This is a genomic window from Adlercreutzia sp. St.1H8 (genome assembly GCF_059728655.1).
Genome location: NZ_AP039376.1, coordinates 518308 through 1441053 on the forward strand (window position 1 = coordinate 518308; position 922746 = coordinate 1441053).

Genomic DNA, 922746 nt, shown 5'->3' on the forward strand with positions numbered 1-922746 from the left:
GCCGATCATGATGGAGCTCACCACCAGCGAGATGGCCACGAACGCCACCAGCACGTAGCTGATCATGTTCACGATGTCGGTCACCGACGCCATGAGCGTGCCCACGAAGTCGGTGTAGGTGATCACCTTGTCGTCGGCGTCCTCGGCCTCCATCCGCGCGTTGTAGTCGTCGAGAATCGCGATGACGTGGGCCTTCGCGTCGAAGTCGACGGGGTAGATGTCAATGCCCGCGGGCTTGGCCGGGTCAGCGTAGCCGAGCGCGCGCAAGTTGCCGTCGTAGGTGGCGTCCTCCGAGGTCATGAGTGACATCATCAGGTCGCGCAGCTCGTCTTCGGTCATGTTCATCTCGAAGGCGTCGGCGAACGCGTCCGCGTCGATGGAGATGGCCGAGGCCATGTTGGCGCCCATCTGGGCCATGCCCTTCTGCATGGCGGCGGTGACCTGCGTCTCCATCGCCTTGGCCATGGTGGACATGTACGAGGTCATGGTGGAGGTCACATACTCCTGGAGCGCGCGTGCCACCTGGTTCTCCAGGTCCTTCTCCTGGGCGATCTTCATGGTTTGGGCTGCCACGGCTGCCTGGCCGGCGGGGGACTTGAGGAACTTCGCGAACGCACCGCCGAAGTCGGTCATGGCGGCGGCCTGCTCCTCGGGCGGCAGCGTCTTCAGGTAGGCTTGGAAGGCTCCCATGACGTTGGTGACCAGGCCGGACACCTGCTCATCGGACAGCTCCAGATCGAGCGAGCCGGTGAGCGCGGCCATGTCGGGCTCGGGGGCTGGCGGCAGGTTGGCCGCCACGCCCTGGAGGTTGAGCGTGTTCGACATGTCCACGGAGAGCTTGCGCTGGTCTATCTTGAAGGCCGCCTGGAGCGCCTCGGAGTTGATGGTGAACAGCGAGTCCATGTTGAATGCGCTCTCCTCGTCGTCCTCCTCGCCGAAGGGCTTGCCGGTGAGCACGTTGACCGACGGGTCGGCCAGCTGGTCTTGGACGATCTGGGTGGCCGCGGCTTGATCGATCACGTGGGTCACGAGCGACGCGGGGTAGTTGAGGCCCGGCTGGAGCATGGTGGCCTTGGCGTCGGGCGACGGCGTGACGATGCCCACCACGGCGATGTCCTCGCCTGCGGTCACGAGCTCGCGCATGAAGGCGTTGTCGTCGGACTTGTCCACCCACACGCCGTAATCGGCGTCGTAGGTGTACCAGTCAGCGGCGTTGACCAGCTTGAACCGCACGTTCAGCACGTCCTCGTAGGACACCGGCTCGATGTCGTCGGGCACGATGACGTCCTCCTCGGCGGCGAACTGGCGCACCATTTCGTCGAGCTCGGCGGCGTCGCGCAGGCCCAGGGTGTAGAGCATGAAGTCGCTGATGCGCCCGCTCGGCGTGGTGACGAGCACCACCTCGTTGGACGCCTCGGGCCAGCGCCCAGCCTTCACGTCGTACTGCGACTCGTAGAGGCCCGGGTCGTCGGGCATCTCGTAGAACACGTCGGTGCTCATGGCCATCGACATGAGCGAGTTGCTCGAGGTGCCCGAGCCGATGCCGAGCGACGCCATCGACCGGTCGGGGTTCACCTGGCGCAAGTTGTCCACATTGGAGCTGAAGATCTGGGGCGCCACGTCGTAGGTGTAGTCGATGGCGTTGACATAGGGCTCGATGCCGCTCTCGCCGCTGTCGAGGTAGGCCTTGAGGGAGGCCAGGTCGTTGGAGCCCACCGAGCCGAACATGGTGGTGATCATCTCGACGACGCCCACCTCGTCTGCGGGGGCGTCGTCGCCGGTGCCAGCGTCGCCGTCGGTCGTCGCGTCCTCGCCGGCGTCAGGAGCGCTGTCCGGCACGCTTCCCAGCAGCATCGAGGTCATGTCGAGGCCGGTGGACATGATCTGGAGCGGGTACTCTGAGAGCGTCTCCTCCTCCACCGTCTTGATGTAGGCGTTCACGCCGTTGGCGAGCGAGAGGATGGCCGCGATGCCGATGATGCCGATGGACCCGGCAAAGGCCGTCATGAGCGTGCGGCCCTTCTTCGTCATGAGGTTGTTGAACGACAGCGCGAGCGCCGTGAGCGGGCCCATCGAGGTGCGACGCACCTTTTTGGTGGACTCGCGCATCTCATCGGCCGTGGGCTCGAAGGGGTCGGTGTCGGACCGGATGACGCCGTCGGCCAGGTTGACGATGCGTGTGGCGTACTGCTCGGCCAGCTCGGGGTTGTGGGTGACCATGACCACCAGGCGGTCCTTGGCGATTTCGGTGAGCAGATCCATGATCTGGACGGAGGTCTTGGAGTCGAGGGCGCCGGTAGGCTCGTCGGCCAGCAGGATCTCCGGGTCGTTGATGAGCGCGCGGGCGATGGCCACGCGCTGCATCTGCCCGCCGGAGAGCTGGTTGGGCCGCTTGTTCACGTGGTCGCCCAGGCCGACGCGCTCGAGCTCGGCGATGGCGCGCGTGCGGCGCTCCTCGCGGCTCACGCCCGACAGCGTGAGCGCCAGCTCGACGTTGGCGAGCACCGTCTGGTGGGGGATGAGGTTGTAGCTCTGGAAGACGAAGCCGATGCGGTTGTTGCGGTAAGTGTCCCAGTCGCGGTCCTTGTACTTCTTGGTGGAGATGCCGTCGATGATGAGGTCGCCGGTGTCGTAGTGGTCGAGCCCGCCGATGATGTTGAGCATGGTGGTCTTGCCCGAGCCCGACGGGCCGAGGATGGCGACGAACTCGTTATCGCGGAAGGCCACCGACACGTCGTCGAGGGCCGTCTGCGTGAAGCTGCCCGTGGTGTAGGACTTGCGAATGTGCTGGAGCTGAAGCATGGGGGAGCTGCCTTTCCGGTGGCTCGCGTCTCTGCGCGCAACCCCCGCGGGCGCACGCCCTCTTTTCTCGCCAGATAGTTTAGCTTCTAAACTATCTGCGCCGTCCAGAGACGGGCCAATCAACACATACCGGGCACATGGGGCGGCGTCATGCGCGGATTCGCGCGAAAAGTGGTCATTTGCTTCGAAATTCCGAGGCGTTTCGGTGCCGCGCGCCTCCTGTAGGCGGATGTGGAAAACCCCGACCTGGGGAAACGCTCTTAACGCCGCCCGGCGGGGCCGCTTTTCGAGGCGAACCCCTCGGAATTTCGAAGCAAATGACCAGAATGGGAACATTTTCGCGCAAGCCGGTGTAATAAGGAGACGAGGGGCCGTCGCCTGGGCGGCCGCAGGCGGGAGGAGGCGACCATGGGGAACGGAAGGCGCGACGCCGGCGTGCACGGAGGCGCGCTGCGCAGCGGCATGGTGGCGACGTGCGTGGCGATGGCGATGGTCGCGGTGCGCACGCGGCTGCATCGCGCGCGGGCGCGGCTGCGGAGGATGCTGCGGGAGGAGGAGCGATGAGGTTCGACGACTACCGGCGCCAGCTGCGCGCCGTCCAGGCGCCTGCCGGCTGGGAGGAGGCCGTCCGGGCGCGCATCGCCGCCGCCCCCGCGCCGCCCGTCGCCTCCGCCGCCCCCGCGTCCGCGCCCGCCCCCGCGCCGCCCGCGGCCTCCGCCGCCCCCCGCGTCCGCGGCGCTCCTCGAGTCTTCCGCCCTACCCGTCTCTGCACCCCCGCCGTCCCTTCCGCCTGCGCCTCGCCGCGGCGGCGCTGGCGGCCGCGGTTGCGCTTGCCCTCGGCGGGGCGGGCGCCCTCGCGGGATTGGCGGGCCCGGATCCCGCCGCCTCGCTGGTGGCGCCGCCGCGGCGAGGCGCTCGACCTGGCGACGCCCGCGCTGCGGCTCGACCCCGACGCGGGTCTCTCGTTCCAGCTGGCCGACGGCTGCGCCCGGGTGCGGCTGCGCGCCGAGTTCCGCTGCCGCAACGCCGGCGAGGGGGCCTACGAGGTGGCGGTGCACGGCGACGGCCTGGCCCTCCAATCGCGGGGCGCGGCGTTCGACGACTCGACGTCTTCGACGCTCGTCTTCGAGCCGGGGCGCCCGGCTGGGGGCTACGTGGTGGTGGAGGTGCCGCTCAACCGGGATGCCTGGCGGCAGCGTCTCATCGGCCGCGGCTTCGACGACGAGGCTGCGCTCGAGGTGCTGCGCGAGGCCCTGCGTCTGCTGGGGGAGGGGCGCGTCGTGCCCAGCCGCCCGGGCGCGCCCGACGCCGTCTACGCCCCTGACCTCCCCGCAGCGCTGCGCGGCAGCGCGGACGAGCCGCCCCTCTCCGACGCCTTGGACGCCGGCTCCCGGCGGCTCGTCGTCTCGCTGCGTCGCCTTTCCTGATTTCACGTGCGTGAAAAGTGGGGAGCGGGGTCAACTTCCCCGGGCGGCTGCGGTATCATGGCGGCAGGCTTCATCCCAGAGAAAGGACGTCCCATGGACCAGAAGGTCTACGACCTCATCAACGACCAGATCAACAAGGAGCTGTACTCGGCCTACCTGTACCTCTCCTTCGCCGACTACTACGCCGAGGAGGGCCTGGACGGCTACGCCAACTATTACGAGATCCAGGCGCAGGAGGAGCGCGACCACGCCCTCATCTTCCGCAACTACCTGCACGAGAACGGCGAGCGCGTCAAGCTGCTGGCCATCGATCAGCCCGACAAGGTGTTCTCCAACTTCATGGAGCCGCTGGAGGCCGCGCTTGAGCACGAGAAGTACGTGACCGCGCTCATCCACGCCATCTACGCGGCGGCCGAGGAGGCCAACGACTACCGCACCAAGAAGTTCCTCGGCTGGTTCATCGACGAGCAGCTGGAGGAAGAGGACAACGCTGACAGCATGATCACTCAGATGAAGCTGTTCGGCGGCGACGCGCGCAGCCTCTACGAGCTCGACCGCGAGTACGCGGCGCGCGCCTACACGGTGCCTTCCCCGCTGGCCACGGCCTAGCGGCGAGGCCCCTGCGCGGGGCGTGGCGGGCGCCAGGCGCGCTTACAGCCCCATGACGATTGTCTCGGAAGGCCGGCGATGAGCCGGCCTTCTCGTATGATGGGACGCATATCACCTGATGAGCGCTAAGGAGGCACCCCATGGAGCAGGCGCTGCTGTGGGCCGCGGCCGGCACGGGCTTCACGTTTCTCATGACCACCCTGGGATCGGCGGCGGTCTTCCTCTTCCGCGGGCGGTCGAGCGCGTTCGCCCAGCGAGTGTTTCTGGGGTTCGCGGCCGGCGTGATGATCGCGGCGTCGGTGTGGTCGCTGCTCATTCCGGCCATCGAGCGCGCGGAGGAGGCCGGCCAGCTCGGCTGGATTCCCGCCGCGGGCGGCTTTGCGCTCGGCGTGGCGTTCCTGCTCGTGCTGCACAACGTCATCCCTCATCTGCATCCCGGCGAGCGCGACCCCGAGGGGCTGCCGAGCCGCTGGGAGCGCCCGACGCTGCTGTTCACGGCCGTCACGCTGCACAACATCCCCGAGGGCATGTCGGTGGGCCTGCTCTTCGCCATGGCGGGGCTCAACGGCGGCGATCCGGCAACGTTCGGCATGGCCGTGGCCCTAGCCGTGGGCATCGGCATCCAGAACGTGCCCGAGGGCGCGGCTGTCTCGCTGCCGATGCTCCAGGAGGGAATGAGCGCGCCTAAGGCGTTCGCGATGGGGTCGCTCTCGGGTTTGGCCGAGCCGGCGTTCGGCGTCCTCGTGGTGCTGTTCGCGGGGGCCATCACGCCGCTCATGCCGTGGCTGCTGGCGTTCTCGGCTGGCGCCATGATGTTCGTGGTGGTGGAGGAGCTCATCCCCGAGGCGCACCTGGGCGAGCACAGCAACGCCGGCACGCTGGCCGTGATGGTCGGCTTCCTGCTGATGATGATCCTCGACGTGGCGCTGGGCTAGCGAGCGCGGAAGACACGAGCGCGGCGCGATCGAGCGCGGGAGGCTGCGCTGCGTCGGCGCGCCCCCGCCGCGCGAGGCGGGCGAAAACGGCGCTCTCGCAGGCACCCGCGCCCGCCCTCTCGCCAGGCGCGGGCGCGCAGGCGGGCTCTCGCCTGGCGAGAGGGCATTCTGCGAAACGGCAGGGAACGAAGAGGCGGGGGTCGCTTTTGCGGCGTGCCACCGCCTTTGTCCACCGGGAAACGACGGCGGCGCTTTTGCCCACGGGACGGGGCAAAAACGGGGGGGCGCCCGATGGACGGACGCCCCCCCCGTGAAACCTTGTCGTACGTGTGCGGTCTACGCCTTGGGCTGGCCCTCATCGTCCGGGGCGCCCTCGACGACGATCGTCACCGCCTCATCGGCGGGAGCCTCCGTCACCACGACCTCCGCCGCGGCCTCGGCCTGGGCGGCGTCGGCCGCCAGGGCAGCCACGTCGGCGGCCTCGACGGACGCCACGCCGGCAGCGTACTCTTGCGCGGCACGCGCGGCCTCGCCGGACTCGGCCACGTTCACGGCTGCGGCGGCCTGGGCGGCCGTGGGGGCGACGGCCTGGCTGGCAGCCGCAGCAGCGGGGGCCTGGGCGGCAGCGACAGTCGCGGCAGGGGCCGGGGCGGCCCAGTCGGTGGCGGGCTGCGTCGCCACGGGCGCGCCGTAGCTCTGCTGGTAGGCGGCCTGGTAGGCCTGGGCCTGCGGGTCAACGGGGCTCGTCGGAGCTTGGGCCGGGGCCGCGGCAGGCGCCGCGTACCCGCCCGCTGCGGGCGCCGTGGGCTGGCTCCAGCCGGCCGCTGGCGCGCCGTAGGCGGCCTGCGGGTAGGCCGGGGCGTTCTTGTCCTTGTGGGCGAGCACGGCCACGATGATCATCAGCACGCAGGTGATGAGGCGTCCGCCCAGGAAGGCGGCGATGGCGCCGGCGATGCCCCAGCCGAAGACGCCGCCCAGCTTGGTGCGGTCGGCCGCGCCGCGGATGGCCAGGATACCGGCGACGAGCGACACGGCGGCGGTGATGAGCTCCCAGCCCAAGGCGACGTAGCCCAGGCCGATGCCGAGGCCGGCCAGCCCCATCGCCTCGTTCACGCTCAGGTCGCCATAGTAGCCGGAGCCGTGGTGCCCGCGGCCGTACTCATAGCCCTGCTGGATGATGTCGGGCCCATAGGCGTTCCAGGCGGCATGCCCCACGCCTATGAAGATGAATCCGATGATGATGCCCAGAAGGGCGAGGGCCGAGGTCGCCACCACGGCGATGCCGAGGTAGCGAATGGCCTTCTCGTGTTGGTTGAGGGTCTGCATAGCGTTCCTTTCGCTAGGTGCCACGGGGCGTCCAGTATACTGAACGCTGCGGGGCCCCTCCTCTTCCGGAGGGTGGTTGTAAGCGCAAGTTTACCTAAGGTGCCGCCTGCCCCCGCAGGTCTTCACGCTTTCTTAAACCCCGTCGTCATTTTGAGGAGGAGCCTTCCATGGAGAACTTCGACTTCGTCTCGCCCACCGAGTTCGTGTTCGGACGCGGCGCCGAGGAGCAGGTGGGCCGGAAGCTGGCCGAGCACGGCGCGCGGCGCGTGCTCGTGCACTTCGGCGGTGGAAGCGCACGCGAGAGCGGGCTCATCGACCGCGTGTGCGCGAGCCTTGACGCGGCAGGCGTCGAGCACCTGGAGCTGGGCGGCGTGCGCCCTAACCCGGAGATCGGGCTCATCCGCCAGGCCGTGGCGCTGTGCAAGGAGGCTGGCGTCGACTGGGTGCTGGCCGTCGGCGGCGGGTCGGTGATCGACTCGGCGAAGGCGGTCGCCAACGGCGCTTGCATCGAGGGCGACGTGTGGGAGCTCTTCGAGACGAAGCGCCCCAACCCCGACGTGCTGCCCATCGTCGTGGTGCTCACCATCCCCGCCGCGGGCAGCGAGGCCTCGCGCAACGCCGTCGTCTCCAACGACGAGCTGGGCCGCAAGACCGGCTACGCGAGCGACGCGCAGCGCCCGCGCCTGGCCTTCATGAACCCGGAGCTCACCTTCACCCTGCCGCCCTTCCAGACCGCAGCCGGGCTCACCGACATGTTCGCCCACCTGCTCGAGCGCTTCTTCGACGACTACGGCGCCGTGCCCGTGACCGACAACCTCAACCTGTCGCTCATGCGCACCATCCGCGCCGAGGCGCCGCGCGTGCTCGTCGAGCCGGACAACTACGACGCCCGTGCCAACGTCATGTGGGCCGGCATGCTCTGCCACCAGGGACTCGCCGGCCTCGGCCGCCACGAGGACTGGGCCACCCACGCGCTCGAGCACGAGCTGTCGGCCCTCGACCCGTCCATCACCCACGGAGCCGGCTTGGCCGTGATGTTCCCCGCATGGATGGAGTACGTCTGCGAGCAGAACCCGGCGCGCTTCGCCCACTACGGCCGCGAGGTGTTCGGCCTGGCGCCTACCGGCGACGCGCAGGCCGACGCGCTCTCGGCCATCGACGAGACGCGCGCGTTCTTCGCCTCGCTGGGGATGCCCACGACGCTCGCCGAGCTGGGCGTGGGGGAGGACGACATTCCGCGGATGCTGCCGACGCTGCGCGCCAACAAGGGCGAGGTCTTCGGCAGCATGCGCCGGCTCACCTTGGAGGATGCCGCGGCCATCTACCGCCTGGCGCTCTAGGCGCGTCGCTGGGGGTTGGCGCGCAGGCGAGGCGCATGACCGCGGCTGCGCGCCTGGGATCCCTGGTTTCGGGGCCGGCGCGTGCGAATTCGCGCGGTTTTGCACTCTGGTTCTGCGCTGAGGCGAGGGCGGCGGGGCTAAGCGTTGTCGTTTGCCCAGGTCGGCGCTGGTCGCTGCTTGCAGCGTGGTGCCGAATCGTCCGGGCTCGAGTGCAAAACCGCGCGAACTTGCACGCGCCGGCCCCGAAAACGATGACTCCGCCCATGCGGAACGCTCACAGGCCCCGCACGTGGGCGGGGCGCCCCGCAGGTCCCGCACGCACGAGGGCCGCGCGCTGGGGAGTTCCGGCGGGCGCGGCCCTCGCGTCTGCGGTCGGTGGGCTACTTGTCGCCGACGATGGAGTTGACGATGGCGCTCACGATGGAGATGACGATGGAGGCCACGAAGGCGCTGCCGAAGCCGGCGATCCAGAAGCCCACGCCGAACAGCCCGTTGGCCAGCCATGCGGCCAGGTACAGCAGCAACGTGTTCACCACCAGGTAGAAGATGCCCAGCGTGAGCACCGAGATGGGCAGCGAGAGCAGCTGCAGGATGGGCTTGATCGACATGTTGACGAGCGACAGGATGAGCGCGAACAGCGCGATGCCCACCCAAGCGGAGTCGCCTCCGAAGATCTGGATGCCGGGCACCAGCCACACGGCGGCGGCCACGGCGATGGCGGTTACGAGCCAGCGGACGAAGAAGCTCATGGCGGTTCCTTTCAGCGTGTCAGGGGGATGCGCACCCCTTCCCTATGAGACTACCTTAGCAAAGGCAAAGTAGAGCAAAAAGCTGGACTTTCATCGGTCAGCGAGCCGTTACGCGCTCCGTGGGCCGTGGGAAACCGATGGACGGCGGCAACGTCATTCGCGTGTGCGGGCGGTTGTGACAGAATAGGCGCCATGAGAAAACGACCAGGCGCCGAGGGCGCGAATCACCAGAGCAAGGCGAAGAAGGGCCCCGCGAAGAAGGGCTCCCGCAGCGGTGCGCCTCGGCGGGGGAGGGCTCCCCGCGCCGTGGGGGACGCGCCTGCGAAGCCGAGGCGGGACGCGCCGGCCCGTCCGGCTCCCCGCGGGGGCCGCGGAGGCGGGACGGGGGAGGCGCGGGTCTGTCCCGTCTCCGACCGCTGCGGCGGGTGCACCGCCGTGGAGGTGCCCTACGACCGCCAGCTGGCCGCCAAGGACGCGCGCCTGCTCGCGCTCTTCGAGGGCGTTGCCCCTGCTGCAGCGCTGCGCCCCATCATCGGCATGGCCGACCCGACGCACTACCGCAACAAGGTGATCTCGCCCTACGCCCCGGCCCGCGGCCGCGCCGCGCGCGCTGCCGCCCAGGCCGCCGGGTCTCCCCGGCGCGGCGCCCGCGGCAAGGGCGCCCCGGCGCCCGCCATCCTCACGGGTATGTACGAGCGTGGCAGTCACCGGCTCATTCCCGCTGCGACGTGCCTGGTGGAAAACGAGCGGGCCAAGGCCGTCACGTTGGCCGTGCGCGACATCATGGCCCGCCATGGCATGGAGCCCTACGACGAGGACGCCGGCACCGGGTTCATGCGCCACGCCGTCGTGCGCGTGGGGCATCAGAGCGGGGAGGTGCTCGTCACCCTGGTCACCAACGGCGTGGAGTTTCCCTCCGCCAAGGCGTTCTGCCGCGAGCTCGTGCGCCGCTGCCCCTTCGTCACCACCGTGGTGCAGAACGTGAACACGCGTCGGACCAACGTCATCCTGGGCGAGGAGGAGCGCACGCTCTACGGCCCCGGATTCATCCTCGACACCCTCTGCGGCCTGAGCTTCCGCATCTCGTCGCAGTCGTTCTACCAGGTGAACGCCGCGCAGACCGAGGTGCTCTACGACTGTGCCATCGCCCTGGCTGGGCTGGACGGCACGCAGGAGGTCGTCGACGCCTACTGCGGCACCGGCACCATCGGCCTGGCGGCGGCCGCCCGGGGAGCCGCGCGTGTGACCGGCGTGGATAACGTGGAGTCCGCCATCCGCGATGCCCGCGCCAACGCCGCCCACAACGGCATAGAGAACGCCCAGTTCATGGCTGCGGACGCCGGCGTGTTCATGCGGGCTCTGGCCTCTCGCCGCGCCGACGAGGAGGCGCCGGCGCCCCTCGTCGTATTCATGGACCCGCCGCGATCCGGCTCTACCCCGGAGTTCCTCGACGCCCTGGCCGCCCTCGCGCCCGAGCGCGTCGTCTACATCTCGTGCGACCCGTCCACCCAGGTGCGCGATGTTCGCCGGCTTGTCCGCGCTGGCTACGAGGTGACCGCCGTGCAGCCCGTCGACATGTTTCCCCACACCGATCATATCGAGTCCGTCGCCCTGCTCGTCCGTCCCGAAGGAGCCCGCCCGTGAGTTCCGTTGCCGACTCGCCTGCTGTCGCATTCGATGCCGTCCCTGCCGTGACCGGCCCCCTCGCCGCTGGTGGCGTCCCCGCCGCGACCGTTGCCTCCGCGGACGCCGACGCGTCCCTGGCGAGCCTGCCCGTCGTCCTGCGCCCCGGTCGGGCCGTCGACGTGCCCGAGCTGCTGGACATCTACAACCACCAGATCGTGAGCAGCGTATCGCCCCTGCACCTCGAGCCGCGCACGCTTGAGCAGTGGGAGCAGTGGTTCGCCGATCACCAGAGCGAGGTTCACCCCCTGGTAGTGGCCGAGTCGGCCGGCCGCGTTGCCGGCTACGCGTGCCTCTCGACCTTCCGCCCGCCCGCGGCCTACCTCACCACGGCCGAGCTCTCCATCTACGTCCGCCGCGATGCCCGCGGGCGCGGCGTGGCCACCCTGCTCATGGAGGCCATTCTCGGCAAGGCGCGGTCGTGCGGCCAGCTGCACTCGGTGGTCTCGCACATCACCGGCGACAACGAGGCCAGCCGCGGCCTGCATCGCAAGATGGGCTTCGAGCTCTGCGGCACCCTGCGCGAGGCCGGCCTCAAGTTCGGGCGCTACCACGACGTGCACGTCTACCAGTTGCTGCTGGAGCAGGAATGAAGAGGCGGGAAGGCGCGCGCCCCGCGTCCGCGGAGCCGAATGACGGCTGCGCCGTGAGGCCGGCCGGATCCGCCGCCCCGCCTGAGGCGGCCGGGGGGCTAGGCGCAGACGAGCCCGGGTATGCCGAGGGGGGCGCAGGGCCCGCGCGCCCCGCAGCCGCGGAGTCGGGCGGCGATGGCGGGGTCGGGGGTGCGGGCGCGCCTGCGGGCCACGGCACCGGGGCGGCTGCGGCCGCTCCGGCGAGCGCGGCCCGCCCGCCGAGGACCTGTGTCTCGGCCGGGTCGCCCTCCGAGGGCGGCGTTCTCCGCGACCCGGTTGCCGCGTCCGCAACGCCGCGGGCCGATGCCGTCTGCGAGGCCCTGCGGGCCACCGTGGTTGCGCGTGGGCTTGTCGCCCCGGACGCGGCGGCGCTGCTCATGGTGTCGGGCGGGTCGGACTCGACGGCGCTCGCGTACCTCGCGCACCGCCTGCGCGAGGAGGGCTCGCTCGGTGCCGTGGCCATGCTCCACGTGAACCACCAGCTACGCGGGGCCGACGCCGACGCCGACGCCCTGTTCGTCGCCGCGCTTGCCGCGTGCCTGGGGATCCCCCTGTTCTCCTGCGAGGTAGACGTGGCCGGCGAGGCCGCGCGCACCGGCGGCAACGTGGAGGCCGTCGCCCGGCGCGAGCGCTACCAGGCGGCCAACGAGGCGCTGCGCTCGCTCTGTCGCCACGAGGGGCTCCCTCTGGCCGAGGCGCGCATCCTCACGGCGCACACGGCCGACGATCGCATCGAGAGCTTCTACATGCGCTCCATCGTGGGCACCGGGCCGGGCGGCTTCCGATCCATGCGCTACCGCAACGGGCCGGTGATTCGTCCGCTGCTCGACCTCACGCGGGCGGAGCTGCGTGCGGTGGTGGAGGAGCGGGCCGCCGCCGGGCTGCCCGTCGTGCGCGACGGGGCCGGCGGGCTTTGGCGCGAGGACGCCACCAACGCCCACACCGACCGCTTCCGCGCCTACGTGCGCCATGAGGTGGTTCCCCGTGCGCGACGGTGGAACGCGGCCCTGCCCGACGTGCTCACGCGCACGATGAACCTCATCGCCGACGAGGACGACCTGATGGAGGAGCTGGCAGCCGAGGTCGTGACCGCGCATGCCGTGCCGCTGGCGCCGCATGCGGGCTGCGAGGTCGGCGGCGCGCCGGGAGCGGGCGCTGCCCGGGGGTCGGGCGCCGACGAGGGTGCCGCTGCGGGCGAGCCCGCAGGTGTTGCCGGGATCGGGCGCGCCAGCACGGGCGTCGTTGGGTTCGCAGACGCCGCAGGTTGTGCTGACCGGGGGGCCGATGGGGGCGCGCCGGGAGCAGGCGCTGCCGGGCGCGCTGACGCTGTCGGGGCTGGGCGCGCCGGCACGGGCGTCGCAGGCTGCGCTGACCAGGGCGTTCCCGCCGCGCCCTGGGCGGAGGCCGACTTCGCAGCCGGGTTCCTGCTGACGCCGTCCTTCGGGGGCGTGCGTCGGCCGCTCCAGCGCCGAGCGGTCCGCTGGCTGCTGCAGGCCGTCCTCGGCGCCGACGCCCGCGTGGAGGCTGGTGCCATCGAGGTCGTCCTGGCCGGCTTCGCGCCCGCCGAGCCCTTGGAAGCGGCGCCCATCCGCCCGCGTGGCGGCTACGTCGCCAACATCCAGGGCGACCTGGCCGTGAGCGCCAACCGCCGCGGCGTGCGCGTAGAGCCCATGGCCGCCTTCCGTTCCCGCCGCAAGCGCGGCTGACGCCTCTCGCACCCGCCCACGAGCACCCCGTTGTGCCATGGGCGCCATGCATTGTGCCATTGTGTGCCATTGGGACATACCAAATGACACCCGCTGCCATTGGGCCAAGGTGCCATTGAAGCGTGCCAACGGTGGCGTGCCATTGGGCGTGCCATTGGGACACACCAAATGGCACCCTCGCTACCTCCTCGTGCGTCAGCCTCGGCCCTGCATCGGCCTCCCTGCGCACCCCCCCTCTCTCTTCGCCATCCTGCCCCCGTGCTCGCGTGCCATTTGGTGTGTCCCGTTGGTATCTCGTTTCGCCGCGTGCCGTTTGGTGTGTCCCGTTGGCACACCGTTCGTTGGCACACCGTTCCCCGGGCACCCCGTTGACGCCGGCCCTGCATCGGCCCCCTGCGCACCCCCCCGTTGGCACCAATGGCACCCAATGGCACGCGCCCGCCGCAAGTGCGGTTGATCGTCGCAGCCCCGCGCCCATTTCCGTGCCAGTGCCACTTTTTCGACCCAAATTGGCACTGATTGGCAGTTCGGTACGGTGCGTTTCGGACTTTCGGCCGTCCGAATTGTCATCTCATGCCGTTTTGCAGCGAAAATCGTCATTTTCGTTGCCCTGGGGCCACGCGACACAGAAAATAGGGAGCATTCACCGTACCGAACAGCCAATTAGTGCCACGAAACGCCGAAAAAGTGGCAGCGAGGGGAGATAGACCATGGCAAACGAGGCTCAGGGCGCGCCCGAACGGCCCTTCACAGTGGTGCTCGCCAGCGGGAGCCCGCGGCGGCGCGAGCTGCTCGAGCAGGCCGGCGTGGCCTTCACCGTGCGCACGCCCGTGACGCCGGTGGACGAGACGCTCGAGCCGGATCTGGCCGCCAACCCGGAGGAGGCTGCCAAGAAGCTGGCCGAGCGGAAGGCTGGCGCCGTCGTGCAGGAGGTGCTGGCCGAGGACTTTACCGGCATGCTCATCGTCATCGGCGCCGACACCATGGTGGTGAAGGACGGCGTCATCTTCGGCAAGCCCCGCAGCCTCTCGGATGGCAAGCACATGCTACGCTCCCTCTCCGGCGCCACCCACGAGGTCATCACCGGCGTGTCGGTGTGGATGATCGCAGCTCCTGCGGCCGATGACATCTCGCTGGGCTTTCGCACCTTCGCCGACACGAGCCGCGTGACCTTCCGTGACCTCTCCGACGCCGAGATCGACGACTACCTGCGCAAGGGCGAGTCCTTCGACAAGGCCGGCGCCTACGCCATCCAGGGTGAGGGGGCCGCGCTCGTCGAGCGGCTCGACGGCGCGCTCGACACCGTCATCGGCCTGCCGGCCGAGCGGCTCGTCCGCGAGTTTCCCGACCTCCTGCCTGCGTAGCGCCCGCGCGTCCCGGCGCCGCGCGAATCCCGCCGCGCCCGCTCTTGCGCGCGGGGAATGTGGGCACTTGTGGGACGTTACCGTATTGCCGCCCGGTCGACAGGGGCCAATGGTACACTTCGCAGTGAATGAGGAAATTGCTGACGAACCCGGTCAGTTTCCGGCGTAAAGGCACGTGAGCGCGTATTTCTCTCGGGTTCGTCGCCGACGTTGGGAAGGTGCCATGCACGAAGACGTATCCCGCATTATCTTCTCCGAGCAGGAGCTGGTCGACCGCGTGGCGGAGATGGGCGCGGCCATCACCCGCGACTACGCGCCCGTTGCCGACGAGGGCATCGTCATGGTGTCGGTGCTGCGCGGGGCTGCCATCTTCATGGCGGATCTGGCTCGTGCCGTCAAGCTGCCGCTTGAGATGGACTACATGGCCGTCTCGTCCTACGGTGCCGGCGTCAAGAGCTCGGGCGTGGTGCGCATCCTGAAGGACCTCTCGTCGGAGATCACGGGGCGTCACGTCATCATCGCCGAGGACATCCTCGACTCGGGGCTCACGCTCCAGTACCTCATGGAGAACCTGCAGTCGCGCAAGCCTGCCTCGCTTGAGGTGGCCACGCTGCTGCGTAAGCAGACCAAGGCCCAGGCGGACATCCGCTGCCGCTACACGGGCTTCGAGTGCCCCGACGAGTTCATCGTCGGTTACGGGCTGGACTACGCGGAGCGCTACCGCAACCTGCCCTACATCGGCGTGCTCAAGCCCGAGCTCTACCAGTAAAGGAAACCCATGGCAGACGATAACAACAAGAAGCCCAATCCGCAGTTCCAGCAGCCGAACTCGCGCACCACCGTCATCACCGTCATCCTGTTCCTGCTTGTCGCGGTGTTCGTGGGCAGCCAGTTCATGTCGTTCAGCGCGGCCAATAGCAACCCCACGGACAACCTCATCACCTCCGAGTTCGTCCAGGCGGTCGAGCAGGGGCGCGTGGAGAAGGTGGTCTACGCGGCCGGCGACTACACGGTCTCGGGCACCTACTACCCGGCGGCCACGGCCGGCGCCACGGCGGCTGACGCCTTCAACTCCGCCTTCGACGCGCTCAACGCGCGCGTGGCCACGCTCAAGGCCCCCGACGGCGCGGTGCTGCCCGGCGTGGGCACCACCGACCTCGCGCCGGCCACTCTCGGTGCCGTGCACAACTACACTTCCACCTACGTAGGGCAGGACTCGCTCGGCGAGCTGCTGGCCCGCCATCCTGACACGCAGTACCAGGTGACGCTGCCGAGCCCCTTCATGCAGATTCTCGGCTCGCTGCTGCCTATGCTGCTCATCGCCGGCTTGCTGCTGTTCTTCTTCACGCAGATGCAGAAGGCCAACAACTCCCAGATGAGCTTTGGCAAGAACAAGGCCAAGAAGTCGATGGAGGAGCGCCCGGACGTGACCTTCGCCGACGTGGCCGGTGTGGATGAGGCCGTGGAGGAGATGCAGGAGATCAAGGACTTCCTGGCGAATCCGGCCAAGTACCAGTCCATGGGCGCCAAGATCCCGCGCGGCTGCCTCCTGGTGGGCCCTCCGGGCACGGGCAAGACGCTGCTCGCGCGCGCCGTGGCCGGCGAGGCGGGCGTGCCGTTCTTTAGCATCTCGGGCTCGGACTTCGTGGAGATGTTCGTGGGCGTGGGCGCGAGCCGCGTGCGCGACCTGTTCAAGGACGCGAAGGAAGCTGCGCCGGCCATCATCTTCATCGACGAGATCGACGCGGTGGGTCGCCAGCGCGGCACGGGTCTCGGCGGCGGGCACGACGAGCGAGAGCAGACGCTCAACCAGCTGCTCGTGGAGATGGACGGCTTCGAGTCCAACGACTCGGTGGTGCTCATCGCCGCCACCAACCGCGCCGACGTGCTCGACCCGGCGCTCTTGCGCCCCGGCCGCTTCGACCGCCAGATCGTCGTGGACACCCCTGACGTGAAGGGCCGTCAGCGCATCCTGGAGGTGCACGCCAAGGACAAGCCCATCGGCAGCGACGTCGACCTGGCGAAGGTGGCCAAGATCACCCCCGGCTTCACCGGCGCCGACTTGGCCAACCTCATGAACGAGTCGGCCCTGCTCACCGCTCGCCGCGGCAAGAAGATCATCACCATGCGCGAGGTGAGCGAGTCGATGGAGCGCGTCATCGCCGGCCCGGAGCGCAAGGGCCGCGTGATGAACGAGCAGACCAAGCACACCATCGCCTATCACGAGAGCGGGCACGCCCTGGTGGGGCACCTGCTCGACCATGCCGACCCCGTGCACAAGATCTCGATCATCTCGCGCGGGCGCGCGCTCGGCTACACGCTGTCCATCCCCGACGAGGACAAGGTGCTCAACACCCTCGGCGAGATGAAGGACGACCTGGCCGTGTTCATGGGCGGCCGCGTGGCGGAGGAGATCTTCTGCGACGACATCACCACCGGCGCCTCCAACGACCTGGAGCGGGCGAGCAAGATGGCCCGCGCCATCGTCACCCAGTACGGCATGAGCCCGCTCGGCACCCAGGTGTTCGGCCAGCCCAACCACGAGGTGTTCCTGGGCCGTGACTACGGCAACACCCAGGACTACTCCGAGGAGACCGCTCGCCGCATCGACGAGCAGGTGGCCGTCATCATGAAGGAGGCCCACGACCGGGCGCACGCCATCCTGACGGCGCACGCCGATCAGATGAACCTGATGGCGAGCGTGCTCCTCGAGCGCGAGACCGTGGAGGGCGAGGCCTGCGAGGCCCTGCTCGACAACAAGTGGGACGACTACCTGGCGCGCGAGGACGAGATCATCGCCGCGAAGGAGGCCGAGGAGGCCGCGGCCCGTGCTCGCGACGAGCAGCTGGCCGACCCGAACTGGCGCGAGGAGCGCGTGGAGCCGGGTGACCAGGATCCCAACGCGCCCTACCGCCCGGCGGCCGCAGACGCGAACCGCGCCGACGTGCCCACGCAGGCCGAGGTAGACGCGGAGATTCGCCGCGAGGACATCATGGACGCCACGGCGGCGGCCCCCGCGCCTGCGGATGAGGGTCCTGATGCTGCGGGCGAGCCTGCGACCGGCGAGACGGCCCCGAAGGCCGACGCGCCGGGTGATGCGAGCGGCGGCAACGGCACGAAGTAGCGCCAGCCGTGGCATAATCAGCGAGCAACTGAGAGGGGCGCGTCTCATGGGCGCGCCCCTTGCTGTTGGCGGGCGGCCGCGCCGCCGGGCAGGGGCCCGGGGCGGCCGGCCTGCCGCCGTAGGAGAGGAGACGCCGGTGACCTGGCAGTGCGCATCGTTTGAGTTCGACACCTCCAAGCCCGTCATCATGGGCATCCTGAACGTGACCCCGGACTCGTTCTCGGACGGCGGCCAGTTCGCCTCCGCGGAGGAGGCCGTCGCCCGTGGGCTCGAGCTGGCTGAGGAAGGCGCCGCTATCATCGACGTGGGCGGCGAGTCCACGCGCCCCGGCGCCGATCCGGTGGACGCGGAGGAGGAATGGCGGCGTGTAGGCCCCGTGATCGCCGCGCTCGCGGGTGCGGGCTTGTGCGTGTCGGTCGACACGCGGCGGGCTGAGGTGGCGCGCCGCGCCGTGGAGGCGGGTGCGGCGATCGTCAACGACGTGTCCGGCTTCCGCGACCCGGCCATGCGCGCCATGGCCGCCGCCTGCGATGCGGGCCTGGTGGTCATGCACATGCAGGGCGAGCCGGCCACCATGCAGGACGCGCCGGCCTACGACGACGTGGTGAGCGAGGTGCGTGACTACCTGCGCGACCGCGCAGCCGAGCTGGAGGCCGTGGGCATCGCGCGCGAGCGCATCTGCCTGGATCCGGGCCCTGGCTTCGGCAAGACGGCGTCTCAGACCATCGAGCTCATGCGCAACCTGCACGAGATAGCGCGTCTGGGCTATCCGGTGATGTGCGCCGTCTCGCGCAAGAGCTTCATGAAGAAGGCCTACGGCATCGACGATCCGCTGGCCCGCGACGAGGCGTCCGCCTCAGAGGCGCTCTTGGCCTGCGAGCTGGGCGCGAGCGTGGTGCGCACCCACAACGTGCCCGCCACGGCGGCGGCCCTCGCCGACCTGCGACCCTATGTGCTGCTGGGCCTGGGGGCCAACGTGGCCCTCGTGGCGCATCCCGGCGAGGAGCAGGAGGGCAAGATCGCCCAGCTCAACCACGCCATCGGCCAGCTGTGCCTGCTGCCCGACACCACCATCGTCGACATCGCCGGCTTCTACGGCAGCGAACCGGCCTACCTGACCGATCAGGAGGAGTTCGTGAACACGGTGGTGCTCCTGCGCAGCGGGCTGCCGCCGCTGGAGCTGCTCGACTGCCTCCAGGCGGTCGAGAATAGCCTGGGCCGCGTGCGCGAGGTGCCCAACGGCCCGCGCACCTGCGACATCGACATCCTCGACTACCAGCTGTACCACTTCGCCAACGACCGCCTCACGCTGCCGCACCCGCGCATCTGCGAGCGCGACTTCGTGGTGAAGCCGTTGCTCGAGGTGCGTCCCGGCCACGTCCTGGCCGATGGGACGCCCGTGGACGCGGTTCCCGAGGGCGAGCGCATCGGCCGCGCTTGGAGGCTGTAGGGGCGTCGCCTGACTCCGGTGCGTACGGCACCCGCCCTGAGGGCGCGCCGCCTTCGTGCCGCGTCGGGCGGTAAAATGGCCAAAAATGACGACCTGACGACGTTTTCCGCCTTCTTTCGGGGTCACCGGGTTGTCGAGGAGCGCGCTGGCGAGAAGGCGATCATCTTCGACCTGGGGTTTTGTGTTTCCCCTCGGCGGCTGCTGTGCAGGCGCTGTCGTCAGGTCGTCATTTTTGGCCATTTTGCGCGCGAGTCCTGCACAAGGAGGCAGGGGAAGAAGGGGAGGAGACGCCGTGGCGTTGCGATTTCGCGTTGAGAGCCTGGAGGCCGTCGGATCGACTAACGACGAGGTGAAGCGCGCCCTTGAGGCGGGCGAGCCCGAGGGGCTGGCGGTGCGCGCGCGACGCCAGACGGGCGGCTACGGCCGCCAGGGCCGCGCATGGGCGAGCCCTGAGGGCGGGATGTATCTCTCGCTGCTGCTGCGGCCCGACGTCCCGCCGGCCCAGCTCCCCACTCTGAGCCTGGTGACGGGCCTGGCCGTGCGCCGCGCCCTCGCGTCGCTCGTCACGCTGGACGAGGCGCGGCGCATCAAGGTGAAGTGGCCCAACGACGTGATCTACGCTTCCGATCCGGGTCTTGCGGGGGCTGGCGCGGCGGCGCAGGCGGCGGGCGACGCCTTCGTCGCGTGCTCTGCCGATGACGCTTCGGAAGAGGGGAGGCGCACCGCGGGCTCGGCGTCTGGCCAAGACAGCTCCCGCGCCGCTTCGGGCGCCCCTGCCGCAGGAGGAGGGGATGCCGCCTGTGGGGAGGGGGCGCGGAAGGCGTTCCGGAAGCTGTGCGGGATCTCGCTGGAGGGGCATGCGCGGGGCGTGTGCGTGGGGATTGGCGTGAACGTGCTGCCGCCGTCCGCACCTGCGGTGGTGGCGGGGAAGAACGCGCCCGCCTACCTGGCCGACCTGGGCTTCGGGTTCACCTGCGAGGCGCGCGGTGCCGTGGACGAGGTGGCTGCCGCCGTCCTGCGCGAGCTGGCCCCGCTCTATGAGCAGTGGGCGAGCGCGGGGTTCGCGCCGCTCGCGGCCGACTATGATGCCCACGCCGCCCTGACGGGACTCGCCCTCACCATGGTGGATCGCAACGATGCCGTGCTGGCCGAGGGCACGGCCGTCGGCGTTGACGAGCGCGGCTGTCTCGTTCTCCGCGCCCCCGACGGCTCCCTCGTTCCCGTGGCCTCTGGCGAGGCCCACATCCGCTAGGCCCCAGGCGCGCGGCGGGGTGCCCGGCGGGCGGATACCCTGCCGGAGTCGGGGCCCCGATCCGGGCGGCCCCCGGCTCCGCCTGGTGCGCCGTCGTCGGCCGGCGAGTTCACCTGCCCGGCCTGCATCCGGTTTCGGGCCCTGGCGGGCCTCGCGTCTTTGGACTCCGCCGCTCCCTCCGAGGCGCTTCGCTTGCTCGCTGCCGCGGGCGCTGGCCCCCGCCTGCTCGGCGCCCCCCCGCCCCGCGTCCGCTGGCGCCCGTCCGCTCGGCGCCTCCCGCTCCGGAGCTGCCTGCCTCCCGCGCCCCATCCGGCGCTGCTACCGCTTTTGCCCGGGCCGTGTCGGCAGAGGGCGGTTTTGCGAGGGGCCCCGTGGCTCGCGTCCGCCTGGTTCACCTTGGGGCTCTGGCATCTGCGCCTGCGCGTCAGTGGGCGCGCGGCCCTCCCCGTTTTGTCTCAAAGGACGCATCTGGACGGCGGACGGCATTAGCCGTTTAGTCTTAAGACCGTCGGCCGGCTTTCCTCACAATGTGCAACTAGTGGAGCAGGTCGGGAGTAGAATGGGCAGGTAGAAAGCACGAGAAAGGCCCTTCATGTCCAACGACGAGTCGAAATCGCATACGACCGAAACGCCGGATTCCTCATCCGCGCCAGCATCCGCTCCGGAGGCGCGAGACGCTGCGGGTCCGGCCGCGTCTGCGGCCGCTGCCCCGTCGGCGCGCGTGACGCGGATGGGCACTGAGTCCATTCCGCGCCTCATTACCGAGTTCGCCATTCCCTCGGTGGTCGGCATGGTGGTGAATGGCTCCTACAACATCATCGACTCCGTGTTCCTCGGCCACGCGATGGGCGAGATGGGGCTGTCCGCCGTTACGGTGGCCACGCCCGCCATGATCGTGTTCATGGCGCTCTCCATGCTCGTGGGCACGGGCGGCAACGCGCTGGCCGCCCTGCGCCTGGGCGAGGGCAACCGCGATGCCGCGGAGCGCGCGCTCGGCAACGTCATCACCCTGTCGCTCGTGCTGTGGGCGCTTGTGGTCGTGCTGGCGCTGAACCCGGCAGCCATCGACGCGGTGCTCACCCTCTCGAGCGCCACCGACGACGTGCGGCCCTACGCTCGCACGTTCATCCAGATCCTCTGCTACGGCTTCATCCTCCAGTGCATCGGCATGGGCGTCAACAACTTCATCCGCACGGCAGGCGCGCCCAACCGCGCGCTCGGCACCATGGTCATCGGGCTGGTGGCCGCCACGGCGTTCAACTACTGGTTCGTCATCCTGCTGGGCTGGGGCGTGGCGGGAAGCGCCCTGGCCACGCTGGCCGGTCAAGCGTGCTCGTGCGGGGCGGTGCTGTGGTACTTCCTGCTCACGAAGGGGGTGCCGCTGCGCCTGCGCGTGAGCTGCTTGCGGCCTGCGCGCCGCGTGGTGGGCACCATCCTGGCCTTCGGATTCCCGGGGTTCGCGCTCCAGGCGGGCGCGGCGCTCGTCAACTTCCTCATCAACTACCAGCTGGTGAAGTACGGCGCGCTGAGCCCTCTGGGCGCCGAGGATGCCCTGGCCTCCATTGGCGTGGTACAGCGCATCGGCATGTTCACCATCATGCCCATCGTGGGCGTGTCCATCGCCATCCAACCGCTGCTCGGCTACAACTACGGCGCGCGAAAGATCGGCCGCGTGCGCACCACCCTGTGGCTCGGCATCGCCGGCGCCACGGTGATGTGCGTGGCGGAGTGGGCGGCGGTCATGCTGCTGGCCGGCCCCATCGTGGCCGCCTTCGGCATCTCCCATGACGGGCTGGCGGACTTCACGGCGTTCGCGCTGCGGATATGGCTGCTCCTGCTGCCGTTCATCGGGTTCCAGATCGTGGGCTCCAACTACTTCCAGGCGACGGGCCAGCCGGCGAAGGCCATCTTCCTCACGCTCACCCGCCAGATCATCTTCCTCGTGCCGCTCGTGATGCTGCTACCTGACGTGCTGCCGTCGGTGGTGCCGGCCCTCGACGGGCTCGATGCGCTGTACGTGGCGGCGCCCGTCTCGGACTTCCTGGCCATCTTCACGGTAGGTGTCTTTTTGGCGTGGGAGATGCGGCGCCTGCGCCGCATGCGGGCTACACGGACGGAGACGGGGGCGTAAAACTGCCGCTAGCCGCCCGTTTCGAGCGTTTCTCGTCCTCGCTCTACTGGGATAAAGCGCAGACGGTATGATGCACGCTTCCTGCAAGACCCAAGAGGGAAAGGACCAATCTTGGAAACCACGGACGTCAACACGAAAGCGGTGGCTGCCACGCCGTCGCGCACGCGCTCTGTCGCCTTCGTCGGGCTGACCATCGCCATCATGGCGGTGTCGGCGTGGGTCACCATCCCCCTGGGCCCGGTGCCCTTCACCCTGCAGATGTTCGCCGTCACCTTCGCCATCGTGCTGCTCACGCCGGCGCAGGCCCTGGCAGCCATCAGCGGCTACCTGCTGCTCGGAGCCGTGGGGCTGCCGGTGTTCTCGGGCATGCGCGGCGGCATCGGCGTGCTGGCGGGCCCTACCGGCGGCTTTCTGTGGGGCTATCTGTTAGGCGTGGCCGCCGCGGTGTTCCTGCTGCAGCTCGTGCGTACGCGCACGAGCTGGGGCGACGGTCGCAGGGCTGTCGCGGCTAGCCCGGCGGAGGCCGCGGCTCTGACGCCGGCGCAGCGCGTTGGGCGCTTCTTGCGTATGTACGGCGTCGAGGTGATGGCCGGCGTCGTGTTCACCGCCATCGCCTACGCCTGCGGCTGCGTCCAGTACGCGGCTGTCGCCGGCGTGAGCCTGGAGGCCGCGTTCGTGGTGGCCTGCGCTCCCTTCGTGGTGGTGGATCTCTGCAAGATCGTGGCGGCCGTCACCTGCGCCCGTGCCGTCGAGGCTGCCGTGCGCTAGGGCTTGGCTGGCAGAGGCGAGAGCGTGAAAGGCGCCGTCCTTTGGGGCGGCGCCTTTCGTGTTTGCGGCGTTTGCGGGTCGGGCGGGCCAGGTGCCGGGCGGACCGGGCGAGCCCCCCTGGGTGGGCCGGTGCCGCAGGGGGCGGCGTGGGGCCGAATGCCGGGCTCGCGGCGGACGCGCACGGGCTGCTCAGCGGAACAGCTGGAGTGTCGAAGCCAGGCCAGGGCTGTGTGGCGGGGGCGAGTCGCGGCGTTGCGGGCGGCATGCGCGCAGGGGGGGGCGGCGGCTGCGAGAGCGGCCTGGGGTGCGAGCCGCTTGCGGGGCGGGCCCGCTTCGTGCGCGGCCCTCATGCCCTTGGTGCACGCGGTGTTCCGACGGCCCCTCCTGTCGCGCTCTGTCGCGCGCCGTGCTTCGCGCTCTCTCATTGCTTGCCTGCCGCCCCTCCCCGTGCAAAACGTAGCGCCAAAATGGCCGAAAATGACGACCTGACGACGGAATGGGGCCGTTTTCGGCAGACCGAGGGCCGCGGGGAGCTATGTGACACGCGGTGCGAAAGTCGCGACCTGGGGTTTTGCTCGCCAGCCTTCCTAACGTCCGCGCGGCCTTGTCGTCAGGTCGTCATTTTTGGCCATTTTTCGACGCGGGACTACGTGCGGGCCCGACGGCGCGCTCGCTGTGGCGGCCGGGCGGCGAGGGAGAGGCGCGGCGCCTGGCGCTCGGCGGGGCGCGGCCGAGCCGCCCCGATCCTCGCTGCGTGGCGCAGCCGGCGGGACAGGGTGCTCGTGCCCTTCTCATCGCAGGCGTTCTACCTGGCGGAACTCAAAAATGATACTGCCGGTATCAGGCGGAAAGATACTCAGAGGCTCACGACAGCGACCCGTCGAGAAGGCATGATTACCCCCACGATCAGCAATGACGGAGGCTGCGCGAAGGCGCCGAGGCGCTGTTAGCCAGCCCGGCTGCGAAGGGGGCAGCGCCAATGGGGGATTTGCTCGGAAGGCTGGCGTCGTACTTCAAGATCCGCTATGCGATCATGCTCATACCCGTCTGCGGGTTCGCTGTCTACGACAGCGTGTTCCAGTCGTTCTCGTCCATCCTGGGGGTGCTGCGCGACGCCTATCCGGACGTGCCGGTGACGGTCATCCAGATGATCTTGGCGCTTCCGCCCATGGTGAGCATCCCCGGCACGCTGCTAGCGGGGTTCTTGGCGGCCTACGTGCACAAGAAGCGCCTGGCCGAGTTCGCGCTCGTCATCATCTTCGTCGGCGGCATGATCCCCGTCGTGTTCCCCGAGCCCACCATCTACGCCATGTTCGCGTGCAGCGCCTGCATCGGCATAGGCCAGGGCTTTCTGCATCCGCTGGCCAACGCCATCATCTGCCAGCGCTGGGAGGAGGACGGCGAGCGCAGCCGAGTCCTCGGCTTCAAGCAGTGCTTCAACTACCTGGGAGAGGTGTGCGTCACCCTGTGCGTCGGGTTTCTCGCGCTTACGCACTGGGGCAACGCCTTCTTGGTGTACCTGGGAGTCATTCCCGTGCTCCTGGTGACGCACTTCTGCCTTCCCAAGGGCGATCTGGATAAGCGACTCATCGACCGCGAGCATCGGGCCGAGGGGTTGCGGGAGCTGCTGCGGCCGCGGGTGGTGTACCTGTTCGTGCTGTTCTTCTTTGCCATGATGTGCCTGTATGGTTACTACACCAACATCGCCTTGCTCGTGCAGGAGCGACAGCTGGGCAACACCGCGGACATCGCAGGCATATCGTCCACTATCAGCATCGTGTCGCTTATCCTGGGCGTGCTCTACGGCGCGGTGTCGCGACGCCTGGGGCGGTTCACGCTCACCGTGGGCTTCGGGCTGCTGTCGCTGGGCATGCTCGTGGTGTCGCTCGGCGGCAGCCTGCCGGTGATCGTGGCGGGCGGCGTGCTCATCGGGTTGGGTGTGGGCATTCAGCAGATCAGCACCGTGTATTACATCTCGAAGGCGGTGAATCCTCGACTCGTCACGCTGGCGGTGTCCATCGCGCTGTCGTGCATATCGCTGGGCGCGTCGCTCGCGCCGGTGGTCATCGGCTTCGTCAGCGTGACGGTGCTGGGCGGGCAGACGGCGGCGGGTGGTCTCATGGTGTCGAGCGCGGGCTACCTGATTCTCATGCTGGTGGAAGGCGGCCAGGCGCTTCGGCGGCGGCGTGCCCTCCGCGGCGGCCTCGCCCCCGAGGAGGCGGCGAAGCTGGCGCCTGAGGAGGATTAGGCGCGAATCTGCCAGAAAACGAGGTTGTGCGCGGTTGGGCGAGCGTCTTTCCGCATCCCTCGGTTTTCTTGCGGACGTTTCCCAGGAAAAAGCCATGGTTAACTCTTCGACCGCCTCCGTGGAGGTCTTTAGGAAGGCGATAGAGGGAGCACAGACTCAATTTCTGGCAGAAACGCGCGCTCGTTTCCGCACGCCTCGCTCCGCCGCCCGTGCAGCCGCAGCGCGCTCCCGCCCCGCCCCGCTCCGCCGCCCCGCCGCTCTTCTCCCGTCGCTACTCCATCCCCTCCACGATGTTGATGAGCTCCTGCTGGGAGTGGATGTCCATCTTCTGGTAGATGTGGTAGGTGTGGGTCTTCACCGTGCGCTCGGCCACGAACAGCTGGTCGGCGATGTACTTCGCGTTACGGCCGCGGGCCAGGTAGGAGAGGATCTCGCCCTCACGCGGGGTGAGGTCGTAGCGCTGGGCGGCCCTCAGGCAGCGGCTGCGGTAGGGGTGCTCCACCACCGGCTCCTCGGCCGGCAGATCGTCCTGGGGGGGGGGCGTCGCTTCCATGCCGTCGTCGGCCAGGCCGTCGATGAGGGGGTACTTCTCGGGATTAGCGGTGCCGATGGACACGTAGGCGCACATGAGGACGGTAAGCGTCGTGGTCACCAGCGGCGCTGCCGCCGCGCCCGACGAGGTGAGGTAGGCGGCCAGCACCCACCCGATTGCCTGCCCGACGATGATGAAGATGCGCCCGCGTGAGAAGCAGTAGGTGGGTGAGACGGGCAGCAGGTTGCTGCGCAGCGACAGCACCGATCGGTTGGCGAAGTCGAACAGGTACAAGATGGCGAACAGGACGAAGGCCACAGCGCCCACCACCGGCGTCTTCGCGAAGCCCATGACGGCCAGGCCGCCGGCGATGAGGGGCAGGAACACCAGCTGGCTGCGACGCAGCGAGAGCAGGGCGGCGTTGGTCTTCTTAAGCGCGTAGAACACCGCCGCCGCGCCGATGAACGCCACGCCCACCAGCACGATGGGGAACTGCCCGCGCAGAGCGCTCATCATCATGATGCCCGCGGCGAAGCTGATGAGGGCACCGTCCACCACCATGACGTAGGAGCCGCTGATGCGAAAGCTGCTCTTGGCGCGCAGCCACTCGTCGCCGTACTCGCTCGAGTCGTCGGCCGCCCGCCGCGGCGCGGCCAGCAGCAGCACGCAGGCGATGGCTCCCATGAGCACGAGCGCGCCCAGGCCGGCGGCGGGGACGAGCATGAGCAGGCCGGTGATGAGGAACGCCGAGAGGGCGAACGACCAGAACGCGATCTTGGTGGCCGAGGACTCCTCCAGGTTGCTCTTGGCGTCGGTCCACGAGCAGGTGAGCAGCCCATGGGCGAAGCCCCAGAGCATCCAGGCCACGGTCACCACGGCCAGGGGAGCCTCGGCCCCCGTCGCCGCCTCGAAGATCACCAGCAGCGGCAGCGGCAGCTGCGCGAGCGTGCCGCCTGCCTTCGCCGCCGCGGAGCGCACCAGCCGGTCGCGGCCGTGGACGAACCGCGAGAACACGAAGTAGAAGGCGGCGGTGCAGCCCAGCGCCGCACAGCGCATGAGGCAGAAGGCCGGCGCCTCAGCCGTCTGGGCCGTGCTGAGGATGGGGCTGTAGAGGCTGCCGAGCTGAGCGGTCATGAACAGGAGGTACCCCACCATGCCGCGCAGGGCCACCTCGGTGAGCGTGCCCTCCGAAGGCGTTTCTCCCGTGCTAATACTTTGCGTCATACCCGCACTCCTTTCCCCTGCTCAGACAGCACGTTTTCCAAAGCGGCCCCCATTTCATACCCACTAGCAGATGCGCCCGCAAGGCCCGCATGGAAGACTGCGGAGAGCCGAGGCTTTGAGAGCTCGCGATCGCAGATGAGTGGGTTTTGTTTCGTCGAAAGGGGGGAAGACGACCTAACCGGCTGGCCGGTTCGTTCTGTTCTAGGACCAATTGTAAAGGAGGTTCAAATGGCTGAACAAGAGGTGCTCGATAAATACGCACCGACGCTCGACATGCTGGAGACGAAGGAGGCGTACCTCCTCGACGGGGATCTCTACATCCGCTATGAGTTCCGCGATCCGGAGGAGCTGCAGACGCGCATGACCTACCACAAGATCGGCGCGGACAACGTCGTGTCTGACGACAACCTGATCCTTCTGGGGGTCTGGGCCCGTGCCCAGAAAAACGGAGAGCGCGTCAAGTAGCGCCGAGGAGGCGCCTCGGCGCCTGAGAGAGAAGAAAGGAGCTGCGCATGAGGGAGTGCTTTAATCCCGATGTGTACAAGAAGGACTGGCAGTACCAGGAGGGCGACCTGACGGTCACCCGCACGTGCCAGTGGTCGGCACCCGGCTGCCACCAGGGCTGCAGCATTCTGTTCTACACCGACAAGGACGGCAAGCTGGTCAAGGTGGAGGGCGACCCCAACTCGCCGGTCACCGACGGCCGTTTGTGCATGCGTTGCCTGGCCATGGTGGAAGCCGTGTACCACCCCGATCGCATCATCCATCCGATGAAGCGCGATCGCAGCGACCGTGGCAAGGACAAGTGGGTTCAGATCACCATGGACGAGGCCTACGACCTGTGCATCGAGATGGTGAAGGACACCACCGAGAAGTACGGCGCCAAGTCCATCTGCACCGGCGCCGGCACCGGCCGTAACGCCACCTGGCAGTCCAACGTGCTGGGCCACGGCGCCTTCGGCACGCCCAACGACAACGCGGGCCTGCTGGCCGGCAACTGCTGCTACACCCCGCGCATGCAGGGCATGAACGCCATCTTCGGCAACACCTTCATCGCTGACTGCGGCCAGCTCAACGAGGCGCGCTTCGATCATCCGGAGTACCGTCGCCCCGACCTGTTCATGATCTGGGGCAACAACCCGCTGCGCGCCAACGCCGACGGCTTCTTCGGCCACTGGATCATCGACTGCATGAAGCGCGGCTCCAAGCTGATGACCGTCGACCCGCAGGTCACCTGGCTCTCGGCCCACTCCGAGCTGTACCTCCAGGTGCGTCCCGGCACCGACGCCGCCCTGGCCCTGGCCATCGGGCACGTCATGGTGGAGGAGGAGCTCTACGACAAGCAGTTCGTCGACCTGTGGTGCTACGGCTTCGACGAGTACAAGGAGCGCGTGGCCGACTGGACGCCCGAGCGCGCCGCCGAGATCTGCTGGGTTCCGGCCGAGAAGATCGTGGCCGCCGCCCGCCTCATCGGCACCGCCGGCGTCACCACGCTGCAGTGGGGCGTGGCCTTCGACCAGAACAAGTGGGCCAACGGCACGGCGCATGCCGTGGCGCTGCTCCAGGCCATGACCGGCAACATCGACAACCCCGGCGGCTTCGTCTGCATCAACTTCGGCTACGTGCAGTCCGACATCCGCGAGAACGTGGCCAAGGGCCTCGGCCCTGAGGTCCGCAAGGACCGCCTGGGCGACGACGGCAACTGGGGCGCCCTCAACGCCATCGGCAAGGGCGGCCACGCCATCCCCGAGGCTATCCTCCATGCGGCCGAGACGGGCGACCCCTACCCGGTGAAGATGCTGTTCCTGTGCTCCACCACCGCCTTCACCAACATGGCCGGCCAGGCCAAGCGCGTCTATGACTGCTACAAGAACATGGATCACGTGGTCATCTGCGACCTGTTCATGACCCCCACCGCCATGGCCATCGGCGACCTGTTCATCCCCATGGCCATGAGCTGCGAGCGCAACGGCGTGCGCGGCTGGTACACCCCGCTGCGCTCCATCGTCAAGGTCACCCAGACCGGCGACGCCGTGGGCGACGAGCAGATGATGCTCGAGCTGGGCAAGAAGATGAACCCCGACCTGTTCTACTGGGACGACGTGCCGGAGATGCTGGAGTTCTGCACCAACAACATGGCCACCGTGCCCATCCAGATCACCATGGACGAGCTGCGCGAGAAGGTCATCATCTTCCCCGACTTCGAGTACCGCAAGCACGAGAAGGGCGCCATCCGCTTCGACGGCCAGCCGGGCTTCAACACGCTGTCCGGCCGCGTGGAGTTCTTCTGCAACATGTACAACAACGTCGGGATGGACCCGCTGCCCTACTTCCTGGAGCCGCCCGAGAGCCCGGTCTCCACGCCGGAGCTGTACAAGGAGTACCCGCTGGTGCTGACCACCGGCCGCCGCTGCTGGCAGTACTTCCACTCCGAGCATCGCCAGCTCAAGTCCATGCGCGAGTTCCACAAGTGGCCCATGTTCGCCATCAACCCCGAGGATGCGGCCGCGGCCGGCATCAAGGAGGGCATGTGGTGCGTCATCGAGAACTCCCATGGCAAGGCCATCGAGGTGGCCCACGTGACCGACACCATGATGAAGGGCGTCGTGAGCGCCGAGCACGGCTGGTGGTTCCCCGAGCGCGACCCGGAGGAGCCCTCGCTCTTCGGCGTGTTCGAGTCCAACATCAACTGCTGCACCGTCCAGGGTGACTTCGGCCCGAGCGGCTACGGCTCGTCCTACAAGACCCAGCTGTGCAAGGTGTACCCGGCCCCGGAGGGCTACGGCGAGACGTTCGAGCAGCAGTTCGCCGACCACTACAAGGCGTAAGGGCCGTCTCACGGAAAGGAGAGAAGACTCATGGCACAACAGGGTCTTTTGATTGATTACGAGTTCTGCACCGGCTGCCATACCTGCGAGATGGCCTGCAAGGTGGAGAAGGGGCTCGAAGAGGGCGAATGGGGTATCAAGCTCTCCCAGATCGGCCCGTGGAAGCTCGACGACGACAAGTGGGAGTGGGACTTCGTGCCCCTGCCCACCCAGCGTTGCGACCTGTGCGCCGACCGCCTGGCCGCCGGCAAGGTTCCGGCCTGCGTGCACCACTGCCAGGCGCTCTGCATGGAGTTCGGCCCGGTGGAGGAGCTGGCCCGGAAGGCCACCAAGCCGCGTGTGGTCATCTTCACCGTCGAGGAGTAGAAGGCGTCACGCCCCGGGCGCTTCGGGGATGAGGCGCCCGGGGTCATCCCACCCGTATTCGTCTGTTAGGGGAAAACAATGAGTGAGAAGATTTCTTCTCTGGGTGACAAGGCCGTAGCGGCCGTTCAGAACAACGTGACCCAGGCGCTCGGCCTCATCTACGGCCTGGGCATGCTCACCTGGACGGCGTTCAACCAGATGAACAGCAACTACTGGGCCTACTTCCTGACCGAGATCTGCGGTCTGGAGCCGACCGTCATGGGCACGGTCAAAGCAGTGACCGGCGTGGGCGAGTGGTTCTTCGTGATCATCGCCGCCATCATCATCGAGCGCGTGTGGCTCAAGCACGGCCAGTACCGCAGCTGGCTCCTGGTGGCGCCGCCCGCCACGTTCGTCTGCCTGCTCATGACGTTCGTGGACCCCGCGTTTCTGGACATGGGCGCCAAGACCGCCTGGATGATCTTCTTCCAGATCGTCGGCGGCTTCTTCGCGAGCTTCTTCATGATCGCGGCCACCTCCATCGTGCCGGTCATCAGCCACACCGAGGCCGACCGCACCCTGCTCTCGCAGCGCAAGGCCCAGGGCAACATGCTGGTGAAGGTGCTCTTCGCCGCCATCTCGCTGCCCGCCATCCTGGCCATCAACGGCCTGGTCTACCGCGTGCCCGCCGGTGAGAACGCCCAGAACGCGGGCCCGGCCGGCTTCACCGTGCTGGCGCTCGTGTTCGGCATCATCATGATCGTGATGTTCATCGTCATGTTCAAGAAGATCGACGGCATGGACCCGACCCAGAAGATCTGCGAGGATCGCGCGCTCGCCAAGAAGGAGGGCCGCGAGGTTCCCGCCATCCCCAAGGGCGACAAGGTCAACCTTGGCGAGATGCTCAAGTACTGGCTGACCAACCTGCCGGTGCTCATCGGCCTGTTCGCCGAGATCATCCGCTTCATCGCCCAGATGACCATCCAGTCCATGGCCATGTACGTGTTCACCTACGCCTTCGGCGACGTGGCCATGGCCGCCGTCATGCTCACCGCCTGCAACATCACCGGCCTCGTGGCCACCTTCGTGTCCGAGCCCATCGCCCGCATGGTGGGCATCCGCACCACCTACCTGGCCGGCATCGGCATCTCCGCCGTGTCCATGATCGCCTGCTACTTCATCGGCGCCACCGGCCAGATGGCCTTCATCGTGTGCATCTGCGCCTGCTACTTCGGCATGAACTTCATGAACGGCACCATGATGGGCATGCAGTCCAACGCCATCGCCTACGGCGAGTGGCGTGACGGCAAGACCGCCAAGGCCTTCATCATGTCCACCTTCCAGTGGTGCCCGAAGATCGCCAACGCGGTGGCCGGCCTGCTCACCGGCTTCGGCCTGGCCGCCATCGGCTTCACCCGCGGTATGGAGGCCACCCCTGAGCTGGCCCAGGGCATGATCAACATCATCTGCATCATCCCGGCTGTGGCCTTCGTCATCGCCTTCGTGGCCTTCTTCTTCGGCTATCGCCTTGACTCCAAGAAGATGGCCCAGATCGCCGAGGACCTGGAGAAGCGCCGCGAGCAGGGAGACGTCCTCCCCGGTTAGCATCAACGGGATGCGCCTCGCGCGCGCCCGATGCACTGAGCAACGCGCAGGAGGCGCGTGTGAGTCCCTACGAGAAAAGAGGTATCGCAATGTGTTTTAGACCCGCTGAGATCAGCATGGAGAAGAACTGCCCGCAGTGCGGCGCGAAGAACGACTTCAACAACGACGTCTGCGACCAGTGCGGGGCCACGCTTCCCAGCGCCCCGAAGATCCCCGGCGGCGCGCCCGGCGCCCCGGCCGGCGCCCCGGGCGCGCCGGCAGCCCCGGGTGCTCCCAAGCCCCCGGCGCCGGGCGCTCCGAAGCCGCCTGTGGCCTAGGGACTAAAGACTGAGCAGCACGGCCGGCGTTTCGTCGGCCGTGCCTGTTAGATGACCGAAAGAGCAGGAAAGGAAGGCAGCTATGGATCGTGTAGTGCTTGCCGGAGCGGGCGATGTGATTCTCGACCGACCCGACCCGAAGACGGCGTTTCAGTACGTCGCGCCTCTGTTCCGCGAGGCCGACATCGCCTATGTGAACATGGAGCAGGTGCTAGCCGATGACGGCGTGCCCCATCCCTGCCAGTCGGTGTCGAAGGGCGCGCGCTTCGTCGAGGCCTACGTCGACGCTGAGGTCGACGTGGTGTCCTGTGCCACCAACCACGCCATGGACTGGGGCGAGGAGGGCATGATAGGCACCCTCGAGACGCTCGACGCAGCGGGCGTGGCCCACTGCGGCACCGGGCGCGACCTGGCCGAGGCCCGCAAGCCGGTCATCCTCGAACGCAAGGGCCAGAAGGTGGGCTTCCTCAACTACTGCTCCGTGGCGCGTCCCGAGTACGATGCCGACGTAGACAAGCCCGGCATCGCCCCGCTCAAGGTGCACACTCTCTACGAGCAGGTGGACTTCCAGCCGGCCACGCCGCCGCGCATCGTGTCGCTGCCCACCAAGGAGAGCCGCGAGATGATCTGCGCCGACATCCGCGCGCTCAAGGAGCGGGCGGATGTGGTGGTCGTGGCCTTCCACTGGGGCCAGCACCTGGTGCCTGCGGTGATCCCGATGTACTGCGTGGAGATGGCGCACGACGCCATCGACGCGGGCGCAGACCTCATCATCGGGGCTCACACCCACATCCTCAAGGGCATCGAGGTCTACCGCGGCAAGACCATCTACTACTCGCTGGGCAACTTCGTCCTGGACTTCGGCGACGCCTTCCACGACACGCGCCTCATCGACAGCCTGGACGCGCACTACAAGCCCACGCCGAAGTCGCGCGTCGACCGCAACAAGACGATGATCGTCAAGGCCTACCTGGAGGACGGCCAGGTCGTGCAGACCGGCTTCGTCCCGGCCATGATCAACGCCGACGGCGATCCGATGCCCGTGCGCCGCGGCGGCGAGGGCGATGCGGTGGTGGCCTATATGGAGCGCATCACCGAGGAGGCGGGGCTCAACGCCCGCTTCGAGTGGGTGAGCGACGACGAGGTGGCCATCTGCGAGCGCTAGGACGGAGGCGCCGGGCCGGCGAGGGCCCGGCATGAGAGCCGGGGGCGCGAGCCGGAAGCCCGGGCCCCCGGCCAAGGGAGGGAGATCCATGGAACTGACGACGCGCATCGCCGAGGTGACGGCGAAGACGACCTATGACGACCTTTCCGCCGAGGACGTGCTGGCGGCCAAGATGGCCATCCTCGACACGCTGGGGGTGATGCTGGCCGGCAGCGGCGCCGGCGAGGGGGTCGAGGGGGTGATGGGCCTGGTGGGAGCCCTCGGCGGTGCCGAGGAGTGCACGCTGATGGCCCAGGGCGCCAAGACCAACCCCGTGCTCGCGGCGCTCGGCAACGGCGCGCTGGCCCACAGCATCGACTACGACGACGCCCATGATGACGCCTTCGTGCATCCGAGCGCGTCGGTGGTGCCGGCTGCGCTCGTGGTCGGCGAGTACGCCAAGGCGTCGGGCCGCGACCTCATTACCGCCGTCGTCTTGGGCGACGACGTCATCTGCCGGCTGGGCTACGCGGTGACCAACCCCGCGGCCAACCAGGGGCTCTTGTGGATGCTGCCCGTGCTGCTGGGCACCTTCTCGGCCACGGTGGCCGCCTCGAAGCTGCTGGGCCTGGACGTGGACGCCACCGAGAACGCCCTGGGGCTGGCCTACAACCGCGCCGGCGGGACGAAGGAGCTGGTCATCGAGCCGGGCGCCCTGCGCGGGCTCTACGCCATGTTCCCCAACATGACCGGCGTGCTGGCCGCGCTCATGGCCCGGCGCGGCGTGCCCGGCCTCAAGGAGGCCTTCGACGGCACGGCTGGCTTCTTCAACCTGTACTACGGCGGTGTGCGCGACGAAGGTGCCTTCGACGACTTCGGGCAGCGTTTCGAGGGCACCGAGGTGTCCATCAAGCCGTGGCCCTGCTGCCGGTTCACCAACTCCTGCGTGGACGCGGCCCTGCGCATCGCGCGCGACAACGACCTCGACCCCGCCGACGTGGCCCGCATCACCGTGTTCTACGCGGCCGACGACGCCAAGCGCTGCGTGGAGCCCCTCGAGATGCGCCGCGCGCCGCAGACCATTCCCGAGGCCAAGCTGAGCCTGCCGTTCACGGTGGCCCAGGCGCTCGCCTACCGCAAGCTGGAGATCGGCGACTTCAGCGTCGCGGCGCTGGCCGATCCGCTGCTGCGCGAGTTGTGCGCCAAGACCGACGCCGCCTACGACGCCGCCCTGGAGAGCGACTTCTCCAAGACGATGCTGCCGGGCCGCGTGCGCGTGGAGCTGGCCGACGGCACCGTCTACGACGAGCGCGTGGACATCGTCTACGGGCACCCAAGAAACCGCATGGCGTGGCCCGACCTGGTGGGCAAGTTCCGCGACTGCGCGTCCTACGCCAAGCGCGCGCTGTCGGCGGAGGAGGTGGAGGCCATCGCCGCGCTGGTCGAGCATCTGGAAGAGGTTGAGGACGTGTCGGTCCTCATGGAGGCCGTCTCCTAGGGACGGCGCAGAGAAGGAGGAGCATCGAATCATGGAGCTTACCCGCTTGGAGAAGGCCGAGCCGGACGCGAAGGGCGCGGTGGCCGTGGAGGCGACGGCCTCGGCGGCTGCGGTGCACGGACTGCTCGCCGAGTTCTACGAGACCGTGGCCGCGGCCAAGGGGCTTGCGCCCGACCGGCCGTGGGATGACGTCGAGGCGGCGGCCCAGGCGGGCATGGGCGCCGAGGCGTTTTGCGAGCTGCGGCGGGACTTCGTGGTGAACCGCATGGCGTCGGAGGCCCTGGGCGCGCTGGGGCTCACCCCGGCGCTCACGCCCAAGATCCACGTGCTGGCCTACCCGGTCGACGGCGAGGAGTTTTCCGTGGAGCTGTCGGTGGTGGAGCAGCCGCGCCTCGCCCTCACCTCCTACGAGCCGGTGGAGGTGACCATGGACGAGGTGACCGTCACCGACCGCATGGTGGCGGCGCGGGTGGCGGAGGTGCTCGACCGCTACGCCACCTACGAGGACGCCGAGCCGCGTCCGGTGGCCGCCGGCGACCTGGTGGCCATCGACGTGGACACCCAGCAGGGCGATACGATGGTGCCGCACCTGTCCGGCAAGCAGAAGGTGCTGGCGATGGACGGCGAGGCCATGCCCGCCCCCTTCCTCGCGGCCGTGCTGGGCATGGAGGTGGGCGAGACGAAGGTGGTGGAGTACGCGGTGGAGCGCCCGCGAGCCATCTCGCCTGACGACGTCGACCGCTACATCTCCACGGTGACGGTGGTGGGGCAGCTGCGCAAGGTGGAGGTGGAGCTCACCGACGCGTGGGTGCGCGCCCACTACCCGACGCTCTCCTCCGTGGAGGAGTTCTTCGCCGAGACCCGCAAGGACGTGGCCTACGACGCGAAGCTGTTCAACCGCGACACCGTGGCGCACCTGGCCAACCTTGAGCTGGAGAAACGCCTGGTGGGGGATATTCCCGACGAGTTCTACCAGGCCTCCTACAAGAGCCTCTTCGGCAAGTTCGAGCGCGATCTGGCCCAGCAGGGCAAGACGCTCGACGACTACTACGAGGAGGAGCAGACCAACGAGCAGGAGCTGAGCGTGAAGATGCTCATCCAGTCCGGCGAGAACCTGCGCCAGGGCTTCGCCTTGGAGGCGCTCTTCGACGGACGCGGCATGACGCTTTCCGACGAGGACGTGGAGGCCGCGGCTGCCCGCTTCTTCGGCGGCAGCCCCACCGCCGACGAGCTGCGCCGCACCGGCCGGGCGCGCCTGGCCGAGAGCATGGCCAAGCGCGCGGCGGCCCTGAGCTGGCTGGTGGAGACCGCCGTGGTGAAGGGGGCTTAAGGCCATGTGCTACCCCTGCCGCAACTGCGGCAGCTGCGAGGGAGACCCGGCTGCCGCCATCCGCTGCCCGCGCTGCGGCGAGCCGCTGGCCGTCGGCGCCCGCGCGTGCCCGTCCTGCGGCTGGACGCGCCCCGCGGCCCCGGCCGTCGCCGCGCCGGGGACGGCCCCCGGACGTCCCGCTGGGCCGGGCGCCGCCTGAGTCCCGTCCCGCCCTGCCGTGCCGGCGCGCTTTCGCGGGGGCGCCGGCACGGCTTCGCCCCGTTCCCCGCGCTTGAGGAGGTCAACCCCATGGAACGCTGCTACGTCTGCAACAGCTGCGGCAAGTGCGCCGAGAGCGCCCTGGCCGTCACCGCCGCTGGGCCTCGCTGCCTCGACTGCGGCCGCGAGGTCCAGCCCGGCGAGAAGCTGACCGAGTGCGCCGCCTGCGGCAGCCGCAACATCGCCTTCGCCGGCCCGGGGGCCTCCGGCGCTCCGGCGCGCTAGGGCCCGCGCGTCCCCGCGGGCTGCGCGCCCGTCCCGCATCGCAGCTCGGCCTGCGGCAGGGGGGGCGGGCGCGACATTTCGGGTTCGGGCGGCCTCAGCCCCCTCTGACCAGGCGCCTAATACCCTCAGTCGTAGGTGGGGCCTGCGGGGCGGTTTCATACCCGGCAGCAGATGGCAACGGGATGCCCGCTGGGAAGAATGGGGGAGCGGGCCGATCCGGCGGCCGCCCCGACGGCCTTGGGCCTCGACCCGCGCAACTGCAAGGGAGATGAGAGAAAGAGGAGAGGAGTCGCAACATGAGTGAATTGACCCGAGTAACCGAAACACCTCGCGTCGAAGAGCTTGAAGACGGCACCAAGGTCTATCGCACCGCCCAGTGGTCGCCCCCGGGGTGCCACGGCGTCGGCTGCGGCCTGCGCGTGTTCGTCAAGGACGGCAAGCTGGTCAAGGTCGAGGGCGATCCCGACCAGCCCATCACCAACGGCCGCCTGTGCGTCCGCTGCCTGACGCTTCCCGAGTACATCTACCATGAGGACCGCCTGCTCTACCCCATGAAGCGCGACCGCAAGTTCCGTGGCCAGCCCGACAAGTGGGAGCGTATCAGCTGGGACGAGGCCTACGACATCATCGTCGAGAAGTACTTCGAGCTCACCAAGAAGTACGGCCTAGACACCGTGTCCGTGTGGACCGGCACCGGCCGCGAGGCGTCCGCCTACCAGTTCCAGACCTGCAACCAGGTGTTCCATAGCCGCACGGCCATCCACGCCAACGGCGGCTGGTCCTGCGTCATCCCGCGCCAGACCGCGATGGACTGGCTGCTCGGCTGCGCCTACGTCGAGTACGATGGCGCCTTCGGCTTCAAGGACCGCTACGACGATCCGCGCTACGTGCTGCCCAAGTATATGCTCATCTGGGGCCGCGACCCGCTGTGGTCCAACCCCGACGGCCTGTTCGGCCACAGCACCGTCGACATGATGAAGCGCGGCATGAAGATCATCGTGGTCGACCCGCGCGCCAACTGGCTGGCCCGCCATGCCTACATCCACTTCCAGATCCGCCCCGGCACCGACGCCGCCCTGGCGATGGCCCTCAACACGGTCATCATCAACGAGGACCTCTACGACCACGAGTTCGTGGAGAAGTGGACCTACGGCTTCGACGAGTACGCCGAGCGCTGCCGCACCATGACGCCGGAGATGGCCGCCGACATCTGCGAGGTGCCGGTCGAGGACATCTACGCCGCGGCCCGCGCCCTGGCCCAGAAGCCCTGCACCGCCTCGGTGGGCCTCAAGACCGACCAGAATCCCAACACCCTGCAGATCTGCCACGCCATCTGGGGCATCTTCGCCATCTGCGGCAACCTGGACAACCCCGGCGGCATCAAGCTGGGCCAGACCATGAAGAACGGCGGCTCCACGGGCCGCAAGGGCGTGGGCATGCTGGTGGAGGAAGAGGATACCAACCCCATCCCCATCGCCGGCCACGACCAGTACCCGGCCATGGACTTCATCATCAACACCACGCAGCCCGACTGCACGCTCGACACGCTGCGCACCAACATCCCGTACCCCATCGAGTTCCTCTTCATCCAGAGCTCGAACTTCATCTCCTCCTGCATCACCCAGCAGCCGATGCAGTGGATGGAGGCGTGCCGCCACAAGGAGTTCGTGGTGGCCACCGACATCTTCATGAACCCCACCATCCAGGCGCTCGCCGACGTGGTGCTGCCGGTCTCCACCGCCCTGGAGCATGAGGGCATCGTCACCTTCCACGGCTGCAACCAGCCCGGCCAGTTCCACGCGCTCACCAAGTGCATCGAGCCCCTGGGCGAGTGCAAGTCCGACCTGCAGATCATGCTCGACCTCGACCACCGCATCAACCCGGATCGCACCGAGGACGTGGAGAAGTGGGCCGACGAGCACGGCTACCTGGACAACAAGATCCAGAACATCCCCTATACCGCCGACCCCGAGACCGGCGAGCCGATGACCTACGACAAGCTGCGCGAGTGGGTGTACGGCCGCTACGAGATCCCGTACTACCAGTACGAGAAGGGCCTGCTGCGCCTGGACGGCCAGCCCGGCTTCAAGTCGACCACCGGCCGCGTGGAGCTGTGGAGCACCGTCAAGAACCACCTGGGCGAGGATCCGCTGCCCTACTACGAGGAGCCCCGCTTCTCCAAGCGTTCCCGTCCCGAGTGGGCCGAGGAGTACCCGCTGGACTTCGTGACCGGCGCCCGCCGTCCCACCTCGTTCCACACCGAGCACCGCATGATCGACTCGCTGCGCGAGATCCGCACGGCGGCCACGGTGGAGATCCATCCCGATACCGCTGCCAAGCACGGCATCGGCCAGGGCGACTGGGTGACCATCGAGAACCCGTGGGGCAAGTGCAAGATGATCGCCGACATCACGCCCATCGTGAAGGAGAACGTCATCGGCTGCGACCACGGCTGGTGGTATCCGGAGGACAAGGACACCGAGCTGTTCAGCGTCCGCAAGTCGTCCATCAACTCGCTCATGCCCTGGAAGGAGATCGGCAAGCTGGGCCTCGGCTCGCACTACGGCGCCCTGCCCTGCAAGATCTACCGTTCCGAGGACTAGCCTGACAAGGAGAAAGGGGGTACCACGATGACCGCTTATGGACTGATGTTTGACAACGAGTACTGCACTGGCTGCCACTCTTGCGAGCTCGCCTGCCGCAACGAGCTGGACCTGCCGCTGGGACAGTGGGGCATCAAGCTCTTGGAGCTGGGGCCGTGGCGCAAGCTCGACGGCAAGTGGGAGGGCAAGTACGTGCCGGTTCCCACCACCTACTGCAACCTGTGCGCGGACCGCGTGGAGGCCGGCGGACAGCCGTCGTGCGTGCTGCACTGCCTGGCGCAGGCCATTGAGTACGGGCCGCTCGACGAGCTGGCCGCGAAGATGGCCGAGCGCGGCGCCCAGTGCTCCATCTTCCTGCCCTAGGCGGGGAGGCTGCGGAAGCTGCTCCGAGAGAGCCCCCGGGACCCGGGGGCTCTCTTGCTTGCGGCGCGGGGGCGCGTTGTGGTGCGCGGACGGGGCCTGGGGCCGCTGACGGGTGGCGCGGCGGCCGGATCGAGAGGGGAGAGGAGGGGCCGATGGAGCCCAAGAGACTGTGGAACCGCCGGTTCGTGCAGCTGCTGCTCATCGAGGCGCTGCTGCAGATGGGCGGCTTCCTGACGCGCTCGATCATAGCGAACTATGCCGTCGACCTGGGGGCCTCGGTGCCGGTGGCCGGGTTCTTGGCGGGGATGCTGGCCACGGCGGCGCTGGCCATCCGACCGGTGAGCGGGGCCATCTCCGACAAGCTCAGCAAGAAGACGCTGCTCACGGTGTCCTGCGGGCTGTTCGCGGCGGGCGCCTTCGGGTGCGCGCTCGTGCGCTCGGTGCCGCTTATGGGCGCGTGCCTGGCGCTTCAGGGGTTCGCCTTCGCGTTCAAGTCGGCCATCGTCATCTCGCTTGTGCCGTTGGTGGTGCCTGCACGCTACACAGGCACCGGCGTAGGCTGGATGGGGTTGGCCTACACGGTGGCCATCGCGCTCGGGCCGGCCATCGGGCTGGAGGTGGGCGTCGTACTGGGGTACCCGGTCACCTTCGCGCTGTCGGGGGCCATCCTGCTCGGCGCGCTCGTGCTCGCCGCGCTGTTCAAGGCGCCCCCGGAGGCGGCGGGGGCCGCAGCCCGCGCTGACGCGGCGGGGGCTGCGGAGGCGGTTGACGCTGATGCGGCTGTCGAGGACGCGGTTGGCGCGAGGTCGTCTGACGCCCGCCGCTGCGGTCTCCCGCCGGCGCGGGCCGCAGGCACGGTTGGCGCTGGCGCGGCGGGGGCTGCGGGCGCCTCGGTGGCGGCCCGCGCTGATGCGGCCCGCATCGCGAGCGCGCCGGCAGTGGCGGCCGGCTCCGTGGCGGAGCGGGAGGAGGCCGCCCTCGAGGGGGCGTCCGGCATCGGGTCGCGGAACCGGCACGGACGCGGACGGCCGTCCGATGCCCAGTCGCGGAACCTGCGCGGTGGCGGATGCCCGTCTGGCGCCCGCCGCCGCGGGCCCTCGCTGCGGGCGCTGTTCTACCTGCCGGTCATCCCCCTTGCCGTCGTGGGCGGCACGCTCATGGTGTCGCAGGGCGTCACGTCGTCGTTCATCCTGCTTGCCGGCGAGATGCGCGGCATCGAGGCCGTGTCGCTCTATTTCGTGTTCTACTCCATCGCCAACCTGGGCGCCCGTCCCCTGGCGGGCCGGGCGAGCGACGCCTGGGGCATGCGCCGCGTGGCGCCGCCCATGATGTTGGTGGCGGCGCTTGGCATGCTCGCGCTCGCGTTTGTCCCGTCGGTGGCGGGGGTCGCCCTCGGTGGCGTGTGCATGGGGCTCGGCCAGGGGTCAGCCTATGCGGCCATCCAGGCCGAGTCGGTGCGCGGCGTGCCTGCCTACCAGCTGGGCCGCTCGGCCAACACGTACTTCATCGGCCCTGACCTGGGCATGGGCCTGGGCCCGGTGGCTGGCGGCGCGGTACTGCAGGCCTGGGGCCCGGCGGCTATGTTCGTCTTCAACGCGTTGACCATCCTGCTGGCCTTGGTGCTGTTTCTGGCGCTGGGCCCCCTGAAGCGCCGCGTGAAGTCGCCCCTCTTCGGCAATGAGTAGGGGCCCGGATGCGGCGGCGGACGCGCGGAGGCCGTCGGGCGGGTGGGGGCGCGGAGATCGCCGTGCGCGGCGGCATCCTGCGCATGGCGCGCTACTGCCGAGAGCGCGCGGCGACCGCCGGACGCGCGGGGGGCATCCCGCGCATGGCGCGCATGGCGCGCGAGAGCACGCCGCTGCATGAGGCGCTTTGCCGTGCAGGTTTTCGCGGCAAAGTGGCCAAAAACGACGACCTGACGACAAGCCCGTCCTGTCTCCAGGGGATGAGGCGGTCTTCGGTGCGAAAAACGCATGGTTCGTTACATCGGAAACGGCGAGAGGGTGCGTGTGGGCCGTATGAGCGCTGCTTTCTGTCGTCAGGTCGTCGTTTTTGGCCACTTTGGGCGACAAAAAACGCGAGGAAAGGGGGAAGGCGATGGTCGCAGGAGAATCGAGGGGATTTGCGCCGGGCACCTACCGGGGCGCGGGGCAGGGCAAGTACGGGCCCATCGAGGTGGAGGTCGATGTGGGGCGGGACACGCTCGAGGACATTCGCGTGGTCGCGCACCAGGAGAGCGAGCGCTGCGCGTCGGTGGCGCTGCGCTACCTGCCCCTGAAGATGGTGGACGCTCAGGAGGTCGCGGTGGACGCGGTGTCCGGCGCCACCTTCACGAGCCGGGGCATCGTCGAGGCCGTGGAGGCCGCGCTCGCGGCGGCCGGTGGCGATGCGACGTGCCTGCGCGCCGGTCGCTCGGGCGTCGTGCCGCAGGCGATGGCGCCGGGCATGTACGTGGCGAGCGCTGTGGGGAGGTGGGCGCCCGGTACCGTCGACGGCGCGCGCTTCGGCGCCGCGGCCGACCCCGTGCCGGTCACGGTGCGGGTGACAGTGGGGGAGGGCGCCATCGAGGACGTCCGCATCCTCGCGTGCACCGACAACGATCACTTCGTCCAGCCGGTGGCCGATCGCGTGGTGCCCGCCATCGTCGAGCAGCAGAGCATCCTCGTGGACGCGGTGACGGGCGCCACGTGCACGTCGGCGGCCGTTCTCAAGGCGACGGCCGCATGCCTGGAGGAGGCGGGCGCCGATATGCGCGGCTTCCTCTCCACGCGCCCGCGCAGCGTTGCCGAGGAGTGGACGAGCTGCGATGTGTGCGTGGTGGGCGGCGGGCATGCGGGCACGGTGGCGGCGCTCATGGCCCTTGAGCAGGGTGCCGATGTCCTCATCGTGGAGAAGGCCGGCCGCATTGGCGGGCGCGGCTTCTGTCCCTCCGGCGTATCGGCCGCCGGAGCCGCCGTCGAGCGCGAGGCGGGCGCCACGCTGACCGCCGACGACCTGTACCGCCAGCTCTACCGCGAGACGGGCGGGCGGGCCAACAACCTGCTCGTGCGTGCCATCGCCGAGGACTCCGGTCCGATGGTCGACTGGCTGGTCGCTCACGGGTTCCACGCCGACCCGCCACGCCCCGACGCGCGCGAGGACGAGGCGTTCATGTGCGACTTCGGCCGCGGGCAGGAGAAGTTCCAGCGTCTCTACGACGACTACCTGCTGCCGGGAGGCGCCCTCGTCATGACCGAGACGCGCGCGCTCGAGCTGCGCCAGGACGAGCGCGGCGCGGTGATCGGCGTCGAGGCGCAGCGTCAGGACGGCACGCGGGTGCACGTCGCCTGCGGGGCCGTCGTGGTGGCGGCCGGCGGCTTCAGCGGCAGCCCCGCGCTGCTGCGCCGCCTGTGCCACAGCGACAGCTTCTACGACCGCGGCCTCACCACCCAGTGCTCGGGCGAGGGCGTCCTCATGTGCGAGCGCGCCGGCGCTCAGCTGGGGCCCGAGATCATGCCGCACATGCAGGAGTACCTGGCCAATCCGGTGTGCAACTTCACGGACAACCTCATCAAGTACCTCTCCTACGCCGGCTTCCTCACCGTCAATCGGGAGGGTAGGCGCTTCATGAACGAGTGCCTGAACGTCGAGGATGCCATGGGCTCGGGCTGCGCCTCGCTGCGCGTGCAGGGCGGCGCGTACTACTACCTCATCAGCCAGGATCAGGTGGATGCCATCCGCGAGCGCGGCGTGGGCGGCTACTTCGACGGACGCCTGGGCGACTACCTGAGCAAGTCGGTGGCGTCGCGCGCGCTCGTGCCCATCCCCAACCTCCAGGAGAGCCTGGATGAGGCGGTGGCGAAGGGCCAGGCCTGGCGTGGCGAGAGCGCCGAAGAGCTGGCCGCGCTGGTCGGATTCCCCGATCCGGCCGTTTTCGTGGCGACGCTCGCGCGCTACAACGAGCTCTGCCATCGCGGCGCGGACGAGGACTTCGGCAAGATCTCCCCGCTCATGAACGAGCACGCGATGCCGCTCTACGCGATACGCTCGGTCATCCCCATCATGGGAACGCTCGGCGGCGTGAGGGTGAACGAGCGCCTCGAGGCCCTCGGCCGCGACGGCGCGCCCATTCTCGGCCTCTACGTAGCCGGCCAGGAGGGATCGGGCTTCTACACCTACCCCTACTACTCCACCCGCTGCATCACCACCACCTACGCCTACTGCTCCGGGAGGATAGCCGGCAGAAATGCCGCCGGATACGCAACGTCTCGCTGATGGCGGCATGAAAAGGGGGCGCCCTCTCGGGCGCCCCCTTCGGCGGTGTTTGGGGCGGCTGCTACGCCTTGAAGCGATAGCCGTAGCCGCGGACGGTCTCGACGAGGGCCGGGTCGTAGCCGGCGGACTGGATCTTGTCGCGAAGGCGCTTGATGTGGGTGTCCACCGTCTTCGTCTCGGTGAGGTACTCCCAGCCCCAGGCGTCGCGCAGCAGGTCCTCGCGCGAGACCACCTTGCCGGCGCTCTTCATGAGGCTGGCCAGCAGCTCGAACTCGCGGGGGGTCAGGTCGATCTCGCCCTTGTCGCCCGACGCGGTGTGGGCGTCCTCGTCCAGCGTGATGCCGCTGGCGGTGACGGCGTTGGAGGCGCCGGGGTAGTCGCCGCCGGAGCCGCGGCGCAGCAGGGCGCGCACGCGGGCGATGAGCTCGCGGACGCCGAAGGGCTTGGCCAGGTAGTCGTCGCCGCCGATCTCCAGGCCCACCACCTTGTCCAGCTCGGTGTCGCGCGCCGAGAGGAACAGCACGGGGACGGTGGTCTTGGAGCGCAGGCGGCGGCAGAGCTCGTAGCCGTCCATGCCCGGCAGCATGATGTCGAGGATGAACAGGTCGTAGCTGTTCTTGCCGGCGAGAGCGAGCGCCTCTTCGCCGTTGTCCACCACGTCAGCCGCGTAGCCCTCCTTCTTGAGGGCGTAGCTGACGAATTCGGTGATTGATGGCTCGTCGTCAACGACAAGGATGCGGCTTGGTGCCTCAGTCATTTCTGTGCCTTTCTCTCGTCATCCCGACGATTAGACCCGGAGGGCTGATCGTTGCTGGATTGCTATAATGCGCTACGCTCACTATAAACGTTTACCCGCAAAAGTGATGGGGCTTGTCACAATTATGTTACTTGCTGCTGACATTGGAAACACGCAGACGGTAGTGGGGGTCTACCAGGGCTCTGACCTGGCCTGTATGTGGCGTCTGGCCACCAATCCGGCCACCACTGCCGATGAGGTGCGCGTCATGCTGCTGCCGCTGTTCGAGTCCGCCGGGCTGGCGCTTTCGGACGTCGACCGCGCCGCGCTGGCGTCGGTGGTGCCGCAGCTGACCGGCGCCTGGTGCCGCGCCATCCGCGACGGCGCGGGGGTCGAGGCGCTTGTGTGCTCGGCCCAGACGGCGGGCTCGCTGTTCAAGGCCAGCTACCCCAACCCGCTCGAGATCGGCGCCGACCGCGTGGCTGACGCCGTGGGCGCACGGTCGCGCTATGGCGAGCCGGTGGTGGTGGTGGACTTCGGCACCGCCACCAACATCGAGGTCATCGACGCCGAGGGCTTCTTCGTGGGCGGCATCATCGCGCCCGGCCTGCAGACGAGCGCCCAGACGCTCTTCTCCCGCGGCGCGCAGCTGCCGGCCATCAACCTGACGGCGCCGGGGGATCCCATCGGCGTGAGCACGGTGACGGCCATGCAGTCCGGCATCGTGCTGGGCGAGGTCGACCGCGTGGACGGCCTCGTGCGGCGCATCTTCGGCCAGCTGGGCTACGAGGGAACCGTCGTGGCCACCGGTGGCCTGGCGCCGCTCATCGCGCCGCACTCCCAGACCATCACCCACGTGGACGGCGAGCTCACCTTGGAGGGCCTGCGCCTCATCGCCGACGCCGCGGAGCGGTAGGCGGCACAGGTGCGGGCGGCTGCCACTTTTTTGGAGTTTGGTGGCACTGATGGGCAGTTCGGTACGGTTGGATCCCTCCGTTCTGCTCTCTTTCGCCTTCGAGAGATGACGCGCCAAGGCGTTTTCCCAGGTCGCGATTGTTCGCCCGCTGCGCATGAGGCGGTCAGACCGTACCAAACTGCCCATTAGTGCCATTTGTCGGGCAAAAAGTGGCACCGGGCGGCTCGGGCATGGGACGGCTCCCGCCTGTGTCGCACGTGTTCCGGCCGTCAGTCGTGGAAGTTTCGCCGCCGCGGGCGTCGCGCCGCCCCGACGCGCCGTCCGCAGGTAGAATGCCCTTATTCGGTACGGGGGAGGCCCTGGCTGCGCGCCCCGCGGGTGCGGGGCGGCCGAGCGCGGGCCTCAAGCGAAGAGAAAGCGGGGACGCAGTGCTGACCGACATCGAGATCGCCCAGGCCGCCACGCCGGAGCGCATCGGCGCCATCGCCGAGAAGGCGGGCATCGACGAGAAGTACCTCGAGCTCTACGGCAACTACAAGGCGAAGGTGGACTACAACCTGCTGCGCCAGGAGGATCACGAGCCGGGCAAGCTGATTCTCGTCACGGCCATCAACCCCACGCCCGCCGGCGAGGGCAAGACCACCACCACGGTGGGCCTGGCCGACGCGCTCGCCCAGCGCGGCAAGAACGTCATGGTGGCGCTGCGCGAGCCCTCGCTCGGCCCCGTCTTCGGCATCAAGGGCGGTGCCGCTGGCGGCGGATACGCCCAGGTGGTGCCCATGGAGGACATCAACCTGCACTTCACCGGCGACTTCCATGCCATCGGCGCGGCCAACAACCTGCTCGCGGCCCTGCTCGACGCGCACATCCAGAACGGCAACGAGCTGGGCATCGACGTGCGCAAGATCACCTGGAAGCGCGTGGTGGACATGAACGACCGCCAGCTGCGCCACATCGTGGACGGCCTGGGCGGCAAGGCCCACGGCGTTCCGCGCGAGGACGGCTTCGACATCACCGTGGCCTCCGAGGTCATGGCTGTGTTCTGCCTGGCCACCTCCATCACCGACCTCAAGGAGCGCCTCGGCCGCATCGTGGTGGGCTACACCTACGATGACAGGCCCGTCACCGCCCATGACCTGCATGCCGAGGGCGCGATGACCGCACTGCTCAAGGACGCGCTCAAGCCCAACCTCGTCCAGACGCTCGAGGGCACCCCGGCCTTCGTGCACGGCGGTCCTTTCGCCAACATCGCCCACGGCTGCAACTCCATCATGGCCACCCGCATGGCCATGGCGCTCGGCGACTACTGCGTGACCGAGGCCGGCTTCGGCGCCGACCTGGGCGCGGAGAAGTTCCTCGACATCAAGTGCCGCCTGGCGGGCCTCAAGCCCGACGCGGTGGTGGTCGTGGCCACCGTGCGCGCGCTCAAGAACCACGGCGGCGTGGCCAAGGCCGACCTCAACGAGGAGAACCTCGAGGCGCTCGAGGCAGGCCTGCCCAACCTGCTGCAGCATGTGGAGAACATCACCAACGTGTACCACCTGCCCTGCGTGGTGGCCATCAACGCCTTCCCGACCGACACTCCCGCCGAGCTGGCGCTCGTCGAGGAGAAGTGCCGTGAGCTGGGCGTGAACGTGGCGCTCTCCGAGGTGTGGGCGAAGGGCGGCGCGGGCGGCCTGGCCCTTGCCGACGAGGTGGTGCGCCTGTGTGCGGAGGGCGACGCCGAGGGCCGCAGCGCCGAGACGTTCGCGTTCTCCTACGACGATGGGCTGTCCATCGCCGAGAAGATCGAGGCCATCGCCCAGCGCATCTATCGCGCCGACGGCGTGGTGTTCGAGCCGGCCGCCAAGAAGGAGATCGCGCAGCTCGAGGCGCTCGGCTTCGGCGGCATGCCCGTGTGCATGGCCAAGACGCAGTACTCCTTCAGCGACGACGCCGCCAAGCTCGGCGCGCCGCGCGGCTTCACCATCACCGTGCGCCAGGTGAAGGTGTCGGCCGGCGCCGGCTTCATCGTGGCGCTGACGGGCTCCATCATGACGATGCCCGGCCTGGGCAAGACGCCTGCCGCCTTCAAGATCGACGTCGACGAGAACGGCGTCATCTCGGGGCTGTTCTAGGCTTGCTGCTTTGAGTGGAGAAGGGCCCGCAGCATGAGGCTGCGGGCCCTTCTGCTGCTAGAATGACCGGCGCTGGCAGAGTCCGATGCGGGCGGCGCTTCTTCACTATGAAAGGAGTGACGCCTCATGCTGAAAGAAGTTCTCATTCGCGTCTTGACGGCACCGCCGAACTGGGTGGTCCTGGTTTTCATGGGGATCGACCGGTACGAGCGATGGAAGTAAAAGCAATCGGATGGAGCGGGAGAGCAATAAAAAGCCCGGCGGCAACCGGGCTTAATCACTAGCACCGCGCCGCCCGTACGCAGGTTGACGACCTACGGGCTTTGCCAGTGCACCTGCATTATAGCCGCCTTGCGCCCGAAGGGCAACGAAGGCGGAGGACTGGAAGGAGACGTCCTATGGTGGATACGGGGTTTCTGGATGCGCTGGCTTCCAAGGAGCCGACGCCGGGCGGCGGAGGGGCGGCGGCCTACGCGGGCGCGCTGGCGGCAGCGCTGTCCTCGATGGTGGGCAGCCTCACCGTGGGGAAGAAGCGCTACGCCGCGGTAGAGGGTCAGATGCAGGCCGAGCTGCGCGAGTTGGACGTGACACGCGCGCGACTGGTGGCGCTCATCGACGCCGACGCTGCGGCCTTTGCGCCGCTGGCCGCTGCCTACGGCCTGCCGCGCGAGACGCCCGAGGAGCGGGCCGCCAAGGACGCGGCGCTCCAGGCGGCGCTCGTGGAGGCGTGTGAGGTGCCGCTGGAGATCATGCGCCAGTGTCTGCTGGTGGTGGAGTCGTGCGACTTCATGGCGCGCAACGGCAGCGCGCTGGCCGTGTCCGACGCGGGCGCGTCAGCCGTGCTGGCCAAAGCGGCGCTCCAGGCGGCCAGCTTGAACGTGGTGATCAACGTGGCGTCGATGGCCGACGCCGAGCGCGCGGCTCGCTATGCGGACGAGGCCGACATGCTGCTGGACGCCGGCTGCGCCCAGGCCGACGCCGTGTTCGCGTACGTGGCGGGGCGTTTGCGCGGCTAGGCGCGGACGAGACGGAGGAGTCCAGACGCGGGCCTGACGGCGAAGGGCGCCTGCGCGGCTGGGCACGGGTGCGCGCGGCATCGCCCCCGGCTTGGCTGCGTTGCGCGGGGCTGCGCCTCGGGGTCGCGCGGGACCGCATCCCGGTGTTGCGCGAGGCTGGCTGCAATTTCGTGCGGTTTTGCACCGGTGCTTTCGCGTTACGCGGGCGCACGGCGGTGCGTGTCGGACAGAGTGCCTGAGAAAAGCCCAGACTAACTTTTCTGGGGTCTTGGATGGGCGCGTGGTGGAGTGCAGAACCGTGCGAATTTGCAAGATGACGCTGGTTTTCGAAGGAAGCGAGAGGGAAGGAGGCGCCATGGCGCGCATCTTGGCGGGCAAGGACGTGGTGGAGGCCCTGCGGGAGGATCTGGCGGGGCGCGTGGAGGCGCTGTGTGAGCGCGGCGTCACGCCGTGCCTGGCCATCGTGCGGGTGGGCGAGCGGCCCGATGACGTGTCCTATGAGCGCACGGCCGTGCGCCGCGCTGAGGGGCTGGGAGTGTCAGTGCGCCGCTTCGAGCTGCCGGCCGACGCTACGCAGGCACAGCTCGAGGCCGTCATCGACGAGGTGAACGCCGACGCGGCCATCCACGGCTGCCTGCTGTTCCGCCCGCTGCCGTCGCAGATGGACGAGCGCGCCGTGTGCGATCGGCTCGATGCCGCCAAGGACGTCGACGGCATCTCGTCGGCGTCGCTCGCGGGCGTGTTCGCGGATACGGGCGAGGGCTTCCCGCCGGCCACGGCGCAGGCCTGCCTGGAGATGCTCGACTTCCATGGCGTCCCCGTGGCGGGACGACATGCGGTGGTGGTGGGGCGCAGCCTGGTGATCGGGCGGCCGGTGGCGATGATGCTGCTGGCGCGTGACGCCACGGTGACGCTGTGCCACTCGCGCACCGAGGCCCTGGCCGAGCACGTGCGCGCGGCGGACATCGTGGTGTGCGCGACGGGGCGGGCCCGCTCCTTCGGGCCGGAGTGCTTCCGCGCCGGACAGGTGGTGCTCGACGTGGGCATCAACTTCGACGAGGAGGGCGCGCTCTGCGGGGACGTGGACTTCGCCGCGGTGGAGCCCGTGCTCGGCGATGACGGGGCCATCACCCCCGTTCCCGGCGGGCTCGGTAGCGTCACCACCAGCACGACGATGGCCCATGTCGTGGCTGCCGCCGAGGCGGCTGCGCACTAGGCGACGGACTGCTCGGGAGGCGGGGGAGCTATGCACGATCTGAACAAGACCATGTTCTACAAGACTTCGTTCGACGTCCGGTCGGTGGACGAGGAGGGCGATGCGCTCTGGAGCCTCATCTGCAGCCTGCGACTGTGGGCGACTCGCAAGTACCCGGCCCTGCCGCGGGAGGCGTCCTTCTGGAGCGCCCTCAAGCAGACCCACCGGGCGGAGGAGGCCGGCGTGAGGTTCCGGTCGGAGCTCTGCCTCGAAGGCGAGGGGCCGAGTCACTGGGCGCTCGCCATCGAGGAGGTCTTCGCCGAGCCGGATAAGGCGCCGCGCCACTGGACGACGGAGGTGACGTTCGCCTGGACGGAAAGGCGCGCGGGCCACGCTGCCATCGCGTTGTCCTACGGCGACCGGCCGGGCTTCCTCGGCCCCTGCCAGCCGCGGCCCTCCTGCACCACGCCCGGCTTCATCCGTGCCATCTTGGAAAACGATCGCCTGGCGTGCACCTCGTCGGGCCGAGCCGTCTCCCTCGATCCCCGCGAGCTGCGCGTCGGCGACTTCAAGGCGTTCTGGGAGCTTGTCGCCGACGAGGCGCGCGAGACGCCTGTGATCTACGTGAGCCCCCGCTTCGACGGCGACGAGGCGCGTTTCGCGGTGGCTCCGCAGCGCATCGCCGCTTCGCTTGGGCCGTCAGCCTTCGTGTTCTTCTCGCAGGATCGCGCGTTCGTCCAGGAGATGGGCGCGCTCATCCCCGACCTTGCCCTGCGCTGCGACGGCGGGACGGTGCGCGTCTACGCCACGCGGCCGCGGATGGCGGACGGCCGTGACCGCGCCCGCCACCGCTTCTTTCTGACGCGGGACATCGAGGCGATGGGCGAGGACGACTTCGTCTTGCTACTCCGCCGGGCCCTCGCCCAAGACGTGCACTTCTACGAGGACATGATGCGGGCAGACGCGGTGAAGCGCCGGCGCGGGCGTCTCGTCTTCGAGCGGCAGGTGCGCGACCGGTCGCTGTCCGACGCTTTCGCGCTGGTGGAGAAGGCGGAGGGCGACCGGATGACGGCCGAGGAGCTCATGGAGGACCTGAGCCAGGAAAACGAGCAGCTCGAACGGCGTTGCGATGAGCTCAAGGCCGCCCTCTACGTAGCCAACGCGAAGGCGGAGGCGCTTGAGGGCCAGGCGGCCCGGGCCGGCGGCGCCGAGCCGGGCGTGGGTGCCCTGGGCCGCTTCCCGCTGTCCTACGACGCGGTGGCCCTGCTGTTTCGCGAGCACTATGGCGAGCGCATCGACTTCACCGACCGCGCGCGCAAGTCCTTCGGCACGTGCATCACCGAGGTCGACCTCGTCTGGAACGCGCTGCGCGACTTGTGCGAGATCGCGCATCCCCTCTACGCCGAAGGGGAGGCGGGGGATCTGGCCAAGGCGTTCAACTCCCGCTCCGAGTTCACGCTGAAGCGCGGGGCGGGGATGATGACGCGCAAGGACGGCCGGCTCATGGAGCAGTACGTGGATATCTACCAGGGCCGCGAGATCAAGGTGGAGACCCACCTCGCGAAGGGAAACGACGACTCGAGCAGCCGCAGCCTGCGCCTCTACTTCGGCTTCGACCGGGAGAGCGGGCGGATCGTCGTGTCATCTGTCGGGAAGCACCTGGACAGCTACCTCACGAGGTCGATGAGGTAGGCGGGCCTCGCACAGGGGGAGGCGCCGCTGGCGTCAGCGACCCGGCGGCTTTCGCGGAGCGCCGCGGAGGGCGGCTGGCCGGACGCGGAAAAGCGGAGAGTCGGTGGGGTTTCGGGCGCCGGGCGCCGGTTGGCGTACCATGGCCCCATGGCTAACGGACTTACCTACCTGCGCAACACCACCACGCCCGAGGCGACCAAGCAGCTCGCTTCCACGCTGGCTCCCTACCTGCGGGCGGGGGATGTGGTGGTGCTCAACGGCGACCTGGGCGCCGGCAAGACCCAGTTCGTGCAAGGGGTGGCGGCGGCCCTCGGCGTGCGCGCCGCGGTGACGAGCCCCACCTTCAACATCCTGCTCGAGTACCACGAGGGCGCGCTCCCGCTCTACCACTTCGACTTGTACCGTCTGGACGAGCCCTCCCAGCTCGATGACATCGACTACTTCGGCGTCATTGACGGAGATGGCGCGTCGTTCGTGGAGTGGGCCGAGAAGTTTCCCGACGAGCTGCCCTACGACTACCTGGAGATCACCATCACCGCCGATGAGCGCGGGACGCGCCGCGTCGTCGCGCACTCCTACGGCTCGCGTTCGCGCCAGCTTCTGTGCGTGTGGGCCAACGACTCGAAGGCGCGGCTGGGCAAGACCCAGCTCTGACGCCCGCGCGGCGCCCGCCTTCGCCGCGCCTCCCGTGCCGCAGGTGCCCATGAGGTAGAATGCAGGCAGCTCTCAACGCAGATCAGGAAGGGAAAACGCTCCATGGAACCCATCGCGTCGCCGCTGGTGCTCGCCTTCGACACGGCCAACGAGGTCATCGCCATCGGGCTGGGACGACTTGACGCGGCGGCGCGCTCCGTCGCCCCCGTGGCCACGGCTGAGGTCGAGGCGCGCCGCGCGTCCAACACCCAGCTCATCCCCCGCGTGGATGCGCTGCTGGCCGAGGCCGGCGCTGTGCGCGGGCAGCTGGCGTGCGTGTGCGTGGGGCGCGGCCCGGGGTCGTTCACCGGGGTGCGCATCGCCCTGGCGGCGGCCAAGGGCATCGCGAGCGCGCTCGGCATCGGGCTGGTGGGCGTGTCCACGCTCGACGCCGTGGCCTGGGGCGCCTGGGCTGCGGGCGCGCGCGGCGAGGCGCTCGTGGCGGCCGACGCCATGCGCAAGGAGGTCTATCCGGTGCGCTATGCGCTAACCGCGGACGGCCCGGTGCGGCAGGGCGCCGACCGCGTGCTCAAGGCGGAGGAGGCGGCTGCGGAGGCCGTGGTCGAGGGAGGCTTGCTCGTGGCCGGCGACGCCCTGCGCAAGTACGCCGCGCTGTTCGAGCCGGCCGGCACGCTTTTGCCCGAGGGCACGTGGACGCCCACGGGCGCGGGGCTCCTGCGCGCGCTCGAGGACGCCTGGCGGGCGGGGGAGTGCGACCCCCTGGACGCGACGCGCCATCAGCCGGCCCTCGTTCTGCCGGTGTACACGCGCCTCTCGGACGCGGAGGAGGCCGAGCGCGCCCGCCTGGCGAAGGACGATCCGACGCTTGCCGGCGCTCGCGGCAGCCGGCATGTCACCATGAATGACACGGCCGTGGCCAATGCCCGGGCTGATGCGCGCGGCGTCGCCCTCAAGCCGCTTGACCGCGCCCACGCCGGCGCGGTGGCCGCGCTCGAGGCGCGCGTCATGGGCAGCGACGCTTGGTCGGAAGCGCTTGTGGCCGACGAGCTGGGCCGCGCCGACCGTGTGTGGTGGGCCGCCTACGCGGCTGACCCCGCCATGCCGCTGCCGGCCGACGCGCCGCTTGTCGGCTACGCCGGCGGCTGGGTGGTGGACGGCGACGTGCAGGTGCTCAAGGTGGGCGTCGACGAGGCCTTCCGACGCCGCGGCCTGGCGCGCGCCCTCGTGGCGCGCGTGGCGGCCGACGCCCGCAGCCTGGGCGCGCGCACGGCCTCTCTTGAGGTGCGCGCGGGGAACGAGGGCGCCCGCGCGCTCTACGAGGCGCTCGGCTTCGCGAGCCTGGGCACGCGCTCGCGCTACTACTCGGACGGCGAGGACGCGGTGATCATGCGCGCCGAGGTGCTGCCGGCGGATGCTGGCGCGCTCGGCGGTGCGGATGCGGCCACCGTGGCCGGCATGGCCGTGGTGAACCACGCCGAGCCGGCGGAGGCGGCGCATGCGGAGGATGCCACCTCGGCGGGCGTCGGCGAGGGCGGGTCGGCGCCTGGCGCGGGGGACGCGCGCGACGCCGAGGGCCCCCGCCCCGGCGGCGCCCCTGCATCTGCGTCGGCCCCCGCGTCCGAGCCCCCGCGCCCGCTCATCCTGGCCATCGAGTCCTCCTGCGACGAGACGGCCGCCGCCGTGGCCGATGGCGACGGGCGCCTGCTGGCCGACGTGGTGGCCTCGCAGGTCGACTTCCACGCGCGCTTCGGCGGCGTGGTGCCCGAGATTGCCAGCCGCAAGCACATCGAGGCCATCTGCGGCGTGTGCGACGAGTGCCTGGACGTGGCCTCGGCCGCCGCCGGCCGCCCTGTGGCCTGGGCAGACCTGGACGCCGTGGCCGTCACCTACGCGCCAGGCCTCGTGGGCGCGCTCGTGGTGGGCGTCGCCTTCGCCAAGGGCGCCGCGTGGGCGCTTGACGTGCCGCTCATCGGCGTGAACCACCTGGAGGGCCACCTCTACGCCAACAAGATCGGCGACGACGCCTTCGCGCCGCCGGCCGTCGTCTCGCTCGTGTCGGGCGGCAACACGCTGCTCGTCTCCATGCGCGGCTGGGGCGACTACCGCACGCTCGGCGCCACCATCGACGACGCGGTGGGCGAGGCCTTCGACAAGGTGGCCAAGGCACTCGGGCTGGGCTACCCCGGCGGGCCGGTCATCAGCCGCTTCGCCGCCCAGGGCAACCCGGACGCCATCCCGTTTCCCCGGGCCATGCTGCACTCGGGCGATCTGCGCTTCTCGCTCTCGGGCCTCAAGACGGCCGTGGTGACCTACGTCAACCAGGAACGGGCCGCCGGGCGCGCCCTCAACGTGCCCGACATCGCGGCCAGCTTCCAGCAGGCGGTGGTGGACGTGCAGGTGGCCAAGGCGCGCCGCGCCCTGGAGGAGACGGGCGCGCCCACATTCTGCCTGGGTGGCGGCGTGGCGGCCAACCCGGTGCTGCGCGCGGCCTACGAGGACCTCTGCGCCCAGATGGGCGTGCGCCTGGTGATGCCGCCGCTGCACTCCTGCGGCGACAACGCGGGGATGATCGCGCTGGTGGCGCTCGACCGCTACCGCGCCGGGCGCTTCATGGGGCTTGACGCCGACGCCCAAGCCCACGCCGACCTCGACGAGCCGTACTAGGGCGCGACCGCGCGGCTTCCACCTGCGGCGGGGGCGCGGGAACGCCGTCTGCGCGAGGGCGCCGGGGGCGGCGGCCTCCCTGTGCGCGGCCGGGCGGTGGGGGAAGGCGGTCGTCCCTCATGCGCGGCCGGGCGCCTCGTGGAGGCCCCCTCCGCGGAAGGTCGCCCGCCCGTCGCCCCCCCCTCCGCGGAAGGCTGCGTACTCCGTCGCTCGCGCGCAGACGGTGCCCGCGCTCGACCATCTTCTGGCGCACGAAGGTTCCCTTCGACCTCTCGCCCGTCGTCCCCGTCCCTTCGACCCCCTCTACCCGTCATCTCCGCCCTTCCGGCCCCCCGTCCTCCCGGTTCTCTGCGTGCGAGCACGGTCGGGCAGGAAAACGCCCGAATTCTGGCAAGAGATTGCGGGTTTGCGACATTCCTCAGGCGCCTTGCCGCCTTGTGCCTATAGCCGATTGGTGCCGACCAGGCATTTCGCACGCCGGGCCGCAGCTTTCGTGCGAATGCGCCGCCGGGAAATGTCGCAAACCCGCAATCTCTTGCCAGAAAAGACACGATTTCGCGTCCGTGGCCCTCGCCGCCGCCCGCGATGGCCCGTGCTATCCCGTCTCTCCGCGCCGGCTTTCGCCTGCGACGGCCCGCGTTGCGTGTCCCGCGCTCCTCCACGTTGGCCTGCGCCGTGCTTGCTGCTCTCGCCTGCGGTGGCTCCCGCTTGCGTTGCCTTCGGAGGGGGCGGCCTGCGGCGCCGAAGCCGCGCGGCGGCCCGCCTCGCTTTCCCTGCGGTTGCCGGGGGCGTAGGACGGCGGCGGAATTAAGCCTTGGCTCTGGGCGCGCAAGGCGTACACTGGGAGGGATGTCCGGGTTTCCCGGGCGTCCCTTTTGCGTGGAGAGGACGGGCATGGGCAACGGGAAGGCGATGACGGGGGAGACGCGAGCCGGCGAGGCCGCGGACGCTCGCGCGTCACGGCCCGACGCCGCCACGCGCCCCGCGGACGCCTGCGCGTCGCGCTCCGGAGCCGACGCGGCCCCGCGCGGCGGGCGCCCCGTGCGCGACGACCGGCTGTGGACGCCCGTGTTCCTCTTCGTCATCGGCGTCACGCTGTTCACGTTCCTCGTGAGCCAAGGGCTCAACGCCGGCACCTCCGTCTACATCACGACCCTGGGCGGCACGGCCACCTACGCGGGGCTTCTGGCCACGGTGTTCTCGGTGGCCGCCGCGGCGGCGCGCTTCATCTGCGGCCCCATCGTGGACGATCGCGGGCGCCGCGTGGCGATGGTGGCGGGCAGCGTCGTCATGATGGCGGGCACCATTGGCCCTCTGTTCACCGGCGACTCCGAGCTCATGGTTCTGTGGCGGTTTCTCCAGGGCGTCGGCTTCTCGGCTGCCACCACCGCCTCGGCCACGGCTGCCGCCGACGTGCTGCCGCGCGAGCGCTTGGGCGAGGGCATCGGCTATTTCGGCCTGGGGCAGGCGCTCGCCATGTCCGTCGGGCCGGCGCTCTCGCTGTTCCTCGTGTCCACCGAGCCGCATGAGAACCTGTTCGTCGGCGTCACGGCGGCCGGCGCGCTCGCGCTCGTGTTCTCGCTGCTGTGCCGCTACGAGAAGAACCCCGCCGTCCTGCCTGCCACGAGTGCCTACCGCGTGCGCTGGGAGCGCGCGCAGCTGGACGTTGGCCAGGGCGAGCGCGCGCTCGAGCGCGCCGAGGGGGACGCGGCTCCGCGCGAGTCGCTCGTGTCGCGCGTCATCGAGCCCAAGGCCCTGCACGGCGCGCTGCCGGCGCTCTGCATCATCCCCTCGGTGGGTTTCGTCATCTTTTTCGTCGGGCTCTATGGAACGGTGCTCGGCGTGGGCAACGCGGGGCTGTTCTACACCGTGTCGGCCGTGTCGATGGTGACCGTGCGCCTCAAGTCAGGCGCGTTCATGGACCGCGTGCCGGCCATCAAGGTGCTCAGCGCGGCCGTGGTCTGCGGCATCGTCGGGTTCCTCATGCTGCTGGCCGCCGGTGCCCTGGAGGGCGGCGCGCGCAGTGCCGTGTTCTACCTGGCGGGGCTGCCCTACGGGCTGTGCCTGGGCGTGTGTCAGCCGCTCAACCAGACCATCGCGGTGAAGTGCTCGCCGCCCGAGCGGTGGGGCGCCGCCAACGCGCTGTATCAGCTGGCCATCGACGTGGGCATGGGCGCCTCCACCGTGGTGTGGGGCGTGCTCAACGACACGCTCGGCTTCGGCGCGTCGCTCGTCGGCTCCATCGTCTGCCTGCTCGTCGGCTACGGGATGGCGTGGCTGGCCTACCCGCCGGCCGAGCGGCGCTGGAGGCGCTAGGCGTCCGCGCGCGTTCGCAGCGGGGGCGGCTCCTGCCAAAAATCGAGGTTATGCGCCGTTTTTCGGGGGCGTTTTGTCGCGGAGGGGAGTTAGCCGGGGCTTTTTGCAGGAGAAACGGCGGCTGTGTGGGTCTGGCGCGGGGAAAGCGGGGTGTGAGGCGACGCACGACCTCGATTTTTGGCGGAAATCGGCGCGTGGCGGCTCGCGGGCGCGCGCCGTCTGGGGCGCGGGGTTCTACGAGGCCCCGGCGGCGGCCGCCCCGCCGTGCGGCGCCCGCGCCCGCTGGGCTTTCCGGCGGCCCCATCGTCGCGAGGCCTTCTCCCCGCAGCGTCGGGCCGGCTTCCGGCGGAGGTCGTGCTTTCGCCGTGCTGGGCAGCGAGGCGCGTGTCGGTGCCGCGCTTCTCGGGGCGCGCTCGCGCGCGGGCTTTCAAGGTAGGGGCCGCCTGCGCAGGGGGAGGCTGCTTCGTGGTGCAGTGGCACGGTATGACTAATGCGGGCTCGGTGCGTGACGGGGGTTCACGTGCTGCCTGAGACAGGCGGCGGTCATGCTCGGTTCGAGGCGAGAGCGAGGAGAGGCTCCATGAGGCTGCTGATGAGGCGCGTGCTCAGCTTGCTGTGCGTTGCGCTGCTCGCAGGGTCGCTGGCGCTGGCTGTCGCCCTGGCTGCGCCGACTGGCGACGAGTGTGTGGGAGGGCCTGTGCCCGAGACGGTCGCCGAGGCCGATCGCGGCGGCGGGGATGCCCCCGAGGCTGATGGGCCGGCCCTGCGGCTGGACGACATCCGCACCGCCGACATCCGCACGTCAGCCGAGGTGCGCTCGGCGCTCTTCGCGCTCACCGCGCAGGGCGAGACCGCGCTCGCGCCCGGGCGGCACGCGGTCTTCATCGATCGCATCGACGTGCCGGCCTACGCGCGCGACTTCTACGACCTGCTGGCAGAGGCAAGCGACGGCGACGGCGTGGACGACTATCTCATCGAGGATCGCTGGTTCGACGGGGCGTCCCTTCCCGAGGCGAACCCGGCCGCCGGCCCGGCGGGGTCCGTCGGGGGCTACGCCGCGCTGCACGCGGGCACCCTTCCCGGTGCCGGAAAGCTGGGCGATGACGAACGGGCCGCGGCCTCGGACGAGGCCATAGCCGCGCTCTACGCCGTGATCGCCGCCTTCGATCGCGACCACCCGGAGGTGTTCTGGCTGGCCCCGCGCGTTTCCCTGGCGTCGGCGTGTGGCGGCGATGACCTGCTGCTCTTCTTCCTGCCATGCGGATCGCCGCCCTCCGCCTCCCGCGGTGCGGGCTGCGCGGCCCCGCATCCGGCCGCCGCCGGTTTCCCGGGCTGCGCGTCCCTCCCCGCGTCCGGTTGTCGCCCTGCCTCTCCGCTTTGCCATCCCGCCCGGGCCGACGCTTCTCGCGTCCCAAAATGGCCAAAATCGACGGCCTGACGACAGAAAGGGGGCTCCGCGTATCCGCTGTGGCTCAGTTTCGTCCTAGCTGCCCAACGCGACCTGCGGTTTTGCCGAACGGTAGGCGGCTTTCTGGCCCAGGGGGCCTCGCGGGCGTCGTCAAGCCGTCGATTTTGGCCATTTTGCGCCCGCGTTCTGCGCAGACTGTCGGGGGGGGGCACGCCATCCCCGCCTCGATGTTTCCATGGCCCCTGTGCCTCGCTTTCGCCCGCCAGCACTTTGCCCTGACCCTATGACACGCTGTCATATACTTACCCCGCGCTTTATGGCATACTGCGGGGGAGGAAGCGACGGGGGCCGAAGGGGGAGGAATGCTCGGCGAGCTGGCGGTGCTCTACCTGTTTCTGGGCGGCGCGGGCGCCGGGTGCGTGGCGGCGTGCTCGCTGGTCGACCTGCTGTGGCTGCGCGAGCCCTTCGGGGCGACGGCGGTTTACGGGCCCGACCCGGCGGTGGATCCGGCGCGGCGCGCGGTAGCGCTGGGGTTTGCCCTGGGGCTTGGCGTGCTCGTGGCCGGCGTGGCGTGCCTCGCCTTCGACCTGGGGCGGATCGACCGCGTGCTGGCGCTGTTCCTGATGCCGCAGCCGACGGCGATGAGCGTCGGGGCCTTCGCCCTGGCGGCGCTCGTCGCGGTGGCGGCGCCCTTGGCGGCGGTGCGGCTGCTGTACCTGCCGGCTCTCGGCCGGCCAGCGGTCACCGCGCTGGAGGTGCTGGCCGTGGCGCTGGGCCTGGTGGTCATGGTCTACACGGGGCTCCTGCTGCAGTCGCTGCAGGGCGCGGGGCTGTGGCGGTCGGTCTGGCTGCCGGTGCTGTTCGCGCTGTCGTCGGCGTCGTGCGGCGTCGCGCTGACGCTGGCCTGCTGCCCGTGGGTCGGCGACGACGCGGCCCTGCGTCGGCTGACGCGCGCGCTCATGCGGGTGGACGGCGTGCTCATCGCAGCCGAGGCCGTGGTGGCGGCGCTGTTCGCGGGCCTCGCGGCCGCGAGCGCGCACCCTGGCGCGGCCCTGGCGGCCGATGCGCTGCTGACAGGTCCGCAGGCTGCGGCCTGGTGGCTCGGCTTCGGGCTGTGCGGGCTGGGGCTGCCCCTGGCTGTTGAGGCGACGTGCCTGCTGGGGCGCGGGCGCTCGGCGCCGCGCGGCATCGTGCTGGCGCCGGCCACGCTGCCGGCTGTGGCGGCGGTGCTGGTGCTGGTCGGCGGCGTGTGCCTGCGCTGGGCCGTCACCGACGCCGCCGTTCCGCGCGAGCTGGCCCTGCAGGATCCGGCCGCCGCGACGGAGCTGGCGCTGACGGACGATGCCGCGTCCCGCGCGCCCGGCCTTGCGCCTGCGCCTGCCGGCCCGGCCGTCGTCGCGTCCGCCGCGTCGCACGGCTCGGCCCGCGCCGCCGCCCCGCGCGCCGCCTCGCCCCTCGGGGCATCCGCGCCGCCGCTTGCGGCGCACGACGAGAGAGAAGGGTTGATCGCGCCATGATCAAGTTGGGAAAGACCATCCCCGCCGGGGATCTCTTCGAGCTGGACGAGAAGAGCAGCCTGCCCATCTGGCTGCAGCTCAAGAACCGTTTCATCTACCTCATCACGTCAGGCTACTACCTGCCGGGCGACCAGCTGCCCACGGTGCGCGGGCTGGCAGCCGAGGTAGAGATCAACTACAACACCGTCAGCAAGGTGTACCAGAGCCTCGAAGAGGACGGCTACATCCAGTCGAAGCGCCGTCAGGGCGCCTTCGTGTGCGACGTGAGCGACAAGCCGGGCGTCTCCATCGCCGTCACGGCCGAGATCGTCACGGCGGAGTACCTGCAGCGCTGCCAGGAGCTGGGCATGTCGCTGGAAGACATAGACGCGCAGTTCACGGCTAGCCTGGTGGAGGCCAAGGCCAAGCGCGGCCGAGACCAAGGAGCAGCTGATGAGGCGAAGGACCAGAGCGGCCGCGGACGAGTCGTCGTCTTCCCCCGCGCAGCGGACGATTCAGAGCAACGTGCAGCTGGAGACGGGGCGTAGGCGCACCTCGCGCAACGCCGCCGCCGCCTTCACCGTCGTCGTATTCCTCCTGGCCGCGGCCCTCGTGTGCGCCGTGGCCGAGGCGGTTGGCGGCATGGGCGTGGCGGCTATCGTGACGGCCGTCATCGTGGGCGTGCTGGCGGCCTCGTCGGTGCACGTCGTGATGGAGTGGGAGAAGGCCGTGGTCATGCGCTTCGGCAAGTTCAACCGTGTGGCCGGCCCGGGCCTCGTGTTCACCTGGCCCCTCATCGAGTTCTACACCCTGCGCGTGGACCAGCGCGTCATCGCCACCTACTTCGGCGCCGAGGAGACGCTCACGAGCGACCTGGTGCCGGTGAACGTGGACGCCGTGGTGTTCTGGATGGTGTTCTCCGCGAAGAAGGCCGCCATCGAGGTGGAGGACTACGCGAGCGCCGTGTCGTGGATGTCCCAGGCCATGCTGCGCAAGGCCATCGGCCGCGCGACCCTGAGCGAGGTGGCCACGCGCCGTGACCAGCTGGACGCCGAGCTCAAGGACGTGCTGGAGGAGAAGCTGGCCGACTGGGGCATCGCCGTCATGGACGTGGAGGTGCGCGACATCGTGGTGCCCAAGGAGCTGCAGTCGTCCATGGCCGCCGAGGCCGTGGCCACTCGCGAACGCAACGCCCGCATGATCATGGCCGAGGCCGAGCGCGACATCTCCGAGATGCTGCGCGACGCCTCCGAGGTGTACGACGGCGACGCCGAGGCCCTGCGCCTGCGCACCATGCACCTGGCTTACGAGTCGGTTAAGCAGTCCGGCGGCACCGTCGTCATCCCCAGCGCCTTCAGCGAGGGCTTCGTCCCCGACGCCGACGTCTCCCGCGCCGCCCAAGCCGCTCCCGGCAAGTAGGGAAGGGAAGCCCGCTGCCCCACCTTCGCGCCAAGGCGTGCTTGCGCGCACACCTTGGCGCACGTGCTGCGGCCCACGCCCCCTCGGCTTCAAGGCCTATCTTGGCTCTCGCCCATCGCCTCTTCCGCCTTCGTCCCAGTCGACGGTCTCGTAGACGATGCCGTGCTCGGCGGCGAGGTGATCGAAGAAGGCCTGCGGGGAGAGCGCCGGCACGCGGCTGTCGGCGAAGTCCGCCGCGTCGCGGGTGATCAGGAAGTCGGCGCCCGCCTTCTCCGCCGCGATGGCCACCAGACAGTCCTCGAAGTCGTCCCAGGCGCGCTCGGATGCCAGCTTGACGTCCGAGCCGTCGATGGAGCAGATCTTGAGCCAGCCGAGGCTCTCGAGGAACGCGGCCTGCACCTCCGAGCTGGGATGCCTCTTAGACAGGACGTAGAAGACGTCAGTGAACGACTTGGCCGACACCCAGAGCTCCGCATCTCCGAACGAGCTTGCCAGCATGAGCTGCCGCGCGTAGTCGACATGCGGCTCGCGCCGCTGGTAGAAGTCGATGAGGATGTTGGTGTCAAGCAAGATGCTCAGCATAGCGCTCATCCCTCGCCTCGCTCAGCATCTGCCCGAAGGGGCGCCGTCCGTTAGGATCGGCCGGCTCCAGGCGCATGACGGACAGCGACGCGTCGATCCGCCGCATCTGATCGGCGGTGGGGGTCCTCCTCCCCGCGGCGGCCGCCTTCGGCCCCTGCGGCAGCTTTCGCTCGCTCAGCAGGTACCGGTACGCCGCGTTCACCAGCTGGGTGGGGGTGGCCCCTATCTCACGCAGCACGGCCGAGCCCTGCTCCTTGACCTCCGCGGGAACTCGCGCGGTGACGATGGCATCCACGGCGATCTCCTTTGCCTCAGGATATGTAATACGGTATTACATTAGTATACATCGTCAAGCGCCACATCGCAAGCGCCAGAATGTTTCACGTGAAACATTTGTTCTCTAACTAACCTCCTGAACAGGCAATTCTTCCCATTGCTCCTCGCTCAACGGCCGACATGCCCACCCTCTGTCATAGATTGTCATACAAAAATCGTTGACGGGGGGGGGGGTTCTATGACAGACTAGGGCAAGAAGAACCCGGCCGGTTCTACGATGTCGGAGAAGAGCGCTCATGGGAAGAGGTCAGCGCACGAGGCGTGCGGCTTGACAGCGAAGAGGGGCGCTCCGGGGATATCCCGCTCTGTTGATGGGGCTCAATGGGCACCTATGAGCCGACTGTCGACGCATGGGGTATTCCAGCTATCTCGAGGAGGAGAGATGTCAGGAACCACCAGCCCGCACGGCGGGCTCACGAGGCGCGGCTTCCTCAAGGCCACCGGCGCCCTCGCCGGCGCGGCGGCCCTCGCCGGCGCCGCGACCACCACCCTGTCCGCCCACGCCGATGCACCCCATGTGTCCGATGGCGAGCAGGTGTTCTGCGGCGTCTGCCGCGGCAACTGCGCCGGCGGCTGCTTTCTGGACGTGAAGGTTCGCGACGGCAAGGTCGTTCGCACCTCGGCACGTGACCTGCCCGACACGCGCTACAACCGCATCTGCGCCAAGGGTCTTACCCACATGTACCGCATCTACCATCCCGACCGCATCAAGTACCCGATGCGACGCACCGGCGAGCGCGGCTCCGGCGAGTTCGAGCGCATCAGCTGGGAGGAGGCCATCTCCACCATCTGCGATAAGTGGAAGGGCTACCAGGCGCAATATGGCGATGGCGCCATCAGCTACTATGTCGGCTCCGGCAACTACGCCGCCGCGAGTGGCCAGTCGGTCGGCGGCGGCCCCCAGACCTTCTTCGCGGCGCTCGGGGCGCTCAAGGTCGACGCGTGCGTCGACATGGCGCGTGGCACGGGCCAGCAGCCCGTCCTCGGCATCGGGCCCTACGTCACGGGTAACGAGCCGGCCGATCTGCTGAACGCCCGCACCATCATCGTCTGGGCCTCCAACCCGGCTCACTCGCAGGTGCAGTCCATGCACTGGCTGCTCGACGCCCAGGAGAACGGGTCGGAGTTCATCTGCATCGATCCCACCTACACGGCAACCGCCGCCAAGGCCGACTGGCACATCCCCATCCGTCCCGGCACCGACGCCGCCTTGGCCATGGCCCTGATGAACATCGTCATCGACAGGGACTGGGTGGACTGGGACTTCGTCGGCAACCACTCCGACATCGTGTTCCTGGTGCGCGACGACACCCATAAGTACCTGAAACTGAGCGACGTGCGTCCCCTTGCCGAAGGTGAGGCGGATGGCCCGGTGGTCATGGGCGCTGACGGATCGGTCGGCCTGCCGGGTCAGGTGGCGGACGTGGCCCACGAGGGCTCCTACGCGGGCGACGGCTTCACCGCCACCCCGGTCTATGCGCTGCTGGTCGACGCCATCGCCGACTACACGCCCGAACGCGCCTCGGAGATCTGCGAGCTCCCGGTGGAGACGATAGAGACCCTGGCCGAGCACTACGCCTGCAACACCCCCTCGACCATCTACATGTACTTCGGCTGCGATCACTGGGTGAAGGGCCACTATGCCTACCGCGCCACCTCGTGCTTGGCCGCCCTGACCGGCAACCTCGGCAAGCCGGGTGCGTTCTGCGGCATGCCGGAGTCTTTGGCGACGAACGTCATCAACTCGGCCGGGCTGGCAAAGCTCCAGGGCGGCAAGAAGTCTTCCGGCACCGTCGGCATCCTGCATCTCCCGGAGATCATGACCGAAGGCCATTACGGGCCGACGGAGGTGAACCTCAAATCCGTCTACATCGGCCATGCGAACATCGCGGGAAACACGTCCGAGCGCGAGACCATCCTCAAGGCCCTTGACGAAATCGAGTTCATCGTCGCCGCCGACATGAACATGAACGAGACCATCACGCATGCCGACATCGTCTTGCCTGCCGCCCATTGGTTCGAGCAGGAAGACGCCTTCGTCTGCTATTCGACGCATCCCTACGTCCTGCTCCAGGAGAAGGCCATCGAGCCCCTCTATGAGACCAAGAGCGACTACGAGATCTGCCGCCTTATCCTTGACGGCATGGGGCGTGGCGATGTGCTCCCGGCTGATGTGGCCGACTACCTCACCCTGTGGCTTGACAGCGAAGGGGCGCGGAAGATGGGCCTGACCTACGAGCGGCTGCGCGAGGAGAAGGCGCTGCGCTTCGTTCCCGAGGGCTTCATCTTCTCGGAGGGTGGCGTGTTCTCCACGCCTACCAAGCGGGCCCAGTTCTTCAATGAGGCTCCCAAGCCCGCGCGTGACTGGGGCCAGAAGATCGAGCTTGAGAAGGAGCAGCTGCCCTACTGGGAGGCACCCTTCGAGGGTTGGACGGACAGCCCCCTGGCCGAGAAGTACCCCTATGTTCTGCTGTGGGAACATCCCCGTTGGCGCACCCATAGCCAGTGGTGGGACGTGCAACTCTTCAACGAGGAGCTCTATCCCGAGCCCATCGTCCGCATCAACCCGCAGGACGCCGAGAAGCTCGGCGTTCAGACGGGGGACATCGTCAAGCTCCGCAACGATCGCGGCTATGTGGTCATCAAGGCGGTTGTCAACCCGGGCGTGCGCCCGACGACGCTCCTCATTCCCAAGGGCTGGGAGAAGCACCAGTACATTGACGGGCATGGCCAGAACCTCCATCCCAGGGACTGCCACCCCATGGTGGAGAACGGGGCGTTCTTTGACTCGCTCGTAGCTATCGAGAAGATGTAGGGGGCATACGATGACTCATTACGGAATGGCCATAGACACTAAGCGCTGCTTCGGATGCCAGACCTGCACCGTGGCTTGCAAGACGGCGAACAACCTGCCGCGCGGCGTCATCTGGAATCGCGTGCTCACCGAAGGTGGCGATGAGGTCGACACGGCTTCGGGCGAGTATCCCGCCACGCTGAAGATGGGCTACCTGCCTGTTTCCTGCCAACACTGCGAGAACCCGGCCTGCGTGAAGGTGTGCCCCGTGGGCGCTACGTACAAGGATCCCGAGACGGGGATCGTCCGCCAGGACTACGACAAGTGCATCGGCTGCCGCATGTGCATGGCGGCCTGCCCCTACACGGGCGTGCGCTCCTTCAACTGGGAGGAGCCCTCCTATTCGTTCGACTTCGCGCTCGGTGACAAGCAGGTGCCGGAGCATCAGAAGCACGTCGTGGAGAAGTGCACGTTCTGCTGGCATCGCATGGCGGAGGGGGAGCGCCCGGCCTGCATGGAGCTGTGTCCCGGCCGCGCCCGCTTCTGGGGCGATCTGGACGACCCCGAGAGCGACGTCGCGAAGCTGATTGCGACTCGCAACTACAAGCAGCTTTTGCCTGACGAGGGCACCAAGCCGTCCGTGTACTACCTGGTGTAACTTTCTCGCGCGCGCCGCTATCAGGCGGCGCGCCTTCTCCGAAGGAGACGACTATGTCTGATATCAACAACGGCGTCGGCGTCATCGACGACGACTTCAACCCGGCCGCGGCGCCCGAGCGCGCCCGCGAGGCGGCCGGTGCCCGGGCGGCGGCCTGGGGCGGCAGGGGCCTCACCGTCGCCATCGGCGTGTCCGCCGCGCTGGCCGTGCTCGGCATCGTGCTGTGGGTGATCCAGCTCTCCGGCGGCATGGTGCAGACCGGCATGCGCAACCTCGATTCCTGGGGCCTCTACATCACCAACTTCATGTTCTTCGTGGGCCTGTCGGCCGGCGGCCTCATCATCAGCTCGGTGCCCAAGGCGTTCGGCATCGCGGGCTTCGGCGGCATCTCGAAGGTGGCCGTGTGGACGTCCATCGCCGCCACCGTGTGCGCCATCGCCTTCGTGGTGGTCGACCTGGGCCAGCCCCTGCGCCTGTGGGAGCTCTTCGCCTACTCGAACCTGGGGTCGCCGCTGATGTGGGACATCATCGTGCTGGGCACCTACCTCATCCTGTCCTGCGTGTACCTGTGGGCCACGCTGCAGAACGAGCGCGGCCGCGTGTCGTCGACCGCCCTGCGCGTGATCTCGGTGGTGGCGCTCGTGTGCGCCGTGCTGGTGCACAGTGTGACCGCGTGGATCTTCGGGCTTCAGCAGGGCCGCGAGATGTGGCACACGGCGCTCCTGGCCCCGTGGTTCGTGTCCTCGGCGCTCGTGTGCGGCACCGCGCTCGTCGCCATCGTGGTGGTGGCGCTGCGCAAGGCCGGCTACCTGGCGCTCGACCAGGCGAACGTGACGAAGCTTGCCAAGCTGCTGGGCGCCTTCGTCTGCGTCGACCTGTACTTCTTCGGCTGCGACCTGCTCACCGAGGCGTTCCCCGCCGCCGGCGGCATGGCCGTGGTGGACATGCTCGTGTCCGGCCCGCTCGCCCCGTTCTTCTGGGTGGAGGTCATCGGCTGCGTGGCGTGCGCCGTGGTGTGCTTCACCCCGTCGCTGCGCCGCCCCGGCCTCATCGTCGGCGCGTCGGCGCTGGCCATCGCCGCCATCTTCTGCAAGCGCGTCCAGCTGCTGATCGGCGGCTTCCAGATCACGAACCTGGAGATGGCCGGCCCCGTGACGCCCCTGACCGTCACCGGCTGGGAGTCCGGCATCTCCGGCGCCTACCAGGGGCTGGTGTACTGGCCGACGATGATCGAGTGGGGCGTCACCCTGGGCGTCATCGCGCTCGGCGCCCTCATCCTGCTGGCCGGCCTGAGGTACCTGCCGCTGCGCCCCAAGCAGGACTAGCCTACTCCCGCCCGCGGCCCGGCACCCCTCCCGCCGGGCCCGCGGGCTTCCCCCGCGCCTGCCGCGCGCAGGCCGCGGAGCCCGCGCCGCCCGCACGGCGGCCGCGGGCCGCTCGCGTCGCGTCCCGCGGCCGCGGGCCGCTCGCGCCTCGCAGCTGGCGCGTGAAACCCGCGCCGCCCGCACGGCGGCCGCGGGCAACCAGGCAGTCGGGGTCTCCGCCGCCCACCCTTTGCGGCGCCCCCGACCGGCCGGGCCCATCTTCAACCGCCCGGCCGCCGCGCCGCCCCGCGCCTACCCAGCGCCGGGGCGGCGCCTCTTTGTTCTGGTGCCCTGGCGGGGGAGGGGCGCCGCCAAAACTCGGGAAATCGCGCCCTCGACGCAAATTCGGGCGGTCTTGCACCCGGCTGTCGCCCTTCGGCTGGCCAGCCCGCCCTCGGTTCCTTCAGCGACCTGGGGCTTTGCCGCGCCGGCTCTTCCAGGGCGTCGGTCTTCTTGCTTCGGGGAGTGCAAAACCGCCCGAATTTGCACGGAGGCGCCGTTTTTCGCGGGCCTCCTCCCCACGCCGACCCGGCGCGCATTCTCTTGTCATAGGCTGCCCTACATTTCTTCTTGACATCCCTCCTCTGCGTATGACAGACTATGACAAGAAGAATCCGGCCGATTCTGGGAAGTAAAGGGGGAGCGCGGCGGCGCGCCCGCGGGCCGCAAGAAGATGGGCGGCGAGCGGGCAAAGGGACGCCGAGGCGCTCCGAAAGGGTATCTCAGGCATCGACGCCGAGGCGCGGGGGCGCGCCGAGGCGCCGTCGATGCGAAGGCGCGGAACGCCCGCCAAGGCGCAGGGGTGCGCCGGGGCGGTCGCGCGCGGCGCCCATCCGACGGAGGGGACGGCGCCGGGCATCCGACAGCGGCAGGCCGCGGCGCACGCGCGCCCGGGCCGACGCGTCGGTGCGAGGGGATATCCTGGCTATCTTCGAGGAGGAGAGATGTCAGGAACCACCAGCCCGCACGGCGGGCTCACGAGGCGCGGCTTCCTCAAGGCCACCGGCGCCCTCGCCGGAGCGGCGGCCCTCGCCGGCGCCGCGACCACCACGCTGTCCGCCCATGCGGACGACAAGCTGCCCGACACGGGCGACCAGGTCTTCTCGGGCTACTGCCGCGGCAACTGCCTCGGCGGCTGCGCCCTCGACATCCACGTGCGCGACGGCCGCGTCGCCCGCGTGGCGCCGCACATCTTCGCCGATGACGACGGCACGGGCATGTCCCGCATCTGCATGCGCGGCATCACGCACCCGCAGCGCATCTACGACCCCAACCGCCTCAAGTACCCGATGAAGCGCGTCGGCGAGCGCGGCTCCGGCGAGTTCGAGCGCATCAGCTGGGAGGAGGCCATCTCCACCATCTGCGAGAAGTGGAAGGGCTACCGCGAGCAGTACGGCGACTCCTCCATCGCCCAGTGGTACCTGGCCGGCAACGACGGCGCGCTCCACGGGTTCCTCGGCTCGGCGTGGCGCCGCTTCACCCGCGCCATGCAGGCGTCGTCCATCATGACCGGCGCCGACTACTCCGGCATCTACATGAACAGCCTGACCATCGGCGACAGCGCCACCTTCGGCCCGTGGAACGAGGCCACCACGCTGCGCGAGGCCAAACACATCTTCATCTGGGGCACCAACCCCGTCGAGTCGCGCCCGCACGACTGGCGCTTCATCCTGGACGCTCAGGACAACGGGTGCAAGGTGACGGCCATCGACCCCATCTGCACCATGTCCGCCAGCCGCGCCGACCGCTACATCCCCATCCGCGCCAACTCCGACACGGCGCTCGCCATGGCGTGCTGCCGCATCGTCATCGACGAGGGGCTGACCGACGACGCCTTCCTGCGCAAGGCCACCGTCGCGCCCTTCCTGGTGCGCAAGGACACCGGCGCCTACCTGCGCGCGGCCGACCTCGGCGAGGCCGACGAGGCGGCGGGGAAGAAGGTGCTCGTCTGGGATGAGGCCTCCGGCGCCGCGGTGCCCCAGGACACGGTGGCGACGCCGGCTCTGTGGGGCACGTTCACGGTGAACGGCATCGAGGTGACAACCGCTCTCGAGCTGCTGAAGGAGCGCGTGGACGAGTGGACGCCCGAGCGCGCGGCCGAGGTGTGCGGCATGACCGTCGACGATGTCTACGAGGTGGCCCACGACGTGGCGGACGGTCCGTCGTGCATCTACACGTCCTTCGGCTTCGGCCACGCGGGCAACAGCCATCCGATGTATATGTCCACGGCGGCGCTGCTCATGCTGACCGGCAACCTGGGCAAGCCGGGCACGAGCAACGGCGTTTCCAAGTCGGCCGCCAAGTGCATCTCGATGAAGTACTTCGTGGTGCCCGGCAAGAACAACGGCCCCCAGTACTACGTCTCCCAGCTTCCCTCCATCATGGAGACGGGGAAGTACGGAGACAAGGACGCCGTCATCAAGAGCGTCTACGTCTACTCGGGCAACGTCTTCGGCAACACGGCCGGCAAGACGGAGATGCTCGAGGCCATCAAGAAGATAGATTTCATCGTGGTCACCGACATGCGCATGACCGACACGGTGAAGTGGGCCGACATCGTGCTGCCCTGCGCCCACTGGTTCGAGGTCAACGACATCAGCACGCGCGCCATCACCCCCTACGTCATTCTCCAGGAGAAGTGCATGGAGCCGCTGCACGAGGCCAAGAGCGACCTGGACATCTGCAAGCTGCTCGCCGACGGCATGGGCTTCGAGGACCTGTATCCCGACGACGAGATGACCATGCTCGAGAACATTGTGAACTGGTCGAACTTCAAGGGCTGGTCGGCCGATAGCGCCATCACGTGGGATCGCGTGAAGGAGGAGAAGTGCGTGCGCTGTCGTCCCGAGGGCTGGTGCGACGGCGCCGACGGCGTCTTCGGCACCGCCACGAAGAAGGCCCAGTTCTACCTGGAGAAGCCCACGCCGCGCCTTGACTACGGCCAGAAGATCGACGTGGAAAAGGAGCGCCTGCCCTACTTCGAGCCGCCCTTCGAGGCGTGGACCGAGTCCGTCGACCAGTTCGACAAGAATCCGCTAGCGGAGAAGTATCCCATCGTGTTCGTCCAGTTCCACGGCCGGTGGAGCACCCATACCCAGTTCCGCGAGACGCCGTGGATCAAGGAGATCAAGCCCGAGCCCATCATCCACCTGAGCGTCGAGGACGCAGCCGAGCGGGGCATCGCCAATCGCGACGTCGTCCGCGTGTTCAACGACCGCGGGGCCTTCAAGGTGAAGGCGGTGGTCGATCCCAGCATGCCCAAGGGCATGGCGAACCTTCCCCATGGATGCATGGAGGACATGTTCATCGAGGGTCACTACCAGTATGTGACGGCCGGCTCTGAGAACCCGGTCTGCAACAACGAGAACTACAGCGACTGCCTGATCCAGATCGAGAAGGCGTAAGGGGGCCATCATGAGATACGGAATGGTCATCGACCAGAAGCGCTGCATCGGCTGCTGGACGTGCGCGATGTCGTGCAAGTCGGCCAACGGGCTGCCCGATGAGGTGTGGTGGAACCGCGTGCTCTCCGACGGCGGCGAGGAGTTCGAGACGATGCGCGGGGAGTTCCCGCACGCGAAGGTGGACTTCACGCCCGTCTCCTGCCAGCACTGCGAGAACCCCGCTTGCGTGAAGGTGTGCCCCGTGGGCGCTACCTACAAGGATCCGGAGACGGGCATCGTGCGCCAGGACTACGACAAGTGCATCGGCTGCCGCATGTGCATGTCGGCCTGCCCCTATACCGGCGTCCGCTCCTTCAACTGGGAGGAGCCGAAGTACTCCATCGGCTTCGCCACCGGTGACGCCGAGGCTCCGGCGCACCAGAAGCACGTGGTGGAGAAGTGCACGTTCTGCTACCAGCGCACCTCCCAGGGCGAGACGCCGGCCTGCATGGAGCTGTGCCCGGTACGCGCTCGCTTCTGGGGCGACCTAGACGACCCCGACTCTGAGGTGTCGCAGCTCATCGCGAGCCGCAGCTATAAGCAGCTGCTGCCCGACGAGGGCACCAAGCCGTCCGTCTATTATCTCGTCTAGGAAGGATGACGACCATGTCTGATATCAACAACAACGTCGCCGTCGCCGACGACGACTTCAACCCGGCCGCGGCGCCCAAGGCGCGCGAGACCGCGAGCGCGAAGGCCGCCGTGTGGGGCGGCAAGGGCCTGACCGCCGCCATCGCCGTGTCGGGCGCGCTTGCCGTGATCGGCATCGCGCTGTGGGTGGTGCAGCTTTCGGGCGGCATGGTGCAGACCGGCATGCGCAACCTGGACAGCTGGGGCCTCTACATCACCAACTTCATGTTCTTCGTGGGGCTCTCTGCCGGCGGTCTCATCATCTCGTCGGTGCCGAAGGCCTTCGGCATCGCGGGCTTCGGCGGCATCTCCAAGGTGGCCGTGTTGTCGTCCATCGCCGCCACCGTGTGCGCCATCGCGTTCGTCGTGGTGGACCTGGGCCAGCCGCTGCGCCTGTGGGAGCTCTTCGCGTACTCCAACCTGGGCTCGCCGCTCATGTGGGACATCATCGTGCTGGGCACCTACCTCATCCTGTCCTGCGTGTACCTGTGGGCCCAGCTGCGCGCCGAGGCCGGCAAGGTGTCGAGTACGGCGCTGCGCGTGATCTCGGTCGTGGCCCTCGTGTGCGCTGTGCTCGTGCATTCCGTGACCGCCTGGATCTTCGGCCTGCAGCAGGGCCGCGAGATGTGGCACACCGCCCTGCTGGCGCCTTGGTTCGTGTCGTCGGCCCTCGTGTGCGGCACCGCCCTCGTCGCCATCGTCGTGGTGGCGCTGCGCAAGGTCGGCTACCTCGAGCTCGACCAGGCCTACGTGGTGAAGCTGGCCAAGCTCTTGGGCGTGTTCGTCGTGGTTGACCTCTACTTCTTCGGGTGCGACCTGCTCACCGAGGCCTTCCCGGCTGCCGGTGGCCTGGCCGTGGTGGACATGCTCGTCTCCGGCCCGCTCGCACCGTTCTTCTGGGTTGAGATCATCGGCTGCGTCGCGTGCGCCGTGGTGTGCTTCACGCCGTCGCTGCGCCGCCCCGGCCTGATCGTGGCTGCCTCGGCGCTCGCCATCGCCGCCATCTTCTGCAAGCGCGTGCAGCTGCTGGTGGGCGGCTTCCAGCTGCCGACCCTCGATTTGCCCGGCCCCGTGACCTCCCTGACCGTCACCGGTTGGGAGGCCGGCGTGGCCGGCGCCTACGAGGGCCTGGTGTACTGGCCGACCATGATCGAGTGGGGCGTCACCCTGGGCGTCATCGGCCTGGGCGCGTTCATCCTGCTGGCCGGCTTGAAGTTCCTGCCCCTGCGTCCGCAGGACTAGCGGCTCTTCCCGTGATCCCCGCGCGGCCCGGCCTGATGCCGCGCGGGACTCGCCCGGCCCCTCCTGGCCGCGGCCCGGCTTGGTGCCGCGCGGGGATTGCCTGGCCCCTCCTAGCCGCGACCGGCCTGGTGCCGCCGCGGCCTCTGCTTCCCCTCTGGCCGCAGCCCGGCAACCCTCCCGCCGGGCTTGCGGGCACGTTGATAGTCGGGGTCTCCGCCGCCCACCCTTTGCGCCGCCCCGGCCGCGCGCCGCCCCGCGCCCACCCAGCGCGAGGGCGGCGCTTCTTTTTTGCACGCTGGGCGTCGGGGCGGCCCCTCCGCGACTCTGGTCGGTGTCCCGGCGCCCGGCTGGCGCGAGGCTGCCGGCCCCGCGCCGCCCCCATCCGCCCCGCGCCCAGCATCCTCCCGCCCTCCCCCGAGCCCGCCATCGCCCTCCGCCTCGAATGTTTCACGTGAAACATTCGTTCCCTGATGGCGTGGCCGGAGCGCCCGTGCTCGGCCCCGCGCCGTGTCGTGGGGAGGGGCGCCCCCCCCGCCGCGGCGCCGGCTCACGCTGGCACGCCGCCGCTCGGTCGCATCTGTCCCGTCTGCGCTCAGTGCCCCCTCCTTGCGTCCATCCGATCGCCGCCCTCGCGCCAGCCCGCGCCGTGCGCCTCGCCCGTACCGTGAGCCGCGCCCCGCGCCTGACGCGCCCGCTGCGTCTCGACATGCGTACGTCTCCCGCTATCGCCCGCGCCGCGCCCGCAGTCGCGGCGCTGAGGCTCCTCCCTGGCGTCCTCCGACGCCGTTCGCTGGTCCGTGCGGCCCGCGGGCGTTGTCGCGCCTAGGGAGCCGGCGCCGTCAGGTTGTCGTGTCCGAGCTTGTCGTCTCTTCTGGGGGGGCGCCCGTCGGGCCGGCGCGTCTCGGGGCGCCTCCCTTTTCCGAACCCGGCGTGTGTCTGCCCCCTCCGCGCCCGCCCCCGGAACGGGGGGTACGGCTCCTCGTCGGAGAATGGCCAAAAATGACGACCTGACGACAAATTCGCGTGCCGGCGGCTCCTTTTGCGACGCATTTGGTCGCGTTGTCGCTGCCGATCTTTGCGCGACCTGGGATTTTGTCGAATGGTGTCCCCGGCGTTTGCCGCACGGCGTCGTCAGGTCGTCATTTCTGGCCATTTTGGAGAAAGATCTGCACGGCGAGGGGGCCGACGCGCGGCCTTGGGCCTTCTGCCACCCATCGCCTGCATTCCGCCTGCCAACTCTGCCCGCCGCGCCCGCGTCGCCGTCAACTCCGCACGCCGTCGACTCCGTGTGGCGACGTCCCCATTCGCGCCCGGGTGCTCACCGCCGCCGAGGTCGCTCGCCATCCGCCGTCCACCTTTGCCGTGTCGCTCCCAGTCGCCCAGTCCCGGGCGACGCGCTCGTCGTGCGCCCGGCGCCTGCCTCTTGCCAGCAAGGGGCGGCGCCCGCTACCATGGACGCGTAAGTTGTCCTAGGCTAATGCGTAGCGCGCGGGCGCGCGGGCGCAGTGGGGGGGAGGGGGAGGCGTGATCGGAGACCTGGCAGTTTGCTACCTGTTCCTGGCCGGCGCCGGCGCCGGGGCCCTTGCGGCCGCCGTGGTGCTCGAGTTGCTCACGCCTCGCGACGCGCGCTGCGCCCTCATTGACTCCCAGCCCGGCGCGATTCTCGCGTGTCCCGCACGCCCATGTCGCGCCCCCCGCTCGCCCCGCGTTTCGCTCGGCCGCTCGACTGGCCCGCGCGCAGGCGTCTACCCCCTTCGAGCCTCCGTTATCCCGCGCGAGAGGCTCCGCCCCTTTCTCGGGCCGGCCTACGGGGTGGGCCTGGCCGCTGTGCTCCTGGGCATGTTCTGTCTGATGGCCGATCTCGGCCGACCCGATCGTCTGCTCGCGCTCTTCCTGGCCCCCTCGCTCAGCTATATCGCGGTGGGCGCCTACCTGCTGGCGGCTCTCGTGCTATGCGCCGTCCCGCTCGTCGGCCTGTGGATCTTCGGCGCGTCGCGGCTGCCGGCCTGGCTCGTCGCCGTCGCACGCGTCGGGTGCCTGGCGGCTGCCGTGGCGGTCATGGCCTATACGGGGCTCTTTCTGGCCAGTTTGCCGGCCGTCCCCTTCTGGCACTCTCCCTGGCTCCCGGTGCTCTTCGTCGCCTCGTCGGCTTCTGCGGGGCTGGCGCTCGTGGCGGCCGCTGTTGTCCTCGGACCGTCGCCTGAGGCGTTCTCCATCACGCTGCGTCGCATCCTTCGCGTCGACGCGCTCCTCGTCGCGGCGGAGTCGGTGGTTCTTGCCGCGCTGCTAGCCGAGGCCCTCGTGACGGGCGGCGTGGGATGGGAGTCGGCGACAGCCCTGCTGGCCGGCCGCCTCGCCCTTGCGTTCTGGCCGATCGCAGTCCTGCTCGGCCTGGCCGTGCCCCTCCTTGCCGACCTGCTCATCCGCGATGCCGCCCCGCGTCCGGCCCTCGCCGTCTCCGTCTGCATCCTGGCGGGCGGCCTTGCGCTGCGCTGGTGCGTCATCCAGGCGGGAGTCTCGCCGGATATAGCCGCTTCCGTCGCCGTGGCCCTTGGGATGGGCTGAGAGGTGCATAATGGGCAGATGACGAACGCGCATCCGCCGACGCCCGACGCGCGCCGCGCCTCCCGGCCGCCCCGATGAGAGGAAGCCCCGCCCTGTGGTTTTGTTCGAGGTAGACAAGAAAAGTGACCTGCCGCCGTGGCTTCAGCTGCGCAATCGGCTCGCGTACCTCATCGCCACCGGGTATTTCAAGCCGGGCGAGAAGCTTCCCACTGTGCGCGGCCTGGCAGCCGAGATATCCATCAACTTCAACACGGTCAACAAGGCCTACATCAGCTTGATGGACGAGGGCTACATCGAGTCCCGCCCCGGCAAGGGCACCATCGTCCGCGAGATCAGCCCCGAGAAGAGCGAGAAGCTGGAGTCGGTGGACACGCTCATCGAGGACTGCGTGGACGCCTGCCTGGCCATGGGGCTCGACTTCGACGAAGTGAGCAAGCGCATCAAGAAGAAGATCCACGACATGGAGAGGGAGCGCGGAAATGACTAGAGGGGGAAGAGGGGACGACCAGGCGACGACGCGCGGGGCGATGGCTCGCAGATCGCGTGGCGTGGTGGTGGATTCTCCGGTGATCGAGACCGACCGCACCGCTTCGCGCGCTGGTGCGCTCATCTTCTCGACGGCGCTGTTCGCCGTGGTGTTCGGCCTGGTGCAGGCGGCGTGGGTGGCGGCGATGGGCGAGCTGGGCCTCGGCGGCATCGTGGCCGGCGTCGTCCTCGGGTGGCTGGCGGTGTCGGGCATCCACGTCTGCCAGCAGTGGGAGCGCATCGTGGTGCTGCGCCTGGGCCGCCTCAACCGCGTGTCGGGCCCGGGCCTGGTGTTCACCTGGCCCATCGTTGAGCACTGCGCGCTCTACGTGGACATGCGCACGCGCTCCATTCCCTTCGGCGCCAAGGAGACCCTCACGGCCGACCTCATCCCGCTCGACATCGACGCGGTGCTCTACTGGATGGTGTGGGACGCCGAGAAGGCGTGCATGGAGATCAACAACTACAGCCTGGCCGTGCAGCTGGCGGCCCAGACCGCGTTACGCGACGCCATCGGGCGCTCCACCGTGGCCGGCATCACCATCCGTCGCAACCAGCTCGATCAGGAGCTGACCCAGGTGCTCGACGAGAAGGTGTCGGAGTGGGGCATCACCGTGCTGTCGGTGGAGATTCGCGACATCATCGTGCCCGAGGCGCTGCAGGAGGCCATGTCGCTCGAGGCCCAGGCTGAGCAGCGGAAGAAGGCGCGCATCATCCTCATGGAGGCCGAGCAGGCCATCGCCGACATGGCCACCGAGATAGGGGAGGCCTACGACGGCAACGAGAACGCGCTCGACGTGCGCCGCATGCACCTCATGTACGAGAGCGTGCGCGAGACCGGCGGCACCGTGGTGCTGCCGAGCTCCTTCGCCGACGGGTTCGGCGAGGGCGCCGGCGCCAGCGCGCTCGAAGACGTAGCGAAGGCGCTCGGGAAGTAGCGTGCCGGGCGCCGCCGGGCTGCGGGCGACTGGGGCGCCCTGGGCGCCGGGCTACGAGGCGCGCGGGTCAGGATGATGCTGCCCGCAGCGTGCACTCGTCCGTGCGTCGCGCCGGCGTTGTTTTCGCCAAAAACCGAGATCATGCGCCGCCTCCACGTGGCCTTCGCGGAACGCTCTCATGAGAAACGTCATCACGCCGGCGTTTTGCCTGATAAAAGCCGCGATTAACTTCTAGGGACCGCTTCGATCGTGCTCATCGGGGTTCACAACCTCGGTTTTTGGCAGAAACGCCGCCCCAAGCTTGCGTGACGTCCTGTCCGTCCCCGTTATTCTCAGCTGCAAGCGCCGCCTATTCGCTAAAATCGCGCCCTCGGATAGAAGACTATTCTCAAAAAAGAACGGCTCTCTCCAAACTTATCCTAGGATAAACATTGAATATCCTAGGATAAGTTGCTATGGTGACCCTAGCTGAATCGGCCGATTCTCTGAACGTAGGGTAGGGGAGCGCCGCGCGTCGACGGACGTAGCCGCGCAGCCCGACGGTATCAAGAGGAGGAGAGATGTCAGAAGCAAGTAGCGGGGGCCTGACCCGTCGCGCCTTTCTGAAGACGACGGCGGCTGCAACCGCCGTCACCGCCGCAGGTGCGGGCCTTTCAACGGTGGCCGCTCATGCGGCATCGCCCACGAGGGGACTTCCCGATGAGCAGTCCTTCGTGAACACCTGCCGCGGAAACTGTGGCGGCAAATGCGTGCTGGTAGGGAAGGTGCGCGAGGGGAAGCTCGTCCAGACGCGCCCCTACGAGCCGCCTGAGGGCTTCGAGCGCAGTCGTATGGGCTGCGTGAAGGGCGTCACCTACCCGCAGCGCCTCTACGCCCCGAACCGCGTGCTGTACCCGATGATCCAGCGCGGTGAGCGCGGCAGCGACAACTGGGAGCGCGTGAGTTGGGACGAGGCCATCGCCTACGTGAGCGACCACATCAACAAGGCTCAGGCCGAGTACGGGCCCAATGCCTTCGGCCTGTGGCACTCCTATGGCTCTGAAGGCTGGCTGAACGGCGCCTACCACCAGTCCACGGGCGTGGGCTACCACCGCTTCCTCAACACCTTCGGCGGCACCGTCATCATTCCTGGCGGCGATCAGGCCCAGGTGTACATGGGCCTCTTCGTCATGCAGCACGGCACCAACTCCACGGCCGACTACACCAACGCTAAGACGCTCATCGCCTGGGGCGCCAACGTGACCGACACCGTGCGCTGCTGCTGGCCCTACATCTGCGACGCGCGCGACAAGGGCGCTCGCATGATCGCCGTCGATCCGCGCTACACCATCACTGCCGCTGGCAGCGATACGTGGATCCCGGTGCGCAGCGGCACCGACGGCGCCCTCATGCTGGCCATGGCCAACTTCATCATCGACAATGACCTGGTGGACTGGGACTTCCTGGCCAAGAAGTCAGTGGCGCCGCTGCTCATCAAGGATGATGGCTCGTACTTCAAGCTGTCCGACATGGGCATTCCGCCCACCGAGGGTCCCATCAGCCCCTGGACGGGCCAGCCGGTCATCATCAACCCGGAGGTGGTCTTCGACAAGGCCACCGGGCAGCTCGCCTCGCAGTTCACCGCCGAGGATCCGGCTGTGACCGGCGAGTTCGAGTACGAGGGCACGCGTCTGCGCACCGTCTTCGACTACGTGCGCGACATGACGAAACAGTTCACTGTCGAGTTCGCCGCGAAAGAGTGCGATATCTCCGAGGAGCAGGTCATCGACCTGGCCACCACCTATGCCACGAACGGTCCTACCACCGTCGTGATGGCGCAGGGCATCTGTCACCACGTGAACTCGCGCCACAACTACAAGAACCTCGCCTACCTTGCCAGCCTCACCGGCAACATCGATAAGCCGGGCGCGTGCATCTACTTGAACAAGAACCACGTGAACGTGGAGACGACCACGCTCACCACCAAGGAGATGTACCCCGATCCCTCTCTGATGAAGCCCTATGCCACGCTCTGCTCGGAGCGTGTGCCCGAGGTGCTCGAGACGGGCAAGCTCGGCGAGGCCGACCTTCCGCTCAAGGTCGTGATGATCGTGAGTGCCAATCCGTTCGCCAGCGAGTCGGGGCGCCCGCGTTTCCTCGAGACCCTCAAGCACCTTGACTGCCTGGTCACCGTCGACTGCTTCATGTCCGATACGGCGCGCTACTCCGACGTCATTCTTCCCGTGGGACTCTCCTTCGAGCAGGAGGACTTCCTGCAGATCAGCTCGCATGAGGTGGACTTCCTCATGCAGAAGGCCGTCGAGCCGGCGGGCGAGGTCAAGAGCGACTTCGAGATCTACAACCTGCTCGCGCCGAAGATCGGCCTTGACGGCCTCTACGACAAGGATGCCGAGGGCTACCTGCACGCGCTGCTCGATAACGAGGCCAACAAGAAGATCGGCCGCACCTACGACGACTTCAAGCGCGAGGGCGTCATCGCGGACTGGAGCGAGGAGCCGGTCATCGGCACCGAGGCCAACGCCCTCAAGCGGGTGCAGTTCTACCTCCCCGACCTCATCGCCCGCGACGTTGCCTACACCGTGCTGCCCGCCGAGGAGAAGATCCCCTGGTACGAGCATGCGATGGAGGCCTATCAGGACAACCCGCTGCGCGAGAAGTACCCGCTGTTCGGCAACAGCGAGCACAGCAACTACACGGGCCATTCGATGTACAACGACATCCCGTGGATTCACGAGATATGGGGCGATCCCTACGTGATGCTGAACGACGAGACCGCCGCCGAGCGCGGTATCGTGGAAGACGATCTCGTGCGCGTGTTCAACGACCGCGGCGAGGTGGTTCTGCGCGCACGGCTCACGAAGGGCCTGCGCAAGGACTCGATCATCCTGCCCCACGGCCCCCAGCAGGATGCCTACCGTGTGGGGCATCCCCAGGATCTGACGCTCTGCTTCAGCGACTTGACCGGAAACAGCTCGTACAACGACTTCCTCTGCGAAGTCGAGAAGTGGAAAGGGGGTGAGTAGCCATGACGCACTACGTGATGGTCGTTGACACCAAGCGCTGCGTCGGGTGCAACAACTGCTCCATGACCTGCAAGGTTGAGAACAACATCCCCGAGGGGATCTGGTGGAGCCGCTCGCTGACTGATGGCGGAGAGGCGGAGCTCACGCCGCGCGGTGACACGCCGGACACGATGTACATGCGCTTCCTCACGCTTGCCTGCCAGCACTGCGAGAACCCCGCGTGCGTGAAGGTGTGCCCCGTCGGCGCCACCTATCGTGATGAGGAGACGGGCATCGTCCGCCAGGACTACGACAAGTGCATCGGCTGCCGCATGTGCATGTCGGCCTGCCCCTACACCGGAGTGCGGTCGTTCAACTGGGAGGAGCCGAAGTACTTCCTCGACTTCGCGACTGGTGATGAGGACGTGCCCAAGCACCAGAAGCACGTCGTGGAGAAGTGCACCATGTGCTACCACCGCGTGGCTCGCGGCGAGCGCCCTGCCTGCGTTGACATCTGCCGCGGTATCGCGCGTCACTGGGGTGACCTGGATGACCCGAACTCGACGGTCTCCCAGCTGCTCGCCGAGCGCTCCCACACGCAGCTGCTGCCCGAGATGGGCACCAAGCCGTCCGTGTATTTCCTGGTGTAAGGAGGGATGAGGAATGACTGATACCAATAGCGTCGCCGTCGTGGACGACGACTTCGCCGCCGCGCCTAAGGCGCCCGAGGCGGCCGGCGCCCGGGCCGCGGCCTGGGGCGGGAAGGGCCTCAACGCGGGCATCGCGATCGCCGGCGTGCTCACCGTGGCCGGCCTGGCCCTGTGGGCGGTGCAGCTCACCGGCGGCATGGCGCAGACCGCGATGAGGAACCTCGACAGCTGGGGCCTCTACATCACGATGTTCATGTTCTTCGTGGGCCTGTCGGCCGGCGGCCTCATCATCTCGTCGGTGCCCAAGGCCTTCGGGATCAGGGGCTTCGGCGGCATCTCCAAGGTGGCCGTCATGTCGTCGATCGCCGCCACCGTGGCCGCCATCGGCTTCGTGGTGGTCGACCTGGGCCAGCCCCTGCGCGTGTGGGAGCTGTTCGCCTACTCCAACCTGGGGAGCCCCCTCATGTGGGACATCATCGTGCTGGCGACCTACCTGATCCTCTCCTGCGCCTACCTCTGGGCCCAGGTGCGGGCCGAGGCCGGCAGGGTGTCGAGTACGGCGCTGCGCGTGATCTCGGTCGTGGCCCTCGTGTGCGCCGTGCTCGTCCACTCCGTGACCGCCTGGATCTTCGGCCTGCAGCAGGGCCGCGAGATGTGGCACACGGCGCTGCTGGCCCCCTGGTTCGTGAGCTCGGCGCTCGTGTGCGGCACCGGCCTCGTGATCTGCGTGGCCGCCGCCCTGCGCCGCGCGGGCTACCTCGCCCTCGAGCAGGCCTACCTGGTCAAGCTCGCCAAGCTGCTCGGCGCCTTCCTCGTGGTCGACCTCTACTTCTTCGGCTGCGACCTCCTGACCGAGGCCTTCCCCGGGGGCGAGGGCCTGGCCGTGGTGGACATGCTCGTGTCCGGCCCGCTCGCGCCCTTCTTCTGGGGCGAGGTGGTGCTCTGCGTGGCTGCCGCCGTCGTCTGCTTCACGCCCTCCCTGCGCACCACCCCGCTGCTCGTGGCGGCGAGCGCGGCCGCCGTCCTGGCCATCCTCTGCAAGCGCGTGCAGCTGCTCGTGGGCGGCTTCCAGCTGGCCAACGTCGACCTCCCCGGCGCCGTCACCCCGATGACGCTGACCAACTGGGAGGCCGGCCTCCAGGGCGCCTACCAGGGCCTCGTGTACTGGCCGGCCCCCATCGAGTGGGGCGTGGCGCTCGGCGTGGTGGCCCTCGCCGTCCTCGTCTTCCTGCTGGGCCTCAAGTTCCTGCCCCTGCGCCCGCAGGACTAGCAGCTTCCCCGGCGGCGGCGTCCCTCCCTCCACGCCGCCGTCCGTCTTCCCGGCGCCTTGCGCGCCCCTGTCAGGACGGCCCGCCTCTCCGGCGGGCCGTCCTGCGTTCCGGGGCTCTCCCTCCAGCCGGACGCCCGCCGCGTGCGGGCGCCTGCGCGCATCGGGCCGCGGAGCCGGCAGGTTGCCTGCGGCCCCGCGCGTCCCGCTGCGGGGTCGTTGGCTGCGCCCCGCCTTCACCCTCCCGTGTTGCCTGACATCTTGCAACAACGTTCTCATGTCGCCGCCGCTGTCTCGCAGCCTCGCCTTCCGCGCCCTGCGCCCCTGAGCCCTCGCCCTCGTGCTGCGCCCGAAGGGCTAGCGCCCCCAGCTGTGGCGCCGAGGCTCCCTCCCGGCGCACCTGAGGGGCTGGAGCCGGTGGGCTGCCTGCGGTTCTGCGTGTTCCGTCGCGAGGATCGTTGGCTGCGCCCTGCCTTCATCTCTCTGTGTTGTCCGGCGCCTTGCGGCATCGCTCTCATGTTGCGCTCGTCGCCTCGTAACCCTGCTCTCGCATGCTGCTCCCCGGCCCCCCGGACCCCCGGGCCCCCCGGGCCCCCGGGCCCCCGGGCCCCCGGGCCCCCGGGCCCCCGGGCCCCCGGGCCCCCGGGCCCCCGGGCCCCCGGACCCCCGGACCCCCGGACCCCCGGACCCCCGGACCCCCGGACCCCCGGACCCCCGGACCCCCGGACCCCCGGACCCCCGGACCCCCGGACCCCCGGACCCCCGGACCCCCGGACCCCCGGACCCCCGGACCCCCGGACCCCCGGACCCCCGGACCCCCGGACCCCCGGACCCCCGGACCCCCGGACCCCCGGACCCCCGGACCCCCGGACCCCCGGACCCCCGGACCCCCGGACCCCCGGACCCCCGGACCCCCGGACCCCCGGACCCCCGGACCCCCGGACCCCCCTAAATCTCCGCTCTCAATGCAAATTCGAACGGTTTTGCACCCGCCTGCGTCCCGTATCGGCGTCTTAGCGGATCCTGTTCTTTTCGCGACCTGGGGTTTTGCGGCGGCCAGTCGTTTCGAGGCGCGCTATTCTGCTTCTACGCAGTGCAAAACCGTGCGAATTTGCGCCCGGCCCTGCTTTTTTCGCAGCTGTCGCCTCGAAAGGACGCCCGTGAACGCTTCCGTTGCCTCCTGCAGCTCTTCTCCCGCACCTGATCCCGCCGCACTCGCCACACGTCCCACGCTGGCCGCATGGCTGGAAGAGTACGCCGCCATCGAGCGCGAGTGGATGGAGGGCCTGGCTACCTACGGCATCGATTTCGCCCCGCGCGACGAGGACGCGGCCGCCGTGGCCGTCCTCCGCGAGCGCCTGCGCGCCAAGGGAGCCCGCTTCCGCAACGGAGGCGCCAGCGTGTCGGTGGGGCGCATCTCGTCGGCCTGCCTCGCCTGCACGGGCGGTCGCGGCAGCCGGTCGTTCTTTCTGTCGCTTCAGTGCAACCGCTCCTGCTATTTCTGCTTCAACGTCAACCAGGAGGACTACGAGCAGAATCGGCGCCTCAAGCCGGGTTGGCGCGACGAGGTGGATGCGTACCTGGCCGCTCCTGACGCGCCCACCCATGCGGCGCTCACCGGCGGCGAGCCGCTGCTGCACAAGCCCGAGGCTGAGGAGTTCTTCCGCCGCATCCACGACGCGGCTCCCGATGTGCACCTGCGCCTCTACACCGCCGGCGACTTCCTCGACGAGTCGACTGCCCGCGCCTTGCGCGACGCTGGGCTCCAGGAGATGCGCCTGTCGGTGAAGCTCGGCGACGGCCCCGAGTCCGACCGCGCGGCCATCGAGCAGGCTCTCGCCACCCTCGCGCTTGCGCGCGAGGTCATCCCCGACGTCATGGTGGAGGTGCCGGTCATCCCCGGCACCGAGGACGCGTTGCGCGCGCTCCTGCGCGGCATGGACTCCCTAGGGCTCTTCGGCATCAACCTGCTGGAGTTCTGCTACCCCTACGGTGACTGGGAGGAGTACCGGCGTCGTGGCTTCAAGGTGAAGAATCCCGCCTTCGCCGTGCTCTACGACTACGGCTACGCGGGCGGCCTGCCCATCGCGGGCAGCGAGCGCGCGTGCCTGGAACTCGTGGAGTGGGCGCTCGACGAGGGGCTCTCGCTGGGCGTGCACTACTGCTCGCTTGACAACAAGAATCGCGACCAGATCCTCCAGGCCAGTCTCGCTGCCGCGCCGTCGGTGGACGAGGGGCTCTGCCAGCTGGACGACGGCGACTTCTTCTACCGTGCGCTCAAGGTGTTCGATGGCGATGCGTCGGTAGCACGCGAGCGCCTGCGCGAGGCGGGCGTCCCGTTCGCGGAGAACGACGAGGACGGCAGCCTGGCCGTGCACCCGGCCCATCGCGCGCTGCTCGACGGGCTGGCTGTGGCGCGGTCGGTCAACGTCGCCCAGCCTGACGGCCCTGCCGGTACCTGGCGCCTGCGCGAGCTCAAGCTCGAGTACCCGGCCTAGGCCCCGCTGGCCGGCGGGACGCCGGGGCGCGAGGTGCGGGGGCAGGCCGGCAGGACGCCAAGCCCGTGGGCGCGGGGGCGTCGGAAGGCCGGTGGGGCGTCGGGTTCGCGGGCGCGGCGGAAGGCAGATCGGCGGGGCGTCGAGGCGCGAAGCATGAGGCAGGACGAACCTGCGGCCCTGCGGCCGGCGGCGGGGCAGGCGGGCAGAGTGGCCGCCGCGCGATGTCGCTCTCCTGGTGTCCCGCTGCCACTTTTTCGGCCCGGGATGGCACTAATTGGCGTTTTGGTACGGTTCGAGGCTCCGAAATCCGCGGTGGGCGGTCGTGTTGAGAACGTTTTCCCAGGTGGCGTTTAACACAGGTGGCCCATTGGCCTGACTTCGAGGCCCCCAGGGGGGTGCGGACAGTTACTTGGACGCAGCCTAGACCGCCAGGCCCAGCCGCCTCCTGCGGTTGTCTATCGTGTCGTAGACGATCCGGCCGTCCTCCCGGAACGCCTTGAGGCGCTCGGTCGAGTAGGCCCGCATCCACCCGTCCAGCAGCTCCATGAAGGCCTCGGCGCGCCAGCCCGACCAGTCCCGCCCGTGGAAGAACTCGTTCTTCAGGTTGCCGAAGAACCCCTCGCACGCGGCGTTGTCGGGGCTGCGCCCCTTGCGCGACATGGACCTGGCCAGGCCGTGCCGCTCGCATATCGCCTTCCACCCCGGCCAGCGGTAGTGGCAGCCGCGGTCGGTGTGGGCGACGGGCGCCTGGCCCGCGCGCAGCGTGGCGCACGCCGCCTCGAGCGACGACTCGGTGAGGCGCGCGTCGGGCCTCGTGCCGATCGACCACGCGACGGGCTTGCCGTCGAACAGGTCGACGACGGGCGACAAGTAGACCCTGCGGCCGTCGCCGGGCAGCCGGAACTCGGTCACGTCGCTGACCCACGCCTCGTTGGGGCGGGCGGCGGAGAAGTCGTGGGTGCCGTCCTCCCGCAGCAGCAGGTTGGGCGCCGGCGCGTCGACCTCCCCGGCGTAGGAGCTGTAGCGCCCCCTGCGCGCGTAGCACACGCGCAGCCCGAGCGCGCGCATGTGCCGGCGCACCACCCTCTCCGACACCGGGCGGCCCCGCCGGCGGGACACGACCTCCCGCACGAACCGGTAGCCCCGCGACGAGCCGCCGTCCACGCGGAAGGCGCGCTCGACCTCCCCGGCCATCCCGTCCGGCGGCGCGTCCGGCGAGGTCAGGGCGCCGAGCTGGTAGTAGTAGGTGGAGCGGGCCAGGCCGAGGGCCGCGCAGGCGGCCGCGGCGCCGAAGGGGCCCTCGAGCCTCGAGGCGCAGCCGGCGGCCTCAGCGTTGGTGAGGGCCGGCGCCGCGGCTTTTAGGACGGCCAACACCTCCCTGAGCGCCGCGTTGCTGAGCTCGAGCTCGGCGATGATCGCCTTGAGCGCCGCCGGGTCGTCCGGCAGCTCGTCGGGCAGCCGGGGCGGCTGCTCGCAGGGCATGGGCCGGGCCGGGCGGCTCGCCCGGCGGGCCTTCCCCTCGTCCATCTCGGCCTCCTTCCTCTTCCTCCTCGCGGGCGCCGGCAGCAGGGCCGCGGTGCCGCCCCGGGCGAAGCCCGAGACGGTCCTGGCCATGTGGCTCCTCGAGACCCCGGCCCGCCTGGCCTCCGCCGCGGCGCTCTCGCCGCCGGCGACCCGCCTGATCGCCTCCAGCCTCGCCAGCATCGGCAGCGACCGGTACTGGGCCCTGTCGGGGTCGTGCCTCGGGTCGGACCTGACCCACCTGCGCATCGTCGACTCAGAAGGATACCCCAGCTCCGCGACGAAGTCCTCCACCGACATCTCCCCGAGCGTCGCGAACCACAGGTCCAGCGCGTCCCGCCTAGCCTCCCCGCCGTACATGCGGCCTCCTCTCCGGACACCTGGGTGTCCAACTTGGAGTCCGCACCCCCCAGCCGTACCAAAACGCCAATTAGTGCCATCTTGGCGCGTTTTGGTGGCGGTGACCGCCGTCCGCTCGCGATCCCGGCGCCTTGCGAGAGCGCATCTCGCGCGGTCGGCTATCGCGCGTCGTCTCGGCGCCCCGGGGGACGCGCCTGCGCATTCGGGCGCCGCGTGCTCTTCCGGGCGTCCTGCGAGGGGCGTCCGCGCGCTTTGGCTCGCCGTCAGCGCCCGCGTGCGCGGCGGCCGTTCGCGGGCCGCGCGCTCGCCCTCCGCCGGCGGCGCGTCGGGATCAGGCGCATCCTGCCGGCACTGCTGCGGGCACTCCGTCGAGGGCGCACCCCGCCGGCGGCTGTCGCGTGTCCGCTAGCCCGCGATCATGCGGCGCACGATGGCCGCGCAGTGGCGGGCGGCAGCGGCCTCGAAGACGGGGTAGTCCACCGCATCCGAGCCGTCGGCCTTGTCCGAGATGGCGCGCACGATGGCGCAGGGCACGCCGTTTAAGTGGCACACCTGGGCAATGGCGGCGCCCTCCATCTCGCAGCAGCGCGCGCCGAACGCCGCGGCGATGCGCTCCTTCTCGGCGGCGTCGCGCACGAACCGGTCACCTGAGGCCACGCGCCCCTCGTGGGCGGCGACTCCCTCGGCCTGCGCCGCGGCGACGGCGGCGGCGCGCAGGCTCGCGTCGGCGGGGAAGGTGAGCGTGTCCATGCCGGGCGTCTGGCCGAGGGCGTAGCCCAGGTTGGCCACGTCCATCACCCAGTTCACCGTATCGGTGGCCACCACCACGTCGCCGATGTCGATGGCCGCGTCGAGCGACCCGCCCACGCCGGTGTTCACCATGGCCCCTACGCCGAAGCGTCCGATGAGCTCCTGGGCGCACGCCGCCGCGTTCACCATGCCCACGCCGCACTGCACCACCACGCAGGGCACGTCGTCGATGGCGCCCTCGAAGAACTCCATCCCTGCCACAGTCGTGACGCGCAGGCCGGCGCCGGGTGCGCTGCCGCCTGCGGACAGCGGCGCCTGGCCGGCATCGCGCAGGTCGCGGGCGATGGCCGCCTCCAGGGCGTCGCCAGGCGCCGACGCGCCGGCGCCTGCGGCCAGGGCCTCCTTCAGCAGCGCCACCTCTACGTCCATGGCGCCGATGATGCCGTATTTGATCGGGGGATTCGTCATGAGATTGCTCCTTTGCGGGGAAGGCTGGCGGTCAGTCATGCGGCGGGAGGGGAGGGGGGGCGTACCCGGCGCGCTTGGTGAGGCGGGCGGAGGGGGGGGTGATGTCGCGTGCTCCCGCGGGCGGGGCAGCGCGCGACCCTGCGCGCGGGCGGGGGGACACGACCCTGCGGGCGAGCGGGCTTCGCGCAAAAGGCCCGCCGCGCGCTCGCGTCACCGCCCGCGCCCTAGCCCAGCAGCGCGGGGTAGCTCGTGTGCGCCTCGTCCAGGCAGCTCAGGGTGTCGGCCACGTAGCGACGAGCCCACCAGCGGGCTTGGGCCAGGTCGGAGTCGTGGTAGTTGCCGCACTCCTCGGGGCGCGCTCCGGGAATCTCGCCCTCGAAGTCGCGCGCGAACTCGAACAGGCGCGTCACGAGCGGCACCACGTCCGCCGGCTCGCAGGCGCCGAACACCACCAGGTAGAACCCGGTGCGACACCCCATGGGCCCGAAGTAGATCACGCGGTCGGCCCACTCCTCGTCGTTGCGCAGGAAGGTGGCGCCCAGGTGCTCCAGGGCGTGCACGGCGGCCGTGTCCAGCACCGGCTCGCGGTTGGGCGCGGTCATGCGCAGGTCGAAGGTGGTGGTGACGCAGCCGGTGGCCGGGTCGGCGTCGCTGCGCGACACGTAGACGCCCGGCTCCAGCGCGTTGTGGTCGACGCAGAAACTGGCGATTCGCTCCATGAAAGGCTCCTAGTCTCGACGGTGCGCTCGCGCGGAGTGGCGGGCGCGGGGGGGCGGTCGCCCGCTACTCCGGCTTGCGGGCGGTGTGGACGGCGGCGATGCCGCCGGTGTAGTTCTTCCAGGCCACATCGGTGAAGCCGGCATCGCGCAGCATGGCGGCGAAGGCCTCCTGGTCGGGGAAGGCCTTGATCGAGCGCGACAGGTATACGAAGCCCTCGCGGTCGCCGGTCACGAGCCCGCCCCAGAACGGAATGAGGTGGCGCAGGTAGAAGTGGTAGAGCGCTCGCCAGGCGCGGTTCGGCGGCGTGGAGAACTCAAGGCAGGTGAACGTGCCTCCGGGCCGCAGCACGCGGAGCATCTCGGCCAGCGCACGCTCGCGCTCGGGCATGTTGCGGATGCCGTAGGCCATGGTGATCGCGTCATAGCTAGCGTCGGGGTAGGGGATGTTCTGGGCGTCTACCGTCGCGAAGTCCACGGGCACGTCGCCCGCGGCCCCCTCGGCGTAATGGGCCCGTGCCACGTCGAGCATCTCGGGCACGAGGTCGGTGCACTGGATGTGGCGCGGGGCCTTGGCCCGGGCGCAGGCGAAGGTGACGTCGCCCGTGCCGCCGGCGATGTCGATGACGTCGTCAGCGGGCCCGATGGCGGCCTGGCGCATCATGCCGGCCAGCCACAGCCGGTAGGCGCCGAAGCTCGACAGTGCGTTGAAGCGCTCGTACTTGGTGGCGATGGACGAGAAGATGCCCTTCACGCGCTCGCTCGACAGCTCGGCGGGCGCCTCCATGCCGGTGGCGGTGTCGATGCTCAGGGCCTCCTCGCTCACGAGTCCTCCTCCATGTGGTCAGCCGGCTTCGCGGGCGCGTCGGCTCTTCGGCCCGCGTCCGCGAAGCCGGCCCGTGCGCCCGGCGCGTCCTCGTCCACGCGCACGTAGCCCTTGCGCCCGCCCCGCGCGCGCCTGGCGCCGTGGCGCCCGCCGGCGGCATCGCCGCCGTCCGCGCCCTCCACGGCTCCGGCGCCCGCGTCCGGCTTGCGGTCGCGCAGCCGGTCGAGCTTGCGCGCATCCCGCGCCCCGGCGCGCCCGCCGGCGCCCTTGAGCCCGCCGGCGTCCTTCACGCGTCGCCCGCGCCCGACCGCCGTGCCCGCGCTCGCTGCCTCCGCGGCCGCGCGCTCGCGCTCCTCGGCCATCATCTGCTCGAGCAGGGGGTCGCGCTCCACGGTGGCGCGCGCAGCCTCCGGCACGGCCGGCGCCGCGCCGGCTACCGACGACGTGCCGGCGCGCCCGGCCTCGAGCTGGGCGTTGGCCGCGTCGAAGGCCTCGTTCGTGTTGGCGCGCGAGAACCCGGGCGCCACCACGCTGCCGGCGGCGGCCACCTGCTCGCCGTGCTCGTCGGCCAGGGTGCGGCCGTCGCCCATGCCGTCGGTCACCTCGCCCTTGAAGGTGCAGTTGGCGGTGCCGTCGGGGTTCCAGGCGGGCGAGCGCACGCCGTTTTCCTGGTCGGGGTAGTCGAAGCCCGAGCACGCCGGCCGCGTCTTGCCGGCCAGGCGCGCGGCGAAGTTGGCCGGCTCGTTGGTCAGCCACAGCTTCGCCAGGTGCGCCGCATGGGTGGGCTTCACGTCGAAGGCCCAGTTGAGCTCCGACTTCTCCGCCACCGTGCTCTCGGAGAGCCGCTCGAACTCCTCCTTGAGCGCCGCCAGCCGCGCGTCGATGCGCCCCGTGCCCTCGTAGAGCACCTCGTCCAGGCGCCGCATCTGCTCGCGCGCCTCGCGGATGCGGCGGTCGGTGGCCGCCGCCATGGCCGGGTCGAGGATGCCGTGCTCGCCTTTGATGCGGTTGAGGTCGAGGGCCGCGTCGTAGGTGGCCTCCACCATCTCGTCGTTGGACATGGAGGTGCTCTCGTAGTTCATGATGTGCTTCCACGAGGGCAGGATCATGCGCTCGCGGTGTTCCTCGAACGTCCGCGCGCGCAGCTTGTAGCCGTAGGCCTCGGGGTTGTCGAAGGCGATGGACCCCACGTCCAGAAACGGCGCCATGGGGCTCGTGAGCACCACCAGGCGCGGGTCGTAGCCCACGCGCTCGTAGAGGTGGCGCACGTACTCGCCCGTCTCGCGCACGCTCGCGGCGGTCTGCTTGGGGATGCCGGTCATGAAGTACAGGTCGAACCGCTCGCAGTTGGGGTGCGACAGCGCGTCGACGATGGTGTCCTCCAGCTCGCGCATGGTGTAGTGCCCCTTGCCGAAGGCCTTGCGCACGTCGTCGTCGTGACTTTCGGCCGAGATCTCCACCGACCAGCTCTTGAGGTTCTCGTCGAGCATCGAGTAGAAGTCGTCGCCCCCCGGCGGCGGGCCGAAGAACTCGAAGCCGATAGGGTTGTTCACCTTGTCCTTGAGCCCCGTGATGAACTCGCGGGTGTACTCGGGGCCGGCCTGCAGGAAGTCGTTGAGCACGAAGATGGGCCCCCACACGTGCTCCTGCACGTGCTGGATGTCGCGGATGAGCAGCTCAGGCGCGCGCCACGCCACGCGCCGGCGCCCGAAGTGGTTCTTGAAGGCGTAGGCCGACCCGCCGCAGGTGGCGCAGTTGCGCGAGCAGCCGCGGCACGTCAGCGACGCCGTCACCGGATAGGACAGCCACCCCTTCATGGGCAGATAGCTCGTCATGTCGTGGTGGCGCAGGACGCCCTTCATGGGATAGTCGTAGTCGAGCGAGATGGCGTTCATGTCGTCGGGCACCCACGACAGCGGGTTGATGTGCACCGCGCCCGTGGCGTCCTTCCAGGTGAGGTTGGGGATGTCCGACAGGTCGCCGATGGGCGTGTGGGTGCGCGCCGCCCGGCTCACGCGCTCGACGAGCATCCGCATGGGCTCCTCGGTGGAGTCGCCGCGGAACACGTAGTCGATGCAGTCGTAGGCGATGAGGTCCTCGTGGAAGATGGATGACGACAGCCCGCCGAAGGAGATGGGCACGTCGGGATGGAGCCGCTTGAGGATCTTGGCCACCTCGATGGAGCCGTGGCAGTGCGGCATCCAGTGCAGGTCGATGCCGAACAGGCGCGAGTCGAGCCGCGCCAGGTTGCGCTCCACGTCGAAGTTGCGCTTGTGCAGCATCATCGACGCGAGGTTGTAGATGCGGGCGCGCAGCCCGTGGCGCTCGAGGTACTCGCACAGGGTGGTGAGCCCGAGCGGGTACATCTCGAAGATGGGCGTGGAGGGCACCATGTCCGACACCGGTCCGTACATGATGGAGCGCTCGCGGAAGTCGTAGGTGGCGGGCGCGTGTATATAAGTGATATCCATAGTCTGCATAATAGTGCGGAGTATAGCAGGGCGGAGGCCCTGCGAAGCGGGGAAGGCGGCAGGCCGCCCGGCTGACCCCTCGCGCGGCCGCTCGGGCCGTCCGCCGCCATCCGCCGTCCCCCTCATTTCACGCATAAGCTGTGTGTCTGGGGGCCCGCCCCGGCGGCCAGTGCTATCATGCAAGTCTCTATGTAAACCGCGCGCGGGCTTCGCGTCCTGCGCGTTCGAGCCGACGAGAGGGTCATATGCTTATCTGCGCACAGTACATCCTCCCGGTCACCTCCGAGCCCCTGCGCAACGGCGCCATCCTCGTGCGCGACGGTGTCATCCGCGACATCGGCGACGTGGACATGCTGCGCCTGCGCTATCCCGAGGAAGAGGTGCTCGACTACGGCGTGTCCGCCGTCATGCCCGGCCTCATCGACCTGCACACCCGCATGGAGAACTCCGTCATGCGCGGCCTGCTCTCGGACGTTCCCTACGCCACCTGGCTCATGGCCCTGGCCGAGAAGGCGAGCGCCATGGAGATGACCGACTGGTTCGACTCCGCCATCCTCGGCGGCCTGGACGCCCTCTCCAGCGGCATCACCACCGTGGCCGACATCACCGCCACCGGCGCTGCCTGCACCGCCGCCCAGAAGCTGGGCCTGCGTGCGGTCATCTACCGCGAGGTGGGCGCCATGGACAAGAACCGCGTCGACTACGCCGTGCACTCCGCCCAGAAGGACATCCTCCACTGGCGCGAGGAGGTCGACTCCTCTCGCGTCACCATCGGCGTCGCGCCCGCGCCGGTCTTCACCAACCATCCCTCCGTGTTCGCCCGCGTGAGCGACCTGGCCTGCAAGGAGGACCTGCCCGTGGCCATGCGCCTGGCCGGCAGCCGCGAGGAGTTCAACTTCGTCATGTATGGCTCGTCGCCGTTCGCGGTGCACACCATGGACGCCAAGCGCGGCTACGTGGAGATCCCGCCGTGGCTGCCCACCGGCGTCACCCCGGTGCGCTACGCGCTCAACTGGGGCGCCTTCGACGCGCCCAACGTCATGGTCGTCCACGCCGTCCACGTGACGGACGAGGACGTGAAGAAGCTGCGCGAGCACAACGTGTCGGTGTGCGTATGCCCTCGCGCCAACTCCCAGCTGGGTATGGGCGTGGCGCCCCTCGACGAGTTCTTGCGCGCGGGCCTGCGCGTGGGCCTGGGCACGGACTCGCCGGCCGCCACGGACACGACGGACATGCTCACCGAGATGCGCCTGGGCATGCTGCTCCAGCGCTCGGTCAACACCCGCCGCTTCCTCGATACCTCCACCATCCTCGAGCTCGCCACCATCGGCGGCGCCCGCGCCCTCGGGCTGGAGGACAAGATCGGCTCGCTGGAGATCGGCAAGCGCGCCGACATCATCGCCGTCGACCTGTCCAGCTCGCATCAGGCGCCCACGGGCAACCCGGTGTCGGCCGTGGTCAACACCACCACGGCCGCAGACGTGCTGCTCACCATGGTGGACGGCAGGATTCTCTATGAGAAGAACAAGTGGCACGTTGACGTGGAGGTGGCCAAGAACATCGCCCGCGTCATCGAGATTCGCAGCAAGCTGAGGGCCTAGCATGGCGCAGACCAACAAGAAGCAGAACAAGCAGAAGCAGAGCCTCACCCCCGCCCAGCGCGCCGAGCGCGTCCGCGCGGCGCAAGAGCGCGAGCGCCGCGCCAAGGAGAAGGCCGAGGCCGCTGCCAAGACCAAGAAGATCTTCACCATCGTCGTCTGCGTCATACTGGTGCTTGCCCTGGGCATCCCCACCATGGCGCTCACCGTGCTGTCGCTCTAGGGCGCCGCACCGATCCGAGAAAGGACCGCATCCGTGTTTGGTATCGGAGGATTCGAGCTCTTCCTCATCCTGCTGTTCGGGTTCCTCATCTTCGGGCCCGACAAGCTCCCGGCCATGGCCAAGACCCTGGGTAAGGCCATCGCCAAGTTCCGCAACGCCCAGGAGGAGATGACCGGCGTGCTCAAGGGCGAGGTGTTCGACAAGGACGCCGACGAGCCCTTCAAGAACCCGCTGGACGCCCTGGACAACGCCGCCGCCAAGGCGAGCAAGGTCACTGACCAGGCGAAGAAGGCCGCCACGCAGGCGCACGAGAAGGCCGAGAGCTTCTCGGCCCGCAAGGCGCGCTACGACCGCGAGCGCGCTGCCAAGAAGGCTGCCGAGGCCGCTGGCGCCGAGGGCGAGGCGAAGGCCGGCGCGGCTGCTGCCGGCGCCGCCGCGACCGCCGAGGCCGAGGCGCCCGCGGTGACGGGCGCCGCCGTGGCCGCTGCCGCGGCGGCCGCTGGCGCGTCGGGCGTGGCCCCGGCCGCCAGCACCGCCACGATGAGCTTCTCCGAGCGCAAGGCGCGCTACGACCGCGAGCGCGCTGCCCGCCAGGCCGAGCAGGCCAAGCCCGTCGCCGAGGCTGCAGACGAGCCGGCCCCGGCCGCCGGCCCCGCCGCGGATGCGTCCGCCGACCAGAAGGGGGGCGAGTAGCCATGCCCATCGGACCGGCGCGCATGCCGCTCTTCGACCACCTGGGCGAGCTGCGCATGCGCCTCGTGCGCATCGTCGCCTGCCTGGCCGTCGCCGTCATCGTCTTCTACATGGCAACGCCCACCATGGGTCAGTTCCTGCTGCTGCCCATCGCCGAGTACCTGCCGGTCGATCCGGTCACGGGCATGGCGTCGCTGCAGGCCATCGACCCCTTCGAGGCGTTCGCCGTGCGCTTCCAGATATCGCTGTGGGCGGCCATCGTGGCCTGCTCGCCGGTGATCCTCTGGCAGCTGCTCGCCTTCTTCCTGCCGGCGCTCAAGCCCAAGGAGCGCAAGTGGTTCATCCCCACCTTCGTGGCGGCGGCGGCCCTGTTCATCATCGGCACGGTGTTCTGCTACGCCATCATCTTGAACCCGGCGTTCCAGTGGCTCACCGACCAGGCCATGGGCTTGGGCTACGTGGCGCCGCGCATGTCGTCCTACGTCGACATCATCATCAAGTTCGAGATTGGCTTCGGCGTGGCCTTCGAGCTGCCGCTCGTCATCTTCTACCTGGTGATCTTCGATGTCATCCCCTACAAGAAGCTGCGTGGCAGCTGGCGCACCGTGTACGTGGTGCTCATGGTGCTGTGCGCCGTGGTCACCCCCGACGCGTCGCCCGTGACCATGCTGCTCATGTTCGCCGCCATGATCGTCCTCTACGAGGGGAGCCTGCTTCTGGCGCGCGTGGCGCTGGCGCGCCGCATCAAGCGGCAGAACGCCGAGCTGGCAGCCGAGGAGGAGTAGCCTCGGCGCCGCCAGCGCAACGCCAGGGTATTTGACGCTGCGGGACCGACGGGCGTCCGGCCTGGCCCCTTATGCGCCCGCCTTCCGCGCCGCGGCGCGCTCGGCCGCGTGACGGAGCCATTCCGGGCGCCCGTCGGCCTCTTGCTGACCTGCTGCGCTAATCTGTGGGCAAGACCTAAAAGAGGTGAGGTATGCACCATGCATGAGCTAGGAATAATGACCGGCGTGCTCGAGGCGGCCACCGCCTCGGCGCGCGAGGCCGGCGCCACGCGGCTGCTCAAGGTGACGCTGTCGGTGGGGGAGATGACCGAGGCCATCGAGGACGCGCTCGTGTTCTCCTTCGAGGCGCTCGTGGAGGGGGACCCCTTCACCGCCGATGCCGAGCTCGAGGTGCGCATGGTCTCGCCCCGCAGCCGCTGCCTTGAGTGCGGCGCCGAGTTCGAGCACGACCGCTTCCACCTGTTCTGCCCGGAGTGCGACGGCTTCTGCACCGAGCTTCTGGCCGGTCGCGAGCTGCAGATCGACTCCATCGAGGTAGACCTGCCCGACGAGGAGGAGTAGAGCATGAAGATCGACCTGAAGCAGCCCATCCTGGACAAGAACGACTCCCTGGCGGCCGAGCTGCGCCAGCGCTTCGCCGACAATCACGTGTTCGTGCTCGACCTGCTGGCGAGCCCGGGGTCGGGCAAGACGTCCACCATCCTGGCCACCATCGACGCGCTGCGCGACGAGTTCAACATCGCCGTCATCGAGGGCGACATCGCCTCCAACGTGGACGCCGAGAAGATCAAGGCCCAGGGCATCGCCGCCGTGCAGATCAACACGGGCGGCGCGTGCCACCTGGAGAGCGCCATGATCAAGCGCGCCGTGGACGTGCTCGACCTGGAGCGCCTCGACCTCATCATCATCGAGAACGTGGGCAACCTCGTGTGCCCCACCGACTTCGACCTGGGCGAGAACGCCAAGGTCATGATCCTCTCGGTGCCCGAGGGCGACGACAAGCCGCTCAAGTACCCGGGCGTGTTCCAGGTGTCTGACGCCATCATCCTCAACAAGGTGGACACGCTGCCGGTGTTCAACTTCGATCGCGCGGCCTTCGACGACGCGGTCACGCGGCTCAACCCGCAGGCGCCCGTGTTTCCCCTCGCCGCCACCTCGGGCGAGGGCGTGGACGCGTGGACGGAGTGGCTGGCCGAGCGCGTGCGCGCCGTTTAGGCGCTCGCGGCCGGCGCGCGGGCGTGGTGCGCCAGGATCCGCGAGCCGGCGGCCGTCCCCCTGCCTGGTCTCAGGTCGTCGCGGGTGCGGCGGCCTTCTTTTTTTTGCCTGGCGACTGCAAATTCGGACGGTTTTGCACTGGCGTTTGCCCGCGGGGAGTCTCCCTGGGGCCGTTTTGGCTCTGCGGGGAGGCGTTTTCCCTAGTCGGTTTTGGCCTGACGGCAATCAGGGAGTGCAAAACCGTCCGAATTTGCAGCAAGGGGCGCGATTGACGAGGTTTTTGTTCACGTGGCCGCAACCTAGGCGAAACACGACGCGGGCATACTGGGCATGCCGGCTTGGCGAAGGAAGCGAGAAGGGCGGTCTTATGGAAGCAGCTGAGAAGTACGCGGCGTGCGTAGGCGCCACGCGCGCGTTCGTACGGGACGCCGGTTTCGCCGACGTGGTGATCGGGCTGTCCGGCGGGATGGACTCCTCGCTCGTGGCCGTGATGGCCGTCGATGCCCTGGGCGCCGAGCACGTGCATGGCGTGATGATGCCGGGCCCCTACTCCAGCGAGTCTTCGGTGGATGACGCCGAGGCGCTCGCCGCCAACCTGGGCATCGACGTGGTCACCGTGCCCATCTGCGAGCCCTTCGAGGCCTTTGAGTCCGTGCTGGCGCGTGCCTGCGGCGGCGCCCTTGCGGGGCTGGCGGCCGAGAACACCCAGGCCCGCTGCCGCATGACCTGCCTGATGGCGCTCTCCAACGCCTGGGGCTGGCTCGTGCTCAACACGGGCAACAAGAGCGAGTCGTACATGGGCTACTCCACGCTCTACGGCGACATGGCAGGGGCCTTTGCGCCGATCGGCGGCTTGTACAAGACCGACGTCTTCGCCCTCGCGCGCTGGCGAAACCGCCGTGCGGCCGAGGCGGGCCAGGCGCTGCCCATTCCCGTCAACGTGTTCGTGAAGCCGCCGAGTGCCGAGCTGGCGCCCGGCCAGAGCGACGAGGCCAGCCTGGGAATCGGCTACGACGTGCTGGACGCCATTCTCGTGGACGCCTTCGAGCGTGGGCTGGACGCCGCCGCGCTTGTCGCTGCCGGCCACGACCCCGCCCAGGTGGAGCGCGTTTTGACCCGCGCTGCCGCCTGCGCCTACAAGCGCGCGCTGGAGCCGCCTTTCCCCGCGGCGCCGTTCTACGGGTAGCCCCCGCTTCGCGCCGCGCGCGCCGCACCCCCCCCTGCGTCGCGCGGGGCCTCCCTCGGCAACGGCTCCGCCTCATACCCCCGCTGGCGTATGGCGCGCGTCCGTCCGCTCCGCTACCATGGGGTCATGACGAACCTCCTCATACACGACAAGCCCCAGACGCTCACCGACTGGCTCTTCGACCTGGTCATAGCCGCAGGCGCCTTTGGCTTCGGCTGCCTTCAGCTCACGGTGGCGGTCAACCTGCTCATTCCCGACGAGTCCCTGCGCCGCCTCATGGGCATCGACGCCATGGTTCCCACGCCGGCGGCCATCCTCGCGGTGGCGGTGACCACGCTGCCGCTCGTGCTGCGCCGGCGCTGCCCCTGGCCGACGCTGCTCATCGTGCTCACCGCCTGGGCCTTCTTCCAGTCGCAGATGGGCGCGGTGTCCATGTCGCTCATCGGCCCGCTCGTGGCCTCGTTCACCGTGGCCTACAGCTGCTCGCGGGCCGAGGCCGCCGTGGCCGGCATCGCATCGGCAGGCGTGATCGTGGTGGCGGCGAGCACCTCGTCGCTTCACGCGCTCGCCTCGCTCACCCTCGTGCAGAACATCGCCTTCATGGCCGCGGCCACCCTGGCCGGCTACGCCCTCCAGGTGCGCCAGGACTATCTGCGCGCCGCCGAGGAGCGCGCGCTTGCCGCCGAGCGCACGCGCGAGACCGAGGCCGAGCGGCGCGTGGAGGAGGAGCGCGTGCGCATCGCGCGCGAGGTGCACGACATCACGGCGCACTCGCTCTCGGCGGTAAGCATCCAGGCGGCTGCGGCCGAGCGGCTCATCGACCGCGATCCGGCTGCCGCAAAGGAGGCCATCTCTGTCGCACGCGGCACGGCCAAGGAGGCGCTTGAGGAGATTCGCGCCATGATCGGCGTGCTGCGCGCCGGTGACGGCGCGGCCGAGGTGCGGCCCACCGAGGGCACCGACCGCATGGCTGACCTGGTGGCCTACCTGGAGGGCGCCGGCGTCAAGGCGAGCCTCGCGCAGGAGGCCTACGATCGCGCGGCCGTGCCCGCCTTCGTGGACGTGGCGCTGTTTGGCATCGCGCGCGAGGCGGTCACGAACATCGTGCGCCACGCGGGCGCCACCCGCGCGGCCCTCTGCCTGGCCGTCGAGCCGGGCGCGGCTGTCCTGTTCGTGGACGACGACGGCCGTGGGGCGCCGAATCCCGGCGCCGGAGGCGCGGCTGGCGGCGGCCACGGCATCGAGGGCATGCGCGAGCGCGTCCGCCTGCTCGGCGGCTCCTTCGAGGCCGGCCCGCGCGTTGGCGGCGGCTTCCGCGTGCAGGCCCGCATCCCGCTCGACCCGACCCACGAAGGAGGTTCCCATGGAGCCTAGCAACGACATCCGCGTTTTGGTGGTGGATGACCAAGACCTCGTGCGCAGCGGCTTCAAGGCCATCCTCTCATCTTACGATGGGCTGCGCGTGGTGGGGGAGGCCCGCGACGGGGCCGAGGCCGTCCTGCGCGCCCAGGAGCTGCGGCCCGACGTGGTGCTCATGGACATCCGGATGCCGCAGAAAAGCGGCATCGAGGCCACGCGCGACATCACAGGCAACCCGCTGCTCGCCGGCACCCACGTGCTCGTGCTGACCACCTTCGACATCGACGAGTACGTCTTCGACGCGCTGGCGGCCGGCGCGAGCGGCTTTCTGCTCAAGGACGCCGACCCCGACGACATCGCCGCCGCCATTCGCGTGGTGGCCGCCGGCGACGCGCTCATCCAGCCGTCGGTGATGCGCCGCCTCGTGGAGACGTTCGTGGCCGCGCGCCCGCGCGCCGGCTGGGGCACGGGCGCGCGCGGCGATGCCCTGCGCGCGGCGCTTGCCACGCTCACCGACCGCGAGCGTGAGATCCTCATGCTGGCCGCACGGGGCCTCTCCAACGAGGAGATAGCGGCTGACCTGGTCATATCTCCGGCTACCGTCAAGACGCACCTGGCCCGCGTCATGGCCAAGACCGACGCTCACGACCGCGCCCAGCTGGTGGTGTTCGCCTACGAGAGCGGCCTCATCGCGCCGAGCGCCCGCTAGCTGTTGTGTGCCAATAGGTTGTTTACGCCGACGATGCGCGACATGGGCGGCAGGCCCCCGCAGGCGCTGTGCGGCCGGTTCCAATTATAGCGCTCCAGGAAGGCGGGGAGGGCGGCCGCCCTCCCCGCCTCGCTCTCCCACGCCCTGCCGTACTGCCACTCCTGGGCGAGCGTGCGGTTCATGCGCTCGACCTTGCCGTTCTGCCATGGGCTGAAGGGCTTGGTGAAGACGTGGCGGATCCTCCTCTCCTCCAGCAGGGAGTTGAAGTCACGGCTCCTGTATCCCGGGCCGTTGTCGGTCATCACGCGCTCGGCGCGCACCCCCATCCCCTCGAAGAAGCCCAGGCATCGCTCCATGAAGGCCCGGCACGTCCCCTTGCGCTCGTCGGGCAGCAGCTCGGCGTAGGCGACCCGGCTGAAGTCGTCGACGGCCACGTGCAGGCAGGCGCTGCCGGAGCCCCGGGCCGACCCGCACCCGCGGCCCCGGGCCCTGTGCCCGCCGCCGTCGGGGATGCGCGCCACCTTCTTGACGTCGACATGGAGCAGCTCGCCGGGCCCCTCGCGCTCGTAGCGGACGGGCGTGGCGGGCCCCCGTCGGCGGACCTCGCCGGTCACGCGGTCGACGTCTGCGAGCCGGGGCAGGCCGGAGCGCGCGACTATCCGGGCGCAGGTGCGGGCGGGCACGCCGGTCTCGGCGGCCAGCGCGAGCGGGGCGAGGAGCATCGACGACCGCGCCCGGACCACCCGCTCGACGTCCTCCGAGGGGGTTGCCCGCGCCAGGCGCCGCGGCCTGGACGAGCGGTCGGACATCGGCTCCCCGCGGGCGGCGCGGGCCAGCCACTTCGCGGCGGTCTGGCGGCTCACGCCCATCTCGCGGGCGGTCCGGGCCACGCCGAGGCCCGCTTTTACGCGGGAGACGAGGGTCTCCCGCCCCTTCGGGGTGAGCCTTGCGTTAGGATGCTGTGACATGGGAGGGCCCCCTTCGCCGTAAGCCTAGACAACTCACAGCATCGCGGAGTCCTCCCTATTTGTCACTATCGGAATGTAAACAACGTCTTGGCGCTAAACAGCTAGCGACCCGTCGGCGGCGCGGGCGGTTGGCCGGCTCTGCGACCGCGCCGCGGGCCCGGCTTCGCGGCGGGCGGGTCGCCCGGCGCCGCGGGGACCTGCGGGACGTGCTCTCGCCGTGCCTCGCGTCGCGGCGTTTCCGCCCCAGCGTCGGGCGGGCCGTCGCGAAGCCGCGTCTCCCCAAATATGGCGACCTTCTGAAATCTCAGTGCGTCTCGCTGAGATTTCCTTCTGCCGCTTGCATTCTCCTTTGCCACTGCTATGATAGGCCCTTGTTTAGCACTCGTTAAACAAGAGTGCTAGCACTCCTTAAATCGGAGTGGTTAAATGAAGCACTGGACACGCGCTCCGAACAGCATCTCGAAAGGAAGGCAGATCATGAATTTGAAGCCCCTGGGCGATCGCGTCATCATCAAGCAGGACGAGGCCGAGGTCACCACGGCGTCGGGCCTGTACCTGGCCCATGATGCCAAGGAGAAGCCGCAGACCGGCATCGTTCTGGCCGTCGGCGAGGGCAAGCTGGACAAGGACGGCAAGCACCTCCCCATGCCCGTCAAGGAGGGCGACAAGGTCATCTACGGCAAGTACGGCGGAACCGAGATCACGGTTGACGGCGAGGACGTGCTCATCCTCCGCGCCGACGACCTCTACGCCGTCATCGCCTAACCAGCCTGACGGCCTTTCGTGGCGGCCGCCTGCCCCCCCCCAAGCTCTTCGCCGGGTTCGCACGCAGCCGTAAGGTTGCTGAGCTCGCGCTGGCTCGGCCTTTCGGGGCCATGCGACTCACCACGAAAAGCCTGCCTCTCTTTATTGGAACCTATGAAAGGAAAGCTGAACCATGGCTAAGGAAATCAAGTTCGACTCCGACGCGCGCAGCGGCCTGGCCTCCGGCGTCAACAAGCTGGCCGCCGCCGTCAAGGTGACCCTCGGCCCCAAGGGCCGCTACGTGGCCCTCGAGAAGTCCTACGGCGCCCCCCTCATCACCAACGACGGCGTGACCGTCGCCAAGGAGGTCGACCTGGAGGATCCCATCGAGAACATGGGCGCCCAGCTCGTCCGCGAGGTCGCCGTCAAGACCAATGACGTCGCCGGCGACGGCACCACCACCGCCACGCTGCTGGCCGACGTCATCGTCAAGGAGGGCCTGAAGAACGTCACCGCCGGCGCTGACGCCCTCGGCATCCGCCGCGGCATCGAGAAGGCCACCGAGGTGGTCGTGGACGCCATCAAGGACGCCGCCACCCCCGTCTCCACCAAGGAGCAGATCGCCAACGTCGGCACCATCTCCGCCGGCGACGCGCAGATCGGCGAGAAGATCGCCGAGGCCATGGACGCCGTGGGCAAGGACGGCGCCATCTCCGTGGAGGAGTCCCAGACCTTCGGCCTGGAGATGGACATCGTCGAGGGCATGCAGTACGACCGCGGCTACATCTCCCCCTACATGGCCACCGACATGGAGAAGATGGAGGCGGTGCTCAAGGATCCCTTCATCCTGCTCACCGACCAGAAGGTCTCCAACATCCAGGACATGGTTCCGCTGCTGGAGGAGGTCATGAAGTCCGGCCGTCCGCTGTTCCTCGTCGCTGAGGACGTGGAGGGCGAGGCCCTGGCCACCATCCTGCTCAACAAGCTGCGCGGCACCTTCAACTGCGTGGCCGTCAAGGCTCCCGGCTTCGGCGACCGCCGCAAGCGCATCCTCGAGGACATGGCCGCCGTCACCGGCGCCCAGGTGGTGGACAAGGACTTCGGCATGACCATGGCCGACGCCACCATCGACATGCTCGGCACCGCCAAGACCGTCAAGGTGACCAAGGACACCATGCTCATCGTGGACGGCGCGGGCGACAAAAAGGCCATCGACGACCGCATCGCTCAGATCAAGGCCGAGCTGGAGCGCGTCGACTCCGACTTCGACCGCGAGAAGCTCCAGGAGCGCCTGGCCAAGCTCTCCGGCGGCGTGGCCGTGCTCAAGGTGGGCGCTGCCACCGAGTCCGAGCTCAAGGAGAAGAAGTCCCGCATCGAGGACGCCCTGCAGGCCACCCGCGCGGCCGTCGAGGAGGGCATCGTCGCCGGCGGCGGCGTGGCGCTCATCAACGCCATCCCCGCGCTGGAGGCGGTCGAGGGCGATGCTGAGGAGATGGTGGGCGTCGACATCATCCGCCGCGCCCTGGAGGCTCCGCTGCGCTGCATCGCCGAGAACGCCGGCTTCGAGGGCTCTGTCGAGGTCGCCGAGGTCAAGAAGGCGGCTGCCGGCTGGGGTCGCAACTACAAGACCGGCGAGCAGGGCGACATGATCGCCATGGGCGTCAACGACCCGGTGAAGGTCACCCGCACCGCGCTGCAGTCCGCGGCGTCCGTGGCCGGCCTCATCCTCATCACCGAGGCCACCATCAACGAGATCCCGGCCGAGGGCCCGGACCTGTCCGCCCTGGCCGGCGCCATGGGCGGTGGCGGCGGCATGTACTAGGCCGCGCGCCCGCACAACCCGCGTACGGTGCTCGGCCGTCGGTCGACGCCACACGCACCCCGCGCAAAGCGCCACCCGGCGCCGCGCGTGCAGCTAACTCGGAAGGAGGCGACCCCGTAGGGTCGCCTCCTTTGCGTTGGGGGGGTAGGGTGCTGAGGACAGGTGTCGCCTGCGACGGGCCGTTTGCTTTAGCGCACGAATGTTTCACGTGAAACACTCATGGTGGGGAAAGACGGGAGCTCGAGACGGGAGGCTCGCCTAGGCGGGTTCGCCGTGGGGCTCTTCGCCGTGGGGCTCTTCGCCGTGGGCGCTGCTTCTGGGCAGCGCTTCTGAGGCGGGCGCCTCTGGGCAGGTGCCCGCCTCAGAAGAGGGAGATGAAGAACGGCAGCCCGAACGCGGCGCCGATGGTGGCCACGATGACGACGGCGCCTATGCCCACGACCAGCTCCGGGACGATGCTCTTGCGTCGCTGGTCCTCCATCTCCACGGCGAAGTTCGCCTGCATCTGCCCGAAGTCCTCGGCCGTGATGGCGCCGGCGTCCAGCAGCTGCTTGCAGGCCAGCAGTCCCTCGGCCAGATTGCGGCTGCGCTGGATGCGCCGGTCGGGAAGCGCCGCCACGATGGCGAGGCCAAAGGCGCCCAGGAACAGCCCGACGAAGAAGAAGGTCGCATAGCCCTCGCCCTTGCGATCCGCGACATGCGCCGAGGCGAAGGCGAAGACGAAGAGCGAGAACAGGAGAATCAGGCAGACGATCACCACCAGGGTCGAAAGAACCGGATTGGGCTTGTCAGCATCGGAGTCGAGCAGTATAGGGGCATTCCTTTCTAGAGCAGTGCCTTGCCGATGACGGAGCTCGCGGGGATGGCGCCGAAGTAGCGGGAGTCCTGCGAGTTGGTGCGGTTGTCTCCCATCACCCACAGCTGCCCGGCGGGGACCTCGTACGGGTAGGTGATGGACGTGCCGTAGGCGGGGGTGAGCGGATAGGTGGGCTTACCGGCGGTGTACGGCTCGTCGAGGGGCGCGCCATCCACGTATACCTGGCCGTCTACCAGGTCGACGACCTGCCCTTCGGTGGCGACGACGCGCTTGAAGAGGGTGCGATCGGGGATCTCGGGATCTTGGAAGGCGATGACGTCGCCCGGCAGCGGCGTGCCGAACCGATAGCTGACGTTCTCGACGGCCACCCCATCGCCGGCCATGATGGTGTCCTCCATCGACCCGCTGCGCACTTCGCAGACGCGGGTGAACATGAAGAGGCAGACCAAGACGGCGATGGCGATGAACAGGACGATGCCGATCACGACGGCGACGACGCAGCCGGTTCGGTGCTTCTTGGGCGCGGCGGGGATCGTCGTGCCCGCCGCGGCGGCCGGCTGGGACGGAGCGCCTGCGTCGGGGACGGCGGTCGGCTGGGCTCCCGCGCCGGGGACGCCCGGAGAGGCGCCCGAGGCTGCGGCAACGCCGAGCAGCGCCGCCTTCTTGGCGTCGAACTCGGCGGGAGTGATGGCCCCCTGGTCGAGGAGCATCTTGTATTTCAGGATGCTGTCGGCCGTCGAGACCGCCTCGTGAGAGGGATCCGGGGCCGGATTCCGGTCGTTGAGGCACAGCGCGATGATCAGGCCGATGAGCCAGGTGAAGAATCCCAGGGCGAAGAACCCGCCGTAGCTGTAGCCCTTCTTCCGGGCGATGTTGGCGCTGCAGACGCCAAAGGCGACGGAGGCGGCGATGGGGATGACGATGCCGATGATGAAGTAGGCGATGAGGGCGATGGTCGTGCCGGCGTCCATGGAGGCTCCTTTCCGCAGGGTGGCTTTTTCTGCGGGGAGGCCGGACGCTCGATGTGGAAGGCATCCACCACAGTTACCACACCGCAAGGCTCCACGAACGTGAATGACCTTGAAAGGCGGATGCCCTCCATTTCGGTCATTCATCGGGGTATTCGGTTGTGGAGCAGTCCCCGGAGGCCGGGGCATGCGGTGTGGTACCCCGCATTCTAGCGGAAGCGCCGCTCGGCGAGAACCCCGCCTTCCTGCTTGCGGGTTGCGAATCGCGCGCACGAATGTTTCACGTGAAACATTTGCGCGAAGCAGATGGAGCGAGGAGATGATGTACGTGATCAACGGAAGGCTGCGAAGGAGATAGTGCGTGGGGCGGGGGGCGGCTGGCGGCGAGGGGGCGCTGCGTGCTGCAGCGGCGTCTCGATGTCAGGGCGCGTCGCGGCAAAGGCTCCAGCATGGTCGGCGGCGTTGCGCCACGGAGCGCGGCAGGGCGGCGTCGTTGGGCTATCATGGTCGGCAAGTCCTTGCGCGGTGCTCGGCCGGCCGTGCGAGGCGGCTGAGCGATAAGTGCGAGGAGGATCCATGGGGGCGGTGCTGTGCGTGGGAGTCGGCGGGTTTGCGGGGGCCGTGCTGCGCTACGGAATGGGGCTCGTGCCCTTCGAGGGGGCCTTCCCGTGGGCGACGTTTGCGGTGAACCTGCTGGGTGCCGTGGCTATCGGCGCGCTGGCCGAGGCCGCCGGACGCACGGAGGGGCTCTCGCCCGAGGCGCTGCTGTTCCTCAAGACGGGCTTGTGCGGTGGCTTCACCACGTTCTCGACGTTCTCTCTCGAGACCGTCGAGCTTCTGGAGGGCGGCCAGCTGGCCCTCGGTGCCACCTACGCGGGCGCAAGTCTGGTGTGCTGCCTTGTCGGCGTTCTGCTGGGAAAGGTCCTCGCCCGCACGGTTCTCGGCGTCCTCGGCCTGGCGGAATGATGCGCGAGATCCGGCGCGTTCGATTGCGGCGAGCTGGATGGCGCGCGGGTTCTCAAGCGAGCCTCCGCCCTCGTCGACCCTGCTACGGCGCAAGGCCCCGCCCGGCCGCGAACGGTTGACGGAGTGGGTGCGGGCCGGCTGGGCACGCCGCCGCCTGCAACGCGCAAAAGCACGTACGAATGTTTCACGTGAAACACGGTCGTGCGCGAAGACGAAACTGGCATCTGTCCTCGTGCTGCGTTCCGGGCTTCCTGGCATAAAAGAGAAGGGAGCAGCTGCAGGCGGCTGCTCCCTTTTTTCGCGCCTTCTGCTGGGATGCGGGGCGGGGGACCCGGCTCCCTGGCGCTGTCGAATGATCGAAAGAAAGGCGATCTCCCGAAGGCGGGCCCCCTGCGTCGGCCTCGACGGCGCAGACGACTTCCGGGCTGCCCTTGCGGGCGGTGGCTCGACGAGCGGGTGCCCGGTCGGCCGGCTGGCGAGGGCCCGAGTTCTGCCGGCGGGGCGCTCCTGCGGCTGCTCGGGAGATCGCGGTGGTGAGGGTCTTCTCGAAGGGCGCTCCTTAGGCGTCGAGCAGGCCGATGCGCGGCACGGGCCAGTAGGTGAACACGGCCTTTCCCGTCACCGACTCGACGGGGACGCTGCCGAAGTAGCGCGAGTCCTGCGAGTTGGTGCGGTTGTCTCCCATGACCCAGAGCTCGCCGTGGGGGATGACGTAGGGATAGCTCAGTTCCACGTTCCACGCGGGGTCGAGCGGGTAGGTCGGCTTTCCGCCCGTGTAGGGCTCGTCGATCGGCTGGCCGTCTATCAGCACGCGGCCGTCCGCCAGGTCGACGGTCTGGCCGCCGGTGGCTATGACGCGCTTGATGAGGATGCGGTCGGGTGCCGCAGGATCGTGGAAGGTGATGATGTCGCCCGGCTCGGGTTCGTGCAGGTAGTAGCTGATGCGCTCGGAGTAGACGCGGTCGCCGACGAGGATGGTGCCTTCCATGGAGCCGGAGGGGATGGCGTAGGCCTGCAGGGCCAGCGGCAGGATGCCCCAGTTGGCCACCGCGAACAGCAGGAGGAAGCCAATGAGGCGCCACAGGGCCCGCTTGATGGCGGGCGCGTTGCTGCGCGCGTGGTCTCCTGCGTACATGGTGCTCCTCGGGGTCGTGCTCGGGTAGTGCTCGGGTAGTGCTCGGGTCGTGCTCGGGCCGCTCGTGGATGGCGAGTGGCGCGCCGGCCTTGGCGTCGGCCGCCCGCGCGTATGCGGACAGCCGCCCGCGAGCGGCGCTCGCAGGTCAGGCGAAGCGGAGGGTCTTGCCCTCGGCCACGCATTCCTGCAGGTAGAGGTTTATCAGGTTCTGGTAGGGAATGCCCGTGCGATCCGCCTCGGCCTTGAAGTAGTCGATGACGTCCAAGTCAAGGCGCATCGTCACGGGCTTGCGCTCCTTCTTGGCGCCGTCAGACGCGCCCGCGCCGCGGCCAGCGGCCGCGCCTCGGACGAGCCCAGACCTCGCCGCAGCGTTGTTTCCCTTTGACTTCATAGACGCCCTCGTAGGTTTGTGGTGTGGTTTCGTCGTCTCAAAAGCGTATTGCTATTGTACATATATGAGCAATACATTCAATACGGCAGGAGAAAATTTCTCAGCCGGCTGCTCAGGTTTCTCCCGAGCGGCGGGGCGTTGCGATGGGCGCGGTGGAGCCGCACGCGCTCTGTAACGGCTGGGCGGCGTTTTGCCCCGCGGGCCGCACGACGGGGGAGCGCTCCGCAGCCTTGGGCTACAATCGCCGTCATGGAAAACATCGCGCACATAGCCGAGCACGTCCTGGAGCACTCGGTCTCGGACACGCTCTACCTCATCCCGTTCCTCTTCGTCACCTACCTGCTGATGGAGTGGCTCGAGCACAAGACGGCCGGCCGCACCCAGGAGGCCATCCGCCACGCTGGCGCTGCCGGGCCCGTGGTCGGCGCGCTTCTGGGCGTAGTGCCTCAGTGCGGGTTCTCGGCCATGGCGGCCACCCTGTGGGCCGGCCGCGTCATCACCCTGGGGACGCTCTTCGCCGTGTTCCTCTCCACCTCCGATGAGATGCTGCCCATCTTCCTCGCCGAGCAGGTGCCGGCCACCACCATCCTGTCCGTCATGGGCGCGAAGGTGGTCGTCGGCATGGTGATGGGCTTCATCGTGGACGCAGCGATGCGCCTGGCGCGGCGCGACCGCCAGGATCTGCGCATCCACGAGCTGTGTGAGCGCGACAACTGCGGCTGCCACGAGGACTGCGCCGCCTGCGAGGAGAACCCGGCCCTGGTCTACGGCCACCACGACGACGCGCTGGCCGCGGCCTGCGCCCGGGCGGCGTCGGACGCGGAGGCGCGTGCCGACCATGCCGCGCTCAAGGCCGCGACCGAGTCCGAGGGCCTGCTGGGCGACCTGGCCGCCGACTCTTCCGCCCACGGTCACGGCTGCTGCGCCCACGACCACAGCCACGATCACGACCACGGCTGGAAGGGCATCGTAAAGAGTGCGCTCGTCCACACCGTGCAGGTGACGGTGTTCATCTTCGTCATCACGCTTGCGCTCAACGCGGTGCTCGAGGTGGTGGGGGAGGACGTGCTCGCCGACTTCCTGGGCGCCAATCCCACGGTGTCGGTGCTGGCCAGCGCGCTCGTGGGCCTCATCCCCAACTGTGCCGCCAGCGTGGTCATCGCCGAGCTGTACCTGGAGGGCGTGCTGGGGTCGGGCGCCATGCTGGCCGGCCTGCTGGTATCCGCCGGCGTGGGGCTGCTCGTGCTGGTGCGCGCCAACCGCCACTGGCGCCAGAACCTCGCCATCGTCGCCGGCCTCTACGTCACGGGCGTGATCTGGGGCCTCATCGCCACCGGCCTGGGCGTGACGTTCTAGCCATCTGGGAATCGGCGGCCTGGACGCAGGAGGGCGCCCTGCGGGCAGTCGCCCGGCGCGGGCTGCCTTCGCGGTTTTGCGCGGAGCCTCGTCTCGTCTGGACGCTCCCCGCCCTGCGGCGGCCGGCGCTGATCACGGCTGCGTTGTCCCATTGTCCTGCGCGCCAAATGGCGTCGCCGTGCGTTTGTCCACCGCTCCATTGGCCGCCTGCGCCACAGCGGGTATAGTGTCCCCAGACGAAAGACGCCCCGGGCCGCCTGCGGCTGCCGGGGCTGCGAGAAAGGAACTCCCCATGGCCACGCTGAACGCCGGAATGACCCGTGACGACGCCTTCGCCCTGCTCCAGGAGCACAACCAGGACGCCTTCCATATCGAGCACGGAGAGACGGTCGAGCAGACCATGCGCTACTTCGCCCGCGAGTGCGATCCCGAGAACGAGGAGTTCTGGGGTATCGTGGGCCTGCTTCACGACCTGGACTGGGAGGAGCACGACGACGAGCCCGAGAAGCACACCATCTACGCGGCGCCGCTCATCGAGGCGGCCGGCGGCACCCCCGAGCTCATCCGCGCCATCCAGTCGCACACCTCCGACTTCAACCCCGACCTGCCCAAGCCGGAGCTGCAGATGGAGAAGATCCTGTTCGCCACCGAGGAGCTGACCGGGCTCATCGGCGCGGCGGTGGTCATGCGCCCGTCGAAGAGCGTCATGGACTTCGAGGTGAAGTCGCTCAAGAAGAAGTTCAAGGACAAGCGCTTCGCCGCCGGCGTCGACCGCGAGGTCATCCGCAGTGGCGCTGCGATGCTCGGCTGGGAGCTCGACGAGCTGTTCGCCCGCACCATCGAGGCCATGCAGTCCTTCGCACCCGACCGCGACACCTTCGTCCCGGCTGAGTAGGGCTCACCGCCACATTTTTCCTATTTCGTGGCACAGATCGTCAGTTTGGTACGGCGCCTCGGGTTATCGGGGCGCCTTTTTTGCGCTTTTTCGCCTCCGGGGGCTCCGAAAACGCCGATTTCGACCCTCGTAGCCGTTACGGACCGTACCGAACTCGGGTTTAGTGCCACATTTCGCGGTTAGAGTGGCAGTAAGGTGCGATTTGGCATGCCTGACGTGGCGCGGATGCGCAGAATCGCGTGGTGCGGCGGGAAGGCGCGAAGGCCTGGAGCTGCGATGGCCGCTGGGGGGGGGGGCGCTTTACCCCGCCAACTCGCAGATAACCGCCATTTCGCGGCGAAAAAGTGGCAGCGGCGGCTCCGGCCGGGACGATTCCGGCAGCGGTGGCTCCGGCTGGGACGGTTTCGACGGGCGCCGCCGAAACCGTCCCAGCCGCCTTCCCCAAGGCTCTGACGTCATCGCGTCGACAGCCCGGGCCGGGTGCTGCCCCCCCCCGCTGCGCCACGCGCCCGCCGCGCAACGCGCTTTCGCCCTCCCCGCCGCGCCCTCGCGCGCTACTGCCGGGCGCCGTCCTTGGCGATGAGCACCGTCACGGGTGACTCCTTCGTCACCGCGTAGCTCACCGAGCCGAGGTAGCCCTTGACGCCGCCCTGGCCGCGGCTGCCCATGACGATGAGGTCGCAGCCCTCCTCGATGGCGCAGCTGACGATGAGGTCGGCCGGGGAGGTGCCGCGTAGCAGGCGCACCTCGGCTGGGTTGGGCAGCATCTCGGCCACCGCCTCCAGCTCGGCGCGCACCGATGCGGCGTCGTCCATGATGACGGCGTCGATGCCCGCGGCGGCTGCGCCGGAGGAGAACAGGCGCACGACGTGGGCGAGCACCAGCTCGACGGTCGGGTCGGCGCCAGCCACCTGCGCTGCCAGCTCGAGCGCGCGGCGAGACGGGGCCGAGCCGTCGTAGGCCACCAGGATCTTGCGCGTCCACATGGGCAGGTCCTCTCTCTTGGGTGTCGATGGGCCTATTGTAGTACGCCGGCGCCCGTTCGGCGCGTGGATCTGCCGCGTGCCGCGAAGGCGTTGCCAGGGGAGCGCGGACGCCTAGGTTGCCGTTGACCCGCCCCGGCTTCACGGCTAGAATGAACCCTCGTGTAAAGGAGCCGGGCCGTTAGCTCAGCTGGCAGAGCAGGGGACTTTTAATCCCAAGGTCGCGGGTTCGATTCCCTCACGGCCCACCATCCCTTTGCACGCACCGTTGTCGCTGGGGTATCGTCCAACGGCAGGACTCTGGTTTTTGGTACCAGCTACCTAGGTTCGAATCCTAGTACCCCAGCCAATGCGCCTCGCCGCCCTGCGGCGTCGGGCCGTGCGGCGCACGCGGGGCGTTTGCCCCCGATCGCCCGTTGCGCTACAATGCGTCTACCACAGCCGACAAGGCGGCTGCGCCTCCCGTGGGGAAGGCGCGAGTACCTGGCGGTTGCGCCTCTCGCGCGACAACCGCGCGGCTTCGAGCCGCAGGCCTGACAAGCAGGTCGAAGCGAACCAGCACCGCCGGTTGTTGGTTTTGCGCGCTTATTTCGTTTTCTCCTTGCAACCTTGCAAAACAGTGGTAATATCTCACGTTGCTGTTTTAAGACCATTTGCTTGGAGGAGCACCTTTGGCTAAAGAAGACGTAATCGAGCTCGAGGGCACCGTGCTCGAGGCTCTGCCCAACGCGATGTTCCGCGTGGAACTCGAGAACGGGCACAAGATCCTGGCCCACATTTCCGGCAAGATGCGCATGCACTACATCAAGATCCTGCCGGGCGACAAGGTGACGGTCGAGCTTTCCGTCTACGACCTGAACCGCGGCCGCATCACCTACCGCTTCAAGTAGGGCGCGACCAGGGGCCGGCGGCCGTCGTGCCGTGGCGCTCCGCTTCCTCGGACGCTTCCGCCGCCTCTGCGGCCGAAGGCGTCCTCTTCTGCGCTCTGCGCATGTCCCGGGCCGCCGGGACGCGGCGCGCGGGTGTACCTGTTGGAAAGCAATCGTCTGCGGCTGGACGTGAACGATAGATGGAATCCGCATAACCGAAAGGAAAGTGATATGAAGGTACGTCCTTCGGTCAAGAAAATGTGCGACAAGTGCAAGATCATCCGACGCCATGGCAAGGTGCTCGTCATCTGCGAGAACCCGCGCCATAAGCAGCGTCAGGGCTAGGAAGAAAGGAACGGACAAGAACATGGCACGTCTCATCGGTGTCGATCTTCCTCGCAACAAGCGCATTGAGATCGCCTTGACCTACATCTACGGCATTGGCCTGACCACCTCTAAGAAGATCCTTGCCGAAACCGGCATCGATCCCGACACCCGCACCGACGACCTCACCGAGGAGGAGCTCGTCAAGCTGCGTGACTACATCCAGGCAAACCTCACGGTTGAGGGCGACCTGCGTCGTGACGTCACCCAGAACGTCAAGCGCCTCATGGAGATCGGCTGCTACCGCGGCCTGCGCCATCGCAAGGGCCTGCCCACGCGCGGCCAGCGCACCCACACGAATGCCCGTACCCGCAAGGGTCCGCGCAAGCAAATCGGCGGCAAGAAGAAGTAGTGAGGTAGCGAACAGTGGCTAAGAAAAACGTACGTACGCGCATCAAGCGTTCCGAGCGTAAGAACATCGCCGTGGGCGCCGCCCACATCAAGTCTACGTTCAACAACACGATCGTGAGCATCACCGATCCCCAGGGCAATGTGATCTCCTGGCAGTCTGCGGGCACCGTGGGCTTCAAGGGCTCGCGCAAGTCCACGCCGTTCGCCGCGCAGATGGCCGCCGAGGCCGCTGCCAAGACGGCGATGGAGCACGGCCTGCGCAAGGTCTCCGTGTTCGTGAAGGGCCCCGGCTCCGGCCGCGAGACGGCCATCCGCTCGCTGCAGGCCGCCGGCCTCGAGATCGCCAGCATTCAGGATTGCACCCCCATCCCGCACAACGGCTGCCGCCCCAAGAAGCGCCGCCGCGTGTAACTGAAAGGATCGATAGATATGGCTCGTTATACTGGAGCGGACTGCCGGCTGTGCCGCCGCGAGGGGGCGAAGCTCTTCCTCAAGGGCGACCGCTGCTACACCGAGAAGTGCGCCATGGAGCGCCGCGCCTACGCCCCCGGCGAGGCTGGCAAGAAGCGCGTGAAGGAAAGCGAATACCGCACCCAGCTGCGTGAGAAGCAGAAGACCAAGCGCATCTACGGCGTGCTGGAGAAGCAGTTCCACCACTACTACGACATGGCTAACCGCCAGCAGGGCGTCACCGGCGAGAACCTGCTGCGCATCCTGGAGAGCCGCCTGGACAACGTCGTCTACCGCCTGGGCTTCGCCAAGTCCCGCGCGGAGGCCCGCCAGCAGGTCCGCCATGGTCACATCCAGGTCAACGGCCGCCGCGTGGACATCCCGTCCTTCCGCGTGCGCCCCGGCGACCTCGTCGCCGTGGCCCCCAAGGCCCGCGACATGCTCGTCATCAAGAGCGCTCTCATCTCCAACGAGCGCGTGCAGGTTCCGGCCTGGCTCGAGGTTGACATCGAGAAGCTTCAGGGCAGCGTGCTTGCCCTTCCGCAGCGCGATCAAATCGATTCCGACATTCGCGAACAGCTCATCGTCGAACTTTACTCGAAATAATCGCGGCATAGTAAGGAGGCTGTCACAACATGACGGAGTTCATGAGGCCGACTGTTACAACGGAAGAAGTCAACGACACGGTCGCTCGCTACATCGTCGAGCCGCTCGAGCGAGGCTACGGCAACACGCTGGGCAACTCCATGCGCCGCGTGCTGCTGTCCTCCCTGGACGGCGCGAAGGCTACCGCGATTCAGATCGAGGGCGTGCAGCATGAGTTCACGACCGCCGAGGGTGTCATCGAGGACATCACCGACATCGTGCTGAACGTCAAGGGTCTGGTGTTCTCGGCCCTGAGCGAGGACGTCGAGGAGGCCACCGCCCATGTGTCGGCGGAGGGCCCCTGCACCGTCACGGGCGCCGACCTCGAGGTTCCCACTGAGTTTACGCTGGTCAACCCCGAGCACGTCATCGCTACGGTGGCGGACGGCGGCCAGCTGGACATGACCATTCGCATCGGCATCGGCCGCGGCTACGTGTCGGCCGAGCGCAACAAGCGCACCGAGGACCCCATCGGCATCATCCACGTCGACTCGCTGTTCTCGCCCGTGCGCCGCTGCACGATGAACGTGACCGACACCCGCGTCGGCCAGCGTACCGACTATGACAAGCTGGTGCTTGAGGTGGAGACCGACGGCAGCATCAAGCCCACCGAGGCCGTGTGCCGCGCCGCCAACATCATCAACCAGTACATGGGCGCCTTCCTGAGCCTGTCCGAGACCGGCGAGGAGGAAGAGGGCGAGGTTCCCTCCATCTTCGCTCCGGAGGGCCAGGAGTCCAACGCCGAGCTCGACAAGCAGATCGAGGATCTGGACCTGTCCGTCCGCTCCTACAACTGCCTGAAGCGCGCCGGCATCCACTCGGTGCGCCAGCTGGTCGAGTTCTCCGAGAACGACCTGCTGAACATCAGAAACTTTGGCGCGAAGTCCATCGAGGAAGTGAAGGACAAGCTCATTTCCATGGACCTCAACTTGAAGCTTTAGGAGACTTGAGATCATGAGACACTACAAGAAGGGGCGCAAGCTGGGCACCGACTGGAGCCACACCAAGGCCATGAAGCGCAGCCTGGTTTCCGCCCTGTTCCTCAACGACCGCATCAAGACGGTCGAGGCCCGCGCCAAGGAGATTCGTCCTGACGTGGACAAGGTCATCACCTGGGCCAAGCGCGGCGACCTGCACTCCCGCCGTCTGGCCATCGCCTACCTCAACGACAAGGAGCTCGTCCGCGAGATCTTCGAGAAGGTTGAGCAGGGCATGTTCAAGGATCGTCCCGGCGGCTACACCCGCATCATGAAGCTGGGCAACCGCAAGGGCGACAACGCCCCCATGGTGATCATGGAGCTCGTCACCGAGCCCGTGGCCGCTAAGAAGGCCGATGAGAAGCCGGCGAAGAAGGCCGCCAAGAAGGCCGCGCCGAAGAAGGTCGCGAAGAGCGAGGAGCTCGCCGAGGACCTGGGCTTCGAGCAGGACGGCACCGCCGAGCAGCTCGAGGCCGTCGACGCCGCCGAGGAGAAGGCCGCTGAGGTCGTCGAGGAGGCCAAGGCTGAGGCTGAGGAGGCTGAGGCCGCCGCTGCCGAGGACGCTGAGGCCGCCAAGGCCGAGGAGGAGAAAGCCGACGCCAAGGCCTAGCCTGACGTTCTCCTTCGTCGGACCCGTCTTTGCCTTCGGGTGAGGAATCCATCTATCAGCGAGGGGCCGTGCCGCAGGGCACGGCCCCTCGTGCGTTTTGGGGGAGGGTGGCGCGCCGGGCCCGAGGGCGCCGGCGCCTCAGGCGTCCCCGGCGAGCGCGCGGAGGGGCTCGTAGGCGGCGATAAGCTCGGCGAGACCCATGCGGGCGTTGGCGGCGCTCGTGGAGGGGAGCGCCAGGTGTGGCATCTCGGGCCAGCGGGGCGCGTCGTGGCGCCGGTAGAGCTCGGCGGCCTTGGCGCCCGTGGTGACGACGGCGGCGATGGGGGCGGCATCCAGCACCTGCGCCAGGTCGTTGGGGCGCGCGTTGCGGATGCTCGCGTCGGACGCCCCGGCGATATCGCATGACGCCAGCACGTCCCAGAGCGCGAGGTGACGCTCCCGGCAGAACGCGGCGCGCTCATCGGTGCCCTGGGGCACTGGCGCGTCCCACAGGGCCGCCAGAACGCGCCAGAAGCGGTTCTGCGGGTGCCCGTAGTAGAACCCGACGCGGCGCGAGGCTGGTGAGGGCATGGTGCCCAGCACGAGCACGCGCGAGCCCCCGTCGAAGACGGGCTCGAGCGGATGGACGATATGCGCGGACTCAACGGCCATGGCCCCAGTCTAGCGCAACCCACGCGCCGCCATCGCTGACGCCCTCCGTGGCGGCGCTCTCGTGGCCCTTGCATGGGAAAAGCCCCCTTTGTAAACGGCCGTTTACGCCGCCTGTCCCTTCCCGTGGTAGCTTCGGAATCCGAAGCGCCAAGTAATAACGTTTGACGTTATTAACGCGAGGGGTTACGCTATGATCGTATCGTACAAAGATGCTGACACGCGGCAGCTTGTCGAGGGACGGCGGGTGAGGCGGTTCGTGGCCTTCGAACGCGTCGCCCTGCGGAAGCTGCGCCAGCTGCAGATCGCCGGCTCGCTGCAAGATCTTCGCGTTCCGCCGGGCAACCTGCTCGAGAAGCTTCGGGGCGACCGCGAGGGGCAGTGGAGCATTCGCGTGAACGATCAGTATCGCATCTGCTTCACATGGACGGATGCCGGACCTGCGGAGGTTGAGATCGTTGGCTACCACTGACGCTTCCCCGCGAGGGACTGTGAAGCCGGTTACCCCCGGCGAGCTTCTGCGGGACGAGTTCCTGGAACCCCTCGGCATCAGCCAGTACCGCCTGGCCAAGGAGATAGGCGTTCCGGCCCAGCGCATCGGCCAGATCGTGCTCGGACGCCGGCGCATCACCGCTGATACCGATTTGCGGCTCTGCCGGTTCTTCGGGCTCACCGACGGCTACTGGCTGCGGGCCCAGACGGCCTACGACATCGACATGGCACGGCGTGACCTCGGCGCTGAGCTCAAGCGCATCAAGCCGTGGAGCGGGGCGGCCTGCCTGTAGCCGCAGGGCGCTTGCGGGCCTTGGCGGCGGGCGCGGCGCGCAGTCGGCGCTGGCGCCGGTTTCCCTCGCGGAACCGCAGCGTTACCGTTGGCTAACGGGGCGAAGCTCCTTCCTGCGACACAGAGCGGCCTCTCTACAATGCAGCTAGGAGCAGCCGGCAGAAGGCGCACTGCGAACCCGGCGTGCTGGACGCCATGTCGCACGCCGAGCGTTTTCGAACCTGAGATTAACAGCTTACCGCGTTTTGCCGCCGCGCTCGAAGGCAGTCACAGCGAAAGGAGCCGCATCATGACCGACAAGACGATTTCAGAGTTCGCCGCCTCTGAGGCAGCGAAGACCGAGGATGCCATCAAGGACCTCGAGCGCATCGAGGAAGAGGTCATCGCCGAGGCCGAGGCCTCTGTGGATGACTACGACGCGATGGCCCACGAGGGCGCTGCGGCGGCGGCCGCCGAGACCGCGTTCGACTTCGACCAGGCGGAGATCAACACCGAGATGCTCGTCGGCGAGCTCGCGGAGGACGCGAAGTAGGTCACGGCACGTTCAAGACACGGCTCCGGCCCGCGCCTTGTCAGAGCGGGCGAGACGAGGCGCCTCCCGCTGTCGCGGGAGGCGCCTTTGCGTCTGCGTGCGGGGCAGGTTTTGGGGGCGCCTGGCGGCCGCCTTGCGTGCGGGCCCTCGCCCTGGGAGGGGCGAATCGCATCGAGGTGGACAAAAAGTTGCGATCGCGCATTCGGGTGGACAGAAAGCGCCGATGTCACCATTCTGGAGGTCTCGTTTTCGGCTCGTTAGAATGCGGGAATTGGATTTTCCAGGTCAGGGGCATGCCATCTTGCGTGGTGGGCAGAAGAGCGCATTTGAGGCATGGTGATGTCGGTGCTCTCCATCATGGCAACGAACCTTCCGCGAGAAGCCTCTGCCCCCCGCGCGCGGGGTCGCCTGCGTGCGGGGGCTGTTCGCGGCGCTTGCGGCTGAGGCAGTCGCTAGCGTGGTAGTGCCGCAAGCGCGGTAGGCCGCTGAGCGGCTGCGACGCGCGGGGGGGCGTGCGGGGGGCGTGCGGGGGGGGGCGTGCGGGGGGCGTGCGCAGACGAGAAGGGTTGTTCGCGACAGCTTAGGGGCAGGCTGAGGTTTCGCGGCCCTCTTCTGCAAATTCGCGCGGTTATGCACTCGGGTCACGACTTGGGGGTCGGTTCGGAAGACGACGCGTCGGCGTAGGCCCAGGTGGCTGGGAGTCGTGGCGTCGCAGGACGGGCTCAGGCCTCCGCGAATGGGTGCAAAACCGCGCGAATTTGCAGAAACCCGCCGCGAATGCGAGGTCGCCTCTGCTGCGGCGGCCGGAAGGGCAGGAGGCTCGCCGGAAAGAGGGGGCCTGCGGGGCGCGAGGCGCGCAGGATGGCCCATACTGGTAGCATGCGCCTCACTACATCGACTTACCTACCGGGCGACTCGCCCGTGCACCGCCTGGACGCCCGTGTGAAGGTGATCTTGCTGGCGGCCTACTCCGTTGCGCTCTTCGCGGCGGGTGCGTGGGCGGGCCTCGGGCTCGCCGTGCTGCTCCTGGGCGCCGTGCTGGCCGCGAGCGGCCTGCCGTGGGGCCGTGTGCTGGCCATGGCCGCGCCCGTCTACGTCATCGCCGCCTTTGCGGTAGCCTTCAACGCGCTCTCGGGCGGCTTGGGCGCTCCGACGGCGGGGGAGAGCGCGCTCGCGTCAGCGCTGGCGGCTCTCTCGCCGTCGGCGGGCTTGGGCCGCGGGTTGTTCTTCGGCCTGCGTATCGTGCTTCTGGCGTGGGGGAGCCTGCTGGTCAGCTATACGTCCACCTCCACCGAGCTCACCGACGCGCTGCGGGGGTTCCTCGCGCCGCTGCGTCCCTTGCGCGTGCCCGTGGATGACGCGGCCACCGCGCTGGCGCTGGCCGTGTGCTTCATCCCCCTGACGGCGGAGGAGCTCGGCCGGGTGCGCGACGCGCAGTGGTCGCGCGGCAGCGCGCTCGACGGCAGCCTGGCGGCGCGGCTGAAGGCGGCCTCGTCGATGATGATCCCGCTGTTCGTGGGGCTGTTTCGCCGGGCTGACGCGCTGGCGTTGGCCATGGACGCCCGCTGCTACGGCGCGCCGGGCTCGCGTACGTCGCTGTCGGCTCGGCGCCTGGGCGTCGCAGATGTCGCGGCGCTGGTCGTCGGCGTGGCGCTCTGCGTGGTAATGGCGACCGTCTAGCGCCGACTCGGCCCGACGGCGGCCTTGGCGGCTCGGTTGAGGGCGTGGGGAGAGGCGACGGGGGTTCCTGCCGATCAGGGAGCGCTCGTGCGAACGCCCCCTGATCGGTCTCGGTCGCATGCCCCGGGTGCCAGCCCGCCCTGTCCTCGCCGGCCCCGGGTGCCAGCGAGTCAGCCTGCTCCGCCTACGCCGGCCCCGGGCGCGCACCCCGGGCGCCAGCGCCGCCTCAGCCGCCGACCGCGCGCGCCAGTCTGCGGCGTCTCATCCGGCACGCCGCGGTCGCGCGCTCGCCGTAGCGGCGTTACTCGCCCTTGGGGTCGGGCGCCTGGTCGTCGGACTCGTAGTGCTCCAGCAGGTAGCGCAGCTCCTCGGAGGTATGGACGCCCAGCTTCTTGAAGATGGAGTACTTGTGCGCCTTGGCCGTTGCCTGGGCGATGCCCAGGGCGTTGGCGATGTAGGTGGGGTTGCGCTCGTTGGCCAGGAAGCGGAGGATGTGCGCCTCGCGCTCGGTCAGGTCGAAGCGGCGCTCAAGCGCGAGGATCGACTTCTTGCGGCGCCCGGGCAGGTTGCCGTCGATAACATCGTAGAGCGGCGTTCCCGAGCGGGAGTACTCGATGTCGTCGAGGGAGTCGATGAGGGCTACCAGCAGCTGGGCGACCTCCTCCTTGCTCTTGTCGCCGAGCAAGTATCCGGGAATAGCTCCGTAGAGCATAGCAGCGTTCTCGAGCACTTTATTCTCATCCATGTTCATAGGCTTACTTCCAAGCATTAGCTAATACCCTTTGGTAGGAAGTATAGCGAAAGATGAGAGGGAAGGGGTGGAAAAGGGGCCGGCGGGATGCAGGAGGCCGACAGGGTGCGCAGGGGGGGGACGCGAGCGTCCCGCTCTCGCGCCCCGGGGGGGGCGTCCCGCCGGGGGGCGACGACAAAAAAAAGGCGCCCAGCCGGAGCCGGGCGCCTTTCTGGCGGAAGCTGCGGGGGTTACCGCGGCATGAAGGCGGTCACCTTCGGGCCGCGCTCGGCCATGACCTTGCCAACCTCTTCCACGGGGACGAGCTCCATGCAGGAGGCCAGGCAGTGGTGTACGCACGCGGGCTTCTTGCCCTCGGCGACACGCGCCTCGCACAGGTCGCACAGGTCAGAGGGCACGGGCAGGTAGTCCCAGAGCCACTTGTCCTGCATCTTCACCGGGCCGAGCTCGGTGAGCTTGATGCCCCACTCCTCCAGCGGAATGTCGTGCTCCTTGCGGCAGGACACCTCGCAGACGTGGCAGCCCGTGCAGTACTTGTAGTCGATCAGCAGCGCATACTGGCTCATCTTAGGCCTCCTTGGTCGCTACGTAGCTAGCAGGGTCGGTCCCGATGGCGCCCTCGGGGCTGTCGGGATCAAGGGTGCCCAGAGCATCAAGGCCGTCCACCTTGTAGATGCGGCAGGCGACGTTCTTGAACGGAGCGCCGAAGCCGATGCGGCCGATGGCCTGATGGGGGATGAGGCTGTTGATGTTGGACTTCCACACGCCGTTGAGGTTGGGGGCCTCCGGATCCTGCTCGGGGTACCACCAGCCGTGCTGGGCGTGGATGACGCGCGGGTCGACCGTGGGCGTGATCTGGGCCTTCTCGATGGCCTTGCCCAGCGGGTTCTCGATGCACACCCAGTCGCCGTCCTTGATGCCGTACTTCTCGGCGGTCTCCGGGTTGATCTGCACGAGCGGGTCGGGCATGATGGCGCGCAGCGAGGGCACCTGGCGATGCTCGGAGTGGAACGAGGTGGTCTCGCGACCGCCGGTGGTCAGCACCAGCGGGTAGTCGCGGGCCAGGTCCTCACGGCCCGGGGTGTAGGGCGTGAGCTTGTTCTCCTCGAAGTAGGGCAGCGGATCCTCGCCCCAGTCGGCATAGAGGCTCGAGCAGAGCTCGACCAGGCCGGTGGGGGTGTTGAAGCCGGGCTCGCCGTCGGGGCGGAGCAGGCCCTTCTCGTACTTCTTGTACTCGAACGGCATCTGCAGCCAGCCGTCCTCCTGAAGGTCCTCGAAGGTCATGTCCACGCCGCCGTTGTGCAGCTGCTCGGTGAAGAAGTCAGCCACGTTGTCCCACGGCCAGGCGCTCGGGTTGAGGCGCTTGCCCACCATGAAGTCGATCTCGAGGTCGGACTTGCAGTCGCCCACCTCGCACACCTTGTTCATGGCCATGACCATGTGGGTGTTGCGGCCGAAGTGGGGGAGCACCATGCCGTCATGCTCGGCGAAGGTGGTCACGGGGAGGAACAGGTCGCACAGTCCCATGGCGGTCGGGGTGAGGAACACGTCCTGGCAGACGTTGAACTCCATCTTCTCGAGGGCCTTGAACCAGCGCTTGCCCTGGGCGTTGGTGGTGTTGGCCACGCCGTTGGTGGCGTAGAACCACGCCATCTTCAGCGGGTAGGGCTCGTCGGTCTCCAGGGTGTTGAGGATGCAGTCGGGGTGCGCGATGACGTGCGCCGCCTGGAAGCCGCGGTAGTGCTCCAGGTCGGTGATCTGCTTCTCCATCATGCCCGGAGGCAGCTGCTGGGCGCACTCGTAGCGCCACTTGCCCATGAACGACGCCGGGACGGCCAGGGTGACGCCGCCGGGGACGTCCAGGTCGCCGAGGATGGCGGCCAGGATGAGCACCGTGTGGCCGGCCTGCACGCCGTTGGCGTTGGTGTCGATGGCCAGGCCCCACATGAAGGAGGACGGGTGGTTCTCGGCGACGGCGCGAGAGGCCGCGGCGATGGTGTCAGCCGGCACCCAGGTGATCTCCTCCACCTTGTCGAGCGGGTACTGGGCGGCGCGCTCCTTGAGCTCGTCGAAGCCGTAGCACCAGTTCTCGACGAAGTCGTGGTCGTAGAGGTCGTTCTCGATGATGTAGTTGATCATGCCGAGGCCGAGGGCGGCGTCGGTGCCGGGGCGCAGCTGCAGGTGGTACTCAGCGTGCGCGGCGCACCAGGTGACGCGCGGGTCGATCACGATGAACTTCGAGCCGAGCTTCATCAGGTCGATGAGGGCGTGGCCGAAGAAGCCGTCGGGGTTGGAGAACAGCGGGTCCTTGCCCCAGAGCACGATGTACTTGGGCACCTCGTAGCGCGGGTCGTCGTAGCGATCCGGGAAGTAGGCGGCGTAGTCGAGCTCGGGATAGCCGGCGCCCAGGATGAAGTCGGCCACGGAGCAGCGGGGGCCGTAGCAGGAGTCGCCGGACATGGGGAAGCAGGAGTTCGGCGTGCCCAGCGCGGCGTAGGCCAGCGGGGTCTTGTAGAGGGTCGCCTCACGGCCGGTGCCCTGGAAGGCGACGATGGACTCGGCGCCCCAGTTCTCCTTGATCCAGTTGACCTTCTCCTCGATGATGTCGAGCGCCTCGTCCCAGGTGATCGCGACCCACTTGTCCTTGCCGCGGTCTTCCTTGGCGCGCTTGAGCGGGGTCAGGACGCGCTTCTCGTTGTACATGTACTCGGGAAGCGTGAGGCAGCGCACGCACAGGCGTCCCTTGGTGATCGGGTGGTCGGGGTCACCCTCGACGTCCACGACCTTGCCGTCCTTGACGGTCAGGTACATGCCGCATCCCACCGGGTGGTCGCCCGGGGGAGACCACGCGCAGGTACGGCACTTGATGACGCCGTCGCCGCAATCAATGATTCTTTCCGACATAGTCCTCTCCTCTCGTCTTTCTCTCCCTACTGGAACTGCTATGCGAAACGCCCGCCCGAAGGGCAGGCGGTTCTGCTGGGACTACTGCTGCGGAGCGGCAGGGGGCTTCGGCGCTCCGGGGGCCGCGGGCGCGCCGGGCGCAGCCGGGGCGGCGGGGGCGGCAGCGGCGTCCTCGATCCCGTCGGTCGGCTCCTTGCAGAAGGGGCACTTGGACGGGAGCGCGCCGCCGATGCGGTTGATCTTCTTGCCACAGGACGGGCACATGACGGGGGGCAGCTCAGCTTCTGCAGGTCTAAAGCACATGATCTCGCCTTTCTCTCGATCCGTTCATTGCGTTAATACCAAACAGTCTTAAATCCCGTATCAACGCGCTTCTTTAACATAATACGAAATGGTTTAGATTAATAGTACAAATTTGAAAATGGGAATATTCTTTTTTGACAATAATTCACCACCACTTTGCTCTGAAAAGGTGAAAAAATATGCCATTTATCAGGGGTAATTAACATTTACACCTTACCTAATACTTCGATTATTCTCAAAAAGGGAGAAACAAAGATATTGATTAGTTATACGAATTGGTATTACAGTGTGAGCGTCATATAAGCCCGAATTGTTTACGACAGTTTAGTTAAGGAGTTCCCATGTGCTTTAGACCAGCCGCTGTTTCCATGACTAACAAGTGCACCAAGTGCGGCGCCGAGTGCGCCCTCGACCTGACCGTGTGCCCCGAGTGCGGCGCCGAGCTGCCCAAGGTGCCCTCGATGCCCGGCATGCCCGCCGCCCCCGGCGCGGCCCCCGGCGTGCCCGCCGCCCCCGGCGCCCCTGCGGCTCCCGGCGCCCCGGCTGCCCCCGGCGCTCCCAAGGCCCCCGGCGCGAAGTAGGCCGACTGCCGGGGATGAACCCCGGCCCCCATCACTGGAAGCTCTCGACGAGGAGGCGGCGCGTCGTCGCCGCGCAAGGAGAGATGCGCCGCCTGCGGCGCCGCCCCCGAGTCGATTGCCTTGCATTCACGTGCAGTCCGACAAGCGAGGAAAAGGATAGAAGGAGGAGGAAGCATGGATTACCAGGAGTTTCTCGACTCGATAGACCGCAAGGCCTACCACGAGGGCGAGTGGCGTTGGCAGGAGGGTGACTTCACCGTCACCCGTACCAACCACTGGTCGCCCCCGGGCTGCCACAACGGCTGCGGCGTGCTGCTCTACGTCGACAAGGAGGGCAAGCTCGCCCGCATCGAGGGCGACCCGCTGGCCCCGTTCAACGGCGGCAAGCTGTGCATGCGCTGCCTGGACATGGTGGAGGCCGTCAACCATCCCGACCGCCTGAAGTGGCCCCTCAAGCGCGCTGGCGAGCGCGGCGAGAACAAGTGGGAGCGCATCAGCTGGGACGAGGCCTACGACATCATCGTGGAGAAGGTCAACTGGATCAAGGAGACCCACGGCTCCCACACCATCATCTTCGACCACGGCACCGGCCGTAACATCGGCTGGCAGCTGCCCCTGTTCGCCTCCACGGCGCTTGAGACGCCCAACGTGTGCAACTTCGGCTTCACCGGCTTTGCCTGCTACCTGCCGCGCATGATCGGCGCGTCGGCGAAGATGGGCGAGATGACCATCATCGACGTGTCCGAGACCCACGAGCTGCGCTACGCGGCCGACACCTTCCGCCGCCCCGACGTCATCATGGTGTGGGGCAACGAGCCGCTCAAGGCCAACGCCGACGGCTTCTTGGGCCACTGGATCGTCGAGTGCATGCAGATGGGCACCAAGATCATCTCCATCGACCCGCGCCTGACCTGGCTGGGCTCCCGCGCCGAGTACTTCCTGCAGGTGCGTCCCGGCACCGACGCCGCGCTCGGCATCGCCATGCTCAACACCATCATCAACGAGGACCTCGTCGACCACGACTTCATCGACAAGTGGGGCTATGGCTACGAGCAGCTCGTCGAGTCGGTGCAGGGCAAGGACGCCGAGTGGGCTGCTGAGATCTGCGGCCTGAAGGCCGAGGACATCCGCGGCGCCGCGCGTCTGTACGCCACCGCCGAGTCCGCCTCCATCCAGTGGGGCCTCGCCTTCGAGCAGCAGCTGTCCGCCCTCGGCGTGACCGCTGCGGCCTGCGACCTCATGGGCGTCACCGGCAACATCGACAACCCCGGCGGCAACCTGCTCATCAAGTGCGCCTTCGACATCGAGAAGCGCTACGGCCTGGGCGACTTCAAGATCCCGCGTGAGGAGTACGCCGGCAAGATGACGCTCTCCGCCGGCATCGAGTCTTCCGACATCGTGGCCTGCGCCGCCACCGACCCGCTGCTGCATGCGGTGGAGACGGGCGATCCGTTCCAGCCCCAGATGCTGTGGATCGAGTCCGCCAACCCGCTGGCCTGCTCCGGCATGGACGCGCCCCGCATGTACGAGGCCATGAACAAGATCCCGTTCGTCGTGGTGGCCGACCCGTTTATGACCCCCACCGCTGTGGCCCACGCCGACATCGTCCTGCCCGTGGCCATGAGCTGCGAGCGTAACGCCGTGCGCACCTGGTGGACGCCGGCCCGCTCCATCTCCAAGTGCACGAGCTACTACGAGGCCAAGTCTGACGAGCAGATCATCCTCGACCTGGGTAAGCGCCTCAAGCCCGAGAACTGGCCCTGGAAGGACGACAAGGAGCTCTCCACCTGGTACCTCTGCGACCAGTACGCCGAGGGCGGCACTCGCTACGAGGGCGACTTCGAGGAGCTGCAGGCCCGCGGCGGCTACAAGTACGACCCGTGGGACGCCGAGTACTACAAGTACGAGAAGGGCATGTGCCGTCCCGACGGCGAGCCGGGCTTCGACACCGCCACCGGCCGCTTCGAGTTCTGGAGCTGGGGCTACAACCACTGGGGCGTCGACCCGATGCCGTACCACATCGAGCCGAAGGACTCCCCGGTCTCCACGCCGGAGAAGTTCAAGGAGTACCCGTTCATCGCCACGTCCGGCGGCCGCTCCTACGAGTTCTTCCACTCCGAGCACCGTCAGCTGGAGACCATGCGCGAGTTCCATCCCTACCCGCTGGTGACCATCCACCCGGAGGCCGCCGCCGAGTACGGCATCGAGGACGGCGACTGGGTGTGGATCGAGTCCACCCACGGCCGCTGCCGCCAGAAGGCGTTCCTGTTCCCTGGCATCAAGAAGGACACCATCCACATGGAGCATGCGTGGTGGTACCCGGAGGAGGAGGCCGCTGAGCCCAGCCTGTTCGGCGTGTTCGATTCCAACATCAACAACATGACCCTCAACTTCGAGACCGGTCAGGGCGGCATCGGCTCGGGCATCAAGAGCTTCCTCGCCCGCATCTACAAGTACGAGCCCGGCGACCAGATGCCCGGCGAGAAGGTCACCCGCGAGGGCGGCTGGGGCGACTACATCGTCGGCGTCATGGCCGGCGACGCCGAGTCCGCGGCCCAGGCCGCCGAGGGCAATGCCAAGCTCATGAAGCAGCTCGAGGATGCCAAGCGCGTCCAGGCCATGAAGGTGGAGGACGCCGACATGCAGGGCCGCAACGCGCTCATCTACGCCAAGGAGCACGGCGAGGCCGAATAGCAGACCCAGGAGAAACGAAGAGGAGGCGAATACCTAATGACTAAGGCGATTCTCGTCAACTACGACTACTGCACCGGCTGCCATTCCTGTGAGGTGGCCTGCAAGAAGGAGCTCGACCTGCCCAAGGGCGAGTTCGGCATCAAGGTGGAAGAGGTCGGGCCGTTCCAGTTCAGCACGCGCCCGGGCCTCGAGGGCACGTGGGAGTGGACCTACATGCCCGTCATCACCCAGGCCTGCGACATGTGCGCCAGCCGTACCGCCGAGGGCAAGATGCCCATGTGCGTCCAGCACTGCCAGGCGTGGTGCATGTACTACGGCGAGGCTGAGGAGCTTGTCAAGAAGATGGACGGCAAGACCCGCTGGTCTCTGATCACCGTCAAGGAATAAAGGGGATATGACGGCCGCGGGCGCTCCGAGGGGCGCGCCCGCGGCCCCATGACTGAAGGGGGGTTCACTATGAGCATGACCGACGAGGTTTGCTCGCACGTCGTCGCGGCCGACTTCTCGACGCTTGACGACTTCACCATCACCCGCGTCAAGACCCGCGTGCTCGACTCCATCGGCGTCATCGCCGCCGGCGTGCACGCTCCCATGTGCGACGAGCTGTACGACCTGCTGCTGAGCTACGGCACCACGCCGCAGAGCTCGGCGTTCTTCCGCAAGAAGGCCATCGACACGCCGTCTGCCGCCATGATCAACAGCTTCTCCATGCGTTCCTACGACTTCGAGGCCATCGAGGCCGAGAACCCGGGCAAGAAGAGCTCCGCCGCCCACATCAGCGGCACCACCGTCCCCACGGCGCTCGCCTGCGCCGAGCGCGCCAAGGCCTCCGGCCGTGACTTCATCACCGCGCTGGCCCTCGGCGACGACATCGCCGCCCGCCTGGGCGCTGCGTCGGGCTTCGACGTGTACGGCGGCTGGGACAACACCAACACCATCAACGGCCTGGGCGCCACCGTCATCGCCGGCAAGCTGGCCAAGCTCTCCGAGGTCCAGCTGAACAACGCGCTCGGCATCGACCTGAACATGCTCGGCGGCTCGATGGACAACATCAACTTCAAGACGCTGTCCTTCAAGCTTCCCATGGCCCTGGCCTCGCGCAACGCCATCTTCTCTGCGGACTTCGCGGCCCGCGGCATGACGGCCACCCATGACGCCTTCGGCGGCAAGAAGGGGTACTTCTTCCTGTTCTGCGGCGACGCTCAGAAGCCCGAGATCCTCTGCCAGGACCTCGGCAAGATCTTCTACGGCGACGTGGTCATCAAGCCGTGGTCGGCCTGCCGCGCCACCCATCCCTCCATTGACGCCTGCATGCAGATCGTCGAGGCCCACGACATCGATCCCGAGGCCGTGGAGAAGGTCGTCATCCACGCCACTCCGCGCACCGCTGCCGGCTTCGTCGGCCAGCCGTGGGAGATTGGCGAGGAGCCGCAGGTGAGCGGCGCCTTCAGCATCATCTACACCGCCGCGGTGGCCATCGCCACCAAGGCCGTGCGCCCGGAGTCCATGAACCGCGAGGCCATGGAGGACCCAGCGCTCAAGCGCCTGATCGACAAGATCGAGATCGCGCCCACCCTCGCGCCCGACGAGTACCAGACGGCCGAGGTCGACATAGTCATGGCGGACGGCACCCAGTACCACGCCCGCTGCGATGTGCCCAAGGGCGACATCTACAAGAGCGCGATGACCGATGAGGAGGTGTTGGACAAGTTCTACAAGAACATCGAGTTCTCCCAGACGCTTTCGCGCGAAGACGCGGATCGCGTCGTCGAGACCGTGGCACGCCTTGAAGAGCTCGATGACATCACCGAACTGACCAAGTTCATGCAGTAGTAGATTAAGAAAGAAGGGGAATTCGATGGCTACTACGAAAACCCAAGACGGCGGCCAGAAGTATGGCGTGACCGTCCAAGTCGCCGCACTGCTCGTCATCACGATGCAGTACGTGCAGTCCTTCGTGACGCCTGGCCTGGCCACGGTGCGCGCGGCCTACGCGGGCCTCGGCATCGACACCGTCATGATCCAGCAGATCCAGGGCATCCCGTCCCTGATGGCCATCTTCGGCGCCATCCTGGTGGGCATCCTGGAGCGCTACATGAAGAAGAAGCACATCCTGATCCTCGCCATGGTGCTCATGTTCATGGGCTCGCTCGCGGCCTTCGTGCCCGAGACCGTGGAGGGCTTCTGGCTGCTGCTGGCCACCCGCGTCGTGCTCGGCCTCGGCCGCGGCATGATCTTCCCGATGGCCTCCTCCTTTATCGCCGACCTGTTCACCGGCAAGAAGCGCGACCAGCTCATGAGCTTCAAGACCGCCATCGGCGGCATCTCCGGCTCCATCTTCCAGATCATCGGCGGCATGCTGGCTGTGCTGTCCTGGCGCTATGCCTTCATCGGCATGCTCATGGCCGTGCCGATCGCGCTCATGATCATCGCCTGGCTGAAGGAGCCCGAGGTCAAGCCCGCCGGCACCACCGCTGACGGCAAGAAGGGCAACCCGCTGAAGTCGATCACCGCCATCTCCTGGCTGATCATCGTCGTGGCGGGCATCTGGAACATCTTCCAGTTCTCCTACATGACGTCCATCTCGCTGGCCATCGCCGGCGTGGGCCTGGGCGACACTGGCGTGACCGGCTGGATCTCCTCGCTGCAGACCGCCAGCTGCGCGGTGGGCGCCCTGTGCTACGGCGCCTTCCTCAAGGGCCGCCTGGGCGGCTTCGACCTGCCCATCGCCATCGCGCTTGAGGGCATCGGCTTCTTCATCCTCACTCACGTGATCACCGTGCCGGCCTACGCCGTGGGCACCATCCTCTACGGCTTCGGCTTCGGCCTGCTCAACCCGGCGCTGATCCTGCAGCTGGTCAAGGTTCTGCCCCGCGAGGGCGCCACGCTCGGCCTGTCGCTGCTGGCTGGCTCCCAGAACCTGTTCCAGTTCTTCTCCGCCCCGGTGCTGGCCTTCCTGGCCCCCGTCCTGGGCGTGGCTGGCATCAAGGGCGCCACGGGCATCGAGTCTTCCGCCCTGGCCAACTGGAACGTGGCCTGGATGCTCGCCGTCGTGTACTTCATCTTCGTGCTCGTCCTCATCCTCATCGGCAAGGCCAAGGCGCCCCAGCTGATCGCTGGCACTAAGGCGCCCGCTCCGGCCGCTGCCGAGAAGATGGAGGCCCACGAGGACGACGACCAGTCCTAGGTCTTCTTAGCAAGACGCAAGACGGGCGGCTGCGGCTTTGGTAACACCCCATTACAGCATGTGTGCCTCAAGAAAGCCTAATTCGTAGAGCTTACGTACGCAAAACAGCCCCGGCCGCCCCTATCGTCCGCCTAGGCGGACATCGCATCAGCCAGCCCCCCTCTGTTCCCCTCGGCGCCGCTCGCCGGAAAAAACGCCGGGGGGGGGGGGCGTCTCAATAGCCGCCTATCCTGGCGGTCTCGGCAATCAACTAGGGGGAAAGTGATGGCCATCATTCGCGACGGCAAGCTGCTGGGCAGGTACCACTACGCTTTCGTCATCATGTTCTGCTGCTGTTTGGTCCAGGCCTTCGGCATGGGGCTCATCTTGAACTGCGGCAGCCTGTTCTACGTCCCGGTCTGCGAGGACATGGGGTTTCTTCGCTCTGAGATATCGACCTACATGACCGGCTACTTCATCGGCACCACGCTCGTGACGCCCATCGCCGGCAAGATCCTCACCAAGTACAACATCCGCGTGGTGATGAGCATCGCCATCACCATCCTGGCGGCCTCGGTGGCCTCCATGGCCCTCGGCGGCGTGCTCGTCCACTGGCAGATAGCCGGGTTCTTCGTGGGCGCGGCCGGGTCGTGCATCTTCGTGCTGCCCTCGGCCACGCTGGTGGGCAACTGGTTCATCAAGCGCCGCGGCTTCATCTACGGCATCGTCATGGCCTGCTCGAGCATATCGGCGGCCGTGTTCTCGCAGGTGATCAGCCTTATCATCTTGAACATCGGATGGCGGGCTGCCTACGCCTTCGTGGGCATCGCCGCCTTTGCGGTCATACTCCCGGCCGTGCAGTTTCTGCGCAAGAAACCCTCGGACATCGGCACGGTGCCCTACGGCTACGTGCCCGAGGACGAGGAGGACCACTCGCTGCCCAACATGCGCGGCGTGTCGGTCAAGCGCGCGGTGCTCTCCATCGCGTTCTGGTGCCTGTTCATCTTCGCGGGCATCGCGTCGTTCATCCACGGCGGCATCGAGCAGCATATGCCCGGCTACATCGAGTCCATCGGGTTCACCGCCTCCTTCGCCGCCCTCATCGTGTCGGCGCAGTCCGTGGGGTCGGTGTTCGACAAGTTCCTCATGGGCTGGCTCAACGACAAGATCGGCGTGCAGCGCACCACCATGATCGAGCTTGTCGTCATAGCCCTTGGCATCATCGGCTTCATCACGCTGCACAACCCGGTGCTCCTGGCCATCTCGGCCGTCATGTTCGGCGTGCAGGACTCGCTCATGTCGGTGAGCCTGCCGCTGCTCATCCGCGAGATCTTCGGCTCGCGCAACTACACGCAGATCCACGCGTGGATCCGCACCGGCGTGGGCCTGTTCGGCTCGTTCTCCGGCGTGCTCGTGGGCATGTCCTATGACTCGCTGGGCAGCTTTGTGCCGGCCTTCGTGATCCTCATCGGCACCTGCGTGTTCGCCATGGGCTGCGTGGCCCTGGCCTACTGGGACAAGCGCAAGCTGGTGTGGACCACCGATGCGGATGCCCAGGCGGTCACCAAGGCCATGCTGGAGGAGAACGGGCTGCCGCAGCGCTAGGCGCGCGGCGGCAGGTCCTGCGCGGCTGAGCGGCCGGGCGGGGCGATGAAGGAGGAATCCCATGTGCTATCCGTGCTCTCACTGCGGGGCGTGCAAGGTGAAGCTCGAGCCGGGCGTGTGCCCGATGTGCAAGGAGCCCGTGCCGGCAGGCGTCGAGCGCTGCCCGGCCTGCGGGTTCATGGTTCCGCTGCCGCCTGGCCAGGTGGCGCCTGCGCCGCCGGCCGCGGAGGCGGCGGGCACGGGCGCGGAGGCGGCGGGCGTGGCGAGCAGCCAGGCGGCGGCGGAGGAGTTCTTCGGCGCCCTGATCGAGATAGCCCGCAACCAGCCGGCCGAGTACGAGCCCGTCTGCCCCGGCGCGGAGGCCGACCTGCCCCGCGCCGACGAGCCCGGCACGGTGGGCAGCTGGCCGGTGGCCTGGGATCGCCCGCAGCTCTAGGGCGCCAGGCGCGGGCGTGCGGGCGTGGCGCGTGGGTGCGGCACTCACTCGCAGCTCGGGCGTCCTGCCTGGCCCGCCCGCCCCGCCGGCCGCCCCGACCTGCCGGCCTGCCCGCCAGTCCGGCCCGCTGGCCCGCCCCGCCCCGCGGCGCCTTGCGTTCCGCGCCCGCTAGCGCAGGAGCAGCGCGCAGGCGCGCAGGCTCTGCTCGAGCTCGGGGCGGGCGAGATCGGCCCCGAAGCGCTCCTCCAGGGCGTGCAGGCGGTTGGCCACCGTGTTGCGGTGGACGCCGAGGGCCCGGGCGGTCTCGGCCGCCTTGCAGTGATGCTCGTAGTAGACCATCAGGAAGTCGGCGTCCTCGGCACCGCGGGCGCCGTCGCGCTGCAGGAACCCGAGGATGCTCTGGCGCGCGGCTTCATCGAGCGCGCTCGTAGAGGGCCGCCGCCGGCTGAGCGCGTAGGCGAGGAAGCCCAGCTCGAAGTGGCGCAGCGCCGGCCGTCCCTCCGCCAGCGGCGCGGTCGTCGCCATCAGGCGCGCGCTCACCGCCTGATCGAGCGCGAGCGGCAGGCGCGCGAGCCCCTCCACGATGCCTGACGCCGCCAAGACGTAGCCGTCGCTTGCGGCCAGCGGCGCCAGCACGGCCTCGACGCGCGCGTCGTCGCGCCAGGGGTTGTCCGGCTCGCGTGGCGTCACGACGAAGATGCGCTCCTCGTGGGGCAGCACCGGGCACTCGGGCAGGCGCTCAGCGATGCGTCGAGCGCTCCACATGACGGTGGCGTCGGCCGCGTCGAGGGGCGAGAGCTCGTAGAGGCGCAGGGGCGCGTCTACGGAGATGCGCAGCTGGCGTGCCTGCTGCCGCAGGTGCCGTGGCTCCACTGACTCACCGCGCAGCATGTCGAGCAGAAAGGCCGCCGACTTCTCGAACGTGCGGTCCTGCAGCGTGTCGATGCGGCGGATGTGCTGCTGGATGTGCTGGGCCAGGATGTCGAACTTGGCCGAGAGCCCCGGCGTGAAGGGCGTGCGGTGGCAGGTCATGACCATCTGCATGTAGTAGGAGCTGTTCACGCGGAACACGTAGTTGATGAACGGGTGCTTCTTTCCCTCGGGCGCCTCGTGATACTGGCTCTTGCGCTGGCGCTTCCACCGCTCCATGGCGTGGGTGGCCCGGAAGCGCGCGACCGTTGCCTCGTCGTGGTAGCCGCGCTCGATGTAGGCGGCCACGACGGGGTCGTCGAGCACGATCCCCTTGGTGTAGGCGATGAGGCGAAACGACGAGTCCGATATGTTGATGAAGTTGCCGATGACGGCCTCGCTCGCGGTGAGGAAGTCTTGTAGCGTGCCGTCGGCCAGGGCTATCCGGTCGAGCGTGCGCTCCCATTCCATGAGCTCGAGCGCGCAGGCTTGGAGCTGCTGGGCGAAGGCGAGCGGGGAGAGCCCCGTCTCCACGGCCACCACGTTCTTGCCCAGGCGGGAGAGGGCGGCGGCGTCCGGGTCGTCGAGGAGGAGGAAGGTGAGCGAGCGCGCGTCGGCGGCGGCATCGTCCGCCTCGGAGGCAGCGCGCACCACGACTCGCGCCACCTGGCGCCCCGGCGGGGGGAGGGTGCCGTCGTCGAGGTCGACCCACGAGATCGCGGCGACGGTGAGCCGCTGGTAGGCGATGGTCGTGGAGAGCTCACCGACACGGTCAAGCAGGATGGGCAGCGGTATCACCGGTTCCTCATTTCACTCGTCTGTAGGCGTAATGCTCATTTTTCCTGAATCTTATTGTGCATATGGCATATCTCATTATAGCGCGGCGCTTCCTATGATGGCCCTAAGGCCCAGGGCCGAGGGGACGAGAGAAGGGAGCGTCATGCTCACGAAGCGACAGAACTTCATCGAGTGCATCACCGGGGGCAACCCCGACCGGTTCGTCAACCAGTACGAGGCGCTGGCCATGATCGCGCCGAGCCCGCTCAGCGACAAGTCGCACCTGGCGAGCGACGGCTACCTCATCGACGCGTGGGGCTGCTACCAGGGCAAGGTGGCCGGCGAGCCCGGCTTCTTCCCGTACCACGACCTGGAGCACCGCGTCATCACCGACATCTGCGACTGGCGTAGCCAGGTGAAGATCCCCGGCGACCCGGACGTTCCCGAGTTCTGGGAGCCCTTCGCCCAGCAGGCCGAGGCCGTCGATCGCACCGAGCAGCTGGTCTGCAGCGCGGTGATGCCGGGCATCTTCGAGCGCTGCCACCATCTGGGCGAGATCACCGAGACCCTCATGAACTTCTACGAGGAGCCCGAGGCCATGCACGAGCTCATCGACGAGATCGTGGCCTGGGAGCTGCGCCTGGCCGACGCGCACCTCAAGTACCTCAAGCCTGAGGTGCTCTTCCACCACGACGACTGGGGCACCCAGATCTCCACCTTCCTGTCGCCGGAGATGTTCGAGGAGTTCTTCCTCGAGCCCTACAAGACGGTTTACGGCTACTGGAAGGACCACGGCGTGCAGTACGTGATCCACCACTCCGACTCCTTCGGCGAGACGCTCGTGCCCTACATGATCGACATGGGCGTGGACGTGTGGCAGGGCGTCATCAGCTCGACCAACGACATCCCCAAGCTCGTCGACGAGTACGGCGGGCAGATCTCATTCATGGGCGGCGTGGAGTCCCAGCTCATCGACAAGCCCGACTGGACGGAGGAGGAGGTGGCCGCCGAGGTGGAGCGTGCCCTCACCTCGGTGAACCGCACGAAGTTCTTCATCCCGTCGCTCACCTCGGGCCTCAACAACAGCGGCTACCCGGGCGTCTACCAGGCGGTCACCGACGAGATTGCCAAGCTGAGCCCGCGGTTCTTCGCCTAGTTCTGCCCCCACGACGTATACGACCGATCACCGAGGAGGAATGCCATGGAAATGACCCCGCGCGAGAACATGATGGCCATCTACGAGGGAAGGCAGCCGGAGTACTACGGCGACTTCCAGTGGGCCGTCAAGATCATGATCGACCCCATCTGGAAGAGCGACTCTATGCCCAAGGACGGCCGGGAGCATAAGGACTCCTGGGGCACCGTGTGCGTGAACCCCATCGACGGCGCCGGCAAGCACCCCGTCATCACGCCCGAGAACGCCGTGGTGACCGACATCACCAAATGGCGCGAGCAGCTGGTCATCCCGTCGCTTGACGACAAGGACTGGTCGGAGTGCCAGGCCAAGGCCGCCCAGGTGGATCGCAGCCAGCACTTCCTCGAGTACTTCTGCGCCCAGGGCATCTTCGAGCGCTCCCACTTCCTCATGGGCATGGAGGAGGCGTTCTGCGCCTACCTCGAGGAGCCCGAGGCCATGTTCGAGATGCTCACGGCCATCGCCGACTACAAGAAGCGCCTCATCAAGGAGGCCGCCTTCCACATCCAGCCCGACGTCATCTTCTTCCAGGACGACTGGGGCTCCAAGCAGAACCTGTTCCTCCCGCCGGATACGTGGCGCGAGATGATCAAGCCGCTGCAGAAGGAGATCGCCGACGTCATCCACGAGTGCGGCATGATCTACGTCCACCACGCCGACTGCATCTGCGAGCCCATCGTGGAGGACATGGCCGAGATAGGCGTGGACATCTGGCAGGGCGTCATCCCGCAGAACGACATCGTGTCCATCCAGGAGCGCCTGGGTGGCCGCATGGCCCTCATCGGCGGCGTGGACGGCCCGGCCATCGACGACCCGGACACCACCGACGCCGAGATCATGACCGAGGTGCACCGCTGCGTCGACACCTACTGCCCGGCCGGCCGCTTCTACCCGGGCGCCCCCGCGCACCTGCTGCGCGAGCCCAATGAGCACCTGGTGGAGGCCGATTTGCGCGTCTACGGCGCCCAGTGGGCCCGCGAGCACCCCATCCGCTAGAACCCCGACCCACCTCAGACACCCAGAGAGAAAGGAACCGCCATGACCATCTACGACGACATCTCCTCCGCCGTTCAGCGCGGCAAGCGCAAGGAGGTGGCGCCGCTCGTGCAGCAGGCGCTCGACGAGGGCTGCGACCCCGTCGCCATCCTCAACGAGGGGCTCATCCCCGCCATGACCATCGTCGGCGACAAGTTCAGCGCCGGCGAGGCCTTCGTGCCCGAGATGCTCGTGGCCGCCCGCGCCATGGCCGCCGGCACCGAGGTGCTCAAGCCCCACCTGGCCGCGGCCGGGGCGGAGCCGGTGGGCAAGGCCGTCATCGGCACGGTCAGGGGCGACATGCACGACATCGGCAAGAACCTCGTGCGCATGATGATCGAGTCGAAGGGCTTCGAGGTCACCGACCTGGGCGTGGACGTGGCGCCCGAGCAGTTCGTGACGTTCCTGCAGGAGCACGACGACGTGGACATCGTGTGCTGCTCGGCGCTGCTCACCACCACCATGCCCGAGATCGGCGCCACCATCCGCGCCATCGAGGAGGCCGGCCTGCGCGATAAGGTGAAGGTCATGGTGGGCGGCGCGCCCGTCACCCAGGCCTTCGCCGACGAGGTGGGCGCCGACGCCTACACGGTGGACGCCGGCGCCGCCGCCGCGCGCGCCGTCGAGCTGGTGCGGGGGTAGCGGCCCCCGCGCGGAGGGCCCCGGGAGGCGGGGCCCGCCCCGGCCGAGGCGCCGGGGTCCCAGGCTGAGCCTGCTGCGCCGCCCCGCCTCCCGGGGCCCGGCCGCAGCTGACGAGGAGGAATGTTCCCATGGACATGAAGAAGTGGGCCGCCGAGCAGATCGCGGCCGAGCGCAAGAAGCCGCTGCCGGTGCTGTCGTTCCCGGCGGTGCAGATGATGGGGTGCACGGTGGCCGAGCTCATCGCCTCGCCCGAGCTGCAGGCCGAGGCCATGAGGCTCGTGGCGGGCCGGGTGGACGCCGCGGCGAGCGTGTCGTTCATGGACCTGTCGGTGGAGGCCGAGGCCTTCGGGTCGACCGTCGTGGTCTCCGACGACGAGGTGCCCACGGTGGTGGGCTCCGTCGTCGACGAGGACACCGACCCCGCCGGGCTGGCCGTGCCCGAGGTGGGCGCGGGGCGCACGGGGCTCTACGTCCAGGCCATCCGCGAGGTGGCGCCCAAGATCGCCGACCGCCCCGTGCTCGCCGGCGTCATCGGCCCGTTCTCGCTGGCCGGGCGCCTGGCGGACGTGTCCGAGGTCATGATCCTGCTCTATGAGGAGCCCGAGCTCGTCCACGCGGTGCTGGACAAGTGCACCGAGTTCATCTGCGCCTACGCCGCCGCCTTCAAGGAGGCCGGCGCCGACGGCGTGGTCATGGCCGAGCCCCTGGCGGGCCTGCTCTCGCCGGAGCTCTGCGGCGAGTTCAGCGCCCCCTACGTCAAGCGGATCGTGGACGCCGTGCAGGACGACTCCTTCGCGGTGGTGTACCACAACTGCGGCGGCGGGGCCGTGGCGCAGATGGGGGAGATCCTCTCGGCCGGCGCGGCGGCCTACCACTTCGGCAACGCCGTCGACATGGCCGACGTCATGCCGCGCATCCCGGAGGGCGTCCTGGCCCTGGGCAACGTCGACCCGGCCGGCCAGATCCGCAACGGCACGCCGGAGTCGGTGCGCGAGGCCACCCTCGCGCTCATGGAGTCGTGCTCCAAGTACCCCAACTTCATCCCCTCAACCGGCTGCGATGTGCCGCCGATGAGCCCCTGGGAGAACATCGACGCCTTCTTCGCGGCGGTGGACGAGTTCTACGAGGGAAAGTAGCCCCGTGTGCTACCAGTGCTCGGGATGTGGGCGGTGCCTGGGCAAGGACACCACGGCGCCCGGCGTGACGCTGTGCCCGTGCTGCCGCACCGAGGTGCCGGAGGGAGGTCGCCGCTGCCCTAAGTGCGGCGCCTTCATCCGCCCGGCCCCGGGAAGCCTGGGCCGGCGCCCGAAGCCGCCGACTGCCTGATCTGAGGAGCCCGCCTGCGTGCGGGCTCCTCTTGTCGTTATAGGCCCTAATAGGCTGATTGTCTCACCATTGCTAAGACTAAATCATATTAGAATAACGCTTAAGATCGATTGAAGACCGGAGCGATTGAGGGGAGCGTGCCATGGGGATGATCGGCAGGGAAGGCGGTATCATCGGAGGGGCGCGGGCGGTTGCGGTCCTGGCGGGCGCGCTGGCGGCAGCGGCCCTGGCGGGCGTGCTGGCGGCGGGGCCGGCCACGGCGTGGGCTGACGAGCCGGCGGAGGACGCTTACGTGCTGGGCGAGACGGTCAACACCGGCACCGACAACGGGTTCAGGGGCACAGACGCCCTGCGCAAGGGCGATCCGCACTTCGACTGGGAGCTGGGCCGCTTCTCCGTAACCGGCTATGCGCGGGTGGAGGAGGGCGCGGACGGCGTGCCTACCTTCGTCGTGGCACCTGGCGGCGGCGTGGCGCTGCGCTTCCAGCTCGACCAGGACATCGAGGCGCTCAACCTCGATCCGGCACTCTCCGTCAACCGAGATGAGAACGGTCGCGACGCGGAGTTCGCCGTGCCCGAGCAGAACCTGGGCCGCGGGGCGCTCATCGTGTCGCGGGCGCCAGCCGGCGGGGAGCCGGCCGCTCCCGAGGTGACGCTCGACTTCCTCGGCGGCACGGCGGTGCGCGGCCAGGCGGTCGACGTGGGCACGTTCGGCGAGGGCGACTATCGCGTGGCGCTCGACTACGAGCTGCGTGAGGACGTCCTCAACCTCCTGGGGATATCCATCCTGCCCTCGTTTACCGACTACCGCATCGCCTTCTCCTTCAACGTGCGCGTCGAGGAGGGGCTCGAGCCGGGGGAGGTGGGCGCGGCGCCCGCCCCGGGCGCGCCGGATGCTTCCGGGCCGACGGAGCCTGTGAGCGAGGATGCCGAGGAGCCGGCCCCGGCGGGCATGCCGATGTGGCAGATCATCATCATGATAGCGGCCATCTCCATCGGCGGCCTCATGGTCATCCGCGGCGAGACGAGGTCGGGCGGGCGCAAGCGCCGCTAGCGCCTGTCCGGCTGCGCACCTGCTGCCTCCCGGTCGCATCTCGCTGTTGCCAGCCCCCCCGAGGGGGACTTCGGCGCCCGTTTGCTGGCCTCAGGCGCTTCCCGGCGCCTGACGTTGCCTCGACACCTTGCGATTTCCGCCACTTTCTGCAAATTCGCACGGTTTTGCATTCCCGAACGTCGCGCTGTGGCACGGAGGACTTGCTCTGGGCGGTAAAAGCCCCGGTCGCGTGATGCCCAAGGAGCGCTTTTCGTCCTCAGGGGGCCGAGAGCGGTGCAAAACCGCGCGAATTTGCGTCTGAGGGCGCGAAAAGGAAAGGCGCGCCCCGCCAATCAGCGCCTAGGCGAGGACGCAGCTCGTGAAGGCGATGGTTCCGCGGCCGTGGTTGTAGGGGATGCCCGCCGCGGCGCAGACGTCGGAGACGAGCAGGCCGGCGGCCTCCATGGACGTGAGGGCGCGCTCGGGCTGGCGGCAGGGCTCGTCGGGGCAGGTGCACTGCGCGCAGAGCGTGCAGGCGCCGGCGCCCAAAGCCAGCAGCGGCGCTGCGCCCGCCGCGGCGCGGGCTGCGTCGGCGAAGGCGGCGAAGCGGCGCTTGTGGAGCGCCTCGGCCTCCATGATGCCCTCGATGTCGAAGTCGTCCTCCATCGTGCCGACGGTCTGCACGATCACACAGTGCTCGTGCGCGGCGATGCGCGCTGCGAAGTCGTCGAGGGTGCCGCAGGCCGGCGGGCACGTCCAGGTGCGCCCATAGGCCTGGCAGCGGTCGACTGCGCACATGTCGCGCACCTCCGCGCGCACCTGGAGCGCTGTGGCCGGCGCTTGGCCGATGCACTCGAATCCGGCGGCCTCGGCCAAGGCGTGCAGCTGATCGATCATAGGGTGTCCTCCTCGAATCCCATGGCCTCGATGTAGGCATTGTTGAAGGCGGCGTCTCCGGAGAGCTCGCGGTACTCGCACACCGCGGCGATGGCAGCCAGATCGGCGCGTCCCTCGTCGGTGAGCGCCGCGACGGCCCCGCGGCCCGCCGCGTTGCCGAGCGCCGTCGTGCGGCCGGCCAGCGCGGGCGGGATGAGCCCGATGCGCGCGGCGCTCTCGATGCGCAGGTGCGTGCCGAAGCCGCCGGCAAGCGCCAGCTCCTCCACGTCTGCGGCCGTGACGCCCAGGCTGGCCATGAGCACCTCGATGCCGGCGCGGATGGCCGCCTTCGCCAGCTGGGTCTGGCGCACGTCGGCCTGCGAGAGCCACACGCTCCGCGCGGGGTCGAGGTAGCACACCGTCTGGCCGTCCTCCTCGCCGATGAGCGCGGCTAGCGCGGCGGGCGCCTCGTCGGCGGCCTCATCGGCGTCGAGGAGGTAACCCGTCTCGTCGATGAGGCCGGCGTCGAGCAGGCACGCCACCGCGTCGAGCAGGCCCGACCCGCAGAGCCCGCGTGCCGCGCCCTCGCCGATGACGTGGGCACGCAGCCGGTCTTCCTCCAGGATGACCGCCTCGATGGCGCCGGGGAGCGCCGGCATGCCAAAGCTGATGCCCGCGCCCTCGAAGGCAGGGCCGGCGGCCGTGGCGCAGCAGACGACGCGCTCGGCGTTGCCGAGGGCCATCTCGCCGTTGGTGCCGATGTCCACGAACAGCTGGAGCCCGCGTCGCGCGCGCATGCCCGACGCGTGCAGGCCGGCGGTGATGTCGCCGCCGACGTAGGCCGCCACGGCCGGCGTCAGATAGGCGTGCCCGAGCGCGGGGATGGAGCGGGCGGCGGGCGCCGGGTCGCCGGCGCAGGCGCCGTGGGGGGCGGTTTCGGTGGAGTCGGCGTTGGCCGCGACAGCGCGGGCCGCCGCCGGGGCGTCGGTGCGGGCACCGCAGGCGGGTACGGCCGCCGCGGCGCCGGTTACGGCGGAGGCGTCGCCGACGGAGGCGGCGCGGTCGGGTGACGTCGGGTCGCCCCCGCGGCCGTCGCGGGAGGAGGCGTGCGTGCCGCCGGACGCTGCGCATGCTGTGGTTGGCGCGACTCCGCCGGATGTGAGGCTGCCTGCCGCAGCGAGGGGGTCGGCCGTGCTGCCGGTGGCCGTCGCTGCGCCTCCGCGGCCGTCGCTGGCGAGTGCGGCGGAGGAGGCTTTGACGGGCGCCGTGCCCGCGGCGGGCATGTCGGGCGTCCTGGACGCGAGGAGGGAGAGGTCGGCCTCCGCGCCGAAGAGCGAGGGCGGCGTGAAGGGCGCTACGCCGAGCGGCGCTGGGTCGATGCCCGCTACGAGGGACTCCATGACGGTGTTTCCCGCGCAGGAGACGCGCTCGAGGCGCGCCGGATCGATGCCGCGCCGCGCGCACAGCTCGGTGGCGGCGTGCGTGATGGCGCTGCGCACGCCGTCGCGCAGGGTCGCCCGCGCGGTGAGGTCGCTCGCGGCGTCGATGCGCGCGATGACGTCGGCGCCGAAGGGCGCCTGCGGGTTGAGCGCGCCCGTCGTCTCCAGCACGGAGAGGTCTGTCAGATTCACCAGGTAGAACGCGAGGGTGGTGGTGCCGATGTCCACCGCCAGCCCATAGCGACCGTCATCTGCTGCCGCGCCGCCGCGCGTACCGCCGTAGTCCGCCGCCTCCTGCGCCGTCGCGCCAGACGTGCCCCCGGGGCTTTCTGCGCCGCTCGCCGCGTTGCGCTCGGCGCTTGCCGCGGGCTCCCGCGACACCTCCGTTCCCGCTGCGGCCCCGTTTGCCGCGTCGGCCTCTTCCTGCGTTGCCGTGCGGGCTGTTGCGTCCTCGGGGCTCCCCGCGCCCGCGCCGGCCATCGGGGCGGGGCTGGCATTCGCCGCAGGGGTGGTATCCGCGCCCGGTGCCGTCCCCACCCGATGCGCCGCGTTGCCGAAGCCCTCCTCGATGCTCATGGCGGCTAGGTCGTCCAGCAACACCTCCATGCCATCGGCCGCCGGCGTCTGGCAGGCCAGGACGCGCCGCGCGCCGCCCGTCGCGTCATCGTCGGCCAGCGTTACCTCGCAGCGCCCGCAGGTGCCGCCGCCCCCGCAGGGCGCGAGCACCACGATCCCCGCCGCACGCAGCGCCTCGAGCAGCGTCGCGCCCCTGGCGAACGCCACGGACTCCACACGCCCGTTCGCATGCCGCGCCCGCAGCGCGCCGGCGGCCTGAGCAGCCGGCTCCTCCTCGATCCCCATGGCCCCTCCTTTACTAATATATGCTCCTTCGATGATAGGCCATCCGCCCGCCGCCGGCCACCCTTCCGACCAGGGTCGCTTGCACGGAAAAGCTGCGATATGGGCCGTTTGCTTCGAAATTCCGAGGAAGGAAGGCGCCTTCCCCGGTTTCCTCCCAGCGTTTTCCCAGGTCGCGTTTTTCTGCGCTGCCTCAAGAGGGTGAAAAGCACGTCCAATCGGCTCATGAACCTCGGAATTTCGAAGTAAATGGCCCATAACCGGCCTCCTGATTGCACCCGGCCCTCCTTCCGACGGTTTGCTCGCGTGTCCTCCTCCCGAGCGCCCTGCGGCGCCGCCCGCGCCCGCCGTCCGCACGCGCGAATGAGCGGCGGGCGCCTGCTGGCGCGTGCTATGATGGGCAGCGTTGCAGACAAGCACCTTTTCTACCTGCTAGGAGGCTTACATGAGCGTCATCATCGATGTGTACGGGCGCGAGATCCTTGACTCCCGCGGCAACCCCACGGTGGAGGTCGAGGTCGTTCTGGAGGACGGGGCCTACGGGCGCGCGGCCGTTCCGTCGGGCGCGTCGACCGGCGCCTTCGAGGCCGTCGAGCTGCGCGATTGCGATAAGAACCGCTACCTGGGCAAGGGCACGCAGGACGCGGTCGGCCACGTGAACGAGGAGATCGCTGAGGCGCTCCTGGGCAAGGAGGCCGATGACCAGCGCGCCATCGACGCCGCGATGATCGCCGTGGACGGCACCGACAACAAGGGCGCGCTCGGCGCCAACGCCATCTTGGGCGCGTCGCTGGCGGTGGCCCGCGCTGCCGCGGATTCCGCCGACCTGCCGCTGTACAAGTACGTCGGCGGCGTCAACGCGCATCTGCTGCCCACCCCCATGATGAACATCCTCAACGGCGGCGTGCACGCCGACAATAACGTGGACTTCCAGGAGTTCATGATCATGCCCGTCGGCGCCAAGTCCTTCGCGGAGGCCCTGCGCTGGTGCGCCGAGATCTACCACACGCTGAAGAAGGTCCTGCACGACGCGGGCCTCGGCGGCGGCGTGGGCGACGAGGGCGGCTTCGCCCCCAACCTCAAGACCAACGAGGAGCCGCTCGCCTACATCGTGCAGGCCTGCGAGGCGGCCGGCTACAAGCCCGGCACCGACATCATGTTCGCCATGGATCCGGCGTCCACCGAGTTCTACAACGCCGAGACCGGCAAGTACGTCCTGGCTGGCGAGGGCCGCGAGCTCACGAGCGACGAGATGGTGGACTACTGGGAGGCGCTCGTCAACAAGTACCCCATCGTCTCCATCGAGGACGGCATGGCCGAGGAGGACTGGGACGGCTGGAAGGCCCTCACCGAGCGCATCGGCGACCGCGTGCAGCTGGTGGGCGACGACCTGTTCGTCACCAACTCCAAGCGCCTGTCCAAGGGCATCGCGCTGGGCTGCGCTAACGCCATCCTCATCAAGGTGAATCAGATCGGCAGCCTCACTGAGACGCTCGAGGCCATCGAGATGGCCAAGCAGGCCGGCTATGCCTGCGTCATGAGCCATCGCTCCGGCGAGACCGAGGACACTACCATCGCCGACCTGTCCGTGGCGCTCAACACCGGCCAGATCAAGACGGGCGCGCCGTGCCGCTCCGACCGCGTGGCCAAGTACAACCAGCTCATCCGCATCGAGGAGCAGCTGGGCGAGCAGGCCGCCTACGCCGGCATGGACGCTTTCTACAACATCAAGCGCTAGCACCCGCGTCAGCACGCAAGACGGGGAAGGGGGTCGTGCCGCAGGGCGCGGCCCCCTTTGTATAGGGGGGCGAGTCCTGCGTTGCAGGCGAAGCCCCCCCCGGCGAAGCCCCCCCCGGCGAAGCCCCCCCCGGCGAAGCCCCCCCCGGCGAAGCCCCCCCGGCGAGGCCGCGAGCCGGCATATCTGGCCATCCGCGCTGCGACCCCACTCTGACCAGGCGTCATTTCAAACACGCCGAGCGCTTGCCGCCTCGCGCCGGGCCTTTCTGCACGCACCGAAACAAGGGTGTAACAAAGGCAATACGAGCGGGAAACATGGGCGCGGTAACCTCCTTTCCATTGAATGCGAAAGAAGGTGAACATGCGAGAGATGCCATTTGGTGTGACCCCACTGGATTCACGCCTGCGGGAGGGCGCGGTGCGGATCCCGTCAGGATGCGCCATCGCGGCCATCATGGACCGCAGCGGCGCCCGGCACGACGGGTCGGACATCGTGAAGGCCATCGAGCTCATGCACGATCGGAGCAACGGACTCGGCGGCGGATTCGCCGCCTACGGGATATACCCCGCCTACCGGGAGCTCTACGCGTTCCACGTCATGTACGAGAGCCGGGACGCGCGGGCCGAGGTGGAGGCGTACCTGGACACGTACTTCATGTGCGAGAAGCAGGAGCGCATCCCCACCGAGCCCGTCGCGTCCATCAAGAATCCCCCTGACCTGTGGCGCTACTTCGTCGCCCCGCACACCATGCGCCTCAACATGAGCGGGGTCGACGAGGCGGAATACGTCATGCGCCACGTCGTCCGCATCAACAAGAGCGTGGACGGGGCGTTCGTGGCCAGCTCCGGCAAGGACATGGGCGCGTTCAAGGGGGTCGGCTACCCCGAGGACATCGGCGCGTTCTACCGGCTCGACGAGTATCGCGCCTGGGCGTGGACGGCGCACGGGCGCTTTCCCACCAACACGCCGGGCTGGTGGGGCGGCGCGCATCCGTTCACGCTTCTGAACTGGTCGGTCGTCCACAACGGCGAGGTGTCGAGCTATGACGCCAACCGGCGCTACGTGGAGCAGTTCGGCTACTCGTGCGAGCTTCAGACCGACACCGAGGTCATCACCTACCTGTTCGACCTGCTCTGCCGCCGCGACGGCCTGTCTCCGGAGATGGCGGCGCACATCATGACGGCTCCGAGCTGGGATGCCATCGATCGCATGCCGGCCGAGGACGCCGCGTTCGAGACGGCCCTGCGCACGGTGTACGCCAGCGCGCTCGTCAACGGGCCCTTCTCGGTGATCTTGGGATCGGAGGAGGGCATCCTCGCCATCAACGACCGCCTCAAGCTGCGTGCCCTCATGGCGGGGGAGAAGGGCTCGATGGTGTACCTGGCCAGCGAGCAGGCTGCCATCGAGGCGGTGTGCCCCGACGCGGAGAACATCCGCCCGATCGAGGGAGGCGAGCCCTTCGTCGTGCAGCTCGACGAGGTGGCGCGTCGCCAGAACGACCACGACGTCTGGAGCCGCCCGCGCCATGCGCCGCTGGCGCACGAGACCGGCGTGCTGCCGCGAAGAGAGGAGGGCCGCGGACTATGATCGACTTCGCTCTCCCGCGTTACCAGGTGCGCCGCGACGCTGAGGAATGCGTGGGCTGTGGCATCTGCGTGCGCGAGTGCGCCAACGGCGTGCATGTCGCCCGCCCGGGCGAGAAGGTGCCCAAGGCCGACCATCGGAAGTGCGTGAACTGCCTGCGCTGCGTGCTGACGTGCCCCACGCGCGCCCTGACGATCACGCGGTGGCCGCAGGTCGACGGCGGGTCGGCGGTGTGGACGCTCGAGTACATGCAGGACATCGCCACGCAGGCCGCGTCAGGCGGCGTGCTGCTCTCCTCCATGGGAAACCCGCTGCCCTACCCGGTGTACTGGGATCACCTGCTGCTCAACGCGAGCCAGGTGACCAACCCCTCGATCGATCCCCTGCGCGAGCCGATGGAGACCCGCGTGTTCCTGGGCGGCCGCCCCGTGGCGCTCGAGATAGACGAGCGCGCCCGGGCGCTTCGGTCGCCCTTGCCCCCGCAGGTGAAGCTCGACGTGCCCATCATGTTCTCCGCCATGAGCTTCGGCTCGGTGTCGCTCAACACCCAGCGGGCGCTCGCCATGGCGGCCTGCGAGCTCGGCACGCTGTTCAACGTCGGCGAGGGCGGGCTCCATCGCGACCTCGAGCGCTACGCCGACCACGCGGTGGTCCAGGTGGCCTCGGGCCGGTTCGGGGTGGATCCCCGCTACCTCAACGCCGGGGCCATGGTGGAGATAAAGATCGGCCAGGGGGCGAAGCCCGGCATCGGCGGGCACCTGCCCGGCGAGAAGATCACGGCCGAGGTGTCGCGCACGCGCATGATCCCCGAGGGCGCGGACGCCATCTCGCCGGCGCCCCACCACGACATCTACTCGATCGAGGACCTTCGCCAGCTCGTCTACTCGCTGAAGGAGGCCACGCGCTACGAGAAGCCCGTGGCGGTGAAGATCGCGGCGGTCCACAACGCCGCCGCCATCGCGAGCGGCATGGCCCGCGCCGGTGCGGAGGTCATCGTGGTCGACGGGTTCCGCGGCGGCACGGGGGCGGCGCCCAAGCGCATCCGCGACAACGTGGGCGTGCCGGTTGAGCTCGCGCTCGCCTCCATCGACCAGCGCCTGCGCGACGAGGGAATCCGCTCGACAGTGAGCGTGGTGGCGAGCGGCTCGATCCGCACCTCGGCCGACGTGGTGCGCGCCATCGCGCTCGGCGCCGACGCGGTGTCGTGCGGAAGCGCCCCGCTCATCGCGCTGGGCTGCCACCAGTGCGGCGACTGCTCCCGCGGCAGGTGCAACTGGGGCATCGCGACGCAGCGCCCCGAGCTGGTGGAGCGCCTCGACCCCGAGGAGGGGGCCGAGCGCGTGGTCAACCTGGTGCGCGCCTGGACGCACGAGATCCAGGAGATGATGGGCGGCATGGGCATCAACGCGGTCGACAGCCTGCGGGGCAACCGCCTCATGCTGCGGGGCATCGGCCTCACCGACCGCGAGCTCGAGATTCTGGGGGTGAAACATGCAGGCGAATGACGCGAGGACGCTTGCGGGGGCGGCGCCGACGGCGCCCGCCGAGGCTGCTGCGGGGAATTCGGCCGACGCGCGGCCATCCTCTTCCGATCCCTCGTCTGCGCCGACGGAGCACGTGACGCTCGGGGCGCTTCACTTCAAGGAGGCGAACGAGCAGGTGCGCCAGGCGCTCGATCGGACGGACGACGTCGTGCTCGAGGACGTGCGGGCCCAGCGCTACCTGGGCTGCGCGCTGCCTGCGGGCAAGCGCCTGGAGATCCACGGGACGCCCGGCAACGACCTCGCCTGCTTCATGGACGGCGGCACCGTCGAGGTGCTCGGAAACGCCCAGGACCAGGTGGGCAACACGATGAACGACGGCGAGGTGATCGTGCACGGGCGCTGCGGCGATGCGGCCGGCTACGCCATGCGGGGCGGCCGCGTGTTCATCCGCGACGGCTGCGGCTGGCGCGCGGGCATCCACATGAAGGCCTACGATGCGCGCCAGCCCGTCGTGGTGGTGGGCAAGGACGCGGGAAGCTTCCTCGGCGAGTACATGGCGGGCGGCGTCTTCGTGGTGCTCGGCGAGACGGGCGACTACCTCGCGCGCGGCATGCACGGCGGCGTCATCTACCTGAGGCGGCCGCCGCGTGCCGGCGCGCTGTCGGACGAGGTGGTGCTCTCGCGCGTCGACGACGCCGACCTGGCCGTCCTCGGCCCCCTGCTCGCGGAGTATGACCGCTTGTTCGCCTCCGAGCTGGGGTATCGCGTGAGCGAGGAGGCGCCTGGGTTCCTCCGCGTCGCCCCCGCCTCGTCTCGCCCCTACGCGAGCCTGTACGTTCGCTGATCGAAAGTCCGCCAACCAAGGAAAGGGAAGTGCTGACATGAACGTTCCGGAGGAATTCGGAAGCCGGGTGCCCGGCGGACGTGCCGCGGGGGCAATGCCCCCGGCAAAGGAGCGCCGGCCGCTGGAGGCGACCGCCGACGAGGGGGCTCGCCCGGGCTCGGCCATGGCGGCCGCGGGTGCGTGGGGCCGGGCGGTCGTGCGCGATGTTGCCCGCTGCGCGCGCCGGTGCCAGCCGTTTGCGGGCAGCGCCGCCGCGGGCGCGCCGTGCGGGGCTGAGGGCAGGTGAGCGCATGACCAAGTACATATTCGTGACGGGCGGCGTCGTGTCGGGCCTGGGCAAGGGCATCACGGCCGCCTCCCTCGGCCGCCTGCTGAAGGCGCGCGGCCTGCGCGTGGCGGCGCAGAAGCTCGACCCGTACCTCAACGTCGACCCGGGAACGATGAGCCCCTATCAGCATGGCGAGGTCTACGTCACCGAGGACGGCGCCGAGACCGACCTCGACCTGGGGCACTACGAGCGCCTCATCGACGAGGACCTCAACCGCTTCTCGAACCTCACCGCGGGCAAGGTGTACCACACCGTGCTCGAGAAGGAGCGGCGCGGCGCGTACCTGGGGTCAACCGTGCAGGTCATCCCCCATGTGACCGACGAAATCAAGCGGTGCGTCTACGAGGTCGGCCGGCGCACGGGGGCCGACGTCGTCATCACCGAGGTCGGCGGCACGGTCGGCGACATCGAGTCGCAGCCCTTCATCGAGGCCATCCGCCAGATCTCGCTTGAGAGCGCGCCTGAGGACAGCCTGTTCATCCACGTGACGCTCGTTCCCTACCTGCAGGGGTCGGGCGAGCAGAAGTCCAAGCCGACGCAGCGCTCGGTAAAGGAGCTCCAGGGGCTCGGCGTGGCCCCCGATATCATCGTGCTGCGCTGCGACCGGCCCCTCGACGAGGCCGTGTTCTCCAAGATCGCCCTGTTCTGCAACGTGCGGCCCGACTGCGTCATCGAGAACCGCACGCTCGAGAGCCTCTACGAGGCCCCGCTCATGCTCGAGCGCGCCGGCCTGGCCCGCGCGGCGTGCCGCCGGCTGATGCTCGAGGTGCCCGAGCCGGACCTGGGGGAGTGGGAGGCGCTCGTCGGCCGCATCGTCGGCGCGCGGGACGAGGTGCGCATCGGGCTCGTGGGCAAGTACGTCGAGCTCCACGACGCGTACCTCTCGGTTGCCGAGGCGCTGCGCCACGCCGGCTACGCGCACGGCGTGCGGGTGGCGATAGACTGGGTTGACTCGGGCGAGCTCGACGCGAGCACGTGCGCGCGCCGGCTGGGCGGCCTTGACGGCATCATCGTGCCGGGCGGCTTCGGGTCACGCGGCGTCGAGGGCATGGTGAGCGCGGCCCGCTACGCCCGCGAGGAGGGCGTGCCGTTCCTCGGCATCTGCATGGGAATGCAGGCGGCGGTCATCGAGTTCGCCCGCAACGTCGCGGGGCTTGCGCAGGCCGGCTCCGGCGAGTTCGACGAGGCGTGCCCCCAGAAGGTGATCGACTTCATGCCGGGGCAGAGCGCCGATCTGGAGAAGGGCGGCACCCTGCGCCTCGGGGCGTACCCGTGCGCCATCGCGCCGGGCAGCGTGCTCGAGCGCTGCTACGGTGAGCGCCTCGTGGCCGAGCGGCACCGCCACCGGCTCGAGGTGAGCGATGAGTACCGCGCCGTGCTCGCCGACGCGGGCCTGCGGGCGTCGGGCACCTCTCCCGACGGGCGCCTGGTGGAGGCGGTTGAGCTGCCGGACGAGCCGTTCTTCGTGGGCGTGCAGTACCACCCCGAGTTCAAGAGCCGCCCGACGCGCCCGCATCCGCTCTTCCAGGGCTTCATCGGCGCGGCCCGCGCCCGCTCGCGGGAGGACGCGTGATGGGAATCCGCGAGGAATGCGGCGTGATCGGCGTGTTCGCGCCCGGCCCCACGGACGTGGCGAGCATGGTCTTCGGCGGCCTGTTCGCCCTCCAGCATCGCGGCCAGGAGGGCTGCGGCGTGGTGGTGAACGACGACGGGGTGTTCACGTCGCACAAGGACCTCGGCTTGGTGGGCGAGGTGCTCACCCCCGACGTGCTCGCCCGCCTGCCGCGCGGCTCCCTGGCGGTGGGGCACGTGCGCTACGGCACCACCGGCGCCCGCGTGCGCGCCAACTGCCAGCCGATCGAGGTCAACCACCGCAAGGGCCGCATGGCCCTCGCGCACAACGGCAACCTCAGCAACGCCGACGAGCTCCGCTGCGCGCTTGAGCTGGCGGGCGCCATCTTCCACACGACGAGCGACACCGAGACCATCGCCTACGTGGTGACGCGCGAGCGGCTGCGCTGCCCCTCGATAGAAGACGCGCTGTCAGCGGCGATGGACGAGATAGCGGGCGCGTACTCGCTCGTGCTGATGTCGCCGCAGAAGCTCATCTGCGCGCGCGACCCCCACGGCTTCCGCCCGCTGTGCTACGGCGTGACCGACGAGGGCGTCTACGTGGTCGCCTCCGAGAGCTGCGCCCTTGCCGCGGTCGGGGCCCGGTTCCTGCGCGACGTCGAGCCGGGCGAGATCATCGTGTTCACGGCCGAGGGGCCGCAGTCGCGCCGCGAGCACTGCCAAAGCGCCCCGCGGGCCTCGTGCGTGTTCGAGTACATCTACTTCGCGCGCCCCGACTCGGTCGTCGACGGCGTGTCGGTGCACGCCGCCCGCCTGCGCGCGGGCGCCATCCTCGCCGAGGAGCATCCGGTTGACGCGGACGTGGTGGTGGGCGTGCCCGACTCGGGGCTCGATGCGGCGCTCGGCTACGCGCGCGCCTCGGGCATCCCCTGGGGCATGGGGCTCGTGCGCAACCGCTACGTCGGGCGCACGTTCATCTCGCCCGGGCAGAGCGCGCGCCTGGACAAGGTGCGGCTCAAGCTCTCGGCGATGGGGGAGTGCGTGCGCGGGCGGCGCGTGGTGCTCGTCGACGACTCCATCGTGCGCGGTACCACGGCGCGGCGCATCGTCGGGCTCCTGCGCGAGGCCGGCGCCGCCGAGGTTCACCTGCGCATATCCGCGCCGCCGTTTCTGCATCCCTGCTACTATGGCACCGACATCGACTCCGAGGAGCATCTGATCGCATGCCGCTGCAGCGTGCCGGAGATAGCGCGCGAGCTCGGCGCGGACAGCCTGGGCTACCTGCCGGCGGAAAGGCTCGGCGAGCTCGTGGGCGGCGCGGGCGTGTGCGCGGCGTGCTTCGACGGGCGCTATCCCACCGCCGTGCCCGCCTGCGCGCCGAAGAACCGCTTCGAGCGCAAGCTCTCCGAGGGGGAGTGAGGCTCCGCGCGGAGCGGCGGGCGGCCGCGGGGGCCTGAGGGCCCACGCCGTGCCGGGCGCGCCGAGGGCCTCGGCCGGCCGCGCGGGCGCGAAAGAGGAGAAACCGAGGAAAGGAGGGGTCCTATGGGCCTCAAGTTCACCAAGATGCACGGCCTGGGCAACGACTACCTCTACGTGCTGGGAAACCCCGATCGGGCGAAGGAGCGCTACGGCCTGGATGCCGCCGAGCTTTCGATACGCCTGTCCGACAGGCACTTCGGCGTGGGGTCTGACGGCATGATCTGGATTGCCCCCGCAGACGATGCCGACTGCCTGATGCGCATCTTCAACGCAGACGGCAGCGAGGCGATGATGTGCGGCAACGGCGTTCGCTGCGTGGGGAAGTACCTCTACGACAAGGGCCTTGTGGACCGCCTTCAGGTGCGCGTCAAGACGCGCTCGGGCATGAAGGGCCTGGAGCTCTCGCCGGGCCCGGACGGGATGGTCGAGCGGGTCGCCGTGCGCATGGGACGGGCGACGGTCGATGATGAGCGCGTGGTGGAGGCGCTCGGCGCCGAGGTGCAGCTCGTGCCCGTCGACGTGGGCAACCCCCACGCGGTCGTCTTCGTCGAGGACGCCCTTGCCGCCCCGGTCGCGAGCCTCGGCGCGGCGCTTGAGCGCCATGCGGCGTTCCCCGATGGGGTCAACGTCGAGTTCGTCGAGGTGACGGGCGACAACGAGCTGCGCATGCGCGTGTGGGAGCGCGGCAGCGGCATCACCATGGCCTGCGGCACGGGGTCGTGCGCGTCTGCCGCGGCGGCCGTCCGCGCCGGCCTGGCAGACGGCGGGCGCCCCGTGCGCGTGGTCCTCGACGGCGGGGAGCTGCTGATTGAAGTTGCGTCCGACGGGGAGGTCGTCATGACCGGCCCCGCGGCGACGGTATGCGAGGGGGAGGTCGAGCTGTGATCGAGCTGAACCGGCACTACGCCGAGCTGGAGGAGTCGTACCTGTTTGCGGGCATCGCGCAGAAGGTCGCCGCCTACGAGGCGGCCCATCCGGGCGCGCGCATCCTGCGCCTGGGGATAGGGGACGTGTCCCTGCCGCTGCCCGAGGCGGTCATCGCGGCGCTTCACGAGGGCGTCGACGCGCAGGCGCGCGCCGAGACCTTCCAGGGCTACCTTCCCGAATGCGGCGCGCCCTTCCTGCGCGAGGCCATCGCGCGCCAGTACGCGGAGCGGGGAGTGTCGCTCGACGCGGGCGAGGTGTTCGTGTCGAGCGGCGCGAGCGACGAGCTGGGGGACATCCTCGACCTGTTCGACGCCTCGAGCGCGGCGCTCGTCGTGGAGCCCGCCTACCCGGCCTACGTCGACGCCAACGTCATCGCCGGCAGGCGCATCGTGCGGCTGGAGTCGGGCAAGGACGACGGCTTCGCCCCATGGCCCGACCCCGCAGCCGACGCCGACCTGATCTACCTGTGCTCGCCGGGCAACCCCACTGGCGCCCACTTCACGCGCGACAAGCTTAAGGCCTGGGTCGAGTTTGCCAACGCGCGCGGCGCCATCATTCTGTTCGACGCCGCCTATGAGGCGTTCATCTCCGATGCGGACGTGCCTCACAGCATCTTCGAGGTGGAGGGCGCGCGCACCTGCGCGATAGAGATCTGCTCGCTGTCCAAGACGGCGGGCTTCACGGGCACGCGTCTGGGCTACACCGTCATACCCTCCGCCCTCGAGCGCGGCGGCATGAGGCTGGCCGATATGTGGGTGCGCAACCGCACCACTAAGACCAACGGCGTGAGCTTCGTCATACAGCGGGGCGCGGCTGCCGTGTTCACCCCGGAGGGTCGCCGCCAGGCGGAGCGCAACATCGAGGTGTACAAGGGCAACGCGCGCGTCATCAGGGAGGCGCTCGACGCGGTGGGCGTGTGGTACTGCGGCGGCGTGAACGCGCCCTATATGTGGATGGAGTGTCCGCGGGGCCTGGGCAGCTGGGAGTTCTTCGACTACCTGCTTGAGAACGCCCAGGTGGTCGGAACCCCCGGCGTCGGGTTCGGGCCGTGCGGCGAGGGCTTCTTCCGCCTCTCGTCGTTCGGCAGCCCCGAAGACACCGCCGAGGCCATGCGCCGCCTGAGGCGGCTGCTCGCGTAGCCGCGCCGCGCGGTGCGGCGGGCGCGCGGGCGGCGGGCGCGCGGGTGGCGTGCGCGATGGGACGGCGACCGAGGGCTCGCGGCGTGCGCGCAGGACGCGGATCGCGCGCAGGCGGCGGCCACGGGCGCGCGGGCGGCGATGCATCCCGCAGGGCGCGGGCACGCGCGGGCGCGCGGCGATGCGGGCGCGCGGCCTTCCTTTCCGCCGCTTCTTTCCGGGCGTGGATATTCTCAAACGGGTATAATGGCGGCAACCCTATGAACGAGGCGCCGCGCGGGGTCGGCCCTGCGCGGCGCCTTCTTGCGGAAAGGAACGCCCATGACGGACATGATCTCGCTGGAAGAGGCGCGCGAGCTGGTGCTGGCCAAGGTGGCGCCGCTCGGGTCGGAGGAGGTTCCCCTGCTCGACGTGGTGGGCCGCGTGGCCGCCGCCGACCTGACGAGCGACATCGACATCGCCCCCTTCGCGCACTCGGCTATGGACGGCTTCGCCCTGCGGGCTGACGAGATCGCCAGTGCGACCGAGGACGCGCCCGTCGCGCTCAAGGTCATCGCGGAGATCGGCGCGGGGGACGTGTTCTCAGGCGCCATCGCCCCGGGCGAGTGCGTGCGCATCATGACCGGCGCGCCGCTGCCCGACGACGCCGACGCGGTGGTGAAGTACGAGATCGTGGCCGTGCTCGCGGGCGATGGCAAGCCGGGCTCCACCGTGGCGTTCTCCGCTCCGGCGAAGCCGGGCGCGAACGTGCGCGCCGCCGGCGAGGAGGCGTGCGCCGGCGAGGTGGTGGTGGAACGCGGCGAGGTCATCGGCGCGGCAGGCGTGGGCTTCCTCGCCAGCTGCGGCGTGCTCCAGGTGCCCGCCTACGCGCGCCCGCGCGTGGCCATCATCGCCACGGGCAGCGAGCTCGTGCCGCCCGACCAGGTGCCCGGTCCCGGGCAGATCCGCAACTCCAACAGCTACGCCATGGCCGCCTGCGCCCAGGAGGCGGGCGCCGTGCCTGTGGTGCTGCCCATAGTCGCGGACACCTTCGAGGCCCTGCGCGACGCCGTGGACGCCGCCACGCGCGAGTACGACTTCGTGGTGACCACCGGCGGCGCGGCCAACGGCGACTTCGACTTCATCAAGCCGGTCGTGGAGGAGCTCGGCGAGCTGCTCATGACGTCGGTCAACATGCGCCCCGGCAAGGCGCAGACGTTCGGCCTGGTCAACGGCACGCCTGTCTTCGGCCTGCCGGGCAACCCCGCGGCGGCCTACTGCGGCTTCGAGCTCATCATCCGCGCGGCGCTGCGCAAGATGCAGGGCTTCTCGCACCTTGACCGCCCCGCGGTGCAGGCGCGCCTGACCGCGCCGGTGCGCAAGAAGGACGTGCGTCGCCTGTTCAGCCGCTCCACGCTCACGCGCGCGGCCGACGGCGCCTTCGAGGTGACGCCCGCGAAGAACCAGAGCTCGGGCCTGTTCGGCCCCATCCAGAAGTCGAACTGCCTGGCCTCCATACCCGAGGGCCCGCAGATGCTCGAGCCGGGCGATGCGGTGGAGTGCATCCTGCTCGACGTATCTGAGGAAGTGCCGCTGTAGGGAAGGCCCGCGTCCGCGCCCGCTTCAGCGGGCGCCTCGCCTGCGGGTGCCCGTCCGGGGCGCCGCGGACCCCCGCCCCCGCCTGTTCCGCCGAACGAAAGGAACCCCCATGTCCCACGATCATTCCGCTCAGCCCGTCACCTTCGCCATCGTCACCTGCTCTGACACGCGCTCGATGGCCGAGGACGCTGCCGGCGCCGCGCTCGAGCGCCTCATCGCCGAGGCGGGCTGGACGTGCGCATCCCACGTGGTGGTGCGTGACGAGCGCGCCGACATCGCGGCGGCCATCGTCGAGGCCGCCGACGCGCCGGAGGTGGACGTCGTGCTCACCTGCGGCGGCAGCGGGCTGTCGCTGCGCGACGTGACGCCCGAGGCCACCCGCGACGTGTGCGACCGCGACGTGCCCGGCATCGCCGAGGCCATGCGCTACCACAGCCTCCAGATCACGCCCTTCGCCATGCTCTCGCGCGCCGTGTGCATGCAGCGCGGGCGCACGCTCGTGGTCAACCTGCCCGGCTCCACCAAGGCGGCCACCGAGAACTGGGAGGGCATCGTGGCGGCGCTGCCCCACGCCGTGAAGATGATGGCCGGCGGCGGGCACGAGTAGTCCCGCCCTCTGCGGCGCGGGGCGCCGGCATTCGCCCCGGCCTGCGCGTCGGGCCCGCGCCCTCGCGCCGATGCTCGGCTCGGGCGCGACACCGGCCCCGCGCCTGCTTCCGCACGCGCCCCTGCGGGCCCGCGACGGCACGCCGCCGCGGGCCCGTTGCGCTATACTGGCAGGCGATCAGGCAAGCAAGCGAAGCAGAGGCACCCCATGACAGAACCACTCAACGGCTTCACGGGATTCGGTCGGCGCGACCCCGGGTTCGTCTCGGCCAGCCAGGCCATGCGCCAGGCCGAGACCGAGGCCCGCATGGCCCGCTCGGATCCGTCGAGCACCGCCCGGCTCGCCCACGAGGCGCGCGCGGCCAACGCGCAGGCGCTCTCGCAGGCCACGGCCGACTTGGGGCGCGTGGGCGGGGCCTGGGGCGCGCCGGCGCCCCAGACGGGCGTCCTGCGCTTCACCCGCGGCGGCGCGGGCGGCGCGACGGCCTTCGACCCCGACAAGCTCGCCCTCATCCCGCCCGTCGAGCGCCGCTGGTCATGGGTGGAGATCGACCTCAACGCCATTCGCCACAACGCCACGGCGGTCAAGCGGCGCCTGGCGCCGGGCACGCGGCTCATGGCCGTCGTGAAGGCCGACGCCTACGGCCACGGCGCCGTGCAGTGCGCCAAGACCGCCCTCAACTCCGGCGCCGAGTACCTGGGCGTCGCCACGGTGGAGGAGGCCATCGAGCTGCGCGAGGCGCTCATCAACGCGCCCATCCTCATCCTGGCGGAGCCGCCGGCCACCGCCATCCCGCTGCTGCTCGGCTACAAGGTGATGCCGACCGTCTACTCGGCTGAGTTCGCCATCCAGTACGCCGAGGCGGCCGACGCCCTGGGCCTGCGCGCCCCCTTCCACCTCAAGGTGAACACCGGCATGAACCGCATCGGCGTGCGCCATGACCAGGTGGTGCCCTTCATGCACCAGGTGGGCTTCCACCGGGCGCTCGAGCTGGTGGGGACGTTCACGCACTTCGCCACGGCCGACTGCGCCGAGACGCTCGACTTCCAGATTCAGGTCAAGCGCTTCATCGAGGCCGTCAACGCGCTGCGCGCCGGCGGCATCGACCCGGGCATCGTTCACGCGGCCAACTCGGCGGCGGCCATCCGCTACCCCGACGTGCAGTTCGACATGGTGCGCCTGGGCATCGGCCTGTACGGCTTCCACCCCTGCCCGGAGACGTTCCCGCTCATCGAGCTTCGGCCCGCCATGAGCGTGAAGGCGCGCATCACCGACGCGCGGCTCGTGCCCATGAGCGAGGGCGTCAGCTACGGGCTGCACTACCGCAGCCCCGGCTCGGTGAAGATCTGCACGCTGCCCATCGGGTACGCCGACGGCCTGCGCCGCGGCCTTTCGGGGCGCGTGGAGTTCCTGATGGGCGAGCACCGCGTGCGCCAGGTGGGCAACATCTGCATGGATCAGTGCATGTTCGAGGTCGACCTGCGCACCTACGGTACGCGCACGCGCGTCGACCCCCAGGTGGGGGACGAGGTGGTCATCGTGGGCGCTGTGGGCGACGCGGTGGTGACCATCGACGAGATGTGCGACCTGCTGGACACCATCCCCCATGAGGTGGCCATCGGGTTCGGCTGCTCGCGCCTGCCGCGCGTCTACGTGTAGCGCGCGGGCGGTGCTGCCGGGCGCCGGCGGGCGCGGGCGGTGCTGTCCGCGCGCTGGACGCCGGGGCGCCGAGGGCGGGCGCTTGCGGCGTCGGGTGCCGGGGCGCGCCGCGCTGCGCCGGGCGTCGCGCCGGTCGGCCCGTGCGGCCGTCATGCGTCGCCTCGCGATAAAGCTGTCTGCGGCCGTGCGCCGCTTGCGAAAGGAGGGCCCCATGCCCAAGCCCCACATCCCCCTTGACGAGCTGCGTGCCCAGGTGGCCGCGTGCCACCGCTGCCCGCTTGCCGACGGGCGCACCCAGACGGTCTTCGGCGTGGGCGACCCTGCCGCGCGCGTGCTCATCGTGGGCGAGGCGCCGGGCAAGAACGAGGACCTCAAGGGCGAGCCGTTCGTAGGCGCGGCCGGCAAGTACCTCGACGAGCTGCTGGGCATCGCCGGTCTCACGCGCGGCGACGTGTTCATCGCCAACGTGCTCAAGTGCCGTCCGCCCGGCAACCGCGACCCGCGTCCGGAGGAGATCGAGCTGTGCACCCCGTTCCTCCGCGAGCAGACGCGTACCATCGACCCGGAGTTCATCGTCACGCTGGGCAATTTCTCCACCAAGTTCATCCTCAAGACCGAGGTGGGCATCACGCGCCTGCACGGCACGCTGCAGCAGGCGGGACGCTTCAAGGTGTTTCCCATCTTCCACCCGGCCGCTGCGCTCTACGATGGCAAGAAGCGCGAGGCGCTCGAGAACGATTTCGCCACCTTAGGCGAGCTTCTGGGCACCCGCCCGCCGGCGCCCGCACCCGCGCCGAGTCCCGCGCCGTAGCGTCCGCTGCCACTAAAGGGCGAAGATTTGCGATTTGGCAGGGTCGCTCGCGCGCGTGAAAGCGGGATCGCGAAGGACGGGAAGCCGTGACTTGGGAGAACGCGTCTGAGCGAAGACTCTCACGATCGGAGCTAGCCGCCAGGGCGGCGTCGCGCCCTGCTAGATCGCAAATCTGTGCCATCGCGAGTAGGAAGCGCGGCAGCGGCGCCATCTCCCCCCCGCGGCCCCGCGCCCCCCGTGCGTTTCAGCCCCTTGCGCCCCCTCGCGTCTCGCGTCCCGGCCCCCTGCGCGCCCCGCGCTTTTCGGCCCCTGCGCGCCCCGTCCCCCCGCGCCCCGCCCCTGCATCCTGGCTCCTCGCGTCTCGCGTCCCGGCCCCTGTGCCCGATCCCGTGGCCCCGCGTCTTACCTCCCCCCGCGCCCCGGCTTCGCGCGTCCCGCCCCTGCATCCTGGCTCCTCGCGCCTCGCGCCCCGGCCCCTGTGCCCGATCCCGTGGCCCCGCGTCCTACCCCCGCGCCCCGGTCCCGCATCCCGACTCCTCGCGCTCGCCCCAGCGGCCTGCGCCCCGATCCCGCGACCCGGTCTCCCGCCCTCGCTGCCACTTTTTCGCGCCGAAATGGCACTAAACGGCAGTTTGGTACGGTTGGCAGCGCCACAGTAGGGCGTTTCGGCGGTCGCCGCCCTCATGTCCTCGGCGTTTTCCCAGGTCGGCTTCGGACGGCACGCCGACCTTGGCGTCGCGCACCGTACCAAACTGCCGATTAGTGCCATCGGAGGCCGAAAACGTGGCGGTGGCGCCCCGGCGTCTGCCCGCCGCGTCCGCGCGCGGCGCTACAGCCAGTGTTTCCAGCGGAAGTAGGCGAGGAAGCTGCTCGTGGTGACCACGGCCAGCGCGACGAGGGCAGCGGCCATCCAGGGCCAGTCCACGCCGGGCAGCACCGTCAGGTTCATCCCGAACCAGCCGGTGATCAGCGTGAGCGGCGCGAACAGCACCGTCACGATGGTGAACGTCTGCATGATGGAGTTCTGCTTGAGGTCGATGCGCGTCTGGTGCAGCTCATGGAGCTGGCCGCTGTACTCCTTGATGATCTCGGCACGGTTGACCAGGCGGTCGGCCAGGTTGGAGACGCGGGTGAAGGCGCGCGCGTCTTCGGGGTCCATCAGCTTGTTCTCGTCATCGGCGATGATGGTGGCCATGGCGGCCACCTGCTGGTAGTAGGTGCCCAGCCGCGACGAGGTGCGCCGGTAGGCCATGATCTTGCTCGTGGGGATGTCGGCGCCCTGCTCGATCATCGCCTCCTCGGCGTCCTCCATGGCGTCCTCGAGCCGGCCCAGGTAGGCCAGGTCGTCCATGAGCAGCGTCTTGAAGAACAGGTAGAGGCAGTGGGCGGTGCCCATGGTGCGCATGACGCCGCTCTTGGCGAGGGTGGCGAGGATGCTCTCGGCCAGGGTGCCGTCCTCGATGAAGATGAGGTGCCTCTCCTCCAGGTAGAACGAGAAGAGGAGGGGATCGCCGGTCGGGTCGGCCTTGTCGGGCACGGCGAAGGAGCCGGCCAGGAAGCCGGGGTAGACCTCCACGTAGCTCGTCTCGGACGCCTCGAGGGACTTGAGCGCCTCGGCCCCGTCGCGCTCGATGCCGGGCAGCGTGCGGAAGGCGTCGGAGGAGATCGCCTCCACCACGGGAACGTCGGCACGTCGCGCCTCCTTGGCCGAGACCTCGGTCATCTTGTCTCGCAGCTCGTAGCGAACGGTCACGGCGCCTCCTCTCTGATCGTGCGTCCCCCGTTGCGCCGGCGCCTGGGCGGCAGCGCCCCGTCACCTCGATTATAGGCGCGCTGCCGTGCGCGCCGCGGTTCTGTGGGCAGTTCGTGGACTTCTCGTTTTCGCTACAAAACCAGGGCCGGGCAGCGGGGTTTCGCTATAATTCGCCCAGATCATCGTGATGGTGCGGCGGGCGTGCCGAGGGGGGCGCCGTCCGTCGCGCCACTTCCCTCGGCCGGTGCCCGTCGCCCGGCGCGGAGGGATGTCTCAACCATGGGGAAGGGGCCCGCATGTACCCAATCGAGAGCGTCGAGGCGCTGAACGACGAGGTGACCCGCATGGTCGTTCGCGCGCCCGACATCGCGCGTAAGATTCGCCCGGGGCAGTTCATCATGCTGCGCATCGACGAGGTGGGCGAGCGCATCCCGCTCACCATGAACGACTGCGATCCCGAGGCGGGGACCGTCACCATCGTGTTTCAGGCCGTCGGCGCCACCACCATGCGCCTGGCCACGCTCAAGGCGGGTGATGCGCTGCGGGACTTCGTCGGGCCGCTCGGCAACCCCACCGAGCTCGAGGGCGCTCGCCGCGCCTGCGTCATCGGCGGCGGCCTCGGCACTGCCATCGCGTACCCGCAGGCCAAGTGGCTGCACGAGCACGGCTGCGAGGTGGACGTCATCACCGGCTTTCGCACCGCCGACCTCGTGCTGCTCGAGGATGAGGTGGCGGCGGTGGCCAGCCGCTCCATCGTCATGACCGATGACGGCTCCAACGGCAACAAGGGCGTGGTGACCGAGCCGCTCAAGCGGTGGATCGAGGAGGGGGCCGGCTACGACCTGGTGCTGGCCGTGGGGCCGGTCATCATGATGAAGTTCGTGGCCAAGACCACCGAGCCCTACGGCATCCGCACGCTCGTGTCGCTCAACCCGCTCATGATCGACGGCACGGGCATGTGCGGCGGCTGTCGCGTGAAGGTGGGCGACGAGTACCTGCACGCCTGCGTGGACGGGCCGGATTTCGATGGGCACCTGGTGGACTTCGACGACGCCATGCGCCGCGGCGTCATGTACCAGGGCTACGAGGGGTCGGCGCGCACGGCCATGGCCAAGCGCCTGGCGTCCGAGGCCCGCGACTGCGACGTGGCCGCCGGCCTGCGCGCGGCGGAGGAGGGCGGCGCTCGTCGCGGGGCGAAGGGCCGCATCACGCTCGATGCCGCCACCGAGGCGCAGCTGGCCGCCATGGAGCCTGAGAAGGCGGCGAAGGTGCGCGCCGCGCTGGAGGCCAAGGCCGCGCGCGAGGCCGCCGCTGCGGCCGCCGAGGCCGAGCAGACCGGCGCCGATCGGTTCGGCCACGACGGGAAGGGGGAGTAGGCCATGGCGAAGATGGTCAACTACAACCGCCAGGGCTACAAGACGCCCATGCCCGTGCTCGACCCCGCCGAGCGCGCCCACACGTTCGCGGAGGTGTCGCTCGGCTACAACGCCGAGCGCGCCGTCAACGAGGCGCGGCGCTGCATCCAGTGCAACTCGCGCCCCTGCGTGGCGGGCTGCCCGGTGGGCGTGCCGGTGCGTGAGTTCATCGGCCACATCGCCCGTCGCGACTTCGCGGCCGCCTACGCGGCGGTGCGCGACGCCAACGCGCTGCCCGCCGTCTGCGGGCGCGTGTGTCCTCAGGAGTCGCAGTGCGAGGGCGTCTGCATGCGCGGCCGCAAGGGCGAGGCCGTGGGCATCGGCCGGCTCGAGCGCTTCATCGCCGATTGGGCGGAGGAGCACCCGGAAGAGGCCGCCCGTGCCCTGGCCGAGCGCCGCGCCGCCCGCGCCGCCGCCCTCGCGCATCCGGACGGGGCCGCCGCGGCTGACGAGGAGATCACCCCGCTCGGCGGCAAGGCCGTGCCCGTCATCCCGCCGGGAACCGACCTCTCCGCGTTCCGCGTGGCCGTCGTGGGGTCAGGGCCTGCGTCGCTCACCTGCGCCGGCGAGCTGGCCAAGTACGGCGCGTCGGTCACGGTGTTCGAGGCGCTCCACGCCGTCGGCGGCGTGCTCACCTACGGCATCCCCGAGTTCCGCCTGCCCAAGGCGCTCGTGGCGCGCGAGGTGGCCGCCATCGAGAAGCTGGGCGTGACGTTTGAGGTCAATACCGTGGTGGGCAAGATCTTCGACATCGAGGAGCTTAGGAGCGAGCGCGGCTTCGACGCCGTGTTCGTGGCCACGGGCGCCGGGCTTCCCAGCTACCTGGGCATCGAGGGCGAGGGCCTCAACGGCGTGTGCGTGGCCAACGAGCTGCTCACGCGCGTGAACCTCATGCGCGCCTACGAGTTCCCCGAGTACGAGACGCCCGTCTTCGCCGGCCAGCGCTGCGTGGTGGTGGGCGGCGGCAACGTGGCCATGGACGCCGCGCGCACGGCCAAGCGCCTCGGCGCCGACGTGACGGTGGTCTACCGGCGCAGCCGCGAGGAGATGCCGGCCCGCCTGGAGGAGATCCGCCACGCGGAGGAGGAGGGCGTGCGGTTTGCCACGCTCAACAATCCCGTGCGCCTGATCGGCGATGACGCGGGCTGGCTCACGGGCGTGGAGGTGGTCTCCATGGAGCTGGGCGAGCCCGACGAGAGCGGGCGGCGGCGCCCGCACGAGGTGGAGGGGTCGAACCACGTCATCGGCTGCGACATGTTCGTGATCTCCATCGGCAACCGGACCAACCCGCTCATCGCGCAGACGACGCCGGGGCTGGAGACGACGCCGCGCAACCTCATCGTGGTGGACGAGGAGACGGGCGCCACCTCGGTGCCGGGCGTCTTCGCCGGCGGCGATGCGGTGTCGGGCGCGGCTACGGTCATCCTGGCCATGGGCGCCGGCAAGCGCGCGGCTGCGGGCATCGCGGCGTACCTGAACCCCGAAGGCCCCGCAATCGGCGCGCTCGCGGCCCAGACCGCCGGCGAGGAACGCGCCGAGGCGGAGGAGGCGCTCGCGGCCGAGGCGGCCGTGGAGGACGAGCCCGCCGACGTGGCGCCCGACGACGCGGCAGCCGCCGACGAGCAGGCCGCCCTGGCCGCCGCCCTCGTGGCTGCCGGCATCGCCCCTGATGTGGCCGCCCGCGCCGCGGCCGCCGCGCTGATCGAGGCTGCGAAGGCCTAGCGTGCGAATGCGGGAGACGCAGGGAGAGCGGGGCGAGAAGGCCCGTGAGACGCCGGAAGCCGGGGGCTCGCAGGTGCGGGAGACGCCGGGGGGCGCGGGCTCGCGGGCTTGGGCGGTGTCGGGGGCCGCGGGCGCTCACGTTCGCGAAGGGTCGGAGGCCGCGGGCGCGCAAGCGTGTGAGGCGCCGGGGGCCGCGGGCGCGCGGGCGCGGGCGGCGTCGGACTCCGTTGACGCGTTCGATCCGGTGGCGTACATCAACACGCCGCGCTGGCAGGCCTCGCGGTTGGGGCTTGAGCGCATTCGCGCGCTGCTCGACCGGCTGGGCCGTCCTCAAGATGCGCTGCGCTTTGTGCACGTGGCCGGCACCAACGGCAAGGGCTCGACGTGCGCCTACCTGGCAGCCGTGCTCCAGGCCGCGGGCTATCGGACGGGCCTGTTCACGAGCCCCTTCATTCTGCGTTTCGAAGAGCGTATCCGCGTGAACGGCTCCGACATTTCTCGCGACGACCTCGCGCGCGCCACCCTGCTCGTGCGCGAGCAGGCCGAGGCGCTCGAGCGCGAGACGGGCGATCATCCCACCGAGTTCGAGCTCATGTGCGCCGTGGCGCTCGTGCACTTCCGTGCCGTCGGCTGCGATATCGTCGTGATGGAGGTGGGGCTCGGCGGCCGTCTCGACTCGACCAACGTCATCGATGCGCCCGAGGTCTGCGTCATCGCGTGCATCGGTCTCGACCACACGGCGCTCCTCGGCGATACTCTGGCGGCAGTGGCGGGGGAGAAGTGCGGCATCATCAAGTCCGGCGTCCCCGTGGCCAGCTGGCCCCAGGCCCCCGAGGCCCTCGCCGTCGTTCGCGAGGCCTGCGCTGCCCGTGGCTGTGAGTTATCTATACCTAACTTCGAATCGCTCCAGGTAGAGCCCCTCAAGTTGCACCAAGGAAAGGGGAGCGCCCCCACGTCTGCGGACGACGGCGCTTCGGTGCCCGCAGACAGCTGCCTCTTCGTAGGTACGCGCGCCTCGTGGGATGCTTCCGCGTTCGCAGGCGACTGCGCGTCGCGCGATGCCCTTTCCTCGGGGATGGCCCTCTTCGAGAGCGCCGGGCCCCTCGGGGGCGTCCTCCCCTCGGAGGGCGCCTGCTCTCCGGGGGGCATCGGTCTTTCCGAGAACGCCTGGCCTTCGGAAGACGGACGGGGCGTTTGCCGCGAGCGTGGGGCGCATGGGGCTGAGCGTATGGAAAATGTTTCACGTGAAACATTCGTTTGCTCTATGGGCGACGGAGGCGAAGTCGAGGGGCGCAGGGGCGACAAAGGGACTGGCGATTCTGCGTGTTTCGCTTCGAGTCAACTCCAGAGTGTTTCACGTGAAACATTCGTACGGCATTTTTCGTACGAGAGCGTCGACTACGTGACGGCGCTCTTGGGCAGTTACCAGCCAGCTAACGCGGCGCTGGCCATCGAGGCGCTCCGATTGCTACGCGAGCGCGGTTGGCGCATCCCGCCGGAGGCTGTGCGGGAGGGCGTCGCCGCTGCGCGTTGGCCAGGGCGCTTTGAGGTGGTGGCTGCGCGCCCCCTCACCATCATCGACGGGGGGCACAATCCGCAAGGAGCGCAGGCGCTCGCAGATTCTCTCGCCGACCTGTTGGCGGCTCTCGGGCGCGGTGCCTCCGGCTCCGCTGCGTCTGGCGAGCCGGACGTGCCCCTCGCTCCTCGCGCTTGCGGTGCGACCGCCCCGCTCGGCGCTCCCGACGCTCTCGGTGATTGCAGCGCCCGCGCTGCCTGCGGCGCGACCGCCCCGCTCGGCGCCTCCGCCCCGCTCGGCTCGTTCGTTCCCGCGGCTGCCCCGGTGCCTGGCGAGCCGGCCTCACCCCCCGTGCCCGGCGCCTGCGATGCGATTGTCCTCGCGGGTGCCCCCGCGCCAATGCTTCCTTATGGTGACGAAAAAGGTCATAGAAATGTCGTCCTCGTCATGGGAGTGCTGGCGGACAAGGACTACACGGCCATGATCGAGGCGGTCGCTCCGCTGGCGGACGCCTTCGTCTGCTACACGCCCGATAGCCCCCGTGCGCTCGCCGCCGCCGACCTCGCCGCTGCAGTACGCGCCACGGCTTCCGCGCTCGCCGCGCCCGCTGCCGCTGCCGTTGCCGTGGCCCCCACGACTGCGGCGGTGCCCGCTCCTGCCGTCCCCGCCCCCGCCTCCGACTCCGCGACTGCGGCGACTTCCGCCCCCGCTCCTGATGCGTCCCCTGCGACTTCTGCCCCCGCCCCCGACGCGCCCCCCGCGCCTGCGGCGGTGCCCGCTCCCGCCCCCGCGCCTGCGGCGATCCCCGCCCCCGCGCCTGCGGCGATCCCCGCTCCCGTCCTCGCGTCCTCGCCCGTCATCGAGGCGGTTTCCAATGCGGCGGCGGCCCTTCGCCGGGGGCGCTCTGCGGCCGGCGCTGACGGCATCGTCGTTGCTTTCGGCACCCTCTATGCCATCGCCGACCTCAAGCGCGCCCTCTGACGGCTCATCTGCCCGCGAGGTTGCCCCCGGTGCGGAAACGGGCTACTTTTGAAGCAGGAGAGCGCCTGCCACCCTCATGCCGCCCTGGCGGGCGAGAGGGGGGCAGGCGCGCGCGGGCGAGAGGGGCGGAGCCGATGCGGCAGCGGGTCATATGGTATGTGGAAGACGACGAGGACATCGCGCGCTACGTGGTCGCGCTCTTGGAGGACGCGGGGTATCGCGCACGGCCTTTCCCCAGCGGGCTGGCGGTGCGCAACGCCTTCCCCGCGGAGTCGCCTGATGCGCTCCTCATCGACTGGAACCTTCCCGACGATGCCGGGCCGTCGGTCTGCCGCTGGGTGCGCCGCCACGACGAGGCGCTGCCCGTCATGATGGTCACCGTGCGCGACGAGCCGTCCGACATCGTGGCGGGACTGCGGGCTGGCGCGGACGACTACGTGACCAAGCCCTTCCATCCCGACGTGCTGCTCGGTCGCATCGAGGCGCTCCTCAGGCGGTCGCCGGCAGGCACGACGACGCTCACCTGTGGCGACGTGACGCTTGACGGCGAGCGGCACCGCGTGAGCGTTGGGGGCGCGCCGGTCGAGCTGGCGCCGCTGGAGTACCGCATCCTGTCGCTGCTTATGGAGCGCAAGGGGCGCCTCGTCTCCCGCGAGGCCCTGCGCGACCGTGCGTGGGAGGACGGCCGCCCGGTGAGCGATAACGCCCTCACCGTGACGGTCAAGCGGCTGCGCGCGAAGCTTGCCCCCGCCGACTGCCTCAAGACCGTCCGCAGCTTCGGCTACCGCATGGAGGAGCCGCGATGACCGCGCTCGCGTTTCTCCTGGGGATGGCCGCGGGCGGCGCTCTTGTCGCAGCGGGCTGCGCGCGTGCGCGGCGCCGGCGCTCGGCGCGGGTCGCGCAGCTCACGGATTACCTGGAAAGCGCCGCCCTGGGCCGGGCGAAGGCGCTCACGCCCACGGGGGAGGACGACCTCTCCCGGCTCCAAGACGAGATGGGCAAGACCGTGATGGCGCTTGAGCGCACCCGTGCCGAGGCCGTCGCGGCCAAGGACGGGTTCGCCCGCAACCTGGCCTCCATCGCCCATCAGGTCAAGACCCCGCTTTCGGCCATAGCCCTGGCCGCTCGGCGCATCGACGGGTGCGACGCCGACGAGGATCGCCATGCGGCTCAGGCCATCATCCGGCAGGCGGAGCGGCTGGATCGCCTGCAGGGCGATCTTCTGCTCATGGCGAAACTGGACGCCGGCGTCTTGGAGATGCGTCCCGACCGCCAGGACGTGTACACGCTGCTGTGCCAGGCGGCCGAGAGCCTGGGCGACTACGCCGCCGTTGCAGGCGTCTCCATTGATGTCATCAGGTGTGACCCCGCCGGGTGCGACGATGCCATGAGGTGTGACCCCGCCGAGGACTCCGCCGAGGTGCTCGTCGACGGCCACTGGGCGTGCGAGGCGCTTATGAACGTCATGAAGAACTGCGTCGAGCATGCGCCTGCTGGCTCATCGGTGCGCGTGGAGTATGAGGCGGGCCCGCTCTACGTGGAGGTGCTCATCTCCGACGAGGGGCCCGGCTTCGCCCCGGGGGAGGAGGCACGGCTGTTCGAGCGCTTCTACACCGGCACGCGGCACGCCGCCGCGGATGCACGCGCTGCCGCAGGAGCGCTTCCCGCCACCGCCCTCCGCGCGAGCGCGGGCACGGGCCTGGGGCTCTCGTTTGCGCGGGAGCTCCTGGAACGGCAGGATGCGAGCATCCGGGCGCGGCGCCCTGCCGCCGGCGGCGCCTGCTTCGAGATTCGGCTCTACGGTCACCCAGATGTCACTTTGGCTCCCTAACCTGGAAGGGAGCAGACCAGCCGCCCGAGGACGGAGAAGGAGCAGCCATGCCCATAGCGGAGTGCATCGGGGTCGAGAAGACCTATGGAAGCGGGGATACCGCCGTCCACGCCCTGAGGGGCGTGAGCCTGGCGATCGAGCCGGGGGAGTTCGTGGCCATCGTGGGGGCGTCAGGCTCCGGCAAGTCGACCCTCCTCCATCTGCTCGGCGGCATCGACACGCCCACCGCCGGCACGGTGCTGGTGGACGGCGAGGACATCTCGCGGCTCGACGCGACGCAGTCGGCGCTGTTCCGCCGCCGCAAGGTGGGGCTCATCTACCAGTTCTTCAACCTCATTCCCACGGCCACGGTGGCGCGTAACATCCAGATGCCGCTGCTCCTGGACAGGCGTGAGGTCGATCCGCAGTTCTTCGCCGAGATCACGGAGGCCCTGGGCATCGCAGGGCGGCTCGACGCCCTGCCGCACCAGCTCTCCGGCGGCCAGCAGCAGCGCGTCGCCATCGCACGGTCGCTCATCTACCGTCCCATGCTCCTTCTGGCCGATGAGCCCACGGGCAACCTCGACCGCCGCACCTCGTGCGAGATCGTCGATGTGCTGAGGCTGGCGAACCGTCGCTTCAACCAAACCACCGTCATCATCACCCACGACGAGCGCGTCGCCCAGGAGGCCGATAGGGTGCTGGCTGTGGAAGACGGGCTCGTGGTCCTCGACCAGAGGCGTCGGTGAGCGCGGTGGGCAGCCTTTCTCTGCTCGACTTCGTGCGGGGCAACCGCGCGTCGAGCGCGACCATCATGGCGACGGTGGGCGTGAGCTCGTTTTTGCTGGCGCTCCTGTCCGGCGTGCTCTACGGCTTCTGGGAGGATGCGGCGGCGCGCATGGCGGCGGAGGGCGCATCGCTGGCCGAGCGCCTGGGCGGGGAGCTGCTCGTGTCGAGCATGCTCTACCTGGTGGTGCTCGCGCTGGCCTGCGTCGCCTTGGTGCTCATCATCCGCAACGCCTTCCTGGCGTCTATGCAGAACCGCGTGCACCAGCTGGGGCTGCTCGCGACCGTAGGCGCGACGCCGCGGCAGATGCGGTCGCTGCTGCTGCGCGAGGCGCTCGTCCTGAGCATGGCGCCCGCAGCCATCGGCATCGCCTTGGGGACGCTGGCCGCGGGCGTCTTCATCAACGCGGCCATCGAGGCCGCTCGGCAAGCCGGCGTCGGATCGGGGGGACTGGCCGCCTTCCGCTGCTCGCCGCTCCTGCTGCTGGCCGTGGCGGCGCTCGTGCTGCTCACGGTGACGGTGTCGGCTGGGATTCCCGCCCGCAAGCTCGCGCGGACGAGCCCCCTTGCCGCGGTGGCCGGCGCGCCCGAGGCCGCTCCCGCCCGCCCGGGGCGTGCCGGGCTCATCGCGCGCCTCTTCGGGGTGGAAGGGGAGCTGGCCAGCGGATCCCTGCGGCAGCGCCGGGGCGCCCTGCGCTCGGCGTCTTTGGCCATCGGGCTGGCGTTTCTCGCGCTGGGGCTCTTCCTCTCGTTCATGACGGTCTCGCGCATGAGCGTGGGCCAGACCTACTACGAGCGCTACGGAATTGCCTGGGACCTGGTCGTGGACGTGCCGGACGCCTCCGCCGCGGAGCTGGAGGAGGTCGCACGCGGGCTTGCCGCCCAGGCCGAGGAGGCGGTGGTGGACAAGTCCGACGCCGGCATGCGCCTCTACCTCAAGGCCCGCGCCGGAGCGGAGCCGTCGCTGTGGGCAGCTGCCGAGGAGGCGCTCGAGTCGGCAGGGCATGCGGAGTTCTCCCTCGTCGACATGGATGCCGACCGGGTGCGCGCCGATGCGGTGTGGGTCGGGTACGCGGCGGTGGTCGGCGGGTTCTGCGGCATCTTGGCGCTCATCGGGGTGGCGGGGGTCGTCACGCAGGCCGTGGGCTTCGTCTACCAGCGCAAGCGCGAGTTCGCCCGCCTGCGCACCCTCGGCATGACGCCAGGAGGCGTCTTCAAGATGCTCGGGGTGGAGGGACTGCTGACCGTGGCGCGGCCCCTGGCGCTGACCCTGCCCCTCGTGGTCGCCGGGGCGCTGGCCCTGGCGCTGCTGGGACGGCAGCCCCTCGGGGGCTTCCTCGCCGCCTTTCCCTACGGCGTGCTGCTGTCCTACGTTGCCGTCGTGGCGCTGGTGGTGGTCGCCGCCAACGCCTTCGGGGCCCTGCGGCTCGTTCGCGGCGATCTGGCGGAGGCGCTCAGGGACGACGCGCTCGCGTAGGGCGGCGCGGGCGCGCCTGCCCGCGCGCTCCGCGTCTCCCTCCGCGAGCGCGCGGGCAGGCGCATGAAAAAAGGGGGCGCGCCTGCGGGCACGCCCCCTCTTCGCGTCGTCGCCGGGTTACAGCGCGTCGATGTAGGCCACCAGGTCGGCGGTGGTCGTGAGCCCCTCGGGCTCGCCGAAGTCGATGCCCAGCTCGTCCTCGAGATCGCAGATCAGCTCGACCATGTCGAGCGAGTCGATGCCGAGCGACTCGAACGTGGACTCCTCGGTCACCGCAGCCGGGTCGATCTCGAGGTTGCGCTGCAGGATGTCGCGGACGGTGTCGATGGTCGCCATTGCCTAGTTCTCCTTCTGCTTCAGCAGGCCGTAGCCGCCGTCATCGCGGCGGTACAGCACGTTGACGAGATTCGTGTCGCGATCAGTGTAGGCGAAGAAGTCGTGCCCGAGCAGGTCGATCTGCACGAGGGCCTCTTCCTCGGTCATGGGCGTGAACTCGGTCTCCTTGCGGCGGACGACCTCCTCGCCTGCCAGCTCGTCCATGAGCTTGTCCAGGTCGAGCTCGCCCTCGGGGCGCGCGTCCTCATGCGCGTAGTCGACGATCTTCTCGGTGGCGCGCACCTTCTTGTCGATGATGCGGGTCTTGTACTTGCGGATCTGGCGCGCGATCTTGGCAGCCGCCACGTCGATGGCCGCGTACATGTCCTCTTCGTTCTCCTCGACGCGAACGATATGGCCCTTGATGCGCACGGTGACCTCGCAGATGGACGGCAGCGGGTTCGCCGGGTTCTTCTCCTTCATCAGCACGACCTCGCAGGAGATGGGGTCGGCGTCGATGGCCTTCAGGGCGTTGCCGACCTTCTCCTCGGCATACTGGCGCAGCGCGTCGGTGATGGGCATCTTGCGGCTGGTGACGGTAATGCTCATAGCGTTCACCTCTTTGCTCGAAGCGAATAAAAAACAGCTGATGAAAGGGCGGTTCGCGTGTCGGCGTCGTCTTCTGGGAGAAAGCGCTGCGTGGCACGTTTCTGTCCTCAAAGGTCGATCCGTCGGCGGCGGCCCCTTTCGTCAAGCTGTGATTCAAGCATAGCGCAAAACCGGATTCTCTGCCGACCAGAATAGGGGGAGAAGAAAAACGTTTCCATGACGCGGCCGCTGCTGCGCGCCGCTGCGGGGAAGGGCGGCGAGAGGCGGCGGCAGGCGGGCGTGATCCGGGGTGTTACGAGGTTTTTACGGAGGTTGCCCGCCGGTAGGCACGCGGCGCGAATTGGGGGATAATAAGGCGCTTGAACGAGGTTCTCACGCGGCTGAGCATGCGAGGTATCCCATGGAACGCACGAACAAGGAACAGGACGAGAAGGTGACCCAGGCGCCGGGCGACGCGGATGCGCGGACGGACGAGGCGGCGGTCTCCCAGGCCCTCTTCATCCGCGAGGTCCAGGGCCATCAGCGGCGCTACCGCAAGCTCATTCACCTCACGCACTCCTCCACCAAGGCCGCCGGCGCCATGCTCGTGGCCGCCGTGGTGGCGCTCATCGTGGCCAACACCGGAGCCCACGAGGCGTTCCTCGAGTTCTGGCACATGCCCGTGGTGGTGGGCATTGGCCCGGTGGTGGGCGAGATGTCCATGGCGCACGTCATCAACGACATCTTCATGGCCGTGTTCTTCCTGCTCGTGGGCTTGGAGATCAAGTACGAGATGACCGTCGGCGAGCTGACGAACATCCGCCAGGCGGCGCTGCCCATCATCGCCGCGGTCGGCGGCGTGCTCATGCCCATCGTGCTGTACTCGCTGTTCAACGGCGGCAACCCCGAGACGGCCCACGGCTGGGGCGTCCCCACGGCCACCGACATCGCCTTCGCGCTCGGCATCATGGCGCTTTTGGGCAACCGCGTGCCCAACGGCGTGCGCGTGTTCCTGTCCACGCTGGCCGTGGCCGACGACATCATCGCCATCCTCGTCATCGCCATCTTCTACGGCCAGAGCCCGTCCCTTCTGTGGCTGGCGGCCGCGGCGGCGGTGTTCGCGCTGCTCATGGTGATGAACCGCGCGCACGTGTACTCGCTGTTCCCCTACCTTGCCGTGGGCGTGATGCTGTGGTTCTGCGTGTTCATGTCGGGCGTGCACTCCACCATCGCCGGCGTGCTGCTGGCGTTCTCCATCCCGTCTGGCTCGCGCGTGAACCTGCGCAGCTTCCTCCAGTGGTCGGATGATGAGGTGCAGAAGGCGCGCAAGGTGTTCGAGCCGGATACGCCGGTCATCGCCCAGGACGAGTACATGAAGACGGTGAGCAACCTCTCGCAGGTCGCGCGGCAGGTCATCCCGCCGGCCACGCGCCTCGAGCACAAGCTGTACCCGTGGGTGTACTTCGGCGTGCTGCCGCTGTTCGCGCTGACCAACGCCGACGTGGCCATCTCGGGCGATCTGGGCGCCATGCTGTCGAGCCCGGTGCTGCTCGGCGTGTTCTTCGGCCTGGTGCTCGGCAAGCCCATCGGCATCATGCTGTTCAGCTTCGTCACCGTGAAGCTGAAGGTGGCCAGCCTGCCGCAGAACGTCAACTGGAAGCACATGCTGGGCGCGGCCATCCTGGGCGGCGTTGGGTTCACCATGGCCATCTTCGTGGCCAACCTGGCGTTTCCCGAGGCCATCATGGTGTCCGAGGCGAAGCTCGGCATCCTGGCGGCGTCGCTGGTGGCCGGCGTGGTGGGCTTTCTGTTCCTGCTGGGCCAGGCGAAGGCCGCCGAGGCCCGCGGCGTGGCCTACGTGACCGCCTACAGCGACGACCTGCATCCCCAGACGGCCAGCGTCGAGGTCGATCGCGCGGGCGAGGAACTGCTGGCCGCGCTCGACGACGAGGAGCTCGAGCGCGAGCTGGAGGCGCGCCTCCAGGGCGGTCAGGGCGTCGCCGAGATCGTCGTGGAGCTGCCGCGCGAGGACGGGGGCGACACCGCGGATCCGCAGATCTCCGAGGCCGAGGCTGCGGCTGCGGTCGCACTGCGTGACGAGGCCCTCTGCCGTGAGGAGCGCGACGTTGCCGGCACCTCCGGCGGCAGCCGCTAGACGTCTCCCAACAGGTGCTGACGCACGACGCCCGGGCCGACCCGCCCGGGCGTCGTTTTTTTGTCCGGCGTGCTGAGCGGCTCGTGGGGCAAACGAATGTTTCACGTGAAACACGTGGTGGCAGCACGAGGGCGCGATGGGAGGGCGCGCGGTCGGGGGGGGGCGATGGGGGGGCACGATGAGGGGAGCGCGGTGGGGAGACCGGGGAGATCGGGAGAGATACGCGCGGGTACGTGGTGTGCGCCGATGTGGGGATATGTGCGGGGGAGGGTGCCGGAGCGAGGGCGCTTGGGCGCGGGTGCGAGGCGCGTGGCGCCGCGCGGAGGCGTGGTGTGTGCGGATGTGGGGCGCGCGGCGCGTGAGGGCTGGCGGCGTGCGGCGCGCGAGAGCCGGGGCGCGGCATGTGGGGTTACGCGGGGACGTGATGCGTGGGGCCACGGGGCGCGTGAGAGAGCGCGGGCGGGGGCCGGCCGCGTGTGCGGCGGCCGCGAGCCGGGGTGCGGCGCGTGGCATCGCGTGGAGGCGTTGGGCGCGCCAGCGGTCGCGAGGGGGGGCGGGCGCGAGACTGGCTTTGAGCCCGAACGCCCGGCGCTCCGGGGCCTTCGACGCTCCGGGCGCGCGAGGGTGCGTGCGGGCGCCGGCTGGCTTCGCCATACGTACGAATGTTTCACGTGAAACATTGTGCTAGCGTGAGGGTGCAGCGGGAGTGGCGTAGTGCGATGGTGAGCTGAGGTGGGCGTGGTGGAGAGGCGGGGGTCGACAGGCGATGGGGCGGCGAGAACCCGGCGGGGTGCGAAAGCGGGCGCAGCAGGGCTGCGGGGCGTGTGGCGCCGCGCGGAGGCGTGGTACATGCAGGCGTGCGGCGCGCGAGAGCCGGGGCGCGGCATGTGGGGTTACGCGGGGACGTGATGCGTGGGGCCGCGGGGCGCGCGAGAGAGCGCGGGCGGGGGCTGGCCGCGTGTGCGGCGGCCGCGAGCCGGGGTGCGGCGCGTGGTGCCGCGCGGAGGCGTGGTACATGCAGGCGTGGGGCGCGCGAGGGCACGCGCGGGACGGGCGAGAGTCGGCGCCTGGGCGCGCCAGCGGTCGCGAGGGGGGGCGGGCGCGAGACTGGTTTTGGGCCCGGACGCCCGGCGCTCCGGGGCCTTCGGCGCTCCGGGCGCGCGAGGGTGCGTGCGGGCGCCGGTTGGCGCAGGGCGCCGTCCGGCTTCGCCATGCGTACGAATGTTTCACGTGAAACATCTCTACGACGATTCTCCGCTTTCTTGACAATACCCCCCAGGGGTATAAAATGGAGCGAAAATACCCTAAGGGGGTATATCCCCAGAAGCGAGAGGGAGGTTCCATGGAAGTCGAGAAGGACGCGGCACCAGCCGCCATAGCCGAAGGCGGCCCCGGTGCCGCCGCGGCGGATGAGGGATGCGCGTGCCGGCACAAGGCCACGCCGCGCAGCGCAGAGTTGCAGCTTGACGTGCAGAAACGCCTGAACCGCGCCATCGGCCAGCTCAACGGCGTGAAGGCCATGGTGGAGGACAACCGCTACTGCGGCGAGGTGCTCACCCAGCTGGCCGCGGCCGAGTCGGCGGTGCGCCGGGTGTCGGAGATGCTCCTGGCCGAGCATATGCGCACCTGCGTGGTGGAGGAGATCCGCGCGGGCAACGATGAGGTGGTCGACGAAGTGATGGCGCTCATGCGGCGCTTCTCGAAGTAGGGGAGACGCCCATGAAGACCCAGCGCTTGGCCGTGGCCGTCATGCACTGCGAGAAGTGCGTGGCGAACGTGACGCGGCACTACGAGGAGCTGCCCGGCGTGACGGCGGTGGCGGTAGACTTGGCTGCCCAGGTCGCCGAGGTGACCTACGATCCGGATCGAGCGACCCGAGACGACCTGCTGCACGCCCTTGACGACACCACCTTCAAGGTGGCCGTCATGCCCGTCGAGGGCCCCCATCCCTTCGCGGCGGAGATCGCCGCCGACGCGGCTGAGAAGGAGGCGAAGGCGGCGGAGGCCACGATGGCGGAGACCGCGAACCCGGATACGGCGGCATCGGGCGTGCCTGCGACCCCCTCGGGCGCGTCAGCGCCAGCTGCCGCAGGCTCGCCGGCCGCGCCGGACGCGGGGGAGGACGCCACCGGGTCGGCCGACGCGCCTGCCGACAAGGCCGACGAGCCCGCCCAGGCCGCCATCCGCCTGGCCATCGAGGGCATGCACTGCGCGAACTGCGCCGCCTCTATCGAGAGCCACTACCGCAAGACCCCCGGCGTGATCGACGTGGCCGTCAACCTGGCCAACAACACCGGGCGCGTGGTGTTCGACCCGGCCCAGGCCAGCGTGGACGACCTGCTCGCCGTGTTCGACAGCCTCGCCTTCACCGCCGAGCTCATTCCCGAGGACGCGCCGCTCGTGGACGAGAGGCGCCGCGCCCGCGAGGCGGCCCGCGCCAAGCGCGACCGCGGGGTGTTCGCCGTGGCGGCCGCGCTCACCGTGGCCATCGTCGCCATCGGCATGATCCCCGGTTGGCACATGGGGGTGGGCGCCGCACTCGCGGGGGTGTTCGCGCCCGACCCCACGCACGTTCAGGCCATGTTCGCGGCAAACCTTCTGCTGCTGGCGCTGACTATTCCCGTGCAGTTCTGCTGCGGCGCGCGTTTCTACCAGGGCGCCTGGGGCTCGCTTAAAGGCGGCTCGGCGAACATGGACGTGCTCGTGGCCCTGGGCACCTCCATCGCGTTCCTGTTCTCGCTGTGGATTACGTTTCTTCCTGTGGTGCGCGGTGACTGGTCGAGCCATGAGGCACTCGTCATCAATGACGGCATGCCCTATTTCGAGACCTGCGCCATGCTCATCACCTTCGTGCTTTTAGGCAAGATGCTGGAAAGCCGCGCGAAGGGCGCCACGAACCAGGCCATCGAGTCGCTGATGAATCTGACGCCGCCTGTGGCCCGCGTGATGCGCGGCGGCGAGGAGCGCGAGGTGCCGCTGGCCCAGGTGGTGGCGGGGGATACGGTGCTCGTGCGCCCCGGCGAGAAGATGCCGGTAGACGGCGTGGTGACCGAGGGCTCCACCGAGGTGGACGAGTCCATGCTCACCGGCGAGACGCTGCCGGTGGTGAAGGCCGCGGGCGACGCCGTGACCGGCGGTACCCAGAACACCACGGGATCGGTGACGGTGCGCGCCCTGCGCGTGGGCGCCGACTCCACGCTCGCCCGTATCGTGCGCGCGGTGGAAGACGCCCAGGGCACCAAGGCGCCCATCCAGCGCATCGCCGATCGCATCGCCGCGGTGTTCGTGCCGGCCATCCTGCTCATCGCGGCCCTCACGTTCGCCGTGTGGTTCCTGTTCGTGCCGCCTGCCGACGGCCCCACGGGGCTGCTCACCCAGTCGCTCATGCCCGCCATTGCCGTCATCTGCGTGGCGTGCCCCTGCGCGCTCGGCCTGGCCACGCCCACGGCGCTCACGGTAGGCATGGGGAAGGGCGCCCAGCTCGGTGTGCTCATCAAGGACGGCACGGTGCTCGAGACCCTGGGGGGCCTTTCGGCGGCGGTGTTCGACAAGACCGGCACGCTCACGGCGGGCGAGCCGACGGTGGTGGCCTGCGATGTGCCCGCCGACGCCCTGCGCCTGGCCGCGGCGCTGGAGGCGAGAAGCGAGCACCCCCTGGCCCGCGCCGTGGTGGCCTACGCGAACGTGGCCGAGCTGCCGGCTGCGGAGTCCTTCGAGGCCGTGGTCGGCGAGGGCGTGCGCGGCGTGGTGGAGGGCCACGAGGTGTTCATCGGCGTGAGGCCGGCGGAAGGCGGCGAGGGGACCGGGTCGGCGGTGGTCGTCGACGGCGTGCCGAAGGGCCGCATCCAGTTCCGCGATGAGCCGAAGCCCGATGCGGCCTCCACCCTGCGCGAGCTGCGCGAGGGCTACGGCGTGACTTCCTACCTGGTCACCGGCGATGCTGCGCCGACGGCCCGCGCCATCGCCCGCGAGGTGGGCATCGCGCCCGATCACGTGTTCGCCGGCGTGAAGCCCCTGGAGAAGGCCGACTGCGTGCGCGACGTGAAGGGCGCCGCGGGGGCGGGGGAGTGTGGCGCTGCTGCCGAGCGAGTCCCCGCTGACGGTCGCAGGGCCGCAGGCGCGGAGAGGCGAGCAGTGGTGGCCTTCGTGGGCGACGGCATCAACGACGCCCCGGCGCTCGCCGCCGCCGACGTGGGCGTGGCCCTGGCGTCTGGCACCGATGTGGCGCTCGACGCCGGCTCGGTGGTGCTCATGCGCAACCGCCTGAGCGACCTGGTGTGCGCCCTGCGCCTCTCGCGCGCCACCATGCGCAAGATCAAGCAGAACCTGTTCTGGGCGCTCATCTACAACTGCATCATGATCCCGCTGGCCGCCGTGGGCATCCTGGCCCCCGCGCTCGCCGGTGCGGCCATGGCCCTCTCGAGCGTGTCGGTGGTGTGCAACTCGCTGCTGCTCAAGCGGTTCAAGTAGGGGGGGCGCTCGCGCCCGCGCCGTCCGTCGCTCGTTGGCGAACGCAGAAGGGCGCGGGCGCAGGCGCGGGTGAAGCCGCGTCGCGGCGGCGGGCATGCCGGATGCTGGGCGAGGTGCGCTGACGGGCGCCTCGTGCCGAGACGCGGTGTGTCGGCATGGCTTCCCGTGGCGATCGTTGCCGCGATAATGGGCGCGCCGAGCCTGCCCTGTCGGAAAGTCCGGAGAAGTTGGCCAAAAACGATGCGCTTTACGCTGATTCGGGCGCTCGCGGCGCATCCCGGCGCGCGTTTCCCCAGGTCGCGATTGGCCGGAGGGCGCTCGCGGGCGGCCCGGGCGCGTAAAGCGCGGTGGTTTTGGCCAGAATCCGGGAGGAGCCCCGTCGATCCGTCGGTCGGCGGCCGGTCGGCGGCCGAGCCCCTCTCCCGCCCCGCGTGCCCGCGCCTGCCCCACCCCCTGCGCGCTCCGCCTGCCCTGCGCCCACCCCCGCTGCCTCCATCTGCGCTCATTTGTCCCTCCTGCCGCTTCGCGTCGCTCCCTTTGCTATTCCGCTCGTCCGCACCTGTCTCGTCCCCCAGCCCCCCCAGCACCCCCCCAGCATCCCCGTCTCCGTCCCTCCCCGTCTCCGCCCCCGCAGGTCCTCCTCGCGCTCGTCGGGCGCCTCGCGAGGCCTCCATGACGGTGCGCTATACTTCGGGCATTCGCGGCGCGGCCGATGGGGGCCGCCTTGCGATGCGGGCGCCCGCCGCTCCCGCGATCTGCCACGAAGCGCCCTCGGGGCGCGCCACGAGAGAAGGTTCCATGGAAACTGCTGCCATCATCCTCGCTGCCGGCGCGGGAACGCGCATGAAGTCGAAGAAGCCCAAGGTCGCCCATGAGGTGCTCGGCCGGCCGCTCGTCCGCTGGGTGGTGGAGGCCGCCCGCGGCGCCGGCGCCGACCGCCTGGTCACCGTGGTGGGCCACGGCCGCGAGAAGGTGGAGCCCCTGGTGGCCGACACCGAGGTGGTGGTCCAGCGCGAGCAGCGCGGCACGGCCGATGCGGTGCTGGCCTGCAAGGACGCCCTCGCCGGCTTCGACGGCTCGGTGGCGGTGCTCTCCGGCGACTGCCCGCTCATCACGGCCGACACCATCGCCGCGCTCGCCCGCGCCCGCGAGGAGGCCGGCGCGGCCGTGGCGGTGCTCACCATGGAGATGGACGACCCCTTCGGCTACGGACGCATCGTGCGCGATGCGTCGGGCCAGGTGGAGCGCATCGTCGAGCAGAAGGACGCCACGGCCGAGGAGGCCGCCCTCACCGAGTGCAACTCCGGCTTCTACTGCTTCGACGCGCTCGCGCTGTTCGACGCGCTCGCCCAGGTGGGCAGCGACAACGCCCAGGGCGAGTTCTACCTCACCGACGTCATCGCCATCAGCCGTGCGGCCGGACGGCCCGTGGTGGCCGTGCGCGCTGCCGACCCGGAGGAGTGCCTCGGCGTGAACTCCCGCGCCCAGCTGGCCCAGGCCACCAAGGCCATGCAGCGGCGCATCAACGACGCCCACCTGGCTGCCGGCGTCACCATGACCGACCCCGACACCGTGTGGATTGGTCCCGACGTCACCATCGAGCGCGACGTGGAGCTGCTGCCCGGCGTCATGCTCATGGGCGCCACGGCCATCGGCGAGGATTCCGTCGTCGGCCCCAACACGCGCCTCGCCGACACCCGCGTCGGCCGCGGCTGCGTCATCGACGAGACCGTCGCCGTCGAAGCCGTCATCGACGACGGCGCCACCTGCGGGCCGCGTGCCTACCTGCGTCCCGGCGCGCATCTGTGCGAGGGCGCCAAGGCCGGCACCCACGTGGAGATCAAGAAGTCCACGGTGGGGAAGGGGTCGAAGGTGCCGCACCTGTCGTACGTGGGCGACGCCACCATCGGCGAGGGCGTGAACCTCGGTGCCGGCACCATCACCTGCAACTACGATGGCGCCAAGAAGCACGCAACCGTCATCGGCGATGACGTGTTCGTGGGATCGAGCACCATGCTCGTGGCGCCGGTCGCCATCGGCGAGGGGGCCGTCATCGGCGCCGGCTCGGTCATCACCGAGGACGTGTCCGCCGGGGCGCTCGGGCTGGGCCGCGCCCGCCAGGTTGAGAAGCCTGGCTGGGTCGAGGCCCATCACGGGGAGTAACCCCTCCTTCTTTCCCCGATGGCCGCAGGCCCCCGGCCGGTTGAGGCAATCGCCTCGCCGGTCGGGGGCCTGTCTTTTGCGCGAAGCACCCGCCGCGCGAGCGCGGGGCGGAGGCGCGACGCGGGCGCGAGGGTGCGAGGGAAAGGCGCGCGGGGCGGAGGCGCCGAAGGGATCGGGGGGGCGTGGGCAACTGCGGAGGAGAGGGGGCGACCTGGGCAGAATCGACGGTTTTACGACGAAAAACGGCCGATTTCGCCCCGAATCGTGCGTCCTGGCCGCCTCCCGCTTTCCGCGACCTGGGGTTTTGCGCGGAAGCCGGCGCGCGCGACGCCCGAGAACGTCGCCAAACCGTCGATTCTGCCCAGGTTGGAGGGGATGCAGGGGAGGGGCCGCCCCTGGGAGGCGGTTGAGACGGCTGGCGCTCGCCCTACCCCGCGCATCGAGCGCCTCTCCCCGCACCCCCCCCTGCGCTCCCGCGCGCCTCGCGCGTCCCCGCCCTGCGCCGTCCGCACTCGCGCTTTCCCCGCGCTCCGCACCTCGCACCCCGCATTCCCCTGCGCTCCTCCCCGCATGCCACGCCTGCTCTGCTCCCGCACCCCGCGCTCAGCACGCCCCGCACGTCGCGCTCCGTCCCCGCGGGCCGTGCCTTTCCCGCGCGGATTGCCCGTTGTGGGGTGCCGTCGGCGGTCGTCGGGGCTACAATAGCCGGACGACGGAAAACCCGCCCGCGGCGGGGCTGGCCTACCTGAAGGAGCGTCTTCATGACCGAAATGCAGAAGAGCCTGGCGTTGTTCTCCGGCTCGGTGAACCCCGAGCTGGCGGAGAAGGTCGCCAACGAGCTGGGCGTGAGCCTGGGCAACGTGAAGCTGGAGAAGTTCTCGAACGGCGAGATCTACGCGCGCTACCTGGAGAGCGTCCGCGGCGCCGACGTGTTCCTCATCCAGTCGGTGGCCGGCGAGCACATCAACGACGCCCTCATGGAGCTGCTCATCATGGCCGACGCCGCCAAGCGCGCCTCGGCCCGCACCATCACCGCGGTCATCACCCACTACGGCTACGCGCGCCAGGACCGCAAGGCGGCGGCCCGCGAGCCCATCACCGCCAAGCTGGTGGCCAACCTCATCACCACCTCGGGCATCACGCGCGTCATGTCCATCGACTTGCACCAGGGCCAGATCCAGGGCTTCTTCGACATGCCGGTGGATCACCTCACGGCCCTGCCCATCCTCGCCGACTACTTCAAGGTGAAGAACCTCGACAAGGACAAGCTTTGCGTCGTGTCGCCCGACGTGGGGCGCGCCAAGGCGGCCAAGAAGCTCTCCGACATGCTCGAGGCCGATCTGGCCATCATGCACAAGGGGCGTCCCGGCCACAACAAGGCCGAGATCACGGCCCTCATCGGCGACGTCAACGGCAAGATCTGCGTTCTCAACGACGACATGATCGACACGGGCGGCTCGGTGGTGGCCGCCGTGGAGACGCTCAAGAACAAGGGCGCCGAGAAGATCTACGTCTGCTGCACCCACCCCGTGTTCTCCGGCCCGGGCCTCGAGCGCATGGCCAACCTGGACGTGGAGGAAGTGGTGGTCTGCGACACCATCCCCGTGCCGGTGGAGTACCAGACGGGCAAGATCAAGGTGATCTCCGTGGCGCCGCTCTTTGCCCGCGCCATCGCCAACGTCTACTCCAACCGCTCGGTCAGCGACCTGTTCGACCCGGACTTCGCGCTGTAGCAGCCGCACAGGGGCGGACAAGGGAAGAAAAGGCGAGGAATGTACCTGATCGTGGGCCTGGGCAATCCGGGCGATGAGTACGCGCACACCCGGCACAACGCCGGCTTCGACGTGGTGGATGCCATTGCCGAGGAGATCGGCGTGCGCTATTGGAAGACGGAGTGCGGCGCGCTGACCGCCAAGGGCGCCTGGCGCGACCACGACGTGGTGCTGGCCAAGCCGCAGAGCTACATGAACACCTCGGGCGGCCCGGTCAAGCAGCTCATGAACGCCTACGGCGTGGACGGCGAGCACCTCATCGTCGTCCACGACGAGCTTGACATCGACCCGGGCACCGTGCGCGCCAAGTTCGGCGGCGGGCACGCGGGTCACAACGGCCTGCGCTCCATCTGCGACAAGACGGGCACGCGCGACTGGTTCCGCCTGCGCGTGGGCATCGGCCGCCCGCCCGGGCGCATGCCCGTGGCCGACTACGTGCTCTCGCTTCCGAAGAAGGAGGCGAAGGAGGACTTCGACTACGCGGTGGATCGCGGCGCCCAGGCGGTGCTCTTCCTGATGGAGAACGGGCTGGAGAAGACGCAGCAGAGGTTCAACTGATGATCCGCCTCTCCGATCGCGGGCACGTGTATGCCCTGTTCGCCATCGTCGTGCTGGCCACGGCGCTCGGCTCGCTCACCCAGACGGTGATGAACTCCATGCTCGAGGGCGTCGACGCCGACTTCGGCGTGACCGCCGCCGTGGGCCAGTGGCTCACCACCGTCTACATGCTCGTGCTCGGCGTGACCGTACCGGCCGTGACCTGGCTCTCCCAGCGGATGCCGATGCGCGCGCTCGTGCTGACGGCGCTCGGCGTCTTCGTCGTGGGCGCCGCGGTGTCGGGCGCGGCGCCGTGCTTCGAGGTGCTCCTGGGCGGTCGCGTGCTGCAGGCCGTGGCCGCGGGCATCACGCTGCCGGTGCTCCAGTCCATCGCGATGACCCGCTTTCCCGCAGGGCAGAACGCCACGGCTATGGGCATCGCCGGCATCGCCATGGGCTTCGCGCCCAACATCGGGCCGCTCATCGGCGGCGCGCTCGTGGACTCGCTTGGGTGGCGCAGCTTCTACGTCATCCTGCTCGGCATCCTGGCAGCGCTCGTGCTGGCCACGGTGCTGCTCGTGCCGCGCTCCCCGGCGCCGGCGCGCGACGCGCGGCTGGACGCGCCCTCGCTCGTGCTGTCCACGCTGGGCTTCGGCGGCCTTCTGCTCGGGTTCTCCGAGGCGTCGAGCCTGGGTGCGGCCCATCCGGTGGTGTGGGCGAGCGTCGCGGTAGGCGCCGCGTGCCTCGCGCTGTTCGTGCGCCGGCAGCGCCGCGTGGACGATCCCCTCATCGACCTGCGCATCTTCGACTCGCGTCGCTTCCGCGCGAGCTTCGTCGCCCAGAACCTGCTGTTCGCCTCGTTCATGGGCATCACGCTCATCGTGCCGCTGTTCGTCCAGAACCTCCAGGGCGGCACGGCGCTCGAGGCCGGCATCGTGTTCATCCCCGCCACCGTGGCGGCGCTTCTGTTCAACCCGCTGGCCGGGTTCCTCTCCGACCGCGTGGGCGTGCGCCGCGTGACGATGGCGGCCGCCGTGCTGCTGGCCGCGGGGTCGCTGGCCATGGCGTTCATGGACGCCGGCACGCCGCTGTGGCTCATGACGCTCATGCAGACGGTGCGCGGCATCGGCGTGAGCTCGCTCATCGGGCCGTTCGCGTCATGGGGCCTCTCCAAGCTGCCGCGTGAGGTCGTGATGGACGGCAGCGCGTTCTTCGCCACCGCGCGCCAGGCGTGCGCCTCGCTCGGCACCGCGGCCATGGTGTTCCTCGTCACTGCGGCGCCCTCGCTGGGCGTGGCGGCCGCAGTCGGCTACCAGCTGGCCTTCGGCCTGTCCGCCGCGCTGGCCGTGGGCGTGCTGGCGGTCACGGCCCTGAGGGTGCGGTAGCCATGGCGTTTCTGCTGGGCTGCGAGCGCGCGCGGGTGGAGTTCCCCACCAAGACGGTGTTCGAGGGCGTGTCGCTCGGCGTGGACGAGGGCGCGCGCATCGGCGTGGTGGGCCGCAACGGCGACGGCAAGTCGACGCTGCTGCGCCTGCTCGCGGGGATGGTGGAGCCCGACGAGGGGCGCGTCATCCGCACGCGCGGCGTGTCGGTGGGCGTGCTCGGCCAGGCTGACGCCCTCGTCGATGCTGACAGCGTGCAGCGCGCCGTGGTGGGGGATGCGCCGGAGTACGAGTGGGCCGCCGATCCACGGGTGCGCGACATCATCGCCGGGCTGCTCGGCGACATCCCGTGGGACGGGCTGGTGGGCACGCTCTCCGGCGGGCAGCGGCGCCGCGTGGACCTGGCGCGGCTGCTCGTGGGCGACTGGGACGTGCTCATGCTCGACGAGCCCACCAACCACCTGGACATCCGCGCCATCACGTGGCTGGCCGCGCACCTGCGCGAGCGCTGGCGCCCCGGCCAGGGGGCGCTGCTGGTGGTCACTCACGACCGCTGGTTCCTCGACGAGGTGTGCACCGCCATGTGGGAGGTGCACGACCGCGTCATCGACCCGTTCGAGGGCGGGTTCTCGGCCTACATCATGCAGCGCGTCGAGCGCGACCGGCTGGCCGACTTGGCCGAGCAGAAGCGCCGCAACCAGCTGCGCCGCGAGCTGGCGTGGCTCTCGCGCGGGGCGCGCGCCCGGGCCACCAAGCCCAAGTTCCACGTAGCCGCCGCCCAGGCGCTCATCGCGGACGTGCCCGAGCTGCGCAATCCCCTTGAGCTGCGCCGCATGGCCATGGCGCGCCTGGGCAAGCAGGTGGTCGACTTGGAGGGCGCCACGGTGCGCTTCGGCGATGCCGCGCCGGTGCTCGACCACGTGGACTGGATCATCGGGCCGGGTGACCGCTACGGCATCGTCGGCGCTAACGGCGCGGGCAAGACGACGCTTCTGCGGGTGATCCAGGGGGTGCAGGAGCTGACGGCCGGCCGGGTGAAGATCGGCCAGACCGTGCGCTTCGCCGTGCTCTCGCAGCACCTCGACGAGCTGGCGAAGTGGGGCGACGACCGCGTGCGCCAGGTGATCGGCCGCTACTCGCGCCGCACGATGCTTGACGGCAAGGAGGTCACCCCCGCCCAGCTGCTCGAGCGCCTCGGGTTTTCCAAGGCCGACCTCAACGAGCCGGTATGCGACCTGTCCGGCGGCCAGAAGCGGCGGCTGGCGCTCATGCTCATCCTGCTCGACGAGCCCAACGTGCTCATCCTCGACGAGCCCGGCAACGACCTGGACACCGACATGCTGGCCGCGGTGGAGGACCTGCTCGACGGCTGGCCGGGCACGCTGCTGCTGGTCACGCACGACCGCTACCTCATGGAGCGCGTGACTGACCACCAGTTCGCCATCGTGGACGGCAAGGTGCGCCACCTGCCCGGCGGCGTGGACGAGTACCTGCGCCTGGTCGACGCGCGCGAGCGTGCCGTCGCGGCCGGCGGGGGAGCGGCGGACGCGGCGGCGGGCGCCAGCGGGCGCGGAGGCGGGGCCAGGCGGGGCGCCGGCGCGGTGGCGGATGTGGCCCCGGAGACGGGCGCGCGCCTCACGGGCGGCGAGCAGCGGGCGCTGCGCAAGCTCATGGCGTCCAACGAGAAGAAGGCCGACACCCTGCGCGGCAAGATCGAGGCCAAGCGCCAGGAGATGGCCCAGGCCGACCCGTCCGACTACCTGGTGCTCACCGCCTTGCAGGAGGAGATCGCCGACTTCGAGTCCCAGATAGAGGCCCTTGAGCTCGAGTGGCTCGAGGCCGCCGAGAAGCTGGGGGAGTGATGGCGGCCTATCGGACGGTGGCGGCGCGCGTCACGGCGGAGATCGTGGAGAAGCGCTCGCGCTTCATCGCGCAGCTGGCGCCCGTGGCCAGCGAGGAGGAGGCGCTCGCGTTCATCGAGGAGGTGCGGGCCGAGCACCGCATGGCGCGCCATAACGTGTACGCCTACGTGCTGCGCGGCGGCCGGGTGCGCTACACCGACGACGGCGAGCCGCCCAAGACCGCCGGCATGCCCACGCTCGAGGCCGTCCAGCACGCGGGGCTCGAGGACGTGGCCGTGGTGGTGACGCGCTACTTCGGCGGCGTGCTCCTGGGAACAGGCGGGCTCGTGCGCGCCTACGGGGATGCGACGCGCGCGGCCATCGACGCGGCGCGCGTGGTGACCGTCTCGCGCGTGGTCGATGTGCTGGCCGAGGTGCCCTACCGCCTTTACGAGCCGACGGTGCGCGCCGCCGAGGCCGCGGGCGCCCGCGTGCAGGACGCCGACTTCGGCGCGGCGGTGGCCCTCACGCTGCGCGTGCTCGACGGCCAGCAGGACGAGCTGGCGCGCGTCCTCACCGAGGCCACCGCCGGGGCTGCCGAGCTGCTCCCCGGCGAGCCCTTCGACGCCGCGTTCTAGGCAGCCTGGAGGCGGCCGCTGCCTGGGGGCACGACCGCGAGCGTCCCGCGACTGCGATCGGCGACGCGCCTGCGGGCGTCACACCCGCCCTCGCGTCCGGCGCTCGAGACGTGCCCGCAGGCGTCCCGTCCGCCCTCGCGTCCGGCGCCGTGCTCGCAGCCGCTCTGTCTCGCGACCGGCGGCCCGACTGCCCCGCGACTGGCGCTGCGCTCGCGAGCGTCTCACGCCTAAGGCGCCGGACGTCCCGCCTCGCCCGCACGGGAGCCGCCGTTGTCCTCGCTCGTGTGGCCCGCATCTTGCGCCCGTCTCCGAGACGCCCCCCTCGCGGGCGTCACGCCCCGCAACTGGCGCCGCTGTGCCCCCCGCGACTGGCGCCGCTCCCGCGGGCGTCTCAGCCGTACCTCCACCCCCTCCACCCCCTCCACCCCCTCCACCCCCTCCACCCCCTCCACCCCCTCCACCCCCTCCACCCCCTCCACCCCCTCCACCCCCTCCACCCCCTCCACCCCCTCCACCCCCTCCACCCCCTCCACCCCCTCCACCCCCTCCACCCCCTCCACCCCCTCCACCCCCTCCACCCCCTCCACCCCCTCCACCCCCTCCACCCCCTCCACCCCCTCCACCCCCTCCACCCCCTCCACCCCCTCCACCCCCTCCACCCCGTCGTCCTCCCCGCGCCGCGCCCGCGCGACCCCGAAAAAGGCGCTCCGCGACGCAAATTTCGACGGTTTTGCACCCTCGGTGCGCGCTGAGGCGCGGCGTCGCCGCTGCCGACCTGGAGAAACGCGCTCGCCTGCGGGCGCGAGCGCCTTGCTGGCGGTCGCCAAGAGTGCAAAACCGTCGAAATTTGCGAAACGCGCCCGGTTTTCCGTGGCGGCGGGACGGCTGGCCTATAATGGTGCGCGACCGCACCGCCGATCCTGCTTGCTGCCTGCCCGTGGCCGCGACGCGGGGCCGGCCCCGAACGAGAGAGGCCCCCATGTACGGACTGAGAACCGAGAGCGAATTCGACGCCGCGCACTTCCTCACCGACTACCACGGCAAGTGCGAGAACCTCCATGGCCATCGCTGGCGCGTGGTGGCCTACCTGGAGGTGGACGAGCTGCAGAAGGAGGGCACCTGCAAGGACATGGTGGTGGACTTCGGCGACTTCAAGGGCGCCCTGCGTGCGCTCACCGAGCAGCTCGACCACCGCTTCATCGTAGAGGAGGGCTCGCTGGCCGCCGATACGCTGGCGTGCCTGGAGCGCGAGGGCTTCACCCTGTTCATGGTGCCCTTCCGCGTGACGGCCGAGAACCTGGCCCGGTGGTTCTTCGACCGCCTGGCCGAGCGTGGCTTGCCCGTTTCCCAGGTGGACGTGTACGAGACGCCCGCCAACTGCGCGATTTACCGGAGGTAGCCCCATGACGAAGAAGGACAACACCCTGCCCGAGTGGCTGGAGGACGTGGTGGCGAAGGAGGAGCGCGCGCGACGTCAGGCCGTCCAGGCCGCCGAGCGGCGCGCTGCGGCCGAGAACCGCGCCGAGATCATGCCCGTCGCCGAGCGCTTCGTGTCTGTGAACGGCGAGGGCACCCATGCCGGGCGCCTGGCGGCCTTCATCCGGTTCGCCGGGTGCAACTTGCGCTGCCGCTGGTGCGATACCGCCTGGGCCCAGGGCGCCGATGCGGTGACCGAGTGGCGTACCGCTGAGGAGCTCGTGGCGTGGGTGCGCGAGGCGCGCGTGGAGTGCGTCACGCTCACCGGCGGCGAGCCACTGCTGCAGTCGGGAGCGTCGGCCCTGGTGGAGGCCTTGGTGCGCGCCGGATCGGCGCCGGGAGGCGATGAGGGGGTCACCTCCTACGCGTCGCTCGTGGAGCGCGCGTCGGCCGCCGCCGAGGAGCCGCCTGCGCCTGGCCCGCTGTTCGTGGAGATCGAGACGAACGGCTCGCAGCCCATCCGTCCGCTGGCGGCGCTGCGCGAGCGCCTGGCCGAGGAGGGCGTGCCCGGGCGCTTCGGGTTCACCCTGGACTGCAAGCTGCCCGCCAGCGGCGAGGACTCCGCCATGAACGAGGACAACTACGCGCTTTTGGGCGCCGATGACGTGGTGAAGTTCGTCATCGCGGATGCGGGCGACCTGGACGCGATGCTCGCGGTGGTGGAGGCTCACGGCCTGGCCGGCCGCTGCGGCGTGTACCTGAGCCCCATCCGGGGCGAGATGGACCCGGCCGTGGTGGTGGAGTTCATGCGCGCGCACGCCATGGCCTACGCCACGCTGCAGCTCCAGCTCCACAAGGTTATCTGGCCCGGCGTCGAGCGAGGTGTCTGATGGCGGGGGAGGACGCGGTGCGCGTAGAAGGCACGCAGGGCGCAGGCATGACTGCCGAGGCCGCCGAGGCCGGCGCGGGCTCCAGGGCCGCCGAGGCCGGCGCGCCCGCCGGAGCCGGGGCTGCCGGCGCGCCGGCCAAGGCGCTCGTGCTGTGCAGCGGCGGCGTGGACTCCACGACGCTTTTGGCCCGGGCAGTGCGCGACTACGGCGCCGCCAACGTCTGCGCGCTGTCGGTCTCCTACGGTCAGCGCCACGTCCGCGAGCTGGACGCCGCCCGCGCGGTGGCGGCCTACTACGGCGTCGAGCAGCGCTTCCTCGACCTGGCCGCCATCTTCGCCGAGAGCGACTGCTCGCTGCTGTCCCACTCGGACGTCGCGTTGCCCCAGGGTGCCTACGCCGACCAGCAGGACGCCGCGGCGGGCGCGCCGGTGAGCACCTACGTGCCGTTCCGTAACGGGCTGTTCCTGTCGTCGGCCGCGTCGATGGCGCTCTCGCTCGGGTGCTCGACGGTGCTCTACGGCGCCCATCACGACGACTGGGCCGGCAACGCCTACCCGGACTGCTCGCCGGCGTTCGTGGACGCCATGGCCCGCGCCATCGCCGAGGGAACCGGCGGCGAGCTGCGTCTGGAGGCGCCGTTCGTCAACGCGAACAAGGCGGCCATCGTCGCCGAGGGCCTGGCGCTCGGCGTGCCCTACGAGCTCACGTGGTCGTGCTACGAGGGCGGTGCGGTTCCCTGCGGCACCTGCGCCACCTGCATTGACCGCGCCGCCGCCTTCGCTGCCAACGGCGCGCCTGACCCGCTGCTCGGCTGACGCTCGCGCCTGGACCGCCCGGCCCGGCTGCCGGGTCGACGGCTCGGTTGCCGTGCTCCCGCGCCGCAAGCCCGCCGGGGCGTTCCCTTCGAGAAAGGATCCTCCCATGACCGCATCCAGCCTGTCTGCCGCCTTCGCCGACTTCCAGTCCCGCGGCGGCGCGCCTGCCCCCGCCGCCGGCCGCGACGAGGACGAGACCCGCGAAGGCGGCGTCACGCACCTGGGCAGCCAGGGCACGCGCTACCCGGCCGACTACGACCCCTCCGTCTTGGAGACGTTCGTCAACAAGCACCCGAACAACGACTACTTCGTGAAGTTCAACTGCCCTGAGTTCACGAGCCTCTGCCCCATCACCGGCCAGCCGGACTTCGCCACCATCTATATCTCCTATGTGCCCGGCGAGCTCATGGTGGAGAGCAAGTCGCTGAAGCTGTACCTGTTCAGCTTCCGCAACCACGGCGACTTCCACGAGGACTGCATGAACATCATCATGAAGGATCTCATCGCCCTCATGGATCCGAAGTACATCGAGGTGTGGGGCAAGTTCACGCCCCGTGGCGGCATCTCCATCGATCCCTACTGCAACTACGGCCGCCCCGGCACGCGCTGGGAAGAGGTGGCGTGGACGCGCCTCTCGCAGCACGACCTGTATCCCGAGAAGGTGGACAACCGCTAGGCGCTGCGGCTGCGGAGGCGCGTGGCGACGGCGCGGGCGGTTGCTCGTCGATGGGGGTCAAGGTGGACTACACGCAAGAGGAGCTGGCCGAGGCGCGTCGGCAGGTGGACTCGACGCTGCACAAGCTGCGCGAGACGCTGCGCACCCTGGAGACGAAGGAGAACGCCTCGCGGCTGAAGCCCCAGATCACGTTGGCGCGGAGGCGCATCGCGGCCTTCGAGGTGGCGAGCGGCCTCATCGGGCGCGAGCTTGAGTGCGCAGAAGGCGGGCCTGCTGGTTTCGCAGCCAGGCGCTGCGAGGCTGCCGGCGGGGCTGCGCGGGCCGGCGCTGGCGACGGGGGCGTCGGCTGCTAGGGCGGCGGACATTGGTGCCCTCCCCGCGGACGGCGCGGCGTCGCCGTGCTTACGCCGCGCCTACGACTTGGTTGCGACGGGCAAGCGCGCTCCCCGCGAGCGCGACGGTTCCCTAAGATGGGCGCAACGCTGCGGATGGATCAACGCCGCGGCATCCGGTTGTACCTGTCCGTAGAAAGGAACGACTATGGCAATCCTGTCCAATCCGTTCGTCATGGAAGTGCCGCGCAAGCTCACCGACGAGGAGCTGGTGAACGCCATCCGCCAGGATCTGGTGGGCGAGCTCGAGGCCATCCACGAGTACGACGCGCACGTCCTGGCCACCGACAACGAGGACGCGAAGAAGGTGCTCTCCGACATCCGCGACGAGGAGCGCGAGCACATGGGCGAGCTCCTCGAGCTGCTGGAGCGTCTGGCTCCCGACGAGAAGGGATTCCATGACGAGGGCCGTGACGAGGTTCGCGAGATGCTCGACGGCAAGAAGAAGTAGGGCGCCGCACGCAGGCTGCCTGGGCCCCGGTCACGTAAGCGTCCGGGGCTTTTTTGCGTCTGGCTTCCCGTCTCGGCGGCGCTCCTGGGGCTCGGCGGCGGGGGGGTGGCGCCTCGCACTCCCGATGGTACGGGGCCGCCTTGCTTCCCGGTGGGCTCCGGTCTGGGTCTGCCGTGTCGTCGCTGCGATGCGGGGTGCGGTTTCCGGCTCGCAGTGTCGGGGCGTCGAGCTGGCGGGGAGGTTTCGGAAATCTGGCCAAAAAGGGTACGGTTTACGCAGGTTTGAATGTCCCCGGCGCTTCTTGGCGCGTGTTTCCCCAGGTCGGGGGTGGCCAGAGGACGCCTCGGGGCTGTCTGGGAGCGTAAACCGTGCTGTTTTTGGCCAGTTTCTCGGAAGGAAGGCCTTGGCGACTTGGAGCGGTGGATGTTGCGACCCGGCGGCGGTGCTGACCTCCGACCCCCCGACCCCCCGACCCCCGACCCCCCGACCCCCCGACCCCCCGACCCCCCGACCCCCCGACCCCCCGACCCCCCGACCCCCCGACCCCCCGACCCCCCGACCCCCCGACCCCCCGACCCCCCGACCCCCCGACCCCCCGACCCCCCGACCCCCCGACCCCCCCCCTCGCTTCTCAAGCCTTTTCATTTCGCGAGCGCCCGCCCAATTCCCGTCCCTCCCGAAAACGGCGTCGAGGCGTGCGCGCTGGAGCCTCCCGTCGCGCTGCCATCGACTCTGCGACAAGGCAGGCGCCCCGCTTTTGTCCCGTCGCGCAAGCGAGCGCTCCGCCTTGTTCCCGAAATCTGGCCAAAAACGGCGCGCTTTACGCGCCCAGAGCGCCCAGGGGCGCCCACCAGCCATCCGCGACCTGGGGAAACGTATTTGCGGCAGCGCCAGACGCCTTCGAATCCGCGTAAACCGCACCCTTTTCGGCCAGTTTCTCGGAATTTCTTCTCCATAGCAGTTGACCTGCACGTTACGTGCACCGGTATGCTTCGGGGAGAGAATGAAGCCGCGTCTCGCCGAGGCGCGCCGTCGCGGGGAGAGGAGCCAGCCGCATGACCAACGAGAAGAACGACGCCGACCGCGGAGAGGAGCGTCCCCTGCTGTTCGTGCACGGCCAGGCCGAGGGCGGGCGGCTCATGACCGCCGGCGAGGTCGCGCGGCTCACCGACGTGAGCGCGCGCACGCTGCAGCACTACGATGACATCGGGCTGCTCTGCCCGCGTCGCAGCGGCGAGGGCGTGGCGAACAACCGCAAGCTCTACGACGAGGGGGATATCGACCGCTTGGGCCGGATCATCGCGCTCAAGGAATACGGTCTCACGCTGAGCGAGATCAAGGCCGTCATCGATGCGGACGACGCCGTCATCCTGGCGGTGCTCGACGAGAAGCTGGCCGCTCTGCGCCGGCAGGAGACCAAGCTGCGCGACCTCATCCTGTTCGCGCGCATGCTGTCCATAACGGGATCGAACCTGGTCGACGGACTCGTCGCCGGCCCGGCGATCGTCGATGACCTGGCAGATGCGGCGCGGGCGCTGCCGCCCTACGAGCACGGGCGCCGCTGGGCCGACGAGCTTGAGACGCCTGAGGAACGCGAGGTTGCCTTCCTGGCGCTCGGCAAGATCGTCGAGGACTTCGCGAGCGCGGGCGCCCTGGCGGGCTTCGCGGCATTCGAGCGGTTGGTGGGGTTGCTGTCATCGTGGTGGGACCTCTACATACACCCCTGCGACGATCTGGGGCTCCTTGGCTGGTGGGCGCTGTTCGAGGACGAGCGCGCCATCGCAGCGGAGGTGGAGCGCGCCGGGGGTGAGGCGATGTGCGCCAACGTGGAGATGGCGTTTCTCCTCGTGTTCCTGCGCCGGTTCATGGGCGAGGCCGCGCCGCTCGTGCGCGCCATCGCGCAGGGCGAGGAGGCGGGCGGGCCGACGCGCTGGGCCGGCGCTGCGCAACCGCGCGCGTCTGCGCCCGCGGCGCGCGTGGCGGCCGAGGAGCTGGCCTGGCTGATAGGCCGTATGACCGGCGGGTTCTATCTCAGAAAGGGCCCTGTGCCCGAGGCGGCGGGCCGCGCTGCGTACGGGCGCTTGTGCGCCTGCGTGCTCGACTTCGCCGCCAACGCGCTGGCCGATGGCGAGCTCATGGCGTTCATCGACCCGGAAGGCGGCGTGGGGCTCGATCCAGCCGCGCTCCCTCTCGCGGCCGTCGCCGTGGCGCGGGCCGTCGAGGAGGGCGCCGGCGCCCTGCCGCCCGATCACTGGGAGGGCCTGCGCGGTTAGGGGAGCGAAGCGCGACGCAAGCGCTGCCGCCGCGTGCGACAACCCGCCCAGCCGAGCGAGTCATCGGAGCGTTTTCGGGGGGCGGCTCCCTTGGGCGGAGACGAGAGCGGGGGGAGAGCGAAGCGCGGCGCGTCACCCCCTCCGACCGGGTGCAATCGCCGCGGGGCGCAGCCTTCTGCCTCGCGAGCGCGCCAGGCGCGGCAGCGGCGCGGCGCCACCCCAGGGGCGCCGAGCGCACACGCGTCGTGGTGGCCGTCGCGCGCAGCGGCTGCGTCCTCCGGGTCGGGAGGGCGTTGTCGCACCAGGTGGCTAGAACGAGATGAAGTCGCCCACGCGGGCGTCGAGCGCATCGGCGATGCGGATGAGGTCGTCGATGCCGACGGACACCCGCCCGGTCTCGATGCGCCAGATGTGCGACTTGCTGCTGCCCATCATGAGGGCAAGCCGCTGCTGCGAGAGCCCCTGCTCCTCGCGCCGCCGGCGAATGGCAATCCCCAGCGCAGCTCTTTTGTCCTTGGCGTTCATGCCTTCAAAGGCTAGGTGCTACACTATTGCTAATGGCTTCATAATTGAAGCCGTTTGATCAAATGAGAAACAGGAGGGGCATTTTGAAAAACGGCAGGAAGAGGACGATCATCGGAGCCGTCGCCGCACTCGCCATCGTGTCGGTCGGCGTGGCTGCGGGCGTGTATTGGCATACGGCTTATCAAGTGCCTCGTGAGGAGGCGGAGCAGGCCTTCGCCGCGTCGGTCGCACGATTGGACGCGCGGAACGCGGAGCTGGATCAGGCGATCGAATCGCTTCAATCCCTGGTCGTCTCGGGGGACAGGCCGCTCGATGAGACGCTGCTCGAACTTGCAAGCCAGCGCATCGGGGAGGCTCAGGCCGCCCGCCAGGCCGCGCTTGAGATGCCCGAGTCCGCCGCTGAGATAAACGAGGCTGCGAAGCTCATGGACTCGTGGGGGGATTACGGGACGGCCAGGGATTCTCTGGCGTCTGCTGAAGCGGAGCTTTCGAGCAGCATCGCGCAGCTCAAGCAGATAACCAACCCGAGCGAGCAGTTTGTGATAGAGCGCTTGACGGGCCTGCCGAACGTTGTGGCCATCGAGGCGGTGACCGAGGGCAACGACCCCAATGGCAAGTTGGGGAAGGCCGGAGGGTATACCGCTACGGTGTACTTCTCCTCCGACCTCGTGGACCAATCGTCTGTCTACCGTACTGAGGGGCACACGTACGTCGTGGGCGGCGGCTGTGATGGCGGCGGGGCTGTCGAGGTATTCGCCACCGAGGAAGACGCGCAGCGCAGGAACGAGTACCTCGCCATCCTCGACGGCGGACTTCTGGCCTCGGGATCCCATGCCGTCTATGGCACATGCGTGGTGCGCACCTCCGATCTGCTGGCCGCCTCTCAGCAGAAGGCGCTTGAGGAAAGCATCGTGGCAAGCCTGACGGAACTGCGCTAACGATCGCTCCGGCGCCAAGCGCGCTGGGCGCGTGGGCGGAAAATCCGGGAAATTCTGGCGAGAGATGACGGGTCTGCAACATTTCGTCGCGTGAATCTGCGCGCACTCTCAGGCGGGGATCGTGCTTGCGCCTCTCGCGAAAACGGCGACCTGGGGTTTTGGGGCGCCGCAGTGCGGGGGCCGGGCACTGGCGCCTGCCCTCATGTTGCAAAGTCGTCGTTGCTCACCAGAATAGTGCGATTTTGCTGCCCGCCATCGCGGCACGCGAAAAAAAGCCCCGCGTCCGGGAGACGCGGGGCCCTCTTGCGATTTGCGACGCTCAGCGCCAGGCCAGTCTCGGCGGCACGCGACGCTCGGACGCGACGGGGAGCGCATCGGGCCCACGCCCCCGGCGACCGCGGCACGGCGCCGGGGGCGCGACCCGCGACCGGCGCCGTGCCGCGGTCGCCACGACAGCCCGGCTCGCGGCCAGGCTCTACCGCCGGCTGAACGGAACTACGGTGGCGGGGATGCCGCCCTCGTAGACGAGCTTGGGCTCGCCTTCGATAAGCGGGCGGAAGTAGCGCAGCGCCTCATCGGCGACGCCCTGGTAGTCGGGCAGGATCCACTCGGCGGGGAACGGGCGCACATAGTTGGCGAAGGCGCTCGCCGGGCCGGCGAAGAAGCGCGCGTCGTAGGGCGCGTCCAGGTCGACGCGCGGCACCACGCCCACCACCATGCCGGTGAACGCCGGGTCGGCCGAGCGCATGTGCGCGCTCAGGCCCAGCTCGTAGGCCTCGGTCATGTCCACGAGCGACTGCGCGAAGTTGGACGAGCGCGCCGCGCGCGAGAGGTCCTGCACCACGCCGCGCGGGGCGATGCCCGCGTCCACGATCATCTGCTTGAGCGTGAGCGCCGCGCCGCCGAGCACCGCGTGGGCGAAGCCGTCGTTGGCCGCCTCGCCGGCGGAGAGGTAGGTGCCGTCGGCGTAGCGCGCGCCCTCGGACACCACGATGTAGCACGACCCGGTCTCGTCCATCGTGCGCTGTACTTGGGCGAGGAACGCCTCGCGCTCGAAGGGCACCTCGGGCAGCAGCAGCAGGTCGACGTCGCCCGACGCACAGCAGCTGGCGGCCAGCCAGCCCGCATCGCGCCCCATCGTTTCCAGCACGAACACCTCGGGGCGGGTGTAGGCGTCGTAGTCGAGCCGCGTGGCGTGGGTGACCTGGCAGGCCAGCTTGGCGGCGCTCGGGAACCCGGGGCAGTGGTCCACCGGCACGAGGTCGTTGTCGACGGTCTTGGGGATGCCCACGAAGCGCTTGGCGCAGCCGTTGGCCGCGGCCCACTCCGACAGCGCGTCCACGGTGTCCATCGAGTCGTTGCCGCCGATGTAGAACATCACGTCCACCTCGTGGGCGTCCATGACCTCCACCAGCCTGCGGTAGTCGGCGTCGTTGCCGCGCTTGAGCTTGTAGCGGCAGGTGCCGAGCGCCGAGGACGGCGTCTGCTTGAGGATCTCCAGCTCGCGGGCCGGCAGCTCGGTCAAGTCGTAGAGGCGCCCCTCAAGCACGCCCTCGATGCCGTTGAGGCCGCCGAGCACGCGGTCATAGACGGGGTTGAGCTGGTTGGCGCGGATGACGCCGGCGAGGCTGGCGTTGATGACGGCGGTCGGTCCGCCGGATTGCGCGACGAGGCAGTTTCCCATGGGTTCCCTCCTAGCCATAGGGGATCGTTTGGGGCCACGGTAGCGCCGGGCCCAAGGCCCGTGCACCGCAGCGGGAATTCGCCCCCGAATTGTAACGAATCGCGCCGGCGAAATGCCGGGAAAATGCCCGCGCAAACTGACAGCCCCTGCCGTTTATGCGAAAATAGCCAACGATCAAGGAAGAGAAGACACCGCAGATGAAGTAGGTCGCACGTCATGCCAGCACAGTTCAACATTCGGGCCGCCGACCCGGCGCGGACGGCCGAGTTCCAGCAGGCCCTGGGCCTGCCCCGGTTCATCGCCGCCACCCTCGCCGCCCGCGGCATCGCCGACGTGGAGGAGGCACGGGCGTTCCTCTCGCCCTCGCTCGACCGCGACTGGCTCAACCCCTACGACATCCCCGGCATCGGGGAGGTGGCCGACCTGCTGGAGGAGGCCCTGCGCGAGCGGCGCCACGTGGTGGTGTTCGGTGACTTCGACTTGGACGGCATCTCGGCCACCACCGTGCTCACCCGCGGCCTGCGCGCGCTCGGCGGCAAGGCGACGCCCTTCATCCCGCGCCGCTTCGAGGAGGGCTACGGCATCACCGCGGCGGCCTACGAGCGCCTGAAGAAGCTCGAGCCCGACGTCATCGTCACCGTGGACTGCGGCATCGCCTGCAAGGAGGAGGTGGCCGCCATCGTCGCCGACGGCGTGGCCGTGGCCATCACCGACCACCACGAGGCCGCCGAGCTCGTGCCCGAGGGCGTGCCCGTGGCCGATCCGAAGATGGACGAGCGCTGCGAGAGCGCCATCCTGGCCGGCGTGGGCGTGGCCCTCAAGCTCGTGCAGATCCTCGGGGCGCGCTTCGGCTACCCGCACCTGTGGCGCTCCTACACCGACCTGGCCACCCTCGGCACCGTGGCCGACCTCATGCCCATGCGCGGTGAGAACCGCGCGCTCGTGGCCGAGGGCCTGACCCGCATGAACGAGAACCCGCGCCCGTGCATCGCGGCGCTCATCGGCACCTGCGGCTGCACCGGCCCGCTCACGGCCACCAACCTGAGCTTCTCGCTCATCCCGCGGCTCAACGCCGCCGGGCGCATGGGCGATGCCTCGCTCGCGCTCGACCTGCTCATGTCCGACAGCTTCTCCGACGCCTGCGCGCTCGCCGAGCGCCTGGAGGAGGTGAACGCCCAGCGCCGCGCCATCGAGGCCGAGCTCTCCGAGACAGCGAAGGCGCGCGCCGCGGAGGCCTACCACGGCCAACGCGCGCTCGTGGTGTGGGGCGAGGGCTGGCACGAGGGCGTCAAGGGCATCGTGGCCAGCCGGCTCGTGAACCTCTACGGCGTGCCGGCCATGCTCTTCACCATCGACGGCGACGAGGCGCGCGGGTCGGGGCGCTCGGTGGGCGCGGTCAACCTGTTCGCCGCCGTGGAGTCGGCAGCCGATCTCGTCACGCGCTTCGGCGGCCATGAGGCGGCGGTGGGCGTCACCGTGCCGGCCGCCAACCTGCCGGCCTTCGCTGAGCGGCTGGCCGCCTACATGGACGCCCTGCCTGAGGACGACTTCCACCCCCGGGTGGACGTGGACGCCTGCGTGACTCTCTCGGAGCTCACCCTGCCGGCCGTGGAGGCACTCGACGTGCTGGCGCCCTTCGGCCAGGAGAACCCGGTGCCCACCTACCTGGCGCGCAACGTCACGCTGGCCAGCTGCCGGGCCGTCGGCGCCGACAAGAACCACTTCTCGTGCACGCTCTCGGACGGCCGCTGCTCGGTGTCCGGCATCATGTTTCACTGCCCCTCCATCGAGGCGCTCCTGGGGACGGAGAGCGTGGTGGACGCCGCCTTCTCCGTGCAGGTGGACGAGTGGCGCGGCCGCCGGTCGGTGAAGGCCATGCTCGACACGCTGGCCCCGGCGCGCACCTGCTGCGCGCTCACCGCCTGCCTCGACCCGCGCGCCCAGTCCTTCGTGGACGACCTCTACGCCGGCGGCGACGGCTGCTGCGCGGCGCGTGAGCGTGCCCCGCGCGGCGCCTGCGAGCGTTTGGACGAGCGCCTGGGCTGCCGAGAGCGCTGGGAGGCGCTCGGCCGCAGCGACCCGGACGCCCTCGAGCGCGAGCTCGTGGGCGCCCTCATCGGCGACCGTGAGCTGCATCCCTCCCAGCGCGCCATCCTCGATCGGCTGCGCGCCGGGCAGTCCACCCTGGCCGTCATGGCCACGGGCCGCGGCAAGTCGCTCACCTTCCAGGTGTACGCGGCCCTGCGCGCCCTCACGGCGGGAGAGGCGAGCCTGTTCGTCTACCCGCTGCGCGCCCTCATCGCCGACCAGGCCTTCCACCTGACGGCGGCTCTGGAGCGCTTCGGGCTGACCTGCGCGGTGCTCACCGGCGAGTCGTCGCCGGAGGAGCGCGCCCGCACCTACCGGGGGCTTGCGAGCGGCGCGGTGGACATCGTGCTCACCACGCCGGAGTACCTGGCCTTCCACGTCGACGAGCTGGCTGCCAGCCGACGCATCGGGTTCGTCGTGGTGGATGAGGCGCATCACATCGGCCAGGCCAAGGCCGGCCAGCGGGTGGCCTACACCCAGCTCGGCATGGCCGTCGCGCGCCTGGGCGCGCCGGTGGTGCTGGCCGTGACGGCCACCGCGCCCGACGAGGTGGCGCGCGACATCGACGAGACGCTGCCCGTCACCGAGAGCGTCATCGACGAGACGAGCCGTGACAACCTCTACCTCGACGACCAGCGCAACCTCAAGGGGCGCGACGACTACCTGGCCAACCTCGTGGCTGCGGGCGAGAAGACGGTCGTCTACGTGAACTCCCGCGAGCAGTCGGTCTCGCTGGCCCGCCTGCTGCGCCGCCGCGTGCCCCAGCTCGCGCCGCTCATCGGCTTCTACAACGCGGGGCTCTCGCGCGAGGAGCGCGCGCGGGTGGAGGAGCTGTTCCGCACGGGCGAGATGCTCGTGCTCGTGGCCACGTCGGCCTTCGGGGAGGGCATCGACATCCCCGACATCCGGCATGTGGTGCTCTACCACCTGCCGTTCAACGAGGTGGAGTTCAACCAGATGGCCGGCCGTGCGGGCCGTGACGGCCGCCCGGCCGGCGTGCACCTGCTCTACGGCCACCGCGACATCGCCGTGAACGAGCGCATCCTGCATGACATGACGCCCGACCATGACGTGATGGCCCAGGTCTACCGCCGCCTGCGCGCGGTCCAGCACCAGACGCCAAACGACAGCTTCTGCCTGAGCGACGATGATCTGGCCGCCCAGGCCTCCGACGCGCTGCGGGCGGTGAGCCCGCGCTCGGCGGCGTGCGGCGTGGCCGTCTTCCGCGAGCTGGGCCTCATCGAGACCCGCGTGTCCTACAGCGCCGGGGTGCCCACCCGCTGGATCCGCGTGGTGGAGGGCGCCTCGCGCGTGGAGCTGACCGACTCGGTGCGCTACCGCGAGGGCCTCGGCGAGCGCAGCGTCTTCGAGTCGTTCCGCGACTGGGCCTTGCGCGCCGACCCCCAGGGGCTTATCGTTCGCGTGTCGCACCCCATCGTGCCGCGCGCCTGGCGCCGGGAGGGGTAGGGGTCGCCTTGGCCCCCGCGGGCCGCGCCGGGCGCGGCCAGGTATCAGAGAAGGGAAGGGATGCGCCATGGGCGCTGATCAGAGACTCAACGACGCCGACGCGCACGAGGAGCTCCTCGGCGAGCCCGCCGCCGGCGTGGCGCAGAAGCAGACGGTGGACGCCCTGCTCGGGCGCCCCTATGTGGCCGAGCGCTCGGTGGTGCGCGGCGTGGGCCGGGGCGGCCCCGACCATGCCTCCCGCACGCCGGAGGAGCGCTTCGCCGACCTCCAGGAGCTGACGCGCGCCTATCTCTCGCCGGACGAGGAGGCCCTGCTCGCGCGCGCCTTCGCCTTCGCCAACGCGGCGCACCGCGGCCAGTGCCGCAAGTCGGGGGAGCCCTTCGTCGTGCATCCCATCGAGGTGGGCATCATCCTGGCCGATCTGCGTATGGACGCCGAGACCATCTGCGCGGCGCTGCTCCACGACACGGTAGAGGACACGAAGGTGACCTCCGAGGACGTGGAGCGCGAGTTCAACCCGCAGGTGCGCGCGCTCGTGGAGGGTGTCACCAAGATCACGCGCATCGAGGTGGAGAGCCTCACCGACGAGCAGGCCGCCACCATCCGCAAGATGTTCGTGGCCATGAGCCAGGACATCCGCGTCATCGTCATCAAGCTGGCCGACCGGCTGCACAACATGCGCACGCTCGCCGCCCTGCGCGAGGACCGCCGCATCTTCAAGGCCCGCGAGACGCTTGAGATCTACGCGCCCATCGCGCATCGCCTGGGCATCAACTCCATCAAGTGGGAGCTGGAGGACCTCGCCTTCTTCTACCTGGAGCCCAACAAGTACAAGCAGGTCAGCCGCATGGTCACCGAGTCGCGCGGCGCGCGCGAGGGCTACCTGCAGGACTGCATCGACGTGCTTCACGACGAGATGGGCAAGGTGGGCATCGAGGCCCAGATCATGGGCCGTCCCAAGCACCTGTACTCCATCTACCAGAAGATGTCGAAGAAGGGCAAGGGCTTCTCGGAGATCTACGACCTCATCGCCGTGCGCATCATCGTGAAGTCGGTGAAGGACTGCTACTCGGCCCTCGGTGCCGTCCATACGCTGTGGCATCCCATGCCGGGGCGCTTCAAGGACTACATCGCCATGCCCAAGTTCAACATGTACCAGTCGCTCCACACGACGGTCATGGGGCCGGCGGGCCGCCCGCTCGAGGTGCAGATCCGCACCGAGGAGATGCACCGCGCGAGCGAGTACGGCGTGGCGGCGCACTGGCGCTACAAGGAGTCGGGCGGCAGCGGCCGGGGCAGCGCGGATGCCCTCGACCAGCAGCTGGCCTGGCTGCGCCAGATGGTGGACTGGCAGGACGAGACGGAGGACTCGCGCGAGTTCCTCAAGTCGCTCAAGATGGACCTCGACAACACCGAGGTGTTCGTGTTCACCCCGAAGGGCGAGGTCATGAGCTTGCGCGCCGGGGCCACGCCCATCGACTTCGCCTACGCCATCCACACCGAGGTGGGCAACCACTGCGTGGGCGCCAAGGTCAACGGCTCCATCGTGCCGCTCACCTACGAGCTGCAGGTGGGCGATCGCGTGGAGATTCTCACCCAGAAGTCGGCCGGGCCCTCGCGCGACTGGCTCAACGTGGTGAAGACGCCGAGCGCTCGCAGCAAGATCCGCTCGTACTTCTCCAAGGTGACGCGCTCCGACGACCTGCAGTTCGGCCGCGATAGGCTCACGCGCGAGATGCGCAAGCACGGCCTGGGCATCTCCAACGCCCAGTCGACGCGCGCCCTGCGCACGGTGGCCGACGCCATGGGATTCAACGATCCCGACGACATGCTCGTGCACATCGGCACCGGCAAGGAGAGCGCCCAGCACGTGGCCAATCGCCTGCTCAAGATCCTCGTGGACAAGGGCAACGAGGAGGCGCAGAAGCCCCAGATCGGCATGTCGGACAGCTCGACGGGCATCATGGCCCCCATGCTGACCTCGGTCAAGCGTCCCAAGAAGCATGAGACGCACTCGTCCCATGGCATCGTGGTGAAGGGGATCGACGATGTGCTCGTGCGCCTGTCGCGCTGCTGCAACCCCGTGCCGGGCGACGAGATCCTCGGCTTCGTCACGCGCGGGCGCGGCGTGTCGGTGCACCGCGCCGACTGCCCCAACGCCATCGACCTCAAGAAGCACCCCGAGCGCATCATCGACGTGTCGTGGGAGGGGACGCCGCAGAAGGGCACGTCCTACCAGGTGGAGATAGCCATCGAGGCGCTCGACCGCATGAACCTGCTGCTCGACGTGACGCGCGTGCTCTCCGAGGCGGGCGCCAACGTGCTGTCGTGCACCACCACCACCCACCGCGACAGCATGGTGGAGATGCGCTTCCTCTTCCAGGTGTCCGACCTGGCGGTGATCGAGCGCACCTTCAAGCGGCTGACCGACGTGGAGGGGGTCTTCGATGCCCACCGCATGGTTCCCGGCCAGGCCGGCAGCAAGAAGAAATAGGAGGAAGCGATGCACAAGCAGCTGTTCGAGGTGCAGGGTCTCTGCGCCGACGTGGAGTACCTGGTGATGGGCCAGCTCCAGAACAACGTGTACATCATCTCGGACGGGGAGGGCACGCTGGTGGTCGACCCGTCGTGCGACGCCGACGCCATCTTGGAGGCGCTCGGCGAGCGGAGGCTTGACGCCATCGTGCTCACGCACAACCACAACGACCACACCGGAGCCGCCGCGGCCCTGCGCGCGGCCACGGGCGCCGAGGTGGTGGCCTCGGCGGCGGACGCCGAGGGCGTGGAGCATCCCGAGCCGGGCGCGTTCCTGGAGGCCGCGCCGGCCTGCCCGGTGGATCGCCGCGTGGAGAACGGCGACGTGGTGTCGGTGGGGTCCATGGCGTGGAAGGTCATCTCCACGCCCGGGCACACCCCCGGCTCAATCTGCCTGTTCCTCATCCCGCAGTTCGGCAATCACGCCGACGGCCTGCCCATCCTCGTGTCGGGCGACACGCTGTTCGCCGGCACGGTGGGGCGCACCGACTTCAAGGGCGGCTCGATGGAGCAGATGGCCGCCTCCATCAAGAAGCTCGCGTTCCTGCCCGATGACACGGCGGTGCTGCCCGGCCACAACGACCTGACCACCATCGGCGCCGAGCGCCGCCGCACCTTCGCCCGCTTCGGCGACGAGGAGGAGTAGCCGAGCGTTTGCGAGGCTTCGTCCCGGGCCCCCGCCTGCAGAGGCTGCCTGCTGGCGGGGGGGCGCCGTGCGAGCTGCTCCCGCCGTTGGCAACGGGTTCGTTCCATCTGCGAAAAAGAGGTGCGAGGGACGAGGGGCTCTTCTAGAATTCGGGTAAACTTGATATGTTTGCGCAGCGAACCGTTTTGGCCCCCTGGGGGCCGGCCGCGTGGAAGGACTTCCGTGACCATAGAGTGGACCCTTTTCCTCTCGGAGCTCGTATCGAACCCCGTCCTGGCAGTAGTGACCCTGCTCAACGTCGGCGTCATCATCGTCAACGGCGCCACCGATGCCCCCAATGCCATCGCCACCGTGGTGTCGACGCGGGCCATGAAGCCCCGCCATGCCATCATCATGGCGGCCATCTGCAACTTCCTCGGGCTGCTGCTCGTCTCCCTCGTCTCGTCGGCCGTGGCCCAGACCATCTTCTCGATGGTGGACTTCGGCGGCAACTCCCACCAGGCCATCATCGCGCTCATGTCAGCCATGGTGGCCATCATCGTGTGGGGCGCCGCCGCCTGGTGGTTCGGCATCCCCACCTCGCAGTCGCACTCGCTCATCGCAGGCCTCACCGGCGCGGCCATCGCCGTGCAGGGCGGCTTCGGCGCCATCAACGGCGCTGAGTGGATGAAGGTCATCTACGGCATCCTGCTCTCCACGCTCATGGGCTTCGGCTTGGGCTGGCTCAACTTCAAGGCGCTCGGCTTCTTCTGCCGCAACCTCAACCGCCCCAAGGCCAACCGCTTCTTCCGCTGGGCGCAGATCTTCGCCGGCGCGGGCGTGGCCTTCATGCACGGCGCCCAGGACGGCCAGAAGTTCATGTCCATCTTCCTCTTGGCCATCACCATGGCCGTCGGCATGGGCATGACCGGCGCGAGCATGGTGCTGCCCGTGTGGCTCATGGTGTTCTGCGCCCTGTCCATGGGCTTCGGCACGGCGGCGGGCGGCGAGCGCATCATCAAGAGCGTCGGCGTGGACATGGTGAAGATGGACGCGTTCCAGGGCTTCGCGGCCAGTCTGTCCACCTGCGTGAGCCTGGCGGTGGCCACCTTCGGCGGCCTGCCCGTCTCCACCACCCACACCAACACCACGGCCATCATGGGCGTCGGCGCGGCACGCAACCGCAAGGCCGTCAAGTGGAGCATCGCCATCGACATGGTGAAGACCTGGGTGCTCACCTTCCCCGGCTGCGGCATTCTCGGCTACCTCTGCGCGAAGCTGTTCCTCATCATTCTGTAAGTCTCAAGAAAGGTCTCCCATGGCGCGAAAGAACAAGTTCGATTACTTCGAGGCGTACGAGAAGCTCTCTGAGCTGGCGGTGCGCGAGTCTGAGCTTTTGCTGGAGAGCTTCAAGTCGTTCACCGACTCGGCGTCGCTCGTCAGCACGCTGGAGGACATCCACGAGCTGGAGCATCAGGGCGACGACATCAACCACAGCATCTTCCAGAACGCGGCGGTGGACTTCATGCCGCCCATCGACCGCGAGGACATCGTGGAGTTGGCCCAGGCGCTCGACAACGTGCTCGACAACGTGGAGGCCGTGCTGCAGCAGGTCTACATGTGCGACGCCCGCGTGATGCCCGAGGATGCCGTGCGCTTCGCCAAGCTGGTCAAGAAGAGCTGCGAGGCCCTCGACAAGGCCATGGAGGACTTCCGCAACTTCAAGAAGTCCAAGACGTTCAAGCAGCTCATCGTGGATGTCAACACCTACGAGGAGGAGGGCGACGCGCTGTATTTGAGCGCCATGCGCAACCTCCACACCAAGGAGGACGTCGACGTTATGCACGTGCTGCGCTGGTCGCGCATCTACAGCCGCATCGAGAAGTGCTGCGACGCGTGCGAGCACGCCGCCGATGTGATGAACACCATCTTGCTCAAGAACCTGTAGGACGCTTGGCGTCCGAGGGGGGGGAGGGGCCCGGCTTGCGCAGCCGGGCCCCTCGTGCATTGGGGGCCGGTTTCGTGCAGCGCGGTGCGTGGCGTGGGGTGCGCGGCGTGGAGCCGGCGGGAGAGAAGGCTCGCGGCGTGGGGCGGGGCCGGGCGGCGTGGGTGCGTGGCGGCGCAGCGTGGGTGCGTGGCGGCGCGGGGCCGGGGAGCGCGCCTAGCTGCGGGGCTCGAAGGGATCGCGGGGCTCGGCGTCGGTGTGGCCGTCGATGGCGCCCATGACGCGGCGCAGCTCATCGCGGTTGACGAAGAGGCGGTCGCTCGGATCGGGCGCGCCTGGGCCGCCCTCATCGCGCCGGCTCGCGTCGCGTCCGACGGCCTCGGGCTCGCCTGCGCTGCCGCGGCCGCCTGGGCGGCGGGGCGGGGGAGCCATGCGGTAGGGCACGTCAGCTTCGGGTGGCACGTCGTCCCAGTGGACGCAGTCGGCCTCCGCTCCCTCGGCACAGCTGCCGTGGGGGCTGCGCCCATCGTCACGGCCCGTGTCGCGCAGCTCCATCCACCGTCCGGAGACGCGGTTGTAGAAGCGCGTCCACAACCGCGCGGCGCGGGCGAGCCGCCCGCTGTCGCCGCGGTCGCGCGCGGTCTTTCCCAGCGGCACGCGGGCCTTGCGCGCGACGAACTGCATGGGCTTGACCACGGCGTTCGTCACCTTGTCGCTGTAGTCGCGCGGCGGCCGGGTGCTCCATCCGAAGACGAGGCTGCCGTAGCGGATGCCCAGCACGAGCACGGCGCACATGCCGGCGGCCAGGCTCGGGAAGAAGTGGTACTCGCGCATGAGGCCGAAGGCGGCGCACCCCACGAGCGCCGCGCTGCCGTAGAGCGGGCCGGCTTGGAAGGCCTCGGGCGGGCGGTTCATCAGCACGTCGCGCATGACGCCGCCGCCGATGGCCGTGATGGTTCCCAGGATGATGGAGGGCACCACGTCAAGTCCCGCCGAGATCGACTTGCCCACGCCGATGATGGCCCACATGGCCACGGACAGGTTGTCGAGCAGGTCGACGATGGGGTCGAGGTAGGTGGCCAGCTTGCCGAAGTAGAACACGGCCACGCCGGCCACGGCGCAGGAGAGCAGCAGCGACGGGTTCTGGAACGCGTAGATGCCGTAGTCCTGCAAGAGCACGTCGCGGGTGATGCCGCCGCCGAGGCCCGTGGCGCAGGCGATGAACACGCACCCGAAGATGTCGAAGCGGGCGCGCACCGCGCTCATGGCGCCGGACAGGCCGCCGGTCAGGGCGGCGGCCAGCTCAAGCCAGAACGGTATGGCGATGGCGACCTCGAGCATGGCGTCAGCGCGCCGGGGCGGGACGCGGGGTCGAATCGTCGGCGCTCTCCACGGCCACGATGGTGGCGACGGTGGGCTCGCCGGAGAAGTCGAGGTCGCCGGTGAGGGCGTGGGCCGCCGCCTCGTCGAACCCAGAGGCGTCGAAGGCGTCGAGCAGCGCGCCGGCCTTACCCCGCGCCTCGTCGAACAGGTCGAGGAAGCTTTCCGTGCGCACCTCGCCGGTGAAGGGGTTCTTCCACGGCTCGTGGCCCGGGTTGTCGAAGGCGCTCTCGGTGAGCGGCTCGGCGCGGTGGCTCATGGCGCGGTAGAACGAGAAGGGCCGCACGAGGGACTCGATGCTGCCGATGACCGCGCGCTTCGTTCCCGTGGGCGACCAGAACAGCCGCTGGACGCGGCGGAACAGCTTGACGGAGGCCCTGAAGGCGTCGGCCGGCACGGCCAGGCCGTAGACGTCCATGGCCATGAAGGCGTACATCGACGACACCACGTCGAGCACGTGGTCGGAGGCCTTGAGGATCTCGCTTGAGGGGTCGAACTCCGTGATGGAGGAGCGGCGACGCACGGTGAGCACCAGCTCGTCGAGCTCGCTCTCGATGAGGGCGTGCACCTCTCCGCCGTTCGCGCGCGTGAGGCCCGGCTCTCCGGCATCGCACAGGGTGTACTGCTGTCCGAAGACGAGGGGGTGTGCCGTGGAGTCGAGCAAGTAGTGGCAGACGAACCCGAGCGCGTAGGCGCGCCCGACGGCGCGATCCTCCGGCGCGAGGAAGGCGAGCGAGCGCTTGAGCGCGCTCAGCAGCTCGGCCGGCTTCTGGGAGTGCATGAGCGATCCCAGGCGGTGCGCGGCGCGCAACCGGGGGCTGGCCACCGCGTAGAACAGGGGGTCGGGCCCCTGGTTGCCTAGGAGGAAGGCCTCGCACTCGTCGCGGCTCACCCCGATGAACTCGAAGCGGTCTGCGTAGACGTCGCGCCCGAAGGCGTCATGGGTTATGAGGGCGGGCATGGGTGCTCCCTTCTGCTGGCGGCCGATGCGGTGCCGATCCATTCCCCATCATATACAATAGAACGGTTGTCGCGTGGGCCGTGTTGCCCAAGCGTGACCAACTTTCCGGCCGGTTCTCAGGCCCGGCGGGGACGCCGGCCGAGCGGTCGCGTCCGCTCAGGCGGAACGTGCTAGGGTAGGCAGGGTATTGTAGGGGCCGCGGCCCTGTTTTTCAAGAAGGCGAGGGACGCGTGCCATGGCCATGAAGATGACGAAGCAGGAGCGCAGCTGGGTGCTCTACGATGTGGGGAACTCGGCGTTCGTGATGCTGTCCACCGCGCTCATTCCCGTCTACTTCGCCACGTTGGCCGAGCCTGGCTCGTCGGTGGTGGTGGCCTGGGGCTATGCCGAGACGGCGGCCTCGCTCATCTTGGCGCTGCTCATGCCCGTGCTCGGCAGCCTGGCCGACCTCAAGGGCAACAAGAAGAAGTTCCTCATCGGGTTCATCGGCACGGGCGCGGTGGCCTGCGCGGCGCTCGGCGTGCCCACCCATGCGCTGGCCTTCCTCGTGGTATACGTGATCTCGTCGATCATGCTCAACGGATCGATGGTGTTCTATGACGCCTTTCTCGTGGACGCCACTACCGAGGAGCGCTATGACGTGGTGTCGTCGAACGGCTACGCCTGGGGCTACATCGGCTCGTGCATTCCGTTCGTGGCGTGCCTGGCGGTGGTGCTCGGCGGTCCGGCCGTCGGCATCGATATGGGCACGGGGATGAAGATCGCCTTCGTCATCACGGCGGCGTGGTGGGTGGCGTTCAGCGTGCCCGTCATCCGCAACGTCCACCAGACGCACTACAAGCCGCGCCAGCCGCAGCTCATGCGCGCCACGTTCCGGGGCCTCGGGACCACGATGAGGGACATCGCGCGAGACCGGCGCATCCTGCTGTTCATGCTCGCGTACTTCTTCTACATCGACGGCGTGCACACCATCATCAAGATGTCGACGAGCTACGGCACCGAGCTGGGGATCGACTCGGTGCAGCTGGTGCTGGCGCTGCTGGTGACGCAGTTCGTGGCGTTCCCCTCGGCCATCGCCTACGGGCGCCTGGCCACGCGCTTCGGCACGCGTCGCATGCTGATGGTGGCGGTGGCCGCGTACTTCGGCATCACGCTGTTCGCGGCGTTCTTCCTGACGAGCGCCTTCGAGTTCTGGATCCTCGCCATCTGCGTGGGGCTGTTCCAGGGCGGCATCCAGGCGCTCTCGCGCAGCGAGTTCGGCAAGATCATCCCGAAGGAGCACGCTAACGAGTACTTCGGCTTCTTCGACATCTTCGGCAAGTACGCCGCGGTGATGGGCACCTTTTTCGTGAGCCTGTTCACCCAGATCACGGGTAATCCCTCGGCTGGCGTGCTGTCGATCGCCGTGCTGTTCGTGGCGGGATTTGTCCTGATGGCGCGGGTGCCCGCCGGCGTCTACGAGGACGGGCCGGCGGCGTAGCGGGCCCTTGGCGCGTCGGCGGCTTTCTGCCGTGGCGAGGGCCCGCTCGCCGGGTGGCCCGTTGCCGCGGCGCGCTTGGCGGCTGGGTGGCTTTTCTGCGAGTTTCTGGCCAATTTCCCTACGGTTTACGCGATAGAGAGCGTTCGGGTGGCCGGGCGCCTTGACGGCGTTCCGCGTTTTCCCAGGTCATGAGTTGGGGGAGCGTCGCTGTGCTCCGCTAAGGGCCTGACTGCTTGCGTAAAACGCGCTGAAAATGGCCAAAAACCGGGGCTTCCCCCGACATGAAGCCGCCGATGCCCCCTCCTGTGCGGAGCGGCACGCAAGAGGCGGGGGCGGGCGCTCCAGCGAAGCGCCGGGGCGCTCCCTGCTAGACGTCTCGCGCACGGGCGGGCCGGGTTACGTTCTCGCGGGGGGGCGCCGCCTGGCTCGCCTGGGACCTGGCCGAATGCCGGCGCGGACGGCCCGGCTTGCGGGCGGGGTCGTCGGGGGGGGGTTAGAATGGCTGCGGCGGGCGCATCCGCCTGCGGGCGGCCAGCTTCGCGGCGCGCGGGCGGGCGCGGCGGCAGCGGAGCGGCGGACGAGGAGGACGCCATGGCCAAGGTGGGAGAGAGGGTGCGCGTGCGCTACGTGGGCACGCTTGAGGACGGGACGGAGTTCGACAGCAGCAGGCGCCGAGGGAGGCCGCTCGAGTTCACGATGGGCGACGGCCGGATGATCGCCGGCTTCGAGCGCGTGGTGGGCGAGATGGCGGCGGGCGAGCGCCGCACGGTGACCATTTCCGCCGCCGAGGCCTACGGCGTCTACGACGAGTCGCTCGTGGAGGCGGTGCCCGAGGCGCAGCTGCCTCGGGCGGCCCGGCTTCCCGTCGGGAGCTTCATCGTGCTGCCCGTTCCGGGCGGCGCAGCGCGGGTGAGGGTCGACCGCATCGAGGGCGGTGCGCCTACCTCGATCGCAACCATGAGCTGGCCGGCCACGACCTGACCTTCGACGTCGAGCTCCTGGCCATCGTGCGCTGGTCTCTCGGCGACTCGCGCGAATCGGGCAGCGGGGCTGCCTCGCGCGAATCGGGCGGTTCCTGCACAGTTTCGACGACTTTGTGACGCCTAGCGCGGCTTTTCGGGCGCATGCCTTCCCTTTATCGCGACTATGCGCACATGAGAATAACCGTGACCAGGGGCTAGGGATTCGTGCCTTTTCCGACTCGCTGGGATTTGTCGCAAAGTCGTCGAAACTGTGCAGGAACCGCTCTCCGTAGGCGGCGTGGCAGCGCGGGCGGTGCGCGCCGCCCTCCGCGGCTAGGCCTCGGCGCCTTCGTAGCCGACGAGGAGGCCTCCGCGCTCGGCGTAGAAGCTGCAGAGGGCGCCAGCGGGGTAGAGGGCCACGTCGGCTGTGGGATATGCATCGACGACGAGGTTGGCCAGGCGCTCGGCCAGAGGCTCGTCGAGCACGTGGGAGATGCGCACCTTGCCGCCCGCGAAGCCGCCGCGCCTAAGCTCGTCGAGGAGCGCCGCGAGGGCCTTCTTCTCGCCCCGGCACTTGGCGATGGGCTCGATGTCGCCGGCTTGCGAGGCGCGGGCCACCACGCGCACGCCCAGCAGCCCGGCGAGTTTGGCCACCGTCGGGCTCACGCGCCCGTTGTTGGCCAGGTTGGTGAGCGACTGGAGCGCGAAGGCGAGGTGCGTGCGCCGGCGGTAGGCGTCGATGGCGTCGCAGACGTCCTCGTAGGGCAGGCCGGCGGCGATGAGCGCGGCGAGCTCCTCCACGATGAGGCGCATCTCCGGGCCGGTGGAGAGCGAGTCGATCAGGTGGACGCGGCGGCCGGGGTGGGCGGCCTCGTAGGCCTCGCGCGCCATGGAGGCCGACTCGTAGCTGGCCGAGAGCGTGGAGGTCATCACCACGCCGAACACCTCGTCCCCGTCTTGGAAGGCGGCTTCCCACTCGCCCACTGAGGGGCAGGCCGTTCCTGATCTTCCCTGGTAGGAGGCGAGAAAGTCGGTCATAGCCGGGATGTCGGCCGTGCCGTCGTCGACGAAGTGACGCTCGCCTGCGGTCACCTTGAGCGGGGCGAACCCGAAGGGGATGCCCGCAGCGCCCGGAAGGGAGTCGAGGCTTGTCAGGTCGGCGGACGAGTCGGCGATGATGACGCGTTTCATGGGATGCTCCTATCGCTTTGCATCAGTTTTACCAAACTAGTTTATCAGGTATTGAAAAACCTTTAAGACAGATATGGGAAACTTCATCGGTTTTCGGCATCTTGTTGCATGAGCTGGGGAGCGCGGTTAGAATCCCGAACCATGAGCAAGGCGACCGACATATCAGCGTGCTCCGCATCTGGCGCACCCGGCGGCGCGACCCGGACGGGAGGGGGCGGCTCGCCCGCCGTCGTGCCTGCTCCGCGCGACTTCCGCCTGCCGCGCTTCCGCGACGTGCCCGACGTGGGGCTCTACCTCGAGCAGGTGGTGGCCTACGTGAACGGCGTGCTCGCCCCGCTCGGCGTGCCCGCGCTCACCTCGTCGATGGTCAGCAACTACGTGAAGCAGGGCATCGTGCCTGGTCCTGTCAAGAAGCGCTACGGCGCTGACCAGCTGGCTTATCTCGTCTTCGTCGCCTGCGCCAAGACGGTGCTCTCCATGGAGAACATCAGCCTGTTCTGCGCCATGCAGCGCGTCACCTACGACACGGCCACGGCCTACGACTATTTCTGCGAGCAGCTGGAGGCGGCTATCGCCTTCGTATTCGGCGAGGCCGACGACATCCCCGAGACTGGCACTACCGCCTCGTCTGAGAAGACCATGCTGCGCTACTGCGTCATCGCGCTCGCCAACGTGGTGTACCTCACTGCGGCCTTTGACGCCGTCCGCGCCGCTCAGGAGCCGCGCGCCTAGGGTGCCGCCCCGTCGGGCGCGGGCCATCGAGGCGCGCCTCCCTCCCGCAGCGCGCCTCGCGGCTGCCTTGCCCTTGTCGGGCGTGCGCCTGGCCATCCGCCCGCCGGCCCGGCCACCAGCCGCGAATGGGCGCCCGCCCCGCCGGAAGGGTGGCGTTTTTGCTATAGTGATGCGACGCTGGGCTCGTACGTCCGGCGCCTCGTCTGCGGGCCTCGATTCGGAAAGACTTGCCATGTCACTCATCGTCGCAAAGTTCGGGGGCACCTCGGTCGCCTCCCCTGAGCGCATCAAGAACGTCGCGAAGCGCCTCGTGCGCATCCGGCAGAACGGCAACCAGGTGGTGGCGGTGGTGTCGGCCATGGGCAAGACCACCGACGAGCTCGTGGGCCTGGCCAACGCCATCAACGACAACCCGCCCTCACGTGAGATGGACCGCCTGCTCTCCACCGGCGAGCAGGTGTCCATGACGCTTCTGGCCATGGCCATCGAGGCGCTCGGCTGCAAGGCCATGAGCTTCACCGGCCGCCAGGCGGGCATCATGACCGACGGCACTCACAACAAGGCGCGTATCACGAAGGTGGACAACGAGCGCATCGAGGCGGCGCTCGCCTCCGGCGTCATTCCCGTCATCGCCGGCTTCCAGGGCATCGACGCCAACGGCGACATCACCACGCTCGGCCGCGGCGGCTCGGACACCACGGCGGTGGCCGTGGCCTGGGGCATCAACGCGGACGTGTGCGAGATCTACTCGGACGTTGACGGCGTGTACACCACCGACCCGCGCGTGGCGCCGCGCGCCAAGAAGCTCGACGAGATCTCCTACGACGACATGCTCGAGCTGGCCAGCGCCGGTTCGGGCGTGCTGCAAAGCCGCGCGGTTGAGTTCGCGCGCAAATGGAACGTGGTCATCCACTCCCGCTCGGCGTTCTCCGAGGCGGAAGGCACCTACATCAAGGAGGAGACGGACATGGAGGAAGCGGTCATCACGGGCATTGCCCACGATACCTCCGAGGTGAAGGTCACCGTGCGCGGCGTGCCGGACAACACCGGCGTGGCCGCCAAGGTGTTCTCGGCGCTCGCGACCAACGCGGTGAGCGTCGACATGATCATCCAGAACATCTCCGAGGACGGCATCACCGACATCAGCTTCACCTGCCCTGGCGCCGACCTGTCCCGCGCGGTCGACACCATGGAGCGCATCCTGCCCGAGATCAACGCCCGCGAGTTCGTCGTGGACGAGGACATCGCCAAGGTGAGCCTGGTGGGCACCGGCATGAAGTCCTCGCCGGGCGTGGCGGCGCGCGCCTTCCAGACCCTCGGCGAGAACCAGATCAACATCCTGGCCATCTCCACGTCACCTATCCGCCTGTCGGTGGTGGTGGACGCGGCCCAGACGGTTCAGGCGGTGCGCTGCCTGCACACCGCCTTCGGCCTGGACTCCGAGAGCGTGTTCGAGGAGACGCAGCTGTCTGCCGAGGAGATCGCCGCCAAGATGAAGAAGGGGCGCTAGGCGCCTGGGCTGTCGCCTGGCCCTGGGGCCTGCGGCTGGCTTCGCTGACTTCGCCGGCCTTCCGGCGAGCCCGCGGCCGCAGACGGCGGCCGCCGACTGAGAGAAGAGGAATGCTCTATGACCTGGACTAAGGAGATGCCCGCCCATCCGGTGGTAGCCGTGGCGGGGGCCACGGGCGCGGTGGGCCAGGAGTTCCTGCGCGTGCTGCACGACCTGGACTTTCCCGCGAGCGAGGTGCGCGCTCTGGCGAGCGCCCGGTCGGCCGGCAAGAAGGTGCCCTTCGACGGCTGCGGCCAGGTGCCGGCTGGCGACCTGACCGTGCAGGAGATGACGCCCGAGTCCTTCGAGGGCGTGGACATTGCGCTGTTCTCGGCCGGCTCCGGCGTGTCCGAGGCCATGCGCGAGGCGGTGGTGGCGGCCGGCGCCGTCATGATCGACAACTCGAGCGCCTTCCGCATGGACGCGGACGTGCCGCTGGTGGTGCCCGAGGTGAACCCGGGCGACGTGGCGTGGCACTCCGGCGTTATCGCCAACCCCAACTGCTCGACCATCCAGATGGTGGCGGCCCTGAAGCCGCTCTACGACCTGGCGCCCATCACGCGCGTGGTGGTGTCGACCTATCAGGCGGCCTCGGGCGCCGGCGCGCCGGCCATGGCCGAGCTCTACGACCAGACCCGGGAGTTCCTGGACGGCACGCCTGACGAGGAGCTGACCGTGGGCGCCTTCCAGCACCGCATTGCGTTCAACTGCATTCCGCACATCGACAAGTTCCTCGAGGACGACTCCACCAAGGAGGAGTGGAAGATGGTGGCGGAGACGAAGAAGATCCTGGGCGACGACCGCGTCCAGGTGGCCGCCACCTGCGTGCGCGTGCCCGTGCTGCGCTGCCACGGCGAGTCCATCAACGTGGAGTTTGCCGACGAGGTGACGGTGGAGGCGGCGCGCGCGGCCCTGGAGGCGGCACCGGGCATCACCGTGATGGACGACCCGGCGGGCAACGTCTACCCCATGCCCGGCCTGCTGGCCGGCACCGACGGCGCCTTCGTGGGGCGCCTGCGCAAGGATCCCACGGTGCCGCATGGCCTGGCCTTCTGGAACGTGGCCGACCAGATCCGCAAGGGCGCGGCGCTCAACGCCGTCCAGATCGCCCAGCTGCTGCTGCCGTAGCGCGTCGGCGCGCGGCGCGGCGCGACGAGGGCTGCCGGGAAGGCGCGTCCCCCTGTGGGACGCGCTTTTTTTGGTGCGCGTGCGCGGGGAGTCGGCGTTTTTGGCCATTTGCTTCGAAATTCCGAGGCGCTCGGGCGCCTGCCGGCGGATGTGCGGGGTGTTTTCCCAGGTCGCCAAAATCTTTAGGGTTAACGCGTGCCGGAATCGGGCGTATTCGGCCCTCCGAACCTCGGAATTTCGAAGCAAATGGCCATTTTCTTTCCTACGGCTTTCATACGATGCGGGTGCGTGTGGGGTGGGGACGCGTGCTCGGGGGTAGTCTGGACGGTGTCATGACAGCGGCTTCGTCGGCGGCGCTGGCCTGGGGCCGGCGGGCGGCGGGGCCTGGATGGGAGGAGTTCCCCATGAGAAAGTTCCTGTGCCCCTGCGGTTACATCTATGACGAGGCCCTCGGCGACCCTGAGGGCGGCGTCGAGCCCGGCACCCTGTGGGAGGATGTGCCCGAGGATTGGACGTGCCCGGTGTGCGGCCTGCCGAAGGACGCCTTCGAGGAGATCGTCGACTAGCGGCCTGCCTGACAGGCGCGTGACAAGCGGACGCCGGCCTTCGGGCCGGCGTCCGCGCGTTTGGGGCGCTTGCGCGGGGCCGGCGTCCCGCGTGTCTCCGATGGGCGGCGGAGCGCTCCTCGGGCGGGTTTCGCCGGGCTGCCGGCCTCTGCCGTCCTCCTGCTGCGCGCCCGGTATAATGGCGTCCATGGACGATAACGCGACAATCGAAGCCCCCGGCACGCCGGGCGTCAGGCGGGATCCCGTCGGGCCGTCACCTGCGGCTGCCTCCCGAAAGCCCAAGAAGGTTCGTCTTGACGAGCTGCTGGTCGCCCGCGGTGACTTTGCCGATGCTGGTGAGGTGCTGCGCGCGGTGGTGGCCCGTGAGGTGCGCGTGGATGACGTGTACGTGACGAGCGCCGCCGTCAAGGTGCGGCCCGATGCTGACGTGTTCCTGCGCGGGCGGCGCGCCTACGTGTCGCGTGGGGGGCATAAGCTGCGCGGCGCGCTTGACGCGTTTGGGCAGGACGTCACGGGAATGCGCTGCCTCGACATAGGCTCGTCGACCGGCGGCTTCACCGACTGCCTACTCCAAGCCGGCGCCGCTGAGGTGGCGGCCCTGGATGTGAACTACGGTCAGCTGGCGTGGAAGCTGCGGCAGGACGGGCGGGTGCGTGTCTTTGAGCGCACGAACATCCGCGAGGCTGACCCGGTGGCGCTCGGCGCGCCCTTCGACCTCATCGTGATAGACGTGAGTTTCATCGGCCTAGCGCCGCTCGCGCCGGTGATCGCCGGGCTCTGTGCGCCGGGGACGGTGTTTGTCGGCCTGGTCAAGCCCCAGTTCGAATCGCGTCACGACGAGACTGACCGCGGCATCGTCCGTGACGACGCGGTGCGCGCCCGCACGGTGGAGGAGGTGCGCGCGGCGCTCGAGGCCGTCGGGTTTGCGGTCACGGGCGTGGTGGAATCGTCCATCCGCGGTGCCGGGGGCAACGTGGAGTACCTGGTGCGCGCTATCTACGGAGGATAGCGGGCGCGCAGGCCGGATGGTGCGCTGGGGCTCCGGTGCGGAGCGCTGGAATGGCGCGGTCCGCGCCCTGTTGCCAGCTTTCAGCTGATTCCTGGCACGTTTCGTCAGTTCGGTACGGTCGTAAGCTCCGCGCGGGTGCAAGACCGGCAGTGGAGGAAATCGTGACCTGGGAAAACAGACGCTATCGTCAGCAAGGACGCCCGTCTTGCATCATCGAGACGCCCTCATACCGTACCAAACTGACGATCAGTACCATATGGGCGTGAAAAAGTGGCAGCGGCGGGGGGTAGGGTCGTCGTGCCGGGGGGCGGGATGCGCCGCGCGGGTGGGACGCCGTGCTGGGACATGCCGCCCTGTGTCACGCCAGAGGCGTGGCGTACCGGGGGGCGCCTGCGGCGCCCCGCGTGCTTGCGCGCTCCCGTGAGGCCGCGCTAGTTCTTGAGCGAGTTAAGCGGCGCGGGCATGCGGCCGCCGCGGTGGGCGAACACGCTGCCGGCGTGCTGGTTGACCGGCATGACCGGCGCGTAGCCGAGGAGTCCGCCGAAGTCGAGGCGGTCGCCCACGGACTTGCCGATGGCGGGGATGATGCGCACGGCGGTGGTCTTGGAGTTGATCATGCCGATGGCGCACTCGTCGGCGATGATGCCGAAGATGGTCTCCACCGAGGTGTCGCCGGGAATGGCGATCATGTCGAGGCCCACGGAGCAGACGCAGGTCATGGCCTCGAGCTTCTCGATGGACAGCGCCCCGTCCTCGGCCGCGCGGATCATGCCGGCGTCCTCGGACACGGGGATGAAGGCGCCGGACAGGCCGCCGACCGACGACGAGGCCATGACGCCGCCCTTCTTCACGGCGTCGTTGAGCATGGCGAGCGCTGCGGTGGTGCCGGGGCCGCCGCATTGGCCCACACCGATGGCCTCGAGGATCTCGGCCACCGAGTCGCCCTCGGCAGGGGTGGGGGCCAGCGACAGGTCGAGGATGCCCTTCTGCACGCCGAGGCGGCGCGAGGCCTCGCGGGCCATGAGCTCGCCGGCACGGGTGATCTTGAAGGCGGTGGCCTTGATGGCCTCGGCCACGGTGGTCAGGTCGGCGGACTGGGGCAGATCGGCTAGCACCGCGCGCACGACGCCGGGGCCGGAGACGCCCACGTTCACTACCTCGTCGGCCTCGCCGGAGCCGTGGAAGGCGCCGGCCATGAAGGGGTTGTCCTCCACGGCGTTGCAGAACACCACGAGCTTGCCAGCGCCGATGCACTGGCGGTCGGCCGTGGCCTCGGCGGCCTTCTTGATGACGCCGGCCATCTTGAGCACGGCGTCCATGTTGATGCCGGCGCGGGTGGACCCCACGTTGACGCTGGCGCATACGCGGTCGGTGGCGGCCAGCGCTGCGGGGATGGAGTCCATGAGCTTGTGGTCGGCGGCCGAGGCGCCCTTCTGCACGAGGGCGGAGAAGCCGCCGACGAAGTCGACGCCCACCTCGCGGCCTGCGCGGTCCATGGCCACGGCTACGGGGGAGAGGTCCTGGGCGGCCACGGCGGCGCAGATCTCGGCGATGGGCGTGACGGAGATGCGCTTGTTGACGATGGGGATGCCGAACTCGCGCTCAAGCTGCTCGGCGGTGGGCACGAGGTGCTCGGCGGCGCTGGTCATACGGTCGTAGACCTTGGCGGCCAGGCGGTCGACGTCGGTGTCCACGCAGCCGCGCAGGTTGATGCCCAGCGTGATGGTGCGGATGTCGAGGTTCTGCCGGTTCACCATGGCCAGGGTCTCGGCGATTTCAGCAGGGGTGATCTGCATGGGTGCTCCTCATCTTCGGCGGGCCCGGGCGCTGCGGCGCGGGCGTTTCGCCATAGGATAGCAAAGGGAGGGCGGGCGTTCTGCGCGAGGACGCCGCTTTTCGGCGTTATACTGCCAATGTCGTAAAGTATTGCGACATTGAGTAAATGACGAAGGCGGCGCGCGAGGGCGAGGGGGCTCGGTTGTTCAATGCGCTGACGACGGGATACCTCTTTCTCGGCGGCACCGGCGCCGGGTTGGCGGCGGTGCTTTCCGCCCTTGAGCTGGCCAACCCACGCTGGCGCCGACCCGGCGCCCCCGTCGGGCGGCTGGCCGGCGCGCTCGCGCTGCCGGGCGAGCTCTACGCCCGCGCCTGGCCCGCCTGCGTGGTGGTGCTGGCCGTGGGCGTGCTGTGCCTGGTGGCCGACGTCGGGCGCCCCGACCGCCTGCTCGCCCTGTTCGCGGCGCCGGCGCTCACGCCTATGGCGGTGGGCGCGTGGGCCCTCGCCGCGGCGCTCGTGCTGGCGGCTGCGTTCTCGGCGGCATCGCTTCTTGACGGCTGGGAGCCGCCGGGGGCGCTCATGCGCGCGCTCGCGCTCGCCGGCGCGGCGGCCGGCCTTGTGGCGGCGGCTTACACGGGCATGCTGCTGAGCTCGCTTGCGTCGGTCGCGGCCTATCAGACGCCGCTGCTGCCGACGGTGCTCACGCTGTCGTCCGTGTCGTGCGGGCTGGCCTGCGTGTTCGCGGCTGTCGTGTTCGTCGAGTCGCGCTACGCCTACGTCCGCGCGCTCGGCGCGCTCAGCGGCGCCGACACCCTCGTGGCGGCACTCGAGGCGCTTGCGCTGGCCGCCTACGTGGCGTGGCTCTTCGCCGGCGCCGCTACGCGCGCTGCGGCCGACGCGCTCGTGGCCGGCGGCTTGGCGCCCCTGTTCTGGGGCGGCCTCGTGGTCGTGGGATTGGCGGCGCCGCTCGTGCTCGAGCGGTTCCTCACGCACGGCAACGCGCGCACGCAGCTGCTGTGGGCGGCGGGCTGCCTGCTCGCCGGCGGCTTGGCCCTGCGTCTTATCGCGGTGGGCCTGGCGGCTTACGACGTGACGCAGATGCCAGAGCTGATGTTCGGCTTGGTGGGATAGGCGCCTCGCGCGCCGGAAGGGAAGGCCATCGTGGCGAAGTGGGATAACCGGGCGGATCGGGCCGGCGCGCGCCGTCAGCCTGCCGGGCGCGTGGCGCGTGACGCTCCCTACCCGTTCAACGACAAGGAGGCCGAGGTGCGCGCCGCCACCTCCTACGTGCCGCGCAAGTCCTCGCGCAACGGCGCCGTCATCTTCAACATCGCCGTGTTCTTCACCGCCTGCGCGGCGGTGCTCGGCGCAGGCTGGGCGGTGCTCGGGCGCGTCGACTTCGGGCTCATCTGCCTCATGGCGGTCGTGGCGCTGCTGGCGCTGTCGTCCATCCACATCGCGCTGTCGTGGGAGAAGGTGGTGGTGCTGCGCTTCGGCAAGCTCGCGCGCGTGGTGGGGCCGGGGCTCTACTTCACCATTCCCATCATCGAGCACGGCACCATCCGCGTAGACCAGCGCGTCATCGCCACGCCGTTCTACGCCGAGAAGACGCTCACGGCCGATCTCGTGCCCGTCAACATCGACGCGGTGCTGTTCTGGGTGGTGTGGGACGCGGAGAAGGCGTGCACCGAGGTGGAGGACTACTACGCGGCGGTGTCGTTCCTCGCGCAGACGGCCATGCGCGAGGCGGTGGGCCGCTCCACCGTGGCCGAGGTGGCGCTGCGGCGCGACCAGCTGGACGTGGAGATCAAAGCCGACATCGAGAAGGAGGCCGCCAGCTGGGGCGTCGACATCATCTCGGTGAAGGTGCGCGACATCGTCATCCCCGACGAGCTGGTGGAGGTCATGTCGCTCGAGGCCCAGGCCGACCGTGAGAAGAACGCCCGCATGGCCGTGGCGAGCGTGGAGGCCGACCTGGCCGAGATGCTGGCCGAGGCGGCGCGGGCCTACGGCGACCCGGACGCGGCCCTGGCGCTGCGCACCATGCTCATGCAGTACGAGACGGTGAAGAAGTCCGGCAGCGCCGTGGTGACGGTGCCCACCGCCGTGAGCGACGGCTTCACCGAGGGCGCGGCCCGCGCGGCCGAACGCCGGTAGGGAGGTGCTACCATGATCTCACCCTCCCAAGCTAAGGAAGCTCCCATGACCTCCCTTGAGTCCTTCGCGATCGACCATAGCAGCGGCCTGCCGGTGTGGATTCAGGTGAAGAACCGCCTGGCCTACCTCATCGGAACCGGCGCCTTCGCGGCGGGAGACCGCCTGCCTACGGTGCGCTCGCTCGCCATCGACCTGGACATCAGCTACAACACGGTGAACCGCGCCTACATGGACCTGGAGCGCGAGGGCTACATCTCCACGCGCAAGGGGCGTGGCACCTTCGTGTCCGAGCGCAACGACGTGGGGGCGGCACGTGCCGGCGATACCTCCGTCGAGCTGCTCATCGACGACATGATCCGCGCGTGCAGCGCGTCGGGCCTGACCGATGACGACATCGTCGCCATGGTGGAGGCCCGCCTGGAGCACCGCAAGTACAGCTAGCCGCCCGGCGCCGCGCCAGAGCCCGCGAGCCGCTCGGCGCCGGGCCTTCTGCCATCCTGTCCGCACGACTCCGAGGGCCCGCCGCCGTGGCGGGTCCTCGTGCGTTGGGGGGGGCGGATACGGGGGTGATTCCGCCTGCTGGGCGGGTCTGGCCGCCTTGATTGTCGCAAAAGGCTGCGATATTATGACAATCACGAGCGAGGGCCCGTTATTCCTGGGCCTGACGTGCGGAAAGGGGGAGCTGTGGGGAAGTCGACGAGCGCGGAGGAGTGGGCGGCGCGGGCCGCGGCCTGCGAGCTGCTGGCGTTGAGCTTGCGGTATCCGGATGAGGCGCTGCACGGCATCGTCGCGTCGGGGGAGTGGGCCTGCGCGGCTGACGAGATAGCGGCGGCGCTGGGCGTCGCGCTGCCGGACGACTGGGCCGAGGGCGCGGCCTCCACGGACTTCCATGACCTGCGGGCCGACGCCACCATGCTGTTCGTGGGCGCGCCCAAGGCGGCCTGCAGCCCCTTCGAGGGCTACTGGCGCGCGGAGGACGCGGGCGTGCAGCCTCTCATGTTCGTCAATCCCCACAGCGTGGCGGTGGAGCGCTTCTGCCGCGCCTGCGGCCTGGGACAGCCCGAGGGCGTGAACGAGCCGCTCGATCACGTGGCCACCGAGCTGGAGCTTCTGGAGTACCTGGCCTCGGTGGAGGCCGGCATCGGCGAGCCGGTGCCGGAGGGCCCAGCACCTGGGGAGCTGCCCGGCGGGAGCGCCGGCGCGGCGTGGGAGGAGTTCGTCCGGGATCACCTGCTGGCCTTCGCGCCGCGCTTCGCCGCGCGCCTGGCCGCCGACGCGCGCACGGCCTACTACCGCGCGACGGGGCGGCTGCTCGGCGCGTTCGCGGCCTATGCGACTGACGCGGCGGATGCCGAGGGCGCATCCGGCGCGGCCGGGGGCGTCGCATGATCGCAACGGGTGTCGGCGACGGGGGCGTGCGCGTAGGCGGCGCGCCCAACCCGGCCCGCGACGCGGCGCTCGCCCTCTACCGCGGCATCGAGGACGACTACCGGCGCGCCATCGAGGCCACCGGCGTCTCCTTCGCCCCGCGTGACGCCCGCCGCGAGCGGGCCCGCGCGCTCATGGCGCGCATCGAGGCGGCGGACGGGCGCGTGCGCAACGGGGGAGCCAGCGTGGCGTCGGGCTTTCTCAGCCGGGCCTGCGCGGCCTGCACGGGCGCCTGCGTGAGCCGCAGCTTCGCGCTGACCAACAACTGCCACCGCGACTGCTTCTTCTGCTTCAATCCCAACCAGGAGGAGTTCGCCTACTACTGCGAGAACCCCTTCCCCTGGCGCCGCCAGCTGGACGACCTGGCGGCGGAGGGGGAGCCGCCGGCCTGCGTGGCGCTCACCGGGGGCGAGCCTCTGCTCATGCCCGATGAGGCCGTGGCGTTCTTCGCGCGGGCGCGCGAGCTGTTCCCCGACGCGCATCGGCGGCTCTACACGGCTGGCGACCTGCTCGACCGCGCGCTGCTCGAGCGGCTGCGTGACGCAGGACTCGACGAGGTGCGTTTCTCGGTGAAGCACGACGATCCCCCGGCAGCCCTCGAGCGCGTGCTGGGCAACTTGGCGCTTGCGCGCGGGGTCATCGGCACGGTGATGGTGGAGATGCCCGTCATCCCCGGCACGGAGGACTTCATGCGAGGGCTGCTCAGGCGCCTGGACGCGCTGGGCGTGGACGGCGTTAACCTGCTGGAGTTCTGCTACCCGCTGTGGAACTGGCCGGTGTACGAGTCGCTCGGGCTCACCCTGCGCAACCCGCCGTTCCGCGTGTTCTTCGACTACTCCTACGCCGGCGCCCTGGCGGTGGAGGGGAGTGAGGAAGCGTGCCTCGCGCTCATGCTGTGGGCGCGGGAGGAGGGGCTCGACCTGGGGCTGCACTACTGCTCGCTTGAGAACAAGCACCGCGCCCAGGTGCGCAACGTCAACGAGCCGCACCGCGGGGTCGACGCGCGCTACGCCTTCGACTACGGCGACTTCTTCCTGAAGGCGGGGGTGGCGTTCGGGCTCGATAGGGCGCCGGTGCGCGCGGCGCTCGGGAAGGCGGGCTGCGCGGACTTCCTGGAAGACGACGCGGCGGACGCCACGACGTTCCACCCGCGCTGGCTGACGGCGGCCGCGGCCGTGCGACGGCCCGATGGCGACCTGGCCCGGCCCTGCGTGTCGAGCTGCCTAGCCGTGGACGACGGCGGCTGCCTGCGCCTGCGCGAGCTCAAGCTGGAGCCGCTCGAGGACGCCGCGCCCGTGCAGCTCGACGACGTCACCGCCGCAGCTGACGCGGCCGCTGGGGTGACCTGCTGGAGTTAGCGGCTGCGGCTGACGGAGAAGAGGATCGATCGATTGGCGGGAGAGAAACGGGGCTTGCCGCGCCTGCGGCCTCGTCACCCCCGGTAGGGGAGGAGCCGCCTTTGGGCGAGGCGTCGCCTACCGGCTCAGAAAGCTCGATGGGGGGGGGTCTGTGTGGTCTGCGCGTCGCCGGACGCCAGCGCGAACGCGGCGGGCACCATCCCGCCGGCCAGCAGTGCGGCCAGGCCGCACTTCTCGGTATGATTTCAGCGGGTAAGGCCATTTTCTTACCTATAGGTATGATAGTATGGGCGTCGTCAAGATAATTACCTATAGGTAAGAAATGGATTCCCATGGATATAAGTCGTGATCAGATGCTAGCCCAGGGGCTGCGTGTGACGGGGGGCGCCACCTTGGGGGCAGCGCTCCGAGCCCGCCGCAAGAGGCTTGGCTACACCCAGGAGGAGGTCGCGGACATGCTGGGCTTCAGCCCGCGGCTGGTGGGGGAGATCGAGCGCGGGCGCGGAACGGTGGGAATCGACAAGGTGCTCGCCTTTGCGACGGCCCTGGGCGTCGATGTCGTCGCGTTCGAGAGGTAGGGGCCATGGCGGGCAGCGAGCTGGTGGTCTACCGCGAGTACCTCGGTTGTTTCGAAGAGGTTGGCCGAGTGGCGCCCGCGCATGGCGAAATGAGCTTCGCCTACTCCGAATCCTATCTTCAGAACCGCACGTCGCACTCGATCTCCCGGAGCCTTCCCCTGCGGCCGGGGGCGTTCTCCTCCCGGGAGGCCGCGTCGTTCTTCAACGGTATTCTGCCCGAGGGAAGCATGAGGCGGAGCCTGGGTCGCGCCTTCCATGCTGAGGCCGACGATGCAGGAGCCTTTCTGGCCCGCTTGAACGATGAGTCTGCCGGTGCGCTGGTGTTTAGCGAGGAGGGGAGGCCTCCCTCGGAGAATCGCGGCTACGTCCCTCTCGGGGAGAGCGACCTCGTGCGCTTCGCCGAGCACCCCGGGGAGTTCGCCCCGCGGGCTGCCAGCCGCTCACGGCTCTCGCTAGCGGGGGCGCAAATGAAGGTCGGGCTCTTCTTCGACGCCTCCTCCGGCTCCTGGTCCTACCCTCAGGGGACGGCGCCCTCCAGCCACATCGTGAAGGCGTGCGACGGCAGCTTCCCCGGCCAGACGGTCAACGAGGCCATCTGCATGGGGACGGCTGCCGAGCTGGGGTTCGACGTGGCTCCCTGCCGCTTGATTCCCGTCGCGGGCTGCGAGCCCCTGATCGCCGTGGAGCGGTTCGACCGCATCGACGCCGGCGACGAGTTCCTGCGCCGCCTGCATCAGGAGGACTTCCTCCAGGCGCTGCCGGACTGCTTCGAGAAGTACGAGCCCACGGACGGGAACTACGCGAACCACTGCGCTTGGGTCGTGGGAGAGGGAAGCTCCAATCCGTTCGGGGATCGGAGGCTGCTGCTCTCGCGCCTGCTTCTGGACTGGGCGATGGGAAACGCTGACAACCACCTGAAGAACCACTCGATGCTGTGGAGCGAGGACTGGTCGTCGCGGGAGATATCGCCGCTGTACGATCTCACTTGCACGACGGTTTATCCCGAGCTCGATCGGGAGATGGGGGTGTCGTTCGGCCGCTCCCGTCGCATCGATGACGTGAGGTGGGAAGACATCAGGGAGACCGCCCGCGCGTGCGGCGTCGGCGTCCGGTTCGCCTGCGATGAGCTGGAGGAGCTGACGGAGACGTTCCCGGCCGCCCTGCGCAGGGCGGCCGAGGCCGTCGCCGAGGAAGGCTTCCCGCAGGCGGAGGACGTGGGGAGGCGGATAGAGGCGGGGTTTCTGGAGCGTCGTGACGGCTTGCGATAGGAAGGATCGGAGGAGCCGGCGGCTTGAGGCTGCCGGCCCCTCCTTGCTGTCCGGGCTCCTCTAGGCGCGGGAGCGGCGGCGGGAGGCCAGCAGGGCCGCGCCGGCGGCGAGGGCGGCGGCCAGGGCGGCCCCGGCGAGCGCGGCCAGGGCGTCGCCGGTCTGGGCCAGGCGCGCGCGGCGGATGGTGCCCGAGTCGCCGGCTCCGCCGTCGCCGGGCAGCACGCCGCCCTCGCTCGTCGCGCCGGGCGGGTAGGCCGCCGGGGCGCTCTCCACCTTGTCGCGGCCGCCCTCCCAGGCGTCCCAGCCGCCGGGCGGGGAGAAGGGCGCGCCGGGCTCGGGGTGCTCGCCGTCGGGGTCCCACGCGGAGGGCGGCGTGCCGAGGGCCTCGGCCACGTTGCCCACGTCGGCGCCGAGGGCGTCGGCGGTCACGAGCGCGTAGAAGGAGAGGCGCGCCTCCTGCCCGCCGCGGAGGTGCCCGACGGCCACGGCGAGCACGCGGGTGGCCGGGTCGTAGGCCCCGTCGTCCACGGCGACCTCGGCGCCGCCGGGCAGCGTGAGGCGGATGGAGCCGGAGAGGGGCTCGAGGCCCCGGGGCACCTCGTCGCGTATGACCGCGTCCATCCAGCCGGCGCCCGGCGCGTCCACGCGCAGGGCGACCTCGTAGCGGACGACGTCGCCCACGCGGGTGGCCCCGTCGTCCCGGGACGTGTTCTCGGCCGTCTTCCCGATGGCCACGTCCCCCTCGGCCGGGTCGTCGGGGACGACGGGCGCGGGCTCCGCCGGCGGCGAGGACGCCGCGGGCCCGTCATCGGGCGCGGGCGGCTCCGCGGGCTCGCCCGGCTCCGGGCCCTCGGGGCGCGGGCCCTCGGAGGGCGCGGTGCCGTGGGCGAAGGCGACGTTGGCGACGTCGGCCCCCAGGGCGTCGGCGGTCACGACGGCCTCGAAGGTCAGCGTCGCGGCGTGGCCGCCCCACAGGTCGCCCACGGCCACGGCTATGGTGCGCGTGGCGCGGTCGTAGGCCGCGTCGGGCACGGCGAGGGGCTCCCCGCCGTCCACGGACAGGCGCAGGGTGCCGCCCGCCGGCTCGACGCCCTCCGGCAGCGGGTCGCTGATGGCGGCGTCCCAGAGGCAGCTGTCGGCCGGGCCGCCGTTGCGCAGCGTCACCGTGTAGCGCAGGCGGTCTCCCAGGTGCGTCACCCTGCCGCCGGGGGCGGTGAGGTTCTCCACGGACTTGGCCAGGCTCACGTCCCCCTCGCCCGGGTCGCCCGGGGCCACCGCCGAGCCGCCCGGCGGCGCGGCGGGCGGCGTGTCGGGCGGGGCCACCGGCCCCACGTCGGCACCGTCCGGGCCGTCGGGGTTGGGGCGCCTGCCCGCCGCCGAGGCGACGTTGGCCAGGTCGGCGGCGGCCGGGTCGGAGAGGTCGAGGCCCTCCCTCACCGCGCACTCGAAGGTGACGACAGCCGCCTGGCCGCCGCCCACGTCGCCCGCGGGCACCGTGAGCACGGGCCTGCCGTCGGCCCCGGCCGCCGACAGCGAGAACCTGCCCACGTCGGAGGCCGCCACCGCCGGCGCCTTCGAGAGCGCGCGGTCCTCGACGCCCGCCGACGGGTTGTCGAGGCGCACCGTGCCCCCGTCGAGCTCCAGGCACGCCGGCAGCGGGTCGGTCACCACCACGTCGGTCCAGAGCGAGCCGGCCGCCGCGTTGGAGGCCGTGATGGTGTAGCGGATGCGGTCGCCGGGCTGGGTGGGGCCGCCCGGGTGCGTGAGGTTCTCGGCCCTCTTGGCCAGCGCCGGCGCCGGCGCTATCTCGGGCTGGGGGAGCACCGTGACGTCGTAGGCCCAGGTGCTGCCGGTGTAGGCCCCGTTGGGCTCCTGCCTGAAGGTGAGCTCGCCCCGGCCCACCGCCGTCGGGTCGAGCACCAGGGTGTAGGAGCCGTCGGCGCCCCGCACCGGGTTGCCCTCGGCGTCCCTCACGAAGTCCGCCTCGAACACGTTGCCCCTGGCGTCGGTCACGCTGATCGGCCCCGACGAGGGCGTCGTCACCTTCAGCAGCACGCGCCCGGGGTGCGGGTTGTCCGCGGTCGGCTCGCCCCAGGTGGTGACGATCTCGCCGCGGAACGCCTTGTCGCCCGGCTTGCCCGGGTCGGCGCCCGGGTCGGTCGGCTCGCCCGGCCCCGTCGACACCTCGGGCTCGGGGGCGTCGGGGTCCTTGCAGTCCGGGTCGGGCTCGGGCGTCACCACGGGGTTGGGGTCGATGGGCGAGATGGCCACCTCCACTTCGGGGGCGTGGCTGGGGTCGTCGATCGGGTTCGCGCTGGCCAGGTAGTTCGCCGGTGCCGCATCGCCCTCGTTCGGGGGCAGGTACTGCACCGAGATGACGTGGCGGCCGTTGGGGGTGGCTACGGGCACGAGGTGGTCCACCTCGGCCGGCGAGGCGGTGTAGGTGAAGGTGGTCGTGTCCCCGCTGGCCGTGGCGTTGGCCGGCAGCACCGTCCCGTCGGGCAGCGTCTTGTCGGCGAAGAGGATCTCGATGGGGCTCCCCACCTTCTTCCCGTCCACGAACAGCTGGATGTAGCCCGCCGGCGCGGCGCAGGTGGCCTTGGTGGGGGCGCCGGAGGGGTCGGTGTCGGCCCGCTTCACCGTGCAGGTGAGCGACAGCTTGCGATCCGAGGGGTTCTCCTGCACGCTGGCCTGGCCGTTCTCCCAGGTGGCGCTCTTGATGGCCACCTGGGAGCCGATGGGCCGGATCTCGCAGCGGCCCGTGGCGCGGTGGCCCCAGTAGCTCTCCGAGAAGTTCCCCTCGGTGTCGTTCGAGTACTGGGTCGATATGGCAGTGAACTTCATGGAGCCCACGTCGGAGGGCATCTGGCTTGCGCCGCTCGGGTCGTGGCTCTCCAGCTCGGGGCCGATGGGGTCGCCGTTGGCGTCGAGCCTCTGGTACTTGTAGGTGATGGCGCCGCTGTCGGTCAGGTTGTGGCCGTCGGGGGCCTCGAAGGGCAGCGGCAAGGAGGGGAAGGGCTCGCCGTCGTAGTACTTGGTCAGCTTGTCGGTGTAGGAGTCGGGCAGCTCGAAGTCGACGTAGCGGCGCAGCTTGCCATCGTTGGTGACCCCGGGCGGCAGCGAGCTGTCGGCGGGGCGGAACAGGGGCAGCGGCGTGACGGGGGTGGGGTTGCCGTTCTCGTCGAGATGGTCGGTGTCCAGGTAGGTGAACTCCACGGTCACCTCGGAGTCCTTCACGACGCGCTCGGGTAGCCACAGGTACAGGTGCCCCTTGTCGAACTCGGCGGGCGCGCCGTAGTCGTAGGCCACGCCGTCCACCTTGAGCTCCCACTCGCTGAGGGCGAAGGTGTTCTCGCCCACATCCGAGGTGAGGTCCACCTGAACCATCTTGATGGGCTCGCCCTCGGCGTTGTGCGCGCTGCCCGCGAAGGAGAAGTCGCCGGGCTTGCGGCCGTTGCCGATGGAGCCGCCGGTGATGGTGATGTCGGCGTTCGGCGCGCCGATGTCCCCGCAGCCTGCGATGGGAGGATGGGCGGTCGAGGGGATGAGGGTGCCGCCCGTGAGGACGATCTTGAAGGCGGAGCTGTCGGCGGGAATGCAGGCGGCGCCGAACCCGCTGCCGTGGTCGCCGCCCTTGGAGATGACGTAGCCGCCGTTGATGCGGATGTTCCCGCTGGCGCCTTGGTTGCCGCTGCCGATGCCTGCGCCATGATAGGAGCCTATGGCTGTGAGGCGGCCGCCGTTGATCGTGATCCAATCGCCGAGAGCCGTGCCGTTTCCTCCCCAGGCACCCCCGCCCAGGCCGGCCGAGCAATACCATCCCCCGTCGTTCCAATTCTGGGAGCTGCGGGCGGTGACGAGGCCGCCTTCCATGGTAAAAGATCCGCAGGCTTCGGCGCTGCCATTTGCGGTCATCGAGATATCGCCCAAACCACCGATGCCGGCGGCGACGCCGAGGGTGCACATAGCGTAGAGCGATCCAGGGTTGTCGGAATCCATAACGGTGAGGGGGTCGCCCTCGTGGATTTTCGTTCCATTGGCCAATGTCGCATCCCTGGGGACGCATCCGTTTTCGGGGACGATGGGGCTGCCGGCGGCGTCCCTGTTGGCCACGGAGTCGTCGATGACGAGGGAGGCTCCGGGTGGGTTGTGGATGCCGGCTCCGTTGGAGGCGGTGCCGACGAGGGAGTTGCGCGTTCCGTCAGCGAGCACGAGGCGGCAGGTGGCACCGGGGGCGATGTCCAGGGCGCTGCGGTTGGTTGGAGTGTCGGGAGTGCGCACTCCTATACCCGCCAGAGTAATGTGGGCATTGCGACCGGCGGGGATGACGACGCCCACATCGATAGGCTTGGCATGGGTGCCGGCGATGGCGCCTGTGGAGGAATCGTCTTTCTCGGAGATGGTCTGATCGTCCGTCTGGATGGCGAAGTGCCTGTCGGTGTTCACCGTGAGGGTCTTGGCCGTCGCGTCGTAGGCGAAGTCGGCGGCGGTCACGGCATCGCCGTCGACGCCCCAGATGGTGAACCCGCCCAGCTTGAAGAAGCCGGCACCCGGGGTGGCGGCCGCGTCTCGGGGGAGCTGCGGAGAAGCCTCGAGTTCTTGAGCGGGGGCCTGCGGCCGGCTGTCGGACGGATCGTCCTCAGCCGCGGTGGCCTCGCTGGTGCCAGATGGGCCGGCTAGCGGCTCAGAAAGCTCGATGGGGGGGGGTCTCCGTGATCTGCGCGTCGCCGGACGCCAGCGCGAACGCGGCGGGCACCATCCCGCCGGCCAGCAGCGCGGCCAGGCCCCAGCGCAGAAGCGACCCCCGTCGCTTCTCTCTCATGTCCGTTCTCCTTCTTCTCTCGTGAACAAGAGCCGGCCCGAATATAGCCCTTCGCCCCGCTTTCCGCAACCCTAGGCGTTGCGGCCGGGGTTGGGGCTCTTCGCAAGCGCTGCGTCTATTGCCGTGCTTCGAAGGAGAGGCGCTCGAGCTGCTTCAGGTGGTTCTTCTTCAGCTTCCTGCGGCTCTCGAAGAAGATCTCCTCGGATCGACTGAGCGGGAGGTGCCTCGACTCCTTCGCCTTCAGCAGTTCGAGCGTGCAGATGAGGTCGGCGCACTGGAAGAGTCGGTAGTCGCTGGGACGGACGCGTCTTATCTCGACATCGAAGAATATCGCACCGAAAACAGTGTTCACGATGTTCGTGACGATGGCCTGCCCGTTGTCGTAATAGGCGATCGCTCGGTCGAAGGAGGTGAAGTACCCCGTATGGGACTGGAAGAAGAGGGAAACTTCTCGGGCCAGACGCGCCTTGAGCTGGAAGGGATCCGGGTGCTGCCGCTTATCTATGGCGAAGGTCTTGTAGGAGATGCCGCATTTTCGCGCGAACCCGAACAGCAGCGCAAACAGCTTGCGGCGTCGTTCGAGTGGCGCGTCTCGATACTCGTCCTCCTTGCGGACCATGGGGCCGGTGTGGAGGGCCCGCCTGCAGGATTCTCCCATGCTCTGCAGCTGGGCGGCTAAGGCATCGACCTGGGCATCGATGCTGCTGCGCTGGTCGTGGAATACGAGGGTCAGGAGGTAGAAGTCGGAGTTGGGCCCGTAATCGCCCGACTCGTCTATGAAGATACTGAGCTCAGACATAGCCCCCCCCTGGGAAAATAAAAGGCGGGGGACTTCCCCCGCCGCTGGTGGACCCGGGTCTTTCGACCAGTCCGTTGACGCAATGGTAGCACGGAAAAGAGGTGGGGGCAAGAGGATTGCGGACGGCGGGCTTCCTGCAGGCGGAGGACGTGGGGAGGCGGATAGGGGCGGGCTTTCTGGAGCGCCGCGACGGCTTGCGATAGGAAGGATCGGAGGGGTCGGCGGCTTGAGGCTGCCGGCCCCTCCTTGCTGTCCGGGCCGCCCCCTAGGCGCGGGACCGGCGTCGGGCGGCCAGCAGGGCCGCGCCGGCGGCGAGGGCGGCCGCCAGGGCGGCCCCGGCGAGCGCGGCCAGGGCGTCGCCGGTCTGGGCCAGGCGCGCGCGGCGGATGGTGCCCGAGTCGCCGGCTCCGCCGTCGCCGGGCAGCACGCCGCCCTGGGCCGTGGCTCCGGGCGGGTAGGCCGCCGGGGCGCTCTCCACCTTGTCGCGGCCGCGCTCCCAGGCGTCCCAGCCGCCGGGCGGGGAGAAGGGCGCGCCGGGATCCGGGTGCTCGGCGCCCGGGTCCCACGCGGAGGGCGGGGTGCCGAGGGCCTCGGCCACGTTGCCCACGTCGGCGCCGAGGGCGTCGGCGGTCACGAGCGCGTAGAAGGAGAGGCGCGCCTCCTGCCCGCCGCGGAGGTGCCCGACGGCCACGGCGAGCACGCGGGTGGCCGGGTCGTAGGCCCCGTCGTCCACGGCGACCTCGGCGCCGCCGGGCAGCGTGAGGCGGATGGAGCCGGAGAGGGGCTCGAGGCCCCGGGGCACCTCGTCGCGTATGACCGCGTCCATCCAGCCGGCGCCCGGCGCGTCCACGCGCAGGGCGACCTCGTAGCGGACGACGTCGCCCACGCGGGTGGTCCCGTCGTCCCGGGAGGTGTTCTCGGCGGTCTTCTCGATGGCCACGTCCCCCTCGGCCGGGTCGTCGGGGACGACGGCGGGCGGGGTGGCCGGGTCGCTCTTCGCCGCGGGGTCGTCGTCGGGGGAGGGCGGCGTCGCGGGCTCACCCGGCTTGGCGCCCGGATCCGACGGGTCATGGCCCGGGTCTTCCGAGGGCGGCGTGCCGTGGGCGAAGGCCACGTTGGCCGCGTCGCCGCCCAGGGCGTCCTCCGTCACCGTGCACTCGAAGGCGAGGACCCACGCCTGGCCGCCCCACAGGTCGCCGCAGGCCACGGCGATGGTACGTGTGGCGCGGTCGTAGGCGTCGTCGGGCACGGCCACGACCTTCTCGCCGGCGGCGCCGAGGGGGCCGGTGAGCGTCAGGGTGCCCGGCACCGGCTCGATGCCCGCCGGCAGCGGGTCGCTGATGACGGCGTCCCAGAGGGCGTTGTCCGCCGGCCCGTCGTTGCGCAGCGTCACCGTGTAGCGCAGGCGGTCGCCGACCTTGGTGACCCGGTCGTCGGGGCGCGTCAGGTTCTCCACGGACTTGGCCAGGCTCACGTCCCCCTCGCCCGGGTCGGCCGGGGCCACCGCCGAGCCGCCCGGCGGCGCGGCGGGCGGCGTGTCGGGCGGGGCCACCGGCCCCACGTCGGCACCGCCCGGGCCGTCGGGGTCGGGGCGCCTGCCCGTCGCCGAGGCGACGTTGGACAGGCCGGCGGCGGCCGGGTCGGAGAGGTCGAGGCCCTCCCGCACCGCGCACTCGAAGGTGACGGAGGCCGCCTGCCCGCCGCCCACGTCGCCCGCGGGCACCGTGAGCACGGGCCTCCCGCCCGCGTCCGGGGCCGCCGACAGCGAGAACCTCCCCACGTCGGAGGCCGCCACCGCCGGCGCCTTCGAGAGCGCGCGGTCCTCGACGCCCGCCGACGGGTTGTCGAGGCGCACCGTGCCCCCGTCGAGCTCCAGGCACGCCGGCAGCGGGTCGGTCACCACCACGTCGGTCCAGAGCGAGCCGGCCGCCGCGTTGGAGGCCGTGATGGTGTAGCGGATGCGGTCGCCGGGCTGGGTGGGCCCGCCCGGGTGCGTGAGGTTCTCGGCCCTCTTGGCCAGCGCCGGCGCCGGCGCGATCTCGGGCTGGGGGAGCACCGTGACGTCGTAGGCCCAGGTGCTGCCGGTGTAGGCCCCGTTGGGCTCCTGCCTGAAGGTGAGCTCGCCCTTGCCCACCGCCGTCGGGTCGAGCACCAGGGTGTAGGAGCCGTCCTCGCCCCGCACCGGGTTGCCCTCGGCGTCCCTCACGAAGTCCGCCTCGAACACGTTGCCCCTGGCGTCGGTCACGCTGATCGGCCCCGACGAGGGCGTCGTCACCTTCAGCAGCACGCGCCCGGGGTGCGGGTTGTCCGCGGTCGGCTCGCCCCAGGTGGTGACGATCTCGCCGCGGAACGCCTTGTCGCCCGGCTTGCCCGGGTCGGCGCCCGGGTCGGTCGGCTCGCCCGGCCCCGTCGACACCTCGGGCTCGGGGGCGTCGGGGTCCTTGCAGTCCGGGTCGGGCTCGGGCGTCACCACGGGGTTGGGGTCGATGGGGTCGATGGCCACCTCCACCCGCGGCACCGTCTCGTCCGCATCGGGGGCGGCGCTGGCCAGGTAGTTGGCGTGGGCGCCGGCCTTCTTCTGGTCATCAGAGGGCGGCAGGAAGCGCAGCGACACCTCGTGGCGGCCCTCCTCGCCCACGCCGGGCACCAGGTAGTCGGTCTCCGAGGGCTTGAACACGTAGGAGAACTCCGTCCAGTGGCCGCCCGCGTCGCTGCCCCGGCGCTCCGCGTTCTTGGGGAAGGCGGGCTTTCCGTCGGTTCCCAGGATGACGTTGCCGTCGGCGTCCTTCCCGTCCTCGAAGCGCAGCTCCACCGGATCGCCCACGGGCTCGCCGTCCACGTAGAGCTGCACGCGGCCCTCGGGGGCGGCGGCCGTGGGCTTGGTGGCCTCGCTGCCCGGCTTCCCGTCCACGGTGTCCGCCCGCTTGATGGCGGCGCTCACCTTGAGCGACTGGTCGGAGGGGTGGGCGTTGCCGCCCGGCTTCTGGCTCGCGTTCGTCTCGTCGACCCACTCGGCGGCGACCTCGCTCACCTGCGAGGCGATGGGCTTGATCTCGCCCCACAGGAAGGCCCGGTGTCCCCAGTAGCTCTTCGCGAACTCCACGATCTCGGCGTCGGAGCTGTTCTCGTCCGAGTACTGCTTCGAGACCATGGTGAGCTTCACGGCGCCGACGTTGGAGGGGAGCACCGTCACCTGGTGGCCTGATCCGTCGTCGACGACGTCACTCGTCTCGGGACCGGTGGGCACGGGGTCGGTCCCGCCGTCGGGTACCTTGTCGTAGGGCCGGTAGTAGTACCGCACCAGCTGGTTGCCCGCCTCGTCGGTCACCTTGTTCAGCACCTTGTTGTCTGGCGCGGGCGTGGTGATGGCGTTGCCGGGTGCCGACAGGTCGTAGGCGGGCAGCGGCGTGCCGTCGTAATACTTCGTCAGCGACCTCAGGTACGCCTCGTCGGTGATCTGGAAGTCGAGGAAGCGCTTCAGCAGGTCGCCGGCCTGCCCCGGCTCGCGGAAGAGGGGCAGCACCTCGTGGACGTTGCCGTCGTCGTCTTGGTAGGTGAGCGTGACCGAGATCTGCTGCTTCATCGCGTCCTCGGGCAGCCACAGGTACAGCTTGCCGTCGGTGAACTGGGTCGGCGCGCCGTAGGGGTAGTCGATGCCGCCCACGGTGAGGTTCCAGTCGATGATGGGGTTGTCGCCGGAGCTGCCGGTCTTGTCCAGCTCGGCCATGAGGTCGATGGCGACCATGGACACGGCGGGGTTGTCGTTGCGGCTCGTGTCGACGGGCCATGCGCCGAAGGCCGAGTCGTAGCTGTGCTGCCCGTTGATGAAGGCCTGGAAGCCCTCCTGGCTGTTGGTGCTCCCCACGTAGCCGATGCGCACGGAGCCGCCGATGACGCTGACGGCGCCGCCCTGGGCGCCGATGCCCATGGACACGCACTCGGTAAGGGGATTGCCGCCTTTCGACAGGGCCTTGCTGGTGTCGGGGAGCACCGTGCCGCCCGCGATGACGATCTCGTGCCCCTCGTTCCAGGAGCAACATCCCTGGCCGATGGCGTTGCCGTGCATATCGCCGTGGGGCTTCAGCACGCCGCCGTTGATGTAGATGTCGCCGGCGCAGGTCTTGCTGGCAGCAGGCACCGTGTGGGGCGCTCCCTGGCTCGTCTTGACGAGGTTGTTGCCCAGGGTGTCTGCGAACTGGTAGGCGTTCGCCTCGGAGCACGTGGCCCACCCGCCGCCGCCGATGGAGGCGCCGTGGTATGAGGTCCATGTCTCGATAACGCCGCCGTTGAAGGTCATCTTGCCGCCGCTGCCGCCAGCTCCTCCTCCGATGGAGGCCGTGTAGGCGTACTGGTTGCCGGCGCCGCGGGCATAGGTGGTGATGATGCCGCCGTTGAAGGTCATGTCGCCCGCGTCTTCGTACTGGACGCTGCCGATGGCGGCTTCCAGGCTGTTGCCCGTCACCGTGAGCTTGCCGGTGGTGAGTTCCTTGGAGGCGTTTCGCGTGGCGTTCTCCAGGAGCGAGAGGCGGTCGCCGCCGGGGGTGGTGCCCGCGGTGTAGGTCTTGCCGTCGTTGCCCACGAAGGTGGTGCCTGCGGGGATCTTGCCGGGATAGTGCTCGGGATCCATCTTGATGGGCCCGCCTGCGGTGGTCACATTGGGGACGTGGTCATCGATGACGAGCTCGGTGCCCTCGCCGCAGTGGATGCCCGGCCCCTGACGGCCGTCGGCGGCGGTGAGGGTGTTGTCGGAGTTCTCCGCCAGGGTGATGCACAGGCGCGTTTTCGGCTCGATGGTCTTACCGTCGGCGTCGCGGTTGCGCTCGATATGGCAGGGGATGGGCGAGTCGATGTTCACGTTGTTCAGGACGATGTTCGCCTGAACGCCGGGGTTCACCCAGATGGTGACGTTCTGGGTAGCCGAGGGGAAGCCATCGGTGGAAAGCGTGAGCTCGGCAGAGCCCTTGATGACGAGCTTGTGCAGATTGTCGACGAGCGTGTTGCCGCCCGTGCGCGCGTGGCGCGTGTAGGTGTCGTCGACGAACTCGAAGTCGACGCCCGGCGTGCCGCCGGCGACGTTGATGCCGAACTGGCTACGATCTGTTGAACGCACGGTGCCCGGGTTGGGGGTCTGTGTGGCAGAAGCAGGGGGAGCGGCGATTGATTGATCGGCTGATGCAGTGAGGGGGAGTTTGCCAAGAGAAAGGGCCGCAACAGTATTCGTATGGGGCGAGCTGCTTTCGTTGAGGGTCAGGTCAGTATCGCCTTGAATATCCTCGAACGGTAGAGGAGCGGCAGAGTTGTTTGTACGAGCGCTGCCGATGAGGGGGATGGCGGGGCTCTGCAGTTGGCCGGCCGGGCTGTCTTCAGCTGGGGCGGTTTCGCCGGTCGCGGCAGCGTCGGCTACTGGCTCAGAAAACTCGATGGGGGGGGGTCTCCGTGATTTTGGCCTGTGGCTCGGCGAGCGCGGCCGCGGGCACCATCCCGCAGGCGAGCGCGGCCGCCAGGCCGAGGCTCAGAAGCGACCCCCGTCGCTTCTCTCTCATGGTGGTTCTCCTTCTCTCGGGCGCGTCTCTGATGACGCGGGATCGGCTCTGAATATAGCGCTCTCGCTCGCTTTTCGCAAGGTCGATATTGCCGATGGAGTCATTGCTTCGCTTAAGATGAGGTGCAAGAAGTTAACGTTTTGCACCGTATATGCAGAGTGGAGTACAATAAGCGAAGTACAAGGAGGTGTGCCATGGCACTCAAGCAGGCGGCTACCCGCATCGACGCCGAGCAGTACGAGCTGTTCAAGGCCACGACGCGTCAACTCGGCACGACGCCGTCGGATGCAATTCGCATGTTCATCTACTCGTTCAACGACTGCGGGGGCTTTCCCTATGAAGTGAGGACGACGCGCCCCGTGGTGGAGGCCTTCGAGACGGAACGCGACGCAACGCGTTTCGCGACGGCGCTCTCTTTGGGAGTGCTTGATGAGACGCGGTGAAGTTTGGACGCTGCGGGATGGCAGCTACGCATCAAAGGCGCGTCCCGTTGTGGTGGTTCAGGATGAGTCGGTGGCCGAGTTCGACTCCATTATCCTGTGCCTGCTGACGAGCTACGACTCCGATGGGATGCCGACACGCGTGAAGATCAGGCCTTCCGAGAGCAACGGGCTGTTCAAGACGAGCTACGTTATGGCCGACAAGATCATTTCCGTGGACAAGGCTCTTCTGGGAGAGCGCATCGGCGTTCTCGCTGACGAGGATATGGAATTGGTCGGCCGTAGTTTGGCGAAGATTCTGGGCCTCGGCTGAGGGCCGAGGCCCAGACCATTGGCGTCAGGTTAGGGTGTTGGCGAAGGGGCCGACAGCGCGAAGCTGCCGGCCCCTTCGGTGTGTCCGGCTGGCGCGCCCTACCGTCCCGCGCGCTCTCGGCGGCGGGCGGCGAGCAGGCCGGCGCCGGCGGCCAGGGCGGCCGCCAGGGGCAGGCCGGCCGCGGCGGCCAGGGCGTCGCCGGTCTGGGCCAGCTTGTGGGCGATGGTGGTGCGCCGCTTGTCGCCCTCGTCGCCGGGCAGCACGCCGCCGAGCTTGTCCACTCCCGGCGGGTAGGCCGGGTCGCTCACCGCCTTGCCGCGCCCGCGCTCCCAGGCGCCCCAGCCGCCGGGCGGGTCGAAGGGGGCCCCGGGCTCGGGCGACTCCCCGTCGGGGTCCCACGCGCTCGGCGGCGTCCCGTAGCCGACCGCCACGTTGCCGATGTCGGCGCCCACCGCCTCCTCCGTCACCAGCGCGTCGAAGGAGAGGACGGCCCGCTGGCCCCCGTGGAGGTGCCCGCATGCCACGGCCAGGACGCGGGCGGCCGGGTCGTAGGCGCGATCGTCCACGGCGACCTCGGTGCCGTCGGGCAGCGTCAGGCGCAGCGTGCCCGCCACGGGCTCCAGCCCCTCGGGCACGTCGTCGCGGATGACGGCGTCCATCCAGCTGGTGCCCGCCCCCTCGTTGGAGAGCGCGATCTCGTAGCGCACCGTGTCGCCCACGTGGGTGGTCCCGTCCCCGCGGGAGAGGTTCTCGGCGGTCTTCCCGATCGCGATGTCGCCCTCGCCGGGATCCTCGCCCACCAGGGTGGGAGGGGTCGCCGGCGGCGTGAGGGCCTCGGGGTTGCCGGTCGGCGGCGCGGCGGGCCTTCCGGGCTCGGGGTCGGCCGGCGCGCCGCCGGGGCCCTCGGAGGGCACGGTGCCGTGGACGGCGGCGATGTTGGCGTTGCCCGCGCCCAGGGCCGCCTCGCCCACGGTGACGTCGAAGGCGAGCACGACCCTCTCGCCGCCCCACAGGTCGCCGGCGGTCACGGCTATGGTGCGCGCCCCCTCGTCGTAGGCGGCGTCGTCCACGGGCCGCTCGGTGCCGTCGGCGCCGACGAGCCTGATGGAGCCCGCCACCGGCTCCAGCCCCGCGGGCAGCGGGTCGGAGACGACGGCGTTCTGCAGGCAGCTGTTGGCCGCGCTGGTGTTCTCGAGCGCGATGGTGTAGCGCAGCACATCGCCCACGTGGGTGACCTTCGCGCCGGGGGCGCTCAGGTTCTCCACCGACTTCGACAGCTTCACCTTCGGGTCGGCCGGGACCACCGTGCCGGGGCCGGGCGGCGTGGCCGGGCCGGTGGGGTCGGGCGTCACGGGCAGCGGGCGATCGGGATGCTCTGGGTCGGGCATGGGGTTGTCGGGGTCGGCCGGGTCGGGGCGCGCGCCCTCCGCCGAGGCGATGTTGGCCAGGTCGACAGAGGCCGCGTCCGAGAAGTCGAGGTCCTCCCGCACGCTGCACTCGAAGGTGACAGCGGCGCTGGCACCTCCGGCGACGTCGCCGACAGGCACGGTCAGCACGGGCCGCCCGTCCGCGCCCGGCGCCGACAGCGAGAACTTCCCCACGTCGCTCGCGGCGGTGGCCGGCGCCTTTTCCAGCCGCTTTCCCTCGATGCCGCCCGAGGGGCTGTCCAGCCGCACGCTCGCCTCGTCCAGCTCCAGGCCCGCCGGCAGCGGGTCGGTCACCACCACCTGGGTCCACAGCGAGCCCTTGGCCGTGTTTGAAGCCGTGATCGTGTAGCGGATGCGGTCGCCCGGCTGGGTGGGCCCGTCCGGGTGCGTGAGGTTCTCGGCCTTCTTGGCGAGCTTCGGCGCGGGTGCGATGGCGGGGTCCGGCCGCACCGCTACCTCGCTTTTGGGCACGTCTCCCTCGGAGGGGTCGGCGCTCTCCAGGTAGTTCTTCGATGGCAAGTAGCGGACGGACACCTGATGGGTCTCGCCCGGCGCCATCAGGTCGCCCACGGCGAACGACCACGACACGACGGTGTGCTCGCGGCCGTCGGCGTCCCGCTCCACGTGCGCGTTGGCCGGCAGCGTCGTTCCGTCGGCCGCCGTCGAGGGCGAGAAGCGTATCTCCACGGCATCGCCCGCGGGCTTGCCGTCCACGTACAGCTGCACTTTGCCCTCGGGCGCCTTGCAAGTGGGGGCGGTGGGCGTTCCGTCGTCGAAGACGCCGCTCGTCACGTCGGCCTCCAAATTCAGCATTTTGGAGGGGTCGGACGGGTCGGCGGCGTCCGCCCCGTTGGCCCACGTCGCCTTCACGGACGTCACCTTCGAGGGAGAGGGCTTGATCTCGCACCAGCCGGTGGCGCGGTGCCCCCAGTAGCTGTCCTTGAACCCAGCGGTGTCCGACCACTGCGACGAGTCCATGGTGAATTTCATCACCCCCACGTCAGCGGGCATCGACGTAAGTGGCTTGCCGTTGGCGTCGGCGGACACCTCCGGGCCGGTGGGGCTGCCGCCGCGCTTGTCGTAGGGCTGGTACTTGTACGTCACCTTGGTCGGGTCGGTCAGCTCCTTGCCGTCGCTCACGCGGTTGCCATTGGCATCCATTGTCAACCCGGTCAGCGGGGGCTTCTGCGCCGCCAGGTCGAATGTCTCGAACCCGGTTCCGTCGTAGTGCTTGGTGAGCGAATCGAGGTAGGAGGCCGGCAGCTCGAAGTCGATGTAGCGCTTCAGCACGTCGCCGCCCTGGTCGGTGGCGGGATCGCGGAACAAGGGCTCGATCTTCTGCTCGGCGCCGTTCTTGTCGATGTAGGACAGCTCGACGGAGATCTCCTTCTGGATGGCGCTCTTCGGCAGCCACAGATACAGCTTGCCCTCGTCAAAGGTAGTGGGCGCTCCGTAGGCGTAGGGCTGGCCGCCTACGGTCAGGCTCCAGGTCTTGATGACATCGTTCAAATCGTCGTCGGTGATGCCCGTCTCGGCGTTGCGCTTCTCGATCTCCGAGGTCAGGTTCACGGTCACCTTGAACACCTTGTTGGGATCGTCGGGGTCGCTCGGGTCGTATCCGTCGGCCAGGCAGGCGTCGTTTCCCCATGCCGTGCCGCCAATGCCGTCGAACTTGTAGGTGTCGTTGCCGTTGGAATCTGTTCCGGTTTGCGTGCAGTTTACCGAGCCTCCGGTGATGACCAGATAGCCGCCCTTTACTCCCAAGTCGAACTGGGAAGACTCCGAAATGGAGGTGTCAGGCAGGAGCGTTCCTCCGGTCACGCGGATGACATGGCCATTGCTGGAGCCAGTGCAGCCGTCGCCGAAGGCGTTGCCGTGGTTGGGCGCCTTCGGCGCGATGAACCCTCCGTTGATGTTGATGTCGCCCCCTGTGACAAAGGCGAGGAAGGTGCTTGCGTCAGCGGTGTCGGGCGTGTGGAAGGCATCGGGCCACAGCATGCCGTTGTTCCGCGTGGGCAGGTAGTAGGTGCCGCCGCCGATGGCGGCGCCGTGGCACTGGCCTTCGGCATACACGGCGCCGGCGTTGAAGGTAAGGCCCGTAATGCCTCCGCAGTTGCCTCCGCCGATGCCCGCAGCCTGATAGTGGCTACTGCTGCTGTTCACCCAGGTCATTGTATGCTGATATGCTCTGACGCTGATGTTGCCCCCGTTGACGGTGAGATGGCCTGCCGATTCACGATTCGTACCTCCGATGCCGGCGGCATTGCAGCCGCCCCATACCTCCAGGGCACCGGGGTCGGCGCTGCTGAGCTTGGAGATTGGATCGCCGGCAAAAAGCTGGGTGCCGTTGGAGAGCGTCTGTTGCTGGCCGATAGCCCCGTTCACAGGTGCTATCTCGTTTGTTTGATCATGGACGTTGCCGCCTGGTTTGGTGGTGTTGCGCACGGAGTCGTCGATGACGAGGACGGATGTCTCGCCCAGGCGGATTCCGGCGCCATTGTTTCCGGCACCGTCGTGGGCCTTGAGGAGATTGTCGCTTCCGTCGGCCAAGGTGATGTGACAGCGGGTGGGATTGGTGGGGTTGAGTCTGTCCTGACCGATATTGGTCATGATGTTGAACGGCATGCGGTGGACGATGTGGACGCTCGCGAGCGTAATGTCCGCGTGGACAGTGGGGTTCACCTGGATGCCCGTGGCACCTGGCGCGTCCTTGCCGTGGTCGGCGGCATCCGAGAAGGTGAGGGGCGTTGAGGTGAGCACCTCAACCACATCCGATGTGCCGTAATCGGCTCCGTTGTACTGCACGGCGCCCGGCGTGTAGACGAAGTCGGTGCCGTAGGCCCCGCCCTTCACGCGCAGGTCGCCGCAGGTGACCCAGCCCTGCGCGTCGGGGGTCGGGTCGGCGAGGGGAGCGGCGGAGAGGGGCAGCCCCGCCTCGGCGAGGGCCTGTGCTACGGGGTCGTCCGCGCCGTCGGGCGCCGCGTCGGGAGCGGCATCGGGTTTTTCGAAAGAGGGAGAAGGGGAGCCCGCGTCGTCGGGGCCCTGCGGCCGGCTGTCGGGCGGATCGACATCGGCCGGGGCGGTTTCGCCGGGGTCGGCAGCGTCGGCTACCGGCTCAGAAAACTCGATGGGGGGGGGTCTCTGTGATTTGGGCCTCCGGGGCGGCGAAGGCCGCCGCGGGAGCCATCCCGCAGGCGAGCGCGGCCGCCAGGCCCAGGCGCAGAAGCGACCCCCGTCGCTTCTCTCTCATGGTGGTTCTCCTTCTCTCGCAGGTCGGCGCGCCCTCTCCGGACGCAGAGCTGTTGCCGACCTATCAGCGTACCGTGGCCGAATATACCCCTTCGGCCCGCTTTCCGCAACCCCGGGCGCTGCGGCTGGGGCTGGGGGCGGCGGTGGAACCGGGAGGGGCGCTGGTCATTTCTGTACCTATGCGTAAGATTCTGACTGAAGCCTGAATTTCTTACGTATAGGTATGATACTATGTACTCCAGCAAACTCATTACCCATACGTAAGAAACGAGGCATCATGGACATAAGCCGCGATCAGATCATGGCCCAGGGGGTGCGCGTGACGGAGGGGGCTGCGCTGGGGGCGGCGCTCAGGAGCCGCCGCAAGAGGCTTGGCTACACCCAGGAAGATCTTGCGGACATGCTGGGCTTCAGCCCGCGGCTGGTGGGGGAGATCGAGCGCGGCCGCGGTACGGTGGGGATCGACAAGGTGCTCGCCTTCGCGACGGCCCTGGGCGTCGACGTCGTCGCGTTCGAGAGGTGAGTGCCATGAAAGACACCGAACTCGTGGTCTACCGCGAGTACTTCGGCCGCTTCGAGGAGGTCGGCCGGGTGGCGCCCGCGGGCGGCGGAATAGGGTTCGCGTATTCCGAGAGCTATCTCCAGAGCCGTACGGCGCAGTCGATCTCCCAGGCGCTTCCCCTGCGGCCGGGGGCGTTCTCCGCCAGGGAGACCGAGTCGTTCTTCAACGGCATCCTGCCCGAGGGGAGCATGCGGCGCAGCTTGGGTCGCGCCTTTCACGCCGATATCGACGACGTGGGCGCCTTCATGGCCCGCCTGAACGACGAGTCCGCCGGGGCCCTGGTGTTCGGCAAGGGGGAGGAGCCCCTTCTGGAGGGCCGCAGCTATGCACCCGTGGGGGAGGAGGACCTCGTGCGCTTCGCTGCGCGCCCCGGGGAGTTCGCCCCGCGGGCCGCCAGCCGATCGAGGCTGTCGCTGGCGGGGGCGCAGATGAAGATCGGCCTCTTCTTCGACGCCTCGTCCGGATTCTGGTTCTACCCGCAGGGAGCGGCTCCGTCCAGCCATATCGTGAAGGCGTGCGACGGCAGCTTTCCCGACCAGACGGTCAACGAGGCCATCTGCATGAGGACGGCCGCCGCGCTGGGATTCGATGCGGCCCCGTGCCGCCTGATTCCCGTTGCGGGCCAGGAGCCCCTGCTCGCCGTGGAGCGGTTCGACCGCATCGACGTGGGCGATGCGTTTTTGCACCGCTTGCACCAGGAGGACTTCCTTCAGGCCTTGCCGGACTATTTCGACAAATACGAGCCCACGGACGGGAACTACGCGAACCACTGCGCCCGGGTCGTGAACGAGGGAAGCCGCAATCCGTTCGGGGACAGGAGGCTGCTGTTCTCGCGCCTGCTTCTGGACTGGGCGATGGGGAATGCCGACAACCATCTGAAGAACCACTCGATGCTGTGGAGCGAGGACTGGTCGTCGCGGGAGCTGTCGCCGCTGTACGACCTCACGTGCACGACGGTCTACCCCGAGCTCGACCGGGAGATGGGCGTGTCGTTCGGCGGCTCGCGCCGCATCGACAATGTGAGGATGGAAGATGTCGTGGCGACCGCCCGGTCGTGCGGCGTCGGCGCCCGTTATGCCCGCGACGAGCTGGAAGAGTTGATCGAAGCGTTCCCGGCGGCCCTGCGCGGGGCGGCCGTCGCCGTCGCCGAGGAGGGCTTCCCCCAGGCGGCGGACGTGGGAGGGCGGATTGAGGAGGGCTTTCTGGGGCGCCGCGACAGCTTGCGGTAGGGGGCGGCCTTCGTGGGAGCGGGCTTCAGCCCGCCCGCAGCTGGGACCTACCCCGCAGGGCGGCTGAAGCCGCCCCTACGAGGACCGTCCGATTGTGTGCGGCCCCGTAGGGACGGGCTTCAGCCCGCCCGGGAGCGGAGGATCTCGCGGCCCGGGCCGGCGGCCCTACCGCTCCCGTCGGCGGCGGCCGGCCAGCGAGAGGGCCGCGCCGGCCCGGGCGGCGCCCCTGCGAATAGTCGGGAGGCGTCCCGCGCCTCCTACCGCGTCCGGCGCCGGCGGCTCGCCAGGGCGAGGGCGGCCGCCGCGAGCGCGCCGGCGAGGGCGGTGCCGGCGATCGCGGCCAGGGCGTCGCCGGTCTGGGCGAGCTTGTGGGCGATGGTGGTGCGCTCGTCGGCCTCGCCGTCGATGACGCCGCCGAGCCGGTCGACCCCCGGCGGGTAGGCGGGGTCGGAGACGACCCTGCCGTGCGACTTCTCGTATGCGCCCCAGCCCTCCGGCGGGTCGAAGGGCGCGCCCGGCTCGGGGTGCTCGCCGTCGGGGTCCCAGCTGCTCGGCGGCGTGCCCAGGCCGACCGCCACGTTGCCGATGTCGGCGCCCACGGCGGCCCCCGTCACGAGCGCGTCGAAGGAGAGGACGGCCTCCTGCCCGCCGTGGAGGTGGCCGCAGGCGACGGCGAGCGTCCTCGTCTTCGGGTCGTAGGCCGCGTCGTCCACGGCCACCTCGCTCCCGTCGGGCAGCGTCAGGCGCAGCGTGCCCGACACGGGCTCGAGCCCCTCGGGGACGTCGTCGCGGATCACGGCGTCCATCCAGCTCGTGCCCGCCCCCTCGTTGCGCAGGGCTATCTCGTAGCGCACGGTGTCGCCCACGCGGGTGGTGCCGTCGTCCCGGCTCGCGTTCTCGGCGGCCTTGGCGATCGACACGTCGTCCCCCACCGGGTCGCCGCCCACCACGACGGGCGGGACCGCTGGCGGCGAGAAGGCCTCGGGCTCGCCCGCCGGGGGCTCCGCGGGCCCTCCGGGCTCGGGGGCCTCGGGCCGTGTGCCGGGGTTCTCGGAGGGCACCTTGCCGTGGCCGAGCGCGATGTTGGCCACGTTGGCGCCGAGGGCCGCCTCGCCCACGGTGCACTCGAAGGTCAGCACGGCCGCGCTGCCGCCCCACAGGTCGCCGCAGGCCACGGCGACGGTGCGGCTGCCCCTGTCGTAGGCCGCGTCGTCCACCGCGACGGGCTCCCCGCCGTCCACGGCCAGGCGGATGCTGCCCGGCACGGGCTCCATGCCCGCCGGCAGCGGGTCGGATATGACGGCGCCCATGAGGCAGCTGTCGGCCGGCCCGGCGTTCGAGAGCTCGACCGTGTAGCGCAGGCGGTCCCCCAGGCGCGTCACCTTGCCGCCGGGGGCGGTGAGGTTCTCCACGCTCTTGGACACCCGCGCGTCGGGGTCGGCCGGGGCCACGGTGCCGCCCCCGGGCGGCGTCGCCGGGTCGGTGTCGGGCGGGGCCACGGGCCCCACGTCGGGGCCGTCCGGGTCGTCGGGGCTCGGGCGCTTGCCCTCCGCCGAGGCGACGTTGCCCAGGTCGACGGCCGCCGGGTCGGAGAAGTCCAGCCCCGCGCGCACGGTGCACTCGAAGGTGAGCGTGGCGGCGGCCCCGCCGGCCACGTCGCCGACGGGCACCGCGAGCACGGGCCTCCCGCCCGCGCCCGGGGCCGACAGCGAGAACTTGCCCACGTCGGAGGCCGCCACCGACGGCGCCTTCGAGAGAGGCTTGCCCGCGACGCCCGCCGACGGGTTGTCCAGCCTCACGGACCTCTCGTCCAGCTCCAGGCACGCCGGCAGCGGGTCGGTCACCACGACGTCGGTCCACAGCGACCCCTTGGCCCCGTTCGACGCCTCGATCGTGTAGCGGATGCGGTCACCCGGCTGCGTCGGCCCGCCCGGGTGCGTCAGGTTCTCGGCCCTCTTCGCCAGCGCGGGCGCGGGGGCCACGGTCGCGTCGGGCCTCACGATGACGTCGTAGACCCAGGTGCTGCCCGTGTAGGCCCCGTTGGGCTCCTGCCTGAAGGTGAGCTCGCCGCGCCCGACGGCCGTCGGGTCCAGCACCAGGGTGTAGCTGCCGTCCTCGCCCCGCACCGGCTGGCCGTCCTCGTCCCGCAGGAAGTCGGCCTCGAACACGTTGCCCTTGGCGTCGGTCACCGACACGGGCCCCGACGAGGGCGTGTCCACCTTCAGCAGCACGCGGCCCGGGTGCGGGTCGGCCTCGCTCGGCTCGCCCCAGGTGGTGACGATCTCGCCGCGGAACACCTTGTCGCCGGGCTTTCCCGGGTCGGCGCCCGGGTCGGCGGGCTGCCCCGGCCCCGTCGACACCTCGGGCTCGGGCGCGTCGGGGTCGGCGCAGTCGGGGTCGGGCTCGGGCGTCACCGTGGGGTTCGGGTCGATGGGGTCGATGGCCACCTCCACCCGCGGCACGGTTTCGTCCGCATCCGGCGCGGCGCTCGCCAGGTAGTTGGCCGGCTGCCCGGCGTCGGCCTGGGCGGCCGAGGGCGGCAGGAACCGGAGCGCTATCTCGTGGCGACCCTGCTGGCCCTGGGTGGGCACGAGGAAATCGGAGGCGGAGGCCGCCCGGGCCAGCGAGAAGAGCGCGGTCGATCCGCCCCGGCCGTTGTCCACCCTCTCGGCCGTCACGCGGGGGTCGCCCTCGGGGATGGGGTTGCCCTCGGCGTCCGGGTCGCCCGCGTACACGAGGTCCACCGGCGCGCCCACGGGCCGGCCGTCCACGTAGATCTGCACCTGCCCGCGCGGGGCCTGGCAGGTGGGCTTGGTGGCCTCCGACCCGGGCTGGCCGTCGACGGTGGGGGCGGCGCCGATGGTTGCGCTCACCTTGAGCACCTGGTCGGAGGGGTGGGCCACGTCCCCCGGGTCCCCGTCGTCCACCCACTCGGCGGCGATGCCGCTCACCTGGGAGGCGATGGGCCAGATGGTGAACTGGCCGGTGGCGCGGTGCCCCCAGTAGCTCTCGGAGAACTTTCCCTCGGTGTCGTTGGAGTACTGGGTCGATATGGCGGTGAACTTCATGGTGCCGACATCGGAGCCGTCGCCCGTCTCGGCGCCCACCGGGTTGCCGGCGCTGTCGAGGTGCTGGTAGCGGAAGGTGATCTTCTCGGCCTCGGTCAGGTCGCGTCCGTCGGGGGTATGCAGGGGCAGGGGGAACATGCCCGCGCCCTTGCCGTCGTAGTACTTGTCGAGCGACGCCAGGTAGTCGGCGTCCAGGGTGAAGTCGGCGTAGCGGCGCAGCTTGCCGTCGTTGGTGACCCCGGGCGGCAGCGAGCTGTCGGCGGGGCGGAACAGCGGCAGCGGCGTGACGGGGGTGGGTTTGCCGTCCTTATCGAGGTGGTCGGTGTCCAGGTAGGTGAGCTTCACGGTCACCTCGGAGTCCTTCACGACGCGCTCGGGCAGCCACAGGTACAGGTGCCCCTTGTCGAACTCGGCCGGCGCCCCGTAGTCGTAGGGCACGCCGTCCACCTTGAGCTCCCACTCGCTGAGGGCGAAGGCGCTCTCGCCCACGTCCGAGGTGAGGTCCACCTGGATCATCTTGATGGGCTCGCCCTCGGCGTTGGTGGCCGTGCCGTCGAAAATGAACGAGTCGACGCCCAGGTTATTGCCGATGGAACCGCCCGTGATGGTCACCTTGGCGCCGGGGGCCCCGATATCGGCGGGTTTGTACTCGCGGCCGCCGGTGGGCAGCAGCGTGCCGCCCGTGAGTACGATCTGGAACTCGGAGCTGTTACCGCCGTCGCAACCGGTGCCGAAGCCTCGGCCATGAACACCGCCATTCGAGACAACGTAGCCGCCGTTGATGCAGATGTTCCCCGTTTTTCCTGCGGGTCCTCCTCCGATGCCTGGTCCGTGGTAGGCGCCCTGGGCCGTGATACGGCCGCCGTTGATGGTGATCCACTCGCCGAGGCCCGTTCCGTCGCCGCCTGCGGGTCCTGCCGAGCCGATGCCGGCCGCACAGTCGATGTAGCCACTCCCCCCGCGATCTCCGCGGCCTCCGATTGCCGTAATGATGCCGCCGTCGATGGTTATGCTGCCGCCCGCTTCACCGTAGGGCGCTCCGATGGCCGCCGCCATTCCGTTGGCGTCATTTTGGGCAAGGAGCGCACCTGGATTCTCGCTGTCGAGTTTCGTGAGCGGATCGCCCGCCCTCACCTTTGCGCCGTTGGCTAAAAGATATGGCTCATCTGCCGCGGGATCGCCCGGATTGAGGTCGGGATTTCTCGGCACGACGCCATCCTCGGGGATGACGGGCGTCCCCTTGCTCGTGCGATTAGAGACTGAGTCGTCGATGGAGATGGAAGAGCCCGTTCCGCAGTGAATGGCAGAGTGGTTGCCCGTGGCAGAGGCGGTGGTGGGATAGTTTGTCTTGAAGCTGTTCTTCGTCCCGTCAGCCAGCACGAGGGAACATGAGGCGCCGGTTGCGAGATCCAGGGGTGCCGCACTGAGGATGCCGACACCGGCCAGTGTGATGTGAGCGTCGCGGCCGGCGGGGATAACGATGGCCGCCGACGAATTCACAGCTAGGTAGCCGTCGGAGCCCTTCGTCTGATCGGCGTTCTGGATGGCGAAGTGCCTGTCGGTGTTCACCGTGAGGGTCTTGGCGGCCTCGTCGTAGGCGAAGTCGGAGGCGGTCACCGCGTCGCCGTCGACGCCCCAGATGGTGAACCCGCCCAGCTCGAAGGAGCCGGGGGCGGGAGCCGGTTTCGCGCCGTCGGATACGGGGATGGCGTCGGCTGCCGCCGCAGCCGGCGCGCCGGCGGTCAGATGGGCCATGCCGGCCGTGATGCGGCCCAGGGGCGATGTCGTTGCGCCAGTTGCGGCGGCGGAGTCCGGTGCGTCGCCGGGGGATGGGTCCTCCCCGCCGGCCGATGCGCCGCCGGAGGGGCTGGTGGCCGCAGGGGAGCCGTCCTCGCCGGAGGAGGCTGGGGAGCCGGAAGAGGAAGATGGGTCCGGGGAGTCCGGGGGAGAGGAGGAAGGAAGGCCGCCGTCGGGCGATACGTCGCCTACCGGCTCAGAAAACTCGATGGGGGGGGGTCTCCGTGCCCTGGCCCTCGGGCTCGGCGAGGGCCGCCGCGGGGAACATCCCGCAGGCGAGCGCGGCCGCCAGGCCGAGGGCCAAAAGCGAGACCGCTCGCTTCTCTCTCATGTCGGATCTCCTTCTCTCGCAGGCCGGGTCGCATCCTTCGGGTGCGCGGGACTGCTGCCGACCTGTCAGCGTACCGTGGCCGAATATACCCCTTCGGCCCGTTTTCCGCAACCCCGGGGCTACGGATGGCGCCCTGGCTCTTCCAGGTGGAAGCGCCAGGGCGCCGCGGTATCCGGGGGCCGCGCTGCGGAGCGCGGCGGCAAGCTCCTACCGCGCCGCGCGCCGGCGGCGGGAGGCGAGGGCCAGCGCTCCGGCCGCGAGGGCCAGTGCTGCTGGCAGGAGCGCTGCTGCCGCCAGGGCGTCGCCGGTCTGGGCCAGCTTGTGGGCGATGGTGGTGTTCCGCTTCCCGTCGACGGTGCCGGCTTGATCCTCGGGCAGCACCCCGCCCGAGGCGTCCGCGCCGGGCGGGTAGGCGGCCCCGGTCGTCACCTTCTGACGGCCCTGCTCCCATGCGACCCATCCCCCGTCGGGGGAGAAGGGCTCGCCGGGCGCGGGGTGGTAGCCGTCGGGGTCCCAGTCCGAGGGCAGCGTCCCGTAGCCGACGGCCACGTTGCCGATGTCGGCGTCCACGGCATCCCCGGTCACCAGCGCGTCGAAGGAGAGGACGACCTCCTGGCCGCCGTAGAGCTGGCCGCAGGCGACCGCGATGATGCGCGTCGAGGGGTCGTAGGCCCGATCGTCCACGGCCGCCGCGCTCCCGTCGGGCAGGGCGAGGCGGATGGTCTCGCTCACGGGCTCGATGCCGACGGGCACGTCGTCGCGGATGACGGCGTCCATCCAGCCTGTGGCCGGCCCCCCGTTGCGCAGGGTTATGCGGTAGCGCACCGTGTCGCCCACGCGGGTGGCGCCGTCGGCGCGGGAGAGGTTCTCGGCCTCCTTCTCTATGGACACGTCGCCCTCGGCCGGGTCGTCGGGGATCACGGGCGCGGGCTCGGCCGGCGGCGAGGAGGCCTCCGGCTCGCCCGCCGGGGGCTCCGCGGGCTTGCCGGGCCCGGGGTTCTCGGGCCGCGCTCCCGGGTTCTCGGAGGGCACCTCGCCGTGGGCGTGGGCGATGTTGGCGGTGTCCTGTTCCAGGGCCGCCTCGCCCACGGTGCACTCGAAGGTCAGCACGGCCGCGTGCCCGCCCCACAGGTCGCCGACCGCGACGGCGACGGTGCGGCTCGCCCGGTCGTAGGCGGCGTCGGGCACCGCGATGGACTCGCCGCCATCAACGGACAGGCGCAGGGTGCCGGGCATCGGCTCGAGTCCCGCCGGCAGCGGGTCGGACACGACGGCGCCCATGAGGCAGCTGTCGGCCGGGCCCGCGTTCTCCAGCGTGACGGTGTAGCGCAGGCGGTCCCCCAGATGCGTCACCTTGCCGCCGGGGGCGGCCAGGTTCTCCACGCTCTTGGCCACCCGGACGTCGGGGTCGGCCGGCGCCACGGTCCCGCCGCCGGGTGGCGTCGACGGATCGGTGTCGGGCGGCGCCACCGGCCCCACGTCGGGGCCGTCCGGGCCGTCGGGGTTGGGGCGCTTGCCCGTGGCCGAGGCGACGTTGGCCAGGTCTATGGCGGCCGGGTCGGAGAAGTCGAGCCCCCCGCGCACCGTGCACTCGAAGGTCACGGTGGCCGAGGAGCCCCCGCCCACGTCGCCGGCGGGCACCGTGAGCACGGGCCGCCCGCCCGCGCCCGGCGCCGACAGCGAGAACTTCCCCACGTCGCCCGCGGCCACCGACTCGGCCTTCTCCAGCGCCTTCCCCGCGACGCCCGCCGACGGGTTGTCCAGCCGCACGCTGCCCTCGTCCAGCTCCAGGCACGCCGGCAGCGGGTCGGTCACCACCGCGTCCGTCCAGAGCGACCCCGCCGCCCCGTTCGACGCCTCGATCGTGTAGCGGATGCGGTCGCCGGGCTGCGCGGGCCCGTTCGGGTGCGTGAGGTTCTCGGCCCTCTTGGACAGCGCCGGCGCGGGCGCGATCTTGGGCTGGGGCAGCACCGTCACGTCGAAGTTCCAGGTGGTGCCGGTGAAGGCGCCGTTGGGCTCCTGGCGGATGGAGAGCTTGCCGCTCCCCACCGCCGCGGGGTCCAGCACCAGGGTGTAGGAGCCGTCGGCGTTGCGCACCGGCTCGCCGTCCTCGCCGCGCAGGAAGTCGGCCTCGAACACGTCGCCGTTCTCGTCCACCACGCTCACCGGCCCGGAGGACTCGGTCTTGATGTCGATGACCACGCGGCCGGGGTGCGGGTTGTCGGCGCTCGGCTCGCCCCAGGTCGTCACGATGGCGCCGTCCACGATCTTGTCGCCGGGCTTGGCCGGTTCGGCGCCCGGGTCGGCGGGCCGCGGCGCGCCGGCGCTGACGTCGGGGACGGGGGAGTCCGGGTCCTTGTTGTCGGGGTCGTCCCTCCGGATCACCTCGGTAGCCGGGTCGATGGGGTCGATGGCCACCTCGGCGCGCGGCACGGAGGGGTCTTCCGCGGGATCGGCACTCGCCAGGTAGTTGGCCGGCTGGCCCGCCGCGGCCTGGGATGCCGACGGCGGCAGGAACCGGAGCGCTATCTCGTGGCGGCCCTCCTGGCCCTGGGTGGGCACGAGGAAGTCGGAGGTGGAAGCGGCCCGCGCGAGGGAGAACCGGGCCGTCGATCCCCCTTGGGCGTTCTCCACCCTCTCGGCCGTCACGCGCGGGTCGCCCTCCGGGATGGGGTTGCCCTCGGCGTCGGGGTCGCCGGCGTACACCAGCTCCACGGGCTCGCCCACCGGCTCGCCGTCCACGTAGATCTGCACGCGCCCGCGCGGGGCCTGGCAGGTGGGCTTGGTGGCCTCCGACCCGGGCTGGCCGTCGACGGTGGGGGCGGCGCCGATGGTTGCGCTCACCTTGAGCACCTGGTCGGAGGGGTGGGCCACGTCCCCCGGCTTCCCGTCGTCCACCCACTCGGCGGCGATGCCGCTCACCTGCGAGGCGATGGGCCTGATCGTGCAGGTGCCGGTGGCGCGGTGCCCCCAGTAGCTCTCCGAGAAGTTCCCCTCGGTGTCGTCGGAGTACTGCGTGGAGATGGCCGTGAACTTCATGGTGCCCGCGTCCGCCCCGTTGCCGCTCTCGGCGCCGACGGGGTTGCCCGACGAGTCGAGCCTCTGGTACTTGTAGGCGATCTTGTCGGCCCGGGTCAGGTCGCGCCCGTCGGGCGTGCGCAGCGGCAGGGGGAACACGGGGAAGGCCTTGCCGTCGTAGTACTTGTCCAGGCTGGCGAGGTAGTCGGCGCTCAACTCGAAGTCCACGTAGCGCCGCAGCTTGCCGTCGTTGGTGTCTCCTGGTGGACGGAACAGTGGCAATGGCGTCTTTTCGGTAGGGTTACCGCTCTCATCGAGGTCGTCGCTGTCGAGGTAGGTGAACTGGACGGTCACCTCGCTGTTCTGCTTCACGGTTTCGGGCAGCCACAGATAGAGATGCCCCTTGTCGAACTCGGCGGGCGCCCCGTAGTCGTAGGGCTCGCCGTCCACGAGCAGCTGCCACTTGACGATCTTGTAAGTATTCTTTCCTACGTCGGATGTGAGGTCGACCTCCACCATGGCAATCGGCTCGTCCTCGTCGTTCTGGGCCGTTCCTCCGAACACGAAGTCGCGAGAAAGAGGCGGTAGGGTGCTCCACGCACCGTTGTCGAACACTTCGATGTCGGACTGCGCTCCGTTGCCGAGCGAGCCACCGGTGATGATGGTGCTCGCTCCGGGCGCCCCCACGTCATATACAGGATAGGGCGTTCCGCCGGGAGCCACGGGGATCAGGGTTCCCCCGGTGATGACGATTTGGTAACCGGTGCTGTCTGCCGGATCGCATCCGTTACCGAATCCGGCGCCGTGAGGGCCGCCGACTGAGATGACGTACCCTCCATTGATGCGGATGTTTCCGGTGACACGGTAGCTGGCGCCTCCGCCGATGCCGGGGCTGTGGAACGAACCCTGCGCATGGACCCGGCCGCCGTTGATGGTGATCCACTCATCGGCGCCCGTTCCGTTGCCGTACTCGCCGCCGCCGATGCCTGAGCCGGCGGCGTCTGCGGTAGCGCTCGAGAAGCCAGCTGCTCCTGCGAAGACGTCGCCGCCGTTGATGGTGATGCTTCCGCCGGTCTCGTAGGTGTCGCTGCCAATGCCCGCGCCGCCGATGCTAGCTGCCCACACATGCAACTTGCCCGGCTCTTCGCTATCCAGCTTTGTGAGGGGATCTCCCTTCTTGACTTCGGCTCCGTTCGGGAGGACCGCGTCGCGGGGTATGACGCCGTTCTCCGGAACAAGTGGGTTGCCGCTCTTGTCGATGTTGGCCAGGGCGTCGTCAATGGTCAGGCTTGCGCCCGTGGGGCAGTGGAGCGCGGCCTTGTACGCCCGGGTTCCCTCCAAGCGATTCGCCGTCCCATCGGCGAGGATGAGGGAGCACGATGCGTCCGGCCTGATGTCGAGGGCCACGGCGGCGCTTATGGCCACATTAGCGAGAGTGATATGCGCGTTCCTGCTTGCGGGGATGACGATGCCGACGGGAGATAGATGGACAAGGTGACCCTCATAGGGTCCCGAAGTTTCCTTCTCCTGGTCGGTGTTCTGGATGGCGAAGTGCTTGTCGGTGTTCACCGTGAGGGTCTGAGCCGCCGCGTCGTAGGCGAAGTCGGCGGCGGCCACGGTATCGCCGTCGACGCCCCAGATGGTGAAGCCGCCGAGCTTGAAGGAGCCGGGGCCGGGAGCAGGTTTCGCGCCGTCGGATACGGGGATGGCCGTCGCCGATGCCGGCGCGCCGGCGGTCAGGTGGGCCATGCCGGCCGTGATGCGGCCCAGGGGCGACGCCGTCGCGCCAGTTGCGGCGGCGGAGTCCGGTGCGTCGCCGGGGGATGGGTCCTCCCCGCCGGCCGATGCGCCGCCGGAGGGGCTGGTGGCCGCAGGGGAGCCGTCCTCGCCGGAGGAGGCTGGGGAGTCGGAAGAGGAAGATGGGTCCGGGGAGTCCGGGGGAGAGGAGGAAGGAAGGCCGCCGTCGGGCGATACGTCGCCTACCGGCTCAGAAAACTCGATGGGGGGGGGGTCTCCGTGCCCTGGCCCTCGGGCTCGGCGAGGGCCGCCGCGGGGAACATCCCGCAGGCGAGCGCGGCCGCCAGGCCGAGGGTCAAAAGCGAGACCGCTCGCTTCTCTCTCATGTCGGATCTCCTTCTCTCGCAGGCCGGGTCGCATCCTTCGGGTGCGCGGGACTGCTGCCGACCTGTCAGCGTACCGTGGCCGAATATACCCCTTCGGCCCGCTTTCCGCAACCCTGAGTGGGCCAGTCGGGGTTGGAGGCGGCGGAGGGGGCCGGGGGCGCGAAGCCGCCGGCCCCCTCCTGCATGATGGGCGGACTTTTGCCTACCGCGGGCTGCGCGCCCTGCGCCGCCGCGACGCGAGCAGGGCTGCGCCGGCCGCCAGGGCCAGCGTCAGGGGCAGGAGCGCCGCGGCCAGCAGGGCGTCGCCGGTCTGGGCCAGCTTGTGGGCGATGGTGGTGCGCCGCTTGCCGCCTTCGTCGCCGTCCAGCACGCCGCCCGAGGCGTCCGCGCCGGGCGGATAGGCGGGGTCGGAGACGGCCTTGCCGCGGCCCTGCTCCCAGGCGTCCCAGCCGCCGTCGGGGGAGAAGGGGGCGCCTGGCTCGGGATGGGTGCCGTCGGGGTCCCACGCGGAGGGCGGCGTCCCGTAGCCGAGCGCCACGTTCCCGATGTCGGCGCCCACGGCCTCCCCGGTCACGAGCGCGTCGAAGGAGAGGACGACCTCCTGGCCGCCGTAGAGCTGGCCGCAGGCGACGGCGAGGACGCGCGTCGCGGGGTCGTAGGCCCTATCGTCCACGGCCAGGTCGGTGCCGTCGGGCAGCATGAGGCGGATGGTGCCGGCCAGGGGCTCCAGGCCGAGGGGCACGTCGTCGCGGATGACGGCGTCCATCCAGCCGGTGCCCGCCCCCTCGTTGCGCAGCGTCACCGTGTAGCGCACCGTGTCGCCCACGCGGGTGGTGCCGTCGGCGCGGGAGAGGTTCTCGGCCTCCTTGGCGATGGACACGTCGCCCTCGGCCGGGTCGTTGGGGATCACGGGCGCGGGCTCGGCCGGCGGCGAGGAGGCCTCGGGCTCGCCCGTCGGGGGCTCCGCGGGCTCGCCGGGATCGGGGTCCTCGGGCCGCGCGTCCGGGCTCTCGGAGGGCACCTCGCCGTGGAGGTGGGCGACGTTGGCGGCGTCGGCCCCCAGGGCCGCCTCGCCCACGGTGCACTCGAAGGTCAGCACGGCCGCGTGCCCGCCCCACAGGTCGCCGACCGTGACGGCTATGGTGCGGCTCGCCCGGTCGTAGGCGGCGTCGGGCACCTCGATGGGCTCGCCGCCGTCAATGGACAGGCGCAGGGTGCCGGGCACCGGCTCGAGCCCCGCCGGCAGCGGGTCGGACACGACGGCGCCCATGAGGCAGCTGTCGGCGGCGCCGGCGTTCGAGAGCTCGATTGCGTAGCGCAGGCGGTCCCCCAGATGCGTCACCCCCGCGCCGGGGGCTGTCAGGTTCTCCACCGACTTCGACACCCGCGGATCGGGGTCGGCCGGCGCCACGGTCCCGCCGCCCGGGGGCGTCGCCGGGTCGGTGTCGGGCGGGGCCACGGGGCCCACGTCGGGGCCGTCCGGGCCGTCGGGGTTGGGGCGCTTGCCCGTAGCCGAGGCGATGTTGCCCAGGTCCATCGCCTCGGGGTCGGAGAAGTCGATGTCCCCGCGCACGGTGCACTCGAAGGCGACGGTGGCCGAGCCGCCCCCGCCGATGTCCCCGGCGGGCGCCGAGAGCACCTGCCGGCCGCCCGCGCCGGGCGCGGAGAGCGAGAACTTCCCCACGTCGCCCGCGGCCACCGACGCGGCTTTCTCCAGCTCCTTCCCCGCGATGGCCGCCGACGGGTTGTCGAGCCGCACGGACTTCTCGTCCAGCTCCAGGCACGCGGGCAGGGGGTCGGTCACCACCACGTCCGTCCAGAGCGACCCCTTGGCCCCGTTCGAGGCCTCGATCGTGTACCTGATGCGGTCGCCCGGCTGGGTGGGCCCGCCCGGGTGAGTGAGGTTCTCGGCCCTCTTCGCCAGCGCGGGCGCGGGGGCCACGGTCGTGTCGGGCCTCACCGTCACGTCGTAGATGAAGGTGGTGCCGGTGAAGGCGCCGTTGGGCTCCTGCTTGATGACGAGCTCGGTCTTGCCGACCGCCTCGGGGTCGAGCAGGACCGTCAGGTTCCCGTCCTCGTCGCGCACGGGGTTGCCGTCCTCGTCGCGCACCAGCTCGGCCTCCAGGATGGTGCCGTCGGCCGTCTCCACGGTGATGGGCCCCGACGAGGGGGTGTCGATCTTCAGCTCTACGCGGCCCGGGTTCGTCTGGCCGGGCTCGTGGCCGTGGTAGGTGAGCGTGATGGTGCCCTTGTATATCTTGTCGCCGGGCTTGCCCGGGTCGGCGCCGGGCTCGGCGGGCTCGGGATCGGGGTTGGTGGCGATGGAGGGAGGGGGCAGGGCGGGGTCGAACCCGTCGGGCGTCTCGAGCCTCGTGGTCGGGTTCGGGTCGATGGGATCGATGGCCACCTCGACCTTGGGCGCTGCATCGGGGTCCTCGGCGGGGTCGATGCTCTCGAGGAAGTTCGCGGGGGCGCCGCTTGCCTGCTGCCCCTCGTCGGGCGGCAGGAACTTGAGCGACACCTCGTGGCGGCCCTCGGCGCCCACACTGGGCACCAGGTGGTCGGTCTCCGAGGGCTTGAAGGTGTAGAAGAACTGGGTATAATGGCCCGCCCCGTCGTCGCCGGCGCGCACGGCGTTCTGCGGGAAGGCGGGCTTGCCGTCCTCGCCGAGGATGACGTTGCCCTTCTCGTCCTTCTTGTCCTCGAACCTCAGTTCGATGGGGCCTCCCACCGGCTCGCCGTCCACGTAGAGCTGCACGCGGCCCTCGGGGGCGGCGCAGGTGGGCTTGGTGGGCTCGCTGCCGTCCTGCCCGTCGACGGTCTCGGCGCGCTCGATGACCGCGCTCACCTTGAGCGACTGGTCGGAGGGATGGGGGTTCCCGCCCGGCTTCTGGCCGGCGTCCGTCTCGTCGACCCACTCGGCCGCCAGGTCGCGCACCTGCGAGGCGATGGGCATGACCCTGCCCCACATGACGGCACGGTGCCCCCAGTAGCTCTTGGCGAACTCGGCGATCTCCGCGTCCGAGCTGCTCTCGTCGGCGTACTGCTTCGATACGAGCGTGATTTTCAGGGCGCCGACGTTGACGGGCATGGTCGTACTGCTCGTTTCGGGGCCCGTGGGTGTGGCGGTCTCGCCGTTATCGCCCGGAATGCGATCATGGGGCTGGTAGCGGTACTCGATGAGCTGCTTGCCGCTGCTGTCGGTCACCTTGTCGAGCACCTTGTTGTCGGGCGCCGGCGTCGTGATGGGCTTTGAGGCCAGATCATAGGCGGGCAGCGGCGTGCCGTCGTAGTACTTGGTCAGCGAGGAGAGGTAGTCCTTGTCGTCTATCTCGAAGTCGAGGTAGCGCTTGAGCAGATCGCCCGCTTGCCCCGGCTCGCGGAAGAGGGGCAGCACCTCGTGGACGTTGCCGTCGTCGTCTTGGTAGGTGAGCGTGACCGAGATCTGCTGCTTCATCGCGTCCTCGGGCAGCCACAGGTACAGCTTGCCGTCGGTGAACTGGGTCGGCGCGCCGTAGGGGTAGTCGATGCCGCCCACGGTGAGGTTCCAGTCGATGATGGGGTTGTCGCCGGAGCTGCCGGTCTTCGCCCAGCTCGGCCATGAGGTCGATGGCGACCATGGACACGGCGGGGTTGTCGTTGCGGCTCGTGTCGACGGGCCATGCGCCGAAGGCCGAGTCGTAGCTGTGCTGCCCGTTGATGAAGGCCTGGAAGCCCTCCTGGCTGTTGGTGCTCCCCACGTAGCCGATGCGCACGGAGCCGCCGATGACGCTGACGGCGCCGCCCTGGGCGCCGATGCCCATGGACACGCACTCGGTAAGGGGATTGCCGCCTTTCGACAGGGCCTTGCTGGTGTCGGGGAGCACCGTGCCGCCCGCGATGACGATCTCGTGCCCCTCGTTCCAGGAGCAACATCCCTGGCCGATGGCGTTGCCGTGCATGTCGCCGTGGGGCTTCAGCACGCCGCCGTTGATGTAGATGTCGCCGGCGCAGGTCTTGCTGGCGGCAGGCACCGTGTGGGGCGACCCCTGGCTCGTCTGGACGAGGTTGTTGCCCAGGGTGTCTGCGAACTGGTAGGCGTTCGCCTCGGAGCACACGGCCCACCCGCCGCCGCCGATGGAGGCGCCGTGGTATGAGGTCCATGTCTCGATAACGCCGCCGTTGAAGGTCATCTTGCCGCCGCTGCCGCCAGCTCCTCCTCCGATGGAGGCCGTGTAGGCGTATTGGTTGCCGGCGCCGCGGGCATAGGTGGTGATGATGCCGCCGTTAAAGGTCATGTCGCCCGCGTCTTCGTACTGGACGCTGCCGATGGCGGCTTCCAGGCTGTTGCCCGTCACCGTGAGCTTGCCGGTGGTGAGTTCCTTGGAGGCGTTTCGCGTGGCGTTCTCCAGGAGCGAGAGGCGGTCGCCGCCGGGGGTGGTGCCCGCGGTGTAGGTCTTGCCGTCGTTGCCCACGAAGGTGGTGCCTGCGGGGATCTTGCCGGGATAGTGCTCGGGATCCATCTTGATGGGCTCGCCTGCGGTGGTCACATTGGGGACATGGTCGTCGATGACGAGCTCGGTGCCCTCGCCGCAGTGGATGCCCGGCCCCTGACGGCCGTCGGTGGCGGTGAGGGTGTTGTCGGAGTTCTCCGCCAGGGTGATGTGCAGGCGCGTTTTCGGCTCGATGGTCTTACCGTCGGCGTCGCGGTTGCGCTCGATATGACAGGGGATGGGCGAGTCGATGTTCACGTTGTCGAGCGTGATGTTCGCCTGAACGCCGGGGTTCACCCAGATGGTGACGTTCTGGGTAGCCGAGGGGAAGCCGTCGGTGGAAAGCGTGAGCTCGGCCGAGCCCTTGATGACGAGCTTGTGCAGATTGTCGACGAGCGTGTTGCCGCCCGTGCGCGCGTGGCGCGTGTAGGTGTCGTCGACGAACTCGAAGTCGACGCCCGGCGTGCCGCCGGCGACGTTGACGCCGAACCGGCTGCGCTCCGATGATCGGGAGGCATCTGGGGAGGGAAGGGCCGCAGGATCATCTGCCTGAGGGTCTCCTGCGGTTGCGGTGGAGCCGGCTAGCGGCTCAGAAAGCTCGATGGGGGGGGGTCTCCGTGATCTGCGCGTCGCCGGCGGCCAGCGCGAACGCGGCGGGCACCATCCCGCCGGCCAGCAGCGCGGCCAGGCCCCAGCGCAGAAGCGATCCCCGTCGCCTCTCTCTCATGGGGTTCTCCTTCTCTCGTCTCTGAGGATTCGGCCCGAATATACCCCTTCCGCCCTGCTCGCGCAACCATACGTCCTCCGCTCGGCGATAGGCGGGGCGGGGTGCCCCCGACCCGCCCCGCCGGGACGAGCGCGCGCGGAGGGCGTGGTAGAATCGGGACTTCCGCTTTGTGCGCCGTGAAAGGGAGGCTCCCGTGGACATATCTTCGGTCATCGCGTCTGAGCTGGGCATATCGCGCCGGCAGGTGGATTCCGTGCGGGCCCTTCTGGACGAGGGTTGCACCATCCCGTTCATCGCGCGCTATCGCAAGGAGGCCACGGGCGGCCTGGATGACGTGGCCCTGCGCGATCTGGACGAGCGGCTGGCCTACCTGGAGGGGCTCGAGGCTCGCAAGGCCGAGGTGCTGCGCGCTATCGACGAGCAGGGCAAGCTCACGGCCGATTTGCGCGTCAAGGTGGAGGAGGCCACGGTGCTCCAGCGCGTGGAGGACCTCTACAAGCCGTTCCGCAAGAAGCGCGCCACGCGCGCGTCCAAGGCCCGCGAGGCGGGGCTCGAGCCCCTGGCCTCACTCATCCTGGCCCAAGACCCGCACGGCGCCGACCCGGCGGCCGTGGCGGAGCGCTACGTGAACGCGCCGGCCGGCTACGCCACGGCTGCCGACGCGCTGCAAGGCGCCCGCGACATCGTGGCCGAGGTCATCGCCGATGACGCCGAGAACGTGGCCGACCTGCGCTCCTTCACGCGCCGGTCAGGCGCCTTGGAGGCACGCGGCGCCGACGAGGAGGCCCAGGTCGCCTACGCGGCCTACTGCGACTTCTCCGAGGGCCTGGGCCGCGTTCCCGGCCACCGGGTGCTGGCCGTCAACCGCGGCGAGCGAGAGGGGCGGCTCAAGGTGCGCGTGCGGGTGGACGGCGCCGCGGCTGTGGAGCGCCTGGAGCGGCGCGTCGTGCGCCGCCGCAGCCCCGCGGCTCCGGTGCTGGAGGAGGCCGTCGCCGATGGCTACAAGCGGCTCATCGCGCCGTCGCTGGAGCGCGAGATGCGCGCCGAGCTCACCGAGCGGGCCGAGGCCGACGCCATCCGCGTGTTCGCCAAGAACGTCGAGGGACTGCTGCGCCAGCGCCCGGTGCGCGGCGCGCGCATCCTCGCCCTTGACCCGGGCTACCGCACCGGCTGCAAGGTGGCGGTGATCGACGAGTACGGGCGCCTGCTCGACCGCGGCACCGTCTACCCCACGCCGCCCCGGCGCGAGACGGCCCAGACCAAGCGCGCCCTGGCCGACTGGGTGCGTCGCCACGGCGTGGACACCATCGTCATCGGCAACGGCACCGGCAGCCGCGAGACCGAGGAGGTGGTGGCCGGCTTCATCGAGGAATCCGGGCTGGACGTGCGCTACACCATCGTCAACGAGGCCGGCGCGTCGGTGTACTCGGCGTCGGAGCTGGCCAGCCAGGAGCACCCGGACCTGGACGTGACCACCCGCGGGGCGCTGAGCCTGGGCCGGCGGCTGCAAGACCCCCTGGCCGAGCTGGTGAAGATACCCCCGCAGTCCATCGGTGTGGGGCAGTACCAGCACGACCTGGACCAGGCGGAGCTCGGGCGCGTGCTGGCCGGCGTGGTGGAGCGTGTGGTGAACGCCGTGGGCGTGGACCTCAACACCGCCAGCGCGAGCCTGCTCGGCTACGTGGCGGGCGTGAGCGGGACGGTGGCGCGCAACATCGTGGCCTACCGCGATGCGCACGGGCCCTTCCACAGCCGCCGTGACCTCAAGCGCGTGCCCAAGCTGGGGCCCAAGGCGTTCCAGAACTGCGCTGGCTTCCTGCGCATTCCCGACGGCGACGACGCTCTGGACGCCACGGGCGTGCACCCGGAGAGCTATGACGTGGCCCGGGCCGTGCTGCGCCGGGCCGGCGTGGGGCCCGAGGCGCTGCGCAACGGCGGCGTGGCCGGGTTGGCCGCGCGGGTGGGGGATGTGGGCGCCCTCGCCGCCGAGCTGGGGGTGGGCGAGCCTACCCTGCGCGACATCCTGGCTGAGCTGGAGAAGCCCGGCCGCGACCCGCGCGACGACGCGCCCCCGGTGGTGTTCAGCCGCTCGGTGCGCGACGTGGCCGACCTGGCACCGGGCATGGAGCTCACCGGCACCGTGCGCAACGTGGTGGACTTCGGCGCCTTCGTGGACATCGGTGTGAAGCAGGACGGCCTGGTGCACGTATCCAAGATGGCCGATCGCTTCGTCCGCCATCCCACCGAGGTGGTCGCCGTGGGCGACACCGTGACCGTCTGGGTGACCGCCGTAGACCAGCAGCGCGGCCGCATCTCCCTCACCATGGTGAAGGGGAGGGAATAGGAGAGCGCCTGCGTTTCCCGCTTCCCTGCGAACCTCGGCATGATATAAAGAAGGCGATCAAGCGACCCTCCTCACGTCCGTGGATCAGGAGCAGAAGTGCCGAAGTCTCTCAATTCCCTCATGAAGCATCTTCGCGCCAGCGGAATAGCCATCAGCGGCTCTTCTCAGAAGCGGAAGCTTAAGAACATCGGGTATTACCATGGGTACAAAGGCTACCGATTCGCCAAAAAGGCTGCAAACAAGCTCCCAATTACCAATTTTACTCAAGTTGCTGCGCTGTACGGCTTCGATACCCAGCTCAAAACGCTGTTCTATCCGCGTGTCATGGCCATTGAGACGGCGTTGAAGAACTACACGCTGGAGGCGGTGGTTCAAGACGCAGGATCGGCGTCCTTCGAGACAATATGGCATAAGAGCCTTACGGGCTATCGGGCTAAAACGGGGAAGGCGTATCGGAAGGCTTGGGAAGAGAGGCAGCGCCTTCGGCAAGAAATAGACGGTATGATTTATGGGCATAGAGGCCGTGACGTTATCGGGCATTTCCGGGATGCCGACAAGGACGTTCCCCTTTGGGCTATCTTTGAGGTAATGACGCTCGGCAACTTCGGTGCGTTTTTCCGTTGCCTCGATCTGCGCGTTAAAGCAAAGGTCGTGGGTGATCTTGGCATGCCCGCGAACATAGACTCGGAGATTAGGCTGGGCGAGATAATATTCGCGCTGAAGGATTTTCGTAACGCTATCGCCCATAACGCAGTCGTACTCGATGTCAGATTCCAGACCGGCGCAGTTAATACGGGCGTTTCTCAGTTGCTCAAGCAGGAGACGGGCGTGAGTGGGGTCGACTTCGCGGATATCACCGATTACGTCGCGCTGCTCGTTTATCTTTTGCGTCGCATGGGCTTCTCGAAGACGGAATGCAGGCAGCTCATTGCTGGATACGATTCCATCATTGAGCGTTATCGGGCGGAGCTCCCTTTCAACGTGTACTCGAAGATTATCAAGACGACCGCACGTGGGAAATTGACCGCCCTTCGACAGTTTGTTGGTAACAGCTAGCGCTGGTCAGCAAGTTTGACACTCATGTTAGAATGTATTTGAAAGCGGTGAAAGGCTGCGGCCGACACCTGGAAAAGCCCGATGCGTCGGGCTTTTCTCATGCCATATGAAGGGCGCGGACAAGAAGAGGCTTCTCGCGGTAACGCGTATCGTCTTGAAATGTCCCGAAGGCCCGTTACTTTTCAAAAAAGCGTGCCTTAGGTGCAGCGTGGGCGCCAGTCTGCCCGAGTCTCGGGTGTGCTACAATGGAGCCGGCCTAGAGGCTTGGCCCCATGGGGCCGTGGCGCCCGGAGGCGCCACGGTTGCGAGGATGGCTAGTCCTCGTCTTTTTGGGAAGGGCCGCCGATATTCGGCGGCCTGCCGCTTTCTAGGGCCAGAAGCGCTATCCCCAGAGACGCGGCCCCGACTAAGACTTGGATCAAAGCCAGGAAATCACTCATCTGCATCACCTCCCCTCGGTATCTAGAATCCTCGGTAGGGAAGGTCTATGCAGAGAGGTCATCCCTCCCCGCATTTTCATTTTTTCAAACAAATGTTCTTAAATCAAGCCTTGAAATAAAGGCGAATGTATGTTTGTATTATAAGCAATCGAAGGTTTTGTCACGATCGCTTTTTTGCGAGGAGGGGGCTGTCTACCAGGCGTTTCTTGGTTATCTGGAAAAAGAATAAAGTCACATTGTCGCAATGACTTGCGACAATCGTACAATCGTCGTACACTGTGCCCAACGAGTGGGGAGGGGCCAGCCCTGCTCAGGGGACGGGCGCTCATGCATGGCGCCTCTCGTCCCGGGGAGAGAGGGGCGCAGCGCCCTTCACGGAAGAGAAGGAGGAGGAATGTCGGATTCCAAGACCCCCGTCCGGGGCATATCCCGCAGAAGCTTTCTCAAGACCTCCGCAGTCGTGGCGGGTGCCGCCACCGTGAGCGGGGGAGGGGCGCTAACTGCCCTTGCCGCTGATTCGGCAGGCGATGGCGCCGCCGAGCACGAGGTCATCACCGTCTGCGGCTGCAACTGCCAAGGCAACTGCTCGCTGATCACCACCGTGCGCGAGGGGCGCGTCGTGAACGTTCGCTCGAACGACGACATCCCCTATCCCGCCTACGAGCGCGTCTGCATGCGCGGCTTCTCGCACCCGCAGCGCCTCTACGACTTCAGCCGCATCACCTACCCGATGAAGCGCAAGACGTGGACGATGGAGGAGCCCCACGTCGAGAACCGCGGCAGCGACGAGTGGGAGCGCATCAGCTGGGACGAGGCCGCCAAGCTGATTGCCGACACCATGAAGTACAACATGGAGCACTACGGCGAGAAGTCGAACTGCCTGCTCGCCTCGGCCGGCAACCCCTTCGCCGTGTTCGGAGGGTCGTCGGTGGGAACCTCGTTCGGCAGCCTGTTCGGCATGACCAAGTTCGACGTCTGCCTCGACTACGGTGATCTGCACGGCCTCGGCAACGTGACCGGCGCCGGCTGGGACTTCAACCAGCGCAACATGGCCGGCGACTACCGCTTCGCCAAGACGCTGCTCATCTGGGATTCCAACCCGCCCAACTCCCAGCCCCATAGCTGGCACTTCTGCATCGAGGCCAAGGAGGCCGGCGCCAACCTCGTGGTCATCGACCCCACCTACACCATCGCGGCCGCCCAGGCCACCAAGTGGGTGCCCATCAAGCCCGGCACCGACCCGGCGCTCGCCATGGCCATGGTCAACGTCATCCTGGAAGAGGGCTGGGTCGATGAGGACTTCCTTGTCAACAAGACCTGCGCCCCGCTGCTCGTGCGCGAGGACACGGGTCTGTTCCTGCGCAGCACCGACTTCGGCGAGGCGGGCCCCACGCAGCTTCCCGAGTATCCCTTCGGCGGCTCGCTTGTTCTGGCCGCGTCGAAGGCCGGCAAGGTTCCCACGGCCGAGGAAACCGCCATCTACGTGGTGTGGGACGCCGATGCGAACGCGTCGGGCAGCCTGAATGACGTGGCGAACCCCGCTGTCGAGGGCAGCTTCGAGATCAACGGCGTGAAGGCGACCACCGCCTACACGCTGCTCAAGGAGCACATGGCCCAGTACACGCCGGAGTGGGCCGAGAAGATGACCGAGGTGCCGGCCGACACTATCGTCGAGCTCGCGCGCATGTACGCCCAGGACACCCCGTCCACCATCTACGCGGGCTATCATCTCTACGACAACTGCGCCGAGCTGGGACATACGTGGGGCATCCTCGCGTCGCTCACGGGCAACATCGGCAAGCGCGGGGCGAGCGTGGGGCATCTGGGTAAGAACAAGCCGTACCTGAACCAGGCAGGCAACCTCTTCCCGGCTGGCTTCGCCAAGTACAGCGATGACGTGCCGTGGCTGATGGTCAAGGACATCCTCGAGACGGGGATGTACAAGGGCAAGGAGTTCCCCATCCGCCTGCTCTACAACATCTGCGCCAACCCGGTGGGGAGCTACGGCAACCAGAAGTACATCATCGAGAAGATGCTGCCCAAGATCAACTGCATCGTCACTGCGGACATGGAGTTCTCCGACACGAGCACCTACAGCGACTTCCTGCTTCCCGCGTGCCATTACTTCGAGACCGACTGGATCCAGGGCGCGTCCCACACCCCGTTCCTCTATATGGCGAACAAGGCTGTCGAGCCTATCGGCGAGGCGATGTCGGATCTCAACATCTTCCGTGCCATCGCCAAGGAGCTTGACGATCCTGCGGCCAACAAGTTCTACGCCAAGAGCGACGAGGAGATGATGCGCGGCGTGGTGGATACCGCCGCCGCGGCAGCCATGGGAATCGACCTCGACACGTTGAAGGAGAAGGGCGTCCTCGCCGACAAGGACGAGAACTGGATCCACTGGGAGGAGCAGGTCTGGTCCACGCTCTCCGGCCGCCTCGAGTTCTACGTGGAGAACCCCGGCGCGCGCATCAACATCGGTAAGCCCATCAACAAGGCCGATTACCGCCTGCCGGTCTACCGCAATCCCTCCGAGGCCTACGACGGCTCGGAGCAGCAGAAGAAGTACCCGCTCTACCACTACTGCGAGCGCACCCGCTGGCATCTCCACACGCAGTACAACCACGTTCCGTGGTTCCGCGAGCTCGATCCCGAGCCGTATCTGCGCATGCATCCTGACGACGCGGCAGCCCGTGGCATCGCCGAGGGCGACTACGTGGAGGCCTACAACGACCGCGGCCACTGCGTCTGCAAGGCCAAGTTCGACAAGGGGCTGAGGCCCGGCATGGTCTCCTCGCCCAAGGGCTGGCCGCGTGAGTTCTACGTGGCGGGAAGCTACCAGGAGCTCACCAACGACTACGTCAACACGTTCCATCAGAACACCTCCTTTGACGACACGCTGGTCGAGGTGCGCAAGTACGAGGGAGAGGTGAAGTAGAGATGACCCACTACGGAATGGCGATCGACACCAAGAAGTGCGTCGGGTGCCACGTGTGCGCCATGGCGTGCAAGCTGGAGAACAACCTGCCCAACGACGTGTGGTGGAACCGCATCCTCACCGACAACGGCGGCGAGGTGGGCTTCGACATGGTGGGCGGCTCGTATCCTGACAACCTGAAGCTGAGCTTCCTGCCCACCTCCTGCCAGCACTGCGAGAACCCGGCCTGCGTGAAGGTGTGCCCCGTGGGCGCCACCTACCGCGACCCGGAGACGGGCGTGGTGCGCCAGGACTACGACAAGTGCATCGGCTGCCGCATGTGCATGAGCGCCTGCCCCTACACCGGCGTGCGGTCGTTCAACTGGGAGGAGCCCCAGCACCACATGGACTACGCGACGGGCGGGAAGGACGTGCCCGCGCACCAGAGGCACGTGGTGGAGAAGTGCACGTTCTGCTACCACCGCACCTCCCAGGGCGTCGAGCCCGCCTGCATGCACCTGTGCATCGGCCGCGCCCGGTTCTGGGGCGACTTGGACGACCCCGACTCCGAGGTCTCCCAGCTCATCGCGAGCCGCTCCTACAAGCAGCTGCTCGAGGACCGCGGCACCAAGCCGTCCGTGTACTACCTCGTCTAGAAAGGATGACGACCATGACTGACACTAGCAACGTCGCCGTTCTCGACGACGACCTCACCGCAGCGCCGAAGGCGCGCGAGGCTACGGGAACCCGGGCGGCCGCCTGGGGCGGCAAGGGGCTTAACGTGGGCATCGGCGTGTCTGCCGTGCTCGTGATCGCCGGCATCGTGCTCTGGGGCATGCAGCTCACGGGCGGCATGGTGCAGACCGCGATGAGGAACCTCGACTCCTGGGGCCTCTACATCACGATGTTCATGTTCTTCGTGGGGCTGTCCGCGGGCGGCCTCATCATCTCGTCGGTTCCGAAGGCCTTCGGCATCAGGGGCTTCGGCGGCATCTCCAAGGTGGCCGTCATGAGCTCGATCGCCGCCACCGTGGCCGCCATCGGCTTCGTGGTGGTCGACCTCGGCCAGCCGCTGCGCGTGTGGGAGCTGTTCGCGTACTCCAACCTCGGCTCGCCGCTCATGTGGGACATCATCGTGCTGGCGACCTACCTCATCCTCTCCTGCGCCTACCTCTGGGCCCAGGTGCGCGCCGAGCAGGGCAAGGTCTCGCACGCGGCCCTGCGCGTCATCAGCGTGGTGGCCCTCGTGTGCGCCGTGCTCGTGCACTCCGTGACCGCCTGGATCTTCGGCCTGCAGCAGTCCCACGAGATGTGGCACACGGCGCTCCTCGCCCCCTGGTTCGTGAGCTCGGCGCTCGTGTGCGGCACCGGCCTCGTGACGCTGGTGTGCATGGCGCTCTCCCGCGCCGGCTACCTCGAGCTCTCCCGCGAGAGCCTCGTCAAGCTCGTGAAGCTGCTCGGCGCCTTCGTGGTGGTGGACCTGTACTTCTTCGGCTGCGACCTCCTGACCGAGGGCTTCCCCGGGGGCGAGGGCCTGGCGGTCGTCGACATGCTCGTGTCCGGCCCGCTCGCGCCCTTCTTCTGGGTGGAGGTCGTCGGCTGCGTCGCCGCCGCGGTCATCTGCTTCACGCCGTCGCTGCGCCGCCCCGGCCTCATCGCGCTCGCCTCGGCGCTCGCCATCCTCGCTATCCTCTGCAAGCGCGTCCAGATCCTCGTCGGCGGCTTCCAGATCGCCAACCTGGCTGACTACGCCGCCGCCTCTGGCCCCATGACCGTGACCAACTGGGAGTCCGGCCTGGCCGCCGCCTACCAGGGCATGGTCTACTGGCCGGCCCCCATCGAGTGGGGCGTGTGCGCCGGCGTGGTGGCGCTCGCCGTCCTCGTCTTCCTGCTGGGTCTCAAGTTCCTGCCCCTGCGCCCGCAGGACTAGCGCGCCCGTTCCCTCCCATGGCGGCGCGCCTCAGGGTTTTACCTGAGGCGCGCTGTCGGGGGGGGGCTGCCCTTCAGACGCCCCTTGCCCGCCGGGCGCCTTCCCCTCTGGCGCTGGGCGTGGGCGCGTGCCTGGCACGGAGGGCGAGTTGGCCTGATCCCGCCCTCCGTGCTCTCCGCAAGCCCTCCCTTTTCGGGCGGATCGGATTCTCCCTCCTCCGATCCGCCCCTTTTGTCATAGCTTGTCATACATTAAGAGGGCTGTCATAATGCGAGTGGGTCGCATGCGGCGTGGGGGGGGGGAGCGTGCGACGAGTCGACCGGTGGGTCGCTGCCTGCCGAGATGAGAGAAGGTTTCGCCCATGGGGAAGAAGCTGCTGATTACGCTTGCGGCGCTGGCGCTCATCGGCGCCTGTGTGCTGGGGGCCGGCGCGCTCGCTCAGCCGGGAACCGCGCCGCTGCCCGTGCCCATCGCCGCAGACTCGCCCTGCCCGGCCACCGGCTGCGCGAGCGGGACGTGCCACGGGTTCGATGATGTGCCCGAGCCCGACGGCGTCCATGAGATGACCTGCCCCGAGGCCGGCTGCGCCTCCGTCGAGTGCCACGCGTGGGACACGCTGCTCGGCCGTTACCACCAGGCCTCCGACGCGAGCCTCAACCTCTGGATTCTCATGCCGGTGGCGCTCGTCATCGCGCTTGCCTTCGTCATCCGAAAGGTCAGGTGATCTTGTGCGCGGAAAGCTTGCCGTCGATGCGGTGGCGCTCGTCGCCTACGTCATCGTCTCGCTGCCCTCGCTCACGGGGGTGGCCTTTCACGAGTGGCTCGGCCTGGCCGTGTTCGTGGTGCTGGCCGTGCACCTGGCCCAGCATCTGTACCAGGTCATCCTCAAGCGCGCGCCGGCGTCCGACGGAGCCGCGCGCCGCGCTACGCCCGCTCGCGTGGCCCGTGCCGTGCTGGCGGTGCTGCTGGCCGTGGCGCTCATGGTGTGCGTGGTGTCGGGCGTGATGGTGTCGGGCGCGGTGCTGCCTGCCTTCGGTCTGTACGCCGAGGGCTACTACTTCTGGAATCCGCTGCACGCCGTGTCGGCTAAGGTGCTTCTTGCGCTCCTTCTGATTCACCTGTTCCTGAACGCTGGAATGGCGTATCGTTTGCTGCAGAGGAAAAAGCCCTCCGCGAAGAAGGAGACCGAACATGACCGTGACCGCTGATACCTGGCAGGCCCGCGCGGCCTTGTGCGAGCTGCTCGCCCTGAGCTTCCGCTATCCCGATGACGTGCTCGTGGGCGCCATCGCCAGCGGCGAGTGGGGCGAGGCGGCCGAGGAGATAGCCGGCGCCCTGGGGCTCGCCTGGCCCGCTGACGGCGCTCCCGGCGCCGCTGAGGCTGCGGCCGTCGATGACCCCGACGAGCTCAAGCACGCCCTGCGTGCCGAGGCCACGCGCCTGTTCGTGGGCGCGCCAGAGCCGCTGTGCAGCCCCTACGAGGGCGTTTGGCGCGCCGCCGATGACGGCGTGCAGGCGCTCTTGTTCGTCAACCCGCACTCCATGGACGTGGAGCGCTTCTGCAAGGCCTGCGGCCTGGGTCGTCCCGAGGGCACCAACGAGCCGCTCGATCATGTGGCCACCGAGTTCGAGCTGCTGGAGTACCTGGCCCTGCGTGCTGCCGTGGATGCGGCCGCTGAGGCGGGCGATCCCGTGGAGGACGCAGACGAGGGCGAGCCGGGTGACGTGGTGGCCTCGGCCGATTTGCCTGGCGGCTCGCCTGCGGCAGCGTACGACCAGTTCATGGACGAGCACGTTCGCACCTGGACGCCGCGCTTCGCCGACAAGGCCGCCGAGGACGCGCGCCTGGGCTTCTACCCCCAGGCTGGCAGCCTGCTGAAGGCGTTCGTCGCGGCATAGCGACTGGCGTGACCGTCGGCGCCGGTTTCGTGCGCCGCAGTACGCGGGCCCCGGTTCACGCCGGGGCCTTTTCGTTTGGACGCCCAGGTGCGGCGGGTTTCGAGTTTCTGGCCAAAAACACCGCGGTTTACGCGGTTCTTCGGCGTCTCGGAGCGGCGCAGGCGGCGTTTCCCCAGGTCAGCTCCGGCCGCTTTGCTTCCCGTGGGCACGTTGTTGCGTAAACCATGGTGTTTTTGGCCAGAAATCCGGATCCTCCCGAGGCGCCCGCCGTCCTGCCTTGTCGGCTCCCGCCTTGCTCTCGTCCTGTTCCGCTCCGTTCCGCCTTGCGCCGCACCGCACCCGCCTCGCACCCCGCACTCTCGCGCCCCTGCTCCCGCCTTTCGCTTTCGTCCCGTCCCGCCGTCCTGCCTTGCTTCGCTCCATCTCGCATCTGCTGCCACCTCCCCGTCCCCGCGTCAAGCCCGCTGCCTCGCTTGCCCCGCCAAGCCTTCGCCCGGCCTCACCGCGTCGCCCCCGCGATACGCCCGCTCCGTCCCACTCCGTTCAGCCTTGTGCCCGTCCTTGCCCTCCTGTCTCATACTCACCTCGCACCCCCGCACTCTCGCGTCCCTGCCCCGTCCAATCCTCTTCTGCTTCGCCCTGCCAAGCCTTCGTCCGGCCTCTCCTCGTCGCCCCCCCCGCGATACGCTCGCTCCGCCTCGCCCTCTGGGAGGCGTCGTTGCCCCGCTTTACCCGTCCCGCTCCCGCCGCTCTGCCTTGCTCTCCGCCGTCTCGTCCCCGTCCCGCCGCCCCACCTCACATCTGCTGTCGCCTTCCCGTCCCCGCGTCAAGCCCGCTGCCTCGCTTGCCCTGCCAATCCTTCGTCCGGCCTCGCCTCGCTGTCCGCCCCGCGCCTCCCATCCTCTCGCACCAACCTTCCCATCCCGCCCGCCCCGCTCGTCCCGTTCCCGCTCTCTCGCACCCGCCTCCCCATCCCGCCCGCCCCGCTCGTCCCGCCGTCCCGCCTCGCATCTGCTACCGCCCCCGCCCCTCACCGCCCTCCATCCCCCCCCCAACATTCCGCACACTTTTGACGACTTTGCGACGCGCCGCCGCCCTTCCTGCCCTTCACCGACGGGCGGTCGTCCGCATTTCCCCAGGTGGGCCTCGGTGGCTGCTCTTCCTGCGGCTGGCGAGGGGCTCTCGGATGCCCGCCCAGGGTGCCTTTGCGTCGCAAAGTCGTCAAAAGTGTGCAGAAACCCCGTGCGGCCGCGGCGGTTGCGGCAGCCGCGACGGTTGCGGCGGATGGTGGTTCCGAGTACAATGCGCGGTAATGAACAGGGTGTTGATTTTTGTTCGTGATGTGCAAGATAACGAAGGGAACCGATGGCCACCACGCTCGAGACCTGCGCGCCGCCCATCGCGGCGGGGGAGGATCGGCGCATCGTCCGCTCGAAGCGGGCGCTGCGCGACGCGCTCATCGCGCTCATGGAGGAGCGCGGCTACGAGGCTTTCACGGTCAACGACTTGTGTGCCCGCGCCGACCTCAACCGCGGCACGTTCTACAACCACTTCCGCGACAAGGAGGACCTGCTCCTCACGCTGGAGGACGAGGTCGTCGCCGACCTCGAGCGCTTCCGCGTATCCATGCAGCAGCTCTCGCTCGCGGAGCTCTTGCGCATCCGCGTCGGCCGCGCCCCGCTCCCGTTTCTCGTGGAGCTGTTCGACTACCTGCGTGACCAGGCCGATTTCTTGCACGCGGTGATGGGGCCCGGCGGCGACATCCGGTTCGCCCCGCGCCTGCGCGACGCCGTGTGCACCGACCTCATCGAGAACATCCTGCACGACCGCTACCGCGAGAACCCCACGCCCTTCGTGAACTACTACGTGGCGTTCTACGCGTCAGCCTACCTGGGCGTCATCACCCGCTGGCTTGAGACGGGCATGGCGGAGTCATCCGAGGAGATGGCCGTCATTGCGCTGCGCCTGCTGTTCATCAAGCCCGGCGAATCCATCGAGCTCTAACGCGAACAAGGGAGGGTTAGAGAAACCATGAAGCGAACGAAGACCAGCAAGTACGTGCAGATCACGAGCGATGGCGCCGTCGATCCCGCCGTCATGCGCGTGACCCGCGTGGAGGCTGCGGGCGAGGTGGGCGATACCGCGGCCGCTGGCGTCGCGCCCGCGCCCGTCGACCCGAACGCCCTGCGCATCGGCATCGACGTGGGCTCTACCACGGTGAAGCTGGCCGTGCTCGACGCGGCAGGCGAGGTGCGCTGGGCGGTGTACCGCCGGCACCACGCCGATGTGCGCGCCACCATCATCGAGGTGCTGCGCGAGGCAGCGGCCCAGTTCCCCGACGAGGCCATGACCATCGCCATCACCGGCTCCGGCGGCCTGCTGCTGTCCCAGTGGCTCGGCATCGAGTTCGTGCAGGAGGTCATCGCGTCCAAGACGGCCGTGGAGACCTTCATCCCGCGCACCGACGTGGCCATCGAGCTTGGCGGCGAGGACGCGAAGATCATCTACTTCGACAACGGCATCGAGCAGCGCATGAACGGCACCTGCGCCGGCGGCACGGGCGCGTTCATCGACCAGATGGCCGCGCTGCTCAACACCGACGCAGGCGGCCTCAACGAGCTGGCGAAGAGCCACACCACCATCTACCCCATCGCCAGCCGCTGCGGCGTGTTCGCCAAGACCGACGTGCAGCCGCTGCTCAACGAGGGCGCGCGCAAGGAGGACATCGCCGCGTCCATCTTCCAGTCGGTGGTCACCCAGACCATCTCGGGTCTGGCCTGCGGGCGTCCCATCAGGGGAAACGTCGCCTTCCTGGGCGGTCCGCTCCAGTACCTGCCCGAGCTGCGCAACCGCTTCTACGAGACGCTTGCGCTCGATGAGGATCACATCCTCGTGCCCGAGAATGCGCACCTGTTCGTGGCGTCGGGCTGCGCCATCGCCGGTGCCGAGGCCGGCGCGGCCCCCGAGCGGCTGGCCGACATCCTCACGCGCCTGGAGAGCCTGGGCGACCTGCAGGGCTCGGAGGTGGTGCGCCTGGCGCCGCTGTTCGCCGACGACGCGGCCTACGCCGCGTTCAAGGCCCGCCACGACGCCGAGCGCGTGCGCCGCGCGAGCCTCGTGGACTACCGCGGGATGGCGTTCCTCGGCATCGACGCCGGCTCGACCACCTTCAAGGCGGCCCTCATCGGCCAGGACGGCGCGCTGCTGTGGTCCACCTATGCGTCCAACAAAGGCGACGTGCTCGGCTGCGCGAAGGCGGCGCTCGCCGACCTGTACCGCGCGCTGCCGGCCGACCCCGTCACGGGCGAGCCGCTCGTGACCATCGGCCACGCCACGGTGACCGGCTACGGCGAGGGGCTCCTGCTCGAGGCCCTGCGCGTGGACTCCGGCGAGATCGAGACGGTGGCCCACCTGCGCGGCGCCCAGGAGATGCTGCCCGGGGTGGAGTTCATCCTGGACATCGGCGGCCAGGACATGAAGTGCCTGCGCGTGAAGGACGGCGTCATCGACCACATCATGCTCAACGAGGCCTGCTCGTCGGGCTGCGGCAGCTTCATCGAGTCGTTCGCGTCCGGCCTGAACCTCGACGTGGCCGCGTTCGCCGAGACCGCCATCCGCGCCGAGAGCCCGGTTGACCTGGGCAGCCGCTGCACCGTGTTCATGAACTCGCGCGTCAAGCAGGCCCAGAAGGAAGGCGCCACTGTGGGCGACATCGCCGCAGGCCTGGCTATCTCGGTCATCAAGAACGCGCTGTTCAAGGTCATCAAGATCCGCGATCCGCACGACGTGGGCACCAAGGTGATCGTCCAGGGCGGCACGTTCCTAAACGACGCGGTGCTGCGCGCCTTCGAGCAGCTCTCCGAGGTGGACGCCGTGCGCCCCGACATCGCCGGCAACATGGGCGCGTTCGGCGCGGCGCTCCTGGCCCGCGACCGCTACGAGGATGCGCGCCGCCATACTGAGAACATGCCCCTGTCACCGGATGTGGGCCCGAAGGTTCCCGTGAGCGGGCTGCTCTCGCTCGCGGCCATCGAGGCGCTCGCCCCCACCCACAAGACCGTGCGCTGCAAGGGCTGCTCCAACGCCTGCCTGCTCACCGTCAACGACTTCGGCAAGGACGAGGCCACGGGCAAGAACCGTCGCTTCATCACCGGAAACCGCTGCGAGAAGGGCGAGAGCCTGGGGACGGGGAAGGGAGCCTCGGAGGTACCCAACCTCTTCGAGTACAAGAGCCGCCGCCTGTTCGACCACTACGAGCCGCTCGCGCCCGAGGACGCTCCCCGCGGCACCGTGGGCATCCCGCGCGCGCTCAACCAGTACGAGAACTACCCGTTCTGGTTCACCTTCTTCACCCAGCTCGGCTACCGGGTGGTGCTCTCCGACCCGTCCACGAAGAAGACCTACGAGGCCGGCATCGAGTCCATGCCCTCCGAGAGCGTGTGCTATCCGGCCAAGCTCTCCCACGGCCACATCATGAACCTGCTGGCCAAGAAGCCCGACTTCATCTGGATGCCCTGCTCGAAGTGGGAGCGTCAGGAGGACGAGACCGCGGGCAACCACTTCAACTGCCCCATCGTGGCCAGCTACCCCGAGGCGCTGCGCCTCAACATCGACGAGCTGCGCGGCGGCGACGTGCCGCTGCTCACCCCCTGGCTGCCCTACGACAGCAAGGAGCATCTGAAGAACCGCCTGTTCGTGGAGCTGGGCCAGAACCTGGCCGAGGCCGCCGGGCGTCACGGCATGCCGCTCACGGCCGAGGAGGTGGCCGCCGCGGTGGAGGCCGCCTGGGCCGAGGACGAGGCGTTCAAGCGCGACATGCGCACGAAGGGCGTGGAGACGCTCGCCTGGATGGAGGAGACGGGCACGCGCGGCATCGTGCTGGCGGGGCGTCCCTACCACAACGACCCCGAGATCAACCACGCCATCCCCGAGCTGCTCACGAGCTTCGGCCTGGCCGTGCTCACGGAAGACTCCGTGGCGCACCTGGGCCAGCTGGAGCGTCCCATCCGCGTGGTGGACCAGTGGATGTACCACACGCGCCTCTACGCGGCGGCGAAGGTGGTCACCCAGCGGCGCGACCTCGACCTCATCCAGCTGAACTCCTTCGGCTGCGGCCTGGACGCGCTCACCACCGACCAGGTCCAAGAGGTGCTCGAGGCGGCCGGCAAGGTGTACACGGTGCTCAAGATCGACGAGGTGTCCAACCTCGGCGCCGCCCGCATCCGCGTGCGCAGCTTACTCGCCGCGCTCAAGGACCAGGCCGACCGCGACGCCGAGGCCGATGCTGACGCGCGCGCCGCGAACCGCGCCTGCCCGGCGACGTCCATCAACCTGGACGACCTGGACAAGCTCGTGCCCGCCTCGCTCACCGAGAAGGCCGACGGCGTGGTGCGCGCCGCCGAGGTCGAGCAGCGCGAGGGCGTCTCCACCGAGTTCGCGCGCCCCCAGTTCACCGAGGAGATGAAGGAGGCCGGCTACACCATCCTCGCGCCGCAGATGGCGCCCATCCACTTCGACCTGCTCATCGACATCTTCCAGCGCTTCGGCTACAACGTGGAGCTGCTGCCGTCGGTGGACCATGGCGCGGTGGACGCGGGCCTCAAGTTCGTCAACAACGATATCTGCTACCCGTCCATCCTGGTCACGGGCCAGATCATGGAGGCGGTGCTCTCCGGCAAGTACGACACCGACAAGCTGGCCGTGCTCATCACCCAGACGGGCGGCGGCTGCCGCGCCACCAACTACATCGCGCTCATCCGCAAGGCGCTCAAGGCGGTGGGGCTCGAGCACATCCCCGTCATCGCGCTGTCGTTCAAGGACCTGGGCGAGGTGAACCCCGGCTTCAAGATCACGCCGAAGATGCTGCTCCAGGCTCTCTACGCGCTGTGCTACGGCGACTTGCTCATGATGTGCCTGTACCGCACGCGCCCCTATGAGGTGGAGCCGGGCAGCGCCACGCGCCTGTTCGACCACTGGATGGCCGCGTGCAAGGGCCAGCTGCACCGGGGCGTCACCTACGGCGAGTTCAAGCGCACGGTGCGCCAGATCGTCGGAGACTTCGACACCCTGCCGTTGGCCGGCGAGGGCACCAAGCCGCGCGTGGGCGTGGTGGGCGAGATCCTCGTGAAGTTCCATCCCACGGCCAACAACCAGCTGGTGGACGTCATCGAGCGCGAGGGCTGCGAGGCCGTGGTACCCGGGCTCATCGAGTTCTTCCTGTTCGGCATCGCCGGCGCCATCTTCCAGAAGGATCCGCTCGGGCGTTCGCCGAAGGGCGCCGTGGGGTCGAAGATCGCCCTTCAGGCCATCGCGAAGTTCCGCAAGCCGGTCAACGACGCCCTGCGCCGCTCGCAGCGCTTCGAGCCGGTGACCGACATCTACGAGCTGGCCGACTACGCCGAGCAGATCCTGTCGCTGTGCAACTCCATGGGCGAGGGGTGGCTGCTCACCGCCGAGATGGTGGAGCTCATCCGCGAGGGCACGCCCAACGTGGTGTGCGCCCAGCCCTTCGCGTGCCTGCCCAACCACGTGGTGGGCAAGGCCGTCATCAAGGAGCTGCGCCGCCAGTACCCCGAGAGCAACATCGTGGCGGTGGACTACGATCCCGGCGCATCCGAGGTCAATCAGCTCAACCGCATCAAGCTGATGATCGCGGTGGCCAAGGCGAACCTGGCCGAGAAGGAGCGCGAGGCCCGCGGGGCGCGGGATGCCTTCGTCGGCGCGGGGCGGCCCGGGCCCGCCACCGAGAAGCTGGGCTCCGTGGAGGTGGAGACCGCCACGGCGGAGTAGCGCCGCCAAGTCGCCTCGCGCGGTGCCTTTGGGGCCTGGGAGCGCCCGCTCTCGTCCGCCTGATGGCGGAGGGGGCGGGCGCTTTTTTGCGTGCGGGGCGCAGGATCGCGGGTCGCTGGGCGCTGGGCGTCGCCTGGGCGCGATGGACGGTCGGGCGAGGGGGCGCCGCGCCCAGGTGCCCGGGCGCGGCGCGCGCGTGCGGCGCCTGCAGGTGGGTGGCGGCTGGAATTCCGGCTGCCGCCCTCGTGTGGTTCTAGGGCGCGCGAGGGGGCTGCAGCGCGATGCGCGGTTTTTGGCCATTTGCTTCGAAATTCCGAGGCATCGACGGCCAAACGAGGCTCCGAAAGCGGTTTGCCTCTGGAGCGTCCATAGCCGACCAGGGGAAACGCTTCCAGGTGAAGCCGTGCGAGTCCCAGGCGGGTCGGAATTTCGAAGCAAATGGCCAAAAAAGCCGAAAAATCATGCAAGGGAGTGTTGGCAAGGCCTGGCTGGGACGCGCTGACGGCTGCTATGGCATGCGGGGCGGGGCCCTGCGCGTTGGAGCGCGGCGGCGCTAGCGCGGGATGGTGGCGAGCTTGGCGATGAGCTTGCGGTAGATGCGGTCGCGGATCCACGGCTCGGTGGACAGCGCGATGGCGTCGTCGAGGGGTGCCCAGCGCACGCCCGAGTTCTCGTCGGGCTTGACGCGCAGCGGCGCCGAGGGGTTAGCGATGGCCAGGTACGTCACGTTGAGGTGTAGGTGAGACCCGACGTAGCTCCCGTGCTTCTCGTGGCCGTTGACGGTGAGCACCTCAATCGAGTAGATGCCGCCGGGCCCGCAGGGGACGAGCCGCGCGTCGGTGACGCCGGTCTCCTCGGCCAGCTCGCGCAGGGCGACGGCTGCCAGGTCGGTCTCGCCGTCGGCGTGGCCGCCGATCCAGCTCCAGGAGTCGTAGAGGTTATGATAGACGAGCAGCGTACGTGTGAACGTGGGGTCGACCGTCCAGATGGAGCAGGCGAGGTGCGCGAGCGCCGCGCGGTCGAGACAGGCGGGCCCGGCTTCGAGGGCGCGCAGGATGACGGGCTTGTCAACGGTCTCCTGCTCGTTGAGCGGCTCGTAGGCGCGGAGGTCGTCGATGAGGGTCATGGCGGTCCTTTCGAGGCGGGCGAGGGGCAGTGCGACGGGAGGCGGCGGGCCTGGCGAGCGCTGTGGGCGGGCTTGCCGGCGGGCGTGGCGGGCCGGGCGAGCCCTTGGCCGCAGGCTGGGGCCGCGGGGCGCCTCTGCGGGCGCGCCGGGGCTGTCGGCCGCGCGCCAGGCGAGGGCGCCAGCCGCGGATGCGGCAGGTGTCGGGTCTGGGGCCGCGGGGGTCCTGCGGGGAATGGCGCGATGCCATCCGTATTCTAGCGCGTGCGGGATTATAATTCGTCACCATGGAGACTCGAACGGGAAAACTCATCATCGTGCCCACGCCCCTGGGCAACCTGGGCGACATGACCGACCGTGCCCGCGCCGCCTTGGCCGAAGCCGACGTCGTCTGCGCCGAGGACACGCGTGTGACCGGTCGGCTGCTGGCTGCCTTCGGCATCGAGAAGCGGCTCGAGCGGCTCGACGAGGCGCTCGTGGGCGTGCGGGCGACGGCGATCGCCGAGCGCGTTCTCGCCGGTCAGGTGGTGGCCTACTGCTCCGATGCCGGCATGCCCGGCGTGTCCGACCCCGGCTTGCGCCTGGTGGCCGCCGCCCGGGAGGCCGACGCGCCGGTGGAAGTGCTGCCTGGCCCTACGGCGGCGGCTACCGCCTACGTGGCGAGCGGCACGGTGAACCCGCGCTTCTACTTCGGCGGCTTCTTCCCGCGCAAGGCGGCGGAGCAGCGCGCCTGCCTGGAGGCGTTGCGGGGCCTCGATGCGGCGCTCGTCTTCTACGAGAGCCCAAACCGCCTGGTCAGCGCATTGGAGACGGTGGCGGGGATACTGCCGCTGCGTACGGTGGCGGTCTGCCGTGAGCTGACGAAGCTGCACGAAGAGGTGCTGCGCGGCCCAGCGGCCGAAGTGCGCGACGCGTTCGCGGCCCGTGCGGCCGAGCCTGGCGGCATCCGCGGGGAAATCGTGCTCGTCATCGACGGGCCCAGCGAGCCCGAGATCGCTGCGGGCGCCGAGGCTGCCGCCGCGACGGCAGCTGATCGTGCGGCCGATCTGGCTTCCGAGGGCCTGCGCACGAAGGACATCGCCAAACGCCTGTGTGCCGAGTGCGGCGTTTCCCGCAACGAGGCCTACGACCTGGCGATGGCCGCCGCCAAGGCCCGCCCATGACGCGTGCGCCCGGCAGGATGCCGGAGGGGTGCACGCGGGCTGATGGGGAGCCGGCGCGCGCGGCCGCGTTGGCCGCCTCGCGCAGCAGGGCGCGGACGGCGACCGAGGCGCAGCTACTCGTGGTGGATGGCCTGGAGGTGTGGGTCACCCGCAAGCGCGTGAAGAACGTGAACCTGCGCGTGCGCGCTGCCGACGGCCGCGTCGCCGTGTCGGCGCCGCCGCGTACGTCGGACGCGTTCATCTGCGCCTTCGTGCGCGAGAAGCGCGGCTGGATAGAGCGCCAGCGCCAGGCGGTCGCCGCCTCGCCACGCGCCCAGGCCGCCGCGGCCAGCCCGGCGGAGGTCGCCCAGTGGCGCGCCGTCGTCGAGGCCTGCGTGCCGGCGCTCATCGAGGCATGGGAGCCCATCATGGGCGTGCGCGCTGGCAAGGTGGTCTACCGCAACATGACGAGCCGCTGGGGGAGCTGCCAGCCGTCCACCGGGCGCATCTGCATCAACGTGCGGCTGGCGCTCTACCCGCCTGAGTGCCTGGAGTACGTGGTGGTCCATGAGCTCTGTCACCTCATCGAGCGCGGACACGGCCCTCGCTTCCAAGCCGCCATGGATCGCCTCATGCCCGACTGGCGCGCCCGCCGCGCCAAGCTCCGCTAGCCGCCGGCCGCCTGTCAGACACCGTGAGACGCGGATGGTGCCGGCCCCGCCACCGCGCCGGTCGCGAGACGCAGGCCGCGCGGGTTCCGCCGTGCATGGTGACGCCCCTGCCGCCTGCCTGCCGGACACCACGAGACGCGGAGTAGGCGGCCTCATCAATCGCCCGCCGCGAGACGCAGGCCGTACCGGCTGGACGCCGCGAGGTGCGGATCGTGCCGGCCCCGCCAGCCGCCCGCCCGGGGCTGCTGGCCGTCTGCCGCCTACTGGCCGCCGTGCCGGCCCCGCCACCGCGCCGGTCGCGAGACGCGGATGGTTCCGGCCCCGCCACCGTGCCGGTCGCGAGACGCGGATCGCGCGGGTTCCGCCAGCCGTCCGCCGAACACCGCGAGACGCAGGTCGTGCCGGCTGGATGCCGCGAGGCGCGGATCGCGTCGGCTGTCGCCGCGCACTGTGCCGGCTCCGCCAGCTGCCCGTCGCGATGCGCGATATGCGCGGGTTCCGCCAGTCGTCCGCCGGGCGCGAGTGTTTCACGTGAAACACTCGTTCTTGTCGGTCTCCTCGGGTATCGCTCAAATGTTTCACGTGAAACATCGGTTCGTTGGCGAAAACGCGTTATTCCGACGCAGCGCTGTGTTTCCCTTGTGATGGCGTCGATTATTCCTCATTTCGTTGGTAAACTGGGGAATAAGTAATCACTTTGAGTATCAAACTATTTCCGCGAGGGCGCGAGGGCGCGAGGGCGTCGATGCGACGAGTGAGGGATGCGTGGGCGGCGCGCCAGCGGATGGCGGTCGCAGCGCGGCGAGGCTGCCGGGCGGCAAGGCGCCCGGCGCAGCAAGGGAGGGGGCGCCATGGCGCGCTATGCTATCGTGACGGAGACGGGTGGGGACATTCCCGCAGAGCATGTGGAGCGCTATGGCCTGGAGCTGGCGCCCATGCACGTGACGTTCGGCGAGAAGAGCTTCGACGACGGCGCGTTCCCCGTGAGCGACATCTTCGACCACTACCGCGCCACCGGCGATCTGCCGCGTACGAGCGGCTGCACCCCGCAGGACTTCGCGGACACCTTCGCCCGCGTGGACGCGCGCGACCCCGAGGCCACCATCCTCTACCTGGCATATTCCGCGTGCACGACGTGCTCCTTCGAGTCGGCGCGCATGGCCGCCGAGGGCCGCGACAACGTGGTGGCCATCGACACCAAGTCCGTGACGGCCGGCTTGTTCCTGGTGGTCACCAACACGGCGCGTTTCCTCGAGGAGCATCCGGATGCCGAGGTGGACGAGGTGAGGGCGTTCGTCGACAGCCAGGTGGCGCGCTCGCGCATGGCGTTCATCCCCGGCGGCCTCGAGTTCCTGCGCGCGGGCGGCCGCCTGAGCAACGGGGCGTACCTGGGCGCGCAGCTGCTGCGCATCAAGCCGGTCATCGAGATCCTGGACGGCAAGCTCGTCGCCACCAAGAAGCTGCGCGGCTCCATGGAGAAGGCGGTGCTGGCGCTGGTTGGCGATTTCATCACGCGCGAGCCGCTCGATCGCTCCCGCGTGGCGCTCATTCGCAACGAGGGGCTCGACGAGGCGCTCCAGCGCCAGGTGGTGGAGAAGCTTCGCGATGCCGGCTTCCAGGAGATCGAGTGGATCGACACGGGCGGCGTCATCTCCTCGCATTGCGGCCCCGGCTCCTTCGGCATCGCCTCGCTGGCCGCCGAGTAGGGGAGGCCCCCGCGTTCTCCTAGCCTGGTGGAACGCCTTGTGGACTCCTTGTGGGTGATTCGACCGCTTCCCCGGGTGCCGAGGCGGTCTTTCGGTGTGAAATGTTTCACGTGAAACATTCGTTCTCGTAAAAACGACGACGCGGCTGATTTGCGTCGTCGTTTTACGCTGGGTCGCCCTCTTTTCTCCACGACCGTACGAGTGTTTCACGTGAAACACTCGTACGAGCCAATCGCCGCGCGTGCGACAGCGTGCCCGCCGCGCCTTGGGCGTCTCCGCGTTGCGCCCCGTCCCTCTCGCGACCGCGCATCTCGCACGCTGCGCTCGTCTCGCGCACCTGCGCCGCACTCGCGCACGCCGCGGCCTCCGCGCGTCGGGTCATGGTCTCGCGCACCTCGCACGCTGCGCGGCCTCCGGCGCCCTCTGCGCATCACGCAGTTCTGCGCTTGTGCTGCCCGGTTCCGCATCTTTGCGTCGTGCGCCCTGCGCTTCCTAGGCATCGCCCCGCAGTCCGACGCGCCTCCGCGCGTCCCCGCGCGCGCCCGTGGGCCGCACCCGCACCTCCTCGCGCCCATGGGTCGCACCCGCACCCCCGGGCTCGCGCCGAAGGCGTCTGCGGTGCTGCCGTGGGCCGCACCCGCATCCCCGTGCCCCCGCGTCCGCCGCCCGGCACCTGGCACCCGCCGCGCCCGTAGGCCGCACGCGCACCCTCGCGCTTGCTACCGCAGCTCGTCGTCGGCGGCCTCTGCGAGGGTGATGCCGGCCAGGTAGTCGCGGATGGCCTGCTCGAGGCCGCCCCAGATGCGCTGTGAGAGACAGCCGTCCCGTCGCTCGCAGGAGAAGACGCCGCTCATGCAGTCGAGCAGCTCCAGGCCATCCTCGCTGGCGGACACGACGTCGGCTAGCGTGATGTTCTCGGGCGCGCGAGCCAGCTCGTAGCCGCCCTGGTAGCCGCGCGTGACGCGCAGCAGCCCTGCGCCCGTGAGGGGCGCCACCACCTGCTCGAGGTACTTCTTCGAGATGCCCTGGCGCTCGGCCACGTCTTTGAGGGCCACGCAGCCCTCGCCGTGATGCTGCGCCAGGTCGATCATGAACCGCATTCCGTAGCGGGTCTTCGTCGATATCTTCATCGGATGCTCCTCCGTCGTGCTTCTTCTTGAATCCTACGGTAACGAGGGGATTTTCTGTCGCTGAAAACAAAATCCACTAAAACGCTTGACATTGATTGGCGCCAGTATATATTAAAGTCCAGTAAACTACTAGACAATAGTCACGAGGACAGAGACATGAAGCAGATCTACCTGGACAACGCCTCTACCACCCCGGTTCGCCCGGAGGTGCTCGAGGCCATGCTGCCGTACTTCTCCGAGGACTTCGGCAACCCCTCGTCGCTCTACCCGGCTGGGCAGCGCGCCTCCGACGCCGTGGCCGCGGCCCGCGCCACGCTCGCCGGGCTCATCGGCGCGAAGCCGGCGGAAGTGTACTTCACGAGCGGCGGCTCCGAGGCCGACAACTGGGCCCTCAAGGGATTCGCCCGCGCCAACGCCTCGCGCGGACGCCACCTCATCACGAGCGCCATCGAGCACCATGCGGTGCTGCACACCTGCCAGGCGCTCGAGAAGGAGGGCTTCGAGGTCACCTACCTGCCTGTCGACGGTGACGGCCTGGTGGACCCGGCCGCCTTCGAGGCCGCCATTCGCCCCGACACCATCCTCGCCTCCATCATGTTCGCCAACAACGAGATCGGCACCATCGAGCCCATCGCCGAGCTGGCGGCCATCGCGCATGCGCACGACGTCGTGTTCCACACCGATGCCGTGCAGGCCTTCGGCCACGAGGACATCGACGTGCGCGCCCTGGGCATCGACCTTCTGAGCGCATCGGCTCACAAGCTGAACGGCCCCAAGGGCGTCGGCATGCTCTACGCGCGCAAGGGGCTGCGCCTGGCCAACCTCATCGACGGCGGACAGCAGGAGCGCGGGCGCCGCGCTACCACCGAGAACGTGCCCGGCATCGTGGGCTTCGCCAAGGCCGCCGAGCTGGCCTGCGTCGAGGCTGCCGACGAGCGCGCCCGTCAGACGGCCCTCCGCGACCACGCCATCGGGCGTATCCTCGCCGAGATCCCCCACGCGCGCCTCAACGGCAGCGCTACGAGCCGCCTGTCTAACAACGTCAACTTCTCCTTCGAGTTCATCGAGGGCGAGGGGATGCTCCTGCAGCTGGCCGCGCGCGGCATCTGCGTGTCGTCGGGCAGCGCCTGCACCTCCGGCTCGCTCGACCCGAGCCACGTGCTCTTAGCTATCGGCTTGCCGCATGAGATAGCCCACGGCTCGCTGCGCATGACGCTCGGCCGCGAGACCACGCGCGAGGACGTCGACTTCGCCATCGACGCGCTCAAGCAGACGCTCGACAACCTGCGGATGATGAGCCCGCTGTACGAGGACTACCAGCGCGGCAACGTCGAATCGGTCATCGAGCGGATGGCCGCCTAACCTTCCCAGCTAGCGAAAGAGAGGCCCTCATGGCTATGAACTACTCCGAGGCGGTCATGGACCACTTCACCAACCCGCGCAACGTCGGCGAGATCGAGAACGCCAGCGGCTGCGGCACCGTGGGCAACGCGGTGTGCGGCGACATCATGCGCATCTACCTGGACATCGACGGCGACAGCGTCATCCGCGACGCCAAGTTCAAGACCTTCGGCTGCGGCGCGGCCATCGCCACCAGCTCCATGGCCACCGAGCTGGTCAAGGGCAAGACGATCCAGCAGGCGCTCGAGGTTACCAACAAGGCGGTCATGGAGGCTCTCGACGGCCTGCCGCCGGTGAAGGTGCACTGCTCGCTTTTGGCCGAGGAGGCCATTCATGCGGCGCTGTGGGACTACGCCGAGAAGCACAACCTGGTGATCGAGGGGCTCGAGAAGCCTGTGAGCGACATCGGCGAGCACGACCACAACGCCGTCGAGCTGGTCGAGGACGAGGACGAGCTGTAGCACTAAGCGGTCCTCGTCGCGGACGGGCTCCGTCCGCCCCACGGCTCGCGTGCCTTTCCCATCGGGGCCCCGCCACGTGCGGGGCCCCTGTGCGTCGGCGCGATTTTACCCAAGTCTTACAAAACCCTCGCCTGCGCCTTACCCACGGCGCCTATCCTGCTCGCGTAACGAGAGAACCCAAGACGCAGGGAAGGAAGCCTGATGAACGAGGTGCTGACGGTAGGACTGGGGCTGCTGGGCGGCCTGGCCATCTTCCTCTACGGCATGAACGCCATGAGCTCCAACCTTCAGGAGGTGGCAGGCGACAGGATGCGCGCCATCCTGGGCGCGGTGACGCGCAACCCGGTGATGGGCGTGCTCGCCGGCGCGCTGGCTACGGCCGTGCTGCAGAGCTCGTCGGCCACCACGGTCATGACCATCGGCTTCGTGAGCGCCGGCCTCATGCGGCTGCCGCAGGCCATCCCCATCATCATGGGCGCCAACATCGGCACCACCATCACGGCGCAGATCATCGCGTTCAAGCTGTCCGACTACGTGCTGGCCTTCGTGTTCGCCGGCTTCGTCGTGATGTCGCTGGCGAAGGAGGAGCGCACCCGCGCCATCGGGCGGGCGGTGTTCGGCTTCGGCCTGCTGTTCCTCGGCATCGACACCATGGGCGACGCGATGAAGCCGCTCGCAGCAAGCCCCGTGTTCACCCAGCTCATCGGCGAGGTCGCGCATATTCCCGTGCTGGGTGTGGTGGTGGGAACGCTCATGACGCTCATCGTACAGAGCTCGAGCGCCACCATCGCGGTGCTGCAGAACTTCGCGTCGCAGCCGGGGCCTGACGGCGTGACGAGCGTCATCGGGCTTGAGGGCGCCATCCCCATCCTGCTCGGCGACAACCTGGGCACCACCATCACGGCGCTGCTCGCCGCAGTGGGCCAGTCGCGTGACGCCAAGCGCGTGGCGCTGTCGCACTGCCTGTTCAACCTGTCGGGGTGCCTGCTGTTCGTGGGGCTGGTGGGGCCGTTCTCCGCCTTCGTCGCGATGATCCCGCCCACCGGCCCGGAGCTCGAGGTGATCGCGCGCCAGATCGCCAACGCGCACACCTGCTTCAACGTGGTCATGACGCTCATCTGGCTGCCGCTCGTCTCGCTCATGGTGCGCCTGGTGATGGCGATCCTGCCTGACGACCCGCGTCGCCCCCGCGTCCGCCGCTGGGGGAGCGCGCCGGGCGCGTCCGGTTCCGACGCCGCTCCCGCGTAGGGGGCGGCGGCCTAGCGCCTGTGGGCGCGCGGGCACCGCACGGGCGGCTGGCGGTGCGGCCAGCGGCTGCGTGGCCGCGCTGACGGAGATCGCCGATGCAGCCGATAGCTCGGGTGGCTGCACCGGAGCCGGCCGTGCGAGGAAAATGCCCCGAATCTGCCAAGAAACGAGGTTGTGCGTCGTTTCTGGCCGGTGGCGACGGGCGCATTATCGACGAGTGCGTGTTTCGTTTGCGTTTGCCCCGGAAAAGGCCGCGGCTCACTTTGCGACAGGAGAATTGGCGCTTGTCGGTGGGCGCACAACCTCGCTTTTGGCGGATTCGGGACGCAAACGCCGCGCGCGGGTGCCGTGCGCTGTCTAACGCGGGGCCTCGACGCGTCTTCGCTGCCAGAAAAAGTCGCTGCGGTGGCACTCTTTGGCACTTTGGTACGGTCTGGCGAGCCCGCAGCGTGCAGCCTGGCGGGGATCGTCGGCGTTTCCCCAGGTGACAATTTCCGCGGGGCCTCAGCGTGGCGCTCGACGAGGCGCACAGGCGTACCGAAGTGCCAAAGAGTGCCAATTTCGCGCGAAAGAGTGGCTGCGGCCCCTTTGGCGTGGGATTCTGCCACGCCCTGCAGTGCGTCAGCGCACGACGGCGCCGAAGGGGAGCAGCGAGAGCTTGGCCATCTTGAACAGCTGGATTCCCGGCGGCAGCCCGATGATGGTGACGCAGAACAGGGCGCCTCCCACGGCGTAGGCCAGCGCCATCGGGATTCCCGCCAGCAGGGCCCAGACGATGTTGGCGACAAGCGAGGGCGCCCCGCCCCCGTACTCGACGGTCTTGCCAAAGGGCGCCAGCGTGAGCGCCGCCATCTTGAACGCCTGCCGCCCCAGCGGAATCCCGATGATCGACACGTAGAACAGTACGCCTGCCACGCACCACCAGAGGGCGGTGAAGATGCCGCCCAGTACGATCCAGATGATATTGGCAATGGTGCTCATAGCTCCCCGCTCTCGGCTCGCCTTTCTATGCTAGGATGATTATAGCGGCTTCTTTTATGAAGCCATCAGAAGCGCTGGGGGAAGGGGAGAGGCATGGCGCGAAAGCGTGCCGGGAGCAGTCTGAAGTCGTTCGTCGGGGGCGTCGTTGTGGGGCTTGTCGTCGGGGCCGTCGTCGTGACCCTCCTCTTCACCTACAATCCTCCCGACCAGCGCGAAGGCGACGAGGTGGACGCGGCCATCCTGATGGAGGAGATCGCGCAGATCAGCGAGCTCGCCACGGCCGAGCAGTCGTATACCGTCGCCGAGAAGGTGTCGAGCAGCAACACGCTCTTCGACCTGGTTGACATCCCCTTCACGGAGAAGTTCTTCATCCTCACGTACACGGGGAGCGTCAAGGCGGGTGTCAACTTGGACGACGCGTCCATCGCAGTCGAGGGCGCGACGGTGCGCGTGACGCTGCCGCCGGCGCAGATCCTCTCCGACGCCATCGACACGGAGAGCTTCAAGACGCTCCACGAGCAGGAGGGCCTCTTCAACCCCCTCCACGTGGATGACGTCACCCAGTACCTCGACAAGACGCGCCAGGAGGCCGAGGCCGCCGCGCTTGCTGGCGACGTGCTCGCCGAGGCTCAGGCAAACGCCGAGGAATCCGTGCGAGCCCTCCTCGGCGCCGCCCTCCCCGAGGGCTACGCCATCGAGTTCGAGACCGAGGGGACAGCGGAGTAGGATTCTCGCTGACAGCTAAGGCGCCATGGTGGCTAAACAGGCGGTATCGACCGGCGAAGGAAAGCGAGAGAGGAGCCGAAGTGGCGGAAGAGGAGGCAGGGGGACAGGCCGTCGAGACGCTTCAGATGGTGATAGCCTCGGCAGCGCAGATCCCGGGAGTGAAGATCAGCCGCGAGAAGTACCTTGCCAGTGCGTTGCGGGGGAAGTTCTCCCCGGAGGTTGTCGCCTTGGCGATAGCGTCGTCTCCGGCGGCCGCTGGTATCTCTCCGGATGAGCTGAGTCCCATCGCGGACGCCTCTATTCGCTACGAGGCGACCAAGGTGACGGCCTTGTCCGCGGTGGCGGGCCTTCCAGGCGGGTTGGCGGCGGCGGGAACCGTGCCCGCTGATTTGGCTCAGTACTTCGCCCACGTAATCCGGATAAGCCAGAAGCTCGCGTATCTCTACGGGTGGGAGAATATCTTCGAGGGAACCGCCGAGGAGCTAGATGACGAGGCCAAGAGCCTCCTGATCCTCTTCATGGGGGTTATGTTCGGCGCGAACGGGGCGGCCGATGCGGTGGCGAAGATCGCGCAAAACGCCGCTGGGGCCGCGCAGAAGCAGATCGCGCAGAAGGCGCTGACCAAGGGAGTCGTCTATCCGGTGGTGAAGAAGGTTTCGGGGTACCTTGGGGTTAAGATGACCAAGGATATCTTTGCAAAGGGGGTCTCCAAGGTCATTCCCCTCATAGGCGGCGTGATATCGGGGAGCATCACCCTAGCGACGTATGCGCCTATGTGCCTGAAGCTGAAGGGCTATCTGGCGGAGTTGGAGATGGCCAATCCCCGGGCGTTCGTGGTGGAGGTGGCGCCTTGCGAAGGCGGGGGCGACTGCGAAAGGTAACCCTCACCCTTGCTGCAGGTACCCCGTGAGGTGGGGGATCGCTATGGCCACCCGGCCGCGTTCGGGGGCGGCTATCACGCCGGCGTCGAGGAGGCGCTTGCGGTACTTCTGGGCGTAGTCAGGGGTGACGCCCATGCGCTTGGCGACGGCGGACATCCGCGCCCGTCCGCCCTCGGCGGCGACGGCACGCAGGAAGGCGACGTCCTGATCGGAGAGGCTCGCCAGGGTGGTCTCGCAGATGTCGTTCTCGAAGTCGCGCCGTGCTGATTCGAGCGCTGATTCCAGCGCGCCTTCATCGACGGTGCCGTCGTCGGCCGCGTAGAGGACCAGGTTGTGGCCGACGAGCTGCAGGAGATAGGGAGAGCCCTCGGTTGCCTCGGAGGCTCGGCGGCGCAGGTCGTCTCCCGCGGCCAGCCCCAGCGTCCTGAAAGCTCGCAGGAAGAAGGCGTCCACCTCGGAGAACCCGAGGGGTTCAAGCGTGACCTTGCGCGCGCGGTTCAGGAAGGTGAGCACGCGGTCGTTGAGCGTGGCGGACACCGCTCCGGGCAGTCCGGCCATCACGAGCGCGATGTTCTGGCCCTCGCCCACGAGCTCCTGGTAGGTGGCGATGAGGGAGCGCACCTCGGGCGAGTTGGCTTGAAGCTCGTCGACGAGGACGAGCACGCCGCGGTCTTTCTCCGTCAGACGGCGACAAAGGTGCGTGAGCTTGTAGGCATCGCTTTTCGTCTCCTGTACGTCTCGGGTGAACTGAAGCCCGGCGGAGAACCCGAGCGCGCCCACGCTACCGCCGGTCACGCGGGCTGATCGCTCGCTCACGTAGCGGCTGCCAGCGTCCTGGATCTTCTCGACGATGCGACCGACCATGCCCTCGGCGGCGATGGTCGGCGTCGCGACGACGAATCCTGCCGCGGTCGCCTGGTCGGCCAGCTCCCAGAGCAGGACCGTCTTGCCCGACCCTCGTTGGCCCAGCATGACAACTGCCCGCTCGCGGCTGCCCGGCGTGGTCTGCAGCCCCGCGAGCAGGCTCGACAAGACGTCCTCGCGACCGACTAGCTGCGAGGGCCGGTTGCCGAACGACGGCGAGAAGATGGTGTCCTGGCGCATGGCTCGTTCCTTTCCTTTTTTTCCCATTTTTTCCTTTTTTTCCTCTTTTGTAAAGAATGGGGAGTGACGGGGGCGGCTTGACCAGTGTCGTAGATTGGCGCTGAAGTGCACAGAATTTGCGAGTTTGCGACTTTTAGGGGGTGTTCTTTCGGGCTTTTGGGGCGGAATAGGGCGGAAATGCCCGGATTTTCGGGGGCAGCGTGCCCCCAAAGTCGTCGATGTGCGCACAAAGTCGTGAATTCTGTGCACTTTGGCGCATATTAGCGTTCCGGCGCGCGCTGACGGGCGTGCCCGGGTGGCGCTGGCGAGCCCCGGTGGCAGGCGCGCGGACGCGCGCATCCGGCGCGCCGGCGGACGCGGTACGCGCGGTACGCGTGCGGTCGCGGCGTTGCGGCGCGCTCCGGCAGGCGGCGCGCGCTGGCGGGCTGCCTGCATCCGGCGCGCAGGCACGCACGGCGGGGTTGGGGCTGGATGCGAACCGGTGGCGCTGGTGAGATGGCGCCGGCGGACGAGGCACGTAGGGGTCGCGTGCGGTCGCGGCGTTGCGTCGCTGGCGGGCTCCGGCGGCAGGCGCGCTGGTACGCGCATCCAGCGCTCGGGCGGGGGCTCGTGGTACAATGAGCGGCTGTATGCAGGCGGGCCGACGTGCGTCATCAGCCGCCGCGCCCCGACACGAGGAGCCGCCCCATGACCAAGGGAACCTACGCGTTCACCACGCCGATCTACTACGTCAACGCCGCGCCGCACCTGGGCACGGCCTACACCACCATCGCCGCCGACACCGTGGCGCGCTACCAGCGTATGAACGGGCGCGAGGTGGCCTTCGTCACCGGCATGGACGAGCACGGCCAGAAGGTGGCCGACGTGGCCGCCGAGCACGGCATGACCCCGCAGGCCTGGTGCGACTCGATGGAGCCGGCCTTCCGCGACGCGTGGGAGATGCTCGGCATCACCTACACCGACTTCGTGCGCACCACCGAGCCGCGCCACGCGCGCACGGTGCAGAAGTTCTGGACCGACCTCTACGACAAGGGCTACCTGTACAAGGGCGCCTATGAGGGTTGGTACTGCGTCCACGAGGAGACCTACTACGCCGAGAGCGACCTGGAGAAGGACGAGGAGGGCACCTTCGTCTGCCCGGACTGCAAGCGTCCCGTGCAGCTGATGGCCTCGGGGGAGGAGAACTGGTTCTTCAAGCTCTCCGAGTTCCAGGAGCCGCTGCTCAAGTTCTACGAGGAGCACCCGGACTTCATCCGCCCCGAGTCGCGCCGCAACGAGATCGTCTCGTTCGTGAGCCGCGGTCTCAAGGACCTCTCCATCAGCCGCTCCACCTTCGACTGGGGCGTGCCGCTGCCCTTTGACGAGGGGCACGTGGCCTACGTGTGGGCCGACGCGCTGCTGGCCTACCTCACGGGCATCGGCTACGCCGATCCCGACCGCCCCGGCGAGTTCGACGCCGCCTGGCCCATGCAGTACCACTTCGTGGGCAAGGACATCATCCGCTTCCACTGCGTCATCTGGCCGGCCATGCTCATGGCAGCCGGGCTGCCCGTGGCCCACACGGTGTTCGGCCACGGTTTTCTGCTCACCAAGGGCGAGAAGATGTCGAAGTCCAAGGGCAACGCCGTCAAGCCGGCCGACCTCGTGCGCGCCTTCGGCGTGGACGCCTACCGCTACTACTTCATGAGCGACGTGCAGTTTGGCCACGACGGGTCCATCTCGCTCGAGCGCATGGTGCAGGTGTACAACAACGAGCTGGCCAACACGTGGGGCAACCTCGTGTCGCGCGTGTTCAACATGACGAAGAAGTACTTCGACGCGCTCGTGCCCGCGGTGCCGGCGTCGCTGGCGAGCGCCGAGAACCCGCTGCGCGACGAGGCCGCAGGGCTCTACGCGGCCTACGACGCGGCCATGGAGCAGGTGGACTTCACCGCCGCCGCGGCGGCTGCCCAGCGCCTGGCCGCCCGCGCCAACCGCTACATCGAGGAGACCGAGCCCTTCAAGCTGGCCAAGGACCCGGAGCGCGCTGACGAGCTGGCCTTCGTCATGTACAACCTGCTCGAGGCCATCCGCATCCTGGCGCTGTACTTCGCGCCCTTCGCGCCGTCCACGTCGGCCGAGGTGTTCCGTCGCCTGAACCTGGGCGACATCGCCCAGGTGGACGATATCGAGGCGGCCACCGCCTGGGGCCAGCTGCCCGCCGGCAACCTGGTGGAGACGGGCGATCCGCTGTTCCCGCGCCTGGACGCCGACGAGATCGACCTGGAGATGGAGTAGCCCGCGCGGCCGGCGCGAGCGAAGGTGAGCGGACGGGAAGGAGCCGCCATGGAAAGGGAAGCCGAGCCGCTGTTCAGGGACGGGCTGTTCCGGAAGAAGAAGCGCAACGGGGAATGGGAGGTGGTGGCCTCGCCGATCATCTACACGCCCATCGCGGACTCGCACGCGCACCTGCAGATGCTGCCCGACCCGCCGCTGTCACTGGCGCGCGCGGCCCTGCACAAGGTGGAGTTCGTCGAGACCATCGTGGATGTGTGGGAGGACGGCGCGGAGACCTTCGAGCGCCTGGACGACTGGGCGTTCAAGGCGGCCATCGAGATCCGCACCATCGGCCGCCACTGTTGAGGCGTGCCCATCCCGCGCGTGCCGCGGGTTCGGATTGCCGTGGGGTGCCATCCCCATAACGCCCAGCACTACGACGACGCGCTCGAGGCCGTGCTGCGCGAGCGCCTCCATGACGCCCGCGTGAGCGCGCTCGGCGAGGTGGGGCTCGACTACCACTACGACCTCTCGCCGCGCGAGGCGCAGCGCGAGGCCTTCCGCCGTCAGATCCGCCTGGCGAAGGAGGCCGGCCTGCCGGTGGTGCTCCATATGCGCGAGGCGCATGACGACGGGTTCGCCCTCCTCTCTGAGGAGGGCTTCCCGGAGGCGGGCACGCTGCTGCATTGCTTCAACCTTGATGCCGCCGAGCTCGCGCGCTGGGTGGACGCCGGCTGCTTCATCGCCTTCGGCGGGCCGTTCACGTTCAAGAAGGCGGAGGAGGTGCGCGAGGCGGCCAAGCTGGTGCCGGCCGACCGGCTGCTCACCGAGACCGATGCGCCCTACATGACGCCCGAGCCCCTGCGCGGCACCACCTGCGGTCCCGAGCACGTCGCGTTCACGGCGGCCAAGCTGGCCGACGTGCGCGGCTTCGAGGATCTGCGTACCCCCGCGCGCGGGGAGTTCCTGCGCCAGACCTACCTGAACGCGCTCGGGTTGCTCGACCGTGAGCCCACCGCCTGGCAGCGCGGCGAGGGATAGGGAAGGCGCGCCGGAGGGCGCCCCTGACGAAGAGCGGGCCCCGCTGCCTTCTGGCCGCGGGGCCCGCGTCGTGTTCTGGCGGAGATGTGTGCGAATCGAACACACCCGAGACGTTCTGCGCGCCTCACAACGGCTTTGAAGGCCGCGGGAGCCACCAGGCCCCATCCATCTCCGTGAAGGGGCGGCCTGGTGAGAAGCCGCCCGCAGTGATGGACATGATACCTGATGCGCGCGCGAAGGGAAGGGGAAACTTCGCGTCGCGACGAGGTTGTTTCCCGTGCGCTTGCGATGGCGGCCCGGGGTGCGGGGCGCAGGTGCCATCGCGGGAACGCGGATGCCTGCGGCGTCGGGCTTGCTCGGCCGCTGCAGGCGAGCAAGCCCGACGCGTCCTACCGCTCGACGAGCACGCGGAGGTCGCCCTCGCGGCGGGTGAGGCCGGTGGCGTCGAAGAGCTCGAGCAGGGGCATCGCGTACTTGCGGCTCACGCCCATGGCGTCCTTCAGGTCGGCGGCGGTGGCCGGGCCGTTCGCGCGGATGACGCCTGCCACTACCTCGCGCAGGCCCGCCACCACCTGGGCGTCGTAGAAACGCTCGGAGTCGATGCGCACGGCGCGCCCGTCGCGTTCGAGGGCCGCCGCGGCCTTGCGGGCCTGGGCGGGCGCCATCCCCGAGCTCGCGCAGAACTCGGGGAGGGTGGGCGGCGCGGCACCGGCCGCGGCGAGCGCGGCGGACAGCTGGTCGGCTGCCGCGGCCTCGGCCATGCGCGCGCCGGCGCCGGCCTTGGGGTGGCTCACCTCGCCGGCTGCGCTCACCACGGCACCGCGCCGGGCGGCCTCGCCGAGCAGCGCGTCGAAGACGGCCGGCGCGGCCTGGGGCGCCGCCGCCTGGCGCAGCGTGTCCTTCGCCATGCCCGTGGCCTGGGGATTCGCGCTGTGGAAGTCCATGAGCGCCCGCTCCATGCCCGCGACGAGGCGCTGGATGAGGGCGGGACGGGCGTAGAGCGGCTCGCGCGCGGCCAGCATGGCCACGGCGCCCTCGTCGGCTAGGCGCGCGAGGGCCTCCTCGGCCAGCGCCGGGCCGAGGCCGGTGGCGGCCGCCACCTGGGAGAGCGTCTCGGGCAGAGCGGCCAGCCCCAGGTGCGCGCCGACGGCGCCGTCCACGTCGCCGGACTCGAGCGCGCCGAGCAGCACGCGCTCCTCGTCCTGGAGGTTGGTGCGCCGCCGCGGGTGCGCCGTGAGCACCGTGCCGCCGCCGATGACGTGGACGGGGGAGTAGGAGCGCACGACGAACCGGTCGCGGTAGGCCACGGGCAGCGGCTCCTCCAGGCGCAGCTGGGCGAGCGCCCGCCCGCCGGGGGCCAGGGCCTCCAGGCCGTCCATGAACAGCACGCGCCCGAGCACCTCGCGCGTGCCGTGGGCCACGTGCACCCGCGCGCCGCTCTTGAGGGGCTTGCCCAGTGAGAAGGGGTCGCGGTAGGAGAACTCGGCGTCGAACCGGTCGGTCGCCTCGCAGGAGCCGGGGGCGGCCAGGAAGTCGCCGGGGCGCACCTCGTCGGTGGAGAGCCCCGCCAGGCTCACGGCCACGCGGTTGCCGGCGGCCGCCTCGTCCACGGCCCGTCCGTGGGTCTGCACGCTGCGCACGCGGGTGGCGGTGCCGGCCGGCAGCACGGTGAGGGCGTCTCCCTCGGAGAGCGTCCCGCTCCAGAGCGTGCCGGTGGCCACGGTGCCGAAGCCCTTGACGGTGAACACGCGATCCACCGGCATGCGCGCCGGGCCGTCGAGCTTGGTGCGCTGGGCTGCGGCGGCGGCCGCGTCGAGGACGCTCCGCAGCTCATCGAGGCCCTCGCCCGTGCGGCTCGACACGCCGACGATGGGCGCGCCGGCGTAGGGGCTCGCCTCCAGGCGCGCCGCCACCTCGTCGGCCACGAACGCGCGCCACTCCTCGTCCACCAGGTCGATCTTGGTGAGCGCCACCACGAGGCTGCGCACGCCGAGCAGCTCGAGCACGGCCAGGTGCTCGACGGTCTGGGGCATCACGCCGTCGTCGGCCGCGATGGCCAGCAGCGCCACGTCCACGCCGGTGGCGCCGGCCACCATCGAGCGCACGAACCGCTCGTGGCCGGGCACGTCCACCACGCCGAGCGCGCGCCCGCTCGGCAGCGTGAGCTGCGCGAAGCCCAGCTCGATGGTGATGCCGCGACGCTTCTCCTCGGCCAGCCGGTCGGGGTCGGTGCCGGTGAGGGCCTGCACGAGGGAGGACTTGCCGTGGTCGATGTGCCCGGCGGTCCCCAGGATGAGGGAGGGCTGCGCGCTCATCGGGCCACCTCCCCGCCTCGCGCCGCGCCGCGCGCGCCCAGCGCCTCGGCCACGGCCTCCGCCACGAGCGGAAGCTCGTCGTCGGCCAGGGTGCGCGCGTCGAAGAGCAGCTGCCCCTGGCGGATGCGCCCCACCACCGGCACGGCGGCGCGGCGGATGAGGTGCTCCTCGCAGCGCTGGGCCCCGTCCTCGGCGCGGAAGGAGAGCGCCGCCGCCGACGAGGGGATGTCGAGCAGCGGGAGCGTGCCGCCGCCCACGCAGCTGGCCTCGTCCACTACCGATACCGCGCCCGCGTCGCCTGCGACCTCCGCGAGCATCCCCGCCAGGCGCTCGGCGCGCTCGCGCACCGTCTCGGCGGGCTCGGAGAGCAGGGCGAGCGTGGGGATCTCCGCCAGCGCGCGCTCGGGCTCCAGGTACAGGCGCAGGGTGGCCTCGAGTGCGGCGAGCGTCATCTTGTCCAGGCGCAGCGCGCGCACCATCGGGTTGGCCTTGAGCCGGGCGATGAGCGCGCGCCGGCCGATGACGATACCCGCCTGCGGGCCGCCGAGCAGCTTGTCGCCCGAGAAGGACACGAGGTCGCAGCCTTGGGCGAGCGCCTCGCCGGCGGTGGGCTCGGCCTGCGACCCGAGGGCCGGCGGCCGTATGAGCGCGCCGGAGCCCAGATCCTCGTAGACGATAATGCCGGGCGCCGCGGGGTCGACCGCGCGCCGCGCCTCCACGGCGGCGTCGGCGATGCCGCGCATCTGGCTGGCCTCCACCGTCTCGGTGAAGCCCACCACGCGGTAGTTGGAGGTGTGCACCTTGAGCAGCATGGCCGTGTCGGGGCTGATGGCGCGCTCGTAGTCGGCCGGGTGGGTCTTGTTGGTGGTGCCCACGCCCACCATCACGGCGCCGGAGAGCGCCATGATGTCGGGAATGCGGAACGACCCGCCTATCTCCACCAGCTCGCCGCGCGACACCACGGCCTCGTGCCCGGCGGCGAACTCGCTCAGCACGAGCATGACGGCGGCGGCGTTGTTGTTGACGGCGATGGCCGCCTCGGCGCCGGTGAGCGCGCAGAGCAGCTTCTCGCAGTGGCTGTGGCGGCTGCCGCGGGCCATGGCGTCGGTGTCGTACTCGAGCGTGGAGTAACGCCGCGCGGCCTCTTCGACGGCGCGCACCGCGGGCTCGGCCAGGCAGCTGCGGCCCAGGTTGGTGTGGATGATGACGCCGGTGGCGTTGACCACCCGGCGCAGCGACGGGCGCATGAAGCGCACGAGCAGCGCGCGGGCCTCGTCGGCCAGGGCGTCTGCCGCCGGCGCGGCCTCCTCCCCGGCAAGGACGCGCGCCCGCGCCGCGGCCAGCGCCTCGCGCACGGCGCCGACCACCTGGTCGCGCGGAGCCTGCTCGAGGGCGGACGCGAGGGCGGGCAGGCAGAGCATCTGGTCGACGCTCGGCAGCGCCCGCAGGCGCTCGTTCAGGGGATTGTTTTCTGGCATGGTGCCTCTTCTCGTCGGAGATGCGGTTGCAGATGGGGCTCGTGCGCATTCTAGCACGCGCGGCGCCCGCGCAGCGCGCGTTGACCGGGGCGTAGGGGCGCCGTCATCGCCGGGGCCAGCCGTCGCGGCGGCCCGCTCGCCCGCCTTCGGGCGGCGCGAGGCGGCGCGGGGTGGCGAAACTGGCCAGACCTGCGATAATAGGGGGCCTATCCCCATCGGAAGGACGGATCTCCATGCACCGACTCATCATAGCCGGCTCGCCACGGGCCGACGGGCGCAGCGCCCACCTGGCCGACGAGCTGTTCAACGCCTGCATCGAGGAGTGCCCCGGCGACGGCGTGTCCATCGTGTCGGTGGCAAGCATCGGGGTGGCGCCCTGCACCGGCTGCGACGCCTGCCGCGCTGCTCGGTCCGAGGCGCCCGCTGCGCCTCCCGAGGGCGATCCGCTGGCCCCCTGCGCGGCCGTGGCGGCCAGCGACGCGGCGCAGCATCAGTGCGTCATCGCCGATGAGATGGCCGAGGTGCGCAAGCACCTCGATGCCGCCGACGAGCTGATCATGGTGTCGCCTGTCTACTTCGCGAGCGCGCCCGCCCAGATGAAGGCCTTGCTCGACCGCTTGCAGCCCTACTACTGGTCGGCCCTGCGCGAGGGTCCGCGCCGCCCGGCCGTCCTCCACGTGGTGGGAGAGGGGGGCGACCCCCACGGCATCGCGCCGCTTGTGGGCACGGTGCGCTCGGCTTTGGCCGTGGCCGGCTTCGAGCTGGAGCTCGTCTTGGACTGGGTGGGCAAGATCGACGCTGACGGCGAGATCACGGCCGAGGCCGACGAGTACCCCGTCGAACCGTTGGGCGCCGCGTGGGACGATGCACCCGACGCGCCCGCGGAAGACGGGGACGACGACGGCTGGGACGACCTCTGGGAGGACGAGCGCCGCGATGGCCGCCGATAGGATGTCGCCCCTGTCCTCGGTGTCCGCCGCCCGCGCGGTGCTCGAGGCCCACGGGCTCCAGGCCAAGTACACCTTGGGGCAGAACTTCCTGGTCAACGACGACATCCTGCGCAAGATCATCGAGCTTGCGCAGGTAGGCCCCGCTGATGTGGTGCTCGAGGTGGGCCCGGGCCTGGGTACCCTCACCATCCCGCTGCTGCGCCATGCCGCCCGCGTGGTGTCGGTGGAACGCGACCCCGACCTGCCGGCCGTGCTGGCCGAGACGCTCGCGCCGTGGCAGGAGGGCTTCTCGCTCGTCCGCAAGGACGCCCTCGACCTGGCTCCCGACGACCTGCGGGCCGCCGGCTGCGCGCCGGGAGAGCCCGGCGGCACGCCGACCAAGCTCGTGGCCAACCTGCCCTATGCCGTGGCCGCCACCGTGGTGCTCGACTTCTTCGAGCGCTTCGCGTCCATCCAGTCGGCCACCGTCATGGTGCAGCGCGAGGTGGCCGACCGCATGGCCGCGCGCCCTGGCACCAAGAGCTATGGGGCCTACACGGTGAAGCTGGGGCTCTACGCTCAGCCGGCTGGTCGCTTCTCCGTGGGGCCGGGCAACTTCTTCCCGCCGCCGAGGGTGGAGAGCGCCGTGATCCGCCTTGATCGCCGCGTGCCCGCAGGTGAGTCCGGCGACTCGCTCGCGCCCCGCGAGGTGCGCGCCGCCTGCGCCATGGCCGATGCCGCCTTCGCCAGCCGTCGCAAGACGCTCGCCAACTCGGCCAAGACGTGGTTCGCCGGCCGGGGCGCGGCGCCGGCGGACGTCGTGGCCGCGCTCGCGGAGGTGTGGAAGGCCGCGGACATCGACCCCGCGCGGCGCGGCGAGACCCTCGACCAGGCCGAGTTCGTCCGCCTGGGTCTGGCGCTGCTCGCCCACGGCGGTTCCCTCGTGGCAGCCGCCGGGCTCTAGGGGCCGCGCTGTGGCTGGGTTCCCCAACGAGCGCAACGAGGTGCCCAAGGCGCTCCTCGTCCCCGGGCCCGATGCGGACGCGGCTCCGGCGAATGGCCGCCGCGTCGTCCGCGGCGAGGCTCCCTCCGTGCTTCCACGCCAGCTTGCGCGGGTCCTTCCCTGGGTCGCCTGCGCGCTCCTCGCCCTGGGTGCCGTGCTTGTCCTAGCGGGGGAGTGGGGCCCTGGCATCGGGCCCGCCGCCCTGGGCGCGCGCCTGACGGGAGCCGCGGGATGCCTGCTGTTCGGCGCCGGGATGCTGGCGGTCGTCCCCCTCGTGGTCGGGTCGGCCCTGGCCCGGTGGCGCGCGGCTCCGCCGACGCGGCGCCGGGAGCGGGGAGGGGCGGCCGGACAGCTGGTCGGCGCCGTCGCCCTGGCGGTGTTCGTGGTGGTCATGGGCGCGATCGCCGGAACCGGGGCGGTGCTCCAGGGCGCCGGCGCGGCGGCGGATGCCGTCGCTGGCCCCGTCACGGCTGAGGCGCGCTTTGATTCCGCGCAGGCCGACCGTCCGACCGGCCGCTTCCGCGCCTTGCGCCAGGCTCGCGTCGACCTGGTCTTCGTGGTGGACGGCGAGGGCCCGCTCGCGTTGAGCATGACCGAGGACGAGGCGGAGGACATCCTCGTGCGCCTGAGGGCCGTGGGCGCCGCCGACGGCGCCGTGCTGCTCACCTGGTACCCGCGCGCCGGCGTCCTCGCTGCCGTCGAGCCCCGGGCCTGACGCCCGCGTCCACGCCCGCGTCCGCCCCCCCGGGGCCCGCCTTCCGCTGCGCCCCGCACCCCGCGGGCGGCGCCCGTTCGTCATGCCTTGCCGCCTGAGCCGCCACCTTCTGATAAGGTGGGGGAGTGCTTCACGAGTCAATCGCGGGCCGCGGCCCGCCGTCATGGGAGAAAAGAGGAACCATGGGCTTTCTTGAGGGCAAGACCGCCATCATCACCGGCGCCGGATTCGCCGCGCTGAAGGACGGCTCCGCCGGCTCCATCGGCTACGGCATCGCCACCGCCTACGCCAAGGAGGGCGCGAACCTCGTCATCACCGGCCGCAACGTGGCCAAGCTCGAGGCTGCCAAGGAGAAGCTGGAGGCCGCCTACGGCATCCGCGTCCTCCCCGTGCAGGCCGACGTCAACGCCGGGGCCGACAACAAGGCCGTCGTGCAGAACGTCATCGACCAGGCCATCGCCGCGTTCGGGCGCATCGACGTGCTCGTGAACAACGCCCAGGCGTCCGCCTCCGGTGTCACCTTGGCCGACCACACCCCCGACCAGTTCGACCTGGCCGTCTACTCGGGCCTCTATGCCACCTTCTACTATATGCAGGCGTGCTACCCGCACCTCAAGGAGACGAAGGGCTCGGTCATCAACTTCGCCAGCGGCGCGGGCCTGTTCGGCAACTACGGCCAGTGCGCCTACGCCGCCGCCAAGGAGGGCATCCGCGGCCTCACGCGCGTGGCCGCCACCGAGTGGGGCCCCGACGGCATCAACGTGAACGTCGTGTGCCCGCTGGCCTGGACCGCTGCGCTCGAGAACTTCCAGGAGGCTTACCCGGACGCCTTCGAGGCCAACGTCCACATGCCTCCCATGGGCCACTACGGCGACGTGGAGAAGGAGATCGGGCGCGTGGTCGTGCAGCTGGCCAGCCCCGACTTCAAGTTCATGAGCGGCGAGACCCTCACCCTGGAGGGCGCCATGGGTCAGCGTCCGTAGCGCACCGCTCCGAGCGCCTGTATGAGGAGGGCCCGTCATCTGGCGGGCCCTCCTCGTGCGTCGGGGTGCCCGCCCGGCGGTGGCGTTCTGTGAATTCACGGCTCTGAACTGGGATGTCAAAGACTTTTGGCAGTCATTTGCGAGCGTTTTCATCATGATTTTCGCTCCGGGCGCCTACACTGCCCCTGCGTGTTCCCGCGGGGTGGGCGATGGGGCGGGACGCGTGGCATCCAGCATCGCCCGCAAAAGGAGCCCCTCATGGCAAAGAAGCGTTTCGTCCAGATCTACTATGCCGGCGTCTTCGAGCAGCAGCGAGTCTACGTCGACACGCTGACCGGCGTGAACTACCTCCTGCTCATCTGCAACACCAACAACATGGGATCGGGCCTCACGGTGCTGCTCGACGCCGACGGCAAGCCCGTGGTCACACCGCTCGACGAGATCGACCACCTCGCCATCAAGGGTGACGACTAGCGCACCCCCACGCCCGGCTCGCTCGGCGCGCAGGGGAGGGCCGCCTCGCAGAAGAAAGGGCCCCGCGGCCGATCAGCCGCGGGGCCCATGGGGGAGGGGGCGTCTGGGGGGCGTCTCGGCGAGCGCTACTTGCGCACGTCCTCCTCGACGGCCACGTAGACGAAGCCCGGGGTGCCCTCAACGGGCAGCTCGTTGTAGGCCACCATCTCGGCGATCTCGGCCGGCGTGGCGCTCTTGGGCTCGGTCTCCAGCAGCTCGGCGGTGGAGGAGCGGCGCTCCATGGCCTCGCGGAAGTCCTTGGTGCCCACGAAGACCTCCTGCTTGTAGGGGTTCACGCCCAGCTTCTTGGCGCGGAACATGATGTAGGCGAAGGCGGCGACGTTGGCGGCCAGGGCCAGCAGCGACACCACCAGGTTGACGTCCGGGTTGTTCACGGAGTCGGCGGCGAAGATGGAGTCGTTGGCGAACATCGGCACCAGCTGGCAGAACATGCACCACATGGACAGCGTGAAGGCGCGGTTCTGGATCCAGCCGCCCTTGTTCCAGATGAGGCCGGCGATGGTGGGGGCCAGCAGCAGGGCCACGCCGCAGTACCAGGAGTGGGTGGGCAGGCAGTTGTAGGTGTAGCAGAAGTTCCACAGGTCGTAGGCGATGATGAACACCCAGGTCATGTCAGGCCACAGCATGTCCTGGCGCTTCTTGGAGATGTAGATGCCGAACCAGCCGGTCATGCAGAAGATGTTGATGATGCCGGCGATGCCGTTGAACACGTTGTGCCAGCCGCCGTAGAGGGTGACGCCCTCGGAGGACACCCAGGTGGTGCCGAAGGCGCGGATGGCGCTCTCGAAGTCGCTCACCACGGCGATGAGGATGTTGATGGCCACGATGATGAAGGGGAAGGCCTTGAACCAGTGGGAGCGGCCGATCTTGGTCCAGGAGAACTTGAGCATCATGAAGCCGATGCAGCCGGCCGTGGCCGCGTAGACCTTGGCGTAGTGGAACCAGCTGTTCATGTCGGTGTGGGTGGGGTTGGTAAGTGCCCACTCAGCGCCCATGGCCGCGCCGATCTCGACGGCCAGGCAGTAGACGGTCATGGCGCCGCAGACGCCGAAGAACATGAAGATGCCGCCGGCCTTGGAGCGTCGGGCGAACTCATTGAGCAGGATGAGGGCGACGAGCACGATGATCAGGCCGGCCCACTGGTAGAGCGCGTTCGGGCCATAGACGTCGAACAACATGGTGATCCTCCTTCAAATCGATGGGGTAGTGGTGGTGCGGATGCGTGGCGCCGGGTCTTGCAGCTCCTGTTCTCTCCTCGTCGTCCGGCCGGCGGCCCGGGCGCTTGCGCTCGCTTTCATCGGCGGAGGCGCCTCGTCAGGCTGCCGCAGCCGATGAAAGCCCGTCTTCGCCGCCTGAGGGCGGCGGGAACGTCAGGTGGTGCTGCCCCGATCCATGTGGAGGGTCTGGGCGATGAGGTCTGCCACCAGGGCATCGTCAGCGTCGGGATGCTTGCGCATGTAGCCGATGACGCCCAGGATGAGGACGTAGAAGGTCTCGTAGCGATGCTCGATGCGCACCTCGTGGCGCGCCTCGTAGTCGCGCACGGTGCTCTCGATGAGGTAGGTGGCCGTCTGGTCGGCGACGCGGTTGATGAACTCGAGGTAGAGCGCTGCGTTCTCCTGGGATGCCAGGGCTGCGCGGAAGGCGTCGTGCTCGAACAGCGCCACGCGCAAGAGGTGCACGACGCTCGAGAGCGCGTGCTCGATGTCACCGGGGCGGCGGTTGGCGTTCCAGTAGTGGAGCGCCTCCAGGTAGTCGGCGATGTAGGCGTCGAGCACCGCGTAGGTGACGGCGTCCTTGTCGGGGAAGTAGTGGTAGAACAGCGACCGCGTCACGCCCATCCGGTTGGTGATGTCCTGGATGGTGGTGCGCGAGAGACCCTTCTCCTCGTAGAGGGCGCGGGCCGCCGCGATGATCTCCTCGCGGCGCTCGGCCGGGGGAAGCGGGGCGTGGGGGCGGCGGGAGGCGGGCTGGCCTTCAGTGGCTGCGCTGGGTTCCATGGCTCACGCCCCCTTCCGCTTACGGTCGTCTTCTTCTCACGCCGCGAACCTTACGCGTGAATTGACGGGGCGTCAATGAACACATTTGACAATCCGTCAATGGTTGACGGTCTGTGACGTTACGTCAATGAATGCTTCCATGAACGGGGAATACGGTGCTATACTCGCGCCAATAAATTTCATTGATGTATTAAAAAAAATACTTCGATGAAGAAACTAGAAGTGTTCGATCGCGAAAGATGGGAGGGGACTATGGGCGAAGAGAAGAAGCGCGCCGACCATCCGCAGGAGGCTCCAGGCGGCTGCGGGCAGGCCGCCGGCCCGGCGCCGGAGGGCGCCGCGACGCCCCAGGCCCGCCGCACGCGGCGCCGCTGGCCGGTGGCCGTCGTGGTGGTGGCCGTCGTGGTGGTGGCGGCCGGCGCCGGGTTCTGGATGTGGCACGAGCAGCCCAGCTTCTGCAACGCCGTCTGCCACAACCCGATGGACGCCTACGTCGAGGGCTACTACGAGGCCACGGAGACGGCCGCCTACGCCCACCAGGTGGAGGGCGTCACCTGCCTGCAGTGCCACGAGGCCAAGCTGGACGACCAGATCCACGAGGCGCTGGCCTGGGCGTCGGGCGACTTCGCCACTGACGAGGACGGCTTCATCACCCGCGTGGGCGTGCGATCTGACGAGGCCATGTGCGCCACGGCCGGCTGCCACGACTTCGACGAGGTGGTGGCCGCGACCGCCGACTGGGGCGGCGAGCCCGGCGTGAACCCGCATGACTCGCACCAGGGGCGCGCCATCGACTGCTCCAACTGCCACGGCGTGCATCAGGAGTCGGTCATGTACTGCAACACCTGTCACGACTATGAGGTCCCCGAGGGCTGGATCGCGCCGGCGAAGGCCGCCGACGCGGTCGCCTAGGGAGAGGGGAGGAGCTATGAGCAGCAACGCGAGCAAGACGCTCTCGGCCGCCCTGTGCGGGGCCGCGGCGCTCAGCCTGGGGCTCACCGGATGCGGGGCCTCCTTCGAGGGGTCGGGCTCTAAGGACGCGGCCAGCGCCGAGCAGCTGGCCCTGCGCGCCGAGGATCCCTGGGCTGCGCCCGTCGAGGCCGATCCTGACGCCCGGTCGGCCGTGCCCCTGCGCGACGGCGTCTACACCGGCAAGGCCCCGGCCATGGCGGGCACGGTGAGCGCCACCCTGCTCGTCCAGGACGACCGCATCACCTGCCTGGCCGTCGAGCAGCAGGGCGAGACGCAGTCCGTGGGCGGCTTCGAGGCCATTCGCGACGGCAAGTACGCCCTGATGATCGAGGCGGCCCAGGGCTCGGACATCGACGCGGTGTCCGGCGCCACCATCACCACCGCAGCCGTGCGCGACGCCGTGGACGACGCCCTGGCCCAGGCCGCCGCCGACGCGCCCGCCCCTGCCGCCGACCCGGCCGCGCAAGCCGCGGCTGCCGAGTAAGGAGGGATGACCATGGACGAAGCCAAGCGCAGCCTCTCGCGCCGCGACTTTCTCACCCGTGCCGGCCTCTTCGCCGCCGGCACCGCCGCGGCTGCCGCTGGTGCCTCGGGCGTGCCGGCCGCCGCTGCCTACGCCGATGAGCGCATCGGCAACTGGGCCGCCGACGGATCGGCCGAGGTGACGGTGCCCGAGAGCGCTGAGACCAACGCGAGCGGCCTCTACGGCATGTACCGCGAGCACAACGCCGCCGCCTTCCCCGCCGACGACGCCACCCCCATCCCGCCGCGGGCCGTGCCCGAGGCGTGGGACTGGGAGTGCGACATCGTGGTGGTGGGCGCCGGAGGCGGCGGCCTCAACGCCGCGGCCCGCGCCGCCGAGCTGGGCGCGCAGGTCATCTGCGTGGAGGCCCTCGGCCTGCACGGGGGCAACGCCCAGTCTGCCGGCATGTGCGGCATCCTGGGCGGCATGTCCATGCAGGAGGAGAAGAAGTTCGCCTTCCCGAGCTACCCCTTCGACGCCCAGGCGCTCACCGACTGGGCCATGGACGAGTACCACTATGCGGCCGACCCCAAGCTCATCTACAAGATCGCCGAGCAGGGCGGCAAGTCCCTTGACTGGATGGCCGACTGCGGCGTGCAGTGGCGCCTGGGCGAGGTGCCCGTCTACGTGGCGCCGAAGAACTCCACCCTCGACCATCACGTGCTCAAGATGAAGGATGCCACCGACGCCATGTTCGCCTACGGCCAGCGCAAGGGCGTGGAGTACCACTTCCAGTGCCCGGCGGCGGCGCTCGTGCGCGACGACGCGGGGCGCATCGTGGGCCTGGTGGCCAAGGAGGACTTCGAGCACGAGCGCTACATCCACGCGCGTCAGGCGGTCATCCTCACGGCGGGCGGGTTCTGCAACAACAAGGCGCTCCTGGAGCGCTACATCCCCACGGCGGCCATGGGCTGTGCGTCGAGCTACCTGGTGGGCGGCGAGACGGGCGAGTGCTTCCGCATGGGGCTCGGCGTGGGCGCTGACGTGTCGGGCTTCAACAGCTCGGCCTCCTTCGACGGCGGCGTGGACTGGCAGGCCGAGGGAGGCCAGTGGGCGCGCTTCCTCTACGACGGCATGACCCAGCTCTCGCGCCAGCCGTGGCTGACCATCGACCGCTGCGGCAACCGCCTGCGCTACATGGACTCCCGCGTGGGCGAGGACGGCGCCAACGCCATCTACGCCCTGGGCGATTTGGCCACCATCCAGATGACCCCGCCGGGGCATCGCTCCTACATCATCTTCGACTCGCACTACGAGGATCACCTGGCCGGCTATGCCCAGGAGCACTGCCGCAAGCTCATCACGCCCGACCTCGAGCAGATCGACAAGGTGCCCGAGCACTACCGCGACTGGCACCACGGCGTGCAGGACGCCCTCGACGCCGACGTGCTGAAGGAGCGCGCCACGCTCGAGGAGCTCGAGGCCGACCTGGGCCTGGCCGAGGGTGTGCTCACCCGGGCCGTGGCCGACTGGAACGAGACGTGCGCCCGCGGCACCGACGACTTCATGTACCCGGTGCCCGACGAGTGGCTCCACCCCATCGTCGACCCGCCGTTCTACGGCTGCCGCATCGGCGGCAACCTCTACGGCACCAAGGCCGGCCTGCTCATCAACGACCAGATGCAGGTGGTGGGTACCGACGGCCTGGTCATCCCCGGCCTCTACGCCGGCTGGCACACCGCCGGCGGCGCCTGCGGCGAGAACAGCTACATCGGCGACCCCATCTTGGGGTCGCTCATGGGAGACGTGGGGCTGGCCTTCTGCGGCGGCTACCTCTGCGGCACCTCCGCCGTGGAGAACGAGAGGGGGGAGTAGCATGGGCGAGATCATGCGGAAGACGGCGCGGCCCTACCTCACGCTGTTCGGGCTGGCGCTCATCGTGGCGGTGCTGGGGCGCGCGGCGCTCGCCTTCGCTGGGGCGACGGGCATCCTGGCCTTCGACTACATCTCGGCGTCGGGCGTGGCCATCTTGGACGTCGTCTGCTCCATCCTCACCGGATCGGCCTTCGTGGCGTTCCTCTTCGCGGCGGGCCTCGTGCTGGTGGTGTCCACGGCCGGCCCGGTGCTCGGCGCGGCGCTCTACGCCCGCGGCGAGAGGGGCGCCGGCCGCCCCGTCGTGGCCTTCCTCTGGGGCTGGGCGACGGCGCTCGTGGCCATCGTGTGCCTGGTCGTGGTGGTGCTCGGCATCCTCTCGGCCGTGCAGGTGGGCTCCATGAGCTCCAAGCTGCCGGGGCTGCCGGTCATCGCGGTGGGCATGGTGGTGTTCGCGGCGTTCATCGGGACGCTGCTGGCCGCGGCCCAGCTGGTGCTCGTGGCCTGCGTGGAGCGGGCGCGCGCGGGCCGCTCGCTCACGGCGTCGCTGCTCGTGGCCTGCGCCGGGTGCGGCGCGGTGGTGGCGGTGCTCACCGTGGGCACCTTCGCCGCGCTCAACCAGGTGAGCGTGGAGGTGCCGGCGCTTCTGGGCTGGGTGGCCGCCGACGTGGTGGCGAACCTGCTCATGATGGCCGGCGCGGCCCGAGTCGCCTGCCGGGCGCGAGCCGCCGCCCTGGCTGCCGCGCCCGCTCCGGCTCGCAGCTAGGAGGCGGGCCGGGGGTCGACCGCGTCCCCGCGGGGGCGCGGCCGAGCGGCCCGGGCGGCATCGGCTGGCGAAGGGGCCGGGCCCTCCCGTAGAGCGAGCCCCCCGTTCCTGGACAGGGGAGCGGGGGCTCAGAGCGGGAGGGCCCGGCCCTTGCCTTTTCCGGCGCTCGCGGCCGCCCTAGTCCACGGGGACGAGCTGGTCTATCTGGGCCTGGGCCCGCTCGGCCTTGCGGACTTGCAGGTCGGCCACCACGGTATGGCCCACCTGGGCGATGGCCTCGCGGTGCTCGGGCGCCAGGTTCGCCCACAGGCGGGTGCGCGCCAGGTCGTTGACCGTGGCCCCGATGAGGCTCCCCTGGAACGCCCCCTCGTCGGTGAGGGCCACGTAGACCGCCTTCCGGTCCTGGGGGGAGCGCAGACGCCGCGCCCAGCCGCGCCTGACCAGGCGATCGGCGGCGCGCGCGGCGTTCACCGACGACAGCATGAGCGACTCGCCGAGCAGCCCCACGCGCATGGGCCGGCCCTCCTCGGCCAGGCGCTGCACGAGGCGGCACTCGCTGAACGACGCGCCGCAGGCCTCGCGCAGGGTGCGCTCGGTCTCCTGGCGGATGAGCTCGACGGCCATGAGGGCGCGGGTGGCGGGGAAGCGCGGGGGGCGCCCGCCGTCGAGCGGCGGCTCGATGCGCGCACCGGCGGCGATGGCGGCCTCCAGGATGGTGCGGTAGGTCGGGTTCTCGGTGGGGAAGGTGGCGTAGAGGCTGTCCACGAGCGCCTCGTTCACGGTTGCCACGTGCGCGGCGCCGGCTTCCGTGACGGCGAGGAAGCGCGTGCGGCCATCCTCGCTCCCGGCGCTGCGCGTGACGTACCCAGCCGCCTCCAGCCCGTCTACGGCGTGGGTCACCACGTTGGGCTTGAGCGCGAGCAGTCGCCCGAGCTCGCCCTGGTTCACCGGTCCTGGCGCCTGGAGCAGCTTGGTGAGGACGCGGTACTGGGTGACGTTGAGCGTGCTCGCCGCGGCCAGGCCCCGGCAGAGGGCGTCGTGGGCCATCTCGAAGGCCACGAGGTACGTGGAGTCGAGTGAGAGGGCGTCCTCTTCGGCGGGAGAGGCTTCGGATTGGGGGGCGGGGCTGGTCATGGTCACCTTCGGCTTGGACGAGAGTTAGTTCATCGGTGTAGCGATAAGTCTAGCCCTCCCGCGCCCGGCCGAGACGGGCGTCGCGAAGAATCCACAGGGGCCACAGGCGCGACGCGGGGCTCCGGATCCTGCTGCGGAGTCGGCCCCGGGCAGGCTCCGCCTCCAGGGGATGCGGGCGGCCCGCCCCCGATGACCGGGGGTGCGGAGGGCGGGGTTCCTGTGTTGTTCGCCAGGAGAAACTTACCAAGCCTAACTTTTGCTTGACAAAGGTGGTATGATATGCAGCTGTTATCTGTGAATTTTGCCCCGAGTTACCCGATAAGGATGATTGAGCATGGATTTGGCCAAGCAGGCAAAGATCGTCGACTCCATTCATGATACGCTGCACGACTTCGTTGGTCAACGGCTGAAGGTGCGCGCCAACATGGGCCGCTCGAAGATCGTCGAGAGCGAGGGCGTGCTGACCCAGGTGCATCCCCAGCTGTTCATCATGGAGGTGGATCGCAAGCGCGGCCGCACCGCCCGCCAGTCCTATCAGTACGTGGACGTGCTGACCGGCATGGTGGAGCTCTCCCAGAACGGCGAGCCGCTGTTCGCGCCGTTCATCGAGGAGAGCACGCTCGAGGGCGAGCTTCTGGGCGAGCCTGAGCCCGAGCGCGTGCTGGCCTAGCCGCCTCTCCGCGCCCCTCGTCGCATACGACCATCGCGAGCGCCCCGTGGCTTTCGGCCGCGGGGCGCTTCTCGCAGGAAGGGAGCCCCCCCCATGCGCATTCTCAACGTCACCGCGCAGAAGCCCGACAGCACCGGCAGCGGCACCTACCTGGCCCAGCTCGTGGCCGGCCAGCGCGCCCTCGGCCATGAGGCGGCGGTCGTCTGCGGCCTGGCGCCCGATGACGAGGTGACCACGCTGCCGTCCGACGTGCCCGTCTTCGCCGTGCGCTTCGAGCGCGAGGGGCTGCCCTTTCCCGTGTGCGGCATGTCCGACGCCATGCCCTACCGGGCCACCCGCTACCGCGACCTCACGCCGGCTATGCGCGGTCAGTTCGAGGAGGCCTTCGCGACGGCGCTCCAGGCCGCCGATGACCGGTTCCAGCCCGATCTGGTCATCTGCCACCACCTGTACCTGCTGACGGCCCTCGCGCGCGAGCTTCTGCCCCGCCGCGTGATGGGCGCCGTGTGCCACTCGACCGATCTGCGCCAGATGCGCACCCACGACCTGGAGCGTGACCGCATCATCGCCGCCGTGCGCCGGCTCGATCGCGTGTTCGCGCTGCATGAGGAGCAGCGCCGCGAGATCGCGGACCTCTACGGCATCGCTCCCGCGCGCATCGAGGTGGTGGGCGCCGGCTACGACTGCCGCGTGTTCTCCCCGGCGTCCGGCGCCGCGTGCGCGGAGGAGGGCGCCGCGTGTCCGGCGCGCCTCGTCTTCGTGGGCAAGATCACCCGCAAGAAGGGGGTCGCCAGCCTGCTCGCGGCACTTGACGAGGTGGAGGCCCCGGCAGGGTTGGAGGTCGACCTCATCGGCGGCTCGGGCTCCGATGAGGAGCTGGCCGAGCTGGCGGCGCGCGCCGCAGCCTGCCGCTGGCCCGTGCGCCTCCAGGGCAAGCGCTGCCCCGAGGAGGTGGCCGCCTTCAACCGCGCGGCCGACGTGTTCGTGCTGCCCTCGTTCTTCGAGGGGCTGCCGCTCGTGGTGGTGGAGGCGCTCGCCTGCGGCTGCAAGGTGGTGGTGACCGATCTGCCGGGGCTGCGGCCCTGGCTGGAGCAGCACATTCCCGGGGCGCCCGTCACCTACGTGGAGCTGCCGCCGCTCGTCTCCGTCGACGAGCCCGATCCGGCGGCGCTGCCTGCCTTCGAGGAGCGCCTGGCGCGGGCCATCGAGCGGGCCCTCGCGGCCCCTTGCATCCCCTGCGACGCCTCCGGCGCCTCGTGGGAGCGGGTGAGCGCGCGCATCGTGGACGCCCTCGCGGCTGTGGGGCCGCGACCCTAGCGGTCGGCGGGGGCGCGGGGGCGCGCTCGGCCGCGGCGGCCGCCCGGCGGGACTCGCTCGCTCGCTGCGGCCTGCCTGACAGTACGCCAACAGCCTCATGGCGAGGCTGTTCCTCCTGCCCGGGGACTGCTATACTCGCCCTGGGCCGACGGTGGTCATCTTTCTGCGCTTGATCTGCCTCTGCAGCGGCCCGGTTCGTTTAGAGGTCTCGGGCTTTCGCGCCCCTGGCCCGGTAAGGCGGCACTTTCTGCGAGATGCCGCGACCATCTGCTCGGCCTTTGGAGCCCCGCTTGCGGGGCGTTTTCCGCGTGCGGCCGGCGACCGGCGAACCGCTCCTTCGGGCCCTTCCCGCCAGCCGTCTCCCGTGCCGAGCTGCTACGAGAGAGGGAGATATCCGTGCTCAACAAGAAGATTACCGCCGCGCTGTGCGCCGGCGCGCTCGCGTTCACGCTGGCCGGCTGCTCCGGCGGCGACGCCGCCCCCAAGCAGGAGGCCGATCCTGCCCCCGATGCCCCTGCAGAGCTGGAGGATACCGTCGTGGTGTACTCCACGCATCCTGAGAAGCTGCTCGAGGCCGTGGCCGCGGACTTCACCGCCGAGACCGGCGTCAACGTGGAGTTCGTCAACCTCAAGGGAGAGCTGGCCGACCGCGTCCGCAGCGAGAAGGCCAACCCCCAGGCCGACATCATGTACGGCGGCGACGTGTCGGTGTACTTGCAGCTGGCCGACGAGGGCTGCTTTGCCCCGTCCGACCCTGCCTGGGCAGCTGAGCTGGGCGACCAGTTCAAAAGCGATGAGGGCCTGTGGTACGGCACCATCAAGACGCCCGTCATGATGTTCTACAACACCGATAAGCTCGACGCTGCCGATGCGCCGGCGGATTGGGTCGACCTGACCGACGCGCGCTTCCAGAACGAGATCGTCGCGCGCGACTACCTGTCCTCGTCGATGCGCTCGGCGGTGTGCAACCTGTACTACCACTTCAGCCAGGAAGGCGGCGACCAGGCCGCCGTCGACTACCTGACCGGCCTCAACGCCAACGTGAAGAACTACTACAACTCCGGCTCGATGATGTTCAAGGCCATCGGCAACGGCGAGGCGTCCGTGGGCATCTCCACCATGAACGACATCATCGACAACCGCGACGCCAACGGCATGCCGCTGCAGTACGTGAACGCGGCCTCGGGCGACGTCATCGTCACCGACTGCGTGGCCGTCATCAACGACGCGCCGCATCCCAATGCCGCCCAGGCGTTCCTCGCCTACGTGGGCAGCAAGGACACCCAGGCCATGCTCGCGAACGACTTCAACCGCATGCCCACCCTCGATGCCGCCCTGGCCGAGTCGCCCGAGTGGATGCGCGCCGAGGTGAAGACGCTGCCGGCCGACTGGGGCGTCATCGCCGCCAACCAGAAGGCGTGGCTCGACGAGTGGCAGAACGCCATCTACAGCCAGGACAAGACCGTCGCCTCGAAGTAGCCCGCCTCGCGGGCTGTCCGCGCAAGCCTGCCGCCGACCCTGCGCCTGAGGGGTCGGCGGCGTCCGTTGACCCCCTATCGTGAGGAACCGCCATGGCCTCCATCGCCCTCGAATCCGTCGTCTGCTCGTACGGCGAGACGCCCGTGCTGCGCGGCGTCGACCTCGTCATCGCCGACGGGGAGCTCCATACGGTGCTCGGCCCGTCTGGCTGCGGCAAGACCACCACGCTGCGGCTGATCGCCGGGTTCCTGAAGCCGGACGCCGGCCGCATCCTCGTGGACGGCCGCGAGGTGACCGACCTGCCGCCCGAGAAGCGCCGCATGGGCGTGGTGTTCCAGAACTACGCGCTGTTTCCCCAGATGACGGTCGCGCAGAACGTGGCCTACGGGCTGAAGGTGGCGCGCCGTCCCAAGGCGGAGGTGGCGCGGGCGGTGGGGGAGTACCTCGATCTGGTGGGACTTGCCGAGGTGGCCGACCGCAACGCGATGGAGCTCTCCGGCGGCCAGCAGCAGCGCGTGGCGCTTGCCCGTGCGCTCGCGCCCGAGCCGCGGGTGCTCCTGCTCGACGAGCCGCTCTCCAACCTCGATGCCGAGCTGCGCCAGCGCATGCGCGAGGAGATCCGCCGCATCCAGCGCCAGGTGGGCGTGACGACGCTCTTCATCACCCACGACCAGCAGGAGGCGCTTGCGCTCTCCGACACGGTGTCGGTGATGCATGACGGCGCCATCGTGCAGACGGGCTCCCCGCGCGAGGTGTACGAGCACCCGGCCGACGCCTTCGTGGCGGCCTTCACCGGCGAGGTGAACCGGCTGCGCGGCCTTGGCTCCGACGGCGGCGACGCCCTCGTGCGGCCCGAGGCGCTCCGGCTCGTCTCCGCGGCAAAGGCGGGCCCTCGGGCCTTGGCCTGCGGGCGCGTGGTCTCTGTGCGCTACGAGGGGTTTGCCATCCAGTACCAGGTGGCGTGCGAGGGCGCCGTTGGCGCGGGCGCCCTCGTGCGACCTGCGGCCGTCGGCGGGCGGGCGGCGGCCGCGGAATCGCCGGGCCTCGTGGTGACGGTGCTCGCGCTCAACGACGGCCGCTCGCCCTTCTTCGCTGAGGGCGATGCCGTGGCCGTGGAGCGTCCGTGATGGGCGCGCGGACCGTGTCGACGCAGGGCGCGGGCGAGCCTGCGCTGGCGGCCGCGCCGCCGGCTGCGTCGCCTGGGCGCGGCGGCCGGCGCCTCCGGGGTCGACCTCGCGGCCGGGCGCTCACGCCCCTGCGCGTGGCGGCAGCCGCCTACTTCGCCCTGGTGGCCTTCCTGGCCGTGGGCTACATCCTCGTGCCGGCCCTCCAGACCGCGGGCGTGTCCCTCGACGGGCGGGGGCTGGCGGGCCTTTCCGTCTACGGGGACTTCCTCGCCAATCCCGTGAACCAGACGGCGGTGCTCAACACGCTTGCCGTGGGCGCTGCCTCCACCCTCACCTGCGGCGTCGTCGGCACGGCGCTCGCCGTCTACGTGCGCTTCTTCTGCCGGCGCCACCGCCGCCTCGTCCAGATCCTGCTCATGAGCCCCGTCATGATCCCCGGGGTGGTCATCGTGGTGGCGTTCATGCAGCTCTACGGCGAGAGCGGAATGGTCACCCGCGTCCTCGGGGCGCTCTTGGGCGCCGAGGGGCCCGTGCTCGGCTTCGGTGGCTTCGGGGGCATCGTCTTCGTCATCACCTACACCCAGTACGTGTACTTCTACCTGAACGTCTACACGGCGCTTCAGTACGTGGACGCGAGCGTGGTGGAGTCGGTGCGCAGCCTGGGCGGCGGTCTGGGGCGCGTGGTACGCGACGCGGTGCTGCCCGTGGTGCGGCCGGCCGTCATCGTGTCGGCCATGACCACGTTCGTGTCGGCCGTGGGGTCGTACTCGGCGCCGGCGCTCATCGGCGGCACCTACCGGGTGCTCTCGACGCAGATCGTGATGGCGAAGGCGAACTACGATATGGTGCTGGCCTCGGTGGAGGTGATGGTGCTTCTGGCCATCGGCGTGGCGGCCACGGCGCTCTGCTCGGGGCTGGCCCGGCGCTACCGGGCAGCGGCGGGCGCGCGGGCGGTCTACTGGCGCCCGGATGTGGGGCGCAGCCGGGTGGCGCGCGGGCTGTTCACCGCGTTTGCCGCCGTGCAGCTCGTGGTGGTGCTGCTGCCGGTGGCGGTCATCTTCTACCTGTCGTTCATGTCCACCCAGTCCATCATGACCGAGGTGTTCCCCACTGGGGCCACCCTGGGCAACTACGAGGCCGTCTTCACCAACCCGCGCACCTTCCGCCCCCTGGGCAACAGCCTGATGATGGCGCTTCTAGCCGTGGGGGCGGGCCTGGTGCTGACGGTGCCCGTGGCCTACGCCACCCGCAAGGGGAAGAGCCTGCCCGGGGCGCTGCTCGAGGGGCTGCTCATGCTGCCGTGGTGCATGCCGGCCAGCGTCATCGCCATCGACCTCATCAACGTGTTCAGCGCGCCGTCGGTGTTCTCGCTGGGGCGGCCGCTCATCGGCACCTTCGAGATCCTGCCGGTAGCCTACGCCGTGATGGCGCTGCCGCTCCTGCTCAGCTCGTCGCGTGTGGCCGTCGGCGGCGTGCGCGAGAACGCCGAGGAGGCGGCGCGCAGCCTGGGCGCTGGCCCTGCGCGCACCTTCGCGTCGGTGGTGCTGCCCGCCATCGTGCCCGGCGTGCTGGCCGGCGCCATTCTGGCGTTCGTGCGCACCATGGGCGAGTACACCATGTCCGCCCTGCTCTACGGCGTGCACAACCGGCCCATCGCCGTGAGCATCGTCACCACCATGCAGGAGTACCACATCGGCGTGTCCATGGCCTATGGCGCGCTCGTCATCGCGCTGTGCTGCGCGTTGCTGTTCGCCATCCTGCGCCTCGATGCCGCCCGCCTCGGCATCGACGAGGCTCCGCGACGGCGGGGCTGACTCAGGAGGGGGGCTGGCCTTGGAGAGGCCGGCCCCCGGAGCGGCATGCAGGGGCACTTCAGCTATTTCGTCGCAGACACATGATTTCATTTTCTCTATTTCGTCGCAAAACCATCTTTTCATTCTTCGGATTTCGTCGCATACTAGGCAAATCACTTTGCTGTTTTCGTCGCAGGAGCGCCTTGTACCGGGGTTGACCCGCACGGAGGCTGCCAGCGGGAGGGGAGTCGCCATGCTCAGACGATCCGCCTATGAGCGCCTCGAGCGCTGGAGGGCTCAGCCCGGACGTCGCGCGCTGCTCATCGACGGGGCGCGCCAGGTGGGCAAGACCTACCTCGTGCGCGCGTTCGCCCGCGCCCACTACGACCTGCTCGTCGAGATCAACTTCATCGACCAGCCCGAGGCCAAGGCCATCTTCGAGGGCAGCCTGAACGCCGCCACCGTCATCCCGCTGCTGTCTGCCTTCGCCGGCCGTCCGCTCGAGCCGGGCCGCACCCTTGTGTTCCTCGACGAGATCCAGGCCTGTCCGCGGGCGCGCACGGCCATCAAGTTCCTCGTGGACGACGGGCGCTTCGACTACATCGAGTCCGGCTCGCTTCTGGGCGTGAGCTACTGCGAGCCGCCCTCGCTGCCCGTGGGCTATGAGTCGGTGCTGCGCCTCTATCCGCTCACCTTCGAGGAGTTCTGCTGGGCGCTTGACGTGCAGCCGGAGGTACTCGACCTGGCGCGGGAATGCTTCGAGCGCCAGTGCGTGGTGCCTGAGCCCGTCCACGGCCGCCTCATGCGCCTGTTCTCCTACTACCTGGCCATCGGCGGCATGCCCGCCGTGGTGGCCCGCTTCGCCGAGACGCGCGACGTGGCGCGGGCCCTGGAGGTCCAGCAGGACATCCTGGCCCTCTACCGGATGGACATCGCACGCTACGCCCGCAACAAGGCCCACGTGCGCGCCATCTTCGATGCCATCCCCGCCGAGCTCGACAAGCAGAACAAGCGCTTCCGCTTGTCCGACCTGGCCAAGAGCGCGCGCACCGAGCGCTACGAGAGCGACTTCATCTGGCTGGCCGACGCCGGCGTGGGGCTGCCCTGCTTCAACGTGTCCGAGTTGGTGGCGCCTTTGCGGCTCAACGTCAAGCACAGCATGTTCAAGCTGTTCCTGTGCGACACGGGGCTGCTCACGGCCCAGCTCGCCGACGGCGTGCAGTTCAAGATTCTCCAGGGGCAGCTGGATGTGAACTGGGGCGCGGTGCTTGAGAACGCGTTCGCGCAGATGCTCACGGCCAACGGCTTCGATGCGCTCTACTACGAGCGCGCCAAGCATGGCGAGATCGACTTCGTGGTGCAGAAGGGCGGAAAGGTGATCCCCATCGAGGCGAAGTCGGGGCGCATCTTCCGCGCCCACGCGTCGCTCGACAGCGTGCTGCGCGTGCGGGAGTGGGGCTTGGATCTGGCCTATGTGTTCTGCCGCGAGAACGTGGCGGTGGAGGTGAAGCTGCCCGACGGCCGCGACGATCCGGCCACCATCGCGTACCTGCCCTGGTACATGATGGCGTTCGTCAAGCCCGAGGGGCTGCCCGAGTCGCTCGTCGTGGAGCTGTAGGGGGGGCGTGGGACCGGCGTCAGGGGGCTTGCGATGCGCCGGCGCCTGGCCTGGGGCCGGCGCAACCGGCTGCCGACCGTCGGCGCGTCGCCTCGGGCGCGTCCCGGGCGGCGCCGTCCGGTTTGGGGCGCGCTGCGGCTGGCTGCCACTCCTGGGCGTGCCGGCGCCTCCGCCGCGCGTTTGTGGAATTCGACGTTTTGCGCGTTGACAAACCTGCGGCGTTGCGCCATCATATCGATTTGCGCCAAGGCGCATGACCCGTGGGGATGTAGCTCAGCTGGGAGAGCATCACGTTCGCAACGTGGGGGTCGTGGGTTCGAATCCCATCATCTCCACCACGGTAACTCGGACGGGGCCGGATCACACGATCCGGCCCCGCTTTTTATGCGCGCGATCCTTAGGAGCGCAACCCGAAGCGCTTGCGCAGGATGGCGTGGCCGCCTGCCGGGCGCAGGTTCGCTAGCGCGTGGTCGCGGAAGAGCGCACCGGGGTTCGAAAGGGCCCGGTTGAGGGCGGTGACTCCGCGGCGCCGGCGCGCGGCCCGGATTCTACTCGGCGCTGGGGGAGGGCGCTGCTCGCTGGGGCCCGTCGCCGGCATCGAACGTCCTGCGCTCGGTGCGCCACCAACCGCTGCCGTCGACGGCGGCGCCTGGGCGGGCGGCTCGGGCAGCGGCCGGCTTGCGATCGGGCCAGGCTGATCGGCTCCGTCGCGTCTGCGTCGGGCTTGCGGCGCCCTCTCGGGCACCCCGCGCCATCGGTCGCGGTGCAGCTTGCGCGCCTCAATTGGCCAAAATCGACGACCTGACGACGACGGCTGTCCGGTTTCGCCCCGCTTTCTGCCTGCGCGGGCATGCCGTTCGACGGCGACCTGGGTAAACTCGGCGCCATGCGCGTGCGGAGGGTTGCCGTGGGGGCTCGGGCTGTCGTCAGGTCGTCGGTTTTGGCCACTTTGCGGCTCGCGGCTGCGCGGCGGCGGGATGCCGGGCGCCGTGGGGCGGCAGGTCGTCCTATAATGGGATGCCAACGTCGCCTGGGCGGCCGGCGCCTGCGGGCGACGGCGCGTTGTCCGGCGACATCGCGACGAGAAAGGGGCGCGGGATGCGCATCGGGTTCATCGGGCTGGGAAACATGGCGACGGCCATCATCGGCGGGCTGCTGGCCCAGGGAATCGTCGAGCCGGGCGACATCGTCGGGTCGGCCAAGACCGCGGCCACGCGCGAGCGTCGCGCGGCGGAGCTCGGCATCGCGGTCACCGCCGACAACGTCGAGGTGGCGCGCCAAGCCGACGTGCTGGTGCTGGCTGTGAAGCCGGTGTTCTTCCCTGAGGTCGTCGCCGAGGTGCGCGGTGCGGTGGACGACGGCACGCTTGTCGTGAGCATCGCCGCGGGGCTCACCCTCGAGGGCATCGAGGGCCTCTTCGGCAAGCCGGTGCGCCTCATTCGCTGCATGCCGAACACGCCGGCGCTCGTGGGGGAGGGCTGCACCGCTGTCTGCCCTGGGCCGCGCGCCACGGCTGAGGACGAGGCGCTCGTCCTGCGGCTCATGGGCGCCTGCGGGGCGGCCTCGGTCATCCCCGAGCGCCTGATGGACGCGGCCAGCGCCGTGGCCGGCAGCTCGCCGGCCTTCGTGTTCATGTTCATCGAGGCCTTGGCCGACGGCGCCGTGGCTGCGGGGATGCCGCGTGCACAGGCCGTCGAGTTCGCGGCCCAGGCGGTTGCCGGCAGCGCGCGCCTCCTGCTCGAGACGGGGCGTCACCCCGGCGAGCTCAAAGACATGGTGTGCTCTCCAGGCGGCACCACCATCGAGGGCGTCGCCGCCCTCGAGGCCGGTGCCTTCCGGGCCGCCGTCATGGAGGCCGTCGCCGCCTGCGTGGAGAAGGCCCAGCGGCTCTAGGCCGTCGAGCCCGCTAGCGGCTTTCTGGCCAAAAACACCGCGTTTTCCGCGCTTGGCGGGGGCATCCTTCGCGGTCTTCACAGCTATTTCCGGCAGAGAATAACCTTGACCTGGTAAGACGGAGACGATGATTGCTGGCGCTTTCCCACGCAGCGCCTCGGTTGCGTAAACCACGGTGTTTTTGGCCAGAAACCTCGAAATCGGCGAAACTCCGGCCCCACGGATGCCGCCCTGCAAAAGCGGCGGCGACTCCGATGGCTCGGCGGCTCCGCCCGGAGCCGCCCCTCCGCCAACCCCCCCCTGAAAGGCCGTCCCCACCCGCTCCTCTTCGAGAGGACCGTTCGCCCCCTCCGTCAGCACTGCGGACGGGCCGTCCCCCCATTCGGCCGCTCCTGCCGGGCTGAGGAAGATTCCGGCCAAAACCACCCCGGTTTACGCGGATCCCCGGATTCTCAAGGCCTCCGCTTTCGATTATTCCCAACTGGCTATCAACTTGACCGGGGAAGAGCGAGCCTCCCCTTCCCCCACGGCGGCCAGGGGACGACAAGATCTGCGTAAACCAAGGGAGTTTTGGCCAGGAACCCCCTCGACGGCCGTCGCCTGACGCCCGGTGCCCCACCACGCCCCCAACGGGCTAGTCGCCGAACCAGGCGCGGGCCAGCGCGCGCACGCCGGGCTCGATGTCGCCCTCGGGAATGGCCGAGAACCCCACGAGCACGCATCCCTCCGGCGCGTTCGCGGTGTTCGCCCAGTAGCGCTTCGTGCCGTAGACCGCCACGCCCTCGCGCTCGGCCGCCTCGATCAGCTCGTCCTGGCTGCGGCCGCCGGGCACGTTCACCAGCAGGTGCAGCCCCGTGCCGTTCTCCAGTATCTTCACCCGGTCTCCCAGCGCGGCGCGCAAGGAGCCGGTGAGCGCCTCGTACTTGCGCCGGTTGCGCACCTGGGCCCGTTGCAGGTGGCGGTTCCACCCGTCGTGCATGAATCGACCGAGCACCGCCTGGTTGAGCCAGGGTACCTCGGCGTAGGACCTCCCGAACGTCGCGCGCCACTGCTCTAGCAGCCGGGGCGGCAGCACCAGGTAGTTCATGCGCAGGGCGGGGGAGAGCGACTTAGAGAAGGTGCCCATGTACACCACGCGCCCCTCGAGGTCGATGTTGGCCAACGGCAGCAGGGCGCGCTCGCGGTAGCGGAAGTCGCGGCAGTAGTCGTCCTCCAGGATGTAGGCGTCGTGGTCGCGGGCCCAGGCGAGCAGGCGCTCGCGCAGGTCGACCGGCATCACCTGGCAGGTGGGGAACTGGCTCGACGGCGTCACGTAGACCAGGTGGGCCCCGCTGGCGTCCAGGTCGGCGAGGAAGCGCTCGTAGCCCCGGCCGATGCGGCAGGGGGCCACGGCCACGCGGGCCCGCTCTATGGCCGACCGCACCCCGTCGTAGCCCGGCTCCTCCATGGCCACCACGGTGTCGCCGGGGAAGAGGGCCAGCAGGTTCTGGACGCTGCTGTGGGTGCCGCCCTGGATCACCACCTGCTCGGAGGTGCAGTGAAGCCCGCGCTGGGTGTTGAGCCGCCAGGCTATCTCGCCGCGCAACTCCTCCTCGCCCAGCGGGTCGTTGTAGGCGTCGCAGCCCACGTTCTCCACCGAGAGCAGGATGTCGTCGGTGATGGCGCGCCAGGCCGCGGCGGGGAAGCTGCCCGGCTCCAGGTCGCCGTAGGTGAAGTCGTAGCGGATGCGGCGCGCCGGCGCGGCATCGGGGGCGGGGCGCCGAGGCGCGTCCATCTCCAGGAACGACACGTCCTGGACCACGTAGCCCGAGCCGGGGCGGCTGGCCACGAGGCCCTCGCTCGTCAGCAGGTGGTAGGCGGTCTCCACGGTGTTGTGGGAGCAGCCCAGGTCGTCGGCAAGGCCGCGGATGGAGGGGAGCTTGCTGCCCATGGGATAGGAGCCGTCCTCGATGCCGTCGTGGATCTTCTGGTAGATCTGCTGGTAGATGGGCACGTCGCTGTGCTGATCGATGAGCATGTCCGCCTCACCGCCTTCGCTGGTAGGGGCCTGCCGCGGGCCCGGGCGAGCGGCGACGGTGCCGACCGTCCTCCTCCGCCTGAGCCAACTGTCCCTGTGATTTTACCGTTCTCTGTCCCTTCCGGGCAAAACCGATGCTTCTCTATCATCCAGTACCATGGAGAGCCAGCGACAGTCGAAGGGGGGGGCCGTGGCTCGAATCGGCACCATAGCCGCCGCCTGCGCCGCCGGACTGGTGGCGCTCGCCGCCGCCTGGGAGGGGACGCGCCCCGCCCTGGGGCTGCTGCGGCCGCCCGGCGCCGGCGCGCCCGCCGCGTTCGACGCCCGCTGCGTCAAGTGCGGCCGCTGCCTGGAGGCCTGTCCCTACCAGGCCATCCACGCGGCACCGCTCGACGCGGGGCTTGCCGCGGGAACCCCCGTCATCGACGCCCGGGTCCAGGCCTGCCGCCTCTGCGCCGGCTTCCCCTGCGCGGCGGCGTGCCCCACCGGCGCCCTCTCCCCGGTGCGGGAGCGCTCCGAGGTGGCCATGGGCACCGCGCGCATCGACGAGGAGCTGTGCCTGTCGTTCAAGGGCATGCGCTGCGAGGTGTGCTACCGAGCCTGCCCGCTCATCGACGACGCCATCGCCATCGACTACCGCCCGCGCGAGGGCGACGACATCCACGCCGTGTTCGCCCCCGTCGTCTACGAGGGACGCTGCGTGGGATGCGGGCTGTGCGAGCAGCGCTGCCCGGTGGGCGACCCCCGCCCCGCCATCCACGTGGAGCCGACGACGGGCGCCTGAGCGCCGCCCGGCCCATCGCGCCGCGACGGCCGGGGCGAGGCAGGCGGGCAGGAAATCGCAACCAGAGGAAAGCAGAGGAGGACAGCATGGATCTCACGCGACGGACGTTCGTGAAGACCACCGCGGTGGCGCTCGCCAGCGCCGCGGCCGCGGGCACCATGGCCACCATGGCCGGCTGCGCGGACGGGGCCGCCAAGGCCTCGAGCGCCCCGACGACCCCGGCGGGAACCACGCGCACCGTGGGCGTGTGCCGCTTCTGCGGCTGCGGCTGCGGTGTGATCGTCGAGGCCAAGGACGGCCGCCTGGTATCGGTCACCGGCGACCCCGAGAACGGGTCGAGCCGCGGTCTGAACTGCGTGAAGGGCTACTACCTGGCCAGCGCCCTCTACGGCGACGACCGCCTCACCACGCCGCTCATCCGCGACGACAAGGCCACCAAGGGCACCCCGGACGGCCTGCGCGAGGCCACGTGGGACGAGGCGCTCGATTTGGTGGCGTCCAAGCTGCGCGAGACGTGGAAGGCCGACAAGAGCCGGCTCGCGTTCTGGGGCAGCGGCCAGCAGCCCATCGTCGAGGGCTACTGCCAGGCCAAGTTCTGGAAGGCCGGCCTGCTCTCCAACAACATCGACCCCAACGCGCGCCTGTGCATGGCCAGCGCCGTCGTGGGCTTCATGAACATCTTCCAGACCGACGAGCCGGCCGGCTGCTACGCCGACATCGACGAGGCCGACGTGTTCGTCACCTGGGGCGCCAACATGGCCGAGGCCCATCCCATGCTCTACTCGCGGCTGACCGCCCGCAAGCTAGCCGACGAGCGCGTGCGCCACTACGACGTGACCACCCTGCGCACCCGCACCTCCGCGAGCGCCGACAAGGTGCTCACGTTCAAGCCGGGCGCCGACATCGCCATCGCCAACGCCATCGCCTGCTACCTGGTGGAAAACGACCTCTACGACAAGGCCTTCGTCGCCGACCACCTGCAGTTCAAGCAGGGGACGGAGGACATCGGCAACGCCTTCGAGGACGGATACGACGCCTCGGAGCAGGGCCAGTCCGTCGACGCCGTCGCCTCCATCACCTTCGAGGAGTACGCCGCGCGCCTCGCCCCCTACACCCTCGAGTACGCCGAGGAGGTCTCCGGCGTTCCCGCCGAGGACATCCGGGAGCTCGCCGAGGTGTTCGCCGACAAGTCGCGCAAGGTGCTCTCGCTGTGGACCATGGGCGTCAACCAGCACAACCGCGGCACGTGGATGAACCACTGCATCTACAACATCCACCTGCTCACCGGCCGCTACGCGCTGCCGGGCGACGGCGCCTTCTCGCTCACGGGCCAGCCCTCGGCCTGTGGCACGGCTCGCGAGGTGGGCACCTTCTGCCATCGCCTGCCGGCCGACCTGGTGGTGGCCCAGGAGCCGCACCGTCGCTACACCGAGGCCGTCTGGAACCTGCCCGAGGGCTACCTCGACGCCATCGCCAAGCCCGGGTTCCACACGGTGAAGATCTTCCGCGAGCTGTCCAAGGGCAACATCGACTTCCTCTGGAGCGCCCACAACAACTGGGCCGTGAGCCTGCCCAACCTCACCCGCTTCCTCGGGCGCGGCGACAAGAAGGGCGTCATCGACGCGTTCATCTGCGTGTCCGAGGTCTACCCGACGCTCTCCACCCAGTACGCCGACGTGGTGCTGCCCGCGGCCATGTGGGTGGAGCGCGAGGGCCAGTTCGGCAACGGCGAGCGCCGCACCGCGGTGTTCGAGAAGGCCGTCGACCCGCCGGGGCAGGCCCAGTGGGACCTGTGGATGCTCATGGAGATAGCCAAGCGGGTTCTGGCCGGCGAGAAGATCGGCGACGAGGACGCCTTCGAGGCGCTGTTCGGAGCGTGGTACGACGCCGAGGCCGGCGAGTTCCGCGGCGACCAGCGCGAGGTGTCTCGCGCCATCTGGGAGGAGTACCGCACCTTCTCCAACCCCTGGCTCAATGACCGCGCGGCGGCCATCAACGAGTCCGCGGCCCTCAAGATGGAGGCCAAGCAGCTGGCCCCCTACGACCTCTACATCGACAACCACGGCCTCACCTGGCCGGTGCGCGAGGTCGACGGCGAGTGGCTGCCCACCCTGTGGCGCTTCTGCGACGGCGACCAGGCCGACGGCTTCGACCAGTACGGTGTCGAGCAGTACGGCGAGCACGACAAGGCCGGCGGCGTGAGCTTCTACAAGTCGGCGGGCAAGCGCCCCTCGGTGGTGTTCCGCCCCTGGGAGCCGCCGGCGGAGGTGCCGGACGAGGAGTACCCCTTCTACCTGTGCACCGGGCGCTTGCTGGAGCATTGGCACACCGGGTCGATGACCCGCCGCGTGGCCGAGCTCGACCGGGCGCTCCCCGAGGCGCTGCTCGACATGAACCCGGCCGATTGCGAGCGCCTGGGCGTGAGCGACGGCGACAGGGTGCGCGTGAGGTCGCGCTACGGCTCCTGCGACATCAAGGTGTCCACCGCGGGACGCACCGCGCCGCCCGAGGGCATCGTCTTCGCGCCGTTCTTCGCCGAGGAGACCCTCATCAACCTGGTGGTCCAGGACGTCTACTGCCCGCTCTCCAAGGAGCCGGACTACAAGAAGACCACCGTGTCCATCGAGAAGATCTAGGGAGGTCAAGGCCCATGAGGAAGAAGATCACCGCCGTCGCGGCCGGGGCCCTGCTCGTCGTGGCCCTCGGCGGCCTCGCCGGATGCGGCGGGACGGACGCGGCCCAGGCCTCGGCCGGCCCTGCCGTCGGCGAGCCGTCGCTCATGCCCGCCAGCCACGAGGGGCGCTTCTACGAGCTGGGGGCCGACGGCTGCTACGGCTGCCACGGCGCCAACGAGACCACCGACCACATGCTGGCCCAGGCCACGCCCCTGCCCGCCGACCACTACGTGGACGGCGACGTGTCCACCTACGAGGTGTTCGGCGCCCGCAGGGAGTGCCTCACCTGCCATCCCCAGGGCTAGGCGGCGCGCGATGGCGAGCAGAGACGCGCGCGCCGGCGCCGCCGCGGGCGCCGAGCCCGTGGTCATCTCGAGCCTGGTGGTGGAGACGGCGCCGGGATGCGCCGAGGCGGCGGCCGAGGCGCTGGCGGCGCTGCCGGGCGTGGAGGTGCACGAGCGCCAGGGCCACAAGCTGGTGGTGACCATCGAGGCCCCCAGCGTGCAGGCCTCCCACGAGCGGGCAAGCTCCTTCATCCAGGTGGAGGGCGTGACGGGCGTGAACCTGGTGTACTGCAACTTCGAGGACGAGTACGCCGCGCGCCGCTGAGGCGCCGCGACAGGCCCGCGAGGGCATCTGGATGAGAGGGAAGGAGGAGCGAGGATGACGGGGAAGACGCGCAGGATGGGCCGCGTCACGGCGGTGCGCCGCGTCGTGCAGTGCGCGCTGATCGTGCTGTTCTGTCTGCCGCTCGTTGCGGCGGGCTGGGGCCTTCTCGGCGGGTTCTCCGGAGGGGATGCGGCCGTGGCCACGCCGGCTGAGGGCGTCTTCTACGGCAGCCTGGCCTCCTCCTCGGTCGGCGGCGTGACGTTGCTCGACCCGCTGGCCGCGCTCCAGGTGGCGGCCTCCTCCCGGGATCTGGCGCCCGCCCTGATGGTGGGTGTGCTTCCCGTGCTCGTGGCCTACGGGCTCGTGCGCGGGCGTGCCTTCTGCGGCTGGGTGTGCCCCGTCAACCTGCTGGGAGAGGCGACCGACTGGCTGCGCCGCCGGCTGGGCATCGAGGTGCGCGAGCGTGCGGTGCCGCGCCATGCCAAGCTGGGCGTGGCCGCGGCGGTGGTGGCCCTGTCGGCCCTGGTGGGCGTGCCGGTGTTCGAGACGTTCAACCCGGTGGGGGCCGTGAACCGCGGCCTGCTGTTCGGGGCCCTCGCCGGCGCGTGGACGCTCGTGGCCGTGCTCGTCTGCGACCTGCTCTGGAGCCGGCGGGTGTGGTGTCGCGCCCTGTGCCCCATGGGCGGGCTCTACGAGGCACTCGGCCGGGCGGGCCAGGTCAACGTGGCCATCGACCACGACGCCTGCGTCCAGTGCGACCGCTGCAAGGCCGTCTGTCTGGCCGATCCCGTCATCCTCGAGCCGGCGCTTTCGGGCGAGGACGTGATCGTCCGTGCCGGCGACTGCCTGGTCTGCGGGGCCTGCGTGGACGCCTGCCCCGCCGACGCCCTGCGCTTCAGACTGGGCCGTCCCCGCAAGCCCGCTTCGGCGCCCGCCGCCTGCGCGCCCGATCCGGCGGCCGCGCCGCCGCCCGGCCCGGCTGCCAGCTGACCGATACCGCCGCGCCCTCCGCGCGGTTCTGACGAGCACCGATCTGACGAAGGAAGGGAGTGACGATGTTCAAGAGCAAGAAGCTGCGCCTCACCGCCGCCGCGCTCTGCGCCACGATGATGGTGGCGGGCCTGGCGGCCTGCGCGCCGCGGGCCAACAACCCCGCGGCCCCCGAGGCCGACCTGACGCCCGCGGCCGACAGCTTCGGCGTCATCAAGGCCGAGGAGTGGGCGGGCCTGTATCCCCACCAGTACGAGACGTGGAAGGCCAACGAGGCTAACGCGCCCGAGGGCAAGGACAACTACCTCGAGACCTACCCTGCGCTCAACACCATGTACAAGGGCTACGGCTTCGCCAAGGGCTATGACGAGGCGGCCGGCCACAGCTACACGCTGCATTCCATCACCGAGACCCCGCGCGTGACCGACGCCACGCTCGCCAACTGCATCACCTGTAAGACGCCCCAGTTCACCGCCCTGGTGAACGAGGAGGGTGATGGGGTCTACGCCGAGAAGTTCAGCGATCTCATCGACCTGTTCGACGAGCCCGTCAGCTGCTACAACTGCCATGGCAACGACCCGACCCAGCTCGAGGTGACCTCCGGCTTCTACCACGGCTCCCTCGGTGATGCGGCCGAGGCCACGCCAGTGGAGGCCCAGGTGTGCGGCCAGTGCCACAACGAGTACTACTTCAACGCCGCCAAGGTGACGAGCAATCCCTACGACAGCCTCGCGGGCATGGACGCCGAGCAGATGCTCGCCTTCTACGACGCCCTCGGCTTCAAGGACTGGGAGCATCCCGATACCGGCGCGCCGCTGCTGAAGGCCCAGCACCCCGAGTTCGAGACCGTCTACGGCGGCCAGCAGTCCCGCATGGCCGCGGCCGGCTTCAGCTGCGCCGACTGCCACATGGCCACGGAGGAGTCCGACACCGGCGCGCGCTACTCCTCCCACGAGCTGGTGAGCCCCCTCGAGAGCCCCGAGCTCATGGAGAAGTGCGGCCTGTGCCATGACGACCTGGCCGGCGAGGTGGCCGCCTGGCAGAAGGGGGTCACCGATCGCGAGCAGGCCATATCCCAGGACATCGTCCGCTACATCGAGAAGCTGGCCTCCGTGAAGGACTCCCTCGATCCCGAGACCCTCGCCCGCGCCCAGCAGATCCATCGCCATGCGCAGTTCTACTGGGACTACGTGATGGTCGAGAACAGCGAGGGCGCCCACAACCCCGAGGCCGCCCATGCCAATCTCGACAAGGCCGAGGCGCTCCTGGCCGAGGGCTTCGCCCTGCTGGCCTAAGGCGGAAGGAGAGAAGTGATGACCGAAGATAAGAAGACCGCCGCCTCCGCCGACGCGGCAGCGCCCGCGGCGAAGCGCAAGGATCGTCGCAAGCTGGCCGTGGTGGCCGGCGTCGTGTGCGCCGTCGTGGTGGTGGCAGGCGCCGGTTTCTGGGTGTGGCACGAGCAGCCGAGCTTCTGCAACGCCATCTGCCACGCGCCGCAGGATCCCATCAACGCCACCTATGACGGCGAGCCGGGCCAAGCCGGCCTCGACAAGTGGGGCAACCCCGTGGACGACATGGGCGACCTCATGGTGGTCCAGCACAAGCAGGCGGGCCTCACGTGCCTGTCCTGCCACGAGCCCACCCTCGGCCAGCAGATCACCGAGGGCCTGCACTGGGTGAGCGGTGACTTCGAGTACCCGCTTGACGAGCGTTCGCTCACCGACCTCAACCACTACCTGCAGAAGGACGATCCCGAGTCCTTCTGCCTGAACGAGAACTGCCACAACATGACCCGTGACGACCTGGCCCAGGCCACCTCCGCGCTGGGGGAGCGCAACCCCCACGTCACCGAGGTGCGCCACGAGCAGATCGAGTGCGGCGAGTGCCACAAGTCCCACCGCCAGTCGGTGAACGCCTGCAGCCGCTGCCATGACGACGCCCCCATCCCCGAGGGCTGGCTCGACGCGCACCAGGCGGCCCAGCTGGACGCGAGCGGGTTTCCGTACTGAGGAGCGCCCTCGGAGGGTCTTTGCGGCCAAAAACACCACGTTTTCCGCGCTTGGCGGGGGTATCCTCCGCAACCTCTCCGGCTGTTTCTGACTGAGAATAACCTTGACCTGGTAAGACGGAGACGATGATTGCCGGCGTTTTCCCACGCAGCGTCGTGGTTGCGTAAACCACGGTGTTTTTGGCCAGAAACCTCGAAATGAGGGAACTTAGCTTGCGAAAGCGGGGAGGCGCGGTGCGTTGGGCCGCGCCTTGCGCCCGCCTGCGTCGCGCGCCTAGCGCGCTGGGGTCACCTGGCCGTCGAAGTCGACGAAGAAGGCCTGGCGGATCTCGGGACGGCGCCGGGCGAAAGCCAGCCCGCGCTCCAGGCCGAGGGCGAGCAGCGTGGTGGAGAATCCCTCGGCGTCGAGCGAGCGGTCGGCCACCACGGTGACGCCGGCCACGTCGGTGGCGACGGGCCAGCCCGTGCGGGGGTCGAGCACGTGGTGGCGCAGCCGCCCGTCGGCCCCGGTGAACGATCGCTCGTAGACGCCGCTGGTCACCGCCGACCCGGCGGCCAGGGGGACGGCGCCCAGCAGGGCGTCGGGGTCGTGGGGCGCTCGCGGGTCGCGGATGCCCACGCGCCAGGGCACGCCGTCCGGCTTGGCGCCGCCCACGGCCACGTTGCCACCCAGGTTGACGATGAAGCCGCCCAGCCCCCGCGCGGCCAGCAGCGCCGACAGCTCGTCGGCTATCCATCCCTTCGCGATGCCTCCCACGTCCACCGCCGCCCGAGGGTCGGCCAGCCGGGCGAAGAAGCGCGCGCGGGCGGCCGTGGCCGGGGGCGCCGCCGGGACAGGCGCGCCGACGGACGTCGTCGGGGCGGGATCGGCGGCAGGCGCGAACGCCGCCTGGCCGCCGTCGGCCTGCGCCGGGGCGTCGCTGACGTCACCCGCGTCCTCGCGCCAGAGCTCGATCTGGCGCCAGTCCACGTGGCGCACCGCCTCGGCCAGGGCGGCTGGTTCGGGCTCCACGCCGGCGTGGAAGTCCCACAGGCGCACGGCCGGCCCCACGGTGACGTCGAAGGCGCCCTCGCTCGCGGCGCAGTAGCCGAGCGCGGCCTCCATCAGGGCGAAGGTGCGCGCGTCCACCTCCACGGCCACACCGCCGGCGTCGTTGAGCCGCGCGACGTCGGAGTGGGGCAGCGTGCGCGAGAGCAGCCGCTCGTAGACGCGGCAGAGCGCCACGGCCTCGTCGAGCGCGGCGGCCACCGCGTCGCCCGGTCCGTAGGCCGCGATCTCCGCCACCGTGTTGAAGGCCAGGAACCGCACGCCGCTGGGTGCGCCGTCCGACGCGGGCCACGTCTCGTGCCAGTCCTCGCCGGGTATGGGGTCAACCGCGTTCATGGGCCTCCTCGCCGTCGCATCCTGCCGAGCCGGCGCGCCGTCGTGCCGCGCCTCGTCTCCCATTGTAAGGCCCGCGCCCGCCCAGGTCGGCGTTCGCGGCCATTTCGTCGAGTCTTCCGAGGCTCCAGACCCCTTCCGGACGCGATTTCCTCCCGCGCCTCGCCGGTGAGAAAACGCGACCTAGGGAAGCGTCGCGAGCGTGCCGTCCAGGGATCGCGCCGTCTTCGGAACACTCGACGAAATGGCCGAGAACGCTTCCGACCCCCCGATTTCCCGCCCCGTTCGTTCTCGCGGTGCCCCGGACGCGCGCGGGCTCGCCTGCCCGCGCCCCGCGCCTCTCATCCCGCGCCCCGCCCCTGTGCCTCGGGCCTCCGCCCGACTTCTGCGCAGGCTTCGTGGACGTCCCGTGACAGGACAGAACCACTTGGCTCGCCGCCTCGCGGGAGGGGCCTGCCTGCCCCGTAGAATGATCCGGTCCGCCAATCCGGGAGGCGCGTCCTCCCGCCACCGTCAGGAGGTTCCCATGGACATCCAGAACGTCACCGTGGCCGGGGGCGGTGTCCTCGGCAGCCAGATCGCGCTGCAGAGCGCCTATAAGGGCTTCGCCGTCACCTTGTGGCTGCGCAGCGAGGGCTCCATCGAGCGCACCCGCCCCAAGCTCGAGCGCCTGCGCGGCATCTACAAGCAGACCCTCGAGGCCCTCAAGACCGACCCGTCCGCCTTCTGCCGCGGCCTTGCCGATTCGCCCGACGTGCCGGCCGACCAGATAGACGCGCTCATCGCCAAGGTGGACGAGGCCTTCGACTCCCTCGTGCTCACCACCGACAAGGCCCAGGCCTTCGGCGGCGCCGACCTGGTCATCGAGGCCATCGCCGAGGTCATCGACGAGAAGGAGGCCTTCTATTCCTCCATCGCCGACATGCTGCCCGATCGGGCCATCCTGTGCACCAACTCCTCCACGCTGCTCCCCAGCGCCCTGATGGGCTTCACGGGACGGCCGGACCGCTTCCTGGCCCTGCACTTCGCCAACAACATCTGGAAGAACAACACTGCCGAGGTCATGGGCACCGCCGAGACCAGCCCCGCGGCCTACGAGGCCGTGGTCGCCTTCGCCCGCGCCATCGGCATGATCCCGCTCGAGCTCAAGAAGGAGCAGCCGGGCTACCTGCTCAACAGCATGCTCGTGCCGTTCCTCAACGCCGCCGAGGCGCTTCTGGCCAACGACGTGGCCGACGTGGAGACCATCGACAAGGCGTGGATGCTCGGCACCGGCGCGCCGCTCGGCCCCTTCCGCATCCTCGACATCGTGGGCCTTGTGACGGCCTACAACATCGTGGCCGCCAGCCCGGCCGCCCAAGAGCCCGGCAGCACCGCCGCCCGCATCGCGGCGCTGCTCAAGGCGCGCATCGACGAGGGCAAGATCGGCATCAACGCCGGCGAGGGCTTCTACAAATATCAGTAGGGGAGGGCCGTCGTCAGGCTCCGTCATGCATCGACGGGGGCCCTACGGCTCGGGACGCGCGACGAGGGGGCTGCCGAGCCCCTTGGGCGCGCGCCGGTGAGGCAGGGCCCCAGGGACGCGCCGATGGGCGCTGCGGCCCGTGCGCCCGGCGGCGGCTCGTCCTCGCTGCACGAGCCGCACGTCGTCGAGCGACATGGCTGCCCTGCATTGACAGGCTTGGCCGGCTTCCGCGTCGCCGCGCGGCCCTTGGCCGTCGCGGGCGCGCCGTCGTCCGGCTGCGGGGCCGTGACGTGCGCGAACAGACGGCCGGCTCGGGCGATCCTGGCTTCAGCCGGGCCGTCTGCGCAGAGCCCCGTGCCCCCGTACCCCGCCTCCTTGCCCCGTCCGCCCCGGCCGCGCCGGTGGCCGCATCAGCGGCAGCCTCCGGCTGACCTATACTGGTGTCCCGCCCGACCCGCGGAGGCGCGTGCCGCGTCGCGCCGGTCGGCTGCGGGCACCAGTGAGTTCCGAGCAGAGGGGAGTCGAAGGATGAAGAAGCTTGAAGGACGGGTGGCTATCGTCACCGGTGCGAGCTCGGGCGTGGGCCGCGGCGTGGCCAAGGTGCTCGCCCAGAACGGCGCGAAGATCTGCGCTTGCGCCCGCCGCCTCGAGAAGCTCGAGGAGCTCCAGGCGGAGGTCGAGGCCTTCGGCGGCGAGGTGCTGCCCGTGGCCTGCGACGTGACCGACGTCGGCCAGATCAGAAACGTGGTGGCCCAGTGCGCCGAGCGCTTCGGCGGCATCGACATCCTCGTGAACTGCGCCCAGGGCGCCATGCAGTACCGCGAGATCAACGACATCGACGAGGCCTACGCCCTGGAGGCCTTCGGGAGCGGGGCTTTGGCCACGCTGATGTTCATGAAGGAGTGCTTCCCCTACCTGAAGGAGAGCGGCCGCGGGCGCATCATCAACACCGCCTCGGCAGCCGGCTACGACGGCAACGCGGGCTTTGGCGCCTACGGCATGGCCAAGGAGGCCATCCGCGCCATCACGCGCACGGCAGCCAGCGAGTGGGGGCAGTACGGCATCACGGCCAACGTGTTTCTGCCCATCATCGCCACGGACTTCTTCCGCGAGACCCAGCCGGCAGCGCTGAAGAGCCTGGAATCGAAGACGCCGCTCGGTCGCATCGGCACCACCGAGGAGGACTGCGCGCCGCTCATCGTGTTCCTCGCCAGCGATGAGGGCAGCTACTTCACTGGCCAGTCCTACATGGTGGACGGCGGCATCCACAAGCACTCGTAGGGGGGCGGGCCCATTACCGGTCGTCTTGGGGGGCGTCCCGCCGGTGCGCGAGGCGCCCTCAATTGACTTAAAGCTAACTCCAATCTCTATGATGCGGGGCGGACGTGCGTCCGAGAGCCACCCCGAGAGTCAGGAGACATCATGGAGAGCAACTGCATCGCCGACGCCGCGGCCTTCGCCGCCGCCACCGCCTTTCCGCTGGGCAAGCCCAACGACGCCTACGCTGCCTACTTCTCGGGGCGTAGCTTCCTGGCGCCCGTGTCCGCCGACCAGGTGTTCATCGCCAACGTCACCTTCGAGCCGGGCTGCCGCAACAACTGGCACGTCCATCACGCGGAAGCGGGTGGCGGGCAGATCCTCATCTGCGTGGGCGGCCGCGGCTACTGCCAGTTCGAGGGCGAGCCGGCCGTGGAGATGCGCCCCGGTGACTGCGTGAACATTCCTGCCGGCGTAAGACACTGGCATGGCGCCGCGCCCGGCAGCTGGTTCTCGCACCTGGCCGTGGAGGTACCGGGGGAGGCCGCGTCCACCGAATGGCTCGAGCCCGTCTCCGACGAGGAGTACGCCGCCCTCGCCTAGGGCGCGCCGTTCTGCCGCGCCCTGTGGGGTGGATGCGCGCGTCTTGCGGTGCGACAGGGGGTGCTCTGGCGGATTCTGGCCATTTTCGCTGCGTTTTACGCTGACTCGGATGGAACCTGCCAAAGGCTGAATCCGTTGACCTGGGCCTATGCCGACGTCTGGGCTTCACAGGGGCCTTTCCGGACGATCATGCAGCGTAAACCATGGGAAAAATGGCCAGAATTTCGCCGGGCACCCTTGGGGACTCCCGCAACCTTGCCACGCCCCGTGGGGCGAATGCGCGTCTTGGGCCGCGCGCCGTGCGGTGGGGAGTTGCCCCGGTTCTGCACCTTGCGATTTCGCCGCCCGCCGCGTCTTGCCCTCCTCCTGTGCGATTCAGCACCTGGCCTGGGGCGCGAGCGACCTCATGGCGCAATGTCGCCGCCCGCCGCCGCGTTCTGATCCCGGCGCTGCGCCCCCAGCTGCGCTGCGCTTTTCTGGCGCAACGCCCCGCCTTCTGGCGTCGTGCCGCCTTAGCGCGCCTCGCTCCGGCGCCGCGCCCTGATCCCGGCATAGCGTCCTCGGCCGTGCTACGCTGCCTCGGCGTCACGCCCCGCCCCTTCGCCCCTCCCGCAGGCGGGCTCGCTCGGTCTCGTAGGCGGAGCCAGTCCGCGCGTCGGCGGGCTTGTGCGTCCTTGTGGGCGAACGAGGCGCTCCTGCCGATTTCTGGTCATTTTACCCACGGTTTACGCAGTTTCAGGTAGGGCCGGCCGGAGGCTGACTCTGCCGACCTGGGCAAATGCTAGCGATCGGACTCTGCGAGGACATTCCCGGGCGATCGGGCCGCGTAAACCGTGGGTAAAATGGCCAGAAATCGGCAACGGACGCCTTCTGTTCGGAAAAAGCCGTGGACGTGCCCCCCTCTGCCGTGGCACCCGCCTTCCGTCGCCCCCCCGCGCCGCCCCGCCGCGGCCATTCCCGCGCCCCCGCCCGCGCTCGCGCCCCGTCCAAACTACACCAGCTGGGTGATGCCCCGATGCCCGGCGAGCCGCTATGATGGCTTCGGGGATTGCGCCGTCCTGTTGGATTTCTCGCCAACCGCACCTTTGACGGCGTTCCAACATGGTAGATACTGTGCAGAAGAAGCACGCATCCCGCAGGGACATCGCACGCGGGCCTTCGACGGTCGCGCGGCGTGGGGAAGAGAAAGGCAGGGGCATGAACGCGAAGATGAGAAGGCGCCTCATGGCGGTATCAGGCGTCATCGTGATCGTCCTTATCCTGGTGCTCGCCTTCGTGGGCGGCAACACGGCGGCGAAGACGGTGTCGGTGGCCGAGGCCGCCGAGCTGTCCGATCCCGGCCAGAAGGTCCAGGTATCGGGCAACGTGGTGGCCGACTCGTTCTCCACCGACGACAACGTGCTGACCTTCAGCATCTACGATCCCGAGGGCGACCCGGCCACGCACCTGGCGGTGCGCTATGGCGGCGCGGCGTCCTCCACCTTTGGCAACGACGTGACCGCCATCTGCACCGGCAAGGTGGGCGACGACGGCGTGCTGGAGGCCACCGAGCTCGTGACCAAGTGCCCCTCGAAGTACGAGAGCGCCACCGATGCGCTCACCGTGGGCCAGCTCCTGGGGTATGGCGAGTCCATCCACGGCAAGGTGGTGAAGGTGTCCGGCACGGTGGGCGCGGGCACCCTGGGCCCTGCGGGCCAGGACGTGCGTTTCAGGCTCACGGATGACGAGGCCCTGAGCGTCACGCTGCCCGTCGCCTATGACGGCGCGCTGTCCGACGAGGTGACCGACGGCTCGGCCGTGGTGCTCACCGGCGCGCTCGATGCTGACGGCTCCTTCATCGCCACCGACGTCGCATTGGAGGCCTAGCATGGGCTTGTCGCTTCTCGGCCTGCTGGGCCTGCTCATCGCGTTTGCCTCCTGCGCGCTCTCCCTCGTGTGCCTGGGCGTGGGCCGCTTCCTCGGACGGCGCGATCCCTCTCGCGGCGAGACGCTCGCTTGGGGCGGGCGCGTGGCCGTGGTGGTGGGCGCGCTCGGCCTCACCTTCTGCTGTGCCATCCTCGTGTGGTGCTTCTTCGCCGGCGACATCTCCATCGAGTACGTGGTGCGCAACCGCTCGGACGCCGTGGGCGAGATGGGATGGCTCTTCCACCTGGCGGGCCTGTGGGCCGGCCGGCAAGGGTCGCTGCTGTTCTGGGCGTGGCTCATCGCCGCGTTCAACCTGGTGGTGGTCGTGCGCACCCGCAAGGATGCCCGCCCGCTCGACGACGTGGCGCTGCTCGTGGCCCAGCTCGTGCTGGCGGCCTTCGTGGGCGTGCTTCTGTTCTCGCAGGACAACATGCCCTTCACGGCGCTCGACCCGCGCTATGTGGGCGCTGACGGCCAGCTCACGGGAGCGGCGGCCCTCTGGGGCATGAACTCGCTCCTCGAGCACTGGGCCATGGCCATCCATCCTCCCACGCTCTTCATCGGGTACGCGGGCCTCACCGTGCCGTTCGCCTATGCCATCGCGGCCCTCGTCGTGAACGACGACTCGCCGCGCTGGGTGGTGCGCTGCACGCCCTATGCCGTGTTCTCCTGGCTTTTGCTGGGCGTCGGCATCGGGCTCGGCGCCGTGTGGGCCTACGTGGTGCTCGGCTGGGGCGGCTACTGGGGATGGGATCCGGTCGAGAACGCGAGCCTCCTGCCGTGGCTCGTGGGCGTGGCGCTCATCCACTCGTTCACCGTGTACCGCCAGCGCGGCGCGTTCAAGCGCTGGAGCGTCATGTGCGCCTGCGTCACCTTCGCCTTCGTCATCTTGGGCACGTTCATCACGCGATCGGGCCTCGTCCAGTCGGTGCATGCCTTCGAGGGCGATCCGGTGTCGCTCGTGCTGTTCCTCGCGCTCATCGTGGCGTCGCTCGCGGCGGGCGCGGTGGGGCTCATCGCGCGGCGGAAGAGCTTCGGCGCGGTGACGGCCGGGGGCGATGACATCGAGTCGATGGCCTCGAAGGAGGCCGCGTACTACGTGAACAACCTCATCATGGTGGTGTTCGCGGTGCTGCTGGCCTACTTGACCATCTCGAGCGCGCTGCCGTCCTTCCTGCCCTTCGGCGGCCAGGCGCTCTCGGCCGGCACCTACAACGCGGTGGCCCGCCCGCTCGGCATCGTCTACTGCGCGCTCATCGCCGTGTGCCCGCTGCTCGGCTGGCACCGGACCGACCCGGCCGCCTTCTGGCGCCGCGCCCGCGTCCCGGGCCTGTGCGCCCTCGCGCTGTTCGCCGTGCTCATGTTCTACTTCTGCACCTACCTGCTGCCTAGCTACGACGCCGTCGTGGCCGCCGGCGGCTCCGGCGCCGAGGGCTTGCTGGAGCAGGGCCCGGCGTGGTACTACAACGGCCTGGCAGTGGTGGGCTTCGCCGTGGCGAGCCTGCTGTTCTTCAACGCCGCGTTCATGGCCGCCAAGGTGGTCGCCCGCGCCAAGGGCGCCTGGCGCACCCGGTTCCCGGCCCTCGGCGGCGCGGTGTGCCACGCGGCCATGGGCATCATCCTCGTGGGCCTCATCGGGTCGTCGCTGTACGTGACCGAGCAGGTGACCTACCTGCCCTACGACGAGGAGGCCGACGCGGTGGCCGAGCCCCTCGTCATCCAGGACTTCGAGCTCGTCTACACCGGCAACGCCATCACCGAGCTGGATAACGGGGACGACATCCTCTACACCGTCACGTTCGACGTCTACCGCGATGGCACCTACGTCGGCTCGGTCGATCCGTCGGTGCAGCTCGTGAAGTCCACCCAGCAGCAGAAGCTCGTGGCGAGCGTCATCGGCTTTCCGCTCGAGGATCTCTTCGTCGTTTACCGCGGCATGAGCGCCGAGGGCGCGTTCTCCATGGACGTGCGCGTGAACCCGCTCATCAGCCTCGTGTGGGTGGGCTTCGGCCTGCTCATGGCGGGCGGCCTGGTGGCCCTGTTCGCCAAGCGCTCCGTCCGCCGCGCGGAGGGGGAGGGCGCCGCCGAGGAGCCCGCGAAGCTCGCTGAGCCTGCGGTGGCGGATGCCGTGCCCGCGGCTGTCGCAGAGGCGGAGCCCGCGGACGCGGAGGGCGCCGAAGACGCGAAGGCGCCGGTCACGCCCGCTGCCGAGGAGGCGCCTGCGGTGGCGGATGCCGCGCCGGTCGCCCTCGGGGAGGCGCCCGCCGCCGAGTCGCCCGAGGATCCCGCGCGATGAGCGCGGCGCCCGGCACGCCTGCCGTGCCCGCCATCCGCTGCGAGGGGCTCACCAAGGCATTCGGCACGCGCAAGGCCGTCGACGACCTCACCTTCGAGCTGCCCCAGGGCGCGTTTCTCTCGGTCTTCGGCCCCAACGGCGCCGGCAAGACCACCCTTTTGCGCCTGCTCGCCACGCTCGCCCGCCCAAGCGCCGGGAGCGTGGCCGTCAACGGCGTCGACCTCAAGGAGGAGCCCGACCGCGCCCGCGCGTCCATCGGCCTCATCTCGCATAACGCCATGCTCTACCCCGACCTCACGGCCGAGGAGAACCTGCTGCTCTACGCGCGCCTCTACGGCGTGCCCGAGCCGGAGCGCCGCGTCGTCGAGCTTCTGGATGCGGTGGGCCTCAAGCACCGGCGGCTCGATCGCGTGCGCACCTTCTCGCGCGGCATGACCCAGCGCGTGTCCATCGCCCGGGCGCTTGTGAACGATCCGGCGGTGGTGCTGCTCGACGAGCCCTACTCGGGGCTCGACCCCCACGCCATCGACATATTCGACGACCTCATCGGGCGCGTGCGCGACGGGCGTACCTTCGTCATGGTCAGCCATGACCTGGAGAAGGGGTTCCGCCTGGCCGACCACGTGCTCGTGATGGCTCGCGGCCGCGCCGTGTCGTTCGGGTCCAAAGACGCCCTCGACCCGGAGGAGTTCCGCGCGCTCTACCGCTCCACCGTCGGATCGGGGGTGGCCTAGATGGATACCTGCCGTGCGCCCTCGGCCCTCGCGCAGTACCGCGTCCTGCTCATGAAGGATTTGCGCCAGGAGTTCCGCACCAAGGAGATGCTCGTCTCCATGGGCATCTACGCGCTGCTCGTCATCGTCGTGTTCGGCGTGGCGCTCTCCTTCGCGCGCCCCGGCGCCGACTTCCTCGAGGTCTCGGGCGGGCTGCTCTGGGCGCTCGTCGTGTTCACGTCGCTTTTGGGCCTCAACCGCTCGTTCAGCCATGAGACCGAGAACGGCTGCCTGGAGGGGCTTTTGCTCGCACCGCTCGACCGCGGCGTGGTGTTCCTGGCGAAGGCCACGTCAAACCTCGTGTTCCTGGGGATCGTCGAGATTATCGCCGTGCCGCTGTACTGGGTGTTCTTCTCGTCCTTCGCCGCGCCGGCTGCCACGGCCGCGCTCATCGTCGTGCCGCTCGTGCTCGGGTCGGTGGGCATCGCCGGCATCGGCACGCTGCTGTCCACCATCACCGCCGCCACCCGTGGCAAGGACGTGATGCTCGCCCTGCTGTTCGTCCCCATCGTCTTCCCGCTGCTCTACGCGTGCGTGTCCGCCACCACCGCGGCGCTCGTGGGGGGCGTGCTCATGGAGGAGGCGTTCGCGACCTCGCTTGCGCTCGCCGCCGGCTACGACGTGATCATGCTGCTGGCGTCCTGGGTGCTGTACGATTTCGTGGTGTCGTAGGCGCGCCCGCTGCGCCGAGGAGAGAGGAGGGCCCATGGCCCGAGAAGGAAAGACCCCGCGCCTGCCTGAGGCGGGGCAATGGCCTGACAAGGTGGCGCCTGCCGCGCTCGTCGCCGGCATCGTGCTCACCACCGTCGGGTTCCTCATGGCGTTTCTGACCGTGCCGCCGGTGGGCGGTGCCACCGTGGGCGGCGTCGAGCTCATCGGCGACGCCATGGTCAACCAGAAGATGCTCCTGTCGCAGAAGATCTTCTACTTCCACATGCCCGTGGCCATCACGTCGTTCGTGGCGCTGATCTTCGGCGCCTACTACAGCGTGCGCTTCCTCATGACGAAGAGCCAGCGCTTCGATACCTGCGCGCGCATCGCGCTGGAGCTGGCCCTGCTGTTCGTGGTGATGACCATGGTCACCGGCGAGATGTGGACGCGCTTCGAGTGGGGCGTGTGGTGGAGCTGGGAGCCGCGGCTTACCACCTACCTCATCCTCATGCTCATCGTCATCGCCTACTTCGTGCTGCGCAGCTCCATCGACGAGCCCGAGCGTCGCGCCACCTTCGCCGCCGTGGTGGCCGTCATCGCCGCCATCGACGTGCCCATCTGCTTCATGATCACGCGTCTCATCCCCTCATCCATCCACCCCGTGGTGCTGCGCGAAGGGGGCATGAGCCCCGAGATGGGGCTGTGCGTGGGCCTTGTGGCCCTCGGGATGCTGTGCGTCTGCTTCGCCCTGTACCGCGCCCGCTTTCGCCAGGTCCGCCTGTGCCAGCGGGTGGACGCCCTCAAGGAAACCCTCGACGACGAACGCTAGGAGAGAGCCATGAACCCCATTCTCGCTGACATCTACTCGACCATCCTGCCCTCCGCCCCCTACGTCATCGCCGCCTACGCGCTTCTGTGGGTGGCGCTGCTCGTCTACCTCCTCATCATTGCGCGCGGCACTAAGAAGGCCGAGGCCCAGCTTATGCTGCTCGAGGAGGCCGTGGCCGACGAGCGCGCCAAGGGGGAGTAGGCACTTCGTCGCGCGTGGCCTTGCGGGCGCCTCTCTGCGCTTCCGCGAGCGTGCGGCTGGAGTATTTGTTTCCTTAGGAAAACTTTCTGTCTGCGAGCTGTCTTTCGATGTGTTACCATTGGCTAACATTGATAGGGCGGCCGGAGTTGGCCGGCGCGCCGAGAGAGAGGAGAGGCCTTGAGCCGCATCGTCCGCATCCTTATGATGGCCGCCGCCTGGGTGTGCTTCGCCGTTGGCTGCATCGGCATCGTCGTGCCCGTGCTGCCCACCACGCCCCTCGTGCTGCTGGCGACGCTCCTCTTCGCCAAGTCCTCGCCTCGCTGCCATCGCTGGATCTGCTCGTCTAAGGTCTACCGCGCCTATGTGGTGCCCTTCCGCCAGGCAGGCGGGATGCCGCTCTCTGTGAAGGTGCGCGTGCTCGCGGTGTCGTGGGGAGTCATGGCCGTGAGCGCGCTGCTCGTGCAGAAGCCGACGGTCTGGGTCATCCTCACGGGGTGCGCCCTGTTCATGCTCTACCTGGTGGGCTTCCGCATTCCCACCGTCGACGTTGCCCCCGTCGCCCCGGCGCGTGTGGCCGAGGAAGCCGAGTAGGCCCTCCTGCCTCCCTCCCGCGCTGTCCGCCCGCCGCCCGCGCTGCTCGCCCGTCTCCCGCGCTGCTCGCCCGCGCCTCCCGCCCGTCTCCCGCGCTGCTCGCCTGCCTCGCGCTTCACGCCCGCGCTGCTGCCGCCTGGGGAATTCGGCGGCTCTGGCGTGCAGTCGCGTGGCCGGGGACGGCCACGCTTCCCCCGCTGCCGCTTCTGCTTCCGAGGAATTCGGCGGCAGAAATGCAAATTTCGACGGTTTTGCACTCCCCGTGGCCGCTCAGACGGGGCTTTCTCCGGCTTCGGAGGATAAAACCCCAGGTCGGCCTTGGCTGGATCCGATGGCAGCGGTTTCTCGGCGCTCGTCTCGGGTGCAAAACCGTCCGAATTTGCAGGAAGCGCCTCAGATGGCGGGGTTCGAAGGCGCCCTGTAGTATCATGGCCTCATCCCGGCGGCACCGCGCATGCCGCCTTCGCGCGCCCTGAGGCGCAGGCTCAAGAGAAAGGTGCTCGATGAAGGCGCTCATCCCCGCTGCGGGTCTGGGAACCCGCTTTTTGCCCGCCACCAAGTCCCAGCCCAAGGAGATGCTGCTCGTGGTGGATCGCCCGGCCATCCAGTACGTGGTGGAGGAGGGCCTGGCCTCGGCTGCCGACGAGGTGGTCATCATCAACAGCCGCGAGAAGAAGTCCATCGAGGATCACTTCAGCCCCGATCCGGCGCTCGTGGCGCTGCTGCGTGAGCGCGGCAAGGACGCCTACGCCGACGCCGTGGAGAAGGTGGGCGGCTACAACGTGAGCTACGTCTACCAGGAGGAGGCGCTCGGCTTGGGGCACGCGGTGCGCTGCGCCGCTGAGAAGACCGGCGACGAGCCGTTCTACGTGCTGCTCGGCGACGTGCTCGTGCCCGACAACAAGATGCTGCCGGCCATGCAGGCGGTATCCGACGCGCACGGCGGCGCGAGCGTCATCGCCGTCATGCCCGTGCCCGACGACCAGGTGAGTCGCTTCGGCGTCATCGCCGGCCAGGCTGTGGCCGCTGACGTGTGGAAGGTGGACTCGCTCGTGGAGAAGCCGGCGCTCGAGGACGCGCCGTCCAACCTGGCCGTGTTCGGCCGCTACCTCCTGAGCCCGCGGGTCATGGAGCTGCTGGCCGACGTGGAGCCAGGCGTGGGCGGCGAGATCCAGCTGACCGACGCGCTTGACGCGGTGCTGCGCGAGGAGGAGATGTACGCGCTCATCGTCGACCCGGCCGACGGTTTCGACACCGGCACCGTGGAAAGCTGGCTCGAGACCAACAACGAGCTCTACCGCAGAGCCCACGCCTAAGAAGCAGAACGGCCCCGCTTGGCGGGGCCGTTTTCTTGTGGGGGGGGAGGGCTGCCGCGCCGCCCGCGAGGCGCTGTCGGGGCCGTGGGGCGGCGCAGGTGCCCAAGGATCCGACGCGGCGCGCTTCGGTACGCGAGGAGGGCCCTCGGGGAGCAGATGTGCCGCCCCACGGCCCCGGAGAAAGAAGTGGCCCGGTGGAGAGGGGAGCTCCACCGGGCCGAAAGGAGGGGATGACGCGGCTCCTCGGAGCCGCTTCTGCTTCGTTCCAAAGCAGGCAAGTGGAGTAGGAGGGGAACCTTCGCACTTGCTGGTACCCAGTATAACGTGACCCTTTGAATAAGCCATGAATGCCCGGTGGGCATCTTGTGAATTTCCCATCCACACTTTGAGGAGTTTGTCAAATCCTTGCAGATCGTCAATGATATTTCAAACATTTGTTTGTTCTCGTCGTCCTAGCCGCCGGCCCGTGGTACCATGGCCGCCATGGATACGCTGTTTACTGAAATGGAGAACGCGGAGCGCAGCCGGGTGGCTCCCCTGGCGGTGCGCATGCGCCCCCGCACGCTCGACGAGCTGGTGGGCCAGGCCGAGGCCGTGGGGCCGGGCAGCTGGCTGCGCACGGCCATCGAGCAGGACACGCTGAGCTCGGTCATCCTCTACGGCCCGGCTGGCACGGGGAAGACCTCGCTCGCGCACGTGATCGCGGAGTCGACGAAGGCCACGTTTGTGGAGGTGTCGGCCATCGGCGGCACGGTGTCAGACCTCCGGCGCGAGATCGATGCTGCGGAGAAGCGGCTGCTCATGGGTGGGCTGCGCACCATCTTGTTCGTGGACGAGATCCACCGCTTCAACCGCTCCCAGCAAGACGCCCTGCTCCATGCGGTGGAAGACCGCATGGTGGTGCTCGTGGGCGCCACCACCGAGAACCCCTTCTTCGAGGTGAACTCGGCGCTCATCTCGCGCTCACGCGTGGTGGAGCTGCGCTCGCTGGCAGACGAGGACATCGCAGAGCTTGTCGCGCGGGCCGTGGCCGACGAGCGCGGGCTCGGCGGCCTCTACGCGCTGGAGGACGAGGCGCGTGACGCCATCGTGCTGCTGGCCGGCGGGGACGGCCGCACGGCGCTCACCACCCTTGAGCTAGCGGCGGGCATGGTACCCCCGGGCACGCAGAGGGCACCGGTGGCCATCACCGAGGCCATGGTGCGCGCGGCCACGCCGCACCGGACGCTGCCCTACGACAAGAACAAGGACATGCACTACGACGTCATCTCGGCGTTCATCAAGTCCATGCGCGGGTCAGACCCGGATGCCGCCGTCTACTGGCTCGCCCGCATGATCGACGGGGGAGAGGACCCGAAGTTCATCGCGCGCCGCATGTACATCGCCGCATCGGAGGACATCGGCAACGCCGATCCCCAGGCGCTGCTCGTGGCTGCGGCGGCCTTTCGCGCCGTCGAGGTCATCGGCTACCCGGAGTGCCGTATCAACCTGGCGCAGGCCGCCATCTACCTGGCGCTCGCTCCCAAGTCCAATGCGGCGGAGGCCGCCATCGACGCCGCCCTGGCGGAGGTGCGCCACGGGCCCGCGCGCAAGGTGCCCGACCACCTGCGTGACCGCCACCGCCCCGGATCGGAAAGCTATGGAGCCTACAAGTACCCGCACAGCTACCCGGCCGGCTGGGTAGAGCAGCAGTACCTGCCCGACGGCCTTGCCCGCGGCGCCTTCTACCAGCCGGGCGTCCGCGGCTGGGAGGCCTATCGATCAGATGCCGCCGCCCGTGACCGCGCCGACGCGCAATCCTGAGCCGGCGTCTGCCAGGGGGGCGTCGCCCTGCCGCGCGCCCGAGAGCATGGGCGGGCCGCCTAACGGGGATCGCTCGTGGCACCTTCTCCGCAGGCGTTGCCGCGTGCGTTCGGGGGGGGGGTGGGCGAGAGGCCCTCGGCGTGCATCGCCGGCCTTCCTGCCAGGTAACGGGGAGGCATCGGGGGAATCCCCGGCGCGTAAAAGCGTGAGGGGCCTGTATAGAATAGGCCTCTGAAGACCGCGAAGTGCTATAGTTTAGCTTTCAAGTCAACGAGGAGGCTGACATGGAACTGCTCAACATCGCCCTGCCCATCGTCTACGCGCTCGTCGGCGTCGCCCTGGTGTGGTTCATCGTCGAGCTGGTCATGACCGTGCGCACGGCGCGCAAGACGGTCAAGTCCGTCAAGCAGCAGATCGACCCCACGCTGGAGAGCGTCGGCAAGATCACCGCATCGCTCGAGCCGGCCGTGGCCAACGTGAACAAGCTCACCGAGCAGCTGCAGCCCACCATCGAGCACGTGGAGAACATCACCGCGTCGCTCGAGCCCGTCTCCGCGAAGATCGACCCGCTCGTCGACCGCGTCTCGCTCACCGTGGACGCCGCCAACCTGGAGATCATGCGCGTGGACCAGATCCTGGAGGACGTCACCCAGATCACCGAGTCGGTGTCTAACACCCTCGACACGGTGGACACCGTCACCAACGCCCCGCTCGAGCTGGTGAACTCCGTTACCGACCGCGTGCGCTCCCGCTTCAAGCCGCGCTACGCCAGCAAGGAGTCCGAGCAGCTCGGCCAGGCCGCTTCGTCCGGCAGCCATGCTGTGAGGGACTTCGTGGACGCCGCCTCTGACGCGGCTGGCGCCGCCGTGTCTGAGCAGCGCGCCCGCATGCATGAGCGCAAAGAGGCCCGCGCGGCCCGCACCGAGGCCGCCCATGCCCGCGGCGAGTCGCTGTCCGATACCGCTGCGACCATGACCGACACCATCGTCGATGCCGTCGATGCCGATACCGCGCCGACGGCAGGCTCGGGCTATACCACCATCGCCCCCGAGGCCGACCAGCGCTAGCGGCTCGCCATGAAGCTCCCCGACCCCTCCAAGCCCGCGCCGAAGGCGCCTCGCCGCCCCTCGGTGATGGACACCATCACCCTGCCGCCGGTGGAGGAGGCCGTGGAGGCCTATGCCAAGGCCGACGGCTACGTGCACGCCCCGGGCTCTGAGGCCCAGGAGGCCGCCCGATCGGTGGAGGCCGCAGGGCTCGCAGCCGGGGAAGCCGTGTCCCAGGAAGCCCTGCGTGCCGACAAGGCGCGCCGGCGCTTCCTCGATGTGTGGACGGCGGTGGGCGCCATCCTGCTCACGGGCGTCGTCGTCTACTTGCTCAGCATCCTCTCGGTGCCGGTGTCCATCGTCATCTGGACGGTGGTCATCGTGTTCTGCCTGCGCGGCGTCGTCAACGGGCTTGAGCGTCGCGGCGTCAACCGCACGGTGGGCACGGCGCTCGCCTACGTGGCCATGGCGCTTGTGCTCGGGTTCTTCGCCTTCCTGCTGTTCTCGCCGATGTTCGGCCTGAACGCCCAGTTCGCCGACCTCATGTCGTCCATCCCGCAGTATGTGGAGGCGCTTTCCGCCTGGGGCAACGACCTCTACGCCCGCTATGCGCACGTCTTCGAGGACGCTACGGTCAAGCACCTCATCGACGAGGTGCAGTCCAACCTCACCGCCTGGGCGTCTGCGGTGGCCCAGGGCAGCGCGTCGGGCCTCATCGGCGTGGGAACCGTCATCGCCAACGGTCTCATGGCCCTGGGCTTCGCGCTCGTCATCGCCTTCTGGGTGCTCATGGAGCTGCCTGCCATCGGCCGGGAGTGCCGTCGCCTCCTGGACGAGCGCCGCATCGAGGACGCTGAGTTCCTCCACTACACGTTCACCCGCGTCATGGGCGGCTACATCAAGGGAACCCTGCTCCAATGCGCCATCATCGGCATCGTCTGCGGTGTGCTGTTCGCGGTGCTCGGCATCCCCAATGCTGCGGCCCTGGGCGGCATCACGGGCGTGCTCAACATCATCCCCATCATCGGCCCGTGGCTCGGCGGCGCCGCGACAGCTGTCGTCGCCGTGTTCGTGAGCCCGCTCGCGGCCCTCATCGCGCTCGTTGGCACCATTCTCGTCCAGCAGTTCGTCTACACGTTCATCTCGCCTAAGATCATGTCGAACTCGGTCGATGTGCACCCGGCGCTCACCCTCATGGCCCTCATGGTGGGCTCGGCGCTCGGCGGTGCCATGAGCGGCCTGCTCGGCTCGCTCGTGGGCATGCTCGCCTCCATCCCCGCGGTGGCGGTCATGAAGTCGGTGTTCGTCTACTACTTCGAGAAGCGCACCGGCCGTCGCGTGGTGGCTGAGGACGGCGTCTTCTTCAAGGGCACCACGTCCGAGACGAGCGACAACGCTCCCGACCCCATGGCCGATGCCGTCTCGCCGCATCCGGACTCCACGGCCGCCATGGAGCGCATCGAGCTGGCGCGTGCCGAGGGCCGTCGCGGTCCGTTCGCCGGCTGGAGCCCGGCCCCCATGGGAAAGAAGGGCAAGGCCGCGAAGGCGAAGAAGGATCGAAGGCCGCCTGCCAAGGGAAAGCACGGCTAGCGCTCCGCGCGCGTCGGTACGTTTCGGCTCGACGCGCCGCCGTCTCTCGCGATTCCGCCCGACGCCGGTGCGGCGCGCCCGCGTCGGCGCGGCATGTCAGCGGATCGTGTTTCCCCGCCGCTCGGCCGCCGCCCGGGCGCCTTCCGTACTATAATGTTCCGTCAGCGTGTCCGCCCCGGCGGCGCGTCGTCACGGGAAAGCGGGCCGGCAGGCCCTCGCCATAGACAGAAAGAGCAACCCATGGAATTCATGACAACCGCCGAGATCCGCGAGAAGTACCTCAGCTACTTCGAGGGCAAGGGCTGCAAGCGCATGCCGTCGTCCTCCCTCATCCCCGACGATCCGTCGCTTCTGCTCACGAGCGCCGGCATGGTGCAGTTCAAGCCCTACTTCCTGCAGCAGAAGCAGCTCGAGGAGCCCTACATCGGCACCACCACCGTGCAGAAGTGCGTGCGCACCAACGACATCGACATCATCGGCACCACCGGCCGCCATCTGAGTTTCTTCGAGATGCTCGGCAACTTTTCCTTCGGCAAGTACTTCAAGAAGGAGATGTGCGCCTGGGCCTACGACTTCTCCGTCAACGTGCTTGGCCTGCCGGCCGAGCGCCTGTACTTCACCGTGTTCGAGGACGACGACGAGACTATCGAGATCTGGAAGGGCCTTGGCGTGCCCGAGGATCACATCTCGCGTCTCGGCGAGGACGACAACTTCTGGCGCGCCGGCCCCACCGGCCCCTGCGGCCCCTGCTCGGAGATCTACTTCGACCAGGGCCCGGAGTTCGGCTGCGGCAGCCCTGACTGCGCGCCGGGTTGCGACTGCGACCGCTTCCTCGAGTACTGGAACTGCGTGTTCACCCAGTATGACGGCCAGGAGGACGGCACGCTTCTGCCCCTGCCCAAGAAGAACATCGACACGGGCATGGGCCTCGAGCGCATGGCTGCCATCATGCAGGGAGTCCAGTCCAACTACGACACCGACGTGCTGCGCAGCCTGGTGGGCGTAGGCGAGCGCCTCTCGGGCAAGGCCTACGGCGACGACCCCGAGGCCGACCTGGCCCTGCGCATCATCGCCGATCACAGCCGCGCGGTCACCTTCATGATCGCCGACGGCATCCTGCCCTCCAACGAGGGCCGCGGCTACGTGCTGCGCCGCCTGCTGCGCCGCGCCATCATGAAGGCCCACCTCATCGGCATCGAGGGCCCGTTCCTCAACGAGTACGTGGACGAGATCGTGCGCCTCATGGGAGATGTGTACCCCGAGATCGTGGAGAACCGCGAGCTGGAGCGCAAGCTCATCCTGGCGGAGGAGGATCGCTTCGGCGCCACCCTGCGCCAGGGCCAGAGCTTTCTGGAGGAGGCGCTCGCCAACTTGGAGGGCGACGTGCTGGCCGGCGAGGAGGCCTTCACCCTGCACGACACCTACGGGTTCCCCGTGGAGGTGACACGCGAGATAGCCGAGGCTCGCGGCGTGACGGTGGACATGGAGGGCTTCGAGCGCTCCATGGCCGCCCAGCGCGAGCGCGCCCGCGCCGCCGGCGCCAAGGACGCCGAGGCCGCCTGGTCCACCTACGGCGGCGTCTACGCCGACCTGCTGGCCGAGCTCGGCCCCACGCGCTTCGTGGGCTACGACGCCACGGCCGCCGAGGCCTCCGTGGCCGCCCTCGTGCGCGACGGCGAGCGCGTGGAGTCCCTGGCGGCGGGGGAGACCGGCGAGGTCGTCCTGGACGTCACCCCCTTCTACGCCGAGATGGGCGGCGAGGTGGGCGACACCGGCCTCATGGACAACGGCGAGGGGCACGTCTACGTGCTCGACACCAAGGCGCCGGAGAAGGGGCTCACCGTCCACTCCGTGCGCTGCGAGGACGCCCCCCTGGCGGTGGGCGACGCCGTGGTCGCCCGCGTGGACGCCCAGCGTCGCGCGGCCATCGAGCGCAACCACACGGCCACCCACATCCTCCACGCGGCCCTGCGCCAGGTGCTCGGAGAGCACGTCAAGCAGGCCGGCTCCTACGTGGGCCCCGACCGCCTGCGCTTCGACTTCACCCACTTCGAGGCCCTCACCCCCGAGCAGATCGCCGAGGTGGAGCGCGTGGCCAACCTGCGCATCATGGAGGCCGTGCCCACCACCATCTACGAGACCTCCCTCGACGAGGCCCGTGCCGACGGCGTGACGGCCCTGTTCGGCGAGAAGTACGGCGAGACGGTGCGCGTGGTGGCGGCCGGCGAGTTCTCCCGCGAGCTGTGCGGCGGCTGCCATGTGGGCAACACCGCCGAGATCGGCTTCGCGAAGATCGTCTCCGAGTCGTCGGTGGGCGCCAACCTGCGTCGCATCGAGGCAGTGACCAGCTACGGTGCGCTCGCCTACGTCAACAAGATGGAGGCTGAGCTCAAGGAGGCCGCGGCCGCCCTGCGCGTGTCGCCCTCGGACGTGGCCGAGCGCGCGGCCGCCAACGTCAAGGCGCTCAAGGAGCTCCAGCAGAAGAGCAAGCGCGCCCAGGGCGCCATCGGCGGGGATGCTGTGGCCGGGCTACTGGCCCAGGTGCAGGAGGCTCCGGCCGGCTATCCGGTCATCATCGCGCGCGTCGAGGTCGGTGACGGCGGCCAGATGCGCAACCTGTGGGATGTCGTGCGCTCGCGCATGGAGCGCCCTGGCGCGCTCGTAGCGGCCAGCGTGAGCGACGGCAAGCCCGTGCTCATGGCCGCCGGCTCCGACGAGGCCGTGGCCGCCGGCTTCAACGCCGGCGCGCTCATCAAGGCCATGGGGCCGGCCATCCAGGGCGGTGGCGGCGGCAAGCCCACCATGGCCCAGGCCGGCGGCAAGAACGCCGAGGGCATTGACGACGCCCTCCAGATCGCCCGCGACATGATCCTGTAGCGCTCTCGCGAAGAAGGCCCCGAAGCGTCCCGCCGCCACCCGCGCGCGGGGCGCTTTGCGTTATGCCGGTGTCCGGTATAATCGCCTTACCTGCGATTATGCGAGGAGGAAACGAACCTATGAACAAGCATCAGCTCGCATCCAAGATCTGGGAATCCGCCAACCGCATGCGCGGGAAGGTGGAGGCAAGCGAGTACAAGGACTTTATCCTCGGCTTCATCTTCTACAAGTACCTTTCCGAGCAGGAAGAGCAGTTCTTCCTTAAGGAGGGCATGACGGCCGCTGACATGACGGAGCTCACCGAGGAGGATGCTGAGACCGTAGGGTACGCCCAAAATCGCCTGGGCTATTTCATCTCCTACGATAACCTCTTCTCCACGTGGATTGCCGAGGGGAACGACTTCACCATCTCGCGTGTCTACGATGCGCTCTCGGCGTTCAGCCGTCTTGTGAGCCCCAAGCGCAAGAGACTGTTCGAAGGCGTGTTTGCCACTCTGCAGACGGGATTGTCCAAGCTGGGAGACGCCGCTTCTCAGACGCGATCCGTACGCGAGCTCATCCATCTCATCCAATCCATTCCCATGGATGGCCGCCAGGGCTATGACGTGCTCGGCTATATCTACGAGTATCTCATCGAGAAGTTTGCATCGAGCGCTGGCAAGAAGGCCGGCGAGTTCTACACGCCCCACGAGGTGTCGCAGCTCATGTCCGAGATCGTGGCCGACCACCTTCATGAGCGTGACAACATACGCATCTACGACCCTACGAGCGGTTCGGGATCGCTGCTCATCACCATCGGCGAGGCGGTCAAGCGTCGCATGGGCAATGCGGACGGCATCGTCTATTACGCGCAGGAGCTCATCCAGTCCACCTACAACCTCACGCGGATGAACTTGGTCATGCGCGGAATCAGCGCCGCGAACATCTATGTTCGCAATGGTGACACGCTCGAAGACGATTGGCCGTACTTCGATGACGCCGACCCGTCGGGAACCTATGACCCGCTCTATGTTGACGCGGTGGTGTCCAATCCGCCGTACTCTCAGCGCTGGGAGCCGGATGGGAAGGACGTGGACCCCCGCTTCTCGAACTACGGCCTGGCTCCGCGGTCGAAGGCTGACTACGCGTTCCTGCTTCACGATCTCTTCCACCTGAAGCCGTCCGGCATCATGTGCATCGTCTTGCCGCATGGCGTTCTGTTCCGCGGCGGCGAGGAGGGCCAGATCCGCCGGAACCTTATCGAAAACGACAAGATAGCCGCCATCATAGGCCTGCCTGCGAACATCTTCTACGGCACCGGCATTCCCACCATCATCATGGTATTGAGGCAGAACCGCCCGGAAAGCGATGTGCTCATCGTCGACGCCTCCAAGGGCTTCGAGAAGGACGGGAAGAACAACAGGCTGAGGTCGTCGGACATCAGGCGGATTGTCGACGTCGTCGATTCTCGCTCAACGGTCGAGGGCTTCTCGCGCCTCGTCAGCAAGGACGAGATTCGCGAGAACGACTACAACCTGAACATCCCTCGCTACGTGGACTCGTCGGATCCAGTGGAGACATGGGACTTGTATGCCTCCATGTTCGGGGGTATCCCCCTTGCTGAAATCGACGATCTGGGAAGATTCTGGCAGGCGTTTCCCGGCCTGAGGGAGTCTGCCTTCGGGTCTGATGACGGACATTGTGCTCGCCTTTGCGTGGATGACCTGAAGGAGGCGGTTCTCGATCATGAGGCGGTGAAGGCCTATTTCGCTCGCTACGACGAGGCCTTCGGGGCTCTTCGCGCCGATGCTGCGAGAAAGCTTGTAGGCAACTGGGAATCGGTCGATCCCCTAGGTGCCAAGGAAGAGCTTGCCGACGAGATCTTCGGGCGAATGGAGCTCTTCCCCCTGCTCGACAAGTATCATGCGTTCCAGGCGCTTGACGATGCCTGGGAATCTGTCGCCGCTGATTTAGAGATGCTGCAGACCGAGGGGTTCGAAGCGGCGCGCGTCGTCGATCCGCGACTTGTCATCAAGAAGAAGAACGGCAAGGACGTCGAAGTCCAGGAGGGCTGGCAGGGGCACGTCATCCCCTTTGACTTGGTGCAGGATCTGGTTCTGGCTGACGAACTCGAGGCTCTGAGGGGTCTAACGGAAGATCTTGCTTGCGTGAAGGGGGAGTGCGACGCCCTGGCAGAAGAGCTGCCTTCGGAAGAGGACGACGCGGCGGAGTCCGAGTTGACCGAGGACGAGGTGACGGAGAAGCAGGAGAAGCTTGCCGCGCTGCAGAAGCGTCAGAAGGCGCTGAAGAAGTCGGTGAAAGAGGCGGAGGGCGCACTGGAGCTTGCGACGGCTGAGGCGATGAAGGGGCTATCCGACGCCCAGGTTCATGAGCTGCTGGAGCGAAAGTGGATCGATCCGCTTGTGGAGGCATTGGAAGCGCTACCCCGAAAGGCCGTCGACGAGCTGGTTGCGAAGATAGGGGGACTCGAGGACAAGTACGGCGACACCTATGCCGATGTGGCCCAGCAGATCAGCGAGACGGAACGTGAGCTCGACGAGATGCTGGGGCAGCTTGTCGGAAACGACTTCGACATGCTCGGCATCGCCGAGCTGCGCAATCTCCTGGGCGGTGGGCAGCATGACTGAGCAGCGTAAGTCGGAAACAGAGCGCAAGCCCACCCTGAGATTCAAAGGTTTCACCGATCCTTGGGAACAGCGTAAGCTGGGGGATTATGGTGTAACTTATGGCGGCCTGTCTGGCAAAACCAAAGAAGACTTCGGACATGGTGATGCCAGTTTTGTTCCCTACACCAATGTTTTCGACAACCCAATCACGGACGTAGAAAGGCTTGAATCTGTCGAAATCGATTCGAGGCAAAATAGGGTGAAGTTTGGCGATGTGCTGTTTACGGTTTCATCTGAAACGCCGGAGGAAGTTGGCATGTCTTCGGTTTGGCTGGCTGACCGGCCGAATGTCTACCTGAACAGCTTTTGTTTCGGCTATAGGCAAAAGGGGATCTTCGAGCCGTACTATCTTGCTTACATGCTTAGGTCGCAAAGCGTTCGAAGCAGCCTGGCGTTGCTGGCTCAAGGCATTTCCCGCTTTAATATTTCCAAGAAGAGGGTGATGGAGCTCGAGGTTCCCTGTCCACGGATCGAAGAGCAGAAGCAAATCGGCGCGCTCTTCCAAAGGCTCGACTCGCTCATCACCCTTCACCAGCGTAAGGTTGACAAATTAAAGACTGTCAAACAATCACTGCTCGACAGAATGTTTCCAAAAGAGGGCGAGAGTGTCCCCGAGCTCCGTTTCGCCGGTTTCACCGATCCTTGGGAACAGCGTAAGCTGGGGGATTATGGTGTAACTTATGGCGGCCTGTCTGGCAAAACCAAAGAAGACTTCGGACATGGTGATGCCAGTTTTGTTCCCTACACCAATGTTTTCGACAACCCAATCACGGACGTAGAAAGGCTTGAATCTGTCGAAATCGATTCGAGGCAAAATAGGGTGAAGTTTGGCGATGTGCTGTTTACGGTTTCATCTGAAACGCCGGAGGAAGTTGGCATGTCTTCGGTTTGGCTGGCTGACCGGCCGAATGTCTACCTGAACAGCTTTTGTTTCGGCTATAGGCAAAAGGGGATCTTCGAGCCGTACTATCTTGCTTACATGCTTAGGTCGCAAAGCGTTCGAAGCAGCCTGGCGTTGCTGGCTCAAGGCATTTCCCGCTTTAATATTTCCAAGAAGAGGGTGATGGAGCTCGAGGTTCCCTGTCCACGGATCGAAGAGCAGAAGCAAATCGGCGCGCTCTTCCAAAGGCTCGACTCGCTCATCACCCTTCACCAGCGTGAGGTCGATATTCTCAAGAACGTCAAGCAGGGTTTGCTCGATAAGATGTTCGTCTAGCGCTTACGCTGGCGATGGGAGGCTCCTATGGATCGCGAACGTTTGATGAAAGAGGCCATACACTCCGGAGAGATGGAGGGTGCCTACGTGTCTGCCGAGTTTCGGAAGGATGCGGATGAGTATGTTGCGGGAGACATCTCCATCGAAGAGCTCATGACGCGCACCAAGCGCCGCTGGATTTCCAAGAAGAAGGCAGCGTCCCATGGGGCATGAGTTCGTCGACCCCTACCTTGACCCTTCGTCAGGCGTCTTGCGCAACCTTGTTGGGGCCGTTTCTTACGATGCGCTGAGAAACGCGGAGGGCGAGCTTGTGGCCATGCGCATGGGGCAGTTTCTCGAGGCGCTTCCTTTGCGCCCCATGGGATCTCTGGAGGATTTCAAGGTCATCCATCAGTGGCTCTTTCAGGACATTTACGACTGGGCTGGCGTGCCCCGTACCGTGGAGATCTGCAAGAACACGGAGAACGCCGAGTTCTTCCTGCCGTCCGCCAATATCGAGATGGGATTCGCCTGGTCGCAAGAAGAACTCGCCAAGGACAATCTGCTCAAGCGCCTTCCTCCGAATGAGTTTGTGCAGCGGTTGGCCTATCATTACGACAACTACAACTTCATCCATCCGTTTCGTGAGGGAAACGGTCGTGCCCAGCGGCTCTTCTGGACGCTCCTGTGCCACGATGCGGGCTATGATTTGGATTGGTGCCAGGTGAGCGGGGAGGAGAACGACGAGGCCAGTCGTGCTGCCGCGGAGGAGGGGAACCTGTCTGGCCTGGTGCGGATATTTACGCGTATCGCAAGGCCGACTGACCCCGCCATGCCAATAAACCAGGGCCTTCTGAGGCTCTCTGACCGATAGCAGGATCTGCGGAAAGGATCTCCGATGGTGTTCGATAGCGAGGCGGCCTTCGAGGATGCGGTGGTGGAGGCTCTGTGCTCCTACGGCTGGGGAGATGTGGACGACGTGATCGTCCGTCCTACCGAGCAAGAGCTCATCGACAACTGGGCGGCGATTCTCTTCGATCGGAACAAGCACCGTGACCGCCTGAACGGCGTCCCCCTCTCTGATACGGAGATGGCGCAGATCATGGGTCAGATCCAGACCCTGAGAACCCCGCTTGCCCTGAGCAAGCTCATAAACGGCGAGGAAATCATAATCACGCGCGATAGCGCCGACGACGACCTTCACAGGGGAAAGAGCGTCGCCCTCAAGATCTTCGATCCTGATGAGATCGCGGGAGGGAGCAGCCGCTATCAAGTCGTGCGCCAGCCGGTGTATGCCGCCAAGTCCAAGCTCGGTCACGACCGCCGAGGCGACCTCATGCTGCTCATCAACGGCATGCCCCTCTTTCACATCGAGCTGAAGAAGAGCGGCGTCCCCGTGGGCGATGCGGCGGGGCAGATTGAGAAGTATGCCAAGGAGGGGGTCTTTTCGGGCCTGTTCTCCCTGGTTCAGGTATTCGTAGCCATGAACCCCGACCAGACCCGCTACTTCGCCAATCCGGGCCCTGACGGCGCCTTCAACGAGAAGTTCCAGTTTCACTGGGCCGACTTCAACAACAACCCCGTCGACCATTGGAAGAGCGTCGTGAAGAGCCTGCTGAGCATCCCCATGGCCCATCAGCTCATCGGATACTATACGGTGGCCGATGACTCCGATGGGGTGCTGAAGGTCATGCGCAGCTACCAGTACTACGCGGCGAGTCGGATATCGGATCGCGTGACGAAGATCAATCGTGATGGGCGATGGGGTGAGCGAGGACTGAAGGGCGGTCACGTCTGGCATACCACGGGCAGCGGCAAGACCATGACGAGCTTCAAATGCGCCCAGCTCATCGCCGCGTCGCGCGATGCGGACAAGGTCGTGTTCCTTGTGGATCGCATCGAGCTGGGAACGCAGTCGCTGGAGCAGTACCAGGCCTTCGCCAACGAGGACGAGAGGGTGCAGGAAACCAAGAGCACCGATGACCTCAAGGCGAAGCTGAGGAGCGATGATCCGGCCGATACGCTTATTGTCACGTCCATCCAGAAGATGGGCAACCTAGAGGCTGACGACCTGAGTGCCGCTGATCTGTCGGCCATCAGGGCAAAGCGCCTCGTGTTCATCGTGGACGAATGTCACCGCTCCACGTTCGGCAAAAACATGGAAACCATTCGCAAGACCTTCCCGGCGGCTCTTCTGTTCGGCTTCACGGGAACTCCCATTCACGATGAGAACAACAAGAAGTTGAATACCACGGTGGACGTCTTTGGCGACGAGCTTCATCGCTATAGCATCGCCGATGGGATTCGAGACGAAAACGTACTCGGATTTGACACGTACATGGTCACCACGTTTCCTGATGCCGATGTGCGCGAGACCGTTGCCTTGAGCGAGGCGAAGGCTTCGTCGGTAGGCGAGGCCCTGGCTGATCCCCAGCGAGCGCAGGTGTATAACCTTTACATGAACGAGCTGCCCATGGGACCTTGGTACGATGAGGCAGGAACCTTGCGCCAGGGTGTGGAGTCAAAGCTTCCCGAAGCGCAATACGGAACGGCCGAGCAGACGGCGCCGACCGATCACCAGCGCCAGGTTGTGGCCGACATCGTGCGCCGATTTTCCTTCTTGACTCGGGATCGTAAGTTCCACGCCATATTCGCCACCCACTCCATACCGGAGGCGCTCGATTACTACCGATTGCTGCGCGAGGCCGATCCCACCCTAGCCGTCACGGTGCTGGTCGACCCCTCGGTGGACAACGAGCAAGGGCAGATCGATCGCGCCCTTATCAAGCAGGAAGCGCTGGAGGGAATTATCGCCGACTATAACGAGCGGTACGGAACGGACTATGACCTGCCAGGATGGGCTCGCTTCAAGCTCGATGTGTCTAACCGGCTGTCCCATAAGCGGCCTTATTTGGGCATCGATGGCAAGCGTGAGGAGTGCCTGGATATCCTCATCGTAGTAGATCAGATGCTCACGGGCTTTGACTCCAAATGGGTCAACACGCTCTTTCTCGACAAGGTCTTGCGCTACGAGATGATCATCCAGGCCTTCAGCCGCACGAATCGCCTCTTCAACGAGAACGAGAAGCCCTTTGGCAACATCCGCTACTATCGCCGTCCTCACACGATGAAGAGAAACATAGAAGAGGCGGTGGCGCTGTACTCGGGCGACAAGCCGTTCGGCCTGTTCGTTCCCAAGCTTGAGGCAAACCTCGTCACGCTGAACGAAACGTTCGGCGCCATCAGGGAAGTGTTTGCGAGTGCCGGTGTCGAGGATCTTCAGCGACTTCCCGATGAGCCGGCTGCTCGTGCCAAGTTCGCATCTCTGTTTCGCGAGCTCGACCTGGTGGTTGAGGCCGCCAAGGTTCAGGGGTTCAGCTGGGGAGAGGACGTGTACGTCTTCGACGACAGCGAGACGCTTCTCGACGCCATGAAGGCCGAGGAGGCCCTAGAAAGCGGGCTGGACTTCAGCGATGCGGACGCCACGGCGGTTTTCGTCGATCTTTCCGAACGCGACTTTCTCGTACTGGCCCAAAGGTACAAGGAGCTGGCGAGTCGGGCTCCTGGGGCAGAGGGGGACTCTCCTGTTCCCTATGATCTGAGAAGTTACCTCATGGAGATAGACACGACCCGCATTGATCGCGATTACATGAACGAGAACTTCGACAAGTGGCGCAAGCAGCTCGAGCTGGAGGGCCCGGACGCCGAGGCGACGGACCTGGCCCTGGCGGCGCTGCACAAGAGCTTCTCATCTCTTTCCCAAGAGGAGCAGAAGTACGCGATGCTGTTCATTCACGACGTCCAGGGCGGGGATGCCTTCGTGGAGCAAGGCAAGACCTTCCGTGACTATGTGACCGAGTATCAGCGTCGCGCCAAGGACGAGCAGGTGGCCCGGGCGTCTGAGGTTCTTGGCGTGGATTCCGCCCTGCTCTCGGAGCTGCTCGAGAGCGGTGCAAGCGAGGACAGCATCGACGAGTTCGGTCGCTTCGAGAGGCTCATGGAAACGCTGGATCGCCAAAAGGCCCGCGACTACTTCTCCAAGCTCGAAGGATCGCAGATACCAGTCTTCAAGGTAGGCATAAAGGCCGACAAGCTGCTAAGGGATTTCGTGATCGAGGGCGGATTCGATTTGTAGGGGGGATCGACGTGACAATTGATTTGAAGACGCTCACCATGCAGGTGATAAATGGCGACCCGGAGGGGGTCAAGATTTGCCGAGTGGCTGGTTCTACGCTAGTTACCGTAGTTGTCCCTCGGCAACTCCTCGGTGAGGCCAAGGCATTGCTGGGCATCCCCAAGCGAGGAGTCTATTATCTTCTTGACGAGAGGCAGGGTAGGATACATCGGGTTTATGCGGGACAGACGTTTCAGGGTATTTCGCGTTTGGATGGACACAATAGCCAAAAGGACTGGTGGAATAAGGCGGTTATGTTTCTTACGCCTGACGGGGACTTTAGCATGGACGTTGTGAGCGGGCTCGAGTCCTTGGCTATCCAGTACATAAGGGATCATGGATCGTATGAGGTGGAGAATTCCAACGATCCCAAGCCTTACGTCAGCCCTTACGATGAGGCGCTCATAAGTTTGCTTCATGAGGATATTCTATTCCGAATGACGTTGCTCGGATTCGGGCTTGACGCAATGGGCGATGAGGACGGCGCGGCTTCGGGATGTTTCCATACGAAAAGACGCAACGTGCATGGGATTGGACGCTATCGCGCCGATGCGGGAACGTTTGAGGTGCTTGAGGGGTCAGAGATCGATATGGCGAAGACGCCAGGCTCGACGAAGAGTCCGGTGAAGAGCCTCATTGCCCTTCGAGAGGAGATGGTGGCTGCGGGGAGTATTGTTCCGGGCGAAGGGCTGCTGTGGCGTCTTGTGAAACCCGTGAGCTTCACAAGCCCCAGCATGGCAGCGGATTTCGTTCTTGGCGGTAGTTGCAACGGATGGACAGAATGGGTGAATGATGAGGGAGAGACTCTTTCTAATATTTTCCGCAAAGTCCCTCACGCTGGTGAAGGGTGATGAGCGAGTCGAGCTTTTGGAAGAGCGCGCCGATTTGTTGCTGCTCCTTTTTAGAGGACGGAACGAGAAACACGGTATTAGAAACATTCTGCCAATCAGCACGCGGCATCTTGGTTCCAGTCGACTCATTTGCCACGCGTTCGAATGCAGAAGTTCGGATAAGAACAAACAGGAACCCAGGACTTACGCAAAGCGGACTGAGCACCCAGAAATCACCAAGCGCAATACCCTTGAACTGAGGGTTTAACCAATTACGCAGATAAGGGCGTAGCTTTCCGTACAGCACATCGCCTGGCTCAAAAACAATCCCACCGCGCCTATCATCTTTCTCCTCGACATCCTTATTCAGGACGCCTTGCCCTGAGACGATATCTTCGTACTCAACCCTAGGCAACTCCGCATCGTCAGAAAAATAGCTTCGCCTCTCGGATAGTTTGTTAAACCTACGCTGTTCCCAAGTTGGCGCCTGGATTCTCGCTCCCTTAGGCTCCCCAGCTCGGTGATGGGGATGACGAATACCCCGCTCTGCATCTGACGGCAGAACGACGCCTGGCCCACCAATACAGCCAGGAATGACGGGTCGGGATTGCGCGGGGCAGGGCTCGTCCTTATCTTGTCGCGAAGCCGGATCAGGTTTCGCTCCGCCTCCGGGGCCCTCGCGTCGCTCAGCGCGACCCCGAACGCGTCCCGTCGTCCATCTGAAAGCTCGACGACGATGTCCACTTCGAGCCTGTCTGCATCCGAGTAGTAGAAAACGAACGGCTCGAACGGCTACGCCATGGTCGATGCGCACACGTACGTCGTACGGGCAGAGTTCCTTGAAGAGCGTTTCGAAGGCCCGCGTATCAGAAAGCAGCCTCTGCGGCGTCGTAGAAAGGGGCGAAGCCGGCAGCGACGGATCGACGAACGCGGAGCGGCCATGCGATTGAGGCCTTAGCGGGGCGTCCCACCCGGGAAGATCCTCGATGAGGTGCTGTTCTTCGAGGAGGCTCGCATAGGGTTCGATCTGCTGCTGGGGGGGCGACAGAGCCATCGGCTGCGACTCGCTCCTCTCCGAACGCATCGGCAAGCAGAGTCTCGTAGGCTGCCGGCACGCCCGCGTTTCGTGCAAGCGAGAGCGCCAGCCGGCGTGCGAACAAAGGGCTGAGCCCCACTGTGGGACGTGACGTCTCTGCGAATGGCCGAAGACCTGGTGAGGACGAACCGCCCTCGCCGATCCCCCGCCTCGTCCATGCGGCGCTGCATGGCGTTCTGGACGGCAGGCGCACCTTGCCACTTATCAACGATGCGCGGAGGCCTTCCCTCAAGGGAGAGCAATGGATCCATCTCGACCATATTTCGCATGACAGGGTCGTCAAGGCGAACGATTCTGGCACCGCGGGCCAAGTTCGCCCAGGTCTTGCCGCAGAATTTCACGCCCCTGATCTCGACGGCACTGGACGACTTCGGGTGTCCTTCGATAATGCTGTCAGCAAGGTGGGGCTTATACTTGGATTGCGTGAGCATCATAGGCCTTCCTGGGGATCGGGCAAATTCTGCTAGAACGCGGGGAGCAGGATGGGAGATGGAGCCCGCCGCGCTAGCGGAGAGCCGAGAGCGTCTACGGCTCAGTCGATCTCATCCGTAGAAAAAAGCCATAATTGGTTATAATACCCTATGAAAAATAACCATCCTTGGATTTTCCCTTAGCCAAATAGACTCCAGGAGATCCCATGGAACGACACCTGATGAAAGAGCTGATGACATGGCAGGCAACAACGCGCAGAAAGCCCATCGTCGTCAACGGAGCGCGGCAGGTCGGCAAGACATGGCTGCTTAAGGAGTTCGGGCGCAGGTGCTTCGACAACGTTGCCTACGTGAACTTCGATAACAACGAAGCCATGGTCGCCCTCTTTGAAGGCGGCTACGACATCCAGCGCCTGATGCTGGGGATTCAGGCCGAGACGGGAGAGCGTGTGGTTCCGTCACGCACGCTGCTGATATTCGATGAGGTGCAGGAGTGTCCAAAGGCGCTCACGTCTCTGAAGTACTTCCGCGAGAACTTGCCAGAGTTGCACGTGGCCGCAGCTGGCTCACTGCTAGGCCTCACCCTGCACAGCGGCACGGGCTTCCCCGTTGGCAACGTGACGATGCTAAACCTCTACCCTCTTACGTTCGAAGAGTTTCTCGATGCGCGACACGAGGAGAACCTGCGGGAGCTCCTCGTAACCGGAGACGGGGCCGTCGCGTCTGCTTTCTCTGCTCGAGCAATCCCCCTGTTACGAGATTACTACTACGTGGGCGGCATGCCGTCGGCCGTCCTCGCTTTCATGGAGGAAGGCTATTCGGCGGCTCGCAGAGAGCAGGAGCAGATACTGCTCGCGTATCGCCTGGACATGTCCAAGCATATCGATGCGCGCGAGGTCGAGCGCATCCTTGCCGTCTGGGACTCGATTCCCCGACATTTGGGGAAGGAGAACAAGAAGTTCATCTTCGGCCAAATCAGGGAGGGGGCCAGGGCCAGGGACTACCGAAGCGCCATCACCTGGTTGTCTCAGGCAGGGCTCGTCACCGTGGTGCAGCGCGCGTCCAAGCCGGGAATGCCTCTCTCGGCCTATGTCGACGATGCCGCGTTCAAGCTGTTCGTCTTGGATACGGGGCTTTTGGGGGCCATGTCGGGTCTGGGCCAGAAAGCCGTGGTGGAGGGCAGCCGAATCTTCACGGAGTTCAAGGGCTCTCTCACCGAGCAGTACGTGTGCCAGCAGCTGGTGGCGGCAGTGGGCGACAGGCCGTACTACTGGACCTCAGCCAACGGGGCAAGCGAGGTGGATTTTCTGGTTCAAGACGAGCGCGGCACCTTCCCCATCGAAGTAAAGGCCGAGGAGAACCTGAGGTCGAAGAGCCTTCGCGCGTTTTCCGAGCGTTATGAGGGAATGGAGCCCCTGCGGCTCTCCCTGTCGGGCTTCAGGGTCGAAACCTGGCTGCGAAACATCCCCCTCTACGCCATGGCGAATAGAGGCCTGTGGACGACCCCTCACGCTGGTGAAGGGTGATGAGCGAGTCGAGCCTTTGGAAGAGCGCGCACAGAGAGCGCTGTTCAGCAGCACTGGGCAAAAACAAGCATCTCGCCGACCAATCGTCGACGTCAAAGACAAGCTTCTCTATGTCCACGCCAAAGGAGCTCAAGAAATAGCTTCTATACATTGATTTTGTTTTGGACAGCAAAGCCCAAAACTTCGCAGACACCTCTGGACTATCAACAATCACCAAATACTCGTTTGAAACGATTGAGCCTGCAAGATCATTCGGAACGCATCCATTACCGCCATGTACCAATTGGCGCTTCGAAATAACAAAATCGCCAGCCTCGAGAACTTGGTAGTTCTTTACTAGTATGGCGGACCCCATCAGCTTGACGCGAGGAACCACGCCTTCGTTTCTACGTCTAACAGTTATCAACTGGTATTCACGGTCATCCTCTACAGCAATCGCACGGAAAACCATCGAAGCAACTTCTCCAGCCTTACGCTGTTCCCAAGTTATACGCTCGTGAATCCCTTTTTGACAACTTCCCAATGTCCGTTGCGGTTGGCCCCTACGCGGACAAGTACGCCCCGCGCCTTCAAGGAGGCAAACACCCTCTCGGCTTGGCGCTTGCTTACGCCAAGTTGTTCGGCGGCCTGAGCAACGGTGATTGTGGGAGATTCCCGCACAAGCAAGAGAACTCCTTCTTCCGTCTTCGTTGCCTCGTTCGTTATACCGACATTTATACCGACATTTATACCGACATCGGTTGACGAAAGCAACGATTCATTGAGAGCGTCCGCAATGGCTTTAAGCATGAAAGCGACAAAGCCTGTACAGTCACCCACAGCGTCGGCGCGACTAAGCTCGTGGTAGTACTCTTCTTGGCGCTCTTTCACAATCGATTCTACAGGAAGCCACGCAAAGAGCTGATCCCACTCACTCAAGATCAGGGTCTGCCAGAGGCGACCCATGCGACCGTTTCCGTCCGAGAAGGGATGGATGAACTCGAATTCATAGTGGAACACGCACGACGCAACAAGAGGATGTGCGCTCGTGCTGGCCAGCCAGGCGAACAGATCGCCCGTCACTTCGGGAACATAGCGGGCTGGTGTGCCTGCGTGAATGAGCTCGTTGCCGGCAAAGACACCCACGTTACCACTTCGAAAACGCCCCGCTTCAGTGAACTGCGTCCCAAAACTTGGACGAATTAGTAAGGACTAAGCTGCTAAGGACTGATTTCGGAATTCCTCCGGAGTCAGTCCTTTCAGTTTAACCTGTCGTCTCCTCGTATTCCAATGAACGATGTAAGCGTCCAGATCTTTCTTGAACTCTTCGAAGGTAGCCCATTTCCGACCCTTGAAGAACTCATCTTTGATATGACCGAAGATCTGCTCGGTAGCCCCGTTGTCGATGCAGTTGCCCTTTCTCGACATGCTCTGCACGATGCCATGCTCTCTCAGTCGCTCGGCCCAGGCCCTCTGCTGGTATTGCCAGCCCATGTCCGAATGCAGGATCGGTGTCGCGCCCTTCGGCATCCTGGAGAAAAGCTGATCGAGGATATCGTGCTGCTGGGCCATGCTCGCGCTCTTCGACACCGACCACGCTATTATCTCTTTGCTCCCGAAGTCGTATATCGGCGCGAGATAGGCCTTGCCCCACGCCTGCTTGAACTCCGTGACGTCGGTGCCCATCTTCTGCCAAGGGCCCTCCGCTCCGAAGTCGCGCCCCAGCACGTTCTCGAAGGTCTCGCCGACGAGGCCTTTGTACGAATTGTACTTGTGATAGTCGGTTTCGCGGCGGATGCCGCAGCTGATCCCCATCTCGTGCATGACCTTCAACACCGTCTTGTCCGCGATGCGCGCGCCGCGCTCGGCGCGCAGGCACATGGCGATCTGCCGATGTCCGCAGCCGTTGGGAGTCCGTGAGAATATCTCGCTTATGGCGTCCCATAGCTCCGGTCGGGTCGGCGCCTTCGGATGCGACAGCGCGTAGTAGTAGCTCGATCGCGCCATCTCCGCCGCTTCCAGCAGATCAGCGAGCGGGTAATGCCCTGAGAGCGCGGCTACGGCCGCTGCCTTCTCCCGGTTCGAAGGCTCTTCTCCGCCCTCAGGGCCGCCAATTTTTTTAGGTAGGCGTTCTCCGCCTCGAGCTTTCGGACGCGGACTTCGAGCTCTTGCTCGCGAGTCATCCCTTCCTTCGCGGCCCCGCTCCCTTTGGGTCGGCCCTTCGGCTTGGGGCGCAGGGCTTCAGCGCCGCCCTCCCGATACGCTTTGCACCACTTGAGGAGCGCCGACCTCGAGGCTATGCCGAAAGACGCCATGGCATCGGGGACCTTCTCGCCGTCCTCGACCACCGCTTTCGCGGCGGCCAGCTTCTGCTCGTAGGTGTATCTGACCTGTCGTCCGCCCATCTGCAGCAATCCGTCCAATCCAACAGCGCCGAACTTGTAGCACCATTGTTTCACAACGGAAGGAGGAAGCGCTAGGACGGTCGCGGCCGCGTGATACCCATAGCCCTCCTCGAAGAGCTCCGCTGCGGCCCTGCGGACATCGACGTCGTATCTGATCCTAAGGTCTGATGGCATAAAGAAGCCTCCCATTTCTCGTGTCCAAGAAATGGGAGGCAGTACACAGAAGCGAGACCTTCCATAAGCATTTGGTGGGCCGAAAGCAGATCTTCGAGAGAGTTTGCCTTGAGCGACCCAAGAGCCTCATAGGTTCTGATCGCATTTTGCACTTCTAGAATATCCTTGGGCGGGGCGATGACATGCCTGCCCTCAATCACTGCCGTAACCTGATCAAGCGTAAGGGTATTGTTTTCAATCGCTAGCGAGGAGTGAATAGTTCTGATGCGGTTTTCCTTGCGCAGCTTCGGGGCGGAACGAATTTCTTCTCGAGCCGTAACGCGCCCGACCTTTTGCGCGATGTCGGCAACAAGAGACAGTATTTCGTCGTTTAACGAAAACGGCGGTTCATACGCCACAACAAGCCCTCCTTCGACGGAATCGTCTTGTCCATTGTAATGAAAGCACCTGAATCAGAGGTTTGGAGACCAGGTTTTGCGCATATAACTGGGAACAGCGTAAGCTGGGTGAGCTCTATCAAAAGAACGAGGAACGAAACGGCGACGGTCTTGGTGCCGAGAGGACTTTGTCGATAGCTACCATGTCCTTCAATGAGGAAGGAAACGGCGCTGCGCATGAATCCTTGCCCAGTTACAAGCGTTTGCGTGTAGGCGATATTGCGTTCGAGGGGCACGCTAATAGCCATTTCGCATACGGCCGTTTTGTCCTAAACGATGCTGGTCACGGCATAATGTCGCCGCGGTTTAGCTGCCTGAGGCCAATCGCTGAGCAAGATTATGCTTTTTGGAAATACTATATTCACCATGAGCCCACCATGCGCCCGATCTTGATCAATGCGACCAAGCGAGGAACCATGATGAACGAACTGGTTGTGGGGGACTTCCTTGGCCAGGCAGTGTCAGCGCCCTCCCTCGCGGAGCAATCCCGCATCGGCGCGCTCTTCCAAAAGCTCGACTCGCTCATCACCCTTCACCAGCGTGAGGGGCGGGCGTGTTCTGTCTGTTGGTTGCGTCTGGCTCTCGGGGCCTCTTGTCGGTTTGTCAGCGTGAGCGCGCTGGGCTAGATAAGGCTGGAAATCGAGCGCATGACCAAGTCAACGTCTTGGTTCTCCAATTCTTGGATGATATGCAGGTAGGTCTTCTGCGTCGTGTTCATGCTGGCATGGCCAAGCCTCTTAGCGACACTTGCGATGGACACTCCAGCAAAGAGCAGCAGCGATGCGTGGGTGTGCCTGAGTCCGTGGATGGAGATAACGGGAATCTGCGCATGGCGGCAATGTCGCTCTAGGACGCTGTTGGCAGTCGAGTTGTATACCTTGCCCCGAACGAAGATGGGCTCGTCGTTTGGCATGGACTTGGTGAGCTCGGAGAACTGGATGACGAGCTGCCAGTCGAGCTGCACCTTACGTACTGACGAGCGATTCTTTGTGGGAACGAATCCTGTGCCAGACTTGTAATCCCAGGTCTTGCTTATGGATACGATCTGCCGGGAAAAGTCGAAGTCTGCCGGTGTGAGGGCGATGGCCTCGGAGAACCTCAGGCCCGTCTTGGCGATGAGCAGGATAAGCCAGTCCCATGATATCTCAGGCCCGAGATCCAAGTCGTTGAGCAGGCGATGGAGCTCAAACTGGTTGAGGTATTTCTGCTTCTTCGCCTTGGGCGGAACTCCCTTGATGATGGCCTTGCGCGTAGGATCGCGGTCAATGAGCCCCTCGTCGACGGCGTCGAGCACGGCGCCCTTCAGCTGATGGTGAAAGTCCATGGTGGTTTGCCGCTCATGGCAGGAGGCGTAGTCGTTGAGGAGCCGCTGATAGGTTATCCGGTTGAGTTCCGAAAGCTTCAGCTGGGGAATGAGCCTCGAGAGCCACATCTTCGTCAGCTGATACTTTCGCAGGGTGACATCGCGAACCGCTCCTTCCTTGTACATGGCGACCCATTGCTGATAGTAGTCGTAGAAGGTGCTGTCCGTGGTAAGCTCGCTGGGCATAAAATCTCCTCTCTCTCCGAAAAACTGAAAGCGCGCTCACGCTGGCGTAATGGGGGGAGAAGGGGGAATTTTCCATGATGCGCACCGCGCCGTGAAAGTGCAAGGGAACGAACGTGCGATAAGGTAGAATAGCGGAAGCGAAACGCAAGGCGAAAGGAGCGCGGATGCGCGTCATGGCATTGGACATCGGGGAGGTGCGCGTGGGGGTGGCGGTGAGCGACCCCGGCGAGCGCGTGGCGTCTCCGGTGTGCGTGCTGCCGGCGGCCGAGGTGGCCTCTGGCGCGAAGTCCTTCCGGCGGCTTCTGGAGGACTGGGAACCGGAGCTTCTGCTGTGCGGCCTGCCGCTTACCCTGGCTGGTGAGGAGGGGCCGCAGGCGGCGCGCGTTAGGAAGGTGTCGTCCCAGGTCAGCGCTGCGACAGGACTTCCCGTCGCCTTTGCCGACGAACGCCTGAGCTCGGCTGCGGCAAAGCGTAGTTTGCGTGAAAAGGGCTACGACGAGCGAGCCATGCGCGGCAAAGTCGATATGATAGCGGCAAGTTTGTTCCTGCAGGCGTGGCTCGACGAGCGCGCCGCCCAGGCGAGATAAGGATACCCGCCCCATGCCCCTCCATCGAAAGCAGCTCACCTACTCCGAACGTCCCAACCACGCCGCTCGCGCGGCCCACGCGCGGGGCGATGAGCTGTTCCGCACCTACGACACGAGCGCCATCCGCCCCAAGCGCAGCAAGGCCCCGGCTATCGCCGCCGCCGTACTCGCGCTCGTGGTGGTGGCTCTGGCCGTCTTCCTCATCCTGCGCTTCGTGAACCCGCCGGCCGACCTGCTGCCCGAGGGGCAGACGGCCGTCATCGCCATCGAGCAGGGCGAGGGCGCCTACAACGTGGGCCAGTCGCTGGAGGAGGCCAAGCTCGTGGCCTCGGTGGACAAGTTCGTCGACCGCGTGCGCGAGCTGGACGCCGAGAGCGCGCTCATCCCCGGCACCTACCAGTTCGCCGGCGGCACCTCGCTCGACGACATCATCGCCACTCTCAAGGCGGGCCCTGCGGCCACGGGCGACACCCTCACCGTGCCCGAGGGCCTCACGCGCGAGGCGACGGCCGCCGCTGTGGCCCAGGCCACGAACGGCCGCGTGAGCGCCGAGGACTTCCTGGCCGCCTCCGCCGACGCCAGCGCGTGGGCCGGCCAGTTCCCCTTCCTGGAGAGCGCTGGCACCAACTCGCTCGAGGGCTTCCTGTTCCCCAAGACCTACTCCGTCACCGTGGGCGATGACGCCAACGCCATCGTGGCCATGATGCTCACCCAGTTCCAGACCGAGACGGCGGAGCTTTCGTTCGCCTACCCCGAGTCCCAGGGCCTGAGCCTCTACGAGACCGTCACCCTGGCCTCCATCGTGGAGAAGGAGGCGGCGCCCGAGAACCGCGCTACCGTGGCCTCGGTGTTCTACAACCGTCTGGCCTCCGACCGTCCCTACCTGGAGTCTGACGCCACCACCGCCTACGAGGTGGGCCACGACCCCACGGCTGACGAGGTGCACGCGGACACTCCCTACAGCACCTACTCAAACCCCGGCCTGCCGCCGACGCCCATCTGCTCGCCGAGCCTCGAGTGCCTGAAGGCCGTGTGCGAGCCGGATCAGACGAACTACCTGTTCTTCTACTTCAAGCCCAACGCGTCGGGCGGCATGGACTACTTCTTCAGCGAGACCTACGACGAGCACCAGCGGGCCATCGCCGGAAACTAGGTCGCCGTCATGGGGCTGCTGGATCCGGATCGGTACTTCTCGCGCCTGTCCCACATCGACGTGGAACGCGACCTGCGGGCCCGCGGGCTGGACTGCGTCCTGCTTGACATCGACAACACCATTCTCACCCGCGACACCCACGAGGTGCCCCGTGACGTGCGGCTGTGGCTCGCGCGCGCCCGTGAGGCGGGGACGGGGGTATGCCTGGTGTCGAACAACTGGCACGCGTCGGTTCACGCGCTCGCCGGCGAGCTGGACCTGCCCATCGTGGCCAAGGCCCTAAAGCCCTTGCCCCACGGCCTGCTGCTGGGAATGCGCAAGCTCGGCGGCACGCGCGCCTCCGCGGTGATGGTGGGGGATCAGCTGCTCACCGACGTGGCCGCGGCGCATCTGGCGGGGATGAAGGCCTACATGCTGCAACCGCTGGTCGAGCAGGACCTGCCCCACACCCTCCTGCTGCGCAACTTGGAGCGTATGATGCTGGGGTCGCGTCAGCCCGAGCCCGCGCCGCCCGCCTGCCGCCAGAACATGGAGAACCGCTCCCAGGAGGGACTGTGATGACCGTATCCGCCGCCGGCGCGCCGCTGGCCGAGACGCCCCAGAAGCTCTACGTGCTGGGCCACCCCATCGCCCACTCGAAGTCGCCCGTGATGTACAACGCCGCCTACGAGCGGCTCGGCCTTCCCTGGCACTACGGGGCCATGGACCTGCCCGACGCGCTCGACGCGCGCGCGTTCCTCAAGAAGCGCGACTTCCTCTCCGTCAACATCACCACGCCCTACAAGCCGCTCGCCTTCGAGCTGGCCACGGCCCGCGCCGCCTCGGCGCGCCTGGCCCACGGCGCCAACGTGCTCGTGCGCAAGGGCGATGCTCTCATCGGCTACAACACCGACGGGCAGGGATGCGTGGCCAACTTGGAGCGCGCCGGCTTCGACTTCGCCGGCAAGCGCGTGGCTGTGTGCGGCACGGGCCCCACGTCCCTGGCCATCCTGCACGCCGCCGCCCAGGCCGGCGCCGACGAGGCGCTGCTGCTCGGGCGCGACAAGGACCGCGCCGCCGAGGTGCTGCGCGCCTACGTGGACGAGTACGGCCTTCTGGCCCGCGCCACCATCGACCTGCCGGCTGCGAGCGAGGGTCACCTGAGCTTCCGCGAGGCCTTCGACCACGTGTGCTTCAAGTACGGAAGCTACGCCACGTCCACCCAGGCCATTGCCGCGGCCGACCTCATCATCGACGCCACGCCGCTCGGCATGGCCGAAGGCGACCCGGCGCCCTTCGACACGGCGCTGCTCCACGGGGGGCAGTGGGTGTTCGACGCCGTCTACGGCCACGGCGAGACGGCTCTTGTGGCGGCGGCCCGCGCGGCGGGGGCCACGGCGCTCGACGGCGCCGGCATGCTCGTGGCCCAGGCGGTCGTCACCGTGCAGATCGTCTGCGACATCGCTGAGGCGCCCCAGCCGCTTGGCTTCGACGAGCTGTTCGCCCTCATGGCCGAGGCCGCCGGCTTCGACTGCTAAGAAAGGATGCCCATGGAATACCTCACCGCAGGCGAGAGCCACGGCCCCGAGCTCACGGCCATCGTGACGGGCGTGCCCGCCGGCCTCGTCATATCCGAGGAGCAGATGAACAGCGACCTGGCGCGGCGCCAGGGCGGCTACGGCCGCGGCGGCCGCCAGACCATCGAGCGCGACAAGGTGCGCGTCACGGGTGGCCTGCGCTTCGGACGCACGCTCGGCGGCCCCATCGGGCTTTCCGTCCGCAACCGCGACTGGGTGAACTGGTCGGATCGCATGGCCCCCTTCGGCCCGCCTCCGGCCGACCTCAAGCGCGAGGTCACGCCGCGCCCTGGCCACGCCGACCTGGTGGGCGCCCTGCGCACCAACACCGACGACTGCCGCAACATCCTCGAGCGCGCGAGCGCGCGGGAGACGGCGGCGCGCGTGGCGGCCACGGGCATCGCCCGCGAGCTTTTGGCTGAGCTGGGGGTGGAGGTGTTCTCCTATGTGGTGTCCGTCGGCGACGCGGCCATGGACGAGGACGACCCCCTGACGGCGGCGACCACCTACACGCCGCTTGACATCGAGCTCTCGGAGATGCGCTGCCCGAGCGCGCGCGCCACCGATGCCATGAAGGCCGCCATCGACAAGGCGCGCGCTGCCGGCGAGAGCCTGGGCGGCACGTTTCGCGTGGTGGCCCGTGGCCTCGTGCCCGGGCTTGGCGGCTATGCGAGCGCCTCAGACCGGCTGACCTCGCGCATCGGCGCGGCCCTGTTCGGCATCCCCGCCATCAAGGGCGTCGAGTTCGGGCTCGGCTTCGAGGCCGCGCGCCGTCCGGGATCCCAGGTGCACGACCCCATCGTGCTCGAGGGCTCCGACGGATTCCAGCGTTCGTCGAACAACGCCGGCGGCCTGGAGGGCGGCATGACCAACGGCATGCCGCTCATCGTCACCGTGGCCATGAAGCCCATTCCCACGCTCATGAAGCCGCTCGACACGGTGAACCTGGACACGCTTGAGGTCGAGCAGGCCTCCAAGGAGCGCAGTGACGTGTGCGCCGTGCCCGCCGCAGCCGTCGTGGCCGAGGGCGAGGTGGCGTTCACTCTGGCCAACGCGTATCTGGAGGCATTCGGCTGCACCAACATGACCGACCTCAAGGCGGCCGTGAAGTCCTACAAGCAGCGCCTGAGGACGATGTCGCGGTGAGCCGGCGGGGAAGGGGAGGCCGCGCTGGGGCGTCGGCGCGGCCGGCGGCGGCGCGCGGGGCCCGGCCCGGCGGCGCGCGCCCAGCTCCGGCGCCTGAGGCTCGGCGGCCCGAGCCCATGGAGCTCGCCCGGCCCGTGTTCTTCGTCGGCTTCATGGGCGCGGGCAAGACCTCGGTGGCGCGACGGCTCGCCCGGAGCTGCTCGGTGGCGTCCGTGGACATGGACACCTACCTCGAGCGGCGCGAGGGCAAGCGCGTGAAGGAGATCTTCGCCGAGTCGGGCGAGGAGGGCTTCCGCGCCGTGGAGACTGACGTGCTGGCCGAGCTGGCTGCCAAGGAGCCGCTGCTCGTGTCCTGCGGCGGCGGCGTCATCCTGCGCGAGGAGAACCGCGCCATCCTGGCCGAGGGCGGCTTCGTGGTGTATCTGCGCGTCACCGCCGACGAGGCGGCCTCGCGCATCAGCGACACCTCGTCGCGCCCGCTCTTCCAAGACCTCGAGGCCGCCCGCGCCCGCTGCGAGGAGCGCCTGCCGCTCTACGAGGCCGTGGCCGACGTAACCGTCGATACCGCAGGCAAGGGGGTCGCGGCCATCGCCCGCGAGGTTCAGCGCCTGCTCGAGAAGGAGGGCATCCTATGCCGGCGACCAAGATAGTGGTGAACATTCCCGACGAGGCCTCCTACGCCGTGCGCGTGGGGGTCGACGTGCTCGACGGCCTCGGCGCCGCGCTGCGCCAGCTGCCCGCCGTGGCCGCCGCGCCGCGCCTGCTCGTCATCTCCGACGACAACGTGGCGCCGCTCTACCTGGACGCGGCCAAGGCGTCGCTCTCCCAGGCGGGCTTCCGCGCGGCCGATATCGTGGTGCCGGCGGGGGAGGGCTCGAAGTCCCTCGCGGTGATCGGCGAGGTGTGGGAGGCCATGGCGGGCCTCGGGCTCACGCGCGACTGCGCCGTGGTGGCCCTCGGCGGCGGCGTCGTGGGCGACCTGGCCGGCTTCGCCGCCTCTACCTACATGCGCGGGATCCCCGTGGTGCAGGTGCCCACGACGCTCTTGGCCATGGTGGACTCGTCGGTGGGCGGCAAGACCGGCGTCAACCTGGAGGCGGGAAAGAACCTGGTGGGCACGTTCAAGCAGCCCGCCTACGTGTGCGCCTCCACCGCCACGCTCGCCACGCTGTCCGAGCGCGAGTGGTGCTGCGGCTGCGCCGAGGTGGCGAAGTCCGCGGTCATCGACTCTGACGACTTCTTCTTCTGGCTGCTGGACAACGCCGCGGCCCTGGCCGCGCGCGACGAGGCCGTCACGGCCGAGGCCATCGCGCGCTGCGTCGTGTTCAAGGCGCGCGTGGTATCCGAGGACAAGACGGAGAGTCGCGGGGTGCGCGAGTGCCTCAACTACGGCCACACCCTGGGCCATGCCGTGGAGGCGCTCTCCGGCTACGGCACGTACTCGCACGGCGCCGCGGTGGCCGAGGGCATGCGCTTCGCCGCGCGCCTGGGGACGGCGCTCGCCGGCACGCCTGAGGAGCTGGTGAGCGCGCAAGACGAGCTGCTCGACGCGCTGGGGTTGGAGCCGCTCGCGTGGTCGGCCGCGCCCGAGGAGATGCTCGACGCCATGAAGCGCGACAAGAAGGCGCGCGCCGGCGTGGTGCGCTTTGTCGTGCCCGTGGACGTGGGGCGCTGGGAGCTCGTCGACGTGGACGATGCCGTCATCTTGGAGCACCTGCGCGCCTGGGAGGCGACCAAGGCCTAGGCCCGCCCGCGGCGCGCGGGGCCTCACGGCCCGCGCCGCCCCCCCCGCCGCGGGGCGCGCCAGCCGGAGCAGACGGCATGCGGCTCCTCCCTCGCGGCGGGGCCCAACGCATACGGAAGGAAGGCGTGATGAAGAAGATCCTGCTCATGAACGGGCCCAACCTCAATATGCTGGGGGTGCGCGACCCGGCCATCTACGGCACGGACACCCTGGCGACCATCGAGGCCGAGTTCGCCGCCTACGCGGCCGAGCGCGGCGCTGCGGTGGACTGCTTCCAGTCCAACCACGAAGGCGCGCTCATCGACCGGCTGCACGAGGCCCACGGCTGCTACGACGGCATCGTCTACAATCCCGGCGCCCACACCCACTACTCCTACGCGCTCCATGACGCGGTGGAGACCATCGACGTTCCGGTGGTGGAGATCCACCTGTCGGACATCGAGGCGCGCGAGGAGTTCCGCCGCGTGTCGGTCATCGCGCCGGCCTGCATCGCCCAGGTGAAGGGCCTGGGGAAGGCGGGCTACCTGCGGGCGCTCGACATCCTGCTGGACGGCCCGGCGGGGAAGGACGGGGCGAGTGAGGCGGCGAGCGCGCCTGCGGCCGAGGGCCCGGCGGCAGGGGGCGCGCGATGAGCGCCGGCGCTGAGGCGCCGCTGGCCATGACGGCCGCCGACGCCCGCGCGCTGGCCGACGAGCAGGCCCGCGCCGCCGCTGACCCGGCGGGTGCGGGGCTCGTGGACGGAGGCGCCTGCGCGCGCCGCCTGGGGCTTCTGCGCCAGGCTTGCGCCGGTGCCGACATGGCCGCCTTCCTGGTGCGCGGCACCTCCGACATCGCCTGGCTCACCGCCTTCGACCGCGTCTTCGACGAGGAGGCCGCCCATGCCCTCTACGTCGACCACGGGCGCGCGGTGCTCCACACCGACTCGCGCTACGCCACGGCCTGCCGCGCAGCCGCCACGGGTCAGCCGCTTGAGGTGGACGACGCTCGCGAGACCCACGCGGCCTTCGCCCGGCGGCTCCATGGCAACGAGATCGCCCGTGACCTGGGCATCGAGGACGCCATCTCGCTGGCGGAGTTTCGCCGGCTCGAGGACGCGTTCTCGCCGTCGGCTCCCTTCCGCGAGACCTCTGGCGTGGTGGTGGGCCTGCGCGCGGTGAAGGACGCCTCAGAGGTGGCCCGCATGCGTGCCGCCCAGGCCATCACTGACGCCGCTTTCGCCCATATCGTGGGCTTCATGGCGCCGGGCATGACCGAGCGCGAGGTGCAGCTGGAGCTGGAGGGCTTCATGGAGCGCCAGGGCGCCTGGGGCCTGGCGTTTTCCTCTATCGTGGCTGCGGGCGCCAACGGCGCGAGCCCCCATGCCATCCCCGGCGCCACGGTGCTCGAGGCCGGCCAGTGCGTGGTGCTCGACTTCGGGGCACGGGCCTGGGGCTACTGCTCCGACATGACGCGCACGGTGTTCCTGGGGGAGCCCGACCCCGAGATGCGCGCCGCCTACGAGGCCATCCGCCGTGCCAACGAGGAGGTGGAGGCGCTGCTGCGCCCGGGTGTGACGGGGCGCGCCGCCCACGAGCACGCCGAGGCGGTGCTCGCCGAGGCCGGCTTCGGGGGCGCGATGGGCCACGGCCTGGGCCACGGCGTGGGCATCGACATCCACGAGGAGCCGGTGCTCTCTCCCCGCAACGACCGCGATCTCGTGGCCGGCAACGTGGTGACGGTGGAGCCCGGCATCTACCTACCCGGCCGCTTCGGCATGCGCCTGGAGGACTTCGGCGTCGTCACCGACGACGGCTTCGACGTTTTCACCCAGTCGACCCACGACCTGGTGATCCTCTAGCGCGGCCGCGCCTGCGCCCGCGTCTTGCGAACAGCTTGCAAAAAAGGAGGCCCCGTACATGGGGCCTCCTTCTCGTCTCGGCTAGCCCTGCTTGGGGACGCCCGGTGCCGCGGGAGCGCCGGGCGCCCCGCTTGACGCGCGGCATCTGCCCGCCGGATCCGGCGGGCTCCCGCCTTCCGCCCGGCCGCCGCCTCTCGTTGTTCCGCTTCCATCTTCTTCGTCGTGCTGGTGGGGCCGGCTGCTGCCCGTCGTTCCTCGAAAGAATCGCCTTGTCGTGCAAATTCGCGCGGTTTTGCACTCCCCGACAGGGCGTCGGAGAAATTATTCTCGCATGAGGCATAACCTGACCAGGGAGAACGAAAACTGCTTCACGGAGACAGTCGCCGCCTCTTTGCGAATGGCGCTCCATCGCGCTTCAGGCCAGTGCAAAACCGTTCGAATTTGCAGAAAATCCGCTCCTTGCAGAGGATTTGCCCGCCCGAGGCGGCTTCCTGGCTTAGCGGGTTCGGTCCCGGCCGCCGGCTCTGCTCTCCATTCCCGTCTTTTCGCAGGTTTTCTGGCGCGTTTGGCAGGTCGCGCGTATAATAGACCAGTTTGAAACCCCGGGCCCGCCTGCATCGTGCGCGGGCGAGCTGTGTGAAAGGACACTCCAGTGGCTAGCATCTCTACGGCAGACTTCAAGAACGGCATGTGCATCATCAATAACGGCAAGATGTGCACCATCGTTGAGTTCCAGCACGTCAAGCCCGGCAAGGGCGGCGCGTTCGTGCGCACCAAGCTCAAGGACATCAAGACCGGCCGCGTCGTGGACTACACCTTCAACTCCGGCACGAAGTTCGACTCCGTGCGCCTGGAGACCAAGAAGATGCAGTACCTCTACAACGACGGCTCCGACTACTACTTCATGGACAACGACACCTACGAGCAGATGTCCATCCCCACCGACACCGTGGGCGACGCGGCCAAGTGGCTCAAGGAGAACGACGAGGCCACGCTGCTCTACGCCGGCGACGAGCTCATCTCCATCGAGCCGCAGATGTTCGTCGAGCTGGAGGTGACCCACACCGAGCCCGGCTTCAAGGGCGACACCGCCACCAACACCACCAAGCCCGCCACGCTCGAGACCGGCGTCGAGCTGCAGGTGCCCACGTTCATCGAGATCGGCGACGTGCTGCAGATCGACACCCGCGACGGCCGCTTCATCAAGCGCGTCTAGCCGGCGAGCGACAGCCTGAAAACGACAAGCGGCCCGCGAGCAATCGCGGGCCGCTGTGCGTTTGGGGCGTTTAGGCGTGGAAGAACGCCACGGCGATGGCGCCAGGCCCCACGTGGGTGCCGATGACGCTGCCGACATGGGTCGTGGGTGGCTCGGCCACCGCGGTGTCGAAGAGCTCGCGGCTGTCGGCGACGTACTTGCGCAGGAGCGCATCGTCCAGGCCCGTGTAGCCCAGCCAGATGGGGCGCGAGAAATCCACGCCCCCGCTCTCGGCGATCTTCTGGCGCAGCAGGTTGTTGCCTTGCTTCGAGCCGCGCGCCTTGCCGAGCATGGCCACCTCGCCGTCCACCACGCCGATGACCGGCTTGATGGACAGCAGCCCGCCCGCGATGGCCGTCGCCGCCGAGATGCGGCCGCCCTTCTTGAGGAACTCGAGGGTGTCGAGCACCGCCACCAGACACACCTCGCCGCGCTCGACCTCCAGCCGCTCGGCGATAGCGGCGGCAGAAAGCCCCTCGTCGCGCAGGGAGAGGGCGCGCTCGGCCACCACGCGCTCGCCGACGGTGGCGTTGAGGCTGTCCACCACGAACACGCGCCCGGGGTGCGCGGCGGCGGCCAGGCAGGCGCTGTCGTAGGTGCCCGACAGCTTGCTTGAGAGGCAGACGCACACCACGTCGTCTCCGGCGGCGACGGCCTCGTCGAAGAGCCGCTGGAACTCGACGGGCGGCACCTGGCTCGTGGAGGGGATCTCGTCGCTTTCCACCAGGCGTGCGTAGAACTCGTCGCGCGACAAGTCGACGTCCTGGGCGTACTCGCCGTCGGAGAACGCCACCTTCAGCGGAACGACCGTCACGTCATGCTCCGCGGCGTAGGCAGCCTCCATGTCGCTGCCGGAATCAACGATAATGCGAACGCCCATCGGCGCCTCCTGTCTCGAAAAACGTAAACCCGCAGCGTAGGCTAGCAAAGCCGGGAGGCGTAGGCCACTATTACTTTGATAATCAAATAATTTCCCCATAGGAAGGGGAGATAGGGGGCGGTGGGAAGAGTGCGCGGAAGGCACCTGCTCAGGTGGTCGAAGGGTGGAGGCGAAAGCGTGGCCAATTTCTCTATGGTTTACGCTCGATCGGCACTCTGCGACGCCCGTTTTGGTCAAAAAGCGTACGGTTTACGCGGTTTTGGTCGTATCGGGTGCGTAAACCAGGGTGTTTTTGGCCAGAAAATCGGAATCGGGGCCAAGGCGGCGAAGCGGAGGGGCGGGTGCAGGGAGAGGGCGGGGGCTGGGGTCGCGGGGGCGATGACCGCGGGGGAGGGGCACGAAGGCGACGCGGCAGCGGGGCGGGGGGTGAACCCGCGGGTCTCCGGTCGGGGGGCGGGGGGGTGAGCCTGCGGGTCTCCGGTCGAGGGCGGGGGGGGGTGAGCCTGCGGGTCTCCGGTCGAGGGCGGGGGGTGAGCCTGCGGGTCTCCGGTCGGGGGGGCGAACCCGCGGGTCGCCGGTCGGGGGGGCGAATGCGCGAGGGGCGACGGTCACGGCGGCGTGCGTAATGCGGCCGCCGTGCGGGAACGGCGAGCGCGAGAGGCTGCGAACGTGCGGGGGCGGTGAGTGTGGACAACGATCGCGCGGGGGGTGCCAAGCGCGCAGGCGCGACGAACTCGGCCGCATGCTGTGCCGGGCCCATGCCCCCCGAACTCGCAGCGCTGAGAGTCCTCCTTTCCACGCTTCAGCGCCCTGCCCCCAGCGCCCCGCCTTCGCCTCCTCCCGCGCGTACCGCAATCCGGCTCGCTCTGCCTCGCTTCGTTTGCGAAGTCGGGCCCTGTGGCCCCAGCGCGACCCTCGGCCCCCGTTCGCGAAGCCATGACAGGGCGCCCCTCCTCGTGCCTCCGAAGCTCCTCGGCCTTGCGTACCCGGCAGCCTCGGCCTCGGTGCCCGCCCGCGCCCCTGCCGCCTTGTCGCGTCCTATGCCTCCACCAGATCGATCAGCTCTTGATGGGAGTGGATCCCCAGCTTGGCGTAGATGTGCTTGACGTGCGCCTTCACCGTGTTGCGCGATACGACCAGCGCCTCCTCGATGTACTCGCGGTTGCGCCCGCGCGCGAGCATGGCGAACACCTCGGCCTCGCGCGGCGTGAGCCCGAACTCGGAGGCCAGCTCACCGCAGCGCGCCTCGAGCCGCTCGGCGGGGGAAGTCGCTGCGTCGCGCTCGCCCACGGGTTGGATGCCCTCGATGGCGCCGGTGAAGGTGAAGCGCTTGAGCCCGATGAGCGCGTAGGCGGCGAACACGAGCATGAGCGTACCCACCACAAGAAACACCAGGTGACCGTCGGCCCCGATAGCGTGGTTCACGCCGGTTCCCGCCGCCGCGCCCAGCACCGACCCCAGGCTCGACAACCCGCGCCCCCAGGCGATGGTAGTGGCCGCGCCCAGCGGATTGCGCTCGGCGATGGCCACAAGCGCCATCCAGGCGGTCATGTCGAAGAGGCTGTTGCCGGCCGACAGCAGCGTGACGGCCCCGCGCGTGAAGGAGGCGCTGCCATCCGAGGCCAGGAAGAAGCCGGCTATCACGATGAGGGCGGAGACCTGGGCCAGCAGGTCGGCGGGGAAGGGGCGCCGCGTCAGCAGCACCCAGGCACCCACGGCTAGCGCCGGGAGCGCCTCCAGGGCGCTTGCGCGGGGCACGCCGCCTACCTCGTCGAAGCGCAGCGCGAACCCGAAGGCCACGTGAAACAGCAGCAGGCACACGAACAGCGTGGAGAAGGGGGACAGAAACGACGAAGGCCTGGTGACGGCCAAGTCGTGCGGCGCCTCCCGGCCGTGGCTGTGCTCGAGCACGATGCGCGCCGGCCGCTCGGTCAGCGCTGCGGCCGCTACGGGACACAGCAGGAAGGCGCCGACCCCTACGGCGGCCGGAACCGCGCCGGCCAAGACGCCGGTGGCCAGCTGCAGCCCGTAGGCCGCGCTGATCCCCAGGGCCACGAAGCGCAGCCTCAGCCGCGCGAGCGCCAGGCCCGTCAGCACCGTGGCGCCTGCGCGTCCCACGCCCACCAGGCAGGCGCCCAGGGTGAGCGTCGCCGGGTGGGAGAAGATCAGGCCCGCCAGCATGACGCCGGCGCCGGCTGCCAGAAACGCGAAGGTGCCCGCGATGAAGCTCGCGGGCGTCAGCAGGCGCGGCGCACGGTAGGCCACGAAGCCCAGCGCCATGAGCGCTAGGGCCGTAGCGCTCACGGAGAAGTCGCGCGCATGGGTGAAGATGGGGTCGAACAGCGGAAACACCGCCGTGTTCATGAAGGAGGTCGAGGCCACCAGGAGGGAGAGCGCGGCGGCGGCCAGCACGGCCTCGTCCATGCCTGCGCCATCGCCGTCGGCCGTGCGTCGCTTCTCGTCGTTCGCCATGCCAGCCTCCTCTCGCTGTCCGTCGCCTGCCTTCTATTGTAGGCCCTCGCGCCATCGGAGAGGCGTCGCGGATCGACGTCGGCGGTGGTCGGATGCGTCGCCATCGCCCCCCCCCTCGCACGTGAGCGCCCCTCGCATCCCCGCCCGGCTCGGCCGTCGCCCGATCCGGCGAGCGTGCCTCCCTCTGCCCGGTGCGCCCTCGGCGCCCCGGGCGCGCTGCGTGCCACGCGTCCCTCCGCATGCAGCAAAAACGCCCCGCCGGGAGGGGTGGCGGGGCGCTCGGGGGGCGGACGTCCGCCTGTGCCGCGGGATGCCGCGAGGGCGGGCGCCGAGGGGCGGCCTCGGCGCGCGGGTCATCGTGCACGCCGCGTCGCCCTCGCGGCCGGCCTGGCCTGGCGCGGCCGAGCCCGCCGCGTGCCTGCCCGGCGGGGCTACGCCTGCCCGGTGGCGGCCAGCATGCCTGCGCGCCGCCCGAAGGTCATCGTGCGCCCGCAGGCCAGGCCGGTCAGCAGGTTCGGATAGCTCACGCTGAAGAAGCCGCCCGAGTCGTTGCCGGTCAGGTACAGGCCCTCGATGGGATCGCCGTTCTCGTCGCAGGGGTGCATGTCCGTGTCGATGGTCACGCCGTCAAGCGTCGCCAGGAACCAGGCGCCCGTGCGCACGCCGTAGAAGGGCGGCGTGTCGATGGCCATGAGGCGGTGGGGCTCCTTGTGGTAGTCCTCGTCGCGGCCGGCCGCGGCCATCTCGTTGTAGCGCGTCCACGACGCCACCGTGGCCTCCACGGGCAGGTTCAGCTTCTCGGCCAGCTCCTCCATGGTATCGGCCTTCTGCACGTAGCCGTCCTCAATGAGCTTGTCGATCATGCCGTCGACCACCTTCATGGGGATGTTGTTCTTCGCCCCGTTGTCGAAGGGGAACAGCCGGCAGCAACCCACCTCGTCCATGGCCTCGGCCTGGGCGGCGTGGTTGGCGTCCCAGATGTCCACGTAGGTCTGGTGCGGCTGCATGATGGTGGAGTGCAGCATGTAGTCGTAGGGGCCGGACTCGTTGCAGAAGCGCTTCCCCTTGAGGTTGAGCTTGAGGAACGGCTGCTCGCCGAACCAGAACCAGCGGCCTACCACGCCGTCGCCGGCGGTCTGGTCGGGCTTCACGCAGGCTCGGTTGAAGGTGCATGCCGCGCCGAGCGGGTCCATGGTGGCGCCCAGCCACAGGGCCGCCTTGATGCCGTCGCCGGTGGGGTTGCCGCCGGAGCCGGGGGCCGCGATGCGGATCTTCTGGTTCCAGGCCTGGCGATCCTCCATCATCTCCAGGTTGTTGCCGTAGCCGCCGGTGGACAGGATCACGCCCTTCGACGCGTTGATGCGCAGGTAGCGGCGCTCGCCCTTCACCTCGCGGGCGATGACGCCGGTCACGCGCCCGCCGGCGTCCTGCTCGCACTTGACGAACTCGGTGTACCAGCGCACCTCGGCGCCCTGCTCGGCGGCGTAGGCGAGGATGGACTCGGCGAAGCCCCACGCCTCGTCGGCCTGGCCCGCCGCGGTGAGCTGGGGGCTGTGGCCGGTGGCGAAGGCCTTGTCGCGGCCCGGGTCGTCGATGTTGCCCACGCCGCCCTCGAACTCCATGACCATCTTGCCGTCACGCTCGATGATGTCGGTGAGCCAGTCCACCATGGCGCCGGACTCGTTGGCCCACAGCTTCACCAGGTCGTAGTTCACGAAGCCGTTGGCGTAGCGGACGATGTCCTCCATCGCCTCCATCTTGTCGATGCGGAACTGCGGGAACTCCTCGAAGGAGGCCTGCTGCAAGCGCGAGTCGATGGCGCCGATGTCCTCGCGGACGTTCTTCGGCTCGCCTTGGCGGTCGATGCCGAGCACGCGCGCGCCGTTCTCGGCCGCCGATATCATGGCCGGGATGCCGCCGGTGCCCACGCCCACCACCAGCACCTCGGTGTCGATGGTCTCGGCGATGTCCGCCTCGTCGATGACGGGCGGCGCTCCTAGCCAGGACGGCCCGCCGAAGTCACCGGTGCGCCGGCTGGCCGGTTCAGGCGCGGCGTAGCCCTTTCCGCAGCCGGCCAGCGTGCTGGCGCCGAGCGCGCCCAGGGCCGCTAGCCCGGCGCCTTGCAGGAAGCTGCGGCGCGAGAATCCGTTACTGCTCACTGGGGGCCTCCCATCCCTCGGGCATGTTCAGATCGTGGCACTCGTTGCACGTGAGCACGTTGGCCTCGTGGATGCCGTGGCAGTCGCCGCATTCCAGGGCCAGGTCCTGATGGCTCGCGTGGGGGTTGTACTTCTCGTCGTTGTCGGCGAAGCCCCACAGGTTGGCCGTGATCTCGTCATAGCTCTCGCCCAGCTCGTGGTGGCAGCCGCTCTTGGCGCAGAACTGCTCCGTGGCGAACTCCTTCCCGGTGGCCAGCTTGGTGCCGTCCTCGGTCATCGGGTAGTTGTCCGACGCCCACGCCATGGCCTCGGAGACCTGCGTGGTCAACTCGGCCTCGTGGCACTTGAGGCAGGTCACCCCGTCGGCCGCATGGGCGGTGATGCCCAGGTGCGGGCCGCCCGCGTCGTAGGTTTCCACGTAGTAGTCCATGGGGCTGTGGCAGATGGCGTTGCAGAAGCTCGGCTGCTCATGCCACACCCAGAAGCCCGCGCCCGCCACCACGATGACGGCGGCCACGATGCCCACGGCCGTCCACGTGCGCCGCCGCGACCGCTTGGGCGCCGGCGCAGGCGTCGGTGCGCCAGAGGCCGCGGCGCTTGTCGCGGCGTCCGCGGAGGGTGTTCCTCCCTGTTCGTCTGTCATTTCTCCTCCTTGCTCGCTTGCTTGAGAGACGCTGGCCCGACTGTATGCCCGCGCGTGGCTCCCCGGCTATTACCCTATCGGGGTAAAATCGGCAAAACCCCAGGTGGAGAGCGGGTGAGAAGAATTTGACGCTGGCTGTGCGAGACGGGGCGCCCAGATGACTCGGTCGGCAACGGAATGGGCGGGGCGCCGTTACGCCATCCGTTTTCGCCGCCGTTTTCGCCAAAAAGCGAGGTTGTGCGCTGGTGGGGAAGGGGTGCGGCGGCGCGGCAGCGTGGTTGCTCGCCGTTCTTCCTGGAAAAAACCGCGGATAACTTTCGTGGGACTCCATGGAGGCGGGCTTCGCGGCGCACAACCTCGCTTTTTGGCGAAAACGGCGCCTCGCGCTGACATCCCCCTCTGATCCGCTCGCGTTTCCCGGCCCATCGCGCGATCCACTCGCGACACCGCCCGGCGCCCCCCCGGCCCGCCGCCTGCCGTCCCTTCGCGCGACGTCGCTCGCCTGCGCACCCGTCCCACCGCGCAACACCGCTCGCCCCCGCCTGCGCGCTCGCTGCCCGCGCGTACACCCCCCCCGCCTGCCCTCCGGCCCGCCGCCTGCCCCCGCCCGGCGCCCCGGCGCGGCCAGGCGGGCCACGGGGGCGCGCCGGGGGGGCGGGTGCCAGCGGGCGGTGACTGGCCAAAAACATCCTGGTTTACGCAGAATCCGTGCCGCGCGGAGCCGATTCTGGCCAAAAATCCCGAGGTTTACGCGGTTTCGCCTGCGCCAGGTGCGTAAAACACAATGTTTTTGGCCAGAAATCTGGCTTTCGGCGCGCGCTTGGCCGCAGCGCGATCGGCGGCTTCCCGCCGCCCGCCCGCCGCCCGCCTGTGCCCTCGTCGCCCGCCCCTCAGTCCACCGCGCGACGCCGCCCGCCTGCGCGCCCACCCTCACCCGTCGTCCAACGGAGAGCGCCTCCTCCGCGCGCCCGCCTCCGCGTGCCCGGCCGTTAGTGTTTCTTGTCGGCAAATTCCCCGCGCCGTCCCGCGCGCCCGCCCCGGCTATCCTATAATCCTCTACTTGATCTTTGACGACCGAGAGAGAAGGGGGTGCGAGTTCATGCCACGGCTGCAAATCATGGATACCACCATCCGCGACGGACAGCAGAGCCTCTGGGCCACGCGCATGCAGATCGGCGAGATGCTGCCGATCCTCCCGAAGATGGATCGCGTCGGCTACTGGGCCATCGAGGCCTGGGGCGGCGCCACGTTCGACACCTGCCTGCGCTTTTTGGACGAGAACCCGTGGGAACGCCTGCGCTCCATCAAGGCCAACACGCCCAACACGCCGCTCGCCATGCTCTCGCGCGGCCAGAACCTCGTGGGCTACAAGCACTACTCCAAGGAGATCGTGCACCGCTTCATCAACGCCGCGCACCGCAACGGCATCGAGATGTTCCGCGTGTTCGATGCCCTCAACGACATCCGCAACGTCGTGGACAACGCCGAGGCCATCAAGGAGTGCGGCGGGCACTTCGAGGGCGCCATCTCCTATACTATCTCGCCGGTGCACACCCTCGACAGCTTCCTGGACTACGGCCAGCAGCTCAAGGAGCTCGGCGCCGACTCCATCGCCATCAAGGACATGGCGGGCATGCTCACCCCCTACCGCACCGAGCGCATGGTCAAGGCCTTCAACGCCGAGATCGGCCTGCCGGTGCACATCCACTGCCACTACGTCGGCGGCATGGCCCCGGCCAACATCATCAAGGCCGCCGAGGCCGGCGCCGCCATCGCCGACACGGCCCACGCGCCCCTCGCCTTCGGCAACTCGCATCCCGCGGTGGAGATGATCGCGGCGGCGTTCCAGGAGTCCCGCTACGACACGGGCCTCGACCTGGAGCTGCTCTTCGAGATCTCCGAGTACTGGGAGGAGATGCGCAAGCGCGGCCACTACAAGCGCGGCGTGAGCTCGCTCACCCACATGAAGGTCAACCTGCATCAGGTTCCCGGCGGCATGATGAGCAACCTCGTCAGCCAGCTGGAGGTGCAGAAGGCGGCCGACCGCCTGCCCGAGGTGATGCTGGAGATCCCGCGCGTGCGCGCCGAGGTGGGCTACCCGCCGCTCGTCACGCCGCTGTCGCAGATCGTGGGCACCCAGGCGGTGTTCAACGTGCTCACCGGCAAGCGCTGGAGCGTCATCTCCAAGGAGATGAAGGACTATATCTGCGGCTACTACGGCAAGGCCCCCGGCCCCATGGACAAGGACATCGTGGCGAAGGTGGCCGGCAACGCCGAGATCCTGCCGCCCGACGTGGCGCCCGGCTCGCTCGTGACCACCACCTACGACGAGGTGGCGGCCGAGATCGGGGATCTGGCCCACAGCGAGGAGGACGTGCTCATGTACGCCCTGTTCCCCAACGAGGCGCGCACCTACCTGAGCAAGCATCGCACATCCGAGAAGGTCGACTTCCTGCTCGAGCAGGAGTCCAGCGGCACCAAGGAGGACGATTACGTGGACATCAATCAGATTCGCGAGCTGGTTCGCGTCGCCGAGGAGAGCGGCGTTGGTGAGATCGTGGTCGAGGAGGAGGGCGTCCGCATCGCGGTGCGCATGCCCGGCCAGGTAGAGGCCCCGGTGGCCGCGCCCGTGGCCGCCGCCCCGGCCGTCCAGGCCGCGCCGGCCCCGGCCGCCGCGCCCGCGCCCGGTGCCGGCGACGGCAAGGAGCGCCCCGCCACCTGGCAGGCCGTCACGGCCCCCATGGTGGGCACCTACTACGAGGCCCCGGCTCCCGGTGAGCCGCCCTTCGTGCGCGAGGGCGACGAGGTGGCCGCCAACGAGACGCTCTGCATCGTGGAGGCCATGAAGCTCATGAACGAGATCACCGCCGAGGAGATGGGCACGGTGCGCGAGGTGTGCCTCGAGGACGCCACGCCCGTCGAGTACGGCACGGTGCTCTTCTACATCGAGCCCCACGAGACCGTCCCCACGGTGGCCGAGGCGGCGCAGTAATGTTCGACAAGATTCTTATCGCCAACCGCGGCGAGGTGGCCCTGCGCGTCATGCGCGCCTGCAAGGAGCTGGGCGTCAAGACCGTGGCGGTCTACTCGACCGAGGACGCCGACACCTACCCGGTGCGCTATGCCGACGAGGCGGTGTGCATCGGCCCGGCCCAGGCGGCCAAGAGCTACCTGGTGATGGGCAACATCATCGAGGCGGCCAAGACCACTGGCGCCCAGGCCATCCACCCCGGCTACGGCTTCCTGGCCGAGAACGCCGACTTCGCCCGGGCCTGCATCGACAACGACCTCGTGTTCATCGGCCCCTCGCCGGAGTGCATCGAGCGCATGGGCGACAAGTCGAGCGCCCGCGAGACCATGAAGGCCTGCGGCGTGCCCACGGTGCCCGGAAGCGACGGCTGCCTGGACACGGTGGAGGAGGCCCGCGCCTTCGCGGAGGCTGTGGGCTATCCCGTGCTCATCAAGGCCACCGCCGGCGGCGGCGGCAAGGGGATGCGCGAGGTGCACGACCCGGCCGAGCTGGAGTCCCAGTACCAGGCCGCCCGCACCGAGGCGGGTGCCGCCTTCGGCAACGACGGCGTGTACCTGGAGAAGCTCGTGCTGCGCCCCCGCCACGTGGAGGTGCAGATCCTCGCAGACGACTTCGGCAACAACGTGGCGCTCTGCGAGCGTGACTGCTCGGTGCAGCGCCGCCATCAGAAGCTCATCGAGGAGGCGCCCTCCCCGGCGCTCACCGAGGAGCTGCGCCGCGCCATGGGCGTGGCTGCCGTCAAGGCCGTGCGCGCCACCGACTACCGCAACGCCGGCACCATCGAGTTTCTGCTCGATGAGCGCGGGCAGTTCTACTTCATGGAGATGAACACCCGCGTGCAGGTGGAGCACCCCGTGTCCGAGGAGATCACCGGCACCGACATCATTAAGGAGCAGCTGCGCATCGCCGCGCACGAGCCCATGAGCTGCGCCGAGCGCGCGCCGTTCACTCCGAGCGGGCACGCCATCGAGTTCCGCATCAACGCCGAGGACCCGGCCCACGGCTTCCGCCCGTGCCCGGGCACCATCACCCGGTTCGAGCCCCCCGCGGGCCCGGGCGTGCGCGTGGAGAGCTACGTGCGCACCGGCTCGCGCATCTCGCCCTACTACGACTCGCTCGTGGCCAAGCTGATCGTGCACGGCCAGGATCGCGCCGAGGCGCTCGCCCGCGGGCGCCGCGCCCTGGACGAGTTCGTGATCGAGGGGATCGAGACCACCATTCCGTTCCACAAGCGCGTGCTCGCCAACGATGCCTTCATCGCCGGCGATGTGACGACGGACTTCATAGAGACCCAGATGGGAGATGTGCTATGAGCAACGAACTGAGCGTAGAGGGCATGTCCATCGCCCCGGGCGTGGTGGAGACCATCATCTCCATCGCCGCCAACGAGGTGGAGGGCGTGGCGTCGGTCGGCTCCTTCGCAACCAGCTCCATTCGCTCGATGCTGGCCGCGAAGCCCTCGGCTGCGGGCATCGAGGTGGACGTGGACGACGATGGACGCCTGCGCATCACCATCCACGTCGAGGTGTACTACGGCTACGTGCTGCCCGAGGTGGCCGCGAACCTGCGCCAGTCGGTGGCTGACGCCCTGCTCGTCCAGGTGGGGCTCGAAGCCGCGGCCGTCGACATCTTCGTCGACGGGCTGCAGTTCGCCGCCTAGCGTCATTCGCGCGTTTCTTGCAACGACGCCCTCCCGCGCGCACAATGGCGGTAGGGCGTCGCGTCATGCCCGCCTCTGCCTGCGGGCGCCGCTGATCTGATAGGGAGTTCCCATGTCCAAACGCCATGAGCGCATATCCGGCCGTCGCAGCGCGGTGCAGGTGCTCTACACCAGCGAGATCCAAGCCCGCCCGGCCACGGTGCTGCTCGAGGAGGGCTGCTGCCTGTCCGAGGAGGGCCCGCTGCCCGACTACGCCGTCTCGCTCGTGCGGGGCGTCGAGGAGCACCTGGCCGACATCGACGCCTGCCTGGAGGCGACCTCTGAGAACTGGGCGGTGGCGCGTATGCCCATCGTCGACCGCTCCATTCTGCGCCTGGCCGCCTTCGAGATGATCTACGAGGAGGACGTGCCGGTGTCGGTGGCCATCAACGAGGCCGTTGAGCTGGCCAAGGAGTTCGGTGGGGAAGACGAGTCGCCGCGGTTCGTGAACGGCGTGCTCGGCCGCATCGCCAAGTCGATCGAGGCGGGCGAAGTGGCCGTGGCCGGGGCCCCCGTGCCGGCGACGGCTCCGGGCGAGGTGGCTGCCGCCGTGGCCGCGCTGGCCGCCGAGGTGGCGGCTGAGGACGCGGCGGCTGCGGATGGGGCCAAAGAGGCGGCCGCTGATGCGGCGGCTGTCCCCGAGCCTGAGGCCGCGCCCGTCGAGGCGGACGCCCCGGCTCCGGCTGAGCCCGAGAAGGCGGGTGAGTAGCATGGAGGATCGCGGCACCTTCGAGTCGGTGCGCACGCGCCTGGAGGAGATCGTCGAGGCCGTGGGCGCCGAGGACGTCACGCTCGATGAGGCGCTTGCCCTCTACGAGGAGGCCGTCAAGCTGGGGCTTGCGGCCTGCGATTTGAGCGAGAAGGACGTGGAGGCCGCCTTCCCCGAAGACGCCCCGGTCGACGCCGCCGAGGATGCCCCGACCGAGGATGCCCCCGCGGGCTTCGCCGATGCCGCCGTCGAGCCAGGCGCCGAGGAAGCCCCCGCGCCTGAGGGCGCCGAGCCCGCCGCCCGGGACTAAGGAGGCCCCATGGACGAAGCGCGCATTCTCGATGTCGTCCGGTCGCCCGCCGACCTCAAGGTGCTGACCGAGGAGGAGCTGGGCATCCTGGCGCAGGAGATTCGCGAGGAGATGATCGCCATCACCTCGCGCACCGGCGGCCACCTTGCCTCGTCTTTGGGCGCCGTGGAGATCATCCTCGCCGCCCACAGCCTGCTCGACACCCCCAAGGACAAGCTCGTCTTCGACGTGGGACATCAGGCCTACGCGCACAAGCTGGTAACGGGGCGTCTCGGCGACTTCGACACCCTGCGCTCCTATGGCGGCATCTCAGGCTTTCCCAAGCCTGACGAGAGCCCCTATGACGTGCATCCCTCAGGGCATGCGTCCGACTCGCTCTCGGTGGCTACGGGCCTGGCCAAGGCCCGCGTGCTCTCCGGTACCGACGAGAAGGTGGTCGCCGTCATCGGCGACGCTGCGCTCTCCGGCGGCATGGCCTTCGAGGCCCTCAACTACATGGGCGCCGAGCAGCTGCCGCTCGTGGTCATCCTGAACGACAACGAGCGCTCCATCTCGCGCAACGTCGGCGCGCTCATGAAGCACCTCGGCTACATGCGCACCACCGCCGAGTACCGCGACGCGCGTGACTCCTTCCAGGAGCTGCTCGAGACCAAGGCGCCGCTCGGCCGCGCGATGGCGCGCTTCGGCAAGAACATGAAGGAGTCCATCAAGCAGATGGTCATCCCGCACTCGATGATGTTCGAGCAGCTGGGCATCGTGTGCACCGCGCCTGTGGACGGCCACGACATCGCGGCCCTGCGCGAGACGCTCGCCGTGTGCCTGGCCGCCGACGCGCCCGTGCTCATGCACGTGGTGACGAAGAAGGGCGCTGGCTACGAGCCTGCCGTGCGCGACCCCGAGCGCTTCCACGGCGTGGGGCCCTTCGACATCGAGACGGGCGCGGATATGCCCAAGAAGCCCGGCGCGCCCAGCTACACGAGCGTGTTCGGCGACGTGCTCGTGCGCGAGGCGCGCGCCGACGAGCGTGTCGTCGCCATCACGGCGGCCATGGAGGGAGGCACGGGCCTCAAGCCCTTCGCCGCGGCGTTCCCCGAGCGCTTCGTGGACGTGGGCATCGCCGAGGAGCAGGCTGTCGCCATGGCGTCGGGCCTGGCCATCGGCGGAAAGAAGCCGGTCGTCGCCATCTACTCCACCTTTATGCAGCGGGCCATCGACCAGATGGCCATCGATTGCGCGCTGCCGGACCTGGACGTGGTGTTCGCACTCGACCGCGCCGGCATCGTCGGCGAGGACGGCCCCACCCATCACGGCATGTTCGACCTGGTCTACACGCGGATGATCCCGAACATGCGGGTGATCGCCCCATCGGACGAGGCCGAGCTGGCAGCGGCCCTGCACACGGCGCTGGCCCTGGGCGGCCCCTTCGCCATCCGCTATCCGCGCGGGTCGGCCGAGGGCGTGGCGGTGCCTGAGGAGCCGCCGGTGCTCCCCGTGGGCGTGAGCCGGCTTCTGCGCGAGGGCGATGACGTGGCCATCCTCGCCTTCGGCTGCATGGCGTCGCGCGCGCTCAAGGCGGCCCGCCTGCTGGCCGCCCGCGGCATCGAGGCGCGTGTGGTGGACATGCGCTGGGTGAAGCCCATGGACGAGGAGGCCATTCGCGATGCCTGCGACACGCGTCTCATCGTGACCGTGGAGGCCGGGGTTATCGCCGGCGGCGCGGGCGAGGGGGTGTGCGGCTACCTGGCCGAGATGGGCCTCGACTCGCCGGTGCGCATGCTCGGCGTGCCCGATGTGTTCGTCCCCCAGGGCCGCGCCGACCTGCTGTCGGAGGATCTGGGCCTCGATCCCGAGGGCATCGCCAACGCCATCCTCGAGACGCTGGCCGAGCAGGTGGCGTAGGGCCGTCGCGCCTGGCGCCGATGGTGTGCGCAGTCCCCGCGCGCAACGTGGCCAAAATCGACGACTTGACGACGCCCTGGCCCGCCTGGCGGGGCGTCCTGCGCATAAAACCCCAGGTCACGAAAATCGGGCCGCACACCTACCGCACGCCTGGGCCGGAAAACGGCCTCATTCCGTCGTCAAGTCGTCGATTTTGGCCACGTTGCGCGTGATCCGCTGCATGTCGGGTGGGCGATAGCTGTTATCTGTAACCATACTGTTATATACTCTAGGGTCATGGAGAGCGCGGCGAGGCATGGCCGCGGCTTTCCTTGGATATCCGACGAAAGATGGGAACATAATGCAGCGCTCAACTACTCCTGTTCTCGGGAAGGGTCTTTGCAGCGGGGCCTTGTCCCTCGTCGTCGCCTCCACCTTGGCCACGGGCATGACGCCTGCCATCGCCTTGGCCGACGAGACGACGCCCCTTGCGGCCGAGGCCGCCTTGGAAGCCGCACCCCCCCCCTTCTCTGAAAGTGATCCCGCGCTAGCCAGCGCGGACGGCGGCTCTGCCGCCCAGGCGGGCGCCCGGAGCCTGGAGGGCACGGGGCTTAGCATCGCCGGCGGCGCCGAGGGCGCCGACTACACGGTGGACGACGCGGCCAAGAAGGTCGTCTTCACCTCCGGCAAGACGATGACCGTGAGCGGCACGTCCCAGGGCTACACCCTGGAGGTGGCCGCCGGCGTTCATGCCACCCTTGTCCTGGACAACGTGACCATCCAGTTCTCGCGCACGGGCGACAGCCAGAAGGTGCCCCTCAACATTGTTACCAACCTTATGGATGTGGGAGGGGAGGAGCGCGAGACGGCCGCGACCGACGGCACGCAGATCACCAACCCCACGTCACTCCACCTCATCCTGGCCGACAGCTCCACCAACACGCTGACCGCCGGCTACGGCGCACCAGCCCTTCGCTGCGGTGAGGGGTCGCGTCTCGTGGTGGACGACGCCATCCTGAACATCGATGATAAGGGCGATCCCATCGTGCCCAACGAGGGTCGTATTCCCTACGACTGCGCCTTGCAGGACGGTACGCAGCTGGAGAAGAACGATCCTCTCTACCTCATGGACAGCGCGAAGCCCGGTAAGCTTGTCTGCGAGGGCGGCTCGGGCGGTGCCGGCATCGGCAGCGGTCCCCACGAGAACTCCGGCTATATGGAGTTCAACGGCGGCGCCATCACCGCTTACGCTTATGGAAACAGCAGTAGCGATACGGAGCAGTACAACCATACGGGTGCGGGCATCGGCGGCAGCATCGGCGGCGGCGCAACCCTCACGGTCTTCAACGGCGGTGTGGTGGACGCGAAGGGCTCCTACCACGGCGCGGGCATCGGCGCAGGCTGCACCACAACTTCAGGTGACTGGGGCAGTGAATACAGCGCTGCCAATCGCACTCCCATCCCCGGGGCCATCATTTCGCGTGAAAGCGAGCGTGCTGGCGGCAGCGGTCGACCCCTCTGCCGAGACATCACCGTCAACGGCGGCAACATCACCTCGGAGGGCTACATCCACGGTTTCGCCTTCGGCGGGGCCTGCGGCTCGGCTTCAAACGCCGGGCACAAACTGGTTATTACCGGAGGCAACCTCACGCCGGTCAATGCTTCGGATGGCTCGAAGCTCCTCGGCGCGACGGGCATGGAGATCGTTGTGCAGGGCGGATCGTTCTACGTGCCCAGCTTCGGCGGATCGGTCACCGACGGCCGTGGCCATGCCCTGCAGATGGTTACCATCAACCTCGACGGCTTCGACGAGCTGAAGGGCGCCCAGCTTAAGAACCTCACCGTCACCGTGGACGGCGCGCCCCTTACTGACAGCGCGGGTAAGCCCTATGATTACGGCTTGCCCTACGGCGTGGACGGCTCTGGTTGCGTATACTTCTGGCTGCCGAGCGAAGTAAACGGAAAGCCGCTCGCTGATCAGACGGTGTCCATTGGCAACTTCGAGACCTCGGTGATTGACCCCGATACGGGTAATCGCACTGATGTGCCCTCCGACTTCGACTTCGTGGTGCCTAACCCCGGCACCGGGTCGCTGGCCAAACGCTATGTGGAGATTGACATCGACAGCTATGTCGATAAGACGCCTGATCTGAAGAAGTCGCTCTTCAAGCGTTATGATGGTCTGCCTGTCGGTCTCGACGGAGGCCTCGCCCAGACTATCGCGTCCTTCAACGTGCCAGCGGGCGAGCCTAAGGACAAGTTTCTCAACAGCGCCGACACCATGACTTTCAGCTCGCAGCGTACCCACGACAAGAACGGTGACGCTACCACTGACACCATCCAGCCTGGCGCCGATTTCTCCGATGTGGGCGACTATGACCTCATCGTAGAGTCGAAGCAGTATTCGGGTGACGCCAGTTTCCAGAAGTCCTTCTGGGGCCACAAGCTGTACTTCTCGGCCGCCATCACGCCAGCTGACTCCCGTGTCAGCGTGCTGAACCACGTGATCGACTACGACGAGACCATCACCCGCGCCTCCAAGCCGGTGAAGGGCGTCACCTTCACCGCCCACGTCATGCCCCGTGATGAGGCAGGCGAGAACGGCGAGGCCCCCGAGGCGAAGACCTGCGCCTCGCCCAACGGCACCGTGCAGTTCTACGCGAACGGCGTGGCCGTGGGCGATCCAGTGGAGGCGGTGCCCGCGAGCGACCTCACCAAAAGCGGCTATCACTACAGCGTGGCCACCCTCAACTGGGACAAGACCGGCGTGCAGATTCCCCGCAACCCCGATGGCACCATCGAGATCACGGCCAAGTTCAACGGCGGCACCAACTACCTGAAGTCCGAGAGCAACGACGACCGCACCACCGAGGACGAGGAGCCTGACTTCCCCTTCGGCTCCACCCCCGAGATCACGGTGAAGCCGCAGAACCCCGATCCCACGGTGCCCGTGCCCGACATCTCCCCGGAGGACATCGCCAAGCCCGGCGAGAAGGATCCCGACGCCACCGACAAGGACCTCACCAACACCTTGCACTCCACCGCCAGCGACAGCGTCTCCTACCCGGTGCGCCCGAACGCGAAGCCGCTCACGCCCGAGGGCGGGCTCAAGGACTGGGTGGGCCAGCGCTACGACATCCCCGCCGGCTGCGAGGTGTCCTCCATCACCGTGAAGAACGCCGACGGCACGCCGGCCGCGGTCGTCGATCCCTCCAAGCCCGGCAGCTACCGGGTGGACGTGGTGGTGCGCGACCCTGTCACGGGCAACACCACCACCATCGCCGTGGACTACGCCCTGGTGAACCCGCCGTCCGTCACCATCCCCACTACGCCTGACGGCCCGAAGGACGTGCCTACCGACACGGTGGGCGACGAGCCCAATGGCGGCACGGTGCACGGCACTGGCCACGACACCGTGAGCCGCCCCGTGAAGGAGGGTCATATCGAGTCGCCCGACACGCTCAAGGAGTGGGCGGAGTCGCGCTTCGACATCCCCGAGGGCTGCACCATGGGCACACCGACCATCTCCCAGGACGGCAAGCCGCTCGGCTCCATCGACTGCAGCAAGCCGGGACGCTACGAGGTGAGCTTCGTCGTCACCGACGAGCGCGGCAACACCACCACGGTCAACGTCGACTATCGCGTTACCAACCCGCCGACAGTCACCATCCCTGGCGCCACGAACCAGCCCAAGCCGCCGAGCGACCCGTCCGATCCTGCCAATCCCGGCGGCGTGGAGGAGGGTCCCGGCAACGGTACCGTGCACACTACCCTGGAGGACACGCTCTCGCGGCCCACGGCCCCGGGGGAGAAGGACACGCCCGACACGCTCAAGGACTGGGCGGACGAGCGCTACGACATCCCTGATGACTGCGAGATCACCCGCCCCGTCATCACCGACGAGCAGGGCAATCCCCTCGACGAGATCGACCGCGGCAAGCCGGGGCGCTACGAGGTCGTCTTCGAGGTGAAGGATCCCTACGGCAACAGCACGCAGCTGGTGGTGGACTACACGGTGCACGGCGTGCCCGATGTGACGCCCACCGACCCCGGCAAGAGCGAGCTCGTGGAGAAGGAGCCGCCGCGCACTGACGAGGACGGCACGATCCACCAGGAGCTCGAGGACAAGAAGCCGGTCGACGTGACGCCTGATCCCGCCGATCCGTCCAAGCCTCTCACCAAGGACGACATCCTGCAGGAGGTCGAGGATCGCTACGACATCCCCGAGGGGTCGCAGGTGGAGATCACCATCACCGACCCGCAGGGCAACCCCGTCGATGAGATCGATCCCACGAAGCCCGGAGACTACACGGTGTCGGTGGTTGTCACGTCGCCGGCGGGCGACACCACCACCGTGGAGATGCACTGGGTCGTCGCCGAGGGCGCAGCGAGCGTGGTTCCTCCCAGCGGAGGCGATGGGGACGCGCCCGCTGCCGCAGGGGACGAGGACGAGAACGAGAAGGGGCGCCTGAGTGCCACGCGCCTCGCCCAGACGGACGATGAGGGCACCCTGGGGCTCTTGGCCCTGGGAGGCGTCGTCGCCTCGCTGGCCGCCGCCGTCGGCGCTCGCCTGCGCCTGCGTCGTAACTAGCCGAGGGGCCGCGCACCTGGCACGCCCCCCCTACGCACGAGGCCCCGCCTGGTTGTACCGGGCGGGGCCTCGTGCGCTCTTGCGGCCCGCGTCCGCGAGGCGTGCGCAGGTCGCTCGGGGGGGGGCTGACACGCTGCCTCCCCCCGAGCGACGCCGGCGGGGAAGCGCAGCCTTCGCCCTGCAAAGTGGCCAAAAATGACGACCTGACGACGGAATGGGGCCGTTTTCCACCCTCGGCGCGCAGTAGGCGCGCGGCCTGATTCTCGCGACCTGGGGTTTTACGCGCGGGACGCCCCGCCGGGCGGGCCAGGGCGTCGTCAAGTCGTCGATTTTGGCCACTTTGCGCGTGATCCGCTGCACGGGCGCGGATGCCGCCCGTCGCAGGCGTGCGGACGCGGGCGAACCGCGATTGCACAGCGCTCGCGGGCTCGGCGGGGCGCACCTCCCAGCGCCTGCGCTCGCGCGGCGCCCGATCCGCTGCACGTCGGCGGGCGCCCGCCCGTCGCGGCCGCTTGGGCGTGGGTGGTGCGCTCGGCCCGCCCTCGGTTCGGCCCCTAGGCGCTGGCCGGCTTCTCCATGATGTAGTCGTCCATGACGAAGCCCTCGCCGATGTCGGTCTCCACGGCGTCGATGGTCTCGAAGCCCTTGGCCCGGTAGGCGCGGATGCCCAGATCGTTGTGCTTGTTGACCGTCAGGTACAGGGCGTCAAGCCCGCGATCGGCGCACAGTCGGTCGTAGAACTCGATCACGCGCGAGGCGAAGTGCTTGCCGCGCTCGTCGGCCAGGAGGTAGATCTTCGAGATGAAGAAGCGGTTCGTCTCGGGCTCGACGTGACCGCCCGTGTAACCTACCGTGCGGAAGGCGGGCTCGGCGCCTGCGGCCAGCTCGGACTCGGTCAGCTCATCGGCTGCGCGCACGAACCAGTACTCGTAGGCGTGCTCGGCCATGTCGCGCTCGATGGCCTCGAGGCTCTGGAAGTTGGCCACCATGTACTCGGTCTGGGCCTCGCCGATGAGCGCCGGCCAGTACTCGCGCCAGATCTCGCCGGCCAGCTCGGCCAGCTCCGCCTTCTCCTCGTCGGTGACCACCGGCTGAAACTCCACCACCATGTCGTGACCTTCCTTCCTCGATGACGTGCGGAATGCGTGTCAGCATACCGCACGCACGCCGTGCGGCCCTCGAGTTTCCGGTGTGTAACATCCGGGCTTCCCGCATGTTAAAAGGCCTTTGCGAGCCGGTTAGCAACCGTCGCCGCGGCCGCCGGCGCCTCCGGGCGGTGGCATGATCGGAGGCGCCGGCGGGAAGGAGCGGCGCCCAACGCGCCGCCGCGCCGGCTCGGGAAACGAGGAGAAGGGAAGGTGGGGCCATGCTTGACACGGGATCAACAGGGTTCATGCTCGTCTGCACCATGCTGGTGCTGCTGATGACGCCGGGGCTCGCGTTCTTCTACGGCGGCTTGTCGCGACGGAAGAACGTGGTCAACACGATGATCATGACGTTTGCGGTGCTCGGCATCGTGGGGGTCGCCTGGGTGGCGGCGGGGTGGTCGTTCGCCTATGGGGGCGACGGTTCGCTGCCCTTTTTCGGCGGCGTCGACCAGCTGGGATGCCTGGGCGCCGTGAACGATCTGCTCGCCGAGGCAGAGGGCACTCCGGATGCCTTCGCAGTGCTCTCTGGCGCGGCGACGCTCGGGCCTGAGGCCGAGGCCGGCTACCCCGGCATCATCGACATCGCCTTCCAAATGGCCTTTGCCATGATCACCACGGCCATCATCACCGGCGCGGTGGCCGGCCGCATGAAGTTCGGCGCCCTGTGCGCGTTCGCGGCCGTGTGGGTGCTCGTCGTCTACGCGCCGCTCGCCCACATGGTGTGGGGCGGGGAGGGCTCGCTCATCGGCGAGACGATCGGCGCGCTCGACTTCGCCGGTGGAGACGTGGTGCACATCAGCTCGGGCCTGACGGGGCTCGTGCTCTGCCTCATGCTGGGACGTCGCCGCGGCTTCGCGGTCATGAGCTATCGACCCCACAACGTGCCTTTCGTGGTGCTCGGCGCGACGCTTCTGTGGTTCGGCTGGTTCGGCTTCAACGCCGGCTCGGAGTTCGCCGCCGACGGCGTGGCGGGCCTGGCGCTCGTCAACACGGTGACGGCCTCGGCTGCGGCGCTTGTGTCCTGGCTGGCGATGGAGCGGGTGCGCGTGGGCAAGCCCACCCTTGTCGGCGCGGCCACGGGCCTGGTGGCGGGCTTGGTGGTCATCACCCCGGCGGCGGGCTTCGTTGAGCCGTGGGCGGCGCTCGTCATGGGCGTGCTCGTCTCGCCGGTGTGCTACTTCGCCATCTCGTTCTGCAAGCGGCGCCTCGGCTACGACGACGCGCTCGACGCCTTCGGCTGCCACTGCGTGGGCGGTGTCCTCGGCGGCGTGCTGACTGGCCTGTTCTGCGTGCCCGAGCTGTCGTGGACGGACTTCGGCGGCCTGCTCTACACCGGCGACGCCACGCTGCTCGGCGCGCAGGTGCTCGGCATCGTGGTGACCGTCGCCTTCGTGGTGGTGGCCGACGTGGTGCTCGGGCTCATCGTGCGGGCGCTCTTCGGCGGCAGCCTGCGCGTGAGCGAGGAGGACGAGGCCCTGGGCCTCGACGTGGCGACCCACGGCGAGAGCGCGTACCCCGCCTACCTGGGCCTGGACTAGCGGCTGGCCTGCGAGCCGGCTTCCGATGAGACGCCCGCCCCGACGCGGGGCGCGACGAGAAGGAGGACGAATATGAAGAAGGTGACGGCCGTCGTGCGGCCTGAGAAGCTCGAGCCGCTCAAGGACGCCCTGTTCGCGGCGCAGGTGTCGGGCATGACCATCTCGCAGGCGCACGGCTGCGGCAGCCAGCACGGCTGGAAGGAGTATTACCGCGGCACCGAGGTGATGCTCAACATGGTGCCGAAGGTGCGCTTCGAGATCGTCGTGGACGACGAGCGCGTGGACGAGCTGGTGGAGGTCATCTGCCAGACGGCCCGCACCGGCGAGGTGGGCGATGGCAAGGTGTTCATCGCGCCGGTCGAGGAGGTCGTCCGCATCCGCACCGGCGAGCGGGGCGACGCCGCCGTGTAGGGGAGGGGCGGGCCCTGGGGCGGCTCCTGGGGCGCGGGGTACCCGGAGCGCGGGGTGCCCCGGCTCCGCCGCCCCCCGCTCGGCGCGGGCCGCCGCTCGGCTCTCGCCTGTCCCCCCTAGCGCCGGGCGCCCCGCCCCGCGCTGCCCCGGGGTGAGGGGCGCCGCTCGGCCCTCGCTGGCCCTCGCGCCGCCCTCTGGCGCGCTCCACCCCCCCCCTCCCCGGCGCGCTCCGCCCCCCCGGCGCGGGACGCCCCGACCCCGCCCCGCTCGCGCTGTGTCCCCCCAGTTCCCGCGCCGCCTGCGCCGCCCCGCGCGATCCTGACGCGCAAAGTGGCCAAAAACGACGACCTGACGACGCTTTCCGCGCCTGGGCGCTCATCTTCTTTCGCAAAAGCCCAGGTCGGCCCTGCCCATTGGAAGACGCGAGGACTCTCTGAAGGCGAATTCTCCGATTATCTGTCGTCAGGTCGTCGTTTTTGGCCAATTTGCTCGTATCCGATGCGCGGAGAGGCATCGCTCAGCCTGTGGTTCGTGGGGTTTGTCCGGCGTCCGCTCGTCTGCTGGGCGCGACTGGTATGCTATTCCCATGGACAAGCTCATCTCGGGGATGCTGGCCCGCCGACGGGCCGTGGTGGCGGCATTCGTCGCCGTGGCCGTCGTGTGCGCAGCGCTCATCCCCTTTGTCAAGGTCAACTACGACATGGTGGACTACCTGCCTCCCGAGGCCCAGTCCACCGATGCCGTGCGCATCATGGCCGATGAGTTCGACCAGGCCATCCCCAATGCGAGCGTTCTCGTCCACGATATGGACGTGCCCGGCGCGCTTGCGCTGAAGGACGCCATCGCGCGCGTTCCCGGCGTGGAGTCGGTGCTCTGGCTCGATGACGTGGCGGATGTGGCCACGCCGCTTGCGGCCCTCGACGAGGCGACGGTGGAGCAGTACTACCGCGGCGGCGCCGCCCTGTTCCAGGTGTCGGTGACCGAAGGGGAGGAGGGCTCTGCCATCGCGGCCCTGCGCGCCCTCGTCGACGAGGCGGGGCCCGGCAACGCCGTGGCCGGCGAGGCCATGGACACCGCCCAGATGCGGGAGTCCATGGTCGACCAGGTGCTCAAGGCCGTCGCCATCGTCGTTCCCGTCATCGTGCTTTTGCTCGTGGTCTCTACGCTCTCGTGGATCGAGCCGGTGCTGTTCCTGGCCGCCATCGGCGTGTCCATCCTCATCAATATGGGCACCAATCTTTTCCTGGGCTCGGTGTCCTTCGTCACCTTCTCGGTGAGCCCCATCCTCCAGCTGGCCGTGTCGCTTGACTACGCCATCTTCCTGCTGCACGCCTTCGCGGCCGAGCGGCGGCGCGGCGGCAGCATCGAGGGCGCCATGGCGCGCGCGGTGCGCTCGTCGGCCGGCACCATCGCCGCGAGCGCCACCACGACGCTCTTCGGCTTCGCGGCGCTCGCGTTCATGCAGTTCCAGATTGGCGCCGACCTCGGGTTCAACCTGGTGAAGGGCATCGTGCTGTCGTTCGTGACGGTCATGGTGTTCCTGCCGGCGCTCACGCTGTGCCTCTGCCAGCTCATCGACCGCACTACCCACCGCCCCCTCATGCCCTCCTTTGCCCGCATCGGCGCGCCGCTCGCGCGGGTGCGCGTTCCGGTGCTCGCGCTGGTGGTGGTGCTCGCGGTGCCGGCCTTCCTCGGCCAGGCCAACGTGGTGTTCACCTACCAGAACAACGTGGCCGATCCCACGTTGCGCGCGGGCGCCGACACGCTCATGGTGCAGGAGGAGTTCGGCCAGGCCAACGCCGTGGCCGTGCTCGTGTCGCGGGGAGACGTCGGCGCCGAGGCGGCGCTCTCGCGCGACCTGGCGGCGCTCGACCACGTGACGGGCGTCATGGGATATGCGGCCACGGTAGGCGCGGACATTCCGCCGGAGTTCCTCGATGAGGCTGTGACCAGCCAGTTCTACTCTGACGACTACGCGCGCATCATCGCCTACCTCGACACCGACGTGGAGAGCGCCGAGGCGTTCGCCGCCGTGCAGGCGGTGGAGGACGCGGCCGCTGCGCGCTATGGCGAATTCTACGCGGCGGGCCAGTCGGCCAACCTCTACGACATGAAGGGCATCGTGGCCGTGGACAACGTGGTGGTGAGCCTCGTGGCCGTCATCGCCATCTTCCTGGTGGTGGCGGTCACCTTCCGCTCCCTCGGGCTGCCCGTGGCGCTGCTGCTGGCCATCGAGTGCGGCATCTGGATCAACCTGGCCATTCCGTACTTCATGGGCACCAAGGTGAACTTCATCGGCTACCTGGTCGTCAACACCGTCCAGCTGGGTGCCACCATCGACTACGGAATCCTGCTCACGTCGCACTACCTGGCTCATCGCCGCCGCATGCCGGCGCGCCAGGCCGTGTTCGCGGCGCTCGGCGAGGCGTTCCCGTCGATCCTGGTGTCGGCCGGCATCCTGGCCACGGCCGGCTTCGCGCTGGCGGTGTCGTCGTCCATCGGCGCCGTGGCGAGCCTGGGCCTTTTGCTCGGCCGCGGCGCGCTCATCTCGCTGGGCATGGTCACGTGCTTCCTGCCCGCGCTGCTCGTCTACGGCGACGGCCTCATCCGTCGCACCACCTGGCGGAGCGGCTTTTTCCGCGCGGAGTCCGGGGCGGGAGGGCCCGTCCCCGCGCCCGCGCCCGCTGCCGCGCCCGCGCTCGCTGCCGCCGTTCCCGCTCCCGGCCCCGTGCCGCGCGCCCGTTTTCCGAAGAAGGAGACGCCTCATGAGCAAGCCCCTGTTCTCCCGCGCCGGCCTGGCCGGCCTGCTCGCCCTCTCGCTCGTGCTCACCGGGCTCGGCCCTGCGCTGGCCCGCGGGGACGATGCGCCCGCCGGCTCTGCGGGCGCGCCGGCCGCCTCCGAGCCTGCCGCGTTTGAGAAGACCGAGGTGGTCTACGCCAACCTGTCGGCCGAGGGCGCGCCTGAGGGCGTCTACGTGGTGAACCGCTTCGACGTGTCCGCGGCGGGCCTCGTCACGGACTGGGGCGCCTACGACGAGCGCGCGAGCCTCACCGGCCAGGCCCTTCGGCCGGCGACGAACGGGGCCGACGCCTCGGAGGGCGTTGAGGCGACGGTCGAGGAGGGCGTCTTCTCCTACCAGGGCACCGCCCCCGCCGCGGCGACGCTGCCGTGGGACGTGGCGGTGTCCTATCGCCTGAACGGGCAGAAGATGACGCCGGAACAGATCGCGGGCAAGTCGGGCGACGCCGAGGTGCGCCTCACGGTGACGCGCAACCCCGATGCCGACCCCGCCTTCGCCGAGAGCTATATGGTGCAGGCGACGTTCACGCTCGACGGCGAGGCCTGGACTGACGTGCGCGCCGATGGGGCCGTGGTGGCGATGGCCGGCGCGGATAAGACGGTGGCCTTCACCCTGCTGCCGGGGCGCGACGGCGACTTCACGTTCACCGGGCACGTCGAGGACTTCGCGCTCGCCGGCGCCCAGCTGGCGGCGCTGCCCTACGCCACGGTGGTGGAGATGCCCGACGCGTCCGACCTGGAGGGGCAGATGGGCCACCTCGCCGACGCCATCTCCGCGCTCGACGAGGGCACGGCCTCGCTCGCCTTGGGGGCGGGCTCGCTCGCGGAGGGCGGCGCGAGCCTGCGGGACGGCACGCGGGCCCTCTCCGAGGGGCTCGACGCGCTGGCGGCTTCCTCGGGCAGCCTGACGTCTGCGTCGGCGCAGATCGCGGGCGCCCTTGACGCGCTGTCCGCGGGTCTTGCGGGCGCTGACTTCTCGTGCGTCGAGGAGCTTGGGCAGCTGGCGCCGGCGCTGCGCTCGCTTGCCGGGGGCCTTGATGACCTGGGCGCGCAGTCCGCCGCGGTGCGCGACGGCTTCGGCTCTGCGCTCGCCGCGCTCGACGGCGCGCTGGCCGCCATCCCGGAGGGCACGCTCACCCCGGAGCAGATCGGCTCGCTCATGGCGGCGGCTCAGAAGTCGGGCAACCCCGCCGACGCTGCCACGGCCGCCGAGCTGGCGCGCACTTACGAGGCTGCCCAGCGCGCCCGCGGCACCTACCAGGCCGTGAAGGGGGCCTTTGACGGCACCCGCCAGCTGCTGGCCGTGTTCGGCGGCGATGCGGCGACCAAGGGCTCGCCGGCGTTCTTCGCGGCGTCGCTGCGCGCGGTCGCCGCGGGGCTTGAGGAGGCGGACCCGGCCGCGGCCCTCGGCCAGCTGGCCGAGCTGTCGGCCGGCCTTAGCCAGCTAGCCGCCCAGTACCGCTCCTTCGACCAGGGGCTTTCCGCCTACGCCGGCGGCGCGGGACAGGCGGCTGCGGGCGCCCGCGCGCTCGTGGGCGGGGCCGATGCGCTGGCCGGAGGCATCGGGCAGCTGGCCTCCGGCGCCGGCTCGCTCTCCGCGGGCGCAGGGCAGCTCGCCGGCGAGACGGCCGACCTGCCGGCGCGCATGCGCGCCTCGATGGACGAGCTCATGGCCGATTACGAGTTTCCCGCCTTCGAGCCCGCGTCTTTCGTCGACACACGCAACCAGTCGGTGGCGGCCGTGCAGTTCGTGATGGCCATCGCCCCGGTGGAGCCCGAGCCGGAGCCCGAGCCGGAGCCGGAACCGGAACCCGAGCCCACCATCCTCGACCGCCTGGTCGCCCTGTTCTCCTAACGCCGGCGGGTCGTCCGCGCCCCGCTTTCGCGCGCCCCGCCATTCGCGTCGCCGATGGCTTGTGTCACAATGGCGCCCTGAGGAAAGGCAAGGCGAACGAGAGGAACCGACATGCACACCTTCCGACCCCGGGGCGTCTGCTCCAAGCTCATCGAGGTCGAGCTCGACGGCGACATCATCAAGGAGATCCGCTTCACCGGCGGCTGCGACGGCAACCTGAAGGCCATCGCCAAGCTCGTGGCCGGCCAGCGCGTCGACGACGTGGTCGCGCTTTTGCGCGGCAACACCTGCGGCCCGCGCGCCACCTCCTGCGCCGACCAGATGACCTACGCCCTCGAGGAGGCGCGCGCCCAGTCCTAGGGGTCACGCGCGGCGCGTTTATGGCGCGGGCGCGAATTCCCTCGCAAAGCGGTGAAATTCTCGAAAACCCCCCGCGTAGCCGTGATATACTAGCCAAACTTGCGGAAAACCCGCAGGAGTAGGTATCTGTTGGCCCCCGAGACATGTTTTATTGACCGTCCTGAGCAAGCTCGTGCAAGCGAACATGGCAAGCATCAATCAATCATGACGAAGGGTCCCCAGAATGTAATGTTCGAAAGGGGTCCGTTTTGACCGAAATCAAGAACACGTCCGTAATCGACTTCTCCGACATCTCCGACGAGCAGATGAACGAGATGATCGACGGCACGCTGACCGACTTCGACGAGGGCGATCTCGTCGACGGCACCGTCGTCAAGCTGGAGCACGATGAGGTGCTCGTGGACATCGGCTTCAAGAGCGAGGGCGTCATCCCCTCCCGCGAGCTGTCCATCCGCAAGGACGCCGACCCGGCTGACATCGTCAGCCTGGGCGATAAGATCGAGGCCCTGGTCCTTCAGAAGGAGGACAAGGACGGTCGCCTGATCCTTTCCAAGAAGCGCGCCGAGTACGAGCGCGCCTGGATCCGCGTCGAGGAGAAGTTCAAGGCCGGTGAGGTCGTCACCGGCGAGGTCATCGAGGTGGTCAAGGGCGGCCTCATCCTCGACATCGGCCTGCGCGGCTTCCTGCCTGCCTCCCTCGTGGACCTGCGCCGCGTGAAGGACCTCGACATGTACCTGGGCACCGAGATCGAGGCCCGCGTCATCGAGATGGACCGCAACCGCAACAACGTCGTGCTGTCCCGCCGCGTGCTGCTGGAGGAGGGCCGCAAGAACGAGCGCGCCGAGATCCTCTCCAAGCTCTCCAAGGGCATGCGCCTCAAGGGCACCGTCTCCTCCATCGTGGACTTCGGCGCCTTCGTGGATCTGGGCGGCATCGACGGCCTGGTGCACATCTCCGAGCTGTCCTGGAACCACGTCAACCATCCCTCCGAGGTCGTCAAGGTGGGCGACGAGGTGGAGGTCGAGGTGCTCGACGTCGATCTGCAGCGTGAGCGCATCTCGCTCGGCCTCAAGCAGACCACCGAGGATCCCTGGATCAAGCTGGTCGAGTCCTACCCCGTGGGCACCATCGTCGACGGCAAGGTCACCAAGATCGTGCCCTTCGGCGCGTTCATCGCGCTCGGCGATTCCATCGAGGGCCTCGTGCACATCTCCGAGATGGCCGGCCGTCACATCGACACCCCGGCCCAGGTCGTCAAGGCTGGCGACGAGGTGAAGGTCAAGGTCATGGAGATCAACCCGGATCGTCGCCGTATCTCCCTGTCGATGAAGGCTGCTGCCGAGGAGCTCGGCTACGAGATCGAGGTGGACGAGTCCATCCAGGCCGAGGAGCGCCCGGCCAAGCGCAAGAAGGAGCGCGCCGAGAAGACCGAGGAGACTGCCGCCGAGTAGTCGCCGCGGGCGAGCAAGTCCTTTGCGAGGGGCGGGGCCGAGTGCTCCGCCCCTCTTTTTTCGTCGCAGGATGCAAATTTCGACGGTTTTGCACTCTTGCGCCCACGGCTGGGGTGCCGAGGACGCCCCTGGGGAGTCGATTTCGCGGTGTTTCCCCTGGTCGCGTCAATCCGGAGCAACTCAAGACGGCGTTGGCGGCCAACCTGCGAGTGCAAAACCGTCGAAATTTGCAAAGCGAGCCCGGTTTTCGTGGAAAGGGGGCTGTTATGGCCGAGGAGCGGAGCGAGGGGGCTGGGAGCGCCCCGGCGGCAGACGCAGCGGGGAGCGCCTCGATGGCAGCCGTCACAGCTGCGGGCGCGCCCGCAGCGCGCTGCCGCGTGGCGCTCGGCATGAGCGGGGGAGTGGACAGCTCGGTGGCTGTGGCGGCGCTTCAGGCCGAGGGCTATGAGGTGGCAGGCGTCACCCTCGTGCTGCAGGACACGCCTGAGGCCCGCGCTGCAGCCGAGACCGCTGCGGGGGTCTGCGCGCGCCTGGGCGCCGAGCACCACGTGATAGCGCGCGAAGGGCTCTTCGAGCGAGCTGTGGCCGCGCCCTTCGCCGCGGCCTACGCGGCGGGCCTCACGCCGAGCCCGTGCGTGGGCTGCAACGCCGCGGTGAAGCTGCCGGCGCTTCTGGCTGTCGCCGACGAGCTGGGCTGCGCAGCGGTCGCTACGGGCCACTACGCGCGCGTGGGGCACCTGACCGACGGGCGCTGGGCGGTGCTCGCCGCGCTCGACCACGCCAAGGATCAGAGCTACATGCTGGCAGCCCTCACGCAGGGCCAGCTCGCGCGGCTCGTGCTGCCGCTGGGTGGCATGACCAAGCTGGCCGTGCGCGCTGCCGCTGCCGACCTGGGCCTGGCCTGCGCCGATGCGCCCGAGAGCCAAGACATCTGCTTCGCGCCCCAGGGCTACCGGGCCTTTCTCGCCGCCCGCGGCGTCACGGCTGAGCCGGGCCCCATCCTCCTGCCCGACGGGCGCGAGGTGGGGCGTCACCAGGGGTTGGCCTGCTATACCGTCGGCCAGCGCAAGGGCATCGGCGTGGCCGGCCCCGAGCCGTACTACGTGCTGGCCAAGCGCGTGGCAGACAACGCGCTCGTGGTGGGCCCGGCTGCCGCGGCCACGCTCGCGCGCGTGGAGACGGGGCCGGTCAACTGGCAGGCCGTCGACGGCTTGAACGCCCCCGCCGACGCCATGGTGAAACTTCGTTACCGATCGCGCCCGGCTGCGTGTATCATTGTTCCCAGAGAAGACGGCGGGGCGACCGTCCGGCTGCGCGAGCCGCAGCCGCTCACGGCGCCCGGTCAGTGGGCAGTGTTCTACCAAGGCTCCACCGTGCTGGGGGGCGCCGTGATCGAGGAGGTCGGATAGATGAGGAAGATATTCGTGGTGGGCGGCATGGGCGCGGGCAAGTCCACGGCGCGCCAGGCCCTCGTGGACGCGGGGCTGCCCTACATCGACCTGGACGAGGTGGGCCATCAGGTGCTCAAGTGGGATACGGTGAAGGAGGAGCTGGCCGAGACCTTCGGCGCTGACGTGCTCGACGCCGACGGCGAGGTCATCCGCAGCGCGGTGGCCGTCCGCGCGTTCGTGTCCCCGGCCGACACGCGCAAGCTTAACCGCATCACCATGCCGCGCATCGAGGAGGTCTACACCGACCTGCTTGCCCAGCTCGAGGCCAAGGGCAACGACGCGGTGGTGGTGGAGTACTCCGTCTTCAAGAACCGCGAGATGTCGCTGGCCTACTCGGCTGACGTGGTGCTGGCCGTGCTCGCGCCGCTCGATCTGCGCATCGAGCGCGCCGTGGCCTCCGGCTTTGATGAGGCCGACGTGCGCCGCCGTATCGCTCGCCAGATCACCGACGCCGATCGCATCGAGGCCTCCGACGTGGTCTTCAGCAACGACGGCACCAAAGAGGAGCTCCGCAACAAGGTCATCGCCTGGTGGGAGGACTACCAGGCCGCCCTGTAGCGCCTCTGTGATAACCGAAACGCGAGGGGGGCCGGGCACATGTCCGGCCCCCCTCGCGTTCTTCGTCCGCTCCTTTGCCTAGAGGTTGCCTTTCTTCTATAGTATTATTAGTATTCAATAATACTATTTAGGAAGGAGGGGCCGTGGATAGGGAAGGGGTGCTCGCCAAGCTGCGGCGCATCGACGAGAACGCATTCTTCTCTGGCGAGGTGCCCGAGGGACGAAAGGCGACGGTGGTGATCGTCGGAGGCAGCGCCCTCCTTCTGCAGCAGCTTTCTGCCAAGCCGGCGACGAAGGACGTCGACGTCCTGGCGGTCGAGGACGCCCTTAGGGCATTTCTGCTCGAAGACCCTGACTTCAACATGGGATGCCAGGCCTACTGCACGTGCCTTCTCTACAACTTCGAGGATCGCCTGGTCGAGGTGGGCGAGGCCTTCCGGTCAATGAGAGTCTTCACCCCCTCGCCCGAGGATCTTGCGGTGATGAAGCTGTACCGATGGGAGGCGCCGGATAGGGCCGACCTCACCAGCGCGGCGTTCCTGGATGCTCTTGACCGAGATCTCCTGGAGCGCCTCGTCCTCGATCCTGGCGAAGCGGCCGCGTCGCGCATCGCCGATCCGGAGAAGGATCGCGAGTATCAGAACCTGCTGTTCCATTACGGGGAGTATCGGGACGGGTGGTTGGCATGAGCCGGTCGCTCAGGAGCTTTCTGCTCGCGTATTGCCAAGAGCTGACGGGGTGCGGGACAACGAGCCTGAAGAGGCTCTTCAAGGCGGTGAGGGAGGGCGCGCCGCGCGCGTGCGAGGCGGTCTTCCTGTTTGCGGTGGCGGACGGCCGCGAGGGATACCTCCTCCGCCTCGCCCGCGGCACCGACTATGAGGCGGCCTACGAGAGGGCCGCCGCTGACCTGAGGGCATCGGGCGGAGACGTGGCCCGGTGGCTTGGGGGCCTTCCCGAGGCCAGCCGGTACCGTAAGGTATGGAATGCGTGGAGAAGCGAGTCGACGCGCCTGCAGAGAGATCGGGAGATGATGCCCGGAATCCAGCGGGCGATTGCGCAGGAACTCGACCGACACGGCCTCAGCCGTGCGCAGGCCTGCCGCGTGCTGGGGCTCAACAAGGGAAACTTCTACGCATTTATGAGCGGGGATATGACCAAGATGAGCCGGGATACGGCGATGCGGGCCTATCGGCAGCTGGCCGAGACGCAGGACTGATCGTGCCTGACCTGCCACCCCCCCCCGGAGAAGTCCGGCGGCGTGCCTGGTGGGAGGACTACCAGGCCGCCCTGTAGCGCCTCTGTGACGAGTTCTCCATCCCGCCTCCTTTTCCAAGCTCTTATGGTATAGTAGAACAACTGTACGTTTGAACTGAGGCGAGGAGGCGGGATGTCTCATCTTTCCAACTTGGAGGGCGTGGCCATGGAGGGGAAGCTGCCCGAGGTGCGCCTGGCGTCTACGCCGCTCAAAGTGACCTCGCCCTTCGAGCTGTCGGGCGATCAGCCCGAGGCGGTGCGCAAGCTCGCCGCCGGCATCGAGGAGGGGCTGCGCTACCAGACGCTGCTCGGCGTGACGGGCTCGGGCAAGACCTTCACCATGGCCAAGACCATCGAGGCCGTGCAGAAGCCCACCTTGGTTCTGGCGCCGAACAAGACGCTCGCGGCCCAGCTCGCCGCCGAGCTCAAGGAGTTCTTCCCCAACAACGCCGTCGTCTACTTCGTCTCCTACTACGACTACTACCAGCCTGAGGCCTACGTGCCGGCGTCGGACACCTTCATCGAGAAGGACGCCTCCATCAACGAAGAGGTGGAGAAGCTGCGCCATGCGGCTACGAGCGCCCTGCTCAGCCGCCGCGACGTCATCGTGGTGGCGTCGGTGAGCTGCATCTACGGCATCGGCAGCCCCATGGACTACGCGGGCATGGCCGTGTTCGTGGACAAGGAGGTTCCGGCCGACCGGGACGACGTGATTCACGACCTCATCGACATCCAGTACGATCGCAACGACTACGAGCTCAAGCGCGGCACGTTCCGCGTGCGCGGGGATGCGCTCGACGTGTTCCCGCCCTATGCCGACAACCCGCTGCGCATCGAGTTCTGGGGGGATGAGATCGAGGAGATAGCCGAGGTCGACCACGTCACCGGCGAGGTGCTGCAGACCTATGAGGCGCTGCCCATCTGGCCGGCGTCGCACTACGTCACCGCGCGCCCCAAGATGGATCGCGCCATCCGCACCATCCAGGACGAGCTGCGCGAGCGCCTGGCGCAGTTCAACGAGGACGGCAAGCTCCTCGAGGCCCAGCGCCTGGAGATGCGCGTCAACTACGATTTGGAGATGCTCGAGACCATGGGCTTCTGCTCCGGCATCGAGAACTACTCGCGCCACCTCGACGGGCGCGAGCCGGGCGAGCCGCCCTACACGCTCATCGACTACTTCCCGCGCGACTTCCTCTGCATCATCGACGAGTCCCACGTCACCGTCCCGCAGATCCGCGGCATGCACGAGGGCGATCGCTCGCGCAAGATCACCCTAGCCGAGCACGGGTTCCGTCTGCCGAGCTGCCTGGACAACCGCCCCTTGCGCTTCGATGAGTTCGAGCAGCGCGTGCCGCAGTTCGTCTACGTGTCGGCCACCCCGGGCGACTACGAGGAGAAGGTGTCCCAGGCCCAGGTGGAGCAGATCATCCGCCCGACGGGCCTGCTCGATCCGGAGATCGTCGTGCGTACGAGCGCGAGCCAGATCGACGACATCATCGACGAGGCGAAGGAGCGCGCGGCCCGCGATGAGCGCGTGCTCATCACCACGCTTACCAAGAAGATGGCGGAGGACCTGACCGACCACCTGCTCGACCAGGGGGTGCGCGCCCGCTACATGCACTCGGACATCGCCACGCTCGAGCGCGTGGAGATACTCTCGGCCCTGCGTCGCGGCGAGTTCGACGTGCTCGTGGGCATCAACCTCCTGCGCGAGGGCCTTGACTTGCCCGAGGTGTCGCTCGTGGCCATCCTCGACGCCGACAAAGAGGGGTTCCTCCGCAACCACCGCTCGCTCATCCAGACCATCGGGCGCGCGGCCCGTAACGTGTCGGGCCAGGTCATCATGTACGCCGACCGCATCACCGATTCCATGGACCGCGCCATCACCGAGACGCGGCGTCGTCGCGAGATACAGATGGCCTACAACGAGGAGCACGGCATCGAGCCGCAGACCATCCGCAAGGCCATCAACGACATCATGGGCTACGTGGCCGATGAGGCCGGATCGGTCACGGCCGAGCAGGTGAACAAGGAGCTCGCGGAGCTCTCGCGCGAGGAGGTGCTGCGCATCATCTCGTCGATGGAGGACGACATGGCCGCAGCCTCGCGCGACATGGACTTCGAGGAGGCCGCACGCCTGCGCGACCAGGTGGTGAAGCTGCGCGCGAGCGTCGAGGGCCAGAGCGAGGACGATGTGCTGAAGGATCTGCGTAAGACGGCTCGCAAGGGGAGCGCCTACGGCAATCGCAAGCACGCTGCCTACGGCAGCTCCCGCCGCTCGTAGCGCGCGGTCCTGGGGCGGATGACGCGAGGAGCTCCTGCTGGCCTCGTTGGCGGGGCGTGGGCGTCCTGAGGGGGCGTATCACCGGAGTCCTGCGGCCCTGCTGGGCGTGCGGTCGGCGGGGGCTGCGGATCGCGGCGACGGAGGCGTTGGCGTCAAGGCCGGTGAAGCCGTTTGCCGTAAAGGGGCGTGGTGTCCCTTCTGCGCGCGTCCGAGGCTTGGCGGGCGTCGTGCAAAGGGGTGTTGCGTCCGGTCTGGCGAGCGGCGGCTCGTCGCGCTGATGCGTGCGGGGGAGGCGGGCGCGCGCTGGACGGGTGCGGGATGCGATCTTGGGGGGCAGCCGTTCTGGTGGCCTGGGTGCTAGTCGGCCCCTCGGGGAGGGGGCTGATGCGCCAGCGCGGGATGCGGGGCGTGGCCTCGGGGACGTTGCGGGTGCTCGGAGCGGGGGTCTGGTTCCGGAGGGCCGATTCGCGCGGAGCGGGGCGAGTCCCGGAGGGCTGATTCGCGTTGAACGGGGGAGGGCCCGGAGGGGCTGACTCACGCGGAGCGGGGCTCGGGTCCGGAGTGCCGTCCGCTGGGGCCGGGATCCTGTGCCCAGCCCGCGAGAACCTGCAGAGGGCCGGCCTTCGCTGAAGCCGGCCTTGCTCGCAGGGGAGGGCTTCCGGATGCCCCCGCTCCCTGGCGCGTCCCTATCCGGAACCATGGCGGCGGCTTGGGGCACGCGGAACGGCGCTCGGGCCTCGGGAGGGCGATTCGCGCGGCGCGGGGCCGGGCCCCGGAGGGGGCTGACTCACGCGGGGCGGGGGGCTGCGATCCGGGGGCCGGTCCCTCGGCGTCGGCCTGCCCGCGCGTGCCGTCGTGGTCGCAGTTCGGGCAAAGGCGGGGGATGGCGGATTTCTGGCCAAAAAGGCTATGATTTACGCGTGAGAACGCGCAAACAAGGGCAAATCGGGCCAAAACGGCCACGGTTTACGCGGGATCGCTGGCCTAGCGTGCGTAAACCGTGGCCGTTTTGGCCGGAACGGGTCGGTTTGCCCTGCGTTTCGACAGGGCTGCGATAAGCTAGGCGCGAAAGGCAAGGCGCCTGAAGGAGGCACCATGATCGACGAGATACAAGTGGAGGACGTGGCCCTCATCCGGTCGGCATCCATGACGCCCTCGGCGCATCTCACCGTGCTCACGGGCGAGACCGGCGCCGGCAAGACGGCGCTGCTCTCGGCGGCCAAGCTGCTCATGGGGGCGCGTGCCGACAAGGGCGCCGTGCGCGAGGGGAGCGCCGCCGCGCGCGTGAGCGGGCGGTTCTACCTGCGCGCGTCGCTCGCGGGAGGTGCTCCCGATGGCCTGGCGCCCTCGGCGGACATCAGAGGCGCCTCTCGCGGCGCGGCGTCGGGCGCCGCATCGCCTGCGACATCTGCCGGGCACGCCGGTTCGGGCGCGCGTGGCGAGGAGGACGGCGCCGAGGCCGGCGATGACCTCGAGCTGGTGGTCACGCGGCGGCTCTCGGCGGACGGGCGCAGCCGCGTGACGCTCAACGGCGCCATGGCGAGCGTCACTGAGCTGGCCGAGCGCGTGGGGCCCTCCATCGACCTGTGCGGCCAGCACGAGCATCAGGCGCTCATGGCGTCCTCCTCCCACGGCCGGCTTCTCGACGCCTGGGGAGGCGCGGCGGTTGCCGAGGCGCGCGCTGCATGGGGCGCCGCCTGGACCGACGCCGTCAGCGCTGCGGCAGCCTATGAGCGCGTGTGCGAGGCGGCGAGCGCCTCGGCAACCGCCCTCGACGAGGCGCGTTTCGCCCTCTCCCAGATAGAGGCCGTGAACCCGCAGGAGGGAGAATACGAGGAGCTCGTGGCCTACCTCTCCCGCACGGAGAACGCCGAGGCCCTTGCCCGAGCCGCCCACGGCGCGAGCGAGGGATTGGCTGGCGAGGGGGGAGCCCTCGACGCCCTGGGCGCGGCGGCCTCTTTGCTGGAGGATGCGGCGCGCCACGACGAGGCGCTCGGCGCCTATGCCCAGTCCCTGCGCGAGGCCGGCTTCATCGTGGAGGACGTGGCGCGCGACATGGCCTCCTACGCCGAGGACGTGGAATTCGACCCGGCCGAGCTGGCGGCTGCCCAGGAGCGCGCTGCGGCCTTCCAGGGGCTTCTGCGCAGCTGGGGCCCGCGCTTGGAGGACGTGCTCGCCCGGCGGGACGAGGCGGCGGAGCTTGTGGCCTCCGTCGATGACGCCGACCGCGTGCGCCGCGAGGCCCGCGAGCGCCTTGACGCCGCCGAGGAGGCGCTCGCCGTCGCCGCGGACGCCCTGCACCTCGCCCGTGCCGCCGCCGCGCCGGCCTTCGCCGCAGCCGTGAGCGCCGTCATGGAGCGCCTTGAGATGGGCAGCGCCGCCCTTGAGTGCCAGGTCGATTTGCTCAAGCGTTCGCGCTGGTCGAAGGCGGGGCCTGACGCCGTAGAGTTCTTCTTCCGCCCCGGTGCCGGCATGCAGGCGCGTCCCCTCGCCCGCATCGCGTCAGGCGGCGAGGTGAGCCGCGTCATGCTGGCCGTCAAGGTGGTGCTCGGCGCCCATGATGAGGTGGACACGCTCATCTTCGACGAGGTGGATGCCGGCGTTGGTGGGGCGACGGCCGTAGCGCTGGCCCGGGTGCTGGCCGATCTGGCGCGCACCCACCAGGTCATCGTCGTGACCCATCTGGCCCAGGTGGCAGCATGGGCTGACACCCACTACGTGGTGGAGAAGTCCGATGCCGAGGCGCCCGAGACTACCCTGCGCGAGGTGTCCGGGGCAGACCGCGAGGCTGAGCTGGCCCGCATGCTCTCCGGCGACGCCACGGAGACCTCCCTCGCCCACGCCCGCGAGATGCTGGCTGCCGCGTCATAGGGGAGGCGTCGCATAACGATGGGGGGCTGCCGACAGCGCGGCGGCCCCCCATCACGTTATTCCTACATCTGCGCCGGGTCGTTGTAGGCCAGAAGCTCGTCGATGGTGACGAAGCGATAGCCCTGCTCCTTGAGGTAGGGAAGCGCCTGGCGCAGGGCCTCCACCGTCTGGGAGCGGTCGCCGCCGCCGTCGTGCATGAGAATGATGCTGCCGGGCTTGGCCTGCTTGATGCGGTCAGCGATGGCCTGGGCGCCCGGACGCCGCCAGTCCTCGGTGTCGATGTTCCAGCCGATCTCCGCGGTGATGTGCGGTTGGAGTATCTGCGCCGTCTCGGCGCTGAAGTTGCCGCCCGGGGTGCGGAAGGCGTGGCTTGCCGCCGCGCCCGTGGCGGCTTCGATGGCCTCGTAGCCCTTGAGCACCTCGTCCACCTGCTCCTGGGGCGTTTGGCGGCCCATGTCCACCCCGCGGCCGTCGCCGGCGCTCGCGTGGTCGTAGCTGTGGCTGCTGATCTGGTGGCCTGCATCATGGGCGCGCTTGACGACATCCGCATTGCCGCCGCTGATCTGCTGGCCGATGGTGAAGAACGTGGCCTTCGCGTCATTCTCCGCCAGAATGTCGAGGATGGCGCTGGTCGAGTCGGGCCAGGGCCCGTCGTCGAAGGTGAGGGCCACCACCTTGTCGCCGCCGGTGTCGGCGTTGTACTTCTTCACGACCTCGCCGACCGGCTCGGACACCACCTCGTCCACCGTCAGGCCGGAGACGGCGCCCGTGCGGCGCAGGGCCTTGCCGGCTGCGCCCGACCCGGCGTAGGCGTGGATGGCGCCGACGCCCGAGAACTCGATGGTCGGCGGGGCCGACACCTCCTCCTCGGCGTAATCTTCGGTCGCGTCAGCGCCGTCGGTCACGGAGAGCGCGGCGTCGCGGGGAAGCCTGGCGGCGCCGTCCTCCCAGGGCTCGCCGTTGAGCACGGCGGTGAAGCGCTTGCCGCCCCCCTCCTGAAGCAGGCTGCCGTCCACGGCCAGCAGGTTGCCGGGCGTGGGGCTGACGGTGCCCTTCTCGATGAGGGCGTCGAGGGTGGTGTCGCCGGGCACCTGGATGGTCTCGCCGTTGACGGTGAGGCTCATGAACGGCGGGTTGAGAAGCAGGTAGGCGCCCACGCCCACGACCGCCACCACGAGCGCCGCCACGGCGACGAGCGCCTTCGACGGCCGCCTGGAGCGGTTGCGGCGGCGCACGTCGGGCAGGGCGACCGCCCCCTCGAGCGCGCCCTGGAGGTGTGGGGTGGGGGTGGCCTGGCGCAGGGGCTCGTCGCCGTCAGCGCGCGGAACCACGCGGGCATGCGCGGTGTCCACGCCGATGACGGGCGTGGAACCGGTGGCGCCCGGCTGGATGACGATGCCGCGGCCGCCGTGCGCCTCGTCGCCAAGGCGCGAACCGACCGTCACCCGGTCGCGTGGGTTGCCTGGCAGCGGCCGCTCGGCCGGCTCGTCCTCGACGAACTCGAAGTCTGTGTCGTCGGCAGGGGAGGGAGCGGCGTCTCCCGGCGCGCCCCAGGCCTCCGGCGGCTGGCCGCCGCGCGCCGCGGGCGCGGCATGGCGCCCCCGGCCTCCGGCTGCGGCCGCCTGGTGCTCGGCGGCGGGCGCAGCGGCGCTCTCGGGCTGGGCGCCCGCGGCCTCTCGTCCTGCGGCGACGGCCCCCGAGGCGCCGGCCGCCTGCTGCGGGGCGCCCCCCGTCACGGGGGCGGCGTAGCGTCCCCGCCGGACGCGGGCGCCGTTGCGGGGGTTGTTCTGCTGGGGCATCGACGTTCCTCTTCCCATGGTCTCGGCCGCACGGCCGTCAATTTAGGCTAACTTTCGCTATTTCAGCATATCCGCGCGCGACTTTCTACTGGCAACGGCAAAAAGATGCAGAAAATTAAGGGAGGTCAGGTGCCGTTTTTCACTCCTGACCCTCCCGATCGGCGCTTGTTGCCGAAATGAGTGCTTGCTCCGGCGGCTCGTTGTGGTAAAGTGCGCTTCAGCAATTGAATACCTTAAACCGATGAGGCGAAGGTCAAGCCATCAGAGCACTCACAGAGAGCGGGCGCAGCTGGGATTCCCGTAGTAACGCTGGATGGTAAATGGGTCGCCGAGGGAAAGGGGAAAGGCCGCGGAGGTGCGCGTCGTCGCCAAGGCCGAGTATCCGGACCGTGAGCCTGCGTTAAGGGCAGAGCATGTGATGGCATGCTCGTGAGGGGGTTCGCGCAAGCGAGCCAAGTAAAGGTGGCACCGCAGATCAAGGGATCTGTCCTTTAACCGAAGGACAGATCCCTTTTGTTTTGCGGGGGTCATCGCCGAGCTATCAGCGGCACGTCGGCAAAGGGGCAATTGCGAGGGAGGCCTGCCAAGGGGGCGGGCCCGAGCGGGCGGCAGGACGCCGCCGGAAAGGAAGGATCATCATGACCGAGCCTCGCATCACCGCCGAAGCCGCCCGTCCGGGCGCCAAGCGCGCCGTCGCCGCCCAGGAGAAGAAGGGCCTCACGGCCCAAGACCTCATCCTCGTGGCCGTGCTCCTGGCCGCCGGTGCCGTGCTCAAGCTCACGGTGGGCAGCCTCTTGGCCGCCTTCGGCATGAAGCCCAACTTCATCATCGCCGCCTACTGCCTGGCCATCATCCTCATCAGGCCCAACCTGGCCCAGTCGGCGGCCATCGGCATCATCGCCGGCCTGGTGTGCCAGATCCCCCTGCTCAACGCCACGCCGCTGCTCAACATCCCCTCGGAGCTCCTGGGCGCGCTCGCCTGCGGCCTGCTCATCCGCGTGCCCATGAGGATCGGCGGCAAGCTGGACGCCAACCCGCTCGTGAACACCTTCATCTCCACCTGCGTGTCCGGCTTCACCTTCGCGGCGCTGTCCGCCTACATCAACGTGGTGTCCGTCGGCGGCGACTTCGCCGTGGCCATGGCCGCCTACGTGGCCATCGTCTTGGGCACCGCCACCTTCAACGCCATCTTCGTGCAGATCCTCGCCGTGCCGCTGAAGAAGGTCCTCAAGCGCTAGGGCGACGGGCTCGGCGCGGGCCGGCCAGGGCGCCGTCGCGGGCTCCTGGCCGTCCTGCGGCAGGGGAGAGACGAAAGGAAAACGTCATGATCGAGATACGGGACTTCAGCTTCCGCTACCGCGAGGGCCGCGAGCCGGCCGTGCGCGACGTGAGCCTGTCCATTCCCGACGGCTGCTTCGTGGGCGTCACCGGGCCGGCCGGCTCGGGCAAGTCCACCCTCACCTACGCGGTGAACGGCATCATCCCGCACTGCTACCCGGGCGACTTCTACGGGGCGGTGACGGTGGACGGCCTCGACACCGTGGAGGCGTCGCTCACCGACGTGTCGCGGCTGGTGGGCAGCGTCTGCCAGGACATCGACTCGCAGATGGTGAACGCCGTGGTGGAGGACGAGATCCTCTACGGCCTGGAGAACTTCGCCGTGCCGCGCGACGAGATTCCCGCGCGGGTGGACGAGGCCCTGTCGTCCATGGGCATCGCCGATCTGCGCGACCGCACCATCGACAGCCTCTCGGGAGGCCAGAAGCAGAAGGTGGCCGTGGCCTCGGTCATCGCCCTCAAGCCGCGGGTGCTCGTGCTCGACGAGCCCACGGCCGAGCTGGATCCGGCCTCGTCGGTGGCGGTGTTCGAGCTACTGGCTCGCTACGCCCGCGAGCACGGCACCACGGTGATCGTGGTGGAGCAGAAGATCGCGCTGCTCTCCGACTACGCCGACCTGCTGGTCATCGTGGACGACGGCGCCATCCGCTACGCCGGCGCGCCCGACGAGGTGCTGGCCCATTCCGAAGAGCTGCTGGCCCTGGGCGTCAACTGCCCGCGGTCCACCACGCTCATGAACGCGCTCGCGCGGCGCGGCCTCTACGACGGGCCCGCCGTGCGCAACGTGGCCCAGGCGGCCGCGGCGTGCAAGGAGGTGCTCGCATGATCGAGTTCAAGAACGTCAGCGCCGGCTACGACGGCGGCGCGCCGGTGCTGCGCGACGTGAGCTTCTCCATCGCTGACGGGGAGTTCGTCGCCTTCGTGGGCACCAACGGAGCGGGGAAGTCCACCACCATGCGCCTGGCCAACGGCCTGCTCAAGCCCCGCGCGGGCGAGGTGCTGGTGGACGGCGCGTCCACGCGTGACCTCAAGGTGAGCGAGCTGGCCCGCAGGGTGGGCTTTCTCTTCCAGAACCCCGACCGGCAGATCTGCTGCAACACCGTGCGCGAGGAGCTGCTCTTCGGCTTCAAGGCGCTCGGCGAGGAGGGGCCGGCGGCCGACGCGGCCGTTGACGCCATGATCGCGCGCTTCGGGTTCGACCCGGACGCCGAGCCCTTCCTGCTCAACCGGGGCACGCGCCAGCTGCTGGCCCTGGCCTCCATCATCGTGCTGGCGCCTCCCGTCATCATCCTGGACGAGCCCACCACGGGCCTGGACTTCCGCGAGTGCGTGAAGGTGATGGACACGGTGCGCGAGCTCAACGAGGGGGGCACCACGGTCATCATGGTCTGCCACGACATGGAGGTGGTGGCCGACTTCGCCCGGCGCGTCATCGCCATGACCGACGGGCGCGTGGTGGCCGACGGCCCCACCTTCGAGGTGCTGCGCGATCCCGCGGCCCTCAAGGCGGCCCACATCCTGCCGCCCCAGGTGACCGAGGTGGCCCTGATCCTCGGCCGCGACGTGCCCGGCGTGCCGGCCGCCGTGGCCGAGGCCGACACCGTGAGCCAGATGGTAGAGGCCCTAGCCGCCGCGCGGGGCGAGGAGGCGGTCGGGTCGGAGGCCGACGCCCCGTCCGACGACGTTGCCGCCGTGCTGGCGGCCGAGGAGGCTGCCGCGCCCGCGCGCCCGGCTGCCTGCGCAGAAGGGAGCCGGTGATGGCGAAGTTTCTGGAGTACGTGCCGGGGGACAGCCTCCTGCACCGCATGAGCCCCGCGGCCAAGCTCGTGGGCGCGGTTCTGTTCGCCGTGGCCTGCTTCGTCAACTCAAACCTGGTGTTTCTGCTGGTCATGCTGGTCATCGCCCTGGCCTTGGCCGCCTCGTGCGGCCTGGGGCGCCAGACAGCGGGGCTGTGCAAGGCGGTGCTGGGCTTCTCGGTCATCCTGGCCGTGGTGCTCGTGCTGACCACGCCTGCGGGCACGCCCCTCGTGCCGCTGCCCTGGGGCTACATTGGCACCGGCAGCCTGCTCGCGGCCCTCACGGTGATCGTCCGCCTCATGGCCGCCGCCATCCCGCTGTTCCTCGTGTTCTACGTCACGCGGATGAGCGACATCACCAACGCGGCGGTCAAGCAGCTGCACGTGCCCTACAAGTACGCCTTCACGTTCACGTCCACCGTGCACTTCATTCCCGTGTTCATGAACGACATGGCCGGCATCATGGAGGCCCAGACGGCCCGCGGCGTGGCGTTCGACGGCTCGCTGCCCAAGAAGATCCGGCTCATGGTGCCCCTGTGCGTGCCGCTGCTGGTGAGCTCGGTGCGCAAGACCAACTCGACCGCCATCGCCGCCGAGGTGCGCGGGTTCAACCTGCGCACGCGCGAGAGCGGCTACAAGGACTACCCCCTCGCGGCGCGCGACGTGGCGGCCCTGGGCCTGTGCGTCGCGCTGCTGGGGGCGGCCATCGCGCTCACGGCGCTGGGGGCGTAGGGCCGAGGGGGCGCCGGATGTACGCGAGGCGCCCGCCAGCCAGGCGCTTTGCCGGGCCTGCGGCAGCGAGGGCGCGGGCGCGGGGCCTGCGGCGGCGCAGGGCGAACGAGGGAGCGGGCGACGGCGCTGGGCCTGCGAAAGCATGGGCGAGGATGCGGGCGCCGGGCCTGCGGCGGTGCGGCCGTGGGCGCGGCGCCGGGCCTGCGGTAGCGCGAGCGCAGGCGCGTCTTGGGCCCGCGTCCTTCCCGGGGATGGTTCTCTTGCAAGAGCGCACGGGGTATCATGCAGGTTCACTATCGTGCGACGAAGGGATGTCCATGCTCACCATCGGGTGCCATCTTTCCAGCTCCAAGGGCTATGAGGCCATGGCCCGCGCGGCGGCCTCCATAGACGCCAACACCTTCCAGTTCTTCACGCGCAACCCGCGCGGCGGCAAGGCCAAGGCCATCGACCCGGCGGACGTGGCCGCCTTCGAGCGGCGCGCGGCCGAAGAGGACATCGACGTCATCCTCGCGCACGCCCCCTATACCCTGAACCCGGCGGCCGCCGACGGGCGCGTGCGGGACTTCGCCCGTGCCACCTTCGCCGACGACCTCGTGCGCATGGAGGCCACGCCCGGGCAGCTGTACAACTTCCATCCCGGGTCGCACGTCAAGCAGGGCGCCGAGGTGGGTATCGCCAAGATCGCCGCCATCCTGAACGAGGTGCTCGCGCCTGGTCAGAGCACCACCGTGCTCCTGGAGACCATGGCGGGGAAGGGCACTGAGGTGGGCGGCCGCTTCGAGGAGCTGGCCGCCATCATCGACCAGGTGGAGCTTGACGGCCAGGTGGGCGTGTGCCTGGATACCTGCCATGTGTGGGACGCGGGCTACGACATCGCGGGCGATCTGGACGGCGTGCTCGAGGAGTTCGACCGCGCGATCGGGCTCGCGCGCCTGCGCGCCGTGCACCTCAACGACTCCCTCAACCCGCTCGGGGCGCGCAAAGACCGCCACGCGGCCATCGGCGAGGGACACATCGGCTTCGAAGCGCTCTCGGCGGTGACCCGCCACGAGGCGCTCCGCAGCCTGCCCTTCTTCCTGGAGACGCCCCACGACGATATCTCCGGCTATGCCGATGAGATAGCGCGCCTACGTGCCGCGTGGGAGTAACAGCACGTCAAGTGCTGAAAGCACCCGTGTCGCGCGGGCGGGCGCCACGGGGCGAACCTATGTTTTTCCGCGAAAACGCTTGCCAGCGGGGGTCACTTTAGGGAAGATGAGTTGATCTGCCAGCGCCTGGCACCCGCAGGGGGAGGGGCGCGCTGCCCCGCCGCGCCGCGCCGGGGCCCGCGGCAGCAGGACAACGGAAAGGTGACCCCTTGACGATATCGAGGTTCACGACGAGGTTCCTGGCCGTCATCACGGCCCTCGCCCTTGTCTGCGCGTGCCCCGGGCTCGCCACCGGCAGCGCCTGGGCCGACGAGGTGGACGACGCGCAGGCCGTGCTCGATGCGGCCGAGGCGCGCATGGAGTCCCTCTCAGCCGAATACGAGTGGCTCTCCGCCCAGGTGGCCGACTTGCAGACCCAGGTCGACCAGGCTGCGGCCGATGCGCTGGCCGCCCAGGAGGAGGTGCTGGCCGGTCGCGCCGCCCTCGGCGAGACGGCGGCCTCCGAGTACCGCGGCGGTAGCTCCGTGTCGCTACTCACGGTGGTGCTCGAGTCCTCCAACTTTACCGACCTTCTGCGCAACATGGAGTACGTCGGCCAGATCATGCAGTACCAGGCCGACGAGGTGCAGGCCCAGAAGGAGCGCAAGGAGCGCCTCGATGCCATAGCGGCCGACCTGAACGAGAAGAAGAACGCCCAGGAGAAGGCCCTGGCCGACCTGGAGCAGAAGCGCGTGGAGGCCACCAACGTGGTGGCCGAGGCGAGCGATCGGCTGGCTGACGCCAAGGCCGAGCAGGCCGAGCGCCTGGCCGCTCTCGAGCGTCAGGCCGCCGAGCTCGAGCGCGCCCAGAGCCAGGCCGAGGCCCCCGTGGTCGGCAACGCCACCACCACCGACCGCGACGAGGTGATTCCCGACAGCACCCCGGTCAAGCCCAATCCTGATACCAGCGCTCCCGGCGGGAGCTCAGGTTCCGGCTCCGGCTCGTCGGGCGGCGGGTCGAGCGCGGGCGGGTGGCTCACCGGCGTCGCCTCGGCTTACGGCGGCTCGTCGGACAAGACCACGCCCAACCCGGGCACCACGGCCAACGGGTCGGTCTGCGACGACTGGTCCATGGGCGTGGCCATCCCCCTGTCGATGCCCAACTGCCGCAGCTACCTGGGCCGCACCGTCGAGATCTCCTACAACGGCATGACCGTCTACGCCACCGTCAACGACCTGGGCGGCATGGGCGGCGGCAGCCGCAAGCTCGATTTGCAGCCCGGCGTGTTCAAGGCCTTCGGCTTCAGTACCTGCCAGGAGTGGGGTCTGCGCACGGTGAGCTACCGCTTCCTGTAGGCGTCCTGCGCGGCCCGCGCCCACGCCCGGGGCTCGCGCGCCTTGCTGCGTGCCCCGCATCCGTCGAGCGGCCTAGGTGCCGCCTTCGCGTCTGCGCGCCTCCCGCGTTTTCTCGAGCGCCTGCCGGCCGCGCCCTCGGCCCAGGGGCGCCTAGCGCCTCCGCATCCGCTGCGCCCCTGCACTCGCGTCCGCACCCGCTGCGTCCCCCGCACTCGCTGCGTCCCCCGCACTCGCTGCGCCCCGTGGGGTGTGGCCACACTCGCTGGGGACACCAAACCTCGGGAATTTCCCCCGTTTCTGCAAAAACGGACGGTTCTGCACCCTCTCCGACGGCTTCTCCGAGGGTCGCCCAGGGCGGTGGCCACGTTTCTCCTGCAAAAAGCCGTGGCTAACAATGCATGCCTGCCGCGTCGCGCTCAAACGGAGTGCAAAACCGTTCGAATCTGCGTTTCGGAGTAAGAAACTCCCACTCGCGCCCAAGTGCGCTATACTTCACGCTTACATGCGACGACGAAGACAGTGGCGCGCGATGCCCCGCCTCCAGAGAAGGGCCCCTTGGCTGAAAGGGCTCGGCTCGGGCGGCACGCCAATTCCCTTCCGAGCAGCGTCCCTGAGAGCGGACGTCCCACGGCCTGCGGGCCGCAGGGGCGAGACGGCCGGTAGGGGACGACGGCCTGCCCCCGTCACCGGGCCAAAGAGCGGGCGACGTCCGCGCCAGCGCAGACGGCCTTGGCCGGCGGTATGCCCGCCCGCGGTCGTGATGCACCGGCCCCCGTCGCCAACCAGGGTGGTACCGCGAGAGCCTCCTCTCGTCCTTGGAATCGGATCCCGCATCCGCCAAGGGCGCGGGGAGGCTCTTTTTCGTTGAAAGGAAGGAAAGATGGCAATCACCGAGGAGCTGTCGGCGCTGCGCGACGACACGTTGGCCGCCATCGCCGCGGCCGAGACGACGGCGGCGCTGGAGGAGGTGCGCGTGGCCGTGCTGGGCAAGGCAGGGTCGCTCACCGGCTACCTGCGCTCCATGGGGCAGGTTCCCAAGGAGGAGCGCGCCGCCGTGGGCAAGGCCGTGAACGAGGCCCGCGTGGCCGTGGAGGAGGCGCTCGGCGCGCGCAAGGCGACGCTCGACGCTGCCGAGCTGGACGCCGCCATGGACGCGGCGGCCGTGGACGTCACGCTGCCGGGCCGCGTGCAGCAGCGGGGCACCCGCCATCTCATCAACGGCATCATCGACGAGATCTCCGAGATCTTCCTGGGCCTGGGCTACTCCGTGGCCGAGGGTCCGGAGGTGGAGACCGACTACTACAACTTCGAGGCGCTCAACGCCCCGGCCGACCACCCGAGCCGCTCCATGCAGGACACCTTCTACGTGCTCGACCGCTCCGGCGACGCCGCCCGCGTCCGCGGCGAGTCCGAGGTGCTGCTGCGCACCCAGACCTCCGGCGTGCAGGTGCATGCCATGGAGGACCAGGAGCTGCCCATCTACGTCATCGCCCCGGGCAAGGTGTACCGCCGCGACGTGGCCGACCCCTCGCACCTGCCGCAGTTCCACCAGATCGAGGGCCTGGTTGTGGACGAGGGCATCACCTTCGCCGACCTCAAGGGCACGCTCGACTACCTCTGCAAGCAGATCTTCGGCCCCGAGCGCAAGACGCGCTTCCGCGCCCACTACTTCCCGTTCACCGAGCCCTCGGCCGAGGTGGACGTGAGCTGCGGCATCTGCCACGGCGAGGGCTGCCGCATGTGCAAGGGCACCGGCTGGCTGGAGATCCTCGGCTGCGGCATGGTGGATCCCAACGTGCTGGAGATGAGCGGCATCGACCCGGAGCGCTACTCCGGCTTCGCCTTCGGCATGGGGGTGGAGCGCATCGCCTGCCTCAAGTACAACGTCCCCGACCTTCGCATGCTGCTGGAGGGCGACATGCGGTTCCTGCGGCAGTTTTAGGTTACGCCGTTGCTTACGCAACGGCGTAACGACTCGATGCTGCGGGTCCGACAGGCACCTGGCCTAGCCCCTTGTGCGCTTACCCTCGCGGCGCGAAGGCCGCTCGGCCGCGCGGCGGGGCTATCCCAGGCACCTGTCGGCCCCTCGCTGACTTCCTTAGGCGAATTCCTAAGACAAAAATAGGGAAATAGGGATGACGAAGAGAAAGAAAAAGTTATGAGAGTATCCCTGAAGTGGCTTTCTGAGTACGTAGACGTCCCCTCGGACGTCAAGGCCTTCTGCGACCGGCTCGACCTGACGGGCACGGGCGTCGAGGGCGTCGAGAAAACGGGCGAGGCCTTCGACGGCGTGGTGGTGGGCGCGGTGCTCACCTGCGAGCCCCATCCCGACAGCGACCACATGCACGTGGTGACCGTTGACGTGGGCGCCGACGAGCCCGTGCAGATCGTCTGCGGCGCGCCGAACATCGTCGCGGGCATCAAGGTGCCGGTGGCCTGCGTGGGCGCGGTGCTGCCCGGTGACCTGAAGATCAAGAAGTCCAAGCTGCGCGGCGTCGTGAGCTGCGGCATGTGCTGCTCCCAGCGCGAGCTGGGCATGGGCTCCGACCACGCCGGCATCTGGGTGCTGCCCGAGGACGCGCCCGCGGGCCAGCCCATCGCCGAGTACCTGGGGATGGGCGACACGGTGCTCGATCTGGAGATCACCCCCAACCGCCCTGACTGCCTGTCCATGACGGGCATGGCCCGCGAGGTGGGCGCCATGTACCAGGCTGACGTGGCCTACCCGCTTAAGGCCATGGCGGCCAAGCTGCCCGCCGTGACGGCCGGCGCGCCTGCGGCCGACGCCGTCACCGTGGAGGTGGCCGACCCGGCCCGCTGCGCCCGCTACACCGCCCGCGTCATCGACGGCGTGAAGGTGGGGCCGAGCCCCGACTGGCTGGCCGAGCGCGTGACCGCCGCCGGCGCCCGGTCCATCAACAACGTGGTGGACGTGACCAACTACATCCTGTTCCTGTTCGGCCAGCCGCTCCACGCCTTCGACTTCGACCGCCTGGCGGGCGACGACGGCGTGGCCCGCGTGGTGGTGCGCCCTGCCGGCGACGGCGAGCAGCTCACCACCCTCGACGGCGCCGAGCGCGTGCTCAGCTCCGACATGACCGTCATCGCCACGCCGGAGCGGGCCGTGGCCCTGGCCGGCGTCATGGGCGGCCAGGACACCGAGGTGGAGGAGGACACCACCACGGTGCTCCTGGAGGCGGCCACCTTCGAGCGCGGCCGCACGTCGCGCACGAGCCGCAACCTGGGGCTCATCTCCGAGTCGTCCATGCGCTACGAGCGCGGCGTGGACGACAACCCCATCGACGTCATCTCCCAGGCGGCCGCGGCACTTCTGGCCGAGGTGTCCGGGGGCACGGTGCGCCCCGGGGTGGTGGACGTCTACGCCGAGCGCACGCTGCCGCGCGAGCTCGCCTTCCGCATCCCGCGCTTCTGCGCCATGATGGGCGCCGACATCCCCGCGTCCTTCGTCGCCGACATCCTGGAGCGCCTGGGCTGCGCGGTGGCTGCCACCGACGACGCCGACGTGCTGGCCGTGACCGCCCCCACCTTCCGTCCGGACCTGGAGCGCGAGATCGACCTGTACGAGGAGGTCCTGCGCCTGTGGGGCATGGACCGCATCCCCTCCACGCTGCCGGGCAGCCCCCAGCGCGTGGGCACCCGCACCGAGGCCGAGCGCGCCATGGACACGGTGAACGAGACCCTGAGATCCGCCGGCCTCAACGAGACCATGACCTACTCCTTCGCCGAGCCGGCCGACCTGGAGCGTTTGCGCCTGCCGGCCGAGGGGCTGGGGGAGCCGGTGGAGCTGCTCAACCCGCTCAACGCCGACCAGTCCGTCATGCGCCAGTCCATCGTGCCGGGCCTTCTGCGCTCGGTGGCCTACAACCTGGCCCGCGGCGTGGCCGACGTGCAGCTCTACGAGGTGGGCACCGTGTTCTCCGCCGCCGAGGGCCGCAAGAAGCCCAAGGAGCGCCGCCGCATCGCCGGCGCGCTGGCCGGCGCCATGGGCGATGCCGCGTGGAACCGCGCTCGGGTGCCCTTCGACTTCTTCGACGGCAAGGGCGTGCTGGAGTCGCTTGCCCGCGAGCTGGCGCTGCCCAAGGTGCGCTTCCGCGCCCTCTCGGCCGACGAGGCCCCGCACCTGCAGCCGGGCCGTGCCGCCGAGATGATGGCCGACGGCGCCGTCATCGGCTGGGTGGGCGAGCTGCACCCCCTGGCCGCCCGCGCCTTCGACATCGAGGTGCCGGTGACCGTGTTCGAGCTGGACGCCGGCGCGCTGGTCAAGGCCGCCCGCCCGGCGCGGCCCTACGTGGACGTGCCGGTGTTCCCGGCCGTGGCCGTGGACGTGGCGCTGGTGGTGGACGAGGGCGTCACCCACGAGCGGCTGGTGCAGTGCATGACCTCGGCCGGCGGCAAGCTCCTGGAGGACGTGCGCCTCTTCGACGTGTACCGCGACGAGGAGCGCGTGGGCGCCGGCAAGAAGTCCATGGCCTACAGCCTGACCTACCGCGCCCCCGACCGCACCCTCACCGGCGAGGAGGTGGAGCGCGCCCACGGCCGCCTGCTCACCAAGGTGGAGAAGGCCACCGGCGCCGAGGTGCGCGGATAGCGCCACCTCCCGAGTTCCAACAACAAGCGGCCGCCTGCAAGGGCGGCCGCTTTTCTCATGCGTCTGCAGGGAAATGCTGGAAAATCGGTCAATTACTTCGAAATTCCGAGCCAGCGTAACCCCATGGCGTGCTAAAAGTTATAGACGGATAACCGCGACCAGGGGAAACGCGGCGGGATTGGCGTCCACGTCCTGTCAGCGCCGCTCAAAAGCTACGAAGGGGCTCGGAATTTCGAAGTAATTGACCGATTTCGGGCCTTGCTTCCGCAGAAGCGGGCGCATCCCGGCCAGGCGCGACGCCGCCGGCGCCCCATGGCGCCAGTCGGCCGATGACCCCGGGATGCCCGGAACCCCGGGCGGGGCGCCGCTGCCGTCGCAAGCTCAGCGGAAGGCGGCCGCCTCACGGGGGGGGGTGGCGCTGCCCCTCGCGCGGCCGCTAGATGTCCAGCGTCATGCCGTCGAGGGCGGCCACCACGCGGCCGTCGTACTGGCGCAGGTAGTCGGTGAGCTCGGCGTAGGTGATGGGCTCGTCGTAGTGCAGGCACATATGGGTGAGGTAGATGGTGCCGGCGTCCAGGGCCAGGCCCTCCTCGATGCACTCCTGGATGGAGTGGTGATCGTTGGGGGACCAGTTGCCCTTCCAGAAGGTGGCGTCCATGGCCAGGATGTCGCAGCCGCGCACGCGCTCGGCCGTCTCCGGCGGCAGCGTGGCGGTGTCGCTGGCGTAGAACAGGCGCGTGCCGGGCGTCTCGACGAGGTAGCCGTAGGTGCCCGGCGCGTGGGTGACGGGGCAGGCGGTGTAGCGCACGCCGTCGAAGACGTGGGTCTCGAAGGGGGCCAGCACGTGCTCGTCCAGGCAGTAGTCCATATAGTGGAACTCGGCGTTGATGCCGGCCAGGGCCTCGGCGCTGCCGAACACCGGCATCGGGCGCTTCTGCACCAGCTGCACGAGGTACTCGTACTCGCCCAAGCCGCCGATGTGGTCGAAGTGGCAGTGGGTGAAGAGTATCTCGTCCACCGCGCGGATGCCCTCGCGGATGAGCTGATGGCGCGCGTCGGGGGGCGTGTCGATGACGAGCGTCTGCTCGCCGCGCACCATGACGCCGCAGTCCCCACGGGCCAGGCGCGGATCGGCTCGCGCCTCGGTGCAGGCGGGGCAGTCGCAGAAGAACGACGGCACGCCGCAGCCGGCGGCCGTGCCCATGAACGTGAAGCGGTGGGTCATGTGGATGCCTTCCTCAAGGGGTTCTCGCGGCGATTATAGCGCCGTGCCGCCGCCGACGCCCCCAGGCGCCTTTCATCGGAAAAGAATGACGGCTCATGGCAACTAGTGGATTGCGCCACTATAATCCGACGGTGTATTTCGCTCACGTGAGAACGCCACCGATTCTCGCCGTGCGCGGCGTCAAGTAGAGCAAGATCTACGGAGAAGAAGAGGGGAAGGTAGATGACGGAAATCGATATCCATGCCGATGACGTCAAGATGGTGAAGTCGCTGTGCTACTTCTGCCACGCCAACTGCGGCGTCCTTGCGTATGTCAAGGACGGTGACGTTATCAAGATCGAGGGAGACCCCGATTACTCGAACCAGGGCGGCCTGTGCTGCCGTGGCACGAGCGCGCTTCTGCACCTCAACCACCCGGCTCGCGTCAACCACGTGCTCAAGCGCGCCGGCGAGAAGGGCGAGGGCAAGTGGGAGCAGATCGACTACGACCAGGCCATCCAGGAGGTCGCCGACCGCCTGAACCAGATCAAGGCCGAGTCCGGCGCCGAGGCCGTGGCCTCTGCGGGCGGCACCACGCGCACCGACGACTGGGCGCGTCGCCGCTTCCTCAACCAGTTCGGCACGCCCAACGGCTTCCACAACGCGCTGCTGTGCTGGATCCCCACGTTCATGGCCGAGACCTGCGTGGCCGGCTGGTCGCCGTTCGAGACCGACCTGGGCGCGGCCCGCTGCCTCATCCTGTGGGGCATGAACCCCGGCGCGTCCACCCTGGGCGGCATGCACGGTTACTGGGACCTGCACAACGCCGGCATGAAGATGATCGTCGTCGACCCGCGCTACTCCGAGACGGCGTCGAAGGCCGACCTGTGGCTGCCCCTGCGCCCCGGCTCTGACGCGGCGCTGGCGCTGGCCATGCTCAACGTCATCATCTACGAGGGCCTGGCCAACTACGACTTCATCGGCCAGTGGTGCAGCGGCTACGAGGAGCTCACCGAGCACGTGGCCCAGTACACCCCCGAGTGGGCGGCCCCCATCACCTGGCTCGAGCCCGAGCAGATCCGCACGGCGGCCCGCATGTACGCCACCAACACCCCCGGCTGCATCCAGTGGGGCTGCACGTGGGATCAGATCGGCCGCGCGTCGACCACCGGCTCCCATGCCATCGCCCTCATGCGCGCCCTCACCGGCAACCTGGACGTCCCCGGCGGCGACGGCATGCCCGGACCGGCGCTCAACTTCCTCACCGACGAGGAGATGGAGCTCAACGAGCTTTTGCCCGAGGAGCAGAAGGCCAAGCAGATCAGCCGCTTCAAGCTCACCTCCTGGCCCGGCTACTCGCTCATCTCCGACACGGCCAAGCGCACCTGGGGCAAGACGCTGCCTACTGAGTGGTTCTGCGAGGCCCATGGCCCCAGCGTGTTCAAGGCCATCCTCACCGGCGACCCGTACCCGGTGCGCGCGCTCATCTGCAACGCCACCAACCCGGTGAACTCCTACGGCGACGCTAAGATGACCCTCGAGGCCCTCAAGAAGTGCGAGTTCCTCGTGGTGGTGGACTACTGGATGACCCCGACGGCGCTCTTCGCCGACTACGTGTTCCCGGCCGCCGGCGCGCTCGAGCGCCCCACCATCGTCACCCACTACGGCGCCACCGACTCCCTCATGGGCGGCAGCCGCGCCATCCAGCCCAAGTTCGACCGCCACACCGACATGACGTTCTGGCGCAAGCTGGGCCTGGCCTGCGGCCAGGATCCGGCCAACTGGCCCTGGGAGACCGAGGAGGAGGCCTACTACCACATCATGGAGCCGTTGGGCCTGCCCATCAGCTGCTATGACGACTTCGTGTCGATGATCCGCATGTACTACCCGCCGCTGCACCAGAAGAAGTTCGAGGCCAACGGCGGCTTCTGGACCCCGTCGGGCAAGGTGGAGCTCAACTCCACCATCATGCAGGAGCTTGGCTTCCCCGGCATGCCGGAGTACGTCGGCTGCATCGAGAACGAGATCGACACGCCGGAGATCGCCGAGGAGTACCCCGTGGTGCTCACCACCGGCGGCGGCTTCATGCCCTACCACCACTCCGAGCACTTCCAGATGCAGGGCATCCGCTACCTGTACCCCGACCCGTACTTCTCCATCAACCCGGCCCTCGCCGAGCAGCTGGGCATCGAGTACGGCGACTGGTGCTGGATCGAGACCCGCCGCGGCCGCATCAAGATGCGCGCCAACGTCGACAACGAGACCCATCCCAACGTGGTGTTCGCGCCGCGCGGCTGGTGGTTCCCCGAGCGCGACGGCTCGGCCGACCTGGCCAACCCGTTCGGCTGCCTGGAGTCCAACGTCAACGTCCTGACCTCGGTTGATGAGGAGGACTGCGATCCCATGGGCGGCTCCTGGGCCAACCGCGGCCTCATGTGCAAGGTGTACAAGTGCGGCGAGTTCGACGCCGAGTTCACCGCCGAGGACGCCCAGTTCTCCATCCCGGGCAACGCCAAGGAGCCCGGCATCCACGCCAAGCCGAGCGAGCGTCCCCTCGCCCGCGAGCCGCGTCCCTTCACCAAGCCCGAGCCCGAGATTGAGGTTCCCGAGGGCTACGAGTGGGTGTGGCAGAACAACACCCTGTACCAGAAGGGCACAAACTTCCGCCTGGATGCGTCCGGCTGGCTCATCAACCCCCGCACCAAGGGCTACCACGACGCCTACACCGGCTGGCGCTACGACGCCGCCGGCGAGTACCTGGTGGACGATGAGACCGGCAAGATCTACACCATGGAGCGCGAGGAGATTCCGTTCTTGGGCGGCGTGCGCGGCTATCCCGGCGCCGAGGCGGCTCCGTTCGAGATGCCCGAGCACCTGCGCTGGAACGTCGAGGCCGGCTACGCCATGCTGCCCGACCGCCAGCTGGTCTACGATCCCAACAGCGGCTGGATGATCGACCCGGAGACCGGCGCGTACCACGACGCCTACTACGGCTACAAGTACGACGCCGCCACTCAGCAGCTGGTGGACGAGAACACCGGCAACCGCTTCACCATGACCTACGAGCCCGTCGTCGAGTAAGCGACCGAAGGAGGAAGGATAGAACATGACCCGTTACGTTATGGTCATCGACCAGCGTCGTTGCATCGGCTGCCATTCCTGCACGGTTGCCTGCCGTACGTGGAACGACCTGCCGCTCGACATCGTCTACAACCCGGTGCTCACCGAGGGCGTCAAGGGCACCTGGCCCAACGTGCACCGCAGCTGGCTGCCCACGCTCTGCATGCACTGCGAGAAGCCGGCCTGCGTGCCGTGCTGCCCCACCGGCGCGTCGCATCAGGATGAGGACGGCGTGGTCTGGATTGACTACGACAAGTGCATGGCCTGCCTGGCCTGCGTGAACGCCTGCCCCTACGGCATGCGCGACCAGTCCAAGCTCCAGCCCCGCCTGCATCGCTTCGTGCGCAAGTGCACGTTCTGCCGCGATCACCGCGCTGCCGACCCGGGCGCCGAGCCCTACTGCGTGGCCACCTGCCACCAGAAGGCCCGCATCTTCGGCGACCTGGACGACCCGAACTCCGAGGTGTCCAAGCTCATCGGCTCCGTCGAGACGGTGCGCCTGCTCGAGGACCTCGGCACCGGCCCGCAGATCTACTACATTCCTGAGTTGGGAGGTAAGGCATAATGCGTCATCATTACTGGGAGTGGCCCATTCCGACCTACCTGTTCCTGGGCGGCCTGGGCGGCGGCATCTTCTGCCTCGCCGCCATCCTGAGCTTCTTCGTGTACCCTGACATCCCCATGATGGGCGAGGTGCTCGCGTGGCCTGGATTCCTCGGCATCTGCGCGCTCGGCTTCGGCTGCATCATGCTCGTGGTCGACCTCGGCCAGCCCATGGTGTTCTACCGCGCCTTCGTGAAGAGCACGAGCGTGCTCGCCTGGGGCGCGCGCTTCCTGACCGTGTGCGCTATCTTCGGCGTGCTGTGGTTCGCGAGCTACGTGCCGTGGGACTGGTTCGGCCCCATCGCCGCGTTCCTCGTGCCCTTCCGCGAGCTGAACCTGGCCATCGCGGGCATCTCCGGCACCTGCATCATGCTCTACACCGGCATCTTCCTGTCCACCCTGAAGGCCCACGCCTTCTGGGCGACCCCGGCCCTGCCGGTGCTGTTCACCGTGTCGGCCCTGTCTACCGCCTGCGCGGCCATCGCCCTGTCCATCGGCTGGTGGCCGGCCGTGTTCTCCCTGGAGACGGTCATCGTGGCCGAGGCCAGCAAGGAGATCCTGCATACCGTCGACATCATCCTCGTGGTGGTGGAGATCGTCGTGCTGCTCGTGATGGTGCTGTCCTTCCTGGGTGCCGGCAACAAGACGGCCAACAAGGCGGCCCACCGCTGGGTGCACGGCTCCTACGCGCCGCTGTTCTGGGGCGGCATGATCTTCGGCGGCCTGCTGCTGCCCGAGATCCTCTACGTCTTCGGCGGCCACAGCGCGGCTTCCACCCTGGTGGCTCCTGTGCTCGTGCTGCTCGGCGGCCTGCTGCTCCGCTTCATGGTGGTGCTCTCCGACGACCGCGCGCCGCTGCCGGGCGAGGATCGCTACTACACCCGCATCGCCGACAAGGACGACAAGTTCGTCAAGGCTTGGACCTACGGCGAGAACATCTTCTAGTTACGGCGTTGCTAACGCAACGTCGTAACAGGCCGACGCTCCGAGGCCGTACGGCACCTGGCCTAGCCCCTTGTGCGCTTACCCTCGCGTACGAAGTACGCTCGGCCGCGCGGCGGGGCTATCCCAGGCACCGTACGGCCTCTCGCTGACTCCCTTGGGCGAACCAGTGAGCGTGTTGGGTAAAGAAGTGAAATGAGGAAGGGGCTCGGCTTGTCAAAGTCGGGCCCCTTGCGTATGCTGGCCCCCGGCCTTTGGGGAAGGAGAACTGACGTGGATGAGTACCTGTTCGAGGACGCGCTCACCGGATCGACGGTGGGCTTCGACCGCGTGACGGGGGAGGCGCGCCTCGCGGCCGCCGGCAAGGGGGCGCTCGAGCCGTGCCCGTCGGTGTTCTTCCCAGGCTGCTCGCTCATCAACTACGCCCTGCCGCTCGTCGCGGCGGTCTACGACACGCTGCGGGACGCCGGCAGCGTGAGCGGCATCTCGCTTCTGTGCTGCGGGAAGATCCTCTCCTACGAGCCGGACGGCGAGGCCGTGCGCGCTGCGTTCGAGGAGACCCTGCGCGAGCACGTGGCGGCTGCCGGCGTCGAGCGCATCGTGGCGGCGTGCCCCAACTGCGCGAAGGCCCTGCGCGACGCGCTCGCCGCCGATGCGGCCACGGCCGGCGTCGAGGTGACGGCGCTGCCGACGGCGCTCGCGCACCTGGGCTACGCGGTGGACGCCGGCACGGCGGCGCGCCTTGTCGTCGGTGACGCCGGGGCATCCGTGCGCCTGTGCGCCCACGACTCGTGCCCCGACCGCGACCGCGGCGAGTTCGCCGACGGCATGCGGGCGCTTTTGCCTGCGGGGATGTGCGTGGAGCCGGCGCACGCGCGGGCGCGCTCGCTGTGCTGCGGGTCGCTTCTGCGCGCGGCCGGCAAGTTCGAGGCGGCCGACAAGATGGCTGCGCGCAATGGCGAGGAGGCGCGGGAGGTCCGCGCCGACGCCCTCGTCGCGGCGTGTCTGTCCTGCGTGTTCCAGCTGAACGCGGCCCAGGCGGCCATGCCTGCCGTCCACTTCCTCGAGCTGCTCTACGACTGGCGCATCGACTGGGCGAGCGCGGGCGCGTGGATGAAGCTGCGCTTCCTCTTCGACGAGACGCTCGGCGTGGCCGGCGCGGGCGAGCGCGCCTTCGTGGGCCTGGGCGCGGACGAGGCCGCGACCGAGCCCACCGTGGCCGACCGGGCCGCCGAGGAGGCCTCCGAGGATGCGCGTGCGCTCACCGGGCCCGAGGAGGAGGCGCGCCACGACGTGACCATGAGCAACGAGGACGTCGAGGTCCTCGGGGAATAGGAGGGCCTTATGGCCACCGAGCAGCGAAAGACCAACTGCCATTTCTGCGGCTACCTGTGCGCCTTCACCGCCACGGTGGAGGACGGGCGCATCACCGCGCTCGAGCCCGACGCGAGCCGTTACCCGTACGATCCGCAGGTGCTGGCGGGATGCCGGCGCTGGCCGATGAACCTGGAGGTGCTCGACGGCGCCGACCGCGTGAACCGCCCGTTGCTCCGGGTGGGGGAGCGCGGCTCGGGCGCGTGGGAGGAGGTGTCCTGGGACGAGGCGCTTGACGACATCGCGGCGCGCCTGGCCGCGCTCGCGGCCGAGCACGGGCCGGGCACTCTGGCCTCGATGATCGGCGGGCCCCACACGTCGTTTTGGCCATTGCACCGGTTCATGACGCTGTTCGGGTCGCCCAACAACATGGGCATCGGGCAGATCTGCTGGAACCCGCGCATCTGGATGGACGTGCTCACCTTCGGCTGGACGGTGGAAGCCGACATCACCGACGAGACGGGCTGCGTCGTCATCTGGGGCACCAACCCGGCCGAGTCGGACAACTCGCTGTTCTGGCGCACGCTGCTCAAGATCGGGCGCTCGGACGTGCCGCTCGTGGTGATTGACCCGCGCTACACGCGCACGGCCGCCGCGGCCGACATCTGGCTGGCGCCCGTCCCCGGCACCGACTGCGCGCTCGCGCTCGGGATGCTCAACGTCATCATCGCCGAGGACCTCATCGACCGCGCCTTCGTGGAGGAGTGGTGCCACGGCTTCGACGAGCTGGCGGCGCATGTGGCTCCGTGGACGCCCGAGGCGGCCGCTGCGGAATGCGGCGTGGACGCCGAGGACATCCGCCGCGTGGCGCGCCTGTTCGCCGGACCCGCGCCCTCGGCCCTCGTGTCGGGGCGCGGCATCGACCAGGTGGGCCGCTCGGTGGCACCCACGCATCGCGCCATCTGCTGCCTGCGCGCCCTCACGGGCAACGTGGACCGGCCGGGCGCCTGCGTGCTGGCCGAGGGCAGCGACTTCGTGCCCGAGGTGGACTTGGAGCTCACTCTCGAGCATGCCGATGAGCTGGCCGCGCGCTGCCTCAACACGGGCGTGACGCCGCTGCAGAGCTACGAGGGCTACGCGCGCGTGGCCGCGCTCACCGAGCGGATGGGCCGCAAGCTGCCGGCGCGCTACCTCACCTCGGCCCATCCCGACCTCGTGCTGCGCGCCATGGAGACCGGTGAGCCCTACCCGGTGCGCGCCCTCATCGTGGAGGCTACCAACCCGCTGCTCACCTATGCCGATACCCACCGGGTGTTCGCCGCCCTGAGCGGGCTCGACCTCATCGTGGTGCTCGACTACTACCTCACCCCCACGGCCTCGCTGGCCGACTACGTGCTGCCGGCGGCCGGCGCCATGGAGCGCCCCACCTTCCAGGCCCACGGCGGCGTGGCCAACATCGCCTACGGCGGGCCGGCCGCCTGCGCGCCCTACTATGAGCGCAAGGTGGACTACGAGGTGTTCCGCGAGCTGGGCCTGCGCCTGGGGCAGGAGGACGCCTGGCCCGAGGCCACCTTCGAGGAGGCCATCGCCGCCACCCTCGCGCCATGCGGCATGGACTGGGAGACCTACTGCGAGCTGGGGCTGTGCTACCAGCCGCCGGCTTACGGCAAGCATCTGCAGCCCGGCCCCGACGGCCGGCCCCAGGGCTTCGCCACCGCCACGGGCAAGATCGAGCTGGCAAGCGAGGCCCTGGGCGCCCTGGGAGGCCCGCGCCTGCCCGAGCCCGGCGAGCCGCGCCGCCTGTGCAGCGACGCCTTCATCGCCGAGCGCGAGGCCGAGGGCTGGACGCACCTGCCGCTCATCACCGGCGCGCGCAAGCAGCCCTACAACGCCTCGATGTACTTCAACAACGAGGCCTTCCGCCGCCGCCATCCCTTCCCCGTGGCGGAGGTGAGCGAGGCCACGGCGGCCGCCCTCGGCCTCTCCTCGGGCGATACGGTGGTCCTGGCCACCGATCACGGCGAGGCGCGCTTCGTTTTGGATACAATACGTATGAGAGATGGTCTAATAAATGCGGACTACGGATGGTGGCATCCTGAGTGGGAGGCCGGCGCTCCGGAGTTCGGCGGCATGTGGGAGTCCAACGTCAACTGCCTCACGTCCTGCACGGTGGACGAGGGCGAGCCGATGATCGGCACCTGGTCCTACAACGCCATCGACTGCATGATCCGCGCCGACGACCGTCCCCTCTCGTGGCAGCCGGGCTTCACGCCCGATCCCGCCGCGCGAGGATAGGGGAGCGGCCCGCCGGCCGCCTACGAGGGTACCCATCGGGCGCAGCGCCGCCCGCGAGAGAAGGAGACATCCGTGGCAGAGAAGAAGCAAGCCCTGCTGGTGTTCAGCAAGCCGCCCGTGCCGGGCATGGTGAAGACGCGCCTGACCGTGAAGCACGGCGGGTTCCTCACCGACGAGCAGGCCGCCGAGTTCTTCCGGCGCTCGCTCTACGACGTGAGCGAGGCGTGCATGCACGCGCTCTACGAGCTGCAGGCCGCAAACGACGCGGCCGTGGCCGCCGACCCGTCCGTCGACAAGATCACCTACGACTTCTTCGTGTCCACCACGCCGGCCGAGAACGTCGAGCTCATGAGGGAGACGTTCGAGGCCATCGGCCCGTGGCCGATGGAGGTCCACTACCTCACCGACAAGGGCGCCACCTTCGACGATCACTTCGACGACGCCTTCAAGCAGATCTTCGACCTGGGCTATGAGCACATCGTGTCTGTGGGCGGCGACATCCCCACGCTGCCCAAGTCCCATATCATCCAGGCCTTCCAGTGGCTCGACTACTTCCAGTCCCAGGGCACGCCGGGCTTCGTGATGGCGCCGTGCCAGGAGTGCGGCACGTCGCTGGTGGGCGCCAACCGCGAGACCCCCATCAACCACCAGGGCGTCTACTACAACCTGGACGGCAAGGCGGCGCTCGACGCCTACATGGAGAAGATCGTCGAGAAGGACATCCCCTGCGCCTACTTCTCGCCCGTGGCCGACATCGACGAGCGCACCGACCTGGCCCACGCCATCTCGTGCATGCGCGCCATCGAGCGGGCGGCCCGCTACCAGCCCGAGCTGTTCGTCCCGCGTCGCGTGCTCGACTGGGTGGACTTCATGGGCATCACCGTGTGCACCCCGCCCAACGAGGAGCACGACCCGCGCCAGTACATCGACGAGGAGTAGCGAGATGACCGAGGAGAACCGCCGCGTGCTTCACACGACGGGCGCGCTGTGCCCGACGTGTCTGCGCGAGCTGCCGGCCGAGGTGTACGCCGATGACGAGGGCGTGGTGTGGATGAGCCGTACCTGCCCCGACCACGGCCGCCTCGACACGCGCATGTGGCCCGATGCCGACCACTACGAGTGGCTGCGCTCCGAGGCCTTCCCCAAGACGGCGCCGGCGAACACCACCCCGGTGTGCGGCCCGTGCCCTAAGGGCTGCGGCACCTGCGCCCGCCACGAGCGCCGCGGGACGCTGCTTGAGATCGAGGTCACGCGCAACTGCAACCTGCGCTGCCCCGTGTGCTTCGCGAGTGCCGAGGGCAACGAGGGCGACCCCACGCTCGATGAGATCGACGCCATGTATGACGTGATCGCGCATGCCGTGGGAACCGACGGCGCCGTGCAGATCACCGGCGGGGAGCCGACGTGCCGCAAGGATTTGGCCGAGATCATCTACCGCGGCCGCCAGAAGGGCTTCTGGGGCATAGAGATCAACACCAACGGCCTGGTCATCGCCGCCCGCGAGGGCTACCTGGAGAGTCTGGTGGCCGCAGGGCTCACCGGCGTGTACCTGTCCTTCGACGGCCTGACCGGCGACGTGTACGAGGCCACCTGCGGCCGCGACATCCTCGACGTCAAGCTCAAGGTGATCGAGCGCTGCCGTGCCGCCGGCGTCCAGTGCGTGCTGTCGGTGGCTGTGGTGGCGGGCGTCAACGACGGCCAGCTCGGCGACCTTCTGCGCTTCGCCCTGGAGAACTCCGATGTGGTGGCGGGCCTGGCCCTGCAGCCGGCCTTCACCTCGGGCCGCTTCGACGCCGAGCGGGCGCTGCCCATGAGCGCAGGCGACGTCATCTTCAGCCTGGCCGAGCAGTCCGACGGGCTCTTGGAGCCGCGCGACATCTGGCCGCTCGGCTGCTCGAACCCGCTGTGCGACACGGGCGTGTTCCTGGTGAAGGACGACGGAGCCGCCCACCCGAGCGGCTTCTACCCGGCCACCCGCGCCATGACCATGGAGGAGTACGCCGCCGGCTACAGCCCCGACAGCCCCCAGGGCTCGGTGTTCCTCGACATCCTCTACAAGAAGGGCGTCGAGGTGAAGACGGGGCTGTCCGTCATCATCATGAACTACATGGACGCCGTGTCCATGGACACCCAGCGCCTGCGCGAGTGCTCGATGATGGTGACCGTGCCCGACGGCCGCGCCATCCCGTTCTGCTCCTACCACCTGACCGACGCCGCCGGCAAGCGCGTCTACCCGCCCTGGTGCAAGGAGGAGCTGCGCGGGGTGGGGGATAGGCACTAAACCTGGGGGACGGCATCCCCGCCGGGGCAGCGCTCAGTCGCTCAGACAGTCCTCGCTTGGTGGAACAGCCCACTGGGCTGTTCCAGTCGCTGCGGAACTCGCTTGGTGAGCGCCGCCCCGGCGGACGCGCCTCTACGAGGCTGATTGGCGCGGGCCTACAGCCCGCGCGGGAAAGAAGGAGAACGAAGCTGATGGCTGACTACCGGATAACCAACGACCCGGCGCGGTGCGTCCAATGCGGGCTGTGCGTGGCGTTCTGCCCGTGCGACGTGCTGGAGATGAACGAGGAGGGCTATCCCTTCGCCGCCTATCCTGAGCAGTGCGTGGGCTGCACCACCTGCGCGGGGAACTGCCCCAAGCGGGCGCTTTTGGTGGAGGCCGTGGGCGACGCCACCTTCGATCCCTTTGCTGACGAGGAGCGCGCCGAGCCGCTCGACGAGGGGCGCCGCGAGGAGCTCGCGGGCTACCAGCGCGCCATCATGGAGGCGCTCGACCTGCGCTGGCAGCCGGTGGCCGTGGGGCTCATCGCGGCCGGCGAGGCCCTGCCCGATGCGCCCATCCCCGCTGAGAACCTGCGCTTCTGCCAGGCCATGATGGCGGCGCGCCGCGGCGCGAGCATTCTCATGCCGCCGCATCGGCATTCGTGCCCCGACGGCACATCCATCTTCGGCATGACCGGCGTGCCTGAGAAGCTGGCCACGGGCGAGATCTACGTGCTGTTCCACAAGGTGGTCAACGCCGAGGCCGCCGCGCGCATGGTGGCCGAGCGCCCGACGCTGCCGCCCAAGAGCCGCCGGGCCACCTACGTGGCGCCGCTTGCCAAGACGGTGCGCGAGCCGGAGGTGGTGGTGTTCACCGGCACGCCGGAGCAGATGATGTGGCTGTGCATGTCCATGAGCTACTACTCGGGGCACCGCCACGACTTCCATGCGAGCGGCTTCAACTCCATGTGCGTCGAGGCCGTGCTGCTGCCGCTGGCCAACGACGAGCCCAACATCACCTTCGGCTGCTACGGCTGCCGCGCCGCGAGCGATATCGGCGAGGACATGATGTTCATGGGCGTGCCCACCCATCTGCTGCCCACCATTGCCGAGGGCGCTGCGGAGCTGGCCAAGAAGGCCATCCCCGACTCCCGCAACAAGATCTACGTCCCGCCCATCATGTAGGGCTGCGGCTCCCTCCTCCGTGCGGGGGGGGGCGTTGAGTGAAGGAGAGTTCATGGCCGAGCTGTTTTCGCTGAGGGCGGCGGTCGAGGAGGACCGGCCCTACCTGGACGCGTACTGCTGGAACGAGGGGATGGACAACCTGCCCTCGCTCGAGCGCGTGACGGTGGCCGCCAACGGCGACGGCGAGCCGGTGGGCTTCATCCGCATCGCGTTCGGCGCCAACGGCGTGGCCCACGTGAACCCCGTGGTGGTGCACGGCTCCTGGCGCGGCTACGGGGTGGGCCGCGCGCTCATGGAGGCCGCGACGGCCGAATACGGCGAGCTGCGCCTCGTGGCCCGCGGGGCCTCGGTGCCCTTCTACCGGGCGCTCGGGCTCGAGGACTGCGCCTGGGAGCTCATCGACACCTCCGTCACCGAGAACTGCGACGGCTGCGAGCTCGTCCCCGAATGCGGGCCTCAGCCCATGCGGTGGGCTGTTGGGGGCGGGGAGCCTGGTGCCGCCTTGGACTACGATGCGCTCATTGACTCCCACTATGATGATGTTCTCGGGCGCTATCTGGAGCTCACGTGATCGTTTTCGCTGACACCAACGTGCATCCGCATCCTGCTCGGGCGCCGATCGTCTTCTGAGGGGCTCTTGCAGGATCTGGCGGCGGGTGCGGTGGCGCTCACTCCTCGGCGTCGGGTGCCAGCGGGGCGGCCACGGGGGCGTAGGCGCCGTGCTGGATGCAGAGCAGGGTCTCGACGGGGGCCAGGCGGCCGCGCTCGTCGCGGGAGCCGCGGGTGGCGGCGCGCGTGACCTCGCCGATGACGAGCAGGTGGTCGCCCGCCTCCTGGACGGAGCGCACGGCGCAGGCCTCCCAGGACAGCGCGGCGGCCGGTACCGGCACGAGGCGCGTTGCGTCTGCGGCCGGGGCGCCCGCACCCTCCGCCGGCCGCGGCTCCGCGTCCCTGGCGCCCTCGACTTCAACCAGCACGTAGTCCACGGCGTCGCCCTTGGCGAAGCGGTGCCCGGTCTGGTTGCCGCAGAGCTCCGCCAGGCGGGCGGCGTCGGCGTCGGCAGGGAGGGTGGCCAGGCTGAAGGCGCCCGCCTGGCGCACGAGCCCCATGGTGTGGGAGGCCTCGCGCAGGGCGAAGGCAACGAGCGGCGGGGTGTGGGAGAGGGGCGTCACCCAGATGACGGTGGCGAACCCGACGGCGCCGTCAATCCCGCGCGCTCCCACGATGACGAGGGGGCGCGGGTCGTGGAGGGCCGCCACGTCGCGGCCGCGGATATCCTCGAAGGCGGCGGGGAAGGCGGAAAGCTCGGGCATGGGGCCTCCTGGAAGAAAAGGCGCCCCGCCTTCCGGGCGCGAGGGCGCGCGGAGGAGCGGGGCGCCGGCGGACGAAGCTATTGGGCGGCGCCGTGGGAGCACACGGGCGCCTCGGGCAGGTCGATGCCGAGGGCGTCGGCTGCATCGGCGCGCAGCTCCTCGAGGGTCAGCTCATAGCAGGCCAAGGCGTCGATCCAGCGGCGCAGACAGTGGAGCCCCTTGTCCGTCAGCGTGAACAGGCGCTTGGCCGAGCCCTCCTCGGGCGTGTCCCACGCCGACGTGACGAGCCCCGCCTCCTCCATGCGCTTGAGCGCGCGGTAGATGCCCGTCGCATCCGGCTTCTTGCCGCCGAACATGGGCGAGTGCGCGGCCTGCTGCACGATGATGTAGCCGTGCATGGGCGCGCCGTGCTTGGCCATGAGCGTGAGGATGGTGGGCTGGGAGAGCCGGTTGAGCGACTTGCCCAGCTCGGCGCATTCCTTCAGGTCTTCATCGGATTTCGGGTGGCAGCTGCTCCACATGGGCGGCCCTCTCTCGTCTTGGTCTGGTCTGGCATGGGGCACATTCTCGCATAACTATTTGCATGGTGAGAATAGTTTCTCGCTGAAGGCGGGGAAGGACGGGGGCGGATGGCACGGCCGCGCGCCGGCGCGACGCAGGCGAGCGCGCTCGCGGACGCGCGGGATCGGCGCGGGCGGGGTTGCCGTACAATGGTCGCCGGAGCTTTCGCGCCCTGCCCTTGCGCCGCCGGCGCGCGGCCGGGGCGCATCGGAGAGATCAAGGAGCGCGCATGTGCGGAATCGTGGGCTACACGGGGGCCGATGAGGCCCAGGGCATCCTCATCGAAGGGCTGGGACGCCTGGAGTACCGGGGCTATGACTCGGCGGGCGTCGCCATCGAGCAGGACGGCGCGCTCGATGTGATCTGCCGCAAGGGGAAGGTGTCGGGCCTCGCGCACACGCTGTCCCACTTCGACTTCACGGGTACCTGCGGCATCGGGCATACGCGCTGGGCCACCCACGGCCGCCCGTCCGAGGCCAACGCGCACCCGCACACCTCGTGCGCCGGTGACATCGCCGTGGTGCACAACGGCATCATCGAGAACTTCGCCGAGCTGCGCGAGGAGCTCATCGGGCGCGGCCACGTGTTCAAGAGCGACACCGACACCGAGGTGGCGGCCCATCTGGTGGAGGAGGCCTATGCCGACACCGGCGACCTTCAGGCGGCCGTGGTCCACGCCGCCGGGCGGCTCATCGGCGCCTACGGCCTGGCCGTGGTGTGCGCCCACGAGCCCGGCGTCATCGTGGTCACCCGCAAGGACTCGCCCATCGTGGTGGGGCGCGGGGAGCGCGGCAGCTACGTCGCCAGCGACATCATCGCCATGATCGACGCCACGCGTGATGTGGTGGTGCTGGCCGACGGCCAGGTGGCGCGCCTCACGCCGGACGCGGTGAGCTTCTTCGACGAGGCCGGCAACCCCCTCGACCCGCCCGTCACCCACGTGGACTGGGACGTGGACGTGGCGGAGAAGGGGGGCTACCCCGACTTCATGCTCAAGGAGATCCACGAGCAGCCCCGCGTCATCCGCGACACGCTGGCCGGGCGTCTGTCGGCCGGCGCGCTCGAGATCGACGAGCTCGACCTCTCGCCTGAGGAGCTCGACCTCATCGACCGCGTCTACGTCATCGCCTGCGGCACGTCCTACCATGCCGGCCTCATCGCCAAGAACCTCATCGAGGGCTGGGCGCGCATCCCCTGCGAGGTGGAGGTGGCCAGCGAGTTCCGCTACCGCAACCCCATCATCACGCCGACCACGCTCGTGGTGGCCGTGTCCCAGTCCGGCGAGACGGCTGACACCCTGGCCGCCATCCGCGATGCCCGCGTGAAGGGCGCCAAGGTGTTCGGCATCACCAACGTGGTGGGAAGCCCCGTGGCCCGCGAGTCCGACGGGGTCATCTACACCAAGGCCAACAAGGAGATCGCCGTGGCCTCCACGAAGAGCTTCCTGGGCCAGGTGGTGTCCCTCACGCTGCTGGCCATGCTGCTCGCCCAGGCCAAGGGCAAGCTCAAGACGAGCCAGATCCGCCTGCTGTTCCGCGAGCTGGCCGACACTGCCGAGCAGGTGGAGCGCATCCTGGCCGACGACGCGGCCATCGAGGAAGCGGCGCAGGCCTGCAAGGACGCCGCGAGCGCGCTGTTCATCGGCCGCGGGATGGGTGCGGCGGTCAGCTACGAGGGCGCCCTCAAGCTCAAGGAGATCAGCTACCTGCACGCCGAGGCCTACGCCGCCGGCGAGATGAAGCACGGCCCCATCGCACTGATCGACGAGGGCTTCCCTGTCATCGCCATCGCCACGAAGAGCCCGGTCTACGACAAGGTGGTCTCCAACCTCCAGGAGTCGAAGGCGCGCGGGGCCATGGTGGTGGCCATCGCCACCGAGGGCGACGAGGACATCTGCGCCCATGCTGACCACGTCATCTACATCCCCAAGGTGCGCGACGCGTTCTCCGCCATCACGGCGAGCGTGCCGCTGCAGCTGTTCGCCCGCGCCATCGCCGTGGCCCGCGGCTGCGATGTGGATCAGCCGCGCAACCTGGCCAAGTCCGTGACCGTCGAGTAGCCCGTCGCCCGCCACGCCAGGCGGGCGACGCAGTCAGAAGGGAGGCCCGCCGTGGCCCAGAGCAAGCGATCCCGTGAGATGGTGGAGGGCGCCCTCGGCCTGCCCATGGCATCTGACCAGGTGGGCCTGGGGGTGGACATCGTCGAGATCGATCGGGTGCGCGCCATCCTGCGCCGCAGCCCCGCCTTCGCCCGCCGCGCGTTCTCCGAGGAGGAGCGCGCCTACTGCGACGCGAAGGCCAATCCCGAGGCGCACTACGCCACGCGCTTCGCCGCCAAGGAGGCGGTGCTCAAGGCGCTCGGCACCGGGTTCGCCGAGGGCATCGGGCCGCGGGATGTGGAGGTGCGCCGCACGAAGAAGGGCAAGCCCTACGTGGTGCTCTCCGGCCGCGCGCGCGAGGTGGCACGGGCCCAGGGCGTGCGCGAGGTGCCCGTCTCGCTGTCGTTCACCCACAGCGAGGCCGTGGCCTGCGCCATGGCCATCACTCAGGACGCCGTGACGGCCGCGAAGAAACGCGAGGATCCCCTGGAGGAGCTGGCCAAGCAGTTCAAGGACGCCCGCGCCCTCCTCGATGACCTCCCCGCCGCCGGGCCGGGCGCCGGCGCGCCTGCGGCCGTCGGCGAGGCCCCCGCGCGCGACGGGGTGACCGGCGCCGCCCCCGCCGGGGCTCCCGCGGCCGCCTCCTCTTCTCGGACGCTGGGCGGGGCGGGCGCGGCGGGGGAGCCTGCCGACGCCAGCTCGGAGGGCTCCGAGCCCGCCCCTGCGCCAGGTGCCGGGCGATGAGCGCCCCGGCCGTCGAGCGCTGGGATGATGATCGCCTGGCCGCGCTCGTCCCCTGGCCGGCGCCGGACGCCAACAAGTACACGCGCGGCGTGCTCACCTTGCTGGCCGGCTGCGACCGCTACCCTGGGGCCGCCTGCCTGGCCGGCGCCGCAGCCCAGCGCGCCGGCGCGGGGTATGTGACCGTGGTCTGCGGGCCCGAGGCCGTGGGGACGGTGCGGGCCTTCCGCCCGTCGCTCGTGGCGCGCTCCTGGGACGGCTGGCACCCGGGCGACCTGCCGGCCTCCCGCTCCGGCCACCCCTCGGCCGTGGCCGCAGGGCCCGGGCTCGACCCCGCCGACCCCGCCGACGCCCGCCGCGCCCTGGCGGTGCTGCGTGCCTGCGCGGCCCCGCTTCTGCTGGACGGCGGGGCCCTCGCGGCCCTGGCGACGGGGGAGGGGCGCGCCCTGGCCGCCGCCCGCGCCGCCGAGGGGCGTCCCCTCGTGCTGACGCCCCATGGCGGCGAGGCCGCGCGCCTGGCCCGCGCGGCCCGCATCAGCGAGGCCGAGCCGGCGCTCCTCGCCGGTGCCCTCGCCCGGGCCTACGGCGCCGTCTGCGTCCTCAAAGGCCCCGACACCTACGTCTCCGACGGCACGCGCGTGGTGCTCGTCGACCGCGGCACGGCGGCCCTGGCCAAGGCGGGCACCGGCGATGTGCTCGCCGGCATCATCGGCGCGCTGCTGGCCCAGGGCCTCGCGCCCCTCGACGCCGCGGTGCTCGGCGCGACGCTCCACGCCGAGGCGGGGCGCGTCGCCGAGGAGCGCCACACGGCCATCGGCGTCATCCCCGAGGACGTCGTCGAGGTTCTGCCCGAGGCCTTCCGCTGCCTGGCCGGCTGAGCCTCGCCTGGCCAGCGGGGCTTCTCGCGACCCAAGTCCCGCCCTTCCCCGGGCCGTCCGCGTCTGCAGCGGAGCCCCCGCGCCCTCTCGTCGCTCCGTCTCTCCGTCCTTCCTCCCCTGGCCCCGAGGCTCGTCTCGGGGAGGGCGAGGGCGTGCGGGCGGAAAGCGGGATGATTTCTGGCGAGAAAGTCCGGTTCTGCATGATCGGCGACGCAGACTCCCTTTCTTCCGAAGGCGGGCTACGGGCGTTTCCCCAGGTCACGGTTAACGGCTGGCGCGAACGATCGGTTCCGAGCGACACGACGAGCGCAGAAATCATGCAGAACCGGACTTTCTCGCCAGAAATCGGCCGTAAATCTGCCCGACCCTCCCATCGGGTCTCCGAAAGCCGCCCGCCGACGCAACGCACAGCCTCTGGCGCCGTCCTTGCGCCGTGTCTGCGCGAGGTGATGCCTGGGAGATTTCGCCTGTGTTGCCCTCGGCGCGCTCCACGACATGCGTTGCGCCCCACCTTGCCTCGTCCGCGCTTTTTCTGAGGTCTATGCCCCGAGTATCCCGGGCTCTATCCGGTGTGCCCTGACGTGGCCGCGACGGCTCGCTGACCGTTCGTTGACGCCTGGGAGGCGACCGCTGCGGCCGCTACGCTCCATTCGACAATGCCCGCAAGGGCTTTCATCGAACGAAGGAGCGTGATCGCAATGGAGGCAACCAGCAAGCGCGACTGGGGCATGTTCGCCGCGGGCGTCGCCCTCATCATCGTCGGATTCGTCTTCCTGTGGGCGCCGGGGCTCACCCTCGTGAGCATCGCCGCCGTCGCCGGCGCGATGTTTTTGGTGGTGGGCGCCTTCGACCTCTACACCTACGCGCGCTACCATAAGTCCCTCGACCTCTCCGGATGGCTGCTCGCCTACGCCATCTGCGACATCGTCCTCGGGCTCATGTTCCTTATCCATCCGCTCATCGCGGCGGAGGTCATCCCCTGGGTGGCGGGGGCCTTCATGGCGGCTTACGGCATCTTCGAGATCGTCGCAGCCGTGCAGCTGCGCGGGGCGGTCAGCTGGGGCTGGCTTCTCGTCGGCGGCATCGTGAGCATCCTCTGCGGCGTGTTCTTCTTCATCTGGCCGGCGTCGTTCGCCATCTTCCTCGCGTTCTTCCTGATGATGCGCGGCGTCACCCTGGCGGTCTACGGCGCCACCCCGCGCATGGTGCTCTCCGACAAGTCGCTTCACCACACGGCGTAGCGCGTCCACGGCGCCCGCGCGGCGCAAAGCCGTGGTAACATGGGCGCATGAGAACGGCCGAGGGGCCCGGTGGATTCCGGGCCCCTCTCATGCGCGGGGCCGCGTCCGCTGCCCTGCGGCCCAGGCGGTGAGGGAGAAGGGAAGGACACCCGATGGAACACGAGCAGGGATCGCTGCTAGACGAGAAGGCGCTGGCCGAGGCGGCCGCCGACCCGGCCGCCCGCGTCGAGGCGCTGCGTCGCGAGATCGAGCACCACTCCTATCTCTACTACGCGCTCGACGCGCCCGTGCTCTCCGATGCGGCCTTCGACTCGCTCATGCGCGAGCTGCGCGAGCTGGAGGCGGCCCACCCCGAGCTCATCGACCCGTCGTCGCCCACCCAGCGCGTCGGCGGCTACGTGGGCGAGCAGTTCGCGCCCGTGCGCCATGCGCGGCGGATGTACTCGCTCGACAACGCCATGAACCTCGAGGAGCTCGACGCGTGGATGGAGCGCGTCGTAGAGGACTTCGGCCATTTCCCGCCCATGGACTGCGAGCTGAAGATCGACGGCAGCTCCATCGCGCTTACCTACGAGAACGGCGTGCTCGTGCGTGCGGCCACCCGCGGCGACGGCACTACCGGCGAGGACGTGACCGCCAACATGCGCACGGTGAAGGACGTGCCGCTGCGCTTGCGGCCCGAGGCGCTGGGCGCCGTGTCCGACCCGGCCGCGCCGCTCGAGCTGCGCGGCGAGGTGTACATGCCCAAAGCCAGCTTCGAGCGCCTGAACCTGGCGGCCGAGGCCAACGGGCGCGCCCCGTTCGCCAACCCGCGCAACGCCGCCGCCGGCAGCCTGCGCCAGAAGGACCCCGCCATCACCCAGGGCCGCGACCTGTCCACGTTCATGTACGCCATCGCCGAGGACGGCGCGCTCTCGGTGCCTGGCCAGGCGGAGCTTTTGGGCTGGCTGCGCGAAGCCGGCTTCCACGTGAACCCCGACGTGGCGCTCTGCGAGAGTGCCGAGGAGGTGCGCGCCTTCTGCGAGCGCGCCCTCGAGCGGCGCGAGCAGCTTCCCTACGAGATCGACGGCGTGGTGGTGAAGGTGAACGCCTTTGCCCAGCAGGAGGCCCTCGGGTTCACGGCGCGCGCCCCGCGCTGGGCCATCGCCTTCAAGTTCCCGCCCGAGGAGAAGACGACGCTTCTGCGCGCCATCACCGTGCAGGTGGGGCGCACCGGCGCGCTCACGCCCGTGGCCGAGCTGGCGCCGGTGGTGGTGGCTGGCTCCACCGTGGCGCGCGCCACGCTGCACAACCTCGACGAGGTGCGCCGCAAGGACGTGCGCGTGGGCGACACCGTGGTGGTGCGCAAGGCGGGCGACGTCATTCCCGAGGTGCTCGGCCCGGTGCTTGCGCTGCGTCCCGCCGACGCGCTGCCCTGGTCCATGCCCGAGGCGTGCCCGAGCTGCGGCTCGCCGGTCATCCGCGAGGAGGGCGAGGTGGCCTTCCGCTGCATCTCCATCGACTGCCCGGCCCAGGCCCAGGAGCGCCTGCTGCACTGGGCGAGCCGCGGGGCGCTCGACATCGACGGCATGGGCGAGGAGATCGTCACCCGCCTGGTGGAGGTGGGGCGCCTCTCTGACGTGGCCGACTACTACTCGCTCGACGAGGCCGAGCTGGCGCTGCTCGACATGGGGCGCGTGAACAAGGATGGGCAGCCCATCCGCCTGGGCGCCACCGTCGCCGCCAAGCTCGTGGCCGCCATCGAGGCCAGCCGCACGCGCTCCTTCGCGCGGGTGCTGTTCGGCCTGGGCATCCGGCACGTGGGCAAGACCATCGGCGAGGCGCTGGCCGGCGCGTTCCCCTCGATGGAGGCGCTTGTCGCCGCCAGCGAGGAGGAGCTGGCCGCGGTGGACGGCATCGGCCCCAAGATCGCCCGCAGCGTCTACGTGTTTCTGCGCGTGCCCGAGAACACGGCCGTCATCGAGCGTCTGCGCCGTGCCGGCGTCACCCTGGCCGAGGAGGCGCCCGCACCCGGCGAAGAGCGCCCCCAGACCCTCGCCGGGCTCACGTTCGTGCTCACCGGCTCGCTCACCCAGAGCGGCATGACCCGCGACGAGGCCGGCGCGGCGCTCAAGGCGCTTGGCGCCAAGGTGTCTGGCAGCGTGTCGAAGAAGACGAGCTACGTGGTGGCGGGCGAGGCCGCGGGGTCGAAGTACGACAAGGCGGTGGCGCTCGGGGTGCCGGTGCTCGACGAGACGCAGCTGCTCGCGCTGCTCGCGGGCGGGGAGCCGCCCGTGGCGGAGGCCGCCGAGTAGCAGGACGGGCGCGGGCAACGCGGCCGCCCCGCACCGAGTTGCCCGGGCGCGCGGGCGTGCAGGTGTTGGGCGCGGCCCGTTCGGCGCCAAGCCGCCTGGACGCCCGGGTGTCCGGGGTGCTGGGTGCTAGGCGCGCGGGTGCTCGGGTGCTGGGCGCTAGGCGTGGCTCGTTCGGCCCATTCCACCTGGACGCCCGGGTGCGCGGCTGCTGGGCGCGGCCCGTCCGGCCCATTCCGCACAGTTTTGACGACTTTGCGACGCCTTTCGTCGCAGCCGGCGGGCGTCTGGGGACGTATGCCCAGGTCACGGTTGATCGGGTGCCCGCCCGTCTTCGGAATCCCCTCTATTCGGCCGCCTTTTGGGGGTGCGGACAGTTACTTGGACGCAGCCTAGACCGCCAGGCCCAGCCGCCTCCTGCGGTTGTCTATCGTGTCGTAGACGATCCGGCCGTCCTCCCGGAACGCCTTGAGGCGCTCGGTCGAGTAGGCCCGCATCCACCCGTCCAGCAGCTCCATGAAGGCCTCGGCGCGCCAGCCCGACCAGTCCCGCCCGTGGAAGAACTCGTTCTTCAGGTTGCCGAAGAACCCCTCGCACGCGGCGTTGTCGGGGCTGCGCCCCTTGCGCGACATGGACCTGGCCAGGCCGTGCCGCTCGCATATCGCCTTCCACCCCGGCCAGCGGTAGTGGCAGCCGCGGTCGGTGTGGGCGACGGGCGCCTGGCCCGCGCGCAGCGTGGCGCACGCCGCCTCGAGCGACGACTCGGTGAGGCGCGCGTCGGGCCTCGTGCCGATCGACCACGCGACGGGCTTGCCGTCGAACAGGTCGACGACGGGCGACAGGTAGACCCTGCGGCCGTCGCCGGGCAGCCGGAACTCGGTCACGTCGCTGACCCACGCCTCGTTGGGGCGGGCGGCGGAGAAGTCGTGGGTGCCGTCCTCCCGCAGCAGCAGGTTGGGCGCCGGCGCGTCGACCTCCCCGGCGTAGGAGCTGTAGCGCCCCCTGCGCGCGTAGCACACGCGCAGCCCGAGCGCGCGCATGTGCCGGCGCACCACCCTCTCCGACACCGGGCGGCCCCGCCGGCGGGACACGACCTCCCGCACGAACCGGTAGCCCCGCGACGAGCCGCCGTCCACGCGGAAGGCGCGCTCGACCTCCCCGGCCATCCCGTCCGGCGGCGCGTCCGGCGAGGTCAGGGCGCCGAGCTGGTAGTAGTAGGTGGAGCGGGCCAGGCCGAGGGCCGCGCAGGCGGCCGCGGCGCCGAAGGGGCCCTCGAGCCTCGAGGCGCAGCCGGCGGCCTCAGCGTTGGTGAGGGCCGGCGCCGCGGCTTTTAGGACGGCCAACACCTCCCTGAGCGCCGCGTTGCTGAGCTCGAGCTCGGCGATGATCGCCTTGAGCGCCGCCGGGTCGTCCGGCAGCTCGTCGGGCAGCCGGGGCGGCTGCTCGCAGGGCATGGGCCGGGCCGGGCGGCTCGCCCGGCGGGCCTTCCCCTCGTCCATCTCGGCCTCCTTCCTCTTCCTCCTCGCGGGCGCCGGCAGCAGGGCCGCGGTGCCGCCCCGGGCGAAGCCCGAGACGGTCCTGGCCATGTGGCTCCTCGAGACCCCGGCCCGCCTGGCCTCCGCCGCGGCGCTCTCGCCGCCGGCGACCCGCCTGACCGCCTCCAGCCTCGCCAGCATCGGCAGCGACCGGTACTGGGCCCTGTCGGGGTCGTGCCTCGGGTCGGACCTGACCCACCTGCGCATCGTCGACTCAGAAGGATACCCCAGCTCCGCGACGAAGTCCTCCACCGACATCTCCCCGAGCGTCGCGAACCACAGGTCCAGCGCGTCCCGCCTAGCCTCCCCGCCGTACATGCGGCCTCCTCTCCGGACACCTGGGTGTCCAACTTGGAGTCCGCACCCCCTTTCGTCGCAAAGTCGTCAAAACTGTGCGGTTTGGTGCCGGCTGCCTTCTCAGGTCTCGCTTCCGGCTTGCGTGGCGCTCCGATGCTCGACGCCCGGCCCCGGCGATCGGCCCCGCACCGCCCGGCCCCAGCCCGACCCGCCTGGTCGCTGGCTCTTGGCGCGGCCGGCGCGCGGTCCTCAGATCCGTTGCTCGCCGACCGCCTCGGCCACGGCCCCTCCGCCGACCGCCCCTGCCCCCCGACGCACCGGCGTGCCGGCGGCGCTCGCCCCGGTTTAGGCCCGCGGCGCGCCGCCCCGCCGCCCGGCCCCAGCGTGCGCCGCCCCAGCCCGGCCTTGCCCCCGGCCCCGGCGCCTGCTGTAGCGCCTTTTTCCCGCCTCGGCCTACCCCTGTTCCCGGCGCCCCGCATCCTAGCGGCCGAATCGCACGAAGTGCTCCGGCGTTCCCGGCCTGAGCCCTGTGCCCAGGGCGTAGCGGCGCAGTTTCTCCTGCCGACGCTCGAAATCGGCGCAGCGGACCTGCCGTCGCACGCCGAGCTGACGGCGCAGAGTCGTTTCGAGCTGGCGGAACTGGCGGGGCCGATAGATCTGGTCGCGCGTGGCCGTGACCACCGTGATGCCCAGGGCGAGCAGCGCCGTGCGCCGGGCCGCATCGCTGTTGAGGCGGTCGGCTCCCGTGTGGCAGAGGTCGCTGTCATACTCGAGGGCCAGACGCGCCTGGGGCCAGAACAGGTCGCAGTCGTAGAAGTGCGCCGAGGTCGCCGCCCGGCCCCGGCGCCCGGGACTGATGCGCTGGTTCAGGGTCGGCCTCGGCAGCCCGAGTCCGCCGAGCCGCTGCGGCAGGCCCACCATGAGCGCGACGGCCGACTCCATGGGGGAGCGGGCATTCTCGCTCAGGTAGGGGAGCAGCGTGCGCAGCGGCTTGGCCCCGGGCACCCCGGCGCTCGCCTCGACGAGCGCGGAGAGGCGGCGAGTGCTGGTGAGCGGCTCGGCCTCGAAGAAGCCCGGTGGGTCCTGGCAGATGCGATAGCGGCCGCATAGCTCGTGGGCGAGCATCAGCAGGGCGAGGGGGTGAAGACTCGTGGCAAGGTGCAGGAGGGTGAGCTCAGGCCCCAGGCAACAGAGTCCTTCGAAGGGCTCGGCGAGTCGGCGCGGGGTGATCCTGGCCGACCAGGTGTGGAAGACGATCTCGTCGGTTGGGCGCGGGCGGCGGTGGTCGAGGGCGAGGACGTGGAGGGGTCGGGGGCACTGGTCGAAGAGGGGGTTCTCGCGCACACGGCTTGCGATCAGCGGGGCCGAGGGCACGGGTGCGTAGCGCTGGCCTGACGCAGGGACGGGCGCCTGCGTGGAAGACAGGCGGAGCAAAAACAGAGCCGTATGTTTACAAAAGACGATTTTCACGGAGGGATTCTAGGGGCTCGCCTTCCCAAACGCACGCTTTTTCGCCGGAAAACCCGCGCAATTTCAGGCAATCGGGGAAAACTGCACAGTTTTTTCGAGTTTGTGACGCTTTCGGGCTTCTGGAGGGTGGTTTTCCAGAAGAGGGGCTACCTCTGCTGCGGGGCTGCCGTTGGCGACCAGGGCTTTTCCAGGCGATAGACGTCTGGGTCGCTCCAAGGCTGTCGCAAAGTCGTCAAAACTGTGCAGTTTTCGCCAGCGATGGGCGAAAACCGAGCGAACCGGTCATGAATGAAGGAGTTGCGAAGCACCGGCGGCGAAGCTGTGGAGAGGGCGCCGGGGTGGTTGCGCGCCTGCGTTGCCCTGCCGTAACCTTCACGGAGCCGAAGGGTCACCGCCCCTCCTCCGCCGTTCCGAACTGTTGAACGCGCGGTCGCCGTCGAGCCGTACGGGCTTGTCGCGATCCTGCTCGCGCCGCCTTCGCGAGCCATGCGGTCACCCGAGTCGCTCCCGCCGGCCCTGCCCGGGAGACGGCATCAAGCTGCCCGCAAGGCGCGCTGGAAGCGCGGGCCCGTTCAAAGGAATCTCCTTGATTCAGCCTAACCTGACCTGCAAGGCCGCATCTCGCGATGCGGTGGCCTCGCACACCCTGATGGGCCCCGGCGGCAGTGCGTCCGCCCCGCTCGGGCGCGCTGCGGGCGCGTCTGCTCCGGCCACGGGCCGACCGGCCCTGCGCAGCCTCGCGGCTGCCGCCGGGCTCGCCTTGGCGCTCACGCTCGGCCTGGCCGCGGCTCCGGCGCCCGCCTTCGCCGACGAGCCTGCAATCGTCGAGGTCGTCCCTGGCCCCGAGGCCGCTCCTGACATCCCGGTTGAACCCGAGGGCGAGGGCTCTGATGCGGCTGACGACAACCGCGATGCCGCGTTCGGGCACGCCCTGGCCGCCCTCACCGCCACGGTCGTCAACGAGCAGTCCGCCCAGGAGATGGGCGCCTACACCGCGCACCTCGAGGCCATCGGCGTCGAGGCCGCCCGTGCGGCCAAGGTGGACGCGGTGCTCGCCGAGGCCCTGTCCCACCAGGGCGCTCCCTACTCCTACGGCGGCACCACGCCCCGTGGCTTCGACTGCTCCGGATTCACGTCGTATGTGTTCCGCACGGCGCTCGGCATCGAGCTGCCGCGCACGGCGGCGGCCCAGTCCGGCGTGGGCACCTCGGTCTCTCTGGACAGCCTCCTGCCGGGTGACCTGCTGTTCTGGGGCCGTGGCTCGGGCGTCTACCACGTGGCCGTCTACGTGGGCGACGGCAACTACGTTCACGCCGCTGGCCGCGGCAAGGGCGTGCGCGTCCAGTCGATGGAGTACTTTCACCCCACCTTCGCCAAGCGTCTGATCTGACGGCGCGCCTGCCTGCACGAGCAGCGAGACCGAGGGGCCGTCCCAACCGGGGCGGCCCCCTTTGCGTTTCGGACGGGGGGAGGGCCGGCGGTGGCCCTGCCGAGAGCGGGAGCCCCCCGGGGGGGCGGTGGCCTGCCGGGAGCGGCGGCCCTACCGGGAGCAACGGGACAGGGGGCGGCCTGCCGAGAGCGGAAGCCCGAGGGGCGACGGCCCTGCCGGGAGCGGCGGCCCAAGGGGGGCGGCCTAGGAGGGCTGTCGCGGGCAACGCTCCCCCGGCCGCCGTCGCCCGCGCCCTCCCCCCGGCCGCCGCCCGCGCCTTCCCCCCTCCGCCGCATGCCCGTCACCCGGCTCGGCCCTGCGTGCCCCCTATCACCCCGCCCCTCCTTTGCCAGCGCGCGCTCGATTCGCTACCCTGGTGACGAGAAAGGCCGCACCGCAGAAAGGAACGCCATGACCGTCCGCTTCTCCCGCGCGCGCATCGACGAGCTCATCGCCGAGGATGTGCCCTATATCGATTTGACCAGCACCGTCTTGGGCGTCGGGGACGCGCCGGGCCGCCTGGGGTACTTCACGCGCGAGGACTGCGTCGTGGCCGGCACCGACGTGGTGGCCGCCGAGGCCGCCGCCCTCGGACTTGCCGTCTCCCTCGTGCGCGCCCCCGGCGAGCGCGCCGGGGCCGGCGAGACGCTCATGACGGTCACCGGCCCTGCGAGCGGGCTCCACCTTTTGTGGAAGGCAGGGCTCAACGTGCTCGACCACCTGTCGGCCGTGGCCACCAAGACGCGCGCCATGGTAGATGCCGCCCATGCGGCCAACCCGGCCTGCGAGGTGCTCACCACGCGCAAGTCGCTGCCCGGCGCCAAGGATCTGCTGATCGCGGCGGTCATGGCCGGCGGCGCGTTTCCGCACCGGCTCGGGCTCTCCGAGACGGTGCTCGTCTTCGACCACCACCTGGCGTTCACCGGCGGCTTCGACGCCTTCGTCGAGCAGCTGCCGGCCATTCGCCGCCGGTGCATCGAGAAGAAGCTGTTCGTGGAGGCCGACGCCGACCAGGCTCGCGTCCTGGCGCGCGCCGGCGTGGACGGCATCCAGCTCGACAAGGTGCCCGTCGATGAGCTGGCCGCCCTCGTCGCCGAGCTGCGCGGCATCGACGAGCGCCTCACCCTGGTGGCAGCCGGCGGCATCAACCCCGCCAACGCCGGCGCCTACGCCGCCACCGGCGTGGACGGCCTGGCCACCACGGCCCCCTTCAGCGCCGCTCCCCTCGACATGAGCGCTCGCATGATCCCGCTCGGGTAGGGCGCGCCTTCCCTGCCCGCCGACTTGGCGGCGCTCGCCTTGCCCTCGCCTGGTGCCAGAGGGGCTCGCTGCCGCTTTTTCCGCGCCAGTTGCGGGCGAAAGGGAGGCTGCGGGCTCCAAAGGGCGCCTCGCCGCCGCGCTCGAGGCCGTCGGTCATCCGCCGTAATTATTCTCGTAAAAATATAATTTTCTTTGACTCTATACTCATTAGAGAATAATATAGGCCTCAGACCGATCGCTCACCTAGCAGCTTAGGATTGCCGCAGGCGATAAAACCGGATGAAGGAGGCACCATGAGAAAGACGCGGATCGTGGCGGCGGCTGCTGCCCTGGCGCTCGCGGGGGCGCTGGCCCTCGCCGGCTGCTCGACTGGCGGCGCGGCGGACGAGAAGGACGGAGACGCTCAAGGCCAGCCGTCCGCCCAGCAGCCCGCCGAGCAGGTGGAGCTGCAGGTGTTCGCGGCCAACTCGCTCACCAAGGCCATGGCCGAGGCCCAGGCGCTCTACTCCGAGCAGAACCCCGGCGTCACCTTCGCCGACACGCAGTACGAGGCCTCGGGCACGCTCAACGAGATGCTCGGCGCCGGCCAGTACGCCGACGTGCTCATCTCCGCCTCCGCCGGCACCATGGACGCCGCGGTGGAGAGGGGCTACGTCGACGAGGCCACGCGCGAGACCCTGTTCCTCAACGACCTCGTGATCGTCACCAAGGAGGGCGGCCCGCTCGTGGGCAAGGACATCACCTTGGCTGACATCGCCGGCGGCGCCTACACCGTCTCGATCGGCGATGAGGCCGTCCCTGCCGGCAACTACGCCTGCCAGGCGCTCACCACGGTAGGCGGCTACATCGAGCCTGACGGCAAGACGGGTCCGGACGCCACGGGCAAGGGCGGCCAGTTCTCCGAGGTGCTCGCGCCTCTCGTCACGCTGGGCGCGAAGGTGGGCGATGTGTGCAAGTACGCCGAGACGGGGGACGTGGACCTCGCGCTCGTGTACAGCTCTGACGTGTACCGCATGGGCGGCGTGGAGATCGTCTCGGTGGTGCCGGGCGACACCCATAAGAAGATCCAGTATCCCGGCGCGGTGTGCAGCGGGTCTGAGCACGCTGAGGCGGCCCAGGCCTTCCTCGAGTGGTGCATGACCGACGAGGACTGCGCGAAGATCTGGCAGAAGTGGGGCTTCGAGCTGGCCTAGCCGAGGGGCTTACGGAATGATCCTCGTTCTGGAATAATACGGAGGACGGGTCGCGAGGGGCGTCCCGTCCTCCTTTTACGTGAAGGGACGTTCATGGAAAGACGCAGGGGAGCCCGCCTTCTGGCGGGAACGGGGGCGCTGCTCGCGGCGCTCGCGCTCGCGGTCGTGCTCGGGGGCGCTGGCTCCGCTCCAGGTGCGCTCGCGCCGGAGCGCGCCTGGGCCGACGAGCCCGCGGCTGCCGCCACGCCGGCGGAAGGCGCCGAGGCGCCCGGCCCGGTGGAGGTCTCAGCCGATGGCGACGCCGCGCGCATGGAGGGCTGCGACTTCGCCGTGGCCGGCTTCTCCCGCATCCAGGTGGGCTCGAATCGCGCCGTTGACGGCGCCTATCGCGGCTATGCCTACCTGCTTGACGCGCCTGATCAGGTGACGGCCGTCAACACCGCCGGCTACGCGGTGGTCTACGTGCCCCGCGCCACGGCCGAGCGCTTCGGCATCGACGTGGACGATCCCGCCGACCAGGCCGTGCTGCGCGCCTTCCTCGTGCCGCTCGACGACGGTCAGGCCGCTGGCAACCTGCGCCTGTCCCAGCGCGAGGAATGGCACTTCACCGACGAGCCTGTCTTCGAGGTGGAGGGTGCGGTGTTCTCCTTCGACCAGGAGCTCAAGCCCGGGCGCTTCTACGTCACCATCGCCGGGCCCGAGGGGCAGGACGTGTCGGAGGCGGTGGATCCCGGCAACCTCGACGCCTGCGAGCTCGTAGACGCGCAGGAGGCGGTCATCGCCCAGGCGGGCGGCCCGGTCGATGAGCTGCGCGCCTTCCTGGACACCCTCGACTGGTCGCCTTTGTGGATCACCCTCAAGACGTCGGGCACCGCCATCCTCATCGTGTTCGTGCTCGGGCTCGCGGCAGCCTACCTCACCATGCGCATCTCAAGCCGTGCCCAGGATGTGCTCGACACCCTGTTCACCATCCCCATGGTGCTGCCGCCCACGGTGTGCGGCTTTCTGCTGCTCATGCTGCTGGGGCGCAACACGGCGCTCGGGCAGTTCTTCATCGACGTGGGCTTTCCGCTCGTGTTCAGCTGGCAGGCCACGGTGATCGCCGCGGTGGTGGTGGCCTTCCCGCTCATGTACCGCAGCGCGCGCGGGGCCTTTGAGAACCTCGATCCCAACATGCTGGACGCCGCCCGCACCCTAGGCTGGTCCAACGCGCGCATCTTCTTCCGGCTCATGCTGCCGCTTGCATGGTCGTCCATCGCGGCGGGCACGGTGCTCGCCTTCGCGCGGGCCCTCGGTGAGTTCGGCTGCACGCTGTTCCTGGCCGGCAACCAGCTGGGATCCACGCGCACCATCCCCATCGCCATCTACTTCGAGTGGATGAACGGAAACCAGGCGGCCACCTGGTTCTGGACCATCACGCTCATCGTGTTCAGCTTCGTGGTCATCCTGTTCATCAACTTGTGGAGCCGCCATACCACCAAGTACCGGCGCGCCCCGCGCGCTGACGGCAAGTCGCCCAAGCCGCGCCGCAACGGCCGGCGCCCGAGCGCGGGCGACGCGCCGGCGGCCGAGGTGCTCGCGACGGCGGGCGAGGAAGGGGGCACGCGATGAGCCTGGAGGTAGACATCCGCAAGTCGTTTGGCGCGTTCACGCTTGACGTGGCCTTCTCGGCGGAAGACGAGGCGCTCGGGTTCCTCGGCGCGTCGGGCTGCGGCAAGAGCCTCACGCTGCGCTGCATCGCCGGCATCGAGACGCCGGACGAGGGGCGCATCGTGGTGAACGGGCACGTGTTCTTCGACTCCGAGGCGCGGGTGAACCTGACGCCCCAGCAGCGCAAGACGGCGCTCCTGTTCCAGAACTACATGCTGTTTCCCAACCTCACCGTGGCGGGCAACGTCGCGGCGGGCATCGGGCGCGACGTGCCGCGCGCCGAGCGTGAGCGCATCGTGAGCGAGGAGCTGGAGCGGTTCGGCCTGCGCGGGTTCGGCCAGCGCTACCCCTCGCAGCTCTCGGGCGGCCAGCAGCAGCGCGTGGCGCTCGCGCGCATGCTGGCCGCGCGGCCCGGCATCCTCATGCTCGACGAGCCGTTCAGCGCGCTCGACGCGCACCTGAAGGGCGTGCTCGAGCAGAACCTGACAAGCCTGTTCGACGCGTTCGGCGGCACCGTGCTCTACGTGAGCCACGACATCGACGAGGCGCTGCGGTTCTGCGACCGCATCGCGGTGGTGGAGGCGGGGCGGATCCTCGAGCTCGACACCGACGACGATCTGGTCAACCGTCCCCAGTCCGAGGCGGCGCTCAAGCTCTCGGGGTGCAAGAACGCCACCCCGGCCGAGCGCGCGGGCGAGCACCGCGTGCGCCTGCCGAAGTGGGGCATCACGCTCGCGACCGCCCAGCCGGTGCCCGATGACGTGCGGTTCCTCGGCGTTCGCGCCCAGTACGTCGAGGCCGCGGACGGCCCCGGCCCCAACTGCTTCCGCGTGCGGGTGGACCGCGTGAGCGACGCGCGCTTCGAGCGCATGGCGCTGCTGGGCTTCGTCGACCGCGAGGAGGGCTCGCCTGCCGTCGAGGCCGCCCTCAACGAGATGACCTACCTGCACCAGCACCTGTTCTGGCGCGTGGCGAAGCCCGCCGGCGCCGCAGCGGCCGACCTGCCCCGGCGCGGCGATGAGCTGTGGGTGCGCATCCCCGCCGACCGCGTGTACCTGGTGACGCGCTAGGGGAGGACTGCGGGCCGCCTCGCGCGGCACCGGTTCGCGACGGGCCGCCTCGCGCCGCGGGCGCCTTGGGGCGTGGGCGCGCGGCACCTGCCCCAAGTTGGGTCGCCGCCTTGCGCCGCGGCCGCCCTGTCGCGTCATTTCTTTGTACTCGGTCGTGTATAATACCTCCAGAAAACGAGGAGCGCCGCCTTCGGGGCGGCGGGCCGGCCGGGCCCCGTGCCCCGGTCGGCTGACGCGGAGAACGGAGGGTGCCCCATGAAGGACGCCCATGGCAGGACCATCGACTACCTGCGGCTGTCGCTGACCGACCGCTGCAATTTCCGCTGCATCTACTGCATGCCCGCTGACGGCGTGACGCAGATGAGCCACGACGACATCCTCCGCATCGAGGAGATCGAGGAGCTCGTGCGCATCGCCGCGGGGCTCGGCATCAGGAACGTGCGCCTCACCGGCGGCGAGCCGCTCGTGCGCAAGGGGGTGGTGGGCCTCGTGCGCTCCATCTGCGCCATGCCCGGCATCGAGAACGTCTCCATGACCACCAACGGCGTGCTCTTGCCCCAGATGGTCGACGACCTGAAGGCGGCGGGTCTCTCGCGCGTGAACATCTCGCTCGACACGCTCGACGCCGAGCAGTTCCGCATGGTCACGCGCTGCGGCAACCTCGACGACGCGCTGGCCGGCATCGACGCGGCGCTTGCGGCCGGCCTCAACCCCGTGAAGGTGAACGCCGTCACGGTGAAGAGCCTCGACCAGGACTTCCTCGCCTTCGCACGGCTCTCCATCGACCGGCCGCTCCACGTGCGCTTCATCGAGTACATGCCCGTGGGCGACTCGGCCGGCGTGGACGGCTGCGGCTGGGGCAAGAAGGACGTCATCCCCAGCGAGGAGCTGTTCGCCCTCATCAACGAGCGGGCTGCGGCCGCCGGTCTGCCCGCGCTCGTGCCCGCCGGCGGCTCCAAGCCCGTGGGCTGGGGGCCGGCGCGCTACTTCCAGTTCCCCGGGGCGCAGGGCACGGTCGGCTTCATCTCGCCGCTGTCGCGCCACTTCTGCAGCGAGTGCAACCGCCTGCGCATGACGGCCGACGGCAAGATCCGCCCCTGCCTGTTCTCCGACGAGGAGTTCGACGTGCGCGCGGCCCTGCGTGACGGCGGCGAGGAGGCGGTGCGCGCCGTCCTCAGGGAGGCCCTCGGCGCCAAGCCCGACGAGCACCACGACAAGGTGGGCACCGAGCGCGGCATGTCCCAGATCGGGGGATAAGAAGGAAAAAGAGGAAAACGTAAACGCCGGTTTACAAGGTCATTCGCGGGCTGTGCTAGCATGGCCCGCGCCGGCGAAGTCCGATTGTGGGTGACGCCTCTTCTCGAAGGAGGTGGCGCCTATGAACATGGTTCTTGAAATCCTTTATGCCCTTGCCGCATTGGCAACCATAGCGGGGTTCGTGCTCATGCTGTGGAAGGAATATAAGCGATAACGGATGACGAAGGGAGAAAAAAAGTGACCGACGGGCATCGGTCACTTCATTCCTAGACCTGCGTCGCCCGCCTACCGTTTGACCACGGACGGGCTTCGCCGGCGAACGCATTGTACCACGCTGCCATGAAGATTACGAGGAGAGAGACCATGACCGACCAGCAGCTGACCCACATCGACGAGCAGGGCGACGTGCGCATGGTGGACGTGTCGCAGAAGGCCGACACTGAGCGCGTGGCCGTGGCCGAGGGCTTCATCGCCATGAACCCGGCCACCTTGGAGCTCATCACCACCGGCGCCGCCGCCAAGGGCGACGTGCTGGCCTGCGCGCGCGTGGCCGGCGTCATGGCCGCCAAGCGCACGAGCGAGCTCATCCCCATGTGCCACCCGCTCAACATCACCAAGGCGAAGGTGGAGTGCGCGGCGGTGGGCGCGGGCGAGCGGGCTGACGGGCGCGTGGGCATCCACGTGACCACCACCTGCGGCGTCACCGGCAAGACCGGCATCGAGATGGAGGCGCTCACGGCGGCGTCCGTGGCGTGCCTGACCGTCTACGACATGTGCAAGGCGGTGGACCGCGGCATGGAGATCATGGACGTGCGCCTGCTCAAGAAGGACGGCGGCAAGACGGGCCTGTGGCTGCGCGAGGAGGCCTAGGGCGCCAGCGGCGGGCTGCTCGCCCCGGCACCCGGGCTGTCCCGATCATGGCGGCGCCTGCCTGACACGCCCCGCGCGGCTTCGCGACGTGCCCAAGGTAACCAACCTGCTGCGTTTGGCCCCGCGGGGAAACCTGCGGGGCGCTTCTTGCTATGATGGCCCCAAGCGCGCCCGCCCGGGCGCGAGATGCCGTTGGGAAGGGGAGCGCCATGACCAAGCGCACGAAGATCATCTGCACCATGGGCCCGGCCGTGGACGACGAGGAGACGCTTTCCGCCCTCATCCGCGCCGGCATGGACGTGGCGCGGCTCAACTTCTCGCACGGCTCCCACGCCGAGCATGCGGAGCGCATCGAGCGCGTCCGCCGCGTCCGCCAGGCGCTCGGCGCGCCGACGGCCGTCATGCTCGACACCAAGGGCCCCGAGATCCGCACGGGCCGGCTCGCCGGCGGCGCGCCGGTGCGCCTGGCCGCGGGAGACCCGCTCATCCTCACCGCCGACGAGGTGGAGGGCAACTCCTTTCGCGTGAGCCAGTCGGCGCCCGAGCTGCCGGGCTGCGTGGCGCCGGGCGACCTCGTCCTGCTCGACGACGGCCTCATCGGCCTTCGGGTCGAGTCGGTGGAAGGCCCTGACGTCTTCTGCACCGTGGAGAACGCGGGCGTCCTCGGCGAGCGCAAGTCGGTCAACGTGCCCGGCGTGTCCGTGCCGCTGCCTGCCGTGACCGACAAGGACCGCGCTGATCTGCTCTTCGGCATCGATCAGGGGGTGGACTACGTGGCCGCCTCCTTCATCCGCGACGGCGCCGGCGTGCGCGAGATTCGCGACTTCTTGGCCGCCAACGGGGGCGGCGACATCCGCGTCATCGCCAAGGTGGAGAACGCGGATGCCGTGCGCAACATCGACTCCATCATCCAGGAGGCCGACGGCGTGATGGTGGCTCGGGGAGACCTGGGCGTGGAGGTGCCCGAGCACAAGGTGCCGCACATCCAGAAGAAGATCATCCGCGCGTGCAACCGCGAGTCCAAGCCGGTCATCACGGCCACCCAGATGCTCGACTCGATGATCCGCAACCCGCGCCCCACCCGCGCGGAGGTGGCCGACGTGGCCAACGCCATCTACGACGGCACCGACTGCGTGATGCTCTCGGGCGAGACGGCCATGGGGAAGTATCCGGTCGAGGCCGTGCGCACCATGGTCGAGATAGCCGAGGAGACCGAGCCGCGTCTGTTCGACGAGCGCTTCCCCGACCGCGAGCGCACCCATGCCCGCGTGTCGATGGCCGTGGGCCTGGCCGCCGTGCAGACGGCCGAGACGCTCGGCGCCGCCTGCATCGTGGCGCCCACCATGTCCGGGCGCACGGCGCGCCTCATCTCCAACCTGCGCCCGCGCATGCCCATCTACGCGGTGACGCCGTCTCCGCGCGTCATGCGGCAGATGCAGCTCTCCTGGGGCGTGACGCCCCTGCATGACGACGTGCACGGCGACATGCGCCAGGTCATCGACCAGGCGCGCGTGGCCATCATGGAGCGCGGCTTCGTGGTCCCGGGCGACCTGGCGGTGTTCACCGCGGGCGATCCTGATACGAGCCCCGAGGAGCTCCTCGGCAGCGCCTATCACGGCACCACCCCCACCAACGTGATGTACGTCGTCCAGATCCGCTAGGCGTGCTTCCTGAGAAAAACCGCTCCGGCTGCCTGGCCTGTGCTAATATAGACGGCTGGAATCTACCCCTTCGGAAGGATCGTATATGTCAGGGCATTCAAAATGGGCAACCACCAAGCACCGCAAGGCCGCGCAGGACGCTAAGCGCTCGGCCCTCTTCTCCAAGCTGTCGCGCAACATCACCGTGGCGGCGAAGGAGGGCGGCGACCCCAACCCCGACAACAACGCCTCGCTGGCCGCCGCCATCGAGAAGGCCAAGGGCTACTCGCTGCCCAAGGACAAGATCAAGACGGCCATCGACAAGGCCTTCGGAAGCGGCAAGGACGCCGCCAACTACGAGACGGTCGTCTATGAGGGCTACGGCCCGGCTGGCGTCGCGGTGTACTGCGAGGCGCTGACCGACAACCGCAACCGCACCGCCGCCGACGTGCGCAGCGCCTTCTCCCACGCGGGCGGCAGCCTGGGCACCTCCGGCTCCGTGGCGTTCCAGTTCGAGCGCAAGGGCCAGATCGTCGTCCCCAAGCAGGTGGAGACCGGCGACAAGAAGAACCCCATCGGCCCCAACGGCGCCGCGGCCGACGAGGAGGAGTTCATGCTCGCCGTGGCCGAGGCCGGCGGCGATGACTACGAGGACGCCGAGGACGAGTGGATCGTCTACACCGTCCCCACCGACCTCATGGCCGTCAAGAAGGCCCTCGAGGAGCAGGGCATCGAGACCAAGGGCGCTGAGATGACCATGGAGCCCACCACTCCCACCGCCGTCTCCGTGTCCGATGCCAAGAAGGTCATGCGCCTTATCGACAAGCTCGAGGAGCTCGAGGACCTGCAGAGCGTCTACCACACCATGGACATCACCGACGAGATCGCCGCGGCGCTCGACGAGTAGCCCGCCTGGTATTCGCGGGACGTATCGGCGCCCGGGGCCTGTGCCCCGGGCGCCGTGCTTTTCCGGCGCGCCGCTTGGCTGCCCGGCGAGGCCGGGCGTACAATGGGGAAACCGGAGAAGACGAGGGCGGCGCAGGCCGCTCGGGAGGGAGGAGCCCATGGAGGGGAAGCTCGCGGTCATCTACTTCAGCCCCACGCACACGAGCCGCACCACGGCGCTCGCCGTGGCCGAGGGCATGGCCGAGCTGGGCGCCGAGGCGCTCGACATCGACCTGACCAAGCCGGAGGCCCGCGCGGACTTCAGCCTGGAGCTGGCGGAGGGAGACGTGGCCGTGATCGGCTATCCCGTCTACGCCGGCCGCGTGCCCCGCGTGCTGGCCGAGCTGCTGGCGAACGTCAAGGGCGGTGGCGCGGCCGCCGTGCCGGTGGCCGTCTACGGCAACCGTGACTTCGACGACGCGCTCGTGGAGATGGCCGACCTCCTGGATGATGCGGGCTTCGCGGTGGTCGCGGCGGGCGCCTTCGTCGGCGAGCACTCGTTCTCGCGCCTCGTGGGCACCGACCGCCCCGATGCGGCCGATGTGGAGGCCGCCGTGGCCTTCGGCGCGGCGGTGGCGGCCAAGCTGGGTGCTGGCGAGCGGTCGGCGCCCGAGCTGCGCGGCAACCGCCCCTACACCGAGTACCGGGCCGACCTGCCCTTCACGCCCGCTACCACCGACGCTTGCACCGACTGCGGCGTCTGCGCGCACGTGTGCCCCATGGCTGCCATCGACCCGGCGGACGTACGGCGCGTGGACGAGCGCTGCATCAGCTGCTGCGCCTGCGTGAAGGCGTGCCCGGAAGCCGCCAAGACCTATGCGGACACCCCCATCGACGGCATGGCCCACCTGCTCCAGGAGAACTGCGCCGTGCGTCGGGAGCCCGAGACGTTCCTGTGATTTCCCGGGGAATCCCCCTTGCGTCAAACAAACATATGTTCTATCATAGGGCCCGCTTATTCGGAAGAGGAAGGCGGGCCCTCGTGTCACGGACCCAGCGCATCATACTCGGCATCGACCCTGGCCTGGCCCACACGGGCTGGGGGGTGGTGTCCCAGGACGGCCCTCGGCTGGCCTGCGTGGCCTACGGCTGCGTGACCACGTCTGCGGCCGATGCGCTGAGCCGGCGACTGCTGAAGGTGCACGACCAGATCGGCGCCGTGGTGCGCCGGTTCCGCCCCACCTGCGTCGGCATCGAGACGGTGTGGTTCGGCACCAACGTCACCGCCGCCTTCGGCACGGGCCAGGCCCGCGGGGCGGCGCTCGTGGCCTGCGCGGAGGGCGGGCTTGAGGTGGGGGAGTTCTCGCCCAGCCAGATCAAGCTCGCCATCGTGGGCACCGGCGCGGCCGAGAAGGAGCAGGTTCAGTACATGGTAGGCCAGCTGCTGCGGCTGCCCGAGCCGCCCTCGCCCGATCACGCGGCCGACGCCTTGGCGGCGGCCATCTGCTACAGCACTCACGAGGGCTTCGCCCGTGCCGCCGCGCGCTACGACCAGGCGGTCGCGGCAGCCGTCGCGGCCGACGATGCCGGCAGGCGGCAGGCGGCCGCCTTGCGGGAAAGGGAGGAGGCACGGTCATGATCGCGTTTCTCAGGGGAGCGCTGGCGGCGAAGTCCGCCCAGGGCGTGGTGGTGGACGTCGGGGGCGTCGGCTACGGCGTCGCCTTGTCCCAGGCGAGCCTCTCCAGGTTGCCGGGCCTCGGCGAGGAGGTGAGCATCCTCACCTACCTCCAGGTGTCCGAGAGCGGCATCGCCCTCTACGGCTTTCTCTCCGAGGAGGAGAAGGCCCTGTTCGAGCGCCTCATCGCGGTGTCGGGTGTGGGGCCTAAGGTGGCGCTCGCGGCGCTCTCCACGTTCTCGGCGGGCGCGCTTGCCGATGCCATAGCCTCGCAGGACGTGGCCCTCGTGCAGAAGATCCCCGGCGTGGGGAAGAAGACGGCCCAGCGCATCATCCTCGAGCTTAAGGGCTCGCTCGACCAGGGGATCGAGGGGCTCTTCGGCCGCTCGGAGGATCCGGCTGCGATCATCGACGAGCGCCTCAAGGGCGCTACCGAGGCGCTGCTCTCCATGGGCTTCACCTCCGCCGAGGCCGAGCTGGCCCTCAAGGGCGCCCCCGAGGGCGCCACCGAGGCCGCCCTGCTACAATATGCCCTCAAGCGTCTGGGAAGCTGATAGGTTGCCATGGGATCTGACATCGAGATAGAGGGCCTTGTGTTCGAGGCGGGTGACGACGACCGGGACGCCCTGGCGGGGCGCCTGGCCGCGCGCGAGCGCGCCGTCAGTGCCGATTTGATCGAGGACGATCTTGCCCTCGATCGCTCGCTGCGCCCCAAGCGCCTGGGCGACTACCTCGGCCAGGCCAAGGTGAAGGAGTCCCTCGCCATCCTCATCGAGGCGGCCCGCGGCCGCGGGGACGTGGTGGATCACATCCTGTTCTCGGGCCCGCCGGGCCTGGGCAAGACCACGCTCGCGCAGGTGGTGGCCAACGAGGTGGGGGCCTCCATCCGCACCACGAGCGGCCCGGCCATCGAGCGCACGGGCGACCTGGCCGCCATCCTCACCAACCTGGAGGAAGGCGACGTCCTGTTCATCGACGAGATCCACCGTCTCAACCGCATGGTGGAGGAGGTGCTCTACCCGGCGCTCGAGGACTTCGCGCTCGACATCGTGGTAGGCAAGGGCCCGGCCGCGCGCTCCATCCGACTCGACATCCCCCGCTTCACGCTCATCGGGGCCACCACGCGCACGGGGCTGCTCACCGGGCCTCTGCGCGACCGCTTCGGCATCGCCTTCCGACTGGCCTACTACACGCCCGAGGAGCTGGCCTCCATCGTGCGCCGCTCGGCCTCCATCCTGGGGGTGGACGTCGAGGAGGAGGGCGCCCTGGAGATAGCCCGCCGCAGCCGCGGCACGCCGCGCTTGGCCAACCGCCTGCTCAAGCGCGTGCGCGACTGGGCGCAGGTGCGCGGGGACGGCGCCATCACCGAGGACGTGGCCGCTCAGGCGCTGTCGTTCTTCGAGGTGGACGACTTGGGTCTCGACGCGGTGGACAATCGCATCCTCGAGCTGCTCTGCGTGCAGTTCTCGGGCCGCCCCGTGGGCCTCACCACGCTTTCGTCGGCCCTGTCGGAGGATCCGGACTCGGTGGAGGACGTCTACGAGCCCTACCTCATGCAGCAGGGGCTCATGGTGCGCACCCCCAAGGGGCGTCAGGCCACGGCGCGCGCTTGGGAGCATCTGGGCCTCATCGCCCCCGAGGGGGTGGCCTAGCCGTGTTCGAGCAGGATTACCTCATGCGGCTGCTGGCCGAGTTCGCCGCGGCCATCCGGCGCTCCATGGAGCGGGCAACCGGGCTGCGCGACCCGCGTGGGGCGGCAGCCATGCTCGAGGCCGCGGTAGGCGAGGCGGTGGAGATGGACGGAGAGGTGCTGCTCGCGCTGGCGCCGGAGTCCATCGCGTCGGTGCTTACGGTGACGGGGGTCGACCCGCACGTGACCGAGTACCTCGCGCGCAGCCTCATGCTCGCGTCGCGCTACCGGGCCGAGGCGGGGGAGGCGGACCTCGCGGCCCTGCGGGAGGCGCAGGCGCGGGCCATCGCCGATGCCTGGGGCCACGACCTCGGCGTCGACCCGGCTGCGCCCTCCTCCATGGAGGCCTTCCTCGCCCGCACCACCGCCTTCTGCTAGCATCCTTGCCTGCGGCCGAGGCGGCGCTGCTGGGGCCTGTCGCGTGCCCGTCGGCAGCACGTTCGGCACGGGATCATCTCTTTGTTTTCCTAAGTATTCACTGCGATGATCTTTGAAGTTAGCTTTAAGTAAAAGGCCAGTTCAGCAGAGGAAAATCAGCTTCTTTGCCCCCGTTTTCCCGAGAGGGGCACGCCCTTTTCTTACAGTTTGGAAAAAAAGCGTTCGCTGAGCGGAATCCTCACCGCGAACCGCATTGAAAAGGCGTATAGTAAAGCCCGTGCTTTCAAAATGAAAGCGGGCAGGTCATCATTTTGAGGGTCTGTATGGCTACTCCCCAATGCAAGAGGGGAGAGAAAAGAGGATTAACATGGCGGAAGGTACTGTTAAGTGGTTTAACCCGGAGAAGGGCTACGGCTTCATCTCTCAGAGCGACGGCGAGGATCTCTTCGTCCACTTCTCCGAGATCAAGATGGACGGCTTCAAGACGCTCGACGAGGGCGCTGCCGTCTCCTTTGACGTGACCACTGGTCAGAACGGCAAGCTGCAGGCCAGCAACGTCGTGCGTCTGTAAAAAGTCGCGTCGTTTTACCCAAACGCTCAAGGGGCTCCCGCACGGGAGCCCCTTTTGTTCTGCCGGGAAGGCGAGCTAGCGGATGAGCATGGCGTCGCCGAAGGAGAGGAGGCGATAGCGCTCCTCCACGGCATGGGCGTAGGCGGCGAGGATGCGCTCGCGGGACGAGAAAGCCGATACGAGCATCATGAGGGTGGATTTGGGCACGTGGAAGTTGGTGACGAGGCCGTCCACCACGTGGAACTCATAGCCAGGCAGGATGTAGAGCGAGGTGGCCTCGCGCTCACGCGGCCGCAGGGCGCCGGCCTCGGCGTTCCAGGCGCTCTCGAGGGAGCGCACCGACGTGGTGCCCACGGCGAACACGCGGCCCCCGCGCTCGTGGCAGCGCTCCACCGCCTCCACCGTGGCCGGCGGCACCGTGTAGAACTCGGTGTGGATGGCGTGGTCGGCCGGGTCGTCCTCGTCCACCACGCGGAAGGTGTCAAGCCCCACCTCCAGCTCGACGGTGGCCCACTCGACGCCCTGGGCCTTGAGGGCCTCGATCAGCCCCGGGGTGAAGTGGAGCCCTGCCGTGGGGGCGGCCGCCGAGCTCTCGCGACGGGAGTAGACGGTCTGGTAGAGCTCCTCGTCGCCGGCGTAGTCGCGGATGTAGGGCGGCAGGGGCGTGTGGCCCACGGCGTGGAGCGCCTCGTCGAGGGAGGCGAGCGGGGTGGAGAGCCGCGCGACGCGCTCGCCCTTCTGGCCCCCCGGGGCCCAGTCGATGATCTCGGCCGAGAGCGCCACCTGCCCTCCGGCGTCGGTGAAGTCAACCACCGCGCCGCTGCCCGGCTTCAGGCGCTTGCCCGGGCGCACGAGCACCTCCCAGAAGGCCACGCGGTTGGTGCGCGGCTCGGGGCCTCCCGTCTCGCGGAGCAGGAACACCTCGGCCGCCCCGCCCGTGCCGCGCTTGGCTCCCAGCAGGCGCGCAGGCATGACGCGGGTCTCGTTGGCCACCAGCACATCGCCCGGGCGCAGGTAGTCGGCGATGTCGCAGAAGACGCGGTCCTCAAGGGCGCCGGTGGCGCGATCCATCACGAGCAGGCGGCACCGGTCGCGCACGGCGGCGGGCTCCTGGGCGATGAGCTCCTCGGGCAGGTCGTAGTCGAAGTCGGCGGTTCTCATGGGGTTCCTTCCTCGGTTAGCGGAACGGGGCGGCGCCGGGATGCGGCGCGCGGGGTCAGCGGGCGTCGGGCTTGGCGGGATCGTCACCGGATGCCGCGCCGCCCTGGGCGCGCAGGGCCTTGAGTGCCGCGCGCTGACGGGCCCGCTTGGCGGCGTAGGCCTCCTTCTCGGCGCGACGCGCGGCCCGCTGCTCCTCGGCGGCCGCATGCTCGGCGGCATGGGCGTCGCGCTCGGCTGCTCGCTTTGCGGCGCGGGCGGCCTTGCGCAGGGCCCGCTCGGCGGCGGCCTCCTCGTCGGAGAAGCGGCAGCCGCAGTAGTTCTGGCGGTAGAGGCCCTCTTCGCGCGAGCGGCGCGTGGCCTCGTCGTAGTAGGGGCGCCAGTCATCGAAGCGCGCGGCGATGCCGGCGCGGGCGCAGGCGCGCGCGAGCTCCTCGTGGATGACGGCGGTGTACTGGTAGGGGCTCACCGAGAGCGTCGTCCCCAGCGCGTCGAAGCCGTGGGCTGCCGCATAGGCCGCCGCCTCCTCGAAGCGCAGGCGGTAGCAGGCTCGGCAGCGCGCCTGGCGCGCCCGCTCGGCCGCATCGGCGCCGGCGTCACGTGCGTCCGCCTCGGGGACGTCTCCCGCCTCGTCGGCACCGTTCGCGCTGGCGGCGCCCGGCTTCCCGTCGGCATCGATCGTCGCGCGTCGTGCGGTTTCGGGGCCCTCGTTTCCCGGACGTGCCGGCTGCGCCTCGTGGACGATGACGCCGAAGCGCTCCCGCGCCGCGTCCCCCACGCGTCCGACCGCGTCCTCCCAGGACGCCGGGTCGTAGGGGGCCTCGACTACCGCGAGCCCTTGGCGCGCGGCCCAGCCGGCCAGGGCGTCACGACGCCGGGCGTACTCGTCAGCTGGGTGGATGTTGGAGTTGGCGTAGAAGACGACGGGCTCGACGCCCTCCTCGCGCAGGATGCGCACCGGCTCGAGCGAGCAGGGGCCGCAGCAGGCGTGGAGTAGCGTTTTCGTCGGTTTTGCGGATGCGTTCGTCATGGGCGCTATACTACCATGACGCCCGCGAGCCCGCCCGCGCGCCCACCGCGCGAGGCATCTGCCCGCCGCGCGACCTCGCGTCACGCCTTCGCGTGCCGCGCCGACTGACCGACCGCTACCTCCCCAGGAGGAACCATGCCCGAGACCCCCCGTGCCTATCGCGCCGTCTGCTTCGATTTGGACGGCACGCTCCTTCCCATGGACATCGACGAGTTCATGAACGCCTACTTCAGCCGCCTCACCCGCTTCGTCGTGGAGCGCGGCCTCGACGGCGAGACCTTCGCCGCTGGCCTGAAGGCGGGCACTCGCGCCATGGCCGTCCACGACGACGACCGCACCAACGCCCAGGCCTTCTGGGATGAGTTCCTCACCCACGTCGATCCCGACGCCGCCGACTGGGAAGAGCTGCTTTCCGCGTTCTACGAAGGCGACTTCGCGCGCATCGGCGATGGCTTCGCGGGCAATCCCGCAGCCGGGCGCGTGCTGGCGACGCTGCGCGAGAAGGGCTATCCGCTCGTGCTCACCACCATGCCCATGTTCCCGCGTCGCGCGGTGGAGCACCGCCTGGAGTGGGCCGGCGCCGACCCGTCTGCCTTCGAGCGCATCACGAGCTACGAGAACTCGAAGTCGGTCAAGCCGCGCCAGACCTACTATGCCGAGAACCTGGCCGCGATGGGCGTGGCCGGCGCCGACGTGCTCATGGTGGGCAACAACACCGTGGAGGACCTCGCCTTCCTCGACCTGGGCGTGGACGCCTACCTGGTGACCGACTGCCTGCTCGACCCGGTGGGCTATGACCTGGACACCGTGCGCCACGGCAGCCTGGCCGAGTTCGAGCAGTGGGCGGCTGCGCTGCCGCCCTGCGCGAGCCCGGCCGGCCCCATCGAGCGCGGACCGGTCGCCCACGAGGCGATGGAGGAGGCCTTCGCCGCCAACGCGGTGGGCGAGATCGACCGCGCGGCCGCGACGGCCAAGGCGGCGGCCGTGGCCGAGGACGCCACGTCCCACGGTGGCCTCGACGTGCAGGGAGCGTGATGACCATGGCCCTCTTCGACTGCACCTGCGACGCCATGAGCGGGCATGCCCGCGCCCTCACCTACGAGACGGCCCACGGTTCCTTTCGCACCCCCCTGTTCATGCCCGTGGGCACGTCGGCCACGGTCAAGGGCATCATGCCCTCCCAGCTGCGCGACCTGGGCGCCCAGGTGGTGCTCGCCAACACCTACCACCTCTCCCAGCGCCCCGGCGCCGAGCTCGTGGCGGCGGCTGGCGGCATCCACTCCTTCATGGCCTACGACGGCCCCATGCTCACCGACTCGGGCGGCTTCCAGATCTTCTCGCTGGCCGACACGCGCAAGCTCGACGACGACGGCGTGAGCTTCCGCTCCATCTACGACGGGGCGAAGGTGCGTTGGACGCCGGAGGACAACATGCATATCCAGGAGCTCATCGGCGCGGACATCGCCATGCAGCTCGACCAGTGCCCGCCCTACCCGGCCACACGCGAGTTCGTGGCCCGCGCCGTGGATCTCTCGAGCGCCTGGGCGGCCCGCTGCCTGGCGGCCCACCAGCGGCCCGACCAGACGCTCTTCGGCATCGTCCAGGGCGGCATGCACCTCGACCTGCGGCTCGAGTCGGTGCGCCGCCTGCGCGCCATCGAGGAGGAGTCCCTTGCCGCGGGCGGGCGCCGCTTCGGGGGCTTCGGCATCGGCGGCTACTCGGTGGGCGAGGAGCACGACGTGATGTTCGAGACGCTAGGCGAGGTGGCCCGGGCGCTGCCGGAGGACCGGCCGCGCTACCTCATGGGCGTGGGCAACCCCACCACCCTCGTGCGCGCCGTGCGCGAGGGCGTCGACCTGTTCGACTGCGTGCTGCCCACCCGCACGGCCCGCATGGGCACGGCGTTCTCCAGCACGGGGCGCATGAACCTGCGCAACGCCAAGTACAAGGCCGACTTCGGCCCGCTCGACCCTGTGTGCACCTGCCCCACCTGCCAGACCCACTCGCGCGCCTACCTGCGCCACCTCGTCAAGCAGGACGAGATGCTCGGCGCCATCCTGCTGTCGGTGCACAACCTGCACTTCCTCATCGACCTCATGGCCCGCGCGCGCGAGGCCGTGCTGGCCGGCGCCTACGAGGAGTTCTACGCCGCGTGGATGGCCGGTCCCGGCGTGAAGGACTACTAGGACGTCGCCCGCGTGCCGAAACGGTGCACTTTTCACGACTTTGCGACAGCTCGGCCAGGCCAGAAGAGGTCGTCCGCGCGTTCGTATCGGGAATTCGGTCGTTCGCCCATCCGGGCTGTCGCGAGCCCCCTTCCGGGGGCGCTCAGTTGCCCCGAAGCGTCGCAAAGTCGTCGAAAATGAGCAGCTTTGCCCGCTGCGTTGGCGCGTGAGGGCGGTTTTTTCCGCATGAGTGGATAAACTGCCCGTACCGGGGTGCAATGCTGCGGTTTTGTGGCAAAATAAACAAGTTAAACCGCAGGCGCGATTCGCGCCTGTTTTCATGGGCGCCCCCGGCCGCCGCGTCGGGTGCGCGCGAAGCGATATGCAAGGAAGGTCTGCCCCATGGCGCTCGAACGCACTGTCAAGAAGAAGCCGGGTCATAACGCCAACCGCCGCAACCTCTGGCTGCTCATCCTCACCACCCTGCTCGTGGTGGTCTCGGCGGTTCTGTTCACCCCGCCCAACGAGAAGATCAACCAGGGCCTCGACATCCGCGGCGGCCTGTCGGTGGTGCTCACCGCCAAGACCGACGACGGCAGCGCCATCACGCCGGAGGACATGGAGGCCAGCCGCTCCATCATCGAGAGCCGCGTGAACGCGCTCGGCGCGTCCGAGGCCACGGTGCAGCTCCAGGGCACCGACCAGATCCTCGTGCAGATCCCCGGCCTGTCGGACACCGAGGAGGCGCTCGCCACCATCGGCAAGACCGGCTCGCTCGAGTTCGCCCCCCTTGACAGCTTCACTGACGAGAGCGTGAAGTCGGCCATCGAGAGCGGCAACTTCGGCCAGGAGGGCACCATCACCGACAGCTTCGGCAACTCCTTCCCCTCGGGCAAGCCCGAGGTGCTCGAGGTGGAGCCGGGCACCTACACGCCCATCGTCACCGGCGATGAGATCACGCGCGTCCAGGTGGGCCGCGCGAGCGAGACGTCGTCGGACTACGCCGTGAACATCACCCTCGACTCCAAGGGCGCGACGGCCTTCGCCGAGTGCACCAAGGAGCTCGCCCCCACCAAGGGCCGCATCGTCATCATCCTCGATAACGAGGTGCAGTCGGCCCCGGCCGTCCAGAGCGAGATTCCCGACGGCAACGTGCAGATCACCGGCAACTACACCCTCGACGAGGCCAAGGCGCTCCAGACGGTGCTCGAGTCCGGCTCGCTGCCCGTGAGCTTCGAGTACGCCCAGTCCCAGGTGGTGGGCCCCACCCTCGGCCAGGAGGCCCTCGCCTCCGGCGTCGTCGTGGCCCTCATCGGCCTGGCCATCGTCATGCTCTACCTGCTGTTCTTCTACCACGGCCTGGGCCTCATCACGGCGGCGGCCATGGTGGTGTTTGCCGTGCTCTACCTGGGCATCCTGGCGGCGCTTTCGGCCTTCGGGCTGTTCAGCCTGTCGCTGGCGGGCATCGCCGGCATCGTGCTGACCATCGGTATGGCAGCCGACTCGTCCATCCTCACCCTCGAGCGCTTCCGCGAGGAGATACGCATGGGCCGCTCCGTGCGCGCCGCGTCCCTCACCGGCGTGAAGCACGCCATCTTCACCTCCATTGACGCCGACCTGGTGACCATGGTGTCGGCGCTGTCGCTGTTCTTCCTGGCGAGCGCGTCGGTCAAGGGCTTCGGCCTGACGCTCGCCCTCGGCATCATCTGCGACATCGTGATGATGGTGCTGTTCAAGGCGCCTCTCATCCGCCTGCTGGCCCCCGGCGCCATTGCCAAGAACCCCGGCTTCTGGGGCGTGCGCGACTCCGAGGAGGCGGCGCGCCGCTACGGGGCGCTCGCCGCAGCCGAGGGCGTGGATGTGGCCGCGGCCGAGACGGCCGACCAGATGGACGAGGCCGAGGCCACCGCGGTGGCCGCCCGTCGCGGCGGTGAGGCCGCCGAGGTGGCCGCCGTGGCCGTGGACAAGGTCAAGGGCCGCTTCATCAAGCACGACATCAACTTCCTCGGCTACCGCAAGGTGCTGCTCACCGCGGCCGCCGTGGCCATGGCGCTGTGTCTGGCGGTGGTGGGCCTGCGCGGCCTGAACTTCGGCATCGAGTTCGTGGGCGGCACCTCCATCGCCTTCCACGGCACCGGGGACGTGACCACCGAGCAGATGCGCACGGCCTTCGACGACGCCGGCGAGCCGGACGCTGTCATCCAGACCACCCAGTCCAGCGGCGAGAGCGGTTTTCTCGTGCGCACCACCACCACCTCGGCCGAGGACGCCACCGCCCACGCCAACGCCGTGGCCGACGCGCTCGGGCTGTCCACCAGCTCCTTCGAGGTGACCACCATCGGCCCTGACTGGGGCGCCAGCGTCATCCAGTCCTCGCTCATCGCGTTCCTCGTGTCCATCGTGCTCATCATCATCTACATCGGCTTCCGCTTCGAGTACAAGATGGGCGTCATGGCCGTGGTGGCGCTGTTCCACGACCTCATCCTGGTGGTGGGCATCTACGCGCTCGTGGGCCGCGAGATCAACCCCAACACCATTGCCGCGCTGCTCACCATCCTGGGCTACTCGCTCTACGACACGGTGGTGGTGTTCCATCGCATCAACGACAACATGAAGGGCGAGAACATTCGCTGCACCTTCATGACCATGGCCAACCACTCCATCAACCAGGTGTTCCTGCGCACCATCAACACGACGCTCACCTCGCTCATCCCCGTGCTCGCCATGCTCCTGTTCGGCGGCGAGACGCTCAAGGACTTCGCCTTCGCCATGGTGATCGGCCTCATCGCCGGCTCCTACTCGTCCATCGCCATCGCCACGCCGCTCTACTGCCTGTGGAAGACGCGCGAGCCGCGCTACGCCAAGCTGCAGAAGAAGTACGGTACCGAGGTCGGCCGCTTCGAGTTCGACCACGCCGGCTCGCCCGCCATCGCCCAGGTGCCGCTGGCACGCATCGAGGCTGACCAGGCCAAGGCGGCGGCTGCCGAGCGCGCTGAGCGCAAGGCCGCGAAGGCCGCCGCGCAAGCCGCCGAGGAGGGGCCGGCCCGCGCGGCCAAGCCCGCCTCGCCTAAGGGCGGCGCGTCCAAGCAGTCCAAGCGCACGGGATCCAAGAACCCGCGCAAGAACCACGGGAGGTAGCCAGATGGCCACGGTACGCGAGGGGAGCGCCCCCAACTTCTGCCCGCCGGTCGAGGAGGGCGTCACCATCCAGCTCGAGGATGAGAAGGGCGACGCCGTCACCCTCGAGTTCCTCGGGCTCCTGATCGACGGGGAGCGGAGCTACGGATTCTTCTTCCCCGTGGAGGAGGACGCCCCGGCGCTCTCGTCGGGCGAGGTGGTTCTGCTGGAGGTCGTGGAGCTGGACGAGGAGGGCCAGCCCGCCGCCTTCGAGCTCGTGGAGGACGAGGCCATCGCCGCCGACCTCTACGCTGCCTTCCAGGAGGCGACGCGGGATCTCTACGCCTTCGCCTAGGGGCGAGAAAGGCCACTTCTGCGCCGAGGGCGCCCCTGATGCGGGCGCCCTCGGCGTTTTTTTTGGGATGCGGGCGGGCGAGGTACGCTAGCGTGGCACGGCGCAGCGCGGCGCAGGCGACGCGGCGAAACTGGCCAGAAATGACGACCTGACGACAAAAACGACGCTCCAGGAGCCTCCCTGAGCGGCCGTGCTGCCTCTGCGGAAGAGCCGACCTGGGGAAATGCCGACGCCGGCTCCCGTGCGAGGGGCGCACCTGTCGTCAGATCGTCATTTTTGGCCAGTTTGCGCGCGATTCCCGTGCGGCTAGAGGGCGATGGGGGCCCAGGTGCCGTCGATGTCGCAGAGCCAGGCCTCGGCCTCGGTCATCGAGAAGAGGGTGAGGCGCGCGTCATCGGGCCCATCGTAGCTCTCGCCGAGGGACTCGAGGTGGCGCCAGGCCTCCTCGCGCACGGCGGCGCTCGCGCGGTCGTCCAGGTCGGCGCGGCCGCGCAGGATGATCCAGCCGCACCCCGGCTTCCAGGCGGTCAGCTCGAACTTGGGGTTGGCCTCAAGCTCACGGTAGACATCCTTGGTGGTGGCAGTAGCGAACCAGATGCGCCCGCCCTCCTCGGCGGCGAAGCTGAAGGGTCGCACGTGGGGCTGGTCGCCCTCGCAGGTGGCCACGTACCAGGCCGGCACACTGGTGAGGTAGTTGACGATGGCGGTGGTTCCGGTGGTCATGGGTCTCCTTTCTGCTCGGCTGCGGGCTGGCGGCGGGGAGGGGGGTGCTTCGCAAGCTGCGCAGCGCCTCGCATCCTCCTTCCCGCCGCCAGCCCGCAGCCTTTTGGTGGGCCGACGCGGTGCCGGCCACCGTTTCGGTGCGGTTAGAAGAGCGCGTTCGCGGCCAGGACGGCGGCGAGCATGAGGGCGAGTACGATGGCGGCCCCGGCGTCGCGGGGCGCGAGCGCGAGGGGGTGCAGGCGCGTGCGGCCGACGCCGCCATGGTAGCAGCGGGCCTCCATGGCGGCCGAGAGCGTCTCGGCGTGGCGGAAGGCGCTCGCGAACAGCGGCACCATGAGCGCCGTGAGCGATGCCATCCCCCCGCGCAGCGGGTTGGCGGAGAAGCGGGCGCCGCGGCTCATCTGGGCGCGGCGCACGGTGCGCAGCTCGAAGGCGAACTGGGGGAGGAACCTGAGCGCGATGCCCATCATCATTCCCAGCTCGTGCGCCGGCACCCCCACGCGGGCAAGCGGCGTGAGCAGCCGCTCGAAGGCCTCGGTGATGTCGAGGGTGGTCGTGGTGAGCGTGAGCAGGCTCACGCCCAGCAGCAGGAGCACCAGGCGCACGGCGATGAAGGCCGCCTGGCGCAGGCCGGCCTCGCTCACGATAAGCGGCCCCCATTGGAGGTAGACCTGCCCGCCCTGCACGAACAGCACGTTCAGGAGCGCCGTCACCACCACGATGAACAGCAAAGGGGCGATGGAGCGCGCCGCCTGGCCGAGCGGGATGCCAGCAGCCAGGTAGAAGCCGACGACGAACGCGGCGCACACCGCCAGCCCCGGCCAGCTCGTCGCGGCGAAGACGATGGCCATGAGCGCGAGCGACCCGACCAGCTTCACGCGCGGATCCAGCTGGTGCACCGCGCTTTCGCCGGGCCAGTAGCGGCCGAAGAGCGCGTTATCGCCCATGGGGAGCCTCGCCGCGCTCGGGAAGCGGAGCGCCCTGATCGCGGGCGTCTTTCGCGCAGACGAGCAGGGATGCCAGGTCGTCTGCGAGGGACGCCTCGTCGTAGAGGGCGCGGGGCAGCGGCCAGCCGTCCGCGCGCAGGCGCAGGGCGAGCGCCTGCGCCTCGGGAACGCCCAGGCCCACGTCGTGCAGCCGCTCCTCGTCGGCGAACACCTCCTCGGGCGTGCCGCAGGTGAGCACCGCGCCCTCGTTCAGCACGAGCACGCGGTCGGCCATGCGCGCCAGGTCGTCCATGGAATGCGACACGATCACGCAGGTGAGGCCGTCGTCGTGCAGGCGGCGGATAAGCGCGAGGAACTCCTCGCGCCCGCGCGGGTCGAGGCCTGCCACCGGCTCGTCTAGGACGAGCGCCTCCGGCGCCATGGCGAGCACGCCGGCGAAGGCGACGCGGCGCTGCTGGCCGCCGGAGAGCTCGAAGGGGCTCTTGGCGCCCACGGCGTCGGCGTCCACGCCCACCGCGCCAAGCGCCTTGCGTACCCGGGCGTCCACCTCATCAGGCGAAAGACCGAGGTTGCGCGGGCCGAAGGCCACGTCGTCGTAGACGGTGGCGGCGAACAGCTGGTGCTCGGGATACTGGAACACGAGGCCCACGGCCGTGCGCGCGCGGGCGGCGACGGCCTTGTCGGCCAGGTCCTCGCCGCGGAAGAGCACGCGCCCGCGCGTAGGGTGCGCGAGCCCGTTCATGTGCTGGATGAGCGTGCTCTTGCCGCTGCCGGTATGGCCGGCAATGCCGAGGAGCTCGCCGGAGCGCACCTCGAGGCTCACGTCGCGCAGCGCCCATACCGCCTGCGGGTCGACTCCCCAGGCAGCGCGCTCGGCCGGGGGCCTGCGCCTGCGCCGCCGCTCCTTGCGCTCCGGGTCGCCGTAGGAGTAGGAGACGTCCTCGAAGGAGAGCAGGGGGGAGGCGGGGGAGGGCCGCTCGCCCGCCTCCCGCCCCTCGTGCATGGCAGGCGGGCGGCCCTCGTGCGCAGACGCGCTCGCGGGCCCCGCCGCGGGGAACCGCCCGCCGCCGGGAGACGCCGCGCAGGCCGCCGGCCGGTTCGCCTTCGCCTCCCTCAGCTCGCGCGCGAGCTCCTCGCCCGTCACGCAGGGCCGCACGGCCACGCCGCGCTCGCGAAGGGCGAGGGCAAGGGAGGCGGCGAAGGGGACGGCCAGGTTGAGCGCGCGCAGCCGCTCGGCGTGGACGAGCACCTCCTCAGGCGTGCCGTCGAGGGCCACCCGCCCGGCGTCGAGTGCCACCACGCGCTCGGCGAGGGCCGCCTCCTCCATGTAGTGGGTGATCATCAGGATGGTGAGCCCCGCCGCGTGGAGCTCGCGGCACACGCGCAGGAGACCGGCGCGCCCGCGCGGGTCGAGCATGGCGCTCGCCTCGTCCAAGATGAGCAGGGCCGGGTCCATGGCGAGCACGCCGGCGATGGCCACGCGCTGCTTCTGCCCGCCGGAGAGCGTCGCGGTCTCGTGGCGCTGGAAGCCCTGGAGCCCCACCTCTCCGAGCGCGTCGGCCACCCGTCGCGCCAGCTCGGGCGCGGGCACGCCGAGGTTCTCGGGCCCGAAGGCCACGTCGTTCTCCACGAGCGAGGCCACCAGCTGGTCATCAGGGCTCTGGAACACGAGGCCGGCGTTGGAGCGGATGAAGTACACCGCGTCGGCGTCGCGCGTGTCGCGGCCGAAGGTGAGCACGCGCCCGCCGTCGGGCACGAGCAGGGCGTTTACGCACTTGGCCAGGGTGGACTTGCCCGACCCGTTGCCGCCGAGCAGGCAGCAGAACTGCCCCTGCGGCACGGTCAGGTCGAGCTCCTCGAACACGAAGGAGGAGCCGTCGTAGGTGAACGACGCCCCCTCGAACACGACGAAGTCCCCGTCGGCTGCGCCTGCCGGCGCCTCGTCCGGCACCACGGCTCGCTCGCTTCCCACGTCTTGCATCTAGCGGCCCTTCACTTGGTCTTTCCTCGGGGTGATGAGGTTGGAGACGGACTTGTACACCACGAGCGTCAGCACGGCGTTGATGACGGCCTTCGCCAGGTTGAACGGGATGAGCACCGGCACGATGAGCGCCACCACGGCATCGAGGGGCACGCCGAGCCAGCTGGGGGTGAGCAGCAGGTTGCCCACGATGGCCATGACGATGGCGGCCACGACGCTCAGCGCCAGGCCCGCCACCGCGGCGCGGAAGGTGCGCCGCCGCGCGTAGACGAAGGCGGCGGGCCCCACGAAGCCGATGACCACGAGGATGTTCATGAGCGCGCCGGTGAAGTCGGCCATGAGGATGCCGTGGATGATGGCACCGACGACGCCCACGGCCAGGCCGCCTGCCGGCCCGAAGGCGAAGCCGCACACGAGCGCGGGCATGGCCGACGCGTCGTACTTGAGCCAGGTGACGCCCGGCAGCAGGGGGAACTCGACGAAGGACAGCAGCACGCCGATGGCGCACAGGAGCGCCATGGTCACCAGCTGGCGGGTGGACCAGGCGTTGGTGTTGGCCAGCGCGGCCTGGGCCGTGGGCTGCTTGGGCGCCTTGGGCGCGCGGGCGGGGGACTTCTCTTCCATGGGAGCCTCTCTTTCGCGGGACGATCCGGTAGTCGGGTCCGCTCCCCTCGTCCCGTGCGGAAAGAGACAGGCCCGCGTGAATTCCCATTCACCCAGGCCTGTGACAATGCGGTGGGGACGCGTCCGCGCCTCGCGTCGCGGCGCCCGCATGGCGCGCGACGGCGGCGAGAGCCGTCCGTGTCGCGTAGTCTGCCTCTTCCATCCGGACTGTGACCGTTGGTCCCGGAGTCTCACCGGGTCAGCCGGGCCGACGCGCCCCGAAGGGCCGCCGTCCCGGGTCGCGGACTCGCGGTGCGCGCGGGGCCGGAGCCGTCGCGTCGCCTTCCGCTTACCGCCAGTGGGGAGTTCCACCCCGCCCTGAAACAGAATTCAACGCTGATATGGTAACGTGCCCGTGTCGTTCGCGCAAGGCGGACGGCGACAAGAGTAACCTGAGGGCAACGTCCTGCGTTCCCGAGCCAAGACCAGAGGCTGCCATGATAGAGACACTCCAAGCCATCGACGCCTTCGTGTGGGGGCCGCCCATGATCGTGCTGCTGCTGGGCACCCACCTGTTCCTCACCGCCCGCACCGGCTTCATCCAGCGAAAGCTCCCCCAGGCCATCCGCCTGTCCTTTCGCAAGGATCCGGAGGGGCGCGGCGACATATCCAACTTCGGGGCCCTGGCTACGGCGCTCGCAGCCACCATCGGCACCGGGTCCATCGTGGGCGTGGCCACGGCCGTCCTGGCGGGCGGGCCCGGCGCGGTGTTCTGGATGTGGGTCACCGGCATCTTCGGCATGGCCACCAAGTACGTCGAGGTGTTCGCATCCATCCGCTACCGCGTGCGCGATCATAACGGCAACATGCTCGGCGGCGCCATGTATGTGTGGGAGCGCGCCTTCAAGCGCGCCGACGGCACGGTGCCCTGGTGGGCGAAGCTTGGCGCCGGCGCCTTCGCGGCCTTCGCCGTGGTGGCCACCATCGGCACCGGGTCGGCCGTGCAGGCCTCGGCCATGACGGGCATCATCACCTCGTCGCTGCCGGTGCCCGCGTGGGCCGTGGGCCTGGTGATCGTGGTGCTCGTGGCGGCGGTCATCTTCGGCGGCGTGCGCTCCATAGCGAGCGTGTGCGAGAAGCTCGTGCCCGTGATGGCCGTGGCCTACGCAGGCGGGTGCCTCATCATCCTGGCGCTCAACTGGGCGGTGCTCGGCGATGCCCTCGCGCTCATCTTCGCGTGCGCCTTCACGGCCAAGGCGGCCTTCGGCGGCGCGGTGGGGTCGGGCATCGTCATGGCGCTGCAGTTCGGCTGCGCGCGCGGCCTGTTCTCCAACGAGTCCGGCCTGGGATCGGCCCCCATCGTGGCTGCGGCGGCGCGCACGCGCAACCCCGCCGAGCAGGCGCTCGTGGCCATGACCGGCACGTTCTGGTCGACCGTGGTCATCTGCGCGCTCACCGGCGTGGTGCTCGTGTCCACCATGCTCACCTACCCGGAGATCCAGGAGGAGATCCTCGCCAGCCCGTCAGTCTACACCGGCGCGGCGCTGGCCTCGGCCGCATTCGCCAAGATCCCCTATGTGGGCACGCCGGTGCTCGTCATCGGCATGGTGGCGTTCTCGTACTCCACCATCCTCGGGTGGTCCTACTATGGCAACCGCTGCGTCACCTACCTGCTCGGGCGGCGTGCCATCCTGCCCTACCAGGTGGCCTACGTGGCGGTGGCCTTCCTCGGCGCCGTGGGCGTGGGGGACGTGGTGTGGACGGTGTCGGACATCGGCAACGCCCTCATGGCGCTGCCCAACATCGTGGCCATCCTGCTGCTCTCCGGGCTCATCGCGCGCGAGACACGCCATTACATCTACGACGACCACCTCGACGAGGTGTGCGAGCGCCCCATTCCCGTGCTCGAGGGCAAGTAGCGCCCCTCTCGCGCCCGGCTGCCGCCCTCGCCCTCGGTGCCGTCTTGCGGGGTTGCCGCGCCCCAACTGGGGCAACGCCGTGCCGCTCGCTGATATTTTCGCGCTTGCCGTCCCGGCGTCGCTTTCGCGCTGCCTATAATCGGGTCACTTTCGCAGAGTAAAGTGGTGCTGGCGAAAAGGCTTCGGCGGGGGCTCTCGCTCCGGCCGGCTGCCGGGCTGGCAGGGGAGGGCCGCGCCGGCCCTCGTCCCGCCGAAACCCTTTCGACAGCGTCCCTTTCCGCGAAGGCAATCCGCACCGCGAGAAAGAGAGACGACGATGGACGTGATAATCGACGCCATCAGCAGCATCGACGCCTTCGTGTGGGGGCCGCCGATGATCATCATGCTGCTGGGCTCCCACCTGTTCCTGACGTTCCGCACGCGCTTCATCCAGCGCAAGATCCCCACCGCCATCAAGCTTTCGGTGACCAAGGATCCCGACGCTCCCGGCGACATCAGCCAGTTCGGCGCGCTTACCACGGCGCTGTCGGCCACCATCGGCACCGGCAACATCGTGGGCGTGGGCACGGCCATCCTGGCCGGCGGCCCGGGCGCGGTGCTGTGGATGTGGCTGACCGGCGTGTTCGGCATCGCCACCAAGTACGCCGAGACCTACGCCGCCGTCAAGTACCGCGTGGAGGACCACAACGGCAACATGCTCGGCGGCGCGATGTACGCCTGGCGCCGCGCCTTCAAGGACAAGGAGGGCAAGGCTCCCTGGTGGGCCATGCTCGGCGCCGGCGCGTTCGCCCTGTTCGCGGCCATCGCCTCCTTCGGCATCGGCTCGGCCGTGCAGTCCTCGGCCATGACGGACATCATCACCGCCAACATGCCGGGCGTGCCTTCCTGGGGCATCGGCCTGGCCATCGTCATCATGGTGTCGCTTGTTATCTTCGGCGGCATCAAGTTCATCTCCAAGGTGTGCGAGAAGCTCGTGCCGTTCATGGCCCTCGCCTACGCCTGGGGCTGTGTCGTGATCATCGGCATGAACTGGGAGTTCGTGTGGCCCGCCATCTGCCTGATCTTCGAGTGCGCCTTCACCCCCAAGGCGGCCTTCGGCGGCGCGGTGGGCTCCGGCCTCATGCTGGCGCTGCAGTTCGGCTGCGCCCGCGGCCTGTTCTCCAACGAGTCCGGCCTGGGCTCGGCGCCCATCGTGGCGTCCGCCGCCTCTACGCGTAACCCGGCCCGCCAGGCGCTCGTGTCCATGACCGGCACGTTCTGGGATACCGTGGTCATCTGCGCGCTCACCGGCATCGTGCTCGTGTCCACCATGCTCGCCAACCCGGGGATCATGGAACAGGGCGTCATCACCGCCGGTGCCGACCTGACGAGTGCCGCCTTCGCGTCCATTCCCTACATCGGCACGCCCATCCTCGTGTTCGGCATGATCCTGTTCGCCTACACCACCATCCTCGGGTGGTCCTACTACGGCAACCGCTGCATCACCTACCTGTTCGGCAAGCACGCCATCCGCCCGTACCAGGTGATCTACGTGATCGTGGCATTCCTGGGCGCCATCGGCGTCGGGGACGTGGTGTGGACGGTGTCCGACATCACCAACGCCCTCATGGCCGTGCCCAATATCATCGTGGTGCTGCTGCTGTCGGGCATGATCGCCCGCGAGACGAAGCACTACGTGTGGGAAGACAACCTCGACGAGGTGGACGAGACGCCCATCCCGCAGCTTGAGGGCAAGTAGCAGCTGGCGACGTGACGCACGAGCGGCCCCGGGAGACCGGGGCCGCTTTTTTTGCGCGTGGGGGGGACGCGGAAGGAGCGCGCGGGGGGGCGGAAGGAGTGCGCGAGTGGGGCGCGGTAAATTGGCCAAAAATGACGACCTGACGACGAAATTTCGGCCTGCTGAGCCGGTGCTTGCGTGGAGGGCTTGCAAAACCCCAGGTCGCGTAGAGCAGACGGCGCGGATGCTCCCGGGGAGCGTCCGTTTTTAGCTGGCGAATGTCGTCAGGTCGTCATTTTTGGCCAGTTTTTGAGCCGAGAACTGCACGTAGGTCGCAACAGCAGCCCCCAGAGGCGCGTTTCGGGCGCCTGGGGTGAGGGTCTTGGACCGTGAAGGGCGGGTGGTGTGGGCCCCGTCGGCGGCGCCGGGACGCGGATCGCTCGGCTGCGGCGCGGGCGGTCGGCATCGGGGGAGGGCGGGACGTCGGGGTGCGGGAGGGGCGGGCGCGGGTTCCGGCTGCGGCTTGCGGTGCGGGGGTGCGAGTCTCGGCCCTGGGACACGGTGCGAGCGCAAAGGTGGCGGTTTCTGACGAGAAAGCCCTGGCCCGCCGTCGGCGTGTTTGGGGTGGAGAGCGCGTTTCCCCTGGTCACGTCATGGCTGAGGCATTGGATTGCGTCCTCCTGCGTGGTTTTTGGGCGGGGTTCATGCAAAACGGCTCCCTCGCTGAAGGGCTTGTTTTGCGTCCGGGTTGTCATTGGGAGCAGGCGGCGCGCAGCGCGATGCTAGAATGGCCGGGTGGTCAGCGGATGGTAAGTCCTGGGCGCCGGGCGGCACCTTGCTCTTCGGAGGGAGGTGATTCGCTTGGATGGTATCGTTTTCGCATTGCGGCTTGCGACTGCGGTCGTCGGGTTGCTGCGGGAGGCGGTGGCGTTCGCCAAGACGCTCGGGAGGCACCATAAGGAAGAGGACCGCTCGTTGATGCTAGCGGTCCTCGCATAAAACCGACGGTGCCGCCTGCATCTCACCTCAGGCGCGTCCGCTGGCCCTATCCTAGCACAGAGCCTTCTCGTTGAAAAGGAGCGTGGGGCCATGCCCGCGAACGTGATAGCCATCGTAGGCGGGGGAGCCGCCGGGCTGGCCGCCGCCATCGCCGCGGCCGAGGCGTGCGCCCGCGCGGGGCGTCCCGCGCGCGTGGCGGTGTACGAGGCCGACGAGCGCGTAGGCCGCTCCATCCTGGCCACGGGGAACGGCCGCTGCAACTTCTCCAACGCGCATCCCGATCCGGCGCTCTACCACAACGCCGCGCACGTGGCCGCCGCGCTGGCGGCCTTTGAGGAGCGCGCCTGCTCGGAGCGGGCGGCGGATGGCGCCTGCAACGGCGGGGCGCTCGGGGCCGCGTCGTGCGCGGCGGGGGCCGCCGGCGCGCCGCGTGCCGTCGGCGCCGAGGAGGGGGGCGCATCCGATGCGCAGCGCGCGGGGCGTGGCGTCTCCTGGCCCGTGGCGGCCAACGGGGTGCAGGCGTTCTTCGCCGACCACGGGCTCTGCTGGCGCGAGGAGTCGGAGGGCCGGCTCTACCCGCTGCCTAACAAGGCGACGGCGGTGCTCGACGTGCTGCGCGCCGCCGCGACGGCCGCCGGGGTCGAGGAGCGCTGCGGCACTGCGGTGGAGGCCGTCGAGCCGGCACGGCGCGCGGGTGGCCCGCTCACGCTGCGCCTGGCCGACGGGCGCCTCGAGCGCGCGGATGCGGTGATCGTGGCCGCGGGCGGCTCGGTGGCTCGTACGCTCATGCCCGAGGGGGTGCCCTTCTGCGACCCCGAGCCGACGCTCGGGCCGCTTGCCACCGACACGCGTCTCGTGCGCCAGCTCGACAACATCCGGGTGCGCGGGGCACTCGAGCTTTGGCGCGGTGGCGCGCGGGCGGCTCGCGAGGAGGGCGAGGTGATGTTCCGCAAGTACGGCGTGTCGGGCATCGCCGCGTTCAACCTGTCGCGCCTCGCGCGTCCGGGCGATGAGCTGGCCGTCGACTTTCTGCCGGCGGTGGGCGCGCGGGATGCCGCCGCGTTCCTGACGGCCCGGGCGCGGCGCCTGGCCGTGACGTTTGGCGGGCCTGTCACCTGCGAGGATGTTTTGCGCGGGCTCGTGCTCGCGCCGGTGGGGCACGTGCTGTGCCAGGCGGCGGGGCTGCGCGGCGAAGAGGCGCTCGACGAGGCAGCGGCCGAAGTGCTCGCCCCGGTGCTCAAGGGGCTGCGCCTGACGGTGCGCGGCCTCGGCGACGTGCGCCAGTGCCAGGTGTGCCGCGGCGGCGTGGCCGCGGAGGCGGTGGATCCCCGCACCGGCGCGTGCCGCGCGGTGCCGGGGCTCTACGTGGCGGGGGAGGCCCTCGACGTGGACGCGCCCTGCGGCGGCTACAACCTGCACTGGGCCTGGGCGAGCGGGCTTCTGGCCGGCTGGAGCGCGGCCGACGCGGTGCTGGCGGGCCAGAAGGGCGGTGCGCGCGGTAATGCCCCGCGCGCTTCCGCCGCCGGCGTCGCTGCGGCGCCGGGAGCCGAGCGCCGCAGCGCATCGCCTGCGGGCGGCGGGCGGGGCGATGAGAGGGGGCGGCGATGATCCTGCGCGCCTCCAACGTCCCCGTATCGCTTGACGCGCTCCTGCCCGAGGGCGGCGCCCTGCTCCGCCGCGAGGCCGCCCGCGCGCTGGGGCTGCGCGCCGCCGACGTGCGCGAGGTGCGCGTGCTGCGCCGCAGCGTGGACGCCCGCAAGAAGGAGAGCGTCCACTTCGTGTGCGCGCTTGCCGTCGACGCGTCCGACGATGCCGTCGCACGCCCGGCCAAGGGCGTCGCCGTCGGCCCCTGCCGCGCCCCCGCCCCGCTCGTGGTGCCCGACGCCGCCGCGGCGCTCGCGGCTTCCGGCGAGCCGCGGCCCGTGGTGGTGGGCACCGGCCCGGCCGGCCTGTTCTGCGCGCTGTACCTGGCGCGCGCCGGCCTCGCCCCGCTCGTGGTGGAGCGCGGGCCGGCGGCGGATGAGCGCGCGGCCGCGGTGGCTGCCTTCGACGCCGGCGGGCCCCTCGACCCCGAGGCCAACATCCAGTTCGGCGAGGGCGGCGCGGGCACGTTCTCCGACGGCAAGCTCAACACCGGCACCAAGAGCCCGCATATCCGGCAGGTGCTGGAGGCCTTCGTCGAGGCCGGCGCGCCCGCGGACATCCTCGTGGACGCGAAGCCTCACATCGGCACCGACCTGCTGGTGGACGTGGTGCGCCGCCTGCGCGCGCAGATCATCGCGGCGGGGGGCGAGGTGCGCTTCCGCACGCGGCTCGACGGGATCGAGTGGGAGGGCGGCCGCATCGCCGCCGTCATCCTGCGTGACGGGGAGACGGGCGCCGAGGATCGCGTGGCGGCCCGCCGCGTGGTGCTCGCCTGCGGTCACTCGGCGCGCGACACCTTCGCTATGGTGCGTGATGCGGGACTGCCCCTCGAGCGCAAGCCCTTCGCCGTGGGCGTGCGCATCGAGCATCCCCAGGCCCTCGTCGACGCCGTGCAGCTGGGGCCGGCTGCGGGGCATCCGGCGCTTGGCGCGGCGGACTACAAGCTGGCCGTGCACACCAAGGACGGCCGCGGCGTCTATACCTTCTGCATGTGCCCCGGCGGCACGGTGGTGGCCGCCGCCAGCGAGAAGGGCGGCGTCTGCGTGAACGGCATGAGCCGCCATGCGCGCGACGGTGCCAACGCCAACAGCGCGCTTCTGGTGGGCGTTGACCCGGCCGACCTGCCCGGCGACGACCCCCTGGCCGGCGTCGCCTTCCAGCGCGACCTGGAGCGCGCCGCCTTCGACCTGGCCCGCGCCGCGGGCCCCTACGCCGCCCCCGCCCAGACCGTGGGCGCCTTCCTCACCGGATCGGGAGATGCGGGGAAAAGCCGGAGGCGTGGGCCCGAGGGGGCGGTGCCCGGGTGCAGGCATGCCGGCGACTCCACCGGCGCTGGCGCGCGCGATGCCCGGCGGGCCGGGGGCGGGGAGGCGTCTGAGGCGGCCTGCGTCCCCGGGCGTGGCGGCAGTGCCTCCGTCGCCGCCGGCGCCGAACCCCTCGTCACGCCCACCTACCCGCGGGGCGTAGCCTGGGCCGACCTGCGCGCCTGCCTGCCGCCGCTCGTAACTGACGCCCTGGCTGAAGCTCTGCCGCTGCTCGACCGCAAGCTGCCCGGCTTCGCGCATCCCGGCGCGGTGATGACGGCGGTGGAGGCGCGCAGCTCGAGCCCCGTGCGCATCGTGCGCGATCCAGCTGACTTCCAGGCGCGTCGCACGCAGACGCCCGCCGTGCCGAGCGGGCTGTACCCCTGCGGCGAGGGCGCGGGCTACGCCGGGGGCATCACGAGCGCCGCCGTGGACGGCCTCCGCGTGGCCGAGGCCCTGGTGGCCTCCCTCTTGTCCCGCTAGGGCGCAGGGCGGGCCGCGGGGCTGCCTCGCGGCCTGCGCCGCCAGCGATGCCTCGGCGCCTTCCCCGAGGGCGGTTCGCCAACCGCCGCCCATGAGACGGACGTGCCCGTCGGGGGAGCGCGCCGGGTTCCGCGAGCCTTAGGCGTTCGCTGAAGTCGGGACGGCGGTGCCGGCGAAGGGGGCCTGAGCGGCGACGCCGCGCCATAGCAAAGTCGAGCGCGGCGCACTCTGCTGGCGTGTCGCGTATTAGAGGCTGTGCCGACCGGGAGCCGCCTCGCTTGGCGGGGTGGGGCAGGACGAAATTCTGGAAAAACTGGCCAAAAATGACGACCTGACGACGAAATCGTGGCCCGTTGGACCGCGCCTGCGCCCTCGCTGCTTCGTTTTCCCAGGTCGCGCTCAGCGGCCCGTGCACTCGCGGGGGAAAGCCAGCCGCTATCGGCCCTCCTTCTGTCGTCAGGTCGTCATTTTTGGCCAGTTTGTCCCGTACCTGTGCGCAGCGACCCGGCATGCGGGCTCATCCCCGCCTAGGCGCCCTGCCTCCGCCCGGGGCTTTCCGCTCCCGCATCCGCTCCGTCCCAGCGTCCCGACGCTTCGCTTCCGCCGCGCGCCCCTTGTCTCGCCCCAGCGCTCCGCCTCGTTTCCAGTTCGCCCGCGCCCGCACCCGCCGCGCGCCCCGGCGTCCCGCCGCTTCGTGCCCGCCGTGCGCCCTCGCTTCGCGTTTGGGGCTTCGGGGGCCGCTTGTGGTACAGTTCTCCCAAAAACCTGAGGGGGAGGAGATCTCATGCGGGAAGCTACGGTCGATCTCAGCCATCGGTTCGGCGACGTGAGCTACGTCATGCTGCTCGACGCCCTGGAGGGCTCGCGCGTGCTGCACCGGCCGCGGCGCTGCGCCCGCCGCTTCAGCTGGCTCGAGACCGTCTACGACGAGGACAACCTCGCCGCCCGCGACAGCCGCCCCAACACGCTGTTCCTCTGCCGCGTCGAGAGCGCCCGCCAGCTCCTCGAGCGCCATCCCAGCTGCTTCTGCGTGGCCCTCGCGCCCGACGACGCCGTGCCGGCGTGGGTGTCCGAGCGCAACTTCGGCAACCGGCTGGTGCTCGTGCAGCAGCGGGAGCGCTTCGCCCGCTACGACAGCCTGCTGCGGTCGCTGTTCGTCTCCAACCTCATCTGGGAGAACGAGATGGACCGCGTCGTCTACGCCCACGGCAAGCTCGACCGCCTCATCGCCGTGAGCGAGCGGACGCTCGGCAACTTCGTCTGCATCACCGACACGGGCCACAACCTCATCGCGTGCTCGCGCGGCATCGAGCCGCCGCAGGCCGAGGGCGCCGACGTCTACCGCGCCCTCATCGAGGACGGCTGCTATCCCGCCGAGGAGATCGCCTGGATCGAGGAGAGCATCCTGCCGGTGTCGCGCACCCGCAGCCAGCTGGTGGAGGCGCCGGCCGACGAGCGCCACCCCTGCCCCACGCTGCACTACCCCGTCTACATCGACGGGGCCTACCTCTTCCACGTGACCATGGCCTGCTCCTCGGGGCCGGCCGACCTCCTGCGCGACCTGTTCACGAAGTTCATGAAGCGCGTGCTCATGCTGTGCACCGACTTCTGGAAGGCGACGGTGAACCTGGAGGCCCCCTGGCACCGGGTGTTTCTGGGCCTCATCAACGGCGAGCCCATGACCGACGAGTACGTGCAGACCCAGCTGGCGAAGACGGCGGTGCCCCGGGCCCGCCAGTTCCGCCTGCTCTACGTCCCCTTCGACTCCAACATGGCCCAGCCCGTCCGCGCCCAGGTGGTCGAGGCGGCCCGGGGCCTCTGCGGCGGAGCGTGCTACCCCTTCATGCTGAAGGATCGGCTGCTCGTGCTGCTCTACACCGAGTCGGACGAGTCGTCGGCGCTGTCGGGGCAGTCGGTCTGGCGCGAGCTGCGCGCCACCCTCTACGGCACCTTCGGGCTGCAGGCCGGCGTCTCCCAGGCGTTCAGGCGCATCCAGGACCTGGAGAAGGCCTACCGCGAGGCCTTCGCCGCCTACTCGCTGCGCGGGCCGCTCAAGCGCGAGTACGACGCGCTTCTGGGCGAGCAGGCCGTCCCGTGCCTGCCCTTCGAGCACGCGCTCAAGTTCTACCTGCTCACCGAGGGCCACGACGACGACCTGGTGGCCTTCGCCTTCGAGGACTGCATCCTGTCCCGGATCATCGAGGAGGACCGCGAGTCGGGTACCTCCATCGCCCAGATGGTGTGGGTCTACCTCAGCCACGGCCGCAACGCCACCGAGACGGCCAAGCTCATGCACGTCCACCGCAACACGGTGCTCTACCACCTCTCGCGCATCGAGGAGCGCTTCGACATCTCCTTCGACTCCCCGCTGCTGCGCAGCCGCATGGTACTCGACTACCAGCGCCTGCTGCTCGACGGCCGGGTGTGACCTGCGCGCCCGGTGCGCATACCCGCTAGAAATCACCCCTCAACTCGCCATTCCCCGACGCTATGGCCCCCATTCCAAATTATGGGGGCTTTTTTGTAATCGGCGCTAATGCGGGCCGCGGCCGCCGTTTCATAGACTAGACGGCGTGGAGAGCTTGGCCAAGCACCTTGCCACGAGAAGGCAACCCCGGAGGGGCTCGCCTGCCGCGCGGCCCTCGCGGCCGCCCGGCGCACAGGCCCCTTCCAGAAAGGAAAACGGCTATGTGTTTCAGACCTGCTGAAGCCAATACGGGCGCAGCCTGCCCCAACTGCGGCAAGAAGATCAACGTCACCCAGGGCCTCCTGCCCAAGAAGTGCCCCTTCTGCAAGACGAGCCTCGAGGGCATCGACCCGGCCTCCCTGGCCCCCGCCGCCGCCCCCGGCGCTCCTGCGGCTCCGGCCGCCCCCGGCGCCCCCGCGGCCCCGGCCGCCCCCGCAGCGCCCGGCGCCCCGAAGCCCCCGGCCGGAAACTAGCGCCCATCCCGCGCGAGGAGTACCCATGTGCTTCGGAAGCTGCCGCGTGACCTGCGACAACTGCAAGCCCAAGTTCGTCTGGTGCGACCAGTGCGGCCGCAAGAACCTCCTCGTGTTCAAGAAGTGCAAGCAATGCGGCGCGCCCCTCACCGAGGAGATGAAGGACGCGGCGCGCGCTGACTGGGCGGCTCGGGCCGCCGAGCGAGGCAGGTAGGAGGCCGGCGCGACCCCGCAGGAGGGCGGACGGTCCGGCTTATCGAGAGAGAGGAAGACCTATGACCATGGACAAGGAATGGCGGGTCGAGGAGGGCGACCTCATCAGGACCCGCACGTGCGGCTGGTCCCCTCCGGGATGCCACCCGGTGGGATGCGGCATGTTCATCTACACTGACAAGGACGGAAACTTCGTCAAGGTCGAGGGCGACCCCGACCATCCCATCACCCAGGGCCGCCTGTGCCCGCGGTGCCTGGCCATGGGCGAGTTCCTCAACCACCCCGACCGCATCAAGTACCCCATGAAGCGCGCCAAGGCCGACCGCGGCAAGGACAAGTGGGAGCGCATCTCCTGGGATGAGGCCCTCGACATCCTCGAGACCGAGGTCCGCAAGATCTGGGAGACCTACGGGCCCGAGGCCATCTACGTGTCCAAGGGCACGGGCCGCGAGGCGACCGAGTACGCCCCGCCCATGGCCCAGGCCGTCTTCAAGACGCCCAACAACGCCTTCATGATGTCCGGCGCGTCCTGCTACGGCCCGCGCACCGTCATCGGCGACTTCCTGCTGGGCGCCGGCTACCCCGAGCTCGACTACGCCGCGTTCTTCCCGGACCGCTACGACGACCCGCGCTACGAGGTGCCCAAGTACATCATCCTGTGGGGCAAGAGCCCGCTGCAGTCCAACCCGGACGGCTTCTTCGGCCATGCGATCATCGACCTGATGAAGCGCGGCTCCAAGCTGATCGTCATCGACCCGCGCCTGACCTGGCTCGCCTCGCGCGCCGAGTTCCACCTGCAGCTGCGCCCCGGCACCGACGCGGCCATCGGCCTGGCCATGCTCAACGTCGTCATCGGCGAGGACCTCTACGACCACGCCTTCTGCGACGAGTGGGTCTTCGGCCTGGACGAGCTGGCCGAGCGCGTCGCCGACAAGACCCCGGAGTGGGCCGAGCCCATCACCTGGGTGCCGGCCGACGTCATCCGCGGCGCCGCCCGCGCCTTCGCGATGAACGCGCCGTCCTCCATCATGTGGGGCCTCGCCATCGACACCCAGCAGAACGGCGCCCAGGCCGGCCAGGCCCTGCTCGCGCTCGGCGCGATCTGCGGCTACATGGACGTGCCCGGCGGCATCACGCTGGCGCTGCCCTCCAGCTTCATGGGCCGCTGGACCTACGAGACCCTCCAGTTCGTCGGCGAGGAGGTCGAGAAGAAGCGCATCGACGGCGAGGAGGATCACCCGGCCTACGCCGTGGGCCCCTACGCCCACCCCGACAGCGTGCTCACCACGCTGGAGACCGAGGATCCCTACGCCTTCCACATGTTCTACTTCTACGCGTCCAACCCCATCGCCCCGACCTGCTACGCCGAGCCGGAGCGCTGGTACAACGCCATCGTCAAGATGGACTTCAACGCGGCGCAGGACTGCTTCATGACGCCCACCATCATGGGCCTGTGCGACCTGGTGCTGCCGGTGAGCTTCTTCCCCGAGCATGACGGCTTCGTGCTGCCCCACTTCGGCCGCAACACCCACTTCCTCGGCGCGATGAACGCCGCCGTGGACCCGGGCGAGGCGCGCTCCGACCTGGAGATCGACATGATCGTCGGCAAGCGCCTCAACCCCGAGGCGTGGCCCTGGGACACCGTCGAGGAGTTCTTCGACGCGCAGATCCACACCCAGTACGACTGGGGCTTCAACGACCTGCGCGAGTTCGGCGCCTTCCAGCAGCCGTTCGAGTACAGGAAGTACGAGAAGGGCATGCTGCGCCCCGACGGCGAGCCGGGCTTCAACACCCCGACCGGCCTCATCGAGGTGTCGTCGTCGATCTACGACGACTTCGGCGAGGACCCGCTGCCCTACTTCATGGAGCCGGCGATGAGCCCGTACTCCACGCCGGACCTCTATGAGGACTACCCGCTCGTGATGACCACCGGCGGCCGCAGCTTCGTGTCGTTCCACAGCGAGCATCGCCAGATCCCCTCGCTGCGCGCCATCCACCCCGACCCGCTGGTGACCATCAACCCCAAGACGGCGGCGAAGTACGGCATCAACGACGGCGACTACGTGCTCATCGAGAACCCGCTGGGCAAGTGCGTCGAGCGCGCCCGCGTGACCAACGAGGTGCCCGAGCGCGTCATCCACGCCGAGCACGGCTGGTGGTTCCCCGAGGACGACCCCGAGGCCCCCAACCTCAACGGCGTGTGGAAGTCCAACGTCAACCGGCTCATCCCCATGTACAAGGTGGGCGTGACCGGCTACGGCGCCCCCTACAAGAACGTGCTGTGCCGCATCAGCAAGGCGGACGGCTACGAGGCCGGCGCGGCCGACCCGGCCCTCTACGAGCCCCGCGCCAGCCGCGGCCCCGAGTCCATGACCAACGGCCCCTCGCAGCCTGCCAGCTACGAGGTCATCCATCCGGAATAGGGAGGTACCCCCATGGAGAAGCACGCGCTGCTCATCGATTACAAGTACTGCACCGGCTGCCACTCCTGCGAGCTGGCCTGCCGCCAGGAGAAGCAGATCGCCCCGCAGGACGAGTGGGGCATCAAGCTCGCCGAGTTCGGCCCCGAGAAGCTCGCCGGCGAGTGGTACTGGAACTACGTGGCCGTCCCGTCCAGCCTCTGCGACCTGTGCGAGAGCCGCCTGGAGGAGGGCAAGAAGCCGGCCTGCGTCCACCACTGCCTGGCCAAGTGCATGGAGGCCGTGCCGCTGACCGAGGTGCCGGTGCGCCTGGCTGAGCTCGGCGACGGCGTGGCGGTGTTCGTCCCCTAGGCCCGCCTGCGGCGCCCCGGGTCTTTCGGCCCGGGGCGCCCCGAGGGCAGGACGGGGCAGAGGAGCAGGGAAGGGGGCTTCGGCCGACCATGGAAAAGGTGACGGTCTCGGATATCCTCGAGCAGCCGGGGGGATGGCGGTTCTCGGTGAGGATCCTCGTCTTCGTCGGGCTGGCGATGGTGTTCGACGGCTTCGACTACATGATCGTGTCGTTCACGATGCCGCAGATCACCCAGGAGATGTCGCTGGGGCTCATCGAGACGGGAAGCCTCGCCTCGTTCAGCCTGCTCGGCATGCTCGTCGGGGGGTTCGCGTCGGGATACCTGGCCGACCGCTTCGGCCGCAAGCACGTGATGAACGTGAGCATCATGATCTACGCGCTTCTGACGGTGCCCATCTTCTTCGTGCACTCCTACGACATGTTCGCCCTGTGCCGGATCTTCTCCGGCGTGGGCGTGGGCGCGGTCATCCCGCTCAGCGTCACCATCGTGTCGGAGTACGCCCCCACCGCCCACCGCGGCGCCTTCGTCACCATCACCAAGACGTTCATGATGCTCGGCTGGGTGGTGGCGGGCCTCACGGCCATGTACGTGGTGCCCAACTTCGGGTGGCGCCTGTGCTACCTCATCGGCGGCTTCCCCTTCGTCTACGGCATCGTCATGCACTTCGTCATGCCGGAGTCCGTGCAGTGGCTGTTCGGGAAGGGGAGGGTGAGCGAGGCCCTGGCCATCGTCAACAAGATCAACGCCGGCCTCGACAACCCCAAGCCCGGCGGCTATGCGGCCGCCGACATCGCGGTGCCCCCGGCCGTGCAGGGCGGCCAGCTCAGCCAGCTCGTCTCCAAGCGCTACCTGCGGGTGACGCTCGGGATCTGGCTCGTGGCCTTCACCACCTGCTCGCTGTCCTACGGGCTCACCAACTGGATGCCCACCGTGCTTCTGGCCAGCGGCTACTCGGTGAGCGCCAGCTACGGCTACACCACCCTCATGAACCTGCTGGGATGCGCGGGAGCCGTGGTGGCCGGCGTGGCGGCCGACCGCATCGGGCGCATCCGCAGCACCTACGTGGCGCTCGCCCTGGCCGCGGTGTCGGTCGTCTTCACCGCCGTCTTCGGATTCGGCGGCCTGATGATCCCGGCCTGCATCTTCATGGGCTTCGCCATCAACTACGCCTACATGACCCCGGCGCCCATCACCATCGAGGCGTATCCCACCGAGATACGCGCCACCGGCCAGGCCTGCGTGACCACCGTGGCCCGCATCGGCGGCTTCATCACCCCGATGGTCATCGGCGGCGCGCTCCAGACCGGCTCGACGTTCTCCACGGTGCTCGTGGTGTTCCTCGTGCCGCTGGCCCTGGCCGCCGTGTTCACCAAGCTGCTCATCAAGCGCGAGACGCGCGGCGTGCAGCTGGAGGCCCTCGGCGCCGACGAAAGATAATCCCACCCGTTTCTCAAGGAGAGAGAAAGGAGAAAGCGAATGGATGCAGAGTGGAAGAAGGAGGTAGGCGACCTCATCCGGGTGCGCACCTGCGGTTGGTCGCCGCCGGGTGACCATCCCGTCGGATGCGGCATGTTCATCTACACCGACAAGGACGGCAAGTTCGTCAAGGTCGAGGGCGACCCGGACCATCCCATCAGCCAGGGCCGCCTGTGCCCGCGGTGCCTGGCCATGGGCGAGTTCCTCAACAGCCCCGACCGCATCAAGTACCCCATGAAGCGCGCCCGCGAGGACCGCGGCAAGGACACCTGGGAGCGCATCACGTGGGACGAGGCGCTTGACATCCTCGAGCGCGAGGTGAAGAAGATCTGGGAGAACTACGGCCCGGAGACCATCTACCTGTTCCAGGGCACCGGCCGCGAGGCCACGCTCTACGCGCCGCCCATGGCCCAGGCCTGCTTCAAGACGCCGAACTGCTCGTTCTCGATGTCCGGCGGCTCCTGCTACGGCCCGCGCACCGTCGTAGCCGACTTCCTGCTGGGCGCCGGCTACCCCGAGCTCGACTACGCGGCCTACTTCCCGGATCGCTACGACGACCCGCGCTACGAGATCCCCAAGTACATCATCCTGTGGGGCAAGAGCCCGCTGCAGTCCAACCCGGACGGCTTCTACGGCCACGCCATCGTCGACCTCATGAAGCGCGGCTCCAAGCTCATCGTCATCGACCCGCGCCTGACCTGGCTCGCCTCCCGCGCGGCCTTCCACATCCAGCTGCGCCCCGGCACCGACGCCGCGGTGGGCCTGGCCATGCTCAACGTCGTGCTGGGCGAGGACCTCTACGACCACGAGTTCTGCGAGAACTGGGTCTTCGGCGTGGACGACCTCAAGGAGCGCGTCGCCGACAAGACGCCCGAGTGGGCCGAGGAGATCACCTGGGTGCCCGCCGAGGTCATCCGCGGCGCCGCCCGCGCCTTCGCCACCAACGCCCCGTCGTCGATCATGTGGGGCCTGGCCATCGACACCCAGCAGAACGGCGCCCAGGCCGGCCAGTCGCTCCTGGCCCTGGCCGCCATCTGCGGCTACATGGACGTGCCCGGCGGCATCACGCTGTCGCTGCCCTCCAGCTTCATGGGCCGCTGGCGCTTCGAGACCGCCCAGTACGTGGACGCCGAGACCATGGCCAAGCGCATCGACGCCAAGGAAGATCACCCAGCCTACGCGTGCGGCCCCTTCGCGCACCCCGACGAGGTGCTGACGGTCATGGAGACCGAGGAGCCCTATGCCTTCCACATGGCGTACTTCTACGCCACCAACCCCATCTCGCCCACGGTCTACGCCGAGCCCGAGCGCTGGTACAACGCGCTCATGAAGATGGACTTCAACGCCGCCCAGGACTGCTTCATGACCCCGACCATCATGGGTCTGTGCGACCTGGTGCTGCCCGTGTCCGGCTTCGCCGAGCATGACGGCGTGGTGCTGCCCCACTTCGGCCGCAACACCCACTTCCTCGGCGCGATGAACGCCGCCATCGACCCGGGCGAGGCCAAGTCCGACATCGAGATCGACATGATCGTCGGCAAGAGGCTCAACCCCGAGGCGTGGCCCTGGGAGACGGCCGAGGAGTTCTTCAACGCCCAGATCCGCACCCAGTACGACTGGGACTTCAATGACCTGCGCGACATGGGCGTGTTCCAGCAGAACTTCGAGTACCGCAAGTACGAGAAGGGCATGCTGCGCCCCGACGGCGAGCCGGGCTTCAACACCCCGACCGGCATGATCGAGGTCTGCTCGTCGATCTACGACGACTTCGGCGAGGACGAGCTGCCCTACTTCATGGAGCCGGCCATGAGCCCGTACTCCACGCCCGACCTGGCGGCCGAGTACCCCTACGTGCTCACCACCGGCGGCCGTGACTTCGTGTCGTTCCACAGCGAGCATCGCCAGATCCCCTCGCTGCGCCACGTCACCCCCGACCCGCTCGTGACCATCAACCCCAAGACGGCCCGCGCGCTGGGCATCAACGCCGGCGACTACGTCTGCATCGAGAACCCGCTGGGCAAGTGCGTCGAGCGCGCCCGCATCTCCAACGAGGTGCCCGAGCGCGTCGTCCACGCCACCCACGGCTGGTGGTACCCCGAGGAGGAGGGCGAGGCCCCGAACCTGTTCGGCACCTGGAAGTCCAACGTCAACAAGCTCATCCCCATGTACAAGGTGGGCAAGCTCGGCTACGGCGCCCCGTACAAGAACGTGCTGTGCAAGATCTACAAGGTGGACGGCTACGACGCGGGCGACTCCAACCCCGCCGAGTACCAGCCGCCGGCCAGCCGCGGCCCCGAGTCGATGACGAAGGGCGCGCCCTCGCCGATGAGCTACGAAGCCAAGCACGCGGGCGAGTAGGTGATGGCCATGAAGAAGCACGCGCTGCTCATCGACTACAAGTACTGCACCGGCTGCCACTCCTGCGAGCTGGCCTGCCGCCAGGAGAAGCACATCGAGTCCCAGGACGAGTGGGGCATCAAGCTCGCCGAGTTCGGCCCCGAGAAGCTCGCCGGCGAGTGGTACTGGAACTACGTGGCCGTCCCGTCCAGCCTCTGCGACCTGTGCGAGTCGCGCCTGGAGGAGGGCAAGAAGCCGGCCTGCGTCCACCACTGCCTGGCCAAGTGCATGGAGGCCGTGCCGCTCGAGGAGGTGCCGGTGCGCCTGGCTGAGCTCGGCGACGGCGTGGCCGTGTTCGTTCCCTAAGGCCCCGTGCCTGAAGCATGAAAGACCGTTGTGAGGAGGAGACCATGGCTTACAGCCCCGACCAGAAGGACGTGGAGGGCATCAAGGAGATCGCCGACCAGGCGCCGAAGGTATGCCCCAACTGCGGCAAGCCCCTGCGCAAGATCGTGACGAGCCGCGAGTTCGGCAGCTTCACGACCAAGTGCCCGTGGTGCAAGACCAAGTTCGAGTACGAGGTCAAGGAGTAGCCCGCGACGCGGGATGCCCGGACGGGGGGGCGGCGCTTCGGCGCCGCCCCTTCTTTTGCCCCCGAGGGGGCGGGGAAGAGGAGAGGAGGGGAGACCCGTGGGGGAAGAGACCGAGCGGCTGTGGAGCCGGCCCTACGTCGTGCTCCTGCTGGCCATCTTCGGCGTGAGCCTGGTGACCAGCATGTTCAACCTGGGGATGACCTACTACGCCGACCTCATCAACGGCGGCATCGCGTTGGCCGGGGTGTCGGCGGGCGTGTTCTCGCTGGCGTCGATGGCGTCCAAGCCCCTGGCGGCCGCGGTGTCCAACCGCTTCGACGACGGCCGCGTGATGGTGGTCTGCGCCCTGCTCATCGCGGCGGCCGCGTCCCTGCACCACCTCGCCGAGACCATCCCGGCCCTCGCCGTGGCGCGGGCCGTCCACGGGGTGCTCTTCGGCGTCTTCTCCACGGCCGCGGGCGCCGGCATCAACCAGGTGCTGCCCCGCTCGCGGCTCGCCGAGGGCCTCGGGTTCTTCGCCGTGGTGTCGATGCTCGTGCCCGCCGTGGGCCCGACGCTGTTCCTGCTCATCGTCACCGAGGGCGACCTGGCCTCGTTCAACGGCCTGTTCGTCCTCGCGGCGGCGCTCTGCGCGGGCGCGGCGGCGGTGACCTTTTTGGGCGTGCCCTGCTTCGGGCCCCGCAACGTGCTCGCGCGGCACGGCCGCGGCGGTCGGGCGGGGGAGGGGGCCGCGGGCCCGGACGGCGCCGAGGCCCCGGCCGCGGCGGGTGCGCCGGGCGGCGAGGCGCGGGCGCTGCCCCGCACCTTCCTCGGCCTGGAGCCGCGCACGCTTCTGCCGGCGGGGCTTCTGTGCCTGTTCTGCGTGGCCTTCTCGTCGGTGAACTTCTACCTGCCCCTGCTCGCCTTCGAGCGCGACCTCGGGGACGTGGGGCCGGTCTACGCCGTGTTCGCCGCCATGACCCTCGGCTGCCGGTTCCTCGTGGGCCGGCGCGCCGACGAGCACGGGCCCGACCGCTACCTCACGGCGGGCATGGCGTGCCTGGCCCTGTCCTACGCGGCCATCCCGCTGTGCCCGACCGCGGCGGCCCTCTACGTGGTGGCGGTGCCGCTCGGGCTGGGCATGGGCACGGTGGCGCCGTTCCTCAACGCCTACATCGTGCGCCGCTGCTCGCCCGAGCGGCCGGGCAGCGCGTCGGCGGCCTACTACCTGGCCTACGACGTGGGCTACAGCACAGGCTCGTTCGCCTGCGGCGCGATCATCGCGGCGGCGGGGTGGGACGTGCTCTTCGCGGGGTGCGCGGCCCTGTGCCTGGTCGGGCTCGTCCTCTTCCGCCTGACGCTCGCCCGCCCCGGGCGCGGGTAGGGGGCCAGGCGGCCTCGCCCCGCGCGCCGGGCGCGGCCGGGGCGCGGGGCGGGTCGGCGGGGCGCCGTCGATGACCGCGCCGCCAAATTCCGCGCCGTTTTTTGTGAGCGCGGCCAATGAAGCCCGATCAGGCCGTTTTCTATAATGGCCGGTAAGAGCCCGACTGGCCAGCGCTCGAGCAGTTTCGCAGAGGGGAGAGGGGACCTCTTCGCATAGGGAGGGGGCTTTCCCCGACAGAGAACGGGTATGCAAGCGGCGCCCCGCGCGGCGCCGGCTGCATGCCCTTTGGAAAGGACAAGGGGGTTCGGACTCTATGTTCACGCTAAAGAACAGCAAGGCCCAGGCATGGATCATCCTCGGCCTGGTCTGGCTGGGCGCCTTCATCGCATCCTACGCCCAGAACCAGCTGGCCGGCATGGCCATCCAGTTCCAGGAGCACTACGGCTTCACCGGCGAGCAGTACGCGGCCATCTACTCGGCATCGCAGCTGCTCGGCGTCTTCCTGGCGTTCGTCACCGGCATCATCTCCGACAAGATCGGCACGCGCAAGATCGTGCTCATCGCCGGCATCGTCGTGTCCGCCTCGCTCATCGTGCGCATCTTCGCCACGTCGTTTGAGCTCCAGTACTTCGCCAACATGATGTCGGGCTTCACCGGCCTGTTCATCGCCGTCAACCGCTCCAAGATTCTCGGCGGCTGGTTCGCTCCCTCGATGCTGGCGCTTGCGGTGGGCATCTCCTCCACCACCACGCCGGTGGCCAACACGGTGGGCATCGGGCTGACCTCGCTCATGCCCTCGGTCGAGTTCGCCTTCACCGTGACGGCCGTCATCGCCGTGGCCTTCACCGTCATCTGGTTCCTCTTCGGCAAGGACGCCTCCGACGAGATCGCCGCGTCCGAGGCCGGCGTCGAGAAGCCGAGCATGCTCAAGAGCCTTGCCGAGGTGGCCAAGAGCCCCTGGGCGTGGGTGCTGTCGCTGGCCGCCCTGTTCTGCATGGCCGGCCAGGTGCCGCTGATGGCCTTCACCACCGCCGCGCTCCAGACCCTGCGCGAGATGGATCCCGTCGCCGCCGGCGGCATGGCCACCGCCATCACCATCGGCATGGGCGTCGGCTCCGTCGTGTCGCCCATCATCGTGCGCGCGCTCAAGTCCTTCCGCATCGTCATCGCCATCTACGGCGTGCTCACGGCGCTCGTGATCTACTTCGGCTGGCAGATGCCGCTCGGCCCGATTATGTACGGCGTGTTCTTCGTCGGGGGCTTCACGCTCGGCTACCTGCTCGCCATCATCTTCACGCTGCCGGTCATGCTGTTCGGTCGCGAGAAGGCCGCCACGGCCCAGGGCCTGGTGCAGACGTTCCTGCTGATCGGCGCGTCGGTGTTCCTGACCAACGTCACCATCCCGCTGGCGGGCGGCGCCAACCCGGGCACCTTCCCGACCATCTTCATGATCGCCGCCATCTACATCGTCATCGGCTCCGTCCTCATGTTCATCATTCCCGATCAGGGCAAGAAGATGACCAAGAAGGTCGAGGAGAAGAAGGAGGCCGCCGAGCCCCAGCTGTAGGCCCGCGCCCTCGTCATCGCCTCAAGGAAGCGCCCCGCACCCGCGGGGCGCTTCTCGCTATTCCCCCAGCTCGCGCTGCCAGTCGAAGTCGGGCGGCGGCGCGGTCGGCAGATCGCCCGCGTCCGCGGGGGCGGCGGGGTCCCAGGCGCAGGCGGCCAGGTCGATGCGGCCGTCCTCGAGGAAGGGGACGCCCTCGGCCTCGAGCATCTCGCGCTGGACCTCGGGGCCGCCGAAGGCGAAGCCGCGGCAGAGCGAGCCGTCCTTGAACACCACCCGGTGGCAGGGCGTGGCGGCCGCGTCGGCGCCGGGAGCCGGGTTCGCGCGCAGGGCGTAGCCCACGTAGCGCGCCGTCCGCGGCCGCCCGATGAGCCGCGCGACCTGGCCGTAGGTGGCCACCTTCCCGCGCGGGATGCGGCGGACCTGCTCGAACACCTGCTCGGCGTACTCTCCCATTCGATGACGTCCCTTCGTCGGCTGACGGGGTGATTATCCCCGTGTGCTAAGGTGGCGTCAAACGGATCGGCGGCGAAGGGAGCGCGCGATGCAGACGACGGTGACCAGGACGGGCGACGGCGGCGAGACCTCGCTTCTCGACGGGACGCGCGTGCCCAAGGCGAGCGCGCCCATCGAGGCGCTCGGGGCGGTGGACGAGGCCCAGGCGGCCCTCGGGATGGCGCGCGCCCTGGCGCGCAACGCGGCGGTGCGCGAGGAGCTGCGTGGCGCCGAGGTCCTGCTCGCCGAGCTGATGGGCGACATCGCCGCGCCGGGCCGCGACCCGCGCCTCGGCGCCGACGCCGCGGCCGCCCTCGAGCAGGCCGTCGCGCGGCTCGCCGCGCCGCTGCCCGACCGCTTCGGGTTCGTGGTGCCGGGCGACGACGTCGCCTCGGCCCAGCTCCACGTGGCGCGCACCGTCGTGCGCCGCGCCGAGCGGGCGCTGTGGCGCCTGCGGGCGGCGGGGGAGGAGGGCGCAGTACCCCTCGCCTCCGACGAGGCGATGGCCTGCCTCAACCGCATCTCGGACCTCTGCCACGTCTGCGCCCTCATCGAGGCCCGCGAGGCCTAGGGGCCCGGCCGCCGGCATCGATACGGCATCGACGCGGCATCGCCGCTCGGCGTCCTCGCGCGAACCGGGCGCGGACTTGGAGGATACTCCCGGTTCGGGGTTACGAAAGCCGCCGCGGTGGGGTATCGTGTCCTACAACGTCCGCCGCCTACCCGTGCGGCCCCCTCGTCGGGGAGGGATGCCGCGGAAAGCGACCAGCATGACACACACCATCACCTTCGCCGAGGCGCGCGACGCCCTGGCCGAGGGGCGTCCCGTCATCCTGCCCACCGACACCGTCTACGGGCTCGGCGTGGCCGTGGGCCCGGCCGAGGGCCCCGGCGAGCTCTTCCGCCTGAAGGGGCGCGACGAGGGCAAGCCCGTGGCGTGGCTCGTGGCCGACCCCGCCGACCTCGGCCGCTACGGCGCCGGCGTCCCCGCCTACGCCCGCGAGCTGGCGGCGCGCCTGTGGCCTGGCGCCCTCACTCTTATAGTGGGGGCCTCCGAGGAGGTGCCGCCGGCCTTCCGCTCGGCCGCGGGCACCATCGGCCTGCGCATGCCCGCCTGCGAGGAGGCCCTGGCGCTCATCCGCGCCGCCGGCGCCCCCCTGGCCGTCACCTCCGCCAACCCCGCCGGCGCCCCGGCGCCCCGCCGCGCCGCCGACGTGGACGCGGCCCTGGCCGCCGCGGCCGGCGGGGTGCTGGCCGGCGACGACCCGCTCGGCGGCACGGCCTCCACCGTGGTCGACTGCACGGGCGACGCCCCCCGCGTCCTGCGCGAGGGCCCCCTGGCCGCCGCCGTCGCCGGGGCGCGGCCATGACGGGCGCCGGCCGCCCGGAGGCGGCCCCCACGCCGCTCGGCTTCCGCTCCTCGGACGGCGCGACCGCCGCGCGCGGGCTCCTCTGGCAGCCCGCCGACGCCGCGTCCGCCGCGCGCCCGCGCGGCATCGTCCAGGTCGTCCACGGCATGAGCGAGCACATCGGCCGCTACGACGAGCTCGCCCGCTTCCTGGCCTCCCACGGCTTCGTCGTGTGCGGCCACGACCACCTGGGCCACGGCAAGACCGCCCCCGACCCGGCGCTGCGCGGCGTGATGCCGGCCCGCGGCGGGGCCGACGCGCTCGTGGCCGACGTGGGGGCGCTGCGCTCCATCGTGTCGGCCCGCTACGCCCGTGACGTGCCCTACTTCCTGCTCGGCCACTCCATGGGCTCGCTCGTCACCCGCGTCTACCTGGCCGGGCACGGCGAGGGTCTGGCCGGCGCCGTCATCTGCGGCACCGCGGGCCAGCCGCTGGCCGTCTGCAAGGCGGGCAACCTCCTCGCCCGAACGCTCGCGGCCGTGCGCGGCGACGACGCCCGCATCCCGCTTCTGCACGCCCTGGCCGACGGCGCCTTCTCGCGGTCGGTGCGCGGGGCGCGCACGCCCTTCGACTGGCTCTCCCGCGACGAGGAGGCCGTCGACGCGTTCATCGCCGACGAGGCCTGCGGCTTCATGTTCTCGGCCGGGGGCTACGCGACCCTGACCGAGCTCGCCTTCCGCGCCGGGCGCCCCGCGGCCTTCGCGGCGGTGCCCAAGGGGCTGCCCGTCCTGTTCATAGCCGGCGACGCCGACCCGGTGGGGGACAGGGGGCGGGGCGTGGAGAACGCGGCCACCCGCATGAGGGCCGCCGGCGTGGCCGACGTGACGCTTCGGCTCTACGAGGGCATGCGCCACGAGATATTCAACGAGATCGGCCGCGAGCAGGTGCTCGCCGACCTCCTCGCCTGGCTCGACGCCCACGCCTAGCGCGCCCGCCCGACCCTGCGGGCGCCGCCGCCGCGCGCAGGGGGCGACGCGTGCTCGGCGGGCGCCCGCCCTCCGCGGGTTTTTCGCGTGCGGGGGCCGATCCCGCGTCCGGGTGCGCGCCGTTGGCCTACAATGTCATGCTGTCCCTTGGAACCCCCGGCCGGCCCGCGAGGGGCGGCCCCGTCCCCGGCAGGAGGCAAGCCCATGCGCCTGAGCATCGCAAGCGACCACGCCGGCTTCGACCAGAAGCAGGCGCTCGTCGGCTACCTGGCCGAGCGCGGCCACGACGTGGCCGATCGCGGCCCCGCCGACGACGGCCGCGTCGACTACCCCGACTTCGCCGAGAAGGTGGCCCGCGACGTGGCCGACGGCGCGGCCGATTTCGGCGTGCTCGTCTGCGGCACCGGCATCGGCATGGCCGTGGCCGCCAACAAGGTGGACGGCATCCGCGCCGTCAACATCGTGCGGCCCGACTTCGCCGCGCTCGCCCGCGAGCACAACGACGCCAACGTCCTCACCCTCTCGGGGCGCTTCGTCAGCCTCGAGGAGAACGAGGCTATCATCGACGCGTTCCTCGCCACCCCCTTCGGGGGCGGCCGCCACGCCGGACGCGTCGCCAAGATCCACGACCTGGAAAGGAAGCGCTAAGCCCATGGCCCTCGAACACCTGTCCCAGACCGACCCGGCCGTCGAGGCCGCCCTGCGCGCCGAGCTGGCCCGCCAGCGCGGCAGCGTCGAGCTCATCGCGTCGGAGAACTTCACGTCCCGCGCCGTCATGGAGGCGGTGGGCAGTGTGCTCACCAACAAGTACGCCGAGGGCTATCCCGGCAAGCGCTACTACGGCGGCTGCGAGAAAGTGGACGTGGTGGAAGACCTCGCGCGCGACCGCGCCTGCGAGCTCTACGGCGCCGCCTTCGCCAACGTCCAGCCCCACTCCGGCGCGAGCGCCAACTTCGGCGCCTACCTGGCCATGATCGAGCCGGGCGACACGGTGCTCGGCATGAGCCTGGACCACGGCGGCCACCTCACCCACGGCAGCCCCGTCAACTTCTCGGGCCTGCTCTACCACATCGTCTCCTACGGCGTCGACCCGGCCACCGAGACCATCGACTACGACGCGCTGGAACGCCAGGCCAAGGAGGTGCGCCCCAAGGTCATCGTGGGCGGCGCCTCGGCCTACCCCCGCGTCATCGACTTCGAGCGCATGGCCGCCATCGCCCACGAGGTGGGCGCCTACCTCATGGTGGACATGGCCCACATCGCTGGCCTCGTGGCTGCGGGCCTGCACCCGAGCCCCGTGCCCCATGCCGACATCGTCACCTCCACGAGCCACAAGACCCTGCGCGGCCCGCGCGGCGGCTTCATCCTCACCAACGACGAGGAGATGGCCAAGCGCATCAACAAGGCCATCTTCCCCGGCGCCCAGGGCGGCCCGCTCATGCACGTCATCGCTGGCAAGGCCGTCGCCTTCGGCGAGGCGCTCCAGCCTGCGTACCGGGACTACATCGCGCGCGTGGTGGAGAACTGCCGCACGCTGGGCCAGGGCATGCTCGACGGCGGCCTGCGCCTCGTGTCGGGCGGCACCGACAACCACCTGTGCCTGGTGGACCTCACGGCCGCCGACATCACCGGCAAGGACGCCGAGAAGCTGCTCGAGTCGGTGGGGCTCACGGTGAACAAGAACTCCATCCCCAACGAGCCGCGCTCGCCCTTCGTCACCTCCGGCATCCGCGTGGGGTCGGCCGCTGCCACCACCCGCGGCTTCACGGCCGAGGACTTCTACCAGGTGGGCCAGCTCATCGCCGCCGCGGTGTTCCATCCCGACGACGCGGCCATGCTTGCCGACATCCGGGGCAAGGTGGACGCGCTGCTCGAGGCGCACCCGCTCTACCCGGGCCTGGAGTACTAAGTAGGGAAGCGAGGGAAAGGCAGCCCCATGGACAACGAACGCGTCATCGTCATCGACCACCCGATGGTGCAGCACAAGCTCTCCATCCTGCGCGACGAGGAGACCTCCTCCAAGCAGTTCCGCGAGCTCGTGCGCGAGCTGGCCCTGTTCGAGGGCTACGAGGCCACCCGCGACCTGCCGCTGGAGAACATCGTCATCAACACGCCCATCTGCGCGGCCGACGCCAAGCAGATCGGCGGCAAGAAGCTGGCCGTCGTGCCCATCCTGCGCGCCGGCCTGGGCATGGTGGACGGCGTGCTCGAGCTCATGCCGGCCGCCCGCGTGGGGCACCTGGGCATGTTCCGCGACGAGGAGACCCACGAGCCCCACGTCTACTACGACAAGCTGCCGGCCGACATCGCCAGCCGCCAGGTGCTCGTGGTGGATCCGATGCTGGCCACGGGCGGCTCGGCCGCCGCGGCCGTGCGCTACCTGCGCGAGGCGGGCGTGCGGGGCACCATCAAGCTCATGGTGCTCGTGGCTGCTCCCGAGGGCATCGAGGCCGTGCTGGCCTCTGACCCCGACGTGCGCGTCTACACCTGCGCCGTCGACGAGGGCCTCAACGAGAACGCCTACATCGTGCCGGGCCTGGGCGACGCGGGCGACCGCATCTTCGGAACCAAGTAGCCGGGGGCGCCCAGCGCGCCGCCGGGGAAGGAGGACGCCATGTCCGAGGGCTTCAAGGACAGCCGCCCCAGCTGGGACGAGTACTTCATGAAGCTGGCCAACGAGGTGGCCGAGCGCACCACCTGCCTGCGCCGCGGGGTGGGGGCGGTCATCGTCAAGGACCGCCGCATCCTGGCCACGGGCTACAACGGCGTGCCCACGGGCCTCGCCCACTGCGCCGAGACCGGCTGCCTGCGCCAGCAGCTCGGCGTGCCCTCGGGCCAGCGCCACGAGATCTGCCGCGGGCTGCACGCCGAGCAGAACGCCATCGTCCAGGCCGCCCGCTTCGGCACCGACATCGACGGCGCCACCATCTACATCAACACCCAGCCCTGCGTGGTGTGCGCCAAGATGCTCATCAACTCCGGCATCACCGAGGTGGTCTACCAGAACCCCTATCCCGACGAGCTGGCCATGTCCATGCTCGCGGAGTCCGGCATCAAGGTGCGCGTCTTCGAGCCGGGCGCCGAGCCCGCGGCCGAGTAGCCCGCCTGCGTCCTGGCGTCGAGGTCCCGTCGCGTGCCCTGCGCGGGCCCGCGCCTCGCGTCCCCAACTGCGTCCGACCGCCTTCGCGGCCCCGTCTCTCCACGGCGAGGGGCGGGGCCGTGCCGCGTCTGGGGCGCCCTTCGCGCGCCCCGCGCGCCGCTCGCCTATTTTCGCAAACTCTCACCTGCCAACCCCCGTGCCGACGCTATCATACGTAGCGGTTTAATGGGTTGAATGCGCGATGCGGCGCTCGGATGAGGACGGTTTATGGCACTTGCGATTATCCTCGGAGCGTTCGCCGGCGTGGCGGGGTTCGCCCCGCTGCTCATCGGGCTGCGCATGACGAGGAAGACGGCCTCTGCGGGCATCGCCGGCTCCATGCTGGTGCTGTTCCTGGCGCTGTTCGTCTCCTTCGTCATCCTGGTCATGACGGCCGTCGTCTGCATCGCCCTCAACCGGGAGCTCGGCTTTCCCTTCGTGGTGGCCGAGGTCGTTGCCCTGAGCACGGTGGCCATCGCCTACGGCGTGGGCACCGTCGTGAGAAAGTAGAAGGAAAGGGTTGATACGTGGACGCTCTTGAACAACTGTCACACCATGCGCAGGAACTGCAGGAGTCCTTTAACTCCACCATCGTCGTCGGGAGCAGCACCTTCGGCATGACGCAGTACGTGCTGTGGATGGTGATCTGCTGGATCATCACCTGCGTGGTGGTTCTGACCGTCGCGCGCAAGCTGACCCTCGTGCCCACCAACAAGTTCGTGAACACCGTCGAGTACGGCTACCAGTTCGTCCGCAACGACATGGGCGAGGGCATCATTGGCCACGGCTACAAGAAGCACGTGCCCTTCCTGGCCACGATGTTCTTCTTCATTCTCATCTCGAACTTCGTCGGCCTCATCCCCGGCTGCAAGACGCCCACCGGCACCATCTCGGTCACCTGGGCGCTCGCGACCCTCTCCTTCCTCTACTTCAACTGGTGCGGCATCAAGGCCCACGGCGGCCTGGGCTACATCAAGTCTATCGCCCCGTCCGGCCTGCCGGCCCCCATGGTGCCCATCATCTGGTTCTTCGAGCTCATCTCGCTCATTCTGCGCTGGCTTACCCTGGCTGTCCGACTCTACGGCAACATGTTCGCCGGCCATATGGTGCTGGGCATCTTCGCCCTGGCCACTGGCATCTTCCTGACCACCGGCATCGAGGCCATGAGCCCCACCGCCGGCATCTCTGTGGCGTGGTTCGCGCTCCTGCTCGTCATGTACGCGCTGGAGACCCTCGTCGCCTTCCTTCAGGCCTACGTGTTCACGGTGCTCACCTCCGTGTACATCTCGCTGGCCACCTCGGCGCACTAGGCGCCCGTCGGGGCTGCATGCCCCTGGGGAGCCGCGCTCCCCGCACCCGCTTGGGTTCTACCGGCACATCCACATCGTCGGTTGACCATAGATGTCATTGTTTTTGGGAAACAGGCTCAAAAACGGTAAAAGGAGGAAATTGTGGAAATCGAACTCGTACTTTCTGCTCTGAAGGTCATCGGCTACGGCCTCGGCGCCATCGGCCCTGGCGTGGGCATCGGCCTGGCCTGCTACGGCTGCTGCGTCGGCACCGCCCGCCAGCCCGAGGTTCAGGGGCGTCTGTTCACCAACTTCATCATCGGCGCCGCCCTTGCCGAGGCCCTCGCCCTCATCGGCTTCGTTCTGGCCTTCATCCTGTAACCCACTTCAGTCTGATTCGGTTTGTAAGCCGCGAAAAGGCTAGAAGGAGGTTATACGTGAAAGCAAGAGCAAGCAAGGCAGTTGCGAAGCTCAGCGCCTCGGCGCTGGCGGTGACTGCTGCGTTCCCGGCGCTCGCGTTCGCCTCTCCTGAAGCTGCCGACGAGAAGGCGGGTGGCATCGCTCAGATCCTGCCCGACATGATCGAGTTCATCCCGATGCTCGTCGCCTTCATCATCCTCTGGATCATTCTCGCGAAGTTCGGCTGGCCGATGTTTAACGGCATGCTGGAGAAGCGCGAGAACACCATCCGCGAGGCTCTGAAGAAGTCCGAGGAAGCTCAGATCGAGAGCGAACGCGTGCTCCAGGAGTACAAGCAGCAGCTCGCTGACGCCAAGGCCCAGGCAGCCCAGATCATCTCCGACGCCCGTGCCACGGGCGAGGCAGTGAAGGCGGACATCAGCGCCAAGGCCCAGTCTGAGGCTGAGGACATGATCGCCAAGGCGAAGGTCGCCATCGAGGCCGAGAAGAAGCAGGCTGTGGCCGAGCTTCAGGGCTCCGTGGTGGACATCTCCGTGGATGTGGCTGCTAAGCTCATCGGCGAGGACCTCACCGAGGGCGAGCATCGCAAGATCATCGAGCGCTACGTGAGCGAGGCAGGTAGTTTCAATGCCAACTAATCGCCTTGTCGTCAAAGAGGAAGTCGCCACCTACGCCGCCGTCATGTTCGACGGGGCGAACCAGGCCGGCGGCCAGGACGCCGTGGTCGAGGTTCGCGATCAGATGGAGGAGGTCCTGCGCGTCATGAACGCCGACATGGATCTCTCCCACGCGCTGTCGAACCTCGACTACACCGCGCAGCAGCGTCACGACCTGGCCGAGGCCGTCTTCGCCGACTGCAACCCGGTGTTCATCGGGGTCATGGCCGTCATGGCCGAGCGCGGCGATGCCGACCTGCTCCCCCGCGTCTACGAGGCCTACGGCGAGGAGCTCAGCTCCAAGCTCGACCTCTGCGTGGTGGACGTCACGACGGCCGTGGCCCTCGACGACAACCTGCGCACCCTTATTACCCGCAAAGCCGAAGCCGATTTGGGCAAGAAGATCGTTCTGCGCGAGCGCATCGACAAGTCTATTTTGGGCGGCATCATCATGAGCGCCAACGGCAAGCGCATCGACGCGAGCATAATCTCGCAGATCAACCACGCGCGCCAGGTGCTCAAGGATTCTTCAGATGGAGGTGAATGCTAGTGACTGAAATCACCGCACAGTCCATTGACGATGCCCTGCGCAAGCAGCTCGCCGCGCTGAACGTCAGCGTTGAGTCTCGCGAAGTCGGCACGGTCATCCAGGTCGGCGACGGCATCGCCCGCGTCGACGGCCTGCGCGACGCCATGGCGGGCGAGCTGCTCGAGTTCGTCAGCAAGGAGGGCAAGACCGTCTACGGCCTGGCTCAGAACCTCGAGGAAGACGAGGTCGGCGCCGTGCTCCTCGGTGACGTCACCGCAATTCGTGAGAACGACCAGGTTCGTACCACCGGTCGTATCGTTGAGGTTCCCGCCGGCAAGGGCCTGCTGGGCCGCGTCGTGAACCCGCTCGGCATGCCCATCGACGGCAAGGGCCCCATCACTGCCGAGGGCTACCGCCCCGTCGAGTTCAAGGCCCCGGGCGTGACCTCGCGCAAGCCCGTGCACGAGCCCATGCAGACGGGCATCCTGGCCATCGACTCGATGATCCCCATCGGCCGCGGCCAGCGCGAGCTCATCATCGGCGACCGCCAGACCGGCAAGACGGCTATCGCCATCGACGCCATCATCAACCAAAAAGAGACCGACATGATCTGCATCTATGTCGCCATCGGCCAGAAGGCCTCCACGGTTGCCGGCGTCGTCGAGACGCTCGAGCGCCACGGCGTCATGGACAAGACCATCATCGTCTCCGCCAACGCGTCTGACTCGGCCCCGCTGCAGTACATCGCCCCCATGGCCGGTGCTGCCATGGGCGAGTACTTCGTCTACAACGGCGAGAACGGCGAGCCCGCCGGCCCCGAGAACAAGGGCCGCGCGGTCCTCATCATCTACGACGACCTGTCCAAGCAGGCCGTGGCCTACCGCCAGATGTCGCTGACCCTGCGCCGTCCTCCGGGACGCGAGGCCTACCCGGGCGACGTGTTCTACCTGCACTCCCGCCTGCTGGAGCGCGCGGTCAAGATGTCCGACGAGAACGGCGCCGGCTCCATGACGGCCCTGCCGATCATCGAGACCCAGGCTGGCGACGTGTCCGCCTACATCCCGACCAACGTGATCTCCATCACCGACGGTCAGATCTTCCTGCAGACCGACCTGTTCTTCCAGGGCCAGCGCCCCGCTGTTGACGTGGGCATCTCTGTGTCCCGAGTCGGCGGCTCCGCGCAGATCAAGGCCATGAAGCAGGTGGCCGGCTCCCTGCGTCTGGACCTCGCGTCCTACCGCGAGCTGCAGGCCTTCACCCAGTTCGGCTCCGACCTGGACAAGGCCACGCAGGACCAGCTGACCCGCGGCTCCCACATGACCGAGCTGCTGAAGCAGGGCCGCTACAACCCCATGCCCGTCGCCGAGCAGGTGGTCTCCATCTACGCCGGCAACGAGGGCTACCTGGACGATCTGCCGCTGGACGACGTGGTGCGCTTCCGCACGGAGCTGCTCGACACCATCCGCGCCCAGAAGCCGCAGATCTTCGAGAGCATCATGACGGAGAAGAAGCTGACCGACGAGATCAAGGCCTCCCTGAACGACGCCATCAGCGCGTTCAAGCAGTCCTTCGTCCCGACGGCGTAAAAGGCGGTCACCATGCCCAACCTTCACGACATAGAACGGCGAATCAACTCCGTCGCCTCGACGAAGCAGATCACGCGCACCATGGAGATGGTCGCGGCTGCGAAGATCCGCCGGGCCACCGAGCGGGTGAACGACGCGCTGCCCTGGGCCATGGCCGTCTCGGACATGCTCATCAACGCGGCGAAGCACGCCCCGATGGACTCCGAGCCCCTGCTCCAGGTTCATGACGAGGTCAAGCGCGCGCTGGTGGTCGTGGTCACCTCTGACCGCGGCCTGGCCGGCGGCTTCAACAGCAACGTGCTGCGCCACGCCGAGAAGCTCATCCGCGAGAAGGAGCGCCAGGGCGTCGAGGTCGAGGTTGTTGCGTGCGGCAAGAAGGCCCTGGGCTATTTCAGCTACCGCAACATCAAGCCGGTGATGGAGTTCCAGGGGCTTTCCGCCGACCCCACCTACGAGGAGGCGGCCCAGATCTCCGCTTACCTGGCCGAGGGCTACCGCGAGGGCACGCTCGACGAGGCGATCATCGTGTACAACCACGCGAAGAACGCCGCTGAGCAGCGCCTGGTCGAGCAGCAGGTGCTGCCCGTGAACCAGCAGTCCTACGCTGACCTTTTGGGCCTCAAGCCCAAGGAGGAGGACGTCTTCGCGAGCTTCCGCGAGAAGGATGACACCATCCCTCCGGGAGACCTCGACTTCGAGCCGGATGCGGAGTCCGTCATGCGGTACCTGATGCAGGCCTACCTGCGCAACGCCTTCTACTTCGCACTTCTCGATTCCGCTGCGGGCGAACAAGGCGCTCGCCGCAACGCAATGAAGTCGGCTACCGACAACGCTAACGAGATGGTCTCCACCCTGACCCGCGTGTACAACCGCGTGCGCCAGGGCGCGATCACCACCGAGATCACCGAGATCGTTGGCGGCGCCGCAGCTTTGGAGGAATAAATGGCTGAAACTATCGAAAAAGGAGCGGCCAAGCAGGGCGCTACGGGGCGGATCGTCCGCATCGTCGGCGCTGTTGTAGACGTTGAGTTCCCGCCGGACGCCATGCCGGCCATCTACAACGCCTTGACCGTGAAAGCTACTACCCCGATGGGCGAGGTCAGCACCGTGCTCGAGGTTCAGACGCAGCTTCCCGGCGATCTGGTCCGCACGGTTGCCATGAGCTCGACCGACGGCATGGTGCGCGGCATGGACGCCGTGGACACGGGCGCTCCCATCATGATGCCCGTGGGTCAGGCGACCCTCGGCCGCATCTGGAACGTGCTGGGCGAGCCCGTCGACGGCAAGCCCATGCCCACCGACGTGGAGTGGATGCCCATCCACCATCCCGCGCCCGCGTTCGACACGCTCATCACCACCACCGAGACGTTCGAGACCGGCATCAAGGTCGTCGACCTGATCGAGCCCTACGTCAAGGGCGGTAAGACGGGCCTGTTCGGCGGCGCTGGCGTCGGCAAGACCGTTACCATCCAGGAGCTCATCAACAACCTGGCCCAGGAGCACGGCGGCACGTCGGTGTTCACGGGCGTGGGCGAGCGCACCCGTGAGGGCACCGACCTCTACCTGGAGATGGAGGAGTCGGGCGTCATCAACAAGACCTGCCTCGTGTACGGTCAGATGAACGAGCCTCCGGGAGCCCGTCTGCGCGTGGGCCTGGCCGGCCTGACCGAGGCGGAGTACTTCCGCGATCAGGGCCAGGACGTGCTGCTGTTCATCGACAACATCTTCCGCTTCACCCAGGCGGGCTCCGAGGTGTCGGCCCTGCTCGGCCGCATGCCCTCTGCCGTGGGCTACCAGCCGACGCTGGCCACCGAGATGGGCGACCTGCAGGAGCGCATCTGCTCCACCACCACGGGCTCCATCACCTCGGTGCAGGCCGTCTACGTTCCCGCTGACGACCTGACCGACCCCGCGCCGGCCACCACGTTCACCCACCTGGACGCCAAGACGGTTCTCTCCCGCGGCATTGCCGAGCTGGGCATCTACCCCGCCGTCGACCCGCTGGAGTCCACCTCCCGCGCCCTCGACCCCGAGATCGTCGGCGAGGAGCACTACCGCGTGGCCGTGGGCGTGCAGCAGATCCTGCAGCAGTACAAGGACCTGCAGGACATCATCGCCATCCTCGGCATGGACGAGCTGTCGGAGGAGCAGAAGCTCACCGTCAACCGCGCCCGCAAGATCCAGAAGTTCCTGGGCCAGCCGTTCCACGTGGCCGAGGTCTTCACCGGCGTGCCGGGTGTCTACGTCCGCGTGGAGGACACGGTGCGCTCCTTCGCCGAGATCCTCGACGGCAAGTGCGACCACATCCCCGAGCAGTGCTTCGTGAACAAGGGCCCCATCGAGGATGTCTACGCGGCCTACGACGCGATGCAGAAGGATGAGTAAGCATGGCAACCCTTCGCTGCACGGTGGCCATTCCCACCCGCGAGCTGTTCTCCGGTGAGATCCACTACGCGTCGGTTCCCGGCGCGGAAGGCGGCTACGGCGTCCTGCCGGGGCACGAGATGCTCGTGTCCGCGGACAAGCAGGGCGTGCTGACCCTCTGGCTGGATGAAGCCGGCAACGATCGGCGCCGCTTCCTGCTCTACGAGGGTGCCGCTCAGGTGTACCGTGACACGCTGACGGTGCTCGGCCGCTTCGGCACCGACCTCGACACGCTTGACGTCGAGGAGGTCAAGGAGAAGGCCGAGGCCCTGCGCCAGCAGATCGAGGATCTGGAGGGCCAGGACACCGAGCAGGCCCGCGTGGCCCTGGAGAACTGCCAGAACCACATGGCGTGGTACGACCTGCAGCTCAAGGTGGCAAGCGAGGCCGCCCAGTAATACTCTTTTCCGAAAGAGCCTGTTTGAAGGGGGCGTCCCAACCGGGGCGCCCCCTTTGAGTTCTGTACGGCTCTCGCACAGAGGCGCGGGGCTGTCGGCATCTCGTGCTAGAATCATCTGGTCGAGAAAGAGCGGGAGCGGGAAAGGAGAGTGATGCCTGTGCGGCTTTGGGAAGACGGCGAGAATCGTCTCTATACCGATGATCAGCTGCTGCGTCATATCGCCCATTACGGCTCGCTGGACGCGGCGCTCAAGCACGGCGATATTCGCATGGTGAGCAATCCTCCGCGGCCCTCGCGGGAGCGCTCTCTCGGACGCCCCCGCCTCGCCGACTATCTCGAGGAGGCTTGACGCCCATGGCCGGCGACGCCCTGAAATCGGCCTATGAGGGCCTCTTGAATGCCTGGTGCGGCATCGATGCTGACCGGCGCGCCCTTCTGCTCGATCAGTTCAAGGTCTCCTGCTCCTTCAACTCCGGCAACATCGAAAACCCCGAGATCACCTATCACGACACCGCTGAGATATTCGACGAAAGCGGCGTGTCCAACTTCACGGGGGACGTGCGGACCATCTATGAGATAAACAACCTCAAGAACGCTTGGACATGGCTTGAGGACGCGCTTGCCAGCGATGCGGCCTTCGACGAGGAGCTCGTGCTCTCGGCTCACCTCGTTCTCACGCGCGGCACCTACGACGATGACCGCTGGGCCAAGGGCGAGCGGCCGGGAGTCTTCAAGAGGGGCGACTACCGCGTGGCCGATGACGTGGGAGCGGCGCCTGATGAGGTTCCGGAGCTGGTTGGCGCCCTGGTGACCGAGGTGCGGGATGCTCTGCTATCTGAGGGCGGCGAGAGGAACGCCTTGACCATTGCCGCGTACCTTCATGCGCAGCTGGTCGACATCCACCCCTTTGCCGACGGCAACGGTCGCACGGCGAGACTGCTCATGAACTACGTCCTTCTGAGGCTGGGAAGCGCTCCCTGCACCATCAGCGCCGATGACCGCCTTGCCTATTTCGGCGCTCTGGACGCCTTTCACCAGGAAGGCGAGCTCGCTCCCTTCGTCGACTTCTGCCGCATCCAGACGCTGAAGACCTGGGAGTGCCTGCTGTAGGCTCCGGGCCGCAGGTGCCCGACCCGCAGGCCCCTCTGGTTTCGTCCAATCTCCATGGTTTGTTCGGGGGCGGGGGAGCGGCTTTGCTGGTATCATGGCTTACCGAAAAATCCCCCTGCGCCACATCTCCTCCAAACGCATCCCGGCGCCCTGATCACCTGCGAGGCGCATCCATGGCATTCGTCCACTTGCACAACCATACCGAGTACTCCCTGCTCGACGGCCTCACGCACATCAAGGACATGGTGCGGCGCGCCGCCGAGCTGGACATGCCGGCGGTGGCCGTCACCGACCACGGCGTCATGTCCGGCATGGTGGAGCTCTCCGACGCCTGCGACGCGGTGGAGGCCGAGACGGGCAAGCGCGTGAAGCCCATCTTCGGCTGCGAGGTGTACTTCACCACCGACGAGTCCCTGCGCAAGGACGTGAAGCCCCGGCTCTACCACCTGCTGCTGCTGGCGAAAAACAACGAGGGCTACCACAACCTGCTGAAGCTCGTGAGCGAGTCCCACGTGGACAACTTCTACTACAAGCCGCGCACCACCTTCTCCATGCTGCAGAAGTACGGCCACGGCATCATCGGCTCGTCGGCCTGCATCGCCGGCATCATCCCCAAGCTGCTCGACGACCGCCGCTTCGAGGACGCCGTCGAGTGGGCCCGGAAGTTCGCCAGCTGCTTCGACGAGGGCGACTTCTACATCGAGCTGCAGGACCAAGGCCTGCGCACCGACGCGGGCCTCACCCAGAACGAGCTGAACCACCAACTCACCCGCGTGGCCCACGAGGCCGGCCTCAAGACCATCGCCACCAACGACTTCCACTACCTCACCAAGGAAGACGCGCGCGCCCAGGACATCATGCTGTGCATCGGCACCGGCTCCCTCATCAACGACGAGAAGCGCATGAAGTTCGAGAACGACCAGTTCTACATGAAGACCGAGGAGGAGATGCGCGCGGCGCTCGCCGACTTCCCCGAGGCCTGCGACAACACCGTGGAGCTGGCTGCGAAGTGCGACGTGGTGCTCGAGCGCGACTCCATTCTGCCGCGCTTTCCCCTGCCCGAGGGCGAGACCGAGGAGTCGTGGTTCCGCAAGCGCGTGCAAGAGGGCCTCGTCAAGCGCTATGGCGACCCGGTGCCCGCCGAGGCTCAGGAACGTGCCGACTACGAGATGGGCATCATCATCCAGCAGGGCTTCCCGGCGTACTTCCTCATCGTGCAGGAGTACATCGAGTGGGCCCGCTCCCAGGGCATCGGCGTGGGGCCTGGCCGTGGCTCGGCCGCTGGCGCCATCGTGGCCTACGCCATGGGCATCACCGACCTCGATCCGCTGAGCAACGGCTTGCTGTTCGAGCGCTTCCTCTCGCCTGAGCGCGTGGAGATGCCCGATATCGACGTCGACTTCGAGCAGGGTCGTCGCGAAGAGGTGATCCAGCACATCAAGGACGTCTACGGCGAGGATCACGTGTCCCAGGTGATCACCTTCGGCACGCTCCAGGCCAAGAACGCCGTGCGCGACACGGCCCGCGTGCTCTCGGGCACCCTGCAGCTGGGCGCCGGGCTCTCCGCCGACGACGCCCGCAAGGCCGCCTACGGCCTGGGCGACCGCATCTGCAAGATGATCGGCGATGAGCTGGGCATCACCATCGACAAGGCCCTCGACACCAACCCCGACCTCAAGAAGGCCTACGACACCGACCCGGACGTGAAGACCATCATCGACGCGGCTCGCTCCATCGAGGGCCATGTGCGCGGCGAGGGCGTGCATGCCTGCGCCACCATCATCTGCCGCGATCCCATGAGCGACCACGTGCCCATGAAGCGCGACACCAAGGGCGGTGGCATCATCACCCAGTACGACGGCCACTACACGCCCGACCTGGGCCTGCTGAAGATGGACTTCCTGGGCCTGCGCACTTTGGACGTGCTCTCCATTGCGTGCCGCAACATCGAGGAGCGCGCGGGCGACAAGATCATCCCCGAGGAGATTCCCACCGACGACGAGCTGGCCTTCAAGCTCATGCAGTCGGGCAACATGGACGGCCTGTTCCAGGTGGAGGGCGCGCTGTACGTGAGCCTGTTCAAGCGCCTGCCCCCCACGCGCTTCTCCGACGTCGTGGCCTCCATCGCGCTCAACCGCCCAGGCCCGCTCGAGTCCGGCATGGTGGAGGACTACATCCAGGTGGCCAGCGGCAAGACGCCGGCCCACTACTACGACGATCGCTTGCGCCCCATCCTGGAGGAGACCTTCGGCACCATGGTCTACCAGGAGCAGATCATGCAGGTGTCCATGGCCATGTCCGGCTTCTCCGCCGGCAAAGCCGACAAGCTGCGCAAGGCCATGGGCAAGAAGAAGATCGACGTCATGCGCCAACTCCAGGAGGACTGGAACAACGGCGCGGTGCAGAACGGCTTCGCGCTGGAGATCGCCGAGCGCATCTGGGATGACGCCGAGAAGTTCGCGAAGTACGCCTTCAACAAGTCCCACTCGGCCGCCTACGCCATCCTGGTGATGCGCACGGCCTACCTGAAGGCCCACTACCCGAACGACTTCATGGCCGCGGTGCTCACCAGCTACATGGGCAACACCGACCGGCTCATCCGCTACATCTCCAGCTGCAACCACAACGGCACTCCGGTGCTGCCCCCGGACATCAACTCGTCGCGCGCGGAGTTCACCCCCGTCGCGGAGGGCATTCGCTTCGGATTGGTGGGCGTGCGCGGCGTGGGCCAGTCCGTGGCCGACGCCATCATCGCCGAGCGTGAGGCCAACGGCCTGTTCTCGTCGCTGCACGACTTCGTGAACCGCGTGGACACCAAGGCCTACAACCGCAAGACCCTGGAGGCGCTCATCAAGGGCGGCGCCTTCGACTCGACCGGCTACACGCGCAAGCAGATGATGCACTTCGTGGAGGACACCCCGCTGCTCGAGGGCGCGGCCAAGCGCCAGAAGGACCGCGACGCCGGCCAGGTGTCGATGTTCGACCTGTTCGCCGACGACGCCGACTCGGGCTTCCAGGAGGAGGTGCCCGATCCTGACGGCGTGGAGTGGGACAAGCGCACGAAGCTGGCCTACGAGAAGGAGATCATGGGCATCTACGTGTCCGAGCATCCGCTGCAGCCCTACGAGGGCCTGCTCTCTCGCATGACGAAGTTCGCCCTGGCCGACCTGGCCGAGCGCACCAAGGAGATCAAGTCGGCCGTGTTCGTGGGCATGGTGTCCAACGTGGTGGTCAAGCTGACGAAGCGCGGCACCAAGATGGCCACCTTCACGCTGGAGGATACGACGGGCCACGTGGAGTGCATCTGCTTCAAGTACGACGAGAACGCCGCGGCCATCCAGGATGACGCCATCGTGAAGGTGAAGGGCAAGTTCGAGGTCAACGACCGCGGCAGCCAGATCATGGCCTTCGAGATGGAGGCCATCGAGCTGCGGGAGGAGGACGCGCTGCCCGCCCACCTGGAGCTGCGCGTGTCCTCGGCCGAGTTCAACCAGACGAAGTCGCTGCGGCTCAATCGGATCCTCCAGTCCTACCCGGGACGCGATGGCGTGGTGCTGTTCGTGAACCAGGCCGACGGCCGCCGCTTCCGTGCTGAGCTGCCGGTGACGGTAGACGCCCGTTCGGCGGTGATGCGCTCGGAGATCCAGGAGCTCTTCGGTCGATCCGTGATGATCGCCTAGGGGCGCTGTCGTCAGACGCTGATCGCGAGGGGGCCGCCGGCGGGGAGCCGGCGGCCCCCTCTCACGTTACCGCGTGACTTGGCGACGGGGCGAGGTGGGGGCGGGCCGCGGAGCCGTCGCCGCCATCCTGGGCGGTTGATGGCGGCGCGCGCGGGCGTGCTGACGGCGGCTGGGAGGGGCGTTCCGGGTGGCTTGGAGGGCGCTCCGGCGCCGCCGGCGGCCCCGGTTCGAGGGGCGCGCTCTGGCGTGAGGGGGCCTTGCGTGTCCTGGGCCGCCTACGGGTGCCTCGCTCGGGGTGGAGGACGGTAAAAGCCCGGCTGGCGGCATCTCGTCGATCCCCTCTGGGACGCCGGCGCGCTCCGCTCGCCCTGAGATGCCGTGTTTTCCCGTCGAGAGGCGGGGACTTCCTCGCCTGCGCTCCTTTGCGGTACAATGAGCAAGCCTTGAGCTTAACGAACCACTGAAACGCAGCCTGCTGCCTTCGCCCCTCGGGCGGAGGTCACGAAGGAGAATCCCTTGACGGATCGCGCATCCGCCCATAGCGTCGCATCGGGTGCCCCGGTGCGCCCCTCGCTCGCCGAGCGTGCCGCCGCATGCCCGCGGGACGCCTCGTTCGCCCTGGCCGTAGCCTATGACGGCGCGCCCTTCGCCGGGTTCGCGCGTCAGCCGGGCCAGCTCACCGTGCAGGGAGAGCTGGAGCGGGCGCTCTCCGTGCTGCTGCGCCGCGAGGTGCCCACCGTCTGCGCTGGCCGCACCGATGCCGGCGTGCACGCGCGCGGCCAGGTGGTGAGCTTCGACGCCGACGCCGCCGAGCTGGCCGGACGCACGGCGCGCAGCTTCCAGCGCTCCCTCAACGCGCTCGTGGACGACCGCATGGCCGTGAGTCGGGTCGTCGCTGCGCCGCGCGGGTTCTCCGCGCGCTTCGACGCGGTGGAGCGCGAGTATCGCTACCTGCTGTTCACCGAGCCGTTCCGGCCGGTGCTGTTCGCCGAGCGCGCTTGGGTCGTGGGCAAGCCGCTTGACCTCGGCGCCATGCGCGCCGCAGCCGCTCACCTGGTGGGCGAGCATGACTTCAAGAGCTTCTGCCTGGCTGCGTCGGCCGTGGGCAAGCCCACCACGCGGTTCGTGCGCGAGGTGGCGGTGGAGCCGGGCGAGGTAGCGGGGGAGCCTGTTGTGGTCGTTCGCGTCGTCGGCAACGCGTTTCTGCACTCCATGGTACGCACCATGGTGGGGACGCTCGTGGCGGTGGGGCTTGGGCGCCGTGATCCGGGCTGGACGGCCGAGGTGCTTGCCGCGCGCGACCGTTCGGCCGCCGGCGAGAACGCGCCGGCCCAGGGGCTCGTGTTCTGGCGCGTCGCCTACGAGGGCGTCGTGGGACGCCTGCTCGCCGGCGGCGACGCCTGGGAGCGAGCGCCGTGGCCGTGCTTCGCCGAGGACGCGCCGACGCCTGGCGCGGGAGGAGCGCCCGCCGAATCGGGTGGCGTGCCAGAGGGAGGGGAGCGCTGATGGGCGTACGCTACGTGGACTACTCGCGTTACGCGACCCGCGCCGCCGCGCCGGCTGCTGCGGGCTCGATGTGGGGTGACGCGGAGGCATGCGCGCCTGCTCCGGCGATCGCGGCCTGCGTCGTGCCCGCCTCCGGCTGGGAGGACGCGCGCGCCGCGGCCGGCCCCTGGGCGGCATCTGAGCGCGTCGTCGCGGATCCTGCGGCATCCGATCGCACAGCGTGCGGCACGACGCCGGGCCGCTCCGGCGCGCTTGCGGCCTTCTGGCTGCTCTACGAGAGCCGCGACCGGCGCCTGAGCCTCTTTGAGACCCGCGACGGCCACCTCGCCGCCGTTGATCCTGCGCGCCTGGTGTAACACGGCAGGCGCGCACTGCCACGTTTTCGCCCCAGGATGGCACGGAATCGCAGTTTGGTACGGTGCGACGCTCCCGCAGGAGCCGGTTTTGCCCGGCGGGGCCTGCATCCGGCTGCGTTTCCCCAGGTCGCGATTTTTCGTCTCTGATCATCTTGCGGGGTCGGGCGGCTTCAACCGTACCAAACTGCGATTCTGTGCCATCGGCGCGCCGAGAAGTGGCGGCGAGTCCTCGGGGCGTCCCTGGGGGGGCTCGCCCCGGCGCCCAGTCACCCTTGGTGCCGGGACGGCCGCGTGTTGGGGGTCTGCGTGCCCGCAGGCTGCTGGCTGAGGGACGGTGTTCACGCGCCGAGTGGCCGCGCGGGCGCTTTGAACTATTCGACTATGACAAAGATGCTACAATGGCCGCGAAGCGCCGGCGAGGGGGCCGTGCGCGCGGAGAAGGCGCCGAGGTGGGCGTCGAGCGCGAGAGGGGGAGGGGCGTGGTCTTCGGCGGGCTCATCGTGGGCTATCTCTTTCTGGCCGGCACGGGGGCGGGCGCCTTCGCGGTGGCGGCCGGTGCGTGCCTCTGGGACGCGTGGCGCCCTACGTCGCGCACGAGGGTCGTCGTCCACGGCGTGCAGCCGGCCCTCGCGCTAGCCCCGCTTGTCGTCATGGCAGCGGCGCTCATGCTCCTGGCCGACCTGGGAAGCCTCGATGCCGCGGCCCGCGTCCTGATCCAGCCGCCACGCACGGTGATGGCCGTCGGCGCGTGGCTCGTGGTCGCCCTTATCGCGACGAGCGGAGCCGTGGCCGTCATGGGATTCGTCCCTCGCCTACGCACCCCGGCTGCGGCTTGGGGCTGCGTCATCGCGGGACTCGTCGCCGCAGTGGGCGTGATGGCCTACTCGGCGCTGCTCCTGGCTGACGCGGTGGCCGTCGACTTCTGGCGCACCCCGTGGCTGACCGTGCTGTTCGCGGCTTCGTCGCTGTCCTGCGGCACGGCGCTTGCCGTGGCGGCTGCCGTGCTCGCTCCGGCCCCGGGGCTCGACGAGCGCACGCGCGAGGCCGCCGCAGGCGCCCTCTGGCACCTCGGTAGGACGCTTGCCTATGTCGAGCTGGCGGCGCTTGCGCTATTCTTGGTCAGCCGGGGCCTCTCCACGGAGTGGGCGCGCGCCTCCTGCGCGCTGCTGCTTACCGGCGCGCTCGCTCCTGTGTTCTGGAGCGGCGTGGTGGGAGCGGGTATCGCCGTTCCGCTGGGGCTGCACGGCGCGGGGCGGCGCATCGGCCGCGCGCGGTCGGCGGCTATGCTCGCGTCGGCCTGCGGTGTGCTCGTCGGCGGGCTGGCGCTGCGCTGGTGCGTGGTGGCCGCGGCCGTCATGGCTCCGCTCGTGTTGAGCTTCATCTGAGAAAGGCAGGTAGGGGCGCGTTTTGGTAGAGCAGGAAAACCTCATGCACATGACCATCGACGAGGACAGCGGCATCCCCATCTGGCTGCAGCTGCGCAACCGCCTCATCTACCTCATCACGTCGGGGGCCTTCGCCCCGGGCGACAAGCTGCCCACCATGCGCCAGCTGGCCGTGGACCTGGGCATCAACTACAACACCGTCAGCCGCGTCTACCAGGACATCGAGCGCGACGGCTACATCATCTCCCAGCGCGGGCGCGGCACCTTCGCCCACGACGGCTACCTCCAGCAGGAGCAGGCCGCGGGCAGCGCCGCCGAATCGCTCGCCGACTCGTTCATCCTCCAATGCCGCGAGCTGGGCGTGCCGCGGGAGGACATCGCGAAGCTGGTGGAGAGCCGCCTTCGGGCAGCGGAAAGGTGACGTCATGGGATTCAGCTTGAGGGGAAGGCGCGCCGGCGCGCCCGCGCAGCCGCCGCGGCCGGTCGAGGCCACCGAGGTGTCAGACAACGAGGCCACGCGCGTGGGCGTCTACCTGTTTGCGCTCGCGCTCTTCGCCGTGGGCGCGGGCGTGGCGACGGGGGCCTGGATGGCTGTCGTCGGGTCGGTCGGCGCGCTCACGGCCGTCGTGGCGGTGCTCGTGGGGCTCGCGCTGGCCGGCGCGGTGCGCGTGGCGCCCCAGTGGGAGCGCGTGGCCATCCTTCGGCTCGGGCGCTTCCATCGCATCGCCGGGCCGGGGCCCTACGTGGTGGTGCCCCTTGTCGACTATGCCGCCATGCACGTGGATACCCGCGTCATGAACTCGTCGTTCGCAGCCGAGGCTGCGCTCACCGCCGATCTCGTGCCGGTGGACGTGGACGCCATCCTGTTCTGGATGGTGTGGGACGCGCAGAAGGCCTGCCTGGAGGTGGAGAACTACCCCCGGGCGGTGCTGCGCAGCGCGCAGACGGCCATGCGCGACGCCATCGGCCAGGTGAACCTGGCTGATCTCTCCTTGCGTCGCAAGCAGATCGACCGCGAGCTGCAAGAGGTCATGGGCGCTAAGTGCGAGGAGTGGGGCATCACCGTGATGTCGGTGGAGATTCGCGACGTGAAGGTGCCGCCTGAGCTGGAGGACGCGCTGTCGAAGGAGGCCCAGGCGGAGCGCGAGCGCAATGCACGCACCATTCTGGCCGAGGTGGAGAAGGACATCTCCGAGATGTTCGTCGAGGCCGCCGAGGTGTACGAGCGCAAGCCCGCGGCCATGAAGCTGCGCGCCATGAACCTGGCCTACGAGGGCGCGCGCGAGGGGCGCGGCATCCTGCTGGTCCCCAGCGGCCTGGCCGACGGCTTCGACCTGGGCAAGATCCTGGAGGACTAGGGGGGCGCCCAACCTGCGCCCGCCCGCGCGCCGCGCCGCATCCGGCCTGCGCTGGCGCGGCTCTGATCACGTTGCGCTAACACAGCCTCGTCGCATTTCACGGCGAGGCTTTTTTTCGTCATAAAATCGTCAAAGAATGATTGCATTGAACTAATTAACTATGATAATATGCCCTCCATCAGGATCGGCCGATTCTCAGGAGACGATAGGGGGAGAGCAGCCGATGGGCGCTCGGGCGACGGCCCGGCGTCCGCCCTCCGGGAGGGAAGGGTGGCTTCTCCGCTGATCACGCAAGGAGGAGAAATGTCCACATCGAACGTGCCGCAGCGCGCTCTCACGCGCCGCAGCTTCCTCAAGGCGACGGGCGCGGTGGCCGGTGCGGCTGCCGTGACGGCTGCCGCGACGCCTGCGCTCACGGCGCTGGCGGCTCAGGACGCCGCGGCTCCCGCGGGTGCTGACGTCGTCGGCTACGGCGTCTGCCGCTCGAACTGCATGCAGTCCTGCCGCTACCAGGCGCACGTGCGCGACGGCAAGCTCGTCAAGCTCACGCCGGCCGACTACGGCGAGGACCTGTACCGCGGCAGCTGCCTGCGCGGCATGTCCTACATGCACCGCATCTACAGCCCCGAGCGCATCAAGTACCCGATGCGTCGCGTGGAGGGCACCGAGCGCGGCGCCGGCCAGTGGGAGCGCATCAGCTGGGACGAGGCTATCAGCGACATCGCCTCGCATTTCCAGGCCATCATCGACGAATACGGCCCGAAGGCCATCGCCTTCGACTTCGGCACCGGCAACTACGGCGAGATCCAGGGCCAGACCGGCATCTTCAACCGCCTGGGCGGCATGCTCGGCGTCTCGAAGCCCGCGGGTATGAACGACCTGTCCACCGGCTACGGCATCGACCGCGTGCTCGGCACCGGCCTCATGTACTTCGCCAACGAGGCCAAGAGCGTGCTCGACTCCTCCCACATCTTCATCTGGGGCTCCAACCCCGTGCACTCCACGCCGCAGAACTGGCGCTGGATGCAGCGCGCCAAGGAGCAGGGCACCAAGATCATCACCATCGACCCGGTGAAGTCGGCCACGGCGCACAAGTCCGACGAGTACTTCGCCATCAAGCCCACCACCGACGGCTACCTGGCGCTGGCCATGGCCAACCACATCCTGGCCAACGGCCTGCAGGATGACGAGTTCATCGCCAAGCGCTCCACCGCGCCCTTCCTCGTGCGCGACGACACGGGCCTGCTGCTCCACAAGAGCGACTTCGAGGCCGTGGCCGAGGGCGAGGACGATCCGGCCTACGTGTGGGACGAGGCCTCCGGCGCCGCAGCGCTCTACGGCGCGGCCGCAAGCCCCGCGCTCGAGGGTCGCTTCGACGTGCAGGGCATCCCGTGCACCACGTCCTACACGCTGCTCAAGGAGCGCATCGATGAGTACACCGTGGCCGACGCGGCCCGCGTGTGCGGCATGAAGGAGGAGGACATCGTCTACCTGGCCGAGGAGCTGGCCGGCGCCAAGGCGGCGTCCGTCAACATCTCCTTCGGCATGGACCACTACGCCAACGGCTACCAGTCCTGCTGGGCCATCGCCATCCTGCTGTCCCTCACCGGCCAGGTCGGCCGCGACGGCGCCGGCTTCACGGGCATCTTCCTGAACACCGCGCTCTCGCTCAACCTCACGGGCCTCTGGGCTGCCAAGGGCTTCAAGGGCATGGCCACCACCTTCCCCATGACCATGCTGCACCAGGTGGTGGAGACCCAGGAGCTTCACGGCGAGCCGTATCCGATGAAGGCGCTCGTCTCCATCATCTCCAACTCGGTGAGCAACTGGCCCGCCCAGAACAACTACCTCACCAAGATCATCCCCAACCTCGACTTCATCCTGGCGATGGACATGGAGATGACCGACACCGCCCGCCATGCCGACATCGTGCTGCCCGCCGCGTCGTTCTATGAGAACGAGGACTTCCGCAAGGCGCACAACCTGCCCTACATCGTGCATCAGGACAAGGTGATCGAGCCGCTCTACGAGGCCAAGGACGACGTGGAGATCGCCAGCCTCATCGGCCGCGCCATGGGCCTGGAGGCCGCCTTCCCTGAGAGCGCCACCTTCGAGACCTATGCCACCGCGCTGCTCAAGAACGAGTCCTGCCAGAAGGCCGGCGTCACGCTTGAGCGCCTGCGCGAAGAGGGCTACATCGACCTGACGGTGATTCCCGGCAAGCCCGGCATCGTCGGCCGCGCCAAGTTCCCCACCAAGTCGGGCCTGGCGCAGCTCTACACCGAGAAGCCGGCGCCCCGCGTGGCCTACGGCCAGGACGTGAAGGCGCGCTTCCCCAAGGAGCACCTGGTGTACTACCAGGAGTCCGCCGAGGTGTCCGAGAACAGCGAGGCGGCCAAGAAGTTCCCCATCGTGTTCTACCAGGAGCACTCGCGCTGGCGCACCCATTCTCAGTGGTTCAACTCGCCGCTGCTCAAAGAGCTCGACCCCAAGCCGGTGTACAAGATCAGCGCGCCGGACGCCGCGGAGCGCGGCATCGCGTCGGGAGATGTCGTGGAGGTGTTCAACGACCGCGGCCACATGGTGGTGGAGTGCGTCATCGACCCGAGCCTGCCGGCGGGCGTGAGCCGCATGCCGAAGGGCTGGCAGCGTGACCAGTTCATCGAGGGCGGCTATCAGGAGCTGACGTACCCCGACCACGACGAGTGGTCCGTCGCCTTCAATTTCTACGACACCCGCGTCGACGTCCGGAAGAAGTAGGGAGCAAGCCATGCATTACGGATTCGCCATTGACCAGCAGCGCTGCATCGGGTGCCATACCTGCTCGGTGGCCTGCAAGATAGAGAACAACCTGCCCGACGAGATGTGGTGGAACCGCATCCTCACCGACGGCGGGGCCGAGATGGACATCCCCGCCGGGGAGTTCCCGAACTCGACCATCGAGTACGTGCCGGTGAACTGCCAGCACTGCGAGAACCCCGCCTGCGCCAAGGTGTGCCCGGTGGGCGCCACCTACCGCGACCCGGAGACGGGCATCGTGCGTCAGGACGTGGAGAAGTGCATCGGCTGCCGCATGTGCGTCGCCGCCTGCCCCTACACCGGCGTGCGCTCCTTCAACTGGGAGGAGCCCCAGTTCATGCTGGGCATGGATCTGGGAGATGAGGACGTGCCCGCGCATCAGAAGCACACGGTTGAGAAGTGCACCATGTGCTACCAGCGCGTGGCGAAGGGCCAGGAGCCGGCCTGCGTGGGCGCCTGCCCCGCCCGTGCGCGCATCTGGGGTGATCTGGACGACCCGCAGAGCGAGGTGTCTCAGATGATAGCCGCGCGCAGCAAGAAGCAGCTGCTGCCCGAGAAGGGCACGAACCCCTCCGTGTACTACCTGGTGTAACCGCGCGGCGCGCCCGCGGCTTGCGTGGGCGCGCCTCCTCCGAAGGAGACTTCTCATGACTGAACTCGAATCCGTCGCCGTCGCAGACGACGACTTCAACCCGGCCGCGGCGCCCAAGGCGCGCGAGGCCGCCGGCGCCCGGGCGGCCGCCTGGGGCGGGAAGGGCCTCAACGCGGGGATCGCGATCGCCGGCATCCTGACCGTGATCGGCATCGTGCTCTGGGGCATGCAGCTCACGGGCGGCATGGCGCAGACCGCCATGCGCAACCTGGACTCCTGGGGCCTCTACATCACCATGTTCATGTTCTTCGTGGGCCTCTCGGCCGGCGGCCTCATCATCTCGTCGGTGCCCAAGGCCTTCGGGATCAGGGGCTTCGGCGGCATCTCCAAGGTGGCCGTCATGAGCTCGATCGCGGCCACGGTGGCCGCGATCGGCTTCGTGGTGGTCGACCTGGGCCAGCCCCTGCGCGTGTGGGAGCTGTTCGCCTACTCCAACCTGGGCTCGCCGCTCATGTGGGACATCATCGTGCTGGCGACCTACCTGATCCTGTCCTGCGCCTACCTCTGGGCCCAGGTGCGGGCCGAGGCCGGCAAGGTCTCGCACACGGCCCTGCGCGTCATCAGCGTGGTCGCGCTCGTGTGCGCCGTGCTCGTGCACAGTGTCACCGCCTGGATCTTCGGCCTGCAGCAGGGCCGCGAGATGTGGCACACGGCGCTCCTCGCGCCCTGGTTCGTGTCGTCCGCCCTCGTGTGCGGCACCGGCCTCGTGATCTGCGTGGCCGCCGCCCTGCGCCGCGCGGGCTACCTGGCCCTCGAGCAGGCGCAGCTCGCGCGCCTCGCCAAGCTGCTCGGCGCCTTCGTCGTGGTGGACCTCTACTTCTTCGGCTGCGACCTGCTCACGGAGGCCTTCCCCGGGGGCGAGGGCCTGGCGGTCGTTGAGATGCTCGTGTCCGGCCCGCTCGCGCCCTTCTTCTGGGGCGAGGTCGTGCTCTGCGTGGCCGCGGCCGTCGTCTGCTTCACGCCCTCCCTGCGCACCACCCCGCTGCTCGTGGCGGCGAGCGCGGCCGCCGTCCTGGCCATCCTCTGCAAGCGCGTGCAGCTGCTCGTGGGCGGCTTCCAGCTGCCCTCCCTCGACCTGGCCGGCCCGGTGACCCCCATGACCGTCACCAGCTGGGAGTCCGGCATGGCCGGCGCCTACCAGGGCATGGTCTACTGGCCGGCCCCCATCGAGTGGGGCGTGTGCGCCGGCGTCGTCGCCCTCGCCGTCCTCGTCTTCCTCCTGGGCCTCAAGTTCCTGCCGCTGCGCCCCAAGGCAGAGTAGCCCGTCTCCCGGGGAGCGCAGAGCATCTCCCCGGCATGTGTCTCTAACGCCCCTCCCTGGGAGCTGCCGGATCCCCCTCCCCGGCGTCTCTCCCTCTAGCCAGGCGCCCGCCCTCGTGCGGGCGCCTGCTCGTATCTGGCCATGCGCTGCTCGGGCTGGCTGCGTGCCGACCTTGGAATGGCGGCCCTTCTCTGCAAATTCGCGCGGTTTTGCACTCGATAAGTTCGCCCCGGCGCCCACAGCCCTGTCGGCGCTTTTCGCGACCTGGGATTTTGCCGGCCTGCCTCGCTTCAGTCCGCCGTCTGCCGGCTCCGGCGGGTGCATAACCGACCGTATTTGCGGTAGCGACGCCCTTTTTCGGAGGCGGGCGCGCTGTAGCGCACTTTCCGACGCGCCGTGCTCCTCTCCAAGCTCGCGTCGGATCGCCCGCTCGCGGACGGTTCGGCCTGCCACCCGAACTCATCGTGGCAACGCAAGCGCCTGCGCGTATAATCACCCGGTTAGCGATTGGACGTTTTCGGCGGAGGCTGCGGGCTCGGGGAGAGCCGGTCTCCGCCGGGGAATTCGAGAAGGGGATACTATGGAAACGAATTCTCCCGCCCGTGCCAGCTGGTCTGGCAAGTGGGCGTTCATCCTGGCCGCAGCCGCCTCGGCGGTGGGCCTGGGCAACATGTGGCGCTTCCCGTACCTGGCTGCCAAGTACGGCGGCGGCACGTTCCTGCTCACCTACCTGGTGCTGGTCTTCACCTTCGGCGTGTCGCTGCTCCTGCTGGAGACGGCGCTTGGCCGCAAGACGGGGCAGTCCGCCATCGGCGCCTTCAAGAGCTTCGGCAAGAAGTACGCCTTCATCGGCGTGCTGGCCTCGGCGGTGCCCTTCATCATCACGCCCTACTACTGCATCATCGGTGGCTGGGTAACCAAGTACACGGCGGCTTACCTGGTCAACGGCCCGGAGGCGCTTGCTGATGGCGGCGACTTCTTTAGCGGGTTCATCACCTCGAGCTTCGAGAGCTATATCTGGATGCTCGTCTTTATGGCCGTCGTGTTCGTCGTGGTGGCGCTCGGCGTCAAGGGCGGCATCGAGAAGGCCAACCTGTTCATGATGCCGGCCCTTATCGTCATGGCCGTCGGCATCGCGCTCTACACGCTTACCATGCCCGGCGCCATCGACGGCGCCCTGTACTACCTGACCCCGGACTTCAGCAAGTTCTCGCCGGAGCTGGTCATCGGTGCGTTGGGGCAGATGTTCTACAGCCTGTCTTTGGCCATGGGCATCATGATCACCTACGGCTCCTACATGCGCAAGCAGGACAACCTCACCTCCTCGGTGGCGCGTATCGGCTGCTTCGACCTGGGCGTGTCCTTCATCGCCGGCCTGCTCATCGTGTCCGCGGCCTTCGTGGCCATGGGCTCGGGCGAGGCCGTGGCCACGAAGGCGGGCCCCTCGCTCATGTTCATCACCCTGCCCACCGTGTTCGTCGACATGGGCGGCATGGCCACCATCATCGGCTTCCTGTTCTTCCTGCTCGTGCTGTTCGCGGCGCTCACGAGTGCCATCTCGCTCACCGAGACGCTCGTGTCCATCGTGCAGGACGGCCTGAAGTGCACGCGCGGCAAGGCCCTCGGCATCGTCATCGCCTTCGTGGTCATCGCCGGCGCGCTCGTGAACGCGGGCTACAACGGGCTGTCGTTCATCGAGCCTCTCGGCGAGGGCTCTTCACTGCTCGACCTGGCCGACTTCTTCTCCAACTCGGTGCTCATGCCCATCGTGGCGCTGCTCACCTGCGTGTTCGTCGGCTGGATCATCAAGCCCCAGGCCATCATCGACGAGGTGCGCGTCTCCTCCAAGTTCTCGATGGCCGGTGCCTGGACCGTCATGATCAAGTACGTCGCCCCGGTGCTCGTGGTGATCATCCTGGTGGCCTACGTGGCGGCGCAGTTCGGCTTCTTCTCCATGTAGCGCGCTGCGCTGTCTCTGCTTTCCCTGGGAAGGGCGCCCTCGTCGGGCGCTCTTCCTCTGTTTTACGGTAGGATTCTCTCCAGAAGGTAACTCGACGTAAGCGAAGGATTCCCATGGCTCTCTCAATCGGCATCGTCGGCCTGCCCAACGTGGGCAAGTCCACCCTGTTCACCGCGCTCACCAACAAAGGCGGCCTGGCGGCCAACTATCCCTTTGCCACCATCGAGCCCAACGTGGGCATCGTGCCGGTGCCTGACGCGCGGCTCGACGCGCTGGCGGCCATCGACCATCCGGCCAAGATCGTCCCGGCCACGGTGGAGTTCGTGGATATCGCGGGGCTGGTGGCCGGCGCCTCCCAGGGCGAGGGCCTGGGCAACCAGTTCCTCGCCAACATTCGCGAGACCGACGCCATCGCCGAGGTGGTGCGCTTCTTCGCCGACCCGGACGTGACCCACGTGGCCGGCAAGGTGGATCCGCTCTCGGACGTGGACACCATCAAGACCGAGCTCATCCTGGCCGACATCGCCACGGTGGAGAAGGCCATCCCGCGGCTGGAGAAGGAGGCCAAGCGCGACAAGGCCGGCATCCCCAAGCTGGAGGCGGCCAAGAAGGCCCTCGCAGGGCTGAACGAGGGCCATCGCGTGCGCACGCTGAGCCTGTCCGAGGACGAGGTGGCGGCCCTCTACGATCTGCACCTGCTCACCATGAAGCCGATGCTCTACATCGCCAACGTGGACGAGGATGCCGTGGGGGCGGATCTGCCCGAGATCGACGGCTGCGTGCCCGTGCCTATCTCTGCAAAGGTGGAGGCCGACATCGCCGAGCTGGCTGAGATGGATCCGGAGGAGGCGCGCGAGTACCTGGAGGCGCTCGGCCTGCCCGAGAGCGGCTTGGCCCGCCTCATCCACGAGACCTACCGCCTGCTGGGGCTCCAGTCCTACTTCACGAGCGGCGAGACCGAGACCCGCGCCTGGACCATTCCCGTGGGTGCGAAGGCCCCCCAGGCCGCTGGCGTCATTCACACCGACTTCGAGCGCGGCTTCATCAAGGCTGAGACGGCCTCCTTCGACGACTACGTGGCCCTCGGCGGCGAGAAGGGCTGCCGCGACGCCGGCAAGCTGCGCCAGGAGGGCAAGGACTACGTGGTGCAGGACGGCGACGTCATGCACTTCAAGTTCAACGTGTAACACGCGTCAGATCATGCGGACGGCGGGCGCCTAGGTGGCGCCCGTTTTTCATTCGGGGAAGAGGAGAGAGAAAGGGGAGGGCGAGCGATGGCTGAAGATCGGGAGGCGCGGCTGGCGCCGGACGCGCCGGGCGTCGGCGAGGGGCAGCGCCTGGGCGCCGAGCCGCTCGGCGGCTTCCTGGCGCGGACGCCGCGGCTGGCGGTGGCGTTCTCGGGCGGCTGCGACTCGGCCTACCTGCTGGCGGCGGCCCGGGCGGCCGGCTGCGCCGTGCGCGCCTATCGCGTCGACACGGCCTTCCAGCCCGCCTTCGAGCGCGACGACGCCGAGCGCGTCGCCGCGGCGCTGGGGGTGCCGCTTACGACCATCGCCCTTGACGTGCTGGCCCATGCCGATGTGGCCGCAAACCCGCCCGACCGGTGCTACCGCTGCAAGGGGCTCATCTTCGACGCCATCCGCGCCCAGGTGGAGCGCGACGAGGCGGCGGGGCTGTGGGAGGACGCGCCGGCGGCCGCCTCAGGTGCGCCGGCGGGCGGCACGGCCCGCGCGGCCGTTGAAGTCGCCGGCGGCGCCAGCGCGGGCGTTCCCGCGCCGGCGGGGCGCATCCCCATCGTGGACGGCACCAACGGCAGCGACGACCCGGCGCGCCGCCCGGGCTTCCGGGCGCTCGCCGAGCGCGGCATCGTGTCGCCCCTGCGCCGCGCGGGCCTCTCGAAGGAGGCGGTGCGCGCCGCCTCGACCGTCCTCGCCGCACGAGAGGGGCGCGACCCCGCCGCGCTCCTGGCCGCCAAGCCGAGCTTCCCCTGCCTGGCCGTCTTCGTCCCCGAGGGCGCGCCCCTCACCGAGGAGTCCCTAACCCGCGCTGCCGCCGCGCGCGGCGTAGGCCCGCGGTAGGCCCGAGCCTTGACGCACGAGGGCCCGCCGGGAGCGCTCGCGCGCTTCGGGCGGGCCCTCGGGGCTTGGCGGCTGGCGGGGCTACTCGGCGCCGTCCATGATGCCGATGAAGACGGGGATGCACTGGTTGTTGTCGATGATGAGGTAGACGAAGGGACGATCGAGGCGCACGGTCTTGGGCTCGCCGCTCGGCATGGCCGAGGTGACGCGGACTCCCACGTTCGTGGCGGCCGCGGCGCGCGTGCCGGTCTCGTCCACCGATACGAAGGCCTTGTGCTCCACCTCGCTGATGGCCAGGCTCCCCTCGGCGCTGATGCCGGTGAAGTCGGCGCTGGCGCCGAAGGCGTCGGCCATGCCCATCTTCGCCAACGTGCCCGACAGCTCGATGCCGTAGCGGTCCTCGAACTTGGGCATGAGGGCCTGCACCTCGTCGAAGGAGGCGCCGCGCAGAAGCGCGCGCAGCTCCGATCCGCTCATGGACGCGAGCAGCTGGCCGGGCGTCGTGCCTTCGGCCGGCAGGAGCGCGGCGAAGGAGTAGCGGCCGTCGGCGTAGGGCTTGACGAAGCCCGTGGCGCCGGCGCCCTCCAGGTAGAGGCCCTCGCTCGAGCCCATGAAGGGAAGCGTCTGGGCGCTGCCATCGCCACGGGTGAAGGTGTCGTCGGCCACCTGGGACTCCTCGTAGGGGGTCTCCCAGTCGCCGTCGAAGGCCACGGCGTTCGTCAAGCACATGACCATCGACGGGTCGAGGGTCTCCACGATGCGGTCGATCATGCCGTCGGTCTGCTCGTCCACCCAGCCGTTGATGGCCTCGACGGTGGACGCGTCGAAGGGCTCTTGGAACACGCCGGCGTCATAGTAGTTGACGCAGGCCTGGAGGAAGGGCTCCTCCACGGCCAGGCCGTCGCGGATCCACAGCGAGTTGGCCAGGTGCAGCGCGTCGTCAGCCGGCTCGGCATCCTCCGCGTCGGCACCCTCGGGCGGCTCGAGCGACGCGGCGTAGGCGTGCAGGCAGTCGTTCAGGTCGGGCACGGGCAGCCCGAGCACGTCCTCCATCTCGGCGAGGGTGTTGCCGCGCGCGCCGTTGGCCGTCATGGCCAGCGCGTACTCGACGGAGAGCGGCGAGAGCAGCGCGCCGCCCTGCCCGCCGTAGGCCTCGTTGAACAACGTGAGGGAGAAGTCGGTCAGCGCGTCAGCCTGGGCCTCGGTCAGCTCGGACGTCGGCGTCACTCGGTCGGGCTCGAGCCCGGCGGTGAGGCTCGTCGCGGACGCGGCGGGCTCGCTTGCGGCCGGCACGTCGGATGCCGGCCCGGCCGGCGCGCAGCCGGCGAGCGCGAGGGGCAGCGCAAGCGCGCACACGGCGGCGCTCGCGCGCAGGGGGAGGGAGGGGGACGTTAGGGCCATGGGCGCCTCCTGTTCGATCGGATGCCCCATCCTACCACGGCGCGCGAGCGCGGGCTGCCATCCGTCGGGCCTCCGTTGCCGTCCCGCTCCGTCGTCGGGCGGCCTCCTTCGAAGGTTCGCATCCCCGCCGTGCGTCACCATCTGCGAATTCTCGTCCGGCTGCTTCCGATCCCGTCCGCTCCGTCGCGCCTTTGCTATCATAAGCAGGTTGAATCCACCGACGAAAGCGGGGCAGCTCTCCATGACCCAACACCTCACCGAACACGACGTGCGCGGCATCGCCGAGTACGCGCGCATCGGGCTGTCTGCCGAGGAGGTCGTCACCATGACGGCCGACCTCAACGCCATCATCGACAGCCTCGCGCCCATCACCGAGTACGATCTCGACGGGGTCGAGCCCACCTTCCACCCCATCGGCGACCTCTCCAACGTCATGCGCGATGACGTCGAGCGCGCCGGCTTCACCCAGGAGACGGCGCTCTCCAACGCGCCCAAGCAGGAGGACGGCAGCTTCCTCATCCCGTCTATCCTCGGCGAGGGGGGTGACCGCTGATGGCTCGCAGCTTCGGGGAGATGTCCGTTGCCGAGATCCAGGCCGGGCTCGCGGCCAAGGAGTTCTCCGCCGCCGAGGTGGCGCGCGGCTCCTTGGAGCGCATCTCCGCCGCCGATGAGGCGGTGCACGCGTTTCTCCAGGTCACTGAGGATCTGGCCCTCCAGGCCGCCGCGCGTGTGGATGCGGCCGTGGCTGAGGGGCGCCTGGCTGAGCTGGGCCCGCTCGCCGGCGTGCCGGTGGGCTACAAGGACAACATGAACCTCACGGGCACGCGCACCACCTGCTCGTCGAACATGTTGCGCGACTACGTGTCGCCCTACACGGCCACCTGCGTCCAGCGCACGCTCGACGCCGGCGCGCTGCCCATCGGCAAGCTCAACATGGACGAGTTCGCCTTCGGCAGCTCCACCGAGACCTCGGCCTTCGGCCCCACGCGCAACCCGTGGGACCTCGAGCGCGTGCCCGGCGGCTCGTCGGGCGGCAGCGCGGCGGCTGTCGCCGCAGGCCTCGTGCCGGTGACGCTCGGGTCGGACACGGGCGGCTCCATCCGCCAGCCCGGCTCGTTCTGCGGCATCGTGGCGGTCAAGCCCACCTACGGCATGGTCTCGCGCTACGGCGTGGTGGCCTTCGGCAGCTCGCTTGACCAGGTGGGCCCGTTCGCCCGCTCGGTGGCCGACGCGGCGCTCGCCCTGAACGCCATCGTCGGCCGCGACGAGCTGGACTGCACGAGCCAGCCGTGCGACGTGGACTTCACGGCCAACCTGGCCGACGGCGCGCGCGGCCTGCGCGTGGGCGTCGTGCCCGCGTTCCTGGAGGCCGAGGGCCTCGCGCCTGAGGTCAAGGCCAAGGTGGAGGCCGCCGCCTCCGCGCTCGAGGCCGCCGGCGCCGAGCTCGTGGAGGTGGAGCTGCCCCACGCCCGCGCCGCCATGAGCGCCTACTACGTGCTCGGACCCTGCGAGGCCTTCTCCAACCTGGCGCGCTTCGACTCGGTGCGCTACGGCTACTGCGATCCGGGTCATTCCGACCTCGGCAGCCAGTACGAGGCCAGCCGCGAGCACGGCTTCGGGCCGGAGGCGCGCCGTCGCATCATGCTCGGCAGCTACCTCTTGTCCGCCGGCGTCTACGATCGCTACTACTACCCGGCCCAGCAGGTGCGCACCCTCATCACGCGCGACTACCTGGAGGCCTATGAGAAGGTAGACGTGATCCTCGCGCCGGTGGCGCCGCGCACCGCCTTCAAGTTCGGTGAGATCGGCGACCCGACGGAGATGTACCTCTCCGACATGTTCACCATCTCCATCAACATCGCGGGCAACGGCGGCATGTCCGTGCCCGTGGGGCTCGGCGCGGACACGGGGATGCCCGTGGGCGTGCAGCTCATCGCGCCGCCCTTCAAGGACGCCAACATGCTGCGGGCGGCCGCGGCGCTGGAGCTGGCCTTCGGGCCGGCGCCGGTAGCCCCCGCCTTCGCTGACGGAAAGGCCGGTGAGTAGCCGTGAGGAAGCTGGAAGAGGTCCTGCGCGACTGGGAGGCCGTCATCGGCCTGGAGATCCACGCCGAGCTGACCACCCTCAACACCAAGATGTTCTGCGGCTGCAAGCTGGAGTTCGGCGCGGCGCCCAACACCCACACCTGCCCGGTGTGCCTGGGGCTGCCCGGGGCGCTTCCCGTGCCCAACCGTGCGGCCATCGAGTCCATCGTGCTGGCGGGCCTGGCCACCAACTGCGACATCGAGAAGCACTCGATGTTCTACCGCAAGAACTACATGTACCCCGACATGGCGAAGAACTTCCAGACCACCCAGGGGCCCGTCGCGTTCTGCATGCGCGGGCACCTGGACCTGGACGTGGACGGCCCGGCGGCGGGCGAGCGCATCGACCTCGACGGCGTGGCCGTCGGCGAGTCGCGCGGCAACGTCACCCGCACCGAGGACGGGTATGTGGCCCACGTGGGCATCACGCGCATCCACATGGAGGAGGACGCCGGCAAGATGGTGCACCTCGGCGGCGGCGAGGGCCGCATCGCCGGGGCCACGCACTCGCTCGTGGACTACAACCGCGCCGGCACGCCGCTCATCGAGCTGGTGACCGAGCCCGACCTGCGCACGCCTGAGGAGGCGCGCCTGTTCATGCAGAAGCTGCGCCAGATCTACCTGGCCATCGGCATCTCCGACTGCTCCATGGAGGAGGGCTCCCTGCGCTGCGACGGCAACGTGTCGCTGCGCCGCCGCGGCACCACGGGCCTGGGCACCAAGACCGAGCTCAAGAACATGAACTCCTTCAAGAACCTCCACGACGGCTTGGCCTACGAGATCTGCCGCCAGGCCGAGGTGCTTGAGGAGGGCGGCGTCATCTACCAGGAGACGCGCCACTGGGATCCGTCCGCTAAGCGCACCATCGTCATGCGCGTGAAGGAGACCGCCGACGACTACCGCCTGTTCCCCGAGCCCGACCTGGCTCCCTACGACCTGACCGACGAGTTCATCGAGGGCGTCCGCGCCAAGCTGCCCGAGCTGCCGCACGAGAAGGCGGCCCGCTACGCCGAGGCGTACGGGTTGTCCGCCTACGACGCGCGTCACCTCGTGGAGCACCGCGCCACGGCGGCCTTCTTCGACGAGGCCATGGCCCAGGCCGCAGGCGACGCCGCCCGGCTGGCCAAGCCGCTCGCGAACCTCGTCATCAATGACGCGACGGGCTATGTGAACACCCACGACGGCTCCGACGGCGCGCCGAGCGGCTTCGACGGGGTGTTCGCGCGCCTCACGCCGGCCCGCGCGCTCGAGCTCGTGGGGCTTGTGGCCGAGGACGCCATCTCGTCCAAGCAGGCCAAGGAGGTCTTCGCTGCGGTAATCGCCGACGACGCCGACCCGGCGGCCATCGTGGAGGCGCGCGGCATGCGCCAGGTGTCCGACACTGGGGCCATCGAGGCGGTGGTGGACGAGGTGCTCGCCGCTAACCCCGACAAGGTGGAGCAGTACCGTGGCGGCAAGACCGGCCTCATCGGATTCTTCGTGGGCCAGTGCATGAAGGCCATGAAGGGGCAGGGCAACCCCAAGGTGATCAACGAGCTGCTCGAGCAGAAGCTGGGCTAGCGGAGGCGCCGCGGGCGGCCGCCCGTAACGGTTGGGCCACGGAAGAGCGCCCTCGGCATCGATGAGCCTTTCGGTGATAGCATGAGCCGAAAGCCCGTGCCGAGGGCGCTTCTTCACGCAGAGGGGGTTTTACCATGGCAAACGATTCGAGCGGTCGCCGCGCTGGCGACTGGACTCACAAGGCTCAGCGCAGCCGCGAGCAGGCCAACGCCATCGTCAAGGAGCCCGGTGGCAAGCGATGGTATGAGGATAACTTCTGGATCATCTTCCTGCTGGTGGTCTTCTGGCCCGTGGGGCTTGTGCTCATGTGGCGCTCCGGGTGGCCGGTGGCGGCGAAGGTGGTCGTGAGCATCGTGATCGTCGCGCTGGCGGTGGTCTCGTTCTCCCTGTGGTCGGCGGTTCAGGCGAGCATGGGGGCCTGAGAGGGCGCGCTTGGACGGCTTTCGGGCCGAAACGCATCCATACGCGGGGGCTTCTTAAGAAAATTGGGCTGTCAAACTTGACATGAAGTTAACTCTATGTGGTCTAATAGGGGTGCCCTCCTGGGCTGGTTTCACCTGCACTGCAAGGAGCACTTAGCACTATGAAGATCGCTGAAGTAAGCAAACGCTACGGGATCTCCGCCGACACGCTTCGCTATTACGAGCGCATCGGCATTCTCCAGGGCATCCCCCGCAATGCCAGCGGCATTCGCGACTACAACGAGGCGAACTGCAAGACGGTCGAGTTCGTCAAATGCATGCGCGACGCGGGCATGTCCATCGAGGCGCTCACCGAATACATGGATCTCTTCTATCGTGGCGATGAGACCATGGAGCGCCGCAAGGCCATCCTGCAGAGCCAGCGCGAGGACATCCGCCGGCGCATCGTCGAGCTTGAGGACGCGCTGGGTCGCCTCGACTACAAGATCGACCATTACGAGGACATCATGGAGCATGAGCGCGATATTCTGAAGTAGTGCGCTTTGTCCCTCAGAGCCCGTTCCGCCGCCCCGCCCGGTCCTGCCTGGCGGGGCGGCGTGCGCTCGGGGGGCGGTACGGAGCCATTGTCGCGAGCTATCCGAGGAGTGAGGGCGGTTTTCGCGGGCGCGGGGCGCCCACTTTGTGGGTGGTCGCTCTTTCGCGGGACGTTTCCCCGGGTCGGCGGTGAGCGGCGAGCAGTGTCTTGCGGAAAGAGGCTCGGCCAGCACGCCTTTTTGGCTGCGAGTGCGAGAATTCTTGACTTGGAGTTTGCTTCAAGTGCTGTAATGTGGAGCGCTGGAGCGCTGGAGCGCCTTGCGACCGTGCGGACGCGCTGCCGGCGGCGCGAGGCCCGCGAGGACGTGCGGCGCAGGTGGCGGGTGCGGATTCAACGCGCGGCGCTATCGCAGACGAGAGAGGGAGCGTGTGGTGGATGAGGCTGGTCTGAGGGCGCTGCTCGCAGCGGTGGCTGCGGGGGAGGCATCCGTCGAGGAGGCGCTGGCCCGCTGCAAGACGGCGCCCTTCGCCGATCTGGGCTATGCGAAGGTGGACACCCACCGGGGCGTTCGCCAGGGCGTGGCCGAGGTGGTCTACGGCGAGGGCAAGACGGCCGCGCAGATAGCGGGCATCTGCCAGGCGCTCGTCGCATCGGGCCAGCCGCGGGTACTCATCACACGCCTCGATGATGGAAAGGCCGCCGCCGTAGCCGACGCGCTCTCAGGCGGGGCGGCTGGCGGCGGGGGAGCCGTGCGGGACGCGTCTGAGGTCGAGAGGTGCGTGGGCGAGGACGCCGACGGCGGGGCTGGCGCGCGCTCGGAGGGGACGGCCGGCGGGCCCGGCGCTGCCGCGGGCCTCGCGCTCTCAGGCGGGGCGGCCGGCGGCGGGGGAGCCGTGCGGGACGCGTCTGAGGCTGACGATCCAGTGGATCTCGGGGTCCTTGTGCCTGCTCCCGCGCTTGCCGCGTCCGTCGACGGCCCGGCGCCTGCGCTGGCGCTGACGTACTTCGCCGAGGCTCGGCTGGGGGTGGTGGGCGGCATGCCCGAGCCTGACGGCGTGGGGGAGATCGTCGTCGCGGCGGCCGGCACGAGCGATGTGCCCGTGGCCGAGGAGGCAGCCCTCACGGCCGAGTTCCTGGGTAACCGCGTCACGCGGCTCTATGACGTGGGCGTCGCAGGCGTTCACCGCCTGCTCGCGCAGGCTGACGTGCTCGCCCGCGCGCGGGTGGTGGTGGCCGTGGCGGGCATGGAGGGGGCCCTGGCCTCGGTGGTCGGCGGCCTGGTCTCATGCCCGGTCATCGCCGTGCCCACGAGCGTCGGCTATGGGGCGTCATTCGGTGGCATGACGGCGCTCCTCGCCATGCTCAACTCGTGCGCGAGCGGGGTGTCGGTGGTCAACATCGACAACGGCTTCGGCGCGGCTTACCAGGCGAGCCTCATCAACCACCTGCGCTGAGGCGCTCGGCGAGCTTCGGGTGGGGCCAGGGTGCGCCGTGGCACCGCGTTGGGCGCCGCGCCTCGTCGTGCCTGACGTCTGGCGTTCGTCGAGCTGACCGCGGCCGTGCCCCCATCGTGCGAGGGTGTTTCACGTGAAACATCCTCGCACGATGGGGGGGGGTGCCTGGCAGGTTGAAAATGTTTCACGTGAAACATCCGTTTGGGCGTTTTGGTGCGGAGAAATGTTTCACGTGAAACACTTGTTTGCGAGTTTGGCGGGCGCGTGCTCGCTGAGGAAGGGAAGCGGAACATGGGAAAGATGCTGTACCTGGAATGCTCGTCGGGCATCAGCGGCGACATGGCGGTGGCGGCGCTCCTCGACGCGGGCGCCAGTGAGGACGCCGTGCGCGCGGCGCTCGCGAGCCTGCCGGTCGACGGCTTCGAGGTGCGCATCGGTCGCGTCGTGAAGTCAGGCCTGGACGTGTGCGACTTCGACGTGGTGCTCGACGCCGCCCATGAGAACCACGACCACGACCTGGCCTACCTCCACGGTCCCGCCCCCGCGCCCCGCGAGCATGCCGGCGCCGACGCGTCCTGCGCCGTCCCCTCCGATCCCCGCGTCCACGAGCCCGATTCCGATCCCCGCGTCCACGAGCCTGCCTGCGGCCACCTCCACGGGCGCTCCCAGGAGGATGCCGACGACAGCGGCGAGGGCCGCGAGCGCGCTGGCTCAGCCGCCTCCTGCGAGCGCGCTGGCTCCTCCGCTCTCCACGAACACGGTGATTCCAACGCCCACGTCGGCCCTTCCGCCCCTCATGCCTCTGACCCTCGCATACCCGGGGGCGCCGGCGCGTCCGGCCCCCACGCCCACGAGCCCGCCTCCGATCCCCGCGTCCACGAGCTCGCCTGCGGCCACCTCCACGGGCGCTCCCAGGAGGATGCCGACGACAGCGGCGAGGGCCGCGTCCACGACCATGGCGAGGGTGGCCTCCACGGGCACTCCCATGGCGCGGGGCATGGCCACGAGCATCGCGGCATGGCGGAGATCAACGCCATTCTGGAGGCGGCGGTGCTGACGGAGGGGGCGCGGGCGCTTGCCCGACGCATATTCGAGCTCATCGCCCAGGCGGAGGCTGAGGCTCACGGGGTGCCCGTTGACCAGGTGCACTTCCACGAGGTGGGCGCCGTCGACTCCATCGCCGACATCGTGGCCGCGGCTGTCGCCCTCGACGATCTGGCCGCTCGGGGCATCGGCGAGGTGGTGGTGACCGAGCTTGCCGAGGGGCGCGGAACAGTGCGCTGCCAGCATGGGCTCATTCCCGTGCCGGCGCCAGCGGTGGTCAACATCGTGCGGGCCGCAGGCCTGCCGCTGCGCCTGACTGCGGTCGAGGGCGAGCTGGTCACCCCCACCGGCGCCGCCATCGCCGCCGCGGCACGCACCCGTGCGGCGCTGCCTGAGCGGTTCGTCATCGAGCGCGTGGGCATGGGCGCCGGCAAGCGCGCCTACGACACCCCCGGCATCCTGCGGGCCCTCGTCATCGAGGAGGCCTGAGCCCGCCTGCCTGCGCTCTTCGGCCCCAGGCGTCGCCGGGCGCCGTGAACCCGCCGTTACGACGACGGCTTTTGCGTCGTCTGCCTCCCTGATCTCCGGCGCTGGTGACTGGGCTGCGGTGGACAAAAAAACGGCGACATCGCCTAGCGGTTTTGCGAAAACGCGCGATAAGTCCGTTTTCCGATTCCGGTCGAAAAGGCGCGATGCCACCGCTGACGATTGCGATAAGTCCATTTTTTTGCCTGAGGGCTCCCCTCCCATTGCTTTATTACTCTACTGTGATAAAGTACAGCGGAGACGAAGGACGGTCGGCGTGCGCATGGAGGCGTGCCGGCTGTCCGGGCTTGTGCTCGCTTGGCGGTATTTGCGTCCGGTTCGGTCGATTGGGCGGTTCGGGGCGGCCGGGGGCGGGTACCATGGGATCGTTTGATTGCGAGGAGAAGGAAGGACCTGTGAATCTCGTCACCCCATCCGGATTCCGGGACGTGCTGGCCGAGGAGGCCTCGGCGCGTGAGGTCATCACGCGCGCGGTGCAAGACCTCTTCGCCGCTCGCGGCTACCTGCCCGTGGAGACCCCGACGCTCGAGGTCATGGGCGTCTTGGAGACGGGCGGGCGCATCCCCGCCGCCCCCTTCAAGTTCTTCGACTCGCGCGGCGAGCTTCTGGCCATGCGCCCGGACGTCACCCTCCAGGTGGCCCGCATGGGCGCCACGCGCCTGGCCGCCGAGCCCGGACCGCTGCGCTTCCGCTACACCCAGCGCGTCTTTCGCGAGGCCGACTCCGACGCCCGGGAGGGCGCCCGCGAGCTCACGCAGATGGGCGTCGAGTGCCTGGGGGAGGAGGGCCCGCAGGCGGACGCCGAGATCATCGGCCTGTTCGCCGAGGCGCTCGCCACGGCTGGCGTCGATGAGTTCTCGCTCGCGGTGGCCACGGTGGCCCCGCTGCGCGCGCTGCTCGACCGCTCGGGCGCGCCTGAGGCGTGGAAGGCGGCGGTGCTCGACGCGTACCACGCCTCCAACTTCGTGGAGCTCGACCGCCTGACGGCGCTCGACGACGCGTCCCTCGCCGAGCTGGCTGCCGGCGTGGCCCCGGCCTACGCAGCCGCCATCCGCGCGCTGCCGCGCATCCGCGGCGGCCGCGACGCCATCGAGGCGGCCCGCGCGCTCGTCGCCCCGCTCGGCTGCGCCGACGGCCTCGACGACTTCGAGCGCATCTACGACCTTTTGGCCGCGTCCGACCTGGCGCGCCGCGTGCTCGTGGACTTCTCGGCCATGAGCTCGTTCGACTACTACACCGGCATCGTGTTCGCGGCCTACTCGCCGCTGCTCGGCACGCCGCTCGGCTCGGGTGGGCGCTACGACCGCCTGGCCGCCGCCTTTGGGGCCGACCGCCCTGCCGCCGGCTTCGCCTTCTACCTGGAGCAGGCCATGGCCGCCGCCACCGCGGGCGCGCCGGGCGCGCGTCCCCTGCGCATCGCCGTGCCCAAGGGCGCGCTCAACGCCGACGCCATCGACGCGCTCGCCGCGGCCGGCCTGGACGTGACGGGCCTCGACGCGCCGGGCCGCGCGCTCGTCGTGTCCAACCCCGGCGTCGACTACATCATCGTGCGCCCCTCCGACGCGCCGGCCTTCGTGGCCCTGGGGGCGGCCGACTGCGGCATCTGTGGGAAGGACTCGCTGCTCGAGGCGGCGCCTGACGTGGTGGAGCTGGCCGATCTGCGCTTCGGGGCGTGCCGCTTCGTGGTAGCCGAGCCCATCGGCGCGGCGCAGGACGTGGCCGCGCGCTACCGCAAGCTCGGCTCCATCCGCGTGGCCACCAAGTACCCGCGCATCACCCGCGCCCACTACGCCAAGACCGGCGTGCAGGTGGAGATCGTCTACCTCCACGGCAACATCGAGCTCGCGCCGCTCACCGGCTTAGCCGAGCGCATCGTGGACATCACGGCCACCGGCACCACCCTGCGTGAGAACAACCTGGAAGTGGTGGAGGATGTGATCGGCTCGACGGCGCGCTTCTTCGCCAACCCCTGCGCCTTCCGCACCGACGACCGCATCACGGCGCTCGCCCAGGCGCTCGGCGCCCATGCCGCCACCGCCGCCTACGAGCCCATCGCCGGCTCCTCGCAGCCCGGAGGCCCTGCGAGCTGACGCTCGCCCCGGCTGCCCGCGCCTCGCGCCGGCCGCCGCCCCGCGATCCGCCTGCCGCGCCGGCGCCCCGCGCCCGCGTGCCGCCCCGACCACCCTACCGAGACAAAGGAGAAAGCCCATGCGCCGCGTCATCCTCAAGTCAGACGAAGTCCTCTCGCGCGCCCACCTCAACCGCACTGGCGCCTTCAACGCCCAGGCCCTCGAAGCCGCCACGGCCATCGTCGAGGACGTGCGCCAGCGCGGAGATGCGGCCCTGCGCGAGCTGACCGAGAAGTTCGACGGCGTGGCCGTGGCCGACTTCCGCGTGCCGCAGGCTGCCATCGACGCGGCCGAGGAGCAGGTCGACCCCGAGGTTCTCGCCGCCCTGCGCCAGGCCGCCGCGCAGATCCGCGAGTTCCACGAGCGCCAGGTCGAGCAGAGCTGGTTCTACGCCCGCGAGGACGGCGCCATCGTGGGCGCGAAGGTGACCCCGCTCGAGTCCGTGGGCATCTACGCCCCGGGCGGGCGGGCCCTCTACCCCTCGTCGCTGCTGATGAACGCGCTGCCGGCCCAGGTGGCCGGCGTGGAGCGCATCGTCTGCGTCACCCCGCCGGCCAAGGACGGCGGCCTGGACGCGGCGATGCTGGCCGCGTGCAAGATCGCCGGCGTCACCGAGGTCTACACGGTGGGCGGCGCCCAGGCCGTGGCCGCGCTCGCCTACGGCACCGAGTCCATCGCGCCGGTGGACAAGGTGACGGGCCCGGGCAACGCCTTCGTGGCGGCCGCCAAGAAGGTCGTCTCCGGCGACGTGGGCATCGACATGATCGCCGGCCCGTCGGAGGTGTGCGTCGTGGCCGACGAGACGGCCGACCCGGCGCTCGTGGCCATCGACCTCATGGCCCAGGCCGAGCACGACCCGCTGGCCGCCTGCTACCTGGTCACCTTCAGCGAGGCCTACGCCGATGAGGTGGAGGCCGCCATCGAACGGCACATGGCCGCCTCCACCCGCGCCGACATCACCACGGCATCCTTGCGCGACCAGGGGCTCGTTGTCATCTGCGAGACGGTCGATCAAGCCATCCAGTCCGTCAACGTCATCGCCCCGGAGCACCTGGAGCTGCACCTGCGCGGCGCCATGGACCTCGTGGGCGCCATCCGCAACGCCGGCGCCATCTTCCTCGGCGAGTGGACGCCCGAGGCCGTCGGCGACTACGTGGCCGGCCCCAACCACACGCTGCCCACCGGCGGCACCGCCCGCTACGCCTCGCCGCTTTCGGTGGACGAGTTCGTGAAGAAGTCCTCCATCATCCAGTACACGCCCAAGGCCCTCGCCCGCGACGCGCGCGCCGTCGTGTCCATCGCGCGCCATGAGGGGCTGTGGGCCCATGCCGAGTCGGTGGCCCAGCGCCTGGCGCTCCTTGACGAGGCGGGCATGGACGGCGTGCCGAAGGTGGGAGGCCGCGATGCGTAGGGTGCGCCCGGCTGCCCCGCAGCTGGCGGGCCTCGAGCCCTACGACCCCAAGTACCTGCCGGCCGAGGCGTTCCTCTCGGCCAACGAGAACCCGTGCGACGTGGAGGCGGCCCTGCGCGCGGAGATCGTCCGCGAGATCCGCCGGACGGCCCTCAACCGCTATCCCGACCCGCTCGCCAACGACCTGCGCGACCTCATCGCCGAGGCCAACGGGCTCGACCGCGACCAGGTGCTCGTGGGCAACGGCGGCGACGAGCTGCTCTTCGACCTGGCGCTTGCCTGGGGCGGGCCGGGCCGGACGTTCCTCAACCTGCCGCCCACCTTCTCGGTCTACGCGACCAACGCGCAGCTCACCAACACGCGCGTCGTGGAGGTGGCGCGCCGCGCCGACTTCTCCCTCGACGAGGAGGCGGTGCTCGCCCGCGTGGCCGCCGGCGACATCGACTACGTCATCGTCACGAGCCCTAACAACCCCACAGGCGAGCGGGCGCCGGAAGACTTCGTCCTGCGGCTGCTCGACGCCACCGACGCGCTCGTCGTGGTGGACGAGGCCTACTTCGAGTTCTCGCGCCGCACCCTGCGCCCCTACCTCGAGAGCCATGAGAACCTGCTCATCCTGCGCACGTTCTCCAAGGCGTTCTCGCTGGCCGGGGTGCGCGTGGGCTACGTGCTCGGCCATGCGCACGTCATCCGCGAGCTCGTGAAGGTGCGCCAGCCCTATTCGGTGGACGCGCTCTCGCAGGCCGCGGCGCGCGTGGTGTTCGCCAACCGCGCCACGTTCGAGCCGGGCATCGCGGCCATCATCGAGGAGCGCGAGCGCCTCATGCGGGGACTGCTCACGCTGCCGGGCGTGACGCCGTTCCCGTCGGATGCGAACTACATCCTGTTCAGGATGGAGGGGGCCGACGCGGCCTGGGCCTTCCTCTACGAGCGCGGCGTGCTTGTGCGCGACTTCAGCCATGCGCCGCTTTTGGAGGGCTGCCTGCGCGTCACGGTGGGCACCCCCGAGCAGAACGACGGCTTCTTGGCCGCCTTGAGGGACTTCATCATGGGAAGGTGTGAGGCACGATGACCGACCGATCGGCGCGCGTGGAGCGCGCGACCAAGGAGACGCAGATCGCCGTCGAGGTGTGCCTGGACGGCGAGGGCCGGGTGGACGCAGTCACGGGCGTGGGGTTCTTCGACCACATGCTCGACGCTCTCGGCCGCCACGGCCTGCTCGACTTGGAGGTGCGCGCCGCAGGCGATACGCACGTGGACGCCCACCACACGGTGGAGGACGCCGGCATCGTCATCGGCCAGGCCCTCGCATCCGCTCTCGGCGACAAGCGCGGCATCACCCGCTTCGGCTCGTGCACGCTGCCCATGGACGAGGCGCTCGTGCTCGCGGCCGTGGACGTGTCGGGCCGCGGCCAGCTGCACTGGGACGTGGACCTGCCCTTCGGCATGGTGGGCTCCTTCGACACGCAGCTCGCCCGGGAGTTCTTCATCGCGCTGGCCGCCAACGCCGGCATCACGCTGCACGTGCGCCAGCTGGCGGGCGACAACGCCCACCACGTGATAGAGGCCTGCTTCAAGGCCGTGGGCCGGGCGCTGCGCCAGGCCGTCGAGCCCGACCCGCGCATGGCCGGGCAGCTGCCCACCACCAAAGGCGCGCTCTAGGCGCGGCCGCGCGAGGCTGAGAGGAAGCGAGGGAAGAGGTGACGTTGAGGACCGTCGTCGTCGACTACCGCAAGGGGAACCTGAAGTCGGTGGAGCGCGGCTTGGCCGCCGCCGGGGCCGACGCCTTCATATCCGACGATCCGGCCGCCATCGCGGCGGCCGACGCTGTGGTGCTGCCGGGCGTGGGCGCCTTCGCCGACGCGGCGACCACCATGGCCGAGCTGGGCCAGGTGGAGGCTGTGCGCGCCGCCGTGGAGAGCGGCGCGCCCTTCCTCGGCATCTGCCTGGGGATGCACCTCATGTTCGAGGCGGGGGAGGAGCACGCGCCCGAGGACGGGCCGCTGCCCGTGGGCCTCGGGCTCATCCCCGGCGTCGTGGGGGAGCTTGCGCGCCTCGACGAGGCCGGCCGCGCCTACAAGGTGCCCCACGTGGGGTGGAACTCCGTGGAATACGCCCCAGCGGGCCCGGAGGCCGAGCCGGGACGTGCCCACCAAGCGAGTTCCACAGCGACTGGAACAGCCCTGTGGGCTGTTCCATCAAGCGAGGACTGTTTGAGCGACTGGGCACATCCCGGCTCGGCCCCCGCGCCCAACCCGCTGTTCGACGGCATCCCGGAGGGCGAGCACTTCTACTTCACCCACAGCTTCGCCGTGCCCGACGGCCCTGCCACCATCGCGCGCACCGTGCACGCCCGCCCGTTCACCTGCGCCGTCCAGGTGCCGGGGCGTGCGGTGTGGGGCGTGCAGTTCCACCCGGAGAAGAGCTCGGACGCGGGCGCGGCGCTGCTGCGCAACTTCGTCCGCCTGGCCAAGGACGCCCGCTAGGGCGCGGAAAGGACCTGCCATGTACCTGCTTCCCGCCATCGACATCCTCGGCGGGCGCGCCGTGCGCCTGGCCAAGGGCGACTACGACGCGGTGACCGTGTATAACGAGGACCCGGGCCTCCAGGCCCAGCTGTTCGAGGAGGCCGGCGCCGAGTGGCTCCACGTGGTGGACCTCGACGGCGCCAAGTCCGGCCGCCCGGAGAACCTCGCCGCCGTCGAGCGCATCCTCAAGCTCACGAGCCTCAAGGTGGAGGTGGGCGGCGGCGTGCGCTCGCTCGAGACCATCGACCGCCTGGCTGACGCCGGCGTGGCGCGCGTGGTGCTCGGCACCGCGCTCGTGCGCGACCCCGACCTCGCCCAGGCCGCCGTCGAGCGCTTCGGCGCGTCGCTTCTGTGCGCGGGCATCGACGCGAAGGGGGGAGAGGCGGCCGTGGCCGGCTGGCGCGAGGGGTCGGGCGTGGACGCGCATGACCTGGCGCGGGCCATGGCGAAGCGGGGCTTCGAGCACCTCGTCTTCACCGACATCGCGCGCGACGGCATGCAGACGGGCGTCGATCCGGCGGCCTACGCGGCCATGGCCCAGGCCTTCGGGCACCCGGTCATCGCGAGCGGCGGCGTGGCGACCGTGGCCGACGTGGAGGCGCTCGCCGCGCTCGGCGGCGCGGTGGAGGGCGTCATCGCCGGCCGCGCCATCTACGAGGGCACCCTCACCGTGGAGGCGGGCGTGGCGGCCTGCGCGGGCACCCTGCGCGCCTCCGACGCGCTGGCGCGCGAGGAGCGCCCGCTCACAGCGGCCGACCTGGCCGTCGACGGGGAATAGGGGGCATCGATGCTCACCAAGCGCGTCATCCCCTGCCTCGACGTCAAGGACGGCCGCGTCGTCAAGGGCGTCAACTTCGTGAACCTGCGGGACGCGGGCGACCCCATCGAGCTGGCCTGCCGCTACGACGAGCAGCGCGCTGACGAGGTGATCTTCCTCGACATCACCGCGACCTCCGACGACCGGGCCACCACCGTGGGGCTGGCCGCCCGTGCGAGCGAGGAGCTGCACCTGCCCTACTGCGTGGGCGGGGGCTTCCGCAGCGTGGCCGACATCCGGCGCATGATAGCCGCCGGCGCCGACAAGGTGTCGGTGAACTCGGCAGCCGTAGCCGACCCCGCGCTCATCACGGCGGCGGCTCGCGCCTTCGGCACCCAGGCCGTCGTCTGCGCCATCGACGCCAAGGCCGTGGCCGGCAGCCGTGACCGCTGGGAGGTCTACGTGGCCGGTGGGCGCAAGGCCACGGGCATCGACGCGGTGGCCTGGGCCCGCGAGGCCGCGCGGCGCGGGGCGGGGGAGATCCTGCTCACGTCCATGGACCGCGACGGGAGCCGCGACGGGTTCGACTGCGCGCTCACCCGCGCCGTGGCCCGGGCGGTGGACATCCCCGTCATCGCCTCGGGCGGCGTCGGCGAGCTCGACCACTTCGCCCAGGGCATCCTGGAGGGCGAGGCCGACGCGGTGCTCGCGGCGAGCGTATTCCACTTCGGCGAGCTTACCATCCGCCAGGTCAAGGAGCATATGCGCTCCTTCGGCATCCCCGTGAGGCTGTGATGGCCGTGGACATCGCCGACCTCACGTACAACGCCGACGGGCTCATCCCCTGCATCGTGCAGGACGCCGACGACGGCGCCGTGCTCATGATGGCGTGGATGAGCGCCGCGTCGATCGCGCTCACCCTCGAGCGCGGCGAGACCGTCTTCTGGAGCCGCAGCCGCCGCGAGCTCTGGCACAAGGGCGCCACGAGCGGCAACGTCCAGCGCCTGGTGGACCTGCGCTACGACTGCGACGCCGATACCCTGCTCGCCCTCGTCCGCCCCGCCGGCCCCGCCTGCCACACCGGGGAGCGCACCTGCTTCTACCGCTCGCTTCTCGAAGAGTAGCGTCCCCGCCTTACGCCCCGTCAACGGCCCTCTCCGCGCTTGAAACCTCCACGCGGTTGCGCTACCATGGCCTGGTCGATTATTCCCCGCGCAAACGCCGTCCGACGCCCCAAGGCGCGGCGTCGCGCTTGCCGTCGGCAGGAGACGCCTCAACGACATCGCATCATCTTTCCCCTTCCCACCTGGGCTGTCATGCGCCGCGTGCGCATTGCGTCATAGTCAACCACCACCCTGAGGAGGACACCTTGAAGTTCTTTCTGGACACCGCCGACCTCGCTGAGATCGAGGAGGCCGCCAGCTGGGGCGCGCTCGGCGGCGTGACCACCAACCCGTCGCTGTACGCCCGCATCGGCGGCAAGCTCGACGACTTCCACGCCCACATCGGCCGCATCTGCGAGATCGTCGGCCCCGAGTGCCCCGTATCGGCCGAGTCCGTGGCCATGACCCGCGACGAGATCGTCGCCGACGGCCTCAAGCTGGCCGCCATCGCCCCCAACGTCGTGGTGAAGATCCCCACCATGGTGGAGGGCCTGGCCGCCACCCACACCCTCGCCCAGCAGGGCGTGCCGGTGAACATGACGCTGTGCTTCACGGTGCCCCAGGCGCTGCTCGCCGTCCGCGCCGGAGCCCGCTACATCAGCCCCTTCGTCGGTCGCTTCGACGACATCTCCGAGGACGGCCTCGATCAGCTGGCCAACGTCGTGGAGGCCATCGGCAACTACGACTTCACCGCCAACACGGTAAACGGCGAGAAGGTGGAGATCATCGCCGCGTCCATCCGCAGCGCCAACCACGTGACCCAGGCCGCCCTCATGGGCGCCGACATCGCCACCGTGCCCTTCGGCGTGCTCAAGAAGATGGTCCAGCATCCGCTGACCGATCGCGGGCTCGACGCCTTCATGGCCGACTGGGAGAAAGTGCAGAGCGCATGAGCGATACCGAGGAGATGACGGCGGCCCCCGCGGCCGAGAAGCCCGTCCGCCGCGTCCGCGCGAAGAAGGCCGACGCCGAGGCTCCTGCCGAGGCCGAGGCCCCCAAGCGCCGCGGGCGCCCGCGCAAGGCCGACGCCGAGGCGGCGGCTCCCGCCGCTGAGGCTCCCGCGTCCGCCGAGGGCGCCGAGGCTCCCAAGCGCCGCGGACGGCCTCGCAAGTCCGTCTCGGTGGAGACGGGCACCGAGGCCGCCGGCGTGGCGGCCGCTCAGGCCGAGGCCGCGTCCGAGGCCCCTAAGCGCCGCGGGCGCCCGCGCAAGGCCGACGTGGCCGCCCGCGAGGCGGCTGCCGCTGAGGCTGCCGCCAAGGAGCAGGAGGCCCCCCGTCCGGCCAAGCCCGCCGACCGCCCCGCCAAGGGCAACGCCCCGCGCAAGGACGCTGGCGCCCAGCAGCGCGGCAACGGCGGAAACGGCGGAAAGAACGGCAAGCAGCAGGGCGGCAAGCAGAACGGCTCTCAGCGCGACCGCCATCAGGGCAACCAGCAGCGTCGCCAGCGCCACCAGGGCAACCGCGAGATCGTGCCGAGCGTGAGCAAGGACGACCTGGCCGCCCTCAAGGTGGCCGAGCTGCGTGCCAAGGCCGCCGAGCTGGAGGTCGACGCCGCGGGTCTCAAGAAGGCCGACCTGGTGGACGCCGTCTACGACGCGGCGCTCAAGGCGGAGGGCTTCATCGAGGTGTCGGGCGTGCTCGACATCCTGGCCGACGGCTACGGCTTCCTCCGCACGAGCGGCTACCTGCCCGGCGAGCGCGACTGCTACGTGGGCCTGGCCACCATCCGCCGCAACGGCCTGCGCAAGGGCGATGTGGTTACCGGCCAGACGCGTCCCGCCCGCGAGAACGAGAAGTTCGCCGCCATCCAGAAGGTGATCTCGGTCAACGGCGTGCCCGTCGAGGAGCTCGGCGTGCGCCCGAAGTTCGCCGACCTCACGCCGGTCTATCCTGACGAGACCCTCACCATGGAGCACGGCCGCACCACCACCACGGCGCGCGTCATCGACCTGGTGGCGCCCATCGGCAAGGGCCAGCGTGGCCTCATCGTGTCGCCGCCGAAGGCCGGCAAGACCACCATCCTGAAGGACATCGCCTCGGCCATCACGGCCAACAACCCGGATGTGCACCTCATGTGCCTGCTCGTGGACGAGCGCCCCGAGGAGGTCACGGACATGGAGCGCTCCATCCGGGGCGAGGTCATCTCGTCGACCTTCGACATGCCCACCGAGAACCACATCGCCGTCTCCGAGCTCGTCATCGAGCGCGCCAAGCGCCTCGTCGAGCAAGGGCGCGACGTGGTGATCCTGCTCGACTCCATCACCCGCCTGGCGCGCGCCTACAACCTGGCCCAGCCGGCCAGCGGCCGCATCCTGTCCGGTGGCGTGGACTCCACGGCGCTCTACCCGCCCAAGCGCTTCCTCGGCGCCGCCCGCAACATCGAGGGCGGCGGCTCGCTCACCATCCTGGCCTCGGCGCTCATCGACACCGGCTCCAAGATGGACGAGGTGATCTTCGAGGAGTTCAAGGGCACGGGTAACATGGAGCTCAAGCTCGACCGCAGCCTGGCCGACCGCCGCATCTTCCCGGCCATCGACCCGGTGGCCTCGGGCACCCGCAAGGAGGAGCTGCTGCTCGACCAGCAGGAGGCGCCGCTCATCTGGGCCGTGCGCCGCATCCTCTCCAACATGAACAACACCGAGCGCGCGATGGACATGCTCATCAAGTCGCTCAAGCAGACCGACACCAACCAGGAGTTCCTCATCCGCACCGCCAAGAAGGCCCAGGGCCAGCACGGCAAGTCGGACGAGGGCTTCGGGTTCTAGCGCGAGGGGAGGGGCCCGATGACCCAGTCAGAGCAGCGGCCTCAGAACGTGTGGCCCGACAACCGCGGCTCCCAGCCGCCTGCGGGGGATGCCGCCCGACCCGGAGCGAGCGCGCCCGCGCCGGCCTACGTGGCTCCCGGCTGGCAGTCCGCCGCCGGCCCGGGCGGCGCGCCCGCCGCAGCCCCCGCGGGCACCTGGCAGGCGCCCTACGCGCCGGGTGCCTACGTCGCCCCGCCCGCCCCGCGCAGCCGCGCGTGGATCGTCGCGCTCGTGGCGGTCATCCTGCTGTTCGCGGCCATCTTCGTCGGCATGGCGTCGTGCACGTCGGTTCTGGGCTCCTCGTTCGGGTCGGCTGGCACATCCGCGCCGAGCGCCGCGAGCGGCCCGACGGTGGGTATCATCGCCATCGACGGCACCATCGAATATGACGGCTCCACGTCGAGCCCCGAGGGCCTCAAGGCCCAGCTTGACCGCGCCGAGGCCGATCCGAACATCCGCGCCGTCGTGCTGCGCGTCAACTCCGGCGGCGGCACGGCTACGGCCGGCGAGGAGATGAGCACCTACGTGCGCGACTTCTCCAAGCCCATCGTGGTGTCGAGCGCCTCGATGAACGCCTCGGCGGCCTACGAGATCTCGTCCCAGGCCGACTACATCTTCACCGCCAAGACCACGGCCATCGGCGCCATCGGCACGGCCATGCAGCTCACCGACATCTCGGGGCTGCTCGACAAGCTCGGCATCACCATCGACAACGTCACCTCGTCGGACTCGAAGGACTCCAGCTACGGCACCCGCGCCCTCACCGACGAGGAGCGTGCGTACTATCAGGCCATGGTCGACCAGATCAACGCCACCTTCATCGCCACCGTGGCCGAGGGCCGTGGCATGACCGAGGAGGAGGTGCGCGCCTTGGCCACCGGCCTCACCTTCACGGGGATGGACGCGGTGAGCAACGGCCTGGCTGACGAGATCGGCACGCTCGAGGACGCCTGCGACAAGGCGGCCGGCCTGGCGGGCGTGGCGACGGGCTACCGCACGATGTACCTGCAACCCGAGGTGAGCGACCTGTCCGCCCTGATGAGCCTCATGGGGATGGAGACGAAGGCCGCCGACGAGGGCCTGACGGCAAAGGAGCAGAATCCCGATGTCCGATTTGAGAACTGACGCCCGCGTGAAGTGGCCGGCCCGCGCCGTGGTGACGGCGGGGATGCCCTACGGCAACAAGCCCCTGCACTTCGGCCATATCGGCGGCGTCTTCGTGCCGGCTGACGCCTTCGCGCGCTTTCTGCGCGACCGCATCGGCGCCGAGAACGTTCGCTTCGTCTCGGGGACCGACTGCTTCGGCTCGCCCATCGACGAGGGCTACCGCAAGCTCGTGGAGGCCGGCGAGTTCGACGGCTCCATCGCCGACTACGTGGCCGCCAACCACGACGCCCAGAAGCGCGCGCTCGACGCCTACCAGATCAGCCTCGACATCTACCAGGGCTCGGGCCTGGGACATGCCGGCGACGTCCACCAGATGGTGACCGACTCGTTCATCGAGCGGCTCTACGCCAACGGCTGGCTGCGCCGCGAGGCCACGCTCCAGTTCTTCGACGCCGAGGCCGGCATCTTCATCAACGGTCGCCAGGTGCAGGGCCGCTGCCCCGTGCAGGGCTGCAAGTCCGAGCACGGCTACGCCGACGAGTGCGACCTGGGGCACCAGTACGAGCCTCAGGACCTCATCGCGCCGCGATCCACGGTGACGGGCACGGTGCCCGAGATGCGCCCGGTGGAGAACTGGTACTTCGACCTGCCCGCCTTCGCCGACTTCCTGCGCGAGCGCGTGGCCGCCCTCGAGGCCGATCCCGAGGTGCGCGCCGTGGTGCCCCAGACCGTCAAGGAGTTCCTCGCGCCGCCCATCGTCTTCGTCAAGAACGAGGCGCTCGACGACTACCGCGCCATCGCCGACGAGCTGCCGCCCCATGCCTTCCGCGAGGCCCAGGGGGGCAAGCAGAGCTTCGAGATCGAGTTCTCCACCATCGCCGAGCGCGATGAGGCCCGTCCGGTGCTGGCCCGCGCCGGCATCCGCTTCCGCACGGGCAAGACCCTCGTGCCGTTCCGCATCACCGGCAACATCGAGTGGGGCGTGCGCGCGCCAGAGCTCGAAGACGTGCGCGGCCTCACCGTGTGGTGCTGGCCCGAGTCGCTGTGGGCGCCCATCTCCTTCACCATCGCCGCCAACGACGCCCGCGGGCTGCCGCGCGGCAGCTGGCGCGACTTCTGGTGCTCGGACGACGCGCAGGTCTACCAGTTCATCGGCCAGGACAACCTGTACTTCTACGGCGTGGCCCAGCCGGCCCTGTGGGAGGCCCTCGAGCCTGGCGGCATCCTGGCTGCCGACGCTGACGAGCCGGCCCTGCGCCAGACGTTCCTCGTGGCCAACCACCACATGCTCTTCGGCAACAAGAAGGCGTCCTCGTCGGGCGCGGTCAAGCCGCCCACGGGCGAGCAGCTCCTCGAGCACTACACTCCCGAGCAGCTGCGCGCCCACTTCCTCGCGCTCGGCCTCGACCAGAAGTCCGTCGGCTTCAAGCCCAAGCCCTTCGACCCCGATGAGGACAAGCGCGTCGATCCCCGCGTGGCCGACCCGGCCCTCAAGGAGGGCGCGCTGCTCACCAACGTGTTCAATCGCCTGGCCCGCAGCTGCTTCTACGAGGCCCAGAAGAACTTCGACGGCTGCATGCCGCTCGGCGCGCCCTCGGAGGAGGCGCGGGCGGAGGCCGTGCGCACCCTGCGCGCCTACGACGAGCTCATGCACAAGGTGGAGCTGCACTCCGTCATGTCGCTCATGGACGGGTTCATCCGCTTCGCCAACAAGTGGTGGACCGACGGCGTGTCAGCTGCCGAGGCGTCGGGTGACGCCGCGGCGCGCCGCCAGGTGCTCGTGGACTCGTTCTACCTCCTGCGCGTGGCCACGCTGCTCATGCACCCGGTGGTGCCCGTCGGCTGCGAGAAGATCTGCGACTACCTGAGCTTCGCCTTCGACGACTTCTTCAGCTGGAACTACGACTTCGAGTCCTGCGAGGAGCTTTGCAGCGCCATGGAGATCGACGAGGGCGCCCACCGCGTCCAGGAGCTGCCGCCGCGCTTCGACTTCTTCGAGAAGCACCCCAGCCAGCTTAAGAAATAGGGGAGGGTCGCGCCTGCCCGTCTGTCGTCTGAGCGCCCGCGTCTTGCGGGCGCCTCTGCGAAGAGAGGATGTCCCATGATCGAGGCCCGTCGCGCCGCGCTCGTGATGATCGACATGCAAAACGGCTTCATCGCCCCCAGCTCGGCGCTCTGCGTGCCCGGGGCCGCCGCCACCGTCGGCGCCTGCGCTGACGCGCTGGCCGCCGCACGGCGCCAGGGGATGGAGGTCGTCCACGTGCGGCGCGCCTACGCGGCTGACGGCTCGGACGTGGAGCCCGTGCGCCACGGGGCGTGGCTCGCCGGCGGGCGCCCCCTCTGCGTCGGGGGCGATGACCCGTCGAGCCTGGACTGCCCCGACGTGCTCACCCCCGCCGACGGCGAGCGCGTGCTGCTCAAGCCGCGCTTCTCCGCCTTCTTCGGCACGTCGCTCGATCGCGTCCTGCGCCGCGCGGGCGTAGACGCCGTGGTGCTCACGGGCACCGCCCTGCCCAACTGCGTGCGCTCCACCGCCTATGACGCGCTGTCGCTCAACTACAACGTGGCCGTGGTGTCCGACGCCACCTCCTCGCGCACGCCCGAGGCCCAGGCCGCCAACCTGGCCGACCTGGCCGCCATCGGCGTCTACGTGCTGGACGCCGCGGAGCTCGCCGCCCAGGGCCTCGCTGCCATGCCCGACGCGCTGGCAGGCTGGCCCGGCAGCCGCTAGGCGGCCTCCCCGCGCGCCTGAAAGGCCCGTTGGGCGATCGGCGGCCTCTCTCGCTGATAGCATGGCGCTTGCCCCTGGGGGATGAACGGAGAGAGGCGGTTCTCATGATGGTGATCGGCGGTTTTGGTCTCTGGGGTCTTTTTCTGCTGCTCATCGGCGTTTTAGCCGACGTGAGGACGGGGCGGCCCGTCAGCTTCGACGCCTCTGATCTGTCGACGGCTATCTGCTTGGCGGTCGGGGCGGCGGGTCTCTTCAAGGATCGCTCTCACCGTTAGCCGGCTCGCCCCGTGTGGCTGCGCAGCAGCCGTCCTTCGTCTTTCGTGCGACACCTCGCCAAGTTTGCCCTCTTGGTGCAAATATCGCCGGTTTTGCACTCTGGAAGTTGCACGCAAACGGCTGTATGGTGACAAGAGGCTTTTCCGACCTGGGCTTTTGCGGCCGTGCATTTCTAGGGGCGCGGCTATCGGGTGTACTTCGGGTGCAAAACCGCTCGGATTTGCGGCGGGGGTGCCGATTTCTTGGGTCGCCTCGTGCGCAGCGTCGTGGTAGGGTGCGCCCATGAGCATCTTCTTCAGCCACGATACCGCGCTCGAGCATCTTCGGTCGCAGGCCGCAGAGCGGGAGTTCCCGCTCTGCTACGCCGTGCCGCGCCATGACGTCCCCCGGGGCGCGGCGCTTGCCGACGCGGGTCTCCACGCCTTCGGCATCCACGAGCGGCCCTACCATGTGCTGGTCGCCGATGCGGCCTCGCGGGGCAAGTCGCAGCTGGTGCGCTCCCATGTCTGCGCGGCTGCCTATCCGCCCGGTTCCTTTCGCAGGCTGACGCACGACCTTTACGTGAGCTCGCCCGAGCTGTGCTTTCTCCAGCTGGCCCCGAGCCTGCCCTTCGGCCGTCTGGCGCTGCTGGGGATGGAGCTCTGCGGCGGGTATGCGCTCGACGCCGACGACTCGGAGGGGTTTCGTCGCCGTGAGCCGCTCTCGACGGCGGCTGCGCTGAGGCGCATCTCCCAGCGCTTCTCAGGCGTTAAGGGCGCCAAGCCGGCTCGCCTTGCCGCGCGCTTCCTCGTGGACGGGGCGCTTTCTCCGATGGAAGCGGCTGTCGTGCTGCTTCTCTGCGCGCCGACCTCGCGTGGCGGCTACGGTCTGGCGCCCCCTGTGCTCAATGCCGAGGTGCGTCTGACGCGGTCGTCTGCGCGCTGGCCGGCCAGCCGGTTCTGCGATCTTTACTGGCCCGCTCGTCGCCTTGCGATCGAATACGACTCCAACCGCTTTCACGTGGGGGCAGACCGCATAGCTCGTGACGCGTCACGTCGAGCGCAGCTTGCCCGCGAGGGGGTCACGGTGCTCACGCTCACCTGGGATCAGGTTCGCGATGTGATTCAGTTTCACGAGGTGGCCCTGCTGGTCGCGGCGCGTCTGCAGGGCGGGTTTCGCTGCTCGCGGTCAGATTGGGCGTCGCGCCGTGCCGAACTGCGCCGCCAGGTGCTCCCTGGGAGACGGCTGGACTGGTAGAGGGGGCCCGCTGCGGCTTCTGGCCGGCGCTGCGGCTTTCCCCTGGTTGATTCTGCCGGGCGGAAGTCAACGACTGGTCGCTTGCGTGGTCTGAGGGTTGACCCTTACGCTGGTGGAGACGGAACCGACGAAGGGAGGCGGCATGGACGAGATCAGCCTGGGACGACGGATCGCGAAGGCGCGGTGGGAGAGCGGGCTCACGCAGGAGGAGGTGGCGGCGCACCTGGGCGTCACGAAGGCCGCCGTGTCGAAGTGGGAGCGCGGCCGGTCGCTGCCCGATCTGGCGCTCGCCCCCAAGCTGGCAGCCCTGTTCGCCCTGAGCGTAGATGAGCTGATCGGCTATGAGCCGCAGATGTCTCAGGAGCGCGTCGACGCGACCTACGAGGCCCTGCTCGCCCGCTTCGAGGAGGATCCCGCCTCCGCGCTCGAGGCCGTGCGCGCCGAGGCCGTGCGCTGGTGGTCGTGTCCGGCGCTGCTGCTGGCGCTCGGGATGCTGCTCTACGGCCGGGCGCCGCTCGGCGCGGGCGCGCAGGAGCGGCCGATGATGGGGGAGGCCCGTGCCTGCGCCGAGCTGGGGCGCCGCGTGCTCGAGCGCATTCGCGCCATGGCGCCGGAGTCGGAGGAGGCTCGCCGTGCCGTGGCGCCCCTGGCCGCGCTGCTCCAGTGGCTCGGCGAGGACGAGGATGCCCTTGCGCTGCTCGCCCCCTACCTGCCCGGCGAGCCGATCCCCGCCGCTACCATAGCCGCCCAGGTCTACCGCCAGCGTGGCGACGACGACGCCGCTGCGCGCGTCCTGCAGCATGCGCTGCTCTGCGCGGCGCTCGAGGCCGTGGCAGACGTGCAGGCGCTTGCGGCGCTCTACGGCGATGACCCGGAGCGGCTGGGCGAGGTGGCTGCCGTAGCCGAGGGGCTGGCTGCCGTGCCGGGCATGACGGCCCTCGCCCCGACGCTCCTGCCGATGACGCGCCGCGCCCTGGCCGTGAGCCTGCTTCCGGCGGTTGCGCCCGCTGCTGATGCGGCAGGGGGCGCAACCGCGCCTGGCGGGTCCGGGGGCGTCCCGACCTGCGCTGCGGGGGACGCGCCGTCTGATGATCCTGCGGCGGGTGGTTCGGAGGACGCGTTTGCTCGCGTGCCCGAGGACGCCCTCGTCGCGCTTGAGCGCTTCGCCGATGCGGTGGCCGCCTGTTCTGCCGTGCTGGCCGCGCCCGAGAACCCGTCCGTTCTCTGGGCGGTCGATGACCTTCTCTGGGCGGCGCCCGATTCCGCCACGGTCGCGACGCGCGCGGAGGTTGCCGCGAGGCTCGCCTCATCCCTCGCTGCGTCGGTCACCGCCGACCCGCGCTGGGCACCTTACGCCGACGACCCGCGCGTCCACGCCGTTCAGGCGCGCCTGGCCGCTCTCTAGGGCCTGGCCTACGCCCCCTGTTCGCAGCCACATGCGGGGATGCCCGCCCGTCCCGCACGCGCTGGCGTCCTGCTCCCGCCCGCTCCGCGTCCGCTGACACGCCACGCGCCACCGCACCAGCCCGCGTCATCCGTGTGCCTCCTGTTCGCGCGCGTCTCTCGCAGGCCGTTGCCGCGCCTGTCCGTCCTGTAATCCTTGCGCCCCCCTGCGGCGCGCCTCCGCTGAAAGGAGCCCCCATGTCCCTCGACCTCATCATGCGCTACGCCGTCATCGCCCTCGCCGCTCAGCTCGCCGCCGCTTGGGCGCAGGCCTTTCAGGAGCCATGGCCGCTGCCTGGCGCCTTCGAGCTGGCGGCCACCGCCGAGGAGCAGCTCTTCCGCAGCCTCGGCGTTCTCCTGCCGCGTGAGCCGCTCGTCCGGCTCCTCAGGGCTCTGAGCCTTCAAAAGAGCGGCTGGGTTTGCAAATTCGAACGGTTCTGCACCCGCCCCGCCCGCGCCAAGGGCCCGCGTTTCGCCCTCGCACGGCAAAACCCCTGGTCGCCTGTGGCTGTTGTTCCCTTCAGCGTCCCGGCTGATCGCTGATCCGCCCTGCCGCGGGTGCAAAACCGTCAAAATTTGCGCTCGTTGCCGCCTTTCGCGAGGTTCGTCCCGTCACCCCTCCGCCAGAGGCGGCTTCGTTCCCCGCGCCGGGCGTCTCCCCGGGCCCACAAGAAGGGGGAGCCGCGCATCTTGCGCGGCTCCCCCTTCATCGTGCGGTTTTGCCAGGCTTACTTGTGGTAGTAGCGGTGCGACTCGTACTTGGGCTCGCAGCAGATGTTGATACCCAGCGTGCGGTAGAGCTTCTCATCGGTGGCCGAGATGATCACCGAGAAGAACGCGTCGCAGCCGCGCAGCTTGTCGATGTTGTCCACCAGGCGCTCGGCCATGGGGTCGTTCACCGAGCTGATGGAGAGCGCCAACAGCGTCTCGTCGGAGTGCAGGCGCGGGTTCTGGCTCTTCAAGTGCTCGGTCTTCAGGTGGCAGATGGGCTCGAGCACGTCGTCGGAGATGACGTAGAGCTCGTCGCCCACGCCCGAGACTCCCTTGAGCGCGTTCATCAGCAGCGCGGATGCGGCGCCGAGCAGGTTGCCGGTCTTGCCCGTCACCACCGTGCCGTCGGGCAGCACCATGGCGCCCGCGGGAGCGCCGGTCATCTCCTCCTTGAGCAGCGCGGCCGAGCGTGCCGGCGAGTGGTTCGGCGTGACGCCGGCCTGGTTCATGAGTATCTCGATCTTCTCCAGGTCGCGCTCGCCCTGGCCGGAGCGCTTGACCTCCACGGCGGTCTGGAAGTAGCGCCGCACGATCTCCATCTTGGCGGCGTCGCGGCAGGCCTCGTCGTCGGAGATGGCCATGCCGGCCATGTTGACGCCCATGTCGGTGGGGGAGCGGTAGGGGCTCTCGCCGGAGATGCGCTCCATCATGGCCTTGAGCACGGGGAAGATCTCCACGTCGCGGTTGTAGTTGACCGTGGTCTCGCCGTAGGCCTCCAGGTGGAACGGGTCGATGATGTTGTCGTCGTCGAGGTCGGCCGTGGCTGCCTCGTAGGCGATGTTGACCGGGTGGGTGAGCGGCAGGTTCCAGATGGGGAAGGTCTCGTACTTGGCGTAGCCGGCCGTCACGTCGCGCTTGTTCTCGTGGTAGAGCTGCGAGAGGCACGTGGCCATCTTGCCCGATCCGGGGCCGGGCGCGGTCACCACCACGAGGGGCCGCGACGTCTCGATGTAGTCGTTCTTGCCATAGCCCTCGTCGCTCACGATGTGGTCGATGTCGGAGGGGTAGCCGGCGATGGGGTAGTGCAGGTAGCTCGTGATGCCCATGGAGGTGAGCCGCTTGCGGAAGGCGTCGGCGTCGGGCTGGCCGGCGTAGCGGGTGATGACCACCGAGCCTACCATGAAGCCCATACCGCGGAAGATGTCCATGAGGCGCAAGACGTCCTCGGCGTAGGTGATGCCCAGATCCCCGCGCACCTTCGACTTCTCGATGTCGTTGGCGTTGATGACGATGACGATCTCTACGTCGTCGACCAGGCTCTGGAGCATGCGGATCTTCGTGTCCGGCGCGAAGCCGGGCAGCACGCGCGAGGCGTGGTAGTCGTCGAAGAGCTTTCCGCCGAACTCCAGGTAGAGCTTTCCGCCGAACTGCGCGATGCGCTCGCGGATATGCTCTGCCTGCAGGGCGATGTACTTGTCGTTGTCGAAGCCGGTGCGCATGGGCAGGGGTCCTTCCCTCAAAGACGTCGCGATGGTCAGGCGCCCGCGCGAGGGCGCCTGCTCGATTATAGCGAAGTCAGGGCTCCTCGGACGGCAGGCTCGGGCCGCGGCGGTTACGTCCTTGTTAAATAAGTACGCGCGAAGAGGGAAGGGGCGAAGGCGGCAGAGGCGCGGCGCGCGGAGGCGTCTGGAATCTTGCCGCGCCGCCTTCCCCGCAGCGCCTGGCGGCGAAGCGCTACAATGCCTTTCGGAAGGGAGGAGCCATGGAGGAGGCCGTCAGCGAGTACCTGAGCCACCTGCGCATCGAGCGGGGCAGCTCGCCGCGCACGGTGGAGGCCTACACGCGCGACTTACGCGACTACGTCTCCTTCCTCGCCAGCCGCAACGCCCTCGCGCCCGACGACGTCGACCACGCGCTCATCGGCGCCTACGAGGCCGATCTGATCGAGCGTGGCTACGCGCCCGCCAGCGTGAAGCGGCGCGTGTCGGTGATTAAGGGGTTTCACCGCTTCTGCCTGCGCGAGGGCTTCTCCCGCGCAAATCCCGCCGACGCCCTGCCCCTGCCCAAGGTGCCTGATCGCCTGCCTGACGTGCTCTCCATCGCCCAGGTCACGCGTCTCCTCGACGAGCTGGATGGTACGACCCCGCGCGACTTGCGCGACCGCGCCATGCTCGAGGTGCTCTACGGCTGCGGCCTGCGGGTGAGCGAACTTACGGGGCTCAATGGAGATAAAGTGCGCCTGGATGAGGGCTCCCTGCTCGTCACCGGCAAGGGCGAAAAACAGCGCATCGCCCCCATCGCCGGCACCGCTGCCCGCGCGCTCGCGCGCTACCTGGAAGAGGGCCGTCCTGCGCTTGCGCGGCCCGGGTCGCCGGGCGCCGTGTTCCTCAACGCCCGCGGCGGCCGGCTCTCGCGCCAGAGCGTGCACGCCGTGGTCGCCCGTGCCGGCCGTGTGCTCGGCATCAGTAACCTTCATCCGCACACCCTGCGCCACTCGTTCGGCACGCACCTGCTCGAAGGCGGTGCTAACCTGCGCGTCATCCAGGAGATTCTCGGTCACGCCGACATCTCCACCACGCAGATCTACACCCACGTCGACCGCACCCACCTCCAGGCCGAGTACCTCGCCGCCCATCCTCTCGCGCGACGCTAGGCACCCGACGTCGCGTCTCGCACTGCCGGGCCCTCGTCGTCTCCGGGGCGAATTCCCGCCAAAAAGCGAGGTTGTGAGTTGTTTTGGACGCCCGAGAACCCGAGGGCGCGAAAAGCAGCGGATCCTCACCGGCGTTTCCCAGGTCGCGGCAACCTAGGCGAGGGGGCGCGCCTTCTGGGGCTTTGAAAGCGCGTGCTGAGCAGCGCACAACCTCGTTTTTTGGCGGGATTCATGCCCTGAAATCGCACGCCCGGCCCGCGGGCGGCCGCCTTCGGGCGCGTTCGACTGCAGGTGTCGCAAGGGGAGGGGGCCGCCCCCTGCGGTGGGATCGTTCGCGTTCCCTGGCCGCCGACGCCGACTGGGTCGCCCCCCATGCGCCGGCAGTCGCCCCGCGGCCGAACCCCCGCGCCCTGGCGACCGGCTTCGCCCCCCCGCCTGCCTCGGCGACCGCCCGCAGCCGCGTCGCCCCCCCCGCGCCTCGGCGGCCGCCCGCAGCCGCGGCGCCCCCTGATTCTTGGCTCTCGCCCGCAGCCGCGTCGCCCCCCCCTCGCGCCTCGGCGGTCGCCGTTGGCGAACTCGTGCTCGCTTGCTGCCGCATCGCTACATTGCCCCCTCGCGCCTCGGCGGCCGCCTGCGACCGGGGGCCTCGTGCTGTGACGGATAGCCTCGACCTGGGCGCTCCCTATCGCAGCTGCGAGCTTCGGCAGGAGCCTCGGCGGCGGTTTTCCGCTAGGCCGTCTCCTGCGTTTGGCGACGGCCTAGCCATGGAATGTTTCACGTGAAACATTCGTCTCGCCATGATAGTTGCAGCATCTGATCCGCAGCGTGTCTGCTTGACGTTACGCTCCCCGCGCCCGGAAGCAGGCCGCCAGACAGCCGGCGCCCGTTCTATTGCGTTCCAGCCACGCCCGCGCCGAGGCGGACGCCGCCGCCATCCGCCTCGAGCCCCGCCCCACCGCGCGCCCGTCTCCGCCCGCCACCTCCGCCCCGTCGCCCCATCCCAGCGCCCACCCCCACGCTCCTCCGCCCTCGCCCCGCTCAGCCCACCGTTCCTTACGGGCGGTAAACGGCGCTCACAGGCCCTCCACAACGCCCCACCGCCTCGCGTCACCATATTTTGCGCTCCATCATAAGCACCCCACAACATTTAGGGATGCTCTCGCTCAACATACGCGAACACCCGTTTTTACCTGGGCATTCTGTGGGTCGAGAATGGGTCAGTGGGGCATCAAAGTGTTGCGAAGTGGGGCGTTGTGGGGTAATATGCATGACACGAACTCGAGCGAGACCAAGCGGAGAGGAGCCATGGCCAAAGCCGAAGCCACAGAGGAGGAAGCCGTCCAGCCGCGTCGCGCGGTCGACCTTAACGGGCAGCACTCCTTCAAGGTGGACGCGAAGGGCCGCGTGGCGCTCCCCGCAACGTTTCGCAAGGTTCTCTCCAAGGATCTCGTGGTAACCCGCGAGCCCAAGGACGAATGCGTCTACGTGTTCGAGAAGCCTGACTTCAACGACTGGGTGGACAAGCTCTTCGAGGACCGCTTCGGCGGCTACAAGGAGTCCGACCCCCAGCACGTGAAGCTGCGGCGCAAGCTCAAGACGAGGGCCTACGACGTCGAGGTGGATGCCTCGGGCCGTATCATGCTCTCGCAGGACGTGCGCGCCGCCGCGGGCATCGACAAGGACGTGGTCGTCGCGGGCAACACGGGCCGCGTCGAGATCTGGGATGCGAAGCGCTTCGAGCAGATGGACGAGGAAATCGACCTTGGTCTCCTCTTCAGCTGATCGAAAGGCGTGAGCGACGTGACAAGCGAATACCGGCATACACCCGTCCTGCTGGCCGAGTGCCTGGAACAACTCGAACTCAAACCACAGCATACGTTCCTGGACTGCACGCTCGGCTTCGCAGGGCATTCCTTCGAGGCCGCCAAGAGGCTGGGCCCTGAGGGCCTGCTCATCGGGATCGACCAGGACGAGGTGGCCCTCGCGGCCGCCGCCGAGCGCCTGGGGCAGATTCCGGAGGGCCAGCGCCCCCAGCTCAAGCTCCTGCGCGGCAACTTCGGGGATATGGACGAGCTACTCGTAGCGGCCGAGGTGCCGGGGATCGACGCGGTGCTGTTCGATCTCGGCGTCTCGTCGGTGCAGATAGACACGGCGTCCCGCGGCTTCTCCTTCAAGGAGAACGGCCCCCTCGACATGCGAATGGATCCGGGCAAACAAACCCTTACCGCAGCAGAGATCGTCAACACCTACAACGCAGCAGATCTCACTCGGATCATTCGCGGCTTCTCCGACGAGAAGTGGGCCAGCCGCATCGCGGACTTCATCGTGAGGGCCCGCGAAGACGCTCCCATCGAGACGAGCGAGGCTTTGGTGGACATCATCAAGGCCGCCATACCCGCCTCGGCCCGCCGTGCTGGCGGACACCCCGCGAAGCGAACCTTCCAGGCTCTCCGGATAGAAGTCAACTCGGAGCTGACCGTCCTGCGTCGAGGGCTCGACGCTGCGGTCCGCTGGCTCAACCCGGGGGGACGTGCGGCCGTCATCAGCTATCACTCCCTGGAAGACCGCATCGTGAAGGACACGTTCGCCTCGTTCGCGAACCGCTGCACCTGCCCGCCGGACCTGCCGGTGTGCGTGTGCGGCAAGGAGCCGGTGCTCGACATCATCACGCGCAAGCCGCTGCTTCCCACCCCGCAGGAGGTTGGGCGCAACACGCGTGCCCGCAGCGCCAAGCTGCGCGTCGCGCAGAAGCGCTGACGACTCAGGCTTTAGGCAGGGCGGCCCCTGGCGGGCGCGCTGCCTAAAGCCTGATCCGTCTCTAGGGCAAACATGACGATCGGGAAACGAAGGCGGCCGCGCCGGCTCGCCATGCGACGAAGGAGGGCAGACCCATGAGCGCAGCGCATGCCTACGCGCCCGTCGTGGAGCGCGCCCCCGAGCGGTCGCGCCGTCCCGACCGCCGCGCGTCGGTCTCCGTCGTCCGCGGCCAGGGCGCCGACGCCCAGGCCCGCCAGAGCGCGAGCGCGCTCGTCTTCGCGGCCAAGGTGGCCGCGTGCGTGGTCGTGGTGCTCGCCATCCTCGGATTCGTCCGCGTCACCCTGAGCTCGGCCACCGTGGCCACCGCGCTTGAGACCCAGGAGCTCACGTCCCAGATCGACGTGGCCCGCTCCGAGGGCAGCAAGCTCGAGGTGCAGCAGTCGTCGCTGGCCAACCCCACCCGCGTGCGCATCGTCGCCTCGTCGCTCGGCATGGCGGCCCCGGCCTCCACGTCCGTGATCGACCTGTCCGGCGACGTCGTCGTCACCGACGAGGCCGGCAACCTCTCGCTCTCGGGGAGCGCCGCCGCGCTGGCCCAGGGCTAGGCGGCTCCATGGCCTCCCGCCAGCAGCCCCCGCGCGGATCGGCCGGGCGCCCCCGCGCCTCCCGCGCCGCCGCAGCCGTCCCCGTCGGCAGCCGCATGACCATCGCGGTGCTCGTCTTCGCCGCCTTCGCGGCCGTGTTCCTGCTGCGCCTCGTCTACCTCCAGGTCATCGTGTCAGACCACTACTCGGCCATGGCCAGCGAGTCACGCACGGTGAGCTTCACCACCACGCCGCGCCGCGGCACCATCTACGACCGCAACGGCATCGTGCTGGCCACGAGCGTCGAGGCCACCACCATCTACGCCAACCCCTCCGAGGTGGAGGACGTGCCCTACACCGCCTTCCGCCTGGCCGAGACCCTCGGCGGCAAGGAGTCCGACTACGAGAAGATCCTCGAGAGCGAAACCACCTTCGCCTATGTGAAGCGCCAGGCCACGGTGGAGGAGGGCGATGCCGTGCGCGAGCTGGGACTCGCCGGCATCTACTTCATCGCCGACACGCGGCGCGAGTACCCCAACGGCTCCATCGGCGGCCAGGTGGTGGGCTACTGCAACGTGGACGGCGAGGGCATCACCGGCCTGGAGCTGCAGTACAACGACATCCTCAAGGGAACGCCCGGCACCTACTCGGCCGAGCGCGGCAACGCATCGAAGGGGTCCACCCCCATCCCCGGCGGCGTCCACGAGGAGACCCCGGCCGTCGACGGCACCGACATCATGATCTCGCTCGACATCAAAATGCAGAACACCGTCGAGCAGGCGCTCGCCTCGGGCGTCGAGAAGCTCGGCACCGAAGAGGGCAGCGCCGTCATCATGGACGCAGGCACCGGGGAGGTCTACGCCATCTGCTCACTGCCCTACATGGATCCCTCGGACATGAGCAGCTCGAAGGTGGGATCTGACCAGCTCAAGCCCATCACCCAGGCCTTCGAGCCCGGCTCCATCTTCAAGACGGTCTCCATCCTGTCCATCCTGGAGGGCGGCTCCATGACGCCGGAGAGCACGCTGTTCTGCCCGGCCACCATCAGCGCCGACGGCTACACCATCTCCGACTCGCACGAGCGCGGCGACGAGACCTACACCCTGCGCCAGATCCTCGACCACTCGTCGAACATCGGCGTGTCGCTCGCGGTGCAGAACGCGGGCTTCCGGGAGTTCTACGACGACATCCTCCAGTACAACCTCAACGAGCGCACCGGCGTGGACTACCCCGGCGAGGCGAGCGGCACGCTGCGCCCCTTCGAGAACTGGGGCCGCGTCATCGGCTACAACGCCAGCTTCGGCCAGGGCCTGTCGGTCACGCCGCTGCAGATGGTGCGCTTCTACGGCGCCATCATCAACGACGGCGTGGAGGTGACGCCCCACTTCCTCATCAGCAAGCCCCAGACCGGCGAGCGGCCCGAGTACCCGACCGAGAAGGTGGTGGACAGCCCCGCTGCGCTCGAGGACATGCGCTCGATGCTGCGCACGGTGGTCACCGACGGCACGGGCAAGGCCGCCGGCGTCGAGGGCTACGAGGTGGCCGGCAAGACCTCCACGGCCGAGATAGCCGAGGGCGGCGTGTACAAGAAGGGCATCTACAACCTGTGCTTCACCGGGTATATCGACAACTCGTCAAGTCAGTTAGTTTGTTTTGTGGGAGCCAACGAGGTTTCCGGGATGGCCCAGGTGACGCAGATTTTTCACGATATAATGGCCACCGCCATCGAGCAGTACAACATTACCCCGAAATAAGGATCGATCGCTATGGGCAAGCCTTGTTCAGAGCTCTTCTCCGGTGCTGACTGCACCGTCATAGGAGACCCGGCCGTGGAGGTGGAGGGGCTGGCCTACCGCAGCGACCGCGTCCGCCCCGGGGACGCCTTCTTCTGCATCGTGGGCCTCACCACCGATGGGCACACCTTCGCCCAGGACGCCATCGACCGCGGCGCGCGGGTGCTCGTAGCCGAGCGCAAGGTCTACCTGGCCGACGCCACCGATGTCACCGAGGTCATCGTCCCGGACAGCCGCAAGGCCATGGCCGAGGCGGCGGTCCGCTTCTACGACCACCCTTCCGCGTCCTTCCAGCTGGCCGGCGTGACCGGCACCAACGGCAAGACCACCACCACCTACCTCGTGGAGCACATCGCGCGCGTGGCCGGCCGCAAGACCGGCATCATCGGCACGGTGGGCAACGTCATCGGGGACGTGCGCGAGAAGGCCGAGCACACCACGCCGGAGTCGCCCGACCTGCAGGCCCTGCTCGCCCGCATGCGCGATGCCGGGTGCGAGACGGTGGCCATGGAGGTCAGCTCGCACGCGCTCGACCTCATGCGCACCTGGGGCACCCGGTTCGCCGTCACCGCCTTCACCAACCTCACCCAGGACCACCTGGACTACCACCACACCTTCGACGCCTACTTCGAGGCCAAGGCGCTGCTGTTCTCGGGTGACTACCCGGCCAAGCGCGTCATCGGCATCGGCGACAAATGGGGCCGCGAGCTTCTGCGCCGCTGCTCCGAGCGCGGGGACGCCGTCATCACCACCGGCTTCGACGCCGCGGCCCAGATCCACCCTGTGTCCGTGGAGTACGGCGCGGCCGCGACCACGCTCACCCTCGACGTGCGCGGGCGCGAGCTCACGTTCGCCTGCCCGCTCGTGGGCCGCTTCAACGTGGAGAACGTGATGACCGCCTTCGGCATCGGGCTCTCGCTCGGCATCTCCGCCGACGACATCGCGCGTGCGCTGGCCGACGTGCCGGCGCCCCCGGGCCGCCTCGAGCGCGTCCGCGCCGCCTGCGACGGCGGCGTGTCGGTCTACGTCGACTACGCGCACACCCCCGACGCCCTGGCCAAGGCCATCGCGTCGGTGGACGCAGTGGGCGAGGGGCGCACCCTCGTCGTGTTCGGCTGCGGCGGCAACCGCGACGCCTCCAAGCGCCCCATCATGGGCGCGAAGGCGCTTGCGGCCGACTTCGCCGTGGTGACGAGCGACAACCCACGCCACGAGGATCCGCTCGCCATCATCGACGACGTGGTGGCCGGCATGGACGACGCCGCCCGCTTCGAGGTGGTGCCCGACCGCCGCACGGCCATCGCGCGTGCCATCGCGCTCGCCCAGCCGGGGGACGCGGTGCTCGTGGCCGGCAAGGGGCATGAGGACTACCAGCTGGTGGGCGATGAGGTGCTCGCCTTCGACGATCGCGCCGTGGCTGCCGAGGAGCTTGAGCGCGCGTTCGGCGCGAAGGGCGGCGACGCGCCGTGCGCCTGAACGCGAAGCAGGTAGCCGCCTGCACCGGCGGCACCATCCTCATCGAGCCCCTCGGCTCCCGCTCGCTCATGACGGGCGTCACCTGGGACTCGCGCGAGGTGCAGGAGGGCTGGCTCTACGTGGCGCTGCCCGGCGAGCGCGCGGACGGCCATGACTTCGTGGCCGCCGCCCTGCGCGCCGGCGCGGCCGGGGCGCTCGTGATGCAGGCGCCCGACGCGCCCACGATGCTGCTCGCCCGTGAGATGGGCGCCGCCGTCATCGAGGTGCCCGGCACCGCCGCGGCCATCACCGACCTGGCGCGCGCGTGGCGCAGCCACCTGCGCGGCCGCGTCATCGGCCTCACCGGCTCGACGGGCAAGACCACCACGAAGAACCTCGTGCGCGACGTGGCGGCCGCCGGCCGCAGCGTCGTGGCCACCGTGGGCAACCAGAACAACGAGCTGGGCGTGCCCCGCACCATCCTGGCCGCCGACCCGGAGACCGAGGTCGTCGTCGTGGAGATGGGCATGCGCGGCGCCGGCCAGATCAGCGAGCTGTGCGACTTCGTGCGCCCCGACTGGGGGCTTGTCACCAACGTGGGGGAGAGCCACATCGAGCTCCTCGGCAGCCGCGACGCCATCGCCGCGGCCAAAGGCGAGCTCTTCGAGGCCCTGCCCGCCGGCACCGGCCGCGCCTTCGTGAACGGCGCCGACGACTACGCCGAGGCCCTCGCCGACGCCGGTCGCCTCGCCGAGCGCGACATCGCCTGCGTCGCCTTCGACGGCGCGGGCCGGCCCGAGGCGCCTGCCGCCGCCTCCGCGCGCGTGTGGGCCGAGGACGTCGCCCTCGACGCCGAGGGCCGCCCGCGCTTCACCCTGCGCGCTGAGGGCCTGGGCCCCCAGCCGGTGGCCGTGCCCTGCGCGCTCGCCCTGCGCGGGCTGCACAACGTGGCGAACGCCTGCGCCGCCGCGGCGGTAGGCCTCGCGCTCGGGCTCGCGCCCGACGAGGTGGCGCGCGCCCTGGCGGGGTCGCTGCCCGAAGCCGGCCGCCAGGAGGTCATCGCCGCCCGGGGCGGCTTCACCATCGTCAACGACGCCTACAACGCCAACCCCGACTCCATGCGCGCCTCCCTGGCCACGTTCTGCTCGCTCGTCGTCCCCGGCCGCCGCTACGCGGTGCTCGGCGACATGGGCGAGCTGGGAGACTTCGCCGCGGAGTGCCACCGCGGGGTGGGGCGCGCGGCGGCAGGGCTGCCGCTCGACGGGCTCATCTGCGTGGGCGAGCTGGCCTCGCTCATCGCCGAGGGAGCCGTCGCGGCCGGCATGGACGAACGTAAGATCACGCGCGCGGCCACCGTGGCCGACGTGCTGGGAGAGTTGGACGTGCTCTTGGAGCCGGGGGATGCGGTGCTGGTCAAGGCATCGCACTTCATGGGCCTCGAACGCGTCGCCGAAGGGTTGGTCAGCTAAGCCATGTTCTCGACATTCGCCGCATACCCCACGTTCCTCGTGTTCCTCGCCGTGGTCATCTCCATGGTGGTCACCATGGGGCTCATGCCCGTGTGGATCCGCTTCCTCAAGTCCAGCCACATCGGTCAGCAGGTGCGCGCTGACGGTCCTCAGAGCCACCTGGTCAAGCAGGGCACGCCCACCATGGGCGGCGTCATCATGCTCGTGGCCGTCATCGCCTGCACCCTGCTCATCGGCGCTCCCACGCCTGAGATCTGGCTTCTGCTGGGCGCCACGGTGCTCACGGGCCTGCTCGGCCTCATCGACGACGGCTCGAAGGTGGCCCACGAGCGCTCGCTCGGGCTCACCCCCAAGGCCAAGCTCGTCGGCCAGTTCGCCATCGCCACGGCGTTCATCCTGTTCGCCGTCAACCTGCTCGGCGTGGAGCCCACCGTCTCCATCCCGTTTGTCTACACGTTCGACCTGGGCATCCTCACCTGGGTGCTGCCCATCGGGGACGGTATCGCCATTCCCGTGCTCTACCTGCTGTTCGTGAACATCCTGCTCGTGGGCATGTGCAACGCCGTCAACCTCACCGACGGCCTCGACGGCCTGGCGGCGGGCTCGGTCATGATCGTCATGCTCGTGATGGCCGCCATCGCCTACCGCTCCGACCTGCTGCCCTCGGCCATCTTCGCGGCCACGCTCGCCGGCGCGTGCGTGGGCTTCCTCTGGTTCAACTCCTACCCGGCCGACATCTTCATGGGCGACACCGGCTCGCTGGCCCTCGGCATGGCGCTCGGCTGCTTGGCCGTGGTCACCAAGACCGAGTTCGTGTCCCTCATCATCGGCGGCCTGTTCGTGGCCGAGGCGCTCTCGGTCATGATCCAGGTGCTCTACTACAAGAAGACGAAGAAGCGCATCTTCCTCATGGCGCCTCTGCACCACCACTTCGAGAAGAAGGGCTGGTCGGAGACGAAGGTGGTCGTGCGCTTCTGGATCGTGTCCGGCGTCTTGGCCGCGCTCGGCTTCAGCCTCTACTTCGCCGGCTCGCTTCTGGGCTAGGGGGCTGCCGTGGACCTGCGTGATCGCTGTGAGATGCTGCCTGGCCGCAAGGCCGCGCCCGCGCGCCTCGGGCGCGTGCTCGTGCTGGGCCTGGGAAAGTCCGGGCGCGCCTGCGCCGACTACCTGAGGCCGCTCATCGGCACCCGCGTGGAGTCGCTGGCCGTGGCTGCCGGCGTCCCGAGCGAGGCTGCGCTCGCCTGGGCCGAGGCGGCCCGCGCCGACGGCGCCCGCGTGGAGTTCGACCACGAGGCCATCGAGGGCGCCTATGACCTCTGCATCGCGAGCCCGGGCATCTCCGAGCGCTCCGCGTTCTACCGAAGCGCCGCGGCTGCGAGCGCCGAGGTGGTGAGCGAGGTGGAGTTCGCCTGGCGCGAGAGCGCCGCAGACGCGCGCTGGGTGGCCGTCACCGGCACCAACGGCAAGACCACCACCACGGCGATGATCGCGCACCTGCTGCGTGCGGCCGGCCTGGCCGCAGATGCCGTGGGCAACATCGGCGACACCTGCATCGAGGCCGTGGCCGCGGGCGCGACGGACATCTACGTGGCCGAGACCTCCTCCTACCAGCTGGCCTCCACGCGCGACTTCGCCCCGAACGTCGCCGTGGTGCTCAACATCACCCCCGACCACCTCGCGTGGCACGGCAGCCTTGAGGCCTACGCCGACGCCAAGTGGAGGGTGCTCGCCAACCTGGGCCGCGTGCCCGGCGCCGTGGCCGTGCTCGACGCCGTGGACGACGCGGTGCGCGAGCGCGTGCGCGCTCTGCGCGTCCAGGACGCCGCCGAGCGCGGCTTCGCCTACGTGCCCCTGGGCACCGCGCGCGGGCTGGGCTTCGACATGCGCGTGGCCTGCGGGTCCGACAACGCCGCCTTCGTGGCGGATGACGGCACGCTCACCGTGGCCCTCGCCGGCGTCGAGCACCGCCTCTGCCGCGCCGATGAGCTCCAGGTGCGGGGCGCGCACAACCAGGCCAACGCCCTGGCCGCCGCCGCGGCCGCGCTCGCGCTCGGCGCGCCGGCAGAGGCGGTGTCTGCGCACCTGGCCTCCTTCGCAGCCCTCGAGCACCGCATCGAGCCCTGCGGCTCGGTGGCGGGCGTCGCGTGCTACAACGACTCCAAGGCCACGAACGTGGACGCCACCCTCGTGGCGCTCACCGCCTTCCTGCCCCGGCGCCCCCTCGTCCTTCTGGGCGGGCGCGACAAGGGCACCGACCTGGCCCCGCTCGTCGCCGCGTGCGTCGAGCACGCGAGCGCCGTCGTCTGCTTCGGCGAGGCCCGCGCGCGCTTCCTGGCCGCCTTCGCCGGCGCGTCCGTGCCCGTGCTCGAGGCGGCCGGCCTCGAGACGGCCCTCGACGTGGCGCTCGAGGCGGCCGCCCCGGGGGACGTGGTGCTGCTCTCGCCGGCCTGCGCCTCCTTCGACGAGTTCTCCTGCTTCGAGGAGCGCGGCGAGGCGTTCAAGGCCCTCGTGGCCGAGCGCGCCCAAGGGGCCCGGGAGGCTCGCTAGATGGCTGCGGCCCGAAAGAGGGAGCTGCCCGCCGAGGTGGTGGGCCCGCGCGCGGTGCTGCTGCTCTGCGTGCTCGCGCTGCTGCTCATCGGCCTGGTCATGGTGTACTCAGCCGGCTCCATCGCCGATGTGAAGGCCGGACATTCGGTGGTCAGGAGCGTCCAGTCCCAAGCCCTTTACGCGGTGGTGGGCATCGGGTGCGCGCTCGTGCTCTGGAAGGCGCTGCCCTACCGGCTGTGGGCCGGCCCGCTCATCTGGGTGGTCTGGGGCGTCGCGGTGGCGATGCTCGTGCTCACGGCCCTCGTCGGCACCGAGCTCTACGGCGCCCGGCGCTGGCTCGGCATCACCGAGACCATCGGCATTCAGCCCTCCGAGTTCGCCAAGATCGCGCTTCTGCTCATGGCGGTGCGCATCCTCTACCTGCTGCGCCAGGGGGCCTTCGAGCCCCGGGCCGCCATCGTGCAGGTGGTGGTGCTCGTCATCATCCCGCTCGTCTTCCTCTACCGCACCCAGTCCGACCTGGGCACCACCCTCATCTGCTTCGTCGGCATCTACGCCGTCATGTGGGTGGGCGGCGTGCCGGGCCGGCTCATGGCCATCATCGGCGCCGTCGGCGTCCTGTTCGCCCTCGTGGCCGTGTTCGGCACCGGGTACCGCTCGGGGCGCCTGGTCTACCTCGATCCGTGGAACGATGGCAAGGACGGCTACGGCGACGGCTTCAATATCATCCGGTCTTACTACGCGCTGGCCGAGGGCGGCCTGTTCGGCGTGGGGCTCGGCAACTCGCGCGAGAAGTTCGGCTACCTCTTCGCGTCCGACAGCGACTTCATCTTCGCCATCATCGGCGAGGAGCTCGGGCTCGTGGGGGCGCTCGCCGTCATCGGCCTGTTCGTGGCGTTCCTCGTGGCGGGCCTGCGCATCGCCCAGCAGTGCCCCGACGAGCTGGGGCGCATGATCGCCGGCGGCTGCACCATCATGCTCGTGGCCCAGGCATTCCTCAACATCGGCTGCACCATCGGCGTGCTGCCCACCACGGGCAAGCCGCTGCCGTTCATCTCGTCAGGCGGCTCGTCGATCATCGCCACCATGATCATGGTGGGGCTCATCCTGTCGGTCTCCCAGGCCCAGGGCGAGCCGAGCGTCTACGAGCAGCGCCGCGCCGACTTGCGCATCGTGCGGGCCGAGCGCCCGGCGCGTCCCTCATCCGGCAGACCCTCGGAGCGCTCCGGCCGCCGCGGCCCCGACCGCCGCGCCGCGGGCGCCCCCCTCGACCTCGCGCGGCCCGCGTCGCGCTCTCCAAGGAGGTAAGGCCATGCGCGTCATCCTCTCCGGCGGCGGGACCGCCGGCCACATCAACCCCGCCCTCGCCCTGGCCGAGGTGCTGGCCGATCGCGGCTGCGACGTCGTCTTCGCCGGCACGCCCCAGGGCGTGGAGGCCCGCCTCGTGCCCCAGGCTGGGCTGCTCTTCCGCGCCTTCGAGGCCGCCGGCTTCGACCGGGCGCGCCCCGCCTCGCTCGTCAAGGGCGTCTCCAAGATCGCCAAGTCCACCCGCGAGGCCAAGCGCTGGTTCGCCTCCGAGCGTCCTGATGTGGTGGTGGGCTTCGGCGGCTACGTGTCCATCCCCGTGGCGCGCGCGGCCGAGTCCCTCGGCGTGCCCGTGGTGGTGCACGAGCAGAACTCCGTCATGGGCATGGCCAACAAGTACCTGGCCAAGCGCGCGGCCGCCGTGTGCGTCACCTACGCGCAGTCGGCTCCGGCCGGCGTCGAGGCATCCCGCGTCCACGTGACGGGCAACCCCGTGCGCCGCTCGGTCATCGCCTCGAGCCGCGCCGAGGGGCGCGTCATGCTCGACGTGCCCGATGACGCCCTCATGCTGCTCGTCTTCGGCGGCAGCCTCGGCGCGCGCCACCTCAACGAGGCCATCGCCCAGATGCGCGACGAGCTGCTCGCCCGCGATGACGTGCGCGTCGTCCACATCACCGGTCCCAAGGAGCTCGACGCCGTGCGCGACGCGCTCGCGCTCTCGCCCGCGGAGGAGGAGCGCTGGCAGGTGATGGGCTATCAGGATCGCATGGGGGAGACCCTCGCCGCCGCCGACGTCATCGTCTCGCGCGCCGGCGCCACCTCCCTCGCCGAGATATCCGCCCGCGCCATCCCGGCGCTGCTCGTGCCCTTCCCCCACGCCACGGCCGATCATCAGACCACCAACGCCCGCGCCTACGTGGACGCCGGCTGCGCCCTCATGATGCCCGATGCCGAGGTGGGCACCGAGGCCTTCCGCGACCAGGTGCGCCGCCTGCTCGACGACGCGGCGCTGCGCGCCTCGATGACCGAGGCCGCCCGCGCCCAGGGAACCGCCGACGCCGCGGCCAAATTGGCAGATGTTGTGTTAGCCGCAGCGGGCTCCCGCGGCGCTGGGGTACAATAGCCCGATTGTCGGAACCACCTACGGAAGAGGGATCCATGGACCCACGGGACATCGCGTCGCTGCACTTCATCGGCATCGGCGGCGTTGGCATGAGCGGCATCGCGAGCGTCGCCCATGACCAGGGCATCGCCGTCACTGGCTCGGACCTGAAGGAGAGCCGCTACACCAAGCAGCTCGCCTCCCAGGGCATCGCGGTGTCCATCGGCCAGGACGCGGCCAACATCCCCGCGGACGACCCGGTGGTCGTGGTGTCCACCGCCATCCTGGAGAACAACCCCGAGCTCATCGAGGCGCAGCGCCGCGGCCTGCCCATCGTGCACCGCGCCCAGATGCTCGCCCACCTCGGCCGCGACCTCAAGACCCTCGCCGTCGCCGGCACCCACGGCAAGACCACCACGTCCTCCATGCTCGCGAGCACCCTCGAGGCGATGGGGGAGGACCCGACGTTCCTCATCGGCGGCATCGTGCGCGCCTTCGGCACCAACGCCCACTCAGGGCGCGGGCCCTGGTACGTGGTGGAGGCCGACGAGAGCGACAAGTCCTTCACCTACCTGGCGCCCCAGGCGGTCATCGTCACCAACATCGAGGCCGATCACCTCGACCACTACGCCGACCTCGACGACATCTACGAGAACTTCCGCGCCTTCATCGCCTCGGTTCCCGATGACGGCGTGGCCGTGGTCTGCGGCGACGACGCCGCGCTCGTGGAGGTGGCGCGCTCGACGGGCCGCCGCGTGATCACCTACGGCTTCGGCGAGGGCTGCGACGCCCGCGTCATCAAGGCCGCCCCGCACGGGGTAGGCTCCTCGTTCGCCCTCCGGCTGCCCGGCGGGCGCGTCGTGTCGGGCTCGGTCAAGCAGAACCCGGGCAGGCACAACGTGGCCAACGCCGCCGGCGTGCTCGCGCTCGCCGACGCCCTCGGGCTCGACGTGGAGGCCGCTGCCGCCGCGCTCGGCGAGTTCGCCGGCGTGCGCCGCCGCTTCGACCTGGTGGGAGAGGCCGACGGCGTCACGGTGGTGGACGACTACGCCCATCACCCCACCGAGATAGCCGCCACCATCGCCGCTGCCAAGGCCCTCGACTTCAACCGCGTCCACGTCCTGTTCCAGCCGCACCGCTACTCGCGCGCTCCCCTGTTCACCGAGGTGCTCAAAGACGAGTTCGGCGCCGCCTTCGACGAGGCGGACAACGTGGTGTTCATGGACGTGTACCCTGCCGGCGAGGCGCCGGTTCCCGGCGTCAACGGCAAGACGTTCCTCAACGTGGTGCTCGAGCACGAGGGCCACCCGCAGGCGGTCTTCGTGCCGCGCCGCGTGGACGTGGTGCCCGCGCTCCTCGACGCCGTGGGCGAGGGTGACCTGGTCATCACCATGGGCGCCGGCGACGTGACCGCCATCGGCCCCCAGCTCGTCGACGAGCTGCGCCGCCGCTAGGGACTTCGCGCCATGTCCGCCCGTCACGCCACGCCGCTCCAGGCGCTCCTCGTCGACGACGCCTTCGACGGCGACGTCTACCCCCGCGAGTCCATGGCGCGCCACACCACCTACCGCATCGGCGGCCCCGCGCGCTTCTTCGTGCGCGTGGGCTCCCTGTGCGCGCTCACGCGCCTCGTGGCCGTCTGCGAGGAGCAGGGCGTTCCCTGGGTGGTGGCCGGTCGCGGCTCCAACCTGCTCGTAGCCGACGAGGGCTTCCCCGGCGTCGTCATCTCGCTCGGCCGCGACTTTCGCACCCTGCGCGCCGACGAGGAGGCCGGCCGCTTCTACGCAGGCGCCGGCGTCATGCTCTCGGCCGTGGTGCAGGAGGCCTTCCAGCGCTCGCTCGCGGGATTCGAGTTCGCCGTGGGCACCCCGGGCACCGTGGGCGGCGCCATCGCCATGAACGCCGGCTCGCGCGACGAGTGGATCGGCAGCCGCGTGGTGTCCGTGACCACGCTCGCCCCCGGCCGCGGCCTCGTGCGCCGCGCTGGCGACGAGGTGGCGTGGGGCTATCGCTCCTGCTCGCTGCCGCGTGACGAGGTGGTGGTGGAGTGCGAGCTCGCCGCCGCCAAGGCCGACCCGTTCTACATCCGCGGCAAGATGGAGGCCAACCTGGCCAAGCGCAAGAAGAGCCAGCCGCTCAACGAGCCGTCCTGCGGCAGCGTCTTTCGCAACCCGGAGGGCGCCTCGGCCGCGGCCCTCATCGAGGGGCTCGGCCTCAAGGGCGAGCGCATCGGCGGCGCCCAGGTGTCGCCGACCCATGCCAACTTCATCGTGAACACGGGCGACGCCACGGCCCGAGACGTGCGCGACCTCATCGAGCTCATCCAGGAGAGGGTGGAGAAGGCCCATGGCATCCAGCTCACGCCGGAAGTCCGCTTCCTCGGGTTCGAGTAGGCCCGCGGCGGGCCCGCGCCGGGTGCCCATGCCGCGCTCCTCGTCCCGCCCCGCCCCCGCCTCCCGGGGCGGCGCTCCGTCGCGTCGTGCCTCGGGCCCCGCGCCCCGCGCCTCCCGCCCGGCCCCGCGCCCCGCGCCCACGGCGCGCCCCGGCCGCGCCCCGGCCGGCCGCGGCGTGTCCTCGGTGCGCCTCGGCGACGCCGACCGCCTCGACCGCCAGCAGCGCATGCAGCAGGCGGCCCGCCGCTCGTTTCGGCGCGTGGCCGTCGCCGTGGCCGTCGTCATCGCGCTCATCGTGGGCGCCGGCGCGCTCTACCTGTCGCCGGCCTTCACCATCGAGAAGGTGGACGTCATCGGCGCTGAGCACCTGACCAGCCAGGACATGGCCGCCCTCGCCTCCATTCCGCAGGGCACCACCCTGCTCACCGTCGATCCCGGCGCCATCGAGCGGTCCATCGACCGCGACGCCTGGGTGAAGGACGTGACGGTCAACCGCGTGTTCCCTTCCACGCTCCAGATCATCGTCACCGAGCGCGAGATAGCCGCGGTGGTGGAGGTGGCCGCCGACGACGCCGCCACCATCCAGCCTTGGGCCATCGCCTCGGACGGCATGTGGCTCATGCCCATTCCTGACCGCGACTCGGAGCTGGGCCAGGCCATCGCCCCGCAGATCTACGAGGACGCCGACGCCGTGCTCAGCATCAGCGGCGTGCCCTACGGCCTCGTGCCCGAGATCGGCTCCTACTGCACCGACGTCAACGTGAACAACGCGCTCGCCATCGTCGACGGCATGACCACCGACCTTGCCGACCAGGTGAAGAAGGTGTCGGCCACCGACGCCGAGTCCACCACGCTCACGCTCGACAACGGCATCGAGATCGCCTTCGGCACGGCCGAAAACATCCGCGAGAAGGAGCGCATCTGCCTCAAGATCATGGAGGAGAACCCGGGCAAGGTGGCCTACATCAACGTCCGCGTCGTCGACCGCCCCACCTGGCGCGCGGTCTAGGGGCCCAAGCGCGGAGAGGCTGCGCGCGGTTCCCGCAGCGCCCCGAGCAAGGCGAGGAAGCGCCCTGGGGGCGCCGCTGAAACAGCCTAGTGGGCTGTTTCGCCAAGCGAGGACTGTCTGAGCGCGGTGCCCCTCCGCACGCCCCAGGGCTGTCCCCCGATCGCCTCCGCAATCTGTCGAATTATTGTCCAATCAGGCCCTTTGCGATTGCTTTTCGTTGCAATCCATGGGCCATCGTGTACAATTACTCCGCGTGTATCGCGCGCTCGCGCGCGCTTTTCGTGAACGCAGCAGACTTAACGCAGCAGGTGTGGAGGAAACAATGCCAAACATCATAGGCTCGGATCACTTGGCGGTCATCAAGGTCGTCGGCGTCGGCGGCGGCGGCACGAATGCCGTGAACCGCATGGTCGAGGCGGGCGTCAAGGGCGTCGAATTCATCGCGGTCAACACCGATCGCCAGGCGCTTCTCATCTCGGATGCCGACAAGACCATCCACATCGGCGAGGAGCTCACCCGCGGCCTGGGCGCCGGAGCTAACCCCGAGGTGGGCTGCCAGGCGGCCGAGGAGAGCCGCAACGAGATCCGCGAGGCCCTGGCCGAGGCCGACATGGTCTTCGTCACGGCCGGCGAGGGCGGCGGCACCGGCACCGGCGCGGCTCCCATCATCGCCGAGATCGCCCGCGAGGAGATCGGCGCGCTGACGGTGGGCATCGTCACCAAGCCGTTCACCTTCGAGGGCCGCCTGCGTCGCAACCAGGCCGAGCAGGGCATCGACCTGCTCTCCCAGAAGGTCGACACCCTCATCATCATCCCCAACGACCGCCTGCTCGAGATCGTCGACAAGAAGACCTCCATGCTCGACGCCTTCCGCATCGCCGACGACACCCTGCGCCAGGGCATCCAGGGCGTGACCGACCTCATCACCATCCCCGGCCTCATCAACCTGGACTTCGCCGACATCCGCACCGTCATGAAGGACGCCGGCACGGCCATGATGGGCATCGGCCTGTCCACGGGCGAGAACCGTGCCCTCGACGCCGCCCAGCAGGCCACTAACTCCAGCCTGCTCGAGGCGTCCATCCAGGGCGCGTCCCGCGTGCTGTTCTCCATCGCCGGCGGCCCGGACCTCACCCTCACCGAGGTCTCCGAGGCGGCCCGCACCGTGGAGGCCTGCGCCGACGAGAACGCCAACATCATCTACGGCCAGATCATCGACGAGGACATGAAGGACGCCGTCCGCATCACCGTCATCGCCACGGGCTTCAAGATGAACGCCGCCCAGTCCTCCATGGACTTCGCTCCGCTCAAGAAGGACCTGTTCGCCTCCACGGAGGCGCCGGCCCCGCAGCCCACGCCCCAGCCGGTGACGTTCTCCACATCGTCGAGCAACGGCCGCTTCGCCGACGAGGACTACATCCCCGACTTCCTGAAGCGCCAGCGCTAGGGGCCTCGCCTTGATGGCGGAGCTTCCCCTGCCGAGCCTCGCCCTGCGCGAGCTCGGCGGCATCCCCCTGCTTACCGATGACGCGCTCGCCCGCACCGCGGGCGTGCGCGTCGCCTTTACGGGTCGCGCTGGCGGCGTGAGCGCAGGCGCGTACGCCGCTCTCAACCTCGGCTCGCACGTGGGCGATGACCTCGCTGCCGTCGAGGAGAACCGCCGCGTCCTGATGGCGGCCCTCGGCTTGGAGGGCTCAGCGCTCCTCGTTCCCAGCCAGGTGCATGGAACCGATCTCGTCTCCGTCTCCTCCTCTGACGCCGCTGCGCTCTCCCGGGCGCGCACTAAGGCAATGGAGGGAGCGGACGGCCTGGTCGTGGCCGTGCCGAATGTGGCGGCCCTGCTCTGCTTCGCCGACTGCGCGCCGGTTGTCCTCGTGGCACCTGACGGCCGCTTCGCCGTGGCTCACGCCGGCTGGCGCGGCTGCGTGGCGGGCATCGCCGCGAAGGCGGCCCGCATCCTCGCGGCTGATGCCGGCGTCCCCGCCTCCTGTCTCAACGCCTACGTGGGGCCGCACATCGGCCCGTGCTGCTTCGAGGTGGGGGACGACGTGGCCGTGCGCTTCGCCGCTGCCTTCGGAACCGGCTGCGTTGCCGAGGACGGCGTTCACGTGTCGCTCGCCCGCGCCCTCGCGGCCGACCTTGCCGCGGCGGGCGTCGATCCCGCCCGCGTCTGCGAGGCCGGCGTCTGCACGCGCTGCCATCCTGACGAGTACTTCTCCTACCGCGCCTCAGGCGGCGTCTGCGGGCGCCACGGCGCGCTGGCCTGCCGATTGGAAGGGTGATCCCATGAGCGTGAGAAGCCGCTACCGCCGCGTCGTCGCCGAGGTGGCCGAGGTATGCGAGCAGTGTGGGCGCGAGCCTGACGAGGTGCGCGTCATCGCGGTGTCCAAGACCGTCGGCCCCGACGAGGTGGCCGAGGCAGTCGCGGGCGGCGCCTGCGACTTCGGCGAGAACCGCCCCGACCAGCTGGTATCCAAGGCCGCCGCCTTCCCCGAGGCGCGTTGGCACTTCATCGGCAACATCCAGTCGCGACGCATCCCCGACATCGTGGGATCGGCCGCGCTCATCCACTCGCTCTACCAGCTGCGCCATGGCCAGAAGATCGACCAGGCAGCCGAGCGCCTGGGCAAGGTGCAGGACGTGCTCGTGGAGGTGAACGTCTCGGGCGAGGCGTCCAAGAGCGGCGTGGCGCCCGAGGAGGCGGGGACGTTCGTGCGCGAGCTGGCGGCGCTGCCCCACGTGCGGGTGCGCGGCCTCATGACCATGGCGCCCAAGGGAGACCCGGCCGCCGACCGGGCCAGCTTCGAGGGGCTGGCGGCGCTGGCCGACGAGATACGATCTACGCTGGCGCCTGCGGACGCCGCCGTCTTCGATGAACTTTCTATGGGCATGAGCGAGGATTGGCGCGAGGCCGTTTCGGCGGGGGCTACCATGGTGCGGATAGGCCGCGCCGTCTTCAGCGAGGAATTCGAGTAGCGGGCCGGCCCGAATCGGGCCGAGAAGCCGGCAGGGAGCGCGCTGCGCCCCCGATTTAGGGACCTTGAGCGCCCGCCCCGTAGGGGAGGGCCGAAAACCAGGAGGCCACCAAGATGGATCTGTCAGACGGAAAGCGCATGTTCGGCGACATCAAGTCGAAGCTCGGCTTCAAGGGCAAGGCTGACGCCGGCGCCTACGACGAGTACTACGACGACAATTACGACGACTACGGCGACGGCTATGACGACTATGGCGATGACGGCTACGACTCCTCCTACGAGGGGAGCGGCTCCTCGTCGCGCTACGACTCCTACGGCGGCTCGGTGACCACCCGCCGCTCCTCGTCGCGCGCCTCGTCCTCGAGCCTGCCGCGCCTCGTCTCCATCGACGACGTGCGCGCCAACACCCAGGTGCCCTCGAGCCTCAGCCGCGACCCGCTGCCGGCGCGCCACGTGACGCGTCCCTCCCAGGCGGGCTCGTCGTATCGCTCCACGCGCACGATGGTCGACTCGTCGCTGCCCCCGGAGATGACCCCGGAGGGCACTGCCGCCACCGCGGCGGCTGCCTCGCGTCGCCATTCGGACGGCCTTGAGTCGCTCTTCACCCCCACCACCGAGGAGCCGGCGCGCACAAGCGTCGACGGCGCCCACGCGCGCCCCTCGACGGCGGGGTCTTCGTCGCGTGCCTCCTACGACCCCTACGACGTCCTGTCCGGCTCCACCGGCTCGAGCTACAGCGCCAAGCGCTCCGTGGTGGTGCTGCGTCCGACCGACTACGGCGAGGCCGAGCAGGTGGCCCGCGCCCTCAGAGCCGGCGACGTGGCGGTGCTCTGCCTGGGCGCCACGCCCGATGCCCTGGCCAAGCGCATCCTCGACTTCTCCTTCGGCGTGGCCGCCGCGCTCGACGCCAACGTGGAGTGCGTGGCCGACAAGACCTTCGCCATCACCCGCTTCAAGGAGCTCTCCGACTCTGAGCGCGTGGGGCTGCACGCCCAGGGGGTGCTCTAAGGTGGCCGCCCACGTCGCGGCGCTCGCGGGAGGTGAGCACTCGTGCTGACCTACCTCATCGTTCGCCTCGTCGACGCCTACTCGCTGATCATCTTCGTCTACGTGATGATGTCGTGGCTGCCCGTCAACCGGGGCATCCTCGCCGACATCTACCAGGTGCTCGGCAAGGTCTGCGACCCCTACCTCAACCTGTTCAGAAAGATCATTCCGCCGATTGGAGGAATGGTGGACGTGACCCCCATCGTCGCGCTGCTTGTATTACAATTCGGAGTACGTTTGCTGGTGTTTCTGATCTAGTGTGAAACAATTGAACGAACCAGGCGCGTTGTCCGGCGGAGGGCCGGTCGGCCGCCCCTAAGAAGGACGTGCGAAGGGAACGACCATGGCAATTACCGCTGATGACATCCACAACCAGAGCTTCTCCATCGACCGGAAGGGCTACGATGTCGACGAGGTCGACGTCTTCCTGGAGCACGTGGCCGACGAGATCGACGATCTGAACGATCAGATCGCGCACCTTGAGCGCGCGCTCAACGACGCGAAGTTCGAGGGCTTCGACGCCCCGGCGGCCGCCACGGCCATCATCGCGGCGGAGGAGGTGCAGCCCTCCCCGCAGATCGCCGAGCTCGAGGCCGCCCTCATCACCAAGGACGCGCGCATCGCCGAGCTCGAGCGCCAGCTCGAGGACAAGCGCGCCGACGACAACGCCATCGCCCAGGCTCTCATCATCGCCCAGCGTTCGGCCGACGAGATTCTCGTCAAGGCCAACGCCCAGGCCACCGAGACCATCCAGGACGCCCGTGACGAGGCCCAGCGCATCGTCGACCGCGCCAACGATGACCGCCAGGACGTGATCGACGCCATCCGCAAGCTTCAGGACGACCGTGAGGACGCCCGCGAGGAGTACTCGGATCTGCTTCGCGACATCATCGCCGACGCCTCTCGCAAGCTCGCGAGCATCGGCGGGGATTTGGCTGCCGCTCCCGCGACGGCCGCCCGTGCCGCTGCGCCCGTCGCGCAGCCCGAGGTGAGGCCTGCCGAGGTGACCTCCGAGTTCGAGATCGACGAGTTCGTCGCCTCGCCCATGGACTACACCACGCCTCAGGCTGCCGAGACTGTCGTGGCCGCCGCCACTCCCGTGGCAAGCGCCTACGAGAAGGATCTCTCCGGCTTCGGCGATGCCGACGACTCCTTCGAGTTCGAGGAGATCGACTAACCCGCGAAAGACGGCAGGCGAGGGCGCGTCGTGAGGCGCGCCCCTTTTTTGTGCCCGCCGATTCGGCGGGGGCGCCGGGCGGGAAATCAGCCGTTTTTTAGCAAGAAATGACGGGTTTGCATTGTCCTGCGTGGGGCTTGGGCCCGCAGATACGCGCCTTATCGCGCTTATAACGGCAAAATCCCAGGTCGCGAGCGCGAGCCTTCGAAGACTTGCGACGGTGCGGTTGAAAATAGCATGCAAACCCGTCATTTCTCGCCGTGAGAGCCCCGGTTTTCCGCCCGGCGCGCGAAACCCCTCAGGGGGTCGGACAGCGGATGCGAAAGGGGAATGGCCAGAGGTAGGGCGAGCGGGTCGATAAGCCGGGTTCTGTCGTTGGACGGCCATTTATCTCGAGCGCCTGTCGCCAGGCGCCTCTAGCACGCAACCCGAACGCACGGCGGGCCACCGTATGGCGTTCCTATTTGCGCTTGCTCCAGGTGGGGTTTGCCAAGCCGCGCCGTTGCCGGCGCGCTGGTGCGCTCTTACCGCACCGTTTCAGCTTTTCTCCCGTTTAGGCGGGCGCGGAGCCCGTTCCTCGCGGGGGAGTCTTCTTTTCTGTGGCACTTTCCGTCGGGTCGCCCCGCCCAGCCGTTAGCTGGCACCTTGCCCTGCGGAGCCCGGACTTTCCTCGCGCGTGAGCACGCGACCGCCTGGCCCGCTCGCCTGTGGTATTCTAGCAAATCGCACGGTCGTATCAAGGAGAAAGAGGGTGCCATGGCAACCTGCGCGCTGGTGGGCGCATCGGAGTTCAACGCCGAGCGGTTCTGCGAGCTTGCGGACGCGGGCGCCTTCGACTATGTGATTGCCGTGGATGGCGGCCTGGCCTCGCTCGAGGAGGCGGGGCGGCGTGCCGACATGGCCATCGGCGACTTCGACTCGCTTGGCTACATCCCCAAGGGCCTGCGCGTGGCCCGCTTCTCGCCCGAGAAGGACAAAAGCGACATGGAGCTGGCGTTCGACCGCGCCTGCACGCTGCGCTATGACGAGGTGATCGTCTTCGGCGGCCTGGGCGGGCGGCTCGACCACACGCTTGCCAACCTCAACCTGTTCGCCGCCTTCTCCGAGCGCGGTCTCTACGTCACGGCCGTCGGCCTCGATCAGGCGGTCACGTTCATCACCGGCCCTGACGTCTACGAGCTGCCGGCCGCCCAGGAGGGCACGGTCTCGGTCTTCGCCATGAACGATGCGTGCACGGGGGTCTTCGAGCGCGGCATGCGCTACGGCCTCGATGACGCGCGCCTCACCAACCGCACGTCGCTCGGCCTGTCCAACGAGCTCCAGGGCGAGGCGGTCGTGATCGGCGTCGAGGAGGGCACGCTCGCCATCTTCCTGCCCGTCTAGCGGCATCCTGCCGGCATCTCGGCCCGCGTGCCGCCGCAGCCACGCGGCCGCTGGCTGGCCCTCGCGCGCGGCATGGTAGAATCTTCTCGTCACAACCTCAGAGCTGGGGAGCTTGCGTCATGCGGCAGGCTGAGAGGGGACGCGCCATCGTCCCGACCCACCGAACCTGACATGGGTAATGCCAACGAAGGGAGTTCACCATGACGCACGTCGCGTCGGCGCCGGGGGCGCCCATCACTCAGATCGATTTCGCCCGCGCGGGCATCGTCACGCCTCAGATGGCGGCCGTGGCCGCCGACGAGGGGCGCGATGCCGAGGACATCCGCGCCGCAGTGGCCTGCGGACGCGTAGCCATCCCCGCCAACATCCACCATGCCGCCCTCGTCCCCGCGGGCGTGGGCACCACCCGCGACGGGCGGGGGCTGCGCGTGAAGGTCAACGTCAACTTGGGCATATCCGGCGACTTGGCCGACGAGGCGGAGGAGTGGCGCAAGGTGGACGTGGCCCTCGAGCTGGGGGCTGACGCCATCATGGACCTGTCGAACTGCGGCAAGACCCGTTCGTTCCGCACGCGGCTCGTCGAGCGGTCTGCCGCCATGATCGGCACCGTGCCGATGTATGACGCCATCGGGTATCTGGACAAGGCCCTCGTGGCCATCACCGCCGACGACTTCCTCGACGTGGTGCGGGCCCATGCGGAAGACGGCGTGGACTTCGTCACCATCCACGCGGGCATGAACCGTGCCGTCATCGAGTCGTTCCGCGAGACGGGGCGCCTCGCTAACATCGTCTCCCGCGGGGGCTCGCTCATCTTCGCCTGGATGGAGGCCACGGGCAACGAGAACCCCTTCTACGAGCGCTTCGACGAGGTGCTCGCCATTCTCCACGCCCACGATGTGACCATCTCGCTTGGTGACGCCATGCGACCGGGGAGCACCTACGACGCGACCGACGCCGGCCAGATAGCCGAGCTCATCGAGATAGGCAAGCTCACCTGCCGCGCGTGGGATGCCGGCGTGCAGGTGATGGTGGAGGGGCCGGGGCATATGGCCCTCGATGAAATCGCGGCCAACATGAAGCTTGAGAAGCGTCTGTGCCACAACGCGCCCTTCTACGTGCTCGGCCCTCTCGTGACTGACATCGCGCCGGGCTACGACCATATCACCGCGGCCATCGGCGGCGCCGTGGCGGCAAGCGCCGGGGCCGACTTCCTCTGCTACGTGACGCCTGCCGAGCACCTGCGCCTGCCTGATGCCGATGACGTGCGCGAGGGGCTCGTGGCCACCAAGATAGCCGCCCATGCCGCCGACATGGTGCGCGGGGTGCCCGGTGCCCGCGACCGCGACAACCGCATGAGCGACGCGCGCCGCCGCGTGGCCTGGGATGAGATGTTCGACCTCGCGCTCGATCCCGCGCGGGCGCGCCGCTACTTCGAGAGCGCGTCGCCGGCCACGGAGGGCACGTGCACCATGTGCGGGAAGATGTGCGCCCTGCGCACCGTCAACGCCATCATGGACGGCCTCGTCGTCGACCTCGATGCCGAGGGGTGACGGGAGAGCGCCGTTTTGGGTGGGGTCGCCTGAGGCTGTGTAATGGAAGCGGTCGTGAGGGGGCTCGCGGGGCTACAGCGGCCTCCTCGCTGCGGGTTCATGTGACGTGGCGGGACGCCGCCGAATCCTTGCTGCGGGGGGTGCTCCCCTCGCCCCATGAGCGCCTCGTGACCGCGGACAACCGAGAAAGGAGCCGCTATGCCGGCACAGAGAAGGGGCGCCTGGTCGCCTGAGGACATCCGCGGGGCCATGAGGCTCTATGCCGTGACCGACGACGCGTGGCTAGACGGCCGCACGCTCACCGCGTGCGTGCGCGAGGCCCTGGAGGGCGGCGCCACCTGCGTGCAGCTGCGTCAGAAGGGGGCGCCGTCTGCGAGCGTCGCGCTCGCGGCCCGCGCGCTCGCGCCTGCCTGCCGCGAGTTCGGCGTGCCCCTGCTCGTCGACGACGACGTGGAGGCCGCTCGCGCGGCCGGCGTCGACGGCGTGCACGTGGGCCAGTCCGACGCAGCCTGCGCCGAGGCCCGCGCCGCGCTTGGGGAGGACGCGATCATCGGCGTGTCGGTTCAGACCGTCGAGCAGGCCCGGGCCGCCGAGGCGGCCGGCGCCGACTACCTGGGAGTAGGGGCGGTCGTGGACACGTCCACCAAGCCTGAGGCCTGGGTGGTCTCGCCCGAGGAGTTTCGCGCCATCGCGGCGGCCGTGGGCATCCCCGTGGTGGCCATCGGCGGGCTGAACGCGGCCACGGTGCCGCTCCTGGCCGAGTACGACGTGGACGGCGCCGCCGTCGTGTCCGCCATCTTCGCCGCCGACGACATCGCAGGCGCCACCCGCGAGCTGTCCCGTATCATAGGAGAGACCCTGGGCTAGGCCATCTGGCCGCGCCCGCCCGACTGAGGAGGAACCATGCTGGGAGACGAGAACAACCAAGACCAGATCAGCCTCGAGGAGGTCGACCCGGCGCGCTGCGCGTTGCTCGTCATCGACGAGCTGGGCGATCCCACGGGCGGCCCGCTCGAGGCGGTGCTGCTGCCCGCCATCCTCCAGACTGCGCGTCTGGCCGAGACGGCCCGCGCGGTGGGCATGCCCGTCATCTTCACCAACGACGCTCACATCCCCGGTCTTGACCGCGAGCTGGATCTGTGGGGCTCCCACGGCATCGCGGGCAGCCCCGACGCCCAGACCTCGCCGCAGCTCGGCCTTGCGGAGGGCGACTACGTGGTGGAGAAGCGCCGTTACAGCGGCTTTTTCCAGACCGGCCTGCGCCTGCTGCTCGACGAGCTGGGGGTGGACACCCTCATCTGCTGCGGCATGGACACCAACATCTGCGTGCGCCACACCGTGGCCGACGCGTACTTCAACAACCTGCGGACCATCGTCGTGTCTGACGCCACGGCCACGTTCCTCGTGGGCGACCAGGCCTCGGGCCTCGAGTACATGCGGGTCTGCTACGCCTCGAAGGTGGTTACCGCTGACGAGGCGCTCAAGCTGATCGAGTCCTAGCGCTGCTTGGCGCGGAAAGGCGAGGACATGGAGGCAGTGCTCACCATAGCGGGGTCGGACTCCAGCGGCGGCGCCGGCATCCAGGCCGACGTGAAGACCATCGAGGCGATGGGGCTGTTCGCCGAATGCGCCGTCACGGCGCTCACGGCCCAGAACACGCTCGGCGTGCACGGGGTGCTCGACGTGGATCCCGCCTTCGTCGAGCAGCAGATCGACGTCGTGTTCGACGACATCCGCCCTCAGGCGGTGAAGGTGGGGATGGTGTCGTCGGCGGCCATCGTGGAGGCTATCGCGCGGGCGCTTTCCCGCAACGGGGCGGAGCACGTGGTAGTCGACCCCGTCATGGTGGCCACGAGCGGGTCGGCCCTCATCGAGGGGGGTGCGGTGGACGCGCTTGTGCGCCGGCTCTTCCCGCTCGCGGAGGTCATCACGCCTAACCTGCCCGAGGCCGAGGCCCTGGCCGGATTCGCCATCGCCGAGCCGGCTGACGCCGAGCGCGCCGCCCGAGCCATCGCCGCGCGCTGCCGCCGGGCAGCCGATGAGCTGGGCGCGGGGGGCGTGCCGGCGGTTCTTGTGAAGGGCGGCCATGGTCTCGGGAGCCCCGATGCAGCCGATGACCTGCTGCTCTCTGCCGACGGCGCGCTCACATGGCTGCGCGGTGAGCGCATCGACAACCCCAACGCCCATGGGACGGGCTGCACGCTCTCGTCGGCCATCGCCGCCAACCTGGCGCAGGGCCTCGGCGTCGAGCGGTCCGTGCGCAACGCCAAGGCCTACGTGGCCGGCGCGCTGTCCGCCGGGCTTGACCTGGGGCGGGGGAGCGGCCCGCTCGACCACATGTGGGCCTACCGCGTCCCATGCATCCAGCTCTGAGGAAAGGAGAACCCCATGACCGACCAGCCCCCGATCCTCTACTACTGGGGGCCCTGCGCCATGTGCGCGCCCGTCGTCGCCTTCGCCGATGAGCATGGCATCGCGCTCGACAAGCGCGACGTGGAGCAGGAGGCTCCCTACCAGGAGCTTCTCGCCTTGGGCGGCGACGCCGACCTCATCCCGTACCTCTACGCGGAGGGACGGCTCATCAACGGCAGCGACGCCGCCATCGCCTACCTCACCGAGCGCTTCCTGTAGACGCGTCCCGTGCTCCGTCGGAATTTTTCAGCGAATGCGAAAAAGTGCTTGACGGAAGGTGGGTCGTTCTCTAATATATCCACTTGCGCTTGCGCATGAACTTGCCGAGTGCAGAGGAACGTCGTTGGGGTGTCGTCTAATGGCAGGACAGCGGTTTCTGGTGCCGTATGTGAGGGTTCGACTCCTTCCACCCCAGCCACAAATTTTCTCTGGACAAGGCAAAGGGTTTGTGTATAATAGCAAAGCGCTGCAAACGTGGCTCCGTCGTCTAGCGGTTTAGGACGCCGCCCTCTCAAGGCGGAGGTCGCCGGTTCGAATCCGGTCGGAGCTACCACGAGCTTTCAGGGCCGCCCACTCGGGCGGCCCTTTTTGCATTTCCAGCGATGGGCAGGGGAGGGCTGTCGCCGTGTGCTCGGGCGGCACGCCGGCGCGGCAGTAGGGCGCGAGAGGGTGCCCGCGCCCTATTGCCTGGCCAGCCAGTCCGCGAGGAAGGCCCGCAGCGCCGGGGGCTCGTTGGGCACCTGCTCGTCGATGACGGCGTCGAGCGCTGCCTGGAGCGCCGCGCCCACCTGAGGCCCAGGGTTGACGCCGAGGGCCAGCACGTCGCGGCCGTCCACGGCTAGCTGCGCCAGGGAGAAGGCCTCGTCGGCGGCCAGCACCGCGTCGAGCAGCTCTGCCAGCTCATCGGCCAGCCGGGCCCGCGGCGCGCAGCGCGGTGCCTGGGCGAGCGCGTCGGCGCGCTTGAGGGCGCAGAGCGCGCGGAACAGCGCCGGGTCGCCGCCGAGCCGCCTGAGCATCCGCTTCACGCTGCGCGGCGTGGGCTCCACGACGTCATCGTGGCGCCTCACGAGCGTAAGCACCCCCTCGCGCAGCGCCGCCGGCGCCTTCAGCCGATCGAGCAGCCCGCGGGCAAGCTCCACGCTCACGGCCGCGTGCCCGTAGAAGTGCCCCACGCCGTCGGGGCCTGTGAAGGCTGCGGCGGGCTTGCCCATGTCATGGCAGAGCGCCGCCCAGCGCAGGAGCGGCTCGGGCGGCACGTGCTGCACCGCCCAGGCCGTGTGCTCGAGCACATCATATATATGGTAGGGAGTCGCTTGGGGAAAGCCCTGCATGGCCACGAGCTCTGGCAGCACGAAAGAGAGCGCGTCTGCGGTGCCGAGCAGCGCGTCGTGGACGTGCTCGCCGCGCAGCAGCCCGTCAAGCTCGTGGAAGATGCGCTCTGCGGAAACGCGGGCGAGCAGGCTCTTCTGCGAGACAGCTGCCGCCCAGGCGGCCTCTTCCAGGGCGAATCCCAGCTGCGAGGCGAAGCGGCATCCGCGCAGGATGCGCAGCGCGTCCTCGGCAAAGCGCTCGCGCGGGTCGCCCACCGTGCGCAGGATTCCCGCTGCCAGATCCGCCTGGCCCCCAAAGGGATCGAGCAGCCCGCGTGAGGGGTGGAAGGCCATCGCGTTCACCGTGAAGTCACGCCGGGCGAGGTCCTCCTCGATGCTTCCCGCGAAGGACACCGCGTCAGGATGGCGTCCATCGCGATAGGCGCCGTCCACGCGATAGGTGGTCACCTCGATGGGCTCGCCGCCCACCACCACGGTGAGGGTGCCGTGCGCCACGCCCGTCTCATGCGTGGCGCACCCCGCCTTCGCAAAGAGGCGCTGCGCCTCCTGCCAGCGCGCGTTGGTGGCGACGTCCACATCGTGGATGGGCCGGCCTAAGAGCGCGTCGCGCACGAACCCTCCTACGCACCAGGCCTCGAAGCCGCCATCCTCCAGCACCGCGACGGCCGCGAGGGCCGTGGCCGGAAGAGCCGTGCGCAGGGCGGCAAGGCGCTCGGGCGCGCCGATAGCGAGGAGGTGTGATGGCATGGCAATCCCTTTCCTTACGTGTTGGAACCAGGATACGCCAAGTTTTTTGAAAAAAGTTAAAATACCCCCTTGCGCTTTCCCGCCAGAGCAGTAATATATGCAAGCTGTCTTTTTCGGGAGAGGGAGGCGGCGGCCCCCGGCGGGCGAGGCGGCGACCGGCCTCGAAGAAATTCGAAAAAAGTCGTTGACAAACCTCCGGAAGCCTAGTAAAGTATCTCCTTGCGCCGCTCACGAGAGCGGACGGCGCGGAACCTTGAGAACCGGATACTGTGGATGAATTTCGAGATGGATCGAATAGTGTCAGACGGACATTTTGACCTCGTCGATTCGGCCCGGGCCCGCTTGCGGGCGCAGGGCGGATGAGACATATTTCAGCTTGTATCAAGCGAACCGATGCGGCCGCGAGGCCGCTTGAACGGAGAGTTTGATCCTGGCTCAGGATGAACGCTGGCGGCGTGCCTAACACATGCAAGTCGAACGATTAAGCCGGCTTCGGCCGGGAATAGAGTGGCGAACGGGTGAGTAACACGTGACCAACCTGCCCCTTGCTCCGGGACAACCGCTGGAAACGGCGGCTAATACCGGATACTCCGCGGGCCCCGCATGGGGCCGGCGGGAAAGCCCCGACGGCAAGGGATGGGGTCGCGGCCCATTAGGTAGTAGGCGGGGTAACGGCCCACCTAGCCCGCGATGGGTAGCCGGCCTGAGAGGGCGATCGGCCACATTGGGACTGAGATACGGCCCAGACTCCTACGGGAGGCAGCAGTGGGGAATTTTGCGCAATGGGGGAAACCCTGACGCAGCAACGCCGCGTGCGGGATGACGGCCCTCGGGTTGTAAACCGCTTTCAGCAGGGAAGATATTGACGGTACCTGCAGAAGAAGCTCCGGCTAACTACGTGCCAGCAGCCGCGGTAATACGTAGGGAGCGAGCGTTATCCGGATTCATTGGGCGTAAAGCGCGCGTAGGCGGCTGCCTAAGCGGAACCTCTAACCCCGGGGCTCAACCTCGGGCCGGGTTCCGAACTGGGCGGCTCGAGTGCGGTAGAGGAGAGCGGAATTCCCGGTGTAGCGGTGGAATGCGCAGATATCGGGAAGAACACCGATGGCGAAGGCAGCTCTCTGGGCCGGCACTGACGCTGAGGCGCGAAAGCTGGGGGAGCGAACAGGATTAGATACCCTGGTAGTCCCAGCCGTAAACGATGGGCGCTAGGTGTGGGGGGACCTTCCCTCCGTGCCGCAGCCAACGCATTAAGCGCCCCGCCTGGGGAGTACGGCCGCAAGGCTAAAACTCAAAGGAATTGACGGGGGCCCGCACAAGCAGCGGAGCATGTGGCTTAATTCGAAGCAACGCGAAGAACCTTACCAGGGCTTGACATGCAGGTGAAGCCGGGGAAACCCGGTGGCCGAGAGGAGCCTGCGCAGGTGGTGCATGGCTGTCGTCAGCTCGTGTCGTGAGATGTTGGGTTAAGTCCCGCAACGAGCGCAACCCCTGTCCCATGTTGCCAGCATTGAGTTGGGGACTCATGGGAGACTGCCGGCGTCAAGCCGGAGGAAGGTGGGGACGACGTCAAGTCATCATGCCCCTTATGCCCTGGGCTGCACACGTGCTACAATGGCCGGTACAGAGGGCCGCCACCCCGCGAGGGGGAGCGAATCCCGCAAAGCCGGCCCCAGTTCGGATCGCAGGCTGCAACCCGCCTGCGTGAAGTCGGAGTTGCTAGTAATCGCGGATCAGCATGCCGCGGTGAATACGTTCCCGGGCCTTGTACACACCGCCCGTCACACCACCCGAGTCGTCTGCACCCGAAGCCGCCGGCCGAACCCCTTGGGGGCGGAGGCGTCGAAGGTGTGGAGGGTAAGGGGGGTGAAGTCGTAACAAGGTAGCCGTACCGGAAGGTGCGGCTGGATCACCTCCTTTCTAGGGAGACTCTAACGAGTCCGAGGCGGGTCGAGCGTCTGCTCCCCGCTCCCGGAAGACTTATCTCAAACCTATCTCACGGAGGTCGTCTCCTGGCCTCGTCCGCAGCATCCGGCCCTCGGGGCTCCGCCCCGCGCACCTTGACAGTTGCATAGCGCGCGGCACGAATGTGTCGCGAACCATGATACGAAACCACAATCCCAATGCACCATGCATTAAGAAGGTGGTCCGCATCGTGGACAGACAATACGATCGCAAACGTATGTTTGAACATAAGTTCAAAGTATCTGGAGAAGCAACTACGATGCTTCTCCGTGCGAACCTTGGACGGTAGATGAAGATACCAAGGGCGCACGGCGGATGCCTTGGCACAGGAAGTCGAAGAAGGACGCGGCAAGCTGCGATAAGCCTCGGGGAGGAGCACACATCCCTTGATCCGAGGATCTCCGAATGGGGGAACCCGCCCGGGGTCATGCCCGGGCACCCCGCCCTGAATCAAATAGGGGCGGGGGGACAACCCGGGGAACTGAAACATCTAAGTACCCGGAGGAAGAGAAATCAACCGAGATCGCGCGAGTAGCGGCGAGCGAAAGCGCGCGAGCCCAAACCCGGGCGCGTGTAAGCGGCAGGCGTTGCCGCCCGGGGGTCGTGGGAGCCTCATCCCAGGCGCTGCCCGCCTGGGCGGGGTCACAAAGGAGCTGGGTAGCGGAACGGCATGGAAGGGCCGGCCGCAGCGGGTAAGAGCCCCGTACGCGAAACCCAGCTCCCCCCGTGGGGATTTCCCGAGTAGGGCCGGACACGTGAAACCCGGTCCGAAGCCGGGGGGACCACCCTCCAAGGCTAAACACTCTCCTGTGACCGATAGCGCACCAGTACCGTGAGGGAAAGGTGAAAAGCACCCCGAGAGGGGAGTGAAACAGTACCTGAAACCGTGCGCCTACAAGCAGTCGGAGCAATCTTGCATTGTGACGGCGTGCCTTTTGTAGAATGAGCCAGCGAGTTGCGGTATGCGGCGAGGTTAAGTTATGAAACGAGCCGCAGCGAAAGCGAGCCTTTAAGATGGCGTTTTAGTCGCATGCTGCAGACGCGAAGCCGGGTGAGCTATCCATGGGCAGGCTGAAGCGGGGGTAAGACCCCGTGGAGGGCCGAACCCACTTCGGTTGAAAACGGAGGGGATGACCTGTGGATAGGGGTGAAAGGCCAATCAAACCCGGAGATATCTCGTTCTCCCCGAAATAGCTTTAGGGCTAGCCTCGGCCGTTCTCCCATGGTGGTAGAGCCACCGGATCCCTGAGGGGGCTTCACCGCCTACCGACGGGAACCGAACTCCGAATGCCATGGGATCACAGGCCGGGAGTCAGAGCATGTGGGCTAAGCTGTGTGCTCGAGAGGGAAACAGCCCAGACCGCCCGCTAAGGCCCCCAAGTCATCGCTGAGTGGCAAAGGATGTGCGTCTGCCCAGACAACCAGGATGTTGGCTTAGAAGCAGCCATGCATTTAAAGAGTGCGTAACAGCTCACTGGTCGAGTGGACATGCGCCGACAATTCACGGGGCTAAGCGATGCGCCGAAGCGGCGGAATGATTCATTTCATTGGTAGGGGAGCTTTCCGTCACCGGAGAAGCCGCGGGGCGACCCGCGGTGGAGGGGACGGAAGTGAGAATGCTGGCATGAGTAACGAGAGCTGGGCGAGAAACCCAGCCGCCGTAAGCCTAAGGGTTCCTGGGCAAGGCTAATCCTCCCAGGGTCAGTCGGGAGCTAAGGCGAGGCCGGAAGGCGTAGCCGATGCGCAACGGGTGGACATTCCCGTACCGCTGATGGGCCGCTATCTACCGAGGGGGCGACGGAGAAGGGTAGCCGGGCGGGGTTCTGGACGTCCCCGTGAAAGCATGTAGGGCGAGGCGCGTGGAAACCAGCGCCTCACGTGAGCCTGAGACGCGAGACGAAGCCTCATGGCGAAGCCGGCGAGCCCATGCTTCCGAGAAAAACCTCTAGGGAGGACCATCGGCGCCCGTACCAAAACCGACACAGGTGGGCGGGTAGAACATACCGAGGCGATCGGGAGAACCATGGTTAAGGAACTCGGCATACTGGCTCCGTAACTTCGGGAGAAGGAGCGCCCCTGCGGGTGAAGGACCTCGCGTCCGGAGCGTGCGGGGGCCGCAGCGAAACGGCCCAAGCGACTGTTTATCAAAAACACAGGACTCTGCAAAGTCGTAAGACGACGTATAGGGTCTGACGCCTGCCCGGTGCCGGAAGGTTACGCGGATGCGTTAGCACTCGTGCGAAGCGCTGAAGCCAAGCCCCGGTAAACGGCGGCCGTAACTATAACGGTCCTAAGGTAGCGAAATTCCTTGTCGGGTAAGTTCCGACCTGCACGAATGGCGTAACGATTTGGGCGCTGTCTCAACCATGGACCCGGTGAAATTGTACTGTTCGTGAAGATGCGAACTGCCCGCGGAAGGACGGAAAGACCCCGTGAACCTTTACTGCAGCTTGGCATTGGCAGTTGGTACGACGTGTAGAGGATAGGCGGGAGCCTGGGAAGCGGGAGCGCAAGCTTCCGCGGAGGCGCCCTTGGAATACCGCCCTCGTCGTGCCGGCTGCCTAACGCGCGGCCGTGACCCGGCGCGCGGACCGTGCCAGGCGGGTAGTTTGACTGGGGCGGTCGCCTCCCAAAAAGTAACGGAGGCGCGCGTAAGGTCCGCTCAGGACGGTCGGCAACCGTCCGCAGAGCGCAAGAGTACAAGCGGGCTTGACTGCGAGGCCCACAAGCCGAGCAGAGACGAAAGTCGGTTCTAGTGATCCGGCGGCTCAGAGTGGAATGGCCGTCGCTCAACGGATAAAAGGTACTCCGGGGATAACAGGCTGATCTTGCCCAAGAGTCCACATCGACGGCAAGGTTTGGCACCTCGATGTCGGCTCATCGCATCCTGGGGCTGAAGTCGGTCCCAAGGGTATGGCTGTTCGCCATTTAAAGCGGTACGCGAGCTGGGTTCAGAACGTCGTGAGACAGTTCGGTCCCTATCCTCCGCGGGCGCAAGGGAATTGAGGAGATCTGCCCCTAGTACGAGAGGACCGGGGTGGACGGACCTCTGGTGACGCGGTTGTCGACCAACGGCACCGCCGCCTAGCTACGTCCGGCACGGATAACCGCTGAAGGCATCTAAGTGGGAAGCCGCCTCCGAGATGAGTTCCCTTTCCGGTAAGGGCCCTCGTAGACCACGAGGTCGATAGGGCGCAGCTGCAAGCAGGGCGACCTGCTCAGGCGAGCGCTACTAATAGCCCGAGCTCTTCATCTCAGCATCAGGCATAGCGTTTCGATCGCGTTCGCGCCGCGCGCATGCAGCCGTCAGGGCCCGCGGGACGGGCCCCCTCGTGGGAGCACCTCCCATGAGCGGAACCATGGAGAGGGGGATCACCCGGTCCCATTCCGAACCCGGCAGTTAAGCCCCTCCTCGCCGAAAGTACTGCGGGTCAGCCCGTGGGAGGATAGGGCGTTCCGCTCATGTGGGGTGCTTCACCGCTATCTAGAGACCAGCTTCGGCTGGTCTTTTGCTTTTCTGGGGCTTTGGTGGGGCAAAGACCCCGCCCGTCCCTTTGGGGACTCCTGTACTAGAATGGAAAAAGCCTAATCAGGACTATCTTTTCGCTTCTGGGAGGAGGGAGGCTGCGGCTCCATGGGCATCTCGGTTCTCATATCGGTGTATGGGGGCGCGAACGCCGAGCACCTCGGCGTTGCCTTAGAGAGCATCGCGGCGCAGACCCTTCCGGCCGATGAGGTCGTTCTCATGGAGGACGGGCCCCTCGGCGCGGCCCATCGGGACGTCATCGACGCCTATGCGGACGAGCGAACACTGGTGATCGCGCTGGAGCCGGGGGATGACCGCCCGTCGATAGAGGGCAAGCGCGCGGCAGCGGTCGCGTCGGCGGGATGCGGGGGCGACGCGGGTTCTGCGCCGCGCCTGGTCATCGGGCGGTTCTCCGAGAACGTGCAGCTGGGCCGCGCGCTGGCGGCCGGCGTCATTCTGTGCTCCTGCCCGCTCATCGCCCGCATGGACGCCGATGATGTTGCGCTTCCCGAGCGCCTGGCCACCGAGGCCGCTTTCCTCCGGGAACATCCGGAGGTGTCGGTTCTGGGGGGTGCCATCGAGGAGTTCGACGGGGATGTCGTCAAGGGCACTAAGACCATTCCCGGCGGCGAGGCGCTGCGGGCGTACGCCAAGTTCCGCTGCCCGGTGAACCACATGACCGTGATGATGCGCCGCGAGGCCATCCTGGGCGCGGGAAACTACCGCCACTTCCCCGGCCTGGAGGACTATGAGCTGTGGAGCCGCGTCCTGGCGGCCGGCTACGTGCTCGACAACATTCCTGACGTGCTGGTGCGCGCTCGCTGCGACAGCGGCTTCTACGACCGACGGGGCGGGGACGACTACGGCCACCGCTACCTGGAGCTTCGCCGCATGCAGCGGGAATGGGGCCTCCTCAGCAGGCGCGAGCACCTCAAGGCGTGCGCTGCGACGGCGGCCATGGTGTATGCGCCGCGCTCGCTGCGCAAGCTGTTCTACAAGATCCTGCGGAGAAAGGGCTAGGGGCATGGACAAGCTGCTCACGGTCGTCGTTCCCGCCTATAACGTGGAGCGCTATCTCGACCAGTGCCTGGGAAGCTTCGTCGAATGCCCGGCGCGCGAGGAGCTCGAGGTGCTCGTCATCGACGATGGCGCCACGGACGGCTCGCTCGAGATTGCCCAGCGCTACCGCTTCCAGCATCCCGACCTCTTCCGCGTCTTCCATAAGGAGAACGGCGGCCATGGCTCGGTCATCAACTTCGGCGTCGATGAGGCGCGCGGTGCCTATGTGAAGGTGGTTGATGGGGACGACTGGGTGGACGGTGCCGCCCTTGCCGGACTCATCGAGGTGCTGGCGCTGGGGGATGCTGACGTGGTGGCCTCCGACTACCACTGTGTCGAGGATGGCAGCTATCGGCTGCTCGACCACCGCCATGCTGCCGCTGACCCGTCGCATTACGGGCGCGTCTGCGGCTTTGACGTAGTGGCGGATGAGGAGATCATGAAGATCCACTCGCTCACCTACCGGACGAGCATCCTGCGCGATAACGGCGTCCGGTTCGCCGAGGGGTGCTTCTACGAGGACGCGCAGTTCGCCATCTTCCCCCTGCCGTTCTGCCAGACGGTTCGCTATGACGACAACGTGGTGTACCAGTACCGCCTGGGGCGCGCGGGGCAGAGCGTGGACATCACCTCGCTTGTGGCGCGTCGTGCCGAGCATGAGCGCATCCTCGAGTCTCTCTTCGCGCTTAGCGATGAGCAGGCGGGGGCGGACGCGGGGCATCGGGCCTACCTCGATCGGGCCATCGCCTACTTCGTGCAGAACCAGTATCAGATCTACCTGGCACGCGGGCTGGGAGGCGGCTCCTTTGCCGAGATGCGCGCGTTTGACCGACGGCTTCGCACCGAGCAGCGCGGCGTCTACGACGCGGTGGGGAAGAGGAGCATCTGGCTTATCCGGAAGACGGGCTACGCGGCGTTTCCGCTCGGCGTGGCGGCCTATCGGGCTCGGGAGGCGCTGCGGGGCCTCAGGCGGCGCTAGCGCCCGTCACAGCCGGGCTTGCGCCCGTCGTCATGCGAGGCCTCCTCGGCATGTCGTGACGCCATCTGGTCGGGAAGGTAGTCCTTGCGGCCGCGCGGGTGGTAGTGATGCAGCAGCACCGGATCGAGCAGGCGCAGCTTGAGCACCATGTAGAGGGTGACCCCCAGGATGATGACGAGGAACGGGATGCGCATGAGCCCCGTGGTCTCGGTGATGAAGATGCCGCTGAGAGCGAGGATGAGCGTCCAGCCCCACATGATGAGGACGGTCTTGCGCTGGCTGAAGCCGGCCTGGAGCAGGCGGTGGTGGATGTGCCCCTTGTCGGCCGCGTCGATGGGCTTGTGCGCTCGCACGCGGCGGATGATGGCGAAGGCCGTGTCGAGGACGGGGATGCCCGCGGCCAGCACCGGCACGAGCAGCGAGACGAACAGCGCTGAGCGGGCGATGGCCATGAGCGAGACGATGCCGAGGGCGAACCCGAGGGTGAGCGCGCCCGAGTCGCCCATGAAGATGGATGCCGGGTGGAAGTTGTAGCGCAGGAAGCCGACGCAGGCGCCGGCGAGCGCGATGCTGAAGACGGCCGCGTCATAGCGGTGCGTGATGATGGCGAACACGAAGATGGTGGAGGCGCTGATGGCGCAGATGCCCGCCGCGAGCCCGTCGAGCCCGTCGATGAGGTTGATGATGTTCGCGAAGGCCACCAGGTAGAAGATGGTGAGCGGATAGGCAAGCCAGCCGAACTCGATGTAGCCGGCGCCGAGGGGGCTGTGGATGCTTGAGAGCAGCAGCCCCGAGCAGGCCACGATGGTGGCGGCGATGATCTGGCCCGCGAGCTTGATGCGCGGGCGGAGGCTCATGACGTCGTCGACGAATCCCACGGCGAACATGAAGAGCACGCCGACGAGCATGACCGGGTAGTTGACGGGCATGCCCGGGTAGGACACGAAGGGGGAGCGCCAGCCAGCCCAGCGCATGCCGGCGAACACCACAAGGACGCAGATGACGAGGCCGCCGAGGATGGCCACGCCGCCGAGGCGGGGGATGGGGCGGTTGTTCACGCGGCGGGAGCTGGGGTAGTCGATGGCGTCAAGCCGGGTGGCAAGCCGCTTGGCCAGGGGAGTGAGGGCTATGGTTGCAATCAGGGCGACCGTGAAGAGCACGCCGCATTCCAACCAGTCCATGAAGATGTTCTCCTGTCGTTGAGCGGCCGAGGTCGCACGTCTATGACGAAACAAGCATTATACTCTACTAGGCGGCGTATTCTCCGCCGCGGCGCCATACAATAGAGCAATTCGGCGAAGGCCTCGGCGCCTTCGGGACGAAAGACGAGTGAAAGACACCTCAATGCCCCTGATTTCCCTGGTCGTGCCCTGCTATAACGAGGAAGAGAGCCTGCTGGCCTTCTTTGAGGAGACGATGCGGGTGGTTGACGCGATGCGTGCCGAGCGGGGCGACGTGCGCTTCGAGCTCGTCTTCGTAGACGACGGGTCGACCGACGGGACGCTTGGGGCGATGCGCGCGCTGACCGCCGCGGGCGAGGGGCGCGCGGAGGTGCGCTGGGTGTCGTTCTCGCGCAACTTCGGCAAGGAGGCCGCGTTGCTGGCGGGCCTGCGCGAGGCGCAGGGCGACTACGTGGCCACCCTCGACGCGGATTTGCAGGATCCTCCTTCGCTGCTGCCGGAGATGTACCGCATTCTCCTGGAGGAGGACTACGACAACGTGGCCACGCGTCGCGTCGACCGGGTGGGAGAGCCGCCGGTGCGGTCGTTCTGCGCTCGGGCCTTCTACCGCATCATCAACCGGCTCTCCGATGCCGACATCGTGGACGGCGCCCGCGACTATCGGCTCATGCGCCGCCGCATGGTGGACGGCATCCTGGAGCTGGGGGAGTACAACCGGTTCTCGAAGGGCATCTACGGCTGGGTGGGCTTCAAGACCCGCTGGCTGCCGTTCGAGAACGTGGAGCGGGTGGCGGGCGAGACCAAGTGGAGCTTCTGGGGGCTGCTGCGCTACTCCATCGAGGGCATCGTGGCGTTCTCCACGGCGCCGCTGTCGGCCGCTTCGCTCATCGGCGTGGTGCTCTGCCTCGTTTCTGTCGTGTTCGCCCTGGTCATCGTGGTTCGCACCCTTCTGTTCGGCGATCCGGTGGCTGGCTGGCCGTCGCTTGCGTGCATCGTGTTGTTCGTCGGCGGCCTGCAGCTGGCGTGTTTGGGGGTCATCGGCCAGTACCTGGCCAAGACCTATCTGGAGACGAAGGGCCGTCCCCTCTACCTGGTGCGGGAGCGTAGCGACGATGACGGCTGCTAGGGCCCGCCGCGGAGCGGTCGCCTTTGCCTGGGGCGTTCTGGGCTTCGCGCTGCCGGTGCTGATGCTCGCGGCGGTGAGCGCCTGGAACGGGGTGTACCCCTTCGGGCCGGCCTCGTTTCTGACGGAGGACCTGCTCTACCAGTACGTCGACTTCTTCACGTGGTTCCGCGCGGTGCTCTTGGGCGATGAGTCGCTGTTCTACTCGACGGCCCAGGCGCTGGGGGCCAACACCTGGGGACTGTACAGCTACTACCTGGCGAGCCCCTTCAACCTGCTGGTGGCCTTGTTCCCCGTGGAGCGCGTGACGCTGTTCGTGTGGATGATAACCGCGCTCAAGCTGGGGTGCGTGCAGCTGGCCATGACATGGTTCCTGCGGCGGCGCTTCGGGCTTTCCCGCGGGGCTGCCCTGGCCCTGGCACTCGCGTTCACCTGGTCGTCGTGGACGGCGGCCCAGCTGCGCAACCCCCTGTGGCTCGACGCGCTCATCTGCCTGCCGCTTATGGCGACGGGCGCCTGGGCTCTTGTGCGCGAGGGGCGCTGGCGGCTGCTCGTGGGGGCCACGGCGGCCTCCATCATCGTGTGCTGGTACACCGGCTACATGACCATTCTGTTCCTGTGCTGCTATGCCGTGTTCGAGTGCTTCCTGCGCTGCGTGGACGAGCCGGGGTTCGGCTGGCGGGGCGTGGCGCGCACGGCCCTTCGGTTCGCGGCGGCCATGGTGGGGGCGCTCGCGCTAGCGGCTTTTACCTTCGTGCCCACGGTGCTGGCCATGATGGGAGATGTGAGCGGGCGTGTTGCGGGGGAGCCGGCTTCGGGGCTGCCGTGGGGGACGGCCCTCAAGCTGGGCGGCGCCGCGCTCGTCCTAGGCGCGGTCGGCGTTGTCGCGGTGGTCGCGGCGCTGCGCTGGTCGCGGCCGGCGGCGCGCCGGGGGCTGCGCCCTGCCTTGGCGGCGGGGCTTCTGGCCGTGGCGGCCGCGGCGCTCGTCGTGTTGGAGCGCCTGCACCTGCTGGGGGTGACCTGCACTCTCGTCGAGCTGGCCTCCGGGTTCTTCCTGGGCGGCTGGCGGGTGAACGAGGTGCCGCAGGTCTCGGCGGGGGCGGCGGTGCTGGTGCTCGCGCTCGTGTTCCTGACGTGCTCGCGCCTCGATGCGCGCAAGCGCGCGGCTGCGGCTTGGCTTGGCTTCGCGCTGTTGGCGAGCGTGTGGGTGACGGTGCTCTACTGCGTATGGTGCGGGTTCCGCGCGCCCAACGGGTTCTACAGCCGCATCGGGTTCTTCGTCGTGTTCCTGCTGGTGTGGATGGCGGCCGCGGGTTTGGCTGAGGGGGCGCGTGGGGGGCTTTCGCGCCGCCGTGTGGCGGTGTGTGCTGGCGTGGTGGTCGCTCTTGCCGCAGGCCTGGGGCTTCTGGGCGCGGTGCCGTGGGGCTGCGTGCTCGCCTCCGCGGCGGTTGCGTCGTTGGCGGCGGCTGGCGCGGTGCTGGCGTCACAAAGGGGCGCTCGACGCGTGGCGGGGCCGGCTGTGCTTTCGGCGGGCCTGGCGGTGCTGGTGGGGGCTGAGCTGCTCTTCGGGGCGCATTTGGCCTGGAGCCAGCTCTACGGCATCTTCACCCAGGAGGGGCAGGATGCCTATGCGGCGGAGTCTCGGGATACCCAGGAGGCGCTCACGGGGGCAGACCCGGGGTTCTACCGGGTGGCCAAGACCTACACGCGGGCCTTCGACGTAGCGCTCAACGAGGGGCTGGCCGCGGGGTATCGCGACCTGTCTTCCTACTGCTCAGCCCATGACGGGGCGGCCATCTACTTCCTGAACTCGCTGGGGTACAGCCAGGAGGGGCAGTTCTCCACGCGCTATGCCGAGCCCATCCTGCCGAGCGATGCGCTTCTCGGCGTGCGCTACGTGTGGTCGACCGAGGAGCCGGCGGGCTTCGTGTCCACGGGGGAGGAGTCGGCCCTGACTGGCGCGAGGCTCTACCGCGATCTCTATGCCCTGCCGCTGGGCTACCTGGTGAGCGCTGGCGCCGAGGGCTTCTCGTTCGACGAGCTGGGCGATCCCTTCACGCGGCAGAACGCGTTCGCGAGCGCGCTGGCCGGGCGGGAGGTGGAGCTGTTCCGGCCCTGCGAGGCCGTGGAGGAGCCGGCGGCCGACGGCACGCGCACGTGGCGGGCCCAGGTGCCTGAGGGCGCCATCGGCTACGCCTACGTGGAGGCGTCGCGGCGGGCGGGCGAGTGCCAGCTCGTCGTGGACGGAGGCGACCCGGTGCTGGAGAACGCGCGGTTCCAGCAGTCCATCCACGCGGTGACGGGGGTAACTGAGGCGCCAGTCGAGGTGACGGTGGCCGTGGCCTTCACGAACGAGGGGGAGAGCCTGGCGAGGGATGCCGAGGAGGCCCGGCAGGCGCAGGACGCGGCGGCGTGCCTGGTGTGGTACCTGGACATGGCGGCCCTCGAGGAGCTCGTGGACGAGTTGGGCGCCCGTCCGTTGGAGGTGGAGGCGTTCTCCGGCGCTGGCATCGCCGGCGTGGTCGACGGCGGTGCGGAAGGCGGGCTGCTGATGGTGTCGGTGCCCAACGACCCCGGCTGGACCGTGCGGGTGAACGGCCAGGTGGTGACGACAGCGGACATCGCCGGCGGCGCGCTCACCGGCGTGTCCGTGGGCCCGGGGGAGAACCGGGTGGAGATGACGTACCGCACCCCAGGGCTCGTGCCGGGGTGCGTGGTGTCAGGTGTGGCGCTTGCGGTTGTGGTGGGGCTGACTGTGCACGAGCGAAGGTGCCGACGCTCGGTTTAGCAGGAGGCGGCTTTGGCCAGGATCTCCTTGTCCAGCTCTTGGAAGCGCGTGTGGTCGCCGAGGAATACGAGGTGCTCGATGCCTGGCCCCATCTTCTCCACGTAGTCGATGGCGCGTGCGACGCTATCCAGGTCGCCGGGATCCTCGAGAACGATCAGGGAATCCGATGCAGCGGCGCACGGGCCTGCGGTGAGCGCGTCGAAGGGATTCCAGATAGACGTGATGATGAGGTTGCGCGGTCGCTTCCCCTGCGTGACGATCCAGTCGTCGATGAGGCCGTTGGCGTCATAGGCGTCCTTGCCGCAGAACCGGATGACCTCAAGCCCCGCCTCGCGGAGCGGCTCCAGGCAGCTTTCGGGGAAGGACACGGTACCGCCGAGGACTATGAGGCGTCGGAATGCGCCTGAGGTGAGCGCGGCGAGCGTTTCGGGCGCTATGATGCCGTCGTCATGGTTGAAGAAGAGGGGTGCTCGCTCGCCTTGCGAGAAGGGCAGCAGCGAGATGATGTCTCCGGTACAGCCGTCCCAGGTGATGACGGCGGTATCGCCCCATTGATCGGCTGCGCGGAAGGCTGCGAGCGCCAGCTCGTCGATCGTCGCCTTCTGCAGCAGGGTGACCTTACGCTCGCCGGCCTCGTCTTCGAGGGCGCTCGTGACGACGGGGGAGAGGCGGCATCCGCGGTCGAGCGCGATGACGTGAGACGCGCCGTATTGGCGTAGGGCATGGGCGGTCACGTCCGGGAGGCTCTCGCTCCGGGTGAGCAGGAGCGGGGCGTCGAGCGTGCTGCCGAGCCCGGCGCCGACCAGGCAGGCGGAGGCATCCTCGCCGGGGCAGATGATGACCGTGTCACTCGGACCCTCATGGCAGAGCTCGGCAAGCTTCACGGCGCTCCCGTAGCGGTCGTCTGCCGAAATGGTTCGCGTCAGTTCCTCGCGCGGGGACACGTCGCGGCCGAGCATATCGAAGACACGCTGCTCCGAGGAGGCCTTCCCGGTGTGGCCGCCGAGGACGCGGTAGATGCGGCAGACATCCTGCGCGCTGCCCATCAGGCGGGGATGCCCCTTTTCGATCCAGATGGCCTTATTGCACAGGCGCTCGATCTGGTCATTATTGTGGGAGACGATGAGAACGGTGACCTCGTGTTCCTTGATGAGTTCTTGGATGCGGCGCTCGCACTTTTGCTGGAACATGAAGTCGCCGACCGAGAGCACCTCGTCGACGATGAGTATCTCCGGGACGATGATGGTGGCGATAGCGAAGGCGATGCGCGCCACCATGCCGGACGAGTAGTTCTTCATGGGCATGTCGAGGAACTGCTCGACCTCCGCGAAGGCGACGATGTCGTCGAAGTGCTGCTCGATGAACTTCTTGGGATAGCCGAGGAGCGCTCCGTTGAGGTAGATATTCTCGCGAGCTGTGAGCTCGAGGTCGAAGCCGGCTCCGAGTTCGATGAGCGGGGCGATGTTGCCGTTGATGGTGCAGGTGCCAAGCGTGGGCTCAAGCACCCCTGCGACGATCTTGAGCAGGGTGGACTTGCCCGAGCCGTTGGTGCCGAGGATGCCGAAGACGTCACCCCTCCGTACTTCGAGGGACACGTCATCGAGGGCTTTGAGCTCCTTGAAGCGCAGCTCGTGGCGAGCCAGCGCAATGGCGTACTCCTTCAGGTTGTTCAGCTGCTCGCTTGCCATGTTGAAGACCATGGACACGTGGTCGACGGAGATCATGACCGGGCGCCCCGGCTCCTCCTCGAAGGAGGTAGCGAGGCACTGAAGCGAGGTGGTGTTAATGTTCTCGGCCATTCTTCTTCCTGTGGTTAGACGTAGAGGATGAACTTCTTCTCGTTCTTCTTGAAGACCACGAGGCCCAAGACGAGCATGACGAGGGCCATGCCGAGGCAGACGAGGTTCTCACCCACGCCGGGAGTGTTGCCCCAGAGGGCAATGTCGCGGAAGTAGGTGACGTAGTGGTACATAGGGTTGAACGTCTCGAAGGCGAGCATCCAGTCGGGCAGGATGTCGACGGGATAGAACAGGGGCGTGGCGTAGGTCCAGGCCGTGATGATGACGCTCCAGAAGTGCAGGACGTCGCGGAAGAACACGGCGAGGGTGGCGAGGATGAGACCGATGCCCGCGCTGAAGATGGTCACGTAGAGGATGAGCAGGGGCAGCAGTAGCAGGTTCCACGTGGGCACGATGCGGAAGAACAGCATGACGAGCGCGACCGCGATGAGGGAGATGACGAAGTTCACGAGCGTGAACAGCACTTTCTCAAGGGGGAAGATGAGCTTCTCGATGCGGATCTTCTTGATGAGCGGCGCCGAGTCGATGATGGAGCTCATGGCGCTGCTGGTGGAATCGGCCATGAGCGAGAAGATGGTGTTGCCCAGGATGAGATAGAGGGGGAAGTTCTCAATCTGGAAGCGGAAGAACGTGCTGAACACGGCGGAAAGCACGCACATCATGAGCAGGGGGTTGAGCACCGACCACGCGATGCCCAAGACGCTGCGGCGATACTTGAGCTTGAAATCCTTGGTTACGAGGGACGTTATGGTGAACCAGTTGCGGTTGAGCGCCGCCTTGTCTGTTGCCGAAAAAGCCATGGGCTCCTCAATGGGTCGAATCGGGCATTACTTCTATTCTATCGCAGCCCATGGAAAAGGTGCCTATTTCGAGAAAAACAGCAGGGGGAGAGCAATGCTGGTATCCTTAACGTTAGGCAAACAGCGTCAGATTTGAGGAGGAGCGGTGGTCGTCGAGTGCCCCGAGGAGCGTCAGGTTCCCAAGGTGAGCCTGCTGGTGCCCGTTTACAACGTCGAGCGGTACCTGCGGGAGTGCCTGGAGTCCGCGCGGCGCCAAACGCTTGCAGACATTGAGGTCATCTGCGTGAACGACGGCTCGACGGACGGCTCGCGTGCCATCATCGAGGAGTTTCTCAATGTTGACCAGCGGTTTCGCGTCATCGATAAGGAGAACTCGGGCTACGGGGCGTCGATGAACCGAGGCCTTGGGGAGGCACGGGGCGAGTTTGTGGGAATCCTGGAGTCAGACGACTTCCTGGATGCCGATGCGCTTGAGGTGCTCTATGACGCGGCGCAGGCGGCAAGCGCCGAGGTGGCTAAGGCCGACTTCTACCTGCACTGGTCCGAGCCCGCTCCGCGCGATGAGCGATTCGGTTGGGTGGAGGAGGGTCTGGGCGGCGTGGTCGATCCCCGCGATTACCGAGAAGTGTTCTTCCGCAAGCCCTCCATCTGGTCGGCGCTATACAGACGCTCTTTTTTGGAGGAGAACGACATTCGTTTTCTTGAGACGCCGGGGGCCTCATACCAGGACTCTGCCTTCAACTTCAAGGTGTGGGCATGCGCTCGTCGTGTGGTTCTGGTCGACAGAGCCTTCCTGCACTACCGACAGGACAACGAGGCCTCGTCGGTGAACTCGCCGGGTAAGGTATACTGCGTGTGCGATGAGTACGCTGAGATGCTCCGCTATGTGGAGGAGCGGGGGCTTGACGAGGGCTTCTTCTTGCCGGTCATCGCCAAGATGCGCTACGACTCCTATATGTGGAACTTCGAGCGCCTGACGCCTGCGCTGCGCGAGGGCTTCGCGCAGCGCATGGCGGAGGACTTCCGTCGTGAGGATGAGGCGGACATGGTCGACTTCTCGCTGTTTGAGCCCTGGAAGATCCCCGAGCGTCAGGCGGTAATCGATGATGCTGCCGCCTTCTGCGCACTGCGGGCGACAGGGGAGCGCGACGGCAAGCTGGCCATCCTCGTCCGTTGCTGGCGGGCGGGCGGTCCTGCCTTGGTCGTCCAGGTGCTGAAGCGCCGTCTGGGACGCGGATAGGGGGGGCGCTGTGCCACGCGTGTCTGTCGTGATCCCCGTCTACGGCGTGGAGGACTACCTGGCTCTGAGCGTTGCCTCGGTGCGCCAGCAGACGCTCGAGGACATCGAGATCATCTGCGTGAACGACGGCTCCCCGGACGGGTCGCGCGACATTCTCGCGCTCCTCGAGGCCGTTGACCCCCGCATCGTGGTGGTCGACAAGCCCAACGGTGGACTCTCGTCAGCCCGCAATGCGGGCATTGATCGTGCGACGGGAGAGTACCTGTGCTTTCTCGACGCCGATGATCTCATGGATGAGGGGGCTTGCAGGGCGATAGCCGATGCCTTTGAGCGGACGGGTGCTGACGTGGTTACCTATGGCGCCTCCCCCTATCCGTTGTTTCGCGGCTACCCTTGGCTTGAGCGGGTGCTCAGCCCGCGTGATGCGGTGTATGGGGAGTTCACGCCTGCGTTGCTATTCGACGAGGCGTCCCATCCGTTCGTGTGGCGAACGGCGCTCAGGCGGTCTTTCCTCGTCGATTCAGCTTTGCGGTTTGACGAGGATCTGGCCTATGGGGAGGATGAGGTCTTCCACTTCGCCCTCTATCCGCGATCCTCGCAGACGGTGCTCATCTCCGATAAGCTGATCCGCTACCGGGTGGCTCGTGGGGGGTCGCTCATGGATGGGCAGCGCGGTGATCTTGCCCGGAGGGTGGAAGAGCACCTGGCTATCGTCGGGTGCGTTCTTCGCGACTGGGGTGACGGGGGGTTTCTGGTGCCTTGGGGACAGGAACTCTTCGATTGGTCGGCTGAGTTCCTGCTGCTCGACTTGCTGACACTTCCCGAAGCTGCGCGTCTGGAGTCGGCGTCGTCGTTGCACGAGCTGTGGGTCGAGGCGTTTGGCGAGGAGAGCGCCTGTCGCCTTGCCGTCGCGTCGCGGTTCCACGTGCTGGCGCGTCCGATCGCCTGCAACAGGGGCAAGCTGCCCGGCGGTCGCGTGGCGAAGGCGCGCTACTACCTGAGTCGTCTCACGCCGGCTCGGCTCGCCAAGGTGCTTCGCGGGCGTCTGCGTGCCCGCCGAGCTTCTGCTCCCAGTGCCGTTGAGCAGGCAACCTGGGAGGCCGAGGACGCCCGTCATCGTCAGGAGGCCCTTCAGTTTCTGCGCGCAGAGGCGGTAGCTCCTCGAATTCCGTAGCTCTGTGTTATCGTGTAAGCGAAGGTTTCTCCTTGAGAAGGGGTAAGTCGTGGGTTTTCTTGAGAAGATAAAGAGCGTTCTTCCGGTATCCTCGCGTTCGTTTCACGCTTATGAGCGGGAGTTGAGCCAGAAGCTTGATTCTCTTGAGGTGATGATGCGAGTACTAGGGGATCGGCTTGCTGCTTTTGAGGAGGGTGAACGCGAGATTTCCAAGCGTGTCGAGCAGTCCTATTGGGATATTACGGGAAACATTGACTACAAATTCGAAAAGCTTACTTTGCCAACGCTTCAGAAGATAGAGGGTACGCTCGATGCTCACGATGCGTTTGTTTCGGCTCATCTTTGGGATCAGTATCGCAATGAGGACGAGACTGAAGAAGAGGCCCGACTTCGCTTTTTCAAGAGCATCCCCCCCGCTAAAGGTGCACTGAGGGCTCATCAGACGGCGAGCGCCCAGCTTCTTCGTGAGTTTGACGCGCTTTGCCGTGATAACGGGCTGAGATATTGGATCGAGTTCGGCACACTTCTGGGGGCGGTGCGACATGGCGGGTTCGTACCTTGGGACGACGATCTCGATGTCGGAATGGTCCGACCTGATCTAGAGAGACTGAGAAAGGTGGCGCAACGCGACGATCGATATCGTATTACGGAGGTATTTGACGCGGCGGTCCATTGCCGTCAGATTCGCTTTAGGTACGCTGACGAAGGCAAGCCGTTCTTCATCGACCTTTTCGTTTATGATTTCGTACCTTCTAATTCCAAAACCTTGCTTAAGGCTTACGGCGAGATTCGCTTGGCTATGGTGGAAGCCATGAGGGGTGATTCCCGGCTTGACGCCTGGCATGCTGCCACCTTCGCTCAGGTTGAGGAGAGTCCGGATATCAATGCTGCCTTCGAAGAGGGCAACCACGCGCTTCGCTCCCTCGGTTTTGGGTGTAATGAAGAGGAGGCTCGAGGCCTGGCGTGGGGGATAGAGAACATGGATGGGGGAGCAGCGTATCCCTGGTCGCTATTTCCCATAAATGATGTGTTCCCCCTTCGTCGCTTGCATTTTGAGGGCGTTGAGTGCTTTGTGCCCAACAATCCCGAAGGAATGCTTACGCGCGTTTACGGCGACTACCTTCTTTTTCCGAAAGATATAAGAACCCATTACAAACATGTGTCGCTTGAGGATGAGTAGAACTTCACCGGCGCTAGGAGAAATGAAGGAAAACTGCCCCCAGCTCTGCCCAACCGATGAGGGCCATGAGGGCCATGAACGCCTGAGGGGGCACCTTTTCTAAGGGGGTCTTCCATCGAGGAAGAAGGGCGAAGAGGGCAAGGAACACTGCTGGGATGAGGTAGCGCGACTGGTAATAATCCAAGGCGACGCTCTTGTAGTCCCATAGGGCGATGAAAGTGATGAAGCCGGTCAGGCAGGCGATGACAAGCATTGTGACTCGTTGCCATGCTTTGATTTTGACCAAGGGGCTTGAGTCGAAGAGGAATCCAAGGAAGAGAAGCGCTGCGCTGAGCATCCAGATTCTTGGAATAAGGACTACCGGCGGAACAAACGATCCATGCATGAGGGGCCATCCGAGGTTTCCCCCGAAGAACATACTCAGGTAGAAGACGCCTCGCTCAGTTGCGGTGTTCATTATGCATGGCCAAAGGTCGGCGAGCTGGCCGTTCGTAAGTAGATTATTAAGCGTCTCGCCATATCCGCGTGAGGCAATGAAGAAAACAGCGGCCATCAAGGCTATCGCGAAAATGCCCGGAAGAGCTAGTCTCAGTTTCCTACTCCCTATCTTGGGATAAAGCAAGAGCGCGGTGAGCACGAGGATGAGATAAACGTATTTGCAAACGGCGATGAGAGCGATGAATGCGATAAGCTGGATCCAGTGGATCGGCCGTATTCTCTCCGGTGGAAGGGAGAGCATACGGATGAGCTGTACGACGAAACAGAGTGCGCCTATATTGCACAGAACGTCTGCGGAGCATGATGCCTCCTGCTGGAGCAAGAGGGGGTTAAGGAGGAAGACGCTTGCCGCCCTTTTTCCAAAGGGAAGCGTCTTGAGCATCCAGGCGGCGGCTCCAAGGTAGACCAATCCGTCAGCGAGTCGGCAGACAAAGAGCATGAAGAACCCGTTGACATTGAGGAGCTTGCCGAGCGATGCAATGGCAGAGGGTATCAAGTAATTGATCGTTGAATAGGCGCTGGCGGTAAAGTCCGTCGGCTTCACGTCGTCGTAAGAGAATGGCGAAAAGAGGAGCTCTCCCATTGCGGTATAGCCTTCGATCCATTCATAGGCATCAGGCAATTGGGAAGGAACGAGTAGCTCGCTCATACTTTGATTGTTGAACACGCGATTGATATGCGTGAATTCGTCGGGGATGGTGAAGGGTGGTATGAAGATGGCGTAACCGCAGAGCAAGGGAAGAGCGATAAAGAAGAAACAAAGTGAAGTGCTGTGGCGAACTTTGCCCCAGAGGCGTGCGGGGATGATTAGGGAGGAGGCCAAGAAGACCCCGGCCATTGCGAGACAAAGCGTGTCGGCGTTCTCGAACGTGGGATCTAGGTAGACTTGACTGCCTAGAAGGCTAATGCCGGCAATGGAGAGAGCTGCGTAGGCGGCGCAGAGTGTTGGCGTCTTCAGTCGCGAAAACTCAGGATGCATGGGGCCTGTTCTCCTCGGATCTAGGGGACAAGGTTTCTGATGAGGGGAATCTTCTTAATTATGAGGACAAGCATAAGCGCGCTTGCGTAAATGATAAACGGGCATACAAGCCGCACAAACATGCTTGCGGGGGAGACCTCTCCGAGTCCAAAAATGAGGTAGTCGAGAAGAATCTTATGAATGAGATAGATGCCGAAGCCGCAGCCGGCGATGGAGGCGATGGCTGCAGCATGGCGCTCGAGGAAGATATATGACGGGATTTGCTTGAAAGCCAAGAAAACAGCAACGGAGGGGAAGAAAGCGAAGACAGTGTTGTAGTCAAAGAGAACTCTCACGGTGAAGCCCGCCTCGTAGGAGGCCTGGTAGGTGTATGCGTAGCGAAGCGCCAGGAACAGGATGCCGAGCGCATAGCAGGTAAGGCGACTTTTGCGAGAGATGCTCTGGGTGGCAAGAAGGTATCCGAGTATCGCATAGGTGACGAAGCCGCCAGCGACGGGCAAGTTAAATGCTCCCGACCAGGGAAGATCGAGGGCCTGGCAGAAATAAGGGATGAAAAACGTGAGCAGAAAAGAGGTGATTACCAGGTACCACAGCGCCTTGGTGCTCTGAGCCAAAAGGGAAAGAATGGGCATGGCTAGAGTGATAGAAATGATGGCGAAAAAGAACCAGTAGATTGGTTCGATAGAGCAGTTCATGAAATCTGTGAGGAAGCCAAGGATGCTTAGGGAACTGCCTCCTGCGATACATCGGATAAGGTAGATGATGCCTGACCAAGCAACGAAGGGGATGAGGAGCTTCTTCATCCGTCGTTTGAGAAAGGTCTTCGTGTCATATTTCGCTCGATACTCCATGTTGTTTGCCCCGGTAAGCATGAAGAAGATGGGAACGGCCCAGTACATGACGACCTCGACGGCAAGCGCCTGATCCCATGCCGCTCCTGGCTGGAAGGAGTGGACGAGCGTGTTGCAATGGAGGCAGACTACGGCGAAGCATGCAAAGATGGTGAGCAGGTCAAAGTATAGAATTCTTTTTGCCACGGTGCCTCCAGACGATGCAAGCAATAGTGGCAGTATAATAACAGGTTATATTGCGTAATTATTAGTGTCGAATGGTAGGAGAATGGTGAGATTGTCCGCATTACCGAAGGTTTCGCTCGTTCTCTCTGTATACAACATGGAGGTTTGTCTTCGCGAGACGCTCGACTCAGTGCTGTCTCAATCTCATCAAGATATCGAGGTCATTTGCATAAATGATGGGTCTACCGACGGAACCCTTGCCATTCTGGAAAGCTATGCGGAGGCCGATTCGCGCGTTCGGATTGTTTCTCGGGAGAACCGGGGTCAGGGAGCGTCGCGCAATGAGGGCATCGCGTTGGCGACGGGAGGGTTCCTCATGCTTCTTGATGCCGACGATGTCTACGCTCCTAATCTCGTCGAGTCTCTTCTTCGGGGGATTATGGAAGCTGATGCCGATATTGCCGTCTGTCGTTCAGCTGAGATGGATCACGAGACCGGCGTGGTGGAATCCTCTCCTTGGACGGTAAGGGTCAATCAGCTGCCCGCGCAAGATCCCTTCTCGTGGGAGGACATGACGGATTATATCTTCACCGCCTTTGTTGGGTGGCCTTGGGATAAGATGTATCGTCGTTCCTTCGTTTTGGAGAACGGCCTTGAGTTTCCTGCCCTTCCCAACAGCGAGGATCTTGTCTTTGTCTTCCTTTCTCTTGTGCGGGCTCGAAGGATTACCTTCATCGACGAAGAGCTTGTTCGCCATCGAGTTGGTCGAAGCGGCTCAGTCTCAAACAGTCGAGCTCGAGCTCCCTTTGCGTTCTATGATGCGGGGTGTCTCCTCAAGGCTGAGCTGCAAAAAGATGTCGCCCAGTATGATCGTCTCCGGTGGGGTTTTCTGAATTGGTTTTTCGACTATACACTCTGGAACATCGAGACCATGACAGATGAGGATGTCAAGGACGAGATGGCTCGGGCCTTCGTTGGCGGATGTCTTTCTGAACTGGAGATGGGCAAGCACTGCAAGGCCTACTATTCGCTCGACCCCTTTAATATTCCTCGTTACTACGGGGTTCTTCAAGAGCTGATGGAGGAGGAGAATGAGCAGGTTCCTCGAAGACATGCGCTTCTTGACTCCCTTATCTCTCTTTTGACGAGTTGCAGGAGCCAAGGCTACCGTTTCGGCCTGAAGAGAATCTTGGCAAAGCTTCGTCTGGCGAAACCGCCGGTAATCGAGCAGCCGCTTCCTCCTCGCGGGGATAATTACTTTGCATTTGACTACAATCCTAAGGAGAAGATGAATGACTGACCATCCGTCCGTGAGCGTCGTCGTGCCTTGCTACAACGTGGCCGGGTACCTTCCCGAAACGCTCGACAGCCTTCTTGCTCAGACCTTGACGAATCTCGAGATCATTTGCGTCAACGATGGGTCTACCGACGAAACGAAGGATGTGATCCTTGAGTACGCTTCGCGTGATGGCCGGATCATTCTTGTTGATCGGTCTAACGGCGGTTACGGTTGCGCCATGAACGCTGGGATGGCGGAGGCCAGAGGTCGCTATGTCGGCATCGTGGAATCGGATGACTACGTGGCATCTGATATGTACGAAAAGCTCTATCGCTGTATTGAGGAGAATGAACTCGACATGGTGCGCTCGGACTTCTATAAGTTCTGGACGCGTCCTGATGGTACGAGGGAGGTGCGACGTGAGGAGTTGACTCCCAAGCAGGAGCAGTATAACGTGGTAATCGATCCGCGTGAAGAGAAGGACATCTTCAATGCCCAGATGATGAACTGGACAGGGCTGTACCGGGCGTCCTTCTTGCGTGAAAACGGTATTTGCCACCATGAGAGCCCCGGCGCCTCTTATCAGGATAATGGGTTTTGGTTCCAGACTTTTTGCCATGCCCGACGCGTGATGCTTTTGCCGGAGCCCTTTTATTATTATCGGCAGGACAATGCGGCCTCTTCCATCAACCAAAATAACAAAGTTTTCTGTATGCTTGACGAATACCGATGGATAGAGGATTGGCTGAGGTCAAATTCCGAGCTGGCGGATGAGTTTATCGGGCTATTCCACTACAAGAAGACCCATAACCTCAATTTTGCGTTCTCCCTTCTGGCTGAGGAGTTCCAGATGCCTTTCCTGGAGCGCTACGCTCAGGAGTATCGGGTTGCCCAACGCGCTGGCGAGTTGGATCAAAGCTTCTTCTGGCCCGATGAGTGGAAGACGGTTTGCGCCATTATGGAGGATCCAGAGGATTACCGCAGGAGCTTTAATGCTATTAGGATCGATGCGCCAATCGAAGACCGTGGTTGTGATTCTGGCTACAACGAGGCTCGTGAGAAGGGTCTCGTTTCGGCGTTTTTCTGGGTTGCGAGGAGCGAGGGGATTGGAGCTGCGGTTAAGGCAGTGTTGTCCTTCGCGAGGCGTTAGTTCGTCGGGAAACGTGCGAGGGCGTAGACCGTGTGGACGGAGTTCATTCTCAGCTTCCTTCTGGGTGCGGCATTGCTGGTCGTGCCGGGCGCGGCGGTGTGTCGGGGAGCCCGGGTGCCGTGGGCCTTCGCGCTGGCGGTGGCGCCGGGGTGCTCCGTCGCGCTCTACAGTTTGATCGCGCTGGGGTTCTCCCTGGCCGGGGTGACCCTCTCTGGTGTTGTTCTGCTGGCAGTCGCTTTGGTCGTGGCTGCTGCGGCATGGGGGGGCTTGCGCGCCCTCGCGCGGCGTGGGGTGCTCGGCCCCGGTCCCAAGGCGTCGCGCCCCTCTATACTCCTCGGCTGGGAGCTGGGCCTTTATGTGGCAGTGGGAGTGCTGGCGACTCTCCTCATCCTTGTTCGTCCCCTGAGCGATCCTGCCATGCCCACTCAGGCGTGGGACAACGTGTTCCATTTCGGTACCGTGCGCGCCTTTCTCGATTCGGGCGACTGGTCCTTCCTGAATGTCGCCCAGTACAAGACATCCGTCGACCTGGCCATCGACCCCTTCCCGGGTGCGAAGTTCTACCCGGCAGCTTGGCATGTGCTCGTGGCGCTGCTGGCGGATCTGCTCAAGGTGCCTGTGGTCGTGGCTGCCAATGCCGCCAACGTGCTGTTTGCGGGGGTTGTTTTTCCTGCAGGAATGTTTGCTCTCCTGAGCGTCCTGTTCCCCGAGCGCCGCTCCGCAGTGGTTCTGGGCGCGGTAGCTTGCGTGTCCTTCGTGGCGTACCCCTGGGCTCTCTACACCAGCTGGCAGTTGTTTCCCAATGCTGCCGCCTCGGCGGTGCTGCCTTCTCTCGTATTTCTCTTCATCGCGATGGGGGAGCGCTCGGGCGGTCTCGGAAGGCGCCAGCTTTCAACTCCCTTCGGTCTGATGCTTGTTGCCGTCGCCCTTCTCCAGCCTAATGCGGCCTTCTCAGCGGCGGTGTTTCTCGCGCCCTACTGCGTTTGGTTCGCCAGTCGTCTTCCGAAGCGGTTGCCCCTGATGGGAGGAAGGCCCGCGGTGCTTCGCGCCCTTGCCGGCGTGCTTGCGGCTGCGGCTGTCGCCGGGATCTGGCTCGCTCTCTATCGTGCTCCGTTCATGGCGGGGGTTGTCGAGTATCATTGGGCCTCCTATGCGACGGCCGAGGAGGCGCTCCATAACGGATTGACGCTTTCTCTGTCATACAACCCTCCCCAGTGGGTTCTGGGAGCTTTTGTGCTTGGCGGTTTTGTGGCTTCGCTTCAGCGTGGTCGAACTCGCTGGCTGTCGTTCTCCTACGTCTTTGCCCTTGTTATTTTCGTTGTGGCGACCTCAACTGATGGTTCTCTGAAGCACTTACTCGCCGGCTTCTGGTATACCGATCCCTGTCGTGTGGGCGCGCTGCTTGCGTTCACGGCGATGCCCCTCGCCGCGTTGGGGCTGTCTATCGTCTATCGGCTACTCACGAATTGGGCGAAAGGGCGTTTTCAGCCGGTTGCGCGAGTGGTCGGCTCTGTCGCAGTGGGTGCGGCCTGCTTTTGCGGAGCCTACTTCATTCCCGTGGAGCTGGGCGAGGATGACTGGAGATATGAGGAGAGCCCCTTCGAGTATCTGGAGAAACAGAACAAGCGACCTGCCATGCTCGAGGAAGCTGAAGCCAAGCGTCCCTACAGCGAGGAGAAGGCCGCGTTCGCGGAGAGGGTGAAGGCCATCGTGGGTGATGCCGTGGTAGTGAATCAGCCCTATGACGGATCGCTCTATCTCTACGGAGTGGACGGGTTGCACCTGCTGTACCGCTATATGAGCGGCTACGGCGAGGAGGGGGAGACTGCGGCCAGCCGTGTCATCCGCGAGCACCTGAACGAGTATGCGGGCAATCCGGTGGTGCAGGAAGCGGTTCGTCAGACTCGGGCTCGCTATGTGCTGATGCTCTCCGCCAATGGCCAGGGTGTCGGGCGTTTCAGCTGGGCGTACCAGCCCGATCAGTGGGCAGGCATCAACGCCATTAACCCCGACACTCCCGGGTTCACGCTTCTTCTAGCTCAGGGCAACATGCGTCTTTACCGCATTGACGGAGCTGACGGGACGGAAAGTGGTGAAGGGCTCCTGAAGTCAGGAGAAGGTTCTCGGGCGCTATCGGATGACACCTCCGATAATGATGATGTTGGCCTGACAGGCGCCGGAGGCGCGGGAGACGTTGTCCCTGTGTAATCCCCCTGAAGTTGGGGCATGCTCGCTCTTCTCGTACTACAATAATTCGTTGGCGCCAAAAAGGGCGTCGCCGACATGCTGTCGAGGGGTACGGGGAACACATGGAACCGAGGATCTTGGCGATCATTCCGGCCTACAACGAGGAGGAGAACATCGTCTCCACCGTTGAAGATCTGCGTGAGAACGCGCCGGGGGTCGATTACGTCGTCATCAACGACGGATCGAAGGACTCCACGGGCGAGATCTGCCGCGAGCGCGGCTACAATTGCATAAACCTCCCGGTCAACCTGGGGCTGGCCGGCGGGTTCCAGACGGGCATGAAATATGCTCTGCGCCACGGCTACGACTACGCGGTCCAGTTCGACGCGGACGGCCAGCATTCCGCTGCCTACGTGCTGCCCATGGTGCGCCACGCGCAGGAGACGGGGTCGAACATCGTCATCGGCTCGCGGTTCTGCGCCCAGAAGAAGCCCTTCTCGGCCCGCATGATGGGCTCGGCGCTCATCACGGGCATGATCCGCCTTACCACAGGCGAGCGCATCCAAGACCCGACCTCGGGGATGCGCCTGTTCGACCGCACGATGATCCCCCTGTTCGCCAACGAGCTGGACTACAGCCCCGAGCCGGATACCATCGCGCTCGTCGCCCGCAACGGAGCCAAGGTGTCCGAGGTGCAGGTGGAGATGCGCGACCGGGTGGCGGGGGAGAGCTACCTCAACTTCACCAAGTCCATCTCCTACATGCTGCGGGTGTGCTTCTCCATTCTGCTCGTCCAATGGTTCAGGAAGGATCCCAGCTAGTGCTTACGTTGCTTCTGGTGGCCGGTGCCGCCCTCACGCTGGCGTTCGTCATCCTCAAGGTGCGAAAGTCGGAGATCAAGACGTCGGACACCGTGTTTTGGTTTCTGTTCGTCGCGTGCCTGCTGCTTTTGGCCGTATTCCCGCAAGTTGCCTTCTGGCTTGCCGATGTGTTTGACGTGCAATCGCCTTCGAACCTGGTGTTCCTCGTTATCGTGGCTATCCTGCTCATCAAGGAGTTCACCGCCTCCGTGGAGATTGCCAAGCTGCGCAGCAAGGTAACCTATCTGGTGCAGGAGATTGCGCTGATGGAGAACGAGGGGAAAGATTCCTCTAATGGATCCTAAGACGGTTCTCATTTTCTCTCCCCTCTATGCGCCCAGCCTTGGTGGCGTAGAGCAGTATTCTCGTCATCTGGCGGAGGCGCTCGTCAAGCAGGGGTATCGAGCTGTGGTGGTGACGTCCAACGTGTCTGGGCTTTCGCCGAGGGAGGTTGAACCGAGTGGCGTGGAGGTGGTACGCCTCCCTTGTCGCAGCTTAGTGGGGGGACGCTTCCCGGTTCCTCGAAAGAACGCAGATTATCGGACTCTTTTTGGCGAGTTGATGGATGCGTCCGTGGCGGGCGTTGTGATCAATACGCGCTTCTATGGTCATACCCTTGAGGGCTTGCGGCTTGCTGAGGCTTTGGATGTTGTTCCTGTGATTATCGATCATGGCTCGGCGCATCTCACCTTCGGCAATAGCTTACTCGATGTAGCGGTTCGTGCTTACGAGCATGGGATAACGAGAAGGGTCAAGCGTCATCGGGCCGCTTTCTACGGCGTCTCTGCGGCCAGCTGTCGCTGGCTCACTCATTTTGGCATCGAGGCGCAAGGCGTGCTGAGCAACTCCATTGACGCTATGGCATTCCGCGAACGATCGTCTGGTCGTGACTTTCGTGCGGAGTTGGAGCTGCCGCCGGATGCGTTCGTCGTAGTCTTCACGGGGCGTTTTACGCCGGAAAAGGGCATCAGGCCGCTTATGGGAGCCGCTGCCCGGCTACTGGAAGAGGAAGACGTCTTTTTCTTGCTAGCTGGAGATGGTCCTCTGGCGGCGGAGGTCTCCGGTCGGGCCTTGCCTAACGTGAAGCCGGTCGGTCGTCTGGACTCATCTGATATTTCCGCTCTGATGGCCTGCGCCGACGCATTTTGCCTGCCGACACGCTCGGAGGGGTTTTCGACCTCCCTCCTGGAGTGTGCAGCCTGGGGTGTGGCGCCTGTTATCACTTGTGTGGGCGGTGTGGAGGAGCTCGTGCCAAGTGATGGTTATGGCATCGTGCTTCAAGAAGCCTCGTCAGAGGAGGTTGCCTCGGCTCTTTTGAGCTTGAGGGATGATCGGGCGCTTTGCCGAAAGATCGGGAGCAACATCCGGGCTCGTGTTGAAAGAGGGTTCTCCTGGGCGGCCGCCGCGGGGAGAACTGTGTTGGCCTGTGCCGAAGCGCAGACGCGGAAAGGAACGCTGTAGTTTACGATGGAAGCACTTGCTGACGCGCTGTCGCTTATCATGCAGCCCTGCTATGACCTGACGGGGAACTGGTGGGTTGCCATCCTTCTGTTCACGGTCATCGTGAAGGTCATCCTCATGCCCATGGCGCTCTGGTGCCAGAAGAATGCCATCGTCATGGTCAAGCTCATGCCCGACCTCAACCGCCTGAAGGTGAAGTACTTCGGCGATGCCGAGACCATCGGCGAGAAGCAGAACGAGCTGTACAAGGAGAAGCACTACCACCCGCTGCTCTCGCTCGTGCCGCTGGCGGTGCAGATCCTCATCCTGTTCGGCCTGGTGGATGTCATCCACCGCATCACGGACAACGGGGCGCCGGGCACGGAGTTCCTCGGCATGATCCCCGTTGAGGACGGCGGCCTGTCGTGGGTGATGCCCGTCCTGGCCGGCATCTCGGCCATCATCATGGGCTTCGCCCAGAATCGCATCAACCCGCTTCAGCGCGAGCAGTCTCGCGCTGAGAAGAACACCACCAACGGCCTGTCCATCGCCCTCTCCTTCTTCCTGGGCATCTTCGTGGCGGCGGGCATGGCGTTCTACTGGATCTGCTCCAACCTCACTTCCATCGCCGTGCAGGCGCTTTGCAACATCATCATTAAGCCGCGCAAGCACATCGACTACGACGACCTGGCCGCCAGCCGCGAGGAGCTGGAGGGGCTCAACGCCCTGGCCGGCCCCAAGCGCAAGTGGTACCAGCGCGACCCGCTGGCCAAGCGCGAGAAGGCGGACTACAAGCGCTTCTTCAGCATCGTGGACAAGCACCTCGTCTTCTACTCCGAGCGCAGCGGCTTCTACAAGTACTTCAAGGGGGCCATCGAATGGCTCCTCGACAACTCCGACGTGCGCATCCACTACGTGACGAACGATCCAAACGACCAGATCTTCGCCATCGCCGAGGAGCAGCCGCGCATCTTCCCCTACTATATCGGCGAGCAGAGGGCCATCACGCTCATGATGAAGATGGACGCCGACGTGGTGGTGGCCACCCTCGAGGACCTGGAGAACTACTACCTCAAGCGCTCCTACGTGCGCAAGGACATCGAGTACGTGTTCTTCTTCCATCACATGACCTCAACGCACCTGACGCCCCATGAGGAGGCCTTCGACCACTACGACGCGCTCTTCTGCGCGGGGCCCCATCAGATGGCGGAGATCGAGGCCGCCGAGCAGAAGCGCGGACTCAAGAAGAAGCGGCTCGTGAAGGGCGGCTACGACCTGCTCGACCAGGAGATCGCCGACTACGAGGCCCTGGCGGGCCGCGAGAACGATCGCCCTGTCATCCTCATAGGCCCCTCATGGCAGGAGGACAACATCCTCGACAGCTGCGTGGACGACCTCATCGGGTCGGTGCTGGGGAAGGGCTATCGCATCATCGTGCGCCCGCATCCCGAGTACACCAAGCGCTATCCGGCCCGCTGGGAGGCGCTTCAGGCTCGCTGGGCCGACGAGGATCCGGCGGAGCTCTTCTTCGAGAGCGACTTCAGCTCCAACGAGTCCACCTTCTCCTCTGACATCCTGGTGACGGACTGGTCGTCCATCTCCTGCGACTTCTCGTTCTCCACCTTGAAGCCGACCATCTTCATCGACACGCCCATGAAGGTGGGCAACCCCGACTGGGAGAAGCTGGACATGGAGCCGACCGACATCTCGCTGCGCAACCAGATCGGACGCTCGCTCACCTTAGACAAGGTGGATCGCTTCGCCGACGAGGTGGCCTCCATGCTCTCCGAGCGGGAGGTGTGGCGCGAGCGCATCCGCGAGGTGCGCGCCGGGTTCGTGTTCAACCTGGGGCATGGTGCCCGGACGGCGGGGGAGTTTCTGCTGGAGACGGTGCTCGACAAGCAAGCCCAGCGTGCGGGGGGCAAGTCGTCCGCCGGGAGGCACGCCGCGGCGCCTGCGGCCGAGGACGGAAAGGCGGTGGCATGATGGCGGCCCGTTTCATGCTGCGCGCCTATGATGCGCTCTGCCTGGCGCTGGTGGCGCTTGTCCTGACGGCTTTGCAGCCCGGCGTGGCCCTCGCCTACGTCGACCCGTCGGTCATGACCTACACCATCCAGGCGCTCGCCGGCGTCGCCGTGGCCCTGAGCGCGGTGCTCGGCGTGGCCCTGCGCCGCAGCCGGCGCGTCATCATGCGCCTGCTGCATATTGACGAGAACGCGAACAAGGAGGTGGAGCCGCCGGTCAGTCGCGTGGTGTCTCGGGCCGACCGGGCCGCCGTCCTTGCTGCGGCCGACGAGGGAGCTCGCCAGGCGAAGGACCGCCTGCGCCGCGGGAAGCAGCCCCGTCGGCTGGGATGGGGCCGTCGCTTCGGCCTGGCCCTGGCGGCAAGCGCGTTTCTGGTGGGTACCGTGTTCGTGGTGGCACCGCTTGAGGTGGTGGCCGGCAGCGCGACGAGCCTCGTCTTCTCCCTGGCAGATGCGTGGCCCATCGTTCTCGTGGCCGGGTGCATCGGCGCTGTGGCCCTGGCCCTCGTGGCGTCGGTAGTGCGTGGGCGCGCCTTCGACGTGGTGCTCACGCTCATCGTGGCCGTGGGGCTGTGCTGCTACGTGCAGGCCCTCTTCCTCAACCAGTCCCTCCCCATCGCCGACGGCAGCCCGCTCTACCTGGAGTGGTACAAGACCATCACCGTCATCAGCACGGCGGTGTGGGTTGCCATCATTGCGGGGCTTCTGCTGGTCTGCCGCTGGAAGACGGGGGTGTGGCGCTCGCTTACCGTGGTGATCAGCCTCTGCCTCATCCTGGTGCAGGGCGTGGGCGTGGCGAGCCTCTTCGCCTCCGAGGAGCAGCGTGTGCCCTCTGAGTACGTGCTCACCAAGGAGGGGCTCTACGAGGTGGGCTCGGAGAGTAACGTCATCGTGTTCGTGCTGGACACCTTCGACACGAAGCTGATGAATCGCCTGCTCGAAGACGACCCGAATCTGCTCGACGGCTTCACGGGCTTCACCTACTTCGAGAACTCCACCGGATCGATGATCCCCACCCGCTACGGCGTGCCGTTCTTGCTGTCGGGGCGGATGGCCGAGCCGGATGAGGACTTTGACGTGCTGTGGAACAACTGGTATGCGGGGACGGAGTTTCTTCCCGACATAGCCAAGGCGGGCTATGCCGAGGGCGTCTATACTGATTCGCTCGGCAGCCAGGCGGCCCATGCGACGGTCGACGAGTACGTTGACAATATCCATCCCTCGAACGAGGTGGACTCGAGCTCGCTCGATCCCTGGGGGCTCCTGGATGCCGTGGAGAAGATGGCTCTTTATCGTGACGCTCCTTGGTTGCTGAAGCCTCTGTTCTGGTTCTACACCGACGAGGTGAACAACAAGGCGGCGAATGCGGGCGAGGGGGATGTCGCCCCCTACGTCATGAACGACTGGGCGTACTATGAGGGGCTGCTCACGGACGGCCTGAAGGTGTCGGAGTCTGATGACAAGGCGTTCCGCTTCATCCACCTGCTTGGCGCCCACTACCCCTTCGTCCTTGACGAGACGGGCCATGTGGCGTCCTCGGAGACAAATCAGGATCGACAGAGCATCGGCTCGATCAAGATGGTGTCCGAGTACCTCGCGCAGCTCAAGGCCCTGGGGCTCTACGACGAGGCGACGATCATCGTGACGGCCGATCATGGCGACTGGTACCTTGCCGACGAGATCCATGAGCCTTCGACTCCCATCCTGCTCGTAAAGCCTTCGGAGAACGCGCAGCAGGCGGCTCAGCCGCTCAAGGTGTCGAAGGTTCCAACGGGACATGTCGACTACCCGGCCACCGTTATCGATGCCGTTGGCGGCGACAGCAGCAAGTACGGCCCCACAGTCTTCGAGGTGCCTGAAGGCCCGCGTGACCGTTACTACTGGATGACCGCGAGCGACGGTCATCACGACTTGGCGCTCAGGGAGTACCTGATCAACGGCGATGTGCTCAACTTCGATGATTGGGAACTGACGGGCGGGGAAATAGATTTCCATCCCTATGAGTAAGCCATGCTGGCCAAAAGCATCGTTGCGAAGGATCCTAGCTATCTGCCTCCCACTGTGTCCCATTGCCGAAGTCGAGAAACTTCGGCAGATGGGTGCGACGATCTTCCGGTGCGGGAAGGGTCTGCCAGTCTCCGTATGTCGCCTCAAGGTAGGCTGTCGTTTGTCCAGGTGCCGGGAAGTCATACCCCTCAAAACGAACTGTCGCCAAAGGGAGAATCGCATCTATGGGGAAGGGCGTCATGTTAGGCCATGCAAGGGTTAGAACCTCGCCACAGGTTTTGTCGTCAGGAAGAATCGATCTCCCGTAGCGTGCTTCGATGGCTTCAGGAGAGGAGACTGCGTGCACGAGGTGGTGGGCGATGCGGCATCCCGTCTTCTCAAGGGATCCAAGCACGCCTCGATGGGGGACGACAATGGTTTTCGCGTGGTAGAGGTAGGCCGCGGACTGCCACACTCTGGCGTTGGACAATTGCTTTTTGCGTTGCTCGGGGTTTGTGGCAAGACGATCGTAGGGGAAGATGTCCACGAAGATGCCCTGGCTACAGCCTGCCTCGCGCGTCTCGTCAGTGAGGAATTGCGTACCGTCCTTGTAAATCTTTCCGAACATGGCGGCATAGCCGGGCGTGTTCGAGGCGTCGTGGTAGGAGAAGCCGTCGGGGAGATCCTGTTTCGCTAGCGCAACGAATCGGTCGTAGTCCTTGCGAAGCATTCCTACGTCGACGTCGTCGTCCCAGGGGATAAATCCGCCGTGCCTCACGGCTCCTAAGAGCGTTCCCCCGTCAAGAAACCACGAGACGTCGTGCTCGGCGCAGAAGTCACGAAGTGTGAGCAGAATCTCCAGTTCTGTGGCCTGCAGCTTTTTCAGAGCTTCGTCTCGGTTCATCGGCTCCTGGCCTTTCTAGATTGCAGGTTTCTCGCTAAGAAAAATGCCATCATAGCGCTTCCGATGCCGTAGGCGATAATGGTGGCAAAGCTGGCGCCGTTCATGTTCCAGGTGTTTACGCAAAACCACGTGGCCGGCAGACAGGCTGCGAAGGCGACGACGTTGGCAATAAGGTTCTCTCGCATTTGGCGCACGGCGATAAGCAGATCGCTGAGGAAGGCGATATAGGCGGCGGTGCCAGAGCAGATGATGGCGGGAACGAGCAGATAGCTGTAGGGGACGATGCTCTCGCCGAAGACGAGTTGCAGGAGCGGCTTTCCAAGCAGCCCGAAGCCGAAGGTGGCTACCACAAAGACAGCCAGGATGGCCGCAGATGCTTTGCCTAGAAGTCCGAGAAACCCGAGGGTGTCGCGTTCGTCATATTTCTCAGCGAAGATGCCAAGTAGGGGGGCGTAGATGTAGCTAGCGCATGCTTGGATGATAACAACAGGCGTGCAAACTGAAGCATAGACGCCCAGAGAGGAATCTCCCCACGTGGCTGCTAGATACTGTCGGGCAATCGTGGAGACGGAGAAGCAACAGACCATGCCGATGACAGCAGGAAGGCACTCAACGGCTAGTTTTCTTGTGGATGAGACTGTTATGAGAGGGCGAATATCGTCGAGCGATGACGCTTTGCGCACGTCGTAAACAATGACGGGGAATGTCGCAACAATCATAGAGAAGATGGCAAGCTCGAGGCTTCCGGTTGTCCAAAGCGTGAGAGCGAAAGCGGCGAGAAACAGAATGCCTCGAGCGAGCATGGATCGGCCGCAGTAATCCATTCTGAAGTGCTGCTGGTCGACGCCATGCAGCACATCAATGAATGTGTCGCCGCAGCGAAACACCACATAGAGGAGAACGGCTGTATAAGAGTCGGACGAACAGGTGATGAGCGTATATATGATGGTAACGAGAAGGGCTGCGGCGGTGGTGACGATGCGAAACCCGACATATTCGCGCGCTGTGACGATGCGATGGACGTCGGATACTTGATAGGAGCGTATCTTGTAGAGGGCAATGGGGGCGGCTATGTTCGAAACGGCCATGCCGAGGGCTAGGATGCCCGCAGCATCATAGTTAGGTGAGAGGCGAACCACCAGGACGGTAAGTATCCACTGGCAAAGGGAATAGCTGAACGAGCCTGCTGAGTTCCAGAGGAGATTTTTCTTGATGGAGAGGCCGGTCATGAGATAGGGGTCTTCTTCCGTTGTCGCAATTACTCTGCATACCGTGTATTAGCATAGTTAATTGAGGGGATCATGCTTGAACGCATTGCCGAATCCAGGAAATAAGCGCGCCTTTGGTAAGTCTGTACGCCTCATTTGTTCATAATACATCTTAGATTGTATTATTATGAACACGTTTGTCGAATGATGGGAGATGGGGATGAAGGCAATCGAGTTCAAGGTGCTCCAGGGGCTTCTGGCTGAAAGCGCGCCTACCCAGCGGGAGCTTGCCGAGGCGGTGGGCGTATCCCTCGGCGCCGTCAACAAGGCTCTTGGGGCCCTGCGCGATGGCGGTCTTGTGGATGGCATGACCGTTACGGAGGAGGGCCGGGCGGCCCTTGAGCCCTACCGGGTGGGCAATGCCATCATCATGGCGGCGGGGCTGTCGTCCCGCTTCGCTCCCATCTCCTACGAGCGGCCCAAGGGCGTGCTCCGGGTGCGGGGCGAGGTGCTCATCGAACGTCAGATCCGCCAGCTCCAGGAAGCCGGCATCAGCGACATCACGGTGGTGGTCGGCTACAAGAAGGAGGAGTTCTTCTACCTGGAGGACAAGATGGGGGTGCGCATCGTCGTCAACGACGAGTACGCCTCGCGCAACAACAACTCCACGCTGCGCAGGGTGCAAGACCAGCTCGGCAACACCTACATCTGCTCCTCGGATGACTACTTTACCGAGAACCCCTTCGAGCCCTATGTCTATGCGGGCTATTACGCCTCCGAGTTCGCCGAGGGCGAGACGGAGGAGTACTGCATGGAGGTGCAGGGTCGTGACCGGCGGATCGTCGAGGTGCGCCGCTCGGGCAACCGCGACGCGTGGACCATGCTCGGGCACGCCTACTGGGATCGCGCGTTCTCCCAGGCCTTCGTCGCGTTGCTCGACCGCATCTACGACGAGCCGGAGACCGCTCCGAAGCTCTGGGAGGACATCTACGCCGAGCACCTGGGCGAGCTCCCGCCCCTGGTGCTGCGCCCCTACGACAAGGGCGTCATCTGGGAGTTCGACTCCCTCGACGAGCTGCGCGCCTTCGACCCGGCCTTCATCGACAACGTCGACTCGTCCATCATGGACAACATCTGCGGCGTGCTCGGCTGCGCCCGCGGCGACATCCGCTCCATCGTCCCCATCAAGCAGGGGCTCACCAACCTCTCGTTTCGCTTCGAGGCGGCCGGCAAGACCTACGTCTACCGCCATCCCGGCGCCGGCACCGACGAGATCATCAATCGCGAGAGCGAGACGTTCTCCCAGGACGTGGCGCGCCGCCTCGGCATCGACGACACGTTCATCCACGAGGATCCCGTCGAGGGATGGAAGCTCTCCGCCTTCATCGAGGGCTGCGAGCCCTTCGACTACCACAACGACGACCACCTGCGACGCAGCATGGAGATAGCGCGACGCCTGCACGGCTGCGGCGAGACGTCCCCCTGGGACTTCGACGTCTACCAGAAGGCGGTGGAGATCGTGGGGATGCTGCACCATAAGCCCTTCGAGGACTTCGACGAGCTGGCCGCCCTGGCGGCGGAACTCTACGACGACGTCTGCGCCGACGGCGTGGAGCCGTGCCTGTGCCACAACGACTTCTACGAGCCGAACTTCCTCGTCAAGGGCGAGGAGATGCACCTCATCGACTGGGAGTACTCGGCCATGTCCGACTACGCGAGCGACCTGGGCACCTTCGTCTGCTGCTCTGACTACGACGTGGACGACGCCCTGCGCGCCTTCCGGTTCTACTTCGGTCGGGAGCCGACGCCCGAGGAGACGCGCCACTGCCTGGCCTACGTGGGCATATCGGCCTACTACTGGTTCGTATGGGCGCTCTACAAGGACGCCTCGGGGGAGCCGGTGGGGGAGTGGCTCTACCTCTGGTACCGCGCCGCCAAGAAGTTCGGCCGCGTGGCCGTGGATCTGTACCGCGCCGCCTAGGACGCCGCGCGACAAGCTAAGAAGGAGAAGGAATGGAACTCATAGGCACCATCGTCGTCTACATCATCATGGCCTGCGCCCTCGCAGGCTGCATCGCCTCGGTCGTGAGGCCGGAGAGCGAGCTCGGCCAGCAGTTCGTCGCCGGCATCGACTCCATCGGCCCCATCTTCCTGCCGGTGGCGGGCATCATGGCCGCTGCGCCCTATCTCACCGCGTTCGTGAGCACGGTGTTCGGGCCGGCCTACGGCCTCTTGGGCGCCGACCCGGCCATGGCGGCCACCACGTTCATCGCCGTGGACATGGGCGGCTACCAGCTCGCCGACGCCCTGGCCCAGACCCGCGAGAGCTGGATCATGGCCATGATGACCGGCTACATGGCCGGCGCCACCATCGTGTTCACCATCCCCGTGGCCCTCAAGATGCTCGAGAAGCGCGATCGCAAGTACCTGGCCCTCGGTGTGATGAGCGGCCTGCTCGCCATCCCCATCGGCGTGCTCGTGGCCAGCGTCATCATCGCGCTCGCCCATCCGGTGGTGCGCGAGACGGTGTCCACCAACGCCGAGGCCACCTACATGCTGGCGCTCGAGTTCGGCACCATCGGCCTCAACCTCGTACCGCTCATCATCATCTGCGTGCTGCTGGCCGCGGGCCTCAAGTTCAAGCCCGACGCCATGATCAAGGGCTTCATCGTGTTCGGCCGCGTCATGGAGAGCGCGCTCAAGATCGTGTTCGTGCTGGTGGTCATCGAGTACTTCACCGGCGTCTTCACCACCACCCTCGGCGGCTTCGGCTTCGATCCCATCATCGCTGACGAGGACGACATCTTCCGCGCCCTGGAGGTGTCGGGCGCCATCGGCATGATGCTCTGCGGCGCGTTCCCCATGGTGTACCTGATCAAGCGCTACCTCGCCAAGCCCCTGGCCAAGATCGGCGGCGTGTTCGGCCTCAGCTCCGATGCGACCACTGGCCTGCTGGCTGCCTCGGCCAACGTGCTGGCGGCCCTGGCCATGATCAAGGACCTCAAGGCCAAGGACAAGGTCATCGTCATGGCCTTCGCGGTGTGCTGCGCCTTCCTCTTCGGCGACCACCTGTCGTTCACGGCGAACTTCCAGCCCTCGCTCATCGTGCCGGTGCTCGTGGGTAAGCTCGTCGCCGGCGTGTGCGCCATCGCCTTCGCGTTCTTGCTGGCCGTGAAGAAGGCTGAGTCCCTCGAGCTGGAGGACAAGGCCGAGGAGGCCCGCGGCCTCGAGGGCAAGCAGGGCGAGGTGGCCGTGGACTACTTCACGGACGTGTAGGCCAGCCGTTACCTGCTCATATCGTGAACATGGGGGCCTGGCGGTTGGTGCCGGGCCCCCGCTTTTGTACAATGGCCTAGTTAGCGTTACGCTATTCCTTTCGTCGATCAGGCATTTTCGCCAAAAGGAGCGCAGAGCGCAGCCATGAAGGGAATCATCCTTGCGGGCGGGTCGGGCACCCGGCTCTACCCGCTGACCACGGTCACGAGCAAGCAGCTGCTGCCCGTGTACGACAAGCCCATGATCTACTACCCGCTGTCGGTGCTCATGATGGCCGGCATCCGGGACATCCTCGTCATCTCCACGCCGGCCGACCTGCCCAACTTCGAGCGGCTCCTCGGCGACGGGTCGCACCTGGGCATCCGGCTCTCCTACGCCGAGCAGCCCTCGCCCGACGGGCTTGCCCAGGCGTTCATCATCGGCGAGGAGTTCGTGGCGGGCGACCCCTGCGCGCTCGTGCTCGGCGACAACATCTTCTACGGCAACGGCCTGGGCCGCCACCTGCGGCGCGCGGTGGAGGACGCCGAGGGCCGCGGCGGCGCCACGGTGTTCGGCTACCACGTCGACGACCCCGAGCGCTTCGGCGTGGTGGAGTTCGACGAGGACTTCAACGCCGTGTCCATCGAGGAGAAGCCCGAGCGCCCCAAGTCCAACTACGCGGTGACGGGCCTGTACTTCTACGACTCCCGCGTCTGCGAGATGGCCCGCCGGGTCGAGCCCTCCGAGCGCGGCGAGCTGGAGATCACCTCCCTCAACCAGATGTACCTGGAGGACGGCTCGCTCAACGTGGTCACCCTCGGCCGCGGCTACGCGTGGCTCGACACCGGCACCATGGAGAGCCTGTTCGAGGCGAGCGAGTTCGTGCGCGCCGTCGAGCGCAGCCAGGGGCTGTCGGTGTCGGTGCCCGAGGAGATCGCCTACGAGAACGGCTGGATCACCCTCGCCGAGCTCGAGGAGGCGGCCGCGCGCTGCGGCAAGAGCGAGTACGGGCGCCACCTGCGCAAGGTGGTCGAGGGCCGCATCGCCCCGCATCGGGAGCGAGGGTAGTATGGGCGCCCCGAGGATCCTCGTCACCGGCGCCCGCGGCCAGCTCGGCAACGAGCTGCGGCGCTGCCTGGAGACCATGGGGGCCGAGGCGGGGCCCGTGCCCGAGGCCTGGCGCGGCGCGGAGGCCGACTACGTGGACTACGACGCCCTCGACATCGCCGACGAAGCCGCCGTGGACGCGTGGTTCTCAGCCCACGGCCCCTACGACCTGGTCGTCAACTGCGCGGCCGTCACCAACGTGGACGGCCGCGAGGCCGATGAGGAGGGCGCGTGGCGCGTGAACGCCCTCGGCGCCCAGAACGTGGCCCGCGCCGCCGACGCGTGCGGGGCCAAGCTCGTCCACGTGTCCACCGACTACGTGTTCCCCGGCGACGAGCCTGGCGAGCGCGTCGAGGGGGATCCCACGGGGCCCATCTCCGCCTACGGCCGCACCAAGCTCGCCGGCGAGGAGCTCGCGCTGGCCGCCTGCCCGCGCTGCTTCGTCGTGCGCACGGCGTGGCTCTACGGCTACGTGGGCCGCAACTTCGTCAAGACCATGCTGCGCCTGGGCGCCGAGCGGCCGAGCGTGACCGTCGTCGACGACCAGTTGGGCAACCCCACCTCCGCCAACGACCTGGCGCTCAACATCCTGAGACTCGCCCTCACGGAGAACTACGGCGTCTACCACGTCACCAACAACGGCACCTGCTCGTGGGCCGACCTGGCCGAGGCTGCCATATCCGGCGCGGGGCTTCCCTGCGAGGTCGTCCGCTGCACGAGCGAGGAGTACAAGGCCGCCAACCCCGCGAGCGCCGACCGGCCCCGCTTCTCGTCCCTGCGCAACGCGCACCTGGCCGAGGCCGTGGGGGACGGGATGCGCCCCTGGCGCGAGGCCCTGGACGAGTACCTGAGCAAGCTCCCCGAGCTGGAAGGATAGCGACATGACCGACGAGTTCAAGCCCAAGCGCATCATCGTCACGGGAGGCGCCGGCTTCATCGGCTCCAACTTCGCCCACTGGGTGGCCGGCAACACCGACTGCCACGTGACCGTGCTCGACAAGCTCACCTACGCGGGCAACCCGGAGAACCTGGCGGGGCTCGACCCCGACCGCGTCAGGCTCGTGGTGGGGGACATCTGCGACGAGGCCCTGCTCGACGAGCTCGTGCCCGAGGCGGACGCCGTGGTGCACTACGCCGCGGAGTCGCACAACGACAACTCCATCGCCGACCCCGAGCCGTTCCTGCGCACCAACGTCGAGGGCACCTACCGCCTCCTCGAGGCGTGCCGGCGCCACGGCAAGCGCCTGCACCACGTCTCCACCGACGAGGTGTACGGCGACCTGGCCCTCGACGACCCGGCCCGCTTCACCGAGGAGACCCCCTACCGCCCCTCGAGCCCCTACAGCTCCTCGAAGGCGGCCTCGGACATGCTCGTGCGCGCGTGGCACCGCACCTACGGCCTGCCCGTGACCATCTCCAACTGCTCCAACAACTACGGGCCCTACCAGCACGTGGAGAAGTTCATCCCCCGCCAGATCACCAACATCCTCGACGGCGCGCGCCCCAAGCTCTACGGCGACGGGCGCAACGTGCGCGACTGGATCCACACCGAGGACCACTCCAGCGCCGTGTGGGCCATCCTCACCCGCGGGCGGGTGGGGGAGACCTACCTCATCGGCGCCGACGGCGAGCGCGACAACGTGACCGTGCTGCGCGACATCCTGCGCGCCATGGGCCGGCCCGAGGACGACTTCGACTGGGTGCGCGACCGCCCCGGCCACGACCGGCGCTACGCCATCGACGCGGCCAAGCTGCGCCGGGAGCTGGGCTGGGAGCCGGCCCACACGGACTTCGCCGAGGGGCTCGCGCAGACCATCGCGTGGTACCGGGACAACGAGGAGTGGTGGCGCCCGGCCAAGGAGGCCACCGAGGCCAAGTACGCGGCGCAGGGCCAGTAGGAGGGAGGCGCCATGGCAGCCGGAGACAAGGTGCAGAGCGGCAACTTCACGTTCACCGAGACCTCCATCGAGGGGGTCGTCGTCGTCGACGTCAGGAGCTACGGCGACGAGCGGGGCTACTTCATGGAGACCTACAAGCGCCCCGACTTCGAGGCGGGCGGCATCGCGTGCGACTTCGTGCAGGACAACCAGTCCTCCTCGACCCGCGGGGTGCTGCGCGGGCTGCACTTCCAGATCGACCACCCGCAGTCCAAGCTCGTGCGCGTGGTGTCGGGGGAGGTGTTCGACGTGGCGGTCGACCTGCGCCCCGGCAGCCCCACCTACGGCCGGTGGGAGGGCGTGGTCCTCTCGGCCGAGAACCGCCGGCAGTTCTTCATCCCGCGCGGCTTCGCCCACGGCTTTCTCGTGCTCAGCGACGAAGCGGAGTTCTGCTACAAGTGCGACGACGTGTACCACCCCAACGACGAGGGCGGCCTCATGTGGGACGACCCGGCCATCGGCGTCGAGTGGCCCCCGCTCTCGGGCGACGAGGCCTTCGACCCGGCCAAGGTGGTCCTGAGCGACAAGGACAGGTGCCACCCGCCGTTTGAGGGGTAGGGAAGGAAGATAAAAGGGCTCCGAGCGATGCTCGGAGCCCTTCTTCGTTATCTGCTGGAATCTTCTAGAATACGTACACCTTGGTGCCGCGGGGGATGTTGTCGTAGATCCACTTGGCGTTCTGCAGCTCCAGGCGGACGCAGCCGTGGGACAGCTGCATGCCGACGCGGTTGTCCTGAGGGGAGCTGGGCGTCGGGCGCTTGTTGTAGAGCGTCGAGTGGAACAGGTAGTTGCCGCGGAACTGCGTGTAGTAGAAGCAGCGGGACGCGCCTGAGTCGAAGTAGTAACCCTTGCTTCCAACGGTGAAGTAGCCCTTGACGGTGGGGGTGGCCGGAGCGCCGGGGGCGCACAGCCAGCTCTGCTGGAGCGACCAATGGCCCTGGGAGCCGTGGTAGACGTTTACGCGCGTGTTGGCGGTGTCCACCAGGATGAGCCAGGGCGTAGAGCTCGCGATGCCCTGGGCCTTGGCGTTCATGGACGCGGAGGGGTCGATCCAGGCGCCGTTGGAGGCGAAGTCGTACCAGGTGCCGCCGATGCGCTGGCGTCCGGTCACCATGGCGCCGGAGCCGCTCAGGTAGTACCAGGTGCTGCCCAGTTGAAGCCAGCCGGTGGCCATGGCGCCGCTATCGCTCAGGTAGTACCAGGCACCGTTCACGGCCTTCCAGCCCGTGGCCATCTCGCCGTTCTTGGAGGGTTCGAGCCAGTACCAGGAGCCATTGACGGCGGCCCATCCCGTGCGGATGGCGCCAGCGCCGTCGGTCAGGTACCATTTGCCGTCCACCTGCACCCAGCCGGTGGCCAGCTTGCCGCCCTTGGCGGGATCGGCGTAGAAGCGGCATCCTGCGGCGTTCTGCCAGCCGGTGAGGGGCTTGTCGTCCTTGCCCTTGAGGGCGATGCCGCCATCGGCAAGTTTCATTCCGATGGCATTGAGGGCGCCGTTGGCGTCAGCGAAGAGCATGGTCTTGCTGTCCTTGGTGACCCAGGTGCGCGCGACCATAGCTCCCGAGGCGACGGAATAGTACTCCCTGCCGTTGGCCTCGTAGAATCCGGTGGCCATCTCGCCGTGTTTGGAGGGCTCGAGCCAATACCACTTGCCGTCAGGGCGGATCCAGCCGGATACGGTGGCGCCGGAACTGTCGGCCCAGTACCACTTATCGCCGATGAGCGACCAGCCGTTCATACGACAGGAGCCGTCGGGGCCGGAGGTGTACCAGCGGCCGTTGGCCTGGTAGAGTCCGGTGGCCATCTCGCCGTGCTTGGAGGGCTCGAGCCAGTACCACAGCCCATTGGGCTTGATCCAGCCGGAGGCCGTGGCGCCCGATGAAGTCGTCCAGTACCACTTGCCATTCACGAGCGACCAGCCGCCCATGCGGCAGGCGCCGTCACCGCCCGAGGTGTACCAGCGGCCATTCGCCTGATAGAGGCCGGTGGCCATGGCGCATTCGGCCGCGGGCTCCAGCCAGTACCATTTGCCGCGGTCGAGCAGCCAGCCGCGGTGCATGGAGCCGTTGCCGTTAAGGTAGTACCACTTGCCGCCGAGGAAGATCCAGCCGCCTGACTGCATGGCGCCAGAGCCGTTGGAGTAGTACCAGTTGCCCGTCGTGTCCTGGTAGCGTCCCGTGCGCATGAGGCCGCCCTGGGTCGGATCGAGGTAGTACCACGTGCCGCCCTCCTTGAGCCAGCCGGTACGGGCCTTGCCGTCGGCATTGCCGTAGTGCCACTGGCCCTTATCGTCCTTGTTCCAGCCGGGCTTGTAGGTGACGGGCTTCTCGGGCTCGGGCTTCGGATCCGGCTTGGCGTCGGGCTTGGGGTCGGGGGTCGGATCCGGCTTGGAGTCGGGAGTCGTGGGCTTTTCCTGATCGGTGGCCGGAGGAGTGGTGGGATCCTTCTCGTCTGTAGTCGGCGGTGTCTGCGTGCCCGAGCCGGTGTCCGGCTTGGTCGTCGGAGAGTCGCCGTCCGTCTCCCCGGCCTTGGCGTCCTCGTTGGCGTCGGTCACGGCCTCCTCGGGAGCGGCCTGTTCCGCGGCCCATGCCCCGAACAGGTGGGGGGACACGAAGAACGTGCCGCTCAACAGGAGGAGTGCGAGCGTCATCCCCATGACGCGATTGCCCAGGTGTTCCTTCTTATACATGCTATCCCCTTGCCTCGCATGGTTAACGATTCGATAACGTACGTCATTCTACTCCTCGACCCTCGTCTGCTGGGAAAGGATCGAGGAGGGGTCAGCCAGCCAACGCCCCATTGAGGGCGAACGAGTAGACCTTGCCATCGATGATCTGCCGGCCCGTCACCATGGCGCCGGAGCCGCTCAGGTAGTACCAGGTTCCGTCGAGCTGCAGCCAGCCGGTGCGCATGGCACCGGAGCCCGGCTGTAGGTAGTACCAGGTGCCTCCCAGCTTGAGCCACCCCTCGGCCATGGCGCCTGAGCTGCGGAGGTAGTACCAGGTGCCGTTGACGTTCTGCCAGCCGGTGAGCATGGCGCCGGAGCCGTTGGAGAGGTACCACGTGCCGCCCACCTGGTACCAGCCGGTGGCCATGGCGCCGCCGGGCTTGAGCCAGTACCACGTGCCGTTGACGAGCTTCCAGGCGTTCTCGGTCATGGCGCCCGAGGGCTCCAGCCAATACCAGGTGCCGCGGTCGTTGAGCCACCCGTTCGCCCGCATGGCGCCCGATCCGTCGGAGTAGTACCAGGCGCCGTTCGCCCGGTACCAGCCGGTGCGCATCTTCCCGTCGTCACCGAGCCAATACCAGGTGCCGCCCAGGTTGAGCCAGCCGGTCTGCATGGCGCCGGATGGGCCTAGGTAGTACCAGGTGCCGCGGTCAAGCAGCCAGCCGCCCGGGCGCATGGCGCCGGAGCTGTCGAAGAAGTACCAGGCGTTGCCGTCGTGAGCCCAGCCGATGGCCATGGCTCCGTTGGCGGTGAGGTAGTACCAGGTACCGCCCAGGGCCTTCCATTGGCTCTCAGTTGCCGTGGCGGAGCTTTCGAACCAGTACCAGCGGTTGTCGCGGGCTATCCAGCCGGAAAGAGGGGCCTGCTTGCCATTGACGTAGCTTGTCAGATACGGCGAGCTCGTACGGGTGCGAAAAGTTTGGTTTGCGCTGTCGACATTGGTGGTCAGTCCGTCCTTAGAGAACGTGACGACGATGGCCGGCTTGCCGTCTTGGGCGGCTTCCTCTGCGGTGAAGTGTCGTGCGTTGGCGGAGGCGAGGGCGGAGATGAGCTCGTTAGTCGCGTGGTTGTACTGTCCGGTCTGAACCGCGATGGCGCTCGGAGTGGAAGGAGACGCCAAGATCGCGCGAAGGTAGTTCGCCGAGTTCGATCCCGGGCCGCCATGGTGTCCTATCTTCAGAAGGTCGACGTGGCCGAGGGTTTTGGCCAGCGCATCCTCGTCCCCGTTGTAATTGTTAATGTCGCCGGCGAGGAAGGCTCGCTTTCCGAATGCCTCCACCTTCACGCCCCAGCAGAAGTCGTTGGCGTCGGCAGTGGGCTTCGTCTTGTATTCCTCATCATAGTTGACGATCTCGATATCCATAGCGCCGAGCTTGAAGCGGGCGGTTTCGGGGGTAAGGCTCTGAATGAGTTCGGAATCGGCGGTTTCGGCGGCGGAAACAAGCTGGTCGTAGACGTAGAGGTTATCCCAAAGACGGGGGTGCGACTTCCAGGCCGCGAGCGCCTTCGAGTCTGAGGGATCGGGGCGCTTGCCGCCCTGGATGTACTCGTCCTTGTACTCCGGGGTGTAGACGCGCTCGGGCTTGAACGTCTCGATGACGGTGTCGGCGCCACCGATATGGTCGCTATGGGGATGCGTGCCGATGAAGAAGTCGAGGTTATCCTCGGTGACGCCTACCTTTTTCATGTAGGCGACAAGCTGCTGCTCGACGCCGGCACCGTGGGTGATGCCGGGTCGCTCTGCCGGATAGCGTGGGTCGCTTCCGTCGGGATAGTCGCTGTCCTCGGCGGCATCCACCAGGCCGAACCGGCCGTTGGACTCCAGCAGGATGGCATCGGAGTAGCAGAACGAGAGCACATGAATGCGGGTTGCGCCGGGCGCCGAAGGCTTTTCAGGCGCGGGGGCCTCTTTGGCCTGAGGCGCTGGAGTCGCCGCCATGGCCTCGCGTGCCTCCCGAATCGCCCGGTCGTCGATGTCACGTTGGGTGAGCGTCGTCTCCCCACTTTCCCCAGGCGCAGCCAGGGCGGTGGCGGGGAGCGTGAGCGTGGTTGCCAGGGTGAGTGCGAGGGCGGCGCGGAAGGCGCGATGGGCGGTGGTTTTCTTGGCGATGGGGGTGCTGCAGTGCATAGTGAACGTTCCTCCGAGACGTTTGTTGACCTTACGTTACTTTTCCAAAGCTCGATTGTATCAAAATCACTGAGACTGCAAGGTCGTTCGTAGCGGCGCGAGGGTCGTTCGTTCACCTTATATATAAGCGTCTCGGCGTACCCGGGGAAGGCGCGTGGAAGGCGCCGAATATCGCGGCTTCTTCACACACCCCTAGGGGAAAGATGCTATGATCGGCGCACCGAGGGGGTCAAACGTTGTAGTCGACCAAATGCAGTCCGCCCCCGCTTGCTTTGCCGCGTCGAGCCTACGCGTCGTGTCTCCTGGGGAGTCGCGTCGAGGCCCTGCGTGACGTGGAGAAGGGTGATCTCACCATGGATTTTGCCATCAGACGAATCCCGCTCATTGCCATCACTGCGCTTCTGGCCGTCGCCCTCGCTCCTGCGGCGGCCCTTGCCGTTGAGCCTGACGTTGCGCCCGACGTCTCTGACCCCAACGCCGACGTTCCCACCAGCTGGCGCTACCAGGAAGGCGAGCCCGTTCCCGTGGAAGGCGACGAAGCGCCCATCATGACCCTCAGCAACGATGCGCGCGCCCTCGCTCCCTGGTCGAAGGGGCCTGACGGCTACGTGAACAGCCGCGGCGAGGTCATTCCCAACGCCACGCGCAAAGGTGTCGACGTGAGCGAGTGGCAGGGTCTCATCAACTGGGAGAAGGTCAAGGCCGATGGCATCGACTTCGCCATCCTGCGCGTGGGCTATCGCCGCAGCCTCCCCATGGTGGACAAGCAATGGCTGCGCAACGTCGCCGAGTGCGAGCGCCTGGGCATTCCCTACGGCGTCTATATTTACAGCTACGGCAAGACCGTGGCGGATGCGACGGCGGAGGCCGACCACATCATCGCCCAGCTCCAGAAGGGCGGCCACAAGCCCGTTTACCCCGTGTACTTCGATCTGGAGGAGAGCTCGATGGCCTCCACGTCTAACCGGGCGCTGCTGGGACAGATGGCCAAGGCGTTCTGCGAGAAAGTGGAGGCGGCGGGCTATCGTGCCGGCACCTACGCGAACCTCTACTGGTACAACACCTTCCTCACCGATCCGGTGTTTGATCGCTGGACGCGCTGGGTAGCCCAGTACAACTATCGGTGCGACTACAAGAAGCCCTATGACCTGTGGCAGTGCACAAGCCAAGGATCTGTTGACGGCATCGTCGGCAACGTCGACCTCGACTTCCAGATAGGCGCTAACATCGGAAAGCCCCTAGGCTGGCATCAGGAGGGCGGAACCTGGTACTGGTACCAGCAGAACGGCGAGCCCTTCAAGGGCGCGGCGGATAAGCCCGCCTGGCTTTACATATCCGGCCGCTGGTACCTCTTCAACAAGGACGGCAAGATGCTCACCGGCTGGCAGGACGTTGAGGGCCAGCGCTACTATCTGAACGGCTCGGGTGCCATGGAAATCGGCTGGCTCAACCTGGGCGGCACCTGGTATTACCTGAGCAGCTCGGGCGCCATGGCGAAGGGTTGGCAGACCATCGGCGGGTCGCGCTACTACCTGGGCGACGATGGCAAGATGCGCGTCGGCTGGGCTGACGTGGACAAGGATCGCTACTACTTCACCTCCTCGGGAGCGGCTCATTCCGGGGGTTGGCTCAGCCAGGGCGGCACCTGGTACTGGCTCGAGTCCGGCGGCAAGATGGCCAAGGGCTGGAAGGCCGTGGGCGGCACCTGGTACTACCTGGGCGATGACGGCAAGATGCGCACGGGATGGGCTCAGGTGGACAAGACCTGGTACTACCTGGAGGCTTCCGGTGCCATGCGCGCCAACGGCTGGCTCAGCGTGAACGGGTCGTGGTACTGGCTCGAGCCATCGGGCGCCGTGGTCGAGAACGCTTGGCGCCTCGTCGGGGGAACCTGGTACTACCTCAAGGCCGGGGGCTACATGGCCACGGGCTGGGTGCTTGTCGACAAGACGTGGTACTGGTGCGATGCCTCCGGCGCCATGCGCGCCAACGGCTGGCTCAACCTGAGCGGCACGTGGTACTACCTGAGCGGCTCCGGCGCCATGCTCACCGGCTGGATCAACCTGGGCGGCACCTGGTACTACCTGAGCAGCTCGGGCGCCATGGTGGCCAACGCATGGGTGGGAGACTACTATCTGACGGGCTCGGGCGCCATGGCCGTGAGCACGCAGATCGGGCCTTGGCGCGTAGGCGCCGACGGCCGCTGGATACGCTAGGGGACACGGCGCGCTGCGCGCCAAGGAGAAGGAAAGGGGAACGTCTTGCGCTCCCGTGAGAATCGACTTGCTCTGACCGGCGCCTTCGCGGCGCTCATGATGGCGGCGGCGCTGCTTCTCGGCGCCTCGGCCGCTTGGGCCACGGAAAGCGCGGAGGGGGAGGATCCCGGCGCCCAGGCCCGCTCCATCTCCTCCGCCCGCGTGATGGACAAGGCGGCTCCTGCCGCCAGCGCCGCCGATGCGGGCGGCGATGCCGGCGATAATGGCGATGACGGCAAGGAGGATCCCGACAAGCCCTTCACCATCGCCCTTGACCCCGGCCACGGCGGCAGCGACCCGGGCGCCCTCGGCAACGGCCTCCAGGAGAAGGACCTCAACTGGAAGATCGCCTTGGCCTGCAAGGCGGAGCTCGAGCAGTCCTACGATGCCCGCGTGGTGCTCACCCGGGCGGAGAACGAGTGCCCCTCGCTGGCCGAGCGCGTCGATCGCGCCCTCAACGCCGATGCCGACGTGTTCGTGAGCCTCCACATCAACAGCGGCGGTGTGGCCGTGCGCGGCGCCGAGGTCTACCACCCGAACAACGCGACCTACCACCAGGAGCTCTACGCGCGGGGCCAGGGTCTCGCCCGGAGCATCCTGGCCGAGCTGCAGGGGCTGGGGCTGCCCAACCGCGGCCCGAAGATTCGCAACACCGAGGCGGGCGGCACGTACCCTGACGGCTCGGCCTCGGACTACTATGGCGTTATCTACCACTCCCGCCGAGCCGGCCTGCTCGGCATCATCGTCGAGCACGCCTTCATCACCAACGCCAGCGACGCGGTGCTCCTGCGCAGCAACGCGACGCTGGCGCGCATCGGCCAGTCTGATGCGCGCGGCATCGCCGAGTACTACGGCCTGGCCGTCACCCCCGGCTGGAAGCAGGTCAATGGCAAGTGGAAGCACCATGACGGCACGAGCTACGCCGTGGGCGGCTGGCGTCAGGTGGACGGCGCATGGTACCTCTTCGACGGGTCGGGCTTCATGCTCACCGGGTGGCAGAATGTGGGCGGAACCTGGTATTACCTGAGCGGATCGGGGGCCATGCACACCGGCTGGCTCAACGACCGCGGCACCTGGTACTACCTCAAGCCGGGCTCCGGCGCCATGGCCACGGGCTGGGTGGAGGTGGACGGCTGCCGCTACTACCTGAACGGGTCGGGGGCCATGCAGGCCGGCGGCTGGAAGGCCATCGGCGGCCAGTGGTACTGGCTCCACGGGAGCGGCGCGGCGGCCAAGGGCTGGCTCAACGACCGCGGTACCTGGTACTGGCTCGACAAGACGACGGGCGCCATGGCCACGGGCTGGGTGCTCGACGGCAAGACCTGGTACTGGTGCGACGGGTCGGGCGCCATGCAGCATTCTCAGTGGCTCAACCGCGGCGGCACCTGGTACTACCTGACGGGGTCGGGCGCCATGGCCACCGGTTGGATCAACCTGGGCGGTACCTGGTATTGGCTCGACAAGGGGTCCGGCGCCATGGCTACGGGCTGGGCTCACGATGGAACCGCCTGGTACTTCATGGAGGGGTCGGGCGCCATGCGCCGCGGTCCGGCATGGCTCAACCAGGGCGGCACGTGGTACTGGCTCTATCCCTCCGGCGTTATGGCCACCGGGTGGCTCAACGACCGCGGCACCTGGTACTACCTCAAGCCCGAGAGCGGTGCCATGGCCACCGGCTGGGTTGAGGTCGACCGCCAGCGCTACTACCTGACGCCGGGCTCCGGTGCCATGCACGTGGGTTGGCTCAAGCTCGACGGCGCCTGGTACTACCTGGAGGCCTCGGGCGCGGCGGCGCGCGGCTTACGCACCGTCGGCGGGGTGGAGTACCGCTTTGACGCCAAGGGCCTGTGGGTGGACGATCCCGACCTGCCCGAGGCGCTCAAGCCGGCGCTCACCGGCATCATGGGCACGGCCGAGGTGAAGCCGGCCGATCTAGCGGCGCTCTACGAGGCCAAGGCCAAGGCGAGCGGCGGGAAGATCGTCTACCCGGCTGAGGCCCTGGGGCGCGGTGGCGCCCCCGACATCGCCTCCTTCTGCGCCATCGTCACGGAGGAGGCCGCTGCCGAGGGCGTACGCGCCGACGTGGTGTTCGCCCAGATGATGGTGGAGACCGGCTGGCTGCGGTTCGGCGGCGACGTGAAGGTGGAGCAGTTCAACTTCGCCGGCTTAGGGGCCACGGGCGGCGGCGTGCCCGGCAACTCCTTCCCCGACGTGCGCACGGGCGTGCGCGCCCAGGTGCAGCACCTTAAGGCCTACGCTTGCGCCCAGCCGCTCAAGCAGGACTGCGTCGATGAGCGCTTCAAGTACGTCACCCGCGGCTGCGCGCCCTACGTGGAGTGGCTCGGCATCCCCGATAACCCCGAGGGGAAGGGCTGGGCTGCCGATGCTGGCTACGGAAAGAAGCTCCTGGCCGTGATGGCGGAGATAGGGTAGCGGACCTGCGATCACGCCTCCCTCCCGTCGGCATTCGGGCGGATGCTGCCGGACGCTGCGGATTGCCCCCTCGCTCAGACTGCTTTCGTGCGGTGGCGAGGGGGCAATCCGTTGTATAATGCCGGGAGCTGATCCCCCGAGCACCACGGAGGTCGAACGATGACCCGTCATGTTTCCAGCGCGCGTCGCCCGCGCGCTGCCTCGAGCCGTCGCCTGACCCGCGCGCTCGCTGCTCTTTGCGCTGTCTGCGCCCTCGCGCTTCCCCTTGCCGCCTTCGCGACTTCTCCCGCCTATGATCCCGCCGGCATCAAAGATGCCAACCGCTACCAGCTCGTCTTGGTGGTGCGCTTCGCCGGCGACACCATCGGCGATGGCGATACGGGGCTGAACCGGCCCGGATACAGCGCGAACACCGAGTGGAGCTACCAGTTCGGCACCACCCTCAACGGGGTGCCTGCCGGCACGGCGGCGAGCCCCACGCTCTACAGCTATCTCAAGGAGGTGTCGGGCGGCAAGGTGCGCCTGAGGTCGGTGACCCCTCAGGCTGATGAGGCGACGGGACGCGTCGCCTACCTCACCTTGCCCAATTCCCGCGCCTATTACGAGAAGTTCGGCTCAGGCGGCTCTGAGGTGCTCGCGGCCGATGCCGTGGCCGCATTCAACGCCACCTACAAAACCTTTGACGTCGGTGTTCTCGATGGCGATGGCGATGGCACCGCTGACAACCTGCTCGTGATTCCCGAGGTGGGCAACGACGCGCCCAAGGACGGAGCGAGCCCGCTGTGGCCTCGTCGTTCCGACATCGGCTCGGAGACCTACCTGGTAGGCGGCGGTAGCCGGGTGCGTGCGGTGGGCTTTACGTTGGTGGACACCTCCCACCTCCAGGGTGCCGGCACCGTCATCCATGAGACGATCCATGCCTTCGGCGCCAAGGACCTCTACCGGGCCGGAAGTTTCGTTGAGAGTGCGGGCGGCAAGCCCGTCGGCGTGTGGGACATCATGGCCCAGCACGGCGGCTCCAAGCTCATGCGGCCGCTCGTCATCACTCTCCAGGACTGCGGCTGGGCCTCTCTCGGGGAAGTGAGCGCGGGCACCCACACGCTTTACGCGCCTGGCTCGGGCAAGCCTCAGGCGGTCATGTTCAAGTCTCCGCTCTCAGATTCCGAGTATTTCGTCGCGGAGTTCCGCAAGGCGAACACGAACATCGGCGACTTATCTGCCCTTGACACCTCCGATGGCACGCCGAGCACCATCGGCGGCTCGGGCCTGATCGTGTACCGGGTGAACCCGCCGCATAAGGAGACGGGCAACGGCAACAAGGGCGATAAGGACTACGTCTACGTGTTCCGCCCCGGTGAGACCACGGCGAACGACGGCGTGCGCGGCGACGGCGCGGGGGACGTGCGCAACGCGCAGCTGAGCGCATCAGGCCGCAAGAGCCTCGGCACCGCTGAGATGGACAAGGGGCTCGCAGACGGGGCCATCACCTACTCGAGCGGCCAGAACTCGGGGATCGTCGTGACGGTGAAGAGCCAGGCCGCCGATTCGATCACCTTCGAGGTGGCCTATCCCGACTACGATGCATCGGGCATCTGGCAGATGGTGACGAACGCCGATGGCTCCAACCCGCTGCCGACCTCGGGCATCATCGGGGCGCGCGTCACCTCCGACGGCTCCAAGGCCTATGTGCTCACCTCCGCGGGGACGGCGAGTAGCTTCACGACCCGGGTCTTCACCTACGACGGCGCGAGCTGGGCGAGCCTGGGCGTGATCGCCCAAGGCCCTGACGCCTACGGCCTTTGCGTCCTGAACGGCACGCCCTACGTGCTGCTTTCCGACCATAGCAATCTGATCGTGAAGGCCTATGGAAGCGGCGTCTGGCGCGAGGTCGCCCGCGTGGCGGCGCCGAGCAACACCCCTGCCATCGGCGTTGCGGGCGGCAAGGTCTACGTTTTCGCCGATTTTCCTGATGGCCAGTCGCGTCTCTACGCCCTTGAGGGATCAACCCTGCGCGAGCAGGCCGGGGGCGCTCCTTGCGGTCACCCGACGAATCCCGTCATAGCCGAGGTGGCCGGCAAGCCGACCGTGATCTGCGGGAACTTCGCCAGGAATGAAGCCACCTCGCAGAAAACCGGCGCCTGGACGCACGAGGGCGGCACGTGGACCCTCAAGACCCTGTGGGATTTGTCTGCCACCTCGGTGAGCGCGGCGGTGAGCGGATCGGCCACCTACGCGCTCCTCGCGAACCAGGACGGCGCCACCGCGGTGATGTCGCTTGTCGCGGGCAGCGGCAGCAAGACGACGAACCTGGGTGATGCGCTTCCCAAGACCATGACCGCCTCGCTCGCCGCGCGCGGTGGCGTGCTCTACGCTGCCGTGACGGAGCGCGGCGCCTTCAATCCGGTGCGGGTCTACCATGCCCCGGCGGCCGACTGCTCGCGCTGGACGCCGCTCGGCGCGAGCGTAGCCGCCAACGCCTCCGGATCCGACGTCGCGCTGCTTGACGACAAGGTGTACTGCGCCGCCTACGACTCGGTCAGCGGCACGGTATCGCTGCGCCGCTACCAGGCGCCCGACGTGTCCGGGCCCACCGCCATCAGCATCGCCTCGGCTGCGGTGACCGGCGTGACGAGCAAGACCTATGACGGCACGGCCAAGACGCAGAACATCGCGGTGACCGTGAGCGGCGTGAAGCTCGTCCAGGGCGCTGATTACACGGTGTCCTACGCCAGCAACGTGAACGCCGGAACGGCCACGATGACCCTCACGGGCAAGGGGCGTTACACGGGCAAGAAGACGGTGCCCTTCACCATCAACCGCGCCAATCTCAAGGCGGCCTCCATCGCCGCCATCCCCAACCAGACGTACACCGGTGCCGCTCTCAGGCCCGTGCCGACGGTGACGCTCGGCGGCAAGCGGGTCGATCCGGCCAACTACGCGGTGTCTTATGCCAACAACGTCAAGGCGGGCACGGCCACCGTGACCGTGACGGCCCGAAGCGCCAACTACCAGGGGTCTCGCTCCGCCTCGTTCAAGATCGTGGCACCTGCTCCGCCCAAGCCCGATAAGCCGACTACCCCGACGACGCCCACCACCCCCACTACGCCGCCGAAGCCGACGACGCCCACTACGCCGCCAGCGCCCAGCGAGCCGCAGATGCCCGCGTGTGCGCCGGGGTGGCAGAACGTGGGCGGCACGTGGTATTACGGCACGCCGGCCGGTGTGCGAGCCACGGGCTGGGTGGCTGTTGGCGGTACCTGGTACTACCTTGACCCCGCCACGGGCGCCATGCGCACTGGCTGGGTGAACGACCGCGGCACGTGGTACTTCCTCCACGGATCCGGCGCCATGGCCACTGGCTGGCTCAACCTGGGCGGCACCTGGTACTGGCTTGAGGGTTCTGGCGCCATGGCCACGGGCTGGCGCTGGGTCGGCGGCGCGTGGTACTACCTGCACGGCAGCGGCGCCATGGCCGTGGGCTGGGCTAACGTGGGCGGAACCTGGTACTACCTCCATGGATCTGGCGCCATGGCCACGGGCTGGCTGCGCACCGGCGGCGCCTGGTACTACCTCCATGGCTCAGGCGCCATGGCTACCGGGTGGCTCAATCTGGGCGGCACGTGGTACTACCTGTACGGCTCAGGCGCGATGGCCGCCAGCACGTGGGTGGGGGACTACTACCTCACCGGCAGCGGCGCCATGGCCACCAACACCTGGATCGGCCCCTGGCGCGTAGGCGCCGACGGCCGCTGGATCCGCTAGCCCGGCGCGCCTTCGCGATACGTCACCAAGTGAAGAGGGTCCCCGGCTGCCGCCGGGGCCCCTCGTGTGTCTTGCGACCGTGGTGGGATGTTACGCTCGGGCCTTGGCCGGGCGGCTGAACAGCTCGTTCCAATCGCTCGCCGACAGGATGGTGCCGCAGAGGATGGCCACGCAGCAGGCCACCTCCACGGGCCCCGGGATGGCGCCCAGCAGGATCACGCCGAACACCACGGCCCACGCCGAGTAGGAGATGTTGAGCGCCATGCCCTTGGCGGCGCCGATGACCGAGATGCCCTTGTAGTAGAACAGGTACGACACCGCGCCTGCCAGGCCGGCCAGGGCCACCACGCCGGTGGCCAGCGAGGGGATTACCGTGAGCGTCCATGCCCAGGCGCCGAACAGGGGCAGCACCACCACGCAGTACACAAGCGCCGAGGTGGTCTCGCGAATCTGCAGGGCCGTCTCGTTGTCCACGGCATCATCGCGCATGCCCCAGGCGCACAGCACCGCCTCCGAGCCCCAGCCGATGACGCAGGCCGCGGCTCCGATGAGACCGAGCACCGGGTCGCCGCTCACGGTAGTGTCGGCGGAAAGGTAGCCCATGGTGACAATGCCGGCCAGAGCCACCATGAGGGCGATCACCTGCTTCCAGGTCATCCTCTCCTTGAGCAGCAGCACGGCCATCACCGTGCCGAAGGCGGGGTAGAACGACGAGATGATGGCCGTATAGCCGGCGCCGATGTTGTTGATGGCCGTCACGTAGCCGGTCATGCCGATGGGGCCTCCCAGGAGCGCGCCGAGCATGACCACCTTGCCGCTGCGGGTCTTGAGCGCGGCGAGGGTGTCTCCCAGGCGCCCGCGCACCGCCATGTAGAAGAACAGCCATAGGGCGCAGAACACATCGTGGAGGGCTGAGCTCACGATGGCGGCCAGGGCCAGCGCCTCGACGGTGTCGATGTAGGGGGCCATCGTGAGCGCGATGCCCAGGATCACCGTGTCGAGGGCCCAGAGGATGCCGCTCGTCAGTCCGTACTTCATAGGTTACTCCTCGCTGATCATGGCCTCGGTGTCATACCACCGCAGGACCTTGTCCATGTACTTGCGCGCGTAGTTGTAATAGATGTAGAGCCACTCGCCCACGAAGTCCCCCTCGGCCTCCTTCACGAGCGACCAGAGGTACCAGCACCAGCCGGCCAGGGCCACGAAGGCGAAGTTGTGGCGCATCTCCTCGAAGGTTGGCTCGCGGCCGAAGTAGTGCCGCAGGGCCGCGAGCGCCTCGGCCTCGTCGAGCTCGCAGCATACGGTGAAGGTGCCGAAGTCGTTGGCGTAGTCGCCCATGCCTGCGTACTCCCAGTCGATGAGCGCGAGGCCCCCCTCGGCGTCGAAGAGGAAGTTCAGGTAGAAGAAGTCGTTGTGGGTGAGGCAGCGCGGGGCCCCGTCGGCGGCGGCGTGCTCGCGCAGGCGGCGGGCCTTGGCGAGCATCTCCTCATAGCCGGGCACGTCCACCGGCCCGCGCTCGCGCAGGAGCGCGTCGTAGCGCAGCCCCTCCTCGAAGAAGTCGAAGGAGCGTTTCACCGCCACGTCCCAGCTGTGAACCTCCCGCGCCACGGCCATAGCGCGCGCCAGCTGGGCGTCGTCGTGGGGATCGAGCTGGCGCGCATCGGGAATGAAGCGCGATATCTTCCAGCCCTTCTCCGGATCCTCGTGGATGAAGGTGTCATCGACGCCCATCTCCTTGGCCAGCTTGAGCGCGGCCACTTCGGCCGAGCGATCGATGAGCTGCTCGGTGCCCACGCCGGGGTGGCGGTAGACGAACTCTCCGCCGTCGGTGCGGAAGTGGCAGGAGAGGTTGGTGAGTCCCTGCTTGAGCGGGTAGACGTCGCGGATCTCGGCCTTCGTGCAGCCGAGCACGTCCACGATGTTGTCAAACACCTCGGAGTCCACGTTCTCCAGGAACAGCGGGTCGAACTCACGCAGCTCGTCGAGGGAGTCGAACTCGTGGATGACGCCGGGCGCGAAGCGGCGCACGGCCATGTCGAGCTCGCGGATGTGGTCGACGTAGAGCTCCTCCCACAGCTTGTCGGAGGTCTGGGGCAGATCGTACTCCGCCTCGAGGATCTCGACGAAGCGGCGTGAGAAGGCGCGATCGAAGTAGACGTGGCCAATCATGTACCACGCGTCAGCCCCGCCGACGGTGACGCCCTTGATGCGATCGCCCGCCCCGATCTCCAGGCACCACTCCTTAGTGGGGCCCTCCTGGTAGGCCGCCGAGTAGCAGGCCTTCCACTGATAGGGCTCGAAGGGGTTCTCGGTGAAGTAGTCGTCCGACGAGCAGATGTAGGTGCTGCCGAGCCGATCGCGCACGGCCATGAGCGAGGAGTTGTTGTTGCGCGAGGCGTACTCCTCGTTGACTACGATGCTCACCCCGTATTTGTCCTCCAGGTAGAAGAAGTACTCCTTCTTATACCCGACGATGACGGTGATGGCGTCGATGCCCGCCTCGCGCAGCTGCTCGATCTGCCGCTCGATGAGCACCTCGCCGCGCACGCGCAGAAGCCCCTTGGGCTTCTCGTAGGAGATGGGGGCGAAGCGGGTGGACATGCCCGCGGCCATGATGACGGCGTTCTCCACCCGGTAGGGGGCGAGCGCGGCGCGTCCGGCATCGGTGGGGGAGCCCTCCGCGGTGAGGCCGGACGCCTCGAGCGCCTTGGCCGCCGCGTTGACCGTCCCCACGGATAGCCCCGTGCGACGTGCCAGCTCACGCTGGGATGCTCCTGGTTCGCGCTCAAGCGCGGCCAGGACGGCGAACTCGTTCTTCTGAAGCTCCCTCTCGGCCATGGGCCTCGTTTCCTCCTTCTGCATGCGTCTGAGCAATGCGTGTTCAATATTTGAAATCAATTTCGTCAGTATAGAGCGATCTGTTCAAAAACAAAATGGGATTTATAAAAATGAACAATTTGAGCCGAGGAAAGGCCTTGGGCCGATGATAGGGGCGCCCTTTCGAGGAGGTAGGGTGTCTTTCGCGGTATCATGGGGCAGAGAGCTTTTTCGCGATGCCGCGCCGTGGCGCGGGGACGGAGGAGGACGTATGAAGACAAGACGGCTTTGGGGCCTGCTGCTGACGGCGTTGCTCGCGTTCGGGCTATGCCCTGCGCTGGCCTTCGCTGACGAGGCGCAGCCGGCAGCCGGCGAAGCTGGGGCTGCGACGGCCGCCGACGACGCGGCCGGCGATGCGGGCAAGGACGAGGGCGACAAGGACGGCGAGGGCGAGGAGAAGCCCAAACCCGAGCCCGTGTCCCTGGCCGGTGCGACGCTCAGCCTCGCGGGTGGTACGACATTCGAGTACACCGGCCACGCCATCGTGCCGGCTGTCACGGTCAAGGTGGACGATCGTACGCTCGCGAAGGACGTGGACTACCGCGTCGACTACGCCTCCAACCTCCTGCCCGGCACGGGCGTGGTGAGCGTGGTGGGCGTGGGCGACTACGATGGCATCAAGACGGTCACCTTCACCATCAAGCGTAGCGCCGGCAACGAGGTGGCGCTGCCCGGCTCATGGGTTAAGAACGCCCGCGGCTGGTGGTACAAGAACAGCGATGGCACCTACCCCGTCTCCTGCTGGCGGGTCGTGGATGGCGCGCGCTACTGGTTCGACGCGAGCGGCTACATGGCCACCGGCTGGCTGTCCCAGGGCGGTAAGTGGTACTTGCTGGCGGGGTCTGGCGCCATGGTGAAGGGCTGGGCCAACGTGGGCGGCACCTGGTACTACCTCGGCGCTAATGCCGACGACGCCAAGACCTACGGCGTCATGGCCACCGGCTGGCTCAAGCTCGCCGAGGGCTGGTATTACCTGGATCCCTCCGGCGCCATGGCGTCTGGCGGGTGGAAGAACCTGGGCGGTGCGTGGTATTACCTGGGCAAGTCGGGCCTCATGGCCACCGGCTGGGTGAAGGATGCCGGCAAATGGTACTACCTCAAGGACTCCGGCGCCATGGCCACGGGGTGGGCCAAGGACGGCAGCACGTGGTACTACCTAGAGGGATCGGGCGCCATGGCCACGGGCTGGAAGGCCGTGGGCGGTACGTGGTACTACCTTTATCCCACGGGCGCCATGGCCACCGGCTGGGTTAATCCGGGCGGCACGTGGTACTACCTCAAGGACTCCGGCGCCATGGCCACGGGCTGGCTCAAGCTGGACAAGACGTCCTACTACCTGGAGCCTTCGGGCGCCATGGCCACGGGCTGGAAGAACATCGGCGGCAAATGGTACTATCTCCAGGCCTCGGGGGCGCGGGTCGAGAACGCCTGGATCGGCAACTACTTCCTGACTGCCGACGGAACCATGGCCGTGAGCCGTTGGATCGACGACTACTGGGTAGGCGCCGATGGCAAGTGGGTTCCCAAGCACGGCACGGCGGGCGCTGGCTCCTCGACGAACACCGGCTCGGGGGATGTGGGCTCCACCAAGACTGTCTGGTGGTCGGACAAAGACCACGTTGTCTACCACCTGGACAAGGGCTGCCAGAGCCTCACCGGCGCCACGGGCCTCAAGAGCGGGGCGGCAGCTGATGCGCAGGCCGCCGGTAAGACGCGCCCCTGCAGCCTCTGCAGCCGCTAGGATGACGAAGGCCCCCGGAGAGTCAACTCTCCGGGGGCCTTCCTGGTAGCTGGGGGTCGTGATGCCTACAGCGTCCCGTCCCGCAGGGCCTCGAGGCCCTCGACGGCTTTCTTGTGGGCCTCCTTCACCTGGGGGAGGTGCTTCTCGGCGGCCTCGTACTCGCCGGCGTGCAGGGCGTCGGACTCATAGGTGGCGGCCTCGTAGAGGGTGCGCAGGGAGAGGTTGCCGGCGACGCCCTTCAGGCTGTGCGCCTGGTTGTACGCGTCATCGAAGTCCTTCACCTCAAGGGCGGCCACGAGCCCGGCGAAGTGGGTGTCGCCCAGGTACTTGAGCGCCAGGCGCTCGAAGAGGGCCTCGTTGCCCTCGAAGCGCTCCATGGCATCCACGTAATCGATCCCGTAGGGGGCGAGCTTGTCGGCCAGCGTCGCTGTCATCGTCATCACAATCCTTTCCCGTGATGGTGCCCAACAGCGAATGCTCCTCGCGAAGGGCGCCATGCGCGTCACCGGGAGGCGACTGCGCATCGGCTCGTAGAACTTTGATCACAGTGTAATTATGACGGCCGCCCTTGCCGCATCATGGCGGACAGCCGTTACCTTTTTGACGCATTCGGCGAGCGATGCGCCTGGAGGAGGCATGCGCGGCGCCGGGCCGGGTTGCGCGCGGGAAACGAAACGGCGACGCTTTTTCCGCTCGATGGCCTGCACGGCATCACCCCGGCTTGCCTGCCGTGGTACCCTGCTTCCTGGCGGGCGGCGACAGGGCCCCCGCGCGACTACGACCAGACCGAAAGGGGCCTCCATGATAGACAAGTCGGCGTTCAACGCCCTGAGCTACGGGCTCTACCTCATCACCTCGCGGGAGGGCGAGCGCAAGGTGGGCTGCGTGGCCAATACGTTCCAGCAGGTAACCGCCACGCCGCCGCGGGTCTCGGTGGCCCTGAACAAGGAGAATGCCACCGCCCAGGCCGTCCGGGAGACGGGCCGTTTCGCCGCCACGGTGCTCGGGCAGGGGGCCACGATGGACCTCATCGGCGCCTTCGGGTTCCGCTCGAGCCGCGAGTTCGACAAGTTCGCTACCTGCGCGCACGAGCTGGATGCGGCTGAGATCCCCTACGTCACCTCCCAGGGCGTCGCGCGGTTCTCCGTGCGCGTGGAGCAGGTGATCGACGTGGGCACGCACCTGCTGTTCGTCGGCGAGGTGGAGGAGGCCGCGTGCTTGGCGGACGCCGAGCCCATGACGTACGCCTACTACCATACCGTGCTGCGCGGCAAGACTCCTCCTAAGGCCTCGTCCTACCAGGGCGACGCCGCGCCCGCCGAGGCGGCCCCCGCCGAGCCCGCGGCCGAGCGCTGGGGCTGGCAGTGCACCCTCTGCGGCTACATCGAGGAGGGCTACCCCGACGGGCTGCCCGAGGACTACGCCTGCCCCATCTGCGGCGTCGGCCGCGAGATGTTCGAGCGCGTGCGCCTCTAGCTCCCTGCGCCGGCGCGCGCGGGAGCGCTCCCGCGTCTGCGGGCTGCATCCTCGGGGCCGCCCCGGATGCGGCCCGCCGTGTTTTTTCGGCGGCTTGCCCGCGCGGCTCCGCCGTCGCAGCGCGCGCCCGATATACTTTCGGAGGACGAACGGCCGCCTGCGCGGCCCCTCTCGAAAGGAACCCCATGCACGTCGAGCTTCTCTACCACACCCCCGACCCCGAGCGCGCCATCGCCACGGCGGCGCGCCTGTGCTACGCGCCCGTCGGCGCCGCTGAGCTCATGGAGACCATGCCCCCCGAGCGCGTGGAGAGCGTGCTCACGACTATCATGGGCTCGGGTCACTTCTCCACCCTCGAGCACGCGAGCTACACCTTCGCCATCGACGGCGTGTCGCGTGCGCTCACCCATCAGCTCGTGCGCCATCGCATCGCCAGCTTCAACCAGCAGTCCCAACGCTACGTCAAGTTCACGAGCGGCCTGGAAACGGTCAAGCCCGGCTCAGTGGCCGACGACCCGGAGGCCAGCCGCGTGTTCGACGAGGCCATCGAGGCCGCCATCGCCGCCTACGAGCGCCTGCTCGAGGCCGGCATTCCCGCCGAGGACGCCCGCTACCTGCTGCCCAACGCCGCCGAGACGAAGATCGTCGTCACCATGAACGTGCGCGAGCTGCTGCACTTCTTCGAGCTGCGCTGCTGCAACCGCGCCCAGTGGGAGATCCGCGAGCTGGCGCACCGCATGCTGGAGCTCGCGCGCCCCACGGCCCCCTTCATCTTCGGGGACGCCGGCGCCCCCTGCGTCCACGGGGCCTGCCCTGAGGGCAAGATGACCTGCGGAAACCCCTATCCCCGCGTGACGCGCGGCTAGCGGGCGGTCTCATGGGGAAGGGAGGCGACCTCTCGCGCGCGTTCGCGGAGGACGGCGCGCGCAAGACCCATGTGGGCGGCCAGGCCCTCATCGAGGGCATCATGATGCGCGGCCGCTACAACTGGGCCGTGGCCGTGCGCGAGCCCGACGGCGGCATCTACGTGGAGGAGCACGACCTGGCGAGCGGTGCCGAGAGCAACGGCTGGATGTACTGGCCGCTCGTGCGCGGCTGCCGCGCCCTCGTCGAGTCGCTCATGCTCGGCTACAAGGCCCTTGAGATAGCGGCGCTCCACGCCTTCGGCGACGAGGAGGGCGCCTCTCGGGCGGCCGAGGAGGCCGTGGCGCTGGAGGATCACGCCGAGGCCGAGGCGGTGGCCGACGTGGCGTCCGCCGAGCATCCCGCGGATGCGCCCGCTGGCTCGCGCCAGCCCGGCGCCGACGGGGCAGGCCGTTTCTCGTGGGGTCGGGACTTCGGCCGGCCCGAGGTGATGGTGGACGCCCTGGGCGCCCAGCGTGTGCTCGAGGTGGTCGAGGGCGCGCCGGAGCCTGCCGCGCCGGAGTCTGCCGCGCCCGCCGCGCCCGCCGACTCCGAGGACTCCTTCGGCAAGCGCGAGATGGCGGTGGCCATGGGCCTGGGGCTCGTGTTGGGCGTGGTGCTGTTCATCGTGGCGCCGGCCTTCATCACCAACCTCATCGTGGGCGAGTACGATCAGCACACGGTGCTCTGGAACGTCGTCGACGGGCTCCTGCGCGTGGCCGTGTTCGTCTTCTACCTGTGGCTCATCGGGCGCATGGAGGACATCCGCCGCATGTTCATGTACCACGGCGCCGAGCACAAGACCATCCACTGCTACGAGCACGAGCTGCCCCTCACGCCTGAGAACGCGCGCTCCTTCCCGCGGCTCCACGTGCGCTGCGGCACGGCCTTCCTCATCATGGTGATGGTCATCGCCATCTTTGTGTACACTATCTTCCCCGTGAACGCGCTCATCGATGCGTGGGGCGTGCCGGACGGCGCGCCGAAGCTCGCGCTCGTGGTGGTCGTGCGCATCCTGCTCATGCCCGCCATCGCCGGCATCTCCTACGAGATCACGGTGAAGTGGGCCGGCTCCCATCCGGACAACCCGCTGGTCAAGGTGATCCTTTGGCCGGGCATGCAGATGCAGTACCTCACCACCAACGAGCCGGACGACGAGCAACTGGCCTGCGCCATCGCTGCCATGGAGCGGGTGCTCATCCGCGAGGAGGCCGAGGCGGCCCGGGCGGCGTCGGGCGCGTCCGCCGGCCCCTCGGCGTCCTGACGGCGAGGGGGGCGCTGCGGGCGTCCGCCAACCGTCGAGGTCCTGTTTACCCCGCGAAATCAACGGCGCCGGCCGCGGCGCTACCATGTCACGAGGCTATCGGTTGAGGAGCAGATAGGAGCGTGGCAGCGTGGATCCCCTCATCTCCGTCCGGGACATCCGCAAGAACTTCGGCAAGGTCGAGGCGCTCAAGGGCGTTTCGCTCGACGTGGACGAGGGCGAGAAGGTCGTCATCATCGGGCCGTCCGGCTCGGGCAAGAGCGTCCTCATCCGCTGCATCAACGCGCTTGAGCGACCTGACTCGGGTGACATCATCGTGGACGGCATGGATCTCATGGCGCGCAAGGTGGACACGCGCAAGCTCGCGAGCGAGGTGGCCATGGTGTTCCAGGGCTACAACCTCTACCCTCACAAGACGGTGCTCGAGAACGTCACCTTCGCCCCGGAGAAGGTGCTCAAGGTGCCCAAGGCCCAGGCCGAGGAGGCTGCCGTGGCCTACCTGGAGCGCGTGGGGCTCGCGTCTAAACTCGACAAGTACCCCGACCAGCTCTCCGGCGGCCAGCAGCAGCGCGTGGCCATCGCCCGCGCCCTCAACATGCACCCCAAGATCATGCTGCTCGACGAGCCGACGAGCGCGCTTGACCCCGAGATGGTCAACGAGGTGCTCGACGTCATCAAGTCGCTCGCGGAGACCAACATGACCATCGTCATGGTCACCCACGAGATGGGCCTGGCCCGCGACGCCGCCGACAAGGTGGTGTTCATGGAGAACGGCCTGGTGGTGGACGAGGGCACGCCCGACTACATCTTCGGCGAGACGGACAACGCCCGCATCAAGGCGTTCCTCTCGAAGATCCTCTAGGAGGCGTCCCGTGAACGGGCCGATCCGCTCCTCGCTCGCCTCCGCGAACCTCTCCCGGCGCGCCTTCACGCGCCTGTCGGCCGCCCTGGCCGCCACGTGCCTCGTCGGAGGCGCCGGCTCGCTGCTGTCCGGCTGCGCCCCGTCCGGCGACGTGCTGCGCGTGGGCACCAAGATCGACGTCCCCGGCTTCGGCTTCCAGAACCCCGAGACCGGCTCGGTGGAGGGGCTCGAGGTGGACGTGGCCCGCGAGCTCGCCGCCCGCCTCAAGGGCAGCTCCGACGCGCTCGAGGTGACAGGCGTGAACGTGACCACGCGCGGTGCCATGCTCGACAACGGCACCCTCGACGCGACGCTGGCCACCTTCACCATCACCGAGCAGCGCAAGCGCAGCTACGACTTCTCGCGGCCCTACTACATCGACCACATCGGCGTGCTCGTGCGCAAGGACTCGGGCATCACCGACCTGGCCGGGCTCGACGGCAAGACGGTGGGCGTGGCGCTCTCGGCCACCACCAAGGACAAGCTGGGACAGGCCGCGCGCGAGCTGGGCATCACGCTCAAGTTCGCCGAGTACGCCACCTATCCCGAGATCAAGATCGCGCTCGTGGCCGGGCGCGTGGCCGCCTTCTCGGTGGACAGCTCCATCCTCCTGGGCTACCAGGACGCCTCCACGTTCCTGCTGCCCACGCAGTTCGCGCCGCAGGAGTACGGCGTGGCCACGCGCAAGGGCAGCGCGCTGTCGGCCCCCATCGACGAGGCCATCGCCGCCATGGAGGCCGATGGCACCCTGCGCGCGCTCAAGGAGCGCTGGGGGCTGTCGCTTGTGACCGAGGCTGACGTGGAGGCCGAGGAGGCGGCGGGCGGCGCGGGCCTTGGCGCGGGGGATCCGGCCGACGACGCACCCGGCGCCGGCGCCCCCGCGGGCGCGGAAGGGGGCGGGGCGTGATGGGCGAGGTCTTTGCACCCTACAAGTGGGCGGCGCTCGCCGAGCGCTGGCCGGACATCCTGGCGGCCTTCGGCACCACGGTGGGCATCTCCGCGCTCGCGCTCGTCATCGCGCTTGCGCTCGGGTTCGCGTTCGGCGTGCTCTCCGTGTCGCGCCATCGCATCCTGCGCATCGTCACCCGCGTCTACGTCGAGGTGGTGCAGAACATCCCGCTGCTCTTGCAGGTGTTCGTGCTCTACGCGGTGTTTCCGCTCCTCGGCCTGTCGCTCGCGTCGTTCTGGATCGGCGTGCTCGCCATCGGCGTCTACCACGGCGGCTACATCTCCGAGGTGGTGCGCTCCGGCATCGGCTCCATCCATCGCGGGCAGTTCGAGGCGGCGCGCTCCCAGGGCTTCTCGCCCGTTCAGACGATGACGCTCGTCATCCTGCCCCAGGCCATGCGCATCATCCTGCCGCCTTTGGCCGTGCAGGCTGCCAACCTTGTGAAGAACACCTCGGTGCTCGCCCTCATCGCCGGCGGGGAGCTCATGTACTTCTCCAACTCGTTCGCCGGCGACACGAGCTACTACGGACCGGCCTACGTGGCGGCGGCCGTGCTCTACTTCGCCATCTGCTTTCCGCTCTCCCGTGCGGCGGTCTACCTGGAGCATCGGATGCTCGTGCACCGACACGTCGCCACTGGCGACGCCTCCGAGGAGCTGGCGAGCGACCCGGTGGAGGTCACGCCCGGATCCCACGACATCACCGGGCACGCCGCCGCCGAGGCCCTCGCTGGCGGCGTGGGCACCATGATGGAGGGCGCGACGCTGCTCGTGCCGGCCCGCCAGGCGCCCTCGCCGCGCCATCCGCTTCACGCGTGGGATGCGGCAGGGGAGTGCGACGGCTCGGGCGACGCGCCCTTTACTGGCTGCCAGGCTGCCGAGATAGCCGCGGACTTCGGGCTCGAGGCGGCCCAGGAGGCGCTCGCGGCCTCCGACGGCGACCGCATGCGCGCCTGGCAGGCGCTTCACACGCGCGCCGGCCGTCGGCGACTCGGCCACGGTCGCCCCGGCGCGGGCGCGGGTCGCACGATGCCGCACGGCGCCCTGCCGCGCCCCCGCCGCAGGCGCGGACCGGCGCGCGGCAAACGGGGAAGGAGCGGGCGATGAGCGACGTCCTGTCATTGCTCACCTGGGTGAACATCCGCTTCATGCTGGAGGGCCTGGGCCTCACCCTCGTCATATCGGCGCTCTCCATCGCCTGCTCGGTGGCGCTCGGCGCCGTGCTGTCCATCCTGCGCGGCTCGCGCCTGCGGGCACTGCGGGGGCTGTCGATGGCCTACGTCGAGCTCTTCAAGAACACGCCGCTTCTGCTGTGGATCATGTTCACGTTCTTCGTGGCCCAGCTGCCGCCCCTGCCAGCCGCGGTGCTCGCCTTCACCCTGTTCACGAGCGCGTCGGTGGCCGAGATCGTCCGCGGCGGCTTGGCCGGCGTGCCCGTGGGCCAGTACGAGGCCGCGCGGTCCCAGGGATTCTCGGCGCCGCAGATGTACCTCTTCATCATCCTGCCCCAGGCGCTGCGCAACATGGTGCCGGCGCTGCTCTCGCAGTTCGTCACCACCATCAAGGACACGTCGTATCTGTGGGGCGCCATGGCGCTCCAGGAGCTGATGGGCCGCGGCATGATCCTCATGAACAGCTATAACTCCACCACGCAGATCTTCGCGCTGTTCGCCCTCATGGCGCTTATGTACTTCGTGGTGTGCTTCGCGCTGTCCCAGGTCGTGCGCGCCTACCAGCGCCGCCTCCGCGGCGACTGGTAGCGCTTTCTCCTGACTGAGGATCGAAACCTCTGCTTTTGGCGCTTGGCACGCAAATTCGAGCGGTTTTGCACCGGGGTTTGCCGCACGAGGCCCTCTGGAGTGCCGGTCGCGCCTTGTTTTCGACAAAAGCGGCGCTGTTTAGCTCATCCGGGCGCGCCCTTGGGTGCAAAACCGCTCGAATTTGCGAAGCGGATGCCAAAAGCGAAGGTTCTCCGCGTTCTCCTTCGTGCTCACCCCGGTCATGCTCGCGCGTTTTTGTGCTTTTTCGGCCTGTGCGGCAAAATCGTGTATCCTATGGCTCGCGTCGCGCCGGCCCTTCGCCGCGCGGCCGCCGAAGGCGCTCCGGCGCCCCATCCCCGCACACGTAAAACAAATGAAGTGGGGCAACCGTGTGAACGAGAGGGCCTGCGCCGCGGGCCGCAAGGACAGGAGGCAACCCCGTGAAGCTGGTGGTTACCGAAAAGAACGACGCCGCCCAGAAGATCGCCGATCTCTTGGGGGCGAGCAAGCCCAAGGCCGACAAGGTGTTCTCCACCCCGGTCTACCGATTCGACGTCGACGGCGAGGAGTGGGTGACCATCGGCCTGCGCGGCCACATCCTCGAGCCTGACTTTGCCCCGCAGCTCGTCTACAAGAAGCGCGGCGGCTGGCAGGGCGTCACCGCCGAGGGCGAGGCCATCCCCGCCGACATCCCCGACGCGCTCGCGCGTCCCCCCTTCAAGAAGAAGAAGCCGTTCACCGAGGACGGCGTGGAGCTCAAGTCCTGGAAGATGGAGGCGCTGCCGTACCTGGTCTACGCGCCCATCGAGAAGCTCCCCAAGGAGAAGGACATCATCCGCTCCCTCAAGAACCTGGCCAAGAAGGCCGATTCCATCGTCATCGCCACCGACTTCGACCGCGAGGGCGAGCTCATCGGCGCCGACGCGCTGGCCTGCTGCCGCGAGGTCAACCCCACGGCGCCCGTGTCCCGCGCGCGCTACTCGGCCTTCACCAAGGCCGAGATCCAGGGCGCGTTCTCCAATCTGGTGGCCATGGACGAGGATCTGGCCCAGGCCGGCGCCTCGCGTCAGGACATCGATCTCATCTGGGGCGCGGTACTCACCCGCTACCTCACGCTCGTGAAGTTCGCCGGCTACGGCAACGTGCGCTCCTCGGGTCGCGTGCAGACGCCCACCCTCGCCCTCATCGTGGCGCGCGAGCGTGAGCGCATGGCCTTCGTGCCCGAGGACTACTGGGTGATCCGCGGCGCCTTCGACGCCGACGCGACCGCCGGCCCCACCGCCGGCGACGGCCCGGGCGCCTTCGAGGCCGGCCACGCCACGGCGCGCTTCAAGGACGAGGCCGCCGCCAAGGCCGCCATGGCCGCCGTGTCGGGCGCCACGAGCGCGCGCGTGGCCGCCGTGGAGAAGAAGCGCCGCACGGTGCCCGCCCCCGTCCCGTTCAACACCACGTCGCTGCTGGCCGCCGCCTCATCCGAGGGCCTCTCGCCGGCCCGCACCATGCGCCTGGCCGAGTCCCTCTACATGGATGGCTACATCTCCTATCCGCGCGTGGACAACACGGTCTACCCCTCCTCGCTCGATCTGGCCGAGGTGGTGCGCACCGTGAGCGGCAATCCCGCCTACGCGCCCTACTGCAAGGAGCTCCTGTCCAAGGGCGCGCTCAAGGCCACCCGCGGCAAGAAGGAGACCACCGACCACCCGCCCATCTACCCGACGGCCAAGGCCACGCCCGACGACCTGCCGCCTGCGGAATTCAAGCTCTACAACCTGGTGGCGCGCCGGTTCCTGGCGACGCTGTCGGGCCCGGCGGTGGTGGAGGGCACCAAGGTGTCCCTCGACGTGGCCGGCGAGCCCTTCGTGGCCAAGGGCGACGTGCTGGTGGAGCCGGGCTTCCGCGCCATCTACCCTTATGGCCTCAAGAAGGACGAGACGCTCCCGGCGCTCGGCGAGGGCGCGTCGGTGGCCTTCAACGGCGCCACCTGCGTCAAGAAGCAGACCGAGCCGCCTGCGCGTTACAGCCAGGGACGCCTCATCCAGGAGATGGAGAAGCTGGGCCTGGGCACCAAGTCCACGCGCCACGCCATCATCGAGCGCCTCTACACGGTCAAGTACATCCAGAACGATCCCATCGAGCCGAGTCAGCTGGGCATGGCCGTGGTGGACGCGCTCGACAAGTTCGCGCCGCACATCACGCACCCGGACATGACGGCTGACCTCGAGCAGAAGATGGACGACATCGCCGCGGGCACCACCACGCGTGACGCGGTGGTGGGCACCTCGCGCAACCTGCTGTCCCAGGAGCTCGGCGAGTTGCTGCCGCACTCGGAGGACGTGAAGGAGGCCCTGGCCGACGCCGTGGCCGCCGACGCCTACGTGGGGCCGTGCCCCAAATGCGGCAAGGACCTGCAGATCCGCGCGTCGCAGAAGACTAAGTCGATGTTCATCGGCTGTGCCGGCTGGCCGGAGTGCGACGTGACCTACCCGCTGCCCAAGGGCAAGATCGAGGCGGTGCCCGAGCCGTGCCCCACCTGCGGCATGCCCCAGGTGAAGGTGACGGCCTTCCGCAGCAAGCCGCGTACCGTGTGCATCGACCCTAACTGCTCCACGAACCAGGAGCCCGACGTGGTGGTGGGGCAGTGCCCGACGTGCAAGGCCGCCGGCAAGGAGTCCAAGCTGGTGGCCCGTCGCAACCCGCGTACGCTCAAGCGGTCGGTGACCTGCGAGAACTTCGACGAGTGCGGCACGCGCTACCCGCTGCCGCAGTACGGAGCGCTCACGGCCACCGATGAGGTGTGCGAGGCCTGCGGCGCGCCGATGGTCGTCGTGACCACGGCCCGCGGCCCGTGGAAGCTCTGCCCCAACTTCGACTGCCCGGCCAAGGAGCAGGAGGAGAAGACCGGCGCGCGCAAGGGCAAGGGCGCGAAGGGCGGCAGGCGCAAGGCGCCCGCCAAGAAGTAGGGGCGCCCGCACAGGGAAGCGAGGGGCCGTCCGCGATAGCGCGGGCGGCCCTCTTTTGTGTGGAGGAGCGATTGGCGGGGGGGGGTGCCGGGGCGAGGGCGCGGGGCGTGGGAGCGCCCCCTTTGGGGCTGGGCGTTTTTCTGCGCCTGATCCTGCGAGAAAGTGCGGGTCTGCATGCGGGGAGATCGTTGGCGCTGCGATTTCGCGCCGGCTTCGCTGGCGTAGGCGATGGCGACCTGGGATTATGCGAGTCAGGCTCGCTCCTTGCGGGCGAGCGGGCCGGCTCCTGCCATGCAAAGCCGCACTTTCTCGCAGAAAACGAGGTGTTTTTTCGCCCGATTCCATCGCGTGGTGCCGACGCCTCGCCGAGGGGGCAGCGCGCTCCGCTTGTCGGCGTGGCTCGCTAGTTCTCCCGTGGGCCTGGCGCCTCTCGCCCGCTTTTTTTCGGCTGCGGTCGCCGCGCGGGCTGTGCTCCGGTTGACGGCGGCGCGTCAGCCTCGGCGTCATGTGGGCGTTTTGCGTCTTTCCGCGCAAACGTAAATGGCCGTTTACAGGGGGATTCCCACATCCTGCTACGGTTCTCCCATGGCCATTTTCGTCTGGGGGATATCGGCGTTGGAGCTCTGGCGCAGCCGTTTTGACGCGCTGACTCCTTCGCGTGCGCTCCCGCAGGCCTCCGCCCGCCCTGGCTCAGCCGCAGCGGCCGTCGCCTCCCTCGTCGCCGGCTCAGTTGCCCGGCCGGTGCATGTCGAAGTTGCCTCCGCGGCCCTTCGGCCCCAGGTTGCCGGTGTGGTCGCGCATGTGCGAGGCCAGCCGCTTCCTCGTGGCGCCTACTATCGGCTTGGGGGCTCGCCGGCCTCTGACGACGCGACGGTCTATGTGGCGGGTCCGGAGGCCCTCTTCGTGCAGCTCGCCGCCGAGCTGCCCTTTCTCGAGCTGGTCGCGCTTGCCGCCGAGCTGTGCGCCGGCTACGTGCTCAGGCCGGGCGATGATCGAGGGTTTTCCTGGAGGCATCCGGTGACGACGCGGAGGTCGCTCGAGCGCTTCGTGGCCCGCTGCGAGGGCGCGCGCGGCGTGCGAGCAGCTCGGCGGGCGCTTCCGCTGGTGGCGGAGGGCGCCCTCTCGCCGCCCGAGGCCAAGACCGCGCTCTTGGCCGCCCTCTCGACCCGTCGCGGGGGATACGGCTGCGGCATGCCCCTGATCAACTGCAGCCCTGACGGGCAGAGTCGCGTGTCGGAGCTGGTCGAGGCGGCCGACTCCGGGCGGGGCGTCGGCTCGTATGTGTGCGACCTCCTCTGGCCCGAGCGCGGCGTCGCCCTCGAGTACCAGGGCCGCGAGGCCCATGGCACGGAGCGGCTCGTGCGCGATGCGGTGCGCCAGGTGCGCTTGGGAGCGGCCGGCATCGACGTGGTGCCCCTCACCCACGAGCAGCTCAACGACGCGCTTCTGTTCCACGAGGTCATGATGGCGCTGATGCGGAAGTCGGGAACCCCTTGGCGCTGCACCGTGCCCGACTTCGCCGAGCGGCGGCGCGTCTTGAGGCGGGCGCTGCGCTGCCTGTCGACGGGCGCGTACCACCTCCGTTGAGGCGGGAGGAGCGAGGCTGGGGCGTGCGGGGTCGCGGCGTTGTCGTGGATGGCCGCGCCTCCGGGCGCCCGATGCTGCGATTTCCTGCGAGAAAAGCCGGGGTTTGCATGGGGCGAGGAGGCGGGAGAGGCCGCGTTCGGCTCCCGACGCCGCGTCTCTCAAGGCGTCACCTGGGGAAACAGGTGGGGTGATGCCTGCGGTTTCCTCTTGGAGGCGGCCGCAGGCATGCAAACTTGCGCTTTCTCGCAGGAAATCGCGGAAAATCCTGCCCGGCTGCGCGCAGCCGCCCGGGCGGAGCCCGACGGCCGCAGCCGGGCAGGCGCCCCCCCCACGACCGCAGCCGGGCAGACGCCCCCCCGGCGACCCTGTGCGTCTGCGGTGCGGCAGGCTAGGGGCGGACGCCGGCCTCCACCTGGCGGTAGAGGTCGGCGCCGGTGACGTCGATGGCCACGAAGACGGGGAAGTCGGCCAGCTCGAGGCGGCGCAGCGCCTCGGTGCCCAGATCCTCCCAGGCTACAAGCTCGCTTTCGGTCACATGTGTGGCGAGCAGCGCCGCGATGCCGCCGACGGCGCACAAGTAGACGCCGCCCGTGGCTCGGCAGGCCTCGGCGACGGCGGCTGAGCGCTTGCCCTTGCCGATGGTGGCGACGATGCCGGCCTCCATGAGCTGGGGCGTGGCGAAGTCCATGCGGCTGGCGGTGGTGGGGCCCACCGATCCGAGGGGCCGGCCGGCGGCTGCGGGCGTGGGGCCGGCGTAGAAGAGCGTGGCGCCGTCAAGGCCGAAGGGCAGCGCTCCGTCCGCGTCGAGCGCGGCGAGCGCGCGCTCGTGCCCGGCGTCGCGCATCGTGTAGGCCGGGCCGCTGAGCAGCACCTCGTCGCCAGCGCGCAAAGCGGCCAGATCCTCTCGGGAGAGCGGCAGCGTGAGCCGTGCCGGCCTACGCCCGGCCTCGGCGCCTGCGTCTCGCGTGGCGTCGGCCGCTGCCGGCGTCTCGATCGCGTGCTCCGCACCAGCTGCGTATCGCATGCCCGCGTCCTGCGCGCCCGTGGCGCCTTGCGTCAGCCCGCTCATCGCGCGCCTCCCTTCTCGGCTGCCGGCGCTCCGGTCTCCCAGCTCACCAGCTCGACGGACTGCGAGCGCATGGCGCAGCAGCCCATGTTCACGGCTACCGGCAGCGCGGCGATGTGACAGGGCGCCGTCTCCAGGTGCACGGCGAGCGCAGTGGTGGCGCCGCCGAGGGCCGCCGGTCCGATGCCGAGGGCGTTTATCGCCTCGAGCAGCTCGGCCTCGAAGGCCGCCGCCCCGTCCGAGGCGGCCGGCGCGCCCACGGGGCGTAGCAGCGCGTGCTTGGCCAGACTCGCCACGCGGTCGAAGGTGGCGCCTACCCCCACGCCGATGATGAGCGGCGGGCAGGCGTTGGCGGCCTTCTCGCGCACGCAGTCGAGCACGGCCTCGCGCACGCCGTCGCGCCCGGCGCCGGGCGCGAGCATCACCACGCGGGAGGCGTTGTCCGAGCCTCCGCCCTTGAGCATGACATGGAGCGTGGCACCGCGCCCGGGGACGAGGCGCAGCTCGGTGAAGGCGGGCGTGTTGTCCCCGGTGTTCACGCGGTCGAGCAGCGCGTCGGCCAGCACGCTCATGCGCAGGGCGCCGTCGCGGTAGGCGCGGGCCACCGCGTCGTCTACCCCGTCGAGCACGTTCCCGGGCACCAAAAGCTCGCGGCCCACTTCCAGGCATGCCCACACGGTGCCGGTGTCCTGGCAGATGGGCACGGCGTCTGCCGCGCCGATGGCGGCGTTCTCCAGGATGCGGTCGAGCACGGCCGCCCCGCGGCTTTCGGGCCCCTCGGCCGCACGGGCCGCCTCCAGGGCGGCGCGCACGTCGGGGCGCAGGGTGACGGCGCAGGCGCGCACCGCCGCGTAGGCGGCTGCGGCCACGGCCTCGCGCGTGAGCCCGCGTGCGAGGCCCTCTTCGTCAGCTGGCATGTCTGCCTCCCTTCCTTGACTGAGAGGACAGTGTAGCGCGCCGGCACGGCCCCGGGGAGACAGGTGCGCGAAACGGCGCGCCTCGTCGCGTCGAAAGCCGCCGCCCCCGGTGCTGCGCCGGCGCGAAGGCGGCAGGGGGGGGGCTCTTGGCGCCTGTGGTGCGGAAACGGTGCAGCTTGCGTGCCGGAGGTGGGAGCGCGAGGGGCTTGGGGTACAATGAGCAGGTTGTAGACGCATCGTACGAGAGGGAGAGCACGCGCCATGGACATCGCCGAGGAGTCACTGCAGCAGCATCGGGCCTGGGGTGGCAAGATCGAGACCACGCCGAAGATGGCCATCGAGAACCGTCATGACCTGGCCGTGGCCTACACGCCGGGCGTGGCTGAGCCCTGCCGCGCCATTGCCGCGGATCCGGAGCGCGCCTACGACTACACCCTCAAGCGCAACACCGTGGCCGTCGTCACCGACGGCAGCGCCGTCCTCGGCCTGGGCAACATCGGTCCTCTGGCCGCGCTGCCGGTCATGGAGGGCAAGGCGGCGCTGTTCAAGGAGTTCGGCGGCGTGGATGCGTTCCCCGTGTGCCTCGACACCCAAGACGTAGACGAGATCGTCGAGACGTGCGTGCGCATCGCCCCGGTCTTCGGCGGCATCAACCTCGAGGACATCGCCGCGCCGCGCTGCTTCGAGATCGAGGCGCGCCTGAACGACGCGCTCGACATCCCCGTGTTCCATGACGACCAGCACGGCACCGCCATCGTCGTGCTCTCGGGCGTCATCAACGCCCTGCGCCTGGTGGGCAAGGACGCGCGCACCGCAAAGGTGGTGGTGAACGGCGCGGGCTCGGCGGGCATCGCCATCGCCAAGCTCTTGCTCTCCTACGGGTTCGCCGACGTCACCATGTGCGATGTGCGCGGCATCCTGAGCTCGGCCTACGAGGGCATGAACGACGCCCAGCGCGCCATGCTGGCCCGCACCAACCTCGCTGACGCGCAGGGAACCCTCGCTGATGCGATGGTCGGCGCCGATGTGGTCATCGGCGTGTCGGCCCCCGGTGTCATCAGCGGCGCCATGGTGGCCTCCATGGCCGACGACGCCATCGTCTTCGCCATGGCCAATCCCACGCCGGAGATCTTCCCCGATGAGGCGAAGGCCGCCGGCGCGCGCGTGGTGGGCACGGGGCGCTCGGACTTCCCGAACCAGGTCAACAACGTCATAGCCTTCCCCGGCATCTTCCGCGGCGCCTTGGAGGCCCGCGCCGAGCGCGTCACCGAGGAGATGAAGCTTGCTGCCGCCGAGGCGCTCGCCTCCCTCGTCTCCGACGAGGAGCTCTCCGAGGACTTCATCATGCCCGATCCCTTCGACCCCCGCGTGGCCGACGCCGTGGCTGGCGCCGTGCGCGAGCGCGCCCTGGGCGCGCGGTAGGGGCCGGCGATGGGCAGGGGAGAGGCGGGCGTCCCGCGCGGCGTGCTCGTCACCTTCGAGGGCGGCGACGGGGCGGGCAAATCCACCCACATCCGCTTTCTGGCCCGGGCGCTCGCCGACGCCGGGCGCGAAGTGGTGTGCCTGCGCGAGCCCGGCGGCACGGCGGTGGGGGAGGCCCTGCGCGCCATCGTGCTCGACCCGGCCAACGAGGGCCTGGCTGACGAGGCCGAGCTGCTCATCTACGAGGCGGCGCGCGCCCAGCTCTCGGCCAAGGTGATCCGCCCGGCCCTCGAGCGCGGTGCCGTGGTGCTGTGCGATCGCTTCTCCGACTCCACCCTGGCCTATCAGGTGGCCGGACGGGGCCTGCCCGCCGACTTCGTGGAGGCTGCCAACGCCTTCGCCACGGGCGACGTCACACCTGATCGCACCCTCGTGCTCACCGCCGGGGACGCCCGCGCCTCGCTCGGGCGCGCCACTCGCGGCACGGCGGGCGACCGCCTTGAGCGTGCGGGCGCGGCCTTCCACGCCCGCGTGAACGACGCCTTCCTCGACCTGGCCCGACGTGATCCGGCCCGCGTGCGCGTGGTGGATTCCTCGGGCGCCCGCTCGGCCACGGCGGCCCAGGTGTTCGGCGAGCTGGCCGATTTGTTCCCCTGGATGGCCGACGCCGCGACGTGCGACGAGGCCTACTTCTCCGTGCTCGATGACAAGCGCGCCCTCCAGGCGTGGCTCGATCGGCCCGCGGGGTCTGGCGCGTGCGCCGAGGGGAGCGCCCGTGCCTGACGCATTCGAGAACATCCTCGGGCAGCCCCAGGTGCGCGACTTTTTGCGCACGAGCGTGAGCACCGAGCGTCTGACCCATGCCTACCTGTTCGCCGGCCCGGCCGGATCGAACAAGACGCTCGCCGCCTATGCCCTCGCCCAGGCCGTCATGTGCCCCAAGGGCCCCCAGGGGCCGCGCGGCGGGCGCTGCGGGGCATGCACCGCGTGCGATCGCGTCATGCGCCGCAAGCACCCTGACGTGCGCTACTACGCGCCGGAGGGCGCCGCGGGCTACCTGGTCGAGCAGATCCGCGACATCGTCGCCGACACCTCGCTCGCGCCCATCCAGGCCAAGACCAAGGTCTACATCATCGACCGGGCCGACCTTCTGGGCACCTCTGCCGCCAACGCCTTCCTCAAGACCCTTGAGGAGCCGCCGGCTGATGTGGTCATCATCCTGCTCGGGCGCACCCGCGAGTCGGTGCTGCCCACCATCGTGTCACGTTGCCAGGTGGTGCCCTTCCGCCACATCCCCGCCGGCGAGGCCGCGGGCATCGTGCGGCAGAACACCGGCGCCTCCCTCGAGACGGCCCGCGTGGCCATCGAGGCCTGCGGCGGCTCCATCACGCGGGCCTGCGAGTTTCTGCGCGCGCCGGGCAACGAGCGGCTGCACTTCCGCTCCCAGGTCCTCGACGTGCTGGCCTCGCTGCGCCGCGCCGACGACTGGGATGTCATCGGGTACGCCGCCGACCTGGTGACGGCCTCCAAGCTGCCCCTTGACGTGGTGCGCGAGTCGCAGGAGGCGGAGCTGGCCGAGAACGCGGACTTCCTGGCCAAGTCGGCCATTCGCCAGATCGAGGCGCGCAACAAGCGCCAGATCACGGCCAAGTCGACCGAGTGCCTGCGCCAGCTGACGGCCATCACGGCCTCGTGGCTGCGCGATGTCATGGCCCAGGCGGCTGGCGCGCCGGAGCTTGTCATCAACGCCGACGCGCGCGCCTCGATCGAGGATGCGGCCTGCGTCGCCGACGAGGCGGCGCTTGCCCGGGCGCTCGCGGCGGTGGATCGCTGCGAGGAGGCCCTTGCGTATAATGTGTCCCCGGAGACGTGCATCGACGTGCTCCTGTTCGAGATAAGAGAGGTCCTCAATGGTTCGGGTAGCACCCATTAACATAGCCTACAATCCGCGTACCCTCTGGTTTGACCCCCGTGACCTGGAGATACGCAAGGGCGACCCGGTGGTGGTGACCACGGCGCGCGGCATCGAGTTCGGCCGCGCCGCCAGTGACGTCATCGAGGTGGACGAGCGCGAGGTGAAGGCGCTCAAGACCCCGCTCAAGCCGGTGAAGCGCCTGGCCACGCCCGAGGACGTGGAGCGCGCCGCGGAGCTCGAGCAGCGCAGCCTCGAGGCGCTGCCGCAGTTCAAGGCCATGGCCGCCGAGGCCCATGCTGACATGCACCCCGTCTCCGTCGAGTTCCTCTTCGACGGAGATAAGGCGGTGTTCTACTTCGAGGCCGAGGAGCGCGTGGACTTCCGCGATCTCGTTCGCAGGCTCGCGTCCCACTTCCACGTGCGCATCGACATGCGCCAGATCGGCGTGCGCGACGAGGCGCGCATCGTGGGCGGGCTGGGCCACTGCGGCCAGGAGCTGTGCTGCAAGCGCATGGGCGGGGAGTTCTGCCCCGTGTCCATCCGCATGGCCAAGGAGCAGGACCTCTCGCTCAACCCCCAGAAGATATCGGGCCTCTGCGGGCGCCTCATGTGCTGCTTGCGCTACGAGTACGACGCCTACAAGGACTTCAAGTCGCGCGCGCCCAAGATGAACGCCACGGTGCAGACTCCCGAGGGGCCGGCCAAGGTGTGCGAGCTCGACGTGCCGCGCGAGACGGTGTCGCTGAGGCTCGAGGGCGAGAAGCCGGTGAGGGTGCCGCTTGCCGCCTTCGAGGCGCCCAAGGAGGGCGCCCGCCCCAATGTGGTGACCGAGGAGGGCTGGGAGGAGGCCAAGGGCGTCGTCGAGGCGGCCACGGGCGACGCGGTGGCGTTCCTCACCTCGCAGCTCACCGGGTCGGACAAGCTGGCGGAGGCCGGCAAGGTGCGTCGCACCCCCGGCGGGAAGCGGAAGGACGATGGGCGGAAGGGCGCGGGGTCGGGCAGCTCGCGCGGACGTGGGCGCGGACGCGGGCGCGGCGACGAGCGTCGCGACGCGCCAGCCGACGAGGCGCGCAAGCCGCGGCGCCGGCGCTCCACCAAGGTGGGGGCCGAGGGCGCGCCGGAGGGCGCAGCCGGCTCGAAGGGCGCTTCGGCGACCGATCCGAAGCGCCGCAGCCGCAACCGCAGCCATGGCGCCGATGCGGGACGCGAGGCCTCGGGTGCCGTCGAGGCACGCGCGCCGCGCGAGCGCGGCTCCAAGCCCAAGGGCTGCGAGCGCGGCCAGGGCGGCAAGCCTAAGGACGGCGCGCGCTCCGAGAAGGCGTCCCGCTCCGAGAAGGGCGGCCAGCGCCCCGGCCAGCGCTCCTCGGGCCTGCGCGGCGAGCGCGCCCCGCGTCCCGAGCGCGACGCCGCCCAGCGCCCGGCTGAGGGCGACCCGTCGCGCCGTCGCCGGCGCCGCAGCCACCACTCCGGCGCCGAGGGAGCGAAGGGGGGCGCGGAGTGAACGTCGACTACGCGCTCTTGACCGACCTCTACCAGATCACCATGGCCCAGGGCTATTGGGATGCGGGAAAGGGCCGCGAGGAGGCCTGCTTCTCCATGTACTTCCGCGACTACCCGTTCAAGGGAGGCTACGCGGTGGCCTGCGGCATGGCCCAGCTGGCCGAGATGGTGGAGGGCTATCGCTTCAGCGACGAGGACGTGGCCTACCTGGCCGGGCTCACGGCGCCCGGCGGCGGCCCGCTCTTTGACGAGGGCTTCCTCGGCTACCTGGCTGACTTCCGCCTGACCTGCGACATCGACGCGGTGCGCGAGGGCACCATCGTGTTTCCCCATGAGCCGCTCGTGCGGGTCACGGGTCCCATCATGGAGTGCCAGCTGCTTGAGACGGCGCTGCTCAACTGCGTGAACTTCCAGACGCTCATCGCCACCAAGGCGGCGCGCGTCTGCCTGGCCGCCGGGGACGCGCCCGTGGCCGAGTTCGGCCTGCGCCGCGCCCAGGGCCTGGGCGGGGTGTGGGCGAGCCGCGCCGCGGTGGTGGGCGGGTGCGCCTCCACCTCTGACGTGCTGGCCGGGCGCCTCTTCGACATTCCCGTGTCGGGCACCCACGCGCACTCCTGGGTGATGTCCTTCGACGACGAGCTGACCGCCTTCCGCGAGTACGCCCGCATCTTCCCGCGCAACTGCGTGCTTCTGGTGGACTCCTACGACGTGGAGCAGGGCGTGCGCAACGCCATCACCGTGGGGCTTGAGATGCGCGAGCGCGGCGAGCGGCTGGCGGGCATTCGCATCGACTCGGGCGACCTGTCATGGCTCGCCAAGATGGCGCGGCGCATGCTCGACGAGGCGGGGCTCGACGACTGCGGCATCGTGCTGTCCAACGATCTGGATGAGCACACCATCAAGTCTATCCTCGACGAGGGGGCGCCCGTCACCTCCTGGGGCGTGGGAACCAAGCTCGCCTGCGCCTTCGACCAGCCTACGCTCGGCGGCGTCTACAAGCTGGCTGCCGTGCGCGAGCCGGGCCAGGAGGCGTGGACGAACCGCCTCAAGATATCCGAGTCGGCCGCCAAGCTCACCACGCCGGGCGTGCTCGACGTGCGCCGCTACTACCACGACGACGGCCGCATCGCCGGCGACATGGTGTTCGACGTGACGCGGCCCGTCGACGGGCGCGAGGTGATCGTGGACCCGGTGGACGACTTGCGCCAGAAGCGGCTGGCCGGCAAGCGCTACGAGACGCTGCTCACGCCGCTCGCTCGCGGCGGCAGGGCCGTGCTCGCGCCCGAGGACCGCTCGGCCATGGCGGCGCGCGAGCGTGCGCGGGAAGGGCTGGCCACCCTCGATGAGACCCAGAAGCGCATGCTCAACCCGCACACGTACCCCGTGGGCCTCGAATACGGATTGTTTGAGCGCCGTCGCGAGCTCGTGGCGTCGCTGCGCGGCATCATGTAGCATAATCGGCGAAACCGGAAACGCGCCCGGGCGGGCGCAGCGCCCGAAAGGACGGTCATGATCAGGATCATCACAGACTCGGTTTCCTCCATCCCGGCGGACGTGGCCGCGGGACGTGGCGTGGAGGTGGTTACCCTCTACGTCAACCGCGCGGGCACCGAGTACGCGGACGCCACCATGGACCTTGACGCGTTCTACGCCGACATCCACGCCATGGTCGACGACATCCCCACGTCGAGCCAGCCCTCCCAGGCGGTGCTCGAGGAGCTCTTCGAAGAGGCGGCGCTTGCCGGCGACGAGGTGCTCGGCGTGTTCATCTCCACGGGGCTGTCGGGTACCTTCGAGGGCGCCGTGCGCGCTGCCCGGGCGGTGAAGGCCCGCAACCTGGACTTCCGCTGCATCCTCATCGACTCGACCTCCTGCGGCTACGACGAGGCGTGGCCCGTCTTCGACGCCGCGGACGCCCGCGATGCCGGGGATGACCTGGCTGCCTGCGCGGCGGCGGTGCATCGCGGCATCGAGTCCACGCGTTTTCTGTTCACGCCCGAGTCGCTCACCTTCCTCAAGGCGGGCGGGCGCATCGGCGGGGCGGCGGCGCTGCTCGGCAACCTCATCCAGATCGTGCCCGTGCTCACCGTCACCGACGGCACGACCGCCACGCTCGCCAAGGTGCGCACCCGCAAGAAGGCGCTCGCCCGTATCGTCGACACGCTGCGCGAGGACATCGAGGCCCATGGGCTCAAGCGCATCGTCGTGCACTACATCGGTGACAAGGCCCCGGCGGTCCAGTGGGCGCGCGAGGTCATCGAGCCTCTGGTCGGGCGCGCGGTGGACGTGCTGCCCGTGAGCCCGGTCATCGGCGTGCACGTGGGCCCGGCCGTCGGCATCGTCTACGAGTGCATGAACGAGATCGTGGGCAAGATCACTGGCGGCGCCGCAGCCGAGCGCGAGCTGGTCTTATAGCCCCGCCGGGCGTGCCCCCGGCCGCCTTCTGCGATACGTTCTGAGAAGAAAGAGGAGAGCTCCCCTATGCCCCAGTGCAACCTGATCATCGACTCGTGCTGCGACCTGCCCTTCGAGCTGGTCGATCGCGAGGGCGTCTACCTGCTCGGATTCCCCTACATCATGGATGGGGAGACCTTCGAGGACGACCTGTTCCGCTCGCGCACCGTCGAGGAGTTCTACGCGGCCATGCGCGAGGGCGCCGAGCCCTCTACCTCCCAGGTGTCCATTCCGGCGCTCACCGCGGCGTTCGAGGCCGCGGCGGCCTCGGGCGTCCCCACGGTGTACCTCTGCTTCTCGAGCGGGCTGTCCGGCAGCTACGACGCGGCGGTGCTCGTGCGCGACCAGGTGGCCGCCGCCCATCCCGAGGCTGAGCTCTACGTGGTCGACACCCACCTGGCCTCCGTCGCCGAGGGGCTTCTCGTCTACGAGGCGCTCCAGCAGCGCGAGAAGGGCCTCACCGCCGAGGAGATGGTGCGCTGGGCCGAGGAGGCGCGTTACTTCGTGAACGAGGAGTTCATGGTGGATGACCTGGACGCGCTGCGGCGCGGCGGGCGCATCCCCGCCTCGGTGGCCGTGGCAGGCGCCGCGCTCGACGTGAAGCCGCTGCTCGTCATCAGCGCTGATGGGACGCTTTCGCTGTCGGGCGTGGCACGTGGCCGCAAGAAGGGCATCCGCGCGCTCGTCGACTTCTACGCGAAGCACGTCGCGCCGGCGGGGTCGGCCCAGTGCGTGGTCATCGGGCATGCGGACGCGCCCAAGGACGCGACGCGCCTGAAGGACCTGCTCATGAAGGAGAACGACTCCGCCCTCGTGCTGGAGTGCAACATCGGGCCGGTCATCGGCAGCCATGTGGGGCCGGGAATGGTGGCCGTGGTGTTCTGGGGCGGCGATAAGCGCGAGGAGCTTTCCGTGGCCGACCGCATCGCCCGCAAGGTGAAGGGAGGCAACTAGCCATGACGACGGGATACGCCTTTCGCGGCAGCGAGCGCTTGATCGGCGCTGTGGCCGATCGCCTGGCCGAGGCCGGCTATGCGCCGGTGGAGGACGTGGCGGCGGCCGAGGTCGTGCTCACGTTCAGCACGACCCAGCGCGAGCTGGAGGACCTCTACTTCGGCGACGGCGGCTTCGTGCAGTCGCTCGCGCCGGGTACGCTGCTCGTGGATCTGAGCGCCACCACGCCGGGCTTCGCCCGGGAGCTCAACGCCGTGGCCACGGTGAGCGATCTGGTGATGGTGGAGGCGCCGCTCGTGGTGGACGACCTCGCGCGCGCCGACTCCTTTGCGCGGGAGAACCTGAGCTGCTTCGCCGCCGGCGAGGGCGATGCGCTGAATCGGGCAGCCCCGCTGCTCGAGGCGCTCTGCGGCACCGTGCACGAGGTGGGCACTCCCGGCGCCGCCCAGCTTGCGCGCGCGGCGTTCACCATGCAGGTGGCTGCCCAGGTGGTGGCCGCGGTGGAGGCTGACGCGCTCTACCGTGCGGTGCGCCGCTCGCCGGCTGGGTCAGGCCTGGGCGATATGCGTCCTGGCGCGCTCTCCGCCGCGGGCGCCGCTGTGATCGAGGCTGTGGACGCGGGCCGCTTCGAGGGCGCCTACACGGTGGAGATGCTCATGGCCGAGCTCTCCGCCGCGCTCATGGCCGCTGATGACGCCGAGCTCATCCTGCCCCAGGCCGAGGCCGCCATCCACCTGCTCGAGCTGCTGGCCGTCATCGGCGGCGCCGACAAGGCGCCCGCGACGCTCGCGCTCGTCTACGGCGAGGAGTCCGCCTGCGCCGAGCACGGGCTGGATTGGACGCGCGCCGAGCAGGCCTACGGCCAGGCAGCGGGCGAGGATGACGGCTGGGATGCCATCGCCGCCGACGATGAGTGGCCCGAGAACTGGGAGGACGGCTTCGACTACACGTCGAACTAGGCCGGGGGAGCCTTCGGCCATGGTGGCGGCATGGGGGCCGCCTGCGCTGGCGTGCCGCGGGGCGCGGGGATCGTGCGCCTGGCGCTGGGGGCGCGCGGCGCTTTTACGCGTCGTTTTGGTGGGGGGGGGAGCCTGGCAGTGCGGGCGCGGCCCCGCGTCTTGCGCCGCTGGCGGGACGTGCGCGATGCCGGGTGTCGCAGGTGCCTGCGCGCGGCGCAAGACGCTTGGCATCGAGGGGGCGGGATGCGGGTGCGGCCCGCGTGCCTGTGACGCTGCGGGATGCGGGGCCGACCGTCTGTAGCGTGCTCCGATGCGATCGGGTTGGCGGGGGAGTCGTGCGCGGGCGGGCCGCCCGCGGTTGGTGAGGAGCCTTATGTCAGCTGATTCCGTTCTTCTTCCTACGTCGTGCGAGCTTTGCCCGCGACGCTGCGGCGCGAACCGCGCGGCGGGGGAGCGGGGCGTGTGCGGCGCTGCCGATGAGGTGCTCGTGGCCCGAGCGGCCCTCCACTTCTGGGAGGAGCCGCCGCTCTCGGGCGAGGACGGCTCGGGGACGGTCTTCTTCTCCCACTGCCCGCTCGGCTGCTCCTACTGCCAGAACGGCCCCATCGCGCGGGGCGAGGCCGGTGCGCCGGTGAGCGTCGAACGCCTGGCCGGGCTCTTCCGCGATCTTGAGGCGCAGGGGGCGCTCAACGTGAACCTGGTGACGGCAACCCACTACGCACCGCAGGTTCGCGCGGCCGTGTCGCGCGCGCGGGCGGAGGGCTTGGCGCTGCCCGTCGTCTGGAACACGAGCGGATACGAGACGCCCCAGGCCGTGGCCGCCAACCGCGGCACGGTTGACGTCTACCTGGCTGACCTCAAGTATGCCGATGCTGCCCTCGGCGCGCGTTACTCCCAGGCTCCCGACTATCCCGCAGTCGCCCTCGCGGCCCTCGATGCCATGGTGGAGGCGGTCGGCCCGCTCGCCTTCGACGAGTACCATGGCCAGGAGCGTCTTGTCGGCGGCGTCATCGTGCGCCACCTCCTGCTGCCGGGCTGCCTGGAGGACTCGAAGGCTGTTGTGCGCCTTGTCCACGAGCGCTACGGGGACGCCGTGCGCCTCTCGCTCATGAGCCAGTACACGCCGGTGCTGGCCACTGCCGCCGCATCTGGCGACGACGGCGCCCGTCGCATCCTCGACCGCTGTCCCGAGCTCGGGCGCACCGTCCCGCCCGAGGACTACGAGACCCTCCTCGACTACGCGGATGAGCTGGGCGTCGAAGACTACTACTGGCAAGACGGCCCTGCCGCCGCGGAGAGCTTCATCCCTGCCTTCGACCTCACGGGCCTGTAGCTGACTTTCTCATTTGTTAGCCTAAGGTAATTTTGTGAGGTAGAGGGTTGTCGGGCAGGGGTGTATGGGGGGCTTTTCGCTCGCCGCCCCGAGTCTCGGCCTCGTCCGCGGGGCGCCGTCTTCGATGGGCGCACAGCGGGCGAGGCACCTTGTAGCTCCGTTGTTAGCGCCGCCGAACCGGGAGCTCCTCCGTCGGGGCGTGCTTGCTGTGCGTGAGATTGCTTTTGCGTTCCAATAGGGATCGCCTGCTGCAGGGGGGTGTTTCAGGATCCGCCTCTGTTGAGCGTGCCTGCTGCGCCGGGGTCGCTCCGACCCCCTCCCTCTCCCCAGGCGCGCCTACTGCGCCGGAACCCGCTCCGAGCCCCTTCTCCTCCCTGGGTGTGCTTGCTGTTTTGGAGGGAAGGTCGGCTTGGGGCCCAGTAAGGGCGCGACTGCTTTATGGGGGAGAGGAGGTGTTTCTGACGTCCGGCCTCTATTGGACGCACTTGCTGTGTTGGATCCCGTTTCGAGTGGCTCCTTTCTCATTAGACGCGCCTGCGGTATTGGGGGGTCGGCTTGGGATCCCAGTAAGGGCGCGATTGCTTTGTGGGGGCCTAGGATCCTGTTTCCATTGGGCGTGCCTGCTGCGCCGGGAGCCCCTCCGAGTCTTTCTCCCTGGGCGTGCTTGCTGCGCCGGAACCCGTTCCGAGCCCTTCCTCTCCCCGGGCGCGTCTGCTGCATGGGTCTGCGTCTTGCGTTTGCTGCGCTACGTCCGCAGTCGTGGGATTGCCTATGACGCCGTGCGGTGTTTCGCACGCGCTGTTTGGCCTGGTGTTTGCCTACGTGTTCTCTGAGATCGCGCTCTCCTGCTGCGTTTTCGCTGCTTCTGCTGTTGTCCGAGGCCTCGGGTCTTGTTTCCCGTCCTTGCGTCTGTTCGCGTGCCTGTGCTGCCGGCTCTCGTTTGGCGTCGTTGCGATGTTTCACGTGAAACACTTCGAGGCTTGCGAGAAACGCACGGAGAATGTTTCACGTGAAACATTCGTTTGCCGCAACATGTCTAGCGAAGGGGCGTCTTCTGCCGCGTCTCTCGTTGCGCTCGTGCGATGCCGAGAGCGGAGTGTGCTGCGGGCTTCCCGAGGCCCCTGTCTTGTGCGGGATGCTCCGTGGTGTCCCGGTATGGGCGTGAAGCGGGCCGCATGGGCGAGGGGCGTTGAGGGCGGCGTGGCGGATAGGCGGGCGCGACGCACCAGACGGGCGCGTCGCGCCCAAGGGGTGCCGTTATGCGCGGCACGCAGTGTGCGGTGCCCGGAGGTGTGGCGCGGACGGGTCGCGATGCTCGGCGGGGTCGCTCTGGGGGGCGTCGATCGGGGCGCCGCTCTGCGTGGACAGCGTCGCTTGCTGGGGTCGCTCTGGGGGGGGCAGCGTCGATCGGGGCGCCGCTTTGCGGGGACAGCGTCGCTTAGGGGCGTCGCTTTTGCGGAGGACGGCCTCGCTCGGGGAGCCGCTTTGCGGGGACGGCGTCGCTCGGGGTGTCGTCGTGCGACGAGGTGTCGCCGTGGGCGGCGCAGGGATGGGCCTATCGCGTCGGGTTCGCGTCTCCCGGAGGGTTTCGCGCGATCCGGCGTCCGGAGGGCATCGCGTGCGGAATCGACACCTGGGGGTACGCATGATTCGGCGCCCCTGCCTTCCTGGGGAGGGTACCGCGCGGTTCGGCGTTCGGTGCGAGGGTATTGCGCACGGCCCGGCAGCCGGGCCTATTGCGTCGGGTTCGATACCCGCATCGGGGTATCACTTGCGGGTTCGACGTCCGAGGGCGTCGCGTGCGGGTGTGGCGTCGGCAGCGTCCCCGTCAGGTGGTCGCGGCGCGACCTGAGGCTCTGCATCGCTTGGGGAGTTGCGTTCTCGGCGGGGTGTCTGCTGGGTCGCCGAGCCTGGTGGGCTGCGCGTCCAGGACGGGGCCCGCTGACGCGGCCTTGCCCCAGTGGCGGGGCTTTGGGGCTAGCGAGCAAGGGCGGGGAGCTCCTCTTGCATCTCGGTGAGGTTTCGCCAGAAGCGCTTGGGCATGAGGCGTTGGCGCAGTTCCGGGTTGTAGCGCGACTCGACGGAAACGGCGCGGTAGAAGCGCCTCCAGGCATGCTGCATGGTCGCCTCGTCGGGGGCGCGGTCGGGGAGCATGGGCTCGGGAAGGCCCTCGGTGCGCACGAGCGACCAGCCCCTTCCCTCATAGACGCCGGCAAGGTGGTGCGCCTCGTCATAGATAAGGAAGGACTGCGTGTTGAAGCGCCCGGCGAAGTGATCCATGACGAGGGGGAGGGCGTTCGCCTTGGGATTGCACCGTGCGAACCACAGGCCTCCTTCAAGGTGCTCGAAGCGGGTGAACTGAAGCAGGTGCTCCTGCTCGACGAACACGGTGCGTGCCAGCTTGAACACCGGCTGCACGGCGGGGTGGGAGAGATCCGAGGTCATGGCGCCTCGCACGCGGGGGCAGTGCGCGCCTCCGACGCGTCCCGTCGGGTTAGCTGCTCCTGCGCAACGGGATCGACGACGACAGCGCGTGCAGGAGCGTTGGACGTTAAGATCCATTCCGTGGCGAATGTAGCGGTAGACGGCCGTTGCGGCTCCTGCCTCGTCGGAGAGCGCGGCGCGTGTCGCATAGGCGAGCGCCTTGGGCCCGCAGGCTTGGCGGAAGCCCGTGCGCACCCGCTCGGCGTGACCAGGGTGCGTGTCTATCTCCACGACATGTTGCCCCAGGCGCACCTGCGCCGCTTCTCCCGACAGTATGTCTGAGGGATCCTCATGCCGGGCATAGGAGGCGAATACTGCGGAGAACAGCCCCTCCAAGCTGCCGTCGAACTTATATGCCAGCTCGTCGTAGAGCTCCACGGCTCCTGTGCCGGGGATTGGCCCTTTCGCGCTAGGAGTCGCTCTTCGCATGCTAGGCGACGCGCCTTTCGTGCCACCTGCGCCTTCCTTCTCGACGGATGCTTCCTCTCTCGCGCAGGGGGACATTGCCCCTGCGTTGGCATCGACGAGCCTATCGTTTAGCCCGAGCGCCAAACGGGTCGCATCGACGAGCACGCCCTTCGCGTTCACAGCGGCAGTGTCGGGCGCCTTTGGTGACGGGGCCGTGCCGCCAGGCGATGCCGCGCTGTGGGGGCACCCGACGCTGCTAGGCAAGGCTGTTCTGGGGGTGTTTCTTCTCGTGCTCATGCGAACAGCATCTCCGGGGTGGGCTTTGGGGGCGTTGCCCCGGCGCTCGCTGACCGGGCGTCGGGGTTAGCGGGAGTCCTTCTCCTTCCACGTGCGTGGAGGCGTTTCTCAGCGCCCGCTCCCGGGGTATCTGCCAGGCCGCCCCCGCAAGGGGATGGCGAGAGAGCTGCGTCACCGACGATGGTGTCGCCCGGCATGCTTCCGAGGGCTTCTCGTTCGCACGCTTTCGCTCTTCGTGCGTCCCAGTAGTTCGATTCCGCAGTGCGCCCTGCCCCCTTGCCGAGGGCGGCTTTGGGCCCCTCGCCGCGAATGGCGGCCTTCTCGGGGGTGTCTACCGATTCGAAGAGGCTCAGCTGGCCGGGGATGGTCTTGTCGGCGCGCCGGCCGTGTCGTCCTCCCTCTGGGGGCGCGGCGAGCTGGGCGCGCAGCGCCTCGCGGGTGAAGTCAACGCCTTGCCCGGCATAATGCCCGTCGCAGGTGATGAACAGCCGCGCTCGCTTATAGGCGATGCCGAGCTTGCGAAGCGTGTCTTCCCGCAAGGTGGCGTGGCGGCGAGCGCGCACGATGAGCTTGGCGCCACGCACGCCGATACCCGGTACGCGCAGGAGCGTCTCGTAGGGGGCGGTGTTCACCTCGATGGGGAACTGCTCGAGGTGATTGAGGGCCCAATTCGCCTTTGGGTCGACGAGCGGGTCGAGGAAGGGGTTGCGTGCCTCGATGACCTCGTCGACGTCGAATCCGTAGAAGCGCAGCAGCCAGTCTGCCTGGTAGAGCCGATGCTCGCGGTTGAGCTGCACGGCATCGGTGGCGGGCAGTCGCGCGTCGTCGTTCACGGGCAGGTAGGCGCTGAAGAATACGCGTCGCATGCCGACGGAGCGGTAGAGGGATGCGGCCAGGTTCAGGATGTGATGATCGCTCTCCGGTGAGGCGCCGATGATCATCTGGGTGCTTTGGCCGGCAGGCGCGAAAGCGCGCGTCTTTCGCTTGGGGGCCACGGGCGTGAGATAGGTCGTGCGCTTGCCCATGAGGGCGCGCGTGTCGGCGTCCTCCGCCATGGAGGCCATGATCTGGCGCATGGGGGAGAGGATGCTCGTGCGCGATTTGTCTGGCGCAAGCCGCTTGAGGCTCTGAGCCGAGGGCAGTTCGAGGTTCACTGAGAGGCGATCGGCCAGGTGCCCCAGCCTGTCAAGCAGCTCTGGCGAGGTTCCGGGGACTGCCTTGGCATGGATATAGCCGCGGAATCGATGCTCGTAGCGCAGAATCTCAAGTGTCTGGATCATGAGCTCGGTGGTGAAATCGGCGTTACGGATGACGCCGGAGCTGAGAAACAGTCCCTCGATGTAGTTGCGTCGGTAGAATCCGATGGTGAGGTCGGCCAGCTCGCGCGGCCGGAAGGCCGTTCGAGGCACCTCCTCGTTGCTTACGCGGTTCACGCAGTAGGCGCAGTCGCAGACGCAGACGTTGGTGAGGAGCACCTTGAGCAGCGTGATGCAGCGACCATCGGCGGAGAAGCTGTGGCAGATTCCGGCCTGGCTGACCGACCCGAGCGACCCTTTGCGCGCGCTGCGGCTCGCACCCGAGGAGGTGCAGGCCACATCGTACTTTGCCGCATCGGCCAGTATCTCGAGCTTCTCAGCGACGTCCACGGCTCGACCTCCTCTTTATAGCGTACGCTTGTGCTAACGAATATCTGTTTGCTATACTATCGAACAAACATTCGTCCGTCAACAAGAATCTTGGAAGGAGTCAGCTATGGGCAGGGGCCGGGAATCGCCGGAAAAGAAAAGGCCAGAGACGCGCTCTGGCCGGGGATGCGTGGAGCCAGTGACAGGAATCGAACCCGCAACCCACTGATTACAAATCAGTTGCTCTACCGTTGAGCCACACTGGCGAAGGCGGTTGAACCGCGTCTGCGTATTGTACGACAACGCCAGGGGATAGGGAAGCGCGCCGAGCGGCTAGCGCTCCTCGGCTAGGACGTCGGCGCTCAGCTCGGCGGTGAGGGTGTCCACACCCGCCCCTGCGGTGGGGGCTTCGGATCCAAGAACGCGGGCGCCGCGGGCCAGCACGGTATCTGCGCCCGACCCCGCGGCAGGGGCTTCGGGGCTCGCCGCGTCGCTGGCGTCCGCGCTCCTCGCGCGCAGGCGCGCGCCGAGCGCCGAGTCCGGAAGCCACTCGCTGACGAGCACGGCGGCGAATATGAGGGAGAACCCCGCCACCATGGTCGCGGTGAGCACCTCGCCGAGCAGGAGCACAGAGAACAGCACGCCGAATACGGACTCGAAGCTGAGCAGGAGCGCGCCTGAGGAGGGGCTCACATGCACAAGCCCCAGGTTCTGCAGCAGCAGCGCCGCGCAGGTTGCGGCCAGCACCAGGTAGGCGAGGTTGCCGAGCACTGACGGGTCGGCCAGCAGCGCCGCTGCGGGGGCCGGCTGCGCGAGCGCGCCGACGGCCAGGCCCAGAAGGCCGCACACGACGAACTGGATGGCCGTGAGGGCCACCATATCGCGCCCGCCGGCTAAGTGGGACGTGGCCACCACGTGGAAACCCAGGAACACGGCCGAGCCCAGGGTCATCGCCTCGCCGACGCCGAAGGACAGTCCGTCGCCGGCCGGCAGGGACACGAGGGCGATGCCGGCCAGGCACAGCACGCCGGCGCCCAGGTTGAAGGCCGAGGGCCGGCACCGCATGACGAGCCACGCCTGGAACGGCACGAGCACGCAGTAGGTTCCCGTCAGAAACGAGCTGCGCGCGGCGGTGGTGGCCGTGAGGCCGCCGGTGTTGAGCAAGTAGGCGCAGCCGATGAGCACGCCGAGGAGCAGTCCCGCGCGCCCGTGGTCGGCCAGGCGACCCGCGCGCGCCAGGCGCGCGAGCCGCGGGGCGAACAGGATGCAGAAGATGATCCCGGCCGAGAGGAAGCGGATGCCCACGAGCCACAGAGCGGGAAACTCGCCCACCGTACCTTTGATGACGACGGTGCCCAGGCCCCAGATGGCGGCGGCCAGGAGCAGCAACGCGCCGTAGAGCCGCGCCGTGCGGCGGGGCCCCAGGCGAGAGGAGTCTGTCGAGAAATCAGCCATAGGTGGCAAGCCTAAGGGCCGCGCGCCGAAAGGGCAACACCTGCCCGCGTTCCCTCAGGTGAATCCACAGCCTGCCCATGTTCGGTCGCCTTCGCTAATATGGAGCCTCTGTGCAGAACCTTTGGGGAAACAGGCAAGGTTCGCGCACTTCTCGTACAAAAACGTCACTTTGGGCGAAAAGGCAACAAAGGCGCCTCTGAAGTGGCTATACTGCTAAAAGTTTGTGCAAGCGCGGGTAGCCGCGAGAGCAGACGACCGCCCGATTGGCCGGGCGGCCGCGCCGTGAGGGATCGCGGCGTCGTCTAAGGAGCCTCGAGCCTTGTTTGATTCGCTGATGTCGCAGGTATCGTTCGTGGAGGTCTTCAACTTCTGCGTCTTCATCACCTTCACCATCTGCTACACCTACCAGCTGTTCTATGTGCTGGTGGTGCTCACCCGCAAGGCGCCCCGCCACGTCGCCAAGCGCAACCACCGCTATGCCGTCATGGTGGCCGCCCGCAATGAGAGCGCGGTCATCGCCGACCTCATCCACTCCATCAAGGTGCAGAACTACCCGGCTGAGCTCATCGACGTCTTCGTCATCGCCGACAACTGCACCGACGACACGGCCGAGGTGGCCCGCGAGGCCGGCGCCATCGTCTTCCCGCGCAGCAACGACAAGCTGGTGGGGAAGGGCTACGCCCTCGACTACGGCTTCAAGGCCATCCGCGAGCAGTACGGCGAGCGCGGCTACGAGGCCTACTTCGTCTTCGATGCCGACAACGTGCTCGACGTCAACTACTTCCGCGAGATGAACGCCACCTTCGATTCCGGCGCCAAGGCCTCCACCTCCTACCGCAACTCGAAGAACTACGGCTCCAACTGGATCTCCGCCGGCTACGCCGTGTGGTTCCTGCGCGAGGCGAAGTTCCTCAACCAGGCGCGCCTGACCCTCAACACCTCCTGCGCGGTGTCGGGCACGGGCTTCTTCATCGCCGCCGACATCCTCGAGGAGGCGGGCGGTTGGAAGTGGCACCTGCTCACCGAGGACATCGAGTTCTCCGCCTCGTCCATCGCCGCGGGCACGCGTATCGCCTACTGCCCCACGGCCATCCTCTACGACGAGCAGCCCATCACCTTCCGCGATTCGTGGAATCAGCGCTTCCGCTGGGCCAAGGGCTTCTACCAGGTGTTCGCGCACTATGCCGGCAGCCTCGTGCGCGGTATCGCCGTCAATCCGCGCGGCTATCGCTTCGCCTGCTACGACATGCTCATGACCATCGCCCCGGGCATGCTGCTGTCCATCATCGCCATCCTGTTCAACAGCATCATCATCGTGCTCGCGCTCACGGGCGTCATGTCGGTGGGCCAGACGGTGGCCAGCTCGCTCTCATCCATCTTCTTCTGCCTGTTCAACTACCTCATGTTCATGTTCGTCTTCGGCGTGCTGACCACGTTCGTGGAATGGGACTCCATCCGCTCCACCACGGCGAAGAAGATTCGCTACATGTTCACCTTCCCCCTGTTCATGCTCACCTACATTCCCATCGCGCTCATCGCTTTGGTGAAGAAGGCCAGCTGGAAGCCCATCCGCCACTCCATCTCGGTGGACGTGAGCGAGTTCGCCGATGCGGCGGATCGCGAGCGTGCCTAGGGACGCTCGGCGTCGCCAGGCGAGGCGACTGGAACTCAGAGCGGGAACAGCGGCCGGCTCCCTCGGGGGCCGGCTGCTTTCGTATTCGGGGCGAACTTCGGAGAAGGGTGCGGCTTGCGCAAAAAGCGACGGTTTTGCACTCGTGGGAGTGGCGAAAGGGCCCCCTTTGCCGTAAGCCTTGTTTTGTCATCAGGGAAAACGCTGCAGTGAGAGGCCGTTTCCATCGCGAGATGAGTGCAGAACCGCTCGAATCTGCTGACACCATCCCTCTTTTTCGAGGTTGCCGGAGAGCAGGGCTGCGGTCAGGCCCGGGCGAAGGTGAGCGCATAGACCCGGGGAGCGCCGGCGGCGATGAGGGCGTCGGCCGCGGCGCAGAGCGTGGCTCCGGTGGTGCAGACGTCATCAGTCACGATGACAGGCCCCTCGACCGCCTTGGGTAGCGCCGAGAGCGAGCCGGCCATGTTGGCGCCGCGGGCCGCGCGGGTGAGCCCGCGCTGGTCGGCGGAGCGCGGACGACCGAGCAGGCGGGCGCAGGGAAGGCCGAGCCTTTGGGCGACGCCCTCGGCCAGGAGCGCGCCGTGGTCGAAGCCGCGCCGACGGCAGGCGGCAGCCGAGGCGGGCACGAAGGTCACGGCCTGCGCCTCGTCGAGCCAGGCTGGCGGAACGCAGGCGGCCATGCGCCCGGCCATCACGTCTGCCAGACGGCGCTCGCCGCGATCCTTGTAGGTGACGACCACGGCGCGAGCCGCCTCGTCAAGCGCGACGGCGCTCGCCGCCTGGGCGAGGGGGAGCGTCGTACGTCCTGAGGCTCCGAGCGTCACCGGGTTGCACTCGCAGCATTGGAGGCGGCCCCAGGGCGCCCCGCAGCGCGGGCAGGCGGCCCACCAGTCGATGACAGGCAGCGCGCGGGCGCACTGGTCGCAGAGAACCTGGCCTGGGGCGTCGCAGACGGCGCAGCGCGTGGGCCAGAGCGTCTCGACTGCCGCGTCTCGCACGAGGCGCGCGAGGGCGCGGCCCGACAGCTCGGGGGAGGAGGGGCGGCGCGCGCCGGCGCGGTCTGCGGGAGCGAAGGCGGTCATGCCGCCACCCTAGGCGCCCCCGGCGACGGGCGGTCTGCGATGAGGCGGCGGGGCGGGCGCGCATGGCGCCTCCGCAGCCCGGCGCGGACGGCGCCCCGTCGCCCGTCTTGCCGGTATTCCGCGTCGCAGGATCCGCCCCGCGCGCCGCCTGCGCGCCATCCCGGAGTCCCGGCGCCCCGGCCGCCTTCCGCCCCGTCGCCGCCAGGCGCCCCTTCCGCTCCTGCGTCTCCTGCCAGCATCCTCGCCCCTTCCGCCTGCCCCTCTGACGGCCTGCGCTGGGCCATCCCCGCGCGCCGCCCCCTCTTCTGCTAAACTGTACGATGCTTCTCTCGGGTCTGTAGTTGCGGGGGGCGGATGCGCCTCCTCAGTCCATGGCAGATGCGGTCGAAAGGATCCACGTAAGCGGGCTCGTCCCGTGAGCACGGCGTATCCTAGAGGTAAGCCGCACCGCCCGTTCTACCTTATCCGCGGCACGAGGCCGCGGCGGGCGAGAGGGCCGTTAGCGCAAGCGAAGGCCCCGGTGCGCGAGTGTGGGGTCGAAGACTAGGTCAGCCGGGGGAAGCGCTAGCTGAAGTCCGAAGACGGAGGGTCAAGTTGGGAAAGCGTATCCGGGCCATCGCGGCCCTGGCGACTGCCATGGCGTGCCTCGCGCTCGTCCTGGGCGGCTGCAGCAGCTCTAATTACCAGCCTGCGCTGAAGGATCCCACGGTGGCGTCGCCGGCCATCGGCCAGGCGGGCACCCTGCGCGTGGGGGTGGACACCGCCAACCCGCCGCTGGCGGGCATGGGCTCCGATAAGATCATCGGCATCGACGTGGACATCGCCGCTGCTTTGGCCGACCGCCTGGGCCTGAAGCTGTCCATCGTCGACGTGGGGTCTGACCCGGAGGGCGCGCTTGCTGAGGGCAAGGTCGACCTCGTCATGGGCATCGACCAATCCGAAGGCGGCGACTTCTGGCTCTCGAGCGCCTACCTGCCCACGGGCGTGGCCGCGTTCGCCACCTCGCCCGATGCAGGCGTGCCGACGGCGGGCGGCTCGGCCAAGTTCGCCGCGCAGATATCCTCCAAGAGCGCCTGGGCCGTGACCAACGAGTTCGGCGAGTCGGCGCTCACCTCCACCACCAACCTCACCGACGCCTTTGCCGACCTCACGAGCGGCTCCGACAGCTACGTGGCGGCCGACGCCATCATCGGCTACTACGCGGCGCACGGCCAGGGGGTGGACGTGTCCATCGTCGCCATGCTGCTCGCCCCGAGCGGCTACTGCATCGGCGTGTCCAACGACAACGCCGAGCTGCAGGCTGCCGTGACCCAGGCGGTGACCGACCTCACGAGCGGCGGCGTCATCGACGTCATCGAGCGGAAGTGGCTCGGCACCTCCCTCGACCTCTCTGCCGTCCCCCAGACGGCCGGCGCGCCTGCCGCCACCCAGGCCGAGGACGAAGGCGGCGACGATGATGCGGCGCCCGCCACGGTGGGCGGCAACGCGGTCGGCGCCAGCCCGAACGCGCGCAACTAGCCAAGACGCAGAGGGGGCGGCCGCGGCCGCCCCCTCTGCTTTGTCGCCGGCGCGCGGCAGCCTCAGCTCCCCGCGCGCTCGTGTCGCGCGCTAGTTGAGGAAGTCCTCCAGGATCTCCTGCTCGGCCTCCTCCTCGGTGAGCCCGAGCGTCATGAGCTTCACGATCTGGTCGCCGGCGATCTTGCCGATGGCCGCCTCGTGCACGAGCAGGGCGTCCTCGCTCGCCGCCTCGATGCCGGGGATGGCCTTCACCTTGGCGTTGCCCATGATGATGGCGTCGCACTGGACGTGGCCACGGCAGGCCGCCTCGCCGATGACGAGCGGGTTGAAGATCTGCACCGATTCGTCCTGGGCCACCGAGCGGGAGATCACCTGCACCGACGAGCCCTCGCCCTTGAGCTCCACCTTCATGTTGGACTCGGCCGTCTGACGGTCGTGGGTGAGCAGCTTCTCAATCAGCACGAGCTTGGCGTCGGCGGCCAGCTCGGCGTTGGTGTCGCGCACCGTGGAGGTAACGCCGCGCAGCTGCACCATCTCCATCTCGCAGTAGGCGCCCTCCTCCAGGTAGACGTTGGTGGTCGGGTTGAGGATGCGCTCGCCGGTGCCCTCGCCCTCGCCGTAGTGCTTCTCGACGTAGACGACGCGGCTGTTCTTGCCGCAGTAGAAGCTGTGGATGCCGTCGTGCTCGGAGGCCTCGTCGCTGTGGTTGTGGATGCCGCAACCGGCGACGATCTTCACATCGCAGTCCTCGCCGATGTAGAACGTGTTGTACACCACGTCCTTGAGGCCCGACTGCGTGACGATGACGGGGATGTAGACGGTCTCGCCCTTGGTGCCCGGGGCGATCTTGATGTCGATGCCGGGGACGTCGGTCTTGGTGGAAATCTCGATGAACGCCGAGGAGTGGCGCTCGACGAGCTGGCCGTCCTTGCGGATGTTGAAGGCGCCCTTGGGCATGCCGTGGAGGTTCGCTATCTCGGCGAGCAGCCCCTCGTCGATGGGGGAAAGGTCAACAGCCATGGTTGTCTCCTTCTGCGGGGAAACGTGCGCGGGCGTCCGCTAGCACGTGGTGGGGATCTCGGTCAGGTGCAGCTCGGTGGGAGTGGACAGCGGGCAGCCGAAGTCGTCGACGCCCTTCGCCGCGAAGCCCAGCTTGGGCATGAGCTCCTCGGGCGTGCCCGTCTCGGCCACGCGCCCGCTGCGCAGAAGCACGATCTCGTCAGCGAGCTGGATGATGCGCTCCTGGTGGGAGATGATGACAATGGAACGCCCGTCGCGCGCCGCGTGGATGTCGCGGAACGTCTCGGTCAGGCGGTCGAAGCTCCACAGGTCGATGCCGGCCTCGGGCTCGTCGTAGATGGCCAGCTTCGGGTCGCGGGCGAGGATGGTGGCGATCTCGATGCGCTTCACCTCGCCGCCGGAGAGCGACTTGTCCACCTCGCGGGTGAGGTAGCTCGCCGAGCACAGGCCCACCTTCGAGAGGTACTCGTTGCAGGCGAGCATGGGCAGCTTCTTGCCCGCGGAGATGTCGAGCAGCTTCTTCACGGTCATGCCCTTGAAGCGGGCCGGCTGCTGGAAGCCGTAGCCGATGCCGAGGCGCGCGCGCTCGGTGATGGGCAGGCTCGTGATGTCCTGGCCATCGAACAGGATCTGGCCCGAGGTGGGCGTCTCGATGCCCATGATGAGCTTGGCCAGGGTGGACTTGCCGCCGCCGTTGGGGCCGGTGATGACCGTGAAGCGGTCGTCGCCGATGGTGAGCGACAGGTCGTCGATGATGCGCTTCGCGTCCCCCTCGGGGCCGGAGGGCACCTCGAACACGAGGTTCTTCAATTCAAGCATACGGGTAACTCCGATCGTGTCGGCGCGCCGCTGCCTCGTCTCAGGAAAGGAGGCGCCCCCGGGAAGGGGTGCCTCCAAGGTGCGGCGACGCTGAGTCCAGGTTTCCTTGGCTATTGTAGCCGTCCGCGGCGAATTGCCCAAGGGCTTCTAGCCATTCAGCAGATCGACCACGGTGAAGCCGAGGGCGGACTGCTCGATGAGGGCGCGGTTGCCCACGGTGCACATGAGGTGCTCGTCGGTGGCGCGGGTGATGGCCGGCCCGAGCTCGCGCACCTGATCGGGCGTGGCGGCGATGACCTCCGAGCGCACGCGGGCTCGCTGCTCGGGGGTGAAGTGCGAGAAGAACTGCCCGTCCTGGCGCCGCATGAGCTCGCGGGCCTTGAGGGGCACATCGATGCCGGCGATGGTGGACACCACGTAGCCGTCCATCTCGGCCGGCGTGGGGTCGAACGCCGCGATCCAGCTCCCGGCGCCCTCGAAGCGGGCCACCGTCTCGTCGATATGCGGGTCGCGGTAGGAGTAGAAGCGCATCGATCCGGGGCGCGTCATCTGGAAGCCGGCGCCGTAGGCCCCGCCCTTCACGCGCACCTCGTTCCACAGGTAGTCGTAGGAGAGCACCCGGCTGGCCAGCATCCAGATGCCGGTGAACGGGCCGTCGAACAGGCGCCGGTCGTAGCCCATGGCCGTGTAGGTGACATCGCTCGGCACGACGAAGGCCTCGCGGCGCGGCGTGGGCTCGGCGGCGATGAGGCGCGCGGCCACGCCCGCGTCCGAGAGCCCCAGGGTGCCGCCGGCGGCCCAGTAGCGGTCGAGGTCCTCGTCGGTGCCGGCGAAGCTCAGGATGCACCCGTCGTCGGCGAACAGCCGCGCGCTGATGTCGCGCAGCGTGGCCTCGAGCGCATCGGCGCGCTCGTCGAAGCGCTCGATGAGCCCCTTGAGGAAGCGGTAGAAGTCCATGCCCCCCATCTGCTCGCGCACCACGGCGGCCGGCAGGTAGTAGGACGCCACGCGCGCCATGGCCGAGCTGTGGCCGGCGTTGGCGATGCCCTGCTCCATGGTCACGCGTTTCTGGTTGAGGATGTCGAGGATCTTCGCGTGGTCGGAGAAGTCCGTCTCGGCGAGGATCTCGTCGGGAAGCGAGGCGGCGAAGCCCACGTTCTCGGCGAGGGCCGAGGCGCTCGCGACGAACTTGGCCGTGTAGGAGGTGCGTTCCACCGCGTCCTCGTGCACCTCGGTGAAGAACGAGAGGTTGCCGAGGCGCGACTGGGCCAGCGTGTCAAGCTCGGCTGCCGTGTGGCGCGCGGTGGGAAGCTTGCCGAGCACCATGGCGAGCACGGTGGCGTAGGGCAGCTCCTCGAAGGTGAGGCGCGACAGGTCGAAGTAGCGGTAGGCGAACACGAGCCCGCGGGTGTGCAGGTCGTGGCGCAGGCAGGGGACGGGCGTGTGCTGCGAGGTCATGCCGTAGAAGGGCTCCTCGGGCGCGGCGGCCAGGTCGTCTACGGTGAGGGCCGGCAGGCTCGCCAGGAGCTCCGGCGGGTCGGGCTGCTCCTGGGTGGCGCGCAGCGCGGCCACGGCCGCCTCGATGGCGGCGATGTCGGCGGGCGCGGCGGCCTCCTCCAGCGCGCGCAGCCGCTCGCGCAGGGCACGCTCGCCGGCGCCCTCGCCCTCTACGGGAACGAGCTCCACCGAGGCGCGATGCGGGTTCTCGAGGATGAGCTCGCGCAAAAGCTGCTCGAAGTAGCCCGCGTCCAGCTTGGCGCGCAGCGCGGCGAAGGCCTCCTCGTAGCGCAGGTAGGCGCAGGCGCCGTCCTCGTCGTAGAGCCAGCCGGCCAGGGCCGACATGGCCAGGAGCACGCCGTCGGGGTAGCCGAAGTTGTGCTCGCGCATGACGAACTCCGCATGGGAGAGCGCCGCGTCGATGAGCGCGTGGTCCAGCCCGCCCTCGACGAGGCGCCGGGCCTCGCCCTCGACAAGGGCGCCCAGGCGCTCGAGGGCGCCCTCGTCGCGCAGGCCCTTGAGCTCGATGGCCGCGAAGGGCTGGGCGATGGCGTCGGCGAGGAAGCCCGACGCGTCATCGGCCAGGCCCGCGTCGAGCAGCGCGCGCTTGAGCGGGGCCTCGTTGGAGCCCATGAGGGCGTCGATGAGGATGTCGACGGCGAGCATCCGCTCGCGGTCGGCCGCCGTGCCGGCCACGAAGCCGAGCGCGCAGGCAGCGTTCTCCGGCGCCGTGGCCATGGGACGGCGCACCCCGAGAGCCTCCACGGGCGCCTGGAGGTCGAGCGGGTTAGGCGCGCCGGCCTCCTCCTGCCGCGCGGCGAGCGGCGCCAGGTAGCCCTCGTCGATGAGGCCGAGGAAGGCGTCGAGGCCGAGGTCGCCGTAGAGGGTGATATAGCAGTTGTCGGGCCGGTAGTGGCGCGCGTGGCTGTCGAGGAAGCCCTCGAAGGTGAGGGTGGGGATGGCCTCGGGCGTGCCGCCGGACTCGAAGCGGTAGGTGGTGTCGGGGAACAGCGCGGCGGACAGCGCGTCGTAGAGCACCGAGTCGGGGTCGGACAGCGCTCCCTTCATCTCGTTGAACACCACGCCGTTGTAGGCCAGGCGCGGCCGTGCGCCCGCATCCGCGCCCTCGCCCGGCGCGCCGGCGACCTCCAAGTGCCAGCCTTCCTGCTCGAAGGTGGTGCGCTTGTCGTAGATGGCGGGACGGAACACCGCGTCCAGGTACACGTCGGCGAGGTTCATCAGGTCGCGCTCGTTGGTGGAGGCGACCGGGTACATCGTCTTGTCGGGGAAGGTCATGGCGTTGAGGAACGTCTGCATCGACCCCTTGAGGAGGTTGACGAAGGGCTCCTTCACGGGGAACTTCTCCGACCCGCAGAGGACCGAGTGCTCGAGGATGTGGAACACGCCGGTGTCGTCGGCGGCGGGGGTCTTGAACGAGATGGAGAACGACTTGTTCACGTCGCCGTTGCGCAGGTAGAGCAGGCGCGCGCCCGACGCGTCGTGGCGCAGGGTGAAGGCGGTGCCCTCTATCTCGACGAGCTCCTCCTGGGCGAGGAGGGTGAATCCGTGCTTCTGGGCCGTCGAGGAGACGGCAGGGTCAAAGGGGGTCATGGCGGAACCTTTCGCGCGTTGGCGTCTTGCCGAGCCGGTAGGAGCGGGCGAAGCCAAGACGGCTGGATATGCGGGGTGATGCGGGTGGAGCGGTGACGAGTCAGAGGTGCTCTTCGTGCGATGCAGGTGGGCGAGGCTCCGCCCAGGTGTCATGCTCCTCATTCTACTCTTCCATCAGGGTTTATAACACGTGGAGTTCGCTCTAAGTTTGGAAAACGACGTGCGGGTGAAACATACATAACTACGCGCGCGTCCATGAGGGCGGCGCCGTCGCCCCCGCAGGCCGCCGGGAGCGCCCGGAGCGGGGGACATGGGCGCCGTCGAGGGCCCAGGTCGTCGAACGACACGCCGCGGCCCTTGGGGAGGAGCTTCCGGGGCTCCACGTGGTCGCGCCCGCAGCCGCCCTCTCGACGCGGTCGAGCCCCCGCGCCTTCTCCGCCTGTTCCTCCCGGACGCCGGGGTCTCCTTCCGCCCGCGCGGCGGGGCAGGTGCTCCGTGGGGATTCTCTGGGATGGCTGGGCGGGGCGCCGGACGCGCGGTATAATGCGCGGGTTACGAGAAAGGACGGCGATGGCCGAAGCGCAGAGGTTCTCCCATATAAAGGTAAGCGATGCCGATGACGACATCGTCATCCAGGCGGGGGCCGTGAGCGCGGCCGCGCCTGAGGAGGCCGCAGCCCCCGCCGAGCGCCCGCAGCCGGTCGAGCCGGCTGCCGCGCCGCCCGCGCCCGCCCGCGAGGACGCCTACCGCGAGACCACCCTCGAAGACCTTGAGTCTTCCACGATGGGCACTGCGCAGAAGGCGGTCGTCGTGCTGGCCGTGCTCGGCGTCATCGCCTTCGCCGTCTGGTACTGCCTGCTGAGGTAGGAGCGAGCTGTCGCGCCCGCCTGCGGCGCCCCCGAGAAAAAAGGAACGACCCATGCCCAAACGAACCAGAAACGAAGCCCACGGCACCTCCGACGAGACCTCCCTCGGCCTTACCGAGGCCTTCGACGCCCCCTCCGACGATGCCCTCGTCGACGCCCGCGCGCGTCGGCGCCGCGGCGTGTGCGATGCTCCCGACGGCGCCCCCATGGGGCTGACTGAGGCGTTCTCGCCCGTCGGGGCCTCCTGCGGCACGCCCGAGGAGGACGGCTGGATGCCCGACGACTCCGTGTGGTCTGACGAGGGCGCCGAGGCCCTGCCCCCCGCGCCCGAGGTGGACGACGGGCCGCTCTACGACGAAGAGGGGCGCGTGCGCGAGGCCGCGCACGGACGCCATGGCCGCCACGGCCGGACGGACGCCGCGCCCGCGAAGGGCCGCCGTAAGGGCTCCGAGGAGGAGGTTCCCTCCTACCTGCGCAAGTCGCGCCGCATGCGCCGCATCCTCATCGCCGTGTCCATCGTGCTCGTGCTGCTCCTGGCCGCCGGCGCCTACTTCACCGTGCAGCTGGTGAAGGTGGCCGAGACGTCTGCCTCCCAGCAGGCCCAGACCCACCAAGACCAGCAGCAGGCCGCGACGCTCGATGCCGACAACACAAGCGATGCCTCCACCGCTACGGCCAAGAAGACCTCCGTTCCCAATCTGGTGACGCTGCTCGGCATGGGGCAGGACGAGGCCGTCGAGTACCTGGCCCATGGCGCCCAGGTGTCCAGCACGCGCGAGGTGAACGAGGAAGACAACCCCGTGAAGACCGAGGTGCGCGTGGCGCTCACCGCTGAGCCGGCCGATGCCCGCACGGGCACGCCGACGGTCTATTTGGGCCTCGGCGAGGACGGGCTGATCATCCAGGCGGGCTATTCCACCTCCACCACCTCGCTCGGCTACGGCTCGCTCAGCTTCGCCGACGCGGTGCGCAACGAGGCCATCATCGAGAAGACCCTGGCCGAGGCGGGCGTCGACGTGGCCCAGGGCAGCGTCACGCTGCCCGAGGACAAGACGAGCTACTCCACCTACGATACCGACGGCAAGACCCTCATCAAGGAGTACTGCTCGTTCTCCGACACGGTGGACATCGGGGGCACCCCCCACGAGTGGTCGGCGGTGCTGTCCTACGACTACACCATGGCCAATGCCACCGGCAACCTGGCCGACACGGTGCGCACCATCTACGTGTACGTGAGCTCCTGGGCCTAGGAGGCGCGCCGCCCGCGCCCTCCATCATTTGAGCGCAATTCACCTCTTGCGCAATGGGGGAGGGGGCGATATACTGTCAAATCGTGTCTTTATGCAGACGATACATGAGTGTCAGACGTAAGTATATAGAAGGAATCGACCATGGACATCATTCGCGCTATCGAGCAGCAGCAGATCAAGCAGGACATCCCTGATTTCAACGTGGGCGACAACGTGAAGGTTCACTATCGCATCACCGAGGGCAACCGCGAGCGCATCCAGGTGTTCCAGGGTGACGTCATCCGCCGTCAGGGCGCGTCGAGCCGTGAGACCTTCACCGTCCGCAAGATCAGCTTCTCCGTGGGCGTCGAGCGCACCTTCCCCGTGCACTCCCCCAAGATCGAGAAGATCGAGATCGCCCGTCGCGGTGACGTGCGTCGCGCCAAGCTCTACTACCTGCGCGACAAGGTGGGCAAGGCCGCCAAGATCAAGGAGAAGGCGTTCCGCTAGGACGCGGCTTCTCAGCTTCAGAAACCTGCGAAAGGGCCCGCGAGGGCCCTTTCTCGTATGCGGAGGAGGAATGATGGCTCAGACCGTCGCCGAGCTCAAGGGACGGCTCCAGGCCGCCGACGAGGACGAGTTCGCCGTGCTGGAGCGCGCCTTGGCCGCCGATGAGCGCAAGGGGGTGCGCGCAGCTGTGGAGACGGCCCGCCGCCGGCTGGTCGCCGAGGCGGCCGAGCGCGAGCGGCTCGCGGGCCTCTACGGCTTCGAGCGGGCGCTTGCCGACGCACGGGGGGCGACGGTGGTCGTGGGCCTCGACGAGGTGGGGCGCGGCCCGCTTGCCGGCCCGCTCGCGGTGGGCGCCGTCGTGCTGGGGGAGGGAGAGCCCATCGCGGGCCTCAACGACTCCAAGCAGCTGCGGCCTGAGGCGCGCGAGGCCGTGGCGGCCGCGGTGCGCGAGCGGGCCCTCGCCTGGGCCGTGCGCTACGTCGAGCCGGCGGAGATCGATGCTGCGGGCATGACCGCCTGCCTGGTGACGGCGTTTCGCCGCGCGCTCGCCGCGGTGGAGGAGGTCGTCCGGGCCGACGTGGTGCTCCTCGACGGCAATCCGCTGCACCTCGACGCGCGTGAGGTCAACGTCGTCAAGGGCGACGGCCGCTGTGCCTCCATCGCCGCGGCATCGGTGGTGGCCAAGGTGGAGCGCGACCGGCTCATGGAGGCCTATGACGCGGAGTACCCGGGCTACGGCTTCGCCGAGAACAAGGGCTATGCGAGCGCCGCGCACATCGAGGCCATCCGCGAGCGGGGGCTCACGCCCATCCACCGCGCGTCGTTCTGCACCGCGTTCTCCCAGCCGACGCTGTTCTAGTCTCCTGCCGTGACGCGAGCGGGCCCTTCGGGGCCCGTTTTTCTTGCAGGCGAAGAGAGGGGGCCGGGCGCCGACGGGGCGCCGACCGCAGGGCGCGCAAGCCTGGTCGGGGCGCCGTCGCGGGCGGCTCCCGCAGAGACGGGGCGCGTCTGATGCCCGCCCTGCGTGCGACGGGGCGTCGTGCCGCGGCCGTCGCCCCGCCGCCCCCGATGCGCTCACCCGTCGGCGGGGCCGCCTAGGATTCTCCTCATCGACGACGAGAGGAGGACCGATGACGGCAAGGGAGAAGGCGGCTGACGGAGAGGTGACGCGGGGATCGCGCAACCGTGACCTGGGACGACGCGGGGAGGAGGCCGCCGCTAAGTTCCTGCATCGCCATGGATACGACGTGGTGGAGCGAAATTGGACGTGTGCTGCGGGCGAGGCGGACATCATCGCGCGCGTCGGCGAGGTGCTGGTGTTCGTGGAGGTGAAGACGCGCCGCGGCGTGAGCTACGGCTTTCCGGCCGAGGCCGTGGACGAGGCCAAGCGCGAGCGCTATCGCCGCATCGCGCTCTCCTACCTGGCCGAGCGGCGCCTGGGGGAGGTGTCCCTGCGCTTCGACGTGGTGTCCATCGTGGTGTCTGACCGCCGGGCGGTCGTGCGTCACCACATCAACGCGTTCGAGGCGTCATGACGGCCGCGTGCAGCCGCTGCTCGGTGACGGGGGCGACCCTGCGCGGGGTGGAGGCGCTTCCCGTGGCGGTGGAGGTGGCTGTCTCCGGGGGCATTCCCGGCATGGCAGTGGTGGGGATGCCCGACGCGGCCGTCCAGGAGGCCCGCGAGCGCGTGCGCGCCGCCATCCGCGCCTCCGGCTTCGCCATGCCCAACGAGAAGGTCGTGGTGAACCTGGCGCCGGGCGACCTGCGCAAGACCGGCACCGGATTCGACCTTCCCATAGCGGTGGGCGTGCTGGCGGCCACAGGCCAGCTCGATCCCGCTGCGCTCAGGGGGCGGCTGTTCGTCGGGGAGCTTTCGCTTGAGGGAAGTGTTCGCCCGGCTGCCGGGGCGCTCGCCTTCGGCATCTGCGCGCGCAACCGGGGGCTCGTCCTCGTGGGCAGCGCCGATGCCGCGCGCTTGCCCCTCGGGGAGGTGGAGCAGCTCGGCATCGCACGCCTCTCTGACCTGCGGCCCGGTGGCCCGGGGCCGCGTCCCTTGGCTGCCGGGTCGCGCGGCGCGGCCTTTGCGGAGGATGGCGCGCCGGACTTCAGCGACGTGGCGGGCCATGAGGTGGCGAAGCGGGCGCTTCAGGTGGCGGCTGCCGGCGGCCACGGCGTGCTGCTCATGGGGCCGCCTGGCAGCGGCAAGACGCTCCTCGCCTCGCGGCTGACCACCATCCTGCCCCCGCTTTCCCAGGACGAGATGCTCGAGGCCGCCGTGGTCCACTCGGTGGCCGGTGAGGACGTAACGCCCATCCTGGCAGGTCGGCGGCCCTTCCGCAGCCCTCATCACAGCGCGTCTCAGGCAGGCCTCGTCGGAGGCGGCAGCCCCGTGAGGCCTGGTGAGATATCCCTTGCCCACCAGGGGGTTCTGTTCTTGGACGAGTTGCCGGAGTTCCACGGCTCGACGCTTCAGAGCATGCGCCAGCCCATGGAGTCGGGGGTGGTGCGCATCACTCGGGCCGAGGGCAGCGTGACGTTGCCAGCGCGGTTCATGCTGGCCGCCGCGGCCAACCCGTGCCCCTGCGGCTACTACGGGGTGGCTGACGGCGAGCGGGAGTGCCGCTGCACCGACCAGCAGGTGCGCCAGTACCAGGGGCGCATCGGCGGCCCGCTCATGGATCGCATCGACTTGCAGCTCGACGTCCAGCGCCTGCCGCCGGAGAGCGTGATGGCCACGGGCGGCGGCACGGACTCGGCTACGCTGCGCGAGGGGGTGCTGCGCGCGCGGGCCTATGCGTCCTGGCGCGAGGCGCGCGCAGATGACGGCCCGCCGGGGCCGGCGCAGACGGTGGCCCGCTGCCGCCTGTCTGAGGAGGATCGCGCCTTCCTCGAGTCGATGGCGCGCTCCTGGCGCATGAGCGGACGCGGCATCATCCGCACCCTGGGCGTGGCGCGCACCCTAGCGGACATGGATGAGGCGCCCGCCGTGGGACGCGGGCATCTGGCCGAGGCGCTCGGCTTCCGGCTGCGCGAGGGAATGGGGGGATGAGCCGTGGGGGAGCGAGCGATACGCGGCGAGCGCTGCGTGCTGGAGCGGGGGAGGGCGGGCTACCCAGAGCGGCTCGAGGAGGTAGATCGCCCGCCGGCGCGCCTCTACGTGGCAGGAAACCCGCAGGCCCTCCTACCCGGTCTGGCGGTGGTGGGGGCGCGTAAGGCGACCCCCTACGGGCTCGGCTGCGCGCGGCGCTTCGCGGGCATGGCGGCCGAGCGGGGCCTCGCCATCGTGTCCGGGGGAGCGCGAGGCTGCGATGCGGTGGCCCATGAGGCGGCGCTGGCCGCCGGCGCGCCCACCGTCGCCTTCCTGGGCGGCGGCATCGACGAGCCCTACCCGCGCCAGAACCTGGGGCTGTTCCAGCGCATCGTGGACGCCGGCGGGGCGCTTGTGTCCGAGCATGAGTGGAGCTACGCGCCCCTGCCCTTCACCTTCCGCGAACGCAACCGGCTCATCGCGGGGCTGGCCCGGGCGACGCTCATCGTGGAGGCGGGGCTGCCCTCGGGGACGTTCTCGACGGCTGATGCGGCGCTGGCCGCCGGGCGCGAGGTGCTCGTGGTTCCGGGCGCCATCACGTCCGCGGCCTCGCGCGGGGCGAACCGCCTCATCTACCAGGGAGCAGTGCCGATCGTGGACGACGAGGCCTTCGCCGATGCGCTGCTGGCGAGCTTCGGCTGCCTGCGCCAGGAGGCCGCGCCGATCCCGGAGACGGGCGCGCCTCCGCCTCCCCGCGGCGCCGAGGCCGCGCTCCTGGCGGCGATCCAGGCGGAGCCCCTGGGGATGGAGGCCCTGCGCGAGCTGGCCCTGCGCCACCGACGGGGCACCGATGCCGTCACCTGGCTCATGGTGTGGCTCGCCGAGGCCCAGCGCGACGGACTGGTGGCCCGCTACCCCGACGGCCGCTACGGGCCGTGCGTGGGGGTACGATAGAAAAAGCCAGAAGGTATCCCATAGATACTTATTGAATATACGGAAGGCGCATGATAGGATGAAAACCCGTTTTATCTATAATGTCGCAAAAAGCAGGGCCAATTTGGCCAAGCACGGCATCGACTTCGAGGAGGCCCAGCGGCTTTGGGAGGATCGGCATCGGATCTCGGCATCGCTTGAAAGCCGGGGCGAGGAGCGGGAGATGCTCATCGCCCGCTATGGCGGATGTTGCTGGTCGGCTGTTTTCGTGGAGCGGCTGGGGGCTACCCGCCTCATCTCGGTGCGACGGGCGACGAGGAAGGAGATGAGTTGCTATGACCGAGCGCGAAACGCCGACCGCTAGCGAGCTTGACCGCATGTTCGACGAGGGCGTGGACATGACGCCCTACATGATACCGGGTACGGAGATCTGCGCTGCTACGGCGCGTAAGGTCAACATCACCATGTCCCCCTGGATGATCGAGGAGCTCGACCGCGAGTCCGACCGGCTGTGCATCAGTCGCCAGTCCCTCATCGTCATGTGGCTAGCTCAGCGCCTCGACGAGGAGAAGGAGAAGCGCCTGCGCTTGGCGGAGGGCTAGGGGTCCGTGGTCGTCTTCTGCCCGTCTGCCTGCGGGAGCCGCCTGTTGGCGCGGGTTCTGGTATGCTGGCGCCCATGAAGAAGAACGTCACGGTCATAGGGGGCGGTCTTGCGGGGAGCGAGGCCGCCCTGTCGCTGGCAGCGCGCGGCATCGCCGTGCGGCTGGTGGAGATGCGCCCGGCCACGCCAACGGCGGTGCACCACACCGACGGCCTGGCCGAGCTCGTGTGCTCCAACTCCCTCAAGTCCACCAAGCCCGACAGCGCCGCGGGCATGCTCAAGACCGAGCTTGCCCGGCTGGGCTCGCCGCTCTTCGCCGCGGCGCGCCGCCATCAGGTGGCGGCAGGCGGCGCCCTGGCGGTCGACCGCGCTGCGTTCTCCGCGGACGTGACCGCCCAGGTGGAGGCGGCGCCCCTCATCGAGCTCGTCCGCGAGGAGGCCGCAGACGTGGCTGCCGAGGCGGCCCGGGCCGACGCGGTGGTGCTCGCCACCGGCCCGCTCACCTCAGAGGCGCTCTCGGACTCCCTCGCCGCCCTCGCCGGCGCCGATCACCTGGCCTTCTACGATGCTGCCGCGCCGGTGGTCATGGCCGACTCGCTTGACTACGGGCGCCTGTTTCGCCAGAGCCGCTACGAGGAGGGCGCGGGCGACTACCTCAACGCTCCTTTTGACCGTGACGAGTACGAGGCGTTCATCGATGCGCTCCTCGGCGCGCGCCGCGTCATCGACAAGGCCTTCGGGTCGAAGGATCTCTTCCAAGCCTGCCAGCCCATCGAGGAGATCGCTCGCGCTGGGCGGGATGCGCCGCGCTTCGGCACCTTGAAGCCGGTAGGGCTCACCGATCCGCGTACCGGACGACGCCCCTGGGCGGCCCTGCAGCTGCGGGCCGAGGATACCTGCGGCCAGAGCTACAACCTGGTGGGATTCCAGACGAACCTGGCCTTTCCCGAGCAGGAGCGGGTCTTTCGGATGGTGCCGGGCCTCGAGCACGCGGAGTTCGCCCGCTATGGCGTGATGCACCGCAACACGTTCATCGACGCGCCGCGCCTGCTCGACGATCACGGGAGGCTCGTGACGGGAGCCGCGCGGCGCCTGCCGGCACCCATCTACGTGGCCGGCCAGCTCGCCGGCACCGAGGGCTATGCCGAGGCCATCCGCTCGGGGCTGCACGTGGCCCTGGCCGTCGCCGCCGACCTGCGCGGCACGGCCCTTCCCGCGCTGCCGCGGCAGACGGCCTACGGGGCGTTGCTCTCCTACGCCACTGACCCTGCGACCGTTGACTACCAGCCCATGCACGTGAACTTCGGCATCATGGAGCCGCTTGACCCGCCGATCCGCAACAAGGGCGCTCGCTACCATGCCTACGCCGAGCGCGGGGCGACGGCGCTTGAGGCCTATGCCCGGGCGCTCGAGGAGGCGGGGCTGCTCGCGTCGGGCGGAGGGACGCCGCCTACCCGGCCGGCCGCGGCCGGGGCGGGAGCCTGCTAGCATGGCAGCCGACCTCTCGCCTGAAGACGAGGCGCTGCCGGGGGTGGATGACCTGGAGGCCTTCTGCGGGGCTCTGCGCGTCGAGCGCGGGCTCTCGCCCCACACGGTTCGCGCCTACCGGATCGACCTTCTCGACTACCTGCGTTGGGCGGCGCGCGTTGGCGTCGATCCCCTCGCCGTCACCCACCGCCAGCTGCGTCGCTACCTGGGCGAGCTCGACCAGGCCCGCTATGCCCGCAGGACGGTCAATCGCCGCCTGTCGGCCGTGCGCGGCTTCTTCCGCTGGCTCAACGTGACCGGGCGCGTGGAGTCTGATCCGGCGAGCGTTCTCCAGGGGCCGAAGGTTCCCGCATCGCTGCCGAAGGTCATCCCCGCCGCCGACATGGCGCGCCTGCTGGCCGTCCACGGCAAGCGGCAGCTGGACGGCACCCCCCGCGTGCAGACCCCTCAGGACATGCGCGACCTGGCCCTCCTCGAGTTCCTCTATGCCTGCGGCGCCCGTATCTCCGAGGCCTCGGGGCTTGCCCTCGACGGCGTGGACTTCGAGCAACGTCAGGTCAAGGTGCTCGGAAAGGGCGCGAAGGAGCGCATCATCCCGCTGCATGAGATGGCCCTCGACGCCATGCGCGGCTACCTGCTGGCGGCGCGTCCTAAGCTGCTGGCCGGAAGGGAGTGCGACCGGTTCTTCGTCTCGTCGCGCGGCAACCCCATGGGAACCGACGCCATGCGCAAGATGTTCAAGGCCACGGTTCGCGCCGCCGGCTTAGACGACAGCCTCTCGCCGCACGACATGCGCCACACCTTCGCGACAGACCTGCTCTCCGGCGGTGCGGACCTGCGCTCGGTGCAGGAGATGCTCGGGCACGTGAGCCTGTCGACCACGCAGATCTACACGCACGTCTCGCCTGAGCGGCTGCGCGCCGTCCACGCGGCGGCCCATCCGCGCGCCTAGGACCGGACAGCGCCTTCCGCGTCGGATTGGCCGTGGTTACCGGCCCATGGCGGCCTGATGACGGTGGCGTGGCAAGGTGACGGGACGGCTCCGGCTGACCTACGCGAGCCCCCCTGAACGTCATCGGTCTTGGGACAGACGGCGCGCGTTCGGCGTGGATCGGCGTGGACGCGGGACAATCGCCTCCAAGAGCTGAAACCCTGCGGCGGGACGCCGCGGGAACCGGCGAAGGGAGGATCCCATGAGTCGCAAGAAGGCAAGGACGCTGTTCTGGGCCGCGCTCGTCGTCTTGGCCTACATCCCCTTCTTCCTCTAGCGCGCCGGGCTGCCGGATCGCGTGCCGCCAATTATGGACACTCTTTGAACAACGAACAAAAGTTCCCGTTCTGCGATTGTCGCCGAGGGTTTTGGGTTAGAATGGGCGCCCTGAGAAAACCTAAGCCCGGCGGCAGGGACGATCCTCGCCGCCGTGCGTGAAGCAGAGGAACGAACCAGTCTATGGGACAAAGCGAAATCGTCATCAAGGGCGCGCGCGAGCACAACCTCAAGAACGTCGACCTTACCATTCCCCGCGATGAGCTCGTGGTCATCACGGGTCTTTCCGGCTCGGGCAAGTCGAGTCTGGCCTTCGACACCATGTACGCGGAGGGCCAGCGTCGCTACGTGGAGAGCCTCTCCAGCTATGCGCGCATGTTCCTCGGACAGATGTCCAAGCCCGACCTCGACTCCATCGACGGTCTGTCGCCGGCCGTCTCCATCGACCAGAAGACCACCTCGAAGAACCCGCGCTCCACGGTGGGCACCACCACGGAGATCTATGACTACCTGCGCCTGCTCTACGCGCGCGTGGGCATCCCCCATTGCCCGGAGTGCGGCCGGGAGATTCGCCGCCAGACCACCGACCAGGTGACTGACGAGATCCTGCGGCTGTCCGCGGGGGAGGAGCGCAAGGCCATCATCATGGCCCCGGTGGTGGCCGGCCGCAAGGGCGAGTTCACCAAGTTGTTCGCCGACCTCCAGAAGGAGGGCTTCTCGCGCGTGCGCGTGGATGGCGAGATCGTGAAGCTCGATGGCGAGGGGCTTACCCTCAACAAGAAGATCAAGCACTTCATCGACGTGGTGGTGGATCGCGTTACCTTGAAGGAGTCGGCCACGAGCCGCATCGCCGAGGCCGTGGAGCTGGCTACCAAGCTCGCCGAGGGACGGGTGCTCGTCCAGGTGATGGGCGCGGACGGCAAGCCCCAGGGCGCGTCGGGCGGCACCTCGTCGGGAGCCACGGGCGGTTTGGGGGCGGGAGAGCACCTGTTCTCGCTGGCGCTCGCCTGCCCTGAGCATGGCCACTCCCTGGACGAGCTCCAGCCGCGTGACTTCTCGTTCAACGCCCCCTACGGCGCCTGCCCGGACTGCCTGGGCATCGGAAGCCGAGATGAGGTGGATCCCTCGCTCGTGGTGCCCGATCCGTCGCTGTCTTTGGAGGAAGGCGTCATCGCGCCGTTCAAGAGCGGCAACTACTACCCGCAGGTGCTGCGCGCCGTGGCCAAGCACGTCGGCGTCGATCCCGCCACTCCCTGGGAAGATCTGCCGGCCAAGGCGCAGAAGGCCATCATGAACGGGCTGGGCAGCGAGAAGATCCGCGTGGACTACGTGACCGTGGACGGCCGGGACACCTACTGGTACCTTGAGTGGGAGGGCGTGCTCGCCGCGGTGCAGCGGCGCTACTCGGAGGCCCAGTCCGACGCCCAGCGCGAGAAGATGTCCGCCTACTTCGCCACCATCCCCTGCGCTACCTGCGGGGGCAAGCGCCTCAAGCCGGAGATCCTCGCCGTCACCGTGAACGGGGAGTCCATCCACGACGTTACGGAGATGTCGGCGGGGGAGTCGCTCGCCTTCTTCGAGGGGCTCTCCTTCGAGGGGCAGGACGACTACGTTGCCGGGCCCATCGTGAAGGAGATCAAGGCGCGCCTGCGCTTCCTCGTGGACGTGGGCCTGGACTACCTGACGCTTGAGCGCGCCACGGCCACGCTCTCGGGCGGCGAGGCGCAGCGCATTCGCCTGGCCACCCAGATCGGCGCCGGTCTCATGGGCGTGCTCTATATCCTCGACGAGCCCTCCATCGGCCTGCACCAGCGTGACAACGAGCGGCTCATCGCCACGCTGGAGCGCCTGCGCGACCTGGGCAACACCGTCATCGTGGTCGAGCATGACGAGGACACCATCCGCGCGGCGGACTTCGTGGTGGACATGGGACCTGGCGCCGGCGAGCGCGGCGGCGAGGTGGTGGCCGCGGGTACCCCGGAGCAGGTCATGGCGGCCGAGGGATCGCTCACGGCTGATTACCTGTCGGGGCGGCGCTCCATCGAGGTGCCCGCTGAGCGCCGCCATCCCAAGCGCGGCTCGCTCAAGATGACGGGCGCCACCGAGAACAACCTGCAGAACGTGACGCTCGAGGTGCCGCTTGGCACGCTTACCGTCATCACCGGCGTGTCGGGCTCGGGCAAGAGCTCGCTGGTGACCGATACCCTGGCGCCGGCCCTGGCCAACCGCCTGAACCACGCCCATCGGCGTACGGGGCCCTACCGCAAGATCACGGGCCTTGACAAGCTCGACAAGGTCATCAACATCGACCAGAGCCCCATCGGGCGCACGCCGCGCTCGAATCCCGCCACCTACATCGGGCTGTGGGACGACATTCGCGCCCTGTTCTCCTCGACGACCGAGGCGAAGGCCCGCGGCTACGCCCCGGGACGCTTCTCGTTCAACGTGAGCGGCGGCCGGTGCGAGGCCTGCAAGGGAGACGGCCAGATCAAGATCGAGATGCACTTCCTGCCGGACATCTACGTGCCCTGCGAGGTGTGCGGCGGCCATCGCTACAACCGCGAGACGCTCCAGGTCACCTATCGTGGCAAGAACATCGCCGAGGTGCTCGACATGACGGTGGAGGACGCGCTCTCGTTCTTCGAGAACATTCCCGGCATCAAGCGCAAGCTCCAGACGCTGTTCGACGTGGGGTTGGGCTACATCCGCCTCGGTCAGCCCGCCACCACCCTCTCCGGCGGCGAGGCTCAGCGCGTGAAGCTGGCCAGCGAGCTGCAGAAGCGCTCGTCGGGCAAGACCTTCTACATCCTCGACGAGCCGACCACCGGCTTGCACTTCGAGGACGTGCGCCAGCTCCTGGTGGTGCTCCAGCGCTTGGTTGACGGCGGCAACACGGTGCTCGTCATCGAGCATAACCTGGATGTCATCAAGAGCGCCGACCACATCGTCGACCTGGGCCCTGAGGGCGGCGACCGCGGCGGCCGCATCATCGCGCAGGGCACGCCGGAGCAGGTAGCCCAGGTGCCCGAGAGCCATACGGGCCGCTTCATCGCGCGTATGCTGGGAGACTAGCGCATGGGCCGGGGCGACGCCGGCGGCTGCCCGGCGGCGTCCGAGGAGGCGCGCCGGCCACGCGAGGGCGTGAGGGAGCGCGAGGGGATTGGAGGATCTGTCTGCGCGGGCGGTGCGAGCGTGGGCGCAGGCGCTCGTCGAGATGGCGTCGAGGAGCCTGGGCTTGAGAGGTGGCCGGGGGAGGGCGAGGCGCCCGCGAGGCGCTCGCAGCTGCTTCGCGGGGTGGTGTGCGCGCTTCTCGGCGGCGTGTTCTGGGGCTTCTCGGCCAATTGCGCCGAGGTGCTCATGGAAAGCTACGGGGTGTCGGTGGAGTGGATCACCTGCGTGCGCCTGGCATGCGCGGCGCTGTTCTTCCTCGCGCTGGCCCTCCTGCGGGATCGGCGTCGTGCCGCGTCCGTCCTGCGCGACGGGCCCTCCCTGGCGCGCATCGCCGGCTTCGCCCTGCTCGGCATCTTGCTCACCCAGGTGAGCTACCTGTCAGCCATCGGGTCGGCGGGCGCGGGGACGGCACTGCTCCTCGAGCAGCTGGGCCTGGCCCTCATCATGCTCTACGCCTGCTTGGCTGCGCGCCGGGCGCCCGTCCGCCGCGAGGCGGCCGGCCTTGCCTGCGCGCTCATCGGCGTCCTGCTCATCGCCACCCAAGGTGATCTGTCGACGCTCGCGGTGCCTGCGGATGGCCTGGCCTGGGGCCTCATATCGGCGGTGTCGCTCGCGTTCTACAACCTCATGCCCGTGCGGCCGCTCGCGCGGTACGGCTCGTTTCTGGTTACAGGCGTCGCCATGGCCATCGCCGGGGCGGTGGCCGTGGCCGTCTTTCGCCCCTGGGAGCAGCCGGTGTCGCTCCCTCCCGAGGGCTGGGCGGTGTTCGCGGCCATCGTGGGCGTGGGGACCATCCTGGCCTACCTGCTGTTCGTCCAGGGCATCAAGGACGCCGGGCCGGTGCGCGCCGGCCTTTTGGGTAGCATCGAACCTGTCTCGGCCATGGTGATAGCGGCATGCTGGCTGGGGACGCCGGTGACGGCGTGGGATGCTGCGGGCGCTGCGGCCATCGTCGCCATGATCTTCCTTGCGAGCGAGCGCGAGGGGCCCTAAGGCCCGCTAGCCGCCCCGCGCGGCTGCTCCCAGCTGTTTCTGAAGGCCTCTTAAGCGTTGCGGTTTTCCTGTCCGGGCGGGCCGCCGGCCGGGGGTGCCAAAGGATGCGACGGGCGGTCACGGTATAATTCGATCATTATGGATAAGGCCTCACGGGAAAAGATCGCCCTCGTCGTGTTCGCGCTCCTCGTCGTGTTCGCGGGCGTGGTGCTAACCGGCTATTTCTCCACGGCGCGCACGTGGAACGTGGCTGCCTCCTTCGTTGACGACACGGTGGGCCGCATGGACGGCTACACCGTCCTCGTCTACTCGGGCACCGTGAGCCCCGACGAGGCTGTGGCCGACGAGCCCCCCGCCGGCGAGTCCCCTGTCGATCCGGCCACCAACAGCATCGGTCTGGCCACCCTTCCCATCCTCGGCGCCTTCAATACCGTGGAGGACGAGAAGGGCGCCGTCTTCGTCTCCGACGTCCGCGCGATGTACGAGCAGAAGGACGCCGCCGTGCTCTCGATCGACGCCTCCGACCTTGCCCGCTACGCCGAGCCCCAGGTGCTTCGCGCCGGCGGGCGGCGCATCGGCGTCTACTCCCTCGACGCCTATGCGTCGGGCACGCTGCTCGCGCTCTATGAGAAGCGCCTGCGTGAGGAGGGCGCCGAGCTGGTGGTCTGCCTCACTCGGCGAACTGCCCTGATCGGCTCCTTCGACCATGCGGACGTGGTGGTGGTCACCGGGCCTGAGAAGGGGCTTACCACTGGCGGCGAGGATCGCGGCCGCGCCTTCGTGGTGGAGTCCCCCGAGCGCGGATCGGTCGGCGTGGTGGTGGTCACTTCGAGCAACGTGCGCTCGGCGCGGGTGATCGAGGGCTAGGTCAGTCCTTCGGGAAGCGGATGTTGAGGTCGACGGTGCGCCCGATGCCGGCCACCTCACCTTCGTTGGTGTACTGCCAGATGGAGAACCGTCCGAGGCGGCTCGGGATGGTGGAGCCGTACTCGGCGAACCAGATGCCGTAGTCGGAGAGTTCCTTGAGTGAATAGCGGGCCAGGTCAGCGGCGTTTCCGTAGACCATGGCGGGATAGCCCGCCGCGGCGATGCGGTCGCAGAACGCCTTGGCGTTGGCGGTCATCTGCTCCACCGAGAGGTTGTCAGCGCGGCCCTCGACCCCCTCTACCGGCTCGTGGTCGTAGACGACGGGGTAGGCCAGCTCACGGCCCTTCAGGCGGGCGATCACGAAATCGGCCTCCTCGATCGCCTCCTGCTCGTTGACGGCCTGCGAGAAGAAGTACGCTCCCACGTCGAGCCCGGCCTCGCGTGCGCCGGCCATGTTCTGCGCGAAGAACTCGTCCTCGCCTACCTCGCCCTCGGCCGCGCCGCGCCGGCCGACGCGGATGATGGCGAAATCGATGCCATCGCCGGCCACGGCCTGCCAGTCTATCTCGCCTTGATGCTCGGACACGTCGATGCCGGCCTGGGAGGCTACGTGGCCGTCGACGGTGTAGACCATGCGCCCGTCCTCCTCGTGGAGATCCTCCCAGTTGGGGGCCGAGTGCGACACGAAGTCAGCGGAGGTGGGGCGGTTGCTGTGCGCGGATGGGGAGCAGGATCCCACGGCCGCGGCGATGCCCCAGGCTATGAGCAAGATGATGACGACGGCCGCGGCGATGCACGTTCGGGGGGATGCGAGCAGCGTCGAGGCGCGCGGGGGGAGCGAGGAGAGCACGGTGCGGACGTGCTTGAGGAGCTCAGCGGCCGAAGGCGCGTTCGCGGGCTTGCCGGACAGGCGCTCGGCCCGGCGCGACTCCTCGCTGCGCTGGGCCGCGTTGGTCCTGCCGTTCGTCTGGCGGCCGCGTGCGGAGCGCTCTTCTGTCCGAGAGGGGTTATGGCGCGGGGAGCGCCCGCCCTCGGGCCTGCGCCGCGCGCCCGAGGCGTCGCGCCGGGCCTCCGTGCGAGGGGAGAGGCGTCCTGAGGGACGCTCTCCGCGCGCTTCGTCACCGGAGCGCTGCCGCTCGGAGCGACCGGTTCCCCCGCTTTCCCCGAAGCGGGAGCGGGAGGACGCGGAAGCGGCTCCGCGCCGTGTCCGGCTGGAGCTGCGATCGCTCTTTCGTGGCTGATTTTCCATACTTGAGAGGATACACGAAAAACCGCGAGGGCGCAGGGATTCTCCGTGTCAAGAGGGTGAGATTGCCCATAGGTTGTGCGAAGGTCGTATGCGGGGCGGTACATCTTGTGGGAGGGGTGAGGGGCGGCTGGTGGCCGCGGATGCTTTTCGAAGGGTGCAACGCGAAGGGGGCGAGACCTGCGGCCCCGCCCCCTTCGACTACGCGAGCGTGCGATTTTACGAGCAGCGTTCCTAGACGACGCCCTGGGCCATCATGGCCTCGGCGACCTTCTCGAAGCCGGCGATGTTGGCGCCCATGACGTAGTTGCCCTCATGGCCGTAGCGCTTGGCCGCGTCGTCCATGGCGTGGTAGATGGACACCATGATGCCGTTGAGCTTGGCATCCACCTCCTCGAAGGTCCAGGACAGGCGCTCGGAGTTCTGGGACATCTCCAGGCCCGAGGTGGCCACGCCGCCGGCGTTGGCGGCCTTGCCGGGGAAGAACACGACGCCGTTCTCCTGGAGGTACGCGGTGGCGTCGAGCGTGGTGGGCATGTTCGCGCCCTCGGCGAGGATCTTGCAGCCGTTGGCCACGAGCGCCTTCACGTCGTCGATGAGCACCTCGTTCTGGGTGGCGCAGGGCAGCGCGATGTCGCAGGGGGTGACCCACACGCCGCGGCCCTCATGGTAGGTGACGCCCTCGCGGCGGGCGGCGTACTCGGAGATGCGGCCGCGCTCCACCTCCTTGATCTGCTTGACCAGCGCAACGTCGATGCCCGCCGGGTCGTAGATCCAGCCGGTGGAGTCGGACAGGGTGACCACCGTGGCGCCGAGCTGCTGGGCCTTCTGCGTGGCGTAGATGGCCACGTTACCGGAGCCGGAGATGCAGACGGTCTTGCCCTCGAAGCTGTCGCCGGTGCACTTCAGGTGCTCCTCCACCAGGTACACCAGGCCGTAGCCGGTGGCCTCGGTGCGGGCGAGCGAGCCGCCGAAGGCCAGCCCCTTGCCGGTGAGCACGCCCTCGAAGACGTTCCTCAGGCGCTTGTACTGGCCGAACATATAGCCGATCTCGCGGGCTCCCGTGCCGATGTCGCCAGCCGGCACGTCGGTGTCGGCGCCGATGTGGCGCTGGAGCTCGGTCATGAAGGACTGGCAGAAGCGCATGACCTCCCCATCGGACTTGCCCTTCGGGTCGAAGTCGCAGCCGCCCTTGCCGCCGCCCATGGGCAGGGTGGTCAGGCTGTTCTTGAAGATCTGCTCGAAGCCGAGGAACTTGATGATGCCGAGGTTCACCGACGGATGCAGGCGCAGGCCGCCCTTGTAGGGGCCGATGGCGCTGTTGAACTGCACGCGGAAGCCGCGGTTGACCTGCACCTTGCCGGCGTCGTCCACCCACGGCACGCGGAACATGACCACGCGCTCGGGCTCGACGATGCGCTCGAGGAGGCCGGCGGCCTCGTACTCGGGGTGAGCCTCGATGACCGGCTCCAGGGACTGGAGCACCTCGGTGACGGCTTGGATGAACTCGGGCTGCTCGGCGTTCTTCGCCTTCACCTGCTCGATGACATCGGATACGTAGCTCAAAGCGAACCTCCTCTTGTTGGCGGGGACGGCGCCCCGCGGGGCGCGAGGGCTACCGGGTGCCGGCGCCTCGCTCGCAGACGAGGCCATTATAGAAAGCGCGCTAAAGGGCTTGGGGATTATTTAACGTTCGCGAAACAAAGGGCCGGCGAGGGGCCGTTGCGCCTGGGGGAGGGGAGCCGGGCGTCTCACAAGAGCGTGACGTGCGCCGTCGCGCGGGGGCGGGCGCGGTACAATGGGCGCATCAGATGAGGACGGAGGAAGGACGGCCCATGGCATACTGCCCCCAGTGCGGTGAGGCCCTCGACGAGGGTGCGCGCTTCTGCGCCGAGTGCGGCGCGTCCGTGGCGTCGGCGAAGGCATCGCGCGGTGCGGAAGCCGCGGGCGTCCCTGCCCCGCGCCGGGCGGATGCTTGCTCGGACGAGGCCGCGGAGGAGCGCGCCGCGCGCTCGGCTAAGGCCGCGTCGGCGAGCGCTCCCGCGGTGCTGCGGGCGTCAGGCCGGGCACGTTCGGCCGGCGAGGCCCGCCGGGCTCCTGAGGGAACCGCGGTGATGCCGCGTGTTCCCGATGCGGCGGAGCGCGCGGCGGATGCGACGCGGGCGATGGACGCGCTTGCCCCCGCCGGCGGGGTGCGACCGGTGACAGGGCCCGTTGCCGTGGGGTCGGGCGCAAGCCGGCACCGCCCGCCGGTGGCCGTGCCGCAGGCCAGTCCCGTGGGCTCGCGCCGCCCAGTCACCTACTCGGCGCGCAATACCGTCCGCAAGAGCCGCGTCCCCCTCGTTCTCGGCCTCGTCGTGGCGGCCGTGCTCGTCGGCGTGGGCGGGTTCGCCGCCGTTACCGCGGCCAACCGTGCCGACGAGGGGGCCGACGCGCCGGCGACGAGCTTTCTGCCTGGCGACGAGGCGGCTGACGCACCGGCTCCTGCAGCGCCGTCGCCGGAGCCGGAGGCCCCGCGCGAGCCTGCCACGGCGGAGCGGTTGCCGGCCGCTGAGGCCGACCCCCAGGCCGCGGCCTCGCTCACGTCGTTCTACGGCGGGCTGCCCGCGCTCGACGCCAAGGTGGGAGAGGCGGCCCAGGAGTTTAACGGCCTCTACCTCAGCGGGAGCCCGGAGGAGCGCCGCGCGGCGCTTGGTCGCTGCGAGGAGCTGCGCGCCGACATCGCCGAGGCGCGCGACGAGGTGCGGGCCCTCGGCATCCCCGACGCTTCGCCCTACCACGGCTGCGCCGAGGACATCGCCGCGCTCTACGAGGACCTCTACCAGCGCATCGACGTCATCATTCGCTCCTGGGAGATCGATGTGGGGTTCGATGATCCTGCCGGTCACTCCGATGAGATATGCGCGCCCATGGCGGCCGCCAACGAGAGGGGCGTGAGCCGCTACCTCAGGGACTACCAGGAGCGCTACCCCGGCGCCGATCCCGCCAAGGTGGACGTCTGAGGCTTGGCGCCCGGTGCTCCCGCCGCTGCGCGCGTTGTTTTTGGGCGCCCGGTCGCTCTGCCGCCTGAATCTGCACAGTTTTGACGACTTTGCGACAGAGGCAGAGGGGTGCCCTTCGGGTTGCTGTGGATAGCGCCTGCTCATCAATATTCTTGAATAGGGATAAATCGCGTTGAACGCAAACGGGGCCCGTCGGGGCTTCCTAGTCGCGGGTGATTTGTCGCAAAGTCGTCGAAACTGTGCAGTTTGACGCTGCTGTTGTCGCGTCTGGGCGATGATCCTCGGAGAGGCGCCGGGGTCGGCTCGCTCCTGGGCGCACGGAGCTGCTGCCCGCGAAGGCGTCCGTGGCCTTGTTCACCCGGGAGTCGGCTCGCGCGCGGGCGCAGAGGGCCGCCGCGCGGTAGAATGGCCTTTCCGAGAGACGAGGGGAAGGGAGGCGCCATGGCGCTGGCGACGATGGAGGAAGCCCGGCAGGTCCTGGCCGACCGGTTCGGCTACGATCGCTTCCGCCCGGGCCAGGAGGCCCTGGTGGAGGCGGTGCTGGCCGGGCGCGACGTGCTAGGCGTCATGCCCACGGGCGCGGGCAAGTCCCTGTGCTACCAGGTGCCCGGCGTGGCGGCCCGCGGCCTGGCGCTCGTGGTGAGCCCGCTCGTGTCGCTCATGGGCGATCAGGTGCGCTCGCTGCTGGAGGCGGGCGTGCGCGGGGCCTATCTCAACTCCACCCTCACCCCCGGTCAGCAGGGAACCGTCATGCGCCGCGCCCTGGAGGGCGCCTACGACGTCATGTACGTGGCGCCCGAGCGCCTGGCCGACCCGCGCTTCCTCGACTTCGCCGGCCGGGCGGACATCGCGCTCGTGGCGGTGGACGAGGCCCACTGCGTGTCCCAGTGGGGCCAGGACTTCCGGCCGTCCTACCTGGCCGTGGGGGAGTTCATCGCGTCTCTGCCCGCGCGGCCTCCCGTCTGCGCGCTCACGGCTACCGCCACCAGCCGCGTGCGGGCCGACATCACGCGCCTTCTGGGCTTGCGCGACCCGTTCGTCCTGGTCACCGGCTTCGACCGACCCAACCTGCGCTTCGACGTGGAGCGGCTCGACCCCAAGCGCAAGATCGCGCGCATCGCTGCGCGGGCCCTCGCGCGTCCGGCGGAGTCGGGCATCGTCTACTGCTCCACGCGCAAGGACGTCGAGAAGGTGCACGAGGCGCTCGTGGAGGCCGGGGTTCCGGCCACCCGCTATCACGCGGGGCTGGCGAAGGAGGAGCGTGCCGCCAACCAGCGGGCCTTCATCGACGATGACGCGCCGGTGATGGTGGCCACCAACGCCTTCGGCATGGGCATCGACAAGTCCAACGTGCGCTACGTGGTGCACCACAACCTGCCCGGATCCATGGAGGCCTACTACCAGGAGGCGGGCCGTGCCGGGCGCGACGGCGAGCCGGCGGAGTGCCTGCTGCTGTGGAGCGACGGCGACATATCCACCTGCCGGTTCTTCATCGAGCAGGAGTCCGGCAACGAGGAGCTGACGCCCGAGGAGGCCGATGCCGTGCGCGCGACGCGCCGGCGCATGCTCGAGGCCATGGTGGGCTACTGCTACACCGTCGAGTGCCTGCGCGGCTACATCCTGCGCTACTTCGGCGAGGAGGCGCCGGGGGCCTGCGGCAACTGCGGCACGTGCGAGGGTGGCGTGGAGGCGGTGGACGTGACCGCCGAGGCCCGCGCGGTCATGCGCTGCGTCCATGAGCTGCGCGGGCGCTTCGGGAAGGGGGTCGTCGCCGATGTGCTGCGCGGGCATGCGTCCGACCGCGTGGAGGAGCTGGGGCTCACGGCGGCGTCCTGCTTCGGAGACCTGGGCGAGGGCGCGCCCGCGGGGCCGGCCGGCACGCCGCTTCCGTCCGCCGTGCCGGCAGCGCGCATCCGCGAGGTGGTGGAGCTCCTGGCCGCAGGCGGCTACCTGGTGGTGACCGAGGGGACGTACCCCACCGTGCAGCTGGGGCCGCGCTTCCGCGAGGCGGCCGAGCCTGGGTTCTCCCTGGCCATGAAGTCGGTGCCGCGCAAGGCGACGCGGGCGCGCGGCGCGGTGGCAGCTGGCGGTCGCGCCTTCGGGGCTGCGGGAGGCGCGGCCTCTGGCGACGAGGGGCTCTTCGAGTGCCTGCGGGCGCTGCGCAAGGACATCGCCACGAAGCTGGGCAAGCCGCCCTACGTGGTGTTCTCCGACGCCGCCCTGCGCGATATGTGCGCCCGCCGTCCCGCCACCGACGAGGAGTTCCTGGAAGTGTCGGGTGTGGGCCTCACCAAGCTCAAGCGCTACGGCGAGGACTTCATGGCCGCTATCAGGGACTACGAGGCGGGGTAAGAGCCTTAGCGAGCGAGCCGCTTGCGCCTGAGCGGCCTGAGGTAGTTCTTCCTGAACGTCCCTGAGCTGCCGAACATCCTCTCGTCGGTGGAGGTGGCCTCCTTGTTCGCGAACTTCACGGCGGCAAGCTCGAGCGCGCAGAGCAGGTCTGCCGCCTGCGTGAGCATGAAGTCGGAAGCGTGATAGGTGCGGTGCAGGACGCTGCTCTTCGCGAGAGCCTGCTCGAAGGCGGAGTAAAGCGCATGGGCGACAATGGTCTGCCCGTCATCGTAGTAGATCTTCACCCTGTCGAAAGTCTGGAAGAAGGAAAGGCGATCACGGAGCAGAGAGGCGATGTCCCGGCGCATCTTGGCAACGAGCGCATCGTTTCCGTCAAACTCGCTTCGGCGGTAGACAAGCGAGTGATAGACGACGGGGAGATGCTGCGCGTCGATGAAGAACAGCTGGAAGTACGCCTTCCTCGTTTTGAGATCAAGGTTCTCGAAGGCGCCGTGGCCATGCATAAGGGGTCCGGCGTGGAAGGGGGTGTCTGCAAACCCTCTCTTCCTGAGCCCTTTGGCGTGTCGGGCCAAGTGCTCCTCCAGGCTATCGGATTGATCGTGGAACACGAGGGTGAGGACGTAATACTTGGAGCGACCACCTTGGTCGCCTGATTCGTCGACGAACACCCCCCAGATCACCCACGGCACCCCTCCTGATATAGCATAGAAGGGGGATTGATGTCTGCGGGAATAGGGAAACCTATAATTTGGTGGTGCAAGCTTAGTTTTCCCTTTGCCGGCTGGTTGGGAGCGAGGGGGGTTGCTGATGGGTGTAATTTGGAGAGGTGTTTCTTATGAAATATGGGGAAGATCAGGGAGAGCACGAGTTATCTGTCTTGCGGCGAGTTCGTTGCGGTATTAAGGGGTTCGATATTAGTATGTTCTTCGGATGCACCTCTGAAGATGTCGATAGGATACGTTCAGCATTAAAGGAAGTGAGGCAGAACCCGGAGACATCGTTTCCTGATTTCTTTAGTCCTAGGGCGTGCGTCGAGTTGTTTAGAATTTCGTCTTCCGAGCAAGGGCTGCGTGGGGGCCCGGCTCAAATGAGACAGGATGGAGAACTTAAAAAGACGATTGCGAAAGACGATGCGTCAGCCGCTGAGGAAGAGAATTGCGATGTCAGAGTCTATTGCAGGAATCATCCTCGCCATTCCTATGAGAGCCTGACTGCTTGCCTGAGAAAGGTTTTTGAGAAGCATATCGATAGTCTGCAGGAGCATGGCAGGGAATATGAGACAACGATCTTTGTGATTGAGTATCCGGAATGCGATTTGCACGGAATGCTCCTGCCGGATTCTGAGGTTGATTACGATGGGCTTGCGATGGGGGATCTAGTTCCCTCTTATTCGCCCGGACAAAAGGGCGATCTCTATCGACTAAGTCGAGATAAGGAAAACCTAAAATGGATGTCGAGTTATGCGGATCGGGTCGACTATGTAGTGTTCGTTGGAGTCCAGTGCGTTGAAGTCATTAATTTGCACAGAATAGATTTGCTGATTGCGTTTCTACCATGGAAGGCACGTTTTGAGGAGGGCTGTTCAATAACTTATGCCAGATCGATGTATTTGGGATCTTCGCCGAGGCCATGAAAAAAGCGGCCGGCGGGATTGATCCTGCCGACCGCTTTTGGGTTCGGGGCGCCTTACGCCCAGACGGCGCGCATGAAGTCGGCGTAGACGTCGTCGATGATGGAGGCGGTGCGGCCCACCAGCTCGGTGAGCACCTCGCCGCCGGTGGGCTCGGAGATGATGGCGTCAGCCTCGGCGATGAGGTCGTTGTCGTCGTCGATGTAGAACTTCACCCAGCGGAAGCGCGTGTTGGCGCTGTTCACGGCCAGGAGCACGGCGGCCGTCTTATCGGCGGGCACCGAGACGATGGGGGACGTGACCACCTGGGCGCTCTCACCGTCCATGTCGAAGAAGACGTGGATGCGCACGTGGTTGTAGGAGAAGTCGCCGCCGCCGAAGTTGAGGGCCACGAGGGGCTTGTCGCCCTCGGCCACGTCGATGCGGTCGAACTTGAGCCCGTGGGCCTCGAGGGCGCGCTCGAAGTCGAGGGCCTGGGATTCTGCGTCTGCCATGGTGATCCTTTCGCCGGTTTCTGCTGCCATGCCTATGTTAGCGCTCTTGGGGCGCGACGGCATTCAGAATGTCCTCGCAGGCGCGCAGCTCGCTGACGAACCGCGCTCTCTCCTCGGCGGCTTGCAGCTCCTCGGGCGTGGGGGCGTCCTCGGCCGGCTGCGCCGCGACGGACGCGGGGTCGGCCTCGGGCTCGGCTGAGGCGGTGCCAGCGGACGTCGCCTCAGCAAGGGCGTCCTCGGAGGTCGGCGTGGGCGTCGTGGCTGGGGCGGGCGCGCCTGGCGCCGGCTGAGCGTCAGGCGCCGCCGGCGTCGTCCCCTCGGCGTTCGCGCAGGCCGGCTTGACGTCCCCAGGTGCAGCCTGGCCCTCCTCCGCGGCCTCGCGGGCCTCTTTCACGCCCTTGCCGCCCAGGGCCGCCTTCAAGCTGGCCAGCAGGTCGGATTCTTCAGGCTTGGTGCTCATCGTCGTGCTCCTTGATCGTGCTCTCATCTGTCATGGCCGGGGCGGAGGCCTCCTCGGCGGCAGGGGATTGGTGGCGCTCCCAGAGCGCCGCGATCTCCTCGCCGCGCAGCGTCTGCCCCGCGAGCAGCGCGTCGCGCAGCTCCTCGAAGGCCTCCTGGTTCTCCTCGATGACCGTGCGCGCCCGCTCGAGCGCCGCGGCCAGCAGGTCGTTCATCTGGGCCAGCACGGCGGCTGGCAGCTCGGCGGTCTTGCACGCGTCCGGCCCGCCCGCCGGCGGCACCAGCTGCACGAGGCCCGCCTCAGACATGCCGAAGGTGGCCGCGTAGGAGCGGGCGCAAGCCGTGGCCTGGGCCAGATCGGAGCTGTTGCCGGCCGAGAACGCGCCGCATTCCCGCTCCTCGGCGGCCATGCCCGCCATGAGCATGGCCAGCTCAGCCCGCAGGTCGGCGGCGGTAGGCAGCGGCCGGTCGCGCTTCTTCTCGTGCTGGACGTAGCCGAGGGTGCCCGTGCCCTCCTGCTCGATGGTGATGACCTTGATGTCGGTGCGGCCCGTCTCGGCGAGCCCCACCACGGCGTGTCCCGCCTCGTGGGCCGCCACGCGCCGGCGCGCCTCGGCGTCGGCGGCGTCCACCGGGTCGAGCACCGGGGTGGCCGACAGCTTGCAGAAGTGCTCGACGCCCGGCACGTCGTCGGCCTCGATGACGCGCACGTCGCCGTCCGCCCGTGCGGCGCGGCGTGCGATGACCTGCTGCACCACCTCGTCGGCGAATCGTCCGTTGCCGAAGTTCTCCACGTTGTGGAAGTAGCGCAGCGCCTCAGATGCCCGGGCGAGCGCGCCCTCTCCCAGCACGAACCCGGCGGCTTCCATCTTACGGCGGAACATCTCGGTCAGGTCATCCGGCTCGTAGTCCTCGAAGCGCAGGCGGTAGCCGATGCGCGAGGCGAGCCCCGGGTTCGCGTCCATGAACGCGCGCATGGGGCCGTCGTAGCCGGCGAGCATCACCACGAGCTCGCCCTTGCGATCCTCCATCGCCTTCACGAGCACCGCGAGCGCTTCCTGGCCCGAGGAGCTCTCTACGAGCGCGTAGGCCTCGTCGATGAACAGCACGCCGCCGAGCGCCCGCTCGATGAGCTTGGCGGTCTCCTCCGAGGTGCCGCCCACATACCAGCTGACCAGGTCTTTCGCCTGCACCTCGGTGAAGCGGTCGCCGGGCACGGCTCCGGCTGAGAACAGGATGCGCCCGATGATGCGCGCCACGGTGGTCTTGCCGGTGCCAGCCGGGCCGGTGAGCGCCATGTGCAGGTTCTGCGGCGGCAGAGCGAGGCCCTCGGCGGCAGCACGGGCGCGAAACGCCGTCACGCGCTCGATCTCGCGCACGCGCTCCTTCACCTCGGCGAGGCCCACCAAATCGGCCATGAGCTCGTCGGCGGTGCCGCACGTCCCGTCCACCACGTCCATCATCTCGCGGCGCGTGGGGATGTCGTCGGCCTCGATGACGCGGCTCGCCTCGCATCCGGCGTCGCGGGCGGCCACGGCGTGCTTGATGAGCGCGCGCTGGAGCACCTCGCAGGCGAAGCGTCCGTTGCCGAAGCTCTTGAAGCCGGCGAAGTAGCCGAACAGCTCGTCGAGGCGCGCGTCTACGCCTGGCGCCGCCTCGAAGCCCCCGCGAGCGAGCTCCTTCGAGAACACCTCGGCCAGCTCCTCGCGCGTGAGGTCGGCGAAGTGGAACGTGTAGCCGATGCGGGAGGCGAGCCCGGGGTTCGCGTCGATGAAGTCGGCCATCTCGCGCTCGTAGCCAGCCACGATGACCACCAGGTCGTCGCGGTAGTCCTCCATGAGCTTGACGAGCTCGGCCAGCGCCTCGTAGCCGAAGGAGGCGCCGTGGTGCGCGTCGGGGACGAGCGCGTAGGCCTCGTCGATGAACAGCACGCCGCCGCGAGCCCGCTGCACCACGTCGAACACCTGCTTGTCGGTGTGGCCCACGTAGCGCGCGATGAGATCCTTCGACGTGACCTCCACGCACTTGTTCTGGCTGATGATCCCTATCTTGTAGAGCATGGTGGCGATGATGCGCGCCACGGTGGTCTTGCCGGTGCCGGGGTTGCCCATGAAGGCCATGTGCAGGTTGGTCTTGGGCATGGCCAGCCCGCGTCCCTCCGCCTGCTTGGCGAACAGCGCGTAAGCCTCCAGCTGGCGGATGGTCTCCTTCACCGAGCGCAGGCCGACGATGTCGTCGAGCATCTCGGCGAGCGACGAGGAGCGGTAGCGGCTCGGCGGCAGCGTGAGGGTGCCCCGCGCGTTGGCCGTCTTGGCCAGATAGTCGGCGAGCTCCTTGCCCCTGAAGGGCAAGATGTCCATGTTGAACTCGACAAACGCGATGAACTCGTCGCGGAAGGCATCGTCGGCCTCGGCGCGGAGGGCCTCGTCGAGCTCGTCGAGGTAGAGCTCGTAGACGTCGGCGGCGGAAAGCCCCGCCAGCTCGAGGCGGTGCTCGCCGAGGAGCAGCTCGAGGGTGGGGGAGAGCCCGAGGAACCGCGCGAGCTCGCCCTTGGTGCCGGCGAGCACGAGGTAGCGGTGATCCACCACGTGCCCGAAGCGCTCCACCAGGTAGCGGGCGGAGAAGTCGCGCTCGGGATCGCGCTCGAAGAAGTCGTCGAGCCGGTCGACCACGTAGAGGCGCCGCGCTGCGAGGTTCTCGTCACGCGTGGCGTGGAAGGTGGCCTCCACGGGGTTGACCGAGCGCAGGAGCGCGCCGATGTGGCGGCGCTCGAGGGCGTCCTCGTCGATCTTGCCCATCTTCGCGAGGATGTGGGCCAGATCGGCCGTGAACTCGTCGAGGTAGGTATCGTCATCCACCACGAGCACGCCGGCGAAGTCGTCCTCCGAGCGGGCGAGCAGCAGGTTGAGCGCCGTGTCCGAGCGGATGAGGCGCGGGCCCCACGTGCGGCGGAAGCGCGCGATGGCGCGCGACACGTCGAGCGCCTCCGAGTAGAGCGGGATGACGGTGGCGCCCAGGTCGTCAAGGGCGCGGAAGCACGCGGCCAGGGCGAAGGGGCAGAGCGCGCGCGGGCAGGCGTCGCCGCGCGAGCACTTGAGGTCGGCGTGGCCCTGCTTCATGACGGCGCCGCGCGCCCGCGGCAGCGTGCCGTCCAGGAGCGCGCAGGCTCCGGACTCCACGCAGCTCGCGGCCACGGAGGCCGCGGCGGCGGGGTCGGCGAGCTCGAAGCCGATGGCCTGCCCGCCGAGGGCCGCGTCCTCCACCACGGCCACGAGGCCCTCATCGAAGAGGGCGGTTGCGGCGGCGAGGGCGGCGGCGTCCTCGACCGCGAGGTTGTCAAGGACCGACTCGACGTCGGTGCGCGTGTAGGTGAGCGCGCGGCGCATCATGCGGCGCCTCCTTCCTCATCGCGCCCGGCGGGGACGCCTGGCGCGTCTGCTGCTTTTTCGTCGGGCGCGCCGTCCTCTTCCGCCAGGCCGTGGGCGTCGAGGATGGCGCGCAGGTGCGCGGCGTAGGCGCGGGCCAGCGCGGTGGGCTTCTCCACCACCACCGCGTCGCCGAACTGGGCGAGCCAGCCGAAGAGCACGGGGCTTTCCATGGCGGTGACGGCTACGCGCGTCCAGCCCTCGTCGGCTGGCGTGGCCGTCACGTCACGGCCGAACCGGTCGATGACGCCGCTCATCGCGTCATCGCGGACGAGCAGCGTCAGGGGCACCGGATCGCCGCGGTACATCCCGAAGGCGCGGCGCTCATGCTCGGCCACGTCGAAGGAGGCGATGACCTCGTTGCGTGTGGACGGCTCGTCGGTGATCATGAGCGAGGACATGCGGTCGACCCGGTAGGTGGCCAGGTCGGCGTGCTTGTCGTTGTAGGTGATGAGGTAGTAGAAGCCGTCGCTGTACACGAGGTGCACGGGCGTCTCCACGTAGGGCTTGCCGTCGTGCTGGAGCACGCGCTTCTTGCCCGGTCCGTACTTGAAGTACTTGAACGACACCTTGCGCCGTTCGCGCAGGGCCTCGTGGATGCAGTCGACGTGGGAGAAGACGCTCTCGTTCTGCGTCCGCACGCGGCCCTCGACGTGGGTGCGCTTGGCGAGCGAGCGCGCCTGGTGGCGCGAGCCGAGGGTCTTGAGGGAACGCACGAGCGAGTCGGACTTGGCCTGGGTGAGGAAGCGCGAGCCTTGGACGGCGTCGGCGAGGAGCAGCAGCTCGGGCTGGGAGAACGAGCGCTTGACGAGGGCATACTCGACGGGACGGCGCGGCAGCGTGCCGATGTCCAACCCGAAGGAGCGCAGCGCCTCGATGTCGCGGTAGATGGCCTTGCGCTCAGCGGCGATGCCGCGCGCGGCCAGGTACTCGATGATCTGGGGCATGGTGAGCCCGTGGTCGGGGTCGGTCTCCTCGTGGAAGAGGCGAACGAGGTGGAGAAGCTTGAGCTTCTGGTTCTCCTGGGCCATGGGGCTTCCTCCTGATGGCGCGCCGCAGCTGCTCCCCGCCGATGGCGAAAGAGCTTAACGAGTCCCAATTATAGTACAGCCCGGCATGATGGGGCGACTAAGATGGCGACATTCGGACAAGCATTCGCGACCGGTGGGTCCCACGGGGCGTGCCGAGGGTCAGGAGGTAGCCATGGAATCGAGGATCATCGCGTTCAGCCAGGCGGGCGCGGATGCGGCTCGCGCGTGCGGAGAGGGGAGCGCTGTGCGGTTCGGGCAGGACGCGGGCGCGGGGCGCCCTGTGCTCGGATGGGCGGGTGGCGCGCAGGCGGCTGGCTGCGCGGGGCACGACGCGGGCGGCGCCGCGCGCCGGCGGGTGCACGGGGTCGCGGACGACGCGCGGTCGGTGTGCCTGGTGGATGAGACGGCGGTGGCCGGCACGCGCCACGTGCCGGGGGTGCGGGCGCTGGTCGACGGGCTTGCGCCCGGCGACGAGCTGGCCTTCGTGCGCGACCGCCGCAACCCCTACGATCCCTGGGCGACGGAGGTGCGCGACGAGCGCGGCAACCGCTTGGGCTATGTGTCGTGCGAGCACAACGAGGTGGTGGCGCGGCTGCTGGACGGCGGCCGCGACGTGGCGGGCCTGGTGGGGTCGGTGGATCAGCTGGGCAACTGGACGCGCATCCAGATGGAGGTGAGGCTCTATGCCTAGCGGGGCGATGGCGTCGGTCGGCACGGTGCCGGCGGGTGTGGCGTGGATAGGGCGCAGGGCGGGTGCGGGGGCATCGGAGGCGGCGTCCGCGCAGCCGATGGCGCCGGCGAGCGCGGCCGGCGCGGCGGCCTGGCCTTGGCGGCTGGCAGGCGTGGGGGCATCGTTGCGGGCGGCAGCGTCGGGAGCCGGGTGCGCGGACGCGTCAGAAGCTGCGGCGAGCTCGTGCCTGGCGTCGGCGTCGGCGGGCGCGGCGTCGCGGGGCCCGGCGGCCCGCGCGGCCCGGCCCACGCGCCGGCCGGGCCCCTCCCGGGGGGCCTTCCCGGTCAGCGCGGCGTCGCGTAGAGCGCAGGTGGGGTTGGGTGCGCGAGCGGCCTGGCTCTTGTTCGGCTCGCCGAGTATGCGACGTGCCAACGGCGGCGCCGAGGCGAGCCTCGTGCCGGCGGGGCTGCGCGGTGAGCGCTGGCGCGCCCGGCGCGCGGCCACGCCCGTCTTCGCCGTGGATCGACGGGGGAGGGGCGCTGCCGAGCGCCTGCCGCGCGTGTGGGTGAGCGAGCCGGCTTTCGACGCCCGGACGGGCGCGCGGGTGGGCCGTGAGCTTGTCGGATCCTATCCCAACGACCGCGACCACGGCGGCACGGCGGCCCGCGCGCTCGCCGACGCCTACTTCGGCGAGGCGCTTGCCCTCTCCGCATCCGAGGACGCGGCCCTGCGGGTTGAGTGCTTTCGCGCTGCCGAGTTGCTCTACCTGCATGCCGCCGAGCGCGGGAACGCGGGCGCCTGGGCGCGGCTGGGGGTTATCTACCGCGATGACCTGGGGCAGGGCCGCTACTGGCAGACGCGCCTGGAGGAGCGCGCCCTCCATACGGCGCCCCGCCCGCTCGCGGCGCGCGCGGCCGCGAGCTTCCGGCGCGGGGCCGAGGCGGGCGATGCGGAGGCCTGCTGGGCCCTGGGGGATCTGGTGGCCGACGGCGTGGGGCAGTTGGCCGATCCCGAGCGCGGCCTGGCCTGGTATCGCCGTGCCCTCGTCGTTGCCGAGCGTGCGGGCGATGACGCGGCCCTCGGCAACGCGGCTCTGCGCCTGGCCCGCGCCTTCGAGGGAGCGCGTGGCTGCGCCCATTCCTTCGAGGAGGCGCTCGCGTGGTACGAGCGTGCATCCGAGGCGCTTGCGCGGGCCGAGGAGGCGGGCGGGTGGTTCTTCAAGCGCCCCCTGCGCGAGGCGCGTGTCGGCGCGCGCCGCATGGCGCAGGAGATCCACGGCGGGTACTAGGGCGCGGCGGGGCGAGGGCCGCGCGGCCCGCCGCGTTCGCGCGCTCCGCCGGAGCCCCGCGTCCAGCTGACCCCGCGCGTCCGGTGCCTCCTGCTGGGGCCCTCCTGTGCCCCGCCGACTCCCGCGCGCTCTGCCGGAGCCCCCCTGCGCCCGGTGCCTTCCGCGGGGACCTTCCGCGCGCCCTGCCGACCCTCCACACGCCCGGTGCCTTCCGCCGGGACTCTCCCGCTCGCCCGTGCCGACTCCCGCGCGCTCCGTCGGAGCGCTCCTGAGTCCTGCCGACTCCCGCGCCCGGTGCCTTCCGCCGGGACCCTCCCGCTCGCCCGTGCCGACCCCTGCGCGCTCCGTCGGAGCTCCCTGCGCCCGGTGCCTTCCGCTGGAGCTTCCCTGCGCCCTGCCGATCCTCCCATGCGCCCAACTGGCCCCCCCGCGTCCCCGGCTCCGCCCCCCCCCCCTCTCTCTTCTGCACAGTTCTTTCGACTTTGCAACAAACGCAGGGCGTTTTCGCTGCCTATCGCCCGCTCGTCAGGGCGTTACATGTTTCACCCCTTTATTAATCTCGATTGAGAATAACGGTGAGCTGGGACGATAGAACGCATTTGTTTCGCGTTGGCAGAGCGCCTCGGCGAGGCCGTCGCAAAGTCGAAAGAACTGTGCAGAAGGGGGCGCGAAGGAGCGAGCGCGCCCCACGGCCGCTGCCCCCCGCCTCCCGGGGAGGGCCCTACGACGCGATGAGCTCGATTCCCTGCTCGAGCTTCGCCTCGCTCAGGGCGCCCATGGCGCGCGCGGTCACGGTGCCGTCGGCGGCGATGAACCAGGTCTGCGGGATGGAGTTCACGCCGTAGGCGCGCGCTGCCGAGCTGTTCTGATCGAAGAAGGCGGGGAAGGTGTAGTGCTCGCTCGTGATGAGGCGCGTCGCGGTCTCGCGGGTCTCGCCGTTCATCCCGGTCATGTTGACCATGAGGAACTGCACGTCGTCGCCGTAGCGCTGGAAGGCAGCTTGAAACGCGGGCATCTCGCTTTGGCAGGGCCCGCACCAGCTGGCCCAGAAATTGAGCACGACGGGCTTCCCCCGGAAGTCCGCCAGCGTGACCTCGCGGCCCTCGGCGTCCACAGCGGTGAAGTCGGGGGCGGTCACGGGCTGAGACGCGGCGCCCTTTCCGCTGCCCTGGGCGTCGCGGCCGGTCGTGTCCTCCTCGCCCGGCAGGCTGGACGACGGTGCCTTCCCGGCGGCGTCCTTGTAGGCGGGCTCGGCCACTAGATCGGCCTTTTCGGCTGCGGGCGCGAGCACGCTGTAGGCCGCGCCGGCACCCACGAGCAGCACGGCGAAGGCGACGGCGCAGATGACGAGCGTGCGATGGCTCGTGCGGTCGCGAGCTGCCTTGAGGCCCTCGGCGTCAGGGGTGCTCTCGGGCTGGCGGGACGGCTCATCCGGCGCGACGGGCGCCTCGCCGTGCGGGGCGACGCCGGCGCCCTCCGCATCAGGGCTGTCCCCGCCCGCCGCAGCGCGCCGAGGGCCTTCCTCGTCCAGGGGAGTCTTCGCCTCGTCGAGCTTTTCCCTTGCGTTCTTCTCTTCCATGGGGTGCGTCCTTTCCCTAGCTCAGCAGTGCGAGCAGGTTGCCCAGCAGACCCGTGGCCATGAGGATGCCCACGGCCGCCAGGAACCAGCCGCATGCCTTGGTGATGACGTCGTAGTGGCGCTTGATGGCATCGAAGGCGCCCTTCAGCTTGTCGATGAGTACGGCGGCCAGCACGAAGGGCAGCCCGAGGCCGGCCGAGTAGCACAGCAGCATGACCACGCCCACCGCCACCGATCCTTGGGTGGAGGCCAGCATGAGCGCCGAGCCGAGGAAGGCGCCGACGCAGGGGGTCCAGCCGACGGAGAACACCACGCCGAAGGCGGCCGAGGAGAGAAATCCCAGTTGGCGGCCGGCCATCGAGGCATTCGCGCCGCGTAGGAAGCCGAGTTTCACCACGCCGAGGAAGTACAGCCCGAAGAAGACGACCACCGCGCCGCAGATAACGTTGACGATGCCCTGGTACGCGATGAGAAACGCCCCGAGGGTGGAGGCGAGCGCGCCCATGGCCACGAACACGGTGGTAAACCCGAGCACGAACCCGAGCGCGTTCTTGAGCACCGTGCGCGTGGAGGACTCCTCGCCGGCTGCGAAGTAGGTGACGTAGAGCGGGATCATGGGCAGCAAGCAGGGGGAGACGAAGGTCACGATGCCCTCGAGGAACGAGATGAGGTACTGCATGCCGGTCGCCTTCCTGGTTGGAGCGCCCGCGGGCGCCGTCGGTCACCGGGGAAGTATAGCAGCGGCGCCGCGGGCGGCAGGTGCGCCGGGCGGATTGTTGGCGTTTGCTTACCCGGCGGGCGGATGCGGCGGTCCCGGATGCGTCCGATGCCGCTTTTCGCGCGCGAGATGGCCCTCCCACAAGGCGACGCCTCTTCGACGCCATCCCCCAATGCCACTTTTCGCGCGCGAGATGGCACTAATTGGCGATTTGGTACGGTGCTGGCGCCTGGCTTTCGACCTTACTGCTTTTTTCGCGGGTGAGTTCCAGGCGTTTTCCCAGGTGACGGTTTTTCTTGGTGAACTTTTTTGCTCTGCGAGTCGCAGCGAGGCGTACCAAACTGCCAATTAGTGCCATCCTGGGCGAAAAAAGTGGCTGTGGCTGCCTGCCGGCTGCTGCGCGGGCGTTCCCGCCGAGGATCTTGGGCTTGTGCGAGGCGCGTCCTCGCGGCGGGATGCTATCGTGTTCGCAGGTTGTTCCCGGAAAGGAGGGGTGCATGGTCGCAGCACGTGTCGCCCGACATGCTGTGGGCGCTGCCGCCCGCCTTGTGGCGGCGCTGCTCGTCGCGGCGCTGGCCGCGGGCGGGCTTGTCGGCTGTGCCTCGTCTGCGCCCGCGCCTGCGCCGACTGCGGGGGACGCGCCTTCCGCCGATGCCACGGACGCAGGCGCCGTGTCCGGCGACGCGGCCGCGGGCGATCTGGCGTCTGGGTCGGCCGCCGCCGCGCCCTCCGCGTCCGGTGCGCTCCAGGTGTCTGGCGGGCGTCTCTGCGGCGCGGATGGTGCGCCCGTGCAGCTGCGGGGCGTGTCGACTCACGGACTGGCGTGGTTCCCGCAGTACGTGAACGCCGACCTGTTTCGCGAGCTGCGCGACGACTGGGGCGCCAACGTGGTGCGGTTGGCGCTCTACACCGCGGAGTCCGGGGGCTGGTGCACCGGCGGCGAGCACGCGGCCCTCGGCCAGCTCGTGCGCGACGGCGTGGCCTGGGCGGCCGATGCCGACCTGTACGTCATCGTCGACTGGCACGTGCTGTCAGACCAGAGCCCGCTCGTCTACGCAGACGAGGCGGTGGCGTTCTTCGAGGAGGTGTCGGCCGACCTGGCGGAGCGCGACAACGTGCTCTACGAGATCTGCAACGAGCCCAACGGGATTGCCACCTGGGACGACGTGCGTGCCTATGCTGAGCGCGTCATCCCCGCCATTCGCGCCAACGACCCGGACGCCGTCATCATCGTGGGGACGCCGGAGTGGTCGCAGCGCGTCGATGCGGCGGCTGCCGACCCGCTCGAGGGAGAGCTGGGCGAAAACGTGCTCTACGCGCTGCACTTCTACGCGGCCACTCACCAGCAGCCCCTGCGCGAGCGCATGGCCGCGGCCGTGGAGGCGGGGCTGCCGGTGTTCGTGAGCGAGTTCGGCATCTGCGATGCGAGCGGCAACGGGGCAGTGGACTACGCGTCGGCCGATGCGTGGGCGTCCCTCATGGACGATTTGGGCGTGAGCTACGTGTGCTGGAACCTGTCGAACAAGGACGAGTCGTCGGCGCTCTTCGCGGCAGGGTGCGCGAAGACGAGCGGGTTCGAGGAGGGCGACCTGAGCGCCGGGGGCCGCTGGCTGCGCGAGGTGCTCTCCGGCGCGCGGCCGGCAGGCGGGGCGTTGTCGGACGATGGGGGCGCCTCGGATGGGACGCCGGCGTCAGCGGCGCCGGCGGGCGGGGCCGGGTCGGCGTCGCCGGGTGCCGGGCCCCTTGCCGAGGCGGGGTCGACGGGCGCGCTGTCCTGGACAGCGCAGGTGCGCCAGACCTGGGAGGAAGACGGCTGGACGGTATACCTCTACGACTTGACCGTCCGCAACAACGGCGCCGCGCCCACGGACGGCTGGACGATCGAGGTGCCGGTCGACGGGGCCGTCTCGGTGAGGGAGGGCTGGAACGGCTCCTTCGACGCGGAGGGCTCGACCCTGCGCGTGGCGTCTGCCTCCTACAACGCGGCCATCCCCGCCGGCGGGCAGCTGTCCGACGTGGGTCTCATCGCCACGGGCGCCTAGCGCGTCGGCGGCATGTGCCTGGGGCGCGGAGCGGGATGCCGTCGGCGGCGCGTCGCTCCGCGGAGGCAGGGCTCGTGGCCGAGGCCTCGGGTGACAGGGGCGTAAGCTGCGCCGGTCGCCGCCTTACGATTCTGTGAGAGTGGCTCCTGCCGCCCCGCGGGGCTCGCGTGGGTGCTATCGTGTTCGCAGCTTGAATCGAGAGGGAAGGGCGAGCAGTGGCGGCTCGGGTCGTTCGACATACGATGCGCGTGATGGCCGTGGTGGCGGCCTGCCTGATGGTGGTGGCGCTCCTGGCCGTGGAGGGCCGCTATGCCGGCATTTCCGCCGGGCGGGCGCGGGCTCTGGCCGCGCCGTCGCCATCGGTGTCGGCGACGGCGGCGACGACTGGTTCCCCATGGTGCGCGGCGGAGGTCTCCTACCTCTCCGAGGCGGCTGCCGTGGCATGGATGGCGGGCGTCCCGTCCGAGAAGGCTTGCGCCTCGACGACGCTTGTGTGGGACGACTGCTGGCTTCTGGCCGACTCCGGCGACTACAACCACGACCTGGCCCGGGCCTGTGCCGTGCTCACGGCGGTGTGCAATGCCGAGTCGTGCTGGTACAGCGGGACGGCAGGCGCTCGCCCCTTCGCCGAGGAGGCCCTGGCCCAGCTCGGGTTCTCCCGCGTGCGCACCGACTCCTACGCCTGGCGCAGCAGCCTGCTCGACGAGGTGGGCGCCTTCCTCACGGGGTCGCACGAGGGCGTGGCCTACACCTTTGCCGCCAAGACGGTGGATCCGGGCGCCTGGGACGTGGCGGGGGAGGATGCCCTCGGCGGTGGCGCCCAGGACGGGGGTGCTGAGGGTCGGGGCGCGCCGGGCGCGCACGACGCCGCCTCCGGCGCCCCGTCGCCAGGCACGGGCGCCGGCGCGGACGAGGGCCCGCTCACCTTCGTGTTCGTGGGGGTGCGCGGCAGCTACGGCTTCGAGTGGCTCACCAACTTCAACCTGGGCGAGGGGCCCGACCACGGCGGCTATCGCGAGGCCGAGGCCGACCTGGCCCGTGCCCTTGCCGCCTACCTGGACGACCTGGGGGTCGATCCGGCGCGTACCCGCGTGCTGGTGACGGGTCACAGCCGCGGGGGTGCCGTGGCCAACCTGCTGGCCGCGCGCCTGAACGAGCTGGGCAGGACCTCCCAGGTGCTCGCGCCGACCGAGGGGGTCTACGCCTACACCTTCGCCTCGCCGGCGGTGAGCCGCAAGGCGGAGGAAGGGCGCTACGGCAACATCTTCAACGTGGTGAGCGCGAGCGACCCGGTGCCGCGCCTGCCGCTGGCCAGCTGGGGCTACGGCCGCCACGGCGTGACGGTGACCATCCCGCGGGCGACGGCCGCCGAGGGCGGCCTGGGCCTCGCGCCGACCCTCGACCGCGGAGGTTGCGGAGTGCCTGCCCCCGGACTGGCCCTGGCGAGCTCTGCCCCCGTGATGGGCGATTGGGGGGTCGGCGTCGCCCGCGTCCCTGCCAGCTCACCGTCGCCTGACGCGTGGCTTGCGGGCGCGGCGCGCTCGACGGCCATGGAAGCCTCCTTCCGCGCCAACACCGGCGTGGGCTTCGACGCCGCCGGCGCCTGTGAGGCGGCGGATGCGCTCGACGCCTTCGAGGGGCGCGTCGCGGCCCTCGCGAAGGCCGAGGGGCTCTTGCCGGCCGCGGGCGAGGTGGCTGACGCAGCCGCGGCCCTCTCCGCCCTGAGCCCCGCCGCCGCCCTGGCCTCCCACTACCCGGACGCCTACATCGCCTGGCTGCAGGCCCTCGACGAGGAGGACCTGGCCATCGGCGCGTGAGGGCGCGTTCGATCCGGGAAAAAGGAGACCCCATGACGCTCATAGACGTGGATGCCCTGCGGGATTGCCTGCGGGAGGAGTACGGCACGGCCATGATGGGAGGGTTTCCCGCGGCGGTGATCGACCTGGCGCGGATCGAGGGGATGGACGGCGAGGAGCTCTGCCGCTGGGCGGAGGACGCGGGGGTTGACCTGCGGCGCTTCGTCGTGGGTCCATGAGGGGCCGGCGCGGTAGAATAGGCGAACGGCCGTCAGCCGAGGGCGGCCCCTAGATGCGAAGGAGCGCCTGTGAACCTCTCTAAGTCGCGCTACACCCGTGGGGTGCAGTGCCCCAAGATGCTGTGGCTGGAGACCCACCGCCCCGAGCTGTTCGACCCCTCGGTCATGAACGAGTCGGTGCTGGCCGCGGGCAACGAGGTGGGCGATCTGGCCATGGGCTACTACGGCGCCTTCGTCGAGGTGCCCTTCCTCGAGGAGGCGGGCGGCTTCGCGGCCATGGTCGAGCTCACGGAGCGCCTGGTGGCCGCGGCAGTGCTCGCGCTGACGCGGGCGGGCGCCTCCGTTTCGTGGGACGCGTGGCCCTTCGACGAGGCCCAGGCCCGGGCGGCGGCCGACGCGCTGGCAGCCCAGGGGGCGGGCGCAGACCCGCTCGCCGCCGCGGCGGCGCAGGCCGGCTGCCCCGTCATCTGCGAGGCCACCTTCGCCGCGGATGGCGATCTGTGCATGGCCGACATCCTGCGGATCGAGCCGGACGGCGTGCGCCTGGTGGAGGTGAAGTCGTCCACCCACGTGCGCGACGTGTACCTGCATGACATGGCGTTTCAGCGTTGGGTGCTCGTCGCCTGCGGCTACCGGGTGCTGGAGACGTCGCTCATGCACGTGGACGGCTCCTACGTGCGCGCCGGCGCGATCGACCTGGCCGGGCTGTTCGCCGTGGAGGATCGCACCGAGGAGGTGCGCGCCCTTGCCGCCGGCGTGGGTGAGCGCGTGGCGCTGCTCAAGGCGGTGGCCGACGCCCCTGAGGAGCCCGCGCTCGTGGCGCCGGGGCGCGAGGGCGGGCGCGCGCCCCACGACATCGGCCCGCACTGCACGAGCCCGTATCCCTGCGGCTTTAAGGCCTGGTGCTGGCGGGACGTGCCGCGCCCCGGCGTCTTCGACTTGGCCGGCTGGCAGGCGCGCCGGCGCTTCCGCCTCTATGACGCGGGCGTGGCCACCTTCGCCGACGTGGCCGCCGAGCCGGGCCTGCGCCTAGGGGCGCTGCCCGCGCGCCAAGTCGAGGCCTGGGAGACGGGGGCCGAGGTGCTGGCCGACACGCCCGTGCTGCGCCGGTTTTTGGACGGCCTGTGGTATCCGCTCGCCTTCCTCGACTTCGAGACGTTCCAGCAGGCCGTGCCGCCCTTCGATGGCCTGCGCCCCTACGAGCAGGTGCCCTCGCAGTTCTCGCTGCATATATATGAGGGCCCGGACGCGCCGCTCCTTCACCGCGAGTTTCTGGCCGATGCTGGCGCCGACCCGCGGCGTGCCCTGGCCGAGGCCCTGGTGGCGGCCGTGCCCGAGGGAGCCTGCGTGCTCGCCTACAACATGAGCTTCGAGAAGGCGGTCATCCGCGGCTTGGCGGAGGCCTTCCCCGACCTGGCGGAGCGCCTCGAGGCCATCCGCGCGGCGGTGCGCGACCTCATGACGCCGTTCAAGGCGGGCGCCTGCTACGCGGCGGCCCAGGGCGGCTCGGTGTCGATCAAGGCGGTGCTGCCGGCGCTGTTCCCCGATAATCCGGAGCTCGACTACCATCGCCTGCCCGGCGTAGCCAACGGAAGCGAGGCCATGGCCGCCTTCGCCGACCTGGCCTCGCTGGACGCCGACGAGGCCGCCTCGGTGCGCGCGGGGCTCCTGGCCTACTGCCGCCTGGACACGCTGGCCATGGTGCGCCTGTGGGAGCGCCTGGGCGAGCTGGCGGGGGAGTAATCGGGCGGCATCCGGGCCGAAAAGCGCCCACGGTGTACCACGAAGGGGACGCCGAAGGCGCGTTCTCGCGCTAGAATGACGGGAATGAGACTGAAGAGCGCCTGTAGTCCCACAGGCTGAGAGGATGATCCATGAGCGAGATCAAGTGCCCCCACTGCGGCCAGCTGTTCACGGTGGACGAGGACGGCTACGCGGCCCTCGTGCGCCAGGTGCGTGACGAGGAGTTCCAGCGTGAGCTGGCCGCCCAGGCCGAGCGCATCGAGCAGGCCGCGGAGGCGCAGCGGCAGGCGGCCCTGGCGCAGGAGCGCGCCGCCGTCGGCGAGCAGCTGGCGGATAAGGACCGCGAGATCGCCCAGCTTCGGGCTGACGCCCGCGCCGCATCGGATGCGGCTGCACTCGACGCCGCCAAGCAGCAGGCGGCCGCCGAGCGCGCCGCTGAGTCCCTGCGCGCCGAGGCCCAGCGCGCGACGGCGGAGCGCGACGCCAGGATAGCGGAGCTCACTGCCGCGCTCGAGGGGCGCGACGCGGCGGCTGCCGCCGAGCGCGAGCTGGCCGTGCAGCAGGCGCGGGATGCGGCTGCCGCCTGCCAGCGCGAGGAGGCCCAGCGCGCCGCGGAGCGCCTGCGGGCCCTCGAGCGCGAGCGCGACGGGCTGGCCGCCGACCTCAAGGCGCGCCAGGCCGCTTTCGACGCGGAGAAGTCCCTGGCCGTGCAGCAGGCGGCCGCCGAGCTGTCCGACCAGCTTGCCGAGGCTCGCCGCGCCCGCGACGAGCTCGTGCGCGAGATGCAGTCCCAGGCGCGCGAGGCCGAGCTTCAGCAGCAGGTGGCGCTTCAGGAGGCCGCCGCGGGCGCTGAGGAGGCCCGCCGCGCCCTCGAGCGCGAGCGCGACGAGCTGGCGGGGCGCCTCGAACGCGAGCGGCTGGAGGCAGAGCGCGCTGAGGCGGCCCACGCGAGCGAGCTGGCCATCCAGCTGCGCGCGAAGGACGACATCATCGCCACGCGCGAGCGCGAGATCGACGACATGCGCCATATGCGCGCCGAGCTCTCCGTCAAGATGGTGGGGGAGAGCCTCGAGCAGTTCTGCGAGAACGAGTTCAACAAGCTGCGCGCCACCGGCTTCCAGTCTGCCGTCTTCGGCAAGGACAACGACGCCGCCGACGGCTCGAAGGGCGACTACATCTACCGCGAGCTGGACGCGGATGGCGCCGAGGTGGTCTCCATCATGTTCGAGATGAAGAACGAGGCCGAGGACTCCACCCACCGCAAGCGCAACGAGGATCACTTCAAGAAGCTCGACCACGACCGCCGTGCCAAGGGCTGCGAGTACGCGGTGCTCGTCTCGCTGCTCGAGCGCGACAGCGACTACTACAACACCGGCATCGTGGACGTGTCCTACGCCTCGGGCTTCGAGAAGATGTACGTCATCCGCCCGCAGTTCTTCATTCCCCTGATCACCCTCATCCGCAACGCGGCGCTGCGCTCGCTCGACTACCGCCGCCAGCTGGCCGAGGTGCGCCAGCAGAACGTGGACGTGACCAACTTCGAGGAGCAGCTCGACATGTTCAAGGCGGGCTTCGGACGCAACTTCGACTTGGCCCACCGCAAGTTCGAAGACGCCATCAAGGACATCGACGCCACCATCAAGAAGCTCGAGAAGATCAAGGCCGAGCTGACGAGCTCCGACAACAACCTGCGCCTGGCCAACGACAAGCTCGACAAGCTCACGGTGAAGCGGCTCACGCGCAAGAATCCCACCATGAAGGCGGCCTTCGCCGAGGCGGCCGAGCGCCGCGCCGCCGAGGGCGAGGCCTCGGGCGGCGCGAACGGATGGGAGCTTGCCGACGAGGACGACGACATCCTTGAGGTGGAGCTCGTAGAGGAGGACGCCGACGCATAGCGCCTTGCGCTGCCTGCCTGCGGCCCGGCTCCTATTGCGGGGGCCGGGCCGTTTTCGTCCTGCACGCAGGGCGGCGCTGAGGTCGCATCGAGGGCGCCGCCTGCTTGGCGACGCTGACGCCTGGGATGAGGAGGGCGGGTGGGAGACCTCCGCCTTCGCTCGCCAGAAGAGGTCGTCTTTGGCCTGCGCGACGCCCCCATCGCCTGCGCAAAGGCCCCGCAGGCTCTCGGTTGTGGATGTTTCGTGAAGGTCGGAGCGGCCTGATCCGGCGTGCGCGGCGGGCCGCCGTACCATCGTCATCCCACCGCGACGTCGGCTGCCGTCCAGGCGCGCCCGACCGCTCCGGTGCGTCGAACGAGCCGAACCGCCGCGCCCCCAAGGTCGCCGGCGCGCATCCTGGGCTTGCCGTCTCTTGCGGCGCCTGCCCGCCCTTCGGCTCGCGAACCCCCAAAGAAGCGAAGTGAAGGCACCGCGTGCGAGACGCGGCGGCCGTCCCATGCCCGCCCCCTCGTCGAGGGGCGCGTGAGCACGGGCGGGGAAGGAGGGCGCCATGGAGCAGACGAGAAAGCCGCCGAAGAGCGCCGGCGGGGAGGAGGCGCGCTTGATGGGCGCGGACGGTGCGGCAGGGGCCGGCATGGGGCGCAGCGCGGCTGCCTTCGCGCCGGTCGCATCGGAGGACGGCCGCGCAGGGCGCGTCGCGGGGGACAGCCCTGCGTCGGCGGGGGCCGTGCGGCTCGAGGAGGAACGGCATCTGGCCGCCACGCTCGCGCAGCTGGGCGCGGCGCTCGCGCAGGCTGAGGGGCTCGCGCGCGCCGTGGCCGGCGGCTATGACGAAACGGCCTCCGCGCTTATGGCGGCGCGCGGTGAGCTTGCGCCGGAAGAGGCCGCCCATGGCAGCCTCGAGCTCGACCGCATGGGCCGTCAGGCGGCGCTTGCCGAGGAGTCGCGCGAGCGCCTGGCTAAGCTGCTCGACGCGCCGTACTTCGCCCGCGTGGACTTCGCCGCCGCAGACGCCGCCGACGACGAGCCGCCGATGACGGCCTACCTCGGCCGCTTCGCCTTCTCCTGGGAGAGCCGATCGGTCGTGTCTGACTGGCGCAGTCCCGTGGCCGGTCTGTTCTACGACTACGAGCCGGGGCCGGCGGCCTTCGAGGCGCCGGGCGGGCGGCGGGAGGGCGCGCTCGTCCTCAAGCGCCAGATTGCGGTGGAGGGCGGCCGGATCGCCTGGGCCGTCGACACCGGCTCGAGCGTGCGCGATGAGGTGCTCGCCCGGGCGCTGTCGCAGGGCGGTGATACGCGGATGCACGACATCGTCGCGTCCATCCAGCGCGAGCAGAACGCCGTCATCCGCGACGAGGAGCCGGGCACCCTCGTCATCCAGGGCGTAGCCGGATCGGGCAAGACCTCCATCGCGCTCCATCGCATCGCCTACCTGCTCTACCGCCAGAAGGAGCGGCTGAGCTCGCGGTCGGTGGCCATCGTCTCGCCGAGCCGCGTGTTCGCCGACTACATCTCCGGCGTGCTGCCTGAGCTCGGCGAGGAGCCGGTGGGGCAGTGGAGCCTCCACGGGCTGGCGTCGCTTCTGCTCGAGGGCGTGGCGCGGGTGGAGGCGCCTCGCTCCTGGGCCGACGAGGCCGACCCGGCTCGCGTTGCGCGCGCCGCCGCGAAGGGAACGCGCGCCTTCGCGGACGACCTGGTCGCGTGGCTTTCCGCCGCCACTGCGCCGGATGCCCCCGAGCCGCTTCTCGACCCGCGCGACCTGACCGTCGGCGCCGCCGTGGTCGAGGGCGGCTGGCTTGCGGCGCGCTTCTCCGGATACGGGGCCCTGCCCCTCGTCGAGCGGCTTGACCTCCTGGCGGGCGATGCGCTCTCCCAGGCCGTGGCGGCGAGCTTCGGCCGGGCGCGCCAGGGGCTGCCCACCCGGCGTGAGGTGCGCGGTCGGCTTTTGCGGATGATGCGGGTGCGCGATGCGATGGCGCTCTACCGGCGCTTCCTTGCGGAGACGGGGCGCAGCGCGCTTTTGCGCGTGCCGGCGCGCGGGATGGTGGAATGGGAGGATGCCTTCCCGCTTGCGCTCTGCCGCCTGGCCTTCGACGGCCCGGGCGCCTTCCCCGCGCTCGCGGCCGTGCGTCATGTGGTGATCGACGAGATGCAGGACCTCACGCCCGTGCAGCATGCCGCCCTGGCCCGGCTGCTTCCCGGCGACAAGACCCTCCTGGGCGACGTGAGCCAGCTCGTTGACGGGCGCGTCTCCGTGACACCGGAGGACGTGGCGGCGGCCTACCCGGGCGCGCGCCTCGTGCGTCTCATGCGCAGCTACCGGTCCACCTGGGAGATCACCGAGCTGGCTGCCCGGGTGCGGCCCGTCGAGGGCCTGTGCGCCGTGGAGCGCCACGGGCCGGCGCCGCGCCTCGTCCGCTGCGGCGACACCCGCGGGGCGCTCGCGGCCGTGGACGAGGCGCTGGGGACATGGCGCGCCGCCGGCGGGCGCACGCTGGGCGTCATAGCCAAGTCCGACTTGCTGGCCGCGCGCTACGCCGAGGTGCTGGCCGCGCGCCATGAGGTGGCGCTCGTCACCGACGAGACCGAGGAGTTCCCCGCGGGCATCGCCGTGTGCTCGGTGCGGATGGCCAAGGGCCTTGAGTTCGACGACGTGGTGCTGCTCGACGCTGACGCGCGCCAGTACGCCACCGAGGCCGACCGCTGCCTGCTCTACGTCGGCATCACCCGCGCCATGCACCGGCTGACCGTCGTCTACCGCGACGAGCCGTCGCCGTTCCTGCTCTGAGTGCGCCCCGCCGGGTCGTGAGGCCCGCCTTGGTGGCGCCCCCGCCTCTCGTCTCGCGCCCCCCCAGGCTGCTCCGCCCGCATGCCGTCGGGTCGGGGGGCGCCCGCCGGGTCGGGAGGGATCGGATGCTGTCGGATTGTGGGGGGGGCTGGGTACCCGCCTTGGTGGTGCCCCGCCGGGTCGTGAGGGGGCGCCCGCTGGGTCGGGGCGTCGGACGTCCCGCCGGATCGTGCGATCCCCCGAATCGGCCTTTTTCTGGCGAGCAAGGACGACTCTGCGACATCGGAAAGCCCCCTCTGCCCCGAGGTCGCGCGAGGAGACGGGTCGCCGCCTGCGTTTTCCCTGGTAAAAGCCAAGGCTAACTTATTTCGGAGCCGCCATGGGGCCGGAGAATGTTGCAAACTCGTCTTTGCTCGCTAAAAAGCGGCTGATTCGCTGCCCGGCCTGCCCCCGTCGCGGCAGCGGCTCGCCCGCCGGCCCCCGGCTATCACCTCCGGGCCTGGCGGATGGCACGGGCGGTCGCCTAGCCACCAGGGTAGTCTGCGCCTCCGTGCCTGCCCCCCCCTCGCCGGTCAGCCCCCCGCCGGCTGGCGTGCTCCTGCTCCCACGTCGGCCCGCCTGCGCCGGCACCTGCGCGACAGCCGCTTGGGGCGCCGGCACCTGCGCGCCAGCCGCCGCCGGCCCCCCGGCGGCACTCGGGTATACTGGCGCGAGACGAAAGGGGGCGTGATGGACGAGCATGATCGCGAGCGCCTGGCGCGCTTCGAGGCGGTGCTGGCCGACCTGCGGGCCGAGCAGGAGTCGGCCGCGGCGACGCTCGAGCGCCTGCGTGCCGAGGGCAAGACGCGCACGGCCACCTACCAGCAGATAGCCGGACGCAAGCTCGCCCTGCGCCAGGCGGCTCTGCTGTTCGAGGCCCACGGGCTGCTCTAGGGCGGCCGCGCAAGGAGGGAGGAGCTCATGGCCCGCGACTGGATAGACGAGCACCTGCTGGGAATGCCCGGCTGCGAGAAGGACTGGAAGGCCGAGTGGGAGTGGTGGCGCTACCAGGTGGGCGGGAAGCTCTTCGCCGCTACCATGACGCCGGGGCCGTCCTATGACGCCGCCTACGCGGGGCGCGACCTGCTCTCGCTCAAGTGCGACCCGGCCTGGGCCGAGGCGCTGCGCGCCGAGCACGCGGGCATTCTGCCGGGGTTCTACGCCGACAAGCGCCACTGGGTCTCCGTTGACCTGGGCAGCGACGTGCCCGACGAGCTGCTGCGCGAGCTCATCGGGCACTCCCACGCGCTCGTGTTCTCCAAGCTGACGAAGAAGGCCCAGCGCGCCATCCTCGGCGAAGGCGCCTAGCGCGGCGGCGCGGACGCCTCCCCCCCGCGTTCCTCGCGATAGCGGGCGAGCGCGGCGTCGTAGCCGCCGGCCACGCGGCGGTAGTGGAGCGCATAGCCGGCACTGGCCCCGGCCAGCGCCACCAGGTAGATGACGCAGAAGCTCACCCACGGCCCGGCATCGTCCATCGGGAACCATGCGCCGAGCCACGCGCACAGGATGAGCGCCGGCAGCGCCGTCGCGCCGAAGCCGAGCACGCGGGCGGGGTAGGCAAGCCGGCGGATGGGGGCGCCCGAGAACCAGAGCGACTGGAGCGCCGCCAGGAGCGCGCAGGCAAGCAGGATGGTGAGCGAGTAGCAGATGCCCGGCTCGGGCCCCGCGAAGGCGAGTCCGGCCAGCGACCAGATTCCCATCGTGGCGGTGAACAGGACGCAGAAGGTGACGGCGGCGCGCTTGGCTTGCGATCTCATGGCGCTTCCTCTCTGACGGCGGGGCAGGTGGGGTGAACGGATTCGGCTACAGGCCGATCTTAGCCCGGAAGGCGGGGGCGAACTGGCGCGAGGCGATGACCGACTCGCCGTTTGCGAGCACGAGCTCGAGCCGGGCGCCCGGGTAGGGGCGCAGGGCGCGGACGTGGTCGAAGTTCACGAGCAGCGTGCGCGAGGCGCGGACGAACTCCGTGCCGGCCAAGCGCTCCTCCAGATCGGCCAGGCGCAGGGGGCACTCGATGACGCTGTCGGAGCCGTAGAGGAAGCAGGCGCCGTCCACCGACTCGGCGTAGAGCACCTGGGCGGCGTCGACGATGACGAGCGCGCCGTCGGCGATGCCGGTGAGGCGTCGGTCGAGCGCGCCCACCGCGGCGACGATGGCCTGGACGCGTTCGTCGACGGCGCGACAGGTGATGAGCACCTCTACCTCGTCGGCATCGGGGCGCTCCTCGACGGTGATCCTCATCAAGATCCTCCTCCGGGTCGCAGGGTCAGGGGTGTCCGGCGGGCCCTCACCGGAACGCCCCTAGTGTGCCGCGCCCGGTTGCCGCGCGCAAGCGGTGCGGGCCCGACCTGCACCAGGAACGTCCTCAGCTACACGGACGCGGGTCGAAGCCTCCCGCAGCCAGCTGTCGGCCCCGGCCACCGGCGCGCGCGATGCCGCGCACCCCGGCGCGCAGCGCGGCGTTCCCTAGAGCGCGCTCTCGGGATTGCCGCCGGTCGCCGCGACGCCCGCCTGCCCTCGCCGGTCGCCGTGAGGCGCGCCCTCCTCGTCGAGGTGGCGCAGGCTCGGCGTCGCGAGCGCCCACAAGGTCACAGCCAGCCAGCAGCCGACCAGGACGAAGGCCGCCAGGGACACGCCGCCGGCCTCGGTCACCGCAGAGCTGGCGAACACGGCCACGGGCGCGGCCGCGAGCATGAGCGAGTTCTGCGTGCCGAGCGCCGAGCCGCGCCGCTCGGCGGGGATGCGGTCGAAGGTGAAGAACCCGAGCAGCGCCGAGGCCGGGCCGGCGGACAGGCCGACGACGAGAGCGCCGGTCAGCATGACGGGAAGGGAGGCGAGCGAGCCGAGGACGGCCGCGCCCGCGGCCATGCCGCCGAGCGAGACGATGAGCCAGGTGCGGCGACGCAGGCGGTGTGCCAGGGCGGAGTAGGCCAGCGAGCTCACCAGCATGCCGGCCGACATGGCGCAGAGCACGTAGCCGAGCAGCTCCGGAGAGCCTGCCGCGGTGAAGTGCACCGGCAGGACGATCCCCTGGAACGAGCCCATGATCATGACGATGCCGAAGGTGAGCAGCACCGAGCTGCGCAGCAGGGCGTCGCCGCGGAAGAGCACGCGCATGCCGTCGCGCAGCGCCGCGCGCATCCCGGAGACGATGCCGCCCTTAGGGGCTTCCTCCGCGCTCGCGGCTTCCACGCTGCCGATGGAGCGCGGAAGCGTGAGCGTGACGAGGGCCGCGGCCAGCGACATGGCCGCGGTGAACCACAGCGCGCTCACCCCGTCGGTGACCGTCAGCAGGAACGCGGCGAGCGCCGGGCCCACGATGACGGTGAGCGAGTCGATTGACTGGCTCAGCCCCATGAACTTCTGGAGGCTGCGGCGGTCGTGGTCGCATATCGCGGGCAGCAGCGCATCGCGGGCGGTCATGCCGGGGATGTCGCCGACGGCGCCGAGCAGGCCGAGGGCCACGAACCAGCCGAAGCTCAACCCGAAGGTCAGATCGACGATGGGCAGGAGCGCCACGCTCAATGCCGACAGCAGGTCGGAGGCGATGGAGACATCGCGGCGGTTGAGGCAGTCGATGAGCGCACCGCCGGCCAGGCCGATGAGCATCTGGGGCACGGCGCAGATGAGGGCGAGCGTGCCGGCGGCCAGCGCATCGCCGGTGGTGGCCAGCAGCACGAGCGGCAGGATGACGCCGGCGACGGAGTTGCCCGTCAGGGAGAGCGCGCAGGAGAGCAGGTAACGCGGCGATACCGCGACGCGAGTGGTCATGGTCTCGATCCTTCCTCGATCAGATTCCTTCGTCGAGGGAGTTAAAACTATGACGCTGCGTCGGGGTCAAGCGAGCTTGTGGCGGAGTTGTGGAGGGGGGGCGGGCCGGGCGGCGCGCCCGGTGGCTACTCCGCGCGCTCGGCCATCAGATTCTCGATGCCGCGCTCGATGCGCGCGGTCACGTCGCGCTGGGCGGCGTTCATCCCGACGCGACTCGCCTCCTCGAGCAGCAGCTCGCCCTCGGTGGGCGGGCGCAGCCAGTTGTCGCGGCTGAAGCAGGGGATGAGGGGAGCGAGCGCCTCCAGGGCCTCGGCCGCGAGTTCGGCGCGCTCCTCCTCGGGCGCGTCGGCGCTCAGGGCCTCCAGGCGCGCCTTGAGCGCCGCGACGGCCGAGGCGTCGAGGCTGTCCTCAAGCGCCTCGGCCACGCGCTTGAGCTCGGCCACGTCGTCGGCGCCGTAGGCGTGCCCGGCGATGACGAGGGTGGCCTGCTCCTCTTCGGTGAGGCCGGCGAGGTCCTCGTCGCTGGCTAGCAGGCGCAGGGCCTGGCCAAAGGGAACCGGCAGGTCGGGCCTGAGGCGCTCGGCTCGCAGCGAGGCGATGACGCGCCGCTGCTCCTCGAGGCGCGCGATCTCCTGCTCGAGCTCGCGGTCGAGCTCGGCGAGCGGGTCGGTCGCCGGGCCGTCGGCCGATGCGCCCGCGTCCACCTGGGCCATCACCTCGCCGATGCTGGCCAGCGGAAAGCCGAGCGAGGCGAGTCTCTTTATGCGGAGCACGCGCGCCAGGTCTGCGGGCGCGTAGTCGCGGTAGCCGTTGGCGGATCGCGGCGGCTCAGGCAGAAGGCCAAGCGCGTGGTAGTGCCGCAGCGTCCTCACCGTCACGCCCGCTATCCGCGCCACCTCGTTGCTTCGCATGAACCCTCCTTCGCGCCGTTCCGTCGTGCTGCCGCCATCATACCCGCCTGTTCCGCAGGCGGCGATGGGAAGGGCGAAAAGACACGGGTCGGCGCCCGCGCGCCGCTTTGGCCTCCGCCACGCGGGCGCGGCGCGGCTTCTCCTATAATCGAGGGCGATGAATCCGGTCGCCTCGCGCGGGCGGGCGCGGCGGGCGACGAGGGAGGCGGCCGATGGGGAAGCGTGGCGCGAAGGCGGGAGGGCCTGCGGCCGGGGGTGACGCTCTTATGCTGTTCTCGGCGCCGGTGCGCGAGTGGTTCGCGCGCGCCTTCGACGCGCCCACGCCCGTGCAGGCCGAGGCATGGCAGGCCATCGCGCGCGGCGAGAGCGCGCTCGTCATAGCGCCGACGGGCTCGGGCAAGACGCTCGCGGCCTTCCTCTTCGCCATCGACCGGCTCATGGCGGAGAAGGCGGCGGCCCAGGCGGCCGGCGAGCGCTGGGCCAAGGGCGTGCGCGTGCTCTATGTGTCGCCGCTCAAGGCGCTCGGCGCGGACGTCGAGCGCAACCTCCGCGGACCGCTCGCCGGCATTGGGGCCGCGGCGGCTGCCGCGGGCGAGGACGTGCCGGAGGTGCGCACGGCCATGCGCACGGGCGACACGACGGCCGAGGAGCGGCGCAAGATCGTCCGCAACCCGCCTGACATCCTCATCACCACGCCCGAGTCGCTCTACCTCATGCTCACCTCCCAGGCGCGCGAGACCCTGCGCACCGTGCAGGCCGTCATCGTGGACGAGGTGCACGCGCTCGCCGGCGACAAGCGCGGCGCCCACCTGTCGCTCACGCTCGAGCGGCTCGACGACGTGCTCGCGGCGCCGGCCCAGCGTATCGGGCTCTCGGCCACGGTGCGCCCGCGCGATGAGGTGGCGCGCTTCCTCGGCGGGCCGCGGCCCGTGCGCGTGGTGGCCCAGGAGGCCCCGCCGTGCCTCGATCTGTCCGTGCGCGTGCCCGTGCGCGATATGACGGCCGTCCCCGCCCTCGGCGGCGATGTGCCTGGCCGCGAGCGGGGGAGCGGCCCGCGCCGCGCGCCCGCCGAGGCGGCCTGGAAGTCCGACCGCGCCCTGCGCGCTCTGATGGCGGGGGTGTCGGGCGCGCCGAATCCCGACGGCCGCCTGGGGTCTTCCTCCATCTGGCCGCACATCGAGGCGGCTGTCCTCGACGAGGTGCTCGCGCATCGCTCGACCATCGTGTTCGTCAACTCACGCGGCCAGGCGGAGAAGCTGACCGCGCGCCTGAACGAGCTCTACGCCCGGCGCCTCGGGCTGGACGCGCCGCGCTCGGAGGCGGCCGGCTGGTGGACGGGCGTCGGCGGCGCCGAGGACGCGCCGGGGCCTGGCATGCGCTCGGACATGGGCGGAACCTCGGAGCTGGGCGAGGGCGCGCCGGCGCTCATCGCCAAGGCGCACCACGGATCGGTCTCCAAGGAGAAGCGCCTGGCGGTGGAGCGCGAGCTCAAGGCCGGCGAGCTGCCCTGCGTGGTGGCTACCTCCAGCCTGGAGCTCGGCATCGACATGGGCGCCATCGACCTCGTGCTCCAGGTGGCCCCGCCGCCGTCGGTCGCGAGCGGCCTGCAGCGCGTGGGCCGTGCGAACCACCAGGTGGGCGGCAGATCCCGGGGCGTCGTCTTTCCGCGCACCCGCGTGGAGGTGGTGGACGCCGCCGTCGCGGCCGAGGGCATGCGCGCCGGGGCCATCGAGGCCACGCGCCTCGTGTCGAGCCCCCTTGACGTGCTCGCCCAGCAGACCGTCGCCGCCGCGGCCGTCTGCCCTGAGGGCCTGCCGGTCGAGGACTGGTACGCCACGGTGATGCGCTCGGCCTGCTTCGCCAGCCTTCCGCGCGCGGCCTTCGACGCCGTCCTGGCCATGCTCTCCGGAGCCTATGACGTGGCCGACGTGGCGCCGCGGCTCGTGTGGGACCGCGCCGCGGGCGTCATCCGCCCGCGTCCCGGCTCCCAGCGCCTGGCGGTCACCGCGGCGGGCACCATCCCCGATCGCGGGATGTTCCCGGTGGTGCTGCCCGAAGGAGACGCGCGCCGGGGCCGCCGCCGCGTGGGCGAGCTGGACGAGGAGATGGTGATGGAGTCGCGCGTGGGCGATGTCATCGCGCTCGGCACGAGCGCCTGGCGCATCACCGAGATAGGGCCCGACCGCGTCATCGTGGAGCCGGCGCCCGGGCGGGCGGCGCGCCTGCCCTTCTGGCACGGCGAGGCCATGAGCCGCCCGGCGGAGGCCGGCCGCGCCCGCGGGGCCCTCCTGCGCGCGGCCGAGGGCGCGCTGCGCGGCGGGGAGGGAGGCGCCGCCGATGGCCAGGGCGACGCGCCGGCGGAAGCGGGCGGTGAGCCCGCCTTCGATGATGCCTTCGACCGTCGCCTGGCCGCAGCCGGGCTCGACGAGGACGCGCGCCGCAACTTCGCCGCGCTCGTCGACGCCCAGCGCCAGGCGACCGGTGCCGTCCCTACCGACCGCCTGCTCGTCGTGGAGCGCTGCGAGGACGAGACGGGGGAGTGGCGCGTCATCCTGCATTCGCCGTTCGGCCGCCGCGTCCACGAGCCCTGGGCGCTTGCCGTGGCCGAGCGCGTCCGCGCGACGCTCGGCTTCGACTGCCAGGCGAGCGCGGCTGACGACGGCATCATCGTGCGCATCCCGCTCACCGAGGCGGCGCTGCCCGGCGCGGAGCTGTTCTGCTTCGATCCCGACGAGCTGGAGGCCGTTGTCCGCGAGTCGGTGGCGACCACTGCGCTCTTTGCCGCGCGCTTCCGCGAGTGCGCGGCCCGCGCGCTCCTCATGGCGCCGGCGGCTCCGGGTCGTCGCGCCCCGCTCTGGCAGCAGCGTCTTCGCGGCGGGCAGATCCTGGAGGCCGCGCGGCGTGAGCCGGGCTTCCCCCTCATCGCGGAGGCTGCGCGCGAGTGCCTGGCGGATGTCTTCGACCTGCCGGCCCTACGCGAGGTCATGACGGCGATAGGGGCTGGCACGGTGAGGATGGCCGAGGCGCGCACGACGGTGCCCTCGCCCTTCGCCGCGCCGCTCGTCTTCGGCTACCTGGGGGAGCATCTCTACGAGGGCGACCTGCCCCATGCCGAGCGCCAGGCGTCGCTGCTCGCGGTTGACCCGGAGCTTCTGGGCGAGCTGCTCGGCGGCGGCTCGGTCGAGGACGTGCTCGATCCCGAGGTGACGGCCCAGGTGGCCGCCGAGCTCCAGCGCACGGCGCCCGCTCGCCGCGCCCGCGGCAAGGAGGGCCTGGCCGATCTCCTGCGCGAGCTGGGCCCCCTCACCGTTGAGCAGGTCGCCCGCCGCCTCGTCCCGCCCCGGGCGGCCCGTCTTGACGCCGTCTCCCGCGAAACGGCGGAGGGCGCCGCAGGCGGGCCTGCCCGTGCGGGCGATGCGGTGGCTCCCGAGGCGTCGTGTCCGCGTTCCGCGCCGAGCTCCCGGCTTTCAGGCCCCTTCCCCTCCGACGCGGGGGCCGCATTCTGCCGCGAGGCCGATGGGGAGCCCGCAGGGACGCCCCCTGATCCCGCAGTCCGCCAGGCGGCCTCCGAAGCCGTCTGCGCCACGCCCGGCTTCGCCCGCGCGCTTCTGCGCGAGCTCGAGGGCGAGCGCCGCGCGTATCCCGCCCTCATCGGCGGCGTCGAGCGCTGGGCGGCTGCCGGCGACGCCTGGCGCCTTCGCGAGGCCCTCGGCATTTCCGCGCCCGATTGGGCGCTCGCCCAGTCCGCTCCGCTCGCTGCTGGCGCCCCTGGCCCCGCGCCTGCCGCGTCGCCGGCGGCCGAGAGCCCCCTCGACGCCCTCGTCGCCCGCTTCGCGCGCACCAACGTGGCCTTCGCCGAGGAGGACGTTGCCGCCGCCCTCGGCCTGGGCCCGGCCCTTGTCGGCGAGCCCCTCGGGCGCCTGGCTGCCGCGGGGCGCCTCACGCGCCTCGGCCGCGGTCGCTGGGTCGACTCCGGCGTGCTGGGCCGCCTGCGCTCGCGCTCGCTCGCCCGGGCGCGTGACGCCGTGCGGCCCGTGCCGTCGGCCGCCTACGCGACGCTGCTCCTCGAGCGTCAGGGCATCCCCGCCGTCGGCGAGCCGGCCCCGCTGCAGGGCGTTGACGGCGTGGCCCAGGTCATCGCGCAGTTCGAGGGCACCTTCCTGCCCGCGGCCCAGTGGGAGTCCACGCTGCTGCCCACGCGCGTGCCCGGCTACCGGCCCTCCCTGCTCGACGAGCTCATCGCGTCGGGCGAGGTCGTCTGGGTAGGGGCTCCCGCCGAGGGCGCCGCGGGCGCGGATGCTGCCTCGACGCCTGGCCGCATCGCCTTCTTCCCGACGGACTCGCCGCTTGCCCCGCAGCCCTTCGCCGGCCAGGACGCGCTCGGCGAGGAGGTCTCCTCGATGCCCGGCTGCGCGGACGAGGACGAGCTCACGGTCGCGGGCACGGTGCGTCGCGTCCTCGCCCGTCAGGGCGCGTTGCCGTTCGCGCGCCTCGTCGAGGGCGTTCGCCGCGCCGTGGGGGAGGAGCGCGCGGGCGAGCGCGCCGTCGCCGAGGCGCTCGCGGCGCTGGCCTGGGCCGGCGAGGCCACGAGCGATGTCCTCGCGTTCCCGCGCGCCGGCGGCCTGGCTCCTGCGCGCGCCGATGCCCCGGCGTCCCGTGCGGGCCAGACGCCGCCTTCGCGCCGCCGCGCCACGAGTCGCCGCGGCCGCGGGCTCTACGCCGAGGCCAAGGCCCAGGCGCGGGCCGCCGTCATCGCGCGTCAGGGCGCCCGGAGCGCTTTCGACGCGGCGCTCGCCGGCCGCTGGTCGCTGCTCGTCCCCGCGCCTGCGGACGGCACCCTGCGCGCGCTCGCGCTCACCGAGTCCGTCCTCGACCGCTATGGGATCGTCACCCGCGACACGGCGCTGCTCGCCGGCGTGCCCGGCGGCCTTACGCCGCTCATGCCCGTGCTCCGCTCGATGGAGGAGGCGGGTGATCTCGTGCGCGGCCAGTTCGTCGGCGGCCTCGGCCCCGCCCAGTTCGCCGCCCGCGCCACCGTCGAGGCCCTGCGCGCCGTCGCGGCCTCCCTCGCCAGCACGGGGCCCGCCCCGGAGCCCGCGTCGCCCGCGCCCGCGCCCGCCGCCGGGGCGCCGCCCGCTTGCGCCTCCGACCCCGGTAGCGCAGCGCCTGCCGCCGCCCGCCCCGTCGCCGACCGCTCGCCCGCGCCCCTCGTCGTGGTGCCCGCCGATGACCCCGCCTGCCTCCTCGGCGCGGGCATCACCTGGCCCGAGCCGGCCTGCCCTGCCGCGCCAGCCGCCGACTCGGGCGCCCCCACTCCGACCTCCTCAGACGCCGCCTTCGGCTTGGCCCCGGCCGCCGCTGCGCCGGCCGTCTCGGGCGCCGCCCTGCCCGCGGCGGCGCGCCCAAGTCGGCGGGAGGGCGCGCTCGTGGTTCTCTCCGGCGGCGTGCCCCTGCTCTGGGCCGCTCCACGCCTCAAGGCCCTCGTGTCCTTCACGACTGACGAGCCCCTTCTCGCCGAGGCCGCCAGCGCGCCTGCGTCCGCCAATGGTGTCGGCGCCGCGTCCGCGCTGCCCGCTTGCGCCGTCGATGCCGCCGGGGCGCCCGTCGCCGACCGCTCGCCCGCGCCCGTGCCCGCCGATGCCGCCGGGGCGCCGCCCGCTTGCACCTTCGGCCCCGGTAGCGCAGCGCCTGCCGCCGCCCGCCCCGTCGCCGACCGCTCGCCCGCGCCCCTCGTCGTGGTGCCCGCCGATGACCCCGCCTGCCTCCTCGGCGCGGGCATCCCCTGGCCCGAGCCGGCCTGTCCTGCCGCGCCAGCCGCTGCCGACGCTCCGGGCGTCCCCGCTCCGACCTCCTCAGACGCCGCCTTCGGCTTGGCCCCGGCCGTCGCTGCGCCGGCCGTCTCGGGCGCCGCCCTGCCCGCGGCGGCGCGCCCAAGTCGGCGGGAGGGCGCGCTCGTGGTTCTCTCCGGCGGCGTGCCCCTGCTCTGGGCCGCTCCACGCCTCAAGGCCCTCGTGTCCTTCACGACTGACGAGCCCCTTCTCGCCGAGGCCGCCGCTGCGCTCGTCGTCTTCACGCGGGCGCAGCTCAAACGCGAGGGCTCGGTCGGCGCCCGCCGCAAGATCGTCGTCGAGACCCTCAACGGCGCCCCCGTCCTCGACACGCCGCTGGCCGTCGCCCTTCAAGCTGCCGGCCTCGCCCGCCTCCCCAACGGCCTGCGCCTCTACGCCGACCCGTTCGCGTCCTAGGAGACGAACTCGAGCAGGAACCGGGCCAACCGGTAGCCGAAGAGCACGGCGTCTGCCAGGTAGAAGGAGATCGCGACCACCCTCCTGAAACACCGCGCTTGCGCTTGGCGAGTCACGTGCTCCACAGCGGCGTGAAGACCAGAGCGACGAAGACCCGTTGAGAAAACGAGATAACGCGGCTGTTCTCTGAGCGCGGCTTGGGCGAGAAATAGGAAAGGGGGAGCTGGGGACATAGGCAAGGGCTGCGAGGTCGAAGATGGTTCGGATGCTGGCGACTGCGAGGTAGAGCCAGGTATGGGCTTCGAGGATGAGGGTGGTGGAGAAGCCGGAGCGCGCCCCGACGGCTCCGGCGAATGACGCTTGGGCAAGGAATCAGGTGGCGTTGCTGATGATGGTGAAGAGCGTGACGCCCAGGATGGCCACTCCGACGCTCGTGCAGGGCCCCGGCGTGGTGATGCTGACGGGAAGCCCGCCGGGAGGGACGGCAGGCGCGGCGGAAGTTCCTTGTGTCCCTTTGATCGCATACGAGCCTGTTCTAGAGGGCTAGCAGGGGGGGTCGCGTTTGAGTGCGGCGCGTCGCAGCGCGAGCAGAAGGCGTCGCCGTCGGCAAGGGGCCGCCGCAGGTGGTGCAGAACATGGCGTCCCCTTTCGTCAGGTGCCGAGCTCCCCAATGGTGGCGCCAGCTCCCTTGCGGCGACGTGACGTCCTCGTTGGCAGCGACCGCCAGCGCCCCAAAGCCACTTTTTGGCTGGAAAATGGCACGAATCGTCAGTTTGGTACGGTGTTGAGGAGGACTGGCGAGGCGGACGGCGACGTTTTCCCAGGTGGCTGTCGAGCGGACTGGATCGATAATGCCAAAAGTGCGGCTTCGAGGGCGCGAGTACCGTACCAAACTGACGATTCGTGCCATCTCGCAGGAAAAAAGTGGCAGTGAGCCGCGGGTCGCACGAGGAGACGGGCGCGCGGTCGTGGCGAATGCGTGGGGCGGCCGCTCCACGGGGCGGGGCGTGTCCCCCTGCGCTAGAATGGCCCCATGACTGACGACCTTGCCGACATCATCTCCGACGCCTCCGCTGCGCCCGATGCCCCTGACGCGCCCGCATCGGGCGCGTCAGGGGCGCTTCGCGCCAGCGAGTCTGCAGCCGCCGCGCCCGACCCCGCCGCGCCCTGTGTCTCAGGTGACCCCGACCCCGCCGCCGACCCCGCGCCCGCCGCCCTCGCGTCCGCCGCGCCAACCCCCGTCATCCGCGAGGCGGGGGAGTCGGTCGCGCTCGACGCCGCGCCGGCGGCGGAGACCCAGACCGAGAAGATCGCCCGCATCAAGCGCGAGCTGGCCGAGGTGCCGGCATTGCCGGGCGTCTACCTGTGGAAGGACGCATCGGGGCAGGTCATCTACGTGGGCAAGGCCAAGCAGCTGCGCGCCCGCATGCGCCAGTACGTCAACTTCCAGGACGAGCGCGCCAAGATCCCCCTGCTCGTGGAGCAGATCGACTCCTTCGAGTACCTGGTGGTGGACAACGAGCATGAGTCGCTCGTGCTCGAGAAGAACCTCATCAACCAGCATGCCCCCTTCTTCAACGCCGACTTCAAGGACGACAAGTCCTATCCCTTCATCGCGCTGACCAAGGGAGATGCGTTTCCCGCCATCAAGTACACCCGCGAGCGGCATCGGCCCGACACCAAGTACTTCGGCCCCTACACCGACAGCCGCGCCGCCCGCGCCATGGTCGACGTCGCGCGCCGCGTCGTGCCGCTGTGCGCTGCCAGCTGCGCCGACTGGCGCGCGCTCACGCGCAAGGTGGAGAAGGCCGAGGAGCGCCGCGCCAAGGAGCTGCGAGCCGAGGGCGCGAGCGCAGCAGAGGCCCAGCGCGCCGCTCGCGCCTCCCTGCTCGACGAGCCGTATCGCGACGGTGCCGCGCGCCCCTGCTTCGACGCCCACGTGGGCCTGGGCCCCGGCGCGTGCTGCGGCCGCATCACCCCACGCGCCTACGCCGACCACGTCGCGCAGATCGAGCGCTTCCTGGCCGGGCACCACGGCGAGTTCGTCGACGAGCTGACGACCGAGATGCGCCAGGCCGCCGACGAGCTGGACTTCGAGCGCGCCGCCCGGATCAAGGCGCGCATCGACACCATCGGCTCGCTCGCCGACCGGCAGCACGCCGTGTCCTCGCGCAGCCTCGACGCTGATGTGGTGGGCTTCTTCCGCGAGGAGACGGTGGCCGGCGTGCACGTGCTCGTGGTGCGCGAGGGGCGCATCATCAACTCCAACGAGTTCGTCTTGAACCGCGGCACCGACGTGCCCGACCAAGACCTGCTCCACAACTTCCTGCTGCGCTACTACGACGCCACTACCTCCATCCCCCACGAGGTCATCGTCCGCGAGCTGCCCGAGGACACCGAGGTCATGGAGGGGTGGCTCACCGAGAAGCTGGCCAGCCCCCACGGGGCCAAGGTGCGCTTCTGCGCCCCGCGCAAGGGCGAGAAGGCCGAGCTCGTGGCCATGGCCGAGACCAACGCGCGCCACACGCTCATGCGCTACAAGGTGCGCACCAACTATGACGACAAGCGCATCAACAACGCCCTGCTCCAGCTGGAGAGCGCGCTGGCGCTCGACGCGCCGCCGATGCGCATCGAGTGCTTCGACATCTCCACCATCCACGGCTCCTACACGGTGGCCTCCATGGTGGTGTTCACAGGCGGCAAGCCCGACAAGAACCAGTACCGTCGCTTCAAGATCAAGACGCCGCTCGACGAGGCGAACGACTTCCTCTCCATGCAGGAGGTCATGAGCCGCCGCTACGCCCCCGAGCGCATGGCCGACGAGCGCTTCGGGTCTAAGCCCGACCTCATCATTCTCGACGGCGGCAAGCCCCAGCTCACCGCCGTGCTCGCCATGTTCGAGGAGATGGGCATCGACGATATCGCCGTGTGCGGCCTGGCCAAGCGCGACGAGGAGCTGTTCGTGCCCTGGCAGGACACCGGACCGGTGGTGCTGCCTGGTGGATCGGCCTCGCTCTACCTGGTGAAGCAGGTGCGCGACGAGGCCCACCGCTTCGCCATCACCTTCCACCGTGAGCTGCGCGGCAAGGGCATGACGGCCAGCATCTTAGACGAGGTGGCCGGCATGGGGCCGGTGCGCAAGAAGGCGCTGCTCAAGCACTTCAAGTCGTTCCGCAACCTGAAGGCGGCCACGCTCGAGGAGGTGAAGGCGGCGCGCGTCGTCCCCGACGAGGTGGCCGAGGAGGTCGTGCGCGTGCTCGCGCAGTATACTGTGCAGAGGGAGGCGAGCGATGCCGCCCTCAACGCCGCGCCCGGCGCCCTCGGCGATCCCGATGCCGGCGGCGCGCCCGAAGACCGACCCGCCGCGCCCGCCGCGGCGTCCCCCGACGAGATACCGGAGGTTCCCCATGAGCGATGAGCCCCAAGACCTTGAGAACATGCCGCGCCTGGTGATTGTCACCGGCATGAGCGGCGCGGGCCGCACCGAGGCCATGCACGTCTTCGAGGACCTCGGCTACTTCTGCGTCGACAACCTGCCCTCGAGCCTCATCGGCAGCCTCGTCGACCTCGACGGCGTCATGCGCGAGGAGGGCCGCGTGTCCGACCGGCGCCTGGCCGTCGTGTGCGACGCGCGCAACCGCGACTTCTTCGGGAGCCTCGCCGCGGCGCTCGCCGACCTGTCCGGGCGCGGCGTGGAGTACAGCGTGCTGTTCCTCGACGCCGACGACGAGAAGCTCGTCTCGCGCTACAAGTCGAGCCGCCGGCGCCACCCCATGTGCGAGGAGGGCACCACCATCGGCCAGGGCATCCAGCGCGAGCGCCAGCTGCTCATGGAGCTGCGCGACGCGGCCGACTACGTCATCGACACCACCGACATGCTGCCGCAGAAGCTGCGCACCACCATCCGCTCGCTGTTCGCCACGGGCAACGAGCGCCGCGGCCTGGCGGTGACGGTGTACTCCTTCGGCTTCAAGCACGGCGCGCCCCTCGACGCCGACCTCGTGATGGACGTGCGCTTCCTGCCCAACCCCTACTACGATCCCGAGCTGCGCCCCCTCACGGGCCTGGACGCCCCCGTGCGCGACTTCGTGATGTTCCGCGACGAGACGACGGAGTTCCTCAAGCGCTGGGAGGCGCTGCTCGACGTAGTGATGCCGGGCTATGTGGCCGAGGGCAAGCAGCAGCTGGCCATTGCCGTGGGCTGCACGGGCGGCCAGCACCGTTCCGTGGCGCTCGCGGAGGCCACGGGCGACTACCTCAAGACGCGGGGCTACCGCGTGAGCGTGGCGCACCGCGACCTCAAGCTCGCCGAGCGGGCGGGGAAGTGAGGCCGGTGAGGCGACGTCAACCCTTCCGCATCGATCCCTCGGCCACCGCGGCCTTCTCCGCGCTGCGCGACGTGCTTCCCGGCGCCGACCCGGCGCGTCCGGCGGCCGGCGGGTTGCGCGCCGTCGTCATCGGCGGCGGCACGGGCGCGCCCATGTCCATTCGCACGCTGCTCTCGCTCGGCGCGCAGACGAGCGCCGTCGTGGCCATGGCCGATGACGGCGGCTCCACGGGCATCTTGCGTGACGAGGCGGACGTCACGCCGCCCGGCGACATTCGCAAGTGCATCGCCGCCTTCGCGCGCAACCCCTCCGACCCGCTCGTGCGCGTGTTCAAGTACCGCTTCGCCGTGGCGCGCGACCACGCGCTCGGCAACCTGCTCCTGGCCGGGCTCGAGGACGCCTGCGGGTCGTTCCCGGAGGCCATCGCCATTTGCGAGCGGCTCGTGGACGCCCAGGGGCATGTCTACCCCTCCACCCTCGACCACGTCACGCTGGCGGCGCACACCCGCGACGGCCGCTTCCTCGACGGCCAGGCCATGGCCTGCCACTCCAAGACGGCGCTCGACTGGGTGGAGCTGCGCGGCGAGCACGGCGTGGTGCGGCCCTATGCGCCGGCGCTCGAGGCCATCCGCCAGGCCGATCTCGTGGTGCTCGGACCTGGCTCGCTGTTCACCTCCATCATCCCGAACCTGCTCGTGCCGGGGGTGGTGGACGCCATCCGCGCCTCGCGCGGGCGCGTGCTGTTCGTGTGCTCGCTCGCTGACGTGCAGGGCGAGACGTGGGGCCTCACCGCCCGCGAGCACCTGGAGGCCCTGATCGACCACGGCATGGCCGGGCTCGTCGACTACATGCTCGTCCATGCGCCGGAGCCCCTGCGGGCCGACAACCTGGCTGACGCCCGCGTCTCGCGTGCCATCGGAGCCGATGCCGGCCTTGGAGCGCTCGATGACCGCTGCCTGGCCGCCGGCGTCCGCCCCGTGTCCATCACCTACGCCGATCTCCTCGCCATTCAGGCTGCGGGCCCGGTGGTCCTCGCCCGCGACCTCGCCGACCCGGAGCGCCCCACCTGGCACGCGCCGGCTGCCCTGCGCGAGGCCTTCGGCGACGTCATCAAGATGGCGGGCGCGCGGCGGCGCTGACGCCGCGCCCGATCCGTTCCGACCGAAAGCGAAGGCAAGCCATGTCGTTCACCTCGGAGGTCAAAGACGAGCTGGCCCACGTGCCGCCTGAGTGCTCCCACTGCGAGAAGGCCACCCTCGCCGCCCTCGTGCGCATCGAGGGCACGCTGTTCGTGAGCGGGCCGGGCCACTACCGCATGGAGGTGGCCACCGACACGCCGAGCGTGGCGCGCCTGGTCATCCGCCTGCTCCACACCCTCTATCGCCTGAAGACCGAGCTCACGGTGCGGCGCAGCGTGCTCCACAAGACGCCGAACTACCTCATCGAGGTGCCGTCCCAGGCGGGCCTGGCCGACGCCCTGCGCGACATGGGCGTGCTCTCGGCCGACGGCGGCCTGGAGATGGGCGTGAGCCCCGGCCTCGTGCAGAAGAAGTGCTGCGCGGCGGCCTACCTGCGCGGCGCCTTCCTCGGCAGCGGGTTCCTCTCCAGCCCCAAGAGCGACTTCCACTTCGAGATCACCGTGGAGTCCGAGGCCCTGGCCGAGGGCATCGTCGAGCTGCTCGCGCGTTCGGGCATCGCCGCGCGCGTCATGCAGCGGCGCAGCTCGCACATGGTCTACCTCAAGAGCGGCAACGCCATACTCGAGTTCCTCGCCTTCGCCGGCGCCCACCAGGCGGCCCTGCTCATGGAGCAGGAGCGCGTGGTGAAGAGCGTGCGCAACGACGTGAACCGCCAGATCAACGCCGAGGTGGCCAACCAGAACAAGGCGGCCTCGGCGGCGGTGGACCAGATCTTCGCCATCCGCCAGGTGGTGGAGCGCCACGGCATGGAGAACCTGCCGCCGGCGCTCCAGGAGTTCATCAAGCTGCGCGTCACCTACCCGGACGCCTCGCTCAAGGAGCTGGGGGAGCGCGCCAACCCGCCGCTGTCGAAGTCGGCGGTCTACCATCGCGTCCGCCGCATCGAGCAGCTCGCCCGCGAGGCCGCTGAGTAGGGGGGGCGCCGCTGCGCCCGCCCCGTGCGCGCGTCGCCCGCCGCTGCGCCCCTCGCGTCGCCCGCCGCTGCGCCGGCGGCCCCGCGCCCCCGCCTCCGACGCCCGCCACGCCCCGGCGCCCCCGCGCCTGCCCCCGTCCGCCCGACCCCGTCCGACGCCTCGCCTGCCATCACCGGCTCTCCACACCTCTTCTCGCACGTCGATCGGCACCACGCACCCGGGCGTCCACCCCTCGTCCGCCTGCCCGTCATTTCTCCCCCCGCGCGGGCCGCGATATGGCACAATAGACGGCGTTACGCATAGCGCCTGTATCTTTCGAAAGGGGATACCATGACTATCAAGGTTGGCATCAACGGCTTCGGCCGCATCGGCCGTCTGGCGTACCGCGCCATGGCCAACGACCCCGCGATCGACGTGGTCGCCGTCAACGACCTGGGCGACATTCCCACCATGGCCCACCTCCTGAAGTACGACTCCGTCCACGGCCGCGCCTTCGAGACCGTCGAGGTCACCGAGGACGGCTTCATCGCCGACGGCCACGCCGTCAAGGTGCTCTCCGAGAAGGACCCCGCCAACCTGCCCTGGGGCGAGCTCGGGGTGGACGTGGTGGTCGAGTCCACCGGCTTCTTCACCGACGCCCACAAGGCCCATGCCCACATCGACGCCGGCGCCAAGAAGGTCATCATCTCCGCGCCCGCCAAGAACGAGGACATCACCATCGTCATGGGCGTCAACGACGACCAGTACGACCCGGCCCAGCACCACATCATCTCCAACGCGTCGTGCACCACCAACTGCCTGGCTCCCTTCGCCAAGGTGCTGCTCGACAACTTCGGCATCCGCCGCGGCTACATGAACACCATCCACTCCTACACCAACGACCAGAAGATCCTCGACCTGCCCCACAAGGACCTGCGCCGCGCCCGCGCCGCCGCCATGTCGATGATCCCCACCACCACCGGCGCCGCCCGTGCGGTCTCGCTCGTGCTCCCCGAGCTCAAGGGCAAGCTCGACGGCTTCGCCACCCGCGTTCCCACCCCCGACGGCTCGATGGTTGACCTGACGGTGGAGCTCGAGCGCGACGTCACCGTCGAGGAGGTCAACGCCGCCATGAAGGCCGCGGCCGAGGGCCCGCTCAAGGGCATCCTCGAGTACACCGAGGATCCCATCGTCTCCATCGACATCGTGGACGATCCCGCCTCCTCCATCTTCGACTCCAAGCTCACCATGGTCATGGGCGGCGAGGGCAACTTCGTCAAGTGCGTGTCCTGGTACGATAACGAGTGGGGCTACTCCAACCGCGTGAAGGACCTCGTGAAGATCCTGCTCCCGTAACGCTTCGCGTCCTGTGAGAAGCGGCCTCCTCGCGGGGCCGCTTTTCTGCATAGAGGGGGCGGGCGCCCGGTGCCCGCCTTGGCCCGAGAAAGGAACGACATGGCCGACATCAAGACCATCGACGACGCCGACTTCGCCGGCAAGCGCGTGCTCGTGCGCGTCGACTTCAACGCGCCGGTGGACGGCGAGGGCAACGTCACCGACGACACGCGCCTGCGCGCGGCGCTGCCCACCATCGACAAGCTCGTCGGCGACGGCGCCCGGGTGATCCTCACGAGCCATCGCGGCCGCCCGGCGGGGGAGGGCTACGAGGAGGCCTTCAGCCTGGGTCCCATCGCCCGCCGCCTGCAGGAGCTGCTCGGGCGCGACATCGTGCTCACCCGCGACCTCATCGGCCCCGAGGTGGCCGAGGTGGTGGACGCCATGGAGAACGGCGACATCGTGCTGCTCGAGAACATCCGCTTCGACAAGCGCGAGAAGAAGAACGACCCCGTATTCGCCCGCGCCCTGGCCGACCTGGCCGACGCCTACGTCAACGACGCCTTCGGCACCGCGCACCGCGCGCATGCCTCCACGGCCGGCGTGGCGGCCCTGCTGCCGGCCTACGCGGGCTACCTCATGGAGCGCGAGGTGGCCACCCTCACCGGCATGCTCGACGAGCCCAAGCGCCCCTTCGTCGCCATCCTCGGCGGCTCGAAGGTCTCCGACAAGATCAAGGTCATCGACGCCCTCATGGACAAGGCCGACGTGCTCATCATCGGCGGCGGCATGTGCTTCACGTTCCTGCTGGCCCAGGGGTACGAGGTGGGCGCCTCCCTCAAGGAGGACGACTGGGTGGAGCGCGCCGCGGGCCTTATCGAGAAGGCGCGTGAGCGCGGCGTCGCGCTGCTGCTGCCCACCGACGTGGTGGTGGCCGACCGCTTCGCCGAGGACGCGGCGACTAAGACGGTGCCCGTGAGCGCCATCCCCGAGGGCATGATGGGCCTCGACATCGGCCCTGAGACGGCCGACGCCTACGCCGCCGCCATCGCCGACGCCGCGTCGGTGTTCTGGAACGGCCCTATGGGCGTGTTCGAGATGGAGCCCTTCGCCGCCGGCACCCGCGCCGTGGCCGAGGCCGTGGCCGCCAACGAGGCCGCCGACACCATCATCGGCGGCGGCGACTCGGTGGCCGCCGTCAACAAGTTCGGCCTGGCAGATGCCATGACCTTCATCTCCACCGGCGGCGGCGCCTCCATGGAGCTCGTGCAGGGCGAGGCCCTGCCGGGCGTCGAGGCCCTGCGCGCCTAGGGGCGCCGCCACATCTGACCGTTACGACCAAGGAGCCATCCATGACCAAGCGCAAGCCCCTCATCGCGGGCAACTGGAAGATGAACAACACCGTCAGCGAGGCGGTGGTCCTCGCCCAGGAGATATCCAACGGCTGCGAGAAGGACTGGACCGAGCTCGTCGACGTGTGCGTCTGCCCGCCTTCCGTCGACCTCAAGGCCGTTCGCGGCGTCTTCCTCTTCGACCGCATGAAGGTGGCCGTGGGCGCTCAGAACGTCTACTACGAGCCTAAGGGCGCCTTCACCGGCGAGATCTCCGTGGACATGCTCTCGGAGATCGGCTGCGAGTACTGCATCATCGGCCACTCCGAGCGCCGCGAGCTGTTCGGGGAGACGAACGAGGGCGTGAACCTCAAGGCGAAGGCCCTCATCGCCGGCCGCATCAAGCCCATCGTGTGCGTGGGCGAGTCGCTTGCCGTGCGCGACGAGGGCGCCTACCTCGACTACGTGCGCGTTCAGGTGCGCGCTGCCTTCGCCGGCATCGAGGCCTCTGAGGCCGCCGAGGCCGTGGTGGCCTACGAGCCCATCTGGGCCATCGGCACCGGGCGCACCGCCACGCCCGAGCAGGCCGAGGAGGTGTGCGCCGCCATTCGTGCCACGCTGGCCGAGCTCTTCGGCGCGGAGGTCGCCGAGGGCATGCGCGTGCTCTACGGCGGCTCGATGAACGAGGGCAACGCCGAGCTTTTGCTGGCCATGCCCGACATCGACGGCGGCCTCATCGGCGGCGCGTCGCTCAAGGCGGGCTCGTTCCTCGCCATCGTGAAGGCCGCGCTGTAATGGCCGCGGACGCCGCTGCGCGCGCGGGCCTGCGCAGGCCGGCCTGCCTCATCATCATGGACGGCTTCGGCCTGGCCGAGCCAGGGGAGGGCAACGCCATATCCCAGGCCGCCACGCCGGTGCTCGACGACCTGTTCGCCCATCGTCCCTGGGTGCGCCTGGAGGCGTCGGGCCAGGCCGTGGGCCTGCCGGACGGCCAGATGGGCAACTCGGAGGTGGGCCACCTCAACATCGGCGCGGGGCGCGTGGTGTTCCAGGAGCTCACCCGCATCAACAACGCCTGCGCCGACGGCTCGCTCGCGGCCAACCCGCGCATCCAGGAGGCCTTCGAGGCCGCCAAGGCGCCGGGCGCGGCGCTGCACCTCATGGGGCTGCTCTCCGACGGCGGCGTCCACTCCTCCCAGGAGCACCTCTACGCCCTTTTGCGCGCCGCCCGCGATGCCGGCGTGCCCACGGTGCGCGTCCACTGCCTCATGGACGGCCGCGACGTGCCGCCGGCGAGCGGGGCGGGCTACGTCCAGCAGCTCCTCGACGTCATCGGCGAGCTGCGCGACGGGGCCGCGGGCGTCTTCGATGCCGCCATCGCCACCATCTCGGGGCGCTACTACGCCATGGATCGCGACAACCGCTGGGAGCGCGTCGAGCGGGCCTACGACACGCTCGTGGACGCGGCCAACCTTTGCGAGGCGGGCGCTGTGGCCGCCATGGAGGCCTCCTACGGGCAGGGCGTCACCGACGAGTTCGTGGTGCCCGTGGCCCTGGACGACCGCGGCATGCGCGACGGTGACGCGGTCATCTTCTTCAACTTCCGGCCTGACCGCGCCCGGGAGATCACCCGCGCCCTCACCGACCCGGACTTCGCCGGCTTTCCCCGCACGCGCTGGCCGCGGCTGTCGTTCGTGTGCCTGACCGAGTACGACCCGGACATCCCGGCGCCGGTGGCCTTCGCCAAGGAGTTTCCCGACAACGTGCTGGCCGACGTCATCGCCGATGCGGGCCTGCGCCAGTATCACATCGCCGAGACGGAGAAGTACGCCCACGTGACGTTCTTCCTGAACGGCGGGCGCGAGGAGGAGAAGGCGGGGGAGACGCGCTCCCTCGTGCCGAGCCCCAAGGTGGCCACCTACGACCTGCAGCCCGAGATGAGCGAGCCGGAGGTGGCGCGCCGCCTGGCAGACGCCATCGCTGCCGACGAGGCCGATGTCTATATCGTCAACTTCGCCAACTGCGACATGGTGGGCCACACCGGCTCGGTGAGCGCCGCCGTGGCCGCGGTCGAGGCCGTGGACGCCGGCGTGGGGGTCGTGCTCGATGCGGTGGCGGCCGCAGGCGGCGTGGCGCTCGTGACGGCCGACCACGGCAATGCCGACAAGATGATCGCCGAGGACGGCACGGCGCACACGGCGCACACCACCGCGCCGGTGCCGCTCATCCTGGTGGATGAGACGGGCGCGGGGCTGGGGCTCTCGGGGGAGGACGGCCGCCTGGCCGACATCGCCCCCACGCTGCTCACGGCGCTCGGGCTGCCGGTGCCGCCGGAGATGACGGGCAAGAGCCTCCTTGCCTGATGGGGCCGCTTTGGCTATAATCAGCTACTTGCGTATTGATGTTCGTCCTGCGAAGAGAAGAGTGAAACCTTGAGTCCGCTGCTTATCATCATGCTTATCCTGCTCGTCGTCTCCGGCGTCGGGCTGGTCGTCTTCATCCTGCTGCACTCCGGCAAGGGCACGGGCATCTCCGATGCCATCGCCAGCTCCATGTACTCCACCCAGACGGGCACGAGCATCGTGGAGAAGAACCTCGATCGCATCACCATCATCCTTGCGGTCGTGTTCATGGTCTCCCTCCTGGTGCTGATGGTGATCTATCCCCACGGCTCCATCTCCGCTTAGGGGCGCGCGGCTAAGTTTCGAAAATTTCCGGTTGCATACGCACTGGGTTCTGCTAAACTAATCGTCGCTGTTTGAAGCATGTCAGAGTGGTGGAACGGCAGACACGCTAGCTTGAGGTGCTAGTGCCCATATATCGGGTGTGCGGGTTCAAATCCCGCCTCTGACACCAGCGAAACCCGAAGAGCCCCGTCAGGGGCTCTTTTCATTATCAGGCGGCTCGACGGGCCGCCGAGGAGGGAGGGCCGTCCCATGGCCGTTGAGAGCTCTGCGGGCACGTCTCACGCCCACCGCGTCGAGCGCGTGCTGTGGATCGTCTTCGTGCTCAACCTTGCCGTGGCGGCGGCCAAGTTCTTCTACGGCCTGGCGTCGGGCTCGGCCTCCATGCAGGCCGACGGCATCCACTCGGTGTTCGACTCGGTGGGCAACATCGTGGGGCTCGTGAGCATCGCGCTGGCCGCGCGCCCGGCCGACGAGGGCCATCCCTACGGCCATTCCAAGTTCGAGACCTACGGCTCGCTCGCCATCGGCGCGCTGCTGCTCCTGGCGGCCTTCGAGGTGGGCAGCGGGGCCGTGGGCAAGCTCATGAGCGGCTCCTACACGGCGGTGGTCACGCCGGCATCGTTCGCCGTCATGGTGGGCACCCTCGTCATCAACCTGTTCGTGACCACCTACGAGCGTCGTGCCGGGCGGCGTCTCAAGAGCGAGATCATCATGGCCGACGCGGCCCATACGCTCTCCGACGTGTTCGTGTCGCTCGGGGTCATCGCGGGCCTGGTGCTCGTGGCGCTCGGGTTCCCGCAGGCCGACCCCCTCATGGCGCTCGTGGTGACCGCGGCCATCCTCGTGTCGGCTTGGGGCGTGTTCCGCACGGCGTTCCGGACGCTCTCGGATACCGCGCAGCTGCCAGAGGCCGCCGTGCGGGCCGTGGCGGCCTCCGTGCCTGGCATCCGCGGCGTGCATCGGGTGCGCACCCGCGGTACCGAGGCCGAGGTCTACTGCGACCTGCACATCTGGGTGGATCCCGCCATGACCGTGCGTGACGCCCACGCGCTTGGCGATGAGGTGGAGGCGGCCGTGAAGGAGCAGTTCCCCGCTGTGCGCGAGGTGCTCGTCCACATCGAGCCCGAGGGAGACGCAGGAGAGGACGAGGGGCCGGCGCGCTAGGGGAGGACGGCCCCGGCCGCGGGATGCGGGCATAAAAAAACAGGCGACCGAAGTCGCCTGCTGGGGTTTCATGGTGGGCGGTACAAGATTTGAACTTGTGACCCCTACCGTGTCAAGGTAGTGCTCTCCCCCTGAGCTAACCGCCCACGTTGTAGTGAGCGACGCGTTTCCGCGTCAGCAAGTGGATATTCTACCAGAACGCCCTCTGGTGGCAAGACCCTATTTCTGAAAATCTCCAAGCGGCCGCGTGGGGAAAAATTCCAAAAACACCCTTGCGCGTCTCGGTCACTTCCACTAATATATTTCCTCGCGACGCGGACATGGCTCAGCTGGTAGAGCACCACCTTGCCAAGGTGGGGGTCGCGGGTTCGAATCCCGTTGTCCGCTCCATTGTCATCGAAAGGCCGGCCCGAGCAACGCCCTGGCCGGCCTCTTTCATGACAGATGCCGCATGACGAGGCGACGTGGCCAAGTGGTAAGGCAGAGGCCTGCAAAGCCTTCACCCCCGGTTCAAATCCGGGCGTCGCCTCCAGCTTCTCGGCATCCACGCGTAACGCGGACATGGCTCAGCTGGTAGAGCACCACCTTGCCAAGGTGGGGGTCGCGGGTTCGAATCCCGTTGTCCGCTCCAGAACTCCAAGGGCTCCCCTCCGGGAGCCCTTTTTCGTGCGCGACAAGGAAGAAGCGGGGGCCGCGGTGCGAGGCTTCCCTTGGCGCTATGAGCGTGAGCCTGGTCGTGGTCTCGCGCTTTATCTGGTAGAAGGCCTGGAGCGGTGTCGTCGGATGTGCGTTTCGGGCCCTAGGGCCCTCGCTGCCGATGGCAAAGCCTCCGGCTCCGTCGACCGTAGTCATGACGGGGCGGGGTCTTCGCCATCGGCGTCGTCCACGACGCGCCCGACTCGCTCTGGGCCGGGTGCCCCGCGAGCACGTGCTCTCGCGGGCAGGCGACGGGCACGGCGGCGCTCCTGCCCGCCCAGACATCATCCGGGAAGACCGCCTCGCCTATTTCGTCGGCAGAGGGAGATGCCGGTCGCAGCTTCCAAAACAGCGCGCGCTTGCGCCAAGACGTTCTCCCGCGCCCAGCCGCGTCCTCCTCGGATCCTTCGAGAGGAGTCCTTCCAGGAAGGCTCCGAGGAGGCTTGGCCGAGGAGTCGACGCGACGGGCGAAGGCGGCCTCGCACCGCTTGCGTCGCCATCTCTGTCTGCCCGGCGGGGTGAGTCCGTGGCGCTTTATCGCGACTCCGTATGAGCCGCGCCGTCCGATTCTGCACAGTTTCGACGACTTTGTGACAGAATCGGGTCCGCCACCACGCGTGAGGGGCCTCGCTGGGGAGCCATCCGGAAGCCCGGCCAAGCCGACCTGGGCAAACGCCCGTTGTGTCCCGGCCAGCGGATGCGCTGCTGTCGCAAAGTCGAAAGAAGTGTGCAAAATTGGGGGAGGGTGCGGCCCCCGCCCTCGAAATGCCGACCCGAGGGGGCGGCCGAGGGACGCAATAGGCGGCTCTTCAACGCGAGGGGGGCAGCCGCCGCGTGGCATGGCCGGAGGGCTATCCTACGAAGCGGATTCCCACGTATTGGGCGGTAGCGGGCAGGCCGCTTGACTTGTAGACCTCTGACAGGCCGATGACCGAGATGCGCCAGGTGTAGCCGTCTGCGGTGCCGGCCTGGTAGGTGTTGCCCGCGTCGTCTACGCCCGAGTCGGTGACCATGGTGCTGTCGAGGCCCTGGGACTCCATGGCGCTGAAGATGGCAGAGTCGGCGTCGGTGGCGGTGAAGTCGGCATAGTGCAGGCGCAGCACGGTGCCCGACTTGCGCGAGACCTCCAAGTCCCACGACCCGTTGAGCAGCTTCGCGGCGCTTGCGGCCGAGATGTTGTTGATGCCCTGGAGGTAGAGCAGGCCCGCCTCCTCGAGCGGCACGTCGGAGGGCAGCTTCACCACGTCGAACCCTCCCTCGGCGTTCGTTCCCAGGGGGACGCGCTCGTAGAGGGTGAAGCCGGCGTCGGTGAAGGTCTGCATCATGGCTGCGTCGTCGAGTGGCATGAGCGAGGAGAGCACGGGAATGTCGGCCGACACCTCGCGGGTGAGGTTGCGCTGGAGCGCCTCCTGCTCGCCGGCGGGGGCGAGGTAGACGCGATCGACCCACTGGAACAGCAGCCAGCCGCCTACGACCACGGCCACGAGGGCAAAGGCGGCCATGCCGCGCTGGACGAGCTGGGGCGGGTCGAGCGGGCGGCGCAGGCCCTTTCCGTCGAGGTAGCGGACGGAGCCCTCCTGCGGTTCGGTGGGACGCTCCTCGCGCTGCTCGGCAGCTGCGCGGCCGTGTGCGGCAGGCGCCTTCTCGTCGGCGGGGGCGGCGTCCCCGGCGTGCTTGCCGGCGGAGGACTTGCTGTGCTTGGCTTCCATGGGGCTGCTCCTGAACAGATGTGATGGACTCGCCGATTATACCATTGCGCGCCGCCCTGCCCTTTGTTAGCATGGGGCGGCATCCCCTGAGGGAGTAGCTGGCGCCAGCAGGCGCGGCTCGTTCAACATCATGGCGACGGTTTCCCGCTTCTGCGGTCACAGCCCGCCTGGCGAGCCTTAATTAGCGAGACTCATGGTGCACACTGGCATCGGAAGGCGCCGCTGTGCACCGTGAGTCTTTTATTTTGCCGGGTCGACGCGGCCCGCGAGCAGAGGAGGAACCTGTGGATCTGTCGATATTCTTGACCCCCGAGGCGTGGATCAGCCTGCTTACGCTCATCTTCCTCGAGATCGTCCTGGGCGTGGACAACCTGGTGTTCATCTCCATCACCACCAACCGCCTGCCCGAGGACAAGCAGCATATCGGCCGCAAGCTCGGCCTGGCCGGCGCGCTCGTCATGCGCGTCCTGTTCCTCTGCTTCGCCTCCTTCCTCGTGCACATGACCACGCCCCTGTTCACCATCGACCTTGGCTTCTTCAGCCACGGGTTCTCCGTGCGTGACATCGTGATGCTCGTGGGCGGCGGCTACCTCATCTACAAGGGCATCAGGGAGCTCGTGGACGTGCTCGCCCTCACCGAGATCAAGGCCGAGACGTCCGAGGAGCACAAGGCGCTCCACCTCATCTCGCTTCCCCAGGCCGTCGGCACCATCATGGTGATGGACCTCGTGTTCTCCATCGACTCGGTCATCACGGCGGTGGGCCTGGCCGAGCACCTCATCATCATGATCCTGGCCGTCATGGTCGCCGTCATCATCATGATGGTGTTCATCGACCCCATCTCCAACTTCATCAACAGCCACCCGGAGATGAAGATCCTCGCGCTCGTGTTCATCGTGGCCATCGGCGTGCTGCTCGTGCTCGACTCCGCCGGCATCCACACGAGCATCGAGGTGCTCGACATGCACATGGAGAAGCTCATGGTCTACTTCGCCATGATCTTCGCGGTGGTGCTCGAGCTCATCCAGATGCGCTTCAACACCAACCTGACGGCGTGGAAGCGCGAGCTGGCCGATGCCGCCATCGACGATGCGGTCTGCGAGGCCGAGGCCGGCGCGGTGCCGGCTGAGGTGGGCGCTCATGCCAAGGAGCGCGTGGACGCCGCCATCACCTCGGCCGAGCGCGTGGAGTAGGCGTCTGGCCCGTCGCGCCGCCCCCAAAGGAAAAGGAAGGCCCCTGACCGGGGCCTTCCTTGCGTTCTGGGGCTAGGCGCCGTCTTCGCCGTAGAGCTTGACGCATTCCTCCGAGACGATGAAGCGCGCCGCCTCGGGCATCATCCGCACGGTGAAGGGGGTGGTAAGCGCGGTGACCTCGCCGTCGTACTGCACCGGCAGGGGCGGGTCGGCGCTGACCGATATGGTGCGCCCGCGATGCAGCTCGAGGGCGTCGGTGCGGTCGGGGAAGTCGCCTGAGCGGTCGAGCATGCTGGCGAGCAGGGCGGGGATGAGGCCGAAGGCGTCGCGGGTGTGGAGGACGGCCACGTCGAACACGCCGTCGCGCGGGAGGTTCTGGTGCACCACCGGCAGATCGAACTGAATCTTGGAGAAGTTGACGATGAGCACGCCCACCCCCTCGCTCTCGATGACCTCGCCGTCGATGTCGATGGTGAAGCGCGAGAACTGCGGCAGCGGGTTGGTGAGCGCGGAGGTGAAGTAGGCCATGGGCCCGAGCAGGCGCTTGGCCGGCTTGGCGCCCTGCATGATGAGGGCGTCGTAGCCCGCGCCGGCCATGATGGAGAAGCCGAAGCGCTCGCCGGAGGCCAGCTCTATCTCGCCGAGGTCGAAGTCCATGATCTCGCCCTCGCGCGTGAGCTTGGCGAGCGCGTGGGGCTCGGCGGGGGAGGCCAGGTTCATGGCCAGCAGGTTGGCGGTGCCGGCGGGAAAGGGCAGGACGGGGATGCCCGTGTCCGCCAGGAGGTAGGTCACGGCCGCTACGGTGCCGTCGCCGCCGCTGGCGATGACCGCGTCGAACTCCTCGGCGTCGGCGAGGAAGCGCCGCAGGTCCGTGGAGCCGTCAGTCGATCGGATGACCACCTCGTCGCCGTCGGCCGCGAACGCGCGGATGTAGTCGTATATCGCGCCCTCCCCGTAGCCGGAGACCAGGTTGTTCACGATCAGCAGTTTCACAGGAGTCCTTTCCCTTGCTATGATGGGGATGGTACTACAATAGCGTGGCGTCCTCAGACGTCAGGCCCTGTTTGTAAGGAAACGACCCGGTGTACATCGACAACCAAGAGACCCTGGAGGCCTTCGTCGAACGCGCGCGCGCCTCATCGGTGCTGGCCATCGACACGGAGTTCCTCCGCGAGAAGACCTACTACGCCCGCTTGTGCCTGCTCCAGCTGGCCACCGACGACGAGGTGGCCATCGTCGACCCCTTCGCCGTGAGCGATTTGCACGTGCTCGTGCCGCTTCTGGCCGACCGCGGCATCGTCAAGCTGTTCCATGCCGGCGGCCAGGACCTGGAGATCCTCTACCGTGAGGTGGGCATGCTGCCCGAGCCCATCTTCGACACCCAGGTGGCGGCGGCCCTGCTCGGCCACACCCAGCAGATCGGCTACGGCGCGCTCGTCCACTCGGTGTGCGGGGTGAATCTCAAGAAGGTGGACTCCTACACCGACTGGTCGCGCCGGCCGCTGTCGGACTCGCAGCTGGAGTACGCCGCCGATGACGTGGTGTACCTGCCGGGCATCTACCGTGAGATGTGCGCCATGCTCGATGCGCGCGGGCGGCGTGAGTGGCTCGCGCCCGACTTCGCGGAGCTATCCGATCCGGCCCGCTATGAGGCCGACCCGCGCCAGCGCTTCCGGCGTCTCAAGCGCGTCTCGTCGCTCTCGCGCCGCCAGCTCTCGGCTGCGCGCGAGGTGGCGGCCTGGCGCGAGGAGGAGGCGGCCCGCCGCGACGTGCCGCGCAAGTGGGTCATCACCGACGAGCAGATCGTGGAGGCCTGCAAGCGCGAGGCGCGCAGCATCGACGAGCTGTTCATGGTGCGCGGCATGCGCGAGAAGCTGCCCACCCGCGACGCGCGGACGGTGGCGGCGCTGCTGCGCAAGGGGCTCGACGAGCCCCAGGACCGGTGGCCCGTGCTCGACCGTGCGTCGAAGAGCGAGCCTAACGTGGACGCCCAGCTCGACCTCATGGAGGCGGTGGTGCGCCTGCGCGCCCGGGAGAACGGCATTGCCATGCAGACGCTTGCGAGCCGCGATGACCTGGCCCGCCTGGCCCGCGGCTACACCGAGGAGGTGGACGTGCTGCGCGGCTGGCGGCGCGCCATGGTGGGCGAGGAGCTGCTCGATCTTCTGGCCGGGCGCCTGGCGCTCAGCCTGGGCGAGGAGGGGCTGCGGGTGACACCCGTCCCCTAGGCTCGCGCGGGCGGCGCGCGGCGGCAGGCAGGTCCTCGGTTACGGAGGTTTGACGCTCTTCGTCCCGTGTGATCAAGGGCGTACTTCTGTTTGCTATAATGCCACCCCATACGTTACGAGACACCCCAGAAGGAGTGATGAGAGCCATGAACATGAGCTACCTCATGCTGGTGGCGGCAACCCTGGTCATCGGCCTGGGCGCCCAGTGGTACGTCAACAGCCAGCTCAAGAAGTACACCCACGTCTCCATCGGCAACGGGCTCACCGGTGCCGAGTGCGCGCGCCGGATGCTCGCCTATTACGGGATCCATGACGTGCAGGTATATCGCGGAGGCCCGGGCCAGGATTTCTTCGACCCGCGCAGCAACTCGGTGACCCTCTCGCCGGAGGCCTACGACGGGCGCACCATCACCGCTACCGCCACGGCCTGCCACGAGGTGGGGCATGCCTGCCAGTACGCCCAGGACTACGCGCCCATGAAGATCCGCGGCGCCATCGTGCCGGCGGTGAACCTGGCCTCCAACGCCTGGATCTTCCTGCTCATGCTCGGCATCATCATGGTGAGCAACAACCTCATCCTGGCCGCCATCGTCATGTACGCCGTGGTGGTGCTCTTCCAGCTGGTCACGCTGCCGGTCGAGTTCAACGCCTCGCGTCGCGCCATGGTCTACATGGGCGAGATCGGCCTGGCGCAGCAGGAGCAGGCCGGCGCCTGGAACGTGCTGCGCGCCTGCGCCCTCACCTATGTGGCCGCCGCGCTCACCTCCATCCTGCAGCTGCTCTGGCTGCTCGGCCAGCGCCAGGACTAGGCTGCCATGGCGCTTCAGCGGCAGGAGGGCCCCGAGGGGGCCGCGCGCAAGGAGGCGCTCTCCGTCTCGGCCGCCATGGCGCTTGCCAAGGGCGCCCTCGAGGGCGTGACGGTGCGCCTGGTGGGCGAGGTGTCGGAGCTCTCGGCCAAGCCGGGGTACAAGGCGGTCTACTTCACGGTGAAGGACGCGTCTGCCTCGCTGCCCTGCATGATGTGGAACAACCGCTACCAGGCCGCGGGCGTCGAGCTGCGGGTGGGGGCGCTTGTGGAGCTCTCGGGCCGCTTCACCCTGTACGCGGCCAAGGGGCGCATGAACTTCGACGTGTTCTCCGTGGCGCTCGCCGGGGAGGGCAACCTGCGGCTGCAGGTGGCCAACCTCGCGCGCAAGCTGGCGGCCGAGGGACTCACCGACGAGGCGCGCAAGCGGCCGCTGCCGGCGTATCCCCAGGTGATCGGCTTGGTTACGTCGCCGCGCGGTGCGGCGGTCCACGACGTGCTGCGCACCCTGCGCCGGCACTACCCGCTGGCCCGCGTAGCGCTCGCCGGCGTGCCGGTGGAGGGCGCCGGCGCGCCGGCAGCCCTCATCGAGGGCATGCAGCGCGTCGTCATGGACGGCGCGGAGGTGGTGCTGCTCGTGCGCGGCGGCGGCTCGTTCGAGGACCTCATGCCCTTCAACGACGAGGGGCTGGCCCGCGCCATCGCCGCCATGCCCGTGCCGGTGGTCACCGGCATCGGACACGAGCCGGACACCTCCATCGCCGACATGGTGTCCGACCACCGCGCCTCCACCCCCACGGCCGCCGCCTCGGCCGCCGTGCCTGATGTGCGCGCGCTCGCCGGCGAGCTTGGCGCCCGCGCCCACGCGCTGGCCTCCACGGTGGGGCGGCGCCTCGAGCGCACGCGCCTCATGCTGGAGCGCCTGGCGATGCGCCCGCTGTTCGCCGAGCCCGAGCGGCTCCTGGCCTCCGACGCCCAGACCCTCGATGACCTGTCCGCGCGCCTGGCCCAGGCGCTGCCCGACGCCCTGGCCGCTGACCGGCGCGAGCTCGACGCCCTGCGCGGCGCCCTCGTGCGCCTGCTGCCCGGCGCCATCGCGCCCCACGCCCGCCGCGCCTCCGACGCGGGCGCGGCCCTTACGCGTCTGGGGCCGGCCCTTGCCGAGCGTCCCGCCCAGCGCGCTGCCGCCCTCGCCGGGCGGCTCTCCTATCAAGGCGATGTCTTCGGCCAGCGCTTCCGCACCGAGCTGGCCCTGGCCGCCGCCCGCCTTGACGACCTCTCGCCGCTCGCGGTCCTCGCGCGCGGCTTCTCCATCGCCCGAGACGGCTCGGGCGCGGTGGTGCGCTCGGTGGAGGCCGTGGCCCCTGGCGACGCGCTCGCCGTTACCGTGGCCGATGGCGAGCTGGACTGCCTCATCCGCGCGAGCCGTGCTACTACCTCTGTCGAACCCTGGAAGGAGTCCTAGATGAGCGATACCCTGCGACCCGTTGACGAGCTGACGTTCCGCGAGGCCATGGCCGAGCTGGAGGGCGTCGTCAGCGTGCTTGAGAGCAACACCCTCGAGTTGGAGGAGAGCCTCACCAGCTACGCGCGCGGCGTGGCGCTGCTCGCCTCGCTGCAGCGTCGCCTCGACGCGGCCGAGCAGCAGGTGGACGTGCTCATGGGCGAGCTGGCCTCCGCCCCCGACGACGAGGTTCAGGACACCACGCTGTCCAAGGCCTAGGCGGCCTGGCCGGCACCGAAGAGAGAGGACGCGCCATGCGCAAGGACGACTGCATCTTCTGTAAGATAGCGGCGGGGGAGATCCCCGCGACGAAGGTCTACGAGGACGACGACGTGCTCGCCTTCGAGGACCTGAGTCCGATGATGCCCGTGCACACGCTCATCATCCCCAAAGACCACTATGACAACATTGCCGACAACATCCCCGACGAGGTGATGGGCCGTCTCTTCAACACGGTGGGGAAGGTGGCGCGCTTGAAGGGCGTCGAGGAGGGCGGCTTCCGTGTGGTGGTGAACACCGGCGACGACGCCTGCCAGAGCGTCCACCACGTGCACGTCCACGTGCTCGGCGGCGCGCAGATGAACGACGGCGACCCCTCCTTGAAGGGAGAGTAGGTCCCGCTCGCCGAAAGGGCGCCCCGCGCGCTGGCGCCCTCGGCGCGCCGCCCCCTAGAATTCTCTGCTGTACACTCGAGTCTAAGGGGGCAGGTCGTTGAACGTACTCGTCATCAATGCAGGATCTTCGTCTCTGAAATACCAGCTCGTCAACGTTGAGAGCCAGCAGGTCATGGCCAAGGGAATCTGCGAGCGCGTAGGCTCGGCCGAGGCCTTCCACAAGCACGGCATCGACGACAACGAGGTGGTCATCGACGCGAAGATGGCCGACCACAACGACGCGATGGTCCTCGTGCTCGAGTCGCTTACCTCGGGCCCCACCAAGGCCATCGACTCGCTTGACGAGATCGACGCCGTCGGGCACCGCATCGTCCAGGGCGGCAAGTACTTCGAGCGCTCCGTTCTCATCGACGAGGACGTCATCGCCAAGATCGACGAGCTGGCCGAGCTCGCGCCCCTGCACAACAAGGCGGCGCTCATGGGCATCTACGCCTGCCAGAAGGCCCTGCCGGACAAGCCCATGGTGGCGGTGTTCGACACGTCGTTCTTCCACTCCATGCCGCCGAAGGCCTACATGTACCCGCTGCCCTACGAGCTCTACGAGAAGTACGGCATCCGCAAGTACGGCGCCCACGGCACCTCGCACCGCTATATCGCCGAGCGCGCGGCCGCCTTCATGGACGAGCCGCTTGACGACATCAAGCTCATCACCTGCCACCTGGGCAACGGCTGCTCGATGTCGGCCATCGACCATGGCGTGGCGGTGGACACCTCCATGGGCCTCACGCCGCTCGACGGCCTTATGATGGGCACCCGCTGCGGTGCCATCGATCCGGCCATCGTGCCCTTCGTCATGGAGCACGAGGGGCTTTCCGCCGCAGAGGTCAACGACCTCATGAACAAGAAGAGCGGCCTGCTCGGCATCTCCGGCATCTCCAACGACCTGCGCAGCGTGCGCGACGCCTCCGAGGCCGGCAACGAGCGCGCCCAGCTCGCCTACGACATGTACTCCAACTCGGTCAAGAAGTACATCGGCCAGTACATCGCCGTCATGGGCGGCGTGGACGCCATCGTGCTCACGGCGGGCGTGGGCGAGAACTGCGAGAAGATGCGCCGCATGATCTTCGCCGGTCTCCAGCCGCTCGGCATCGTGCTCGACCTGGAGAAGAACAAGGAGCGCGGCTTCGAGCGCGAGGTCTCGGCCGACAGCTCCCAGGTGCGCATCATCATCATCCCCACCAACGAGGAGCTCATGATCGCCCGCGACACCTTCTACATCATCCGCGAGCGCCAGGTGGCCGAGGCCGAGGGCGTCGACATCCACACCGAGATGCTGTAGCACCGCGCGCCGCGACGCTTTCCGAGGGGCCCGGCATTGCGCCGGGCCCCTCGTGTGTGTGGGTGCCTTGGGACGGCGATGCAGGTGAGCGGGCATGGAGGTGGGGGCGAGAACGTGCGATGGCGAGCGGCGTCGTAGAAGCGAAGGCGCCGCGGTGGGGACGCGAGGGCGAGCCCCCCTCGCGTGACGCTTCCCTGTGGCGCCTGATGCGTGTTTTCTGGCGAGCGATGACGGGTCTGCGACTTCTTTCCGCCCTGAGCTGGATGCGCTGCGGGGATTGCTCGATCGTGACCTGGGGTTTTACCGTGGAAACAGGCGCTGCTTCCCAGGCGGGTCGCGCATGGTTCATCAAAAATGTCGCAGGCCCGTCATCGCTCGCCAAAAAACACGCCATGGGCCGTCCAGTCCCCCCAGGCGCTTTGTTCCGGGGCGCGATACGCGACTCTGGGGGCCGAAGAGGGCGCCGCAGGTTCCTCATGCGCTCGAAGCAGGAGGCTCCCGGTGGCGCGGGCCCTCACGGCCGGCCTTTTCGCATTCACGGTGAAAGAGGCTGGCATTTCGTTGCCGAGTTGTTTACCATGGTGGGCGGCAAGATCGGCAATCACCGAGAGGAACGAGATCATCATGGTCCTACGAGGAGCGGCATTCGAAAAATGCCTCACGGGGGGTGTCTCCTTCTAGGGCTTGCCCTGATGATCGGAGTGCCGGCCCTCGCCGTTGACGAGGCGGCTCCGGCTCCGCCGGAGCAGTCGGCATCCCAAGCAGTGGGGGAGAGCGCCCCCGCGAATCCTGAATCTGCGAATACTGATGACGCGGCCTCCGGGGCGACGATCCCGATGATTCGCCGACGCCGCCGGCCACGGACGACCCGACGGTTCCCGACGATCCCGCAGGGCCCGAGGCCCCCGGTGGTCCTGACGGGCCGCAAGACCCTGTCGATCCGCCGCATCCCGCCGACCCGCCGAACCCGGGCGACGACGCCGGTTCCGCGACGAAGGGGCCCACGGCCGTGCTGACACGCCTGGCGCAGACGGGAGACGGCGCGCTTGCGCTGACATTCGCGGGCTTAGCTGGCGCCGCATCCCTTGCGGCTGCCGCCGCGGCTCTGGCGCGCCGACGCAGCGCCCGACGCTGACGGCTGCCGCACGATGGGGGCTCGGCAGCGTGTCGAGCCCCCATCGCCTAGGCGGCCTGAGGCTGACGACTCGCCAGCTCGGCTCGAGGTGCGGGCTGGCTCGCTTTCGCCCGCTCCATCCACATGAGGTGGGGAGTGGGCGAAAAGAGCGGCCCTTTGCTGCGAGAAAGTGCGGGTCTGCATGGGCGGGGCTCCGGCCGGGGCGCCTTCGAGGCCCGCCAGCTGCGCCCGAAGGCGCGCGACCGGGGCTTTCGCCGAACTTCTGTCGTAGAAGAGGGCCGCCGGGTCTGCATCGACCACGCAGACCCGCACTTTCTCGTCCAGTCCCCGGTGATTCCTCGCCCGAGCGCAGCCCCCCCCGCCGGGCCACCGCGCCGACGTGCCCGGCTTGCCGCGGAGACCGCCGTGCGCGGCAACCGGGCGGCCGGCCCGCGAACGTACGAGGGGCCCGACGTCGCGCCGGGTCCCTCGTGCGTTGCCGGATGTCGCCGCGCGCTCTACCCGCGGGCCTGGGCCTGGACGCAGGTGATGGCGATGACGCCCACGATGTCGGCGGCGGAGCAGCCGCGGGACAGGTCGTTCACCGGGGCGGCGATGCCCTGGGTGATGGGGCCGTAGGCCTCGGCCTTGGCCAGGCGCTGCACGAGCTTGTAGCCGATGTTGCCGGCGTCCAGGTCGGGGAACACGAGCACGTTGGCGTGGCCGGCGACGGGGGAGTCGGGGGCCTTCGACGCGCCCACCTCGGGCACGATGGCGGCGTCGAGCTGCAGCTCGCCGTCGAGCGCCAGCTCCGGCGCCAGCTCACGCGCCAGCGCCGTGGCCTGCACCACCTTGGCCGCGTCGTCGTTGCGCGCCGAGCCGTGGGAGGAGTGCGACAGCAGCGCCACGGCAGGCTCGGTTCCGATGAGCGTGCGCCAGCTGGCTGCCGAGTTCACGGCGATGTGGGCCAGGCGCTCGGCGTCGGGTTGCACCTCCAGGCCGCAGTCGGAGAAGATGAACGTGCCGTCGGCGCCCAGGTCGCAGTCGGGCACCACCATGACGAAGAACGAGCTCACGAGCTTCACGCCCGGCGCCGTCTTGAGGATCTGCAGGCAGGGGCGCAGCACGTCGCCGGTGGCGTGGCAGGCGCCGGCCACCATGCCGTCAGCGCGGCCCGTCTTCACCATCATGACGCCGAAGTAGAGCACGTCGTCCATGAGGGCGTCGGCCTGCTCGGGCGTCATGCCCTTGGCGCGGCGCAGCTCCACGAGCTCGGCGGCCAAGGGCTCGCGCAGCTCAGAGGAGCGCGGGTCGATGACCTGGGCACCGGCCAGGTCGAAGCCGGATGCGGCGATAGCCTCGGCGTCGCCGAGGATGATGAGGTCGGCCACATCGCGAGCGAGGATCTCCTGCGCGGCCTCGAGGGTGCGCGCGTCGTCGCCCTCGGGCAGCACGATGACCTTGCGGTCGGCCTGGGCGCGCTCGATCATGGACTCCAGAAACGTCATGGGCGGTTCCTTTCTCAGGGGTCAGCTTCCCCCAGTGTAGCGGGCGACGATGCGCGCGGGCGCGCGTATTCGGCGGTTTGTATGGTTTGCCTGGGGTTTAGCCAGGTTGGCGCCCGTTGCCGGTAGAATAGGGGAAGTTTTGCCCTGCAAGCGCATGGCGCCCGCCGCGCGGGACGCCCACGAGAGAGGACCTGAACGCCATGGGAGTGCAGTACTCTGCCTTCAAGGACATTGACATCAACGACTTCGACGCCGTGGTGGTGGGCAGCGGCTTTGCCGGCTCCGTCACCGCCCGTCAGCTGGCCGAGCGCGCCGGCATGCGCGTGCTCATCATAGAGAAGCGCCCTCACATCGGCGGCAACATGTACGACGAGAAGGACGAGGCGGGCATCCTCGTGCACCGCTACGGCCCGCACATCTTCCACACCAACTCCCAGCGCGCGTTCAACTACCTGCGTCGGTTCAGCGGCTGGCTGGGCTACCAGCACCACGTGCTGGCCGACTGGTACGGCACCTACCTGCCCGTGCCGTTCAACAAGAACTCCATGGAGATCGCCTTCGGGGAGGAGCGCGCCGCGCACCTCATCGAGAAGCTTGTGGACACCTTCGGCGACGAGCGCAAGGTGACCATCAACGCCCTGCGCGAGCAGGACGACCCGGAGCTGGCGGAAATCGCCGACTTCGTGTACAAGAACGTCTTCCTCTACTACACGCAGAAGCAGTGGGGGCTCACGCCGGAGGAGGTCGATCCGTCGGTGACCGCCCGCGTGCCCGTGTTCATCTCGCGCGATGACCGCTACTTCCAGGACACCTACCAGGGCATGCCGCAGGACGGCTACACGGTGCTCTTCGAGAACCTGCTCGACTTCCCCGGCATCGAGGTGTGCCTGAACACCGAGGCCGAGTCCGTGTTCGAGCTGGAGTTCGAGGACGATTCCGAGGACGCGCCGCTTTCCGCCATCAAGCTGCATGGCCGTCGCTTCGACGGGCCCATCATCTACACCGGCCCGCTCGACGAGCTGTTCCTGGCCCGCTTCGGCCGCCTGCCCTACCGTAGCCTCGACTTCGTCTACGAGACCTACGACCAGGAGTACAAGCTGCCCTGCGGCACGGTGAACTACACGGTGACCGAGGACTACACGCGCATCACGGAGTTCAAGCACCTGACCTGCCAGAAGTCCGACAAGACCACCATCATGAAGGAGTACTCGCGGGCCTACGAGAACCCGGCGGAGCAGACGCCTTACTACGCCATCATCAACCCGGAGAACCACGCTCACTACCAGCGCTACCGCAAGCTCACCGAGTCGCTGCCCAACTTCTACCCGCTGGGCCGCTTGGCCGAGTACCGCTACTACAACATGGACAACATCGTCGATCTGGCGCTTGACCTGTCCGACAAGCTCATCGCCGAGGCCGGCGAGGGCGCGCACGAGGCGGAGTAGGGCGCCATGAAGACCGTCAGCTTCGCCGTTCCCTGCTACAACTCCGCGGAGTACATGGACAAGTGCATCGAGTCGCTCGTCGTGCTTGGCGATGACGTGGAGGTCATCATCGTCGACGACGGCTCTTTGAAAGACGACACGCCGGCCAAGGCCGACCAGTGGGAGCGCGAGCATCCGGGCAAGGTGCGCGCCATCCACCAGGAGAACGGCGGCCACGGTGCGGCCGTGAACGCGGGCCTGGCCGCTGCGCGCGGGCGCTACTTCAAGGTGGTCGACTCCGACGACTGGCTCGACGCGGACGCCATGGAGCCCATCATGCGCTACCTGCGCCGCCAAGCCGAGCTCAAGGAGCCTACCGACCTGGTCATCGCCAACTACGTCTACGAGAAGGTGCACGAGGGCGCCCGCACCATCATGCACTACAAGAACGTCTTCCCCGAGGGCCGCGAGTTCGGCTGGGGCGACGTGGGGCGCTTCGGGCCGAGCCAGTACCTGCTCATGCACTCGGTCATCTACCGCACCGAGCTTCTGCGCGACATGGGCCTGGAGCTGCCGCGCCACTGCTTCTACGTGGACAACATCTTCGTCTACGAGCCGCTGCCGCACGTGCAGACCATGCGCTACTTCGACGAGGACATGTACCGCTACTTCATCGGCCGCGAGGACCAGTCGGTCAACGAGACGGTGATGATGGGCCGCGTGGACCAGCAGCTGCGCGTGACGCGCCAGATGATCGACGCGGTGGACGTCATGGCCATCGAGGAGAAGCGCCTGCGCCACTACTTGCAGAACTACCTGTCCATGATGATGTGCATCTGCTCGGTGTTCCTGCGCATGCGCAACACCCCCGAAGACGAGCAGAAGCTGGCCGACATCTGGGCCTACCTGAAGGCGGCCGACCTGTCGCTCTACCGTCGCATTCGCTCGAACGCGCTCAACGTGGGAACGAACCTTCCCACCGACCTGGGCCGGCGCGTCGGCCTGGGCGGCTACCACATCGCGCAGAAGCTGTTCAAGTTCAACTAGCGTCCCAGCCTCGATCGCGCTTGCCTGGCGGCCCCGGCCTCGTGCCGGGGCCGCTTTGCGTGTCCGGCGGTGCGGGAGTCGGCGGGGTGGCGGGGGCGCTCGGCAGGTGCCGCGCGGGTCGTCGGCCTGGGCGTCGGGACGCTAGCGGGGCTTGCGGTTGAGGGCGTGGAGGCGCACGAGGCCGCGCAGGGCGAGGGTCTCGTCCACCGCAGCCTCGTGACGCAGGAGCCCGGTGATGAGGCCGGCGTCCTCCCCGGAGAGCACGAGGGCCGGCTCGCAGCCGAGCGACTCGGCGATCAGCGCGGCGAGCCCGTCGAGGCGCGCCGCCTCGCCCCAGACGATGCCGGCGCGCATGGCCTCAGCGGTGCTGCGGCCCACGAGGGCCTCCGGCGCGCGCACCTCCACCTCGGGCAGGCGTGCCGCCTCAGCGGCGAGTGCGCGGGCGCCGAGGCCCAGGCCCGGCATGATGAGGCCTCCGGCGAAGGCGCCCTCCTCGTCGATGACCTCGACGGTGGTGGCGACGCCCAGGTCGACGACGATGAGCGGCGCGCCGTAGGTCTCGCGCGCGGCCACGAGGTCGGCGATGCGATCGGCGCCGACCTCGCCTGGGTCCTTGTAGCCCATGCGCAGGCCCGTCTTGACGCCCGGCCCCACCACGAGGGGGCGCTGTCCGGTGAGCCGGCGGGCGGCGCCGGCCCAGGAGCCGGTGAGGGCGGGCACTACCGAGGCGAGGGCCGCATCAGCAGGGCGCTCGGCGGCGGCGCGGGCCACCTCGTCCGGCAGCGCGTCGCCGAGTGGCGCGGCCAGCCCCTCGCGCGCCGCCCGCAGGAAGCCGTCGAGCGCGAGGAGCGCCTCGTCCTCGGTGGCCGCCGGGGTGCTCGCCAGCTCCCAGCGGGCGAGCAGGCGCCCGTCTCGGGCGAGCCCGACCTGCACGACGGCGTTGCCGATGTCCACTGCCAAGAGGGTGCCTGCCACTGTTCTGTCCTTTCCGCGTGCGCCGCCTTGCCGGCGCGTTCGTCACCCGATTTTCCCACATCTGGCGCCTGCGCGCCGCGGGGAGGGCGTGCTGCGTCCTATAATGGGCGACGTCTGCGAGGTAACCCGACTCCCCGACGGAGGGGGAGCGGATATACGGAACGGAGATAACCATGAGAGACCTCAAGGGTCAGCTGACCCTGCGGGGCGTCGTCGTCGGCTGCGTCGGCTGCGTCGTCATCACCGCGTCGTCCGTCTACGTCGCCCTGCGCATGGGCGCGCTTCCCTGGCCCATCATCTTCGCGGCCATCGTATCGCTGTTCTTCCTGCGCGCGCTTAGTCGGGGAAGGGCCTCGCTCAACGAGGCGAACGTCACCCACACCGTCATGTCCTCGGGCGCCATGGTGGCCGGCGGCCTGGCCTTCACCATCCCCGGCGCGTGGATGCTCGGGCTGGCGGACGACGTATCCCTGGCGGATCTGGCCCTCATCGCGCTCGGGGGCGTGGCGCTCGGCCTCATCGGCTCGGTGCTGCTGCGCCGCCACTTCGTCGAGGAGGCGGCCCTCGAGTTCCCCATCGGCCAGGCGGCGGCCCAGACGCTCAAGGCCGGCGATGCCGGGGGCGCCACGGGGCGGCGGCTCTTTGGCGCCATGGGCGCGGCGGGCCTCTACGCGCTTCTGCGCGACGGACTGGGGGTCATCCCCTCGATGCTGGCGACGCTGCCCATCCCCGGCGTGACCTTCGGCATCTACAACTCGCCGCTGTCGCTGGCGGTGGGCTTTTTGGTGGGCACCGCGGCGGTGGTCGTGTGGTTCGTCGGCGCGGTGATCGCCAACTTCGGCATCATCGTGGGCGCCCCGGCCCTCGGTCTGTGCGACGTGGCCACGGCCCAGGGCATCGTGTCGAGCTTGGGCATGGGGCTCATGATGGGCAGCGGCGTGGCGGTCATCGTCAAGGACGTGCTGCCGCGCGGCGTGGGCGGCCTGCGCCGCGCCCTGGCGGCTCGCCGGGATGCGGAGGGGCTCAGGGGCCCTACGGCCGCGGGCGCGGCGGGGCGCGCTGCCAGTTCCGGGCGCCGGCGCGCAACAGGGCTCGGGGTGCTCGCGGCCGCCGGCATCGGCCTTGTGGCGGCGCTGGGACTCGGGCTGCCGGTAGGGCCGGCCGTGGCCGTGGTGCTTCTCGCGTTCGTGGCGGCGGCCATGGCGGCCCAGTCGGTGGGCCAGACGGGCATCGACCCGCTTGAGATATTCGGGCTCATCGTCATGCTGCTGGTGGCGGCCTTCGCCGAGGTGGCCACGGTGCAGCTGTTCTTCATCGCGGCCCTCGTGGCCGTGGCCGCAGGGCTGGCCGGTGACGTGATGAACGACTTCAAGGCTGGCCAGGTGCTCGGCACCAGCCCCCGCGCCCAGTGGGTGGGCCAGGCCATCGGCGGCGTGGTGGGCGCGCTCGTGGCGGTGGGCGCCATGGGGGCGCTTCTGGCCGGCTATGGCCCCGACGCCTTTGGGCCGGGCCACGAGTTCGTGGCGGCCCAGGCCTCGGTGGTGGCCATCATGGTGGGCGGCGTGCCGCATGGGCCCGCCTTCGCCGTGGGCCTGGCCGCGGGCTTCGTGCTCTACCTGGTCGGGTTCCCCGCCATGATGCTGGGGCTCGGCGTCTACCTACCGTTCTACCTGTCGCTGACCGGCTTTCTCGGCGCCCTGGCGAAGGTGGCCTACGACCGGGTGGGTGCCTGGCGCCGCCGCGGCCTGTCGCCCGAGGAGCGCGCCCGGGCCGAGGCGGACGCGGTCGACCGGGGGCTCATCATCGCCTCGGGCCTCATGGGCGGCGAGTCGGTCGTGGGCATCGTGCTGGCCATGATCGTCGCCGCAGGCGCGCTCGCGGGCTAGCGCAGCGGTGCCGCAGCCACTTTTCGTCGCGAAGATGGCAGTAATCGGCGTTTTGGTACGGTGGGTGAGCCGCTTCACGCTGGTTTTTGCATCTGCCCCTGTCAAGCAGAGCGCGTTATGCCAGGTCACGGTTGCTCATGGGTAACTTATTCGCGAGTCTCGCGTCCTCTGACCGTACCAAAACGCCAATCTGTGCCAAAAAGAGCGTGAAAGCTGGCAGTGGCGTCGCGGCGCATCCCCCCGTTGGGCACCCTGGCGTCGCGCGATGCGTGCGCCGTGCGGCCCGTTGCCCGTCGCGCCTACTTGTAGTCGGCGGGGTTCTTCGTGGACGAGCCGGTGGTGTTGGACTCGTTGCGCAGCTCGTGGCCGAAGCGCACGGCGCCCTCGCCGAACTTGTCCTTGAGCGCATCGGTGGCGGCCAGGAGGCCGCGCCGGCGTGCCTCGTCCTTGAGCGCGGGACGCTTGGCGCGTCCGGCCTCGTCGCCGCCCTCGCGCGCGTCGAGCTCCTCGTCGGTGAAGAGCGCCTCCTGCACCACGTCCTCCGGCTTGAAGCCGGCCATGCCCACGCCGAGCAGGCGCACCTTGATACCGGGGCGCCACACCTCGTCGAGCATCTCGTAGAGCAGCGGCGTGTAGGCCAGCTCATCGTCGGTGGGGTGCGCGAGCCGACGCTGGACGGAGCGCGTGGTGCGGTCGTCGTAGCGGATGCGGATGGAGAGCGTGCGGCCGGCGAGTCCCTTGCGGCGCAGGCGGCGGCCCACCTTGGCGCCCATGGTGGCCAGCGCCGCCTCGATGTCGGCGCGCTCGGTGAGGTCGCGGGCGAAGGTCATCTCGTTGGAGACCGACTTCACCTCGTCGTCCACCTCCACCGGCGACTCGTCGGCCCCGGCGGCGCGGGCGCGCATCATGGCGGCGTTCTTTCCGAACACCCGCCGCAGGAGCGCCTCGTCGGCGGCGGCCATCTCCCCCAGGGTGCGCACGCCGCGCGCGGTGAGCGCCGCCTCAGCTGCCGGTCCCACGCCGCTCAGGTCGCGCACGGGCAGCGGCCCCAAGAAGGCCGCCTCGCCGCCGGGGTAGCACACGGTGAGGCCGCGCGGCTTGTCCATGTCCGAGGCGATCTTGGCCACCGACTTGGTGGTGCCGACGCCGATGGAGCACGTAACGCCCAGCTCCTCCACGCGCGCCTGGATGCGGCGCGCCACCAGCACAGGGTGCTCGGCGTTGACGCGGGTGGGGGAGACGTCCACGAAGGCCTCGTCGATGGAGACCTGCTGGACGTGGGGCGTCTCGTCACGCAGGATGCCCATGATGGCCGACGACATCTGCCGGTAGCGGTCGTGGTGGCCGTGGGTCCAGATGGCATCGGGGCAGAGCCGCTGTGCCATCGAGGCGGGCATGGCGCTGCGCACGCCGAACGCGCGCGCCTCGTAGGAGCAGGTGGAAACGACGCCGTGCTTGTCGGCGTCACCGCCCACGATGACGGGCTTGCCGCGCCAGCCGGGGTGGTCGAGCTGCTCGACGGAGGCGAAGAACGCGTCGAGGTCGACGAGCAGGATGGCCGGCCCCTCCCAGGGGGGAAGCAGGGCCTCCAGGCCCGGTATGCCGGCGTGCTTGCTCATGGGGACATGGTACGCCATCGGGGCGCCCGCGAGGCGGGAGATGCGGCCTTTTCTGCTCGCAGACACGCTGCGGCCTGGCTTTGCGCTGCTGGCAGATGTCGCCGAGGGCGCAAGGCCGGGCCGCAGGGGCAACCGAGCTGGGGGCGAGAGGGCCTAGCGGTGATCGGCCAGGAAGAACAGGGCCATGGTGCCCGGGCCGGAATGCGCGCCGATGACCGGGTCCACGTAGTTGATGACGATGTCGGTGACGCCGAAGCGCTCCCGCACGAGGTCAGCCACGTACTCGGCGTCCTCCCGGCAGTCGCCGTGGGTGATGAACACCGTCTGCTCGGCCACAGGCGCGTCGGCCGTGGCCTCCATGTGATCCACCAGCGCCTTGAGCGACTTCTTGCGGCCGCGTACCTTCTCGAGCGGGATGAGGTGCCCCTCGTCGTCTACGTGCATGACCGGCTTGATGTTGAGCAGGGTGCCTGCCCAGGCGCTCGTCTTGGACACGCGTCCGCCGCGGAACAGGAACATGAGGTCGTCCACGGTGAACCAGTGGGCCAGCTTGAGCTTGTTGTCCTCCAGCCAGCGGTGCACCTCCTCGATGGAGGCGCCGTCGCGGGCCAGGGTGGCGGCGTGCCACACCAAGAGCCCCTCGCCGCCGGACGCGGCCAGCGTGTCCACGGTGAGCACCGTGCGCTCGGGGAACTCCTGGGCCAGCTGGCCGAGGAGCAGGTCGATCTCCTGGAAGGTGCCGGAAAGGCCGCTCGAGAACCCGATATAGAGCACGTCCTTGCCCGCGGTCAGCAGCCCGCGCAGCAGCTCCTCGGACTCGGCCATGTTGGGCAGCGAGGTGGTGATGACCTTGCCCTCGCGCATCATGGCGTAGAACTGGGCCAGGTCGGTGTGCTCGCCCTTGAGGTAGCTGTGGTACTGCTCGCCGTCCACCATGAACGACAGGGGAAGGATGTGCAGCCCGAACTCGTCGATCATGCCCTCGATGAGGTTGGAGCTGGAGTCGGTGACGATCTCGAATGCCATGGGGCGAATCTCCTCTCGCAGGTCGGCGCGCTCCCCGCGATGCCTTGCGCGCCCGAACGTCTCAGGGGGCTATTCTAACCCAACGAAGGCGCCCTCGGGTGACGTTTGTTCTACAGTCGCACCCCTTGGTGGGGCGTAACGGCCGCTCCGGGGCCAGCGGCCGTTACGCGGGGGCGGTTCGGGCAGCGGGGGCGATGGGGCAGGCGCCCTCGCGCCGCTCGCAAAAGACGAGCCGGCCCGCCGGGAGGGATGGCGGGCCGGCCTAGGTGTTTAGTGCCAAGACGTTGTTTACATCCGGGTGGTGACAAATAGGGAGGCCTCCGCCAAGCTGTGAGTTGTCTAGATTCGCAGCGAAGGGGGCCTCCCATGCTATCGCATCCTAACGCAAAGCTGACCCCGAGGGGGCGGGAAACCCTCGTTTCCCGCATAGAATCCGGCGTCGGCGTGGCCGACGCCGCCCGCCAGATGGGCGTCAGCCGCCAGACCGCGTGCAAGTGGCTGCGCCGCAGCCGGCGCGGCGAGGGGCTGGCGGACCGCAGCAGCCGGCCGCGCAGGCTCGCCAGGCTCACGCCGCCCGACGCCGAGGAGCGCGTCGCCGAGGCCCGCGCGTCCATGCTGCTCGCGCCGCTCGCGCTGGCGGCGGCCACCGGCGTCCCCGCCCGCACCTGCGCCAGGATAGTGGCCCGCCGCGGGATGCCGCGCCTCGCCGACGTAGACCGCGTGACCGGCGAGGTCCGGCGCCGCGGCCCCGCGACGCCGGTGCGCTACGAGCGCGAGGCCCCCGGCGAGCTGCTGCACGTCGACGTCAAGAAGGTGGCCCGCGTCCCCGACGGCGGGGGCTGGCGGGCGCGCGGCCGCGCCGGCCGGCCGAGGCCGGGGGCGGGCACGGCGTGCCTGCACGTCGCCGTCGACGACTTCAGCCGCGTGGCCTACGCCGAGCTGCTGCCCGACGAGCGCAAGGGCACCTGCGCGGCCTTCATGGGCCGCTGCCTGGGCTTCTTCGGGGAGATGGGCGTCTCGGTCGAGCGCGTGATGACCGACAACGGGCCGGGCTACCGCAGCGGCGAGTTCAACGCGCTGCTCGAGGGGCGCGGGGTCCGCCACGTCTACACGAGGCCCTTCAGCCCCTGGCAGAACGGCAAGGTCGAGCGCATGAACCGCACGCTCGCCCAGGAGTGGCAGTACGGCAGGGCGTGGGAGAGCGAGGCGGGGAGGGCCGCCGCCCTCCCCGCCTTCATCGAGCATTATAATTGGGACAGGCCGCACAGCGCCTGCGGGGGCCTGCCGCCCATGTCGCGCATCGTCGGCGTAAACAACCTATTGGCACACAACACCTAGGCCGCGGGAAGGTCGCGGCAGCGAGGGGTGCGGGGCTAGCGGATGATCAGCTGATCCTGCTCATCGGGGGTGATCCAGCCGTCGGGCAGTGCCGCCTCGTTATGGCAGTCGGCGCACACCATCACCGAGGCGCGGTGCCCCTTGTGGCAGTCGCTGCAGGCGCGCTCGCCGTGCTGGGCCACGTGGGGGTTGAAGGCCAGGTCGGCTGTGGCCTCGGTCAGCTGGGCGCGCGTGGTGAGCGCCTCGCCGTCGGCCGTCACATGGCAGCCGCTCTTCAGGCAGAACTCGTCGGCGTCCATGCCGGAGGCCTCGGTTAGCTGGTCGAGGTCGGCCTCCACCAGCGGGTAGACGTAGTCGCCGCTCACCCAGCTGCCAAGCTCGGAGACCTGCTCGGCCAGGGTGGGCACGTGGCAGTCCATGCAGGTCTTGCCCTCCACGCGGTGGGTGACGGCCAGCATGGCGTTGGTGTTGGACACCTCGTTCATCCACTTGTCGGTGCCGGGCGCATCGGCTTGCTCGTCGTAGGTCTCCAGGTAGGGATCCATGGGGACGTGGCAGATGGCCGCGCAGAAGCTCGGCTGCTCATGCCACACCCACAGTCCCGCGCCGGCGATGATCGCCACGGCGACCACGACGGCGGCGATGACAGGACCGCGCTTGCGCGGCTTCTTGGCGGCGGGGGCCGCCGTGGCGGCCTCGTTCTCTTCGCTCATCGCTCCTCCTTTCTCAGGGGTTGTCGTGGCTGGCGGCTAGCCGAGGAACTCGGCGACGGACTTGCCGCACTCGCGGCCGAGCACCATGGCGAAGGCGATGGACACACCGGGGATGGGCGTGACGTACTCGGTGCCGAAGCGGCGGCCGCAGTCGTTGCCGGACACGTAGAGGCCGGGGATGGGCTCGTAGTTGGCGTCCACGGCATTCTGCTCGCCGTCGGTGATGATGCCGCCCATGGTGACCATGGTCTCGCCCAGCTCCGGATCGAAGGTGCAGGCGTAGAAGGGGCCGTCCTTGACGGGGAAGAGCACCTGCGGGTCGCGGCCGAACTCGGCGTCCACGCCGGCGTCGCAGTAGCCGTTCCAGCGCTCCATCTGGGCCAGGAACGCCGCGGCCTCGTCGCCCTCCAGGCCCATCTGGGCAGCCAGGCCCTCAAGGGTGTCGTCGGCGATCCACTCGACGGAGGTCATAGGGCCGCCCGGCCCTCCCGGCCCGCCTTCGCCCTCGGTCTTCTCCGGCTCCACGTAGGTGCCGTTGAACTTGGCGTAGGCGGTGTCGAGCGCCTCACGCAGCGACTGGATGTTGGCCTCGGAGGCGGTGAAGCCGGCGTGCTGGGGCAGGGTGTACTGGCGGTAGGTGGTGAAGTTGTTGTCCACCACGGCGAACTTCGTCTTGCGGCTCATGAAGGTGGTCTGGTAGCCGCGCTGCTCGGAAGTGGGGTAGTACTCGTTGCAGAAGCGCTTGCCGTGCTCGTCCACCCACACGGCCTGGGGCAGGCAGTTCATCTTGCCGGGGACGGAGAGCCCCTTCATGTTCATGCCGGCGACGGGCGTGGTCTCCAGGTGCGCGCCGGCCCAGTAGGCCATCTGCACGCCGCGGCCGTCGTTGGCCGACATGGAGGAAAGGCTCTCGCCCTCCACCAGGGCCTGGGCCATGTCCGGCATGAAGTAGGCCATCATGTTGGGGTTGCCGCCCATGCCGCCGCAGGTGATGACCACCGCGCGGCAGTTCACCTTTATGTAGCCGTCGGCGTCCTTGGCCACGATGCCGGCCACTGCGCCGTCCTCCATGATGACGTACTCGGCCGAGGTGCCGAAGAGGAACTCCGCGCCGTGCTGCTTGGCGATGTCGTGGTTCATGCCGACGATCTTGGTCTGGTTGCACTCGCCGTAGAAGCTGCACACGCTCGGCCAGAACTTGATGCCCGACAGCTCGCTCATCTGATGCTCGGTGGGCGGGAAGAACGCCGTGGTCATGGTCTCGTAGTCGGCGGCGGTCAAGGGCTCCAGGTACCAGTTGGAGTTGGCCTCGGAGTTCTGGGCGAACTTCATCACGAGCGCGGGGTTGGGCATGTTGGACGTGATCTTCATGAAGTTCTGGTAGAACTCCACCGGGTCGATGGCCGGCACGCCGCGCTCCTTGAGGATGGCGGCGTTGAGCGAGGCGAACTCGTTGCCGGTGGCCGCGTAGGTGTCCTCCGGCTGCTTCTCGATGACGACGACCTTCTTGCCCTGCTCGGCCAGCTCGCGGCTGGCGGCCGTGCCGGCGAAGCCGAGGCCGGCCACCACCACATCGCAGTCGATCTCCTTGGCGAAGCTGGTCACCTCCTCCGGCGGGTTCATCCAGCTCGTGTCGGTGACGTTGTGCACGTCGGACGCCGCGCCTGTGCGGTTGGCCTCGCCGTAGGTCATCGAGTTGCCCTCGATGAAGCGCGCCTTCGGGGCGCAGCCGGCCAGCCCCGCTCCGGCGGCCAGGGCGGCCGCGGTGGCGCCCAGCCCGAGGAACGCGCGGCGGGACAGGCCCTCCTGCGCGGTTTTCTCTTCGTTGCCCATCTCAGTCCCTTCCTCTCCCTTTTCCTTGTTTCTGCGAGGTGCGTGCGGCCTTGGCGCAGGCCGGCCGCCGGACGCCTCCTCGGCCCCTCATGATGCCCTCGGCGGGGCGCGCCGCGTAATCGCAGGAATGCGGTAAAGGCGCCAAAACCCCCTCGCGGAAATGGGGTATATGGATGAAGTTCCAGGTCAGATATGGTGCCTTGGGTTGACTTCTCCAGCGCGCCGGGGCGTCGGGGCGCTTATACTGGCACGAGGGAAAAGCGGTGTCAGGGAGGGGATGCCATGGATGCGCCGAGGGGCCTGAGGCCCGACTTGCTGTTCTTCGCGGCGTTCTTCGCCACGCTGCCACTGTACTCTCCCAACCTGACGCTGTTCCAAGACGGCTTTGCGGCGGCCGAGGAGCTCATGGGCCCCTTCGTTCAATCGATGCTGGTCACTGCAGCCCTGGCTGGCGTGGCGCTCGCGCTGGCGTCGTCGCGTCGGGGCGGGGCTGTCTTTCTCGGGGCTCCTGCCGTCGTGGGCGGCAGCCTGTTCTACGTCGGTGGCTACGGGCTGTTCGCCGCCCAGCTGGTTTTGGGGTGGGGCGCGGGGCCGGCGGCTATCCTGGCCGGCGCCGCCGTGGCCCTGGGGGCTGCGGAGCTCTGCGTGGCCTGGGGCGCGCTGCTGTCGTGCCTGGGCCTGCGCGCGGCGCTGCTGTGCCTGGCGCTCACCGTGGGCGGCGGCTCGGTGATCGAGCTGCTCGTATCCACGGTGCCCGCCGCCGTGGGCGCGGGCGTGTTCGCGCTGCTGCTCGCGGCCGGCGTCGCCGTGCCCTGCGCCCGGGCCTTGGCCGGGCGCCTCGAGGCGGACCTGACGGGGGAGGGGGCCGCGTTGGCCGCCGACGCCGCAGCCGCGGAGGAGGCGGAGGGCGGGGTCGCGGAGGAGGCGCTCACCGTGCGTCGCCGCGACGGCGAGTCGTTCCCGGCCCTCGTGCGGCGCATGGTGGCGGTGGTGGCGGTGCCCCTGGCGGGGCTGCTCGTGCTGGGCTACATCACCGGCGTGCGCAAGTTCATGATGTTCGACATGGTCTACATGGAGACGGTGGGCGGGGTGCTGGCGGCCCTCATCGCGGTGCCCCTGTGTATGGCCCGCACGCGCCGGCCGCTCCTGCCCTTCTTCCACCAGCTGATCCTGCCCTCCTTCGCCCTCGTGCTCATCGTGCTCAACAGCTTCCCCGAGGCCACGCTGCCTCTGTGGTTCGCCGCGTGGCTCACCTACGTGTTCTTCGCGCTGGTGGGCATCTTGGCCTTGGCGGGCCTGTGCGCCATGGCCCACGCGCGCGAGTTTCCGCCGGCGCTCATCTACGGGCTCGCGGTGGCGGGCTACGCGGCGGTGTCGCTGCTGGGCATCTTCAGTGGCACTACAGCGCCCTTCCAGGCTCATAACGGCGGGCCGGCCCTGCTGGTGGTGAGCACGCTGTACTTCGCGTTTCTGCTGGCGGCGGGTCTGACGGCCGGCTGGCGCAGCGGCGAGCGCGCCAGCGCCCCGGACGCGAGCACCGCCTTGGCCGAGCGCTGCGAGCGCGCCGCTCGGGAGGCGGGGCTCTCGCCGCGGGAGGGCGAGATCCTCGGCTACCTGGGCCGCGGTCACAGCGTGGCGTTCATCGCCAAGACCCTCGTCATATCCGAGAGCACGGTGCGCACCCACGTGAAGAGCATCTATCGCAAGCTCGGCGTCACTTCGCGTGAGGATCTCATCCGCTTCATCGACGAGGAGCGTGCTTAGCGCGACTTCCTGGCCAATTTGCCTATGGTTTACGCATGGCGGGGTCTCGTTTCGGCGTAAAGCGTGGCGAAAATGGCCAAAATCGCGTTTTTTGAGGTCTTAGGCTGCGTAAACCGTGACGAGAATGGCCAGAAAGTCGTGGGGCGGATGCGCTTCGGGAGGGGGCGGGTGCTGGGCCGGGTGCGCGCCGGGGAGCCAGGTGCGCGCTGGGGTGCGTCGGGGGTGGCTGGGCATGCGCCCGGAGGGCATCTGCGGGGAGCCAGACGCGCTGGGGGTATCTGGGTCGTACGGGCAAGTTGGGCGGGAGGGGAGGCAGGCTGCCCGCCCGTAGCGCCCGCGTGCCCAGCGCGCCCGCGTACCGCCGGGCTGCGACTGCCCACCCCCGCGCCCGCGTGCCGCCAGGCTGCCCACCCGCGCGCTCCGTGCTGGCCGAGCCGTCCGCCCGTAGCGCTCGCAACGTCCGCGCGTCCGCGTACCGCCGGGCTGCCCACGCCTTGCCACGTCCCGCCATCCGCGCCTTTTCGCGCCCGCCATGCAAATTCGGACGGTTTTGCACCCATCGGCCGCCCTTTGCCTTCGCCGGCCGGCTCATCGTATCGCCCTTTCCAACGCCAACCAGGGGAAACGACGATCCTCCCCGGGCTCCGGTTCGCCTGCTGGCGGCATCAAGGGTGCAAAACCGTCCGAATTTGCAGAAGCGGCGGTTATTTCCAAGGATCGGGCCTCGCGCCGCGTTTTGCGCGCAGCCGCCGACCGGTGCCTCGCGCCCGCGCATCTCCTGGCAACCCGCGTCCCTCGTTTGCCGGGTGGTCGGCCGCCGCCCGGCGGGCCCCTCCGCCGGCGCGCGGTTTTTCAGCGCAGCCGGGCGCTTGGCGTGGCGCAGGCACGCCCGTTCGCCTATACTGATCAAGTTTGAGACTCCAAGGGGACGGGCGCCACGGGCGCGGCCCCTCGCAGAGAACGCACGAGACCTCGGATAAGGATGGGACGCAAGGTGGGCAACAGCTACAAGGAGACGATGAACCTCCCCCAGACCGACTTCGCCATGAGGGGCAACCTCCCCCAGAAGGAGCCGGCGCGTCTGGAGCGGTGGCAGGAGATGGACCTCTACCACAAGGTACTCGAGAAGAATCGCGACGGCCGGCCGTTCGTGCTGCATGACGGCCCGCCCTATGCCAACGGCCCCATCCACATCGGTCACGCCTTTAATAAGATCCTCAAGGACTTCGTGGTGAAGAGCCATGCTCAGCGCGGTTACTTCAGCCCCTATGTCCCTGGCTGGGATTGCCATGGCCAGCCCATCGAGCACATGGTGGAGGTGACGCTCGGCAAGGAGAAGATGGCCGAGATCGACCAGCCCACCCTGCGCCGCCTGTGCCGCGAGTGGGCCGAGCGCTACGTGGACGTGCAGCGCGAGGGCTTCAAGCGCCTCGGCGTCAACGCCGAGTGGGACAACCCCTACCTCACCTTCACGCCGGACTACGAGGCCGGCAACGTCGAGCTGTTCCGCGATATGTATCTGCGCGGATCGGTCTACCGCGGACGCAAGCCCATCCACTGGTGCAAGCGCTGCCACACCGCGCTCGCTGAGGCGGAGATCGAGTACGGTGACGAGGTGTCGCCCTCCATCTTCGTGAAGTTCAAGCTCGACCTCATGCCGGGCGTGTTCGAGGCCAACGGCGCCGCGGGCGATGCCTTCGTGCTCATCTGGACCACCACTCCCTGGACGCTGCCGGCCAACACCGCCGTGTCCCTGGCCCCCGACGCCGACTACGTGATGGTGCAGGTAGCCGGCGACAACCTGATCATGGCGCGCGACCTGGTGGAGTCGGTGGCCGAGGTGGCCGGCTGGGAAGGCTGGGAGCTCGTCGTTGATGAGGCGCGCGAGCCGGTCGTGCTCAAGGGCAAGCAGCTCTTCGGGCTCACCTACACCTGCCCCATTCGCCAGGACCTCAAGGGCACCGTCATCTACGGCGACCACGTGACGCTCGACACGGGCACCGGCGCCGTGCACACGGCTCCCGGCCACGGCCAGGACGACTACCTCGTGGCGCTCGAGTTCGACATCCCGCTGCTCATGCCGGTCGACGACGACGGCCGCCTCACCGACGAGGCCGGGCGCTTCGCCGGGCTCGACACCGACGAGGCCAACCCCGTCATCATCGACTGGCTGCGCGAGCAGGGGACTCTCGTGGCGGAGAAGAAGATCAACCACTCCTACCCGCACTGCTGGCGCTGCCATCAGCCGGTCATCTTCCGCGCCACCGACCAGTGGTTCGTCTCGATGGACGAGAACTCCCTGCGCGAGGATGCGCTGCGCGCCATCAACTCCGAGGTGCGCTTCGTGCCCGACTGGGCTAAGAACCGCATCGGCTCCATGGTGGCCGACCGCCCCGACTGGTGCATCTCGCGCCAGCGCTCGTGGGGCGTGCCCATTCCCGTGTTCAAGTGCGCCAAGTGCGGCTCCACCGTGGCCGACGAGGCCACCTTCGACGCGGTCATCGAGCTGTTCAAGACGGAGGGCGCCGACGCCTGGTTTACCCGCGAGCCGTCCGAGTACCTGCCCCGTACCGCGAAGTGCCCGAAGTGCGGCGGTGCCGAGCTTGTGCCCGAGAAGGACATCCTCGACGTGTGGTGGGAGTCTGGCGTGTCGCACACGAGCGTGCTCAAGCATCGCGCCGGCGAGGGCCTGCGCTTCCCGGCCGACCTCTACCTGGAGGGCTCTGACCAGCATCGCGGCTGGTTCCAGAGCTCGCTGCTCACGTCGGTGGGCGCCTACGGCGTGCCGCCGTACAAGTCGGTCATGCACTGCGGGTTCACCGTGGACGAGGATGGGCGCAAGATGTCGAAGTCCCTTGGCAACGGCGTGGATCCGGCCGAGGTCATGGACAAGTTCGGCGCCGACGTGCTGCGCCTGTGGGTGTCTTCGGTGGACTACTCCCAGGACGTGTCCATCTCCGACGGCATCTTGAAGCAGGTCTCTGACGCCTACCGCCGCTTCCGCAACACCTTCCGCTTCCTGCTGGGCAACCTGGCCGACCTCGAGACCTTCGACATCGTGGTGGACTGGGACGAGCTCGAGCCCATCGACCAGTGGCAGATGGTGCGCACGCTGGAGCTGGTGGCCGAGGTTGAGGCCGCCTACGAGGCGCTGCGCTTCAACGTCGTGTACCGCGCGCTCTACGAGTACGTGAACGACCTGTCGGCCGTCTACATGGACGTGACCAAGGATCGCCTCTACTCCGAGGCGCCCGGCTCGCCGCGCCGTCGCGCCGCCCAGACGGTGCTGCTGAACATCCTCGAGGTGCTCGTGCGCGTGATGGCGCCCATCATCTCGTTCACCGCAGACGAGGTGTGGGATCACTACCCGCCGGCTCTGCGCGCGCAGGACGACCGCCCGGAGTCCGTCCAGCTGGCCGGATGGCCCACGCCCTCGGACTTCTGCCCGGAGCTGCCGGCCGACGCCGGCGCCCAGGTGGCCGCGTTCGGCGAGGTGATGGCCGTGCGCGATGTGGTGACGAAGGCGCTCGAGGACGCGCGTGCCGCCAAGGTGATCGGCAAGAGCCAGGAGGCGGCGCTTACCGTGGAGGCGCCGGCCGCCGTGGTGGCCACGGCCTCCGGCTTCGATCCGGCCGTGTTCGAGGAGCTCTTCATCGTGGCATCGGTGGCTTTCGTCGAGGGCGACGGCGACGAGGTGGCGGCCACGGTGGCCGTCGCCGAGGGCGAGAAGTGCCCGCGCTGCTGGAACATCCGCGCGCTCGGCGGCAACGCCGCGCACCCGGACGTGTGCGAGCGCTGCGGGGACGCCCTGGACGCCATCGGGTTCGAGGGCTAGGCGCCGGTGGCGGCTGGCAAGGCGCATCGGGGCGGGCACGGCGCGACAGGCGGCGGGGGCGAGGGACGGCCTCCCGCGCCTGTCGCCAACGCGCGCTCAGGCGCGCCCGCAGCGCCGCGGCCGCGCCCGTCCCGCCGCGGCCGCAACGTGGCGCTGTTCGTGCCCGTGGCCGTCGTGTGGGTTATGCTCGACCTGGCCGTGAAGGCGTGGTTCAACCAGTTTCCCGCCGGGACGGTGGTCGTCGGGCCCCTCGCGGGGCTCGTCCGGTTCCGCGTGGCGCACAACACCGGCGGCGCCTGGGGGATGTTCGGGGACGCCACCATCGTGCTCGGCGTGCTCTCGCTCGCCGTGTGCGCGGGCCTGCTCGGCTACGTGCTGCTCTCTCGACGCGCGACGGCGGGAGAGGCGCTCGGCGCCGCGCTCGTGTTCGCCGGAGGCCTCGGCAATGCCGTCGACCGGTTCACGCTGGGCTACGTGGTGGACTTCATCGACCCCGTGTTCATCGACTTTCCCACGTTCAACGTCGCCGACATCGGCGTGACCTGCGGATTCGTTATCTTCTTCGCCGCCCTTTTCCTGAGGGCCCATCGTGAGGAGGCTGAGGCGCGATGACGAGATCGCTCTGCCACATCGTCGCCGCCGAGGACGCGGGCAGCCGCCTGGACGCGCTCTGCGCCCAGCGGGGGCTCTACGCGAGCCGCTCGGCTGCCGCGCGCGCCATCGACGAGGGGCGCGTGTTCGTGAACGGCGCCGCCGTCTCCAAGAAGCATGCGGTGACGGCGGGGGACACGGTGGTCTACGAGGTGGACGAGGAGCCGTCGCGCACGCCGCTCGTGGGCCAGCCCATCGACCTGGACATCCGCTTCGAGGACGACGACATGATCGTGCTGTCCAAGCAGGTGGGGCTTGTGTGCCACCCGGCGGCCGACCATGTGGACGGCACGCTCGTCAACGCGCTCATCTGGCACTGCGGCGAAGAGCACCTGTGCAGCGTCCAGGGCGAGGACGACCGCCTGGGCATCGTGCACCGGCTCGATCGCGACACGAGCGGCCTCATGCTGGCCGCCAAGACCGACGCGGCCGGCTACGTGCTCATGGAGGACATCCGCGCCCGCGCCATCGACCGCCACTACCTGGCCCTCGTCCATGGCGTCATGGCCCACGACACGGGCATGATCGACGCGCCCATCGCGCGCGCCGCCAACGAGCGCACCCGCATGGCCGTGCGCGACGTGCCGAGCGCGCGTGAGGCCATCACCACCTTCCGCGCGCTCGAGCGCTTCGAGGCCGGCCCCCATGACGACGGCTACACGCTCATCGAGTGCAAGCTGTTCACCGGCCGCACCCACCAGATTCGCGTGCACATGCAGTACACGCGCCATCCCATCGTGGGCGACCCGGTCTACACGGCTAACGGCCCGAAGGATCCCCGCGCCCAGCTGGGTCTCGAGCGTCAGTTCCTGCACTCCTACAGCATCCGCTTCGCCCATCCTGTGACGGGCGAGGAACTCTCGTTCGCGGACAACCTGCCGCGCGACTTGCGCGAGGCGCTCGACGCCCTGGCTCCGCGCAGCCGCGGGCTGACCGAGGCCGGGCGCGAGGTGGCGGCCCTCCTGGCCGCATCGCCCACGCCGTCGGTGGAAGGGAGCGTCTATGGGCCTGCGTAGGAAGCCGGAGCCCGTCCCCGGGCGTGTGGGGGTGCTGCTCGTGAACACGGGCACGCCTGATGCGCCCACGCCGCGCGCGGTACGGCGCTACCTGGCGCGGTTCCTCATGGATCGCCGTATCCGCCCCATGAACGCCTTGGGCTGGTGGCTCATCCTGCACGTGGGCATCCTGCCCAAGCGCGGCGTGGCCTCGGCGGAGAAGTACGCGGCCATCTGGACGGACGAGGGGTCGCCGCTCGCCGTGACCCAGGCCCGCCTCGCGCGCGGGCTTGACGAGTGGTACCGCGCCGAGGGCGCCGACGTGGTGGTGCGCCAGGCCATGAGCTACGGGCAGCCCACGCTGCCCGCCGCCCTGCGCGAGCTGCGCGCGGCCGGCTGCGCGCGCGTGGTGGTGCTGCCCCTCTACCCGCAGAGCGCCTTCTCCACCACTGGCGCCGCCTCCGACGGCGTGGCGCGCGCCCTGCGCCGCATCCGGTGGGACGTGCCCTGCGAGGTGGTGCCCGACTACCACGACGATCCCGTCTACGTCCGTGCCATCGCCGCCTCCGTCGTCAACGCTGGCTACGACTCCTCAACGGAGTCCGACGATCGGCTGCTGTTCTCGTTTCACTCCATCCCGCTTACCGACATCGAGGCGGGCGACACCTATGAGCTGCAGGCCGGTGCCACCGCGCTCGCCGTCGCCGGCGAGCTGGGGATCGACCGGCGTCGCTGGACCATCGGCTACCAGTGCCGCTTCGACAAGGGACGCACGTGGCTGTCGCCCTTCACCCGCTCGACGCTGGCCACCTGGGCCGAGGCCGCGCCCGACCCACGTGTGTTCCTCGTCTGCCCCAACTTCGCCATCGACTGCCTGGAGACGCTCTACGACGTGAAGTGCGAGCTGCGGCCCGAGTACCTGGAGGCCGGCGGCCGGCGGCTGACCTACGTGCCGTGCCTGGGCGCGAGCCGGGCGCACCTGCGGGTGCTCGCCCATGTGCTTGAGCCCTACCTGGGCGTCTGAGAGGAAGGAGCCGCCATGACCGAGACGAGCGCGCCCCAGGTGCTGGTGGGCGTCACCGGCTGCATCGCCGCCTACAAAGCCTGCGAGGTGGTGCGCGGCCTGCAGAAGGCGGGCTGCGTGGTGAAGGTGGTCATGACCGAGCACGCCACGCGCTTCGTCGACCCCGTGACGTTCCGCTCGCTCACCCGCGAGAAGGTGGCCGTGGGGCTGTTCGACGACCCATCCGACCCCATCCACCACATCTCCCTGGCCGAGTGGTGCGACCTTATGCTCATCGCGCCGTGCACGGCCAACGTGGCGGCGAAGGTGGCCTGCGGCCTGGCTGACGACCTGCTCACCACCACGGCGCTTGCCTGCCCTGCGCCGCTCATGCTCGCGCCGGCCATGAACGTGCATATGTACGAGGCCGCCCCCACTCAGGCCAACCTCGCGCTTTTGCGCGAGCGCGGTGTGGTGGTGATGGAGGCAGACGAAGGCTACCAGGCCTGCGGGGACGTGGGACGCGGGCGCCTGCCCGAGCCTGACGCCATCGTGGCGCGCGCCCTCGAGGTGCTGGCGGCGGCGCCGGTGTCCGTGGCGACGCGGATCCAGGCGGCGGACGACGGGGCTGCGACGGCCCTCTTCCCGTCGGTGGGCACCGGAGCCGGCGCGGCGGCAGGGGATGCGCCCGCGGAGGGCATCGGGCCCGTAACGGCGGATTTGACCGGCCTCGACACCTTCGTGAGCGTCGCCGGCCAGCCCCGTGGCAAGCGCTGGGCGGCGGGGGAGGCCCCGACGTCGGCCGACGCCACCTGCGTGCTGCGCCCCGAGCAGGACATGGCGGGGCTGTCCGTGGTGGTGACCGCAGGCCCCACGGTGGAGCCCATCGACGCGGTGCGCTACGTGTCGAACTACTCAAGCGGCAAGATGGGCTACGCGCTCGCCACCGATGCCGCGGCGCGCGGGGCGGCGGTGACGCTCATCTCAGGGCCGGTTTCGCTGCCGGCGCCTGCGGGCGTGACGGTGGTGGGCGTGCGCACCGCGCGCGAGATGCTCGCCGCCGCCGAGCAGGCGTGTCCGGCGGCCTCCGTGGCGGTGTTCGCCGCCGCCGTGGCGGACTACCGCCCGGCCGCCCCGGTCGACCGCAAGCTCAAGAAGGGCGCCGATGATGCGGCCCTCGCTGCCGTCGAGCTCGTGCCCAACCCCGACATCCTGGCGACCATCGGCACTGCCAAGGGTCCGGGCCAGGTGATCGTGGGCTTCGCGGCCGAGACCGACGACGTGGCGGCCAACGCGCGCAAGAAGCTCGCGTCCAAGCATGCCGATATGATCGTCGCCAACCAGGTGGGGGAGGGCCGTGCCTTCGGCACCGACGACAACCAGGCCACCCTCGTCACCGCCGCCGGCGACGAGGTGCTGCCCCTCATGCCCAAGCCCGAGCTGGCCCACCTCATCTGGACGCGGGCACTTGCGCTGCAGTAGGGGAGCGAAGATGACGCGAACGACGACGGCAGAGGGCGCCGCCACGGAAGCGAGCGACGAGGAGGCCTCGGCGGCTTCGCGGGCAGAAGCCGAGGTCGCTCCTGGTCAAGAGACGCTCGTGCGCGAGACCGTCCCGGTCGCCTCGCCCTTCGGCGAGGTGAGCGCCGCCACGCGCAAGTGCATGCAGGGCAACAAGCGCCGCGACACCACGCCCGAGCTCAAGGTGCGCCGCATGCTGCGTGAGCTGGGGTTCCCCGGCTACCGGCTCGACTGGAAGAAGGCGCCGGGCCACCCGGACATCGCCTACCCCGGCCGGAAGATCGCGATCTTCATCCACGGTTGCTACTGGCACCACTGCCCGACGTGCAACCTCCCCATCCCCAAGAAGAACCCCGAGTACTGGGAGGCCAAGTTTCGCCGTAACCAGGAACGCGACGAGCGCACCCGCGCGGCGCTCGAGGCCGACGGCTGGAAGGTGGCCGTCATCTGGGAGCACCAGCTCAAGAAGGCCGAATTGGAGAATACGGAGCGCTACCTCTACGAGATAGTCCGCTGGGACGACCCGGAGGACGCTGGTGATACCGCTCCCGTCGAAGACCCGCGCACCGCCGCCGAGACCGCTGCGCGCACCGCCGAGGAACGCTAGCTGTTGTGTGCCAATAGGTTGTTTACGCCGACGATGCGCGACATGGGCGGCAGGCCCCCGCAGGCGCTGTGCGGCCGGTTCCAATTATAGCGCTCCAGGAAGGCGGGGAGGGCGGCCGCCCTCCCCGCCTCGCTCTCCCACGCCCTGCCGTACTGCCACTCCTGGGCGAGCGTGCGGTTCATGCGCTCGACCTTGCCGTTCTGCCATGGGCTGAAGGGCTTGGTGAAGACGTGGCGGATCCTCCTCTCCTCCAGCAGGGAGTTGAAGTCGCGGCTCCTGTATCCCGGGCCGTTGTCGGTCATCACGCGCTCGGCGCGCACCCCCATCCCCTCGAAGAAGCCCAGGCATCGCTCCATGAAGGCCCGGCACGTCCCCTTGCGCTCGTCGGGCAGCAGCTCGGCGTAGGCGACCCGGCTGAAGTCGTCGACGGCCACGTGCAGGCAGGCGCTGCCGGAGCCCCGGGCCGACCCGCACCCGCGGCCCCGGGCCCTGTGCCCGCCGCCGTCGGGGATGCGCGCCACCTTCTTGACGTCGACATGGAGCAGCTCGCCGGGCCCCTCGCGCTCGTAGCGGACGGGCGTGGCGGGCCCCCGTCGGCGGACCTCGCCGGTCACGCGGTCGACGTCTGCGAGCCGGGGCAGGCCGGAGCGCGCGACTATCCGGGCGCAGGTGCGGGCGGGCACGCCGGTCTCGGCGGCCAGCGCGAGCGGGGCGAGGAGCATCGACGACCGCGCCCGGACCACCCGCTCGACGTCCTCCGAGGGGGTTGCCCGCGCCAGGCGCCGCGGCCTGGACGAGCGGTCGGACATCGGCTCCCCGCGGGCGGCGCGGGCCAGCCACTTCGCGGCGGTCTGGCGGCTCACGCCCATCTCGCGGGCGGTCCGGGCCACGCCGAGGCCCGCTTTTACGCGGGAGACGAGGGTCTCCCGCCCCTTCGGGGTGAGCCTTGCGTTAGGATGCTGTGACATGGGAGGGCCCCCTTCGCCGTAAGCCTAGACAACTCACAGCATCGCGGAGTCCTCCCTATTTGTCACTATCGGAATGTAAACAACGTCTTGGCGCTAAACAGCTAGCCGACCGGCGATCCCTCCTCCTCGAGGGCCTTCTCCACCGGCGCGTCCAGAAGGTCGCGGCTGCGTCCCGCCGGACGGGCGGCCAGCCAGCCGATGATGCCGCCGGCCGCGGCGAAGGGCAGCCAGCTGAACCCGAACTCATAGAGCGGCAGCGCCGTCACGAAGGGCGCCAGGCCGAAGCTGTCGTGGGCCACGATGACCACGCTCGCCGCGAACGCGCCTAAGGCGGCGCCCTTGTAGGCCCAGGTGGTGTGGATGCGGCGCAGGAACAGGATGAGTACCACCGTGGTCATGAACGGCGGGCACACCACCGACAGGATGGGGGTGGCCAGCGCGATGATGGCCTCAAGCCCGAGGTTACAGATGAGCAGCCCGCACCCGATGACGATGAGCACGCCGGCGCGGTAGGGGAGCCGCCCCCGCGTCACGCGCTCGAAGTAGGAGGCCGTGGCGCCGGTGAGCCCGATGGCCGTGGTCAGGCAGGCCAGTCCCACCACCACGCCGAGCACGAGCACGCCGGTCTCGCCCATGAGGTGCTTCGTGATCTCCACGATGAGCTGCGCCTGGTTGAGCTCGGGGCCGAACGAGAGCCCGGTCATGGCGCCAAGGTAGGTGAGTCCGCCGTAGATGAGCGCCAGGAGCACGGCGGCTACGCAGCTCGCGAGCGCCATCACCTTGAGCTGCGAGCGGCGCGCCGTGTAGCCGTCCGCGCGGACGGCGTCCTGGATGACGATGGCGAAGCCTACGCAGGCGATGATGTCCATGGCCTGGTAGCCGGCGAGGATACCGTCTTGGGCCACGTGCGCCGAGTGCGGCGCGCCCACGTCCCCGATGGGGTTTACCACGCCGGCCGCCACGAGCACGATGATGCCGAGCACGAGCAGCGGCGTGAGCACCTTGCCGACGATGCCCACCACGCGCGACTGGCTGAAGGTGAGCGCGAGCACGAGCGCGAAGAACAGGACGGAGAACGGCGCCAGGCCCATCCCGTCGCCGATGAGCGGCATCACCGCCATCTCGTAGGTGGTGGCGGCCGTGCGCGGCGTGGCGATGAGCACGCCGGTGCACAGGATGGCAGCCGTGTTCATGGCAAGGCCCGGCACGCGCCCGAGGGTGCCCTCGATGGCGGCGTTGGCCCCGCCAGCCGCGTTGAGCGCGAAGATGCCCACGCAGGAGAGCACCACGTCGACGAAGATGAAGCAGGCGAAGCCAACGAGCCACTCGCTGCCGCTCGTCATGCCCAGATACGGCGGGAAGATGAGGTTGCCCGCCCCGAAGAACATGGCGAACAGGGCCAGCCCCGTGACCAACGCGTCTTTTCTCACTGCATCCTCCTCGCATCGCGCTCTATCGCCTGATTATCGGCGTTGCGCCCGGGCCGCGAAACCTTCCGCGCCTACCGGTATCCCAACCGAAAGCCCCTCGTAACGGTGGGGACGGCCGGGGTGCTTCGTCGGCGCAGGGCAAGAATCATAGCGGGATCCCCCGTGCCGCCTCGTCGCTTCGCAGGTTCTCCAGAAGCCGCGTGGCAAGGCGATCGCCGGCGTCCTCGCGTGTCCGGGCGGAAAAACGTCGCATTTCATGCGAGAAAAACTAGCTTTGCATGATAGCGGTGGCTTCCGCGCTGGGAAGCTGGGGACTCGAGGGTTCCGCCGCAACGCATCGCTGAACGCGAGCTGGGGAAACGTCCGGCTCTTCGGTCCGCGCACACCTCGAAGGCACGCCGCGATCATGCAAAGCCGTCCTTTCTCGCGAAAAAAAGCCGCGTTTCGTGCCCGACCCCCATCGACGAGCAGCGCAACCCGATCCGGTGGGTGTTTCACTTGAAACACCCACCGTGTTCCCCTGCGCCCCAGCCCCCGTCGCGCGCCCCAGCCCCCGACGCCCCCCAACCCCCGCCCCGCGCGTCACAACCCCCGTCCCGGCTTCTCTCGTGCCCCGGGTTCCCGGGTTCCCGCTCCTCGCGTCCTTCGCCTCGGATCTCGCGTGCCCCCGTGCCCGAGGCGCTAGGCCTTGCGCCGGCCCCCACGCCTTCGCGCCTGAGCCTTGCGATCGGGCGACTCTGCCGAAGGGCGCCGCGAATGTTTCACGTGAAACATTCGCCCGCTCCCTGTTCCAAGCCCCTGTGCGTCGTGCTCCGCGCGCCTCGGCCCCGTTCCGCGCGCCGCATCCCGCTCCGGGTGTCGGTGCCCCGGATTCCGCGCGCCGGGCTCCGTCTCCCCTGATCCCCCCCCGAGGGGGCGTGCCCCTGCGCTCGCAATCGCGTCCTCGGTCGGAGCGTCTGACCCAGCGTGCCTCCGTGCGGCGCTGTGGATTGCGCGAAGGGAAAGGCCGCAGAAAATTTCTTCTTGAAATGCCTCCGAAGTAACGCTAAGATAGTCAAGCTGTTTGAGCGAGAACGCGTCTTGCGCAGATGGCACAACGGGTTGTGGCGCAGTTTGGTAGCGCACTTGACTGGGGGTCAAGGGGTCGCAGGTTCAAATCCTGTCAACCCGACCAGCTTCTTCGAGGAGCCGGTGGCAGAAGCCGCCGGCTCCTCTTCTTTTGTATAATAGTCGGATGGTGGAAAGGAGGCGTGAGATGCTCTACCAGCTGATGAACAAGGACGTCGTGGTGGCTACCTACGAGGAGACCGCCTCGCTCGACGACTACCGCTACAACGAGGTCGAGCAGTTTGACGCCTATCTTCCCTACGGCTTCGTCAACATCAACGACTGGATCGACGGCCGCCAGATCGCGAAGCACCGCGTCTCCATCGAGAGGCTCATGCGCGAGCTGGGGCTCACGACGCGCCACGACTTTATCGCCATGGCCCGCTGCCTCTCGCTCACCGACACGTTCTGGATGAAGCGCGCCGACGAGGACATCGCGTGGGACGACGTGTCGCTCTACCGCAACCCCTTCGACGACGTGATCGCCCGCATCGCCTTCGACGGCACGGGGATGTACGGCCGCCAGAACTCGCCGACCTCGCCGGAGTACGCCACCTCTGGTTCGTTCGCCAAGTGCTGGGTGCGCGAGGGCGATCAGATCTCGCTCCTCAAGCGGGGGAGCACGGGGTATGCCAACGCGGGCTTCGAGCCGTACTCCGAGGCGCTTGCCTCCGCCGTGCTGGACGCGGCGGGCATCGCGCACGTCCCCTACGAGGTGGTGAGCTACCACGGCACGCTCGCGAGCAAGTGCCCCCTGTTCACCTCGGAGGAGGTGGGGTTCGTTTCGGCCCACCGCTTCTTTGACGGCCCGTTCGACATCGAGGACATGCTCGCGTTCTGCGCCGAGCACGGCGGGGACGCGCGCTTTCGCGAGATGGTGGTCATGGACGCCATCACGGCCAACGTTGACCGCCACGCGGGCAACTACGGCTTCCTCGTGGACAACGACACGGGCGAGGTGCTCGGCCAGGCGCCGCTGTTCGACCAGAACATGGCGTGTTTGCCCATGATGATGGAGCAGGATGACTTCGACGCCTACCTCAGCATGATCGGCCCGAAGATCGGGGCGACCTTCGTCGGAGTGGCCCGTGCCCTGCTCACCTCCGAGCTGCGCGCCCTGCTCATCGCGCTCAAGGACTTCGAGTACGCCGACCCGGGGCTGGGCTATCCGGCTTGGAAGCTCGCGTCGGTCAACCGCCTGAAGGACCGCATGATCGCCGACATCCTGGCCTAGGGGCGGCCCTTCTGCCGTTCGTCCTGATAGGGACGCCGTCGGCCCCGGAGGCCTCGTCCCGCGCCGGCCCTTCACCGAGCAATACGGCCCTGCCCATCGCGATCCCCCGCGGGCGCGGCGCGGCTTTTGGTACCCTCGATGCCAGAAGGGGGCGCCTCGCCCCGCGCCGGCAGCGACGCATCGCGAGCCCGTGCGGGGAGCGGCAGCCCCTGAAGGCAAATCGGGTAGAAGGGGGAATTTCGTGGCATTGCTCGGATTTCTCATCGTTTTCCCGCTCGTGGTGGCCGCGGTGCTCCTTGCCGTGCGCGGCGACGGCGCGCGAAACGTCATCGTCGGCGCCTCGGCCGTCATCATCGGCGTGGCCTCGGTGGTGCTCGTCGCCACCAACCTGGGCACGTCGGGCGTGTACTTCGAGTTCTCGTCGGTCGTGCTCGACTACGTCTGCACGGGGGTGAGCGTCGTCCTCGTCGGCATCGTCCTCTCCTTCGCGGTGAGGTACAAAAACCTCCCGGCGGGTGCCCTCGCCCTCGTCCAGCTGGTCGGCGCGCTCGTGCTCGAGTTCGCGTTCGCCCATGAGGTGGAGGTGCCCCTCGGCCTGTACTTCGACTCGCTCTCGCTGCTCATGGCATTCATCATCGGCGTCATCGGCAGCGGCATCTGCGTCTACGCGCTCGGCTACATGCGCGACTTCCAGGCCCATGAGCCCGAGGGCGCCAAGGACCGCCGCCCGCTGTTCTTCGCCCTCATGTTCGTGTTCCTCTCCGCCATGTTCGTCATCGTGTTCTCCAACAACATGATGTGGATGTTCGCGGGCTGGGAAGTCACCACCGTCTGCTCGTTCCTCCTCATCGGCTACACCAAGACCGACGAGGCCATCGCCAACGCCTTCCGCCAGATCATCATGAACCTGGCCGGCGGCATCGGGTTCCTCGTGGCGCTCTACGTGTGCGCCATCCAGCTCGAGACCCTCTCGTTCGTCGAGTTCCTCATGCTCGGCGTGGCTGACCCGGCCCTCGTGGCGCTGGCCGTGGTGGCGCTCGCCTTCGCGGGCATCACCAAGGCCGCGCAGATGCCCTTCCAGACGTGGCTTCTGGGCGCCATGGTGGCCCCCACCCCCACGAGCGCCCTGCTCCACTCCTCCACCATGGTGAAGGCGGGCGTGTTCCTGCTCGTGAAGCTCGCGCCCATCATGCTCATGAGCCCCGTGCCCTCCATGATGGTCATGCTCGTGGGCGGCATCACGTTCCTCCTCTGCTCGTTCATGGCCATCAGCCAGTCCAACGCCAAGCGCGTGCTGGCCTACTCGACTATCGCCAACCTCGGCCTCATCACGGCCTGCGCCGGCGTGGGCACGCCGGAGGCGGTGTGGGCGGCTGAGTTCCTCATCCTGTTCCACGCCATCGCCAAGAGCCTGCTGTTTCTGTGCGTCGGCACCGCCGAGCACCACATCGGCAGCCGCGACATCGAGTCGATGGACCTGCTCTTCGACCGCATGCCGCGTCTGGCCCGCTTCATGATGCTCGGCATCATGTGCATGTTCATCGCGCCGTTCGGCATGCTTGTGGCCAAGTGGGCCACGCTCGTGTCGTTCGTCGACATGGATCAGGTGGCGCTCGTCATCATCCTGGCCTTCGGCTCGGCCGCCACGTTCATGTTCTGGGCCAAGTGGCTCGGCAAGCTCGCGGGCATCGCCGGCGAGCCGGAGAACGTGGAGGTCACCGTCCACAAGAGCGAGTGGGCGTCGCTTCTGCTCATGGCAGCGCTGCTCGTGGTGGCCTGCGTGACGCTGCCGCTCATCTCCGCCTACCTGGTGGAGCCCTACGTGGTGTCGGTCTATGGCATCCTCGGGCAGGACATCGCCACCGACAACCTCTGGATCGCGAGCATCTGCGTGGCCATCGTGGTGATCGTGCTGTTCGCGGGAATGGGCGGCTCCAAGGCGCGTAAGGTGGACGTCTACCTGGCCGGCGTCAGTCGCGGCTCGGAGGAGCGCGCGTTCCAGAACGCGCTGTCGGGCACGACGGTGGCCACGGCGCGCAACTGGTATATGGACGACGTGTTCGGCGAGAAGCGCATCGCGCCGGTAGGCGTCGTGTTCAACTCCATCATCATGGCCGCGGCCTTCGTCATCGCCGCCGTCGCCCCGATGGTGCTCTAGAAAGGGGCGTGACCATGACCATCCTCATCACCGTCATCGGCACCATCCTGTTCGGGCTCATCGCGCCTGTCGTGGGGTGCCTGCTGGCTGGCCTCGACCGCATCATCAGCGCCCGCATGCAGGGCCGCGTGGGGCCGCCGCTGCTCCAGCCCTACTACGACGTGCGCAAGCTCTTCGAGAAGGAGAGCGTGGCGGTCAACTCCGTCGAGCGCACCTACGTGGCCTGCGCGCTGCTCTTCGCCTGCGTGGCCGGCGGCGTGTTCTTCACCGGCGGAAACCTGCTCATGTGCGTGTTCGTCATCACGCTCTCGAGCCTGTTCTTCATCATGGCCGCCTATTCCTCGCGCAGCCCCTATGCCGAGGTGGGCGCCGCCCGCGAGACGCTGCAGGTCATGGCCTACGAGCCCATGGTGCTGCTTCTGGCCGTGGGCTTCTATATGGCCGCCGGCACCTTCAACGTGGGCGACGTGCTTTCGCTCGACGTGCCCATCATCGCCACCATCTGGCTCGTGTTCCTGGGCCTGCTGTTCATCCTCACCATCAAGCTGCGCAAGTCGCCCTTCGACCTGTCGATGTCGCACCACGCGCACCAGGAGATCGTCCGCGGCATGACCACGGAGATGAGCGGCCCCACCTTAGGCCTGGTGGAGATCATGCACTGGTGCGAGAACGTGCTGTTCCTCGGCTGGATCGGGATGTTCTTCGTGTGGGGCAACCCGCTCTCGCTCATCCTGGCCGTGGTCGTGGTGCTGGCGGTCTACTTCCTCGAGATCTGGATCGACAACAACTTCGCGCGTGTGAAGTGGCAGTTCATGCTGAAGTCCGCCTGGGCCGTGGCGCTCGTCGCCGGCGGCGTGAACATCGCGTTCCTCGCGTTTATGTAAGGAGGCACCATGGCTTTCGCATCGAAATCCCCCTGGGTGATCCACTACGACGGCTCGAGCTGCAACGGCTGTGACATCGAGGTCCTGGCCACGCTGTGCCCGGGCTTCGACGGCGAGCGCTTCGGCGTGGTGAACACGGGCAACCCCAAGCACGCCGACATCTTCCTGGTGACCGGCTCGGTCAACGAGCAGAACATCGACGTCGTGCGTGAGATCTACAACCAGATGGTCGAGCCGAAGGTGGTCGTCGCGTGCGGCATCTGCGCCTGCTCCGGCGGCATCTTCCATGACTGCTACAACGTCATCGGCGGAGTGGACAAGGCCATTCCTGTCGACGTGTACGCCCCGGGCTGCGCCGTGCGCCCCGAGGCGCTCATCGACGCCATCGTCAAGGGCGTCGCCGTCCTGGACGAGAAGTCCCAGGCGCTCAAAGAGTCGAAGAAGAGGGGGGAGTAGCCCATGGCCCAGTTCAGCCAGGAGTTCGCGCCGCTGCCCATCGAGGCCATCCATGAGGAGGCCCTTGCGCGCAAGGCGGGCGGCTGGCGCTACGTCCAGACCCTCGCCGTCAACACCGAGGCCGGCATCGACCTCGTCTACTCGTACATGAAGGACGGCCTGCTCGAGAACCTCGTGGCCAAGGCCCTGCCCGCCGGATCGACCGTGCCCTCCGTCACCGACCAGTTCCTGGCCGCGTTCGTGTTCGAGAACGAGATCCACGACCTGTTCGGCATCACCTTCGAGGGCCTGGCCATCGACTTCGGCGGCAACTTCTACCGCGTGGCGCAGAAGGAGCCCATGACCATCATCTCCCCCGAGCTCAAGGCCGCGCGCGAGAAGGCGGCGAAGGTGGCGGCCGCCAAGGCCGCGAAGGAGGCTGCCAAGGCCGACCGCGCCGAGAAGGCGGGGGAGGCCCAGGCGGAGTTTCTGGCGACGCATCCCGAGGCCGCGTCCCCCGCGAAGGGCGGGCGCGTGTTCACGCCGTCCGACGACGAGGCCGTGGAGGCCAAGCTCGCCGGCATGGACCCGGAGAAGGTGGCCCGCGTGCGCGCCGCCATCGCCGCCAAGGCCAAGAAGGCCGCCGCGGCCGAGCAGGACGCCGCCAAGGACGCCGAGCTGGAAGCCAAGCTCGCCGCCATGGACCCGGAGAAGGCCGCTAAGGTGCGCGCGGCCATGGAGGCCAAGGCCAAGAAGGCGGCCGAGGCCGCTGCGAAGGAAGGTGAGTAGCATGGGCAAGGCGACGGTCATCCCCTTCGGGCCCCAGCATCCCGTTCTCCCCGAGCCGCTTCACCTCGACCTGGTGGTCGAGGACGAGACGGTCATCGAGGCCATCCCCCAGATCGGCTTTGTCCACCGCGGCCTCGAGAAGCTCGTCGAGACGCGCGACTACAACCAGTTCATCTACGTGGCCGAGCGCATCTGCGGCATCTGCGCCATGGGGCACTCCCTCGGCTACGCCGAGACGGTGGAGTCGCTCATGGGCGTGGAGGTGCCCAAGCGCGCCGAGTACCTGCGCGTCATCTGGCATGAGCTCTCGCGCGTGCACTCGCATCTGCTGTGGCTGGGGCTCGCCGCCGACGCCTTCGGCTTCGAGAGCATGTTCATGCACTGCTGGCGTTTGCGCGAGCGCGTGCTCGACCTCTTCGAGAAGACCACGGGCGGGCGCGTGATCCTTTCCGTCGTGAAGGTGGGCGGCGTGGTTCGCGACATCGACGACGCCATGATGGCCCAGGTCATCGCCACCCTCGACGGCATCATGGATGACTACACCAAGATCATGAACACCCTGCTCACCGACACGTCGGTCAAGAACCGCACGGTGGACGTGGGCTACATCAGCCACGAGGACGCGCTCGCGCTGTCGATGGTGGGTCCTTTCGCTCGCGCCTCGGCGGTCAACTACGATGTGCGCTCCTTCGGCCGCGGCGCCTACGGCGACCTGGCCGACTTCCGGCCCATCTTGGACGACGGCGGCGACTGCTTCGCCCGCGTGAAGGTGCGCTGCCTGGAGGTGCTCCAGTCCATCGAGATCATCAAGGAGCTGGCGGCCAAGATGCCCGCCGGCGACATCGAGGCGGCGGTGAAGGGCGCGCCGGCCGACGGCGCCCAGGCCTCCAACGTGCTCGAGCAGCCCCGCGGCGAGTGCTACTACTACGCCCGCGGCAACGGCACCAAGAACCTCGAGCGCATGCGCATGCGCACGCCCACCTCGCAGAACCTGGCGGGCATGACCTCGGCGCTGGCCGGCTGCGACCTGGCTGACGTCAACATGATCATCCTGACCATCGACCCGTGCATCAGCTGCACAGAGAGGTAGGGAAGCCATGGGTTCCTTCAAGCTCGGCGGCATGACCTTCGGGTCGCTGTTCAAGAAGCCCGAGACCGTCCTGTACCCGCTGGAGACCAAGACCCCGCCGGCGGGGCTCAAGGGCCACATCGTCAACGACGTGAACCGGTGCATCCTGTGCGGCATCTGCCAGAAGACCTGCCCCTGCCATGCCATCACGGTGGAGAAGAAGGCCCGTACCTGGGCCATCGACCCCTTCCGCTGCGTCCAGTGCGGCTCCTGCGCGCGCGCCTGCCCCAAGGCGTGCCTGAGCATGGATCCGGCCTACACCCCGGTGGCGACCAGCGAGTACGTCCGCGTGCTCGAGGTGCCCGACCAGAAGGCGGCGGCCGCGGAGTAGGGGAGCGGCGGAAAGGCGAGTCTGGGGCGCCTCGCGCGCGCCTCTCCGCGCGCCTGTGTGTATCGTTTGTCCTTCGAGACGGCAAAGCTTAAGAAACGGGCGATGGCGTCGGGGTGCTGCTACAATTACCATTCGCATAGTCGATGATCCGGGCTCCTCGCGGGGCCCGGATTTCATGAGAGGGCGGGGGACATGGGCGCAGCGCGGCAGGGAAAGACGGATCAGGTTCGGGAAGAGGAGCCGGTGAGCGATCGCATCCTCACCCTTCCCAACGTCATCTCGGTCATCCGCCTGTGCCTCGTGCCGCTCTACCTGGCGCTGCTCATGGGCGGCCAGGACCTGGCCGCCGCCGTCACCTTCGCCGTGGCCGCGGGCACCGACTTTCTCGACGGGCAGATCGCCCGCCGCACCCACACCGTCTCCAAGCTCGGCCAGCTGCTCGACCCGACGGTCGACCGCGTCCTCATGATCACCGGCGTCTTGGGCGTGTTTCTGGTGGGGCGCCTGCCGCTGTGGATCATCCTCGTCGTGGTGCTGCGCGACGCGCTACTGCTCGGGGGCGGCTCGTGGCTGCTCTTCAAGCGCGGCATCCGCGTGCCCGTCATCTACCCGGGCAAGTTCGCCACCACGTTTCTGTTCGTGGGCTTCGCCGGCCTGGTGCTCAACGCGCCCCTCGTGCCGGGCCTGGGCCTCACCGACGCGGCATGGCTGCCCGGCTTCACCGCCGCGCCGGTGTCCTGGGGCATCTGGTTCATCTACGGAGGCCTGATCCTGGCCATCGGCACCACCGTCTACTACCTGTGGGCGGCCCTGCGCGCCCTCAAGGCCCAGGGCTTGGGCGGGGAAGGCCCGCGGTAAGGCCCATGGCCCGCGATTCGCGCTCCCGCCGCCACGCCGCCGGCTCGTCGCCGGCCTCGGGTCGCCGCCGCTCGGCAGCCTCGGTGCGCGCCGCCCATGAGCGCTCCCGATCCGCCGCTCCCGACCGCGCCCCTGCTGCCGGCGGGTCGCGCCGCGCCGCCTCCGACCGGGCTTCTGCCCGGCCAGCGCGCCGCTCGGCTGCCACGGTTCTGCGCGAGGCCGGTGTGACGGCGGACGAGGCCCCGCGCCGCGCCGCCCGCGTGCCCGCGTCCGCGCCGGCTGCCGCCGAGGCGGTCCTCGGCGTGGCCGGGCTCGTCGCCGAGGGGGCCGCGCGCGTCGGGCGTGCCGCGGCAGGCCTGATGGGCTGCTCGAAGGCGGCTCGCATCGTCCTGGCCGTCGCCTTGGCCGCGGCCGTCGTCCTCGTCGCCGACGGCGTCGCCACCGCAGGACGCGTGTACGGCGGCGTGACCGTGGGCGGCGTGGATGTGGGCGGCATGACCCAGGCCGAGGCCGAGCAGGCCATCGCGGGCGCCTACGGCGAGCGCCTCGCCGGGACGCGCGTCGTCATCTTCGCGAGCGAGGAGGCCCGCGATACCGTGGACGTGGACTTGCAGCGCCTCCAGGAAGAGGCCCTGGCCGAGCAGCTCTCGGTGGAGGAGGCCCAGCAGGCCAAGCAGCTGTGGGTGACCGACGCCGAGGCCCTCGGCGCCACGCTGCCCGCCGCCGAGCTGGCAGCCGAGGCGCTTGCCGTGGGCCGCGAGGACGGCGGCCTCGGCGCGCGCCTGGGCGCCGGGCTGGCCGGACGGGACATCCCCGTGCATGCCGCCTACGACGCCGCGGCGCTCGAGGCCCTCGGCCAGTCCCTCGACGCCACGATCGGCGAGCCGCGCACCGACTGGTCCGTGGCGGTGGAGGACGGCCAGGCCCGCGTCGTGGAGGGGCGCGCCGGGCGCCTGGTGAGCCGGGATGCGCTCGCAGCCTCCCTCGACGAGGCGCTCCTGCGCGCTGATGTGGCCGACGCCGAGTTCGTGGCCGTCGCCGAGGACGCCCCCTCGCGCACCACCGAGGCCCAGGCCCGCGGCACGGCCGACGCGCTCAACGCCGCTCTCGCACGGCCGCTCTCCTTCACCTACGAGGAGCGCGTCTACGACGTGACGCGCGAGGAGGCCGCCGCATGGCTCGACGTGGCGGTGGAGGAGGCCGACGCGGGCGCCGCCCTCGTCGTGACGGTGGATCCCGCCCGGGCGCGCGCCACCCTCGTGAAGAAGATCCACGCCGCCGCCACGGGCGACCCGGTGGCCGTGACCTTCCTCGTAGAGGGCGGCGCGGTCACGGTGGGCACCGACGGCACCGTGGTCATTCCGCAGATAGACGACGCGCTCGCCGTGCTCGACGACGCGCTCCTCGCGCCCGCGCGCCAGGCTGGCGCCCCGGGCTCCCAGGGAGCCCCGGACCAGGCGGCCGACGCCCTGTCCGTGCCCGTCGAGGCCGTCACGGCGCCGGCCGCCCTCAGCCTCGATGACGCGTTGGCCTGCGGGCTGGTGGAGGAGGTGTCCTCCTACACCACGCGGTTCACCAACACCGAGTCCACGGCCAACCGCACCCACAACATCAAGCTGATCTGCGATATCTTGAACGACGGCGTCGTGGGTGCCGGAGGCTCGTGGTCGTTCAACGACCGCGCCGGCGAGCGCACGGCCGAGCGCGGCTTTCTCGGCGCCGGCGCCATCATCGACAACGAGTACACCGATGATGTGGGCGGCGGCATCTGCCAGGTGGCCACCACCATCTTCAACGCCGTCTACGACAGCGGCCTGCCCATCGACAAGCGCACCAACCACTCGCTCTACATCGACAGCTACCCGGCTGGGCGCGACGCGGCGGTGTCGTGGCCCGACCTCGACCTCGTGTGGCGAAATGACACCTCTTCTGACATTCTGCTGCGCCTCACCTACACCGACGACAGCATAACCGCTACACTATACGGCGTTGACCCGGGCTACGCCGTCTCCACCCAGGAGGGGGAGTGGACGCCGGGCAAGAAGCATTCCACGCGCACCGAGCGGGATGATTCGCTCGCCCCCGGCACCAGCTACGTGAAGACAGCTGGCTCCGACGGGCAGCGCTATTCCGTCACCCGCACGGTGAAGGCGCAGAATGGGGAGGTGCTCCGGCAAGACGCCTTCTACTCCACCTACGCCCCCATCACCGAGGTCGTCGTCAAGGGCCCCGATGCGCCCGAGGGCGTGGCGGCGGAGCAGCCGGCGTCCTAGCAGGAGCGTCTTCTGGCACGGGGATGCCGTGCCTGGTGAGAGAGGACAACCCCAAGGAGCAAGGAAGGTCCATGTACTACCAACCTGAGATCGAGACCATGCCGGTCGACGAGCTGCGCGCGCTGCAGCTCACGCGCATGCGCGAGTCCATGCGCAACGCCTACGAGAACGTGCCGCTGTTCCGCGAGCGCTTCGACGCCGCCGGGGTGAGCCCCGACGACCTTGAGAGCCTGGAGGACCTGGCGCGGTTCCCCTTCGTGGTGAAGCAGGACATGCGCGACGCCTACCCGTTCGGGATGTTCGCCCGCGAGAACAAGGACGTCGCCCGCATCCACGCCTCGTCGGGCACGACGGGCCAGGCCACCGTGGTCGGCCACACCGCCTCCGACCTCGCCAACTGGGGCGACTGCTTCGCCCGCGGCATCGCCATGGTGGGCGGATCGGAGGACTCCACCATCCAGGTGTCCTACGGCTACGGCCTGTTCACCGGCGGTTTGGGGGCCCATGCCGGCGGCGAGGCCATGGGCTGCACCGTCATCCCCACCTCCTCGGGCAACACCAAGCGCCAGGTGCAGATGATGAAGGACTGCAAGACCGACATCCTGGCCTGCACGCCCTCCTACGCCCTGCTCATCGCCGACACGGCCATCGAGATGGGCTACGACCCGGCCACGGAGTTCCCCATCTCCGCCGTCATCTGCGGCGCGGAGCCGGCGTCCCAGAACATGAAGGACGAGATCGCCGAGAAGCTCGGCGTCCAGTACTGCGACGTCTACGGCCTCTCTGAGATCATGGGCCCGGGCGTGGCCATGGAGTGCAAGGAGCGCGGCGGCATCCACGTGGCCGAGGACCAGTTCTACTGCGAGATCGTCGACCCGGAGACGCTCGAGGTGCTGCCGGACGGCGAGTGGGGCGAGCTGGTCATCACCACGCTCGTGCGCGAGTGCTGCCCGCTCATCCGCTACCGCACCCGCGACGTCACGCGCATCATCTCCGAGCCCTGCGCGTGCGGGCGCACCCATCGCAAGATCGACTACCTGCGCGGCCGCACCGACGACATGCTCATCATCCGCGGCGTGAACGTGTTCCCGTCCCAGATCGAGCAGGTCATCACCGAGTTCCCGGAGATTGCCACGCAGTACCAGATCATCCTCAGCAACAAGGGCCCGCTCGACCGCGTGGAGCTTCAGGTGGAGACGGTTCCCGAGTTCCCCATCGACGAGGTCCGCAAGATCGAGGACCTCAAATCCCGCCTGGGCGCCGAGCTCAAGAGCAACCTCCAGGTGGCCGTCGAGATCAAGATCGTGGAGCCCAAGACCATCGAGCGCTCCATGGGCAAGGCAAAGCGCGTCATCGACCTCAGGGAGGCGAAGAACTAATGATTTCCCAGCTCACCGTCTTTCTCGCCAACGAGCGCGGCCGCCTGGCGGCCGCGTGCCGCACGCTGGCCGACGCCGGCTTCAACATGCACTCGCTCGTCCTGGCCGACACGGCCGACTTCGGCGTGGTGCGCATCTTCTGCGACCGCCCCGACGAGGCCGCGTCGCTCCTCGTGGACGCCGGCTACCGCGCCGCCGTCACGCCGGTCATCGCCGTGCGCGTGCCCAACGAGCCGGGCGGGCTCGCGCGCCTGCTCGAGTTCTGCGACGAGGCCGGCATGAACGTCGAGTACGGCTACTGCTACTCCGTCGGCGAGGATGGGGCCATCGACGTGCTGAAGATCGAGGGCACCGGCGCCGAGGAGCGCCTGGCGGCCGCTGGGTTCGCCGTCGTGCGCGCCGAGGAGATCTATGCAGCCTAGCCGCTCCTTCGAGGCCACCGGCCGCGCGCGGATGCGCCAGCTGGCGTGCGCCCTTCTCCTGGGCGCCGCCCTGGCGTTCGGCGGCCTTCTCGCGCCGGGTGCCGCCTGGGCCGATGTGCGCAAGACCGACCTGGTCATGGGCCGCACGGTGGAGCAGCGGGGGCTTCCCGCCGCGCTCTGCCCCAACGTGGCGGCCGACTACGCGGTGCTGCTGTCCTCGGACGGCACGGTCTACTTCGAGCGCGACGCCGACACCCAGGCGCGCATCGCCTCCATCACCAAGGTGATGACCGCCATCGTGGCCCTCGACAGCGGCGCGCCGCTCGACACGCCCGTCACGGTGAGCGCCAAGGCCGCCCAGGTGGGCGAGTCGAGCGCGGGGCTGCTCGCCGGCGACACGATGACGCTCGAGTCGGCGCTCAAGGGGCTCATGATCCCCTCGGGCAACGACGCGGCCATCGCCATCGCCGAGACGCTCGGGCCCTTGCTCGGCTCGGGTGATGCCGAGGCGGCCTTCGTGGCTGCCATGAACGCCAAGGCGGCCGAGCTGGGCATGGAGGGCTCCCTGTTCGCCAACCCCCACGGCCTCGACAACGGCTCCCACGCCGCCGACATGCACTGCTCGGCGCGGGACGTGGCCATCATGTGCCGCTATGCCATGGAAAACGAGACCTTCCGCGCCATCGTGGCCGTCGACGAGGCCTCCATCCCCGTGACGCGGGCCGACGGCACGGCCGCCACGGTCGTGCTCAAGTCCACCGACAAGCTCATCGGCGTCTACGAGGGCGCCTGCGGCATCAAGACCGGCTACACCGAGGCCGCCGGCCAGTCGTTCGCCGGCGCATGCGAGCGCGGCGGCGAGTACCTCTACGCCATCGTGCTGCACTCCACCTCGGAGGACCAGCGCTTCGAGGACGCCGAGGCGCTCTACAACTGGGTCTACGACAACCGCGTGAGCTACCCGCTCGCCCACAGCGACCGTACGGTGACCATGACGCGCGACGGTGAGTCGCGCGAGGTGCCGGTGGTGGCCGAGGTGGCGCTCGGCGCGTGGCCCGACAAGACGGTGCCGGCCACCTTCGCCGATCCGGACGCGGCCGTGGAGGTGTTCGCGCCCGACGGCAACGTGAGCCAGTCCTTCGAGCTGTTCGACGTGAACGGCGCGGTGAAGGCGGGCGACACCCTGGGCCGGGCCACGTTCTACCAGGCCAACGAGGTGGTGGCCATGCAAGACGTGGTGGCCGCGGCCGACGCGGAGGCCCCCGGCGTCTTCGAGGGGGTGGGCATTTGGTGGGATCGCCTCTGGCGCGGGCTGGCAGGCGAGAGCACCGTGGCCGAGTCGGTTATCATTAACGGCACCCCGCTCATCTTCGACAAGACGCAGCGGTAGCGCGGCAGCCGGCGCTAAGCCGGCCCTCCGCGCGGCGTCGCAGGCCTTCGCGGCCGCGGCGCCTGATCCTTGGGACCTTGTGCGGCCGGCGCCATCGCCGGCCGCCTCACGATACGAGAAGGAGCACGATATGAGCGAGACCTGCCCCGTCTGCGGCGCCCCCGTCGCCCCCGGCGAGACCGTCTGCGGTGCCTGCGGCTTCAAGCTGCTCGGCACCACCCAGCGCTTCGAGCCCATCGACCTGGCCGGCGAGGCCCCCGCGCCGGCGCCTGCCGCGCCGGCTGCCGCGGCGCTCACTGTGCTGCGCGGCCGCCAGGCGGGCGCGTCGTATGCGCTGGGCGAGGAGCCTGTCACCATCGGACGCAGTCCCCAGTGCACCGTGTTCCTCAACGACATGACGGTATCGCGCAGCCATGCCGCGGTGGAACGCGAGGGGGACGCCTACGTCATCCGCGACGACAACTCCTTCAACGGGGTGTGGATCAACGGCGCCAACGTGGAGGCCAAGGTGCTCGTGCCGGGCGACCTCATCCAGATCGGGTCGTTCTGCCTGCGCTACGACGAGGCCTAGGGGCGCGGTGCCCGCGCGGGCGCGCGAGGAGAGGAAAGGCGGGCGACGTGCCCGCGTGGAGAGAGGAAGCCAGATGGAACTGCTATCGGGCAACGAGGCCATCGCGCGCGGCGCCTGGGAGGCCGGCGCCACCGTGGGCGTGGCCTACCCCGGAACGCCCTCGACCGAGACGCTCGAGGCCTTCGCGCTCATGGAGGGCGTCTACGCCGAGTGGTGCGTGAACGAGAAGGTGGCCGTCGAGGTGGGCCTGGGAGCGTCGGCCGCCGGTGCGCGGGTGCTCGCCACCATGAAGCACGTCGGCGTGAACGTGGCCGCCGACCCGCTGTTCACCGCGGCCTACACGGGCGTGGGGGGCGGCATGGTGGTGCTCGCCGCCGACGACCCGGGGATGTACTCGTCCCAGAACGAGCAGGACTCCCACTACTACGCGGCCGCCGCGCACCTGCCCATGATGGACCCGGCCGACTCGGCCGAGGCCCGCGCCTTCGCCCGCGACGCCTTCGCGCTCTCCGAGCGCTTCGACGTGCCCTTCATGCTGCGCTCGACGGTGCGCGTGTCACACACCAAGACGCCGGTGGAGGTGGGCGAGCGCGTGGCGGCGGATCCCGTGCCCTACGAGAGCCGCCCGCAGAAGTGGGTGATGATGCCCGCCTTCGCCAAGCCGCGCCGCGTCGTGCAGCTTGAGCGCATCGCGGCGCTCGAGGCCTGGGCTGAGGAGTGCCCCTACAACGTGGTGGAGCGCCGCGGGACGGCGGTGGGCGTGGTCTGCGCCGGCGCCGCCTACCAGCACGTGGCCGAGGCGCTTCCCGATGCGTCCATCCTGAAGCTCGGGGTCACCTGGCCGCTGCCTGCCGCCAAGCTGCGCGCCTTCGCCGCGGAGGTGGACGCCCTCTACGTGGTGGAGGAGGCCTCCGGGTACCTGACGGACGCCGTGCGCGCCTGCGGCGTGGGGGTGGCGGAGTTCCCAGCGCCGCTGCCGCGTGACGGCGAGCTCTCGCCCGGGCTCGTGCGCGCCGCCTTCGGGCTGCCCGAGCCGGCGCACGCGCCCGCCCGCGCCGATTTGCCCGGCCGCCCGCCGGCGCTCTGCCCCGGCTGCCCGCATCGCCTCGTGTTCAAGGAGCTCACGCGCCTGAAGGCCATCGTGACCGGCGACATCGGCTGCTACACCTTAGGCGCGCTGCCGCCGCTGGCCGCCATGGACACCTGCGTCGACATGGGCGCGTCGATCTCGATGGCGCACGGCTTCGAGCTGGCGCTGGCCGGCGCCGAGCACCGTCCCGTGGTGGCCGTCATCGGGGATTCCACCTTCGCCCACTCGGGCCTGAGCTCGCTCATCTCCACCGTCTACAACCGCGGCGGCGGCACCGTGTGCGTCCTCGACAACCGCACCACGGCCATGACCGGGCGCCAGGGCAACCCCTTCAACGGCGTCACGCTCCAGAACCGCCCGAGCCGCGAGCTCGACCTAGAGGGCGTCATCCGCGCCATCGGGGTGGATGACGTGTCGGTGGTCGACCCGCACGACATGGCCGCGGTGCGCGCCGCGCTCAAGGCCGCCGTGGCCTCGCCTGAGCTTGCCGTGATCATCTTCCGCGCGCCCTGCGTGCTGCTCGAGCGCGTGCGCAAGCCCGTCTACAGCGTGGGGCCGCGCTGCACCGGCTGCGGGGTGTGCGCCACCCTCGGCTGCCCGGCCATCGCGCGCGATCCGGAGGCGGGGCTCGCCTCCATCGACCCGGCGCTCTGCATCGGCTGCGGCCAGTGCGCCCAGTACTGCCGCTTCGAAGCCATCGCGCAGGACTAAGGAGGAACCATGGGCGATACGACCAAGACCATCCTTCTCTGCGGCGTGGGCGGCCAGGGCACCATCCTGGCGGCCGACCTGCTGGCCCACGCGGCGCTTGCCGCCGGGCTTGACGTGAAGGTGTCCGAGATCCACGGCATGGCCCAGCGCGGCGGCGCCGTCACCACGGTGGTGCGCGTGGGCGAGTCGGTGGGCTCGATGGTGGCCGACCTGGGACGGGCCGACGTGATCGTGTCCTTCGAGACCACCGAGGCCCTGCGCAACCTGCCGTTCCTCGCCGAGGGCGGCGCGCTCATCGTCAACGACGAGGCCATCAAGCCGCTGCCGGTGCTCACGGGCAAGGCGGCCATGCCCGCTCGCGCGCGGGCGGACCTGCTCGACGCCGGCGCGCTGCTCGTGCCCGCCGCCGCCATCGCGCGCGAGGCCGGCAATGCCAAGACCTCCAACGTGGTGCTGCTCGGCGCGCTCTCGGCGCGGCTCGACTTCCCGGCCGAGGCCTGGGAGTCCACCGTGGCCGCCCGCGTGCCGGCCAAGACCGTCGAGGCGAACCTGGCCGCCCTGCGGGCCGGGCGCGCCTTCATCTGCGAGAGGGAGGGGGAGCGCTAGCATGAGCATCACCCAGATCAGCGTCTTCGTCGAGAGCCGCCCGGGCCACCTCGTGCGCACGCTCGACGCGTTTGCCCAGGCCGGCATCCAGGTGCGCGGCTTCTGCGCCGGCGACACCGGCGAGTACGGCATCGTGCGCTTCATCGTGGACAAGCCCGATGAGGCCCTCGCGCTGCTCGCCGAACGCGGCGCCGCGGCCCGGGCGAGCGAGGTGCTCTGCGCACGCCTGGACGACACCCCCGGCGAGCTGCGCCACGTCATGGCCGTCTGCGCCGACCACGGCATCAACGTCGTCTACTGCTACTCGCTGGCGTCTACCTACATCGCGCTGTCCGTGAAGGACATCGCCGCCGCCGAGGCCGCCCTCGCTGACGCGGACATCGCCCTGGTGGGCCAGGAAGAGCTGAGCTGCGCCCTGGCGGGCGTCACCCTGTAGGAGGTTGCCGTGGGAACCCCGATGCCCCCAGCCGACGAGATAGACTTCTCCGCGCTGCCCATCTACCTGCCCGAGGTGGAGTGCACCTCGCGCGAGCGCATCCGCGCCATCCAGCTGGCCAAGCTCATCGAGCAGGTCGGCTACACCTATGCCCGCGTGCCGTGGTATCGCGACCAGATGGACGCCCTCGGCGTCACGCCAGCCGACATCAAGACCCTTGACGACGTGCGGCGCCTGCCCTTCACCGACAAGTCCGCGCTGCGCGAGACGTTCCCCTTCGGCATGTTCGCCGTGCCCATGGACGAGATCGTGGAGATGCACGCCTCGTCGGGCACCACGGGCAAGCCCATCGTGGTGGGCTACACCGCCGCCGACATGGAGGTGTGGAGCGAGTGCATCGCGCGCCTGGCGCAGATGGCCGGCGTGACGGCGGCCGACCGCGTGCAGATGGCGTTTGGCTACGGCATGTTCACCGGCGGCTTCGGCCTGCACTACGGCATCCAGCGCATCGGCGGCATGATGATCCCCGCCGGGGCCGGCAACACCGAGCGCCACATCCAGATGATCGAGGACTACGGCACCACCACCCTCATCGCCACGCCGTCGTATGCCATGCACATCTGCGAGGTGGGGGAGAGGCTCGGCTACGACTGGGCGTCGTCCACCTTGGAGCGCGGCCTCTTCGGCGGCGAGCCGTGCCCGCCGCACCTCAAGGCCGAGATCGAGTCGCGCATGCACATCACCTGCACCGACAACTACGGGCTCACCGAGGTCATGGGGCCGGGCGTCTCCGGCGAGTGTTTGGCCCACCGCGACCAGCAGCACATCGCCGAGGATCACTTCCTCTGGGAGGTGGTGGATCCCGCCACCGGCGAGCCGGTGGGCGAGGGCGAGATGGGCGAGCTCGTGCTCACGCCGCTCGGCAAGCGCGGCATCCCCGTGCTGCGCTACCGCACCCACGACCTCACGCGCGTCATCACCGAGCCGTGTGCCTGCGGGCGTACCCTCGCCCGCATGGAGAAGGTGCGTTCCCGCAGCGACGACATGCTCATCATCCGCGGCACCAACGTGTTCCCGAGCCAGGTGGAGGACGTGATCGGGCGCATCGACACGCTCACGCCGCACTACCGCATCATCGTGGACAACGACAGCGGGCTCGACCGCATGACCGTGGAGGTGGAGATCAAGCCGGAGGCGTTCAGCGACTCCTTCGACGAGATGAGCGCCTTCACGCGCGACGTCACCGACCGCCTGCGCAACGTGCTGCTGGTCACCCCGGTGGTGCGCCTCGTGGAGCCGGGCGGCATCGAGCGCGCCATCGGCAAGGCGAAGCACGTCGATGACCGACGGAAGTAGCGTCGCCGGCACCTGAACCGTCGCCCGCCCTGCGCCCGCCCGGCGACGGCCTTCGCTCGACGCGTCGCGTCCGCGAGCCAAGGTCTCGCGGACGCTTTGGCTCAACCTCGCCGCGGTCGCCGTCGGGCGGGCGCAGGGCCTTCCCGGTGACTTTCGAAAGGACCTCCATGGCTGAAGCCTCGCATACCCCTCCCGTCGTCGGGCGGTTCGCGCCCTCGCCGACGGGGCGGATGCACGCCGGCAACGTGTTCGCCGCGCTCTGCGCGTGGCTCGTGGCCAAGTCGCAGGGCGGCGAGGTGGTGCTGCGCGTGGAGGACCTCGACCGCGAGCGCTCCAAGCCTGGCTTCGTCGATGCCGTGCAGCGCGACTTCGAGCGCCTCGGGCTCACCTGGGATCGCGGGCCCTACTTCCAGCACGACCGTGACGAGGCCTATCAAGCCGCGCTTGACCAGCTCGACGCGCGTGGGCTGCTCTATCCCTGCTACTGCACGCGGGCCGACCTGCACGCCGCCTCGGCGCCCCATCGCGGCGAGAAGCCGGTGTACCCGGGCACGTGCCGGGGCCTTTCGCCCGCCGAGCGGGCCGCGCGGCGGGATGCCGGGCGCACGCCGGCCACGCGGCTGCGCGTGCCCGATGAGACGGTGGCCTTCCATGATCTCGTGCAGGGCGACTACGCCCAGGACCTCGCACGTGAGTGCGGCGACTTCCTCGTGCGCCGCTCGGACGGCGCCTTCGCCTATCAGCTGGCCGTCGTGGTGGACGACGCGGCCCAGGGGGTGACGAGCGTGGTGCGTGGCGTGGACCTCCTGTGCTCCACGCCCCAGCAGATCCACCTCCAGCGTCTCCTCGGCCTGCCCGAGCCGTCCTATGCCCACGTGCCGCTCGTCGTGGCCGAGGCCGGGCGGCGCCTCTCCAAGCGCGACCGCGACGCGGCGCTCGACGAGCTCATCGCCCGCTTCGGGACGCCCGAGGCCGCCGTCGGCCACATCGCCGGCATCACGGGGCTTGCCCCCACCTGCGAGCCGGCCTCCCCCGAGCAGCTACTGGCCGGCTTCGACCCGGCCGCGCTCTCCGCCGCCTTCGCCGATCCCATCCAGGTTCTCTGGCGCTGACGCTAGCGCGCCCCGTTTTCGCCCGCCTGCGTCGCATAAACGACAAGTCGCAAACATTTCTCGGCTCTGACGTGCCCTTTCAGTTGCCTAGTGAGGCATGTTGGTCTATGGTGGGCAGGTCAGTTCAGGCATCCCCACGGGAGGGGAACATAAGCAGAAAGGAAGAGCTCATGAGCTTTAAGAAGGTGTTTGCCGCCGTCTCCGCGTCGGCGCTTCTCGTCTTCACGCTGGGCGTCATGACCGGCTGCAACAGCGGCCCGTCTGATGAGGAGGTCATCCGCAAGAGCCTCACCGAGGAGCTGGATCAGATCAAGAACATGGATGACGCGTTCATGACCGAGATGGCTGCCGACATGGACGTCGACGAGCTGGCCACCTACGGCATCGACGGCGTCGAGTTCATGAAGACCTACCTCGACGGCTTCGACTACAAGATCGACGAGGTGACCGTCGACGGCAACAAGGCTACCGCCAAGGTCACGCTGACCTGCAAGAGCTTCACCGCCTACAACTCTGCCGTGCAGCAGGCTGCCACCGACCTGGCCTCCGACACCGCCCGCCTGCAGGCCATGAGCAAGGACGAGCTGAACCAGCTGCTCGGCCAGACCGTGATGGACGCCCTGGCCGGCGTCGAGGTTGCCGAGACCGACCAGATCACCATCGGCTTCACCAAGAACGGCAACACCTGGACCCCGGATGCTGCCTCTGAGCAGGAGATCACCACGGCGATGCTGACCAACTAGGTCGCCTGGCTCGTTCCGCGTGCTTGGCGCCTGGCGCCTGTCGGAGGCGTTCCTCGCCTTCGATGTGCGACCGCGCTGCCTTTCGCTGAGCGGCCACGCCGTTCCCGCCAAGCGCACCCCGGCCGCCCCGCCTTCGCGGGGCGGCTTTTTTCTTCCCGGCCTTATACTGGCACCGTGCTCGTTTTCGATTCGCATCCGAGGTGACCCGATGACCCCTGCCGCACCCGGCGCCGCCCCCGCGCGCCGCTCGCTCACGCCCCGCATGGCCTGGCAGCTGGCCGCGCCCCACACCTGGCCGGCGGCCATCATGCCGGTGATGGTGGCCGCCGGCGCCACGACGGCCGTGAAGGGGGGCTTCTCGCCGCTCATGGCGGCGGTGCTGCTCGTCATCTGCATTCTCATGCAGGCGTCGGTGAACACGTTCAACGACTACTTCGACTACGTGAAGGGCGCCGACTCGGCCGAGGACAACGTGGAGGAGAGCGACGCGGTGCTCGTCTACAACGACGTGAGCCCGCGCGCGGCCCTTGCGCTGGCCATCGGCCTTCTGGTCGCCGCCTTCCTGCTCGGCACCTACGTCATCGCGCAGGCGGGGTGGATCCCGCTTGCCATTGCCGCCGGGGCCGCCGTGGTGGTGGTGCTCTACTCCGGCGGAAAGACCCCCATCTCCTACCTGCCCATCGGCGAGGTCGTGAGCGGCGTGGTGATGGGCGGGCTCATTCCGCTTGCCTGCTACCAGGTGCTCTCCGGCGAGTTCAGCTGGCTGGCGCTTGGCTGGGCCGTGCCCACCGTCATCGGCGTGGGGCTCATCATGCTGACGAACAACACCTGCGACATCGAGAAGGACGTCGAGGCGGGGCGCCGGACCTTGCCGGTGCTGCTCGGGCGCGAGCGCGCGCGGCGCCTCTACCACGGGCTGCTCTACGCGTGGGTGGCGGCCATCGCGCTCATCGTGGCTGTGTGGTTCCCGCGCGGACTCGTGGTGGTGCTGTTCATGGTGCCCGCCGCCTACCCGCTCGTGATGGGGATGCGCAAGAACCCCCTGACCCCGCCGGCGCGCGTTGGCGCCATGGGGCAGATCTGCGGCCTCAACGTAGCGCTTGGCGCCTTCTACGCCTGCGCGCTCATGCTGTAGCGGAACGCGGGCGGGTGCTTGCCCCCCCTCGGGCGGGGGGGCGCGGCCCCAGCGTGGCGCCCGCCGCCTTCTGCGCCTGCGCGCTCATGCTGTGGCGGCCCTGTCGCGGGGGGAGGTGCGCCGGGACGGGGCGGGTTGGGGCGTCCTGCTGAGCTGGAGGTCGCGATTCGGCGGGTGGGCGGCCTTTCTGCTGCGGCTGGGCGAGCTGCCGCTTCGCCTTCGTCGGTCGCGCCGCCGCGCTGCCCTGGGAGGCGGTTTGCGGTCGGGCGGAGCCGCGGCCCTGCCGCTTTTCGCTTCGGCTGCCTCGCCCCAGGCGTAGCCTCGTCTCGGTTGATCGGGTGATGCCTTGCGGGCGATCTGGCCGCTTGCCTTTCGGTCGCGCTGCGTTCTTTGTCGGGCGAATACGAGTTTCTGGCCAATTTCATTACGCTTTACGCTAACGGGACGCACTCTGGCTGTTATCGCCGCACAGAGGGTTGGCGTTTCCCCAGGTCGCAGTCGCCTGGCCACGCCAGCGTCTCTCGACGGGTGCGTAAAACGTGGCGAAATTGGCCAGAAACTCCGAGGATGGCGGCGAATCGCCGCGATGAGGCGCTCCGTTCGTCAACCGGTCGCCTCTGCTTGTCGCAGGTGGGTGCGTCGCCCGCCAGCCAGGCGATCCTGCCTGGCGCGGCCAGCCGGGTGGCGTCTTCGCAGTGGCTCGGTCGCCCTCGCCGGTGGTGGGGCCAGCTGCCTGCGTCCGGAGAGTCGATGGCCTCTCCACCGCGGACGCCTTGGGGGGGCAGCCGGTTGCCGTAGCTTCCCCGGGCGGCCCGTTTCGGGTACGTCCAGCGGGCGGTTGGGCCCATCGCGCCGAGATGTCCCTCCTGGTCGCTTGGGTGGCGATCAGTTTCAGGCGGCCCGAGGCCGGGTGGCGCCCGGATGGGACGGAGCCGGCTGGGCTGCCGCGGCAGAACCAGGACTCCCGCCCCGAGGCGGAGACCAGCTGCAGCTGGCCGTCTGGGGCGACCCGTCCGCCGCCTCGTGGGCGGCTTCTGCGCAGCGCCGCCCAGACGGCGCCTGGCGCCTGGCGTCCGGCGGACGGTGCGGGCGGTTGCCTTCGGGCGTCCCTTCGCCCGCCGTCGGCTTGCTGCGGGTTTCTGGCCAATTTCGGCGTGCTTTACGCTAAGAAGACGCCTTTAGGGTGCTGCGCCGCGTAGAGGGGTCGGCGTTTTCCCAGGTCGTAGCCGTGCTGTTTCGTTGGCGACTCCTCAGCGCTGCGTAAAGCGCGGCGAAATTGGCCAAAAACCCGTATGGTCCCCCGCGGGCCGCCGTTTCTCGGCGGCGCGTTGCCCGAGCGCGCTGGCTTCGTCGAGGTGATGGGGTGCCCATGCCGTCGGGGTGCGTTGTTTCTGCCAAAATTCGAGGATATGCGCTCGTTTCGCGTTCGAAATGGCGGCGCAGGTAAGTTATCCGTGGCTTTTTCCTGGGAAGATGACGGGCACTCTAGCGCGGATCCCTCTTGGCGCGATGGCGAGCGGCGCACACCCTCTATTCTTGACGGAAACGCGTGGCGAAACCTGCGCGCTTGGGCTGGCGGAGGGGTGACGGGCGCGCGCCGGGCACCCGCCCCCGGCTTCCTTTGTGGCGCTTACGTTGAAAGTTAGCACTCGCTGGCGTCGGCTGCTAGAATACTTCCTCGTGGATGTGAGAGAACGCTCGAAGGGAAGGAGGCCCCATGCTCTCAGACCGCCGTCAGCGCGTGCTGAGCGCCCTCATCGAGGAGTACGTGGCCCGTGCGCTGCCCGTGGGGTCGCGCACCCTTACCGAGCGCTACGCCCTCGGCGTAAGCCCCGCCACCGTGCGCAACGACCTCTCGGCGCTTGAGGACGCCGGCTACATCACCCAGCCCCATACCTCCGCTGGGCGCGTTCCCACCGACGCGGGCTACCGCGCCTTCGTCGATGACCTGCTCTCCGGCGGCCTGGCCTGGGAGGAGGCGCCGCACCAGGACGTGGTCGACCAGCTGCGCGCCACCGCCACCGAGCTCGATGCGCTCATGGAGCAGACCTCGGCGGCGCTCGCGCGGCTCACCGACTGCCTGTCGGTGGTGGTGGCCCCCTCGCTCATGGCCGCACGCATCCGCCAGGTGTCGCTCGTGTCGCTCTCCGACCACCGCGCGCTCATCGTGCTCGTGGCCGAGGACGGCCAGGTGGCCAACCGCCAGGTGTCCTTCGCCGACGCGGTCGCGCCCGATACGCTCGCCCGCATCCAGGAGCTGCTGAACCGCCTGCTCGCCGGCCGCTCGCTCGCCGAGGCCCGTGCCGCCGCCCACGAGGCGGTGCCCGAGGCGCTCGCCGACCCGCTCGTGCGCCTGGTGCTCGAGGAGGTGGCTGCCTGCGTCCAGGAGTCCGGTCTTGGGCGCGCGCACCGCGTGGGCGTGAGCTCGCTTCTGCGCAAGCCGGAGTTTGCCCAGGCCCAGGCCCTTGCGCCCATCATGTCGGCGCTTGAGGACGACACGGTGCTCCTCCACGTGTTCGACGACGCCCTTGACGGTTCGTGCGCGCCCTGCGCGGTGCGCATCGGGCGGGAGAACGGCGCAGAGGCACTGGCGGGCGTGTCGGTGGTGGCCAGCCCCTACGGCTGGGGCGACGGCGCCGGGGTGGTGGCCGTCATCGGCCCCACCCGCATGGACTACAGCTTGGTTATCCGCGCGGTTCGCGCCGCGCAGCGCGTGCTCTCGGACGAGTAGCTGGCGCGCGACCTACGAGGAAAGGAAAGACCGGTCCTATGGCCAAGGATTTGTACGAGATTCTCGGCGTCAGCCGTGACGCGTCGGAGAGCGACATCAAGAAGGCGTTCCGCCACAAGGCGCGCGAGCTGCATCCCGACGTGAACAAGGCGCCGGATGCCGAGGATCAGTTCAAGGAGCTCAACGAGGCCTACGACGTGCTCTCCGACGCGCAGAAGCGCGCCCAGTACGACCGCTTCGGCACCATCCCCGGCGCCGCTTCGGCAGGCGCGGGCGGCTACGGCGGCGGCTACGTGGACCTGGAGGACCTGTTCGGCGCCGGCTTCGGCGGCATGGGCGACATCTTCTCCACCTTCTTCGGCGGCGCGGCCGGCGGTGGACGCCAGGTGCGCAAGAACGGTCGCGACATGGGCGTGGGCCTGCGGCTCACTTTGGATGAGGTGGCAGCCGGCGTGAAGAAGGAGATCGTCTACGATCGCCTGGCGCCGTGCCCCGACTGCGACGGCACGGGCCTCGGCCCGGATGGCGAGGAAGTCACCTGCCCCGAGTGCAACGGCCAGGGCCGCGTGGTCACCGTGCAGCACACCTTCCTCGGCGACATGCAGTCGGCCACCACCTGCCCCCGCTGCCACGGCATGGGCACCACCATCGAGAACCCGTGCCCCGAGTGCGAGGGGCAGGGCCGCGTGCCCGACCGCCAGCGCGTCACCGTGGAGGTGCCCGCCGGGATCCGCGACGGCCAGCAGCTGCGGGTGAGCGAGTTCGGCGAGGCCGGCATCCAGGGCGCGCCGGCGGGCGATCTCATCGTCACCTGTCGCATCCAGCCCCATGAGTTCTTCGAGCGCGACGGGGACGATCTGCACGCCCGCGTGTCGGTGCCCATGGTCCAGGCGGCGCTCGGCGCCGAGGTGGAGATCGACGGCATCATGGCTGATGAGAAGGTGGAGGTGCGCATCCCCGAGGGGTGCCAGGCCGGCCAGGTCATCCGCGTGAAGGGCCACGGCATGCCGCGTCTGCGCAGCGATGCGCGTGGCGATCTGTTCGCCCACGTGGACGTCGTCATCCCCAAGAAGCTCTCCAAGCGCGAGCGCGAGCTGCTCGAGGAGCTGGCCGTTGAGATGGGGGAGGACGTGGCCGACAACCGCTCGTTCCTCCAGAAACTGCGCGACGCCATCTAGGCTGGCGCACAGCGCGCGGCGATGCCGGCGAGCAGCCTTTCGGGCCGGCGAGCGCGCTAAGGGCGCCCTGCCTCGCGCCTGCGAACCCGCGCCCCGATGCCCGCGTTGCGCATCGGGGCGCTTTTGTCCCACTACCGACCTGCCGCGGCGCCCTTACGCCAGCGGCCTGCGGAAAGAAGGCCCCATGTCCCTGCACCGGTTCTTCCTCGATGACCAGGTGATCGCTGCCGAGCCTGAGGCGGTGTTCCCGCTGCGCCTGGCGGAGGGCGACGCCCGCCATGCGCGCGTGCTGCGGCTTGCGCCGGGCGAGCACGTGGCCGTGGTGGACGCCGCGTACGACTACTTCGAGTGCGAGGTGGTGCGTTCCGACGGCGGGCAGCTGGAGGTGCGCGTGGCGCGGCGCCTCGACGCGCCGGAGGAGGGGCCGCAGGTGCTGCTCGTCCAGGGCCTGGCGAAGGGCGACAAGATGGACGAGGTGATTCGCCACGCCACCGAGCTCGGCGTGGCCGGGTTCCTGCCGCTTGCCTGCGCGCGCAGCGTGGTGAGGCTGGACGAGAGGAAGGCGCGCTCACGTGTGGAGCGCTGGCAGGCCGTGGCGAAGAGCGCGGCCATGCAGTCGGGTCAGCCGCGGGTGCCCGAGGTGTGCGCGCCGGTGACGCTGGCCGAGGCGGCTGCGGCGCTCGCGGGAGCGACGGCGGTGCTCGTGTGCTGGGAGGAGGCCCCCGGCACGGCACGGCTGGCCGATGCGCTGCACGGCGCCCTCGAGACGCTGCGGATGCCCGCCGCCGACGCGCGCGTGGCCGTGGTGGTGGGGCCCGAGGGCGGCCTGACCCCTGATGAGGTGGACGCGTTGCTGGCGTGCAACCCGCGCGCGAGACTGGTGAGCCTGGGGCCGTCCATCCTGCGCACCGAGACCGCCGGCGTGGTGGCGCCGGCGCTCGTGCTCTACGAGCTGGGCGCCCTGGGCGGACGGGCGGAGCAGGCGTGACGGCGGGGGAGCGCCCTGAGGGCGTCGAGGTGAACGGGGGGTCGAGGCCGTCGGGTGAGGCGGTCGCTGGCGCCTCGGGCGCGCAGGCTGCGGTGGGCGGGGCTGAGCGGGCGCCGCGGTTCGCTATCGTGAACCTGGGCTGCAAGGTCAACCGCGTGGAGTCCGACGCCTTCGAGCGCACCCTGCGCGTCGCCGGCTGGACTGAGGGGCCCGAGGCTGGCGCCGACCTCGTGGTGGTGAACACCTGCACCGTCACCGGCGAGGCCGAGAAGAAGACCCGCAAGGCCGTGCGCCACGCCCTGCGCGCCGCGCCACGCGCCCGGGTGGTGGTGACCGGCTGCGCCGCCGCCATCGACCCCGCTGCCTTCGAGGCGCTCGACGCGCGCGTGGAGGTGGTGCCCAAGGCCCAGGTGGAGGCGCGCCTGTCGGCCCTGGCCGCCCTCCGGCCCGACGCGTCAGAGGCCCCCCGCATCGTCGCCGGCGTCCCGGAGGGCAGCGGCGGGCCGGCCACCCCTGCGGCTGGCGCCGCGCCTGCGGGCGCGTCCCGCGCCGCAGCCGAGCCATCTTCCGCCTCCCGTGCCCTTGGGCAGCGCGTGCGCGTGGGCATCAAGGTGCAGGACGGCTGCGACAACGCGTGCACCTACTGCATCGTGCACGTGGCCCGCGGCGCCGCCTGGTCGCGGCCGGCCGAGGAGGTGGCCGCCGAGGTCGTGGCCCTGGCCCGCGCGGGCATTCCCGAGATCGTGCTCACCGGCATCAACCTGGGCTCCTACGCTGACGAGGGGCTCACCCTGGCCGGCCTTTGCGAGCGCCTGCTCGACGCCACGGCCCGCCTGCACGCCCCCGGCCAGCCGCCCTGCCGCCTGCGCATCGGCTCGGTGGAGCCCCAGGATGTGGGCGACGACCTCATCGAGCTGCTGGCCCGCGCCGAGGGCCGCCTCTGCCGTCATCTGCACCTGCCGCTCCAGGCGGGGAGCAGCCGCGTGCTCGCGGAGATGGCGCGCCCCTACGACGCCGCGGGCTTCCTCGCGATCGTGGGGCGGCTGCGCGCCGCCGTGCCGCAGCTGGCGCTCTCCACCGACGTCATCGTGGGGTTCCCGGGCGAGACCGACGAGGACTTCGCCGCCACCTGCGCCGTGGTGCGCGAGGCTGGCTTCTCCAAGGTGCACGTCTTTCCCTACTCGCGCCGCGCAGGCACGCCTGCCGCCGACCGCGCCGACCAGGTGCCGCCAGAGGTTCGCGCCCGCCGCGCCGCCGAGCTGCGCATGCTCGCCGCCGAGCTGCGCGCCGCCGACCGCGCCCGCCGCGCCGGCGCCGTCGAGCTGGCGGTGGTCGAGTCCCCGGGCAGGGCCACCACCGAGAGCTACCACGAGATCGCCGTCGACCCCGCCCACGCCTCCGGCGTCCTCGTCGAGGTGGCCCTGTAGCCACGCCTGGCATTCCTTCTCGACCATGCCGCGCCGGCCCCCGTAACCAACCCGTGCCTTCGGGGGTGGGGCGCATCTGCTACAATCGAGGTCATGGTAGACCAGACCCAGATAACGCTCACGGCGCCCGCCAGCGTGCCCATGGCCGCGGTGGTGGGCCAGGCCGATGAGCTGCTTCACCTCATCCAGGACGCCTTCGCCGCCCGCATCACCGTGCGCGGCGACACCATCGTGCTAGAGGGCGACGCCATCGAGGTGCAGTCGCTCACGGCGCTGTTCTCCGACCTCATCAAGCTGGCAGAGGGCGGCGAGGAGCCCACGGCCGACTACGTCCGCCGGGCCATCGACCTCATGCGCACCGCCGAGTTCGCCCCGAGCGTTTTGCGCGAGGACATCCTGCTCACCTACCGCGGCCGGGCCATCCGCCCCAAGACCGCAGGTCAGAAGCGCTACGTCGACGCCATCCGCGAGCACACCATCACCTTCGGCATGGGGCCGGCCGGCACGGGCAAGACCTACCTGGCCATGGCCATGGCGGTGGCCGCGCTCAAGCGCAAGGAGGTGGGCCGCGTCATTCTCACGCGCCCCATCGTGGAGGCCGGCGAGAGCCTGGGGTTCCTCCCCGGGACCCTCACCGAGAAGGTGGATCCCTACATCCGCCCGCTCTACGATGCGCTCTACGACATGACCGACGCCGAGCGAGCCAACCAGCTCATCGAGAACGGCACCATCGAGATAGCCCCGCTCGCCTTCATGCGCGGGCGTACCTTGAATGACAGCTTCATCATCTTAGACGAGGCGCAGAACTCCACGCCCGAGCAGATGAAGATGTTTTTGACCCGGCTCGGCTTCGGCTCGAAGATCGTGGTCACCGGCGACGTGTCCCAGACCGACCTGCCCCGCGGCATTTCGGGCCTGGCGCACGTGCGCCCCATCCTGGAGGGAACCCCCGACATCGCGTTCTGCGACTTCACTGGCAAGGACGTCGTGCGCCATTCGCTGGTGGCCGCCATCGTGGCCGCCTACGAGCGCGCCGGCAGGAAGGCATAGGAGGAAGATGGACATCCTGATCAGCTACCGCTACCGCGAGGACGACCTGGCCCCGCTGCCCCTCGAGGAGCTCACCCGCTTCGTGCTCGAGTCCGAGAGGCGCCCCGACGCCACCGAGGTGTCCGTCAGCTTCGTCGACGACGCGGTCATCGCCGAGCTGAACGAGAAGTACCGCGGCAAGCAGGGCCCCACCGACGTGCTCTCCTTCGAGTGCGACGGTTGCGGCGATGGGCCCGACGCGCCCGAGGACGGCGTCTTCGAGCTGGGCGACGTCATCATCGCCCCGGACGTGGCGGAGCGCCAGACCGCTGAGTTCGCCACCACCTTCGAGGAGGAGATCAGCCTGCTGCTCGTCCACGGCCTTTTGCACCTGTGCGGCTACGATCACGTGGTGGACGAGGAGGCCGAGGTCATGGAGGCCCGCGAGGCGGAGCTCCTGCGCGCCTGGGCCGAGCGCGGCGCGTAGCGTCCGCGGAAGGGGAGGGCCGCGCCATGGGCCAGGACCAGCCGCGCCTCGTTCGCAATGAGGGCGCCAAGCGCGCCCACGACCGGTTCACCCTGGGCCAGGCGTTCTCGTGCGCGGGCTGCGGCATTCGGCACGCCTTCGCCACCCAACGCAACATGCGCATCCATGCCGGCGTGGCCGTGGGCGCCGTCGCGGGGGGCCTCGTGCTGGGTCTGGACGCGCCTTCCTGGGCTGCCGTCATCCTGTGCATCGCCGGGGTCATGGCGGCCGAGTGCGCCAACACCGCCATCGAGGCCGTGGTCGACCTGGTCACCGACGACTACGCCGAGCTGGCCCGCGTGGCCAAGGACTGCGCCGCCGGTGCCGTGTACCTGATGGCCCTCGGGTCGGTGGCCGTCGGCGCCGTCGTGTTCGGCGCCCGCATACTCGCCCTGCTGGGCGCCTAGCCGCCATACGTCCGGCGCCCGCGCCGGGGAGGAGAGAGACGATGAACGACAACCTGCTCGGCGCCGACGGCTTCAAGTCCGGCTTCGTCACCCTGGTGGGGCGCCCCAACGCGGGCAAGTCCACCCTGCTCAACGCCATCATGGGCAAGAAGATCGCCATCACGTCGAACACGGCTCAGACCACGCGCCACCGCTTCCGCGCCGTGCTCACCCGCGACGACTTCCAGATGATCATCGTGGATACGCCCGGCCTCCACAAGCCCCACGACGCCCTGGGCGAGGAGCTCAACACGAGCGCCCTCAAGGCGCTCGAGGACGTGGACGTGGTGGCCATGCTCATCGACGCGTCCAAGCCCATCGGCCGCGGCGACGAGTGGGTGGCCGCCCAGCTGCGCGGCTCGCGCTCGCACAAGATCTGCGTGCTGTCGAAGACTGACCTCGCCACGCCCGAGCAGATCGCCGCCCAGCGCGAGGCCGCCGAGGGCCTGGCCGACTGGGACGCCATGGTGGCGCTCTCCGCCGAGACGGGCTACAACGTGGAGGCCTTCGTCGAGGAGGTCGTCTACCTTTTGCCCGAGGGCCCCGCGTGGTTCCCGCCCGACATGGAGACCGACCAGCCCATCGAGGTGGTGGTGGCCGAGTTCATCCGCGAGAAGATCCTGCGTACCTTCCGCGACGAGGTGCCCCATGCCATCGGCGTGGCCCTCAACGAGATGGAGTACGACCGCAAGAAGGATCTCTACCGCATCTTCGCCGTCATCTACGTGGAGCGCGACAGCCAGAAGGGCATCATCATCGGCAAGCGCGGCGCGGCCATCAAGCGCATCGGCATAGAGGCGCGCGAGGACCTGGAGCAGCTGCTCGGATGCCGGGTGTTCCTCGACCTGTCGGTGAAGGTGAAGAAGAACTGGCGGCGCGACGCGAGCCAGATCCGCCGCTTCGGCTACGGCGAGGGGGCCTAGGCGCGCCCGCTGGAGTTCGGGCGAAAGATAAGCCGGTTTTCTGCGAGAAATGCCGAGTTTGCATGGAGCACTCGTCCGCGCGGACGCCTTGCCGCCGGTGCGTGACGCGTTTGCCCAGATCGCTGCAAGCGTTACGTCTTTTACGGCGGGGAATCTGCCTGTTTTCGGATCCGCGAGCAGGCAAAGCCGGCTTTTCTCGCAGAAAACCGGCCTCGTTGCTGTCCGGCTGGCGGGGCCTCCTTGGGCCGCGTGGGCGTCGAGGCGCCCTCCCTGGCGTAGAATTCTGGTGAATTCGCGGCCAATCAGGCGTTCCGTTACGCGCGTGCGACCTGGGACGGCGTGCTTTTCGGTACAATGGCGGGCAAATCGTAGCAAGGAGCCTTCGCGACCATGAGATGCCCCAACTGCCAGAGCACTAACAAAGACAGCGCCAAGTTCTGCATCGAGTGCGGCTATCCGCTTCGCGCCGGCCATGGGGCCAAGGCGCCCGAGGCAGATGCCGTGCGCTCCGAGGGCGCTGCGGACAAGGCGGGAGCGGGGGATGCCCGTGTCGCCGCGACTGCCTCGGAGAGTCCCGCCTCGGTGATCGGGGCGTCGCTTGACGAGGTGCGCGCCCTGCGCGAGGAGCCGGCGGAGGTCTCGGCCGACGCCGAGGTGTTCGCGCGCCTCATTGCCGACAACGCCCGGCGTGCCGCTGACGCGGAGGACTTGCCGCGCTATGGCGAGCGCCGCCGCCCCGCGGAGGAGACGCCGCAGGACGAGGGAGCGGCCGCCGCTCGCGCCGCGACCGACGAGGCTGACCTTGAGTTCGAGTTCGTCGAGGAGCTGCCCGTGGCCGGCTCCGCGCCTGAGGGGGACGTCCCCGCCGAGACGGCCGCCCCAGTCCCGGCGCCCGAGGCGGCTGAGACCGCCCTGCTCGACGGCACCCCGGCCTCGGCCTCGGCTTCGCCTGCCGCGTCCGGCGATGACTACGGCGCCTTCGACGAGGCGCTCTACGCCCCCCGCGAGGGGCAGGACGGCCGCGATTCGCTGGCCGAGGTGGTTCACGAGATGTTCCCCGACGGCGTGGTGGCTGCCGGCGCGGCGGGCGCGGCCCGCACCGCCGACCTCACCGGCCTCGAGCGCCTGGTGGATTCCAGCTACGTGCCACCGAGCTACGCCTCGCGCGCGGGCGACACGATGGAGCTCCCCGCCGTGGGCGACGGCCCGGCTGCCGCGGCCAAGCGCTTCAGCGCCGAGATGGATCCCAAGGAGGCGCGCCGCCAGGCTCGCGCCCAGAGAAAGCTCGACCGCCAGATCGCCCGCGAGCAGCGCCGCGGTGCCGCAGACGGCCCGCGCCCTGCGCGCAGCAAGACCCCGCTTATCGTCATCGCGTGCCTGCTCGTCACCGCGCTTGCGGTTGCGGGCGTCACCTGGTACCTCCAGCTGTGGGGCGGCAAGGTCGTTCCCGACGTGGTGGGCAAGAGCCAGGTGGACGCCACCTATGTTCTGACTGACAAGGGCTTCACCGTGCGGGCGCTCCCGGTGCGAAGCGATGACGTGGAGGGCATCGTCCTGCTCACCGACCCCGATTCCGGCCGTCGTGCCGAGGAGGGCACCGAGGTGGTCATCCACGTGTCGGTTGCCCGCGTGGTGCCCGCGGTGCTGGGGCTGCCTCGCACCGACGCCGAGGCCGCGTTCGCCGAGGAGGGGCTGACCGGCGTCACCTACGAGGAGGTCAAGTCCAACGACCCCGAGGGTACGGTGATCTCCGTCACGCCCGAGGCCGGCACCAAGGTGAAGGCCGCAACTCCCGTGACCGTCCAGGTGGCCGTGCCGTTCACCGTACCGGACGTGGAGGGCCTCTCCCGCGCCGACGCCGAGGCGGCGCTCGAGGCCGAGGGCTACGACGTGGAGGTGCGCACCTTCTACACGGAGGATGTGCCGGAAGGCGCTGCCGTCTCCACCGAGCCAGCCTCCGGCTCCCAGCTCGACTCCGGCTCCACGGTGGTGCTCAACGTGGCCAAGTCGCGCAAGGCCGAGTGCCTCGCCTACGCGCAGACGTACTTCCAGTCATCGAAGAACTTCTCCATCGACGGGAAGAACTACGAGATAGACCCTGCCAAGCTGACCATCGAGTACGTCGGGGATGATACGACGCGCTACACGGTGTCGGGCATCCAGTACGGCTCGCTCTTCGGCATTGTCGTGCGTGACGAGGCGACGGGCTGGCAGACGCTCACCGGCACCATCACCTGGGATGCCGAGGGCAACGTGAAGTCGTCCGATCCTGCCATCAAGCGCGCCTGACGCGTGGCCCAGCCCACTTACAGCGTGCGCGGGATCGTCCTGCGCAAGACCAAGCTGGCCGAGACCGACCTCATCGTCACGCTCCTGGCCGATGACGGCACGCAGCGCCGCGCCGTGGCGAAGGGGGCGCGCAAGCCGTCGAGCACCTTCGCCTCGCGCTTGGAGCTCTATGCCGAGGCTGACCTGCTCTGCTCGGTGGGCCGCAGCCTCGACGTGGTGAAGGAGGCGCGCCTCGTTCGGCCCAACGTTCGCCTGCGCTCATCAGTTGAGCTGGCTAGCTGCGCCGCTCCTGCGGCCGAGCTTCTCTGCAAGGTGTCCCAGCCCGGGCTCGAGCAGCCGCGTCTCTTCGAAGCCACGGCCGCGGGGCTCGCGGCCCTTGACGCCGCCGCGCCCGCCCAGGCGCCCGGCGTGGCGGCGGCCCTGCTGATCAAGACCCTCGGCCTGGTGGGCCTGCGCCCCTCGCTTTCGCAGTGCGTCGTCTGCGGCGGGGACGCCACGGCGGTAGCGCCGCAGGTCCCCTTCTCGTTCTCCGAGGGCGGGGTGGTGTGCGCCGGCTGCCGCGGGCAGGCCGAGTCGGTGCCCGTGCCCGCGGCAGCCGTGGGCTGGGCGCGCTTCCTCATGGGGTCTACCTATGCCGCCATCCTGGAGGCGCCCGCCGATCCGGGGTCGGCCTTCGCCGTGCTGCGCCTGGCCCAGGGGCTCATCCGCGCGCACGTGGGCGGCTCGCCCAAGTCGCTCGACTTCCTGTTTACCTGCGGCCTGTTCGGCGACGCCGAATAGAGGAGGGGCCGGGCCCCGCTGGGGGGCGGGCGCGCGGGGGTCGGGCCCCGATTCTGCAGGAGGAGTCCGCCGCCGACCGCCTGTTCTCCGCTGGGCGGGCTCACGGGGGGGGGTCGGGCCCCGTTTCTGCACAGTTTTTTCGACTTTGCGACACGGCGTATCGTCGACGACGGCGTTTTACCTGATCGCCGGTGCCCGCCGTGCGGCTCTTCGGCCTGATTGACCGAATTTCGCGCCTCGCGAGGCATGAATCTGTCGCAAAGTCGAAAAAACTGTGCAGAAACGGACACGAGGGCCCTCGCCCCGTCCGGCACCCCCCCCCTCGCGCCAACGGGCAGCCCCCGCCGCGCCGGGCGAGCGGCCCGCTCCCGTGCCGCGCTGGGCAATCGCCCCCCCCGGGGGGGGAGGCGTGTTGGACGGGGCGAGCAGCCCGCCCCCCCGAGCCGCGTGGGGCCGCGCCGGACCGGGCGCCCCTCCCTCGCGCTGGGCAGCCCGCCCCCCGCACCGCGCCGGGGCGAGCAGGGCGGTTCCCGCCATATCAGGCACCCGCGCCAGCCAGTTGTGCGCAAACGGTGCGGACGGCCGTGCGCCGGCAAGTTTTCCTTGCCCCGTCCAGAACCCGGCCCTATACTGGACAAGTTGTGTGTCCGCAACCCGTTCGCTCTTGGCCCGCATGCGCCACCCGCTTGCCCGCCCAGAACGCAACGCGAAGGAAACCGGCGGCTGCCAGGCCGTCCTGGGCGCGGGAGCGCCCCCAACCCATCAGAAAGGTGGAATCACATGGCGAGCAAGAACAGCATCTCCAAGGAGAAGACCGCAGAGCTCATCAAGGAGTTCGGCAAGGGCGACGGCGATTCCGGCAGCGCCGAGGTGCAGGTGGCCATCCTCTCCGAGCGCATCCGCAACCTCACCGAGCACCTCAAGGTCCACAAGAAGGACAACCACACCCGCCGTGGCCTCATGATGCTCATCGGTAAGCGACGCGGCCTGCTCAAGTACATCAAGCAGCGCGACATCGACGAGTACCGCGCGCTCATCAAGAAGCTCGGCATTCGCGACAACATCTAGCGAACTGAACGCGGGGCCCGTCTCCTCAGGCGGGCCCCGCGCTTAGTGATAGCGGTCGGCGGCGCTGGGCGTCCGCTGCTCGCGGGAGGCGGCGAACCGGTAAGTACCCGTCCCCGAAGAAGCTCCCGGGCAATGAGGCCCGCGAGGAAAAGAAGAGAGAACAGATACATGGAAAAGATCGTCGAATCCTTCGAGCTCTACGGCAAGGAGTACCGCCTGGAGACGGGCGAGCTGGCCAAGCAGGCCACCGGCGCGGTCCTCGTGACCCAGGGCGAGACCACCGTGCTCGTCACCGCCGTCGTGTCCAAGCAGCAGCGCGACTACGACTTCTTCCCCCTGACCGTGGACTTCATCGAGAAGATGTACGCCGTGGGCCGCATCCCCGGCGGCTACCTGAAGCGTGAGGCCCGCCCCTCCGAGAAGGGCACCCTCACGGCCCGCATGATCGACCGCCCCATCCGCCCCGGCTTCCCCGACGGCTTCAAGAACGAGGTCCACGTGGTGGCCACCACCTTCGTGGCCGACCAGGTCAACCCGCCTGACACCATCTGCGTGGCCGGCGCCTCCGCGGCGCTGCTCGCGGGCGGCGCGCCCTTCGACGGCCCGGCTGCGTGCGTGCGCATCGGCCGCGACAAGGAGACCGGCGAGTTCATCGTCAACCCCACCTACGCCGAGCAGGAGAACTCCGACCTGGAGCTGACCATCGCCGGCACCGCCGACTACATCTCCATGGTGGAGGCCGGCGCCGAGGAGATCTCCGAGGAGGACATGCTGGCCGCCATGACCTTCGGCCAGGAGGCCATCGCCGCCTTCTGCGAGAAGCAGGCCGCCTTCCTCGCCAAGGTCAACCCCACGCCGCTGCCCTACACGGTGCACGTGGCCGACCCCTGCATCGCCGAGCGCGTCGGCGCCTACTACGATGCCATGGCCGCCGCCCTCAAGGACGCCGACAAGCAGGCCCGCATGGGCAAGGTCGACGAGCTGAAGGCGCAGATCAAGGAGGAGTCCTTCTCCGAGGAGGAGCGCGTTGCCTGGTCCAGCGACATCGCGGCTGCCTGCAAGGCGCTTGAGAAGCGCGCCATGCGCGCCATGATCATCGAGACCGGCGAGCGCGCTGACGGCCGCCGTCCCGAGGAGATCCGCCCGCTGTTCATCGAGCCGGGCTACCTGCCCCGCGTCCATGGCTCCGGCCTGTTCCAGCGCGGCCAGACCCAGGTCATGTCCGTCTGCACGCTCGGCATGCTCAACGAGTGGCAGCGCCTCGACACCATCGAGCCGGTCGACGGCAAGCGCTACATGCACCAGTACAACTTCCCGCCCTACTGCACCGGCGAGACCGGCCGCATGGGCGCGCCGAAGCGTCGCGAGGTGGGCCATGGCGCCCTGGCCGAGCGCGCGCTGCTCCCCGTCATCCCCGACGAGGACGCCTTCCCCTACGCCATTCGCGTGGTCTCCGAGGTGCTCGAGTCCAACGGCTCGTCCTCCATGGCGTCCACCTGCGGCTCGACGCTGGCCCTCATGGACGCCGGCGTGCCTATCTCCGCGCCCGTCTCCGGCGTGGCCATGGGCCTCATCAAGGAGGGCGACGACGTCGTCATCCTCACCGACATCCAGGGCATCGAGGACTTCCTCGGCGACATGGACTTCAAGGTGTGCGGCACCTCCAAGGGCATCACGGCGCTTCAGATGGACAACAAGGCCCGCGGCCTGTCCGTCGAGATCCTCGCCCGCGCGCTCCAGCAGGCCCACGAGGGCCGCGCGTTCATCCTGGACGCCATGCTCGAGCAGATCCCCGCTCCGCGTGAGGAGATGCGCGAGACTGCCCCGCGCATCGAGACCATCAAGATCCCCGTGGACAAGATCCGCGACGTCATCGGAAGCGGCGGCAAGGTGGTGCGCGGCATCCAGGAGGAGACCGGCGCGTCCATCGACATCCAGGAGGACGGCACCATCCACGTGGGCGCCACGTCCGGCACTGCCATGCAGGCGGCCAAGGACATCATCCTCGGCATCGTGAAGGAGCCTGAGGTGGGCGAGGTCTACGAGGGCGAGGTCGTCGGCATCAAGGACTTCGGCGCGTTCATCAAGCTGACTCCCGGCAAAGACGGCCTGCTCCACATCTCGCGCGTGGCCAACGGCCGCGTGGCGAAGGTGGAGGACGTGCTCAACCTGGGCGACATCGTCAAGGTCGAGGTGCTCGAGGTCGATCCGAAGAACGGCAAGATCTCCCTTGACCGCCTGGACAAGCCGGATGCCCCGGCTGGCTCGACTGAGCCGCGCGGCGAGCGTCGCGAGCACCGCGGCGACCGCGACCGTCGCGGCGGCGACAACCGCCCCGGCCGCTCCGGCCGCGAGGCCCGCACCCCCCGCCGCCGCCACGAGGCGTAAGCGGAAGGCATGACCCCGAAGAGCCGCCCACCCGGGCGGCTCTTTTCGTTTTCCGCGGTTGGGCGGCGGGGGCGGGGTTGTTGGGTACAATGGGGGAAACCGACTGATACGTAAGGAGGACGTGATGATCAAGGTAGCCGTGGCGGGATGCGCGGGACGGATGGGAAGCGCGGTGGTGGAGGCCGTGGGCGCCGCCGATGACATGGAGGTGGCCTGCGGCATCGACCCGCACGGCGCCGATGCGGGCTTCCCGGTGTACGCGAGCGTGGCCGAGGCCGTGGCGGCCGGCGGCTTCGACGTGCTGGTGGACTTCACCCAGCCCGATGTGGTGGCCGCCAACCTGGCTGCCGCGCTGCCGGCGGGCGTGGACTGCGTGGTGGGTACCACGGGGCTCTCGAACGAGGTGCTCGAGGGGCTGGCCGCCCAGGCGGCGCCGGGCGCGTGCTTGTTCTACGCGCCCAACTTCACCACCGGCGCCGTGTTGATGATGGAGTTCGCCAAGGCCGCCGCGCCCTACTTCCCCGAGGCCGAGGTCATCGAGTTCCACCACTGCAACAAGAAGGACGCGCCCTCAGGCACGGCGGTGCGCACGGCCCAGATGATCGCCGAGGCGCGCGCGCCGCGCGTGAGCGAGGCGCCTGGTCGCGAGACCGAGATGCCCGGCGCCGAGGGCGCCCGCGGCGCGCTCGTGGACGGGGTGCCGGTGCATGCGGTGCGCTCCATGGGGTACGTGGCCTCGCAGGAGGTGATCTTCGGGTCGCTCGGCCAGACGCTCACCCTGCGCCATGACTCGTGGGACCGTTCCTCCTACATGCCCGGCGTGCTGCTGGGCATCCGCAGCGTGGGAGCGCGCGAGGGGCTCGTCGTCGGCCTCGAGCAGTTCATGGCCTAGGCTGCAAGGCGGCAGGGGAGGGGCGAGCGGTGAACTGAACCCTGATAGTGGGACCGGAAACAAAAGTTTCCGGTCCCACTCGCTTTTAAGGGGTGATGCCATGAGGCACTCTGCAAAGATACGGAGCGAAGCCGCAAGATGCTTCGGGATGGGCTACGGAGCGGATGCGGTCTCAGCTGCGCTGGGATTGAGCCGCCATACAGCGGGGAAGTGGCTGTACACTTGCAGGGCGCTCGGAAAGGAGGCCCTGTTCGTGACCAAGCACAAAGCCTACCCCCACGACCTCAAGGTCGAGGCCGCCAAGGCGGTCGTCGAGGGGAGGATGACCAAGCCTGAGGCCATGAGGGCCTATGGGATCAAGGGGAAGACCCAGATAGACACCTGGTGCCGGCTCTATCGCGAAGGCGGCCCAGACGCCCTCCTCCCCAAGCCCAAGGGCAGGCCGAGAAAGGGAGAGCCCGTCTTTTCCTCCCGCGAAGAGGAGCTCGAAGCGCGCGTGCGCGAGCTGGAACTGGAGCTGGAAATCCAAAAACGAATCAACGCCTTGGCGGACGAGATCGAGCGGAAGCGGCGGACTCGCTAAGGCGCGAATGCCCGCTCAGGCTCGTGCTCGACAAGCTTGAGCTCCCCAGGAGCACCTATTACCGCTATGCAGGCGGCCGCAATCCCAAGCCCGACAGGTGGTCCGAGGTGCGCCCCTTGGTGCGCGAGGCGTTCTCCCGCGCCCCCAACGGCTTGGGGTACCGTCAGATCGCCATGGCCCTCAGGGCCGAGCAAGGCCTTGCCATCAGCGGCAAGACCGTGCTCAAGCTGATGAGAGAGGAGGGGCTTTCCTGCCGAATAAGGCGCAAGCGCTACAGCTCCTACCGGGGAGAGGAGGGCAGGATAGCCAAGAACGCCCTGAACCGCGACTTCGCAGCGGGGGCTCCGATGGAGAAGCTCGTCACCGACGTCACCGAGTTCAAGGTGGCAGGGGGCAAGGCGTACCTGTCGCCTGTGATGGACCTCTACAACAACGAGATCGTGGCATGGTCGGTGTCAAGGAGCCCCAATATGGCTCAGGCGATGGAGATGCTGGACAGGCTAGAGCCGCTCCTCCACGGCCCTGCTCTCCTGCATTCCGATCAAGGCTGGCAGTATCAGCAGCCCTCCTTCCAGGGGCGCCTAGAGGGGATGGGGCTCGTCCAGAGCATGTCTAGGAAGGCCACGTGCTTGGACAACGCATGCATGGAGGGGTTCTTCGGGCACCTGAAGGACGAGTTCTACAGGCATCGCGCCTTCGACTCCTTCGATTCGTTCAAAGAGCAGATCGATGCCTATATTGCCTATTGGAACACCCGGCGCTATCAAGCTCGACTAAAGGGAATGGCCCCGGTGCAGTGTACTGCCTCCCATTTCTTGGACACGAGAAATGGGAGGCTTCTTTATGCCATCAGACCTTAGGATCAGATACGACGTCGATGTCCGCAGGGCCGCAGCGGAGCTCTTCGAGGAGGGCTATGGGTATCACGCGGCCGCGACCGTCCTAGCGCTTCCTCCTTCCGTTGTGAAACAATGGTGCTACAAGTTCGGCGCTGTTGGATTGGACGGATTGCTGCAGATGGGCGGACGACAGGTCAGATACACCTACGAGCAGAAGCTGGCCGCCGCGAAAGCGGTGGTCGAGGACGGCGAGAAGGTCCCCGATGCCATGGCGTCTTTCGGCATAGCCTCGAGGTCGGCGCTCCTCAAGTGGTGCAAAGCGTATCGGGAGGGCGGCGCTGAAGCCCTGCGCCCCAAGCCGAAGGGCCGACCCAAAGGGAGCGGGGCCGCGAAGGAAGGGATGACTCGCGAGCAAGAGCTCGAAGTCCGCGTCCGAAAGCTCGAGGCGGAGAACGCCTACCTAAAAAAATTGGCGGCCCTGAGGGCGGAGAAGAGCCTTCGAACCGGGAGAAGGCAGCGGCCGTAGCCGCGCTCTCAGGGCATTACCCGCTCGCTGATCTGCTGGAAGCGGCGGAGATGGCGCGATCGAGCTACTACTACGCGCTGTCGCATCCGAAGGCGCCGACCCGACCGGAGCTATGGGACGCCATAAGCGAGATATTCTCACGGACTCCCAACGGCTGCGGACATCGGCAGATCGCCATGTGCCTGCGCGCCGAGCGCGGCGCGCGCATCGCGGACAAGACGGTGTTGAAGGTCATGCACGAGATGGGGATCAGCTGCGGCATCCGCCGCGAAACCGACTATCACAAGTACAATTCGTACAAAGGCCTCGTCGGCGAGACCTTCGAGAACGTGCTGGGGCGCGACTTCGGAGCGGAGGGCCCTTGGCAGAAGATGGGCACCGACGTCACGGAGTTCAAGCAGGCGTGGGGCAAGGCCTATCTCGCGCCGATATACGACTTCGGGAGCAAAGAGATAATAGCGTGGTCGGTGTCGAAGAGCGCGAGCATGGCCCAGCAGCACGATATCCTCGATCAGCTTTTCTCCAGGATGCCGAAGGGCGCGACACCGATCCTGCATTCGGACATGGGCTGGCAATACCAGCAGAGGGCCTGGGCCGAGCGACTGAGAGAGCATGGCATCGTGCAGAGCATGTCGAGAAAGGGCAACTGCATCGACAACGGGGCTACCGAGCAGATCTTCGGTCATATCAAAGATGAGTTCTTCAAGGGTCGGAAATGGGCTACCTTCGAAGAGTTCAAGAAAGATCTGGACGCTTACATCGTTCATTGGAATACGAGGAGACGACAGGTTAAACTGAAAGGACTGACTCCGGAGGAATTCCGAAATCAGTCCTTAGCAGCTTAGTCCTTACTAATTCGTCCAAGTTTTGGGACGCAGTTTACAGTACCGGAGCCATTCGATAAGAGCCGCTTGAGAACTTTATTTATCCGTCCCGCTTTTGGGGTCTAGTTCACGGCGGCTCGCCCTTTTTCTTTCTCTTTCTGGTAGGAGCGAGCTATAATGAGATGTTCCTTACAGCTTGGTAACGGGAGCGCAACGGCGCGGCAATCGCCGGGGCGCCCCGAGACAGAGAGAGCCAGGAGAGAAGCATGAGGAAAACGCACCCCTTCCTGCGTTGCGCGCTCGCAGCCGCGTTGGCCTGCGGTCTGATGGTCCCGACCGCGGCCCTCACCGCGTTCGCCGACGAGGAAAAATCACCTACCCCCCCCCTTGCCACTGACGTAGGCGCGGAGACGGACGGGCCTTCCTCGGACGGTGAGTCTGCCACGCCTGCCGACGTCACGGCTGCGCTGGGGGATCTCACGCCTCGCGCCCTCGGCGCCGGCGCGCCTGCCACCCGCGAGGCCCAGACGGCAGGCGACTTCACCGTCGTAGGCGGCAAGGCCGCGACAAGCCAGACGGCGGGCGATGGCGACTACTTCTTCGAGGGAACCACCCTCCACATCCTCACCTCCACGCCGCTGACGGTGAGCACGGCGGCTCAGACTGCCCATAACATCGAGATTAACGCCGGTGTGAAGGCCGACCTCACCCTCGCGGGGGTGAACATCAGCACGACGCTCGCCCCCATCAATCTCGTCACCAACTCTGACGAGGACGGCGACGGCAAGAAAGTGACCAACGCCAACCAGATCAAAGAGAAGACGATGCTCTATCTTACTTTGGCTGATGGCACCACGAATAACCTTACCTGTGGCAATCAGACCACCACAGGCGCGCCTGCCATTCGGTGTGGATGGGGTTCTATCCTTGTCATTGATGACGGCATTACCAATGTGCGTGCCGGAGGCTCCAAGTTCAACCTTGATGACATTGTCACGCCCGAAAATGGTGCGGTTCCGCGTGATGTGACGCTGATAGGCGGCACGGACCTCGCATCTGGAGATCCCCTGATAAAGATGGAAGCGGCAGAAGCCGGTATTCTCAATGCCCAGGGCGGTGGCCATTCGGCGGGCATTGGCTCGGCAGCCAATGAGAATGCCGGAACCATCATCATCAATGGCGGCACCATTGTCTCGCGGGCGTGTCCCCTCTCCGCTGGCTGGGGAAACGCCAACGGTGCTGGTATTGGTTCGGGGTCCGGTGGCTCTGGCACCGTCATGATCTTCAATGGCGGCAATGTGAGCGCCTATGCCAGCTCTTGCGGTGCTGGCATAGGTTCTGCCCTTGGCTACAATGCTCCTGATCACATCGGCGGGGTTCCAAAGAGTGATGCCATCGACATTCCGAAGGGAGAGGCGCTCTCGGGCGGTTACAGCTTTATCGAAGCGCCTAGCCGGGTTCCGTGGTTTTGCTGTAGCGCGTATCACCAGTCCTGTCCTCATGGCGCTCATTATCTTCAAGCTACTGATGCCAATACCTATTTCACGGTGGCCGGTGATATCACGGTTAATGGTGGATTTGTATCCGCGAATAGTGGTGAGCATGGCAATGCCTTTGGCCAAAGCTGTGCCCATGGGCCTTCGTCCAACTACAACCATATCGTGCGCGTGACGGGAGGGACGCTGCTCACCAATACGTACGACATCAACAGCGGTAATCCGCCGCGTGCTGCTTTGGGAGCCCTTTTCGGTTACACCATCGTGACCGGCGGCTCGGTTATGGTGCAGTCGAAGTCTAACGGCAAGCCTGCCTTCCAGGGCATCGGCGGCACGGCGTTCAACACGCAGGGTATCGAGAACTGGGATGACGTGGAGGAGTACAAGGCCGCGCACGGTGGCGCCGGTCTGCCCGATACCGACAAGGTCTTCATGCTCACGGTGAACCTCAAGAACTCCGATGAGAAGATGACCGACGAGAAGATCACCAAGTTCAACCTGTACATCGGCGGCAAGAAGCAGAACTATGGCGCGCCCGCCCAGTTCGTGGATGGCAAGCTGTACCTGTGGCTGCCCGAGTGGGCGGCTGACCCCGATGCGCCGCAGGAAGTCCGCATCGAGATGTCGGTGCTCAAGGACGGCAAGTCCGTGCCCATCGACCCCCTCTTCATCACCAAGCCGGATGCGAGCAATCCCGACCAGACAGCTAAGCGCTGGATCGAGTTCGACTTTCCCGTAGACTACCAGAAGTACCTGACGAAGGACTACGACGGCCTGCCCTTCGATCCGCTCGAGGTAAGCGCGGAAAACCCCATCATCGTCAAGCGCGAGCAGGGTGACAACATCATCACGGAGACGCTGGACAACGGCGACGATGTCAAGTTCAAGTACCAGATGCTCAAGCAGAACGAGGCAGGGGAGTGGGTGCCCGACGGGCTCGAGTCCGCCGAGGGAGCCGAGGCACTGCCCGCCGACACGGGTCGCTTCTCCGTTACCATGATCTCCTATGAGTACGCCAAGCTGGACAACTACAAGGACAGCTACTGGGGCCACCAGGCCAAGGGCACGGCCGTCATCAACCCCGTTCCCGCAGTGCTGGAGATCGAGGGCGTGGAGTGGGGCCACCTCGACGTGGACTCGGGGGCCTGGCAGCCCATCGTCAAGGACCAGACGGCTGGCGGGGTGGCGGGCAACCGTCTGAAGCTCACCTTCAACATTCGCTCGGCCAACACCACCGCGCTCACCTGCAAGGCGCCCACGGGCAGCTTCCAGGTGCGCATCGACGGCAAGAAGGTCGGCGACCCCATCAAGCTCACCGCCGAGGCCTTCACCGAGTCCCCGCACTCCACTATCGAGGAGAAGGACATCACGGTGAAGTCCGCCTCCGGCGGCACCGAGACGCGCCATGCCACCGTGGTCACCTACTACCTCGACCCGTCCAATCGCGACGGGCTGCTCGACCTGCTGGAGTCGGCCGGAAACGGCGATGAGCACAAGGTGAACCTCGAGTACCTGGCCGACAAGAACTACATCCAGGGCGTTGACAAGAACCCCGACAACGCCGGCGAGGACGACGCCTTCATCGTGCCGGTGCCGCCTCAGGGCGATGTGAAGCCCGACGGCTCCGTCTCTATCGAGGACACCAAGCCCACGCCCCCGGGCCCCGGCACCGACCCTGACGACCCGGCGAACAAGACGAAGGTCATCCGCAAGACCATCACGGCCAGTTACGCCGCCTTCCATGACAAGACTAACCCCGACCTCCAGGACTTCTTCGCCCTGGCGCTCGAGTCCAGTTCGTCAGTGAAGCCCACCTATGCCGTGTCCAACGCGGCGGTGGCCGACCTCAAGTGGAACGAGGACGGCACGCCGGCCCTCGATGAGAACGGCAAGCTCCAGGTGGAGGTGAACAGCTGCGGCACCTCGGTCATCACCGTGGAGCAGAAGCCCAACGCGCTCTACACCGGCATCAAGTACATCCTGACGGTGAACGTGCTGCCTGACCCCGCCATCAAGCCGGAGATCCAGATCCGCCTGACCTGGCGTAACATCACGGCCATCAAGGAGGCTGAAGAGGCTGAGGTGCCGGCGGCCCGTCTGGCCCGCGCGCTCGTCGCCGTACCGGCGGACGCGGGGATCATGCCGCTCGCCGTGCGCGCGACGACCGACCGCACCCATACCCCGCCGCGTCCGGGAGACGAGCTCGAGTACACGGTGACGGGCCTCAACCTGACCAACGGCTCGGCCTGGCAGGCCGCCGAGCTCAAGGACGCCATCGACCAGAAGCTCACGCTGGACGCCGAGAGCGTCGAGATAGCTCCCAACTACGCCACGCGCACCGACAAGAGCACCGCGCTCGGCTCGGACGCCTTCTACGAGGGCTTCAACTGGGCGGGCCTCGACTGGACCAAGGTGCCGGCGGGTGGCGGCGATGATGGCTACGAGTTCGACGACGCCACCGCCACGCTCTCCAAGATGATCGGCTCGGTCTACGGCGGCCAGTCCACCTCCGTGCGCTTCCGCGCCACGGTGGCCGACGACCTGGGCAAGCGCCCGGGCGAGGACGGCAAGCTGCCCGAGATCACCAACAAGCCCGCGGGCGACGGCAGCTACGGCAAGCCGGAGAACGATCCCGGCGACACGACAAAGCCCACACCGCTTGACCCCGATAAGGACATCGACATCATCGGCGGCATCGACCCGAAGCCTGGAGAGCCCTCGGCTCCCGAGCCCATCCCCGTGCTGCCGAAGGATCCGGCTGCGCCCGACATCACGACGACGGTGGAGGTGGAGCAGAAGGCGCACACCGAGGAGCACGACGACGACCGCATCCTCGTGGGCGACACGCTCGGCGTCACCGTCACGTCCACCAACCACGGCAAGGACTCGTGTTTGACCGACGCCATCGTGAAGGTGACGCTGCCGCAGGGCATGGAGCCCAAGGAGGGCACCATCAAGCTCGTGGACGGCGCAGGCGTCGCCCATGACGTGCCGTTCAGCGCCTATGACCCGAAGACCGGCGTCATCGCCGTGAACGCGGGCGACCTCTACGGCGGCGAGAGCGCGGTGCTCACCTTCGACGTGGAGGTGGTCTCGGTGCACGACCCGGACAACCCTGATGACCCGAGCAATCCTGACAGCCCGGACAATCCGAGTAATCCCGACGACCCGGACAACCCCGGTACGCCGGGCGATCCCACGCCCGGGCGCCCCACCGACCCCGTCATCGAGGGCGGCACGCTCGGCGGCACGCCCACCGACGAGTGGGAGCGCGAGCATCCCACCGACCCGGACGTGGAGCCGGCCGACAAGCCCAAGCCCGGCACGCCCTTCGTGCCCACCGCGCCCTGGGAGGACCTGGAAGAGGAGTTCGTGACGCCCGACCCGGTGCAGCCGGTGATGCCCCCGGTGCTGCCCGCCAACCCGAAGCTGGAGGCCGACGAGGACGGCCCGGCCGACATCACGGTGAAGAAGACGGCCGAGAACCTGGACAGCGCCGACGGCACCACGCATGTGGGCGACGTCATCCGCTACTCCATCACGGTGGAGAACGCCAGGGCCAACACCATCTGGTACGACGTGGTGATCCGCGACGACGTGCCCGTGGGCCTGGAGCCGATGGCGGGGTCGCTGCGCCTCACCGACCGCGCCGGCACCGTGCATGAGGTGCCCGACGACGCCTACGACGTAGAAGCGCGTCGCCTGGCGGTCACCGCGGGCGACCTGCGCGGCCCGGGCTCCATCACGCTCACCTTCGACGCGCTCGTGACCGAGGAGGCGGCCGAGGGCGACATCGGCAACGTGGCCGAGGCATTCGGCACCACGCCCTCCGGTGTGGACACGGGCACCGTCGGCGGCGAGGCGGAGCGTCCCGTGGGCGGCACGCCCTTCGTTCCCGAGGACGGCTGGGACGCCTTCGAGCGCGAGCATCCTACGCTGAGCAACCCCGCGCCGACCTATCCTGCCGGCGTCACTGACAAGGGCGGCGTGGTGACCGAGCCACGGCCCGAGCCGACGCCCGACGGCACGGGCGATGGCCAGGGCGACAAGGGCTCGCGCACGCCCATCCGGCTCGCCCAGACCGGCGATGAGGGGCTCGGCATGTCGGTGGCCCTCGTGGCGGCCGCCGCGGCGCTCGGCCTTATGCTCACGGCGCTTGCCGCCCAGCGGCGCCGGCAGCGCGAGGCGCTGGTGGCGCGTCACCGCGGCCAGTGGTAGCGCGCGGCTGAGGACCGGCGGGGCCGGGGGAGCGACCCCCGGCCCCGCTTGCGTCTGGGGCGCGTTGCGCTTGGCCGGGCGGGAATTCCCCCTGTTTCCTGCGAGAAATGACGGGTATGCATGGGTTTCGCGCGCCGATGAGGGCCCTGCTGGCCTGCCTCGCGCGGCACGGCCATGCGCGACCTGGGGAAACGCCGACCTCCCTTGGACCTCGCCGTTCGCACGCAATGCAAAGCCGTCATTTCTCGCAGGAAATCCCCCGCCTCGCTGCCCGCCTCGCTCGCTCAGCGGCCTTCGCGGGACGGGCGGCCGCCGTCGGCTTGGAGGTTTGGCGAACTTCGCGGGACAGTCGGCCCCCATGCGTACATTCGTGGCATAATGGCGCATCGGCAAGCCCTTCCGACGCCGCTCGCGGCGTCTCACGATACGCGCAGATGGTAAGGAGACCCTCCCATGGCAGATGACGCCCCCCGCTTCGGCCGCCTGATCCCGGCGATGGTGACCCCCTTCGACGAGGATCGCGAGCTTGACCTCGACCGCGCCCAGGCCTTGGCCGACCGCCTGGTCGAGGGCGGCAGCGACGCCCTCATCATCAACGGCACCACCGGCGAGAGCCCCACGGTCTTCTACCCCCAGAAGATGGACCTCTTCCGTGCCGTGGTTGCTGCGGTGGACGGGCGCGTGCCGGTTATCGCGAACGTGGGCGACAACTGCACGGCCGACACGGTGGAGTTCGCCAACAACGTGGCGCCGCTGGGCGTGGACGGCTTCATGTGCGTTGTGCCCTACTACAACAAGCCGCCGCAGGAGGGCATGTACCAGCATTTCCGCACCATCGCCGATGCGGTGGAGCTGCCGGTCATCCTCTACAACATCCCCGGCCGCTGCGTGGTGAACATGGAGGCCGAGACCACCCTGCGCCTGGCGCACGACTGCCCCAACGTCATCGCCATCAAGGAGGCGTCGGGCCGCATGGACCAGGTGGAGCGCATCGTGGCCGAGGCGCCGGCGGGCTTCTCCGTCTACTCGGGGGATGATTCCGCCACCCTCGAGATCATGCGCCGCGGCGGCGTGGGCGTCATCTCCACCATCGCGAACGTGGCTCCGGCCCGCATGAAGGAGATCGTGGACCTGTGCGCGGCGGGGGAGTGGGAGCGCGCCGGCCAGGCTAACGAGGCCCTGCTGCCGCTCATGGAGGGGCTGTTCGCCACCTCTAACCCCATCCTCGTGAAGGAGGCGCTCAAGCTCGCGGGCTTTCCCGTGGGCGGCGTGCGCCTGCCGCTCGTGGATGCCACGCCCGAGCAGTCCGAGACCCTGGCCGCCATCATGCGCCAGGTGGGCGTTCTGGCCTAGGGCCGCGCCAAGACGCGTCGAGTCGCCGGCCCGCCCGTCGCGGGCCGGCGTTTTTTGGAAACAAGGAACAAGAAAAGGAACCAGATGACCAACGAGAAGAAGGAAGGGGCCGAGAAGGCCCCGCAGAAGGAATCCCAGCGCCAGGACGGCGCTTCCCGGGGCGGCCGTGAGGGCGCGAAGCGTCGCACCCGCTCCTTCCGCCACGAGAACCTCAAGCGCGAGCGTCCGCAGCTCTCGCGCGACCAGGCGTCCGCGAAGGGCAAGCAGCCCGCGAAGGGCGGCGCCTCGAAGGATGCGCGCCGCATTACCGGCAAGGGGAAGGATCCCCGCGCCAAGCTCCGCATCATCCCGCTCGGCGGCCTGGATGCCATCGGCAAGAACATGACGGCGCTTGAGTGCAAGGGCGACATGATCCTCGATGACGCGGGCCTCATGTTCCCCGACGACGACCATCCGGGCATCGACCTCATCCTGCCCGACTACACCCACGTGCTGGAGAACGCCGACAAGCTGCGTGGCATCATCATCACCCACGGGCACGAGGACCACACCGGCAGCCTCCCGTACCTGCTCAAGGATCTTGACCGCACGGTGCCCATCTACGCCACCAAGCTCACCCTCGGCCTCATCGAGGGCAAGTTCGCCGAGCACAAGGTGAAGAACGCCAAGCTCATCGAGATCAAGCCCGGCGACCAGATCAAGCTCGGCTGCTTCACGGTGGACTTCTTCGCCGTGAACCACTCCATCCCCGGCGCGGTGGGCGTGTTCTTCCAGAGTCCGGCCGGCAACGTGCTTCACATGGGCGACTTCAAGCTCGATCAGACGCCCATCGACGGGGTGCACACCGACTTCGCGGCGCTGGCCCGCTTCGGCGAGATGGGCGTCGACCTCATGATGAGCGACTCGACCAACGCCACCAACCCCAACTTCACGCCGTCGGAGGCGGAGGTGGGCAAGACCCTGCGCACCATCATCTCGCAGGCGAAGGGGCGCGTCATCATCGCGTCGTTCGCGAGTCACATCCACCGCATGCAGCAGATCTGCGACGCGGCCCTCGCCAACGGCCGCAAGGTGGTGGTCACGGGCCGCTCGATGATCCAAAACACCGACATCGCGCGACGCCTCGGCTACCTCAACATCGCGGACTCCGACCTCATCGACGCCTACGAGCTCAAGGGCATTCCGCCTGAGAAGGTGGTCATCATGTGCACGGGCTCGCAGGGAGAGCCTTTGAGCGCGCTTGCGCGCATCGCCAACGGCGAGCACAAGACCATCGACATCGAGCAGGGCGACACCGTCATCATCTCGGCCACGCCGGTTCCCGGCAACGAGAAGGCGGTCACCCGCGTCATCAACTCGCTCGCCAAGATCGGCGCGGACGTCTACGACAAGTCGCGTGCCCGCGTGCACGTGTCCGGTCACGCCGGCGCCGAGGAGCTCAAGATCGTGCTCTCGATGGTCAAGCCCAAGGCCTTCATGCCGGTCCATGGCGAGGCCACGCACCTGCGCGCCCATGCTCAGCTGGCCGAGGCCACGGGCGTGCCGGCCGAGAACATCTTCGTGATGGACAACGGCGACGCGCTCGAGCTCTCTGCCAAGGGCGTCGAGCGCGGCGAGGGCGTCCAGAGCGGCATCGTCTTCGTGGACGGCCTGTCGGTGGGCGATACCTCCCAGGACGTGCTCGACGACCGCAGCGCCCTGGGCGAGCAGGGCTTCGCCTCGGTGGCGGCGGCCGTGGACTTCAAGCGCAAGGAGGTCGTCGGCGAGGTGCAGGTCATCATGCGTGGCATCACCGGCGGCGATGACTACTACCTGGCCGAGGAAGCGCAGAATGCCCTTAAGGGCGCCCTCCGGCGTCAGCTGTCTAAGGGCGGCGGTGCCAAGGAGCTGCGCAAGGTGGCGCGCGACGCCATTCTCTCGCTTCTCTGGGAGCGCACCAAGCAGCGCCCGATGGCGATCGTCAACATCCTGGAGGTCTAGGGCAACGGCGCTCATGCGCTATACTTGATAGGTTAGGCCGCAGCGACGCCCTCAGGGGCGTCGCTCGCACACGGCGGACGCCCCTGAGGGCGCCTGCGAAAACGCAGCACTGAAACGAAGCATGAAGGAGCGGGGCGTGGCCCGGAAGTCGACACCAACCCAGCAGACCAGAAAACCCAGCCAGGGACGCAAGCCCTCCCAGGGCAAGACGCGCAAGCCGGCGGCCCGCGCCGCTGAGGAGGCGCGCGTCTTCGACGAGCGCACCCGCCGCGACATCGTGGGCGTGCTGTTCATCGTGGCCGCCGTCGTGCTGATGGTGGCCGCCGTCCTGCCCGCGGGCGACGCCATCGTGGCGTCGTTCCTCTCCGAGGCGCTGCGCCTTACCTTCGGCGTGGGCGCCTACCTCGTGCCCCTGTTCCTCGCTGCCATCGGCGTGACCATCCTCGTGCGCTTCGAGCGCGAGCGGGTGCCCGTGCGCGCGGCCATTGGGCTCGCGCTCATCCTGGTGGCGCTGCTCGGGCTCATCGCGCTCGCCTCGCCCATCTCGTCGGGCGCCTACGACCAGCTCTTCCTGCGTCAGCTGCTGCTCTCCCACGGCGGCTACATCGGCGCGGGCATCGCCTGGGCGGGCTATCTGCTGTTCGGTCCGGTCATCACCGGCGTCATCCTCGTGGGGCTCATCGTGGTGGGCGTCATCGTCATCGGGTTCTCCGTTTCCAAGCTCATCGAGACCGTGCAGCGCAAGCGCGCCGAGCGCGAGGCCGAGCTGGCCGCGGTCGAGGCGCCGCCCTTTGCCCGCATCCTGCGCGGCCGCGGTCGACGCGACAGCGCGCCGGTCTGGGAGGACGAGAGCGCGCAGGACGATCTGGCTGACGACCTCTCCAGCGCCCGCACGCGCGTGCTCGGCGCCTCCGATCCTGCGGAGGAGCCGGCCGCCAAGACGGTCTCGCTCCTCTCGCCTGAGCGCTCGCACCGCCGCCATTCCCGCCGCTTCGCCGATGATGATGCGGGCGAGGCGGCATCCGTGCCCACCCAGGCGCTCACGCGCCCACTGGCCGAGCCCGACTTCGACGCATGTCCCGAGCCGGAGGAGGAGACGCCCGAGCCCCCCGCCACCATCACGCGCAAGCTCGGCGCCCGCCACGGTCGCGCCGAGGCGGCCAAGGCCCAGCCGGCCGAGGCTCCTGCCGCTACGGAGACGCCCAAGCCCAAGGCGAAGCGCGCCCCTAAGGCCGCCGCTGCGCCCGAGCCGGCGGACGGCTTCGTGCTGCCTCCCCTCGACCTGCTCGTCCAGGGCGACGGCAAGACCGCTGGCGCGAGCGATGACGAGCTCGAGGAGACGGCGGCCAGCCTCCAGGAGACCCTGGAGGACTTCGGCATCATGGTCAACGTCGTGGGCTGGGTGGCCGGGCCTACCGTGACGCTGTTCAAGGTGGAGCTGCCGCCCGGCGTGCGCGTGAGCCGCATCACGGCGCTCAACGATGACATCGCGCTCGCGCTCGCCGCGCCCGGCGTGCGCATCTTCGCGCCCGTCCCCGGCACGAACTACGTGGGCATCGAGGTGCCCAACCGCACCCGCAAGACGGTCTACCTCACCGACGTGCTCAAGGACGTGGGGGAGGGGCCGATGCAGATCTGCATCGGCAAGGACGTCGAGGGCCACTCCATCACCGGCGACCTGTCGAAGATGCCCCACCTGCTCATCGCCGGCACCACCGGCTCGGGCAAGTCGGTCGAGATCAACGCCATGATCATGACCATCCTCATGCGGGCCACCCCCGCCGAGGTCCGCTTCATCATGATCGATCCCAAGCGCGTCGAGTTCAGCGGCTACAACGGCATCCCCCACCTCTACGTGCCCGTGGTCACGGAGTGCAAGGAGGCCTCGAGCGCGCTGTCGTGGGGCGTGGCCGAGATGGAGCGCCGCCTCAAGCTGTTCAGCAAGGTGGGCGCCCGCAACATCGGCTCGTTCAACGCCAAGGCCAAGGCGGCCAAGGAGGCCGACGAGGCCGCGCGCGCCGCCGGCCAGGAGCCCGAACCCAACGAGTTCGGCGATCCCTTGCCCTACATCGTCATCGTCATCGACGAGCTGGCCGACCTCATGATGAACGTCGGCAAGGAGGTGGAGTTCTCCATCAGTCGCATCGCCCAGCTGGCGCGCGCAGCGGGCATCCACCTCATCATCGCCACCCAGCGCCCCTCCACCAACGTGGTCACGGGCCTCATCAAGGCCAACATCACCTGCCGCATCGGCCTCACCGTGGCCAGCGGCATCGACTCGCGCGTCATCCTCGACTCCACGGGCGCTGAGAACCTCTGCGGCTACGGTGATCTGCTCATCGCCAAGCCCGAGTACGCCAAGCCCCTGCGCGTCCAGGGCCCCTACGTCTCCGACGACGAGATCAACGCCGTGGTGGAGCACCTCAAGGCCCAGGGCGAGCCGGAGTACCACTCGGAGATCCTCCAGACCAACGTGGTCACGCTCGGCGCGTCCTCGCCTTCGGGCGACGGCGGCTCGGAGGCCGACGACCCGCTTCTGTGGGAAGGCGCCGAGATCGTGGTGTCGAGCGGCCTGGGCTCCACCTCCAACATTCAGCGCCGCCTGAAGGTGGGATACGCCCGAGCAGGCCGTATAATGGATCAACTGGAAGAAAAGGGCGTCGTCGGGCCCGCCAACGGCTCCAAGCCGCGCGAGGTGCTCGTCGACGAGATGGAGCTCGAGACGCTCAAGGCGTTCGAGGCCCAGGACGCGGACTAGGGCTGCCGGCCCGCCGCGCGGATAAGAGGAGTAGAGACTATGGCGCGACAGACTGCCTTCGGCGACATCTTGCGCGACGCGCGCAAGCGCAAGGGGATGGATCTCTCCACGGCCGCGCGGCGCCTGCGCATCCGCCCTGACATCCTGCGGGCCATCGAGGAGAGCGACTTCGCCCGCATGCCCCCGCGCGGCTACACCACCAACATGGTGAACGCCTACGCGCGCCTGGTGGGGCTCAACGCCACGGAGGTCGGGCGACTCTACAAGGAGCAGGCCTATGCCTTCGAGGTGGGGCGCGTGCGCGATGACGCCCGGCCCGAGGAGCCGCTGGGCCGCTCCAGCCGTACCGCGCGCGGCGGGCGCCCGCGTTCCGAGCGTCCCCGTGAGGAGCGTCCGCCGCGACACAACGCCTTCGGCCGCGCGCTCTACGACGACCGCACCGACGAGCGCGGGCGCACCTACGCAACCGACCGGGTGCATCCCTCGCGCCACGGCTCGATGCCGCGCCCCCAGTACACGAACCTCTACGCGCCGCCCAAGGTTTCCTCCGGCGGCTCGCGCCTTCCGCTCGTCATCGGCGCCGTCGTCATCGTCGTGCTGCTCATCGCCGTGCTGTTCCTCACGTTCTGCAACCGCGCGCCCGCCCAGCAGGAGGTGCCGCAGGTGCCTATCACCGGCCTCACCGACACGTCGAACCAGCCTGCGTCAGGCGGCGGTTCCGGCGCGGGCGCCGACGCCCAAGGCGGCACGACTGCCGCCACGCCGCCGGCCGTGGCCCCCACGAGCGCCAAGTTCAGCTACGAGGTGAAGGAGGGCGAGAAGGCCTACATCGAGGTGTACCTGGACGGCTCGAGCGGCGCCGACGTGGCCGAGACGGTGCAGGGCCCCGCGACGAAGGACTACAACGTCACCGGCACGCTGCGCTTCGTGACGAGCAACCCCGACGGCGTCACGCTCACCCTAGACGGCGAGGAGGTCGAACCCACCGACAGCCGCGGCAACGGCGTCTACACCTACACGGTGGACTTCCCGGCCATCCTGGCCGCGTGGGAGGAGGAGCACGCCCCGGCTGACACGGGCGGAGACGGCGAGGGCGCCTCGGGCGCCGCGTCGGGCTCGGGCGAGGGCACCGCTGACTAGCATCATCCCGGCGGCCCCGGCCGCCTTCTGAGACAAGACCCAGATGAAAGGAGCCATCCCCATGGCCAAGGAATCCAGCTTCGACGTGGTGTCCACTGTGGACATGCAGGAGGTCGACAACGCCTTCCAGCAGGCGAAGAAGGAGATAGCCCAGCGCTACGACCTGAAGGACTCGGGCGCTGAGATCAGCCTCGACAAGGCCAAGCAGACCATCACCGTGGCGGCGCCGTCCGACTTCGTGGCCGGGCAGGTCATCGACGTTATCGGCTCGAAGCTCGTGAAGCGCGGCATCGACCTGGCGGCCGTCAAGTGGGGCGAGGCCCAGGCGGCCACGGGCCAGTCGGTGCGCCGCGTGGCCACCGTGGTGGACGGCATCGACAAGGACACCGCCTCCAAGATCAACAAGGACATCAAGGCCACCAAGCTCAAGGTGAAGGTGCAGATCGAGGGCGACAAGCTCCGCGTGTCGAGCGCGAGCCGCGACACCCTGCAGGAGGTCATCGCCTTCCTCAAGGGCCAGGACTACGGCCAGCCGCTCCAGTACGTCAACTACCGCTAGGAGCGCGCGTTGGAGGCAACCTCTCATCAGGGCGCCGAGGCAGGGCGCGCCGAGGCGCCGGCGCGCCCCGTCTGCTTCATAACCCTCGGCTGCGCCAAGAACGAGGCGGACACCGCCGCCATGGAGCGTCGCGCCGTCGCCGCGGGCTATCGCCTGGAGGACGACCCGGAGCGCGCTGACGCCATCGTCGTCAACACCTGCTCGTTCATCCAGAGCGCCACCGAGGAGAGCATCGAGGCGGTGCTCGACGCCGCCGGCCTGCCGCGCGTGGCCTCGGGTGGCACGCGGCTCGTGGTGGCGGGCTGCATGCCCGCGCGCTACGGCGACGAGCTGGCCGCCGAGCTGCCGGAGGCGGCCGCCTTCGTCCCCTGCTCGCGTGAGGACGACATCGTCGCGGTGCTCGACGGGCTCTTCGGCGTCGAGCGCGCCGTGGGGGAGATCTCGGCCGACGAGGGCGCGGCCGCCCGGCCCGCGGGCACGTTCGGCTACGTGAAGATATCCGACGGATGCGACCGCTGGTGCTCCTACTGCGCCATCCCGCTCATCCGCGGGCGCTACCACAGCTTCCCCTTCGAGCAGGTGCGCGCTGATGTGGCGCGCCTCGTGGATGCTGGCGTGCGCGAGGTGGACCTCATCGCGCAGGACACGGGCCGCTGGGGCGCCGACTTCGACGAGCCGCGCGACCTCGCCTGGCTCGTGGACGCGCTCGCGTGCGAGTTCCCCGACACGTGGCTGCGCGTGATGTACCTGCAGCCCGAGGGAGTCACCGACGAGCTGCTGGCCGTGATGGGCCGCCATGCCAACGTGTGCTCCTACCTGGACATCCCGCTCCAGCACGTCTGCGAGCCGGTGCTGCGCGCCATGAACCGCCGCGGCTCGCGCGCCTCCTTCGAGGCGCTCGTCGGGCGCATCCGCGCCGCGTTGCCGGACGTGACGCTGCGCACCACGCTCATCGCGGGCTTCCCCGGCGAGGGCGACGAGCAGTTCGAGGAGCTGCTCGACTTCGTGGCCGAGGGCCTGTTCGACTACGTCGGCGTGTTCGCCTACTCCCGCGAGGAGGGGACCGCCGCCTTCGACCTGCCGGGCCAGGTAGACGAGGACGAGAAGGCCGAGCGCGCCCAGCGCCTGCGCGACGCCGCCGATGCCGCGTCCGCGCCGCTCATCGCCGCGCGCGTCGGGCGCGTGGCAGAGGTGCTCGTGGAGGGTGCCGAGGAGGACGGCCAGCTGTTCGGCCGCGCTCAGTGCCAGGCGCCGGACGTGGACGGCGTGACCTACCTCGACGCCGGCGAGCCCGGCCAGGTCGTGGCCGCGCGCATCGTCGACACCCTGCTCTACGAGATGGAGGGCGAGGTGCTCGAATCGTGAGCGCGCCGGTGAGCGCTGAGCGCCTCTGGACGCCGGCCAACGTCGTTACCGTCGTGCGCATCTGCCTCGTGCCCGCCTTCGTGGTGGCGCTTCTGAGCCCCTGGCCCCAGTGGATGGGGCTCGTCGACTTCAGCGATCAGGCGAAGAGCCTGGTGGCAGCGGGCGTGTTCATCCTCATATCGTGTACTGACTGGGTGGACGGCTACCTCGCGCGCAGCCGCGGGGAAGTGACCGACTTCGGCAAGTTCATGGACCCGCTGGCCGACAAGATCCTCGTGGCGGCGGCGCTTCTGGCCCTCGTGGAGCTTCAGGCGCTGCCCTCCTGGCCCGTGCTCATCATCCTCGCGCGGGAGTTCATCGTGTCTGGTGTGCGCATGGTGGCCGCGAGCCGCGGCGAGGTGATCGCGGCCAGCTGGTACGGCAAGGCCAAGACGGTCTTTCAGATCGTGGCCATCGTGCTGTTCATCGTGAAGGACGGCCTGGAGCTGCCGGACGCAGCGGCGGCTATGGGCAGCCCGCTGTACGTGACGTCGTGGGCGGTCATGGTCGTGGCGCTCGTGCTGACCATCGTGTCGATGGCGGACTACCTGGCCAAGGCCCGCCACCTGCTGGGGTTCGGCGCCCCGCGCGGGAAGGCAGAGGCGGCCGATGCCGAGCCCGCGCGGCCGGAGGCGGCCGACGCTGAGGCGCTCGAGGTCCGGGTGGGCGCGCTTGCCGCGCAGGCCGTGGCGGCCCTCGAGGCGGCTGGGCTGACGGCGGCGTGCGCCGAGAGCCTGACCGGCGGCCTCATCGCGGGTGCCCTGACCGCGGTGCCGGGGTCGTCGGCGGTGGTGCGCGGCGGCGTGGTGAGCTATGCCGCCGAGGCCAAGCGCGACGTGCTCGGCGTGAGTCCGCGGGCCCTCGATGAGGCCGGCGTGGTGAGCGAGCCGGTTGCGCGGCAGATGGCCGAGGGCGCGCGCGAGCGCCTGAGGGCCGATGTCGCCGTGGCGGTCACCGGCATCGCAGGACCTGGCGGCGCCGAGCCTGGCAAGCCGGTGGGCACCGTGTGGATGGCCGTGGCCGAGGCTGAGGGCAGCGCCGCGCGCCTGTTCTGCTTCGAGGGCGACCGCCAGGCGGTACGCCTCCAGACCGTGGCCGAGGCCCTCATCGCCCTGCGCCGTGCCGCCGAGGGCCGCGCCCCCTTCTGCTGACGGGGCGCCGCCGCGCGTAGGTCGCGGGGCGCCGGGGCGCCGCCCCCTGGCGTCACGGAGGCGCCGGGGCCGTGCGCGGCGCTCGATGGGACGCTCCCGCCCCGCCGAGCGCATGCCGACGAACGCCCGCAGGGGCCGCCTAGGGTGATGCGGAGGGGTGGCTTCCGCGACGTTTCGGAAAATCCCCTTGACGTGCAAACAGGTGTTCGTATAATAGACGAAGACCGAAACCGCGCCCCGTGCGCGTGGACCCTGAAGGAGTGGGAATGAACGAAGAAAAGTCGAAGATGCTCAAGATCACCACGGATCAGATCGAGACGAAGTTCGGCAAGGGCTCCATCATGAAGCTGGGGGAGGGCGGCGCCGATCTCAACATCGGCGTCATCCCCACGGGCGCCCTCGCCCTTGACGCGGCGCTCGGCATCGGCGGCGTACCGCGCGGCCGTATCATCGAGATCTACGGGCCCGAGTCGAGCGGCAAGACCACCCTCGCCCTCCAGATTCTCGCCGAGGCCCAGGCCATGGGCGGCATCGTCGCTTTCATAGACGCCGAGCACGCGCTCGATCCGGTCTATGCGGCGCGTATCGGCGTCGACATCGACGAGGTGCTCATCTCCCAGCCCGATACCGGCGAGCAGGCGCTTGAGATCTGCGACATGCTCGTGCGTTCCGGCGCCATCGACGCGGTGGTCGTCGACTCGGTGGCCGCGCTCGTGCCCCGGGCGGAGATCGAGGGCGAGATGGGCGATACCACGGTGGGCCTCCAGGCGCGCCTCATGTCCCAGGCCCTGCGTAAGCTGGCGGGCTCGCTCTCGAAGTCGAACACCACTTGCATCTTCATCAACCAGCTGCGTGAGAAGATCGGCGTCATGTTCGGCAACCCGGAGACGACTACCGGCGGCCGTGCCCTCAAGTTCTTCTCGAGCGTGCGTATCGACATCCGTCGCATCGACTCCATCAAGCAGAACGGGGACGTGGTGGGCAACCGCGTGCGCGCCAAGGTGGTCAAGAACAAGGTGGCCCCGCCGTTCCGCCAGGCCGAGTTCGACCTCATGTACGGCGAGGGCATCTCGCGCGAGGGCTGCATCGTCGACATGGCCGTCGAGTGCGGCGTGGCCAAGAAGAGCGGCGCCTGGTACACCTACGGGGAGGAGCGCCTCGGCCAGGGCCGTGAGGCGGCGAAGCTCACCCTGCGCGAGAACCCTGAGCTGCGCGAGGAGGTTGAAGCTAAGGTGCGTGAGGCCTTCGATATTCCCGTGCTCACCGTCGACCCGGATGCCGCCGACAGCTTCACCCCGGCTCCCAAGGCCACGGGCAAGAAGAAGTAGCCCGTGGCATCCAAGGCTGAGCTCATAGCCGGCCTCCGTGCTGAGATCGAGGCTGTCACGCGGGAAGGCGCCGGCGCGCCTGAGCGCTCCCGGGCTGGGAGGGCCCAGGCGTCCTGCGCGACGGCCCCCGCCCGCGACGGCGGCCGTGCCGGAGCGGGCGATGCTCGCCGGCAAGGCGAGCATGCTGGGACCGGCGGGTCGCAAGGCGGGTCGGATTCTGCGGCCGAGCCGGAGTTGACGGCGGAGCGGGCGTTCCAGAAGATTCTGCGGCTCGCAGCCACGCGCGAGCAGTCAACCGTGCGCCTGCGGGGGCGCCTCGCCCGGGACGGCTATGCGGAGGAGGTGGCGGAAGAGGCCATCGCGCGGGCCGTTCGCGTCCATGCGGTGGACGACCGCCGCTACGCCGAGGCGCTCGTTCGCATGCGCGTGGCCGCGGGCAAGGGGGTGGAAGGCGTGCTCGCCGAGATCGAGGAGCTCGGCCTTGACCCTGACGAGCTCGAGGCGCTGGGGGAGTACCGTGCCGCCGGGGAGGAGGTCGACGTGGAGCGTGCCCTCGCCCTGCTCGACCGCCGTCCGCCCCGTGCCAAGAACAAGCGCGAGGCCGCCTACCGCAAGCTCATCCAGCAGGGGTTCGGCTCATCGACCGCCGCCACGGCCGCCCGCCGCTGGGCGGAGTCCGTCCGCTAGCCCTCGCGCCCCCTTCTCACAGCGACGTCCTCTGCGGCTGGCCCTCATCCTCCCCGGCGCCGGGAGACTTGCGCGTGGTGGCGGGCTTGGGACGGCCCTGGCGGACCCGGGGAGAGGGGCCGCTTCTTTCCCGTGCTGTTTTTCGGTCTTTGGTCGGGCCCTCGGGATAATACGCTATACTTTATGATAGCTATGAGCGATGTGTACCCGCAGGGTATTTGACTATAGAGACAACCCTATACCGCACCTGCCCTTCGCGTCTATTGCTCATGCCCGCCCGAAGCGGGCATTTTTACTGTGCAAACCAACCTGACCGAAACCAACCCGCAGACGAAAGGGGAACCAATGCCCGAGATCATCTGGCTGGTCATCGGTGCCGTCGCCGGCATCGCCCTCGGTTTCGTCGCCACGCGCTTCCTTGCCAACTCCGCTACCAAGCGGGCCGCCGAAGAGGCGGCCACGGTGGTCGAGAACGCCAAGCAGCAAGCCGAGACGATGCGACGCGAGGCCGTCATCGAGGCCAAGGACCAGGCCCTCAAGTACAAGCAGGAAGTCGAGAACGAGAACAAGGAGCGCATGCGCGAGGTGCGCAGCGCCGAGAACCGCATCTCCCAGCGCGAGGAGTCGCTCGACCGCCGCAGCGAGACCCTTGATGCGCGCGAGCACCAGATCTCGTCCCTCCAGGGACAGATCGAGCGCCGCGAGCGCGACCTGGACGAGGCTGAGGTCGAGATGGGTCGCCGTCTCGAGCGCGTCGCGGGCATGTCGCCTGAGGAGGCCAAGGAGGAGCTGCTCGATACCATCCGCGACGAGGTGACCCACGAGTCGGCCGCCATCATCCGCGATGCCGAGGCCCGCACCAAGGCCGAGGCCGACAAGAAGGCCCGCATGATCCTGAGCCTCGCCATCCAGCGCGTGGCCGCGGACCACTCGGCCGAGAACACCGTGTCGGCCATCCACATCCCCTCCGATGACCTCAAGGGCCGCATCATCGGCCGCGAGGGCCGCAACATCCGCTCGTTCGAGCAGCTGACCGGCACCAACCTCATCATCGACGACACGCCTGAGTGCGTCACCATCTCGTGCTTCGACCCGGTTCGCCGCGAGATCGGCCGCGTCACCATGGAGAACCTCGTGGCTGACGGCCGCATTCATCCGGCGCGCATCGAGGAGATGTACGGCAAGGCCGTCGCGCTCGTGAACCAGCGCGTGCAGGAGGCTGGCGAGCAGGCTGCCTTCGACACCGGCATCCACGACCTGCACCCGGAGATCGTGCGCACCCTTGGACGCCTGCGCTACCGCACCTCCTACGGGCAGAACGTGCTCAACCACTCGCTGGAGGTAGCCTATCTCTCCGGCGTCATGGCCTCTGAGCTGGGGCTCGACCCCATCCCCGCCAAGCGCGCGGGCCTGCTCCACGACCTGGGCAAGGCCATCGACCACGACATGGAGGGCAGCCACGCGGTCATCGGCGCCGATCTGGCGCGTCGCTTCGGCGAGCGTGCGGAGATCGTGCACGCCATCGAGGCGCACCATGGCGACGTCGACCCCAACACCGTCATCGACGTGCTCGTGCAGGCGGCTGACGCCGTCTCCGCGGCACGCCCCGGCGCGCGCAAGGAGACCCTCGACGCCTACATCAAGCGCCTCGAGAAGCTCGAGGAGATCGCCAACGCCCATGATGGCGTCGAGCGCACCTACGCCATCCAGGCCGGCCGCGAGGTTCGCGTCATGGTGAAGCCGGAGGTGGTCGACGAGGCCCAGTCCGTGGTGCTGGCTCACGACATCGCCCATCAGATCGAGAGCGAGATGCAGTATCCCGGCCAGGTGAAGGTCGTGGTCATCCGCGAGAGCCGCGCCGTCGACTACGCCAAGTAGCCCATGACAGAGGATTCGCTCGGCTCCTTCGTGGAGTCCGTGTGCGGCGAGAGCCATCTCCGGGTCGAAGATGACCTCGGGGATGGCTTCGTCCGTCTTAGGAGCTCCGAGGCGGAGCGCCGGCAGGCGGCTCAGGACATCCGCTGCACGGAGGACATCGTCATCGAGATGCTGCGCAACGCCCGCGACGCCGGGGCGCGCAACATCTTCCTCGCCGTCCAGCGCGACGACACGGCCCGCTCGCTCGTCATCGTCGATGACGGCGCCGGCATCCCCGAGGCCATGCACAGCCGCATCTTCGAGCCGCGCGTCACCTCCAAGCTCGACACGGCGCGCATGGACAAGTGGGGGATGCACGGGCGCGGCATGGCGCTCTACTCCATCGCGGTGAACGCCGAGGAGGCGCGTGTGGCCTCGTCGGCGCCGGGGCTCGGCTCGGCGCTCGCCGTCACCACGGACCTCGACCGCCTAGGCGAGAAGACGGACCAGTCGACGTTTCCCAGCTTCGAGGTGCAGGAGGGCGGCGCCCATGCCATGCGCGGGCCGAAGAACATCCTGCGCACCGCCGCGGAGTTCGCCCTCGAGCACCGACGCGACTGCAGCGTCTACTGCGGCTCGTTCACCGAGGTGGCGGCCACCCTCTACGCCTTCGGCATGGCCACCACCTCAGCCGCTGCGCGGGCCTTCTGCGAGGACGCGACGGCGCTGCCGGCAGTGAAGCGCCTCGCGGCGGCGGCTGACCCCGCCGCGCTCGCGGCGCTTGCCGACGAGATGGGTCTCACGCTCTCCGAGCGGAGTGCGCGGCGCATCATCGACGGGCAGATCGGCCCGGTGCCCTCGCTTATGGACCGCCTCCAGGCAGAGAGCTTCGCACGGCCCGTCGCGCGCAAGGTTCGCCGTGCGCCGGCGCCTTCGAGGGACGGGCGCGGCCTGGTGCTCGCCCCTGATGACGCAGACGCGCTCAAGGCGTCGGTGGGTCGCGTGTTCGCTGACATAGCCGAGCGCTACTACCTCGATCCCTCAGTCGAGCCGGAGGTGCGCGCGGGGGGCGACGCCATTCGCATCACCATCCCCGTGGAGAAGCTCCGCTAGCTTGTTGATCAGGCGCGTTGCCGGTTGCGCTGCCTGGGGTTTATCGGTAAAATGACCGACAGCCTAACGGTTGGCCCCTCGGGGCATCGCACCGCGAAACGCAGCACTGAACGATCACCAAACGAAGCGCACGACAAGGACAACACGTGTCAACGACAGACCCCAAGCCGGAGATCGGCTGCCTGAAAGTTTCCTCCAAGTCTTCTCCCGCCTCGGTGGCGGGCGCCATCGCCGGCATGATCAAGGACGGCGTGGCCGTCGAGATCCAGGCCGTCGGCGCCGGCGCCGTCAACCAGGCGGTCAAGGCCATCGCTATCTCCCGCGGCTTCCTCTCGCCCATCGGCATCGAGATCATGTGCGTGCCGTCCTTCGCCGACATCGTCATCGACGGCGAGTACCGCACGGCCATCCGCTTCGCCGTGGAGCCTCGCTACCTGCGCGGCACCGCTGATGGGGGAGAGACGCGCTCGTAGGCGCCCGGCGTGCCGGGGAGCCGCTCGCGCGACGCGCCTTCCCATACCTCCGACCCCAAAGGACCTCATGACTCCTACCTTCGACCGGATGACCTTCTGCATCCACACCTTCGGCTGCCAGATGAACAAGCATGACTCCGAGCGCATCGCGGGCATGCTCGAGGGGCTGGGCGCCTCGATGGTCGAGACCATCGAGGAGGCTGACATCGTCGTCTTCATGACCTGCTGCGTGCGCGAGGCTGCCGACGTGCGGCTCTACGGGCAGGTCGCCTCGCTCAAGAACGTGCCGCTGCGCGCGGGCACGCCGCTTTCCAAGCGCATCGTCGCGGTGGGGGGCTGCATCGGCCAGCGCGACGGCGAGAAGCTCACCAAGCAGCTTCCCCATCTTGACGTGGTGTTCGGCACCCACAACCTCGGCTCGCTGCCGGGCCTTCTCTCTGCTGCCGTCGCCGATGGCGCGCACCATGTGGAGGTGCTCGAGTCCTCCGCGGACTTCCCGACGACGCTGCCGACGGCTCGCGAGCACTCCTGGGCCGCCTGGCTGCCCATCACCGTAGGCTGCGACAACTTCTGCTCGTACTGCATCGTGCCCTATGTGCGCGGGCGCGAGAAGTCCCGCACGCTCGAGGACATCGCCGAGGAGGCGCGCGGCTACGTGGAGGCTGGCGTGCGCGAGATCACGCTGCTCGGCCAGAACGTGAACTCCTACGGGCGCGATCTCTATGGCGAGCCGCGCTTCGTGGACGTGCTCGATGCGGTAGATGCCACGGGCATCGAGCGGCTGCGCTTCGCTACGAGCCATCCGAAGGACCTCACCGACGAGGTCATCGCCCGCTTCGGCACGCTGCGCTCGCTCATGCCGGCGCTGCACCTGCCGGCTCAGTCGGGTTCCGACCGTATTCTGGCGGCCATGAACCGCCGCTACACGCGCGAGCATTACCTCGGGCTTATCGCCAAGCTGCGCGAGGCGTGTCCGGGCATTGCGCTTTCCACCGACATCATCGTCGGGTTCCCCGGCGAGACTGAGGAGGACTTCCTCCAGACGCTCTCGCTTGTGGAGGAGGTGGGCTACAGCCAGGTGTTCACCTTCATCTACTCCAAGCGCGAGGGAACGCCGGCGGCGAAGCTGGTCGACGACACGCCGCGCGAGGTGATCCAGGAGCGCTTCGACCGCCTTGTGGAGGCCGTGCAGCGCTGCGCCTACGAGGCGAACCAGGCTGAGCTCGGGAAGGTGGTTGACGTGCTGGTGGAGGGAGTCTCCAAGCGCGATGGGGCCATGCTTGCGGGCAAGAGCCCCAAGAACCAGACCGTCCACGCGCCGCTGCCCGAGGGCCGAAGCGTCGATGAGCTGGTGGGGGCCGTGGTGCCCGTCCGCGTGGACGAAGCACGCACGTGGTATTTGGCCGGCACGGTGGCCGACGGCGGCGTGGCGCGCCCATGAGGCCCGTCGTCTGCGTGGTGGGGCCGACGGCGTCGGGCAAGACCGACGTCGCCCAGGAGCTTGCCCTGGCCCTGCCGGGTGAGGTGGTAAGCGCGGACTCCATGCAGGTCTACCGCGGCATGGACATCGGCACGGGAAAGATCCCCGTGGGCGAGCGCCGCGTGCCGCACCACGGGCTCGACCTGGTGGATCCGGGCGAGCCGTATTCCGCGGCGCTCTTCCAGCCTTACGCCCGCGCGTGCTTCGCGGCCATCGATGGGCGTGGCGCCTATCCGGTGCTGGCCGGCGGGACGGGGCTCTACGTGCGCGCGGCAGTGGATGCCTACGACTTCCCGGCGGGTGAGCAGGTGGAAAACCCCGTGCGCGAGCGGTGCATGGCGCTTGCCGCCGAGCGGGGTGCCCAGGCGCTCTGGGAGCGGCTGCGGGAAGTCGACCCGGCGAGTGCTGCGGTGATTCATCCGAACAACGTGCGGCGCGTGGCGCGGGCCTTCGAGCTTCTGGCCGAGGGTGGGTCGTATGCCGAGCAGAAGCGCAACCTGGCGACGCTGCCCCAGGCGGTTCCCGCCGTGTTCGTGGGCCTGGCCGTGGATCCAGCCCTTCTGCGTGAGCGCATCGACCGCCGGGTTGACGCGATGGTGACCACGGGGCTCGTTGAGGAGGTGCGGGGGCTCCTGGAGGGCGACTTTCGCGCGGGCGTCACTGCGCCGCAGGCCATCGGCTACAAGGAGATCGTAGAGGCCCTGGAGGGACGTTGTGCCCTCTCCGAGGCTGTGGAGGCCATTAAGACGGCCACGCGTCGCTACGCGAAGCGACAGCGCTCGTGGTTTCGGCAGGATGCGCGCGTCCGCTGGGTCGATGCCGACTCTGGGGATGCCCCCGCCATCGCACGCGCGGCGCTGGAGGCCATCGAGGGGGAGCTCGAGCGCTTGGCGGAGCCCTTGCCATCGTAGCGGTCGCACCCCGCCTTCGGGCGGTTTTGAGAGGAACGCCTATGACTGAGTTTGAATCGGTGATCGAGCGGGGGCCGAAGACCCTCGCCGAGGAGCGGCGCGAGCGCGCCGTCCTCGTCGGCGTCGAGCGGCCGGGGCTCAAGTGGCCCCTAGCCTCGTCTCTGGCCGAGCTGGAGCGGCTGGCCGACACCGCCGGCGCCGAGACGGTGGCCGTGACCACCCAGAGGCTCGATGCACCCAACCCGCGCACGTTCGTGGGAAGCGGCAAGGCTGAGGAGATCGCCGATCTGGCGCGCGCCCACGCTGCCGACCTCGTCATATTCGATGACGAGCTGACGCCGTCCCAGCAGTCCAACTTGGAGAAGATCGTGGGACGGGACGTGAAGGTCATCGACCGCACGGCGCTCATCCTCGACATCTTCGCCCTCCATGCCACGAGCAAGGAGGGCCGCCTGCAGGTGCGCTTGGCCCAGAACCAGTACCTGCTGCCGCGTCTGCGCGGCATGTGGGCGCACCTGGCCTCCAACCGCATGGGAGGCGGCGTGGGGTCGCGCTTCGGCGAGGGCGAGAGCCAGCTCGAAGTCGACCGCCGCATGGTGCGCAAGCGCATCACCTCCATCAAGCGCGAGCTGGCTCACCTGGCCGAGGTGCGCGCCGTCCAGCGCGAGAGCCGCTATGCAAGCGGCATGTTCAAGGTGGCGCTGGCCGGCTACACCAACGCAGGGAAGTCGAGCCTCATCAACCGCCTGACCGATGCTGACGTGCTCAGCTACGACAAGCTGTTCGCCACGCTCGACTCCACCACCCGCAAGTTCGAGCTGCCTGAGGGCCGGGAGATCACCATCACCGATACGGTCGGGTTCATCCAGAAGCTGCCGACCACGCTGGTGGAGGCGTTCAAGTCGACGCTTGACGAGATCACGGGGGCTGATCTGATCCTACATGTGGTGGATGCGTCGTCGCCGGAGTATGAGGGTCAGATCGAGGCCGTCCAGGAGGTGCTCGACCAGATAGGCGCCCAGGACATCCCGCGCCTCGAGGTGTTCAACAAGGTGGATCTGCTCGACGGGGAGGCACGCACCGCCCTGGAGGGCCGCTATCCGCTGGCCCTGCGCGTGTCGGCTGAGACGGGGGAGGGGACAGGCGAGCTCGTCGAGCGCATCGCCCAGGCCGCAGCCGCCGCTGACGCGCACCTGGAGGTGCTCATCCCCTATCAGCGCGGGGATCTGGTGTCGGTGGCCCACGAGCGCTGTCATATCGTCTCCGAGACGCATGAGGAGGCCGGCACGCGCCTTGTGCTGCTCGTGGGCCCGGCCTACGCCGGCGTCTTCGAGCCCTTTTGCGTAGAGGGCGCGTAGGGGAGGGCGGCCCGAGGCGGCCTGGGGAGGGGTGCGCATGCTCCCAGGAGGGAGGCGGATGTGCTGAGCCTGCGTCCTTGGGGTGTGTCCCTCTCGTCGGGGCGCTTAGCCCTCACTCTTGAGAGCCTTCCCCCGTCGAGCAGGATGTTCGGCGCGCCGCAGGCTCTTGGGGAGCCTTCCCTCGTCAGGGGGGACGGGCTGTAGGCTCTTGGGGCAGTCTCTCGTCACGGGGGATCGAGGCGCAGGCTCTTGGAGCCTTCCTCCGTCGGGGGGGGGGGTGATAGGCCCGCGTCCACGCTAGGTGCCCCTCTCGTCAGGGAGGGGGAGCTGAGCCGTAGGCCCTTGGGAACCCTCTCGTCGGGGCGCGCTTGGCTCACGTCCTTGGGCGACGCGCACCTCGCAGATAGGGGAGCCGCCGTCGTTGCCTCCCCGCACCTCGTCTGCCAGGCGTGAGCGGCGCGAACGTGAGCAGACGGCAGGCAGCGAGATGAAAGGGGAGGGGAGTGGCGCCGCGGTGGCATCACTCCCCTCTTCCCGTTTTTCTGCTCTGGCTGCGCGTTTTCGCGTCATCCTGGCGCTGCCTATGCTTTGCCAGAGGTTCTCGCTAGAGGCGTCGGAAGACTGCGACGACCTTGCCGGCAATGGAGCAATCAGTTGTGATGATGGGATCCATCGTGGAGTTCTCCGGCTGGAGCCTGATGTGGTCGGCTTCCTTGAAGAAGCGCTTGACTGTGGCGCCATCATCGATGATGGCCACCACGATGTCGCCGTTGTTGGCGACAGGCTGCTCCTTGACCACCACGTAGTCGCCGTCGTTGATGCCGGCTTCGATCATGGACTCCCCGCGAACGGAGAGCAGGAAGGACGGCGAGTCTCCGACGATGTCGGTAGGCAGGGTGATGGTGTCGGTGATGTTCTCCTCGGCTAAGATGGGAGAGCCGGCAGCCACGTTGCCGACGAGGGGCACGTTCACCAGCTTGCTGAAGGCGGGAGACGCCACGTTGGCCACGTCGTCATCGCGATCAAGGTGATAGGTGAGGGCGATGGAGCGGGACTTGAGCGGGTCGCGCTTGATGTAGCCCTTGTCCTCGAGGGCCTTGAGGTGAACGTGCACGGTTGAGGGGGACGACAGCCCCAGCGCCTCGCAGACCTCGCGCACGGTGGGGCCGTACCCCTTCTCGCGGATACAGTCCTCGATGCAATCCAAAACCGCCTGCTGGCGCTTGGTGACCTTCTGGGCCATGATCCCTTCCTTTCACTCTATAGGAACAAATGTTTGAAGTAGTTGTTGACATGAACTTTTGTTCGGCCTATTATATCAACGAACAAAGGTTCTAAGCAAGAGCTGGGAGGAAGAAAAATGAGGAATTGCGAAAGAAGTTGTCCTGTCGCGGGTACCTCCGCGCTCAAGCCCCGGCCTTATACTGCGGCCGCGCGGGCCCGCATCATAGCGTTTCCGGCCCTGTCAGAGCCCCCGGCGCGCAAGCCTGAGGCGAAGAACCCGACGAGCCTCACGAGCCGCCAGTCGGCCATTCTGCTCGGCATCGGATGCGCGTTGTCGTTTGGCGCGCTCCTCATGCCGTTCTAGGCCTTTTCGAGACCGCCCCGTTGCTGCGTTCGCGGGCGGCATAGCCAATCGCGCGGTAGCTCTCGCAAGCTCGCGCGATTGGCGCTGTGGACAGAATACGGTGAATCAGCATCAGCTCGTCGATGAGGCTGCTTCCCGAGGGCGCTCTTAGGTTATATTATTACCCTGCTTATCCAAGTTGAAGGAGTGCCATGCTCTGTCCCGTATGCAGTCACCCCGAATCGAAGGTGGTCGACTCCCGTCCTGCTGATGACGGTGCCGCCATTCGCCGCCGGCGCGAGTGCCTTTCCTGCGGACATCGCTTCACCACGTATGAGCGTCGGGGTGAGAATCCCGTCATCGTCATCAAGTCCGACGGATCCTCTGAGGCCTTCGATCGCCAGAAGCTCATGCGCGGCCTCCTGAGTGCCTGCGCGAAGCGGCCGATCACGCCCCAGCAGATCGAGTCCCTCATTAATGGCATAGAGAACGATCTGAGCGCTTCGCCGAGGGGGGAGATTCGCTCCAAGGATCTGGGCGATCTGGTCATGGCGCGTCTCGCCCCGCTTGACGACGTGGCGTACATTCGCTTCATGAGCGTCTACAAGGACTTCCAGAGCGTCGAGGAGTTTGCCAGCGCGCTCAACGATCTTTCTTAGGAAACCAGCATGCCTCTCCCCTTGCCTATACAAATGTTCGATTTTTCAAACAAGCTTCCCAGCTATGCCCACGAAGGAGATGCGGGGCTTGATCTGCGCGCAGCCGAGGCGCTTACGCTTGGGCCGCTCGAACGGGCGGTTGTTTCCTGCGGCTTTGCGATGGCTATCCCGCAAGGCTACGCGGGCCTTGTCATCCCGCGTAGCGGTCTGGCGGCTCAACGGGGTATTACCGTCGTCAACGCGCCGGGCCTCATCGACAGCGGCTATCGCGGCGAGGTCAAGGTCGTCCTCATGAACCTTGACCTGAAGGAGCCCTTCGAGATTCACGTCGGTGACCGTATCGCGCAGCTCATGATCGTCGCGGCGCCCGCGGTCATGCCTGTGACCGTAGAGTCGCTTGACGATACGCAGCGCGGCAGCGGTGGGTTCGGAAGCAGCGGCGTCTCTTCGTAGGAGTTCCTACGGAATGGCTCCAATCCGGTGATCCATCCGTGTAATTCGAAGCGAGGCAATCGTCATTTCGATGCCGGATGGTATATTAAGCTGCCAGGGCTCAGGAAAAACCTTCATTTCCATGAGTATTTACCCATGGAAGGACAACATAGGGCCTTAGAACGGCTCTCAGAGCCTCGTTTATAAAACCGCAGGTTAGAAGGCCTGTTTTTCAACGGAAGGCAGGAAATGATGACCGAGGCCCAAAATCAGCCTCCCCAGACCCCCTTTGACCAGCCTTCGGCTGATGGCGGACTGCGTCAGTTGAAGTCAGCTCAGACACTTGTGACCGTGGCGACGATAGCGGGGCCGCTCTCGCTTCTGATCGGCGGCGTCGTGCTGAGCGGCGTCGGAGTGATATGTGCGCTTATGGCTCTCGTCAAGACGCGCCGCGTCATCGCTGAGGGCGTTGCGCCAGGCCTGGCCATCTACGCATCGCGCATACGGCGTTCGGCAGTGCTGGGCGCCATCGTCTGCGCTCTGGCGCTCACGCTGAACGCCATCGCCTTGGCGTCAGTGTTGCCGGCTATGATCCAGGCTATTCAGACCGGCGACTTGTCGTCGCTCTACGAGGCGTATGACCTGCCTCAGGGCGGCGGAGTCGGTTCTGGTGAAGCGGCCAAGGATCCCGGCACCTCAATCTGGGGCTAGCGGTAAACGCCCAGGCCTCTCAAAGGCAGTAATTGACGTTCATGTGCTGGCGTTCCTCTGTGAGATAAATCGATTATCGATAATATATGTTATGTAAAGTAATGAAAGTTTTTCCCTGACCTGGGGTTTTACCTATTCCTCCCTTTTGCCCGCGTGTCCTGATCGATGAAAAATATTTCCTGCCATCCATGAAAAGCACACACTTCGCAGGTCTTCTTCAGCGACGTTTTCCCAACATGAGGCTTAAAAGCCGCCCGTAGGTACGGCGGTACGTGTATACTGCCGTACCGTCACATGGTCGTACCGCCATACCGAGGTATCGGCGTACGGCGGTACAAGGATACGAATGTACGTTCGTATCGCCCTGTGACCCGGGGATTCCGCGGCTTGTCACCCGTGTCGGAATCAACGGAAAGGCAGGTGCCATCATGGCAGATCCCTGCGTGGTTGCCATCGTCAACCCCAAGGGCGGAGTGGCCAAGTCCACCACCGCCCGCGAGCTCGCCGGGCAGCTCTCGAAGGCCGGAAAGTCAGTCGTCATCGTCGACCTGGACCACTCCCCGGGATGCCTCTCCTCCACCATGGGGGCGGACATGTCCACCGTGGAGGGGATCGCCCACGCGCTCGTGGCCGAGCGCTACGACTTCTGCGACTGCGTCCAGGACATAGAGGTGCGCGGCGCCCCGGTGGGCCTCGCCGCCGGAGGAGCCGCCGTCGGCGCGGCCGAGCAGACGCTCTCGGACGTCGCCAACGTCGGGGCGCAGTATCGCCTCCGCGAGCTGCTCGAGGGCGCTCCCTACGACTACGTCATCGTCGACACCCCCGGCAACCTGTCGGTCATGACCATCATGGCCCTCAACGCGGCCACGCGCGTCATCATCCCCGTGTTCGCCGAGGAGGAGTCCGTGCGCGGGCTCCAGGGCGTCATCGACACGGTCGACGCCATCCGCCGCTACAGCAACCCGGCCGTGTCCGTCGACGGGGTGCTGGTGTGCCGCTACTCGACCCAGGCCGAGTCTCCCGCCCTCCTGGCCGAGGAGATCGCCGAGCTGGCGCGTGAGGCAGGAGTCGGGGTCTACTCCACTCGCATCAGGCAGTCTCACGCCAAGGACGGCCGGCGCAACCTCAAGTTCCGGGACTACGAGGCCTTCGCCGCGGAGTTCGTCGGGGAGGTGGGGTAGGGATGGCGCGCTCGCTCTCGGGGGGACAGTCCCCCATCGGCACGGCCGACCTCGTCGCGGGCCTCATCCGCGCTGACGCCGCCGAGCCCGCCCCGGCCGCGCCCAAGGGAGCGCGCGGCGGCAAGGGGGCGCCCGGCGCCGCCGCGCCGGGGCGGCGCCAGACCACCGTCACGATGCCCGAGGAGTACCACCGCGCGCTCGACCTGCGCCTGTGGTCTAGCCGCGGCGAGGGGCTCACCAAGTCCCAGATTTTCATGGAGGCGCTCGACGCCTACCTGGCCGACGAGCTGGAGACGGCGCGCAGGCTCGGCGAGTCGTAGCCGCCGCGCAGGCGACTCCGTACCGCGGTATACCCGTACTCCGTATCGCGGTACGGGCATACCCGAGTACCGTCGCGTTAGAGCGCGAGTCCCCGAGAAAGGAGGATGCGATGGCTCTCTCCGTCATCGGAGCGCTGGCTGCCGCCGCGGGAGCAGCTGCCATTTTCGACGGGGGCCTGGAGCGAAGGCTCGGCCGCCGCGCCTTCGTCCTGGAGGCCCTGGCCGTGGTCGCGGGCGTGGAGGCGTGCGCGGCGGGCGTCGTCCTCGCCCTCGCGGGGGTGCTGTAGCGCCCGCGAGCGGCCTCCGCCCTCGTCTCCCGACCTAGCGCCCCGGGCGGCCGCTTCCCGTACCCCGGTACTCCAGTACCAGGGTACGCCAGTACCGCAGTACGGCCGTACCCGTGGGTCGCGGCACGGCGATCCTGGCCTCCGGGGCTGCTCGCCCCGGATCCCCCGGCAGGGGAGCCGCGGGGCTCCCCTGCACCCCTCCCCTCCTCCCCTCACGCGCCGGGGAGGCTGTTCCCCTCCGGCCCCGCGCGCGTCAAGGGCGCCCCGCGAAACCTCGCACAATCCCGCCCCCTCAGGGGCGCGTTGGTGGAGGTTGCGGGCCCCTGCGGGGCCCTTCGCGCAGCGTCCCCTGACCCCCGCGGGCCCTGCGGGGCCCTCGGCAGGCAGGCCGAGGCAAGCGGCGCTTGCATCCGGCGGGCGCGGATCAGACGAGAGAGGATCAAGGACATGAGCGACGAGAAGGCTGCCTACAGGGACGAGAGCAAGCAGGGCTACGTGGTCATCTGGCGCGGCCTCCAGGCGGCGATCCTGCTGCGCCAGGCGAATCCGCACCACCCCTATGTCGTGGCCTGGGGCTACGACGAGGCGGCGGGAGACTGGTCGCATGGGAGCTACCACGCAGACCTGGTCGAGGCCCTGCGCGAGGCGACGGAGTAAGAAGGGAGACGAAAATGGGTGACTTCAGGATTTGGCAGCGCCGCGTCGATTCGACCGAGGCCGTGCTCAAGGCCGGCTATGTGGCGGCGCGATCCGGGCATATGCCCGATGGAGACGGATGGGTGGAGGTGGACGTCTCCCTCGAGGGCTACGAGATCGACTGCTGCGAGGGCGACTGCGAGTCGTCTACCGTCCTGGACGCGAAGGGGCGGACGTGCCAGCTCCTCGCCAACGGCGAGGACGGCTTCTGGGTCGTCCCCATGACGGGCGAGTCTGGGCGGGGGATCTACGTCCACGTGGGCGAGGCCGACGGCAACTGGCGGGATGGCTGGGTCGCCGAGGGCACAATCGGGCGCTAGGGAGGAGCGAGCATGGTTGAGAGCAAAGTGCTCCTCACTCCAGAGGAGCTGGAGCGGTTCGAGCGCCTGAGCGCCGAGGCGGACGCCATCGCAAGCGAGCGCGCCACGCTGCGCCTCATGATCGGGATGCACCTGAGCTGGGAAATCCCGGACTGCCGGTGGCTCGACGAGGCGCGCAGACGCCTGCGGCGCCTCTGCCGGAGGCAGCAGACGCTCGACGGGCAGATGGCCGGCCTCGTCGCCCGGGCCTGCATCCGCACGCCGGCCGGGCGGGCCGCGTGATGGCGGCGCCAGGGGAGGAGCCCAGGCTCAGCCTGAGGCTCGCCGCGTTCGAGAGGGCCTGAGCGAGGAGTGGGTCTGCGCGGCGGACGGCTCGGCCGCCCGGTGATAACCGTCTCCCCCACCCCCTCCGCCTACGGGCACTTCACGCCGTGGAGATCCTGGGCCAGCGGCGAGGACGCCTTCCACGAGATCAACCTCGGAGCCGAGACCATAGGCCGGCCCGTGGCGGAGGTCATGGCCACCCTCCTCCACGAGATGGTCCACCTGCACTGCCACGAGCAGGGCATCAAGGACACGTCACGGGGCGGAACCTACCACAACGGGAGGTTCCGCATCGAGGCGGAGAAGAGGGGGCTCGTGATCGCCTACGACAAGAGGATCGGGTGGTCGCTGACCTCGCCGGGGGACAGCCTCCTCCTGATGGCACGGCAGGGCGCCTTCAAGAAGGTGGAGGGTGAGCTCAGGGAGCTCCACAGGCTCGGCAGGCCCGCGGCCGCCTCCGCCGCCAAGAGGCCGTCAAGCACGAGGAAGTACACCTGCCCCCGATGCGGCATGAGCGTCAGGGCGACGAGGGCCGTGCGCGTGAAGTGCGTGGAGTGCGACGAGGAACTCACCTGCGATCTGCCGTGAGAGCCGTATGTCCGTATCCCGGTACGAGGCCTGCACCGTACCGGGATACGGACATACCACGGTACGGCGCAGGCCTCGTACGTCCTCGCGTTTGGGCGCATCAGGCGATCCTGGCCTCCGGGGCTGCTCGCCCCGGATCCCCCGGCAGGGGAGCCGCGGGGCTCCCCTGCACCCCTCCCCTCCTCCCCTCACGCGCCGGGGAGGCTGTTCCCCTCCGGCCCCGCGCGCGTCAAGGGCGCCCCGCGAAACCTCGCACAATCCCGCCCCCTCAGGGGCGCGTTGGTGGAGGTTGCGGGCCCCTGCGGGGCCCTTCGCGCAGCGTCCCCTGACCCCCGCGGGCCCTGCGGGGCCCTCGGCAGGCAGGCCGAGGCAAGCGGCGCTTGCATCCGGCGGGCGCGGATCAGACGAGAGAGGATCAAGGACATGAGCGACTTCCACTGCCCCCTTTGCCATGCGGAGATCGACCACCTCGACTACACCGAAGAGGGCACCTACGCCCTGAACCCCGACGGCAGCTTCGACGATCGCGGCGGTTGCGTCAACGTCGGCCGCGTGTCGTGCCCTGCGTGCCACGGGAAGCTCGATTGGAGCCTCGAGGACGACGTGCCCACCGTCTGCGGCGCGTGGCGCATCGACGCGGGCGCGCTGCGCGAGGAGGTCGAGGGGGAGGTGCTCGGCGCGGGGTCGGCGCCTGGGCCCGACGCCCCCGCGGACGCCTACGCCTTCGACCGCATGTTGAAGGGTGGGGCGGAGTATTACGCGTGGTGCTACGGCGAGCAGATGGCGACCTTCGTCGAGGCATGGGACGGCGTCGCGCAGCGGGCGGGCGCCAAGGCGTGGCGCGACCTGCGCGCCGACGAACGTCACAAGCTCCTCGCCCGCGTCGCCCTCTCGCATTTCAGCGCCGACGTCGACCTCACGGCCGAGGGGTGGTGCGAGCGCATGGAGGCTTGCATGCAGGACGTCTGCGACAAGTCGCTCGGACGGTAAGCCCGAGCGCGAAGTCCCCGGGCCGCTGCCTTGCGCGACGAGGGGCGGCGGCCCAGTCCCCGAGGAGGTATCATGAGACAACCATTCAGCGCGGAGGAGGCCCCCTACGACGTGGTGCGCCTTCGCGGCAACTTTCTCACGGCGCTGGGCGCGAGCGGCATCACGCAGCGCGAGCTGGCGATAGCGAGCGACGTCTCGGTTGACGCCATAAGGCGCTCGCTGGTCTCCAACATGGCCGACCCTCAGCTCTCGACCATCGTCAAGGTGGCGGCCGCCCTCGGCATGAGCGCCGCGCAGCTCGTCGAGGGCATCGACGCCTAGCAGTCGATGGAAGGAGGGGCGCGGCGGCGCGTGCTCGCCTATAATTACCACTGGCAGCTCGAGAGAAAGGGATGCGATGAAGATCACGGCAGGGCAGATGAAGGCGATGAAGTCGGCGCCGAACTCCGCTTACGGCCTCATACTCCCCGAGTTCCTCTTCCACTCGAATCGGATGGAGGGATCGACCTTCTCCGAGGACGAGCTGTTCCGCCTCGTGGAGGACGGGCACGTGGTCGGAGACCACACCAAGGACGACGTGTACGAGACGATAAACTCGATCGCGCTGTTCGACCACATGGTCGACGGCCTGGGCTCTCCCATCACCCCCGGCATGCTCGTCGAGATGAACCGCATGCTCTTCGCCGGGACGACCGACGAGGCTGACGGGTTCACCGGGCACTACAAGGAGATACCCAACCGCATCGTCGGATCGCGCGTCCAGGTCGCCCTGCCCAGCGACGTCGAGCAGGGCGTGGAAGACCTCCTCGGCTGGTGGGAGGGATCACCGAAGGGGCCGCGCGAGATCGTGCTCTTCCACGTGCGCTTCGAGCACCTCCACCCGTTCCAGAACGGCAACGGGCGCATCGGCCGCGTCCTCATGCTGAAGCAGTGCATCGAGCAGGAGGCCGACCTGATCGTCATCGACGAGGCGCACGGGGACGAGTACAAGTCCTACCTAGAGATCGCCCAGATGAGCTTCGACGGCGAGGCCTACGGCCCCCGCGAGCTGTCCGTTCTGGGAGAGGTGCTGGAGCGGTGCGCCGCGCGCTTCGCCCGCAAGATGGGCGACCTCGGCGTGCCGAGGCTGCTCCCGCCGTCCCTCTGACATGAGGGGTGGGGGGCACGGCGCGTCGTCGCCTGAACGAGGAGGGGCCGCGGCCGGAGAGCCGCGGCCCCTCCTCCTCAATCGGCCCGGAGGGCCGCTCAAGATCAACTCTCGCGAGCAGCCGAAGCTCGTAGGCGCAGGCCTTCCCCGACGCACGGAGCTGATGCTATAATCCTCCGTGGATCGGCACTCCAAACCTCCGATCCGGTCACATGAGAGGAAGGCAACGTCCATGCGCCACGCATTCTCGCCGCTCTGCGAGCAGCGGCAAAACCACCCTTCACACACGCGCTCCAAGCGCAACCCCGTCACTGGCTCCGCCGGGCCCTCCCCCTGCCAGGGGAGGGCTTCGAGTCCCCACTGGCCTTACGGCCGGTAGGGACTGCGAGAGCCGCATCCTGTTACACGCTTTCGTTTTTCAAACAAAAGTACGTGTGCCAGGATGCCGGCGGCAAGGCCGCCGTCTCGCCATGCGCGACCGCATGGCATAGCCCCAGGAACCACTCCCCCGCCATCCCCTCTCGGGTGGCGGGATCGTAGTTAGCTGTGGCGAACTGCGGAACTCATCCGCAGCAGTAGGGTTGCGCAACTCATGCGCTCCGCGTCATCCCAGACATGGTTAGCCCAGGGTGACTGCGGAGGAGCTCAGGCCCCCTCCCCCGCCTTGGAAAAGGGGCGAGGCGCGGGGGCCGCGCGCTGACAGGAGGATGCAGAGATGGAGACGAAGACGAAGAACCGGTGGGTGAACGTGAGGCTCAGCGAGGAGGAGTACGCGCTGCTGGACGCGAACGCACGCAAGCTCGGCGCAAACTACTCGGAGCTCATACGGGCGCTCATCCGCACGCCGATTGCGCTCGGCGAGGGGTCGGCGATGGCGACGAGCTACGTCGGGCTGCGCTACCCGATCGCGGTCATAGACGCCCAGCACGTCGACGCGCTCACGCGCCAGGTGCGCCACTACGGCCACCACTATAACCAAGCGGTCAGGGCCCTCAACACGATAGCCTCGAAGAGGTTCATGAGGGCCGACTTGGCGGAGGGGTACATGCAGCGCGCCCTCATGCACCTGAACGCCATCGACTCGCAGATCGGCGACGTCTACTGGGCCGCGCGCGACATCAGGGACGAGATAGCGAGCAAGACGGTGGTCAACGTCGACGACTGGTCTGTGCTCTCCGACGCGTCCGACGGGGCCGCCTGATGGCGATGCTCAAGTCCCTCAGGGGCCACGAGCGCGTGGGCGTTCGCATCGCCGAGTACCTGCGCACGAAGAACGGCCGCTGCGACGACCGGACGCTCGCGTGGGACTTCGTCAACATGCCGTTCCAGAGGAGCGAGAATGGGTGGGAGAAGGCGATGGAGGAGACCTGCCGCATCTTCGGCAACGACCGGGAGATAGCCGGCAAGAAGACTGTCTACTACCATCACTTCATCATCTCCCCCGACCCCCGCGACCATGTCGACCTGGACACCCTGCGCGCGCTCGCATGCGACTGGGCGAAGGAGATCTTCGGGGACGAGGAGGGCGGGCGCGAGGGCCGCTGCGGGATAGCCGAGGTCGCCATCTGCTACCACGACGACAACGCAAACGGCATCCCGCATGCGCACCTCATCGTCAACAACACGAACATCGTCGACGGAAACAGGCTGAGGATCAGCAACCGTCTGAATAAAGAAGTTCTCCCCGACACGCTCCAGTCGCTGGCGGCGGAGCTAGGGCTGAGCTTCTTCGACAACTCGCGCCGCCTGCCCCGATTCGGCGCCTACCTGACGAAGGTTGAGCGCGCCTTCGCACGCGAGGGGCGCTTCTCCTGGAAGCAGGACATGCGCGACAAGGTGCAGATAGCGATGCGCACGACGCGGGACGAGGAGTCGTTCTCCCGCCGCCTCGAGGAGCTCGGCGTGAGGGTCTGCCCGTCTGCAACGCGGGAGGGCGACTGGACGTACGCCCACGCGGCGAACCCGGAGCGATGGGCTGCCACGGGCTACCGACTCGGGGCGAACTACAGGCGCTCCGCCGTCGCCGCGCGCCTCGCCGAGACCGACGCGGCGCTCAGGGGGGATCCGGAGCGGGCGGAGAACATGAGTCGGCGGGGAGAGCGCGTCGTGGAGGCCCTCTCCGGGGCCCTGCGCCACATGGACGGCAGCCTGGGGGAGGAGCTGGGCGTCGCCATCGCCGCCTACGTCGCGGCGGACGTGACCGTCGCCCAAGCTGCCGCGGCGCTGCGGATCAACGACAAGTACGGGGTCGAGTCGGAGCGCGACTATGAGACCCTCATCGCCCGCGCGAAAGAAGAGATCGGCTCGCCCGCGACGGCCCCCGAGGCGCGCGCCAGGCTCGAGCTCAGGGTCAGGGAGCTCGAGCTCGCCGGCGCCGTGGCGGCGCGCGGGGAGTTCTTCGCCGGCTCCGTGGTGCCCTCCTCGCCCAACCCCGGCGCCGTGCGGCGCCGCAGCGCCGAGAGGGCGCGGCGCCAGGCGGCCAGGAGCGCGCGGGGCAGCCGTGGAGGCGATGCCGCCCGCCGGCGCCCCCAGGCGCCCGACGCCGGGAGCGGATCGCGCGAGAGGAGGCGATGAGCCATGTGACACGAGGGCAGGGCGGCTGGCAGGCCCGCCGAGGAGGAAAGCGAAGACCGAACGAATAGGAGCGAAAGGAAAGACATGCTCAAGGGATTCAACGTGGTACGCAAGAAGGGCATCTGCACCATGAAGCGCAAGGGAGAGGGCGTCGTGGTCGCCTTGTCGCCGGAGGCGCTCGCGATGGCCGGGTGGCCCCGCAGCGCGAAGGCCGACGTGGGCGTCAACGCCAAGGCCCGTGCCATCGCCGTCATGCGCTCGCGCTACGGCGACTACGACATCAAGGAGGCGGCCGGCGGAGGCGCGGAGGTCGCGGTCGACGCGCTGCTCGACGCCCTGGACATCGAGGAGGGCAAGACCTACGAGTTCGAGCCGGCCGTCCAGGGCAAGGCGGCGAGCTCGCGCGCGCTCGTCCTCACGCACCTGCCCCGCGCAGGCGCCGAGCTGCGCGCTCGCCCGGGCGGCGTGGCATGAGCGCCGAGATCGTCGTCTCCTACGCGGACGGGCGGGTGAAGGTCGTCGACCCGGCGCTCTACACTTCCGGCGAGCCCTTCGGCGCTAACGTCCTGAGCGAGCTCACCGTCCGGCTCGACCGCCTGGCGGAGGGGCTCTACGTCGAGGTCGGCCACCATGAGCCGCCATCCGACGCAGATCCCCAGGAGGATCCCGCGGGGCGCTTCAGCGGGCGGCCTTACATGCTGGTCGACGACTGTCACCTCTGCCTCGCCGAGGCCGACGAGGTCGACGGCGTTATCTCCCTCGAGGCCGGGGGCCGCAGGCTGATCTCCAGGGTCTACGGCGAGCTCGTCTGCGTCGAGCGGGTGCGCGCGGCGCTCTGCGAGGCCAGGGGCGACGACTCCGCCCTCCAGGAGCTCGGGATCGTCTCGGCGCTCTACCTCGCCGTGCCCGCCGTCTGGGCCAGGGCGGCCGAAGACCTGGCGGCCCGGGAGGGTCAGGAGGTCGGGGACGACGCCGTCGCCGAGGCAGTCTCGGCCGAGCTCGGGACGAGCGCGGCCATGGTGAGGAGGATCCGCAGCATGGCCGTCGACGAGGTGCCGGGCATGGGAGAGGACGTGCCCGACGACGAGGAAGACGGCTTCTACGACTTCGGCTAGCGGGGGGCTCGCCGGGGAGCTGCGCGCTCCCCGGTCCCCTTGCGGCAGGGCCTCGCCCTGCACCCGGCGGCCGGCCGGGGCCGCCTGGGCGCCCCGGCCGGGAGGAGGGAAGACCTGGCGCCTGCGGCGTAACCCCTCCCCTCCTCCGGCGGGGGCGGCACACGATTTCTCGCACAAGGAGCAGGCTCCTTGCGGAGAAACCGCGAGGCTTCGTGAACCGCCCCCACGAGAGGACGACGAGGGGTTCTGCGTCGGTCATGCCAAGCAAGGCGGGGCCTGCTTGGCGAGGGCAAGCCGGAGATGAGATCGAGAGGAGGTACGGCGATGATCACCGTGATACTGGCCGGCGTCAAGGCGGCGATTCTGGTCTCCATGGTGCTGATGGCGCTTGCCTGGCGCCTCGTGGTGGCTCTCGCGCGCGGGGTGGCCCTGGCGGGGCTCGTCCTCCGGGAGGCGCTGGAGAGCATCTGCTGGCGGCTCCGCAGGGGCAGGCGCAAGCCGGCGTGAAGGAGAGAGAAGAAACCACACGAGAAAGAGGAGTGATCGACAATGAGCATCAACCGCGTCATCATCAGCGGCAACCTTACCCGCGATCCCGAGCTGCGCTCTACGGCCTCGGGTATGCCGGTGCTCGGCTTCGGCGTGGCGGTCAACGACCGCCGCAAGAACCAGCAGACCGGCGAGTGGGAGGACTACCCGAACTTCATCGACTGCACCATGTTCGGCACGCGCGCCCAGAGCCTCTCCCAGTACCTGAGCAAGGGCACCAAGGTGTCCATCGAGGGCAAGCTCCGCTGGAGCCAGTGGGAGCGCGACGGGCAGAAGCGCAGCAAGATCGAGGTGATCGTCGACGAGCTCGAGTTCATGTCGAGCCGAGGGGAGGCCGGAGAGCGCGACCTCGAGGATGGCGCCGTCGCCGGCGTCTACGACCATGACATCCCCTTCTAGGCACATGCCGCGCAGCGGCGCAGCAGGCAGGGGCAGGGCCGTCGTCCAGGTGGACAAGGCTACCAGGCGGCCCCTGAGGGCGTACGGCTCCGTCTCGGAGGCGGCAAGGGCCGCGGGCATGCCGAGGACGTCGCTTGAGCGCATCCTGCGCGGCCGAGGCATGACCTCAGGGCCGTCCTACTACCGCTACGCGGACGACTTCGACCCCGGTGAGGGGTTCGAGGGCCGCCGCAAGCGCGCCGTGGGCGCCTGGGCGGGAGGGCCGCGGCCGGCCCGGGTCTTCGACGACTCGGCCGAGGCGGCCCGGGCGTACCGGGTCGAGGCGGTGACGATCCGCAAGTCGATCGCCACGGGGCGGCCGCGCTTCGACGCGTCCCTCGGCTGCGACGTGACGCTCGCGTGGATATGAGGAGGATCTGGAGGGTTTGGCGGCAGGAGGAGGAGATACTACGTCGCCTGCGCTGCTACCGAGGCGACGCTGGACGATCCGGACTGCCTCTGGCGGGTTCATGCAGTCGTAAATCTCAAGGACCAGCCGTATGCGGGAGGGGCTCCATCCCATGAACTTGTTGACAGCGAGAGGGCTCATGCCGTGGGCGATGAGGATGAAGGGGAGGGAGAGCCGAAGCGTGGTTGCCGTCATCGGCCCCTTCTCCGACTTTCGGAGCGCGCGGGCGACGTCGCGCCCTAAAAGGCGCCTGCCTGTGCGTGAGAGGAACAGCGCGTTGTCGTGCTCCACGTTGGCTCCCTCAGGCGCGCGCTTCCGAGCAAGGGGTTCCCTCACTTGACCGAGATACCTGGCGAGCCAGAAGCATGACTCGTCACTCAGGAACTGGCGCGTGCTGATTATCTCGCGGCGGCCGAGGGAGAGGTCGTCGACGTTGAGGCTGACGAGCTGCTTCACCGTGAGGGCGGAGCCAAAGATGATCTCCGCCAACGCCCGATTGCGAATGCCCAAGGGGGTTGTTTGGGGCATGCCATTGAGGTAGGAGATGATGTAATCCACGCTGCGAGGAGAGGTGGAGTTATGCGCCGCCGGGCGTCGTGGCCCAAACTTTGACATCGGATTCGCGTCGATGAGGCCGTAAGCATGCAGGTGCCTGAAAAGGCTTTTCAGCGCCACGAGGCGGGTGTTTATCGTCGAGGCTGAGATGCCGCGATCCATCTGGTCTCTTACGTAATCGAAGACATCAGACTTCGCGACTTCATCGAGCGACGCAGCTCCCAGTTTCTCCAGGTGGCGGCAGAAGTCCCTTATCGCATAGGCATACGTGCGGAGCGTCGAATCGGCGAGCGCCTGTTCCTCCTCGACAGCCTCGAAGTACCTGTCCACGAGCTCATAGTCCATGATGCCTCCTGTCGTCGTCAACGGGAACTCGATCGATGCTATCCCATCGGGCGGGAGGCTGCGCGACGGCGGGCCATCTGGTGAGGTGCGGATGGGGAAACGTTGACCTAGCGCGTCCTTTTTGAAAGTGCGCTTTCAAAAAGGACGCGGCGGGTCTTTAGCGGAGGGGCCTGGTGGGCGCTTCTCCGGAGGGGCCCGGGACATGTCAGGGCTTCTCGCCGGAAGCCCTCCCCGGCGCCCGGCTCGCGGCGTCCTGGCTGGTGTGGAGGGGCAGCGCCTCCCTCTTGACGAACGCCTCCCTGCTTATCTGACTTTAACAATGGTAGCAGGTGCACGCCTGAAATGGCCAGGCTGGCTAGGGTGCATACCGCCGTACCCCCACCCATACCGTCGAATGCTGGTACGAAGATACGGGGAGGCTCCTTCCCGGGCGCATAGCCTACGGTGCGGCTCATTGGGGTCGGATATGGACACATAAGGAGTAGCCGAGGGTGTCCATATCCGGAATCAGGGGCAGGCGCTGGCGCGTTGGAGCCGTCGACACGGCGACTCGTATGCCACCCATTTGGACATATAAGGCGGAAGCCATATAAGGACTAATGGCCGCGCAGGGCCGGCGCGGGGCGAGGAGCCGCAGTGGCTAGCGCGACGGCGGCCTTGACCCGCCAGGCTCACGCGGGGCTGGAACGTGGGATCGCGCGGCCGCGGCGGGCCGAGAGGCGGTGGGGGGCTCGGGAGACCTCTCGGCTGGGTTGCGGGTCAGGGAGACGATCCTTCGGCCTCCTCCGCCCGCCTGGGCCGAGAGCGTCGCCATGCGCCTGGAGACCTCGCCTGCGATCGCCTCGATCCTGGCGGGGGGCATGAGCGGGTTGCGGGCCAGGATGCCCGCGAGCTCGGCGTCAAAGCCGTCCAGCTTGGCCGGGTCGAGCCAGGAGAGGTTAGGCAGGCGGCGCAGGAGATCGCCGGGACGCAGGTTCTCGCCGTCGAACGGCCGGACTTGGTTCTCCCAGTCGACGGGCGCCTCCAGGCGGATCTGATCCATCCAAAGCGAGGAGCCCGTGTCGTAAATGGGGGCGAAGCGGGCGATGGAGTGGTCGTCGCTGTCCCTGAGGATCCCGAAGTTGTTGTAATGCCTGTCGAAGTTGCCGAGCAGGTAGTCGACCGCGAGCATCTTGGAGAGCGCGTGCCCGGGGTCGGGGACCCCGAATCTGCCGAGGGTGTCGGTGAGCCGCCTCATGCCCGTCGTGTTCTTCAGCCCGGGGGCCGAGCGCAGCAGGTCGGCGGCGGGAATGAGCTCGAGGTTTCCGGTCACCATGGACTCGCAGGCGCTGTAGGTTCGCCCCGCCTCCTCGACGAGGCCGTACTCGACGTACTCGCCCGGATCGAGGATCCGCCGCATGAGGGCTGTCGCGGCGACCTCGTTGTAGGGCTCCTGCCCGAAGGCGCCCGAGGCGGCCTTCATGAGAACGACGCGGCCGCCCCGCATCGTCCACTTCTTTCGAAGGTCGCCCGCGAGGCTTGCGTTGGGGGAGCAGAAAGACGGGCGGATCGTGCTGTCCTGGCCGAGCGTCACGAGGCCGAGCTCCTCGTCGAAGCCGTTGTCGAAGAAGTTGACGTCGGCCCACGACGCGTCGTCCCCCTCCTCGCGAACCCAGTACCTGTCGGTGAGCGAAAGGGCTCGGCTGCGCTCCGTGAGCTCTCGGGTGTCAGCCACCCCGAGCTGGTCGCGCAGCGACTGGAACTGCTGCCTGGACACGGGGATGGCGCGGGAGGCCCACCAGTCGTTGAGGTTGCGACGCGTGATCGTGCCCTGGGGGTCGATGAGGGCCGGGGGCGCGAACCCGACGTCCTTGCGCTCGATGATGCGGAGGACGGCGTGGATCTCGGCGTCGTACTCGAAGTCGAGCACCTCTCGATCCTTGCTCATGAGGGTGTATCGGGCCAACCGGGTCTCCTCTCTTCTGCCGGGGGAGGCTCTGCCTATGCCTGCCCAAGCGATCTAGTAATGATAGCAGGTTCGGAGGCGGCTCCTCGCCGTACCTGGATACCATGGTACGCGGGTACGGGCACGGGCCCTAGCCCCGGCCGCTGGCGCCCCGCCTCCTCCCCCGCGGCGCCGGCCTGCCGTCGAAGGAGAACTCCACGCTCCCGTCCTGGGCCAGCCTTAGCCGGGCCTCGAACTTCCTGCCCGCCTTGGAGGTGAGACCCTTCACGAGGGGCGACTTGCCGGCGAGCAGCGCCGAGGCCTGGGCGTCCGTCAGCCGCTTGCCGGCGACCGTGGAGAAGAACCTGAACCCGCAGCCCGCCTCCTGCTCCCAGGAGCCGTCCTCGAGCTTGCGCCGCCTGTTTGACTCGCAGTCGAACACCTTGCCGCGGGCGAGCACTCGCGCTCCGCAGCACGGGCACGTGCCGACCGGCTTGCCGGGCGAGGCCAGGGACTTGCCCGCGTAGGCCTCGCCCCTGTGCGCCTCGAAGGCCTCGGCCACCGCGCGCTGCACGGCGTTCACGTCGGCGCGCCCCGCGGCAACCTCCTGCTGGATGAGCCACCAGCGCGCCGTCAGGTCGGCCCCCCGGATGTCCGCGGGCACGAGGTCGTAGAAGGCGCGTCCCTTCTCGGTGGAGCGGATCTTGCCGCCGGACTCCTCGACGAAGCCCCGCGCCTTGAGGCGCTCGATGACGTCGGCGCGGGTGGCCGTCGTCCCTATGCCGCCGTGCTCCCCGGCCTTGCCCTCGTCCTTGGACTTGAGGGCGGCCTTGAGGGCGGGGTCGGAGACGTACTTTGCCGCCGAGGCCATGTCGGTGACGAGCGTGCCCTCGGAGTAGGGCTTGGGCGGGCTGGTCTTGCCCTCCCTGAGCTCGCAGGAGGCGACTTTGCCCTCGTGGCGGCCCGGGTCGACCCAGGCGGCCGCGCTCTCGTCCTCCCCCTCCTCCTCGGGCTCGCCGAAGGCGGCCGTGAAGCCCGGGTCTGTCACCCTCCTCGCCCTGTGCTCGAGCGATCCCGCCTCGCAGGGGACGGACGAGGAGCACTCCTCGTAGGCCAGGGGGCGGGCGAACTGCATGGCGTAGCGCTCCACGACGGCCTCGTAGGCCCACCGGTCGTGGTCGCGCAGGCACCTCGCGTCGAAGCGCGTCTCCTGGGGGATTATGGCGCCGTGGGCGCCCACCTTGGCGTCGTCGAAGGCGCGTCCCCGCAAAGACGCGTCAACGTCCCAGGATCTCCCGACGTTCGCGAAGGCGGCGGCGAGCGTCGCCGGGGCCTGGGCGTGGTACTCCTCGGGGAGGTAGCGGCAGTCGCTCCGGTTGTAGGTGATGGCGTGGTGCTCGTCCCGCAGGCGCTGGGTGGCCTCGAGCGTCTGCTTCGCGGTCATCCCGTGTCGTTTCGAGAGCTCGGCCTGGAGCGTGGTGAGGTCGTAGGGCAGCGGCGGGAGCTTCTGGCCCGTGCGGGCCGTAGCCTCGAAGGCCAGAGCGCGGCCTTGGAGCGCGGCCGCCAGGGCCTCCAGCGGCTCGCGCGACCAGATGCGCTCGTCGCCCGCCAGCAGCTCGTCGGAGGGGCTCAGCTTGAAGTCGACGGCCCCTCCCCCGTCTATGGCGACGTGGGCGACGAGCGTGTAGAAGGCACGCCGCTCATGGCCCTCTATGGCGCGGTCGCGCGCGACGACGAGCCCGAGGGTGGGGGTCTGCACGCGGCCGACGGACACCTTGGCCCGCAGGCGCATGCCCGCCAGGCGCGACTCCGAGACGCCGAAGGCCATGTCCGCCATCTGGCGGGCGTAGGCGGACGCCGAGAGCGGCCGGTAGCGCGCGTTGTCCTCGAGCCGCCCGAACGCGGCCCTGATGTTGGCCTCGATGTTGTCGTTGACCAGGACGCGCTCGACCGGGCCGGCGTAGCCCAGGTAGTCGAGGAGCTCGTCGACGAGCAGCTGCCCCTCGTCGTCCGGATCGCCGGCGTGAACGACGGAATCGCACTCGCCGAGGAGCGACGAGACCTGTTCGACGATGCCCTCCTTGCCCTCGATGGGCCGCTTGGGCCAGTCGTCCACGACGATGGGCAGGCGGGACTCGTCGAACTCCCCGTCCCACCGCCACTTCGGGTCTATGTCGCCGGGCTCCACGAGCTCCAGCACGTGCCCCGCGAGGGCGCATACCGTGTACCCGTTTCCGGCTATGGGCAGGCGGGCGGTCTCGGAGACCTCCCTCCCGCATATGGCGCGGGCGATGTCGCGCCCCAGCATCGGCTTCTCGGCGATGACGAGCCTCATGAGGCCTCCTGCTCTCTGAAAACGGCCCCAAGGGGGGTATGAATAGTCGGGGCGACTTGAGATCGGGGCTTAGAAGGGCTCTCCGCAAGCCGTTGACCTGGGGTTTTGCGAGGGGTTAAGATGCGGCCCGTCGCAAGGATCGACAGGGCCCAGCCGAGGCAGGATCCCCATGCGACGGCTGCCAGGCCCCAGGGGCTCATGCCCGGCCCCCTTTCCGACGGCGGGACGCGGCGAGAGCGCCTCCCGCGAGGGCCGCGGGGATCGCGGCCAGGGCGAGCAGGGCCCCGTCCCCCGTCTGGGCCAACGGCCCCCGGTTGCCAGAGCTCCCGGCCGAGTCCGGGAGCTCCGCGACCTCAATGCCCCAGGCGGCCTCGTGGACGAGGAGGGCGAACTCGTTTCCGAGGCCGGGCGGCAGCGAGACCTCGTAGGCGAGCTCCGCCGAGCCGCCGGGCTCGAGGGAGCAGAGCGGGGCGGGGCCGGACATGGCGGAGCCGGACAGCGGGCCGTCGTAGGCGGTGGAGCCCTGGCACGAGACCTTCAGCCAGCAGCGCTCCAGGAGCTCCGCCGCCTCGCCGCGGTTGGCCGCGCCGGTCTCCGCGCCCACCATGAAGAGGGTCGCCTGCGCGGGCGCCATGGATCCGTTCGAGAGCACGAGCGCGCCGCCGTAGCTCCCCCCGGGCCACATCGGGCCCACGTGCCCGAGCAGGTCGTCGGAGCTCAGCGTCGCCTCGCCCCCGTCATAGCTCAGCGTGTAGGCCTCCCCCTCCGCCCATGCGGCGCCGGGGGCGCCTGCCAGGGCGGAGACGAGGGCGGCCGCGGCGGCGATGCGCGCCATCTTCATGGTCAGATCCTCCCTTCCCCTTCGTAGGTGTGCATGGCGGGCTCGGCCTGGACGCCTACCCAAGGGTCGTCGGCGCCGAAGTCAGGCTCGAATGCCGCCCTCTGCACCGCCTCCGCGGTCACTCGCACGCGCAGCTCGGCGCCCGAGGCCTCCTCGTACGCCCTCAGGGCCGGGTCGTCGGACGGATCGGGGCTGGGATCGGCCCACTTGGTGGGGTCGAGCGGCCGGGAAGCCGGCACCCAGGCCCATCCTCCCTCGCGAGGCTCCTGCTCGAACACGGGGCACTCCACGGAGCCTGGCCACGTGACGGCCTCTCCGGCGGAGAGGGGCCGGGTGAGGTGCCACCAGCCGTCCGCCGCGCAGACCCACTCCTCGCTCAGGCCCTCGGGCGAGCTGTCCCACGTCACGTCGCCGAACGGCGCGCCGAGGGCGGTCGTCTCGGACTTGACGCGGATCCAGCACTCGCCGCCCGTCGCCGTCACGGCGACGTCGTTGGCAGCGCGCTGGCCCGTGACGAGAGACCCTGCTCCCGGAGAGAGGGCCTCCAGCGAGACGTCCACGCCGCCCGTCTCCACCCTGCCGTGGGCCACGACCTGAGCGGAGACGGTGGCCACGGCGCCCGACGCCGCGATGAGTAGCGCCAGGCCGGCCGCCAGGAGGACGGCCTCGGGGCGCTTCCTTGGCTTCTCGTTCGCTCTCAACTCCCGTCCTCCTTCCAGGCCGTCCGGCCGCTACGCCGCCCAGGTGGGGGGGATGACGTTGGGAGCCTTGTCGCTGAAGCTTCCGTGATTCGTTACGTTATTCACGGCCCAGGCGGATAAATCGAGGGGTGCGAGGGAGTTACAGTTGTAGAACATCCAAGACATATCGCTCACTTTTGACACATCCCAACTTGGAATCCCGTTTAGAGACGCGAGGAGCTTACAGTTGTAGAATGCGAACTTCATGTCAGTGCAGCTTGAAACGTTCCAGCTTTCCTGCCCGGTGATGGCTGTGAGTGAAGTGCAGCTGGCAAACATGGAAGTCATATTTGTTACCTTTGACATATCCAGTAGCGCAAGGTTGGCGTTCGCGAGGTGGAGGCAGTTGGAGAACCAGCTCGCAGTGCTGATGGGGGAAATCTTGTCGATGCATGCAACGGACACGATGAGGTTTCGATACTTATGCCAAGGGACTTTGGTCTCGAGGCTGGCGTCAAGACTCTCTATTCCGGAATAAACATTGGTTATCTTCATGCCGTTGTATTGGTTCCAGCTGTTTGGGTCTTCGGCGGTTTTCACGAAGACGATTTCGTACTCCGATCCGTCAGCCTTTTTCATTAGCGCTAGGGCGTATGCCTTCCCGGCTTTTCTGTAGACAACGTTGTTGTCGGTGGCCTCGAACCCCTCCGGCAGGATCGCGGGATCCGCCTCCGGGCTCATGGTGACCTCGACGAGCTTGGTCGTCCCAGCGAACATCCCCGCCGAGTCCTTGATGCCGGCCGTGTCGAGTCCGGAGAGGTCCATGGCCTCGCACGAGCTCATGTCCTTGAACCACTCGGCCGTGCTCTCGGGCGCCGTCGGGACGAGGCACTCCACGTGCTCGATGGCCTCTGGGGTGTCCGACAGGCACCCCGCGGGGCCCCTCTCCACGTCGGGCACCACGCAGGTGACCTCGGCACCGTCAAGAGTGTCGCCGACCTCGGGCGGCGTGTCCGCCACGAACTTGAGCAGGGTGCCCGCCGTCACTGCGCTCACGCCGGCCGGCGGCGCCCCGTCGCCGATGCCGTTCTGCCTCTTGTAGGCATCCCAGGCGTTCTGGCAGTTGCTGAACCCCGTGGATTGGATGCCGTAGCCGGTCACCCCGACCACGTGCTTTCCGGCCTGGCCCTGCTCCTCGGCGAGGTTGGCCACCACGACCTCCTCGAAGATGGGGGGCGTGTCGGACTTGGGCCCGATGGGCTCGGGCCAGCCGAAGCGCCAGACCACGTCGTCGCCGTCGTCGAAGGTCTGGAGCACCACCCACTCCTCGCTCGCGTCGAAGCTGAACAGCGGGGTGCGGGCGGCGGGCAGGACGGTCTGGGTCTGCGGGTCGTAGACGCTGACCACGGCGGTTGGCACGCGGATCTCGACGAACAGGTAGCCGTCGATGGCGTCGTGCAGGTTGCGGATGCGCGGATCCTTGGGGACGTGCTGGCCCGGGACGACGTTCTTGGATGCCTCGGGATCCCAGGCGGGTTCGACGACCTTGACGTTGAGGTTGTCGGCCACCGACACCTGGTTCTCCTTGCGGTCGGTGCCGGTGAAGAACGCGTAGGTGCCGAGCGTGCCCATAGCCGCGGCAGCCGCGACGGCGGCCCCGAACTTGGCGAAAGAGCGACGCGACATGACGACCGCCCCGGGCGATGCCTCGTCCACGGCCGCCAGGGCCTCGTCGATGCGGTAGCCGCCCTTCTCTGTGTTCATCTGCTCTCCTCTCAGGACGGGCGGGGCGCGAGGCGCCCCGCCGGCGTAGCGTGGTCTTCTAGGCGTTCTGGGCGCCGTAGGCCGCCCACGCCGAGGCGGCGTCGGCGAAGCCCTCCGCCTGGATGGCGTGGCCGTCGACGGTGATCTTGTCGGCGCCGGAGTTGCCCTGGGCCTCGACGAGGTTGATCATGGTCACGTCGTCGAACAGGGCCGGGGTGGACGCCCCAGGGGCCACCTTGCTGCCGTAGAGGTAGGTGTGGGTGGTGTAGCCGTCGGCTACGACGGGATCCCCGCTCTGCGTCCAGCCCTCGTTCACCTCGTAGGTGAACAGCTCGTGGGAGGCCGCCGCGACGGGCGCGCCGTCTTCGCCCACGACGGACACCTCCGCCGTGGGCACCTTCACCTGCACGAAGCACCAGGCCTCGATGTCGGAGCCGTTCTTCACGGCCGGATCCTTGGCCACCGTCTGGAGCGGCACCAGGTTCTCGGCGGCATCGGGCACGCCGTTGGCGTCCTCGTCGGTGAGGTCCCAGCCGGGCTCGACGACCTCGATCTTGTCGGCCAGGCCCTCGCTCATCGTGAACACGTTCTCGACGGTGTCGGTTCCAGTGAAGTACGCGAACGTGCCCATGGCTCCTACCACGAGCGCGCCGGCCACGCCGGCGGTGATGAGGGCCTTGGCCTTAGCTCGCTTCTGCTCGGGGGCAGCCGGCCCCGTCTCGGTCATCTGGCTGATCTGTTCCATCTTCCTTCCCTTTCTGGTCGGATCTCTTCCTTGCTCTTCCCGCGGGGACGCAGGTCAGCGCGTAGGTCAAAGCGAGCACGCTGCCGACGGCGAGGATCCAAGGCATTCGGTTCTCGGTGATGCTCAGCAGGACGTCTCCCGCCAGCGGCACCGAGCCGACCGTCCGCCCCTTCACGCGGTCGAAGGCGACCGGGAACGCGTCGGGGTTGCCGTTGGCGTCGCCCTTCGTCGTTATCTCCCGCGCCTCCTCGTCGACGGCTACCACCCGGTGGGTGCATGTCTGGCCGTCCCCTATGTCAAAGGCGATGACGTCCCCCGGGGACACGTCCTCGCCGGTGACCCGTGTGTCCACGTAGGCGAGGTCGCCCACGTGGATCGCCGGCTCCATGGAGCCGGTCATGACGCCGTAGGTCGCCAGCCCGAAGGGCAGGCCCCCGAAGCACAGGGCCGCGAAGGCGACGAGCGCGACGAGCTCGGCGGTCAGCAGCGCGTTCGCTGCGCGTCTTATGGCGGTTCCGATCAACTGCTCCTCCTTCTTATCCGGGCGGCTCCCCCGGGGTCCGGGCCGTCAGGCTAGGCCGAGGTAGGGGGTCGGGCCGGGCGCGGCGGCCCGGGCCCCGAGGGGCCGCCGGCGCCGCTAGGCCGGCTGGCCCTCGACGGACGCCGAGGGCTGCGTCTCCCCGCACGCCGCGCAGACGTCGGCCACCTTGACGAGCTCGTCGTAGGCCTCGGCGTCGACGACCGTCTCCGTCCAGGCCTCCTGCTCGACGTAGTCCACCGCGACGGGCACCCCGGTGGTGTAGCCCGCGTGGCCGTACTCCTCGGCGTGCTCTGCGGTCATGCCGTCGATGGGGCTCATGCACGTGTTACAAACGGTGTGCTCCTCCACGCGCGACGCCATGACGGCGGGGTGCTCGACCTCGTGGGTCGCCGCCGGATGCGAGACGATCTCGTAGGACGGCTGCCAGGCGTGCTCGTGGGCGGCCTGGGCCTCCCCCGCCTCCTGGGGCTGGGCCTGCGGGGCGTGGGAGCCCCCGTCGTCGCGGCTGGCCAACTCGTCGGCGACGAGGACGAGCGCCAGGGCGCAGGCGGCGCATGCCGCGGCCAGCAGGGCGGTGAGGACGTAGTGGGCGACCGTCGCGCGGGAGACCGTCTTCCGAGTGCCCTGCGGGGCCTCCTCGGGGGTGTTCTCGGTGATCATGGGTATGCCTTTCCAAGGGTGGGGCGCTCTTCGCGCCCCACCCCCATTGGCTCGGGGTTTTGAAGGGGGTCAGGCGGGCTGGCTACTCGTCGGCGGGTTCCTCGGGGCCGGGGGCCATGCGGCGGCGGGCCGCCCAGGCGCCCAGGCCGCCCGCCAGGACGGCCAGGAAGGCGATGAGGGTGGCGATGGCGGTGCCGTCCCCGGTCTTCGCGAGGGACTGCCCGGGCGCGCCGGGGACGTCCGTGATCGTGACGGTCTGGGCCGCATCGTCGATGTCGGCGTGGACGGCGACCTCGAGGCCGTCCTTCGAGAGCGTCTCGAAGGCGACCAGCTCATGGCCCTTGAGGCCGCGTGCGTCGAAGGCGAACTCGACCTCGGCCGTGCCGTCGGGGGCGTTGGGCACGAAGGTGGCCGAGGCCCTCACCTCGCGGTCGGCGACGAGCAGGGGCTTGCCCGTGGCCTTGTCCATGAGGATTCCGGCGAGCACGTACTCCTTGCCGGGGACGAGGTCGCGGTAGGCCACCGTGTCGACGAGGACGGCCTCGGCGGAGTCGAGGGCCTCGTGGTCGCCGTCGGTCTTGTCGGTGAGCTCGGTGCCTATCGCCGGCGCGACGATCCCGCACTGCTGCTCGGCGCACGAGAGGTCGAGCTCGGAGGCGACCACCCTGTCGTCGGCGACGAGGACGGCCAGGCAGACCGTGGTCGTCCCGGCGAGCCCGGAGGCGTCGATCGGGTACTCCAGCTCCACGGTGGCGGAGGTGCCCTCGGGCGTCACGTCGCGCTTGGCCACGGCCATATCGGCGACGGCCTCCTTGTGCTCCGCCAGGACGGCGGCGAGCGCCTTGCGGTCTACCGACCCGTCGCCCTCCTCGCCGAGGCCCATGGCGGCAGCGATCGCCTCGGCCGCCTCCGCGAGCTCCTCCTCGCCGGCCTCGGAGCCGGCCGCCACGGCGGGCAGGCCGGTCTCGGCGTCCATGAGGATGCCGTGGGCCTCGTAGTCCCGCCCGGGGGCGAGCCCGGTGAGGGACAGCGTGTCGACGACCTTGGCGCCGGGGTCGGCCGTGACGGCCTTGTCGCCGTCGAGGGCGTCGCGGGCGGTGGTCGCGATGCTCGGGGAGACCACCTCGACGGTCTGGCCCTCGTCGTCGATGTCGGCGTGGACGGCGAGCTCGACGCCCTGCTCGGAGAGCCCCTCGAAGGCCACCAGCTCCTCGCCGGCGAGCAGCGAGGTGTCGAGGCGGAACTCGACCTCCACCGTCCCGGAGCTCGCCGCGGGGACGAACGCCTTGGTCGCCGTCACGGGCTCGCCGTCGGCGGCGAGCAGCGGCTCGCCGGTGGACTTGAGCACGAGGGTGCCGGTTAGCACGTACTCGCGCCCGGGGACGAGGCCTTCGTAGGCCACCTCGTCGACGATGACGGCCTCGGGGCCCGCGGCGACCTCCTTGTCGCCGTCGGCGCCGTCGGAGGCCTGCGTGCCGATCCCGGGGCGCGCGACAGAGACGGTCTGGCCCTCGTCGTCGATGTCCTTGTGCTCGGCCACGACGATCCCGTCGCGCGCGAGCTCCTCGAAGACCACGAGCTCGGCGCCCTCGGGCAGGGCGCTCGCGTCGAGCTCGAGGGTCACCTCCGCGCTGCCGTGGGCGGCGGCCGGCTTGAAGGCCGTGGAGGCCGTCACGGGCTGGCCGTCGGCGCCCGCGAGCGGCTCGCCGGTGGCCTTGTCCATGAGGGTGGCCGTGAGCACGTAGGACTTCCCGGCGACGAGGCCCTCGTAGGCCACCTCGTCGATGACCGCCGCGACGGGGCTCGCGGCCAGGGCCTTGTCCCCGTCCTCCGCGTCGCGGGCGGTGGTTCCGATCTCGGGGGCGGCCACCTCGACGGTCTGGCCCTCGTCGTCGATGTCGGCGTGCACCGCGAGCTCGAGGCCGTCCTTCTCGAGCGCCTCGAAGGCGACGAGCTCCTTGCCGGCGAGCAGGCTCGCGTCGAAGCGGAACTCGAGCTCGACGCTGCCCGAGGCGGCGGAGGGCTTGAAGGCGAGGGTGGCCGTCACGGGCTCGCCGTCGGCGGCGAGCAGCGGCTCGCCGGTCTGGCGCACCACGAGCGTGCCGGTGACGAGGTACTCGCGGCCGGGCACGAGGTTGGCGTAGCTGACGGTGTCGACGACCACGGCCTCGGGGTCGGCTACGACCAGCTTGTCGCCGTCGGCGCCGTCGGAGGCCTGCGTGCCGATCTCGGGCGGGACGAGGCGCACGGTCTGGCCCTCGTCGTCGATGTCGGCGTGCGACGCCGCGAGCGTGCCGTCGGCGGCCCAGAGCTCCTCGAAGACCACCACGTCGCCGGACAGGCCGCGCGCGTCGAGGGCGAGGCGGACGTCGGCGGTGCCGTAGTGCTCGCGCGGCGTGAGCTCGCGCTCGCCAGTCACGGGCTCGCCGCCCTGGGTCACGGGCTCGCCGGTGGCCTTGTCCATGAGGGTGGCCACGAGGCGGTAGGTCTCGCCGGGCACGAGGTTGGCGTACTCGACGGAGTCCACGATGACGGCTGCACCGTCAGCCGAGACCAGCTTGTCGCGGTCGGCGGCGTCCATGGCGGTCGTCAGTATGCGCGGGCTCTGGTCGACCGGGCGATCGTCGTCGACGGTGCCGAGGTCGACCGTGTGGGAGTCGCGGGTGATGGTGACGTCGGGGATGCTGACGAGCGTCAGGCCCTCGTTGGCCGCGCAGGGCAGCTCCTCGAGGGTATAGCGGTCGTAGGGCAGCGCTCCCTTGGAGTCGTCGGGCGCCGAGCCCAGGCCGAACCACACGCCGGCCTCGTCGTCGAGCGCGCCCTCCCCCGCCGCGTCGTTGGCGTTGGTCTTCTGGGTGTGGGGGTTCCAGGACGCGTGGGTGGAGGCGTAGCCGTTGGCGTCGGTCACGATGACGTGGCTCTCGCCGGTGGTCTGGCTGGTGATGCGGAAGGGCACGCCCGCAAGGCGGTGCATGGTGCCCTCCTCGACCTTGACGAGCTCGAGGTCGCCGCGCTTGGCCTGGTTCTTGAAGGCGGACTCGCCGGTCGCGGGCTTGGCGACGACGCCGTTGCGCCCGATGGAGAAGGAGCGCGGCTCGCCGTCGGTGAGGAAGTAGCCGGCGCCGGCGGATACCTCGCGGATCTCGTAGGAGCCGTAGGGCAGCGCGTCGGAGGCGGTCTTGGCGACGCCTTCCTTCGCCTGGATCGTCATGACGGCCTTGCCTGGGGCGTAGGAGACGCCGCCCACCACGACGGGGCGGTCGCTGGCGTTGGAGACCTCGAAGAGAACATCCAGGGAACCGGCGCCCAGGGGCTCGAGGCGGCCGGTCTCGGCGTCGCGCTTCTCGACCTCGACGCCGCCGCGGACGACGTCGTCGGCGAAGGAGGAGGAGCCGGTGAGGCGGACGACCACGCCGTCCTCGCGGATCTGGAGGGCCTGGGGCGTCGACGTGTTGAGGTAGGAGTCGTTGGTGGCGGACTCGCGCACCAGGTAGTCGCCGTAGGGCAGCGCGTCGGTTGCGGTGCGGGCCTTGCCGTCGGCGCCGGTGGTGAGGGTGAGGGCCACCTCGCCGGGCGCCACGTCGCGGCCGTTCACACGCACGGAGCCCTCGGAGTCGTTGACGACCTCGAACTCGATGCCCTCGAAGTCGGCGTCGCCCTGGGGCGTGGAGCCCGTCTGGGCGTCTCGCTTCTCGACCTCGAGGCCGCCGCGGATGGCCTGCTCCTTGACGATGGGCGCGTTGTAGGTCTCGACGGACTCGATGGAGCCCTCCGACGTAACCTGACGCAGGTAGACGGCGTCGTCGTCAAGGAGGTAGCCCTCAGGGGCCTTGGTCTCCTGGATGAGGACGGTGCCGAGGGGGATGGTGGCATTGCCGTTATCCTGCTTAAATAGAGGATCACCCGATACCAACCATCTCTCATCAAGACCGGCCATACCATTTTCGTTCGTTTCTACAACCCACGTCCGCGTCGGCGTGCCGCTTGCCTCCGCGGCTTCGGGGGTGTCGTAGTAGCCGTCGTAGTAGCGAACCGTGAACTGGGCGCCTGCGAGCGAAGCGGAGCCCTGGGGCATGTCGAGCGTCGTCTCCAGGTCGATCTTGCCGACCCACATGGCTGCCGGGTCGTTCTGCGGAACCTCGTTGTGGTAACCCTCGGCGTCGCCGATCCAAGAGGTCTCCTCGCTCGTCACCTCGACGTCGAACACGGTCTCGTCGAGGGCGTAGCCCTTGGGGGCCACGGTCTCCTGCACGTGGTACGCGCCGGGCTCGAGCTCCTTGGAGTAGGCGTAGCCGCCGTCGGCCGGCACGGTGATCGTGTCCACCTGGGTCCAGGAGGAGTCGTAGACGGCGTACTGCGCGCCGCCCAGGTCGTAGCAGGAGTTGCCGTCGGTGATCTCCGGGTTGGCCGATCGCTTGGCCACGCCGATCCAGCCCTCGGGGGCATAGGGGACGAACGAGAAGACCCGCTGGGTGCCGGATCCGGTGACCATCTGGAAGACGGTGAAGTCGCTCGGCGCCTCGCACCAGCCCGAGTTGAAGTACTTGTCGTAGGTCGAGCCGGCCAGGAACGGCTTGCCGGAGCCCTGGTAGCCGATGACTTGCGTCCGGGCCCAGGTCTTCATCTGCTCGTTGCAGCCGTAGACCGAGCCCTGCCAGTCGGCGGCGTAGGCGTCGGAGAGCGCGATGTGGAGCGCCACGAAGTAGCGCTCGTAGGTCATGGGGGTGCCGTCGTACCACGAAGAGGGCCAGAAGCCCGCGTTGAAGCCGGGGGAGCCCGGGCCGTACCAGAAGAGGTTGCGGATCAAGTCGATGCGCCAGGTGCTCCCTGGCTCGACGGCCAAGGCGTCGCTCCCCTCGAGCAGGTCGTAGGAAACGGCGTAGGAGCCCTCGGGCGGCGTGGCCTTCGAGGGCTGGGCGCACACCGCCGGGCTCCCGTCGACGCTCATGGCCATGGTCGTGTAGCCGGCGTAGGGGATCTTGCCGTCGTGCTGGATGTACGCAGTCTCGGCAGCCAGGAGGCCGCCGGACGAGAGCGATGCGATGGGGATGAGGCCTAGGGCCAGGATCGCGGCGATGAGAAGCCGCAGTGCCTTAGATGCGCGTGGGCGCGCGCCGACAGCGTGAACCATACGGGTCCCTACCTTCCTTATGTGACCGGGACCCGGGATTTGGAGTTAGGCCCCTGGGCGGCGCGAAGTTGGAGCGCGCGACTTAGGGCCGATGGTGCCGTATCGGCGAGTTTTTGTCAAGTGGCTGATGCTTTGAGATAGCGGAACGGGGCTACTTGGTGGCCCCGCAGGAGCACTTGTAGCCGGTGGTCACCGTTTCGTTCTTTTGCATTACCTTATACCCATGGGACTCCCCTCTTCCGGCAGCTTGCTCGTGAGCGCTATGTTCGCTTCCATTACTAAATGTCTTTCCACAGGCGCACAAAATGTAGGTGGTATTTTTAGTTTCGGTAATGGGAATCCAATCATGCTCGTGTTTTGGAGCCTGAGGCTCTTTTTCGACCACTGGATTCGAGGAAGACGATGGCTGCTGAGTAGCTGGTGGCGTCTGGGGCTGCGAGGCCGCGGGGGCCTGCTGCTGGGGCTGGGACGCCGAGCCGGAGGAGGCGCTCCCCTGCGCCGGAGCGGCGGCGGAGGATCCGGACGCCGCCGGAGAGGCGGCTCCCTGCTCCTGCTGGCCCGCCTCAGCCGCGGGCGCGCCGTCTGCGGGGCCGGGCTCCGTGGCGTCGCCCTCGGCCGCCTCGGCCTCGCCGGTGTCCGCCAGGGCCTCGTCGCCGGGGACGGCGGCCCCGCCTGCGGCCCAGGGCGACTCGATGGGGATATGCGGGATGAGCGCACGCGCCGCGAAGCCCTCGACCTCAACGGCCTCGGCGGGCTGCATCATGAGGGCGACGGCAACGGCCACGGCCGCGAGGGCCGCCGCTCCGCCGGCGGAGGCGGCGCGGCGACGCGGGCGGCGCTCCTCGACGGGGCCGCTCTCCTCGGCGACGGCGACGTCCTCGTCGGCGATCACGTTGATCTTCTCGGTCTTCTCGTCCATGGGCTACTTGGTGGCCCCGCAGGAGCACTTGTAGCCGGTAGTCACCGTTTCGTTGTGGCCGACCTCGTCATGATGGATGGTGCCGACCTGGACTTTGTTCACTGCGGAGTGGTATCCAGAACAAGAACTGCCGCGGCCAGCCTTCTCGATATGACCCCAAGGATCACCGGTAATATCGGTTCCGCAGCCATTACAGATGCTCCGCTCGCGGTTCTCGTACTTCGGCTCGTCCCATGCTGCCTTGTCCACGACCCAGCGGTTCTCGGTCACGGGCTGCCAGGAGTGCTCGTGGGCGGGCGCCTGGGGCTGCGAGGCCGCGGGGGCCTGCTGCTGGGGCTGGGACGCCGAGCCGGAGGAGGCGCTCCCCTGCGCCGGAGCGGCGGCGGAGGATCCGGACGCCGCCGGAGAGGCGGCTCCCTGCTCCTGCTGGCCCGCCTCAGCCGCGGGCGCGCCGTCTGCGGGGCCGGGCTCCGTGGCGTCGCCCTCGGCCGCCTCGGCCTCGCCGGTGTCCGCCAGGGCCTCGTCGCCGGGGACGGCGGCCCCGCCTGCGGCCCAGGGCGACTCGATGGGGATATGCGGGATGAGCGCGCGGGCCGCGAAGCCCTCGACCTCAACGGCCTCGGCGGGCTGCATCATGACGGCGACGGCAACGGCCACGGCCGCGAGGGCCGCCGCCCCGCCGGCGCAGGCGGCGCGGCGGCGGGGCTTTCGCGCCTCTGCGGGGCCGCTCTCCTCGGCGACGGCGACGTCCTCGTCGGCGATCACGTTGATCTTCTCGGTCTTCTCGTCCATGACTCCTCCTCTGGTCGAGATCGTCCTCTCAGCTTCTGATCATACGTTAAGCGGGCATCTGACGCATAACGCTACCATTTTCCAAAATTCCCCCCGGCTATCTGAAGACCTCGTCATGGGTGCCGGTTCTCTGGAGGAACGCCACGCCGTCGGCCTCGCGCCAGATGACAAGCCAGTCTCCGGCATTCGCGACATGGCACTCGCTGCTGCCCTTCCATGCCCCCTTGAGGCTGTGCATACGGTGCCGCCGCGTAAGTACCTCGCGCGATTCAGGCGTGTTCTCGATGATGAGGTCGATGACCTCCGCCAGCTCTCCCTCGTCGAGCCCACGTCGCCTAACTCGCTTCAGGTCGCGCGAGAACGATGGCGTGAAGGTTGCCTTGAGCCTCATGGCTCTAGGCTCCTGCGGCGGCGAGCAGCGAGGCCGCATCGTCGTAGAGCTCGTAGGAGCCCGACGCGATGGCGGAGTCGGTCTCCGCTATCGCCCGCAGGCTCTCCTCGTTGGGCTCGTAGGAGCCGAGGTTCAGAGGGATCGACCGCTCGCGCACCATCTGCTTGTAGAACGCGCGGGTGACCGAGGAGAGGTCGAAGCCGTAATACTCAGCGACGAGGGAAGCCTCCCTCTTGAGGCTCTCGTCAATGAGAATTGTCAGCGATGCGCTCGCCATGGGTCCACACTCCCTAGATCATGATGAACTTGTATGTGCATTTTGATAATAACGTCATTGCAAGTGCGGGGCAAGGCCCATGGCCGTCATGTCACCTTCGCGAGGACGGCGGCCTTTGAAAGTGCATTCTCAAAGAGGGGTCTTTCATTGCGTTCTCGCCCTGCGGCGCCTCCCAGGACGCCCTTGCGGTCGCCCCGGGGCCCTCGGCGACATCTCTTCGCGTTCGCGAAGGGCGGCCCATCGTATCGGCGGCCCTCCCGCCCGCGTCGCCCACGCGAAACCTCGCACAAGCCCGGCGGGCTGGTGGAGGTTGCGGCTCGTCGGGCCTGCCCTCCTCGCATCGCGAAGGCGCCCCTGGGGCGCGAGAAGCCGCTCCCCTCGCCCACGGCTCGGCGATGGCGCTGCCGCCGCCCTCGGCGAACAGCTGGGGGTGCAGGGCGGGAAGCGCTGGATCAGAGGAAGAAAGGAGCAGGGCCATGCCAAGGATGATCGGGAGCCTCGCGAACAGGATGCAGGAGGGCGCCCAGCTCGGGGAGCCCTACGTCGGGATGGGGGCGACGGAGATGCTGTACAGCGACCGCCGGCCCTACACCGTGCAGAGGGTTCTGGGGCCGCGGCGGGTCGTCGTCACCCGCGACAGGTGGACGCGCGTCGACCACAACGGCAGGAGCGAGGACCAGGAGTACGCCTACGAGAGCACGCCCCTCGTCGAGGGGGAGCCTTCGTGGCGCTGCACGCACCCCTTCGGGCACCTGATGGAGGGCAACGGCGGGGATGCGCCGTGCTGGGTCAGGGAGCCGGGCGGCGAGTGCGAGGGATGCCGCTACTGGCGGCGGACTCGGGAGACGAACGGGATAGAGCTTCGGCTCTGCAAGCGCGGCTGGAAGCGCGTCGGTTCCGACACGTACTTCACGCTGGGGATCCGCGAGGCCTACGAGGATCCCTGCTTCTAGGCGGCGCTCGTACCCTGGTACTGTGGTACCAGGGTACGAGCATTCGCGGGTACCGTCCTAGCCGAATATCAGCTCGGCGAGGGCGGGCGGGGTGGTGGAGTACAGCTTGCGCCCCAGGTGGGTGGCGGCTCGGTTGGCCACCTGAAAGCTGACCGTCGCCTGCGCTTCTGCGTTCATCTTGCGACCTCCTCTGATTGCTTGCGGGAAGGGCATGCTGCCAGGATGCTTCGCCCGACCGCCTCCCCCAGCTTTGGCGGCACGGCGTTGCCTATCTGGCGGGCCACCTCGCTGCGGCTCACGCGCTTGCCGTCTTCGACGAAGCGGTAGCCGAGGGGGAAGCTCTGGAGGATCGCCCCCTCGCGCAGCGTGATGGCGCGATCCTGGCTCGGATGGCCGAACCTGCCTGTTCCGTAGCAGTAGAACTGGGTCGTAATGGTCGGGGCCACCTCATCCCAGGACATCCTGCCGTAGACCGCCGGATAGGTCTTTCCCGTCTCCTTCTTATGGCACGGAAGCCTCAGATCCTCGGGCCAGTCCCTCCAGGTGCCATTGGGGGTGGAGGCCTTGATCCTCCTCATGTTCAAATCGGAGAGCGCGGCTGCGCTTTGAAGGGGATCCTTCCTGCTGGCGGAGCCGGCCCTGACGGCGGGGAGCGAGCTGATGGCCTCCCTGACGGTGACGACGTCCTCTTTGGCGCAGGTCGGCGGGATGAGGCTGATGTCGCCGTCCTTGGACGCCAGCAGGAGAAGCCGGCGCCTGCGCTGGGGGACGCCGTACTCCTCGGCGCGGACAACCTCGTAGCTTACGGAGTAGCCGGCGCCCTCCAGGGTCTCGACGAAGTCGGAGAAGATGCTCTCCTTGGCGATCTCGGGGACGTTCTCCATGGAGACGAAGTCGGGCATGAGCTCGGAGACCAGGCGGCCGAACTCACCCAGCAGCCCCCAGTCCTTGTGCTCTTTCCTGTTCTTCTTGTCCTTGCGGTGGGATGAGAAAGGCTGGCATGGAGCACACCCCACGAGCACCTTCACGTCATACCCGGACAGAAGGCTTGAGACCTCCTCGGCCGTCACGTCTTTGATGTTGCGGCGCACGAAGCTGGCGCCCTCGTTGTTCGTCTCGTAGGCATACCTGCAAGAGTCGTCGAGGTCGAAGCCGGCGACGACGTCGATTCCGGCTGAGCGTAGGCCGTAGGTCAGGCCGCCTACGCCGCAGAACAGGTCTACGGCTCCGACCGAGGCGCTTCCCTCGGGGAAAGATCGTTTGGTATTTTCGCGGTGGGCGGCCAACCAGCCCTGCCTTTCCATCGTCAAGACAGCTCTTCCAATCGAAACATTATAAGGTTGAAAGCGCTGTCTTGACTCGACAAACAAGCATGGGGCTTGCTTCATGCGGTTTCGTACCGGGGTACGCCCATACGTAGGTACCGGCCTAGCCGCCCGGGGGCCTCGGGCCTCATCGCGCCAGCTCCGCCCTCTCGCGCCTCGTGCTCGCCTCCCGCGCGGGGGCCTGGACGCCCCGCATGTCCGCCTGCGGCGTGTAGGGCGAAGGCGCGGGGCGGGCGGATCCCAGCGGCACCGGGCGGGCCTCCCCCCTCGCCTCGCGCGCCAGCTCGGCGATCTCGTCGCGGTCGTAGAGGTCGGTGTCGGGCCAGTCGGCGTCGGCGGGCATGTAGCCCGCCTCGGCCAGGTGGAACTCCTGCGCCGCCGACTCCCCGTAGGCCTTGAAGTCGAAATAGTCGAGCAGGCCGGCGTCATCGAGGGCCTTCATCTCGGAGCTGCCGTCCAGGAGCGTGTAGGCGAGGTTCTCCTCGGGGCTCATCCGCTCCAGGCACGTCTCCCCCCAGCTGTCCTTGACGTGCGCGAGCTCGTAGTCAAAGGGGTAGAAGGGAATCTCGTCGGCCTGGATCAGAAGGTTTGACACCTCGTCGGGGGCGTAGCCCGGCGCGCCGTTCTCCATGACGAGGGAGACGGCCTGGAGGTCGCGCTCTCCGGCCTCCGCGGCCAGGGCCGCCATGTCGTTGAGGGCGCGCAGGTCTTCGTGCTCGCCCGGCCTGTAGCCGAGCTCGAGGAGGATCCCCGAGTAATCGTAGTCGTGGACGGCGTACTCCTCGTAGACCCGCTCGCCGGCCATCCCTCGCTCGAAGGCCCGCCCCGGGTCGAGCTCGAGCCCGACGTCCTCCTCGAGGAACCGGTCGAGCTCCCCCTCGGGGACGGGTAGGCTGATCCACCCGCCCACGAGCTCCCCTTCGTTGTACTTGCCCAGGTTCGCGACGTACACGCTCGCCTTCCCGCTTGCCATCATGGTGCCCCTCTCGCTCACACCCGGCGCCCCGGGGGCGCCCCTTCCCTCTTCTTGGCGGTAATCCCCTCCCTGGGCTTCTAGGAGGGCCCGCATGTCTTGCTCGTAGCGGTCGATGTCCCCGGCCGAGAGCCACTCGGGCGGCTCCGGGAGCGAGGCGTATACCTCCCGCATCTTCGCGATCTGGCCCTCGACGCTGCCGGCCCAGAGCTGGCGCTCGGCTCCCGGGCCGCCCGCGCCGAGCATGTATTCGCAGTCCGAGCGCAGGCGCGAGAGGAGCCTGTAGCCGATGCCGCCGCCTACGGCGGGACCCAGCGCGGGGCGCGGCTCCCCGATGGCCTCGGCCACCTCGGCAACGGTAAGTCCCATGGCGTGCTCGAGGGCGGGGCCCTCCAGGCCGGCCTCGCGGAGCCTGCACTCCGCGTAGAGCCTCACGCAGCGGTCTAGGTCGGCGACCCTGGCACGACTGGGCGCCGCGTCCCAGTCCTCGGAGAGCGTCATATCCATTGCCTCGTCGTAGACGGTCGAGGGATGCTGCCAGTCGAGCTGCTCGAAGATGAGCTCGGCCATCCCCCGGCTCCCCTGCGCCGCCTCCAGGATGTCAGCATAGGTGTAGACCTCGTCGGGGTCGATGTCGTCCAGGGCGACCCTGCCCTCCTCGTCCCCGGCAAGGCCCTCGAAGGCCGCCTCCGGGATGTAGGCGACCTCATCGCCGCGCGAGGCGAAGGCCAGGGGATCCTTGTAGACGTGCCCCTGCGCCGTGAGGCCGTCCGACACGCGCAAGCGCCCGCCCTTCTCTATGATGTCGCCGTAGCGCTTGAGGGAGTTGGAGCGGTCGTGGATGCCCTCGAGGATCGAGATCGTCAGCGCGGCGTGGAGCCTTTCGGAGGGGCCGGCGTTCGGCACGGCGGCTATGAGCTCGGAGACGGTCAGGCCATCCTCGCGTCCGATCTCGGAGCCGATCATCTCGAAGTCTCCGCCGAGCTCCTCGCGGGCCTCCTCGGCCGTGTAGGGCTCGCCGTCCGGGCGGAAGCCGAGCGGCGTCACCCTGCGGTCGAGCCCGTATCGAACCCAGGGCTCGTCCGGCGCTGCCGCCTCCACCGCCGCGCGGACTACCGCGAGGTCCTCGGGCGGCAGGGGGTCACCCGGCACGGGCGGCGAGTAGGGGTGGCGCCTCTCGCTGTCGTACACGACGTAGTAGGATCCCTCGCCCGAGGGGGTGCGGTCGAATGCGATCTCGACGACGCCGATGCTGCTCGTCGTCTCGGGCACCTCCGCGAGCAGGATGGCCCCGTCGAGGGCGCGAACCCTGCGGTTCGCCTCCTCCAGCAATGTCTTCTCTGAATCCATCGTCTCTCTCCTCATCTCAGTGCTCGTCTGATGGCTGTCCTCGCCGCGCTCGCCGCGCGTTCAATGCCAGGGAGGGCGGCTGTGGGCTCTCCCTTAGCGCGCTGCGGGGCCAGGCTGATGCGGACGGCCTGGGGGCCGAGCGCGCGGGGGTCGGCCCGCTCCAGGTAGTCCCTGGAGATCTCTATCGCGCGCTCGCGGGCCTCCGCGAACCCCTCCACCGCCCGGCCTCGGGCCAGGACGGCGTCCGTCCGGGAGTCGATGAGGCTCGGCACCCATGTGCCCTCCCCCGCCTGCTCCAGCGTGTAAAGGTAGTCGAGGCCGGGCCCGACCGTGCCCCACCAGGACTCAGGCACGCGAGGCCACCTCCCTGCGGGCCCTCCGCGGCTCGGCCGCCCGGTGCGCGGCTGCGGGGGCCTCGCGCCCGGGGGAGGGGCGTCCGAGGCCGCTTATGGGCACGAGCTCGGCCCGCTCCTGCCGCTCCGCCGGCGCCGGGGCCCACGAGGGGGCGTCCCGGGCGCCGGGCTCCAGGGGCGCCTGGAAGGCCCCCGTCTCGCGGAGGAGCCTCGTGTTGAGCTCGACCTGCTCGAGCGACTCGCGCATGAGGGAGAGCTCCTCGGCGACCTCCCACTCCTCCAGCCCCGTCTCCCGCAGGCGCGCGGCGATCTCGTCGAGGCCGCGGCTCCCGCGCGAGGCGCGCACGCCCTCGCCGCGGGCCGGCGGGATCGGGGCGGGGCCGGACAGGTCGAGCGGGAGGGAGAGCTCCGAGAAGAGGGCGTCAGCGGTCGCGCGACCCCAGTCGACGGGGGCGCCGTCGAGGGCGGCGTCGGGCAGAGCGCGGACGTGGATCGCCTCGGCCCCGGAGGTGACGTAGAGCTCCCCGCCCGCCACCTCGACCTTGTCGGGCACGCCGCCGCAGGCCTGGGCGAGCATGTCCTCCGCGTCCCCGGCGAGCGAGAAGGCGCGGCTCCCCTCGGAGCGGAACACGAGCGGCCGGCCCGCGGACTTCGAGTCGATGTCCCAGGCGAGGGACTCGAGGTCGGAGGCCATCACCTCGTCTCGGAACCGGCGCAGCGCGGCTGAGCTCGCGCGCCTCCGCGGGGCCCCGAGCTCAGCCCTCATCTCCTCGTACGTGTCTCGCCAGTCCTCGGCGTCGGCGTATGCCGACCGGTCGAACAGGACGACCCCCATGGCATTCCTCCCTTCCGGGCGCCTCCTTGCGCCCCTGCTGAGATGATCTTGCGCCCGCGCGGGCCCGGCCCGCGCGGGGACGCCTGCGTGCTACACGGCCCTGCGGAGGCGGCCCGGCCGGGCTCGGGGCCCTGCCTCGTCGAGCCTGACGCCCACGAGCGAGGCCACGGCCGCGAGGCGCACGTGGCCGGAGAGGGCCATGGAGAGCGCCTCCTCCCCCGCCCCTGCCTCGCGCAGGCGCAGCACCACCTCGTCCCGGAGGCGGGGCGGCAGTTCCGGGATCGGCGCCTGCGCCTCCTCGGGGCCCGCGCAGAGCCTGTCGCCGGAGGCCTCGAGCTGCTCGCGCATGAGGGACAGCGCGAGCTCGATCTTGTCGCGGAGGAACCCCTCGGCGAAGCGGGTGGCGAGAGGGCGCGCGTCCGGGCGGCCCTCCCATCTCCCGGTCAGCAGGGAGAGGCGGAAGGGCTCGCCGTCCGCCGTGCCGCTCAGCACGAAGGAGTCGCTCACGTCCTCGTAGATCATGTGCATGGCGGCCCCCTAGACTCCCACGAACTCGCGCGCCCAGCCGCCGGCCGACCACATCGCGTAGCCGTAGGCGAGCAGCGAGACGCAGCTGAACAGCAGGCGGCCCGACCAGTCGATCATGCCCTCGTAGTCGGAGGCGGCCACGGCTATGTCGCCGAAGCCCGCGAGGATGGCGCTCATCATGGCGAACAGGAGCGCCATGATCACGCCGGCGAACAGGAGCGCCAGGTAGCGCTTGAGGAAGCCCGTGGCCATGGGGCGGGACTTCGGCGAGACCAGGAACGCGATGGAGGCGGGGGCCAGGCAGGTGTAGACGTAAATCTGAATGGCGCGGGTGATGATGATCACCTGGGTGAGCAGGGCGACGGCCCCGGCTATGACCCACACGACGCCGCTCGTGACGAGCAGCGAGAGGAGCACGCCTATGTTGTTGACGTCCTCGGGGAGCCCCGTGTAGACCTCCGTGTTCACGGTGCCCCCGATCCCGGCGATCACCTGGGTGACGAGGTCGTAGCACCACGCCATGAGCTCCCAGGAGTTGACGACGAGCGACCCCACGAGGGCGTAGGCGACGAAGACCATCATCAGCTGCACGGTGTCGATGCCGGACTCCGCGCGGCCCATCTCGGCCACCGCCGAGGCGATGCCGGCCACGAAGAAGACGGTGAGCACGATCATGGCGAGCGGTATGACGACGGTCTCCTGCACGGAGCGCAGCACCGGGACGACCGACGAGAACAGCTGGTCGAAGTCGCGCGTGAGCATCCCGCCGTCGGTCAGGTACTTGGTCAGGAAGTTGTTCGCCTGGTCGAGGTTGGAGTTGATCCACGTCCTCAGCCATCCGGCCACCCCGTCGGTGGCCGTGTCCATGGCCGCGTCGACGGCCCCGGGGGCGACGAGGGCCCCGATGAGCCCCCCGACGCCGGCTATGACGAGCGGGGCGACGGCCTCGGCCTCGTCGGCGGGGAAGGCCGCCTGGAGGGCGACCGTCGCAGCGAGGGCGAGCGCGCAGGCGAGCGCGAGCGAGGCCGTCCTGTGGCGCCGGGCCCAGGCGAGCGCCCCTGCGAGGCGCACGCGGGCGGCGGTTCCGTTTGCTTCGTTCACTGGGCTCCTCCTATCCGAGCGCGGCCAGGACGGCCAGGCGGATGATGACGATGGTCGCGACGGCGGCGGCGAACATCACGCCGCAGGCCGCGTAGACGTGGTCGGCGTCGATCTGGTGCCTGAGCGCCGCCCTGATCCTCTCCCGCGCGCTCATCGGTGGGCCCCCTTCCCGACCATGAAGTCGAGCGTGGACTTGTCGTAGGTGACCGGAATGTCGGGGCGGGTGCGGGTGTCGAGCGCGAGCGAGAAGGAGACGGTGCCCTCGTCCCAGCTCACGGTCGCCTGGCCGTTGAAAGTCGCGGCGGAGGCCGTCGGGTAGTAGAGGGCGCAGTACTCGGACAGGCGCTGCGCGAGCAGGTCGCCCCTGCCGTCGACGAGGGAGAGCATCTCCTCGCCCAGGCCCTCGACGGCGACCTCGCGCGCGGGCGAGACCCACAGGTAGGTCTGGGCATGGGCGAAGCCGTCGCTCGTCAGCGAGTAGCTAACCGACCCGTCGGCGGCCGTCACGGTGTCGAAGTAGAGCAGGCTCGTGCCCTCCCCCACGTCGAGCACGAGGGTCTGGCGGGTGATGACCGCGCCGGAGTCCCGCGCGACGCTCGTCGTCGCGAGCTCGACGGCGAAGGGCACCCGCGCCTCCTCGGCCCCCGCGGAGCGCTCCGCGTAGGCGCCCGGCTCGAAGGACAGGGACGCCGACTCGTTGGGCGTCGACCAGGTGGAGGCCTCGAGGAACGCGAGCGTCTCCTCGAGCGGGCCGTCGTAGCGCGCCTGGAGCTCGCGCTGGCGCTCCGTGAGGCCGTCCGGCTCCTCCTGCTGCTCCGCGGGCTGCTCGGAGGCGGGGGCCTCCTGCGGCCCGGGCGCGGGCTCGGCGGCGGGGGGCGCGAGGCGCCAGCAGGCGACGGCGAGCGCCGCCGCGGCGAGCACCCCAAGGGCGATCTTTGTCTTCGTCTTCATCTCTGATCCTCTCTATCCGTCGATCCGCACGGCGCAGACCCAGCGGTTGTAGGTGATGGGGTTGACGCGGCAGTAGGGGGGCGTCTGCTCCACGACGCGGCCCTCGTCCAGGTAGATGCCGATGTGGCCCTGCATCCACAGAAGGTCGCCGGGCTGCGCCTGCTCGATCGGGATGCAGGTGCCGGCGTCGCGCTGGAGCTCCGACTGGCGCGGTATGGAGATGCCGGCCTGCTGGTAGCACCACATCGTGAAGTAGGAGCAGTCGCACCCCTGCGTGATAGAGTTCCCCCCGTACACGTAGGGGGTCGCGTAGTCGCGGGCCACCATGAGCGCCGCCTCCACGACCTCCTGCCTCCCCTCCCCCGCCTGGGCGCGGTAGGGGTAGTAGCGCATGACGAGCAGCGCGTGGTTGGGGGTGCCGTAGTAGCCCCAGCCCGTCTGGGCGGCCATCATGTCGCTGAAGCGCTGGGAGGACTCGAGCGTCCACTCGGTCACCCCGTGGCGCGAGCACCACGGCAGGAACCCGGCGCCGTAGTTGTAGCCCTGCACCACGAGCTTCACGGCCCCGAGGTCTCCGGGGCCGAAGTCGCCGAGGTAGGCGCCCCAGCTCTCCAGGTTGTCCCTCATCTCCGCCACCCCGGCGTAGATGGATGCCCGGGCCGTTCGGGGCGAGCAGCCGTGCTCGGGGGCCCCGACGAGGATCCAGGACGAGTAGGCGCCCTCGCACGCCTGCATGATGTCCTGTATCTGCTGGCCGTTGTAGCAGGTCACGAGAAGGTTCCCGCCCGACTCCTGGGCCATCATGGCCAGGGCCAGGTCGACCCACTCCTGGCCCACCCCGAGGTCTCGGCAGGCCTCGGCCACCGTCGGCCGCCACGTCTCGACGGCCGGCGGGAGCTCGATGGGCTCGTAGCCCTCGTCGACCGCAGGCGCCTGGGAGAGCAGGGCCAGGAGCAGCGTCATGAGGGCGAGCAGGGGCACCACCGCGGCCGCCGCGGCCGCGAGGACGCGCCCGAACCCGCTCGTGACGAACGTGGGCCGCCAGGCCGCGACCCTCCTCGCTGCGCCCGCGGCCTGGCTGCGGAGGCGGTGCGCCACGGCCTGCCCCTGCCGGGGGTCGAGGGACGCGGCTCGCGAGAGCCGCCGCGTCCCGGCCTGCCCGCGCTGGCGGCCGGCTTGGCCCGGCTGGGGCTCCTTGGGGCCGTATCCGACGCGCCCGCGCCTCGGACGGCCCTCCTGCCGCTTAGGCGCCCCCTCCCCTTCCGCCTTGCGTGTCGAGGGGGTGGTCGCGGCGTGAGGGGGCTCCTCGCCGCCCGGGCGCGCGGCGGTGGAGGCCGCGAGGAACCCGGGAGGGAACGCCCTGGCCGCCGCCCTGCGCGCGACGTCGGCGACGCGGCCTGGGCGGCCCGCCGCGGCACGCCGGGCCCGGCCCGCCGCGGAGAGCCCGGCGTCGCGGGCGGATGCCGCCCGGGCGAGGGAGCGGTCTCCCTCGTCGCCTTCCTGCCGATCCTCGCTGAGGGCGCCCGCCGAGGCGGAAAGGGCGCCCTTGAGCTCCTCTGCCGCACGCCGGGCGCGGCCCCTGACGGCCCTGCCCGCGGGCAGATCGGCGGGCCCGCGCCCGGCATGTCGCAGGCGGGAGGCGGATCTGCCCTCGCCGTGGGACGGGAGCACGGAGCCGCCCTCCTCGCGGAGGAGGTGGGCCCTGCTCGTGGGCTCGTCGGAGTGGCTGAGCCTGTCGGCGCCGCGTGCCATGCCGCCTACTCCTCCTCGGCGCCCTCGCGGCGCGCGTACTTGTCAGCATCGGTGTTCCAGAGCTCGTAGAGCCTCTTGTCGATGCCCGCGTCGATGCGGGAGTTGAACGGGATCTTCATCCCGTCGGCGATGATGAGCCCCTTGCCCGGGTCGGTGCGCGCGTCGATGCAGTCGCGCTGGGAGGACGACAGGGCGAAGGTGTCGGCGATCATTTCGGCATTGCCGACCTGCATCGGGAGGAACACGAGCAGCCCCGTGTTCTCATAGAGATGCTTCGCGATCGGGTGCTCGAGCACGCGGGTCGGGTGCTGGGTGACGCAGATCATGTGCAGGCCGAACTTCCGCAGCTCGCCGAAGAACGAGTCGAGCAGGTTGACGGCGGCCGGGTTGCTGAAGAGCACCTGGAACTCCTCCACCACCACGTAGGTGGGGCGCCCGACCCGGTGGTTTGCGAAGGCGGCGTTGCGCACGTGCTGGAGCATGGAGAGCAGGGCGAGCGTCTGGAGGTTGCGGCCGAGCTCCGAGCAGTCGTAGATGTTCAGGTACGGGGAGTCGGCGACGTTGGTGGCGCCGTCGAAGCAGTTCATGAGGCCGATCGAGTATGACTCGAACGCCGCGGCGATGTGTTCGCCCACCTCGTCTCCCTGGGCGACCAGCGCGTCGTAGAAGTCGGAGAGCGTCGGGCGGCCGGTCGTGCCCACATGGGGCTCGTAGACGATGCCCATGCAGCGCGAGATCATACCCTCCTCCTGCTTGGAGAGGCCCCTGTCCATGACGTCCTGGGCCAGGGCGAGGAAGAAGTCAGTGTTCTTTCGCACCTCCTTCATCGACAGTTCGCCGTTGCCGTCGCCAAGGTCGAAGGGGTTCAGGCGGTTCTCGTACGCGGGCCCGAAGCTGGTCACGGTGCCGCCGAGCGCCTCGCCGGTCGCGCGGTACTCGCCGTGCATGTCGAACACGAACCACTGGGGCGCGCAGGGGTCGGCGCACACCTTGGCCGCGCAGGACGGGTCGGGGGACTCTGCGGTTCGAGGCCACATGAGCTGCTGCCAGGTGAGGATGGACTCCACGATCATGCCCTTGCCCGAGCCGGTCATGCCATAGATCATCGTGTGGGGGCTCTTGAGCTCGTCCGGCGAGAGGAACAGCGGTGCGAGGCTCGTGCCGTGCGCCCCGAAGAAGAAGCTCCGCTTCGGGTCGTGGTAGACCTCCTCGGCGGCGAAGGGCACCATGATGGCCGCCTCGGAGGTCGCCAGGGAGCGGAAGTGGCCCTCCAGGCGCGTGCGCGCCAGCGGGAGCCCGGACACGAAGGCGTCCTCCTGGTAGGTGGGCAGCTCCACGACGTCGACAGACCACGCCTGCGCCTCGTCGACGATGAGCCGGACGTATCGCTCCATCTCCGCGTCGGACTTCGCGTAGACGGTGATGAGGCCCTGGAAGTGGGAGAGGAGCTGATCCTCCTCCCGGATGAAGGAGAGCAGCTCGCGGCCCTCCTCCTCCTTCTCCTCGAGGGCTGGCGGCAATCGCGTGAAGTCGACGCCCGCGGCGCTCATCTTGGCCTGCATGTCCTGGATCTCGGCCTGAGTGACGTTGATGTTGTTCCTGATGGCCTTGAGCGTCTTGGACTTCGGCTGGGGGGCGAACGTGAGAGCGATGCTCATGGGGATCGGCAGCGACCGGATGAGCCGTATCGCGCGGTCGGAGAGCTCGCTGCCGAAGTCTCGGATGTGGAGAACCTTCACCTGGTGGCCCGGCATGATGATCTTGCGCCGCAGCAGCCGGTCGTCGTCCGGGTACGCCGCCCAGGTGGGAGCCAGGTAGTCGCGGGCGCGGCCGCGGCAGGCGAGGCGCTCGTAGGAAAAGAGGAAGGGCTCCTCGTCGCCCCGGATGAGCTTGTGGAGCACGCTCATCCGCTCCTGGCCGTCCAGGGGCGCGACGCTCACCTGGAGGCGCCCGAAGTGCTTCGTCACCGACTCGCGCAGCGCCGCCAGCTGGGAGGAGGCCCCCTCCAGGTCAGAGGCGGCGACCGAGTAGGTGAGGAAGTTGCGGCGGCGCAGGTCGCGACGGCCCTCGCGCTGCTTGCGCTCGACGATGCGGTTGTACTCGCGGGCGAGCTCGGCGCACTCCCCCACGACCGGGGCGAGCTGGGCCCGGCGCGAGACGGCCGCACGGTCCTCCGGGAAGTTGACCAGGTTGATCGTGTACACGCACGAGGTGGGCATGGAGGCGTGCAGCTGCTGCCACTTGTCGTAGATGTCGTCGCGAACGTCGCGCCGCTCGCCCTCATAGGATGCGTCTTGGAACTCGAGGGTCTGGCTGAACCGCCCGCCCGGCAGCTCGGCCACGCCGTCCTCGTACATGAGCTCAAAGCCGACGAGGTCGTTCGTCGTCATGATCGGCTCGCGCCCGGTGGAGCGAGCGAGCGCCCTCGCGGCCCTCTTGGGGTTCGGCGCCTTGCCGGCCGCGCGGCGGCGGGCCTCCCTCTCGGCGACGGAGAGCTTGACCCCGCAGTCGGGGCAGTAGACGGCCTTCTCGCCGACCTTGGCGCGGCAAGACGGGCACAGCCGCGCCTCAGGCGCGCCCTCCGCAGGCTCGCTCGCAGCCTTTCCTCTTCTTAGACTTGGCATGGGCACGGGTGATCTCCCCTTCCTCGATCTCTGCTTGCTCCTGCTTGAACGTGATGACCGCTCCCCTCTGCCCGCCCTCCACGGCGCGGCGGACGAACACCTCCGCCGGCATGCCGTAGAGCGGCGCGAATCCCGCTATGACCGCGGGCATGGCCGGGATGACGGCGAGGACGGGGGCGACCGAGACGGACACGCCGAGCGGCACGAGCAGCAGCCAGAGCGAGGCTCCGAGGATGCCGGCGGCCACGCCCAGCGCGATGAGCTGGCGCGTGGTGAAGCCGAGCCGTCGTCGCTCAAAATTACACGTGTCCTGGTGGATCTTTATGGAGGCCATGGCTCGCCTAGCCGATGGCGAAGTTGGTGGCCTGCACGACGGCGGCCGCGGCGCCCGCGGCGACGAAGGCGATGGCGCACTTCTGGAGGTGCGCCTCGGCCATGCCGCCACCCTGCCCGCCCGAGGCGAGCTGGTTCTGCGCGTAGATGAGCAAGCCGAAAATGAGGGCGAGCGCGGCCACCAGGCCGCAGATGCCCAGCAGCACTGCCTTGATGTCTGCCATTGTTTTTCCCTTTCCTCGGAAAGGGGGCCGCCGGCGCTGGGATGACGGGGGGATGGCCCCGCGCCCGCGGGGCCTGGGCGCGACCCTCCTGGGCCGCGTTATGGGGTAAGATACGTCTCGCATCAGGTGGCCGGGGCCTGCCAGCTGTTCAGCCGCCGGATGCTCGCTCTCGGGTCGTCCCCGTCGTCTTCCCAGGCGGCCGGGCCCCCGGGTTCGGTCTTCGGGCCGCCGCGTCCTCGCGGCGGCCCTTCCTCTCTCTTTGATCCTCCTCCCTCGCATGCGCCCTGCGGCGCGCCTTCTCCTTCTATGGGCCGCCTGCGCGGCCTAAATCCCTCTGGGGCGGGACACCTTCCCCCGCGCCTCCCCGAGTGCCTTGGAGTCGGGGAGGCGGGCGACCTCCTTCTCTGCCGCTAGCCCATTTTCAACACCTTCCTTCCATCTGCGCCGACGCGCCTTTGCCTCGCCGGCCGCCATGGGGTACACTTCCCCTTGGCGTCCCGTCTTCCTCCGGGAACGGGATACCTTCCTTAAAGCCCCCGCCCAAGGCCCCGTGAGGGGTGGAGCCCGTATCGGATCAAAGCACGGGCGGGGGTGACCGACCTCAAGGCGTCCCCCAGGGGGCGCCTTTCTCGTCTCAGCCCATCCGCTCCGCCTCCCTCCGGCGCCGGTACTCCTCGAAGTCGAAGCGCTCGGCGAAGCGCGGGAGCGGCATGAGGATTGAGCGGGGGTGCGAGCTCGACACGTAGCAGTAGTACGGGTGGCGGTTCGTGCGGAACTTCTTGTCCCTGATGATGGGCAGGCCGCTGATCTGCACGACGAGCTCGTCGTTGGGCATCTTCCTGAGCTGCGCGACGGACAGCACGGCGCGGCCCTGGGACTGGATGGACTCGGAGCTCGACTGCGGCACCGCCCCCGACCCGAACGTCCGGTTGGTGATGCGGGCGTAGACCGTCTCCTCGCCGATGCTCTTCGACACGTCCTCGAGCACGTCGGGCGTGTTGGAGCCCAGAAAGCACATCGTCGAGCAGTTGTCGAAGAGAACCGAGGCCTCCTTCTCCCCGTAGACGAGCTCCGCCTGGGCCTTTGACTGCATGTACATCGAGATGGACATGTTCCTCGATCTCACGACCGCTATGGCGCGGGTGAGGATGGGGATCTTGCCGATGGTCATGGCCTCGTCGATGACGAGGCGCACATGCCGCGGCAGGCGCCCGCTGTAGCGCTTGAAGGCCTTGTCGAGGGTGAGGTCGAGGGCCTGATAGATGATGAGCGCGGTGAGGAAGTCGTAGGGGCTGTCGGTGTCCTTCGTCACGATGAAGAGCGCCTGCTTCTGGCCCGCGTCTCCCAGCGTCTCCAGGTGAACCTCGTCCGCGGAGAGCATGTCGCGCACGTCGGGGGCCAGGAGGTTCACGAAGGCGGCCTGGCACGTCACGATGACGCTCTGGACGGTCTCCGGAGCCCCTGAGGCGAAGGCGTTGTAGCAGTGAAGGGCGAACGAGGAGGACTTGGAGTGCGGCACGTTGGCGGCGCGCACCACGCGCCCGCCGGACGCACGCGTCCCGGATCGCTGGGAGCGCCCCTGGGGCGCGCGCTCGGGCTCGAGGTACTCCCCCTCCTCCCAGCGGCGCATCAGCATGCTAAGGGGCGAGGGCCGGGACATGTCATTGCCCTCCGGGGTGGCCAGGTCGAGCAGGTCCATGCAGACGGGCAGCGTCCAGTGCCGCGGGTCGTCGTAGGCCTCCATGGCGTAAGCGATGAGCGACATGAGGCAGAGGCGCTTGGTGTCCTCCCAGAACGGGTCGCTGGTGGACTGGGCCTTGTCGTCGGTCTTGAGGTTGGCGACGAGGCAGTTCACCGTCTTGGTCAGCATGACGCCGTCAGGCACCCGGAAGGGGGCGATGACGCACCGGAGCGTGAGCCTGACGGGCCGCGGCTCGCCGGCGCGGAACGCCGGCAGGCCGGAGATGCAGACGGTCACGACGTCGTCCTCGGCCGTGGCCTCCACGCCCTTGTAGCGGCCCTCGATGGTCATGGCGTTGTCGTCCGCAGGGATCACGTTGCGGTCGAGGACGATCTTCACCTCCACGTCGGCCTCCCCGTGCGGGTTGTAGGACTCGACGAGGATCTCGTAGTCGATGCTCGTCCGCCGGTAGCCGAAGCCCGCGGCGACGGCCTCGGCCGAGGCGGGCGCCCCGGCCTCGCCGGCCCCCTCCTGCCGCCGCGCGTCGCCGCGCGTCTCGTAGGTCGCCCTGGCGCTGGCCCTGATGGCCGACTCGGCGTCATGCGCCTCCCGCGCGGGGTGCTCGGCGGTGAGGGCCCCCTCCCCCTCGAAGGCGACGGACTCCTCCCGCCAAGCGCCGTCCTCGGCGTGGCAGCGCGCCCGGACGCTTACCGAGCACGACGTCTCAGCGGCGTCCTTGGAGTCGGTCTCGTGCACGGGGATGTAGGCGAGCGGGTTGTAGCGCAGGCCGCGAAAGTCGATGGTGTTGATGACCTTCACCTCGACCCCGGCCGCGGCGAGCATGTTGCCCATGTCCCGCAGGGTGTCGCCCTTGGGGTCGGTGTGGATTATGTCGTAGCCCTCGCCGAGGCCGTCCTTCGAGCGCCGGCGGTTGGCCGTGGGCAGCAGCGGCCGGCCGGCGATGTGCTCGAGGAGGCCGACGGGCCCTGGGCGCACGGGCGTCAGGGCGTCGCCGACCGACTGCATGATGTCGGGCATGCACAGGTGGTAGGTCTTGCCGAGGCCCGACGTCCCGATGGTGTAGCAGTTCATGTTGCGCGACGCCTGGGCGGCGCGCGTCTTGCCGTCGTAGGCGTCCAGGACGATGCCGCTGTGCTCCGAGTAGAGGAGGTTGTTGTAGTGGTGGCGGTGGTCCATGAGGGAGGAGGCCTCCTCCTCCGTGGCCAGGCGCTCCGCTCCGTGCTCCTCGCCCGTGACGTAGCGGCCCCGGAAGGCCCCGGCGGCGGAGACGGCGGTGGCGAGCGCGCAGGCCCCGGCCACCACGGCGAAGGAGGCCGAGACCGCCGGCAGGTGCCAGCTGATGGTGAGCGGGTCGCCCGCGACGGCCCCGGGCAGCGAGGACATGCCGAGGACGAGCCCCGTCACGAGCTCGTCGGAGTACGCCATCCCGTGGGTGGCGACGCGGGCCGCGAGCAGCCCCGCCGCGCAGGACAGCGCGAGCACGGCGACGGCCCAGGGGGCCCTGCGGACGGCTTCCTTCAGTTTCATGCCTACCTGTTCACCACCTTCGACCTCTCCGGGGCGAGCGTCTCGTGGGCGCTCGCCATCCTGCGGCCCTCCACGCGGTCGACGGAGGGCGTGTAGGGCGCACGGCCCTCGCCCCGCGCCTTCCTCGCCGCCTCTCGGGCGCACGTCGCCTCGCCGGCGATGCTGCCGCCCCGGCTCGCGTCGAGCCGCGCCGCGGCGTCCCTCGCGAGTTCCCGGCTGCGCTCCTCGTCGCGAAGCAGCGAGGCGAGGTCTGACTCGGCCAGGCGCTCGCGCCAGTCCGGCTCGGTCAGCTTGACGTACTCGACGCCCTCCTCGGCGTGGGCCTCGTAGGAGACCCCGCACTGGGCGAGGGCCTCCTTGGCGAAGGCCGCCGCCTCCGGCGTCGCCAGGCTCAGGACGGGCATCAGCTCGCCGGGGGCCGCCAGGCACTCGGGGCACGCGGCGGAGCGGAACTCCTCGAGGTTGGCGAAGCGCTCGGGGCCCATGTTCGCGACCGACATCTGGCTCTCGACGAGGGCGAGGGCGGCCGGGGCCTGGGCGGCGTCGACCTCGAAGGTCGCGACGCCGCCGGCGACGGAGCAGGCCGCGGCGATGCCGGCGCCCTTGAGGAGGTTTCGGAAGTAGCGGCAGTCGCGGTCGAAGGGCAGCGTCCGCACCTGGAGCCGCACGGTTCCCCGACCGGCCGGGGCCGGAGCCAGGCCGGACGCGGCGGCGGCCAGGTCGCGCCTGGCGAACACCTCCTCCATCGACTGGAGCTCGATGAGCTCCTTGAGGTCGGGCGCGCGCCGGATGGCCTCGGCTAGGCGGATGTAGCCCGTCGAGGAGCGCGCCGTGGCATGGTCGACGCGGCTGAAGGGCGCGTGGATCGACGCGGCGGGCTCCCGGTCGGGAAGGACGTGGCAGCGCGCGCCCTCGACGAGAGGCGGGTCGATCCAGTCCAGGGACTCTGCGGGGAGGTGCTCCACCTCGGCCTCGTCGAGCATGGCCAGGAAGGCCTCCTCGTCCTCAGGCTCGAGGTAGACGAGCTCGCACGGCGCCTCAGCCGTGCCAGGGACGGCGGCGTCCTCGGAGGTGTCGAAGGCCTCGTCGGTCAACAGTGCCTCCGCCTCGCGCGCCTCGCGGCGTTCCGCTCCGCCGCGTGCCCCGAGTGCCTGGCGGATCCCGCTCGCGCTGGAGCGCCCGCCGCCGTCCAGGCCCCGGACGAGGTCGAGCAGCGCCTGCTTCCCGTCACGCAGGATCGCGGCTGAGATGTCGTCTCCGGCATCAGGCATGTCTCTCTCCTCTCTTCCCAGTCTCCCGTTGGGCGTCAGGCGCCCTCAGCTCCGTTGATTCAACCACGTCGGCGGGGTCGCGGGGCGCTCGCTTGTTTCGTGTCGTACAAAGCACCCCGCGCGCCATCCAAGACCTCCCGCGCCGTCATCGGCCTGTCGAGGGGGCCCTCCGGAGATGGCGTCCTGCACTCAAGCCGACGGGGGTAGCCCCACGTCCCCGGCCCGATGACGCATGAGGCGGCCACGGCCTCGCCGCGCATGATTCTCGTCCGCTCGATCCGCACGCCGTCGCCGCCCGGGGCGTCCGAGGCGTCCTCCCATGGAATCCCGAGGGCGTCGAGGCCCTCGCGCAGCTCGCGCGTCTGCTCGCCGGGCGCTGTGGCGTCGGCCTCGGGCGGCGGTATGGGGCTGCCACTTGTCATCGTCCTGCCTCCTTCTCGGTCACGGCGGGGCGCCTGGCGGCACGTGCCCTGTCTCGGATGAGGCGGCGAGCCGTCGCCTTACGGCAGGACGGCCTTCCGGCGCGCAGGGTAGCCGCAGCGAAGGCGCGAACGCGCTCCTCCTCGGTGGGGGCCTCGCGGTTGAGCCGCATCAGCTCTGCGTAGTCGGCATCGACCTTGGCGAGGGCGCGCTCGCGCTCGTCTTCGGAGGCGGTGCGCAGGACGCGGAGCTCCTCGGTGGTGAGCTCGGCCTCGTCCTTCCCGTCCTCGGGAGCGTCGATGAGGTCGAAGGCGAGTCCGTCCGGGGACGAGAGCCAGTCGTGGAGCTGCTTCGCGTAGCGGGTGGTGCTGGGGTTGCTCGCCTTGTAGCGCGTCCGGTAGGCGCGGTAGGCGTCGAGGATCGCCTCGGGGGTGAGGCCGTCGCTGAGCTTGCCCTCCCACTCCCGGCGGGCGAGGGCGAGCGTCGATGAGGCGGGCGGCTTGAGAGACATCCGGCAGAGCTGCGCGAAGGGATCCTCCCCGGCGTCGTGCTGGGGCGCGGCCGGATCTATAGATTGATAATTATATTGATTGTTAATTATTGTTTGGTCGTTTTGAACTTGTTCAATTTGAACTTGTTCAAAATGACCAATATCAACTGACCTGGGGTTTTGCCGGTCGTCGGAGTTTTCCACAATTTGATGTTGGTCAAAATGACCAATATCAACTGACCTGGGGTTTTGCGAGTTTTCCACAATGGAGCCAGCTCCAGGCCCCATGCCCTCCGTAGCGTCGCCCGGCGCCTCCGGCGCCTCCCCGTCGGTGGCCTTGGCGCGGGCGAGCTTGGCGAGCTCGGCGACGTCGACCTCGGGCATGTCCACGATCTCGTAGACGTTGGTCTCGCGGCTCTTGCCGGCTGCCTTGTAGCGCGTGTGCACCTTGACGTAGCCGTAGGCCGTGAGGTGGCGCAGGTGCTTGTAGTAGCGCTTCGGGGCCATCCCCAGCTCCTCGAGCATCAGGGCGAGTGGCGGGAAGGCGCAGCTGCCGGCGCCGGTGTACGAGCAGAGGTAGGCGTAGATGGCCTTGGCCTCTGCGGTGAGGCGCTTGTCGCGCATGGGCGCCTTGGCGACGATGCCGTAGCCCTCGCTGCGGATGCCCTCGAGCTCGATCAGGTTTGAGACGTCCATGGTCACCCCCTCCCCATAGACGCGAAGGCCCAGGATGCCCTGGGCCTGTGGTTAAATTCTGTAGTTGGGTGTGCTTCGCTTGCACGCCGCTTTGGGCGCGCTTCCGCCATGTGATAATTCACTTCAGGCACGTCCTTAATGTCTCTAAGGATTGATGCTTAGGCGGCATCGGCGTTGGAGCGTCCGATGCCAGCCGGGGTACGAGGGCCCTCGCGAGAGGGCCCTTCGCATGTCCGCGACTTGTCGAGGCCCATTCTTACGGATGGGCAACGGGCGAGTCAAACCGGCACGGCGGCTTCGGGCTCTCTGCCAGGCGTTTCTCCAGTTCAAAGCCTTCTTTTGCCCTCTCTTGCCTGTCGACTGTCTTGATTTATATGTTATGTAAACCTATAACCAAGAAAACGACGTCCTGTTGCCGCCAGGTCATTGCACGTGGATTCTGCCGCCGCGCCTCTCCCCATCCTTCGGGAACGCGGTACCAGGATGGCTACACGAGCGTAAGGAAACCGTTCGGCTAGCCTTCTTCATTGAACGGATCGGCGCTCGGCGTTATCGTTCCGAGTGGTATGGGATAACCAGCCCTTGGGAAGGCGTGCGCGTTTCGGATGACGTCAAAGGGCTCGTGGAGCTGAATGGCCTGGATGCGCAGGCCGAGGTCACGCGCGTGGGCACGCAGCTCCTCGTCGTGCTCGACGACGGCGCGCAGAAGGCGCGGGTCGTCGGCGTAGAGATGGCACCACCAGCGCTCGTGCCCCTCGCGACGCTGCCGGTCGTTCTCCCATCGCACGGGGTCGAGGGCCGCTCCGCGCACCGATGCGAGCAGCTCCTCGGCATCTTCCCCGAATACCTGGCAGAAGGCCCGCTTGAGCCTTTGGAGCTCGTGGGCCTCACGCGAAGGCGCCAAGGATGCGCTGCGTGCGCTTCCCGTCCCCGCCGCCGCGCCATTCGTCACGCCGGCAAGCATCGCCTCGCGCAGCCGCTCAGCGAGGCGCGGATCCTCCAACCGGCTCGTGGCGTCTTCCACCGTGGCGGCCGAGGGCGGATCGGGCCGCTCGTCGGTTGTGCGCACGCCTCCTTCGGGCAGCTCGCCGCGCATGACGCGCGCGATGCGCTCGACGGCCTCGGGATACGGCCGTCGAGCGCGCATGTCGAACTTCGACGGCAGGATGCGCAGCTCGTCGTAGTGAATGCCCTCCCGGGCGAGCGCGAGGCGCAGCAGCTCCTGGCGCGCGTCGATGTCCGACCGGATGGTTCCGTCGTCGGCATAGACGGTGCAAAGGATATGGTCCCGGTCGCGGAAGGCGCTCTTGCGCGGCGTGTCGTCCTTGTGGATGTAGAAGCCGTTCACGTGGGCGAGCACGTAGTCGGCAGCGAGCGGGTCATGGCGCCAGACATGGCGCACGGCCTGAGCGAACGCGGCCCGGTACGAGGCGATGCGCATCTTGCGCGCCGCCTCGGGGCCGAAGTCGCCCACCAGGGACGTTATCTCTCCGCCAAGCTCGGGCATCACATCCTCCTTAGCCTGCGTCTAGAGGCGCAGGAAGGCCAGCAGGCCCTCGCAGCCGTCGCGAACGTCGTCGTAGGTGGCCTGGAAGTCGCCGGTGTACCAGGGATCGGCGATATCCCGCTCGCTGCCGGCGTACGCGAGCAGCTTGTGCACCTTACCCGCGGCATCGCCGCTGAACAGGCGCTCCATGTTGCGGACGTTAGCCTCGTCCATGCCGATGATAAGGTCCCACGCATCATAGTCGTCAGCACGCAGGCGGCGTGCCGTCTTGCCCTCGCAGGAGATGCCGTGCGCGGCCAGGATGCGCCGTGTGCCTGGGTGCACCGGATTGCCGAGCTCCTCAGAGCTCGTGGCGGCCGAGGCGATGACCAGGTGCTCACTCAGCCCGCGCTTTTCGGCCAAGTCGCGCAGGACGAACTCGGCCATGGGCGAGCGACAGATGTTGCCGTGACAGACGAAGAGGACGCGCACCGCGCGCCCCTCTGTCCTAGGCAAGGGAGGCCCCCAGGTCGTAGGCCTCCTGAAGGCCCGGGTTGCCGGCGATGGCGCCCACCTCATAGACGGCCTTCACCACCACCTCGCCGATGCTCTCCTGGCCGCAGTAGGCGGTGTTGACGCGGTAGACGTCGAGCAGCGGCTCGGCGCGCTTCTCGTCCTTGTCCTCGAAGCACAGCAGGAGCCCCGTCTGCTTGACGCCGAAGGGCTTCGCGATGCCGCAGAACATGCGGTCTTGGAAGGCGCGCAGCTGGGCCGGGTAGTTGTAGCAGTACAGCGGCGTGGCCCAGACGATGACGTCAGCCTCGCGCAGCAGCGGGTAGAACTCCTGCATGGCGTCTTGCTGGCAGCAGGCTCCCTCATGGCTGAAGCAGTACTCGCAGGCCAGGCAGCCGCGGATGTCGGCCCGCCCCGCCTCGATGCGCGTGACCTCGTGGCCGGCGTCCTCGGCGCCGCGGGTGAACGCATCGGCAAGCTGCGCCGAGTTGCCGTTTACGCGGGGGCTTCCGTGCACCACCAGTATCTTCTTCGCCATGACCTCTCTCCTTTCCGGGTTCTGTGGTTTGTCGCAGACCATTATAAGCCCTCCTCGAAGGGCGCCAGCCTGCGGGAGGAGCGCCCGCCCACCCCGCCGGCTGCCGGCTCCCCTACGGCGCCAGGTCGAGCAGCCGCCCGTAGAGCTCGTTGCCGCAGAGCCAGCCGCGGTCGGTGGGTCGCCAGCGGCCCTCGGCATGGCGCACGAGGCCGAGGGCCTCCAGCTCGCGGAAGGCGTCGGGCACCTCGGGGATGAGGGCGGCCGCGCGGGTCACCGACTCGTCGCTTACGCCTGCCGCCAGGCGCATCCCGAGCATGAGATCCTCGGCCGCCATCTGGCGTGGATCGAGGTCGTCGGTTACCTGACCGTCGGTCACGCGCATGCGTCGCTCGGCGTTCTGGGTCATGGTGGCGGCGGCTCGGCCGAGGCCCAGGTAGGGCAAGCCGATCCAGTAGGCGGTGTTGTGGCGGCACTCGAAGCCGGGCCGCGCGTAGCTAGCCACCTCGTAGCGATGAAAGCCCGCCCCCTCGAGCACCGAGCGCGCCGCCTCCATGGCCTCGGCCTCGGCGTCGTCGTCGGGCTCGGCCATCTCGCCGCGCAGCACGGCCCGGTCGAAGGCGGTGCCCGGCTCGACGATAAGGGGATAGACGCTCACATGCGTCACCCCGCGCTCGACCGCCTCCCGCACGCTCGCCTCGAAGGACGCGGCGCTCTGCCCGGGAATGCCGCACATGAGGTCCACCGATACGTTCTCAAAGCGCTCCTGGGCGGCGCTGATAGCGCGACGGGCCCCCTCGGCGTCATGGGCCCGTCCGAGGACGCGCAGCACGTCGTCGTCGAAGGACTGCACGCCGAGGGACAGGCGGTTCACCCCGAGGGCCCACACGTCGCGCACGAGGCGCGCCTCGAGGCTCTCCGGGTTCGCCTCCATGGTGCACTCCACGTCCGGCTCGAGTCGCATCGACAGCGACAGGGCGTAGAGCAGGCTCGACAGGCGCCGCGCGCCCACGTGGCTTGGCGTGCCGCCGCCCAGGTAGACCGTCTCGACGGCCGCCAGCTCGCCCTCGCGGGCCTTGCGGCGGATCTGGAGCACCAGGCCCTCCACGTACTCGTCGATGGCGGGAGAGTCGCGTTCCACGGCGCTCGTGGCAAAGTCGCAGTAGCCGCAGCGGCGCACGCAGAAGGGCAGGTGCAGGTAGAGGGCCCTATAGGGATCGTGGGGCATCGTCGCTCCCCTCTCGCTCGACAGGTCCCGCGGCCGGGGCGCTCCCGTGGGCGCAGGCGATGGCCAGCAGCTCGTCGAAGACGGCGTCGAAGTCCTCGAGACTCGTGCAGTAGTTGATGCGCCCGCGCGCCGCAGCGGCGCCGGGAAGCCCCGCCAGGTACCACATGGCGTGCTTGCGCATGCGCACGATGTTGCGCCCCTCGCGCTGCTCGAGCAGCCGCGCATGGCGCCGAGCGAGCGCGATGCGCTCGGCGATGGTGGGCGCCGCAGGGGGCTCCTCCCCTGCCAGCGCGGCCTTCACCTGGGCGAACAGCCAGGGGTTACCCTCGGCCCCGCGGGCTATCATCACCGCGTCGCAGCCGGTCTCGCCCGCCATGCGCACGGCGTCGGCCCCGCTGCGGATGTCGCCGTTGCCCACCACGGGCATGGCCACGGCCTCCCGCACGCGCCGGATGGCGCCCCAGTCGGCGCTCCCCCGGTAGAGCTGGAGCGCGTAGCGGCCATGCACGGCGCACGCATCGGCACCGGCCGCCTCCATGCGCCGCGCGAACTCGGGCGCCGTCTCGTCGCCCTCGGCCCAGCCGCGGCGGAACTTCACCGTCACGGGGTGCGCGACGACGGCCTTCACGGCCGCGACGATGGCCGCGGCCAGCTCCGGCTCGCGCATGAGCGCGCTGCCGTCGCCCTTGGTCACGATCTTGCGGGCGGGGCATCCCATGTTGACGTCGAGATATGCGAGCGCATCCCCCATCTCGTCCTCGATCCACGCGGCCTCGCGCGCCATCACATCGGGCTCGTGGCCGAACAGCTGCACGGCCACCTTATCCTCACCCGGCGCGAGCGCCAGCAGGCACCGGGTCTTCTCGTTGGCATACGAGAGCCCCTTGGCCGACACCATCTCGGTGAAGGCCAGGTCGGCGCCCTGCTCGCGGCAGAGCGCGCGGAACGCCACGTCAGTGACGCCCGCCATGGGGGCCAGCAGCACCCGGTATCCCTCAAACAAGCCGTCCATCAGGTGGTTCCCTCCTTGCTCGCAAGCGAGTCGATGACCTTTTGATGCCAGGTCGCGGCCGCAGCGTCGCGGTTCGACTCGATCAGGGTGCCGCGTTGGGCGCAGGCGACGTGGGTGAGCAGGCCCGTGTTGTCGAAGAGGTTGGCCTCGTCGCAGAGCGGGAGCGCCTGGCGAAGGTTCGCAAGCGAGGCCTCCCAGCGCCGCTCGACGAGCGCCGGATCGACGAAGTGGCCGCCGCAGCTGGCCCGATGGGCGATGCGCGCGTTCGCGATCTGCGGGCTCTCCACGCCCACGTAGTGCATGACGACGCGATAGCCCCGCTCGTGGGCATCGCTGATGACGCGCAGCGCCGAGCGCCCCGAGAGCGTCGTCTCCTGGTTGAACGAGCGGCCGGCGGCCAGGTGGTCGCGGATGAGCCGTACGGCCTCCTTTCCGGCGAGCAGCTGATGCGCAGGATCGGCCCAGTCCCAGCCCCGGGCGGCGATGATCTCGTCGGGGTTGACGCGCGGTATCTCGGGTGCCGGTGCGTTCCGCTGCCAGAGGCCCGAACGGTAGAGCGTCGACTTCCCCGCTCCGTTCACGCCGGCGAACAGCAGGTAGAGCGGCTGGCTTGGCATCAGAACACGCCCTCGTCGATGAGCGCGCGCTGGCGCTCCTGGAGGAAGAACGAGGCCACGGCCATGTAGAAGCGTGCCTCCTCGGGAGTGCGTGCCGCGCGGACGGCGTCGACGCCGAAAGAGCCCGCCAGCTGCTCGCGGCAGCCGTCGTAGAGGCGATGAAGCGCCTCGGGCTCAAGCTTCGGCAGCTCCGTGGGCGCGGCCGCGTGCTCGCGGCGAGGACGGCCCGGCTGCACGGGCGATGCGAGCCGCGCGGCCACCGACGCCTCGTCGACGGCCCAGATCCGGCCGATCTTGGCGCCGCGGAGCGCGCCTGCGTCGAGCAGCGCGCGCACGCGGGCGGCGCTTACGCCGAGCCTCTCCCCCGCCTCGCTCGTGCTGATCATGGATACCTCCATCTATTGCGTGACAAAAATATTTTCCAATCGCAATAGTAAACAAACCATCGCGGGAGGGCAAGCGCCGCGGCTATCCAGCCAGCTTGGGGCCGAGGGCGGCGGCGAGGCAGATGAGGGAAACGAGGCCGAGAAAGCAGGCAAGCGCCCGGCCTGCCTGGCGGCGAGCCTCCTCGTCCATGGTGGAGAGGGCCTTCTCGTCCAAGCCGTTGAGCAGGCGCACGTCACCTTGCCAGAAGCTCACGGCGAAGAAGAGCAAGAGCGCGCCGACGGCGATGAGGATGACGTCGTCGGCGCTCATCTCAGGCCCCCAGGGCGCCCAGGATGCCGGCGAAGGCGAAGACGATGAGGCCGAGGGCGGCCGCAACCGCCACGACGAGCCCGCAGCCGAGCAGGGGCAACGCCTTGGCCTGCTCCAGGTCCGCGGCGGCCTTGCGCTCGTCGAAGGCGTCGTCGAGCCAGCTGCCCTCCTCGGCGCGCGGCTGACGACGCGGCTCGCGCGCTTCGGCGGCCGGTCGGGCCCCCTCGGCCCAGGGGTCGGCGGCGTCTCGCTCGCGGCGGGCGTGGCGCGCCGCGGCTACTCGTCCACCTTGAGGATGGCCATGAACGCCTCCTGGGGCACTTCCACGTTGCCGATGGCCTTCATGCGCTTCTTGCCGGCCTTCTGCTTCTCCAAAAGCTTGCGCTTGCGGGTGATGTCGCCGCCGTAGCACTTGGCCAGCACGTCCTTGCGCTTGGCCTTCACCGTCTGGCGCGCGAGCACGCGCCCGCCGATGGCCGCCTGGATGGGCACCTCGAACATCTGGCGCGGGATGATCTCCTTGAGCTTGTCGCACAGCACCCGCCCGCGATCGTAGGCCTTGTCCTTGTGCACGATGAACGACAGCGCGTCAATGGGCTTGCCTGAGAGCAAGATGTCAAGCTTGACCAGGGATGACGGCTGGTAGCCCAAGAACTCGTAGTCGAGGGAGGCATAGCCTTTCGTGTTGGACTTGAGCTTGTCGAAGAAGTCCATGATGAGCTCGGAGAGCGGTATCTCCCAGAGCATCTCCACCGTGGTGGGCGACAGGTAGTTCATGGTGACGAAGGTGCCGCGGCGCGCCACGGTGAGATCCATCACCGCGCCGACGTAGTCGGGCGGGATGAGCACCTTCGCCTTGAGGTAGGGCTCTTCAATGCGCTCGATGGAGCCGGGGTCGGGCATCTCCTGGGGCGAGTGGAGAGATACCATCTCGCCGCCCTTGAGGTAGACGTGGTACTCAACCGACGGCGCCGTTGCCAGCAGGTCGAGCCCGAACTCGCGCTCGAGGCGCTCCTTGACCACCTCCATGTGCAGAAGGCCCAGAAAGCCCACGCGGAAGCCGAAACCGAGCGCGTGGGAGGTCTCCGGCTCCCAGACGAGCGCCGGGTCGTTGAGCGAGAGCTTCTCGAGCGCCTCCTTGAGCGGCTCGTACTGGTCGCCCTCGATGGGGAACAGGCCGGTGAACACCATGGGCTTGGCCTCGCGGTAGCCCGGCAGCGGCTCGTCCACGCCGCCGGTGACGCTCGTGATGGTGTCGCCCACCTTCACGAGGGAGACGTCCTTCAAGCCGGTGACCAGATAGCCCACCTCGCCGGTGTTGAGCGAGGGCAGCGCGCACTCGGCGGGGCGGCGCGCGCCCACCTCCTCCACGAGGGCCTCGGTGCCGGTGGCCATCATGCGGATCTTGTCGCCCTTGCGAAGCGAGCCGTCCACCACGCGGATGAGCGCCACCACGCCGCGATAGGCGTCGAAGTAGCTGTCGAAGATGAGCGCGCGCAGGGGCGAGTCGGCCTCGCCTACGGGCGCGGGGATGTTGTAGACGACGGCCTCGAGCAGGTCGTGCACGCCCTCCCCCGTCTTGCCGGACGCGAGCACCGCGTCATCGGCGGGGATGGCCAGGCCGTCCTCGATCTCCTGCTTGACGCGCTCAGGCTCGGCGGCGGGCAGGTCGATCTTGTTGATGAGCGGGATGATCTCGAGATCCGCGTTCATCGCGAGCATGGCGTTGGCCACGGTCTGGGCCTCCACCCCCTGGGTGGCGTCCACCACGAGCACCGCGCCGTCGCAGGCGGCCAGGCTGCGCGACACCTCGTAGGTGAAGTCCACGTGGCCGGGCGTGTCGATGAGGTTGAACTGGTACTCCTTGCCGTCGTCGGCCGTATACATGACGCGGACCGCCTGGCTCTTGATGGTGATGCCGCGCTCGCGCTCGATGTCCATGGAGTCCAGCAGCTGCTCTTGCATGTCGCGCTTGGCCACCGTCCCCGTGAGCTCGAGAATGCGGTCGGACAGCGTCGACTTGCCGTGGTCGATGTGGGCGATGATGGAGAAGTTGCGGATGTGGCTGAGGTCGGTCATGGCTTCTTTCCGTGGTTCGCGGGTACGGGCAGCGAAGGGATCTGTGGACGAATCGCGGGGATTTTCCCCGGCGAGGGAAATTTCCTTTGCGCGTTGCCGCAGGTCTTTGGTATTCTATCGCATTGTGTATCCAGCGATACGTACGCGCGGTGATTCCACCGCCAAATCTGCAGACGTGGCTGCGCTTAGAGATGACGCTCGCTGGCGACCCGGGGACGAAGCGCCCGACGGGTCGAGGAGACGGAGAAATCCCGCCCGCCTCCCGCTCGCACGATGTGCCTCAGGCGGCGCCTTGGCCGCTGCGCGTTCGTGTCGTTGGATACCGCATACGGGATACCGAACGAACGCGAGAAAGGCAATCATCCCATGGCTAACATCAAGTCCCAGAAGAAGCGCATCATCACCAACGAGAAGAGCCGCCTGCGCAACCGCATGGTGAAGTCCGAGCTCAAGACCGCCGTGCGCCGCGTGCGCGAGGCCGTGGCCGAGGGCGACGGCAAGGCTGCCTACGCCGCCGCGTGCGCCGCGTGCCGCCTGATGGACAAGGCTGCCTCCAAGGGCATCATCCACAAGAACCAGGCCGCCAACCGCAAGAGCGGCATCATGGCGCTCGCCAACACCGTGGTGACGGCCGAGGACATCGCCGCCTACGAGAAGGCCGCCCCGAAGGCCCAGAAGACCGGCTCCAAGAAGGCCGAGGCCAAGGCCGCCCGCAAGGCCGCCATGGCCGAGGCGTCCAAGGAGAAGGCGAAGCGCCGCGAGAAGCAGCTCAAGGAGGAGAAGAAGGCCGCCGAGCGCAAGGCCAAGGAGGCTGCTGAGGCCGCCAAGGCCGAGGCGGAGGCCGCTGCTGCCGAGGCCGCCGAGGGCGAGGCCGAGGAGGCTGCCGAGTAGGCTCGCCTCACATCCGGAGACGCGCAGGGCCCCGCATCGCGGGGCCCTTTTTCATGCCCCTAGACGAGCGGGCGGCGCGAGGTGATGGCGATGAGCCAGTCGCGGAAGACGGCATCGGCGTCTGATCCGCTCTTCATGGCCTGCTCGGCGTCGCGAGCCGAGGCGAGGGCGGCGCGCAGCTCCTCGGCGGTGAACAGGCGCGCCCACTTGGGGTGGTTCTTCACGCGCCAGTCGGGCAGCTTGAGCGCCTGGGCGAGCCCGGGCAGCCCGCTGCCGCGCCTTGCCATCGCCTGGGCGCACATGAGCTCGCGCAGGCGGCTTGCGCACATGGCGATGAGCGCGTGGGGCGAGGCGGATTCCATGCGACTGAGGCAGTCGAGGGAGGCGCGCAGGTCGCGTGCGGCGAACGCGTCGACGAGCTCCCAGGGCTTGGGCTCGGCCGTGCGCGCCGTGAGGGAGGCCACCTCCGCATCGGTGACGGCGGCGGTTCCGCGGTGCGCGAGCGCGATCTTGCGTATCTCGCTGTCGAGGTGGACGGTGTCCTCCCCCACCAGCTCGATGAGCTTGACCGCCGCGCCGTCGGTGAAGGTGACGCCGTGGGTGACCGCCATGGCGCGCACCTGGCGCGGCAGCTCGACGCGCTTCGGCGGCGCGCAGTCGATGACGGCCGTCTTGCCGAGGGCCGCGACGGCCTTGTAGAGGCGCGTGTTCTTCGCGAGCTTCTCCGCCTCGAGCGCGAGGACGGTGCTCGGGCAGGGCGACTTGAGGTAGGCGACGAGCGCCTCGGAGTCCGTCTTCTTGAGTTTCTCGGCGTTGCGCACGTAGACGAGGCGCGCGTCGCTCGCGAAGGGGATGGTGTTGCAGGAGGTGACGATGTCGGCGCCGACGGCGGTCTCGCCGTCCAGGTCATCGGAGTTGAACTCCATATCGCCAAGCGCCGACAGGCGCGTGCGCAGCCGGGCGAGCACAGCCTGGCGCTTGAGGGAGTCCTCCCCCACCACCAGGTAGGCGGGAAGGAGCGCGTCGTTTTTCTTCGAGGTAGCCATAGCGCTATTCTACCCGACTTTCCCCACCGGCGGGCCGCTGGGCGTCCACGCGCAGGGCGTCGGGCGTGAAGGTGACGGTGACATCGCCGTGGCGGTCGGTGCGGAAGGTCGTCGCGCCCGCGGCGTCGAGGGCGGCGAGGGGCTCGGGGCGCGGGTGGTCGTAGCGGTTGCCCTCTCCCGCGCTCACGAGGGCCACCGCCGGCGCGAGACGTCGTGCGAGGGCGCCGTCGAGGGAGACGGCCGAGCCGTGGTGGCCCACCTTGAGCACGTCGACGCGTCCGAGCGCGCCCGCGTCGGCCAGCTGGACGAGCGTGGGCGCCTCGGCGTCCCCGGTGAGCAGGGCCGACCAGCTCCTCCCCTCCCCGTCGGCCTTCGCCGTGGCGAGCAAGCAGAGGCTGTCGGCGTTGCCGCCCTCCTCGGCGAAGGCGCGTGGCCAGAGCACTGCCACGTCCAACGCGCCGCAGGTCAGGCTGTCTCCCGCTTCCACGCCCACGATCCCCGCCTCGCCGACGAGGGCGGCCGCCTCCGCGCGCAGGGCCGTGCAGGAGGGGCAGGGGCAGCCAAGCGCGTCGGCGGCCATGATGACGCGGCCCACGGGCACGGTGCCCGCCAGCGCGCCGAGGGAGGCGCAGTGGTCGTCATCGGCGTGGGTCACGGCCACGGCATCGAGGCGCCAGACGCCGTGACGAGCGAGTGCCCGCAAAAGGCGGCTGTCCTGGTTTCCCGTGTCCACGAGCATCGTCGCGCCGCCGCTGCGCAGGAGGATGGCATCGCCCTGCCCCACGTCGAGCATGATGATCTGCGTAGGCGCGAGCAGGGGCAGGACGAGGAGGGCCAGCGCAAGCGCCGCGCCTCCCGCCGCGGCGCCGCCCATGACAGCACGGGGGCGCGGCTGGGGCCAGGCGCGGTAGAGCGCCGCCGCCATCCCGCAGGAGAGCGCCGCCATGGGCAGCACGCCAAGGTCGACGGGGATGCTTGCCTGCGGCAGGGCGGCGAGCGCCTTCGTCGCGATGCTGAGGGGAAGCGTGGCCGCCGCGCCAAGCGCGACGAGGGGCCCAGCCGCGTCTGATGCGAGCGCGACGGCGATGGCGGAGGCAAGGCTCGCCAGGCAGGCGAGGACGAACAGCGGCGCGGCTAAGACGTTGGCGGGCAGCGCGATGAGGGGCAGTCGCGCGAAGAGCGCCGCGGCGTAGGGCTGCGTGACCACGGCCGAGGCGAGCGTGAGCGCCGCCGGCTCGCCCACCGCCTTGCGCAGCGGTCCGGGAAGGAAGGAGAGCCAGGATGCGATGAGGCTCGCGAAGAGCACGATCCCCAGGGTGGAGCCGGCGGATAAGGTGAAAGACGCGGAGAGGGCCGTCGGCGCATCGAGGGCGGGAAACGCGACGAGGCAGCCTCCGAGGGCCGAGAGCGCGGCCGGCCGGCGCCGCGCGAAGAGCGCGCCGAGGGATGATGCGGTCATGAGCGCGGCGCGCAGAGCCGAGACGGGCATGCCGGAGAACACGAGGAAGCCGCCGATGAGGGCAAGGGTGGTGATCGCCTGGGCCTGCCGCGGCAGGCGGAACGCGCGCATGAGGCCGCCGCAGGCGAGCGCCATGAGCGAGAGGTGCGCGCCTGACACCGCCACGAGGTGCGCAAGGCCGCAGGCCTGGTAGGCGCCGTAGCCGCCCACGGCGTCCAGCGGCGCGCGATAGCCGCAGGCGAGCGCCTGCATGAGCGGGGCGCCTGATCCGCCGTAGCGTGCCAGCCCCTCGATGGCCTTCCGCCTGAGGGCGCGCAGCGGGGCGAGCGCGCCCTCAGGCACAAGGAGCTCCCAGGCGCTCGCGGTCATTCGCCCGTCGATGCCGCGCTGCCAGCTGTAGCCGCCGGCTTCCTCGCCGGTAGGCTTGAGGGCGGCACGGGCCTCAACCACGTCGCCTGCGAGCAGGCCCTCCCCTCCCTCAGGGAGGTTGAGGCTGACGAGGAGGGCGCGTCCGCCAGCGTCACGGACGCGCGCGAGGGCGCGGTGGCCGCGATCAGCCTCGCGCGCGTCGTCGACGAGCGTGAGGTGCCAGGTGCCCCACTGGGGCTGCTCGACCGCCGTGGATCGTGCGTCAAGCGCGCCGACGAGGCCGCAGGCAGCACCCAGCACGGCTCCGAGGGCCAGGCACGCGAGCGCCGGCGAGCGCAGGCGCGCCCACAGGACGGCACCTGCCATGGCGATGAGGAGCGCGACGAGGGAGAGCGCGAGCAGTGCGGCGGGCTCTAGGGAGGCCGCGAGCGCGTAAGCGCCTGCCGCGCCGCCCCAGGTGCCAAGCCCAAGCACGAGCAGCGGCGGAAGGCTCGGGCGGACGCTGCGTGGCGCAGGCCGGGTGCGCGCGCGGCTGCGCAGGCGGCTGGCGAGGGGATGCGGCGGCCTCATACGCACACGGCGTCGCGCAGGGCTGCGAGCTTCTTCTCGCCGATGCCCGGGACGCGCATGAGGTCATCTACGGTGGCGAAAGGGCCGTTGGCCTCACGATCGGCGACGATCTTGGCCGCCGTGGCCTCGCCGATGCCGTTGAGCGTGACGAGCTCGGCAGCTGTGGCGGCGTTGAGGTTCACGCGCGCTTTGGCAGAAGGCGCCGGGGCGCCTGCGGCAGGGACGCTCGCCGAAGGCGCGGCAGCCTCCTGATCCTGGAGGGTGGGGATGACCACCTGCTCGCCGTCGACGACCACGCGGGCGCGGTTCACCCCGTCGGGGGCGGCATCTGCGGCCAGGCCCCCGGCGGCGGCCACGGCGTCATCGACCCGCGAGCCCTCCGGCACCGCGTAGACCCCAGGCGCTGCCACGGCGCCGCCGACGTGGACGTAGATGCGCGCGGGCTCCTCCGGCGTGGGGGCAGAGGAGCCCGCGCCGCCCTCCGGCGTGCCTGCCGCAGGAGCCTCGCTCGCGGGACGCACCTCGAAGGCAGGCGGGGCGAGCGCGCCCGCGAAGACGACGATGGCCCCGACGAGCACGGCCGCAGCTGTCAGCAGCACGCCGAGCGCGGCCGGTCGCAGCGCGGTGAGGTGAAGTCGTGAGCGGAGCGAGTCTGCACTGTCCTGAAACGCCATGGCGCCTGCCTTTCCCCGGGTACGTCCGTCCGAGGCTACCCGCCCCCGCCGACGCATGGTCGTCTCGCGGGCGGCGGGGCGAGGTGCGCGGAGCGACCGCGCTTACCCGCCCCGCGCCGCAGAGGGCTTCGAGGGTCGGCGCCCCCGCGGCCCAACGGAGGCTCCTGGCGCAAAAAAAGGACGCCCGAAGGCGTCCCCTGCTACCGGTTGTCTCGCCCCTACTCCCCTGCGCGCGGCTTTCGCGGCCTGTAGGCAGGGCAGGCGTAGTCGTGGGGCTCAGCGGCTGCGGCCAGCTCCTCCACCCAGCGCTCGATGGGCAGGTCGGCCTCGGCGGCCTCCACATCCTCAAGGCGGGCATGGGTCTCCGGCGAGCGCGGCATGAACAGCGTGCAGCAGTCCGGCGCGTCCATGGACGATATCTCGAAGGTTCCCAGCTGCTGGGCCTGATCGATGATCTCGAGCTTGTCGTTGCCGATGAGCGGGCGGAACACCGGCAGGGTGACCGAGGCGTCGGTGGCGCGGATGTTCTCGAGGGTCTGCGAAGCCACCTGGCCGAGGCTCTCGCCGGTCACGAGCGCGCCGGCGCCTTCCCTCTGGGCGAGGCGCTCGGCAACGCGGAACATGAGGCGGCGATAGAGGATGATGCGCAGCGAGGGGGGCGCCGTGAGCGATATCTCGCGCTGGCAGTCGCCGAAGGGCACCACGTAGACGCGGCCGATGCAGCCCGTCTTCTCGAGCACGTGCGCGATGTCGTCCACCAGGTACTCCGAGGCGTCAGAGGTCTGCGGGCGGCCCGAGAAGTGCACGCCCACGGGCACGGCGCCGCGCCGGGCCATGCGCCACAGCGCCACCGGCGAGTCGATGCCCGAGGACAGCAGGCACGCCACGCGCCCGGACGACCCGACGGGCAGGCCGCCGATGCCGCGCACCGACCGCGCGTAGACGTAGGCGGCGCTCTGCACCACCTCTACCCCCACGGTGACGTCGGGGTTCTTCATGATGACGCGCTTGTCGGGGTGCGCGGCGCACAGCAGGGCCCCCACGTCGCGGTTCATCTGCATGGAGTCGATGGGAAAGTCGGTGTGGTTGCGGCGGGCGTGCACCTTGAAGCTCGCGAACTCCCCCGCCTCGGCGAGCGCGAGCAGCGCCGCCTCGCCCATCTGGCCCAGGTCACGCTCGCACTTGAAGCCGCACGAGACGCGCGCCACGCCCGGCACGCCGACGATGGCGTCCGCGCAGGCGACGGCGGTGCCGCAATCCGTGCCCTCGCGGAGGAACACGCACAGGCGCCCGGCGATGCGGTGGATGGTGACCAGGGGGTAGGCGGAAAGAAGCGCCTCCAGGTTTCTCAGGAGGCGCTTCTCGAATACGCTGCGGTTGTGGCCCTTCAGCCCGATCTCGTGGTAGTGGACCAGGATGATGCGCTGAAACTCCGCCATTAGTGGTTCTTGACGTCGATGGACTCCGGGTTGAAGGAGACCTCGCCGCGGGCGACCTCGGAGAACGCCAGGGAGAGCGGCTTCTTGTCGGCGGCGCGGGCGATCTCGACGGCGGTCTGCAGCTGGATGGCGCGATCGCGCTGGCCGCGCATCATGTCGTTGATGTCGTGGGCGCGCTTGGACGCCAGGGCGCACAGCAGGAAGCGGTCGTTGTCGGTCTCGCCCAGCAGGACGTCGATCTTAGGTTCGATGATGCTCATAGGTTGGTTATCCTCGCGGTTTCTCGGCTTGTTCGTCTACGTAGGCGACCAGGGCGTGGACTGCCTCGTCCAGGTCGTCGTTTACCAGCCGTATATCATAGCTCATTTTCTGGGAAAGCTCCACCTCGGCGGCGGCCATGCGCTCGGCGATGACGTCATCGGCCTCGGTGCCGCGTCCGCGCAGGCGCGCCTCGAGCACCTCGAGCGAGGGCGGCTCGATGAAGACGAGACGCGCCGCGGGCATCTTCTCACGCACCTGGAAGGCGCCCTGGACGTCGATCTCCAGGATGACCTGGTCGCCTGCGGCCATGTGCTCCTCCACCGAGGCACGCGGCGTGCCATAGCAGTTGCCGGCATAGCGCGCCCACTCGAGCAGCCCGTCGTGGGCGACCTCGTCCATGAACTCCTCCTCGGTCTTGAAGAAGTACTGGACGCCGTCGCGCTCGCCCTCACGCGGGGAGCGCGTGGTGGCCGAGACGGACACCCACGCGTCCGGCACCTCCTGGAGGAGACGGGCCACGAGCGTGCCCTTGCCGGCGCCCGAGGGGCCCGAGATGACGAAGAGGTTTCCGTGCCTCATGCGACCTTAGCCCAGCCGCTCCAGCAGCGCGGTGCGCTGGCGGTCTCCCAGGCCACGCAGGCGGCGGCTCTCGGCGATCTGCAGCTCGCGCATGACCTTCTCGGCCTTGGCCTTGCCGTAGCCGGGCATGGTCTCGATGAGGGTGGCCACCTTCATGCGGCCCACGACCGGATCCTCCTTCATGTTGAGCACCTGCTCGATGGTGAGCTTTCCGGACTTCAGGTCATCGCGCACCTCGGCGCGGCGGATGCGGGCGGCCTTTGCCTTCTCGAGGGCCTCGGCGCGGGCCTCGGGGCTCAGCTGGGGAATAGCCATGGGGTATGTCTCCTTCTCTCCGGATGGTCTCGTGATACTGCCATGGTCGGGGGCGCCGCGTCGGCCCCGAAGGTCCGATTCCGCAGAATGCGCCGAAACCCCCTGATCGGGCGGGGCTTTCGGCGACGCGGCCGCTTTCCATGGGGCCATTATGGGCAGCCGGCCGCGAAAAAGGCCCCTCAACGGGCCGAATTCCGCAAATCCACTACAAAATACCCGCATATGCTGGGCTTTTGCCGCAAAGCGAGCGAGGGGTGCGTCAGGGGAAGGCCCGTCCCCCCCCCCTGCCGGGGCGGACGGGCTCGCGTCGTGGCCTACAGGCCCTCGAGCTCGGCGGCGATGGCGTCGAAGGCCGCCACGGGGTCAGGCGCCTGGGTGATGGGGCGGCCCACCACGATGTGGGAGGAGCCGGCACGGAAGGCCTCGGCCGGCGTCATGACGCGGCTCTGGTCGCCCAGCTCGGCGCCGGCGGGGCGCACGCCCGGCGTGACGATGAAGGCGTCGGGGCCCAGGATCTCGCGGAGCATGGCCGCCTCGAGGGGCGAGGCCACCACGCCGGAGATGCCCGAGAGGCGCGCCAGCTCGGCGAGCGCCGCCACCTGGTCGGTCAGGGGGCGCGTGACGCCGGTCTCGGCCAGGGCCTCGGCGTTCATAGACGTGAGCACCGTGATGCCGAGGGTGGCCGGCACGGAGCGGCCGGCGTCGGCGGCTCCCAGCTCGGCGCCGCGCTGGGCCGCCTCCATCATGGCGCGGCCGCCCACCGTGTGCATGGTGATCATGTCGGCGCCCGCGGCCGTGGCCGAGCGGGCCGCGCCCTCGATCTGATGCGGGATGTCGTGGAACTTGAGGTCGAGGAACACCTTGAAGCCGCGGCGCTTGAACATCTGGATGATGGCCGGGCCCTCGGCGTAGTAGAGGGTCATGCCCACCTTCACCCACGAGGCCTTGCCCACGAGCGCGTCGGCCATGACGATGGCCTCCCAGCCGGTGTTGCAGTCGAGCGCGACGATGACGCGGTCGCGCGCCGGCAGCGCGTGAAAGTCGGCGACGAGGTTTCTCTCTAGCATTCGAGGGCTCCTATCAGTTCGTTGACGTCGGACACTCCCTGCTCCTCGCAGTAGTCGATGATGCCGTCGATCACGTCCACGGTGGCGCAGGGGTTGGCGAAGTTGGCGGTGCCCACGGCCACGGCGGTGGCGCCGGCGAGCAGGAACTCCACGGCGTCGGTGCCTGATGTGATGCCGCCCATGCCGAGCACGGGCACCTCCACGGCCTGGGCCACCTGCCAGACCATGCGCAGGGCCACGGGCTTGACGGCCGGGCCCGAGAAGCCGCCCACCACGCGGGCGAGCTGGGGGCGCCGGCGCCGCGCGTCCACGGCCATGCCGAGCAGCGTGTTGATGAGCGACACCGCATCGGCGCCGGCCGCCTCCGCGGCGCGGGCTATCTCGGCGATGTCGGTGACGTTGGGCGTGAGCTTGACGATGAGCGGGCGCTTCGTGGCGGCGCGGCACAGTCCCACCACCTTTTCCACCGAGGGGACGTGGCAGCCCATGGTCATGCCGCCGGCATCCACGTTGGGGCACGAGATGTTCACCTCGTAGGCGGCCACGGGGGCCTCCTCGAGGGCCTCGATGACGGCCACGTACTCGTCGAAGCTGTGGCCGGACACGTTGACGATGGCCGTGGCGCCCACCTCGGCGAGCCAGGGAAGCTCGTGCTCCTTCAGGTGCGCCACGCCGGGGTTCTGAAGCCCGATGGAGTTGAGCATGCCCGAGGGCACCTCGGCGATGCGGGGGCTCGCGTTGCCCTTCCAGCCGTGGAGCGACACACCCTTGGTGGTGACGGCGCCGAGGGTCGCCACGTCCACGAAGTCGTGGTACTCCCGCCCGGCCCCGAAGGTGCCCGAGGCGGTGGTGACGGGGTTTCTCATGGCCAGGCCGCCCAGGTCGACGGCGAGGCCCACCTTGGTCTCGCGAGGGGATCGCTGCATTACCACACCACCTCCGTCGCAGGGAACACGGGCCCGTCCACGCAGGCCCGGCGCTTGCCGTCCACGGTGTCCACCACGCATGACAGACACGCGCCCACGCCGCAGGCCATGCGGCGCTCAAGGGACACCTCGCAGAACACGCCGGCCTCGGCGGCCATGGCGGCCACCAGGCGCA

The 922746-nt window shown here is 69.0% G+C and carries 736 protein-coding genes, 13 tRNA genes, 3 rRNA genes, 1 other RNA gene, 1 pseudogene and 2 riboswitches (2 of these 756 cut by a window edge); of the genes and pseudogenes, 572 read left to right on the forward strand and 182 right to left on the reverse strand.

The features are described 5' to 3' along the window. Window positions 1-2802, reverse strand: partial view of an ABC transporter ATP-binding protein/permease gene (locus tag AC6I0Y_RS01760; RefSeq protein WP_497732640.1) — the 5' portion only. 339 nt of this gene lie to the left of the window's left edge; 2802 of the gene's 3141 nt are visible here — the first part of the coding sequence; its start codon is at window positions 2800-2802; its stop codon lies off the left edge, out of view. A 408-nt stretch (window positions 2803-3210) separates the two neighbouring features. Here AC6I0Y_RS01760 and AC6I0Y_RS01765 point away from each other — a divergent pair, with 408 nt between their 5' ends. The 4 genes from AC6I0Y_RS01765 to AC6I0Y_RS01780 all read left to right on the forward strand — a co-directional run bounded on the left by AC6I0Y_RS01765 (window position 3211) and on the right by AC6I0Y_RS01780 (window position 5773). Continuing rightward, entirely contained in the window at window positions 3211-3366 is a 156-nt protein-coding gene (locus AC6I0Y_RS01765) for a hypothetical protein (RefSeq protein WP_497732642.1), read from the forward strand. Further along, a complete protein-coding gene (locus tag AC6I0Y_RS01770) occupies window positions 3363-4229 on the forward strand; it encodes a hypothetical protein (RefSeq protein ID WP_497732644.1) in 867 nt (288 codons plus the stop codon). The genes AC6I0Y_RS01765 and AC6I0Y_RS01770 overlap by 4 nt, the downstream gene beginning before the upstream one ends. Before the next feature lie 93 nt (window positions 4230-4322). Continuing rightward, window positions 4323-4838: a ferritin gene (locus tag AC6I0Y_RS01775; RefSeq protein ID WP_160710561.1), complete on the forward strand. Its 516-nt coding sequence runs from the start codon at window positions 4323-4325 to the stop codon at window positions 4836-4838. Window positions 4839-4978: 140 nt separating this feature from the next. Beyond that, entirely contained in the window at window positions 4979-5773 is a 795-nt protein-coding gene (locus AC6I0Y_RS01780; protein ID WP_497732646.1) for a ZIP family metal transporter, read from the forward strand. 336 nt (window positions 5774-6109) lie between these two features. On the opposite strand, the gene AC6I0Y_RS01785 is transcribed toward AC6I0Y_RS01780, so the two are convergent. Further along, complete coding sequence (locus AC6I0Y_RS01785) at window positions 6110-7099, reverse strand: hypothetical protein (protein WP_497732648.1); 990 nt, start codon at window positions 7097-7099, stop codon at window positions 6110-6112. 167 nt (window positions 7100-7266) lie between these two features. Between AC6I0Y_RS01785 and AC6I0Y_RS01790 the strand changes: the two genes are divergently transcribed. Further along, window positions 7267-8439: an iron-containing alcohol dehydrogenase gene (locus AC6I0Y_RS01790; protein ID WP_497732650.1), complete on the forward strand. Its 1173-nt coding sequence runs from the start codon at window positions 7267-7269 to the stop codon at window positions 8437-8439. Window positions 8440-8819: 380 nt separating this feature from the next. On the opposite strand, the gene AC6I0Y_RS01795 is transcribed toward AC6I0Y_RS01790, so the two are convergent. Next, a complete protein-coding gene (locus tag AC6I0Y_RS01795; RefSeq protein WP_160710537.1) occupies window positions 8820-9188 on the reverse strand; it encodes a phage holin family protein in 369 nt (122 codons plus the stop codon). A gap of 435 nt (window positions 9189-9623) precedes the next feature. On the opposite strand from AC6I0Y_RS01795, the gene rlmD reads away from it, so the two are divergent. The 11 genes from rlmD to AC6I0Y_RS01850 all read left to right on the forward strand — a co-directional run bounded on the left by rlmD (window position 9624) and on the right by AC6I0Y_RS01850 (window position 25546). Further along, window positions 9624-10832, forward strand: a complete 1209-nt coding sequence (gene rlmD, locus AC6I0Y_RS01800) for a 23S rRNA (uracil(1939)-C(5))-methyltransferase RlmD (RefSeq protein WP_497732652.1) — start codon at window positions 9624-9626, stop codon at window positions 10830-10832. Continuing rightward, window positions 10829-11464, forward strand: coding sequence for a GNAT family N-acetyltransferase (locus tag AC6I0Y_RS01805; protein ID WP_201751100.1), 636 nt, complete (start codon window positions 10829-10831; stop codon window positions 11462-11464). Before rlmD ends, AC6I0Y_RS01805 begins: the two co-directional genes overlap by 4 nt. 371 nt (window positions 11465-11835) lie before the next feature. Continuing rightward, window positions 11836-13209, forward strand: a complete 1374-nt coding sequence (tilS, locus tag AC6I0Y_RS01810) for a tRNA lysidine(34) synthetase TilS (protein ID WP_497732655.1) — start codon at window positions 11836-11838, stop codon at window positions 13207-13209. Between the two features lie 710 nt (window positions 13210-13919). Beyond that, on the forward strand, window positions 13920-14573 hold the full coding sequence (locus AC6I0Y_RS01815) for a Maf family protein (protein ID WP_497732657.1): 654 nt from the start codon (window positions 13920-13922) through the stop codon (window positions 14571-14573). 223 nt (window positions 14574-14796) lie between these two features. Beyond that, window positions 14797-15342 carry a hypoxanthine phosphoribosyltransferase gene (gene hpt, locus AC6I0Y_RS01820; protein WP_160709333.1) on the forward strand — a complete coding sequence of 182 codons (546 nt, stop codon included), beginning with the start codon at window positions 14797-14799 and terminating at the stop codon, window positions 15340-15342. 9 nt (window positions 15343-15351) lie between these two features. Next, window positions 15352-17697: an ATP-dependent zinc metalloprotease FtsH gene (ftsH, locus tag AC6I0Y_RS01825; protein ID WP_236643393.1), complete on the forward strand. Its 2346-nt coding sequence runs from the start codon at window positions 15352-15354 to the stop codon at window positions 17695-17697. A gap of 136 nt (window positions 17698-17833) precedes the next feature. Beyond that, window positions 17834-19147, forward strand: coding sequence for a dihydropteroate synthase (gene folP / locus AC6I0Y_RS01830; protein WP_497732660.1), 1314 nt, complete (start codon window positions 17834-17836; stop codon window positions 19145-19147). A 292-nt stretch (window positions 19148-19439) separates the two neighbouring features. Beyond that, a complete protein-coding gene (locus tag AC6I0Y_RS01835) occupies window positions 19440-20399 on the forward strand; it encodes a biotin--[acetyl-CoA-carboxylase] ligase (protein ID WP_497732662.1) in 960 nt (319 codons plus the stop codon). A 730-nt stretch (window positions 20400-21129) separates the two neighbouring features. Continuing rightward, entirely contained in the window at window positions 21130-22530 is a 1401-nt protein-coding gene (locus AC6I0Y_RS01840; protein ID WP_497732664.1) for an MATE family efflux transporter, read from the forward strand. Between the two features lie 201 nt (window positions 22531-22731). After that, entirely contained in the window at window positions 22732-23298 is a 567-nt protein-coding gene (locus AC6I0Y_RS01845) for a biotin transporter BioY (RefSeq protein ID WP_497733630.1), read from the forward strand. Between the two features lie 979 nt (window positions 23299-24277). Then, window positions 24278-25546 carry an MFS transporter gene (locus AC6I0Y_RS01850; RefSeq protein WP_497732666.1) on the forward strand — a complete coding sequence of 423 codons (1269 nt, stop codon included), beginning with the start codon at window positions 24278-24280 and terminating at the stop codon, window positions 25544-25546. Window positions 25547-25817: 271 nt separating this feature from the next. Here AC6I0Y_RS01850 and AC6I0Y_RS01855 read toward each other — a convergent pair whose 3' ends face one another. Continuing rightward, complete coding sequence (locus tag AC6I0Y_RS01855) at window positions 25818-27302, reverse strand: helix-turn-helix transcriptional regulator (protein WP_497732668.1); 1485 nt, start codon at window positions 27300-27302, stop codon at window positions 25818-25820. Between the two features lie 228 nt (window positions 27303-27530). Here AC6I0Y_RS01855 and AC6I0Y_RS01860 point away from each other — a divergent pair, with 228 nt between their 5' ends. From AC6I0Y_RS01860 to AC6I0Y_RS01925, 14 genes are all read left to right on the forward strand, one after another. Beyond that, window positions 27531-27767 (forward strand): hypothetical protein, encoded by a 237-nt coding sequence (locus AC6I0Y_RS01860; RefSeq protein WP_497732670.1) that lies wholly within the window; start codon window positions 27531-27533, stop codon window positions 27765-27767. 47 nt (window positions 27768-27814) lie between these two features. Beyond that, the gene (locus AC6I0Y_RS01865) at window positions 27815-30130 is read left to right on the forward strand and encodes a molybdopterin-dependent oxidoreductase (RefSeq protein ID WP_497732672.1); all 2316 of its coding nucleotides are present in this window, start codon (window positions 27815-27817) and stop codon (window positions 30128-30130) included. Window positions 30131-30160: 30 nt separating this feature from the next. Further along, window positions 30161-30496, forward strand: a complete 336-nt coding sequence (locus AC6I0Y_RS01870) for a 4Fe-4S dicluster domain-containing protein (RefSeq protein WP_497732674.1) — start codon at window positions 30161-30163, stop codon at window positions 30494-30496. A 78-nt stretch (window positions 30497-30574) separates the two neighbouring features. Continuing rightward, window positions 30575-32080, forward strand: coding sequence for an MFS transporter (locus AC6I0Y_RS01875; protein WP_497732675.1), 1506 nt, complete (start codon window positions 30575-30577; stop codon window positions 32078-32080). An 89-nt stretch (window positions 32081-32169) separates the two neighbouring features. After that, window positions 32170-32397, forward strand: coding sequence for a hypothetical protein (locus AC6I0Y_RS01880; protein ID WP_497732676.1), 228 nt, complete (start codon window positions 32170-32172; stop codon window positions 32395-32397). A gap of 82 nt (window positions 32398-32479) precedes the next feature. Continuing rightward, entirely contained in the window at window positions 32480-33562 is a 1083-nt protein-coding gene (locus AC6I0Y_RS01885; protein ID WP_497732678.1) for a CapA family protein, read from the forward strand. Window positions 33563-33650: 88 nt separating this feature from the next. Next, entirely contained in the window at window positions 33651-35039 is a 1389-nt protein-coding gene (locus AC6I0Y_RS01890; protein ID WP_497732679.1) for an MmgE/PrpD family protein, read from the forward strand. Between the two features lie 31 nt (window positions 35040-35070). After that, window positions 35071-36369: a trigger factor gene (locus AC6I0Y_RS01895; protein WP_497732681.1), complete on the forward strand. Its 1299-nt coding sequence runs from the start codon at window positions 35071-35073 to the stop codon at window positions 36367-36369. Window positions 36370-36373: 4 nt separating this feature from the next. Continuing rightward, window positions 36374-36568, forward strand: coding sequence for a zinc ribbon domain-containing protein (locus AC6I0Y_RS01900; RefSeq protein ID WP_497732683.1), 195 nt, complete (start codon window positions 36374-36376; stop codon window positions 36566-36568). An 89-nt stretch (window positions 36569-36657) separates the two neighbouring features. After that, complete coding sequence (locus AC6I0Y_RS01905) at window positions 36658-36852, forward strand: hypothetical protein (protein WP_497732685.1); 195 nt, start codon at window positions 36658-36660, stop codon at window positions 36850-36852. Window positions 36853-37148: 296 nt separating this feature from the next. Continuing rightward, on the forward strand, window positions 37149-39455 hold the full coding sequence (locus tag AC6I0Y_RS01910) for a molybdopterin-dependent oxidoreductase (protein ID WP_497732687.1): 2307 nt from the start codon (window positions 37149-37151) through the stop codon (window positions 39453-39455). A 27-nt stretch (window positions 39456-39482) separates the two neighbouring features. Further along, a complete protein-coding gene (locus tag AC6I0Y_RS01915; RefSeq protein WP_497732689.1) occupies window positions 39483-39818 on the forward strand; it encodes an oxidoreductase in 336 nt (111 codons plus the stop codon). A gap of 152 nt (window positions 39819-39970) precedes the next feature. Then, window positions 39971-41503 (forward strand): MFS transporter, encoded by a 1533-nt coding sequence (locus AC6I0Y_RS01920; RefSeq protein ID WP_497732691.1) that lies wholly within the window; start codon window positions 39971-39973, stop codon window positions 41501-41503. 412 nt (window positions 41504-41915) lie between these two features. Further along, on the forward strand, window positions 41916-44072 hold the full coding sequence (locus AC6I0Y_RS01925; RefSeq protein WP_497732693.1) for an FAD-binding protein: 2157 nt from the start codon (window positions 41916-41918) through the stop codon (window positions 44070-44072). 61 nt (window positions 44073-44133) lie between these two features. On the opposite strand, the gene AC6I0Y_RS01930 is transcribed toward AC6I0Y_RS01925, so the two are convergent. Further along, window positions 44134-44829 (reverse strand): response regulator transcription factor, encoded by a 696-nt coding sequence (locus tag AC6I0Y_RS01930; RefSeq protein ID WP_160709344.1) that lies wholly within the window; start codon window positions 44827-44829, stop codon window positions 44134-44136. A 124-nt stretch (window positions 44830-44953) separates the two neighbouring features. Between AC6I0Y_RS01930 and AC6I0Y_RS01935 the strand changes: the two genes are divergently transcribed. The 12 genes from AC6I0Y_RS01935 to AC6I0Y_RS01990 all read left to right on the forward strand — a co-directional run bounded on the left by AC6I0Y_RS01935 (window position 44954) and on the right by AC6I0Y_RS01990 (window position 61701). Beyond that, window positions 44954-45724, forward strand: a complete 771-nt coding sequence (locus AC6I0Y_RS01935; RefSeq protein WP_160709346.1) for a type III pantothenate kinase — start codon at window positions 44954-44956, stop codon at window positions 45722-45724. Window positions 45725-46152: 428 nt separating this feature from the next. After that, complete coding sequence (locus AC6I0Y_RS01940) at window positions 46153-47841, forward strand: formate--tetrahydrofolate ligase (protein WP_160709348.1); 1689 nt, start codon at window positions 46153-46155, stop codon at window positions 47839-47841. A 398-nt stretch (window positions 47842-48239) separates the two neighbouring features. Further along, entirely contained in the window at window positions 48240-48857 is a 618-nt protein-coding gene (locus AC6I0Y_RS01945) for a cyclodeaminase/cyclohydrolase family protein (protein WP_201750978.1), read from the forward strand. Between the two features lie 355 nt (window positions 48858-49212). Continuing rightward, window positions 49213-50073, forward strand: a complete 861-nt coding sequence (locus AC6I0Y_RS01950; RefSeq protein WP_497732696.1) for a bifunctional 5,10-methylenetetrahydrofolate dehydrogenase/5,10-methenyltetrahydrofolate cyclohydrolase — start codon at window positions 49213-49215, stop codon at window positions 50071-50073. A 30-nt stretch (window positions 50074-50103) separates the two neighbouring features. Next, window positions 50104-51744: a hypothetical protein gene (locus AC6I0Y_RS01955; RefSeq protein WP_497732698.1), complete on the forward strand. Its 1641-nt coding sequence runs from the start codon at window positions 50104-50106 to the stop codon at window positions 51742-51744. A gap of 147 nt (window positions 51745-51891) precedes the next feature. Next, window positions 51892-52398 carry a tRNA (adenosine(37)-N6)-threonylcarbamoyltransferase complex ATPase subunit type 1 TsaE gene (gene tsaE, locus AC6I0Y_RS01960; protein WP_201750979.1) on the forward strand — a complete coding sequence of 169 codons (507 nt, stop codon included), beginning with the start codon at window positions 51892-51894 and terminating at the stop codon, window positions 52396-52398. A gap of 102 nt (window positions 52399-52500) precedes the next feature. After that, window positions 52501-55062, forward strand: a complete 2562-nt coding sequence (tsaD, locus tag AC6I0Y_RS01965) for a tRNA (adenosine(37)-N6)-threonylcarbamoyltransferase complex transferase subunit TsaD (RefSeq protein ID WP_497732700.1) — start codon at window positions 52501-52503, stop codon at window positions 55060-55062. An 894-nt stretch (window positions 55063-55956) separates the two neighbouring features. Further along, window positions 55957-57378, forward strand: a complete 1422-nt coding sequence (locus tag AC6I0Y_RS01970) for an MFS transporter (protein WP_497732703.1) — start codon at window positions 55957-55959, stop codon at window positions 57376-57378. Between the two features lie 580 nt (window positions 57379-57958). Continuing rightward, window positions 57959-58816: a hypothetical protein gene (locus AC6I0Y_RS01975; RefSeq protein ID WP_497732706.1), complete on the forward strand. Its 858-nt coding sequence runs from the start codon at window positions 57959-57961 to the stop codon at window positions 58814-58816. Window positions 58817-59148: 332 nt separating this feature from the next. Continuing rightward, the gene (nrfD, locus tag AC6I0Y_RS01980; RefSeq protein ID WP_497732709.1) at window positions 59149-60303 is read left to right on the forward strand and encodes an NrfD/PsrC family molybdoenzyme membrane anchor subunit; all 1155 of its coding nucleotides are present in this window, start codon (window positions 59149-59151) and stop codon (window positions 60301-60303) included. Further along, on the forward strand, window positions 60300-60830 hold the full coding sequence (locus AC6I0Y_RS01985; RefSeq protein WP_497732711.1) for a GntR family transcriptional regulator: 531 nt from the start codon (window positions 60300-60302) through the stop codon (window positions 60828-60830). Before nrfD (AC6I0Y_RS01980) ends, AC6I0Y_RS01985 begins: the two co-directional genes overlap by 4 nt. Next, on the forward strand, window positions 60736-61701 hold the full coding sequence (locus AC6I0Y_RS01990) for a slipin family protein (RefSeq protein WP_497732713.1): 966 nt from the start codon (window positions 60736-60738) through the stop codon (window positions 61699-61701). The genes AC6I0Y_RS01985 and AC6I0Y_RS01990 overlap by 95 nt, the downstream gene beginning before the upstream one ends. 96 nt (window positions 61702-61797) lie before the next feature. Here AC6I0Y_RS01990 and AC6I0Y_RS01995 read toward each other — a convergent pair whose 3' ends face one another. After that, window positions 61798-62283 carry a type II toxin-antitoxin system VapC family toxin gene (locus AC6I0Y_RS01995; protein WP_497732714.1) on the reverse strand — a complete coding sequence of 162 codons (486 nt, stop codon included), beginning with the start codon at window positions 62281-62283 and terminating at the stop codon, window positions 61798-61800. After that, complete coding sequence (locus AC6I0Y_RS02000) at window positions 62264-62578, reverse strand: hypothetical protein (RefSeq protein WP_497732716.1); 315 nt, start codon at window positions 62576-62578, stop codon at window positions 62264-62266. Before AC6I0Y_RS02000 ends, AC6I0Y_RS01995 begins: the two co-directional genes overlap by 20 nt. A 423-nt stretch (window positions 62579-63001) precedes the next feature. On the opposite strand from AC6I0Y_RS02000, the gene AC6I0Y_RS02005 reads away from it, so the two are divergent. The 13 genes from AC6I0Y_RS02005 to AC6I0Y_RS02065 all read left to right on the forward strand — a co-directional run bounded on the left by AC6I0Y_RS02005 (window position 63002) and on the right by AC6I0Y_RS02065 (window position 84195). Beyond that, window positions 63002-65434 (forward strand): molybdopterin-dependent oxidoreductase, encoded by a 2433-nt coding sequence (locus AC6I0Y_RS02005; protein ID WP_497732719.1) that lies wholly within the window; start codon window positions 63002-63004, stop codon window positions 65432-65434. Window positions 65435-65444: 10 nt separating this feature from the next. Beyond that, complete coding sequence (locus tag AC6I0Y_RS02010) at window positions 65445-66071, forward strand: 4Fe-4S dicluster domain-containing protein (protein WP_497732721.1); 627 nt, start codon at window positions 65445-65447, stop codon at window positions 66069-66071. A 53-nt stretch (window positions 66072-66124) separates the two neighbouring features. Further along, window positions 66125-67396 (forward strand): NrfD/PsrC family molybdoenzyme membrane anchor subunit, encoded by a 1272-nt coding sequence (nrfD, locus tag AC6I0Y_RS02015; protein ID WP_497732723.1) that lies wholly within the window; start codon window positions 66125-66127, stop codon window positions 67394-67396. Between the two features lie 983 nt (window positions 67397-68379). Then, entirely contained in the window at window positions 68380-70839 is a 2460-nt protein-coding gene (locus AC6I0Y_RS02020; protein WP_497732725.1) for a molybdopterin-containing oxidoreductase family protein, read from the forward strand. A gap of 7 nt (window positions 70840-70846) precedes the next feature. Then, complete coding sequence (locus AC6I0Y_RS02025) at window positions 70847-71470, forward strand: 4Fe-4S dicluster domain-containing protein (RefSeq protein ID WP_497733632.1); 624 nt, start codon at window positions 70847-70849, stop codon at window positions 71468-71470. A 14-nt stretch (window positions 71471-71484) separates the two neighbouring features. Beyond that, window positions 71485-72750, forward strand: coding sequence for an NrfD/PsrC family molybdoenzyme membrane anchor subunit (gene nrfD / locus AC6I0Y_RS02030; protein ID WP_497732727.1), 1266 nt, complete (start codon window positions 71485-71487; stop codon window positions 72748-72750). Window positions 72751-74274: 1524 nt separating this feature from the next. Further along, complete coding sequence (gene nrfD, locus AC6I0Y_RS02035; protein WP_497732730.1) at window positions 74275-75315, forward strand: NrfD/PsrC family molybdoenzyme membrane anchor subunit; 1041 nt, start codon at window positions 74275-74277, stop codon at window positions 75313-75315. A 94-nt stretch (window positions 75316-75409) separates the two neighbouring features. Next, complete coding sequence (locus AC6I0Y_RS02040) at window positions 75410-75802, forward strand: GntR family transcriptional regulator (RefSeq protein ID WP_497732733.1); 393 nt, start codon at window positions 75410-75412, stop codon at window positions 75800-75802. Between the two features lie 40 nt (window positions 75803-75842). Further along, entirely contained in the window at window positions 75843-76778 is a 936-nt protein-coding gene (locus tag AC6I0Y_RS02045; RefSeq protein WP_236643418.1) for a slipin family protein, read from the forward strand. A 560-nt stretch (window positions 76779-77338) separates the two neighbouring features. Then, a complete protein-coding gene (locus AC6I0Y_RS02050; protein ID WP_497732736.1) occupies window positions 77339-79801 on the forward strand; it encodes a molybdopterin-containing oxidoreductase family protein in 2463 nt (820 codons plus the stop codon). Window positions 79802-79803: 2 nt separating this feature from the next. Then, window positions 79804-80430 carry a 4Fe-4S dicluster domain-containing protein gene (locus AC6I0Y_RS02055; RefSeq protein ID WP_160709704.1) on the forward strand — a complete coding sequence of 209 codons (627 nt, stop codon included), beginning with the start codon at window positions 79804-79806 and terminating at the stop codon, window positions 80428-80430. A gap of 13 nt (window positions 80431-80443) precedes the next feature. Next, window positions 80444-81700, forward strand: a complete 1257-nt coding sequence (gene nrfD / locus AC6I0Y_RS02060) for an NrfD/PsrC family molybdoenzyme membrane anchor subunit (protein WP_160709702.1) — start codon at window positions 80444-80446, stop codon at window positions 81698-81700. A 1157-nt stretch (window positions 81701-82857) separates the two neighbouring features. Continuing rightward, window positions 82858-84195, forward strand: a complete 1338-nt coding sequence (locus AC6I0Y_RS02065) for a radical SAM protein (protein ID WP_497732739.1) — start codon at window positions 82858-82860, stop codon at window positions 84193-84195. A 420-nt stretch (window positions 84196-84615) separates the two neighbouring features. Here AC6I0Y_RS02065 and AC6I0Y_RS02070 read toward each other — a convergent pair whose 3' ends face one another. From AC6I0Y_RS02070 to AC6I0Y_RS02090, 5 genes are all read right to left on the reverse strand, one after another. Next, on the reverse strand, window positions 84616-86076 hold the full coding sequence (locus AC6I0Y_RS02070) for an IS3 family transposase (RefSeq protein WP_497732741.1): 1461 nt from the start codon (window positions 86074-86076) through the stop codon (window positions 84616-84618). Window positions 86077-86481: 405 nt separating this feature from the next. Beyond that, entirely contained in the window at window positions 86482-87294 is an 813-nt protein-coding gene (locus AC6I0Y_RS02075) for a 5'-methylthioadenosine/adenosylhomocysteine nucleosidase (protein ID WP_497732743.1), read from the reverse strand. A gap of 224 nt (window positions 87295-87518) precedes the next feature. Then, window positions 87519-88013 (reverse strand): S-ribosylhomocysteine lyase, encoded by a 495-nt coding sequence (locus AC6I0Y_RS02080; protein WP_497732746.1) that lies wholly within the window; start codon window positions 88011-88013, stop codon window positions 87519-87521. Window positions 88014-88077: 64 nt separating this feature from the next. After that, window positions 88078-88821: a ubiquinone/menaquinone biosynthesis methyltransferase gene (locus tag AC6I0Y_RS02085; RefSeq protein WP_160710448.1), complete on the reverse strand. Its 744-nt coding sequence runs from the start codon at window positions 88819-88821 to the stop codon at window positions 88078-88080. A gap of 11 nt (window positions 88822-88832) precedes the next feature. Further along, a complete protein-coding gene (locus tag AC6I0Y_RS02090; RefSeq protein ID WP_497732748.1) occupies window positions 88833-91307 on the reverse strand; it encodes a TIGR04190 family B12-binding domain/radical SAM domain protein in 2475 nt (824 codons plus the stop codon). Window positions 91308-91552: 245 nt separating this feature from the next. Between AC6I0Y_RS02090 and AC6I0Y_RS02095 the strand changes: the two genes are divergently transcribed. The 9 genes from AC6I0Y_RS02095 to AC6I0Y_RS02135 all read left to right on the forward strand — a co-directional run bounded on the left by AC6I0Y_RS02095 (window position 91553) and on the right by AC6I0Y_RS02135 (window position 99075). After that, window positions 91553-92908 carry an amidohydrolase family protein gene (locus AC6I0Y_RS02095; RefSeq protein ID WP_497732750.1) on the forward strand — a complete coding sequence of 452 codons (1356 nt, stop codon included), beginning with the start codon at window positions 91553-91555 and terminating at the stop codon, window positions 92906-92908. Between the two features lies 1 nt (window position 92909). Continuing rightward, window positions 92910-93128, forward strand: coding sequence for a CASC3 protein CASC3 (locus AC6I0Y_RS02100; protein WP_160710181.1), 219 nt, complete (start codon window positions 92910-92912; stop codon window positions 93126-93128). Window positions 93129-93161: 33 nt separating this feature from the next. Beyond that, window positions 93162-93821 (forward strand): Sec-independent protein translocase subunit TatA/TatB, encoded by a 660-nt coding sequence (locus AC6I0Y_RS02105; RefSeq protein ID WP_497732753.1) that lies wholly within the window; start codon window positions 93162-93164, stop codon window positions 93819-93821. Window positions 93822-93823: 2 nt separating this feature from the next. After that, window positions 93824-94606, forward strand: a complete 783-nt coding sequence (gene tatC / locus AC6I0Y_RS02110; protein WP_497732755.1) for a twin-arginine translocase subunit TatC — start codon at window positions 93824-93826, stop codon at window positions 94604-94606. 198 nt (window positions 94607-94804) lie between these two features. Then, window positions 94805-95167, forward strand: coding sequence for a hydrogenase maturation nickel metallochaperone HypA/HybF (locus AC6I0Y_RS02115; protein ID WP_497732757.1), 363 nt, complete (start codon window positions 94805-94807; stop codon window positions 95165-95167). Between the two features lie 3 nt (window positions 95168-95170). Continuing rightward, on the forward strand, window positions 95171-95821 hold the full coding sequence (gene hypB / locus AC6I0Y_RS02120; RefSeq protein WP_160710185.1) for a hydrogenase nickel incorporation protein HypB: 651 nt from the start codon (window positions 95171-95173) through the stop codon (window positions 95819-95821). Window positions 95822-96188: 367 nt separating this feature from the next. Beyond that, on the forward strand, window positions 96189-97007 hold the full coding sequence (nadE, locus tag AC6I0Y_RS02125) for an NAD(+) synthase (protein ID WP_497732761.1): 819 nt from the start codon (window positions 96189-96191) through the stop codon (window positions 97005-97007). Window positions 97008-97133: 126 nt separating this feature from the next. Continuing rightward, window positions 97134-98381: a sensor histidine kinase gene (locus AC6I0Y_RS02130; protein ID WP_497732763.1), complete on the forward strand. Its 1248-nt coding sequence runs from the start codon at window positions 97134-97136 to the stop codon at window positions 98379-98381. Beyond that, on the forward strand, window positions 98371-99075 hold the full coding sequence (locus AC6I0Y_RS02135; protein WP_497732765.1) for a response regulator transcription factor: 705 nt from the start codon (window positions 98371-98373) through the stop codon (window positions 99073-99075). Before AC6I0Y_RS02130 ends, AC6I0Y_RS02135 begins: the two co-directional genes overlap by 11 nt. Here AC6I0Y_RS02135 and AC6I0Y_RS02140 read toward each other — a convergent pair. Continuing rightward, window positions 99072-100043 (reverse strand): IS481 family transposase, encoded by a 972-nt coding sequence (locus AC6I0Y_RS02140; protein WP_217983497.1) that lies wholly within the window; start codon window positions 100041-100043, stop codon window positions 99072-99074. The two genes, AC6I0Y_RS02135 and AC6I0Y_RS02140, sit on opposite strands and share 4 nt — an antisense overlap. A gap of 477 nt (window positions 100044-100520) precedes the next feature. On the opposite strand from AC6I0Y_RS02140, the gene AC6I0Y_RS02145 reads away from it, so the two are divergent. Continuing rightward, a complete protein-coding gene (locus tag AC6I0Y_RS02145; RefSeq protein WP_160709362.1) occupies window positions 100521-100808 on the forward strand; it encodes a co-chaperone GroES in 288 nt (95 codons plus the stop codon). A gap of 172 nt (window positions 100809-100980) precedes the next feature. Continuing rightward, a complete protein-coding gene (gene groL / locus AC6I0Y_RS02150; RefSeq protein ID WP_160709364.1) occupies window positions 100981-102609 on the forward strand; it encodes a chaperonin GroEL in 1629 nt (542 codons plus the stop codon). A 361-nt stretch (window positions 102610-102970) separates the two neighbouring features. Here groL and AC6I0Y_RS02155 read toward each other — a convergent pair whose 3' ends face one another. Then, entirely contained in the window at window positions 102971-103366 is a 396-nt protein-coding gene (locus tag AC6I0Y_RS02155) for a hypothetical protein (protein WP_497732769.1), read from the reverse strand. A gap of 68 nt (window positions 103367-103434) precedes the next feature. Continuing rightward, window positions 103435-104397, reverse strand: coding sequence for a signal peptidase I (gene lepB, locus AC6I0Y_RS02160; RefSeq protein WP_497732772.1), 963 nt, complete (start codon window positions 104395-104397; stop codon window positions 103435-103437). A gap of 573 nt (window positions 104398-104970) precedes the next feature. On the opposite strand from lepB (AC6I0Y_RS02160), the gene crcB reads away from it, so the two are divergent. After that, window positions 104971-105360: a fluoride efflux transporter CrcB gene (gene crcB, locus AC6I0Y_RS02165; protein WP_497732775.1), complete on the forward strand. Its 390-nt coding sequence runs from the start codon at window positions 104971-104973 to the stop codon at window positions 105358-105360. A 559-nt stretch (window positions 105361-105919) separates the two neighbouring features. On the opposite strand, the gene lepB (AC6I0Y_RS02170) is transcribed toward crcB, so the two are convergent. Both lepB (AC6I0Y_RS02170) and AC6I0Y_RS02175 read right to left on the reverse strand, forming a co-directional pair. After that, complete coding sequence (gene lepB / locus AC6I0Y_RS02170; protein WP_497732778.1) at window positions 105920-106495, reverse strand: signal peptidase I; 576 nt, start codon at window positions 106493-106495, stop codon at window positions 105920-105922. 145 nt (window positions 106496-106640) lie between these two features. Further along, window positions 106641-106886, reverse strand: coding sequence for a BrnA antitoxin family protein (locus tag AC6I0Y_RS02175; protein ID WP_497732780.1), 246 nt, complete (start codon window positions 106884-106886; stop codon window positions 106641-106643). A gap of 249 nt (window positions 106887-107135) precedes the next feature. Here AC6I0Y_RS02175 and AC6I0Y_RS02180 point away from each other — a divergent pair, with 249 nt between their 5' ends. Further along, complete coding sequence (locus tag AC6I0Y_RS02180; protein ID WP_497732782.1) at window positions 107136-108242, forward strand: putative manganese transporter; 1107 nt, start codon at window positions 107136-107138, stop codon at window positions 108240-108242. 292 nt (window positions 108243-108534) lie between these two features. Continuing rightward, window positions 108535-109137 carry an HD family phosphohydrolase gene (locus tag AC6I0Y_RS02185; RefSeq protein WP_497732784.1) on the forward strand — a complete coding sequence of 201 codons (603 nt, stop codon included), beginning with the start codon at window positions 108535-108537 and terminating at the stop codon, window positions 109135-109137. 554 nt (window positions 109138-109691) lie between these two features. Here the strand turns inward: AC6I0Y_RS02185 and AC6I0Y_RS02190 are convergent. Next, window positions 109692-110123: a universal stress protein gene (locus AC6I0Y_RS02190; protein ID WP_160709381.1), complete on the reverse strand. Its 432-nt coding sequence runs from the start codon at window positions 110121-110123 to the stop codon at window positions 109692-109694. A gap of 172 nt (window positions 110124-110295) precedes the next feature. On the opposite strand from AC6I0Y_RS02190, the gene AC6I0Y_RS02195 reads away from it, so the two are divergent. The 9 genes from AC6I0Y_RS02195 (at window position 110296) to rplQ (ending at window position 114406) form a co-directional block, all read left to right on the forward strand. Continuing rightward, window positions 110296-110371: transfer RNA gene (locus tag AC6I0Y_RS02195), tRNA-Lys, on the forward strand. A gap of 24 nt (window positions 110372-110395) precedes the next feature. Then, window positions 110396-110469 (forward strand) — tRNA-Gln (locus tag AC6I0Y_RS02200). 322 nt (window positions 110470-110791) lie between these two features. Then, on the forward strand, window positions 110792-111010 hold the full coding sequence (gene infA, locus AC6I0Y_RS02205; protein WP_120361101.1) for a translation initiation factor IF-1: 219 nt from the start codon (window positions 110792-110794) through the stop codon (window positions 111008-111010). Between the two features lie 210 nt (window positions 111011-111220). Continuing rightward, a complete protein-coding gene (gene rpmJ / locus AC6I0Y_RS02210; protein WP_006363204.1) occupies window positions 111221-111334 on the forward strand; it encodes a 50S ribosomal protein L36 in 114 nt (37 codons plus the stop codon). 22 nt (window positions 111335-111356) lie between these two features. Beyond that, window positions 111357-111725: a 30S ribosomal protein S13 gene (gene rpsM / locus AC6I0Y_RS02215; RefSeq protein ID WP_160709383.1), complete on the forward strand. Its 369-nt coding sequence runs from the start codon at window positions 111357-111359 to the stop codon at window positions 111723-111725. 14 nt (window positions 111726-111739) lie between these two features. Continuing rightward, a complete protein-coding gene (gene rpsK, locus AC6I0Y_RS02220) occupies window positions 111740-112135 on the forward strand; it encodes a 30S ribosomal protein S11 (RefSeq protein ID WP_160709385.1) in 396 nt (131 codons plus the stop codon). An 18-nt stretch (window positions 112136-112153) separates the two neighbouring features. Beyond that, window positions 112154-112780 (forward strand): 30S ribosomal protein S4, encoded by a 627-nt coding sequence (gene rpsD, locus AC6I0Y_RS02225; RefSeq protein WP_160709387.1) that lies wholly within the window; start codon window positions 112154-112156, stop codon window positions 112778-112780. Window positions 112781-112809: 29 nt separating this feature from the next. After that, complete coding sequence (locus tag AC6I0Y_RS02230; RefSeq protein ID WP_160709389.1) at window positions 112810-113760, forward strand: DNA-directed RNA polymerase subunit alpha; 951 nt, start codon at window positions 112810-112812, stop codon at window positions 113758-113760. A 13-nt stretch (window positions 113761-113773) separates the two neighbouring features. Then, window positions 113774-114406, forward strand: coding sequence for a 50S ribosomal protein L17 (gene rplQ, locus AC6I0Y_RS02235; RefSeq protein WP_497732815.1), 633 nt, complete (start codon window positions 113774-113776; stop codon window positions 114404-114406). 138 nt (window positions 114407-114544) lie between these two features. On the opposite strand, the gene AC6I0Y_RS02240 is transcribed toward rplQ, so the two are convergent. Continuing rightward, window positions 114545-115057: a DNA-deoxyinosine glycosylase gene (locus AC6I0Y_RS02240; RefSeq protein WP_497732818.1), complete on the reverse strand. Its 513-nt coding sequence runs from the start codon at window positions 115055-115057 to the stop codon at window positions 114545-114547. Window positions 115058-115247: 190 nt separating this feature from the next. Here AC6I0Y_RS02240 and AC6I0Y_RS02245 point away from each other — a divergent pair, with 190 nt between their 5' ends. From AC6I0Y_RS02245 to AC6I0Y_RS02260, 4 genes are all read left to right on the forward strand, one after another. Continuing rightward, entirely contained in the window at window positions 115248-115526 is a 279-nt protein-coding gene (locus tag AC6I0Y_RS02245) for a type II toxin-antitoxin system RelE/ParE family toxin (protein WP_497732821.1), read from the forward strand. A gap of 19 nt (window positions 115527-115545) precedes the next feature. Continuing rightward, window positions 115546-115839, forward strand: coding sequence for a HigA family addiction module antitoxin (locus tag AC6I0Y_RS02250; RefSeq protein ID WP_497732824.1), 294 nt, complete (start codon window positions 115546-115548; stop codon window positions 115837-115839). A 288-nt stretch (window positions 115840-116127) separates the two neighbouring features. After that, window positions 116128-116370 carry a hypothetical protein gene (locus AC6I0Y_RS02255; RefSeq protein WP_497732826.1) on the forward strand — a complete coding sequence of 81 codons (243 nt, stop codon included), beginning with the start codon at window positions 116128-116130 and terminating at the stop codon, window positions 116368-116370. An 861-nt stretch (window positions 116371-117231) separates the two neighbouring features. Next, complete coding sequence (locus tag AC6I0Y_RS02260; RefSeq protein WP_497732829.1) at window positions 117232-118050, forward strand: energy-coupling factor transporter transmembrane component T family protein; 819 nt, start codon at window positions 117232-117234, stop codon at window positions 118048-118050. A gap of 301 nt (window positions 118051-118351) precedes the next feature. On the opposite strand, the gene AC6I0Y_RS02265 is transcribed toward AC6I0Y_RS02260, so the two are convergent. The 4 genes from AC6I0Y_RS02265 to AC6I0Y_RS02280 form a co-directional block, all read right to left on the reverse strand. After that, the gene (locus AC6I0Y_RS02265; RefSeq protein ID WP_497732831.1) at window positions 118352-118795 is read right to left on the reverse strand and encodes a response regulator transcription factor; all 444 of its coding nucleotides are present in this window, start codon (window positions 118793-118795) and stop codon (window positions 118352-118354) included. A 236-nt stretch (window positions 118796-119031) separates the two neighbouring features. Beyond that, complete coding sequence (locus AC6I0Y_RS02270; protein WP_160709403.1) at window positions 119032-119367, reverse strand: 4Fe-4S dicluster domain-containing protein; 336 nt, start codon at window positions 119365-119367, stop codon at window positions 119032-119034. A gap of 1 nt (window position 119368) precedes the next feature. Then, window positions 119369-121705, reverse strand: coding sequence for a molybdopterin-containing oxidoreductase family protein (locus AC6I0Y_RS02275; protein ID WP_160709405.1), 2337 nt, complete (start codon window positions 121703-121705; stop codon window positions 119369-119371). A gap of 81 nt (window positions 121706-121786) precedes the next feature. Next, window positions 121787-122008: a hypothetical protein gene (locus tag AC6I0Y_RS02280; RefSeq protein ID WP_201750982.1), complete on the reverse strand. Its 222-nt coding sequence runs from the start codon at window positions 122006-122008 to the stop codon at window positions 121787-121789. A gap of 341 nt (window positions 122009-122349) precedes the next feature. Here AC6I0Y_RS02280 and AC6I0Y_RS02285 point away from each other — a divergent pair, with 341 nt between their 5' ends. The 7 genes from AC6I0Y_RS02285 (at window position 122350) to AC6I0Y_RS02315 (ending at window position 130490) form a co-directional block, all read left to right on the forward strand. Next, window positions 122350-122589 carry a hypothetical protein gene (locus AC6I0Y_RS02285; RefSeq protein WP_497732834.1) on the forward strand — a complete coding sequence of 80 codons (240 nt, stop codon included), beginning with the start codon at window positions 122350-122352 and terminating at the stop codon, window positions 122587-122589. A 174-nt stretch (window positions 122590-122763) separates the two neighbouring features. Next, a complete protein-coding gene (locus AC6I0Y_RS02290) occupies window positions 122764-125283 on the forward strand; it encodes a molybdopterin-dependent oxidoreductase (protein ID WP_497732836.1) in 2520 nt (839 codons plus the stop codon). 36 nt (window positions 125284-125319) lie between these two features. Continuing rightward, a complete protein-coding gene (locus AC6I0Y_RS02295; RefSeq protein ID WP_160708220.1) occupies window positions 125320-125670 on the forward strand; it encodes a 4Fe-4S dicluster domain-containing protein in 351 nt (116 codons plus the stop codon). A gap of 75 nt (window positions 125671-125745) precedes the next feature. Beyond that, the gene (locus AC6I0Y_RS02300) at window positions 125746-127116 is read left to right on the forward strand and encodes an MmgE/PrpD family protein (protein ID WP_497732837.1); all 1371 of its coding nucleotides are present in this window, start codon (window positions 125746-125748) and stop codon (window positions 127114-127116) included. Window positions 127117-127141: 25 nt separating this feature from the next. Continuing rightward, window positions 127142-128470 carry an MFS transporter gene (locus AC6I0Y_RS02305; RefSeq protein WP_497732838.1) on the forward strand — a complete coding sequence of 443 codons (1329 nt, stop codon included), beginning with the start codon at window positions 127142-127144 and terminating at the stop codon, window positions 128468-128470. Window positions 128471-128734: 264 nt separating this feature from the next. Further along, window positions 128735-130054: an MFS transporter gene (locus tag AC6I0Y_RS02310; protein WP_497732839.1), complete on the forward strand. Its 1320-nt coding sequence runs from the start codon at window positions 128735-128737 to the stop codon at window positions 130052-130054. Window positions 130055-130115: 61 nt separating this feature from the next. Then, the gene (locus tag AC6I0Y_RS02315; protein ID WP_160708228.1) at window positions 130116-130490 is read left to right on the forward strand and encodes a hypothetical protein; all 375 of its coding nucleotides are present in this window, start codon (window positions 130116-130118) and stop codon (window positions 130488-130490) included. 168 nt (window positions 130491-130658) lie between these two features. On the opposite strand, the gene AC6I0Y_RS02320 is transcribed toward AC6I0Y_RS02315, so the two are convergent. Beyond that, window positions 130659-132197, reverse strand: coding sequence for a PucR family transcriptional regulator (locus AC6I0Y_RS02320; protein WP_497732840.1), 1539 nt, complete (start codon window positions 132195-132197; stop codon window positions 130659-130661). A 142-nt stretch (window positions 132198-132339) separates the two neighbouring features. Here AC6I0Y_RS02320 and AC6I0Y_RS02325 point away from each other — a divergent pair, with 142 nt between their 5' ends. The 5 genes from AC6I0Y_RS02325 to AC6I0Y_RS02345 all read left to right on the forward strand — a co-directional run bounded on the left by AC6I0Y_RS02325 (window position 132340) and on the right by AC6I0Y_RS02345 (window position 137428). Next, the gene (locus AC6I0Y_RS02325) at window positions 132340-133332 is read left to right on the forward strand and encodes a uroporphyrinogen decarboxylase family protein (RefSeq protein ID WP_497732841.1); all 993 of its coding nucleotides are present in this window, start codon (window positions 132340-132342) and stop codon (window positions 133330-133332) included. Between the two features lie 45 nt (window positions 133333-133377). Then, entirely contained in the window at window positions 133378-134367 is a 990-nt protein-coding gene (locus tag AC6I0Y_RS02330; protein WP_236643321.1) for a uroporphyrinogen decarboxylase family protein, read from the forward strand. Window positions 134368-134409: 42 nt separating this feature from the next. Then, window positions 134410-135048 (forward strand): corrinoid protein, encoded by a 639-nt coding sequence (locus tag AC6I0Y_RS02335; RefSeq protein ID WP_497732842.1) that lies wholly within the window; start codon window positions 134410-134412, stop codon window positions 135046-135048. Between the two features lie 128 nt (window positions 135049-135176). After that, on the forward strand, window positions 135177-136184 hold the full coding sequence (locus tag AC6I0Y_RS02340; protein ID WP_497732843.1) for a uroporphyrinogen decarboxylase family protein: 1008 nt from the start codon (window positions 135177-135179) through the stop codon (window positions 136182-136184). 332 nt (window positions 136185-136516) lie between these two features. After that, window positions 136517-137428, forward strand: a complete 912-nt coding sequence (locus AC6I0Y_RS02345) for a hypothetical protein (protein WP_497732844.1) — start codon at window positions 136517-136519, stop codon at window positions 137426-137428. Window positions 137429-137767: 339 nt separating this feature from the next. Here the strand turns inward: AC6I0Y_RS02345 and AC6I0Y_RS02350 are convergent, their stop codons facing one another. Together AC6I0Y_RS02350 and AC6I0Y_RS02355 are read right to left on the reverse strand one after the other, a co-directional pair. Next, a complete protein-coding gene (locus tag AC6I0Y_RS02350) occupies window positions 137768-138304 on the reverse strand; it encodes a DUF2284 domain-containing protein (protein ID WP_160710476.1) in 537 nt (178 codons plus the stop codon). Beyond that, complete coding sequence (locus tag AC6I0Y_RS02355) at window positions 138301-140583, reverse strand: ASKHA domain-containing protein (protein ID WP_497732845.1); 2283 nt, start codon at window positions 140581-140583, stop codon at window positions 138301-138303. Before AC6I0Y_RS02355 ends, AC6I0Y_RS02350 begins: the two co-directional genes overlap by 4 nt. Before the next feature lie 442 nt (window positions 140584-141025). Here AC6I0Y_RS02355 and eno point away from each other — a divergent pair, with 442 nt between their 5' ends. The 12 genes from eno to AC6I0Y_RS02415 all read left to right on the forward strand — a co-directional run bounded on the left by eno (window position 141026) and on the right by AC6I0Y_RS02415 (window position 156327). Then, complete coding sequence (gene eno, locus AC6I0Y_RS02360) at window positions 141026-142318, forward strand: phosphopyruvate hydratase (RefSeq protein WP_160710547.1); 1293 nt, start codon at window positions 141026-141028, stop codon at window positions 142316-142318. A gap of 381 nt (window positions 142319-142699) precedes the next feature. Then, complete coding sequence (locus tag AC6I0Y_RS02365) at window positions 142700-143905, forward strand: class II glutamine amidotransferase (protein WP_370520327.1); 1206 nt, start codon at window positions 142700-142702, stop codon at window positions 143903-143905. Next, the gene (locus AC6I0Y_RS02370) at window positions 143902-145407 is read left to right on the forward strand and encodes a glutamate synthase-related protein (RefSeq protein ID WP_160710309.1); all 1506 of its coding nucleotides are present in this window, start codon (window positions 143902-143904) and stop codon (window positions 145405-145407) included. Before AC6I0Y_RS02365 ends, AC6I0Y_RS02370 begins: the two co-directional genes overlap by 4 nt. Beyond that, window positions 145394-146230, forward strand: a complete 837-nt coding sequence (locus AC6I0Y_RS02375) for a GltB/FmdC/FwdC-like GXGXG domain-containing protein (protein ID WP_497732846.1) — start codon at window positions 145394-145396, stop codon at window positions 146228-146230. The genes AC6I0Y_RS02370 and AC6I0Y_RS02375 overlap by 14 nt, the downstream gene beginning before the upstream one ends. A gap of 290 nt (window positions 146231-146520) precedes the next feature. Next, a complete protein-coding gene (gene pyrG / locus AC6I0Y_RS02380; protein WP_497732847.1) occupies window positions 146521-148131 on the forward strand; it encodes a CTP synthase in 1611 nt (536 codons plus the stop codon). After that, window positions 148131-149549, forward strand: a complete 1419-nt coding sequence (gene purF, locus AC6I0Y_RS02385; RefSeq protein ID WP_497732848.1) for an amidophosphoribosyltransferase — start codon at window positions 148131-148133, stop codon at window positions 149547-149549. The genes pyrG and purF overlap by 1 nt, the downstream gene beginning before the upstream one ends. A gap of 123 nt (window positions 149550-149672) precedes the next feature. Further along, complete coding sequence (gene dapF, locus AC6I0Y_RS02390; RefSeq protein WP_497732849.1) at window positions 149673-150494, forward strand: diaminopimelate epimerase; 822 nt, start codon at window positions 149673-149675, stop codon at window positions 150492-150494. Then, window positions 150491-151675 carry an LL-diaminopimelate aminotransferase gene (locus AC6I0Y_RS02395; RefSeq protein WP_497732850.1) on the forward strand — a complete coding sequence of 395 codons (1185 nt, stop codon included), beginning with the start codon at window positions 150491-150493 and terminating at the stop codon, window positions 151673-151675. The genes dapF and AC6I0Y_RS02395 overlap by 4 nt, the downstream gene beginning before the upstream one ends. 318 nt (window positions 151676-151993) lie before the next feature. Beyond that, entirely contained in the window at window positions 151994-153250 is a 1257-nt protein-coding gene (locus AC6I0Y_RS02400) for a molybdopterin molybdotransferase MoeA (RefSeq protein ID WP_497732851.1), read from the forward strand. 109 nt (window positions 153251-153359) lie between these two features. After that, a complete protein-coding gene (locus tag AC6I0Y_RS02405) occupies window positions 153360-153857 on the forward strand; it encodes a MogA/MoaB family molybdenum cofactor biosynthesis protein (protein ID WP_160710366.1) in 498 nt (165 codons plus the stop codon). A gap of 207 nt (window positions 153858-154064) precedes the next feature. Then, on the forward strand, window positions 154065-155516 hold the full coding sequence (gene alr, locus AC6I0Y_RS02410) for an alanine racemase (protein ID WP_497732852.1): 1452 nt from the start codon (window positions 154065-154067) through the stop codon (window positions 155514-155516). A 211-nt stretch (window positions 155517-155727) separates the two neighbouring features. Further along, window positions 155728-156327 (forward strand): uracil-DNA glycosylase, encoded by a 600-nt coding sequence (locus AC6I0Y_RS02415; RefSeq protein ID WP_497732853.1) that lies wholly within the window; start codon window positions 155728-155730, stop codon window positions 156325-156327. Window positions 156328-157156: 829 nt separating this feature from the next. Here AC6I0Y_RS02415 and AC6I0Y_RS02420 read toward each other — a convergent pair. Continuing rightward, on the reverse strand, window positions 157157-158080 hold the full coding sequence (locus AC6I0Y_RS02420) for a magnesium transporter CorA family protein (protein WP_160710314.1): 924 nt from the start codon (window positions 158078-158080) through the stop codon (window positions 157157-157159). A gap of 296 nt (window positions 158081-158376) precedes the next feature. Between AC6I0Y_RS02420 and AC6I0Y_RS02425 the strand changes: the two genes are divergently transcribed. From AC6I0Y_RS02425 to AC6I0Y_RS02455, 7 genes are all read left to right on the forward strand, one after another. After that, entirely contained in the window at window positions 158377-159456 is a 1080-nt protein-coding gene (locus tag AC6I0Y_RS02425) for a sulfide/dihydroorotate dehydrogenase-like FAD/NAD-binding protein (protein WP_236643509.1), read from the forward strand. Between the two features lie 3 nt (window positions 159457-159459). Beyond that, complete coding sequence (locus AC6I0Y_RS02430; RefSeq protein WP_497732854.1) at window positions 159460-161217, forward strand: FAD-dependent oxidoreductase; 1758 nt, start codon at window positions 159460-159462, stop codon at window positions 161215-161217. 244 nt (window positions 161218-161461) lie between these two features. Further along, window positions 161462-163714, forward strand: coding sequence for a bifunctional folylpolyglutamate synthase/dihydrofolate synthase (locus AC6I0Y_RS02435; protein ID WP_497732855.1), 2253 nt, complete (start codon window positions 161462-161464; stop codon window positions 163712-163714). Between the two features lie 134 nt (window positions 163715-163848). Continuing rightward, on the forward strand, window positions 163849-164520 hold the full coding sequence (locus AC6I0Y_RS02440) for a response regulator transcription factor (protein WP_497732856.1): 672 nt from the start codon (window positions 163849-163851) through the stop codon (window positions 164518-164520). Continuing rightward, window positions 164517-165545 carry a sensor histidine kinase gene (locus AC6I0Y_RS02445; protein WP_497732857.1) on the forward strand — a complete coding sequence of 343 codons (1029 nt, stop codon included), beginning with the start codon at window positions 164517-164519 and terminating at the stop codon, window positions 165543-165545. The genes AC6I0Y_RS02440 and AC6I0Y_RS02445 overlap by 4 nt, the downstream gene beginning before the upstream one ends. A 47-nt stretch (window positions 165546-165592) precedes the next feature. Continuing rightward, entirely contained in the window at window positions 165593-166273 is a 681-nt protein-coding gene (locus AC6I0Y_RS02450) for an ABC transporter ATP-binding protein (protein WP_497732858.1), read from the forward strand. Between the two features lie 5 nt (window positions 166274-166278). Further along, window positions 166279-167787, forward strand: coding sequence for an FtsX-like permease family protein (locus tag AC6I0Y_RS02455; protein ID WP_497732859.1), 1509 nt, complete (start codon window positions 166279-166281; stop codon window positions 167785-167787). A 117-nt stretch (window positions 167788-167904) separates the two neighbouring features. Here AC6I0Y_RS02455 and AC6I0Y_RS02460 read toward each other — a convergent pair whose 3' ends face one another. Both AC6I0Y_RS02460 and hpf read right to left on the reverse strand, forming a co-directional pair. Continuing rightward, window positions 167905-168123 (reverse strand): acyl carrier protein, encoded by a 219-nt coding sequence (locus tag AC6I0Y_RS02460; RefSeq protein ID WP_160709992.1) that lies wholly within the window; start codon window positions 168121-168123, stop codon window positions 167905-167907. A gap of 3 nt (window positions 168124-168126) precedes the next feature. Next, window positions 168127-168711, reverse strand: a complete 585-nt coding sequence (gene hpf, locus AC6I0Y_RS02465) for a ribosome hibernation-promoting factor, HPF/YfiA family (protein ID WP_160709993.1) — start codon at window positions 168709-168711, stop codon at window positions 168127-168129. Window positions 168712-169111: 400 nt separating this feature from the next. Between hpf and nhaA the strand changes: the two genes are divergently transcribed. From nhaA to AC6I0Y_RS02510, 9 genes are all read left to right on the forward strand, one after another. Then, a complete protein-coding gene (gene nhaA, locus AC6I0Y_RS02470; protein WP_497732861.1) occupies window positions 169112-170845 on the forward strand; it encodes a Na+/H+ antiporter NhaA in 1734 nt (577 codons plus the stop codon). Between the two features lie 1342 nt (window positions 170846-172187). Then, entirely contained in the window at window positions 172188-172553 is a 366-nt protein-coding gene (locus AC6I0Y_RS02475; RefSeq protein ID WP_160710122.1) for a metal-sensing transcriptional repressor, read from the forward strand. Window positions 172554-172564: 11 nt separating this feature from the next. Beyond that, window positions 172565-175315: a heavy metal translocating P-type ATPase gene (locus AC6I0Y_RS02480; RefSeq protein WP_497732864.1), complete on the forward strand. Its 2751-nt coding sequence runs from the start codon at window positions 172565-172567 to the stop codon at window positions 175313-175315. A gap of 798 nt (window positions 175316-176113) precedes the next feature. Beyond that, the gene (gene glmU / locus AC6I0Y_RS02485; RefSeq protein ID WP_160710124.1) at window positions 176114-177478 is read left to right on the forward strand and encodes a bifunctional UDP-N-acetylglucosamine diphosphorylase/glucosamine-1-phosphate N-acetyltransferase GlmU; all 1365 of its coding nucleotides are present in this window, start codon (window positions 176114-176116) and stop codon (window positions 177476-177478) included. 761 nt (window positions 177479-178239) lie between these two features. Then, on the forward strand, window positions 178240-179211 hold the full coding sequence (locus AC6I0Y_RS02490) for a ribose-phosphate diphosphokinase (protein WP_160710125.1): 972 nt from the start codon (window positions 178240-178242) through the stop codon (window positions 179209-179211). Window positions 179212-179250: 39 nt separating this feature from the next. Beyond that, a complete protein-coding gene (gene pth, locus AC6I0Y_RS02495) occupies window positions 179251-179808 on the forward strand; it encodes an aminoacyl-tRNA hydrolase (protein WP_497732866.1) in 558 nt (185 codons plus the stop codon). Beyond that, window positions 179808-181172, forward strand: coding sequence for a DHA2 family efflux MFS transporter permease subunit (locus AC6I0Y_RS02500; RefSeq protein ID WP_497732868.1), 1365 nt, complete (start codon window positions 179808-179810; stop codon window positions 181170-181172). Before pth ends, AC6I0Y_RS02500 begins: the two co-directional genes overlap by 1 nt. 2 nt (window positions 181173-181174) lie before the next feature. Beyond that, the gene (locus AC6I0Y_RS02505) at window positions 181175-183031 is read left to right on the forward strand and encodes an ABC-F family ATP-binding cassette domain-containing protein (protein ID WP_497732870.1); all 1857 of its coding nucleotides are present in this window, start codon (window positions 181175-181177) and stop codon (window positions 183029-183031) included. Then, window positions 183031-183648: an IMPACT family protein gene (locus tag AC6I0Y_RS02510; protein WP_160710645.1), complete on the forward strand. Its 618-nt coding sequence runs from the start codon at window positions 183031-183033 to the stop codon at window positions 183646-183648. Before AC6I0Y_RS02505 ends, AC6I0Y_RS02510 begins: the two co-directional genes overlap by 1 nt. A 227-nt stretch (window positions 183649-183875) precedes the next feature. Here AC6I0Y_RS02510 and AC6I0Y_RS02515 read toward each other — a convergent pair whose 3' ends face one another. Next, a complete protein-coding gene (locus AC6I0Y_RS02515) occupies window positions 183876-184307 on the reverse strand; it encodes a hypothetical protein (RefSeq protein ID WP_497732873.1) in 432 nt (143 codons plus the stop codon). A 320-nt stretch (window positions 184308-184627) separates the two neighbouring features. Here AC6I0Y_RS02515 and AC6I0Y_RS02520 point away from each other — a divergent pair, with 320 nt between their 5' ends. The 7 genes from AC6I0Y_RS02520 to AC6I0Y_RS02550 all read left to right on the forward strand — a co-directional run bounded on the left by AC6I0Y_RS02520 (window position 184628) and on the right by AC6I0Y_RS02550 (window position 190561). After that, window positions 184628-185047, forward strand: a complete 420-nt coding sequence (locus AC6I0Y_RS02520; RefSeq protein ID WP_160710617.1) for a 6-pyruvoyl trahydropterin synthase family protein — start codon at window positions 184628-184630, stop codon at window positions 185045-185047. A gap of 4 nt (window positions 185048-185051) precedes the next feature. Continuing rightward, window positions 185052-185954, forward strand: coding sequence for a radical SAM protein (locus AC6I0Y_RS02525; protein ID WP_201751103.1), 903 nt, complete (start codon window positions 185052-185054; stop codon window positions 185952-185954). Beyond that, complete coding sequence (queC, locus tag AC6I0Y_RS02530) at window positions 185954-186769, forward strand: 7-cyano-7-deazaguanine synthase QueC (RefSeq protein ID WP_497732875.1); 816 nt, start codon at window positions 185954-185956, stop codon at window positions 186767-186769. Before AC6I0Y_RS02525 ends, queC begins: the two co-directional genes overlap by 1 nt. A gap of 106 nt (window positions 186770-186875) precedes the next feature. Further along, window positions 186876-187445: a preQ(1) synthase gene (gene queF / locus AC6I0Y_RS02535; protein WP_497732877.1), complete on the forward strand. Its 570-nt coding sequence runs from the start codon at window positions 186876-186878 to the stop codon at window positions 187443-187445. A 62-nt stretch (window positions 187446-187507) separates the two neighbouring features. Continuing rightward, a complete protein-coding gene (locus AC6I0Y_RS02540; RefSeq protein WP_497732879.1) occupies window positions 187508-187798 on the forward strand; it encodes a hypothetical protein in 291 nt (96 codons plus the stop codon). A gap of 187 nt (window positions 187799-187985) precedes the next feature. Beyond that, window positions 187986-188288, forward strand: a complete 303-nt coding sequence (gene encB / locus AC6I0Y_RS02545; RefSeq protein ID WP_201751115.1) for an encapsulin nanocompartment ferritin-likeEncB family encapsulin nanocompartment ferritin-like cargo protein cargo protein — start codon at window positions 187986-187988, stop codon at window positions 188286-188288. A 1055-nt stretch (window positions 188289-189343) separates the two neighbouring features. Then, the gene (locus AC6I0Y_RS02550; protein ID WP_497732882.1) at window positions 189344-190561 is read left to right on the forward strand and encodes a MerR family transcriptional regulator; all 1218 of its coding nucleotides are present in this window, start codon (window positions 189344-189346) and stop codon (window positions 190559-190561) included. Between the two features lie 309 nt (window positions 190562-190870). On the opposite strand, the gene AC6I0Y_RS02555 is transcribed toward AC6I0Y_RS02550, so the two are convergent. Next, the gene (locus AC6I0Y_RS02555) at window positions 190871-191086 is read right to left on the reverse strand and encodes a helix-turn-helix domain-containing protein (protein WP_160708810.1); all 216 of its coding nucleotides are present in this window, start codon (window positions 191084-191086) and stop codon (window positions 190871-190873) included. Window positions 191087-191148: 62 nt separating this feature from the next. Between AC6I0Y_RS02555 and AC6I0Y_RS02560 the strand changes: the two genes are divergently transcribed. Continuing rightward, window positions 191149-192024, forward strand: coding sequence for a hypothetical protein (locus AC6I0Y_RS02560; RefSeq protein ID WP_497732884.1), 876 nt, complete (start codon window positions 191149-191151; stop codon window positions 192022-192024). A gap of 475 nt (window positions 192025-192499) precedes the next feature. Here the strand turns inward: AC6I0Y_RS02560 and AC6I0Y_RS02565 are convergent, their stop codons facing one another. Beyond that, the gene (locus AC6I0Y_RS02565; protein ID WP_497732886.1) at window positions 192500-193708 is read right to left on the reverse strand and encodes a diphosphate--fructose-6-phosphate 1-phosphotransferase; all 1209 of its coding nucleotides are present in this window, start codon (window positions 193706-193708) and stop codon (window positions 192500-192502) included. 216 nt (window positions 193709-193924) lie between these two features. Here AC6I0Y_RS02565 and recJ point away from each other — a divergent pair, with 216 nt between their 5' ends. The 5 genes from recJ (at window position 193925) to AC6I0Y_RS02590 (ending at window position 202371) form a co-directional block, all read left to right on the forward strand. Beyond that, a complete protein-coding gene (gene recJ / locus AC6I0Y_RS02570; RefSeq protein WP_497732888.1) occupies window positions 193925-197263 on the forward strand; it encodes a single-stranded-DNA-specific exonuclease RecJ in 3339 nt (1112 codons plus the stop codon). Window positions 197264-197330: 67 nt separating this feature from the next. Further along, window positions 197331-199757: a RelA/SpoT family protein gene (locus AC6I0Y_RS02575; protein ID WP_497732890.1), complete on the forward strand. Its 2427-nt coding sequence runs from the start codon at window positions 197331-197333 to the stop codon at window positions 199755-199757. 9 nt (window positions 199758-199766) lie between these two features. Continuing rightward, on the forward strand, window positions 199767-200444 hold the full coding sequence (locus tag AC6I0Y_RS02580; RefSeq protein WP_497732892.1) for an MBL fold metallo-hydrolase: 678 nt from the start codon (window positions 199767-199769) through the stop codon (window positions 200442-200444). 222 nt (window positions 200445-200666) lie between these two features. Continuing rightward, the gene (locus tag AC6I0Y_RS02585) at window positions 200667-201722 is read left to right on the forward strand and encodes an inorganic phosphate transporter (protein WP_160708798.1); all 1056 of its coding nucleotides are present in this window, start codon (window positions 200667-200669) and stop codon (window positions 201720-201722) included. Between the two features lie 19 nt (window positions 201723-201741). Beyond that, a complete protein-coding gene (locus AC6I0Y_RS02590) occupies window positions 201742-202371 on the forward strand; it encodes a DUF47 domain-containing protein (protein WP_160708796.1) in 630 nt (209 codons plus the stop codon). A gap of 213 nt (window positions 202372-202584) precedes the next feature. Here the strand turns inward: AC6I0Y_RS02590 and AC6I0Y_RS02595 are convergent, their stop codons facing one another. Beyond that, on the reverse strand, window positions 202585-203709 hold the full coding sequence (locus AC6I0Y_RS02595; protein ID WP_497732895.1) for a trimeric intracellular cation channel family protein: 1125 nt from the start codon (window positions 203707-203709) through the stop codon (window positions 202585-202587). 4 nt (window positions 203710-203713) lie between these two features. After that, window positions 203714-204709, reverse strand: a complete 996-nt coding sequence (locus tag AC6I0Y_RS02600) for a zinc dependent phospholipase C family protein (RefSeq protein ID WP_497732897.1) — start codon at window positions 204707-204709, stop codon at window positions 203714-203716. A gap of 235 nt (window positions 204710-204944) precedes the next feature. Between AC6I0Y_RS02600 and AC6I0Y_RS02605 the strand changes: the two genes are divergently transcribed. Further along, a complete protein-coding gene (locus AC6I0Y_RS02605) occupies window positions 204945-206189 on the forward strand; it encodes an MFS transporter (RefSeq protein WP_497732898.1) in 1245 nt (414 codons plus the stop codon). A 591-nt stretch (window positions 206190-206780) separates the two neighbouring features. Next, on the forward strand, window positions 206781-207170 hold the full coding sequence (locus AC6I0Y_RS02610) for an FKBP-type peptidyl-prolyl cis-trans isomerase (RefSeq protein WP_497732899.1): 390 nt from the start codon (window positions 206781-206783) through the stop codon (window positions 207168-207170). A gap of 314 nt (window positions 207171-207484) precedes the next feature. Here the strand turns inward: AC6I0Y_RS02610 and AC6I0Y_RS02615 are convergent, their stop codons facing one another. Further along, entirely contained in the window at window positions 207485-208342 is an 858-nt protein-coding gene (locus AC6I0Y_RS02615) for a DegV family protein (protein WP_497732901.1), read from the reverse strand. A 141-nt stretch (window positions 208343-208483) separates the two neighbouring features. On the opposite strand from AC6I0Y_RS02615, the gene AC6I0Y_RS02620 reads away from it, so the two are divergent. From AC6I0Y_RS02620 to AC6I0Y_RS02640, 5 genes are all read left to right on the forward strand, one after another. Continuing rightward, window positions 208484-209074 carry a DUF1836 domain-containing protein gene (locus AC6I0Y_RS02620; protein ID WP_497732903.1) on the forward strand — a complete coding sequence of 197 codons (591 nt, stop codon included), beginning with the start codon at window positions 208484-208486 and terminating at the stop codon, window positions 209072-209074. Window positions 209075-209306: 232 nt separating this feature from the next. Next, window positions 209307-210584, forward strand: a complete 1278-nt coding sequence (locus AC6I0Y_RS02625; protein WP_160708782.1) for an aspartate kinase — start codon at window positions 209307-209309, stop codon at window positions 210582-210584. Between the two features lie 117 nt (window positions 210585-210701). Beyond that, a complete protein-coding gene (locus AC6I0Y_RS02630; RefSeq protein WP_160708780.1) occupies window positions 210702-211751 on the forward strand; it encodes an aspartate-semialdehyde dehydrogenase in 1050 nt (349 codons plus the stop codon). 404 nt (window positions 211752-212155) lie between these two features. Beyond that, window positions 212156-212317 (forward strand): rubredoxin, encoded by a 162-nt coding sequence (locus AC6I0Y_RS02635; protein WP_160708778.1) that lies wholly within the window; start codon window positions 212156-212158, stop codon window positions 212315-212317. A 187-nt stretch (window positions 212318-212504) separates the two neighbouring features. Continuing rightward, entirely contained in the window at window positions 212505-213326 is an 822-nt protein-coding gene (locus AC6I0Y_RS02640; RefSeq protein WP_497732906.1) for a TlyA family RNA methyltransferase, read from the forward strand. Window positions 213327-213757: 431 nt separating this feature from the next. Here the strand turns inward: AC6I0Y_RS02640 and AC6I0Y_RS02645 are convergent, their stop codons facing one another. Further along, on the reverse strand, window positions 213758-215122 hold the full coding sequence (locus AC6I0Y_RS02645) for a PFL family protein (RefSeq protein ID WP_497732908.1): 1365 nt from the start codon (window positions 215120-215122) through the stop codon (window positions 213758-213760). Between the two features lie 182 nt (window positions 215123-215304). On the opposite strand from AC6I0Y_RS02645, the gene nrfD (AC6I0Y_RS02650) reads away from it, so the two are divergent. The 7 genes from nrfD (AC6I0Y_RS02650) (at window position 215305) to AC6I0Y_RS02680 (ending at window position 221892) form a co-directional block, all read left to right on the forward strand. Next, a complete protein-coding gene (gene nrfD, locus AC6I0Y_RS02650) occupies window positions 215305-216234 on the forward strand; it encodes an NrfD/PsrC family molybdoenzyme membrane anchor subunit (RefSeq protein WP_497732910.1) in 930 nt (309 codons plus the stop codon). Window positions 216235-216324: 90 nt separating this feature from the next. Further along, window positions 216325-217260, forward strand: a complete 936-nt coding sequence (locus tag AC6I0Y_RS02655; RefSeq protein WP_497733635.1) for a slipin family protein — start codon at window positions 216325-216327, stop codon at window positions 217258-217260. Between the two features lie 45 nt (window positions 217261-217305). Then, window positions 217306-217701: a GntR family transcriptional regulator gene (locus AC6I0Y_RS02660; RefSeq protein WP_160708768.1), complete on the forward strand. Its 396-nt coding sequence runs from the start codon at window positions 217306-217308 to the stop codon at window positions 217699-217701. A gap of 243 nt (window positions 217702-217944) precedes the next feature. After that, the gene (locus AC6I0Y_RS02665; protein WP_497732913.1) at window positions 217945-218649 is read left to right on the forward strand and encodes a TorD/DmsD family molecular chaperone; all 705 of its coding nucleotides are present in this window, start codon (window positions 217945-217947) and stop codon (window positions 218647-218649) included. Next, window positions 218646-220046, forward strand: a complete 1401-nt coding sequence (locus AC6I0Y_RS02670) for a radical SAM protein (RefSeq protein ID WP_497732916.1) — start codon at window positions 218646-218648, stop codon at window positions 220044-220046. The genes AC6I0Y_RS02665 and AC6I0Y_RS02670 overlap by 4 nt, the downstream gene beginning before the upstream one ends. A 332-nt stretch (window positions 220047-220378) precedes the next feature. After that, window positions 220379-220624, forward strand: coding sequence for a helix-turn-helix domain-containing protein (locus tag AC6I0Y_RS02675; protein ID WP_236643559.1), 246 nt, complete (start codon window positions 220379-220381; stop codon window positions 220622-220624). 5 nt (window positions 220625-220629) lie between these two features. Beyond that, window positions 220630-221892: a HipA domain-containing protein gene (locus AC6I0Y_RS02680; protein ID WP_497732918.1), complete on the forward strand. Its 1263-nt coding sequence runs from the start codon at window positions 220630-220632 to the stop codon at window positions 221890-221892. Window positions 221893-221952: 60 nt separating this feature from the next. Here AC6I0Y_RS02680 and AC6I0Y_RS02685 read toward each other — a convergent pair whose 3' ends face one another. The 5 genes from AC6I0Y_RS02685 to AC6I0Y_RS02705 form a co-directional block, all read right to left on the reverse strand. Further along, window positions 221953-226386, reverse strand: a complete 4434-nt coding sequence (locus tag AC6I0Y_RS02685) for a hypothetical protein (RefSeq protein ID WP_497732921.1) — start codon at window positions 226384-226386, stop codon at window positions 221953-221955. Window positions 226387-226576: 190 nt separating this feature from the next. Further along, on the reverse strand, window positions 226577-226714 hold the full coding sequence (locus AC6I0Y_RS02690) for a hypothetical protein (protein ID WP_160710484.1): 138 nt from the start codon (window positions 226712-226714) through the stop codon (window positions 226577-226579). A 115-nt stretch (window positions 226715-226829) separates the two neighbouring features. Further along, a complete protein-coding gene (locus tag AC6I0Y_RS02695) occupies window positions 226830-227513 on the reverse strand; it encodes a DUF3800 domain-containing protein (protein ID WP_160710485.1) in 684 nt (227 codons plus the stop codon). Window positions 227514-227778: 265 nt separating this feature from the next. Then, on the reverse strand, window positions 227779-232623 hold the full coding sequence (locus tag AC6I0Y_RS02700) for a hypothetical protein (protein WP_497732924.1): 4845 nt from the start codon (window positions 232621-232623) through the stop codon (window positions 227779-227781). Between the two features lie 298 nt (window positions 232624-232921). Further along, window positions 232922-233056 carry a hypothetical protein gene (locus AC6I0Y_RS02705; protein WP_497732927.1) on the reverse strand — a complete coding sequence of 45 codons (135 nt, stop codon included), beginning with the start codon at window positions 233054-233056 and terminating at the stop codon, window positions 232922-232924. Between the two features lie 194 nt (window positions 233057-233250). Between AC6I0Y_RS02705 and AC6I0Y_RS02710 the strand changes: the two genes are divergently transcribed. Further along, a complete protein-coding gene (locus AC6I0Y_RS02710; RefSeq protein WP_028026729.1) occupies window positions 233251-233499 on the forward strand; it encodes a type II toxin-antitoxin system RelB/DinJ family antitoxin in 249 nt (82 codons plus the stop codon). Window positions 233500-233548: 49 nt separating this feature from the next. Next, complete coding sequence (locus AC6I0Y_RS02715; protein ID WP_323585705.1) at window positions 233549-233809, forward strand: type II toxin-antitoxin system PemK/MazF family toxin; 261 nt, start codon at window positions 233549-233551, stop codon at window positions 233807-233809. A 98-nt stretch (window positions 233810-233907) separates the two neighbouring features. Here AC6I0Y_RS02715 and AC6I0Y_RS02720 read toward each other — a convergent pair whose 3' ends face one another. Then, window positions 233908-238089, reverse strand: a complete 4182-nt coding sequence (locus tag AC6I0Y_RS02720; protein WP_497732932.1) for a hypothetical protein — start codon at window positions 238087-238089, stop codon at window positions 233908-233910. A gap of 673 nt (window positions 238090-238762) precedes the next feature. Between AC6I0Y_RS02720 and AC6I0Y_RS02725 the strand changes: the two genes are divergently transcribed. Together AC6I0Y_RS02725 and AC6I0Y_RS02730 are read left to right on the forward strand one after the other, a co-directional pair. Further along, window positions 238763-239008 carry a helix-turn-helix domain-containing protein gene (locus AC6I0Y_RS02725; protein WP_016310678.1) on the forward strand — a complete coding sequence of 82 codons (246 nt, stop codon included), beginning with the start codon at window positions 238763-238765 and terminating at the stop codon, window positions 239006-239008. A 5-nt stretch (window positions 239009-239013) separates the two neighbouring features. Further along, complete coding sequence (locus AC6I0Y_RS02730; RefSeq protein ID WP_497732935.1) at window positions 239014-240276, forward strand: HipA domain-containing protein; 1263 nt, start codon at window positions 239014-239016, stop codon at window positions 240274-240276. Between the two features lie 257 nt (window positions 240277-240533). Here AC6I0Y_RS02730 and AC6I0Y_RS02735 read toward each other — a convergent pair whose 3' ends face one another. The 7 genes from AC6I0Y_RS02735 to AC6I0Y_RS02765 form a co-directional block, all read right to left on the reverse strand. Continuing rightward, on the reverse strand, window positions 240534-245099 hold the full coding sequence (locus AC6I0Y_RS02735; protein ID WP_497732937.1) for a hypothetical protein: 4566 nt from the start codon (window positions 245097-245099) through the stop codon (window positions 240534-240536). Between the two features lie 238 nt (window positions 245100-245337). Further along, complete coding sequence (locus AC6I0Y_RS02740) at window positions 245338-245472, reverse strand: hypothetical protein (RefSeq protein ID WP_289637582.1); 135 nt, start codon at window positions 245470-245472, stop codon at window positions 245338-245340. Window positions 245473-245679: 207 nt separating this feature from the next. Continuing rightward, window positions 245680-250239 carry a hypothetical protein gene (locus AC6I0Y_RS02745; protein ID WP_497732941.1) on the reverse strand — a complete coding sequence of 1520 codons (4560 nt, stop codon included), beginning with the start codon at window positions 250237-250239 and terminating at the stop codon, window positions 245680-245682. A 230-nt stretch (window positions 250240-250469) separates the two neighbouring features. Beyond that, on the reverse strand, window positions 250470-250613 hold the full coding sequence (locus AC6I0Y_RS02750) for a hypothetical protein (protein ID WP_160325419.1): 144 nt from the start codon (window positions 250611-250613) through the stop codon (window positions 250470-250472). Between the two features lie 202 nt (window positions 250614-250815). Further along, window positions 250816-253704, reverse strand: a complete 2889-nt coding sequence (locus tag AC6I0Y_RS02755) for a hypothetical protein (protein ID WP_497733637.1) — start codon at window positions 253702-253704, stop codon at window positions 250816-250818. A 172-nt stretch (window positions 253705-253876) separates the two neighbouring features. Beyond that, a complete protein-coding gene (locus AC6I0Y_RS02760) occupies window positions 253877-255382 on the reverse strand; it encodes a hypothetical protein (RefSeq protein ID WP_497732944.1) in 1506 nt (501 codons plus the stop codon). 292 nt (window positions 255383-255674) lie between these two features. Next, the gene (locus AC6I0Y_RS02765; RefSeq protein WP_497732947.1) at window positions 255675-255812 is read right to left on the reverse strand and encodes a hypothetical protein; all 138 of its coding nucleotides are present in this window, start codon (window positions 255810-255812) and stop codon (window positions 255675-255677) included. 193 nt (window positions 255813-256005) lie between these two features. Here AC6I0Y_RS02765 and AC6I0Y_RS02770 point away from each other — a divergent pair, with 193 nt between their 5' ends. The 10 genes from AC6I0Y_RS02770 to AC6I0Y_RS02815 all read left to right on the forward strand — a co-directional run bounded on the left by AC6I0Y_RS02770 (window position 256006) and on the right by AC6I0Y_RS02815 (window position 273190). Beyond that, complete coding sequence (locus tag AC6I0Y_RS02770) at window positions 256006-258156, forward strand: Tex family protein (RefSeq protein WP_497732949.1); 2151 nt, start codon at window positions 256006-256008, stop codon at window positions 258154-258156. Between the two features lie 96 nt (window positions 258157-258252). After that, window positions 258253-259212 (forward strand): Abi family protein, encoded by a 960-nt coding sequence (locus tag AC6I0Y_RS02775; protein WP_497732952.1) that lies wholly within the window; start codon window positions 258253-258255, stop codon window positions 259210-259212. 834 nt (window positions 259213-260046) lie between these two features. Next, window positions 260047-262593: a molybdopterin-containing oxidoreductase family protein gene (locus AC6I0Y_RS02780; RefSeq protein ID WP_497732954.1), complete on the forward strand. Its 2547-nt coding sequence runs from the start codon at window positions 260047-260049 to the stop codon at window positions 262591-262593. Window positions 262594-262595: 2 nt separating this feature from the next. Continuing rightward, window positions 262596-263228, forward strand: a complete 633-nt coding sequence (locus tag AC6I0Y_RS02785; RefSeq protein WP_497732957.1) for a 4Fe-4S dicluster domain-containing protein — start codon at window positions 262596-262598, stop codon at window positions 263226-263228. Window positions 263229-263242: 14 nt separating this feature from the next. Then, on the forward strand, window positions 263243-264502 hold the full coding sequence (gene nrfD / locus AC6I0Y_RS02790; protein ID WP_497732959.1) for an NrfD/PsrC family molybdoenzyme membrane anchor subunit: 1260 nt from the start codon (window positions 263243-263245) through the stop codon (window positions 264500-264502). Window positions 264503-264863: 361 nt separating this feature from the next. Continuing rightward, a complete protein-coding gene (locus AC6I0Y_RS02795) occupies window positions 264864-265226 on the forward strand; it encodes a hypothetical protein (RefSeq protein ID WP_160709456.1) in 363 nt (120 codons plus the stop codon). A gap of 4 nt (window positions 265227-265230) precedes the next feature. Further along, window positions 265231-265710, forward strand: coding sequence for a DUF4405 domain-containing protein (locus AC6I0Y_RS02800; RefSeq protein WP_160709454.1), 480 nt, complete (start codon window positions 265231-265233; stop codon window positions 265708-265710). Continuing rightward, window positions 265694-266401: a TorD/DmsD family molecular chaperone gene (locus AC6I0Y_RS02805; protein WP_160709452.1), complete on the forward strand. Its 708-nt coding sequence runs from the start codon at window positions 265694-265696 to the stop codon at window positions 266399-266401. Before AC6I0Y_RS02800 ends, AC6I0Y_RS02805 begins: the two co-directional genes overlap by 17 nt. 1365 nt (window positions 266402-267766) lie before the next feature. Next, window positions 267767-268405 (forward strand): TetR/AcrR family transcriptional regulator, encoded by a 639-nt coding sequence (locus tag AC6I0Y_RS02810; RefSeq protein WP_497732963.1) that lies wholly within the window; start codon window positions 267767-267769, stop codon window positions 268403-268405. Between the two features lie 27 nt (window positions 268406-268432). Beyond that, window positions 268433-273190, forward strand: a complete 4758-nt coding sequence (locus tag AC6I0Y_RS02815) for an acyl-CoA dehydratase activase-related protein (protein WP_497732966.1) — start codon at window positions 268433-268435, stop codon at window positions 273188-273190. A gap of 553 nt (window positions 273191-273743) precedes the next feature. On the opposite strand, the gene AC6I0Y_RS02820 is transcribed toward AC6I0Y_RS02815, so the two are convergent. After that, complete coding sequence (locus AC6I0Y_RS02820) at window positions 273744-274316, reverse strand: NUDIX hydrolase (protein WP_497732969.1); 573 nt, start codon at window positions 274314-274316, stop codon at window positions 273744-273746. 284 nt (window positions 274317-274600) lie between these two features. On the opposite strand from AC6I0Y_RS02820, the gene rsmI reads away from it, so the two are divergent. The 3 genes from rsmI to AC6I0Y_RS02835 all read left to right on the forward strand — a co-directional run bounded on the left by rsmI (window position 274601) and on the right by AC6I0Y_RS02835 (window position 277832). Further along, window positions 274601-275476, forward strand: coding sequence for a 16S rRNA (cytidine(1402)-2'-O)-methyltransferase (gene rsmI / locus AC6I0Y_RS02825; RefSeq protein ID WP_160710479.1), 876 nt, complete (start codon window positions 274601-274603; stop codon window positions 275474-275476). Then, entirely contained in the window at window positions 275473-276126 is a 654-nt protein-coding gene (locus AC6I0Y_RS02830; RefSeq protein ID WP_236643538.1) for a M48 family metallopeptidase, read from the forward strand. The genes rsmI and AC6I0Y_RS02830 overlap by 4 nt, the downstream gene beginning before the upstream one ends. Before the next feature lie 851 nt (window positions 276127-276977). Further along, window positions 276978-277832 (forward strand): DegV family protein, encoded by an 855-nt coding sequence (locus AC6I0Y_RS02835; RefSeq protein WP_497732972.1) that lies wholly within the window; start codon window positions 276978-276980, stop codon window positions 277830-277832. Window positions 277833-278551: 719 nt separating this feature from the next. On the opposite strand, the gene AC6I0Y_RS02840 is transcribed toward AC6I0Y_RS02835, so the two are convergent. Further along, entirely contained in the window at window positions 278552-278962 is a 411-nt protein-coding gene (locus AC6I0Y_RS02840) for an RrF2 family transcriptional regulator (protein WP_160710112.1), read from the reverse strand. 156 nt (window positions 278963-279118) lie between these two features. Here AC6I0Y_RS02840 and nifS point away from each other — a divergent pair, with 156 nt between their 5' ends. The 3 genes from nifS to AC6I0Y_RS02855 all read left to right on the forward strand — a co-directional run bounded on the left by nifS (window position 279119) and on the right by AC6I0Y_RS02855 (window position 282072). Further along, the gene (gene nifS, locus AC6I0Y_RS02845; RefSeq protein ID WP_497732974.1) at window positions 279119-280324 is read left to right on the forward strand and encodes a cysteine desulfurase NifS; all 1206 of its coding nucleotides are present in this window, start codon (window positions 279119-279121) and stop codon (window positions 280322-280324) included. A gap of 29 nt (window positions 280325-280353) precedes the next feature. Then, window positions 280354-280824 (forward strand): Fe-S cluster assembly scaffold protein NifU, encoded by a 471-nt coding sequence (gene nifU / locus AC6I0Y_RS02850; protein WP_497732976.1) that lies wholly within the window; start codon window positions 280354-280356, stop codon window positions 280822-280824. Window positions 280825-281025: 201 nt separating this feature from the next. Beyond that, window positions 281026-282072, forward strand: coding sequence for a Na/Pi cotransporter family protein (locus tag AC6I0Y_RS02855; RefSeq protein ID WP_497732979.1), 1047 nt, complete (start codon window positions 281026-281028; stop codon window positions 282070-282072). Window positions 282073-282693: 621 nt separating this feature from the next. On the opposite strand, the gene AC6I0Y_RS02860 is transcribed toward AC6I0Y_RS02855, so the two are convergent. Further along, entirely contained in the window at window positions 282694-283053 is a 360-nt protein-coding gene (locus AC6I0Y_RS02860) for a YccF domain-containing protein (protein ID WP_160710109.1), read from the reverse strand. Window positions 283054-283146: 93 nt separating this feature from the next. On the opposite strand from AC6I0Y_RS02860, the gene AC6I0Y_RS02865 reads away from it, so the two are divergent. Beyond that, a complete protein-coding gene (locus tag AC6I0Y_RS02865) occupies window positions 283147-283779 on the forward strand; it encodes a DUF4230 domain-containing protein (RefSeq protein WP_497732982.1) in 633 nt (210 codons plus the stop codon). 80 nt (window positions 283780-283859) lie between these two features. Then, complete coding sequence (locus tag AC6I0Y_RS02870) at window positions 283860-284660, forward strand: hypothetical protein (RefSeq protein ID WP_497732984.1); 801 nt, start codon at window positions 283860-283862, stop codon at window positions 284658-284660. Between the two features lie 3 nt (window positions 284661-284663). Here AC6I0Y_RS02870 and AC6I0Y_RS02875 read toward each other — a convergent pair whose 3' ends face one another. Next, a complete protein-coding gene (locus AC6I0Y_RS02875; RefSeq protein ID WP_497732987.1) occupies window positions 284664-285764 on the reverse strand; it encodes an ATP-binding protein in 1101 nt (366 codons plus the stop codon). 687 nt (window positions 285765-286451) lie between these two features. On the opposite strand from AC6I0Y_RS02875, the gene metG reads away from it, so the two are divergent. The 3 genes from metG to AC6I0Y_RS02890 are packed head-to-tail and all read left to right on the forward strand — an operon-like array spanning window position 286452 to window position 289061. After that, window positions 286452-288041 (forward strand): methionine--tRNA ligase, encoded by a 1590-nt coding sequence (metG, locus tag AC6I0Y_RS02880; RefSeq protein WP_497732989.1) that lies wholly within the window; start codon window positions 286452-286454, stop codon window positions 288039-288041. A 48-nt stretch (window positions 288042-288089) separates the two neighbouring features. Then, on the forward strand, window positions 288090-288386 hold the full coding sequence (locus tag AC6I0Y_RS02885) for a nitrate ABC transporter substrate-binding protein (protein WP_497732992.1): 297 nt from the start codon (window positions 288090-288092) through the stop codon (window positions 288384-288386). 18 nt (window positions 288387-288404) lie between these two features. Further along, on the forward strand, window positions 288405-289061 hold the full coding sequence (locus AC6I0Y_RS02890; protein WP_497732994.1) for a TatD family hydrolase: 657 nt from the start codon (window positions 288405-288407) through the stop codon (window positions 289059-289061). 76 nt (window positions 289062-289137) lie between these two features. Here AC6I0Y_RS02890 and AC6I0Y_RS02895 read toward each other — a convergent pair. The 3 genes from AC6I0Y_RS02895 to selA all read right to left on the reverse strand — a co-directional run bounded on the left by AC6I0Y_RS02895 (window position 289138) and on the right by selA (window position 292854). Further along, window positions 289138-289234, reverse strand: a tRNA-Sec gene (locus tag AC6I0Y_RS02895). 216 nt (window positions 289235-289450) lie between these two features. Then, window positions 289451-291376 (reverse strand): selenocysteine-specific translation elongation factor, encoded by a 1926-nt coding sequence (gene selB, locus AC6I0Y_RS02900; RefSeq protein ID WP_497732996.1) that lies wholly within the window; start codon window positions 291374-291376, stop codon window positions 289451-289453. Continuing rightward, complete coding sequence (gene selA, locus AC6I0Y_RS02905) at window positions 291373-292854, reverse strand: L-seryl-tRNA(Sec) selenium transferase (protein WP_160710215.1); 1482 nt, start codon at window positions 292852-292854, stop codon at window positions 291373-291375. Before selA ends, selB begins: the two co-directional genes overlap by 4 nt. A 233-nt stretch (window positions 292855-293087) precedes the next feature. On the opposite strand from selA, the gene AC6I0Y_RS02910 reads away from it, so the two are divergent. From AC6I0Y_RS02910 to AC6I0Y_RS02930, 5 genes are all read left to right on the forward strand, one after another. Next, window positions 293088-293804: a flavodoxin family protein gene (locus AC6I0Y_RS02910; RefSeq protein WP_497732998.1), complete on the forward strand. Its 717-nt coding sequence runs from the start codon at window positions 293088-293090 to the stop codon at window positions 293802-293804. Next, a complete protein-coding gene (gene rsmA, locus AC6I0Y_RS02915; protein ID WP_160710213.1) occupies window positions 293791-294747 on the forward strand; it encodes a 16S rRNA (adenine(1518)-N(6)/adenine(1519)-N(6))-dimethyltransferase RsmA in 957 nt (318 codons plus the stop codon). Before AC6I0Y_RS02910 ends, rsmA begins: the two co-directional genes overlap by 14 nt. A 10-nt stretch (window positions 294748-294757) precedes the next feature. Then, window positions 294758-295501: a hypothetical protein gene (locus AC6I0Y_RS02920; RefSeq protein ID WP_160710212.1), complete on the forward strand. Its 744-nt coding sequence runs from the start codon at window positions 294758-294760 to the stop codon at window positions 295499-295501. A 182-nt stretch (window positions 295502-295683) separates the two neighbouring features. After that, window positions 295684-296484 (forward strand): SDR family NAD(P)-dependent oxidoreductase, encoded by an 801-nt coding sequence (locus AC6I0Y_RS02925; protein ID WP_160710211.1) that lies wholly within the window; start codon window positions 295684-295686, stop codon window positions 296482-296484. Between the two features lie 258 nt (window positions 296485-296742). Beyond that, window positions 296743-296958 (forward strand): DUF6440 family protein, encoded by a 216-nt coding sequence (locus AC6I0Y_RS02930; protein WP_160710210.1) that lies wholly within the window; start codon window positions 296743-296745, stop codon window positions 296956-296958. A 125-nt stretch (window positions 296959-297083) separates the two neighbouring features. Here AC6I0Y_RS02930 and AC6I0Y_RS02935 read toward each other — a convergent pair whose 3' ends face one another. Beyond that, window positions 297084-298196: a DUF5692 family protein gene (locus tag AC6I0Y_RS02935; protein WP_201751041.1), complete on the reverse strand. Its 1113-nt coding sequence runs from the start codon at window positions 298194-298196 to the stop codon at window positions 297084-297086. 192 nt (window positions 298197-298388) lie between these two features. Continuing rightward, window positions 298389-299018 carry a TetR/AcrR family transcriptional regulator gene (locus AC6I0Y_RS02940; RefSeq protein WP_160710209.1) on the reverse strand — a complete coding sequence of 210 codons (630 nt, stop codon included), beginning with the start codon at window positions 299016-299018 and terminating at the stop codon, window positions 298389-298391. Window positions 299019-299270: 252 nt separating this feature from the next. Between AC6I0Y_RS02940 and AC6I0Y_RS02945 the strand changes: the two genes are divergently transcribed. Genes AC6I0Y_RS02945 through AC6I0Y_RS02960 form a run of 4 tightly spaced genes read left to right on the forward strand, consistent with a single transcriptional unit; the run spans window position 299271 to window position 303091 of the window. Further along, on the forward strand, window positions 299271-299930 hold the full coding sequence (locus AC6I0Y_RS02945; protein ID WP_497733004.1) for a cytochrome c3 family protein: 660 nt from the start codon (window positions 299271-299273) through the stop codon (window positions 299928-299930). A 16-nt stretch (window positions 299931-299946) separates the two neighbouring features. After that, window positions 299947-300474, forward strand: a complete 528-nt coding sequence (locus AC6I0Y_RS02950; protein WP_160710223.1) for an FMN-binding protein — start codon at window positions 299947-299949, stop codon at window positions 300472-300474. 12 nt (window positions 300475-300486) lie between these two features. Beyond that, window positions 300487-302328: an FAD-dependent oxidoreductase gene (locus AC6I0Y_RS02955; RefSeq protein WP_236643489.1), complete on the forward strand. Its 1842-nt coding sequence runs from the start codon at window positions 300487-300489 to the stop codon at window positions 302326-302328. A 1-nt stretch (window position 302329) separates the two neighbouring features. Further along, a complete protein-coding gene (locus AC6I0Y_RS02960) occupies window positions 302330-303091 on the forward strand; it encodes a hypothetical protein (protein ID WP_160710225.1) in 762 nt (253 codons plus the stop codon). Window positions 303092-303268: 177 nt separating this feature from the next. Here the strand turns inward: AC6I0Y_RS02960 and AC6I0Y_RS02965 are convergent, their stop codons facing one another. Continuing rightward, window positions 303269-304225, reverse strand: coding sequence for a MarR family transcriptional regulator (locus AC6I0Y_RS02965; RefSeq protein WP_160710226.1), 957 nt, complete (start codon window positions 304223-304225; stop codon window positions 303269-303271). Window positions 304226-304559: 334 nt separating this feature from the next. Here AC6I0Y_RS02965 and AC6I0Y_RS02970 point away from each other — a divergent pair, with 334 nt between their 5' ends. The 8 genes from AC6I0Y_RS02970 to proC all read left to right on the forward strand — a co-directional run bounded on the left by AC6I0Y_RS02970 (window position 304560) and on the right by proC (window position 314122). After that, on the forward strand, window positions 304560-304895 hold the full coding sequence (locus AC6I0Y_RS02970; protein ID WP_160710227.1) for a Veg family protein: 336 nt from the start codon (window positions 304560-304562) through the stop codon (window positions 304893-304895). A 93-nt stretch (window positions 304896-304988) separates the two neighbouring features. Further along, a complete protein-coding gene (locus AC6I0Y_RS02975) occupies window positions 304989-306212 on the forward strand; it encodes a glycosyltransferase family 4 protein (RefSeq protein ID WP_497733007.1) in 1224 nt (407 codons plus the stop codon). A 396-nt stretch (window positions 306213-306608) separates the two neighbouring features. Further along, window positions 306609-307691, forward strand: coding sequence for an extracellular solute-binding protein (locus tag AC6I0Y_RS02980; RefSeq protein WP_160710229.1), 1083 nt, complete (start codon window positions 306609-306611; stop codon window positions 307689-307691). A 92-nt stretch (window positions 307692-307783) separates the two neighbouring features. Further along, window positions 307784-308818, forward strand: coding sequence for an ABC transporter ATP-binding protein (locus AC6I0Y_RS02985; protein WP_497733009.1), 1035 nt, complete (start codon window positions 307784-307786; stop codon window positions 308816-308818). After that, on the forward strand, window positions 308818-310632 hold the full coding sequence (locus AC6I0Y_RS02990) for an ABC transporter permease (protein ID WP_497733011.1): 1815 nt from the start codon (window positions 308818-308820) through the stop codon (window positions 310630-310632). The genes AC6I0Y_RS02985 and AC6I0Y_RS02990 overlap by 1 nt, the downstream gene beginning before the upstream one ends. 232 nt (window positions 310633-310864) lie before the next feature. Continuing rightward, window positions 310865-312229 (forward strand): ATP-binding protein, encoded by a 1365-nt coding sequence (locus AC6I0Y_RS02995; protein WP_160710294.1) that lies wholly within the window; start codon window positions 310865-310867, stop codon window positions 312227-312229. A 262-nt stretch (window positions 312230-312491) separates the two neighbouring features. Further along, window positions 312492-312567: transfer RNA gene (locus tag AC6I0Y_RS03000), tRNA-Ala, on the forward strand. A gap of 760 nt (window positions 312568-313327) precedes the next feature. Beyond that, complete coding sequence (gene proC / locus AC6I0Y_RS03005; protein ID WP_160710295.1) at window positions 313328-314122, forward strand: pyrroline-5-carboxylate reductase; 795 nt, start codon at window positions 313328-313330, stop codon at window positions 314120-314122. A 634-nt stretch (window positions 314123-314756) separates the two neighbouring features. Here proC and pdxR read toward each other — a convergent pair. After that, the gene (pdxR, locus tag AC6I0Y_RS03010; protein WP_160710296.1) at window positions 314757-316139 is read right to left on the reverse strand and encodes a MocR-like pyridoxine biosynthesis transcription factor PdxR; all 1383 of its coding nucleotides are present in this window, start codon (window positions 316137-316139) and stop codon (window positions 314757-314759) included. A gap of 190 nt (window positions 316140-316329) precedes the next feature. On the opposite strand from pdxR, the gene AC6I0Y_RS03015 reads away from it, so the two are divergent. The 7 genes from AC6I0Y_RS03015 to AC6I0Y_RS03045 all read left to right on the forward strand — a co-directional run bounded on the left by AC6I0Y_RS03015 (window position 316330) and on the right by AC6I0Y_RS03045 (window position 323206). Further along, a complete protein-coding gene (locus AC6I0Y_RS03015; protein ID WP_497733014.1) occupies window positions 316330-316923 on the forward strand; it encodes a 4Fe-4S dicluster domain-containing protein in 594 nt (197 codons plus the stop codon). Window positions 316924-317009: 86 nt separating this feature from the next. Further along, a complete protein-coding gene (locus tag AC6I0Y_RS03020; RefSeq protein ID WP_497733016.1) occupies window positions 317010-319559 on the forward strand; it encodes a molybdopterin-dependent oxidoreductase in 2550 nt (849 codons plus the stop codon). A gap of 14 nt (window positions 319560-319573) precedes the next feature. Next, a complete protein-coding gene (locus AC6I0Y_RS03025; RefSeq protein WP_497733018.1) occupies window positions 319574-319903 on the forward strand; it encodes a nitrate reductase cytochrome c-type subunit in 330 nt (109 codons plus the stop codon). Window positions 319904-319913: 10 nt separating this feature from the next. Then, window positions 319914-320207, forward strand: coding sequence for a chaperone NapD (locus AC6I0Y_RS03030; RefSeq protein WP_201751049.1), 294 nt, complete (start codon window positions 319914-319916; stop codon window positions 320205-320207). Window positions 320208-320261: 54 nt separating this feature from the next. After that, complete coding sequence (locus tag AC6I0Y_RS03035) at window positions 320262-321197, forward strand: NapH/MauN family ferredoxin-type protein (protein ID WP_497733021.1); 936 nt, start codon at window positions 320262-320264, stop codon at window positions 321195-321197. Between the two features lie 65 nt (window positions 321198-321262). Then, window positions 321263-322492, forward strand: a complete 1230-nt coding sequence (locus AC6I0Y_RS03040; RefSeq protein WP_160710287.1) for an ammonia-forming cytochrome c nitrite reductase subunit c552 — start codon at window positions 321263-321265, stop codon at window positions 322490-322492. Window positions 322493-322510: 18 nt separating this feature from the next. After that, window positions 322511-323206, forward strand: coding sequence for a cytochrome c3 family protein (locus tag AC6I0Y_RS03045; protein WP_497733023.1), 696 nt, complete (start codon window positions 322511-322513; stop codon window positions 323204-323206). Between the two features lie 273 nt (window positions 323207-323479). Here AC6I0Y_RS03045 and AC6I0Y_RS03050 read toward each other — a convergent pair whose 3' ends face one another. Further along, window positions 323480-324589 (reverse strand): FAD:protein FMN transferase, encoded by a 1110-nt coding sequence (locus AC6I0Y_RS03050; RefSeq protein ID WP_497733025.1) that lies wholly within the window; start codon window positions 324587-324589, stop codon window positions 323480-323482. 523 nt (window positions 324590-325112) lie between these two features. Here AC6I0Y_RS03050 and AC6I0Y_RS03055 point away from each other — a divergent pair. The 21 genes from AC6I0Y_RS03055 (at window position 325113) to AC6I0Y_RS03155 (ending at window position 352675) form a co-directional block, all read left to right on the forward strand. After that, window positions 325113-326051, forward strand: coding sequence for a 3-hydroxyacyl-CoA dehydrogenase (locus AC6I0Y_RS03055; protein WP_497733027.1), 939 nt, complete (start codon window positions 325113-325115; stop codon window positions 326049-326051). A 528-nt stretch (window positions 326052-326579) separates the two neighbouring features. Continuing rightward, window positions 326580-327332, forward strand: coding sequence for an SDR family NAD(P)-dependent oxidoreductase (locus AC6I0Y_RS03060; protein ID WP_160708937.1), 753 nt, complete (start codon window positions 326580-326582; stop codon window positions 327330-327332). 141 nt (window positions 327333-327473) lie between these two features. Continuing rightward, window positions 327474-327911 (forward strand): cupin domain-containing protein, encoded by a 438-nt coding sequence (locus AC6I0Y_RS03065; RefSeq protein ID WP_497733029.1) that lies wholly within the window; start codon window positions 327474-327476, stop codon window positions 327909-327911. Window positions 327912-329135: 1224 nt separating this feature from the next. Beyond that, window positions 329136-329777 carry a cytochrome c maturation protein CcmE domain-containing protein gene (locus tag AC6I0Y_RS03070; protein WP_236643366.1) on the forward strand — a complete coding sequence of 214 codons (642 nt, stop codon included), beginning with the start codon at window positions 329136-329138 and terminating at the stop codon, window positions 329775-329777. Window positions 329778-329784: 7 nt separating this feature from the next. Further along, complete coding sequence (locus AC6I0Y_RS03075; RefSeq protein ID WP_160708947.1) at window positions 329785-332112, forward strand: heme lyase CcmF/NrfE family subunit; 2328 nt, start codon at window positions 329785-329787, stop codon at window positions 332110-332112. Beyond that, window positions 332109-332846: an ABC transporter ATP-binding protein gene (locus tag AC6I0Y_RS03080; RefSeq protein WP_160708931.1), complete on the forward strand. Its 738-nt coding sequence runs from the start codon at window positions 332109-332111 to the stop codon at window positions 332844-332846. Before AC6I0Y_RS03075 ends, AC6I0Y_RS03080 begins: the two co-directional genes overlap by 4 nt. Further along, the gene (locus AC6I0Y_RS03085) at window positions 332847-333557 is read left to right on the forward strand and encodes a heme exporter protein CcmB (protein WP_160708929.1); all 711 of its coding nucleotides are present in this window, start codon (window positions 332847-332849) and stop codon (window positions 333555-333557) included. A gap of 34 nt (window positions 333558-333591) precedes the next feature. Then, window positions 333592-334365, forward strand: coding sequence for a cytochrome c biogenesis protein (ccsA, locus tag AC6I0Y_RS03090; RefSeq protein WP_160708927.1), 774 nt, complete (start codon window positions 333592-333594; stop codon window positions 334363-334365). A 9-nt stretch (window positions 334366-334374) separates the two neighbouring features. Next, window positions 334375-334566, forward strand: coding sequence for a hypothetical protein (locus AC6I0Y_RS03095; protein ID WP_160708925.1), 192 nt, complete (start codon window positions 334375-334377; stop codon window positions 334564-334566). Window positions 334567-334743: 177 nt separating this feature from the next. Continuing rightward, complete coding sequence (locus tag AC6I0Y_RS03100) at window positions 334744-335157, forward strand: YbaN family protein (protein ID WP_160708923.1); 414 nt, start codon at window positions 334744-334746, stop codon at window positions 335155-335157. A 503-nt stretch (window positions 335158-335660) separates the two neighbouring features. Further along, on the forward strand, window positions 335661-336473 hold the full coding sequence (locus AC6I0Y_RS03105; protein ID WP_160708921.1) for a UTP--glucose-1-phosphate uridylyltransferase: 813 nt from the start codon (window positions 335661-335663) through the stop codon (window positions 336471-336473). A gap of 483 nt (window positions 336474-336956) precedes the next feature. After that, entirely contained in the window at window positions 336957-338276 is a 1320-nt protein-coding gene (locus AC6I0Y_RS03110; RefSeq protein WP_497733640.1) for a replication-associated recombination protein A, read from the forward strand. 284 nt (window positions 338277-338560) lie between these two features. Next, window positions 338561-339343: a DUF948 domain-containing protein gene (locus AC6I0Y_RS03115; RefSeq protein WP_497733033.1), complete on the forward strand. Its 783-nt coding sequence runs from the start codon at window positions 338561-338563 to the stop codon at window positions 339341-339343. A gap of 9 nt (window positions 339344-339352) precedes the next feature. Beyond that, on the forward strand, window positions 339353-340912 hold the full coding sequence (locus tag AC6I0Y_RS03120) for an AI-2E family transporter (protein ID WP_497733035.1): 1560 nt from the start codon (window positions 339353-339355) through the stop codon (window positions 340910-340912). Window positions 340913-341152: 240 nt separating this feature from the next. Then, window positions 341153-343789, forward strand: coding sequence for an alanine--tRNA ligase (alaS, locus tag AC6I0Y_RS03125; RefSeq protein WP_497733037.1), 2637 nt, complete (start codon window positions 341153-341155; stop codon window positions 343787-343789). A 119-nt stretch (window positions 343790-343908) separates the two neighbouring features. Further along, window positions 343909-346416 carry a type I restriction-modification system subunit M gene (locus tag AC6I0Y_RS03130; protein WP_497733038.1) on the forward strand — a complete coding sequence of 836 codons (2508 nt, stop codon included), beginning with the start codon at window positions 343909-343911 and terminating at the stop codon, window positions 346414-346416. Next, on the forward strand, window positions 346409-347671 hold the full coding sequence (locus AC6I0Y_RS03135; protein WP_497733040.1) for a restriction endonuclease subunit S: 1263 nt from the start codon (window positions 346409-346411) through the stop codon (window positions 347669-347671). Before AC6I0Y_RS03130 ends, AC6I0Y_RS03135 begins: the two co-directional genes overlap by 8 nt. A gap of 45 nt (window positions 347672-347716) precedes the next feature. Continuing rightward, entirely contained in the window at window positions 347717-347884 is a 168-nt protein-coding gene (locus AC6I0Y_RS03140) for an antitoxin VbhA family protein (protein WP_201751054.1), read from the forward strand. Beyond that, window positions 347874-348524: a Fic/DOC family protein gene (locus tag AC6I0Y_RS03145; protein WP_160710305.1), complete on the forward strand. Its 651-nt coding sequence runs from the start codon at window positions 347874-347876 to the stop codon at window positions 348522-348524. The genes AC6I0Y_RS03140 and AC6I0Y_RS03145 overlap by 11 nt, the downstream gene beginning before the upstream one ends. 24 nt (window positions 348525-348548) lie before the next feature. Further along, window positions 348549-351785 carry a type I restriction endonuclease subunit R, EcoR124 family gene (locus AC6I0Y_RS03150; RefSeq protein ID WP_160710304.1) on the forward strand — a complete coding sequence of 1079 codons (3237 nt, stop codon included), beginning with the start codon at window positions 348549-348551 and terminating at the stop codon, window positions 351783-351785. 38 nt (window positions 351786-351823) lie between these two features. Continuing rightward, window positions 351824-352675: a GIY-YIG nuclease family protein gene (locus AC6I0Y_RS03155; protein WP_160710307.1), complete on the forward strand. Its 852-nt coding sequence runs from the start codon at window positions 351824-351826 to the stop codon at window positions 352673-352675. On the opposite strand, the gene AC6I0Y_RS03160 is transcribed toward AC6I0Y_RS03155, so the two are convergent. Next, a complete protein-coding gene (locus AC6I0Y_RS03160) occupies window positions 352635-353069 on the reverse strand; it encodes a restriction endonuclease subunit S domain-containing protein (RefSeq protein ID WP_497733044.1) in 435 nt (144 codons plus the stop codon). The two genes, AC6I0Y_RS03155 and AC6I0Y_RS03160, sit on opposite strands and share 41 nt — an antisense overlap. A gap of 1318 nt (window positions 353070-354387) precedes the next feature. Here AC6I0Y_RS03160 and AC6I0Y_RS03165 point away from each other — a divergent pair. Then, the gene (locus tag AC6I0Y_RS03165) at window positions 354388-355707 is read left to right on the forward strand and encodes an ATP-binding protein (RefSeq protein WP_497733046.1); all 1320 of its coding nucleotides are present in this window, start codon (window positions 354388-354390) and stop codon (window positions 355705-355707) included. Window positions 355708-356193: 486 nt separating this feature from the next. On the opposite strand, the gene AC6I0Y_RS03170 is transcribed toward AC6I0Y_RS03165, so the two are convergent. From AC6I0Y_RS03170 to AC6I0Y_RS03180, 3 genes are read right to left on the reverse strand one after another with little or no spacing between them, the layout of a single operon-like run. Then, a complete protein-coding gene (locus AC6I0Y_RS03170; RefSeq protein WP_497733642.1) occupies window positions 356194-356889 on the reverse strand; it encodes a Fic family protein in 696 nt (231 codons plus the stop codon). A 9-nt stretch (window positions 356890-356898) separates the two neighbouring features. Further along, window positions 356899-357801 carry an IS3 family transposase gene (locus tag AC6I0Y_RS03175; RefSeq protein WP_160214616.1) on the reverse strand — a complete coding sequence of 301 codons (903 nt, stop codon included), beginning with the start codon at window positions 357799-357801 and terminating at the stop codon, window positions 356899-356901. Next, on the reverse strand, window positions 357744-358265 hold the full coding sequence (locus AC6I0Y_RS03180; protein WP_217983490.1) for a helix-turn-helix domain-containing protein: 522 nt from the start codon (window positions 358263-358265) through the stop codon (window positions 357744-357746). The genes AC6I0Y_RS03175 and AC6I0Y_RS03180 overlap by 58 nt, the downstream gene beginning before the upstream one ends. 460 nt (window positions 358266-358725) lie before the next feature. Between AC6I0Y_RS03180 and AC6I0Y_RS03185 the strand changes: the two genes are divergently transcribed. After that, window positions 358726-359328 carry a restriction endonuclease subunit S domain-containing protein gene (locus AC6I0Y_RS03185; protein ID WP_497733048.1) on the forward strand — a complete coding sequence of 201 codons (603 nt, stop codon included), beginning with the start codon at window positions 358726-358728 and terminating at the stop codon, window positions 359326-359328. Here the strand turns inward: AC6I0Y_RS03185 and AC6I0Y_RS03190 are convergent. After that, on the reverse strand, window positions 359325-360251 hold the full coding sequence (locus AC6I0Y_RS03190) for a site-specific integrase (protein ID WP_160708911.1): 927 nt from the start codon (window positions 360249-360251) through the stop codon (window positions 359325-359327). The genes AC6I0Y_RS03185 and AC6I0Y_RS03190 overlap by 4 nt on opposite strands. A 164-nt stretch (window positions 360252-360415) precedes the next feature. Between AC6I0Y_RS03190 and ruvX the strand changes: the two genes are divergently transcribed. The 10 genes from ruvX to efp all read left to right on the forward strand — a co-directional run bounded on the left by ruvX (window position 360416) and on the right by efp (window position 369490). Next, complete coding sequence (gene ruvX, locus AC6I0Y_RS03195; protein WP_160708909.1) at window positions 360416-360838, forward strand: Holliday junction resolvase RuvX; 423 nt, start codon at window positions 360416-360418, stop codon at window positions 360836-360838. A 13-nt stretch (window positions 360839-360851) separates the two neighbouring features. Beyond that, window positions 360852-361991: an endolytic transglycosylase MltG gene (gene mltG, locus AC6I0Y_RS03200; protein WP_497733051.1), complete on the forward strand. Its 1140-nt coding sequence runs from the start codon at window positions 360852-360854 to the stop codon at window positions 361989-361991. Between the two features lie 9 nt (window positions 361992-362000). Beyond that, window positions 362001-362549 (forward strand): YqeG family HAD IIIA-type phosphatase, encoded by a 549-nt coding sequence (locus AC6I0Y_RS03205; protein ID WP_497733053.1) that lies wholly within the window; start codon window positions 362001-362003, stop codon window positions 362547-362549. After that, window positions 362549-363508 carry a shikimate dehydrogenase family protein gene (locus AC6I0Y_RS03210; protein WP_497733055.1) on the forward strand — a complete coding sequence of 320 codons (960 nt, stop codon included), beginning with the start codon at window positions 362549-362551 and terminating at the stop codon, window positions 363506-363508. Before AC6I0Y_RS03205 ends, AC6I0Y_RS03210 begins: the two co-directional genes overlap by 1 nt. Window positions 363509-363520: 12 nt before the next feature. Next, the gene (gene aroC / locus AC6I0Y_RS03215; RefSeq protein ID WP_160708901.1) at window positions 363521-364693 is read left to right on the forward strand and encodes a chorismate synthase; all 1173 of its coding nucleotides are present in this window, start codon (window positions 363521-363523) and stop codon (window positions 364691-364693) included. Between the two features lie 116 nt (window positions 364694-364809). Then, window positions 364810-365343 carry a shikimate kinase gene (locus AC6I0Y_RS03220; RefSeq protein WP_160710582.1) on the forward strand — a complete coding sequence of 178 codons (534 nt, stop codon included), beginning with the start codon at window positions 364810-364812 and terminating at the stop codon, window positions 365341-365343. After that, entirely contained in the window at window positions 365325-366437 is a 1113-nt protein-coding gene (gene aroB / locus AC6I0Y_RS03225; protein WP_160710581.1) for a 3-dehydroquinate synthase, read from the forward strand. Before AC6I0Y_RS03220 ends, aroB begins: the two co-directional genes overlap by 19 nt. A 128-nt stretch (window positions 366438-366565) precedes the next feature. Continuing rightward, a complete protein-coding gene (gene aroQ, locus AC6I0Y_RS03230) occupies window positions 366566-367069 on the forward strand; it encodes a type II 3-dehydroquinate dehydratase (protein WP_497733058.1) in 504 nt (167 codons plus the stop codon). Next, the gene (locus AC6I0Y_RS03235) at window positions 367066-368274 is read left to right on the forward strand and encodes a M24 family metallopeptidase (RefSeq protein WP_497733059.1); all 1209 of its coding nucleotides are present in this window, start codon (window positions 367066-367068) and stop codon (window positions 368272-368274) included. The genes aroQ and AC6I0Y_RS03235 overlap by 4 nt, the downstream gene beginning before the upstream one ends. Before the next feature lie 652 nt (window positions 368275-368926). Beyond that, window positions 368927-369490, forward strand: coding sequence for an elongation factor P (gene efp, locus AC6I0Y_RS03240; protein ID WP_160710518.1), 564 nt, complete (start codon window positions 368927-368929; stop codon window positions 369488-369490). 70 nt (window positions 369491-369560) lie between these two features. On the opposite strand, the gene AC6I0Y_RS03245 is transcribed toward efp, so the two are convergent. The 4 genes from AC6I0Y_RS03245 to AC6I0Y_RS03260 form a co-directional block, all read right to left on the reverse strand. Further along, window positions 369561-370409, reverse strand: coding sequence for a DegV family protein (locus tag AC6I0Y_RS03245; protein WP_160710517.1), 849 nt, complete (start codon window positions 370407-370409; stop codon window positions 369561-369563). A 1038-nt stretch (window positions 370410-371447) separates the two neighbouring features. Then, entirely contained in the window at window positions 371448-372881 is a 1434-nt protein-coding gene (locus tag AC6I0Y_RS03250; RefSeq protein ID WP_497733062.1) for a helix-turn-helix transcriptional regulator, read from the reverse strand. A gap of 431 nt (window positions 372882-373312) precedes the next feature. Next, window positions 373313-375040 carry an FAD-dependent oxidoreductase gene (locus AC6I0Y_RS03255; protein ID WP_497733064.1) on the reverse strand — a complete coding sequence of 576 codons (1728 nt, stop codon included), beginning with the start codon at window positions 375038-375040 and terminating at the stop codon, window positions 373313-373315. After that, window positions 375030-375683 carry a cytochrome c3 family protein gene (locus tag AC6I0Y_RS03260; protein WP_497733066.1) on the reverse strand — a complete coding sequence of 218 codons (654 nt, stop codon included), beginning with the start codon at window positions 375681-375683 and terminating at the stop codon, window positions 375030-375032. The genes AC6I0Y_RS03255 and AC6I0Y_RS03260 overlap by 11 nt, the downstream gene beginning before the upstream one ends. A 1099-nt stretch (window positions 375684-376782) precedes the next feature. Here AC6I0Y_RS03260 and accB point away from each other — a divergent pair. The 7 genes from accB to AC6I0Y_RS03295 all read left to right on the forward strand — a co-directional run bounded on the left by accB (window position 376783) and on the right by AC6I0Y_RS03295 (window position 387901). Beyond that, window positions 376783-378675, forward strand: coding sequence for an acetyl-CoA carboxylase biotin carboxyl carrier protein (gene accB, locus AC6I0Y_RS03265; protein ID WP_497733068.1), 1893 nt, complete (start codon window positions 376783-376785; stop codon window positions 378673-378675). Then, the gene (accC, locus tag AC6I0Y_RS03270; protein ID WP_160710007.1) at window positions 378675-380027 is read left to right on the forward strand and encodes an acetyl-CoA carboxylase biotin carboxylase subunit; all 1353 of its coding nucleotides are present in this window, start codon (window positions 378675-378677) and stop codon (window positions 380025-380027) included. The genes accB and accC overlap by 1 nt, the downstream gene beginning before the upstream one ends. After that, on the forward strand, window positions 380024-380374 hold the full coding sequence (locus tag AC6I0Y_RS03275; RefSeq protein ID WP_497733070.1) for an Asp23/Gls24 family envelope stress response protein: 351 nt from the start codon (window positions 380024-380026) through the stop codon (window positions 380372-380374). Before accC ends, AC6I0Y_RS03275 begins: the two co-directional genes overlap by 4 nt. Before the next feature lie 112 nt (window positions 380375-380486). Continuing rightward, window positions 380487-381122, forward strand: coding sequence for a transcription antitermination factor NusB (nusB, locus tag AC6I0Y_RS03280; RefSeq protein WP_497733072.1), 636 nt, complete (start codon window positions 380487-380489; stop codon window positions 381120-381122). Window position 381123: 1 nt separating this feature from the next. Continuing rightward, the gene (gene xseB / locus AC6I0Y_RS03285; protein WP_497733074.1) at window positions 381124-381432 is read left to right on the forward strand and encodes an exodeoxyribonuclease VII small subunit; all 309 of its coding nucleotides are present in this window, start codon (window positions 381124-381126) and stop codon (window positions 381430-381432) included. 9 nt (window positions 381433-381441) lie between these two features. Beyond that, window positions 381442-383331, forward strand: coding sequence for a 1-deoxy-D-xylulose-5-phosphate synthase (dxs, locus tag AC6I0Y_RS03290; protein ID WP_497733075.1), 1890 nt, complete (start codon window positions 381442-381444; stop codon window positions 383329-383331). Window positions 383332-383722: 391 nt separating this feature from the next. Continuing rightward, on the forward strand, window positions 383723-387901 hold the full coding sequence (locus tag AC6I0Y_RS03295) for a hypothetical protein (protein WP_497733077.1): 4179 nt from the start codon (window positions 383723-383725) through the stop codon (window positions 387899-387901). A 554-nt stretch (window positions 387902-388455) separates the two neighbouring features. On the opposite strand, the gene AC6I0Y_RS03300 is transcribed toward AC6I0Y_RS03295, so the two are convergent. Continuing rightward, window positions 388456-389010, reverse strand: a complete 555-nt coding sequence (locus AC6I0Y_RS03300) for a GNAT family N-acetyltransferase (RefSeq protein WP_497733079.1) — start codon at window positions 389008-389010, stop codon at window positions 388456-388458. Window positions 389011-389267: 257 nt separating this feature from the next. Between AC6I0Y_RS03300 and AC6I0Y_RS03305 the strand changes: the two genes are divergently transcribed. The 12 genes from AC6I0Y_RS03305 (at window position 389268) to AC6I0Y_RS03360 (ending at window position 405882) form a co-directional block, all read left to right on the forward strand. Further along, window positions 389268-390587, forward strand: a complete 1320-nt coding sequence (locus AC6I0Y_RS03305) for an ammonium transporter (RefSeq protein WP_497733081.1) — start codon at window positions 389268-389270, stop codon at window positions 390585-390587. A gap of 72 nt (window positions 390588-390659) precedes the next feature. After that, window positions 390660-390998: a P-II family nitrogen regulator gene (locus AC6I0Y_RS03310; RefSeq protein ID WP_160710015.1), complete on the forward strand. Its 339-nt coding sequence runs from the start codon at window positions 390660-390662 to the stop codon at window positions 390996-390998. Between the two features lie 586 nt (window positions 390999-391584). Beyond that, a complete protein-coding gene (locus AC6I0Y_RS03315) occupies window positions 391585-393915 on the forward strand; it encodes an efflux RND transporter permease subunit (RefSeq protein ID WP_497733083.1) in 2331 nt (776 codons plus the stop codon). Window positions 393916-394957: 1042 nt separating this feature from the next. Then, the gene (locus AC6I0Y_RS03320) at window positions 394958-395653 is read left to right on the forward strand and encodes a hypothetical protein (RefSeq protein ID WP_497733644.1); all 696 of its coding nucleotides are present in this window, start codon (window positions 394958-394960) and stop codon (window positions 395651-395653) included. A gap of 111 nt (window positions 395654-395764) precedes the next feature. Then, window positions 395765-396013, forward strand: a complete 249-nt coding sequence (locus AC6I0Y_RS03325) for a TIGR03905 family TSCPD domain-containing protein (RefSeq protein WP_160709881.1) — start codon at window positions 395765-395767, stop codon at window positions 396011-396013. 248 nt (window positions 396014-396261) lie between these two features. After that, entirely contained in the window at window positions 396262-397464 is a 1203-nt protein-coding gene (rpsA, locus tag AC6I0Y_RS03330) for a 30S ribosomal protein S1 (RefSeq protein ID WP_160709882.1), read from the forward strand. 266 nt (window positions 397465-397730) lie between these two features. Next, window positions 397731-398873, forward strand: coding sequence for a tRNA 2-thiouridine(34) synthase MnmA (gene mnmA, locus AC6I0Y_RS03335; protein WP_497733085.1), 1143 nt, complete (start codon window positions 397731-397733; stop codon window positions 398871-398873). Beyond that, on the forward strand, window positions 398874-399473 hold the full coding sequence (gene coaE / locus AC6I0Y_RS03340) for a dephospho-CoA kinase (protein WP_497733087.1): 600 nt from the start codon (window positions 398874-398876) through the stop codon (window positions 399471-399473). A 143-nt stretch (window positions 399474-399616) separates the two neighbouring features. Beyond that, window positions 399617-400162: a DUF6036 family nucleotidyltransferase gene (locus AC6I0Y_RS03345; protein WP_497733089.1), complete on the forward strand. Its 546-nt coding sequence runs from the start codon at window positions 399617-399619 to the stop codon at window positions 400160-400162. Further along, window positions 400159-400689 (forward strand): hypothetical protein, encoded by a 531-nt coding sequence (locus tag AC6I0Y_RS03350; RefSeq protein ID WP_497733091.1) that lies wholly within the window; start codon window positions 400159-400161, stop codon window positions 400687-400689. Before AC6I0Y_RS03345 ends, AC6I0Y_RS03350 begins: the two co-directional genes overlap by 4 nt. 171 nt (window positions 400690-400860) lie before the next feature. Continuing rightward, on the forward strand, window positions 400861-403011 hold the full coding sequence (uvrB, locus tag AC6I0Y_RS03355) for an excinuclease ABC subunit UvrB (RefSeq protein WP_160709884.1): 2151 nt from the start codon (window positions 400861-400863) through the stop codon (window positions 403009-403011). Between the two features lie 1095 nt (window positions 403012-404106). After that, window positions 404107-405882, forward strand: coding sequence for a DNA repair protein RecN (locus AC6I0Y_RS03360; protein WP_497733093.1), 1776 nt, complete (start codon window positions 404107-404109; stop codon window positions 405880-405882). A 62-nt stretch (window positions 405883-405944) separates the two neighbouring features. Here the strand turns inward: AC6I0Y_RS03360 and AC6I0Y_RS03365 are convergent, their stop codons facing one another. Further along, window positions 405945-407681 (reverse strand): polysaccharide deacetylase family protein, encoded by a 1737-nt coding sequence (locus AC6I0Y_RS03365; RefSeq protein WP_497733096.1) that lies wholly within the window; start codon window positions 407679-407681, stop codon window positions 405945-405947. Window positions 407682-408319: 638 nt separating this feature from the next. Between AC6I0Y_RS03365 and AC6I0Y_RS03370 the strand changes: the two genes are divergently transcribed. The 8 genes from AC6I0Y_RS03370 (at window position 408320) to pheT (ending at window position 418641) form a co-directional block, all read left to right on the forward strand. After that, window positions 408320-408919 (forward strand): tryptophan transporter, encoded by a 600-nt coding sequence (locus tag AC6I0Y_RS03370; protein ID WP_497733098.1) that lies wholly within the window; start codon window positions 408320-408322, stop codon window positions 408917-408919. A gap of 86 nt (window positions 408920-409005) precedes the next feature. Beyond that, a complete protein-coding gene (locus tag AC6I0Y_RS03375) occupies window positions 409006-409845 on the forward strand; it encodes an energy-coupling factor ABC transporter ATP-binding protein (protein WP_160708893.1) in 840 nt (279 codons plus the stop codon). Further along, window positions 409842-410777: an energy-coupling factor ABC transporter ATP-binding protein gene (locus AC6I0Y_RS03380; protein WP_497733100.1), complete on the forward strand. Its 936-nt coding sequence runs from the start codon at window positions 409842-409844 to the stop codon at window positions 410775-410777. The genes AC6I0Y_RS03375 and AC6I0Y_RS03380 overlap by 4 nt, the downstream gene beginning before the upstream one ends. Further along, window positions 410777-411547 carry an energy-coupling factor transporter transmembrane component T family protein gene (locus tag AC6I0Y_RS03385; RefSeq protein WP_160708889.1) on the forward strand — a complete coding sequence of 257 codons (771 nt, stop codon included), beginning with the start codon at window positions 410777-410779 and terminating at the stop codon, window positions 411545-411547. The genes AC6I0Y_RS03380 and AC6I0Y_RS03385 overlap by 1 nt, the downstream gene beginning before the upstream one ends. Before the next feature lie 317 nt (window positions 411548-411864). Beyond that, window positions 411865-412698 (forward strand): deoxyribonuclease IV, encoded by an 834-nt coding sequence (locus AC6I0Y_RS03390; RefSeq protein WP_160708887.1) that lies wholly within the window; start codon window positions 411865-411867, stop codon window positions 412696-412698. Window positions 412699-412907: 209 nt separating this feature from the next. Next, window positions 412908-414032, forward strand: a complete 1125-nt coding sequence (locus tag AC6I0Y_RS03395) for a coiled-coil domain-containing protein (protein WP_236643362.1) — start codon at window positions 412908-412910, stop codon at window positions 414030-414032. An 880-nt stretch (window positions 414033-414912) separates the two neighbouring features. Beyond that, on the forward strand, window positions 414913-415974 hold the full coding sequence (gene pheS / locus AC6I0Y_RS03400) for a phenylalanine--tRNA ligase subunit alpha (RefSeq protein ID WP_160708885.1): 1062 nt from the start codon (window positions 414913-414915) through the stop codon (window positions 415972-415974). Window positions 415975-416190: 216 nt separating this feature from the next. Then, the gene (gene pheT, locus AC6I0Y_RS03405) at window positions 416191-418641 is read left to right on the forward strand and encodes a phenylalanine--tRNA ligase subunit beta (RefSeq protein WP_497733105.1); all 2451 of its coding nucleotides are present in this window, start codon (window positions 416191-416193) and stop codon (window positions 418639-418641) included. Between the two features lie 436 nt (window positions 418642-419077). Here the strand turns inward: pheT and AC6I0Y_RS03410 are convergent, their stop codons facing one another. Then, window positions 419078-419866: an MBL fold metallo-hydrolase gene (locus tag AC6I0Y_RS03410; RefSeq protein WP_497733108.1), complete on the reverse strand. Its 789-nt coding sequence runs from the start codon at window positions 419864-419866 to the stop codon at window positions 419078-419080. A gap of 222 nt (window positions 419867-420088) precedes the next feature. Here AC6I0Y_RS03410 and AC6I0Y_RS03415 point away from each other — a divergent pair, with 222 nt between their 5' ends. From AC6I0Y_RS03415 to AC6I0Y_RS03455, 9 genes are all read left to right on the forward strand, one after another. Next, window positions 420089-422926, forward strand: coding sequence for a molybdopterin-dependent oxidoreductase (locus AC6I0Y_RS03415; RefSeq protein WP_160708879.1), 2838 nt, complete (start codon window positions 420089-420091; stop codon window positions 422924-422926). 25 nt (window positions 422927-422951) lie between these two features. Further along, window positions 422952-423530, forward strand: a complete 579-nt coding sequence (locus AC6I0Y_RS03420) for a 4Fe-4S dicluster domain-containing protein (protein WP_160708877.1) — start codon at window positions 422952-422954, stop codon at window positions 423528-423530. Next, window positions 423530-424513 carry an NrfD/PsrC family molybdoenzyme membrane anchor subunit gene (nrfD, locus tag AC6I0Y_RS03425; RefSeq protein ID WP_160708875.1) on the forward strand — a complete coding sequence of 328 codons (984 nt, stop codon included), beginning with the start codon at window positions 423530-423532 and terminating at the stop codon, window positions 424511-424513. Before AC6I0Y_RS03420 ends, nrfD (AC6I0Y_RS03425) begins: the two co-directional genes overlap by 1 nt. Before the next feature lie 270 nt (window positions 424514-424783). Continuing rightward, complete coding sequence (locus AC6I0Y_RS03430) at window positions 424784-425845, forward strand: heterodisulfide reductase-related iron-sulfur binding cluster (RefSeq protein ID WP_497733112.1); 1062 nt, start codon at window positions 424784-424786, stop codon at window positions 425843-425845. A 9-nt stretch (window positions 425846-425854) separates the two neighbouring features. After that, window positions 425855-428119, forward strand: a complete 2265-nt coding sequence (locus AC6I0Y_RS03435) for a molybdopterin-containing oxidoreductase family protein (protein WP_497733114.1) — start codon at window positions 425855-425857, stop codon at window positions 428117-428119. Window positions 428120-428191: 72 nt separating this feature from the next. After that, a complete protein-coding gene (locus AC6I0Y_RS03440) occupies window positions 428192-429058 on the forward strand; it encodes a TIGR04282 family arsenosugar biosynthesis glycosyltransferase (protein ID WP_160708869.1) in 867 nt (288 codons plus the stop codon). Between the two features lie 4 nt (window positions 429059-429062). Continuing rightward, the gene (locus tag AC6I0Y_RS03445; protein WP_160708867.1) at window positions 429063-430400 is read left to right on the forward strand and encodes a radical SAM protein; all 1338 of its coding nucleotides are present in this window, start codon (window positions 429063-429065) and stop codon (window positions 430398-430400) included. A gap of 191 nt (window positions 430401-430591) precedes the next feature. After that, a complete protein-coding gene (locus AC6I0Y_RS03450) occupies window positions 430592-431566 on the forward strand; it encodes a DUF169 domain-containing protein (RefSeq protein ID WP_160708865.1) in 975 nt (324 codons plus the stop codon). Between the two features lie 52 nt (window positions 431567-431618). After that, window positions 431619-432137 carry a GNAT family N-acetyltransferase gene (locus AC6I0Y_RS03455; protein ID WP_160708863.1) on the forward strand — a complete coding sequence of 173 codons (519 nt, stop codon included), beginning with the start codon at window positions 431619-431621 and terminating at the stop codon, window positions 432135-432137. 97 nt (window positions 432138-432234) lie between these two features. On the opposite strand, the gene AC6I0Y_RS03460 is transcribed toward AC6I0Y_RS03455, so the two are convergent. Together AC6I0Y_RS03460 and AC6I0Y_RS03465 are read right to left on the reverse strand one after the other, a co-directional pair. After that, a complete protein-coding gene (locus AC6I0Y_RS03460) occupies window positions 432235-432879 on the reverse strand; it encodes a flavin reductase family protein (RefSeq protein WP_497733117.1) in 645 nt (214 codons plus the stop codon). Between the two features lie 77 nt (window positions 432880-432956). Continuing rightward, window positions 432957-433400 (reverse strand): PadR family transcriptional regulator, encoded by a 444-nt coding sequence (locus AC6I0Y_RS03465; protein WP_160708859.1) that lies wholly within the window; start codon window positions 433398-433400, stop codon window positions 432957-432959. A gap of 269 nt (window positions 433401-433669) precedes the next feature. Between AC6I0Y_RS03465 and glmS the strand changes: the two genes are divergently transcribed. The 5 genes from glmS to ligA all read left to right on the forward strand — a co-directional run bounded on the left by glmS (window position 433670) and on the right by ligA (window position 440692). Then, window positions 433670-435499, forward strand: a complete 1830-nt coding sequence (gene glmS, locus AC6I0Y_RS03470; protein WP_497733119.1) for a glutamine--fructose-6-phosphate transaminase (isomerizing) — start codon at window positions 433670-433672, stop codon at window positions 435497-435499. A gap of 51 nt (window positions 435500-435550) precedes the next feature. Then, window positions 435551-436282 carry a holo-ACP synthase gene (gene acpS, locus AC6I0Y_RS03475; RefSeq protein ID WP_497733121.1) on the forward strand — a complete coding sequence of 244 codons (732 nt, stop codon included), beginning with the start codon at window positions 435551-435553 and terminating at the stop codon, window positions 436280-436282. Continuing rightward, the gene (locus tag AC6I0Y_RS03480) at window positions 436279-437157 is read left to right on the forward strand and encodes an NAD(P)H-hydrate dehydratase (RefSeq protein ID WP_497733123.1); all 879 of its coding nucleotides are present in this window, start codon (window positions 436279-436281) and stop codon (window positions 437155-437157) included. The genes acpS and AC6I0Y_RS03480 overlap by 4 nt, the downstream gene beginning before the upstream one ends. 698 nt (window positions 437158-437855) lie before the next feature. Next, entirely contained in the window at window positions 437856-438398 is a 543-nt protein-coding gene (locus AC6I0Y_RS03485) for an HdeD family acid-resistance protein (protein ID WP_160710349.1), read from the forward strand. A gap of 152 nt (window positions 438399-438550) precedes the next feature. Next, window positions 438551-440692: an NAD-dependent DNA ligase LigA gene (gene ligA / locus AC6I0Y_RS03490; RefSeq protein WP_160710348.1), complete on the forward strand. Its 2142-nt coding sequence runs from the start codon at window positions 438551-438553 to the stop codon at window positions 440690-440692. A gap of 389 nt (window positions 440693-441081) precedes the next feature. Here the strand turns inward: ligA and AC6I0Y_RS03495 are convergent, their stop codons facing one another. Continuing rightward, the gene (locus AC6I0Y_RS03495; RefSeq protein ID WP_160710347.1) at window positions 441082-442542 is read right to left on the reverse strand and encodes an IS3 family transposase; all 1461 of its coding nucleotides are present in this window, start codon (window positions 442540-442542) and stop codon (window positions 441082-441084) included. Window positions 442543-443001: 459 nt separating this feature from the next. After that, window positions 443002-443991, reverse strand: coding sequence for a putative endonuclease domain-containing protein (locus AC6I0Y_RS03500; protein ID WP_160708608.1), 990 nt, complete (start codon window positions 443989-443991; stop codon window positions 443002-443004). 586 nt (window positions 443992-444577) lie between these two features. Between AC6I0Y_RS03500 and AC6I0Y_RS03505 the strand changes: the two genes are divergently transcribed. The 15 genes from AC6I0Y_RS03505 (at window position 444578) to AC6I0Y_RS03575 (ending at window position 459559) form a co-directional block, all read left to right on the forward strand. Further along, complete coding sequence (locus tag AC6I0Y_RS03505) at window positions 444578-445381, forward strand: C40 family peptidase (protein WP_497733126.1); 804 nt, start codon at window positions 444578-444580, stop codon at window positions 445379-445381. Between the two features lie 450 nt (window positions 445382-445831). Further along, window positions 445832-446680: a ModD protein gene (gene modD / locus AC6I0Y_RS03510; protein WP_497733129.1), complete on the forward strand. Its 849-nt coding sequence runs from the start codon at window positions 445832-445834 to the stop codon at window positions 446678-446680. A 293-nt stretch (window positions 446681-446973) separates the two neighbouring features. Continuing rightward, window positions 446974-447873 (forward strand): molybdate ABC transporter substrate-binding protein, encoded by a 900-nt coding sequence (gene modA, locus AC6I0Y_RS03515; RefSeq protein WP_497733131.1) that lies wholly within the window; start codon window positions 446974-446976, stop codon window positions 447871-447873. A gap of 93 nt (window positions 447874-447966) precedes the next feature. Next, window positions 447967-449484 carry a molybdate ABC transporter permease subunit gene (modB, locus tag AC6I0Y_RS03520; RefSeq protein WP_497733134.1) on the forward strand — a complete coding sequence of 506 codons (1518 nt, stop codon included), beginning with the start codon at window positions 447967-447969 and terminating at the stop codon, window positions 449482-449484. Next, a complete protein-coding gene (locus AC6I0Y_RS03525) occupies window positions 449481-450593 on the forward strand; it encodes a sulfate/molybdate ABC transporter ATP-binding protein (RefSeq protein ID WP_497733136.1) in 1113 nt (370 codons plus the stop codon). The genes modB and AC6I0Y_RS03525 overlap by 4 nt, the downstream gene beginning before the upstream one ends. Window positions 450594-450848: 255 nt before the next feature. After that, window positions 450849-451850, forward strand: coding sequence for a GTP 3',8-cyclase MoaA (moaA, locus tag AC6I0Y_RS03530; RefSeq protein WP_497733139.1), 1002 nt, complete (start codon window positions 450849-450851; stop codon window positions 451848-451850). Window positions 451851-452213: 363 nt separating this feature from the next. Next, on the forward strand, window positions 452214-452720 hold the full coding sequence (moaC, locus tag AC6I0Y_RS03535) for a cyclic pyranopterin monophosphate synthase MoaC (protein ID WP_160708622.1): 507 nt from the start codon (window positions 452214-452216) through the stop codon (window positions 452718-452720). A gap of 209 nt (window positions 452721-452929) precedes the next feature. After that, complete coding sequence (gene pyk / locus AC6I0Y_RS03540) at window positions 452930-454381, forward strand: pyruvate kinase (RefSeq protein WP_497733141.1); 1452 nt, start codon at window positions 452930-452932, stop codon at window positions 454379-454381. Window positions 454382-454466: 85 nt separating this feature from the next. After that, entirely contained in the window at window positions 454467-455267 is an 801-nt protein-coding gene (locus AC6I0Y_RS03545) for a YebC/PmpR family DNA-binding transcriptional regulator (protein ID WP_160708626.1), read from the forward strand. A 157-nt stretch (window positions 455268-455424) separates the two neighbouring features. Beyond that, window positions 455425-456204: a 4Fe-4S binding protein gene (locus AC6I0Y_RS03550; RefSeq protein ID WP_497733144.1), complete on the forward strand. Its 780-nt coding sequence runs from the start codon at window positions 455425-455427 to the stop codon at window positions 456202-456204. A gap of 83 nt (window positions 456205-456287) precedes the next feature. Beyond that, window positions 456288-456884, forward strand: coding sequence for a crossover junction endodeoxyribonuclease RuvC (gene ruvC, locus AC6I0Y_RS03555; protein ID WP_160708630.1), 597 nt, complete (start codon window positions 456288-456290; stop codon window positions 456882-456884). Continuing rightward, window positions 456881-457474, forward strand: a complete 594-nt coding sequence (ruvA, locus tag AC6I0Y_RS03560) for a Holliday junction branch migration protein RuvA (protein ID WP_160708632.1) — start codon at window positions 456881-456883, stop codon at window positions 457472-457474. The genes ruvC and ruvA overlap by 4 nt, the downstream gene beginning before the upstream one ends. Window positions 457475-457483: 9 nt before the next feature. Next, window positions 457484-458572, forward strand: coding sequence for a Holliday junction branch migration DNA helicase RuvB (gene ruvB, locus AC6I0Y_RS03565; protein WP_497733146.1), 1089 nt, complete (start codon window positions 457484-457486; stop codon window positions 458570-458572). 2 nt (window positions 458573-458574) lie between these two features. Then, a complete protein-coding gene (locus AC6I0Y_RS03570) occupies window positions 458575-458988 on the forward strand; it encodes a hypothetical protein (RefSeq protein ID WP_160708636.1) in 414 nt (137 codons plus the stop codon). Window positions 458989-459355: 367 nt separating this feature from the next. Beyond that, the gene (locus tag AC6I0Y_RS03575; protein WP_160708638.1) at window positions 459356-459559 is read left to right on the forward strand and encodes a cold-shock protein; all 204 of its coding nucleotides are present in this window, start codon (window positions 459356-459358) and stop codon (window positions 459557-459559) included. A 75-nt stretch (window positions 459560-459634) separates the two neighbouring features. Here AC6I0Y_RS03575 and queA read toward each other — a convergent pair whose 3' ends face one another. Both queA and AC6I0Y_RS03585 read right to left on the reverse strand, forming a co-directional pair. After that, window positions 459635-460720 carry a tRNA preQ1(34) S-adenosylmethionine ribosyltransferase-isomerase QueA gene (gene queA / locus AC6I0Y_RS03580; RefSeq protein ID WP_160708640.1) on the reverse strand — a complete coding sequence of 362 codons (1086 nt, stop codon included), beginning with the start codon at window positions 460718-460720 and terminating at the stop codon, window positions 459635-459637. 55 nt (window positions 460721-460775) lie between these two features. Then, a complete protein-coding gene (locus AC6I0Y_RS03585) occupies window positions 460776-461747 on the reverse strand; it encodes an epoxyqueuosine reductase QueH (RefSeq protein ID WP_497733150.1) in 972 nt (323 codons plus the stop codon). Between the two features lie 135 nt (window positions 461748-461882). Between AC6I0Y_RS03585 and AC6I0Y_RS03590 the strand changes: the two genes are divergently transcribed. From AC6I0Y_RS03590 to AC6I0Y_RS03605, 4 genes are all read left to right on the forward strand, one after another. Beyond that, window positions 461883-462782 (forward strand): HAD family hydrolase, encoded by a 900-nt coding sequence (locus tag AC6I0Y_RS03590; RefSeq protein ID WP_497733152.1) that lies wholly within the window; start codon window positions 461883-461885, stop codon window positions 462780-462782. Between the two features lie 5 nt (window positions 462783-462787). After that, the gene (gene tgt / locus AC6I0Y_RS03595) at window positions 462788-463933 is read left to right on the forward strand and encodes a tRNA guanosine(34) transglycosylase Tgt (RefSeq protein ID WP_497733646.1); all 1146 of its coding nucleotides are present in this window, start codon (window positions 462788-462790) and stop codon (window positions 463931-463933) included. Window positions 463934-464314: 381 nt separating this feature from the next. After that, window positions 464315-467050 carry a protein translocase subunit SecD gene (gene secD, locus AC6I0Y_RS03600; protein ID WP_497733155.1) on the forward strand — a complete coding sequence of 912 codons (2736 nt, stop codon included), beginning with the start codon at window positions 464315-464317 and terminating at the stop codon, window positions 467048-467050. A 4-nt stretch (window positions 467051-467054) separates the two neighbouring features. Then, entirely contained in the window at window positions 467055-467384 is a 330-nt protein-coding gene (locus AC6I0Y_RS03605) for a DUF1292 domain-containing protein (RefSeq protein WP_160708648.1), read from the forward strand. Between the two features lie 306 nt (window positions 467385-467690). Here AC6I0Y_RS03605 and AC6I0Y_RS03610 read toward each other — a convergent pair whose 3' ends face one another. The 4 genes from AC6I0Y_RS03610 to AC6I0Y_RS03625 all read right to left on the reverse strand — a co-directional run bounded on the left by AC6I0Y_RS03610 (window position 467691) and on the right by AC6I0Y_RS03625 (window position 471554). Further along, the gene (locus AC6I0Y_RS03610) at window positions 467691-468107 is read right to left on the reverse strand and encodes a pyridoxamine 5'-phosphate oxidase family protein (RefSeq protein WP_497733157.1); all 417 of its coding nucleotides are present in this window, start codon (window positions 468105-468107) and stop codon (window positions 467691-467693) included. Between the two features lie 143 nt (window positions 468108-468250). Continuing rightward, window positions 468251-469054, reverse strand: a complete 804-nt coding sequence (locus AC6I0Y_RS03615; protein ID WP_497733159.1) for an energy-coupling factor transporter transmembrane component T family protein — start codon at window positions 469052-469054, stop codon at window positions 468251-468253. Beyond that, window positions 469044-471035 (reverse strand): ABC transporter ATP-binding protein, encoded by a 1992-nt coding sequence (locus tag AC6I0Y_RS03620; protein ID WP_497733161.1) that lies wholly within the window; start codon window positions 471033-471035, stop codon window positions 469044-469046. Before AC6I0Y_RS03620 ends, AC6I0Y_RS03615 begins: the two co-directional genes overlap by 11 nt. Then, window positions 471036-471554: an ECF transporter S component gene (locus tag AC6I0Y_RS03625; RefSeq protein WP_497733648.1), complete on the reverse strand. Its 519-nt coding sequence runs from the start codon at window positions 471552-471554 to the stop codon at window positions 471036-471038. Window positions 471555-471845: 291 nt separating this feature from the next. Then, window positions 471846-472028: riboswitch (FMN riboswitch) on the reverse strand. 107 nt (window positions 472029-472135) lie between these two features. Between AC6I0Y_RS03625 and AC6I0Y_RS03630 the strand changes: the two genes are divergently transcribed. From AC6I0Y_RS03630 to AC6I0Y_RS03700, 15 genes are all read left to right on the forward strand, one after another. Beyond that, window positions 472136-473557: an alanine/glycine:cation symporter family protein gene (locus tag AC6I0Y_RS03630; RefSeq protein WP_497733163.1), complete on the forward strand. Its 1422-nt coding sequence runs from the start codon at window positions 472136-472138 to the stop codon at window positions 473555-473557. Between the two features lie 316 nt (window positions 473558-473873). Further along, window positions 473874-475295 carry an alanine/glycine:cation symporter family protein gene (locus tag AC6I0Y_RS03635; RefSeq protein WP_160708660.1) on the forward strand — a complete coding sequence of 474 codons (1422 nt, stop codon included), beginning with the start codon at window positions 473874-473876 and terminating at the stop codon, window positions 475293-475295. A gap of 1068 nt (window positions 475296-476363) precedes the next feature. Next, window positions 476364-477881, forward strand: a complete 1518-nt coding sequence (locus AC6I0Y_RS03640) for an NAD(P)/FAD-dependent oxidoreductase (protein ID WP_497733165.1) — start codon at window positions 476364-476366, stop codon at window positions 477879-477881. After that, window positions 477881-479704 carry an NAD(P)/FAD-dependent oxidoreductase gene (locus AC6I0Y_RS03645; RefSeq protein ID WP_497733650.1) on the forward strand — a complete coding sequence of 608 codons (1824 nt, stop codon included), beginning with the start codon at window positions 477881-477883 and terminating at the stop codon, window positions 479702-479704. Before AC6I0Y_RS03640 ends, AC6I0Y_RS03645 begins: the two co-directional genes overlap by 1 nt. Before the next feature lie 784 nt (window positions 479705-480488). Beyond that, the gene (locus AC6I0Y_RS03650; RefSeq protein WP_497733167.1) at window positions 480489-482132 is read left to right on the forward strand and encodes a PucR family transcriptional regulator; all 1644 of its coding nucleotides are present in this window, start codon (window positions 480489-480491) and stop codon (window positions 482130-482132) included. A gap of 260 nt (window positions 482133-482392) precedes the next feature. Beyond that, complete coding sequence (locus AC6I0Y_RS03655; RefSeq protein WP_497733169.1) at window positions 482393-482644, forward strand: hypothetical protein; 252 nt, start codon at window positions 482393-482395, stop codon at window positions 482642-482644. A 25-nt stretch (window positions 482645-482669) separates the two neighbouring features. Further along, window positions 482670-482858, forward strand: coding sequence for a hypothetical protein (locus tag AC6I0Y_RS03660; protein WP_242164041.1), 189 nt, complete (start codon window positions 482670-482672; stop codon window positions 482856-482858). Window positions 482859-482919: 61 nt separating this feature from the next. Next, window positions 482920-485280, forward strand: a complete 2361-nt coding sequence (locus AC6I0Y_RS03665; protein WP_242164044.1) for a molybdopterin-dependent oxidoreductase — start codon at window positions 482920-482922, stop codon at window positions 485278-485280. Window positions 485281-485292: 12 nt separating this feature from the next. After that, complete coding sequence (locus AC6I0Y_RS03670; RefSeq protein WP_497733172.1) at window positions 485293-485628, forward strand: oxidoreductase; 336 nt, start codon at window positions 485293-485295, stop codon at window positions 485626-485628. 89 nt (window positions 485629-485717) lie between these two features. Next, window positions 485718-487067, forward strand: a complete 1350-nt coding sequence (locus AC6I0Y_RS03675; protein ID WP_497733174.1) for an MFS transporter — start codon at window positions 485718-485720, stop codon at window positions 487065-487067. 39 nt (window positions 487068-487106) lie between these two features. Then, window positions 487107-489464, forward strand: coding sequence for a molybdopterin-containing oxidoreductase family protein (locus AC6I0Y_RS03680; RefSeq protein ID WP_242164049.1), 2358 nt, complete (start codon window positions 487107-487109; stop codon window positions 489462-489464). Window positions 489465-489473: 9 nt separating this feature from the next. Continuing rightward, on the forward strand, window positions 489474-489809 hold the full coding sequence (locus tag AC6I0Y_RS03685; RefSeq protein ID WP_242164051.1) for a 4Fe-4S dicluster domain-containing protein: 336 nt from the start codon (window positions 489474-489476) through the stop codon (window positions 489807-489809). A gap of 44 nt (window positions 489810-489853) precedes the next feature. Next, window positions 489854-490036: an FmdB family zinc ribbon protein gene (locus AC6I0Y_RS03690; RefSeq protein WP_242164053.1), complete on the forward strand. Its 183-nt coding sequence runs from the start codon at window positions 489854-489856 to the stop codon at window positions 490034-490036. Between the two features lie 97 nt (window positions 490037-490133). Continuing rightward, window positions 490134-491399, forward strand: coding sequence for an MFS transporter (locus tag AC6I0Y_RS03695; protein WP_242164055.1), 1266 nt, complete (start codon window positions 490134-490136; stop codon window positions 491397-491399). 313 nt (window positions 491400-491712) lie between these two features. Continuing rightward, complete coding sequence (locus tag AC6I0Y_RS03700) at window positions 491713-492966, forward strand: MFS transporter (RefSeq protein ID WP_242164057.1); 1254 nt, start codon at window positions 491713-491715, stop codon at window positions 492964-492966. 57 nt (window positions 492967-493023) lie between these two features. On the opposite strand, the gene AC6I0Y_RS03705 is transcribed toward AC6I0Y_RS03700, so the two are convergent. Next, window positions 493024-493419, reverse strand: coding sequence for an MGMT family protein (locus AC6I0Y_RS03705; protein WP_497733176.1), 396 nt, complete (start codon window positions 493417-493419; stop codon window positions 493024-493026). 88 nt (window positions 493420-493507) lie between these two features. On the opposite strand from AC6I0Y_RS03705, the gene AC6I0Y_RS03710 reads away from it, so the two are divergent. The 30 genes and pseudogenes from AC6I0Y_RS03710 to AC6I0Y_RS03855 all read left to right on the forward strand — a co-directional run bounded on the left by AC6I0Y_RS03710 (window position 493508) and on the right by AC6I0Y_RS03855 (window position 524381). After that, on the forward strand, window positions 493508-494029 hold the full coding sequence (locus tag AC6I0Y_RS03710) for a cob(I)yrinic acid a,c-diamide adenosyltransferase (protein ID WP_497733178.1): 522 nt from the start codon (window positions 493508-493510) through the stop codon (window positions 494027-494029). Between the two features lie 199 nt (window positions 494030-494228). Continuing rightward, window positions 494229-494828: an L-threonylcarbamoyladenylate synthase gene (locus tag AC6I0Y_RS03715; protein ID WP_497733180.1), complete on the forward strand. Its 600-nt coding sequence runs from the start codon at window positions 494229-494231 to the stop codon at window positions 494826-494828. Further along, the gene (locus AC6I0Y_RS03720; RefSeq protein WP_497733182.1) at window positions 494825-495793 is read left to right on the forward strand and encodes an alpha/beta fold hydrolase; all 969 of its coding nucleotides are present in this window, start codon (window positions 494825-494827) and stop codon (window positions 495791-495793) included. Before AC6I0Y_RS03715 ends, AC6I0Y_RS03720 begins: the two co-directional genes overlap by 4 nt. 204 nt (window positions 495794-495997) lie before the next feature. Continuing rightward, the gene (gene rpiB / locus AC6I0Y_RS03725) at window positions 495998-496441 is read left to right on the forward strand and encodes a ribose 5-phosphate isomerase B (protein ID WP_497733184.1); all 444 of its coding nucleotides are present in this window, start codon (window positions 495998-496000) and stop codon (window positions 496439-496441) included. Between the two features lie 4 nt (window positions 496442-496445). After that, window positions 496446-497702: a serine hydroxymethyltransferase gene (gene glyA, locus AC6I0Y_RS03730; RefSeq protein ID WP_160708047.1), complete on the forward strand. Its 1257-nt coding sequence runs from the start codon at window positions 496446-496448 to the stop codon at window positions 497700-497702. 27 nt (window positions 497703-497729) lie between these two features. After that, on the forward strand, window positions 497730-498368 hold the full coding sequence (gene upp, locus AC6I0Y_RS03735; protein WP_160708045.1) for a uracil phosphoribosyltransferase: 639 nt from the start codon (window positions 497730-497732) through the stop codon (window positions 498366-498368). Between the two features lie 39 nt (window positions 498369-498407). Further along, window positions 498408-498893, forward strand: coding sequence for a deoxycytidylate deaminase (locus AC6I0Y_RS03740; RefSeq protein ID WP_160708043.1), 486 nt, complete (start codon window positions 498408-498410; stop codon window positions 498891-498893). A gap of 267 nt (window positions 498894-499160) precedes the next feature. Then, window positions 499161-499442 carry a hypothetical protein gene (locus AC6I0Y_RS03745; protein ID WP_160708041.1) on the forward strand — a complete coding sequence of 94 codons (282 nt, stop codon included), beginning with the start codon at window positions 499161-499163 and terminating at the stop codon, window positions 499440-499442. 17 nt (window positions 499443-499459) lie between these two features. Continuing rightward, on the forward strand, window positions 499460-500242 hold the full coding sequence (gene atpB / locus AC6I0Y_RS03750) for a F0F1 ATP synthase subunit A (RefSeq protein WP_370520257.1): 783 nt from the start codon (window positions 499460-499462) through the stop codon (window positions 500240-500242). 141 nt (window positions 500243-500383) lie between these two features. Then, window positions 500384-500602, forward strand: a complete 219-nt coding sequence (atpE, locus tag AC6I0Y_RS03755) for an ATP synthase F0 subunit C (protein WP_347263917.1) — start codon at window positions 500384-500386, stop codon at window positions 500600-500602. Window positions 500603-500658: 56 nt separating this feature from the next. Then, the gene (atpF, locus tag AC6I0Y_RS03760; RefSeq protein WP_160708039.1) at window positions 500659-501279 is read left to right on the forward strand and encodes a F0F1 ATP synthase subunit B; all 621 of its coding nucleotides are present in this window, start codon (window positions 500659-500661) and stop codon (window positions 501277-501279) included. Beyond that, the gene (gene atpH, locus AC6I0Y_RS03765) at window positions 501269-501847 is read left to right on the forward strand and encodes an ATP synthase F1 subunit delta (RefSeq protein WP_160708037.1); all 579 of its coding nucleotides are present in this window, start codon (window positions 501269-501271) and stop codon (window positions 501845-501847) included. The genes atpF and atpH overlap by 11 nt, the downstream gene beginning before the upstream one ends. After that, window positions 501841-503412 (forward strand): F0F1 ATP synthase subunit alpha, encoded by a 1572-nt coding sequence (gene atpA, locus AC6I0Y_RS03770; protein ID WP_201750908.1) that lies wholly within the window; start codon window positions 501841-501843, stop codon window positions 503410-503412. The genes atpH and atpA overlap by 7 nt, the downstream gene beginning before the upstream one ends. A gap of 12 nt (window positions 503413-503424) precedes the next feature. Continuing rightward, entirely contained in the window at window positions 503425-504354 is a 930-nt protein-coding gene (gene atpG / locus AC6I0Y_RS03775) for an ATP synthase F1 subunit gamma (protein WP_160708035.1), read from the forward strand. After that, the gene (gene atpD / locus AC6I0Y_RS03780; RefSeq protein ID WP_160708033.1) at window positions 504355-505797 is read left to right on the forward strand and encodes a F0F1 ATP synthase subunit beta; all 1443 of its coding nucleotides are present in this window, start codon (window positions 504355-504357) and stop codon (window positions 505795-505797) included. Between the two features lie 2 nt (window positions 505798-505799). Continuing rightward, the gene (locus tag AC6I0Y_RS03785) at window positions 505800-506234 is read left to right on the forward strand and encodes a FoF1 ATP synthase subunit delta/epsilon (RefSeq protein ID WP_160708031.1); all 435 of its coding nucleotides are present in this window, start codon (window positions 505800-505802) and stop codon (window positions 506232-506234) included. A gap of 153 nt (window positions 506235-506387) precedes the next feature. Next, the gene (locus AC6I0Y_RS03790) at window positions 506388-506585 is read left to right on the forward strand and encodes a hypothetical protein (RefSeq protein ID WP_497733190.1); all 198 of its coding nucleotides are present in this window, start codon (window positions 506388-506390) and stop codon (window positions 506583-506585) included. Between the two features lie 5 nt (window positions 506586-506590). After that, window positions 506591-507181 (forward strand): annotated as a pseudogene (locus tag AC6I0Y_RS03795) (Fic family protein); the annotation flags it as partial. A gap of 338 nt (window positions 507182-507519) precedes the next feature. Further along, window positions 507520-511026, forward strand: a complete 3507-nt coding sequence (gene dnaE, locus AC6I0Y_RS03800) for a DNA polymerase III subunit alpha (protein ID WP_497733192.1) — start codon at window positions 507520-507522, stop codon at window positions 511024-511026. Window positions 511027-511542: 516 nt separating this feature from the next. Then, on the forward strand, window positions 511543-512532 hold the full coding sequence (gene truA, locus AC6I0Y_RS03805; protein WP_497733194.1) for a tRNA pseudouridine(38-40) synthase TruA: 990 nt from the start codon (window positions 511543-511545) through the stop codon (window positions 512530-512532). After that, entirely contained in the window at window positions 512532-512888 is a 357-nt protein-coding gene (locus tag AC6I0Y_RS03810; RefSeq protein ID WP_497733196.1) for a hypothetical protein, read from the forward strand. The genes truA and AC6I0Y_RS03810 overlap by 1 nt, the downstream gene beginning before the upstream one ends. Window positions 512889-513337: 449 nt before the next feature. Then, window positions 513338-514273, forward strand: a complete 936-nt coding sequence (gene nrfD, locus AC6I0Y_RS03815) for an NrfD/PsrC family molybdoenzyme membrane anchor subunit (protein ID WP_497733198.1) — start codon at window positions 513338-513340, stop codon at window positions 514271-514273. A gap of 22 nt (window positions 514274-514295) precedes the next feature. Then, window positions 514296-514694, forward strand: coding sequence for a GntR family transcriptional regulator (locus tag AC6I0Y_RS03820; protein WP_497733200.1), 399 nt, complete (start codon window positions 514296-514298; stop codon window positions 514692-514694). Window positions 514695-514698: 4 nt separating this feature from the next. Then, the gene (locus tag AC6I0Y_RS03825) at window positions 514699-515631 is read left to right on the forward strand and encodes a slipin family protein (protein ID WP_497733202.1); all 933 of its coding nucleotides are present in this window, start codon (window positions 514699-514701) and stop codon (window positions 515629-515631) included. A 303-nt stretch (window positions 515632-515934) separates the two neighbouring features. Beyond that, window positions 515935-518391, forward strand: a complete 2457-nt coding sequence (locus AC6I0Y_RS03830; protein ID WP_160708013.1) for a molybdopterin-containing oxidoreductase family protein — start codon at window positions 515935-515937, stop codon at window positions 518389-518391. Between the two features lie 10 nt (window positions 518392-518401). Further along, a complete protein-coding gene (locus AC6I0Y_RS03835) occupies window positions 518402-519022 on the forward strand; it encodes a 4Fe-4S dicluster domain-containing protein (RefSeq protein ID WP_160708011.1) in 621 nt (206 codons plus the stop codon). A gap of 55 nt (window positions 519023-519077) precedes the next feature. Beyond that, window positions 519078-520343, forward strand: a complete 1266-nt coding sequence (nrfD, locus tag AC6I0Y_RS03840) for an NrfD/PsrC family molybdoenzyme membrane anchor subunit (RefSeq protein ID WP_497733204.1) — start codon at window positions 519078-519080, stop codon at window positions 520341-520343. Window positions 520344-520923: 580 nt separating this feature from the next. Next, the gene (locus AC6I0Y_RS03845; protein WP_497733206.1) at window positions 520924-522303 is read left to right on the forward strand and encodes a sodium-dependent transporter; all 1380 of its coding nucleotides are present in this window, start codon (window positions 520924-520926) and stop codon (window positions 522301-522303) included. Between the two features lie 113 nt (window positions 522304-522416). Continuing rightward, on the forward strand, window positions 522417-523490 hold the full coding sequence (gene ychF / locus AC6I0Y_RS03850; protein ID WP_497733208.1) for a redox-regulated ATPase YchF: 1074 nt from the start codon (window positions 522417-522419) through the stop codon (window positions 523488-523490). 87 nt (window positions 523491-523577) lie between these two features. Next, a complete protein-coding gene (locus tag AC6I0Y_RS03855) occupies window positions 523578-524381 on the forward strand; it encodes a 7-cyano-7-deazaguanine synthase (protein WP_497733210.1) in 804 nt (267 codons plus the stop codon). A gap of 81 nt (window positions 524382-524462) precedes the next feature. On the opposite strand, the gene AC6I0Y_RS03860 is transcribed toward AC6I0Y_RS03855, so the two are convergent. After that, complete coding sequence (locus AC6I0Y_RS03860; RefSeq protein ID WP_497733212.1) at window positions 524463-525782, reverse strand: serpin family protein; 1320 nt, start codon at window positions 525780-525782, stop codon at window positions 524463-524465. Window positions 525783-526023: 241 nt separating this feature from the next. Between AC6I0Y_RS03860 and gatC the strand changes: the two genes are divergently transcribed. From gatC to AC6I0Y_RS03980, 24 genes are all read left to right on the forward strand, one after another. Next, entirely contained in the window at window positions 526024-526335 is a 312-nt protein-coding gene (gene gatC / locus AC6I0Y_RS03865) for an Asp-tRNA(Asn)/Glu-tRNA(Gln) amidotransferase subunit GatC (RefSeq protein WP_160707999.1), read from the forward strand. After that, entirely contained in the window at window positions 526335-527828 is a 1494-nt protein-coding gene (gatA, locus tag AC6I0Y_RS03870; RefSeq protein WP_160707997.1) for an Asp-tRNA(Asn)/Glu-tRNA(Gln) amidotransferase subunit GatA, read from the forward strand. Before gatC ends, gatA begins: the two co-directional genes overlap by 1 nt. Before the next feature lie 2 nt (window positions 527829-527830). Continuing rightward, the gene (gene gatB, locus AC6I0Y_RS03875) at window positions 527831-529426 is read left to right on the forward strand and encodes an Asp-tRNA(Asn)/Glu-tRNA(Gln) amidotransferase subunit GatB (protein ID WP_160707995.1); all 1596 of its coding nucleotides are present in this window, start codon (window positions 527831-527833) and stop codon (window positions 529424-529426) included. A 134-nt stretch (window positions 529427-529560) separates the two neighbouring features. After that, window positions 529561-529848, forward strand: coding sequence for a holotricin-3 (locus AC6I0Y_RS03880; RefSeq protein ID WP_497733214.1), 288 nt, complete (start codon window positions 529561-529563; stop codon window positions 529846-529848). A gap of 161 nt (window positions 529849-530009) precedes the next feature. Next, window positions 530010-530384, forward strand: a complete 375-nt coding sequence (locus tag AC6I0Y_RS03885; protein ID WP_160707991.1) for a MerR family transcriptional regulator — start codon at window positions 530010-530012, stop codon at window positions 530382-530384. A 430-nt stretch (window positions 530385-530814) separates the two neighbouring features. Continuing rightward, complete coding sequence (gene larB, locus AC6I0Y_RS03890; protein ID WP_497733216.1) at window positions 530815-531837, forward strand: nickel pincer cofactor biosynthesis protein LarB; 1023 nt, start codon at window positions 530815-530817, stop codon at window positions 531835-531837. 291 nt (window positions 531838-532128) lie between these two features. Then, entirely contained in the window at window positions 532129-533370 is a 1242-nt protein-coding gene (larC, locus tag AC6I0Y_RS03895) for a nickel pincer cofactor biosynthesis protein LarC (RefSeq protein WP_497733217.1), read from the forward strand. 452 nt (window positions 533371-533822) lie between these two features. Further along, window positions 533823-535517: an ATP phosphoribosyltransferase gene (gene hisG / locus AC6I0Y_RS03900; RefSeq protein WP_497733218.1), complete on the forward strand. Its 1695-nt coding sequence runs from the start codon at window positions 533823-533825 to the stop codon at window positions 535515-535517. Window positions 535518-535635: 118 nt separating this feature from the next. Further along, window positions 535636-536967, forward strand: a complete 1332-nt coding sequence (gene hisD / locus AC6I0Y_RS03905; protein ID WP_497733219.1) for a histidinol dehydrogenase — start codon at window positions 535636-535638, stop codon at window positions 536965-536967. Further along, window positions 536960-538039, forward strand: a complete 1080-nt coding sequence (gene hisC, locus AC6I0Y_RS03910) for a histidinol-phosphate transaminase (protein WP_497733220.1) — start codon at window positions 536960-536962, stop codon at window positions 538037-538039. The genes hisD and hisC overlap by 8 nt, the downstream gene beginning before the upstream one ends. Beyond that, window positions 538036-538629, forward strand: coding sequence for an imidazoleglycerol-phosphate dehydratase HisB (gene hisB / locus AC6I0Y_RS03915; RefSeq protein WP_497733221.1), 594 nt, complete (start codon window positions 538036-538038; stop codon window positions 538627-538629). The genes hisC and hisB overlap by 4 nt, the downstream gene beginning before the upstream one ends. Window positions 538630-538667: 38 nt before the next feature. Continuing rightward, window positions 538668-539453 (forward strand): imidazole glycerol phosphate synthase subunit HisH, encoded by a 786-nt coding sequence (hisH, locus tag AC6I0Y_RS03920; RefSeq protein ID WP_497733222.1) that lies wholly within the window; start codon window positions 538668-538670, stop codon window positions 539451-539453. Window positions 539454-539472: 19 nt separating this feature from the next. After that, window positions 539473-540273: a 1-(5-phosphoribosyl)-5-[(5-phosphoribosylamino)methylideneamino]imidazole-4-carboxamide isomerase gene (gene hisA, locus AC6I0Y_RS03925; RefSeq protein WP_497733223.1), complete on the forward strand. Its 801-nt coding sequence runs from the start codon at window positions 539473-539475 to the stop codon at window positions 540271-540273. 9 nt (window positions 540274-540282) lie between these two features. Continuing rightward, on the forward strand, window positions 540283-541047 hold the full coding sequence (gene hisF / locus AC6I0Y_RS03930) for an imidazole glycerol phosphate synthase subunit HisF (protein WP_497733224.1): 765 nt from the start codon (window positions 540283-540285) through the stop codon (window positions 541045-541047). Then, window positions 541047-541376, forward strand: a complete 330-nt coding sequence (gene hisI, locus AC6I0Y_RS03935; protein WP_497733225.1) for a phosphoribosyl-AMP cyclohydrolase — start codon at window positions 541047-541049, stop codon at window positions 541374-541376. The genes hisF and hisI overlap by 1 nt, the downstream gene beginning before the upstream one ends. 245 nt (window positions 541377-541621) lie before the next feature. Further along, complete coding sequence (locus AC6I0Y_RS03940) at window positions 541622-542308, forward strand: transaldolase family protein (RefSeq protein ID WP_497733226.1); 687 nt, start codon at window positions 541622-541624, stop codon at window positions 542306-542308. After that, on the forward strand, window positions 542305-544179 hold the full coding sequence (gene rho / locus AC6I0Y_RS03945) for a transcription termination factor Rho (RefSeq protein WP_497733227.1): 1875 nt from the start codon (window positions 542305-542307) through the stop codon (window positions 544177-544179). Before AC6I0Y_RS03940 ends, rho begins: the two co-directional genes overlap by 4 nt. A gap of 18 nt (window positions 544180-544197) precedes the next feature. Further along, the gene (gene sppA, locus AC6I0Y_RS03950; RefSeq protein WP_497733228.1) at window positions 544198-545343 is read left to right on the forward strand and encodes a signal peptide peptidase SppA; all 1146 of its coding nucleotides are present in this window, start codon (window positions 544198-544200) and stop codon (window positions 545341-545343) included. Further along, window positions 545324-547351 carry a class I tRNA ligase family protein gene (locus AC6I0Y_RS03955; RefSeq protein ID WP_160710161.1) on the forward strand — a complete coding sequence of 676 codons (2028 nt, stop codon included), beginning with the start codon at window positions 545324-545326 and terminating at the stop codon, window positions 547349-547351. The genes sppA and AC6I0Y_RS03955 overlap by 20 nt, the downstream gene beginning before the upstream one ends. 75 nt (window positions 547352-547426) lie before the next feature. Beyond that, the gene (locus AC6I0Y_RS03960) at window positions 547427-548056 is read left to right on the forward strand and encodes a cysteine hydrolase family protein (protein WP_497733229.1); all 630 of its coding nucleotides are present in this window, start codon (window positions 547427-547429) and stop codon (window positions 548054-548056) included. 104 nt (window positions 548057-548160) lie between these two features. Continuing rightward, window positions 548161-548331, forward strand: coding sequence for a hypothetical protein (locus AC6I0Y_RS03965; protein ID WP_497733230.1), 171 nt, complete (start codon window positions 548161-548163; stop codon window positions 548329-548331). Window positions 548332-548614: 283 nt separating this feature from the next. Then, window positions 548615-549568, forward strand: coding sequence for a putative endonuclease domain-containing protein (locus AC6I0Y_RS03970; protein ID WP_497733231.1), 954 nt, complete (start codon window positions 548615-548617; stop codon window positions 549566-549568). A gap of 142 nt (window positions 549569-549710) precedes the next feature. Next, window positions 549711-550973: a helix-turn-helix domain-containing protein gene (locus AC6I0Y_RS03975; RefSeq protein ID WP_497733232.1), complete on the forward strand. Its 1263-nt coding sequence runs from the start codon at window positions 549711-549713 to the stop codon at window positions 550971-550973. A gap of 236 nt (window positions 550974-551209) precedes the next feature. Then, window positions 551210-551554 (forward strand): hypothetical protein, encoded by a 345-nt coding sequence (locus AC6I0Y_RS03980; RefSeq protein WP_497733233.1) that lies wholly within the window; start codon window positions 551210-551212, stop codon window positions 551552-551554. A gap of 185 nt (window positions 551555-551739) precedes the next feature. Here AC6I0Y_RS03980 and AC6I0Y_RS03985 read toward each other — a convergent pair whose 3' ends face one another. Next, on the reverse strand, window positions 551740-553221 hold the full coding sequence (locus AC6I0Y_RS03985) for a DUF1846 domain-containing protein (protein ID WP_497733234.1): 1482 nt from the start codon (window positions 553219-553221) through the stop codon (window positions 551740-551742). Between the two features lie 263 nt (window positions 553222-553484). Here AC6I0Y_RS03985 and AC6I0Y_RS03990 point away from each other — a divergent pair, with 263 nt between their 5' ends. From AC6I0Y_RS03990 to AC6I0Y_RS04085, 20 genes are all read left to right on the forward strand, one after another. Continuing rightward, entirely contained in the window at window positions 553485-554375 is an 891-nt protein-coding gene (locus tag AC6I0Y_RS03990) for a site-specific tyrosine recombinase (RefSeq protein WP_497733235.1), read from the forward strand. Between the two features lie 1305 nt (window positions 554376-555680). Beyond that, window positions 555681-556157 carry a division/cell wall cluster transcriptional repressor MraZ gene (locus AC6I0Y_RS03995; RefSeq protein ID WP_160709858.1) on the forward strand — a complete coding sequence of 159 codons (477 nt, stop codon included), beginning with the start codon at window positions 555681-555683 and terminating at the stop codon, window positions 556155-556157. Window positions 556158-556175: 18 nt separating this feature from the next. Then, the gene (gene rsmH / locus AC6I0Y_RS04000) at window positions 556176-557132 is read left to right on the forward strand and encodes a 16S rRNA (cytosine(1402)-N(4))-methyltransferase RsmH (RefSeq protein WP_497733236.1); all 957 of its coding nucleotides are present in this window, start codon (window positions 556176-556178) and stop codon (window positions 557130-557132) included. Between the two features lie 134 nt (window positions 557133-557266). Further along, a complete protein-coding gene (locus AC6I0Y_RS04005) occupies window positions 557267-557737 on the forward strand; it encodes an FtsB/FtsL family cell division protein (RefSeq protein WP_160709854.1) in 471 nt (156 codons plus the stop codon). Between the two features lie 8 nt (window positions 557738-557745). Then, entirely contained in the window at window positions 557746-559470 is a 1725-nt protein-coding gene (locus tag AC6I0Y_RS04010) for a peptidoglycan D,D-transpeptidase FtsI family protein (RefSeq protein WP_497733237.1), read from the forward strand. Between the two features lie 12 nt (window positions 559471-559482). After that, window positions 559483-560985, forward strand: coding sequence for a UDP-N-acetylmuramoyl-L-alanyl-D-glutamate--2,6-diaminopimelate ligase (locus AC6I0Y_RS04015; RefSeq protein ID WP_497733238.1), 1503 nt, complete (start codon window positions 559483-559485; stop codon window positions 560983-560985). Further along, on the forward strand, window positions 560976-562433 hold the full coding sequence (locus tag AC6I0Y_RS04020) for a UDP-N-acetylmuramoyl-tripeptide--D-alanyl-D-alanine ligase (RefSeq protein ID WP_497733239.1): 1458 nt from the start codon (window positions 560976-560978) through the stop codon (window positions 562431-562433). Before AC6I0Y_RS04015 ends, AC6I0Y_RS04020 begins: the two co-directional genes overlap by 10 nt. Before the next feature lie 3 nt (window positions 562434-562436). Continuing rightward, window positions 562437-563477: a phospho-N-acetylmuramoyl-pentapeptide-transferase gene (mraY, locus tag AC6I0Y_RS04025; RefSeq protein WP_497733240.1), complete on the forward strand. Its 1041-nt coding sequence runs from the start codon at window positions 562437-562439 to the stop codon at window positions 563475-563477. Between the two features lie 9 nt (window positions 563478-563486). Next, the gene (murD, locus tag AC6I0Y_RS04030; protein WP_497733242.1) at window positions 563487-564980 is read left to right on the forward strand and encodes a UDP-N-acetylmuramoyl-L-alanine--D-glutamate ligase; all 1494 of its coding nucleotides are present in this window, start codon (window positions 563487-563489) and stop codon (window positions 564978-564980) included. After that, window positions 564981-566288, forward strand: a complete 1308-nt coding sequence (locus AC6I0Y_RS04035; protein WP_497733243.1) for an FtsW/RodA/SpoVE family cell cycle protein — start codon at window positions 564981-564983, stop codon at window positions 566286-566288. It begins immediately after the preceding gene. 4 nt (window positions 566289-566292) lie between these two features. After that, window positions 566293-567408, forward strand: a complete 1116-nt coding sequence (murG, locus tag AC6I0Y_RS04040; RefSeq protein WP_497733244.1) for an undecaprenyldiphospho-muramoylpentapeptide beta-N-acetylglucosaminyltransferase — start codon at window positions 566293-566295, stop codon at window positions 567406-567408. 35 nt (window positions 567409-567443) lie between these two features. Next, window positions 567444-568841, forward strand: a complete 1398-nt coding sequence (murC, locus tag AC6I0Y_RS04045) for a UDP-N-acetylmuramate--L-alanine ligase (protein ID WP_497733245.1) — start codon at window positions 567444-567446, stop codon at window positions 568839-568841. A 12-nt stretch (window positions 568842-568853) separates the two neighbouring features. Further along, window positions 568854-569780: a UDP-N-acetylmuramate dehydrogenase gene (gene murB, locus AC6I0Y_RS04050; protein WP_497733246.1), complete on the forward strand. Its 927-nt coding sequence runs from the start codon at window positions 568854-568856 to the stop codon at window positions 569778-569780. A gap of 175 nt (window positions 569781-569955) precedes the next feature. Beyond that, entirely contained in the window at window positions 569956-570789 is an 834-nt protein-coding gene (locus AC6I0Y_RS04055; protein WP_497733247.1) for a cell division protein FtsQ/DivIB, read from the forward strand. Between the two features lie 322 nt (window positions 570790-571111). Continuing rightward, window positions 571112-572236 carry a cell division protein FtsZ gene (ftsZ, locus tag AC6I0Y_RS04060; protein ID WP_160709974.1) on the forward strand — a complete coding sequence of 375 codons (1125 nt, stop codon included), beginning with the start codon at window positions 571112-571114 and terminating at the stop codon, window positions 572234-572236. Between the two features lie 13 nt (window positions 572237-572249). After that, a complete protein-coding gene (locus tag AC6I0Y_RS04065; RefSeq protein WP_497733248.1) occupies window positions 572250-573071 on the forward strand; it encodes a purine nucleoside phosphorylase YfiH/LACC1 family protein in 822 nt (273 codons plus the stop codon). 4 nt (window positions 573072-573075) lie between these two features. Next, window positions 573076-573765, forward strand: a complete 690-nt coding sequence (locus AC6I0Y_RS04070; RefSeq protein WP_497733250.1) for a YggS family pyridoxal phosphate-dependent enzyme — start codon at window positions 573076-573078, stop codon at window positions 573763-573765. 113 nt (window positions 573766-573878) lie between these two features. Continuing rightward, on the forward strand, window positions 573879-574772 hold the full coding sequence (locus AC6I0Y_RS04075; RefSeq protein WP_497733251.1) for a cell division protein SepF: 894 nt from the start codon (window positions 573879-573881) through the stop codon (window positions 574770-574772). Between the two features lie 42 nt (window positions 574773-574814). Then, a complete protein-coding gene (locus AC6I0Y_RS04080; protein WP_160709978.1) occupies window positions 574815-575069 on the forward strand; it encodes a YggT family protein in 255 nt (84 codons plus the stop codon). An 85-nt stretch (window positions 575070-575154) separates the two neighbouring features. Beyond that, complete coding sequence (locus tag AC6I0Y_RS04085; RefSeq protein ID WP_160709979.1) at window positions 575155-575988, forward strand: DivIVA domain-containing protein; 834 nt, start codon at window positions 575155-575157, stop codon at window positions 575986-575988. Window positions 575989-576330: 342 nt separating this feature from the next. Here the strand turns inward: AC6I0Y_RS04085 and rnpB are convergent. Next, an RNA gene (gene rnpB / locus AC6I0Y_RS04090) (RNase P RNA component class A) lies at window positions 576331-576692 on the reverse strand. Between the two features lie 52 nt (window positions 576693-576744). On the opposite strand from rnpB, the gene AC6I0Y_RS04095 reads away from it, so the two are divergent. From AC6I0Y_RS04095 to AC6I0Y_RS04130, 8 genes are all read left to right on the forward strand, one after another. Beyond that, window positions 576745-577371: a thiamine diphosphokinase gene (locus AC6I0Y_RS04095; RefSeq protein WP_160709980.1), complete on the forward strand. Its 627-nt coding sequence runs from the start codon at window positions 576745-576747 to the stop codon at window positions 577369-577371. A 94-nt stretch (window positions 577372-577465) separates the two neighbouring features. After that, window positions 577466-577581, forward strand: a riboswitch (TPP riboswitch). Then, window positions 577572-578921 carry a phosphomethylpyrimidine synthase ThiC gene (thiC, locus tag AC6I0Y_RS04100; protein ID WP_497733252.1) on the forward strand — a complete coding sequence of 450 codons (1350 nt, stop codon included), beginning with the start codon at window positions 577572-577574 and terminating at the stop codon, window positions 578919-578921. Its footprint overlaps the riboswitch before it by 10 nt. 198 nt (window positions 578922-579119) lie before the next feature. Then, window positions 579120-579788 (forward strand): thiamine phosphate synthase, encoded by a 669-nt coding sequence (gene thiE / locus AC6I0Y_RS04105; protein ID WP_497733253.1) that lies wholly within the window; start codon window positions 579120-579122, stop codon window positions 579786-579788. Between the two features lie 36 nt (window positions 579789-579824). Continuing rightward, a complete protein-coding gene (locus AC6I0Y_RS04110; RefSeq protein ID WP_497733254.1) occupies window positions 579825-580421 on the forward strand; it encodes a cysteine hydrolase family protein in 597 nt (198 codons plus the stop codon). 27 nt (window positions 580422-580448) lie between these two features. Continuing rightward, complete coding sequence (gene thiD, locus AC6I0Y_RS04115; RefSeq protein ID WP_497733255.1) at window positions 580449-581294, forward strand: bifunctional hydroxymethylpyrimidine kinase/phosphomethylpyrimidine kinase; 846 nt, start codon at window positions 580449-580451, stop codon at window positions 581292-581294. A gap of 15 nt (window positions 581295-581309) precedes the next feature. Further along, window positions 581310-581552: a thioredoxin domain-containing protein gene (locus AC6I0Y_RS04120; protein ID WP_497733256.1), complete on the forward strand. Its 243-nt coding sequence runs from the start codon at window positions 581310-581312 to the stop codon at window positions 581550-581552. A gap of 125 nt (window positions 581553-581677) precedes the next feature. Beyond that, a tRNA-Gln gene (locus AC6I0Y_RS04125) sits at window positions 581678-581751 on the forward strand. 58 nt (window positions 581752-581809) lie between these two features. After that, window positions 581810-581886, forward strand: a tRNA-Glu gene (locus tag AC6I0Y_RS04130). A gap of 127 nt (window positions 581887-582013) precedes the next feature. Here the strand turns inward: AC6I0Y_RS04130 and AC6I0Y_RS04135 are convergent. Further along, window positions 582014-583411 (reverse strand): CCA tRNA nucleotidyltransferase, encoded by a 1398-nt coding sequence (locus tag AC6I0Y_RS04135; protein WP_497733257.1) that lies wholly within the window; start codon window positions 583409-583411, stop codon window positions 582014-582016. A 412-nt stretch (window positions 583412-583823) separates the two neighbouring features. Between AC6I0Y_RS04135 and AC6I0Y_RS04140 the strand changes: the two genes are divergently transcribed. The 5 genes from AC6I0Y_RS04140 (at window position 583824) to AC6I0Y_RS04160 (ending at window position 590940) form a co-directional block, all read left to right on the forward strand. Continuing rightward, window positions 583824-585331: ribosomal RNA gene (locus tag AC6I0Y_RS04140) — 16S ribosomal RNA — on the forward strand. Window positions 585332-585664: 333 nt separating this feature from the next. Beyond that, a 23S ribosomal RNA gene (locus AC6I0Y_RS04145) occupies window positions 585665-588632 on the forward strand. Between the two features lie 93 nt (window positions 588633-588725). Beyond that, a 5S ribosomal RNA gene (gene rrf, locus AC6I0Y_RS04150) occupies window positions 588726-588839 on the forward strand. Together the 16S, 23S and 5S rRNA genes form the textbook arrangement of a ribosomal RNA operon. Before the next feature lie 171 nt (window positions 588840-589010). Further along, window positions 589011-589922, forward strand: coding sequence for a glycosyltransferase (locus AC6I0Y_RS04155; protein ID WP_497733258.1), 912 nt, complete (start codon window positions 589011-589013; stop codon window positions 589920-589922). 4 nt (window positions 589923-589926) lie between these two features. Further along, window positions 589927-590940 (forward strand): glycosyltransferase family 2 protein, encoded by a 1014-nt coding sequence (locus AC6I0Y_RS04160; RefSeq protein ID WP_497733259.1) that lies wholly within the window; start codon window positions 589927-589929, stop codon window positions 590938-590940. Here the strand turns inward: AC6I0Y_RS04160 and AC6I0Y_RS04165 are convergent. Beyond that, the gene (locus tag AC6I0Y_RS04165; RefSeq protein ID WP_497733260.1) at window positions 590937-592121 is read right to left on the reverse strand and encodes a glycosyltransferase family 4 protein; all 1185 of its coding nucleotides are present in this window, start codon (window positions 592119-592121) and stop codon (window positions 590937-590939) included. The two genes, AC6I0Y_RS04160 and AC6I0Y_RS04165, sit on opposite strands and share 4 nt — an antisense overlap. 163 nt (window positions 592122-592284) lie before the next feature. Between AC6I0Y_RS04165 and AC6I0Y_RS04170 the strand changes: the two genes are divergently transcribed. Together AC6I0Y_RS04170 and AC6I0Y_RS04175 are read left to right on the forward strand one after the other, a co-directional pair. Continuing rightward, window positions 592285-593247, forward strand: a complete 963-nt coding sequence (locus AC6I0Y_RS04170) for a glycosyltransferase family 2 protein (protein ID WP_497733261.1) — start codon at window positions 592285-592287, stop codon at window positions 593245-593247. Next, window positions 593234-596032 carry a YfhO family protein gene (locus AC6I0Y_RS04175; RefSeq protein ID WP_160707548.1) on the forward strand — a complete coding sequence of 933 codons (2799 nt, stop codon included), beginning with the start codon at window positions 593234-593236 and terminating at the stop codon, window positions 596030-596032. The genes AC6I0Y_RS04170 and AC6I0Y_RS04175 overlap by 14 nt, the downstream gene beginning before the upstream one ends. Here the strand turns inward: AC6I0Y_RS04175 and AC6I0Y_RS04180 are convergent. Both AC6I0Y_RS04180 and AC6I0Y_RS04185 read right to left on the reverse strand, forming a co-directional pair. Next, on the reverse strand, window positions 596029-597831 hold the full coding sequence (locus AC6I0Y_RS04180) for an ATP-binding cassette domain-containing protein (protein WP_160707550.1): 1803 nt from the start codon (window positions 597829-597831) through the stop codon (window positions 596029-596031). The two genes, AC6I0Y_RS04175 and AC6I0Y_RS04180, sit on opposite strands and share 4 nt — an antisense overlap. A gap of 14 nt (window positions 597832-597845) precedes the next feature. Next, window positions 597846-598631, reverse strand: coding sequence for an ABC transporter permease (locus AC6I0Y_RS04185; protein WP_160707552.1), 786 nt, complete (start codon window positions 598629-598631; stop codon window positions 597846-597848). A 145-nt stretch (window positions 598632-598776) separates the two neighbouring features. Here AC6I0Y_RS04185 and AC6I0Y_RS04190 point away from each other — a divergent pair, with 145 nt between their 5' ends. Genes AC6I0Y_RS04190 through AC6I0Y_RS04200 form a run of 3 tightly spaced genes read left to right on the forward strand, consistent with a single transcriptional unit; the run spans window position 598777 to window position 602225 of the window. Next, entirely contained in the window at window positions 598777-599871 is a 1095-nt protein-coding gene (locus tag AC6I0Y_RS04190; RefSeq protein WP_160707554.1) for a glycosyltransferase family 2 protein, read from the forward strand. A gap of 19 nt (window positions 599872-599890) precedes the next feature. Next, window positions 599891-601045 (forward strand): glycosyltransferase family 2 protein, encoded by a 1155-nt coding sequence (locus AC6I0Y_RS04195; RefSeq protein ID WP_497733262.1) that lies wholly within the window; start codon window positions 599891-599893, stop codon window positions 601043-601045. Between the two features lie 49 nt (window positions 601046-601094). Next, entirely contained in the window at window positions 601095-602225 is a 1131-nt protein-coding gene (locus AC6I0Y_RS04200; RefSeq protein WP_160707558.1) for a LicD family protein, read from the forward strand. A 13-nt stretch (window positions 602226-602238) separates the two neighbouring features. On the opposite strand, the gene AC6I0Y_RS04205 is transcribed toward AC6I0Y_RS04200, so the two are convergent. Together AC6I0Y_RS04205 and AC6I0Y_RS04210 are read right to left on the reverse strand one after the other, a co-directional pair. Beyond that, on the reverse strand, window positions 602239-603702 hold the full coding sequence (locus AC6I0Y_RS04205; protein ID WP_160707560.1) for a DUF2142 domain-containing protein: 1464 nt from the start codon (window positions 603700-603702) through the stop codon (window positions 602239-602241). A 20-nt stretch (window positions 603703-603722) separates the two neighbouring features. Beyond that, window positions 603723-604739, reverse strand: a complete 1017-nt coding sequence (locus AC6I0Y_RS04210; protein WP_160707562.1) for an acyltransferase — start codon at window positions 604737-604739, stop codon at window positions 603723-603725. 82 nt (window positions 604740-604821) lie between these two features. On the opposite strand from AC6I0Y_RS04210, the gene AC6I0Y_RS04215 reads away from it, so the two are divergent. The 8 genes from AC6I0Y_RS04215 (at window position 604822) to AC6I0Y_RS04250 (ending at window position 615665) form a co-directional block, all read left to right on the forward strand. Beyond that, complete coding sequence (locus AC6I0Y_RS04215) at window positions 604822-606018, forward strand: glycosyltransferase family 2 protein (RefSeq protein WP_497733263.1); 1197 nt, start codon at window positions 604822-604824, stop codon at window positions 606016-606018. Continuing rightward, a complete protein-coding gene (locus tag AC6I0Y_RS04220) occupies window positions 606011-607147 on the forward strand; it encodes a glycosyltransferase family 2 protein (protein ID WP_160707566.1) in 1137 nt (378 codons plus the stop codon). Before AC6I0Y_RS04215 ends, AC6I0Y_RS04220 begins: the two co-directional genes overlap by 8 nt. Before the next feature lie 30 nt (window positions 607148-607177). Beyond that, on the forward strand, window positions 607178-609355 hold the full coding sequence (locus AC6I0Y_RS04225) for a DUF6541 family protein (RefSeq protein WP_160707568.1): 2178 nt from the start codon (window positions 607178-607180) through the stop codon (window positions 609353-609355). A 101-nt stretch (window positions 609356-609456) separates the two neighbouring features. Further along, window positions 609457-610155, forward strand: a complete 699-nt coding sequence (locus tag AC6I0Y_RS04230) for a glycosyltransferase family 2 protein (protein WP_160707570.1) — start codon at window positions 609457-609459, stop codon at window positions 610153-610155. Further along, complete coding sequence (locus AC6I0Y_RS04235) at window positions 610155-610499, forward strand: DUF2304 domain-containing protein (RefSeq protein ID WP_160707572.1); 345 nt, start codon at window positions 610155-610157, stop codon at window positions 610497-610499. Before AC6I0Y_RS04230 ends, AC6I0Y_RS04235 begins: the two co-directional genes overlap by 1 nt. Beyond that, on the forward strand, window positions 610489-611655 hold the full coding sequence (locus AC6I0Y_RS04240; protein ID WP_160707574.1) for a glycosyltransferase family 4 protein: 1167 nt from the start codon (window positions 610489-610491) through the stop codon (window positions 611653-611655). Before AC6I0Y_RS04235 ends, AC6I0Y_RS04240 begins: the two co-directional genes overlap by 11 nt. A gap of 6 nt (window positions 611656-611661) precedes the next feature. Beyond that, window positions 611662-613620: a membrane protein insertase YidC gene (yidC, locus tag AC6I0Y_RS04245; protein ID WP_497733264.1), complete on the forward strand. Its 1959-nt coding sequence runs from the start codon at window positions 611662-611664 to the stop codon at window positions 613618-613620. Then, on the forward strand, window positions 613617-615665 hold the full coding sequence (locus tag AC6I0Y_RS04250; protein ID WP_497733265.1) for an alkaline phosphatase family protein: 2049 nt from the start codon (window positions 613617-613619) through the stop codon (window positions 615663-615665). The genes yidC and AC6I0Y_RS04250 overlap by 4 nt, the downstream gene beginning before the upstream one ends. A 34-nt stretch (window positions 615666-615699) precedes the next feature. On the opposite strand, the gene AC6I0Y_RS04255 is transcribed toward AC6I0Y_RS04250, so the two are convergent. Both AC6I0Y_RS04255 and AC6I0Y_RS04260 read right to left on the reverse strand, forming a co-directional pair. Next, entirely contained in the window at window positions 615700-616548 is an 849-nt protein-coding gene (locus AC6I0Y_RS04255) for a LicD family protein (RefSeq protein ID WP_497733267.1), read from the reverse strand. After that, the gene (locus AC6I0Y_RS04260; protein ID WP_497733268.1) at window positions 616545-617777 is read right to left on the reverse strand and encodes a lipopolysaccharide biosynthesis protein; all 1233 of its coding nucleotides are present in this window, start codon (window positions 617775-617777) and stop codon (window positions 616545-616547) included. The genes AC6I0Y_RS04255 and AC6I0Y_RS04260 overlap by 4 nt, the downstream gene beginning before the upstream one ends. Window positions 617778-617970: 193 nt before the next feature. Between AC6I0Y_RS04260 and AC6I0Y_RS04265 the strand changes: the two genes are divergently transcribed. From AC6I0Y_RS04265 to rfbC, 6 genes are all read left to right on the forward strand, one after another. Beyond that, the gene (locus tag AC6I0Y_RS04265) at window positions 617971-619737 is read left to right on the forward strand and encodes an NTP transferase domain-containing protein (protein WP_497733269.1); all 1767 of its coding nucleotides are present in this window, start codon (window positions 617971-617973) and stop codon (window positions 619735-619737) included. 32 nt (window positions 619738-619769) lie between these two features. Further along, window positions 619770-621032 carry an ethanolamine utilization protein EutH gene (gene eutH / locus AC6I0Y_RS04270; protein ID WP_497733270.1) on the forward strand — a complete coding sequence of 421 codons (1263 nt, stop codon included), beginning with the start codon at window positions 619770-619772 and terminating at the stop codon, window positions 621030-621032. Window positions 621033-621176: 144 nt separating this feature from the next. Then, window positions 621177-622079 (forward strand): glucose-1-phosphate thymidylyltransferase RfbA, encoded by a 903-nt coding sequence (rfbA, locus tag AC6I0Y_RS04275; protein WP_497733272.1) that lies wholly within the window; start codon window positions 621177-621179, stop codon window positions 622077-622079. Window position 622080: 1 nt separating this feature from the next. Next, the gene (rfbD, locus tag AC6I0Y_RS04280) at window positions 622081-622995 is read left to right on the forward strand and encodes a dTDP-4-dehydrorhamnose reductase (protein WP_497733273.1); all 915 of its coding nucleotides are present in this window, start codon (window positions 622081-622083) and stop codon (window positions 622993-622995) included. Between the two features lie 4 nt (window positions 622996-622999). Then, the gene (rfbB, locus tag AC6I0Y_RS04285) at window positions 623000-624016 is read left to right on the forward strand and encodes a dTDP-glucose 4,6-dehydratase (RefSeq protein ID WP_497733274.1); all 1017 of its coding nucleotides are present in this window, start codon (window positions 623000-623002) and stop codon (window positions 624014-624016) included. Between the two features lie 12 nt (window positions 624017-624028). Continuing rightward, complete coding sequence (gene rfbC / locus AC6I0Y_RS04290; RefSeq protein WP_497733275.1) at window positions 624029-624613, forward strand: dTDP-4-dehydrorhamnose 3,5-epimerase; 585 nt, start codon at window positions 624029-624031, stop codon at window positions 624611-624613. Between the two features lie 64 nt (window positions 624614-624677). On the opposite strand, the gene AC6I0Y_RS04295 is transcribed toward rfbC, so the two are convergent. Then, window positions 624678-626744, reverse strand: a complete 2067-nt coding sequence (locus tag AC6I0Y_RS04295) for a L,D-transpeptidase family protein (protein ID WP_160707590.1) — start codon at window positions 626742-626744, stop codon at window positions 624678-624680. Window positions 626745-626835: 91 nt separating this feature from the next. After that, window positions 626836-628911, reverse strand: coding sequence for an MBL fold metallo-hydrolase (locus tag AC6I0Y_RS04300; RefSeq protein WP_160707592.1), 2076 nt, complete (start codon window positions 628909-628911; stop codon window positions 626836-626838). 353 nt (window positions 628912-629264) lie between these two features. On the opposite strand from AC6I0Y_RS04300, the gene AC6I0Y_RS04305 reads away from it, so the two are divergent. The 3 genes from AC6I0Y_RS04305 (at window position 629265) to AC6I0Y_RS04315 (ending at window position 637361) form a co-directional block, all read left to right on the forward strand. Beyond that, on the forward strand, window positions 629265-631127 hold the full coding sequence (locus AC6I0Y_RS04305) for a GH25 family lysozyme (RefSeq protein ID WP_497733276.1): 1863 nt from the start codon (window positions 629265-629267) through the stop codon (window positions 631125-631127). 45 nt (window positions 631128-631172) lie between these two features. Beyond that, the gene (locus AC6I0Y_RS04310; RefSeq protein ID WP_497733277.1) at window positions 631173-633599 is read left to right on the forward strand and encodes an N-acetylmuramoyl-L-alanine amidase; all 2427 of its coding nucleotides are present in this window, start codon (window positions 631173-631175) and stop codon (window positions 633597-633599) included. Window positions 633600-633758: 159 nt separating this feature from the next. Further along, window positions 633759-637361, forward strand: coding sequence for a hypothetical protein (locus tag AC6I0Y_RS04315; RefSeq protein ID WP_497733278.1), 3603 nt, complete (start codon window positions 633759-633761; stop codon window positions 637359-637361). A gap of 90 nt (window positions 637362-637451) precedes the next feature. Here the strand turns inward: AC6I0Y_RS04315 and AC6I0Y_RS04320 are convergent, their stop codons facing one another. Then, window positions 637452-638399, reverse strand: coding sequence for a DMT family transporter (locus AC6I0Y_RS04320; protein ID WP_497733279.1), 948 nt, complete (start codon window positions 638397-638399; stop codon window positions 637452-637454). 3 nt (window positions 638400-638402) lie between these two features. Beyond that, a complete protein-coding gene (locus tag AC6I0Y_RS04325; RefSeq protein ID WP_497733280.1) occupies window positions 638403-640199 on the reverse strand; it encodes a phosphotransferase in 1797 nt (598 codons plus the stop codon). Between the two features lie 250 nt (window positions 640200-640449). Between AC6I0Y_RS04325 and AC6I0Y_RS04330 the strand changes: the two genes are divergently transcribed. Beyond that, the gene (locus AC6I0Y_RS04330; RefSeq protein WP_160707604.1) at window positions 640450-641979 is read left to right on the forward strand and encodes a cell wall-binding repeat-containing protein; all 1530 of its coding nucleotides are present in this window, start codon (window positions 640450-640452) and stop codon (window positions 641977-641979) included. 65 nt (window positions 641980-642044) lie between these two features. Here AC6I0Y_RS04330 and AC6I0Y_RS04335 read toward each other — a convergent pair whose 3' ends face one another. Further along, window positions 642045-642419 carry an Hpt domain-containing protein gene (locus AC6I0Y_RS04335; RefSeq protein ID WP_497733282.1) on the reverse strand — a complete coding sequence of 125 codons (375 nt, stop codon included), beginning with the start codon at window positions 642417-642419 and terminating at the stop codon, window positions 642045-642047. 361 nt (window positions 642420-642780) lie between these two features. Here AC6I0Y_RS04335 and AC6I0Y_RS04340 point away from each other — a divergent pair, with 361 nt between their 5' ends. From AC6I0Y_RS04340 to AC6I0Y_RS04380, 9 genes are all read left to right on the forward strand, one after another. Next, window positions 642781-643455 (forward strand): flavin reductase, encoded by a 675-nt coding sequence (locus tag AC6I0Y_RS04340; RefSeq protein WP_160707606.1) that lies wholly within the window; start codon window positions 642781-642783, stop codon window positions 643453-643455. A gap of 185 nt (window positions 643456-643640) precedes the next feature. Beyond that, window positions 643641-644321 carry an FAD-dependent thymidylate synthase gene (thyX, locus tag AC6I0Y_RS04345; protein WP_497733284.1) on the forward strand — a complete coding sequence of 227 codons (681 nt, stop codon included), beginning with the start codon at window positions 643641-643643 and terminating at the stop codon, window positions 644319-644321. 11 nt (window positions 644322-644332) lie between these two features. Beyond that, window positions 644333-645622: a DUF1385 domain-containing protein gene (locus tag AC6I0Y_RS04350; RefSeq protein WP_497733286.1), complete on the forward strand. Its 1290-nt coding sequence runs from the start codon at window positions 644333-644335 to the stop codon at window positions 645620-645622. A gap of 130 nt (window positions 645623-645752) precedes the next feature. After that, window positions 645753-646484 carry an amino acid ABC transporter ATP-binding protein gene (locus tag AC6I0Y_RS04355; RefSeq protein WP_160707612.1) on the forward strand — a complete coding sequence of 244 codons (732 nt, stop codon included), beginning with the start codon at window positions 645753-645755 and terminating at the stop codon, window positions 646482-646484. Between the two features lie 10 nt (window positions 646485-646494). Further along, on the forward strand, window positions 646495-647430 hold the full coding sequence (locus AC6I0Y_RS04360; RefSeq protein ID WP_370520232.1) for a transporter substrate-binding domain-containing protein: 936 nt from the start codon (window positions 646495-646497) through the stop codon (window positions 647428-647430). Beyond that, window positions 647430-648578 (forward strand): amino acid ABC transporter permease, encoded by a 1149-nt coding sequence (locus tag AC6I0Y_RS04365; RefSeq protein ID WP_497733289.1) that lies wholly within the window; start codon window positions 647430-647432, stop codon window positions 648576-648578. Before AC6I0Y_RS04360 ends, AC6I0Y_RS04365 begins: the two co-directional genes overlap by 1 nt. Further along, the gene (locus AC6I0Y_RS04370; RefSeq protein ID WP_497733291.1) at window positions 648575-649231 is read left to right on the forward strand and encodes an amino acid ABC transporter permease; all 657 of its coding nucleotides are present in this window, start codon (window positions 648575-648577) and stop codon (window positions 649229-649231) included. Before AC6I0Y_RS04365 ends, AC6I0Y_RS04370 begins: the two co-directional genes overlap by 4 nt. Window positions 649232-649671: 440 nt before the next feature. Next, entirely contained in the window at window positions 649672-652191 is a 2520-nt protein-coding gene (locus AC6I0Y_RS04375) for a DNA topoisomerase I (protein WP_497733293.1), read from the forward strand. Between the two features lie 789 nt (window positions 652192-652980). Further along, window positions 652981-653778, forward strand: coding sequence for a hypothetical protein (locus tag AC6I0Y_RS04380; RefSeq protein WP_497733295.1), 798 nt, complete (start codon window positions 652981-652983; stop codon window positions 653776-653778). Window positions 653779-654166: 388 nt separating this feature from the next. Here the strand turns inward: AC6I0Y_RS04380 and AC6I0Y_RS04385 are convergent, their stop codons facing one another. Together AC6I0Y_RS04385 and AC6I0Y_RS04390 are read right to left on the reverse strand one after the other, a co-directional pair. After that, window positions 654167-654847, reverse strand: coding sequence for a FumA C-terminus/TtdB family hydratase beta subunit (locus AC6I0Y_RS04385; RefSeq protein ID WP_497733297.1), 681 nt, complete (start codon window positions 654845-654847; stop codon window positions 654167-654169). Next, window positions 654844-655761, reverse strand: a complete 918-nt coding sequence (locus AC6I0Y_RS04390; RefSeq protein WP_497733299.1) for a fumarate hydratase — start codon at window positions 655759-655761, stop codon at window positions 654844-654846. The genes AC6I0Y_RS04385 and AC6I0Y_RS04390 overlap by 4 nt, the downstream gene beginning before the upstream one ends. Before the next feature lie 261 nt (window positions 655762-656022). On the opposite strand from AC6I0Y_RS04390, the gene AC6I0Y_RS04395 reads away from it, so the two are divergent. The 9 genes from AC6I0Y_RS04395 (at window position 656023) to AC6I0Y_RS04435 (ending at window position 666298) form a co-directional block, all read left to right on the forward strand. Further along, window positions 656023-657183, forward strand: a complete 1161-nt coding sequence (locus tag AC6I0Y_RS04395; RefSeq protein ID WP_497733301.1) for an NAD(P)-dependent malic enzyme — start codon at window positions 656023-656025, stop codon at window positions 657181-657183. Window positions 657184-657192: 9 nt separating this feature from the next. After that, complete coding sequence (gene tmk / locus AC6I0Y_RS04400) at window positions 657193-657966, forward strand: dTMP kinase (protein WP_497733303.1); 774 nt, start codon at window positions 657193-657195, stop codon at window positions 657964-657966. Continuing rightward, window positions 657959-659116, forward strand: a complete 1158-nt coding sequence (locus AC6I0Y_RS04405) for a DNA polymerase III subunit (RefSeq protein WP_160707628.1) — start codon at window positions 657959-657961, stop codon at window positions 659114-659116. The genes tmk and AC6I0Y_RS04405 overlap by 8 nt, the downstream gene beginning before the upstream one ends. Continuing rightward, a complete protein-coding gene (locus tag AC6I0Y_RS04410; protein WP_497733305.1) occupies window positions 659094-660599 on the forward strand; it encodes a PSP1 domain-containing protein in 1506 nt (501 codons plus the stop codon). Before AC6I0Y_RS04405 ends, AC6I0Y_RS04410 begins: the two co-directional genes overlap by 23 nt. Further along, window positions 660596-662050 (forward strand): nicotinate phosphoribosyltransferase, encoded by a 1455-nt coding sequence (locus AC6I0Y_RS04415; RefSeq protein WP_160709923.1) that lies wholly within the window; start codon window positions 660596-660598, stop codon window positions 662048-662050. The genes AC6I0Y_RS04410 and AC6I0Y_RS04415 overlap by 4 nt, the downstream gene beginning before the upstream one ends. Before the next feature lie 57 nt (window positions 662051-662107). Beyond that, window positions 662108-663013: a DegV family protein gene (locus AC6I0Y_RS04420; RefSeq protein ID WP_497733308.1), complete on the forward strand. Its 906-nt coding sequence runs from the start codon at window positions 662108-662110 to the stop codon at window positions 663011-663013. A gap of 66 nt (window positions 663014-663079) precedes the next feature. Next, entirely contained in the window at window positions 663080-664006 is a 927-nt protein-coding gene (locus AC6I0Y_RS04425) for a DegV family protein (RefSeq protein WP_497733310.1), read from the forward strand. Window positions 664007-664008: 2 nt separating this feature from the next. Next, on the forward strand, window positions 664009-664965 hold the full coding sequence (locus tag AC6I0Y_RS04430) for an NAD(P)-binding domain-containing protein (RefSeq protein ID WP_497733312.1): 957 nt from the start codon (window positions 664009-664011) through the stop codon (window positions 664963-664965). Between the two features lie 373 nt (window positions 664966-665338). Further along, the gene (locus AC6I0Y_RS04435; protein ID WP_497733314.1) at window positions 665339-666298 is read left to right on the forward strand and encodes a radical SAM protein; all 960 of its coding nucleotides are present in this window, start codon (window positions 665339-665341) and stop codon (window positions 666296-666298) included. A 1977-nt stretch (window positions 666299-668275) separates the two neighbouring features. Here the strand turns inward: AC6I0Y_RS04435 and AC6I0Y_RS04440 are convergent. The 4 genes from AC6I0Y_RS04440 to AC6I0Y_RS04455 all read right to left on the reverse strand — a co-directional run bounded on the left by AC6I0Y_RS04440 (window position 668276) and on the right by AC6I0Y_RS04455 (window position 672567). Continuing rightward, on the reverse strand, window positions 668276-669160 hold the full coding sequence (locus tag AC6I0Y_RS04440; RefSeq protein WP_497733316.1) for a TIGR03915 family putative DNA repair protein: 885 nt from the start codon (window positions 669158-669160) through the stop codon (window positions 668276-668278). 323 nt (window positions 669161-669483) lie between these two features. Next, entirely contained in the window at window positions 669484-671133 is a 1650-nt protein-coding gene (locus tag AC6I0Y_RS04445; RefSeq protein ID WP_497733318.1) for a putative DNA modification/repair radical SAM protein, read from the reverse strand. A 170-nt stretch (window positions 671134-671303) separates the two neighbouring features. After that, window positions 671304-671378: transfer RNA gene (locus AC6I0Y_RS04450), tRNA-Thr, on the reverse strand. A 67-nt stretch (window positions 671379-671445) separates the two neighbouring features. Next, complete coding sequence (locus AC6I0Y_RS04455; protein WP_160709916.1) at window positions 671446-672567, reverse strand: DMT family transporter; 1122 nt, start codon at window positions 672565-672567, stop codon at window positions 671446-671448. Between the two features lie 319 nt (window positions 672568-672886). Between AC6I0Y_RS04455 and AC6I0Y_RS04460 the strand changes: the two genes are divergently transcribed. Beyond that, on the forward strand, window positions 672887-674200 hold the full coding sequence (locus AC6I0Y_RS04460) for a glycosyltransferase family 2 protein (protein WP_236643439.1): 1314 nt from the start codon (window positions 672887-672889) through the stop codon (window positions 674198-674200). A gap of 302 nt (window positions 674201-674502) precedes the next feature. Here AC6I0Y_RS04460 and AC6I0Y_RS04465 read toward each other — a convergent pair whose 3' ends face one another. Next, window positions 674503-675279: a ComF family protein gene (locus tag AC6I0Y_RS04465; RefSeq protein ID WP_497733321.1), complete on the reverse strand. Its 777-nt coding sequence runs from the start codon at window positions 675277-675279 to the stop codon at window positions 674503-674505. A gap of 594 nt (window positions 675280-675873) precedes the next feature. Here AC6I0Y_RS04465 and AC6I0Y_RS04470 point away from each other — a divergent pair. Further along, window positions 675874-676797: a substrate-binding periplasmic protein gene (locus AC6I0Y_RS04470; RefSeq protein WP_236643327.1), complete on the forward strand. Its 924-nt coding sequence runs from the start codon at window positions 675874-675876 to the stop codon at window positions 676795-676797. Window positions 676798-676887: 90 nt separating this feature from the next. Here AC6I0Y_RS04470 and AC6I0Y_RS04475 read toward each other — a convergent pair whose 3' ends face one another. From AC6I0Y_RS04475 to AC6I0Y_RS04485, 3 genes are all read right to left on the reverse strand, one after another. After that, a complete protein-coding gene (locus tag AC6I0Y_RS04475) occupies window positions 676888-677817 on the reverse strand; it encodes a SufB/SufD family protein (protein ID WP_497733323.1) in 930 nt (309 codons plus the stop codon). A gap of 39 nt (window positions 677818-677856) precedes the next feature. Beyond that, window positions 677857-678636 carry an ABC transporter ATP-binding protein gene (locus tag AC6I0Y_RS04480; protein ID WP_497733325.1) on the reverse strand — a complete coding sequence of 260 codons (780 nt, stop codon included), beginning with the start codon at window positions 678634-678636 and terminating at the stop codon, window positions 677857-677859. 147 nt (window positions 678637-678783) lie between these two features. After that, the gene (locus AC6I0Y_RS04485) at window positions 678784-681744 is read right to left on the reverse strand and encodes an insulinase family protein (protein ID WP_497733327.1); all 2961 of its coding nucleotides are present in this window, start codon (window positions 681742-681744) and stop codon (window positions 678784-678786) included. 570 nt (window positions 681745-682314) lie between these two features. On the opposite strand from AC6I0Y_RS04485, the gene AC6I0Y_RS04490 reads away from it, so the two are divergent. From AC6I0Y_RS04490 to AC6I0Y_RS04555, 14 genes are all read left to right on the forward strand, one after another. After that, the gene (locus AC6I0Y_RS04490) at window positions 682315-682611 is read left to right on the forward strand and encodes an SURF2 Surfeit locus protein 2 (protein WP_497733329.1); all 297 of its coding nucleotides are present in this window, start codon (window positions 682315-682317) and stop codon (window positions 682609-682611) included. 52 nt (window positions 682612-682663) lie between these two features. Further along, window positions 682664-683860 (forward strand): histone-lysine N-methyltransferase, encoded by a 1197-nt coding sequence (locus AC6I0Y_RS04495; RefSeq protein WP_497733331.1) that lies wholly within the window; start codon window positions 682664-682666, stop codon window positions 683858-683860. Between the two features lie 141 nt (window positions 683861-684001). Continuing rightward, entirely contained in the window at window positions 684002-684349 is a 348-nt protein-coding gene (rplS, locus tag AC6I0Y_RS04500; RefSeq protein WP_160708312.1) for a 50S ribosomal protein L19, read from the forward strand. 73 nt (window positions 684350-684422) lie between these two features. Continuing rightward, window positions 684423-685208, forward strand: coding sequence for a ribonuclease HII (rnhB, locus tag AC6I0Y_RS04505; RefSeq protein ID WP_497733333.1), 786 nt, complete (start codon window positions 684423-684425; stop codon window positions 685206-685208). A gap of 271 nt (window positions 685209-685479) precedes the next feature. Next, entirely contained in the window at window positions 685480-685884 is a 405-nt protein-coding gene (locus tag AC6I0Y_RS04510) for a YraN family protein (protein ID WP_497733335.1), read from the forward strand. Then, complete coding sequence (locus AC6I0Y_RS04515) at window positions 685881-687398, forward strand: YifB family Mg chelatase-like AAA ATPase (protein ID WP_497733337.1); 1518 nt, start codon at window positions 685881-685883, stop codon at window positions 687396-687398. Before AC6I0Y_RS04510 ends, AC6I0Y_RS04515 begins: the two co-directional genes overlap by 4 nt. 3 nt (window positions 687399-687401) lie before the next feature. Continuing rightward, complete coding sequence (gene dprA / locus AC6I0Y_RS04520) at window positions 687402-688331, forward strand: DNA-processing protein DprA (RefSeq protein ID WP_160708304.1); 930 nt, start codon at window positions 687402-687404, stop codon at window positions 688329-688331. 58 nt (window positions 688332-688389) lie between these two features. Beyond that, complete coding sequence (locus AC6I0Y_RS04525) at window positions 688390-688674, forward strand: BrnT family toxin (protein ID WP_160708302.1); 285 nt, start codon at window positions 688390-688392, stop codon at window positions 688672-688674. Further along, on the forward strand, window positions 688646-688912 hold the full coding sequence (brnA, locus tag AC6I0Y_RS04530) for a type II toxin-antitoxin system BrnA family antitoxin (protein ID WP_160708300.1): 267 nt from the start codon (window positions 688646-688648) through the stop codon (window positions 688910-688912). The genes AC6I0Y_RS04525 and brnA overlap by 29 nt, the downstream gene beginning before the upstream one ends. A gap of 74 nt (window positions 688913-688986) precedes the next feature. Further along, a complete protein-coding gene (gene trmFO, locus AC6I0Y_RS04535) occupies window positions 688987-690399 on the forward strand; it encodes a methylenetetrahydrofolate--tRNA-(uracil(54)-C(5))-methyltransferase (FADH(2)-oxidizing) TrmFO (protein ID WP_497733340.1) in 1413 nt (470 codons plus the stop codon). 1 nt (window position 690400) lies between these two features. Beyond that, entirely contained in the window at window positions 690401-691351 is a 951-nt protein-coding gene (locus AC6I0Y_RS04540; RefSeq protein WP_497733342.1) for a tyrosine recombinase, read from the forward strand. A 498-nt stretch (window positions 691352-691849) separates the two neighbouring features. Further along, window positions 691850-694738, forward strand: a complete 2889-nt coding sequence (gene uvrA / locus AC6I0Y_RS04545) for an excinuclease ABC subunit UvrA (protein WP_497733344.1) — start codon at window positions 691850-691852, stop codon at window positions 694736-694738. A 3-nt stretch (window positions 694739-694741) separates the two neighbouring features. Beyond that, complete coding sequence (locus tag AC6I0Y_RS04550; RefSeq protein ID WP_497733346.1) at window positions 694742-695830, forward strand: DMT family transporter; 1089 nt, start codon at window positions 694742-694744, stop codon at window positions 695828-695830. Between the two features lie 138 nt (window positions 695831-695968). Beyond that, window positions 695969-696697 carry a hypothetical protein gene (locus AC6I0Y_RS04555; RefSeq protein ID WP_497733348.1) on the forward strand — a complete coding sequence of 243 codons (729 nt, stop codon included), beginning with the start codon at window positions 695969-695971 and terminating at the stop codon, window positions 696695-696697. A 1-nt stretch (window position 696698) separates the two neighbouring features. On the opposite strand, the gene AC6I0Y_RS04560 is transcribed toward AC6I0Y_RS04555, so the two are convergent. Together AC6I0Y_RS04560 and gdhA are read right to left on the reverse strand one after the other, a co-directional pair. Then, the gene (locus AC6I0Y_RS04560; protein ID WP_497733350.1) at window positions 696699-697547 is read right to left on the reverse strand and encodes a glycoside hydrolase family 25 protein; all 849 of its coding nucleotides are present in this window, start codon (window positions 697545-697547) and stop codon (window positions 696699-696701) included. Between the two features lie 630 nt (window positions 697548-698177). Further along, complete coding sequence (gene gdhA / locus AC6I0Y_RS04565) at window positions 698178-699509, reverse strand: NADP-specific glutamate dehydrogenase (protein WP_160708288.1); 1332 nt, start codon at window positions 699507-699509, stop codon at window positions 698178-698180. Window positions 699510-699778: 269 nt separating this feature from the next. Here gdhA and AC6I0Y_RS04570 point away from each other — a divergent pair, with 269 nt between their 5' ends. After that, complete coding sequence (locus AC6I0Y_RS04570) at window positions 699779-700945, forward strand: zinc ribbon domain-containing protein (RefSeq protein ID WP_497733352.1); 1167 nt, start codon at window positions 699779-699781, stop codon at window positions 700943-700945. A 441-nt stretch (window positions 700946-701386) separates the two neighbouring features. Continuing rightward, window positions 701387-703297, forward strand: coding sequence for a DNA helicase RecQ (recQ, locus tag AC6I0Y_RS04575; protein ID WP_497733354.1), 1911 nt, complete (start codon window positions 701387-701389; stop codon window positions 703295-703297). A 5-nt stretch (window positions 703298-703302) separates the two neighbouring features. Here the strand turns inward: recQ and AC6I0Y_RS04580 are convergent, their stop codons facing one another. Next, entirely contained in the window at window positions 703303-703977 is a 675-nt protein-coding gene (locus AC6I0Y_RS04580) for a DUF3800 domain-containing protein (RefSeq protein WP_497733356.1), read from the reverse strand. 239 nt (window positions 703978-704216) lie between these two features. Here AC6I0Y_RS04580 and AC6I0Y_RS04585 point away from each other — a divergent pair, with 239 nt between their 5' ends. Continuing rightward, on the forward strand, window positions 704217-704930 hold the full coding sequence (locus AC6I0Y_RS04585; RefSeq protein ID WP_497733358.1) for a hypothetical protein: 714 nt from the start codon (window positions 704217-704219) through the stop codon (window positions 704928-704930). Between the two features lie 53 nt (window positions 704931-704983). Here AC6I0Y_RS04585 and AC6I0Y_RS04590 read toward each other — a convergent pair whose 3' ends face one another. The 4 genes from AC6I0Y_RS04590 to AC6I0Y_RS04605 are packed head-to-tail and all read right to left on the reverse strand — an operon-like array spanning window position 704984 to window position 710336. Then, the gene (locus tag AC6I0Y_RS04590) at window positions 704984-705421 is read right to left on the reverse strand and encodes a type III secretion system chaperone family protein (protein WP_497733360.1); all 438 of its coding nucleotides are present in this window, start codon (window positions 705419-705421) and stop codon (window positions 704984-704986) included. 37 nt (window positions 705422-705458) lie between these two features. Next, complete coding sequence (locus AC6I0Y_RS04595; RefSeq protein WP_497733362.1) at window positions 705459-705881, reverse strand: hypothetical protein; 423 nt, start codon at window positions 705879-705881, stop codon at window positions 705459-705461. Continuing rightward, on the reverse strand, window positions 705865-709269 hold the full coding sequence (locus AC6I0Y_RS04600) for an AAA family ATPase (protein WP_497733364.1): 3405 nt from the start codon (window positions 709267-709269) through the stop codon (window positions 705865-705867). The genes AC6I0Y_RS04595 and AC6I0Y_RS04600 overlap by 17 nt, the downstream gene beginning before the upstream one ends. Continuing rightward, window positions 709266-710336 (reverse strand): helix-turn-helix transcriptional regulator, encoded by a 1071-nt coding sequence (locus AC6I0Y_RS04605; RefSeq protein ID WP_160708274.1) that lies wholly within the window; start codon window positions 710334-710336, stop codon window positions 709266-709268. The genes AC6I0Y_RS04600 and AC6I0Y_RS04605 overlap by 4 nt, the downstream gene beginning before the upstream one ends. A 172-nt stretch (window positions 710337-710508) precedes the next feature. Between AC6I0Y_RS04605 and AC6I0Y_RS04610 the strand changes: the two genes are divergently transcribed. Further along, window positions 710509-711027: an HIRAN domain-containing protein gene (locus AC6I0Y_RS04610; protein ID WP_497733366.1), complete on the forward strand. Its 519-nt coding sequence runs from the start codon at window positions 710509-710511 to the stop codon at window positions 711025-711027. Window positions 711028-711424: 397 nt separating this feature from the next. Then, entirely contained in the window at window positions 711425-712294 is an 870-nt protein-coding gene (locus AC6I0Y_RS04615) for an SEL1-like repeat protein (RefSeq protein WP_497733368.1), read from the forward strand. Between the two features lie 721 nt (window positions 712295-713015). Here the strand turns inward: AC6I0Y_RS04615 and AC6I0Y_RS04620 are convergent. Together AC6I0Y_RS04620 and AC6I0Y_RS04625 are read right to left on the reverse strand one after the other, a co-directional pair. Continuing rightward, window positions 713016-713873 (reverse strand): TlpA family protein disulfide reductase, encoded by an 858-nt coding sequence (locus AC6I0Y_RS04620; RefSeq protein WP_497733370.1) that lies wholly within the window; start codon window positions 713871-713873, stop codon window positions 713016-713018. Between the two features lie 16 nt (window positions 713874-713889). Further along, window positions 713890-714552, reverse strand: coding sequence for a cytochrome c biogenesis CcdA family protein (locus AC6I0Y_RS04625; protein ID WP_497733372.1), 663 nt, complete (start codon window positions 714550-714552; stop codon window positions 713890-713892). A 536-nt stretch (window positions 714553-715088) separates the two neighbouring features. Between AC6I0Y_RS04625 and AC6I0Y_RS04630 the strand changes: the two genes are divergently transcribed. From AC6I0Y_RS04630 to AC6I0Y_RS04665, 8 genes are all read left to right on the forward strand, one after another. Further along, window positions 715089-716633, forward strand: coding sequence for a cellulase family glycosylhydrolase (locus AC6I0Y_RS04630; RefSeq protein WP_497733374.1), 1545 nt, complete (start codon window positions 715089-715091; stop codon window positions 716631-716633). 251 nt (window positions 716634-716884) lie between these two features. Continuing rightward, window positions 716885-718450, forward strand: a complete 1566-nt coding sequence (locus AC6I0Y_RS04635) for a lipase family protein (RefSeq protein ID WP_497733376.1) — start codon at window positions 716885-716887, stop codon at window positions 718448-718450. Between the two features lie 32 nt (window positions 718451-718482). Next, window positions 718483-718668 (forward strand): hypothetical protein, encoded by a 186-nt coding sequence (locus tag AC6I0Y_RS04640; protein WP_160709105.1) that lies wholly within the window; start codon window positions 718483-718485, stop codon window positions 718666-718668. A 69-nt stretch (window positions 718669-718737) separates the two neighbouring features. Then, complete coding sequence (locus tag AC6I0Y_RS04645; RefSeq protein ID WP_497733378.1) at window positions 718738-720411, forward strand: DUF2779 domain-containing protein; 1674 nt, start codon at window positions 718738-718740, stop codon at window positions 720409-720411. A gap of 131 nt (window positions 720412-720542) precedes the next feature. Then, window positions 720543-722306 carry a DUF2130 domain-containing protein gene (locus AC6I0Y_RS04650; RefSeq protein WP_497733380.1) on the forward strand — a complete coding sequence of 588 codons (1764 nt, stop codon included), beginning with the start codon at window positions 720543-720545 and terminating at the stop codon, window positions 722304-722306. A gap of 550 nt (window positions 722307-722856) precedes the next feature. Beyond that, window positions 722857-725094, forward strand: coding sequence for a HelD family protein (locus AC6I0Y_RS04655; protein ID WP_497733383.1), 2238 nt, complete (start codon window positions 722857-722859; stop codon window positions 725092-725094). 729 nt (window positions 725095-725823) lie between these two features. After that, window positions 725824-726027, forward strand: a complete 204-nt coding sequence (locus AC6I0Y_RS04660) for a hypothetical protein (RefSeq protein WP_160710150.1) — start codon at window positions 725824-725826, stop codon at window positions 726025-726027. A 27-nt stretch (window positions 726028-726054) separates the two neighbouring features. Continuing rightward, window positions 726055-726441, forward strand: a complete 387-nt coding sequence (locus tag AC6I0Y_RS04665) for an MmcQ/YjbR family DNA-binding protein (protein WP_497733385.1) — start codon at window positions 726055-726057, stop codon at window positions 726439-726441. Here AC6I0Y_RS04665 and AC6I0Y_RS04670 read toward each other — a convergent pair. The 4 genes from AC6I0Y_RS04670 to AC6I0Y_RS04685 form a co-directional block, all read right to left on the reverse strand. After that, window positions 726438-726890 (reverse strand): hypothetical protein, encoded by a 453-nt coding sequence (locus AC6I0Y_RS04670; RefSeq protein ID WP_497733387.1) that lies wholly within the window; start codon window positions 726888-726890, stop codon window positions 726438-726440. The two genes, AC6I0Y_RS04665 and AC6I0Y_RS04670, sit on opposite strands and share 4 nt — an antisense overlap. 46 nt (window positions 726891-726936) lie before the next feature. Further along, complete coding sequence (locus tag AC6I0Y_RS04675) at window positions 726937-727374, reverse strand: LytTR family DNA-binding domain-containing protein (RefSeq protein WP_497733389.1); 438 nt, start codon at window positions 727372-727374, stop codon at window positions 726937-726939. A gap of 225 nt (window positions 727375-727599) precedes the next feature. Further along, on the reverse strand, window positions 727600-728904 hold the full coding sequence (locus AC6I0Y_RS04680; protein ID WP_497733391.1) for an MFS transporter: 1305 nt from the start codon (window positions 728902-728904) through the stop codon (window positions 727600-727602). Between the two features lie 125 nt (window positions 728905-729029). Then, a complete protein-coding gene (locus tag AC6I0Y_RS04685) occupies window positions 729030-729815 on the reverse strand; it encodes a MerR family transcriptional regulator (RefSeq protein ID WP_497733393.1) in 786 nt (261 codons plus the stop codon). Window positions 729816-730027: 212 nt separating this feature from the next. Between AC6I0Y_RS04685 and AC6I0Y_RS04690 the strand changes: the two genes are divergently transcribed. The 12 genes from AC6I0Y_RS04690 (at window position 730028) to AC6I0Y_RS04745 (ending at window position 748997) form a co-directional block, all read left to right on the forward strand. After that, window positions 730028-736060 (forward strand): DEAD/DEAH box helicase, encoded by a 6033-nt coding sequence (locus tag AC6I0Y_RS04690; RefSeq protein WP_497733395.1) that lies wholly within the window; start codon window positions 730028-730030, stop codon window positions 736058-736060. Between the two features lie 1033 nt (window positions 736061-737093). Beyond that, on the forward strand, window positions 737094-739478 hold the full coding sequence (uvrC, locus tag AC6I0Y_RS04695; RefSeq protein WP_497733397.1) for an excinuclease ABC subunit UvrC: 2385 nt from the start codon (window positions 737094-737096) through the stop codon (window positions 739476-739478). Next, a complete protein-coding gene (gene rapZ, locus AC6I0Y_RS04700) occupies window positions 739468-740388 on the forward strand; it encodes an RNase adapter RapZ (protein WP_497733399.1) in 921 nt (306 codons plus the stop codon). The genes uvrC and rapZ overlap by 11 nt, the downstream gene beginning before the upstream one ends. 5 nt (window positions 740389-740393) lie before the next feature. Next, a complete protein-coding gene (locus AC6I0Y_RS04705) occupies window positions 740394-741527 on the forward strand; it encodes a gluconeogenesis factor YvcK family protein (RefSeq protein WP_497733401.1) in 1134 nt (377 codons plus the stop codon). Between the two features lie 41 nt (window positions 741528-741568). After that, the gene (gene whiA, locus AC6I0Y_RS04710; RefSeq protein ID WP_497733403.1) at window positions 741569-742501 is read left to right on the forward strand and encodes a DNA-binding protein WhiA; all 933 of its coding nucleotides are present in this window, start codon (window positions 741569-741571) and stop codon (window positions 742499-742501) included. Between the two features lie 330 nt (window positions 742502-742831). Next, the gene (gene gap, locus AC6I0Y_RS04715; protein WP_160709973.1) at window positions 742832-743836 is read left to right on the forward strand and encodes a type I glyceraldehyde-3-phosphate dehydrogenase; all 1005 of its coding nucleotides are present in this window, start codon (window positions 742832-742834) and stop codon (window positions 743834-743836) included. A 99-nt stretch (window positions 743837-743935) separates the two neighbouring features. Then, window positions 743936-745126 carry a phosphoglycerate kinase gene (locus AC6I0Y_RS04720; protein WP_497733405.1) on the forward strand — a complete coding sequence of 397 codons (1191 nt, stop codon included), beginning with the start codon at window positions 743936-743938 and terminating at the stop codon, window positions 745124-745126. Window positions 745127-745167: 41 nt separating this feature from the next. Continuing rightward, window positions 745168-745941 (forward strand): triose-phosphate isomerase, encoded by a 774-nt coding sequence (tpiA, locus tag AC6I0Y_RS04725; RefSeq protein ID WP_497733407.1) that lies wholly within the window; start codon window positions 745168-745170, stop codon window positions 745939-745941. Then, on the forward strand, window positions 745941-747509 hold the full coding sequence (gpmI, locus tag AC6I0Y_RS04730) for a 2,3-bisphosphoglycerate-independent phosphoglycerate mutase (RefSeq protein WP_497733409.1): 1569 nt from the start codon (window positions 745941-745943) through the stop codon (window positions 747507-747509). The genes tpiA and gpmI overlap by 1 nt, the downstream gene beginning before the upstream one ends. Window positions 747510-747578: 69 nt before the next feature. Continuing rightward, window positions 747579-747833, forward strand: a complete 255-nt coding sequence (gene secG, locus AC6I0Y_RS04735; protein ID WP_160709969.1) for a preprotein translocase subunit SecG — start codon at window positions 747579-747581, stop codon at window positions 747831-747833. An 80-nt stretch (window positions 747834-747913) separates the two neighbouring features. After that, window positions 747914-748002, forward strand: a tRNA-Leu gene (locus tag AC6I0Y_RS04740). Between the two features lie 80 nt (window positions 748003-748082). Further along, window positions 748083-748997, forward strand: coding sequence for a cation diffusion facilitator family transporter (locus AC6I0Y_RS04745; RefSeq protein WP_160709968.1), 915 nt, complete (start codon window positions 748083-748085; stop codon window positions 748995-748997). 71 nt (window positions 748998-749068) lie between these two features. Here the strand turns inward: AC6I0Y_RS04745 and AC6I0Y_RS04750 are convergent. Continuing rightward, window positions 749069-749143: transfer RNA gene (locus AC6I0Y_RS04750), tRNA-Val, on the reverse strand. Between the two features lie 168 nt (window positions 749144-749311). Between AC6I0Y_RS04750 and AC6I0Y_RS04755 the strand changes: the two genes are divergently transcribed. The 3 genes from AC6I0Y_RS04755 (at window position 749312) to AC6I0Y_RS04765 (ending at window position 749628) form a co-directional block, all read left to right on the forward strand. Beyond that, a tRNA-Gly gene (locus tag AC6I0Y_RS04755) sits at window positions 749312-749387 on the forward strand. A gap of 68 nt (window positions 749388-749455) precedes the next feature. Continuing rightward, a tRNA-Cys gene (locus AC6I0Y_RS04760) sits at window positions 749456-749529 on the forward strand. A 23-nt stretch (window positions 749530-749552) separates the two neighbouring features. Then, window positions 749553-749628 (forward strand) — tRNA-Gly (locus AC6I0Y_RS04765). 916 nt (window positions 749629-750544) lie between these two features. Here AC6I0Y_RS04765 and AC6I0Y_RS04770 read toward each other — a convergent pair. Then, the gene (locus AC6I0Y_RS04770; RefSeq protein WP_497733412.1) at window positions 750545-751402 is read right to left on the reverse strand and encodes a teichoic acid transporter; all 858 of its coding nucleotides are present in this window, start codon (window positions 751400-751402) and stop codon (window positions 750545-750547) included. 284 nt (window positions 751403-751686) lie between these two features. Here AC6I0Y_RS04770 and AC6I0Y_RS04775 point away from each other — a divergent pair, with 284 nt between their 5' ends. After that, complete coding sequence (locus AC6I0Y_RS04775; RefSeq protein WP_497733414.1) at window positions 751687-752595, forward strand: TerC family protein; 909 nt, start codon at window positions 751687-751689, stop codon at window positions 752593-752595. 72 nt (window positions 752596-752667) lie between these two features. Here the strand turns inward: AC6I0Y_RS04775 and AC6I0Y_RS04780 are convergent, their stop codons facing one another. Beyond that, a complete protein-coding gene (locus AC6I0Y_RS04780) occupies window positions 752668-753588 on the reverse strand; it encodes a diacylglycerol/lipid kinase family protein (protein ID WP_160709965.1) in 921 nt (306 codons plus the stop codon). Window positions 753589-753677: 89 nt separating this feature from the next. On the opposite strand from AC6I0Y_RS04780, the gene rnd reads away from it, so the two are divergent. The 7 genes from rnd (at window position 753678) to AC6I0Y_RS04815 (ending at window position 760220) form a co-directional block, all read left to right on the forward strand. Then, on the forward strand, window positions 753678-754823 hold the full coding sequence (rnd, locus tag AC6I0Y_RS04785; protein ID WP_160709964.1) for a ribonuclease D: 1146 nt from the start codon (window positions 753678-753680) through the stop codon (window positions 754821-754823). 146 nt (window positions 754824-754969) lie between these two features. Beyond that, on the forward strand, window positions 754970-755632 hold the full coding sequence (locus AC6I0Y_RS04790; RefSeq protein WP_370520314.1) for a zinc metallopeptidase: 663 nt from the start codon (window positions 754970-754972) through the stop codon (window positions 755630-755632). A gap of 6 nt (window positions 755633-755638) precedes the next feature. Continuing rightward, window positions 755639-757093: an exodeoxyribonuclease VII large subunit gene (xseA, locus tag AC6I0Y_RS04795; protein ID WP_497733417.1), complete on the forward strand. Its 1455-nt coding sequence runs from the start codon at window positions 755639-755641 to the stop codon at window positions 757091-757093. After that, window positions 757094-757351, forward strand: a complete 258-nt coding sequence (gene xseB, locus AC6I0Y_RS04800; RefSeq protein ID WP_497733419.1) for an exodeoxyribonuclease VII small subunit — start codon at window positions 757094-757096, stop codon at window positions 757349-757351. A 35-nt stretch (window positions 757352-757386) separates the two neighbouring features. Next, window positions 757387-757746: a histidine triad nucleotide-binding protein gene (locus AC6I0Y_RS04805; RefSeq protein WP_497733421.1), complete on the forward strand. Its 360-nt coding sequence runs from the start codon at window positions 757387-757389 to the stop codon at window positions 757744-757746. A 97-nt stretch (window positions 757747-757843) separates the two neighbouring features. Further along, the gene (locus tag AC6I0Y_RS04810) at window positions 757844-759085 is read left to right on the forward strand and encodes an acetate/propionate family kinase (RefSeq protein WP_497733423.1); all 1242 of its coding nucleotides are present in this window, start codon (window positions 757844-757846) and stop codon (window positions 759083-759085) included. Window positions 759086-760094: 1009 nt separating this feature from the next. Then, a complete protein-coding gene (locus tag AC6I0Y_RS04815; protein ID WP_497733425.1) occupies window positions 760095-760220 on the forward strand; it encodes an LPXTG cell wall anchor domain-containing protein in 126 nt (41 codons plus the stop codon). Between the two features lie 497 nt (window positions 760221-760717). Here the strand turns inward: AC6I0Y_RS04815 and pta are convergent, their stop codons facing one another. Then, window positions 760718-761707 carry a phosphate acetyltransferase gene (gene pta / locus AC6I0Y_RS04820; RefSeq protein ID WP_497733427.1) on the reverse strand — a complete coding sequence of 330 codons (990 nt, stop codon included), beginning with the start codon at window positions 761705-761707 and terminating at the stop codon, window positions 760718-760720. Window positions 761708-761907: 200 nt separating this feature from the next. Here pta and glf point away from each other — a divergent pair, with 200 nt between their 5' ends. Beyond that, complete coding sequence (gene glf, locus AC6I0Y_RS04825) at window positions 761908-763152, forward strand: UDP-galactopyranose mutase (RefSeq protein ID WP_160709662.1); 1245 nt, start codon at window positions 761908-761910, stop codon at window positions 763150-763152. Between the two features lie 6 nt (window positions 763153-763158). Then, window positions 763159-764178, forward strand: a complete 1020-nt coding sequence (locus tag AC6I0Y_RS04830; RefSeq protein WP_497733430.1) for a glycosyltransferase family 2 protein — start codon at window positions 763159-763161, stop codon at window positions 764176-764178. A gap of 141 nt (window positions 764179-764319) precedes the next feature. On the opposite strand, the gene AC6I0Y_RS04835 is transcribed toward AC6I0Y_RS04830, so the two are convergent. Continuing rightward, window positions 764320-765153, reverse strand: coding sequence for a type III pantothenate kinase (locus AC6I0Y_RS04835; protein WP_497733432.1), 834 nt, complete (start codon window positions 765151-765153; stop codon window positions 764320-764322). 173 nt (window positions 765154-765326) lie between these two features. On the opposite strand from AC6I0Y_RS04835, the gene AC6I0Y_RS04840 reads away from it, so the two are divergent. Further along, on the forward strand, window positions 765327-767039 hold the full coding sequence (locus AC6I0Y_RS04840) for an OPT/YSL family transporter (protein WP_497733434.1): 1713 nt from the start codon (window positions 765327-765329) through the stop codon (window positions 767037-767039). A gap of 299 nt (window positions 767040-767338) precedes the next feature. Here AC6I0Y_RS04840 and dinB read toward each other — a convergent pair whose 3' ends face one another. Together dinB and AC6I0Y_RS04850 are read right to left on the reverse strand one after the other, a co-directional pair. Then, the gene (gene dinB / locus AC6I0Y_RS04845) at window positions 767339-768658 is read right to left on the reverse strand and encodes a DNA polymerase IV (RefSeq protein ID WP_160709654.1); all 1320 of its coding nucleotides are present in this window, start codon (window positions 768656-768658) and stop codon (window positions 767339-767341) included. Window positions 768659-768811: 153 nt separating this feature from the next. Further along, window positions 768812-769684: a DegV family protein gene (locus AC6I0Y_RS04850; RefSeq protein ID WP_497733436.1), complete on the reverse strand. Its 873-nt coding sequence runs from the start codon at window positions 769682-769684 to the stop codon at window positions 768812-768814. A gap of 366 nt (window positions 769685-770050) precedes the next feature. On the opposite strand from AC6I0Y_RS04850, the gene AC6I0Y_RS04855 reads away from it, so the two are divergent. Beyond that, window positions 770051-771022, forward strand: a complete 972-nt coding sequence (locus tag AC6I0Y_RS04855; RefSeq protein ID WP_497733438.1) for an IS481 family transposase — start codon at window positions 770051-770053, stop codon at window positions 771020-771022. A 35-nt stretch (window positions 771023-771057) separates the two neighbouring features. On the opposite strand, the gene AC6I0Y_RS04860 is transcribed toward AC6I0Y_RS04855, so the two are convergent. Beyond that, the gene (locus AC6I0Y_RS04860; RefSeq protein ID WP_497733440.1) at window positions 771058-771735 is read right to left on the reverse strand and encodes a cytochrome c3 family protein; all 678 of its coding nucleotides are present in this window, start codon (window positions 771733-771735) and stop codon (window positions 771058-771060) included. A 36-nt stretch (window positions 771736-771771) separates the two neighbouring features. Continuing rightward, entirely contained in the window at window positions 771772-773568 is a 1797-nt protein-coding gene (locus AC6I0Y_RS04865; RefSeq protein WP_497733442.1) for an FAD-dependent oxidoreductase, read from the reverse strand. Window positions 773569-773850: 282 nt separating this feature from the next. Between AC6I0Y_RS04865 and AC6I0Y_RS04870 the strand changes: the two genes are divergently transcribed. The 7 genes from AC6I0Y_RS04870 (at window position 773851) to AC6I0Y_RS04900 (ending at window position 783944) form a co-directional block, all read left to right on the forward strand. Continuing rightward, window positions 773851-775332, forward strand: a complete 1482-nt coding sequence (locus tag AC6I0Y_RS04870; protein ID WP_497733444.1) for a helix-turn-helix transcriptional regulator — start codon at window positions 773851-773853, stop codon at window positions 775330-775332. A gap of 994 nt (window positions 775333-776326) precedes the next feature. Beyond that, window positions 776327-779167: an isoleucine--tRNA ligase gene (gene ileS / locus AC6I0Y_RS04875; RefSeq protein WP_160709077.1), complete on the forward strand. Its 2841-nt coding sequence runs from the start codon at window positions 776327-776329 to the stop codon at window positions 779165-779167. Between the two features lie 147 nt (window positions 779168-779314). Continuing rightward, the gene (gene lspA / locus AC6I0Y_RS04880; protein ID WP_370520290.1) at window positions 779315-779779 is read left to right on the forward strand and encodes a signal peptidase II; all 465 of its coding nucleotides are present in this window, start codon (window positions 779315-779317) and stop codon (window positions 779777-779779) included. Then, the gene (locus AC6I0Y_RS04885; RefSeq protein ID WP_160709075.1) at window positions 779776-780834 is read left to right on the forward strand and encodes an RluA family pseudouridine synthase; all 1059 of its coding nucleotides are present in this window, start codon (window positions 779776-779778) and stop codon (window positions 780832-780834) included. The genes lspA and AC6I0Y_RS04885 overlap by 4 nt, the downstream gene beginning before the upstream one ends. Further along, window positions 780821-781837, forward strand: a complete 1017-nt coding sequence (gene hemH / locus AC6I0Y_RS04890; protein WP_497733447.1) for a ferrochelatase — start codon at window positions 780821-780823, stop codon at window positions 781835-781837. Before AC6I0Y_RS04885 ends, hemH begins: the two co-directional genes overlap by 14 nt. Window positions 781838-781852: 15 nt before the next feature. Beyond that, complete coding sequence (locus tag AC6I0Y_RS04895; protein ID WP_497733449.1) at window positions 781853-783298, forward strand: bifunctional phosphopantothenoylcysteine decarboxylase/phosphopantothenate synthase; 1446 nt, start codon at window positions 781853-781855, stop codon at window positions 783296-783298. Between the two features lie 10 nt (window positions 783299-783308). After that, a complete protein-coding gene (locus tag AC6I0Y_RS04900; protein ID WP_497733451.1) occupies window positions 783309-783944 on the forward strand; it encodes a very short patch repair endonuclease in 636 nt (211 codons plus the stop codon). On the opposite strand, the gene AC6I0Y_RS04905 is transcribed toward AC6I0Y_RS04900, so the two are convergent. Next, complete coding sequence (locus AC6I0Y_RS04905; protein ID WP_217983497.1) at window positions 783941-784912, reverse strand: IS481 family transposase; 972 nt, start codon at window positions 784910-784912, stop codon at window positions 783941-783943. The two genes, AC6I0Y_RS04900 and AC6I0Y_RS04905, sit on opposite strands and share 4 nt — an antisense overlap. 101 nt (window positions 784913-785013) lie before the next feature. After that, window positions 785014-786342: a branched-chain amino acid transport system II carrier protein gene (gene brnQ / locus AC6I0Y_RS04910; RefSeq protein WP_497733453.1), complete on the reverse strand. Its 1329-nt coding sequence runs from the start codon at window positions 786340-786342 to the stop codon at window positions 785014-785016. A 1097-nt stretch (window positions 786343-787439) separates the two neighbouring features. On the opposite strand from brnQ, the gene AC6I0Y_RS04915 reads away from it, so the two are divergent. From AC6I0Y_RS04915 to hflX, 54 genes are all read left to right on the forward strand, one after another. After that, window positions 787440-787516 (forward strand) — tRNA-Pro (locus tag AC6I0Y_RS04915). 81 nt (window positions 787517-787597) lie between these two features. Further along, entirely contained in the window at window positions 787598-788683 is a 1086-nt protein-coding gene (locus tag AC6I0Y_RS04920; protein ID WP_497733455.1) for a protein kinase family protein, read from the forward strand. A gap of 241 nt (window positions 788684-788924) precedes the next feature. After that, window positions 788925-790841 carry an NADH-quinone oxidoreductase subunit 5 family protein gene (locus tag AC6I0Y_RS04925; protein WP_160709055.1) on the forward strand — a complete coding sequence of 639 codons (1917 nt, stop codon included), beginning with the start codon at window positions 788925-788927 and terminating at the stop codon, window positions 790839-790841. Window positions 790842-790855: 14 nt separating this feature from the next. Beyond that, window positions 790856-791725: a respiratory chain complex I subunit 1 family protein gene (locus tag AC6I0Y_RS04930; RefSeq protein WP_160709053.1), complete on the forward strand. Its 870-nt coding sequence runs from the start codon at window positions 790856-790858 to the stop codon at window positions 791723-791725. 9 nt (window positions 791726-791734) lie between these two features. Next, complete coding sequence (locus AC6I0Y_RS04935; RefSeq protein ID WP_160709051.1) at window positions 791735-792181, forward strand: NADH-quinone oxidoreductase subunit B family protein; 447 nt, start codon at window positions 791735-791737, stop codon at window positions 792179-792181. A gap of 3 nt (window positions 792182-792184) precedes the next feature. Beyond that, window positions 792185-792949, forward strand: a complete 765-nt coding sequence (locus AC6I0Y_RS04940) for an NADH-quinone oxidoreductase subunit C (RefSeq protein ID WP_497733458.1) — start codon at window positions 792185-792187, stop codon at window positions 792947-792949. Between the two features lies 1 nt (window position 792950). Beyond that, entirely contained in the window at window positions 792951-794039 is a 1089-nt protein-coding gene (locus AC6I0Y_RS04945; RefSeq protein WP_497733460.1) for a hydrogenase large subunit, read from the forward strand. 7 nt (window positions 794040-794046) lie between these two features. Further along, window positions 794047-794409 carry a 4Fe-4S dicluster domain-containing protein gene (locus AC6I0Y_RS04950; protein WP_497733462.1) on the forward strand — a complete coding sequence of 121 codons (363 nt, stop codon included), beginning with the start codon at window positions 794047-794049 and terminating at the stop codon, window positions 794407-794409. Window positions 794410-794652: 243 nt separating this feature from the next. Continuing rightward, complete coding sequence (locus AC6I0Y_RS04955) at window positions 794653-795267, forward strand: CDP-alcohol phosphatidyltransferase family protein (RefSeq protein ID WP_370520288.1); 615 nt, start codon at window positions 794653-794655, stop codon at window positions 795265-795267. A 5-nt stretch (window positions 795268-795272) separates the two neighbouring features. Beyond that, window positions 795273-797540 carry a VanW family protein gene (locus AC6I0Y_RS04960; RefSeq protein ID WP_497733465.1) on the forward strand — a complete coding sequence of 756 codons (2268 nt, stop codon included), beginning with the start codon at window positions 795273-795275 and terminating at the stop codon, window positions 797538-797540. A gap of 71 nt (window positions 797541-797611) precedes the next feature. Next, the gene (locus tag AC6I0Y_RS04965; RefSeq protein WP_160709568.1) at window positions 797612-798919 is read left to right on the forward strand and encodes a phenylacetate--CoA ligase family protein; all 1308 of its coding nucleotides are present in this window, start codon (window positions 797612-797614) and stop codon (window positions 798917-798919) included. Continuing rightward, window positions 798919-799341, forward strand: coding sequence for an ACT domain-containing protein (locus AC6I0Y_RS04970; RefSeq protein WP_497733467.1), 423 nt, complete (start codon window positions 798919-798921; stop codon window positions 799339-799341). Before AC6I0Y_RS04965 ends, AC6I0Y_RS04970 begins: the two co-directional genes overlap by 1 nt. After that, window positions 799331-800731 carry a D-alanyl-D-alanine carboxypeptidase family protein gene (locus AC6I0Y_RS04975; RefSeq protein WP_497733469.1) on the forward strand — a complete coding sequence of 467 codons (1401 nt, stop codon included), beginning with the start codon at window positions 799331-799333 and terminating at the stop codon, window positions 800729-800731. The genes AC6I0Y_RS04970 and AC6I0Y_RS04975 overlap by 11 nt, the downstream gene beginning before the upstream one ends. Window positions 800732-800861: 130 nt before the next feature. Beyond that, complete coding sequence (locus AC6I0Y_RS04980) at window positions 800862-801302, forward strand: FHA domain-containing protein (RefSeq protein ID WP_160709574.1); 441 nt, start codon at window positions 800862-800864, stop codon at window positions 801300-801302. A gap of 73 nt (window positions 801303-801375) precedes the next feature. Next, on the forward strand, window positions 801376-803103 hold the full coding sequence (locus tag AC6I0Y_RS04985) for a thiamine pyrophosphate-dependent enzyme (protein WP_497733472.1): 1728 nt from the start codon (window positions 801376-801378) through the stop codon (window positions 803101-803103). Window positions 803104-803112: 9 nt separating this feature from the next. Then, window positions 803113-803709, forward strand: coding sequence for an indolepyruvate oxidoreductase subunit beta (locus tag AC6I0Y_RS04990; protein ID WP_497733474.1), 597 nt, complete (start codon window positions 803113-803115; stop codon window positions 803707-803709). Between the two features lies 1 nt (window position 803710). Further along, window positions 803711-804145, forward strand: a complete 435-nt coding sequence (locus AC6I0Y_RS04995; protein WP_160709580.1) for an ACT domain-containing protein — start codon at window positions 803711-803713, stop codon at window positions 804143-804145. A gap of 9 nt (window positions 804146-804154) precedes the next feature. Continuing rightward, entirely contained in the window at window positions 804155-805501 is a 1347-nt protein-coding gene (locus AC6I0Y_RS05000; RefSeq protein ID WP_497733476.1) for a phenylacetate--CoA ligase family protein, read from the forward strand. A gap of 167 nt (window positions 805502-805668) precedes the next feature. Further along, window positions 805669-806613, forward strand: a complete 945-nt coding sequence (gene gluQRS / locus AC6I0Y_RS05005; protein WP_497733478.1) for a tRNA glutamyl-Q(34) synthetase GluQRS — start codon at window positions 805669-805671, stop codon at window positions 806611-806613. A gap of 170 nt (window positions 806614-806783) precedes the next feature. Next, the gene (locus AC6I0Y_RS05010; protein WP_497733480.1) at window positions 806784-807356 is read left to right on the forward strand and encodes a hypothetical protein; all 573 of its coding nucleotides are present in this window, start codon (window positions 806784-806786) and stop codon (window positions 807354-807356) included. Window positions 807357-807564: 208 nt separating this feature from the next. Next, window positions 807565-808491 carry a prenyltransferase gene (locus tag AC6I0Y_RS05015; protein ID WP_497733482.1) on the forward strand — a complete coding sequence of 309 codons (927 nt, stop codon included), beginning with the start codon at window positions 807565-807567 and terminating at the stop codon, window positions 808489-808491. Between the two features lie 1717 nt (window positions 808492-810208). Continuing rightward, window positions 810209-811222 carry a heat-inducible transcriptional repressor HrcA gene (gene hrcA / locus AC6I0Y_RS05020; protein ID WP_497733484.1) on the forward strand — a complete coding sequence of 338 codons (1014 nt, stop codon included), beginning with the start codon at window positions 810209-810211 and terminating at the stop codon, window positions 811220-811222. A gap of 38 nt (window positions 811223-811260) precedes the next feature. After that, window positions 811261-812400 (forward strand): molecular chaperone DnaJ, encoded by a 1140-nt coding sequence (gene dnaJ / locus AC6I0Y_RS05025; protein WP_497733486.1) that lies wholly within the window; start codon window positions 811261-811263, stop codon window positions 812398-812400. Window positions 812401-812584: 184 nt separating this feature from the next. Continuing rightward, window positions 812585-813388 (forward strand): RsmE family RNA methyltransferase, encoded by an 804-nt coding sequence (locus tag AC6I0Y_RS05030; protein ID WP_497733488.1) that lies wholly within the window; start codon window positions 812585-812587, stop codon window positions 813386-813388. Then, window positions 813385-814815 (forward strand): MiaB/RimO family radical SAM methylthiotransferase, encoded by a 1431-nt coding sequence (locus tag AC6I0Y_RS05035; protein WP_497733490.1) that lies wholly within the window; start codon window positions 813385-813387, stop codon window positions 814813-814815. Before AC6I0Y_RS05030 ends, AC6I0Y_RS05035 begins: the two co-directional genes overlap by 4 nt. Window positions 814816-814908: 93 nt before the next feature. Further along, window positions 814909-815865, forward strand: a complete 957-nt coding sequence (locus AC6I0Y_RS05040) for a PhoH family protein (protein WP_160710320.1) — start codon at window positions 814909-814911, stop codon at window positions 815863-815865. A gap of 7 nt (window positions 815866-815872) precedes the next feature. After that, window positions 815873-816331, forward strand: a complete 459-nt coding sequence (gene ybeY / locus AC6I0Y_RS05045; RefSeq protein WP_160710319.1) for an rRNA maturation RNase YbeY — start codon at window positions 815873-815875, stop codon at window positions 816329-816331. A 26-nt stretch (window positions 816332-816357) separates the two neighbouring features. Further along, window positions 816358-816777: a diacylglycerol kinase family protein gene (locus tag AC6I0Y_RS05050; RefSeq protein ID WP_497733493.1), complete on the forward strand. Its 420-nt coding sequence runs from the start codon at window positions 816358-816360 to the stop codon at window positions 816775-816777. Between the two features lie 41 nt (window positions 816778-816818). Beyond that, window positions 816819-817739, forward strand: coding sequence for a GTPase Era (era, locus tag AC6I0Y_RS05055; RefSeq protein WP_160710317.1), 921 nt, complete (start codon window positions 816819-816821; stop codon window positions 817737-817739). Between the two features lie 390 nt (window positions 817740-818129). Then, window positions 818130-820028 carry a PASTA domain-containing protein gene (locus AC6I0Y_RS05060; protein ID WP_497733495.1) on the forward strand — a complete coding sequence of 633 codons (1899 nt, stop codon included), beginning with the start codon at window positions 818130-818132 and terminating at the stop codon, window positions 820026-820028. 3 nt (window positions 820029-820031) lie between these two features. Beyond that, entirely contained in the window at window positions 820032-820808 is a 777-nt protein-coding gene (gene recO, locus AC6I0Y_RS05065) for a DNA repair protein RecO (RefSeq protein WP_160710315.1), read from the forward strand. 780 nt (window positions 820809-821588) lie between these two features. Then, window positions 821589-821876, forward strand: a complete 288-nt coding sequence (gene rpsO / locus AC6I0Y_RS05070) for a 30S ribosomal protein S15 (RefSeq protein WP_160710402.1) — start codon at window positions 821589-821591, stop codon at window positions 821874-821876. A 168-nt stretch (window positions 821877-822044) separates the two neighbouring features. Continuing rightward, on the forward strand, window positions 822045-824264 hold the full coding sequence (locus tag AC6I0Y_RS05075) for a polyribonucleotide nucleotidyltransferase (protein WP_497733498.1): 2220 nt from the start codon (window positions 822045-822047) through the stop codon (window positions 824262-824264). A gap of 124 nt (window positions 824265-824388) precedes the next feature. Continuing rightward, the gene (gene dapB / locus AC6I0Y_RS05080) at window positions 824389-825156 is read left to right on the forward strand and encodes a 4-hydroxy-tetrahydrodipicolinate reductase (protein ID WP_497733500.1); all 768 of its coding nucleotides are present in this window, start codon (window positions 824389-824391) and stop codon (window positions 825154-825156) included. Window positions 825157-825256: 100 nt separating this feature from the next. Further along, window positions 825257-825739 (forward strand): transposase, encoded by a 483-nt coding sequence (locus AC6I0Y_RS05085; protein WP_497733502.1) that lies wholly within the window; start codon window positions 825257-825259, stop codon window positions 825737-825739. A 23-nt stretch (window positions 825740-825762) separates the two neighbouring features. After that, on the forward strand, window positions 825763-826599 hold the full coding sequence (locus tag AC6I0Y_RS05090; RefSeq protein WP_497733504.1) for an IS3 family transposase: 837 nt from the start codon (window positions 825763-825765) through the stop codon (window positions 826597-826599). Beyond that, on the forward strand, window positions 826583-827104 hold the full coding sequence (locus AC6I0Y_RS05095; protein WP_217983490.1) for a helix-turn-helix domain-containing protein: 522 nt from the start codon (window positions 826583-826585) through the stop codon (window positions 827102-827104). Before AC6I0Y_RS05090 ends, AC6I0Y_RS05095 begins: the two co-directional genes overlap by 17 nt. Next, window positions 827047-827949: an IS3 family transposase gene (locus AC6I0Y_RS05100; RefSeq protein WP_160214616.1), complete on the forward strand. Its 903-nt coding sequence runs from the start codon at window positions 827047-827049 to the stop codon at window positions 827947-827949. Before AC6I0Y_RS05095 ends, AC6I0Y_RS05100 begins: the two co-directional genes overlap by 58 nt. A 245-nt stretch (window positions 827950-828194) precedes the next feature. After that, window positions 828195-833642, forward strand: a complete 5448-nt coding sequence (locus AC6I0Y_RS05105; protein WP_497733507.1) for a hypothetical protein — start codon at window positions 828195-828197, stop codon at window positions 833640-833642. A gap of 453 nt (window positions 833643-834095) precedes the next feature. Next, the gene (gene dapA / locus AC6I0Y_RS05110; protein WP_160708848.1) at window positions 834096-834995 is read left to right on the forward strand and encodes a 4-hydroxy-tetrahydrodipicolinate synthase; all 900 of its coding nucleotides are present in this window, start codon (window positions 834096-834098) and stop codon (window positions 834993-834995) included. A gap of 84 nt (window positions 834996-835079) precedes the next feature. Further along, window positions 835080-836975, forward strand: a complete 1896-nt coding sequence (locus tag AC6I0Y_RS05115; protein ID WP_497733509.1) for a ribonuclease J — start codon at window positions 835080-835082, stop codon at window positions 836973-836975. Window positions 836976-837096: 121 nt separating this feature from the next. Further along, window positions 837097-839733, forward strand: coding sequence for an FtsK/SpoIIIE family DNA translocase (locus AC6I0Y_RS05120; RefSeq protein WP_497733511.1), 2637 nt, complete (start codon window positions 837097-837099; stop codon window positions 839731-839733). A gap of 39 nt (window positions 839734-839772) precedes the next feature. Next, entirely contained in the window at window positions 839773-840873 is a 1101-nt protein-coding gene (locus AC6I0Y_RS05125) for a helix-turn-helix domain-containing protein (protein WP_160708842.1), read from the forward strand. 61 nt (window positions 840874-840934) lie between these two features. Next, entirely contained in the window at window positions 840935-841432 is a 498-nt protein-coding gene (locus AC6I0Y_RS05130) for a YajQ family cyclic di-GMP-binding protein (protein WP_497733513.1), read from the forward strand. 9 nt (window positions 841433-841441) lie between these two features. After that, window positions 841442-842797 carry a 30S ribosomal protein S12 methylthiotransferase RimO gene (gene rimO, locus AC6I0Y_RS05135; protein WP_497733515.1) on the forward strand — a complete coding sequence of 452 codons (1356 nt, stop codon included), beginning with the start codon at window positions 841442-841444 and terminating at the stop codon, window positions 842795-842797. After that, window positions 842794-843987 (forward strand): CDP-diacylglycerol--glycerol-3-phosphate 3-phosphatidyltransferase, encoded by a 1194-nt coding sequence (pgsA, locus tag AC6I0Y_RS05140; protein WP_497733517.1) that lies wholly within the window; start codon window positions 842794-842796, stop codon window positions 843985-843987. The genes rimO and pgsA overlap by 4 nt, the downstream gene beginning before the upstream one ends. Window positions 843988-844253: 266 nt before the next feature. Further along, complete coding sequence (gene recA, locus AC6I0Y_RS05145; protein ID WP_160708836.1) at window positions 844254-845315, forward strand: recombinase RecA; 1062 nt, start codon at window positions 844254-844256, stop codon at window positions 845313-845315. Window positions 845316-845318: 3 nt separating this feature from the next. Further along, window positions 845319-846002, forward strand: a complete 684-nt coding sequence (locus tag AC6I0Y_RS05150) for a regulatory protein RecX (RefSeq protein ID WP_497733519.1) — start codon at window positions 845319-845321, stop codon at window positions 846000-846002. Between the two features lie 345 nt (window positions 846003-846347). Further along, a complete protein-coding gene (gene rny / locus AC6I0Y_RS05155) occupies window positions 846348-847880 on the forward strand; it encodes a ribonuclease Y (RefSeq protein WP_160708832.1) in 1533 nt (510 codons plus the stop codon). A gap of 3 nt (window positions 847881-847883) precedes the next feature. Beyond that, window positions 847884-848972 carry an ATP-binding protein gene (locus AC6I0Y_RS05160; RefSeq protein ID WP_497733521.1) on the forward strand — a complete coding sequence of 363 codons (1089 nt, stop codon included), beginning with the start codon at window positions 847884-847886 and terminating at the stop codon, window positions 848970-848972. Between the two features lie 146 nt (window positions 848973-849118). Then, entirely contained in the window at window positions 849119-849445 is a 327-nt protein-coding gene (locus tag AC6I0Y_RS05165) for a stage V sporulation protein S (protein ID WP_160708828.1), read from the forward strand. A 67-nt stretch (window positions 849446-849512) separates the two neighbouring features. Beyond that, entirely contained in the window at window positions 849513-850886 is a 1374-nt protein-coding gene (gene miaB / locus AC6I0Y_RS05170; protein ID WP_497733523.1) for a tRNA (N6-isopentenyl adenosine(37)-C2)-methylthiotransferase MiaB, read from the forward strand. After that, window positions 850883-851836 (forward strand): tRNA (adenosine(37)-N6)-dimethylallyltransferase MiaA, encoded by a 954-nt coding sequence (miaA, locus tag AC6I0Y_RS05175; RefSeq protein WP_497733525.1) that lies wholly within the window; start codon window positions 850883-850885, stop codon window positions 851834-851836. Before miaB ends, miaA begins: the two co-directional genes overlap by 4 nt. 41 nt (window positions 851837-851877) lie before the next feature. Beyond that, on the forward strand, window positions 851878-853194 hold the full coding sequence (gene hflX, locus AC6I0Y_RS05180; protein WP_497733527.1) for a GTPase HflX: 1317 nt from the start codon (window positions 851878-851880) through the stop codon (window positions 853192-853194). A gap of 604 nt (window positions 853195-853798) precedes the next feature. Here hflX and lexA read toward each other — a convergent pair. Then, on the reverse strand, window positions 853799-854437 hold the full coding sequence (lexA, locus tag AC6I0Y_RS05185) for a transcriptional repressor LexA (protein ID WP_160708822.1): 639 nt from the start codon (window positions 854435-854437) through the stop codon (window positions 853799-853801). 536 nt (window positions 854438-854973) lie between these two features. Here lexA and nrdR point away from each other — a divergent pair. The 19 genes from nrdR to AC6I0Y_RS05280 all read left to right on the forward strand — a co-directional run bounded on the left by nrdR (window position 854974) and on the right by AC6I0Y_RS05280 (window position 867053). Next, entirely contained in the window at window positions 854974-855420 is a 447-nt protein-coding gene (gene nrdR, locus AC6I0Y_RS05190) for a transcriptional regulator NrdR (RefSeq protein ID WP_160708820.1), read from the forward strand. A 9-nt stretch (window positions 855421-855429) separates the two neighbouring features. Next, complete coding sequence (gene dut, locus AC6I0Y_RS05195; protein ID WP_497733530.1) at window positions 855430-855873, forward strand: dUTP diphosphatase; 444 nt, start codon at window positions 855430-855432, stop codon at window positions 855871-855873. Window positions 855874-856101: 228 nt separating this feature from the next. Next, window positions 856102-856563, forward strand: coding sequence for a hypothetical protein (locus tag AC6I0Y_RS05200; RefSeq protein ID WP_497733532.1), 462 nt, complete (start codon window positions 856102-856104; stop codon window positions 856561-856563). A gap of 428 nt (window positions 856564-856991) precedes the next feature. Then, window positions 856992-857744, forward strand: coding sequence for a ParA family protein (locus AC6I0Y_RS05205; RefSeq protein WP_160708814.1), 753 nt, complete (start codon window positions 856992-856994; stop codon window positions 857742-857744). Between the two features lie 2 nt (window positions 857745-857746). Beyond that, window positions 857747-858064, forward strand: coding sequence for a hypothetical protein (locus AC6I0Y_RS05210; RefSeq protein WP_497733534.1), 318 nt, complete (start codon window positions 857747-857749; stop codon window positions 858062-858064). A gap of 110 nt (window positions 858065-858174) precedes the next feature. Further along, a complete protein-coding gene (locus AC6I0Y_RS05215) occupies window positions 858175-858351 on the forward strand; it encodes a hypothetical protein (RefSeq protein WP_160710669.1) in 177 nt (58 codons plus the stop codon). Between the two features lie 447 nt (window positions 858352-858798). Next, window positions 858799-859008 (forward strand): hypothetical protein, encoded by a 210-nt coding sequence (locus AC6I0Y_RS05220; RefSeq protein ID WP_497733536.1) that lies wholly within the window; start codon window positions 858799-858801, stop codon window positions 859006-859008. Window positions 859009-859022: 14 nt separating this feature from the next. After that, window positions 859023-859367 (forward strand): hypothetical protein, encoded by a 345-nt coding sequence (locus tag AC6I0Y_RS05225; RefSeq protein ID WP_497733541.1) that lies wholly within the window; start codon window positions 859023-859025, stop codon window positions 859365-859367. Window positions 859368-859379: 12 nt separating this feature from the next. Beyond that, window positions 859380-859649 carry a hypothetical protein gene (locus tag AC6I0Y_RS05230; protein ID WP_160710629.1) on the forward strand — a complete coding sequence of 90 codons (270 nt, stop codon included), beginning with the start codon at window positions 859380-859382 and terminating at the stop codon, window positions 859647-859649. A gap of 69 nt (window positions 859650-859718) precedes the next feature. Continuing rightward, entirely contained in the window at window positions 859719-860279 is a 561-nt protein-coding gene (locus AC6I0Y_RS05235; protein WP_497733544.1) for a hypothetical protein, read from the forward strand. Between the two features lie 423 nt (window positions 860280-860702). Continuing rightward, complete coding sequence (locus AC6I0Y_RS05240) at window positions 860703-861269, forward strand: hypothetical protein (protein WP_160710594.1); 567 nt, start codon at window positions 860703-860705, stop codon at window positions 861267-861269. A 72-nt stretch (window positions 861270-861341) separates the two neighbouring features. Beyond that, a complete protein-coding gene (locus AC6I0Y_RS05245) occupies window positions 861342-861590 on the forward strand; it encodes a helix-turn-helix domain-containing protein (RefSeq protein WP_160710593.1) in 249 nt (82 codons plus the stop codon). Between the two features lie 76 nt (window positions 861591-861666). Continuing rightward, window positions 861667-862416 carry a Fic family protein gene (locus AC6I0Y_RS05250; RefSeq protein WP_160710592.1) on the forward strand — a complete coding sequence of 250 codons (750 nt, stop codon included), beginning with the start codon at window positions 861667-861669 and terminating at the stop codon, window positions 862414-862416. A 715-nt stretch (window positions 862417-863131) separates the two neighbouring features. Next, complete coding sequence (locus AC6I0Y_RS05255) at window positions 863132-863617, forward strand: plasmid mobilization protein (protein ID WP_497733547.1); 486 nt, start codon at window positions 863132-863134, stop codon at window positions 863615-863617. After that, on the forward strand, window positions 863617-864990 hold the full coding sequence (locus AC6I0Y_RS05260) for a relaxase/mobilization nuclease domain-containing protein (RefSeq protein WP_497733549.1): 1374 nt from the start codon (window positions 863617-863619) through the stop codon (window positions 864988-864990). The genes AC6I0Y_RS05255 and AC6I0Y_RS05260 overlap by 1 nt, the downstream gene beginning before the upstream one ends. An 84-nt stretch (window positions 864991-865074) precedes the next feature. Next, the gene (locus AC6I0Y_RS05265) at window positions 865075-865464 is read left to right on the forward strand and encodes a hypothetical protein (protein WP_497733551.1); all 390 of its coding nucleotides are present in this window, start codon (window positions 865075-865077) and stop codon (window positions 865462-865464) included. Further along, window positions 865461-866105, forward strand: coding sequence for a hypothetical protein (locus AC6I0Y_RS05270; RefSeq protein WP_497733553.1), 645 nt, complete (start codon window positions 865461-865463; stop codon window positions 866103-866105). Before AC6I0Y_RS05265 ends, AC6I0Y_RS05270 begins: the two co-directional genes overlap by 4 nt. 324 nt (window positions 866106-866429) lie before the next feature. Next, complete coding sequence (locus AC6I0Y_RS05275) at window positions 866430-866612, forward strand: hypothetical protein (RefSeq protein WP_497733555.1); 183 nt, start codon at window positions 866430-866432, stop codon at window positions 866610-866612. Between the two features lie 42 nt (window positions 866613-866654). Beyond that, the gene (locus AC6I0Y_RS05280; protein WP_497733557.1) at window positions 866655-867053 is read left to right on the forward strand and encodes a single-stranded DNA-binding protein; all 399 of its coding nucleotides are present in this window, start codon (window positions 866655-866657) and stop codon (window positions 867051-867053) included. Between the two features lie 166 nt (window positions 867054-867219). Here the strand turns inward: AC6I0Y_RS05280 and AC6I0Y_RS05285 are convergent, their stop codons facing one another. The 14 genes from AC6I0Y_RS05285 to AC6I0Y_RS05350 form a co-directional block, all read right to left on the reverse strand. Then, complete coding sequence (locus AC6I0Y_RS05285) at window positions 867220-868401, reverse strand: tyrosine-type recombinase/integrase (protein WP_497733559.1); 1182 nt, start codon at window positions 868399-868401, stop codon at window positions 867220-867222. Between the two features lie 640 nt (window positions 868402-869041). Then, window positions 869042-870346 (reverse strand): hypothetical protein, encoded by a 1305-nt coding sequence (locus tag AC6I0Y_RS05290; RefSeq protein ID WP_497733561.1) that lies wholly within the window; start codon window positions 870344-870346, stop codon window positions 869042-869044. A gap of 130 nt (window positions 870347-870476) precedes the next feature. Beyond that, entirely contained in the window at window positions 870477-872660 is a 2184-nt protein-coding gene (locus AC6I0Y_RS05295) for a type IA DNA topoisomerase (protein ID WP_497733563.1), read from the reverse strand. A gap of 196 nt (window positions 872661-872856) precedes the next feature. Then, window positions 872857-873501 carry a hypothetical protein gene (locus AC6I0Y_RS05300; RefSeq protein ID WP_160708957.1) on the reverse strand — a complete coding sequence of 215 codons (645 nt, stop codon included), beginning with the start codon at window positions 873499-873501 and terminating at the stop codon, window positions 872857-872859. A 2-nt stretch (window positions 873502-873503) separates the two neighbouring features. Further along, window positions 873504-874202, reverse strand: coding sequence for a hypothetical protein (locus AC6I0Y_RS05305; protein WP_497733565.1), 699 nt, complete (start codon window positions 874200-874202; stop codon window positions 873504-873506). Window positions 874203-874232: 30 nt separating this feature from the next. Further along, window positions 874233-875945: a BspA family leucine-rich repeat surface protein gene (locus AC6I0Y_RS05310; protein WP_497733567.1), complete on the reverse strand. Its 1713-nt coding sequence runs from the start codon at window positions 875943-875945 to the stop codon at window positions 874233-874235. 58 nt (window positions 875946-876003) lie between these two features. Further along, window positions 876004-876690: a SipW-dependent-type signal peptide-containing protein gene (locus AC6I0Y_RS05315; protein WP_497733569.1), complete on the reverse strand. Its 687-nt coding sequence runs from the start codon at window positions 876688-876690 to the stop codon at window positions 876004-876006. Next, window positions 876629-877213 carry a signal peptidase I gene (locus AC6I0Y_RS05320; protein ID WP_497733571.1) on the reverse strand — a complete coding sequence of 195 codons (585 nt, stop codon included), beginning with the start codon at window positions 877211-877213 and terminating at the stop codon, window positions 876629-876631. The genes AC6I0Y_RS05315 and AC6I0Y_RS05320 overlap by 62 nt, the downstream gene beginning before the upstream one ends. Before the next feature lie 114 nt (window positions 877214-877327). Next, window positions 877328-877891, reverse strand: a complete 564-nt coding sequence (locus AC6I0Y_RS05325) for a hypothetical protein (RefSeq protein WP_160708967.1) — start codon at window positions 877889-877891, stop codon at window positions 877328-877330. An 82-nt stretch (window positions 877892-877973) separates the two neighbouring features. Next, complete coding sequence (locus AC6I0Y_RS05330; RefSeq protein ID WP_497733573.1) at window positions 877974-883022, reverse strand: VaFE repeat-containing surface-anchored protein; 5049 nt, start codon at window positions 883020-883022, stop codon at window positions 877974-877976. Between the two features lie 151 nt (window positions 883023-883173). Further along, window positions 883174-883941, reverse strand: coding sequence for a hypothetical protein (locus AC6I0Y_RS05335; RefSeq protein ID WP_497733575.1), 768 nt, complete (start codon window positions 883939-883941; stop codon window positions 883174-883176). A 3-nt stretch (window positions 883942-883944) separates the two neighbouring features. Next, window positions 883945-884733, reverse strand: a complete 789-nt coding sequence (locus tag AC6I0Y_RS05340) for a hypothetical protein (RefSeq protein ID WP_497733577.1) — start codon at window positions 884731-884733, stop codon at window positions 883945-883947. Window positions 884734-884830: 97 nt separating this feature from the next. Continuing rightward, the gene (locus AC6I0Y_RS05345; protein WP_160708973.1) at window positions 884831-885124 is read right to left on the reverse strand and encodes a type II toxin-antitoxin system RelE/ParE family toxin; all 294 of its coding nucleotides are present in this window, start codon (window positions 885122-885124) and stop codon (window positions 884831-884833) included. A gap of 4 nt (window positions 885125-885128) precedes the next feature. Beyond that, a complete protein-coding gene (locus tag AC6I0Y_RS05350) occupies window positions 885129-885401 on the reverse strand; it encodes a type II toxin-antitoxin system RelB/DinJ family antitoxin (RefSeq protein WP_497733580.1) in 273 nt (90 codons plus the stop codon). 476 nt (window positions 885402-885877) lie between these two features. Between AC6I0Y_RS05350 and AC6I0Y_RS05355 the strand changes: the two genes are divergently transcribed. Beyond that, complete coding sequence (locus AC6I0Y_RS05355; RefSeq protein ID WP_160708977.1) at window positions 885878-886354, forward strand: hypothetical protein; 477 nt, start codon at window positions 885878-885880, stop codon at window positions 886352-886354. 173 nt (window positions 886355-886527) lie between these two features. Here the strand turns inward: AC6I0Y_RS05355 and AC6I0Y_RS05360 are convergent, their stop codons facing one another. The 23 genes from AC6I0Y_RS05360 to lepA form a co-directional block, all read right to left on the reverse strand. Next, the gene (locus AC6I0Y_RS05360) at window positions 886528-887658 is read right to left on the reverse strand and encodes a DNA cytosine methyltransferase (RefSeq protein WP_160708997.1); all 1131 of its coding nucleotides are present in this window, start codon (window positions 887656-887658) and stop codon (window positions 886528-886530) included. A 148-nt stretch (window positions 887659-887806) separates the two neighbouring features. Next, a complete protein-coding gene (locus tag AC6I0Y_RS05365) occupies window positions 887807-890002 on the reverse strand; it encodes an antirestriction protein ArdA (protein ID WP_497733582.1) in 2196 nt (731 codons plus the stop codon). A 345-nt stretch (window positions 890003-890347) separates the two neighbouring features. Next, window positions 890348-891190, reverse strand: a complete 843-nt coding sequence (locus AC6I0Y_RS05370) for a hypothetical protein (protein ID WP_497733584.1) — start codon at window positions 891188-891190, stop codon at window positions 890348-890350. Between the two features lie 90 nt (window positions 891191-891280). Then, window positions 891281-891718, reverse strand: coding sequence for a hypothetical protein (locus tag AC6I0Y_RS05375; RefSeq protein ID WP_497733586.1), 438 nt, complete (start codon window positions 891716-891718; stop codon window positions 891281-891283). A 9-nt stretch (window positions 891719-891727) separates the two neighbouring features. Further along, window positions 891728-892819 (reverse strand): VirB6/TrbL-like conjugal transfer protein, CD1112 family, encoded by a 1092-nt coding sequence (locus AC6I0Y_RS05380; RefSeq protein ID WP_160708989.1) that lies wholly within the window; start codon window positions 892817-892819, stop codon window positions 891728-891730. Between the two features lie 10 nt (window positions 892820-892829). Next, window positions 892830-892973, reverse strand: coding sequence for a hypothetical protein (locus AC6I0Y_RS05385; protein ID WP_160708991.1), 144 nt, complete (start codon window positions 892971-892973; stop codon window positions 892830-892832). Further along, complete coding sequence (locus AC6I0Y_RS05390; RefSeq protein WP_160708993.1) at window positions 892970-893770, reverse strand: hypothetical protein; 801 nt, start codon at window positions 893768-893770, stop codon at window positions 892970-892972. Before AC6I0Y_RS05390 ends, AC6I0Y_RS05385 begins: the two co-directional genes overlap by 4 nt. Before the next feature lie 12 nt (window positions 893771-893782). Then, window positions 893783-894868, reverse strand: a complete 1086-nt coding sequence (locus AC6I0Y_RS05395) for a C40 family peptidase (RefSeq protein ID WP_497733589.1) — start codon at window positions 894866-894868, stop codon at window positions 893783-893785. A gap of 659 nt (window positions 894869-895527) precedes the next feature. Then, on the reverse strand, window positions 895528-898152 hold the full coding sequence (locus AC6I0Y_RS05400) for a VirB4 family type IV secretion system protein (protein ID WP_497733591.1): 2625 nt from the start codon (window positions 898150-898152) through the stop codon (window positions 895528-895530). After that, window positions 898091-898480, reverse strand: coding sequence for a PrgI family protein (locus AC6I0Y_RS05405; RefSeq protein WP_160707374.1), 390 nt, complete (start codon window positions 898478-898480; stop codon window positions 898091-898093). Before AC6I0Y_RS05405 ends, AC6I0Y_RS05400 begins: the two co-directional genes overlap by 62 nt. A 7-nt stretch (window positions 898481-898487) precedes the next feature. Then, window positions 898488-898703, reverse strand: a complete 216-nt coding sequence (locus AC6I0Y_RS05410; protein WP_160707376.1) for a hypothetical protein — start codon at window positions 898701-898703, stop codon at window positions 898488-898490. A gap of 634 nt (window positions 898704-899337) precedes the next feature. Continuing rightward, the gene (locus AC6I0Y_RS05415) at window positions 899338-901932 is read right to left on the reverse strand and encodes a type IV secretory system conjugative DNA transfer family protein (protein WP_497733594.1); all 2595 of its coding nucleotides are present in this window, start codon (window positions 901930-901932) and stop codon (window positions 899338-899340) included. Window positions 901933-901934: 2 nt separating this feature from the next. Next, the gene (locus AC6I0Y_RS05420; RefSeq protein ID WP_497733596.1) at window positions 901935-903203 is read right to left on the reverse strand and encodes a hypothetical protein; all 1269 of its coding nucleotides are present in this window, start codon (window positions 903201-903203) and stop codon (window positions 901935-901937) included. Between the two features lie 418 nt (window positions 903204-903621). Continuing rightward, window positions 903622-904809 (reverse strand): helix-turn-helix domain-containing protein, encoded by a 1188-nt coding sequence (locus tag AC6I0Y_RS05425; protein ID WP_497733598.1) that lies wholly within the window; start codon window positions 904807-904809, stop codon window positions 903622-903624. Window positions 904810-905323: 514 nt separating this feature from the next. Then, on the reverse strand, window positions 905324-906316 hold the full coding sequence (locus AC6I0Y_RS05430; protein WP_160707386.1) for a DUF4031 domain-containing protein: 993 nt from the start codon (window positions 906314-906316) through the stop codon (window positions 905324-905326). Between the two features lie 21 nt (window positions 906317-906337). Continuing rightward, window positions 906338-906787 carry a low molecular weight protein-tyrosine-phosphatase gene (locus AC6I0Y_RS05435; protein WP_497733599.1) on the reverse strand — a complete coding sequence of 150 codons (450 nt, stop codon included), beginning with the start codon at window positions 906785-906787 and terminating at the stop codon, window positions 906338-906340. 16 nt (window positions 906788-906803) lie between these two features. After that, window positions 906804-907346 (reverse strand): flavodoxin family protein, encoded by a 543-nt coding sequence (locus tag AC6I0Y_RS05440; RefSeq protein WP_497733601.1) that lies wholly within the window; start codon window positions 907344-907346, stop codon window positions 906804-906806. A gap of 112 nt (window positions 907347-907458) precedes the next feature. Next, window positions 907459-908571 carry a radical SAM family heme chaperone HemW gene (gene hemW, locus AC6I0Y_RS05445; RefSeq protein WP_497733603.1) on the reverse strand — a complete coding sequence of 371 codons (1113 nt, stop codon included), beginning with the start codon at window positions 908569-908571 and terminating at the stop codon, window positions 907459-907461. Further along, on the reverse strand, window positions 908552-909583 hold the full coding sequence (dusB, locus tag AC6I0Y_RS05450) for a tRNA dihydrouridine synthase DusB (protein WP_497733605.1): 1032 nt from the start codon (window positions 909581-909583) through the stop codon (window positions 908552-908554). Before dusB ends, hemW begins: the two co-directional genes overlap by 20 nt. After that, window positions 909583-910200: an ATPase gene (locus tag AC6I0Y_RS05455; protein ID WP_497733607.1), complete on the reverse strand. Its 618-nt coding sequence runs from the start codon at window positions 910198-910200 to the stop codon at window positions 909583-909585. The genes dusB and AC6I0Y_RS05455 overlap by 1 nt, the downstream gene beginning before the upstream one ends. Further along, complete coding sequence (locus AC6I0Y_RS05460; RefSeq protein ID WP_497733609.1) at window positions 910200-910586, reverse strand: helix-turn-helix domain-containing protein; 387 nt, start codon at window positions 910584-910586, stop codon at window positions 910200-910202. Before AC6I0Y_RS05460 ends, AC6I0Y_RS05455 begins: the two co-directional genes overlap by 1 nt. 82 nt (window positions 910587-910668) lie before the next feature. Beyond that, window positions 910669-910896: a hypothetical protein gene (locus AC6I0Y_RS05465; protein ID WP_497733612.1), complete on the reverse strand. Its 228-nt coding sequence runs from the start codon at window positions 910894-910896 to the stop codon at window positions 910669-910671. A 276-nt stretch (window positions 910897-911172) separates the two neighbouring features. Further along, a complete protein-coding gene (lepA, locus tag AC6I0Y_RS05470; protein ID WP_160707404.1) occupies window positions 911173-912975 on the reverse strand; it encodes a translation elongation factor 4 in 1803 nt (600 codons plus the stop codon). Between the two features lie 366 nt (window positions 912976-913341). On the opposite strand from lepA, the gene rpsT reads away from it, so the two are divergent. After that, window positions 913342-913866: a 30S ribosomal protein S20 gene (gene rpsT / locus AC6I0Y_RS05475; protein WP_497733616.1), complete on the forward strand. Its 525-nt coding sequence runs from the start codon at window positions 913342-913344 to the stop codon at window positions 913864-913866. Window positions 913867-913925: 59 nt separating this feature from the next. Here the strand turns inward: rpsT and holA are convergent, their stop codons facing one another. The 10 genes from holA to AC6I0Y_RS05525 all read right to left on the reverse strand — a co-directional run. After that, window positions 913926-914912: a DNA polymerase III subunit delta gene (gene holA, locus AC6I0Y_RS05480; protein ID WP_160707408.1), complete on the reverse strand. Its 987-nt coding sequence runs from the start codon at window positions 914910-914912 to the stop codon at window positions 913926-913928. Between the two features lie 4 nt (window positions 914913-914916). After that, window positions 914917-917214, reverse strand: a complete 2298-nt coding sequence (locus AC6I0Y_RS05485; RefSeq protein WP_497733618.1) for a ComEC/Rec2 family competence protein — start codon at window positions 917212-917214, stop codon at window positions 914917-914919. A 92-nt stretch (window positions 917215-917306) separates the two neighbouring features. Continuing rightward, window positions 917307-917984: a ComEA family DNA-binding protein gene (locus AC6I0Y_RS05490; RefSeq protein ID WP_497733620.1), complete on the reverse strand. Its 678-nt coding sequence runs from the start codon at window positions 917982-917984 to the stop codon at window positions 917307-917309. Between the two features lie 218 nt (window positions 917985-918202). Continuing rightward, window positions 918203-919423 (reverse strand): tRNA uracil 4-sulfurtransferase ThiI, encoded by a 1221-nt coding sequence (thiI, locus tag AC6I0Y_RS05495; protein WP_497733622.1) that lies wholly within the window; start codon window positions 919421-919423, stop codon window positions 918203-918205. Further along, the gene (locus tag AC6I0Y_RS05500) at window positions 919423-919683 is read right to left on the reverse strand and encodes a DNA-directed RNA polymerase subunit omega (protein WP_160707416.1); all 261 of its coding nucleotides are present in this window, start codon (window positions 919681-919683) and stop codon (window positions 919423-919425) included. The genes thiI and AC6I0Y_RS05500 overlap by 1 nt, the downstream gene beginning before the upstream one ends. Window positions 919684-919690: 7 nt before the next feature. Continuing rightward, complete coding sequence (gmk, locus tag AC6I0Y_RS05505) at window positions 919691-920263, reverse strand: guanylate kinase (RefSeq protein ID WP_160707418.1); 573 nt, start codon at window positions 920261-920263, stop codon at window positions 919691-919693. A 6-nt stretch (window positions 920264-920269) separates the two neighbouring features. Then, window positions 920270-920578: an integration host factor, actinobacterial type gene (gene mihF / locus AC6I0Y_RS05510; protein WP_497730006.1), complete on the reverse strand. Its 309-nt coding sequence runs from the start codon at window positions 920576-920578 to the stop codon at window positions 920270-920272. Window positions 920579-920892: 314 nt separating this feature from the next. Next, entirely contained in the window at window positions 920893-921645 is a 753-nt protein-coding gene (gene pyrF / locus AC6I0Y_RS05515) for an orotidine-5'-phosphate decarboxylase (RefSeq protein WP_160707422.1), read from the reverse strand. After that, window positions 921639-922571, reverse strand: coding sequence for a dihydroorotate dehydrogenase (locus AC6I0Y_RS05520; protein ID WP_497730008.1), 933 nt, complete (start codon window positions 922569-922571; stop codon window positions 921639-921641). The genes pyrF and AC6I0Y_RS05520 overlap by 7 nt, the downstream gene beginning before the upstream one ends. Next, window positions 922571-922746, reverse strand: partial view of a dihydroorotate dehydrogenase electron transfer subunit gene (locus AC6I0Y_RS05525; RefSeq protein WP_497730009.1) — the final stretch only. Its footprint extends 622 nt past the window's final position; the window shows 176 of its 798 coding nt (coding positions 623-798); its start codon lies beyond the right edge, outside the window; its stop codon occupies window positions 922571-922573. The genes AC6I0Y_RS05520 and AC6I0Y_RS05525 overlap by 1 nt, the downstream gene beginning before the upstream one ends.

Excerpts from the sequence above, each read along its gene's own strand:
- AC6I0Y_RS01765 (WP_497732642.1), top strand. The coding sequence starts at position 3,211 with ATGGGGAACGGAAGGCGCGACGCCGGCGTGCACGGAGGCGCGCTGCGC.
- AC6I0Y_RS01770 (WP_497732644.1), top strand. The coding sequence starts at position 3,363 with ATGAGGTTCGACGACTACCGGCGCCAGCTGCGCGCCGTCCAGGCGCCT.
- AC6I0Y_RS01775 (WP_160710561.1), top strand. The coding sequence starts at position 4,323 with ATGGACCAGAAGGTCTACGACCTCATCAACGACCAGATCAACAAGGAG.
- AC6I0Y_RS01780 (WP_497732646.1), top strand. The coding sequence starts at position 4,979 with ATGGAGCAGGCGCTGCTGTGGGCCGCGGCCGGCACGGGCTTCACGTTT.
- AC6I0Y_RS01785 (WP_497732648.1), bottom strand. The coding sequence starts at position 7,099 with ATGCAGACCCTCAACCAACACGAGAAGGCCATTCGCTACCTCGGCATC.
- AC6I0Y_RS01790 (WP_497732650.1), top strand. The coding sequence starts at position 7,267 with ATGGAGAACTTCGACTTCGTCTCGCCCACCGAGTTCGTGTTCGGACGC.
- AC6I0Y_RS01795 (WP_160710537.1), bottom strand. The coding sequence starts at position 9,188 with ATGAGCTTCTTCGTCCGCTGGCTCGTAACCGCCATCGCCGTGGCCGCC.
- AC6I0Y_RS01815 (WP_497732657.1), top strand. The coding sequence starts at position 13,920 with ATGGCAAACGAGGCTCAGGGCGCGCCCGAACGGCCCTTCACAGTGGTG.
- hpt (WP_160709333.1), top strand. The coding sequence starts at position 14,797 with ATGCACGAAGACGTATCCCGCATTATCTTCTCCGAGCAGGAGCTGGTC.
- ftsH (WP_236643393.1), top strand. The coding sequence starts at position 15,352 with ATGGCAGACGATAACAACAAGAAGCCCAATCCGCAGTTCCAGCAGCCG.
- AC6I0Y_RS01840 (WP_497732664.1), top strand. The coding sequence starts at position 21,130 with ATGGGCACTGAGTCCATTCCGCGCCTCATTACCGAGTTCGCCATTCCC.
- AC6I0Y_RS01845 (WP_497733630.1), top strand. The coding sequence starts at position 22,732 with ATGGCGGTGTCGGCGTGGGTCACCATCCCCCTGGGCCCGGTGCCCTTC.
- AC6I0Y_RS01850 (WP_497732666.1), top strand. The coding sequence starts at position 24,278 with ATGGGGGATTTGCTCGGAAGGCTGGCGTCGTACTTCAAGATCCGCTAT.
- AC6I0Y_RS01855 (WP_497732668.1), bottom strand. The coding sequence starts at position 27,302 with ATGACGCAAAGTATTAGCACGGGAGAAACGCCTTCGGAGGGCACGCTC.
- AC6I0Y_RS01860 (WP_497732670.1), top strand. The coding sequence starts at position 27,531 with ATGGCTGAACAAGAGGTGCTCGATAAATACGCACCGACGCTCGACATG.
- AC6I0Y_RS01865 (WP_497732672.1), top strand. The coding sequence starts at position 27,815 with ATGAGGGAGTGCTTTAATCCCGATGTGTACAAGAAGGACTGGCAGTAC.
- AC6I0Y_RS01870 (WP_497732674.1), top strand. The coding sequence starts at position 30,161 with ATGGCACAACAGGGTCTTTTGATTGATTACGAGTTCTGCACCGGCTGC.
- AC6I0Y_RS01875 (WP_497732675.1), top strand. The coding sequence starts at position 30,575 with ATGAGTGAGAAGATTTCTTCTCTGGGTGACAAGGCCGTAGCGGCCGTT.
- AC6I0Y_RS01880 (WP_497732676.1), top strand. The coding sequence starts at position 32,170 with ATGTGTTTTAGACCCGCTGAGATCAGCATGGAGAAGAACTGCCCGCAG.
- AC6I0Y_RS01885 (WP_497732678.1), top strand. The coding sequence starts at position 32,480 with ATGGATCGTGTAGTGCTTGCCGGAGCGGGCGATGTGATTCTCGACCGA.
- AC6I0Y_RS01890 (WP_497732679.1), top strand. The coding sequence starts at position 33,651 with ATGGAACTGACGACGCGCATCGCCGAGGTGACGGCGAAGACGACCTAT.
- AC6I0Y_RS01895 (WP_497732681.1), top strand. The coding sequence starts at position 35,071 with ATGGAGCTTACCCGCTTGGAGAAGGCCGAGCCGGACGCGAAGGGCGCG.
- AC6I0Y_RS01900 (WP_497732683.1), top strand. The coding sequence starts at position 36,374 with ATGTGCTACCCCTGCCGCAACTGCGGCAGCTGCGAGGGAGACCCGGCT.
- AC6I0Y_RS01905 (WP_497732685.1), top strand. The coding sequence starts at position 36,658 with ATGGAACGCTGCTACGTCTGCAACAGCTGCGGCAAGTGCGCCGAGAGC.
- AC6I0Y_RS01910 (WP_497732687.1), top strand. The coding sequence starts at position 37,149 with ATGAGTGAATTGACCCGAGTAACCGAAACACCTCGCGTCGAAGAGCTT.
- AC6I0Y_RS01915 (WP_497732689.1), top strand. The coding sequence starts at position 39,483 with ATGACCGCTTATGGACTGATGTTTGACAACGAGTACTGCACTGGCTGC.
- AC6I0Y_RS01920 (WP_497732691.1), top strand. The coding sequence starts at position 39,971 with ATGGAGCCCAAGAGACTGTGGAACCGCCGGTTCGTGCAGCTGCTGCTC.
- AC6I0Y_RS01925 (WP_497732693.1), top strand. The coding sequence starts at position 41,916 with ATGGTCGCAGGAGAATCGAGGGGATTTGCGCCGGGCACCTACCGGGGC.
- AC6I0Y_RS01930 (WP_160709344.1), bottom strand. The coding sequence starts at position 44,829 with ATGACTGAGGCACCAAGCCGCATCCTTGTCGTTGACGACGAGCCATCA.
- AC6I0Y_RS01935 (WP_160709346.1), top strand. The coding sequence starts at position 44,954 with ATGTTACTTGCTGCTGACATTGGAAACACGCAGACGGTAGTGGGGGTC.
- AC6I0Y_RS01945 (WP_201750978.1), top strand. The coding sequence starts at position 48,240 with ATGGTGGATACGGGGTTTCTGGATGCGCTGGCTTCCAAGGAGCCGACG.
- AC6I0Y_RS01950 (WP_497732696.1), top strand. The coding sequence starts at position 49,213 with ATGGCGCGCATCTTGGCGGGCAAGGACGTGGTGGAGGCCCTGCGGGAG.
- AC6I0Y_RS01955 (WP_497732698.1), top strand. The coding sequence starts at position 50,104 with ATGCACGATCTGAACAAGACCATGTTCTACAAGACTTCGTTCGACGTC.
- tsaE (WP_201750979.1), top strand. The coding sequence starts at position 51,892 with ATGGCTAACGGACTTACCTACCTGCGCAACACCACCACGCCCGAGGCG.
- tsaD (WP_497732700.1), top strand. The coding sequence starts at position 52,501 with ATGGAACCCATCGCGTCGCCGCTGGTGCTCGCCTTCGACACGGCCAAC.
- AC6I0Y_RS01970 (WP_497732703.1), top strand. The coding sequence starts at position 55,957 with ATGGGCAACGGGAAGGCGATGACGGGGGAGACGCGAGCCGGCGAGGCC.
- AC6I0Y_RS01975 (WP_497732706.1), top strand. The coding sequence starts at position 57,959 with ATGAGGCTGCTGATGAGGCGCGTGCTCAGCTTGCTGTGCGTTGCGCTG.
- nrfD (WP_497732709.1), top strand. The coding sequence starts at position 59,149 with ATGCTCGGCGAGCTGGCGGTGCTCTACCTGTTTCTGGGCGGCGCGGGC.
- AC6I0Y_RS01985 (WP_497732711.1), top strand. The coding sequence starts at position 60,300 with ATGATCAAGTTGGGAAAGACCATCCCCGCCGGGGATCTCTTCGAGCTG.
- AC6I0Y_RS01990 (WP_497732713.1), top strand. The coding sequence starts at position 60,736 with ATGAGGCGAAGGACCAGAGCGGCCGCGGACGAGTCGTCGTCTTCCCCC.
- AC6I0Y_RS01995 (WP_497732714.1), bottom strand. The coding sequence starts at position 62,283 with ATGCTGAGCATCTTGCTTGACACCAACATCCTCATCGACTTCTACCAG.
- AC6I0Y_RS02005 (WP_497732719.1), top strand. The coding sequence starts at position 63,002 with ATGTCAGGAACCACCAGCCCGCACGGCGGGCTCACGAGGCGCGGCTTC.
- AC6I0Y_RS02010 (WP_497732721.1), top strand. The coding sequence starts at position 65,445 with ATGACTCATTACGGAATGGCCATAGACACTAAGCGCTGCTTCGGATGC.
- nrfD (WP_497732723.1), top strand. The coding sequence starts at position 66,125 with ATGTCTGATATCAACAACGGCGTCGGCGTCATCGACGACGACTTCAAC.
- AC6I0Y_RS02020 (WP_497732725.1), top strand. The coding sequence starts at position 68,380 with ATGTCAGGAACCACCAGCCCGCACGGCGGGCTCACGAGGCGCGGCTTC.
- nrfD (WP_497732727.1), top strand. The coding sequence starts at position 71,485 with ATGTCTGATATCAACAACAACGTCGCCGTCGCCGACGACGACTTCAAC.
- AC6I0Y_RS02045 (WP_236643418.1), top strand. The coding sequence starts at position 75,843 with ATGGCTCGCAGATCGCGTGGCGTGGTGGTGGATTCTCCGGTGATCGAG.
- AC6I0Y_RS02050 (WP_497732736.1), top strand. The coding sequence starts at position 77,339 with ATGTCAGAAGCAAGTAGCGGGGGCCTGACCCGTCGCGCCTTTCTGAAG.
- AC6I0Y_RS02055 (WP_160709704.1), top strand. The coding sequence starts at position 79,804 with ATGACGCACTACGTGATGGTCGTTGACACCAAGCGCTGCGTCGGGTGC.
- nrfD (WP_160709702.1), top strand. The coding sequence starts at position 80,444 with ATGACTGATACCAATAGCGTCGCCGTCGTGGACGACGACTTCGCCGCC.
- AC6I0Y_RS02070 (WP_497732741.1), bottom strand. The coding sequence starts at position 86,076 with ATGTACGGCGGGGAGGCTAGGCGGGACGCGCTGGACCTGTGGTTCGCG.
- AC6I0Y_RS02075 (WP_497732743.1), bottom strand. The coding sequence starts at position 87,294 with ATGACGAATCCCCCGATCAAATACGGCATCATCGGCGCCATGGACGTA.
- AC6I0Y_RS02080 (WP_497732746.1), bottom strand. The coding sequence starts at position 88,013 with ATGGAGCGAATCGCCAGTTTCTGCGTCGACCACAACGCGCTGGAGCCG.
- AC6I0Y_RS02090 (WP_497732748.1), bottom strand. The coding sequence starts at position 91,307 with ATGGATATCACTTATATACACGCGCCCGCCACCTACGACTTCCGCGAG.
- AC6I0Y_RS02095 (WP_497732750.1), top strand. The coding sequence starts at position 91,553 with ATGCTTATCTGCGCACAGTACATCCTCCCGGTCACCTCCGAGCCCCTG.
- AC6I0Y_RS02100 (WP_160710181.1), top strand. The coding sequence starts at position 92,910 with ATGGCGCAGACCAACAAGAAGCAGAACAAGCAGAAGCAGAGCCTCACC.
- tatC (WP_497732755.1), top strand. The coding sequence starts at position 93,824 with ATGCCCATCGGACCGGCGCGCATGCCGCTCTTCGACCACCTGGGCGAG.
- AC6I0Y_RS02115 (WP_497732757.1), top strand. The coding sequence starts at position 94,805 with ATGCATGAGCTAGGAATAATGACCGGCGTGCTCGAGGCGGCCACCGCC.
- hypB (WP_160710185.1), top strand. The coding sequence starts at position 95,171 with ATGAAGATCGACCTGAAGCAGCCCATCCTGGACAAGAACGACTCCCTG.
- nadE (WP_497732761.1), top strand. The coding sequence starts at position 96,189 with ATGGAAGCAGCTGAGAAGTACGCGGCGTGCGTAGGCGCCACGCGCGCG.
- AC6I0Y_RS02130 (WP_497732763.1), top strand. The coding sequence starts at position 97,134 with ATGACGAACCTCCTCATACACGACAAGCCCCAGACGCTCACCGACTGG.
- AC6I0Y_RS02135 (WP_497732765.1), top strand. The coding sequence starts at position 98,371 with ATGGAGCCTAGCAACGACATCCGCGTTTTGGTGGTGGATGACCAAGAC.
- AC6I0Y_RS02140 (WP_217983497.1), bottom strand. The coding sequence starts at position 100,043 with ATGTCACAGCATCCTAACGCAAGGCTCACCCCGAAGGGGCGGGAGACC.
- AC6I0Y_RS02145 (WP_160709362.1), top strand. The coding sequence starts at position 100,521 with ATGAATTTGAAGCCCCTGGGCGATCGCGTCATCATCAAGCAGGACGAG.
- groL (WP_160709364.1), top strand. The coding sequence starts at position 100,981 with ATGGCTAAGGAAATCAAGTTCGACTCCGACGCGCGCAGCGGCCTGGCC.
- lepB (WP_497732772.1), bottom strand. The coding sequence starts at position 104,397 with ATGGACGCCGGCACGACCATCGCCCTCATCGCCTACTTCATCATCGGC.
- crcB (WP_497732775.1), top strand. The coding sequence starts at position 104,971 with ATGGGGGCGGTGCTGTGCGTGGGAGTCGGCGGGTTTGCGGGGGCCGTG.
- lepB (WP_497732778.1), bottom strand. The coding sequence starts at position 106,495 with ATGTACGCAGGAGACCACGCGCGCAGCAACGCGCCCGCCATCAAGCGG.
- AC6I0Y_RS02175 (WP_497732780.1), bottom strand. The coding sequence starts at position 106,886 with ATGAAGTCAAAGGGAAACAACGCTGCGGCGAGGTCTGGGCTCGTCCGA.
- AC6I0Y_RS02180 (WP_497732782.1), top strand. The coding sequence starts at position 107,136 with ATGGAAAACATCGCGCACATAGCCGAGCACGTCCTGGAGCACTCGGTC.
- AC6I0Y_RS02185 (WP_497732784.1), top strand. The coding sequence starts at position 108,535 with ATGGCCACGCTGAACGCCGGAATGACCCGTGACGACGCCTTCGCCCTG.
- AC6I0Y_RS02190 (WP_160709381.1), bottom strand. The coding sequence starts at position 110,123 with ATGTGGACGCGCAAGATCCTGGTGGCCTACGACGGCTCGGCCCCGTCT.
- rpmJ (WP_006363204.1), top strand. The coding sequence starts at position 111,221 with ATGAAGGTACGTCCTTCGGTCAAGAAAATGTGCGACAAGTGCAAGATC.
- rpsM (WP_160709383.1), top strand. The coding sequence starts at position 111,357 with ATGGCACGTCTCATCGGTGTCGATCTTCCTCGCAACAAGCGCATTGAG.
- rpsD (WP_160709387.1), top strand. The coding sequence starts at position 112,154 with ATGGCTCGTTATACTGGAGCGGACTGCCGGCTGTGCCGCCGCGAGGGG.
- AC6I0Y_RS02230 (WP_160709389.1), top strand. The coding sequence starts at position 112,810 with ATGACGGAGTTCATGAGGCCGACTGTTACAACGGAAGAAGTCAACGAC.
- rplQ (WP_497732815.1), top strand. The coding sequence starts at position 113,774 with ATGAGACACTACAAGAAGGGGCGCAAGCTGGGCACCGACTGGAGCCAC.
- AC6I0Y_RS02240 (WP_497732818.1), bottom strand. The coding sequence starts at position 115,057 with ATGGCCGTTGAGTCCGCGCATATCGTCCATCCGCTCGAGCCCGTCTTC.
- AC6I0Y_RS02245 (WP_497732821.1), top strand. The coding sequence starts at position 115,248 with ATGATCGTATCGTACAAAGATGCTGACACGCGGCAGCTTGTCGAGGGA.
- AC6I0Y_RS02255 (WP_497732826.1), top strand. The coding sequence starts at position 116,128 with ATGACCGACAAGACGATTTCAGAGTTCGCCGCCTCTGAGGCAGCGAAG.
- AC6I0Y_RS02260 (WP_497732829.1), top strand. The coding sequence starts at position 117,232 with ATGGCCCATACTGGTAGCATGCGCCTCACTACATCGACTTACCTACCG.
- AC6I0Y_RS02265 (WP_497732831.1), bottom strand. The coding sequence starts at position 118,795 with ATGGATGAGAATAAAGTGCTCGAGAACGCTGCTATGCTCTACGGAGCT.
- AC6I0Y_RS02270 (WP_160709403.1), bottom strand. The coding sequence starts at position 119,367 with ATGAGCCAGTATGCGCTGCTGATCGACTACAAGTACTGCACGGGCTGC.
- AC6I0Y_RS02275 (WP_160709405.1), bottom strand. The coding sequence starts at position 121,705 with ATGTCGGAAAGAATCATTGATTGCGGCGACGGCGTCATCAAGTGCCGT.
- AC6I0Y_RS02280 (WP_201750982.1), bottom strand. The coding sequence starts at position 122,008 with ATGTGCTTTAGACCTGCAGAAGCTGAGCTGCCCCCCGTCATGTGCCCG.
- AC6I0Y_RS02285 (WP_497732834.1), top strand. The coding sequence starts at position 122,350 with ATGTGCTTTAGACCAGCCGCTGTTTCCATGACTAACAAGTGCACCAAG.
- AC6I0Y_RS02290 (WP_497732836.1), top strand. The coding sequence starts at position 122,764 with ATGGATTACCAGGAGTTTCTCGACTCGATAGACCGCAAGGCCTACCAC.
- AC6I0Y_RS02295 (WP_160708220.1), top strand. The coding sequence starts at position 125,320 with ATGACTAAGGCGATTCTCGTCAACTACGACTACTGCACCGGCTGCCAT.
- AC6I0Y_RS02300 (WP_497732837.1), top strand. The coding sequence starts at position 125,746 with ATGACCGACGAGGTTTGCTCGCACGTCGTCGCGGCCGACTTCTCGACG.
- AC6I0Y_RS02305 (WP_497732838.1), top strand. The coding sequence starts at position 127,142 with ATGGCTACTACGAAAACCCAAGACGGCGGCCAGAAGTATGGCGTGACC.
- AC6I0Y_RS02310 (WP_497732839.1), top strand. The coding sequence starts at position 128,735 with ATGGCCATCATTCGCGACGGCAAGCTGCTGGGCAGGTACCACTACGCT.
- AC6I0Y_RS02315 (WP_160708228.1), top strand. The coding sequence starts at position 130,116 with ATGTGCTATCCGTGCTCTCACTGCGGGGCGTGCAAGGTGAAGCTCGAG.
- AC6I0Y_RS02325 (WP_497732841.1), top strand. The coding sequence starts at position 132,340 with ATGCTCACGAAGCGACAGAACTTCATCGAGTGCATCACCGGGGGCAAC.
- AC6I0Y_RS02330 (WP_236643321.1), top strand. The coding sequence starts at position 133,378 with ATGGAAATGACCCCGCGCGAGAACATGATGGCCATCTACGAGGGAAGG.
- AC6I0Y_RS02335 (WP_497732842.1), top strand. The coding sequence starts at position 134,410 with ATGACCATCTACGACGACATCTCCTCCGCCGTTCAGCGCGGCAAGCGC.
- AC6I0Y_RS02340 (WP_497732843.1), top strand. The coding sequence starts at position 135,177 with ATGGACATGAAGAAGTGGGCCGCCGAGCAGATCGCGGCCGAGCGCAAG.
- AC6I0Y_RS02345 (WP_497732844.1), top strand. The coding sequence starts at position 136,517 with ATGGGGATGATCGGCAGGGAAGGCGGTATCATCGGAGGGGCGCGGGCG.
- AC6I0Y_RS02350 (WP_160710476.1), bottom strand. The coding sequence starts at position 138,304 with ATGATCGATCAGCTGCACGCCTTGGCCGAGGCCGCCGGATTCGAGTGC.
- AC6I0Y_RS02355 (WP_497732845.1), bottom strand. The coding sequence starts at position 140,583 with ATGGGGATCGAGGAGGAGCCGGCTGCTCAGGCCGCCGGCGCGCTGCGG.
- eno (WP_160710547.1), top strand. The coding sequence starts at position 141,026 with ATGAGCGTCATCATCGATGTGTACGGGCGCGAGATCCTTGACTCCCGC.
- AC6I0Y_RS02370 (WP_160710309.1), top strand. The coding sequence starts at position 143,902 with ATGATCGACTTCGCTCTCCCGCGTTACCAGGTGCGCCGCGACGCTGAG.
- AC6I0Y_RS02375 (WP_497732846.1), top strand. The coding sequence starts at position 145,394 with ATGCAGGCGAATGACGCGAGGACGCTTGCGGGGGCGGCGCCGACGGCG.
- pyrG (WP_497732847.1), top strand. The coding sequence starts at position 146,521 with ATGACCAAGTACATATTCGTGACGGGCGGCGTCGTGTCGGGCCTGGGC.
- purF (WP_497732848.1), top strand. The coding sequence starts at position 148,131 with ATGGGAATCCGCGAGGAATGCGGCGTGATCGGCGTGTTCGCGCCCGGC.
- dapF (WP_497732849.1), top strand. The coding sequence starts at position 149,673 with ATGGGCCTCAAGTTCACCAAGATGCACGGCCTGGGCAACGACTACCTC.
- AC6I0Y_RS02400 (WP_497732851.1), top strand. The coding sequence starts at position 151,994 with ATGACGGACATGATCTCGCTGGAAGAGGCGCGCGAGCTGGTGCTGGCC.
- AC6I0Y_RS02405 (WP_160710366.1), top strand. The coding sequence starts at position 153,360 with ATGTCCCACGATCATTCCGCTCAGCCCGTCACCTTCGCCATCGTCACC.
- alr (WP_497732852.1), top strand. The coding sequence starts at position 154,065 with ATGACAGAACCACTCAACGGCTTCACGGGATTCGGTCGGCGCGACCCC.
- AC6I0Y_RS02415 (WP_497732853.1), top strand. The coding sequence starts at position 155,728 with ATGCCCAAGCCCCACATCCCCCTTGACGAGCTGCGTGCCCAGGTGGCC.
- AC6I0Y_RS02425 (WP_236643509.1), top strand. The coding sequence starts at position 158,377 with ATGTACCCAATCGAGAGCGTCGAGGCGCTGAACGACGAGGTGACCCGC.
- AC6I0Y_RS02430 (WP_497732854.1), top strand. The coding sequence starts at position 159,460 with ATGGCGAAGATGGTCAACTACAACCGCCAGGGCTACAAGACGCCCATG.
- AC6I0Y_RS02440 (WP_497732856.1), top strand. The coding sequence starts at position 163,849 with ATGCGGCAGCGGGTCATATGGTATGTGGAAGACGACGAGGACATCGCG.
- AC6I0Y_RS02445 (WP_497732857.1), top strand. The coding sequence starts at position 164,517 with ATGACCGCGCTCGCGTTTCTCCTGGGGATGGCCGCGGGCGGCGCTCTT.
- AC6I0Y_RS02450 (WP_497732858.1), top strand. The coding sequence starts at position 165,593 with ATGCCCATAGCGGAGTGCATCGGGGTCGAGAAGACCTATGGAAGCGGG.
- AC6I0Y_RS02460 (WP_160709992.1), bottom strand. The coding sequence starts at position 168,123 with ATGGCGACCATCGACACCGTCCGCGACATCCTGCAGCGCAACCTCGAG.
- hpf (WP_160709993.1), bottom strand. The coding sequence starts at position 168,711 with ATGAGCATTACCGTCACCAGCCGCAAGATGCCCATCACCGACGCGCTG.
- nhaA (WP_497732861.1), top strand. The coding sequence starts at position 169,112 with ATGGAACGCACGAACAAGGAACAGGACGAGAAGGTGACCCAGGCGCCG.
- AC6I0Y_RS02475 (WP_160710122.1), top strand. The coding sequence starts at position 172,188 with ATGGAAGTCGAGAAGGACGCGGCACCAGCCGCCATAGCCGAAGGCGGC.
- AC6I0Y_RS02480 (WP_497732864.1), top strand. The coding sequence starts at position 172,565 with ATGAAGACCCAGCGCTTGGCCGTGGCCGTCATGCACTGCGAGAAGTGC.
- glmU (WP_160710124.1), top strand. The coding sequence starts at position 176,114 with ATGGAAACTGCTGCCATCATCCTCGCTGCCGGCGCGGGAACGCGCATG.
- AC6I0Y_RS02490 (WP_160710125.1), top strand. The coding sequence starts at position 178,240 with ATGACCGAAATGCAGAAGAGCCTGGCGTTGTTCTCCGGCTCGGTGAAC.
- pth (WP_497732866.1), top strand. The coding sequence starts at position 179,251 with ATGTACCTGATCGTGGGCCTGGGCAATCCGGGCGATGAGTACGCGCAC.
- AC6I0Y_RS02500 (WP_497732868.1), top strand. The coding sequence starts at position 179,808 with ATGATCCGCCTCTCCGATCGCGGGCACGTGTATGCCCTGTTCGCCATC.
- AC6I0Y_RS02505 (WP_497732870.1), top strand. The coding sequence starts at position 181,175 with ATGGCGTTTCTGCTGGGCTGCGAGCGCGCGCGGGTGGAGTTCCCCACC.
- AC6I0Y_RS02510 (WP_160710645.1), top strand. The coding sequence starts at position 183,031 with ATGGCGGCCTATCGGACGGTGGCGGCGCGCGTCACGGCGGAGATCGTG.
- AC6I0Y_RS02520 (WP_160710617.1), top strand. The coding sequence starts at position 184,628 with ATGTACGGACTGAGAACCGAGAGCGAATTCGACGCCGCGCACTTCCTC.
- AC6I0Y_RS02525 (WP_201751103.1), top strand. The coding sequence starts at position 185,052 with ATGACGAAGAAGGACAACACCCTGCCCGAGTGGCTGGAGGACGTGGTG.
- queC (WP_497732875.1), top strand. The coding sequence starts at position 185,954 with ATGGCGGGGGAGGACGCGGTGCGCGTAGAAGGCACGCAGGGCGCAGGC.
- queF (WP_497732877.1), top strand. The coding sequence starts at position 186,876 with ATGACCGCATCCAGCCTGTCTGCCGCCTTCGCCGACTTCCAGTCCCGC.
- encB (WP_201751115.1), top strand. The coding sequence starts at position 187,986 with ATGGCAATCCTGTCCAATCCGTTCGTCATGGAAGTGCCGCGCAAGCTC.
- AC6I0Y_RS02550 (WP_497732882.1), top strand. The coding sequence starts at position 189,344 with ATGACCAACGAGAAGAACGACGCCGACCGCGGAGAGGAGCGTCCCCTG.
- AC6I0Y_RS02555 (WP_160708810.1), bottom strand. The coding sequence starts at position 191,086 with ATGAACGCCAAGGACAAAAGAGCTGCGCTGGGGATTGCCATTCGCCGG.
- AC6I0Y_RS02560 (WP_497732884.1), top strand. The coding sequence starts at position 191,149 with ATGAGAAACAGGAGGGGCATTTTGAAAAACGGCAGGAAGAGGACGATC.
- AC6I0Y_RS02565 (WP_497732886.1), bottom strand. The coding sequence starts at position 193,708 with ATGGGAAACTGCCTCGTCGCGCAATCCGGCGGACCGACCGCCGTCATC.
- recJ (WP_497732888.1), top strand. The coding sequence starts at position 193,925 with ATGCCAGCACAGTTCAACATTCGGGCCGCCGACCCGGCGCGGACGGCC.
- AC6I0Y_RS02575 (WP_497732890.1), top strand. The coding sequence starts at position 197,331 with ATGGGCGCTGATCAGAGACTCAACGACGCCGACGCGCACGAGGAGCTC.
- AC6I0Y_RS02580 (WP_497732892.1), top strand. The coding sequence starts at position 199,767 with ATGCACAAGCAGCTGTTCGAGGTGCAGGGTCTCTGCGCCGACGTGGAG.
- AC6I0Y_RS02590 (WP_160708796.1), top strand. The coding sequence starts at position 201,742 with ATGGCGCGAAAGAACAAGTTCGATTACTTCGAGGCGTACGAGAAGCTC.
- AC6I0Y_RS02595 (WP_497732895.1), bottom strand. The coding sequence starts at position 203,709 with ATGCTCGAGGTCGCCATCGCCATACCGTTCTGGCTTGAGCTGGCCGCC.
- AC6I0Y_RS02600 (WP_497732897.1), bottom strand. The coding sequence starts at position 204,709 with ATGCCCGCCCTCATAACCCATGACGCCTTCGGGCGCGACGTCTACGCA.
- AC6I0Y_RS02605 (WP_497732898.1), top strand. The coding sequence starts at position 204,945 with ATGGCCATGAAGATGACGAAGCAGGAGCGCAGCTGGGTGCTCTACGAT.
- AC6I0Y_RS02610 (WP_497732899.1), top strand. The coding sequence starts at position 206,781 with ATGGCCAAGGTGGGAGAGAGGGTGCGCGTGCGCTACGTGGGCACGCTT.
- AC6I0Y_RS02615 (WP_497732901.1), bottom strand. The coding sequence starts at position 208,342 with ATGAAACGCGTCATCATCGCCGACTCGTCCGCCGACCTGACAAGCCTC.
- AC6I0Y_RS02620 (WP_497732903.1), top strand. The coding sequence starts at position 208,484 with ATGAGCAAGGCGACCGACATATCAGCGTGCTCCGCATCTGGCGCACCC.
- AC6I0Y_RS02625 (WP_160708782.1), top strand. The coding sequence starts at position 209,307 with ATGTCACTCATCGTCGCAAAGTTCGGGGGCACCTCGGTCGCCTCCCCT.
- AC6I0Y_RS02630 (WP_160708780.1), top strand. The coding sequence starts at position 210,702 with ATGACCTGGACTAAGGAGATGCCCGCCCATCCGGTGGTAGCCGTGGCG.
- AC6I0Y_RS02635 (WP_160708778.1), top strand. The coding sequence starts at position 212,156 with ATGAGAAAGTTCCTGTGCCCCTGCGGTTACATCTATGACGAGGCCCTC.
- AC6I0Y_RS02640 (WP_497732906.1), top strand. The coding sequence starts at position 212,505 with ATGGACGATAACGCGACAATCGAAGCCCCCGGCACGCCGGGCGTCAGG.
- AC6I0Y_RS02645 (WP_497732908.1), bottom strand. The coding sequence starts at position 215,122 with ATGCAGATCACCCCTGCTGAAATCGCCGAGACCCTGGCCATGGTGAAC.
- AC6I0Y_RS02660 (WP_160708768.1), top strand. The coding sequence starts at position 217,306 with ATGACCTCCCTTGAGTCCTTCGCGATCGACCATAGCAGCGGCCTGCCG.
- AC6I0Y_RS02670 (WP_497732916.1), top strand. The coding sequence starts at position 218,646 with ATGATCGCAACGGGTGTCGGCGACGGGGGCGTGCGCGTAGGCGGCGCG.
- AC6I0Y_RS02675 (WP_236643559.1), top strand. The coding sequence starts at position 220,379 with ATGGATATAAGTCGTGATCAGATGCTAGCCCAGGGGCTGCGTGTGACG.
- AC6I0Y_RS02680 (WP_497732918.1), top strand. The coding sequence starts at position 220,630 with ATGGCGGGCAGCGAGCTGGTGGTCTACCGCGAGTACCTCGGTTGTTTC.
- AC6I0Y_RS02690 (WP_160710484.1), bottom strand. The coding sequence starts at position 226,714 with ATGAGAGAGAAGCGACGGGGGTCGCTTCTGCGCTGGGGCCTGGCCGCG.
- AC6I0Y_RS02695 (WP_160710485.1), bottom strand. The coding sequence starts at position 227,513 with ATGTCTGAGCTCAGTATCTTCATAGACGAGTCGGGCGATTACGGGCCC.
- AC6I0Y_RS02705 (WP_497732927.1), bottom strand. The coding sequence starts at position 233,056 with ATGAGAGAGAAGCGACGGGGGTCGCTTCTGAGCCTCGGCCTGGCGGCC.
- AC6I0Y_RS02710 (WP_028026729.1), top strand. The coding sequence starts at position 233,251 with ATGGCACTCAAGCAGGCGGCTACCCGCATCGACGCCGAGCAGTACGAG.
- AC6I0Y_RS02725 (WP_016310678.1), top strand. The coding sequence starts at position 238,763 with ATGGACATAAGCCGCGATCAGATCATGGCCCAGGGGGTGCGCGTGACG.
- AC6I0Y_RS02730 (WP_497732935.1), top strand. The coding sequence starts at position 239,014 with ATGAAAGACACCGAACTCGTGGTCTACCGCGAGTACTTCGGCCGCTTC.
- AC6I0Y_RS02735 (WP_497732937.1), bottom strand. The coding sequence starts at position 245,099 with ATGGCCCATCTGACCGCCGGCGCGCCGGCTGCGGCGGCAGCCGACGCC.
- AC6I0Y_RS02740 (WP_289637582.1), bottom strand. The coding sequence starts at position 245,472 with ATGAGAGAGAAGCGAGCGGTCTCGCTTTTGGCCCTCGGCCTGGCGGCC.
- AC6I0Y_RS02745 (WP_497732941.1), bottom strand. The coding sequence starts at position 250,239 with ATGGCCCACCTGACCGCCGGCGCGCCGGCATCGGCGACGGCCATCCCC.
- AC6I0Y_RS02750 (WP_160325419.1), bottom strand. The coding sequence starts at position 250,613 with ATGAGAGAGAAGCGAGCGGTCTCGCTTTTGACCCTCGGCCTGGCGGCC.
- AC6I0Y_RS02755 (WP_497733637.1), bottom strand. The coding sequence starts at position 253,704 with ATGCCCGTCAACGTCGGCGCCCTGAAAATCACGCTCGTATCGAAGCAG.
- AC6I0Y_RS02765 (WP_497732947.1), bottom strand. The coding sequence starts at position 255,812 with ATGAGAGAGAGGCGACGGGGATCGCTTCTGCGCTGGGGCCTGGCCGCG.
- AC6I0Y_RS02780 (WP_497732954.1), top strand. The coding sequence starts at position 260,047 with ATGTCGGATTCCAAGACCCCCGTCCGGGGCATATCCCGCAGAAGCTTT.
- AC6I0Y_RS02785 (WP_497732957.1), top strand. The coding sequence starts at position 262,596 with ATGACCCACTACGGAATGGCGATCGACACCAAGAAGTGCGTCGGGTGC.
- nrfD (WP_497732959.1), top strand. The coding sequence starts at position 263,243 with ATGACTGACACTAGCAACGTCGCCGTTCTCGACGACGACCTCACCGCA.
- AC6I0Y_RS02795 (WP_160709456.1), top strand. The coding sequence starts at position 264,864 with ATGGGGAAGAAGCTGCTGATTACGCTTGCGGCGCTGGCGCTCATCGGC.
- AC6I0Y_RS02805 (WP_160709452.1), top strand. The coding sequence starts at position 265,694 with ATGACCGTGACCGCTGATACCTGGCAGGCCCGCGCGGCCTTGTGCGAG.
- AC6I0Y_RS02810 (WP_497732963.1), top strand. The coding sequence starts at position 267,767 with ATGGCCACCACGCTCGAGACCTGCGCGCCGCCCATCGCGGCGGGGGAG.
- AC6I0Y_RS02815 (WP_497732966.1), top strand. The coding sequence starts at position 268,433 with ATGAAGCGAACGAAGACCAGCAAGTACGTGCAGATCACGAGCGATGGC.
- AC6I0Y_RS02820 (WP_497732969.1), bottom strand. The coding sequence starts at position 274,316 with ATGACCCTCATCGACGACCTCCGCGCCTACGAGCCGCTCAACGAGCAG.
- rsmI (WP_160710479.1), top strand. The coding sequence starts at position 274,601 with ATGGAGACTCGAACGGGAAAACTCATCATCGTGCCCACGCCCCTGGGC.
- AC6I0Y_RS02830 (WP_236643538.1), top strand. The coding sequence starts at position 275,473 with ATGACGCGTGCGCCCGGCAGGATGCCGGAGGGGTGCACGCGGGCTGAT.
- AC6I0Y_RS02835 (WP_497732972.1), top strand. The coding sequence starts at position 276,978 with ATGGCGCGCTATGCTATCGTGACGGAGACGGGTGGGGACATTCCCGCA.
- AC6I0Y_RS02840 (WP_160710112.1), bottom strand. The coding sequence starts at position 278,962 with ATGAAGATATCGACGAAGACCCGCTACGGAATGCGGTTCATGATCGAC.
- nifS (WP_497732974.1), top strand. The coding sequence starts at position 279,119 with ATGAAGCAGATCTACCTGGACAACGCCTCTACCACCCCGGTTCGCCCG.
- nifU (WP_497732976.1), top strand. The coding sequence starts at position 280,354 with ATGGCTATGAACTACTCCGAGGCGGTCATGGACCACTTCACCAACCCG.
- AC6I0Y_RS02855 (WP_497732979.1), top strand. The coding sequence starts at position 281,026 with ATGAACGAGGTGCTGACGGTAGGACTGGGGCTGCTGGGCGGCCTGGCC.
- AC6I0Y_RS02860 (WP_160710109.1), bottom strand. The coding sequence starts at position 283,053 with ATGAGCACCATTGCCAATATCATCTGGATCGTACTGGGCGGCATCTTC.
- AC6I0Y_RS02865 (WP_497732982.1), top strand. The coding sequence starts at position 283,147 with ATGGCGCGAAAGCGTGCCGGGAGCAGTCTGAAGTCGTTCGTCGGGGGC.
- AC6I0Y_RS02875 (WP_497732987.1), bottom strand. The coding sequence starts at position 285,764 with ATGCGCCAGGACACCATCTTCTCGCCGTCGTTCGGCAACCGGCCCTCG.
- metG (WP_497732989.1), top strand. The coding sequence starts at position 286,452 with ATGACCAAGGGAACCTACGCGTTCACCACGCCGATCTACTACGTCAAC.
- AC6I0Y_RS02885 (WP_497732992.1), top strand. The coding sequence starts at position 288,090 with ATGGAAAGGGAAGCCGAGCCGCTGTTCAGGGACGGGCTGTTCCGGAAG.
- selB (WP_497732996.1), bottom strand. The coding sequence starts at position 291,376 with ATGAGCGCGCAGCCCTCCCTCATCCTGGGGACCGCCGGGCACATCGAC.
- selA (WP_160710215.1), bottom strand. The coding sequence starts at position 292,854 with ATGCCAGAAAACAATCCCCTGAACGAGCGCCTGCGGGCGCTGCCGAGC.
- AC6I0Y_RS02910 (WP_497732998.1), top strand. The coding sequence starts at position 293,088 with ATGCACCGACTCATCATAGCCGGCTCGCCACGGGCCGACGGGCGCAGC.
- rsmA (WP_160710213.1), top strand. The coding sequence starts at position 293,791 with ATGGCCGCCGATAGGATGTCGCCCCTGTCCTCGGTGTCCGCCGCCCGC.
- AC6I0Y_RS02925 (WP_160710211.1), top strand. The coding sequence starts at position 295,684 with ATGGGCTTTCTTGAGGGCAAGACCGCCATCATCACCGGCGCCGGATTC.
- AC6I0Y_RS02930 (WP_160710210.1), top strand. The coding sequence starts at position 296,743 with ATGGCAAAGAAGCGTTTCGTCCAGATCTACTATGCCGGCGTCTTCGAG.
- AC6I0Y_RS02935 (WP_201751041.1), bottom strand. The coding sequence starts at position 298,196 with ATGTTGTTCGACGTCTATGGCCCGAACGCGCTCTACCAGTGGGCCGGC.
- AC6I0Y_RS02940 (WP_160710209.1), bottom strand. The coding sequence starts at position 299,018 with ATGGAACCCAGCGCAGCCACTGAAGGCCAGCCCGCCTCCCGCCGCCCC.
- AC6I0Y_RS02945 (WP_497733004.1), top strand. The coding sequence starts at position 299,271 with ATGGGCGAAGAGAAGAAGCGCGCCGACCATCCGCAGGAGGCTCCAGGC.
- AC6I0Y_RS02950 (WP_160710223.1), top strand. The coding sequence starts at position 299,947 with ATGAGCAGCAACGCGAGCAAGACGCTCTCGGCCGCCCTGTGCGGGGCC.
- AC6I0Y_RS02955 (WP_236643489.1), top strand. The coding sequence starts at position 300,487 with ATGGACGAAGCCAAGCGCAGCCTCTCGCGCCGCGACTTTCTCACCCGT.
- AC6I0Y_RS02960 (WP_160710225.1), top strand. The coding sequence starts at position 302,330 with ATGGGCGAGATCATGCGGAAGACGGCGCGGCCCTACCTCACGCTGTTC.
- AC6I0Y_RS02965 (WP_160710226.1), bottom strand. The coding sequence starts at position 304,225 with ATGACCAGCCCCGCCCCCCAATCCGAAGCCTCTCCCGCCGAAGAGGAC.
- AC6I0Y_RS02970 (WP_160710227.1), top strand. The coding sequence starts at position 304,560 with ATGGATTTGGCCAAGCAGGCAAAGATCGTCGACTCCATTCATGATACG.
- AC6I0Y_RS02975 (WP_497733007.1), top strand. The coding sequence starts at position 304,989 with ATGCGCATTCTCAACGTCACCGCGCAGAAGCCCGACAGCACCGGCAGC.
- AC6I0Y_RS02985 (WP_497733009.1), top strand. The coding sequence starts at position 307,784 with ATGGCCTCCATCGCCCTCGAATCCGTCGTCTGCTCGTACGGCGAGACG.
- AC6I0Y_RS02990 (WP_497733011.1), top strand. The coding sequence starts at position 308,818 with ATGGGCGCGCGGACCGTGTCGACGCAGGGCGCGGGCGAGCCTGCGCTG.
- AC6I0Y_RS02995 (WP_160710294.1), top strand. The coding sequence starts at position 310,865 with ATGCTCAGACGATCCGCCTATGAGCGCCTCGAGCGCTGGAGGGCTCAG.
- proC (WP_160710295.1), top strand. The coding sequence starts at position 313,328 with ATGCGCATCGGGTTCATCGGGCTGGGAAACATGGCGACGGCCATCATC.
- pdxR (WP_160710296.1), bottom strand. The coding sequence starts at position 316,139 with ATGCTCATCGATCAGCACAGCGACGTGCCCATCTACCAGCAGATCTAC.
- AC6I0Y_RS03020 (WP_497733016.1), top strand. The coding sequence starts at position 317,010 with ATGGATCTCACGCGACGGACGTTCGTGAAGACCACCGCGGTGGCGCTC.
- AC6I0Y_RS03025 (WP_497733018.1), top strand. The coding sequence starts at position 319,574 with ATGAGGAAGAAGATCACCGCCGTCGCGGCCGGGGCCCTGCTCGTCGTG.
- AC6I0Y_RS03030 (WP_201751049.1), top strand. The coding sequence starts at position 319,914 with ATGGCGAGCAGAGACGCGCGCGCCGGCGCCGCCGCGGGCGCCGAGCCC.
- AC6I0Y_RS03035 (WP_497733021.1), top strand. The coding sequence starts at position 320,262 with ATGACGGGGAAGACGCGCAGGATGGGCCGCGTCACGGCGGTGCGCCGC.
- AC6I0Y_RS03040 (WP_160710287.1), top strand. The coding sequence starts at position 321,263 with ATGTTCAAGAGCAAGAAGCTGCGCCTCACCGCCGCCGCGCTCTGCGCC.
- AC6I0Y_RS03045 (WP_497733023.1), top strand. The coding sequence starts at position 322,511 with ATGACCGAAGATAAGAAGACCGCCGCCTCCGCCGACGCGGCAGCGCCC.
- AC6I0Y_RS03050 (WP_497733025.1), bottom strand. The coding sequence starts at position 324,589 with ATGAACGCGGTTGACCCCATACCCGGCGAGGACTGGCACGAGACGTGG.
- AC6I0Y_RS03055 (WP_497733027.1), top strand. The coding sequence starts at position 325,113 with ATGGACATCCAGAACGTCACCGTGGCCGGGGGCGGTGTCCTCGGCAGC.
- AC6I0Y_RS03060 (WP_160708937.1), top strand. The coding sequence starts at position 326,580 with ATGAAGAAGCTTGAAGGACGGGTGGCTATCGTCACCGGTGCGAGCTCG.
- AC6I0Y_RS03065 (WP_497733029.1), top strand. The coding sequence starts at position 327,474 with ATGGAGAGCAACTGCATCGCCGACGCCGCGGCCTTCGCCGCCGCCACC.
- AC6I0Y_RS03070 (WP_236643366.1), top strand. The coding sequence starts at position 329,136 with ATGGCGGTATCAGGCGTCATCGTGATCGTCCTTATCCTGGTGCTCGCC.
- AC6I0Y_RS03080 (WP_160708931.1), top strand. The coding sequence starts at position 332,109 with ATGAGCGCGGCGCCCGGCACGCCTGCCGTGCCCGCCATCCGCTGCGAG.
- AC6I0Y_RS03085 (WP_160708929.1), top strand. The coding sequence starts at position 332,847 with ATGGATACCTGCCGTGCGCCCTCGGCCCTCGCGCAGTACCGCGTCCTG.
- ccsA (WP_160708927.1), top strand. The coding sequence starts at position 333,592 with ATGGCCCGAGAAGGAAAGACCCCGCGCCTGCCTGAGGCGGGGCAATGG.
- AC6I0Y_RS03095 (WP_160708925.1), top strand. The coding sequence starts at position 334,375 with ATGAACCCCATTCTCGCTGACATCTACTCGACCATCCTGCCCTCCGCC.
- AC6I0Y_RS03105 (WP_160708921.1), top strand. The coding sequence starts at position 335,661 with ATGAAGGCGCTCATCCCCGCTGCGGGTCTGGGAACCCGCTTTTTGCCC.
- AC6I0Y_RS03110 (WP_497733640.1), top strand. The coding sequence starts at position 336,957 with ATGGATACGCTGTTTACTGAAATGGAGAACGCGGAGCGCAGCCGGGTG.
- AC6I0Y_RS03115 (WP_497733033.1), top strand. The coding sequence starts at position 338,561 with ATGGAACTGCTCAACATCGCCCTGCCCATCGTCTACGCGCTCGTCGGC.
- AC6I0Y_RS03120 (WP_497733035.1), top strand. The coding sequence starts at position 339,353 with ATGAAGCTCCCCGACCCCTCCAAGCCCGCGCCGAAGGCGCCTCGCCGC.
- alaS (WP_497733037.1), top strand. The coding sequence starts at position 341,153 with ATGGAATTCATGACAACCGCCGAGATCCGCGAGAAGTACCTCAGCTAC.
- AC6I0Y_RS03130 (WP_497733038.1), top strand. The coding sequence starts at position 343,909 with ATGAACAAGCATCAGCTCGCATCCAAGATCTGGGAATCCGCCAACCGC.
- AC6I0Y_RS03135 (WP_497733040.1), top strand. The coding sequence starts at position 346,409 with ATGACTGAGCAGCGTAAGTCGGAAACAGAGCGCAAGCCCACCCTGAGA.
- AC6I0Y_RS03140 (WP_201751054.1), top strand. The coding sequence starts at position 347,717 with ATGAAAGAGGCCATACACTCCGGAGAGATGGAGGGTGCCTACGTGTCT.
- AC6I0Y_RS03145 (WP_160710305.1), top strand. The coding sequence starts at position 347,874 with ATGGGGCATGAGTTCGTCGACCCCTACCTTGACCCTTCGTCAGGCGTC.
- AC6I0Y_RS03150 (WP_160710304.1), top strand. The coding sequence starts at position 348,549 with ATGGTGTTCGATAGCGAGGCGGCCTTCGAGGATGCGGTGGTGGAGGCT.
- AC6I0Y_RS03155 (WP_160710307.1), top strand. The coding sequence starts at position 351,824 with ATGCAGGTGATAAATGGCGACCCGGAGGGGGTCAAGATTTGCCGAGTG.
- AC6I0Y_RS03165 (WP_497733046.1), top strand. The coding sequence starts at position 354,388 with ATGGAACGACACCTGATGAAAGAGCTGATGACATGGCAGGCAACAACG.
- AC6I0Y_RS03180 (WP_217983490.1), bottom strand. The coding sequence starts at position 358,265 with ATGCCATCAGACCTTAGGATCAGATACGACGTCGATGTCCGCAGGGCC.
- AC6I0Y_RS03190 (WP_160708911.1), bottom strand. The coding sequence starts at position 360,251 with ATGCCCAGCGAGCTTACCACGGACAGCACCTTCTACGACTACTATCAG.
- ruvX (WP_160708909.1), top strand. The coding sequence starts at position 360,416 with ATGCGCGTCATGGCATTGGACATCGGGGAGGTGCGCGTGGGGGTGGCG.
- mltG (WP_497733051.1), top strand. The coding sequence starts at position 360,852 with ATGCCCCTCCATCGAAAGCAGCTCACCTACTCCGAACGTCCCAACCAC.
- AC6I0Y_RS03205 (WP_497733053.1), top strand. The coding sequence starts at position 362,001 with ATGGGGCTGCTGGATCCGGATCGGTACTTCTCGCGCCTGTCCCACATC.
- AC6I0Y_RS03210 (WP_497733055.1), top strand. The coding sequence starts at position 362,549 with ATGACCGTATCCGCCGCCGGCGCGCCGCTGGCCGAGACGCCCCAGAAG.
- aroC (WP_160708901.1), top strand. The coding sequence starts at position 363,521 with ATGGAATACCTCACCGCAGGCGAGAGCCACGGCCCCGAGCTCACGGCC.
- AC6I0Y_RS03220 (WP_160710582.1), top strand. The coding sequence starts at position 364,810 with ATGGAGCTCGCCCGGCCCGTGTTCTTCGTCGGCTTCATGGGCGCGGGC.
- aroB (WP_160710581.1), top strand. The coding sequence starts at position 365,325 with ATGCCGGCGACCAAGATAGTGGTGAACATTCCCGACGAGGCCTCCTAC.
- aroQ (WP_497733058.1), top strand. The coding sequence starts at position 366,566 with ATGAAGAAGATCCTGCTCATGAACGGGCCCAACCTCAATATGCTGGGG.
- AC6I0Y_RS03235 (WP_497733059.1), top strand. The coding sequence starts at position 367,066 with ATGAGCGCCGGCGCTGAGGCGCCGCTGGCCATGACGGCCGCCGACGCC.
- AC6I0Y_RS03245 (WP_160710517.1), bottom strand. The coding sequence starts at position 370,409 with ATGGGCGTTCGCATTATCGTTGATTCCGGCAGCGACATGGAGGCTGCC.
- AC6I0Y_RS03250 (WP_497733062.1), bottom strand. The coding sequence starts at position 372,881 with ATGGCGAACGACGAGAAGCGACGCACGGCCGACGGCGATGGCGCAGGC.
- AC6I0Y_RS03260 (WP_497733066.1), bottom strand. The coding sequence starts at position 375,683 with ATGACAGACGAACAGGGAGGAACACCCTCCGCGGACGCCGCGACAAGC.
- accB (WP_497733068.1), top strand. The coding sequence starts at position 376,783 with ATGCCACGGCTGCAAATCATGGATACCACCATCCGCGACGGACAGCAG.
- accC (WP_160710007.1), top strand. The coding sequence starts at position 378,675 with ATGTTCGACAAGATTCTTATCGCCAACCGCGGCGAGGTGGCCCTGCGC.
- AC6I0Y_RS03275 (WP_497733070.1), top strand. The coding sequence starts at position 380,024 with ATGAGCAACGAACTGAGCGTAGAGGGCATGTCCATCGCCCCGGGCGTG.
- nusB (WP_497733072.1), top strand. The coding sequence starts at position 380,487 with ATGTCCAAACGCCATGAGCGCATATCCGGCCGTCGCAGCGCGGTGCAG.
- xseB (WP_497733074.1), top strand. The coding sequence starts at position 381,124 with ATGGAGGATCGCGGCACCTTCGAGTCGGTGCGCACGCGCCTGGAGGAG.
- dxs (WP_497733075.1), top strand. The coding sequence starts at position 381,442 with ATGGACGAAGCGCGCATTCTCGATGTCGTCCGGTCGCCCGCCGACCTC.
- AC6I0Y_RS03300 (WP_497733079.1), bottom strand. The coding sequence starts at position 389,010 with ATGGTGGTGGAGTTTCAGCCGGTGGTCACCGACGAGGAGAAGGCGGAG.
- AC6I0Y_RS03305 (WP_497733081.1), top strand. The coding sequence starts at position 389,268 with ATGCTTGACACGGGATCAACAGGGTTCATGCTCGTCTGCACCATGCTG.
- AC6I0Y_RS03310 (WP_160710015.1), top strand. The coding sequence starts at position 390,660 with ATGAAGAAGGTGACGGCCGTCGTGCGGCCTGAGAAGCTCGAGCCGCTC.
- AC6I0Y_RS03315 (WP_497733083.1), top strand. The coding sequence starts at position 391,585 with ATGGACAAGCTCATCTCGGGGATGCTGGCCCGCCGACGGGCCGTGGTG.
- AC6I0Y_RS03320 (WP_497733644.1), top strand. The coding sequence starts at position 394,958 with ATGGCGGCGGCTCAGAAGTCGGGCAACCCCGCCGACGCTGCCACGGCC.
- AC6I0Y_RS03325 (WP_160709881.1), top strand. The coding sequence starts at position 395,765 with ATGCACACCTTCCGACCCCGGGGCGTCTGCTCCAAGCTCATCGAGGTC.
- mnmA (WP_497733085.1), top strand. The coding sequence starts at position 397,731 with ATGGCCGAGGAGCGGAGCGAGGGGGCTGGGAGCGCCCCGGCGGCAGAC.
- coaE (WP_497733087.1), top strand. The coding sequence starts at position 398,874 with ATGAGGAAGATATTCGTGGTGGGCGGCATGGGCGCGGGCAAGTCCACG.
- AC6I0Y_RS03350 (WP_497733091.1), top strand. The coding sequence starts at position 400,159 with ATGAGCCGGTCGCTCAGGAGCTTTCTGCTCGCGTATTGCCAAGAGCTG.
- uvrB (WP_160709884.1), top strand. The coding sequence starts at position 400,861 with ATGTCTCATCTTTCCAACTTGGAGGGCGTGGCCATGGAGGGGAAGCTG.
- AC6I0Y_RS03360 (WP_497733093.1), top strand. The coding sequence starts at position 404,107 with ATGATCGACGAGATACAAGTGGAGGACGTGGCCCTCATCCGGTCGGCA.
- AC6I0Y_RS03365 (WP_497733096.1), bottom strand. The coding sequence starts at position 407,681 with ATGCCCCAGCAGAACAACCCCCGCAACGGCGCCCGCGTCCGGCGGGGA.
- AC6I0Y_RS03370 (WP_497733098.1), top strand. The coding sequence starts at position 408,320 with ATGACCGAGCCTCGCATCACCGCCGAAGCCGCCCGTCCGGGCGCCAAG.
- AC6I0Y_RS03375 (WP_160708893.1), top strand. The coding sequence starts at position 409,006 with ATGATCGAGATACGGGACTTCAGCTTCCGCTACCGCGAGGGCCGCGAG.
- AC6I0Y_RS03380 (WP_497733100.1), top strand. The coding sequence starts at position 409,842 with ATGATCGAGTTCAAGAACGTCAGCGCCGGCTACGACGGCGGCGCGCCG.
- AC6I0Y_RS03385 (WP_160708889.1), top strand. The coding sequence starts at position 410,777 with ATGGCGAAGTTTCTGGAGTACGTGCCGGGGGACAGCCTCCTGCACCGC.
- AC6I0Y_RS03390 (WP_160708887.1), top strand. The coding sequence starts at position 411,865 with ATGCTCACCATCGGGTGCCATCTTTCCAGCTCCAAGGGCTATGAGGCC.
- pheS (WP_160708885.1), top strand. The coding sequence starts at position 414,913 with ATGGCAATCACCGAGGAGCTGTCGGCGCTGCGCGACGACACGTTGGCC.
- pheT (WP_497733105.1), top strand. The coding sequence starts at position 416,191 with ATGAGAGTATCCCTGAAGTGGCTTTCTGAGTACGTAGACGTCCCCTCG.
- AC6I0Y_RS03410 (WP_497733108.1), bottom strand. The coding sequence starts at position 419,866 with ATGACCCACCGCTTCACGTTCATGGGCACGGCCGCCGGCTGCGGCGTG.
- AC6I0Y_RS03415 (WP_160708879.1), top strand. The coding sequence starts at position 420,089 with ATGACGGAAATCGATATCCATGCCGATGACGTCAAGATGGTGAAGTCG.
- AC6I0Y_RS03420 (WP_160708877.1), top strand. The coding sequence starts at position 422,952 with ATGACCCGTTACGTTATGGTCATCGACCAGCGTCGTTGCATCGGCTGC.
- nrfD (WP_160708875.1), top strand. The coding sequence starts at position 423,530 with ATGCGTCATCATTACTGGGAGTGGCCCATTCCGACCTACCTGTTCCTG.
- AC6I0Y_RS03435 (WP_497733114.1), top strand. The coding sequence starts at position 425,855 with ATGGCCACCGAGCAGCGAAAGACCAACTGCCATTTCTGCGGCTACCTG.
- AC6I0Y_RS03445 (WP_160708867.1), top strand. The coding sequence starts at position 429,063 with ATGACCGAGGAGAACCGCCGCGTGCTTCACACGACGGGCGCGCTGTGC.
- AC6I0Y_RS03450 (WP_160708865.1), top strand. The coding sequence starts at position 430,592 with ATGGCTGACTACCGGATAACCAACGACCCGGCGCGGTGCGTCCAATGC.
- AC6I0Y_RS03455 (WP_160708863.1), top strand. The coding sequence starts at position 431,619 with ATGGCCGAGCTGTTTTCGCTGAGGGCGGCGGTCGAGGAGGACCGGCCC.
- AC6I0Y_RS03460 (WP_497733117.1), bottom strand. The coding sequence starts at position 432,879 with ATGCCCGAGCTTTCCGCCTTCCCCGCCGCCTTCGAGGATATCCGCGGC.
- AC6I0Y_RS03465 (WP_160708859.1), bottom strand. The coding sequence starts at position 433,400 with ATGTGGAGCAGCTGCCACCCGAAATCCGATGAAGACCTGAAGGAATGC.
- glmS (WP_497733119.1), top strand. The coding sequence starts at position 433,670 with ATGTGCGGAATCGTGGGCTACACGGGGGCCGATGAGGCCCAGGGCATC.
- AC6I0Y_RS03480 (WP_497733123.1), top strand. The coding sequence starts at position 436,279 with ATGAGCGCCCCGGCCGTCGAGCGCTGGGATGATGATCGCCTGGCCGCG.
- AC6I0Y_RS03485 (WP_160710349.1), top strand. The coding sequence starts at position 437,856 with ATGGAGGCAACCAGCAAGCGCGACTGGGGCATGTTCGCCGCGGGCGTC.
- ligA (WP_160710348.1), top strand. The coding sequence starts at position 438,551 with ATGGAACACGAGCAGGGATCGCTGCTAGACGAGAAGGCGCTGGCCGAG.
- AC6I0Y_RS03495 (WP_160710347.1), bottom strand. The coding sequence starts at position 442,542 with ATGTACGGCGGGGAGGCTAGGCGGGACGCGCTGGACCTGTGGTTCGCG.
- modD (WP_497733129.1), top strand. The coding sequence starts at position 445,832 with ATGACCGTCCGCTTCTCCCGCGCGCGCATCGACGAGCTCATCGCCGAG.
- modA (WP_497733131.1), top strand. The coding sequence starts at position 446,974 with ATGAGAAAGACGCGGATCGTGGCGGCGGCTGCTGCCCTGGCGCTCGCG.
- modB (WP_497733134.1), top strand. The coding sequence starts at position 447,967 with ATGGAAAGACGCAGGGGAGCCCGCCTTCTGGCGGGAACGGGGGCGCTG.
- AC6I0Y_RS03525 (WP_497733136.1), top strand. The coding sequence starts at position 449,481 with ATGAGCCTGGAGGTAGACATCCGCAAGTCGTTTGGCGCGTTCACGCTT.
- moaA (WP_497733139.1), top strand. The coding sequence starts at position 450,849 with ATGAAGGACGCCCATGGCAGGACCATCGACTACCTGCGGCTGTCGCTG.
- moaC (WP_160708622.1), top strand. The coding sequence starts at position 452,214 with ATGACCGACCAGCAGCTGACCCACATCGACGAGCAGGGCGACGTGCGC.
- pyk (WP_497733141.1), top strand. The coding sequence starts at position 452,930 with ATGACCAAGCGCACGAAGATCATCTGCACCATGGGCCCGGCCGTGGAC.
- AC6I0Y_RS03545 (WP_160708626.1), top strand. The coding sequence starts at position 454,467 with ATGTCAGGGCATTCAAAATGGGCAACCACCAAGCACCGCAAGGCCGCG.
- AC6I0Y_RS03550 (WP_497733144.1), top strand. The coding sequence starts at position 455,425 with ATGGAGGGGAAGCTCGCGGTCATCTACTTCAGCCCCACGCACACGAGC.
- ruvA (WP_160708632.1), top strand. The coding sequence starts at position 456,881 with ATGATCGCGTTTCTCAGGGGAGCGCTGGCGGCGAAGTCCGCCCAGGGC.
- ruvB (WP_497733146.1), top strand. The coding sequence starts at position 457,484 with ATGGGATCTGACATCGAGATAGAGGGCCTTGTGTTCGAGGCGGGTGAC.
- AC6I0Y_RS03575 (WP_160708638.1), top strand. The coding sequence starts at position 459,356 with ATGGCGGAAGGTACTGTTAAGTGGTTTAACCCGGAGAAGGGCTACGGC.
- queA (WP_160708640.1), bottom strand. The coding sequence starts at position 460,720 with ATGAGAACCGCCGACTTCGACTACGACCTGCCCGAGGAGCTCATCGCC.
- AC6I0Y_RS03585 (WP_497733150.1), bottom strand. The coding sequence starts at position 461,747 with ATGACGAACGCATCCGCAAAACCGACGAAAACGCTACTCCACGCCTGC.
- AC6I0Y_RS03590 (WP_497733152.1), top strand. The coding sequence starts at position 461,883 with ATGCCCGAGACCCCCCGTGCCTATCGCGCCGTCTGCTTCGATTTGGAC.
- tgt (WP_497733646.1), top strand. The coding sequence starts at position 462,788 with ATGGCCCTCTTCGACTGCACCTGCGACGCCATGAGCGGGCATGCCCGC.
- secD (WP_497733155.1), top strand. The coding sequence starts at position 464,315 with ATGGCGCTCGAACGCACTGTCAAGAAGAAGCCGGGTCATAACGCCAAC.
- AC6I0Y_RS03605 (WP_160708648.1), top strand. The coding sequence starts at position 467,055 with ATGGCCACGGTACGCGAGGGGAGCGCCCCCAACTTCTGCCCGCCGGTC.
- AC6I0Y_RS03610 (WP_497733157.1), bottom strand. The coding sequence starts at position 468,107 with ATGACCACCGGAACCACCGCCATCGTCAACTACCTCACCAGTGTGCCG.
- AC6I0Y_RS03615 (WP_497733159.1), bottom strand. The coding sequence starts at position 469,054 with ATGGGCGATAACGCGCTCTTCGGCCGCTACTGGCCCGGCGAAAGCGCG.
- AC6I0Y_RS03620 (WP_497733161.1), bottom strand. The coding sequence starts at position 471,035 with ATGCAAGACGTGGGAAGCGAGCGAGCCGTGGTGCCGGACGAGGCGCCG.
- AC6I0Y_RS03625 (WP_497733648.1), bottom strand. The coding sequence starts at position 471,554 with ATGGCGCTCCTGTGCGCCATCGGCGTGCTGCTGTCCTTCGTCGAGTTC.
- AC6I0Y_RS03630 (WP_497733163.1), top strand. The coding sequence starts at position 472,136 with ATGATAGAGACACTCCAAGCCATCGACGCCTTCGTGTGGGGGCCGCCC.
- AC6I0Y_RS03635 (WP_160708660.1), top strand. The coding sequence starts at position 473,874 with ATGGACGTGATAATCGACGCCATCAGCAGCATCGACGCCTTCGTGTGG.
- AC6I0Y_RS03640 (WP_497733165.1), top strand. The coding sequence starts at position 476,364 with ATGCCCGCGAACGTGATAGCCATCGTAGGCGGGGGAGCCGCCGGGCTG.
- AC6I0Y_RS03650 (WP_497733167.1), top strand. The coding sequence starts at position 480,489 with ATGCGGGAAGCTACGGTCGATCTCAGCCATCGGTTCGGCGACGTGAGC.
- AC6I0Y_RS03655 (WP_497733169.1), top strand. The coding sequence starts at position 482,393 with ATGTGTTTCAGACCTGCTGAAGCCAATACGGGCGCAGCCTGCCCCAAC.
- AC6I0Y_RS03660 (WP_242164041.1), top strand. The coding sequence starts at position 482,670 with ATGTGCTTCGGAAGCTGCCGCGTGACCTGCGACAACTGCAAGCCCAAG.
- AC6I0Y_RS03665 (WP_242164044.1), top strand. The coding sequence starts at position 482,920 with ATGACCATGGACAAGGAATGGCGGGTCGAGGAGGGCGACCTCATCAGG.
- AC6I0Y_RS03670 (WP_497733172.1), top strand. The coding sequence starts at position 485,293 with ATGGAGAAGCACGCGCTGCTCATCGATTACAAGTACTGCACCGGCTGC.
- AC6I0Y_RS03675 (WP_497733174.1), top strand. The coding sequence starts at position 485,718 with ATGGAAAAGGTGACGGTCTCGGATATCCTCGAGCAGCCGGGGGGATGG.
- AC6I0Y_RS03680 (WP_242164049.1), top strand. The coding sequence starts at position 487,107 with ATGGATGCAGAGTGGAAGAAGGAGGTAGGCGACCTCATCCGGGTGCGC.
- AC6I0Y_RS03685 (WP_242164051.1), top strand. The coding sequence starts at position 489,474 with ATGAAGAAGCACGCGCTGCTCATCGACTACAAGTACTGCACCGGCTGC.
- AC6I0Y_RS03690 (WP_242164053.1), top strand. The coding sequence starts at position 489,854 with ATGGCTTACAGCCCCGACCAGAAGGACGTGGAGGGCATCAAGGAGATC.
- AC6I0Y_RS03700 (WP_242164057.1), top strand. The coding sequence starts at position 491,713 with ATGTTCACGCTAAAGAACAGCAAGGCCCAGGCATGGATCATCCTCGGC.
- AC6I0Y_RS03705 (WP_497733176.1), bottom strand. The coding sequence starts at position 493,419 with ATGGGAGAGTACGCCGAGCAGGTGTTCGAGCAGGTCCGCCGCATCCCG.
- AC6I0Y_RS03710 (WP_497733178.1), top strand. The coding sequence starts at position 493,508 with ATGCAGACGACGGTGACCAGGACGGGCGACGGCGGCGAGACCTCGCTT.
- AC6I0Y_RS03715 (WP_497733180.1), top strand. The coding sequence starts at position 494,229 with ATGACACACACCATCACCTTCGCCGAGGCGCGCGACGCCCTGGCCGAG.
- AC6I0Y_RS03720 (WP_497733182.1), top strand. The coding sequence starts at position 494,825 with ATGACGGGCGCCGGCCGCCCGGAGGCGGCCCCCACGCCGCTCGGCTTC.
- rpiB (WP_497733184.1), top strand. The coding sequence starts at position 495,998 with ATGCGCCTGAGCATCGCAAGCGACCACGCCGGCTTCGACCAGAAGCAG.
- glyA (WP_160708047.1), top strand. The coding sequence starts at position 496,446 with ATGGCCCTCGAACACCTGTCCCAGACCGACCCGGCCGTCGAGGCCGCC.
- upp (WP_160708045.1), top strand. The coding sequence starts at position 497,730 with ATGGACAACGAACGCGTCATCGTCATCGACCACCCGATGGTGCAGCAC.
- AC6I0Y_RS03740 (WP_160708043.1), top strand. The coding sequence starts at position 498,408 with ATGTCCGAGGGCTTCAAGGACAGCCGCCCCAGCTGGGACGAGTACTTC.
- AC6I0Y_RS03745 (WP_160708041.1), top strand. The coding sequence starts at position 499,161 with ATGGCACTTGCGATTATCCTCGGAGCGTTCGCCGGCGTGGCGGGGTTC.
- atpH (WP_160708037.1), top strand. The coding sequence starts at position 501,269 with ATGCCAACTAATCGCCTTGTCGTCAAAGAGGAAGTCGCCACCTACGCC.
- atpA (WP_201750908.1), top strand. The coding sequence starts at position 501,841 with ATGCTAGTGACTGAAATCACCGCACAGTCCATTGACGATGCCCTGCGC.
- atpG (WP_160708035.1), top strand. The coding sequence starts at position 503,425 with ATGCCCAACCTTCACGACATAGAACGGCGAATCAACTCCGTCGCCTCG.
- atpD (WP_160708033.1), top strand. The coding sequence starts at position 504,355 with ATGGCTGAAACTATCGAAAAAGGAGCGGCCAAGCAGGGCGCTACGGGG.
- AC6I0Y_RS03785 (WP_160708031.1), top strand. The coding sequence starts at position 505,800 with ATGGCAACCCTTCGCTGCACGGTGGCCATTCCCACCCGCGAGCTGTTC.
- AC6I0Y_RS03790 (WP_497733190.1), top strand. The coding sequence starts at position 506,388 with ATGCCTGTGCGGCTTTGGGAAGACGGCGAGAATCGTCTCTATACCGAT.
- dnaE (WP_497733192.1), top strand. The coding sequence starts at position 507,520 with ATGGCATTCGTCCACTTGCACAACCATACCGAGTACTCCCTGCTCGAC.
- AC6I0Y_RS03810 (WP_497733196.1), top strand. The coding sequence starts at position 512,532 with ATGGGCGTACGCTACGTGGACTACTCGCGTTACGCGACCCGCGCCGCC.
- AC6I0Y_RS03825 (WP_497733202.1), top strand. The coding sequence starts at position 514,699 with ATGGGATTCAGCTTGAGGGGAAGGCGCGCCGGCGCGCCCGCGCAGCCG.
- AC6I0Y_RS03830 (WP_160708013.1), top strand. The coding sequence starts at position 515,935 with ATGTCCACATCGAACGTGCCGCAGCGCGCTCTCACGCGCCGCAGCTTC.
- AC6I0Y_RS03835 (WP_160708011.1), top strand. The coding sequence starts at position 518,402 with ATGCATTACGGATTCGCCATTGACCAGCAGCGCTGCATCGGGTGCCAT.
- nrfD (WP_497733204.1), top strand. The coding sequence starts at position 519,078 with ATGACTGAACTCGAATCCGTCGCCGTCGCAGACGACGACTTCAACCCG.
- AC6I0Y_RS03845 (WP_497733206.1), top strand. The coding sequence starts at position 520,924 with ATGGAAACGAATTCTCCCGCCCGTGCCAGCTGGTCTGGCAAGTGGGCG.
- ychF (WP_497733208.1), top strand. The coding sequence starts at position 522,417 with ATGGCTCTCTCAATCGGCATCGTCGGCCTGCCCAACGTGGGCAAGTCC.
- AC6I0Y_RS03855 (WP_497733210.1), top strand. The coding sequence starts at position 523,578 with ATGGCTGAAGATCGGGAGGCGCGGCTGGCGCCGGACGCGCCGGGCGTC.
- AC6I0Y_RS03860 (WP_497733212.1), bottom strand. The coding sequence starts at position 525,782 with ATGGCCCTAACGTCCCCCTCCCTCCCCCTGCGCGCGAGCGCCGCCGTG.
- gatC (WP_160707999.1), top strand. The coding sequence starts at position 526,024 with ATGACCCAACACCTCACCGAACACGACGTGCGCGGCATCGCCGAGTAC.
- gatA (WP_160707997.1), top strand. The coding sequence starts at position 526,335 with ATGGCTCGCAGCTTCGGGGAGATGTCCGTTGCCGAGATCCAGGCCGGG.
- AC6I0Y_RS03880 (WP_497733214.1), top strand. The coding sequence starts at position 529,561 with ATGGCAAACGATTCGAGCGGTCGCCGCGCTGGCGACTGGACTCACAAG.
- AC6I0Y_RS03885 (WP_160707991.1), top strand. The coding sequence starts at position 530,010 with ATGAAGATCGCTGAAGTAAGCAAACGCTACGGGATCTCCGCCGACACG.
- larC (WP_497733217.1), top strand. The coding sequence starts at position 532,129 with ATGGGAAAGATGCTGTACCTGGAATGCTCGTCGGGCATCAGCGGCGAC.
- hisD (WP_497733219.1), top strand. The coding sequence starts at position 535,636 with ATGCGCCGCGTCATCCTCAAGTCAGACGAAGTCCTCTCGCGCGCCCAC.
- hisC (WP_497733220.1), top strand. The coding sequence starts at position 536,960 with ATGCGTAGGGTGCGCCCGGCTGCCCCGCAGCTGGCGGGCCTCGAGCCC.
- hisB (WP_497733221.1), top strand. The coding sequence starts at position 538,036 with ATGACCGACCGATCGGCGCGCGTGGAGCGCGCGACCAAGGAGACGCAG.
- hisA (WP_497733223.1), top strand. The coding sequence starts at position 539,473 with ATGTACCTGCTTCCCGCCATCGACATCCTCGGCGGGCGCGCCGTGCGC.
- hisF (WP_497733224.1), top strand. The coding sequence starts at position 540,283 with ATGCTCACCAAGCGCGTCATCCCCTGCCTCGACGTCAAGGACGGCCGC.
- hisI (WP_497733225.1), top strand. The coding sequence starts at position 541,047 with ATGGCCGTGGACATCGCCGACCTCACGTACAACGCCGACGGGCTCATC.
- rho (WP_497733227.1), top strand. The coding sequence starts at position 542,305 with ATGAGCGATACCGAGGAGATGACGGCGGCCCCCGCGGCCGAGAAGCCC.
- sppA (WP_497733228.1), top strand. The coding sequence starts at position 544,198 with ATGACCCAGTCAGAGCAGCGGCCTCAGAACGTGTGGCCCGACAACCGC.
- AC6I0Y_RS03955 (WP_160710161.1), top strand. The coding sequence starts at position 545,324 with ATGTCCGATTTGAGAACTGACGCCCGCGTGAAGTGGCCGGCCCGCGCC.
- AC6I0Y_RS03960 (WP_497733229.1), top strand. The coding sequence starts at position 547,427 with ATGATCGAGGCCCGTCGCGCCGCGCTCGTGATGATCGACATGCAAAAC.
- AC6I0Y_RS03965 (WP_497733230.1), top strand. The coding sequence starts at position 548,161 with ATGATGGTGATCGGCGGTTTTGGTCTCTGGGGTCTTTTTCTGCTGCTC.
- AC6I0Y_RS03970 (WP_497733231.1), top strand. The coding sequence starts at position 548,615 with ATGAGCATCTTCTTCAGCCACGATACCGCGCTCGAGCATCTTCGGTCG.
- AC6I0Y_RS03975 (WP_497733232.1), top strand. The coding sequence starts at position 549,711 with ATGGACGAGATCAGCCTGGGACGACGGATCGCGAAGGCGCGGTGGGAG.
- AC6I0Y_RS03980 (WP_497733233.1), top strand. The coding sequence starts at position 551,210 with ATGTCCCTCGACCTCATCATGCGCTACGCCGTCATCGCCCTCGCCGCT.
- AC6I0Y_RS03985 (WP_497733234.1), bottom strand. The coding sequence starts at position 553,221 with ATGCGCACCGGCTTCGACAACGACAAGTACATCGCCCTGCAGGCAGAG.
- AC6I0Y_RS03990 (WP_497733235.1), top strand. The coding sequence starts at position 553,485 with ATGGAGGAGGCCGTCAGCGAGTACCTGAGCCACCTGCGCATCGAGCGG.
- AC6I0Y_RS03995 (WP_160709858.1), top strand. The coding sequence starts at position 555,681 with ATGGCCAAAGCCGAAGCCACAGAGGAGGAAGCCGTCCAGCCGCGTCGC.
- AC6I0Y_RS04005 (WP_160709854.1), top strand. The coding sequence starts at position 557,267 with ATGAGCGCAGCGCATGCCTACGCGCCCGTCGTGGAGCGCGCCCCCGAG.
- AC6I0Y_RS04010 (WP_497733237.1), top strand. The coding sequence starts at position 557,746 with ATGGCCTCCCGCCAGCAGCCCCCGCGCGGATCGGCCGGGCGCCCCCGC.
- AC6I0Y_RS04015 (WP_497733238.1), top strand. The coding sequence starts at position 559,483 with ATGGGCAAGCCTTGTTCAGAGCTCTTCTCCGGTGCTGACTGCACCGTC.
- mraY (WP_497733240.1), top strand. The coding sequence starts at position 562,437 with ATGTTCTCGACATTCGCCGCATACCCCACGTTCCTCGTGTTCCTCGCC.
- AC6I0Y_RS04035 (WP_497733243.1), top strand. The coding sequence starts at position 564,981 with ATGGCTGCGGCCCGAAAGAGGGAGCTGCCCGCCGAGGTGGTGGGCCCG.
- murG (WP_497733244.1), top strand. The coding sequence starts at position 566,293 with ATGCGCGTCATCCTCTCCGGCGGCGGGACCGCCGGCCACATCAACCCC.
- murC (WP_497733245.1), top strand. The coding sequence starts at position 567,444 with ATGGACCCACGGGACATCGCGTCGCTGCACTTCATCGGCATCGGCGGC.
- murB (WP_497733246.1), top strand. The coding sequence starts at position 568,854 with ATGTCCGCCCGTCACGCCACGCCGCTCCAGGCGCTCCTCGTCGACGAC.
- ftsZ (WP_160709974.1), top strand. The coding sequence starts at position 571,112 with ATGCCAAACATCATAGGCTCGGATCACTTGGCGGTCATCAAGGTCGTC.
- AC6I0Y_RS04065 (WP_497733248.1), top strand. The coding sequence starts at position 572,250 with ATGGCGGAGCTTCCCCTGCCGAGCCTCGCCCTGCGCGAGCTCGGCGGC.
- AC6I0Y_RS04070 (WP_497733250.1), top strand. The coding sequence starts at position 573,076 with ATGAGCGTGAGAAGCCGCTACCGCCGCGTCGTCGCCGAGGTGGCCGAG.
- AC6I0Y_RS04075 (WP_497733251.1), top strand. The coding sequence starts at position 573,879 with ATGGATCTGTCAGACGGAAAGCGCATGTTCGGCGACATCAAGTCGAAG.
- AC6I0Y_RS04085 (WP_160709979.1), top strand. The coding sequence starts at position 575,155 with ATGGCAATTACCGCTGATGACATCCACAACCAGAGCTTCTCCATCGAC.
- AC6I0Y_RS04095 (WP_160709980.1), top strand. The coding sequence starts at position 576,745 with ATGGCAACCTGCGCGCTGGTGGGCGCATCGGAGTTCAACGCCGAGCGG.
- thiC (WP_497733252.1), top strand. The coding sequence starts at position 577,572 with ATGACGCACGTCGCGTCGGCGCCGGGGGCGCCCATCACTCAGATCGAT.
- thiE (WP_497733253.1), top strand. The coding sequence starts at position 579,120 with ATGCCGGCACAGAGAAGGGGCGCCTGGTCGCCTGAGGACATCCGCGGG.
- AC6I0Y_RS04110 (WP_497733254.1), top strand. The coding sequence starts at position 579,825 with ATGCTGGGAGACGAGAACAACCAAGACCAGATCAGCCTCGAGGAGGTC.
- thiD (WP_497733255.1), top strand. The coding sequence starts at position 580,449 with ATGGAGGCAGTGCTCACCATAGCGGGGTCGGACTCCAGCGGCGGCGCC.
- AC6I0Y_RS04120 (WP_497733256.1), top strand. The coding sequence starts at position 581,310 with ATGACCGACCAGCCCCCGATCCTCTACTACTGGGGGCCCTGCGCCATG.
- AC6I0Y_RS04135 (WP_497733257.1), bottom strand. The coding sequence starts at position 583,411 with ATGCCATCACACCTCCTCGCTATCGGCGCGCCCGAGCGCCTTGCCGCC.
- AC6I0Y_RS04155 (WP_497733258.1), top strand. The coding sequence starts at position 589,011 with ATGGGCATCTCGGTTCTCATATCGGTGTATGGGGGCGCGAACGCCGAG.
- AC6I0Y_RS04160 (WP_497733259.1), top strand. The coding sequence starts at position 589,927 with ATGGACAAGCTGCTCACGGTCGTCGTTCCCGCCTATAACGTGGAGCGC.
- AC6I0Y_RS04165 (WP_497733260.1), bottom strand. The coding sequence starts at position 592,121 with ATGGACTGGTTGGAATGCGGCGTGCTCTTCACGGTCGCCCTGATTGCA.
- AC6I0Y_RS04170 (WP_497733261.1), top strand. The coding sequence starts at position 592,285 with ATGCCCCTGATTTCCCTGGTCGTGCCCTGCTATAACGAGGAAGAGAGC.
- AC6I0Y_RS04175 (WP_160707548.1), top strand. The coding sequence starts at position 593,234 with ATGACGGCTGCTAGGGCCCGCCGCGGAGCGGTCGCCTTTGCCTGGGGC.
- AC6I0Y_RS04180 (WP_160707550.1), bottom strand. The coding sequence starts at position 597,831 with ATGGCCGAGAACATTAACACCACCTCGCTTCAGTGCCTCGCTACCTCC.
- AC6I0Y_RS04185 (WP_160707552.1), bottom strand. The coding sequence starts at position 598,631 with ATGGCTTTTTCGGCAACAGACAAGGCGGCGCTCAACCGCAACTGGTTC.
- AC6I0Y_RS04205 (WP_160707560.1), bottom strand. The coding sequence starts at position 603,702 with ATGCATCCTGAGTTTTCGCGACTGAAGACGCCAACACTCTGCGCCGCC.
- AC6I0Y_RS04215 (WP_497733263.1), top strand. The coding sequence starts at position 604,822 with ATGGTGAGATTGTCCGCATTACCGAAGGTTTCGCTCGTTCTCTCTGTA.
- AC6I0Y_RS04220 (WP_160707566.1), top strand. The coding sequence starts at position 606,011 with ATGACTGACCATCCGTCCGTGAGCGTCGTCGTGCCTTGCTACAACGTG.
- AC6I0Y_RS04230 (WP_160707570.1), top strand. The coding sequence starts at position 609,457 with ATGGAACCGAGGATCTTGGCGATCATTCCGGCCTACAACGAGGAGGAG.
- AC6I0Y_RS04240 (WP_160707574.1), top strand. The coding sequence starts at position 610,489 with ATGGATCCTAAGACGGTTCTCATTTTCTCTCCCCTCTATGCGCCCAGC.
- yidC (WP_497733264.1), top strand. The coding sequence starts at position 611,662 with ATGGAAGCACTTGCTGACGCGCTGTCGCTTATCATGCAGCCCTGCTAT.
- AC6I0Y_RS04250 (WP_497733265.1), top strand. The coding sequence starts at position 613,617 with ATGATGGCGGCCCGTTTCATGCTGCGCGCCTATGATGCGCTCTGCCTG.
- AC6I0Y_RS04255 (WP_497733267.1), bottom strand. The coding sequence starts at position 616,548 with ATGAACCGAGACGAAGCTCTGAAAAAGCTGCAGGCCACAGAACTGGAG.
- AC6I0Y_RS04260 (WP_497733268.1), bottom strand. The coding sequence starts at position 617,777 with ATGACCGGCCTCTCCATCAAGAAAAATCTCCTCTGGAACTCAGCAGGC.
- AC6I0Y_RS04265 (WP_497733269.1), top strand. The coding sequence starts at position 617,971 with ATGGGGATGAAGGCAATCGAGTTCAAGGTGCTCCAGGGGCTTCTGGCT.
- eutH (WP_497733270.1), top strand. The coding sequence starts at position 619,770 with ATGGAACTCATAGGCACCATCGTCGTCTACATCATCATGGCCTGCGCC.
- rfbA (WP_497733272.1), top strand. The coding sequence starts at position 621,177 with ATGAAGGGAATCATCCTTGCGGGCGGGTCGGGCACCCGGCTCTACCCG.
- rfbD (WP_497733273.1), top strand. The coding sequence starts at position 622,081 with ATGGGCGCCCCGAGGATCCTCGTCACCGGCGCCCGCGGCCAGCTCGGC.
- rfbB (WP_497733274.1), top strand. The coding sequence starts at position 623,000 with ATGACCGACGAGTTCAAGCCCAAGCGCATCATCGTCACGGGAGGCGCC.
- rfbC (WP_497733275.1), top strand. The coding sequence starts at position 624,029 with ATGGCAGCCGGAGACAAGGTGCAGAGCGGCAACTTCACGTTCACCGAG.
- AC6I0Y_RS04295 (WP_160707590.1), bottom strand. The coding sequence starts at position 626,744 with ATGTATAAGAAGGAACACCTGGGCAATCGCGTCATGGGGATGACGCTC.
- AC6I0Y_RS04300 (WP_160707592.1), bottom strand. The coding sequence starts at position 628,911 with ATGCACTGCAGCACCCCCATCGCCAAGAAAACCACCGCCCATCGCGCC.
- AC6I0Y_RS04305 (WP_497733276.1), top strand. The coding sequence starts at position 629,265 with ATGGATTTTGCCATCAGACGAATCCCGCTCATTGCCATCACTGCGCTT.
- AC6I0Y_RS04315 (WP_497733278.1), top strand. The coding sequence starts at position 633,759 with ATGACCCGTCATGTTTCCAGCGCGCGTCGCCCGCGCGCTGCCTCGAGC.
- AC6I0Y_RS04320 (WP_497733279.1), bottom strand. The coding sequence starts at position 638,399 with ATGAAGTACGGACTGACGAGCGGCATCCTCTGGGCCCTCGACACGGTG.
- AC6I0Y_RS04325 (WP_497733280.1), bottom strand. The coding sequence starts at position 640,199 with ATGGCCGAGAGGGAGCTTCAGAAGAACGAGTTCGCCGTCCTGGCCGCG.
- AC6I0Y_RS04330 (WP_160707604.1), top strand. The coding sequence starts at position 640,450 with ATGAAGACAAGACGGCTTTGGGGCCTGCTGCTGACGGCGTTGCTCGCG.
- AC6I0Y_RS04335 (WP_497733282.1), bottom strand. The coding sequence starts at position 642,419 with ATGACGATGACAGCGACGCTGGCCGACAAGCTCGCCCCCTACGGGATC.
- AC6I0Y_RS04340 (WP_160707606.1), top strand. The coding sequence starts at position 642,781 with ATGATAGACAAGTCGGCGTTCAACGCCCTGAGCTACGGGCTCTACCTC.
- thyX (WP_497733284.1), top strand. The coding sequence starts at position 643,641 with ATGCACGTCGAGCTTCTCTACCACACCCCCGACCCCGAGCGCGCCATC.
- AC6I0Y_RS04350 (WP_497733286.1), top strand. The coding sequence starts at position 644,333 with ATGGGGAAGGGAGGCGACCTCTCGCGCGCGTTCGCGGAGGACGGCGCG.
- AC6I0Y_RS04365 (WP_497733289.1), top strand. The coding sequence starts at position 647,430 with ATGGGCGAGGTCTTTGCACCCTACAAGTGGGCGGCGCTCGCCGAGCGC.
- AC6I0Y_RS04370 (WP_497733291.1), top strand. The coding sequence starts at position 648,575 with ATGAGCGACGTCCTGTCATTGCTCACCTGGGTGAACATCCGCTTCATG.
- AC6I0Y_RS04385 (WP_497733297.1), bottom strand. The coding sequence starts at position 654,847 with ATGAGCGGGCTGACGCAAGGCGCCACGGGCGCGCAGGACGCGGGCATG.
- AC6I0Y_RS04390 (WP_497733299.1), bottom strand. The coding sequence starts at position 655,761 with ATGCCAGCTGACGAAGAGGGCCTCGCACGCGGGCTCACGCGCGAGGCC.
- AC6I0Y_RS04395 (WP_497733301.1), top strand. The coding sequence starts at position 656,023 with ATGGACATCGCCGAGGAGTCACTGCAGCAGCATCGGGCCTGGGGTGGC.
- tmk (WP_497733303.1), top strand. The coding sequence starts at position 657,193 with ATGGGCAGGGGAGAGGCGGGCGTCCCGCGCGGCGTGCTCGTCACCTTC.
- AC6I0Y_RS04410 (WP_497733305.1), top strand. The coding sequence starts at position 659,094 with ATGGTTCGGGTAGCACCCATTAACATAGCCTACAATCCGCGTACCCTC.
- AC6I0Y_RS04420 (WP_497733308.1), top strand. The coding sequence starts at position 662,108 with ATGATCAGGATCATCACAGACTCGGTTTCCTCCATCCCGGCGGACGTG.
- AC6I0Y_RS04425 (WP_497733310.1), top strand. The coding sequence starts at position 663,080 with ATGCCCCAGTGCAACCTGATCATCGACTCGTGCTGCGACCTGCCCTTC.
- AC6I0Y_RS04430 (WP_497733312.1), top strand. The coding sequence starts at position 664,009 with ATGACGACGGGATACGCCTTTCGCGGCAGCGAGCGCTTGATCGGCGCT.
- AC6I0Y_RS04435 (WP_497733314.1), top strand. The coding sequence starts at position 665,339 with ATGTCAGCTGATTCCGTTCTTCTTCCTACGTCGTGCGAGCTTTGCCCG.
- AC6I0Y_RS04455 (WP_160709916.1), bottom strand. The coding sequence starts at position 672,567 with ATGGCTGATTTCTCGACAGACTCCTCTCGCCTGGGGCCCCGCCGCACG.
- AC6I0Y_RS04465 (WP_497733321.1), bottom strand. The coding sequence starts at position 675,279 with ATGACCGCCTTCGCTCCCGCAGACCGCGCCGGCGCGCGCCGCCCCTCC.
- AC6I0Y_RS04475 (WP_497733323.1), bottom strand. The coding sequence starts at position 677,817 with ATGGCTGTTGACCTTTCCCCCATCGACGAGGGGCTGCTCGCCGAGATA.
- AC6I0Y_RS04480 (WP_497733325.1), bottom strand. The coding sequence starts at position 678,636 with ATGCTTGAATTGAAGAACCTCGTGTTCGAGGTGCCCTCCGGCCCCGAG.
- AC6I0Y_RS04485 (WP_497733327.1), bottom strand. The coding sequence starts at position 681,744 with ATGACCCCCTTTGACCCTGCCGTCTCCTCGACGGCCCAGAAGCACGGA.
- AC6I0Y_RS04490 (WP_497733329.1), top strand. The coding sequence starts at position 682,315 with ATGGCCGAAGCGCAGAGGTTCTCCCATATAAAGGTAAGCGATGCCGAT.
- AC6I0Y_RS04495 (WP_497733331.1), top strand. The coding sequence starts at position 682,664 with ATGCCCAAACGAACCAGAAACGAAGCCCACGGCACCTCCGACGAGACC.
- rplS (WP_160708312.1), top strand. The coding sequence starts at position 684,002 with ATGGACATCATTCGCGCTATCGAGCAGCAGCAGATCAAGCAGGACATC.
- rnhB (WP_497733333.1), top strand. The coding sequence starts at position 684,423 with ATGGCTCAGACCGTCGCCGAGCTCAAGGGACGGCTCCAGGCCGCCGAC.
- AC6I0Y_RS04510 (WP_497733335.1), top strand. The coding sequence starts at position 685,480 with ATGACGGCAAGGGAGAAGGCGGCTGACGGAGAGGTGACGCGGGGATCG.
- AC6I0Y_RS04515 (WP_497733337.1), top strand. The coding sequence starts at position 685,881 with ATGACGGCCGCGTGCAGCCGCTGCTCGGTGACGGGGGCGACCCTGCGC.
- AC6I0Y_RS04525 (WP_160708302.1), top strand. The coding sequence starts at position 688,390 with ATGAAAACCCGTTTTATCTATAATGTCGCAAAAAGCAGGGCCAATTTG.
- brnA (WP_160708300.1), top strand. The coding sequence starts at position 688,646 with ATGACCGAGCGCGAAACGCCGACCGCTAGCGAGCTTGACCGCATGTTC.
- trmFO (WP_497733340.1), top strand. The coding sequence starts at position 688,987 with ATGAAGAAGAACGTCACGGTCATAGGGGGCGGTCTTGCGGGGAGCGAG.
- AC6I0Y_RS04540 (WP_497733342.1), top strand. The coding sequence starts at position 690,401 with ATGGCAGCCGACCTCTCGCCTGAAGACGAGGCGCTGCCGGGGGTGGAT.
- uvrA (WP_497733344.1), top strand. The coding sequence starts at position 691,850 with ATGGGACAAAGCGAAATCGTCATCAAGGGCGCGCGCGAGCACAACCTC.
- AC6I0Y_RS04550 (WP_497733346.1), top strand. The coding sequence starts at position 694,742 with ATGGGCCGGGGCGACGCCGGCGGCTGCCCGGCGGCGTCCGAGGAGGCG.
- AC6I0Y_RS04555 (WP_497733348.1), top strand. The coding sequence starts at position 695,969 with ATGGATAAGGCCTCACGGGAAAAGATCGCCCTCGTCGTGTTCGCGCTC.
- AC6I0Y_RS04570 (WP_497733352.1), top strand. The coding sequence starts at position 699,779 with ATGGCATACTGCCCCCAGTGCGGTGAGGCCCTCGACGAGGGTGCGCGC.
- recQ (WP_497733354.1), top strand. The coding sequence starts at position 701,387 with ATGGCGCTGGCGACGATGGAGGAAGCCCGGCAGGTCCTGGCCGACCGG.
- AC6I0Y_RS04585 (WP_497733358.1), top strand. The coding sequence starts at position 704,217 with ATGTTCTTCGGATGCACCTCTGAAGATGTCGATAGGATACGTTCAGCA.
- AC6I0Y_RS04590 (WP_497733360.1), bottom strand. The coding sequence starts at position 705,421 with ATGGCAGACGCAGAATCCCAGGCCCTCGACTTCGAGCGCGCCCTCGAG.
- AC6I0Y_RS04595 (WP_497733362.1), bottom strand. The coding sequence starts at position 705,881 with ATGAGCACCAAGCCTGAAGAATCCGACCTGCTGGCCAGCTTGAAGGCG.
- AC6I0Y_RS04600 (WP_497733364.1), bottom strand. The coding sequence starts at position 709,269 with ATGATGCGCCGCGCGCTCACCTACACGCGCACCGACGTCGAGTCGGTC.
- AC6I0Y_RS04605 (WP_160708274.1), bottom strand. The coding sequence starts at position 710,336 with ATGGCCCAGGAGAACCAGAAGCTCAAGCTTCTCCACCTCGTTCGCCTC.
- AC6I0Y_RS04610 (WP_497733366.1), top strand. The coding sequence starts at position 710,509 with ATGGAATCGAGGATCATCGCGTTCAGCCAGGCGGGCGCGGATGCGGCT.
- AC6I0Y_RS04615 (WP_497733368.1), top strand. The coding sequence starts at position 711,425 with ATGCGACGTGCCAACGGCGGCGCCGAGGCGAGCCTCGTGCCGGCGGGG.
- AC6I0Y_RS04620 (WP_497733370.1), bottom strand. The coding sequence starts at position 713,873 with ATGGAAGAGAAGAACGCAAGGGAAAAGCTCGACGAGGCGAAGACTCCC.
- AC6I0Y_RS04625 (WP_497733372.1), bottom strand. The coding sequence starts at position 714,552 with ATGCAGTACCTCATCTCGTTCCTCGAGGGCATCGTGACCTTCGTCTCC.
- AC6I0Y_RS04630 (WP_497733374.1), top strand. The coding sequence starts at position 715,089 with ATGGTCGCAGCACGTGTCGCCCGACATGCTGTGGGCGCTGCCGCCCGC.
- AC6I0Y_RS04635 (WP_497733376.1), top strand. The coding sequence starts at position 716,885 with ATGGCCGTGGTGGCGGCCTGCCTGATGGTGGTGGCGCTCCTGGCCGTG.
- AC6I0Y_RS04640 (WP_160709105.1), top strand. The coding sequence starts at position 718,483 with ATGACGCTCATAGACGTGGATGCCCTGCGGGATTGCCTGCGGGAGGAG.
- AC6I0Y_RS04650 (WP_497733380.1), top strand. The coding sequence starts at position 720,543 with ATGAGCGAGATCAAGTGCCCCCACTGCGGCCAGCTGTTCACGGTGGAC.
- AC6I0Y_RS04655 (WP_497733383.1), top strand. The coding sequence starts at position 722,857 with ATGGAGCAGACGAGAAAGCCGCCGAAGAGCGCCGGCGGGGAGGAGGCG.
- AC6I0Y_RS04660 (WP_160710150.1), top strand. The coding sequence starts at position 725,824 with ATGGACGAGCATGATCGCGAGCGCCTGGCGCGCTTCGAGGCGGTGCTG.
- AC6I0Y_RS04665 (WP_497733385.1), top strand. The coding sequence starts at position 726,055 with ATGGCCCGCGACTGGATAGACGAGCACCTGCTGGGAATGCCCGGCTGC.
- AC6I0Y_RS04670 (WP_497733387.1), bottom strand. The coding sequence starts at position 726,890 with ATGAGATCGCAAGCCAAGCGCGCCGCCGTCACCTTCTGCGTCCTGTTC.
- AC6I0Y_RS04675 (WP_497733389.1), bottom strand. The coding sequence starts at position 727,374 with ATGAGGATCACCGTCGAGGAGCGCCCCGATGCCGACGAGGTAGAGGTG.
- AC6I0Y_RS04680 (WP_497733391.1), bottom strand. The coding sequence starts at position 728,904 with ATGACCACTCGCGTCGCGGTATCGCCGCGTTACCTGCTCTCCTGCGCG.
- AC6I0Y_RS04685 (WP_497733393.1), bottom strand. The coding sequence starts at position 729,815 with ATGCGAAGCAACGAGGTGGCGCGGATAGCGGGCGTGACGGTGAGGACG.
- AC6I0Y_RS04690 (WP_497733395.1), top strand. The coding sequence starts at position 730,028 with ATGGGGAAGCGTGGCGCGAAGGCGGGAGGGCCTGCGGCCGGGGGTGAC.
- uvrC (WP_497733397.1), top strand. The coding sequence starts at position 737,094 with ATGACTGACGACCTTGCCGACATCATCTCCGACGCCTCCGCTGCGCCC.
- rapZ (WP_497733399.1), top strand. The coding sequence starts at position 739,468 with ATGAGCGATGAGCCCCAAGACCTTGAGAACATGCCGCGCCTGGTGATT.
- whiA (WP_497733403.1), top strand. The coding sequence starts at position 741,569 with ATGTCGTTCACCTCGGAGGTCAAAGACGAGCTGGCCCACGTGCCGCCT.
- gap (WP_160709973.1), top strand. The coding sequence starts at position 742,832 with ATGACTATCAAGGTTGGCATCAACGGCTTCGGCCGCATCGGCCGTCTG.
- AC6I0Y_RS04720 (WP_497733405.1), top strand. The coding sequence starts at position 743,936 with ATGGCCGACATCAAGACCATCGACGACGCCGACTTCGCCGGCAAGCGC.
- tpiA (WP_497733407.1), top strand. The coding sequence starts at position 745,168 with ATGACCAAGCGCAAGCCCCTCATCGCGGGCAACTGGAAGATGAACAAC.
- gpmI (WP_497733409.1), top strand. The coding sequence starts at position 745,941 with ATGGCCGCGGACGCCGCTGCGCGCGCGGGCCTGCGCAGGCCGGCCTGC.
- AC6I0Y_RS04745 (WP_160709968.1), top strand. The coding sequence starts at position 748,083 with ATGGCCGTTGAGAGCTCTGCGGGCACGTCTCACGCCCACCGCGTCGAG.
- AC6I0Y_RS04770 (WP_497733412.1), bottom strand. The coding sequence starts at position 751,402 with ATGGAAGCCAAGCACAGCAAGTCCTCCGCCGGCAAGCACGCCGGGGAC.
- AC6I0Y_RS04790 (WP_370520314.1), top strand. The coding sequence starts at position 754,970 with ATGAACATGAGCTACCTCATGCTGGTGGCGGCAACCCTGGTCATCGGC.
- xseA (WP_497733417.1), top strand. The coding sequence starts at position 755,639 with ATGGCGCTTCAGCGGCAGGAGGGCCCCGAGGGGGCCGCGCGCAAGGAG.
- xseB (WP_497733419.1), top strand. The coding sequence starts at position 757,094 with ATGAGCGATACCCTGCGACCCGTTGACGAGCTGACGTTCCGCGAGGCC.
- AC6I0Y_RS04805 (WP_497733421.1), top strand. The coding sequence starts at position 757,387 with ATGCGCAAGGACGACTGCATCTTCTGTAAGATAGCGGCGGGGGAGATC.
- pta (WP_497733427.1), bottom strand. The coding sequence starts at position 761,707 with ATGACGTTTCTGGAGTCCATGATCGAGCGCGCCCAGGCCGACCGCAAG.
- glf (WP_160709662.1), top strand. The coding sequence starts at position 761,908 with ATGGGAGTGCAGTACTCTGCCTTCAAGGACATTGACATCAACGACTTC.
- AC6I0Y_RS04830 (WP_497733430.1), top strand. The coding sequence starts at position 763,159 with ATGAAGACCGTCAGCTTCGCCGTTCCCTGCTACAACTCCGCGGAGTAC.
- AC6I0Y_RS04840 (WP_497733434.1), top strand. The coding sequence starts at position 765,327 with ATGAGAGACCTCAAGGGTCAGCTGACCCTGCGGGGCGTCGTCGTCGGC.
- dinB (WP_160709654.1), bottom strand. The coding sequence starts at position 768,658 with ATGAGCAAGCACGCCGGCATACCGGGCCTGGAGGCCCTGCTTCCCCCC.
- AC6I0Y_RS04850 (WP_497733436.1), bottom strand. The coding sequence starts at position 769,684 with ATGGCATTCGAGATCGTCACCGACTCCAGCTCCAACCTCATCGAGGGC.
- AC6I0Y_RS04855 (WP_497733438.1), top strand. The coding sequence starts at position 770,051 with ATGCTATCGCATCCTAACGCAAAGCTGACCCCGAGGGGGCGGGAAACC.
- AC6I0Y_RS04860 (WP_497733440.1), bottom strand. The coding sequence starts at position 771,735 with ATGAGCGAAGAGAACGAGGCCGCCACGGCGGCCCCCGCCGCCAAGAAG.
- AC6I0Y_RS04865 (WP_497733442.1), bottom strand. The coding sequence starts at position 773,568 with ATGGGCAACGAAGAGAAAACCGCGCAGGAGGGCCTGTCCCGCCGCGCG.
- AC6I0Y_RS04870 (WP_497733444.1), top strand. The coding sequence starts at position 773,851 with ATGGATGCGCCGAGGGGCCTGAGGCCCGACTTGCTGTTCTTCGCGGCG.
- AC6I0Y_RS04885 (WP_160709075.1), top strand. The coding sequence starts at position 779,776 with ATGACGAGATCGCTCTGCCACATCGTCGCCGCCGAGGACGCGGGCAGC.
- hemH (WP_497733447.1), top strand. The coding sequence starts at position 780,821 with ATGGGCCTGCGTAGGAAGCCGGAGCCCGTCCCCGGGCGTGTGGGGGTG.
- AC6I0Y_RS04895 (WP_497733449.1), top strand. The coding sequence starts at position 781,853 with ATGACCGAGACGAGCGCGCCCCAGGTGCTGGTGGGCGTCACCGGCTGC.
- AC6I0Y_RS04900 (WP_497733451.1), top strand. The coding sequence starts at position 783,309 with ATGACGCGAACGACGACGGCAGAGGGCGCCGCCACGGAAGCGAGCGAC.
- AC6I0Y_RS04905 (WP_217983497.1), bottom strand. The coding sequence starts at position 784,912 with ATGTCACAGCATCCTAACGCAAGGCTCACCCCGAAGGGGCGGGAGACC.
- AC6I0Y_RS04920 (WP_497733455.1), top strand. The coding sequence starts at position 787,598 with ATGCTCTACCAGCTGATGAACAAGGACGTCGTGGTGGCTACCTACGAG.
- AC6I0Y_RS04930 (WP_160709053.1), top strand. The coding sequence starts at position 790,856 with ATGACCATCCTCATCACCGTCATCGGCACCATCCTGTTCGGGCTCATC.
- AC6I0Y_RS04935 (WP_160709051.1), top strand. The coding sequence starts at position 791,735 with ATGGCTTTCGCATCGAAATCCCCCTGGGTGATCCACTACGACGGCTCG.
- AC6I0Y_RS04940 (WP_497733458.1), top strand. The coding sequence starts at position 792,185 with ATGGCCCAGTTCAGCCAGGAGTTCGCGCCGCTGCCCATCGAGGCCATC.
- AC6I0Y_RS04945 (WP_497733460.1), top strand. The coding sequence starts at position 792,951 with ATGGGCAAGGCGACGGTCATCCCCTTCGGGCCCCAGCATCCCGTTCTC.
- AC6I0Y_RS04950 (WP_497733462.1), top strand. The coding sequence starts at position 794,047 with ATGGGTTCCTTCAAGCTCGGCGGCATGACCTTCGGGTCGCTGTTCAAG.
- AC6I0Y_RS04960 (WP_497733465.1), top strand. The coding sequence starts at position 795,273 with ATGGCCCGCGATTCGCGCTCCCGCCGCCACGCCGCCGGCTCGTCGCCG.
- AC6I0Y_RS04965 (WP_160709568.1), top strand. The coding sequence starts at position 797,612 with ATGTACTACCAACCTGAGATCGAGACCATGCCGGTCGACGAGCTGCGC.
- AC6I0Y_RS04970 (WP_497733467.1), top strand. The coding sequence starts at position 798,919 with ATGATTTCCCAGCTCACCGTCTTTCTCGCCAACGAGCGCGGCCGCCTG.
- AC6I0Y_RS04975 (WP_497733469.1), top strand. The coding sequence starts at position 799,331 with ATGCAGCCTAGCCGCTCCTTCGAGGCCACCGGCCGCGCGCGGATGCGC.
- AC6I0Y_RS04980 (WP_160709574.1), top strand. The coding sequence starts at position 800,862 with ATGAGCGAGACCTGCCCCGTCTGCGGCGCCCCCGTCGCCCCCGGCGAG.
- AC6I0Y_RS04985 (WP_497733472.1), top strand. The coding sequence starts at position 801,376 with ATGGAACTGCTATCGGGCAACGAGGCCATCGCGCGCGGCGCCTGGGAG.
- AC6I0Y_RS04990 (WP_497733474.1), top strand. The coding sequence starts at position 803,113 with ATGGGCGATACGACCAAGACCATCCTTCTCTGCGGCGTGGGCGGCCAG.
- AC6I0Y_RS04995 (WP_160709580.1), top strand. The coding sequence starts at position 803,711 with ATGAGCATCACCCAGATCAGCGTCTTCGTCGAGAGCCGCCCGGGCCAC.
- gluQRS (WP_497733478.1), top strand. The coding sequence starts at position 805,669 with ATGGCTGAAGCCTCGCATACCCCTCCCGTCGTCGGGCGGTTCGCGCCC.
- AC6I0Y_RS05010 (WP_497733480.1), top strand. The coding sequence starts at position 806,784 with ATGAGCTTTAAGAAGGTGTTTGCCGCCGTCTCCGCGTCGGCGCTTCTC.
- AC6I0Y_RS05015 (WP_497733482.1), top strand. The coding sequence starts at position 807,565 with ATGACCCCTGCCGCACCCGGCGCCGCCCCCGCGCGCCGCTCGCTCACG.
- hrcA (WP_497733484.1), top strand. The coding sequence starts at position 810,209 with ATGCTCTCAGACCGCCGTCAGCGCGTGCTGAGCGCCCTCATCGAGGAG.
- dnaJ (WP_497733486.1), top strand. The coding sequence starts at position 811,261 with ATGGCCAAGGATTTGTACGAGATTCTCGGCGTCAGCCGTGACGCGTCG.
- AC6I0Y_RS05030 (WP_497733488.1), top strand. The coding sequence starts at position 812,585 with ATGTCCCTGCACCGGTTCTTCCTCGATGACCAGGTGATCGCTGCCGAG.
- AC6I0Y_RS05040 (WP_160710320.1), top strand. The coding sequence starts at position 814,909 with ATGGTAGACCAGACCCAGATAACGCTCACGGCGCCCGCCAGCGTGCCC.
- ybeY (WP_160710319.1), top strand. The coding sequence starts at position 815,873 with ATGGACATCCTGATCAGCTACCGCTACCGCGAGGACGACCTGGCCCCG.
- AC6I0Y_RS05050 (WP_497733493.1), top strand. The coding sequence starts at position 816,358 with ATGGGCCAGGACCAGCCGCGCCTCGTTCGCAATGAGGGCGCCAAGCGC.
- era (WP_160710317.1), top strand. The coding sequence starts at position 816,819 with ATGAACGACAACCTGCTCGGCGCCGACGGCTTCAAGTCCGGCTTCGTC.
- AC6I0Y_RS05060 (WP_497733495.1), top strand. The coding sequence starts at position 818,130 with ATGAGATGCCCCAACTGCCAGAGCACTAACAAAGACAGCGCCAAGTTC.
- rpsO (WP_160710402.1), top strand. The coding sequence starts at position 821,589 with ATGGCGAGCAAGAACAGCATCTCCAAGGAGAAGACCGCAGAGCTCATC.
- AC6I0Y_RS05075 (WP_497733498.1), top strand. The coding sequence starts at position 822,045 with ATGGAAAAGATCGTCGAATCCTTCGAGCTCTACGGCAAGGAGTACCGC.
- dapB (WP_497733500.1), top strand. The coding sequence starts at position 824,389 with ATGATCAAGGTAGCCGTGGCGGGATGCGCGGGACGGATGGGAAGCGCG.
- AC6I0Y_RS05085 (WP_497733502.1), top strand. The coding sequence starts at position 825,257 with ATGAGGCACTCTGCAAAGATACGGAGCGAAGCCGCAAGATGCTTCGGG.
- AC6I0Y_RS05095 (WP_217983490.1), top strand. The coding sequence starts at position 826,583 with ATGCCATCAGACCTTAGGATCAGATACGACGTCGATGTCCGCAGGGCC.
- AC6I0Y_RS05105 (WP_497733507.1), top strand. The coding sequence starts at position 828,195 with ATGAGGAAAACGCACCCCTTCCTGCGTTGCGCGCTCGCAGCCGCGTTG.
- dapA (WP_160708848.1), top strand. The coding sequence starts at position 834,096 with ATGGCAGATGACGCCCCCCGCTTCGGCCGCCTGATCCCGGCGATGGTG.
- AC6I0Y_RS05115 (WP_497733509.1), top strand. The coding sequence starts at position 835,080 with ATGACCAACGAGAAGAAGGAAGGGGCCGAGAAGGCCCCGCAGAAGGAA.
- AC6I0Y_RS05120 (WP_497733511.1), top strand. The coding sequence starts at position 837,097 with ATGAAGGAGCGGGGCGTGGCCCGGAAGTCGACACCAACCCAGCAGACC.
- AC6I0Y_RS05125 (WP_160708842.1), top strand. The coding sequence starts at position 839,773 with ATGGCGCGACAGACTGCCTTCGGCGACATCTTGCGCGACGCGCGCAAG.
- AC6I0Y_RS05130 (WP_497733513.1), top strand. The coding sequence starts at position 840,935 with ATGGCCAAGGAATCCAGCTTCGACGTGGTGTCCACTGTGGACATGCAG.
- recA (WP_160708836.1), top strand. The coding sequence starts at position 844,254 with ATGAACGAAGAAAAGTCGAAGATGCTCAAGATCACCACGGATCAGATC.
- rny (WP_160708832.1), top strand. The coding sequence starts at position 846,348 with ATGCCCGAGATCATCTGGCTGGTCATCGGTGCCGTCGCCGGCATCGCC.
- AC6I0Y_RS05160 (WP_497733521.1), top strand. The coding sequence starts at position 847,884 with ATGACAGAGGATTCGCTCGGCTCCTTCGTGGAGTCCGTGTGCGGCGAG.
- miaB (WP_497733523.1), top strand. The coding sequence starts at position 849,513 with ATGACTCCTACCTTCGACCGGATGACCTTCTGCATCCACACCTTCGGC.
- miaA (WP_497733525.1), top strand. The coding sequence starts at position 850,883 with ATGAGGCCCGTCGTCTGCGTGGTGGGGCCGACGGCGTCGGGCAAGACC.
- hflX (WP_497733527.1), top strand. The coding sequence starts at position 851,878 with ATGACTGAGTTTGAATCGGTGATCGAGCGGGGGCCGAAGACCCTCGCC.
- lexA (WP_160708822.1), bottom strand. The coding sequence starts at position 854,437 with ATGGCCCAGAAGGTCACCAAGCGCCAGCAGGCGGTTTTGGATTGCATC.
- nrdR (WP_160708820.1), top strand. The coding sequence starts at position 854,974 with ATGCTCTGTCCCGTATGCAGTCACCCCGAATCGAAGGTGGTCGACTCC.
- dut (WP_497733530.1), top strand. The coding sequence starts at position 855,430 with ATGCCTCTCCCCTTGCCTATACAAATGTTCGATTTTTCAAACAAGCTT.
- AC6I0Y_RS05200 (WP_497733532.1), top strand. The coding sequence starts at position 856,102 with ATGATGACCGAGGCCCAAAATCAGCCTCCCCAGACCCCCTTTGACCAG.
- AC6I0Y_RS05205 (WP_160708814.1), top strand. The coding sequence starts at position 856,992 with ATGGCAGATCCCTGCGTGGTTGCCATCGTCAACCCCAAGGGCGGAGTG.
- AC6I0Y_RS05210 (WP_497733534.1), top strand. The coding sequence starts at position 857,747 with ATGGCGCGCTCGCTCTCGGGGGGACAGTCCCCCATCGGCACGGCCGAC.
- AC6I0Y_RS05215 (WP_160710669.1), top strand. The coding sequence starts at position 858,175 with ATGGCTCTCTCCGTCATCGGAGCGCTGGCTGCCGCCGCGGGAGCAGCT.
- AC6I0Y_RS05220 (WP_497733536.1), top strand. The coding sequence starts at position 858,799 with ATGAGCGACGAGAAGGCTGCCTACAGGGACGAGAGCAAGCAGGGCTAC.
- AC6I0Y_RS05225 (WP_497733541.1), top strand. The coding sequence starts at position 859,023 with ATGGGTGACTTCAGGATTTGGCAGCGCCGCGTCGATTCGACCGAGGCC.
- AC6I0Y_RS05230 (WP_160710629.1), top strand. The coding sequence starts at position 859,380 with ATGGTTGAGAGCAAAGTGCTCCTCACTCCAGAGGAGCTGGAGCGGTTC.
- AC6I0Y_RS05240 (WP_160710594.1), top strand. The coding sequence starts at position 860,703 with ATGAGCGACTTCCACTGCCCCCTTTGCCATGCGGAGATCGACCACCTC.
- AC6I0Y_RS05245 (WP_160710593.1), top strand. The coding sequence starts at position 861,342 with ATGAGACAACCATTCAGCGCGGAGGAGGCCCCCTACGACGTGGTGCGC.
- AC6I0Y_RS05250 (WP_160710592.1), top strand. The coding sequence starts at position 861,667 with ATGAAGATCACGGCAGGGCAGATGAAGGCGATGAAGTCGGCGCCGAAC.
- AC6I0Y_RS05255 (WP_497733547.1), top strand. The coding sequence starts at position 863,132 with ATGGAGACGAAGACGAAGAACCGGTGGGTGAACGTGAGGCTCAGCGAG.
- AC6I0Y_RS05260 (WP_497733549.1), top strand. The coding sequence starts at position 863,617 with ATGGCGATGCTCAAGTCCCTCAGGGGCCACGAGCGCGTGGGCGTTCGC.
- AC6I0Y_RS05265 (WP_497733551.1), top strand. The coding sequence starts at position 865,075 with ATGCTCAAGGGATTCAACGTGGTACGCAAGAAGGGCATCTGCACCATG.
- AC6I0Y_RS05270 (WP_497733553.1), top strand. The coding sequence starts at position 865,461 with ATGAGCGCCGAGATCGTCGTCTCCTACGCGGACGGGCGGGTGAAGGTC.
- AC6I0Y_RS05275 (WP_497733555.1), top strand. The coding sequence starts at position 866,430 with ATGATCACCGTGATACTGGCCGGCGTCAAGGCGGCGATTCTGGTCTCC.
- AC6I0Y_RS05280 (WP_497733557.1), top strand. The coding sequence starts at position 866,655 with ATGAGCATCAACCGCGTCATCATCAGCGGCAACCTTACCCGCGATCCC.
- AC6I0Y_RS05285 (WP_497733559.1), bottom strand. The coding sequence starts at position 868,401 with ATGGACTATGAGCTCGTGGACAGGTACTTCGAGGCTGTCGAGGAGGAA.
- AC6I0Y_RS05295 (WP_497733563.1), bottom strand. The coding sequence starts at position 872,660 with ATGAGGCTCGTCATCGCCGAGAAGCCGATGCTGGGGCGCGACATCGCC.
- AC6I0Y_RS05300 (WP_160708957.1), bottom strand. The coding sequence starts at position 873,501 with ATGAAGATGGCGCGCATCGCCGCCGCGGCCGCCCTCGTCTCCGCCCTG.
- AC6I0Y_RS05310 (WP_497733567.1), bottom strand. The coding sequence starts at position 875,945 with ATGAACACAGAGAAGGGCGGCTACCGCATCGACGAGGCCCTGGCGGCC.
- AC6I0Y_RS05315 (WP_497733569.1), bottom strand. The coding sequence starts at position 876,690 with ATGGAACAGATCAGCCAGATGACCGAGACGGGGCCGGCTGCCCCCGAG.
- AC6I0Y_RS05325 (WP_160708967.1), bottom strand. The coding sequence starts at position 877,891 with ATGATCACCGAGAACACCCCCGAGGAGGCCCCGCAGGGCACTCGGAAG.
- AC6I0Y_RS05330 (WP_497733573.1), bottom strand. The coding sequence starts at position 883,022 with ATGGTTCACGCTGTCGGCGCGCGCCCACGCGCATCTAAGGCACTGCGG.
- AC6I0Y_RS05335 (WP_497733575.1), bottom strand. The coding sequence starts at position 883,941 with ATGGACGAGAAGACCGAGAAGATCAACGTGATCGCCGACGAGGACGTC.
- AC6I0Y_RS05340 (WP_497733577.1), bottom strand. The coding sequence starts at position 884,733 with ATGGACGAGAAGACCGAGAAGATCAACGTGATCGCCGACGAGGACGTC.
- AC6I0Y_RS05345 (WP_160708973.1), bottom strand. The coding sequence starts at position 885,124 with ATGAGGCTCAAGGCAACCTTCACGCCATCGTTCTCGCGCGACCTGAAG.
- AC6I0Y_RS05350 (WP_497733580.1), bottom strand. The coding sequence starts at position 885,401 with ATGGCGAGCGCATCGCTGACAATTCTCATTGACGAGAGCCTCAAGAGG.
- AC6I0Y_RS05355 (WP_160708977.1), top strand. The coding sequence starts at position 885,878 with ATGCCAAGGATGATCGGGAGCCTCGCGAACAGGATGCAGGAGGGCGCC.
- AC6I0Y_RS05360 (WP_160708997.1), bottom strand. The coding sequence starts at position 887,658 with ATGGAAAGGCAGGGCTGGTTGGCCGCCCACCGCGAAAATACCAAACGA.
- AC6I0Y_RS05365 (WP_497733582.1), bottom strand. The coding sequence starts at position 890,002 with ATGGATTCAGAGAAGACATTGCTGGAGGAGGCGAACCGCAGGGTTCGC.
- AC6I0Y_RS05370 (WP_497733584.1), bottom strand. The coding sequence starts at position 891,190 with ATGGGGGTCGTCCTGTTCGACCGGTCGGCATACGCCGACGCCGAGGAC.
- AC6I0Y_RS05375 (WP_497733586.1), bottom strand. The coding sequence starts at position 891,718 with ATGCACATGATCTACGAGGACGTGAGCGACTCCTTCGTGCTGAGCGGC.
- AC6I0Y_RS05385 (WP_160708991.1), bottom strand. The coding sequence starts at position 892,973 with ATGAGCGCGCGGGAGAGGATCAGGGCGGCGCTCAGGCACCAGATCGAC.
- AC6I0Y_RS05390 (WP_160708993.1), bottom strand. The coding sequence starts at position 893,770 with ATGAAGACGAAGACAAAGATCGCCCTTGGGGTGCTCGCCGCGGCGGCG.
- AC6I0Y_RS05405 (WP_160707374.1), bottom strand. The coding sequence starts at position 898,480 with ATGGCCTCCATAAAGATCCACCAGGACACGTGTAATTTTGAGCGACGA.
- AC6I0Y_RS05410 (WP_160707376.1), bottom strand. The coding sequence starts at position 898,703 with ATGGCAGACATCAAGGCAGTGCTGCTGGGCATCTGCGGCCTGGTGGCC.
- AC6I0Y_RS05415 (WP_497733594.1), bottom strand. The coding sequence starts at position 901,932 with ATGAAACTGAAGGAAGCCGTCCGCAGGGCCCCCTGGGCCGTCGCCGTG.
- AC6I0Y_RS05420 (WP_497733596.1), bottom strand. The coding sequence starts at position 903,203 with ATGCCTGATGCCGGAGACGACATCTCAGCCGCGATCCTGCGTGACGGG.
- AC6I0Y_RS05425 (WP_497733598.1), bottom strand. The coding sequence starts at position 904,809 with ATGGACGTCTCAAACCTGATCGAGCTCGAGGGCATCCGCAGCGAGGGC.
- AC6I0Y_RS05430 (WP_160707386.1), bottom strand. The coding sequence starts at position 906,316 with ATGCCCGAGCTTGGCGGAGAGATAACGTCCCTGGTGGGCGACTTCGGC.
- AC6I0Y_RS05440 (WP_497733601.1), bottom strand. The coding sequence starts at position 907,346 with ATGGCGAAGAAGATACTGGTGGTGCACGGAAGCCCCCGCGTAAACGGC.
- hemW (WP_497733603.1), bottom strand. The coding sequence starts at position 908,571 with ATGCCCCACGATCCCTATAGGGCCCTCTACCTGCACCTGCCCTTCTGC.
- dusB (WP_497733605.1), bottom strand. The coding sequence starts at position 909,583 with ATGGACGGCTTGTTTGAGGGATACCGGGTGCTGCTGGCCCCCATGGCG.
- AC6I0Y_RS05455 (WP_497733607.1), bottom strand. The coding sequence starts at position 910,200 with ATGCCAAGCCAGCCGCTCTACCTGCTGTTCGCCGGCGTGAACGGAGCG.
- AC6I0Y_RS05460 (WP_497733609.1), bottom strand. The coding sequence starts at position 910,586 with ATGATCAGCACGAGCGAGGCGGGGGAGAGGCTCGGCGTAAGCGCCGCC.
- AC6I0Y_RS05465 (WP_497733612.1), bottom strand. The coding sequence starts at position 910,896 with ATGAGCGCCGACGACGTCATCCTCATCGCCGTCGGCGCGCTCTTGCTC.
- lepA (WP_160707404.1), bottom strand. The coding sequence starts at position 912,975 with ATGACCGACCTCAGCCACATCCGCAACTTCTCCATCATCGCCCACATC.
- rpsT (WP_497733616.1), top strand. The coding sequence starts at position 913,342 with ATGGCTAACATCAAGTCCCAGAAGAAGCGCATCATCACCAACGAGAAG.
- holA (WP_160707408.1), bottom strand. The coding sequence starts at position 914,912 with ATGGCTACCTCGAAGAAAAACGACGCGCTCCTTCCCGCCTACCTGGTG.
- AC6I0Y_RS05490 (WP_497733620.1), bottom strand. The coding sequence starts at position 917,984 with ATGGCGTTTCAGGACAGTGCAGACTCGCTCCGCTCACGACTTCACCTC.
- thiI (WP_497733622.1), bottom strand. The coding sequence starts at position 919,423 with ATGGCGGAGTTTCAGCGCATCATCCTGGTCCACTACCACGAGATCGGG.
- AC6I0Y_RS05500 (WP_160707416.1), bottom strand. The coding sequence starts at position 919,683 with ATGAGCATCATCGAACCTAAGATCGACGTCCTGCTGGGCGAGACCGAC.
- gmk (WP_160707418.1), bottom strand. The coding sequence starts at position 920,263 with ATGAGGCACGGAAACCTCTTCGTCATCTCGGGCCCCTCGGGCGCCGGC.
- mihF (WP_497730006.1), bottom strand. The coding sequence starts at position 920,578 with ATGGCTATTCCCCAGCTGAGCCCCGAGGCCCGCGCCGAGGCCCTCGAG.
- pyrF (WP_160707422.1), bottom strand. The coding sequence starts at position 921,645 with ATGCTAGAGAGAAACCTCGTCGCCGACTTTCACGCGCTGCCGGCGCGC.
- AC6I0Y_RS05520 (WP_497730008.1), bottom strand. The coding sequence starts at position 922,571 with ATGCAGCGATCCCCTCGCGAGACCAAGGTGGGCCTCGCCGTCGACCTG.